This window comes from Neorhizobium sp. 2083, from assembly GCF_031455615.1.
Lineage (GTDB): Bacteria > Pseudomonadota > Alphaproteobacteria > Rhizobiales > Rhizobiaceae > Neorhizobium.
On sequence record NZ_JAVDTC010000001.1, the window covers coordinates 111,688 to 1,003,895 of the forward strand.

Below are 892,208 nucleotides of genomic sequence, written 5' to 3' on the forward strand. Positions count from 1 at the left end.
TTGTTGCGCTCCGGCGTCAGGTTGGACATGAGCGCATCATCGAGCACCATGGCCGCGTGGACGATGCCCTTTACAGGGCCTTCGCTGCGCAGGAGTTCGAGCAGCAGGGCGGTCGCGGCCTCGTCGGTGATGTCGCAGGCATGGACCGTCGCATGGACGCCCTTTTTATGCCAGGCGGCAATCGCCGCAAGCGTCACATCGTCGGCCATGCCGCGGCGCGAGCAGAGCGCGATGCGGCGCACGCCCTTGGCGACCAACCATTCCGCTGCCGCAAGGCCGAAACCGCCGATGCCGCCGGCGACCAGGAAAATTCCGTCTTCTGAGAAACGCAGCGGCTTGCCCGGTGCGGCCAGAACCTTGTCCTTTCCGGCCACAGGCGGGCGGACGACGATCTTGCCGATGTGGCCGGAATTCTGCATTAGCCGGAAGGCGCTGCCGATCTCGTCATGACTGAAGGCGCGGTAGGGGAGCGGCGTCAGCTTGCCCTCGGCGAACAGGCGGCCGATCTCGGTGAAGATCCTCTTGGTCACCGCGGGCAGATTGACCAGAAGCTGGTCGGCATCGATACCGAAATAGCTGATATTGCGGCGGAACGGACGGAGCCCGATCTTGCGGTCGGAATAGTAGTCCCGCTTGCCGAGTTCCAGGAAGCGCCCGAACGGCTTCACCAGTTCGATGCTGCGCTCCATCGCTTCCGAGAACAGCGAATTGAGGATCAGATCGACGCCCTCGCCATTCGTCACGCCACGGACGCGGGAAACGAAATCGAGCGAGCGGGAATCGAAGATATGGTCGGCGCCGAGCGCTTCGAGGAAGCGACGCTTCTCGACGGTGCCGGCCGTGGCGATGACCGTCGCGCCCTTCAGCTTGGCGATCTGCAGCGCCGCGAGACCGACACCGCCAGCCGCGCCGTGAATGAGGATCGTTTCACCTTTTTCGATATGGCCGAGCTGGACCATGGCGTAATAGGCGGTCAGGAAGGCCACCGGAACGGTGGCGGCGGCGGTAAAATTCAGCCGGTCGGGGAATTTCGTCACGCCGTCGCGGCGAACCCGGACATGGGTCGAAAACGCCGCCGGCGCGATGCCCATGACCCGGTCGCCCGCAGAGAGGTCATCGACATCAGATCCGACCTCAACGACGCGTCCCGCCAGTTCCATGCCGATGGTCGCGCCGGCAAAGCCGTCTTCCAGGGCTTCTTCCGGGAGCAGGCCCATGGCCCACATGACGTCGCGGAAATTGAGGCCGGTCGCCTCGACGGCAATCACCACCTCGTTCTTGTCCGGTACGGGGAGGTCGCAGGCTTCCCAGGCGATGCTGTCGACACGGCTGCTGACCAGCTGCCGGATCGTCGCCGCCGGGAAATCCGAGACCAGAACGTCGGACGACGGGAACGGGCCGGTGGCGGCGCGGATTTCCCGAAGCCTGCCATCGTCGATCAGCCATTCGCGATTGTTCGTGGAGGCGGCGAATATCTCGGCCACAGCCACGGATGTGGCCGGATCGTCGGCTTCGGCATCCACCAGATGCACATCGAACAGGTCGTATTCGTTCTGCAGCACCCGCGCAAAGGTCCAGAGACCGGCATTGGCCTCATCCGTCCCCTCGCCTGCCAGCGGCGATCCGCCGGGCGCGACGACAAGGAGTTTCGGCCTTGATGCCGATGCTCCGGTCTCGCGGAGATAGGCGGACAGGGCCTCCGCCAGCAGGCCAAAGCGCCGCAAGCGGTCCTGAGCCAGCACCGAGACATCCCGGGCGCCCTTGCGTTCCGCCGCATAGATCAGCCGAAGCGGCTGGCCTTCGAAACGAGCGAAAGCTTCGCCAAACCCCGTCTCGCCGCAATCGGCATCGAGCGCTTCGACCTTTGCGGCGCCAAAGGAAATCGCGGGATCAGCGCGCTCGGCAAGCAGCAGAACCGGATTGCCGGGTCCAAAGGCGGCCTCGTGGGGTGTAACGGCGGCGGAAGCCGTCGCGAGAAGCAACGCACCTTCCGGATAGTCTCGCTCCTCCACATGCGGCCTGACGAAACCGAGATCACCGATCAGGTCCTCGATCTGAGGTCCGGTGCCGAGCTGGCCGATAGGGAATTCCGACGACTGGCTGTTCTCGAACCAGCCTTCGGACTGGCCGAAGACGAAATCGTTGAAGGCCGACGGCGCACGATCGGCAAAGATCAGAGCGGCGCCATTGGCGGCGGCAGAGCGGATCGCTGCCCGGATCTCGTTATGGCCCGACAGAAGCTTCTGGCTGTGGGTGCCGCCGGCAACCACCAGGTCGGCGGACGGCGACACCTTGAGCTTGTCCATTTCCGGCAGCATCACATGCACATCGTGCTCGAAGGCGAGTTCGAGGGTGCGGCGGATGCTTTCGCGGGGTTCGGCGATCGTCAGGGTCGCTCCGTTTTCGGCGGCAATCGTCGCGAGACGGCGGCTCAGCGCCACTGATGTCGAACCGGCCTTCAGGATATGGCGAACCTCACCCCTGGCCGCAGCGACGGCCGCCTCGACGGCCTCGATCACGGCCGACAGGCGGCGGCCGGCCAGCGGCGAATGGACGAGCACATGGTCGAGCGTCGCCTCGCTGACGGTATCTGCTCTTGCGACCTTCTCATCGCGATCGTGAAGAAAGGCCGAGAACAGGCGATCGAGGGCATCGCAATAGGCATTGTTGACGAGCACCGCTTCGGCGACGCGGCCCGCATCCTCGCGGTAGACTTCCTGCAGGATTTCGCCGACCGGCGGCAGGGTGAATTCGCGCGGAACGGTCCATTCGCCGTCATCCGACGTCGCAATGCCGGCATCTTCGAGGATGAACAGGCAATTGGCGAGGAAGGAACGGAACTGCGCATCGCCCGGAAGACGGCGGGTGGAGACGATGCCGCGATGGTCGGCGACCTTCGCCGCGATCTCGTGACAGGCCCGGTAAATAGCCGCGTCGATCAGCAAGGTCGCGTTATCGGACGGCCGGGATTGGGCGGACGCGAATATCCCCATCGCGTCGAGCCCCTGCCCGTCGAATGGGGCCGCGAAGGCGGCAGGAATGCTTTCATAATGGAACGCGACGGATGCCAGCGTGTGATGACGGCGCAGCGACGTGCGCCGGAAGCGACAATCGTCAAAGGTCGCGACACGGTTGCCGGCCGCATCGAACATCTGGAAGCGAACCTTGATCGAATATCCGCTGAACCGCTCGATCTCGATCCGCGCCCCGGCGATCGGGCCACCTTTGCCAGACACCCGGATCGAACCGAAGCGAACGGGAATATAGGGCGCGCCGGCCTCATTGCCGGAAAGCTCACCGAAAAGCGCGACCAGGCCGTGGAAGGCCGCATCGACGGAGAAGGGATTGAGATTGTATTCGACAAACGGGTGAGCCGGCTTTTCCGCCGGCTTCAGGTCAACCTCGATGACGGTGCGTCCGAAGGACGTCGCCTTGGACAGGAGCCGGAAGCAAGGACCATATTGAAGACCGAAACGCTGGGCCGTCTCGTAAGCATCGTCCGACGTCACCACCGAGCCCTGCGCCCCCGCAGGCCTTGTCATCGGTGCTTCGGCCTCGGCCTCGATCGGACGGCGGCTACGGGCGACGGCGTGGACCGTCCAGTCGTCGTGGCTCAGCCGCTCGCGGGAGCGGATCTCGATATAGCCGGTTTCCGGCGACAGCAGCGTCGACAGCTCGACAATGCGATCCTGGCGCAGTTCCAGCGGCCGGACGATTTCGAGGTTGGAGATCTCGACTTCGTCGGAACCGTAAAAGCGCTGTGCCGCCGTCACGGCGATTTCGATGAAACCACTGCCCGGCAGGATGGCGCGCGAATCCACGACGTGCTCGGCGAGATCCGGAAAAAGCCGCGCGTCGATATGGTTCTTCCAATGGGCCGCATTGGGATCGGCGCGCCAGCCGAGCAGCGTATAGGGCTGTTTGGCATTGCGACCGAACACGTCGATTTCATCTGACGTCGGCGGGCTCTGCAACTCGACCGGCTCGAAGGGCAGGCTCGGCAGGTCGACAAAAGCGTTGCGCTTGCCGCTGTGACGCGACAGGAGCGGCGACGCGCCGTGGGCGACCGCGCGGGCAAAAGACTGGGCGACCGGATCCCTGCCCGGCACCGGCGTCTCGCGCTGCAGAGTCGCGGTGACGACCGCCGGGACGGAATTCTGCTTGGCGATATCGCTGACATAGTTCGACAGGATAGGGCGCGGCGATATCTCGATGAACAGGTTGCAGCCCATGTCCATCGCCACCTGCGCGGCGGCCTTGAACATCACCGGTTCGCGGACATTGTGCCACCAGTATTCGGCATCCAGCCCCCGCCCATCCTGAACGGCGCCGGTGACCGTCGAGACGAAGGCGCAGGTGCCGGTTTCCGGCTCGATCTGCGGCAAATCGGCAAGGAAGGCGTCCTTCGCCTTGTCGATGATCGGGTGGTGAAAGGGATAATTGATGTCGAGGACATGGGCGACGATCTGGGCCTTGCGGGCCGCATCGCGGAATGCCTGGATCTCGTCGGCCGGGCCGGAAATGGTCACCGAGTTCGGCGCGTTGATCGCCGCCACGTAGATTTCGTCGAGGCCGTTCGATTTTGCGAAAGCGAGCGCCGCATCCTCGTTCATGACGACGGCGGCCATCTTCCCCTGGCCGGCGAACAGGTCCTGATAACGGGAGCGCTTGGCGACGATCGCCACGGCCTCAGCCGCCGTCAGAGCCTTTGCCACATAGGCCGCAGCAATTTCCCCGACCGAATGACCGAACACCACGTCCGGCCGCACGCCGAGCGCCACGAGGCAATCCGAGAGAGACGCCTGGACCGCAAAAAGCAGGGGCTGGGCGATCTTGGTATCGCCGAGACGCAGCGCAAGGTCGGGCGAGACGAGAACATCCGTCAGCTTCTCGCCGAGATGATATTCGAAAAGCGCGCTGAACGACTGGAAACACTGGCGGAAATGCCGGTTCTCCCGGTAGGCCTCGACACCCATGCCCGCCCATTGGGCACCGTTTCCGGAAAAAACGAAGGCAATCCGGGCGGACTGGGCCGGCGCTTCGCCGCGCTCGCCCTGCGAAACCTCGCCGGCGAGATGCGTTTCGATCGCCTTCAGGACGCCTTCGCTGTCCTTGGCCTCGACCGCGAACCGGTGGCGCAGCGCTTCCCTGTTGGCGGCGGTCGAACCGATGATCCGAGCAGCCTCCTGCGGCGCCGAGGCCGACAGCCGGTTGCGGTAATCTTCGAGCAGCCGCGACAGAGCCCCGGCTGTGTGGGCGCTCGCGACGAACAGGGTGCCGTCGCCCTTTGGCGGATCGACAGGCGCAACCCGCTCGGGATCGCTGATCACCACATGCGCATTGGTGCCACCGAACCCGAAGGAATTGATGCCCGCGAACCGTGGCTCCTTGGCGGGAAGCAGCTTGACCGGCGAGGTCGTCACCCGGACGTTGAGGTTATCGAAATCGATATCCTCGTTGACCCTTTCAATGTGGAGCGATGCCGGCAGGTAATTGTCTTCGAGCGCGATCATCGCCTTCAGGAGGCCGAACAGGCCGGAAGCCGGTTCGGTATGCCCGATATTGGTCTTGATCGAGCCGATCGGCACCGGCGCCCGGCGCCTCTTGCCGATGACGGTACCAATCGCCCAGACCTCCGCCGGATCGCCGACGCGCGTGCCGGTGCCATGGCCTTCGACGAAGGCAAGGCGGTTGACGTCGATAGCGCCGTTTTCATAGATCGAGCGCAGCAGCGCCGCCTGAGCTTCCCGTGACGGAAGGCTGATGAAATTGGTGCGGCCGGAGGAATTGACCGCAACGGCATGCAGCCGTGCATGACTGCGGTCGCCTTCCTGCCGCGCCCGATCCGAGCGGCGCAGAACGATCGCCACGCCGCCTTCGGAACGCACGTAACCGTGGCCGTTCGTATCGTAGGCGCGGCAAAGCCCTTCCGGCGACAGCATGCGCGCCTGGGCAAAACCCACGAAGGACAACGGATGGACCAGCAGATTGATGCCGCCGACGATCGCCGTGTCGATATCGCCCTTTTCAAGCGCCGCGACCGCCTGGTCGAGAGCGACCAGCGAGGAGGAGCAGGCCGTGTCGATCGTCATGCTCGGACCCTTGAGGCCGAAGACATGCGAGATGCGGTTGGAAACGATCGACAGCGTGTTGCCGGTCATGAAATAGGGGCTGCCGGCGGCCGGATCCTCGGATATGAGATTGCCGCTTTCCAGGCTCGATGCGCCGATATAGACGCCGACCCGCTCGTTCGCGAGCTTGCCGACCGGCAGATTGGCATCTTCGAGCGCCTGCCAGACCAGAGTGAGCAGGATGCGCTGCTGCGGATCCATCTGCATCGCTTCACGCTGCGACAGTCCGAAAACCGCCGGATCGAACGCGTGGATATCGTCGAGGACGCCGGCGGCGAACGTATAGGCCTTTCCGGGAACGCCCTGCGCGGGATGCCAGAAACGGGCGCTATCCCACCGATCGTCGGGTATCCGAGTGATCGTGCACAATCCCTCGCTCAGAACCCTCTGTAACTCCCGTACAGAACTTGCGCCTGGGGCAACGCTGGCCCTGCCGATGATCTCGATCGTCATGGTCACCCAAAATTGTCAAAGCTGCCAAGGCACACGCACGAACAGTTCGCCTCTTAACTTTTAACACCACACTTATTGTAGGTTGTCACCCCAAAAAAGCCGGGACGTTGTTCTTGCGGCTTTTCCACAGGTATCGCCGCAGCAATGCAGCTATAAAATACAAAGACCTCGACAACGAACGGGCTAGTCACCGACACTTCCGACGAGCGCAACGGCGCCAGCGCCCTGGGCGACAATTCCGACAGGCGTTCCGATAATGCTCAGGAACTTGGTGAAATCGACCGCCATATGACGCGAAGCATAGATCACGTCGCGGCTCTTGATCGGGAAAGTCTGGCCGACGATCAGGCTGTCGGGATGGCTCATATCGAAGCGATAGACGATCGGGTAGCGACCGTCCCTGTTCGGCTTCATGCCCTTGCGCAGGAGTTCATTCATGCGCTGCTGTCCGACCAGACCGGCAAAGACATCCGGCTCTTCATAACGGAAGAGGAAATAGCCTTTCGCATCGACCGCGGCATCGACACCGCCTCCGCCGAGCGCCACCGCTTCCAGCAGATTGAGGTCGTTGGCACCGAATTCGATACGCGCATTGCCCTTTACGGCCCCAAGGAGAGTAAAGGTGCGAGGGTCGCGGGTCACGAAAATCTGGTCACCCGGCTGGACGTAGATGTTTTCGGACGGGTTGTCGATGATGGACTTCAGCAGCGCCGTGCCGGTGCGCTGGCCGCGCACAAGGGTGACGTAGGTTTCATAGGGCTGCGCTACAGGACCACCGGCCTTTGCAATCACGCCGGTGATCTGCTCGCCGGTCAGATCGAGCGGAACCTGCGACGACTTTGCCACGGCGCCCGATACCGTGACGGTCCGTGAAGGGGTGTTCATGCTGGAAACGATGACGTCGGGCTCAACGGCCTTGCTCGCCAGGGCGGATAGAATCGCCTGTCGCGCTTCCTCGAGCGTCTTTCCGACAAATCGCACGGAGCCGACGTAAGGAATGGCAGCCTTGCCGTCCGGCTGCACGACGACGTCGAGGCTGGTCTGCTTAGACTCGCTGGTGGAAAACAGGCCGTCGGCGCCGGCTTCGAAAATCGTGATCTTCAAGAGATCGCCAACACCGATCACGGCCCGGCCCACACCGCCATTGCCGAACCCGAAACGCCGTTTCAGAGCGGTGGATACATAGTCGGATACCAGGCGGGCCGAACGGCTGTCCACATCGACAACCTCGAATACCGCAGCATTCAAACGTCCGATCTCTGCCGCTGATCGACCGCTGTCGGCGTTGATTGCCGAGGCCAATGGTCCTTCGCCGGGTACGGCCTGGCAACCAGCCAAGGCCGCACAGATCATCATCGCGGTCATTCGAACCAATTCGATACTCCAAAATCAACGCCGGCATTACGTACACGGGAGGTTGCACGAATACCTGTTTGAATCCGACCGATCCTCAAAAGCACACCGAGCCTTGAACAACAAGCCGGATTGCGCAAAGCCCCGGGAAATAAAAATCCTGTGCGCTTTTATGGCCATTGTCCGGCGACAGACTAGTACCGGGAGGGGAATCTAAACAAGTTGAGTTAAATGCCTTCTAATCAACGTGGTTAATGCGGCCGGCGACGGGCGTCGCCCGGAGCCGGGAGCGGCTGCAGGAATCACTTTCTTTTCAAGGCCGTCCGATCCGCATAAACTCCCGCTTACCGCATGGAGATCGAGCGGTTTGAGCTTGTCCCGTATCATGGTATGCGCGGGGCCGACCGCCGGACCATCCCCGATCGGAAATTGGAGCTCATGCCGGAAGAGGGCAAGGCAGACATACTGACACCAGCCGATCGGCGCCGCAGGCAGCGCTCGGCTATCCTTGTCTTCGGTCTCTTCCTTTGCATCGTTCTGGCGGCACTCGCGACGACCGTGCTCGCCGTCAACAATGGCCGGAACTACAAGCGGCTCGTCAGGCAATTCGCGCTGGAACAGTATCTTCTTCCGGCACCACCCCCTCCGCCCCTGCGGATCGACAAGCCGAGATCGCTGCCGCCGGCGGAGCATTATCCGCCCTGGCTTCTCAACGCAGGGCTTGAGCGGAGCGCGGTGTTCGAGAAGATCGAGGCGCCTTCCGCCGAGGATCGTTGCGAGCTGCTGCGGGACGACAGGGGCACGGTTCCCACCTTCACCCGCTCGGGCGACGGCTGGGAATGCCTGTTCTTCGAGACATTCGGCAATGCGCCGGAACCGGCAGCGCTCTTCATCCAGGCTCGCGGCACCGAGCGCGACATCGTCAGCAGCTTTCGCATCAAGGTCAGCCTGACCGACCTCACCACGGAGCTTGCGGTGCTCAGCAAGGCGATCGGCGCCACGGAGCGGTTCGGCCTGCCGATGACGCCCGAGACACGCAGCTACCTGATCGAAAAACTGGCGGGCCGCACCGAATTCAGCTCGATCGTCGAAAACTACCGGATGACGTTCGGCCGGGAGATCACCGACGCGCGGCGCTACAATCTGTTGATCCTGCCGCGACGGCAGATGGCGAGCTGCGGCGAGCACCCGTCGCCGCCGCCGGACAGATGGACCACGCCGATCTACCGCATGCCGGTCGGCTGCCTGGCACTGCGCAGCCCGCCTCCCCAGCCATCCGCTTCCTAGTCTAGGCTCGCTCAAGCTGGACGAGATCGAGACCGTCCCCCAGCTCGCGACGGGCCGCTTCGACCAGGCTCATCTGGTGGGTAAAGAGCACGGTCTGGAATTTTTCGCCTGCCGCCGCCAGCGTCCGGATACCGGCCGCGGTGCGCTCGTCATCGAAGGTCTGGAAAATATCGTCGAGGATCAGCGGCGCCGGTTCGTTGCGGCTGCAATAATCCTCGAGGAAGGCGAGCCGCAAAGCCATGTACAGCTGGTCGCCGGTGCCTTCGCTCAGTCCGTCGAGGCGCACCTGCTCGCCGGTTCTGCGCTCGACGGCAAGCTGCAGCTCGTCCTTTTCGTCATAGACCTGGACGAGGCGCGAGAAGCGGCCGCCGGTCAGATCGGCAAAAACCTGCCCTGCCCGCTGCATGACCGGATCGGCCTGGCGCTCGCGATAGGCTTCCATCGAACTTGCCAGAAGGCCGGCCGCGAGTTTCAGCACCACCCAGCGCCGCGCCAGTTCCTTGGCCTCCGTTTCGGCGGCGAGCTTCTGGAAGACGGCGCGTTCGGCACCGATGCCGGTTTCCAGCTCGCGGCGGCGGCGTTCGCTATCCGCCTGGGCGATACCGAGCGCCTTCATCCGCTCGACCTGGCGGGCATCCTCGGCATCCAGCCGCTCGATTTCCAGCCCTGCGGCGATCCTGTCGAAACCCACGAGCGCTGCGCGCGCCTCGTCCTCGCTGGCACCATCCGCCTGTTCGGCAAAGCGGACGCGGCATTGCGCAAGGCTCGCCTCCAGCCGGTTGCGCTCCTGGAGATCGCGGAGAAGGCCATCGGCCTCCTCGATGTCCTTGGATGCGGCCGAGGCCAGCTCCTGGATTTCCGCCAAAAGCGCCTGCGCCTCCGCCGAATGGCGGGCGACGGCAAGTTCCGCCCGCTCCAGCGCCGACGAAAGCGTGGCCCGCTGGTTCGCGGCGGTACGGGCGCCCATGGCGCGGTCGTTGAGCATGCCGGCCGCGGCATCGGCGGGGAGCAAAGCCAGATCCGGCGACACCTCGGCGGCGATCCGGCGCACCTCCGTCTCGAAATCCTCCATGTCGCGGGCCATGCCGCGCACGCGGCGGTCGCGGTTTTCCCGCTCGGACAGCAGATCCGGCACGGTGCGCCACACCTCCAGCGCCGCCAGAGCCATATCGACGGTCGCGTCTTCGGGAAGCCCCGCCAGGACTGCCGCATTGGCAAACGTGGTACGCCAACGCTCTATATCGCGGCGGAGGGACGTCTCGCGCTCCTCCAGCTTTTTCAAAGCTTCCTCGGCGGAATGACGCTTGCCTTCCATCGACCGGCTGTCGCTCCAGCGCTCGGCGAGTTCGCCGATCCGGCGTTCGAGCCCGCGGGCGAGAGCGGGCGGCGGCAGGGCCACCGCGGCCAGACCGATCGCGTCGGCCAGCGCCAGCAGTGCCGGCTTGAGCTTCTCTTCCCTGAGGCGCAGCGCCTCAAGCTCGTCGCGCGCCTCGTTCAATGCGCCCGACAGCAGCGAAAGCCCGTCGACGGCGCGGCGCCAGTCGATCATCCGCTCAGGGGTCGACGGCGTTACGGGCGCGGCATGGAAAAGGTCTTCGAATTCGGTGACGGCGTCAGCGGCGGCAATGCCGCTTTCCTTTGCGGCAATCTCGGCGGCGGCGATCGCCTGTTGCAGTTCCCGCTGCCGCAGGGTGAGCTGGGCATGCCGCGACACGCGCTCGGCATCGGCAAGTGCTGCATCGGCAAGCCGGTCGGCTTCCGCGACGGCGATCTTCAGTTCACCGAGTTTTTCCGCCGACGGCTTTGCCCCAAGCGTGTCGATCTTCTCGTCGCGGCCCGCCCTTGCCGCCGCGATATGCTCGCGGGAGACGATCCTGCCCTGCCCTTCCAGGGCCGCAAGCTGGCTGGCGATTGCGCCGGCTTCGTCCCTGAGGCCGGCGAGTTTCCGATCTGCCTGCCCGCTTTCCGCCTTCGCAGCCTCGATCAGGCGGCGATGCGTAGCAAGCGTCGCGATATCGGGCAGCGGCACCGAGAGAAGGCGTTCAATATCCCTGACCGGCGGGTCGAGGCGAGCCGCAGCCGCGGCGAGATCGCTTTGCGCGCGGGCGACACGCACCTGCATGGTTTCGAGGGCGGCAAGCTCGCCGATGTCGGGACGCAGTGCCACGAGCTGCTCCGCCCAGGGTTTCGGGTCGATCACCCGGCTGTCTGGGCCTTGATCGCCCAGCCGGCGCAGAACATCCTGGGCGTCCTCGATCTGCTGGCGAAGCTGCCGGGCATTGCGGTCAAGCTCGCTGCCCTCCTCGACCAGTTTGCGCAGGCGCATCAGATCGGCATCGGCCGGCTGGGCGCGCTGGAGTTCCTCCAGCTTGCCGAAGCCGAGCCGGCGGGCCGACTGGGCGATACGCTGGTCGAAATCGTCCACTTCGCCGCGCACCCGGGCGATGTCTTCGCGCGCCTTGAGATAGGCGCCCTTCTCTGCATGGGCGGCCAGGATTTTTGGCGCTGCGGCTATCAGCGCCTCGTCGACATGCACGGCGCTGATCTCGTCGCGCAGACGCGATAGCTCCGCCTCTGCCGCCTTCAGCGCCACACCGTTCCTGTGCCCCGCCTCCAGAGCGGCGGCCAGGCGCTCCTCGAAGCCGGCCGGCAGCGCAGCCAGCGCCTGATATTGCACGAGCATTTCCCGCTCGCGGTCGATCTCCCGCAGCACCGGTTCCAGCCGCAGCAGCGTCCTGAACCGGTCGAGGGCCCGTCTGGTTTCCTGCCGTTCGGTCTGCACCGCGGCAAGGTCCGCCTCGATCTCGGCCTGCTCGGCAAGCAGCTTCTTCCAGTCGCCGGATTTCAGCTCGTTGTCACGCTCAGCCTTGCGGGCCTCGTCGTGGCTGTCGAGCACCTGATAGAACAGACGGTCCTTGGAGCGGCGCGGCGCATAGATGCCGTCGGCCTCCGTTTCGAACGACTTGCGCAGGTCGGAAACACCGGTCAGGCCCGAGGCGGCGGAGAAAAGGAGGCTGCCGATCTCGCCGCCGCTTTTCAGCATCGTCTCGCCGCCGGCCCGCAGCGATGCGGAATCGAGGCCGAAGGCGCGTTCGAACACGTCGCGGGACAGGGTGCCGAGGAACGGCGCCAGCGAATCTTCGGGCAAGGCTTCTTCCGCCTCGGTGGCAGCGAGCAGCGTATTCTTGCGGCCGCGGCGGCGGCGGAATTCGAGCGCCTGGCCGTCGCGGCTGGTGATCGCCGCACCGACGCGGAGCGACGTCGCATCGTGGAGGAAACTATATTCAGCGGCTGCCGGGAAACCGAACAGCAGGTCCGAGATCGCCGACAGCGCCGAGGATTTTCCGGCCTCATTCGGTCCGTAGATCACGTGCAGTCTGGCGTCCGGGCGAAAGGTAAGCGTCCGGTCGGTGAGCGCGCCGTAGCGCAGGATGTCGAGTCGGTTGAAACGCATGGATCAGCCAGCCTTTGCGGCGCGCGCGAGCAGAAGATCGCGGGCCTCGGCCAGCAGCGCTTCGGCATCGTCGCCGAGCGCCAGATCGCCGGCGCCGATGCCGCCCGGCAGGCGCGCGGTGATCTCGGCGATCTTGGCGTTCGCATCGGCGAGCAGTTCCGCGGGAAAGCCATCGATGGGGATCAGGCCTTCGAGGCCGAGCATGTCGGTCGCGACGCTCGTCCCGTTGGTTGCCGGCTCAAGCCGCAGTTCCAGCTTTTCGAGCCAGATATCCTCGTGGGAGCGATGGCAGGCGGCCTGTACCTCGTCGCGAAAATCCTCGGCGCGGGCCATGACTTCGTTGCGGAAGCGGCTTTTGCCGGTGAGACGGATACGCAGCGCCAGCGGCCGGCCCTCCATGCGTTCGGTTGCCTCTTCCAAGGCGCCTTCGATGCGGCGCAGGATTGCCGGGATGTTGTCATCCGGTTCGACCGCGACGACGAGTTCGGCGAAACGGGCGCTGTCGGTGATGATCCGTTCATGAGTGATACGGCCATCTTCCACGGTCACCAGCACGGCGCCTTTCGCCCCCTGTTCCCGGATCGAGCGGCCCTGGAGATTGCCTGGGAAAACAACCAGCGGATCTTCGGCGACGATCTCGAAATCATGCACATGGCCGAGGGCCCAATAATCGTAGCCGCGCGAGCGCAGGTCCTCGACCGAGCACGGCGCATAGGGCGCGTGCGGCTCGCGGCCGGTCAGCGACGTATGCAGCACGCCGATGTTGAACCAGCCCGTTTCCGGCCTCGGATAGGCAAGCGCCAGGTTGTCGACGGCCGAACGCTCGGCGAAACCCTGGCCGTGCAGCGCCACCTTCAAATGATCGAGCTTGAAGCTGCCCGGCTTGTTGACCGGGAATTCGCTGACATTCTTCGGCAACGTGATCGTTTTGGTGATGACGCTTTCGGCATCGTGGTTGCCTTTGAGAAGGAAGACCGGGATGCCGGCGCGCTCCAGCCGCGCCACTTCGCGGTTGAAGAACAGACCGATCTTGTTGTCCTTCCAGTCGCCGTCATAAACGTCGCCGGCGACGATGAAGAAGTCCGCCTTGCGTTCAATGGCCTGATCCACCAGCGCCGAAAAAGCCCGGCGGCTCGCCTCGATGAACAGTTCGGCAATCGCCGCATCCTTCAGCGCCAGCCCCTGGAAGGGACTGCCGAGATGCAGGTCGGCGGCGTGAATGAATCGGAAGGAGGTCATCGAATCGCTTGTTTCGGTTGCCGGAGCTGATCAGGTGTTTTAGGCAAATGCCGGGCACGAAGAAAGCTCAGGGCTCCGCAGCCTGTGGATAGCCCAATTCCATTCGGAGGACATCATGAGAAACCATGCGTTCGGGCGCACATCCTTCACCGTCAGCGAGATCGGGTTCGGTGCCTGGCAGATCGGCGGCGCCTGGGGCGACGTCAGCGAGACGGATGGTGCAAAGGCGCTGGAAGCGGCACTCGATGCCGGCGTCACCTTCATCGATACCGCCGACGTCTATGGCGATGGACGCTCGGAAAAGATCATCGCCGGCGTCCTGAAATCGCGCGGGGGCGTTCGTCCGATGGTCGCGACCAAGGCCGGACGGCGTCTCAGCCCTCATGTCGCCGACGGTTACACCAAGGCCAATCTCGAAGGCTTCATCGACCGCAGCCTCAAGAATCTCGAAATCGACAGCCTCGACCTCGTGCAGCTCCACTGCCCGCCGACCGAAGTGCTCTACCGCCCGGAAGTTTTTGGCGCGCTCGATGACCTTCGCAAGGCCGGCAAGATCAAGAACTACGGCGTCAGCGTCGAGAAGGTCGAAGAAGCGCTGAAGGCGATCGAATATCCCGACGTCACCAGCATCCAGATCATCTACAACATCTTCCGGCAGCGCCCGGCCGACCTGTTCTTCAGGCAAGCCAAGCAGAAGAACGTCGCGGTCATCGTCCGGGTGCCGCTCGCAAGCGGGCTGCTGTCCGGAAAAATCACCCGCGACACGGCTTTCGCCAAGGACGACCACCGCAACTTCAACCGGCATGGCGACGCTTTCGATGTCGGCGAAACCTTTGCCGGCGTGCCGTTCGAAGTCGGCCTCCAGGCGGTCGAGGAAGTCCGCAAGTTGGTGCCGGCGGGCGCGTCGATGGCGGCGTTTGCGCTCAAATGGATCCTGATGAACGAGGCGGTCACCGTCGTCATCCCCGGCGCCCGCAACGAGGCGCAGGCCAAGGGCAATGCGGCGGCTGCCGACCTCGCGGCGATCTCGGCCGAGGTGATGACGGCCACGAAGGAAATCTATGCGCGGCTGGTTGCCCCGCATGTGCACCAGCGCTGGTAGGATTGGAGCCGGCATCAACGGTCTGCGGCTTGCCCCTCATCCGGCTGCCGCCACCTTCTCCCCGTAGAAACGGGGAGAAGGGACTTGTGGCACCGCCGCGCTCCCTCCTCCTTCTCCCCGCATGCGGGGAGAAGGTCCCGGCAGGGGGATGAGGGGCGGCCCCGCTCGAAATCAAAAGGCCGGGCGTAAAAACCCGGCCTTTCCTTATTCGGCATCCATGAAGACGCTCAGTTGGTGCCCTTGAGATCGACCGCGAAGAACAGGGTCTCGCCGGACGAGTCGTCCACGCCGTCGTTATCAGTGACGGCGAAGGCCTTGCCGGACTTGTCGAAGGTAAAGCCTTCGAGCTTGTCGGCGATGTAGCCGTTCGATGCGGTCTTCAGGTCGACCAGGAAATCATGGGCTTCCTGCTTCTTGACCACCGGCAGCTCGCTGCCGATCTTGGCCGGCTTCAGGTCGGCGATCGCCACCCGATAAAGCTTCTTCAGCTTGGCTGCGTCGCCGATCAGGTTGTCACGCTCGATGATATAGACGTAGTCGCCGTGCGCGGTGATTTCCGACAAGCCGACCCAGCCGGCTTCGGTCTTGTCGAGCTGGTAGCGTACCGCGCCCCATTCCTTGGTCTTCGGCTTGTAGGAGACGAGCTTGACGGTGCCCTTCGGATCGTCCTTCCACTCGCGCTGCATCGCCATCCACAGCACCATGTCGTCACCGGAACCGACCGTCGTCACGCCTTCGAAGCCGTAGCGGGTCTCGCCGGCGAGCAGGTCCGCAGGCAGGCCGATCTCGGCCTTGATCTCGCCCTTGGCGTTGACGTTGTAGAGGCCATGGCCGGTCAGCTTGGCGGAATCGCCTTCGGAGGCGAGCCAGAAACCGCCCTTGCCGTCGAGCGCGATGCCTTCGATGTCGAGCTTTTGGGCCGGCTGGCCTTCGCGGGTGATGCGGACGACGCCAGTGATCTCGGCCGGTTTTTTGCTGGTGTCGATGGTGAAGATCGACGGCTGCATGCTGTAGACCGAGTCGCTGACGGCATAGAGGATGCCGTCCTTCTGGGCATCGCCGACCAGACCGGAAAGCGCGCCCCAGCCGAGCACGTTGCCGTCGACATCCTTGGAGACGAGCTTCGGATAATTCGCCACGCCCTCTTCCAGCGCATAGATCATCACATGCGAACGGGCGCCGCCGTCCTTGCCGAGGTCGAGTTCGTTGGCGGTCGCAAACAGGTTGCGGCCGGGAATGGCGACGGCGCCTTCCGGCGAAATGCCGGACGGCAGGATCTGCATGAGCTGCGGCTCGGCACCGGTGTCCTTGTAGACGGCGACGACCGAGGCGCGTTCGGCGAGCAGGAAGAAGTACTTCTGACCGTTGAAGGTCGCGGCTTCCATGCCTTCGACCTCGATGCCCTTCGAGCGCGCGCGCTTTTCCGGGAAGTGACCGAGGCGGGCAACCGCGCGCTCCAGCGAAGCGCCGGATTCGTAGAGGACCTTGCCGGCGCGGTCGAAAATGGTGAAGCCGCGCGAGCCGCCCTTCCAGTCGCCTTCGTTGGCGACGACCAGACGGTTGTTGTCGAGCCACTTGATGGCGTCCGGTTCGCGCAGCACGCCCGAGGCCTTGCCGGTGAAGGACAGCTGGCCGTCGGTCTTGTTGTCGATGCCTTCGAGATCGGCCTTGCCGGCGGAGAAATGGCCGGTGACCTGGCCGGTCTTGCCGTCGACGATGACGATCTCGTTGTTTTCCTGCATCGTGAGCGCGATTTCGCCATTGTCGTTGATGGCGACGAATTCGGGCTCCGGATCTTCCGGGGCGATGCCGGCAAGGCCGGTCAGCGTCACGTGCCTGATCGAGGCGCAGTCGGCGACGCCGTCCTTGAGCGACACGATGACGAGGTCGCCGGCCGGCATCTGCGGGAGGGCGCCGTCGTTGACGTCCTCGTCGCGCTCGTTCTCGATGGCGATCGCGGCAAAGGTCTTGTCCTTGGAGACGGCGATCGAGTCCGGCTGGCCGCCGAGATCGCAGGTCAGGTCGACCTTCTTCGTCGCGATATCGACGACGGCGAGCATGCCGGTCGGCTTCTGTTTGTTTTCACCGGTGTTGACGGCGGCCAGAACCTTCTTGCCGACTGCGGCGACCGACGTCGGCTCGCCCTTGAAGGTGACGGCTCCGAGCGCCTTCGGGGCCTTGGGGTCGATGATGTCGATGAAGCCGATCGCGCCGAGCGGGCTGTCGGAATAGATGAGCGTCATGCCGTCTTCGCTGGCGGTGACGATTTCGGCCGAGCTCGGGCTCAGCTTGTCCTTGTCGGCAGGAAGATTGCCGGCAACCGGGAAGGATGCGATGCGGTTGAAAACCTGCTCGGCGTTTGCCGGAACGGCGACCGAGGCGAAAAGCGCCGCGGTCAGCGCGGCACGCAGTGAAAACGTCATGGGAGGCCCCTCCTGTCCATAAAACTACAGGTGGCTTTTGGGCCATGGCCGTGACAGACGGATGACAGTTTTCGCATCCAGGGTTGCGGCCGCAGGATAATGGCGGTCCAAAGAGAAAGGCCCAGGTCGAAACCCGGGCCTTCCATAAAAACGAGACTGTAACAGGGTGCCCCGAGGGCAGCGTGTTAGCTGTTGACTGCGTCCTTCAGGCCCTTGCCGGCCGAGAACTTCGGCACGTTGCGTGCCGGGATGTCGACTTCGGCGCCGGTCGAAGGATTACGACCCTTGGACGCCTCGCGACGGGAAACGGAGAAGCTGCCGAAACCGGCGAGACGGATATCGCCGCCCTTCTTCAGTTCAGCCTGTACGGTCTCAAAAACGGCGTCTACAGCGGATGCGGCATCAGCCTTGGAGAGGCCGGCCTTCTCGGCCACTGCGGATACCAACTCATTCTTATTCATGTTTCCACCCCTTTCAAACGGTTTTGGAACGACTCATGTAATCGGGGCAGACAATAGTCAGGTGCCCGCCCGTGGCAACCCAAAAGCTCCGCAATCGCCTGAAAAACAAGGGGTAAGCATTAGTTTTCACAAAAAAAGCCGGCGTTGTGCCGGCTTTTTTCATTGCTGGTGCCAATTTGGCATAACCAAAAGGCTATCGATCAGTGCGCGACGGGCGCACCTGCGTCGTCAACGCCATCGACCGTGGTGATCAGCGGCGTTTCCACCGTGCCGTCCCATTCGATCGCTTCCGGCTGGCGCACGAGGGCGTGACGGATCACCTCGCCCATGCGGGAGACCGGAATGATCTCCATGTTGTTCTTCACGTTGTCCGGAATCTCGGCCAGATCCTTGGCGTTTTCTTCCGGGATCAGAACGGTCTTGATGTTGCCGCGCAGGGCAGCAAGCAGCTTTTCCTTGAGGCCGCCGATCGGCAGCACGCGGCCGCGAAGGGTGACTTCGCCCGTCATCGCCACGTCCTTGCGGACCGGGATGCCGGTCATGATCGAGACGATCGCAGTCGCCATGCCGACGCCGGCCGACGGGCCGTCCTTCGGGGTCGCCCCTTCCGGAACGTGTACGTGGATGTCCGACTTGTCGAAGCGCGGCGGCTCGATGCCGAAGTCCACCGCACGCGAGCGGACATAGGATGCCGCCGCCGAGATGGATTCCTTCATCACGTCCTTCAGGTTGCCGGTCACGGTCATGCGACCCTTGCCCGGCATCATCACGCCTTCGATCGTCAGCAGTTCGCCGCCGACTTCCGTCCAGGCGAGACCGGTGACCACGCCGACCTGATCCTCGCCCTCGGCTTCGCCGTGGCGGAAGCGCGGAACGCCGAGATAGTCGGATATGTTGGCAGCGGTGATCGCAACCGACTTGGTCTTGCCCTTGATGATCTCGGTGACCGCCTTGCGGGCAAGCTTCATCAGTTCACGCTCGTAGCTGCGGACGCCGGCTTCGCGGGTGTACTGCTGGCTGATCGCCATCAGGGCGTCGTCGGTGACCGAGAACTCGTTCGGCTGCAACGCATGTTCCTTGATCGCCTTCGGCAGAAGGTGACGCTTGGCGATTTCGCGCTTCTCATCCTCGGTGTAACCGGCGATGCGGATGATTTCCATGCGGTCCATCAGCGGTGCCGGTATGTTCAGCGTGTTCGCCGTGGTGATGAACATCACGTCGGACAGGTCGTATTCGACTTCCAGGTAGTGGTCCATGAAGGTCGAGTTCTGCGCCGGATCGAGCACTTCGAGCAGGGCCGAAGACGGGTCGCCGCGGAAATCCATGCCCATCTTGTCGATTTCGTCGAGCAGGAAGAGCGGGTTGGACTTCTTGGCCTTCTTCATCGACTGGATGACCTTGCCGGGCATCGAGCCGATATAGGTGCGGCGGTGACCGCGGATCTCGGCCTCGTCACGGACGCCGCCGAGCGCCATGCGCACGTATTCGCGGCCGGTCGCCTTGGCGATCGACTGGGCGAGCGAGGTCTTGCCGACGCCCGGAGGGCCGACGAGGCAGAGAATCGGGCCCTTGATCTTGGTGGCGCGGGCCTGCACGGCGAGATATTCGACGATGCGTTCCTTGACCTTGTCGAGGCCGAAGTGATCCGCTTCGAGGATCTTCTCGGCATTGTTGAGGTCGGCCTTGATCTTCGACTTCTTGCCCCACGGAATGCCGAGCAGCCAGTCGAGATAGTTGCGCACGACGGTGGCTTCCGCCGACATCGGGCTCATCTGCTTGAGCTTCTTCAGCTCGGCATCGGCCTTTTCGCGGGCTTCCTTGGAGAGCTTGGTCTTGGAGATGCGCTCTTCCAGTTCGGCCATCTCGTCGCGGCCTTCCTCGCCGTCGCCGAGCTCCTTCTGGATCGCCTTCATCTGTTCGTTGAGGTAGTATTCGCGCTGGGTCTTTTCCATCTGGCGCTTGACGCGCGAGCGGATGCGCTTCTCGACCTGCAGAACCGAGATTTCGCCTTCCATGAAGCCGAGCGCCTTTTCGAGGCGCAGCTTGACGGAAACCGTTTCCAGCATTTCCTGCTTTTCGGTGATCTTGATCGACAGGTGCGACGCGACCGTATCGGCCAGCTTCGAATAGTCTTCGATCTGGCTTGCGGCGCCGACCACTTCCGGCGAGATCTTCTTGTTGAGCTTCACGTAGTTCTCGAATTCGGAAACCACGGAGCGCGACAGGGCCTCGACCTCGACCGCGTCCTCGTCCGGCTCGGCCAGAACGCTGGCCGTCGCTTCGTAGAACTCTTCACGGTCGGTATAGCCGTTGATCTTGGCGCGCGAGCGGCCTTCCACCAGAACCTTGACGGTGCCGTCGGGCAGCTTCAGGAGCTGCAGCACGTTGGCGACGGTGCCGACCTTGTAGATCGCAGAGGGTTCGGGATCGTCGTCGCCGGCATTGATCTGGGTGACCAGCATGATCTGCTTGTCGGAACCCATCACTTCTTCAAGCGCGCGAATAGACTTCTCCCGTCCGACGAACAAAGGCACGATCATATGCGGAAAGACCACAATGTCGCGCAGCGGCAGCACCGGATAGGTCTCGCTACCAGGCGTCGCAGACGTTGAATTCGTCATTTCATTTCCTTTCCATCGTCCCGTTTCCGGGATACGTCCCGGGCAAATCACCCGGGCACTTCACTCTCGCCCAAAGTGGAGTTTTTGAAATTTGATTTCAAGCCTTGCAAGGCCGCCGTCGCCTGGGATTGTGACAGGGGTATTACAAAGCGAGCGTACACAACGCCACGCGGAACGCCAAAGAACACGGGACGCGATCACCGATATTGCCAACCTGCAATCACAGCTGGCGAAGCACCGAAGTATTGATGATCTTACCGCACCGTCTCTAATGCAAGGCGAATATGATGTAATTCTTCGCGAGGCAAAAATGGGGGGAAAAACAAAAAAAGCAACCCGGTCCGCCAACATAAAAAGAGGCCCGTAAAGGGCCTCTTCAGGGTACTGGACGGGACGGCCGGATCAGGCCGAAACGTTGGCCTTTTCATCCTGCCGGTCGGCATAGATGTAGAGCGGCCGGGCGTTTCCGAGCACGACGTCGTCCGAGATGACCACCTCGCGCACGCCTTCGAGCGTCGGCAGTTCGAACATGGTATCGAGCAGGATCTTTTCCATGATCGAGCGCAGGCCGCGGGCGCCGGTCTTGCGGGTGATGGCCCGCTTGGCGATCTCGCGCAACGCATCCTCGTGGAAGGTCAGATCGACGTCCTCCATCTCGAACAGGCGCTGGTACTGCTTGATCAGGGCGTTCTTCGGCTCCGACAGGATCTGGATCAGCGCGTCCTCGTCGAGATCCTCGAGCGTCGCCAGAACCGGCAGACGGCCGATGAATTCCGGGATGAGGCCGAACTTGACCAGGTCTTCCGGCTCCAGTTCGCGCAGCACTTCGCCGACGCGGCGATCGTCCTGGGCCTTGACGGTCGCGCCGAAGCCGATCGAGGTCTTCTCGCCGCGGGCCGAGATGATCTTGTCGAGGCCTGCGAACGCGCCGCCGCAGATGAACAGGATGTTGGTCGTGTCGACCTGCAGGAATTCCTGCTGCGGATGCTTGCGGCCGCCCTGCGGCGGGACCGAGGCAACCGTGCCTTCCATGATCTTCAGAAGCGCCTGCTGCACGCCTTCGCCCGATACGTCGCGGGTGATCGACGGGTTGTCGGACTTGCGGGAGATCTTGTCGACTTCGTCGATATAGACGATGCCGCGCTGGGCGCGCTCGACGTTGTAGTCCGCAGCCTGCAGGAGCTTGAGGATGATGTTTTCGACGTCTTCGCCGACATAGCCGGCTTCGGTCAGCGTCGTGGCATCGGCCATGGTGAAGGGAACGTCGATGATGCGGGCGAGCGTCTGGGCAAGGTAGGTCTTGCCGCAACCGGTCGGTCCGACGAGCATGATGTTCGACTTCGCAAGCTCGACGTCGCCGCCCTTGGAGGCGTGCGCCAGGCGCTTGTAGTGGTTATGCACCGCGACCGACAGGATGCGCTTGGCCTGCTTCTGGCCGATGACGTATTCGTCGAGGACCTTGATGATGTCCTGGGGCGTCGGAACGCCGTCGCGGGACTTGACCATCGAGGTCTTGTTCTCTTCGCGGATGATGTCCATGCACAGTTCGACGCATTCATCGCAGATGAATACGGTCGGCCCGGCAATCAGTTTCCGGACCTCGTGCTGGCTCTTTCCGCAGAAAGAGCAATACAGGGTATTCTTGGAGTCGCCGCCGTTGCTGCCGCTGACCTTGCTCATATCACTTTCCTTCCAGCACTCCGCACTCTCGTCAAAACGGGCGCGGTCCACTCTACCGCTTGCCGGCGCGCGCCCGACGGGCCTTGCGCGCCTGCCTTGCCTTAAGGGTACTCTACCGATCCTGCCCACACCATGCCGGATCAGCGGCAACGAAACCCTTAAGAAACGAACGCCATGTCATAAAAGTTCAACACAGCATTAATAAGTACTAATAGCGGTTTCCGTGCGACTTGAAACCCCTTTTTGCTCACAACGGGGTGAGACGCACGGATCACGCCATCAAACTCAGTCGCCGGATACGCCTTCGATTTCCTGACGCGATGTCAGGATCTTGTCGATGACGCCCCAATCCTGGGCTTCGTCGGCCGTCATGAAGTGGTCGCGGTCGAGGGTCTTTTCGACTTCCTCGTAGGTGCGGCCGGTGTGCTTCACGTAGACCTCGTTCAAACGCCTTTTCATCTTCAATATGTCACGAGCGTGACGCTCGATGTCGGATGCCTGACCCTGGAAGCCGCCGGAAGGCTGATGCACCATGATGCGCGAGTTCGGGGTGGCAAAACGCATCCCCTTCTCGCCGGCGCACAGAAGCAGCGAACCCATGGAGGCAGCCTGACCGATGCAGAGCGTCGAAACCGCCGGCTTGATGAACTGCATCGTATCGTAGATCGCCATGCCGGCCGTCACGACGCCGCCGGGCGAATTGATGTAGAGCGCGATTTCCTTCTTCGGGTTTTCCGCCTCGAGGAAGAGAAGCTGGGCGCAGATCAGCGACGCCATGTAGTCTTCGACGGGGCCCGTCAGGAAGATGATGCGCTCTTTCAGAAGACGCGAATAGATGTCGTAGGAACGCTCACCGCGGTTGGTCTGTTCGACGACCATGGGCACCAAGGCCATTGCGGTATCAACTGGATTTCTCATGTCCGTCCTTTGTCAAGCTTCTCTTGATCCCTGGCCGAAGGCATAAAGGCGCTCCGGAATCAAATGGAATGGTCATCCCTACATAGAGTGTCAACGCCCGGTACTTCAAGACGGAGCATCCGATATCCTTAACTGCCCGGGGATGCGCGAGGCTGACCGCTATTACGATTCTTGCCCGGCCACAGCGGGCGGACGCCCCATTTCGTTTGATGGCACAGGTTTTTGAGCGATCAGGGTAAAGCAGGGATGAACATCGTCCCGAAATTCCCCCTTGCTCCGGTGCAAACGCAGGATTTTCTGCCATCCGTGCAACGTCGTCTTAAAGACTGCATGTGAATATGTGCCCGCTCGACATCGAGTATGGGAGTTTCGGGTGGATATTTTAACGGGCCTGATGATCTGGGCGGCGGAGGCGCTGACGCTCGCCGTCCTCCTGTGCTCCCGCTGGTATTACGAACGGGACCGCTTCTATCTCAGCTGGGGCAGCGGTTTTGCGCTGCACGGCATCGGCGTCGTGCTGGTGACGCTGCGCGGCGACATCCCCGATTTCATCTCCATCCAGATCGCCAACACGGCGGTGCTCGCCGGTGTCGGCCTGTGGATCGCCGGACTGCTGCAATTCGACCGGAAGCCGGTGGACGCCTATATCGCCATCCCGGCGCTTCTGTGGGTGGCGGGCATGTTCCTCTACCCGATCCGCGAAAACTTCGCCTACCGGGTTGCCCTTCACAACGGCGCGACCATGGTCGGTCATGCGATCATGATCTATATTCTCCTTGGCAATGACGGCGCGTCGAAGCTGACGCGACGGGTGCTGGCGACTTTCCTCGCCATTCAATTTTGCGCGAACGGCGTGGTCGCAGTCCTGGCGATCGCCGGCGAGGCGAAATCCTTCGGCACGGCGCCGCAATCTCCCTGGCTGCTGTTCCCGGCGGCGATCTGCTTCATCGCCAGCATCATGACCGGCGCCAAGCTTTTGACCGAGCGCTCGGAAGAGAAGCTCAAGACGCTTGCCGTCACCGATCCGCTGACCGGCGTTCTCAACCGGCGCGGCCTGATCGACCAGTTCCATGCCCTGAAGAAGATCGAGGACGAAGCGAAGCCGCTGATCGCACTCCTGCATTTCGACCTCGACAATTTCAAGCAGATCAACGACCGCTGCGGCCACCAGGCCGGCGATTCGGTGCTTATCGCCTTTTCGCAGGTTGGCCAGACATCGCTGCGCGGCCGCGGTTTCTTCGGACGCATGGGCGGCGAGGAATTCGCCTCCATCCTGCGCGTCGCCGACATGATCGAGGCCGCCAGCATTGCCGAGGCGATCCGCCTGACGCTGAAGCGACAGACCATCGCCGCCGGCGAGCACAGCATCACGGTCACCGTCAGCGCCGGCATATCGCTGGCTGCCGCCGAAACAGCCGACCTCGACCTGCTGCTCAGCGCCGCCGACCGGGCGCTCTACACCGCCAAGGACAGCGGCCGCGACCGCACCGCGATCGACACCGGCACCGAAGCCTCGATCGTTCCGGCCGTCGACCGGCAGGGCGAAGAGGAAGCCCCGACGGACGTACGCGCCAGCCGGCAGGTCGCCGCCCTGAAACGCATCGCTTCGCTCGGCAAGCGCTGACATCCTCTTGTCCTCTTCGTCCTGAAACCCACATTCGTCCGCAGGGATAAATGCGGAGGGTGCGTCATGCGGGCGCGATTTTTCACGACGAGACTTTTCACCGGCATTGTTCTTTCTTCGGGTCTGATGCTTGCGGCCGACGCAACCCTTGCCCAGCAGGCGTCCGATACGGTTGCGCCGGAACGGGCGACCGGGTTCACATCGGCCAAACGCGTCGAGACCAAAAACTTCATGGTCGCCGCCGCCAATCCGCTGGCAGCCGAGGCCGGGCGCGAGGTGATCGCCAAAGGCGGCAACGCCATCGATGCGGTGATTGCCGTGCAGACCGTGCTCGGCCTCGTCGAGCCGCAAAGCTCCGGGCTCGGCGGCGGCTCCTTCCTCGTCTACTACGATGCGGCTTCCAACCGGCTCACCACCTTCGACGGCCGCGAGACGGCGCCGATGGAGGCAACGCCCAAACTCTTCCTCGACGCGCAGGGCCAGCCGCTGAAGTTCATGGACGCGGTGGTCGGGGGCCGCTCGGTCGGCACGCCGGGGACGGTGCGCCTCCTCTCCGAAGTCCACAAACGCTACGGCAAGGCCGAATGGGCGAGCCTGTTCGAGCGGGCGGAAAAGCTCGCGACCGAGGGTTTCCAGGTCTCTCCCCGCATGGCCTCGATGATCGCCGCGGAAGGCGACCGGCTGAAGAAATACGACGGGCCGCGCGGTTATTTCTACGACGCGTCAGGTGCCCCGCTGAAAGCCGGCACCGTGCTCAAGAACCCCGCCTATGCCGAGACGCTGAAAACGATCGCGACCGGAGGCGCCGATGCCTTCTACAAGGGGCCGATCGCCGAGGCGATCGTCCGGACGGTGCGCGAAGCACCGGGCAATCCCGGCGTCCTGTCGCTCGCCGACCTTGCCAATTACCGCGTCAAGGAACGTGAGCCGGTCTGCGCCACCTACCGCGCGCTCGATGTTTGCGGCATGGGACCGCCCTCCTCCGGCGCGGTCGCGATCGGTCAGATGCTCGGCGTGATCGAGAATTTCGACATCAAGGCGCTCGGACCCGGCAAGGCCGAAAGCTGGCGGATCATCGGCGATGCCCAGCGCCTCGCTTTTGCCGACCGCGAACGGTATCTCGCCGATCCGGATTTCCAGCCCCTGCCGATCAAAGGCCTGTTGAAGAAGGACTATCTCGGCAAGCGCGCCGCCCTGCTCGACGGTACGAAGGCGCTCCCGGCCGATGCGGTGAAGGCCGGCGAACCGGAATGGGACCATGCGCTGCTGTTCGGCCGCGATGCGGCGATCGAAATGCCCTCCACCAGCCATCTCGTCATCGTCGACAGAGAGGGCAATGTCGTCTCGATGACCACGACGATCGAAAGCGGTTTCGGCTCGCGGCTGATGACCAACGGCTTCCTGCTCAACAACGAGCTCACCGACTTCTCCTTCAAGACCCATGACGGCAGCCTGGCCGTCGCCAACCGCGTCGAACCAGGCAAGCGGCCGCGCTCGTCGATGGCGCCGACGATCGTGATGAAGGACGGCAAGCCGCTGCTCGCCATCGGATCGCCAGGCGGCAGCCAGATCATCGGCTACGTCGCCCAGGCGCTGATCGCCTATATCGACTGGGGCATGCCGGTGGAGCAGGTCGTCGCCCAGCCGCATTTCATCAACCGGTTCGGGCCTTACGAGATCGAGACCGGCACCGAGGCCGAAAAGCTCGCCGAGCCCCTGAAGGCGCTCGGCTACGAAGTGAAGCCGGGTGAGATGAATTCCGGCCTGCACGCGATCGAGATCACCGCAAGCGGCCTTGCCGGCAGCGCCGACCCGCGCCGCGAGGGCGCAGCCGTCGGGGAATGATCAGACGTCGGCTGAACCGTAAGCCAGGGCCGTTTTGGTCGGGCCGGCCGGATCGACCCATGGCGAGGCGAACAGCGTCTTCAGCGCCGCCCAGGCCCTGCGCGCGGCGACCTTGATATCCGCCTCGCCGTCCTGGAGCGGAAAGCGGAAGCTGAATTCCGCGGCGATCGGCTTCAGAAGCTCTCCCTCCTTCCACCAGAGGATGAGAGCACATTCCGCCTCGACGGCCTGGGAGAGCCGGATCCACCCGTCCTCATAGACATGTTCGACGACATGGAGGCCCGCGACGGTCTGAACCGGCGTCGCGGGAGCCGGAAGCGGGGCTTTTCGAATCTCCGTGTAAGGCGCAAGGCACTCGCCGACCGTTGCGGGCATATGCTGCGGATCGAATTCCGCTTCCACCGAACGGCTGAACAGCGCCCAGAACCGGGGCGTGCCGACAGGGGGATTGACCTTCACGTCCTCCTCGAATTTCGGCTCATCGTCCCCCCTTTTCCGCAGATCGAAATCCTGCGCTTCTGCAAGCAGGCGGTCGCCATGGCGGAACTTCAGGGTCGCCTTCCAGTCCTTCCTGGAACGCAGCGGACGGCGCATGCGGAAAACCAGGTCGGAACCGTGGTAGAGATCCTGCTCATCCGTATCCAGAAAGAAGACGTTGCGTTGCTTGTTATCCTTCTGGACGTCAAGCCCGGCGCGGGTATCGATGTCGGTCGCTTGCAGGACCGTGCCGACATGCTGCCAGAAGCGCTCCACGGCGGAACGACATGCAGCCTTGTCGCCTACGAATCTCTCCGCATGCAGCATGACCTTGTATTCGCGCGACGACAGGCTCACAGGCTTTTTCCCCTCCAGACAGCGCCCCTTGCATCCGCAATATGATCACAATCCTGAATTGCGTCAATTCCCCATTCTTTCCCGGGACCTCGAAATCCGGTAGGTCTCCTGAATGACCATTCTGCCCGATTTTCTCCGTATCGACCCGGAAACCCGCCACGTCTCGCTGGATGGCCGCAATCCGGCCTTCTACAGCGATCCGAACCGCGTCTATGCCCTCCTCCACCAGCATTGCCCGACCTTCTATTGGGAAGAACAGAAGCAGTGGTTCTTCACCGGCTACGACCATGTGAACGGGCTGTTGCGCGACCGGCGCTTCGGCCGGCAGATCCTGCATATCGCCAGCCGCGAGGACCTGGGCCTGCCGGCGCCGGCACCGCATCTTCAAAACTTCGATCTCGCCGAGCGATATTCGCTGCTGGAACTCGAGCCGCCGGAGCACACGCGGCTTCGCACGCTCGTCAACCGCGCCTTCGTCTCGCGCCATATCGAAAAGCTGAGGCCGGAGATCGCGCAGCTTGCGGAAAAGCTGATCGACGGGTTCGAAACCGAAGGCGAGACGGAACTGCTCGCCTCCTTCGCCGACATCATTCCGGTGACGATGATCGCCAGGATGATCGGCATTCCGGACGAGATGGGGCCGCAGCTTCTCGAATGGTCGCATGCCTATGTCGGCATGTACATGTTCAAGCGGACGGAGCAGGACGAACATGCCGCCGACCACGCGGCCAGGGAATTTTCCGAATACGTCAAAGGCTTGATCGCCGAGCGGCGCCGGAAGCCACGCGAAGATCTCCTGACCCACATGATCCATACCGAGCACAGGGGCCAGTATCTCAGCGACGACGAACTGGTTTCGACGACCATCGTGCTGCTCAATGCCGGCCACGAGGCGACCGTGCACCAGATCGGCAATTCGGTACGGGTTATCCTGGAGAGCGGGCTACCGGTCACGGAGCTTTTTCGCGACGAGGCGGCGACCGAACGGACGGTCGAGGAAACCCTGCGCATCTGCGCGCCGGTTCATATCTTCCAGCGCTGGGCGCTCGAGGACGTCGAGATCGACGGGCTCAATTTCAAGCGCGGCGACAAGGTGAGCCTCATCCTCGCGGCCGCCAATCTCGATCCGAAGCGATTTTCCGATCCGCTAGCGTTCAGGCCCGAACGGCAGGAAGCCGCCAACCTCTCCTTCGGCGCCGGCATCCATTTCTGTATCGGTGCGCCGCTCGCAAGGCTGGAACTCAATACCGTGCTGCCGATCCTTTTCCGGCGGCTGCCGGAGATACGGGTCGCCGCACCGCCGGTGGTGAAGGACGTCTACCATTTCCACGGGCTGGAGCGGCTGGATCTGGCCTGGTGACGATCGGCTCCCTGGCTGCGCGTCAACGCGGCAAAGGAAACGCCGATGACTTACGCGACTGCGGACGCGCCCGCAGTCGCATATCCCGCTTTTCGCCATCAAGCCGTGGCGCCAACTCCGTAGCGGGCCGCGGGCTTGCTGAGCGACAGGTAGGGGCGCAAGCCGAGCCGGGCGGACGCGTAGGTCTCATAAAGCTGCGTATCGGCAAGCGACGGCATGGTGACGAGTTCGCCGCGGTCGAGACCGGCGAGTGCCGCATCGACGAGATCGCTCGCTTCCATGACGCTGTTCGGGTCGAGATTGTCCATGGAGCCGCCGACGCGATCGAAGATCTCGGTGCGGGTAAAACCGGGCAGAACCGCCTGGATCCTGACGCCGGTGTCCTTCAACTCGGAATGAAGCGCCTCCGTCAGCGCCAGCACGAAAGCCTTGCTGGCCGCATAGGTCCCGCTGAAGAGGTCCGGAGCGAGGGCGACGGCAGAGGCCGTATTGACGATGGCGCCCTTGCCGCGGGCGGCGAAGACCTGGGCGGCGGCGACAGCGAGGCGGTTGGCCGCGGTGACGTTGAGGTCGACCATCTGGTCGAGATAATCGGGATCGGCCTTCAGCAACGAACCCTTCGGGCCGATGCCGGCGTTGTTGACGAAGAGCGTGATCGAACCGTCGTAGCGCAGGCGCCTGTCGACGGCCAGAACATCGGCCCGCTGGCTGAGGTCTGCGCGCAGTACATCCGCCTTGATGCCATGTTCGCTCGACAGCCGGGCGGCGAGCGCTTTCAGGCGATCCGCGTCACGGGCGACGAGAACCAGGTCGTAGCCGCGCTTTGCAAGCTTTTCCGCATAGGTCGCGCCGATACCCGACGATGCGCCGGTCACGAGTGCGGTTCCGAGTTTCGAATTATTGCTCATCGTCCATCTCCTTCGGTTTTGGCTGGATTCCCGCCGGCGGTCCGGCATCTGGAATTTACTGGTATATGCCACCATATATGAAAGGCACGATTTGAAGCTGCAAGGGCCGGCCGCAAATTTTTCATCGCAGTGGAAGAGCCGGACAAAAGTGGGCATTGTTCCGCGACAGGATCGGAACGAGACATGACGGACGACGACGACACGCTGAACAAGCAGGGGCTGAACGGCCAAGGGCAGAACCAAGACGGCATCTGGCTTCACTGCAGCAACAGCGCGGTGCGCCGCGCCTCGCGGCATCTCGGCCAGCTCTATGAGGATGCGATGGGCGATAGCAACCTCAAGGGAACGCAGTTCTCGCTGATATCGCAGATCGCCAGATCCAATGAGCCGACATTGAAAACCCTCGCCGATGCCATGGTGATGGACCTTTCCGCGCTCGGCCATACTTTGAAGCCGCTGATCCGGGACGAACTGGTGGAACTGGTACCCGACGCACAGGACCGCCGCGCCAAGCGCGTGCGCCTGACGGAAGCCGGCACGGCCATACAGCGCGACCTCACCGCCCGCTGGCAGGTGGCACAGGACCGTTTCGACAAGGCATTCGGGAAGGAAAGGTCGCAGGAACTGCGGCGCACGCTGGCATTCATCTCTTCGGATGAATTCGCCAGAGCATTCAACGGGAACGACTGAAATGGGCGTCGCTGGCGAGCGAAGGAGCAGTGCCGCCGCGGCAGGCCGCGACTACGTTCCTGCCCTCACCCCTCAAACCCTGATCACATAATCCTTGCGAGTCGTTTCAACGACTTCCCACGTTCCCTTGAAGCCGGGTCTGAGGACCATGCTGTCGCCGGCTTTCAGGTGGACCGGATCGCCGCCCTCTTCGGTGACGATCGAATGGCCGGAGAGGATGTGGAAATATTCCCATTCCTCATACGCGATCCGCCATTTGCCGGGCGTCGCTTCCCATATGCCGGCATAGAGCCCGCCCTCGGCTTCCTCGAAATTCCAGGTGCGGAACACGGGATTGCCGGAGAGCACCCGGTCCGGTGCCGGGGCGCCCTCCTCCGGCGTCGCGGAAGAGAGGTCGAATTTGGTCCAGGCGCTCATTGTTTGACGCTCTCTTTCATGATCGATCGGGAGGATCGACGGCTCCGGCGCCTGGCGCCGAAGCCGTCATTGCTTATCACATCTTCGACAAGGCCTGGTCGAGATCGGCGATGATATCGGCGACATCCTCTATGCCGATCGACAGCCGCACCACGTCCGGCCCGGCGCCGGCGGCGACCTGCTGTTCCTCGGTGAGCTGCCGGTGGGTCGTCGAGGCGGGATGGATGACGAGCGAGCGGGTATCGCCGATATTGGCGAGATGGGAGAAGAGCTGCAGGCTTTCGACCAGCGTCTTGCCCGCCTCGTAGCCGCCCACCACCCCGAAGGTGAAGACCGACCCGGCGCCCTTCGGCGAATACCGCTTCTGCAGGACGTGGTTGGGATCATCCTCCAGACCGGCATAGCTGACCCAGGCGACCTTCGGATGCGCCTTCAGCCATCCGGCGACGGTTGCCGCGTTGTCGCAGTGTTTCTGCATCCGGAGCGGCAGGGTTTCGATACCGGTCAGGATCATGAAGGCGTTGAAGGGCGAAATCGCAGCCCCCATGTCGCGCAAGCCCAATACCCGGCAGGCGATGGCAAAGCCGATATTGCCGAAGGCCTGATGCAGGACGACGCCGCCATATTCGCCACGCGGTTCCGACAGCATCGGATAACTGCCCGATTTCGACCAGTTGAAGGTGCCTCCGTCGACGATCACGCCGCCCATGGAATTGCCGTGCCCGCCCATGAACTTGGTCAGCGAATGGATGACGATGTCGGCGCCATGTTCGAGCGGCCGGACGAGATAGGGGCTCGCCATCGTGTTGTCGACGATCAGCGGAATGCCGTGCCGCTGCGCCACCTCGGCGATCGCCGCGATATCCACGAACGTGCCGGCGGGATTGGCAAGGCTCTCGATGAAGATGGCGCGGGTGCGCTCGTCTATGCCGGCCTCGAAGCTCGCCGGATCGTCCGTATCGGCCCAGCGCACCTGCCAGTCGAAATTTCTGAACGCGTTGCCGAACTGGTTGATCGATCCCCCATAGAGCTTTCGTGCCGCGATGAAATTGTCGCCCGGCTGCATGATCGTATGGAAGACAAGCATCTGCGCCGCGTGGCCGGAGGCGACGGCAAGCGCCGCGGTACCCCCTTCGAGGGCCGCCACCCGCTCCTCCAGCACCGCCTGGGTGGGATTCATGATGCGGGTATAGATATTGCCGAACTGCTGCAGCCCGAAAAGAGCCGCGGCATGGTCCGCGTCGTTGAAGACGAAGGATGTCGTCTGGTAGATCGGCGTCACCCGCGCCCCGGTGGTCGGATCCGGCTGCGCGCCCGCATGCACCGCCAGTGTCGAAAAGCCCGGATTGAGTGTCGGCATTTTAGTCCCTCCCCTTGAAATGGCGCCCGGTTGATAGCGCCCCAACAGACCCCGGCGATTGATCGCGATCAAGGAATATCGTTCTCCGGAACCTATTGTCCTGAGGAAATAGAGAGGAGTTTACGATGGACAACACGATCCCCAATCCGGAAAATCTCACCAACAGGCTGAAGCGCTGGTGTTCCGCCACCTGGACGGCGATCAACGAGGCGAAGCTTCTCGCCAGCCTCGACGACGAGACGGTCAAGCTTCTGGCGCAAGACAATGCCCTGTCGGAGCAGGAACTGCGCGAACTCATCGCCAAAGGCCCGCACGCCGCCGACGAGATGCTGGCGCTGATGAAGCTGCTGAACATCGACCCGGACGAAGCAAGGCTGGAGGAACCGGCGGAATTCCGCGACATGCACGTCACCTGCGTCCATTGCGGCGAGAAGACCCGCTGTCGGCGCGAACTTGCCGACGGCAGCGCCGCCGCCGACTTCGCGAGCTATTGCGGCAATGCCGAGCGGCTCGACGAGATGCGCAGCCGGCTGCAAACGCTCGCCAAATAACGAGCCGCCCGCCCGATCGGGACGCGCCGTCGGGGGTCAGGCGACCAGGCGGGGATATTCGATCGCCGGGCAGCGATCCATGACGACCTTGATGCCGGCGGCTTCGGCCTTTTCGGCGGCCTTGTCGTCGCGGACGCTGAGCTGGCCCCAGATCACCTTCGGCTTCGTTTCAAGCGCGATAGCCTCGTCGACGACGCCGTCCAGATATTCCGCGGCGCGAAAAACGTCGACCATGTCGACCGGCTGCGGCACGTCCGCCAGCGTCCTGTAGACCGTCTGGCCGAGGATCTGCTTGCCGGCCTGCCCGGGATTGACCGGAAACACCGTGTAGCCCCTGGAGATGAGGAACCCCATGACCCGGTTGCTCGGCCTGTCGGGATTCGGGGAAGCTCCGAGCAGCGCAATCGTCCTGGTATTCTTCAGGATATCGGCGATGTAGGCGTTTTCGTAACGGTCGTGGTTCATGACGGCTGCTCCGGTATTGGCGCGCCTCTGGCGGCGCGGTGCTTCTGCGCTATGTAAGTCCGCGTCTCGTCGAAAGGGATGAGGATCATGAAAAAATTTCTCTTCGGCCTTGCGATCATCGCTTCCGGCCCCCTCCTCTGGCCCGAGCCGGCGGCTGCGATATCGCGCTACAATTCCACCCGAATGTCCTGCGCCGCCGTGCAGCGGGCCATCGGCCGCGAGGGTGCGGTGATCCTGCGTTATCCCTCCCGCAACAAGCCGGGAATGACGCTTTACGACCGCTATGTCATCGGCAGCGGCTCTTGCGACGCACACGAGTTCGCCGACCGGGCAACTGTGCCGACGGCAGACACACCGAGCTGCCCGGTTCTCGCCTGCAAGAGACGGCCCGACCCGGAAGATTGTTTTCCTCTCCAGGCAGGCTGCCTGAGATTCTAGCCCATTTCTGATCAAAAAAAGCCGCGGCACGCCTCGCCGCCGAAGTTCCCAAAACGTTCGCCAAATATTCGATCTTCGTACACGTACATATTAGCACCATCTTATGGTTGAATTAGAAAATGCTACTAGATTTGAGTAGGCAAACTTGTTTCACTGAACATTTGTCAGGTTTCGCCGTCCCCAACGTTTCTTGCGGAAACCTGAGCAGATAACAGCTATCCTGACTGCCGGAATCCACATAAAATCGTCCAAAAACGAGAAACTCCGTCAGCTGGCCCCAAATCGCCTTCGTCCGATTTACACAACTCAGGATATAGATCGAACGAGCGATAGGCACGATGGGTGGCGCAGTTGGCAACCTTAAGGTCGGCCGGTTTTTTCAAAGCATCCGGCAGTCTTTGCGATCGTGGATCGACCGTCCGGCAGAATCGGGCTCGCCGGCATCGCATGGGTTTTCTTTCCCATCGGCAGGCGATTGACGCCTTTGCCGTGCACCGCGACCGAAGGGCTTGGCTTGACGGTTGCGGCGGGAGGAGGCGGTGATTTCGATGAGTCACCGGCTATTTCACGCAGAAAAATGTGGTATTATAAAACCACATATGCAAGCCATTGATTTTACTATATATATTTTTCAACCTCGCAAAACCGTCACCTTGACGCTTCTGGCCCCTCTCGATATAAGCCGCCGCAGATCGCGGACCTTTTGGCCCGCTTTCTTTTTTTGCCGATCTTCGTGAGCGGCAATCCAAGCAACAAGAAACGCCCTGCAGCCGAAGTTTTCGGGTGTTACGGGTCCCAGAAGAAAGAGTTCAGAACATGTCAACCTTCGTTCAGAAGCCTGCCGAGGTGGAGAAGAAGTGGGTGATCATCGATGCCGAAGGCCTCGTTGTCGGTCGCCTCGCCACCATCGTCGCCAACCGTCTCCGCGGCAAGCACAAGGCCACCTTCACCCCGCACGTTGATGATGGCGACAATGTCATCATCATCAACGCGGAAAAGTGCGTCCTCACCGGCAAGAAGTATTCCGACAAGACCTATTACTGGCACACCGGTTATCCGGGTGGCATCAAGGAGCGTACCGCGCGCCAGATCATCGAAGGCCGTTTTCCGGAGCGCGTCATCGAGAAGGCTGTCGAGCGCATGGTTCCCCGTGGTCCCCTCGGCCGTCGCCAGATGAAGAACCTGCGCGTTTATGCCGGTTCCAACCATCCCCATGAAGCACAGCAGCCCGTCGCTCTCGACGTCGCATCGCTCAACAAGAAGAACGTAAGGAGCGCCTGATAATGGCCGATCTTTCCTCCCTGAAGGACCTCGCGCCGGCTTCCGAAGCTGCCGCTCCGGTTCACGTCCGCAAGGTCGACAGCCTCGGCCGCTCCTACGCGACCGGCAAGCGCAAGAACGCTGTCGCCCGCGTCTGGGTCAAGGCCGGCACCGGCAAGATCACGGTCAACGGCCGTGACTTCTCCGCTTACTTCGCCCGCCCGGTCCTGCAGATGATCCTGCAGCAGCCGGTCATCGCCGCTGCCCGCACCGGCCAGTTCGACATCGTCGCGACCGTCACCGGTGGCGGTCTCTCCGGTCAGGCCGGCGCCGTTCGTCACGGCGTTTCCAAGGCCCTCACCTATTTCGAGCCGGGCCTTCGCGGCGTGCTCAAGAAGGGTGGCTTCCTGACCCGCGACAGCCGCGTCGTCGAGCGTAAGAAGTACGGTAAGGCCAAGGCCCGCCGCTCCTTCCAGTTCTCCAAGCGTTAACCGCTCCGGATTTGGACTTTACGAAAGGCGGGGCTTCGGCTCCGCCTTTTTCGTTTGTGGGCATTGCCCGCTTTCGACTCAGATCGGCAGTTCTGTCGTCGATTTCAGTTCGCGCAGCACGAAGCTGGAGACGACATTGCGCACATGCGGGTTGCGCATCAGGTGGCGGGTCATGAAAGCCTCATAGGCTTCGACATCGCGCGCCCGGATCTTCAGCATGTAATCGAAGGTTCCCGACAGCGCATAACATTCCATGATTTCCGGCCGGTCGCGCACGACCGTGGCAAAGGCTTCGATCGCCTCCTCGTGATGGTCCTCGAGCGTCACATGCGCGACGATGCAGAGTTTCAGGTCGAGCTTTGCCGGATCGAGAAGTGCCACCCGCTTGCGGATGACGCCTTCGGCCTCCAGTTCCTGGATCTTGCGCCAGGCGGTGCTCTGCGACATGCCGGCTTTCTCGGCCAGTTCGGCGAGCGATGAACCGTCGCCGGTCTGCACGAGCTGCAGAAGCTTGCGAGCGGCCTGCAGATTTTCTTTCATGATGAAGCCTCCTCCCGAATTATCCTCCCAATATTTACGCTCACTTCGGCAAAACTGAAAGGATTGCCCGCGTTTTCCGAGATATGATGGTGAACTGGCAGCCGGTGGCTGAAGCCCCCGGCTCACTCGATCACGAAACGGGAGGCCGCTGATGAGCAAGCAAAGCACCTATACGGCAAACCTGCCGGATGCGGATGGCATCTATCGCTATACGAGCGAAGAGGACCGGATCTGGAGCGAGCTCTACCAGCGCCAGATGACGCTTTTGGCCGACAAGGCCTGCCGGGAATATCTGGACGGCATCAAGGCGCTCGGGCTGAAGCCGGACAAGGTCCCCCAGCTTGGCGATGTCGACCGGCGCCTCAACGAGACCACCGGCTTCGGCGTGGAAGGCGTCCCGGCCCTCATTCCGCCATCGCGCTTTTACGAGCTGCTTTCGCAAGGCAAGTTTCCGCTGGCGACGTTCATCCGCCGCCGCGAGCATATCGACTATATCGAGGAGCCGGACATTTTTCACGAAGTGTTCGGCCACTGCCCTCTCCTGACCAACCAGAGCTACGCCAATTTCGTGCGCCGCTTCGGCGAGAAAGCCGTCGGGCTCGGGAAGGAATATTCCTGGCACCTGTTCCGGATCTTCTGGTTCACCGTCGAATTCGGCCTGATCGAGACGCCGCAGGGGCGACGCTGCTTCGGCGCCGGCATCGTCTCATCGCCCAACGAGACCCGGGCGGCGATGGAAGGCACGCAAGCCGAATTCCGGCCCTTCGACCTGATGACGGTGCTTCGAACCCCCTACCGCATCGATATCGTCCAGCCGATCTATTATGTCATCGACAGTTTTGCGCAGCTGGAATCGATCATCGAGGAGGATATCGGCGCCCGCATCAGGGAGGCAAAGGCGCTCGGGGATTTTCCGCCGGTATTCGAAGCCAAGGCTTCCTGAACGCGCGGAATTCTCTCCCGTCCGGGCTTGCCTTGCCTGGCCTTATTGTCCAACGTCCCGCCACTCAAGGATGGAGGGACGCCATGGCAAACAAGACCATCGACCATGCCTTCACGGCAGGGAACCTGACCTCGGCCGCATCGGATCCGACCTTTGCGGGCGCGCTGTCGTTCATGCGCCGCCGCTTCACCAAGGATCTGGCGGGTACCGATACGGTTGTCTGGGGCATTCCCTTCGATGCCGCGACCTCCAACCGGCCGGGCGCGCGGTTCGGGCCGCAGGCGATCCGGCGGGCCTCGGCGATCTTCGACAACGATCCGCAATACCCGTTTGAGCGCGATCTCTTCGCCGAAATGGCCGTCATCGATTACGGCGACTGCCTCATCGACTACGGCAACCACCAGAAGACGCCTGATGCGATCGAGGCCCAGGCGAATGTCATTCTCGACAGCGGCGCCTTCCTGCTGACGCTCGGCGGCGACCACTATGTCACCTGGCCGCTCCTCAAAGCCCATGCGGCCAAGCACGGGCCGATGGCGCTCGTCCAGTTCGACGCCCATCAGGACACCTGGCTGGACGACGAGGGACGCATCGATCACGGTTCCTTCGTGGCACGGGCGGTGCGCGCCGGCATCATCGATCCCGCCCGGTCGACCCAGGTCGGCATCCGCACCCATGCGCCGGAAGATTTCGGTATCCGCCTTCTCTATGGCCATGAGATCGAGGAGATGAGTGCGGCCGAAATCGCAAAGACGATCCTCGATCACGTCGGCGAAACGCCGACCTACCTCACCTTCGATATCGACTGCCTCGATCCGGCCTTCGCGCCGGGCACCGGCACGCCGGTCGCCGGCGGGCCTTCGAGCGCGAAGATCCTGTCGGCCTTACGAAAGCTCGGGGCCCTCGATATCCGCGGCGCCGACGTGGTCGAAGTGGCGCCGGCCTACGACCATGCGGATATTACCGCCATTGCGGGGGCGACGGTTGCGATGTATATGCTCGGGCTCCGCGCGGAGCGACGCGCGGCTGCGTTAAATTTCTGAATCAACTTGCTGGTAAACTGAATCCGGCTCTCAATCCAAGGCACTGATCTAACAGGATAATGACCATGACAGCGAAAATCTTCATCGACGGCGAACACGGCACTACGGGACTGCAGATCCGCACCCGCATGGCCGGCCGCCGCGACGTCGACCTGCTGTCGATCCCGGAAGCGGAGCGGCGCAACGCCGCCATGCGCGAGGATCTCCTGAACAGTGCCGATATCGCCATCCTCTGCCTGCCCGACGATGCGTCGCGGGAAGCCGTCACCATGCTTGCCGGCAATAACAAGGTGCGAGTGATCGACACCTCGACCGCGTTCCGCGTCGATCCGTCCTGGGCCTATGGCTTTGCGGAAATGGACAAGGCCCAGGCCGACAAGATCAAGGCCTCCCGGCACGTCGCCAATCCGGGCTGCTACCCGACCGGCGCGATCGGCATCATCCGGCCGCTGCGCGCCGCCGGCATCCTGCCCGACGGTTATCCGGTCACGGTCAACGCCGTCTCCGGTTATACCGGCGGCGGCAAGCAGATGATCGGCCAGATGGAAGATCCGTCCAGGGAAGACGCGATCTCGGCCAACAATTTCCTCTACGGCCTGCCGCTCAAGCACAAGCACGTGCCGGAGATGAAGATCCACGGCCAGCTCGACCGCGCGCCGCTCTTCTCGCCGTCGGTCGGGCGCTTCCCCCAGGGCATGATCGTGCAGGTGCCGCTCTTCCTCGAAGATCTGAAGGGCGATGCGACGATCGAAGGCATCCACAAGGTGCTGGTCGAGCATTATTCCGGGCAGGACATCGTTACCGTCGTGCCGCTCGAAGAGAGCAAGGCGCTGCCGCGCGTCGATGCGGAAGAGCTGGTCGATACGGACAGGATGAAGCTCTTCGTGTTCGGCACACCGGGCGGCGCACATGTCAATCTCGTCGCCCTGCTCGACAATCTCGGCAAGGGCGCCTCGGGTGCCGCCGTCCAGAACATGGACCTGATGCTTTCGGCCTGATGGCGGAGAGCATTTCCCTTCCAGTTTCCCTGCCCGGCGAATGGCGGATCGAAACCGCCAGGCAGATCGCCGATACGGTCGTCGGCACCGTCCTTGAAGTGACGCGTGCCGGCGGCGAAACCGATATCGTCAAGGTTCTGAAACCCAAGGCTTTGGAAGACAGTTTTCGTGGCGCCGATTTCCTCGCCTGGCGCGACGGCGCCGGCTGCGTGCGGCTGATCGCGCGTTCAGGCAATCTGCTCTTGATGGAGCATGCGGGCAAGGTGACGCTCCGGGATCACCTTGTTTCCCATGGAGACCAAGAAGCGACCAGGATCGCGGCCGAGGTGCTGACGGAGTATCATCGCCCTTCGGACGCACCGGCGCCCACAAGCCTGATGCCGCTTTCCCGCTATTTCAAAAGCCTGTTCGAGAAGGCCGACGCGGATCGCCGAGACAACGTCGTCAGCCCGTTCATCGAGGCGGCAGCGCTGGCGGAAACGCTGATCGCCGACCAGCGGGAGATCAAGCCGCTGCATGGCGACCTGCACCACGAAAACATCATGTTCGGCCCGCGCGGCTGGCTGATCATCGACCCGGCCGGCCTGATCGGCGATGCGGCGCTCGACGTCGCCAACATGTTTTCCAATCCGCTCGACCGCTTCGACCTGACGCGCAACGAGGCGCGCATCGCGTCGATGGCCGGCGTGTTCGCCGAAACGCTGGGGCGGGACGTCCGCACCATCCTGCGTTATGCGTTCGCCTATGGCTGCCTGTCGGCCGCATGGCATGACGAAGACGGCAATGCGAAGGATCGCGACGACGAGCTTGCGGTCGTCGCCGCGGTCCGCGATGTGCTGAGACAGGCTTAGGCGAACGTCCGCTTCAAACCCAGATGGATGGCGAGCTTCTCGCCCGGTCCATGCACGGCGGCAAACAGCAGGCCGGCGAGGAAGGTGAAGTGATCGACGAAGAAGCCGAACTCCGCCTGATTGGCTTGCCAATGGCTCGGGCCGTGGAAGGCGAAAGCCAGGAAGATGACATAGGCGCCGGCGAGCAAAGCGGCCTCCGAGAAGAACGCGCCGGTCAGGAATGCGAGGGCCAGTCCCACCTCGAAGATCGCCGCGACCCAGGCGAGGAACAGCGGAAACGGAAATCCGGCGCCTGAAATGAATGCTGCCGTCGCCGGCATGTCGAGAAACTTGAACGTCGTCGCCATCACGAACAGGCCGCCGAAGATCAGCCTTGCGACGAGAATTGCGAGCTCCGCGTGACGATCGCAGTCTCCGGCGGATATTCGCCGACGAAGCCGCGCCAGTGGGCGACGGCGAAACCGAGCACGATCAGCGCGACGGCCTGATGCGTCAGCGCCAGATCGAGCGGCACCTGCATGACGAGCGTCGAGATGCCGACGATCGCCTGAACCGTCACCAGCCCGAACAGCAGGACGGAGCGGCGGGCATGGGTGGAGCCCGGCGCCAGCCGAAGCGAGACGATCATGTGCGCGAGGGTGGCGGCCCACAGAACATAGGCGCCGCAGCGATGCACGAACTGCACCGTCTTCGGGTTCTCGAACAGGTTGATCCACCAGGGCTGCCGGACGAAGAGATCGGCCGGAACAAGGGCGCCATCCATCAGCGGCCAGGTGTTGTAGGAGAGGCCGGCATCGAGCCCCGCCACCAGCGCGCCGAGATAGATCTGGAAGAGGACGAGGAAGGCAATGCCGCCGGCCGCCCATTTGGATCTTGCCGTCGGCGGAAGATCGCGGCTGTGCGGCGAAAGCCCCCGCATGATCCAGATGCAGGCGGCAAAGATCAGACAGGCGATGACCAGATGGGTGGCAAGCCGGTATTGCGAGACGCTGACCAGCTTGGTGAGGCCGGACGACACCATCCACCAGCCGATGAAGCCCTGGAAACCGCCGAGCGCCAGCAGGCCGACCAGCGGGCCGCGCAGGCGCTTTTCGATGCGGCCGGTGAGCCAGAAGAAGATCAGCGGCAGGGCGAAGACCATGCCGATCGAGCGAGCGAGGAAACGGTGCGCCCATTCCCACCAGAAGATCGACTTGAACTCGTCGACCGTCATGTCCTTGTTGATCTGCTGATATTGGGGAATGCGCTGGTAGAGGCGGAACTCCTCGTCCCACTCCACGGCCGACAGCGGCGGAATGACACCGTGGATCGGCTTCCATTCGGTGATCGACAGGCCGGAATCGGTAAGACGCGTCGCGCCGCCGACCAGGACCAGACAGAACAGCGTGAAGACGACGACGCCGAGCCAGATGCGCACCGCCTTGCGGTCGCGCTCGCGGCGCCTGGTGTGGTTCAGGACATCGATGATCACAGCATCGGTTGCCGACATGGGTATGCTCCTGTCGTTCAAGCCAAAAGGACGCGGCACGTGGCAGGCATCGTTCAGCATTTCGCGTTGCTTTGCCCCATCAACCCATGCAAAACAAGCCCCGGCGCTTTGCGGCATGCGGTCGCGGATAGGAGAAGACGTCTTGGTTCCGCGTTTGAGAAGTTTCATCGGCACGATCCTGATCATCATTCTGGTGATCGTCTACGCGCTTGCCGCCACGACCTTCGCGATGCTGCTGCTCGCCACCTCGCCCTGGTGGGTGCATTTCCTCTATTTCCTGATCAGCGGCCTCCTCTGGATCCTGCCGGCCATGGCGATCATCAAATGGATGGCCGGACCCAAGCCCAAACCGTGACCGGTTTTACCGGCAATTAACCAGCGGCGACGGTTTCTCAGGGCTCAAACCCGACGGTAAACCGATTTTTGGTGCCCTCCCCCTATGTTGCCGGCCAAACGGCATCAGCGGGCAAAGCCATGCAGCAGCGGAAAATCCAGCAGGAAGAGCAGTTCGAGGACGTGGTCGTCACCCGAGCCGATGATCGGACGATCCGGTTCTGCGAACTCACTCTCGTTTCGACCAACGACCTGCGCTCCGTGGAAGCCGAATGGCGGCGCCTCGAAAGCCTGGCCAAGAACTCCCTGCATCAGGGTTTCGACTGGTGCGGGGCCTGGACTGAGGCGCATCACAGCGAACTGGCGATCGTTCAAGGCGTCGCCGGCGACCGGACACTTTTCATCCTGCCGCTGGAAATCGTGTCGGAACGCCGCGCCCGGATCGCCCGCCTGCTCGGCAACCGGTTCAACAACCTCAATACCGGCCTCTTCGATGCCGATCTCGCCGCACCCGATGCCGAAGAACTGCAGAATTTTTCTTATGCCTTGAGGCTCGCGCTTTCGGATACGGCGGACCTGGTCGTCCTCGACAATATCCCGCTCATCTGGCGCGGCATGCAGCATCCGCTGTCGGGCCTTGCCTCGATCGAGAACCAGAACCACTCCTTCCAGCTGCCGCTCTTCCAGAATTTCGAGGCGACGCTCGCGCAGCTGAACGCCAAGAGCCGCCGCAAGAAGTTCCGTTCCCAGAGCCGCAAGATCGAGGCGATCGGCGGCTACGATCATATCGCCCCCGCCGATCCGGCCGAAAAACACGCCCTGCTCGATATCTTCTTCCGCCAGAAAGGCGAGCGGCTGAGGCTGTTCGGCCTGCCGGATGTCTTCCAATTGCCAGGCATCCAGGATTTCTTCCACCACCTCATGGACGTCCCGGCCAAAGGAACCGATACGCCGCTGACGCTGCATGCGATCCGCCTGCGCGGCGAGCACGATGGGCATATCGCGGCGATTGCCGGCCTGTCGCGCAAGGGCGATCATGTCATCTGCCAGTTCAGCTCGATCGACGAGACGATCTGCCCGGAGGCGAGCCCCGGCGAATTGCTGTTCTGGCTGATGATCGAGCAGTCCTGCCGGGAGGGCGCCTCGGTGTTCGATTTCGGCGTCGGCGACCAGCCCTACAAGCGCAACTGGTGCACCCAGGAAACGGTGCAGCACGATATGCTGATCCCGCTGACCTGGAAGGGTTCGCTGATGCGGCCGCTGCTGATCGGGGTGACCAGGGCGAAGGCGGCGATCAAGCGCAATCCGCATCTCTATGCAATGGCGCAGCGCTGGCGGTCCGGCCGCTGCCCGAAAGCGCCGGAAGCTCCCGCCTCCGACGCGGAGTGATCCATCAGGCGGCGCGGCGCTTGCCCGGGCGCGGCGAACGCCGGTCGCCGGTTTCCGTCATCACCAGCAGGTTGCTGTAGCCGGCCGCTTCGAAATCCGTCACCAGGTCGGCGACTTCCTCATCCCTGAAGCCCGGAACGGACAGGACGATCTCTGCCATCGCGTTGCGCGTCAGGCGCGAGATGCCGGCGATCTCGGCCGGGCCGCATTCGATCAGCACCAGGTCATAGGCATCGGCCAGCGCATCTATGATCATCGACAGGCGGTCGGCGCCGCGCATGGCGCGGGCGGGATCCGAAGCGCCGTGCGGAATGATATGCGCGTCGGAAAGCCGGTCCGGATGGATCGCGTCGCCGAAGGCGGTTTCGCCGCAAAGAAGGTCGGTAATGCCCGGAAGTTTCGGATTTTCCGCCATCAGCTCCGTCGGAGTGGCCGAACCGGTCATGTCGACCAGCACGACGGTGCGGCCGCGCTCGGCAAGCTCGCGGGCGAGAATGACGGTCGCGGTCGAGCCCTTGTCGCCGCCCGGCGAGATGCCGATCGCGACGGGGACATCGTGCCGCTGCAGGTAGTGTGCAACGGAGTCGATCGTAAAGCCTCGATCCTCGGCCTCCGGGGCGACATCCTCTTCTTCGCTCTCCCTCTCGGAGAGCGACTGTTCGGCGATCTTGGCATAGGCGAGTGCGGCGGCGTGCTTGGGGTTTTCGCGGGGCGGCTCCGGCCGGTCGAAACGGGCGGCCTCGGCCTGCATCTGGTGGACCGGCAGCGGCGCGGCCGCAACGGGTGCCGGTGCCGCCGGTTCCAGCGCGATGTCCTCCTCGTCATCGCGAACACCCGACGGACGCAGCGCGCGGCCGGAGAAGAGTTCGATGACGATGACGATCAGGCAACCGAAGATGAAGGTGGCGAGCGAGACGACGATGACAATCGGGATGATCTTCGGGAAATAAGGCTCGGACGGTTCGACCGCTTTCGAGACGACGCGGGCGTCGGCCGGGCTCGAATTGCCCTCGAGGCGGGAGCTCGCCTCGCGGTAGCGGGCAAGATAGGTTTCCAGCAGCTGGCGCTGGGCGGCGGCCTCGCGTTCAAGGGCGCGCAGGCCCACTTCCTCTTCCCCCGCCTTGGCGGAATCCGCCTTCAAACCGTTGAGCTGGCCCATCAGCTGGCGTTCGCGGATGCGCGACATCTCGGCCTCGTTGTCGAGGCTCGCGAGGATCTTCTTGGTCTCGCTCTCGATCTGCTGGCGGATGCCGGCAAGCTGGCCGCGCAGGCCCTTGAGCCGCGGATGGCCTTCGAGCAGCGAGGTCGAGGAGTCGGAAATCTGGGCCTGCAGGTTGGCTTCGGCTTCCTTCAGACGCTGAATGACCTGGGAACCGACGACGTCGCTCAGCGTATCGGAGGCGCGACCGGCCTTCAAAGCCGCCCGGACGTTTTCGGCGCGCGCCTCGGCATTTGCCCGCTCGCCGCGGATACGGGCGAGCTCGGTCGAAATGTCGTTGAGCTGCTGGGTCGAGAAACTGTTGGTCTCGGTGGTCTGGAACAGGCCGTTGGAGGACCGGTAGTCTGCCACCTTCTTTTCGGCCTCCTTGACCTTCTGGGTCAGGCTGGCGATTTCCGGCTCCAGCCACTTGGCCGTCTCGGAATGGGTGTCGAGCTTGGCGCCGCTCTGGATCTTGAGGTAAGCCTCCGCCATCCGGTTCGGGATCTCGGCCGCAAGCTTCGGATCGCGCGAGGAAAACTCGATGGCGATGACGCGCGAATTCTCGACCGCGTAGACATTCAGCTTGTCGCGGAATTCCTGGATCACCCGGTCTTCCGGGTCGAGTTTCATCGGATCCTGCTTGAGCCCGATCAGGACCAGCGGATCTGGCAGGAAGGACTGCGCGGCCGGATCGAATTCCTTCAGTTTGGCGAGGTTGAGGTCGCGGGCGACACGCTTGATGAGATCGGTCGACTGCAGCAGCTGCGCCTGGCTGGTGATGTTGAGCGAGTCCAGCAGCGGGTCGTTGGCCTGTGCGGCCGCGTCCCCTCCGGAGAGGTTCGGCGAGCGGGATTCGATCAGCATCCGCGTCTCGCTCTTGTAGCTGGGCTTCATCAGACTGGTGCCGACCAGCGCGACGGCGGCTGCGACGATCGTCGCGCCCAGGATCCTGCCCTTGCGTTCCCAGATCGCCGAGATCACCCGCCCGAGGTCGATATCCACGTCCTGATTGCCACCGTTTACGCCTGACATGATACGCTCCAACTGATCGGTTTGCGCGAAGAGTAAAGGATCATGGTAACGCGAGAGTTAATGGCCAAGTACAGCCGTTAAAGCTCCAAGAAAATCTCGAAATGCCCGACCTCTTTACCGGGCATTAACCCTAACGGATCGATAACGGCGGACAGATGGTATGAACAGCCGGAGCCTGGAACGCGGAAATGTCCTTCGCCCCCTTCAAACGCGTGGTGGCCAAACACGTGGCGGCGCTCGCCCTTGCGGCGGCTGCGCTTGCCGGCTGCACCAGCTATGCGCCCGCTCCGAAGAGCTTTCAGGAAGCGACCATCCAGCCCTACAGGCTCGACAGCGGCGACCGTATTCGCGTCGCCGTCTTCGAACAGCCGGGCCTCACCAATACCTATACGGTCGACCAGGCCGGCTACATCGCCTTCCCGCTGATCGGCCAGGTGGCGGCGCGCGGCCAGACGCTGCCGGCGCTCGAAGGCTCGATCGCCTCGCGCCTCAAGCAGGGTTATCTGCGCGATCCGGATGTCACCGCCGAGATCGACCGCTACCGTCCCATCTTCGTGATGGGCGAAGTCGGCCGGCCGGGGCAATATTCCTACGTGCCCGGCATGACCGCCCAGAACGCGATCGCGATCGCCGGCGGCTTCACCTCCCGCGGCAACCAGCGCGACATCGACGTCACCCGCAAGATCAACGGCCAGGTGCTGACCGGCCGCACCGTCATCTCTTCCACGGTGCTTGCCGGCGACACCATCTATGTCCGCGAGCGGCTGTTCTGACCGGTCCATGGCTGAGAGCCCTCCCTTGCGGATACTCCACTGCTTCAGGTCGCCCGTCGGCGGGATTTTTCGCCACGTACGCGACCTTGTCGAAGAGCATCGGGCGGCCGGCCATGAGGTCGGCATCCTGTGCGACAGCTCGACCGGCGGAGCGCATGAGGAGCGCCTTTTCGACAGCATCCGGCCGCAGCTTTCGCTCGGCCTCACCCGCATTCCGATGCGGCGTGCGATCGCCCCTTCCGATTTCGTGGCGATCTACAAGAGTTATAAACATATCAAGAGCTTGCAGCCGGACATTTTGCACGGGCACGGCGCCAAGGGTGGCGCCATTGCCCGGCTGATCGGCTCAGCCCTGCGGGTCAACAGGTATCGCGTAGCCCGCCTCTATTCGCCGCATGGCGGCAGCCTGCATTTCAGCCGGTCGAGCCTTTCCGGCCAGGCCGTGCTGCGGCTGGAACGGTTCCAGGAACATTTCGGCGACGCGCTGGTGTTCGTCTGCGAATACGAACGGCGCACCTACGAGGCCAAGGTCGGCAAGCCGCGCAAGGTCTCCCGCGTCATCTACAACGGCATCAAGGATGCCGAGTTCGAGACGATCGGCACCGAGCCATCGGCCCCGGATTTCCTCTATATCGGCATGCTGCGCGACCTCAAGGGGCCGGATGTCTTCATCGACGCCTTCGCACGGACCGAAAGGGTAGTCGGCCGCCCGCTTTCGGCGCTGATGGTCGGTGACGGCCCGGATCGCGACCGCTACCAGGCGATGATGGCCGAGCGCGGGCTTGGCCGCCGTATCCAGATGAGGCCGGCCATGCCCGCCCGCGAGGCGTTCGCCATGGCAAAGATCGTCGTCGTTCCCTCCCGCGCCGAAGCCATGCCCTATATCGTGCTCGAGGCCCTGGCGGCCGGCAAGCCGGTGATCGCCTCCCGGGTGGGTGGCATTCCGGAAGTGCTCGGCGATACAAGTGCGGCGCTTGCGACGCCCGGCGATGCCGAGGATCTCGCCCGCGTCATGACCGAGGCGTTCACCACGCCCGGCTGGCAGGACGCGGTCATGCCAAAGCCGGACGCATTCAAGGCGGTGTTTTCCGCCTCTGTCATGGCCCAGGAAATGCTCGGACTGTATCAGGATCTGACAGGTTCACGGGCCGATTCGGCCCGCGGCTAAAGGCTTCCTTCACCTCTTTTTGCTAAGCCGTTTCCATATCTTCCTGCGCCGACGGGCCTGGGAGGCCAAAGGGATCGGTCCATGAACCAGCCGAACAAGTCCGAGCAGTTCGATGTCGAAAGCCTTCGCAAGAAGGTTTCGGAACTCCGTGCAGCCGACGAAAAGCACGATCCGGCCAATGCCACCGTGCTCAATCCGTTTGCCCGCCAGATCGCCGAACAATTCCGCGACGACAGCTATTCGCCGGCGATGCTGATCGGCCTGTTCCGGCTGTTCGAGCTTCTGGCGCTGCTTGCGATCGGCCTCGTCATCGGCGCATTTTTCTCGCCGATCGACCTCACCGGCTTTTTCGCCCGTTTCGCCCTCGTCGCCTGGGGCTCGACACTCACCGTTCTGCTTCTGCAGGTGGCCGACACCTACCAGATCCCGTCGCTGCGCGGCGCGCAGCGCACCGCCCGGCGCGTTTTCGTCTGCTGGGCGATCGGTTTCGTGCTGACGGCGTCGACGCTCTACCTCGTCGAACCCAGCCCCTATCCGTTTGCCGGCCTTTGCGCCTGGCTCGTCACCGGTGCCGCCTTCCTCTTCCTCGAACGGCAGCTCACCGCCTACGCCATCCGCCACTGGGGACGCAACGGCGTGATGGAACGCCGCGCCATCATCGTCGGCGGCGGCGAACCGGCCAAGCAGCTCGTGCGCCAGCTGGAACAGCAGCCCGACAACGATATCCGCATCTGCGGCATATTCGACGACCGCAACAGCGAGCGCTCGCCGACCGTCGTCGCCGGCTATCCGAAGCTTGGCACCTTCGCGGAACTGATCGAATTCGCCCGTCTCGCCCGCATCGACATGCTGATCATCGCGCTGCCGGCCACGGCCGAGGCCCGCATCCTGCAGCTCCTGCGCAAGCTCTGGGTGCTGCCGGTCGATATCCGGCTCGCCGCCCATGCCAACCGCCTGCGCTTCCGCCCGCGCTCCTATTCGCATGTGGGCGCCGTGCCGATGTTCGACATTTTCGACAAGCCGATCCGCGACTGGGATTCGGTGGCGAAGCGCGTCTTCGACATCGTCTTCTCGGTGGTCGGAATCCTGCTGACCTGGCCGATCATGCTTGCCGCTGCAATTGCGGTGAAGGCGACCTCCAAGGGGCCGATCCTGTTCCGCCAGAAGCGCCACGGTTTCAACAACGAGATCATCGACGTCCTGAAGTTCCGCTCGATGTACACGAACCTCAGCGACCAGACCGCGGTCAAGGCCGTCACCAAAGGGGATCCCCGCGTCACTCCCGTTGGGCGTTTCCTGCGCAAGTCCTCGATCGACGAACTGCCGCAGCTGTTCAACGTGCTGCGCGGCCAGCTTTCGCTGGTCGGCCCGCGCCCGCATGCGGTGCTCGCCCAGACGGGAACCCGCAAATATGTCGACGTCGTCGAGAGCTATTTCGCCCGTCACCGCGTCAAGCCCGGCGTCACCGGCTGGGCGCAGATCAACGGGTTGCGCGGCGAACTCGACAGCGACGAGAAGATCCGCGCCCGCACCGCCTACGACCTCGACTATATCGAGAACTGGTCGCTGCTCTTCGACCTGAAGATCCTGTTCCTGACGCCGATCCGGCTGCTCAACACGGACAACGCCTATTGAGCACGCTCGACTATAGCCGCCCCGGAGGCCATCCTCACCATTTCGACAGCCGGCTTGCGGCGCTGAGGCTCGCCGGCAGCGGCCTCGTCGCCTTCGGCGTCTTCCTGTCGGGCTTCGTCATCTCGGAACCGGCCCCCTACGAACTGATCATGGTGGTGCAGATCGCCATCTGGTTCCTGCTGGGGCTCAGGATATCGCGCACCGTCGCGCCTTTGCTGGTCATGATGCTGACCTTCAATATCGGCGGCCTGTTCACCATGCTGATCATGAAGAACATGAGCGAGGCGCCGATGTATTTCGCCGTCTCGGGCTTTCTGGCGCTGAGCGCGGTCTTCTATGCGGCAATCATCGAGGACGACCACCGGCGCCTGAACCTGATCTTCAAGGCCTGGGTAGCGGCGGCGATCATCACCTCGCTGCTCGGTATTCTCGGCTATTTCAACGCCTTTCCGGGCTCGCATGTTTTTACCCGCTACAATCGCGCCATGGGCGCCTTTCAGGATCCGAACGTCTTCGGTCCCTATCTCGTCGCCCCCCTCCTCTACCTTCTCTACCGGCTGCTGACCGGGCCGCTGGTCAGGGCTCCGATGCTGATCGGCGGCATCCTCGTCCTGGCGCTCGGCATCTTCCTCTCCTTCTCGCGCGCCGCCTGGGGTCTGCTGATATTTGCCGGCATCGCGCTGGTCATCGTCATGCTGCTCAAGGAGCGCACCACCGCCTTTCGGTTCAAGATCCTGGCGATCGCGGGCGGGGCTGCGATCTTCCTCGTGCTGGCGCTGGCGATCGCGCTGCAGTTCCCGCAGGTTTCCGACCTCTTCACCAACCGCGCCAAGCTGGTGCAGGAATATGACGGCGCCCGTCTCGGCCGCTTCGAGCGCCACAAGATCGGCTTCCTGATGGCCATGGAGCGGCCGCTCGGGCTCGGCCCAATGGCCTTCGGCAAGATCTTCGGGGAGGACGAGCACAATATCTGGCTGAAGACGCTGACCACCTATGGCTGGCTCGGCGCGGTTACCTACCAGATCATGATCTGGTCGACGCTGTGGTTCGGTTTCCGCTACATGCTGCGCGAACGGCCCTGGCAGGCCTATCTGATGATCGCATGGGTGATGATCCTCGGTCACGCGATCATCGGCAACGTCATCGACACCGACCATTGGCGGCATTTCTACCTGCTGCTCGGCATCGTCTGGGGCTGCATGGCGCTGGAACACCGCTTCGTCCGCTCGCAGCGGAGATCTTCGGCGCCCGCCACCGGAGCGGCTTGACTTTAAGTCTCCGCGCTCCAGTTTTTCTTTCATGCTGACGGTTTCCCAACTCCGCGCCGCGCGCGCCATGACCGGAATGACGGTGGACGAACTTTCCGCCGCCTCAGGGATCTCGAAATCCGCGATAGAAGAGGCCGAAGCCTCACAGGTCTTCGCAAACGCCGAGATCACCGACCGGCTGCGTTCGATCTTCGAGTCGAAGGGGGTGCTTTTTCTGGGCGCCGGCGAAGACGACGCAGGTGCCGGCCCAGGGCTCCGGCTGCGCCACCAGTTTCATGACGAGGGAATCCGCCCTCAGAATCTGAATGCCACAAACGACGACTGAAATCGTTGCACCGCGGGAACTCTTTGAGTTCTAACGCGTTTCTCCTCCGCTTAGACAACATGCAGGGGGCTGCGTATGGCACGGACCAACAATCTCTACCTCATCATCGGTGCATTGATCGTGGTCGTCATCGGCCTCGGTTTTTATGTCTATCGGGAAGAAAGCAAGCCGAAGGGCATCGAACTCAGCATCGGGCAGAATGGTATAAAAGTCCAAGAAAACTGAGGGTTAGTTAGAGGATACATTGTTAACGATAAAAGCTCAGACTTGCCTGGAAGAAAATTCAGCATGCGAGTGAAGGTTCAGATAAGCAATAAAAGGGGATAGTTATGACCACGCGTATGAATCCGGACGAAGTTGACAGTAAAGGCTTCAAGAAAGTCTGGAGTGTCGCCGAATTCGCCAAGCGTTACCGTCTCGACCGCGAAGAGGAAACCCGTCTTCTGAAGCTTCTCGGGCCATTCGCGTCGCAACACGAATTACTCATGAATGCGAGCCGTGCTCCGCGCTTCCGGTAAAGTAAGGGCCGAGACCGTGCATTTCCGCGCTTGCTGCAAGCCGCGAGGTTCCAGGCAATTGAAAGCTTGCGTTTACCGGCAACTCCTTCCCGCAGGAACCTTTACCTCCCTCTTTTAGTTGGTCTTCCGTGACCATTGGCGCCAGGCGGTGGAACCGCTGCGCAGAAGGAGGATAACCATGATAAGACTGATTTCGAATACCGGGCTTGCCATTGCCCTCTCGCTCGGCGCGATCGGCGCCTTCTCAACTCCCGCTTCCGCACAGGATATCGAACTTCGCCTGGGCCCGGATGGCCCGCGGCCGGTGATCCGTGACCGGGACCGCGACTATGACCGTCGGGGCTGCAGCCCGGGCGAAGCGCGAGCCGCCGCCCGCGACGAAGGTTTTCGCGATGCCCAGGTCGTGCGGGTGACCAGCCGCAGCGTCACCGTCGAAGGGTTTACCCGTAATGGGCCGGATCGCATCACTTTCGCCAACCGCCGCGGCTGTCCGGAAATCTGATCTGTCGCCACCTCCCCGACTACCGAAAGCTCCGCCCCGGCGGGGCTTTTTTTGACGTGGAGCGTTTCAGCGCAGATGCAGCAAATTAAGGGCAATTGTTAATTTTCATATTTACCGTAAATGAATTGGCAAGGAGTTGAGGCCAGATTTGCCCCCGTACGACGGATTTGGTGTTCCTTCAGATTGAAGAAACCGAGTGGCATGACGCCGGACCGCCGTGCCGGTAAATCAGCCCGGAATGTCCCTTCCAATCATCAGCCATTCAAGGGGCACCTCAATGACCAGCATTCTCACCAACATTGCAGCTATGTCTGCGCTCCAGACCCTTCGCGGTATCGCCAACGACATGGAATCGACGCAGAGCCGCGTTTCCTCCGGTCTGCGTGTCGGCACCGCTTCCGACAACGCCGCTTACTGGTCGATCGCGACCACCATGCGTTCCGACAACGGCGCTCTTTCCGCAGTCCAGGACGCTCTCGGCCTCGGCGCCGCAAAGGTCGACACTGCCTATTCCGCGATGGAATCGGCCATCGACGTCGTCACCGAAATCAAGAACAAGCTGGTTGCAGCTTCCGAGCCGGGCGTCGACAAGTCCAAGGTCCAGGAAGAAATCACCCAGCTGCAGAGCCAGCTGAAGAGCATCGCTTCTTCCGCTTCGTTCTCCGGCGAAAACTGGCTCCAGGCCGAAATCGGCGGCACCCAGAACGCCACGACCGGTGTCATCCAGGCCGGCACCGAAATCACCAAGCAGCTCGTTGGTTCGTTCATCCGCGATGCGGACGGAAGCGTGACGGTCAAGACCATCAACGTGGTCCTCGACGAAACCAACGTTCTGTTCGACCTTTCCGGCGGTCACGGCGGTCTTCTCGACAGCAACGCTCTCAACGGTTTCCGCGCCATCAACTACGACGACGGCACGACCAACCAGAAGCAATATTTCGGCAAGGTCAACACGTCCGGCTACTACGCCACCAACGCTGTCTGGAAGGACATCGGCGGCGGCGTGTTCATGAAGGGCGACACCAACGGCGTCTACTCTTCGGGCTCCAACGGCACCTACATGATCAAGGTCGGCGGCGCCTACATCGACGCGGTCTACACCACCAAGGGTTATGACTTCTCGGCTGGTGCAACGGCGACTGCCGGTATCAAGTACGGCACGGACATCTCGGTTTCCGACCTCGACATCACCAAGCTCGGAGACTACCGCGACTCCAGCGGCGTCAGCTATCTCGGTCTCGGGACCAAAGCCAGCGATGAGGACATCATGGCGGCACTGACATCGTTCGTCGATGGCCAGCTGGAACTGATGAGCAGCGGCGCTGCCAAGCTCGGCGCAGTCTCGAAGCGTCTCGAAATGCAGACCGACTTCGTCTCCAAGCTCACCGACTCGATCGACAAGGGCGTCGGCCGACTGGTGGATGCGGACATGAACGAAGAGTCGACCAGGCTCAAGGCACTGCAGACCCAGCAGCAGCTGGCCATCCAGTCGCTGTCGATCGCCAACTCCGACTCGCAGAACATCCTGTCGCTGTTCCGCTAATCGAACCAGGAGAAATGGCGCGGGGGCTGACCGCGCCATTGACCTCAAGAAAGGCCGGGTCCGAATTCGGACGCGGCCTTTTTTTATTTTCCCACTCCACATCCCGCGCGAGACGGGGATGTTTCTGCGCCATTGCACATATTCTTGCGGCGGCCGTTCTCTTTTTCTTCCGATGGAAGGATTTTGAGCTTGCGCCGCGAAAGCGGAGCGACTAGGGAAAACATGCTCATCGAGCAGGTCGGGGCGTAGCGCAGCCCGGTAGCGCACTTGACTGGGGGTCAAGGGGTCGTCGGTTCAAATCCGGCCGCCCCGACCAATTAAATCCCCTTGAAATCTCAGTCAGATCAAAAGCCTTTTGCAGCAACCGGGACTTTTCCGACGCGGTTGACCCACCCCGCCGGAGCCGGCAGGGCGGGCAGAATTCTCGCCGGCTGGGAACGCGACCTCAATAAGGCGAGTAGCACTGCTGGCGCGGACCGTAATAGGGCTGGAACGTGTTGTCGTAGGCCCTGTAGGACCGGTAGCGGGCATAACACCAGTTCACATGGGCATTGCCGCCCACGTAACGCCGGGGTCCGTAATAACGCGGCGCATATCTTGGCGTATAGCGCGGCTGGGCCAGCGCTCCGCCGATGATCGCGCCAAGGGCAAGCCCTCCGATGATCGCACCGGCATCAGGGCCACGGCGATGGCGGCGATAGTAGCGGTCGCCATCATAACGGTCGCGATAATAGCGTCGCCCTCCCCAATCTCCGCGATCGCGCCAGTAGTACTGCACCTGCTGGACATCGCGAGATGCCTCGAGCCGCGGGGCGCTGATCGACGGGAAGGCCTGGGCGGGAGCGATGCCGCTAAAAGCCGTAATCAGGGATAAAACGGCGACGGCGAGCTTTTTCTTCATGATTCACCTCCTCTGATTTTCCTTATGAAGAAATGATCCTCCATTTCTCCTGAACCAGAGGTGAATGGTAAATTTTGCTTAACATTGCCGCGAGTTGGATTAACGAACCTGATCCAGGAGGCGTTTGCATTCCAGGAGATCGAACAACGCTTCCTGCAACAGGGCACGGTCTTCCTTGCCGACGCTGGACTTGCCGATCGACACTTCCATCTCCTCGTCATGGGAGGCGCCGAAACCGAAGAAGCGGCCGCTCGGCTTCACCTTGGGGCGGCCGACGATCTGATCCTCTTCGGCCGTGCTGATCTTCGGCTCGACCTGCTTTTCGCTGTTTGCCGCCATGATCGCTTCCATCGTGGCGAGATCGCCGGACGCGATCGCCGAGACGAACTTGTTGCCGTTCGTCTTCAGAAGCTTCTGCACGCCTTTTATGGTGTAACCGTGATCGTAGAGCAGGTGGCGGATGCCTTTCAGGAGATCGACGTCCTCCGGGCGATAATAACGCCGCCCGCCACCGCGCTTCATCGGCCGGATCTGCGGGAAACGCGTCTCCCAGAAACGCAGAACATGCTGCGGCAGATCGAGGTCGTCGGCGACCTCGCTGATGGTACGAAAGGCGTCCGGGCTCTTCTCCAAGGGTCACACTCCAAACGGCAGGCGGCCCAGCCCCAAGGGCAGACTCATAGCCTCCGATATATGCGCGAATTATGCGCCGAATCGGGCATATCTCAACGGTTTAAGCCGGGAGATTCAAGCATGTTCACAGGATTGCGGAAAGGTCGCGGCTGTTCAGGCAACCGGGCTTGCGGGCTTCAGTTTGGCCTTGCGCGCCGTGTGCGCCTTGAGGATACGGCTCTTCAATACGTTGGAAGCCTTGAAGGTCATGACGCGGCGGGGAGAGATCGGCACTTCCTCGCCGGTCTTCGGATTGCGGCCGATACGTTCGTTCTTGGAACGGACCTGGAAGGTCGCGAAAGAGGAAAGCTTGACCACCTCGCCCCTGACGATCGCGTTACAGATCTCGTCTATGACCGTCTCGACGAGCTCGGCCGATTCCGTCCGCGAAAGCCCGACCTTGCGGAACACCGATTCCGCCAGATCCGCGCGTGTTACTGTCTTGCCGGCCATGATCCCCGCCCAATTTTCGAAATTGATCTTATCAAAGCCGATAGACAGTATTTTGCTTGAGCGCGAGGGTCAAGCACCTGTGCTCAATCGCTTATTTACGTTTCGGCCTATCCTTGCCGCCCTACCAGCGAACCAGCAACGCGCCCCAGGTGAAACCGCCGCCCATGGCTTCGAGCATGACGAGATCACCCTTCTTGATGCGCCCGTCGGAAGCGGCAACCGAAAGCGCCAGGGGAATCGATGCCGCCGAAGTATTGCCATGCAGGTCGACTGTCACGACCACCTTTTCGGAGGGAATGCCGAGCTTTTTCGCCGACCCGTCGATGATGCGGCGGTTGGCCTGATGCGGCACCAGCCAGTCGAGATCGTCTGCCGTCGTGCCGGTCGCGGCGAACGCGCTGTCGATCACGTCGGTGATCATGCCGACCGCATGCTTGAAGACCTCCCGGCCCTCCATGCGCAGGTGCCCGACCGTGCCCGTCGAGGATGGGCCGCCGTCGACATAAAGCTTGTCCTTGTGCGAGCCGTCGGAGCGCAGATGGGCGGTCAGCACGCCGCGGTCGGCGATCGTCCCCTCGCCTTCCGCCGCTTCCAGCACCAGCGCACCGGCACCGTCGCCGAAAAGCACGCAGGTGGTGCGGTCCTTCCAGTCGAGAATGCGGGAAAAGGTCTCGGCGCCGATCACCAGCACGCGCTTTGCCATGCCGCCGCGGATATGCAGGTCGGCGGTCGCCATCGCGTAGACGAAGCCGGTGCAGACCGCCTGGAGGTCGAAGGCATAACCATGCGTCATGCCCAGACGGTTCTGGATATTGACGGCGGTGGCCGGAAAGGTGTTGTCGGGCGTCGAGGTGGCGACCAGAACCAGATCGATGTCGTCGGGCGTCAGCCCGGCATTGTCGAGGGCGGCGCGCGCCGCCTGCTCGCCGAGCGAAGCGGTCGTCTCGCCCTCGCCGGCAATGTAGCGCTGACGAATGCCCGTGCGCTGCACGATCCACTCATCGGAGGTCTCGACGGTGTCTTCCAACTCGCGATTGGTCACTACCCGCTTCGGGAGCGCTGCCCCGTAACCGCGAACCACTGAACGGATCATTCTTAACTCACATCCTGTCGTCATGCCGCTTCAGGGCCAGCCGGGGGCTGGCGACGGGCATGGTAAATTGCCAGATCCTGCCGGATCTTCGCGTTGAGATCATTGCGTGCCATGTCATAACCGACATCGATCGCGGCAGCAAAACCATCGGCATTGGCGCTGCCATGGCTCTTGATGACGATGCCGTTCAAGCCCAGGAAAACGCCGCCATTGACCTTGTTCGGATCCATCTTCTCGCGCAGCCTGTCAAAGGCCGGCTTGGCGAGAAGATAACCGATCTTGGCCAGCAGCGTGCGCGACATCGATTCGCGCAGAAGCGTGGCGATCTGCCGGGCCGTGCCCTCCGCCGCCTTCAGCGCGATATTGCCGGTGAAACCTTCGGTCACCACCACATCGACGGTGCCCTTGCCGATATCGTCGCCTTCGACGAAACCATGATAGGCGATCGTCGGCAGGTTGGCCTCGCGGATCAGCCGCCCGGCCTCCTTGACCTCTTCCTGACCCTTCACCTCTTCAACGCCGACGTTCAGAAGCCCGACGGTCGGCCGGTCCACCTCGAAGAGGGAGCGCGCCATGGCGCCGCCCATGATGGCGAAATCGAGAAGCTGCTGGGCATCGGCACCGATCGTCGCGCCGATATCGAGGACGATGCTCTCACCCTTGAGGGTCGGCCAGATGCCGGCGATCGCCGGGCGCTCGATATTGGCCATGGTGCGCAGACAGAACTTGGCCATGGCCATCAGCGCACCGGTATTGCCGGCGGACACGGTGACATCGGCTTCGCCGAGCTTCACCGCCTCGATCGACCGCCACATGGTCGAGACGTAGCGCCCGCGGCGGAGGGCGGCACTCGGCTTCTCGTCCATGCTGACGGCGAGTTCGCATTCGTGGAAGACGGACCTGTCCCGCAGCTTGGGATATTTCGCCAGCACCGGTTCGCACTGAGCCTTCAGGCCGTAGATGAGGAAGTTCACGTCCGGATGGCGTTCCAATGCCTTGGCGGCACCGGCAATGACGACCTCGGGACCAAAATCGCCACCCATGGCATCGATAGAAATTCTGATCACGCGTCCCTGATCCTTATCTTCGCCGAACGCACTGCCCATCGGCATATGCGCCAGTTCTTACGTCTCCAGCGGCCCTTCGCTCCTCATGCGGGGCCGTGTCGGCGAAATCGTGGCCAAAATATAGTTTTTGTTGCCGCTTACAACCCGTCCTCAATCCTTTTTCCAGTCCTTAAGGACGGCGAAGGGATTGGGGCGTCCGGACTTTTCATCCGCATCGCCTTCCAGGTGATCGGTAAATTCCGCGCCCGCTTCACGCGGATAGGGATCGATCGCAAGCGCCGCGAATTCAGCCACCACCTCACCGACATCGATCGTATCGCCGGTAAACATTTCGGGAAGATCGGGACCTTCGGGATCGAGCACCATTTCCGCCGTATCGCCGGTGACGATCCGGGCGAGCTTCGACCCTTCGGGCACGAAGATCTGCTCGAACTCCTCGTCGATCTTCGATGCGACCGGTTCCAGCGTGACGACGGAGGACTGGACGATATCGGCCTCGACACGCCCCTTGACGCGCACGCCGTCCTTCTTCCAGCGGGCGATCTGCAATTCGGCCTTCAACGAACCGACGGAAACGACCTGCCAAAGCCTTGCGAGACCCTCGAGTTCGCGCGCATCGGCTTCCAGCTTCACGGTCACCGCATTGGCGGAGATGTTTCCGACTTTGACGGGATAGGAAAAGGGAGGCCTTTCGCCTCCGCCATGGTCATTCTTCATGAAACCTCACTCTTCTCGCGGCAGCGGACCCGGCATGGGCAGAACCGCTTGCCCGCGAGAAATATCATCTTCGGAAACGCCGGCCAGCGCCGCCTCCGCAACCAGCATCCAGTCCGCCAGGCCACGCATCGCGGGCCCATCCTCCGTCTTGGGATAGATATTCCGCCGGAGAGCGGCGGCAAGCGCCTCGCCGTCCTTGCCTTCGAGGGCGGAGGCATAGGTCTCTACCCGGCCGTAGAACATGCCCGCCAGCTTCTTCATGCGCTTCGGTACGCTCTGGTCGCCGATCCCGAGCTCGCGGATCGAATGGTCGATATCCTGGAAAAAGGCGTCGACGATCTCCTGGGCCAGTTCCTGGCCGCTCGAATCGGATTTCGCCGTCCGCCGGAAGAACAGGATCATCACGATCGAAAGCATCTCGAAACGGCCCATGACCGTGTCCGGGACATCCAGATCGCTATAGAAGAACGGCACGCGCGCCATCGACGTCAGGGTCGAGTACTGGCGGTCGATGATCGCGTGGTTCTGGTTTTTCTTCTTGAAAAGGCCGAAGATCATCTCAATTCCCGTTATTTGCCTCCAGGAACGCCCCAGCCAGCCGCCGGCCATGTTGCATGGAAACGAAAGCTGGTTTACCGAAGCATGCACGAATTGCAATGCCGTTCCGCCGGATGAGCGAACGGGCTGGGATCTTTGCGGCCTCAACATCCGGGTCGGGATTGGTCTTATGTCCCTGAATAGCCACAATGGTAGGATCAGCAGGGGCAGGTTGAGTTTGGGGGATGCCGTTGAACAAGCGGGTTTTCGGATACGAGATGACATTCTTGAGTAAAACCGCGATGGCGATGGTCGTCGCATCCATCACCGTCTCGGGCTGCACGTCCATGAATATCGGCGACACCATGTATAACGGCTACGTGGTCGACCAGAAGTCGCTGGAACTCATTCCGGTCGGGTCGAGCCGCGAGCAGGTGATGTTGACGATGGGCACGCCCTCGACGACCGCGACCTTCGATACCGAGGTGTTCTATTACATCTCTCAGAAACGCGAGCGCGCCGCGGCCTTCATGAAGCCGAAGATCGTCGATCAGACGGTGCTCGCCATCTATTTCGACAAGGACGGCGTCGTTGCCCGTCGCGCCAACTATACGATGCAGGACGGCAAGGTGTTCGACACGATCTCGCGCACGACGCCGACCGGCGGCCGCGATCTCACATTCCTGCAGCAGCTGCTTTCCGGCGGCGGTTCCGGTGCCGGCGGGGCAGCAGCACGCAGCATCCTGTCGGGCTTCGGCAAATAAGCACAGGATACGAATACAAAAGCCCGCGAGGATCGCTCCCCGCGGGCTTTTTGTTGGCTTGCAGGCTGCGATCAGCCGGCAAGAACCGCCAGCAGCAGAAGCGCCACGATATTGGTGATCTTGATCGCCGGGTTGACGGCGGGGCCGGCCGTATCCTTGTACGGGTCGCCGACGGTGTCGCCGGTAACCGATGCCTTGTGGGCCTCGGAACCCTTCATGTGACGGGTGCCGTCCTTGTCGACGAAACCGTCCTCGAAGCTCTTCTTGGCGTTGTCCCAGGCGCCGCCGCCCGAGGTCATGGAGATCGCCACGAAGAGGCCGTTGACGATGACGCCGAGCAGCGATGCGCCGAGTGCCGCAAACGCCGATGCCTTGTTGCCGCCGGAGATCAGCAGAACGCCGAAATAGACGACGATCGGCGCCAGCACCGGCAGGAGCGACGGCACCACCATCTCGCGGATGGCGGCCCGGGTGAGAATATCGACGGCGCGGCCGTAATCCGGCTTTTCGGTGCCCTCCATGATGCCCGGCTTTTCGCGGAACTGCTTGCGCACTTCCTCGACGATCGAGCCCGCGGCGCGGCCGACGGCGGTCATCGCGATGCCGCCGAACAGGTAGGGGATGAGGCCGCCGAAGATCAGGCCGGCGACGACGTAAGGATTGGAGAGGCTGAAGGAGATTTCACCGACGCCCTGGAAATAGGGATACTGCGCCGCATTGGCGGCGAAATACTGCAGGTCGTTGGAATAGGCGGCAAAGAGGACCAGCGCGCCGAGGCCGGCCGAGCCGATCGCATAACCCTTGGTGACGGCCTTGGTCGTGTTGCCGACGGCGTCGAGCGCGTCGGTCGACTTGCGCACTTCCGGCGGCAGGTGAGACATTTCGGCGATGCCGCCGGCATTGTCGGTGACCGGACCGAAGGCGTCGAGCGCCACGATCATGCCGGCAAGGCCGAGCATGGTGGTGACGGCGATGCCGGTGCCGAACAGGCCGGCGAACTGGTAGGTGGCGATGATGCCGCCAACGATGACGATGGCCGGGAGGGCGGTCGATTCCAGCGAGACCGCAAGGCCCTGGATGACGTTGGTGCCGTGGCCGGTGACCGAGGCCTGGGCGATCGAGTTCACCGGGCGCTTGTTGGTGCCGGTATAATATTCGGTGATGACGACGATGAGCGCCGTCACCACGAGGCCGAGCAGGCCGCAGATGAACAGGGCCGTGCCGGTGATCGGCTTGCCGGCGACGGTGCCGATCGTGCCCCAGCCGATGGTGAGCGAGGTCGCCGCGCCAAGGCCGAGAATCGACAGGAGGCCGGTGACGATCAGGCCCTTGTAAAGCGCGCCCATGATCGAGCCGTTGGAGCCGAGCTTGACGAAGAAGGTGCCGATGATCGAGGTGATGATGCAGGCGCCGCAGATCGCCAGCGGATAGACCATGACGGTTGCAAGGATCGGCGCGCCGGCGAAGAAGATCGCCGCGAGCACCATGGTGGCGACGACGGAGACCGCATAGGTCTCGAACAGGTCGGCGGCCATGCCGGCGCAGTCGCCGACATTGTCGCCGACGTTATCGGCAATGGTCGCCGGGTTGCGCGGGTCGTCTTCCGGAATGCCGGCTTCCACCTTGCCGACGAGGTCACCGCCGACATCGGCGCCCTTGGTGAAGATGCCGCCGCCGAGACGGGCGAAGATCGAGATCAGCGAAGCGCCGAAGCCGAGCGCGACGAGCGCGTCGATGACTTCGCGCGAGCCGCTCGGATGACCGAGGCCAGCCGTCAATATCCAGTAATAGATCGAGACGCCGAGGAGAGCGAGGCCGGCCACCAGCATGCCGGTGATGGCGCCGGATTTGAAAGCGATATCGAGACCGGCCGCAAGGCTTTGGGAAGAAGCCTGCGCCGTGCGCACGTTGGCGCGGACCGAAACGTGCATGCCGATGAAGCCGGCAACACCTGAAAGAACGGCGCCGATGATGAAGCCGATCGCAGCAGTGCCGGACAGAAGCAGCCAGGCGAGGATCGTCACGACGACGCCGACAATAGCAATGGTCATATATTGGCGCGTCAGATAGGCCTGCGCGCCCTCACGAATATATCCGGCGATCTCCTGCATGCGGATACTGCCCTGGTCGGCAGCCAGCACGGAACGCGTCGCCCACACGGCATAAATGATCGATAGCAAACCGCATACGATCACACCCATAATTACGGTCATTCGCTTTTCCTCTCCCTTAGCGCCGGGTGGTCCATACCCTCCGGCCATGCACGCCCTGCGACGGCACACACCCACGGGATGAGCAAAACCGCCGCAGCACTCCATAGTGCGCATTCCGCGCCGACGACCGCTCCCCTCCCAAGAATTCCGGGATCGTCCACGCGGACGGGAGATTGCGGTGGAGATGAATTGGCGTCAAGCCCCGAAGGGACAAGACTCTAGGCGGATTTCACGGAAGAGCGCTTGAACATCAGCGCCAGAACCAGACCGAGGCAGACGATCGTCACCGGCCAGATGATCAGGTTCATGAAAGACCAGCCATAGGCGGTAAACACCTTGCCGGAGGAGAAGGAGGAGAGCGCCACCGTGGTGAACAGGATGATGTCGTGGAAACCCTGCACCTTGTCGGCCTCGTGGGGGCGGTAGCTGGAGGCAACGATCGCCGTCGAGCCGATGAAGGCGAAGTTCCAGCCGACGCCGAGCAGCACCAGAGCACCCCAGAAATTCCAAAGCGCAATACCCATATGGGCGATCACGGCGCAGCCCATCAGGATCAGCAGGCCGGCGGCGACGATCTTCTCGACGCCGAAGCGGGAGATCAGCATGCCGGTGAAAAAGCTCGGCGCGAACATGGCGAGCACGTGCCACTGGATGCCGAGGGTGGCCATTTCCGACGGGAAACCGCAGCCGATCACCATGGCAAGTGGCGCGCCGGTCATCATGAACGTCATCAGCGCATAGGAGGAAATGCCGCAGATCATGCCGGTCAGGAACCGCTGGGTGACGACGATCTCACCGAGCGGGCGGGCCGGCGCCGCGGCCGTCGGACCGCCGGTCATCTGCGGCAGTTTCAGCGGCGACAGCATCACCAGGGCGACCAGATAAAGCGGAATGACCGCCACGAAGGCCCCGGCAAACAGGACCGGCGACAGAAGGTCCTTGGTCCAGATCGCAAGCTGCGGTCCGAGCACCGCCGAGACGATGCCCGCTGCAAGGATCCAGGAGATCGCCTTCGGCTTGTAGAAGGAGGGTGACGCATCGGCCGCGGCAAAGCGAATCTTCTGGGTAAAGCCGTTGCAGAGCCCGATCAGAAGCAGGCCGACCGCGAAAAGCCAGAAGTTGGAATGGAAAAGCGCGATTGCCGCGGTGGCGGCGCCGAGCGCTCCGACGATCGAGCCCAGCATGAAGCTCGCCTTGCGGCCGAGGAACCGGGAGGCGATCGCAACCGCGACGGCGCCTGCCGCCATGCCGACGTTGAAACCTGTCAAGGGCGCGGTCGCCAGCGACTTGTCGTCGCCGAGCAACTGGTAGCCGACGAGGCCGCCGAGCGCGAAAACCAGAGGCGGCGCCGAACCGAGGACCGCCTGGGCACCGGCAAGCAGCGCGACGCTGCGCCGGGCGGTTTTCATCTGTGTCTGAAGACCGTCCACTGCGCCGTCCATGCTGCCCTACCCTGAATTGTCGTTGGCTTCTTATTTCTTGGCTTCGCCACGTACCTGCTTGGCGATGCGGTCGAGGACGGCGTTGACGATGCGCGGCTCTTCCTCCCCGAAGAAGGCGTGCGCGATCTCGACATATTCGGTGACGATCACGGCGATCGGCACGTCCTTGCGCTCGAGGAGCTCGAACGTGCCGGCGCGCAGGATGGCGCGCAGCGTCGAATCGAGGCGCGATAGCGGCCAGTCTTCCTGCAAGGAGGAGCGGATCAGCGGGTCGATCTTCACCTGATCGCGCACCACGCCGGCAACGATCGAGCGGAACCAGGAGGGGTCGGCCTTCAGATAGGTGTCGCCGTCGAGTTCCTGGCCGAGACGGTGGGTCTCGTATTCCGCCACGACCTCCAGCACGCCGGTCCCGCCGACATCCATCTGGTAGAGTGCTTGCACCGCCGCCAGGCGGGCTGCACCGCGCTGGTTGGCCGGTTTCACCGGGTGTTCGCCTTCCTTCGCCATCAAATCAACCGCCGTTCAGCTTTTCACGCAGCGCGATCATGGTCAGCGCAGCGCGGGCGGCAAAACCGCCCTTGTCCTTGTCCGAACGGCGGGCGCGGGCCCAGGCCTGTTCGTCGTTCTCGCAGGTCAGGATGCCGTTGCCGATCGCCAGCGATTCCGACACGGCGAGGTCCATCAGTGCACGCGAGGATTCGTTCGAGACAATATCGAAGTGATAGGTCTCGCCGCGGATGACCATGCCGAGCGCGACGAAGCCGTCATAGTCGGTACCGCCCTCCTCCGACGCATCGAGCGCCATGGCGATCGCCGGCGGGATTTCCAGCGCGCCCGGAACGGTGACCACGTCATAGGTCGCCCCCGCCTCTTTCAGAGCATGAGTTGCGCCTTCGAGCAGCGCATCGGACATATCGTCGTAGAAACGCGCCTCGACGACGAGGAGATGTGGAGCGGTTTCGCGTGACATGGTTCACCTTCGTTCAAAATCGGCCCCGCATGACCTCGTATCGCCTTCAAGGCGGGCCGAAAGGCATATGGGTCTCGGGCAGGTGGCGGTCAAAACATGCCCTGAGGGGAATGGCAAGCAATTTTCGCTGAACGCAGCGATGCGAATCGGGAATAGCTGGGCGAGCAACGACGTAGACCGGTATCGCCGCCACCGCCCGGAGCCCGCCATGACCATTGTCCCGACCCTCGAAACCGAACGGCTGATCCTGCGTCCGCACCGGCTGGAGGACTTCGACGACTATGCCGCCATCTGGGCCGATCCGGACGTGGTGCGCTTCATCACCGGAAGCCCCATTTCACGCGAGAACAGCTGGAGCCGCATGCTGCGTGTCGCCGGTTTGTGGCATCTGATGGGCTTCGGCTTCCTGGCGATCGAGGAAAAGGGGACCGGCCGCCTCCTTGGCGAAGCCGGTTTCCAGGACATGCGCCGCGAGTTCCAACCTTCGATCGAAGGGACGCTGGAGACCGGCTGGGCGCTCGTCCCTTCCGTCCATGGCCGCGGTTACGCGACCGAAGCGGTCACCGCAATGATCTCCTGGGGCAAGGCCCATTTCCCCGACCACAGGATGACCTGCATCATCAGCCCCGAAAATGCCGCCTCGCTCAGGGTCGCCGCGAAACTCGGCTTCCGCGAGTTCGCCCGCGCCGACTACCATGGCCCGATCCTGGTGCTGGCACGCGAAAACTGACAGCCGGACGTTCACCTTTCCGCAACCATCGAATGCAGAACATGGCCGGCGACTGCATTCCGGAAAAGCTCAACCAGAATATTCCGGAAGTTGCATGAATAGCCCGATTCCCGTTTCAGCTTTCTGTTTTATTAGGAAGTTGCGATATAGACAGACCTATATCATCGAGAACCATATGGACGCATTCGTGAAACAGCACCCTCTTTCGTCCGGTGGCATGGAAGACCTCATCCTGAGGATGTCGATGGCGCGCGGCCTCGACGAAATCATGGCGGTGGTCCGCCAGTCCGCCCGCGGCCTCATCGGTGCCGACGGAGTGACCTTCGTCATTCGCGACGGCGGCAAATGCTACTACGCGGACGAGGACGCCATTTCGCCGCTGTGGAAAGGCCAGCGTTTTCCGATGGAGACCTGCATTTCCGGTTGGGCGATGCAGCATGCCGAAGTGGTCGTCATCGAGGACATCTACAAGGACGACCGCATCCCGCATGCCGCCTACAGTCCGACCTTCGTAAAAAGCCTCGTGATGGTGCCGGTGCGGGAAGACGATCCGATCGGTGCGATCGGCGCTTACTGGGCGAAAGCCGAACGCCCATCGGCGGACGCCATCCGGCTTCTGCAGCAGATCGCCCACAGCGCCGCCGTCGCCATGACCAATGTCGCCTTGATCAATTCGCTCGCGGCCGCCAAGGAAGAGGCGGCACGGGCACGGGATGCGATGATCCTCGCCATGGCCTCGCTCGCAGAGACCCGCGACCACGAGACCGGCAATCACATCCGCCGGACCCAGCAGTATGTGCGGGCGCTCGCGGAGGCGCTGAAAGAATACGAGCCCTATTGCGGGCAACTGAGCGACGAGGTGATCGACCTCCTCTACAAGTCCGCACCGCTGCACGACATCGGCAAGGTGGGCATTCCCGACAATATCCTCCTGAAGCCGGGCAGGCTCGAGCCGGAGGAGTTCGAGGTGATGAAGACCCATGCGGAACTCGGACGGGCGGCGATCGCCACCGCCGAACGCTATATGGGATCCTCGACACCCTTCCTCAGCCTCGCCAAGGAAATCGCACATACCCATCATGAAAAATGGAACGGCACGGGCTACCCCCAGGGCCTGCGAGGCGAGGATATTCCGATCGGCGGGCGGATCATGGCGATCGCCGACGTCTACGACGCGCTGGTCTCGGAACGGATCTACAAGCCGGCCATGCCGCACAACGATGCCGTCGACATCATCATCCGGGACAGCGGCACGCATTTCGATCCCGGTCTCGTCGAGATCTTTGCCAGGATCGCGCCGAAGTTCGAGGAGATCCACCGCAACTTCAAAGATGCGGCGTAAACCTCAGCCCTTGGCTGGGAATTCCGCGAGCCGCGCCGCGTAACGCGCCATCGTATCGACTTCGAAATTGACGAAATCGCCCGCATTGCGATCGCCCCAGGTGGTGACCGCGAGCGTATGGCGGATCAAAAGAACGTCGAAATCCGCGCCTTCGACGGCATTGACCGTCAGCGACGTGCCATCCAGCGCGACCGAGCCTTTCGGCGCGACGAAGCGGGCAAGCGCTTCAGGCGCGCGAAGACGGATGCGTACCGCCTCGCCTTCATGTTCGATGCCGAGAATTTCCGCCTTGCCGTCCACATGGCCGGAGACGATATGGCCGCCGAGTTCGTCGCCGATCTTCAGCGCCCGTTCGAGGTTGACGCGCGTGCCCTCGGTCCAGGCGGCGATCGTCGTCAGGCGCAGCGCCTCTTCCCAGGCCTCGACCTCGAACCAGCGCTCGTTGCTGCCGGCTTCCGGCAGCCTGGTGACCGTCAGGCAGACGCCGCCGTGGGAAATCGAGGCGCCCATGTCGATGGTCTTCGGGTCGTAATTGGTGGCGATCCTGAGCTTGACGCCCTCGTCCATCGGCGTCGTCGCCGCGACCGTGCCGACATCGGTGACAATTCCGGTGAACATCAGAAACCTCTTTCGTATTCGAAACAGCGGTCGGGCCCGAAGCTTTCCTCGCGGACGAGCTTAAATCCTGTCGGCATATCGGATGGCGTCAGCGGCGATTCAAGCCCGCCTTCGCCGACGGTGCCGGTGCCTTGGAAAAGGAGAATGCGATCGACCAGGTTTGCGTCGAGGAAGGCTTTCGCCACGGTCGCACCGCCCTCGACCAGAAGCGAGGACATGCCGCGAACCGCGAGAACCGCCAGGAGGACATCGAGCTCGGTGGCGTCCATGATCTCGACGCCGGCTTCGATCAATTTCTCGCGCTTGTCCCCTGGGGTACCCCCCTCTGCCCTGCCGGGCATCTCCCCCTCAAGGGGGGAGATCGGCAAGGAGCCCGCACCCTGCTCGACACCGGCTGCCTCTTTTGCCGCTCCAGTATCGGATGCCAATTGGGACGAATGACCTCGCCGCGATTCGATCTCCCCCCTTGAGGGGGAGATGCCCGGCAGGGCAGAGGGGGGTGTCGCCACATCCTCAACCTGCGAGCCCAAACCCGGCGCAGCCACAACGATCACCGGCACATCCCGCGCACTTTGCACCAGCTTGGAACCCAGCGGCAATTCTACCCGCCGATCCAGCACGATGCGAACCGGTGAGCGGTCTTCAAGCCCTGCAATGCGCACGGTCAGCTCCGGATCATCCGACAGCACCGTCCCAATCCCGACGAGAATCGCATCGGCTTCGGCCCGCAGCCGGTGCACTTGCGCCCGCGCCTCGGGTCCGGTGATCGACACTTCCTCGCCGCGCCGGCCGAGCATGCCGTCGGCGGAAACCGCAAGTTTCAGAGTCACATGCGGGCGGCCCTTCGTCTGGCGGGTGAGGTAGGCGGCAAGCGCCCGACGCCCCTCCTCCTCCATCAGGCCGGTCTCGACGACAATCCCGGCATCGCGCAGGATCGCGATCCCACGGCCGGAAACGCGCGGGTCCGGATCGGTCAGCGAGATGACGACGCGGGCGACGCCCGCCTCGACCAGCGCGTTGGCGCAAGGCGGCGTGCGGCCGTAATGGGAGCAGGGTTCGAGCGTGACATAGGCCGTCGCTCCCCTCGCCTTTTCGCCGGCGATATCGAGCGCCTGGGTTTCCGCATGCGGCCGACCGCCGGGCGCGGTGACGGCGGAGCCGACAACCTCGCCGTCCTTGACGATGACGCAGCCGACCGAAGGATTGGTTCCTGTCTGGCCGGTGTGAAGGCGCGACAGACGCAGCGCCGAGGCCATGAACCACCGGTCTTCTGCAGCGCTCGTCATGTCTAAGGCTCGATGCCGGGATCGCGGGCGATCTTGGCGTTGATCTCCTGGATCACCTTTTCGAAATCCTCCGCATGGGAGAAATCGCGATAGACCGATGCGTAACGCACGAAGGCGACGTCATCGAGGCTCTTCAGGGCCTCCAGCACCTGCAGGCCGATCTCTTCCGAGGAGATTTCGTTCTCGCCGGAACTTTCGAGCCGGCGCACGATACCCGATACCGCCCGCTCGATGCGGTCGTTGTCGACCGGCCGCTTGCGCAGCGCGATCTGGAACGAGCGCACCAGCTTGTTGCGGTCGAACGGCACCTTGCGGCCGGTCTTCTTGGTGACCATCAGTTCGCGAAGCTGGACGCGCTCGAACGTGGTGAAACGGCCGCCGCAATCCGGGCAGATGCGCCGCCGGCGGATGGAGGTGTAATCCTCCGCCGGACGACTATCCTTGACCTGCGTGTCTTCCGAACCGCAATAGGGGCAGCGCATCGCCTCTCCTTGAGCCTTGGCAATAAGGGGTCGCCTGAACGGCGACCCTTCGATCACATGTAGGGATACATGGGGAAACGGCCGGTGAGCGCCACGACTTTTTCGCGCACGCCGGCTTCAACCGAAGCATTGCCCTCGTCGGAATTGGCGACCTTCAGGCCGTCGAGAACCTCGATGATGAGATTGCCGATTTCCTTGAATTCCGCTTCCTTGAAGCCGCGCGTCGTACCGGCGGGGGTGCCGAGACGGATGCCCGAGGTGACGAAGGGCTTTTCCGGATCGAAGGGAATGCCGTTCTTGTTGGTGGTGATGTAGCCGCGGCCGAGAGCCGCCTCGGCGCGCTTGCCGGTGGCGTTCTTCTTGCGCAGGTCGACCAGCATCAGGTGGTTGTCGGTACCGCCGGAAACGATATCGACGCCGCCGGCCATCAGCGTTTCGGACAGCGCCTTGGCGTTCTTGACGATCTGGGCCGCATAGTCCTTGAAGTCCGGCTGCAGCGCTTCGCCGAAGGCGACGGCCTTGGCGGCGATGATGTGCATCAGCGGACCGCCCTGGAGGCCGGGGAATACGGCCGAATTGAACTTCTTGGCCAGATCCTCGTCATTGGTCAGGATGACGCCGCCGCGGGGCCCACGCAGCGACTTGTGGGTCGTGGTGGTCGCGACATGGCAGTGCGGGAACGGCGACGGATGCTGGCCGCCGGCGACGAGGCCGGCAATATGGGCCATGTCGACCATCAGATAGGCACCGACCGAGTCGGCGATCTCGCGGAAACGCTTCCAGTCCCAGATGCGGGAATAGGCGGTGCCGCCGGCGATGATCAGCTTCGGCTTGTGCTCTTCGGCTTTCTTCTGGACCTCGTCCATGTCGAGCAGGTTGTCGCCCTCGCGCACGCCGTAGGAGACGACGTTGAACCACTTGCCGGACATGTTGACCGGCGAACCGTGGGTGAGATGCCCCCCGGAATTGAGGTCGAGACCCATGAAGGTATCGCCGGGCTGGAGGAGCGCCAGGAACACGGCCTGGTTCATCTGGGAACCGGAATTCGGCTGGACATTGGCGAAGTTGACGCCGAACAGCTTCTTGGCGCGCTCGATGGCGAGTTCCTCGGCGATATCGACGAACTGGCAACCGCCGTAATAACGCTTGCCCGGATAACCCTCCGCATACTTGTTGGTCATGATCGACCCTTGAGCCTCAAGCACGGCGCGGGAAACGATGTTCTCCGATGCGATCAGCTCGATTTCGTGGCGCTGGCGACCCAGTTCCTTCTCGATCGCGCCAAAGATTTCCGGATCGGATTCGGCCAGCGGGCGGGAGAAGAAGACGTCGGTGTTCGACATGTGCGAGGCTCCTCAAAGGGGTGGGCATTGCAATGTCGCGTCTTAGCGTTCCCCCTTTCGCAGGGCAATACGCAGAACGACATTTGAGCGTCCGAAGACGCGGGGATGATCGCAGAAAACGAAAAAGCCGCACCCTTTGCAGGATGCGGCTTTTCGGAAACGGAAATCGAAGCCGGCCTTATTGCGGCAGCAGGTCGTCGTCGGCAGCGCCGGCCGGCTTCTCGATGCCGGTGGTGGTCTGCAGTGCCAGTTCCTGGTTGCCGTCGCGCTCGTAGATGTCGTCGCGGAACTGGACGACGCGGTCCTTCGCCGACCATGCGGTGATGTAGACGATATAGACCGGAACTTCCACGGCAAGCTTGATCGGGTTGTTCTGGCGGGTCGAGATCACCCGTTCGATCTCCTGGCGCGACCAGCCGGACGTGTCGCGCAGCAGCCAGGTGATGAGGTCGCGGACGTTCTGCACGCGCATGCAGCCAGAGGATTCGAAGCGCATCAGCTTGTTGAACAGGCCCTGCTGGGGCGTGTCGTGCATGTACTCGTTGTTCGGGTTGTGGAAGTTGATCTTCGTCGAGGCCATGGCGTTGATCTTGCCGGGATCCTGCCGGAACATGAAGTTCGGCGCCTTCGGCGCGAACCAGTCGACCGTCTCCGGCGCCACTTCGTTGCCCTTGCCGTCGATCAGGCGAATGTTGTTGCGCGTCAGATAGGTCGGGTCCTTGCGCATCAGCGGCACGATGTCCTTTTCGACGATCGAGCGCGGCGCGGTCCAGTAAGGGTTGAGGATGACCTCGTAGATCTTCGAGTTGATGGCGTGCGTCGGCCGGTCGATACGACCGACGACTGCGTTGGTGCGCAGCGCCACGCGGTCGTTCTCCACCGCCTCGATATAGGCGGCCGGAATATTGACCATGACGTAGCGCGGACCGAGGTCGCCGGACATGGACTGCAGGCGCACCAGATTGGTCCCCAGCTGGCGCAGGCGCACGTCGGCGGAAATGTTCATCGCCTTGACGGTGAATTCACCCATCACGCCGTCGGCGGGCAGGCCGTGGCGGGCCTGGAAACGCTTCACCGCGCCATCGACATAACTGTCGAACGAGGAGGACATGCCCGCTTCGCGCGGCAGGTCGCCTGAAATCATCAGGCGCTGGCGCAGCTGCTGGACGGTCGGGTCGACGACGCCGAGGCGCAGGCGCTGCTGGCCGGGATTGACTTCGGGCCATCCGCCGTTGGCGACGATCTGCTGGTAATCCACGATCGCCTGCTGGATGTTCGCCGGGCCGCCGGCGCCAAGCACCGGGTTGTTGGAGACGACATTGACGGCGGTTCTCGATGCGGCCTTTGCGTCGAACTGGTCATCCCAGGTGCCGCGGCGCTGCGCATTGATCAAATCGTCGACCGCCGATTGGGCGAATGCAGGCGCAGCAAGTGCGGCGGCACCCGCAGAGACGGCCGTGCGAAGCAGGGCACGGCGGGAAAGAGCTTCAGATCCGATCTTCTTCGACATCATAGTACCCATCTGGTCCCGAGCATCATCAGAGACGCCTACAGGGATATGGTTAAGAACGCGCAAAAAGTTAGCGCAGCCGCGCAGGGCTTCGTCGTCATCGCAATGTCGTGAAAGCGCGAATTACCGCCGGCCCGTTGCATCCAGCGGGTCCCATAGCAATATGGCCAATTCGTGTCAGGTACTCGCGCGTCACAAAGCCGTGTTGGCAGGTGATTTTTTCACGCGGCATATAGGCCACACCCATGGAACCGCACACGATCACCGGCATATCCTCGACGGCACGCCTCGCGTCCAGTCCGATCGTGTCTCAGATTTCTGAGGCCGATTTTAACAAAACACAAAAGTCGCAAGCCTGAGGCAAGCGGATTGATTAAAAATCACCCCTCATAAATGAGGAATTTGAGAATTGAACTGGCATCCGATCGAAGCGCTTGAACCCGGCAAGCTGGCCGTCCTGCATTTTCGCGATGAAACGGCACCGCAATGCGTCGGCTATGTCGAGCAGGACGGCATCTGCGGATGGCCCGAAAAGGTGACGGGCCGCAGACCGGACGGCTGGCTCGACCTCTCCTCGCTGTTTTCCGGCATGACCACCGAAATCAGGCGGGTCGTGGCCGCCACGTTGTGAATCCAGCACCCTGACGCAAACGCGCGTAACGGCGCGTCTTCCGACGCCCCGTTACGCTTTGCGTAGCACCGCATGACTGGAGGTAATGGAGTGTTTCGCAAGCCTCTTGTGGATCAAAGGCGGTAGAGGATCTGGTCGTTCCAGAAGCGGTCGAGGCGCTGGAGCAGCTTGTTCATCTGGGAGAACTCGCCCTCGCCGATGCCGCCGACCTTTTCGATCGAGCCGATATGGCGCTCGTAGAGCTTGCCGACGGTTTCGGCGATCGCCTGGCCTTCCGGCGTCAGGCTGATGCGGACCGAGCGGCGGTCGATGCGCGAGCGCTGGTGGTTGATGAAGCCGAGGTCGACCAGCTTCTTGACGTTGTAGGAGACGTTGGAGCCGAGGTAATAACCGCGGGAGCGCAGCTCGCCGGCCGTCAGTTCCGAATTGCCGATGTTGAACAGCAGGAGAGCCTGGACGGCGTTGACGTCGTCGCGACCCTGGCGGTCGAACTCGTCCTTGATCACATCGAGGAGACGGCGATGCAGGCGTTCGACCAGATGCAGCGACTCCATATAAAGGTTGCGAATGGTTTCTTCATGCGGATCTGCTACTGCCGTTACCGCCTGCGGCTTCAGTTTCGTGTTCATCATGACTGCCTCATCCTGTTTTGTTTGGCGGTGTTTGTTTTCTTCCCGCCTTGAGACAGACACTATCCAATACGCATAAAATTCGACTTAAAACATAGGCTTAACAAGCGCTTAACGCGTTTCCTCGAATTCCCGCGGCTCTTTGCCGACCGGCTCCACCCCTATATCGACGTCAGTCAAATCAACTACTTAGATGCGATTTTTCGACCAAATCCAGCCGTCAAAGCTTTAACATCAAGGTGAATCAATCCTTACCCGCTCCGCCTTGCGGCGTGCTTCGACCCATAGGGAGAGCCGAAACACGACATAAAGCGCGGCGACGAGGCCGTGCATGAGCGGGACGAGACGGTTGTGCCCGAAGATCTCCGGCCAGACGATATACATCGACACCTGCGAGATCGCCGCAATCGCCCAGAGCACGGGTCCCCAGGAGACGGTGAGCCAGAGGCCGAGCGAGGCGACCGGAAACAGAACGGCAAGCGAAGACGCCGCCACCTTCCAGGGAAGCGTCAAGAGATCGAAGCGAGCCATGCCCTTCAGCGAATAGCCGACCAGCATGGCCCAGTATTGCAGGCCGAACCAGAAACAGGTGACCGCAACCAGTCTCAGGAAGATCACGTAGAGAATTTCGGTCAGCGTGCGCTTCGGCACCGTGAGTGAATCGGGTTCCATGGCCGCCACCATAACGGCGGGACGTTCCGTCCGCCAGCACCTGCAAGCGGCACGCATGCGGCGATCCCGCCCATTCATAATCGTTCGGCCGCATGATATGGACCCCACAAGCACGAGAACGGAGACATCAGTCATGGACAAGACGCATCTGGTCGACGAGATCACCGGCCATCGCCGCATGCGGCGCAACCGCAAGGCGGACTGGACGCGCCGGCTGGTGCAGGAAAACCGGCTGACGGTCGACGACCTGATCTGGCCGATCTTCATCGTGCCCGGCACCGGCATCGTCGATCCGATCGCCGCCATGCCCGGCGTCAACCGCATGAGCGTCGACAAGGCCGTCGAAGCGGTGAAGGAAGCGGCAGATCTCGGCATTCCGGCGATCGCCACCTTCCCCGATATCGAGATGGAGCTGCGCGACGAGACCGGCTCCAACAGCCTCGTCGCCAACAACCTGATCAACCAGGCGACCGCCGCCTTCAAGAAGGCCGTGCCGAATATCGGCATCATTACCGACGTGGCGCTCGATCCGTTCACCAGCCACGGCCATGACGGCATCCTGCGCGACGGCATCATCGTCAACGACGAGACGGTCGACCAGATCGTCCGCGCGGCCGTCATGCAGGCGGATGCAGGCGCCGACATCATCGCGCCGTCGGAAATGATGGACGGCCGCATCGGCGCCATCCGCCGAGGCCTCGACGCGGCTGGCCACCAGGATGTCGGCATCATGTCCTATGCGACGAAATTCTCGTCCGGCTTCTACGGCCCCTATCGCGAGGCGATCAACACCAGCGGCCTCCTGAAGGGCGACAAGAACAGCTATTACATCTCGCCGGCCAACGGCACCGAAGCTGTCCGCGATGCGGCCCTCGACGTCGAGGAAGGCGCCGACATGCTGATGGTCAAGCCCGGCATCGCCTATCTCGACATCTGCTGGCGCATCAAGGAGGCCTTCGGCCTTCCCGTCTTCGCCTACCAGGTTTCAGGCGAATACACCCAGATCAAGGCGGCGGCGATGAACGGCTGGATCGACGGCGACCGGATCATGATGGAGACGCTGCTCTGCTTCAAGCGCGCCGGCTGCGACGGGATTCTCTCTTATTTTGCGGTGGACGTGGCAAAGAAGCTGGCAAAAGCCGCTTGAGTCTTGTTGCCGGGACGGTTTCTTCCCATATCATCGGGGAGAAACCGGAGATATTGAAACCATGAGCCTCGACCCGAACCCGACCTATGCCGCACCGGACGATTGGCGCGCCTATAGCGGCGTTCTTTCGCGCCGGGTGTTCGCCTTCATCATCGACTACGTGATCGTGCTCCTGCTCTGCATTCCGGCCGCGGTCGTGGTGTTTTTCCTCGGCATCATCACGCTCGGCCTCGGCTTCATGCTCTATCCGGTCCTGTTCGTGATCGTCGCCCTTCTTTATTTCGGGATGACGCTCGGCGGCCCCGCCCAGGCCTCGCCCGGCATGCGCGCCATGGGGATCGCCATGGCGCGGATCGACGGCCGGCGGATGGATTTCCTGACCGCCATGGCGCATACGGTGATCTTCTGGATCATCAATTCCGTGCTGACGCCGCTCATTCTGCTCGCGGGCCTGTTCATCGAGCGCTCTCGCCTCGTGCATGACCTGTTGCTCGGCACGGTCGTGGTCCGTACGCCGTAACGATTACGCCACTGGCCAAAAGTTTATGGCGCATGCCGGCTGCCTCTCGCAGCATATGGTTGACGTTTTACTTTTATGCGCCATGGTATGACATTTACGACACCAAAGACCGGACTGCCACGACGCAATGAACACCCAGGCAACGCCCTCACCGCAGTTCTATCTGACGGCCCCGGCAGTTTGTCCCTATCTGCCGGGTGAAATGGAGCGAAAGGTCTTCACTCACCTGGTCGGCCCGCGCGCCGCCGAGATGAACGACCTGCTGACCCAGGGCGGTTTCCGCCGTTCGCAGAACATCGCCTATCGGCCTGCCTGCGAATCCTGCCGCGCGTGCGTCTCCGTGCGCATCCTTGCGCATGAATTCGAACCGGTGCGGTCGATGAAACGGGTTCTCGCCGCCAATCGCGACGTGATCGCGACGGTCTATCCGGCGCAGCCTTCGACCGAACAGTTCTCTCTCTTCCGCCATTATCTCGACGACCGCCACCAGCGGGGCGGCATGTCCGACATGTCGGCACTCGACTATGCGATCATGGTCGAAGACACGCATGTCAACACCCGCGTCATCGAGTACCGCCGCCGCGAGCCGGGTTCCGGCATCCGAACCGAGGCGAAGGGAGAGCTGCTTGCCGTAGCTCTCACTGACATGATGAGCGACGGCCTGTCGATGGTCTATTCCTTCTTCAATCCCGAGTATGAAAAGCGCTCGCTCGGCACGTTCATGATCCTCGACCACATCGCCCGCACGAGAACGCTCGGCCTGCCGCATGTCTATCTCGGCTACTGGGTGAAGGGTTCGGCGAAGATGGGTTACAAGACCCGCTTCCAGCCGCAGGAACACCTGACCCCGCGCGGCTGGGAAATCTTCGATCCCGCCACGGACATCTGAAACGATCCCATGAACGATCATACGAAGGGCCTCGTGCTCACCTCGATCGGCGGACTTGCGCTTTCCTTCGACGTGCCGCTCGTGCGCCTCGGGCAAGGCGAGATGTGGTCGACGGTCGCGGTGCGCAGCACGGCCACCTTCGCCGCCGCCATCCTCCTGTGGCTGCTCGTCCGCCGCTTCGGTTCCAGCCGCCCGGTTCTGATTCCCGGCAAGGCGGGGCTTGCCGCCGGGTTCTGCTACGGCATCTCGACGATCGCCTTCCTCGGGGCCGTGTTCAACACGGCGACGGCGAATGTCGTCTTCATCGTCGCCTCAACGCCGATGTATGCCGCCATTCTCGGCTGGCTGATCCTCAAGGAACGCCCCTCGCCGTCGACGCTGATCGCCATGCTGGTGATGTTTTCGGGCGTCGGCCTGATCGTCTCGGGCGGCCTTGCGGGCGGCCATATCCTCGGCGATACCCTTGCGACAACCGCCTCCTTCCTGCTGGCGCTGGCGATCACGCTCAGCCGGGCGGCGCGGATCGACATGGGGTTCGTGCCGCTGGTGGCGACCATCATTCCGGCGGCGGTCGGGCTTTCCTTCGTCGGCGTATCCTTGCTTGCCGGCACGGGCGGTTTTTCGATCGCCAATCCCTTCTGGGTGCTGTTCGACGGCGCGATCATGATGCCGCTCGCCTTCTGGTGCCTGGCGACCGGTCCGAAATACCTCTCCGGCTCCGAGGTCGGCATGTTCTATCTGCTCGAAACCATTCTCGCGCCGATCTGGGTCTGGCTGATCTTTTCCGAAGTCCCGTCCAGCCAAACGCTGCTGGGCGGGTCGATCCTGGTGCTCGCTCTGATCGGGTATTCCGCGTGGCAGATGCGGCGCGTGTAGAGGTTGCGGGTCAAGGTGCCAGTGTCGCGAACGATTTGATATTTGCCCGCACAAGCTCCTGCGATAGCATCAAAACACCACCACAGGTCGCAAACAATGAGTGCAAAAAGTACTGTTCAGAAGACTACCATTCAAAAGATCGGCCAAAACCACGTCATCGTCTTGCCGCAAGAGGCCCTTGTCCGTCTTGGTTGGAAAGAAGGCCAGATGCTGGAGCTTCGCACCGACGATACCGGCATCGAACTGTTCGATCCCAAGACGGTTTCGGATGAGGATTTCCAGCGTCAGCTCCTCTCCGCCAAAATGGCGATGAGGAAATATCACGTAGCCCTCAGCGCGCTCGCCAAAAGCTGATCACCCCGCGAACTTACCACTCCGCGGAAAGCCTTTCGGAACCGCGCGGCCGGCGGTGGCGCGGTCGGCGATCCATTCGAGGAGCTCGTCCTTGTTGCGGGTGAACGAGCGGCCGGCGCTGTCTTCCCAGGAAAGCCCGTCGGCAATGGTGAAGCAGCGGATGTCGGAAATGCCACCGTCCTTGTAGCGCTGCAGGCGAACGCCCTTGCCGCGGGTCATTTCCGGCAACTGCGCGAGCGGGAAGACCAGCAGCTTCCGGTTTTCACCGACGACCGCGACGTGATCGCCCGAGACCGGCACGACCAGTTTCGCCTCGTCGGGCATGGCGACGTTCATGATCTGCTTGCCCTTGCGGGTATTGGCGACCATCTCGCTCTCGGCCACGACGAAACCGTTGCCCGCGGTCGAGGCAAGGATCAGCTTGCGCTGCGGGTCATGGACGAAGGCGGTCAGGATGTCCTGGTCGTTCTCCATGTCGACGATGATACGGATCGGCTCGCCATGGCCACGGCCGCCCGGCAGCTTGTCGGCACCGAGCGTGTAGACCTTGCCGCCCGTGGTGACGAGCAGCAGCTTGTCGGTCGTCTGTGCCGTAAACGCGATCTTCGGGCCGTCGCCTTCCTTGAAGGTGAGCGTCGAGGTGTCGGAAATATGCCCCTTCAGCGCGCGGATCCAGCCTTTCTGCGAGACGACGACGGTGATCGGTTCCTTCTCGATCATCGCCTGGTTGATCGCCTCGATATCGGCATCCGGCGCGTCGGCGAAGGTCGTCAGGCGCGCATAAGGTTTGCCGCGGCCCTTGGCGAAATTCTTGCGGACGTCCTGGATCTCGTGCTCGATGACCCGCCACTGCTTGTCCTCGGAGGCGAGCAGCGCCTCGATATCCGCCTTTTCCTTGGTCAGATTGTCGTTTTCGGTGCGAATCTCGAATTCTTCGAGCTTGCGCAAGTTGCGCAGCCGCATGTTGAGGATCGCGTCGGCCTGGATGTCGGTGAGCGACCAGCGCTCCATCATCACAGGCTTCGGTTCGTCCTCCTCGCGGATGATGCGGATCACCTCGTCGATATTGAGGTAGGCGATCAGCAGGCCGCCGAGGATTTCCAGGCGCCGGTCGATCGCCGCCAGGCGGAAGCGCGAGCGGCGGACCAGTACGTCGCGGCGATGCGCCAGCCATTCCAGCAGCACTTCGTTGAGCGCCATCACCTTTGGCACGCGGCCCATGGAGAGCACGTTCATGTTGAGCGGCAGGCGGGTTTCCAGCTCGGACAGCTTGAACAGCGATTCCATCAGCAGGGTCGCATCGACGGTACGGTTCTTGGGCACCAGCACGACGCGCACGTCTTCGGCAGATTCGTCGCGCACGTCTTCGAGAAGCGGCAGCTTGCGGGCGAGCAACAGCTCGGCGATCTTCTCGATCAGCCGCGACTTCTGCACCTGGTACGGGATTTCGGTGACGACGATCTGGTAGCCGCCGCGGCCGAGATCCTCGATGACCCAGCGGGCGCGGACACGAAAACCGCCGCGGCCGGTCTTGTAGGCCTCGACGATAGACTCCCTGCTGTCGATGATGATGCCGCCGGTCGGAAGGTCGGGACCTTCGATACCGCCCTTGGCTGGCTCGGCAGGATCCGCCATCAGATCCTCGATGGTCGCCGTCGGATGCTTGATCAGATGCAGCGCCGCATCGCAGAGCTCATGGACGTTGTGCGGCGGGATCGACGTCGCCATGCCGACCGCGATGCCGGACGTGCCGTTGGCCAGCAGGTTCGGGAAAGCGCCCGGCAGCACCACCGGCTCCGAATTCGATTCGTCGTAGGTATCGCGGAAATCCACCGCGTCCTGGTCGATGCCTTCGAGCAGCAGTTCGGAAACCGCCGTCATCTTGCTTTCGGTATAACGCATCGCGGCGGGGCTATCGCCGTCGATGTTGCCGAAATTGCCCTGGCCGTTGACGAGCGGATAACGCTGCGAGAAATCTTGTGCGAGTCGCGCCAGCGCGTCATAGATCGACTGGTCGCCGTGCGGGTGGAAATTACCCATCACCTCGCCGACGATCTTGGCGCATTTTCGGAAGGCGGCGTTGGGGCGCAGGCCCATCTCGCTCATCGCGTAGACGATGCGGCGGTGGACAGGTTTCAGCCCGTCGCGCACGTCCGGCAGCGCGCGATGCATGATGGTGGAAAGCGCATAGGCGAGGTAACGCTCTTCGAGCGCTGCTTTCAGATCGACCGGCAGGATATTGTCGCCGCCGTCGCCGGAAGGTGGTGTCAGATTTTTTCCCATGGGCCTTGACTAGCGGAAAGCCCGATTCTCGGCAAGAAAGTAGCAGCGACAGCCTGTGGATGAAGGCTTTTCCCGGACTGGAATCAGTGTTTGGTTTACCCTGAATCGTCAGCCGCAATTTTGACGAAAGGAATGTGGAACACAGCCATAAACCTTTTACTCCGCTTGCCTATAAGGTGCCGCGAACAAGCAGACTGAACTATCGACAAACCCTAAACAATCGCGGGCCGGACCGTCGCCCGCCAGGAGGAACTCCAATGCAATACTCCACCAAGGCCCGGCTTCTGCTCGCCGGCGCAGCGCTTTCGACTTTCGCGGGCCCGGCCTTTGCGCTCGACGGCAACGATCTCGTCGCCAAGATCAACAACGCGATCTCCATCCAGGGCGGCGCCGGCTTCTCGGCGGAAAAGGCCGTCGTCAGCGGGTCGAACGTGACCCTCACCAACGCCAAGTTCCTGATCGAGGCCGGCAAGCAGAGCCTGCCGCTCGGCACCGTGAAGTTCGAGGGCGTCGAAGAGGACAACGGCGGATACACGGTCGACAAGGTCACCTTCGACAATATCAACGCCACCGAGGACAAGACCACCTTCACCGCATCGGACATCTCGATCAGCGGCCTCACCGTGCCGGCCAACGCGACCGGCGACGGGCTCGATGCGATCCTGCTCTACGACGAAGCCCATGTCGGCAAGATCGCGGCCACCGTCGACGGCAAGCCGGCCTTCTCGATCGACGAAACGAACGTCACCACCGAAATCGCCGACGACCACTCCTCGGTCGGTTTCGATCTCGAGATCAATGGCATCAAGAGCGACCTCAGCATCGTCGACGACGCGCAGGCGAAGGATACCCTGCAGCAGCTCGGAATCACCTCGCTTGACGGCAAGGTCGCCATGTCCGGCAGCTGGACGCTGAAGGACGGCACGCTCGACATCGACGAATACGGCCTCGATTTCGCCAAGGTCGGGAAGATCAACCTCGCCTTCAGCATGTCCGGCTACACGCTCGACTTCATCAAGTCGGCGAACGAAACGGCCAAGGCGATGGAAAACAATCCGAACAAGGAAGAAGCCCAGCAGGCAGCCGGCCTCGCTATGCTCGGCCTGATGCAGCGCCTCACCTTCAACAGCGCCGAAATCCGCTTCGAGGACGCCGGCATCACCAAGAAGGCGCTCGACTACGCCGGCAAGAGCCAGGGCACCACCGGCGAAGCCATGGCGCAGATGCTAAAGGGCATGACGCCGATGATGCTGGCGCAATACAACGTGCCGGAACTGCAGAACATGGTGAGCGCCGCCGTCAACACCTATCTCGACAAGCCGGGCAGCTTCACGGTCACCGCGGAACCGGCCGATGCCGTTCCCTTCCCGATGATCATGGGCGCTGCGATGGGCGCTCCGAACACGCTGCCGAAGGTCCTCGGCGTCAAGGTCACCGCCAACGACTGAGCGGTCATGTCCCAGAACGGAAAAGCCCCGGCAATCTTTTGCCGGGGCTTTTTTATGTTCGCGTCGAACGTTTCCGTACTATTCCAGAACCTGGATCACGGTCCGGGTCTGCGGATTGACGATGACGCGGCGGTCGTTGACGACCGTGTAGGCGTAATCGTTATAGCCATCCACCGTATGCACCTCGACCGTGTCCGGAAGGGCGGCCCCGACTGCGATCTCGCCCTGATAGGAAACCGAGGGAACGCTCTGCTCCATGACGTAGGTGCGAACCGCGCCGGGCAGGACGACGGTCGAGCTGGTGGTGACCGGATCCTGGGTGACGATCGTCGTCTGGGCGTAAGCTGCGCCCGAGAGTGCGATCAGGACCGCCGACGCGGCCAGTAGGGTCTTGCGCATGTCTTTTCTCCCTGTGCTTCTGCTGCCCTAACAACACAAGCGCGCGGATATGGTTCCGCTATCGCGCTTGACACCGGGAAAGCCCCGGCCGGCATCTTGACGCCACGGGCAGGCGCGAGCGACAAGATTGTGATGGCGAGGCGGGGAGAGACGACCAGGCATCGGCAAATGTCGTTTTGACGAGAGGCTTGTGTTTCATGCTGTCCTGGCTTGCGGCCGACACCCAGACAATCGAAACCCTCGACGGCGCAGGCCAGCGGTTCGAGCCGGCGCGTCCCTCCTATTACAGCGGACGGCCTAAAAACCCGCTGCAGCGGCTGCTGACCGCGCGGCGTGATTTCCTGTCGATCTGGCGGCAGAGCGACTATTCCGAGCGGGTCAGCCAGATCAGGCTGTTCGGCCGGCAGATCGTCGCGGTGAACTCCCCCGAAGCGATCAAATACGTGGTCGCGACGCGGCACGAGAATTTCGAGCGGAAGACGCCGCAGATGCGCCGCGCGCTCGAATACCTGCTCGGCGACGGCCTGTTCATCTCGGACGGAGAGACCTGGAAACAGCGGCGGCCACTGGTGTCCGACATCGTCCACAAATACCGGGTACCGGCCTTCGGCAGCATCATGAAGGACACATCGCTCGAACTCGTCGAGCGCTGGACGAAGCTTGGCGAGGGTGCCTCCGTCAACGTGCTTTATGAAATGGCAGGCCTGACCGCGGAGATCATCTCCCGCAGCGTCTTCGGAAACGATCTCGGCGAGGAACAGGCCGGCAGCGTGACGGACGGCTTCAGCAGCTATCAGGCGCTGATCGACTCCATCAACATCGGTTATTTCCTGGGTTTCGACGAAGGCCTGCCGCTGGTGAAGACCCCCTCGCTGCGCCGTTCGGTGAAGCGTATCCACACCATTATCGACCGGGTCATCGAGGATCACCTCGCCGGCAGGGGCGACGACAATTCCATGGTCGAGCTGCTGATCCGCCGGCAGCAGCGCAATCCCGAACTGAAGCTCGACGTGGTGGCGCTGCGCAACGAGGCGGCCACCATCTTCATGGCCGGCCATGAGACGACGGCGGCGACGCTCACCTGGGCCTGGTATCTGCTGTCCAGAGCGCCCTGGGTCGAGGAAGCCGTGCATGCGGAGATCGAAACGGTCTGCGGCAGCAACGTGCCTAATGTGGACGACGTGGCGAAGCTGAAATGGTGCACGGCGGTGATTGAGGAAGCGCTGCGGCTTTATCCGCCGGTGCCGATCCTCGCCCGCCAGGCCAAGCAGGCCGACCGCATCGGCACGCTCGAGATCAAGCCGGCCTCGCTGGTGATGATCGTACCCTGGATCCTGCACCGGACCCCGTCCCTTTTCGAGGATCCGCATCGCTTCAATCCGGAGCGTTTCATGGGGGGCAAGCGGCCGGTGCCCTACAGCTACATCCCGTTTGCGAGCGGTCCGCGCATCTGTCCCGGACTGCAGTTCGGGCTGACGGAATCGATCCTGTGCCTGGCGGTGCTCGCCCAGCGGTTCCGGCTGCGGGTGCGGGAAGGCCACAAGGTGGAGCCCATCTGCCGGCTGACGCTCAGGCCCCGCGGCGGCCTGCCCGTCACGCTGCATCGACGATGAGCGGCAAGATGGAAGAGAGCCGACCGCTGGAACACCACCACAAGGCGACGAAACGCAAGGCCTGGATTTTCGAAGAGGGCGCGCCGCTTCGCCTTTCGGATTTCCTTGCCGGCGGCGAGGCCCGGCGTCGCTTCCTTAAACATCTGCGCCGGGAAACCCCGCGCGACATCCGCGACCTTCTGATGGTCTTCACCTTCAAGATGCTGCCGGCGAGCGCCGTCTCGAATATCGGCGGTTTTCTCGGCCGCCATGTCATACCGCGCCGATACAAGGCGATGTCGGCCCGGGCGCGCGAGAACTTCCGCATCATCCGGCCGGAAGCCTCAGAAGCGCAGATCGAGGCGTGGCTCGGGGAATTCGCGGATTCGCAGGGGCGACAGCGGGCGGAATATGCCGTGATGCGGCGTCTTGCGGCCAATACCGGGAACATCCGTTTTGTCAGCGCGGAAAACCTCGTCCAGCAGTGTGCCGGCCAGCCGGTCATCTTCATCGGCCTGCATATCGCCAATTGGGAGGTCGCCTGGCAGTCGCTGGTCGCCATGGGCCTGGACCTGACCGGCAGCTACGATCCGCCGAAGCGCCGCATGCACCACTGGCTGGTCAACCGCGAGCGACGGCGCGACGGCCTGACGGTGCTGAAACCCGGAAAGGATGCCGTCCGTCCGGCGCTTCAGACGCTGAAAGACAACGGCAACCTGATCGTCTTCTGCGACGAGGGGTTCGAAGGCAAGGTCAGAGCTCCGCTGTTCGGCCGGCCGGCCCATCTGCAGGGCAACTACGCCTTCGTCGCCCGTCTCGCCCGCAAGACAGACGCGCTGCTCTATCCGGTCTACGTGACCCGCGACCGCGGCACGCATTTCACCTTCCGCACGATCGAGCCCTTCCGGCTGCCGCCGGAGGAAACTCCCGGCAGCCGCCTGATCGACGACGTGAAGCTGATCAATTCCGTGGTCGAACCGGTGGTCGCCGAACACCTCGCCCAATGGTTTTTCGTCGCCCATCGGATCGTCCCGCTCTAAAGCGGCCCTAGATGAAAGCGTCTTTAGCGGAGATTTCGTCCCATGAATTTACCCGTCCATTCATCCGCCCGGACACCCTGCCCTACCATCGATGCGGTGATCGAGAACGCGCTTGCCGCCAGGCGCCTCGTCGGCACCGTCGTGATGGTCGCCAAGGACGGCGAGATCGTCTACCGCCGCGCCGCCGGGTTTGCGGACCGGGAAGCGGGCCTGCCTGCCCGCGAGGATACGATCTTCCGGCTCGCCTCGGTGACCAAGCCGATCGTCACGATCGCGGCCATGCGGCTCGTCGAACAGGGCCGCATCGGGCTCGACGAGCCGGTGACGAAATGGCTGCCCGACTTTCGGCCCCGCCTCGAAGACGGTTCCGAACCGGACATCCTCATCCGTCACCTTCTCACCCACACATCCGGCCTCAGCTACTGTTTCCACCTCGAAGACGGGCCCTATGTCCGCGCCGGCGTTTCCGATGGCGTCGACCAGCCGGGCCTTTCGCTCGACGAAAACCTGCGCCGCATCGCCTCGGTGCCGCTGCTTTTCGCGCCCGGCACCGGCTGGCAATATTCGGTCTCCATGGACGTTGTCGGCGGCGTCATCGAGAAGGAGACCGGCAAACGCTTGGGCGAGGCGGTCGCTGAACTGGTGATGCAGCCGCTCGGCCTCTCCGATACCGGTTTCACCGTCACCGACCGCAATCGTCTGGCCGCTCCCTATGTCGACGGGGCGCCGGAACCGAAGCGGATGAGCGGCACGGAAAAGGTCCGCGCTCTCGACGGGTCGGTGATGTTCGCGCCCGACCGCATCTTCGACCCCTCCTCCTATCATTCGGGCGGCGGCGGCATGGCCGGGACCGCCTCCGACGTGCTGACCGTGCTCGAGACCATCGCCAGGGGCGGCGCGCCGCTGCTCTCCGAAAACACGGTCGAGGCGATGACGACCAACCAGATCGGCGACCTGCTGGAGCCGACCCGGCCGGGCTTCGGCTTCGGTTTCGGCTGGGCGATCGTGCTCGATCCGGCAAAGGCGGGCCTGCCGGTCTCGCCCGGTTCGCTGCAATGGGGCGGCGTCTACGGCCACCACTGGTTCATGGATCGGGCGAGGAAGGTGACGCTGGTGGGGCTGACCAATACCACGCTCGAAGGCATGTGGGGCCAGTTCACCCTCGACCTGAAAAAAGCCGTGGCCGCCGACCTTTAGCCGGGCATCCTCAGAGATCGAATCAAAAAGCCCGGCACCTGGCCGGGCTTTTCCGTTGTTCAGGGAACTCAGTCCTTCTTCGGCGTCGGCATGACGCGGAGGGCTAGTTCGCGCAGCTGCTGCGGGGTGGCCGGCGACGGGGCACCCATCAGGAGATCCTGGGCCTGCTGGTTCATCGGGAACAGCGTGACTTCGCGCAGGTTCTTGGCACCGACGAGCAGCATGACGATACGGTCGATGCCGAAGGCAGCGCCGCCATGCGGAGGCGCGCCGTACTGGAAGGCGCGGTACATGCCGCCAAAGCGGTCCTCGACGTCGGCCTGGCTGAGGCCGACCTTTTCGAAGGCCTTGACCATCAATTCCGGCGACTGGTTACGGATCGAGCCCGAAGCGATTTCGAAGCCGTTGCAGACCGCGTCATACTGGAATGCCTTGATCGTCAGCGGATCCTGGCCGTCCAGCGCCTCGATACCGCCCTGCGGCATGGAGAACGGGTTGTGGGCGAAATCGAGCTTCTTTTCTTCCTCGCTCCATTCGTAGAACGGGAAGTCGACGATCCAGCACATTTCGAAACGATCGCGGTCGACGAGATTCAGCTCCTCACCGGCGCGGGTGCGGGCTTCGCCGGCGAACTTGTAGAACTTGGCCGGATCGCCGGCGACGAAGAAGCAGGCGTCGCCGTCATCGAGGCCGAGCTGGGTGCGGATCGCCTCGGTACGCTCCTCGCCGATGTTCTTGGCGAGCGGGCCGGCGCCTTCGAGCTTGTCGCCTTCCTTGCGCCAGAAGATGTAGCCGAGGCCCGGCTGGCCGGTCGACTGTGCCCAGGCGTTCATGCGGTCACAGAATGCGCGGCTACCGCCGGTCTTGGCCGGGATCGCCCAGACTTCGACCTTCGGGTTCGAGGCGATCATGCCCGCGAACACCTTGAAGCCGGAGCCGGCGAAGTGTTCGGTGACGGCCTGCATCTCGATCGGGTTGCGCAGGTCCGGCTTGTCGGAACCATACTTGCGGATCGCCACGTCATAGGGAATGCGCGGCCAGTCCTTGGTGACCGGCTTGCCTTCAGCGAACTGTTCGAACACGCCGGTCATGACCGGGCCCATCGTGTTCCAGACGTCTTCCTGGGTAACGAAGCTCATTTCAAGGTCGAGCTGGTAGAACTCGCCCGGCAGGCGGTCGGCGCGCGGGTCCTCGTCGCGGAAGCAGGGCGCGATCTGGAAATAACGGTCGAAGCCGGCCACCATCAGCAGCTGCTTGTACTGCTGCGGCGCCTGCGGCAGGGCGAAGAACTTGCCTTCATGGATGCGGCTCGGCACCAGGAAGTCGCGCGCGCCTTCCGGCGAGGACGCGGTCAGGATCGGCGTCGAATATTCGGCGAAACCGATTTCGCCCATGCGCCGGCGCATGTCGGCGATGATCTGGGTGCGCTTGACGATGTTCCGGTGCAGCGTCTCGCGGCGCAGGTCGAGGAAGCGGTACTTGAGGCGCACGTCTTCAGGATAGTCCGGCTCGCCGAACACCGGCAGCGGCAGTTCCTTCGCCGCGGAGAGCACTTCGATCTCCTGAGCGTAGAGCTCGATCTCGCCGGTCGCCATGCCCTTGTTGACGGTGTCTTCCGAGCGCGCCTTGACGAGGCCGTCGATGCGGATGACCCATTCGCCGCGGACGATTTCGGCGGTCTTGAAGGCGGGGCTGTCCGGGTCGGCAACCACCTGGGTCATGCCGTAATGGTCGCGAAGGTCGATGAACAGCACGCCGCCATGATCTCGCACGCGATGCACCCAGCCGGACAGGCGGACGGTCGATCCGACGTCGGACTTCTTGAGGGCGGCACAGGTATGGCTGCGGTAACGGTGCATTTCGGTATCCCGGACGGTTAAGTTTTGCGGTCTTTCGGCGTGCGAAGCACGGCCTGCCGGCTTAATGGAAAATCGGCGGGAAAAGCGCATGGCCCGCCCCGTTTGTCAAGGCTTGGCAGCGGAGCCTGCCGGGACCGTCGCAGTCGCGGCGCCGTCCACAACCAGATTATCCGCCATGAAATCCACGAATGCACGGATTTTTGGCGACAGAAAGCGGCCCGTGGGCCAAAGCACGCGGAAGGTTCCCGTCTGGACGATATGGTCGTCCAGCAAGGTGACCAGGCGCCCGTCATCAAGCTGCGGCCCGATGACGAACGGAGGAAGGCAGGCTATGCCGAAACCTTGCTCGGCAAGATGGATGATCGGCTCAAGCGTGCTGGCGGTGACGGAGACCGGCAAGACCAGGCGCGCACCGCCATCTTCGACGGCGAGCGGCCAGGGTTCGAGCTTGCCGGTGCTGGGATAACGATGGTGCAGGCATTTGTGATCCAGAAGGTCCGGGGGCACTTCGGGCCGACCGGATGCCCGGAGATAGCCGGGAGAGGCGACGATCCGATGACGGAACGAGCCGAGCTTGCGGCTCATCAAACGCGTGTCCCGAACTTCGCCGGTGCGGATGACCGCATCGAACCCCTCTTCGATCACGTCCACCAGGCGATCGGTAAAGTCCAGATCCATGGTGATTTCGGGATAAGCGCGCATGAAGGCCGAGATGGTCGGCATCAGGAGCATGCCAACCAGCGGCAGGCTGATGCGCAGCATGCCGCGAGGGGCAGCGCGCGACCGCGACAGCTCCGATTGCGCCACGTCCAGTTCGGACAGAATACGCCGGCACGTATCCAGAAAATAACTCCCCTCCTCCGTCAGCGTCATGCTGCGCGTGGAACGGTGGAAGAGGCGCACGCCCATCTCCTGCTCCAGCCTCGCCACCGCCTTGCCCACGGCGGAACTCGATATCCCGAGCCGCCGCGCGGCGCGACGAAACTGCCGCCCTCTGCCGCCTGGACGAAGATGCCGAGCGTTCCCAACCTGTCCATCACCGCTCCAATTACGGAATTTATGTCCGTACTGTTATGAATAGCAGATCATTTATCCGCTATCATCACGCCGGTATCCAGTTCGAGCGCGGCCCGGACCGCTTCCCGACCGAAAGGACCCTAGTGATGGATACGCTTCTCACCGCCGGCTTCTCCGCAACGCCGGAACCGACCACTTTCATCGTCAACGTCATCCATGCCCACCCCGGCAAGCAGAAAGAAGCCTTCCGCATCATTCAGGACGTCGTTCACTACGTCGCGGAACGGAAGCAGGGCTTTCTCTGGAGCAACCTCGCCAAAAGCACGGACGGCAAGACCGTGGTGAATATCGAAGCCATCCGCGATGCCGGCAATGTCGACGAGTTCTTCTCCGATCCCGTCTTCCGCGAAAAATTCCGCCAGCTCGACGAAGTTTCCACGTTCGAATTCCACACTTATGCCGTCGGCGACCTCGTCCTGCCCAGGCTTGGCCCGCAAGGTTAGCACCACCTAGGCAGAAGCCCTGCCCGCGGGGCTTCTGCATCCAACGACAGAACTCTCGTACGAGAAGACGGGCCAAGGTCGTTTATAAGCTGTATTGGACGCCGCCGACACGATAGAACCGTCCTGTCATCCCCGACAGCGATTCTTTTCCCCCGACGCCCATGAGCCATATCCGTCCGCTGATCCCCCTCCTCGTCACCGCAGGCATCCTGATCGGCGGCAACGGGTTGCAGGGCACCTATATCGCGCTGCGCGGCTCGGCCGAGGGATTTTCGCCCTCGACGATCGGCATGATCGGCGCCGGCTACAGCATCGGTTTCGCCTTCGGCTGCATGTATGTGACACGGCTCCTCCGGCAGATCGGCCATATCCGCACCTTCTCGGCGATGGCGGCGGTCACCGCATCCGCCTCGATCGGCATGTCGATGATCGTCGATCCCGTCTTCTGGTTTTCGATGCGTTTCGTGATCGGGATTGCGGTCGCCAGCCTGTTTGCGACGGTCGAGAGCTGGATCAACGCCAAGGTCACCAATGCCAACCGGGCACGCACGCTCTCGATCTACCGCTTCGTCGACCTCGGCTCGGTGACGGTGGCGCAATACATCATCCCGACGGTCGGCATCGAAGGGCCGATCATCTTCAACATCATCGCGATCGCGCTGATCCTGTCGCTGGTGCCGATCTCGATCGCCGACAAGTCGAGCCCGGCACCGCCCGAGACGATCGCCTTCGACCTCAAGGCGGTCTGGCGGATCTCGCCGCTCGCGGTCGTCGGCGTCATCTCGGTCGGCCTGTCGATGGCGGCCTTCCGCAATATCGGGCCGATCTATGCCGAAGAGATCGGCATGAGCATCACCTCGATCGCCACCTTCATGAGCGCCGGCATCATCGGCGGCGTGGTGCTGCAATATCCGCTCGGCCTCTATTCGGACCGGCTCGACCGGCGCCGCGTCATCCTGTGGACGACGATCGGCTCAATTATTACCGGCGCCTATCTCTCGTTCGGGGCAGGCACCAGCGAGACGGCCAATATCGTCAGCGTCTTCCTGTTCGGCGCGTTTTCCATGCCGCTCTATTCGCTGTGCTCGGCGCATGGCAACGATTACGCCAAGCCGGGCGAGCACGCGCTGGTGTCGGCCGGCCTCCTCTTCTACTGGTCGGTCGGCGCGACGATCGGGCCGCTGCTCGCCTCGATCCTGCTGCAATATTTCGGCCCTCGGGCCTTCTTCGCCTATACCTCGTTCATCTTCCTGGGCTTCATGATCTTCACGCTGAGGCGCATGCAGGCGCGTCCCTCCGTGCCTCCCTCGGAACGTTCCTGGCGCTTCCGCTCGCTGCTTCGGACATCGGCCTATTTCAACAGGCTCGCCGGCCCGCCCGATAAAGACGAACGCGAGTAACGGTTAAATGCCGTTGCGTATTGACATATGCGGCGGGAAGGAGAAGGAAGGTTGATCACCCTCACGTGAATGAAACGATGATCCAGACGACCGCCGCACTCGAAGAAGCCTGCATCCAGCTGGCCCAATCGGACTTCATCACCATCGACACCGAGTTCCTCAGGGAAACGACCTTCTGGCCGGAGCTGTGCCTCATCCAGATGGCGAGCCCGACCGTCGAAGTGCTTGTCGATCCGCTCGCCAAGGGGCTGAGCCTCAAACCCTTCTTCGAGCTGATGGCCAATCCCGCCGTCACCAAGGTGTTTCACGCCGCCCGACAGGATATCGAGATCATCCACCATCTCGGCAATCTGGTGCCACATCCGATCTTCGACACGCAGGTCGCCGCCATGGTCTGCGGCTTCGGCGACTCGGTTTCCTACGACCAGCTCGTCAGCCGCATCAAGGACGTGCATATCGACAAGTCGTCGCGCTTCACCGACTGGAGCCGCCGGCCGCTTTCCGACAAGCAGCTCGAATATGCGCTGGCCGACGTCACCCATCTGCGCGACGTCTATCTCTTCCTCAAAGCCCAGCTGGAACGCGAAGGCCGCGCCCTGTGGCTGACCGAGGAAATGGCCGTGCTGGAATCGCCCGGCACCTACGACCTGCATCCGGACGACGCCTGGCTCCGCCTCAAGTCGCGCCTGCGCAAGCCGACCGAACTCGCGGTCCTGAAATACGTCGCCGCCTGGCGCGAGCGCGAAGCCCGCAGCCGCAACGTGCCGCGCTCGCGGGTCCTCAAGGACGACGCGATCTACGAGATCGCCCAGCAGCAGCCGAAGGACGTGGAAGCCATGTCGCGGCTGCGCACCATTCCGAAAGGCTGGGAGCGCTCCGCCTCCGGCACCGCGATCATCGAAGCGGTCAACGCAGCGCTCGCCCTGCCGAAAACCGAGATGCCGCATGCGCCGAAACACGTGCACGTGCCGGAAGGCACCGCCGCTGCCGTCGAGCTGCTCAAGGTTCTCCTGAAGCTGATTTCCGACAAGCAGGGCGTCGCCGCCAAGATCATCGCCAATTCCGACGATCTGGAAAAGATCGCCGCCGAGGGCGAAGCGGCCAATGTCGGAGCCCTCTCCGGCTGGCGCCGCGACCTCTTCGGCGAAACCGCGCTCAAACTGATCAGCGGCGGCGTGGCGCTGCGCTTCGTCAACAAGAAGGTCGAGGCGGTGGAGCTTTAAAGCTCCCAGGGATTGATAACCGGAATGCCCGCCGCTTCGAAAGGTGCGGTGTCGCGAGTGGCTACGGTGAAGCCCTGGACCTGGGCGATGGCTGCGATCTGGCCGTCGGCGAATGAAATCGCCCGTCCCTTTCGGGTCGCAAGCGCCATGATCGAGGCGTAGGCTATTGCAGAATCCCGGTCGAATGACAGGATTCTCGGGCCGAAGAACATCCAGACCAGATCCGACATTCTCCGATGGACCAACGCCTTCCTCTTGCCATCCGGCAACAACTCGATTCCGGCGAACAGCTCGGCCAAACTTGTTGCCGTCAAATAGAGCTTTTCGGCAGGTTGCGTGTTCAGCCACGCGACGACGGATTGATTGGGTATCGGCTTTGCCGGCTCTGAAATCACATTCGTATCGAGAACAATCATTCGAACGATGCCGGCCTGATCGGAGTAGGATCGCGTTTAATGTCCAGCTCCAGCCCGCCGAATTCCTGGCCAAGTTCCCACAACGCCGTCCCAAGTTTCAATGGTTTTGCCACTTGCGAGGGCTGTTGAGCGATCGGCTCCTTCGACACCAGCACTTCCTCTAGAATCTGCTCGATTTCGGTTTCCGCAGTCGTTCCATTCCTGACTGCCCGAGCTTCCAATGCGCGGCTGGCTTCGTCGGACAGGTTTCGTATGGTGATTGCATTCATCATCTCACCTCCGATCAGATATTGCTTGTTAGTTATGATATCCATTCAGCAGACGCTTTTCAACGCGAGACCAGCCATGCCCCAATCGCTTGCCTTCGTCATTGTCCGGCGTTCCGCGGTCCTGGCGAGCTCCGCCATCCCCGCGCTGAAGGCCTGAGCGGCCGATGCGCTACCCGACGTCGCGAGCCTTGATCGCCACCATCATCCTTCTGTCGCTGCTTCTCATCGTCCTTATGGAAGCAGCGGGACTAGGAGCCTTTTCGCCGCTCTGGATCCGCCCGATCGTCCGGGTCATGTGCGCCGCCAACCTGCTCGTCGCCCTGCCCGGTCTGATGACGGCGAAGCAGGCCGCCTGGCTCAACTACCTGCTCCTCAGCATCACCACCTACGTCGTCGCCTCGACCACGCCGATCGCCGCGCTCTGGGTCATCCCGAGAACTGCGTTCCTCACCGTCAGGCATGCATTTTCGAGCCTTTGGTGATCTTGTCGACGATCTTCTTCTCCGTCCGAACCGCGATGCCGACCAGTTTCGCATCCTCCGGGGAGAACCTTGCGAACACTTCACGGTTGGCCGCATCATGGCCGGTCGCGAACATTTCCTCGATATAGGCCGACGTCGTCACTTCCCGTTCCAGCGAGCGGCGGTGGATGGTGCGCAGCGTTTCCTGATCGGCGGTGAGCACGACGATCGGCTGGATGCTCATCGGATTGTAGACATGGCCCGTCGCATCCCGATATGCTTGCCCGATGATCGCGGGATTTTGCGCGATGATGCCGCTCGTCAGGAAGGCGGTCACATTGAGCTCCTGCCAGGGGGCGAGGTCATCGCGGAGCACGATCGCGATCTTGGTATCGAACATGAAGAATAACTCCGTCGAAGGTTATGCCAAAGGCCATACAGGGACCGACGAGATAACGGCAGACGGTGCCGTCGGTCTTGAACGTTCGTGCAGCGCCGCAGGCGCATCCGGCGGCAGTACGGATCCCATGCCCGACGGCATCGTCCAGGCGCCCTCCTCGCGCGGTATCGAGCGGATCGAGGCGCGGTTCCATGGGCTGGGTTTCGAGCCGCATCGCCACGACACCTACGCGCTCGGCCTGACGCTGTCGGGCGTCCAGACCTTCCAGTATCGCGGTGCCGCACGCGCCAGCTTGCCCGGCAACGTGATCGTGCTGCATCCGGACGAAGTGCATGACGGCGCGGCCGGCACCGATGCCGGCCTGCGTTACCGCATGCTCTACCTGCCGCCGGAGCGGCTGATCGAGGCGGCCGGCGGCGTGCGCGGCCTGCCCTTCGTGCCGGATCCCATCATAGCGGATGGAGAATTCCGGCAATGCCTCGCCGAAGCCCTGGACGATCTGGAAGCCGAGCCGCAGGACCTGCTGCTCGACGACCTCATCGCCCGGCTTTCGACGAACCTCTGGCGCCACGCGGACGGCAAGGGCGGCGCCGGGGGCACCTTCCGCACCCATCGTCAGGCGGTTCTGCGTTGCCGCGACTATCTGCAGGCGAACGCGGAGCGGGCCGTCACATCGGAAGAACTGGAGGAAGTCGGCGGCTTCGATCGCTATACGACCGCAAGGCAGTTCCGGAAGCTTCTGGGGACAAGCCCGCACCGCTACCTCGTCATGCGCAAGCTCGATCGCGCCAAGGCGCTGCTGTCGCAAGGCGGCAGTCTGGCGGATGTCGCAGCCGATACCGGCTTTGCCGATCAGGCGCATTTCACCCGCCACTTCAAGAAGACCTTCGGCATGACGCCGGGCCGCTGGGTGGCGCTTCGCAGGAGCGCCTAAGCGCCCGTGGCGTTTGTGAAATCATCGTCATCAAAGCTTCATCGAAGCGTCAATCTTCCATCACCTCACCGTCATGCAGCCGCCTTAACCGATTGGCGTCTTCGACACGCCAACCAACAGGTGATCCCATGACCCGCTTTCTGCTCGCTACCGTAGCGCTTGCCGCGCTGATCGGCGGCTCCGCCTCCGCTGACGACAAGGTTTTCCCGGCCAAGCTCACCGGCCAGGCCATCCTGCCCGCCAACACGGTCGTTCCGGCTCCGGCCGATGCGCCGGCCTTCCTCAAGACCTCCGGCAAGTTCACCACCGCCGATCGCAAGCGCACCGATGCCCTCGGCACCCTGCCGGGCAAGGACGGGGCCCGCGTCACCGACGTCAAGCTGCCGCTCGACGGCCAGCCGATCCAGGGTTTCTCCGGCATCAAGACCATGGCTGACGGCACCTTCTGGACGCTGTCGGACAACGGCTTCGGTTCGAAGTTCACCTCGTCCGACTCGATGCTCTTCCTGCACCAGATGAAGTTCGACTGGGCCGCCAACAAGGCCGAAGTCGTCAAGAACATCTTCCTCTCCGATCCGAACAAGATCGCCCCGTTCCCGATCGTCACCGAGGCCACCGAGACCCGTTACCTCACCGGCGCCGATTTCGACATCGAATCGGTGCAGCCGGTCGCCGACGGTTTCTGGCTCGGCGACGAGTTCGGTCCCTATCTCCTCAAGATCGACACCCAGGGCCGCCTGACCGACGTCATCGCCACCACGCTCGACGGCAAGCCGGTGCTTTCGCCCGACAACCCGCTCATCCAGCTGCCGGGCAACCCGGCCGCCAAGATGCCGGTCTTCAACCTGAAGCGTTCCGGCGGTTTCGAAGGCCTCGCCATGGCCAAGGACGGTTCGAAGCTCTACGGCCTGCTCGAAGGCCCGATCTACAAGGACGACGGCCAGGTGGAGCAGGCTGACGGCAAGACCGCCATCCGCGTCATCGAATTCGACGTCGCCTCCAAGAAGTGGACCGGCCGCTCGTGGCTGTATCCGTTCGCCGACAAGGGCGCCTCGATCGGCGACTTCAACATGATCGACGCCACGACCGCCCTCGTCATCGAGCGCGACAACGGCGCCGGCACAAAGGACAAGGCCTGCGCCGATCCCAAGCAGCCGAAGCCGGACTGCTTCGATGCCCCGGCCGAACTGAAGCGCGTCTACAAGATCGAGTTCAACGACGCCAATGTCGGCAAGGCCGTCCGCAAGATCGGCTATATCGACCTGATGAACATCCAGGACCCGGACAACAAGAAGAAGGCCGGCAGCGTCGCCGGCGTCTACGACATGCCGTTCGTGACGATCGAGAATGTCGACGTGGTCGACGCCACTCACATCATCATCGGCAACGACAACAACCTGCCCTTCTCCGCAGGCCGCGCCGTCGACAAGGCTGACAACAACGAGTTCAGCGTGCTCGAAGTGGGTGAGTTCCTGTCTGCGAAGTGAGCGGTTAGGGTTTTGAACGGAAAGAGCGTCCGGTGAAAGCCGGGCGCTCTTTTGTTGACGAGACTGATCCCACCGGGGCAGTCAGGCGCTGAAAATCCCGGCCCGGGAACTTCATGGCGGTCCTCCGCTGACGGCCTCACCGGTTCAACTCAAAGCTGGCAAGAGCCCAAAACGTCCTCCTCAAAAAACTGCAATTCCGTCTTGGCGCGCCGGTTCTCCGCGCTACCTCCGCAAACAGAATGGAGAAGACGATGAAAATCCACAAGTTTACGATCGCCGATGCCTCGTTGGAACGTTCCCCCGGACAAGAGGCAGACATAGCCGTCGGCAATCTGGTCGACGAGCGCCACGGAGGACCGATCACCATCGGTTATGGGCGCTACGCGCCGGACCAAAGCCTCACCGAAACGATGGCGGTCGACGATGTCATGATCATTCTAGAAGGACGGATTTCGGTCTCGACAGAGGCCGGAACGGTCAGCGCGGGGCCCGGAGAAATCATATACATGCCCAAGGGTGAAGCGGTGACAATCCGCTCACACGAGGAGGGCGCACTTACCGCCTATGTCACCTATCCGCATTGGCGGCCAGCCCATGCGTAAGCCATTGCAGGGCGAGGTCGCCGGTCGGCAGCTCACCCGATCCCGACATCCTCAGCCGCGATAATTGAACAGCCACTTGATGAACGCGGTCGATATGGTCACGAAGGCCATCAGTCCTGCCCAGGTTTCCAGATAGAAGGGCGGCGGGGCCAGCAGTTTGCCTTCGATGTTGAAGTAACCCAGGGTCATCAGGGCCGCGCAGATGGCGAAAGCGAACGTCGCCGAAATCCAGATCCGCAGGTATGACATTCATATCCTCCCGTGTCGCGCCGTAAAATAAATCAACGGCGGCGCCGGGAAAGTTGCCCAATCGGAGTAGACCGACGGGCTAATGACGGACCTGCATGGCGGCGCACCGTCCCCCTGCTCGCGGTTCCGATCGCGCCTGCCCGGCTTATTCGAACCGGAACGCCAACCGCTTGCCCGTCAGCCTCGCCAGCTGCTGCAGGCGGCCGTCCAGACGCTCGCCGGCGAAATCGCGGTAGGCGGAAGGCACCACGAATTCGAGGTCGAGATCCGGTTCGGACGAAGGACGGAAGCTCAGGTGGTGGACGAGGCCCGGCATCGAGGCCGAGAACAGATAGACGACCCGAAGCAGCCCGCCGAGCAGTTTTGCGAGATCGAGCAGGCGGGGCGTCGCGATGGTCGCGAGCGGGCCGGTCGCGCCATCGTCATGCAGGCCTTCGAACCGGTAATAATTGGCAAGCGCCAGATAGGCGCGGCCGGCATGGGTGATGCCGACGAAGGAGGAATGGGCGATCAGGTTCAGCGCCTGCAGGCCGCGATAGTCGGGATGGGCGCGCCAGCTGATATCGGCGAGCAGGCAGGCGGCCTGGCGGTAGCGGCTTTCCTCTTCCGTCTCGACGATCCCGAAGGCCGGCACCATGCGGCCCGTCCAGTCGGCAAGTTCGCGGGCATGTTCTGGCGAACGGGCGCGCAGGATGGCGAGCTGGTCTGCGGCGACCAGCAGCGGATCGCCCGCCTGATCCTCCTCGGACAGCAGCGAATAGAGATAGCCTTCGCGGACACCCTGGGCGGAAAAGCTCACCCGGGCCGGCTTCATCACGTCCAGCACTTCCTGCATGGCGATGGCGCCGAAGGGCAGCAGCGAACGGCGGTTCTTCGAAACGGCCTGCCAGGCGGGGTCCTTGCTGTCCTTGGCGGCGATCACCTCGTCGAGGAATTTCCGCATGTCCTCGAGCGGAAGCTCGTAACCCTGCATCATGTGCAGCGGATATTTGCTCATTTCCATGTGCAGCTTGGCGATGTTTCGCCAGGTGCCGCCGACGGCATAGAAGGTGCGGCCGGCGCCGTTCTCGAGGAACCGCGCCGTGTTCACCTGCTTGCGGGCGAAGGTGCGGGCCTTGGAGAGCGAATTGCCGGAGGATTCCGACAGCCTCAGGCCGCCGAGCGGCAGGGTGATGCCCTTGCCGAATTCCGTGCCCTTGATGTCGATCAGCTCCAGCGAACCGCCGCCGAGGTCGCCGGCAATGCCGTCCGGATCATGGAAGCCGCTGATGACGCCGAGCGCCGAATAGCGCGCCTCTTCCTCGCCCGAGAGCAGCTGGATCGGCTGGCCGAGGATCTCTTCCGCCTGGGCGATGAAATCCGGGCCGTTCGACGCCTCGCGGGCGGCGGCGGTCGCCAGCACGTAGACTTCGGTTGCCTTGGCCTGGGTGGAGAGCGCCCGGAAACGCCTCAGCGACGACAGAGCGCGTTCGACACCCTCGTCGTCCATGCGGCCGTTCGAGCCCAGTCCCTTGCCGAGGCCACACAGCACCTTCTCGTTGAAGAGCACGGTCGGGGCGCGGGAAAGGCCTTCGTAGATGACGACGCGGACGGAATTCGAGCCGATGTCGATGACGGAGACAGGAGCGATCCCCGGAAGGCGCCCCTGGGCTTCTGATCGTACCATATGCCTATTTCTTGCGTCCGGACACGAGGCCGGCAATGAGTTTCGGAGCACTCGACTTCAAGGCTTCACCGCGCCCCGAGAGGCTCGGATTGGTCATGAAATAGTGCTGCGCGTTAAAAGGTTCCTCGCCCTTGCGCACTTCCATGCGACGCGACGTGCCGTCGGGCAATATCTCGTAGCTCTGCTGGTTGTCAATCAGGTTGCCCAGCATGATCTGGGATAAAACCTGCTCGTGCACCGTCGGGTTGAGGAGCGGCACCAGCGTCTCGACCCGGCGGTCGAGGTTGCGCGGCATCATGTCGGCCGAGCCGATATAGACGAGCGCCTTGTCGGACGGCAGGCCATGGCCATTGCCGAAACAGAAGATCCGGCTGTGCTCCAGGAAGCGGCCGACGATCGACTTGACGCGGATATTGTCGGAGAGGCCGGGCACCTGCGGACGCAGGCAGCAGATGCCGCGCACCACCAGATCGACCTCGACGCCAGCGCGGCTGGCGCGATAAAGCGCGTCGATGATCTCCGGATCGACAAGCGAGTTCATCTTCATCCAGATCGCCGCCGGCTTGCCGGCCTGGGCATGGCAGATCTCTTCCTCGATATGGCGCAGGATGCGGGACCGGAGCGTGTAGGGCGAAACCGCCAGCTTCATGCTCTCGGCCGGCTCGCCGTAACCGGTGATGAAGTTGAAGATGTTCGCCATGTCATGGGCGATCTTCGGATTGCAGGTGAAGAAGGACAGGTCCGTATAGATCTTGGCGGTGATCGGGTGGTAGTTGCCGGTGCCGAGATGGCAGTAAGTCCTGAGCTTGCCGTCCTCGCGGCGCACGACCATCGACATCTTGGCATGGGTCTTCAGTTCGATGAAACCGAAGACGACCTGCACGCCGGCGCGCTCCAGGTCGCGCGCCCAGCGGATGTTCGCCTCTTCGTCGAACCGGGCCTTGAGCTCCACCAGCGCCGTTACCGACTTGCCCATTTCGGCCGCGTCGATCAGCGCCCGGACGATCGGGCTGTCGTTCGAGGTGCGGTAGAGCGTCTGCTTGATGGCGAGCACGTCCGGGTCGCGCGCCGCCTGAAGAAGGAACTGCACAACCACGTCAAAGGACTCGTAAGGATGATGGACCACCATGTCCTTCTCGCGAATGGCCGCGAGGCAGTCGCCGGCGTGATCCCGGACCCGTTCGGGAAATCGGGCATTGTAGCTTTCGAAACGCAGGTCGTCGCGGGGCGCCTTGGTGATCTCCGACATGGTGTTGAGCGCCAGGAGGCCCGGCAGAACCGCGACGCGGTTTTCCGGCACACCCAGCTCCTGCACCACGAACTGACGCAGCGAGGCCGGCATTTCCGAATCGGTCTCGATACGGATGACCTTGCCGCGGCGGCGGCGCTTCAGCGCCGTCTCGAAGAAGCGCACCAGGTCTTCGGCCTCTTCCTCGACTTCGATATCGCTGTCGCGGATGATGCGGAACGTGCCGGCGCCCTTCACCTCGTAACCGGGGAAAAGCCGGTCGGTGAACATGCCGACCACGTCTTCCAGCGTGATATAACGGATCGCCGTGTTGAAGTCCGGCAGGCGGATGAAGCGGTCGAGCGTGGTCGGCAGGCGCAACAGGCCGGTCATCGGCTCCTTGCCGTGCTTGCTGTGCAGCTGCAGGCCCATCGAGAAGCCGAGGTTGGGAATGAACGGGAACGGGTGCGCCGGGTCGATCGACAGCGGCGTCAGGACCGGGAAAAGCTCGTCGTCGAAGGAGTTCGACAACCAGGCGCGATCTTCCGCAGACAGCGCCGCCGGCCGGACGATCAGGATGTCCTCCTTGGCGAGATACTGCTGCAGCACGGCGAGCGAGGCCTGCTGTTCCATCTGCAGGTTGTCGATCTCCTGCAGGATGTTGTCGAGCTGTTCGGCCGGCGTCTTGCCGTCGGGCGAGCGGATGACGATGCCCTGCCGCACCTGGCCTTCGAGGCCGGCGACGCGCACCATGAAAAATTCATCGAGATTGGCGGCCGAGATCGACAGGAAGCGAACGCGCTCCAGAAGCGGATGGGCGGTGTTCAGCGTCTCCTCGAGAACGCGGCGGTTGAACTGCAGCCAGGAGAATTCACGATTGATGAACCGGTCCGGACTGGTCATCAGGTCGAGGTCGGTATTGGCCGACTCCAGGCCGGGCTCGCGCGTTTCAGTCGTGATCGAATCCATCTCATCCATCCCAATGCTAACCCTTGGTCATGCTAACCCTAAGGGCCGACCACAGTTTGACGAGCGAACTGTCACAGTCAACCGTCCGTGCCGGCACCGGTTCCCGAATTCCCCAAATCGTTCAGCACTTCCGCCGCGAGCGGTCGGGTGATCCGGGTGCCGCGCGCCAGCGCCAGGCGATCCAGCTGCTCGACGATCGTCTGCGCCGCGCCGAGCGACCGTTCCATGCGGTTGACGATGTAGCCGACGAGTTTGTCGTCGATATAGAGCTGGCGGTCGGCGAACAGCTTGACGATCACCTGCGCCAACAGGTCCTCGTCCGGCTCGCCGATTTCCACGACCGTGGCCGCCTTCAACCGGGATTTCAGATCCGGCAGGACGACACCCCAGGAAACCGGCCAGAGGCGCGAGGTCATCAGGAGGCTGTGCCCGTTCTCGCGCACGCTGTTGATGACGTGGAAAAGTTCGGTCTCGTCGAACCCGCGGCGTTCGGCATCTTCGAACAGGACCGGGCCTGCGGCGGCGATCGCTGCGGCATTCGAGCCTGCGACGGGATGAATGTCGGCCGCCCCCGACTTTTCCCGCCAGATATGCGCCAGGTGCGATTTTCCCGACCCCACGGGGCCTGCCAGTACGACGACCGGCGACGGCCAGGCCGGCCATTCGTCGACGATCGCCACGGCCGCCGCCAGGCGTTCGGAAACCAGAAGGTCGTCCCGGGTTCTCGCCGCGTCATGGGTGAATTGCAGCGGCAACTGTTCCTGTCTGCGCCGCTCGCGCTCGCTCGTCTCGGTCATAGGTCTTTCAAATGCTCTTCTGCGAGGCATTCGCTTGAGAATCATCCGGGGTGCGAGGATCGTTCGGGGCGGTTGCCTCTGCACCGTTTCCGGCATGGTCCAGCACATGCGGCCGTTCGGCTTCTTCCCAGGGAAGAACGGCCGCCCGGCCGTAATAGATGTCGCTGTCAAGATACCGCGACAGCACGAAGCGGACAAGCACGCCGACCACGGCGGCGGCCGGCACGGCGATCAGCAGGCCGACGAAACCGAATATGGCACCGAAGGCGAAGAGCGCGAACATCAGCCAGACCGGATGCAGGCCGACGCTTTCGCCGACCAGCTTTGGCTGAAGAATATTGCCCTCGATGAACTGGCCGACGAAGAAGACGCCGGCGACGGCGAGAATCCAGGGATAATCCGGCCAGAACTGCACCAGCGCCACGCCGACCGAAAGAACCAGGCCGATCAGCGAGCCGATATAGGGAATGAAGCTGATCATGCCGGCGACGAAGCCGATCAGAAGTCCGAAATTCAGACCGACGACCGACAGGCCGACCGCATAAAAGATGCCGAGGATCAGGCAGAGCGAACCCTGGCCGCGAATGAAACCGGCGACCGATTCATCCATTTCCCGGGCGATCTCGCGGACCGTCGCCACCTGGTCGCGCGGCACCCAGCTGTCCACCTTGGCAACCATGCGGTCCCAGTCGAGCAGGATGTAGAAGGCGACGACGGGCGTGACGATCAGGAGCGACACCACGTCGATGATCGCCTTGCCGGAATTCCAGATCTGGGTGAGCAGCGAGCCGACGAAACCGGCGCCCTGGCTCAGCACTTCGGAAAAGTTCTGCTTGACCGTCTCGATCTGGGCGCTGATCCAGTGTGGCAGGAACGAGCTTTCCGGGCTCGATATGATCTGCTGCAGCTGGGAAATATAACCTGGCAGCGCGGCGGCGAACTCGGTGAACTGGTTGATGATGATCGGGATGACGAGCATCAGCGACAGCGCGAAGACCAGCACGAAGCCGACGAGGATCAGCACCGTCGCCATCAGCCGGCTCAGGCCGCGCCGTTCCAGCCAGTCGGCCACCGGATCGAGGAAATAGGCGAGCGCCATGCCGGCGACGAAGGGAAGCAGGATCGAGCGGAAGAACCACAGGAAGACGACGAAGACGATGAGAACGCCGATCCAGAAGAAGACGTAGCGCTTCAGGCTCGCGCCGCTGATATGGTATGGCATCGCCGCTTCCTCTGAATTGCCCGGGCAAAAGAGGGATAGGCAAGCCCTCGACCCAGGTCAAGGGTTTGGAAGCAGTGCAGCAAGGCCTGTGAAAAGCCTTCAAAACCGCGTCCAACGCTTGCATCCGGCGCCATGTCGTGCAATTGCGGGCAGCTCATGACGATCATTGGAGATGGACGATGAGCGAGGCGGGCAAGAACGGTCTCACCTATAGCGATGCCGGCGTCGATATCGACGCGGGCAATCTGATGGTCGAGAAGATCAAGCCGGCCGTGCGCTCGACCCGCCGGCCCGGCGCCGACGGCGAGATCGGCGGTTTCGGCGGCCTGTTCGATCTGAAAGCCGCGGGCTTCACCGACCCGATCCTGGTTGCCGCAAACGACGGCGTCGGCACCAAGCTGAAGATCGCCATCGACGCCAATTTCCACGACACGGTCGGCATCGACTTGGTCGCCATGTGCGTCAACGATCTCGTCGTCCAGGGCGCCGAGCCGCTGCTCTTCCTCGACTATTTCGCGACCGGCAAGCTCGACCCGGACCAGGGTGCGGCGATCGTTTCCGGCATCGCCGCCGGCTGCCGCGAGGCGGGCTGCGCGCTGATCGGCGGCGAGACCGCCGAAATGCCCGGCATGTATTCCGACGGCGACTACGACCTGGCGGGCTTCGCGGTCGGTGCCGCCGAACGCGGCCAGCTGCTGCCGGTCGGTGACATCGCCTCCGGCGACGTCATCCTCGGCCTCACGTCGTCGGGTGTCCATTCGAACGGTTTCTCGCTGGTGCGCAAGATCGTTGCGCTTTCCGGTCTCGCCTGGGATGCGCCCGCCCCCTTCCGTGAGGGCATGACTCTGGGTGAGGCGCTTCTGACGCCGACCCGCATCTACGTGAAGCCGCTTCTGAAGGCGATCCGCGAGACCGGCGCGCTCAAGGCGCTCGCCCACATTACCGGCGGCGGTTTTCCGGAAAACATCCCGCGCGTGCTGCCGAAACACCTTACCGCCGAGGTCGATCTCGACTCGATCCCGGTGCCGCCCGTCTTCTCGTGGCTGGCAAAAACCGGCGGCGTCGAGGCGAAGGAAATGCTGCGCACCTTCAACTGCGGCATCGGCATGATCGTCGTGGTCTCGCCCGAAAACGCCCAGGCCGCCATCAACACCCTGACCAACGAAGGCGAGATCGTGGTTCCGCTCGGCCGCATGGTCGAACGACCCGAAGGCGGCGCCGGCGTGATCTACAAGGGCACGCTCGGCCTATGAGCGCACCCGCGGCAGAAACGGCGCGCAAGAAGCGCGTCGCCGTGTTCATCTCCGGCGGCGGTTCCAACATGCTGGCGCTGGCCGAAGCCTGTGCTGCGCCGGACTTCCCCGCCGAAATCGTCGCCGTGTTCTCCGACAAACCGGCCGCCGGCGGTATCGCCAAGGCAGAAGCTCGCGGCATCAAGACGTTTGTCTTCGAGCGCAAGGGTTTTGCAGGCAAGCCCGAACATGAGGCGGCGATCCTTGCTGCACTCGACGAAGTGCGGCCGGACATTCTCTGCCTCGCCGGCTACATGCGGCTCTTCTCCGCCGAATTCATCAGCCGCTACGAAGGCCGCATCCTCAACATCCACCCTGCCCTCCTGCCGCTCTTCCCGGGCCTCCACACCCATGAACGCGCCATCGAGGCGGGTGTGAAGATCGCCGGCTGCACCGTGCATTTCGTCACCGAAGGCATGGACGAAGGCCCGATCCTCGCCCAGGGCGCCGTCCCGGTGCTGGCCGACGACACCCCCGAAGCCTTGGCCGCCCGCGTACTGACCGTAGAACACAAGCTCTATCCGATGGCGCTGAGGCTGCTTGCGGAAGGCAAGGTGCGGATGGATGGCGGCCGGGCGATCACTTCACTTGGAACAACGACAGATATCGCGGATCAGCGGATCTTCTCAGCGGGCGGCTGAGCCCCGGGCTCGACAATTACCGCCTCAAGGCCTACATTCTGTACGGAGTTTCGTACAGGAGAGCAGACATGGCGGGGAAACCTCGACGAGTTACGGACCGTGAGATGCCGTCGATGGAAGCGGATGCAGTCTCAGTCCGGCTCGGGATTTCGAAACGCGAACTGGCCGAAACAGCCGGGCTTTCCGCCAACACGCTCCAGCGCAAGGAGCGCGCTCAGGCCCCCGCTGTGACCATGCGGATCAGTGAAATGGCGGAGATCATCCATCGCGTCAGCGAATGGGCTGGAAGCGAACGGCAGGCCTTGGCCTGGTATCGCGCCGAGCCCATTCCGGCCTTCGGCGGCCGTACTGCCGAGAGCATCGTCAAGAACGGCAAGGCCGCAGCCTTGCGCGACTACCTGGATCACCTGGCGCTCGGCGGCTTCGCTTGAGGTTCCAGGGCGTCTGTTATCGCGCCCACGATCCTCGCTGGGCGGTCAGCCCAACATCCGGCGAAGGCGCCGCCATCCGTGGGGCCAGGTTCAATCCCAAAGGCGTGCCGGCACTCTATCTCTCCACCTCGATCGAAGGCGCTATCGCCGAGGCGAGCCAAGGATTCGGGCACAAGATCCATCCGTTGACGATCTGCTCCTACGAAATCGATTGCGACGATATCGCAGATCTGACGGATGAAGCGTCTAGACAGGAACTTGGTATTTCCCTTGAGGCCATGGGGTCGGCCTGGGCAACGGCGCTTTCCGACAACAAACGACCCGGATCTTGGGTGATCTACGACATCCTTCACAGTGAATGTGCCGGGATAATCGTTCCGTCTTTCGCCCATAGAGCCGGACCATCCGTCAGCAATCTCGTCCTCTGGAATTGGAGCGCCGACCTGCCGCACAAAGTGACGGTCATCGACCCGACAGGCCGGCTGCCAAAAAATCAGACGTCTTGGGAAGAATAGGCTCCCTCCGAGCCTCAGGCCGCCAGCGCCCGGAGCGGGTGCAGCGTGCCGTCGCTGTAGACGAAGCGGCCGGCGCGGAACGTGGCGCGGATGCGGTGCACGTCGCCCTTTTCCACCACGACCAGGTCGGCGCGTTGACCGATGGCGATCTCGCCGCGATCCGTCAGGCCCGCGGAGCGCGCGGCGTTGCCGGTCGCCATGGCAACCGCCGCCGGCAGGCCGCCTTCGGCCATGTCCGCCAGCTTGAAGATGCCCGGCACGAAGGCGGCCGGGTGGTAGTCCGCGGCGATGATCGTGAGCAGGCCGGCCTTGGCGGCATCGAGGGCGCTGAGATTGCCGGACATGGACTGGCCGCGCAGCGCGTTCGGCGCGCCCATCAGCGTCCAGAGCCCGCGGCGGCGGGCTTCCTCGGCGGCCGGCAACGTCACCGGGAATTCGCTGATCGTCACACCGAGATCGAACATCTCGGCGACCTTCTCGACGCTGTCGTCATCATGGGAGGCGAGCGACAGGCCATGTGCAAGCGCGAGCGAGACGATGTCCTTCAGCTTCACCTCGATCTCGGGATTGTCGCGCATGGCGATGCGCTTGCGAACAATCTCGGCGGCCATTTCCTCGGTAATCGCCCGGCGTTCGGAAATGCTGGCGATATAGGCGGCGATGTTGTTGTACTGGCCCTGGCCCGGCGTGTGGTCGGTCAGCGACACCATGTCGATCTCGTCGGCCTTCAGCAGCCGCTCCAGCGTCGGCGCGGCGCCGATATTGGTGATCTCGTAGCGGGCATGGACACGGTGGTCGATCAGCAGGTTGTCGCGCAGGCGGTTGATGCCCTCGATGACGGCCGAGGTCGTCTCCAGCGAGCGGACATGGCCATAGACGCTCTCGGTGGCGAAGGAGACGGCCGCGTAAGCCGTGGTGACGCCGGCGGCGGCGAGCTTCTTGTCGAGTTCGTGGATGCCGAAATCGATCGGCATCTGGGCGTTCGGCCGCGGCGCGATCTCGCGCTCGATCATGTCGCCATGCAGATCGACGAAGCCCGGCATCAGCAACCGCCCGCCGCCGTCGATCACGGCGCCTGCGACCGGTTCGGGACGGATTTCGGCGATCACGCCGTCTTCAATCCGCACGGAACCTGTGTCCACCACCTCGTTCGGTAGAACGAGGGTGAAATTGCCGAGCCACATGGCTTTCTCCTGACCATATAAGGATGAATATCAACGGGCAGCGCTTAGCCGCGGTTCGTGACAACGATGTGAAATCCGGGCGGCTCAAGGTCAAGTCACATTCGCACGGCGCCTGAAACAACCGGCGACCTGCTTGTCGGCGATCGCTGCCCGTATATCGGACCTCAAGGCCAAGCTTTCACGGCCTCCTCCGCTACGGAACGGGACCAGTGTCGGCGTCCACCGTTAAGACAAAAGCGAAGTCGTCCAGAGCCCGACATTGGCGGTCAGCCGTGCCTCGTAATGACGGGACGGCTCTTGATCCGAAGTTGCGAATCTTCATCCTCGTCATCAAGGCGGTGCCTTTCTTGTGGAAAGGCGCCGCCCAAACGGCTGATTATTTTATCGTTTAAGCCATCAGCCTGCGAGTGACGCGCGGTTTATGACCGCCCATTGCAGCATTATGATCGTCTTGGCGTCGATGATCTCGCCCGAGCCGATCATCGCCACTGCCTCATCGAGCGGCAGTTCGAGAACCTCGATATCCTCGTGTTCCTCCGCCAGACCGCCGCCGTCCTCGACGCGATCGGAAAGGTCTATCGGCGCATAGAAGAAATGCACGACCTCGGTCACCGAACCGGGCGAGGTCAGCGCCTTGAACAGGAATTTTACGTCACGAACTCGGTAACCGGTCTCCTCCATCGCCTCGCGGCGAATCGCTTCCTCGGCCCCGTCTCCATCCAGCAGGCCGGCCGGAACCTCGATCATCCAGGCGGGATCGCCGGTCAGATAGGCCGGCAGGCGGAACTGCCTTGCCAGCACGACGATGTCGCGCCTGGCATCATGGAGCAGGATGCAGGCGGCAGGGGTACGGTGAAAGATCTCGCGGCGGAGTCTATGCGTCGCGCCGCCACGGTCGGTGTAATCGAGCGTGTAATTGGAAAGCCGAGTCCATCCGTTCGACAGGGTTTCGTCGTTGACGACCACCGCCCGTTCATGCGTATCCGTCATGCTGCGTCCTTGCGAAGCCATACCTTGTTGTCGTGGAAGGCCGCGCCGCCATAGGGCGCCACGGCATCGGCGCCGGTCAGCACGTTGATGCCCTCGCCGTCGAGATGCTTGTGGTTCGGCCACAGCCCTTCGGCGATCAGCACGCCCGGCCTTGCTCCGGCCACGAGCCTCGCATGCAGGCGGATTTCGCCGCGCAGGTTGCCCAGCCGGACGATATCGCCGTCGATAATGCCGAGCCGCTTCGCATCGGTCGGCTCGATCATCACTTCCGGCCGCCCTTCCCGCTCATAGGAGCTTTTCGTCTCGGTGAAGGAGGAGTTGAGGAAGCTGCGGGCCGGCGAGGTCGCCAGCCGGAAGGGATGCGCTTCGTCCGCCACTTCGATGACGTCGACCTGGTCAGGGAAGACCGGCAGTTCGGCGATCGGCCCCAGCGGCCCGACGTTTTTCGGCGGCTTGTCCGGCGACGGACCGTTCGCCCAGTCCGGACGAAAGCGGAACTTTCCATCCGGATAACCGAAGCCCCTGACGTAATGGGCGGTTTCGAAATCCGGCTGCGCATCGATCCATTTTTCGCGCGCCAGATCCTCGTAGCTTCCCCAGCCACTGGCGTTGAGGATGCGGTCGATATGCTGGCGCTCGTCGAGGCCGAAACCGGGGAAATGATCGATACCGAGGCGCCTGGCCAGTTCCTCGATGACGAAGAGATTGGTGCGCACGGTCGAGGGCGGCTCAACCAGCTTCGGCCCCATCAGGATATGCTGCTGGCCACCGGCGCGGTAAAGGTCGTCATGCTCGACGAACATGGTGGCCGGCAGCACGATGTCGGCGACTTCCGCCGTATCGGTCATGAACTGTTCGTGCACCGCCACGAAAAGATCGTCGCGCAAAAAACCCTTGCGGACGAGGCGCTGTTCCGGCGCGACGTTCATCGGGTTGGTGTTCTGGATCAACAGGGCCGTCACCGGCCCGCCATGACGCAACGCCTCGGCATCGCCGGTCAGCACCCGGCCGATCTGCGACTGGTCGAGCTGGCGGATATCCGGATCGGCATAGGCCGTGCCCATCAGCTCGGACTTGTTGAGCCGAAAAATCTCGCCATTGTTGTGAAAGGCGCCACCGCCCTCGTATTGCCAGCAGCCGAGCACGGTCGAAATCGACAGCGCCGCGTGCATGGCGACCGTGCCGTTCCGCTGGCGGGCGAAACCGTAGCCCAGCCGGAAGAACGTCTTTTTCGTGGTGCCGACGAGCTTGGCGAAGGCCTCGATTTCGGCGACCGGCAAGCCGGTGATAGCAGAGGCCCATTCCGGCGTCTTCGTCTTCAGATGCCCTTCGAGGCCGGCCGGATCGTCGGCATATTTCGCCATGTAGTCGCGGTCGGCGTAACCGTCACGGAAGGCAATATGCATGACGGCGCAGGCAAGCGCGGCATCGGTGCCGGGGCGCACGGTCAGCGCCATGTCCGCCTGTTTCATCGTCGGGTTGTCGTAGATGTCGATGACGACGATCTTGGCGCCGCGTTCCTTGCGGGCCTTCACCGCATGGGTCATGACGTTGACCTGGGTAGAGACGGCATTGGTGCCCCAGATCACCACGCAATCGGACTTCGCCATCTCGCGCGGGTCGGGACCGCGCAGCGCGCCTGTTCCCATCACGTAACCGGTCCAGGCCATGTTGGTGCAGATCGTGCCGAAGAAGCCCGAATACTTTTTCGCGTGCCGTAGCCGTTCGATCGAGTCGCGCTGCACCTGGCCCATCGTGCCGGCATAAAAATACGGCCAGATCGCCTCCGAGCCGTGTTTCGCCTCGGCCTTGACGAAGGCATCGGCGATCTCGTCGAGGGCGGCTTCCCAGGAAATCTCCTGCCAGCTCCCCTCGCCCTTGGCGCCGGTGCGCCGCTTCGGATGCATCAGCCGGCCCGGATGGTAGAGCCGTTCGGAATAACGGGCGACCTTGGCGCAGATGACGCCCGCGGTATAGCTGTTGTCGGCAGCGCCCCGCACCCGGCCGATCCTGCCGTCGGCGGTCAGGTCGATATCCAGCGCGCAGGCCGACGGACAGTCGTGCGGACAGACGGTGTGGCCAACCGAATTGTGGCCGAGGGCGGTTTTCGCAGTAATCGGGGTCGCAACGTTCATGGGTTTTCTATATTCGATGGAGATGCGCGCCAAAAGCGTCATTTGCAGCGCATCAATTTTATTCATCCGGAATACAACAGACCATGAACTACCGGCACATCTATCACGCGGGCAATTTCGCCGATGTCCCCAAACACGCGGTCCTGGCGCGGCTGGTCCGCTATGCCCAGAACAAGGACAAGGCTTTTCGCGTGCTGGATACCCATGCCGGGATCGGGCTCTACGACCTTTCCTCGGACGAGGCACAGAAGACCGGCGAATGGCGCGACGGCATCGGCCGGCTGATGGAAGCCGAGCTTCCCGAAAAGGTCGGCGCTCTCCTGGAGCCCTATCTCTCGGTCGTCCGGGAGCTGAACCCCGACGGCGCGCTGAAACTCTATCCCGGCTCGCCGAAACTCGCCCGCATGCTGTTCCGCCCGCAGGACCGGTTGTCGGCGATGGAGCTGCATCCCGAGGATTTCAACCGCCTGCACAATCTGTTCGAAGGCGACTTTCAGGTGCGCGCTACCGAACTCGACGGCTGGCTGGCGCTCGGCGCGCATCTGCCGCCGAAGGAAAAGCGCGGCATCGTGCTCGTCGATCCGCCCTTCGAGGAAGAAGGCGAATACAGGCGACTGGTGAAAGGCCTGGCGACCGGCTGGCGCCGGTTCCAGGGCGGCACCTTTTGCCTTTGGTATCCGATCAAGAAGGGCGCGCCGCTCAAGGCCTTCCATGACGAGCTGAAGGCCTTGGAAATCCCGAAAATGCTGTGTGCCGAGCTCACCGTTCGAAGCGACCGGGAGACGACAGGGCTCTCGGGCTCGGGCCTCATCATCGTCAATCCGCCCTTCACGCTGAAGGACGAGCTGCATACGCTCCTGCCCGTCCTGAAAACCATCCTGGCCCAGGATCGATTCGCCTCGCAGCGGGCCTTCTGGCTGACCGGCGAAACCATCGACAAGGACCTCGATCCGGACGCTTGACCGGACGCGGCTTCCCGCCCATGGTGCGCCGCATTAAAGGGGTCCGGCCGATGACCAAACGATTTATCGCTTTTCTTTTCCTCGCCGTTTTCGCGTCTGCTGCCTCTGCCCAGGAGCGCCGTCCGGACAATCGGCAGGATCATGCGGGACAATTCGATTTCTACGTCCTGTCGCTGTCCTGGTCGCCGACCTTCTGCGCATCGCAAGGTGGGCCCAAGAACGGCCAGCAATGCAGCACGGACAAGGATTTCCGCTTCGTCGTCCACGGCCTGTGGCCGCAATACGAAAAGGGCTATCCGGACTTCTGCGAGACCAAGGAACCGGGCCGCGTGCCGCAATCGCTCGGCGAACCGCTGTTCGACATCATGCCGTCGATGGGCTTGATCGGCCACCAGTGGCGCAAGCACGGAAGCTGCACCGGCCTCAGCCAGCGCGATTATTTCGGCAAGCTGCGCGAAGCCTTTTCGCGCGTCAAGCTGCCCGCCGACCTGTCGCGCGGCGACACGGCCGTGACGCTGTCGCCCGATCAGATCGAAGAAAAATTCGTCGCCGCCAACCCCGGCATGAGCCGGCGCGGCATTTCGACGAGCTGCGAGGGCCGGCGACTGGAAGAAGTGCGTATCTGCCTCAGCAAGGACCTGCAATTCCGCGATTGCGCCGAGGTCGATCGGGATAGCTGCCGAGCAAGCCAGATCACCCTGCCCCCGGCGAAGTGACAGGACTGCCAGATCGCCCGCCCCGGAGAGACGATCGGCCTGCGCTGAAAATCATAGAGAGGACAACACAATGCAGCTGCTTTATTCCCCGGCCTCGCCCTACTCCGCCAAGGTCCGCATGGCGGCGCGCCATCTCGGCATCGCGATAACCGAGGTGAAGACCGACACCAACGCCGCACCGCCGGAGCTGATCGACAACAACCCGCTCGGCAAGATCCCGGTCCTGATCCGCGAGGGCGAGCCGCCGATCTACGACAGCGTCGCGATCATGCACTGGCTCGACCGCCAGTCGGGCGGCAAGCTCTATCCGAAGAAGGATGCGAAGCGCACCGAGGCGGAAGTGCTCGAAGCGCTCTGCGACGGCATCATGGATTGCCTGCTCGCCATCGTCTACGAGCGCCGTTCGCGCGAAGAGAGCAAGATCCACCAGCCGTGGATCGACAAGCAGTGGAGCAAGGTGGTGCGCGGCCTCGACCACCTCGAAAACAACCTGCCAAAGACCGGCAAGAAGCTGCATGGCGGTCATTTCGCGCTGGCGGCGACGATCGGCTATCTCGATCTGCGCTTCAACGGCCAGTGGGCCGAGGGCCGGCCTGAGCTCGCCTCGTGGCCGGATATTTTCACCAAGCGTTTCGCGCCCTATGCGGCGATGAAATCGGCCGCGTAGGGCGAGATATCCAAAACAAAAAAGAGCCCGGACCGAAGTCCGGGCTCTCCCCAGCCGTTAAGGCTATCGAACTTAGAACTTCACGCCGATACCGACCTTGACGCTGTGGTCGTCGAAGCCCTTCGAGACCGTACCGCCGGAGAGGCTGTAATCCTCGGCTGCGAAATCGGTGTAACGATATTCGATGCGGGCGGTGATGTTGCTGGTCACGAAAGCTTCGGCACCGGCACCGACCGTGTAACCGACCGAGGTCTTGTCGTCGGACGTGACGCCGTCATCCAGCTTGTTGTTCTGGAAGGCAACACCGCCGGTACCATAGATCAGGAAGGGGTTCAGGTCGTAACCGACACGGCCGCGGACCGAGCCGTTCCAGCCGGCCTTGCCTTCAAAACCTTCGACCGTGGTGGTCTTGGTGCCGTTGTAACCAACGTCGGCTTCGATACCGTATACGATCGAACCGTTCTGGAAGTTGTAACCGGTGTAGGCACCGCCGCCGAACTGGCCGTCACGATCGCCGCCGCCGAAACGACCCCAATCATACTGACCGTAGCCACCGAGGTAGAAACCTTCCCAGTTGGAGACCTTTGCCGGCTCTTCGACCGCGACCGGAGCCTGCGGAATTTGTTCAACGGCATCAGCGGCATTGGCCGCAGAGATGGCGATAAAGCTGGCTGCCGAGGCCATCAGAGTTGCGATAAGAGTACGCATACATTTTCTCCTTTTACTGCTGTGCCGGGAATTTGCCGCCACAACATGATTGGCGACACATTGGTTCCCTGCCCGCTGAAACGGAATGTGGCGGTCAATTGAGGAATTGAAAGAGCCGAAATGTGAATTGATTGTGGCGCCCAGAAGGCCAAAATTGGATGTTGCTGTATCGCAACACGTATTTTCTTAACCTTAACCAATACTTACTTTAAATATAAATATTTTTACATTTACGGCTTACTTCTTAGATCACAAGCATAATGACGTCAATACAACTTTTGGGCCGAACCGGTGCCGCCGCGCTTTCGACCATTCGACTTATATCCCGAATAAAACGCCGGTCCTGACCCGGACGAAACATGAATTGATCGGTGGAAATAGCTCCCTTCCCGCGCGCGGAACCGGCCTGCCGGCCTCCGCGCATGGCGTTGCCGAATTTCTGCCTTGAATCGTCCCCCGCGAAATCGCTGTTTTCGCCCTCCGCGCCCAAATGAGAGGGATCGCCTCCCGACGCTTTCAAAACCGGCGCCAAGACACTATTTCTCCGGCAGCGGTCTTTGTTCAGGGAATCAGGCCGCTTCACCCGCGATATTTTGACAAGCTGCCGCTCGCGGGCACATGTCATGAGTTCAGGGATCGAATCGCCAAAGACCGGATGCCGACATCCGGCGGAGACTGTGGAATGAACGGAACGAAGCTGCCCGACGGCGGCGTTCTCTACGACGAGACGGAAGAAGACGACGACGACGTGATGGTGGCCGAGCCGAGCCAGGGTCCCGCCGCGTCGATCGACTGGAACGAAGGCTGGAAGAACGAGACGGGGCTGAAGGGCGCCGAGCTGATCGCCGAATTCGTCAAGCACCTGCCGAATGCGCCGGGCGTCTACCGGATGTTCAACGATGCGCAGGACGTGCTCTATGTCGGCAAGGCCCGCAGCCTCAAGAAGCGCGTCGGCAACTATGCGCAGGGCCGCGTCCATTCCAACCGCCTCGCCAAGATGGTGCGCGAAACCACTCATATGGAATTCGTCACGACGCGGACGGAGACCGAGGCGCTGCTGCTCGAAGCCAATCTGATCAAGCGCCTGCGGCCGCGCTTCAACGTGCTTCTGCGCGACGACAAGTCCTTCCCCTATATCATGATTACCGGCGACCACCGGGCACCGGCGATCTTCAAGCATCGCGGCGCCCGCGCCCGCAAGGGCGATTATTTCGGCCCCTTCGCATCGGCCGCCGCCGTCGGGCGCACCATCAATTCGCTGCAGCGCGCCTTCCTGCTGCGCACCTGCACCGACAGCGTGTTCGAGACCCGCACCCGCCCCTGCCTGCTCTATCAGATCAAGCGCTGTTCGGGGCCCTGCACCCACGAGATCAGCGACGAGGGGTATGCGGAACTGGTCGGCGAGGCCAAGGACTTCCTGTCCGGCAAGAGCCAGAACGTCAAGTCGGCGATCGCCCACCAGATGGCGGAGGCCTCCGAGGACCTCGATTTCGAGCGGGCCGCAATCTATCGCGACCGGCTGGCGGCGCTTTCCCATGTCCAGAGCCACCAGGGCATCAACCCGGCCGGCGTCGAGGAGGCGGATGTTTTCGCCATCTACTACGAGGGCGGTCTCTTCTGCATCCAGGTGTTCTTTTTCAGGACCGGCCAGAACTGGGGCAATCGTGCCTATTTCCCGAAGGCCGACCCGCAGCTCTCGGGCGCGGAAGTGCTCAATGCCTTTCTCGCCCAGTTCTATGACGACAAGCCGGTGCCGAAACAGATCCTGCTGTCGGAAGCCGTCGAGGAACAGGACCTGCTGGCGCTCGCCTTTGGCGAAAAGGCAGGGCACAAGGTGACGATCACCGTGCCCCAGCGCGGCGAGAAGAAGGACCTGACCGACCATGTGCTGGCCAATGCCCGCGAGGCACATGGCCGCCGGCTTGCCGAAACCTCGTCGCAGGGGCGCCTGCTGCAGGGCCTGGCCGAGACTTTCGGCCTGTCCTTCGTGCCCCGCCGGATCGAGATCTACGACAACTCGCATATCATGGGCACAAACGCCGTCGGCGGCATGGTCGTGGCAGGGCCGGAAGGCTTCGTGAAGAGCCAGTACCGCAAGTTCAACATCAAATCGACCGACATCACCCCCGGCGACGACTTTGGCATGATGCGCGAGGTAATGACCCGCCGTTTCAGCCGCCTCCTCAAGGAAGAAGGCATTCCGGACCGCACCGCCGCCGCCGGCGCGAGCGCCGAGGATGCGGCCGACGCCGCCTTCCCCGCCTGGCCGGACGTGATCCTGATCGACGGCGGCCAGGGCCAGATGACGGCGGTGCGCGCCATTCTCGACGAACTCGGCATCCGCGACGTGGTCACCGCGATCGGCGTCGCCAAGGGTGTCGACCGCGATGCCGGCCGCGAGCGCTTCTTCGCCGATGGCCGCTCCGACTTCTCGCTGCCGCCACGCGACCCCGTCCTCTACTTCATCCAGCGGATGCGCGACGAGGCGCACCGGTTCGCGATCGGCTCACACCGGGCGCGGCGCAAGAAGGAGATGGTCAAGAACCCGCTCGACGAGATTTCCGGCATCGGCCCGGGACGCAAGCGCAAACTCCTGCAGCATTTCGGCACGGCCAAAGCGGTGTCGCGGGCGGGCCTTACAGACCTCATGGCCGTGGAGGGAATTTCGGAGGCGGTGGCAAAGCAGATCTACAACCATTTCCACGAGAACCGGGCGGGTTAAATCTGCCTGACGCAATCGTCTGCAAAAAAGCCGCCCAGCCCTGTTGACGCCTCGGCCTCAACGCATCAACTAGGAGCAAACATCCGGAAGGCTCTCCATGGCGTCGCGCGCATACAATATTCCCAATCTTTTGACCTATGCGCGCATCGTGGCCGTGCCGATCATCGTCGGCTGCTTCTTCATCGAGGGGCAGCTTGAAAGCTCGGACGTGGCGCGCTGGACGGCGCTGATACTGTTCGCGGCCGCCTCGATCACAGATTATCTCGACGGTTATCTCGCCCGCATCTGGAACCAGACCTCGAATATCGGCCGCATGCTGGACCCGATCGCCGACAAGCTGCTGGTCGCCGCCGTGCTGCTTCTGCTCGCCGCCGACCAGACCATCGCCGGCTGGTCGCTCTGGGCGGCGATCACGATCCTCTGCCGCGAAATCCTGGTCTCGGGCCTGCGCGAATACCTTGCCGCGCTGAAGGTCTCCGTGCCAGTGACCCGCATCGCCAAGTGGAAGACGACGATCCAGATGGTAGCGATCGCCTTCCTGCTGGCCGGGCCTGCTGGCGACAAGATCGTGCCCTACACGACCCAGATGGGCATCGCGCTTCTGTGGATCGCCGCAATCCTCACATTCTACACCGGCTACGATTACTTCAAGGCCGGCGTCAAACATCTGGTGGACGAAGAATGACCGTCAAACTCGTCTATTTCGCCTGGGTACGCGAACGGATCGGCAAACCCGAGGAAGACCTCGACCTGCCGGCAACCGTCGTCACCGTAGGCGATCTGCTCGCCCACCTGACGACGCTCGGCGAGGAATACGAAAACGCGCTGCAGTTCCCCGATGTCATCCGCGTCGCCATCAACCAGGAACATGCCGAACACGACGAACCGATCGCCGGCGCGCGGGAGATCGGCATCTTCCCGCCGATGACGGGTGGGTGAGGAACGGTCCGGCGAAGCCGGAGAAATCGATCCAGTGAATCGATTTCAGTGACGAACGCCCTGAGCGAAAGCGAAGGGCGGGGAGCGCGCGAGGCAAGCTCGGCCCGCGGCAACGGAGATCTTAGATGTCCATGACCACCCCCACCATCCGCATCCAGTCCACCGACTTCGACCTCACGGCCGAGATCGCCGGCCTGACCGCCGGGCGCAAGGACATCGGCGCCGTCGTCACCTTCACCGGCCTCTGCCGCGACGAGCAGGGCGCGCTGTCAGCGCTGGAACTCGAACACTATCCGGGCATGGCGGAAGCGGAGATGCGCCGCATCGGCGAATTGGCGATCGAGCGTTTCTCGCTCATCGGCCTTACCGCCATCCACCGCTTCGGCAAGATCCTGCCCGGCGAAAACATCGTGCTGGTGATCGCGGCCGCCACCCACCGGCAGGCGGCCTTCGACGGCGCCAGTTTCGTTATGGATTTCCTGAAGACCTCGGCCCCCTTCTGGAAGAAGGAACATGCCGCCGACGGCCAAAAGGGGGACTGGGTCTCCGCCAAGGACACGGACGATGCCGCCCGCGACAAGTGGCGGTGATCACACCAAGCGCCACGCCCATTCCCTGAAAAGATCATGGTCCCGTTTCATCCCGATGCGGGACGACCGTGAAGGGTCTCCAGTGCAATATATTGCGACCCGCTACGGTAAAATCCTTCAATCAAAACCTTCGCTGCGGAAATCAATACTGGGTGCAAAGCAGAGCCATAGCCGCCTGCAGGGTCCCGGCCGGCGTTTTCACGCTTCTTTAAGTAGAATTCACTAAATTACGCATACTATTCAAAGCCCAGGTTCATCCGCTTGGTCTGACATACTGCTTCTTATGGAGTGAAATTTATGCGCAGGCCTACGGTTCGAACTTCGCTTGTCCTCATCAACCTCACTTTTGCTGCCCTGTTTCTCCTGTTTGCCCTGTTCTCTCTCGTGAGCGTGAGGCAGGTCAACGAGGATACGGCCGAGATCGCCCGGAACTGGCTGCCGAGCGTTTCCGTGGTCCGGAGCATGCAGCTCGAACTTCAGAAGATGAAGTTTGCTTACGCAGACCACATCATGTCGATCAGCGACGAAGCGATCGCAGCCGCGGAAAAGCAGGTCACCGCGCAAAAGGCGAAACTGGCAAATTCGATCGAGGCTTACCGTTCCCTGATTTCCTCGCCCCGCGAAAAAGAGCTGCTGGATCTCATTGCGCAACGCGCAAACGACTACGCCACCGCGGCCGAGCCCATGCTCGAGAAATCCCGCAAGAACGATAACGATGTCGCCAAGAGCATCTTCTACCGCGACATGGAGCCGATTGTTCAGAAGGCCGAACAGAACGCGGGCGAGCTGCTCGGCATAAACGTCAAAGGCTCGGATGCGTCCTATAACAGCAGCGTCCTGACCTACGAGACCATTCTCTGGAGCACATGGACTTTGATCGGACTGGTCATCGCGATCCTGGCCGGTGCCATCATCTATGTGGCGCTTCAGATTTCCCGGCCGATCAAAACGATCACCAATGCGATGATCCGCCTCGCGGGAGGCGACGCCGATACGGCAATTCCCTTTGCCGACAGGACGGATGAAATCGGCTCGATGGCTGGCACGGTCGAGGTCTTCAGGCAGACGGCACTGGCCAAGGGCCGTGCCGACAAGGATATCGAGGACAGCAGGGCGCTTGCCGAAACCGATCGCCAGCGGCGGGAAGGCACCGAGCGCGCGCGGGCAGCCGCGATGGCGCAGGCGACGAACGGACTGGCGGGCAATCTGAAGAAGCTTGCCGCGGGAGATCTGACCGTCCGGATCCACGAACCGTTCGAGGCGGATTTCGAGGGCCTGAGAAGTGATTTCAACAGCGCCGTCGATCAGCTGCGTCAGACGTTGAGCAAGGTCGCCGGATCGACGGTCGGGCTCGACTCGGGGTCGAGCGAGATTGCCCACAGTGCGAACGACCTTGCCAAACGCACCGAACAGCAGGCCGCGGCACTGGAAGAGACGGCCGCAGCGCTCGACGAGATCACGGCAAACCTCGCATCGTCCTCCAAACGTGCCGAAGAGGCGCGCAAGGTTGCCGTGCAAGCCGACGCGAGCGCCACGACGTCCGGCGAAATCGTCGCCCAGACGGTCGATGCGATGAGCCGGATCGAACAGTCTTCCAACCAGATATCAAGCATTATCGGCGTCATCGACGAGATCGCCTTCCAGACCAACCTGCTGGCATTGAACGCCGGCGTGGAGGCTGCGCGCGCCGGCGAGACGGGCAAGGGCTTTGCCGTCGTGGCCCAGGAGGTGCGCGAACTGGCGCAACGCTCCGCCCAGGCCGCAAAGGAGATCAAGGCACTCATCCAGACATCCAGCGGCGAGGTGGCGACGGGCGTGGAGCTCGTGTCGAGGACAGGCGGCGCGCTGAAACAGATCGGCGAACTCGTGGTTGCCATGAGCCAGCATATCGACGCCATCGCCGCGTCGTCGCGGGAGCAATCGACGGGCTTGGCTGAGATCAACAAGGCGGTCAACAATCTCGACCATACGACCCAGCAGAACGCGGCCATGGTCGAAGAAGCCAGCGCCGCCTCCGCCTCGCTTGCGAACGAAAGCGCGACGCTGCGCAACCTGGTCAGCCAGTTCAGGGTCGAAAACGGATCGGACTCGCCGGCCCATTCCTGGCGAAAGAGCGCCTAGCTTCATCCAGCCGACCACAGGGATTGCACTTCCGGCAGCCGCGCACGGCTGCCGACTAGGACATCCCGGCTTTACTCACGGCACGACACGCTCCCGCCGGCTCATCACCAGCACCATGACCAGGGCCGCGACCACAAAAAGGTCGCGCCAGACGATCGGGCCGTAGCCGCTCCAGAGCGTTTCGGCGAACCCGATGACCGCGGCGCCCGCGGCTGAGCGCAGCGGGTTGGAATGGCCCCCGGCGGCGGCGATCAGTACCACTTTCAGCCCGAACAGCAGGCCGGCGCCAAAATCCATCGTGCCGTAATGGGAGGTGGCGAGCACGCCGCAGACCGAAGCGTAAAAAGCTGCCGCCGCGTAAGCCATGACGAAGACCCGCCTGGAATTGGTGCCCGAGAGTTCAGCCGCCAGAGGGTCGTCGGAAACAGCCCGCCAGATGCGGCCCCAATGGCTGCGTGCCAGCACGAGATAGCCCATGCCGATGGTCGCCAGCATCAGGGCGATGTTGGCCAGCTGGATCAGCGTCAGCGTCACCGGAAAGCCGTCGGCGTGCCAGAACACGACCGCGTCGTTGAGGAAGGGCGGCAGCCAGAGTTCGCGCGTATCGGCGGCGATCCGGGCGCCCTCCATCAGCACCATCAGCACGCCGAGCGAGGCGACGATCACTGCGTTCGGCGAGATTTCTGCAAGCGGGCGCATGACGAACTGGCCGACCGTCACCCCTGCCCCGATGCCCCCGGCGATCCCGGCGGCCGCACCTAGCCCCAATGCAGCGGGCAGGATCAGCCACAGCCGGTCCCAGCCGAAATGGGCGAAGAGCAGGTAGAGATGGCCGGAAAAGGCAAAGATCGCCCCGTAGGTGATGTCGGCCCGCTTCGTCACCGCGAAGGCGATCGCATATCCGAAGGCGAGCGTCGCGTAGAGCGCCGCCAGCGGGACCGCGTTCGCCAGTTGCTGCAGCAGATAGGCCATGGGCACTCCGATAGCGACATCGAATATAACTGGTCAACTGCATTTTACCAGTTATAATATCGCCATGAGCTTTTCCTGGACCCCGCACCGTTTCGCCGGAGGCGCGCTGGCGCTGGATGTCGCCAACAGCGTGATCCTGCGCTTCGATCCGGCACGCAGCATCGACCGGTTCGCCGAGCCGAAGCAGATGGAGGCCTTTCCGAAGGCGGCCGAAAAATTTTCCGCCGAGCGGGCGCTGTTCAGCGATCTGGCGCCCGTGGAGCCCGAAAACCACGCGCCGTTCATTGCCCTGCGCGAAGCGATCGACCGCTATTTTCGCACCCGCCTAACAGGCGACGACGCGCAGACGTTGCTTGCCGATTTCCTCGAGGCGACGGCGGCCGTCCTGCGCCGCGCCCGGAAAAACTCACTGGAGGCGGCGACCGCCCATTCGGCGCTCAGGCTGCTTGCAGAGGCGGAAATCGTGCGGATGAAAATCTGCGGCAGTTGCGGATGGCTGTTCATCGATCGCAGCCGGAACCGCAGCCGCACATGGTGCGACATGGCGGTGTGCGGCAACCGCGTCAAAGCCAGCCGCCATTATCATCGCAGGAAGAAGGAGGCCGTGTCATGATGGCCCGGCTTATGGTTTTCAGGCTTATGGCTTTCGGCCTTGCCGCCCTCACCCTCGCCGCCTGCCAGCGCGAGACGGAAAAGCTGGTGGAGGTCAGCGGACATATCTTCGTGTTCAACTACCGGGTCGCCAGCGCCACCTACCTGGTGACGCTGAAGAAGACGGGGCCGATACCGGACGGAACCGTGGCGATCGCGAAATTCGACGACCCGGCCGGCGGCGAACCGATCGTCGTCAACGAAAAGATTTTCCCGGCATGGGACAAGATCACGTTGCAGAGCCCCAATGTCCGCTGCGTGCGCAAGGACAAGCCCTATTCCGTGGATATCCGGCTGGTGGATGCCGGCGGCCGGACGTTGCAGGAATTGAAGACCCAGCTCGTCTCCGATGTCGACCAGTCGGTGCTTCCGAGCAAGCCGCTGGTGCTCGGCGCCGGTTATGAGCGCAACCCGGAGGTCTTCAAGCCGGACGGGACGCTCGACTACGCCCAGCCTGACGATTGCCCGGCCTGAATGGCCTCAACCGGCTGCCGCATGCGGCCGCCCATGAAAAAACCGGGGCAAGGGCCCCGGTTCCGATTATTCCGATCGGAAGCCTGAAGCTCCGGATCCCAATTTCAAATCAGCCGACGATCTCGGTTTCCGAGAACCAGTAGGCGATTTCCTGGGCGGCGGTTTCCGGAGCGTCGGAACCGTGTACCGAGTTCTCGCCGATCGACAGCGCGAAGGTCTTGCGGATGGTGCCTTCGTCGGCGTTGGCCGGGTTGGTGGCGCCCATGATCTCGCGGTTCTTCAGGATGGCGTTTTCGCCTTCCAGAACCTGGACGATGGTCGGGCCGGAGGTCATGCCTTCGACGAGTTCGCCGAAGAACGGGCGTTCCTTGTGAACGGCGTAGAAGCCTTCGGCTTCGCGCTTGCTCATCCAGACGCGCTTGGAAGCGATGACGCGCAGGCCATTGTCTTCAAACACCTTGGTGATGGCGCCCGTGAGGTTGCGCTTGGTGGCATCCGGCTTGATCATCGAAAACGTGCGTTCAATCGCCATTGTTCTATCCTTCGTTTCCTGTGGCCCGTGAATAAGGGGGAAAGTGCGGGGTCTTTACCCGCCCCTTTCACTGGAAACAAGGGGGTTCGGGCAATTTCACGCCGCTGTCACACTGCGCCCGACGCCATTATGCAGGTCGAGGCAGCGTTCGAACCACAACCCGACGGGGTCGTCGTCGGAAAACACCTTGGCGCCGGCTGTGACGCGCATCCACTGCAGCGCACCGAACAGGATGTAGTCGACGAAAAGCGGGCCGTCGCCGCCGATAAAATCATGATATTTCAGGGCGTGGCGGATCGGCTCCAGCTTCGGCGCGAAACCCTCGATCTCCGCCTGCCGGCCCGCTTCGATCTCTTCCAGCGTCTTTCCGAGCCGGGCTTCACGGCTGGTGCGGAAATAGACCTGGTCGGTCTCGCCGAGCATGTCATGAATGTTCTTGACGGCGATCTTCGTGATCGCCGTGTGGACCACCATCTGGGAAAAACCCTCGACGAAACGGGCGAGCGCCTTGCCCGCCGGTCCGCCGAACAGCGTCGGCCGGTCCGGATAGGTCTCCTCCAGGTAAAGCGCGATCTCGAAACTGTCGCGGATCAGTTCGTTGCCGTCGCGCAGGATCGGCACGGTCTTCGAAAACCCGCCTTCGAGGCTTGGGATTTCGGTAAACGGCGTCGGCTTCTCGATGAAATCGAGGCCCTTGTGGGCGAGCGCCTGCACGACTTTCCAGCAATGCGGCGAAAACGGGCGGCTTTCGTCGGTGCCGCAGAGCGAATAGAGAATACGGGTCATGGCAGGCTCCTGATCCGGATGTTGGCCGGCGATATTGAAAGCAAATTTCCCTTTGAATCCAGTCAGGAAATTTCATGGATCGCATTCGATCGGCCGTTTCGACGATCCTTTAACCGTAACTGCCGACGATCCGGCCCTTTTTAGCAAATGTTAAAAGCGTATCGCGCATGGCTTGTCGCACTATCGAACAAGCCGGGACTACCGGCCGGATCAACCTGTGGGGACGAGAGATGGCGGGCGAAGCAAGCAGAACGGGACAGGATCGCGGCCTGCAGGCCGTCGTTCAGCTGATGGCGAAGCTGGACGTGAGCGGCCTGCCGCGCAATTACGAGCTGTTCCACGAAGCGCTGCTGGGCGGCGACCCGGCCCTTTCGCGGGAAGTGCTGGCACTCTCGGCCGGCCCTTCGCAGACAGTGCTCGACGAGATGGGGCTGCGGCACCAGCTGCCCGCCTTCGTCGCGCTGATGCCGGTCAGGGGGCGTGATCAGGAAATCAAGCTGCTGCTGGAACTCAGGGACAAGATGGCAAGCGGCGTCACCCAGAAGAAGGGTTTTACCCGCGTGCTGGAAACCGTCGCCCGCAGCCTGCGACAGGACAGCACCGCCGGGCCTGAGGATATTCTGGCCGAGATCGAATATCTGAGCGTCTCGCTCTCGGACGCCGTGGTCGCCGAGACCGAGCTGGAGGCAATCCTCAGAGCCGGCGCCGATCGTCTGGTCAAGGCCGAGCGCGAGGCATCCGTTGCCCGCTCGGTGACGCTGCGCGACCGGCTGACCTCGCTGCCGAACCATGCCGCGCTCGCCGAACGGCTGGAGGCGCTTTATGGCGTCGATGCCGACAGCCGCGACACCGCGCTGTTTCTGGTGACGATCACCGACCTTCCGCACCTTGCCCGCACCTACGGCGATCCCGCCGTCAACCGCATCGTCAAGAAGGCGGCCTCGATCTTCCGCAAGGCGATCAAGAAGAACGATTTCCTGGCGCGCATCGGCAAGGGCGATTTCGCCTTCGTCTTCCGCGACGTCGGCCGCGACAGCGTGCAGCCGATCGCCGAACGGCTGATCGCCTCGATCACCGACAACCTCGTCTTTGCCGCCTCCGACGGCACGAGCGGCATCGGCCTTTCGGTCGGCGCGGCACTCACCGCGGACGCCTTTTCACCGCAGGAACTGCGCCTGCAGGCCGGCACCGCGCTCGAAACGGCAAAGGCCAATCCGCGCATGATCGTCGCGGTTCACGGAAGCGGGCAGAAACGGGCGTCTTAGGACAGATATATTTCCGGAACCAGAAAGCCGCGGTTTCCCGCGGCCTCCTTTTTTTTGCGAACGAGGACCGGTTGCCGGCTGGGGTAATGTCCGACCAGCGGTCCCTGTCGAAAAGTCCATGTCGGCAGCCGCCGGCGTTATGCCGGCATGAACTGGTTCTGCTGGGTGAACCGCACGGAGACATCCGTGACGCCGGTAAAGCTCACTTCATAGGCCGCCGAAGAGGTGGCCGTGTCGATCACCTGCCCTTCGACGAAGGAGCCGGCGAGGATGTAGTATCTGGGCTTCGGAGTGAACTGATAGACGAGGTTGGGTTCGAGCTGGACGGCGATGGTCGGCTTGCGGGCCATGGCGATGCCGACGTTGACGTAGACATTCTTGCTGGCCTGCACCGCGGTGGTCGGAATGGTGCCGTCCGCCTTGGCGACGATGAGGCCCTTGACGCCATCGGACGGGCCCTCCGGGAAGCCGGGGGCACCGTAGGGGAACGGCCCCTGATAGGTCACCGGCACGGTGTTCTGGGTGTCGATCATGACGCCAACCGAGCTTGCGGTCTGGAAGGAACGCGGCGAGCCCGCGGAGCCCAGTTGCTGGATGTAGCCGACCGTCACGGAGTAGTCGATCGTCCAGTTGAACGACGACGTGCTCGGCTGATCGGGGCTACCGGCCGCGGCGCCGCCGACCATCCAGGCAAGCGACAGCGGATCGACCGACGGCCCGATGACCTGGGGGATCGTCTGGAACAGGGCGAACTGCTGCCATTTCGAATTCTCGTTGAGAACCGTGAGGCTGTAGGGCTGGCCCGCAGCCTGAGCGCTGAAGGCCTTGATCGCGTTCTGGCCCATATAAATCGTCATTATACCTCTCCTCTTTGGGGTTGCCGCACCGCACCACGCGGTGACGGCGTCTGTGATCCCGGCACGTGGTTTTAGGGAATGCCGTTTGCACAAACACAACCTAGGATATTTAAATCTCCAAATATGTAACGCAGGTAACAACCCTAGTTTGTATAATCGATAAATATCAGCCCGCCGGATGGCAATCAGATTTCCGATCTCAGGGTGGTTGCGAGCAGATGAAAACAACGAAGACTCAGAAGATCTCCGAGGAAATAAGCAGGATAGAGCCATTCAGCTCGGCGGAGGATGATGTTATTTCCGCGTTTGCAAACAGGATAAATATAAACTCATACAGAGATCGACAGACTCTGTTCCTGAATGGCGATCCCTGCGACACGTTTTACATTATAGTTTCAGGCGGCATTTCTCTTTATTTCATATCCGAGGAAGGCAACGAAGTGATCTTTTCGGAACTTCAGCCCGGGGATGCCGTCGGCGAGATCGAGTTCGCTCTCAACTACCGGCATTCCTCGAACGCCGTCATCTGCGGGGCGACGCGACTGCTGGAAATCGATCGCAAGACATTCAACGAACTTTCGACAATTCCGCAGGTCGCTTCCTATCTCATGCGGACGATCGCCAGAAAGCTCCACCGCACCATGATGTTTGCGGAAGGAATGGCGCTCTACCCGCTGGAGACCCGCCTTGCGCGGCTTCTGCTCAATCTCGGCGCCGCCCACGGACGATCGACGAGCGACGGCATCCTCATCGAAAAACCGATCTCCCAGAGCCGCATGGGCCAGCTCATCAATGCCAGCCGGCCGCGTATCAATGCGCAGCTCCAGGCCTGGAAAAGCAAGCGGCTGATCGGCATGCGGCAGCACCGGATCATCATTTTCAATAAGAAATCGCTGCAGATCATCTCGCGTCATTCAGACCCTGCGGCCTGAATGACGCGGACGCCTCTGCGGGCACCGGGCCAATGCGGCGACTCCCCACCGATGCCGCCGGCTCGGGATCCGGCGGCCCGCTTACGGGCAGCCATTCTTGACGATCGCGATCAGGTCGGCAGTATCCTGAGTAAAACTGGGGCCGTAAACACCATCAGCCGCACCGCTGGAAACGACGCTGACCGCCTTGTGGACGTTGTCGGCCGTGACGAACCATGCCCCCCCGCTTGCGCCGCCGCCATACATGGGATGCGGGCGTGCGTCATAAGCGGTGCCGGCCTGCACTGTGATGCGGGCGGTTTCCCGATACATGTATTCGCCGCCATCGAGACGCGCGGGGTAACCGGTGACCGTCACGTCGTCGTCCACATGGGCGCCGTCGATGGCGAGTTCATATTTGCCGACGGCGGAGGCGACGGTGGTGCGCATCACGGAATAGTCGAATTGCGACCTCGCCAGGCTCGGCTGGTTGTCCGCGACCTCGGTCCAGCGCAGCAGCACGGCCGCCCTGTCCATTCGGTAGAGTGTCCCGCCGCCGCCGGAATATCCCTGATAGAAGCGGATGTTGCTCGCCGCCAGGCCGCCTTTCCAGAGGCTGTGGGCGGCGCCGATGACGATATTGGCATCCGCGACGAATTGGGCGCTGGCGGAGTAATCGTGCCCGCCGCGCGTGTAGACCAGTTGGCCGCCATACTTGTAGGGCGCCTCGCCGATCGGCGCCCGTTCGGCATCGCCCACGAGATTGCCTTCGCGGTCGCTTTGAAACCCATCAGTGGGCAGTGTCGGGAGCATCTCGCCATCAGGGATCGCCGCGGCAATTCTTTCCGGCGTCCAGTATTCCTCCCTGGCGCTGGCCAACCCCGCGCCGCCCGGGTTCCAGCAGGTGAAATCGACCGCTCCCGCGCGGAGCGGTATCATCAGCGCCGATGCCGCCAGCAGCGTCGGCCACGTCCATCTTCTCATTCTCATGGCATTTGCTCTCCCGATTGAAGTTCGGCCGCACCATCGCGGCCGACGGCAGCGCCGCTTCATCGATCTACCAGAGCGTGCGGTACCCTTCTGTTTCCCCCGGCACAGCGTATCCCAACACATTGCCACCCTTGCCAACAAACGGGGTTTCGGCCAAAACCGCCGCCATGATCACGATTACCGAACTTTCCGCCCGCATTGCCGGGCGTCTCCTCCTCGACAATGCCAGCGTGACGCTTCCGGCGGGCACGAAGGCCGGGCTCGTCGGCCGCAACGGGGCCGGCAAGTCGACGCTGTTCAGGGTGATCACCGGCGACATGGCCGCGGAAGGCGGTTCGGTGACGATCCCGAAGAACGCGCGCATCGGCCAGGTGGCGCAGGAGGCGCCGGGCACCGAGGAATCGCTGATCTCGATCGTGCTTTCCGCCGACAAGGAGCGAACCGCCCTTATGAAGGAGGCGGAAACCGCGACCGACCCGCATCGCATCGCCGAGATCCAGATGCGGCTTGTCGATATCGACGCCCATTCGGCGGAAGCGCGCGCCGCCAGCATCCTTTCCGGCCTCGGCTTCGACCATGAGGCCCAGCACCGGCCGGCCTCCTCCTTCTCGGGCGGCTGGCGCATGCGGGTCGCGCTCGCGTCCGTCCTGTTTGCGGAACCGGACCTGCTGCTGCTCGACGAACCGACCAACTATCTCGACCTCGAAGGCACCATGTGGCTGGAAGACTATGTGCGGCGTTATCCGCACACGGTCATCGTCATCAGCCACGACCGCGACATGCTCAACAATGCGGTCAACGCCATCGTCCATCTCGACCAGAAGAAACTCACTTTCTATCGCGGCGGCTACGACCAGTTCGAGCGGCAGAAGGCCGAGGCGGACGAGCTGCAGATGAAGGCGAAGGCCAAGAACGAGGCGGCACGCAAACACCTGCAGAGCTTCATCGACCGGTTCCGTGCCAAGGCCACGAAAGCCCGGCAGGCCCAGAGCCGCGTCAAGGCACTGGAACGCATGGGCACGGTCGCGGCGGTCATCGAGGATCATGTCCAGCCGATCACCTTTCCGGAACCGGACAAGCAGCCCGCCTCGCCGATCATCTCGATCAGCAAGGGCGCGGTCGGTTATGCGCCCGGCAAACCGATCCTGAAGAACATCAGCCTGAGGATCGACAACGACGACCGCATCGCGCTGCTCGGCTCGAACGGCAACGGCAAGTCGACCTTCGCGAAGTTCATCTCCGGCCGCCTCCAGGCGGAAAGTGGCGAGATCCGACTCGCGCCGAGCCTGAAGATCGGCTTTTTCGCCCAGCACCAGCTCGACGACCTGATCCCCAACGAGACGCCGGTGGACCACGTCCGCCGGCTGATGCCGCAGGCGGCCGAGGCGCAGGTTCGTGCCCGCGTGGCGCAGATGGGGCTTGCGACCGAGAAGATGGCGACGGCCGCAAAGGACCTGTCCGGCGGCGAAAAGGCCCGCCTGCTGATGGGCCTTGCCGCCTTCCACGCCCCGAACCTCCTGATCCTCGATGAACCGACCAACCATCTCGACATCGACAGCCGCAGGGCGCTGATCGAGGCGCTCAACGATTATGACGGCGCCGTCATCCTGATCTCCCACGACCGCCACCTGATCGAAGCGACAGTCGACCGCCTGTGGCTGGTCAACGAGGGCACGGTGAAGGCCTTCGAAGGCGACCTGGAAGAATACCGCGACCTGATCGTTTCCGCCGGCCGCAAGAAGGACGACAAGCCGCAGGCCGCCGACGAGACCGCATCGAAATCCGAGCAGCGCAAGGTCAATGCCGAAAAGCGCGCCTCGCTCGCGCCGCTCAAGAAAAAGATCAACGAAATCGAGGCCGTAACGGCCAAGCTCGAGAAACTGATTCAGGCGCTTGACAAGGAGCTTGCGGATCCCGCGCTTTACGAAAAGGCACCCGCCAAGGCCGCACAGAAAGCCAAGGAACGCGGCGAAGCGGCTTCCAGACTTTCCGCCGCCGAAGAGGAATGGCTGATGCTGTCGTCGGAATACGAAGAGGCGATGGCGGGATGACCTATTCCGCCTGAGCATCGCCCTCCCGCCTGGAAGCCCACGCCCGCGACGTGATTAATCAATAAATTAGAAATGCTTCATAGTATCGGTTGATTATTCACGGGGATGATTTTCAACCTGATGTCATATCGGCGGCGACCTTCCGCTCTTTCCAGCCTGCTCGCGGACCGCCGCGGCAATATCGCCATCATGTTCTCGCTGCTGCTCGTGCCGGTGATCACCGCCGTCGGCGCCAGCCTCGACTATGTGCGCGCCTATAACGCCCGTTCGAAAATGCAGGCGGACCTCGACACCGCTTTGCTCGGCGCGGTGAAAAGCGTGGGAACGCTCGACAACGCCGCGCTCAAGACGCGTATCCAGGAATGGTTCGCCGCCCAGACCGATCTCGGCAGCGGCGGCTACACGCTCGAAGACGTCGATATCGACACGTCGAATCACAAGATCACGGCGACCGCTCGCGCGACGGTCAGTACGACTCTGCTCAAGATCGCGGGCATAAACGACGTTGCCGTCGGCACGTCCTCGTCGGTCGAAGGTCCCGGCCGCGCCTATCTTGATGTCCATATCGTCCTCGACAAATCCGCGTCGATGCTGCTGGCGGCGACCAGCGCCGGTCAGTCCAGCCTGAGGGCGTCTTCGGCAGCCTGCGCCTTTGCGTGCCATACGCCGGAAGGGACTACCTTCACCTACAAGAGCAAGACCTACAGCAATGTCTACGACCTCTCGGTCGCGATGAACATCAAGCTGCGGGCCGACGTCTCGGTGGACGCCGCACGGGAAGTGCTCGATCTCATCGACGCGGCAGACGCCACCCATGAGCGCATCAGGGTCGGCCTCTATACCCTTGGCAAAACCACGACCCAGGTATTGTCGCCCACTTTCTCGACCACCGCGGCGCGGACGAAGCTGAACGACAAGACCAGCGGCATGACGAGCGCGACCTCCGAAGACGCGACATATTTCGACACGTCGCTGACAGCCCTCAAACCCATGATCGGGACGGCCGGCGACGGGACCACCAAGGATGCGCCGCTGAAGCTCGTGCTGCTCCTGACCGACGGCGTCCAGTCGGAGCGCAACTGGGTGCTGCAGGGCGATTCCGGCATCCGTTTCCCGACATCAAAAAGCTCGCTGCAGACTGTCGTCACCCCGGTCAATTCCAAGTGGTGCAAGCCGGTGAAGGACGTCAACGCCACCATCGGCGTCCTCTACACCGAATACCTGCCGATGACCTGGGACTGGGGTTACAACGCAACGCTCGGGAAAACGATGAGCAGCAGCGGCTTCACCTCGATCTGGGGAGGCACGTTCGCGTCCGGCAAGAGCAGCTATACCCGGACCGCCTATATCCCCAAGGCGCTTGAAGAATGCGCAAGCAGCAGCGACCTGTTCCTGCAGGCGAGCTCGGCGGAAGACATCGAGGCGGGCCTATCCTCCCTCTTCAGGCAATATCTCTCCAAAGTCAGGCTGACGAACTAGATGAGGCCGATGCACCGTTTCAGAACCCTCTTACGGAACAAGCAGGGAGCGGCCGCGGTCGAGTTTGCGTTGCTCGTCATGCCGTTCTTCCTCTTCCTGTTCTGCATTCTCGACATGGCGCTGATGTTCTTCGTCGACAGCGCCCTCGATTCGGCGCTGCATACGGCCGCCCGCTCCGTGCGGGTCGGGAGCGCCCATTCGAACAACTGGAACCTTGCCACCTTCAAGACCAATGTCTGCAACGGCATGGCGCTCGCCTTCAGCTGCCAGGACGAACTCCTGATCAAGACCACGGCGATGTCGGATTTCTCGTCGATGAGCTTCACGTCGCCCGTCAGCGGCGGCGTTCTGTCGGTGACCGAAAGCTTTTCTCCGGCGACGTCCGGAGATTACGTCATGATCCAGGCTTTCCTTCCCTGGAACAGCCTGATGGCCATGGTCGGAGCGAACGTCAACACGCTCGCGGACGGGACCTACGTGCTCTCCGCCGCCGTGGTTTTCAGAAACGAACCGTTTTGAGACATCGGCCGATGGCACGCACGAATGATCCCGACCACAGGCAACTAAAACGCCGCGAAAGCGGCATTCGGCGCCTGCTCGCCGACCGCAAGGGCCAGTCGGCCATCGAGTTCACCCTGCTCCTGCCGCTGATGGCGCTGCTGTTTGCGGGCACCGTCGATCTCGGGGAAGGCCTGATGGTGAAGCGGAAAATCAACCAGATCGCGGAAGTGGCAAGCGACATCGTCTCCCAGGAAGCAAGCTGGAGCAACGCGGAGCTCAATACCCTCCTTCAAGGGACCGCCTCGATTCTCATTCCCTTCGACAGCACCGCACTCGCAATCCAGGTCGCCGTCATCGACTTCGACGCCGCCGGCAAGGCGACGGTCAACTGGTCGACTGCCTACCAAACCAATGCGAAGGTCGCCGGGGATCCGCCCCCCTTCGAAGTCCCCACCGACCTGATCGAAAGCAACGTGCAGCTCGTCGGCGTGCAGGTGGATTATGCGATGACGACGCCTTTCACGTCCTTCTTTTCCAGCATTACCGGTTCGGGCCAGTACAGCTTTGTCGGCAAGGCGATCTCCCGGCCGCGCGTCGGCGACAAGATCACCCGGAAGTAGGCCGTGACGTGCGGGGGAAGCTGCTTTCTGGATACGAAGCAAAAGCCGGAACCCGCAAATCGAAGCACGACCGGCAACCATCCTAACCAGCCGTTAACCATAATCGGCGAATGTGACTTCGCTTCAACTCCTTAGTCACTTTTTAGCCGAGTCGCTCCCATGTCCGTCCGCGTCCTGTGCGTCGCCGCTGCCATCGCATGCCTTCTCTCGTCCTGCGCCGGTCGCAGCCAGACGGAGGGCGGCTCGCTTGCCACTTCGTTCGCGCCCGCCAAGGCGCTCTCCTCGACCAAGCCGGTCAAGAAGGCCGAGGCGGATTCGCCGGTGGCGCTGACGCCGGTCGCCTGGGGGCGTCTCAACAATCCGGGCAGCCTTTCCGGCCGCACGCTGACGGTTTCCTCGCTTTCCGACATCAAGCTCGCCAACAAGGAGGTCGTGCTGACCTTCGACGACGGCCCGATGCCGAAGAAGACCGAGAAGATCCTCTCCATCCTCGACGAATACGACGTCAAGGCAACCTTCCTGATGGTCGGGCAGATGGCCAAGGCCCATCCGGAGATCGCCCGCAAGGTCGTCAACGCGGGTCACACGATCGGCAGCCATACCTATCGCCATGCCGACCTGCAGCATCTCTCCTTCGACGCGGCGATCGCCGAGATCGAAAAGGGGCGCGACGCGGTGACCAGCGTCACCCACGAGGATGCCGGCTTCTTCCGCTTCCCCTATCTCGCCGACACCAGACGCCTGCGCCAGTGGGTCGCCTCGAGCGGCATGGTCGTGCTGGACGTGCAGGTCGATTCCAAGGATTATTTCGGGGTATCGCCGGCAGCCGTCGCGACGCGGACGATGAATTCGCTGCGCGCCAACGGCAAGGGCATCATCCTGCTGCACGACATCCACGCCCGCACGGCCGCCATGCTGCCGGCACTGCTGACGCAGCTGAGCGCCGAAGGCTACAAGGTCGTCAGGCTGCGCCACAGCAGCTCGTCGATGATGCTGGCCTGGCTGAACTGAGGGAACACCCTCGCCGGGTCAGGCCTTCTTGACCCAGCGCCCCTCTTCCGACTGCTGCCAATAGGTCAGCGCATGTCCCTCGCCCTTCAGCTTCTTCCACTGGGCGCGGGCATTGTCGAGCTGGACGGTATCGTAGCCGTCGAACATGAAGACGATGCGTTCATAGTCGGCGACAGGCGGCGGCTCGGCGCCGTCCACCAGGAAACGCACCGTCGCGCCATTGCCGTTTTCGGCATTTGCGGTCAAGAGCACCGGCTGCGCCTCGGCCATCGGCGAGGCATCCGTGCCATGCGGCAGAAAACTGTCCTCGCGAAACGTCCACAGATGCGCGTCGAGAAAATCCCGCCGCACATCGCCGCTCGTCTGCACCGCCACCTTCCAGCCGCGCTCGACGCTTTTTTCGAGGAGCGCCGGCAGCGCATCCTCGAGCTTCGATTCGGTCAGGTGATAGAAGAGGACTTCGGTCATTGCGGTTGCGGACCCATCTTTTCGTCGAACCGGCAAATACGGGTTCTCAACCCGCCTCGTAGTGCGCCCGGACGAGTTCGTCCAGCAGCCGCACCCCGTAACCCGATCCCCAGGACTGGTTGATCTCGCTCGACGGCGAGTTCATCGCGGTGCCGGCAATATCGAGATGCGCCCACGGCGTCTCGCCGACGAAGCGCTTCAACAGCTGCGCCGCGGTGATCGAGCCTGCGTGGCGGCCGCCGGTATTCTTCATGTCGGCGAATTTCGAATCGATCAGCTTGTCGTATTCCTTGCCGAGCGGCATGCGCCACAGGCGCTCGCCGGTGACGTCTCCGACACCGCTCAACTGGCCGGCCAGTGTGTCGTCGTTGCTGAAAAGGCCTGCCTGGAGATTGCCGAGCGCCACCAGGATCGCACCGGTCAGGGTCGCGAGATTGATCATGAAACGCGGCTTGAAGCGATCGTTGCAATAGTAGAGCGCATCGGCAAGCACCAGCCGGCCTTCCGCATCGGTATTGATGATCTCGATCGTCTGGCCCGACATGGTGGTGACGATGTCGCCCGGACGCTGGGCATTGCCGTCCGGCATGTTTTCGACGAGGCCGAGAATGCCGACCGCGTTGACCTTGGCCTTGCGGGCGGCGAGCGTGTGCATGAGGCCGATGACGGCAGCGGCTCCACCCATGTCGCCCTTCATGTCCTCCATGCCGGCCCCCGGCTTGATGGAAATGCCGCCGGTATCGAAAACGACGCCCTTGCCGATGAAGGCGACCGGCGCATCCTTCGGTTTGCCGCCCTTCCACTGCATGACGGCGAGCCTCGGCGGGCGGACCGAACCCTGCGCGACGCCGAGAAGCGCGCCCATGCCGAGCTTCTTCATTTCCTTTTCAGTGAGTATCTCCACCTCGACGCCGAGTTTTTCGAGCTCCTTCGCCCTGTCGGCGAATTCGACCGGCCCGAGCACATTAGGCGGCAGGTTGACGAGTTCGCGGGCCAGAAGCACGCCTCCGGCGATCGCCTCCGATTCGGCAAAGGCCTTCTTGGCGGCCGCATGCTCGGCGGTGACGATCGTCACCTTGACCGTCTTCGGCGCCTTGTTCTCGTCGTCTTCGCCCTTCTTCGTCTTGTAGGTGTCGAAACTGTAGGCGCGCAGCAGCATGCCGAGCGCAAAGCCGGCGAGCTGCGCGCCGCCGACCGCAAGGCCCGGAACATCGGCGAAAATCGCCACCCGGGTCATCGACTTGACCGAGGATGCCGCGACACCGCCCGCCTTCAGCCAGTCATAGGCGGTCAGCGCTTCGGCCTTGCCGAGGCCAAGCACGACCAGCCGGTCGGCCGGCGATCCGTGCGGCGCAATGAGATCGAGCGTCGACATCGGCTTTCCCGAAAATTTCGCGATCTCCGCCGCCCGGGTCACGACGCCTTCCGGGTCGGCCTCGGCGGCGCCTGCCGCCGGTCCGTCGCCGGCAAGCTTGAGCTGGATGGCAAGGCCGCCGTCGATCTTGGCGGACTTGGCGAAGGAGATATCGAATTTGACGGACATTGCGACTCCAGAAGGCTTTCGAAGATGAGCGGCGATCATCGCCGTTTCGGCTTGAAGCGCAAGGGCGAGAAGTCACAACCGCGTCAACCCGCAGCCTGCTCCCCTGCCCCGACGCGTCAAAAAGCCCGATTTCGGGCGCGGACATTGCCGGCTATCGGCAGACGGCACTGTTCAAATCCGGCGCGCCATGCTCTAGGGTCGCGCCGCCCGACGACCAACGGATCAGTTCGCATGACCTCGCCCTCCTCCACCGCCCCCGAATGGCTTGCCGCGACGCGGCGCTTCTTCGCCCGGCCGAAGGGATGGTTCATCGTGCTGACGGCGCTCTGGTGGGTGCTGCTGGCGCTTTTCTACCTCGCCCCCCAGATCGATCTTGCCGTGGCGCGCGCCTTCTTCACCCAGGCCGCCTGTGGTGAGGCAATCGAGCGGGGCCGCGTCTGCGGCAGTTTCCCCTATGGTGCGGAAACCCTGTTCGTCGTGATCCGCCGCATCCTCTTCTACCTGCCTTCGCTGGTCGCGATCTTCATCCTCTACCGGCTGATCGCCAACCTGCAGCATCACGGCACGACCTACAGCCCGCGCAAGACGCGGGACTATTCCATCGCGCTCGTCTCCTTCCTGATCGGCCCCTATGTGCTGGTCAACCTGATCCTGAAGCAGGTTTCCAACCGGCCCCGCCCTTACGAGACCGACTTTTTCGGCGGCACGGACGTGTTCACGCCGGCCGGCGATTTCGGCGGCGCCTGCACCGGCAACTGTTCCTTCATTTCCGGCGAGGCCGCCGGGGCCGGATGGCTGGCCTGCCTGATCGTGCTCATGCCGAAACCGCTGCGTCCGGTGCTCGGCCCCCCGCTGATCGCCATCTCGCTGATCTCGCCGGCGCTCAGGACCTCGTTCGGCGGCCACTATTTTTCGGACGTGACGCTCGGCTGGCTGTCGTCGCTGGTGGTCTATGCGGGGGTGGCTGCGTGTTTCGAAATGTCACAGCGGACAAGAAAACGAAATTCGCAAACAAATTTGTGACGCGGGGGCTGTCGCAATGCTGATATCAATCGCTTAGATAGGCGCGACCGTCATCTCGGGGCAATCAATCGTCACTATCCCCCGGGTGACGTTGTGCAGGGTATCTAGGCCGGAATGAAGCTTCTCGAAGTCTACATATTGCGCCGGATTTTTCAGATGTTCCTGGTGACGCTCCTGCCGGTGCTCACCATCATCTGGACCATCCAGGTGCTCGGGCGCATCAACCTGGTCACCGATACCGGCCAGTCGATGGGCTCGTTCGCGACTCTTGCGACCTTCATCCTGCCGACCATCATCCCCGTCGTGCTGCCCTTCGCGCTGGTGATCGGCATCACCCAGACGCTGACGGCGATGAACAACGATTCGGAACTGCCGGTCATCGACGCGGCCGGCGCATCGCGCAACATCATCTACCGGCCGGTGCTGATGCTCGGGATCGCGCTCAGCATGTTCTCCTTCCTGGTGACGAATTTCGTCGAGCCGCCCTCGCGCGTCGCAGCCCGCCAGATGGTTGCCGCGGCCTATGCGGACCTGCTCTCCTCCGTGATCGAGGAGAAGACTTTCCGCAGCATCGAGCCCGGCCTCTACGTGCAGATCTCGGAGCGCCATTCCGGCCGCGTGCTCAAGGGCCTGTTCGTCGTCGACTATCGCGACCCGAATTTCGACCTGATCTATTACGCCCGCGAGGGATCGATCGACGAAAGCGGCACGTCGCTCACCATGCGCGACGGCGAGGTCCACCGCAAATCCGTCGACGGACGCATCTCGATCATCAAGTTCGTGTCCTACGCCTTCGATCTGTCGGCCATGGCGAAGGCCGAAGGCGGATTGCCGCAATATTCGACCGACCGCAGCCTCGCCTTCCTGCTCAATCCGGATCCCAACGATCCGCTCTATCAGAAGTCGCCGGATGCCTATCGGTCGGAGCTGCACAGGCGGCTGTCCGACTGGCTTTTCCCGATCACCTTTGCGCTGATTTCGCTGGTGATCGCCGGCAGCACCCGCTCGCACCGGCAGACGCGGGTCCACCCGATGGTGTTTGCGCTGTTCCTCGCATTCGGCGTGCGCTGGCTCGGGTTCTCGGCCACCAACCTGGTCGAGCGCCACGCGCTCTACACGCCGCTTCCCTACGTGGTGCCGATCGTCTTCTCGCTGATCGCGGTCTTCATGCTTGCGACCAACCGGCAGTTCTCGACGCCGGGCTTCATCGTCCGCGGCATGTCGCGCCTGGCCAACAGCTTCCAGCGGCGCGTTCCCGCCTCGCGCACCTCGGGCGGAGGTACGGCATGATCTTCACGACGCTCGGCCGGTATTTCTTCCGTCGCTATATCATCACCGCGCTCTGGTTCCTGCTCGGGGTCGGCGCCATCATCTTCCTTGCCGACTTCAGCGAGACCAGCCGCCGCATGTCGGGCTTCACCGGCTACACGGTCTCGGCCGGGCTGCTGATGACGGCGATGCGCGTTCCGCTCATCCTGCAGCAGATCATCCCGACGCTCAGCCTCTTCATCGGCATGACGGTGCTGATCGCGCTCAACCGCCGCTACGAACTGGTGGTCACCCGTGCCGCGGGCATTTCCGTCTGGCAGTTCGTCTCGCCCTTCGTCATCGGCGCGTTTCTGATCGGGCTTGCCACCCTGCTCGTGGTCAATCCGCTCGCCGCCTGGGGCCAGCGCGAATCGGCCTCCATGGAGGCGAGCTGGCGCGAGGCGAGCAACCGTTCCCGCGCCTCCACCTTCGTTCCCTGGATCCGCCAGATCAGCGGCAACGACGACACGATCATCGGCGCCAAGAGCTATCAGGAAAAGGGAACCCTGCTCGTCGACGTGGTGGTTTTCCAGTTCGACAAGGACGGCCGCGTCATCCTGCGGCAGGACGCCAGGACCGCAAAATTGGAAGATGGTTACTGGCTTCTTAACGAGGTTTTGGAAAATCGGCCGGGCGAAATTCCTGTGCGTCGCGCGACAGCACAGGTTCGCACCAACTTGAAGCAGGAATACATTCAAGAGAGCCTGGCGCAGCCTGATACTGTTGCGTTTTTTGATCTTTCCAGAAAAATCGAGGTCAGCAAATCTTTCGGCATTCCCACAAAGGCGCTCGAGACGCAGTACCATTCGATGCTCTCGCTGCCGATCCTGCTCGTGGCAATGACTCTCATTGCTGCAACAGTCTCATTAAAATTCAGTCGGTTCGCCCAGTCCCGCTCCGTGATTCTGGGTGGAATAGTTTCTGGCTTCGTGCTTTATGTCGTGACAGTGCTTGTCAAAGCATTCGGGAGCAGTGGGGCAATTCCTCCTTTCGTGGCGGTCTGGATTCCAGTGATCGTCGCGACGGCGCTGGGGACGACGATTCTGCTTCATCAGGAGGATGGCTAGTGGCGGTAAGTGACCGCAAACATATAAGACGGCTCGCCGCCGCCCTGCTGACAGGTGTGTCTGTATGCGTATTCGGCGTATCCGCAACGGTTGTGCAGGCGCAGGGTCTGGTGCCTCAGGCAGCGGATGGCGCCAAGCTTCTGCTGCGCGCCAACGAGCTCGTCTATAATCAGGACGCCAAGCTGGTCACCGCCAGCGGCGGCGTGCAGCTGTATTACAACCGCTACAAGATGGTGGCGCAGCGCGTTCAGTACGATCAGAAGAGCGGCCGCGTCATGGCGACCGGCAATATCGAGCTGATCGAGCCGGGCGGCACCCGCGTCTATGCGGACCAGCTCGACATTACCGATGATTTCGGCGAAGGCTTCATGAACGCCCTTCGCGTCGAGACTACCGACAATACCCGCCTTGCCGCCGAGAGCGCCGAGCGTCAGCCCGGCGACCTGATGGTGCTCAACAACTCGGTCTATACCGCCTGTCTTCCCTGCGCCCAGACGCCCGGCAAGGCGCCGCTCTGGCAGGTCAAGGCGGAGCGCGTGGTCCGTAACGGCCAGACCCATACCATTCGTCTGGAAAACGCCCAGTTCGAACTGTTCGGCCTGCCGATCGGCCGGCTGCCCTTTGCGATCGAGGTGCCGGACGAAACGGTCGAGCGCAAGTCGGGCCTTCTCTTCCCGCAGTTCAGCGCGAGCGACAATCTCGGCTTCGGCGTGACGGTGCCCTACTATCACGTATTCTCGCCGAGCATGGATGCGACGCTCAGCCCGACCTACTATTCCAATCAGGGCCTGCTGATTCAGGGCGAAATTCGCAACAAGTTCGAAGCCGGCGAGCACACGTTCCGCTTCGCGGGCATCCACCAGAACGATCCGGCGGCCTTCGACCCGAACACCGCCGACCGCGCCGCCGACAACCGCTTCATGGCCGCCTCGAAGGGCGAGTTCCAGATCAACCCGCGCTGGACGTTCGGCTGGAACGTCATGGCGCAGAGCGACAACAACTTCTCGCGGACCTACAAGCTCACCGGCGTCGGCGACGACACGTTTACCAACGATGTCTACCTGACCGGTATAGGGACGCGGAACTACTTCGATCTGCATGGCTACTATTTCAACATCCAGGACGACACTGTCTTCAACACGGCCGAGCAGAAGCAGGCGATCGCCTATCCCTCGCTCGACTACAGCTATTACGCGCCGCAGCCGATCCTCGGCGGCGAGCTTTCGATCACTTCCAACATCACCAACCTGTCCCGCCGCGAAGACGACTGGTACACGGAAGGCACGACCAACCGGTTCCCGGGTCTTGAAGGCAGCTACAGCCGCTTCACCGCCGAAGCGGAGTGGAAGCGCACCTTCAACACGCTCGACGGCCTGCTGCTGACGCCGATCCTTGCCGCCCGCGGCGACGGCATCCGCCATACGGGCTCCGGCACGCCGGGAGCCTATCTCGGCGACATGGAGCCGGAAGGCGCCAATGGCCGCTATATGCTCACCGCCGGTCTCGAAGCCCGTTACCCGATCCTGCTGACCACCGAAAACAGCAGCCATGTCATCGAGCCGATCGCGCAGATCTTCGCGCGCCCCGACGAGCAGATGGCCGGCGGCTTGCCGAACGAGGATGCGCAGAGCTTCGTCTTCGACGCCACCAGCCTGTTCGAGCGCGACAAGTTCTCGGGCTTCGACCGTGTCGAAGGCGGCACGCGCGCCAATGTCGGCATCCGTTATACCGGCACATTCGCGAACGGCATCGGCGTGCGCAGCATCGTCGGCCAGTCCTATCACATTGCAGGTCAGAACTCGTTCGCGACCCAGGACCTGGTTCAGGCGGGCGCCAATTCCGGCCTTGAGACGCGCCGGTCCGACTATGTCGCGATGGCGGCCATCGACCTGCCGCAGGGCTTCACGGTCGGGGCAAGTACCCGCTTCGACGAGAAGACGTTCGCGGTGAAGCGCACCGACGCCTCGTTCGGCTATACCACGCCGCGCCTGAGCGGCACGCTGGTCTATACCCAGGTCGATCCGCAGCCGGAATACGGTTCGGACGAGTCGAGGGAAGTGCTGAAGAATACGATGAGCTTCCGGATCAACGAAAACTGGGCGCTTGCCGGCACGGCTACCTGGGACCTCGCGGACAAGGAACTGGTCCGGCGCGGCATCGGCATCAGCTACGCGGACGAATGCACGATCTTCACGGTTGCCTATACGGACAAGCCGTCGGACACGGCCGCCAACGACTGGACCGTCAGCGCACGCCTGAGCTTCCGCACGCTTGGCGACATCAGCGTCGGCTCGACCGAAGGTTTCGATCAGGACTACCGCTATAAGTAGCGGCTGTCCGAACGAAGGGCCGTCATCGTTTCGCCGTAAGAATTGTGCAAGCGGTCGCAGATAGAGTATGGAAGGCGAGGCCGGTTGGGCTGAGGTGCCCACCGGGGCGGGAAAAGGAATTGGTATCATGTTCGTAGTGACCGCAACGCGCAAGCTGGTGCTGGCTGCGGCCGTCTTGGCCGCCTCGGTCGTCATCCAGCCCGCCGTCCAGCAAGCGCAGGCCGCAAGCGAAGTTGCGGCCGTGGTCAACCGGACGGCGATCACCAGCACCGATGTCGCAAAGCGAGTCGCCTTCCTGCGGCTGCAGCGCCAGAAGGCCGATGCAAAAACGGCCCGCGAGGCGCTGGTGGACGAAACGCTGAAGCGCCAGGAAATCGCCCGCGTGAAGATGTCGGTCAGCACCGAGGACGTCGACAAGGCCTTCGAGCGGTTTTCCGCCGGCAACAAGCTGACCGCGGCGCAGATGAGCCAGATTCTCGATAAAGCCGGCGTCGGCGTCGAGCATTTCAAGAATTACATCGCCGTGCAGATGAGCTGGCCGCGACTGGTCAACGCCCGCTACGGCGGTTCGCGCGGCCGCATGTCGAGCCAGGAACTCGTCAAGCGCATGATGGAGAACAAGGAAAAGCCGGTCACCACCGAATATTTCCTGCAGCAGGTGATCTTCGTCGTGCCGCCGGCCAAGCGCAACGCCATTCTCGCCAAGCGCCAGAAGGAAGCGAACGCCTCGCGTTCCAAATTCCCGGGCTGCGAGCAGTCGAAGGATTTCGCCGCGACCATGCTGGACGTGTCGATCCGCGACCTCGGCCGCGTCCTTGCCCCCGAACTGCCGGCCGACTGGAAGCCGCTGATCGAGAAGACGCCCGATGGCGGTACGACGGCTACCCGCGTCACCGAACGCGGCGTCGAATTCCTCGCCATCTGCAAGCAGCGCCAGGTATCCGACGATCTCGCGGCGGAAGTCGTGTTCCGCGCTGAGGATCTCGGCAAGGAAAAGAAGGGCGCTCCGGACCCCAACGACAAGAAATATCTCGACGACCTGCGCAGCAAGGCGCAGATCGAGTATCGCTGACCTCGACGTTCACGTCATTTTCGGAGCCGCAATGCCTCTCGACCGTCCGCTTGCGTTGACCCAGGGCGATCCTGCCGGCATCGGCCCCGATATCACGCTGGTTGCCTGGGCCGCGCGCCGGACATACGACCTGCCGCCCTTCCTCTTTCTCGGCGATCCTGCGGTGCTGAAGGCCCGCGCCGTGATGCTCGGTCTCGATATCCCGATCCGGGAAGCCGATAGCGACAGCGCGATGTCGGTCTTCGACGACGCCCTGCCGGTTCTTCCCATCGCCGCCGGCGCGGAAATCGCCGCCGGCGAGCCGCATGTGGCGACCGCAAGGGGGACGATCCAGGCGATCGAGACGGCCGTTTCGCTCTCCCTGGAAGGCAAGGCCGCCGGCACGGTCACAAATCCGATCGCCAAGTCGATTCTCTACCAGGCCGGCTTCGGTTTTCCCGGCCACACCGAATTCCTCGCCGACCTCGCCGAGCGCGCCACCGGCAAGAAGATCCTGCCGGTGATGATGCTGGCCGGGCCGAAGCTGCGGGCCATCCCGGTCACCATCCATATCCCGATCTCCCAGGTCCCGGCGGCCCTCAATGCGGAGCTGATCGCCGAGACCTGCCGCATCGCCCATCACGACCTGAAAACCCGCTTCGGCATCGACAAGCCGCGGCTCGCCGTCGCCGGCCTCAACCCGCATGCGGGCGAGGACGGCGCGATCGGCCGCGAGGACCAGGACGTCATCCATCCGGCGATCTTCAAGCTGCGCGCCGAGGGGCTGCATGTGTTCGGGCCGCTGCCGGCCGACACGATGTTCCACGACGAGGCGCGCGCCCGTTACGACGTGGCGATCTGCATGTATCACGACCAGGCGCTGATCCCCGCCAAGGCGCTCGGGTTCGACACCTCCGTCAACGTGACGCTCGGCCTGCCCTTCATCCGCACCTCGCCGGATCACGGCACGGCGTTCGGCATTGCCGGCCAGGGCGTCGCCCGCGAGACCAGCCTCGTCGAGGCGATCAAGCTCGCCGGCAGTCTCGCATCGAAGTCGAAAGCCGCCTGATGGCCACTCTGGACGGCCTGCCGCCGCTGCGTGACGTGATCCAGCGTCACGGGCTCGATGCCAAAAAGGCGCTCGGTCAGAACTTCCTGCTCGACCTCAACCTCACCCAGAAGATCGCCCGCAGCGCCGGACCGCTTCAGGATGCGACGGTTTTCGAGGTCGGCCCGGGGCCGGGCGGCCTCACCCGCGCCATCCTGTCGCTCGGCGCGAAAAAGGTGATCGCTGTCGAAAGGGACAGCCGCTGCCTTCCCGCCCTCGCCGAGATCGGCGACCATTACCCCGGCCGGCTGGACGTGATCGAGGGCGATGCGCTGAAGACGGATTTCGCGGCGCTGGCGCCTGAAGGCCCGGTGAAGATCATTGCCAACCTGCCCTACAATGTCGGCACCCAGCTGCTCATCAACTGGCTGCTGCCCGCGCCCGACCGATGGCCGCCCTTCTGGGAAAGCCTGACGCTGATGTTCCAGAAGGAAGTGGGACAGCGGATCGTCGCCGACGAGGATGACGACCATTACGGCCGCCTCGGCGTGCTCGCCGGCTGGCGCACCGCCGCGCACATGGTCTTCGACGTGCCGCCGCAGGCCTTCACGCCGCCACCGAAAGTAACCTCGACGGTCGTGCACCTGACGCCGCGCCAAAATCCCCTGCCCTGCGACGTCACCAAGCTGGAGCGCGTCACCCACGCCGCCTTCGGCCAGCGCCGCAAGATGCTGCGCCAGAGCGTGAAATCGCTCGGCGGCGAGGCGCTGCTGGTGAAAGCAGGCATCGACCCGGCGAGGCGGGCGGAGACGTTGTCGGTGGAAGAGTTCGTGCGGTTGGCGAACTGCCTCTGAGGCCGTAAACAAGGCTCGAAGCCCTGCCCTCGAACCGCTTGTCCGCAACGATCTCGCGACCAAAATAAGGCAATTGCGGCAACTAAGGCAAATCCGGCGGCCGGAACATTATATTAGTTTAAGCTGACACCGCGCCAAATGGAGTTAAATTGATCCGCAGGCTGGTATTGCCGGCGGTGAATACCGTGACGCGACAGTATAGACAGCCGCCCGGAAGCTCGTTTGCAATCTCAGAAGGAGATATGTGATGCGCTCGCTTATCAACGCCCCCACCGTTATTGGCGCTCTTGTCCTCTCAACCCTTGCTGGTGGAGGAGCCTATGCAAAGCAGATCCATCATGCCCTGCCCGACAGCAATGCCAGCATCGTCTATGTCGACCCGGAGATTGATCAGCCTTACATGCCGGATGCCGCGACCAACCCTTCCAAGGCCGACATCCTCGCCGCACAGCATGAAATCCGCACGGAACCCGGCCTGCGGGCCATGCTCATTCGGAACGATGTCGAACTGAACAATGTCGTGGACATCGGCGTCGCAGCCGACGGAAGCCGGACCGTTTACGTCCGCTGAGCAATATGGCGAAAAGCAGGCCTCATCCGATCGGCCTGCTTTTCCCTGTACCGTGCCTCAGCAATTGGCTATCGCCAAACTGCTCGCCGTACCAAACCGATAAGGGCGGCCTGGCATCTGCCGCGCCTGAGCGGCAAATCATCGTCGGCGAGGCGCTGCCGGTGAAGCCGCGACCTCAGGCGAATAACGTCCGATGGACGCCTTACGCCGTCACGACCGCTGCCGGTTTCTCGAGCCGCAAGCCGAGAACCAGCGGGATACTCGCCGCATAAACGGCAACCACCGACAGCCAGATCGCGCCGGGCCATTCATCCCTCACGACGAAATAGATGCTCGAGAAAGCCAGCGGGCCGACGATCGAAGCCAGGCTGACGGCCGACGCCAGCACGCCCTGGAACTGGCCCTGGCGGCTCTCGTCCACCTGCCGGGTCGCCAGGGACTGCAGCGCCGGCACGCCGATGCCGCCGAGGGCGAAAACCGGCATGACCGCGAAGATCATCCAGCTTTGGGTCGCGAAGGCCATGACGGTCAGCGCGATGCATACGCCGGCAATGCCTGTCAGAATGGCGGCGCGCTCGCCGAGCAGCTTCACGGCCGGCGCCGGCAGGAAGGCCTGCGCAACCGTCTGGCAGATACCGAACGTGCCGAGCGAAAGGCCGATCCACAGCCCGTTCCACTGGAAGGCATCGCCACCCCACAATGCCCAGCAGGTACCGTAGGCCTCGCCGGTGGCGCTGAAGATGAAAAAGATGAAGATGACCGGCAGCACGCTCTTCACCGAAAATACCCAGCGCAGCGGTCGAAGCGGGTTGAGTGCGCTGAGGTCGATCTTCTCCCGGCTGGGTTCACGCGACTCCGGCAACATCCAGAAGGCCAGCATGAGATTGCCGGCATTCAGAGAAGCCGCGGCAATGAAGGGGAGCCGCAGCCAGTAATCGCCCAGCACGCCGCCGAGGACGGGGCCGATGATGAAGCCCAGGCCGAACATGGCGTTGAACAGGCCGAAACGGCGGGCGCGTTTGTCCTCGGGAGAAATGTCGGTGATGTAAGCGGTCGCCACGGAGACGTTGGCGCTGGTGAGGCCCGCGATGGCGCGGCCGATCAGCAGCATCCAGAGACTGGTCGCAGACGCCAGGAACACGTAGTTGATGGCCGCTCCGCCCAGCGAGATCAGCAGAACCGGCCGGCGGCCCAGCCGGTCGCTGAGGGCGCCGAGCACCGGCGCGAAGATGAATTGCATGACCGCATAAAGAGCGGTCATCGTGCCGATATAGGGCGCCACGTCCTCGGCATGGGTGACGTCCCGGAGCAGCGCTGGCAGGATCGGAAAGATGAGACCGATGCCGACGGCATCGAGGACAATGGCAGTGAAAATGACGACAAGAGATCTGTTCATGGTGCGTTCCATTCGACGCAAGCATGCAACGCCGCCAGGCGCCAGTGGCTTGCGGTTAGGCCCGACGCGTGTCAGGCGTGTGTGGTTCTGGAAAACGCTGGCCGATCCACGCTCAAATGACATGGATGGGGTGTGCTTGACCGCCTGGACGCCAATTCGTCCACCTGTTTACTCCGCCACTGAGCGGATCAAGGGAAGCGGTCGCTTTTCGCGATATTCGCCAGTTACACCAGACGACGGCGCGCGACAAGTCTCTTTAATGCCGATGATGAAGGACCGCGAGCGGCGGGTGACGCCTTGCCGTTCGGCGAGCGAACCGCCCCGCCGCCGCCTAAAGCTTCGGCTCTTCCGTCAAAAGTTCGCTGACAAAATCGAACAGGCCATGGCGACGGTCGCGGCGGATGCGTTCGGCGTTGACGATGCAGCTCACGTGGCCGAAGGCCTCGTCTAGATCGTCGTTGACGATGACGTAGTCGTATTCGCGCCAGTGCTCGATCTCGGCGCGGGAGTTGAGAAGGCGGGTGCGGATCACCTCTTCCGAGTCCTCGGCGCGGCGGTGCAGGCGCGACTGCAGCTCGGTCATGGTCGGCGGCAGCACGAAGATGGAGACGACGTCCGCCGCCATCTTTTCCTGCAATTGCCGGGCGCCCTGCCAGTCGATGTCGAACAGCATGTCGCGGCCTTCGCTCATCGCCTGTTCCACCGGCTCGCGCGGCGTGCCGTAGAAATTGCCATGCACCTCTGCCCATTCCAGCAGGTCGCCGGCGTCGCGCATCTTCTCGAATTGCGGCACGGAGATGAAATGATAGTGCTTGCCGGCGATCTCGCTCGGCCGCTTGGCGCGCGTGGTGACGCTGATCGAGATTCCGAGGCTGCGGTCCGTGTCCAGGAGATTGCGGGCGATGGTCGACTTGCCGGCGCCTGAGGGCGAGGACAGAACCAGCATCAGCCCGCGCCGGGCGATCTTCACGGGCGACGATGGGGCCGGGTTCATGTCTTACTCCAGATTCTGGACCTGTTCGCGGAACTGGTCGATGACGACTTTCAACTCGATGCCCGCGGCGGTGACCGCGGCCGAGTTGGACTTCGAACAGATCGTATTCGATTCCCGGTTAAATTCCTGTGCAAGGAAATCGAGCCGGCGCCCCGCCGGGCCGCCCTTGTCGATCAGCTCGCCGGCCGCCGCCACATGCGCCTTCAGCCGGTCGATCTCTTCGCGCAGGTCCGCCTTGGTGGCGAGAAGGGCCGCTTCCGCATGCAGTCGGTCGCGATCGAGCGTCGGCGCCTCCTGCAGAAGTGCTGCGAGCTGGAAGGAGAGCTTGCGGGCGATCTCCTCGGGCGTGCGGGAGGGATCGGTTTCGACGATCCCGGCAAGCTCACCGATGCGGGCGACCTGGCTCTTGAGCACGACTGCTAATGCCGCCCCTTCGCCTTCGCGCATCCGCTGCAGGTGGCCGATCGCCTCGTCGAGGCTTGAAAGGATCGCGGCGTCGCGGGCGGCGACCGTCTCATCGTCCTCTTCCGCCTCGCGGATGTCGACCAGGCCGCGAATGCCCATCAGCGTGTCGAGCCTGAGCGGCGACGGGTCGACGAGGTCGCCGAGCTCTTCGCGCAAGGCCAGCACGGCGGCGAGCGCATCGCGGTTCAGCACCGCCTCCACCTTGGTCTCGGCGATGGTCAGGTTGAGGGTGGCCTGCAGGTTGCCGCGGGAAAACTTTTCCGAGATCAGCCGCCGGACGTCCGGTTCCAGCCGTTCGAGGCCGGCCGGCAGGCGCAGGCGGATATCGAGGCCCTTGCCGTTCACCGAGCGCAGTTCCCAGGCATAGCGGTTGCGCCCGCTGGTGCCTTCGCTGCGGGCAAAACCCGTCATGGACTGCAGGGTCATCGGTCTCTCCAGATACTCTTTAAAAGGAAGCGGTCAGTTGCTCTTCGGCGGCTTTTCCGCTTCGTCGCCATCCGGCTGGCCGTCCACCACTTCGGGGTTGGCGGCGCGCTCGGATTCCATTCTACGCCAACGGCGGACATTGGCGTTGTGTTCCTCGAGCGTCGCGGCGAACACATGCCCGCCGGTGCCGTCGGCCACGAAATAGAGGTCCTTGGTCCGCCAGGGATTGGCCACCGCCTGCAGCGCGGCACGGCCGGGATTGGAGATCGGCGTCGGCGGCAGGCCTTTTATCTGATAGGTGTTGTAGGGCGTCTGCTTGGCGAGGTCGGACTTGAAGATCGGCCGGTCGGAGGGTTTTCCCTCGCCGCCGAAGATGCCGTAGACGATCGTCGGGTCCGATTGCAGGCGCATGCCGCGCTGCAGGCGGTTCATGAAGACGGAGGCCACATGGGCGCGCTCGTCTTCCTTGCCGGTCTCCTTCTCGACGATCGAGGCGAGCACGACGAATTCTTCCTTGGTCTTGATCGGCAGGTCCGGATCGCGGCGTTCCCAGATCTGGTCCACCATCTTCTGCTGCGCGATGCGCATCTGCTGGATGATGTCGGCGCGCTTGCTGCCACGCGAGAACTTGTAGGTATCGGGCCTCAGGCTTCCCTCGGCCGGGAGCTCGGACGGCAGGTCTCCTTCAAGCACCGTATCCTCGGCAAGCCGCAGCATCATCTGGCGCACGGTCAGGCCTTCCGGCAGCACGACCGAATAGAGGATCGACTTGCCCTCCTCCAGCACGCCCATCACGTCCTTCATCGAAGCACGGGCCTTGATCTCGTATTCGCCGGCCTTCAGCGTGTCGCCCTTGCGCAGGTAGGTCGCGGTCACGTAGCGGAAGACGCGCGCATCGGAAATGATGCCGTTGCGTTCGAGATTGGTGGCGATTTCCGAAAGCCCGTTGCCGGGGCGGACCATGAAATGGGTGTTGGCTTCGAGCGGTCCGGGCTGCTGGAAGGCCGAGATCATGTAGTAGAAGCCGGCAATCCCGATCACGCAGAGAACCACGACCATGGTCATCACGAAATTCAGGAAGATGACGAGCTGGCTGCGCGCCTTCCTGGAACGGCGGGGCGGTTCCGGCACGCGTTCGGGCTTCAACGCCTCGTTCGGTGATTTCGGAATGATCGGCCCTCTGCCATTGCCGGGCGGCAGTTCACTGACATGATTCGTATCGTTCAACCGCGCCCCCCGGGGTTAACGCCCCCACAGACTCAAAGACTTTCGACCCGCTGTTTGGCCAACCAATGCGGCGAAAAACAGGTCCAGAAGATGATACGAGCCGGCTCGCGAGTCCAGCCGGCATGTGTTTCGAGGCCCGAAACGATCAGACCCCGAAAGATCGGGGCCTAAAGATCAGGCGTCGTAGCGGCGCAGCACGAGCGATGCGTTAGTGCCGCCGAAACCGAAGGAGTTCGACAGCGCCACATTGATCTCGCGCTTGCGCGCCGTGTGCGGCACGAGGTCGATCGCCGTCTCGACATCGGGATTGTCGAGATTGAGCGTCGGCGGTGCGATGTTGTCGCGGATGGCGAGCGCCGAGAAGATCGCCTCGACCGCACCGGCGGCACCGAGAAGATGGCCGATCGCCGACTTGGTCGACGACATCGAGATCCTCGAAGCAGCATTGCCGACCAGGCGCTCGACCGCGCCGAGCTCGATCGTGTCGGCCATGGTCGAGGTGCCGTGGGCGTTGATGTAGTCGATCTCGGAGGCCGCGATGCCGGCACGCTTCAGCGCCGCCGTCATGCAGCGGAAGGCGCCGTCGCCGTCTTCGGACGGGGCGGTGATGTGGAAGGCGTCGCCGGAAAGTCCGTAGCCGACCACTTCCGCATAGATCTTGGCGCCGCGCGCCTTGGCATGTTCCAGCTCCTCCAGAACCACGATGCCGGCGCCCTCGCCCATGACGAAACCGTCGCGGTCGCGGTCATAGGGGCGCGAGGCCTTCTGCGGATCGTCGTTGTGCTGAGTGGACAGCGCCTTGCAGGCGGCAAAACCGGCAAGCGAAATGCGGCAGATCGGCGATTCCGCGCCGCCGGCGACCATCACCTCGGCATCGCCGAAAGCGATCATCCGGGCCGCGTCGCCGATCGCGTGCGCGCCGGTGGAACAGGCGGTGACGACCGCGTGGTTCGGACCGCGAAGCTTGTGGCGGATCGACACCTGGCCGGAGACCAGGTTGATCAGGCGGCCGGGAATGAAGAATGGCGAGATACGGCGCGGGCCCTTGTCGCGCAGCGTGTAGCCTGCCTCGACAATGCCTTCGAGACCGCCGATGCCCGAACCGATCAGCACGCCGGTGGCGATCTGGTCCTCGTCGGTCTTCGGATGCCAGCCGGCATCTTCGAGCGCCATGTCGGCGGCGGCCATGCCGTAGATGATGAAGGGATCGACCTTGCGCTGTTCCTTCGGCTCCATCCACTGGTCGACGTTGAACGTGCCATCGGAACCGTCGCCGACAGGAATGCGGCAGGCGATCTTTGCGGGAAGGTCTTCGACCTCGAATTCAGTGACGACGCGGGCGGAATTTTCGCCGGCCAGCAAACGCGACCAGCTGATTTCCGTTCCACATCCGAGAGGAGATACCATGCCGGTACCGGTGATAACGACCCGTCTCATCGCCAGTGCCCTACCCTATATTCTTTTCTCAATGTCAGGGCGTTCAGGCCCCAATTGCTGAAACGGCCCGAACAAGCGGGCCGTTTGCGGGATCTGCCTTGCGGCGTCATCCCCTATATGTCGGGTCGATCAGGCCTGGGCCTTCTCGATGAACTTCACAGCGTCGCCGACGGTCAGGATGGAATCCGCAGCGTCGTCGGGGATTTCAACGCCGAATTCTTCCTCGAAAGCCATGACCAGTTCGACGGTGTCGAGCGAGTCCGCACCGAGATCGTCGATGAAGCTTGCGCCTTCGACGACTTTGTCGGCATCGACGCCGAGGTGGTCAATAACAATTTTCTTCACGCGTTCTGCGATATCGCTCATGTCGGTTTCCTCGACCTTTGTCTTTATCGAATGCCCGAATGGCATCCGCACCCTGTTAAAAACCTGCGACCGCCGCTTGTTCAGCGGCGATGCGGGCAAACCCGTTCTCCCCTTTTTCAGGTTCCGGTCTCATCGCTTTCACGCAATGTGACGGCCTGCATTTCAGGGTGACCATTCACAGTCATGGCCCGCTTAACATGGTTTCCGTGTTCAGCAAAGCCAGAATTTGTTCCATTGCACAGCTGCCAACAACCGATTGCAACGTGTTTTTCCAATGCCTGGGCTCAATCAGATCATCGCCATGCCGCCGTTGACATGCAGGGTCTGTCCGGTGACGTAACCCGCCTCGCTGGAGGCGAGATAAAGAACCGCAGACGCGATGTCCGAACCGGCGCCCATGCGCTTCATCGGAATGGCGCCGAGGATCGCTTCCTTCTGCTTGTCGTTCAGCTTGCCGGTCATGGCGCTGTCGATGAAACCCGGCGCGACGCAGTTGACCGTCACGTTGCGGGTGGCGATTTCCTGGGCGAGTGACTTCGAAAAACCGATCATGCCGGCCTTGGAGGCGCAGTAATTGGTCTGGCCCGGATTGCCGGTGACGCCGACCACGGAGGTGATGTTGATGATGCGGCCGTAACGGCGGCGCATCATCGGATGGGTGAGCTCGCGGGTCAGGCGGAAGACCGCCGTGAGGTTGACTTCGAGCACCGCATCCCAGTCGTCGTCGCTCATGCGCACGAACAGGCCGTCCTTGGTGATGCCGGCGTTATTGACGAGGATGTCGACGCCTTCGAGCTCGGCCTCCGCCTTCTCGCCGAGCGCCTTGACCTCGGCGCGATCGGAGAGATTGGCCGGGAAGATCTTGACGCGGTCGCCGAGCTCGGCGGCCAGAGCTTCGAGCTTCTCGACGCGCGTGCCGTGCAGGCCGACGGTGGCGCCCTGCTTGTGCAGCATCCGGGCGATCTCTTCGCCGAGCCCGCCGGTTGCGCCCGTCACCAATGCCTTGCGGCCGGTCAAATCAAACATGATCGTGTTCCTTCGCGTGTCTTTGGTTTCAGCCGAGAATGGCTGTGAGCGCGGCTTCGATATCGGCCGGCGTGTTGACGGCAATGCCGGAGATATTCTTGTCGATGCGGCGGGCAAGGCCGGTCAGCACTTTTCCCGAGCCGATCTCGTAAAGGGTGGTCACGCCATTGGCGCCGAACCATTCCACGGTCTCGCGCCAGCGCACCTGGCCGGTCACCTGGGTGACCAGCAGAGTGGCGATCTCGTCGGCGTCGTAGACCGGCACCGCGCGCACGTTGGCGACGACCGGAACGACCGGGTTGTTCTTCTCGACCTTGTCGAGCGCATGGCGCATGGCGTCGGCGGCCGGCGCCATCAGGTCGCTGTGGAAGGGTGCGGAAACCGGCAGCATGATGGCGCGCTTGGCGCCCTTTTCGGTCGCGAGCCCTGCCGCCTTCTCGACCGCCGCCTTGGAGCCGGAGATGACCAGCTGGCCGCCGCCATTGTCGTTGGCGATCTGGCAGACGCCGGCATCCCGCGCTGCGGCGCAGATGGCGTCGACGTCGCCGTGTTCGAGGCCGATGATCGCGGCCATCGCCCCCTGCCCGACCGGAACCGCCGACTGCATGGCATCGCCGCGGATGCGCAGGAGCCGCGCCGTATCGGCCAACGAAAAAGTGCCGGCGGCACAGAGCGCCGAATATTCGCCGAGCGAATGACCGGCGACGAAGGAAACCTTGTCGGCGAGCTTCAGGCCGCGCGCTTCCATCACCCGGATCGCCGCAACGGAGACGGCCATCAGCGCCGGCTGCGCGTTGGCGGTCAGCGTCAGCGTTTCTTCCGGGCCGTTCCACATGATGTCGGAAAGCTTCTGGCCGAGCGCCTCGTCGACTTCATCGAAGACCGCGCGGGCTTCGGGGAAAGCTTCCGCCAGATCCTTGCCCATGCCGACGGCCTGGCTGCCCTGGCCGGGGAACGTGAATGCGATAGTGCTCATGGGGATGATTTCCTTCCCTTATGTTTTGCCCTCTCCATTCACATTCCGGCCCGGAGAGTCAAGGGCGGCGCGGTTTTCCGGGCCTTTTCCGACCTGTTGTCCCCTTGCGCTTCGTCAAATCCCGCTTAGAGTGCCGCCGACTTTTTGACGACAGGATCCCATCTCGATGAAGTACAGGAAACTCGGCCGCACGGACTTGTCCGTGTCGGAAATCTGCCTTGGCACCATGACCTGGGGCACCCAGAATACGGAGGCCGAAGCCCATGAGCAGATGGACTACGCGTTCGGGAACGGCATCAACTTCTTCGATACTGCCGAACTCTATCCGACGACTCCGGCCGGCCCCGCCACCTACGGCCGGACCGAAGAATATATCGGCACCTGGCTGAAGAAGAACGCGGCCAAGCGCAAGGACCTCATCCTCGCCACGAAGATCGCCGGCGGCGGGCGTCCGCACATCCGCGAAGGGCGCGACATCGAATCCGCCACCATCCGCGAGGCGGTCGATGCCAGCCTGAAGCGCCTGCAGACCGATTATCTCGATCTCTACCAGATCCACTGGCCGAACCGCGGCACGTTCCATTTCCGCAACTCCTGGACCTTCGACGTTTCGGCGCAGGACCGCGACAAGGCCGCTGCCGAAATCGCCGAAATCCTCGAAACGCTGGGCGACCTGGTCAAGGAAGGCAAGGTCCGCGCCGTCGGCCTGTCCAACGAAAGCGCCTGGGGCGCCATGAAATACCTGCGGCTGTCCGAGAAGAAGGCCCTGCCGCGCATCGCCTCGCTACAGAACGAATACAATCTCCTCTACCGGCATTTCGATCTCGACCTTGCGGAAGTCGCCCATCACGAGGGCGTCGGGCTGATGGCCTATTCGCCGCTCGCCGCCGGCCTGCTGACCGGCAAGTACCAGAACGGCGCAAGGCCGGAAGGATCGCGCGCGACGATCAACAAGGATCTCGGCGGCCGCCTGACACCCTATCAGGAGCCGGCGGTGAAGGCCTATATCGAGGTCGCGGCCAAGCACGGCCTCGACCTTGCCCAGATGGCGCTCGCCTTCTGCCTGTCGCGCCCGTTCATGGCGGCGGCCATCATCGGCGCGACGTCGATGGCCCAGCTGAAGCACGACATGGCGGCCGCCGACCTGACGCTGTCGGACGACGTGTTCGCCGATATCGCCAAGGTTCACCGGCTCTATCCAATGCCGCTCTAAGGTGCCGCTCTAACGAGTGACATTCCAGCGACGCCCAAGGGCCGGAGCCGTCTACCTCCAATGGGCAACTTGCTCCGGCCCGCAAAAAGACCGCTAATCGGTGCACCTCCAGATCCGGAGCGACGCGCCGAAGCCATGCAATCCGTTCTGCCCCGAAGAGAGTTCGCAAGGCGTCGAAAGCAACTCAAACTGACGCAGAAGGAGCTTGCCTCGGAACTGGACCTGCCGCTGGACGAGTTGCGGAAGCTCGAAACCGGCGACCAGCCGGTGCGCAGGCTCCATCTTCTCGCCCTCGACCAGTTGAGACTAGGGGCAGCGATCAGGGATTCGACACTGGTGACCGCGGCGATGCTTCTGAACGCCGAACAACTGCTCGAAAGCGTCGGCTATCGCATCAGCCGAAGCCAGGAGGCAGGCGGCGACTGGAGCCCGGACTAGGGCCGGGAACGGGCTGAACGCCGGATTTCGAACCTTCCCCTTGCCATCGCTGCAAAAATCCGTATAAGCGCGCTGTTCGAAACACCCGGTCTTCTGGCTGGTGGCTGAACGGAGGGCAGGTTTCTCAAAAGGAAGCCGCAGGGACCACAGGGTCCAAGCCTCCCGTGTCTCCGCTCTCGACCGTCTCGATACAACACTTTTCTTGCCTGGGTTCGCCCGTTCAGGAGCAGTCGTTGAGGCTTAGCCGCCGAGGTCCGGGTAGACAACCGCAAGAAAAGGCAAAGCTTACATGGCTCTTTACGAACACGTATTCCTTGCCCGGCAGGATATGTCCGCTCAGCAGGTTGATGCCCTCGTCGAACAGTACAAGGGCGTCATCGAAGCTAACGGCGGCAAGGTCGGGCGCATTGAAAACTGGGGCCTCAAGTCCCTCACCTACCGCATCGCCAAGAACCGCAAGGCTCATTACGCGCTGATGGACATCGACGCACCGGCTCCGGCCGTGCACGAGATGGAACGCCAGATGCGCATCAACGAAGACATTCTTCGCTACATGACGATCGCCGTCGAAAAGCATGAAGAAGGCCCGTCGGCGATGATGCAGAAGCGCGACCGTGACGACCGTCCGCGCCGCGATGGCGACGACCGTGGCCCGCGCCGCGAATTCGGCGACCGTCCTCCGCGCCGCGAAGGCGGCTTCGGCGACCGTCCGGACCGTGGTCCGCGTGAAGGCGGCTTCGAGCGCCGTCCGCGCGAAGACCGTGCGTAATAAAGGCTAAGGAGAAAAGACCATGGCTGACACATCCTCCTCCCAGGCACGCCGTCCGTTCCATCGCCGCCGCAAGACCTGCCCGTTCTCGGGCGCCAATGCGCCGAAGATCGACTACAAGGACGTTCGCCTCCTGCAGCGCTACATTTCCGAGCGCGGCAAGATCGTTCCGTCGCGCATCACGGCCGTTTCCCAGAAGAAGCAGCGCGAACTCGCCCAGGCGATCAAGCGCGCCCGCTTCCTCGGCCTGCTGCCCTACGTCGTAGCGTAATTTTCGAATACCGGACCCGCTGATCAAAAGTCAGCGGGTCCATCCCTTCCGCGATGGGCGCGGATCGGAACCTTTCAAAACCCCATGTTGGGGATGAAGTGCCTGAGACACTGATTCAGGACTTGTCCCCTAACTGCTTCAAAAAGCAGGACAGCGAGACCGTGACGAACAAGAACCAGACAGTGCTGCCCACCGGCATTCTCGCCGGCATTGCCGCCACCCTGCTCGTGCTGGGTGCGAATGCGCAGATGTCTTTTGCGTCCCTGCTTTACGCCGCCTCCTCGCTCCCGATCTTCATCGCCGGCCTCGGCTGGGGCAATCGCGCCGCGATCGTCGGCATCGTGACGGCCGCGGCCCTTGGTGCGATCCTCGTTTCGCCGCTGTTTGCGGTCGCCATGGCGGTCTTCACGCTGATCCCGGCGGGCTGGCTGTCGCATCTCGCCAATCTGGCGCGTCCCGCCTCCGAACTCGGCGGTCCCGACAACCTGATGGCCTGGTATCCGATCTCGGACATCCTCCTGCATCTCTGCGGCCTGGTGACGCTCGCCGTCATCGCGCTGGGGGTTGCGATCGGCTACGGTCCGGAACTCACCGACCAGTTGGTCGACGCCATGACCGCCGCCCTCAAGGCCCAGGAACCGGCCTTCACGCCGGAAGCCGCGGGCATGGCGCAGACCAAGGCGCTTCTGGTGCTGATGCTGCCACTCGTCCAGGGTGGCGTGTGGGTGGCGCTGCTGTTTGCCTCCTTCTACATCGCCGTGCGCATCGTCTCGCGCTCCGGCCGGGCGCTGCGGCCGCGCGAAGACATGCCGTCGGCGCTGCGCATGAACCGGCATGCGATCTTCATCTTCCTCGGCGGCATCGTGCTTGCCTTCCTCGGCGGCGTTCCGGCGATGATCGGCGCCACCATCTGCGGCACGTTCGGTGCCGGCTTCCTGCTGGCGGGCTTCGCCTCCTTACATTTCCGCAGCCTCGGCAAGGACTGGCGCATCCCGGTCCTCGTCCTCTGCTACCTCTCTTCCATGCTTGTCCTGCCGGCGATCGCGATCCTCATCCTGGGGCTTTCCGATACACGGCGGACGATCGCGCTGACCCCGCTGAAAGGCGGCGCGAGCCCCGACAACAAGACCGACAACAAGAATTGACTGATCGAAAGGAAACCTAACCATGCAAGTCATTCTGCTTGAACGCGTGCCGAAGCTCGGCCAGATGGGCGAAACCGTCAAGGTCCGCGACGGCTTTGCCCGTAACTACCTCCTGCCGCTTGGCAAGGCGCTGCGCGCCAACGAAGCCAACAAGAAGCGCTTCGAATCCGAGCGTGCGACGCTCGAAGCCCGCAACCTCGAGCGCAAGGGCGAAGCCTCCAAGGTCGCCGAAGTTCTCGACGGCAAGTCCTTCATCGTCGTGCGCGCCGCCGGCGAAACCGGCCAGCTCTACGGCTCGGTCGCTGCTCGCGACATCGTCGATGCGCTGGCAACCGAAGGTTTCACCATCGGCCGCAACCAGGTCGACCTCAACACGCCGATCAAGGAAATCGGCCTGCACAAGGTCACCCTGCACCTGCATTCGGAAGTCGAAGTTTCGGTTCAGCTGAACGTCGCCCGCTCGGCGGAAGAAGCCGAACGTCAGGCCCAGGGTGAAAGCCTCACCTCGGCCGACGCCATCTACGGCGTCGACGAAGATGCCCTGCGTCCGGAAGATTTCTTCGATCCGGAAGCCGACGGCTTCGGCGACGACGAATAATCCTCGTCTCCCGGACATTTCAAAGAGCGCCCGGCCTGCAAAGGCCCGGGCGTTTTTTTGTCTTTTTCGGGCTATAAAAAGAGAGAAATCCGAGTCGATTCGCTCCGGGAGCACAGTCAAATAGATTCACGGTTTCCGACCGTTTTTTGCTTCATGCAGTGCTTTGGCCTGTGAACTACTGTGGGAATCAAGATTACCGTTTCGTGACAGACCGGACGCCTTTAAGGCTACTGCCGGGGTAAGGGACAGAACGGAAAAGACCATGAACGACGCAGTACGCAAGCTCGCCAACGTCCAGCCGGCGGAGCCGCATTACCGCGAAGCCCCGAACAATATCGAGGCCGAACAGGCACTGCTCGGCGCGATCCTGGTCAATAACGACGCCTATTACCGCGTCTCCGACTTCCTGAAGCCCGTCCATCTCTACGAGCCGCTGCATCGCAAGATCTTCGAGGTCGCCGGCGACATCATCCGCATGGGCAAGACCGCCAATCCGGTGACGATCAAGACCTTCCTGCCGGCCGACGACAAGGTCGGCGACCTCACGGTGGCGCAATATCTGGCGCGCCTCGCCTCCGAAGCCGTGTCGATCATCAACGCGGAAGACTATGGCCGGGCGATCTACGACCTGGCGCTGCGCCGGGCGTTGATCACCATCGGCGAGGACATGGTCAACATCGCCTTCGACGCGCCGCTCGACATGCCGCCGCAGACGCAGATCGAGGATACCGAACGGCGCCTTTTCGAACTGGCCGAAAACGGCCGTTACGACGGCGGCTTCCAGTCGTTCAACGACGCGGTGGCGCTTGCCATCGACATGGCCGGCCAGGCCTTCGAACGCGACGGCCATCTCTCCGGCATCTCGACCGGCATCATGTCGCTCGACGGCAAGATGGGCGGGTTGCAGCGCTCCGACTTGATCGTGCTCGCGGGACGTCCCGGCATGGGCAAGACCTCGCTTGCCACCAACATCGCCTACAATATCGCCGCCTCCTACGAACCGGAAGTGCAGCCGGACGGTTCGTTCAAGGCCAAGAACGGCGGCGTCGTCGGCTTCTATTCGCTCGAAATGTCGGCCGAACAGCTCGCCACCCGTATCATTTCCGAGCAGACGGAAGTTTCCTCCTCGAAGATCCGCCGCGGCGACATCACCGAGGCGGATTTCGAAAAGCTGGTCGCCTGCAGTCAGATGATGCAGAAGGTTCCTCTCTTCATCGACCAGACCGGCGGCATCTCGATCGCCCAGCTTTCCGCCCGCGCCCGCCGCCTCAAGCGCCAGCGCGGCCTCGATTGCCTGGTGGTCGACTATATTCAGCTGATGACCGGCGCCGGCAAGGGCGACAACCGCGTGCAGGAAATCACCCAGATCACCACCGGCCTCAAGGCGCTGGGCAAGGAACTGAACGTGCCGATCATCGCCCTGTCGCAGCTCTCGCGCCAGGTGGAAAGCCGCGACGACAAACGCCCGCAGCTCTCCGACCTTCGCGAATCGGGCTCGATCGAGCAGGACGCCGACGTGGTTCTGTTCGTGTTCCGCGAGGAATATTACGTCAAGAACATGGAACCCCGCGACATCGCCGACCCGAAATATCCCGAATGGGAAGCGCTGATGGATAAGGTGAAGGGCACGGCCGACGTGATCATCGCCAAGCAGCGCCACGGACCGACCGGCACCGTCAAGCTCGCCTTCCAGTCCGAATACACCCGCTTCGCCGATTTGGCCGACCCGAGCTTTACTCAGTACGAAGAGCATTGATCGGTGGGCAATGTCTTTTTCCGCCGATGGTGAGTGTAGGATCGCCTGAGCGATTGGGTGTTCATCATCAATATTTGAGCCAGCCCGCCCCCCTCTGGCCTGCCGGCCATCTCCCCCTCAGGTGGGGAGATTATCCGCGGCACGACCTTCGCTCCCAATAAACCTCAGGCGGGACAGCGCTCGGATGGAAGAGGCTCGACGTGAGACTGTGAGCAGGCGCCCAGCGGATCTCCCCACCTGAGGGGGAGATGGCCGGCAGGCCAGAGGGGGGCCGGCATATTCCAGCGCTTGTGACGGGTCTGCGGCATCCACGGCCCAAAAGATTGTGCAGCGCAAAGGATTTTGCCGGCGCGGTCTTTTTCCTGCCTTCGAAACCGGTAGGATCGTTGCAACCGTCCTCATTCCCCACGAGCCGACATGACCGATTTCGACAGCGAGCTTTCCTATCCCGACGATTTCGATATCGCGCCCGTCCGGCTGACGGTCGATCTCGGCGCGCTTGCAGACAACTGGCGGGAGATGGCACGGCGCTCGGGGACGGCGCGGGCGGCGGCCGTGGTCAAGGCGGACGCCTACGGGCTGGGGCTGGAGGATTGCGGCACGACGCTGTATGAGGCCGGCGCCCGGGATTTCTTCGTGGCGGTGGTGCAGGAGGGCGTCACCCTGCGCGCCTATGCGCCGGACGCCCGCATCTATGTGCTTTCCGGGATCTGGCCCGGCCAGGAGCGGATGTTCTTCGAACACGACCTGGTACCGGTTCTCGCCTCGGAGGAACAGCTCGCCTTCTGGATGGGCGTAACGGCCGAGTATGGCGACCACCCCTGCGCCCTGCAGGTGGATACCGGCTTCAACCGGCTCGGCCTGCCGCTCGAGGATGCGATCGCCTTCGCCGACGACGTGTCGCGGCCGGCGAGCTTTTCGCCGGTCCTGGTGCTGTCGCACCTCCATAGCGGCGACACGCCCTCCTCGCCCCTCAACCAGAAACAGCTTTCGGCTTTCCAGAGGGTTGCGGAGGCTTTCGAAGGGATTGAAACGAGTCTTTCCGCCTCGGCCGGGATCTTTCTGGGACCTGACTATCATTTCGACCTCACCCGCCCCGGCATCGCTCTTTACGGCGGCGAGGCGGTGAACGGCGTGCCGAACCCGATGAAGCCGGTTGCCAAGGCGGAAGCCCGCGTCATCCAGATCCGCGACGGCCGGAAGGGCGAGACGGTCAGCTATGGGGGCACCTATCAGCTTGCCCGCGACAGCCGGCTCGCCATCGTCTCCGCCGGTTATGCGGACGGTTACAAACGCGCGCTCTCCGGCTCCGGCGTGCCGCTGCGCCAGACCGTCAAGGACGGCGGCTTCGGCTTCGTCGCCGGCCGCAAGGTTCCGGTCATCGGCCGCATCACCATGGACCTGACGATCTTCGACGTCACCGATGTCCCGGCCTCGGACATTGCAGCCGGCGACTATGTCGAACTGTTCGGCCAAAACGTCGCCCTCGACGACGTCGCCCGCGCCGCCGGCACGATCGGTTATGAGCTGCTTACCAGCCTCGGCCTGCGCTATGAGCGGCGGTATATCTATCCCGACGAGTGAAGTGGCTTTCGCAGCTACCCTCTTGGAAGCGGAAAATCGCCGTGCTATACGAGAACAAAAGGAGATCGAAATGACCGAGATCCATCTCAGTGACGACGATAAAGCCTTCATCGAAGAGCAGGTGAAGGACGGTCGATACAAGGATGCTGACGAGGTTGTCGCGGCTGGTTTGCGACTGCTCGGCAGCGAGGAAGGTGAAATTCAAGAACTCCGGCGGCTGATCCAGCAAGGCATCGACGATGTCGATGCCGGACGGGTCATGGCCTTCAACAGCGCCGAGGAGATGACAGCGCATATCCTGCAGATGGCTGAGGAGCGGAAGAATGCGGCGACGTCAGCTCAAAATGTCGCTCGAGGCTCTGAACGATCTTCTCGGCATCTATGAGTATATCGCCCAGTTCGACGCGGTTACTGCAAAAAAACTTCCTCGATGACATCAACCGCAAGATCGAGTGGATCGCGGAATTGGGAATAACCGGGAGCACGCGGAATTTTATCCCCGGCCTTCGTGCATTCCTCTATCGAAAACGATGCATCTACTTTTTTATTGACGACGAAAAGATAACCGTCCTTCGCGTCCTGCATGGCCGGCAGAAAGCCGTCCTGGAAGACTTTCTTCCCTTTTATCAGACTCAAGAAAAAGACTGACCTGAACTCCCCATGGCAAAACCAAAAACCCAATTCGTGTGCCAGAACTGCGGCACGGTGCATAACCGCTGGGCCGGCAAGTGCGACGGCTGCGGCGAGTGGAATACCATTATCGAAGACGACCAGATGGGCGGCATCGGTGGCGGTCCCGGCAAGATGCCGAAGAAGGGCCGCGCCGTGGCGCTCACCACGCTGTCGGGCGAGACCGAGGAGGCGCCGCGCATCTTCACCGGCATTTCCGAGCTCGACCGGGCGACCGGCGGCGGGTTCGTGCGCGGTTCGGCGGTGCTGGTCGGCGGCGATCCGGGCATCGGCAAGTCGACGCTTCTGATGCAGGCCGCCGCCGCCCTGTCGCGCCGCGGCCACCGGATCATCTATGTTTCGGGCGAAGAGGCGGTGGCGCAGGTGCGGCTGCGCGCCCAAAGGCTGGATGCCGCCAATACCGAGGTGCTGCTTGCCGCCGAGACCAATGTCGAGGACATCCTCGCGACGATCGGCGACGGCAAGCGGCCGGATCTCGTCATCATCGATTCGATCCAGACGCTGTGGAGCGACACCGCCGATTCGGCGCCCGGCACCGTCACCCAGGTGCGCACCGGCGTGCAGGCGATGATCCGTTTCGCCAAGCAGACGGGCGCTGCCATGGTTCTCGTCGGCCATGTCACCAAGGAAGGCCAGATCGCCGGCCCGCGCGTCGTCGAGCATATGGTCGATGCGGTGCTTTATTTCGAGGGCGACCGCGGCCACCATTACCGCATCCTGCGCACCGTCAAGAACCGATTCGGGCCGACCGACGAGATCGGCGTCTTCGAAATGTCCGACAAGGGGCTGCGCGAAGTCACCAATCCGTCAGAGCTCTTCCTCGGCGAGCGCAACTCGAAATCGCCGGGCGCGGCCGTCTTCGCCGGCATGGAAGGCACGAGGCCGGTTCTGGTCGAAGTGCAGGCGCTGGTGGCGCCGACCTCGCTCGGCACGCCGCGGCGGGCCGTGGTCGGCTGGGATTCGTCGCGCCTCTCGATGATTCTCGCGGTGCTGGAGGCCCATTGCGGCGTCAAGCTCGGACAGCACGACGTCTATCTCAACGTGGCGGGCGGTTACCGGATCACCGAGCCTGCGGCCGACCTTGCGGTTGCTTCCGCGCTGGTCTCGTCGCTCGCCGGCCTTGCCCTGCCGGCCGATTGCGTCTATTTCGGCGAAATCAGCCTCTCGGGGGCGGTGCGGCCGGTTTCGCAGACCGCCCAACGCCTTAAGGAAGCTGAGAAACTTGGTTTTGCAGGCGCGATGCTGCCGGCGACGTCCGCGGAAATGCCGAAGGGTGCGAACGGACGCTGGGCGACGATCGAAGACCTGCCGGACCTTGTGTCACGCATCGCCGGTTCCGCGTCCAGGCTGAGGCAAACGCCGGAAGATGATTGATCTTCCGTTAACAAGCCCGCTGATGTATGACGGCTGCGGTAAGGCGGGGCGCCGGGCTAAAGCCGGCAAGTCTTGAAGTCGGCAAGTCTGGAGTAGATCATATATGCCCATCACGATTTTCGACGGTATCGTCATCGGTGTGACGCTGTTTTCCGCCGTGCTTGCCATGGTTCGCGGTTTTTCGCGCGAGGTGCTGTCGATCGCAAGCTGGGCGGGCTCCGTTGCCGCCGCCTATTACCTCTACCCGCTGGTCCTGCCCTATGTGAAGCCGCATCTCAGTGACGAGCGCATCGCGATCGCCGCATCCGCCGGTGCCATCTTCATCATCGCTTTGATCGTCATCTCGTTCATCACCACGCGGATCGCCGATTTCATCATCGACAGCCGCATCGGCGCGCTCGACCGCACGCTCGGCTTCCTGTTCGGCGCCGCCCGCGGCATCCTGCTGCTCGTCGTCGCCGTCGCGTTCTGGAACTGGCTGGTGGCCGCCAACGCCCAGCCGGCGTGGGTGACGCAGGCGAAATCGAAGCCTTTCCTCGACACTCTGGTCGCCCGCCTCGAAGCCGTGCTGCCCGCCGATATCGAGCCGCAGATCCGCGCCCGCATCCTCGGCAAGGACGCCGCACCCGCCGATGGCGCTCCGGCTCAGGATCAGCCGGCGGCGGATGACGCGCCTGCGACAAATAATTGACGTGATCTTGCGCTTGATGCAGCGCAAAACGTCACCATTTGTGGTACCATTCGCATCCAAGTGAAAATCAGGCTGGTTTCCGGGGAGCATCTCCCCCGGCCGGCCTTTCCATTTTTCCGACAGGGACAGGTTGTCCAAAGGGATAAGGGGCCAAGATGAACCAGCCGGTTTCCGAGACATTCGCCGCAGACAGCGTCAACGAATGGGATGGCGATACCCTGCATGAAGAATGCGGCGTGTTCGGCATTCTCGGCCATCCCGAGGCCGCGACGCTGACGGCGCTCGGCCTGCATGCGCTGCAGCACCGCGGCCAGGAAGCCGCCGGTATCGTCTCCTTCGACGGATTGCGGTTCCATTCGGAACGCCGCATGGGCCTCGTCGGCGACCATTATACCGACCCCGCCACACTGGCCCGCCTGCCCGGCAATATCGCCATCGGCCACAACCGCTATTCGACGACAGGCGAAGTGGCGCTGCGCAACGTCCAGCCGCTGTTTGCCGAACTGGAAGTCGGCGGCATCGCGGTCGCCCATAACGGCAACTTCACCAACGGCCTGACACTGCGCCGGCAGCTGATCGCCGGCGGCGCCATCTGTCAGTCGACGTCGGATACCGAAGTCGTGCTGCATCTCATCGCCCGCTCCCGCTACACGTCGACGGCCGACCGGTTCATCGACGCGATCCGGCAGATGGAAGGCGGCTATTCGATGCTCGCCCTCACCCGCACCAAGCTGATCGCCGCGCGCGACCCCACCGGCATCCGCCCGCTCGTCATGGGCGAACTCGACGGCAAGCCGATCTTCGCGTCCGAAACCTGCGCGCTCGACATCATCGGCGCCAAGTTCGTCCGCGACGTGGAGAATGGCGAAGTCATCATCTGCGAGATCCAGCCGGATGGTTCGATCTCGATCGATGCCCGCAAGGCCGGCAACGGCCAGCCGGAGCGGCTCTGCCTGTTCGAATATGTCTATTTCGCCCGCCCCGATTCCGTCGTCGGCGGCCGCAGCGTCTATGTCGCCCGCAAGAACATGGGCATCAACCTCGCCAAGGAAGCGCCGGTCGAAGCCGACGTCGTGGTGCCGGTGCCGGATGGCGGCACGCCGGCTGCCCTCGGTTATGCCCAGGAGAGCGGCATCCCGTTCGAATACGGCATCATCCGCAACCATTATGTCGGCCGCACCTTCATCGAGCCGACCCAGCAGATCCGCGCCTTCGGCGTCAAGCTCAAGCATTCCGCCAACCGGGCGATGATCGAGGGCAAACGCGTCGTGCTGGTCGACGATTCGGTGGTGCGCGGCACGACCTCGCTGAAGATCGTACGGATGATCCGCGATGCCGGCGCCAAGGAAGTGCATCTGCGCGTCGCCAGCCCGATGATCTATTACCCGGACTTCTACGGCATCGACACGCCGGACCGCGACAAGCTGCTCGCCAACCAGTACGACAGCCTGGAAGCCATGTGCCAGTATATCGGCGCGGACTCGCTCGAATTCCTGTCGATCAACGGCCTCTACCGCGCCGTCGGCGGCGAGGACCGCAACAATGCGCGGCCGCAGTTCACCGACCATTATTTCACCGGCGACTACCCGACCCGCCTGCTCGACAAGGACGGCGAGACGATGGGACGCAAGGTTTCGGTTCTGGCCAGCAACGGGTGATAGGGGTTTGAGGGACGGCGGTTCACTACTCATGTGAATTGCGAGCGAACCCGCCGAATGCTCTGCTCCGCCTGCAATAAGCCGCCGAGCAAGACCACCCCCCTCTGCCCTGCCGGGCATCTCCCCCTCAAGGGGGGAGGTCGATATGCTGTCGGCTCACCACTCCCTTTGACGCGCAGTCATGGCTTTTACCCGACCGGTCGCATTGATTTGGGCAGGCCGGCGCTCCATCCGATCTCCCCCCCTTGAGGGGGAGATGTCCGGCAGGACAGAGGGGGGTGCGCCGCGCCCACATCGGGAGCCGTAAAAACTCCCCCCATGCGCAAGGACTTGCGCGCGCCGGATCGCTGTGACAAGCACAGGAATAAGAATGGTGAAGGTTGGCGCTCGTTCGAACAAGCGCAACAGCCCCTTCTCCATCAAGGATTCGACGACGGATGGCGGCCTTGGTGCTGCGTCATGCATTAGGGACTGGAACATGACTATCGATCTGAAGGGCAGGATCGCGCTGGTGACGGGCGCGTCGCGGGGCATCGGGTATTTCACGGCGCTGGCGCTGGCAAAAGCCGGCGCGCACGTGATCGCGACCGCCCGCACCGTCGGCGGCCTCGAGGATCTCGACGACGCGATCAAGGCGGCGGGCGGCACGGCCACGCTGGTTCCCTTCGACATCACCGATATGCAGGCGATCGACAAGCTCGGCGCCTCGATCTTCGAGCGCTGGGGCAAGCTCGACATTCTCGTCGCCAATGCCGGCATCCTCGGGGTCATCTCGCCGCTCGGCCATATCGAGGCGAAAGTGTTCGAAAAGGTGATGCTGACCAATGTCACCGCCACCTGGCGGCTGATCCGCTCGGTCGAGCCGCTCCTGACCAAATCCGATGCCGGCCGGGCGATCATCATGTCGTCGGGCGTCGCCTCCAAGGCGCCGGCCTTCTGGGGCGCCTATTCGATCTCGAAGGCTGCGGTCGAGAACATGGCCCGCATCTGGGCGGCCGAGACCAACCACACGCCGCTCAAGGTCAACGTCGTCAATCCCGGCGCCACCCGCACCGCCATGCGCGCCCAGGCCGTGCCCGGCGAAGATCCGGAAACGCTGCCGCATCCGTCGGAGGTCGCCGAAAAGATCCTGTTCCTCGCCTCTCCCGAGACGACCGATACCGGTCGCCTGTTCGTGGTACGCGACAACAGGTTCGTGGATTTCCGCTCACCGGAATAAAAGCGACCCCTTGCCGCAGGGGCGCACTTGCATTTGACATTGGTCAATTCTGCGAGTGGATGGGGCAAATGCCCAAACGGCCGCCGCAATGCAAGGACGCCTATGCAACCGCATCTTACCGACGAGCAAAGAGAACAGGCGACGGCAACCGCCAATCTGGTCGCCGCAGCGATGGCCCGTCTTCACCGCGAGCACGGCGAAGCCGCCGTCATGGAAGCCATGCGGCTCATCAGTTCCGCCATGACCGACGACGCGCGGCGCAAGTCCATCGCCCAGGCCCTGCTCGACAACAGCAATCCGCCGATCGACGACGGTCGCTGACGCGACCAAAGTCGCTAGACGTTCTGCGCCTCCTGATCCAGCGCCTTGGCACGACGCTGCAGACTTACGCTCAGCTTGCGAAGCTGCTCCTCGTCAAGTTTCTCGATGCCGATGAACTCGTTGGCGGCCTGGCTCGACAGGATCAGTTCGTCGAGCTTCGCCTGGACCGCCTCGCCATCCCGGTTCTGGGAGTTCTGCAGGACGAAGACCATCAGGAACGTGATGATCGTGGTTCCGGTGTTGACCACCAGCTGCCAGGTTTCCGAAAATCCGAAGAACGGGCCGGTAACACCCCAGATGACGATCAGGGCGACGGCAGCGACAAATGCGACGGGCTTTCCCGACCAGGAGGCGACCGCGCTCGAGAAGATGTCGAAGATGTTGTGGTGTGTATTGCGGCTGGCCATTTGTTGTCCATCCATCGGCAATATTCCTGCCGAATAACGTGCGAAGCGTCTGTTTTGATCCCAGGGGCACATCAGAAGCAGCTAACGAATACCGATGTATAAAATTCCGATTTCCGCTATGCTGCGGGTCCTGCAAGATGGCGCAGGAATTTCATATTTCGGGGGAAATCTGATGAGAAATATCGCTTTCTGCTTCTTCGGCGCAGCCGTGCTCTGTGTCACCGTCGGAATGTTCTGGGGCATTCACATGGCGATCTCCGGCGACCACCTGATGGCGCCGGCGCACGCGCACCTGAACCTGGTCGGCTGGACGACGATGGGGCTTTTCGGCCTCTATTACACCGTGACCCCGGCGGCGGCCGATACCCTGCTGGCAAAGGTGCATCTCGGCTTTGCTGTTCTTGGCGTGCTCTGTCTCGTGCCAGGCATCGCGATGGCGGTTTCCTCGGGCGGCGAGGCGCTGGCTGCGATCGGCTCAATCCTCACCGCCATCTCGATGCTGATCTTCCTGTTCACGGTCGCGCGGAACGGCATCGGCCGCAAGACGGCATAACGCGACCCAAACCACCTGGCACGGGCAAGCCACTTGACCAAATGGATTGCCCGCGCCATAACGCCTTCCATGAAAACGGCGATTTCCATTTGTGGGATCATTATCCGCTAGCGTTCGCGCTGGCCCGGCCGTTTTCGTCTCTCGAAAAGCCTTGAAGACAAACGACCCGGCCGGAGCCGGATGCTTTCGTGTTGCCTGAACATGAAAGCATCCGGCTCCTTAGCTGATAATGAGAGCGGGATGTCGTCCGAAAACCGCGTACACTTTTCGGCATCCCGCTCGGCCGGCCGCTCGCCGTGGGAGATTTTGGGGAGATTTTCGATGAGCACCACGCTCAGGTTCTACAATACGCTGACCCGTGAAAAGACGGAGTTCGCACCGATCGACCCGCAGAATGTGCGCATGTATGTCTGCGGCCCGACGGTCTACGACTTCGCGCATATCGGCAATGCCCGGCCGGTGATCGTCTTCGACGTGCTCTACCGGCTGCTCCGGCATGTCTATGGCGAGGCCCATGTCACCTATGCCCGCAACATCACCGACGTCGACGACAAGATCAACGCGCGGGCGCTGAGGGACCATCCCGGCCTGCCGCTCAACCAGGCGATCCGCGCCGTTACCGAAAAGACCGAGACGCAGTTCCACGAAGACGTCGCCGAGCTCGGCTGCCTTGAGCCAACCGTTGAGCCGCGCGCCACCGACAGTATCGCCGAGATGGTCGAAATCATCGGCAAGCTGATCGGCAACGGTCATGCCTATGTGGCATCGGGCGAAGTGCTGTTCGATACCAGGTCGATGCGCGACTATGGCCAGCTTTCCAAGCGCCCGCTCGACGAGCAACAGGCCGGCGCCCGCGTCGCGGTCGATGCGCACAAGAAGAACCCCGGCGATTTCGTGCTGTGGAAGCTTTCCTCCCACAACGAACCCGGCTGGGAAAGCCCCTGGGGCCGCGGCCGTCCGGGCTGGCACATCGAGTGCTCGGCGATGAGCCAGCGGTATCTCGGCGAGGTGTTCGACATCCATGGCGGCGGGCTCGACCTGATCTTCCCGCATCATGAGAACGAGATCGCCCAGTCGCGCTGCGCCCACGGCACCGACGTGATGGCCAATGTCTGGATGCATAACGGCTTCGTCCAGGTGGAAGGCCGCAAGATGTCGAAGTCGGAGGGCAATTTCATCACCATCCACGACCTCCTGCACAGCCAGGCCTTCGGCGGCCGCCAATGGCCGGGCGAGGTCCTGCGGCTTGCCATGCTGATGACCCATTATCGCGAGCCGATCGACTTTTCGGTGAAGCGGCTGGAAGAGGCCGAGCGCCTTCTCAGCAAATGGCCGGCGGCGGAGGTTTCCGGCGCGCAGCCCTGCGACACGGTGATGAACGCGCTCGCCGACGACCTCAACACGGTTGCCGCCGTGCAGGCCCTTCACGCCCTGGCGCAGGACGCCCATTACAATCTGGAGGGGGCTGCGGTGTTTGCCGCAAGCGCCGCCCTACTCGGCGTGCTGCCCCAGAAAACCGAGGTCGACGAGGCGCTTGCTTCCGCAGTCGATGCGCTGGTCGCCATGCGGCTCGAAATGCTGAAGGCGAAAAACTTCGCCGAGGCCGACAGGATCCGCAACGAACTGGCCGACAAGGGCATCCAGCTGAAGGACGGCAAGGACCCCGCGACCGGCGAAAGGGTGACGACCTGGGAGGTGAAGCGCTAAGCTTCACCTCTCTTACAAGGCGAGGAGCAACCGATGATCGATCACATGGGCATCAAGGTCGCGGATTTCGACCGCGCCAGGGCATTCTACGACGCAGCCTTCGCGCCGCTCGGCGCCTCGCTGCTCTACATGGTGCCGGCCGAATATACCGGCGGCGTGAAGGTCGGCGGTTACGGACGGGAGCGGCCGGTCTACTGGCTTCATGAGGAGAAGCCCGCGGGCGGCCATTCGCAGCACATCGCGTTTAGCGCCAACAGCCGCGCCGAAGTGGACGCCTTCTACGCGGCGGCGATGGCCGCCGGCGGAGCCGACAACGGCGCACCCGGCCTGCGCGCGCACTACCACCCGAACTATTACGGCGCCTTCGTATTTGATCCCGATGGCAACAATATCGAGGCGGTGTGTCACGCGCCGGAATAACGAGGGATTGGTTGTTTCAACCGATCAATCGGCATATGCTTACGGCATAGGCCAAGGAGGATGACATGGGTGCAGAACGTCATGTGAAGCTGTTCCGCAACGGCCGCAATCAGGCGGTCCGTATTCCCGTGGAATTCGAGATGCCCGGTGACGAGGCGATCATGCGCAAGGAAGGCGACCGGCTGGTCATCGAGCCGGTGAAAAAAACCGACCTTCTGGAATGGCTGGCGACGATCGAGCCATGGGAAGGCGAGTTCCCTGAGCTCGACATCGACGAACCGCCGCCACGGGATTTCGATCTGTGAGCGATCATAGCTTCATGCTCGACACCAATATCCTGTCGGATCTCGTCCGAAATCCGCGGGGGCGCGTTCAGCAAAAACTCCGGCGGCACGGCATCAATGCCGTCTGCATGAGCGCGATCGCGGTTTCGGAAATAAGATTTGGCCTTGCCAAGAAACGCTCGGAGGCCTTTGCCGATCGCGTCGAAGCTGCGCTCAGCCGTATCGCCCTTCTGGACTACGGTGATGACGCTACCTTTGCCTATGCAGCCATTCGCAATGACCTGCAAAATCGCGGCACATCCATAGGAACAACGGACCTCTTTATCGCGGCACATGCCAAGTCCCTGAACCTCACGCTTGTCACCAACAATATCCGCGAGTTCTCGCGGGTCGACGGACTGAAAGTGGAAAACTGGCTCGACGAGGACAGTCAATGACCCAGATTCACACCGGCGGATGCCAATGCGGTGCTGTGAGATACCGGGCGGAGGGTGCGCTCGGGTTTCCGCATCTGTGCCATTGCCGCATGTGCCAGAAGGCGGCGGGCAATTATTTCATGCCGCTCGGCGGGGTGATGTACGAGAACTTTTCGCTGACCCGCGGCGAGCCGGCCTGGTTCCGCTCGTCGGAGACGGTGCGGCGCGGTTTCTGCGGGAAATGCGGCACGCCGCTTTTCTATGACGGATCGAGCGACCATATCAGCATCACGCTCGGCTCGCTCGACGATCCGCAATCGGTGAAGCCCGCGCTGCAGACCAATCTTGCCTACAAGATGCCCTGGTTCGGAGAACTCGACAGCCTGCATCACGACACGAAGATGGACATGACGCCGGAGCAGGAAAAGACGGTCTCGGCCAGCAGCCGCCAGCATCCCGACCACGACACCGAGGTCTGGCCGCACGGGGACGCGCCGGCGGAGGGGCGACCATGAGCGATGTCGTCCATACCGGCGGCTGCCAGTGCGGCGCGATCCGCTTCCGGCTGGTCGGGGATGCGCCGGATGCCTCGATCTGCCATTGCCGCATGTGCCAGAAGGCGTTCGGCGCCTATTACGCGCCGCTGGTTGCCGCCGGCGAGGCGGAACTGACCTGGACGCGCGGCCAGCTCAAATATTTCCACTCGTCGAACCATGTGCGGCGCGGTTTCTGCGAAAACTGCGGCACGCCGATGACCTACGAGGCGGAGGACGGGATCGCGATTTCGGCCGGCAGTTTCGACGAGCCGGGCCGGCTGCCGCCGGTCGTGCAGTTCGGCGCGGAAGGCAAGATCGGCTTCGTCGACCGCCTGCACGAACTTCCCGAGCGCGATACGATGGACGACATCGCGTCGGCGCCGTTCCTCGACGACATCGTCTCCTACCAGCATCCCGACCACGACACCGAAACATGGCCGCCCGAACACAATCCCAAGGAGGATGAACAATGAGCGAGACCCCGAGAACAGGCGGCTGCCAGTGCGGCGCCGTGCGCTTCCGCATCCACGGCGAGCTCGGCCGCGCCTCGATCTGCCATTGCCGCATGTGCCAGAAGGCCTTCGGCGGCTTCTTCGGGCCGCTGGTCACCGCGCCGAAGGACGGCGTCGAATGGACCCGCGGCGAGCCGAAATATTTCCAGTCCTCGGTCAACATAGACCGCGGCTTCTGCGAGAATTGCGGCACGCCGCTTACCTATCGCTATCCCGGGGGGCTCGATCTCGCGATCGGCGCCTTCGACGACCGCGGCGATCTCGCCCCGAAGATCCAGGTGAACTACGCCTCGCATATACCGTGGGTGACGACGATCTTCGACCAGCCGGTCCGTGATTCCGGCGAAGACGCGGTCAAGCAGGAACAGATCATCTCCTTCCAGCACCCCGATCACGATACCGAAAACTGGCCGGCAAAGGGGCTGCATCTGTGACCGAAGTTCTGCGTACGCTCTATCCGGAAATCGAACCCTATCAGACCGGGACGCTCGAGGTCGGCGACGGCCACGTGATCTCCTGGGAACGGGTCGGCACGAAGGGCGCAAAGCCCGCCGTCTTCCTGCATGGCGGACCGGGCGGCGGCATCAACCCCAACCAGCGCCGGCTGTTCGATCCGGCGCTCTACGACGTGCTTCTGTTCGACCAGCGCGGCTGCGGCAAGTCGACCCCGCATGCGAGCATCGAGGCCAACACGACCTGGCATCTGGTCGCCGATATCGAGCGGCTGCGCGAGATGGTCGGCGTCGAGAAATGGCAGGTGTTCGGCGGCTCCTGGGGCTCGACGCTGGCGCTTGCCTATGCGGAGACGCATCCCGAACGCGTCACCGAACTTCTGGTGCGGGGCATCTACACCCTGACACGGCCCGAGCTCGACTGGTACTACCAGTTCGGCGTCTCGGAAATGTTCCCGGACAAGTGGGAGGCCTTCGTCGCGCCCATTCCCGAAAACGAGCGCCACGAGATGATGGCCGCCTATCACCGCCGGCTGACCGGGCCGGACGAGGCCGAGCAGATCCGCTGCGCCAAGGCCTGGAGCGTCTGGGAAGGCTCGACCATCACGCTTCTGCCGAGCCCGCAGCTGGCATCCGACCACGACGACGACCATTTCGCGCTCGCCTTCTCGCGCATCGAGAACCACTTCTTCATGAATGCCGGCTGGCTTGAGGACGGGCAGCTTCTGCGCGATGCGGTCAAGCTCAAGGGCATTCCGGGCGTCATCGTGCATGGCCGCTACGACATGCCCTGCCCGCTGAAATATGCCTGGCAGCTTTCGAAGGTCTGGACGGATGCGGATTTCCATATCATCGAGGGCGCGGGGCATGCCGTGTCGGAGCCGGGGATTACCGACCAGCTGATCCGCGCGACGGACCGGTTTGCGGGGAAGGTCTAGAGCCGTACTTCCGTCATCCTCGGGCTTGACCCGAGGATCCATCTCTTCGGTCGACGGACGGCTCCATCAAACCCCTACGCTTAGTGTTGGATCCTCGGGTCAAGCCCGAGGATGACGGGCCGAGAATTAGAAACACCGCTCCAGGAGGAGCACCCATGACACGCGAACGCATCTATCTCTTCGACACCACGCTCCGCGACGGGCAGCAGACCCCCGGCGTCGATTTTTCCGTCGAGGACAAGATCGCCATCTCCAACCTGCTCGACGAGTTCGGCCTCGACTATGTCGAGGGCGGTTATCCCGGCGCCAACCCGACCGACACCGCCTTCTTCTCCGAAAAACGCACGGTGAAGTCCAAATTCGTCGCCTTCGGCATGACCAAGCGGGCCGGCATTTCCGCCTCCAACGATCCGGGCCTCGCCGTGCTGCTGCAGGCGAAAAGCGACGCCACCTGTTTCGTCGCCAAGAGCTGGGATTACCATGTGCGCGTCGCGCTCGGCTGTTCGAACGAGGAAAACCTCGAGGCCATCCGCGACAGCGTCGAGGCCGCCCGGGGCGCGGGCAAGGAAGCGCTGGTCGACTGCGAACATTTCTTCGACGGCTACAAGGCCAATCCGGACTATGCGCTCGCCTGCGCGAAAACCGCCTATGACGCCGGCGCGCGCTGGGTGGTGCTCTGCGACACCAATGGCGGCACCCAGCCGGGCGAGATCCGGGCCATCGTCGAGGCGGTGATCGCGTCGGGCATCCCGGGCACCTCGCTCGGCATCCACGCCCATGACGATACCGGCCAGGCGGTCGCCAATTCGCTTGCCGCGATCGAGGCCGGCTGTCGGCAGATCCAGGGCACGCTGAACGGTATCGGCGAACGCTGCGGCAATGCCAACCTCATCACGATCATCGCGACGCTTGCCCTGAAGGACGCCTATAACAGCCGGTTCGAGACGGCGATCGATGCGGAGCGGCTGACCGGCCTCACCCGCCTCAGCCACGCCTTCGACGAGCTGCTCAACCGCTCGCCGAACCACCAGGCGCCCTATGTCGGGGCGTCCGCCTTCGCCACCAAGGCCGGCATCCACGCGTCGGCGCTCTTGAAGGATCCGCGCACCTACGAACACGTGACGCCGGAAAGCGTCGGCAACCTGCGCAAGGTGATGGTGTCCGACCAGGGCGGCAAGTCGAACTTCATCAACGCGCTGAAGCGCCGCGGCATCGAGGTCGGCAAGGACGATCCGAGGCTCGACCAGCTGATCTCGATCGTCAAGGAACGCGAGGCCTCCGGCTACGCCTACGAAGGCGCCGACGCGAGCTTCGAACTGCTCGCCCGCCGCACGCTCGGCACCATTCCGGAATTCTTCTCCGTGGAAGGGTTCCGCGTCATGGTGGAGCGCCGCTTCGACAGCCACGGCCGCATCAAGATCGTCTCGGAAGCGGTGGTGAAGCTCGTCATCGACGGCCAGACCCATATGTCGGTCGCCGAAGGCGACGGCCCCGTCAACGCGATCGACCGGGCGCTGCGCAAGGATTTCGGCAAATACCAACATGAAATCGACGACCTTGTGCTCGCCGATTTCAAGGTGCGCATCCTCAACGGCGGCACCGAGGCGATCACCCGCGTGCTGATCGAATCCATCGACGGCAGCGGCGTCCGCTGGTGGACGGTCGGCGTCTCGGAAAACATCATCGACGCCTCGTTCCAGGCGCTGATGGATTCGGTCATCTACAAGCTGATGAAAAACCGCCAGCTGGCGGGCAGGATCGCGGCGGAGTGAGGGCTGACGACAATCGGGGCACGCCCCGATTGGCTAAACCGCGGCGGCGGTTCGGGCCAGGGCGATATCCTCGGCCAAAAGCGCGCTGACGGATTCGCCCGAATTGATCCGGCGCATGGCTTCGGCAAAAGCTGGCGCGACAGACAGCACGGTCAGCTTGGGCTGGCGCTTTTCAGCGGCGATGGGCACGGTGTCGGTGCAGACGATCTCCAGCACGTCGGGCTCGGCGGCGAGGCGGGCGACGGCCGAGCCCGCAAAAATGCCGTGCGTGGTGGCGATCCGGATGGTGCGGGCGCCATGGGCGCGCAGATGCTGGAGCAATTCGATGATGGAGCCGCCGCTGGCGATTTCGTCGTCGAGCACGATGACGTCGCGATTGCGGATATCGCCGATCAGCGCGGAGATTCGGACCTGGGTGTCGCTCACGCGCTCCTTGGCGCCGGCAGCGACCGGCACATTGAGGCGCTTGGCGAAGGCGGCCGCGTTCTTGGCATTGCCAAGGTCCGGAGAAACGACGACGGCGCGGCTGAGGTCATAACGAAAGAAGTGGTTGGCAAGCTCGCCCAAGGCATGGAGCTGATCGACGGGCACGCTGAAAAAGCCGTGCACCTGCGGTGAATGCAGCGTCATCGTGAGGACGCGGCTCGCCCCGGCGGTGACCAGCAGATCCGCGACCAGGCGGCCGCCGATCGAAATGCGCGGCGCGTCCTTCTTGTCGGAACGGGCATAGGAAAAATGCGGGATGACGGCAGTGATGCGCGAGGCCGATGCCCCGCGCGCAGCATCGAGCATCAGCAGCAGCTCGACCAGGTTTTCCTGCACCGGCGCGCTGAGCGGCTGGACGATGAAAACATCCTGCTCCCGACAATTGGCCTGCAGCTGGACTTCAAGGCAATCGTTGGAGAAGCGCTTGGTGCGCACCGGGTGCAACGGCACGCCGAGATGGGAACATATTTCCTGCGCAAGTTCGGGATGAGCACTGCCGCTGAAGATGGCTATCTGGTTCACCGCAACATCCCCCAAGAACTGGCCGGCTTATGATGGCTGACCCTGTCATAGTCAAGCTTGCCGGCAGGGTTTGCCAGGCAGTTTTGCGACAAGTCTGCTACCGGACCTTCAAGCCGAGTTCGGCCAGCATGTCACCGGCCTGCTGGCGCGAGATCGTCGCACCCTTGAATTTCCTGGCGTCGATCAGCTTCAAGCCGCCGAGGTCGGCGCCGCGCAGATCGGCGCCATCGAACCTTGCGTCGACGAGACCCGCGTCACGCAGGCTGCAGCTGTCGAACACGGCATCGCGGAAATCGCATTTCGAAAGATCCGCCATGCCGAAATCGACGCGTTCGATCCGCGATTTCCGGAATGACAATGCAGGAAGCCTCGCCTGTGCGAGAATGGTCTCCTTAAACGACAGGCCGAGCGAGGCGATTCGGGTGAGATTGGCCCCGGTCAGCTTGCAGCCGGTGAACCGGGTGTCGTTCATTTTTGCTTCCAGGAAAGCCGCGTTGTTGAAGTCGCAATTGCGGAATTCCACTTCCGCGAGGTTCGCCCCTGCAAAATTGGCGAACGGTCCCCGGCATCCGTCGAACTTCGCCCCTTCAAGATCGGCTGCCCGCAGATTGACGCTGGTCATCCGGCAGTTCCTGAATTCCCAGCGCTGCAGATCGAGCCCCGACAGGTCCGCTTCCTCCAGAACGCAGTCGTTGAGGATCACGGCGTTTCCAGAACCGGCGAGCCCGAGCACATCCGCGCGCGCGATCGCCTGTCCGGAAATCTCGACAGGATCTTGCTCCGCCATGACATTCGCCCCCAACATTCGTCCGGATGGTTGATCAGAGATTCGGGGCCGAGACAATCCGACCCCACTCGTCATCCCTGTGGCCGACGACTGTCGTATCCGAGGCGGTTCTCCTCGATCTGCCGGTGATGCGTGGCTGCCCAGTCCGCGAGTTGCCGCACGGTTTCGGACAGGGAGTGGCCGAGCGGCGTCAGCGTGTATTCGACCTGCGGCGGCGTACTGGGGCGGACCGTGCGCTCGACCATGCCGTCGCGTTCCAGGGTCTTCAGCGTCCGCGTCAGCATCTGCTGGGAAATCCCGCCCACCTGCCGCTTGATCCCGTTGAAGCGCAACGGTCCCGGATACAGCGCAACGACCACCTGGATCGTCCATTTGTCGCCGACGCGGCCAAGGATCTCGCTCACGCCCCTGCAATCGGCTTGTGTGTGCGACGCAGTCACATCCATCTGACCAACTCCCAAAGATATGCTTTTGACGCCTTTTTCTAGGTCCCATAACTAGCCGTGGTCAACATTGTAGACTGTGCATCGTCGAAAATCGCGGCGGACGGTCTGCCAGCAAGGAGACCACCATGATCCTCTTCTACTATCCCGCAGCCTGCAGCCTCGCGGATCACATTGCGCTCATCGAAACCGGCCTTCCCTACAGGCACCTCAGCATCAACCATGAGCGAAAAACGGAGGACGGCCGCGATTTCCTGTCGCTCAATCCCAAAGGCTACATTCCCGCCCTGGAACTGGAGGACGGGACGATCCTCACGGAGAACCCTGTCATTCTGAACTACATCGCCGACCGCAGCGGCAAACTGCTCCCGGCAGACGGCCTCGTCCGGTGGCGGGCGCTCGAGGCGCTGGCCTTCATGTCATCCGAAATCCATGGAAGCTACCAGCCGTTTTTCAGGGACTTCCCGGAACCGGAAAAGCTGCGTGCCCGCGAAAAGCTCGCACGCCACTTCTCCATCCTCTCCGACCAGATGGGCGGCAAGGAGTTCCTGGTGAGCGACGAGATGACGATTGCCGACTGCTATCTTTTCTGGATCCTGATGGTCGCCCCCAAAAGCGGCGTCGAGCTGCCCGACAATCTCCAGAGCGCCTTCGAACGGATGAGAGCGCGGCCATCCGTGGTGCGGGCTTTCGCGGAGGAAGGCCTGGCCTGAGCGGCCGCTTTCCAAAGCCATCACGCATGTTCCGCGGGTAGCGGAACCCGCAGGCGGTCCGCGTGGCCTTGAAGGGCCGCGCGTGACATGACGCCCGTTCCCGAACCTTACGGCCGAAGCGCCTCATCTCGGGGCGGGATCTTCTTTTCCCCGCGCGGTTTCATGCCTCCTCGAAACTCAGCCCCCAATCCGCCTCGCCGTACCACTCCCCCTCGCCCTTCGGCGGCTGGTGCCAGCGCAGGCTGCGGACCTGGTAGCCGCGGCGCGAGCGGAAGGCTTCCGCCAGCCCCTCGTGGCGGCCGGGTGCCGGTGGCCGCTGGCCCTCCGCCCAGACGAAGGAGACCGGCTGCAGGAATTTGGCGCCGAAGCCTTTTGCCCGGCGGTCGATCATCAGGAAGCCCGCCCGGCCGGTAAAGCCGCTCGACCGGCCGTGCTCGACCGCCGGGTAGCCGAGCGGGAAAAGCGCCCGCCCGGAGACCGCCAGGTTGTCGATCCAGGCGGCCGGCGGGTGGTCGAGGGCGAAATTGGCGTAGATCACGTCCGCATCCTCCTTCGGCCATTCGGTCGCGTCGCCGCGCACCAGGTCCACATTGGCGTAACCGGCCAGGTTCTGCCGGGCCTTTTGCGCAAGCGCCTCGTCGTATTCGACGGCGATCACCCGGCCGGACGGGCCGACCAGCTCGGCGATGATGGCCGTGTAATATCCCGTCCCGGCACCGAGATGGGCGACCGTTTCGCCGTCGCGGATGCCGAGCGCGTGGAGGCCGCCGGCATGCAGCGACGGCATGCCGTTATTGACGCCGCGCGCCGTGTCGAGGCCGACCAGCACGTCCTGGTAGAGCACCAGCGGATCGGTGGAGGCGAGTTCGCGATAGTTGCGGAAGTCGTTGTAGACCCAGGGCGGCGGGCCGACGAAATCCTCGCGCGGCACGGTCGCGAAAGCGGCGAGAAGCCGGGCATCCGCATTCACGCCGGCCTTCGCCAGGATCTGGCGGGCGTAGATCTGCCGGTGCAACGGCTGGTTTTCGAAAGCCATTCGGCTCCTCCATTCTGACAGGGAATCACTATCGCAAGCCAAGCCGACAGAATCGCGACAAACGATAGGTTGTTCAACGAAATGAATTGGTCCGGCCCGGCCGCTTCGTCTAGAGGAAGGACAACCAGAACAGAATACCGGAAACACCCCGCATGACCATCGATACCGCCCCGGCGCCAGTGAAGAACGAGGATACGCCGCGCGGCTTCGCCTTCGGGCTGACGGCCTATTTCCTCTGGGGCTTCCTGCCGTTCTATCTGAAGGCGGTTGCCCACATTCCCTCGCTCGAAGTGCTGGCGCACCGGGCGATCTGGTCGGTGCCGGTCGCCGGGATCGTTCTCCTCATCCTGCGTCGCACCGGCGATCTCAAGGTTGCGCTGCGTAACCCCCGCATGCTTGCCATGGCCTGCCTGACCGCCCTCATCATCATGGCGAACTGGGGCATCTACGTGTGGGCGGTCGCCGCCGGCCGGGCGCTCGACGCGGCGCTCGGTTATTTCATCAATCCGCTGTTCAGCATCTTTCTCGCGGCCGTCCTGCTCAAGGAAAAGCTGGCGCCACTGCAGATCGCCGCAATCGGCCTCGTGGTGGTGGCGGTGGCGATCGTCACCTACGATGCGGGCGGATTGCCCTGGGTTTCGCTGGCGCTCACCGTTACCTGGGGGTTTTATGCGCTGTTTCGAAAAACACTGCCGATCGGCCCGAACCAGGGCTTTTTCCTCGAGGTGCTGCTGATCAGCATTCCCTGCCTGCCCTATGTGATCTGGCTGGAATCGACCGGCCAGGGCCATCTCCTCAATTCGACCGGCTGGGACACGTTCATCCTGATGGCCGCCGGCATCATCACCGCCGCACCGCTGATGATCTATGCCAATGGCGCAAAACTGCTGAAACTGTCGACCATCGGCATCATGCAATACATCGCCCCGACGATGATTTTCCTGATCGCGGTCTTCGCCTTCCATGAGCCGCTCAGCCTGGTGAAGCTTGGGGCCTTTTCGCTGATCTGGGTGGCACTCGTCATCTACACCTGGTCGATGCTGAAACAGGCGCGCGGCCGGTAGGCCTTATTCGGAGCACAGGAATGCAGATCAGCGACATCCCGTTCGGCACGACCGACTGGAGCACCGTTCCCCGGACCGAGCACAAGGGCGAGACAGGGCTCGCGACATGGCAGACCTGCCATTTCGGGAACATCCGGGTGCGGATGGTCGAATATTCGCCGGGCTACCTCGCCGACCACTGGTGCGTCAAAGGCCATATCCTGCTCTGTCTTGCAGGCGAGCTGACGACCGAGCTTGCGGACGGACGCGTCTTCGTGCTGAAGCCCGGAATGAGCTATCAGGTGGCCGACGACGCCGAGCCTCACCGCTCCTCGACATCGGTCGGCGCAAAGCTCTTCATCGTCGACTAGACGTTTCAGGCGGCCCGTTAAAGCCTTGAAATCACCGCGTCCTCGCCGTCTGAAGGCGGGGTGTCCTCGCCCTGTTCGAGGATCGCCGGGACGATCTGCTCGACATCGGCGATGACCAGAGGCTGGACCAGATGGGCGCGATGGATAAAGCCCTGTTCGCGCATGTGGGTGATCAGGTCGAGCATCGGATCCCAGAAGCCGCCGATATTGGCGAACGCCATCGGTTTCCGGTGCCGCCCGAGCTGCGCCCAGGTCATGATCTCGACGATCTCCTCCAGCGTGCCGATGCCACCCGGCAGGGTCACGAAAGCGTCAGCGCGCTCGAACATCTTGTGCTTGCGCGCATGCATGTCCTCGGTCACAATCAGCTCGTCGAGCTGGCCCAGCGAATGACGCGTAGCCTCCATGTCGACCAGGAATTCGGGAATGATGCCGGTGACCTGACCGCCGTTCGACAGAACGCCGGCTGCGACCGCACCCATGATGCCCTTGGTGCCTCCGCCATAAACAAGCCGAAGCCCGTGGGCGGCGATGGATTTTCCGAGCGCACGGCCGGCTGCGATATAGGCGGGATCGCGTCCCGGCTGCGAGCCGCAGTAAACGCAGATGGATCGAATCGGCACAGTTTTCTCCGCAACGCATTTCAATGGGAGGGCCAAACCAGGCCCCGGTCGTCAAAATTGACGGGAAATGCCCGCAAGAGCAAGGCTTTATCGTGTGAAAAGCTTGTGAATGCGGGAGGAAAAGGTTAATCCGGATAGGCGACGGCTATCGCTGTCGGGAGAGGCATTGATGATGAAAAACCGTGCCGGCTGGCTGGCTCTGATCGTACTCGCTATCGCATCGCTGTTGATGGTGTTCTTCGTGATGCCCGTGATAAATCGGGACTCAAAGCCGATCGGTGCCGCGATCAATGCCGCAGGAAATGCCGTCAAGGACGCGGTGACCGAACCCCAGCAGACGGCCAGAACGCCCGATGCTGCAAAGCCGGCCGACCAGGCCGCTGCGGCTCCGCAGACCGCCTCGCCTTCCGCGCCAGCCCAGCCGGCCGCACCGCAGACGACGCCGACCCAGGCCGCCCCAGTTCAGGCTGCCACTGCGATGACGCCGCCTTCCTTCGATGTCCTGCGCGTCGAGCCGGACGGTTCGACAGTGATCGCCGGCCGCGCCGCGCCGCACTCCAAGCTCGAAATCACCGATGGCGCCGCGATCGTCGCCAAGGTCGATGTCGGCCCGAGCGGCGATTTCGCCGCCATTCTCGACAAGCCGCTGCCGCCCGGCGACCACCAGCTGGTGCTGAAGGCGACCGGCAAGGACGGCAAGGCGACCGTGTCGGAAGAAACCGCGACGGTTTCGGTGCCCACCGACAAGAACGGCAAGCTGCTCGCCATGGTCACCAAGCCGGGCAAGGCGAGCCGCATCATCGCCGCGCCGGCCGCCGATACCGCAAGTCTCCCGGCGACCGCCGCCGCCCAGCCCGCCGTTCCGGCAGCAGCTCCGCCCGCGGCCAATCCGGCTCAGGCCGGCCCCGCGCCGGCGCTTGCCGCGCCTTCGGCCACGCCGTCGCCCGACACGTCGGTTGCCGCCCTGCCGGCGCTGCCGTCCGGCTCCTCCAATCTCGCGTCGTCTGCGCCGAACATCCAGGTCTCGGCGCCCGCCTCCCCGGGCGCGACACCGGTCTCGCCCGAACTGCGCGTTACCGCCGTCGAGATCGAGGGCAACAAGATCTTCGTCGCCGGCAGCACGAAAGCGGGCACCGCGCTGCGCGGCCAGGCCGACGGCCGGCCGATCGGCACCGCACAGGCGGGCCAGGACGGCAGTTTCGTCATCGAAGGGGCAATCGACCTTGCGGTCGGCGACCACCGGATCGGCGTCGAGGCGCTTGGGGCCGGAGGCCAGGTTCTGGTGCGGGTCGAAGTGCCCTTCAACCGCCCGGCCGGCGACCAGGTCGCCGCCGTGGCAGCTCCGCCGCAGGCCGCCAATAACGGCATGTCGGCGGCCGATTCCGGCGCCTTCGACAAGCTGCGCAACGAGACGGTGCGCGCCTTCAACCTGCTGCGCGGGCTTTACGACAACGGCGGCGTTCCCTCGGCGGAACAGATGGTCGCCGCCCGGTCCGCCACCTCGATCGCGCTGAAATCGCTCTCCGAATATCGCCTGCCGGCCGATGCCGCCGCCTCCGCCCGGGTGCTTGCCGAAACCACCGCGCAGAACGCCGCGGCAGCGGTTGCCGCACTCGACGCGCTTCCCAAGGATGTCGCGGGCGTCGGCGCCGGGCTGAAACGGATCGGCGACATGATCGCCCGCGCCGTCGGCCCGGTCATCGCCCGCGAGCTGCGCGGCGTCGAAGTGGCCGCGGCCGCCCCGATGACGGCCACCGATGCCGGCGGCGCCCGCACCATCCAGCAGGAACCGCTGACCCAGAGCGAACGCAACTCGGTGATCATCCGCCGCGGCGACACGCTCTGGCAGATCTCCCGCCGCGTCTATGGCCAGGGTGTGCGCTACACGACGATCTACCTCGCCAACGAGGACCAGATCCGCAACCCCGACGTCATCCAGCCCGGCCAGATTTTCGGAGTGCCGGACGAGGCCCGGCCCGACGCGGAAGAACTCCACCGCCAGCGGATGATGCACCGCCGGTCGTAAGGGGCGCTCACCCGACTTGCTGGGATGCCCCCAAGGCCACACTCGGGGCACACAAAACCTCTCATTGCATATGCGGCAGCCCCTCATCCGGCTGCCGCCACCTTCTCCCCGCATGCGGGGAGAAGGACATGCGCCGCGCCGGCCTTCCCCGATCACAGGCAGCGAAGGGGGCACGTCCCCTCTCCCCGTTTTTACGGGGAGAGGGTTAGGGTGAGGGGCAAAGTTCCACGCGCAGACCTCTCTTATGGGAAGGGTTGCCCGGCAGACCGGAGGTTTTAACGGGGACGATTTTCCTCATCCGTGAAAATCCGGCCTTACCCATCAAACCCTTACCGACATTGGCTTCCCCCTTCATCCCCGCCTCTCCGGACCCGCGCCATAATCATCCCCGTCATCGGATGGGAAACCGGGTTCGCGAACCGGCCTCCTCCAAGGGTTTTCGGACCCCGGTTGCCGGTGATGGCTGTCGAACGTGGCGCAACGGGAACTGACAAGTCCCGCAAAACTGCAGGAAACGGTCGGGGCAGGCGGAAAGCCTGAATACCCAATACCCTGGAATACCCCGCCTGCCCCATTCCCAAACCAAAACCGCGCCGGACAAGACGTCCGGCGTGGCCAAAGCTGCTTGCGGTCCGAGTTCGCCCCTGGCCGGCGCCGACGGACACCGTCTCCGGCACGGTACCGGGCCTCTCTGAGTCGCGCCGCCAGCGCAGGGCCCGCCGGTCGGATCGGGCTTTTCCGCCCTCCCGATGCCGCCGCACGACTGCCAAATCCCCGGCAACGCCCGGAAATCCGCGTTTCGGCGCCTGCGGCTGCGACCATGCGGTTTCGGCCAGCCTCACGCAGGTTTCGGGGCAAATAACCTTACGGCATCAGGCGGTATGCTCGCATATTATCTCCACTGACCCATGCCGCGCGGACAGGAGAAGAAAATGGTTTCCAGCATCAATTCCATTCGAATTTGGTCCTCCCAGGCAGCCCTCAACGCATTCAAGGAAGTGTCCGACAACAAGACAGCCGGCAGCTCGGCGTCCGGCACCTCGTCCTCGTCGCTCGCCGACATGCTGTTCGACAGCAGCGGAGGGGACGACGACTACGAGGACGAGAAGCTTTCCGCGCTGATCGCCTCGCTGCAGCGGACGATGAACGGCACCGTTCCCGACGAAACGGCCGGCGACGGATCGGTCGGCGACATGTCGAGCAAGGCATTCATGAAGGCGCTGCAGGAAAAGCTCTCCGCACTGAAGGCGAGCCCCGACACCAAGGCGATGGCCGAGGCCATGCAGAAGGCGCTGGACGCCGGCACCTTGAAGCTGACCGACGCGGTTGCCGGCGACCAGATCACCGCCTGGGACATCACCGACGGCAAACAGACCTCGACCGGCGTCACCTCCGTCGACAAGTCCGACTGGACCCAGTTCCTCAAGGACCGCCTGACCCGCGACGACAGCGGCAAGTTCGTGCGCAACGCCGATGGCAGCTATATCGAGAAGGCGACCGGCGCGAGTTCCTATTTCGGCATGGTCGGCGAGGCCTATTACTACATCTCCTGGACCGCGCCGGCGACGACCGGCAAGCCGGCCGCCGGGACCACGCCCTCCTCCTCCGCCGACACCAAGTGACCGCTGCCGCCAAGGGCGGGAATATCCCGCCCTTGGCGGCTTGACCCAGCTGGTCGATCCCCCGGACGACGGTATCGTCACAGTCTTCAAGGATATTGGCGGCAACCCGTGGGGTATGGGTTCAGCGACGGCAGAGCCTGAACCTCCACCAAAGCCAACGTCCAAACGGGCTTCGCATTGCGCTTCCCCGCCGCTCGAATTTGCGGATAAAGCCAAGGCACGACTGGACGTTCATATGGGTCAGCATGTATCAGTCTGCCATTCCCACAACCTATGAGCACAATGATGAGCCTCTTCAGGCGTACTTTTCTGGCCGCCGCGTTGTTGCCGACCATCGCCCAGGCAGCCGACTGCCCCTCGTCCAAGACGGCAAAGAACGGCATCGTACTTGGACGGCTTGATGCGCTGAGCGAATTTCGCAAGGCCAAAGGACCACTTGTCCAGACAATCACCTCCTTCGGCGGGCCGGACAAGCAGATCGTTTATTCGTTCGAGGGCCTGTTCGATCTTTCCCGCGAGGATCGAAAAGAAAAGTATGCCAGATATCCTCTGTCGGACCTGAGCAAAATCCTTCCGCTCAAGAAGGGCGATCGTCACACCATCAATTTCATGCCCTTTGACGCGAAGTCGTCGGCGGATGACTGGGTTCTGGAACTCACCGTCACGGCAGAAGAGACCGCCAGCGTCGGCCGCTGCAAATACGACGTGTTGCGTGTCAAACAGGAAACGAAGCAGAACGGGAAGACGACCGAGAACCTGAGCGTCCTTTATTCACCCGATCTCCACGCGACCCTTGCCAAGATCTATGACGAAGGCACCGCCAGCCAGGCCATCGTCGCCTACGAGCACATCAGGCCTTTGACGCGTTGAGATAGCCGCCTTAGGCCATAGGCACCACAAGGCGGAACGAGGTGCCGCTTCAGGCATCTTTCATCAAACCGTCATTGCAACATTCCGCGCCGGACCTTATGTGCCGGGTGGCGTTTTGACGCGCCCGCTCCGGAGATATCGATGGCGAATACCAAGAAGACCATATCGGCGGATGCCAGCAATCCGCTCGGCACGCTCGTCAACCTGTGGCCCTACATGTGGCCGGAAGGCCGTGCCGACCTGAAGGCCCGCGTCCTCTGGGCGACCTTCTATCTGTTCCTCGCCAAGTTCGTGCTCCTGACGGTTCCCTATTTCTTCAAATGGGCGACCGACGCGCTGAACGGCAAGCTGGACATGGCGGGCCTCCTGCCCGCCTTCCTGCTCGGCGCCGTGGTTCTGGTGATCGCGCTCAATTTCACCCGCATCCTGCAGGTGGGGCTGAACCAGCTGCGCGACGCGCTGTTTGCTTCGGTCGGGCAATATGCGGTGCGCCAACTCGCCTACCGCACCTTCGTGCACATGCACCAGCTGTCGCTGCGCTTCCATCTGGAACGCAAGACCGGCGGCCTGTCGCGGATCATCGAACGCGGCACCAAGGGCATCGAGACGATCGTCCGGTTCACCATCTTGAACACCGTGCCGACGCTCTTGGAATTCCTGCTGACGGCGGTGATCTTCTGGGCCAGCTACGGTTTCTGGTATGTCGCGGTGACGGCGATCACGGTGGCGCTCTACATCTGGTTCACCGTGAAGGCCAGCGACTGGCGCATCGCCATCCGCCGCTCGATGAATGACAGCGACACCGACGCCAATACCAAGGCGATCGATTCGCTCCTCAATTTCGAAACGGTCAAATATTTCGGCAACGAGGAGATGGAAGCGAAGCGCTTCGACAGTTCGATGGCGCGCTACGAGAAGGCGGCGACCGACGTGTGGACCTCGCTCGGCTGGCTGAACTTCGGCCAGGGCGTGATCTTCGGCCTCGGCACGACCGTGATGATGGTGATGTCGGCGCTGGCCGTGCAGCGTGGCGAGCAGACGATCGGCGATTTCGTGTTCGTCAACGCGCTTCTGCTGCAGCTTTCCGTGCCGCTCAACTTCATCGGTTTCGTCTACCGCGAAATCCGCCAGGGGCTGACGGATATCGAGCAGATGTTCGACCTTTTGGAAGTGCAGGCGGAGGTGGTCGACCGTCCAGACGCCAGGCCGCTCGATATCGGCCAGGGCTCGATCGCCTTCAAGGACGTGCATTTTTCCTATGATCCGGCCCGGCCGATCCTGAAGGGTGTCTCCTTCGAGGTGCCGGCCGGCAAGACGGTGGCGATCGTCGGACCGTCCGGCGCCGGCAAGTCGACGATTTCCCGCCTGCTCTACCGGTTCTACGACATCCAGGACGGGTCGATCACCATCGACGGGCAGGACGTGCGCGACGTGACCCAGCATTCGCTGCGCGCGGCAATCGGCATGGTGCCCCAGGATACGGTCCTGTTCAACGACACGGTCGCCTACAACATCCGTTATGGCCGGCCTTCGGCCAGCGAGGAAGAGATGCTGGCCGCCGCCGAAGTGGCGCAGATCGGCCATTTCATCCGGGCCCTGCCGGAAGGTTTCGAGACCAAGGTCGGCGAACGCGGCCTGAAACTTTCGGGCGGCGAGAAGCAGCGCGTGGCGATCGCCCGCACCATCCTCAAAGCCCCGCCGATCCTCATCCTCGACGAGGCGACCTCGGCGCTCGACACCACGACCGAACACGAGATCCAGTCGGCGCTCGACACGGTTTCGAAAAACCGCACGACGCTGGTGATCGCCCACCGGCTTTCCACCGTGATCGGCGCCGACGAGATCATCGTCCTGCGCGACGGGCGGATCGCCGAACGGGGCACCCATGCCTCGCTTCTGGAACAGAACGGCCTCTACGCCTCGATGTGGAACCGCCAGCGCGAGGCGGTACAGGCGGAAGAACAGCTGCGCAAGGTGCGCGAGGAGGACGACCTCGGCGTCGTCCTGCGCGGCGTTCCGGCGGCGGAATGAACCGGGAAGGACAGATGATGAGAAAGAACCGCCAGACGCGAATGATGGTCCTGCTGGGCGTCGCCGCAGCCTATGCGCTGGTGCTGGCGCTGTGGGGCTCGCCGCTTCTTGCCTTTACCACCTGGATGGGCTGGGTCGATCCGCAGGCGGCGCGATAAGAACACGCACTGTTCACAGGACGGGTGCTGTCAAACCGCCGGTTCGCGTGCCATCTAAGGTGCAACTTCAGACACACGAAAACCGGATGGCAACCTCATGAAAAAGATCGGCTTTCTTTCCTTCGGGCACTGGACCCCCTCGCCGCAGTCGCAGGCGCGGTCGGCATCCGATGTCCTCCTGCAATCCATTGATCTCGCTGTGGCGGCCGAAGAGCTCGGGGCCGACGGCGCCTATTTCCGCGTCCACCATTTCGCGCGGCAGCTCGCCTCGCCCTTCCCGCTGCTTTCCGCGGTCGGCGCCCGCACCAAGCGAATCGAGATCGGCACCGCCGTCATCGACATGCGGTATGAAAACCCTCTCTACATGGCCGAAGACGCCGGCGCCGCCGACCTCATCGCCGGGGGGCGCCTGCAGCTCGGCATCAGCCGCGGCTCGCCGGAACAGGTGATCGACGGGTTCCGTTATTTCGGCTACCAGCCGGCGGAAGGCGAGACCGACGCCGACATGGGCCGGCGCCACGCGGAAGTGTTCTTCGACGTGCTGCGCGGCGAAGGTTTCGCCAGGCCCAATCCGCGGCCGATGTTCCCGAACCCGCCCGGCATGCTGCGCCTGGAGCCGCATTCGGAGGGCCTGCGCGACCGCATCTGGTGGGGTTCGAGCTCCAACGCGACCGCCGTCTGGGCCGCCAGGCTCGGCATGAACCTGCAGAGCTCGACGCTCAAGACCGACGAGAGCGGCAAGCCGTTCCACATCCAGCAGGCCGAACAGATCCGCCTCTATCGCGAGGCCTGGAAGGAAGCCGGCCATGCCCGCGAACCGCGCGTCTCCGTCAGCCGCAGCATCTTCGCGCTGATGAACGACATGGACCGCGCCTATTTCGGCGGCAGCGGCGAAAGCCAGGACCAGATCGGCAATATCGACCCGCAGACCCAGGCGATCTTCGGCCGCTCCTATGCCGCCGAGCCCGACAGGCTGATCGACCAGCTGAAGGCCGACGAGGCGATCGCCGAGGCCGATACGCTGCTGCTCACCGTGCCCAACCAGCTCGGCGTGGATTACAACGTGCATGTGCTCGAGAGCATTTTGAAGCACGTGGCGCCGGGGCTGGGGTGGCGGTAACGGCCGCCGAGAGCCGCTATCCATAAGGCCGGAAGATCCATACAGAGACCGCCAGGACTCTGCTGCGGTTTTGTGTAAATTTTCGACCTCCGATCAAGACCTCGCGAGCCGGCGCCAACAACCCGGCTCGCGCTGTCGATAAGGCAGGCTATACTGAAAGATCTAGCTCTCCCGCCAAGCTGCCTGCCTCCTCCCTTGACATCCGTCTTGCTTGCAGATCAATTAGAAGTACTAAGAAATTCACAATACAATCACTTTGGCGATGGTGCATGCGGACCTTCTGGATTTCTTTTGCGCTATTGTTCCTCATGCAGCTGCAAATCGCTGCGAGAGCGCAGGTTGCGCAGGATCCGGACTGGATGGTTCGCGGCTTCGAAGCAGCACTTGCCGATAAAAGCCCCGGTGTCGTGGAAGCTGCGGTTCTCCGGTGGGGCAGACTTGCAAAGCATATCCCGCCCGGCCCACGTGCCGATGCGGCGACCGACAGGCTGCTGCCTCTGCTCGAAAGTAGCAATTTCGACGCCGTGCAGGCAGCCGCCACAGCACTTTCCGCCCTACCGCCAGGCAACAGGACCGGTGCGATCCTGGACGGCATGCTTGCGGTCATCGAAAAGGCCGGCGACTCGGGAAGCGCCGTCGCGGCGGCGCTGGGCGCCGTGCCCATGCGCGACAAGGTCGATACCGTCATCGAACGATTGCTGACCCTTCTCAGGAAGGACGGCAGTGCGCAGCAAATGGTTGCCATCGAAGCCCTGGGCGCTCTTCCCCTCCCGCCAGGCGCCCGCGCCGATGCCGTTATCGATGAACTGCTCCCCCTTCTTGGAAGCAAACCCACTTTGCTCAGACGCGCGGCGGTGACGGCTCTTGCGTCGCTCGGGAAAGGCAACCGGAGCGAAAAGGTTGCCGAAAAGCTGTTCCCTCTCCTCTACGACGTCAGCACGCTGCTGCGACAGGCTACGGCCAAGTCTCTCATGACGTTGCTGCAGGGAAATACGGGCCCAGTCACGGACAAGTTGCTGCCCCTCCTGAAAAGCGGCAACACCGCGATGCAACGGTACACATTTGAGGCTCTCGCCACAATTCCGCCTCCGGCGGGCGGGCGGGCGGAGGCGTTTATCGACGAACTCCTCCCCCTCGTCGACAGTCAGAGCTTTTCGGTGCGGCGGGGTGCCATCTCGGCCCTTGCCGTCATTCCGTTTTCGCCCGGACCGCGCGCAACAAGCGTTTTCGACAAGCTGCTGCCGCTCATCGGAGACGAGAGCACCGTCGCCCGGAGGACCATGATCAAGGCCCTCACGGCCGCTGCAAAAGCTGAACCGGTCACCACCGTCTTCGACAAACTGGTGCCCCTTCTGGAGAATGCCGACGAGAACGTCCAACAGGGCGCCTTGGAAATTCTCACAGCCATACCGAAGCCGCCCGGCGACGCCGCAATCGTCCTGATCGAAAAGATGCACCCGCTTCTCGACCAATCGAACAGCCAGATTCAGCAGAGCGCCGCCAACATCATCGCCACCATTCCCGTTCCACCAGGGGAACCGGCCAGGATCGTGGCGGCAAAACTACTCCCGCTTCTTGCCGATTTCGACAGCGACCTGCAGAAGGCCGGCGCCCTGGCTCTTGCCGGTGTTCCCATTCCTCCGGGCGAGCCAACCACTGCCGCCATCAGCGGATTGATGCCGCTTCTTGAAAATTTCGACAGCGAGGTGCAGGACGCCGCCGTCCGGGCGCTGGCCGCCCTCGCCAAGGATACGGTAAATGCCGGCGCCATTCTCGACGCGCTGATGCCATACCTTGGCGTCGACAATGACGGCAATGTCGAGCAAGGGATCGCCCGCGCATTGGCAGCCATTCCGATCACGCCCGGCGAGCGTGCGCAACTGGCGGCCGACCGGCTGCTACCTCTGCTCGCGAGCGACGACAGCGATACCCAGATTGTCGCCCTGCAGGCATTTGCGGTCCTCCCGATGCCGGCGGATGAGCGCCGGCGTATCGTCATCACCAAACTCCTGTCATTTATGGAAAGCGACGGGAACAAGCTTCGACAAGCCGCCACCCGAGCGCTCTCGTCCATCGGACCGGGCGGAATTCTGAGCGCGGTCGATGCGATACAGCTGATCGACACGAGCGCCGAGCAGGCGCTCGGCAGGCTGCGGGCAATCGCCCATCTTGCGACAGGCGCGGACGAGAAGAAGGAACAGACGCCGCTCCTGCTCTCCTGGCTCGGCCGGCCGGCCGAAGTGCCGACGGAGACCGTGGCGAACAATCCCGAGAACGCTCACAGAGTGCTGAAACTGCTGCTTTCCCAATGGAGCGAGATCAGCAAGGTGGCTTTGGCGCGGACCGAGGCGGAAGCCCGCGTCATGGACATCATCTACGCAGCCTGCCGCGCGCCGGCGCAGGAAAGATCGGTGTCGGACATGTTCCAGACCGTCGTGATCTGGCTTCGCAACCTTCCGCTGGACGGACCGGTACAATCCTGCTGGACTTACGACGAGAGGCGCACGGTCGAGCAGCTCCAGGCAAAATTCAAGGAAAAAGGCTCCACGCACGCCCAGGCGCTCGCCGATCACCTGGATCGCGAGAAGGCCGCCCCATGGTACAGGTGGATAAGCTGGTCGGTTGCGGGCTGGGCGGTGTTCTGGGGAGCATTCCTGTTCGTATTTCCCTGGTCCACCACCGTTCAGGCTATCTTCTTCTGGAATCCCCATGTTCGCAGCGTGATGAGCCTCTGGTTCGTCCCCCTCCTGCTGCTGATCTTTCCGTTTTTGCGCAGACGGCTGCTGAAACCGTTCCACGATGAACTGCTCGCTGCCGCCCGCCCGGACAAGTTCGCCGGCCTGGGCTATTTTGGCGGCGGGCGCGCCCGCGTCGAGGACGACACCCCGGCCTCGATCGACAGCCTGATAACCGGACTGCGAGGAACCGTCATCGTGCGTGGCGAAGCCGGCCTCGGCAAGACCAGCACGCTGAGACGGATTGCCCTGAATACCCGCGGCCCGGTTGCATTCCTGGATGCGCGCGACTGCACGCAGGGCGTGGATGTCGCGATCGGGGAGATTCTCCACCAAGTCCAGGAAGTCGGCTTCATAAGGAGCATGGTCTATTCCAGAGCCATGACCGTCATAGTCGACGGACTGAACGAGGTCTCCGCAGACACGCGCGAGAAAGTCAGCACCTTTGCCCGCGACATGTCGAAGGGCGACGTGTTCATCGGCACGCAACCCATCGAGTGGGTGCCTCCCAAGGGAGCAAAGATCGTCGACCTGCTGCCGCTCAACCGGACTGAGACGCAGGAATTCCTCATGAGCCGGCCGGTCGGATCCGACCAAACGCAGAAACGCCATGGGGACGCGTATAAATCCGCGGTGCTGACTTTCATCCATCAGGCACTTGATCAGGCGCCGACGGAAGACGAACGCGTGGCTGCGGCGCTCATGCTGTCGAACCCTTTCGACCTTGCTTTCGCCGCCGATCTTTTGGCTCAGGGTACGCTGCCGCGCGCTACCGCTCTGATCGATGCCGCCTTTCAACTCGCGGACGAGGGCGACGAAGAGCAACAGGGATATCGCGCCGTCAACGGCCAGCCATTCCCCCTTACCCCGTTCGGTCGCCACGCCGTCGACATGCGGCTCGAGGACCGCAACTGGTTCAAGCCCGAGGAATTCCCCGCGGAAATCTCCAGCCTGCTCACGTGGAAGCTTCTCGTTCGCAGAGCTGTCCGCGGTGCAGATAAAATGGTCGACCGGGTCCAGTTTCGTCATGACCGGGTCTGGGATTTTTTCATCGCGGCCGCGTTCAGCGCCGATCCCGAACTTTGGGAGAAGCATATCGAGGATCCGCGGTTCCGCGGCGCCTACCTGCGTATCGCCGATACCTGGGAACCTGCACATGCGGCCTTGGTCCGGGAAAAACTGATCGTGAAGGCTGCCGAAAGGGGCGATCACACGACAAGCGACGAATTCATCAGGCGATTGGAAAAAAGGCGGCAGGCAGCGATCACCACGCCGGAAGCGGCATAACGGAGAGCAAGTTCAGTGTTGCCGCCCTCCGGTTCCGGCGGGATGGCCAGATATCGCGCCACGGAACCGCATTGCCGCAAAAACGGTTTCCCTGTAGTCAGTTGGCGCTGACCATACGGGAGAAAACGTTGATCAACCTCTTCGACACCATCCGCAACACGCTCGTGCCGATCCACAAGGAAGGGTACGTCTTCGTTGCCGCCTTCTTCATCGCCTCGCTGATCCTCGGCTATATCGCCGAGCCGCTGTTCTGGATCGGCCTGGTGCTGACCTTGTGGTGCGCCTATTTCTTCCGCGATCCGGAACGGGCGGTGCCGCAGGACGACGACCTGATCCTCAGCCCCGCCGACGGCCGGGTCAGCCATGTGGCCATGGTGGTGCCGCCGGCCGAGTTGCAGCTCGGCTCCGAGCCGATGCTGCGCATCTCGGTGTTCATGAACGTGTTCGACTGCCACATCAATCGCTCCCCGGTGCGCGGCCAGGTGTCGCGCATCGAATACCGGGCCGGCCAGTTCATCAATGCCGAACTGGACAAGGCGAGCGACGACAACGAGCGCAACGGGCTCGTCATCGACACCCGCCACGGCAAGGTCGGCGTGGTGCAGATCGCCGGCCTCGTGGCGCGGCGCATCGTCTGCTGGGTGAAGCCCACGGAGCCGGTCAATGCCGGCGAGCGGTTCGGCCTGATCCGCTTCGGCTCGCGGCTCGACGTGTTCGTGCCGGCGGGCGGCCAGCCCCGTGTCTCCGTCGGCCAGCGCGCCATCGGCGGCGAAACCGTGCTTGCCGAATTCGGCTCTGCCAAGGGCCCGACACTCAGCCGCCGTACATAACAGGGAAGACAGAGCATCATGGAGACGCCCGCTTCGCCGCCTTCGCATCCGCATTCGCAGCCACATTCGCACACGGAGCCGAACCGCCCGAACGACGAAGCCCGCGGGCCGCGCCTGCGGGAAATCCCGCTCAGGCTGCTGGTGCCGAACCTGATCACCGTACTCGCCATCTGCGCGGGGCTTACCGGGATCAGGCTCGCATTCGAGGGGCGGTACGAGCTGGCGGTCGCCATGGTGCTGCTGGCAGCCTTCCTGGACGGCATCGACGGACGCGTGGCGCGGCTCCTGAAAGCCACGTCGAAATTCGGCGTGCAGATGGATTCGCTCGCCGACATCATCAATTTCGGGGTGGCGCCGGCGCTGGTATCCTATGCCTTCCTGCTCGACCAGGCGCATTCGATCGGCTGGATCGCCGCCCTGCTCTATGCGATCGCCGCCGGCCTGCGCCTTGCCCGCTTCAACGTGATGGAAGACCGCAACATCAAGGCGGACTGGCAATCGGAATTCTTCGTCGGCGTGCCGGCACCGATGGGCGCCATGCTGGTGCTGCTGCCGGTCTATCTCGGCTTCCTCGGGGTCGAAGCCACGCCGGTCTTCGTTTATGCGAGCGTCGCCTATACGCTGCTGATCGGTTACCTGCTCGTGTCGCGCCTGCCGGTGTGGTCCGGCAAGTCGAGCCGCATCCGCCGCGACCTGACGCTGCCGATCATGCTCGCCGTGGTGCTCTATGTGGCGCTGCTGATGAGCTACACATGGGAAGTGCTGTCGATCACCGTCGTCGCCTATCTCTTCGTCCTGCCGTTCAGCGCCCGTGCCTGGCACCGCCGCTACGGCACGATTACAATCGAGGATGACAGTGCGAACGTTTAGAGGCGTCCGCACTCGGTAAGTTGCAACTTCCGCGCAACAGTTTCCCGCAAGATGACAGTTCTATGAATCGTGGGCGGCAGTGCCGGCTTGCCGGCCACGATTCTGCCCGCTTTTATGGGAAGAGCCGCGATCGCAAAAATGCAAACAACAGAATCGCGTGACGAGGAGACAGCTATGAGCACCGAAAAGAGCCCCAAGAAGATCGAAGCCAAGCCGGAAATCACCCCGCCCTACCGTCCGCTCGGCCTGAAGGCCGTCGTTGCCGCGGCGCTGATGCTGAAGCGCAAGCCGAAGCTGACGCCCGCAGGCTGATCCCGCCCGCCGGACGGGAGCCGGGCCGCCTCATTCGCCGCCGAGGAAACTCCACAGGAGCCCGAGCGCGAGCAGGCTCATGACCACCCCGATGACGACATCCAGCACCCGCCAGGCGGCGGGTCTGGCAAACAGCGGCGCCAGGAACCGCGCGCCGTAGCCGAGCCCGAAAAACCAGACGAACGAGGCGATCGCCGCGCCGGTGCCATAGGCCACCCGCTCCGCCCCTTCGAAAGCCGCCGACAGGCTTCCGAGCAGCACGACCGTATCCAGATAGACATGCGGATTGAGGAAGGTGAAGGCCAGGCAGGTGAGCACCGCCGCCTTCAGCCCCATCGGCTCCGGCGCGCCGGCGACCATCGCGGCAGGCCTGACCGCCCGCCGGAACGCCATAAAGGCGTAGAACCCGAGAAACACCGCGCCACCCAGGGTCACCACCGAGATCAGCACCGGCGATTGCGAGACAATCGTGCCGAGCCCGGCGACGCCGGCGGCGATCAGCACCGCATCCGACAGCGCGCAGATCAGGCAGAGGATGAAGACATGGGCACGGATCAAGCCCTGGCGCAGGATGAAGGCATTCTGGGCGCCGATGGCGATGATCAGGGAAGCACCGAGGGCGAGGCCGGATAGGCCAGCGGAAAGCAGGGTCATGATAGGAAGGTCCGTCCTGAGGCAGAGCGAAAGCTAGAAAAGCGACATCTGGGTCGAATCGGGCTTCGGCTTTTTCGGCGGCTCTTCTTCCGGCTGCGCCACCGCGACCGGTTTCTGCAGGTCCGGCCCCATATTGGCGACCTTGTTGACGAGGTCGGAAACCGGCAGCGCCTCGAAGAAATCTTCCTGTACCGGCCGCATCAGGTCGGCCACTTCGCGCGGCTCCTGGGTCTTGCAGTCGAGCCAGCGGGCAAAATCCTCAGGCCCGATGACGACCGGCATGCGGTCGTGGATATGGCGGATGCCGCCGTTGGCCGCCGTCGTCATGATCGCGGCGGTATCGACCTCGGAACCGTCCGCCGAGGACCAGGTCTCCATCAGGCCGGCAAAGGCGATGACGCCGCCGCGCTTCGGGCGGATCCAGTAGGCCTGCGGTTTCACGCCGCTTTCCTTCGGCGGCCGGCGCCATTCGTAAAAGCCGGTGGCGGGGATGAGGATGCGGCGATGGCGCATGGCGGCGCGGAAGGAGGCCTTGCCGATCGCCGTCTCGGAACGCGCGTTGATCAGGAGCGGAAACTCCTTCATGTCCTTCACCCAGCCGGGGATCAGGCCCCAGCGGGCCAGAAAGGCGCGGCGCTCCGGCAGATTGCTGCCCGGCTCGCGCTTTTCCGAGGACATGACGACAAGAATCGGCTGGGTCGGGGCGATATTGTAGCGGGCCGGGAAATCATCGAGATCCGCCAGGCTGAAGAATTCAGAAACATCCTTGGGGGTCGCCGTCAGGGCGTAGCGTCCGCACATGGGCCTTATGTGGCATCGGCTTTTCCGAGGGTCAAGCGGCGATGATCAGGCGCTTCTGGGTCCGAACAGGATGATTGCGCCGCCGACGAGGCAGACCGCGACGCCAAGAATGTCCCAGCGATCCGGCACCCTGGTTTCGACGGCCCAGAGCCAGAGGATCGAGGCGAGGATATAGATCGCGCCATAGGCCGCATAAGTGCGCCCGGCCGCCTCGCTCGGCACCAGCGCCAGCAACCAGGCGAACACGATCAGTGATAGAATGCCCGGCGCCAGCCACCAGATCGGCTTTTCCAGCCGGAACCACGCCCAGAAGGCAAAACAGCCGGCGATCTCGGCCAGGGCGGCGATGGCATAGAGGAGGTAGGTTTTCATGGAACTCATCAGCTTGAAGAATTGTAGCTCATACGCTACATTTTCACATGGTCGAAATTCAGGAAACCGAAATCTTTTCGACCTGGTTTACTAGGTTACGAGACGAGCGGGCAAAGGCTCGGATCAACACCCGTATCTATCGTTTGTCACTCGGCAATCCCGGCGATGTAAAGCCGGTTGGATCTGGGATCAGCGAAATGCGCATAGATTATGGGCCGGGTTATCGAATCTATTTCATCCGCCGCGGGCAGACACTGACAATCCTTCTTTGTGGCGGAGACAAATCTAGCCAGACGGAAGATATCGCATCGGCCAAAAAGCTGGCGGCTGGTCTGGAGGGCCGGAAATGACGGTTGAGACAAAAAAATGGGATATCGTCGAGCATCTTGATACCGACGAGCGTATCGCACTTTTCCTGGAAGCGGTTTTCGAGGATGGAGATCCCGCTGTTATCGCCGCTGCGATAGGGGATGTCGCCCGCGCTCGCGGCATGAGCCAGATCGCCAAGGAAGCCGGTCTTTCGCGAGAAAACCTCTATCGGGCGCTGAGCGAGGGGGGCAATCCCGAGTTCGCGACCATCTTTAAGGTTATCCGGGCTATCGGCTACGACCTCACTGTTGTGCCGCATGGCAGCGCAGCGCGCTGAACTCGAACGACGATAATATGCCCCCTTCCCCGCAAGCCGCATCCTCCGCCATTCTCGAACGTGACGGCCGGCTCCTGTTGATCCGGCGGGTGAACCCGCCATCCATGGATCTGTTTGCCTTTCCGGGCGGGCGGGCCGAACCCGGCGAGACGCCGGATGAGACGGCGGTGCGGGAATTCCTGGAGGAGACGGGGATTGCCGTGCGCAATCCCGTGCTGTTCGCCACCTATGACCTGAAGAGCGAAAAAGAAGGCGGGCGGCATTTCTTCCTGTCGGTCTTCCGGGTGGAAGCGGATTCCGACACGCAGGCGATCGCCGCCGACGACGCGGCGGATCCCGGCTGGTATACGGTCGAGGAGATCCGCTCGCTGCCGGTGCCGGCCAGCGTGCGCGAATGCGCCGAGAGGCTGGCGGCGGAGATCAATGCCCGCTAAGACAAGTGCAATCGCGCCCTCTCGAGACCCGTTCATGATCCTTCTTCCGCGACTCGGCCGCCTGACGCTGCTGGCATTCCTGGCGGCGACACCAGTTGCCGCCCAGTCTGCCAAGCAGCAGCCGGCGGCGCCGCCGCCGCCTCCTCCGGTGGCCGGGGAAAAGCCGGCGCCTTACGACGTGCAGCTGACCCGGCTCGCGGAAGTGCTCGGCTCCATCCAGTACCTGCGGGCGCTCTGCGGCGCATCGACATCGGAATGGCGTGCCTCGATGCAGCAGCTGCTGGATGCGGATACCGGTACGGAGCCGAAACGTCGCGAGCGGTTGACGGCGGCCTTCAACCGGGGGTATCGCTCGTTTGCCGCCGTGCATACATCCTGCACGGATGCGGCAAGGACCGCCGAGGAGCGTTATCGTATCGAAGGCGCAACACTTGCGACAGAAATCGCGGCGCGCTTCGGAAATTAGAGGATTATTTACCTCTTTTGGCAGGAGGCCGTGTCGTTTTGATAAAAGGCTGATAAAGTTTTTAACGGGCTAGTAATCAAACGGGCACCGAGGACGACAGAATGCAGACAGGCCGCAACGACATCGACGACATGATTGTGCATGAGAAGATGCAGGCTGCCTTGGAATATCAGAGTGAGGCATGGGCCGACGGCCGTGCCGACGGTATCGAGCCGGAAATCATCGCCGATGCAGCTCTGGTCCTTGCCATGCGGGAGACCATTCGCATACACGGGGAAATGGGCGCGGAAGCCATGCTTGATTCGCTCAGGAGCCGCATGCTCGCCGGCGAATTCTCCCCCGAGCGCACCGTTCAATAACGATAGAGGTTTCCCATGCGGAACGCGGCGGAAACGACGACGGCCCGATTGATCCTCCGCCTTTCGGCGGCAACCGTGCTTGCTGCCGCGATTGCGGCCGGCGGCCAGGCTTTTGCGCTGTCCGAACTGCGCCCGAGCGTCGAGCCTCAGGAGCCGGAGCCTGCCCAGAGCCGCGCTATCCTGCAGGCTTTCGAAGGCACGACCCTGCCGCAGCCGGGTCCCGCGATCAACCGATCCGCCCAGGCCGGCGACAACAAGACGCCCGCCGCTCCGGCGGACACGAATGCCGCCAAGCCCGCGCCGGCCGACGACAAGCCGGCGGAGATCATCCGCGACATGACCAAGCTGCCGGCACCGGTCAAGCAGATGCGCGAAAAGCTGGTCGAGGCCGCGGCCTCCGGCGACGTCACCCGCCTGCGTGACCTGATGGGAACGGGACCAACCCAGACGCAGGTGATGAACGGCGAATTCGAGGACCCGATCGAAACGCTGAAGAGCTTTTCGGGCGATGCGGACGGCCAGGAGATCCTCGCCATCCTGCTCGACATCCTCTCCACCGGTGCGGCGCATTTCGACGTCGGCACGCCGGATGAAGCTTATGTCTGGCCCTATTTCGCCGGCAAGCCGCTTTCGAAGCTGACGCCGCCCGAACGGGTCGATCTCCTGCGGATCGTCACGGCAGGCGACCTTGCCGGCATGGAAGAGAACGGCAACTACAACTTCTTCCGCACCGGCATCAGCCCCGACGGCAAATGGAAGTTCTTCTCCGGCGGCGATTGAAGCGAGAGTGGGGAATTCGGGCTTGCGACTGGCTTTGTGCTGGTCGCGACCACTCTATTTGCCGAGCCGTCGTTACCCCCTCTGCCACTTTCGTGACATCTCCCGCATCACGCAGCAAATCCCCCAGCGGCAACTCATGACCCGTCGCAGCCAAGCACGGGCCTGACGATGCCCCGCCAACTTTAGCTCGTGGTCGATCCGCGAATGAAGTATAAAGGGGCACTAGCATGTTGGTCGGCAGGACCGGAGCCGTCGGCTTGGATCGATGCTCGCCACAACGCGCGTTCACATGGTGAACGCCTTCGTTCGCATAGTGAACGCCTCGCTGAAATGAGGGAACCATTATGGACGTCGTCGTAAGAACTTACTCAGGCAAGGGCTCGAAAGAGCTATTTTCACTCCTTGAGGAGCGCAAGGCGGAAATCGAGAAGCTTTTGCGCACCACAAAGGGATTTGTGAGCTACACGCTGGCCCGGAGCAGCGAAAGCGACGGGGGGCTCTCGATGACCGTATGCCAGGACAAGGCAGGCATCGACGAGAGTGTCGGCATGGCCAGGGACTGGATTGCCAAAAACGCGGCACACATCGGCGTCGACGCACCAAAGGTATCTCTGGGAAAGATCATCATCCACGCCACGAATAGCTGAGTTCCATACCTGCGCCCGGTCGAGCGAACCGGCCGGGCGTTTTCTAGGGATCCCGTTACCCACCGTCCTTCGGACCCTTCGATGACATCTCGCATATGAGGCGCGAAGCAGCGCGTGGCGCCCCTTCCCCCTTGTGCGGAAGGGTTAAGTGCCGCACCCGCTTCACACCCCATAAGCGATACACGTATCGTCGTGCGGGAGATCGGTGGGAACTTCCGGCACACTCATCGCCCATGAACTTTATCATCCGACCGGACGGCACGCCTTGCCGCCGCCTCTGCGAAGAACTAACTCTCAGTCTCAGAACAACCGGATTGCCGCACCATGCCCGCCGCCTACCTTCCCTCGCGAAGCCTGATCCGCCTCACCGGCAAGGATGCGCAGGATTTCCTGCAGGGTCTGATCACCACCGACATCGATTCGCTGCCGGAAGGCGAGGCCCGCCCGGGCGCGCTGTTGACACCGCAGGGCAAAATCCTGTTCGATTTCCTGATCTGGCGCGACGGCGAAGGCTTTTTCATCGAGACCGAGACCGCCCAGCGCGAGGCGCTGATGCGGCGGCTGACCATGTACAAGCTGCGCGCCGCAGTCGAGATCGCCGCCGGCCCGCAAGACGGGGTTTCCGTTTTCTGGGGCGAGGATGCGGGCAAAGGCGCCGTGACGGATGCCGCCTTTGCGAAGGCGGGCATCGCGCTCACCCGTGCACCCGGCAAGCTGGATGACGGACCGGAAGCGGCCTATCATGTCCTGCGCACCGAAGCCGGCATCCCGATGTCCGGCCACGACTATGCGCTGCAGGACGCATTTCCGCATGACGTGCTGCTCGACCAGACGAACGGCCTGTCCTTCCGCAAGGGATGTTTTGTCGGCCAGGAGGTCGTATCCCGCATGCAGCATCGCGGCACGGCGCGGCGGCGGGTGGCGATCGTGTCGGGCGAGGCCGCCCTGCCCGCTTCCGGCACCGAGATCACAGCTGGCGGCAAGCCGGTCGGCACGCTCGGATCGGTTTTTGGAAACAAGGGCCTGGCGATCGTGCGTATCGACCGCGTCGGCGATGCCCTCGCGCGCGGCGTTCCGCTTTTTGCCGGCGATGTCGCCGTCAGCCTGACGCTTCCCGCCTGGAGCGGGCTCTCCTTCCCCGTCGAGGCTGAAGAGGCCGAGACGTGAGCCCAGCAATACCGGCACCACGGGCCTGGCAGCGCATGCTGTCGGGCCGGCGGCTCGACCTGCTCGACCCCTCGCCGCTCGACGTCGAAATCTCCGATATCGCCCACGGGCTTGCCCGCGTCGCGCGCTGGAACGGCCAGACGCGCGGCGACCACGCGTTTTCGGTCGCCCAGCACTGTCTCGTGGTGGAAGAAATCTTCCGTCGCTGCAACGAAGCCTGCGCGGCCGATGCGCTGCAGATGACGATGCTGCACGACGCGCCGGAATATGTGATCGGCGACATGATCTCGCCGTTCAAATCGGTGGTCGGCGGCGGCTACAAGGCGGTCGAGCAGCGGCTCGAGGCGGCGATCCACCTGCGTTTCGGCCTGCCGCCGCATCCGAGCCGCGAGCTCAAGGCGCTGATCAAGAAGGCCGATACGATCGCCGCCTTTTTCGAGGCCACCGAGCTTGCCGGCTTCTCGGTCACGGAGGCGCGAAAATTCTTCGGCCAGCCGCGCGGCATCACCCGCGACATGCTGCCGATCCAGCCGATGCCGGCGCCTGCCGCACAACAGCTTTTCCTCGACCGCTTCCATGCGATCGAGGCCGAACGCGCCGCTTCGGGCAAAATGTCATGACCGCGATCGTCGTCTGCCCGCTTGCCGCCATCGCCGAGACCGCCGTGCGGCACAAGGCGCGCGAAATGGTGAGCCTGATCGCCGAGAGGCAGGACTTTCACCGGCCGGGCGTGATTTCCGCCGACCGTCACCTGAAGCTGGCGATGAACGATATCGGTTTTGCCGGCACCGGCGACCTGATCGCGCCCAGCGAAGCGCATGTGGAAAGCCTGATCGCCTTCGTGCGCGACTGGGACCAGTCGGCGCCGATCGTCATCCATTGCTGGATGGGCGTCTCCCGATCGCCGGCCGCGGCCGTGATCGCGGCGCTCTCGCTCCACCCGGAAGAAGACGATTTCGCACTGGCCGCGAGGCTTCGCAGCGTCGCGCCGCATGCGACGCCGAATACACGGCTGATCGAGATCGGCGACCGGATGCTTGGGCGAAACGGCCGGCTGATCGCCGCCATCAAGGGGATCGGCCGCGGCGCCGAAACCGATGGGCGGGCTTCGTTCGTGCTGCCGCTAAAATCCCGCATTGAAGCTGAAAGTTGAACTTTCCTAATTGTTTAGCTAGCCGCGGGAAAGCTCCATTTTTTTCTTGACCTCGCGGCCTGCTGCGCCAATTAACGGCGAAACCGTAAACAGGGAGCAGATTGCCGGATGGACCAGGCATCGGAATTCGTCGTGGCCACGAGAGCAGCACTCGCTCAGTTGAGCGCGCTCGCGGTGCAGTATTCCTTTTCCGCCATCGGGGCTATCGTCCTGCTCGTGCTCGGCTGGATGGCCGCCGGCCTGATCAGCCGCTGGGCGCATCGCGGCCTGTCCCGGATCCACGGTATCGATGCGACGCTGTCGCAGTTCTTCTCCAACATCATCCGTTACGCGATCCTGGTGCTCGTCGTTGTCATGGTGCTCGGCCAGTTCGGGGTGCAGACGGCGTCGGTGCTCGCGGCACTCGGCGCGATCGGCCTTGCGGTGGGCCTGGCGCTGCAGGGCACGCTGCAAAATATCGCTGCGGGCATCATGCTGCTGGTCCTGCGGCCGTTCCGGGTCGGCGAAAGCATCGAAACCGGCAGCGTCACCGGCACGATCGTCGATGTGGGGCTGTTTGCGACGGAGCTTCGAACCGCCGACGGCGTCTATCGGCTGGCGCCGAACTCGACGCTGTGGAACGTTCCGATCACCAATTACAGCCGGCTGAAGACCCGCCGCAACGAGATCTCGGTCAGCATCGGCAGCGACGGCGATATCGGCAGGGCGCAAGCCAAGCTGATGGCGATCGCCGGAAGCGACAGGCGGGTGCTGAAGGACCCGGCGCCGACGGTCTATGTGGCCGAATTCGACGCGGGCAGCGCCAAGCTGACGCTGCGCTACTGGACCAAGAGCAGCGACTGGTGGAATACCGGCCGCGACCTGACCCGGGACGTGAAGATCGCTTTCGACAAGCACCCGGAAAAAATTCCAGACCCTCAGGTAGAAAACCGCGACGTTTCCGGTGAGAGCGGACCTCCGGCTCCTCACGGTGCGGACGAACCGGTCACGCAGCGGACCTGAAGGAAAGGATGCATCGGGGCCGGCTTTTCACGAGGAAGCCGGCCCCGATGCCCAAATTTTTGACGAGAAGCGATTCGGCGGTCGCCATCATACGGCCTTGAGACCGTATTCCTCGCTGCCCGCCCAGACGATATCCCAGGAGGCGCCGGGGCGGACATTGCGGATGGCCGTCGGCTCGAAGGCGACGAGGCAGCGCCCCTCGCGGTGGCGCACCGACGGATAGATCAAGCCGTCATGTCCGTCGCGCCGCAGTTTCTCGGCAAGCGCCTGCCCTTGAGGATAACCGACCGCCGGATCGGGATTAAGCGCCGGGTGGTTTCGCTCGTCGCTGATGTCGGGATATTCGCCGATGAAATCGGCCAGCAGTTCGACATAACGCGCCGTTTCCTCGAACAGGCCGATGAACTTCAGTTCGCGGGTCTTGTGAAAGGCGACCTCGGCGAGCGAGGTCATCGTGTCCCAGCTGCAGTACCAGGCGCCGCGGGTCTCGTCGTTGAAGCGGTTTCCGCCCTTGCGGGTATAGGTGAAGGCGGCGTTGATATGAGTGTTGCCATAGACCTGCAGGTCGTGCTTGCGGCGTTTCCAGGCGAGTTCGCGGCGGTCGAGATAGAGGTTCAATCCGCGCTCGGCGGTCAGCCGGGCGCTGGTCATCCCCTCGATCTCGGCGAGGATCGCCAGCTCCTCGTCGCTATCCACCAGGCCGCGCAGGCTCGGCGGCTTGTGGTAGGTCGCCGGGATCAGCCGCACCAGGCCCCGGTCGCTGACCGAGGTCACGATCACGCGCCGCCCCGCAGGGCATCGAGGTAATTGCGGACGGCGAGGAATTGCGGCAGGCCTTCGTCGATCAGCGTATCGATGGGGCGGCGACCACGAAACAGCGGCCCCTCATTCGGTAGCATCATCCATTTCGGAGCGATCGGATCGCTGAAATAGAGTTTTAGCGCCTTGTAGATGCCGATCACCGCGCTGAGGCGCAACATCTGGTCCTTGGTCAGCCCGCCGGAATAACCAGGTTTGCGGGCGCGCTTCCAGGTGCTTTCCGACATGTCGGCGAGTGCGGCCGCCTCGTTCACCGGCACGCCCCATTCGGCCACGACATTGCCGAAGGCCTTCAGAGCAACCGCCGTGACTTGCTCCACCTGTTCTTTCCTTGCCGCGACCGCCATCAGAAGCTCCTTTGCATCGAGCACAAATGTAGTTCATCTGGCCTTAATGTAAAGGTCATATGGTCTTCAATTGCCAACATTGCCTCGGCGCGCGGCTATTGCTACCCCTTTTGCAAGGAATCCGCCGCGTGGACCGTTCGAAATGCCCATCCCTCCAGAATTTCATGTCTTCGAGACGCCGCATTGGCTCATCAACCACCGGACGAATTCCGCCCTTCCCGGCTATCTGATGATCGGTTCCAAGCGTTTTGCGGATGATCTTTTCGAGCTTGCGGACGAAGCGCTCCTAGAGCTCGGGCCGCTGATGGCGAAGGCTCAGAAGGTGCTGAGGCAGGAACTCAACGCGGAGCGGGTCTATATCGGGCGATACGGGCATTCGCCGGGTCATTCGATCCATTTCCACGTGATTCCGATCTACAGGTGGGTGGAAACGCTTTTCTGGCAGGACGAACGATACAGGATGCTCAATACCTTCGCGGAAGGGACGGGCGAGACCGCGACCGATGGGGCGGAGCTAACATTCTTTGTCTGGCGGGAATTCTGCGAACGGCTGGCGCCGCCGCCGATCCAGGGGCCAAACGTTGCCGAAGTCATTGCGCGCCTGCGGGATGTTTTTCGGGCGGGACCGCAGGGGTAGCCGGGATCGCAGATGCCGAACCGGCGCCGAGGGCCACGGGTTTGTCAGTGCGACATCGAGGAGCGGTGCGCCCAGCCGGTCATGCGCATTTCGATCCAGGCCATCAGCGCATACATGGCGATGCCTTCGACGGCGAGCATCAGCAGGCCGGCGAAGACCAGCGGCACGTTGAACTGGCTCTGGGCCGAGCTCATCATGTTGCCGAGGCCGTAGTTCGAGGCGACGGTTTCCGACACGACCGAGCCGACAAAGGCGAGCGTGATCGCGATCTTCAGCGAGCCGAAGAAATAGGGCATAGAGCGCGGGATACCGACCTTCAGCATGATGTCGAGCTTCTTCGCCCCGAGCGCCCGCAACACGTCCTCGGTTTCCGGTTCGATGGTGGCCAAGCCTGTCGCGACGTTGACGACGATCGGGAAGAAGGAAATCAGGAACGCGGTGAGGATGGCCGGCACCGCGCCGATGCCGAACCAGATGACCAGGATCGGCACCAGCGCCACCTTGGGTATGGCGTTGAAGCCGATCATCAGCGGATAAAGCCCGGCATAGATCGCCTTCGACCAGCCGATGAACAGGCCGATCGCCAGGCCCGCGACGACGGCGATCGCGAAGCCGACGGTGGTCGTATAAAGCGTCTGCAGCGAGTTCTTCCAGATCGGCGACCAGTATTGCGCGATCGCCTGGAAGACGCGCGACGGCGCCGGCAGGATTGTGGGCGGCGTCTGCAGCACGATGACCAGCAGTTCCCAGAGGACGAAGAGCCCGACCGTGTAGAGCCAGGGAGCGAGCTTCACCCAGTTGATGCGCCGGGCAAGCGGTTTTCCGGGCGTGACGGATGCGGCGGTGTTTTCCGTGACGACGCTCATGCGACCACCCTCGCGCTGGCGATTTCGCCGTGCAGTTCGTGCACCATGTCGTTGAAGGCCTTCTCGTACATGATTTCGAGATCGCGGGGGCGGGCGAAAGGCACGGCATGCTCCTTCAGCACCTTGCCGGGACGGGCGCTCATCACGAAGATCCGGTCGGCGAGGAAGGTCGCCTCGCGCAGGTCGTGGGTGACGAGGATGATGGTGACGCCTTGCGCCGCGTGCAGGTCGCGGATGACGCACCAGAGTTCCTCGCGGGTGAAGGCATCGAGCGCGCCAAACGGTTCGTCGAGCATCAGCAGTTCGGGTTCGTGGATCAGCGCGCGGCACAGATTGGCGCGCTGCTGCATGCCGCCGGAGAGTTGCCAGGGGAATTTCGAGCCGAAGCCCTTAAGGCCGACGGTTTCGAGCAGGTGCTCGGCCTTTTCGACATACTCTTTTTTGTTCGCCCGCAGCCGATGACGGTGTCTTTCGACGATCTCCAGCGGCAGGAGGATGTTGTCGAGCGTGGTGCGCCAGGGCAGCATGGTCGGGTTCTGGAATGCCATGCCGACGATCGAAACGGGCTTGGTCACCTGCTTGTCGGCGACGATGACGACGCCGCTCTGGGGGATATGCAGGCCGGTGACGAGCTTCATCAGGGTCGACTTGCCGCAACCCGATGGACCGACGACGGCGGCGAATTCGCCCTTGCCGACCTTCATGGTCAGGCCGGAGACGGCAAGCGTGCCGGCGGCACCGCCATAGCGCATGTCGACATTGTCGATGGATACGAGGTGGGGCATTGGGTCTTCTCTTTTCGATCAAACAGCAGATGTCGAGTTGCCCCTCATCCGCCCTGCCGGGCACCTTCTCCCCGCAAGCGGGGAGAAGGTTAGGGTGAGGGGCAGACCTCCGTTACGGCAGCATCCGCTGTTCCTTGGCCGGCAGGAAGCTGGCGTCGAAAACCTGGTCGGCCTTGACGTTGCCCTTGAGCCCCATGGAAACCTTGAGCGTGTCGATCGAAGCGGCGAGCCGGGCCGGATCGATGCCGCCGAAGCCGTTGGCGACGACGTAAGGCGTCTTGATGTTCATCGAATTCGCCATCTTCAGGCGTTCCAGCTCGATATCCTTGTTGAGCGTCTCGTTGCGCTTGAGGACGGCGGCGACGCCCTCTTCCGGCCTGGCGACGGCATCGGCAAAACCCTTGGCGAGCGCCTTGAGGAAACCCTTGACGGCGGCCGGGTTCTTGGCGGCGAAATCGGTGTTGACCAGCACCGCGTTGCCATAGAGGTTGAGGCCGTGCTCGGCCATCAGGATGGTGGCGATGTCGTCATCCTTGATGCCCTGGGCCTTCAGGTTGAGGATGACCGAGAAGGCGAAACCGAAGACCGCGTCGACCTTGCCCTGGGCGAGCATCGGCTCACGGACCGGGAAACCGATCGATTCCAGCGTGATTTTCGAATCATCGATCTTGGCGACCTGTTTGAAGGCCTTCCACTGGGCGAAAGCACCATCCGGAGGAGGCGCGCCGAGCTTCTTGCCTTCCAGCGATTTCGGGTCGGTGGTGATGCCGAGCGACTTGCGGCCGACGACCGCGAAGGTCGGGCGTTCGTAGATCATCATCGCGGCCTTGATCTTCTGGTTCGGATCCTCGTCGAGGAACTTGATCAGCGAGTTGATGTCGCCGAAACCCATCTGGTAGGCGCCGGTCGCGACGCGCGGGATCGCTTCGACCGAGCCGTTGCCGGTGTCGATGGTGACATCGAGGCCCTCCGCCTTGAAGTAGCCCTTGTCCTGCGCCAGCAGGAAGCCGGCGGCCGGGCCTTCGAACTTCCAGTCGAGCGTGAACTTGACCGCGGTCTGCGCCAGCGCGGGAGTAGCGGAAAAGCCGGCGGCGAGCGCAAGGGCAGCGACGGCCGATAGTTTCGAAAGCGTTCTGCGCGAGATCATGAAATGTCGTCCCTCTGGATTTTTTTGTTCGGATGGACGCATCCAAGCGTTTATTCCGAGGGCGCGCAAGCCGAAACTGCACATAAAACGATCATATTCTTATAGCGCATATAATATATGCAAATGCTGTTTTGGCTCGCAGAAGTCTGCCGATGTTTTTGGCAGGGGCGGCAAATAAACGCACGTATGACGCGAGATATGCAATGCCTTTTCCATATCATTCAGCCGGTTAGACACGCCGGCTTAAACACTCTCGCCCGTCACGCGCATGCGGCCACGGGTGTCGTTGACAAGAAAAACGGCAGACGGCGTCGCGCGCGCCTGCGCAGCCACCAACCATTCCGGCCACACGGCCCGAACCTGCACCGGCTGCGGAGACCGGTCCGGCGGCGTTGTGAAAACGGCAATAGTTTCCATGGCTTCCGATTGGGGATTGCCGGGAACACGGCTCTTCCCTTCCCTCGGCCGGCGATTGTATAACCTCTTGACCGAACTCTTCACCCGCGAGCGTGCCGATGATCGAAATCCTCCTCCTGCTGCTGGTGATCCTGATGGTGGGTCTCAATCGCAAGACATCGAACCGGGTGACTGCGCTCGAAACGGAGCTGGAGGCGATCAAGGCCGATCTCCTGGCTCGGCAACCGGTCTCGGCGCCGGCTCCCGTCGCGGCGGCCGTTGCCGCCACCGAAGCGGCGATCGAAGAACCGGCGCCCCAGCCCGAACCGGTTGCGGCGGAGGCGCCGCCGGAAGAGACGATCGCGGCAAGCGTGGCGGCCGAAGAGATTGCGGCCGCAGAAGACGTCCCTGCCGCCGCTGCGGTCCCGGCACCGCCGGCTGCCAAGCCGAAGACCAGGGAAAACCTCGAAAGTTATCTCGGCGCCCGCTGGCCGGTCTGGGTCGGCGGCGTGGCGCTTGCCTTCGGCGGCATCTTCCTGGTGCGCTATTCGATCGAGGCGGGGCTGCTCGGTCCCGGCGCGCGGCTGACGCTTGCCTGCCTGTTCGGCCTTGTCCTGATGGTTGCCGGCGAGATCATCCGGCGGCGGGCGATGCCGCAGGTCTCCGACCGGTTCAGCAATGCGATGATCCCCGGCGCGCTGACCGCAGCCGGCGCGGTGACGCTGCTCGGCGCGGTCTTTGCGGCCTATGCCGTCTACGAATTCATCGGCGCGACGCCGGCCTTTTTCCTGCTGGCGCTGGTTTCCTTCGCCACCATTGCGCTGTCGCTGCTGCACGGGCAGGCGCTGGCCGGGCTTGGCCTGCTCGCCTCGCTTTTGACGCCCGGCCTCGTCGCCAGCGACGAGCCGAACGCCCATGCGCTGTTCCTCTTCCTTGGCCTGACCTGGGTGGCGGTCAATGCCGCCTCGCGCTTCCGCCAATGGACGATCGTGCCGATGCTCGCCAATATCGGCATCGGGCTGTGGGTGGTCGCCTATGCCGTGGGGGCGGATGATTTCGACCCGATGCCGCCGGCGCTGACGCTGATCGTGATGATCGCCGGCACCGGCTTTTTCTGGCCGGGCGCGGTCTACGGCATCGGCCGGGTGGCGAAGACCGGCTGGGACGGAATGCTCGGGCGCCAGCCGCTGACCATCACCCTGTCGGTGGCGATCATGTCGGTGCTGCCGGCGCTTGCCATGCTGGCGACCAACCCGGTGACCGGCATCGATCCGTATTTCGCCGCCGCGGCGGTGATCGCGGCACTTGCGGCGCTCGGCGCCACCCGCGTCTACACGGTCTGGCCGGCGATGATCGCGGCCGCCGGGGCGGTGCTCAGCCTCGCCATCGTGGCGATTTCGCTGCTCGATACCTCTGTGCCGCAGCCGGTCGGCAACGAGCCGCTGCCGGTCATCACCTATACGACCGAAATCGCGGTCAGCCTGCTGCTCGGGGCTGTCTTCACGCTGCTCGGCTTCGCGTTCCTGAGACGCTTCCGCAAGACCGAGCCGGAATTTTCGATGGTCTGGAGCGTGCTGATGTCCGGCGTGCCGGTGGCGCTGGCGACGATCAGCTTCCTCAATTTCGGCAATCTCGGGCGCGACTGGATCCACGGGCTTTACGGGCTCGGCCTCGGTCTCGTGCTGCTGGCCGGCGCCGAATGGCTGTTCCGCGACCGCGACGAGACGGATGGCCGCATCGACTGGGCCGCCAATCTGGTCGTCGCCGGCTCGTTTGCGGGCTTCACGCTGGCGTTGCATGCGCTGACTAATGGTATCGTCACCACCATTCTCGTCTCGGTGCTCGGCTTTGCCTATGTGCTCGGCATGCGGGCGCGGCCATGGCCGGCGCTGCCCTGGATGATGGCGGCGGCGATCCTGATCGTCTTTGGCCGCATCGCCTGGGAACCGACGCTGATCGGCCAGAACAGTCTCGGCACGACGCCGTTCTTCAACGCGCTTTTGCCCGGCTACGGCATTCCGACGCTGCTGGCGATCGCGACGGCCTATCTGCTGAAGGACTCTTCGGATTTCCGCATCCGCAACATCATGCAGGCGCTCGCGTCGCTCGCCTCGCTGATGACGGTGGCGGTGCTGGTGCGCCATGCGATGAACGGCGGCGTGCTGGACGACCGGGTGCCGACGCTCGGCGAACAGTCGATCTACACGCTGCTGACGGTGGGCTTCTCAGGCATATTGATGACGCTCGACCTGAAGTCGCCGAGCCCCGTCTTCCGCTGGGGCTCGATGATCGCAGGCGTGCTGGCGACCATCAACGCGCTGTCGCTGCATGTGTTTGCGCTCAACCCCTATTTCAGCGGCGAAAACACCGGCGCCTGGCCTTTCCTCAACCTGCTGCTGCTCGGTTATCTCCTGCCCGGCCTCGCCTATGCGTTGGTCGCCTATTATGCCCGCGGGCGGCGGCCCATGCCTTACGTGATCATGCTGGCGCTGGCCGGCGCGGTGCTCGGTTTCCTGTGGGCGACGCTTTCGGTGCGCCGCTTCTGGCAGGGCGAGAATATCGCCGACTGGAAGGGGTTCATGCAGGGCGAGACCTATACCTATTCGGTGGTCTGGCTGCTGATCGGCGTGGTGCTGCTGGTGATCGGCTCGAAGCTCGACGCCAAGAGCCTGCGGCTGGCCTCGGCCGGCCTGGTGCTGGTCGCGGTGGTGAAAGTGTTCCTGATCGACATGTCGAACCTCGAAGGGATTCTCCGGGCGCTGTCGTTCATCGGGCTCGGCGCGGTGCTGATCGGCATCGGGCTTTTCTACCAGCGGATTCTGGTGAACAAGAGTGCTGACACCGCCGTCACCGATTCCCAGGAACCCGCTTCGTGACCGTCTCGCTCGCCGCCTCCCCCGCCGCTTCCCTGGCCGCCGCCTTTTCGCCTTTCGAGGCGCTTGCCGAAACCCTGATCCCGCATGCGACCGAGGGCGACGACGGTTCGCATGACATCGCCCATATCCTGCGCGTGTTCCGCAATGCGATGCGCATACACTCCAAGGAAGGCGGCGACGGACGGGTGCTGGCCGCTGCCGTGTTGCTGCACGATTGCGTCTCCGTGGAGAAAAACTCGCCTTTGCGGGCGCAGGCCTCGCGGCTGGCGGCGGAGAAGGCGTCGGCGGTCCTCGATGGGATCGGCTGGAGCAAGGCGGATATCGCGGCGGTCGCGCATGCGGTGATGGCACACAGCTTTTCGGCCAACATCACGCCCGAGACGCTGGAGGCGAAGATGTTGCAGGATGCCGACCGGCTGGACGCGATCGGCATGGTGGGCGCGGCGCGCTGCTTCTATATCGCCGGGCGGATGGGCTCCGGCCTCTACGACCCCGCCGATCCGCTCGCCAGACACCGCCCGCTCGACGACAAGGCCTTTGCGATCGACCATTTCGAAGTGAAACTGTTCAAGCTCGCCGACGGCTTCCAGACGGCGGCGGGCCGCGCGCTTGCCACCGAGCGGCACGAGCGGCTGAGGCAGGTGCTCGACCTCTTCATCGACGAAATCTGAAGGAGAAACCATGCGGATCAGCGAGCTCAATTTCTATCCGCTGAAAAGCGGCCGCGGCATCGCGCTGAAGGAGGCTGAGATCGGGCCGGAGGGCGTTCTCGGCGATCGCCGGATGATGCTCGCGGACCCGACCGGCCAGTTCGTCAACCAGCGCGACCTGCAGGCGCTTGCACAGCTTCAGGTCTATCCGCAGGGCGGCGCGGTCCGTTTCGTGATGGACGGCAAGGGCGAAATGACGGTTCCGCAGCCGCCGCCCTACCGGCGCACGGACGTGGTCGTGTGGAAATCGATCGTCAGCGCGGCGGTTGCCGAAAAGGAGACCAATGCGCGGCTTTCCGAGTGGCTGGGCCGCGAGGTGCAACTCGTGTTTTTCGACGACCGGGCAAAGCGCACGGCCAGCGACGACTGGGCGGGGCCGGATACGCCCGTCACCTTCGCCGACGGCTACCAGGTTCTGGTGACGACCACCGGATCGCTCGCCGCGCTCAACGCGGAGATGGAAAAACATGGCGAGGGCACGGTCGGCATGGAGCGGTTCCGGGCCAATATCGTCATCGACCATGACGAGCCGTTCGCCGATGACGGCTGGGAAGCGATCGAGATCGGCGGGATAAGGTTCGACCTCGTCAAGCCCTGCGCCCGCTGCATCATGATCACGCAGGACCAGACGACCGGCTCGCGCGACGTCGCCAACCCGATGACGGCGATGGGCCGCCTCCGCATGTCGGCCGACCGGCGCGTGCCAGGCCCGCTGTTCGGCTGGAACGCCGTGCCGCGCGGGACCGGGCATATCAAGGTCGGCGATATCGCGACGGTGGTTGCCGAGCGGGCGGAGACCTGGGCGATCAAGCGGCGAGCTTGAAGGGGATTGATATTGGTTCGCGGCGAAGGCTCTGGAGATGACGAGATAACCCCTCATCCGCCTGCCGGCACCTTCTCCCCGTTTTGACGGGGAGAAGGACGTATGCCGCGCCGTCGCAGTTCCCCCCCTCGCCCCGCGTGCGGGCAGAGGGTCGCCGGGCGTAGCGGAGGCGGGGTGAGAGGCCGCCTTTCCCGGAAAGTCACCTGAAGAGATCACTCCGCCGGGTTCAAAGCCCCCGCCCCCCGTCCTGACATTGCTGCCTGCCTCTCCGGCCGGCTCAGCACACCGGAGCCCGCAAGCATCGTCGTGAAGGCCACCGCGCCGCCCGCCACCGCCACCCAGAAGCCGTTGGAGGCGCCGTAGGCGTCGATCGTCCAGCCGGCGAGCGAGGAGCCGGCGGCGAAACCGATGCTCATACCGGTCATGGCATAGGTGATGCCCTCCGTCACCTGCGAGGACGGGACGATGCGCTCGATCAGCGTCATGGCGGAAATGAAGGTCGGCGAGATCGCCGAGCCGGCCAGGAAGACGACCAGGGTTAGGCCCCAGAGGCTGCCGACGAAGGGCATGGGCAGCGTGGTGACGGCGGCGACCAGGCTTGCGAAGAGCAGCCGGCGGGCAAGCGACGACTTGAACTTGATGGCGCCGAAGACGAGACCGACCACGAAGGAGCCGGCGGCATAGGCCGACAGGATATAGGTGGCGGCGCCCTTGTGGCCCAACGCTTCGGAAAAGGCGACGACCGAGACTTCCGCCGTGCCGAAGATGACACCCATGCCGGCGCAAAGCACGACCAGGAACCACATGGCAGGCCGCCGCATGACCGAACCGCCAGCCCGCACGCGCTGCGGATCGACCTTCGGTTCGGTCGATTTCTGGACGACGAACAGCGCCGTGCCGACCGCCAGGAATGCGGCCGAGGCGAGCACGCCGGCTTCCGGGAACAGCGAGACGCTGAGGCCGATACCGAAGACCGGGCCGCAGATATAGACGAGCTCGTCGATGACCGATTCGAAGGCGAAGGCGGTGTGCAGCTCCGGCCGGTCGCGATAGATCTCCGACCAGCGGGCACGAACCAGCGCCATCATGCTCGGCATCAGGCCGGCGACGAGCGCGAAGGCAAACAGCGTCCAGACCGGCCAGCGCATCCAGGCGGCGGCGGCAAGGCCGATCAGCGCAAAAAAGGTGACGAACGTCGTCGGCACCAGCACCGCCGACTGGCCCTTCGCATCCACCCAGCGCGACACCTGCGGGGAGATGAAGGCATTGGCGAGCGCGAACGTGGCCGAAACCGCCCCGGCCAGCCAATATTCGCCATGGGTCTGGGAAAGCATGGCGACAAGCCCGATCGTCGTCATCGGCAGCGGCAGCCGCGCCACGAAAGCGGCTGCGGAAAAACCTTTCGTACCCGGCCTTGCGAATATTTCGCGATAGGGATTGGGCATAACCTGCTCCTTGGGTTATTTTGAATGAAGACTTACATACGCCGCGTATGCAAGCTAGATAATCGCATGCGTCTCGTATGTCAATCAACATACGTCGCGTATGCGAATAAGTCGGAGTCCGCATGGCTGAGAAGATGGCAGACAGGATCGTCACCAGGATGGCGTCCGAAACGGCGCCGAAAAGCGCGCCGAAGCCGCGCAAGGAAATGATCGCCGAGACCCGGGCGAAACTGATCGCGGCCGCCCGGCATGCGTTTGCGAGCCAGGGTTATGCCGATGCCTCGATGGACGATTTCACCGCCGGCGCGGGGCTGACGCGCGGCGCGCTCTACCACCATTTCGGCGACAAGAAGGGACTGTTGCTGGCGGTGATCATGCAGATCGACGCCGAAATGTCAGAGCGGCTCAGCGTCATCTCATCGAGGGCCGAAACGCCTTGGCAGGCTTTCGTCGACGAATGCGTCGCCTATATCGAGATGTCGCTGGAGCCGGAAATCCAGCGCATCATGCTGCTCGACGGCCCGGCGGTGCTCGGCGACCCGTCGCAATGGCCGAACCAGAGCGCCTGCATCCGCGCTACCACCGCAAGCCTGCAGACGCTGATCGACAACGGCACCGTGCGCCCCGTCGACGCCGAAGCCACCGCCCGCCTCGTCAACGGCGCGACGCTGAGCGCAGCGCTGTGGATCGCCAGTGCGGAGGACCCGGAGACGGTGTCGAAAAAGGCGGTGGAGGCGTTTCTGACGCTGGTTTCGGGGTTGTTGGTGGAGAGGTGAGGCCGGGCGAGCTGGTCGGGTATAGCTCGAACGACTTCAGGCTCCTTCGGACGGTAGCAAGAGACCTGCATCTTGCGTCCGTCTTCGGCCCGAAGCCGACTTCCGGGCCTATCAGCGCGATTGAACAAATCGAAAAACGTTTCTCCGCGAATAGGACATTGTCATCTCTGCCATAGCCGAAAATACTAAGCGTTTGGATTGTTAAACATCACCGGCAAATAGGTCCCGCCGTTATCCATCTCTGTCGCGCGCTGTTGAAGCCAATATAGAAACTGATGGATTGAGGTGGTGGTTTGATCACCATTGCCAGCAGTAAAAGAGTATTTTTCCGATTCTCCGCTTTCGATTAAATGTGTGATGTACTCAATCTTGTCGTCGAGATCTTTGGCAGGGATTGTGGCAACGTTGGTCTCATTCATCGAATTGTTTTCGAGGTTGTCGGCGTAAAGTCCGGGATTTGCCTGCCTTTGCGCGTTTAACTCGGCTGCGACGCGCGATGAATTCGCATGAATTGCGGCGACTTCCGCCTTCATCGCCGCAGTCGGCTGAAATCCAACGACCGGCGGCAAGCGTTTCACCTCAATACCGGCATATCTGGAAGGATCTCGTATCTCCTGAAGTTCCCGCCTTGTATGAGGGCGAGGCTCAGCGAGCCTATTCTGGATTTGGCTGTCGAGATATCCGGCGGCATCAATTTGACGGGCAGCGTCTAGCCTCTGCTCATCGGGCCATGAGTCTGGCGTGACTAGGAAAGCCTTTGCTTTAAACTCCTCTTCCGGGTCGGCAATGCCAGCACGCAGCCTTGCTTTGAGATCTTCTCGCGCGTTGATCCGCTGCTCGTCGGCAGCCAACTCGTCTTCGGTGTAGCGGATTGATCCCGCTTCGATGACGAGTGCTTCGATTTCTTTTGTAGATGCGCCATTTACAATGGCGGCTTGGACCCTTTTCGCGGCGTCTTCACGCGCTTGAGCTGTGCTTCCCGACTGAACGCGTAGATTTCGAGAATAGTCCAGACCAGTTCCATATGATGCTATCGACGAGACCATTTATCAACTCCCGAAAATTGGCGAGAAACATAGCGCTCTTTATCAACCAAGGCTTGTGTACAGCTGAATTCCGCTAGGTTTCCAAGGCAATGCCTCCCAGCGCCTGTGTGGCAGGGGAGCAGAGAATTTATTTGCCGATGATCTCAATTATCGTCGGTTAACTGCAGACCATCGTGGATGGTACGAAAGATGATTCGGCGGTGAGGGCCTGCTTCCGGCGCTAAGCAGCCACCACGCCAACCCACTCCCCCATTCCACGCATGGCAGCTATTCGCAAAAAGCATATTGTCCGGCCCCTTGCCGAACGGTCACAACGCAATACCATCCTAGCATTGCCCTCTCCCCATGTGCCGACCGGATTTCCGGGCGCGTTCCCGAAAGAAACTGTCTTCATGACCCCTCGGTCCACCGGCCTCATCTGCGCCATCGCGGCGGTGACGATCTTTTCGATGCAGGACGGGATTTCCAAACATCTGGGCAGCGCCTATCCGCCGATCTTCATCACCATGATCCGCTACTGGGCGTTCGCAGGTTTCGCGCTGGCGCTGGCGAGCCGGTCCGCGGGCGGGGTGAAGGGAGCGGCCAACGCCAACCGCCTGTGGCTGCAGATCGCCCGCGGCGCGCTTCTGGCGGTGCAGATCGTCATCTCGATCTTCTCCTTCTCGCGCGTCGGGCTCGCGGCCAGCCACACGATCTTTGCGGCGGCGCCGCTCGTCGTCGCCTGTCTTTCGGTGCCGTTCCTCGGCGAAAAGGTCGGCTGGCGCCGCTGGACGGCGATCGGCATCGGCTTCGTCGGCATCCTCCTGATCGTCAATCCGCTCAACGCGACCTTCGACGCCAAGATCATCATCCCGATGGTCGCGACGCTGATGTTTGGGGTCTATTCGGTGATGACCCGGCTTGCGAGCCGTACCGACACGTCCGACACCGCCTTCTTCTATACCGGCGTCGCGGGCGCGGTGACGATCACCTTCGTCGGGCCGTTCTACTGGACGCATATCACGCCTACCGACTGGCTGTGGATGCTGGTGCTGTGCATCACCGGCATGAGCGGGCACTACCTTCTGATCCGCGCCTTCAACCTGCTCGACGCGGTGGTCGTGCAGCCGATGTCCTATATCCAGTCGGTGCTCGTCTGCCTGATGGGCGTCTTCGTGTTCGGCGACGTGATGACCGCCAACATGATCCTCGGCGTGGCGATCGTCATCGCCGCCGGCATTTTTACCATCTGGCGAGAGGCCCGGCTCGGAAGGGCCGCACCGCCGGCCATCGATCTGCCGGGCACGCCGTAAGGGGGCATGTGGAGGTACGGGGGAATACTTCCTCCGTCTTGCTGGCCTGATGCGGCCGGTGTCGTGCCCGCACGACACCCCCCTCTGTCCTGCCGGACATCTCCCCCTCAAGGGGGGAGATTGACTCGTGGCACCGCCCCTGCCCTGTCTCAGCTATCTTCCTTGCTGCAAATGATACAGCAAATGTTGCGGGAAGGTCGCGCCACATCCGATCTCCCCCCTTGAGGGGGAGATGTCCGGCAGGACAGAGGGGGGTGCAGCACCCGAAACCACGGTTATGCGGGCAGCCACCCCGCACCGCTGCATCAATCCCGGTGATGGATTGATTGAGCAAAAGTTGTTTTAAGAACAGCAGCCTGCGCGGTATGGTTTGCCCCTCACGCTCGAGGAGGAATCGCATGCCTACATCCGCATCGCCATCCGCGAAGAGGCCGGCTCCCATGCCCTGGCTGATCATCGTCGCCGGCGCGTTGATCGCCATGCTGACCTTCGGCCCGCGCTCGGCCATGGGTTTCTTCCAGCTTCCGATGCTCCACGATACCGGCTGGGACCGCTCCACCTTCGGGCTCGCCATGGCGATCCAGAACCTTGCCTGGGGGCTCGGCCAGCCGTTCTTCGGGGCGCTTGCCGACAAATACGGCACCGGCCGCGTGCTGACCGTGTCCGGCGTGCTTTATGCCACCGGCCTCATCGTCATGGCCAATGCCAATGCGCCGGTCTGGCTGCATATCGGCGGCGGCGTCCTGATCGGGCTGGCGATCGCCGCCGGATCCTTCAGCGTCATCCTTTCCGCCTTTGCCCGAAACGTGACGCCGGAGCAGCGCTCGATGGCGTTCGGCATCGGCACGGCCGCGGGCTCGGCCGGCATGTTCCTGTTTGCCCCGCTGAGCCAGGCGCTGATCAGCAATTTCGGCTGGTCCGACAGCCTCGTCTATCTGTCGGTGCTGATGCTGGCCGTGCCGCTGCTCGCCTTTCCGCTGCGCGGCAATGCCAGCTCGGGAAGCCAGTCGCACAGCCAGTTCCAGCAATCGGTGAGTGCTGCGCTGAAGGAAGCCTTCGGCCACCAGAGCTACCTGCTGCTCACCGCCGGCTTTTTCGTCTGCGGCTTCCAGGTCGCCTTCATCACCGCGCATTTCCCGGCCTATCTCGGGGATATCGGCATCGATGCGCGGTATGCGGTGATCGCCATGGCGCTGATCGGCTTCTTCAACATCATCGGCTCGCTCGGCGCGGGCTTTATCGGCCAGCGGTACTCAAAACCCTATTTCCTCGCCTATATCTATATCGCCCGGTCGATCGCGGTGACGGCCTTCCTGCTTCTTCCGCAGACGCCGGTCTCGGTGATCGTGTTCGCGACCGTCATGGGGCTGCTCTGGCTTTCCACGGTGCCGCCGACCAACGGGCTTGTCGCCATCATGTTCGGCACGCGACATCTGGGGCTGCTGGGCGGCCTGGTTTTCCTGTCGCACCAGGTGGGTTCGTTCCTCGGTGTGTGGATGGGCGGTTATCTCTACGACCGTTTCGGCTCCTACGATCCGGTCTGGTGGCTCGGCGTGGCGCTCGGCATCTTTGCCGCGGTGGTGCACTGGCCGATCCAGGAAAAGCCGGTCGAGCGCGGGCTATTGCAGCCGCAACCGGCCGAATAACAGCGCCGGCCGAACCTCAGCCGGCCTGGCGTTCCACATCCTTCGAAAGCGCCTTCAGCGCCGCCTGGACGAAGCCGTCGCGGGCGGCGTTTTCCGTCAGACCGCGCGGTTCGTAGACATGGCGGTGCAGGAAATAGCCGGTGAGCCGGAAGGCTTCCGCCATGCTGTCGCGATCGGCGGCAGAAGCCGCCCCTTCGCTGAGGAAACCCGGCAAAGCCAGCATCCGGTCGGCATAGGGGGCGCCTGCCTCGCGGGAGACGGCGCGGCCGCTTTTCGGCGAGACGTAGACGAGGTCCCGCCGCCCGCCGGTGGCCGCGCATTCGGTCAGGTCAAGGCCGAAACCGAGGTCGTTCAGCACCGCGAGCTCGAAACGCACGAAAAGCTCGCCGGCATCGGACGGGTCGTCGAAGGCATCGAGGATGATGTCCAGCGCATCGAAGAGATGCGGATGCGGGTCGCGCTCGGGAAGCAGGCGCAGCAGCGCGCCCATGGCCTGGACGCCGTAGACCGCGGTCGCGGTCTCCATCAGTTTTGCGGCGCGCAGGCGGACCGGCTCCAGCTTGAACTCGCCGAGATGTTCGTCGAGCCGCGCGCGCCAGACCGCCTCGACCCGGTTGCCGGCCTGCAGCACCGGCTGCATCGCCCGCGAGCGGCCGGAACGGACAAGGCCGAGATGCCTGCCGCGGTCACGGGTCATCAGCTCGGCGATGACGCTCGTCTCGCCGTGGCGCTTGACGCCTATGATGATCGCTTCGTCCTGCCACTGCATGTGTCGAGTGAAGCTCCTTTCGAGCTGATTCAACAATAGAGCATAAGTCGTTCAGACTGAATCGGTTTCTGCTTTCGCCGGCCCGCAGCAAAGATCGAGGCTTGCATGGGCTTGCCTGGAACAAATCGGCCTCCATTTGGATTCCTGTGCGAAAATTCGCGACGTCACATCAGACCCACATCATGCCATCCCTGGGGAGCCTTCATGAAACACGCCCTCTTCGCTACCGCCCTCCTCGCCGCCTTGCCCGCCGCTTTCCTGACGGCGCCGCCGGCCGCCGCGCAATCGCCGCAGCTCGAACAGGCCTGCATTACGGTCGCCAAAAATTTCCTGCTGGTGCCGTCGATCAAGACGGGCATCGTCCAGTCCTTCCCGGAACTGGATCCGCCCGGTGCGCGGCTGACCTATTCCACCCGCGAGGACGCCAAGCCGACCGATTTCACCAACGACGTCGAATGCGAGTTCGACAAGCCGACCCCGCCCTTCCGCCTGCAGCGCTTCTGCATTTCCAAGACCTGCTACGGACCCAACGAGCAGGACCAGGACAACCGCCGCCGTTACCTGGAGGTCAAGGCGCTGATGGACCGGCAGAAATGAGACGCTTGCCTATTTGCCGAGCACGTTGAGAGCGGAGGTGAGGTAGCGCGCGGCGAGCATCTGGCGGCGTTTGGTGGCAAGCCCGAGCGCGGCGCGGCAGTGGTTCTCCAGGGGATCGTTCGCGGCAACCGCCGCGGACTGAATGGTGACCGTGCCGCTATAGATGTGCGGAACGCCTTCGGCATCGCGCAGGCACCGGCCGTTCGCCGCAACGTCGATCCGGCGGCCGTCGGGATGGGTGACGCCGTAATTCTCCTGGTAGGCGCAGCCGGTGACGATCGCATCGTGGATCGACTTCGCGACCCGCTGCCTGTCGCCCTCGTCGATATAACGGATGACCTTTTCGATCGGGGCGCCGCTCGCCAATTCCTGCTCAGAAACACCGAATATGAATGCGATCACCTGATCGCCGTAAACCTTGTTTTCCGGCACCACCCAACTGTAGAAGCCGACAGAATTCACGTCATCCAAGCCTGTCTTGCCCTCTCCGAACCCAACGTCCGACATTCACGACTCTCCGCGCCATTTTGCCGCCAAATTGGATCTTCGGCGCTACGTTAGCAAGTCCTTATAATTATGGATAAAAATAGTTAACCCGAGCTATTCCGCCTGCAGGTCGCACTAAAGGAAGCGCGGCCCGCAGCGGCGGCTTGGGCGGGTGTGCAATCCGACTTGCTGAACATCTTGTGCCGCGTCGACGCGCGGCATCGACGTCGCTTTATGGAGGGTCTCAACCCTTGGGGAATTCCAGTCCCATCTCGCGAAAACGTTCGGGATCGTCGCCCCAGTTCTCGCGGACCTTGACGAACAGGAAGAGATGGACCGGCTGTTCGAGGATTTCGGAGAGTTCCTTGCGGGACGCGGTGGAGATCGCCTTGATGGCATCGCCGTTCTTGCCGAGCGCGATCTTCTTCTGGCTGTCGCGCTCCACGTAGATCACCTGTTCGATGCGCACCGAACCGTCCTTGCGCTCCTCCCACTTCTCCGTCTCGACATGCGAAGCGTAGGGAAGCTCCTGGTGCAGGCGCAGGAAGAGCTTTTCGCGGGTGATCTCGGCGGCGAGCTGGCGCATCGGCAGGTCGGAGATCTGGTCCTCGGGATAATACCAGGGGCCTTCCGGCAGCGTCTCGGAGAGATAGTCCATCAAGTCGTCGCAGCCGGAACCGGTCGTCGCGGAGACCATGAAGGTGCGCTCGAACCGCACGGCTTCGTTGGCGGCAGCAGCCAGTTTCAGCAGGTCCTCGTGGCGAACGCGGTCGATCTTGTTGAGCACCAGGATCTTCGGCTGCTGGACTTCCTTGAGACCTTCCAGGATCGCTTCGGCATCGCCGCGGATGCCGCGTTCGCTGTCGATCAGGAGCAGGATCAGGTCGGCATCCTTGGCGCCGCCCCAGGCGGACGTCACCATGGCGCGGTCGAGCCGGCGGCGCGGCTTGAAGATGCCGGGCGTATCCATGAAGACGATCTGGGCGTTGTTGTGGATGGCGATGCCGCGCACGATGGCGCGCGTCGTCTGCACCTTGTGGCTGACGATCGATACCTTGGCGCCGACGAGCCGGTTGAGCAGCGTCGATTTGCCGGCATTGGTCGGGCCGATCAGGGCGACGAAACCGGAATGGGTCGGGCCGGAAGGGCCGGTTTCGTTTTCGTCGCCGGTGCTGTGGTCGTTTTCGGTCATAGTGTCCAATTCATTGTTCGGCAGGGGGTTTCTGCCACACGCCTTCGCGTTCGAGCATCCTGGTGGCGGCCACCTGTTCGGCGGCGCGCTTGGAGCGGTCGAGGCCGGTCTCCGGCGCCACGCCGGTTACCTCGACCGTCACCGTGAAACGGGGATCATGATCCGGGCCGGAGCGTTCGTCCACCCGGTAGGCGGGCGTCAGGCCGAATTTCGCATGCGCCCATTCCTGCAGCTCGGTCTTGGCATCGCGGCGCGCGCCGTCGGCGCGGGTGGCGCGGCCTTCCCAGTACTTTAGGATGAAGCCGCGCGCGGCCTCGAGCCCGCCGTCGAGATAGAGGGCCGCGATCAGGCTTTCCACCACGTCGGCGCGCACGTTCATCATCCGCTTGCCGGTCAGCTTCTTGACGTCGGCGCCGGTGCGGATGAAACGATGCAGTTCCAGTTCGTCGGCGACAAGAGCGCAGCTGTCGGCGCTGACGAGCTGGTTCAGGCGCACCGAAAGCTCGCCCTCGGCCGCTGTGCGGAACGTCTTGAACAGCAGTTCGGCGACGCAGAGGCCGAGCACGCGGTCACCCAGGAATTCCAGCCGTTCGTAATTCGCATTCTTGGCCGAGCCGGTGCTCGCATGGGTGAGCGCCCGGTCGAGCCATTGCTTGTCGGCGAATTCATGGCCGATGGCTTTTTCAAGCTGGCCCCGTTCCTCCGCCGAAAGCGCCCTTGATTTCATCACCGAACGACCTTGAAAATCCGGTCCCAACGCATGTTCGTCGGCCACTTCCAGATCTCGCGGAACGAAGTGTCGTTGCCGAGCGAGAAGAAGATGACGCTGGCGCGGCCGACGAGGTTTTCGGCGGGCACGTAACCGACGTCGAAACGGCTGTCGAGCGAGTTGTCGCGGTTGTCGCCCATGAAGAAATAATGGCCGGCAGGAACCACGAATTCCTGCGTGTTGTCGCCGCGCGAGACCGGCGAATGGTCGAGCGTGTCGTAGGTGACGCCGTTATCGAGCGTTTCGCGGAACACCGGCACGTCGGTGCCCGGATCGAGACTGTAATCGGAGGTGAAGGTGCCGTCGCCCTGCTTGGGAACCGGCTTGCCGTTGACGAACAGGACGCCGTTGGTGACCTGGACGCGATCGCCCGGCAGGCCGATCAGGCGCTTGATATAGTCGATATCCGGATGGCTCGGCAGGCGGAAGACGATGACGTCGCCGCGCTTCGGCTCGTTGAATTCCAGGATACGGCCGGAGAACAGGTCGGGCGAGAACGGCAGCGAATATTTGGAATAGCCGTAGGCGAACTTGTTGACGAAGATATAGTCGCCGACGAGCAGGGTCGGCATCATCGAGCCGGACGGGATGGTGAAGGGCTGGAAAAGCACCGTGCGGATCACCATCGCCAACAGCAAGGCCTGGATGATGACCTTGATGTTTTCCCAAAGGCTGTTCTGCGACTTCGTCTCGGCTTTATCGGACACGTTTGACGTCTTTCTGTTCTGCTCGGCTGTTGCCAGCGGTTTTGCGTTCTCTAAACCCTTCGCAAAGCCGCGGCAATGGTCGATTAGCCCGCCGGGCGGGCTTCGATCACCACAAAGGCCTGCGCATAAGGGTATTCGTCGGTGATGGTGATGTGAATAACCGCTTCGTGACCCGCCGGCATCATGCCTGCCAGACGTTCGGCAGCGCCGTTGGTCAGCACCATGGTCGGCCGGCCGCCGGGCAGGTTGACGACGCCCATGTCCTTCCAGAACACGCCGTGGGCGATGCCGGTGCCGAGCGCCTTGGAACAGGCCTCCTTGGCGGCGAAACGCTTGGCGTAGGAGGCGGCGCGGTTCTGGCGGCGGTCGGATTTCGCCCGCTCGATCTCGGTGAAACAGCGATGGGTGAAACGCTCGCCGAACCGTTCGATGGATTTCTCCACGCGTCTAATATCGATGAGGTCGCTGCCCATGCCGATGATCATGAAATCTCCCTGCGGCACCAGGCCGGTTCTCGTCAGTCCTTATACTGACTTGAGGGCTCCGGCCCGCGCCGTCAAGCGCTCCAGCCTCCGGTTGCGGAAACTGCGCACGCCCAGATAGGTGACGGCGTAGAAAATAAGGCCGCAGACGATGCCCGGCGGCAGGGAGCCGATCAGCATCGGCTCCAGGATCGGGCGCCAGAGCTGCGAGAAATCGAGATGATGGACCAGCCGGCCCAGATCGAGACTGTCATGGCCGATGGCTTCGTTGCCAAGCATCGTCTCGCCGATCTTCCACGTCAGCGGCCAGATGATCGGGCAGGTGATCGGATTGGCAAACGTGGTGCCAAGTGCTGCGGCGATCATGCTGCCGCCAAAAAGATAGGCGAGCGGGATCGCAAACAGGATGTGGAGCCCGAGGAAGGGCGTCCAGGCGCTGACCACACCGATCGCAAGACCGGCCGCGACCGCATGCGGCGAACCGCCGATGCGCATCACCTTCAGGCGATAATAGTCGAAAACGCGGCGGAAGTCCTTGGGAGGCAGGACGGCCCGGCGCAGTCTTTCACGGAATGCAAGCGGTGTACGGCGGCGAAATGGCATCAGTGTGCATCTGGTTCGGCAGCGGGATCATCATCCGTCGGCTGCGGGAATCTTCGGTCCAACAGGCTCTAGCCCAAGCCGAAGATGATGGCGAAAATTGGCCCGTCTACACCGAGACAAGGTTTTCGCGGAGGTGATCGGGTCTTCGGCCGCGTCGATGCGACCCACGAAGACCTGCAACAGCCGCGCGGCAATTTCCGCGCGAACGGGTGGCTGGTGGAGCGTGTCGGTTAGAAACCAGACTTGCGGAACATGCCGCGATCGACCTGGCGCATGCGGTATTCGAGATCGATGCGGTCGTTGGCTTCGTTCAGATAAGCGACTTCGCGGTCCTGGGTGGTGGGGACGCGGAAAGCGCGGGCAAACTTGCGGACTGAGTCAAACATGATGTCTTCCTTTCTTGTTCATATTGCACTGCAGCAATATAAGACGGGACACCGGCCTTTACCAACGCCGCGACCGCTGGTCAGCCTTGCGTGAGAAGCATGGCGGGTTAACCGCATGCGTAGGAAATGGGCGGACGAGATGAAACCGCAGGCACAATGCTTCCTCATCTAGCGTGAATCGAGAAAACTCTATCAGCGTATTGGTGTCTTTCTCAGCCCGCTTATCCTTGGCTAAATCACCTCCGGGCTCGTTGAGCACAACGGGCTCCGAAAATCAGGGAGGGTGCCATGGACGATCAGAAGGTTTCGGTGAAGGAGATTCGGCAGAACGAAAACCGGTTCCTGAGTTCCGACATCTTTGAATCGGGGCAGTATGTCTTTCCCCGCCGCAACGGAGAGGGCGTTCTTCGCGAAGAAGCGCGCGACATTCCCGTCTATCACCGCTGCGACGTGTTGGTCGTGGGCGGCGGGCCATCCGGAACCGCCGCCGCGCTCGCTGCCGCACGAACCGGGGCTAAGGTCGTGGTGCTGGAGCGCTACAATCATCTCGGCGGGCTCTCCACCGGCGGCGTGGTGATCTGGATCGACCGCATGACCGACTGGGAGGGACGGCAGGTCATTCGCGGATTTGCCGAGGAGGTTCTCGGCCGCCTGCCGCCCGAAGCGGTCGCTGGGCCGGACCGCAGCCTCTGGGGCGTGCGCGATGCCGACCTTGCGAAATACTGGCGGCTGCGCACCTCCGCCTTCCACGGCATCGTCACCTGGGCGCCGACCATCGATCCCGAGCGGCTCAAGCTGACCTCGCAGGAAATGCTGATCGAGGCGGGTGTCAGGATCGTTTTCCATTCCCTTGCCGCGACGCCGGTGGTGGAGGACGGCGCGGTCACGGGTGTCATCTTCGAAAGCAAGGAAGGCCGTCAGGGGATCATGGCCAAGGTCGTGGTGGACTGCACCGGCGACGGCGACGTTTTTGCCCGCGCGGGCGCGAGCTTCGAGGCGGATATCGAGGAAGGCGACGTGCATCACTCGATGAATACCGGCTTCATGCTGGGCGGCGTCGACATGGAGACATGGCTCGCCTTCCGGTCGGAACAGGAGCAGGCGTTCGCAGACTTCAACACGCTCGGTCGCGACACGCTCGGGTTCTTCCAGACGCCATACGTCTCGTGGCGCAACGACATCGCGCTTTTCCTCGGGCCGCGCCAGTCGGGACTTTCGGCGCTCGATGTCGACGACATGACCGAGGTCGAAATCCGCTCGCACCGGTTCATGCAGTCGCATTGCGAGTTCTTCCGAAAGCATGCCCCGGGGTTCAAGGACGCCTACATGCTCTTGAGCGCCCCGCAGCTCGGCGTGCGGCACACGCGGCGGCTCGCCGGCGTCGGCAGGGTCGAGCGCAGCCAATGGCCCGAGGGCAAGGTTCTGCCGGACGAAATCGGCGTCAGCCCCTCGGTTTCGCCGAAATTCCCGGTGATATCCGTGCCCTACGGGTCGCTCGTCCCGGCCAGGCTGAACGGACTGCTCGCCGCCGGGCGGCATATTTCCTGCGACGCGAACAGCCACGGCTTCATGCGAGAGATTCCGCAATGCTGGTTGACGGGACAGGCCGCCGGCGCAGCAGCAGGCGTCGCGGCCAATCGCGGCGTGGCACCGCGGGATGTGGATATCGCGGAACTGCAGGCGGTGCTGCGGGCGCAGGGTGCATTCGTGCGGGATGCGAGCGAGGCTCGTTCCGTGGAGAACAAGGCCGAGACTGTTTCGGGCTGAGAGAAAACTCTCGGTCGGGTAAGCGGCGACTGCATATCGGAACGCCCCTCATCCGCCCTGCCGGGCACCTTCTCCCCGTTTTGACGGGGAGAAGGACATATGCCGCGCCGTCTACGTCCCTCTCCGACAACACGTGTGGCACGTCCCCTCGCCCCGTTTACGGGGATAGGGTTAGGGTGAGGGGCAAATCCGCTCTGCCCGGCCCTCAGTCATACACCCGCTTCACATTGGCCACGCAGTCCAGATCCTTCATCTGGCTCAGCAGCTGGTTCAGCTGCCTCAGATCCCAGACCTCGACTTCCATGGTGATCTCGGAAAAATCGGCGGCGCGGTTGCTGCCCATGGTGAGCGTGCGGATGTTGATGTCGAGATGCGCGATCGTCTGGGTGACGGTCGCGAGCGTGCCGGGTTCGTTCAGCGTGTTGACCTCGATGCGGGCGAGGAAGCGCGACTTGTTGGCTTCGTCGAGATCCCAGCGCACGTCGATCCAGCGTTCGGGCTGGTCGTCGAAGCGCTGCAGAGCGGACGCCTGGATCGGGTAGATGGTGATGCCCGTGTCCTTTTCCATGATGCCGACGATGCGGTCGCCGGGGACGGCGCCGCTCGGCGCAAACCGCACCTGCAGATTGCCGGAAAGGCCGCGGATCGGCAGCGGATCGGGACCTGCCTCCAGCTCCTCCGGCGAGACGCGCCGCTGGTTCGGCAGCTTGAAGATCATGCCGGAAGCGCTGCGCATGTTGAACCAGCCGTCGTCGGCAGCCGGCTTCACGGTGACGCGCTCGTCCTTGAAATCGGGGAAGACGGCACGCAGCACGTCCAGCGACGAGAGTTCGCCGCGCCCGACGGCGGCGATCGCATCCTCGACATCCTTGTGGGCGAGACGATGCAGCGCGGGCTTCAGCGTATCGCGGGCAAAAACCTTGCCGGCGCGCTCGAAGGTGCGTTCCAGAATGCGGTGGCCGAGGCCCGCATATTGCTTGCGGATCGCCATGCGGGTGGCGCGGCGGATTGCCGAGCGCGCCTTGCCGGTGACGACGATCTCTTCCCAGGCGGCCGGCGGCACCTGCACGCCGGAGCGGATGATCTCCACTTCGTCGCCGTTGTTGAGCCTCGTCACCAACGGCATGATGCGGCCGTTGATCTTGGCGCCGACCGTGGTGTTGCCGATATTGGTGTGGACGGCATAAGCGAAATCAATCGGGGTCGCTCCGCGCGGCAGCGCGATCAGCTTGCCCTTCGGCGTGAAGCAGAAGACCTGGTCCTGGAACAGTTCGAGCTTGGTATGCTCTAGGAACTCTTCGGGGTTGTCGCCTTCGGCAAGCGATTCGATCGTGTGGCGCAGCCAGGAATAGGCGTTGGATTCCTTCGGCAGCAGCTCCCCGCCCCTGCCATCCTTGTAGAGCGCGTGCGCGGCGATCCCGTATTCGGCGATTTCCTGCATCAGCTGGGTGCGGATCTGCAGCTCGATGCGCTGGCGGGACGGGCCGACGATCGTCGTGTGGATGGAGCGGTAGTCGTTCTGCTTCGGGTTCGAGATGTAGTCCTTGAACCGGCCGGGCACGACGCGCCAGCGGGTGTGGACGATGCCGAGCGCCCGATAACACGACGGAATGTCGCCGACGATGATGCGGAAACCGTAAACATCCGAGAGCTGCTCGAAGGAGAGCGACTTCGACTGCATCTTGCGGAACACCGAATAGGGCTTTTTCTGGCGTCCCTTGACGAAGGGCGCGGTCATGCCGTTGGCGATCAGGAGTTCGCGCAGCTCATCCTCGATCTTCTTGATCAGGCCTTCGTTGCGGGCTTCGAGATCGGCAAGCCTCTGGGTGACCGTGTCATGGGCTTCCGGGTTCATGTAGCGGAAGGACAGTTCCTCCAGCTCGTCGCGCATGTCCTGCATGCCCATGCGGCCGGCAAGCGGCGCATAGATATCCATGGTCTCTTCGGAAATGCGCGCCTTCTGCTCGGCCTTCATGTGCTCCAGCGTGCGCATGTTGTGCAGGCGGTCGGCGAGCTTGACGAGGAGGACGCGCACGTCGTCGGAAATGGCGAGCAGCAGCTTGCGCAGGTTTTCCGCCTGCTTGGCCTTCTTGGAGACGAGGTCGAGGCGCTTCAGCTTGGTCAGCCCCTCGACGAGCCGCCCGATATCCTCGCCGAACAGTTCGTCGATCTCGGCGCGGGTGGCCGTCGTGTCCTCGATCGTGTCGTGCAGCAGGGCGACCGCGATGGTCGACTCGTCGAGATGCATGTCGGTGAGGATGGCGGCGACTTCGAGCGGGTGGGAAATATAGGGGTCGCCGCTGGCGCGCTTCTGCTGGCCATGCTTCTGCATGGCATAGACATAGGCCTTGTTGAGCAGAGCTTCGTTGGCTTCGGGCTTGTATTTCTGAACCCGCTCCACGAGCTCGTATTGCCGCATCATCCTGAAAAATGTCCTCGATACCGCTTCAGTGCCTGCGAATGGGCGCTGGACGAAAAGAAAATGGCGCGCCAACCGTGAAGATTGGCGCAGCCATCATAAAACATTCAAGCAGATTAGGGCGAGAGAATGAACGAAAACTTGCTGAGCGAATGTTTCGCTTAGTAATCGTCGCTCTTTTCCGGCGGTACCAGACCTTCGATACCGGCAAGCAGCTCCTCTTCCGACATCTGGTCGAAGGTAACGGTTTCCGGAGCGTCGTCTTCCTCGTCGCGATCCGACGCGACGGTTACGCCGCCGGCGGCGATCAGCGAAGCCGGATCGGGCTCGGGCTCGTCGACTTCGACATGCTTCTGCAGCGAATGGATGAGGTCTTCCTTGAGGTCGTCCGGCGAAAGCGTCTCGTCGGCGATTTCGCGAAGGGCGACCACAGGATTCTTGTCATTGTCGCGGTCGATGGTGATCGAAGCGCCCTGCGAAATCTGGCGAGCGCGATGGCTCGCAAGCAGGACCAGTTCGAACCGGTTGTCGACTTTGTCAATGCAATCTTCTACTGTGACACGAGCCATTGCCTGTCCTTTGATCAGTGATTTTCGGAATTGATACGCCCGATACAGCCATTGTGCGGCAAATTCAAGTTTTTCCTGATAATTGACTTTTGACAGGTCGCGCCGAGTCTTCTGGGGGCGCCGGCGAAATTCAACCCCAAGCTGCTTGGATTATTGAGAATCGTGCCATAAATGACAGTTATATGAATAGTTCGTAATGTAGTGGATTATTCCGGAGATTTGGTTCAGCCTATATTGACCAGGTCTCCACCTGCAAAGCAGGTTGATAAGAAAAGGGGATGGAGACCATATGTTTGACCCAAGGGAGAAGATTGCTCTCTTCATAGACGGCGCAAATCTTTACGCTGCTTCGAAAAGCCTCGGTTTCGACATCGATTACCGGAAATTGCTGAAGGCCTTTCAGAAGCGCGGCTATCTTCTTCGCGCCTATTACTATACGGCGCTGATCGAAGATCAGGAATATTCTTCGATCCGTCCGCTGATCGACTGGCTCGACTACAACGGGTACAAGGTCGTCACCAAGCCCGCCAAGGAGTTCACCGACTCCATGGGCCGCCGCAAGATCAAGGGCAACATGGACATCGAGCTTGCGATCGATGCCATGGAACAGTCGGAAACCGTCGATCATCTCGTGCTGTTTTCCGGCGACGGCGATTTCACCACCCTCGTCGAAGCGCTGCAGCGAAAGGGCCGCAAGGTTTCCGTGGTTTCGACCATGGCGACCCAGCCGCCGATGATCGCCGACGACCTGCGCCGCCAGGCCGATCACTTCATCGATCTCGTTTCGCTGAAGGCCGAAGTCGGTCGCGACCCCTCCGAGCGCCCGGTCCGTCCGGCGGAACCGGCGGACGCTACCGATCCCTGATCGGGGCGATAGCCGCTATATCAAAAGAAGAATAGGCGCCCGTTTTTCGGCGGCGCCTTTTTTCGTTCTGGGCTAGAAAAGATCCATGCTTTTCGAACGCCCTTCCGACGACGCTCTTTATGACGCCCTGGTCGCCCGCGACGCCTCCTATGAAGGCTTTGCCTGGGCGGCAGTGAAGACGACCGGCATTTTCTGCCGCCTCACCTGCCCGGCCCGCAAGCCGAAGCGCGAAAATACCAGTTTCTTCGAAACCGTCGCCGAATGCCTGGAGGCCGGTTTCCGGCCCTGCAGCCGCTGCCGGCCGATGCTGAAGCTCGGCGAGACCGACCCGATGGTGACGCGCCTGCTGACGGCGCTCGACGCCGAACCCTTCCGCCGCTGGAGCGAGGAGGATGTCGTTTCGTTCGGCATCGACCCTTCCACCGCACGGCGCGCCTTCAAACGGCAGTTCGGCATGAGTTTTCTCGAAATTGCCAGATTGCGGCGGATGGGCAAGGCGGCCGAAACGCTGAAGGAAGGCGCGAGCGTTCTCGATGCGCAGCTCGATGCCGGTTACGAATCCGGCAGCGGTTTTCGCAGCGCGGTGACGAAGCTGTTCGGCGCAGCACCCGCCAACCTGCGGGACAAGACCCTGCTCAGGGCCGACTGGATCGAAACCCCGATCGGCCCGATGATGGCGATCGCCGACCAGCATTCCCTGCATCTCCTCGAATTCGCCGAACGCAAGGCGCTGCCGGCCGAGATCAGGAAGCTGCAGACATTCACCGGCAGCGGCATCGTCATGGGCCGGCATCCGCCGATCGATCAGATCGAGGCGGAGCTGAAGGCCTATTTCGCCGGCGAGGACCTTGGCTTCAAGACTCGGCTTGCGGGGCATGGATCGCCCTTCCAGCGGCAGGTATGGCAAGCGCTGCGGGCGATCCCGGCCGGGGTGTCCACCACCTATGGGGCGGTCGCCGCCGGGCTCAACCTCCCCTCCTCCACCCGCGCGGTGGCAGGCGCCAACGGCGCCAACCAGATCGCCATCGTCATCCCCTGCCACCGCCTGATCGGCGCCGACGGCAGCCTGACCGGGTATGGCGGAGGGCTGTGGCGCAAACGCTGGCTGCTGGAACATGAGCGGCGGATGACGGCGAGGAAGACAGGTTGACCGGTCCGGGCTGTGGGGCGTTGGAGGCGTTGTGCCCCGCGATACCCCCTGCCCTGCCCACCACACTCGTACAAAATCACGTCGAAGCCGGCGCCGTAAGCTCAAGCCCCGACTGCGACTGCCTCCTCGCCTTCCCGGCCCGAAAAATCGCTTCGACGATCAAGGCCAGCGGCAGGCCGATGAAGAACGGGATGAAGAAATAGATCACCCGGAAGGCGACCAGCGAGCCGATCGAAGCCTGGTCGCCCATGACATGCCGCACCGTCGCTTCCAGCACGCCAAGGCCGCCCGGCGCATGGGTGATCAATATCGCGAGGTTGGCGAGCACGAAGGCCGTTGCCGCCTTGAGGTAACTGACATCCGCCGTGGCTGCCATGACTTCACGCAGGCAGGCGGAGACCAGCGCGAAATTGATCGTGCCGATCACCACCTGGGCGATCGCGATCTTCAGCGTCGGCATTTCGAACGTCCAGGCGCGGATTTTCAGCGGCGTGCGCATGAAGGCGGCGAGCGCCAGGTACCCGGCTGTTGCGGCAAGGCAGGCAACGCCAATCCCGACGATCATGCCTTCGCCCAGGCCGAGAACGGCGGCAGCATCTTTCGGATTGATGACCATAACGATGCCCGACAATACGGCCATGCCGATGCCGACGGTGACGCCCGACAGCAGCACGATCTTCGCCACATCCTCGGTGCTCATGCCCCAATGGGCGTAATAGCGATAACGCAAGGCGCCGCTGCTCAGGCCCGAAAGCCCGACGCTCTGGCCGATCGACAAGGCAATGAACGAGGCAAGACCGATCTTCGGATAGGCGAGATCGTTCTTCACATAACGCACCCCGGCCCAGTCGAAGCCCGACAGGCAGACATAGGAGCCGAAAGCGAAGAGGAGCGCCATCAGAAGGTTGAAGGTCGGGATGGCGCGGACCGATTCGACAATATCGGAGACCGAGTATTCGCGGAAGGTGTGATAGAGCAGATAGGCGGCGGCACCGAAGCCGATCACCAGCGTGCCGTAAGTGAAGATTTTCTTTCGCGTCATTGTCCCGCTGCCCGCTCGCGCTCTCAAGATTTGACGCAACGGACTGATGCGGATTTTGTTCCTGGGGCGGGGATTTCACAGGCGGTCGATGATGCGCGAAAAGAGCGGATCGTTGCGATTATAGCCGCGCGAGGGACTACGGAAACCGTCCTCGGTCGGCGCGAGCTCGCTGATGCCATCGACGTGGAAGAGCCGCCAACCGACACCGGTGCCGGTCATCTGCCAGGCGCTGAGTGCCAGTTCCCCCTCCCCGACATAGCCCAGAATATGCGGCCGTACCCTGCGCCTTGTGTCCTTGTAGCGGAGCTCGATGATCCGCCGCCGCTCGATCGCATCGATGATGATGTCCGGATAGCTTGTCTTGCGCACGAAAACTCCCTGGTGTCTCCCTTAACGAACGGGAGTTCAGGAAGTTCACCGGCGCGGCGTGGCGAATGGCCGCCGATCCGGCGGCGGCGGTTGGATCAGGCGGGGATCAGTTCGACTTCAAGAGCCGCGACTTCTGGCGGTTCCAGTCGCGTTCCTTCTCCGTCTCGCGCTTGTCGTGCAGCTTCTTGCCCTTGGCAAGCGCGAGTTCGAGCTTGGCGCGGCCCTTTTCGTTGAAGTAGATCTTCAGCGGCACCAGCGTCATGCCTTCGCGGTTGATGCCGGCGCGCAGGCGGTTGATCTCGCGCTTCGACAGCAGCAGCTTGCGGCGGCGGCGCGGTTCGTGATTGAAGCGGTTGGCCTGCAGATATTCCGGCAGGTGCGAATTGATCAGCCAGATTTCCTCACCCTCATCGGATGCATAGGATTCGGCGATATTCGCCTTGCCGTCGCGCAACGACTTGACTTCGGTCCCCGTCAACACGAGGCCGGCCTCATAGGTATCGATGATCTCGTAGTTGAAGCGGGCCTTGCGGTTTTCCGCCACAACCTTGTTGACCGTGCGCTGGCTGCCTTTGGGGGCCATGGGACTGACTTCCGTTCCGCCCTTCTTCTTCTGAAAGCAAATCCCCGCCCATGGGCAATGAGCGGGGTTCTTTATCTATGTAATGCGGCAGGAGCCGAAAGTGAAGCGGTGGGCGCGGAGCGCTCTCAGTTCAGCAGCCCCGCATGGCGCAGCGCCGCGTCGATCGCCGCTTCCGTTGCCGGTTCCAGCGTCGAAACCAGCGGCGAGCGGACCGTGCGGTTCATGCCGCGGATCCGGCTTAGGCCATATTTGGCGCCACAGAGGCCGGGTTCCATGAAGATCGCCTTGTGCAGCGGCATCAGGCGGTCCTGATATTCGAGCGCCTTGGCATAATCGCCGGCAAGCGTCGCCGCCTGGAATTCCGCACAGAGGCGCGGCGCGACATTGGCCGTTACCGAAATGCAGCCGACGCCGCCATGGGCGTTGAAGCCGAGCGCCGTCGCATCTTCGCCCGAGAGCTGGATGAAATCCTTGCCGCAGGTGATGCGCTGTTCCGAGACGCGCTCGATCTTGCCGGTCGCATCCTTGACGCCGACAATGTTCCGGTGCGCCTTGACGAGCGCGCCCATCGTTTCAGGCGACATGTCGATGACCGAACGCGGCGGGATGTTGTAGATGATGATCGGCAGCTTCGTCGCCTGCGCGATCGCCGAGAAATGCGCGATCAGGCCCTTCTGGGTCGGCTTGTTGTAATAGGGCGTGACCACCAGGACGGCATCGGCGCCGGCCTTTTCCGCATGCATGGCGAGTTCGACGGCTTCCCGCGTATTGTTGGAGCCGGCGCCGGCAATGACGGGAACCCGCTTTTTGGCCACTTCGATACACAGTTCCACGACGCGCTTGTGCTCGTCATGGCTCAGCGTCGGCGATTCACCGGTGGTGCCGACCGGCACCAGGCCGCTGCTGCCTTCGCCGATCTGCCAATCCACGTGTGCGGCGAAAGCCTGCTCATCGACCGCACCATCGGTGGTGAACGGTGTGACGAGGGCGGGCATCGATCCCTTGAACATGCAAAACTCCCAATCGGCAGCGTTCATTCTGCTGCCGCAATCCGCGATTATGAGAGGCCCAGGACGTTTGGACGGGCCGCGGCGCAGCCGATCTTTTCCCGAAAGCCTTCAGGTCGCGCACCATAAAGCGGCGGGAAAGCGACGACAAGCGCAAGTGCCAGGGATTTCATATGGAATCTCATATAAGAAACCGCGCATTTTCATAAACGTGGTAAGCTTTCGTTAATCTGCCCGGCGGCTAATAAGGGGACGATCTATTTTCGCGAGTTACCGGATGTACAGGCCTGTTCTGATCCTCGCAGCACTGGGGCTCGGCGCTGCGAGCATGCATGCATTTGCCGCGTCGCTTCCCGAAAGCATGGCTCCCCTTCCCTATGTGAAGCCCGAAAATCCGGTCGCGATCACCATGCCCGCCGGTATGCCGGCACCGGACGTGACCGGCACGATCCCGAGGACCGGGCCGCTGGTGGTCGCACCCGAGCTGAAGGCCGGGCTCGACGCGCTTGCCGACAACGACATCGCCGCCGCCCTTGCCGTCCGCAACGGTCTCGCCGAAGGCTCGCTCGACCGGCATATCCTCACCTGGGCGATCGCCACATCCGGCGCACCGGGCGTGCCGTCCGGCGAGATCGCCGCGGCCCAGACGGAGCTCAAGGGCTGGCCGGGCCTCAGGGGCCTGCGCGCCAATTCCGAGCGGGCGCTCTACCGTGAAAACCCGCCGGCCACGACGGTGCTTGCCACCTTCGGCGCGACCCGGCCGGAAACCACCGAGGGCACGCTCATCCTCGCCCGCGCACTCGTCGCCTCGGCAAGACCGGCCGAGGCCATCCGTCCGCTGCGGCAGATCTGGATCACCGAGCTGCTCGACAAGCCGACAGAAGACAAGATCCTCGCCGAATTCTCAGGCCTGCTTTCCGCCGCCGACCACAAGGCACGGATGGATTTCCTGATGTACAAGGGACGTGCGGCGCAGGCCAAGCGCTTCGGCGATCTCGGCAAGGCGCAATCGCTCTATAAGGCCTGGAGCGCCGTGATCAGCAATGCCAGGAATGCCGAGGCGCTGCTTGCCGGTGTCGATGGCTCGCTGAAGGACGATGCGGGTTATCTCTTCGCGCGCGTCGAATATCTGCGCCGGCAGGACAAATACCGGGACGCGGCCGAGCTGCTGGAAAAGGCGCCGCGCGAGGCGGCGAAACTGGTCAACACCACGGAATGGTGGAACGAGCGGCGGATCGTGGCGCGCGGCCTTGCCGACCAGGGCGAGTTCAAGCTCGCCTACCGAACCGCGGCCGATTATGTCGCCGCCTCCTCCACCGATATCGTCGATGCGGAATTCCATGCCGGCTGGTATGCGCTGCAGGCCCTGCACGAGCCGGCGACCGCCGAAAAACATTTCCGCAAGATCCTCGAGACCTCGAACAAGCCGCTTTCAGCATCGCGCGCCCTCTACTGGCTCGGCCGCGCCGCCGAGGACGGCGGACCGGGCAGCGCCAAGGATTTCTTCGCCAAGGCGGCGCATTTCTCGAGCACGTTTTACGGCCAGCTTGCCGCCGCGCGCCTGGACCTCAAGACGCTGGACGTTGCCTATCCGAACCCGAGCGGGGCCGACCGGCAGAATTTCGAAAGCCGCGAAGCGGTGCGGGCGATCGCGCGACTGGAAGATGCCGGCCACGGCAAACGCGCCGCCGCACTCTATCGCGCGCTGGCGGAGGAAATGACCAGCCCCGGGGAACTCGCGATCCTCGCGGCAAGGGCGGAATCGGAAGACAACCACGCCCTGTCGCTGCAGATCGGCAAGACCGCCTTCGGCCGCGGCATCGATGTGGCCGCGCTTGCCTTCCCGATCGGCGTCATCCCGGCAGGCGCCGACATCGCCGGCTCCGGCAAGGCGCTCGCCTATGCGATCGCCCGCCAGGAAAGCGCCTTCAACCCGGGCGCCGTTTCACCCGCCAACGCCCGCGGCCTGTTGCAGATCCTGCCGGGCACGGCACAGGGCGTCGCCAAGCGCCACGGTCTCACCTACGCGGCAGCAAAGCTGACAACGGATGCGGGCTACAACGCCACGCTCGGCGCGCATTATCTCGGCGAGCAGATCGACACGTTCGGCGGCTCCTACATCCTCACCTTCATCGCCTACAATGCCGGCCCGAAACGCGTGCCCGAATGGATCACCCGCTACGGCGACCCGCGCGGCAAATCCCTCGACGAAGTCGTCGACTGGATCGAGCGCATCCCCTTCCCCGAAACCCGCAATTACGTGCAGCGGGTGATGGAGAATTATCAAGTCTACAAGGTGAGGCTTGGACAGAAGGCGGATATCGAGACGGATTTGCGGTTCGGACGGCGGTAGGTGCCGCTGCGGATTGAGCGGATCCGGCCTTCTCTTATTCTGCTTGGGCAATAGGGCGACTGAGTGTTCGCTGCCGATGTAAGTATCCGCATCGCGTGCCCTCCTTCCCGATATTTGACTGAGCACTGATTGCTGCTCTCGACTTCTGCGAAGGCCAGCTTCAGTTCGAACCGCCATGCCACCGCAACCGACATCGTCCCAAAGCAAAAAGCCCGGCACAAGGCCGGGCTTCTGAACTTGATCCGATCAGGTCGGATTAGAAGTCGCGCTGGAAGCGGACAATACCACGAACGTCGTCGTCGCCGTCTTCGACCTTGACGTAGTCGACTGCAACCTTGGCTGCGAAGCCTTCGACGATCTGGTAGTTGACGGTTACGCCAGCGCCCCAGAGGTCGGCACCGGTGAACTCGTTGTCAGCGGTAAGTTCCGTGTTCCAGATGTACTGGGCTTCCGGAATGATTTCGAGCTTGTCGGTCGCCTTGAAGGAATAGGCAACAGCGACGCTTGCTTCACCAGCGCCGGTGTCGAGCACGCCGTAGTAGGCGTTTTCACCCGAAGACCAGACACCAGCAAGGTAGAACGTACCCGGACCAACGGCAACGGAGCCGATCGCACGGATTGCGCCCTCTTCGGCGCTGAAGTCATAAGAACCGAGCAGTTCGAGCTTTGCCGGGCCGATAGCAGCCTGGACAACAGCTTCGATACCAACATTCTGGCCGCCGACGCCACGAGCGCGCGACAGTTCATCGACCTGGATGCCGGCCGTGAAAGCAGAACCGGTATAGGTGTAGGAGATCGACTGCAGGCGGTTCGAACCGAGGTTGTCGAGTTCGCCCGGAAGATCGTTAGCATCCCACCAGTTCAGCCAACGGCCGACGCGGAAACCGCCGAGCTGGATGTAGGCCTCGTTGATGTAGGCGCCATTGACATCGCCGCTGCCGACAGTAGCGTTCGAGCCATAGCCGATATCCTGGTTAGCTTCAAAACGAACCGAAGCAACCGACGTCAGCGTGCCGAGTTCCGTGTCGCTCTTGGCCGTGAAGTCGAGCTGAGCGCGGCTGTAGGAATCCCAGTCACCGCCATTCAAGGCGTTAGTGTCCTGACCGAAGCCGACTTCGAAACGAACGTAACCACCGACCTTGAGGCAGGTTTCGGTGCCGGGGATGTAGAAGTAACCAGTGCCGAACGCGTCGCAAACGCGGACGTATTCCATTGGCTCCGGCTCAGCAGCGACGATGGCGTCGGCGGCCTGAGCGCCGGAAACTGCCGCGAGAGCCGCTGCAGAACCGAGAAGAAGGCTCTTGATGTTCATTGTTTTGACCTCCAGTCAATTTCTCTGAATGCTAATTCATGCCCGATCAAAAAATGGATCAAACACGTAAAGGCCGCATAAGCAGCCCAATCCCCCGGTATTAACTCCCCAACACGGAGGCCTCTTAAGGCCAACGATTTATAGAGAACTCCCCCGGTGAACCGGGGGAGTTCCATTATTATTAGAACGTACGGTCGAGGCGGACGAAGCCGTCCCAGAACTTGTTGTTCACACCAGCGTTGCTGGTGGAGTCGTTGTAGTTTGCAGTTACCTTAGCAACAAAGCCCGGAACGATCGTGTAGTCGACCGTCACGCCAGCGCGCCAGGAGTCGTCACCAGTGAAGTCGCCGCCGGCGTCAACTTCCGAGTTCCAGACATAGGTACCACCGGGGGTGATCGTCAGCTTGTCGCTGACCTTGAAGGCGTACGAAGCAGCAAGTGCCCATTCGCCACGGCTGTAGTATGCGTTGTCGAAGTTCGCATCACCCAGACCGCTCGACCAAACTGCGAGAGCCTGGAAAGTGCCGGGGCCGACCGGAGCCGACACGAGAGCGCGGATCGCGCCGTTCTCAGCGCTGAAGTCGTAGGAACCGAGAAGGTCGAAAGCAACCGAGCCGAACTTGGCAGTTACGATACCTTCGATACCGACGTTCTGGCCACCGAGGCCGCGAGCACGCGACAGTTCGTCAACCTGGATACCGGCGCTGAAAGCGGAACCGGTATAGGTGTAGCTGACTGCCTGCATGCGGGTCTGGCCAGCAGAGTTCCAGTCGGACTCGCCGTTGATGCCCTTGTCCCACCAGGTCAGGTAACGACCCATCTTGAGGCCGCCGAGCTGGATGTAGGCTTCGTTGATGTAAGCACCAGTAACGTCCCGACCGCCAACAGTGCCGTTCGAGGCGTAGCCGTTGTCCTGGTTGGCTTCAAAACGAACCGAAGCAACCGAGGTCAGCGTGCCGAGTTCGGTGTCAGACTTTGCAGTCACATCGAGCTGAACGCGGCTGAAAGAATCCCAGTCGTAACCGTTGCCAGCATTTACGTTTTCGCCGAAGTCAACCTGGAAACGAACGTAACCGCCGATCTTGAGGCAGGTTTCGGTGCCCGGGATGTAGAAGTAGCCGGTGCCGAAAGCGTCGCAAACGCGAACGTATTCCATGGGCTCCGGTTCAGCAGCTACGATGGCGTCAGCTGCCTGAGCGCCGGAGACTGCTGCGAGGGCAGCAGCGGAGCCGAGAAGAAGGCTCTTGATGTTCATTTTTGACCTCCAGTCAAAGTTTCGTATGGGTCTGGGTTCTTTTTGCTGAAGGACAGCGTTCCCTGCCCCATCCCCGTCGATTGCCAGAAGAAGGACGATCCACCGCCTCGCTTCTGGATTTGAAAATACAAGACGAGAGTGACCATGCAATCTGGAACTTCAACCGGACGCCATTCCGGTACCCGCTTCCCAGAAGTCTGTTGCCGAAAGGACACAAAGCGAGGGGCCGCATTAGGTTGTATTTTACGCTTTGTTAAGAAAGAGCTTATCCCGCAGTCACTTAGCGCCGCGACGACAGGTCTGAAGGACTCATGGCACCGCCCGGGATTCGCCGGCGAATCCTTGGCACCTGCAAGGCCGTATATGGGAGATCGTAGGGCAGGATTGGCGGCCGTTCCGGGCCTGAAGTGGCGGAGAGGAAGGGATTCGAACCCTCGATACGCTTTTGACGTATACTCCCTTAGCAGGGGAGCGCCTTCGACCACTCGGCCACCTCTCCGGTCGGGCCTGATTATTGGGAAACGATATCGATGGCAAGGTCTTTTATGGAAATGTCATGCGATTCCACCGTCAAAGACACACGAATCGCAACACGTGATTCCATTTCTGCCACCTGCCTGATTCTCAATATCCCGAACGCGGCTTGCCGACGCCCGTGCCGCGGCCGTAGCGGCCGGCCAGAGACCTGAGCGCACCGGAAAACTCGGTGACGTCGGCACCGACGGCGACAAAGCTCGCGCCGAGATCGAGATAATGGCGGTTCAAGGATTCGCTGAAGGTAAGGATGCCGGCCGCCTTGCCCGACTTCAGGATCGTGCCGATCGCCTTGTCGATCACCTCCTGAACCTCCGGGGCCTCCATGCGCCCGAGATAGCCCATGTCGGCGGAAAGGTCGGCCGGGCCGATGAAGACGCCGTCGATGCCATCCACGGCCGCAATGTTCTCCAGGTCGCGAATCGAGGCCATGGTTTCGGCCTGGACGATCAGGCAGATCTCGTCGGCGGCGGTCTCGGCATAGTCGGGGATGGCGTTGAAGGCGGATGCACGGGCGACGGCCGCCCCGACTCCGCGCACGCCGCGCGGGGGGTAACGCACGGCGCGAACCAGTTCCTTCGCCTGCTCGGCCGAATCGACCATCGGCACCAGCAGCGTGCGGGCGCCGATATCGAGCAGCTGCTTGATGACCCAGGTCTCGCCGATCGGCGGCCGGACGACCACTTCCGAAGGCGAGGTGGACAGCGCCTGCAACTGCGCCAGAATGCTGCGCAGATCGTTCGGTCCGTGCTCGCCGTCGATCACCAGCCAGTCGAAACCGGTATTGCCGGCGATCTCGGCGGTCAGCGCCTCGCCCATGTTCAGCCAGAGGCCGATCTGCGGCTGGCGGGCCTTCAGCGCCGCCTTGAAGTGATTCTTAGGAGCCGGCATGGGCGTTTTCCTTCAGGAGAGCAGCTGTTTCAGGTCGGCGGCGGGATCGGCAAGGATGGTGCGGTCAGGCTCGATGCCGCTATCGAGCAGCTTCTTGCCGCTCACATAGGCCTTGGCGTCATTGATCGCATCGACGGCAATGAAGCGTCCCTCGCGAAAATACCAGATCGAGAGGCTGCCCTCACGGGCGCCCTTGCGCGTCAGGGTCTCGTCGTAACCAAGGTTGAAGCCGGCGATCTGCAGCTTCACGTCGTACTGGTCGGACCAGAACCAGGGCTTTGCGTCATAGGGCGCAGTGCCGCCGGCAAGTACTGCGGCGGCAGCCTCCGCCTGGTCGACAGCGTTCTGTACCGATTCGAGACGGATGCGGTTGCCCCTCCAGGGCAGCATGGCGCAATCGCCCATGGCGAAGATCGAGGGGTCGGAGGTGCGGGCGAATTCATCGACGATGACGCCATTGCCGACTTCGAGGCCGCATTGCTGCGCGAGTTCGTCGTTCGGTTTGACGCCGATGCCGACGATGACGAAATCGACCTCGATCGTGCTGCCATCGGAAAGTTCGGCGGCGCGCACCCGGCCGTTCTCGCCGACCAATTTATGCAGGCCGGTCTTTTCGCGGATGACCACGCCATGGCTGTCGTGGATGGCGCGCATCACGTCGGCGGTTTCCTTTGCGGCAACGCGCTGAAGGATTCGATCCGCCATTTCGATCAGCGTCACTTCGAGACCGAGATGGCGGGCGACGGCGGCCGCCTCTAGGCCGATATAACCGCCGCCGATGATAAGCAGCCGGCGGCCCGGTTTCATCTCGCCGGCGAGCAGGTCTGCATCACGCTTGTCGCGCACGGTGAAGACGCCGTCGAGATCGCCGCCGACGCTTGCCGGCAGCGTGCGCGGCGTCGAGCCGGTGGCGAGCGCCAGGGTGCCGTATTCGAGGACCGCCCCGTCCTGCATGCGGACGGTCTTTGCCTTGCGGTCGATCTCCTCGACATAGGTGGAGAGGAGAAGCTCGACCTCATGTTCGGCAAACCAGCTTTCGGGCCGGAAGGTCAGCCGCTCGAAGTCCATCTCGCCGAGCAGATATTTCTTGGAGAGCGGCGGGCGCTGGTAGGGGATCACATCCTCCGAACCGATGATCGTAATCGGCCGCGCATCCTTCAGGGCCCGCAGTTTGGCAGCGAGCGCAAAACCCGCCTGTCCGCCGCCGATGATAACCAACCTGCCCGTCACGTTTCACTCCCCTTGACCGATCATGGTTTCCATTGGGATAGCACCATTGATCCGATCGAAAGGGGTATCCCCGCGACACGGGTCCGTCAACAACGCGACATCCCCGATTACACGCTTTGAGTTCGCAGCTGTTCCATACGGAAAGGAAAAGGCGCCTCGCCAGCAATCAAATACCGGATTTTTCGGCGATATTCCGCCTTTCCGTCGCATTTTACCTTTCCGTTTCAGAATGTGTCAGCGGAGGAGGAATATAGTCACATCCAGGAGCGAAACAGGAGGGTGTCATGCCCTTGAACATGGACCAGGACCCAAGAACAAACGGCTCGCGCGACCAGGCTTTCGAGAAGTTTCCGATCGATCATCCCGGCAAGATCATCTTCGTCGGACATCACCTCAGCACCAAGACGAGTTTCCGCTGCCTGATCCGCAGCATTTCGCTCTACGGCGCGGAACTCGAGGTCAGCCCGAACCTGCCGGTGCCCAACAATTTCTTCCTCGAGATCCTCGGCATCCATGACGATATCGGCTGCACGCTGATCCGCCGCGAGGAGGAAAGGGTCACGGTCGGTTTCAACATGCTGATCGATGCGGAATTCCTGCATCACGTGATCCGGCTGAGCTTCGAGACCAGCCACTGACCGGCAGATCGCGTCGCCGCCGGCGGGCCTTCCTCGCCCGCCACCGGTCACGACCGCCCGCCAGCCACGACAGAAGCGGCACGATCCACAGTAGCCCGCGCCATTCGGCGCCCTCCAGAGGATCGGCAAGGGGATCGGCCATCGGATCCCGCCGCCCGCTCCCGCAGCGCTCCTGCCCGTTCATCGGCTGCCGAAGGTTCACCCGGTTGAGAAACATGGCGGTCACTCCATCTATGATGCGATGCCATGGAGCTAGAGGTTTGCCGCGCAGGCTTGTAGATGCGCCGGCGAAAGCCGCTTTTCATCCATGAACGATGGATAGATCACCGGTGGATCCATAAGGTGCACGAGATGACGGATGCGGCCTGGGACGATCTGAAACTCTTTCTGCATGTGGCGAGCGAAGGCCGCCTGAGCGCTGCGGCCGCCCGCACCAAACTCAGCGCGCCGACGATCGGCCGGCGGATGCTGGCGCTCGAACGGACGACCGGCCGGACCCTTTTCGTGCGCAGCCAGCAAGGTTACCGGCTGGCACCGGACGGCGAGACGCTGCTCGAGCATGTCCGCGCCATGCAGAAGACCGCCGACGGCATCGCCGACTGGAAGACGCAGGCCTTCGCCATGCCGATCGTTTCGATCGGCGCCGATGCCTGGCTTGCCGGTTTCGTCGGCGAGCATACGTCCGAGATCAGGAGCAGGGACGACCGGTTCCGGCTCTGCTGCAAGTCGCTGCAAAAGGGCGTGGATTTCACCTACCGCGAGGCGGATGTCGGGATCGTCTCCCGCAGGCCGGAATCCGGCAATGTGGCGGCCCGCCGGTCGGTCGCTGTCGCACACTCTATATATAGGGCAATTGATCTTGCCGAAGACGGGGCCATGCCCTGGGTTTCGGTCGGCACCGAGAGCTCCCATTTGCCGGCCGAAAAATGGGTGTTCCAGCATCACGAGGCGCAAATCCGCACCTGGACCAATTCGCCGGAGATCCTGCCGAGGCTGATCGCGGCCGGCAACGGGCGTGGCGTGCTGCCCTGCTTCATCGGCGATGAGTTCCCGGGCCTGGCCCGTGAGGGCGGGATCATCCCGGAACTCACCCACACGATGTGGATCGTCGCCAACGACGACGACCGGCATCGGCCCGAAGTGCGCCAGGTGATCGAAAGGCTCGATGCGCTTTTCAAAGGGCAGGAGAAAAGATTTAGCGGCGACAGGGCGCAATCGGCCTCAAGCAGGCTTGCGTACCGGTGAATCGATCCTATTGTGTGCCGGTTTTAGAGAACCGGAATAAAATCCATGCCTGTATTCTCGCGCTTCACGCCGCTGATCAGCGCCCTTCCCGCCAGCGTCCCCTTTGTCGGCCCCGAGGCTATCGAGCGCAATCGCGGCCTGCGGGTGAAAGCCCGCATCGGCGCCAATGAAAACGGCTTCGGCCCGGCGCCCTCCGTCATCGAGGCAATCGGTGCTGCGGCAGCAGGCACGTGGAAATATGCGGATCCGGAAAATTTCGAGCTCAAGCAGGCGCTCGCCGCGCATCTGGGCTGTCAGGCCGAAAATATTGCAATCGGCGAAGGCATAGACAGCCTGCTCGGGATGATCGTCCGGATGGTGATCGAGCCGGGCATGCCGGTCGTCACCTCGTTCGGCGCCTATCCGACCTTCAACTTTCATGTGGCGGGCCATGGCGGCCGGCTGGTGACGGTGCCTTACGTCGACGACCGCGAAAACCTCGACGGGCTGCTGGAAGCCGTCCGCCGGGAAAACGCGCCGCTCGTCTATTTCGCCAATCCCGACAATCCGATGGGAAGCTGGTGGGATGCCGACAGCATCGTCACCTTTGCCAAGGCGCTGCCGGAAACCTGCCTGATGATTCTCGACGAAGCCTATTGCGAAACCGGACCGGCCGGCGCGACGCCCGATATCGCCGCCCTGATCGACCGGCCGAACATCATCCGCACCCGCACCTTCTCGAAGGCCTACGGCATGGCGGGCTCGCGGGTGGGTTATGCGATCTCGACGCCCGGTACGGCCGAGGCCTTCGACAAGATCCGCAACCATTTCGGCATGAACCGGATCGGCGTCGCCGCAGCGCTCGCGGCGCTGAAAGACCAGGCCTATCTCGGCCAGGTGATCGGGCAGATAAAGGCCTCGCGGGAACGGATCGCCGCGATCGCGACAGCCAACGGGCTGAAGCCGCTGGCCTCCGCCACCAATTTCGTGGCGATCGATTGCGGCCGCGACGGCGCCCATGCGCGTTCGATCGTCGATGGGCTGATGGAGCATGGGGTTTTCATCCGCATGCCGGGCGTGGCGCCGCTCAACCGCTGCATCCGCGTGAGCACGGGGCCGGAATCGGACATGGCGCTCCTCGAAGAAGCGCTGCCCAAGGTGCTGAAGGCTCTCTGAAGCCCTAAAGAAAATGACCGCGCCGGCCTTGTTCCTGCCGGTCGCGGTCTCAATGTCAGGCGTCGGCCCCCGTCCAGATCCGACCGCCCGGTCTCCCGATCCCCTTGGGTGATGTCTTTTGGATTGTTCTCCTGCCGGCCCTCTTGCGGGACCGGTCAATTCATCGACCACGGCGCTCGTTCGAGAGCTCAGTGCATGGTCATCCATTCGCGAGCGGCGCGCAGTGCTGCGGCCAGCTGCATCTTGCTCATCGTCTGGGCAAGGTCGGCGCGCAGTTCGGCGGCGCGGTCGGAGCCCTTGATCGCAGCGATGTTGAGCCATTTGTGAGCGGAAACGAGATCGATGTCGCAACCACGGCCGGTCGCATACATCAGACCCATTTCGCAGAAAGTGTCGGCGCGGGTTTCGCCACCCATGGTGGCCATTCCGGAATTGTTCATTTCAAAGCGTGCCATCGGTTTGATCCCTGTTAAAGCCTGTTGTTCGTCGTCTGCCCTGTTTTTGCCCTTTCGGGCTCCGTCCGGATCACCGTCTTCAAGCGGCTGTTTCGATCCTTCCGGCCGGCGGTTTTTCCCGCTCGTTTGATGACTTCACTATGGGCCAAACCTTCCAAAAGACGCCTAAAAAGCATGATTAATTCAACGAAAACAAAGTTCAAACGCTTGGTAAACTTGAGTTTTTGTTAAACATGGGATGCCTTGCATTTTAAGGAATTTGCAGAGATTTTTACGGAAAATTCAGAAAACGATTTAAACCGACTGCTAACCACGAATCCGGGTCGCATCGATGGACCTGTGGAAAACGCGGCTTTTCCCGCCGCCGAAATTCCCGCCCCTTTCGCGGCGATCCGATATTTACCTTTACGTGTGGGTAAGATAAATTTCGAATGAGTTCGCGCAGAGGGGTGCGAATTGGAGGAAACCGCGCCGCCAGCGCTTCAGAAGGCGTGGCGGCGGAAGCGAAGGAGGAAAAATCATGATGCGCAGACTGATATTGGCTGCCGCGCTGACGCTTACAGCAGCCGGAGCCCATGCCGCCGAACCCATCGAAGGCAATTGGAAGACCGCCAGCGGCGAAACCGCCGCGATCGGCAAATGCGGTACCGCCTACTGCGTGACGTTGAAGACCGGAAAACATTCCGGCAAGCAGATCGGCAAGCTCTCCGGCAAGGACGGCGAATATAGCGGCGAGATCACCGATCCGGCAGACGACAAGACCTATAGCGGCTCCGGTTCGGTCAGTGGCAACTCGCTCAAGATGAAGGGCTGCGTGCTGGCCATCCTTTGCAAGTCGCAGACCTGGACGCGCCTCTAGGTCGATTCGTCGGATACCCCATATTTAAGAAGCGCAGAAATGGTCGCGCCGGCAACGGCACGGCCATTTTTCGTTGCGGAGCATCAAGGGCCGCCTGATTTTTTTGCTGCGTCGCACCAAGAAAAGGCAATTTGATCACGGAAACGGCATCGAGTTTGACCGCGAAATTTCGCGGAATTCTTCATGTCACAGTTTTGTGAAAAGCTTGCATACCCCTTGCACCTGATTTTTGCCGTAAAAAAGCCATAAAAAAGCCACGATCCGCCAAAATCCACACGCGGATGGTGCAAATTCTGTACACTCCGCATAAGCATTTGTTTTCATTAGATTTATATCTTACAAAACCGTAACTTAATCGGTTTATTTATGGCATTTTCAAAAAAATTAGCATGCTCAGCACTTTTTGCGTGTATTTCGGAGCCGCGATTTTGGTCGTCAACGTTTCGTTGACAGTAGTCGTCGAAATGGGGGGCTTTCGGATCGAACCGATCGGTCCGATATGAACATCGCAAACACAAATTCACTTCGGTTCGAACCCAAGACCGAACCGATCATAACCCGAGGATAAAGACAATGACCAAGATCACTTCCGCAATCGCCGCTGCCCTCATCGCTTCGGCTTCCTTCGCTTCCGTCGCTCTTGCTGAAGGCGACTATTACGAAGGCGCTTCCAAGGCTTCCGCAACTGTCGACCATGTTCAGACCGGCAGCATTGCTCAAGATCAACAGCACCAGGTCCCGGCTGAGATCGGCCGTGGCGACTACTACGAAGGTGCAGTTCGTCCGAACTAAACGCAGCTCATTCAAGACACCGAAACAATCTCCGCAGGCCAGGTCGCAAACTTAAAGCCGCGGAACACTCTGAAGGAACTACCACAATGACCAGGATCACTTCCGCTATCGCCGCAGCTCTCATCGCTTCGGCTTCTTTCGCCACCGCCGCTCTTGCTGAAGGCAACTATTACGAAGGCGCCACCCCGCCATCGGCTGGCCAGCAGGTTCCGGCAACGCATCAGAAGGCCCAGGGCTCGGCCAGCTACGGCTACACGGGCTCGATCTCCAACGCCCAGGGTTCGAACCACTCCTTCGACGGCACGGTTACCCTGAACCGCGGCGATTACTACGAAGGTGCAGTTCGTCCGAACTAACCGCAGCTCATTCAACACACCGAAACAACGATCCGCAGGCCAGGTCGCAAACTAAGCGCCGCGGACAACTCTGAAGGGACTACCACAATGACCAAGATCACTTCCGCTATCGCCGCTGCCCTCATCGCTTCGGCTTCCTTCGCTTCCGTCGCTCTTGCTGAAGGCGACTATTACGAAGGCGCTTCCAAGGCTTCTGCTACCGTCGATCATGTTCAGACCGGCAGCATCGCCAAGAACCAGGACGCCAGCCAGGTTCCGGCTGCGCTCGGCCGTGGCGACTACTACGACGGCGCAAACCGCCCGAACTAACCGCAGTTCATCAAAACACCGAAACAATTTCCGCAGGCCAGGTCGCAAACTTTGAAGCCGCGGAACACTCTGAAAGGATTACCACAATGACCAGGATCACTTCCGCTATCGCCGCAGCCCTTATCGCTTCGGCTTCCTTCGCCTCCGTCGCTCTTGCCGAAGAAGGCGACTACTACGAAGGCGTACAGCCCACCGAGCAGGCACAGGCCGTCCATGGCGCCCGCGTAGACAGCTTCGGCTATACCGGTTCGATCGCCCGCGCCAAGGCTTCCACTTCCTCGAACCAGTCGTTCGACGGCACGGTTACCCTGAACCGCGGCGACTACTACGAAGGCGCAGTTCGCCCGAACTAATCGAAGTTCGCCCGAGCTGCTCCGCAACTCATCCAAGACAACCCACATCCGCCGGCCAGGTCGCAAACTTTGAAACCGCGGATCACTCTGAAAGGAATAGGACAATGTCCAAGATCACTTCGACGATCGCTGCTACGCTGATCGCTTCCGCCTCCTTCGCCACGGCCGCTCTTGCAAGCGGCGGCACCTATTACGAAGGCGCCGTCGAACCTGCTCCCAGCCAGCCGGTTGCCTCCAGCCATCAGGCTGCTGCTCCGAAGGTCCGCCATCCGGGCGTCAGCTACGGCTACACGGGCTCGGTCTCCAACGCCCAGGGTTCCAGCCACTCCTACGACGGCACTGTCACCCTGAACCGCGGCGACTACTACGAAGGTGCAGTTCGTCCGAACTAACCTCAATCGAAGATAACCGAATATCGCCCGCAGGCCAGGTCGCAAACCATGACGCCGCGGGAACTCTGAAAGGAATAAGACAATGACCAGGATTACTTCCGCAATCGCCGCAGCGCTTATCGCTTCGGTTTCGTTCGCCGGCGCAGCACTTGCCGAAGGCGACTATTATCAGGGCGTCCAGAAGACGAGCCCTGCCGCCACTTCCATCGACCGCACGAATACCGGCAGCATCCGCATCGATCGCCAGGACGGCCAGCTTCCGTTCAACAATGGCGGTGGCCGCGACAACCGCGCTTCCGATCTGAACAGCGGCGACTATTACAGCGGCGCAAACCGCCCGAACTAATTCTTGAGTTCGCTCGCGATCGATAGTCGCACAGAGGCGTGAGCCCCGTGCGGGATCGGACAGACTGAAAACATGGTGGGAAAAATGAAATACCAGCCGCTTGCGCGGCTGGTATTCGCAGTTCATTCAAGACACCGATTGGAAAGACGGGTCGCAATCGTCTTTCCGGTGCGTGATGGCCAGACTCTGAAACCAGCCATCGAGTTCAAGATTAAGTGAAGCTTTTCCACGAATCAATCACGATGACGCTCTTCCCCGTGAGATTCGTTATTTTCCACCCCAGGTGGCGCCCCCTTTCTTCACGAATCCCGCCGTTTCTCGACCCCGAAACCGGAGTTGCGGCACTGTCCTTTCATTTTTGCTGGAACGATCCGTCCTGCGGGGGATTTGTACCTTCGACGGAGCGAGGCTAGATCGCTCCGCGCCCAAGAGAACATTGGAAAGGACAGGAAAATGAAGACCTATCTGACTTCCGGTATTGCCGCTCTTATCGTTTCGGCAGGTTTCGCCGGTGCCGCCATGGCACAGAATGCCGTTTATCCGGATCCGGATGGCCTGCCGCAGTCCCCGCCGACCATCCAGCAGGATCGCGGCTATGATCGCGGCCCGGCCGTTGACACGATGCCGACCGGCAGCATTTATCCAAGCACCCGCGGTGCGAGCGGCAACGCCGATCTTGATGGCGCGCAGGACGAAGGCGACTATTACGACGGAACGATGCGTCCGCATAACTAGCAGTTGCTTCAAGATACCGCGTCCCGCGCGGTCGCGCCAATTCGCGGGATGATCTCTTCACCAACAGATCCATGAGAAGCCGGCCCTATCGGGCCGGCTTTTTCGACGGCTGGTTCGTCCTTCATCGATCGCAGCCCGGGCGTGCCATTTCGCAGACGCCGCTGCGATCCTCCCTCTCCCGCCGGCGTTAATCACCCTGAACGGGTGATGAACCCGACCCTCAGCACGCATTCAGGCACTCGCCTTTATTCTGCCGTCATTGGCTTTGGGGAGAGAACCATGACCGTCCTTGCACGCCGCCTGACAATCGTAACGCTGATCATGACCATTTTTGCCTTCGTCTTCAGCGCGCTCGCGTCCGCTCCGGCGCGCAACGATCTGCGGGTGCATCTGGGCACCGCGGCCCCCTGCTATCATCCCGCCTCGCTCGACTGCGTTGCGGCACTTTGAAAAGTTCATGTGGTCAACCGGCAGGAAGGTTCCAGCGTCGTTTGATTGTTATTGAGTTCTCTCTATAATAGCGCATGAACACACGAATCTTTTCCCTGACCCCGCTTTCCTTCATCAGCCCGAGCCCTTTCGAGCCGCGTGTCTTCGACAATCCGGCCGAGGCGGTCGACGCCCTGACAGAGCTCTATGAGCGCAACACGCGATTTCTGATCGATGCGTTCGGAGCACTGGCCGACGGCGCTGCCGTAACCGGCCGTTACCGCGCCTGCTATCCCCAGGTCAGCATCGAGACGACCTCGTTCGGGCATGCGGATTCGCGTCTCTCCTATGGCCACGTGTCGTCGCCCGGCGTCTATACGACGACCATCACCCGGCCAAAACTGTTCCGGCATTACCTGAAGGAACAGCTCGGGCTGCTGATGCGCAACCACGGCGTCCCGGTGACGATTTCCGAATCGACGACGCCGATCCCGCTGCATTTCGCCTTCGGCGAAGGCGCGCATGTGGAAGCGTCGGCGACCAGTTCGCTCGCCGACATTTCGCTGCGTGACCTGTTCGACACGCCGGACCTCAACAATACCGACGACCTGATCGCCAACGGCGAATACGACCAGGTGCCCGGCGAACCGGCCCCGCTTGCGCCGTTCACCGCCCAGCGCATCGACTATTCGCTCGCCCGCCTCAGCCACTATACGGCGACCAGTGCCGATCACTTCCAGAACTTCGTGCTGTTCACCAACTACCAGTTCTATATCGACGAGTTCGCGAGCTGGGCCCGCGAGATGATGGCGAGGGGCGGCGACGGCTACACGGCCTTCGTGGAGCCCGGCAATGCGATCACGCTCGCCGGCAGCGACAAGCCGGAAACGCCTGCCTTGGTGCGCATGCCGCAGATGCCGGCCTACCACCTGAAGAAGAAGGGCCATGCCGGCATCACGCTCGTCAATATCGGCGTCGGCCCTTCCAACGCCAAGACGATCACCGACCATATCGCCGTGCTGCGCCCGCATGCCTGGCTGATGGTCGGCCACTGCGCCGGCCTGCGCAACAGCCAGCGGCTGGGCGACTATGTGCTGGCGCATGCCTATGTGCGCGAGGACCACGTGCTCGACGACGACCTGCCGGTGTGGATCCCGATCCCGGCGCTTGCCGAAGTGCAGCAGGCGCTGGAAAGCGCCGTCGAGGAAGTCACCGGCTACCAGGGTTTCGAGCTGAAACGGATCATGCGCACCGGCACGGTCGCGACGATCGACAACCGCAACTGGGAACTGCGCGACCAGCGCGGGCCGGTCAAGCGCCTCTCCCAGTCGCGCGCCATCGCGCTCGACATGGAATCGGCAACGATCGCGGCGAACGGCTTCCGCTTCCGGGTGCCTTACGGGACGCTGCTCTGCGTTTCCGACCGGCCGCTGCATGGCGAGCTGAAACTGCCGGGCATGGCGACCGCTTTCTACCGCACCCAGGTCAGCCAGCACCTGCAGATCGGCATCCGCGCCGTGCAGAAGCTCGCGGCCATGCCGATCGAGACGCTGCACTCGCGGAAGCTCAGGAGCTTTTACGAGACGGCGTTTCAGTGAATACAGCGGCCGGATGATTACGGAGCAGAGCGTGGAGCCACCCGGCTTCAGCTTTGAATTTCGGACAACGGCGCGGAAGACGAAAAGCGCCGTGAGATATTTTTCCCAAAGGCAACGAATCTCTGCTCGAAGGCATGGTAGGTTATGGCGGAGACGACTGTCCCGCATAGGCTGACCAGCAGGAACTTCGATGTCGGATTCTGAATCCAAAATCCGTCATACCGCGTCAATAACTCCAGCAATGGCATATGTGCAAGGTAAAGCCCGTAACTGACGATACCCAGGAACTGGGCCACCCGGTTGCCAAAGACCAGCGTGAACATGCGGCTCTTGGAGGAGCCAAATAATAAAAGCACCGTCGTGACCAAAGACGTGAATACCAATTCGTCGAAGAATATCTTCGCAAATACCCGTGGTGCACACATGTAGGCCAGTAAGAGTATCGCCGAAATTACGAAGGCCAGATTCCCGATGGCGTCGGAATGGCGGATATATGGTCTAACCCGATAGACCACGATGCCCAGCGCATAGCAGAGCGCGTAGGGAACCGGGCTCCATTGCATGGCAAGCGGCGCGTTTTCTCCGAGAAACGGAAAAAGAGTAGCCGCCCTTGCGGAGATGATGTGGACAATCAGGGAAACCGCGATCAACGCGGCAAGCTGTTTCGTGCCCCTAGACAATCTCATCATGAACGGGACGGCCAGATACCAAAAGACCTCGATCGGGATCGACCATTCAACGCCAATAATCGTGTTGGCGATCTGGAAATCGAGGAAGCTCAGGAAAGTCAGGTGCATGGCGATATTGTAAATATCGACCGGAACTGAAAATTGTTGCTGCCAATAGAGCGACGTGGTCCCCAGCAGGATCGACACCCCCAACCAGAAGTAATAAAGGGGCGCGATCCTCCAAAGTCGTTTACTGAGATAGCTTCGGTAATTACTCGACGCTTCGTAGGATGACGCTACGCTGAAACCGGAAATGACGAAAAAGACAAAAACACCCGCTGCACCGAAGTTAGCGATATTTTTTCCGATTTCACCTAATTCTCTAAAGCCGGCGCCTCCACAGTGAATCATGATGACTGCTAGAGCGGCGAAAGCCCGCATACCAGTAATAAAACTCGTATCACCATAACTTTTTTCAATAGCACTGGTCATTCTATATTTTAGTATTCAATACAATAATCATAGATATACTCCCCGATCGATATGGCTCATGCCCAAATCATCGAAGAAATACAACCCTATATTTCAGGGGGTAAGCCGAAATTATTTTGCTTTTTTTAGAAAAAGTGCCCGGAGGCGAAAGCCTCAATCAGACGATATATCTCAGGCGGGCTTAACCCCGCCTCGCCGCCAACAATGACAGCGCCGTCCCCACAAGCGACGAAACGATCACCAGCAGATGCGTGTTGACCGCCGCCTGGCCGAGCTCCTCCAATGGCAGCCCGGCCGTGTCGGCGCCGAAGGCGATGGCGCCGGCGGTGATGCCGGCGGGATAGGTGCCGACACCGGCGGGGGCGTGGACCGGAAGCACCGAGGAGAGCTCGCCGCCGAGGGCGCCCCCGAAGCTTGCGGCGACGGAGAGGCCGCCGAGCAGCCCGAGCACCCAGGCGAGCACGGCGATCTTGGTGAACCAGTTGATCAGGGTCGCGCCCCAGGCGCGGGCGAAGGCCTTGGCATCGACAGGCAGGCCGGCTTCGACCTCGTCGAGCAGTTTTTTCGCCTTGTTCGGCAGAGCCTTGGCCGCCAGGCGGAAAGCCGGCCTGCGCAGTGCAAAGGCGATGGCGGGCAGGATGAGGAAGGCGAGCCAGAGCGCCCAGGCCCAGAGTTTTCCCGTCTGCAGCGCCAGCCCCGTGCCGGCGGCGGCGAGCAGCGCATGCAGGTCGAAGAGCCGCATGACGAGGAGCGCGGCGGTGCCACGGGCGAGACCGAGGCCGAATTCGCGCTTCATCAGCAGCGGAAAGCTTGCCTCGCCAGTGCGGAAGGGCAGCATGATGTTGAGGAGATTGTGGACCTGCACGAGCCTGAGCAGCGTTCCGAAACGGCCGCCGGTCTCGGCCGGGAAATAGTCGTAGATGCGCCAGGTGCGCAGGACATAGGTGCCGAGCAGCAGCGTCAGCGCCACCGCTGCAGAGCCCCAGCCGGCGCCGCTCCACAGGGAGACGACGCTGCCCCAGCCCCAGACCCATTGGATGAAGGCGGCATAGACGAGGATGATCGCCACCGTCCCGAGCGTCATCGCGTGGCGAATTATCCACGCCCGGCTGGCAACCGGAGAATTCTTCATATAGTAGGGTGCCCCATGTGATATTTCGGGTCTTGCCGCCATCACGGCGCGCCGTTTCAAGCCCGTGGTTTAGGAGAAACGCAAGGTGCGTACAACAGCAGAGTCGGTGACGGGCCTCATCGAAACGGCCGAGCCGATCGAACTGTCCCTCGTCGTGCCCCTCTTCAACGAAGAAGAAAGTGTGCGCCCGCTGATCGAGCGGATCTGCGCAGCGATGTCCGGTTACGCCGCGAGCTGGGAGCTCATTCTCGTCGACGACGGCAGCACCGATGCGACGATCGCCAATGCCCGCGAGGCGCTGAACCGCCCCGGCCTCGACCTCAAGATCGTCGCGCTGCAGCGCAATTTCGGCCAGACGGCCGCCATGCAGGCCGGCATCAACCAGGCGGAAGGCCGACTGATCGCGACGCTCGACGGCGACCTGCAGAACGATCCCAAGGACATTCCCGGCATGGTCGCCGAGCTGGAGCGGCGCGAACTCGACCTTCTGGTCGGCTGGCGCAAGAACCGCCAGGACGGCCTGCTTCTGCGCAAGGTGCCCTCGTGGATCGCCAACCGGCTGATCGGCCGCATTACCGGCGTACGCCTGCATGACTACGGCTGTTCGCTGAAGATCTATCGCGGCTCGGTGATCAAGCAGGTCAAGCTGATGGGCGAGATGCACCGTTTCATTCCGGCCTGGGTGGCCGGCGTGGTGCCGAGTTCGCGGATCGGCGAAATGCCGGTGACCCACCACGCGCGCCAGCACGGGGTTTCGAAATACGGCATTTCCCGCACCTTCCGGGTCATTCTCGACCTGTTGTCGGTGATGTTCTTCATGCGCTTCAAGGCCCGGCCGGGGCATTTCTTCGGCTCGCTCGGCCTCGGGCTCGGAGCGCTGTCAGGGATCATCCTCTTCTACCTGTTCATCGACAAGTTCATCATGGGCAACGACATCGGGACGCGACCGCTGTTCCTCATCGGCGTCATGCTGTTCCTGTCGGCCGTGCAGATGATCACCACCGGCATTATCGCCGAAATGATCGCCCGCACCTACTACCGGGAAGATACCGCCCTCAGCTACATCGTCAGGGAAGTCTATGAGGGCGATCAGGCGCATCAGTGACGCGCTCGCCCGCCGTCCCGAACTCGTCCTCTGGCTGATCGCGGCTTATTACGTGCTTGCGATCATCCTCCGGGTTCTGAGGTCGGAGGCGCTGGAAAGCGACGAGGCGGAACAGCTCTACCAGTCGCAGTTCCTGCTGATGGGCTACGGCCGGCAGCCGCCGTTCTACAACTGGCTGCAATACGGCGTCGTCCATCTGATCGGACCGTCGATCTTCGCGATCTCGCTGGTCAAGAACCTGCTGCTTTTCCTTACCTGCGCGGTCTACGGACTTGCGGCGCGGATCCTGCTCAAGGACCAACGCCTTGTGGCAATCGCGATGATCGGCGTGATCGCCATGCCGGCGGTCAGCGTCATGGCGCAGCGCGACCTGACGCATGCGATCGCCACCCTGTTTGCCGTCGCCTTGTTCTTCTACGGCTTTCTGAAAACGCTGACGCAGCCGCGCCTGTGGACCTACCTCCTGACCGGGATCGCGGTCGGGTTCGGGCTGATCGCCAAATACAATTTCGTCATCGTGCCGGTTGCGGCGATCCTCGCCATCCTGCCGGAGCCGGACCTGCGCAGGCGCATCCTCGACTGGCGGATGGTCCCGGCGCTCGCAGTCGTCGCGGTCATCTGCCTGCCGCACGGGCTATGGGTGCTCGGCAATCTCGGGGAAGCGACGGCGGGGACGATCAAGGCGATGCGGGAGGATGCCTCCGGCAACCCCGTCCTCGACCGGCTTTCCGGCATCGGCACGCTGTTCGTCGCTATATTGACCGGCGGGCTGCCGGTGCTCGCCTTTTTCCTGATCGCCTTCCGGCGGTCACTCACCGATGCGTGGCGGGCGACGAACCAGTGGACGCGGGTGATCGGCCGGGCACTTCTCCTCTGCCTGATCGCTGTCGGCCTGATCGGGCTCGGTTTCGGCGCCACCAATATCAGCGAAAAATGGCTGTCGCCCTTCTTGGTTCTCTTGCCGCTCTATCTCTGCCTGAAGCTGGAAGCCGCCAAGGCGGATACCAGCCGGGGCATTCCGCGGCTGTTGTTTCCGGTCGCGATCCTGGCGCTCGGCTTCGTCGCCTATATCGCGCTCGGCAATGTCGTCGGCCCGCTCTTTGGCAATTATACCAAGGAAAATCTGCCGTCGGGACCGTTCATCGAACAGATCGCGTCGGAGCATCCCGGCCCACGACCAGCTTACGTGATCACCGACGATCCCTACCTTGCCGCCAGCGCCCGGCTGGAACTGCCGCAGGCGCGCGTGCTGCTGCCGAGTTTCGGGCAGACGCCACCGCTCGGCGAGGCGGAGCGGCGCCAGCCTGGCTTGATCGTCTGGCGCGATAGCACGCTGGCCGCTCTCAATCCCTATCTGCAGGCAAACGGAGTTGCGACGGAAGGGCTGGCGCCAGCGACCAAGGCCGTGCCTTATCTCTTCTCGGGCGGGCGGGCGAGCGTTACGTTTGGCTATGCGTGGGTGGAGCCGGGCAGATAGCTGCCGGCAGGCTCCTTCTCCCCCTCAAGGGAGGAGATTGACGCGCGGCGACCGCTCAGTCCCTTACGCTATCCCGCAGATGATCGAGCCCCGCGCGCAGCTTGTCGATCACCTCGTCCACCTCCGAGCGGCCGATCGTCAGCGCCGGCGAGGCGAGCATGCGGTCGCCGGTGGCGCGCATGATCAGGCCGTTTTCGACGCAATGATTGCGGACCAGGGTGCCGATATCGTCGGGCTTGGCGTAACGGCGGCGGGTGGCTTTATCGGCTGCGAGCTGCAGGCCACCGATCAGGCCGACGCTTTCGGCCTCACCGACCACCTCATGATCCTCGAGGCTCTTCCAGGCTTTCGCGAAATAGGGACCAATGTCGTCGCGCACACGTTCGACCAGTCCCTCCTCCTCGATGATCCGGAGATTTTCCAGCGCGGCTGCGGCCGCGACCGGGTGACCGGAATAGGTGAAGCCGTGGTAGAAATCGCCGAGCTCCTCGACCATTACGTCGGCGACGCGATCTGAGACGAGAACGCCGCCGATCGGCAGATAGCCGGAGGACAGGCCCTTGGCGATCGGTGCCAGATCCGGCTCGAAGCCGTAATATTGATGGCCGAACCACGTGCCCAGACGCCCGAAACCGCAGATCACCTCGTCGGAGACGAGCAGGATGTTGCGCGCCCTGCAGATGCGGGCGATTTCCGGCCAGTAGGTTTCGGGCGGAATGATCACGCCCCCTGCCCCCTGGATCGGCTCGGCTACGAAGGCGGCGACACGCTCCTCGCCGAGTTCGTCGATCTTTGCCTCCAGCTCGCGGGCGACCTTCAGGCCGAATTCGGCGGGCGAAAGATCGCCGCCCTCGGCATACCAATAGGGCTGGTTGATATGGTGGATGCCTTCGATCGGCAGGTTGCCCTGTTCGTGCATCAGCTTCATGCCGCCGAGCGAAGCGCCGGCGACGGTCGAGCCGTGATAGGCGTTTTTGCGGGCGATCACCTGCGTTTTCTCCGGCTTGCCCAGCGCCTTCCAGTAGACCCGTGCCATGCGGAACCAGGTGTCGGTCGCTTCCGAACCGGAATTGGTGAAGAAGACGCGTTTCAGTTTTTCGCCGGTATGCGAGGCGATCTTCTGGGCAAGCAGCGCGGCAGGTTCGGTCGTGGTGCCGAAGAAGGTGTTGTAATAGGGCAGTTCCTGCATCTGCCTGTAGGCGGCTTCGGCGATCGACTTGCGGCCGTAACCGACATTGACGCACCAGAGGCCGGCGAAGGCGTCGAGATATTTCTTGCCGGTTGAATCGTAGATGAAGACGCCCTCTCCGCGCTCGATGATCCGGGCACCCCTGGCATTCAGCTGCTTCATATCCGAGAACGGATGCAGGTGATGGGCGGCGTCGATGGCGGCGAGATTGGAAAGCGGGGGCATATCGGTCATGTCTCTGCCTCAGATTGTGCCGTCAATTCTTATCGGTTACGAACGGAGTTCCGCAACACCCGTCAAAAGACAATCCGATGGCTTCAGAGACCGCCCCGCCCCGCATCGAAATCCTGCTCGTCGGCATGAACGGCGACCTCCGCGGCAAGCAGATCCCGCTGGAAGCCGAAAAGAAGGTCTGGGATGGCACCGTGCGCCTGCCCACCTCCACCCAGTCGCTCGACATCTGGGGCTACGACAATGACGAGATCACCGGGCTTTCCATGTCGATCGGCGATCCGGACGGAGTGTGCATCCCGGACCGCCGCAGCCTGGTGCCGATGCCCTGGGCGCCGGAGGGCTCGAAACAGGTGCTTTCGACCATGCACGAATTCGACGGTTCGCCTTCCTTCATGGATCCGCGCGCCATCCTCACGGCCATTTTGAAACGCTTCGAGGAGCGCGGCCTGACGCCGGTGGTGGCGACCGAGCTCGAATTCTACGTGGTTGAGGACGACTGGCGCGAGACCGGCAGGCCGCGGCCGCCTGCAAAACTGATGTATCGCGACCAGCCGAACGGTTTCCAGCTCTACGACATGAGCGCCGTCGATGCGCTCGACGACTACCTGCAGACGGTCAGAACCTGGGCGAAGGCGCAAGGCCTGCCTGCCGACGCGACGACCGCCGAATTCGGCCCCGGCCAGTTCGAGATCAACCTTCTCCACCGCGCCGACGCGCTGGCGGCGGCCGACGACTGCATCTATCTCAAGCGGATCGCCGAACAGGCGGCTAGGAAGCATGGGCTGAAATCCACCTGCATGGCGAAACCCTATGCGGACCAGGCGGGGTCCGGCCTGCATGTGCATGCGAGCATTATCGACCGCGACGGCAACAATGTGCTGGACGCAAGGGGCGGGGACCCCGTGCGGCTCAAATCCGTGTGTGCCGGCATGCTGAAGACGATGCGCGACGCGCAGCTCATCTTCGCGCCGTTCGCCAATTCCTACCGCCGCTTCCAGCCGGGTTCGTTCGCGCCGGTCGATATCGACTGGGGTTTCGGGCATCGGGGGACCGCGGTGCGCATTCCGGATGCTGAAGGCCCGGCCGCCCGCATCGAACACCGCGTCGCCGGCGCCGACGTCAATCCGTATCTGCTGCTGACGGCCATCCTCGGCGGCATGCTGCTCGGCCTCGACGAGGTGCTCGATCCGGGCCCGGCAACCGAACCCGGTAAGGAGCCGCCGGCGGGCACAAAAAAGCTGACGCACGACTTCCTGACCGCGGTCGAGGACTTTTTCGCCTCCCCCTTCATCGCCGACGTGTTCGGCACGCGATACCAGAAGCTTTATGGCGATACGAAGCGCAAGGAGGCGATCACCTATCTGCGCACTGTCTCGGATTTCGACTACCAGACTTATCTACCAAGGATTTAGGGGACGGGTTTCGGGATCCAGGCCGCTAAGAGGATGTCCTTCACGTCGACGAACATCGGCGAGGGCTCGTCCGGCTTGAAGCCGAATGCCTTGCTCCAGGCGCCGAGATAGGATCCGAGTTCGTTGTAGAGCTCGCTGACTGCCGTCCGGTCGCCGGTCTTGTCGGCGAGGATTTCCTCCCGCTCGATGGTTTCCTGCAGGTCGCGGTAGGTACTGTTACCCTCGCTATCGGGGATGAGCACGATGATGCCGCCAACGCTGCCGTTCTTGTTCTCGAACTTCACCGAAAGCTCGATCTCGTCTTCCGTGAACCGGTCGCGGTTCTTGACGATCATCTGCGGCAGCACGATCGCAAACAGGTTCTCGCGCGAAATGCCGCCATGAGCTTCCTGCTGCTGCTTGACGAGCTGCATGAATTCCCATCCCTTTTCGGAGATGAGCTGCTTCAGCGTGTCCTTGACGGTCGGGTCGGTGACCTTGAATCGGTCGGAATCGATGAAGGCCACCGCCTCGGCAGCCAGTTCGCCTTTGGCGTCCAGCTCCATGAAGGCGAGGCTGACCGCAAAGGCGGCCTTCAACGTCTCTTCGGCAGGTTCGCCGGTAATACCGTTCGCCACCTGGACAAGATCGGCCTTCTTGTCCTTGTCTTCGTCAGTTTCGGCAGGTTGGGCATTCGCCTGCTGCAGGATCAGCAGGGCAGCGGGTTGGGTTGCGGAGATGGAAGTCATGCCGGTCCTCGTCCGCGACGCACCACCCCTGATGGGCATTGCCGCGATTTGCCGGGCGCTTCATGGCCAGATCAACCAATGATTCTATCAATGGTTGAGAAACTAGGGGCATGGAGTTAACGAGGCATGTATGGCCATATGCGAAAGGTTGTATTGGCGGCCGCGAACTTGCTTAGATCCCGCTGCCGTCCCGTTCCTGCGGCTGGTTACTCAGTCCGATGAGCTCGCCGCCGACAGCACTGCCTCACCGTAACAGCGACGATCCGCGGTAGCGCGAATAAGCATTGGCCGCACATGATCGATGTTTAGGCGAATGTTTCAACCTATCTTAAATTCATGAGGCCTAAAGGAGGATATTTGAAGTCTTGCGGCACATTCGATGCATATTGTTATCGCCAAGTCACTCCTTACCGGACTTTTGTCCCTCCTCGCATCCTTGGCCCTGTCGTTTACCTTCGTTCCGATACTGGGCGGGGAAGTAGCCGGTGCCGGCCTGGTGATGACCATCGTTTGCCCGCTTGCTATCTCCATTCCCGCCTCGGCGGTGCTTTTCAGCCAGTCAGAACGAGTTCGACGTGCGGAAGCCATGGCTTCTGACGCACTGACGAAGCTAGCCGCCGCCTACGAAGAACTCCACCGGCAGTCCCGCCAGGACGGATTGACCGGCCTGTCAAACCGCAGCGCCTTCATGGAGGAACTGCAGGCCTTCAGCCGGGAGGGTGTCACCGGAGCCCTGATTTTTCTGGATCTCGACCATTTCAAATCGATCAACGATCGTCACGGTCATGCAACCGGTGACGAGGTGCTTCGCCGCACCGGGCAGATGCTCGCCACGTATCGCGGGCAATTCAATATAGCGGGCCGCCTCGGAGGCGAAGAGTTCGCTCTCTTTCAGGCTGGCCTGACCGTCGACGAGATGTTGAGATGGTGCGAGGATATTCGAGAACTCATCGAAGGCCTGGATGTGCGCTCCGCCTCACGGTCGAGCGTGCAGGTGTCGGCCAGCATAGGAGCTGTCCACTGCGTTTCGGGCTTCGATCCTCAGGAATGTCTCAGAGCCGCCGATGTAAATCTATACGAGGCAAAATCGCTCGGGCGAAATCGGGTCGTTTCGTCCATCTGAAGAGGCGGCAGAACGGTTCGGATACCGCCCTGCAAACCTGCTCAAATCCCGCTGCCATCCCGCTCCTGCGAAACGTGCTTTTGCGGCTGGTTGACCAGGACGGTCAGTTCGCCCGCATGGATCTTCAAAAGCACGTCCCTGTCCATCGGCAGCAGTTCGCCGTCGATGACGCAGCGGATGTCGTGGCGCTCGCGGGGAAAATGCAGTTCCAGCTCGGTCGCCGTCATGGCGGTGACGGCGGCGTTTTCCTTGAGCCGGCCGCGCAGGATGTCGAAGGTCAGGCGCGCCACGCCGGCCGGGGTCAGCGGATCTGCGATGTAGAAGCCGAGATGGCCGCGCGTCAGGCTGTCGGCATACATCAGCGGATCGCGGCCGAACTCGTTGTTGGAGACGGAGATCGCCGAGACCTTGCGATGCCCGACCTGGCCGCCCGCATTGAACTCGACCTCGAATTCCGGGGGATTGAACATCACGCCGATCGCCGCCCGGGTGCTGGCCCTTATCTTGCCCAGCCGCGAGGCGAAGGTCATCGAATTGCGATAACGCACCATGCGGGCGTGCAGGCCGGCGGAAAACTGATGGACGAAGCTGTGACCGTTGGCGCTGGCGATGTCGATGCGTTCGGGCGTCGCCTCCGCCAGCGCATCCAGAACCTGCCAGATATCCAGCGGCAGTTTCAGCGAGCGGGCAAACAAGTTCATGGTTCCGGCCGGAACGACGCCGAGCGCGATGCCGCTCTTCCAGGCGATGCCGGCGGCGGCGGAGATCGTCCCGTCGCCGCCGCCGGCGATCAGGCCCTCGACACCTTGCGTCGAGGCCGCCTTTTCCATGGTGGCGACCACATCCTTGCCGGAGACGACATGGCACTCGATCTCGTGCCCGGCCGCCTTGAACGTTTCGGCGGCGCGGGCGCAATAGGCGTCCATGTCGGTGGTTCGGAATGTACCGCCATCGCGGTTGAAGACGGCAAACAGGTTCATCTGATCTCGCTTGCAAGGGCGCGGATTTCGCGGCGGGACAACGGCCCATCAGAGAAATGGTTGCGACACCGGGTTTTATCAACGGGGGCTCGCCACTCCCGCGAAATCACACAATCCCGTGAGCCGGCCAGCGGGCGGAGCTAAATCTCGCAGGAGCACTACCGCAACGCACAATGGCGTGCTACCTTTCACCCAGGTCGTTTCGATGACCCGCTCACCTCCAGAGCGGGTGGATGTCTCCCACATCTCACCCGCGTCTTTTTTCCTGCAGAATCAACTCCATGACCAATACCGCCGCCCGTTTCGAACCCGCTCGCGACCGTTCGGAACCCCAAAGCGTTGACACCGCGCCTGAAACCGCCCCGGAACTTTCGCGGCTCGCCGTCATCCTGATCGAGATTGCGCTTGCGGTCGGGGGATTCGGCATCGGCACCGGCGAATTCGCGATCATGGGCCTTCTGCCGGATGTCGCCTCCACCTATCAGGTCAGCATTCCGATGGCCGGATACGTGATCAGCGCCTATGCGCTCGGCGTCGTCATCGGCGCGCCGATCATCGCGGTCGCCGCCGCCCGGATGACGCGGCGCTCGCTCCTGCTGATCCTGATGACCGTGTTTGCGCTCGGCAATATCCTGAGCGCCATGGCGCCGGATTTCTGGAGCTTCACGGCCCTGCGCTTCATCACCGGCCTGCCGCATGGCGCCTATTTCGGGGTCGCGGCGTTGGTCGCCGCTTCGATGGTGCCGCCCAACAAGCGCGCCCGCGCCGTCGGCCGGGTCATGCTGGGCCTGACCGTCGCGACGCTTGTCGGTACGCCGATCGCGACCTTCATGGGCCAGGAGCTCCACTGGCGCGCAGCCTTCTTCCTGGTCGGCGGCATCGGCGCCGTGACGGTGGCCCTGCTCTGGTACTTCCAGCCGCGCGACACGGTGCATGAGGGCGCCAGCATCTGGCGCGAGCTCGGCGCCTTCGGCCGCGCCCAGGTATGGTTGACGCTCGGCATCGCCGCGGTTGGCTTCGGCGGCATGTTCTCGGTGTTCAGCTATATTGCCTCGACCACGACGGTGACGGCGGGCATGCCGGTCGGCATGGTGGCGATCGTGCTGACGCTGTTCGGCATCGGCATGAATGTCGGCAATATCGTCGGCTCGCGGCTGGCCGACTTATCGCTCAAGGGCACGATCGGCGGCGTGATGGCGTTCAACGTCATCGTCATGGGCGCCTTCGGTCTGTGGGCGCAATATCCGGTCGTGCTCTGCCTCTGCGTCTTCCTGATCGGCTGCGGCTTCGCCGCCGGTCCCGCCCTGCAGACGCGGCTGATGGATGTCGCCGCCGACGCGCAGACGCTTGCCGCCGCATCCAATCACTCGGCCTTCAACATCGCCAATGCGCTCGGCGCATGGCTCGGCGGCCTGGTGATTGCCTGGGGCTGGGGTTTTGCCGCGACAGGGTATGTCGGGGCGGTGCTGTCGCTATTGGGCTTTGGGGTGTTCGCGGTATCCGCGGCGCTCGACCGCAAGACTGCGGCAGGCTGAAAGCAAGCCGCTCCCTCACCACACCTCCGCCTTCGTCCGACGGACAGCCAGAGTCGAGCCAACGGTCTCGGCCCGTCCTTTGCACCCCGGATGCGAGGAACCGGCGCGGCAACCTCCCCTTCTCCCCTCAGGGAGAAGGTGGCCGAAGGTTCATGAAGGGAGCGCCCTCGTCCCGGTTTGCAGCCATGCCGAAATGCCCCGCTTTACCGGCTAAGCCGCCTTCGACGCGGCCTTTTCCTCCGGCATCATCATGTATCTTTTGCCGTTCTCGCAGACGAAATGGGTCTTGCCCCAGATGCGGAGCGCGGTGATGACCGGCTCGAGGCTCAGGCCGATCGGCGTCAGCGTATAATCGACACGCGGCGGCACGACCGGGAATATGGTGCGCGTCAACAGCCCCGCTTCTTCCAGCTCCCTGAGCTGCTTGGTCAGCATGCGCTGCGTGACCGACGGAATGCGGCGGCGCAGCTCGTTGAAGCGCAGAGTGCCGTCCTCCAGGAGATGATAGAGGATGACGCCTTTCCATTTTCCGTCGAGGAAACTCAGCGTCGTTTCGACCGGGCATCCGGGGAAATTGTCGGTCAGCTTGGCACGGGGTTTCGACATCGGAAGCGTCCTTTCACGGTATACTTTTCGGTACTATAGGCCAAAAATGTGCATTCTTGCGCTCGCTGGACATAGGCGCCATCTAGTTTCGCGACAACAGGACGCAAACCAAGGAGACTTCTCATGCGCGCCGTCGGCTTCAACACGCCCCAGCCCATCACCGCCGAAACCTCGCTGATCGACATCGAATTGCCCGTGCCGGAGGCGACCGGCCGCGACCTGCTGGTCGAGATCAAGGCGGTCTCTGTCAATCCCGTGGACACCAAGGTGCGCGCCTCGGCCCCGGTCGAACCCGGCCAGCACCGGATCCTCGGTTACGACGCGGCGGGCGTGGTCAAGGCGGTCGGGCCAGGCGTCAAACTCTTCAAGCCGGGCGACGAGGTCTATTATGCCGGCGTGATCAACCGGCCGGGCACCAATGCGGAATTCCATCTGGTCGACGAACGTATCGTCGGCTTCAAGCCGAAGACCCTGAGCTTCGAGGAAGCCGCCGCGCTGCCGCTGACGGCGATCACCGCCTATGAGGCGCTGTTCCATCGCATGAAGGTGCAGGACAAGGTGGCGGGCGCCTGGAACGCCGTGCTGGTCATCGGCGGCGCCGGCGGTGTGGGATCGATCGCCATCCAGCTGCTGCGCGAACTCTCCGACGTGACGGTGATCGGGACCGGCTCGCGGCCTGACACGCAGGGCTGGATCAAGGAACTCGGCGCCCATCATGTCCTCGACCATTCCAGGCCGATGGCGCCGCAGCTTGCCCAGATGGCGATCGGCGCGCCCGCCTTCGTGTTCTCGACCACCCATACGGAAGCGCATCTCAAGGACATCCTGGAGCTGATCGCGCCGCAGGGCCGTCTGGCGCTGATCGACGATCCGAAGGAGCCGATGGACCTGCGTGCCTTCAAGGGCAAGGCACTGTCGGTGCATTGGGAAATGATGTTCGCCCGGGCCATCTTCCAGACCACCGACATGATCGAGCAGCACAAGCTCTTGAACCACGTCGCCGAACTGGTCGATGCCGGAAAAATCCGCACGACGCTTGCCGAAACGCTGGGCCCGATCAATGCCGCCAACCTGAAGAAGGCGCATACGATGATCGAGAGCAACCGCACCCGTGGCAAGCTCGTACTCTCGGGCTTCTGACGGACGCTCGGACGCTGAAACAAAGAAAGCCCGCCGTGGCTGAAACGGCGGGCTTTCTTCGCGGCCTGGCGGTGGATCAGGCCTGAATGACGACGACCTTGGCGCCGACACTGACGCGGCTGTAGAGGTCGATCACGTCGTGGTTCATCATGCGGATGCAGCCGCTCGACATGGCAAGGCCGATCGATTCGGGCTGGTTGGTGCCGTGGATGCGGAAATGCGTGTCGTTGCCGCCGCGATAGAGATACATGGCGCGGGCACCGAGCGGATTGTTCGGACCGCCGGGCATGCCGCCCGCGAGCCTGCGATAGCGCTCCTCGCGGTTCTGCATGTTCTGTGTCGGGGTCCAGGTCGGCCACTCCGCCTTGCGGCCGACATAGGCATTGCCGGCGAGCGCCAGACCCTCGCGCCCGACGCCGACGCCGTAACGGATCGCCTTGCCGTTGCCGAGGATGTAATAGGCGCGCCGTGCCGGCGTATCGACAACCACCGAGCCGGCGGCATGCGGGGTGACATAGGCGACTTCCGTGCGGCGCAGTTCCGGCTTGATCTTGTCGACCGGCACCGTCTTCAGCGGGAACTGCTCGTTCGGCAGTGCTGCATAGTTCGTCTGATCGTTGATCGTGGAAGCGCAACCGGCCAGCAGCAGCGGCAGACCGGCAAGAAAGCCGCGACGGGAAATCGTCATGAATATGTCCTTGATGCGTCGAGAAGATGACGCCGAATTTAGGAATATTATGGTTAATGAAGTGCTAAAGGCGTCGGTATACTGACGTCATTGCCCGTCTAGGGTCGTGCGGAACAGTTCTGGTATTGTCCGCCGACAAGCGAGGCACCTGCGAGAGCATCGGGGTCGACGGTCTGGCCCGGCATTTTCGGGAGTTTTACCGTGACCTGGCAAAGGCGTTCGTCGCAATCAACGGAAATCACCTTCGTCAGCCCGCCGAAAACCTGGTTGTTGCGATCGCAGATCTGGACGTCGCTGTCCGCCTTGATTCCGGCCGTCTTGCTCGCCTGCAGGGGAATGGAGATAATCGCCGCCATGGTATTGCTCATCGGCGCCGGCAGGGACGTGTCTTGAAGCATGGCGGCGGTCACCTTTTCTCCGGCCGCAACGTCCTGCTTGAGATATTTGCCGACAAGCGCTGCAAAGGCCGGCGTCTGCAGATCGCCATGGCCGATCTGGTGATTGCGCTGCAAGGCGAGCCGCGCAACCGGCTCCGGCGTTTCGGAGCGGCCGGAGACCAGCGAGACAATCCAGATGACCAGGCCCAAATAGATGAGCAGCGGGATTGCCCTCGCGGCCGCGACGATGCAGAGCAGCGGGTCGATGTGACCGATCTTCATGAGCGATACTCGTAGGCGATGTCGCTGTCGGGTTCGTCCAGAGACAACATTTCCGCCACCGTCTCCCAGGTGGCGTGTTCATCGCCCACGGTTTTCGGCAGAGGCCGGTGCAGGGCCTTGAGGAGATCGAAGCGGCCGATATCGATCGCGCCGCGCACGGTCTCGGCGAAGGCGGAAAAGCTTTCGTGGACGATCCACAGCCACAGGGCGACCATGACGGGACCGAAGACCACGACGATCAGCAGCGCCGTGAGCGAACTGCCCCAGATGCCAAGCACTGCCAGCCAGATCGCCGTGAACAGGCAGCTCAGCGAGAGGCTGAGGATCGAGAAGTCCAGCTGGATGCGGGCGTTCTCCAGCTTCGCCAGCAGGGCCTCGTCCTTGATCACCAATTGCAGGCGGGGCCACAGAAGATCGAAATCGAAGCCGTAGCGCGTGTGGCAATAGCTGCGCAGCGCCGCGAGATCATTTCCGAAACGGGTGGGTGCCACTTCGATTTTGGCAAAAAGCGTCTGGTAGGAATTAAATTCATGCGCTTCATGGGACTGGGCTATGTCCGCGGCATAGGTCACCAGTCCCGTATACTGATCGGTCATCTCCCGGTGCAAAGCCGCCAGCGTCGCGGCCTGCGCCTGTGCCCGGGGATCGACAGGAGGCCGCAGCCGCTGCGCTTCCGCGCAATTCGATTTCAACGCCGCCGAAAGAGCGTCGATGGCTTCTTCCAAAGCCCCGACCTCGATCGGCCGGTTCAGGTAGCGGGCGGTGCGCAACGGCCGGATGGCGGCCTCGGCCCTGTCTATCGCGCCGGGATCGGAAACGCCTCGCATGAAGGCACCCTCGTCGCGGTCACGCGCCAGCTCACGGATGACGTCGCCACTTGCGGGCAGTTTCGCCCGGCGCTGAAACAGGGCATTTCCGCGTGCGATCCGCCGGTCGCGTTTCAGCACATGGCCGAACGACAGCAGATCCGTGATCCACCACGGAAGGCTTCGTCCCTCCAAGAGCCGGGTGATGGGCTGGACCGCGGGCGACAGCGTGAAGGCGACGACCGCCACCGCGCTCAGCGCAATCGCAAAATTGACGAGTTTTTCCCCCGAACCGAGGTTGCGGTATTCCTCCAGAAGAAAGTCGCGAACCGGTTCGAACTCGATCGCTGCGATCAGGGCATTGGCGAGGCAGAAAAGAAGCCAGGGAAAATAACGCGCCAGAAGGAAAGAGCGCCCGAACCAGCCATCGATCTTTCCCAGTATCTCCGCGAACATCGCGCCCGTCCCTCACGCCTTTTTGCTGAGCTTGCGGCCATGAACGGGACATGTGCCGTTGGTGCGGAAAAGTTCGCCGTCGATCGGGCATTCCCATATGCCGGTCACGATACGATAGACTTCATGCTTGTCGAACAGGCCAAGCAGCGACGACGACTGCGGTCCGAGCCTGCTGTCATAACCTAAGATGGCGACCGAACCTTCGCTTCCGAAAGGTTGCATCAGGCTTTCCGTGACGCTGACCATTCCCGGGCGCGAGACATGCCAACGAGCACTCTGCGACCTCAGATAGTCGGGAAGCCGGACACCGGAGTGAAGATTGCCGATCTCTCGCAGGATTCCGGAACGGTCCTCGAGCAAGGGAGGTGGCGCCTGCTTGCCCAAGCCCTGCTGCGAAATCATGCGCAGCCCGTCGGCACCTGCCGAGACGACGAAATCCGTCTTCTCCTTGCGGATGACCGACAACGTATCCTTGACGGAGAAGTCGTTCGGGACGAGGGGGAATTCCAGCAACGGAAGCTCAGCCATCCGACTTCTCCACCGTGGTCTTTTCGGCGATCTTCTCGTGGACGATGTAGAGTTTGCTGGCAACGAGATCGGCCGGCTTCAGATCCGTCCACGCGAAACGCAGTGGCGGGGTGTCCAGCCGCAGCCGTCTGGCGACCTTCAGCAGAAATTCCTCCACATCCGCGGCATTGGCATAACCGGTGCCGCCGACGAGAGGATCGTTTGGGCCGATCGACTTGCCGTCCTCGCCAAGCTGCAGGCGAATTGCGGCGTCGATGGCTGCAATCTTGCTCATGTCTACCCCCCAACCGGCCCCCGAGGCGCGCGGTCAAAGGTAACGCAACCCATGCCCCGCCGCAACCCTCGATTGACGGCCGGGAAACACCCCTGTTGGGGGTGCTTCAGGGAGAACTACATATTGGGATAGACCGGCCCTTCGCCGCCCTGGGGAGGTACCCAGTTGATGTTCTGGTTGGGGTCCTTGATGTCGCAGGTCTTGCAGTGGACGCAGTTCTGGGCGTTGATGACGTAAGTCTGCTGGCCGTCCTTCTCCACCCATTCGTAGACGCCGGCCGGACAGTAGCGGGTCGAAGGACCGGCATAGACGTCCAGTTCCGATTGCTTCTGCAGCGCCATGTCCTTGACCTGAAGGTGGACCGGCTGGTCTTCCTCATGGTTGGTGTTGGACAGGAAGACCGAGGACAGGCGGTCGAAGGTCAGGACGCCGTCCGGCTTGGGGTAATCGATCTTTTTGTGCCGGGCGGCCGGTTGCAGCGATTGCGCGTCGGTCTTGCCGTGGCCGAGCGTGCCGAAGACGGAGAAGCCGAGCAGCGTGTTGGTCCACATGTCGAGACCGCCGAGCGCGACGCCCAAGCCCGTGCCGAGCTTCGACCACAGCGGCTTGACGTTGCGCACCCGTTTGAGATCCTTGCCGATGGCGGTGCCGCGCCACTCGTTTTCGATCTCGATCACCTCGTCATTGGCGCGGCCCGCGGCAATCGCGCCCGCAATGTTGTCGGCCGCAAGGATGCCGGAGAGGACCGCGTTATGGCTGCCCTTGATGCGCGGCACGTTGACGAGACCGGCCGAACAGCCGATCAGCGCGCCACCGGGGAAGGTCAGCTTCGGCACCGACTGGTAACCGCCCTCGGTGATGGCGCGGGCGCCGTAGGACAGCCGCTTGGCGCCTTCGAACGTGCCGCGGATCGCGTCATGGGTCTTGAAGCGCTGGAATTCCTCGAAGGGATAGAGATAGGGGTTCTTGTAGTTGAGGTGCACGACGAAGCCGACGGCGACGAGATTGTCCTCCAGGTGATAGAGGAACGAACCGCCGCCGGTCGACATGCCGAGCGGCCAGCCGAACGAGTGCTGCACCAGGCCCGGACGGTGGTTCTCCGGCTTCACCTGCCAGAGTTCCTTCAACCCGATGCCGTATTTCTGGGGCTCGCGATCCTTCTGCAGATCGAACCGGTTGATCAGCTGCTTGGCGAGCGAACCGCGCACGCCCTCGCCGATCAGCACGTATTTGCCGTGAAGCTCCATGCCGCGGGTAAAGTTCGGGCCGGGTTCGCCGTTCTTCTCGATACCCATGTCGCCGGTCGCCACACCCTTGACCGCGCCGTTACCGTCATAAAGCACTTCGGTCGCGGCAAAACCGGGATAGATCTCGACGCCGAGCGCTTCCGCCTTTTCGGCGAGCCAGCGACAGACGTTTCCGAGCGAGACGATATAGTTGCCGTGATTGTTCATCAGCGGCGGCATCATGACGTTCGGCAGGCGGATCGAGCCGGCCGGGCCGAGGAAGAGGAAATGATCGGCGGTGACCGGCTGCTTGAACGGATGCCCTTCCTCCTCGCGCCAGCCGGGCAACAGCGCGTCGATGCCCGACGGATCGACCACCGCGCCCGACAGGATATGGGCGCCGACTTCCGAACCCTTTTCGAGCACGACGACCGTCAGGTCCGGATTGACCTGCTTCAGCCGGATCGCCGCGGACAGCCCCGCAGGCCCCGCGCCAACGATCACTACGTCGAATTCCATCGCCTCGCGTTCCGGAAGTTCTTGCTCGCTCATATCCAACTCCGCTCACCGGCCCCTTCCGGCTTATTCAGGCAACCTGTTTGACAAAAGCGCTCCGGCTTGTCGAGGCGGGAAAACGTCCTCCGCCTTGTCATTCGCGCAAATGGCGTTTCGGTTTGCTCATATTACGTTTACGTTCACGTCATTTATAGAGACGGAACCGAAGAAAGCAAGATCGGCCTTTCGCCACTCTTTGCCGCTCCTTATAAAGATCCGACAACCGATGACAGGAATTGGGGAAGGAACAGCATCATGGATTTGGGTCTCACCGGAAAACGCGCTCTCGTGCTCGCCTCGTCGCGCGGACTTGGCCTCGGCATTGCCAAGGCGCTTGCGAGCGAAGGCGCGCATGTTCTCCTCGTCGGCCGCTCCGGCGATCGGCTGACGGAAAACTGCAAGGCGATCAATGCCGAAGACCAGGTAAAGGCCAATGGGGGCAAGGCGGACTGGGTCTGGGGCGATCTTTCCGACGAGAACTTCGTCGAAGCGATGAAGGCGGCCGTCAAGGAAAAGCTCGGCGGCATCGATATCCTGGTCAACAATACCGGCGGCCCGACGCCAGGCACGGCCGAAGAAATGACCGCCGACAAGCTCGACACCTTCTTCCAGTCCATGGTTCTGCGGGTCATCACGCTGACCAACGCCTTCCTGCCGCAGATGAAGGAACAGGGTTTCGGCCGCATCCTGACCTGCGCTTCGTCAGGCGTCTTCGAGCCGATCGCCAACCTCGCGCTCTCCAACACGCTGCGTTCGGCGCTGGTCGGCTGGAACAAGACGATCGCGACGGAGGTGGCGGGCTTCGGCATTACCGCCAACATGCTGCTTCCCGGCCGCATCCACACCGACCGTATCGACGAACTCGACGGCGCCAATGCCAAGCGCACCGGCAAATCGGTGGAGGACATCCGCGCCGCTTCGCTGAAGACCATTCCCGCCGGCCGGCTCGGCAAGGTCGAGGAATTCGCCGCCGCCGGCGCCTTCCTCTGCTCGGTTCCGGCAAGCTACGTCACCGGCACGATGCTCAGGGTCGACGGCGGCGCGTCGCGGTCGATCTGAGGTTTCGGAACGGGCGTAAACCCCTGTCGTTAAACATTGAATCGAATTGAGATGCCGCTATTGGCGGTATCTCAATTCGCCTGAGTTAAGAGGCAAGCCGGCCCCCAAAATTAAAGGATCGCCGGCATGATCGAAAGTGTTTCGGGGGCGACCGATTCTCCCTCATCCAGTATACCCTCCTCGGTGCCTCACCCCCAAGCGCCTTCGGCTCTCTCCGCGGCGGCCTCGATCTCGGCGACGCTTGCAGCCGGACAGGTGGTGACGTCCTATGCCGGAAGCTGGGAAGCCGCGACCCGCCATGCGGCAGAAAGCTCGGCGATTTCCAGCCGGTCGGGCATCCAGCATGCCCGAAGCCTTGAGGCCGTGGACGACGTGGTGGTCCGCAACCTTCTCGACAGCCTGTCGCCCGCAAGCCGCATCGCCGGCAGCTTTTTCCTGGCCGATGGCGAGGAACCGGCGCCCAAATCGCTGATCGCCACCTATTACGAAGACGTCTGACCTGAGATCCTCCGCCAATGCGACATCACGCAAATGCGTATCGCGGCGGGATTTTCCCGAGCCTATGATCTCCATGTCCAAGCCTTGGAGGTTTTCCCATGACATTTGCTCGACTTGCACTCTCTGCGATCGGTGTGTTGATGGTGGCGGTCGGCCTCCTCTGGATCGGCCAGGGCACCGGTGCCTTCCCCTACCCCGCCAGCAGTTTCATGATCAACCAGACGCCCTGGATCATCAGGGGAGCCGGCGTCGCGATCATCGGTTTTGTCGTCATCTGGGGCGCCCGGCGGTTTCTCCGCTAGTTGCGGTGGGCGCACGCGCCTCGCGCATCCAAAAGGCGAAAAAGATTAACTCCAGTTCATCTAAGCCCTTCATTACAAACCTTTAATCCCTCTTCACCGGTTAGTGAGCCGGACGGGCAAAACTTGTCTTTTTTGCGCCGCAATATGGGCGGTTCGATGGAGCGATACCATTGGCACAACCATAGGCGAGCGGTTAAACCATGAAGAAGATCTGGATTTTTGCTGGCATTCTTGTCGCTGTCGGCGTTGCGGGCTGGGAGTTCCGCGATCGGCTTCCCTTTCTTTCATCCTTCGTTGAGCAGGCATCCGCCGATGCCGGCCACGGCCAGCCGCCAGGCACGCAGCGCCGGCGCGGCGCAGGCGGGCCGCCGCCGGCGGTCAAGACGGTCGCCGCCGCCCGTGCGGCGCTGCCGATGGACGTCACCGCCTCGGGTGCCGCCAGCGCCGACGAGAACACGACGATCGCCGCCCAGCAGCCGGGCATCGTGGTCAGCATCGAAGCCACCGACGGCGCCTTCGTCAAGACCGGCGACCTGATCGCCAAACTCGACGACCGCACCGCCAAGGCCGCCCTGGACAAGGACAAGGCGCTTCTCGTCCGCGACCAGGCGACGCTGACCCAGGCCCAGACGGCACTTGCCCGCGCCAACGATCTTCTGCACGGCAATGCCGGAACGCAGCAGACCGTCGACCAGGCAAAGGCCGCGCAGGATACCGCCGCCGCCACCGTGCAGAGCGACAATGCGGCGATTGCCTCCGACCAGATCGCCATCGACCACACGGATATCCGCGCACCCTTCGACGGCAGGCTCGGCGATATCGACATCAGCACAGGTGCCTATCTCAGCGCCGGCTCGGCAGTGGTGACGATCGCCAAATACGATCCGATCTATGTGAAGTTCCACCTTCCCGAGGCCTATCTCGGCCAGCTCAAGCACGGTTCGGCGGCCAATGCGGTGGCGGTCGATGCCGTGCCACAGGGCGGCGGCACCTCGGCCAGGGGAGCCCTGAGTTTCTTCGACAACAGCGTCGACCCGGCTTCGGGCACGATCCTCGCCAAGGCGAAGTTCGACAATCCCTCAGGCACGCTGTGGCCGGGGCAATCGCTGAATGTGACCGTGCATTTCCAGAGCGACGACAAGGACATCGTGGTGCCGACGGTGGCGGTCAATCCGGGCGTCGACACACCTTTCGTCTATGCGGTCGGCGACGACAAGAAGGTCCACGTGACGCCGGTCAAGATTGCCCGTTCCAACGGCCCGAACACGGCGATCGCCGGCGGGCTCGCCGAAGGGACGCATGTGGTGGTCGAAGGCCAGGTGCAGCTCGTCGATGGCGCCACCGTCGCCGAGCAGTTCAAAAACGCCCGCGCGCCTGCCGAAACCAAGGGCAACGGCAATGATCAGGCGATCGAAGTGGGAGAGGCGCAATGATCCCCGAATTCTGCATCCGTCGCCCGGTCGCCACCACGCTGCTTGCCATCGGCGCCGTGCTCGCCGGGCTTGCCGGCTACCAGCTCCTGCCGGTCGCCGCGCTGCCGCAGGTGGATTTCCCGACCATCAACGTTTCCGCGCAGCTTACCGGCGCCTCGCCGCAAACGATGGCGACGGCCGTCTCGACCCCGCTCATCAAGCAGTTCGAAACGATCCCCGGCATCAGCGAAATCAGCGCCACCAACTCGCTCGGCAATACGTCGATCGTGCTGCAGTTCGATCTCAACCGGAATATCGACGCCGCCGCCGCCGACGTGCAGGCGGCCATCTCGCATGCGACCCGGCAATTGCCGGACAACATGACGACGCCGCCGAGCTACAGGAAAACCAACCCGGCGGATGCCCCGGTTCTGCTGCTTGCGGTGAAGAGCGATACGCTGCCCCGCAGCAAGGTGGACGAGATCGCCGAGGACGTGCTGTCGCCCTCGCTCTCGACGCTGCCCGGCGTTGCGGAGGTCTCGATCTTCGGCGCCCAGACCTATGCGGTGCGCGTCGAGGTCGATCCCAACAAGCTGCAGGCCCGCAATCTCGGCGTCGACAACGTCACGAACGCAATCGCGAGCGCCAACAGCCAGGCGCCGGTCGGCTCGCTCGAAAACAACAGCCAGCGGCTGACCATCAATGCCGATACCCAGCGCACCAATGCCGAGCAGTTCCGTTCGCTGGTGATCGCCAGCCCGAACGGCGCGCCCGTTCACCTCGGCGACGTCGCCAATGTCCAGGACAGCGTCGAGAACCTCGATGCCGGCAGCTGGTACGACGGCAACCAGTCGATCATCCTCGCCATCCAGCGCCAGCCGGATGCCAATACGGTCGAGGTGGTGGATGCCGTGCGTGCAAAACTGCCGGGACTTTCCGCGGAACTGCCGGCCTCGGTTTCGATCAACGTCATGAACGATTCCTCGACGGCGATCCGCGCCTCGATATCCGACGTGCAGTTCACGCTGATGCTGACGATCGGGCTCGTCGTGCTGGTCATTTATCTCTTCCTCGGCCGGATCACCGCGACGCTGGTTCCGGGGCTTGCCGTGCCGCTGTCGCTGATCACAACGTTCGGCGCCATGTACGTGCTCGGCTACAGTATCGACAACATCTCGCTGCTCGGGCTGACGCTGTCGGTCGGGCTGGTGGTGGATGACGCGATCGTCATGCTGGAAAACATCATGCGGCATGTCGAGGACGGCATGAAGCCGATGCAGGCGGCTCTGCAGGGCGCCTCGGAAGTCAGTTCGACGATCATTTCCATGTCGGTGTCGCTGATCGCCGTGTTCATCCCGATCCTGTTGATGGGCGGGGTGGTCGGACGGCTGTTCAACGAGTTCGGCATGGTGGTGGCGCTCGCCATCGTCGCTTCTGCGGTCGTGTCGCTGACGGTGACGCCGATGCTCGGCTCGCGCCTGTCCGGGGCCGAACATCACCCGGGGCTGATGGTGCGCATTTTCGACGCCGGCTTTTCCCGCACGCTGAGGGGCTACGACCGGGCGGTCGGCTGGTGCCTCAGGAACCGGGGCATCATCATGCTCGTCTTCCTCGCTTCGGTTGCCGGATCGGTCTACCTGTTCCGGACGCTGCCGACGAGCTTCTTCCCGCAGGAGGATATCGGCCGCCTGACGATCTCCACCCGTGCCCGCGAGGACATTTCCTATCCGGCGATGCGCGACCTGCAGGCGCAGGTGGCCGCAGCCGTGCAGCAGAACCCGGCGGTCAAGCACGTCACCTCGATCGTCGGCAGCAACGGCCGCAGCTCGCTCAACAACGGGACGATCTGGGTGGAACTGAAGGACAGAGACCAGCGCCCGCCGCTCGAGCAGACGCTGCGGGACCTCCGGCAGGCGACATCGAAATTCGCAGGCATCAAGACCTTCATCACCCCGCAGCAGAGCCTGCGCTTCGGGGGCCGCGCCACGGCCAGCCAGTACCAGCTCGTGGTGCAGGCGCTGAAGGCCTCGCAGACCGGCGAATGGTCGGACAAGATCCAGGCGGCGATGCGCGCCGACCGGGAGCATTTCACCGACGTCACCTCCGACGCCCAGAACGACGCGATCGAGGCCAATATCAAGGTCGATCCGGAAAAGGCCGCCTCGTTCGGGATTACCGACGACGAGCTGCGCAAGACGCTGCAGATGGCGTTCGGCGGTTATACGGCGGCCGAAATCCAGTCGACCGGCGACAGCTACGACGTCATCACCGAGTTCGACAATACGCAGCAATGGAACGACCAGATGCTGCAGGGTGTGCGGGTGATGTCGTCCAACGGTTCGCTCGTGCCGCTGTCGAACTTCGCGACGGTGGTGCGCCAGACGGCGCCGGTCACCATCAATCAGACCGGCCAGCTGGTCTCGACGACGGTGTCGTTCAACCTGCCGGCCGGGGTGTCGCTCTCGGATGCGACGGCCGCGATCGACCAGATCAAGGCCAACCTGCAGATGCCGAACGACGTATTCACCTCATACGGCGGCACGGCGCAGATCTTCCAGCAGAGCCAGGGCAATACGCCGCTGCTGATTCTCGCCGCCGTGTTGACCATCTATGTGGTGCTCGGCGTGCTCTACGAGAGCTTCATCCACCCGCTGACCATTCTGTCCGGCCTGCCGGCGGCAGCCTTCGGGGCGCTCTTGGCGCTAAAACTGTTCGGTTTCGACCTGTCTATCATCGCGCTGATCGGGCTGCTGATGCTGATCGGCATCGTCAAGAAGAACGCGATCATGATGATCGACGTGGCGGTGGAGACGATGCGCACGAAGCGAGAGACGGCAGCCACCGCGATCCACGAGGCCTGCGTGCGGCGTTTCCGGCCGATCATGATGACGACCTTCTGTGCCCTGCTCGGGGCGCTGCCGATCGCGCTCGGCACCGGCGCCTCGTCCGAACTGCGCCAGCCTCTCGGCATCGCGGTGGTCGGCGGGCTGATCGTTTCCCAGGCTCTGACGCTGTTCATCACGCCCGTCATCTTCGTGGAAATGGACCGGTTCGGGCGCTTCCTCAGCCGGCTCGGCCGCCACAAGGCCGAGGACCTGCAGGAGGCCAATGACGACGTCCCGGCCCGGATGGCCGCCGAGTGATGCCCTTGCCCGCCGACCCGAAAGGCCCGGCGAGCGGGCAGCGGCACAGGTAACCTTAACCGATAACCTGAACGGAGGAACCCGTTTGCATTCGCAGCGCCCAATGTCTTTTATGGAAGGCGCAATGCATTGTCTGAGTAAAGCGCTATGAAGGCGGTCGGGCCAGGGGGTGGCCCGACCGTTTTCTGTTTCGGCAGATGACGACTCAAAGGCAGTCGAGCGCCAGGATCACTTCCCTTGCAGCAGCTTCGGCAAATCGCTGATCAGCCCATCGCGCACCGCAAAACTGATTGGCTCTTTCGGATACCGCTTGGTATCGACCAGTAGCCTTGCGAAAATGACGCGCCGCTCGTCCTTCATCGCCCAGCCGACGAACCAGCCGAGCGGGCGGTCGTAATCGACCTTGCCGGCCTTGTCGCGCAGCCAGCCGGACCCGGTCTTGCCCTGGATATCCCAGCCGTCGCCGGCCTGGAAATGCGGCACGATCGCCAGCGTCATGTCGACCGCATGTTCGGAGACCGGCAGGCCGCCATTGAGGAAACGGCGCAGGAACCGCACCTGCTCGTCGGCGGAAATCTTCAGCGACGACATCAGCCAGGATTCGGTCAGTCCGTCGGTATTGCCCGGGCCGCCGGCGACATCGCGATTGCCGTAACCGAAGCGCTGGATGTAATCCGCAAAGGCTTTGTTGCCGAGCTTGCGGGTGATTTCCTGCGAATACCAGACGACCGATTCCTTTTCCCATATCAGCGGATCGACATCCTTGCGCACCCGCTCCGGCCCGCCGAACTTCGCCTGATATTTCCACCGCGGGTTCTGAGCGTCGGTGAGGACGCCCGCGTCATAACCCATCATGGCCAAAGGCAATTTGAAGGTGGATTGGGGATAGAAGCCCTGGCCGCAGGTTCCCTGACGGTAGAGCGCGTCGCCGCTGTCCTCGTCGATGATGACGGTGCAGCGGATCGGATCGGCGGCACCGGCAGAGGTGCAATCGAGAAAAGCCACGGTAATTCCAAGAGAAAATGCCAGAAGAAACGAATTTCTGAAAGCCATCGAAGTGCTCCAAGTGAAGTGACCCGGACTTTCTAGGCCGGCTTGCGAGCCCCAATCAAACGATGATATCTGCGGGCAGACATGAATTTAAATAGGCCATAGCCATGGTTCGACCATATTTGCCGCTGAACGCGCTGCGCGCCTTCGAGGCCGCCGCGCGCCACCTCTCGTTCACCAGGGCGGCGATCGAGCTCTGCGTCACGCAGGCGGCGGTCAGCCATCAGGTGAAACTGCTCGAGCAGCGGCTCGGCGTGACGCTGTTCCGCCGCCTGCCGCGCGGGCTGATGATCACCGAGGAAGGACTGGCGCTGCTGCCGGCGCTGCAGGACAGTTTCGACCGCATGGCCGCCATGCTGGAGCGCTTCGAAGACGGGCATGTGCGCGAAGTGCTGAAGCTCGGCGCGGTCGGCACGCTTGCGGTCGGCTGGCTGCTGCCGCGGCTTTCCGACTTCCGGGAAAAATACCCGTTCATCGACCTTAGGCTCTCGACCAACAACAATCGCGTCGACATCGCCGCCGAAGGGCTCGACTACACGATCAAGTTCGGCAACGGCGCCTGGCACGACATCGAGGCGGATGCCCTGTTCGAGACGCCGCTTTCCGTCCTCTGCATTCCGCCGATCGCAAGGCAGCTGAGAAGCCCGGAGGACGTCGCTCACCAGGTGCTGCTGCGCTCCTACCGCGCCGACGAATGGCCGAGCTGGTTCGAGGCCGCACATGTCGCCCCGCCGCAGATCCGCGGTCTGGTGTTCGACAGTTCCGTGCTGATGGTGGAGGCGGCGATGCAAGGGGCCGGCGTGGCGCTCGCCCCTCCGCTGATGTTTTCCCGCCAGCTTGCCGCCGGCATGATCGAACAACCCTTCCCGATCACCATTTCCAAGGGCAGCTACTGGCTGACGCGGCTCAAATCCCGCACCGTGACGCCGGCCATGGAAATGTTCCGCAACTGGCTTTCCGAACAGGCGGCGGAGACGCGACGGCAGCTGGAAATCTAGAGCGCGCGGGGTTGCTATCCCGGCCGCCTTGTGCGATCACGCGCCCTCTCAAAATTTCCAGGCGCGAGCAGCGCCCTTTTTCGCGTTCGGAGCCCTGCCAGCACATGGTCGCGGTTCCGGTTCAATGATTTTCGATGGATAAAAGGAGCACGGCGATGGCACGGGCGCTCGGGCTTGATTTCGGCACGACGAATACGGTTATGGCACTGGCGGATGGCGGCAGCGCCACGCATTCGATGAGCTTCACCAGCAGCGCCGGCGAGAGCGATTCGATGCGCACCGCGCTCTCCTTCATGAAGGATCCGGTGATGGGGGCGCAGGCGCTGAAGGTCGAGGCCGGACAGGCCGCGATCCGCCAGTTCATCGACAACCCCGGCGACTGTCGTTTCCTGCAGTCGATCAAGACATTTGCGGCAAGCGCCCTTTTCCAGGGCACGCTGGTGTTTGCCCGCCGCCACGTCTTCGAGGACCTGATGGAGATCTTCCTGAAGCGCCTGAAGGCCTATGCGGACGACAACTGGCCGAGCGACGTGTCGCGGGTGATCGCCGGGCGGCCGGTGCATTTCGCCGGCGCCAATCCGGATGAAAAGCTTGCAACCGAGCGCTACAACGAGGCGCTGACCCGGCTCGGCTTTCCGGAAATCCACTATGTCTACGAGCCGGTGGCGGCCGCCTATTATTTCGCCCAGACGCTGAAGAGCGACGCGACCGTGCTCGTCGCCGACTTCGGCGGCGGCACGACCGACTATTCGCTGATCCGTTTCGAAACGAAGGCCGGCAAGCTGGCCGCCACCCCGATCGGCCATTCAGGCGTCGGCGTCGCGGGCGACCATTTCGACTACCGGATGATCGACAACCTGGTGGCGCCTGAGATCGGCAAGGGCAGCAAGTTCAAGAGCTTCGACAAGGTGCTGGACGTGCCGGCCGGTTATTACGTCAATTTCGGCCGCTGGAACCAGCTGTCGATCTTCAAGACCAGCCGCGAATTCACCGACCTCAAATCGCTGGTGCGCTCGGCGCTGGAGCCGGAAAAGCTCGAACTGTTCATCGACCTCGTCGACCATGACGAGGGCTACCCGCTCTATCAGGCGATCTCGGCGACCAAGATGGCGCTGTCGGGTGCGGAAGAAGCGGAATTCAACTTCGCCCCCCTCGGCAAGGCGGGCCGCAAGATGGTCAAACGCTCCGATTTCGAAGCCTGGATCGCCGAAGACCTCGGCCGCATCGAAGGCGCGCTCGACGAGGTGCTGGAAAAGACCGGCACCGCGCCCGCCGAAATCGACAAGGTGTTCCTGACAGGCGGCACCTCCTTCGTGCCGGCCGTGCGCAGCATTTTTACCCGACGATTCGACGCCTCGAAGATCGAGACCGGCGGCGAACTGCTGTCGATCGCCCATGGCCTGGCGCTGATCGGCGAGAGCGACAATATCGCGCAATGGGCGGCTTGAGGGGCAAACGCCCTGCCCCCGCGGTTTTGGGGCAAGCCGGTTGCGCCCAGCCGATCTCCCCCCTTGAGGGAGGGCATAGGGGGGTGCCCCTCTCCGCACCCTCCTCGGCCACTGCATTTGCCGCACCGTCGCTTCCCCCCTCTGTCACATTCGGTGACATCTCCCCCTTGACGGGGGAGATCAGCGGGAGATTGCCGCACCGTCTCCGTCCACATGGGGTTGCCCATTCAAGCCCAAAACCAGTTCCCTCCTCACCGCCACATGCTGTAACGTGAATCCATGAACCTCGCCAAAGACATGGACGCTCCCGAGCTCGCCGCCCTTCTGCATTTTTATGCGGATGCGGGGGTGGAATGGCTCGTCGAGGATGAACCGGTCGACCGGTTTGCCCAGTTTGCGGCCCAGAAGGCGGCGCAGGCGGAAGCGCGCGCTGCTGCATCTTCGCGGCAGCAGCCGGCCCAGAATGCATCGCCTGCCCAGTCCCGCACGGGGGACGCTGCTCCTGTGGCACCGAATCGTTCCGCTTCAACAGCGCGCGCCGCAGCTCCCCCACCTGCCTCCGCGCCGGTCTCGGTGCCCGATGAGCAGGCGGTGGCCTCGGCGCGATTCGCAGCCGACAGCGCCCGCTCGCTCGACGAACTCAAAACAGCACTCGAAGCCTTCAACGGCTGCAACCTGAAGAACGGGGCGCGCAACACCGTATTCGCGAGCGGCAATCCGGCATCCGGCATCATGGTGATCGGCCCGATGCCGAATGCGGACGACGACCGCGACGGCGCGCCCTTCGCCGGCCGGCAGGGGCAGCTGCTGGACCGCATGCTCGGCGCGATCGGCCTTGCCCGCGACGGTGTCATGCTCACCAATATCATTCCCTGGCGGCCGCCGGGAAACCGCATGCCGTCGCAGGCCGAGATGGATATCTGCCGGCCGTTCCTCGAACGCCAGGTGGCGCTCGCAGAACCGAAACGGCTGCTGCTGCTCGGCAATTTCCCAGCGCGCTTCTTCTTCGGCGGCAATGGCACGATCCATTCGATGCGGGGCGAATGGCGCGAGCTCACTTTCGGGGGAATCGGCCTTTCGGCGATCGCCACGCTGCATCCGCAGGAACTGCTGGCGGCCCCCGCCAACAAGGCGCTGGCCTGGCAGGACCTGCTGATGTTCAAAATGCATGTTTCAGGGCACTGACAGCCCGCATTTCAGGCAGATTTACCCGTATTTTAGTCAAAGTTACGGAAATATGAAGAATGCCATGCAAACCACGCATGGCAGTGTGGCGTTTCGCTGCATTGCAGAATCGATGGTGCGCTGCAATATTAGCCGTGTGTCTTGGGAGGAATTTCAGGTTTAAGGAACCAAGGCCATGACTACCCGCTTCCGCCCGATCCATTCGGGTTTCGAAACTCTTCGCATCGCCGGCCTGTCGCCGCGCTCGACGAAGGGTTATCACCATTTCGGCTCTGCGACGAACGAGCAGCTTACCTCCCGTGCCATGGCGCGTCCGGTCGGCATTACCCGTCCGGCTTCGGTCTTTGCCGATTTCCGCGAACGTTGATCGCGCGGTTTCCAAGGAAGCATCAGCCATGACGGCCATTCTCCATCCGATCCGCACCCTGCGTGAGAACTTTTCCCACATCGGCGCCGCCGTGAACGCCTCGCGCGAGTTCAGCCGCGCGGGCGCCTTCCGCGCCTCTGCCGAAGCGACCAATCCGGTCACCGCGGCCATCCCGCTGTAAGCAGCTTCAGGCACCGGGGCAGGTCAAGCCCCGGGCGGCGATGCCTTGCGCGCCGCCTTCCGCTCGAGCCCCAGCTGGTGCTCGCGGTAAATAATGAAAATCCCCGCCGATACAGTAATCGCCGTCCCGACCAGCATGGTCGCCGTCGGCACATCCCCGAACAGAACATAGGCAATGCAGATCCCGAGCAGGATCGAGGTGTATTCGAACGGCGCGACCGTCGAGACATCGGCATTGCGATAGCTTTCCGTCAGCAGGATCTGGCCGATGCCGCCGCAGAAACCTGCGCCGATCAGGAACAGCTTTTCCGACAGCGTCATGTCGGTCCAGCCGAAGGGCAGGCTCAGCAGCGAAAACAGCGCCCCGGACAGCGAGAAATAGAGGACGATCGTCGCCGTCTTTTCGGTGCGCACGAGCTGGCGCGTCTGGATCATCGCGAACCCGGCCAGCACCGCCGAGAGGATGACGGAGGCGGCGCCGATCGCCTGTTCCGAGCCCATGCCGCCCTGTTCGAACATGGTGAGCTTCGGCCAGGAGATGATCACCACCCCGACCATGCCGATCATGACCGCCGTCCAGCGGTAGATGCGCACCGTCTCCTTGAGGAAGATCGCCGCGAAAACGACGGCCAGAAGCGGCGAGGAATAACCGATCGCGATCGCATCCGGCATCGGCAGGTGCACGAGGCCGTAAAATCCGAAAACCATGGAGAGGATGCCGAGAAAGCCGCGTTTCACATGACCGGTCAGGCTGTTCGTGTGGAAGGCGCCGCGCAGCTCGCCCTGAAAGGCGAGATAGGCCATGATCGGCACCAGCGCGAAGGCGGAACGGTAGAAGGTGATCTGTCCGGCCGGAATATCGGGACCTGCGGATTTGATACAGGTCTGCATCATCACGAAGATCACCACGGAGGTGACTTTGAACATAATCCCCCGCAGGGGATTGAGGGCATCGGCGGACATCAACAACTCATGCGAATTTTAAAGGGAATTTCAGGCGGAAATGCAGTCCGCACCGACGGGATGATGAGCGAGGAAATCGGGGAAGATTCAGTTTGCGGGCAAAGTAACGGAAAAGTGCCGTGAGCGGGATCAAAACTGATGATAGGTCGATCAATATCCGTGACCTCGTGAAAGATTGCGCGAAATATACCAGAATGAAATCAGGTTTTATTTTAGCCAAAGTTTCAACAATCGTTTAGCATTGCGTGCAATTATCCGCGCGGCGACGGTGTGTGCCAGATCGAGAGAGTGCTGCAGGGCTCTCGATACCAATTTGAAGAGCCGGTTCAGGAAGCAACATGCGAACAGATACGGGCCAGATCGTTCATCTGGCAGATTACCGCCCCACCGACTTCGTCCTGGAACGCGTCGATCTGACTTTCGAGCTCGACCCGACCAATACAAAGGTTGATGCACGACTGATCTTCCACCGGCGCGAAGGTGTCGATCCGTCCGCGCCGCTCGTTCTGGATGGCGACGAACTGACGCTGTCCGGCCTGCTGCTCGACCAGAACGAAGTGCCCGCGGCGCAATACGACGCGACGCCGGAGAGGCTGACGATCCGCGACCTGCCGGCCGAATCTCCCTTCGAAATCACCGTCACAACCTTCATTAATCCGGAAGCCAACAGCCAGTTGATGGGTCTCTACCGGACCAACGGCGTCTACTGCACCCAGTGCGAGGCCGAAGGTTTCCGCCGCATCAGTTATTTCCCCGACCGACCGGACGTGCTGGCGCCCTATACGATCACCATCATCGGCGACAAGGCCGCCAATCCGGTCATGCTGTCGAACGGCAATTTCCTCGGCGGCGCCGGTTACGATGAAGGCCGCGCGTTTGCCGCCTGGTTCGATCCGCATCCGAAACCGAGCTACCTCTTTGCGCTGGTCGCCGGCGATCTCGGCGTGGTCGAGGACACGTTCGTCACCATGTCCGAGCGCGAGGTGACGCTGAAGATCTATGTCGAACACGGCAAGGAAGCCCGCGCGGCCTATGCCATGGACGCGCTGAAGCGCTCGATGAAGTGGGACGAGGAACGGTTCGGCCGCGAATACGACCTCGACATCTTCATGATCGTCGCCGTGTCCGATTTCAACATGGGGGCCATGGAGAACAAGGGCCTCAACGTCTTCAACGACAAATACGTGCTGGCCGACCCGGAAACCGCGACCGACCAGGATTACGCGAATATCGAGGCGATCATCGCCCACGAATATTTCCACAACTGGACCGGCAACCGCATTACCTGCCGCGACTGGTTCCAGCTCTGCCTGAAGGAAGGCCTGACGGTCTATCGCGACCACGAGTTTTCCGCCGACCAGCGTTCGCGCGCGGTGAAGCGCATCGCCGAAGTGCGGCACCTGAAATCGGAACAGTTCCCGGAAGACGCAGGCCCGCTCGCGCATCCGGTCCGCCCGACCAAATACCGCGAAATCAACAATTTCTACACGACGACCGTCTATGAGAAGGGTTCGGAAGTCACCCGCATGATCGCGACGCTGCTAGGGCGCGACGATTTCAAGGCGGGCATGGACCTCTATTTCGAGCGCCATGACGGACAGGCCGCGACGGTCGAGGATTTCGTCAAGTCGTTCGAGGATGCGAGCGGCCGCGACCTCACCCAGTTCTCGCTCTGGTACCACCAGGCCGGCACGCCGCTCGTCACCGTGTCGAGCGATTACGACCAGGCAAGCGGCACGTTCACGCTGTCGCTCGAGCAGATGATCCCCGCGACCCCCGGCCAGACCGCCAAGGAGCCGATGCATATCCCGCTCTCGTTTGCGCTGATCCTCGACAACGGCTCGGCGGCAGTGCCGACCAAGGTCGCGGGCGGCGAAGTGACCGGCGACGTGCTGCATCTGACCGAACGCCGGCAGAGCTTTACATTTTCCGGCATTTCGTCGCGGCCGGTCCTGTCGCTCAACCGGTCTTTCTCGGCGCCGATCAACCTGCATCTCGACCAGACGCCGGCCGATCTCGCCCATATCGCCCGCCACGATACCGATCTCTTCGCCCGCTGGCAGGCGCTGACCGATCTTGCCCTGCCGAATCTGATGCAGGCGGCGCGCGATGCGCGGGAGGGCAAGGAGATCACCTGCGATCCGGCTTTCGTCGCCGCACTTCTCGAAGCGGCCGGCGACGAGGCGCTGGAGCCTGCCTTCCGCGCCCAGGCGCTGACCCTGCCGAGCGAGGCCGACATCGCCCGCGAACTCGGCGGCAACAACGATCCGGATGCGATCCATGCGGGCCGCAACGCCATTCTCTCGGAAATCGCCAAGGCCGGGAAGCAGACCTTCCAACGCCTGTTCGACGACATGAAGGTAAAGGGCGCCTTCACGCCGGATGCTGCCAGCGCCGGCAAGCGGTCGCTGCGCAACACCGCGCTGTCCTATCTGACCTATGCGGAAGGAACCCCTGCCCGCGCCGCCGAGGCCTTCGCCTCCGCCGGCAACATGACCGATCTCGTGCAGGCGCTGACCGTGCTCGCCCACCGCTTCCCCGACGCACCGGAAACGGCAGACGCGCTCGCCACGTTCCTCGCCCGCTTCGACGGTAACGCGCTGGTCATCGACAAATGGTTCTCCACCCAGGCGACCATACCGGGGGCCGGGGCGCTTGCCCGCGTCAAGGCGCTGATGGACAACCCGCGCTTCATCGCCACCAATCCGAACCGGGTGCGCTCGCTGATTGGCACGTTCGCCTTCGGTAACCCGACAGGCTTCAACCGCGCCGATGGCGAAGGCTACCGGTTCCTGGCCGAGCAGATCCTCGCGATCGACCCGCGCAATCCGCAGCTCGCCGCCCGCATCCTGACATCGATGCGCTCGTGGCGTTCCCTGGAGCCGCAGCGCGCCGACCATGCACGTGCCGCCCTGTCGACCATCGAGCATGCGGCGACGCTCTCGACCGACGTGCGCGACATCGTCGAGCGGATGCTGAAGGGCTAAGCCGGCGGATGCCGGCTATTCCACGTCAATGCCGCTGATGTCGATGGCGACCGCGACCCGCTCGAGAATGGGCCGGTTGTCGGCGCCGATGGCGTAGACGCGGCGTTTGGTGGGGAAGACAAGTCCGCCAAAAGTCTGCGGCTCGCTGGCATAGTTGGCGCTCGACGTTCCACCCATGATTTCGACGCTGTAGTCATGCCGGCGCAGAATTCCGGCTGCGTCGAAATAAAAGATCTGTTCGGTGGAATGACTGGCGACATCCGGCGGGAAGATCACCTTCAGCCGTCGCCATATTTCGCCATGCTCGTCCCAGGGCTCGATTTCCTCGACAATGAAACCGGGCAGCCCGAACAGGAACGGCGTCGTCAGATAGGTCCAGATCGCATATCCCGTAAAATACGCGAGGTGCTGGGCGTCCCAGGGGGTCTGGATCACGTGACCGGCGAAGGCCTTTCGCGGGTGCTCCCGTTCTTCGAGAACCTCGCCCCGGTCGGTGACAATAGCCGTCCGGCCGGGCTCATACTCGCTGTGCCGGCCCGTTTCGAGGAACGGCGAAAACGCGGCATGCTGCCGATGCGGATCGATCGAAACCGAAACGTCCGAGAGCGCTCCGGGCCATCCCTTGAGGTGCCACATCGTTCCTCCGACCGAAATGCGGGCCGTCAGCTTGCTGATCTGTCGCCAACGTTCCCAGCCGCCATGCGCCGCAACGGCAAGTTCCAGCAAATCGCTCATATCCATCTTCTCCTTTAACAGCAGATAGCGAAGATTTCGGTTTAAATTTGAAACCAATCGACATAGAAGCTTAATTGGTTTAAATTTGCAACCTCAATTGTCGGATCTTGATGCCATATTCTGGAGATGTCGGATGAAGGGCAGGAAAACCAATCTGGAAACAGCCAATTGCGGCATTGCGCGCAGCCTCCAGATCATTGGAGACTGGTGGACGCTTCTGATCGTTCGGGACGCATTTCGCGGGCATCAGCGTTTCGGGGAGTTCCAGAAGAATCTCGGGTCGGCCAAGAACATCCTGTCGGCGCGGCTGAAAAAGCTCGTGCAGGAGGGGGTCTTCACCATCGAGCCCCACCCGGATAGCCCGTCGAGCCCTCGCTACGTCCTGACGCCAAAAGGCGAAAAGCTTTACACCGTGCTTGTCGCATTGTGGCAGTGGGGGGAGGAGAACTGCTTCGAACCGGGCGAGTTACAGGCCGAAATGGTGGACAAGGTCGATGGCGCACCGCTCAGGACGCTGCAGGTCGAGGCGGCCGATGGGCGCCTTGTGGGTCCCCGGGATTTCCGCCTCACCTCCCGCGTGTAGAGGGCAGGATCACTTTTAAAAAAAACGCGAGACCAGCGAGCGGCAGTAGTCGGGCGTCAGCTCGCGGTCGCCGAACAGGATATGGTAGACGATCGGCGCAACGACGAAGTCGATCGCCTCTCCCACATGGAATCCGGCCTCGCCCCGCGCCAGGGCTCGCTCTCGCAAGGTTTCCAGATGCTGGTAGGTGAACTGGCAGCATTTTCCGGCGGCGGCGCCTTCCATGGTGCCGAGCACGTCCGCGAGCATCGCCCGCCCGACCTTTGACGACATTTCCTCGGCATATTGGAGGATGAAGGCCTCGAGGTCGCTTTCCATCGCGCCGGTATCTTCCGGGTCGGCGATCGGCCGCATGCGGGCGACCGCGACATCCGCCAATAACTCGGAAAGATCGCCCCAGCGGCGATAAATGGTCGACGGCGTCACGCCGGACTTTTCCGCGATCATCGGCACCGTAATCGCGCTGCGATCCATCGTCTTCAGAAGATCCTGGACCGTGCGATGCACTTCCGACTGGATGCGGGCACTGCGCCCACCCTGACGCACCATCTCCCTGGCCATTTTGTTCTCCTTGCCGGCGCATCGCCGGAATATCAAATCTCTTAATGCAAAGATATTGCATTAGCTCAGGAATGCAACTATATGCGCCTAACGCTAAGAAATTGCATTAAGGTGAAATGCCATGAGCAATATCCTCCCCGCCTCCTCTTCACCCTCCGCGCGGCGGATGACGGCCTACAGCTTCCTCGGCGCAGTGCTGATTTCGGCGACCAGCAGCGCGCCGACGCCGCTCTACCATCTCTACCAGGAGCTCTTCCATCTCTCGCCGGCGATGATCACGCTGATCTTCGGCTCTTATTCGTTTGCGCTGCTCGCGGCGCTTCTGACGGTCGGCGGGCTTTCGGACTATCTCGGCCGCCGGCCGCTAATCCTGCTGGCGCTGATCTTCAACGCCGCGGCCTTGATCGTCTTCATGGTGGCGGAATCCGGCACGACGCTGCTGATCGGCCGTATCGTCCAGGGTTTTGCCACCGGCATCGCTTTCCCCACCTTCGGCGCGACCATCCTCGATACCGACAAGCGCACGGGCTCGATACTCAATAGCGTCACCGCCTTTCTCGGCCTGATGATCGGCACGCTCGCCGCCGGCACGCTTGTCGCCTTCGCGCCGGAACCGACGCACCTCATCTACGCGCTGCTATTTCTCGTGACACTCGCCGGCATCGTGGTGCTCGCCTTCATGCCGGAGACCATCACCGGTCGGCCGGGGGCACTCGCCGCCATGCGCCCGCATATCAGCGTGCCGCAGCGGGCCCGCGCCACCCTTCTCAAGGTTACGCCGGTCAATGTCGCCGGATGGTCGCTCGGAGGCTTCTACCTGTCGCTGATGCCGACGCTGGTCGCCGTCGCGACCGGCATCACTTCGCCCTTCGTCGGCGGCACGGTCGTCGCGACCCTGATGCTCAGCGCCACGGCGTCGGTCTTCATCTTCCGCACCTGGACGCCGCAGCGGGTTCTTTTCACCGGCACGACCGCGCTGATGATCGGCGTCCTGATCACGCTGTCGGGCGTGCATCTGCAGGCCGTCGGGCTTCTCTTCCTCGGAACGGCGGTGGCCGGTCTCGGCTTCGGATCGATCTTCTCGAACATTCTGAAAATCGTCCTGCCGCTTGCCGAAAGCCACGAGAGAGCCGGACTGTTTGCGGCCTTCCTGGTCGAGAGCTATCTCGCCTTCTCGATCCCGGCGATCATCGCCGGCCTTGCCGCTCCGGCGCTCGGTCTCTCCACGGCGGCTTATTTCTATGGCGCGGTCATCATCGTTCTGGCGTTGATTTCGATTGCCGCCACCCGCACCAACCTTGTCGAAAGCCCGGCCGTCTGACGCCAGGGCGGCCCGCGCCACACCAAGGCGCGGGCTTTCTTTTGGGCGTTGACCAAAGTCAGGGAGGCTTGGCCGGCCGATGTTATTCTTCTGCCAGTTTCAGGCAGGGAGATTTCCGGATGACCGACATGGACCGCGTCAGCAATGCATTCCAGCTGTTCATAAAAGAGGCGCCCGCCCATCAGGCGGCCTGGCTTGAGGCGGTGCAGAAACTCGGGGCCGCCTCGGCACTGGATGCCAGGACCGAAGAACTCGTCTATATCGGCATCCTCGCCGCCACGCGGATGGAAAGCGGCCTGCCCTTCCATGTCGCGCATGCAAAATCCCTTGGCGCCTCGCGCGGCGAAATCATCAGCGCGATCCTGGCCGGCTTGCCCGCAGTGGGCAACGCGGTGATCCAGGCACTCCCCATCGCGCTCGGCGCCTATGACGAACCGCAACGAAGGTGATTCCCGCCTCGTTCGCAATTGAATCAAATCGTTAAAAAAATCTTAGCAAGCCTCTGGACACGAAGAATCACTAATGATTCATTGAGTCAGGTTCGCGCGAGCGGCGCGTCGAATCACCATGAGGGACAGAATGAAAACCATGTCGGACGTGCAGCGGGCAACCGCGGCCGAGGGGCGGCTGCGTCTTAAATTTCCGAGCCTTGGAAGTTTGCGCCGGGCTATTCCGGACGAGGCGCGGCTCTCCGTCAAGCCGATCGCGCGGCAGCTGCCGCGCGTGGAGCTCGTTCTCAAGCGTTCGATCCCTCTTCTCATCATCGCGTTCCTGACCGTCGTCGCCGCCTCGCGCATTCTCGGCATCGTTTCCGAATATACGCGGATGGAAAATGCCGCACGGCAATCGACCGCGCTGATGGCGGCCGCCGCGAGCGCCGCCTTCGCCGGCGACGCGACGGCGCTGACGGCGCACGACCGGGCGGCCGCGGAAAAGCGCCTTGGCTCCTTCCTGCCGCAGGAACGGCTGGAGGCCGATGCATTCTTCCTCTTCGTCGACGAAACCGGCCGTATCTTCGGCGGCACCAAGCAGGCGGCCGGCTATATCGGCAGGCGCCTGACCTCGGTCCTGCCGGAAACCGCGACGCTCAGGCGGTTTAGCGACGAGAGCGGCGTGATCGAAACCTATTTCGGCGAAGTCCCGCATTATGCCGCCATCGAGATGATCGGCAGCGAAGGCGCGCTGATCGTGGCCGCCTATTCGCTGGAAAGCCTCAATCTGGCCTGGCGGCACGATGTCTCGCTCAACGTCACGCTTTTCACCGGCATTTCTGCGATCCTGCTGGTCATCCTTTACGCCTATTACATGCAGGTGAAACGCGCTCGCGAAGCCGACGAAACCTTCGTCGAATCCAACCTGCGTATCGAGACCGCCCTTTCGCGTGGCCGTTGCGGGCTGTGGGATTTCGACGTCACCAACCGGCGCCTGTTCTGGTCGGGATCGATGTACGAGATGCTCGGCCTGCCGCCCGCCGGCAACGTCATCTCGTTTACCGACGCGGCCCGGATGATGCATCCGACCGACGGCAATATCTATGCGCTCGCGCGCGCCATCAGCCGCGGCAATGCCAAGCAGGTCGACCAGGTGTTTCGCATGCGCCATGCGGCCGGCCACTACGTGTGGATGCGCGCCCGCGCGCAGCTGGTGAAGACCAGCCAGGGCCGCACCCACGTCATCGGCATCGCCATGGACGTCACCGAACAGCACCGCCTCGCGCAGCGATATGCGGAAGCCGACCAGCGCCTCGCCGACGCAATCGAATGCACGTCGGAAGCCTTCGTGCTGTGGGACAAGAACGACCGGCTGGTGATGTGCAACACCCATTTCCAGCAGGCCTACGGCCTGCCCGACAGCGTGCTGGTGCCGGGTACCGAGCGCCACGCCGTCAATGCCGCGGCCGCCCGCCCGGTGATCGAGCGCCGCGTCGCCGACCCCGACGGCAGCGGCCTGTCGCGCACCACGGAAGTTCAGCTCGCCGACGAACGCTGGCTGCAGATCAACGAGCGCCGCACCCGCGACGGCGGCCTCGTCTCGGTCGGCACCGACATCACGCTTCTGAAGCGCCATCAGGAGCGGCTGCGCGACAGCGAGCGGCGACTGATGGCCACGATCGGCGACCTTTCCTCGTCGCAGAAGAAGCTGGAGCGCCAGAAATCCGAGCTTTCGGTCGCCAACGCCAATTACCAGGCGGAAAAGGAACGGGCCGAGGCCGCCAACAAGGCGAAGTCCGAATTCCTCGCCAACATGTCGCACGAACTCAGGACGCCGCTCAATGCGATCCTCGGCTTCTCGGAAATCCTCGCCAACGGCATGTTCGGCCCGCTCGGCTCGCCGAAATATTCGGAATATTCCAAGGATATCCACGACAGCGGCAAGCACCTGCTCAACGTCATCAACGACATTCTCGACATGTCGAAGATCGAGGCCGGCCATATGCGCATCCAGTGCGAGGCGGTCGACCTGAAGCCGTTGATCGAGGAAAGCCTGCGACTGACCACGATTTCCGCCCAGGACAAGGAGATCGCCATCCATCAGCGCCTCTGCGACAGCCTCAACATGGTGGCCGACCGCCGCGCGCTGAAACAGGTGATGCTCAACATTCTTTCCAATGCGGTCAAATTCACCAATCATGGCGGCAGGATCGAGCTGCGGGCGCGCAAGCTGGAAAAGGGCGTGCTGCTGACGATCGCCGATACCGGCATCGGCATTCCGACCGAAGCTCTCAACAAGATCGGCCAGCCCTTCGAACAGGTGCAGAGCCAATATGCCAAGAGCAAGGGCGGCTCAGGCCTTGGCCTCGCCATCTCCCGCTCGCTGATCGGCCTGCACGGCGGCAAGATGAAGATCCGTTCCCGGGTCGGCGAAGGCACGGTCGTCTCGCTGCATATCCCCGATCAACCGCTGCCGGTGGCGAGGAAGCGGGTGGCTTGAGACAGAACCCACTGAGGGCATGACCGCAGGGGTTTTCATTGACAAGCCCTGACGGGCAAAAATAGATACAATCCAGAAGTTGTAAAATTCATTTCCGCGGCGCTTACTTGAAACACGCAATTTTCTATCTCGTCATTCTTGCCGCCGGCAGCGCGCTTTTTCTGTTCCATAATGGCGGAACAGAGCGCTTTGGCCTCCTTGCACCGCTTATTCCCGGCGCATTTATCACGATGGCAATAGGCATTGTATATCGCCACCGGACGGAGTTCATCAAAGAGCTGCAATTCGGAGCGTGGGCAATAATCCTTGTTGCACTCATGTTCGTCTATATGGCGCGCGATGAGATCTTAGGGCAGAGCCAGCGCCTGCTTGCCGCTCTTTTGCCGGGACATGTGATCGAGGTCGGCACCGGCGAAAGCGCCTAAGTCCTGATCTACAAGGTGGATGGCGCCCATTTCCAGGCGCCCGTAAATGTTAACGGCAGAGAAATCGTCATGCTCGTCGATACGGGCGCAAGCGAGATCGTCCTCAGCAATGACGACGCCCGCACACTTGGTCTTCTCACGGACGGCCTCCAATATGAGGTTCTCGTTTACACCGCCAGCGGCACAAGCGTAACGGCGCCTGTGACCTTGGATATTGTATCGGTGGGGCCGATCAAGAGACGGGCGATACAGGCGCTCGTGTCGCCGGCGGGCGAACTGAGACAGAGCCTCCTTGGAATGAGTTTCATATCAACGCTTAAGTCTTTCCAGATGAAATCCGACGAGCTGAGATTTGAGGATTGACGAGGGTGCTTTGCCCGGGCTGGTAACGTGTCTCAGCAGCTCGGGTCGCTGCTGAACTAGACTTGAACCACTCTTTCGAACACCGCCCGCACAGCCTTCGAGAGCCGCTTCACTTCCCCCTCCAGCGTCCCGATATCCGGACAGTCCCCTGCCCGGCAGACGCGCTCGAGAAGCCCGGCCGGCGCATCGCCCGGCTCGAACGGCCCGTCGACGCAGAGGCGGACGATCTGGGAGAGTTCGGTGAACAGGTGTAGCGCCTCTACGCAGATATCGAGATCGCCGGGCTTCATCAGCCTGTCGCCGAGTGCCTTGAGGGCTTCCTCGGTGCTGAAACCATAGGTATCGAGCATAACGCCCTTGGCCGGTGCGATCAGGCGCAGATACTGGGCGATGAATTCGATATCGATCAGTCCGCCGGGGATCAGCTTGAAATCCCAGATGTCGCGCGGCGGTTTTTCCGCCTCGATCAGGGCACGCATCTCGGCGACATCGGCGGCGATCTTGGCGATCTCTGGCTTGGCCGACAGCACTTCGCCGATCAGGCCTTTCGCCTCGCCGACGAGGCTTTCGTCGCCGCAGATCAGTCGGGCGCGGGAAAGCGCCATGTGCTCCCAGGTCCAGGCCTCCTCGCGCTGGTATTTGCCGAAGGCGTTGATGCGGGTGGCGACCGGCCCCTTGTTGCCTGACGGCCTCAAGCGCAGATCGACCTCGAAGATCACCCCCTCGGCCATCGGCGCCGAAAGGGCGGCGATCAGGCGCTGGGTCAGGCGGGTGAAATAACGGCTGGAATCGAGCGGCTTGTCGCCCTCGCTTTCCATCGCTTCGCTGTCGTAGTCGTAGAGCAGGATGAGGTCGACATCGGAGCCGGCCGTCAGCTCGAAACTGCCGAGTTTGCCCATGCCGATGACGGCGACGCGGCCGCCCGGATAGGTGCCGTGGGCGCTGCGGATTTCCGTGACGACCGCCTTCAGGGCCGCATCGATCAAAAGGTCGGCGAGATGGGTGAAGGCGCGTGCCGCCTGGACACCCGAGATCGCTCCCGTCAGCAGCCGGATGCCGATCAGGAACCGCTGTTCGGCGGCAAAGATGCGCAGCCGGTCCAGCTTCTCCTCGTAATGCCGGGCACCGGTCAGGAAATTGGTCAGGCGATAGGAAAGATAGTCGCGGGTGGGAAGCTCCGCCATCAGGCCGGGGTCGAGCATGCCGTCGAAGACATGTGGCTTGGAGGCGATGATATCGGCCAGCCGCGGCGCCGAGGACATGATGGTGACGATCAGCGCCAGGAGCGGCGGGTTGTTGCCGATCAGCGAGAAGAGCTGGATGCCGGCCGGCAGACCTTTAAGGAAACTGTCGAAACGCAGCAGCGCCTCGTCGGCGCGCTTGCTCTCGCCGAACGCCTGCAGCAGGGCCGGCATCAATTCGGTCAGCCGCTCGCGCGCCTCGGCCGACTGGGTGGCGCGGTAGCGGCCATAATGCCAGGTGCGGATGACGCGGGACATGTCGGCCGGCCGTTCGAAACCGAGCGAGGCCAGCGTCTTCAGCGTGCCCGGATCGTCCTGCTGACCGGTGAAAACGAGATTGCCGTCGCTGCTGGTGAGTTTCGCTTCCTGCTCGAAAAGCCGGGCGTAACGTTTCTCGACGGTGCGCAGCACTTCTTCGAGCCTGGCGGAAAATCCTGCGATATCGGCGAAACCGAGCATGAAGGCGATGCGCTTCAGCTCGGCATCGGCTTCCGGCAGGTTATGGGTCTGCTCGTCGCGCACCATCTGGATGCGGTGTTCGACATCGCGCAGGAACCAGTAGGCCCCCGTCAATTCGGCGGCGATCTCGGGCGTGATCCATTTCGCCTCGGCGAGCGCCTTCAGCGCCACTTCCGTCTCGCGGGCCCGCAGCGGCGGCATGCGGCCGCCGGCGATCAGCTGCTGCGTCTGGGCAAAGAACTCGATCTCGCGGATGCCGCCGCGGCCGAGCTTGACGTCATGGCCCTTCACGGCGATCGCGCCATGGCCCTTGTGGACGTGGATCTGCCGCTTGATCGAGTGAATGTCGGCGATCGCCGCATAGTCGAGATATTTGCGGAACACGAAGGGCGTCAGCAGCCGCATGAAATTGTCGCCGGCCGCGATATCCCCGGCGATCGGCCGCGCCTTGATGAAGGCCGCACGTTCCCAGTTCTGCCCCCTGCCCTCGTAATAGATCAGCGCCGCATCCAGCGAGACGGCGAGCGGCGTGGAACCAGGATCGGGGCGCAGGCGCAGGTCGGTGCGGAACACGTAACCGTCCGCGGTGCGTTCCTGCAGGATGCGGATCAGGCGGCGCATCATCCGGCCATAGACTTCGGATCCATCGAGCGGATCGGTCAGTATCCCGGTCTCGGGATCGAAGAACACGACGATGTCGATATCGGATGAATAGTTGAGCTCGCGGCCGCCGAGCTTGCCCATGCCGAGCACGATCAGGCCCGAACCTCTACTGGGTTCGTCGAGGTCGACGAGTTTCAGCTTGCCGCTCTCGTGGCCGGCGACCAGAAGGTGGTCGATCGCGGCTGCGACTGAGGCTTCGGCCAGCAGGCTCAGCCAGCGCGTCGTGTCCTTTGCGGAAAAGATGCGGGCGAGATCGGCGAGTGCGACAAGGAAGCTCAAACCCCGCTTGGTGGCGCGCAGCGTCGTCATCACCTCGTTTTCGGACGGCAACTTGCCATCCTTCTTTCGCCAGGCATTGCGCGCCGCTTCGACCAGCTCTTCCAGCGCCGGCTCCAGCGGCTCGGTAATCGCGGTTACCAGAAGCCCGGGCGAGATGACCGCCGTATCGCGTAGAAAAGGCGAGAGGGTGAAGGCCGCGACGATGAAATCTTTCAGCGCGCTGTCCTTGCCGAGCAGTGCCGCGACCGGAGGTTCGGACCTGCCGATATCCTTGAGGACAGCCGTTGCCGCCTTGGCTTCCGTCTGGTTCATCGGGCGGATCACCTCCGCCTTGACCGTATCGAGCCGGTTTCCGGTCTCCATTCTTTCCCTCCCTCATGCCGTACGCCATTCCCTCCTCATCCCTGTGCTTGTCACAGGGATCCAGCAGCGCCGCGTCCGCGGCGCGCAGGAATGAGGGAGCGAGAGGCGTCGCCGTAGTCAAACAGCAGCCTCACGAGTCGGAACTTAGGGCTTCAGTTCGGGAAAGACCATGGTGACCGTCAGGCCGGGCGCTGCGGTGTTCGCCTCGTCGGTGGCAGAGAGTTCCAGCGAGCCCCCATGCAGCTCCATCACCGCCTCGACCAGCGACAGGCCAAGACCGGTGCCGGGCTTCGAGCGGCTTTCGTCGAGGCGGAAGAACCGTTTGGTCACCTCCCCGCGCTTGTCGGCGGGAATGCCGGGGCCGTTGTCGCAGACGGAGAGCCGGAGCGTGCCGTCGCTCTTTGTAAGGCGAACGCGGATACTCGCCGCAGCGCCTGCCTCGGAGGCGTATTTGATGGCGTTGTCGAGAAGATTGAAGATCGCCTGACCGATAAGCTCGCGGTTGCCGTTGACGACGAGGCCCGGTTCGAGCTCGGTGGTGAGCGACAGCCCCGCCTCCTCAGCCGCCGGCTCGTAGAGCTCGGCGCTGTCGGCGGAGATCGCGGAGAGATCCACATCGGACATTTCCGCCGCGATCGATCCCGCCTCGACGCGCGAGATCATCAAGAGCGCGTTGAACGTGCGGATGAGCTGGTCGGATTCGGCGATGATGCCTTCGAGGGCTGTGCGGCGCACATCGGCGCGATCCTCGCCGAGCGCATCGGCCGCCTTGTTGCGCAGCCGCGTCAGTGGCGTCTTCAGGTCATGGGCGATGTTGTCGGAGACCTGCCGCAGGCCCTCGTTGAGCTTCTCGATGCGGCCGAGCATGGCGTTCAGCGAGTCCGACAGCCGGTCGAATTCGTCGCCGGACTTGCCGACTGGCAGACGCTGCGACAGGTCGCCGGCCATGATCTTCTGGCTTGCCGCCGACATCCGGTCGATGCGTTTCAGCGCATTGCGGCCGATACCGAACCAGATCACCAGCGCGCCCACGCCCATGATCGCCAGCGCCACCATCAGCGCCCGGCGCACGATGCCGCGGAACCGGCTCGGATCACCGAGATCGCGGCCGATCATCACCCTCAGCCCGTTGTCGAGACGAATGACATTGGCGGTCGCCAGATGCCGGCCAGGGCGCTCGACTTCCGTATAGGGTTCATAGGTGAAGGGAATGTTGGTCCAGCCCTGCTCGTCGAGCACGCCGGGCTGGACCGACGCGACGTTGCCGGCAAGCATCTCGCCGTTCGGCCCGGCGATGACATAAAGATTGGCGCCCGGCTGGCGGGCCCGCCGCTCCATCATCCGCAGCAAAAGGTTGACGCCGCCGCGCTCATAGGCGCGCTGGATCTCCTGCACCTCCTCCTGCAGCGACTGGCGGGTCTGCTGCGCCAGCAGCCGCTCGGACATGGCCGTCACGTAGAAGACCAGAAAGGCGGCGCAGAGGGCGAAAAGCAGGATATAGAGCGCCGACAGCCGCACGGCTGTCGAGCGGAACATCAGGCGGGCACGTGCCAGCAACTCGGCTTACCCCTCGTCCTTGATCATGTAACCGGCGCCGCGGATAGTCTTCAGCAGCGGCTTTTCGAAATCCTTCTCGATCTTCGATCTCAGCCGCGACACGTGCACGTCGATGACATTGGTCTGGGGGTCGAAGTGATAGTCCCAGACGTTTTCAAGCAGCATGGTTCGGGTCACCACCTGGCCGGCATTCTTCATCAGGTATTCGAGCAGGCGGAATTCGCGCGGCTGCAACAGCACTTCCTTGCCGGCACGCTTCACCTCATGGGACAGCCGGTCGAGCTCCAGGTCTCCGACCCGGTAGACCATGTCCTGTTCCGGCGTGCCCTTGCGGCGGCCGAGCACCTCGACCCGGGCAAGCAGCTCGGAAAAGGCATAGGGTTTCGGCAGGTAGTCGTCGCCGCCGGCACGCAGGCCGGTCACCCGGTCGTCCACCTGGCCGAGCGCGGAGAGGATCAGCACCGGCGCATTGATACCGCGCTTCCTGAGTTCGCTGATGACGGAGAGACCGTCCCGGCGCGGCAGCATGCGGTCGATGACCATCACGTCGTAGGAGTTCTCGGTCCCCATGAACAGGCCGCTCTCGCCGTCGCTTGCATGGTCGACCACGATGCCCGCCTCACGGAAGGCCTTGGTCATGTAGGCCGCGGCCTCCAGGTCGTCTTCGATCACCAGAATCTTCATGTGCGGGACAATAGCGTCCGCGCCCCTCTTTGCACCATGGGAATCTGCGGTACCGGCAGAATATAGGGCATCAGTCTCCATCAACTTGCTCCATGGAAAGAAAAGGGGCGCCGACCGTTGCCGGCGGCGCCCCTGATCTTGCGACCTAGTTTCTAGAAATCAGCCTTCGTTGATCGGCAGGGCGACGAAGCGGCTGGTATTGTTTTCGCCGGCTACCTGGAACAGCGCACGGGTGCGGCCGTCCTTGCGGGCCTGTTCGAGAACCTTGCCGACATCGGCGGCGCTGGTAACCTTGCGGTTGTTGACCGAGACGATCTTTTCACCGGTCTTCAGACCGCGGGCAGCAGCTTCCGAGTCCGGATCGACGTCGGTGACGGAGAGGCCGGAACCATCTTCGACCGGAGCGACGGTGATGCCGAGGCTGGCAAGCGCCTTGTCACTGGAAGGTGCCGGCGCATCAGGCTGCTTCGGCGTTGCCGCCGCGGCTTCGTCGCTCTGGAGGTTGCCGAGCGTAACCGGGATCTTCTGCGCCTTGCCGTCGCGCCACAGGTCAACCTCGACCTTGGTGTTCGGGCCGAAGGCGGCGACGCGCTTGGCAAGATCACGGGCATCCTTGATCGGCTGGCCGTTGACGGCGGTGATCACGTCGCCTTCCTTGATGCCGGCCTTCTGGCCGGGCGAGCCTTCCTGCGGAGCGACGACGAGAGCGCCGGACGCTTCCTTCAGGCCGAGCGAGTCGGCGATATCCTGGGTGACCGGCTGGATCTGCACGCCGAGCCAGCCACGATCGACCTTACCGTCCTTCATCAGGTTGGCGACGACGTCCTTGGCGGTGGAAGACGGGATCGCGAAGGCGATGCCGACATTGCCGCCCGACGGCGAGAAGATCGCGGTGTTGATGCCGACCACTTCGCCCGACAGGTTGAAGGTCGGGCCACCGGAATTGCCACGGTTCACGGCCGCATCCACCTGGATGTAGTCGTCATAGGGGCCGGAGCCGATGTCGCGGCCGCGGGCCGACACGATGCCTGCGGTGACCGTGCCGCCGAGGCCGAACGGGTTGCCGACGGCGACCACCCAGTCGCCGACGCGGACCTTGGAGTCGTCGGCGAAATTGACATAGGTGAACTTGCGGCTGGTGGCGTCGACCTTGAGCACCGCGAGGTCGGTGCGGCTGTCCTTGCCGACCAGCTTGGCTTCGAGTTCCGTGCCGTCATTCAAAACGACCGTGTAGGCCGAACCGTCGGAAACGACGTGGTTGTTGGTGACGACATAACCGTCTTCGGAGATGAAGAAACCGGAGCCCTGTGCCGCCGGGCGCAGGCGGTGCGGACGGTTGCCGTTGTCGCGGTTGCGCGGGCCGTTACGGTCGGCGCGGTCCTGGTTGCGGTCGCCCTGAGCGCCGGGGCCGCCCGGCATCTGGCCGCCGAATTCGCGGAAGAAGCGCTTCAGCGGGTGATCATCGGGAAGCTGGTCGAAGCCGCGGCCGCCGAAATTGAAGGAGAAATTATTGCCGCTGTCATCGGAAACGGGCTGCGCGTCCGACTGGACGCGGACGGAAACGACGGCGGGAGAAACGGCGGAAACGACATCGGCAAAGCTCGGGGCCTGCGGAGCGGTGACGCTGACCGGAGCAGCAAAAGACTGCGTGATGTGAGCCGGGATGCCGCTCGAGAGCATGACCGCGGCGAGACCAGCAACCGTGGTGGCCTTCAAGACGGTCTTCAGTGAGGGACGTCCAATATTGCGCATGTTTTAAGCTACCTTCTTCTCTTCAGTCATATTGGCTGGAGGCCAGCCAAGCGGTGGATGACGAGAGATATAGGCGCTCTGAGGTTAACTGCAGGTGGCGGCCGAATGAAATATTGGTAATGTTCGCCCGTGCGGGTTTCAGACCGCTATTTTTTCAGAAGTTCCTCGATCCGAGCCTGCTCCTCGGCCGTCAGCGCCGCAACCGCGCGTTGGCTTGGACGGGTGCGGACGAAGACCAGGATGGCAATCGCACCGACCAGCAACAGCAGGACCGGCGTCGCCCAGAGGATCACCGTCTTGGCGCTGAGGCGCGGTTTCAGAAGCACGAACTCCCCGTAGCGGGACACGACATAGTCGACCACCTGATCGTCCGTATCGCCGTTCGTCAACCGTTCGCGCACCAGCACGCGCAGGTCGCGGGCAAGCTCCGCATTGGAATCGTCGATCGACTGGTTCTGGCACACCATGCAGCGCAGTTGCGCCGAAAGATTGCGGGCGCGCTGTTCGAGCACGGGGTTGGAAAGGACCTCGTCGGGGTTGACGGCGAAGGCCGGGAGGGGGGCGAGGAAGATGAAGAGTGCGAGCAAAATTTTCGCCAGACGGGACAGGAGCCCCTCATCCGGCTGCCGCCACCTTCTCCCCGTCGGAACGGGGAGAAGGGATATGCCGCAACGGCCTGCCCTGATCACTGCGGCTGAAAGGGGCAAGTCCCCTCTCCCCGCATGCGGGGAGAGGGTTAGGGTGAGGGGCCGTTTCGCAGACTTTGCTCTCACTCCGCCGCCTCCAGCCGCGCCTTGACCGGCTTCGCCTTGCGGCTCGGCGCGCCCACCCTGAGCCGCCGGTCCGACAGCGAGACGAACCCGCCCGCCATCATCACCAGCGCGCCGCCCCAGATGCAGAGGATGAACGGCTTCCACCAGATGCGCACGACCATGCCGCCGCCATCCATCGCGTCGCCGAGCGACACGTAGAGCTGGCTGAGGCCGAAGGTGAGGATGCCGGCCTCGGTCGTCGGCATGCGCCGCGCCGTATAGAGCCGTTTCGACGACCAGACATCGGCGACCTCAACGCCGCCGCGGCTGACGGCGAAATGCCCGCGGCTCTCGGTATAGTTCGGCCCGACCGCATCGCGCAGCCCGTCATAGGTCAGCGAATAACCGCCGACATCGACGGAAGCGCCCTGCTTCATCTCGACCACCGTCTCGGTGCCGAAGGTCGTCGCCGCAAAGATCCCGAGCACCGTGACGCCGAGGCCGAAATGGGCGATCGCCGTGCCGAATACCGAACGCGGCAGGCCGATGAGCCGCTTGATGCCGACGGAGAACCCGACCTTGGCGAAATTGCCGCGATACCAGAGGTCGGCAAGCGCGCCGATCATGCCCCAGAAGCCGAGCGCCAGGCCGAAGATCGCCAGAACCGGCCCACCGTTCTGGATGTAGAAGAAGGCCAGGCCCGCAAACATCGAAAGCCCGGCGAACACCCAGAGCCGCTGCAGGGCGCCTAAAAGATCGCCGCGCTTCCAGGCCAGAACCGGCCCGAACGGAACGGCGACCAGAAGCGGCAGCATCAGTAGGCCGAAGGTCATGTTGAAGAATGGCGCGCCGACCGAGATCTTTTCGCCGGTCAGCGTTTCGAGGATCAGCGGATAGAGCGTGCCGGTCAGCACGGTGGCGGTCGCCACCGTCAGGATCAGGTTGTTGAGCACCAGCGCGCCTTCGCGCGAGATCGGCGCAAAAATCCCGCCGGCCTTGAGCATCGGCGCCCGCCAGGCAAACAGCACGAAGGCGCCGCCGATGAAGATGGCGAGAATGCACAGAATGAAGATGCCGCGGGTCGGATCGGTCGCAAACGAATGCACCGAGGTCAGCACGCCAGAGCGCACCAGGAAGGTGCCGAGCAGCGACAACGAGAAGGTCATGATCGCCAGAAGCACGGTCCAGATCTTCAGGGCCTCGCGCTTTTCCATGACGAGCGCCGAATGCAGGAGCGCCGTGCCGGCGAGCCAGGGCATGAAGGAGGCGTTTTCAACCGGATCCCAGAACCACCAGCCGCCCCAGCCGAGCTCGTAATAGGCCCAGTAGGATCCCATGGCGATGCCGGCGGTGAGAAACGTCCAGGCGGCAAGTGTCCAGGGCCGCACCCAGCGGGCCCAGGCGGCATCGATGCGGCCTTCGATCAATGCGGCGACGGCAAACGAGAAGCAGACGGAGAAGCCGACATAACCGAGATAGAGAAGCGGCGGATGCACCGCGAGGCCGAAATCCTGCAGAACCGGGTTGAGGTCCTGCCCCTCCGCCGGCGCCGGATCGAGGCGCAGGAACGGATTGGAGGTCAAGAGGATGAACAAAAGGAAGGCGGTCGAGATCCAGGCCTGAACAGCGAGAACATTGGCCCGCAGCGTGTCCGGCAGGTTCCCGCCGAAGACGGCGACGAGCGCGCTGAAAAAGACGAGGATCAGCAGCCAGAGCAGCATCGAGCCCTCGTGATTGCCCCAGACGCCGGAATATTTGTAGATCAGCGGCATCAGCGAGTGGGAATTTTCCCAGACGTTCGCAACCGAAAAATCCGAGACCACATAGGCCCAGGTCAGCGCTCCGAAAGAAAGAGTAACGAGCGCAAACAGCACCAGCGAGCCGGTCGGCGCCAGCGCCATCATCGCCGCATCGCCGCGCCGTGCGCCGATCACCGGCAGGACCGACAGGATCAGCGCGGTTGCAAGCGCCAGAACGAGCGCATAGTGGCCGATCTCGATGATCATCTGGTTGCCGTCCCCTTGGCTCCGGTGTTCTGCCCCTGGTTCGCCTGGCCCTGGTTCGCCTGGCCCTTGCTGCCCTTGCCGTCTTCCCAGACGCCTTCCTTCTTCAGCCGGTCGGCGACTTCCTTGGGCATGTAGTTCTCGTCATGCTTGGCGAGCACGCTGTCGGCCACGAACCCGTGCGATGCGGCGTCGAAAGCGCCCTCCGTCACGACACCCTGCCCCTCTCGGAAAAGGTCCGGCAGGATGCCCGTATAGGTCACTGGCACATTGCCGGTTCCGTCCGTCACCGTAAAGCTCACGGTCGAGCCCTGGCCGCGTTTCACCGAGCCCTCGGCCACCAGTCCGCCGAGCCTGATGCGGGTGCCGGGCTTGATGTCGGCCTTGGCGAGGTCGGCCGGCATGAAGAAATAGGCGACCGACTGGCTGAAGGCGAACATGACGAGCAGCACCGCGACGAGGATGAAGCTCATGCCGCCCGCGATCACCGCCAGCCGCTTCTGTTTGCGGGTCATTGCGCCACTCCTTCGACGGCAAGCCCCATCTCGTTGGCGAGCGCCACAAGCTCGCCGGATGAGGGGAACTGCTTGAGGCCGCTCTTCAGCGCCTCTTCTGCCTTGGGTTTATCGCCGAGCACGGCATAGGAGCGCACCAGCCTTACCCAGCCTTCGAGATTGTTGGGATCCTGTTTCAGCCGCTCCGCAAGGCCGTCGACCATGCCGCGGACCATCGCCTGCCGGTCGCCCTGCGACATGTTTTCGGCCGCCGCCATGTCCGCCTGGCTCGGATTGCCGAGCGCCTGCGCCGTGCCCTTACCGGAAACGACGGCACCACCATTCCTGGCGATATGCTGGTTGACGAGCTGCATCCACGGCGCGTCCGGGGGCGAGGCCTTGGCAATCGTTTCGAACTGCGCCCTCGCCTCCGCCGCCCGGCCGGCCTGTTCGAAGCCGAGGCCGACATAGAAACGCGAGCGCGGGTTGTCCGGATCGAGCTTCATCGCCTGTTCGAATGCGGCACGCGCATCCTCGGTGACGATCCCGTCGTTCGAAGCGACCAGCGTTTCGCCAAGTCCCGCGAGCCTGACGGGATTGGGGCCGAGGATACGGATGGCATTGCGATAGGCGAGTTCCGCATCACCGAGCCGCATGGAGCGGAAATAGATCGGTGCGAGCAGATCCCAGCCGGCGCCATCATTGGGGTTTTCGGCCAGATGCCGCTCTGCCTTGGCGACCAGCAGCGCGACATTGTTGCCGGGATTGGCAAGCCGCGCTTCCAGCGGCTGGTCCGGCAGCCCGGGATTGCCGAGAGCCAGGTAAAGACAGAGCCCGACGACGGGCGGCATCAGCGTGACCACGGCAGTGGCGAGACCGTGTTTTCGCGTCTTCGGGGCCGCGATCTCCCCGGCCTCCCCAGCGCCGGCGGCGGCGAGCAGCCGGCGGCCGATTTCGGCGCGGGCGTATTCGGCCTCCTCCGCATTGATCAGGCCCTGGGCCCGGTCGCGGTCCAGTTCGGCCAGCTGGTCGCGATAAACGGCGACCTCTCCGGCCCGGTCAGCGGACGCTGCTTTGGTGGCTCGGGCAAAAGGCAGGATGAGGATTGCCGCAACGGCCGCCGTCAGAGCTGCGAGGATGATCCATAAAACCATAGTGGCCCATTACTGCAACGGCCCGCGCTTTCCAACAGCGCAGCCGGCGTTGACGTGAATTTGAGGCGTTTGGCCGCAAGTTCAACCTGCATATGGGGCCAATCCGATCCGGCGGCCATGACCCATGTCAAACAGCCGCAGAGGAAAATCAGACGGGAATCAGGTGAGCGGCGTCCAGGTGCCGTTCGAATTGCGGCAGGCGGCGCCCCGTGCCGTCATGTCGCGGCCATTCATCGTCACCGTATGGCGGTACTGGCGGCAATTCTGGGTGCCGACCTGATAGGGAGCGTTGGCGACAACCTGACCGTTCGCATCATCGCCCTTCCAGGTGATGGCCTCGCCGCCGGCCGCCCCTTCCAGGGCACGATATTCGGCCTCGAGCGCGCGGGAACGATCGCTTGCCGAAAGCGCCGCGCCCGTGCGGCCGACAATGCCACCCTGAAGCGCGGAAATATAGGACGTCGATGGCGAAGGCCGCGGCGTCAGCAGGCCGCGCCCGCCGCCGGTTCCCCCACCCGACGTGGTGCCGCAACCGGCCAGCAGGCCGGCGACCACAAACGATGAAACGGCATTTCGGAGGCTCAATAGTCGCATCGTGTCGGAAACCGGTCGTGCTTCGGAAATCTTGCCGAGACTGGTCCCGTCCCGGCATGGCATCATTATGGCGTCGCTGGGAAAACACACAATTCCGGTAATCTTTCAGCCCCCCGAATATTAGCGAACAATCCTATGAATGTCCGTTTACACAAAGATATAGCAGGCGATCAATCCGTCCATAATCAAAGGCAGGGAACGGAACGCTGTTGCCCATAAGCCACAGTTTTAGAGTGCGATATGGCTGAACCTGCCGTTCAGGCGGTTTCCTTCGCAACACCCGGCAGCAGAAGCTGTGCCCTCAAGCCACCGCGCGTCCCGCGCGTCAGTTCGACCGAACCCTGATACTCGCCGGTGATCTCGCGCACGATGGACAGTCCGAGCCCGGCGCCCGGCTTGCTTTCGTCCAGCCGCCTGCCGCGTTTCATCGCCTCGCGGATCTGGTCCGGCTCGAGGCCGGGGCCGTCATCCTCGACGGCAATCTCGATCCAGTGGCGCCGTGCGGGTTCGCCTTCGCCGGACTGGGGGCCGGACGTCGGGGTCGCGGTGATCCAAACGCCGGTCTCGCAGAAGCGCGCAGCGTTTTCGAGCAGGTTGCCGATCGTTTCCTCGACGTCCTGCTGTTCCATGGCGAGCGCCACACCGGGCGGGAAAACCGACAGATGGAATTCCTTTTCGGGATTGAGCCGCCGCATCACCCTGACCAGGCGTTCCAGCACCGGCTCCAGCTCGGTCCGCGCAAGCAGGGATTCGCGCTGGGCAGCGATGCGCGCCCGGTTCAGGTAGGACTGCACCTGCGCCTGCATGCCCTCCGCCTGCGACCGCACCATGTCCGACTGCACCTTTTCGACGGCACGCGATTCGTTGAGCAGAACCGCGATCGGCGTCTTCAGCGAATGGGCGAGATTGCCGACCTGCATGCGGGCGCGCTCGACAATGCGGCGATTGCTTTCGATCAGCGCGTTGATATCGCTGGCAAGCGGCATGATCTCGCGGGGAAACTCGCCTTCCAGCCGCTCCGCCTCGCCACGCCGCACCCTTTCGAGCGAACGCCGGGCGCCATCGAGCGGCTGCAGGCCGTACAGGATCGCCAGGCCGTTGACGACCAGGCTGCCGAAACCGAAGACGGCGAGCGCGATATAGAGACTGCGGGTAAAGGCCTGGATATCCTCCTCGACGACCGCGAGATTGCCCGACACGCGGAAGCGCGCGGCGCGGCCTTCGCCATCGAGCACGACCTCGGTCTCGGCGACCAGGACATTGTTCTTGTAGGCATCGATCGCGGGATAGAAGCGCTCATAACGATTGTTGAACGGCACCGCCAGGATCGACGGCACGCTGATATTCGAAGTGCCGAGCGAAGAGGAGGAAAGCGGCGTCGCCGCGAAGGTGCCGAGCGGCTCGATAATCCAGTACCAGCCGGTTTCCGGCTGCGAGAAGCGCAGGTCGCCGAGCTGAGGGCTCCCCGAGAGCTTGTTGTCGTCGCCGATCGTGATCGAGTTGATGACGTTATAGAGCTGGGCGCGCAGGAGGTCGGTAAAGGCGCGTTCGGCCGACTGCCGGTAGAGCTGCGAGATGACGATCGAAATGACCACCAAGGCCAGCGCCGACCACAGCGTGGCCAGAAGCAGCACGCGGGCAGTCAGCGATCTTGGTCCGATCATCCGGAATTTAACGCGCATCGTTTGGCGCTTGCATCCTGTATCCGAGGCCGCGGACCGTTTCGATGAGGTCGACTCCGAGCTTCTTGCGAAGCCGGCCCACGAAAACTTCGATCGTATTGGAATCGCGGTCGAAATCCTGATCATACATATGCTCCACAAGCTCGGTGCGGGAAACGACCTGCCCCATGTGATGCATCAGGTAGGACAGAAGCCTGAATTCGTGCGAGGTGAGCTTCAGGGCGACGCCTTCGACGCTCGCCTTGGAGGCCTTGGTATCGAGCCGTACGGGCCCGCAGACGATTTCGGAGGACGAATGCCCCGCCGCCCGGCGGATCAGCGCCCGCACGCGGGCCAGCACTTCCTCCACATGGAAGGGTTTTGCGACATAGTCGTCGGCACCGGCATCGATGCCCGCAACCTTGTCGCTCCAGCGGTCGCGGGCGGTCAGCATCAGCACCGGCATGCCCTTGCCGCCGGCACGCCATTTCTCGACGACGGTGATGCCGTCCATGACCGGCAGGCCGATATCGAGGATGACAGCGTCATAAGGTTCGGTGTCGCCGAGATAGTGGCCTTCCTCACCGTCGAACGCCTGGTCGACCACATAACCCGACTCTTTCAGGGCATCCGAAAGCTGCCGGTTGAGATTGACGTCGTCTTCGACCACCAGAATGCGCATGCACCGCCCCTCGAATGATATTACCGGCGATCGATCACCGCCGGACCCGCTTTACATCGGAACCCTGACGGTCACCTTGCGCGGTCTCTGGTTGCCATCCCCCTGGACGAGCACCGTCACAACGCAGGTCTGGCCATCGGAGGAAGGCTGAGCGGAAAGGAGCTGGCCGCCGGTTTCCCGCACCACGCGGGACGCCGCCGACCCGCAATCGCCGGCCACGAGGACCATATAATCAACCGCATTGACCTTTGCCGGCAAAAAGCCGGCGAAACCGGCAAGGCCGGCGGTCAGTATCGCGATGATTGGCAGTCGCGCCATGGTTACAATTTCCACTCACAAGACAAACAGGATTCAAGTCCAAAGCATGTGATGGATTATGTAGCCAAAGGCGGCTGAATGGCAAATGAATGGTCCGTAACGCATTCCTTCAGGGGGCTATTTTCCCCTGATTCCGGTCTGCGCCGCGACACGCCCATAGATCGCAAAAAGCCCGCCGGCGGCCCCGGCCAGCGTTACCGCGAGGTCCGCGAGATCGGCCTGAACATCCGCTCCGAGCTGGATCCCCGTCACCTGCAGAAGCGAGGCGCCGACCGCAATCAACCCGCCCCAGACCGTTTTCGACTGATACCACATCTTCATGCCGTCCATGCTTCGTCTCCTTGTTTCAACTTAGAATTCAATGGTCGTCTCGGCCGGGATGCCGAGCGGGACGGCCCGGCCCAGCTGCCTTACCCGCAGCGAAAGGCTCGGCCGGGGCGCGCCGAAATCGGCGATCTCGTCGGCCGCCGGGTAGGTGAAGGCCGGCTCGGTCACCTCGACGCTGCGCCTGACGGAACCGCCGTCGAGAAGCTCGAGCCGATAACGCTCCTGCGGCTCGTCCAGCGGAATCTCGGTCCCGTCCCAATTGTCCGCCTCGATCCGGCCCCGCCTTACCCAGGTCAGCCGGATGTTGCCGGCTGCCTGCCGTTCGCCACGGATATGCACCGGCGAGAGCGGCGTCTCGGCACGTATTCCTGCGGAAAATACGCGCGGGCCGGATCGTCCGCCGGCCTGCCCCAAGCTTTCTGCGAGCCAGTTCATCGCAAGGCCACGCTCCTCCGCCGAAAGACCGAGCGGCACCACCGCCTCGTCCAGCACGACGATGGCGGCGCTCGACTCGGTGCCCGACCGCATGGCATCCTCGGTCCCCGCCAGCCCACGCAGCAGGTTCGACAGCCGCCAGCGATTCGGGCTGACCTCCTCGGCACCGGCAAAACCGATCACCTCCCAGGCGCCGTTCCGCGCTTTGACCGCAATCCGGTTTTCACCGTTCAACACCGCCTGTTCGTCCGCCGACGACAGCCCGCCGAAGAACAGTTCGATTTCCACCGCCGTGGCGCGATCGAATCGGCCTGCAACACCCTCCGCAAGCGGCGCCGTCATGACACCCACTCTCGCCGGCCGGTCGAGAACCAGGCGGGTGCGGTACCCCTCCGTCGTTCCGGAGGAGGACAGGACCATCGGCCTCCAAGGGCGGCAGAAGCCTGCGACCCGGGCAAAACCGGTAACCTCGCCGGGTGCGAAGCGCGGCAGATCCAGAAAATGCAGGACCGGCGCAAACGCATCCGAAACGGCGCTGCCGCTATTCCTGCGCCCGTCGCCGCCGGCATGGCTGGCGGGCGCAAGCGGTGCGTGATGCCGCGCCTCGATGCGCCGCGCGACGCCCTCTTCGATCCGCTCGACGATAAAGGTCTCATCCGGTCCGCCCGCGTCCGGCAAAGCCAGCCGCACCGGATCGCCGGGCTCGACCGAAACATCTCCCGGTGACAGCGTGAAGTTCAGCGAACGCCTCGCGATCCTGTGGGTGCGCAGCAACGTCTCGACCGCTTCGAGCGAGGTCTCTTCCGGCAGCACGGCCGGCAGGTCATAACTCAGCGTCCGCAGGCTTTCCGCCCGCGCCCGCCGTGACCGAACGCCCGACTGTTCGTAATCGAGGTCGGGGTTGTACGAAGTCAGCACCGCCTCGGCTGCGAAATCGCTATCGTGCCCCCGGTTTTCCGACCAGAGCGGCTCGTCCTCGACATCGGCGACGACGGTGATTTCCTTTGCTGCCAGGCTCGCCTTCAGCCGCGAACGGAAACGCAGCCTGCCGCCATCCTCCGCGACATCCACCTGAAAGACCTCGAGCAGCGGCTCCAGAAGCGCCCGTGCGGATGTAACGTCCCCCTGCACGTATCCGGTCAGGTCGCCGCTCACTTCCGAAACATCGAAATCGCGAAAACCATGCTCGGTGAGGATCGCGGCAATGGCGTCGGCCAGCGTGGTGCCGCCGAGCCGGCCGTTCAGCCAATGGCCCGTGCGCCAGTTACTTCCATCGCTCCAGACCGAAAGATCGCCGGGAAAGGCAGGAACCGGCCGCGCATCCCAGGTCCAGACAAAAATATGGTCCGGATCGACCATGTCGACCGGCCCCGGATCGACCAGACCAGCCGGTCCGACCCCGCCCTGCCACCACTCATGATGGGCTTCGAGAAACCGCCGCTGCATGCTGTCGGACCGTCCGCCACTCGAAAAATGCGGCAGCGCGCTTTCGGCCGATTTGGGATCGACGAAGACATTCGGCTGGTTCGCCCCCTTGTCTACCGCCGGGCAACCGAGTTCGGTGAACCAGATCGGCTTCATGCCCGGCACCCAGGCCGTTGGCGTCAGCCTCTCACCGCCATCCACGCGATCAAAATGCGGGTTCGACCACCAGCCATCAAGGTCCTTGTAACGATAGACCCAGGGCTTGCCCGCCAGCCCATCGCCGATCGGCGACCGCACCCGGTTCCGCCGGTACGCTTCGCTCGCATAATACCAGTCGAACCCCTCGCCGGCCGCGATCTGGGCCGCCATCGCCTGCGCATCGTCCGCAAGACGAAACCCGTCGGGATTGCCGGCCGAAAGATCCTCGTCCCGCCAATCGGCAAGCGGCATGTAGTTGTCGATGCCGACCGCATCGATATCCGGCGAGGCCCAGAGCGGATCGAGATGAAAATGCACTTCGCCCGAGCCGTCCTGCGGATGGTAGCCGAAATATTCGCTCCAGTCGGCGCCATACGTGAGCTTCGTCCCGGGCCCGACGATCGCCCGCACATCCCCCGCAAGCCGGACCAGCTCCTGGACGAAGGGAAACGCCCCGCTCTCGTCGCGCAGCTGCGTCAGCCCCCGCAGTTCCGAGCCGAGAATGAACCCCTCGACCCCGCCGGCGGCAGCCGAAAGACCGGCATAATGCAGCACCATGCGCCGGTAACCTTCCGCGCCCGCGCTGAAAGCCTCCACCTGCGCGCGTAGACCGGCGGTGTTGTCTGCAGACAACGGGAAACAGCTGATCCGCCCCCGCCATGGGAAGGCCGCCTGCTCCGCTCCGCCGTAAGGATCCGGCAGGCCATTGCCGGGCGCAATGTCCATCATCAGGAACGGATAGAGATAGACCTTCAGCCCGCGCGCCCTGAGGTCGGCGACTGCCTGGGTCACGCTCGCATCGCTCGGGGTGCCGCCGAACGCCGGCCCAGCGTCGCGGCTCACCAGATGCGCCTCGCCACGCGACAGGCCCGCCACCGACCACTCGACGCTCTCTTCCCACCGCGCAGGCACCTCGACACCCGGCACGATCCGGCAATGGCCTGCCCGCAGATCCGTCCCGAACCAGGAGATCACCAGTGCCACCCGTTCGAGGTTGGGGCAGAGCGCCTGCAGCTCGTCCAGCGACGCCTGCCAGTCCGTGCCGGCCGTCAGCGTATGGCGGTTGAGAATGCGGGCACTGCCTTCGCCGGTCTTCTCGATCACCGGCCCGGTCGCATAACCATGTTCGGTCGCCCCCGGAATGATCGTCACGGCGCGAATCTGCTCTTCGAGCCTGCCCACCGGCCGCAGCACTTCAAATTGTAGGAGCGGAATTCGGTTACCGAAACTGCCGAGCGGCAGCCGTTCGAAGACGGCATAAGCGAGCCCCCGATAGGCCGGCGCCTTCCCTTCTCCCTGCTTGGCCTCGATCAGCGGATCCGGCAGTTGCGCCTCGTCGCCGCGGTGGACCCGCATCTCGACGCCGGTCAGATCGAGCTCGCGCCCATCGGCCCAGACCCGCCGCACCGCCGCGATCGACCCCTCGCAGAGCCCGACCGCGAGGTTTGCGAAATAATGGAACGTCTCCACCCGCGGCCCGCTCGTCGCCTTGCCGCCGGAGCGCTCGCGCGTCACCTCTTCCTCGAAACGCGTGGCCCAGATCAGCGTGCCGCCGATCCGCACCGTCCCATAGACGCGGTTGATCGCCGTCCCCTCGTCGGCACCCGGAATGCGGGCAGTTGCCAGACGTGGGCCCGAGATCGTCGCGCCGCCCCCGCCGACCAGAGCCCGGTCGACCATGCTGCCCGCAAGCGCGCCGGCCGCCCGCCCGATGATCGCACCGACCGGACCGAACACGCTGCCGAGCGCCGCACCCGCCGCCTGGAAAAGGATAGTGGCCATGGAAATACCTCGCATTCTGCAATCACGCGAGCGGCTACTATTCACCCTCAATGATTGCATGTTAAGGTTATGGAGATTGTGAGTAAAAGCAGCATGCGCCGCACCAGCCGGCGCGTCGATGACATAGGCCGCATCGACCTCGGCAGAGGCCCTGCTCTCAATCATGGAGGGGATGTTATGAGGCCAAGGCCTTTTAGCGTCACGCTGATGGTGAAAAAAACCCGGACGGGCTGGTCAATAGCCGTCCGGGTCATATTCGCTACTTAAGTAAACGATGGGCGGGGCTGCAACCTCGCTCATCACTCCATCAATATATATCACATCCGACCAGATGCAACCCATTGTGCCGGATACTGCAATTATAAGTTGCTTATGCAATGCAAACGAGCGCTCGGTTGTGAGCATCATGCCATGATGGGAAACCGATACACGCCCGCCACCCGCCGCCGCCATGATGGCACCAGCGCCGATCGTGTCACCGCGGACTGCTCATAGGCATGGATGAAATGCTGTGGCCCGGCCAGCACCCCCGCATGTTTGGCGGCACAATCCTGCCGCCAGCGGAACAGCAGCACGTCGCCCGGTTCCGCCTCACTCATCCGCACGGCCGGTCCGAAGAGCCGCAGGGCCGCGTCCACCAACCGGTCCTCGCCGCTTCGCTCGGCCCAATCGGGCGCATAGGCCGGCACCGGCTCCGGATCGTCGCCGTAAAGCTCGCGCCAGATGCCGCGGATCAGCCCGATACAATCGCAGCCGACGCCCTTCAAAGCCCCTTGGTGCCTATAGGGCGTGCCGACCCACCCTTCCGCGATCGCCACGATCCGTTCGCCCCGCGTCCTCATGCGAAGATCGGGCCGCCATCATGCACCCGCTCCCCGTCGGCGTAGGAATAGGCGAAATCGGCGCCCGGCACGTGGGGGAAACCACGAAAATTCAGGTGGTTTGCAAAGCGCGCCCTGCAGGTGGCAAACGACTTGTCACAACCCGCCGTCGCCACGAACGTATCGCCCGCCGCAACGGGCACTTCCAGCGGCAGCCAGAGCGTCAGTTCCGCCGAGCCGTCGGGCTTTTTCGCATGCGCCTCGACATCGATCGCCACCCCTCCGGAAAATGTCAGCACGCCCTGCCGGAAGAACCCGCTTTCAAAGCCGCCAAGCCCGGAAACGACGATCCGGCTCGCATCCTTGACCGCGATCACCGCTCCCTCGCCTCGCCAGGATCCAAGGTTCACACCGCAACGCGCATCCCCCAGGCTTGCATCGCAACGCCGGCTGTAGACGCGCCCCTGCGGCTGGTTCAGCCGATGCGCCAGGCTGCGCAATTCCGCCCGGAACTGTCCGCCGGCGCGGGAAACCTCGCCGATCTCGCGCGTGTTCAACAGCATGTGCTGATCCGGCGCCGCCCAGTTGACGAGAAACAGGTCCACGCGCGCGCCGTCATATCTGCCGGTCGCGAGATCCTCTTCGCGGATTGCGACATTCGAAAAGCCGCCGGCCACCTCGTCGGCGCCCGCCGAAAGCCCGGTCGCCGCCTCCGCCTCGCTTGCCGAAAACCCGCTCGCTGCCAGGAAAGTGGTGTCATCGAATGTCAGATCGCGGTCGTGCTCGCAAAACCCCAGCACCACGCCATCACGCCTCGTCACCCGCCAGGCATGACAGGTGGTCGTTGCGTCCCGCGCCAGATGCGCGGCCAGATCGGCCGGTATCGTTTTCATGCCAAAATCTCCGTCAGCTGTATGGTCGGAATGCGCCCGGCATCGAAATGCGCGAGGTTGACCTCGATCCTGTCCGTATCGAACCGCACCGGCACGTCGAACTCGTAACCCGCCCGCACCACAGCCCCGACGCCCGGAACATGCCCGGCCGCAAAGGTGACAACCCCCGTCGCCGCATCGACGGAAAAGGCTCCCGGCGCTTGCTCGCCCTCGTTCACCGAGACCGCGACCGTTCCGGAGACGGGCTTCACGATCCGCCGCATCCAGCTTCCACCGCTGTCCGCATAGGTCTTGACGAGCTGAAAGGTCGCGGACGCGCCGTCCCCGGTGCCGATCACCTGGTCGATCGCCGACACCGCCTCGCCTGGCGCGCAGGATTTCCAATCCACCGGATCGCGGAACCGAAATCCGTGAAGCTGTCCGCCCCGCGCCTCGAAAAATTCGAGCACCGCATAAAGATCGTTTAGCGATTTCACCCCCGACCCGGCATCGTAGCTACGCCGCGAATCCTGCCAGCGCTGGTTGCGCTGCTCGCGCCCGTTGGAAAGGTTGACGATATCGGTGCGCCGCACCGGCCCGCCGGTCGCCCCGAGCGCCAGGCGCAACGGGAACCGGACCTCATGAAAACCGCTCATCTCGTCCTCGCCCAATCATCAAGGAGGCCACCGCAGACACCGTCCCGGTCCTCGTCAAAGGCCACGCCTGCCGCGCGACACGCTGCGCGCCAGCATGGCTGAAATCTGCCCTTCGCTCTTTCGGAAGCTTACGGCATCGTTCGCCGTCACGTTGAAGACGATCTGCGGCCCACCGCCGCCGGCCGCAGCAACCCCGAGCGCACCATCCGGGCCGCGCTGCAACGGCAGGATCGCTTCCGCCCCGGCCTCGCCCATCAGGCCCATGTCGCCGCCCATCGGAAAGAAGCTCGGCGAGCGCACCACGCCGCCATCGGCAAACGGCGTCACCGAGCCCACCAGCCCGCCGATCGCATTGCCCAGCATGGTTTCGAGCGGTCTCATTCCGGCTGCCAGCGCGATATCGGAAAGCCGGTTGCCGAGCCCCTTGAGCACGTCCTCCAGCCCGCGACCGCCTGTCGTCGCGGACCTGAGCGCACCGGTCAGCGCCGCCCCGAACCGCTGCGAGCGGGTTTCGAGGTCGGCAATCACCCCGGTCAGCGCCTCGGCACCAGACAAGGTGCCGGCAAAATTCGTGCCGTCGTCTTCCATGATTGTCTCCCCCTTGATTGCCCTTCATCCGGCTGCCGCCGCCGTTACCCCACGGCCGAAGGCCGAACACCCCTCATCCGGCGAGCCACCGCTTTCTCTCCGCCCTGACGAAAGGAGGGGGAGTGAGAGGCAGCCTCCGGCGAGGAGCAGCCTGCGGGGATCGGGGAACGGCTGAAGATGGCCGGAGCCTTCTGGACGAACGGCAGCCTCATCCGTCCGGAAACGCCTGCATCAACGCCTCCAGTCCCGCCCTCTCCATGCCTGCGTGCCGCATCTTCAACCCGCCGGTCATGGCGAAGAACTCGATTGGCGTCAGCGCCCAGAAATATCTCGGTGGAAGCCGCAGCAGGCAGAGGCCGGCATGCATGACCGTTTCCCATGGAAACGGCTCGGGCCTAACCTCGTCGGAGACGATCGCGGACGGAAAATTGCCCGCCATTGCCCCGTTGCCCGCTGCGGCCCTCAAGGGTTTGCCGCGGTCTCCTTGGCCGGCCCCGCAAATGTCGCCGTCAGCAAATCTCCGACGATCCGCGCGTAACCGGCGACCCCGTCCTCGACACTCATCGCCGCCACCTCGTCGTCGGAATAGAGATTTCCGCCGCCCCTCAGGCCGGCGCCGATCAGCCGGATCATGTCCGCCGCCTTCAGCCGCCCGGACGAAAACCGTTCGGCCAGCCCGTTGAGATCACCGACGGAGAACGCCGTTTCCAGCTCCGCCAGCGCGCCAAGCGTCAGGCAGAGAATGCGGCGCTCGCCGTCGATCACCGCCTCGACCTCGCCGCGCCGGCGATTTGCCCGCCCGCCCTGCATCAGAGCGCCTCGAAAGTGAGGCTGCCTGCCGATTCCAGCGCCAGTTCGAAACGGATTTCGCCGTTATGCTCGCCGGAATATTCGAGCGCCGTCACCTGGAACGGCCCGCTGACGGTGCCGAAGGCCGGGATCAGGATCTGCCAGACAAGAATGGTGCCAGCAAAGAAGGCGCTCCGTACCATCGCATCGCTCGCCTGGTCCTTGAAGATGCCGGCCCCGGTCAGCGAGGCGCGCTGTACGCCGGCGCCGCCCAGAAGCTCGCGCCAGCGCCCGGCGCTCTCGGCATCGGTGATGTCGACGGTCTCCGCGTTGAAGGCCAACCGCTTCGAGCGCAGCCCCGCCACCGTCAGGAAGGAACCGTCATTGTCGATCTTCAGGAGCAGGTCCTTGCCCTTCTGCGCCACCATGTGGAAATCCTTTCCGCTGTTGTCCGTTTGTCGCTTCCGCCCGCCGCAAAGCGGTGCTAGAGCATCGGGCGCACACCTTTTTCGCGAATGCGCCTCCACGCCATGTCCACACCCCTTCCCCTGCGCTCCGCTCAGACGATCGCCGTGCTTTCCGTCACGCAGATCATTTCCTGGGGCACCAGCTTCGACATGCTCGGCGTCATGGGGCGCGTCATCGCCCCGCAACTCGGCCTGCCGAACGAGGTGGTATTCTTCGGCCTGTCGATCATGATGTTGGTCAGTGCGCTTGCCAGTCCCATGGCCGGCCGGCTGCTCGCTCGCCACGGTGCAGCAAAAGTCATGGCGACGGCTTCCGTCATCTTGGCGGCCGGCCTGCTGCTGCTGGCGGCCGCGCACGAAATCCTGATCTACGGCCTTGCCTGGATCGTCATCGGCATAGGCGGCGCGCTCGGTCTCTCGGCGCCCGCCTATACGGCGGTCGTCGAGCGCGAAGGGCTGGGCGGCAAGCGCATCATCGCCATCCTGATGGTGTTCACGGGTCTTTCGGCCACGATCTTCTGGCCGGCCCTGGCGCTGATGAACAATCTCGTCGGCTGGCGGCTGACCTTCGTTCTGTCCGCCGCGCTGCAGCTATTCGTCTGCCTGCCGCTTTATCTGTTCGGCCTGCCGAAGCCGATGGAAAGCCGGGAACAGGCAGCGGCCGCCGAAACCGTGCCGGTCCCCTTCACCGAGCCGGAGCGCCGCAAGGCCTTTTTCCTGGTCGCCGCGACGACCACGCTGAGTTCCTTCGTCGGCTTCGGCATGTCGCCGACGTTCCTGGCGCTGCTCAATGCTGCGGGCGCGTCGCCGGCACTTGCGCTGCAGCTGGGTTCGGCACGGGGCGCGATCAGCGTTTCCGCAAGGTTCGTCGACATGCTGCTCGGCCGGCGCGGCAATGCGATCATCACCACGATCATCGGAACGGTCCTGACGCTGGCGAGCTTCCTTCTGGCCGCCGCGGTCACGTCCTCGTCGGCGGCGCTGATCGCTTTCGTCGTACTCTTCAGCTTCGGCGCCGGCGTCGTTTCCGTCGCCCGCGCGCTGCTGCCGCTGTCGCTCTTTTCGGCAAAGGAATTCGGTCTCCAATCGGCGCGCCTGTCGCTGCCGCAAAACCTTGCCAATGCCGCGGCACCCGTCATCTTCACCGCACTTCTCGACCGCGCCGGCGCCGGCGCCGTCCTTTTAACCGGCGCAACGCTCTCGGCGGTCTCGCTCATCTTCGTGCTGATGCTGGTGAGGCTGGTGCGCACGGCGGATGCGCGAAGCCGCCTAACCTCCCAGTGAAGCAACGATATCCTTGACCGACAAAAGCAATGTGCGATCCAGCCCTTTGGCTTGCCGGAAGCCATATCTGAGGTAAAAGCCCGTCGCCTCGTCGTCGAGCGCATGAACCATGACCGCTCGGAACGCCACCGCATCTGATGCCGCGATCACTGCCAGAAGAGCATTCTTGAGGAGTTCGCCGCCGAGCCCCTGCCCATGGTGCCTCCGGTCCACGGCAAGCCGAGCCAGCAATGCCACCGGAATCTCGCCCGGCGCCTGGTGCCCCTTGACCTGGCGGGGCGCGTTTTCACGGGAAATCATGCCGGCGCAAAGCGAATGATATCCGACCACGCGAAAATCGGCGCCTGCGATCACGAAGGTTCGCGTGTAACCTTGTGCTTGATTGTGAAGCGCCATCTCCTTGAGGAAGACATCGAGAACCGGCTTGCCGCTGTCGAAATCATCCAGACGATGCTGCTCATTCAGCGGAACCGGTTTGCGATACATGCTTCAGTCTAGCCATTCCCGGCTCGACTTCAGCAACGCCGAGAGCTTCTCGTTCGCCTGCGCCGGTTCCGCAAGCAGGCTCTCGACGGCATCGAAAACAGTCGCGTCGACACCGATGAACCGCTGGTCCAGAAGCTCTTTCTGGGCATTCAACAACGCCGCTTCGGTCATGAATGCCGTCAGCGATTTGCCGGAAATCTCGGCAGCACGGGCAATCACTTCCCGTGTGCCGGCATCAATCCTCAAGTTGATCGTTTCGCTTTTCCGAAGGGCTACCATGATCCAACATCCCCATGCATATACTTTGTATATACAAAGTTATCGCAACATTCAATGACCATGGCCTCGCTATTCCGTCACCGCCCGGAACCGCATTTCCGCCAGATGGAACTTCGTCTTCGGCTCGCGACGGCTGCGCATGCCGACCTGCTGCAGGTTCACCAACACCAAGCTGCCGTCGAGCGCCAGCGCCGCGTCGTGGAGCAGGCCATGTACCAGCCCGGCGATCTCCTGCGCCTCGCGCCGTCCTTCGGCTTCGGACCAGATTTCCAGGACCAGAAGATGTTCCTCGCCCGGCCCCCCGTCGGTCGAGAAATCGCGTGTCTCGATTTCGCCGAACACGATAGAGGGAAGTTTCGCCCGCGGCAGCAGCCGGTCGCGGATGCCGTCCGCCCCGATGATCGCGGTCAGCGCCGCATCGCCTGAAAGCTTTCGATGGATCGCCTGGAGGAGCGCATTTGTCGCCGTCATCGGGCTTCCTCCTCGCATTGGCAGACGAGATAACGCCGCGTCTCGTCCGGGTCGTGCACCAGCCTGACAAGGAAGGTGCGTGCCCCCTTGCGAAAGCGCTGGCCGGCGGAAACGTCCTCGCGGAACCGCACCCAGATGCGGTGGCTGATCGTGCCGCCCTCGCCCGCCGCCTGTTCTTCGACAACGAACGAGACCGGCTCTATCCGCGCCCAGAGCGAGGCCATCACCTCCCAGGCGACGGTCGCGCCGCCCTGGCCGTCCGGCACCGCCTGCGGCGCCTGGAGGTCGAGCCTTGCCGTCATCGACCCGGGATCGAAAAACACCACCATCAGAGCCTCCGCATCCGGAAGGGCGCGATCAGCCGCTCGTAGCCATCGGGGATGCCGGCCGGCTGACTGTCCGGCGAAACCACGCCACGGAAGGCGAACATGTGACCGATATGGAGCGACATCGCCCGCTTCAGCGTATCCGGCACGTCGGTTCCCGCTTCGCCGAAACCGGCCGAAAAGTCGATCTCGATGCCATTGACGCACCGGCCCGGTTCAGGCGGGTGTTTGAGCCACAGCCGCGCCGGCCGCCCGGTCCCGTCGAGCAGGTGATCTTCCAGTGGAACTTCAAGCGCGGTCCCGCCGGCGTCGTAAACCGTAACATTCTCAATCGCCTGCACCGGCGACCTCGAAATCCGGACGATGCCGTCCGCCGGCCAGTGGTCGAGATAAAGCCGCCACGCCTGCGACACCAGGCAGAGGCCGGTCTCCCTTTCCAGGTGTTCGCGGGCAGTGGTGATCAGCGAGGTCAGCAACGGGTCCTCGTCGCTTCCGTCGAGACGCAGATGCGCCTTCACCTCGGCAAGCGTCAGCGGCTCCGCGGCGGGCGGAGTGGTTTGGGCGTAGGTCATATTCGTCCTTGGAAAACTGGGCGGCCCCTCATCCGCCTGCCGGCACCTTCTCCCCGCAGGCGGGGAGAAGGACATATGCCGCACGGGCATCACGAAGAGAGACAGGAGCAGGGCACGTCCCCTCTCCCCGCCTGCGGGGAGAGGGTTAGGGTGAGGGGCAGCCCGTAGCGCCTGCCCGATAACGAGACGCCGCCCGTATTATGCCGCCGAAAACTTCACCACCTTGATCGCCTCGAAGTTCTGCATCCCGCCGCCGACGCGCTTGGTGGTGTAGAAAAGCACATAGGGTTTTGCCGAATAGGGATCGCGCAGGATGCGCACGCCGGCGCGGTCGACGACGAGATAACCGGAGCGGAAATCGCCGAACGCGATCGAGAGCGAATTCTCCGCCACGTCGGGCATCTCTTCGGCCTCGGCGATCGGAAAGCCCATCAGCGAGGCCGGCTGGCCGGCAGCGGCCGGCGGATGCCAGAGATAGTTGCCGTCGGCATCCTTGAACTTGCGGATGTCGCCCTGCACCTTGCGGTTCATCAGGAAGGTGCCGTTCTGGCGATGGCCGGCCTTCAGCGCATAGATGAGGTCGATCAGCGTGTCCGAAGGACCGGTCGATTTCCAGCCGCCCGCCACGCCGGTGGCGATGTGGCCGATATTGCCCCAGCTCCAGGCGCTGTCCGCCACGGTCGGATAGGACAGAAACCCCTTCGGCTTGTTGATGCCGTCGCCGCGGATGAAGGCGTCGCCCTCCTGCTCGGCAAAGACGATGTCCACCTCGCCGGCGATCCAGGCCTCGATATCGACCGCCGCATCGTCCAGCAGCGACTGCGTGGCCGCCGGCATGGCGTAGAGTTCCATGGTCGGGAAGGAGAGTTCGGCAAGCTGCGGCGTGCCGGTCTGCGGCCGCGCCGCGGTCTCGGCCACCCAGCCGGTCGAAAGCCCGGCCGCCGCGAACGGTTTCTTCAAGACGGCGGAGGAGACGGTGCGCACGGTCGAGAGCGCGCGCATCGGCGAAACCACCGAGATGCGCCGTCCGATCTCGGTGTCCGTCTCCGGCGGGACGAGATAACCGCCGTCAGTGCCGGTGCCGCCGGAAAAGGCCTTGGCCTCCAGCTCGCGCAGACCGTTCTCCTCGCCGCGGCGGACATAGGCGTCGAACGCCGCCTTGTGCTCGACCGCTTCCGCCGAGAGCTCGGCATCGCGGCCGCCGGGCGCGGAGCCGAGGCGCGGCCGCGCCTTCTTCAGCAGCAGCTGGTCGAGCACCTTCTTCTGCTCGTCCATGCTGCGGTTGATGCGGTCCATCTTGTCGCGGGTCACCACGTCGGCGGTCAGCTTCTGCTCGATCTCGCCGAGGCGCCGGTCGTTGACCTCCTTGAAAGCCTCGAACGCCTCCATGAATTCGTCGAAGGCGGCCGTTACCGTTTCCGGCACGGCCTTGACCTCGGGAGCCTTCGCCCCGGCCGCCACGCCTGCCACCATCCTCGCCTGATCCGTCATATCGTTTTTCCTTTGAAGGTTGATTTCATCATCATCTTCGCCGCCCGCCGCATCTGGCGGACGAGTTCGGTTTCCCTGTCGCGGAAGAACCGCGCATGCTTGACGTTGGAGACCCTGGCCGAAGGCAGCATCGGAAAGGTCACCACCGAAATTTCCCAGAGATCGGCCTCGAGGATTTTTCGCACGCCCGTCTTGGCGTCGGTCCGCGCCTTGACGGTGCGAAAACCGATCGACAGCCCGTCGAGCGCGCCTGATTTCATCAGCGACAGCACCTCGCGGGAGCGGGCGACGCCCGGCGACAGCATGCCCTCGACATAAAGCCCGCGGGCATCCTCGCGGATCGTCCGCCAGGCGCCGATCGGTTCCGCCGGGTCGTGCTGGTAGAGCATCCGCACCCCGGTCGCCCCACGCTCGACGAGGCAGTTGCGGAAGGCGCCGCGCTCGATCGTGTCCTTGCCGAGATCGATCTCGCCGAAGACGCTGGCATAACCGGAAAAGAACCCGTCGCCGGTAATGCCTGCGAGCTCCAGATTGGCGAATTTGCGCGCAGTCGGGCGCGGCCCGCGGTAAGCGTGCATGGGCATTCTCCCTGAATTGGAAATGATGTGACCGGCGAAAAGGGTGAGGCCGGCAGCCCCTCATCCCCCTGCCGGGACCTTCTCCCCGCCCGCGGGGAGAAGGGATATGCCGCACCGTTCCCCCGATCTCACCGTTTATGAGAGGGCGGTAAGCCAACCCCTTGCGCCCTTCTCCCCGTCATGACGGGGAGAAGGTGGCGGCAGCCGGATGAGGGGCTGCGGGCGAAGTCGAGGGCCGGAGCTACCCCCCACCCGCCCTCTTCCCATACCTCTCCGCCACCCTCGCCAGCATGCCGAGCACCCACCAGGCACAAAGGCTGGCCGCGGCCGATCCCGTCAGCATCACCTCCCGGCCGGAAAGCCCATCCCCGATCCCCAGCCGTTCCACCAGCCAGAGCCCGGTCGGCCCGCCGAAGATCAGCCCGCAGGCAAGGCCGGTCAGAAACCGGCTCGCGGCCTCGTGGCGGCTTTTCGGCAGAAGATAGATCAACGACACGCCGGCACCCGCCGTGGCGCCGAGGACCTTGGCGACCCCGACGCCCGGATCGCTTCCGAGGTCAGACATTTTTTAATCTCTCTTGTTTATGATTTACGCATGTGGCTCGAGCGAGCCGCCGGCGCACGGACCGGCCTTTCCGCTTTGACCGAAGGTCGGCGGATTTCATTTCCCTCAATCTTCGGAATCACTTCCGGCGCTCTGCTCAAAGGTTGAGTCCGGGAGTTCGCAAGTTGAGTCATCCGCCGTTCGGCAGGCGCCATTCATGACTTCGCCCCCCTGGAGCCGATTAATACCCCACCGCCTCCCGCTTCTCCTCGTCGCTCAGGAACGACGCCGCCCCTACCCTCGTCCACAGCGCCTCGCGCTCGGCGGAGAGCCCGGCAATCCGGTCGAGGTCCGGTTCCAGCCGCAGCCGCTCGCCATAGGCCTCGGACAGCCAGGCGGAAAAACTCGCCGCGGTGCGCGAAATCAGCGGCAGCACGGTGAGGCGGTAGAAGGCGCGGTTGGCCTCCTGGTAATTGGCATAGGTATTGTCGCCCGGAATGCCGATCAGCATCGGCGGTACGCCGAAGGCGAGCGCAATGTCGCGGGCCGCGCCGTTCTTCGCCTCGATGAAATCCATGTCCTTCGGCGACAGGCCCATGGATTTCCAGTCCAGCCCGCCTTCGAGCAGCAGCGGCCGCCCCGCATTGACCGCGCCGGAATACCCGGCCTCCAGCTCGTCCTTCAGCCGCTCGTACTGGTCGGCGGAAAGGTTGCCGCCATCCTTCGGCTGGTAGACCAGCGCGCCGGATGGCCGTGCGGAATTGTCGAGCAGCGCCTTGTTCCAGCCCGCCGCCGCATTGTGCAGGTCGAGTGCTGCACCGGCGGCGCCGAGCGGCGGAAAGCCGCAATGATCGTCGAGCGGATGGAACAGTTTCAGGTGCAGCAGCGCCAGGCCGTCGCTTTCGGCCGGCAGGCGCCGCACCGTGCCGCCGGCGCGATAGTCGTAACCCGCCACCCAGCCGTCGCGGCCTTCGACCACGCTCACCCGGTCGGGCCGCAGAAGATGCAGCTCGCGCAAAGTCCCGCCGATCGAGAGCGGTTCGACATAGGCATTGCCGGACAGCGCCAGGTGCCCGTAAAGCGCCTCGAAGAAATCCGGCCCGCCCTGCCTGGCGTTCGGCCGTGCGAGCAGCGCCAGCGCCGGATGGTCGGCGAGTTCGCTCGCACCGTCATAGGCAAGCCAGGGCACGGCCGCGGCCGCTTCCGCGATCATCCGCATCGCCCGGTAGGCGACCGGATTTTTCATGAAGCCCGTGCGCGCCAGTGCCGCATAGGAGCGTCCCGACCAGTGCGCCGCCCCCTCGCCCGACACGATCGCGAAACCGGAAGCCATCTTCGTCTCGGACCCCGCCTTTAGGGTCCCGCGCGTTTCGGCCTCGCGGGTTTGCGGGTTCTGATCTTCAGGCGCGGCCCGTCGCCCGCCCGTGGAAAACCACGGCCGCCGGAATGGAGATTTCATGGATTGTCCTCTCGCTCGCGGGCGCGAGGCCCGCCTTAAGGTATCGGCAGCGGCGCTGTCACCGCCCTTGCACTGTCGAAATCGGCCGCCAAACGCATCTCGCGGATCGGTCGGACGATATCGATCGATTCCTGATAGAGCGGATGCGCCTTGTAGGCGGCGAGCGCCGCCTCATCCTCGAACTCGCCGTAGACGACCAGATCGACCGCGTTGCCGAGCTGGTCGCTCTTCACATTGGTGCCGATCTCGAGGAGCGATGCATGCGGATTGCCGGTCAGCAGAGAAAGGCCCGCCCGGACCCGCTCGATTTCGCCGGCCTGCGCCGTGAAAAATACGATATGGCGTATCATGCAACCTCCTGGAAAACGGAGGCCTCGCTATCATGGCCGCAAGCGGGCTTCAATGCGGCCTGGTGTCCAGCGCCTGCGCGAATACCCGCGCATGCCGCGCCACCAGTTCCGCCCGGTCGTTGCCGTTGATGATTTTTCGCGCGCCCGTCCAGTCGGCCCGGCCGGGCCCGAAATAATCATCGAGCTTGCGGCCGGTGAAACTGCCGCGCCGCATGCCCTCGATCAGGATCGCGACCGAGACCGGCATCTCCATCGCCCGGCCCGGATCGGTCAGCAGGTCGATGCCGGTAATCTCGGACATCGCCTCGTAGTTCCGCCTGTGGGTGAGCTGCACCAGGCCGCGTCCGAGCCAGCTCCGGCCGTTCTCGTCGGGCCGCCAGTAGGGCATCCTGACCGATCCGAGTTTTCCGGCCGCGAAAGCCTGCTCCAGCCGCGCGATCGCCGTCCTGTCGCTTGCAGCCAGGGTCTCGCGGACCGGCTGCATGGTGGCGGCGGTCTCGTGAAAAGCGGTCGCCAGCACGTAGGCGAGCGGGTCGTTCCCGCCCTGCGCGGCCCTTGCGGACCAGCCGTCGAGAATCGCCGTCAGCCCCTCCACCTGGCCCGATGTCAGCCGTCCGCCGAAGAGTTTCGTCCGCACCAAATCGAAGAAAACACGATGATCGAGCTGCATGAAAGCGATCCTTGACATCTGTCACAAAGTTTCAATCGGTTTAGAAAAACTAAATCGTTTTAAGCGCTTAGGCGCCAGTTTACATTTCTCTGACGGTATGGAACCAACGGGTGCATGCGCCGTTCATGTCGGCTTTCTAATTGAAACGGAGATCACAATGATGCAGCAGCCCGCACCGGCCGCCCCTTCCAAACCGATCCCCCAGCATGTCCTCGAGCGGATGGAATCCGAGTGGAAGCAGATCCGCGAGAGCGCAGAGCCGAAGCCGGCCACGCCCCGCTGATCTTCCGCGACCAAGCGACGAGCCGCGCTCAAACGCCCCGCACGCGCGGCTCGCCATGACCTTCCAGCATCAGTGCGGTCAGCGCCCAGACCAGCGCGTCGAGCCGGTCGGGCGAGCGGCCCGAGGACAGGCCGTCCGGGCCGAAATCGCACATCTGGTCCTCCAGTTCCGCGAACCGCCCGGCATGCGCCACCCGCCCCTGTTCGTAGAGGGCGGCGACGGGCTCGGCGCGTAAAAACTTGCCGCGCGTCGCCCGCACCATCGATACCGGCAGCGCCGCGTTCACGCTTTTCAGCATCGCCGTCACCATCTCGCCGCCCTGGTTCACCTCGGCCACGATCCGGTCCGCCTGGAAGCGCGCATAGGCGCGCGCCACCGCATTCGCCCAGCCGGCGGGGCTCTGGCCCTTGACGGAGCAATCGGCCAGAACGACCGCCCGGCCGCTCGCCTCGATCCCGGCCACGACAATGCCGCAGCAGGAATGTTCGCCCGAACCGGAAGGCGGATCGACCGCCACCACGATGCGCCTCAGCGCGCCGGTAAACCGGATCGTAAAGGCTTCGAGGTCGGCCCGTTTCCACAATGCGTCCTCGCGGTCCTCGATCAGTTCGCCGGCCAGTTCCTGCCGCCCCAGCCTCGAGCCACCGTATCGCGCCTCCAGCGCCGTGATGAAACCGGGCGCCAGGTTTCCGGCATTCGCCCGGGTCGAGATCCGCGCCAGCCGGGTGCCGGGATCGGCAATCAGGCGTTTCAGGACCGGCACCGGTCGTGGCGTCGTCGTCACCAGCTGGCGCGGGTCGGCCCCCAGCCGCAGCCCGAACTGCAGCATGTCGAAGGTCTCCTCCGCATGCCGCCATTTGGCGAGCTCGTCGCACCAGGCGAAATGGAACTGCGGCCCGCGCAGGCTTTCCGGATCTTCCGAGGAAAAGATCTGCGCGATCGCGCCGTTCGGCCAGACCAGGCGACGCCGGGAAATCTCGAAATCGGGCGGATTGCTCCGCGCGATCCGGCAGATCCCCGAAACCCCGTCGATCATCACCTCGCGGGCATCACCCAGCGTCTCCGCCACCAGCGCGATCCTGAGCCCGGAACGTTTGCCCGCCGACGCCAGCCCGTGGATCCACTCGGCGCCGGCCCGGGTCTTGCCCGAGCCGCGCCCGCCCATGATCAACCATGTCCGCCAGTCTCCGGAGGGCGGTTTTTGTTCGCGGCGACCCGCAATATCCCAGTCGCGCTCATGGCGGGGCGTGAAGCCGATCAGAGACGGGCCGGACTGCCTACTCCGTTCCGGAAAACGTTCGCTCGCCGGGTGAACCCGGGGCGGCAGCTCGATCTCCCCCATTGAGGGGGAGATGCCCAGCGGGGCAGAGGGGGGTGCTGCCGCACACTCTTCGGAAATCGAGGTCGCGGCGCTCCCCCCCTCAGTCACCCCCGGCGACATCTCCCCCGCACCGGGGACGATCGGATGGCGGTCGGCCCGGCCGGTGTTCTCCTGTTCCATCGCATTGATCAAAGCCATGCCTGTCATAGCGGCGGAGCGGCATGCCTCACGCGTAGCGGTGACTTTCCCCATGCCTTGTTCCAGCCCCGATGCATCCTTCGAGGCCTTGCCGGCGATCTTCTCCTGCGCCCGCCGCTTCGTGCGAAGGCTCGGCAGCGGCGCGCCCAAGCCTCTCGGCAACCCATTCGGGCGGCCCATCCCGTCTCCAGATTTCATAAAGGCCATAGGCATTTTCATTGGCGCGATCCTCGATCATTTGCAGGAAGCGGGCCTTGGCCTCCTCATACCCGCCCTCGTCCGCCTCCCGCTCGGCCGCTTCCTCGCGATCGCGGGCGAGCTGGCGCTGCAGGCTGTCGACCTTTTCGAGCGTGCGGACGATCAGCGACATGGCGTCGGTGGCGGCCTTCACGTCGGCGCGCGCCAGCTTCTGGGCCGCGTCGTCGCCGCCGTCGAGCGCCGCCTCCGCCGAGGCCCGCATCTTGCGGAAGGTGGCGAACTGGGCGCCCATCTCGGCCGTCATCTCGTTCAGGATCCGCCGCAGTTCCTCGCCGGGCGAAACCGAACCCTCGGCGGACTTGGTTTCCAGGAGCACGCCGCGGGCCATGTCCGCCAAAGCCGCATCCTCCATCACGACCTCGTCGCCATAGACGGGAACCCGCGGCCAGAGGCCGAAAAGCGCGGGATCGAACGTTTCGAATTCATCCATGTCAAAGATCCCCGAAGGAGAATTTCGGCGCAGAAAAGTTGCCGCCGCGCCCGTTTCCGGTCGCCGCCTTTCCCCGCTGCCGATTTTCGAGATAAAAAAGGCCCGGCTTTGGAAGACCGGGCCAATTTGACTGGAAGTCTTGCGCCAACTGCCCGAAGGCTGCCATCGGCGCAATTCTTCGACTGTGCCTGTACCCTATCAGACGACCGTCACGCCGTCAAGGACTATTTTCCTAATTAGCAAAAATTAATTTACCGGACGATCAGGTCCCGCAGAATGTCTGCGTCACCCTTTCCTCGGGCTTCGGCGGCTGCATGTAGGCCGCGAATTCCGGCCGTTCCTCGAAGGGGCTTTCGAGCGCTTCGAGCAGCTTTTCGAAGAAGCCGAGATCGCCGTAGTTGGCGGCCGCCAGGGCTTCCTCGACCTTGTGGTTGCGGGGGATGACGGCCGGATTGACCGCTCTCAGGCCCGCCGCCAGATCCTCTTGCGACCGCGTTTCGCCGGCAAGCCGCTGGCGCCAGGCGGAAAGCCACTCGGCTGCCTTGCCGGGATCGGTAAAACAGCCGAGGAACGCCTCATCCCGGCCGTCGGCGGCGTCCGACAGCCGGCGGAAGGTCAGGGTGAAATCCGCCTGCCCCTCGTGCATCAGACCAAGCAGCGCCTGGATCAGGTCGCCGTCCCCATCCGCCTCGGTCTCAAGGCCGATCTTTGCCCGGAACACGCCGATCCATGCCATCTGGAACCGTTCGCCGAACGTCTTCAGCACGGCGTTCGCCGCGTCCACCGCCTTGTCCTCGTTCTCGTCCAGCAGCGGCAGCAGGCATTCCGCCAGCCGCGCGATGTTCCACTGGCCGATGCCCGGCTGGTTGCGATAGGCGTATCGCCCCATCTGGTCGATCGAGGAAAACACCTTCATCGGATCGTATTCGTCGAGGAAGGCGCAAGGGCCGAAATCGATCGTCTCTCCCGAAATCGTCATGTTGTCGGTGTTCATCACCCCGTGGATGAAGCCGACGCCCAGCCAGCGGGCGATCAGGTCCGCCTGCCGCCCGGCCACGGCCTGCAGCAGTTCGATATAGGGGTTTTCCGCCGCCTTGAGCTCGGGATAATGCCGCTCGATCACATAGTCGGCGAGCAGTTTCACGCCGTCATTGTCGCCGCGGGCGGCAAAAAACTGGAAGGTGCCGATCCGCACGTGGCTTGCCGCGACCCGCACGAAGACGGCGCCCTGTTCGATCCTTTCGCGAAAGACCCGTTCGCCGGTTGCGACCGCCGCCAGCGCCCGCGTCGCCGGCAGGCCGAGCGCGTTCATCGCCTCCGAGACGATGTATTCCCGCAGGACGGGCCCGAGCGCCGCGCGCCCGTCGCCACGGCGGGAAAACGGGGTCGGGCCGGCACCCTTCAGCTGGATGTCGCGGCGGATGCCGTTGCGGTCGACGACCTCGCCAAGCAGGATCGCCCGCCCGTCGCCGAGCTGCGGCACGAAATTGCCGAACTGGTGGCCGGCATAGGCCATGGCGATCGGCATGGCGCCCGGCGGCACGACATTGCCGGCAAGGATCGCCGCCAGCCGGGCGGGATCGGAAAAATCGGCCTCGACACCCAGCTCGTCGGCCAGCGCCTCGTTGAATTTCAGGAGCTTCGGCCCCTCCACCGGCTCGGGATAGACGGAGGCGAAAAACCTGTCCGGCAGGCGGGCGTAGGAATTGTCGAACTGGAACACGGAGGAACTCCTTCGGCCGCCGGCGGGAGATGCGGGCGGCCCCTATCCCCAATATGGGAAATCATGTCCGCCGAACAAGCGAAATGCGCTTTTGTTGCGCCCCTTCAGGCCTTGCCGAGCCGCACGCCGAAACCGAGGAGAAATGTCAGCAGCGCCCCTGCCGCGGCCGTCCCGTAGAGCCAGCAGGCCGGGCCGCCGGCCCCGCCGTTTTCCAGCGCCGAAACCAGGCCGGTCGCGCTTGCGATCATGCCGGCGATCCCGGCGCCGATCGCATATCCCGCGGTCGAGATCGTCGGCAGCAAGGCGCTTGCGAGATCGCGCTCCTGCCTTGCTGCCGCTTCCATCGCCGCCTGGTTGACGCTTGCCCAGGCGACGCCGAAGCCCGTACCGATCGCCACCTGGCCTGCCAGAAGCAGGACCAGCGAGCCGCTCGCAAAAGCCGCTCCGAGGCATAGGAAACCGAACAGTTGAAACAATGCGCCACTGCGCATCCACCGATGCCGCGCACCAGGCGCCGTGACCCGGCTGGCGACGACCGCGACCAGGCTCCAGGAGAGCGCCATGGTCACCACCAGATAACCGACCACCGCCGGCCGGAAATCGAAGACGGCGCCGATCATCAGCGCCAGGTAGACGCTGCCGACCGAGTGGCTCGCCGACATCAGGAACAGGACCCAAAAGCCGTGCCCTACGACCGAACCGAGCCGGAAGGCGCCTTGCGGAAACAGTTTCGGCCCGATCCGCCCGTCGAGCTTCAGCGCCGGCAGGAACAGCCCCGCCCCCACCACGACCGCCATTGCCTGCATCGCGCCGCCGCTCACCACCGACGACAGCGACAGGACGAAGGAAGCGGCCAGGCAGAGAGAAATGGTGGCGGCCGACAGCGGCACCGGCGCCGCCTCGGTCACCCTTGGCCTTGCGGTCAGCGCAAACCCCGCAAGCAGAGCCACGAAGGGCGAAACGGCCAGGAACGATGCCCGCCAGGAATAGGCCTCCGTCAGCAGCCCGCCCGCCAGCGGTCCGGCAATCGCCGCCACCGCCCAGACGATCGCCTCCACCGCGAACACTTTTGCGATCAGCCCGGAGGGGAAGTTGGCCGGGATCAGGCTGTAGCAGATCGCCACAATCAGCCCGTCGGCGATGCCCTGCAGCAGGCGCCCGGCCATGATCCAGGAAAAGGCCGGCGCCGACAGCGCAAACAGCCCGCCCAAGGCAAAGATCAATGCCGAGACGACGAGGACGAAACGCGCGCCGAACCGGTCGCGCATCGCAGCCGCCCCGGTGCCGCCGGCGATCGAGCCCAGGAAATACAGCGTATAGGCCCAGCTGAAATAGGTCGTGCCACCGATCTCTTTCGCGGCCGGTGGCAGCGCCGCGACGATTGCGAACTGGTTGAAGGCATGCAGCCCGATCCCCGCCGAGATCAGCCCCAGCATCGCCCCTTCGCGGCCTTTCAGAAGCCTCGACCAACCCACATCGATTTCCTGCAGCACGCCCTGCCCCTTGTCCAATTTTCAGTCACCGGGACCCTACAACCTCAACTGCGATTGAGGTCAATGGGACGACCTGAAAATAAAACATATATATTTCATATACTTATAGTTCTCTCGCAGATTTTTTCCGATGTTGTATTTTAGCTACAGCTTTCCAAGCAAACCGCTCTATTTGCGTTTTAGCCAATAAATCGGAGGGAATATCCATGAAGGCTCTTTTCATTTTTGCCGCGTCGGCCGCCATGACCGCCTCTTCCGTTGCCTATGCGGCCGACGCCGTCGAACAGGTTCCACAAGCCCCGCAGGCCGTCGAAATGCCGGTCGTCTTCACCTGGAACGGGCCCTATATCGGTGCCCATACCGGTTATGCCTGGGGTGACGGCAATGCGGTCGGCGGTGGTTCCGACGATTTCGACGGCTGGAGGCTTGGCGGCTTCGTCGGCTACAACTGGCAATTCTCCAACGGTTTCGTTGCCGGTATCGAAGGCGACGTCAACTACGACTGGAACGAGAACAGCTATGCCGGCGGCATCGACATCGGCACCGGCTTTTCCGGCTCCGTTCGCGGCCGCGTCGGTTATGCCATCGACCGGGCCCTGATCTTCGGCGCGGCGGGCTGGACGGCCACCAACGCCCATATCGACGGCGGCGGCTTTGACGACGACGACATGCTGAACGGCTGGACGATCGGCGCCGGCGTCGATTACGCCTTCACGGACAATATCTTCGGCCGTATCGAATACCGCTACAACGATTTCGGGAACGGCAGCCTCGCCGGCGCCGATTTCGACTTCAACCAGCACGTCATCAATGTCGGCATCGGCGTGAAGTTCTAAGCGGCAAGACGCTGGATGATAAAATGGAAAGCCGCCCGGAGGAAACCTCCGGCGGCCCTCCGTCAGGCTGATTGTTCGGCGGAGACCGTGCGCGACCGCCGTCCCCTCGAACGCAGATCGATTGTGTTGGTGGCCATTTCGAGCGCGGCCAGACCTGCGGGCGTGATGGCGCGCGGATGGTTGCTGGTGCAGAGCCCCCTGCGGCTCAGTTCTTCAAGGCAGATCCACTCGCGGACCGTGCCCGCTTGCCGCCGCTGGCCGGCAAGCGCCTGCAGGGCTTCGATTTCCGGCTCGATCAGATCGCTGTCCACGCCGGTCTTCTATTCGTCGAATTTATAGGTGCGGAGGGCCTTGAGATTGGCCGAGAAATTCCCGACCACCCGGGTTCCTGCCGAAATAAACAACGTCAGGACCAGTGCGACAAAGACTATTACAGCGTCCTCAAATATACCCATGGCGCCCGCCCGCAACAGAACTGGCTCCTAGTATTACTGCGAACGGCCGAGCGGGTGAATTCGGTAATTATACGTAGCCCTCCCGGTGCCGGGATCTTTACTTCCCGGATTCCGTTCGAGCGCCGCCAAAGCTGGTGAGGCGGGTTTGCCGACGCCGGCTCGTATTCGAGCGACATCCACCGGCCGCCGCGGGCATATCGCTCTACCCGCGAACGGGTCGAGCGATATCCGCGAGCCTTTCAATTCTCAGGGGCGGGTCAGCACCTTGAAGGCGATGAACTGCGTCTTCTGCTCCTTGGAGAAATTGTTGTCGGCGGCGAAGATCAGGAGATCGCTGCCGTCCGTGCCCTTGGCGAAGGTGACCGCCTCGATATTGTCCGGCTTCAGGCCGATCGCCTGCATGTCGAGCACTTGGGCCTTGCGCACCGGCACGACCGGGGCATCGGTATTGGCCAGCGAGGCGATGGAAGAGACATCGGTCGCGCCGTCGGTATCGACCATGAAAACCTTGATCGAGTTGCCGACCCCTTGCGCGAAGCCGCGCTCGACGACTAGGAGACGATGGTCGTCGAGGCCGAGGATTTCCGAGGCGCCGTTGTCGTTGTAACCCTTGTCGACGGTCGGCGCCTGGGGGATCGGCGCGACCGGATAGACATATTCGGCCTGTCGCGTGCCGCTGGCCGCATCGTAGCGGATCATGCGGGCGAGCGTGCCGCGGGCAAGCCCGGAGACCGGCCCGTCCTGGAACAGCGCCGATTCGACCTCGACCATCAGGTCGCCGCCCGGCAGCGTGGCGAGCCCTTCGAAGGCGAGGTTGTCGCGGATGCCGGCGGACTTGTCGGCGGTCGGCAGAAAGGCCTTGGGAAGCTCGAACTCGCGCACGAAGGCGCCGTCCGGGCTCGCGACGCGCACGAAGGGCGGCAGGAGCTGCTTCACGTCGCCTTCGCTCGACCAGTAGATGCCGTCATTGCCGAACCGGATCGATTCCGGATCGACGCTCTTGGCCGCAAAAGCCTCGCCGTTCCTGTCCTTCAGGGTCACCGTCCTCACCACCTTCACATCGGTGATGCCGGCGGCACTCGCTTCGATCGAAAGCTCGTAGAAACGGGCGGGCGCCCGTTCGGAACGGTCGTCGGAAATGGCGATGTAACGGTTGCTCGCCGGGTCGTAGTCGAGGCCGGAAATGCCGCCGAACTCGACGCCGTCGAATTGCGTGCCGGTCGGGATCGAGAACTCGCCGACGAAGGAAAGGCCGATGGCCGCCTTGCAGTCGCCGAACGGACAAGGGGTGGCGACCGTCACGCCGGGCTCCGCGGCCTGCGCCGGAAGTGCGAGCGAAATGGCGAGAGCAACAGTTGAAAACAGCGCTTTGAGCATGATCGATGTCCGATAATTCGAGAGGCGGGCGAAAAACGGCAGGCCGGCCTCTCGAATGGAAGCCGGCCAGCGGTTGCTCTTCCTCTGCCATGCGAATTTTGCGGACATATAACGCCTGGCCGTCAGAATGTTGAAATTTTCATGACGGGGCGTGGGAGGCGGGAGCGGCCTTTCGTCCACTAACGCCAGTTTTCCTTGCGGTTCAAACCGCCGCCCGTTCGGGACTGTACCCCGCTTCGCGGATCGCTTCCTCGGCCTTTGCCGCGTCGCCCTCGATCGTCACCGTGCGGACCGTCAGGTCGATCGCCACCGCCGCACCCGGCAGGGCATCCGCCAGCGCGCCGCGCACGGTCTTTTCGCAATGGCCGCAGGTCATGTCCGGCACGGTGAAAATCGCAGTCATCGGAATCTCCTTGTTCGATGTATGGGTTGTGCACCTTCCCACGGGGGGAAGGTCAAGTGTGTTGCAGGAGTGTCGGACGCATGGAATTGCCCCTCATCCGCCTGCCGGCACCTTCTCCCCGTCCAGACGGGGAGAAGGACGCAAGTGGCATGCTCCCGGGCTCATCTTGCAACCTCGATAATGGGCAAGCCGGCGCGGCATATGTCCTTCTCCCCGTTTTTCACGGGGAGAAGGTGCCGGCAGGCGGATGAGGGGCATCGCGCCGAAATACATCAGGCATTCTGTTTCGTCTTCCTTTTCATTGCCGGGGCCGACGCGTCGCTCCCCATCGCGCCATCCCCCGCCAGATCGTCGAGGATCGGGCAGTTGGGGCGGGTGTCGCCACCGCAGCAATGGGCGAGGTGTTTCAGCGTCTGGACCATGCCCTGCATCTCGGCGATGCGCCGTTCGAGATCGCCGATATGGGCGGTCGCGACTTCCTTGACGGCGGCACTTTCGCGGTCCTTGTCCTGCCAGAGTTTCAGAAGCGTCTCGGTCTCTTCCAGCGAGAAGCCGAGATTGCGGGCGCGTTTGATGAAGCGCAGGATATGCACCTCCTCGTCGCCATAGACCCGGTAATTGTTGCCGGTGCGGCCCATCGGGCGGATCAGGCCGATCTCCTCGTAATAACGGATCATCTTGGCCGAAACGCCGGAGGCGTTCGAAGCCTCGCCGATATTCATCCCGCGTCTCCCACTTTCGCCGCCTTCAGCCTGAGCGCATTGCCGAGCACGAAGACGCTCGACAGAGCCATGGCGCCGGCGGCGATCATCGGCGACAGCAGCCAGCCGAAGGCCGGGTAAAGCACGCCCGCCGCGACCGGCACCAGCGCCACGTTGTAACCGAAGGCCCAGAACAGGTTCTGCTTGATGTTGGTCATCGTCGCGCGGCTCATGACGATCGCCGAGACGGCGCCCGAAAGCTCGCCGCCGACCAGGACCACGTCGGCGCTTTCGATCGCCACGTCCGTGCCGGTGCCGATGGCGATGCCGACATCGGCTTCGGCGAGCGCGGGCGCATCGTTGATGCCGTCGCCGACGAAAGCGAGCTTTCTACCGCTCTGCTCCCCCTTGGCCCGCATTTCGTGGATCGCCGCCACCTTGCCCTCCGGCAGGACCTCGGCAACGACTTTTGTGATGCCGACCTGACGGCCAATCGCTTCGGCGGTGCGGCGGTTGTCGCCGGTCACCATGGCCACTTCGACGCCCATCGCCTGCAGCGCCCGGATCGCCTCGCGGCTCGACGGCTTCAGCGGGTCGGCAACCGCGATGGCTGCGGCGAGCTTTCCGTCAATCGCGGCATAAAGCGGCGTCTTGCCTTCGTCGCCGAGCCGGGCGGCGGCTTCCGCGAAGGTTTCGACCGAGAGCCCCAGCTTTTCCATGAAGCGGTCGGCGCCGACCGAGACCTTGCGTCCATCCACCTGCGCCTCGATACCGTAACCGGTCACCGACGCGAAATTTTCCGCCTTCGGCACGGCCAGGCCCCTAGTCTCGGCGGCCTTGACGATCGCCTCGGCGATCGGATGTTCCGACTGCGCCTCGACGCTTGCGACCAGCGCCAGCACCTCGTCTTCGGCAAAACCGTCCGCCGTCACCAGGTCGGTCAGTTCCGGCCGGCCCTTGGTCACGGTGCCGGTCTTGTCGACGACGACGAGCCGGACGTTGCGCAATTCCTGCAGCGCCTCGCCCTTGCGGAACAGCACGCCCAGTTCGGCCGCGCGGCCGCCGCCGACGACGATCGAGGTCGGCACCGCAAGCCCCATGGCGCAGGGGCAGGCGATGATCAGCACCGCGACCGCATTGACCAGCGCGTGGGTGAGCGCCGGTTCGGGGCCGACGAAGAACCAGACCGCGAAGGTGAGAACGGCGAGCGCGATCACCGCCGGCACGAACCAGGCCGTCACCTGGTCGACCAGGGTCTGGATCGGCAGTTTCGACCCTTGCGCCTGCTCGACCATGCGGATGATCTGCGCCAGCATCGTGTCGCGGCCGACCTTGTCGGCCCGGAACCGGAAGGCGCCGGTCTTGTTGATCGTGCCGCCGACCACCGTGGCGCCAGCCGCCTTTTCGACCGGCAGCGGTTCGCCCGAAATCATCGACTCGTCGACATTCGAGGAGCCGTCGATGACAGTGCCGTCGACCGGAATGCGCTCGCCGGGGCGGATCACCAGCACGTCGCCGGCGACCACCTGTTCGGTCGGGATGTCCAGCACCTTGCCGTCGCGCTCGACGCGGGCGGTCTTGGCCTGAAGCCGGCTGAGCTTCTCGATCGCCTCGCCGGTGCGGCCGGTGGCGCGCGCTTCAAGCAGCCGGCCGAACAGGATCAGCGTGACGATGACGGTCGCCGCTTCGTAATAGACGAAGCGGGCGCTTTCCGGCAGCAGGTCGGGGGCGAATGTGGTGACCAGCGAATAGCCGTAGGCCGCCAGCACGCCGACCGCGACCAGCGAGTTCATCTCCGGCGCGCCGCGCAACAGCGCCGGCAGGCCTATCCTCAGGAACCGGAAACCGGGGCCGAAGACGACCACCGTCGCCAGGGCGAAATAGACATAATAGAGGTTCTGCGTCTCGATCACGCCCATCAGCCAATGATGGAAGGGATCGTAGACATGGCTTGCCATTTCCAGCACGAACAGCGGCAGGGTGAGTACGAAGGCGATGGCGAGATCGCGCTTCAGCGCGCCCTCCTCGCCCTGGTGCATATGCATATGGTCGTGGCCGCCGGCATGGGCCGCGGGGCCGTGCCCCATGGCAGCGTGATCCATTCCCATGTGATCCATGGAGGCGTGATCCATGGAGGCGTGGTCCATGTGGTCGTGGCCTTGCGGCGTCGAATGACCATGGTCGTGGTGATGGGCCTGCCCGGCCTGCGGCGTCACAGGCGGCATCATTCCCGCTTCGCGCATCGCGTGGTGCATCGCGCCCGGCGGGATCTCGTAACCGACCTTGCGGATCGCCTTTTCGAGATCCTCCGGAGAAAAGCCCTCGGCCGATTCCACGGTCAGCTTCTTCGTCGCGAAATTGACGGCGCTCTTATCGACACCCGGGACCTTCGCGGCGGCGTTTTCAACGCGGCGCACGCAGGAAGCGCAGGTCATGCCCTCGACGGGAACGGTGAAAGGCTCGGCTTTGTGGATCGGCTTGACGGTCTGGTTCATGGGGTAGTCCTCGCTTTCCCACCCTATGTGGAGCTTCCCATCATGGGAAGGTCAAGGGGGTGAAATCGCATTTTCCTTGCGGCGTGTCCGGGATAACCGTCCTCTGACTTAGCAGGCTTGGCTACGAGCATGGGAAGATATAGGCAGCTCGAACAGCCGACGCGGAGACGGAAGCCATGCCGCCGTTTTTGGAAGGCGGAAGACTGGAAGAGGTCCTAGTCCTCTCTTGCGCCGCCGCCGAAGCTCGGCGCATTCAGCCCCGAAAGCAGCAGCACCAGTTCCGCCTGGCGGGTGGTGCCGGTCTTCAGCATGATCTTCTTCAGGTGCGAGCGGGCGGTCTCGAGCGAGATGCCGAGCGTGGCGGCGATCATTTCCGGGGTCTGGGCCATGGCGATGCTGCGCGCCACGCGGGCTTCGGCGGGGGTGAGGTCGAAGAGGCCGCAGAGCACCCGCATGTCCGGGGGGCCGACCTGTCCGACCTGCGTGACGGCGAGCACCGCCATCGAACGGGAAAAGATGTCGCGCGCCGCGCGGCGGACCGGCAGGAGGTGCAGGATCAGCGGCGGCGCTCCGTCGCGCCCGGCCATCGGCAGGGACTGCACGGTCGGGGACACCTGCGCCTTGTAGTGCTCGATCGCTTCGTCCAGCAGCGCGTTGGCGCCCGCCCCTTCCAGCACCAGCCGGTCGCCGGCGCCGGCGCGGATGCGCGGAGCGAGCGCCTCCATTTCCGGGTTCATGGCGACAGCCTGGCCGCCGTCGCCGATGATCGCCGCCGGCAGGCCGAGCAGCGACAGCGTCTCGGTCATCGACCGCGCTTCGCTGAAGGCGAGCCGCGAGGACATATAGGCCGCCCGGGCGATATCCGGCTTCAGCAGGTTGAGGCGCGCCAGCTGTTCGTCCGAGAAATGCGTCAGGCCCTTGGCGCGCATCATGCTGATGACGACGATATGGCCGGTGGGTTCCTGAAAGGCCCAGCCCGCCTCCCATTCCATGCCGTAGGGCAGCAGGAAAGCGTGGCGGATCGGGTCCTCGTCGAACTCCTCGCCGCTCATGATGTCGATTTCGCGCGCGAACGAGAAGGGAAAGCGCTCCATGCCACGGGTGGGGCGAACGTTGTTGAACCTGTGTTCGCTCTCGACGAACGCCGCGAAGGCGTCCGCGATGTTGGGCGTCGTCACGTAACGGTGGGTGCCGTTGCCGTCGATGGTGAAGATGGAGGCGGTGCTGGACCCGGCCTCCAGCGCCAGCCTCTCGCATGTCTCAGTCCACAGCTCGGGAACCAGGGCTGCCTCATAGAGGCGGTCTGCCAACGTGCCTTCGTCATTCATCGGGATGCCATCGGAATGAATTCGAAATGAATCTTGACTGCTACGGTAATCTTAGTGCGTCTGCCCGGCGGGACAACTGGCAGAACACCTTAAAACAGATTGCCGTAACTTATAACATTGGCAAATAATAAACATGTGTTCGGAAGGACTTCGCGCCGGATCCTCGCGCCGGGAGCTAACGTTCCTCGCCCACCGTCAGCGGCCAGTCGACCACATAGTCCTCGAAATCCTCGACATCGACGTCGTTCTCGCTGACCGTGCGGCCGCGGGCGGAGATGCCAGCCTGGTGCACGGTTTCGGGATCGCCCGACACCAGCGGATGCCACCAGTAGAGGTCTTCGCCGTCGCGGATCAGGCGATAGCCGCAGGTCGGCGGCAGCCAGGAGATTTCGTTGACGGTCTCGGGGGTGAGCTGGATGCAGTCCGGCACCGTCGCCTGGCGGTTGTCGTAATCCTTGCAACGACAGCTCTCGCCGTCGAGCAGCCGGCAGGCGACGGAGGTGAAGACGACGTCTCCCGAATCCCAGTCCTCGAGCTTGTTGAGACAACAGAGCCCGCAGCCGTCGCAGAGGCTTTCCCATTCGTTTTGGTTCAGCTGGTCGAGCCGCTTGGTCTTCCAGAAAGGTTCGTCGGTCATCGTGGATATCACATTTGCGGCAGAGCGGAACCAATCCCGATATCTGCATTTTACCTGTTGCGATTTTGATATCGCGCATCAACCATTTGTCAGCTAAAGCTGATTAACGGTGAGAGGCTAGAGCTCTTGATCCCTTGAAGGGACCGCGTCAAGCATATCTCATCGAAAGGGCGGGGAATTCCAAGGTGCAGGACGAGCCAAAGTCATCCGACGAACGGCCGCGCAACAAGCGCCACCTTCTGCTGCGCATCGATTCGTGGATCGATTCCACCGTCTGGAATCTCGGTTTCCGGCTTGGCGAGATCTGGGAGGAGATCACCATCTTCTTCCGCCGTTTTCGCGTTCGCGGCTGGAAGCGCATCGGCTTCGAGCTCGCCGGCGAGGCGATGACGTTGGGCACGGCCGGTTTCGTGCTGCTGCTGGCGCTCGCCCAGCCGGCCTTCGAGGAAACCCACGAGGACTGGCGAAACCGCGGCGATTTCGCCGTCACCTTCCTCGACCGCTACGGCAGCGTCATCGGCCATCGCGGCATCATCCATGAGGATTCGGTACCGATCGACGAGCTGCCGGACCACCTGATCAAGGCGGTGCTGGCGACCGAGGACCGCCGCTTCTTCGACCATTTCGGCATCGACTTCTTCGGCCTTGCCCGCGCCATGAGCGAAAACGCCAAGGCAGGCGGCGTCGTCCAGGGCGGCTCGACGTTGACGCAGCAGCTCGCCAAGAACCTGTTCCTCACCAACGAGCGGTCGATCGAGCGCAAGATCAAGGAAGCCTTCCTGTCGCTGTGGCTGGAAGCCAACCTCTCCAAGAAGGAGATCCTGTCGCTCTATCTCGACCGCGCCTATATGGGCGGCGGCACGTTCGGGGCGGCGGCTGCGGCACAGTTCTATTTCGGCAAGAACATCACCGAGGTGAACCTCGCCGAGAGCGCCATGCTCGCCGGCCTGTTCAAGGCGCCGGCCAAATATGCCCCGCATGTCAACCTTCCGGCCGCCCGCGCCCGCGCCAACGAGGTGCTTTCCAACCTCGTGCAGAGCGGGCTGATGACCGAGGGCCAGGTGATCGCCGCCCGCCGCAACCCGGCGACCGTCGTCGACCGTGCCGACGCCAAGGCGCCCGACTATTTCCTCGACTGGGCCTTCGACGAAGTGCAGCGGCTGGCACAGGCCGGCAAGTTCCACGAACATTCGGTCGTGGTCCGCACGACGGTCGACACGGGCCTGCAGCAGGCTGCGGAGTCGGCGATGGAATCGAGCCTTCGCGAATATGGCGACAGCTTCAAGGTGAAGCAGGGCGCGCTCGTGATGATCGAGAACGGCGGGGCGGTGCGTGCCATGGTCGGCGGCCGCGACTACGGCGAAAGCCAGTTCAACCGCGCCGCCAAGGCGCTGCGCCAGCCGGGTTCGTCCTTCAAGCTCTATACCTATTCGGCGGCGATGGAGAACGGCTTCAAGCCGGAATCGACGATCTCGGACGCGCCGATCACCTGGAACGGCTGGTCGCCGCAGAATTACGGCCGCTCCTACAAGGGCAAGGTGACGCTGCTGTCGGCGATGGCGCAGTCGCTCAACACCGTGCCGGTCCGGCTCGCCAAGGAATATCTCGGCACCGACGTGATCGTGAACACCGCCAAGGCCTTCGGCATAGAAACGCCGCTGCGCAAGGACAAGACCATTCCGCTCGGCACGTCGGAAGTGACCGTGCTCGACCAGGCGACCGGTTATGCCGTGATGCCGGCCGGCGGCATGCAGTCGCGCCGCCACGGCATCGAACAGGTTCTCGGCTACGGCGGCGACGTGCTCTACGATTTCAACCGCGACGAACCGCCGGCCAAGCGCGTGCTCTCCGAACAGGCGACATCGTCGATGAACCGCATCCTGACGCAGATCCCGGTGATCGGCACGGCCCGCAAGGCGGCACTCGACGGCGGCATCGTCACCGGCGGCAAGACCGGCACCTCGCAGAGCTATCGCGACGCATGGTTCATCGGATTTACCGGCAATTACACGACCGCCGTCTGGTTCGGCAACGACGACTTCACCTCGATGAACAACATGACCGGCGGCTCGCTGCCGGCCGCCACCTTCAAGACCGTGATGGACTATGCCCATCAGGGCATCGAGTTGCGCGCCATTCCCGGCATCGACAATCCGCTGCCGACCGGCAACCACAAGGGCAACGCGGTCGCCAAGAAGAACGAAGGCCCCGAGACCGGATTGCAGGCGCTGATCCGGCCGCGTTCGCTGTCGGCCGAATCCACCCGGCTGCTGCGGCAGATCGCCGGAAAGCTGAAGGAAGCCGGCCGGCTCGGGCCTGCGACCGCCAAGGTCGCCGACAAGACGACAACGGGATCCGTCGCCGAGGTGACCCCGGTCAGTTCCAAAAACCCCTGAAGCCCTGGGTTCCGAGCCTGCCGCGCACGGTCGCGGCGACGCAGAGCGCCGTCACGCCCTGGTGCAAACCTCCCTGCAGCAGCTTTTCGAAGGCTGCCCTGTCCCTCTCCGACAACCCGTCATCCGCATGCGCCATCCAGCCGCGGAATTGTGCCGTGCGTTCTCCCTGGTCGATATCCTGGCCCATCAGATCGAAGAAGCGCACATAGGTATCGACCGCAAGGTTCTTGACGGGCGGGCTCGTCCAGCCCTGGCGGGCGGCCTGCGGCAGGCAGGTGTCGATGGCCTCGACGATGGCGCGGCGCGCTTCGGTCGGCTGGCTTTCGGTCAGCGTCATGAAGTCGAGGGAAATGTCCTTCGGGGTGGAAGGCCCCTCCTCCGGCTTCAGGTGGTACCAGGCGCCGGAAAACCCGGCCGCCAATGCCACCAATGCGCCGGTGGCGATCATCCATACTCTCATCGTCTCCGCTCCGAAACGTTGTCGCGGAGGTGACGGTAGTCAAGGAACGGGCCGCTCGTAGCAGGCGCAAATTATAGTCACAGAAACCCTTCCAAATAACGTTATCAAATAATTAGCCATCTGGCGCGTCCTGTGCGGGAGCGGGACATATCGGGCGGGAATGGATGATTCCGGCACAGGTGTCGGCTTTCCCTTCCGGTCCCGACACGGAGATCAGACGGCCGTCCGCCCCGCGAACCGACGCTTTGCTGCCGAGCGATTCGGGCAAAGCATGCGTCTGTGCCGGAAAGACACAAGCCCGCCCTTTCCTTCGCACGGGAATCAATGCTAACCCTCTGGCATTGCTGTCCGAGGGCCAAAGCAAACCCGTGTTCCGTGTCCCCTTCCTCATCGCGATCGCGCTCACCATCGCCTTCGGCGGCGGGATATGGTCCACCCTCGTTGCGCTCGATGCCACGATCGGTTTCGGTGCGATCAAGCTCGGCTCGTGGGAAGCCTTTCCACAGGCACAGACGGCGCAGGCCGACCCTTACGCGAAATCGCACCGGGCCAATGCCGGCAAGCTCCTCTATGCGAGCGCCGAGGGCCTCACCTTCCTTGCCGCGATCGACGAGGCCGGCGACCGGCTGACCGGAAACTGCTCCTACCGCCTCACCGGCCACACGCCGCCGGCGCGTTTCTGGACGCTGTTTGCCGCGGCCCCCGGCGCGGCGCCGCCGCTGGCGCAATCCGACCTGCCGACCGCGCTCAATTCCCGCATCGTGCTGCGCAAGGGCGATGACGACGGCGGCTTCGACATCGCGATCTCGGCGACGCCGAGGCCCGGCAACTGGCTCGCCGTTTCGACGCCCGGCGCGTTCCGGCTGACGCTGACGCTGTTCGACACGCCGACGGCCGGCAGTTCCGGCCTGATCGACCTCACCATGCCGCGCATCCAGAAGATCGGGTGCGGCAATGGCTAGAGGGCTGGGTTTGGGGTCGAGGGGCCTCGGTTTGGGATCGAAGGGCTGGCGGTCCGAGAAAGTGGGAGCTGGCGGTCTGGCGCTGAAGCTTCTGCTGGCGGCGGTCACCGGGCTTATCGGCGCAGCGCTTCTGCACCTGATCATCGTGCTGGCGCTGCCGAGTTTCAGCGAGCGCGACGCCTATACACGGGTGCTGGCGGAGGGCGAGATCTTCCGTTTCTACCGGCTGGCGGAAAAGCCGGACGATACCGGGCTTGCCAAGGACGACCCGTTCGTCGAGGCGGCTGTCTGCGCCTTCGACGTCTCGGACGGCCCCGTGAGGCTGACGGCCGCCAATGGCGGCGTACCGTTCTGGTCGCTCGGCGTCTACGACCAGTCGTCCAACGAGGTGTTCAGCATCAATGACAGGACATCGGCCGGCGGCGTGCTGGATGTGGTGATCGCCTCGCCTATGCAGCTGACGGCATTGCGCAAGGCGCTGCCGCAGGCGGTCTCGCAGTCCATCCTGGTGGAAGCCCGGCAGGCGGAGGGATATGTGGTCCTGAGAAGTCTCGTCCCGCAACCGAGTTTCGCGGGGATCGTGTCGCAATTCCTGAACCAGGCCACCTGTGCGCCGTTCGAATGGCGCTCCCGCAGCCGGTTCTGATCAATTCCGGCTATTCGGCGTCCGGCTATTCGGCGCGCACCGCGTGGTTTTCGGCCTTGCGGTCGCCAAAGTCCTCGAAACGTTCGTATCGCACGCCGGTGAACAGCAGCAGCTGACCGGCGGCTTCGCTTTCGCCGATCCTGATCTGCGGCCGGCGCGCGTTCTCGCTGCGCCATCTGTTCAGAACTACGATCTCTGCCATGCTCGCCTCCGTTTAAGGAATTCGAGACGGATGAAGACGGATCGATCTCACCCTGGCCTCTTGAAGGGGCCTGACGCTTCCCGAAGCAAATCCGGGCATCCGCGCCTTTCTCGTCTGTGCGCCTTTTTCGAAGGCGCAACGACATTTCCGCATGAACGGCCGGTTCCGCCTGAACCGGCCGTTATCGGGATGGCCGCAGGAACGCGACGGCCAACCGGTACTTGAAAACCCGGCAAAAACACACGCCGGTTACAGCCTGAATTCAGCCAGACGACCGTTAACAATGTCTTACTGCTAATATACCACTTGGCATCGGTGCATGTCTGTCGTCCGCAGCCAAAACGCAGAAGCGTCCATTTGGTTCACCGCCTTTGCCGGCACCGGACAAAGCCGCGATTTCCCGTCGCGAAAACGAAACTGCAAGAAATCACAGACGTATCAAAACGACCCATTTTCACAGACCGTTAACCCTCCAAGAGTTAGCATCCGGTTAAACCAAGGCGACCTCGATCTGCAGGTGTTCTCACAGCTGCGTGAGCGGACGGCACGCCACCGGGAGTTTCCCAGGCAAGGTACGATGAGAGCGCCAGGCGAGCTTTTCCGGCACACCTGATCGGCGTTCGGCACTCCGGATTTGTTTTGCGTAGATTGCGAGTTTGCCAGTGACGAATGAGTTTCGAGAGCTTGAAAGGCCCCAGGCCATGCGTAAGAAGGATGTGGTGCTGATGGCCACCGTGACGAGCTTCGAAAGTCTTCCGTACCCGTCGCGGTCGGAGCTTCGACAGTTCGCCGAGCTCTTCGCCCCGTTGTTTTCGGCATCCTCGGAAGAAGCCCGCCGCGATGCGGTGGCCGCCCTCTCGCAATGCAAGAACATCCCGCCGGCCGTCGCCTTTTTCATCGCCAGCCAGCCGATCGCCGTCGCCGCCCCTTTCCTCACCGCCTCGACCTGCCTTTCCGACGATGCGCTGATCGCTATCGCCCGCACCCAAGGGGAAGCGCATGCCCGCGCCATCGTGCGCCGCGAGGCGCTGTCGCCGATGGTGATCGACGCGCTGGTCGGCCTGCGCCACGACCGCAACAGCCGCCGCGACGCGCCCGAGAACCTCGACGCGCTGGTGCCGCGCAGGCCGACGCCCGAAATGGTCGACGAGGCCGAGCGCAAGGCGCGCGAGGAACTGCTGCGCAACCGCATCAAGGCGCTCGCCGGCCATATCGACCGGCCGGAAGACGACCGGCTGGGCCTGCGCAACCTCTCCCCGATCCAGGAAGCGCTGCTGGTGCGTTTCGCCCGCAACCGCGAGACCGGGCTGTTTGCGACCGTGCTCGCCGATACGCTGTCGGCCAGCCACTGGCTTGCGGAGCGGATCATGCTCGACATTTCCGGCCAGCAGCTCGCCACGACGCTGAAGGGCCTGGCGATGGAGACGCAGGATGCGCTGTTCATCCTGCAGCGGCTCTACGACCATCTGGGCTTCGAGCAGGACGGCATGACGCGCGCCGCCGTGCTCTGGGAGGCGCTCGACGGCGACGAATGCGGCAGCCGGGTCGAAGCCTGGCGCCGCGCCGACAGCTATACCTATGCCGAACCGCAGCACGCGCCGACGTTTGCCGAAAGCCGCGCGCCGGACAGCCGCCTGCCGCGGGTGATCCGCACCACCGCCAGCGCCCGCAAGCCGCTCAACGGCCTCTACCGGGTGCGTTGACCGGTCATAGCGCGGCCGGTCAGGCGGGCTTCACCACCTCGAAAAGGTCGGCGACGTCGTCGATCTCCAGTTCCAGCAGCCAGAGATCCGGATCGAAGCGCAGTTCGCGCGCCAGGATCTCGCGGATCGCCTCCGGCTCGGCCTTTTCCGCCCTCACCTCGAATTTGCGTCCGCCATCGTCCTCGCCGAAGAAGTTCTGCGGCGCCGGGGCGTAGAGCGTTTCCAGCCCATCGCGAAAACGCTGGCGGATGAAGATCGCGCCCGCCTCCTCCGCACCCTTCTTTTCGACGGCGGCGAAACCGCCGAGCCCGAAGACGCGGCGGATCATGGCGGCAATGACGATATCGGATTTCAGGCGCATGCCCCGTCTTACGGCGCTTCCCGGCGAAGCGCAAATCCTGGTTTCCGTCAATTTTACCCGGATATAACTATTGCCATAATATTACCCGGATGATATTAGCCGGACCTCCATCAAGGAAGGCACCGACATGAACATCATCGACAGGAAGGCGGCGATCTCCGCCTATAAGGAACGCAAGGCTCCGGCCGGCATCTATGCCATCCGTTTCGCGCCCATGGGGCAGCGGTGGGTCGGCCGCGCCGGCGATCTCGACAAGATCCAGAACCGGGTATGGTTCACGCTCCGGCACGGCAGCCATCGGAGCAAGACGCTGCAGGCGGCCTGGAACGCCAACCGGCCGGAGGATTTTGCCATCGAGCGGCTGGAGGAGATCGACGAGGAACTGACCGGCTACCTGCGCGACCGGACGCTGAAGGACCGGCATCTGCACTGGGCCTTTGAACTCGGCGCCGAGGCGATCTGAGCGCCTTCCCCGGAAGTCCCTGACAAGAAACGGAAAATCGCGCGCGGCGCCCTTTCCTTTCCCCGGACGCACCATAATTACACACCGGTGCCGCACGGCATTGTCATGAAAAGGAGTTTGGGGCTTGGCTACTTCCGCATTGATCAGCATCCTGATCACCTTCCTGGTGATCGTCCTGGTTCTCTATCTCGTCGCCCGCCTGCCGATCGACGGCCGCGCGAAGCAGATCGCGCAGATCATCATCATCATCATCGGCATCATTTCGCTGCTGAAATATCTGGCGGTATTCTGAGGGAGATGCGCCCGGCCAGGCCGGGCGCCATTCATCGGGCGTGTCGTGATCACGCCACCATCGCCTTGCTGCGGCGATATTCCTGGGTCACGCCGTCGAAACCCCAGGCATCCGCTTCCACTTCCCGGACGATGACATAGGTCGCAGGCGGCATCTCGCCGAGGCTTTCCTTCAAGAGCGCATCCATCGCCTGGATGAAGCGCTCCTTCTCCTCGGCGGTATTGGTGCCGAGCGTGACATTGGCCTCGACATACGCGGCAACCTCCAGCGGTTCGCCTCCGACGGTCCAGCCGGCCAGATCGACCTCCTCGACGAGAACAGCGGTGACCTCGCGCCGCTTGCGCATGATCGTATGCATCAGCGTTGTGGTTTCCTGCTGCAGGCGCTGCCTTGCCTGCGGCTTGATGCTCCTGCCGGCGATGATGACGTGAACGAATGGCATGGTTCTTCTCCTTTTGAGCCGGGTTGACGACAGCATGATCCATCGGCACAATCGTTTTGAAAATCGCGAAATTCCAAAGAAATAATTTTGCAGAACTCAACGATATGCTGCCAACCAATCTCGATATCGATCTTCTGCGGAGTTTCGCGCTCGGCGTCGAACTCGGCAGCTTCGCCAGGGCGGCCGACCGGCTCGGCCGTTCGCCGTCGGCGATCAGCCTGCAATTGAAGAAGCTCGAGGAGCAGGTGGGCGAGACGCTCCTGCACAAACAGGGGCGCGGACTTGTGCTCACCGAGGCCGGCGAGATCCTGCTCGGTTACGCAAAGCGGATTCTCGAACTCAATGACGAGGCGCGCGCAGCGGTGCGCGGTGTCGAGAAACTCGAAGGCTGGGTGAGGATCGGCGTGCCGCAGGATTTTGCCGAGACCTGGCTGCCGGGGCTGCTCGGACGTTTTTCGAAGATCCACCCGAAAGTGCGGGTCGAGGCGCGGGTCGATCGCGGTGTCGCCATGGTCCAGGCGATCGACAGGGGCGAGCTCGACGTGGCTCTCACCTGGGGGACGCTCGCCAATCCACGGGCCGAAATCCTCGCAAGGCGGGAGGTTGCCTGGATCGGCCCGTCAGGTTTTCGCCACACGCCCGGCGATCCGCTCCCGATCGTCGCCTTCGATCCCCCTTGCGCATTCCGCAAGGCCGCGGTCGACGCCCTCGACAATCACTGCATCGCCTGGCGGCATGCTTTCGCAAGCCCCAGCCTCGCCGGTCTCTGGGCGGCGGTCACCGCCGGCCTCGGCGTCACGCCGCGCATTCTGGAAGGCAAGCCGGCACATCTCGCCGCACTCCACCCCGGGGATGCCGGGCTGCCCGATCTCGGCACGATCGAACTGGCGCTGCATGTCGCCGAAACCCGGCTGGCTGCTCCCGCCGAGGAACTGAAGCGGCTGGTGCTGGAGGCGGTGGCGACACGCTAGGCGCGCAGCCCCGCCCCTCCGCTGACGCGCTTTCACCTATTCTGTACGGACGGTGTGGGCGGTTATCGTATAACCAAACGGATCGACGAAGGCGAAATAGCGTCCGAACGGACCATCCTTCGGCGGGAAGGCGATGCGCACGTCGCGCTCGCGCAAATGAGCGTGCAATTCGTCAGCATCGTCGCAGCCGAACCAGATCGCGATGCCGACCCCCAGCTTGTCGTTGTCGTCAAACTCCTCGATCGGTGTGCGGACGGCGAACGGGATCGGATGCGTTTCGAAAACGACCGCGCCCGGAGGGGCTTTTGCCGAGGGCGTGAGCCCGACGACGTCCTGGTAGAAGGTCCGTGCGGCATCCAGATCCTTCGTCTGTATCCCGATGAAATCCGGTCCAATGAGGCGGGGCATGAGCTGTCTTTCCTTTTCTAGAGTGACGGGGTATCGTCAGGGGCCTGATATAATATAAGGGTACTGATATGTCCAGCCTGATTGATCCGCCGATAGACGACACCTACCGCTCGCTCGGATATGCCCTGAAACGGGCACAGCAAGCGCTGCGGGGCCATCTCGACACCGAACTGAGGAACATCGGCCTGACAACGCCGCAATATTCGGTTCTGGCGGGGCTTGAGTTCAGCGCGGGCCTATCCGGCGCGGACCTGGCGCGGCGGGCCTTCGTAACGCCGCAGACGATGCAGTCGATCATCGCGACACTCGAACGGGACGGCCTTATCAAGCGAACGGCACATCCGGTCCACGGCAGGGTGCTGACCGCCGAACTTACGCCGGACGGGCGGTCGGCGCTGCAGGCGGCTCACGAGATCGTCGCCAGGGCGGAAAGCCTGGCCCGCGAGGCCGTCGCACCGGGCGATCCGGAGATCATCTATTCGGCCTTGCTGCGGATCGCGGAAGCCATGCGGTGATCCTCCGCCAACAGACGGTCGATGGGCCCCGTCCGTCGAGCCGGTTTCAACCGCCTCGGGCCAAGCAGCGTAGAGATATCGGTATTCTTCGTGTGGAGCGCGCCCGCCCTACAGCGCGCCGATCGACTTCAGCTTCTTCAGCACCAGTTCGTCCGGTTCGCCGGTTTCTGGCAGGCGGTAGTGGCGCTGGAAGCGGCGGATGGCGGCCTTGGTCTGGGCGCCGGCGACGCCGTCCACCCCGACATCCGCATAGGCGATGTTCGACAGGCCGCGCTGGATCTGCAGCACGAGGTCGCTCGGCTGGCCGGGCGCGTTCGGCTTCTGCGACACGGGGGTCGCGACGGGCCGGCTGGAACCGGAGGCAGCGTTCGGAATGCTGGCGGGCGGCGTCATGCCGGGCTTGCGCTCGGGCACGGATCGCGGCGGCCACCTGGTCTTCGCCACGCGCATTGGCGCCCTCAGCCTTGTGGCCTCGGCGCCGCGGGCGGCACGGTGCTATTCCACTTCGCTGGGCGCTTTAGGGCATTTGCTGGATACTGCCGCTGCCTCTGATCTCCGAGCGCCGCATGACCGGCCGGCCGGACAGTTCGACATCACCGCTTCCGAAAATCGAAACATCCGCATCGACCTGCGCGGTCAGCCTGGCGTCACCGCTGCCGCGGATTTCCACCTGCACCGATTTTGCAGTCAGCTCCTTGAACCTTGCATCACCCGACCCGAAAATGCTCAGATCGACGGCATCCGCGGCTCCCGTGGCGGACGCGCTGCCGCTGCCCTTGATGCTCAACCGGAGCTTCGGCTGGTTGATCTGCGACAGGACAAGATCGCCGCTGCCACGCAATTCCCATATGGCGATCGGCGGCCCCGACAGCTTGACCTCAAGGCGCGGGGCAAACCAGCCGGGCTCGCAATCGAGGCCCAGCTCGCCTGCTTCGAACCGCACATGATCCAGCAAAGCGGGATCTCCGCTGATGACGGCCTCTGCCTTGTCGCCCGGCTGATAATGGACCGAAGCCGGCATGTGGACCGCCAGGCTTTCGCCTGCCGCAAAGGGAAGCGTCACCTGCCGCCGCGCCGAGGTCGCCGGCCCGCAGGTCGATTCCCCTATGCCCAACAAACCCGCCGTATCGGTCCAGTTCGGACCCGCGAGCGCGATTCCGAGCGTCAAGAAAGCAGCGGCGCCAATCAGGCCGGTGGTTGCGACAAATGCCAATGTCCGAGTCATATCGAGGCTCCCTCCGTAAAATATACCGAAAGTTTCAAACGCCGTGCCGGTCCGGTTGGGCCAGACGGAAATGCAATCGGGCATAGTGGCCAAGCATGCGGGTGCCGGCACCTATTCCCATCAAAAGCAAAGCGCCGCCGCCGAGGAATCCGCTCACCAGCCCGACGCCGATGAACAGGCGCGCCAGCAGGTCGGTCAGGGCTCCGCCCGGATCGAAGAGCAAAGCCGTGAAGACGATCTTCAACCCGACCGCGCCAAGCGCCACCAGCACGACCGCAAAAGCCATCGCCATCACGATCGCCACGATCAGCAACGGCAGCAGCAGAAGGAGATCGACCAGGGCGAGGCCCGCCAGCGCCATCATCGCACCCATGAGATTGGAGAGGCTCCAATGGGTTTCGAAGCGCCGCAGCCCGATATCGGCGCGCAATTCCCGGGCAATCCTGGCCGGGTCGCCCAATGCGGCCGCGACCTCCGCTTCGCTGCGCCCATGGGCGTTGGATTCGGCGAAATGGGCCGCGTAATCGGCAACGATCTCCTCGATCTCCTCCGGCGGAAGACCGGCAAGCCCCTGTTTCAGCCTGCTGAGAAAGGCATCCCTGGTCATCATGTAACCTCGACAAGTTTGTTGACGGCGTCGGCGAAGGATCGCCAGTCGTTGCGATGGGTCTCGAAAACCGTCCGGCCAAGCGGTGTCAGCCGGTAATATTTGCGAGGCGGCCCGCTGCTGGATTCCACGATGCGCGTGGCAACCAGGCCTTCATTCTGCATGCGGCGCATCAACGGATAGATCGTGCCTTCGCCCATGCCGACGGCGGTAACCAGGGTGCTGGCAATCTCGTAGCCATAGCTTTCCCCCCGCGATAGCACCGCCAGGACGCAGAGATCGAGCGCCCCCTTTCGCAGCTGAATTTGGATCGAGTCGGCCATTCTATTCCTCGTATTTACATGCTGTGTATAACACGCTACCTGTTATTGCAAGATAGTGAAATGAATTGCTGGGTCTGGTGCGTTGAACGTTCGCAGTACGGCGAGTGTCAGCTCGGGCCATCGGATTTCCTTTATAAGCTGGAGCAATAACAATGACGTACCGACGCCTGGCCCTGGCGGCCGCCTTTTGTCTCGCCGTGTCGTCCGCCCACGCCGCGGGTCTGAAGTTCCTTCATATCCCTGACGGGCAAGGGGATGGTCCGGCAATCGATGCGGCGATGTGGTCACCCTGCGCCGAGGTGCCTGCGGATGTGCGGATCGAAGGTCTGACAGTACCAGCAGTCCTGGATTGTCCGATTGCCGGAGAAAAGCTGCCGCTCGTTATCATCTCGCACGGCTATGGCGGCTGGTATCTTGGCCACCATGACACGGCCGAAGCCCTGGCCGATGCCGGCTTTGTCGTCGTTGCCATCAATCATCCGCACGCGAATTATGCCGATATGAGCCGCGCAGACGGTTTGGGTGCGTTGATCGGACGTCCTGTCGATATCAAGAGAACCGTTGATTTCATGCTTATGGCCTCACCTGATGTCGCCAAGATAGATCCGCAGCGCGCCGGCTTCTACGGGTTCTCTCAAGGCGGCTATACGGGTCTTGTCATCGCCGGGGCCAATCCGGATTTCAGCAGGTTGCCGCCGCGGTGCGCGGACCCGAAAGCAACCGGCTGCCCGCAAGCCAATCAAATCCGCCCCCCACAGCAAAGGCCGCTACCCCAGTCGCTGACTCATGATCCCCGCATCAAGGCCATGGTCGCCGCTGACCCTCTCAGCATTGTCTTTCAGACCACGGATAGCGTGAAGGACGTCACGATTCCGCTTCAGCTATGGGGATCAGAGCTGGGAGGAGGTGGCGGAGCATCGCCGGACGATGTTGCGACACTTGCGCGTGTATTGCCCGAAAAGCCTGACTTTCGGATAGTGCGCAATGCCGTCCATCTGTCGTTTTTGACGCCGTGCCCCAAGAACCGTCAGTTTTCGGAGGTATGTATCGACGCCCCCGGCTTCGACCGAGCCGTCTTCCACAGGGAGTTCAATGCCGAAGTGATCGCATTCTTCCGGCAAAATCTGAGGAAGTGAACCGGCCGTGTGGAATGAAGCACTCCTCGCAGGGCAAGATCGTCGAAACAACGTCGCATAACGCAGGCCGGTGAAAATGCCATCATGCCTGTCCGCAACGGGGCAGCCGCTGTTGGCCTCGCCGCAATACCAAAATTCGGGAGCTTGAGAGTGACGGCGCCCTACAGCGCGCCGATCGACTTCAGCTTCTTCAGCACCAGTTCGTCCGGTTCGCCGGTTTCTGGCAGGCGGTAGTGGCGCTGGAAGCGGCGGATAGCGGCCTTGGTCTGGGCGCCGGCGACGCCGTCCACCCCGACATCCGCATAGGCGATGTTCGACAGGCCGCGCTGGATCTGCAGCACGAGGTCGCTCGGCTGGCCGGGCGCGTTCGGCTTCTGCGACACGGGCGTCGCAACCGGCCGGGCAGAATTGGCGGCAGCGTTCGGAATGCTGGCGGGCGGCGTCATGCCGGGCTTGCGCTCGGAGGCGCGGATCGCGGCGGCCACCGGGTCTTCGCCGCGCGCATTGGCGCTCTCGGCCGGGCGGGCCGCGGAAACGGGCCGGGGCGGCAGGGCGGCGGATTGAACGGGCCTTGCGGGCGGCGGTGCCGGCCTTGCGGCCTCGGCGGGCTTCGGCGCCGCGGGCGGCGGGTCATGAGATACCGAAGGCTGGACGGCCGCCTGCTGCGGTTGCGGCTGCGGGCGCGGGGTCGGCGCGACGACGGAGGGCGCCGCCTGCTGCACGGGCGCGGCCATCGGGGCGGGCGCCGCCGTCTGGGCGGGTGCGGCCGTGGGGGCCGCGGCCGGAGCCGGCGTTACGGCATCCGGGTTGGCGCGTTCGATGCGGAAGGTGGTGACGTCGGCGGGCGCGGTGCGCCTTGCCGGGCGATAACCGGCGATCGCGTTCGGGTTCCTGGCGTCGCGGGTGGCGAGGAAGGGCGACGGATGGCCGCCCGGCTGATACCAGAGCGCGTTGGCGGCGACGAAGGAGAATACGACGCCGAACGCCGCACAGCCCAGCAGCGTCTTCGGCCGGCGCGCAGCCGCCCGCGCTCCCGCCAGAGCCAGGCTCGACAGCATGCCCGGTTGCTTGACAGGTTTTTTCCTGTCAGGCGATTTTCGCTTCCGCGCGGTCATCGATAAAATCCTGTTCGTCCATCATGGCCGCATGCCGGGCTGCCTTCAGCCGCGGCGGGAATTCGACTTTCTCCTCCCGGGTATCATCCCGTTTTCCTTCAACGCCCGAGCCGTCGGCCGGCAGCGAGATCGTCACCACGGTCCCCTCGCCCGGACGGCTGGCGATCGTGAAACGACCGCCGTGCAGCGCCACCAGTCCCTTTACCAGAGAAAGACCGAGACCGGTACCTTCGTAGGAGCGGGTATAGGCATTTTCCACCTGCATGAACGGCTGGCCGATGAATTGCAGCTTTTCAGGCGCGATGCCGATGCCGGTATCGCTGACGGAAATCTTGATGTCGCCGCCCTCAAGCACGGCATCGATCGACACCACGCCGCCGGGGCCGGTGAACTTGATGGCGTTGCCGGCAAGGTTGATGAGGATCTGCTGCACGGCGCGGCGGTCGGCGATCACTTCGCCCAGCCCGCGCGAGGCGCGGCTGGTCAGCGTCACGCCCTTTTCGCGGGCGGTGAGATCGAGCATGGCGCGGCAGGTTTCCACGGCTTCGGCGATCGCGAAAGGCTCGGCGAGCAGTTCGTAGCGGCCCGCCTCGATCTTCGACATGTCGAGCATGGTGTTGACGACCGAAAGCAGGTGCCCGCCGGACTGGCGGATCAGGCCGACATATTCGCGCTGGCGGTCGTTTTCGAGCCTGCCGAAATATTCGCCGGCGAGAACGTCGGAGAAGCCGAGAATGGCATTGAGGGGCGTGCGCAGCTCGTGGCTGACGGCGGCGAGGAACCGCGACTTCGCCTCATGGGCGGAGCGCGCATCGGCGATATGGGCCGCCGCTTCCGAGCGGAGATGCTCCTCTTCCGACATGTCGCGCGCCTGCGCCAGCACATGGAGGAGTTCCCCCTCGCCGTCGCGAATGGCGGTCATGTCGAGGCGGACGGGCAGGAACTGCCGGCCGGCAGCCGAAAACGGCCGCTCGATGCGGATATCGGCAATCGCGCTCGGCGCACCCTGACGCAGCATGTCGAAAGCCTGGACGAGGCCGATCCGGTCGGAGACGTGGACACGTTCGGCCAGCGGCTCGCCCGCCGCATCGCGCAGGCTTGCGGGGAACAGATGCTGGTCGCGGCCGCTGGTCTTTAACAGGAGGCCGTGCGGATCGAGCACGAGCGAGAGGCCCGGCATGGCATGGAAAGCTGCGTCTTCCGGCTGCGGCGCGGCGACCGCGGCCACGGCATGGCGCGGAAAGGCGAAGGAGGCGGCGACCGCCAGAAGGAAGAGCGACAGGACCAGCGCGACGCCGACGGGCAGAGCCAGCGCCGGCGGCAGGAGCAGCGAAAGCACCGGCGGCACCGAGACGAGCGCGGCAAGCGCGCAGAAGGCAAGGCGGCGGAACTGGGCAATTTCACCGGCGCGCGCAGCCTCGCCCTCGCCAAGGCGCGTGAGCCAGCGGGTCGCGGTCTCATCGACCAGCATGACCGCCTTTCCGGCAATGTTACTCAATACGCGCACGCAAAACCCTGCAGAGACTCGGTTATCGAAGCCGACAATAGGCCCCCGTGGCTTAAGGAAAGGATAAAAACAAGGGGTGCGGAAAGCCTCGTCATGGCCGAAAATCCGGCTTTGAGACAGATGGGGCAAGCCTTCCGAGTTTGTGGTTAACGCGGCGTAAGCGCCGGATTTACTTTGATTTTTCCCAAACCGTTAACCTCTGTGGCAGGCGGAGGGGCGGGAAAGCCAAGGGTTTCGGGCGGCCCGCCGCAATTATGCTTAACATGGATCGCTAAAATTCGAGCAAAACTCGCGGCAAAGGCGCTGCAAATGCGGATATCCGGCATTTTAAGCAAATTTGCCGAAAACCCGAACGGTCCCGTCAAAGCCATATTTGCTTCCCGGCGGTACAACCATGTTCAAGACCGGCACAGACCCGGCGGCCCGCTTCAACACTCTAGAGCGGGAAAAACAGGTGGACAAAACGATGTGGTTTCTCATCAAGGGAAGTATGTGGTTCGCAGCCGTGCTGGTGGTGCTCTCCTACTTCAGCAGCAAGCCGGCGACCGAGGCCGAGGGGCTTTCGCCCCTTCAGGTCAGCAATGCCTTTTCTGCCGCGACCGAAGCCTATCAATATGTGAGCGCCATCTGCACCGAAAAACCCGAGGTCTGTGAAAAGGGTGCCGAGACCTTCTCGGCGCTCGGCACCAGGGCCAGACAGGGCGCCCAGGTCGCCTTCGAGCTGCTCGACAAGCAGTTCGGCGACAAGGGCAAACAGACGGCGGTGATTGCCGATCCCGACCCGACACCATTCCCGGCCAAACAGGCCCAAACGGCAGCCGCTGCCGTTACCGACACGATCCTGACCGGCACGGTGCCGGTGCCGCAGAGACGGCCCGTTCACTAGGTTGGCGCACGAGCCGCCCGATTTCGAATTCCAAAGCTTGCGCCGGGCTCTGATAGCCATGGTTCCCGGCGCCGGACTGCCTGCCCTGTATTCAGCATGTGCTGACGCCGTGAGGATTGCCCCCTCACGGCGCTTTTTTTTGCTTTTATCCCGGCCGGCAGTGCCTATATGGAACGATAGAAGAACCGGAGCGCCTATGGCCAGCCTCGAACAGATCATCGAAGATTTCGAATTCCTCGACGAGTGGGAAGACCGCTACCGTTATGTGATCGAACTCGGCAAGGCGCTGCCGGACCTGCCCGACGACCAGAAGACCGCGGCGAACAAGGTGCAGGGCTGCGCCAGCCAGGTCTGGCTGGTCAGCCATATCGTCGATGGCGGCGCCGACCCGGTGATGACCTTCGACGGCGATTCGGACGCCCATATCGTGCGCGGCCTCGTCGCCATCGTGCTCGCCGTCTATTCCGGCAAGACCGCCTCCGAGATCGCCGCCACCGACGCGATCGAGATTTTCGACCGCATCGGGCTCGTCGAACACCTCTCCTCCCAGCGCGCCAACGGGCTGCGCTCGATGGTCAAGCGGATCCGCGAAGAGGCGAAGGTCCGGGCCGCGGCTTAGAGACCCCGTCTGGTTCCGCTCCGGCCTCAGCCGGTGGCTCCACATCTCGACAGGAGATCGTCGATCACGCAAGCGAGCGGGGCGGCGGTATCGATGATCGTCGCGTTTGCAGGAATGTCCTCTTTCGTGGAATGCAGCCGCATGATCAGTTCCAGCTCGGCCGGCCTTGCGCCAAACTCGTCGTCGGGCCGTTCGGCAAGCCGCCTCTTCAGCGTGTCCGGATCGACATCGAGGACGAAGACGTCATCGAACAGATCGATGAAATGACGGAAATTCCTGGAGCCGCCGCAGAAGAACGAAATCGGGTGGCTTCTATCGGCCACCACGGACCTTACCTTGCCGACATCCCAGAGGTGGTGCCGATGCGCGAAGGCGGCATCGGCAGCATTCTGATCATATGCCGGGCCATCCAGGGGTTCGCCCGTTTCGGGGTCACCCCGGTAGGCCAGTTCGCGGTCGCCGTGGACAACGTGATGACCGCGCCGTTGCAGTTCCGTGGCGACCGATGTCTTGCCGGTGCCGGAGACGCCTTCGATCAGATAATTCCTGATGCCCATTCCGCTGCCCTCGATAAACCATATGCCCCGGAAAAACCCGCCCAGGCTTTCCTTCCGCGCGAGGCACGGAGCGGGTGCGGTGTAACGGTCGTCAATGACACGGATATTTCAGGCGCGCCCATCCGCGGGTGCGCAGAAGCCTGGCAGACCGGCTTCGCCCGGGAGGCGGGATAGCGAGCGGACCGGCGTTCAGGCTGTTTCCGGGGCCGCACGCCCGGAGGGCCAGTTGGACAGCGCTTGCTCGGCAACGGCTTCCAGCGTCTCGCGGCTGAAGCCGGCCTTGGCCTGCACCGCCATGCCGTGAAGAACGGCCATCAGATAGGCCGCAAGCGTGTCGGGCCTGGCCGTCTCCGGCAGGTCGCCTTCAGCCTTTGCCCGCTCGAAGCGTTCGCGAAGCTGGGCCTCGCCTTCGGCGCGCGACTCTATCAACGCCTGCCGGACAGGCTCCGCTTCATCCGATCCCGCCAGGACGCCCTGGATGCCGAGGCATCCCGTATGCTCGGGATAACGGGTGGTGAGATCGATGGCGCCGCGCAGAGCATGCGCCGCAACCTCGCGCGCCGTCGGGCGCTGGAGTGCGGCGGGAAGATAGTCGACATACCGCTCGTAGTAGCGCGCCAGCGCCTGTCGGAAGAGCGACTCCTTGTTGCCGAAGGCGGAATAGAGTGCAGGCCGCTCGACGCCGGCAGCCGCGGTCAGGTCCGCATAGGACGCGCCTTCGTAACCCTTGCGCCAGAAGACGCACAGGACGGCGTCCAGCGCTTTTTCCACGTCAAATTCGCGATGGCGGCCCATCAGATCGGTCCGGTCATTTTCATAATGATCGTTATTAAACCGCTTGACCGCGCCTGTCAAATTACATACCGATCGTTATTGTAATGAACGTTACGATAATCGGACCCGCCTCGCCGGGAGCGGGCGGCTCCCCTCGCACATGGAGAAAGGATACTCATGTCCAACATATTCAAGGGAAAGGTCGCCCTGATCACCGGCGGTTCGCGCGGCCTCGGCGCCGCCACGGCGGAAGCGTTCGCCGCTCACGGAGCAGACGTTGCGATCAGCTACGCGGCCTCGGCCGACAAGGCGAAAGCGGTCGTCGAGAAACTGCGGGCAAAGGGTGTCCGCGCCATCGCGGTCCGGAGCGACCAGGCGGATCTCTCCTCCGCAAAACCGCTGGTCGACCGGGTCATGGCCGAGTTCGGCAGGCTCGATATCCTCGTCAACAATGCCGGCATCGCCATCCAGGGTCAGACGGTCGACGATCCGGAACTCGACGGGGACAACTATAATCGCCAGTGGCAGGTCAATGTCCTCGGCACGATCGCCAACACCCGCGCGGCGGCGCAAAAGCTGACAGACGGCGGCCGGATCATCTTCGTCGGCTCGCTTCTCGGCTCCTACGTCCCCTTCCCCGGCGTCGCCGACTATACCGGGACGAAATGGGCGCTCGCCGGCTACGCCAAGGGTATCGCCCGCGATCTCGGCCGGCGCAATATCACCGTGAACGTGGTCCAGCCGGGGATCATGCCGACCGACATGGCGGCCGACGTTGCCGGCGAGCTTCCCAACCGCGACGCCATCCTCGACATGCATCCGATCCGCCGTATCGCGACCCTCGAGGAAGTGGCGGAAACCATCTGCTTCCTCGCCGGGCCGCATGCCGGCTACATCAACGGCGAGCAGATCAACGTCGCAGGCGGTCTCGGCATCTGAACCTCCAGGGAGAGAACCTGGATCCTGGAGCCGCAACCCGGCTCCGGCCACCGGCGCGGCTTTGCGGATTTCGCCGAAGTTCGGGAAGCCGCGCTCCCGCCGCGGCAAGCTTTCCTCGGGAATGCAGCCGGCGGCCTCGATTGCGGCCGGCGGCCTTTCCTTATAAAGCTCTGCGCCAGCGCGCCGGCAGCCGAACGCCCGGGTGCAGACGGATCGCCGCGCATGCCGCCGCGGAAGGGGAGATCACAAGGTGCAGCAGCCAAAGTCACTCAAGGTCGCAGCGGTTCTCGCCTTCGCCGCATCGCTCTGGTGCGCCCCTCCCCTGCAGGCGCAGGAGGGATCCGGCGGCCTGGCATGGTCGAAGGATCCGACCAGCCATTGCGAGTTCGTCGCCCCGCTATCCCTGACGGCCGGTCCCACATATTGGACCGGCGCCTGCCCGGGAAACAAGGCGTCCGGCCCGGGAATGCTGCGCCGCCGCGACGGCGACCGCGCCGGGCCCGCCTTCTACGGCGAGATGCGGGCCGGCGTGCCGGTCATCGGCGTGATCGACGACGAAGGCTACAGGGTCGGCCGGTTCAAGGCAGGCGATATCGGCGGCGATGCGGAACTGGACCCGCAGGTCAGGCTCGACGCGTTTCGCGCGGCGGCCAAGGCGGCCCGGGAGGTGAGCGGGCGATATGCCGGCCAGGGGAACGCGGCCTCCTCCCGCCATTACGAAACGATAGCCAAGCAACTGGACATGCAGATCGAATGACGGGTCGGCGGACGGCGGCCTGACGTTCGTCATGGCGGCGGATTTTCGCTTGGGAATAGGCTTTGCAGATGGCGCTCAAGACGGGTGTTTTTGGTTTTCTGCTCGCGATCACGGCTGTTTTTGATTTTACGGACGCTGCCGGACAAACCGCCGGTCAGTCCTTCAACGCCTTGGCGACGGCCAATGATCGCAGCACCGGGGTGATGGTTCGCGGCATCGAAGCCGATGATCTTCCCAGCCTCAACATCCGGACCGAGGTGACGCGGCGAGATTTCGCCGCGGGTCGTCATGCCGTTATCGGCCGGCAGGTGGCCGATGCTCTTTTAGTCAAGGCAGGGGATCAGCTGCTTCTCACGGATCCCGAAGGCACCCGGACACCGTTTGGCGCAACGCCGAGAACGTTGGTTTTCAAGGTCGCCGCAGTCATAGAGCCTGCGCCATTTGCCGAGGCGACCATCACCGTTTACGTCTCGCGCACAGCTCTCGGGGAGTGATCCGGCGGCCTGCCGTGATGTGAGTTCGATATCGGCGCCGGAGGTGAGCAGGGATTTCGGTTCACAACACCGGCCGGTAATCCTCCGCGCCCCAGTGATGGCTCTGGCGGCGTTTGGCCGGCACGGGCGGCGCGTAGTGGCGGGCGAGCGCCAGCAGCGCCGTGCGCAGCATGAGCTTGGCGGAACGCGCCGGCCATTGGCGTTCGCGCTCCACCGTCTCGAGGCCCTTTGCAAAGCAGCAGACATCCACCGCGACGCCGGAAAGCTCCGGCCCCATCGCCTCCATCGCCGTCGAGAAGCGGTCACGGGCCGACATTGCGCTGTCGGCTATGTCGGACTGACCGCCGGGCGCACCCTTGGCGCGGGCCGCGAGCCGCGGCTCCCAGGAGGCGGTGACGCGGGGCTGGAGCTGGCCGCGGGTGAAATCGGCAGCCAGCCGCTCGCCCGCCTCCAGCGCCTCGCCCGGCAGGAAGGGTTTTCCGTCGCGGTCCTTCATCCGGGCGATCGTGCCGAGCGGCGATTCGGCAAGGTTGCGGCGCACCGGCTGGCGGGCGCCTTCGATCTCGGCCGAGGCGATGACGATCTCGCCATGCTGTTCGACGAAGGCCTCCTCGCCCGCCACAAGCGCCCGACGCAGGAAGCTCGACGCCTGCGCACTCGCGGCGATCCTGCCATCGCGGAGTTCGGCCAGGCCGAGCGAGCGGGCTTCGGCGATGACGGCCTGCGGATAGGTCCGCTCCTCTCCACCGGTCAGCCGCGCTTCGCCCGTCTGCCCCGTCTCGATTGCGCAGTCGCCGCGGGCGAGCTGGCGGATCAGCCGCAGCAGGTGCCGCCGGAGGCTCGGGTCGGTTCCCTTGTCCGTCACCGGTTTGCGGATCGTCTCAGTCATGGACCGTCACCTCCGAAACGCCGAAGACGGCGGTGACGATGCGCTCGACCGCCGCGACGAATTCGTCGAAGGCGAGATCGTCGCGGCGGTCCTCCACCACGTGGCAGGCATGGCCGACGGTGGTGCGGTCGCGCCCGAAGGCTTCGCCGATATCGCTCATCGGAATGCTGAGCGCGACATGGCAGACATACATGGCGATCTGGCGCACATGGCAGGAAACCCGGCGCCGGTCGCGGCGCAGCATCACCCGATCACCGAAAAGCTGGACCAGTTCGCAGACCATCTGGCGAACAATGCGGCAGGCCGTCCTGAGCGGCAGGCTGGCCGGAAGCCGCGGCTGCCTGGCGATGGCATCCACAGGCGCGGGCACTGGTACGGGCGCTGAAAAAGGTGGGGCGGAAAGCGGCGCGGAAGGCCCGAAATATCTCTCGAAAGGCATGACAACTCCTCAATAAATAGGAATTAATTCATACATCCTAGAGCAAAAGCGGGGATGCTGGAAACTGCAAGATTGCAATTATTCGCTGAAATTGCTGATGGTTTTTACAAGCATTGGAAAAATAATGGGATTTTTTTCCTCTACCCGTCATCCCGGCTGGACGCCGGAAAAGAAAAAACCGGGCGTTTGATCGGCCCGGTTCTTTATCCGCATCTGTTGGTCGATGCCGGGACCGTCCGCCGACCGCCAGCGCGATCGGTCCTCGTCGGACTGGTCCCAAATCCTCCCGGTGCCTTTGCCGGGCTCCGGTCCCGGCTCAGGCCTTGCCGCGCTTGCGGCGCTGGCCGAGACCCATTTCCTTGGCGAGCCTGGAGCGGGCTTCCGCATAGGCGGGCGCCACCATCGGATAATCGGCCGGCAGGCCCCACTTCTCGCGATATTCTTCCGGCGTCATGTTGTAATGGGTCATCAGATGCCGCTTCAGCGACTTGAACTTCTGCCCGTCTTCCAAGCAGATGAGATAGTCGTCCTCGATCGATTTCTTGATCGGGACCGGCGGCTTCGGCTTTTCGATGGCCGCTACAACCGGTGCCGGCGAAGAGGTGTTGCTCAGCGCCGAATGCACGTCCGCGATCAAGTTCGAAAGATCGCTGACGGGCACCACATGGTTGCTCACATAGGCAGCCACAATATCTGCGGTCAACTCCACCAGCAGATCCGGGCTCTTGCCCAATGCGATGTCTGTCATTTCCTGTCTCCTGTTTAAGTGACTGGCCGGCACCGCGACCTTCGCAGCACCTGCCCGCTCGTAGAGTCTCCCGGAGAAAACCCCTTGCCATCCGCCGCCTTGCGACCGAAGCCTACCCCTAAGCTTCATGCGGAAAAGAAAACGGTTCGCGCCGGATATTGCGTTCGATTAGAACTTGCCCTTGCCTGCGGTCGGCGCTTATCGTTCCTCAATCTGAAGAACTTGTCGACTTCACCGAATTGACGAGGGAACGCCTAATCTAGAACAACATCTGCACTCTACTTGTAATGAAGTATCACTGCTTCGCTTTATCTCCAAGTGCGAATTTTACCCGTTACCAGCCTTTCTGGAGCCTATATCGCCCCTACATCAGCATTACTGATGAATAGACGGGCATTTGCTCAATCATGACAGGGTTATAACTCGTTCCCCAAGGATTATATTCGCTTATCGTAATCCTTCATTTCATCCCGTACGGACTCAGCGTGAAGTGGATAACCGACCCTGTGCGCTGCCATAGCGAGCAGATGCGCGGAAATCGGCGCGGTCAGAACGAAGAAGAAGAAGCCCGCAAGCGCTCTTGCAAATGTCGGCAGGTCGCCTGCATGAACGCCGACGGCCAGCAGCAGCAGCCCGGAGCCGACCGTGCCGGCCTTGGAGGCCGCGTGCATGCGGGTATAGAGGTCCGGCAGGCGGTTGAGGCCGATCGCCGCCACCAGCGCGAAGCCGGCGCCTGAAAGCACGAGGAAAGCGGTGAGGAGCGCAAGGAAGCCGTCGATCATTTCTTTGCCTTCCGTCTGACGGCCGGGCCGGTGCCGGTGGCGGGTTTCTTGCGGGGGCTCCGGCGCGTTTCGGGCACCGGGGCCGCAAGCGCCTTGATCATTTCCGCCTTGGCGGTTTCCCCCGGCGGGCCCTCCCGCCCCCCGCGCGACAGGACGAAGCGGGCGAAGGCGACGGTTGCGAGAAAACCGACGAGGCCGAGCGATATGGCGATATCGATATAGAGCGTGAAGCCGGTGCGGATGGCGATCAGCGCGATGAAGCCGATGACGATGCCCGTCAGCATGTCGAGCGCCACCACCCGGTCGGGGAGCGTCGGCCCCTTGATCACCCGCCAGACGGTCATCAGGAAGGAAACACAGAGCACCACCAGCGCCAGCCAGATCGAAAAGGAAAGGACCATCTGAGCCGCCGTCATCGGAAGGCCTCGATGATCTTGCGTTCGAAGCCTTCGGCGATATCCCGTTTCGTGGCTTCGACATCGGAGCAATCGATGGCGTGGACGAACAATGTCCTGCGGTCCGCGGAGACATCGACCGACAGCGTGCCGGGGGTCAGCGTGATGAGGTTGGCAAGCAGGGTGATCTCGAAATCGCGGGTCACGGTCAGCGGAAAGGCGAAAATGCCGGGTTTCAGGTCCATGCGCGGACTGACCACCAGCACCGCCACCTTCCAGGCCGACAGCGCCAGTTCCTTGAAGAACAACGCGAGCAGCGACAGGATGCGGCCGAACCGCCGCCAGTAGCCGCGGGCATTCATCTCGCCGCGCACGATCCACAGCGCCAGCGTCGAGAGCGCAAAACCAAAGATCAGGTTATGCAGCGTCGCGCTGCCGGTGACGGCAACCCAGACCACGGCAAAGACCAGCGACAGGATATAGGTGATCATCGCGCCGTCCCTCCCCCAAACACCGAGTGGATATAGGCCGCCGGCTCGGCAAGTCCGGCCGCCGCCGTCTGGCTCAGGTCGAGCAGCGGTTCCGGCATCAGCCCGAACAGCACGGTGAGCACAGTCAGGCCGCCGAGCGGCAGGGCGATGCGCCAATCCACGGGGTCGGCGGCCTGGGATTCGCCCGCATCCGCCACCTCCGTGCCGATTTCGGGCCCGGGCCGCCAGAACGCGAGCAGGAAGACGCGGGCAAGCGCCAGCGTGATCAGGAAGGCGGAGACCAGGATGGCGGCGGCCAGCCACCAGGCGCCGATATCGAGCGAGGCTTTCAGGAGCGCCACCTTGGGCCAGAGGCCCGACAGCGGCGGCAGGCCGGAAGCGGCCAGGAACAGCAGGAAGGCGGCGGCCGAAAACCACGGCGCCCTGCGATAAAGCCCGCCGAGGCCGGTGAGCGACCAGGTGCTGCCGAGCCGTCCGGCCTGCCCCGCCACCAGATAGAGCGCGGTCATGGTCACCACCGAATGCAGCGCGTAGAGGATCGCGCCGCTGACGGCCGCCGGCGTGCCGATCGCCACGCCGGCCAGCATGTTGCCGATGCCGGCGATGACGAGGTAACCGACGAGCCGGCGGATATCATTCTGGGCCAGCGCGCCGAACGCGCCGACCAGCATGGTGAGCACCGCGGATATGGCGACGACCAGGCTCAACGCCTCGCGCTCGACCGGGAAGAGCATGATGGCGACGCGGATCAGCGCATAGATGCCGATCTTGGTGAGCAGCCCGCCGAACAGCGCCGACACGGTGACGCGCGGCGTGTGATAGGAGGCCGGCAGCCAGAAATTCACCGGAAAGGCAGCGGCCTTCATGGCGAAGGCGAGGATGAACAGCGCCGTCAGCCCCGTCAGCGGCGCGGTCTCGCGCAGGCCCGCCGCCTTGCGGGCGATGTCGGCCATGTTGAGCGTGCCGAAGATCGCATAGAGCGCGCCGACCGCGATCAGGAACAGCGTCGTGCCGATCAGGTTGAGGATCGCGTATTTCAAGGCGCCGTCGATCTGCTCCGGCTGCGAACCGAGGATCAACAGGCCGAAGGACGAGATCAGCAGCACCTCGAACCAGACATAGAGGTTGAAGATGTCGCCGGTCAGGAAGGCGCCCGTGACGCCCGCCATCAACAGCATCAGGAACGGATAGAAGCCGTACCGCCGGCCGCTCGCGTCGATATCCCAGAGCGCGAATACGCCCGCGGCAAGGGCCGCGATCGCAGCGGAAAGCGCCATGACCGCGCCGAACAGATCGGCGGTGAAAGCGATGCCGAACGGCGGCAGCCAGCGGCCCATGACCATGGTGACCGGGCCGTGGACCGAAACGCGCCACAGCAGGCCGGCATCGAGCAGGACAAGCATGACAAGGCCGGCGATCGCGATGCCGCCGTGCAGGCGGACGGATTTGCGCACCATCATCAGGACGGCGCCGAGGCCGATCATCAGCGCGACCGGGAGCACGACCAGCCAGTCTGCCAGCGGCGGGGCCGAAAGGACGAGAGCGGCCGAGAGGTCGGCGGGGGCGTTTGCTGGGGTTGCCATCAGTGGATGCCTCTTGCCGGCTTGGCGGCTTTCCCCGGTCGAGCCACTCGCCTCGCCCTACTCATCGCGCCCTTCAAGGCAGCGCAAATGAAATGCGAGGCGGTGCGTGGAGCCCCTCCCCCTTGTGGGGAGGGGTTGGGGAGGGGTCTTCGCTTCGCAGGAAACCCCTCCCGCCTGCCGGCCACCCTCCCCAGAAGGGGGAGGGTTAGGGGTGTCGCACCGCCCGGCGGCCCAAATTCCTCAACAGGAAGCGGTGAGCCGGCCTCTGGCCGATCTCCCCCCTTGAGGGGGAGATGCCCGGCAGGGCAGAGGGGGGTGCCGCGGGTTCCGTACCCCACAGCGATGCCGCGGCCTCGATAGCGGACAGGGCAGACATGGGTATCCGGCGGAAAATGCAACACCATCCCCTCAATACCCCACGGGCGGACGCGGTTCGTCCCGCGGTTCGGCCAGCCGCATCTCGTCTGTGTCGTCGGTGCCGAGTTCCTGATAGGCGCGGTAGGTCAGCACCAGAAGGAAGGCGAAGAAGGAGAACGAGATGACGATCGCCGTCAGGATCAGCGCCTGCGGCAGCGGATTGGCGGCGCCGGACGGCAGCGTATCCATGCCGGCCGGGATGATCGGCGGCACTTCGCGGGTGAGCCTGCCGGTGGTGAACAGCAGCAGGTTGACCGCATTGCCGAGCAGCGCCACGCCGAGCAGGATGCGCACCGAGTGTTTCGACAGAAGGAGATAGATCGCAGCCGTGAAGAACAGGCCGATCAGGATCGAAAACAGCGTCTCCATCAGCCTTCCCTCTCTGTTCCGGGGCCCTCATCCTGCTCGAGCGCCAGCGCGATCGAGGTGATAGCGCCGACCACGACCAGATAGACGCCGATATCGAAGGACATCACCGTCGAGAGCGGCACCTCGACCTCGAAGACGACGGGATAGACCCAGAGCCCGGTCATGAACGGCACGCCTGACAGAATCGAGATCAGGCCGGAGAGGGTGGCGAGCAGCAGGCCGAAGCCGGCGATCGCCATCGGATGGAAGCGGATCGCCCGCCGCACCGAGGGCACACCGAAGGCGATGCCGTAGATCGCCAGCGCCGAGGCCGCGATCAGCCCGCCGATAAACCCGCCGCCGGGCTCGTTATGGCCGCGCAGCAGCACGAAGACGGAAAACAGCAGCATCAGCGCGGTGAGGAAGGGAGCGACGGTGCGCAGGATGAGGGTGTTCATGGGTGAGCACCTCGCACGTTGGTTGCCACCGCCTCTTGTAGGTTGAACAAGGCCCGCTCCCCTTGCCGGCCGAACCTCGCGAGCCCCCGGGGGAGATCACAAGCGGCACGATCCCCGTTTACCCAAAAATGTCGTGCGGAAGGCGACATTGAACTGGAAGCGATGAGCGGACGCCCAGCCGATCTCTCCCCTTGAGGAGGAGATGCCCGGCAGGGCAGAGGGGGGTAAACCGGGGCGAAGGCCATCATTGCCCCTCCCCCGAACCGGCGCGTCTGCCCGCCCGCACCCTGATCAGCGCCAGGACCGCAAGCCCTGTGACCATCACCACCGCGATCTCGCCCAGCGTATCGGTGCCGCGGAAGTCGACGATGATGACGTTGACCACATTGGCGCCGTGGGCGACGGTTTTCGAATAGGTGTTGAAGAAATCGGTGAGCAGGGTGTCGAACGGCGCTTCAGTCGATTTCAGGAGCAGAAGCGTGAAACCGAGGCCGCAGGCGGTCGCGATCGTTCCGTCGAAAAGTTTCTGCCCCAGAGGCCGGTGATCGCGGGGCGAGAGCCGCAGCCGCGTCATCACCAGCGCCAGGATGACCACCGACAGCGTTTCCACCATGAACTGCGTGAACGACAGGTCCGGCGCCCCGAACAGCAGGAAGATGACCGCGACGGCAAAACCCTGGATGCCGAGCGAGACGATCGCCGTCAGCCTGTCCCTTGCGCGCAGCACGGCGACGAGGCCGATGACCGCGATAAGGAAGAACGCGGCCTCCTGGACAAGGATACGCTCGGGCCAGGCGGGCATGACCGGCAGTTCGCCGAAGGCGAAGGGCGGCACCAGCAGCGTCACGGCGAGCAGGATGAAGGTCGCGGTGATGTAGATCTCGAGCCGGCCGGGCTGGACCAGGCGGGTGACGGCGGCGGAAAACCGCACCAGGCCCGAGACGAAATGATCGAAGCCGCGATCCGGCCCGGGGCCGAGGCTTTCCAACGCCCGCGCCATGAACGCCCGAAGCCCGTCCAACCGCCAGAAGGCGAGCGCGCCGAACAGGACGGTGACGAGCGACAGGAGCAGCGGCAATCCGAGATGCGGTACGGTGGAAATGTTGATGACGATCTTCTGGTCGGTGATCGCGCTTGCCATCGGCGAGGAGACGTAGCGGTGCGCGGTGCCGGAAAACAGCGCGGCGAGCAGGCCGAGCACCGAAAGAACCGCCGGACCGAGCCAGAGCGTCACCGGCCCCTCATGGGCATGTTTCGGCGTCTCGACACGGGGACCGAGGAAGGGTTTCAGGGCGATGGCGAAGGCGGCTGCGAACATCAGCGCGTTGCCGATCACCGCAAGGCCGGTGAAGAACACGGCGCGGGGATTGCCGGCGGCGAGCGCTGCGTAGATCTCTTCCTTGGCGAGGAAACCGAAGAACAGCGGCAGGCCGCCCATCGAGAGCGCCGCCAAAAGGGCAACGCCGAAGGTGACCGGCATGGCGGCCCGCAGGCCCCCGAGCCTGGTGAGGTCGCGGGTGCCCGCCTCATGGTCCACCGTGCCGGCGACCATGAACAGCGCGCCCTTGAACAGCGAATGGGCGACGAGATAAAGCACCGCCGCCTCGACCGCATGGGCCGAGCCGAAGCCGGTCAGCATGGTGAGCAGGCCGAGCGAGGCCATGGTCGTATAGGCGAGCATCAGCTTCAGGTCGGTCTGGCGGACGGCGAGAAAACTGCCGGCAATCAGGGTGATGCCGCCGAAGAAGGGCAGCAGGATTTCCCAGGCGGGGGTATGGCCCATGACCGGGTTCAGCCGCATCAGGAGATAGATGCCGGCCTTCACCATGGTCGCCGAATGCAGGTAGGCCGAGACCGGTGTCGGCGCCTCCATGGCGTTGGGCAGCCAGAAATGGAACGGAAACTGCGCCGACTTGGTGAAGGCGCCGCCGAGCACCAGAAGAAGGGTGGCGAGATAGAACGGGCTCTGGCGCAGCCCGTCGCCGAGATGCACGAGCAGCGAAAGCTGGGTGACGCCGGTGATGTTCCAGAGAAAAACCAGACCGGCGAGCAGGCACAGCCCTCCCCCGCCGGTCACCACCAGCGCCTGCAGCGCAGCGCGCCTTGCCGCCTCCCGCTCGTGATCGAAGCCGATCAGCAGGAAGGAGGTGATCGAGGTCAGTTCCCAATAAACGAACAGCATCAGAAAGCTGTCGGACACGACGAGGCCGAGCATGGCGCCCATGAAGGCGAGCATGAAGGAGAGAAACCGCCCCTGCCCCTCATGGCCCTTCATGTAGCCGCCGGAATAGACGACGATCAGCGTGCCGATGCCAGTGATCAGCAATGCGAAGGTCAGCGACAGGCCGTCGAGGAACCAGGAGAAGGAGAGGTTGAAGCTCGGCGCCCAGGCATAACCGCCGGTCACCACCTCGCCGGCGGCGATCTCGGGCAGGAAGGTGCAGAAATGCAAGAAGGCGAGCGCAGGGGCGAGCGCCAGGACGAAGGCTGCCCTGTCGCCCAGAAGACGGGTGACGAAGGGAGCGAAAACCGCCGCGACGAGGGGAAGGAACAACGCCAAGAACGTCAATGCCGGCGCATTGGCAGCCATGTCATCTCCCTGCTCCAGAAGCCCCAAACCGCCCGACCGTTCGGAAGGAAATGGCTTTTTATGGGAAACATCCCCCCGCCTCAAGCAGAACCGGACGAAACACACAGAAACGCCAATTTTTGGAAATTTGGGAGCGAGTGCCGTCGATGCTTAGAGAGGCAGCTTCGCTCCGTAAGCGGACAGAGCACGAGGCACGAGTTTCCCGGAATTCATTGACACTGGCGATGCTGCTGCAATTGACATCTCTCGCGTCGGCCTCTGCGCCCCGGCGCCGTGCGGGTGGATCAATTCGCAATCGCAAACATCCCGACGATACGCCTTACCCGCTCGCCTCGGAACGCAGCTCTGATGCGGCCATGGCGCTCAAGCTCTGCCAATCCGTGTAAAGCAGCCCAAAAAGTTTCGGTCGTGATTTCAGGGTCGGCGCAAAACGGCTCAACGACCGCCATCATAGCTCCGAACGTGTCACGCAGCACCTGCGGCGTGTCGGACTTCGCGAACCGAAGGCCGCTCGGCAGAACGAACATGGCTTCGTAAAGAGCCGGCCTTTCGAATGCGAATTCAAGGTAAGCCGTGGCAACGTCTTCGATAGCCTCTGCCGGACTGGCATCTCGGCGGACCGACGCCCGCAACATCGGCCCAAGTTCTCCGAACCCCTCAAGCGCGACCGCCCCGACGATCGCGTCGCGATTTTCGAAATGGGCATACAGGACGGGCTGACTGTACTCGATCTCCTGCGCAAGGCGTCGGACGGTGACCGAAGCCCAGCCATCCCGTTCGGCAAGCATTCTTGCCGCAGCTATGATCCGCAGCTCCCGCTCAGCCCGTTCCCGCTCTTTGCGTTCGTTGATACCCATACTTGCGCCTTCGGTCTGCTATCGGGCAACACTAGCGTCCAAGATTATTTATTGCAACGGTTGACAATCTAGCGATGCTAGATTTAAGTTCAATGCTATCGTCATTGGGGCGATTGCACCGTTGAGGTTTCTGAATGTCGAACCTGATACCGTTCTCGCTGGCCAATGCCGCGACGCTTGCCGTGGCTGCCGCGTTTCTCTTCGGCAGCGTCGTCAACGCTACCGCTCGCAAGCCAATCCGCGAAGAATTCGTCCGTTACGGATTTCCATGGTGGTGGTGCTGGGTCACTGCGCTGCTTGAATTCACAACGGCCGTCCTTCTTGTCCTGCGCCCGACATTCACGGTTGGCGTGGCGCTCGGGGGGTGCATCATGGTGGCCGCGATCGTCGCTGTCGTCCGAGCGCGTGACTTCCCCCACATCCTGCCGCCAGCCGCATTCCTGCTGCTGTTGCTGATCGCTGCATTCGTCCAGTTCTCGTAGCTTCGACGGGACACGGGCCAGTCTCACCCACCAGAATCACCGAGCTTTGCTTTGAACCGCGCATTCCAGATGCGAGGCGCAAGACCACGGCACAAGGAGCCTATTATGACCACATTCAATCCATCCTCAGACACCGTCGTCATTTACCATTCCGGCTACGGCCATACTCACCGCATGGCGGAGGCCGTCGCCGAAGGAGCCGGAGCGACGCTCCATGCTATCGATGCGGAGGGCAACCTTTCCGAAGCCGGATGGGCGGCGCTCGATGCCGCTGACGCCATCATCTTCGGCGCGCCGACCTATATGGGCGGACCGAGCTGGCAGTTTAAGAAGTTCGCCGACGCATCCTCGAAGCCTTGGTTTTCCGCAAAATGGCAGGACAAGGTTTTCGGCGGCTTTACCAACAGCGCCAGCCTGAACGGCGACAAACTGAACACGCTGCAATATTTCGCTCTTCTTGCGGGGCAGCACGGTGGCCTATGGGTAAGTCTGGGTATCAAGCCAGCGAACCTGAAGTCGTCGTTGCGAGATGATGCAAATCGAATGGGTTCATACATCGGCCCGATGGCACAGTCGGATGCCGACGCGGCACCAGAGGAAATGTCTGTCGGTGACCTTGAAACCGCACGTCTCTACGGGGCGCGAGTGGCGGGCGTCGCTCGACAGCACAAATCAACCGAACGGGTGTGATATGGATTGTAGTAAATCCAATAACGGCCTTCCGCGTCATGGCGCGGAAGGCTTGGGTTCCTGGCCTGAATGACCGCTTCGAGCCGGAAACGGTTATGGCCGCATCCGCTCGCCAGTCGCAGACTTTTCCTTCGCCGCCCCAATGCCTATCTATGGGGAAAACGAAAGGAACCTTGCGATGTCCGATGTCGTCACCCCGAAAATCCAGAAGACCGATCAGGAATGGCGCGAGCTCTTGACGCCCGAGCAATACCGGATCCTGCGCCAGGCCGGTACCGAGCGCGCCTTTACCGGGCCTTTCTGGAACAGCCATGAAAAGGGGCTCTACAGCTGCGCCGCCTGCCACGAGCCGCTTTTTGTCTCCGACACCAAGTTCGATTCCGGCTGCGGCTGGCCGAGCTATTTCGAGGCGGTCAACCCGGAGGCAATCACCGAAATCCGCGACACCTCGCACGGCATGGTGCGCACCGAAGTCCGCTGCAGCAATTGCGGCGGCCATCTTGGCCACGTCTTCCCCGATGGCCCGCCGCCGACCGGCCTGCGCTACTGCATCAACGGTCATGCGATGGATTTCGAGGCGATGAAATAAAGGTGAGCCGCCCGCCAGCTCGCCGCTGGCAATGCGGATGGTCCTGTCGCAGCCGGCCGGTCGCGTGATTGCGATCGGCAGGCTGCGACCGACCTTACCGGCTCTTCAATGACCCCGGTCGCGCCGAAAAAATCGCGGCTTTGCCCGCTAATTCCTGCCGATCAGTTCACGCCCGATGCGTTTTGGCTCTTCGCTGCGCAAGACAATTGCCGTGGTGACGGAGCCGTAGCGGGCGATCGCATCGACGATGCCCTCCAGATGGGCTGGCGAGGGCACGATAACCTTCAGATGAAAGCAATCTTCTCCGGTCAGTCTCAGCGCCTCGATGACCTGCGGCATCTCCGCAAACAGTTTCAGGCAGGCCTTTATGTGCTCGTGCGTCGTGCGCAGCCGGATGATCGCCATCATGCCAAGCCCGACGGAGGCCGGATCGACGACGGCTTGATAGGCCTTGATGATGCCACGGTCCTCAAGCCGTTTCAGCCGTTCGGAGGTGGCAGGCTGCGAAAGCCCGACCTTCCTGCCCAGTTCCGAAACGCTGATGCGGCCGTCGTCCTGGAGAATCTCGATCATGGCGATGTCGGTCGGATCCAGATTGGGGTGCAAATCGGAGTTCTTTGCCATCGGCCTTCAATCTATCGGAATTTGCTCTCTCTTTCCGATGAATGCCAATTCCCTTCAGGATTGTAAATCGCGATGGTCGGGCGATTTCAACGAAGGGATAAAGCATGACCGGTTTCATTCATCTGCCAGGCATCGGCAATTCGGGAGACGCTCACTGGCAAAGCCGCTGGGAGGCGGCCGATCCGGCCATCCGCCGTTTCTCTCCCGCAAGCTGGGACCAACCCGATCTGGCCGATTGGATCGCCGCGCTGGAGGCAAGCGTGCGGGAAGCGGAAGCGCCGCCCATTCTCGTGGCCCATAGCCTTGCCTGCCTGCTCGTCGCCCATTGGAGCGCGGCAACCTCCCTGCCGGTCGCGGGCGCGTTTCTCGTCGCCGTTCCCGACCCTTCGTCGACGGCATTTCCGGTTCAGGCAGCGGGCTTCGGCATGGTTCCGCAGAAGCGGCTTCGCTTCCCTTCGTTGATCGTCGCCAGCACCGACGATCCCTACGGTTCCACGTCATATGTCGAAAGGCGGGCGGCGCAATGGGGTAGCGAACTGGCCGTGATCGGCGCGGCGGGCCATATCAACGGTCAAAGCGGCTTGGGCGAGTGGCGAGAAGGCCGCGTACTTCTGAAGAGCTTCGAAAGCCGGATCCGGGGTGAGAATGCCTGAGGCGTCGATGCTTTTGTCACGCGGTTCAGTAATCGTCGCTGATCTCGAGCCGGTAGCCGTCCGGATCCTGCAGGTAGATCGAGCGCACGCCGTCGCGGCGGACATGGATCCTGCCCTCGTTTCTCGCGAGATCGCTGTATCTGGTGCCGGTTGCGGCGATATGGGCGACGGTGCCGTCGAGATCGGTGACGGCGATGCACAGATGCGTCGACATGGTGACGTAGGTGGCGCCGAAATCGCCCTCGATCAGGTGGATGGACTGGCCGTCGCCGATGCCGAACCAGCGGATGTTCGGTTTGCCGACCTTGCACTCGATTTCCGGCAGGCGCAGGACCTGCCGGTAGAAATCGGCGCTGCGGCGCAAGTCGCGGACCATGATCGACAGGTGGTTTATGCGAAGCGAAGCGGCCATGGTCTCCCTCCAACGGCACTCGCAGGGATCGCCTGAAGGTCAGGTCGGGTCCCCCGGCGGGTCCTTCTCGTAGACGATGATCCCGGGCGGCAGCTGCACCCACGAATGCCTGCGGCAATCATAGACCGAATCCTGCGGGGCCGGGAAGCCCGGATCGGCGAAGGCGCCGACCGCGACGGCCACGAAATGCCGCTCGGCGCCCTCTTCCGTATGATAGAGATTGGTGCCGCAGACGGGGCAGAAGCGGAACCTGAATTTCGCGCCCTGATCCCCGGTGCGGACATATTCGCTCGCCTTGCCACAGACCTTGTAGTCCGGAGCAAAACCGGCAAGTGCCGCAAAGACGCTGCCGGTGCGGCGCTGACAGGCGAAACAATGACAGACGCCGACGCCGAGCGGTTCCCCTTCGACCTCGATCGACAACTGGCCGCAGGAACAGGTGGCTATGCGGGACGACATGGGAACACCTCGGTTGGCTACGCCGGCAGTTCCGCCGTGAAGGCGAAGCGGGCCGTTTTGCCGGGCTGAAGCATGACGCCATGGGGGCGCCTGGCGATATCGTCCGAACCGCCGAGTTCGGCGGCGGTACCATGCCAGGGCTCGATGCAGATGAAGGGCGCGCCGGGCTTTTGCCAGAGCGCCAGGTTGGGCAGGTTCTCGAAGGAGAATTTCAGGGCGGGGCCGCCCTCGGCCGCATAGGTCAAACCCTCGCCGGCACCTTCCGGGAAGATCATCGCATCGGCCTCGAACATGGAATGATCGAGCGTCAGGCTGCCCGCCTTGAACGGGGACGGCAATTTCTCCGGTTTCACCAGCCCGCCTTCGAGCCGCGTCAAAGCCGGTTCGGCGCCGTTGTCGAGGGTGACGGTGTGGGCTGCGGTGGCAGCCGCGCCCGGGATCGGCCAGAGGAAGGCCGGGTGGAAACCGAGGCCGAAGGGCATCGGTTTTTCGTCGCGGTTTTCGACTTCCGCCGCGACCGTCAGTGTCCGGCCATCGAGCGAGTGCTCCACGGCCAGCAGGAATTCGAACGGATAGACGGCGCGCGTCGCATCCGAGGTGGCAAGCTCGTAACGGCACGCGGTCCCACTCGACGAGGCAAGCGTGAATTCGCTGCGGCGAGCGAAACCATGCTGGCCCATCTCATAGGGTTTGCCTTCGACGCTGATGCGGTTGTCGGGCGCCTTGCCGACCATCGGGAAGAGAACCGGCGAGCGGCCGTTCCAGAAGGCGGCATCGCCGTTCCAGAGATACGAGCGGCCGTCCGCCGCCGTCAGCGCCTGCATCTCGGAACCGAGCGAGGAAATCTCGACGGTCAGGTACTGGTTGGAAATGCGGGTCTGGCTGGGCATGGCGGCTCCTTGCGGCTGAACGATCCCAAGCTTCCGTCACAAGGATTGCCATTCGATGACCAAAGCGCGGTCCAGGTCCCCGATACCGGAAATTTAAACCGCCCGACCTCAGTCCTGCGCGACTTCGCTCGAATATTGCTGATCCGTCACCGGCCCAAGCCACTCCGCCGTCGTACCGTTCAGGGCTTCCTGGATGGCGATATGGGTCATGGCGGTGGTCGCCGACGCGCCGTGCCAGTGTTTTTCGCCGGGTGGGAACCAGATCACGTCGCCGGGGCGGATCGCCCGGACCGGCTCGCCCCAGACCTGGGCCAGGCCGGAACCGGCCGTGACGATCAGCGTCTGGCCGAGCGGATGGGTGTGCCAGTCGGTGCGGGCGCCGGGTTCGAAGGTGACGGCAAGGGCGCGGACCCGGGCCGGTTCCGGCGCCTCGACCAACGGATCCAGCCGGACGGTGCCGGTGAAATACTGGTCCGGCGAGCGCGAAGGCTGCGATCCGCTGCGTTTGATATCCATCGTTTGATCCTCGCTGTTCGACTGTTCGCGTCCTTATATAGGCCGGAACGGGCGCGGCGCCCAAAAATCTTGACTTCCCCATCGGCACGTTTATGGCTTGCGGTCGAAGAGCGTCGGCCTTTGAGGTTCAGTTTGCCTAAGTAATCCCCGGTCTCGACAGGTTCACCCTCCCATGCTGGACGAGCGATGACGCTTGCCCGCGTGGGAAACACTGTTCATCGGGGTGGCGGCTTGAGACCGGTTTGGCATTGATCGTGCCAGTGCGGCCTTAGGCCGCCCTGAACCGTCCGACGACCTCCGACGCTCCTTCCCACAGTCCGGACCTTCGCCACACCGTGCGCGCCCGAAAAGGGCTTCTTGAATGCCGTTCCCGCATGAACTTCCTGACCGGAAGATCAAAACGGCATGTGCGACATCCTCCATCTCGAATGGACAGCAACACTTAAAACTCCACCCCGGCCGATCCTAGCCTGCAGCGGCTGCGGAATATCGAAACCGTTCCGCTCCAGCGGCCGCATCCGCCTCAATGCCAATGGCAAAAGGCTCGATGCCTGGCTCATCTACAAATGCATCGACTGCGACGGCACCTGGAACCGGCCGGTCTTCGAGCGGCAGGCCATCCGGGCGATCGACCCGGCTTTGCTCGAAGCGATGCAGGCGAGCGCGCCGGATGCGGTTTCCCGGATCGAATTCGACCTGCAGGCGCTCAAAGCCCGGGCGAGCCGCATCGAGGAAAGCGACGATATCGACATCCGCAAAAAGGTCCTGCGCTGCGATACGGACTGGCGGCGGATCGCGATCACGCTCGCCCTCCCCCACCCCGCCGGCCAGCGGCTCGACCGGCTGCTTTCGGCGGAACTGCCGCTGTCGCGCAGCCGGCTGCAGGTGCTTTTCGAGGCGGGCGAGATCCGGGTCACGCCGGAGCGGAAGGACGCGCTGAAACGCGGCATGCGCGACGGCACCCAAATCACGCTCGACCTGCGCGACGAGGCCGAACGGCTTGTGATCGGGCGGGCGGCGATGGGCGGCTGATCAGCGATAACCGGTGGCGTCGGCCGGCTTGCCTTGCTCCTGCACCTCTTTCAGGTAGCGCCAGCAATCCGGCCGCGACCCGTCGACATCGTCGAATTCATAGACCTTGGCAAGGCCGGCGCTCGACAGCGACCGGCCGTTCCAGCGTGCGCGGTCCGGATCCGCGGCAAGCGCGGCCACCGCCCGGCCGATAAAGCGCGGGCTTTCCGAAATGCAGAAATGCGGCTGGGCAACGAGGGCGTCCCGCCAGTTCTCCTCGCTCACCTTGTAGATGTCCAGCATCATCTCGGAGCGCAGCCAGCCGGGGGTGATCGAGACGGCGGTGCCGCCCAGCTTCTCCAGGTCCTTGCCATGCGCCCAGGCGAGCCGGGTGACCGCGGTCTTGCACAGGTCGTAGAAGGGCGAGAGCCGATAATGTTCGGCATTGTATTCGGCGGTTCCGTCGGTGACTTCGACCAGCAGGCCGCCCGGCTTTTCGATCATCAGCTTCAGCGCGTGATGGGCGGTGATGAGATGGGTGTCGAGCGCCAGCCGCAGCATGCGCAACCCGTTTTCCAGATTATGCTCCCAGACCGGCTTGTCCCATTCGAACAGATGTTCGCCGCCCCAGATATCGTTGACCAGAATATCGAGCCGGCCCTGCTCGCCGCGGATGCGCTCGATAAGCGCCGCGACATCCTCCGGCACGAGGTGATCGAGCGGTACCGCGATGCCGGTGCCGCCGGCCTCCGTCACCAGGTCGGCGGTGTCCTCGATCGTCTCCGGCCTCCGGTATTCCGACTGTTTCTGCCGCGTCGTCCGTCCGGTGACGTAGACCGCGGCGCCGGCGGCCCCGAGCTCCACCGCGATACCCCGTCCGGCACCGCGCGTGGCCCCCGCCACCAGGGCGATTTTTCCTTCCAGCGGCTTTTTGCACACGTGTGACATGACGGCTCCTTCCCTTCCGGTTCGGTATGGTTAGAACTAACTCTCGAATCGAGGCAATATATAAACGTTTATTCGTTTATAATTCGAGAGACAAGATGGCGCGACCGAAAACCATGCCGGACAGCGAGGTGCTGACGGCGGCGCTGAAGATGATGCACGAGAAAGGTCCCGAAGCGCTGACCTTCGCTTCGCTGGCGGCGGCGTGCGGTCTTTCCGGCTCGACGCTGGTCCAGCGTTTCAGGAACAAGGAAGAGCTCGCCCGCGCCGCGCTGCTGTTTGCGTGGGACGACCTGGATGCCAGGACCGGAACGGCAATCGCGGCGGCGCCGAAGACGCCTCAGGGCGCCGTCGATATCCTCGTTTCGCTGTCCGGGGATTATGGCGGCATAGAGGCCTATGCCGAGGGTTTGCTGATGCTGCGCGAGGATTTTCGCGATCCGCGCCTGCGCGCCCGAGGTTCGGCCTGGGGCGAGGTTCTGTCGGCCGCGATCACCGCCTGCTTTGCGGCGACGCCCGGCGCGCCGGAGAATATCGGTATGCTGATGGCCTCGCAGTGGCAGGGCTGCCTTCTGTGGTGGGCGTTCAATCCCACAGGGCTGGTCGAGGCGCATGTGCGCAAAAGCCTGGAAGAACTGGTGGCGGCCGTGGTGCGGAAACCGTAAAGGCCCGGGCGCTGCCGGACCTTTACGCGGGATCTTCAGAAAAACGTCTTTACGAGGCGCTCAAGGAGTGCCGGTGCAGGCGGTTTCCGCCCCGCTCCGCTGGCGAAGGGTACCCAGCCTGCCAAAGGCCTTGAACAGGGTTTCGGTCTTCAGGGAGACGATCGCCACGCCGGCCAGCACGATCGCGGTCGCAACGATTTCCCGCAGGCTGACCGGCTCGCCCAGCAGCAGGAAGCCGAGGACGATCGTCCAGGGCGGCAGGAAATAACCGTTCATCGAACCGACCGTCGGACCGGCCTTCTTGAGGATGCTCATGTAGAGGACGATCGGCAGGGCGGTGCCGAACACGCCGAGCACGAGAAGGACCGGCAACTTGTCGAGCACCGGGGAGAAGGCCGAAAACCCGCCGATCCAGGCCACCAGCGCGAAGGTCGGCAGGCCGGAAAACAGCTGCTGGCCGAGCGCCAGGCGGATCGGCTGCGCGCCCTTTATGCCGCGCACATAAAGATTGCCGAGCGCATAACTGACGGCGACGATGGCCACGGCGCCGACGCCGCGCAGGCTGACGTTGTCGGCACCGAATGCCGCCGGGCCGATCAGAAGGACCATGCCGGCGAAACCGGTCGCCAAGCCGAGCGCCACCTTCGGCGTCAGCTTTTCGCTCGCAAACAGCGCCTGCGCCAGGATGGCGACGATGAGCGGCGTAGAGGCCTGGATCATCGACGTCAGGCCGGCCGAAATCTCGGTCAGTGCATAGGCGGTCAGGCTGTTCGGGACGACGCCCTGCAGGAAGCCGAGCACGATCCAGTCGCGGATCTCCCGGCCGCGCGGGAGAATGTTGTGGCCGCTTGCGATCATCCAGACGGCAATCAGGCTGCCGCCCATCAGGCCTCTGACCGCCGTCAAAGCGAGCGGCGACAGCGCCGTGCCGGCGACTTTGAGGAGAATGAAGGCCCCTCCCCAGAGGAAGGAACAGGCAAGCATCTGCACGATCAGCGGAATTTCAAGGGACTTCCTGGCAGCGATCGAAGGCATGGTCGTTTCCTCACCAATTTATCTTCATGTGAAGATATTTGCGCCTGATTTATCTTCATGTCAAGATAGTTTCTGCAAGGCGGAGAATCGGAATGGCAGACGAGCGGCAATCGCAGGATCATATCGACCGGGCCCGGGCCCAGTGGGCGAAACAATTGCCGGATCTCGATACGGGGCCGATGGCTGTCCTCGGCCGCATCTACCGGCTGTCGCGGCTGGTAACGCCGTCGATCGAGGCGACATTCGCATCGTTCAATCTGGACCGCGGAGAATTCGACGTGATCGGCACGCTGCTGCGCTCCGGGCCGCCCCATCGGCTGACGCCCACGGAGCTCTACCGGTCGCTGATGATCGCCTCCGGCAGCCTCACCCATCGGCTGGGCCGGCTGGAAAAGGCCGGCCTGATCAAGCGCGTCCCTTCCGACCATGACGGCCGCAGCCTGGCGGTGCAGCTGACCGACGAAGGCATGGGGCGGGCGGAGGCGGCGTTCCGGCTGGACATGGCGAAGGAAGCGGGGGCGATCGCCGGGTTCGATCCCGAAAAGAAGGCGCAACTCGCGGACCTGCTGCGGGACCTGAACCTCGCCGTCGAGGCCCATCTTTCCCGGCAGGAGGCCGCAGAGCCGACGGAAGACTGACGCCCGGCGGGATTATGCGGCCGCAAGTTTCCGCCGCGTCGGCAGGGTCATGGCGGCAACCCCCGCGATGACGCAGACGAGGCCGATCCAGGCGCTCGGATGCAGGTTTTCGCCGAGGAAAACAACGCCGATCGCCACACCGACCGGCACCCGCAGATAGGCCTGCGACGTCGCCCCGACCGAGCCGAGCGTCTGCATCAGCCGGAAATAGATGACGAAGGCGAGTGCAGTGGAAAAGACCGAGAGCGCGACCAGCGCAAGGACCGAACCCAGCGAGGGCGCGAGCGTCCAGGGCCGATCGACGATCAGGCTTGCGGGGATCAGCAGCGCGGCGCCGCAGACGAGCGAACCCGCGGCGGGCATGATCGGGTCGAGACCCCTGAAATTCTTGCCGAAGATTGCGGCACCGGCATAACACACCGTCGCCAGCACGATCGCCAGCTGCGGCACCAGCCCCTTGCCGAGGCCCGACAGGGCTTCCACGCCGATCACCATGCAGATGCCGACAAGCCCGGCGCCGACGCCGAACAGTTTTCGCGCCGTCACCGGTTCGTGGCGGGTGATCAGCGCCGTCATCAGGAAGGCGAAGATCGGCGTGGTGGAATTGAGGATCGCAGCAAGTCCGGCATCGGTCGATTGTTCCGCCCAGGCGATCAGCGTGAAGGGAATGGCGCTGTTCAAGCAGGCCTGGAACAGGAAACGCGCCCAGACGGCCCCGCCGCGCGGCAGTTTTAGCGCTCGCCAACGGAGGACGCCAAGCAGCACCAATCCGGCGATGAGGGTCCGGAGCGCGATCAGCGTCACCGGCGGGATGGTTTCGACACCGATCTTGATGAACGTGTAGGAAGCCCCCCAGAGCGTGGAGAGCGCCAGAAGCAGCGCCAGTTCTTTTGTCACGTTCGGTGTATTCGGCATGATATCGGCCTGGGTTTCGCGTTTTTCGATGCGGGTGTTCTAGGCCGAGGCGGCGGACGGATGCTTCGATGCGGATCGAACTGTTTGGACGACGCGCGGGATCGGCTAGGAGACAAGGCGACAGGAGACAGGACGATGGGAGACAGGGCGAACGGAGACCCGAGCATGACCCGCGAACAGGACAGGCCCTGGCAGCCGCTTTCGCCTCAGGAGATGGCGGACGCGCTGGGCGATGCCGGCTTTCCCTGGTGGATCGCCGGCGGTTACGCGATCGAGGCGTTTGTCGGCCGAACCTTCAGGCCGCATGGCGATATCGACGTGCTGATGCTGCGCCGCGACCGGATGGCGGTGCGCATGCTTCTGAAGGACTGGGATTGCTGGGCGGCCGATCCGCCCGGCACGCTGCGGCCTTGGCCGGCGGACGAGATGCTGTCCGCCTCCGTCGACCATATCTGGTGCCGCAGGAATTTTAGCGATCCGTGGCGATTCCAGCTGATGTTCGACGAAGCCGATGGCGGGACATGGCATTCGCGGCGGTCCGCTTCCGTCAGGCGGCCGATTGCGGACATGGGCTGGCGGGATGCAGCCGGGATTCCATTCCTCGCACCGGAGATCCAGCTTTTCTACAAGGCGAAATCGCCGCGGCCGAAGGACGAGCAGGACTTTTCCGCCGCGCTGCCGCTGCTCGGCGAACGGCGGACGGCGGACGGAATGGCTCGCCGATGCCATTCGCGCCGCCTATGGCGATGAAAATGCGTGGCTCGAAAGGTGTTCGGCGGCTGCCGGCTGATCGGGGCCGCCAGCCATCCTGCGCGCTTTACCCGCATATGGCCGCCGCCGCTTGCAGTCAGGCCCAAGCTCCTGCATTGATGGGGCTTCAGAAAGGATCCGCCGATGCCATCGACCGAGCTGTTTCTCGCCTTCCTCGCCACCACGGCGGTGTTCGCCTATATCCCCGGCCCGGCCATGCTCTATGCCGCGGCCCAGACGCTGGCGCGCGGGCGGTGGTCGGGGCTGATGGCCTCGCTCGGCATCCATATCGGCGGATATGCGCATGTGTTCGCCGCGGCAGCCGGGCTTTCGGTGCTCTTCCATGCGGTGCCGATGCTCTATCTGGCGGTGAAGCTGGCGGGCGCGGCCTATCTCGTCTGGCTCGGCATCTCGCTCTTCCGCGCCAAGGCGGCGGGGGATGTCGAGCTTCCGGAGATCGCCCAGAAATCCGGCCGGCGGGCGTTTTTCGAAAGCATCACGGTGGAAGTACTGAACCCGAAGACGGCAATCTTCTTTCTTGCCTTCCTGCCACAGTTCATCGACGCCTCGGCCGCCTTCCCCATCTGGCTGCAGTTCGTCATCCTCGGCACGATCGTCAACCTGATGTTTTCCTCGGCCGATATCCTCTGCGTTTTCCTGGCCGGTGCGGTCATCACCCGGCTGAAGCGCTCGAGCGGGGCGCAAAGGCTGATGCAGCGGGCCGGTGGAGCGCTGCTCGTCGGGCTCGGCGCGCATCTGGCGCTGCAGCGGAGCTGAGGATCATCCGTCCGGGAAAAGGATGGCTTCGTAATCCTGGGCGCCGTTCAACACATGCAAGACTTCAATCCGCTTGTCGCTGACGCGGTAGAGGATGAGGTAATTCCCGTAGGGCATGCGCCGGATACCGGAACGCTCATAGCGGGCAATCAGCGGAAACCTCAAGGGCATTTCGGAGAGCTTGTTACAGCGCTCGACAATTTCGCGAACAAAGCTCACGGCGCGTCGAGGATTGTCTTCTGCGATATACGCCCAGACGCGATCAAGGTCCGCGCGAAACCTTGCTGAAAAAACGACGATCACGCCTCTGCGTCTTCCGTCATCTTTGCATACTTGGCCTCGAAATAGGCAAGTACGTCATCGCCGGACATCACTCTACCGGCATCCGCATCCGCAATGCCTTCCGCGAGCGCCGCATCCAGCGCCGCAAGCCGCTTCTCACGCTCTTCGACAAGCCGCACCCCTTCGCGAAGGACTTCGCTGCGAGAATTGTAGCGGCCGGATTTCACCAGTTCGTCGACGTAGCTTTCGAGATACTGTCCGAGGTTTGCGCTGCTGGCCATGGTCTTTCTCCGTTCAGAGGAGAATATCAAAACCAATAACTATTATCAACGTCACCCCGTGACCCTCAGCTCCATGCAGGTCAGGTCCAGCCAGCGGCCGAACTTGGTGCCGACTTCGGAAAACGTGCCGGCGGTGCGGAAACCCAGCTTCTCGTGCAGGCCGATCGAGGCTGAATTCCCTGCCTCGATGCAGGCGACCATGACGTGGATGCCATTGGAGGCGGCGCGGGCGATCAGCTCCTGCATCAGCAGCCGGCCGATGCCGCCGCCGCGGAAATCGCGATGAATGTAGACGGAATGCTCGACGGTATGGCGAAAACCGTCGAAGGCGCGCCAGTCACCGTAGGAGGCGTATCCGGCGACCGCGCCGCCGACATCCGCCACCAGAACCGGGAAGCCCCGCGCCATGCGGGCGGAGAACCATTCCCTGCGGTTCTGGAGGTCGACGAGAACCTCGTTCCAAATCGCCGTCGTGTTGGCGACCGCGTCGTTGTAAATCTCCATGATGACAGGGAGATCGGCTTCGGTGGCGTCGCGCACTAGCGGTTGGGTCATTGTTTCGTCCATCATGATATTATTTCATCCACTATAACAGACGACAGGACAGCGAGTCCAGAATTGTTGGCCTCCGGCTCTTCTGGTAGCGTCACCGGGACTGATGCGGGAGGGGCGCAATGCGGTATGTCCTGATGCTTCTGGCATGGCTGATCGCCATGCCCGCGGTTTCCGCCGCCGACTGGCAGTCCTATGCCAATGCCCGCTTCGGTTATCGTGTCGAAGTGCCGCCCGGCTTCAAGGTGGGGCGGGCGCCGGACAATGACGACGGCAGGACGTTTACCGGTCCCAATGGCGACCGCATCCTGGTCTTCGGCACCTACCTCGTCGACGCCGCCTTCGAGGGCGAGGCTTCGAACCGCATCGCGCAGGCGATGGACGATGGCTGGCAGATTTCCTATTCGCGGGTCGAGGCGGATTGGGCGAGCTATTCTGGAACCAGAGGCAGTCGCGTTCTCTATGTGCGCGGCGTGCAGCTCTGCGACGAGGCGGCGGTGTTCGTGATGCTCGAATACCGCAACCGGGACCTCAGGACCTATGACCCGATCGTCAAGCGGATGGTCGCCAGCCTGAAGCCGGTCGGCTGCCCACGCTAAGCGGCCGAGTGGCCTGCGACGGTCAAAGGCCGCCGGAGAGGCTGAAGCAGGTCATGACCGCGCCGTAATGGACGGCGGCGGCGGCGACCACGAAACCGTGCCAGATGGCGTTCTGGAAACGCAGCCTTTCCCAGACGTGGAAGATCACGCCCAGCGAATAGATGAAGCCGCCGATGACGATCAGCCAGACGGTGACGGCGGGCAGGTATTCCGAGATCGGCCCGGCCACCATCACCCCGCTCCAGCCCATGGCGAGATAAAGCAGGATCGCCAGCTTGTCGTAACGGCCGGGAAACAGGCATTTCAGCACGATGCCGAAGATGGCGGTTGCCCAGATCGCCAGAAGCATGGCGAAGATCCAGGGATCGTGCGCGCCGCGCTGCAGGAAGGGCGTATAGGTCGCCGCGATCAGGATGAAGATCGCCGAATGGTCGAGCCGCCGCAGCACCCATTTGGTGCGCGAACGCGGCCAGATATTGTAGGTGAACGAGATCGACAGACAGATGATCAGGCCGAGGCCGTAGATCCAGGCGGCGGCGATCGCCCCGTGGCTCGACCAGACGGTCGCATAGAAGATCAGCGCGGTGGCGCCGACCAGCGCGAACACGATACCGATACCGTGGATGATGCCATCCGCGACGATCTCGTGAAAATCGTATTTCCGCCCGAAGTTGAAGAACTCGCTCATCCGACCTTTCCGTCTCCCTCACGCCAAGAATGAGCGTGAGAGGGGCGGAAGGCAAGAGCGGCAGGATTCACATTGCGTTTCCCGCGTTAAACTTTGCCTGACACGTCGCGCGACACCTCGCCGGCACAGGTCTGGCAAAGCGGCGTCTGCGGCACGGCATCCAGGCGTTTTTCGGCGATCGGCTGGCCGCATCGGGTGCAGATGCCGAACGTGCCGGCGGCGATGCGGCCGAGTGCCGCATCGATCGCGGCAAGCTCCCGCTCGCCGGTTTCGCCGAGTTCCTCCAGTACTTCGTCATTGTTGCGTTCGACGGCACGGTCGTCGTCGTCCGGGTTACGGGGCGTGACGAAATCCTGTTCGATGCGGTTCAGGCGGTTTTCCAGCTCAGCCTTCCTCGCCCGCAGAATGCCGTCATATCTTGCGGTATCCATGGATCGGTTCCTTTCAGCGGTCGACGAGGACCGAACAGGTGGCGTGACGCACGACGCGGTCGGCGGTGGCGCCGATCAGATAGTTCGACAGGTCCGGAATATGCGAGGCGACGATGATGAGATCGGCGCCCTGCTCTTCGGACGCCGCAAGGATCTCACGTGCCGGCGAGCCCTGGCGGATCTCGATATCGGCCTCGATCCCGACCTTTTTGCGCAGCTCGAGGAGTTGCGTTTCCGCATCCTTGCGGGCCGCGACGATCAGATCGACCGTCAGGTCGGAGACGAGGTAACCGGGCATGTCCTCGACCACGTTGACGACGAGGATCGTGCCGTCCCCGTCCAGGAGGTTGGATGCGGTGCGGAGGATGCGCTCGCCCTTTTCCAGAGCGGAGACATCCACCGCGACGATGATCTTCTTGTACATGCGATCTCCTTTCATGCTTTTCGCCCGTTGTGGATCCGCATGTGCGGAACCGCCTTGACCAAGGTCAAGCGCTTTTGGGATCGTCTACAATTCGGAGACGATCAATCGCCATTTTGCGCTCTATCGTGAACGATGTGCGTGGGCCATATAGGTTGCAACAGGGCGTTCCGATCGCCCGACGCCCGAAAGGATTTTTACATGTCCGATATCAAGCAACCCTTCGCCCTGACCCGCCCGGCCCATGTCCGCGGCGCGCACCTGGTCGTCAGCGACCTGCCCCTGGTGTCCGGCTTCTACCAGAAGATCATCGGCCTCAAGGTTCTCGAAAAGACCCCGAGCGGCGAAGTGCTGGGCGTCGACGGCCAGCCGCTTTTGACGCTTTCGACCGGCAACAATGTCGCCCGCGCGCCGCGCAACGCAGCCGGCCTGTTCCACACCGCCTTCCTGGTTCCGAGCAGGCAGGACCTCGCCCGCTGGCTGGCGCATTCCGCCCATAACAACGTCCGGCTGGACGGCGCATCCGACCATCTGGTCAGCGAGGCGATCTATCTCGCCGATCCCGAAGGCAACGGCATCGAGATCTATCGCGACCGCACGCCGCAGGAATGGAATTATCACCCGGACGGCACGGTGGCGATGGCGACCGAACGCCTGAACCTGCAGGAACTCTATAACAGCGCCCCGAAGGAGACCTTCGGCGGAATGGCGGACGGCACGGCCGTCGGCCACATCCACCTGCAGGTCGGCGACATCCCGCAGGCCGATGCCTTCTACCGCGACGTGCTCGGCCTGAAGATCATGGCGCGGTATCCGGGCGCCAGCTTCTTTGCGACCGGCGACTACCACCACCATATCGCCGCCAATATCTGGAACAGCCGCGGCGCCAGGGCCCGCGAAGGCAATATGACGGGCCTTTCGGACTACACGGTCCGGTTCAACGACAAGGCGGCGCTCGACAAGGCGCTGGCGGCGCTCGACGTCCAGGAGATCGCCACCGCCAAAACCGCCGATGGCTGGTCGCTGAAGGACCCCTGGGGCATCGGCCTGACGCTCGCCGCCTGAGCCTGCCTGCCCCCGTTTTCCCCAGATGCGGCGCCCCGGAACCGGAGCGCCGCTTTTGCGTTGTGGAGCATCACGGGGACCTCAGGACATATGGCAACATGAGCGCGCGCGGCAGCAGCAAGCTGAAGAAACACCTGATCGCCATGTCCGAACAGCGCAAGGAAACGGCGCTGGGGGCCGAGGATATCGACATCACGGAGAACCTGCCGCTCGGGCGCGAGGCTCTCGACGTGGCGATGGCCTGGGCCGTGATCGGCATTTTCGCGATCGTGTTCCTCGCGCTCGTCCATTACATGTCGCTGATCCTCATTCCGGTCACGCTTGCCGTCGTCGTCGGCCTGATCCTCGGGCTGGTCGCCGACCGGCTGAGCAGAGCCGGCGTGCCGCGCTTCGGCATCGCCTTCATCCTGTCGACGCTGGTGTTCGCCGTCCTGTTCCTGATCGCCAATTCGCTCGCCGAGCCGGTCGCGACGCTGGTGCAGGAAGGCCCTAGTTTCATCGAGCGGACCATCAACCGCATCAAACCCTTCCTCGAAAGCCAGCACTGGATCAACGTCTCGCCCGCGACCTTCGAGACCGGGCCGATGTCGATGCAGTCGCTGATCGAGAATTCCGGCAATATTCTCGGCGTCATCACCGCCAACCTGACGCCGGCGATCATCCAGGGAATGATCTTCTTTGCGGCGCTGCTGCTCTTCCTCTATGGGCGGGTGCGGCTGCGGCGCACCATCATCCTTGCCTTTCCGACACGGCGGCAGAGGCTGATGGCGATCCGGGTGCTCAACTCGATCGACGAGGTGCTCGGCTACTATTTCGCGACAGCCAGCCTGCTTTATCTGGGGCTCGGGGTGGTGATGGCGGCGATCGCCTATTTCGGCGGGCTTTCCATGCCGGTGCTCTGGGGCCTGTTCGCCTTCGTCTCGAGCTTCATCCCCTTCCTCGGGATCACGCTGATGACCGTCTCGGTGGCGATCGCCGGCATTCTGACCCATGACGCGCTGCTGCTCGGCCTGATCCCGGCGGTCATCTTCTTCACCGTGCATCTCATCATGGAAAACCTGATATTTCCGGCGATCATGGGCCGGCAATGGGAGATCAATCCCTTCATCGTCTTCATCGCCATCCTGTTCTGGACCTGGATGTGGGGGGCGGTCGGCGCCATGCTCGCCCTGCCCCTCTCGCTGATCATGATGACGGTGCTGAACGAGCTCTTCCCGGACCGCAAGACGGTGCCGAACCTGCCGGGCTGACGGCCGCGACGGGCCTGGGAGGACTGTTCACTCGTAGAGGTAATACTGGTCCCACTGTTCCCTGGGGACCTTCGAGCCGATCTTGTAGTCGAAGGACAGGATTTCGAGGCCTTTGTCGCCGGTCTCGCATTTGTACTTGAGCCTGTACCAGTCGCCGGCGCTGCGGAACACGGCGCCCGGGGCGCGAATGGCATTGCCGGCCTCGATCGGCTCGGCAAAGGTATAGGCGATCACCTTGTCGGGTTTGAACTCGCCCTTGTTGTCTTCCTTGATGCGGTCCATCGCCTCGATATCGCAGCGCTGTTCGCGCCGTTCATCCAGAGAAAGTGCGTCGAGCTGCTTGACGATACGGGAATCGAGGGCATGCGCGGGCAGGGCGGAAAGAAGGGCAAGTGCCGCAAGCGACCAGGGTTTCATCATGTCACTTCCTATCCAATATGACTCGGAGGGCGCGGACACTAGGAGATGGTTACACGATTGACCACCTACCAGAACGGGAAATAGGATGATGTGATCGAGTGGGATGAATGGGGCCAGATGACGGACGACGCGCTCTCGGATGCGAAAAAGGAGCAGATCAAGCTGCGGGCGACGTTCCTGAACAATATCGGGATCGGCATCATTCTGGTCGGCGTGTTCACGCCCGTCACGCGCCTCATTTACGGCGACATCAACGCGCAGGTTAGCATACTGTGGCTCGTAGGCTCGCCATTGGCTTGTTTTCGTCTTGGGAGTTACACTACATTTCATGGCGACAAGACAGCTTGAGGAATTGAGCAGATGGACATCGAAAAGCTGATCCTGTTCCTCACCCCGATGGTAGGAATTGGTCTTGTGTTGCTTGCATTGCGCATCCACGACAGGATCACCGGCTTCCCGTTCGGCAAAGGCAAGGGGAAGTAACTCAGGCACCGCTTGCCTCGCGCACGCGCGCCCCCTATCTCTGGCACTCCTTTCTTCCAATCCGGAGTGCTTCCTTGGCCACCTCGCGCAGATCGCCTTTCGCCAATCTTCCCGCCGCCCCCGTTGCGGCCAGGAAGCCGGTTTCCGATACCCGCCACGGCATTACCCGCACCGACGACTATGCCTGGTTCCGGGCCGACAACTGGCAGGCGATGTTCAAGGATCCGTCGATCCTCGATCCGGAAATCCGCAGCCACCTCGAAGCCGAGAACGCCTATATGGAAGCGGCGATGGGCGATACCGCCGATCTGCAGAAGGCCCTGTTTGCCGAGATGCGCGGCCGTATCAAGGAAGACGACAGTTCGGTGCCGATGAAGGACGGGCCGTTCGCCTATGGCACCCTCTTCGTGACCGGCGGCGAGCAGCCACATTATTTCCGAACTCCGCGCGACGGCGGCGAAAAGCAGCTCCTGCTCGACGGCGACAGGGAAGCTGCGGCCAAGGATTACTTCCGCCTTTCCGGCATCGACCACACGAGCGACCATAGCCACGGCATCTGGGGTTACGACGACAAGGGTTCGGAATATTTCACGCTGCGCATCCGCGACCTTGCGACCGGCGAGGACCTGGCCGACGTGGTCGAGAATACCGGCGGCGGCGGTGTCTGGGCGCCCGACGGCCGGAGCTTCTTCTATACGCTGCAGGACGAGAACCACCGGCCGTCCAAGGTCTTCCACCACATCGTCGGCACCCCGCAGTCGCAAGACCGGCTTGTCTACGAGGAGGAGGATCCGGGCTTCTTCATGGGCGTCGGCGGCTCGCTGCTCGACGATTTCATCTATATCGACATCCATGACCACGAGACCTCGGAATACCGGCTGCTTTCGACCAAGGATCTCACCGCCGAACCTGCGCTGGTCGCGGAACGCGAGGAAGGCATCGAATATTCGATGACCGAGGGCGGCGACGTCTTCTACATCCTTACCAATGACGGCGGCGCCAAGGATTTCAAGATCTGCCAAACGCCGGTTACCGCACCGGGCAAGGAGAACTGGACCGAGGTCGTGCCGCACGAGCCCGGCCGGCTGATCATCAGCCACATGGCATTCGCCGGTCATCTGCTGTGGCTGCAGCGCAAGGACGGCTTGCCGCAGATCATCATCCGCGACCGCAAGACCGGCGAGGAACACGCGATCGCCTTCGCCGAGGAAGCCTATTCGCTCGGCCTGCAGGGCGCGGCGGAATACGACAGCAACGTCATCCGCTTCTCCTATTCGTCGATGACGACGCCGAGCCAGCTCTACGACTACGACATGGTGACCCGCGAGCGGGTGCTCTTGAAGACCCAGGAAGTGCCGTCGGGTCACAATCCGGACGACTACGTCACCCGCCGGGTGATGGCGCCGGCGCATGACGGCGAACTGGTGCCGGTCTCGCTGCTTTACCGGAAGGACACTCCGCTCGACGGGTCGGCGCCCTGCCTGCTCTATGGCTACGGCGCCTACGGGATCACCATTCCGGCCGGGTTCTCGACCAACAACCTGTCGCTCGCCGATCGCGGCTTCGTTTATGCGATTGCCCATATCCGCGGCGGCAAGGACAAGGGTTTTGCCTGGTACGAGACCGGCAAGATGGAGCACAAGCAGAACACGTTCAAGGACTTCATCGCCGCGGCTGACTATCTGAATCAAGAGAAGTTCACGTCTTACGCGAACATCATCGCCGAAGGCGGTTCGGCCGGCGGCATGCTGATGGGCGGCATCGCCAACATGGCGCCGGAAAAATTCGCCGGCATCATCGCCGCCGTGCCCTTCGTCGATGTCTTGAACACCATGCTCGACGACACGCTGCCGCTCACCCCGCCGGAATGGCCGGAATGGGGCAATCCGATCGACAGTCTCGAAGAATACCAGTGGATCGCCGCCTACAGCCCTTACGACAATATCGAGGCGAAACCCTATCCGCCGATCCTCGCGATCTCCGGCCTCACCGACCCGCGCGTCACCTATTGGGAGCCGACCAAGTGGGTCGCCAAGCTGCGCGAATTCTCGACCGGCACCGCGCCGATCCTCTTGAAGACCAACATGGCGGCCGGCCATGGCGGCAAGTCGGGACGTTTCCAGCGGCTGGAGGAGATCGCGTTCGAATATGCGTTTGCGATCAAAGTGGCGGGGAAGATGTGAGCTACTCGTGAAGGGCGTGCCGTGGCACGCCCTTCAATGCATGTCCGGCGACAACGGAACACAAGATAGGGTGGCCTTTGGGGAGGTAAGGAATGACCGTCTATGTTGCCCTGCTTCGCGCGGTGAACGTCACCGGCACAACGCTCCAGATGACGGAGCTCAAGTCCATCTGCGAAGAGCTCGGCTTCACCGACGTCAAGACCTATATCCAGAGCGGCAATGTTCTGTTCCGCTCCAACGAGGCTGAGGCCAAGGTGGCCGACAGGCTCGACGAGGCTCTTGGCCAAAAATTCGGCAGGAAGCCTGGCGTGATGGTGCGCTCCACCGGAGAGCTGGAGACGATCGTCGAAAACGCACCTTTCCCCGAGGCCAAGCCGAATTTCCTGCTTGTGCATTTCCTGCCCGGGAAGGCCGCCGGGGATGCGCTCGACACGATGGTCGCCCCGGATGGCGAAGAGGCTGTTGTCGCCGGGCGCGAGATCTATGTCCACTACCCGATCGGCTCGGGCAAATCGAAACTGAAGCTTGCCGCCCTGAAACCCGGCACGTCGCGCAATCTCAACACCGTGCGCAAGCTCGCCGAGATGGCACGGGCGATGGAAGGCTGAACGGCCGATGGCGGGCATCGTCATTCCGATCGTCTGTTATGCCGTGATCGTCTCTGTGCTCGGCGTGGCCGGCTGGTCCGTCTGGCGCCAGAGGAGGAGCAAGCCGCCCTCCTGGCCGCCCTACCCTTTGATCGATGCCAGCGAGGAGGAGATGGACCGGCGGCGGACGGAGGTGCGCGACAGGCTTTCGCATGAGGCCCTTGGGGGCGAGCGGATGCGCCTGGTGTGGCAAAAGCTGCAGGAGGCTAGGATCGGCGAAGGGCTGATCCACGAATTCCATCGCGACTTCTGCGGCCACGGCCTGATCCGCGCCGAAAACGGCATCATGCTCTGCGACATCCAGGATGGCCATCATCCGGGACCGGCCATCGCTACCTGGACCAGCGAGGAGGAGTTCGTCGCCTTCTTCTCCCGACAGAGCGATTTCACCCTGAGCGGCTGGGATCCCGCCGAGCCGGTCTTCTATACCGACGACAGCTGGTATCGGCACAATCAGCGCCTTACCCGGGCGATATTCGACCGGTTTCTTCGCAACCGGAACGGATAAGGAACGGCCCGAACAGCCGTTCACCGACGCATTTTTGTCAAGCCCCTGTCGTCAAACCGAAACATTGATCGCAAGCTTCGCGCAAGGTTCGTGCGTTAACCATTTGTTAACCATTCTGAACACGGGCGTCTCGCCATGAAGATCGATAGCGGCCTCAACGGCTATTATTATCCCAACCGGACACAAGAGATGGACCGGAAAATCGAAGACGCGCCGCAGCGCGAGGTTGCCGCTGCCCAGCGCTCCCCGAATGCGTTGACGGGAAGCAGCACGCTGCTCTCTTCCTCGCTTGCCAATGCGCTCTGGGTCATGGAAATCGACGACGCCGGCTCCGCAAACATCGACATGCAGGCGCGGTCGATCCCGCAGGACTGGGTCGAAGGCCGCTACCAGGAATTCGCCGAGTTCTAAAAGCCCCGGCTACGCCGTTCGAGCCGGCGTGACCTCCACCGTCACATGCGACAGATCCCGGATGCCCCGGAGCTTATCCTTGTAGAAGGACGGCGCCTGGGGTTTTGGCGTGACCAGGGCGACGATCGCCGCATGATGTCCCGGCCCCACCTGCCAGACATGCAGGTCCGAAATCCTGTCGTCCTCCGTCTCGACGCTCCGGCGGATCCTGCCCGCCAGTTCCTCGTCATCCGGCTGCGCATCCAAGAGCACGGTCGCCGTCGCCCGGATCAGTCCCCAGGACCAGCGGGCGATGACCAGGCCGCCGACCACGCCCATGGCCGGGTCCAGCCAGGCCCAGCCATAGGAACGGCCGAGAACGAGTGCTGCGATCGCCAGGACCGAAGTCAGCGCATCGGCGAGGACGTGCAGGTAGGCGGCGCGCAGATTGTGGTCCTTGGCTGCGGATCGCGCGTGGCCGCCGTGATGCCCATGGTGGCCGCCATGATGATGGCCCCCCTCATGGGAATGGCCTCCCTCATGCGAATGGCCGCCATGATGGGAATGGTGATGATCCTCCCTGAGCAGCCAGGCGCTGAGCAGATTGACCGCAAGCCCGACCGCTGCGACGAGGATCGCCTGATCGAAATCGATCGCCACCGGATCGGCAAGGCGGACAAAACTTTCCCAGGCGATCAGCAGCGCGATCAGGGCAAGCACGATGGCGCTCGCAAAGCCGGCAAGGTCGCCGAGTTTGCCGGTGCCGAACGTGTAGCGCGGATTGCGGGCCTGGCGGCGGGCATAGAGATAGGCGAGCGCCGCGATCAGCATGGCGCCGGCATGGGTGGACATATGCCAGCCGTCGGCGGTCAGCGCCATCGAACCGAAGACCGAGCCGGCGACGATTTCCGCCACCATCATCGTCGCGGTCAGCGCGATCACGAGCCAGACCTTGCGCTCGTTGCGCTCGTGGTCGGCGCCCAGAAACACGTGCTCGTGCTTCAGCGCCTCGATGGGATCGGCCATGGTCTTCTCCTTCGTCTCGATCAGCGGATATAGGTGCGGAGCGCCTCGGCAAGTTCGTCCACCGCCTGCGCCCTCTGTTTCTCGTCCTCTGCGTGCAGCACATGCTCGCGAAGGTGATCCTCCATGACCTCTCCGGTCAGCCCGGAAAGCGCGCCACGGATCGAGGCGAGCAATTGCAGCACCTCGCCGCAGGGCGCTTCCGCCTCCAGTGCCCGCTCGACCGCCTCCATCTGCCCCTTCAAGCGGCGCACCCGCGCCAGAAGCTTTGCCTTTTCCCGGATCGTATGCGCCACGAGGATCTCCCATGTAATATAGGGGGGTACTCTATATTACATGGGATCGAACGGCAATTGGGTCCAGCTTTCCGGTTAGTGAGGTTTGAAACAGGCCTAAGCCAAACGTGGGGACGCGAGGCCGAGAAAAACCAGCGTGGAACGATTGAGGCGCAAGATGTCGTCGTCGCGCAACCGCCCCAAACGCTCTCCGATCTTGCTGCGAGGAACCGTGGCGATCTTGTCGACCATCAGCCATGAGGGCTGATGCAGGCCGTTGCCTTCATCCGGTCGGACATGGATACGAAACAGTGGAGCATCGACTTCGTAGGTCGTGAAGATGCAGATCGTGACCGAATCCGTTCCACCGAAACTATCATCCTGCAGCACGACGCAGGGGCGCGGCTTACCGGCATAGTCATTGCCTCCGGAAACAGTCCAGACCTCGCCGCGCCTCACTCGTCGGCCCAGTCCGTAATGGAATCGATAAAGGCCTGGTCTTCGGCAGCACCGGAACTTGCAGCCGCCGCGAGCGATTGGCGATATGCCTCGGCCTTAAAGGCAGCAGACCGCACATCGGGAACCCAGATTTGCACAGGCCGCAAGCCTTGATCCCGCAGTCGCTCTCGGTGCTGCCTAACCTTTTCCCGCGATGACTTAGGGTTGACCGGCATGAAACGCCCCTACGGTTACATGTAACCATATCCGGACTGCCGGTTTGATGCAAGTCAAAATCCGAAAGCTCCGTGCAGGTTTCGGGACCTAAGCCGCTAGTGGTCCTTCACGAGGAGAGTCGCGATGACGACGATTGGCAGCAGCAATCCTTATTACACATCTCTTTACAGCATCCCTGGCAAGAACGGCGGCAACAAGAACGCTTCGGGCGGCAGCGCCAACGACTATGCCGCACCGCGACAGTCAGTATCGGGCGGCATTTCCGGCTCCGACACCGTATTCGGCGCAAAACTGGCCGACGCGCTCTGGACGATGGAAAGCCAGGGCGTCGAGATCGACCAGGAGGCCGGCGACACCTGGCTCGGCAAGGCGCCCTCGACGAAATACGAAGACGAATTCATGGGCCTCGCCAAGAAGACCTTCGCCGAGCGCATCCGCGAACAATATCTCAAGGATCACGACCTTACAGAAGACGATCTCAAGTCGATGTCGGCGGAAGACCGCGAGGCGGTCGAGGCGGATATCCGCAAGGCGATCCTCGAAGCCATGGGCGTCAACGGCGAGAGGCAGCAAGCCGCGATGGACATGGGCGGCAACGCTGCTGCGGAGGAACAGGCGGCAAACAACCCGGCCACCGGCGCCCAGGCGCCGGGCATGTCGGGAAAGCAGGACGGCAAGGACGATCCGCTGCTCTCCATGTAGGGTGAGCTGACGACCTAAAAAACCTTCGGCGGCCGCGGCCTTGTCCATCAGGGCCGCGGCGCTTTCACCTTGTGCGGCCGGAACCGTTGTCATCGGCGATCATCGCCGGCGGCCCCTCCCCGGCATGCGGCTGATGATCCCATCGCGACCGCCGCAGCATCTCCATCGCCAGGATCAGCCATATTCCAGCGACAGTGGCGACCAAGGCCCAGAAAAGCCGGAGGATATCCCTCGCGCGCCCGTCGAACCTGGCATGGCAATGGCTGCAGCATCCGTTCATCACGTCACCTTCCTTATCGCTCCGTCCGCGTGTCTTTCGTGCGGACCGGCTTGTCTTCGTGCCGGTGACTGACTAGATAATTCCTCTAGTGACTAGAGCTACAAGAGGAAATTTCAGCCATGCTGTCGATCGGCGATCTTTCGAAACGGACCGGCGTCAAAGTGCCGACGATCCGCTACTACGAACAGATGGGGCTGATCGAAGCGGCGGAACGTTCCGAGGGCAACCAGCGCCGCTACGAGAGGCAAGATCTCGAGCGGCTCGCCTTCATCCGCCACGCCCGCGACCTCGGCCTCGACATTCCGGCGATCCGCGACCTGATCGCGCTCAGCCAGCATCCCGACCTCCCTTGCGCCAATGCCGACCGGATCGCCGCCGACCACCTGGCGGCCGTGCGCGAAAAAATCGAAAAGCTGAAAAAGCTGGAGCACGAACTCGAACGGATCATCTCCCATTGCGACGGCCATTCGATCGAGGACTGTTATGTGATCCGGGCGCTTTCGGATCACGGGCTGTGCGAGGGCGAGCACTGAGGGCAGATTTATTGTCAGGGTATGGTAGCGAACTGCGATCAATGTCAGCCCAGCCACGCCTATAATTATTAGACCGGGGCATGGCGGAGGCGATCATGGAGGTTGCTAACCGTTTCGCAAATCACGCTTGACAAGGTTTGAGATCGGGAGCATCTAGGCGCCATGATCAACACGCGCACGACCACCGCCTGCTCGTATTTTTGGGCCTTCCTCTAAGGGGCGGCTCGACAGATCATCATGTCAACAAGCCGCCGTCAGGCGGCTTTGTTGTTTCAAACGGCACCTGACGGCAAGAAGACCGAACAAGGATGCCGGAAATGCCCACCCAGACGATTGAAGATACCGATATCACCCTGCCCCGCCCGCCGGTCGTGACGATCCGCAATGCGAAATCGCGCGACCTGCCGGAACTCAACGAGATGATCGCGCTGCTTGCCGCGCATCACAACGACCCCGCCGCCATCACGCCTGAAAAACTCGAGCGCGACCTGTTCGGCGCCATGCCGTGGATCAGCGCTCTGGTCGCCGATACCGGTACGGACCTGATCGGCTACGCCATTCTCGTGCCGCTCTACAGGGCCCAGGAAGGCACGCGCGGCATGGACCTGCACCATCTCTTCGTGCGCGACGGCCACCGCGGCCACGGCATCGGCCAGCACCTCGTGTCGCGCGCCCGGGAAATCGCCAGGAACGCCGGCTGCGACTATCTTTCGGTCAGCGCCGCGACCGGCAATTTCGCCGCCCACCGCTTCTACGAACAGATGGATTTCAAGCCGCGCCCGGTCACCGGCATGCGTTATATGCAGGCGCTGGCGTGATATCAGCGGCCAAGGCCTATCCGGCGGCCTTGGCCAGGATTTCGCCTGCCCATTCGTTGAGGCTCTTTCCAGCCAGCTCCGCTGCCTTTGCGGCACGGGCATGGACATCGGGATCGATACGAAACATCACTCGACCGGAATAAGGCCTATGCGGGGATCTTCCAAGCCGCTCGCAGGTTTCCAGATAATCATCGACCGCTTCGTGGAAGGCGGTCTTGAGATCGGCGACGGAATCGGCGTGAAACCCCACGACATCGGCAATGCCGGCGATGTGTCCGACAAAAATCTCGTCTTCGGCATCGAACTCGATGCGGGCCGAGTATCCCTTATATTCCAAGACATTCATGGCTCTATTCCTAACTGAGACAGAAAAAGCCGCGCATCCTTGATCTGATATCGCTTCGCTTCCTTATCCGGGTGGGGTCGATGGAAAAACGCGATCAATCCGTCTTTTTCAAAACGAACTCTCGATCCGCTGCCCTCTAGGACACGGCATCCAACGGCGATCAGAAGATTTTCGACGTCGCTCCATTCGATGGACGGCGACACCGGATCCCGAAATATCGCAACAAGTGTCCTGCGCTGCTTGCTGTTCATGATAGCACTTTAATCCATGCTAGCAGATTTTGCAAGCAACCCGTCTACCGTGCCGGCACCGCCTTCAGGTAAGCCGCAATTGCCTCAAGATCGCTCTTCGGCAGATGCGCGAGGTTCTGCTGGACCTCGACCATCGAGCCGCCGACCGTGTCGAAATCCGGGGTGAAGCCGGTTTCGAGATATCCGGCAATGTCGCTTTCGCTCCAGGAGCCGATATCCTTCGAACCCGGCGTGATGTTGGGGATGGTGCCCTTGCCTTCCGGATTGGGGCCGCCGGCGAGCCAGCGGTCGGGGAGGAAACCGCCTGTCGCGTCGCGCGGGGTGTGACATTCGCCGCAATGGCCGGGGCCTTCGACCAGAAACTGGCCGCGTTTGAGCTTGTCGTCGGCCGATGCGAGCTCTACCCGCGGCCGGTCGTTGAAATAGAGGAACTTCCAGCCGCCGACCGCCAGGCGGATATTGTAGGGGAATGGCAGCTCGTGCGGTGGCGCGACATTGGTGCTTGCCGGCAGGGTCTTCAGGTAGCCGAAGAGATCGTTGACATCCTTGGCCGAGAGCCTCGAATAGGAGCCGTAGGGGAAGGACGGAAACAGGTGTTCGCCGTCCGGGCCGACGCCGCGGGTGGTGGCATTGCCGAACTGAGCCAGCGTCCAGCTGCCGATGCCGGCCTTGGGGTCGGGCGAGATGTTGGGGATATGGAACGTGCCGAACGGGCTCGGCAGCGCCCTTCCGCCGGACAAGACCTTCAGCGCATCGCCGGTGGCGCCCGCCGCGGCATGACAGCTCGCACAGCCGCCCGTCCAGAAAAGCTGTTCCCCGTTGGCGAGATCCGGTGCGCCGAGACCCGCCCAACGGGAATCGGGATAGGGATCTGGCTTGGTCAACGCCCAGGCCGTGGCGGCACCGGCCGCGACCACCACAACGCCCGCCACCAGGATTTTGGACCATATCGAGGCCATCGCCTTCGTCCTCCAGCGTCATTCTAAGATGCGGGGACGGCCGCAGAAGCTGCGGCCGTCTTTCTGTCTTTTGACAGGACCGCGATTACTTCAGACGAAAATTCTGGTGGCAGGTGCTGCAGTTGCCGCCGAGCGTCTGCATTGCCTTGCCGACAGCGGCCTGGTCTGCCGGCAGGGACGCCAGAAGCACCTCGGCATCGGAACCGAGCTTCTGCGCATCCGCGCGGAACTCGGCATTCTTTTCCCAGATGGCCGGTGCCGCCTTGGTCTTGTCGCCGGTCTCCGAGCCTGCCGGGAACTGGTCGGGGAAAGCCTTGATATTGGTGCTCATCGTGGTCAACGCGGTGCGGACCACAGCCTGGTCATAAGGCTTTTCGCCCTTGGCGATGGCGGCCAGAGCGCCGGTTGCGCCGCCGATACCCTTCATCAGCGCCTGGCGCTTGGCGATCGGGGTTTCCTGGGCAGTCACAGCCGTCAAGCCAAGACAGAGTACGGCCGCGGCGGCGGCAATCAGTTTAAACTTCATCAATCCTGTCCTCATTGAGCCGGTCGCGCCGGCAGTGTTTTGCGGGGATCATGATTGCCGGCTTATGCGTTTGAAAAAAGTAACTTTTCTGTCATGACACCGCGAGCGGCCCCGCCTGTTGCCGGGCAGGCACGAATGTGACGGATATATGGCTTGCCGCGACCGCCGCATCCCGTCCTTCAGGCCGTCAGCCCTTCCCAGAGCGTCAGCGCGGAAACGGCAAGCAGCAGAAGGCCTGCAATCCGCCCGACCCAGATCGTCGCATTGCCATTGCCGACCAGCAATTTCCGCGCCCGGCCGGCCGCCACGGCAAGGCCGCCGTAGATCCCGAGCTGGGTCGCCGCCGTCATCGCCGCCATGGCCGCCGCCTGCGGAGCGAGCGGTCCGAAATCCGGCCGCAGGAATTGCGGATAGACCGCGAGCATGAACAGATAGGCCTTCGGGTTGATCAGGCAGGTGACGGCGCCGCGCCGGAAGGCCTCCCAGTTCGATCGCGTGTCCGCCGGGCCGACATGGTCGACGGTGATCGAGCTCCTGATCAGGCTGACGCCGATCCAGGCCATGTAGAGCGCCCCGACGATCAGCAGCGGCCTGAACAGAACCGGCATGAGACTGGCGAGCAGGCCGACGCCGACCGCGCCGTAGAGCGAGTGCACCAGCCCGCCGGCGATGATGCCGGCAGTGGCGGCCAGCCCCGCCGTGCGGCCGCGGGTCAAAGAATTGGCGAGCACGAAGATCATATCCATGCCCGGCACGACGATGATGCCGAACAGGAGCGTGAAGAAGAGCCAGAGATTTTCGGTATAGGTCATGTCAGTTTCTGATCCTCGCAATATCCGGCTTCGGATGATGAAGCCTTGTTTTTCAATCGGATATGCGGTCCTATACGGTAGGCCAACTGACAGCGTGTTGTCAGTAGCGATCGTCCCTGCTTAAGGAATGCCGGCATGCGCAAGGCCTCGCGCCTGTTCGAGATCATCCAGATCCTCCGGCTTGCCAGAAAGCCGGTGACGGCGGCCGAGATCGCCGCGCAGCTCGAAGTGACGGTGCGCTCCATCTACCGGGATATCGCGGCGCTGCAGACGATGCGGGTGCCGATCGAGGGCGGGCGCGGCATCGGCTATATCCTGCGCCCCGGCTTCACGCTGCCGCCCTTGATGCTGTCGATCGAGGAGACGGAGGCGATCGTGCTGGCGCTGGCACTCTTGGAGCGCACCGGCGACACGGAACTCAGGCAGGCCGCCAAGCAGGTGAACCGCAAGATCGCCGCCGTGGTGCCTGCGCCGCTCGCCGGCACGTTTTCCGCCAATGCGCTGCATGCCTGGGGTTCGGTCGCCCCAGTGCCGGACGCGCTCGACCTTGCCATGGTGCGCCGGGCGATCCGCGACGAGCAGAAACTGGCGCTCGACTACCGCGACGAATATGCCCGCGCCACGGAGCGGACGATCCGGCCCCTCGCACTCATCTATTATTCGCAGACGGCCAATATCGTCGCCTGGTGCGAACTGCGCCAGGCGATCCGCAATTTTCGCGCCGACCGGGTGGAGCATTGCGAACTGGCGGACGGCTTCTTTCGCGGTGAAGGCGAGATGCTGCGGCAGCTCTGGGTCCAGGGCTGGAACAACCCGCCAACGTGACCGTCATGCCGGGGTCGCGAAGCCTGCGCCTGACAGCCCGCGGCTTTGCCCCTATGGTGCGCGCGCATCCTCGGGAATCAGCAGGGCATGGGAGTGGATGAATGCGCAAGGCAATCATCGTCTGGGGCGGATCGAAAATCCATGAGCCGGAGGAGTGCGCCGGCATTACCGGCGACATCCTTCGCGAGGACGGGTTTTCGGTCGAGATTACCGGCGATCTGAGCATATTCGGGTCCCGCAACATCGAGGCCGCCGATCTGCTGGTGCCGATCATTACCGGCGAAACGCTGGAAAAGGCGCATGCCCAGGCGCTTGTCGCGGCCGTGCGGGGCGGGCTGGGGCTTGGCGGCCATCACGGGGCGCTTGCGACCTCCTTCAAGGAAAGTGCCGCCTTCCGTTATCTCTGCGGCGTCACCTGGGTGGCGCATCCCGGCAATATCATCGACTTCCGCGTCAACGTCACCCGCCCCGACGACCCGGTGATGCGCGGCATTGCGGATTTCGACTACAGGTCGGAGCAGTATTACCTGCATTACGACCCGTCCGTCGAAATCCTGGCGACGACGACCTTTACCGGTGAATATGACGAGGCGGTGCGCGACGTGGTGATGCCGGTCGTCTTCAAGCGCCATTTCGGCCAGGGACGGATCTTCTATTCGGCGCTCGGCCATGTGGCGGCAGAGTTCGAACATCCGCATATGCGCAGCATCCTGCAGCGCGGGCTGACCTGGGCGGCGCGTGGCTGAGGCGCTCGCCGTTTAGAGAGCAAGCGTGCGGCTTTGCTCGCGGCCGTGGCCGGTGATCTCGATACGGTCGGCGAAGATTTCCACCACCGCGAAGGTGCTTTCCGTCTCGGTGTCGACCATGCCCTTGAAGTTCACATACCAGGTGTTGCCGGCGCGGCCGAGATTGCCGACATGGTTATGGCCGTTCAGATAGGCGATCACGTTGCCGGAGCGAGCGAAGAGACCGGTCAGCCGCTCGCCGCTCCACAGATTGTGCTCGTTTTCGGGGCAGAGCGGATAATGGCCAAGGACGATGACTTTTTCGCCCGCGGCACGGGCGCGCTCCAGCACGGCTTCGAGCCAGGCGAACTGCTCGTCGCTGATGCCGCCGTTCCACTCCTTGGCGTTGATCGCGCCTTCGGCCAGCAGCGCTTCCAGCCGCTGCCGCGCCAGCGTGTGGCGCGGGTGGCCTTCCGGGGTCGAAAACAGGCTGATCTCATTGCCGTCGATCACCACGAAGCGGAAACCGCCGCGGGAAAAATCGTGCCAGGCGGCCGGCATGCCGAGCCGTGTGTGGACATCGGCCAGATGCTCCGGCGCAACCAGGAAATCGTGATTGCCCGGCATCAGGACGCTCTCGTGGCGCAGGCCCTCGTATACCGAGAGGACCGGCTCGAAACTCTCCCAGCCGCGATCGATGAGGTCGCCGAGCGTCACCACGAAGGAAAGATCCTCGCCGTTCAGCACCCCGATCGCCCGGCCCAGCTTGTCGAGACTGTTGGCGTAATGACGGTTCATCTCCAGCCATGGCGGCAGGTCGGCATATTGCGGATCGGCGATCACGCCGAAGCGGAGGAGAGGTTTTTCGTGAGGCATTTCGCGGAGGTAGTCCGTGGTTGTGACAGGCGTGTGACGATGTCGCGATGGCGGCAGCGGGCTAGCATTTGCGTCAGAGAGACAAGTCTTCGGGCGACCTCACCGGCACACCGAACGGCAGGAAATGCCTGAGGTTACGGGTGATGATCGTCAACCCGTGAAGGCTTGCCGTTCCGGCGATCATCGCATCCGCCATGCCGGGGTTGTGCCCGGCGGACAGGGCGCCGGCTTCCAGCTTGCCGGATTCCCGCGCCGTTGCTGCATCGAGCGGCAGGATACGGTCGCCATATCCGGCAATCAGCCCTTCGAGGAAGAGCCCTATGAGCGCGACCTTCGAGGTCGCGCCCCTCGCTTCCAACAATCGGACGCCCTTTTCGATCTCATGGACAGTCACGGCAGAAAGATAGATCGTCTCAAGCTTTTCCTGCTCGTCGACCCAACTGGCAAAAGCCGGAGACGTGCCGGCCTTCGAGGGTGAAAACATCGAAACGGCATTGGTATCGAGAAGAAATCCCGTCACAGATCGACCTCGCGGCTCGGTGCGGGATTTCGAGCGAAGACATCCTCATCAAGGTCGATGTCGGCCGGAAAATTCCGCAGATACCGGACCAGGCTGGCGCGATCCTTCTGCAGCGCCTTCCTTGCGGCCTCCGCGGCCTCGACGCTGACAATCACGGCCGCCGGCCTGCCGTGCCGGGTGATCGTCACGAACTCACCGGCGGCAGCCTGATCGACGAAAAGGGAAAAACCCGCTTTGGCATTCTTCAAACTGACTTCCGACAATTCAACCTCCAAAGTGGTCATTAGTGACTACTTTGGAGCATTCCCAGGGAAAATCAAGCCGACCGGCAGAAGGAGCCGCTTGAAAACAACCGCGGCTGCGTCCGGATATTGCATCGTTCGTGGGTCGAGGACCGAGGCGGTGCAATGATTGCAACAAAATCATGCTTTTGTGACATAACACGGCGACCGGCAGCATGCCGACGATGACGGGAGGAATGGACTGCTGGCTGCTTTCTTTCAAACCCTCTGGGCGTTGTTCTGGCGCTCCATGCTCGTGCTGATCATCAACGCCATTATCACCTACGGCCTGGCGGATCTGGCGCACGCGGTGTCCGAACAGTCGCATATTGCCGTCAAGGCGCGGCTTTCCCTGACTTTCCTGCCAGCCGCCATTCTCTTTCTGCTGCTTGCCCTCTATCGGGAAACGGCCGGAAACCTGCTCCTCGAAGCGAGATCGCCCCTCTCCGGTGAACGGTGGGGCCAAGCCTATCTGACGTTTTTCGCCGGCGCGGCTTTGATGGTGGTCATCGCGATCATGACGGCTCCCATCCTGCCGACGGACCTCTGGCTGGCGATGCGGTCGATATTGCCGCTGCCGGTTTTCGTCATCCTCTGGGTGGCGCTGGCCGCTCGGTTTGCGCGGTCTGCCGGATAAGGCGCGGGGGCCGGAAGCCGGCGCCACTCAGGAAATCACCGTCCCCTGATGAAAGGCGATCTTCCAGCCGGTCGAGGTGCTCCTCCAGAACGTGGACCGCCGGCTGCGGCGATCCGGCTCCTCCAGAATATAGGACAGATGGTAGAGGTCGTCGGCGAGGCGGCTGATGGTGAAATCCCGGCAGGGCCAGTCATGCGGCTCCGGCTCGCGGTACCGCTCGAGGAGATCGGCTATGACGACGTCGCGCCGGTAAATTCTGCCGCTGGCGCCGATCTCCCAGAATGTCTCCTCGGTCATCGCCTCCAGGGCCTCCCGGCTGGTGCCGAATTCGCGGCGATGAAAGATCGGTTCGCGGGCGGAAAGCTCCGCCAGGACCGTCTCAATCGATTGTCCGTCCATGACCCGCTTTCCTCCTGCCTTCCCCGATGAACGGGGTTCAAAAACAAAAAACACCCGGCGCCTTGCGACACCGGGTGTTCTCGATAGAACCGCTGTAAAGCCGTTCGATTACTTCGTGGCGGCTTCGTAGCGCTCGAGGACGTAGTCCCAGTTGATCAGGCTGTCGACGAAGGCTTCGAGATATTTCGGACGGGCGTTGCGGTAGTCGATGTAATAGGAATGTTCCCAGACGTCGACGCCGAGGATCGGCTCGGCACCGTGGACCAGCGGGTTTTCGCCGTTCGGGGTCTTGGAGATGGCGAGCTTGCCGTCCTTGACGGAGAGCCAGGCCCAGCCGGAGCCGAACTGCGTGGTGCCGGCGGCGATGAAATCGGCCTTGAACTTGTCGTAGCCGCCGAGATCGGAGGCAACGGCTGCTTCGAGCTTGCCCGGCAGCTTGTTGCCGCCGCCGCCCTTCTTCATCCACTTCCAGAAATGGACGTGGTTGTAGTGCTGGGCGGCATTGTTGAAGAGGCCCTGGTTGGTGCCGAAGGACTTCTTGACGACTTCCTCGAGCGACAGATCGGCCAGGCCGGCTTCGGCAGCGAGCTTGTTGCCGTTATCGACATAGGCCTTGTGGTGCTTGTCGTGATGGAATTCGAGCGTCTCTTTCGACATGAAGGGCGAAAGGGCTTCGTAATCGTAGGGGAGTTCGGGAAGTTCGAAAGCCATTGGTCTACTCCTTGTTCGGCACACACCGTGGGTAAAGCGTCGTGCGGGAACATAGGAGCGCAAGCTCCAAGAGGCAACGGTAACTTTGCCAAAAATCAAGCCGATCGCATCAAGAACTTGCTGAATTTTCAAGATACAAGAAACGGGCCAGATCACCGATTCGGAGCCCGTTTGATGAAGACCGCCCTCGCACTTGCCGTCGCCCTGATCGCATCCGGAAGCGGCACCGCCAATGCCGCCTCCGACGACGCCTGGTCCAATTTCCGGGCCGAAGTATCCAAGGCCTGCGTGACCGCCGCAAAGGGGCTGATCGAGAACGGCAAGGCGCTGGTCGATCCCTTCGGCAGCCAGAGCTACGGGCTTGCCATCGTCTCCGGCAAGGCGGTCGGCGCCAACGTCACCGTCAGCACCATCTGCGCCTTCGACAAGAAGACCCGCAAGGCCGAAATCGGCGGCGAGATTTCCGCCGACAAGCTGACGGTGAAATAACCGCCGGATCAGGCGGCGCCGGCAGGCGGGCACGCCGGCCGGCCCGCAGTTTTCCTGCCCGGACCGCCCCTCCCCTCTGCCGCGGGATATTTTTCCCGCGCGCTTACCGGCCCTCCCGCACAAGCAAAACGGGAACCTTTTTTCGCGCCGGCGAATTGAAGGCGAAGGCCGCTGGCAAAGAGGAGGTTCAATGTCGCTCGATTTCGTGACGCCCGAATTCCTGATCTTCGTCGCCATAGGCTTCTTCGCACAGATCATCGACGGGGCGCTCGGCATGGCTTTCGGGGTGCTGACGACCACCAGCCTGCTTGCCGTCGGGGTCGCGCCGGCCGCCGCCAGCGCCATGACCCATGTGACGGAATGTTTCACCACCGCCGCCTCGGGCGCCTCGCATCTCTACAACCGCAATGTCGACTGGCGGCTGGTGGCAAGGCTTGCGCCGGCCGGCATGATCGGCGGGGCGATAGGCGCCTATCTCCTGTCGAATATCGACGGCAAGGCGGTCGAACCCTTCGTCTCGGTCTATCTGATCGCCGTCGGCCTGTTCATTCTCTACAAGGCTTTCCAGCCGAAATTTCCGCGCGACGTGCGCGACCGGGTGGTGCCCTATGTCGGCGGTGCGGGCGGGCTGCTGGATGCGATGGGCGGCGGCGGGTGGGGGCCGATCGTCACCAGCTCTCTGCTCGGGCGCGGTCACGATCCGAAGAAGGTGATCGGTTCCACCAACCTCACCGAATTCGCCGTCACCACGGTGATATCGGCGACCTTCATCGTGGCGCTCGGCTGGTCCGAACTCTCCTCCGCCCTCGGCCTCATCCTCGGCGGCATCCTGGCCGCCCCGATCGGCGCCTTCATCGTCCGGCACCTGCCGGTCAAACCCCTGATGATCGCCGTCTCGATGGTCATCATCGGCACGGCCGCGGTACGGTTCGTGTGAGGAGTCGAGGATGGCTCCGTTGGCCTCGATATGGTAGGACTACCTGCGAACAGGACCCGACTGATGCGCCCGAACCGATCCATTACCGTTTCCATCCCGGAAGAGATGGCCGAACTTGTCGAGAAAAAGGTCGCATCCGGCGAGTTCGCCGACGAGAGCGAGGTGATCGCTGAAGGATTGCGGTATCTGGCGGACCATGATGCGGGAATAGAGAGCTGGCTGCGGGATGAGGTCGTTCCGACCGTCACCGCGCATGATCCTTCCAAGGCAATTCCGATCAGCGAAGTCCGCAGGCGTATCAATGCGGATATGGATGCGCGCGACAAAGACACCCGCCTTCCTAGATGAGATACCGGGTTGTTTTCGATCCGGCGGCCGATGCCGACTTGGCGGAACTCTATGACTATATTGCTCCGAAAGCCGGCCGCGCCATTGCCGGAGATATATCAACCAACTCGTCGGCCACTGCGCGGCCTTTGAAACCTTCCCCACCCGCGGCAAGAGACATGACGAACTCGGGGTCGGCATCCGTATCGTCGGCTTCAAGCGGAAAGCCAGCATCGTCTTTCACATCGATGCTGACCTCGTGACCATCATGCGCATTCTACATCGGGGTAAAAGCCTTGGTGGCGCGGATGATCTCGATGACGACGAGCGCTAACTCACCCCTTGCGTCGCACGCCGGCGCCCTAAAACCTCAGGCCTCGTCGCCCGGCGAGCGCGCCCAGTCCATGTAGAGTTCCAGCGCCTTGCGGGCGACCGGGCCTTCCTGGAGCTGGCGTTCCTCGAAGCGGTTGACCGGCACGATCTTGGAATAGTTGCCGGAGGTGAAGATCTCGTCGGCGTCCATGAAGTCGTCGACGGTCAGCGTCGTCTCGCGCACGTCGAAACCACCGCGGCGAAGCAAGCCGATGACGCGCGAGCGGGTGATGCCGGCAAGGAACGTGCCGTTGGCGATCGGCGTCATGATCACGCCGTCCTTGACCATGAAGATGTTGGAGGAGGCGGTCTCGGCGACATTGCCATTCATGTCGCGGGCGAGCGCATTGTCGAAGCCGCGGCCACGCGCCTCCATGATCATGCGGCCGCTATTGGGATAAAGGCTGCCGGTCTTGGCGCCGGTCATCGCCACTTCGGGGTTGGGGCGGCGGAATGGCGAAACGGTCAGCGACGAGGGTTTTGCGGTATGCATCGGCGCCTCGAACAGGCAGAGCGCGAACCGGGTCGATTCCGGATCGGCGGTGACGACGCTGTAGGGCATGCCGTGTTCGGACCAGTACATCGGCTTGATGTAGATCGCGGTCTTGCCGTCGAACTTCTTCACTCCTTCCCAGGCGAGCGCCTCGATCTCTTCCGCCTGCATCACCGGCTGCATGCCCATGTTCGTCGCGGAACGGTTGACGCGCTGGCAATGCAGGTCGATGTCCGGCGCGATGCCGTCGAACCAGCGGGCTCCGTCGAACACGGTGGAGCCGAGCCACATGGCATGCGAGGTCGGGCCGATCAGCTTCGGATTGCCCTCGAGCCATTCGCCATCCACAAATGTCCAGGTGGTGCTGCGAGGGGCTGTGTTGACGGGCATGGCGATCTCCTTAACGCTTCAAAATTGCAGGGTGAGTGAAGGCCGGCCCCCGCGCCGAGGTCAAGCGATAATATGAAATGGATCATCACAAAAATTGATATTTTTGACCATGGAGACCGTCACGGGAGAGTGCCATGTTCTGGCGAGGCAACAGTTGGGGACAGCAATAATGGCATGGTCGGCGGAGCAATATGTGAAATTCGAGGACGAGCGGACGCGGCCGGCGCGCGATCTTCTGGCACAGGTACCGCTCGGCTCGGCGGAGCGCGCCTATGACCTCGGCTGCGGTCCGGGCAATTCCACCGAACTGATCGCCGAACGTTTCGGGGCGGCCAATGTCTGCGGCCTCGACAGCGACGACAACATGCTGGCAGCGGCGGCCAGGCGCCTGCCCGGAATGAAATTCGTCAAGGCTGATCTCAACAGCTGGGCGCCGGAACAGCGGGCCGACCTGCTTTATGCCAATGCGGTCTTCCAATGGGTGCCGGACCATATTTCGGTGCTTGCCCGGCTGATGGACCACCTCAAGCCCGGCGGGGTGCTGGCGGTGCAGATGCCGGACAACCTTGCGGAGCCGAGCCACACCCTGATGGAGGAGACGGGCGCCGCGGGGCCGTGGAAGGCCGCCTTTGCGGGCGGCAGGGTGCGCCGCCCGGTGCTGCCGCCGCCGGCCGGCTATTTTGACCGGCTGATGCCGAAATCGGCGCGCGTCGAGGTCTGGCACACGGTCTATTACCATCCGCTGGCGGATGCCCCCGCGATCGTCGAATGGGTCAAGGCCACCGGGCTGCGGCCCTATCTCGACGCCGCCGGCCCGGAACATGCGGCGGCGTTCACTGCGGATTACACGGCCCGCATCGCCGGGGCCTATCGGCCGATGGCGGACGGACGGGTGCTGTTGCGTTTCCCCCGGCTCTTCATCGTCGCCGTGAGGGCCTGACGTCTCGAGTGCGTGTCGGGCGGCCTCAGGGCGTGCCCGGGGGCGGAGCCAGCGGGTTTTGCGGCTGAGGCTGCGTGACCTCTATCCGGCCAAGACCGGAATCGTTCATCCAGATGATGCTCAGGATACAACCAACCAGGATCACCAGCACTGCGATAAAAAGCCAACGCATCAGTCGAGAAACTCCACTTTTCACTCATCGAGAATCTTTCCAGCCGGAAACATTCCGTGATCCCTTCGAGCAAAACATCTGGGCACCCGTGCGGCAATGCAGCAAATCGGTGGTCGAGGGGCAGCAAAACGGCCGATCCTCGACCGGGACACCGCCCGGAAACGGCGGGAAAACGGGTTGACTCGGCTCCAATGCGTCTGCACTCTTCCCTTTGCTATTTTCGTCGTCCGCCCGAAAAGCCGCCCGAAGCTATGCCGAAACCTTCCACATTGTCGCTGACGCAGGACCTGGTCGACCTCTGTTTCCGCGAGGAGATCGACCCCGGCCCGCCGGCCACCTGGGAGCCGCTGACCGACGACGACTATATCCGGATCGCCGACCGGCTGTTTGCGGAAATCAGCGAGGAGCCGCTGTGGATCTTCGCCTATGGCTCGCTGATCTGGAAACCGGGCTTCGATTCGATCGCCTGCCAGCGGGCGGCGGCCTTCGGCTGGCATCGTTCCTTCTCGCTGCGGATCGAGCGCGGGCGCGGCTCGCCGGCACAGCCGGGGCTGATGATGATGCTGTCGCGCGGGGGCCGCTGCGACGGTGTGATCTACCAGGTGGCCGACGAGGAAAAACGCGTCCAGATCGAAAAGGCGCTGCGCCGCGAGGTCAGCCATCGCGACAGCCTGACCTCGTTCCGCTGGCTGCCGGTGCGCACCCAGGGCGGCGAAACCATCCGGGCGCTGACCTTCTGGGTCGGGGGCACCAGCAAGCGCATCGTCCGGCCGCTGCTGCCGCTCGACGAGGTGGCGAAAGTTTTGGCGCGCGCCTGCGGGCATCGGGGATCCTGCGCCGAATATCTCTACAACACCGTCGTGCATCTCGCCGAATTCGGCATCCACGACCGCAACCTCTGGCGGCTGCAGGAAATGGTGGCAAACGAGATCCGGGCGATGCATGTGCGGGAGAAGGTCGGCACGGAGGCGTGAGGCGAAAGTGCGGCCCTGGCATAAAGTTAAGAGACGCTGTGCCGTGTCCACCCCCCTCTGCCCTGCCGGGCATCTCCCCCTCAAAGGGGGGAGATCGGATGGGCGCACCGCCTTCCCCAAACAACGGACCTTGCTGCCAACCGCATCGTCAGCTTGGGGGAAGCGACTGCCGCTTGTGATCTCCCCCCTTGAGGGGGAGATGCCCGGCAGGGCAGAGAGGGTGCTGCGATCTCGGCAGAAACCGAGTTACGACCGCAACCTCGATAGACTCGAATTGCACCACAAAACCGATTGCAAAAAGCAATCAGATAGACTATCCATAAACCAGTTTCGATTTGCAATCGGTTATGGGAGGCCGCTATGCGTCCGGTGCTTTATTCACATCCGTTCTCGTCCTACTGCCAGAAAGTGCTGACCGCGCTTTACGAAAACGACACCCCCTTCGACACCCGCATGCTCGGGCCGGAGGATCCTTCGGCCTATCAGGATCTTTGCAGCATGTGGCCGGTGAAGCGTTTTCCGATCCTGATCGACGGGGAGAAGCGGGTTTTCGAAGCGTCGATCATCATCGAATATCTGGGCGTCCATTATCCCGGCCCGATGAAGCTGGTCCCCGACGAGGCCGATGCGGCGCTCGACGTCAGGATGATGGACCGGTTCTTCGACAACTATATTTCCACCCCGCAGCAGAAGGTGGTGTTCAACGCCATCCGGCCGGAAGAGAACCGCGACCCCTACGGCGTTGAGGAAGCATGCGGCATGCTGGACGCGGCCTATGGATGGCTGAACGAGCGGATGGCGGAGCGGCAATGGGCGGCGGGTACCACGTTCAGCCTTGCGGACTGCGCCGCGGCGCCTGCCCTCTTTTTTGCGGACTGGACGCATCCGATCGGCGAACAGTTCGCGCATGTGCGGGCCTATCGCAGCCGGCTGCTCGCCCGGCCGTCGTTTGCGCGTGCGGTGGACGAGGCCAGGCCCTATCGGCCGCTCTTTCCGCTCGGCGCACCGGACCGGGACTGAGGCCGGTTACCGGAGGGGCCGCAGGCCCTCAGAACATGCTGTCATTGGCGATCGGCAGGCCGCGCATGGCAGCATAGACCCGCCACACTTCATGGCGCAGGACCGCACTCGGACGTATGCCGCCGCTGCCGTAGTTCTTGTACTTGTCGCGATAGGCCTCCATGAAGACCGTCACCGCCTCGATGACGTCGGCATGAAGTTCTGCCCTGCGGCGCAGCTCCGCCTTTTCGGAATTGAGGATTTCGAAGCTCTGGACAAGCAGCCGCAGGTCTTCCATCGACATGACGACATGCGCGCGTTCGGCCGAACCGGCAGTCACCTCCGCCCGAATGCGGGCGATGATTTCATTCAGCTGGTCACTCATGGGAATAGATTCTCCTAATCCCGCCGATGTGGGTGGCAAACTTGACCAATGCAAGGCAAAACTGTGGCCGTGAAGACACGTTTCACGATCAACTTGATCAGGAAAACGTGCTAGAGCCGGGCCGCAAGGAAATCGATATAGGTGCGGATGCGCACCGCCAGGTGTTCGTGACCGGCATAAACGGCGTGGATTTCCTCAATGTCCTCGGGATTGAAATCCTCGAGCACGGGCAAGAGCCGGCCGGCGACGATATCCGGCTCCACATGGAAACGCCCGACCCGGCCGATGCCGAGATGGTCCAGGCAGAACTGCCGGATGATCGAGCCGCTGCTCGCCTTCAGGCTTCCGGACACCGGCAGCAGTTCTCGCCTGCCGGTTTGCGGATCGCGAAAAGGCCAGCCTTCGACCGACCGCCGGAAATTGAAATTGATGCAGTTGTGGTGAATGAGCTCGGCCGGGCTGTTCGGCACGCCGTGACGCTCCAGGTAGCCCGGCGAGGCGATCACCACCTGGCGGCTCTCGCCGAGTTTTCGCGCCATCAGCGACGAGTTGCGCATCGGCCCGTGACGGATGGCGATATCGACCCGTTCGCGGATGAGATCGACGGTATCGTCGGTCAGCGTGATATCGAGCTGCACATCCGGGAAAAGCTGCTGGAACTCGCAGGTCAGCGGCAGGATATAGCGCTCGCCGAAACCGACCGAAGCGTTGATCGACAGCGGTCCGCGCGGCCGCGTCCGCCCGCCGCCGGCGACCATCTCCTCGGTATCGGCGATCTCGGCGAGAATGCGCCGGGCCCGGGCGAGATAGGTCTCGCCCTCCGGCGTCAGCTGCAGCATGCGGGTGGAGCGAACCACGAGGCGGGTTCCGAGCCGGTCTTCCAGGCGGGTGACGAGCTTGCTCACCGCCGAGGGCGAGAGTTTGAGCTTGCGGCCCGCGGCCGAAAAGCTCTTGAGCTCGGCGGCGAGGGCGAAAACTTCCATTTCTCCGGCGCGGTTGTCCATTGGAGGGTCTCACTTTCGAAGTCCGATCATCAACGTCGTGCTCAGGGCACCCCCCTCTGGCCTGCCGGCCATCTCCCCCTCAAGGGGGGAGATCGGCTGGGCGGACCGGCTTCCCCAAACAATGGGCCTCCGTCGCAATAGATGACCTGCTGCGGTCAGGTCCTATGACGGGGCACGAAGGTCGCGCCGCTTGTGATCTCCCCCCTTGAGGGGGAGATGGCCGGCAGGCCAGAGGGGGGCGGGAGCCACAGCCTTCAATATTACCTGTGACTTCAATTCACAAATGATTATCCGCTTATGCGACTACACACGCAAGTCCGAGGCGACGATATTGCGTTGCATCAAATGCAATCCCCTTCCTCCCAAGGATCAGGAACACAACAATGCCTCTCGCTCTCTACGCCCTGACGGCCGGTGCCTTCGGCATCGGGGTTACCGAATTCGTCATCATGGGTCTCCTGATCGATGTCAGCGCCGATCTCGGCGTGTCGATCTCGGCGGCCGGCCTGCTCATTTCCGGTTACGCGCTCGGCGTCGTCGTCGGCGCCCCCATTCTCGGCGCGATCGCCGGCAAATGGTCGCGCAAGACGCTTCTCATGGCGCTGATGGTGGTGTTCACCGTCGGCAATCTGGCCTGTGCGCTGGCGCCCGATTACTGGACGCTGATGGCCGCCCGGGTGCTGACCGCTTTCGCGCATGCATCGTTCTTCGGCGTCGGCTCGGTGGTCGCCACCAGTCTCGTCGCGCCGAACAAAAAGGCCTCGGCGATCGCCATCATGTTCACGGGTCTCACCGTCGCCAACATTCTCGGCGTGCCCTTCGGCACCTGGCTCGGCCAGGCCTATGGCTGGCGCTCGACTTTCCTTGCCGTCACCCTGATCGGCCTCGTCGCTCTCGCCGTGATCGCGCTCCTCGTTCCGAAAGACAAGGCGGCCGACAATCAGGAGGAAAGCTCTCAGGGCGCGCTTGCGGTGCTCGGCCGCCGGTCGGTCCTGCTCGGGCTGCTGATCACCGTGCTCAGCTGGGTCGGCGTGTTTGCGGGCTTCACCTATATCGCCCCTATTCTCACCGAGATCACCGGCTTTTCGGAAGCCGCCGTCTCGCCGATCCTGCTCGTCTTCGGCGGCGGTCTGGTGATCGGCAACCTGGCCGGCGGCTGGCTGGCCGACCGCCATCTGGTGCCGACCATCGTGGCATCCCTCGTCGCCCTGTCGGTGGCGCTGCTGGCAATGACGGCGGCGATCCACCAGCCGGTGCTTGCCGTGATCGCCATCGGCCTGTTCGGCGCAGCCGCCTTCGCCACCGTCTCGCCGCTGCAGATATGGGTGCTGCAGAAGGCGGAAGGGGCGGGCCAGGGTCTCGCCTCCTCCTTCAACATCGCCGCCTTCAACCTCGGCAATGCGATCGGCGCGTGGCTGGGCGGCATGGTCATCGACCATGGTCCGGGTCTCGGCTCGGTCACGCTGGTCGCCGGCCTGGTGCCGCTTGCCGCACTTGCCGTCGCCCTCTTCGCCATCCGGCTGGACGGGCGCGAGGCTGTCGCAGGCGACGCTTCCGCCCTCTCCTGCCCCGCCGAATAACCGTCCAACCAAGGATCACGATCATGGAATATCGCAATCTCGGCGCATCCGGCCTCAAGGTGCCGGTGCTCAGCTTCGGAGCCGGCACGTTCGGCGGCTCCGGCCCGTTGTTCAGCCACTGGGGCACGACCGATGTGGAGGAGGCCCGCCGCCTCGTTGACATCTGCCTCGACGCCGGTGTCACCCTGTTCGACACGGCCGATGTCTATTCGGCCGGCGCCTCGGAAGAGGTGCTGGGCGAGGCGATCAAGGGCCGGCGCAACGACGTGCTGATTTCCACCAAGGCCAGCCTGCCGACCGGCGACGGGCCGAACGACTGGGGCTCGTCCCGTTCCCGGCTGATCGGCTCCGTGGAGGCAGCTCTCAAGCGGCTCGGTACCGACCATATCGACATTTTCCAGCTGCATGCCTTCGACGCCTCGACGCCGGTGGAGGAGGTCGTCTCGACGCTCGACCGGCTCGTGCAGGACGGCAAGCTGCGTTATGTCGGCGTCTCGAATTTCTCCGGCTGGCAGATCATGAAGTCGCTGGCGGCCGCCGAAAAGCACGGAATGACCCGCTACGTGGCAAACCAGGTCTATTATTCGCTGGTCGGCCGCGATTACGAATGGGACCTGATGCCGCTCGGCAAGGACCAGGGGCTCGGCGCGCTGGTCTGGAGCCCGCTCGGCTGGGGCCGGCTTACCGGCAAGATCAGCCGCGGCAAGCCGCTTCCGGCGGGCAGCCGCCTTCATCAGACGGCCGATTTCGGCCCGCCGGTCGAAGACGAACTGCTCTACCGGGTGGTCGATGCGCTGGAAGGCGTGGCGGAGGAGACCGGCAGAACCGTGCCGCAGGTGGCGATCAACTGGCTTATCGGCCGGCCGACCGTTTCCTCGGTGATCATAGGCGCCCGCAACGAGGAGCAGCTTCGCCAGAACCTCGGGGCCGTCGGCTGGTCGCTGACGAAGGAGCAGGTCGCAAGACTCGATGCGGCAAGCGCGGTGACCGCGCCCTACCCGCATTTTCCCTATCGGCGGCAGGAGGGTTTTGCCCGCCTCAACCCGCCCATCGCCGGCTGATACCCCCGAAAACTCGGGTGGTTGATCCGTCACAGAATCGGTCCATGTAATAGGGGCCCCATTTTGCCCGGCGCCATTTTAAGCAATTTGGCCCGGGCTTTTCCGAAGGAGTTCAAAATGTTCACAGTCAGCGCCAACGGCGCCAACATCCCTGCCCTCGGTTTCGGCACGTTCCGCATGCCCGACGAGGACGTCGCCCGCGTGTTGCCGGAGGCCCTGAAGCTCGGCTTCCGCCATGTCGATACCGCGCAGATCTACAAGAACGAGGCGGCGGTCGGCGAGGTGCTGTCCAAGTCCGGCATCCCGCGCGCCGACATCTTTCTGACCACCAAGGTGTGGGTGGACCGCGTCGGTCATGATGCCTTCATCGCCTCGGTCGACGAGAGCCTGGCCAAGCTGAAGACCGATTATGTCGATCTCCTCCTCCTCCACTGGCCGCAGAGCGAAATGCCGCTCGCCGACCGCATGGGCGCACTGAACGCGCTCAAGAAGGCCGGCAAGGTCAGGAATATCGGTGTCTCGAACTTCTCCACCGCGCTGATCGCCGAGGCGGTCAAACTCTCCGACGCGCCGCTCGCCACCAATCAGGTCGAATACCACCCCTATCTCGACCAGACCAAGGTTCTCGGCGAGGTGCGCAAACATGGTATGTCGCTGACCTCCTATTACCTGATGGCGAACGGCGCGGTGCCGGGCGACCCGGTGCTGAAGGATATCGGCTCCAGGCATGGCAAGACCGCCGCGCAGGTGGCATTGCGCTGGGCGATCCAGCAGAAGGACGTCATCGCGCTCTCCAAGACCGCAACCGTCACCCGCCTGCCGGAAAATTTCGACGTTTTCGATTTCGCCCTGTCGGAAGACGAGATGTTGGCGATCCACAAGCTCGCCAGGCCGACCGGCCGCATCGTCAACCCGGGGCATCTGGCCCCGGAATGGGATGTTTGACGTTTTCGACAAAGCCGACGCGATGCGCCGAAGATCTTCGGCGCATTTTTCGTTTGAGGGGAAGGCCGTCAACGACGTCTTGCGGGCGTCGCTCGCAAAGAGGTGAGGAAGGCCGCCGGAAGCATCCGGAGGCCTCCCTTGTTCAAAGCCAGCCCTTGCGCTTGAAGTAGAGATACGGCAGGGCCATCGAGACGATCATCATGGCGATCGCCATGTGGTAGCCGTAGGTCCATTGCAGTTCCGGCTGGTTGGCGAAGTTCATGCCATAGATCGAGGCGACCAGGGTCGGCGGCAGGAACACGACCGAGGCGACCGAGAAGATCTTGATGATCTGGTTCTGTTCAAGGTTGATCAGCCCGAGCGTCGCATCCAGCAGGAAATTGATCTTGCCGGACAGGAAGGCCGAGTGGTCGCCGAGCGAGGTGGCGTCCCGCTGCAGCAGTTTCAGGCGCTGGCGCAGTTCCTTGGTCAGCTTGCGGTCGACACCGTCGAGCGCTGCGTAATAGGCAACCACCCGGGAAACGCTGACGAGGCTTTCGCGGACGACGGTGATGAACTCACCCTTCTGGCCGACCTCGCGGATGAGGTCCTGCAGGTCGCGGGTCTTCTTGTTGGCCTTGGCTGCCTTGGCGGAAAACACTTCCTGGGAAATCTGGTCGATCTCGGTGCCGAGCCGTTCCAACGTGTCGGCCATGCGGTCGATGATCGCCTCGATAATCCCGGTCATGATCAGCTCGCCGTTACCGCAATGCAGGCCGGTACCGTTCGGCTTGCGGGCGCGCGCCATGAATGCGTCGAACGGACGCGGCTCGGCATAACGCACGGTCACCAGCACCTGGCCCTTGACGATGAAGGTGACCGGCACCTTGCGCGGCGTGCCGGCATCCGGCCGGGTCAGCACCGTCATGGTCATGAACTCGGCGCCGTCCTCCTGGTAGAGGCGGGCGGAAAGCTCGATATCCTCCATCTCGTCCATGGTCGGCACGGTGATGCCGAGACGCTCGCCGACGGCGCGCTCTTCCTCCGGCGTGGGGCTGAGGAGGTCGTACCAGACGACGGCCGGCGTGGCGGGAACGGGCATTGCCGCATCCGGGACGTCGGACACCGGCTGCGCCGCGGCAAGCGCCGGCACATCGGAAGCGACGGAAACAAGGCGATCAAGGTCGTAGGCATGGATGCGCAGCATGACGGCTCCTTTTCGGACCATCGGTCCCTTCGGAGCGCGCATCCTTATCGAGAAGGACTAGAGCCCCGCAGAGACGGGTCGGTATGATGACGTCGAACTTCGACTGTCGGGGTTCATCTCAATTGTCCTTTGAAAGAAGGACGCCCGGACAGGCGTCACTCGGGTGTTCAGATGTGCCCTAAATGCCGAAAAGTCAATGGCTTTTCTGTCGCGGTCACTGGCTTGGCAGATTAACAATTGGAAAGGTTGGCTTCAGCCCGAAGAGACCGGATGATGGGGCGGAAGGTTGGCCAGCCTACAACAAACCACACGATCGACCCGGTCATCTCGTGACACGGAAATCGACCGGCTTTTCCGCGAGTGCTGCCGGCCCTCGCTCCACGCCGGAAACCGAAGCGCCGGGCGGGCCGTGCCGGAAACGCTCCAGCATTTGCGATAGGCCGGCGGCTGGTCCCGCAATCAAGGCAAGGACGGATCCATCCGGCTCATTGCGGACCCAACCGGTCAAACCCAGCCGTTCTGCCTCTTCCCGCGTCCAGGCACGGAAACCGACGCCTTGTACCCTTCCCGTTATCCGCACCATGGCGGCCTCGTCATCAGAGGACATGGTAACCTCCCATCAGCAACGACACTGACATGGAGAGTGCGAAACGCTGGACAAGCCCGCAAGGTGTCAATTGGCCCGTAGACCGGTCTCGTCGGTTTTGGATCCAACAAAAAAACCGCCGGCCTCACGGCCAGCGGCTTGATGTGTCCGAAGGTGCCGATCAGACGAACTGCGACAGGCCGGGAACAGACGCGATCACCGCGTCGACCACTTCGTCGCCGGCATGTTCGCGGGCGACCGCCATGGTTTCCTTGGCAAGCCCGGTGATCTCGCCCATGCCGAGGCCCTGGGACATCAGCTGCTGGCCGAGCGCCATGACGCCGCCGCCGAAGCTCGCCATCAGGCCGCCGAGCAGACCGCCGCCGCCTGAACCTTCGCCGTTGAACTTGGCAACCAGTTCGGCAGCGCCGGGGATCGCCTCGATCATCCTGGCAACCGCGCCGTCATCGGCTTCGCGCTGCAGGAAACCGAGCATCATGCCGATCGCCTTTTCGGCGACGTCAGGGGCAATGCCGACATTTTCGGCAACGCGGGAAACCAGTTCGTTCATCAATCTCTCCTGAAGGTTTTGACGTTCACGTCAAGGTAATACACATAGTCTTTGCCGAAGCCAACAGGGAGCGTAGAGCATCTCCGGCTTCAGGCTTCGCCCGACGCCTCACCCACCGTGTCGGCCATGTAGGCGCCGCGGGCGCCGAGCGGCTTCGGCCTGCCTGTGGTCGAATCGCGGGCCGTCTGGTGTTCGAGCTCGGCGTTGATCTCCGCACCGACGATGACGATGATGACCGATATCCATGTCCAGACCATGAAACCGATCAGCGCGCCGAGCGTGCCGTAAGTGGCGTTGTAATCGGCAATATTCCCCAGATAGAAAGAAACTGCAATCGAGGCGGCGAGCCAGGCGACGGTCGAGAATGCCGCACCCCAGGTGAGCCATTTGAGTTTCGCCGGCTCGCGGCTCGGGCCGAAGCGGTAGAGCATCATGATGCCGCCCGCGACGAACAGCATCATGACCGGCCAGCGCACCAGGCGGATGATGATTTCGGTCCACCGGTCGAGCCAGAGATATTTGAGGACGGCCGGCACCACGCCCATCGCAAACAGGATGACGATCGCCAGAAGCAGGGCGCCGAGGGTGAACAGAAGCGAGATGAGGTTGAGGCGCACGATGCCGCGCTTTTCCTCTTCCGCATAAGCGACGTTCATAGCCTCGAACAGCGCCTTCATGCCGTTGTTGGCGCTCCACAGCGCCAGCGCCAGGCCGCCGATCAGGGCGATCGACAGCGTCGCATTGCGCTCCGCGGTCAGCGCCCGCAGCTGGTCGAGAAAGATGTTCAGCGCATCCGCCGGCATGACCGAACTCAGGAAAGCTATCCGGTCGACGATCGATGCCGGGTCCGAGACGAAACCGTAGATCGATACCAGGGCGCTTGCTGCCGGAAACAGCGCCAGCAGAAGATAATAGGTGACGCCGGCGGCGATCAGCGTGATGCGGTCCTGCGCGAGGCTTCCATAAACCCGCCAGAAGACATCCTTCAGGCCGGGAGCCGGGATTTCCTGCGGGGCCTCCGCCTCGCGGCCCCTGTTCTTTTCCAATCCGGCCCTCGTTTCGCCGATCGCCATTCCTGCCCAGCCTCCCGTTGCGGGCGGGGCGCATCGATCTCGTTGCCGTTGCCCGGCGCCTCCGCACATCCTATAAGCAATTGCCAGAGAACGCGGTCAGGGAGCGCATAGTTGCATGGACGATACGGGAAAGCTCTTCATCGGCGGCAGCCGCAAGCCGGACGATTCGCTCAACAAGGCTGAATATCTGGAACTGAAGTTCGGCAACCGCCACGGCCTCGTCACCGGCGCCACCGGCACCGGCAAGACGGTGACCCTGCAGGTGCTCGCCGAAGGTTTTTCGAAGGCCGGCGTGCCGGTTTTCGCCGCCGATATCAAGGGTGACCTGTCCGGCATTGCCATGAAGGGCGAAGCGAAGGATTTTCTCCTCAAGCGCGCCGAGCAGATCGGTTTCCAGGACTATGATTTCGAACAGTTCCCGGTGATCTTCTGGGATCTGTTCGGCGAAAAGGGCCATAGGGTGCGCACCACTATCGCCGAGATGGGGCCGCTGCTGCTGTCGCGCCTGATGGATGCATCCGAGCCGCAGGAAGGCGTCATCAACATCGCCTTCAAGATCGCCGACAAGGCGAACCTGCCGCTGCTCGACCTCAAGGATTTCGCCTCGCTGCTGAACTACATGGGCGAGAATGCCAGCGAGCTGTCCAGCCAGTTCGGGCTGATCTCGAAGGCCTCGGTCGGTTCGATCCAGCGGGCGCTGCTGGTGCTCGAACAGCAGGGCGCCGAGCATTTCTTCGGCGAACCGGCACTGAAGATCACCGATATCATGCGCACCAACCCGAACAGTGGTTATGGGCAGATCTCGGTGCTCGCCGCCGACAAGCTGATGATGAACCCGCGGCTCTATGCGACCTTCCTGCTGTGGCTGCTCTCGGAACTGTTCGAGGAACTGCCGGAAGTGGGCGATCCGGAACAGCCGAAACTGGTGTTCTTCTTCGACGAGGCGCATCTGCTCTTCAACGACGCGCCGAAGGTGCTGACCGAGCGCGTCGAACAGGTCGTGCGGCTGATCCGCTCCAAGGGCGTCGGCGTCTATTTCGTCACCCAGAACCCGCTCGACGTGCCGGAAACCGTGCTCGCCCAGCTCGGCAACCGGGTGCAGCACGCGCTGCGCGCCTATACGCCGCGCGAGCAGAAGGCGGTGAAGACAGCGGCCGACACGTTCCGTCCCAACCCGGATTTCGACTGCGCCACCGCGATCACCAATCTCGGCACCGGCGAGGCGCTGGTCTCGACGCTCGAAGGCAAGGGTGCGCCGTCCATCGTGGAACGCACGCTGGTGCGCCCGCCGTCGGGCCGCATCGGCCCGCTCAGCGATCAGGAACGCCAGACGATCATGGACAAGAGCCCGGTGCTCGGCGTCTATGACGAGGACCTGGACCGGGAATCGGCCTTCGAAATCCTCGCCGGCCGCGCCAAGCAGGCCGCCGATGCGGCCGCCGCGAAAAAGGCGCAGGACGAGCTGCAGGCCGCCCCGCCGGCCGGCTCCGGCGAAACCACCGGCTGGACCCTGCCCGGCTTCGGCGACAAGGACGACGACCGCGACCGTGCGCAGCCGCGCCGCTCCGGCTACCAGCGCGAGACGATCATCGAGGCTGCGATGAAGAGCGTGACGCGGACGGTTGCGACGCAGGTGGGCCGGGCGATCGTGCGGGGGATTTTGGGTAGCTTGAAGCGGTAGGGTTTGAGAGGGACCGGATGGTGAAGGCCGTCACCTCATCCGGTCGCTGACGATTGGCCGTTGTGGTCGCCGTACCCCCCTCTGCCCTGCCGGGCATCTCCCCCTCAAGGGGGGAGATCGGACGGGGCGCGGTCTCTGCCCCGATCACGGTCAAGACCTAGCGTTTGTACATGCTGTCGCCAAAGGCTGACGCTTTGGCCAAGGCAGATATGGTGCAGCCGGGCTTGCCTCCGGGCTCAAGAGGGAACGGAGAGCTGGCCTCTGGCCGATCTCCCCCCTTGAGGGGGAGATGCCCGGCAGGGCAGAGGGGGGTGCCCCAGGGCGCAACGAAACCCGTCGCCCCCATCATCACCTTTTCCGCACAAACTCCGTCCTGAGCACCAGGCCCTTGATCGCGTCATGCCGGCAGTCGATTTCTTCCGGGTTGTCGGTCAGCCTGATCGACCTGATCACCGTGCCCTGCTTCAGGGTCTGACCGGCGCCCTTGACCTTCAGGTCCTTGATGAGCGTGACGGAATCGCCGTCCTTCAACACGTTGCCGGACGCGTCGCGCACCTCGATGATGCCTGCGCCGGCCGCAGCGGCCATTTCCGAAGCCGGGCGCCATTCACCCGTCGCTTCGTCATAGACGTATTCGTCGTCATCGCCTGCCATCGGCGTCTCTCCTGATATCAACAATCGCCGGTCGGCGTTGGCCGCTTATAGCAGCCGGACCGTTCCGGGCAAGCTGGGCGACGCCAGGTCCGGCCGCGATGTCGTGCGAACCGACCAACCATCCCGACATCGACGGGCAGGAGGCGCTCGCAGGCGAACTGATGGACGCGGTCAGGCGGGGACGTAGGTCAGCCTGATCACGTCCTCGCCGACGCGATCGGTGGACACAAGGCGGAGCGGCGGTCGGGGACCGGCAAAAAACGGCTTTCCGCGGCCGAGCACGGCCGGGTGGAAATAGAGCCGATATTCATCGATGAGACCGAGGTCCGTCAGGCTTTGCGCAAGATGCGGCCCGGACACGGAAAGCTCCCCGGCAAGCCGGGCCTTCAGGTCGCGGATCACCGTCTCGAGGTCATCCCCGACAAGCGTGGCGTTGGGGCCGACGGATGTCAGCGAGCGCGACACCACCCATTTCGGCTGGCGCCGCCAAGCCGCCGCGAACGCGCGGTGTTCCGCACTCCACTCGGGACGGTCCTCGTCCCAGTAACGCATGGTCTCGTACATGCGGCGCCCGTAGACACTGCCCGTCAGGTCGCGCACATGCTCCGTCCAGTGACGGAAGAGTTCGGGACCTGTCTGCATTTTCTCGTGGTCGACATAACCGTCGAGCGACAGGTTCATTCCAAAAACAAGCTTCGCCATCACGCCTCCTCAAGCAGCCTCGACCAGCAGCGCGGTCAATTCCTCCGGCATCTCGATCGCGAGGTCGCACCTTCCCTCAACCGGTTGCTGATTGCAATTGGATCAATCTAGCAAACCGATCTCGTTTTGCAATCAGTTTATCGGCGCGCGGAAACGGGCAGGCCCCCACCCTGTCGGGACACGCCTGGCGTCTTTCGACGCCTCGCATGCGCTTCGGAGTGAGGACCCATACCCGCCAAACGGATTGTTCCGGTTACTTCTTCCCGGTCAGCGCGAAGAAGGCGCCTTGCGGATCGAGCGCCTGGACGATCCAGGAACCGCCGGGCACTTCCATCGGCCCGTGGACGACCTTGCCGCCGCCTGATGTCAGCCGGGCGATCGCGGCGTCGATTGAATCGACGATGAAATAGTAGCACCAGCACGGCACCGGCACTTCCGCCGGCTTGGTCATCATGCCGCCGATCGGCCGGCCGTTATGGGAGAAGATGTGGTAGGTGCCCATCGGCCCCATGTCGAAATCATGGTCCAGCGTCCAGCCGAACATCTTGCCGTAGAAATCGAGCGCTTGCCTGCCGTTGCCGGCATAAAGCTCGCGCCAGCCGACATTGCCGACCGCATCCCAGGCGAGCTCGACCGGTGGATTTTCCATCGGCAGCGGCGTCATGATGCAGATGACCGCGCCATGCGGATCGGCGACGACGGCGAAACGGCCGATGCCGGGAATATCCTCCGGCTCGCGCTGGACGCGGCCGCCATGGGCGACGAAATCCTTGGCCATCTGGTCGACGTCGTCGACCGCGACATAGCCGGTCCAGTTCGGCGGGATCTTGCCTTCGAGTTCCGGCGGGAAGTTCATCATGCCGCCGATGCCCGGGCAATTGTCGCCTTCGCCCATTTCGAACAGGTAATAGGCGGGCAGGTCAGGCATGCTCATCGCCTTGACCTTCCAGCCGACCACGGAGGAATAGAATTTTCCGCCGGCATCGGTATCGGGCGTCATCAGCTCGACCCAGATGAATTTGCCATGGGTCTCGGATCGAGACCCGGTAACGGTCTGCAACATGGTCGTCTCCTCTACGAATGACTGCGTCGACCGACGCGTTGGACAAGCACTCGCAAGGCTCAGCGCTTGCGGGTGTACTGCGCTTCCATGAACTGTTTCCAGGAGCCGTCCGGCTGTCTTGCGCTGGAATTGAAGGTGCGGTGATCATCGTCGGCGAAGATGATCTGTTCGCGGTAGTCGCCCATCCTGCCCGGCTCGGAATAATCCGGGCCGGTCGTATAGAGGCTGAGCGTCGTGCCGTCGGCGGAAACATCGCCTTCATAGACCCACATGTAGGTCATCATCGAACCAATCCAGCTGCCGATATATTTCCCCTTTTCGGGATCGTAGCCGAGGGTGAGGATGGTGGTGGCGGGGCCGCCGCCGCCCGGCATCTCGCCGCTGCCTTCGGCAACGAACCAGATGCCGTTCAGCGACCGGCAGACCTCGATCCATTTTTCGTCGTGCCCCATGCCGGTGGACGTCACCTCCCAGAGGCCGACCATTCTTTCCAGAAAGCCGTGTTCGGCCCGCGGTCTGGGCATTTCCATCTTGCTCATGTCCTCCTCCTTTTCAAAGGCCAGAATGAACCCCGTTAATGGCAGCAGGATGAAGCCGTCTCTTGCGGTTTCTGTTCGTATTCGTCGTGACGCTTGACGAAATTCATCGTCGAACTCTCGTTGCGGCCAAGCGGCGCCCGGTCGAGGATCATCAGCGTGCCGATCAGCTCTTCGCCGCCGCGGGCATAGCTGGAATAGGTGTGGAAGACCTCGCCCGCCTCGTTCCTGTAGAAGGCGGAAAGGCCCGGCAGTTCATCATGCGCCTCCGACGGCGGGACCTCGCGGAAGTTATAGTACACCTTCTCCCCGGCAAGGTCTTCCCCGGTGAAGGAGACGTGGAAATCGAAGTTGAAATCGCTGCCGAAGGACGAGACCCAGGGGAATTTCCAACCCATGCGCCTCTTGTAGGCCTCGATCCTGTCGAGCGGCGCACGGGCGACCGCGACATAGGTGACGTCGTGGTTGTTGAGATGCGGCAGCGCCCCGTCGACATGGTCGGAAAGGAAGGAACAGCCGGGGCAGCCGGCCTCCCAGTCGGGGCCGAGCATGAAATGATAGACGATCAGCTGGCTGCGGCCGTCGAACAGTTCGGCAAGCGTCCTTCTGCCCTTCGGGGTGTCGAACGCATAATCCTTGTCGATCTTGACCCAGGGCATGGCCTGGCGTTCGGCGCGCACCCTGTCGCGCAGACGGGTTTCCTCCTTTTCGAGAGCCAGCAACTTTCGCCGCGCTTCCAGCCACTCCTCGCGGCTCACGACAGGGTTTTTCGGTGTTGCGGTGACATCCATGGCAGGCCTCCTCCTTTGCTTGACAGGATAGGTTGATATCAACATACTCTTCCCATGCTGTCAAACATTGCCGAATCGGACGTGATCCCCTTCTCCGCCACGCTGCATGTGCGCGATACCTGCCTGTGCCTTCATGTGCAGCGGGCGGCACGGGCGCTTGCCCGCCGGTTCGACAACGCGATGAAGCCGATCGGCCTCAATAACGGGCAGTTCTCGCTGATGATGTCGCTCAACCGGCCGCAGCCGGCGACGATGGCTCAGGTTTCCACGCTGCTTGCGATGGACCGCACGACGCTGACGGCGGCGCTCAAGGTGCTCGAACGACGCGGCCTGGTGGAAACCGGCATCGACCCGAAAGACCGGCGCGGCCGGCTGCTGCGGCTGACGAAGGACGGAATGGCCATGCTGTCTGCGGCACTGCCGATCTGGGTACGCATGCATGCCGAAATCGACGCCGAGCTCGGCGAGGGCGGACCCGCAGCGCTGCGGGTGATGCTGGGCGGGATCAGGTAGAGCGGACGTTATCGTCGGCCAGCCGGCCAACGGCTGCGCCGATCAACTGTCATGTCGCGGCATATCGACGACAATACGGGTTTCACCGTATCGATGTCCCCAACAGCGAGATCCTTGAGTCGTGCCCGAAGGTCAAAGCCCGGGGTCAGGCCTTGTCGAGGGCGGCCGGAACCGCCGTCATACGGCGGTCCGCGTGACGTGACTGGAAGGCTTCACGAAGCCGAAAATTTCACCGTCACACCGCGCTGTCGAAAGTAGGCCTGCATCAGCTTCCTGCCGGAACGATTGTTCTGCACGAGCCTGGCCGGGTCGAATACGGCCTCTTTCAAGCCAGCCCGTGTCAACGCTGCCTTGAGAGTGGCGATATGCGCGTCGATGTCTGCATTATCCGCCTGAAGCGATTCATAAATGCGGGTTGTTGCATCTGCTACGGTCGTTTCGCTCACTATTGCACTCCGGTTGTTATCCGTCTGGCGATTACCACATTCTTCGGCCTGTCGTGGCGAAAAATGCCCTCGTCAACGGAGGGCCGTGGATCGGAACCCTGCGCCGGATTTCAAAGAGACGAGGCGTCATAAGCGGTCGAGCGCGACCCGGTCCCTTGCAGTCGAGATGCCACGGCCGCTTTGCGCCAATAGGAGACATGGCGCCACCCGTCGATTATGGTCATGTTTCGACCCGTAGGAGACGGTAGCGGCTGATCTATAGTCTCCCGTAAGCAGTCATCCGCGGGACACCCGGCACTTCCATTGGCAGACCGTATTGGAGAGCTCAATTGCAGACGGACCACTCTCCGACCTACCGCTTTACCGCGAAAGTCGAGATGCATCATAAAAGCTCGCCAGGGATCACGATGGCCTACGTCATCGACGCCCAAGGCCTTTCGGTGACGCAAGGACGGTCAGTCAGACTCGTCCCATGGACTTCGTTTCGTTTCCTGCACCTTCACGTTACGAGTGGGGTCGGCACCACTGGGTTTCCAGTCCACAGCGCGCGGTTGCGGACGCTCTTCGCATCAAGGGAGCTATCCTCGCTGGATTGGCAGGGAGAGACAGGCCTCGATCGATCCGCCGACTACGTTCGGTTCATGGAAGAACTGATTCCGTTTGCAGTCGCCCGTAACCCGCGTCTCCGCCTTCGATACGGCGGCGACCCTATGATGGAGGCGGCGGCCCCGATGGTGCTGACCTTCTTGATCCTACCGTTCGTGTTTATCCCACTTTTGATCTTCAAACCGCTCGGTGCTCTTGTTGCTGGCTGGAAAAAGCCGCTTGGCAAACTCGTGTTTGGAGCAATCAGCATGAGTTTTGGTGTAGTGCTGAACATGCTTCCCTGGTCCAGCGGTAAGCCGTTCAAGGCCGACGATCTGCCCATCGCAGAACTCCCGCCGAGATATCGGCAAGGTGGCGTCTGAAGACGTACCGATATGCCTGCGACGAGCTTCGAGGGTGAGACGGACGGCAGATTATCGGTTGACGATCCTTCAAACCAGACTGTCCAAGAACCACCCCATCTCAGGCATGGAGTGATCGGTCCTAAATGACCGGTTTGGGCCGAAAGCCGCCGCCGCATCCACCCAGCAGCGATCATCCAACCCTGCAGATCCCGCGCACAAACAGAAAACCGCCCGTGCGATGCGCAGCGGACGGTTTTCAGCGTTGTGAAGTCGGCTCTCGGCGGCCGGGACTAACCGCCGATCAGGCGACCCTGACCGGCACTTCGGTCGAGGTGCGCATGGCGTGGCTATAGGGGCAGACGATGTGGGCCTTGGCAGCGAGATCTTCGGCGACCGACTTTTCGACGCCCGGGATATCGACCAGGAGCGAGACTTCGATGCCGAAGCCGCCACCGTCCTCGCGCGGGCCGATGCCGACGGTTGCCGTCACCCTGGCGTCTTCCGGGATCTTTACCTTTTCCTTGGCCGCGACGAACTTCAGCGCGCCGAGGAAGCAGGCGGAATAACCGGTGGCGAAAAGCTGTTCCGGGTTGGTGCCGCGGGCGCCGTCGCCGCCGAGTTCCTTCGGAACGGTGAGCGTCACGTCGAGAACGCCGTCTTCGGAGGCGCCATGGCCGGCGCGGCCGCCGGTGGCGGAAGCCTTGGTGGTGTAGAGAATGGGCATGGGTCTAACTCCCTTGGGGTCTGGTTCCGGTAAAAATCTTGTCCGCAATTCAATTGCGCACAATCTAATTACGCGCATTGCATTTTGCCGTCAAGCCTGCGAAAATACGCTTCGGGAAAAAGATAGAGCACAGAAACGTGAAGGCAGGACCGGCATGCGGAAAAAAGCGCGCGACCCGGATAATTTCCAGATCGAACTCGATGCGCAGCTCTGTTTCGCCATTTACGGCGCGGCGCATGCCTTCACGCGCACCTACAAGCCGTTGCTCGAACCGCTCGGCCTCACCTACCCGCAATATCTGGTGATGATCGCGCTGTGGGAAGAGGACGACCAGCCCGTCAAGGCGATCGGCGACCGGCTGGGGCTCGATTCCGGCACGCTCTCCCCTCTCCTCAAGCGGCTTGAACAATCCGGCCTCGTCGCCCGCACGCGCGACCGCGACGACGAGCGGCAGGTCAGGATTTCGCTGACGGCCAAAGGCGACGACCTGCGGCACAAGGCAGCGGGCGTCGCCGGTGCGATCGGCAGGGCCGTCGGCTGCAGCAAGGAGGAAGCGGTGGCGCTGCGCGACGAACTGATCGCGCTGAAACAGCGGCTGACACAGGCGGCAGGAGAAAAAGAGACGCTGTCATCTGTTTGACAAGGCCATCTGATTAGGCGCCCTGTTCCACGCGAGGTCGGACAGAATTCGTCGAGCTCAACTCTTGTGGGCTTCCGGCTCGTCCGTATGGCGGCCTGAATAACGTTCGTCCAGTTCCCGGATCACGCCTTCGCCGTCGGCCGGGTCCACCTTGCGGAGGATCACGTCGATCTTGGCCTCCAGCCGGTCCGAGCCCTCCTTGGATTGCGGCGAGCCCAGAAACAGGAAAAAGGCAAGGCCGCCGACCTGCCAGAGCAGCTGCAGGAATTCAGACTGCCAGTTCTCGAACGTGTCGCGCAGCATTTCCATCAGGTAGGGCGAAAACTCCACCGGCTGCCCGTGCTCGGCCTGTTCCTGGACGAAGGCGAACCAGCCGAACAGCCAGTGGCCGACAAGGCTGAAGGCAAAGAAAGCCAGCGTTATCCAGGCGTAACTATAAGCCCGCCATAGCGAATTCTGCATGATGTCCTCCAGAACATCCCCCGCAAATTAACGGGAAAGTTCCAAGGTGGTTCCCGCCGGGATCAGGCCGCAGCGAGGTGATCCGCGACGATCCGGCCGAGCCAGCAGCGATGCTGTTCCTTGACGAGCGGATTGGTACCGGGCTCGCCGGCAACCGTGATCAGCGCCTTCCAGAGGCCCCAGCCGCGTGCCCGTTCCCAGGTCTGCGCATCGAGATCGACCCGATCGCGGAAAACGCGGGCCGCCGCTTCGTCGAGGAACGTCCAGGCGATGACAAGGTCGCAGGCGGGATCGCCCGTGCCGGAACTGCCGAAATCGATCACAGCGGCAAGCCGTCCGTCGCGGACGAGCAGATTGCCCTCGGCGATGTCGCCATGCACCCAGACCGGCTTTTCCGTCCAGCGGGAGCGAAGCGCCCTCTCCCAGATTTCAGTGATCAGCGCCACATCGATCTGGTCCGAGAGGGTTTTAATGGAGCGGCGGGTTTCGTCGTCATAGACCTGCAAGGCGCCACCGCGGTAGAAATTGTGCTGGCCCGCCGGCCGACCGTCGGTTGCGTCGATCCTCCAGAGAGCCAAGAGGAAATCGGCGAGGTCTTCCGCAAAAACGGTCAGGTCGGCGATCGTCCGGGGGCCGGGGCGCTCGCCCTCGATCCATTGATAGACCGACCACGGCCAGGGATAACCCTCGCCCGGCCTTCCGAGTCCGAGGGGCACGGGAATGGAAAGCGGCAGTTGCGGGGCGAGTAGCGGCAGGAAGCGGTGTTCCTTCTCGACCTGCGCGACATACCGTTCGGCGCTCGGCAGGCGCACCGACATTTCACCGCCGAGATGGAAGGTGCGGTTATCCCAGCCGCTGGTCGCGACCGGTCGCACGGGCAAATCCGCCCAATCGGGAAACTGGGCGGCGATCAGATTTTTCACGAGAGCGGGGTCGATCTGGACCATGAAGAACTCCCTGCCCGGCTGCACGCGAAGCCGATAGCAGGTTCATGTGACAAATGCGTATGGGAGCCGCAGGTTTGTGTCCTGGCCCGGCCTGCTCGCCGGCCCAATCGGCTCTTCAGGATCGATCGTTGCCCTTACTGCCACACCACGATGCGCGCCTTTTCCGGCACGCGGTCGTAGAGGTCGATGATGTCCTGGTTCATCAGGCGCACGCAGCCGGAGGACACGGCTTTGCCGATCGAGTTCCATTCCGGCGAGCCGTGCAGGCGGTAGAGCGTGTCCTGGCCGTTCTTGAAGATATAGAGCGCGCGGGCGCCGAGCGGATTGAGCAGGCCGGGCGGCATGCCGCCGTTCTTGGCCGAATATTTGGTGAGTTCCGGCTGGCGCGCGACCATCTCGTCCGGCGGGGTCCATTTCGGCCATCTCTGCCGCCACTGGATGACGCCTTCGCCCTGCCAGGCGAAACCTTCGCGTCCGATGCCGACACCGTAGCGCATCGCCGTGCCGCCCGGTTCGATCAGGTAGAGGAAACGCGAGGCGGTATCGACCACCACCGTGCCGGGGCGTTCGCCGGTCGGATCGACGACCTGCTGGCGATAATAGCGCGGATTGATCTGGCGATAGGGGATGGCCGGAATGACGAAGCCGCCGTCGACCACCGAACCGTACATGACATCCAGTTCCGACGAGGGGCCTTCAATCGGCTCCGGGCGGAAGGCGACCGTCGTCGCCAACGGGCGCGGGACGGAAGAGGCGCAGCCGGCAAGCGTAGAGGCCGCGCCCGCGCCGAGAAGAGACAAAAAACTCCGGCGGGAAAAGGAAGGGGTCAGGATCATCTGAGGCAGGACCGCTCGATAGGAAACGCAGGGAACAGCAAAATCGCTCTTTAACGGCAGGGCGGCCGAAAGGTTCCGACTCGCTCCTCAAGCGGGCAGGATAGGTCGGCGTTCCTTAACCAACCATTCACGACCTCGACACGGCGGTTCAAACCCGTGAGATAAATGAGGAACGGGATGAAACGAAAAAAGAGCGGCAATGCCGCTCTTTCCATCGATGGCCGGCCGTGTTTTCGCGATCAGAGGACCACGATCGGCGTGCCCGAAGGCACTCGGTCGAAAAGATCGATGACATCCTGGTTGAACATGCGCACGCAGCCGGACGAGGTCTGCTTGCCGACGGACTGCCAGTCCGGGGTGCCGTGCACCCGGTAGAGCGTGTCCTGGCCATCCTTGAAGATATAGAGCGCGCGGGCGCCGAGCGGATTGTTGAGGCCCGGGTTGGCACCGCCTTCGGCGGCGGCGAACTTGCGCAGCTCCGGCTGGCGGGCGACCATCTCGTCGGGCGGCGTCCAGCGCGGCCATTCCGCCTTGCGCTGGATCACGCCGCGGCCCTGCCAGGCAAAACCGGCCTTGCCGAGGCCGACGCCATAGCGGATCGCCTTGCCGCCCGGCTGCACGAGATAGAGGAAGCGCTCCCTGGTATCGACGACGATCGTGCCCGGCGCCTCGTTGGAGCGGTAATCGACCTCCTGGCGCAGATAACGGGGATCGATCCGCGAATAGGGAATGGCCGGAAGCGTGTGGCCGTCGTCGCGGATCACACCATACATGGTCCGGTGGACGGGATTGGAGACAGGCAGACCATAGGTCTGATGGAAGTTCGACGGATAGAGCTGACGCTTGTGCGGAATGGCGCCGGGCATCGGAGGCGGCTGATTCGACGGCGGATCGGCGTAGGGCGCGACGTTGAAGACCGGCGCGGTCTCCTGGACGAAGACATCCGGATTCATGCGGCTGGTATCGGTGACCAAAGGGATCTGACAGCCGCTAAGGGCCGCGGTTGCGGCAAGCGTGAACGAAAGCCCGAGATTTCGGCGGAAAAGTCGAAAAGAGAATGGCATGGGAACCCGCTTCCGGCAGATGACGTCTAAGCCGACAATCGCAGATGCGGCTGGCGCGAAGCTGGTGGAACCGTTTACGAATGCCAATCCGCCCCGGCAGCGGTAGCCAATGCCGGATGGCGCGCCATGCGCGCATCGAAGTCGCGGGCGATATCGGCGAGCGTAACCTTTCCAAAACGGCTGAGAAGCAGCTTCTCGGCCTCTTCGAAAGCCTCGGCAAGGGCCGCGTTGACCGCCTGTTCCACCAGGCATGAGGGCTGCTCGCAGGCAGGCCCGACAGCAAACACCGCGGGCTCGCCGACGGCTTCGTAAATGTCGAGCAACGTCATTTCCGACAGGGGCCGACCCAGGGTCCAGCCACCGCCATGGCCTTTTTCCGAGCGCACATAACCCTTTTCCCGAAGTCCGGCCATGGTGCGGCGGACCACGACCGGATTGGTGTTGAGCATGGCTGCAATGGTCTCCGACGTGGCCGTGCCTTCGTGGCGATCCATGTGGATCAGTACATGCAGCATGCGGGACAGGCGGCTGTCATGCCTCATCGTGGCGCTCCTTGTCGGTTATCGGCCACTTATTCCTAACACGCGTTTATTCGCAACAACAGAAGTTACAAACTTATTGACCTGGCGCGATCATGTAACTTATGTTGTTTCGAGACTTACGAAGAGGGTTTCTCATGGATTACGAAGCGATCGTCATCGGCGGCAGCTATGCCGGCCTCTCCGCCACCCTGCAGCTGGCGCGCGCCAGGCGGCGCGTCCTCGTTATCGACGAAGGCCTGCGCCGCAACCGGTTCGCCGAACATTCGCACGGGTTCCTGACGAGGGATGGCGAAAACCCGACCGCGATTGCGGCCAAGGCCCGTGCGCAGGTAATGGTCTATCCGACCGTCGAATGGCTCGATGCTCGCGCGGACGCTGCGGCAAAGGACGAAGGCGGGTTTACGGTTTCGGTCGCGGACCGGTCGTTCACTGGAAAGGCACTGGTTCTGGCGACGGGCGTAAAGGATCACCTGCCGGATATCCCGGGCCTCGGGGAGCGATGGGGCAGAAGCGTTTTCCATTGCCCCTATTGCCACGGCTACGAACTCGATCGGGGGCCGGTCGGCGTGATCGCCGTGTCCTCCCTCTCTCTGCATCATGCACTGATGCTGCCCGACTGGGGACCGACCACGTTTCTGCTGAACGGAGCGTTCGAGCCGGACGAGAACGCGATGCGTGAGCTTTCCCGCCGGGGCGCTGCGATCGAGGCAAACCCGATCCGCACTATCGAGAACCACGCGGATGTCGTGCTTGGCGATGGCCGCCGGCTTTCCTTCGCCGGGCTCTTCACCATGCCGCGCACCGAGATCGCAAGTCCGATCGCCGAGCAGCTGGGCTGCGCGCTGGAGGATGGACCTATGGGCGCCTTCATCGGGACGGATGCGATGAAACAGACCAGCATTCCAGGGATACTGGCCTGCGGAGATGCTGCCCGCGCCGCCGGCTCGGTCGCGATTTCAGTCGGCGACGGCGCGATGGCAGGCGCAGCGGCGCACCGTTACCTGATGTTCGGCGCGCCCTGACCCTGGCTCACGAAAACTGGCTGAAGAAGCGGATGCTTTCCACGACCGCGCCGGGGACGACGCCGTTGTGGTTGCCGGGCAGGAGTTTTGCCTCGATCGAGACGCCGGCGGATTTCGCCCGGTCCATCAGCAACTGATGGTCCGCATCGAAAGGCCTTTCCTCGGTGCCGCGCAAGAGGAGCGTCGGGCATTTGAGGCTGTGGCCGAAGCAGACCGAGGAACGCATGATGAATTCCTTCGGGTCGTTCTCGTCGAAACGGACCTCGCGTTCGAACCTGCCGAAATAACGCCAGGAATTGACGCCCGCCGAAATCGGCGCCGAGGCGCGGAATTTTCGCGTCATCGACGCGAGCAGCGCCAGCGTGCCGCCGTTCGAGTGGCCTGCGAGGAAAAAGCGGTTCTTGTCGATCCCCGGCAGTTCCTCCAGATAGCTGGCGGCGGCCAGCGCATCCGAGGTCTCGTCGTAGAAGCCCGAATAGTTGCCGGCCTGGCCGTTCTCGCCGCGGAACGAAGGCAGCATGACGACATAGCCCGCCTCCCAATAGGCCTTCATCAGCTCCCAGTGGCCGTCACCCGTGGCGTTGCCGCCATGCAGGAAAAGCACTGCGGGCTTCGGCTTGCCGGTCGGTTCATAATGCGACAGCCAGGCGACCAGTTCGATCGACCCGTCGGGGCCGCCGGGATAGGTGACGCGCTTGGCACCGGCCGGCGTGCCGAGCGGCGGAGACTGTTCCGGCGACGGGCCTTTCCTCAACAGATTGGTGTGGAACCGCTTGCGCGCTTCGCCGTAATCCTCCTTCTCCAGCGGCGGAACCTCCGGAATGTCGAAGTCTGCGTGCGCGGAAGCCGGCAGAAGCGCCGCGGCGGAGAGCCCTGCGACAGCGGCCAGCAACGTCCGGCGGCTCAAACCGCCCTCTTTCGATATGAAGTTCGAAGAAAAGATGCGGTCTGCCGCCATGTCTGCCTAACCTGAAGTAGATTGTGTGCGATTCCGATTTCAGCATCGGGTGGAAATGCTGTCCATTCAATCATTCGCGAACGGCATGGACAAAATTTAATGAAAGGCCGCGCCTCACGGCTTTTTCGCCGCCATCGCATCCCTTTCCTTGCGCCAGCGAACGAGGGCCATCAGAAAGGGACCTGCGGTAACGCCGAGGATCGCGCCGCCGACCACGAAACCCAGAAGCTCGCCGCCCAGAAGTTCCTGACCGACATAAGCGGCTGCGAAACAGCCGATCAATGCAATGATGCCCTTGATGATGAATGCCTGCTTCGTCATCCCGCTACCCTTTCCGATCTCAAGCCCGGCCAATGTCCGGCTTTAAGATAGGCGCGTTTGCAGACAATCAAGCCTCGCGCGCCTCGACCATCGCCGTCAGGGTCGACAGCCGGTCGGCATCGCGCGGCAGCTTGTCGTAACGAAGCCGGGCGATGCGCGGGAAGCGCATGGCGACCCCCGATTTGTGGCGGGTCGAGCGGTTGATGCCCTCGAAGGCAACCTCCAGCACGAAACCGAAATCCCGCTCGGCGCGCACGGCCCTGACCGGCCCGAAGCGGTCGATCGTGTTGTCGCGCACGAACTTATCGAGCACTTCGAGCTCGGCATCGGTGAAGCCGAAATAGGCTTTCCCGACCGGCACCAGTTCCTCGCCATCCGGCGTCTCGGCCCAGACGCCGAAGGTGAAGTCGGAATAATAGCTCGACCGCTTGCCGTGGCCGCGCTGGGCATAGAGCATGACGGCATCGATATTGTAGGGGTCGCGCTTCCATTTGAACCACGGCCCCTTCAGGCGGCCGGCCTGATACGGGCTGTCCTTGCGCTTGATCATCACCCCTTCGATGACCGGATCGGGCGGGGCGATGCGGATACGGTCGAGCTCGTCCCAGGTGGCGAACGGCACGAGTTCGGAGAGATCGAAACGGTTGTGCGGCGCCCGCTCGATGACCTCCCCGAGGCGCCTGCGGCGCTCGAAGAAGGTTTCCGCGCGGATATCGAGGTCGCTTTCGAACAGGAGGTCGTAGGCGCGCACGAAGGCGGGGTATTCGTCGAGCATCTTGCCCGTCACCGTCTTGCGGTTCAGCCGCTGCTGCAGGTCGGAGAAGGTGCGGGTCGGATTGTTGGAGCGGGCGGTGCCGCCGACCAGGAGTTCGCCGTCGATGACGCCCTCGAAATTGATCGACCCGACGATATCGGGAAAGGCGCCGGTAATATCGTCGCCGGAGCGGGAATAGAGCTTTTTCGTGCCGCCATAGCTCGACATCTGGACGCGGATGCCATCCCATTTCCATTCGGCGGCGTAATCGGCCGGATCGAGCTTTTCGAGATCGCCGGTCTCCACCGGATTGGCGAGCATGACCGAATGGAAGATCGCCGGGGTGGCGAGAACCGGCTTCTCCGCCCGGCCCTCCAGCCAGGCGAAAAGCGGCTCGTATGGCGGGGTCAGCCCGTGCCAGAGCGTCTCGATCTCGGTGACGTCCCTTTTGTTTTCTCCGGGGCCGCTCATGTCAGACAGAGCCTGTTTGGCGAGGCGGGCGGAAACGCCGATGCGGAGCGCGCCTGTGACGAGTTTCAGGAAGGCGAAACGGCTCGACGTATCGAGCTTGTCGAGCAGGTCTCGCACGGCGGAGCGCACTTCGGTGCGGCCGAGCGAATTCATCCTGGTGACGACCTCGCCGAGACGCGGCTGGTGATCGTCGTCAATGTCGTCCTTGCGGGTGCCGTCCCAGACCAGCGAGATGGTTTCGGCGAGGTCGCCGACATAATCGTAGGAATACTGGAACAGGATGGGGTCCATGCGTTCCAGCACGAGATCGCGCAGCATGGCCGGCTTGACGCTCTTCAGATCCAACCCGCCGGCGAGTGCGGCAAGGCCGTAACCACGGTCGGGATCGGGCGTGTCGCGAAAATAGTCGGCGAGAAGGGTGAGCTTGCCGTTGCGCGACGGGGTGAGGACGAGGCGGTCCAGGAGGGTGGCGAAGGCTTTCATGGGCGCCACCTTTTTGAGGGCGCAGCGTGTGGCTTACCCCCCTCTGCCCTGCCGGGCATCTCCCCCTCAAGGGGGGAGATCGAATCGCTGCGGCGTCTCGCATCCCTCAGGTGCCGATTGTGGAAGAGAGCCGGCACATCTTGCCGATCTCCCCCCTTGAGGGGGAGATGGCCGGCAGGCCAGAGGGGGGTATCGGCGGCACGGCGCGAAAAGATCATCCCCATCAATCCCCCTCATCCTCATAGCCCACCAGATGCAGCGGCCTTGCCGGAATATTCTTCAGCTCGCACCAGCGTACCAGCGCCTCCTCGCGGCCGTGGGTGACCCAGACTTCCGATGGCCCGATCTCCTCGATGGTCGAGAGCAGTTCCGGCCAGTCGCAATGGTCGGAGATGACCAGCGGCAGTTCGACGCCGCCCTGCTTGGCGCGCTGGCGGACCATCATCCAGCCCGACGCAAAAGCGATCAGCGGTTCGTTGAAACGCCGCGCCCAGCGATCCTGAAAGGCCGAGGGCGGGCCGACGATGACGGCGCCTTTGAAGGCATCGGGACTGCTCTTTTCGATGGTCGCCGGCCTGATCTCGCCGAGATCGATGCCCTGGCCGACGTAGTAGTCGCAGAGCTTGGCCAGCGCGCCATGGATGTAGATCGGCTCCTGATAACCGCAATCGCGGATCAGCCGTATGACCCTTTGGGCCTTGCCGAGCGCATAGGCCCCGACGAGATGGCTGCGCTCGGGAAACTGCTTGAGTGAGGTCAGCAGCTTGCCGATTTCCTCCTTCGGATCCGGATGATGAAAAACCGGCAGGCCGAAGGTGGCCTCGGTGATGAAGACATCGCAGGCGACCGGCACGAAGGGAGCGCAGGTCGGATCCACGCCGCGCTTGTAATCCCCGGAAACGACGATGCGCAGCCCGTCCTTCTCGATGGCGATCTGGGCCGAGCCGAGCACGTGGCCGGCCGGATGAAAGCTCACCCGCACGCCATCGACATCGATCTCCTCGCCGAAAGCGGCGGCCTGTTCCTCACCGCAGAAATCCTCGCCGTAGCGCAGGCGCATGATATCCAGCGTCTGGCGCGTCGCCAGGACCTTCGCATGGCCGGCGCGGGCATGGTCGGAATGGCCGTGCGTGATCAGCGCCCGCTCAACGGGACGGACCGGATCGACATGGAAGCGGCCGATGGGACAGAACAGCCCGGCCGGGGTGGGGTGGAGCAGCGCCTCGGGTTTCATGTCCTTGAAGATAGGGTAAAAACGCCGTTACGCCAGATCACTCCGAGGCGGTCACCGGCTTCTTTTCGGCGACGGCCGCCAATGGCAGGCGGACCGGTTTCAGCATCAAGGCGGCGATGAGGCCGATCACCGCCATGGCGCTGCCGGCCATGAACACCGGCGTGAAGGCCTGGGTATAGAGCGTGTGGACCGCGATGCGTGACGGCTCGGGCAAGGCGAGCATCATCACCGGCGTCAGCGAGCCGATATCCTCCACCCCCGGAATGCTGGTGCCGACGCCCCGGATTCCGGCGGCGACGATCGCGCCATAGACCGAGATGGCGATCGAGGCACCGGCCATGCGCATCAGCGTCACGGCACCGGTCGCCGCGCCGACATCCTCGCGGGGCGCGGAATTCTGCACGCCGATGATCGGCGCCTGCTGGCCGAAACCGATCGCCAGGCCCTGCATCAGCATGAAACCAAGGATGATGTAGATCGGGGTTCCGACCGGGAGCTGCGAGAAGATGAACAGCGCGGCGATGTTCAGCGACAGGCCGATCAGCGTGAACGGCTTGTAGCGGCCGGTCATCGAGATCAGCCGCCCGGTCGACAGCGAGCCGATGACGATGCCGAGCGTCGTGGCGACGAAGCAGAAGCTCGCGGTCGTGGGCGAGAGGCCCGTCGTCGTCTGCAGGAAGAGCGCGAAATAGTTCGCCATCCCGATCGCCACCGCGCCGGTGCAGAAGGAGACGATCAGGAACAGCGAAAAGGTCGAGTCGCGGAAGAGCTTCAGCGGCACGATCGGTTCGGGCACGCGGCCTTCGACGAAGACCCAGAGAGCGGCGCAGAGGGCGCCGACCGCCACGACCACCATCGACTGCCAGGCAACCAGCGAGCCGAACAGGGTGACGCTGTCGGCCCAGACGACGATGCTGGCCACGGTTCCGGCCAGGAGGACGGCGCCGAGATAATCGATCTTCGGCTTGCGGATCGGGCGGCGATAGGGAAGCAGAAGCGAAATGCCGGTGACGGCGACGATGCCGACAGGCAGGTTGATCAGGAAGATCGACCGCCAGCCGAACAGCTCGCTCATCGTGCCGCCGAGCAGCGGGCCGAGGCTGCCCGACGCCATGATCACCAGGCTCGAATAGCTCTGGTATTTCGCCCGCTCGCGCGGCTCGAACAGGTCGGCATTGATGGAGAAGATCGATACCATGATGCCGCCGCCGCCAAGCCCCTGCAGGACGCGCGAAGCGATCAGAGAATCCATCGACCAGGCAAGCCCGCAGGTGAGCGAGCCGACCGTGAAGATGACGATCGCCGCCAGCATCACGTATTTGCGGCCGAACAGATCGCCGAGCTTGCCGTAGATCGGCATCGAGGCGCTGCTGGCAAGAAGATAAGCGGAGCCGACCCAGCCGAAACGCTCCAGTTCGCCGAATTCGCCGATGATCGTCGGCAGTGCGGTCGAGACGATCTGGTTGTCCAGCGTCGCCATGAACAGCGCCGTCAGCAAAAAGCAGAAGATCACCAACCGCTGGCGGTGGTTGGCGACGAGCGGCACATGGGCCGGGCGGGTCATATCCATGAGATCAATCCAAGCGTCCGAAATTTATGTGTCTCCAGCATATAATTGTCAACGACACTTTGATGCACCGCGCAAAGAACGGTTGGAAAGCCTCATGCGCTTTGATATGTTTCCGTCATGACGACCAAGAGCCTTCTGAAACAGGAACCCGCTGCCGCCTCCCCTTCTCCGGAGGACGTGGCACGCGTGAGCGAAATGCTCGGGCGAATGCGGATCCTGATCGGCCGGCGGATCATCGGCCGCACGGCGATCGCCAATATCGCCCCGGGCCTGGAGATTTCGCATCTCGACGTGTTGGACGTGATGCGCCGCATCGAGGGCGAGGTGACGGTCGGCGCGATCGCCGAGGCGATGCGCATCGACCCTTCGCGCGGCAGCCGGCTGGTGGCCGATCTCGTCGCCCGCGGCGTGTTGCGCCGCGACGCTTCGCAGGCGGACGGGCGGCGTTCGCTGGTGGTCAGGACGGAATTCGGCGACAGCCTGCTGGCCGAGATCCGGTCGGTCAAACGGTCGCTGCTGGCCCGCGTCCTGGAGGGCTGGCCGGAAGATGACCTTCACACATTTTCGAAGCTGTTCGAAAAATTCGTGTCCAGTTACGAAGAGGTCTTCGTGACGGCGGAGAAACCCTCCGAGAGCGAGCTTCCCGAAGCGTCTTAGCCGATGCCATAGATTGCGCATAAAATGTTACTCCAGTATAATTTCGAGCAGAAGCTGGAGGCACGCGCATGAACGTTTCGATCGGTCCCCGCTGGGAAAAATTCATCGAGGAAGCCGTGGAAGACGGCCGCTACAGCTCGGCCAGCGAAGTCGTACGCGAAGGGCTGCGGCTGGTGGAAGAGCGTGAGGCGAAGCTCTCGGCGCTGAGGGAGACACTGCAGCGGTCTATCGAAAGAGGCGGAGACGTCAGCGAAGAAGAGCTCGACGTTTTTCTGGAAGCTGAGTTCGGGAAGCTTGAGAAAGAAGGTTATTGAGTGCCGCGCATCCAATATCTGGAGAGCGCGCAGGCCGATTTCGGGGAAATCGCCCGTTACATCTCGAAGCAAAGCGGCAGCGCCGCTGTCGCAAGGCAATTTGTAAAAACCCTGCGTCAGAAGTGCCGTGATCTGGCGACTTTACCTGGTGCCATGGGACGGCTTCGTTCGGAACTTGGTCCGGACCTGAGAAGCGTCGCCTACCGCGGCTATATTATCTATTTCCGGTACGTCAATGACCGCTTCCAGGTCGTCAACATCCTCGAAGGCCATCGGGATGCGGAGAAGCTTTTCGGCATGGATGCCGAAACAGGGGACGACGGTTAGATTCCCTCGCCTCCCGAAACCCGCAGGCGGTCGCGGCCCAGATCCTTGGCCTCGTACATGGCCCGGTCGGCGCGGGCGAGCAGTTCCTCCGGCGTAGCGCCGTCCTGCGGGAAGAAGGCGACGCCCATGCTGCAGGTGGCGGTGACGCTCCTGCCGTCGATGACGATCGGCTGCGAAATCGCGGCGCGCAGTTCCTGAAGCCGGCGAACGAGGCCAAGTTCGTCCTGGCTGACATTGCTGAAGACGATCGCGAACTCGTCGCCGCCAAGACGGACCAGAAGATCGGTCACGCGGACGCAGCTGACCATGCGCGACGACAGCGTCTTCAACACTTCGTCGCCGGCCGCGTGTCCGAGCGTATCGTTGATCTGCTTGAAATTGTCGAGATCGAGATAGGCGACGGTGATCTTGCGGTTCTCGCGGCGGGCCTCATGCAGGGCACGGCTGAACTGCGCCCAGAACAATGTCCGGTTCGGCAGGCCGGTCAGCGGATCGTGATGCGCCATGTGCTGGATGCGCTCTTCCGCAAGGGCGCGATCGATGGCGATACCGGCAATGTCGGTCGCCATCGCGGTCAGCTCGAGCTCGAGCTCTGTCGGTTCGCGCGGCGCGTCGGAATAAAGCCCGAACGTGCCGAGCACCCGCCCGTCGGCACCCATGATCGGCGTCGACCAGCACGAGCGGAAGCCGAACATCAGCGCCAGCTCGCGGTAATTGTCCCAGAGCGGATCGGTAAGCACATCCTTGACGAAGACGGGTTCGCGCCGCCAGGCGGCCGTGCCGCAGGAGCCGACCTTAGGGCCGATCTCGATGCCGTCGATCAGTTTCACATAGGCCGGCGGAAGCCGGGTCGCCGCACCGTGGCGCAGCCGGTCCGTACCTTCTTCGAGAAGCAGGACCGAAGCCGTGACATCGTCCAGCTCCTCCTCCACCGTCTTGACGAGCGCATCGAGGACCGCCGTCAAAGGCTGGCCGCGGGCGATCATCTCGAGAAGACGCGCATGGCCGTGCCGGCGATCGTCCTGGCGTTTGCGCTCGGTGATGTCGCGCGAAATACCGACCAGGCCGACGACCTGCCCGTGAATGTCGCGCAGCGGCATTTTCGAGGTGGTGAGCCAGAGCACACGCCCGTCGCCGAGCTTGACGCGCTCCTCGCGACCGTCGACGGCTATGCCGGTCGACATGATTTCCTGTTCGACGAGAAACAATTGGCGGGCGGTTTCATGATCGAGAATGTCGAAGTCCGTCTTGCCGATCAGGTCGAAGCCCTTATGCAGCTTGCTGCTGCGGCCGGCTGCGGCATTGGCGAAGACGAAGCGGCCGAGACGGTCCTTTACGTAGATAAAATCCGGCAGCTGATCGAGAAGGGTCCGGGTTTCGAGTTCGCGGGTGACGAGCGCAATGTCGAGATCGATGTCACTGTCGGCGGAAACGCGCAGGAGGCGGCTGCAGAGCTCGTCAAGCGGATCGGGGGCAAACCCCAAGGGCATGCTATGCGACATGGGCCCCGCCATCCGAGTGCCTCCTTTTCATTTCAAGAAAATGCGCGGGAACCCACCACCCGATTGCCATACAGGATGGGGCAGAATTCCTTATCGTTGCTTAAAATCATCGTGAAATTGCCATGAGTGAAGCTTCGAAAGAAGCCTTTTTTACTCGGTAATCCAAATCTTTCAGAGTAGTAACAATATAAAGGGCCGGCATGGAAAATGCTTTATTGACGCCGGGGAGACGAAGTGGATGATTTCGAGACGTACGGCATTGACGATGATCGCGGGCGCGGCGGCCGCCGGCGCCATGCCTGGCCGCGCCCTCCCGGCCTCCCAGGGGTTTCCTGCGATCGACCTGCGCGGTTCGATCGATGCCGGTGCGCACGGCGTCACCCCTGACGGTGGCGACAAGCAGAACCGCAAGCTCGCCGAGGTCATCGCCAAGGCCGCCCGCCAGAACATGCCGGTCTTCCTGCCGCCGGGAAACTATCCGGTGTCCAATCTCGACCTGCCCGAAGGCACCCGCATCACCGGCGTGCCGGGGGCCTCCCGGCTCGTCTATTCCGGCGGGGGGCGGATGCTGCGGGCCGACGGCGCGCGCCGCATCGAGCTTTCCAATATCGTCATCGACGGCGCGGGCCGACGGCTCGACGAACAGAGCCCGGCGCTGGTCCAGATACGTGGCGTGGGTGAGATCGTCATCGACAACTGCGAGGTCGTTGGCGCGGACCAGACGGCCGTGCGGCTCGAACGTTCGGGCGGGCGCATCGAGCGGAGCCGCATTTCAGGCGCCGCGGAATATGGCCTCTATGCCGTTGACAGCACGGGACTTTCCATCACAGGCAATACCGTTTTCGATTGCGGCAATGGCGGCATTCTCGTCCATCGCCGGAGCAAGGGCGCCGACGGCACGATCGTTTCCGGCAACCGCATCTCCCGGATCGGCGCCACCAATGGCGGTACCGGCCAGTATGGCAATGCGATCAACCTGTTTCGGGCCGGCAACGTCATCGTGACCGGCAACCAGATCTCGCAATCGGCCTTTTCGGCGATCCGCGCCAACAGCGCTTCGAACGCCCAGATCGCCAACAATACCTGCCTCGCGTCCGGCGAGACGGCGATCTATGCGGAATTCGCCTTCGAAGGCGCCATGGTCCTCGGCAATATCGTCGACGGAGCGGCAAACGGCATTTCGGTCGTCAACTTCAACGAGGGCGGCCGGCTTGCGACCGTCGCCAACAATATCGTCCGCAACCTGGCGCCCACCGGCCCCTATGTGCTCGACGAAGCCATCTTCGGCGTCGGCATCAGCGTCGAGGCGGATACGGCGGTGACCGGCAATGTCATCGAGACGGTGCCGCTCTGGGGCATGGCGCTCGGTTTCGGGCCCTACCTGCGCAACGTGCTCGCCAGCAACAACATCGTCCGGCAAGCGAAGATCGGCTGCGCGGTGACCGTGGTGGAAGGCGCCGGCAGCGCGCTCATTTCCGGCAACCTGTTCGAGGCGGTGAGAGACGGCGCGGTGATCGGTCATCGCTGGAAGACGCCTTCCACGGCGGAACTCGGTCGGGGTGACAGTCAGGCCCAGGGGTTCAAGCATCTGACGATCGAGAACAACCGGATCGTTTAGTCGAAATCTTCGGTTTCATCCAAATCGACGTTGCGGCCGCGATGGAAGATGCGGACGATGAAGACAACGTCACCCTTTATTTGGAACGCGACGGTCGCTTTTCGCCGATATCCCACCAGGCGCAGGCCAGGCCTCTTGTCGGAAAATACCCCGCGTTCGGGAAAGGTTTCAAAGGAATAGCAGTAGTCGATCAACCGATCGACATAGCGCCTGGCAATCCTTTCTCCTGCAACTGGAACAAGATATTGCAGAAGTTCCGCGACATCCTCTTCGGCATCATCCGAGAACAGGACCGTGTATTTCATGACTTCGGATCGACCAGCTTGTCGATGCGGGCATGCAGCCTCCTGCGTGCTTCCTCAAGGGGCATGACTTTGGAGGGGTTCGCCTCGATCTCATCCAAGGTCGGCACCACCTCCTCCACCAGCCATTTCTCGATCGCCGCGTCGCGGGCGAGCAGCGTGCGCAGGCCGTCGCGGATGACTTCGCTTTCCGTGGCGTATTCGCCGGAGGCGACCTTGGCCTTGACCATCTGTGCCATTTCGAGCGGCAGGGTGATGCTGAGCGACTGGGTGGTGCGCATGATCGGGCCTCTTTCCAACAAATCGGACACGATTAAATCCTATCGAAAACTTTCATCATCGTCCAACGCGGATTGATCTTCCGTTTTGCGCGACCTGCCACTAGCTTGCGCTCGCATTTCTGGAGGGACTTTGATGCTGAAAATTTATGGTGTTTACCGCTCGCGCGCCACGCGCCCGCTCTGGCTCATCGAGGAACTGGGTATTCCTTTTGAACTTGTTCCGGTTATTCAGGCCTACCGCCTCAAGGAGCCGATGGCACCAGGCGCGCCGGTCAATACGCTGTCTGCGGAATTCCTGGCGGTCAATCCGATGGGTTCCGTGCCCTCGATGGACGACGACGGCTTCGTGCTGCATGAATCGCTTGCGATCACGCTCTATCTCGCCCGCAAGTACGGCGGCGACATCAGCCCGAGGGACATCGCCGAGGAAGCGCAGATGGTGCAGTGGTCGCTGTTCGGCGCGACCAGCATCGAGACCCCGGCGCTCAAGATCTCCTCGACGATCGCGGGCGGCAAGCAGGATAGCGAGGAAGGCAAGACGGATATCGAGGTTTCCGCCCGCCTGCTCAAGCGGCCTTTCGATGCGCTCGAAAAGCACCTTTCCAATAACAGCCACATGGTCGGCGGCCGGTTCACGGTCGCGGACATCAATGTCGCGGAAGTCGTGCGTTACGCCCAGGGCTACGCGCCGCTGTTCGACAGCCGGCCGGCCCTGAAGGCCTGGATCGAAGCCGCCCAGGCCCGCCCCGGCTTCAAGGCGATGTGGGACAAGCGGACCGCCGAACCGGCGTGATGCCTTAAACCCGGCTTTCCGTGAGCGGCGGCAGCTCCGTCTTCAGCCAATCCCGGAAAGCCCTCACCTTCGCCGGCAGCCGTGCGCCGGCGCGGGTGACGAGATAATGCCCCATGCCGGTATGCGCCCGGACCGAAAACGGCTCGACCAGCCGCCCCTGTTCCAGCGCGTAGGTGGCAAGCGTATGCCAGGCGAGCATGACGCCCTGCCCCGCGATCGTCGCATCGAGGCAGAGCGAGGCGTCGTTGAACACATGGCGGGTCGCCATGCCGGCGCCGGACAGGCCTGCCTCGTTCAGCCAGATCTCCCAGGAAAACATCGAGGGACCGTCGATGATCGCCGGCAGCTTCAGGATGTCCCTCGGCTCCTTCAGTTTTTCTGCAAGCGCCGGGGAGCAGACCGGAAACACCGTCTGCTCGATGAGCAATTCGGCGTCGACGCCCGGCCACGCGCCCGGCCCGACGCGGATGCCGAGATCGATATCGTCGACGCCGAGATCGGCGAGCCTGGTCGTCGCGTCCATGCGCAGGCGGATTTCCGGATGGAGCCTCGAGAACCGGTCGAGCCGGTGGACCAGGAACCGCGCCGCAAAGACAGGCGCCACGGAAATGGTCAAGAGCGCATCGTCCTGGCGCCGGCCGATCGAAACCGCTTCGGAAAGCGCGTGAAAACCTTCGGTCAATCGCGCCAGCATCGGCCGCGCCGCATCGACCGGCATCATGCCCTTCGGCAGACGCTGAAAGACCGGCTGGCCGAGCTGGGCTTCCGCCTTGATGACCTGCTGGCTGACGGCGCCGACCGATACGCCAAGCTCATCCGCCGCCGCCTGCAGGGAACCGAGCCGACCGACCGCTTCCAGCGCCCGCAGGCCGTTGAGATGCACGAGATTGAGATTACTCATATAGATTTTCTATAGTCAACCGCTCAAGAACTCAATTGAAAACGACGGCGCTGAAGCCGATAGTGCCTCTGCAAATGTAACAGATTTGCGAGGTGACGGTCATGAGACCGCTGAAGATTTTCTTGAACCTGAAGACCTGGTTGGAAACGACCGAAACATTGGTGGACATCCAGTCGAACGACCCGTTCCACCATCCCGAGATCCGCTCGATGAATTTGCGGCAGCTCGCCGATCTGCCCTTCCCGCGCCTGGCTCACACCGACACGAACCGCAACGACGCGCCTCTCGCGAAATGCGCCTGACAGCTCTATGATCCGTCTCCCGAAAGGGCGGATCGGATGCTTGACGTGAACTCCATATTCGAGCGGCTGAAACGCCTCGCGGCACAGGCGGGGTTGCCGGAGGTCGAAGAAGCGACCCACTACGGCACGCCGGCATTGAAGGTGGGCGGCAAGGCCTTCGTCTCAATCAGGAACAGCGAGACCATCGTGCTTGCCATTCCGATCGACGAGAAGGAACGGCTGATCGAGATGGCGCCGGACATCTATTTCCAGACCGACCATTATCGCGGCTGGCCGTCGCTGCCGGTCAGGATCGACGTAATCGGCGACGACGAGTTGACGATGCGGCTGGTGGCGGCATGGCGCTTTCGGGCGCCGAGGAAGCTTGCCGCCACCTACAAGAGTTAGGGGCCAGAATTAGACGGCGGTTGCCGCAGCCTGTTCCGCGATCGCGCGCTGCACCGCCGGACGCTGTTTCATCCGCTCGTAATGGGCGGCGACCTTCGGGAAATCCGCGCGGTCGAGCTTCATGTTGGCGAGCCAGTCGGTCATCAGGTAAAGATAGGCATCGGCGACCGAATAGGTTTCGCCCAGCACATAGGGACCTTCCAGCAAGGAGTCCTCGATCACCTGAAAGCAGTCGTGAAAGACTTTCGGAGCCTTGGCGACCATGTCGTCGAAGGAGGACTGGTTGTCCGCCCAACGGTAACCGCGGCGCCAATGGGCATAGGCGACGTGTACCGTCGAGGCGATATAGGCGTTGAAGGCCTGCATCCTGGAGAACAGGAACGGATCGTCGAGCGGCGCGAGCTTCGCCTCGGGTGCCGATTGGGCGATGAAGGCGAGGATCGCGACGGATTCGGTGATCACGCCCCTGTCCGTGGCGAGTGCCGGCACGCGGCCCTTGGGATTGATCTTCAGATAGGCTTCCGACTGCTGCTCCTTGTCGGCGAATTTCACCCACCTGATCTCGTAGGGCAGACCGGATTCGGCAAGCGCGATATGGCTGGCCAGCGAGCAGGCATTGGGCGAAAAGAACAGCGTATACATGAAAATCCTCCGTTGGGCGGCGTGGTTCTAACACGGTTTTCCGAAGCCGGAAGCCTCAAACCGCCCGTCAGCTGACGCCCGGCACATCCTCCAGCCGATGCCAGACCGGAATGCCGCGCTCGTTGGCGATCCGCACATCGTTGTCGGCGCCCTTGGAAGCGCCCGGCAGGCGCAGCACGCCTTCGCAGATCTCAAGCAGTCGGCCGGCGACCGGGTGAAAGATCTCTTCGTAGAGATCGTCGCCCACATGCTTGCCGCCGGCGGCATGCCAGACCGGCAGCGCCACCCATTCGCCGATCATCGGCACATGGCCGGCCTTGAACAGCGCATGCGACGGCGCTTCGAGCACTTTCAGGTTTTCCGCCATCTTCCGGGGGTCGTCTCCGGTGCCCGAGCGGTATGGGCCTGCGATCAAGATCAACATCTTCGTTTCTCCAAACTTGTCCACATCATCGCGGAACTGCACGAATTTACCTGAAATACTTTACATTGTCGGCAACTTCAGGCATAATTGTGCTTATTCATGCAATTTCGTGCAGAGTCAAGACCAATGCTGACAAGCCAACGCAAGAACCTCATCCTCGACATGCTGCGCCGTGAGGGGCAGGTCGTCGCCAAGCGGGCGGCGGAAGAATTTTCGCTGTCGGAAGACACGATCCGGCGGGATCTTCGGGAAATGGCGGCGGAGGGGCTGCTGCGGCGGGTGCATGGCGGGGCGATGCCGGTCGCCCCCGACCTGCCGGATTTTTCCTCCCGGCGGGCGGTGTCGTCGGACGTGAAACAGCGGCTCGGCGCCAAGGCGGCCGGCATGGTGCGCGAGGGGCAGACGATCTTTCTCGATGGCGGCACATCGACCGCCGAGATCGCCCGCGCCCTGCCCCGGGATTTCGCCTTCACCATCGTCACCCACAGCCCGACGATCGCGGCGGAACTTGAGCACCATCCGACGGCAGATGTGATCCTGATCGGCGGCAGGCTCTACAAACACTCGATGGTGGCGACGGGGGCCGCCGCGACGGCGCAGATCGCGCTGATGCGGCCGGACATCTTCTTCCTCGGCATCACCGCCGCCCATCCGGTGCGGGGGCTCTCGACCGGCGATTTCGAGGAGGCGGCGATCAAGCGGCATATCGCGGCATGTTCTGCCGAGACGATCACGCTGGTCACGGCGGAAAAGCTGGACGCGGTTTCACCGCATGTGATCATGCCGGTTTCGGCGCTCTCGGGGATGATCGTGCAGGAGGGGATCGAGGAGGAACGGCTGGCGTCTTACAGGGGGATGGGGATTCGTGTGATCGAGGTTTAGATCGGGCGCTTGAAACCAGACGCTGCTAGGCGCAAATAACGCCTCTTCATCGCCGTATGTGCAGGGCCCCACCCTCCCCGCCGTCATCCTCGGGCTTGACCCGAGGATCCACCGCCGCGTCTGCGGCGCTTAAGGACGGCTCACGCGAAGGACTTCGCGTGGATGGATCCTCGGGTCAAGCCCGAGGATGACGGAGTGTGGGGAAATGGTCGCGCCAATCTCGTCCGGCGCATCGCATCCCGATTGGAGCGATCTGACCGATCTCACGCAAACAGCGCGTCGGTCACCCTGACATCGCCCACATGGATGCCGTTCCAGTTCTTCATCGGCTTGTTGGCCATGGCCATCAGCTTGGTGTGCACCTCGCCGCCCTTTTCGAAATAGCGGGCGATCAGGGCGAAGATCATCGCTTCGGCGGCGCGGGTGGTGCCGTCCTCGCATTTCACTGCCATGGCAATGCCCTGGTCCGGCAGCGCGGCGACGAACACGCCTTCGGCGCCGGTCTTGGCAAAGATCTTGCCGGGTGCGACTTCCATCAGCCTGGTGCAGGCGCGGTTGGTGCCGGCGACGTAAAAGGGCTCGGCCATGCAGGCATCCATCAGCCGGCGCGAGGCTTTGGCGCGCTCGGCGGACAAGGTATTGCCGGTCACCATCTTGGCAAAACCGTGGGCGAGGCCCTTCAGCGGCACCGCATAGGTGGGAATGGAGCAACCATCGGTGCCGCAGTTCTGGTGGCCGATGACGGAGCCGGTCAGCACTTCCATCGTGCCGCGGATTTCTGCCTGCAGCGGATGGTCGTAACCGACATACCCCTTCACATCCATGCCGGTGTGGACGCAGGTGCAGATGAAGCCGGAATGCTTGCCGGAGCAATTGTTGTGAAGTGCTGTCGGCGCCTCGATCGTGCGGGCCTGGTGGATCAGCACCGCCTGCTCGGACGACCAATGGGCGCCGCATTCGAGCGCGCTGTCGTCACGTCCTGCCTTGCTCAGCATCGAAGCGGCCATCGCCACATGCGCGTCCTCGCCGGAATGGGAGGCGCAGGCGAATGCGAGTTCCTCGTTGCCGAAGCCATAGGCATCCGCCGCGCCGCTTTCGACAAGCGGCAGCGCCTGCATGGCCTTGCTGGCGGAGCGCGGGAAAACATGTGCTTCCGCCTCCCCGAACGAAAACAGCACCTTGCCGTCGCCATCGACGACCGCTCCGAGCCCGCGGTGACGGCTTTCGACCAGGTTGCCTCTGGTGACTTCGACGGTGACTGGGTTTTGCATGGTCTGTCCTGAAATTGCCGGTTTCATTGGTGCCTATCACTGGGCGCATATCACAGGCTCTTAAACGAGTCCGGCGGGATTTTCATGGGGGACCGTATGAAATCGGTTAAGCGGTTGTTTCTGGCTATCTTCATTGTCTACCTGGTTCCGACCTTCGCGTCCGCCGGTCTCTGGGCGATGAAGGAGCGTCCGTCGGGCTGGCGCGAGGCACGCTGGTCGTCGGCGGGCATCCTACCGAAGCCAGAGACGAGTAACGAAGCGGCGATCTACGTCTTCTCGGCAATGACCGGAGGCCTGAAGGGCGCCGTGGCAAGCCATGCGTGGATTGTCTTCAAGGAAAAAGGCGCGAAAACCTATACGCGCTTCGACAAGGTGGGGTGGGGTTCGCCGATCCGCCGCAACGGCTATTCGCCCGACGCCTACTGGTATTCCAACACGCCGCAGATCGTTACCTCCGTCACCGGTTCAAAGGCGGAACTGCTGATCCCCAAGGTGGAAGGCGCGATCGCCGCCTACCCCTACGCGGAGCCGGGCGGCTACACGATCTGGCCGGGGCCGAATTCGAACACGTTCGTCGCCTATGTGCTGCGCACCGTGCCGCAGCTCGACGCCGTGCTGCCGCCGCACGCGGTCGGGCGCGACTACCTGCCCAACGGCGAATTCATCCATGTGGACGACGACTGGCGGGACGTGCATGTGACGCTGCGCGGTCTCTTCGGCATTTCGGCCGGCCTGCGCAGCGGGTTCGAGGTGCATTTCCTGGGCCTGGTGGCAGGCCTCGATTTCGCCAATCCCGGCATCAAGGTGCCGGCGCTGGGACGGATCGGGATTTGAGATGGCAGCTATGCACAAAATGCAAAACGCCCGCGGATGCGGGCGTTCGACATAAATTCATGTCAGATGACGATCAGAAGCCGACGGCCTGGCGCGCGACGCGGCGGATATCGCCCTGGGCAATGCCGAGATCGTTGAGTTCGCGCGGTGTCATACGGCCCAGTTCGGCAACCGTCTGACGGTACTTGCGCCAATTGTTGAGAGTGCGTGCGACGTTCATGATGGTTCCCCTTTCCTGGGATTTTCGAAGCCCAGCTGCCAGTCCTTGGCGCTTTCGTTTGCTTCGATGGGACTTATATAAGCTCATCAAACGTGCACTGAAAGCGCCCTCTTGGCAGGCCACCCATGCAAAGGGCGCATGGGTCTTCTCATATTAGATATAATGAAAAATGAAGAGAGGTCGGGCGGGAAAGTGGAAGCCAGAAATGGAAAAGGGCCGCTCCAGGCGACCCTTCCATGAGTTTGGTCCGGTTGAACGAACCCGGGGCGCTTCACAGCGGCCCGAAGGAAGATGAAGTTCAGGCCGAGGGTTGCCCCGTCAAGACCGCCACCTTTCCATTGCCCGTTACACAGACCGAAATCTCACTAGACATTGGATCACCTTCCTTTCATTACGTTGACGATGATCAAAAGGTAGGCGCCAAAACCCTGTTCTGCAAGCCACGTTATATAAACGATCGCGTATTTAATTGAGTTGCGAAAGCAGCCTCCCGCCCCTAGAATTCGCCAGCTTCGATCGAGGCAGATTCCCTCCCTCAGCCCAACGTCACCACGATCTTGCCGATATGGCTGCTGGTTTCCATCCATCGGGCGATCGAGGATCAGGCTGCGTCCGCGATCTCCAGCCGGACGGAAAGCCCAACCTTTCCAGCCAGTTCGACCAGTGCGTCCAGGCTGAAATTGGCAATCCTTCCCCTAAGCAGGTCGTTCAGCCGCGGCTGGGTGATGCCGAGGCGAGAGGCCGCCTCCGTCTGGGTCACCTTCCAGTTCCGAACCTTCTGCTCGATCGCAATCAGCAGGGCCGAGCGCATCGACATATTGGCCGCTTCCGCCGGGGTATTTTCCAGCGCATCCCAGACATTTGCAAAGCTCTGGCGTTCCATTGGTCCAATCCGATCAGATCTGCCGCAGACGTGCGGTTGCGATATCCAGATCCCGCTTTGCCGTCTGCTGCGTCTTCTTCTGGAATGCATGCAGGACGTATACGGCATCCTCTATCCTGGTCACGTAGATGATGCGAAATGCGCCCGTTTCGTCGCGGATGCGAATCTCCCGCACACCCGCTCCGATCGTCGTCATCGTCTTCCAGTCGCTCGGCTCAAGACCAAGCTGGATCTTGTGCAACTGGACGCCCGCCTCTTTACGGGCGGGCTCCGGAAAATCCCGCAGGCGATCCAACGCATCTCCGAGAAACTCCAACCGCTTCATATCGATCCAAGATTTATATCAAAACCAGTATAGTCGAATAACAGGACTAGGCAACCGTCACCACGATCTTGCCGATATGGCTGCTGGTTTCCATCAGCCTGTGGGCCTCGACGACCTCCGCAAAGGGCAGGACCGAGTGGATGACCGGGGCGACCGTGCCGTCTTCAAGGAGCGGCCAGACCTGGCTTATGAGATCGTCGCGGATGGCGCGTTTTTCGTCCGCCGTGCGCGGCCGCATGGTCGAGCCGGTCACCGTCAGGCGTTTCACCATGATCGGCGAGAGGTTGACCTTTTCGGCGATGTTGCCGCCGAGGAAGGCGATGATCGACAGGCAGCCGTCCTTCGCGAGGACGGAGAGGTTCTTTTCGAGATAGGCGGCGCCGATCATGTCGAGCACCACATCGACACCCCTGCCTCCCGTTTCCGCCTTGATGACCTCGGCAAAATCCTCGGTCCTGTAGTCGATACCTCTCCTGGCGCCGAGCTTTTCGCAGGCCTCGCATTTTTCCCGGGAGCCCGCCGTCGCGTAGATCGTCGCGCCAAAGGCCTTGGCGAGCTGGATGGCGGTGGTGCCGATGCCGCTGGTGCCGCCGTGGATCAGCACGCTTTCGCCTTCGGTGAGGCCCGCCATCTGGAAAAGATTGGCCCAGACGGTGAAGAAGGTTTCAGGAATGGCCGCGGCCTTCACCGCATCAAAACCCTTGGGCCAGGGCAGCGCCTGCCCTGCCGGCACGGCGCAATATTGCGCATAACCGCCGCCGTTTGCGAGCGCGCAGACCTTGTCGCCGGGCCTGAATTCGCTGACGCCCTCGCCGAGCGCCACCACTTCGCCCGCAATTTCCAGGCCGAGGACCGGGCTTGCGTCCTTGGGCGGCGGATAGGCGCCCTTGCGCTGCTGCACGTCCGGGCGATTGATGCCCGCCGCCTCCACCCTGACCAGTATCTCGCCCGCCCGCACCGCCGGCAGCGGACCCTTGGCGATGGTCATCACCTCCGGCTCTCCGAAGGACGGCAGATCGACGAAACGCATTTCGGGGGGAAGCGGCATGGCGGGTCTCCTCTCAGTGCACCGACGGGATCGGTGATAGGCCACTGACTTAGGACAGTCCCTTGCCGATAGGAAGGCGGCGTTCCGCCGCCTAGGTCATTTTGTCTCGCCGAAACTCGCGAAAACCAGACCGCGCTCATTTTCCTTGGCTTCCGCCTTGACGGCGGCGATTTCCGAGCCGATGCGGCCGACATCGTCGAGCAGCAGGCCCTGGGGCAGTTCGAGCACGCCGATCGAGCAGCGCAGCAGCGGGAAATCCCGCTCGGCGCCGGAGCGGTCGTGGCCCCGGATCTTGCCGGCGGCCCGCTCTTCCGGGGAATAGAGCTCGACCACGTCGTCGTGGAAATCGGAAAGCAGGCGTTCGAGGATCTCGTTCAGCTCGTCGCGGGTCCAGTCGCGCACGCCGATGAAGAAATCGTCGCCGCCGACATGGCCGAGGAAATCGCCGTCGGAGAAGAAATACCGCTTCATCAGGGCGGCAAACAGCGAGATCGCGTGATCGCCCATCTGGAAGCCGTAATGGTCGTTGAACGGCTTGAAGTTGTCGAAGTCGCAATAGCAGAAGAAGCGGGTCTCGTCGTCGTCGCGGCCGGTTTCCTGCATGAAGTCGCGGATGGCGCGGTTGCCCGGCAGGCCGGTCAGCGGGTTCTGGTCCTGGGCGATCTTCAGCTGCTTTTCGTTGATGACCTTGATCAGCGAGGCCGCGGACACCACGCCGGCATAACGCATGTTTTCGGTGAGGATGACGCAGGCGCTGTTTTCCATATTGGCAAACAGGCTCATCAGTTCCTCGGCTTCCGCATCCAGGCCGACGATCGGGGCGCGATCGACGAAATGCGAGATCGAGCGTTCATAGACCTTGTTCTTCAGGAGATCGCGGCCGAAGGGCTGATAGATATATTCCTTCAGATGATACTCGTTGATGACGCCGCGCGGCTCGCCATTGGCGTTCAGCACCGGGAAGAAGGCCTGGCGCGGATTGCGGCGGAACAGCTCGAAGATGCTGTCTATGCTCTGGTTCTCGTAGACCGTCGGCAGGTTCTCGATCTGCTTGCGGATGAGGATTTCGTCGAGCGACTGGCTGGAGCGGCGGGTGCGGCCGATATCGGCGAGATAGGGAAAGGACGGCTGCAGCTCGGAGATGAAGGTGGTCGGCCGGGCGATGAACCAGCCCTGGACGAGATCGACGCCATATTCGCGGCAGGCGAGGAATTCCGCTTCCGTCTCGATGCCCTCGGCGATGACGCGGATGCCGAGCACGTGAGCCATGCCGACGATGTTCTTGACCAGGTGGCGCTTGCGCGGGTTCTCGTCCATGCCGGCGACGAAATGGCGGTCGATCTTCAGATAGTCGACCGGATAGTCGCAGAGCAGCTTCATCTCGCCATGGCCGACGCCGAAATCGTCGATCGCCAGCTTGAAGCCTTCCTTGCGCATCTGGGTGACCAGATCGGCGAATTCCGGCACGCTGGTATTGTCGAAACGCTCGGAGAACTCGAAACAGACGGAAGATGGGGCGATATTGGCCTTGCGTAGGTGCTGTACGACCTTTTCGAGGAAATAGTGGCCGTGGCGGATGAGCCGCACATCGAGATTGAGGAACAGCGTCTGGGAGGAGAAATCCGGTAGGCTCGCGAATTTCGCAAGTGCCCGGGTCGACATCATCTGTTCGAGCGCCAGAAGCTGACCGGTGTCCTGGGCTTCGTCGAGCAGCGCGATCGGCGACGAGAAGCCGATCCGCTCCTGGCCGCGCAGCAGAGATTCGTAACCGAAGACCGAACCGGTGCCGACTTCGACGATCGGCTGAAAGGCATTTTCGAGAACCAGCTTCGCGAGGGTGACAAGCTGGTCACTCGCGTACCGACGAAAAACGCCCGGTTCCAAGATGGCCGCAGACGACATTACTCATTACTCCACTGCGCAATGGCCTAAAACACGCCTAAAACACGACTGTCAGGTTCCCGGAAATTGGTCAAAAATACCTTTCGCGAACGTGAAGGTTGGATGAAAGTTTTATGACGAGAAATGCCATTTTTATACAATATTTGAGAGACTTAGCGGCAACTTTGGCGTGCTTCAGCCCTTGGCCGCAAGCGCTACCGCGATCAAGGCCCAGCCCTGCATCGCAAGGTCGATTGCCAAGAACAAGCCTAGGATCCAGAGGCTGTTGACCGGCCAGCCGAGCGCGATGACCAGGCCCGCAAGTGCGGTTATGACGCCGCCGAAAATCACCCAGCCGGACCCGCGCATCGGCTGCATCTTGAACCCGACCCAGGTGCGGAAGATGCCCGCGACGATCAGCGCCGCCGCCATGAAGAAGGTGACGATGACAGCGGTCAGCGCCGGATTCCAAAAGGCAAGCAGGCCGGCAATCATGTAAAGGATGCCGCTTGCCGCCCAGAACAGGATATGGTCCCAGCCCTTCACCTGGAAGGCGTGGACGAGATAGGCGATGCCGCCGACCAGCATCATCATGCCGATGTAGAAGACTGAGGCGACGGTCGCCACGAAGAGATTGGCGAGCGCGATAAAACCGAAGAGCAGCAGCAGAATGCCGAGAGCGAGAAACCAGCCCCACTTGTCGCGGACCGTCGAGACCGACGGTGCATCCAGACCGAACGTCATGGCCAAGCCCCTTTTTGCCAAAGCCTCACCCGAACCTAGCGGATAGGATGTGGAGCGGGCTTGATCCGGGTCAATGGCCTAGCAGGTTGATCACGCGGCATCATGGAGTGGGCGGGCGCGCTCGATCCGCTCAAGCTCCCTGGGGTCGTGCATCGCTGCCCACAGATCGTTGCGCCGCTGGATATTCAGCCAAAAATCCGGACTGTTGCCAAACACCCGCGCCAGGATGAGCGCGGTCGGGGCGGTCACGCTCCGACGATCGTTGCAGAGTTCGTTGACATGCTTGCGCTGCACTCCCATAGCTTCCGCCAATGCTGCCTGGGTGAGGCGCATAGGTTCCATGAATTCTTCGACGAGGATTTCGCCGACCGTTACCGGTTTACGCTTGGTCGTCAGCATTGTGCCTCACCTATAGCCATGATCGTCGAGATAGAGATCACTAGCCTCGCCGCTAGCGCCATTCCATCGGAATATTAGACGCCACTGCTTATTGATCCGTATCGAGCCGTATCCTTCGAGGTTACCACGCAGTTTTTCGAAATGGTTGCTTGGCGGAACTCGCAAATCTTGGTCGGTTACCGCATCATCGATCATCTGGAGTTTACGAAACAGCCGATTTTCGATATCCGGCGAAATCCTTCTGGAGTGAACGTCTTCGACGTAGAAGGCGTGCAGCCACCCATCTCGAAAACTCGTGATCATGACGCCCCCTGATTGTCCCTATGTACCACACCTTGGTACAAAAGTCCAATGGCGCGCTTTTGGGACAGGAAGGTTCGCAATCGCTTCTTGATTGCCATGACGATCAAAAATAACTCACTCTGGAGACCATACCGCCTGTGAGGAAGACACCTGCCATGACCAAGCCCAACATCCTTATCGTCATGGTCGACCAACTGAACGGCACGCTGTTTCCGGATGGGCCGGCTTCGTTCCTGCATGCGCCCAATCTCAAGGCGCTCGCGGCGCGCGGCGCGCGGTTCGTCAACAACTACACCTCCTCGCCGCTCTGCGCGCCGGCGCGCGCCTCGTTCATGGCCGGGCAATTGCCGAGCCGGACGCGGGTCTATGACAATGCCGCCGAATATGTTTCGTCGATCCCGACCTTCGCGCACCACCTGCGCCGCGCCGGTTATTACACGGCGCTTTCGGGCAAGATGCATTTCGTCGGGCCGGACCAGATGCACGGGTTCGAGGAACGGCTGACGACCGATATCTATCCGGCCGATTTCGGCTGGACGCCGGATTATCGCAAGCCGGGCGAACGGATCGACTGGTGGTATCACAATCTCGGTTCGGTGACCGGCGCCGGCGTCGCGGAAATCACCAACCAGATCGAATATGACGACGAGGTCGCCTTCCTCGCCAACCAGAAACTCTATCACCTTGCCCGCGAAAGAGACGACGACGAGCGGCGCCCATGGGCCCTGACGGTCTCCTTCACCCATCCGCACGACCCCTACGTGGCGCGGAAGAAGTTCTGGGATCTCTACGAGGATTGCGAGCACCTGCTGCCCGAAGTGGGGACGATCCCGCTCGACGAGCAGGATCCGCATTCGAAACGGATCATCTTTTCCTGCGACTACAAGAATTTCGACGTGACGGAAGAGAATGTGCGCCGTTCGCGGCGGGCCTATTTCGCCAACATTTCCTATATCGACGAGAAGGTCGGAGAGCTGATCGATACGCTGACGCGGACACGGATGCTGGACGACACGATCGTCCTGTTCTGCTCCGATCATGGCGATATGCTCGGCGAGCGCGGGCTGTGGTTCAAGATGAACTTCTTCGAAGGTTCGGCGCGCGTACCGCTGATGATCGCAGGCCCCGGCGTTCCCGCCGGTCTGCATCTGGCGCCGGTTTCCAACCTCGACGTAACGCCGACACTTTGCGATCTGGCCGGCATTTCGATGGATGAGATCAAGCCCTGGACGGACGGCGAGAGCCTGAAGCCGATGATGGAGGGTGCTGCCCGCACCAGCCCGGTGCTGATGGAATATGCGGCCGAAGGTTCCTATGCGCCGCTCGTCGCCATCCGCGAGGGCAAGTGGAAATATATCCATTGCCTGCTCGATCCGGACCAGTTGTTCGATCTGGACAGCGATCCGAAGGAGCTCAACAATCTCGCCGGCGATCCCGATTTTGCCGAAGTGGTCGCTCTCTTCCGGCGTCAGCGCGAGGAGCGGTGGGACATGGGCGCTTTCGACGCCGCCGTGCGCGAAAGCCAGGCCCGGCGCTGGGTGGTCTATGAGGCGCTGCGCAACGGCGCCTATTACCCCTGGGACCACCAGCCCTTGCAGAAAGCATCCGAGCGCTACATGCGCAACCACATGAACCTCGACAATCTCGAGGAATCCAAACGCTATCCGCGCGGAGAATGAGATGAAAGCCCAGCCGATCGCCAGCCATTTCATCGACGGCGAATATGTCGAGGATACCGACGGCACCGTCATCGAAAGCCTCTATCCGGCGACCGGCGAGGTGATCGCCCGGCTGCATGCGGCAACGCCCGCGATCGTCGAGCAGGCGATCGCGGCGGCCAAGCGCGCGCAGCCGGAATGGGCCGCGATGAGCCCGACCGCCCGCGGCCGCATCCTCAAACGCGCCGCCGACATTATGCGTGAGCGCAATCGCGAACTTTCCGAGCTGGAAACGCTCGATACCGGCAAGCCGATCCAGGAGACGATCGTCGCCGACCCGGCTTCGGGCGCCGACAGTTTCGAGTTCTTCGGGGGTATCGCAGCGGCTGGACTCAACGGAAGTTACATTCCGCTGGGGCAGGACTTTGCCTATACGAAGCGGGTGCCGCTCGGGGTCTGCGTCGGTATCGGCGCCTGGAACTATCCGCAGCAGATCGCCTGCTGGAAGGGCGCGCCGGCGCTGATCTGCGGCAATGCCATGGTCTTCAAGCCGTCGGAAAACACGCCGCTAGGGGCGCTGAAGATCGCCGAAATCCTCATCGAAGCGGGATTGCCGAAGGGGCTCTACAACGTCATCCAGGGCGACCGGACGACCGGGCCGCTGCTGGTCAACCATCCCGACGTCGCCAAGGTGTCGCTGACCGGCTCGGTGCCGACCGGCCGCAAGGTGGCGGCAGCGGCGGCCGGCAGCTTGAAGCATGTGACGATGGAGCTCGGGGGCAAATCGCCGCTGATCGTTTTCGACGATGCCGACATCGACTCGGCGATCGGCGGGGCCATGCTCGGCAATTTCTATTCGACCGGCCAGGTCTGCTCCAACGGCACCCGCGTCTTCGTACAGCGGAGTATCAAGGAGACCTTCCTGGCCCGCCTCAAGACCCGCACCGAAAACATGGTGATCGGCGATCCGATGGACGAGGCGACGCAGCTGGGCCCGATGGTTTCGTTCGACCAGCGCCAGAAGGTGCTGTCCTATATCGACAAGGGCAAGGCCGAGGGCGCGACGCTTATCACCGGCGGCGGCATTCCGAACCATGTGACCGGCGAAGGATACTACGTTCAGCCGACCGTCTTCGCGGACGTGACCGACGAGATGACGATCGCGCGCGAGGAGATTTTCGGTCCGGTCATGTGCGTGCTCGATTTCGACGACGAAGCCGAGGTGATCGCGCGGGCCAACGGCACGGAATTCGGTCTGTCGGGCGGTGTGTTCACCTCGGACCTGACGCGCGGCCATCGGGTCGTCGACCAGCTCGAGGCAGGCACGCTGTGGATCAATACCTACAATCTCTGCCCGGTAGAAATCCCCTTCGGCGGCTCGAAACAGTCGGGGTTTGGGCGGGAGAATTCATTGGCCGCGCTGGAGCATTATTCCGAGTTGAAGACGGTCTATGTGGGCATGGGCAAGGTCGAGGCGCCGTATTGAAATGGCTTCAGTCGACCACCAGATCGTCGAGATCGACGCTGAGAGCAGCGGCTATGCGCTTCAGAACATCGATGGAACCGTTCTTCTTGCCGGCCTCGATCTCGGAAAGATAAGGTTGAGAGATACCTGCCGCCTCGGCAAGTTCCGAAACGGTCATCTTTCTGTAGGTACGGAAGGTTCGGATACGGCTATCGGTTTCGAGCAGTGCGTAGACAAGTTCGGCCGGCCAGGTCTCTTCGCCGGCCGCGACCCGTGCCATGATATCTTTGGCGGCGATGATATCCATCATGTCCTCGAACTCTTCCTCCGGCACCAGGACGAAAGGTTTGCCGTCGATGACCGTCCTGTTGAAAACACCCATGAATTACTCCTTGTAGATGCCGCCCCTGGGTCCGACATCGATGACCAGGACGAGGTTCACCTGCTCATCAATGATGACACGGTCGTCGCCGACGCGGATACGAACGAGTGGACTGCCGACCAGCTTCTTGAGATCGACCTTTTCACCACGGGCAAACGCGTCGACCTTTGCCTTGATCGCAGCCTGACGTTTCGGCTGCATCCGGCTCAGGCTTTTCAGCGCGACCTTAGAATAATCCACCGGCTTCATCGCATCAATATAGCTAATAGCTATAATTAACGCAATCAGGGATTGAAGCCATGCAGGCAGATTACGTCATCATCGGTTCCGGCTCGGCGGGTTCCGCCATGGCTTACCGCCTGTCGGAAGACGGCAAAAATTCGGTGATCGTCATCGAGGCGGGCGGCTCGGATTTCGGGCCGTTCATCCAGATGCCGGCGGCGCTCGCCTGGCCGATGAGCATGAAACGCTACAACTGGGGTTATCTTTCCGAGCCCGAGCCGAACCTCAACAATCGCCGCATCACCGCGCCACGGGGCAAGGTGATCGGCGGGTCGTCGTCGATCAACGGGCTGGTTTACGTCCGGGGTCATGCCGAGGATTACAACCGTTGGGAGGAGCTTGGCGCGCAGGGCTGGGCCTATGCGGATGTGCTGCCCTATTTCAAGCGCATGGAGCATTCCCATGGCGGCGAGGAAGGCTGGCGCGGCACGGACGGGCCGCTGCATGTAAAGCGCGGACCGGTGACCAACCCGCTCTTCCACGCCTTCATCCAGGCGGGCTCCCAGGCCGGGTTCGAAATGACGCAGGACTATAACGGCTCGAAACAGGAGGGTTTCGGGCTGATGGAACAGACGATCCACAACGGCCGCCGCTGGTCCGCCGCCAACGCCTATCTGAAGCCGGCATTGAAGCGCAAAAATGTCGAGATCGTCTATGGTTTCGCGCAAAAGATCGTCATCGAGAACGGCCGTGCCACCGGCGTCGAGGTTTTTCGTCGCGGCGTCGGCGAGGTGATCCGCGCCAATCGCGAGGTGATCGTCGCGGCCTCCTCGTTCAACTCGCCGAAACTGCTGATGCTGTCGGGCATCGGGCCGGCGGACCACCTGAAAGAGATGGGGATCGAAGTGAAGGCGGACCGGCCGGGCGTCGGCGCCAACCTGCAGGACCATATGGAATTCTATTTCCAGCAGGTTTCGACCAAGCCGGTGTCGCTCTATTCCTGGCTGCCGTGGTTCTGGCAGGGCGTCGTGGGAGCGCAATGGCTGCTTTCGAAGGGCGGTCTCGGCGCGTCGAACCAGTTCGAGGCCTGCGCTTTCCTGCGCTCGAGCGCCGGCCTCAGCCAGCCGGATATCCAGTATCATTTTCTGCCGGTGGCGATTTCCTACGATGGCCGTGCGGCGGCGAAAAGCCACGGATTCCAGGTGCATGTCGGCTACAACCTGTCGAAATCGCGCGGGAACGTGACGTTGCGATCACCCGATCCGAAGGCCGATCCGGTGATCCGCTTCAACTACATGAGCCATCCCGAGGACTGGGAGAAATTCCGCCACTGCGTGCGCCTGACCCGGGAGATCTTTTCCCAAAAGGCATTCGACCAGTATCGCGGTCCGGAAATCCAGCCGGGCGAGCAGGTCGAGACCGACGACCAGATCGACGCCTTCCTGCGCGAACACCTGGAGAGCGCCTATCATCCCTGCGGGACCTGCCGCATGGGCCGCGCCGACGACCCCACGGCCGTTGTCGATCCGGAATGCCGGGTGATCGGCATCGAGGGCCTGCGTGTCGCGGACTCGTCGATCTTCCCGCATGTGACCTACGGCAACCTGAACGGCCCCTCGATCATGACCGGCGAAAAGGCGGCCGATCATATTCTCGGCAGGACGCCCCTTCCCCGCAGCAACCAGGAGCCCTGGGTCAATCCGAGGGCGATGGTGAGCGACCGGTGATCAGTGGTAGTCGTCTTCTCGCTGATGGCGGACGGCGGCAATCGTGACCGTCTTGTTATCGTCGATCCTGAAGAGGACGATATAACCGAATGAGCCGAAGGGGACGAGGAGCTCCCTGAGAAGCGAGTTTTCGCCGGGAGCCTTGCGACAGCTGAACGGAAACTCCTGAAGCAATTCCATTGACTGTGTGATGGCGTCGAGCGCACGTGCAGCCGCCGCCTCATCGCGATCGAGCATAAACGCATAAAGGCGTTTTAGATCTCCACGCGCCCTTTCGGTTAGCTTGACCGCATATGTCATTTAGAGCGGTTTTCTGCTCGTTTGGCTTCGAGCATACCCTTCAGTTCGCCCAGAACCTCTTCGGAGGAATAGTAGACGCCTGTTCGTTCCGCCTCAGCCAGGGAGGCCAGTCCCCGCGCGATGAACTCGGCCTGCGTCTGCCGAAAGTTGATCTGAGCCCGCAACGAGTTCTCGACGAAAGCCGAAAGCGTTTCGCCTTTTTTCAACACGCTCTCGGCAGCCGCACGCAGTTCAGGATCGACGCGAAGGGAAGGAATGGTCGCGGTTTTCATGTTATCGCTCCATGCGTTGCATTTGCGATGCAATATGCATGGAATATAGGCGTTGATCAAGCAAACCCACCAAACGCGGTCAGGCAGCCTCTGTCAGTTCGTCGCCATCAGCGCCACGGCCCGATCCACGATCAGGCGGTTGAGGGCGCGGTAGTCGCCGTCGAAATGATGGCCGCCTTCGCGGGCCAGGACCTGAGCGCCGCGGATCTCCTGGATGGCCGGACAGGCGCTGTCCTTTTCCTTGAGGCCATAGATGCACTGGATCTTGGACGGCTCGACCTCGCGCAGATCATCGACCGGATCGCCGTATTTGCCAGTTCCGGTAAAACCGAGCCAGCCGCTGACGTCGATCTCGAAATCCGCATGATGCGACGGCGCCAGAAGCGAGACGAGCGAAATCGCCTGCTTGTCGGCTTCCGGCAGAAGCCGGTAGGTGGCCGGCAGGACGTTGGCGCCGAAGGAATAACCGATCAGCAGAACGTTATCGACGTTCCACCGCTTTCGGTAGGACTTGATGATATGGGAAAGGTCGACGGCGGTCTGTTCGGGCGTCCGTTCGCTCCAGAAATAGCGCAGCGCATCGACGCCGACGACCGGAATGCCCTCTTCCTTCAGATAGGCCCCGAGCTGCTGGTCGATGTCGCGCCAGCCGCCGTCGCCGGAATAGATGATCGCCATCGTGTCGTGCTTGGGCGTCGCGTGGATCGGCACGATCGGCAGGTTGAGCGGCGAAGCGGAATGGGACAAGCGCCGGACGATGCCGGATGCATTTTCCAGCAGGGCTACGTCTGCGCCCTGGGCGGTCTGCCGGAATTCGATTGCCGGATGGACGGCCTTCAGGTCCTCGGCATGGAGGCGGCCTGCCGCGTCGGCCGCCGGGCTGAAAACGACCCGGACCGGATTGGGCAGGTCGCCCTCCGTCAGGCCATAGACCGTGCCGCCGGGGACGGGCGTTTTGGGGGCCGGAGTGCAGAGAATGGTCGAAAGCGGAATGGTGGTCTGGGGATCGATGGCGAGCGTTTCGGCGATCGTCGAATCCGGCGTCTGGGCGGCGATCGCGAGCGCCAGCGTCGCTCCATCGCCGATGCCCGCCACGACCGGCGGGTGGTAGTTGACGATACCGGCGGAGCGGTGCAGCTGATGCGACACGGTCTCGATATCGGAAACCAGATAGAGACAGTCGTCCCGCTCTTTTTCGAGCGCCTGATAATAGTCGCGGATATCCACGCCGACCACCAGCGCGCCGTTGCTGGTCAGGGCGTCGGAGGTCTGCTCCTCGCGGTCCGTCCAGCCCTCTCCGCCCGAAAGCAGCACCACGATGCCGGTCGGCTTGCCGTCGGGAAAGGAAATCCGGTCGGTCGGCAGGCTTTTGGTCTTGAGCGGCGGATCCGAGACAATGTTGACAATGGCAGCGACCAGCGTGATGCCGGCAAAAATGATCGGCAGAAGCTTCATCTGCGAAGGATGCCCTTCAGCCCGCCGCCGATCAACATGGTAATGTCGAGCATCGAAATGACCGGCATGCCGCGGCCGGAGACGACGAGATAACGCGGCTGCCATTCCGGATCGAACTTGGACTTGAACGCCAGCACGCCCCGGAAATTGTAGAAGCGCTCGCCGTTGCGGAAGATCCGTTCGCCCACATGGTTCCAGAGCGGAGCCTTGTTGTGGGTCGAGAGGCCGGCAAGCGGCGCCATGCCGAGATTGAGGGTGCGAAAACCCTGCGCCTTCATATGTTCCATGATGCGCACGAAGAGCAGGTCCATCATGCCGCGATGGGTATCGGGAATATGCCGCATCAGGTCGATGAAAGCGTCTCCGTCGGACGCGACCGACAGAATATTGGCGAAAGCGACGATGCGGCCTTCGAGGCGGATGATGGCAACCGGGCCGGCCGCGACATAATGCGGCTGGAAAGTGCCGAGCGAGAAGCCCTTTTCGGCGGCGTTCTGGGCATCGAGCCAGGTACTGGAAACCGAGAGCAGTTCATCGAGAACCTCCGGCACGTCCTCTGGTTTCAGCATGGAGAATTGCAGGCCGTCGCGTTCCGCGCGGTTGATGGACCGGCGCAGCTTCAGCCAGGCGCCGCCCTTGAGATCGAACCTGGTCAGATCGACGACCGCCTGCTCGCCGAGCTTGTAGGGTTTCAGTCCGGCTTCGACGGTGAGCGGCAGGAAATCCGGCGAGACCTGATAGAAAACCGCGCGGCACCCGGCCTTGCGGGCCTGTTCCATGAAATTCAGCGTCAGCCCGGACCAGGCCTTGCGGTCACCGACCGGATCGAACAGGGCAATCCAGGAACGACCCTGCTGGGCGTACATGATGAAAGCCTTGCCGCAGTCGGAGAACAGGATCTTCTTGTCGCCGATGCGCACGAGGCCGGCACTCGCATTTGGCTGCGTGGCAAGGATTTCGATGGCGCGGTTCATTTCGTCGCCCGCCGGCGGCTTGCGGCAGCGGCGCGGCCGCCGCAGCCGGTTGGTGGCGAGCGTGCCGATCAGCAGCGTCAGCGCCAGGCCGGTCGGCGCGTGGATGTCGCTGTTCGACAGAAGCAGGCTCCAGCCCAGCCTCGCCAGGCTTTCTTCCAGGAAAAGATTGACGCCGAGGGCGATCACGAACAGGAAAAGACCGAAAAACAGCAGAATGCCGGTGTCGGGTGTCAGGCGATCGACCAGCACCCTCCCCATCGACACGGCCTCCATGGCCGAATGCTTTGCCGGCGAGCCGGATACCGGCTCGGAGGTGTCGTCGAGGTGGGCAAAGTCTGCCATTGGTTACCCGTCACAGAAAGAACGTTACGCAAGCGTCCGTCAGGGCCTGCGCCCGTGAGGTTCTTACCCGTTCATTGCAAATCAAAAATTGACGCATATCAATTTTGAAAAACTTTCCGTGATTAGGGTAAAAACGTCACGCACAAAAGCCCCGCAAGGCGTTTTTTTGCGTTCCGACGCAGACCCGCGCGTGCGCGGGCGGCCCATCTCAGCTTCAGGATGCGAGAATCCTAGCGGCGGAAGACCTTCCAGCGGGTCGGACGGAAACGCGCTTCGCTGCCGAGCTCGATCGGCGTATGCAACGGCACCTCGATCTCGACATGGTAGGGCGCATGGCCTTGATTGGCGATGTCGATTTCGGCGATGCGGGTGCCGGCCAGGCGGCGGCAGGCGGTGACCTTGCCGAACAGCGCGTCCGGCGCGTCGATGAGCGTCACGTCCTCCGGCCGGAAGAACAGCTCGCCTGCGCCGTCGCCCGTCTCCGCAATGCCGATCGGCTGGCCCTGGAAAAGCGTGTTGCCGCCCTTCACCTCAACCGGAAGCTGCGATGACTCGCCGATGAAGGAGAACACGAAGGGGGAGCCCGGCCGGTCATAAACATCGTCGGCCGAGCCGACCTGCTCGATCCTGCCCTGGCTCATGACCACCACCCGGTCGGCAAGCTCAAGCGCCTCTTCCTGATCGTGGGTGACGAAGATGGTGGTGTGGCCGGTGCGGTCGTGAAATTCGCGCAGCCAGCGGCGCAGTTCCTTGCGCACCTTGGCGTCGAGAGCGCCGAACGGTTCGTCGAGCAGCAGGATACGCGGCTCGATCGCCATGGCGCGGGCGAGCGCCACGCGCTGGCGCTGGCCGCCGGACAGCTGGTTCGGATAACGCTTGTCGAGCCCGCCGAGCTGAACCATTTCCAGGAGGTCGGAGACACGGCGGCGGATTTCCGCCTTGGGCGGGCGGCTGCCGGCCGGCCGGACCTTGAGGCCGAAGCCGATATTCTCGGCGACCGTCATATGCCGGAACAGCGCATAATGCTGGAAGACGAAACCGACATTGCGCTCCTGCACCGAATGATGCGAGGCGTCCTGATCGCCGAAGAAGATCTTGCCCGAGGTCGGGAAATCGAGGCCGGCAATCAGCCGCAGCAGCGTCGTCTTGCCGGAGCCGGAAGGGCCGAGCAGCGCGATCAGCTCGCCGGACGCGATCTTCAGCGACACGTCGTTCAGCGCCGGGAAACGTTCGAATTCCTTGCGGATATTGTTGATGGTGACTTCCATCTATTCTCAGACCTTTCAATGCCTGCCGCCGGCAGCGCCGGCACCGAACCGAAGTTCGAGAAGGGTTTTCAATGCAAGGGTGACAAGCGCCAGCAAGGCCAGCAGCGAGGCCACCGCGAAGGCCGCGACGAAGTTATACTCATTATAGAGTATCTCCACATGCAGCGGCATGGTGTTGGTGAGCCCGCGGATATGGCCCGAAACCACCGAAACGGCGCCGAACTCGCCCATGGCGCGGGCATTGCAGAGGAGCACGCCGTAAAGCAGGCCCCATTTGATGTTCGGCAGCGTCACGTACCAGAAGGTCTGCCAGCCGGATGCGCCGAGCGACAGGGCCGCCTCCTCGTCGCCGGTGCCCTGGTCCTCCATCAGCGGGATCAGCTCGCGCGCGACGAAGGGAAAGGTGACGAAGACGGTGGCGAGCACGATGCCCGGCACGGCAAACAGGATGGTGATCCCCTGGCTTTTCAACAGGGGGCCGAGCAGGCTGTTGGACCCGAACAGCAGCACGTAGACAAGGCCGGAAATGACCGGCGAGATCGAGAACGGCAGATCGATCAGGGTGATCAGGAAGGCCTTGCCCTTGAACTCGAACTTGGCGATCGCCCAGGAGGCGCAGAGCCCGAAGACGAGGTTGAGCGGAACGGAAATCGCCGCCACCAGCAACGTCAGGCGGATCGCCGCGGCCGCGTCGGGCTCGATCAGCGCCTCGTAATAGGCCTCGCCGCCCTTGCGGAAGGCCTCGACGAAAACGGATACCAGCGGCAGGAGCAGGAAGAAGGCGAGGAAAACCAACGCCAGCGCGATCAGCAGGATCTTTGCGAGCGGCCGCTCGTCGGCGGGATTGCGGAAGGCCGGCGGCCCGCCGAGCGCGGAACGGGTGTCTTCAGACATTGCCGTATCTCCTTCGGTTCCAGGCCTGGATGAGGTTGATGACGAAGAGCATCGCGAAGGAGATGATCAGCATGATGGTGGCGATCGCCGTCGCACCCGCATAATTGAACTCCTCCAGCCGGATGACGATCAAGAGCGGGGCGATTTCGGAGACGTAAGGGATGTTGCCGGCGATGAAGATGACAGAGCCGTATTCGCCGACGCCCCTGGCGAAGGCCAGCGCGAACCCGGTAAGGATTGCCGGCGTCAATCCCGGCAGGATCACCTGCGAGATCGTCTGGAAGCGATTGGCGCCGAGGGTGGCTGCGGCTTCCTCCACCTCCCGGTCCAGCTCCTCCATGACCGGCTGCACGGTGCGCACCACGAAGGGAAGGCCGATGAAGACCAGCGCCACGACGATGCCGAGCGGCGTAAACGCGATGCGGAACGGCATGAACAACGAACCGACCCAGCCGTTCGGCGCATAAAGCGCTGCGAGCGCGATGCCGGCAACCGCCGTCGGCAGCGCGAACGGCAGGTCTACGATCGCATCGATCAGCCGGCGGCCGGGGAAATTGTAGCGCGTCAGCACCCAGGCGACGACCACGCCGAACACGACATTGACCAGCGCGGCCACGAAGGCCGTGCCGAAGGATATATATAGTGCGTCGAGCGTCCGCTTGTCGGTCAGAACGGCAAAAAACCCGCTCCAACCAAGCCCGGCGGTGCGCCAAAGCAGGCCGGCAACGGGGATCAGGATAATCAGCGACAGGTAGGCGAGCGAAAAGCCGAGCGTCAACCCGAAACCCGGGATGATGCTCGGCTGCTTCAGTCGCCACTTTGCCGGTGCGGCTGTGGCGTTATGGATCATCTAATATTCCGACTTACTTACCGGGCTTGTAGATCTGGTCGAAAATGCCGCCGTCACCGAAATGTTCGGGCTGCGCCTTCTTCCAGCCGCCGAAGATCGGATCGTCGATGGTGACGAGCTTGATATTCGGCAGCGCCTTCAGGAGTTCCGGCTTTACCACATCCGGCTTCGAAGGACGATAGAAGTGCTTCGCCGCGATGTTCTGGCCTTCATCGGAATAAAGATATTGCAGGTAGGCCTCGGCCTGCTTGCGGGTGCCCTTGGCATCGACGGTCGCATCGACCACCGCGACCGGCGGCTCGGCAAGGATCGAGATCGGCGGCACGACGATGTCGAAGGCGTTCTTGCCGAATTCCTCACCGGCGAGATAGGCCTCGTTTTCCCAGGCGAGCAGCACGTCGCCGATCTGGCGCTGCGCGAAGGTGACCGTCGAGCCGCGGGCGCCGGTGTCGAGGACGGGGGCGCGCTTGTAGAGTTCGCCGACGTAAGCCTTGATCTTGGCCTGATCGCCCTTGTATTCCTCGTTCGCCCAGGCCCAGGCGGCAAGATAGTTCCAGCGGGCGCCGCCCGAGGTCTTCGGGTTCGGCGTGACGATCGACACGTCGCCCTTCACCAGGTCGCCCCAGTTCTTGATCCCTTTCGGATTGCCCTTGCGGACGAGGAAGACGATCGTCGACGTATAGGGCGATGCATGGTTCGGCAGGCGGTCGCGCCAGCCGGCCTTGATCTTGCCGGCCTTCTCGATCGCGTTGATGTCGCTTTCGAGCGCCAGCGTCACGACATCGGCCTCAAGACCATCGATGACGGAGCGGGCCTGCGCGCCGGAACCGCCATGCGACTGGCGGATCGTCACGTCCTCTCCCCCTTGGGCCTTCCAGTATTTGGCGAAGGCGACGTTGAAATCCTTGTAGAGCTCGCGGGTCGGATCGTAGGAGACGTTGAGAAGCTGGCTTTCGGCAAAAGCCGGCGCGACGATCCCGACCGTCAGGGACAGACCGAGTGCGACGGCGCCCAAACGGGTACCCAGTCGCCGGCCCAATCCCGGGGCAAAATTGAACATCAAGTTCCCTCCTGTGGTTCTGCCGAAACTCTATCGGTTGGGTCGTCTTAGTCAATCGAGGGCAGGAAGAAGGCAAAACTGTTTCCCTTTGGCCGGTCGAGGCGACAAAGAAAGCATTAACCCTCGCCGGATGGGCAGAATGGCCACGTCGGCAAATCGCCGGTTTGCAAAATCACAATCCGGCCGCAATCGGTCTTTCGGTACGGGTTATGAGGTCTTTTTCTTCGGACACCCCGATGCTGACCTCCAAAAACCAACTGACATCCGCCGCGAATCCCGGTCAATTGAGCCGGCCATCAACACCCAGCATCCGGAGCTTGCCGATGAAGACCGTTCGGATCGCCGCGGCCCAAACCTGCGAATACCGAGAGGATATCGACGCAGCGCTGGCTTGCATCGTTGACGTCGCCGCACAGGCCGCGGCCCAGGACGCCCGCCTGCTCTGCTTTCCTGAAGGCTTCCTGCAGGGATATCTGATCGACGAAACATCTGCGCGCCGAGTTGCACTTGACCTTTCCTCGCAAGAATTCGAGGCCATCCTGCGCCGGCTGCCGAAGACCGCGGTGACGATCGTTGTCGGCATGATCGAGGCGGAAGCGGGGCGACTGTTCAACACCGCGCTGGTGATCAGGCACGGCGACGTCATCGGGCGCTATCGAAAGGCCCATCTGCTGGACGCAGAGGCGGCTTTCGCCGCAGGAACCGAGACCCCTATCTTCGAGGTCGACGGCCTGCGCTTCGGGATCAACATCTGCTACGATACCAACTTTCCCGAGGCGGCGCGAAAGGTATCCGAGCTTGGAGCTTCGCTTCTTGTCTGTGCAGCCAACAACATGATGGCACGGCCGAAAGCCGAGCTTTTCAGGGAGGTGCACAATGCGGTGAGAGCTCAAAGATGCCGGGAGACCGGTCTCTGGCTGGTGTCGTCCGACATAACCGGTGAACGCGACGGGCGTATCGCATGGGGGCCAACGGCAGTCCTCGATCCCGAGGGCGAGGTTGCTGCGCAGCTGCCGCTGGAAAAAACAGGCCTGCTGGTCTTCGATATCCCGCTGGCCGGGTCCGGCATGGGGGAGGCATGCGAATGCCCGCCCCGATCCGTCACGCCGTCAGCAATTCCCTGACCGGCGCCTTGGTGTCGCCGGCACCTTCGACCGCATCGGCGATGGTGGTGTTGAACAGCACGTCGCGGGTCGCGTCGGCGACGCGGGCGAAGACGTGGCGGATCTCGCACAGGTGCTCGCCGTCGCAATCCTCGCATTTGCGGTAGGCGGTCTGCGACAGGCAGGGCAGCGGCGCGATCGGGCCGTCGACCAGGCGCAGGACTTCGCCGAAGGTGATGGCATCGGCGGGTTTCAGGAGGAGATAACCGCCCTGCTTGCCGCGCCGGGAAACGACGATGCCGGAGCGTTTCAGGTCGAGCAGAATCTGTTCCAGGAATTTCTTCGGAATGCTCTGCTGAAGGGCAATCTCGGAAATCAGCATCGGCGCCTCGGGATCGGCCTGCGCAAGGGCGGCCAGGGCCCGAAGGGCGTATTTCGCTTTCTGGGATATCATCACGCAACCATCGACAATAGCGCCGCCGCAAGGCAAATGGTCCTCACGGCGCCGCTCACTTCAGCTTCGTTGGGGCATCCAGAAGGGCGCCGGGAGGGCGCTCAAAGGGTGCATGCCCGCCAGGGGAAACAGCGCCCCGGAGACATGTTCCCGCAATAGCTCAAATCACGAAAAAATACAAACCAATGCAGGGGTTTCCGGGGATTAAATCGGTCACTTTTGGTTAAGGCGGCAGGTTTTCTGTGTGAACGCCGCTTTGGAGAGATATTTGCTCCGCATCACCATGGGAAGAAACGGGTTTTCCTGTTCTTGCGCGCGCGAAATCTGAATAATCAAGCAATCGCTCACGGAAGAAGACCCATGACACTGCACGACGCCGCCGGCCGGGACCGTCTGGAACTGGCCGCCACTCTCGACGCGAAACTCGAAAGCCTCGATCTTGCCGGCCGTCTGGCGCTTGCCGCCGAACTCGGCCACGCCGTGTTCACCACCTCGCTTGGCATCGAGGACCAGGTGATATCAGCGGCGATCGGCACCCACCGCCTGCCCATCGAAGTCTCGACGCTCGAAACAGGCCGGCTGTTCCAGGAAACCGTCGATCTGATCGGAGAAACCGAGGAGCGCTACGGCATCGATATCCGCCGCTTCCGGCCGGAACAGGACGACGTGGACGCATATGCCGCGCAATACGGCCTCAACGGCTTCTACGACAGCGTCGAAGCCCGCCATGCCTGCTGTCATGTGCGCAAGCTGAAGCCTCTTGCCAAGGCTCTGGCGGGCGCCGACGTGTGGGTCACCGGTCTTCGTCGCGGCCAGTCGGGCAATCGCGCCACGACGCCGTTTGCCGAATACGACGCCGAGCGCAACCTGATCAAGATCAACCCGCTGGCGGACTGGGACATCGACACGATCAACGCGCATGTCGAGCGGCAAGCGATTCCGGTCAATCCGCTGCACAAGCGCGGCTACCCGTCGATCGGCTGCGAGCCCTGTACCCGCGCCATCAAGCCCGGCGAGCCCGAGCGCGCCGGCCGCTGGTGGTGGGAAAACGACGAGAAGCGTGAATGCGGCCTGCATGTGCCGGAAAACGCCGCTCAGCCCGCCGCAGAACCTGTCCCCCAGGCCAGCTAAGCCCTTTATGTTTGTTTGACTACCCGGAGACCGAAATGCCCTTGTCAGTACAGGAAACGGAAGTGAAGAACCCGCCCGTTTCCAGACCGCCGCTCGATCCGCATCTGAAGGCTCTCGAAAACGAAGCGATCCATATTTTCCGCGAGGTGGCGGCGGAATTCGAAAAGCCGGTCATGCTTTATTCGATCGGCAAGGATTCATCCGTCCTGCTGCATCTCGCCCGCAAGGCCTTTTATCCCGGCCGCGTCCCCTTCCCGCTTCTGCACGTGGATACGACGTGGAAGTTCAAGGAGATGATCGAGTTCCGCGACGAGATCGCCGAGAAATACGATCTCGACCTGGTGGTCCACACCAATCCGCGCGGCGCCGAGGAAGGCATCACCCCCTTCAGCCACGGTTCGGCGCTCTATACCGACATCATGAAGACCGAGGCGTTGCGCCAGGCGCTCGATGCCGGCGGCTACGACGCGGCCTTCGGCGGCGCGCGGCGCGACGAGGAGGCCTCGCGCGCCAAGGAACGCATCTATTCCTTCCGCACGCCGGACCACAAATGGGACCCGCGCAACCAGCGCCCGGAACTCTGGAACGTCTATAACGGCATGATCCGCAAGGGCGAAAGCGTGCGCGCCTTCCCGCTCTCCAACTGGACCGAGGTCGATATCTGGCGCTATATCCAGGCGGAGGACATCCCGCTCGTGCCGCTCTATTACGCCGCCGAACGCCCCTATGTGGAGCGCGACGGGATGATGATCCTCGCCGAGGACCCGCGGCTCGAACTCAAGCCCGGCGAAACCGTGCAGCAGGGCATGATCCGTTTCCGCACGCTCGGCTGCTTCCCGCTGACCGGCGCCATCCGCTCGACGGCCTCCAACCTCGAAGAGGTGATCGCCGAGCTCGAAATCGCCACCGTCTCCGAACGCCAAGGCCGCGCCATCGACCGCGACCAGTCCGGCTCGATGGAAAAGAAGAAGCGCGAAGGATATTTCTGAGATGACCGCTCCCGCACAATCCTCCGCACAGGCCGCCTCGGCGACCATCCTGCCCTTCGCAGAGCCCCTGAAGGCCGTGCGCGACACCCGTCCGCTGCGCCTCATCACCTGCGGCTCGGTCGACGACGGCAAGTCGACGCTGATCGGCCGCCTGCTCTGGGACACCAAGGCGGTCAAGGAAGACCAGGCGGCGACGCTTGCCCGCGACTCGGGCCAGCAGAACGACCTCGGCCTGCCGGACTTCGCCCTTCTGCTCGACGGCCTGCAGGCCGAGCGCGAGCAGGGCATCACGATCGACGTCGCCTATCGCTATTTCTCGACGGACCGGCGCTCGTTCATCGTCGCCGACACGCCCGGCCATGAACAGTATACCCGCAACATGGCGACCGGCGCCTCGACCGCCGATCTCGCCATCCTGCTGGCCGACGCCCGCGCCGGCCTGCTGGAACAGACCCGCCGGCATGCGACGATCGCGGCGCTGATGGGCATCCGCCAGTTCGTGCTGGCCGTCAACAAGATCGACCTCGTCCACTACGACAAGGCCGTGTTCGACCGGATCTCCCACGATTTCCGCGAATTCGCCCTGTCGCTCGGCGTGCGCCAGATCACCGCGATCCCGGTGTCGGCCTTGAAGGGCGAGAACGTCGTTTATCCCGGCGAAACCTCGATGCCCTGGTATGACGGCCCGACGCTGGTCGAAGCGCTGGAGCTTGCGACGGTGCGCTCCACCCAGGCCGGCGGCTTCCGCCTGCCGGTGCAGCGCGTCGTCCGTCCGGGCGAGAGTTTTCGCGGCTATCAGGGGACGGTTGCCGGCGGCTCGGTGAAGCCGGGCGACTCGGTCGTCATCCTGCCCTCCGGCACGGTCGCCAATGTCAAACAGATCGTCACTTTCGACCTCGTGCGTAATGCCGCCGTTGCGGGCGACGCGATCACGCTCGTCCTCGACCGGCAGGTCGATGTGGCGCGCGGCGACCTGATCGTCTCGCTCGACGGCCAGCCGATGACCGGCCACCATTTCGACGCCCAGCTCGTGTCGCTGCAGCCGGGCGGCATCGAGCCCGGAAAGCGCTACTGGCTGAAGAGCGGTTCGCGCCGCCAGCGCGTCGCCGTCGAGCCGATCAGCCAGCTCGAGCTTGCGACCGGCAAATGGCAGCCGCATGCCTCGACGCTTGCGATGAACGCGATCGGCAAAGTGCGCCTCTCCTTCGAGGAGCTGGCGGTGTTCGACGCCTACGACCAGAACCGCTCGACCGGCGCCTTCATCCTGATAGACCCGGATACGCTGAACACGGTGGCGGGCGGCATGATCACCGCAAAGCGCGCCGAAATCGGCGGCATTCATCGCGAAGATCAGCGCGTCGTGCTGTCGCTGCCGGCCGATCTTGCCGAACAGCTGATGGCGAGCGAGCTGTTCGCCAACCGGCGCGACGAGACCGAGGTCAAGCGGATGACGGCCAAGCAGGCGGCGGAGCTGTTCTCCAATGCCGGCGGCGATATCTGATCGTTTTGATCGACAGGGCATGGAAAAAGGGCCGAAAGGCCCTTTTTTCGTCGCGGGATCCGCGTTTCAGGCCAGCGACCGGGTCGAGCCGCGCTGGATGAGATCGAACGGCAGCTGGACGACGCGGCCGGGCAGGCATTCGTCATTGACGGCCCGGATGATGAGATCGGCGGCGCGATAGCCCATTTCGAAACGGGGCACACGAATGGTCGTCAGCCTCGGCTCGGCGCAGAGCGCGAATTCCAGGTCGTTATAACCGCAGATCCCGAAATCCTCCGGCACCCGCAGGCCGGCTCTGCGGGCCTCGAACAGGGCACCGAGCGCCAGATCGTCGTTCTGGCAGAATACACCGTCGACATCCGGCGCGACCTCCAGCAGCCGCTTCATGAGATCGCAGCCGAGCTGCACGCTCGTCTGCCTGTGTTCGCTCATGACCAGGCCCGGATCGTAGAGGCCGGCCTCCCGCATCACCAGCGCATAACCCTCGTGCCGCCGCTGGGCACGAAGATCGCGGCTGCCGCCGATCAGCCCGACGCGGCGATAGCCGCAGGCCAGCAGATGGCGGGTTGCCGCCACCGCCGCCTCGCGATGATTGATGCCGACGGCGATACCCGAAAACGTCAGGTTGACATCGACGATCTGGACCACCGCGCACGGCGCAAGCGCAAGCAGATCGCTGACCCGCTGGTCCTGCAATCCCGTCAGGAGAATGCCGGCCGGATGCTGCGACAGGAAAAGCTTGACCTGGCGGTATTCCTCATCGGGATCGTGATTGGTATTGGCATATTGGATGCGCAGATCCGTATCGCGCACCCGCTCCTCGATACCGTTCATGATGGCCAGATAGGCATGGTTGGTCAGCGCCGGCGCCAGCACCCCGATAATGCCGTTGTGGCGGCTTGCGAGCGCCCGCGCCGCAAGATCGGGCACATAACCCATCTGCTCAACCTGGCAGAGGATCTTCATGCGGAGCGGCTCGGACACCTTTTCCGGCTCGCGCAGGGCGCGGGAAACGGTGATCGCGCTGATCCCGAGGACGTTGGCGACGTCGAGCAGGGTCACCCGTTCCGATCTGGCGCGTCTGGGCGGCATCCGTTCTGCGGCCTCCTCCCACTGCCGGCACGGGCTACCGCGGGAGGCGGTTTCCGAGCCGGGAGGTCTTTCGACAAGTTTCACGTTCCTGCCGCCATGATGCCGCAACGGCATGGCCGGACCTAGTATATTCTCGTCCCGTCAAAGTGCAGGTTGTGGATAAGACCGACCCAAAGCGGCCATCCCGAAGTAATCGGCCGTTCAGCGTGTCCGCTGGACTATGGTTTCGCGGTGAAAGCTTTTCGGGAAAAGAAATCGCTTGGGAAACCAAGGATCGACTGGTCGGAGTGGAGTGATTCGAACACTCGACCCCCACGTCCCGAACGTGGTGCGCTACCAGACTGCGCTACACTCCGTGACCAGCGGCGCCTCTATAGACCAGCATTTTTCATTGCACAAGCACCGCTCATGAAAAATATGCGACAGCGTTGCGATCATCGACGCGCTCCCGTCGAAAAGCCGGAAAATCAGGGCGTTGCAAAAAAGCGGCGCAGAAGAAATTTGATGTCGATGGCCGCCTATCGTCTCGCGAAGCGTGACAAAAATCTGTTACGTGCAGTCTCGAAAACCTTGCCTCGAAGCTTTGCCTGCGGGGCACAACAGAAGACATGAAGGATTTTTCAGGATCATGAGCCGCCGCGCCATCGCATCGACCGCCCTTTTCGCGCTCGCCCTTTCGGCCTGCACCACCGTCAGCGTTGCCAGCAATCCGATCGAGAGCCGCTGGGTAGGTCACTCGGCCGGCGAGTTCTTCGCGAAATTCAGCCCGCCGATCAGCGACACCGACGACGGCTCGACGACCATCTACAACTGGCGCGGCGGCTACAAGCGCATCAAGCTGCAGGACGGCCGCACCGCCAGCGTCAGCTGCACGGCGAAGATCACCGTCTCCTCGAGCTACGTGATCCGCGACATCACCATCGTCTCCGACCGTCCGGGCGCCACCGGCCCGAGCTACTGCACGGAACTGCTGACCGCCGGCTGAGCCCGACCGAGCCCGCAGACGCGGACCCAGATCATCAAAGCCGCCGGCTGCCGCCCGACCGGGCGACGGCCGGCAGCCGTTTTTGAATGCAGCGCAGCGAAAGCGGTGCTAGATCTCTGCGGCGCCCTGAAAGGCGTATCGATGCGATCGGGCGCCTGGCGCAAAACCGGCACTGCCGCGAGCGTCGTCCATCGAGATCGCATCAGGCGCGGAGGTCCGGCATGGCAGAAGACATTACCTTCGACATGGAATTCACCCCCTCCTATGGCGTGCCGGTCGGCGTGGCCGAAGGCGTTCAGCGCCTGACCGTCAACAACCCCTCGCCGTTTACCTTTCACGGCACCAATACCTATATCGTCGGCGGCTCGTCGGTCGCGGTCATCGATCCCGGCCCAGAGGACGAGGCGCATTTCCAGGCGCTGATGGCGGCGCTCAAGGGCCGCGAGGTCACCCATATCTTCGTCAGCCACACGCATCGCGACCATTCCCCGCTCGCCCGGCGGCTGAAGCAGGAGACCGGCGCGACCACCGTCGCCGAAGGGCCGCACCGGGCTTCGCGGCCGCTGCATGCCGGCGAAGTCAATCCGTTCGCCGAAAGCGCCGACACCGGTTTCGTCCCCGATATCGCGGTCGCCGACGGCCAGGTGATCGAGGGCGACGGCTGGGCGCTGTCGGCCATCCATACGCCCGGCCATACCGCCAACCATTCGGCCTTCGGGCTCGAGGGGACCGGCATCCTCTTCTCCGCCGATCACGTGATGGCCTGGGCGACGACGATCGTCGCACCGCCGGACGGATCGATGGCCGATTTCATGACCTCGATCGACAAGCTGCTGCCGCGCGAGGACCGGATCTTCCTGCCCGGACATGGCGGGCCGGTGAGGGAGCCGGGCTCGTTCCTGCGGGGGCTTCGCACCCATCGCCGCATGCGCGAACGCGCCGTGCTGGAGCGGATCAAGGCCGGCGACCGGCTGATCCCGGAGATGGTCAAGGTGATCTATGCCAGCACCGATCCGCGCCTGCACGGGGCGGCAGCCCTTTCGGTGCTCGCGCATCTCGAAGACCTAGTCGAAAAGGGCCGCGTGCTGACCGAAGGCCCGCCTTCGCTGGCCGGCGTTTATTGGGCGGCCTGAAGCGTGCCGCGATCCTTCGGATTCGCATGACCCGTTTCAGGTCTTCGGTTTCTCCGCATGTCGCTGTCGCAAAACGGCTGCACACTTTTGCGCGACATGCCCTAATTCCCCGCAATCCCCAGCAATTCGGTATCCAGCCGGTCGAGAAAGTCCTCGGCGATCGCCTCACCCATTCCGAGATCATGCGGCCCGTAACGCGAGGCGACGCGGATATCGACCGAGGTCGTCTCAGCATCTTCGCGCAGCCGGATGACGAGGTCGAAACGCAAGCCGAGGATCAGGGTGCGGGTCTCGCCCTGCAAGAGGACATCGCCGGCATTGGCGAAAACAGGCGCAAGCGAGGGTTCCGGTCGCGGCAGCGGGATCGGCGCCACGTCCGGCACCGGCGCCTGTTCATCCTGCGGCGCGGGTCGCTGCGAGATATCCGGGGCGATCAGCTCGACGCCTTCCTTCCTGGTGATCGAGATACGGGCCGAAAGCACCGCCTTCTGCACGCCCTGATAGACGCGGTCGAGGGCGCCTTCGTAACGCCTGCCGGTGAGGCCTGGATAGGCGCCGAACTGGACCCGCCGATCGGCAGCCGTGATCGCCGCCGGGCGGGGCAGCCATTTCTGGTTGGCCTTCGGCGCCGCGACCCAGGAAGGCGGATCGGCGATATCGGTTGAAATGTCGTGAAGGGCCGGCAGGGTGTAATAATAGAAGGCGCCGGTCGCCACCACGGCGAGCGGGACCGCCGCATAGATCAGCCCCTTGGTCGCCGCGACGCCGCCGCTTGCACCGACCTGCCAGAGCCGCATCAGGCCGATCAGCGACAGGGGCACGGAAACGGCGGCGATCGCCGCCGAGAGAAACAGCAGGGCCAGGAAATCCGGCGTTGCCAGGGGTCCGAAACGATGCGCGAGCGCGGCGATGACGAACAGCGCCAGCGCCGAGAAGGCCAGCCTGCGGGCCGTATAGGCCGAATGGGAAACGGGCCGGACAAAACGGACGGGCATCGGATCGGTAAAGGCTCCATGGCAAAAGCGCTTGCTCCTGTGTAAAACAGCTTCACCGGGAATGGAATCCCAAGCTTGCAGGCCGGCCGAATGAAAAGGAGTTCATGCCCATGCGCCCTCACAGTCTACTCCTCATCGCCCCGCTTTTCGCCCTGCTGGCCGGTTGCCAGACCATGACGCCGGAGGAGCGCCGCGTGGCGGACGAGACCACCTGCGCCAGCTACGGCTTCCGGCGCGGCACGGATGCCATGGCGCGCTGCATGCTCGACATCGAACTCGACCGCCGCGCCGAATCCCGCTCCTTGCAATCTCGTACCGATGCGATGATGTGGCGGCCGATGGTGGTGGAACGCCGGGTGATCGTCGAGCGGCGCTGACACGGCGCGACGCCAAAGGACGGCATCCCGAAGACGGGGGCGGCCCTCGAACAGCCGTAAGGCATATCAAGGTCCGAAGACGAAGGCTTGTGCGGTTACCGGCGGTATTGCAGCTCGATCTTCACGCCTTCCGGACCGTAGACGAAGATCTGACCGATATCGGTGCCGGGTATGGCGTCGTGTTCGAAGCGATAACCGGTCGCTTCGATGTCCCTGACGGCGATATCGTGGTCGTAAAAGGCGAAAGCCACGTGGTCGTAGATGCCGACCGGAGGATCGTCTTCCCGCCGGGTGACCAGCAGGTGAATGCAGGAATGGCCGTCGATATAAAGCCAGTGGCCCGGGAAAGGGAATGGCGGCCGAAACCCTTCCTTTGCGCCCAGCACCTTCTCGAGGAACGCCATCATCGGCACCGCATCGCGGGTGCGGATCGTCACGTGGTCCAAGCGCGGCATCTGCCCCTCCCCTTTGTCTCACGTCTGTGGCGAGCATAACACGACGGCGCAGGTGCGTGAGGAAAGAATGGAGGCTCAGAAATTCTTCATGTCGTAATGGGGGATGCCGACATCGAAATACTCATCGCCATAAGCCTTGAAACCGAAGCGTTCGTACATGGAGATCTTGTCGCTCTGGGCGGCGAGATGGAAGCGGTTCTCGCGGGCTTGCGCATGCGCCTCCATGGCGGCGCGGATCATGGCGCTGGCAACGCCCTTGCCGCGCCAGGGCCTGGTGACCGCGACACGGCCGATCTTAGCGCAATCTTTCGCATGGATGACCCGCAGCGTGCCGCAGACCTCGCCGGCGACGACGGCCACGAAGTGGAAGGCGGTCAGATCGTCGGCATCGAATTCCATGTCGGCCGGAACGTTCTGCTCGACGATGAAGACCTCCCGGCGCAGGCGGAACCCTTCGTTGCAGAGCGTGCTGAAAACGGGGACGGCGAGAACGGTGACCGGATTGCTCATGAATTCCTCCTTTCGATCGCCGCCTGGGCTGCCGCAAGGCGGGCGATGGGCACGCGGAAGGGCGAGCAGGAGACGTAGTCGAGATCGGCGTGTTCGCAGAAGCGGATCGAAGTCGGGTCGCCGCCGTGTTCGCCGCAGATGCCGAGCTTCAGGTCGTTGCGGGTGCGGCGGCCGCGTTCCGCCGCCATCTGGATCAGTTCGCCGACGCCGTCGAAATCGAGCGAGATGAACGGATCGTGCTCGAGTATGCCCTTCTTCTGGTAAGTCGGGATGAAGGCGGCGGCATCGTCGCGCGACATGCCGAAGGTCGTCTGGGTGAGGTCGTTGGTGCCGAAGGAGAAAAATTCGGCCGTCTCCGCGATCACATGGGCGCGGATCGCGGCGCGCGGCAGCTCGATCATCGTGCCGGCGAGATAGGCGATCGGCACGCCGGTTTCCTTGGCGACATCCTCGGCGACACGGTCGATGACGCCCTTCACATAGTCGAGTTCCTTGCGCAGGCTGACGAGCGGAACCATGATTTCCAGCTCGACTGGTTCGCCTGTCTGCTTGCCGGCCTCGACCGCCGCCTCGAAAATGGCGCGCGTCTGCATTTCGGCGATCTCCGGATAGGAAATCGCCAGCCGGCAGCCGCGATGGCCAAGCATCGGGTTGAATTCGTGGATTGCATCGATGCGCCGGGCGAGGAAGGCCGGCGGCATCGCCATCGCCTTGGCGACCTCGGCGATCTCGCCTTCGGTCTTCGGCAGGAATTCGTGCAGCGGCGGGTCGAGCAGGCGGATGGTCACCGGCAGGCCGTGCATGATCGAAAACAGCTCGATGAAGTCGGAACGCTGCATCGGCAGGAGTTTAGCCAGCGCGGCGCGGCGGCCCTTCTCGTCCTCGGCAAGGATCATCTCGCGCATCACATGGATGCGGTCGCCCTCGAAGAACATGTGCTCGGTGCGGCAAAGCCCGATGCCTTCGGCCCCGAAGGAGCGCGCGGCGCGGGCGTCCTGCGGGGTGTCGGCATTGGTGCGCACCGTCATGCGGCGGGTCTTGTCGGCCCAGGCCATCAGCTTGCCGAAATCTCCCGACAGCGCCGGCTGGATCATCGGCACGGCGCCCTTCAGCACCTGGCCGGAGGAACCGTCGATGGTGATCGTGTCGCCGCGCTTCAGCGTCACGCCACCGCTTCCGATCAGGAGTTCGTTGCGCATGTCGACGCGCATGGAACCGGCGCCGACGACGCAAGGTATGCCCATGCCGCGGGCGACAACTGCCGCATGGCTGGTCATGCCGCCGCGGGTGGTCAGGATGCCCTCTGCGGCATGCATGCCGTGGATATCCTCGGGGCTCGTTTCGATGCGCACCAGGATGACCTTGCGGCCTTCATGCTCCGCCTCGACCGCCTCCTCGGCGGTAAAGACGATCTCGCCGGTCGCAGCTCCCGGGGAGGCCGGCAGGCCGGAACCGACCACATGGCGTTCGACGCGCGGATCGATGGTCGGGTGGAGAAGCTGGTCGAGCGAGGGCGGCTCGATGCGGCAGACGGCCTCCTCCTCGGTGATCACGCCCTCCTCCACCATATCGACGGCGATCTTCATCGCCGCGCGGGTGGTGCGCTTGCCCGAACGGGTCTGCAGCATCCACAGCTTGCCGCGCTCGATGGTGAATTCGAGGTCCTGCATATCGCGATAATGCGCTTCCAGCCGGTCGCAGATCACCTTGAACTCGGCAAACGCCTCGGGCATCAGCTTTTCCATCGACGGCTTGTCGGAGCCCGAGGCGATGCGCCCTTCCTCGGTGATCGATTGCGGGGTGCGGATGCCGGCAACGACATCCTCCCCTTGCGCATTGACCAGGAACTCGCCGTAGAGTGCCTTTTCGCCGGTCGAGGGATTGCGGGTGAAGGCGACGCCGGTTGCGGAGGACGAGCCGAGATTGCCGAACACCATGGTCTGGACGTTGACCGCCGTACCCCATTCCTCGGGGATGCGGTGAAGCGTGCGGTAGGTCATGGCGCGCGGGTTCATCCAGCTCGAGAAGACGGCGCGAATGGCACCCCAGAGCTGCACATGCGGATCCTGCGGGAAGCTGCTGCCAAGCTCCTCCTCGATCATCTTCTTGTAGAGTCCGACGACATGCTGCCATTCGACGGCGGAAAGGTCCGTATCGTAGTCGTGCCCGAGGCGGGCCTTCTCGTCTTCGAGGATCTCCTCGAAGACCTCGTTGTCGAGCCCCATGACCACATCGGCATACATCTGGATGAAACGGCGATAACTGTCCCAGGCAAAGCGCGCGTCGCCGGCGTCGTGGCCGAGCGCCTGCACGGTCTCGTCGTTGAGGCCGAGGTTCAGCACCGTGTCCATCATGCCCGGCATCGAAGCGCGGGCGCCGGAGCGCACCGACAGCAGGAGCGGCTTCACCTTGCCGCCGAAGACGCGGCCGGTCTGGCCCTCCATGACGGCAATGCCTTCAAGGACCTGATCCTTCAGGTCGTCGGGAAGCGTTCTGCCGTTCTTGAAATAGAAAACGCAGGCATCGGCGACGATGGTCAGTCCCGGAGGAACAGGCAGGCCGAGGCTTGCCATCTCGGCGAGATTGGCGCCCTTGCCGCCCAGCCGCTCGACATCTGCGGCGCGGCCCTCCGCCTCGCCGCCGCCGAAGCGATAGACCCATTTCGACATTGCTGCTCTCCACCCGTCGCAGTCTTTTACGCCATAAGTACAAGCTTTATGACGGTTTGGAAACGGATCTGGGCAGGATTATGTTGCGCCGCAACAGAAACAGCCTCAAGCAGTTAAGAAACGGGCTGGAGGGTGCTTAAAAAACAAAGCTTTGCGGGGCCGGATCACAGGCGGCCCCGCAAAGCTTTCCGCCCGGGACAGGAAACCCGAACGGGGGGTGGGAAACATCAACTGTTGGCTGCGAAGCGTGTGGACGCTACGCGCGTTCCAATTCTGCATCAAGAAGATAACAATAGCTGGAAAATTACATCCCCCATATGGGTGATTCTACGTAGATGACAGGGAATTTTATATACAGGATACGCGGCTAAAAATTGATATTTGTCAAATAATTGCCTGGAATGCTGCCGGCGGGGCCTTAGCCCCCGGCCGAACCCCCTATGCTCAACTCGCCTCGCGCAGAAGTTCTGCGGTCTGAAGGTCGACGGAAACCAGCTGGGAAACGCCCTGTTCGGCCATCGTCACCCCAAAAAGCCGGTTCATGCGCGCCATGGTGATGGGATTGTGAGTGATGATGATGAAGCGGGTTTCGGTGGAAGCCGCCATCTCGTCCATCAGGTTGCAATAGCGCTCCACATTGTGGTCATCAAGCGGCGCATCCACTTCGTCCAGCACGCAGATCGGCGCCGGATTGGTGAGGAAGACGGCAAAGATCAGCGCCATCGCCGTCAGCGCCTGCTCGCCGCCGGAGAGTAGCGTCATGGTCTGCGGCTTCTTGCCGGGCGGGCGGGCGAGGATTTCGAGGCCGGCTTCGAGCGGGTCGTCCGATTCGATCAGCTGCAGTTCCGCCGTGCCGCCGCCGAAGAGATGGGTGAAAAGCCGCTTGAACTGCTCGTTGACCACGTCGAAGGCGGCCAGCAACCGTTCGCGGCCTTCGCGGTTGAGGCTCTGGATGGCACCGCGCAGCTTGCGGATCGCATCGATCACGTCGGCGCGCTCGCGCATCAGGGTGTCGAGCTTGTTGGAGAGCTCCGTCTGTTCCTCGTCTGCGCGCAGGTTGACGGCACCGAGCCGTTCCCGCTCCATGCGCAGGCGATCGACCTCGCGCTCGATCTCGCGGATATCGGGCATCGGCGCGTCGGGCTTGAGGCCCGCGAGCCGCAGCACTTCATGGGGCGCGACATTGAGGGTCTCGCGGATGCGGACCTCGCTCTCGTGGCGCTTTTCGGCGGCAGAAACCAGACGCTCCTCGGCACGGCCGCGCTTTTCACGCGACTCGGCGAGTTCGGACAGGGCGACGGTGGCGATCCGGTCGGCGTCGCGCTGATAGGTTTCGGCTTCCGCCAGCCGGTCTGCGGCGGCGCGGCGGGCCTCTTCGGCCTTCTGCAACTCGGAAAGCAGCGCGCGGCGTTTGTCGTCGAACTCCTCGGGCGCGGCTTCGAGATCGGCGATCTCCTCGCGGGCCTCTTCCTCGCGCTCGCGCAGGCTCTCGATCTGATGGGCGGCACTGGCGGCGCGGGCGGACCAGGAAGCCCGCTCCTGGGCGATCGCCGCAAGCCGCCGCTTGCGGGCCTCGGTTTCGCGGCTCAGTCCCTCGTAACGGGCACGCGCTTCGGCCAGCAAGCCGCGATCGGTCGCGACCACCGCCTGCTGGTCGCGCAGCCGGTTGTCGAGGTGGGAAATGTCCGGCGCGTCTTCGAGCTCGATGCGGGCATTTTCTTCCTGGACGCCGAGATCCTCGATCTGGGCGGTCACTTGGTTCACCGCTTCGCCGGCGACGTCGCGGCGGCGCATCAGGTCGCCGGCGGCACGTTCGGCGGCGGCCAGCGCATCGCGGGCTTCGGAAAGCTGACGGGCGGCAATTCGGGCGCGGTCGCGGGCATCCGCGAGGCGCCGTTCCGTCGCGGTGATTTCGGACGCGGCGGCGGCGAGCGCCACTTCGGTTTCCGACAGCACGATGCGCGCTTCGTCAATCTCCGCTTCCAGTTCCGACAGCCGGTTCTTCTGGGAAAGCCTGAGCGCAGCGGCACCCGGAGCCTCGGAGCCGGTGACGTGCCCGTCCCAGCGATAGACGGCACCTTCCCTGGTCACCAGCCGCTGGCCGGGCCGCAACAGGCGCATGAGGCGATGCGCATCGCCAGGCGCGATCACGCCGATCTGGGCAAGGCTGCGGGACAGTTCCGGCGGCGCGGTGACATGGGCGATCAGCGGCTGGGCACCCTGCGGCAGGCCGGGGTCGCCGGATCCGTCGCCGTTCACCGACCAGTAGGTGGGGGCCGACGCATCGACCGGGCTTTCGAGATCGTCGCCGAGGGCGGCACCGAGGGCGGCCTCGAAACCGCGGTCGACGCGGATCATGTCGGCAACCGCGACGAAATCTCCCGACGTTGCGCCGGCCGCCAGCATTTTCGAGATGGTGCGCGCCTCGGTCTCCAGCGCATTGAGCGCCGAGCGGGCGGCCTCCACCGGGCCGCGGGCCGTCAGCTCGGCGGAACGCGCGGCGGAAAGCGCCGCCTCCACGTCCTCGACGGCGATCGTCGCATCCTCGACGGCGATTTCCGCCGCCTCGACTGCCTCACGCTTTTCGGCCGGGTCGTCGAGGCCGGACAGCCGCTCGTTGATCGCATCGAGCTCGCCCGTCGCGTCGGCAAGCTGGCGGTCGAGGCGCTGGCGGCGCTCGGTTAGATCGCGGATCAGCCGTTCCAGCTGGTTGCGGCCGGCGGCGGCCTCGGCGCGTTCGGCGGTGATCGCCGAAAACAGCGCTTCGCTCGTCGCCAGCGACGCCGCGGCGGCCTCGAAGGCCTCGCGCATCTCTTCAGCCTCGGAGCCGGAATCGGCGAGCATGTCGTTGAGCTCGGCCTCTTCCTCGGCAAGCTTCTCGAGGAAAGCGGTATTGTCGGCGGCGAGCCGTTCCTCGCGGCGGATATCCTCGCCAAGCTGGGCGAGCCTGCGGGTCAGTTCATCGCGGCGCTTCAGGAGGCGGTTCGCCTCCTCCTCCAGCTGGCCGCGGGCGATCTGCAGGCGCTGCAAGGCGGCACCGGCCTTCGCTTCCTCCTCGCGCAGCTCCGGCAGTTTCAGGCTGGCGACCGCCTGGTTCTTGGCGGCCTCCATCTGCGCTTGCGCCTTTTCGGCGACGACGCTGGTGATCTGATTGAGCGCGCTTTCCGCCTCGCCTTCCGCCTCCTTGGCCTGCACCCAGCGGATATGCAGGAGCATCGCCTCGCGGGCGCGGATATCGGCGGACAGGGTCTTGAAGCGGTTGGCCTGGCGGGCCTGGCGTTTCAGGCTCTCGATCTGGCTTTCGAGCTGGGAGAGCACGTCGTCGAGACGTTCGAGATTGCCTTCGGCGGCGCGCAGCCGCAGTTCCGCCTCGTGGCGGCGGGAATGCAGACCGGAAATGCCGGCCGCTTCTTCGAGAAGCTGGCGGCGGGCCTGGGGTTTTGCCTGGATCAGCTCGCCGATACGTCCCTGCCCGACCATGGAGGGCGAGCGGGCGCCGGTCGAGGCATCGGCGAACAGGAGCTGCACGTCCTTGGCGCGGGCTTCCTTGCCGTTGATGCGGTAGACCGAGCCGGACTCGCGCTCGATGCGGCGCGTCACCTGGATCTCATCGGAATCGTTGAAGGCGGCGGGCGCCGTGCGGTCGGCATTATCGAGATAGAGGCCGACTTCGGCGGTATTGCGGGCCGGGCGGTTGCCGGAGCCCGAGAAGATCACGTCGTCCATGCCGGACGCGCGCATGTTCTTGTAGGAATTTTCCCCCATCACCCAGCGCAGCGCCTCGACAAGGTTGGACTTGCCGCAGCCGTTCGGGCCGACCACACCGGTCAGCCCGCGCTCGATGACGAATTCCGTCGGTTCGACGAAAGACTTGAATCCGAGAACCCGCAGCTTGTTGAACTTCATGCCGCGGCCCTCACCTTCCCGTCAGGGAAGGCGCACTCACGACAGGCTGTCGATGAGCTTCGACATGGATTCAACCGACATATCTCCCGAATACTTCTTGCCGTTGATCAGGAAGGTCGGCGTGGAGTTGACGCCAAATTCATCCGCACCCCTCTTAACCACGGCATTCACTTGATCCAGAAGCTTCTGGTTCGTCAAGCAGGCCTCGAAAGTCTGCTGTGAGTAACCTGCGACTTTGACCGTCTGGAGCAGCGCGTTGCGCACGTTTCCGTCCGCAGGCGACGCCCAGCCGCGCTGCTGCTTGAACAGCATCGAGACCATCGGGAAATACTGGGCGGGCGTTGCAAGCTCGGCGGCGTTCTGCGGGCTGCAGCGGGCAAGCATGAAAGCGGCGGTCGCGACCGGATCGAACGGGAATTCGCGGATGATGAAGCGCACCTTGCCGGTGTCGATATACTTGGTCTTGATCGTGTCGAAAGTCTTGTTGTGGAAGTTGGCGCAATGCGGGCAGGTCATCGACATGTATTCGATGATCGTGACCTTGGCATTTTCGTCACCCAGCGCCATTTCCGGCAGCGGACCCGGCTTCACCGCAGCCGCCATGTCCACGTTGCCCTGCGATTCCGGCATTTCCTGCGCGAAAGCTTCGGAAGCGCCGAGCGGCAGCGCCAGGCAAAGGGCGGTGACAGCCACTCCGCCGAGAAGCGCGCGCCTGGTCATGGTCATTTCGTTCATCTGCATGGAACACCCGTGTGCGAGAGATCTTCAATAAAGGTGACATTCCGTATCGCGGCGCCCCAACGCGAACAAGCTGTCGATATGCAAATCTCTTCAAAGAATTGTGACAAATCGGAGGTCTATCAGGAGGATCGGCGGGTTTATTCCTCAGACCTTGCGCTTCTGCTGCAGGACGGCGGTGCCGAGCCTTGTCACGGCTTTCTTCAGCGCCTCGCTTTCGATGCCTTCCATCATGGTTTCCAGCCGTTTTGCGGCCTCGCCCTTCAATGGCGGCGGCTTGCGGGGGTGCTTGAAGGTCTGGGAGACCGGTTTCTGGACGATGCGGATCTGGCGCACGGCGGGAAAACCAAAAAAGCCGTTGATACGGGCGATCAGCTCTCCCTGGGCGTGGGTCAGGAAAAGCGCGCGCGCACCCTCGCAGGCAATGGTCAGCACGCCGGCCTGGTGGCCGCCGCCGGAACCGGTGCCTTCGTCGCGGCGCGGCCAAGCGATCTTTTCCGGCCGCGTGCAATCGGCAAAATCCTCGCCGGCGATCTCGTCCCACGAGCCGAGCAGCGCCGTCGATATGCCGGCGCGGCGGGCAAGCACCGGATCGATGATGCCGTTCGCCACTTCCGAGATCTGGAACTCGCGTTTCTTGGGATAACTCATGACGCCTGCCATTCAAGCGCCGGCAGGCCTTGATGCCGGCGCACTCTTCCCACAACTATACGCCATCTCTTCCCATAACGGCAAACAATGCTCCAGACGATCCACACCACCCATGCCCAGAAGCTGCTGACCTGGTACGACCGGCACCACAGGGAGCTTCCGTGGCGGGTGAGCCCGGCTGCGGCGAGGGCCGGGAAACGGGCCGATCCCTATCATGTGTGGCTGTCGGAAGTGATGCTGCAGCAGACCACGGTGCAGGCGGTGAAGCCCTATTTCGCCAAGTTCCTGACGCTCTGGCCGAAGGTGACCGACCTTGCCGCAGCACCCGTCGAGGACGTGATGGCCGCCTGGGCGGGCCTCGGTTATTACGCCCGCGCCCGCAACCTGAAGAAATGCGCCGAGGCGGTGGCCGCCGAGCATGGCGGGGTGTTTCCCGATACTGAGGAAGGTCTTCGGGCGCTTCCCGGCATCGGGGACTATACATCCGCGGCCGTCTCGGCGATCGCCTTCAATCGCCAGTCGGCCGTCATGGACGGCAACGTCGAGCGGGTGATTTCTCGGCTTTACGCCATCGACGCGCCGCTTCCGGGCTCGAAACCGGCCATGAAGGCGAAGGTGGCGGAACTGACGCCGGCCAACCGGCCCGGAGATTTCGCGCAGGCGATGATGGATCTGGGCGCGACGATCTGCACCCCGAAACGGCCGACCTGCGCGCTCTGTCCTTTTCGCGATGACTGTCTCGCCTTTGCCGAACACGACCCGGAGCGGTTTCCGATGAAGGCGGCGAAGAAGGAGAAGCCGGTGCGATTGGGCGCTGTGTTCGTTGCCGTGACGCCCGAGGGCGAAGTGCTCTTGAGGCGGCGGGTCGAGAGCGGCCTGCTCGGCGGCATGACCGAAGTGCCGACCACCGCCTGGACCTCGCGCATCGACGGCGGAACCACGACGGAGCATGCCCCCTTCCCGGCAGCCTGGGAAGCGGCAGGCACCGTTGCCCACGTCTTCACCCATTTCGAACTCAGGCTTTCGGTCTTCCGGGCGAAGACGGCAAAGATCGCCATTGCCGACGGATGGTGGGAGCCGGTCGCGAATCTGGAAGCCCAGGCCTTGCCGACGGTGATGAAAAAAGCCATCACCCAGGCTCTTCCGCTGGCCTTTGAAAAAACGCCGAACTGATAGAGCCGCTTTTATTTCCGGGACATATCCATGGCAGCCAAGATCGACCACATCGTCTTCGACATCGGCAAAGTGCTGATCCACTACGATCCGAACCTTCCCTTTGCCCGCATCATTCCCGACGAAGAGGAGCGCAAATGGTTCTTCGAGAACGTCTGCACCCATGAATGGAACCTGGAACAGGACCGCGGGCGCAAGTGGGAAGACGCCGAGGCGTTGCTGATCGAACGGTTCCCGCAGCGCGAGGAGCAGATCCGCGCCTTCCGCAAATACTGGCACGAAATGGTGCCGCACGCCTATGACGGTTCGGTCGCGATCATGGAAGGCCTGATCGACAAGGGCCGCGACGTGACGATGCTGACCAATTTCGCCGCCGACACGTTCGTCGAGGCCAGAAGGATCTTTCCGTTTCTCAACAAGCCGCGCGGCGTCACCGTGTCGGGCGAGATCGGCCTGATCAAGCCCGACGTGGCGATCTACGAAAGGCATGCCCGCGACTTCGGGCTTACGCCCGAGGCCTCGATCTTCATCGACGACAGCTACGCGAATGTCGAAGGTGCCCGCGCCGCCGGCTGGCAGGCCGTGCATTTCAAGGACCCGGAAACGCTGCGGCGGGATCTGATCGCCCACGGGATCGAACCATAACAGCCGGGCATTGGCGGGCCGGGCCTACAGGATCCGGCTCGCGACGCGGACGCGCCCGACGACCTTGAGATCCGCCTGACCATCCTTCAGCACGTGCTGCGGGCGATAACGTTCCAGATTGTCCGGCAGCAGTTCGAGGCTGCCATGCGGGAGCCTCTGCACCCGCCGGACGATCAGTTCCTCGCCGACATCGAACAGGTAGACGCGACCGTCCTCCAGTTTGCGGTCGCTGATATCGACAAACATCGGGGCTCCGTCGACGATCGTCGGCGACATGCTGTCACCCCTTGCGGACACGATGCGCAGGTTTTCCGGATCGACCGAAAGCTTCGCCCACAAGCTCCGAGGCATGGCCGCCCATGTGGTATCCGGCCGGTCGAGCGAAGGCTGTCCGTCCTCCTCGTCGGAATAAGCCGGGATCACAACGCGGTCGGCGTCATTCCAAAGCGGGCTCGGCTCGGAAAACCCGGGCGGCAAAACCTCCCGGGGTGAAAAATAGATGACCCCTTCCTCCACCGACCAGTCGTTGCCGAGATATTCGATCGGCACGTCGGCGAGTTCCGCCAGCATGTTGAGCGTGCTGTGGCGCGGTTCGGTCTTGCCGTGGCGGTAGTTGTCGAGCGTGTTGTCCTTGAGGCCGAGCGCATCGACGACACGCAGGCGGCCGCCGGCCAGCTCGCAGAGGATCAGCATCTTCAGCGCCACGGCACGGCGCGCGGCATCCCTGCCCTCCCAGCTTGGAGAGAACCGCGCCAGCGCACGCTCGATCCGGTGGCGCAACTCGCCATTGACAGGCAGGGACATTTGTCAAAACGCAAAATTGGAAATTTACTCAACCCTGTGCAACCTACGATAACAAGCGCAGGCGACGGCGGGAATAGCTAAATTTCGCAAGGGTTTCGGTTTTGGCCGCCTGCATAGGGAGCGAAAAAAGAAATGGCGCCCGGGATCAGCCTTCCCGGGCGCCAATTATCCTCGTCCGGGACTAGAGGTACGAAACCGGACGAGGCATTCTGTCGATGTGGCGGGGACCGGTGGATCAGTCCAATTTCGCCATATCGTTGCGGATCACGGATCGCAGTTCATCGATGGGCCTGAGAGATTGCCCATCGTCGAAATGCCAGAAAGTCCATCCGTTGCATGCATCAAGGCCCTGCACTTTCGCGCCAAGGCGATGAATGGAACCAGCCTCGCCACCTGCCGCGAGCGTGCCGTCGGCGCGGATGATCGCGCTGTGGCGGCGCTTCGCGTCGGTCAGGACCTGGCCGGGCTTGACGAGACCGCTTTCGACCAGCGTGTTGAAGGCGACGCGAGGTTCGGCCTTCTTGCCGGTCATGACCGTCAGTTCCGCCTTGCCGAGCGGCTCGACGGAGGCGATGCGGGCGGAAGCCGCATCGATATAATCCTGCTCGCGCTCGATGCCGACAAAATTGCGGCCAAGGCGTTTTGCAACCGCGCCGGTCGTGCCTGAGCCGAAGAAGGGATCGAGGATGACATCGCCCGGCTTGGTCGAGGCCATGATCACACGGGCGAGCAGCGCTTCCGGCTTCTGGGTCGGATGCACCTTCTTGCCGTCTTCGCCCTTCAGGCGTTCGCCGCCGGAGCAGATCGGGAACAGCCAGTCGGAGCGCATCTGCACGTCGTCATTGGACGCCTTCAGCGCATCGTAGTTGAACGTATAGCTCTTGGCCTTGGCGTCGCGGCTTGCCCAGATCATCGTCTCGTGGGCGTTCTGGAACCGGCGGCCCTTGAAGTTCGGCATCGGGTTGACCTTGCGCCAGACGATGTCGTTCAGCAGCCAGAAATTCAGGTCCTGCATGATCGCGCCGACACGGAAGATATTGTGATAGGAGCCGATGACCCAGATCGTGCCGTGCGGCTTCAAGACGCGGCGGCAGGCGAGCAGCCAGGCGCGGGTAAACACATCATACATTTCGAAGGAGGCGAACTGGTCCCACTCGTCGTCGACGGCATCGACCAGCGACTGATCGGGACGGTGCAGCGTGCCGCCGAGCTGGAGATTGTAGGGCGGATCGGCGAAGATCGCATCGACGGAATGATCCGGCAGGGCTTCCAGGGCAGCGACGCAATCGCCCTTGATGATGGAGTTTAGCCAAGTGTCCGGACGGACCTGACGCTTCAGGTCGGCCAGCGGAAGAACTGCTGCCATGTGCTACTCGCTACGCTCTACTCGATACCAATTTACTGACTGTTATGGTTACCCATTTTGGTTACCAAAGCCTGAAGCGGTGGAAGAATTCGGGAAAAATTTCGGAACGTGGAAAGATGGGCCGGGTTGCGCTACAATCACGCCATGAAAAGAAGCGAAGCGATCGAAAAGCTGAAGCAGCAGGCCGACGCCATCCGGGCGCTCGGCGCAACGTCGCTTTATCTTTATCTTTTCGGCTCCGTCGCCCGTGATGAAGCTGGACCATCGAGTGATCTTGATCTGTTTATCGATTATGATCCCGACAAGAAGTTCTCCCTGGTTGACCTCACCGGCATCAAGCTCTTCCTCGAAGATGAACTTGCGACAGAAGTGGATGTCACGACCCGCGACAGTCTTCATCCGATGCTGAAAGACAGGATCGAAAGCTCCGCGTTGCAGGTTTTCTGACGGGGAACACTCCCAGCAGCTTAGGAGCCTCTATGACGCTGCTGATAGAGATTGTAGGCGATAAGGGCGCCGACGATGATGCAACCGACGAGGGGCATCGTCACATAAAGGAGATCAAACGTCTGAATTGATGTCGTCATCAGTTCTGATCCTCCGCAAAAGAATAGCGCCCAAGCTATGTAGCATGATTGCCAGAAAAATCCAAAAAGCCGCACCGACAAAGGTGGTGACGGTGACCTGAAAGCTCAAGGCTGCGGCGGTCAGCGGCACAATTGCTCCGGCAGCCCCAACTGCGGTCGCGAGTTGATTGCACCAACCCGCATGATGCTTGTTGACCTCGTTGTTTACAGCAATATCGCGTTTGGACCTGAAGACCATCGAGCACCCTCCTCCACACAATATAAGAGAAGGTCGTTAAAAGCAGCTTTAAGTTGTCCCAAGGCGTGGATCTATATGCTAAGCCGCATGTACCTCGCGGCTGTCCTTCGGCGCCTCGTCCCGCTCGAACATGCCGTAATCCCTGACGACATGGCCGATGCGCAGGCGGTAGTCGGCAAAAACTCCGCCGCGGCCGGCTTTCTGGGCGGCGCGGTGGCTTTCGAGATTGCGCCAGGTCTTGACGGCCTCCTCGTCCCGCCAGAACGACAGGGAGAGGATCTTTCCGCGCAATGTCAGGCTTTCGAAACGCTCGATCGAGATGAAGCCGTCGATGGTTTCCAGCTCCGACCGCAGCTCGCCGGCAAGGTCGAGATATTTGTGGCGCTCGCCCATATAGGGGATGACTTCAAAAATGACGGCGATCATGGCTTTACCAAAGCTCCGTGCGGCATGGATACGTTCTTGAGGAAGATGCGGTCCTCCTTGAGGATGAAGCGTTCGCGCTTGGAAAATGCGTAATTCTCCCGGCCGAGCGGATCGGCCGTCAGCCGGGCGCGATAGGCCTCGTAGGCGGCGAGGCTGTCGATGTTGTAGACGCCGTAGGCGGTTGTCGCCGAGCCCTCGTGCGGGCCGAAATAGCCGATCAGGTCGGCGCCGCAACGCGGGATCGCCTGGCCCCAGTTGCGGGCATATTCAGCAAACTCGTCCTTCTTGAACGGGTCGATCTCGTAGCGGATGAAGCAGGTGATCATGGCTTTCTCTCCTTGTGGTGTGGGGACGTTTTGCCATGTTGCCAGACGGAGATGCTTCGGTTACGGTCGAAGTATGAAAGAAGGTCCCGACATTGCCCGCATCGGAATGCTGTTCGGCGATCCCGCCCGCGCCAACATGCTGACGGCGCTTATGGGCGGCCAGGCGCTGACGGCGACCGAACTGGCGCAGGCAGCCGGGGTGACGCTGCAGACGGCGAGTTCGCATCTCTCCAAGCTCGAGGAAGGCGGCATTCTTGCCCAGCGCAAGCAGGGACGGCACCGCTATTTCACGCTTGCCGATGCGGCCGCCGGCACGCTGCTCGAAAACATCATGGGGTTTGCGGCGAGCCGGGGCCATCTGCGCCACCGGCCGGGACCGAAGGATCCGGCGCTGCGCAAGGCGCGCGTTTGCTACGATCATCTGGCCGGCGATTACGGGGTCAGGATGCTCGACAGTTTCGTCGCCCGTGGCGCGATCGAGAGCGACGGCGAGAACCTGGCGATGACCGAGGACGGCCGCGCGGAACTCGGCACGCTCGGTATCGATGTGGCTTCACTGGCATCCAACCGCAGGCCGCTCTGCAAATCCTGCCTCGACTGGAGCGAACGGCGTTCGCATCTGGCCGGCACGCTCGGCAAGGCGCTGCTTGCCCATTTCCTCGAAAAGGGCTGGGCACGGCGCAGCGGGGAAAGCCGCGCCGTGCTGTTCACGCCCGAAGGCGAGCGGAAGTTTCTGGCTCTTTTTCCGGCCGGCTGATCTTCATGACCAGCGCGTCTGCATAATCCTCTCCCGCGATACGATCGCAAAGGCTGCTCCATTCGCAGCCCGTGCAGGCGCGGCGCGTCACGCCGGCAGAGAAGGCTTGGCGCATTTTCTCGAACAGCGCCGGATCGGAGGCGATCGCCGTACCGATCTCAACCTCCCGGCCAAGCAGGCCGGCAATATCCGCAAGCGCCGCGGCATCACGACCGGCAACCGACACACCAAAACAATGCGCGGCTTCATCCGCCAGAAGCGGGGCGCAGATATCGTCGGGGCCGGAGACGATCTCGATCGTCTCGCCGGCAGAAAGCCGGCCGGCGAGACGACGATAGTTCACGACGAAGGCCGGGCTATAGCCCTCGCCGACAAAGGTCAGCATGCAGAGAAGATGATGCGGCCTAAGCCTCACCGTCATTCTGCGGCAGCGCGGTTGCGGGAGGCGACTGCTGCTAGGACAGCCGCCGCCAGGCCCGATTTCAGCGCAGCACCCAGCACGAACGGAGCAACACCGGCCCAGAACGCCTTTTCAGCGCCGATCAGCGCCGCAAGCCAGGCCCAGCCGAGCGCAAGGCATAGTAGGTTTGCGATCAGATGTGCAGAGAAACTGGCGAGGATGCGCCGCCCGGTCCAGCCGCGTTCGGCAAGCCAGCCGACAACGGCGGCAATCACCGGAAAGGAAAAGAGATAACCGGCGGTCGGCCCCGCGAAGGCGGCAATACCGCCTGCCCCACCCGCCAGCACCGGCGCTCCAAGCGCGGCCTCTCCAAGCCAGGCAAGTACCGTCAAGGCGCCGAGCCGCCAGCCGTAAAGCGCACCGATCATGGTCACGGCGAAGGTCTGCATGGTGATCGGTACCGGAACCATCGGCACGGCGATCCGGGACGCGACCGCCAGCACCAGCGTGCCCGCAAGCACGAACAGGAGCTTGGCGGGAACGGACCGGGCGGCAAGCCGAAAGGGATCGAAAACGAGCGTCTGCTGGGAACTTATCAGGGTCATTGGCCTCTCCTTTTCAAATTATAGATAATTTTGACTCCCATCTATTTTATGAGGCGGATTTTTGTTGAACGCAAGGGCCTCGCATCACACATCCGACGGACGGCGAGCAGGAAAAGCCATGCCGGCGGCCAAAATAGGCCGGAAAGCACGGAATTCTTAGTGATAAAAATTATCTATAATTTTGGAAAATGATCAGCCGACGATTGCGAAAGTTTCGCGTGGCGTACCGTTTTTCGCCGGCTGCGGGCCGCGGCCGATCCATTGCACATGCTTCTGCAGGATGGCGGCGGCCTCGTCCGTCCTGCCCTGCCGGAGGGCGGCGAGGATGGCGCGGTGGTCGTGGTCGGTGCGCTTTTCCCAGCCGGATTGCCAGGCCGAGAACAGGAAGCGGGCGCTTGCGGCATGCAGGTCGTCGATCGAGGCGAGCAGGCGCCTCATGCCGCAGGGCGCCAGGATCAGCCGGTGGAAACGGCGGTTCGCGTCTTCCCAGGCATGCACGTCGGCGGCGGCATCGCCTTCCCGCGTCGCCTCCTCCGCCGCATCGAGGATGGCGGGGGTCAGGTGCCGGGCGGCGTGGCGGAGCGCCAGCACTTCCAGCACGGCGCGCATTTCCGCCACCTCGCGGACTTCGGCGAGATCGAAGGACGCGACGCGCACGCCGCGGCGCGGCTCGCTGATCGCCAGGCCCTGCGCCTCCAGCCGGCGGAAGGCCTCGCGCACCGGCACGTGACTGGTCTGGAATTCCTCGGCGATGTGATCCTGGCGAAGACGGGCACCGGGAGCGAGCTCGCCGCGCACGATGCGATCGGCAAGCACCCGGCTGATTCGACTGGCGATTGTGTCTTCCGGCTCCTTGCTCATCAGCGTTCCTTAGAACGCCACCCCCGGCTTGTCGAGAGCCGCCCGCTACGCTTGTTCCCGCCATGCATGGCGGTTGGTTGAGGTTTGCGGTACCATCGTATAAAAGGCCGCCTCACCTTCCATACAGGCCCATAGAAGGCATTTCCTCATGAGCAGCTTCGACCTCATCATTTTCGATTGCGACGGCGTTCTCGTCGATTCAGAAATCATCGCAGCACAGGTGGAATCCCGGCTGCTGACGGAGGCGGGTTACCCGATCAGCGTCGAGGAAATGGGCGAGCGATTCGCCGGCATGACCTGGAAGAACATTCTTCTGGAGGTCGAGAAGGAAGCTAACATTCCGCTGTCGGCCTCGCTGATCGACAAGTCCGAGACGCTGCTCGACGCGCGGCTCGGGCGCGACGTTAAGATCATCGACGGGGTGAAATTCGCACTCGCAAGGCTGACGACGCAGCGCTGCATCTGCTCCAATTCGAGCAGCCACCGGATCGACATGATGCTCGAAAAGGTCGGCCTCAAGCCGTATTTCGCGCCGCACATCTATTCGGCCAAGGACCTCGGGCCGGATCGGGTGAAGCCGAAGCCGGACATCTTCCTGCACGCCGCCCAGCAGTTCAAAGTCCCGCCGGAGAAATGCCTGGTGATCGAGGACTCCACCCACGGCGTCCATGGCGCCAAGGCCGCGGGCATGCGCGTCGTCGGCTTTACCGGCGCATCCCACACCTATCCGAGCCATGCCGACCGGCTGACGGATGCGGGCGCCGAAACCGTGATCTCGCGGATGATGGACCTGCCGGCCGTCATCGCCGCGCTGGGCGAATGGGCCGGCGCGTTCTGAGAACCCCGACCGTTTCTTTCTAGATCACTTCCGGCGGACCGGCTTCTTTGCGGGGCCGGTGTCGAAGCCGAGGCGGACGCGGGTGAAGCGCGACGCGCCGCCCTGGGCGTTCGGGATCTGCACATCCGCCTTGTTGAAGATGAACTGGGTGCCGCCGGCCGGCATGTCGACCGGGAAGGCCACCTTCTGCGAATAGATGACGCTGTCGCCATCGACCACTTCGACGAGGATCGGCAGGGTGACCTTGCCGGGAACGCCGGCCGGGCCCTGCACGACGCGGCCCTGTGCGACGACATTGATGGTCAGCGTCGTTTCATTGGCGGTGCACTGGCGCGTCGCGTCGGCGAGCGAAGCCTGGTAGAGCAGCTTTTCCGGCTTGTTCTCCCCGCCGCGCGCATAGGCGCGATGGATCGCGGTCTGCTCCAGCATCACGACCGGCGGGCAGAAGGCCTGCACGACCGGGGTTACGGCCTGACCTGCGGGGGCCGCATTGGCGGTTGGGGTCAGTCCTTCGGTCGGCGCCGAGGAATTGCAGCCTGCGAGAACCGCAACGACCGATACCGCCAGCAAACTACGCGAAATCTTTGCAAACACCGTACTCAACCCTCTTCCATCGCAATTTCCGGGCAGACACCGAAGCGAACCGGACTGTTGTTTTCCGGTCTTTCACCGCCCATTTTCCTGGTCTATATCAGCGGCGCGAATAAAAATCGATTGGGGATTGACGGTCGTGGACTACATTTCTACCCGGGGCGAAGCCGCTCCGCTCGGATTTCGGGATGCGCTGATGGCGGGGCTTGCCCGCGACGGCGGCCTTTATGTGCCGCGCCAATGGCCCTCGCTCTCCAAAAAGGAAATTCGCGCGCTGCGCGGCAAGACCTATCAGGAAGTCGCCTTCGAGATCCTCAAGCACTTCGTCGGCGACGAAATCCCCGCCGACAAGCTGAAGGGCATGATCGCGGACGCCTATGCCACCTTCCGGCATCCGGCCGTCGTGCCGCTGGTGCAGACAGGGCCCAATGACTTTGTGCTCGAACTCTTCCACGGCACCACGCTCGCCTTCAAGGACGTGGCGATGCAGCTGCTCGCCCGGCTGATGGACTATGTGCTCGCCGAGCGCGGCGAACGCGCGACGATCGTCGGCGCGACTTCGGGCGATACCGGCGGGGCGGCGATCGACGCCTTTGCGGGGCGCCAGCGCACCGACATCTTCATCCTCTTCCCGCATGGCAAGGTCTCGTCCGTACAGCAGCGGCAGATGACGACGTCCACTGCCGCCAATGTGCATGCGCTTGCCGTGAAGGGCAATTTCGACGACTGCCAGAACCTCGTGAAAGAGATGTTCAACGACGTCGCCTTCCGCGACCGGGTCAGGCTTTCCGGCGTCAACTCGATCAACTGGGCGCGGATCATGGCGCAGGTGGTCTATTATTTCACCGCCGCCGTTTCGCTCGGCGGCCCGGACCGGAAGATCTCGTTTACGGTACCGACCGGCAATTTCGGCGATATCTTCGCGGGCTACGTGGCCAAGAAAATGGGCCTGCCGATCGACCGGCTGGTGATCGCCACCAATGACAACGACATCCTAGCCCGGACGCTGAAGACCGGGCGCTACGAGATGCGCGACGTCAAGGCGACCACCTCGCCATCGATGGACATCCAGATCTCGTCGAATTTCGAGCGGCTGCTGTTCGAGGCCTATGGCCGCGATGCCGGCTCGGTTCGCGCCGCCATGGCCGGGCTGAAACAGTCCGGCAGTTTCGAGATCAAGCCGGACGCGCTGAAAGCGATCCGCCGCGAATTCCGCGCCGGCCGGGCGACCGAGCGGCAGGTTGCCGCGACGATCCGCGAGACGCTTGCCGAAACCGGATACCTGCTCGACCCGCATACGGCGACCGGCGTTTTCGTCGCGAAAAAGAATGCAAAGCCGGCGAGCCCGATGGTGACGCTTGCCACCGCCCACCCGGCCAAATTTCCGGCCTCGGTAAAATCCGCTTGCGGAATTGATCCGGCGCTTCCATCATGGCTTGCTGATCTTATGCAAAGGGAGGAGCGCTTCGATATCTTGGAGCCTGAGCTTAAGTCCGTCGAAACTTTCATCGGCGAGCATGCCCGCGCTAAGTAATACAAGTATCGGCGGCGCCGGAAAGACGTAAAGATGAATGTAGAAATCACCCGGCTCGCCTCCGGGTTGACGGTCGTCACCGAAACCATGCCGCATCTGGAGAGCGTCGCGCTGGGTGTCTGGATCAAGTCCGGATCACGCAACGAGACCGAGGACGAACACGGGATCGCCCACCTCCTCGAGCACATGGCCTTCAAGGGCACCGCCCGCCGCAGCGCTCGCGACATCGCCGAGGAAATCGAGAATGTCGGCGGCGAGCTGAATGCTGCAACCTCGACCGAAACCACCTCCTATTACGCCCGCGTGCTCAAGGACCATGTGCCGCTCGCGGTCGATATCCTCGCCGACATCCTGACGGAATCGGCCTTCGACGAGGAAGAGCTGCGCCGCGAAAAGCACGTCATCCTGCAGGAGATCGGCGCCGCCAACGACACGCCCGACGACGTGGTGTTCGACAAGTTTTCCGAGGTCGCCTATCTCGGCCAGACGCTCGGCCGGCCGATCCTCGGCACGCCGGAAACGGTCAAGAGCTTCTCGCCGGGCCAGATCCGCAACTATCTTTCGCGCAATTACACGACGGACAGGATGTTCGTGGTCGCGGCCGGCGCCGTCGATCATGCGACCTTCGCCAAACAGGTGGAAGAGCGTTTCGCCAGCCTGCCGATGACGCCGAGCGCGCCTCCCGTGCTCGAAACCGCCCGCTATATCGGCGGCGACGTGCGCGAAACCCGCGACCTGATGGACGCGCAGGTCCTGCTCGGTTTCGAGGGCAAGGCCTATCACATGCGCGACTTCTACTGTTCGCAGATCCTTGCCAACATTCTCGGCGGCGGCATGTCGTCGCGCCTGTTCCAGGAAGTGCGCGAACATCGCGGTCTCTGCTATTCGGTCTATGCCTTCCACTGGGGTTTTTCCGATACCGGCATCTTCGGCATCCATGCGGCGACCGGCGGCAACGAGCTGCCGACGCTGGTGCCCGTCATCCTCGACGAGCTGCGCAAGTCTTCGGAAACCATTCACCAGCAGGAAATCGACCGCGCCCGCGCCCAGATCCGCGCCCAGCTGCTGATGGGCCAGGAAAGCCCGGCGGCGCGCGCCGGCCAGATCGCCCGCCAGATGATGCTCTACGGACGCCCGATCCCGAACCCGGAAATGATGGAACGGCTGGAAGGGATCACCACCGAGCGGCTCACCGATCTTGCCGGACGGCTGTTTTTCGATACAGTTCCAACATTGTCGGCGGTCGGCCCGATCGAACAGCTCGCGCCGCTCGGCGACATCACCGCGGCGCTCGCCTCGCCGGGGATCCAGTCGAAGAAGGCCGGTTAAACCGGCCGCCCTGCCCGGAGCAGCACTCGCATGACCAAGTCGGTGTTTCGGTTTCTGTCGCGACAGCCGGACACACCAGAGCTTTATGGCGAAAGCCACCTGCTCCGGCTTCCCCGCTATTCCGATTACAAGCAGTGGCAGCGGCTGCGCTCGGAAAGCCGCCCGTTCCTGCAGCCCTGGGAGCCGATCTGGCGGCCGGACGAACTGACCGAGGGATCGTTCCGCTCGCGCGTCGTCAGGAGCGGCCAGGAATATGCGTCCGGGCTTGCCGTACCGCTGCTTCTCTTTCGCCGGGACGATCAGGTCCTGCTCGGCGGCCTGACCATCGGCTATATCCGCCGGGGGGCGGCGCAGAGCTGCATGATCGGCTACTGGATGGGGGAAAAACATTCCGGCCAAGGCCATATGTTGGCCGCATTGAAGGTGGCTATCCCGTACATCTACAGCGGACTTCAGTTGCACCGGATCGAGGCAGCCTGTATTCCGGAGAACTGGAAAAGTGTACGGCTTCTGGAAAAGGCCGGCTTCGAGCAGGAAGGTCTTTTGCGCAAGTATCTCAAAATCAATGGCGAATGGCGCGACCACCTGATGTTTTCCCGGCTGCCGGAAGACGGTGAGTTCGGGAAGATGCTGAAGCCATGAGCGCCCGTTCCTTGCGTCCTGCGCCGTTGATCCGCCTCGTTCCGGCGATCATCGCCCTCCTTGTTGCCGCCATGTTCCTGACGGCGGCGCCGGGTGCGCACGCCGCAGAACCGGTCAAGATCTCGCGGGACGACACCGCGCTCGACCTGACGAGAACCACGGATATCTACGTCAACCAGGGCGAAGCCTTCCAGGTCTCGACCGCCGCCGCCGCGGACGGCATCCGTCGTCGCATCGAGGTGCGCGCCAGCTCGCCCGGCCACCAGGGCGACTGGGCGGTCTTCGCACTCTCCAACGTCTCGGAAGAACAGCTCGAACGGGTGATAGTCGCACCGCATTTCCGGCTCGCCAACTCGAAAATGTTCTGGCCGGATCTCGGCTCGCAGCGCATCATCTCGATCACGCCGTCGGAAGGGTTTGCGCTCGACCGCATCCCGAGCGCAGATGCCGATGTTTTCCGGATCACGCTGAACCCCGGCTCGACCATCACCTTCGTGGCGGAACTGGCGACGCCCTCGCTGCCGCAGATCTATCTCTGGCAGCCGGACGCCTACAAGGACACGGTCAACTCGTTCACCCTCTATCGCGGCATCGTGCTCGGCATTGCCGGTCTGCTGGCGGTGTTCCTGACCATTCTCTTCGTCGTCAAGGGTACCTCCATGCTGCCGGCGGCGGCGGCACTCGCCTGGGCGGTGCTCGCCTATATCTGCGTGGATTTCGGCTTCCTCGACAAGCTGATCACCATCACCTCGGGCGACCAGCGCATCTGGCGCGCGGCGGCGGAAGTGGCGCTCGCCTCCTCGCTCGTCATCTTCCTGTTCACCTATCTCAACCTCAACCGCTGGCATGTGCATCTGGGTTACGCGACGCTTGCCTGGGTGGTCGGCCTTGTGCTGCTGGGCGGCGTGGCGATCTACGACCCGTCGGTCGCGTCCGGCATCGCCCGTATCTCGTTTGCGCTGACCGGCACGGTCGGCATCCTTCTGATCATCTATCTCGGTTTCAACCGCTACGACCGGGCGATCCTGCTGGTGCCGACCTGGGCGCTGATCCTGGTCTGGCTGTTCGGCGGCTGGCTGACGGTGACCGGCAAACTCGACAACGACATCATCCAGCCGGCGCTGGGCGGCGGGCTGGTGCTGATCGTGCTTCTGATCGGCTTCACGGTCATGCAGCACGCCTTTGCCGGCGGGGCCTATCAGCAGGGCCTGTTTTCGGACCTCGAACGCCAGTCGCTGGCACTGACGGGCAGCGGCGATACAGTCTGGGACTGGGACGTGGCGCGCGACCGCGTCGTCACCACGCCCGACATCTCGGCCCGCCTCGGGCTTGATTCCGGCGCCATGCACGGGCCGGTGCGCAACTGGGTGCCACGCCTCCACCCCGACGACCGGGACCGCTTTCGCGCCACGCTGGACGTGCTTCTCGAACACCGCCGCGGCCGGCTGAACCACGAATTCCGCATCCGCGCCGAGGACGGGCATTTCCACTGGCTGCAGATCCGCGCCCGGCCGGTGCTCGGCTCGAACGGCGAAATCATCCGCTGCGTCGGGACGATCGTGGATGTGACCGAGCAGAAGAATTCCGTCGAACGGTTGCTGCAGGACGCGCTGCACGACAACCTGACGGGCCTGCCGAACCGCCAGGTCTTCCTCGACCGGCTGCAATCGGTGCTGACGCTCGCGCCTGGCGGCGACACCCTGCGGCCGACGGTGATGGCAATCGACATCGACCGCTACAAGCAGGTCAACGATTCACTCGGCATTGCGGCCGGCGACAATATCCTGATCGCGCTGACCCGGCGCCTGCGCCGTCTCTTGAAGCCGCAGGATACGCTGGCCCGGCTTGCCGGCGACCAGTTCGGCCTGATCCTGGTTTCGGAACGCGATCCGGCCAAGGTGGCGGATTTCGCCGACGCGGTCTCCAAGGCGATCATGGTGCCGATCAATTTCGCCAATCGCGAGATCATCCTGACGGCCTCGATCGGCCTGTCCTCCTGGGTCGACCAGCAGGAAAGTGCCTCCGGCATGCTGGCCGACGCGGAACTTGCCATGTACCGGGCGAAACGCGCCAGCGGCAACCGCGTCGAGCCTTTCCGCCCCGCCTTCCGGGCCGCCGGCGCCGACAAGCTGCAGATCGAGACCGATCTGCGCCGCGCCATCGAGCGCAAGGAACTGTTCCTCGCCTATCAGCCGATCATCAGCCTGAAGGATGGCGAGATCGCCGGTTTCGAGGCGCTGATGCGCTGGGACCACCCCAAGCGCGGCAGCATTCCCCCTTCGGAATTCATCCCGATCGCGGAGATGTCGGACCTGATCGGCCCGCTCGGCCTGTTCGCCATGGACCGCGCCGCGACCGACCTGATGATCTGGCAGCAGCAGACGGGCGACCTGCCGGTCTTCGTGTCGGTCAACCTGTCGAGCGCGCAATTGCTCAATGCCGACCTCTATAACGACGTGCGCGCGCTGTTGCAGAAGACCCAGGTCAATCCGGGTCAGCTGAAGCTCGAACTCACCGAGTCGCTGATGATGGAGAACCCGGAACAGGCGCGCCTGGTGCTCGCCAAGCTCAAAGAAACCGGCCTCAGCCTCGCGCTCGACGATTTCGGCACCGGTTATTCGTCGCTCGCCTACCTCACGCAGTTCCCGTTCGACACGATCAAGCTCGACAAGGCGCTGGTCCGCAACGCGACGGAAAAGCGTGCCGTGCTGCTCAGATCGGTGATCGCCATGGCCCGGGCGCTCGAAATGACGGTGGTGGCCGAAGGCGTGGAGACCGACGAGGATGCGGCCGAACTCGCCAAGATGGGCTGCCATTTCGGCCAGAGCTACCTGTTCGGCCCGCCCGCGCCGGCAGACGCGGTGCTGCGGCTGTTGAAGGAGCGGTTTCCGCTGACCAAGCGGGCGTAAGCCTCTACCGACGATGTATGGTGGGACGGCCGCTCCAGCCGATCTCCCCCCTTGAGGGGGAGATGCCCGGCAGGGCAGAGGGGGGTGTATCCGCACCACATCAACCTTGGACTTTGCCGCTCCGTCGCTACCCCCTCTGTCACTTTCGTGACATCTCCCCTCAAGGGGGGAGATCGTTGGGAGACAGCCGCACTCTCCAGGAGCTTTTCGATCACGAAGACGAGGTCACGCCGCCTTCCCCGTTCTCGGACGTTCCCGCGCAAACGGGCTCAAACCCAGCCATTGCTGCATCGAGCTTGCCATTTCCGGATCGCCGTCGAGTTCAAGCCGGCCGCTTGCCATCTCGGCCCGCACGGTTGCGAGACCCATCCAGATCGCCGTCATCGTCCTGAGCGACGAGGTCACGTAGAGGTCGATCTCGAAGCCCGGATCGGTCGAGCAGATATCGACCTCGCCGCCGTCGACGACCAGCCAGTAGCGTTGCTGGGCCGCCGGCCGTTCGGGATACTGGAACAGCACTGTGCAGCGCCGGGACGGCATCGGGGTCGGATCGAGATGGCGGCGCATGTCCCACATCAGCAGCGAGGGATCGAGCTTCTGAAGCGAATGCTGGGTCTCGACCCAGTGCTGGCCCCAGAAGCCGAGCGTCATCACCACCTCGCGCAGATCCTCGCCGGCAGGCGTCAGGTGGTATTCGGTCGCGCCGTCCTCTCCCCTTCGGTTTTCGACGATGCCCGCCTGGACCAGTTCCTTCAGCCGTTTCGAGAGCAGGGTCGGCGACATGCGCGGCACACCGCGCCTCAAGTCGTTGAAGCGGCAACTGCCGCAAAGGAGTTCCCGCAGGATGAGCGGCGTCCAGCGGGTGCAGAAAATCTCCGCCGCCATTGCAACCGGGCAGAACTGGCCATAGCTCGCGGTGACCTCCAACATCGCCAACCTCCTCAGTATGCCCCAGGTCAGGATAATCCCGTTCCGGAAGCGAACCAAGTCCGCTTTATGGACTACCGATTGCATGCCGCAGCGCCGGTCGGGACTGAAAGTATCGCGCCATCACCGGCGCCCCTGCGTGACCGGCACGTCCCGTCGAATACATAGCCATGTAACTATCATAAATCCGCAGCTCGGCGCCTTGGCCAAGTCAATCAAGCCAATTCCACTTCTCGCTTGACTTATTCATAGCTCCGTAGCTATACGTAAATCCATAGTCAACGAGGTATGGATCTCCAAGTGCCGGACGCTCACGACGTGCTCTTCAGAACACTCGCCGACCCAACCCGCCGGGCGCTCTTTGAGCGATTGTGCCGCGAAGGGGAAAAGACGGTCGGTGCCCTGACGGCTCAGGCCGGCGTTTCGCAACCGGTCGTCTCAAAACATCTCGGGCTGCTGAAGCAAGCCGGGCTGGTGCGCGACCGCCACGAGGGCCGACAGACCCATTACAGCGCCCAGCTCGGCGCGCTTGCCCCCCTGGTCGACTGGACGCGCGAGATGGCCGGGTTCTGGCAAAGCCGCTTCGACCAGCTCGAGGACCTGCTCAAGAGGATGGACCAATGAACGATAGCTCGACCGAAATCCGCACCGTCGTCGTCGAACGCGAGTTCCCCCATCCGCCGGAAAAGGTGTGGCGGGCGCTGACGCAGCAGCACCTTGTCGAGGATGGCTGATGAAGAACGATTTTCAGCCTGTCGTCGGCCACCGCTTCAATCTGCGCGGCGAATGGGGCGGCGTGCTGGATTGCGAGGTGCTGGCGGTGGATCTCCACGAAAGGCTCTCCTACAGCTGGAACCATGCGCATGACGATCCGGCCTATGATCTGAGGAGCGTCGTCACGCTGACGCTGACCCCGACGAGCGCGGGCACCCATCTGCGCATGGAGCAGTCGGGCTTCCGGCCGGATCAGAAGCTCGCCTTCAACGGCGCCCGCCACGGATGGCAGGGCTTCCTCGGCGCGCTGGAAACGGTTTTGGCACGTCAGGGCTGACGCGAGGCGGCACCGGCGGCGAATTCAGGACGCCGCAGCCGAAAACCGGTTCGATCATCGCCCGTTGGCGTACCGGCGGGCCAACGGGCGGCCGGAATGGTTTATCCGCCCCTCCCCGCGAGGAGGGGCGGACACATCGCAAATTCGTTCTAGAGGAGGAATTATCGTTGACCTGGAACATGTTGATCCGGCAGCTCCACCGCTGGCTGTCGATCGCCTTCACCTTGACCGTGATTGCCAATTTCGTCGCCATGGGCTTCGGCGAGCCACCCCCGTGGGTGGTCTATTCTCCCCTGCCGCCGCTCTTCCTGCTATTGTTCAGCGGCCTATATCTGTTTGCGCTGCCTTACGCCCGCCGCAGCGGGCAAGGCGTCCGCGGATAGGAGTGAAGCGAATGGCCGGCAGGACATCCAGAACCTCGGGAAAGGTTGTGCAGAGGGCAGCCGCAGGCCATGCCGAAGCGGAACCGGTGCTCCTGTCGGGCGGCAATCCGCAGATCGCCAAGGGTTATGGCAATGCGCCCGTGCAGGCCTATATCGCAGCCATGCCGGGCTGGAAAAGCGATGTCGGGCGCCGTCTCGACGCGCTCGTCACGCGCACCGTTCCTGACGTCTACAAGGCGGTCAAATGGAACTCGCCGCTCTACGGCATCGAAGGCGACGGCTGGTTCCTCGGCGTCCACTGCTTTGCCAGATACATCAAGCTCGCCTTCTTTCGCGGCGCTTCGCTCGACCCCGTCCCTCCCGGCGCGTCCAAGACGCCGCAGACGCGCTATTTCCATATCCACGAGGGCGACGAATTCGACGAAGCCCAGCTTGCCGACTGGATAAGGCAGGCGAGCCAATTGCCCGGCGAGAAAATGTAAACGGCGACCATCATCATGAAGAAAGCGACATCTGCCATGGAGACGACGAAAAGCGCTTCGAAGGACGGAGAAACCTCTCCCTCGCAGCTGATCGACGCGCGGATCAGGGAGCTCGGCGACTGGCGGGGCGAGACGCTCTCGCGGGTGCGCGCGCTCATCCGGCAGGCCGAGCCCGACGTGATCGAGGAGTGGAAATGGCGTGGGGTTCCCGTCTGGGAGCTTGCCGGCATCATCTGCACCGGAGAAACCTACAAGGCGGCCGTGAAGCTGACCTTTGCCAAGGGCGCCTCCCTTGAAGACCCTGCCGGTCTCTTCAACTCCAGCCTCGAGGGCAACACAAGGCGCGCCATCGATTTTCACGAGGGCGACAAGATCGATGAAGAGGCATTCAAGGCACTCATTCGCGCCGCCGCAGCATTAAATTCCACCCGGCCTGCAGGTTCGAAGAAGAAGCCGAAAAGCGCTTGAACATCTGGTTACGGAGACGGAGTACCGGCTTTTCCGGGCTCCTTTCCATGGCTCGCGGGCTGCCTGGCACGCCTGGCACTGCAGGGCCGACACCATTGACGATCCGGGCCGCAGGCCAGACCTAGTCCATTTCCTGTACTTGCGGCTATGCGTCCAGCGGCCAACAATCCGCCCATTCTCAACAGATGGGAGGAGAAAACCATGACGGCAGCAACCGAATTCAAGCCCGCTCACACGGTCCATTCCAATGCGATCGGCATCGCCAGATCGCTCGGACCGGTGTTTGCGGCACGCGCCGTGGAGGGCGGTGACGGCGATGCATTTGTCGCCGAGAACTACCGCGACCTGCGCCAGTCCGGCCTGGTCGAGGCCGGCGTTCCGGCCGATCTGGGCGGCGGCGGCGCGGAGGTTCGCGAACTCTGCGAGATGATCAGGGAGCTCGCGCATCATTGCGGATCGACCGCGCTCGCCTTTTCGATGCACACCCATCAGGTGGCGATCCCCGCCTGGCGCTGGACGCATCAGAAGGCGGCGCCGGTCATGCCGCTTCTCAAACGCGTGGCGGCAGAGCGGATCATCCTTCTGTCGAGCGGCGGCTCGGACTGGATCGAGGGGTCCGGCAAGGCCGAGAAGGTCGACGGCGGCTACCGGATCACCGGCCGCAAGATCTTCACCTCCGGTTCGCCGATGGGCGATCTCCTGATGACCGGCGCCGTCCTCGATGAACCGGACGGACCGAAGGTCTTGCATTTCGGCCTGCCGATGAAATCGCCGCATGTCAAAATTCTCGACACCTGGAAGGTGATGGGAATGCGCGGCACGGGATCCAATGACGTGATGATCGAGGGCCATGTGGTGCCGGAGGAGGCGGTGGCGCTGAAGCGCAACCAGGGCGAATGGCACATGCTCTTCCACATCATTTCGATGATCGCCTTCCCGCTGATCTACTCGGCCTATCTCGGGGTTGCGGAAAGTGCCCGCGACATCGCCATCGAGCTGGCCAAGCGGAAGGAGCCGGATGCGCATGTGATCGAGCTCGCCGGACGGATGGAGACCGAGCTTCGGGCGGCGCAATATGCCCATGCCGCCATGATCGCGGCGGCCGAGCGCGGCGAACCCTCGCCTGATACGACCAACGAGATCATGATCGGCCGTTCGCTGGTCGCCCGCCACGCGATTGCTGCCACCGAACTGGCCATGGAAACGGCGGGCGGCGCGGCGTTCTATCGCAATAACGGCCTCGAACGCCGGTTCCGCGACATCCAGGGCGCCCGCTACCACCCGATGAGGACCGGCCCTCAGGTCGAGTTTGCCGGCCGCACGGCGCTGGGTCTTAACACGCTCAGGATCTACTGAGGCCAAAACTAGAAGTAATCACGGGTAAAAACCTGTAAAATCCGCCGTTTGTCATGGGAAGAAGGCGAAAGCAGCGATTTCATCGCAAAACAGCACTTCCGAAAATATGAAAACGCATATTTCGAGTTGACGAAATCGTGATCTTACCTCCTAATTCCCAGGGGTTTCTGAATGCGCCCCACAAACTGCTTCCCGCCTTTCGATCCACCGAAAGGCGGGTTTTCTTTTTCCGGCGGAGGTTTTCTATCCGCGGTGGGCGTGGATCAGCCGGTGAATATATTCCAGCTTGACCATGACGGCCTGCGACAGGACGAAGGGATAGAGATCCGGCTGGCCCATCGAGCGATGGATGCTGTTGAGCGCCATGCTGAACGGGACCCACGCTGCGACGAGCTGTTCCGCATCCCGCGCCGCATAGGGATTGAACGCCACCTCCGCCGCCATTTCCGCATGGCCGCGCGGTTCGATCACCATGCCATAGGCGCGGGCGGTCTCCAGCGTGTCGACGATATGCAGATAATGGGCGAAGCATTCGGCAAAGTCTTCCCACGGGTGGGAGCTCGCATAGGTGCTGATGTAGAAGTCCTGCCAGTTGGGCGGCGGGCCCTGCTCGTAATTCCTCTGCAGCGCCGCGCCGTAGTCGGCGGTCTCGTCGCCGAAGACGGCGCGGAACTCGGCCAGCCGGCCGCCGTCGCGCACCAGCTTGTCCCAGACGTAGTGGCCGGTTTCGTGCCGAAAATGACCGAGCATGGTGCGATAGGGCTCGTTCATCGAGACCCGCACCTGTTCGCGGGTGACATCGTCGGCCTCGGCGGCGCGGATGGCGATCAGGCCTTCCTCATGACCGGTCATGGCCGGCACGACGGTGCCGTCGGGCTGTACCTCGTCGATGAGGAAGTCGAAGACGAGACCGCCCTGCGGATCCTCTTCGCGATTGGTGCGCGGCAGGTTCAACCGCAGCAGCGAATAGAAGAGATGCCGCTGGGCCTGGCTGATGCGCCGCCACTGGTTGAGGCCGACCTCGGTCGCGGCATCCGGCACCAGCCGGTTATGACGGCAGGCCGGGCAGAAGGGGTGCGGATCATCGGCGATCACCGTCCAGTTGCAGATATCCGGGCCGGCATTGGCGCAGAGCCTGACCCTGTGCTCCGGTCTTGCGATCAGATGCCAGGTACCGTCTGTCGAATCCTCCTCCAGCGCATGCATGGCGAGCATTTCCGGCACGAAAGCCAGCCGGTGGCCGCAGTTCACGCAGGAGCGGTTGTCGAAATGGATGGGTTGGCCGCAATGATCGCAGTCGTAGAGACGCATGGAGGTTCCGTCGGATCGAGTAAAGGCGGATGGGAACGAGGCGGATACAGAAAACCTGCTCCAGCCGGAGCCGGAACAGGTTTGAATTCTAGGCTTGGAACGTGACCGTTACATACGGTCGACAACGCTCTTTGCGGCATCCTTCACCTTGCCCTTGGCCTGCTGCGCATGGCCCTTGGCTTCCTGGCCCGCACCCTTTGCCTTGAGCTTCGGATTGTCGGTCATATCGCCGGCGGCCTGCTTGACCTTACCGGCCACTTCGTTGGCCTTGCCGGCCATCTTGTCACTGGTGCTGCCCATCATGCTTCTCCTTCTCGCGGACGTCCATCGTCCTGCGGGAAGAAGAACTCCGGGCCGGGGGCTTCGTTCCGGGGTTTTCCAAAATTTAGAAATCAGGCGTGGCCGGCTTCGCTGGAGAGCATTTCCGGGCTGACGCCGAGCAGGGCCAGGGCACGTTCGTATTTGCCTTCCAGCGCCCGGTCGAAGATCAATTCCTCGCTGGCTGCGCAGTTCAGCCAGCCGTTGTTGCCGATCTCGATTTCCAGCTGGCCGGGACCCCAGCCGGCATAACCGAGCAGCATCGTGGCCCGCGCCGGCCCGCGTCCGTCACAGATGGCGCGGACGATATCGAGCGTGGCGGTGAGCGAGATGTCGTCGCTGACCGGAATGGAGGATTCGCTGACAAAATCGTCCGAATGCAGCACGAAGCCGCGCCCCGTCTCCACCGGGCCGCCCGAGAGGATCGGGAAGTCGCGGGTCTGGACCGGCAGCATGATCGCATCGGCCTGATCCATGAGCTTCAAATGCAGGAGAACGTCCGTGAACGAGATCTGCTGCGGGCGGTTGATGATGAAACCCATGGCGCCGGCCTGGGAATGGGCGCAGATATAAACGACGGCGCGGGTGAAATTGCTGTCCTGCATGCCCGGCATGGCAATCAGGAACTGCCCGTCCAGAAAGCCCCGTTCGCTCTTGTCCCCCAGGGTCGAGAAAGCCATGATGCCTCCAGCCTGCCTTCCGGCCCAACCATGGGCAGGACAGCGTCGATTGCCATTCCATCAAGATGGGGCAGTCTGCCCGATCAATCAACCGAAAATGATCGGCATGCGCCGGCTCGTGACTGGTTTGGACACGTCCGATCGGTTAAATGCCTGGGCAATGAAGAGAATTTCGATGCGTAACATCCCTTCGAGGGTACCGACCGTGCTCGCCGCCTGCATCGCCGCGGGCGCGGCGCTCGGTGCTGCCTCGGCAGGCCGTGCAGAGACCTCCCCCTGGGCCAGCAACGAAGGCGGCCGGATGCGGATCGTGGCGATGCCGCCGGAGCCGGACGGCACGGTGCGCGGCGCGCTGCAGATCGAGCCGAAGGCCGGCTGGATCACCTATTGGAAGGAGCCGGGCGATGCCGGCATTCCTCCGCAGATGGTGTTTTCCAAGGCAAGCGGCGTGACGCTGAGCAGCATGGCCTATCCGGTGCCGAAGCGGATCGACAACGGCAATTTGCGCGATATCGGCTACGACCATGCGGTCGCCCTGCCTTTCGAGCTCAAGATGGAAGATCCGAGCAAGCCCCTGAACCTCGGCGCGTCGGCCTTTGTCGGTCTCTGCCGCAACATCTGCATTCCCTTCCAGGCGGATTTCTCGCTGCAGCTCGGGGCGACCAAGGGCACGCCGGTCGAGGAGGCGATGATCCTCAATGCCGCCGCCTCGAAACTGCCGGAAGCGCCATCGGGAGATTTTGCCGTCACCCACTATGCGATGACGCACGGGCGCGACAAGCTGAGCCTGAAGCTGAAGCTGCCGGCGGGAACCTCGGCGCCGCCACAGGTGATCGTCACGGGTCCGCAGGGCCATGTGCTCTTCGACGGCGTCAACGGCCGCCGCGACGGCGAGGCCTACGCGCTCGACATGCCGGTCGGCAAGCTGCCGAAAAACTACGACATCAAGGGCAAACGCTGGGGCATCCTGGTCATTGCCGGCAACCGGGCGATGGAAACCTCGCTCGCCTTCGAGTAAGCCGCTGACCCTCGATTGAACGGCCCCTTGCCGGCGTCCGCATTGCGGCGTCTCTCACTTGTCTTGCGTCAAGTCCGCTCTATAGTCGCCCGGAACGGCGGGGCTGAGACAGGCGCTCGCCCAAACGAGGAGAGCTCCATGACGATTGCCATCGGCGATAAACTTCCCGCAGCCACGTTCAAGGAAAAGACCGCGGACGGTCCGGTCGAGATCACCACCGGACAGCTTTTCGACGGCAAGAAGGTCGTGCTTTTCGCGGTGCCCGGCGCATTCACGCCCACCTGCACGCTGAACCACCTGCCGGGTTATCTCGAAAACCGCGACGCGATCCTTGCGAGAGGCGTCGACGACATCGCCGTTCTCGCCGTCAACGACTGGCACGTGATGGGCGCCTGGGCGACCCAGACGGGCGGCCTCGGCAAGATCCATTTCCTCGCCGACTGGGACGGCGCCTTCACCAAGGCGCTCGGCCTCGACGCCGACCTTTCCGCCGGCGGTCTCGGGGTGCGCTCCAAGCGTTATTCGATGCTCGTCGAAAACGGCGTCGTAAAATCGCTCAACGTCGAGGAAAGCCCCGGGCAGGCCACTGTCTCCGGCGCGGCGGCGATGCTGGAACAGCTCTGAACGGTCCCCAGTTTGCTTTCGAAGGACGCCTGCGGGCGTCCTTTTTTGTTTGCGCCCGCGTTCGGGAACTTCCGGCGGCCCTTCCGGTTACGCTGTCAGGTCAGTTGAAGGGAGAGCGCAATGGAAAACGCCCTATGGTTATTCGTCGTTGCGGGTGGCGCGGCCATTCTGGGGCTCGCCCTCGCCTTCGGAATCATCAGGCAGAACCCGGCAAGAGGCGTCGGTGCCATCGCCGGAGCTTTCATCGTCGCGATCGGAGCCGTCGGGCTCGGATATCTGGTTTCCAGCCAGACGGACACCGCACCGACCAAATCGCCGGATGTACAGGGCAGCCAATACGACACTCCCGCTCGACCTTCCGATCAGAACGCGCTGCGGGGCCTGAACCAGCCGAACCGCTGACATCTCGGCCATAGGCGTCATCGCGCCTGCCGACGTGGTGACCTGAACCGACAAAGGTTCCGTCAGCCGACCGGGCAATCTACGATCTTCAAAATCACGAGCCGCCTTGTTTTTGCCATTTTTGTTATAACATAACCGTAATGTTATTACATTTTATGGCGACCCGAATGTTATATCCACGTCCTTCTTCCGGCCTCCTCGGCCGCTCGGCTGCCAGCCGGCTCCTCTATGTCGCGTTGCTTCTCGGCCTGCTCTGGCTGGCGATCCGTTGGGCGGTGATGCTGCCGTGAGCGCCCTCCTGACGCTCGACAACCTGACGGTTACCTACGACCGTCATCCCGCCGTCCATCACGTATCGGGCTTCTTCCGGGCCGGCAGCCTGACCGCGATCGCCGGGCCGAACGGGGCCGGCAAGTCGACGCTGATGAAAGCGATCATGGGCGAATTGCGGCCGGCGGAAGGTCGGCTGCAGCATCGGCTCACCCGCAGCGATTTCGGTTACCTGCCACAGGCGGCGGATATCAACCGGCGTTTCCCGATCTCCGTCCTCGATACCGTGCTGCTCGGCGCATGGCGGCATACGGGCGCCTTCAAGGCGAATGGTGCCCGCGAGCACCGTCGAGCAGACGAGGCACTCGCCGCCGTCGGCCTCGGCGGTTTCGAGCGGCGGCCGATCGGGTCGCTGTCGGCCGGACAGTTCCAGCGGGTGCTGTTTGCGCGGCTCCTGCTCCAGGATGCAAAGGTCATCCTGCTCGACGAGCCGTTCACCGCAATCGACGCACGCACGACGGAAGACCTGCTCGGCATCGTCGCGCACTGGCATGGCGAAGGCCGCACGGTGATCGCCGTGCTCCACGATCTCGAGCAGGTGCGAACGCATTTTCCCGAAACCCTGCTTCTCGCCCGCGAATGTATCGCCTGGGGGCCGACGGCGGTGGTGATGTCGGCGGACAATCTCCTCAAGGCGCGGATGATGGCCGAGCGCTGGGACGATGGCGCGGGGGTCTGCGAACCGCAGGCCGGCAGCACCTTGCCTGGCGCGTCGCGCTCGCCGGAACCCTCGATCGGCGGGCCGGCCGCATGAGCGCCTACGACCTCCTGATCGCGCCGTTTGCCGATTACGGCTTCATGCGCCGGGCGCTGGTGGCGTGCCTGTGCCTGGCGCTCGGTTCCGGGCCGATCGGCGTCTTCCTGATGCTGCGGCGCATGAGCCTCATGGGCGACGCGATGAGCCATGCGGTGCTGCCGGGTGCGGCGATCGGCTATCTGGTCGCCGGCTCGCTGTCGCTGACGGCGATGGGGATCGGCGGGTTGATCGCCGGGCTTTCCGTGGCGCTGCTTTCCGGCGTCGTCAGCCGTTCCACCGTGCTGCAGGAAGATGCGAGCTTTGCGAGCTTCTACCTCGCCTCGCTTGCTCTCGGCGTGCTGATCGTCTCGCTGCGCGGCTCCAACATCGATCTTCTCCACGTACTGTTCGGCACCATTCTCGCCATAGACGGCCCGGCGCTCGCCCTGATTGGCGGCATCACCTCGGTGACGCTGCTGACGCTCGCGATCGTCTACCGGCCGCTGGTCGCCGAGTGTTTCGATCCGGGCTTCCTGCGCGCCGTCGGCGGGCGCGGGCCGGTCTATCATGCGCTGTTCCTGCTGCTCGTGGTGCTCAACATGGTGGCGAGCTTCCAGGCGCTCGGCACGCTGATGGCGGTCGGGCTGATGATGCTGCCGGCGGCGATCGCGCAGCTCTGGGCGCGCAGCCTGACGGCGATGATGGCGCTTGCCGCCGCCGCGGCCGCCGTCTCCGGTTATGTCGGGCTGATTGCCTCCTACCATCTCGAACTCGCCTCCGGCCCGACGATCATCATGACGGCGGCGGTGATCTACGCCTTTTCCATCCTCTTTTCGCCCTCCGGCTTTGCCCGGCGGCTCTTTCCCCGTCCGCATCTCGCGGGCTGATTTTAAGGAGACTTCGATGATATCCCGCAGACTGCTTCTCTCCGCCGCTATTCCCGCTCTCATGGCCTTTTCCACCGTGCCGGCCTTCGCGGACACACTGAAAGTCGTCGCCTCCTTCACCGTGCTGGGCGACGTCGTTTCCCAGGTGGGCGGCAAACATGTGAAGGTGACCAGTCTCGTCGGCCCGAACGGAGATCCCCACGAATTCGAGCCGTCGCCGAGCGACGCCAAAAACCTCAAGGCGGCGCAGGTGGCTTTTGTCAGCGGCGAAGGCCTGGAAGGCTGGATGGACCGGCTGATCACCGCCTCGGGCTACAAGGGCAAGCCGGTCGTGGTCTCGGAAGGCATCAGCACGCGCAGCATGGATGAAGACGGCAAGACGGTGACCGATCCGCATGTCTGGAACAGCCCGGTCAACGTCAAGATCTGGGTCTCCAATATCGAGAAGGCGCTGTCGGAGGCCGATCCGGGCGATGCGGGTGCCTTCAAGGCGAATGCCGAGGCCTATCTCCAGAAGCTCGACGCGATGAATGCCTATGCGCATTCCAAGTTCGACAATATTCCGGCCGACCGCCGCAAGGTGCTGACCAGCCACGACGCCTTCGGTTATTTCGGCCGCGAATACAATGTGAGCTTCCTGGCGCCGCTCGGGCTTTCGACCGAGACGGAGGCCTCCGCTGCCGACGTCGCCAAGCTGATCGAGCAGATCAAGGCGGAGGGCGTAAAAACCTATTTCCTGGAGAATTCCAACGATCCACGGCTGGTGAAGCAGATCGCAAGGGCGACGGCGGCCCAGCCGGGCGGCGAGCTCTATGTGGAATCGCTCTCGGACGCCAAGGGGCCGGCGCCGACCTATGAGAAGATGTTCCGCTACAATGTCGACCAGATCGCCGCGGCAATGGCGAAGTCGAGCTGAGAAAAAGAGGGCCGCTGGCCGAATGCCGGCGGCCTTTCCTCATACCGCCATGTCGAAGACCAGCAGCCCCGAAAGGCCGCCGTCGGCGGAGCCGATGATCCGGTCGCCGACGGTGATGTGGTCGGGGTGAACGAGATAGGCGTCACGCGCTTCCGGGCTTTCGAAGGTCACCACGAAACCGTCGAGGAAACCGCCGTTCAGGCCCTCGGGGGAAACGTTCTGGCCGAACTTTACATCGAGTATGCCGGGCGTGACATCCTTCAGCGCCACGACGGCATCATAGATCGACTGCTTTTCGGCCTGCTGGATGGCCGCCTTGAACCGAACGAATACGCAATGCAGGATCATGAACCGGCCTCCCGAGTTGTTTGCGGCAGAATAGTGACTGATGCTCGGAGCGCAACAGCGGTTCAGGCAATTTCCAGAAGCAGGGCGCGGTGGTCGGAGACCTCCGGCTGCGCGACCACATCGAAACGTCCCACCTTCACATCCGGCGTCACCAGCAGAAAGTCCGCATACCGGCCGTCCTTCGGGTACCAGGAGGTGCGGGTGTCGGTGAAACCGCGCGTGGTGACGAGATCGGTGAGGCCAAGCCGGCCGAGGATCGCGAAAGTTTCGCTGCCGGGCAGCAGATTGAAGTCGCCGCAGACGACCAACGGCTCGCCGGCCTGCCGTACCTTTTCGATCAGCGCCACAAGCGCATGCGCCTGCGCCAGCCTGGCCGGCGTATCGCCCTTGCCGGCGAGATCGCGAAGACCGTGCATCTGCACGATCGTCACCGCCGAGCCCGCCCCGTGGCGGAAGACGCGCACACCATGGCCATTGCGGGGGCGCGGATGTTCGCCAAAACCGGCGAGCGGGAAATCACCGTGGATGAAACCCTGCGTCTGACCGATCACCGGCAGGCCCTGCCGGACGAAGGTCGCGATCCCCCATTCCGACATCACCTCGCGATTGCCGTCATAAAGCGGACCGCAGGCAGCCGGCGCGAAAAAGGCACGGTGCCCCGGAAGAACGGCCTCGACATCCTCCAGCAGGCTTGCCCGCTGCGGCAGTTCGAAATCGCCCTCGCGAAAGGTCAGCCAGCCGCCGCCATATCCCGCGACATGGGTGACCTCCTGCAGGCAAAGCACATCCGCATCGGCGTCCTTCAGATACCGCATCAGCGGTTCATGGACACGGCCGCCCCAGGCGTTGAGGCAGATCAGGCGCAGGGTCATCGCTCAGCGCTCCGCGGAAATCATCAGGATCATCGGGCGGTCCATTTCTTCGGCAAGGGCCGGATTGGCGGCAATCTCATCCGCCGACGGGTGCCATTCAATGAGGCGGCGGACGGCAAATCCGCAGTCGATCAATGTGTTCAACGTGGTGCCGATGGTGCGGTGGTATTTGACGACGCCCCTGGCGAGCCAGTCCGTCATGCGCCGGCCCTCGACCGAATACCCATCCACAGGCCAGAATTTCTGGCCTGCCTCGTCCATCCGCCAGCCGGGTCGGGCGGAGGCCATGTAGATCGGGTGCTCGATGGTGAAGACGAATTTTCCACCGGGCAAGAGAGCCGCGTGGACCTCGGCCGCCAGCCGGCCGAAATCTTCCAGGTAATGGAAAGCAAGCGAACTGTAGGCGAGATCGAAAGCGGCCGGCGACAGCTCGATACGCTCCAGATCGGCGATTTCATAAGTGATGGCCGGACCGGCGTTTTCGGCCCGCGCCCTGGAGATCATGTTTTCCGAGAGATCGAGGCCGAGCACGGAGGCAGCGCCCTCTTCCGCCGCAAAGCGCGAGAACCAGCCGAAACCGCAGCCGAGATCGACGACGCGCAGGCCCTTCATCTTAGGAAGCAGGGTCCGGATCACCGGCCATTCGGCGGCGCCGGCGAGGCCATGGACCGAACGGCCGAGCCGGCTGTAGCCTTCGAAGAAGTCCGGCGTGTCGTAGACGTTCTGCGCCATCGGTCCCTCCCCGGCCCCAAGCGGCTATTTCTTCTTGAACGGCGCCATGCCGAGGCGGGCAAGCTCGTCGGCGCGCTCGTTTTCAGGATGGCCGGCATGGCCCTTCACCCAGTGCAGCGTCACCTTGTGCTTGTTGCGCGCTTCTTCCAGCTGCTGCCAGAGTTCGGCATTCTTGACCGGTTTCTTGTCGGCTGTCTTCCAGCCGTTCTTTTTCCAGCCGAAAATCCACTTGGAAATGCCGTCCATCACATATTTGCTGTCGGTGTGAAGGTTGACCTCGCACGGGGTCTTCAGCGCGTTCAAGGCCGTGATCGCCGCCATCAGCTCCATGCGATTGTTGGTCGTTTCGGCTTCGCCGCCGAACATTTCCTTTTCCGTCTCGCCATACCGCAGGATGGCGCCCCAGCCGCCCGGACCGGGATTGCCGGAACAGGCACCGTCGGTGAAAATCTCTACCTGCTTCATGATGCGGACGGTCTTTCCTCGGCAAGCCCGTATTCGCTGGCCGATATGATCTGGCGGTGGAAGCGCAGCTTGCGCAGATATTCGAGCGGATCCTTCTTGACGACCAGGGCACCGGCCGGCGTCGTCAGCCAGTCGTAGAGCCTGGTCAAGAAGAAGCGCAACGCCGAGCCGCGCGCGAGGATCGGCAGGGCCGCGATCTCCTCACCGTCGAGCGGGCGGACGCTCTGGTAACCTTCGAGCAGCGCCTGGCCCTTGGTGAGATTGTAGGCGCCGTCCTTTTCGAAACACCAGGCGTTCAGGCAGATCGAGACGTCATAGGCGAGCAGGTCATTGCAGGCGAAATAGAAGTCGATCAGGCCGGAGAGCTCATCGCCGAGGAAGAAGACATTGTCCTGGAAGAGATCGGCATGGATGACGCCGGCCGGCAGATCCTTCGGCCAGTTGGCGCTCAGGAAATCGAGCTCGGCGGAAATCTCGTCCTGCAGGCCGGTTTCGACCTCGTCGGCACGGGCCGCCGATTTTTCCCACAGCCCGATCCACCCTTCGCACGACAGCGCGTTCGGGCGTTTCAGCTCGAAACCCTGACCGGAGAGATGCAGCCGGGCCAGCGCCTTGCCGACCTCACGGCAATGCTTCGCCTCGGGTTTGCGCAGCCACATGCCCTCGAGGAAGGAGATAAGCGCGGCCGGCCGGCCCGACAGGGCGCCGTAGAGGCGTCCGTCGTTACGCGGCAAAGGCAGCGGGCATGACAGGCCGGCGGCGGCCAGATGCTGCATCAGGCCGAGGAAGAACGGCAGGTCGCGCTCGTCCGTGCGCTTTTCGTAGAGCGTCAGGATCAGCGGATCGCGGGTCGTGTGCAGCAGGAAATTCGAGTTCTCGACGCCTTCGGCGATCCCCTTGTAGGAGGTCAGCTCGCCGACGTCGTATTCCGCCAGGAACCGCTTCAGGTCGTCTTCGGTGATATCGGTGTAAACGGCCAAGGTGGTCTCACAGTCCGTGGAAAATCAGAGTGGTTTGTGGGCGGGGCAAACGGGGTTGCTGCAGGCCGCATCCGTTCACGCCGGAACCCCGTTCACCCAGGCCATGTCCTCCACAGTCAGCGGCACGCTGCGCAGCTCCCGATTGACGAGGAAATTCTCGGTTTCCTCCGCCGTGATCGCAAGCTCGATCTCGGCGTCGAACCGTTCCTTGAAGGCGGCGATGATCTCGTCGACGATGACTTCCGGGGCCGACGCGCCGGCCGACAGGCCGAGCGTGCCGATGCGGCCGATTTCGTCCCAGTTCAGTTCGGAGGCGCGCTGCACCAGCATCGAGCGCTTTGCCCCTGCCCTCAGCGCCACTTCGACCAGCCGCTTGGAGTTCGACGAATTCGGAGCGCCAACGACGATGAACAGGTCGCAGCCGGGGGCGGCTTCCTTCACCGCTTCCTGGCGGTTGGTGGTGGCGTAGCAGATCGAGTCGGCGGCCGGCGCCGTGAGGTTCGGGAACCGCTCCTGCAGCTTGGCGATCACGCCGGCCGTATCGTCGACCGAAAGCGTCGTCTGGGTGACGTAGCCGAGATTGTCGGGATCCTCGGGAATATAGGCTTCCGCATCGGCGATCGTATCGATAAGCGACACGGTGCCTGGCGGCAGCTGGCCCATCGTGCCGATCACTTCCGGGTGGCCGGCATGGCCGATCAGCACCACATGGCGGCCGAGGCGCTGGTGGCGCATCGCCTGCTTGTGGACCTTGGAAACCAGCGGACAGGTCGCGTCGAGATAAAAGAGATTGCGGGCCTGCGCATCCTCGGGCACCGATTTCGGCACGCCGTGGGCGGAGAAAACCACCGGCTGCTCCCGGTGCTCGGCTGGGATCTCGTCCAGTTCCTCGACGAAGACGGCGCCCTTGGCTTCCAGCCCCTCGACCACATAACGGTTATGGACGATCTCGTGGCGGACATAGACCGGCGCGCCATAGGCCTTCAGCGCCAGCACGACGATCTGGATCGCCCTGTCGACGCCGGCGCAGAAACCGCGCGGGCCGCAGAGGCGAATCTTGAGCGGGCTTTTTTCGGATATGGATGATGCCATCAAATCAGGACGCCAGGACTGTCAGCACGAGAGCGAGAATGGCCGGACCGCCCTGGATGAGCAGGATGCGCGGCTTGACCGACCACGCGCCATATATAGCGGCAATGATGACGCACACAAGAAAGAAGAGCTTCAATTGAAAGGCGAAGCCCGGATCGGCCTCAAGCAGCGACCAGAACAGGCCGGCGGCCAGGAAGCCGTTGTAGAGGCCCTGGTTGGCGGCGAGAACCCTGGTGGTCTCGGCCTGTTCCGGCGACATGCGGAACACCTTTCGGCCGGTCGGGCCGGTCCAGAGGAACATTTCCAGGACCAGAAACCCGACATGCAGAAGCGCGGTCAGCGCGACGAAAATGTTTGCCAGAAGTGCCATAACGTTGCCCCGATTCCCTCAACCCTTCGACAAGGCTATCGCAATTGCGGGTTTCAGGCCATGCGGGTTCAGGCGCGCTTGCGCCGGAAAAACATGCCGATGACGACGGCGACTAGAGCGGCCGCCAGACCGTACCAGGTGACGGCATATTGCAGGTGGCTGTTCGGCAGGTCGAACTGGGTGACCCCACCCTTCGGCCAACCGCCCGGATTGGCGGCGGACGCGTCGGCATCCACGAAGAACTGCACGACCCTGGAGGCATCGATGCCGGTGGTGGAGGCCATCGCATCAAGATCCTTCCAATAAAAGATGTTCTTCGCCAGATCGTTGTCCGGCACGATGGAGGACGGTTTTTTGCCGAGCCGCACCCGGGCATAACCGGTGACGGTCTGCTGGCCGGCCAATTCCCCGCCGGTGCGGGTCTTCGGATCCTTCATCTCATAGGGCACGAAGCCGCGGTTGACGAACAGGATGCGGCCATCGGCAAGCGTCATCGGCGTATAGACATAGAACCCGGTCTGGCCCCCGAAGGTCGCGAAGAAATGCCGTTCCCTGGAATGGTCGAACGTGCCGGCAACCGATACCCGCCGATATTCGATATCACCGCCGGTTTTCCGGACCGCCTCGATATCGGAGAGCTGGACGGGTGCCGCTGCCCGCCGCTCGGCGATATCGGCAAGCAGGCCCTCCTTCCAGTGCAATCGCTCCACCTGCCAGGTGCCGAGCGACAGAAGGATGACGAGCGCCGCCAGAACCGCGACGGCCGTCGCGATCATCCGGCCACGGCCGCGGGCGGGCGTTTCATCCGATCCGGTTGGGGTGGGAAGCTTGATTGCCATTCATTCCAGTCCTCGAAAAGCAGAAGGGCGGCTCATCGCCGCCCTTCCTTGAATTCCTGTCCCCGGGATCAGCCGTGAACCGGTGCGCCCCAGCCGCCCCAGATGTAGATGGCGAAGAAGAGGAACAGCCAGACCACGTCGACGAAGTGCCAGTACCAGGCGGCGGCTTCGAAGCCGAAGTGCTTGGTGGGCGTGAAGCCTCCGTTGGCGGCGCGCAGCAGGCAGACCAGCAGGAAGATGGTGCCGATCAGCACGTGGAAACCGTGGAAGCCGGTCGCCATGAAGAAGGTCGCGCCGTAGATCGAGTTGGAGAACGCGAACGGCGCGTGGACGTATTCGTAAGCCTGGACGCAGGAGAACAAGATGCCGAGTGCGACGGTCAGCGCGAGACCGGTGACCAGGCCCTTGCGGTCGCCGTGCAGCAGCGCGTGGTGAGCCCAGGTGACGCAGGTGCCCGACAGCAGCAGGATGACCGTGTTGTAGATCGGCAGGTGCCAGGGATCGAGCACTTCGACGCCCTTCGGCGGCCACTGACCGCCGAGGAATTCAACGCGGGTCGCCTGGATCGCCTCGTTGGCATAGAGGCTCGCATCGAAGAAGGCCCAGAACCAGGCGACGAAGAACATCACTTCGGAAGCGATGAACATGATCATGCCGTAGCGCAGGTGCAGGGAGACCACGCGGGTATGGGCGCCCGAATTGCCTTCCTTGATGGTGTCCGACCACCAGCCGATCATCGTATAGAGGATGATGGCGAGGCCGATGAAGAATATCCACGGGGTCGCAAGGTCGAGACCGAAGATATGGAACTGGCCGCCATGCAGATAGCGCATGTAGCCCACCCCGCCGAAGGTCAGGACGAAGGCGCCGATCGAGGCCAGGATCGGCCACGGGCTCGGATCGATGATGTGGTAGTCGTGATTTTTCTGATGCGCGTCGGCCATGTCAGAATCCCCGGATGAATGCCTGCTTCGCCAGTTAAGGCGAACCCTCTTAAAGTTTCCCCACGCCTGTGTTCTGGGCGCCCGTCTTCGGGGCGCCTGCCTTCTGGCCTTCCGGCAGAGCGGCGACCGGTTTCGACGGCTCGCTCGGATAGAAGGTGTAGGACAGGGTGATCGTTTTGATGTTCTTGGTCTCTGGTGCCGTGGCGAGCTCCGGGTCAACGAAGAACACCACCGGCATCTGAACCGACTGGCCGGGCTGCAGCGTCTGCTCGGTGAAGCAGAAGCACTCGACCTTGTTGAAATAGGCGCCCGCTTCCATCGGCGTCACGTTGAACACGGCGCTTCCCGTCGTCGGCTTCGACGAGCGGTTGGTCGCGGTATATTCGATCTGCACGGTCTCGCCGATCTTCGGGTTCACGGCCTTGGCCGGCTTGAACTCCCAGTTCAGGCCCGGCGAGATATTGGCGTCGAACGTCACCTGGATCGGCTTGTTCAGGATCTTGTCGGAATACTGCTCGACGCGCTGGGTCGTGCCGTTGTAGCCGGTGACCTGGCAGAAAAGCCGGTAGAGCGGCACGGACGCATAGGCGGCGCCGACCATGCCGGCGACGAAAACGGCGCAGCCGGCGAAGATCGCGCTGTTGCTGACCCGCTTTGCCTGACCGTTCTGATTGACGTCCGTCATCGCTTCCACCCTAGTTCCCGACTCCGCCGATCTTCACCAGCGTCATGATGTAGAAGAGCACCACGAGCCCGGCGAGAACCACGCCGAGCGCGATATTGCGGTTGCGGCGCGACTTCCTCTGGGCTTCGCTGAGCTTGACGGTTTCCATCACAGCAAACCTCCGAGGAGCTGCGGCAGTCCCGCCAGCAGCCGGTCGGCCAGCAGGCCAGAGAAGATCGCGAACAGATAAAAGATCGAATAGGCGAACATCTTCTTCGCCGGCATCATCTTCTCGTCGCCGTCGGGCATGCGCCGGACGGCGATGGAACAGATGACGAAGATCGCACCGAGCACGGCCGCGAAGATGCCGTAACCGAGGCCGGCAAGACCGGTGAAGGTCGGAGCGACGGCAATTGCCGCAGTCAGCACCGCATAGGCGACGATCTGGTTCTTGGTGGAGGATTCGCCCGCGACATTCGGCATCATCGGCACGCCGACCGAGCCGTAGTCCCGCATCTTGAACAGCGCGAGAGCCCAGAAATGCGCCGGCGTCCACAGGAAGATGATCAGGAACAGGAGAATGCTGTCCAGCGAAACGCCGCCCGTCACGCAGGCCCAGCCGATCATCGGCGGGAAAGCGCCGGAGGCACCGCCGATGACGATGTTCTGCGGCGTCGAACGCTTCAGCCACATCGTATAGACGACCGCGTAGAAGAAGATGGTGAAGGCGAGCAGGCCGGCGGCAAACCAGTTGACCGCGAGGCCGAGGATGACGACCGAGAAGACCGAGAGCGTCAGGCCGAAGGCGAGCGCTTCCTGGGGCAGGATGCGGCCTGCCGGGATCGGGCGCCCGGCGGTGCGGGTCATGACCGCGTCGATATCGGCGTCATACCACATGTTCAGCGCCCCGGAGGCGCCGGCGCCGACGGCAATGCAGAGAATGGAAATCACGCCGAGGACCGGATTGATCTGGCCGGGCGCGAGGATGAGGCCGGCGAATGCGGTGAAGACCACGAGCGACATCACCCGCGGCTTCAGCAGTTCGAAGAAATCGCGCGCACCCGCTTCCGAGAGGCGCAAGCCTCCATCGGTGCCAAGAGCGTCGTGATTGTCGATAACCGTCATTGAACCGTCCTGCCTGGTATTCCAGGGCATCGCGATCGACGCGATGCCCCTTTTCGAAAGATCCGCTTACTTGATGCGCGGCAGCTGTTCCCACTGGTGGTACGGCGGCGGCGAAGACAGCTGCCATTCCAGCGTGGTCGCACCTTCGCCCCACGGATTGTCGCCGGCAACGCGCTTCTTGGCGAAGGCTTCCCAGACGCCGAAGAGGAAGATCAGCACACCGACGAAGGAGATGTAGGAGCCAACGGAAGAAACGTAGTTCCAGCCGGCGAAGGCATCCGGATAGTCGATGTAGCGGCGCGGCATGCCGGCGAGGCCGAGGAAGTGCTGCGGGAAGAACACCAGGTTGACGCCGATGAACATGACCCAGAAATGCAGGTTGCCGATCCGCTGGCTGTACATGTAGCCGAACATTTTCGGGAACCAGTAGTACCAGGCCGCGAAGATGGCGAAAACGGCGCCGAGCGACAGAACGTAGTGGAAGTGGGCCACCACGTAATAGGTGTCATGCAGCGAGCGGTCGAGGCCGGCATTGGCGAGCTGGACACCCGTGACGCCACCGACGGTGAACAGGAAGATGAAGCCGATCGCCCAGATCATCGGTGTCGAGAAGGTCAGCGAGCCGCCCCACATCGTCGCGATCCAGGAGAAGATCTTGATGCCGGTCGGAACCGCGATGACCATCGTCGCGAAGACGAAGTAGCGCTGTGCGTCGAGCGACATGCCGACCGTGTACATGTGATGGGCCCAGACGATGAAGCCGACGGCGCCGATCGCGACCATGGCGTAGGCCATGCCGAGATAACCGAAGACCGGCTTTTTCGAGAAGGTCGAGACGATGTGGCTGATGATGCCGAAGCCGGGCAGGATCAGGATGTACACTTCCGGGTGGCCGAAGAACCAGAACAGATGCTGGTAGAGGATCGGGTCGCCGCCGCCTTCCGGCGCGAAGAAGGTCGTGCCGAAGTTGCGGTCGGTCAGAAGCATGGTGATGGCGCCCGCCAGAACCGGCAGCGACAGCAGCAGCAGGAAGGCGGTGACCAGAACGGCCCAGGCGAACAGCGGCATCTTGTGCAGCGTCATGCCCGGAGCGCGCATGTTGAGGATCGTGGTGATGAAGTTGATCGCGCCGAGGATCGAGGACGCGCCGGCAACGTGCAGCGAGAAGATCGCAAGATCGACAGCCGGACCCGGGTGACCCATGGTCGCAAGCGGCGGATACATCGTCCAACCGCCGCCGACGCCGTAGGCGCCTGCCGGGCCTTCGACGAACATCGACAGCAGCAGCAACAGGAATGCCGGCACGATCAGCCAGAAGGAAATGTTGTTCAGACGCGGGAAGGCCATGTCCGGCGCGCCGATCATGATCGGCACCATCCAGTTGGCGAAACCGCCGATCATCGCCGGCATGACCATGAAGAAGATCATGATCAGCGCATGGCCGGTGGTGAACACGTTGAACATGTGCTTGCCGCCGTCGATGGCAGCATCACCCTCGAAGCCGTAGACCATGGAAGCCAGACCGTGGAAGATCTGGATGCCCGGCTCCTGCAGCTCCATGCGCATGGCGACCGACAGAAGGCCGCCGACGATGCCCGCGAAGATCGCGAAGATCAGATAGAGCGTGCCGATGTCCTTGTGGTTGGTCGAAAACAGCCAACGCTGAGCAAAAGTCGGCGTGTGCGAATGATCGTGATGATCGTCGTGAGCATGCGCGTCATCGTGAGAGGTGCGAGCATGAGCGTGATCGTCGTGAGCGGAATGTCCAGCCATTGTCCTCACTCCTCTTGATTACTTGGATTCGTTTGCGGCAACGGCGAAGTTGCCGGCCGGCTTGTCGACCGCAGCCACGAGAGCCTTGTAGGCACCCGGCAGGTCGGTCGCGGCAGCTGCGAGCCACGTCTTGTACTTGTCTTCCGAAACGACCCGGATGGCGATCGGCATGAACGCATGGTCCTTGCCGCACAGCTCGGAGCACTGGCCGTAATAGAGACCTTCCTTTTCAGCCTTGAACCAGGTTTCGTTCAAGCGGCCCGGAACGGCGTCGATCTTGACCCCGAAAGCCGGCATTGCGAAGGCATGGATGACGTCGGACGGAGCAGCAGTCACCAGCATGCGCACGGTCTTGTTGACCGGGATGATCATTTCGTTGTCGACGGCGAGAAGACGGGGATAGACGGCAGGATCGGTCTTGCCGGCAGCAGCGCGGTCCTGATCCTTCAGCATGAAACTGTCGAAGGCGACCGGCGCCGGCGTGCCTTCGTACTCATAGTTCCACTGCCACTGGGTGGCGGTGGCCTTGACGGTCATGTCCGAGTCCGGAATTTCGAGCTGGGCATTCAGCAGGTTGAAGGAGGGGATGGCGAGGAAGAAGAGGATGAGGACCGGACCAAGCGTCCAGATGATCTCGATCGCCGTATTGTGGCTCGTCCGCGACGGCACCGGATTGGCGCTGGCGCGGAACTTCACCACCACGACGACCAGAAGGGCCAGAACCAGCAGCGTGACCGGCACGATGAACCACAGGGTATAATGGTTGAACCAGCGGATCTGGTGCATGATCGGCGTCGCGGCCGCCTGGAAATCAATCTGCCACGGATGCGGCTGGTCCGCAAAACCTGCGGAAGCAAAGAGCAGACAGATGAGCGCCGTCATCACTGCAAAAGCCCTGTTCATCACTAAATATCTCCCCATGCGTCTGATCTCGATCAAACCGAACGCAGAATCCAAGCTATATGGTCTGCTTCAATCACAGTTTGCCTGCCGCCGCAATATCTGGCGGGAAAAGCCCGTGCGGCATTTTTGCGCCTCCCGGAGAAGCCCGGAATCGTGCCATAATCACCGGCTACATATCGGCCTTTTGCCGGGCCGAGGCCATATTCCACAGGCCTTTCACACTCTTTGCAGCGATACTATAGACCGGACTTCCGCCAAAATCCGGTGTTTTCTTGGCGATAGTGTCGGCTGCGCCACGCGCCCTGGCGGGTCCCACTTTCGCCGTACTCCACTGGAAAGAGGTCAGGGCTTTTCATTTCGTCCAGCGAACGACAAGAATAGCCGCACTGATTCGTCTTCCAGAGGTTTCCATGGGTCGTCCCTCCCTGATCTGCGCCGGTCTAGCCGTGATGCTTGCAGCCGCCGTTTCGCTTCCCGCGTTGGCGCAGCAGCCACAGCCCGGCCCGCGGCCCGCGGCACCCCAGCCGGCCCAACAGCCGACACAGGGCGCCAAACCCGCTCCGCAGCCGCCCCGGCCGGCCCCGAACGGCGGACAGGCCCAGCAGCCGGGACAGCAGGCGCAGCCGCCGGGCAATGTGCGCGAGAACCACGGTGCATGGTCGATCATCTGCGACCGGCCGGCTGGCGCGTCCGCCGAACAATGCGCGCTGATGCAGAACGTGATCGCCGAGGACCGGCCGGAAGTCGGCCTGTCGGTGGTGGTGCTGAAGACCGCGGACCGCAAGGCGCGCATCCTGCGCATCCTCGCGCCGCTCGGCGTGCTCCTCAAGGACGGCATGGAACTCTATGTCGACAACAACAATATCGGCCGCGCCTATTTCACCCGCTGCTTCTCCGAGGGCTGCTATGTGGAAGTGGAGATCGACGAGGAACTGATGCGCATCCTGCGCGCCGGCAAGGCCGCCGTCTTTGCGCTGCGCGAATCCGCCGATCAGGACCGGGTCGGCATTCCGATCGAGCTGACCGGCTTCGGCCCTGGCTACGACGCGCTTCCGTGATCACTCTATAATAGAGAGACGATCCGTCATGGAGCTTCACGGCAGCCATACCTTTACCGTCCGCTTCGACGACGAGGTGGTGCGAGATGCGGTCCGCGTCTTCGTCATAGAGCGCACCATGCGGGAGCAGAAGCTGAAGTGGGCAGCGGCGGGACTGGTCGTCGTCGCCGGCGTGGTCCTCCTCTTCCAGGGCAATTTCACCCTCGCGCTGCTTGCTTTCGTCGTCGCCTGCTTTCCGGCGCTTTTCAGCGCCGTGGTCTGGCGCGCCCATTCCGCCAACGCCTTCCGCCGCTACAATCGCATGGCCGATCGCCGAGCCGAGATCACCATCGATGCGGAAGGGTTCGGCATCAACTCCGATCTCGGCGACGGCCGGCTGAACTGGCCCAATGTCACGGAAATCTGGGAGAGGCCGCTTTCGTTCATGCTGTTCAGCGGCGCGTCGGCCTTCAACATCGTACCGAGACGGACCATGCCGCAGGAGGTGCAGGCCTTCCTCAGCACAAAAGCGATCTGAGGAGAGGCTTGCTTCGGCCCCTCCCCGGTCCTACATCGGTTGGAACAGAGCGCATGTCCTGACGGGGCCGCGCCGAAGGAGCATCCCATGAACACCGATCTTCTCAATCTTTTCGACTGCGACGAGACCAAGCTGCGCTCGATCCTTTCCGAGGCGCTTGCCGGCGCCGACGACGGCGAGCTTTTCGTGGAGCATGCCCAGGCGGAATCGCTGACCTTCGACAACGGCCGCCTGAAAGGCGGCTCCTTCAATACCGACCAGGGGTTCGGGCTGCGCTCGGTCGCCGGCGAGGCGGTCGGCTACGCGCATGCGGGCGAACTTTCGGCGGCCGCCCTTTCGCGCGCCTCGGATGCGGTGCGGGCCGTGACCGCGGGTTACTCCGGCTCCTATGCCGCAGCGCCCCAGCGCACCAACAAGAAATATTACGGCGACGAGAACCCGATCGGCAGCCCCAGCTTCGAAGAGAAGGTGAAGCTGCTCACCGACATCGACGCCTATCTGCGCAACAAGGACGACAAGGTGCGGCAGGTGACGGCAACCGTCTCGGCAAGCTGGCAGGTGGTCGACATCCTGCGCGCCGACGGCCACCGGGTGCAGGACATCCGGCCGATGACGCGCATCAACATTTCCGTCGTCGTGGGTGACGGCGACCGGCAGGAAAGCGGTTCGTTCGGCACCGGCGGCCGCATCGGGTTCGGCGATTTCGTCACCGAAGGCAACTGGCAGACCGGCGCCGACGAGGCGCTTCGCCAGGCGCTTGTCAACCTCACCGCCATCGACGCCCCGGCCGGCACGATGGACGTGGTGCTCGGCTCCGGCTGGCCGGGCGTAATGCTGCACGAAGCGGTCGGCCACGGGCTGGAAGGCGATTTCAACCGCAAGAAGACCTCGGCCTTCGCCGGTCTTCTGGGTGAAATGGTCGCAGCCCCCGGCGTCACCGTCGTCGACGACGGCACGATCGACAACCGCCGCGGCTCGCTCACCATCGACGACGAAGGCACGCCGTCCGCCTACAACGTGCTGATCGAGAACGGCAAACTGGTCGGCTACATGCAGGACCGCCAGAACGCCCGGCTGATGGGCGTCAACCCCACCGGCAACGGCCGCAGGCAGGGTTACGCCTATACGCCGATGCCGCGGATGACCAATACCTACATGCTCGGCGGCGACAAAAGCCCGGAAGAGATCATCGCCTCGGTGAAGAAGGGTATCTACGCCGTCTCCTTCGGCGGTGGCCAGGTAGACATCACCTCGGGCAAGTTCGTGTTCGGCTGCACCGAGGCCTACATGATCGAGGACGGCAGGATCGGCCCGGCCATCAAGGGCGCAATGCTGATCGGCAACGGCCCGGATGCGATGAAGCGCGTTTCGATGGTCGGCAACGACATGAAACTCGACACCGGCATCGGCAATTGCGGCAAAGGCGGCCAATGGGTCCCCGTCGGCGTCGGCCAGCCGCATCTGCGGATGGATCAGGTGACGGTGGGCGGGACGAAGGCGTGATCTGAGCGGTTGCCTGGCGATGGAAACGTACATATCGACCGCCGGCGCCGGCCTGCCGGCCTATGGCCTGAAACTTACTCTTCATCCGGCCTGAACAGCCATTTCCGCTCGATCGCCGATGCCAGATCGATCCGGTTCTTGTGCGCAAACAGCAGGATATGGCCGAGGAGATCGGCCGTTTCGTCAGCAAGGTCGCGATTCAGATCCTCGTCGGTCCTGCCCTTCCTGCGGCCGCGTCCGGTAGCGCGGTTCCAGGCCTGGGTCAGCTCGCCCATCTCCTCCTGCAGCTTCAGGACAAACCAGTCCGGATCGCGCACCATCCCGTGGTTCCGTGCGTAGTCCGCGGACGCGGCCTCGAATTGGGCGACAAGTTTCTCCAGCATGATGTTCTCCTTTTGTATCCACAGGAGAATGCCGATTCTCGCCCCGTGTCCAGAGGGTTTGCCTGACACCTGCTTGACACGGTCACCCAAACCCCGGCAGGTGCGGGCCATCCGATCCCATCCGCGTCACGGCATTTTCCATGGACCCCGCCAATCCGATTTCCGCCTTTCTGGACGCATGGGTTCCGGGCCATGGGCCGGTGCAGCTCGGCTTTCTTTTCCTCTCGGCGCTGATTGCCGGGCTGGCGCGCGGGTTTTCCGGTTTCGGCGGCGCGTTGATCTTCGTTCCGCTCGCAGGCGCCGCCGTCGGTCCGAAGATCGCCCCTGCCCTGCTGCTCGTGATCGACGGGGTGACGACGCTCGGCATGCTGCCGGACGGCTGGAGGCGGGCGAACCGGCGCGAGGTGGGCACGATGCTGATCGGCACCCTGGTCGGCGTGCCGGCAGGCACGACACTCCTGGCGCTGATCGATCCGACGGCGCTCAGGTGGCTGATCTCGGTCGTGGTGCTCTGCCTGCTGATCTTCCTGATTTCCGGCTGGCGTTACCATGGCAAGCCGAAGCCGACGCTGACCATCGGCGTCGGGGCGCTGGCCGGGCTGTTCGGCGGCGCGGCGCAGCTTTCCGGTCCGCCGGTCGTCGCCTACTGGCTCGGCGGCGCCATTCCACCGCTCACCGTGCGCGCCAACCTCATCCTCTATTTCGCGCTTTCGACGGTGATTTCCGCGACCGCCTATATTGTCGGCGGTCTCCTGACCTTCGACGTCCTGACACTCGCGCTGATCGCCGGACCGGGTTACGGCCTCGGCCTTATCGCCGGTTCGCGATTGTTCGGTTTTGCCTCCGAGGGCACGTTCCGGCGGATCTGCTTCATGCTGATCGCCATGGCGGCGATCGTCGGCCTGCCGCTTTTCGATGCGCTCCGGCCCTGATCAAGATCAGGCCTCTCTTTCTTCAGCAAGGCTTAACCGGGCGGGAGTAGGGTCGCGCTCACCGAAGTAACGTGGGCGTGATCGCGGTGGGGAACACGAGGGACAGGTTTCAGGCGCTTTGGCGCCGGGATGTCAAACGACGGCTGGTCGCCGGCGGGCTCGACATGGCCGCAGCCCTTGCGCGCGCCGGGATGATGCCCAATGCCCGCGGCCACGGCGCCATCTTCACGCTTCATCATGTGCGACCGAAACAGAGCCGCCCGCTGCAGCCGAGCGGCCATCTGGAAGTGACGCCGAATTTCCTCGGCGAAGCGATCGAACGGCTTTCAGCGGAAGGCTACGAGTTCGTTCCCCTGAGCGACGTGCCGGCCCGGCTCGCCGCGCCGACCAAACAGCCTTTCGCGGCCTTCACGCTCGATGACGGCTACCGCAACAATGCCGAACATGCCCTGCCCGTCTTTGCCCGCCACAACGTGCCCTTCACCATTTTCGTAACCCGAGGGTTTGCCGAACGCACCCATTCTCTCTGGTGGGAGACGATTGCCGAACTGCTCGGACGCGAACGGGAAGTGATCTTCGATTTCGGCGGCGGCTCCGAAGTCCTCGACCTTACCTCCGAGGCACGCAAGTTCGACGCCTTCGACCGGTTTTCCGCCTATGTGCTGGAGGTCGAGGAATCGACCGCCGTCTCACGGCTCGATGCGCTGGCGAGGAAACACGGGGTCGATCCGCTGCAGATCACCGCCGACCTTACCATGAACGCCGAGGAGCTCCGCTCGGTCGCCGCCCATCCCCTGGCCACGCTCGGCGCCCATACGATCAGCCACCGCGCCGTCGCCCGCCTTTCGGCGGAGGATGCCCGCGCGGAAATGCAAAAGTCGGCCGACTGGATCGAGGCGCTGACCGGCGAACGGCCGCGCACGATCGCCTATCCCTATGGCAGCCGCACCGCGGTTTCCGAGCGCGATCAGGCCATCGCCAGGGAGATCGGCTTTACGGTTGCGGTGACGACGCAGCCGGGCACGCTCTGCGCCAAATACATGAACAGGCTCACCGGCCTGCCGCGCATCTCGCTCAACGGCTATTACCAGCAGCCGCGCTACGTCTCGGCGCTCGCATCGGGAATCCCGTTCGCTATCGGACGGTGAGCCCCTTCTCCCTTTACGGATACATCCGCACCTTTTCCCAGGGGCCGTCGGCAACGGTGCGGCGGAATTCGATGCGGTCGTGCAGGCGGAACTGGCGGTCGTGCCAGAATTCGATCGACAGCGGCCTGATCCGGAAGCCGGACCAGTAAGGCGGGCGCGGAATGTCGCCGATCGCGTATCTCGCGGTATATTCGGCCACCGACTTTTCGAGCGCGAAACGGGTCTCGAGCGGGCGCGACTGTTTCGAGGCCCAGGCGCCGATGCGGCTGCCGCGGGCGCGCGACGCGTAGTAGGCGTCCGCCTCCGCATCACTTACCACTTCCACCTCGCCGCGCAGGCGAACCTGGCGGCGCAGCGACTTCCAGTGGAAACACATGGCCGCCTTTTTCTGGCCGAGGATCTCGCGGCCCTTCTGGCTTTCGAAATTCGTGTAGAAGACGAAACCCTTCTCGTCATAACCCTTCAGCAGGACCATGCGGACGTTCGGCATGCCGTTTTCGTCGACGGTTGCAACCGCCACGGCATTCGGATCGTTGGGTTCCGAGCTCTCGGCATCCTTCAGCCAGGAGCCAAAAAGCGCGAAAGGCTCGTTCTGCGCGGTGAAGTCACCAGTTGTTAACCCGCTTTCAGACATATTGACTAAAATACTCCCAATCTTATGAAAAATGCCCGAGTTTTTCCGTCGGACAGGACGCACGGTGGTAGTGATAGCAAAGTCGAAGAGCTGCACAAAGAGGTCGTTTCTCCTCGGAAGGCGGGCAGCAGCCCTCTGCCTGACCGGGCTTTCGCTTGCCGGTTGCACCAGCAGTCTCGATCTCTTCGGGAGTTCGCAAAAGGTCGACCGCACGATCTCGACCGGGACCGTGCCGGGCACGCCGCAGCACACGGGCGCCGCGCTTTCCGACGAGGCGACGGTGCGCAACGCCGTCTCCTCGGCCGATCTTGCCAAGGTCGGCATGGCTTCTGTGCCGTGGGCCAATACGGCAACCGGCAGCGCCGGGGTCGTGTCGCAGATTCGCGAAGCCCGCAACGGCGAGCAGATCTGCCGCGCCTTTACCACCACACGCCATTCCTACGAGGGCATCGCGATGTTCTCCGGCCAGACCTGCCTCACCGGCAGCGGCGACTGGATGCTGACCGCCTTCGACCGCCAGTAGTCGCGGTCACCCCTCCTCCGCCCGGCGCGGCTGCGCGGGAATCGCGTCGGGCCGTCGCGCAAAACCGAGCCGGAAACGATTCGTTTACCTTAACCCGCGCGACTGACGGCTGCGTAACCACTGATTCACAAGTCCTAACATAGGCTCTGGTGGAACAAACAGCAGTCTGCCCGGAACATGAGGAACCGGCGGCTGGCTGTCGGAGTTGTGACGAGTATCGGGGGGCCAAGGATCAAGCGGGGGCTCGCCGTTTCAGGTAACCGGTGGTCCCACAATGCGTGATCCCTATTCTCTCCTCGGCGTGAAGCGCAATGCCGAGCCCGAAGAAATTAAGGCAGCCTGGCGCGCCAAGGCAAAGACAGTTCACCCCGACCAGAATCAGGACGATCCGTCTGCGACCAGCCGTTTCGCGGAAATCGGCCAGGCCTACGAGGTCCTGAAGGACCCCGAGCGCCGCAAGCGATACGACAGGGCCGCCGAGATGCACCAGACCATCATGCAGCAGCGAAACGCCGCCCGCGAAGCCGCCGAGCGTGCCAAGGCCGCAAAGGCCAACGCGGAAAAGGTCATGGAAGAACTCGCCAAGGCCAATGCGCAGAACGCCAAGGCGCAGGCACAGGCGCGCGGCCAGTCGCAGGCCCAATCCCAGGCGCAGCCCCAGAATCAGTCAGGCCCCGCAGGCGAAACGCCGGAGGACATGATCGAGCGCATATTCGGCGCCGCGGCCGCCGACCACGTCAAGGCCCAGGCGGCCGGTCAGGCGCAGGCCGCCGACGAACATGCCGAACCGGTCAGAAGCGACGCGGCCGGCGAAAGACCGCCGCTGCCGGCACTCGCCATCGACCTGATCGCCTCTATCGTGCGCCGCTTCCGCGGCACGACGCCCACCCCGGAAAAGGCTCCGGATATTTCCGTCGAAGCGACGGTCACCGTCGAAGATCTCCTGAAGCTCAACACGATCACGCTGAAGGCGGCCGATGACCGTGAAGTGCGGCTGGCGCTGGAAAAAGGCATGACGGAAGGTCACGTGGCGCGGCTGAAGGGCCAGGGCCTCAAGCTCACCGGCATGAAATCCGGCGACCTCCTCGCCTCTCTCAAGATCGCCCGCGACAGCCGTTTCCGCGTCGAAGGTTTCGACCTCCACACGACCCTGTCGATTTCGCTGGAAGATGCCGTGCTTGGCGGCGACGCATCGGTAGAAACGCCGGACGGGAGCCGCAGCATCAGCATTCCGGCCTGGTCCGGCTCCGACCAGACGGTGCGGCTGGACGGTCTCGGCCTTTATAACGATGCCGGCGGGCGTGGCGATCTAGTCGTCGAACTGCGCGTCGTCCTGTGGGAAAAGCCGAACGAAAAGGTCACTGACCTGATGCGGCACATGCGCCACGGGCTCTATGTCTGACAAACACCGCCGAATATGACAGTTTTGCGTCGGTATTCACCGCTGCGCACCCTTTGTTACGGCCACTAACACGAGATGATCCAAGCCAGCTTGAACCCTAGAGCTGCCTATGTCATAGGCAGCGTTCATCTAAGGTATCAGGGGACTATGTATGGTTCAGGCTTCCGGCCTCATGGCAGGCAAACGCGGTCTCATCATGGGCGTGGCCAACAACCGTTCGATCGCGTGGGGCATTGCCAAGGCCATCCACAGCCAAGGCGGGGAAGTGGCGTTCACCTACCAGGGCGATGCGCTCAAGAAGCGCGTCGAGCCGCTGGCGGCTGAACTCGGCGCCTATATGGCCGGCCATTGCGACGTCGGCGACGAATCGACCATCGACGAGGTCTTCGGCAACCTCGAAAAACACTGGGGCAAGATCGACTTCCTGGTGCATGCGATCGGCTTTTCCGACAAGGACGAGCTGACCGGCCGTTACGTCGACACCTCGGCGGACAATTTCGCCAAGACGATGCAAATCTCGGTCTATTCCTTCACGTCGGTCGCGCGGCGGGCGGAAAAGCTGATGACCGACGGCGGCTCGATGCTGACGCTGACCTATTACGGCGCCGAAAAGGTCATGCCGAACTACAACGTCATGGGCGTCGCCAAGGCGGCACTCGAAGCGAGCGTCAAATATCTCGCCGTCGACCTCGGCCCGAAGAACATCCGCGTCAACGCGATCTCGGCCGGCCCGATCAAGACGCTCGCAGCGTCGGGCATAGGCGACTTCCGCTACATTCTCAAATGGAACGAATACAACGCGCCGCTGCGTCGTACCGTCACCATCGAGGAAGTGGGCGATGTCGGCCTCTACATGCTGTCCGACCTGTCGCGTTCGGTGACCGGCGAAACCCATCACGCCGACAGCGGCTACCATGTCGTCGGCATGAAGGCCGTCGACGCGCCTGACATCTCGGTCATCAAGGACTGATGCTCTTCCAGGGACGTCTGCCGTGCTCATCTACATGATCCGCCACGGGCAGACGGACTGGAATGCCGAAGGCCGGCTCCAGGGCCAGCAGGATATCCCGCTCAATGCGCTCGGCCGCTCCCAGGCGACGCGCAACGGCGAGCGGCTGCGCGAGATGATCGGCGCGGCCGACGGTTTCCGCTTCATCGCCAGCCCCCTGTCGCGCACGCGCGAAACCATGGAACGGATGCGGACCGCCATGGGCCTCGATCCCCTCGCCTACTGCACCGACGAACGGCTGGTCGAGGTGTCCTTCGGTGACTGGGAAGGCCATACGCTCGACGAGATCCGCCAAATTTCCCCGGACCGCCTGATCGCGCGGGGCGAGCAGAAGTGGAGTTTCATCCCGCCGGGCTCGTCTGCCGAGAGCTACGAAATCCTCTGCTGGCGGATCGGCGCCTGGCTGCAATCCCTCGACGGCCCGACCGTCTGCATCAGCCATGGCGGGGTGATCCGCTCGCTGTTCCGGCTGATCGGCAATCTCGACGAGGACGAAGCGGCCACCGTTCCGACCCCGCAGGACCGCATCCTCAAAGTCGAAACCGACAAGAACCGGATGGAATGGCTCTGACCGGACATATAGGGGCGCCCGGAATTCCAGAATATACTTCGCTGATCTTACGGTATTACTGAACGATCTCGAGATCGTCGACCACCCGGTTGCCGTCGACGACGGTATAGAAGACGAGCACTTTCACGCCGGCCTTGAGGCCTTCGAAATTGAACTCCTCGGGCACCTTGTAGATCTTTCCGTCATCGAGCGTGAAGCTCAGCGCCTTTGCATCCACGACCTTGATCGTGGCTTCGACGTCGGCACTTTGGGCCCAGCTGTTGAGGGGCGAAAAGATGCTGGCCGTGGCAAGCAGTGCAGCAATCAGAATGCGCATGGTCGGAAGCCTTGATGAGGTCGATAATGTCTCGTTTCGACGCACAGATAGCCTCCTGATTGTGGCGAAAATCGCCCCTCACCATGACATTTTCCGTACAAGTAATGACCTGATTGTTAACGCTTTTCAAGAGCCGGGCGCCGCCTCGCGATCGAGGCGGGCCGCCGCCGATGAACCATTTGAAGCACACCCCCCACAATAAATGGCGCCAAAGTTTGTAGGGTGCGGGGAAAGCGTAAATTAACCCCCGTCCCATAGGCTGTTTCGTCATGCCACAAGGGTTAATGAAAAGGTTCGCGCGCGTGAAATTCTGGCCGTCGTCCGGTTCCAAATCACTGGGCCTCGTGCGAAGCACCAAGGCTCCGACGGCAATCGCATTCGTGATAACCCTGACGGTGATCGCAGTCGCCGTGATGGTCGACCACCGGTATACCGAAAGCTTCCGCAGCGACCTGCGGGCGACAACGGAAAAAGTTGGCGGTCTCTTGGCTCGACGCGTGGTTACACGCGTCGAAACCGATATCGCCGTCGCGAGCCATCTGGTTCACGCGTTGAGAGAAGATTCCGAAGGCTCGGCGGACGTGTTCGAACACTATGTCAGCAAGGAACTTGCCGAGGCAACGCATTTTTCCGGCGTGGCGGTTGCCCCCAATTTCGAGCTTGCCCAGCTCATTACGCGCAACGGCATTGCCGATGGTGCGTCCGGCAAGGTCGGCAAGATCGATCTGTCGCGCCTCGCAAACGACCTGAAATCCGTCAGCGGCCGCAACCGCGTCTCCCTGCTGAGCGGCAGCCAGGAAGGCGATCTGACCCTGGTCGTGCCGGTGACGGAGGAAGAGGACGGCACCGAGCTGTGGGGAGCGATGGCCGTGCTGATCGACAAGCAGGGCCTGATGGAGGCATCCGGCGTCACCTTTTCCCCCGCGACTGCCAAAAAACCGAACCTGATCAATCTCGACTGGCTGAACGTCGTGTTCCGGGACGTGGACAGGCCGGAATATTTCGCCTTCTTCGGCAACGATGCCATCGAGGACCAGTCTCCGATGAAATGGACGGTGCCGGTCAACGGCGCCCATTGGACGCTGCTTGCCGCCCCTCGTTCCGGCTGGGATATCGTGCCGCCGAACCAACTCGGATTTCGCCTCGCCATCATGTTCGCCGCGCTCGCGATCATCGTGCCGATCTTCGTCGCCACCTCGCTGATTTCCGAGCGCAACCGCAATATCGATGCGTTGAAGGCGCGCGAACTCAATCTCATCGAGCTGTCGCAGCGTTTCAACCTCGCCATGGAAGCGTCCAATATCGGCATCTGGGAGGTCACGGGCAGCAGCAACAGCCTGTTCTGGGACAGCCGGGCCGCCGGGCTGCACGACAAGCCCGCGGCAAGCGAAGGCAATCGTCTCTACGACTGGCTGGGTTCGATCTATCCCCCGGACCGGACGGCGGCGGAGGCGCATTTCGTCAACTGCGCCTCCAGCAACACGCCCTGCAGCGAGACCTATCGCGTGCAGTTGCCGGATGGCACGCTGCGATACCTGAGGTCGGCGGGCGCGAACTATCGCAACGCCGACGGCACCCTGCGCACCACCGGCATCGTCTGGGACGTGACCAGCGACGTGGTGATGACGCAGACGCTGCGCAACGCCAAGGAAAACACCGACATCAAGAATGCCGAGCTGGAGCTGGCTCTCGATGAGTTGTCGAACCGCGAGCAGGACCTGGAAGAACTGTCGCAGCGCCTCGACCTGGCGCTTGACTCCTACAACTGCGGCATCTGGGAGGCAGACCTGCGCGACAACAGCGCATTCTGGGACGAACGGATGCACCAGCTCTACGGGCTCGCCTACAATGGCCGCCGCACGAGCCGGGAAGACTGGTTGCACTGTCTGCATCCTGACGACCGCGAAGCCGCCGTGAGCGCCGCGGACAAATCGGTCGCTGTCGGAGAAAAGCTCAATTCCGTCCATCGGATCGTGCTGGAAAACGGCCAGATCCGCTATATCCGCTCGGTCGGCCAAGTCCATATGGCGCGCAACGGCATCGCCAAGATCGTCGGCATCGCCTTCGACATCACCGCCGACGTGCTGCTTGCCGAACAGCTCAAGAGCGCCAAGGACGAGGCCGACGCGAAAAATGCCGAGCTCGAGCTCGCCAAGAGCCGCATCGAGCACAATTCGCTGCACGACCCGCTGACCCTGCTCGCCAACCGCCGCAAGCTCGACATGGAGCTCGACCGGCTGTCGCGCTCCAGCCATAACGAGCGACAGAAGTTCTCGATCCTGCATCTCGATCTCGACCGCTTCAAGCAGATCAACGACACGCTCGGCCATGCGGCGGGCGACGCGATGCTTGTGCACGCCTCGCGCATCCTGTCGCGCAACGTCCGCAGCAGCGACATCGTCGCGCGCATCGGCGGCGACGAATTCGTCATCCTTGCCACCAGCAATTCCGGCGCCGAACAGATCGCTCAGCTCGCCCAGCGTATCATCGCGGAATTTCACCAGCCGATCGATTTCGAAGGTTTTGCCTGCCGCTGCGGCGTCTCCATCGGCATCGCCCAGGCAAGCGGCACGAATGTCGATGCGCGCCGCACGCTCGTCAATGCCGATATCGCGCTCTATCGGGCGAAGGGCATGGGCCGCAACCGCTACGAATTCTTCACCCAGAACCTGCAGGCCGAGATCGTCAGCCACAAGCGCACCGCCGACGAGGTGCTGGCCGGCATCGACAACGACGAATTCATCACCTTCTACCAGCCGCAGTTCGATGCCCGCACCAACCAGTTCACGGGCGTCGAGGCGCTGATCCGCTGGAACCATCCGCATCACGGAATTCTTGCGCCGGACCGGTTCCTGAAGATCGCCGAGGACCTCAACGTATCCGCCACACTCGACCACATCGTGCTCGAGACCGTGCTGAAGGACAAGATGCGCTGGGCCGCACTCGGCATCCGGGTGCCGAAGGTCTCCGTCAACGTCTCCTCGAAAAGGCTGCATGACGAAACGCTGATCGATACCCTGCAATCGCTGGCGATAACGCCCGGCGAGATTTCCTTCGAACTGGTGGAATCGATCTTTCTCGATGAAAGCGAAGCCTCGGCAGCCGGCAATCTCGAACGGATCAAGGAACTCGGCATCGATATCGAGATCGACGATTTCGGCACCGGCCATACGTCGATCGTCAGCCTTCTGAAATTGAAGCCCAAGCGGCTGAAGATCGACCGCCAGCTGGTGATGCCGATCGTGACCTCGCCGCAGGAGCGGGCGCTGGTGCGCTCGATCATCGATATCGCCCGTTCCCTCGGGGTCGAAACGGTGGCGGAAGGGGTCGAGACCATGCAGCATGCAAGCCTGCTGCGTGAACTCGGCTGCGATCTGTTGCAGGGTTATGCCTTCTCGCGGCCGCTTTCCTTCAACGATTTCACCGCAGCCGCGCATGCGGAGTGGCGCAAGGCGGCCTGAACCCCGCATTGTTCATCCTTGCGGACGTGACCGTTCTCCCAAGAAAGACTTGTCGCCCGGCAACCTTTTCCATATGACAGCCGCGTCAGAAGTTGGCGGAAGGCCAACTCCGCCACAGCTGGTCTTGTCACGTCATGTCGCACAACACGTTCGGTCATCTTTTCCGCGTCACCACCTGGGGTGAAAGCCATGGCCCGGCACTCGGCTGCGTGGTCGACGGTTGCCCGCCCGGAATCCGTTTCACGCTCGCGGAAATCCAGGCCTGGATGGACAAGCGCAAGCCCGGCCAGTCCCGCTTCGTGACGCAGCGGCGCGAGGACGACGTCGTCAAGGTGCTCTCCGGCGTGATGATGGAAACCGACGGCGAGACGATGATCTCGACCGGCACGCCGATCTCCATGCTGATCGAGAATACCGACCAGCGCTCCAAGGATTACGGCGAGATCGCCCGCCGCTACCGGCCCGGCCATGCCGATTATACCTATGACGTCAAATACGGAATTCGCGACTATCGCGGTGGCGGCCGTTCCTCGGCCCGCGAGACGGCCGCCCGCGTCGCCGCCGGTGCCCTGGCCCGCAAGGTCGTGCCGGGGTTGAATGTCCGTGCTGCACTGATCCAGATCGGCAAGCACAAGATCAACCGCGCCAACTGGGATTGGGATCAGGTCGGCCAGAACCCGTTCTTCTGCCCGGATGCGGCCATGGTGCCGGTCTGGGAAGACTATCTGGACGGCATCCGCAAGGCCGGATCCTCGATCGGCGCCGTGGTGGAAGTGATCGCCGAAGGCGTTCCCGCCGGCCTCGGCGCACCGGTCTACGGCAAGCTCGACCAGGACATTGCGAGCCTGCTGATGTCGATCAACGCCGTCAAGGGCGTCGAGATCGGCGACGGATTCGGCGTCGCGGAACTTTCCGGCGAGGAAGATGCCGACGAAATGCGCATGGGCAATGACGGCAAGCGCATCTTCCTTTCCAACCATGCGGGCGGTATCCTGGGCGGCATCTCCACCGGTGAGGCGGTCGTCGCCCGGTTCGCGATCAAGCCGACGTCCTCCATTCTCACCGAGCAGCGCTCGATCGATGCCGACGGCAACAATGTCGAGGTACGCACCAAGGGCCGCCACGACCCCTGCGTCGGCATCCGCGCCGTGCCGATCGGCGAGGCGATGGTTGCATGCGCGATTGCCGACCACTATCTCCGCGACCGGGCCCAAACCGGACGACATCTCTAGGGAGCGACATTCATGGCCTTTGATCAGAAGCGCGTCGTCGACGCCATCCGTGCCTTCGAAGCCGGCGAAATCGTCGTCGTCACCGATGACGACGACCGCGAGAACGAAGGCGACCTGATCGTCGCCGCCGTCCATTGCACGCCGGACAAGATGGCCTTCATCGTGCGCCACACATCGGGCATCGTCTGCGCCCCCATGCCGCGCGAGGAAGCCAAGCGCCTGAACCTCAACGCCATGGTCGCGGAAAACGACAGCGCGCATACGACGGCCTTTACCGTCAGCGTCGACTTCAAGCACGGCACCACGACGGGCATCTCCGCCGACGACCGGACGCTGACCGTTCGCAACCTTGCCAACCCGAATGCCGGCGCTTCGGATTTCGTGCGGCCGGGCCACATCTTCCCGCTGATCGCCCGCGAAGGCGGCGTGCTGATGCGCTCGGGTCATACCGAAGCGGCCATCGACCTCTGCAAGCTTGCAAACCTGCCGCCGATCGGCGTCATTTCCGAACTGGTGAACGACAACGGCACCGTCATGCGCGGTCCGCAGGTCGCCGATTTTGCTGCTCAGCATCAGCTGAAGCTGGTTTCGGTCGCCGACCTGATCGCCTATCGCCAGCGCAAGGAAACCCTGATCGAACTGCAGTCGAAATTCGATGTCGAGACACCGCATGGCAAGGCGAAGGCACATGCCTATTCGCTGCCCTGGGACCCGATGCAGCATGTGGCGGTGATCTTCGGCGACATTCGCGATGGCGTCGACATTCCCGTTCGCCTGCATCTGGAAAACGTCACGCAGGACGTGTTCGGCTCCCAGCGCTCCGTCGATCGCTACATGAGAAAGATCGAGGAAGAGGGCCGCGGCGTCATCATCTACCTGCGCGAAGGTTCGGTCGGGGTTGGCCAGAAAGATCACGGGCGCAAGCTGCGCCAGGGCGAAGAGGCACATGCCGAAGCCAAGGCGCGCGAGAGCGAATGGCTGGAAATCGGCCTCGGCGCGCAGATCCTGAAGGACCTCGGCGTCACCTCGATCAAGCTTCTGACCCGCAGCGAGCGCCACTATGTCGGCCTCGAAGGTTTCGGCATCGAGATCGCCGAAACGGTGATCTGCTGACCGCCCTCAATCCTTAGGGTTGCAAAAGGTTTCGGACCGTTCCATCGTCGCTCGTTGTCGGGCGGCGATTTTTCGTGTACGGATATTAATTGAAGATCATCTGGGATGAGACGAAGCGGATTGCGAATATCGAGAAGCACGGTCTCGATTTCGCCGATCTATATTTCGAGTTCTTTTTGACCTCGGCCATCGTGCCTGCGCGACATGGGCGGATGAAAGCCATCGGTCGAATGAAAGACGGCGTAGTCGCGGCAATCTTTGTAAGACTCGGCTCTGAAGCGCTCTCGGTCATTTCGATGCGCCCCGCCCGAAAAGATGAGAGGAGCCTGGTCGAATGAATATCAAGGTCCAGAAACAGAAGGAATTCCAGCCCGGCCGTGGTTATACCAAGGAAGACTGGGATGAAGTCTCGAACAATCCTCCCTGGACGGAGGAAGAGCTGAGGAGTGCGCGGCCTTTCAGGGAAGTCTTTCCCGAGATGGCCGCGAAGATGGAACAGGCGATTGCCGCCCGCGGCCGGCCAAAGCTCGAGGCGCCCAAGGTGGCCGTCACGCTGCGGCTCGATCCCAACGTGCTCGAAAAATTCAAGGCGGCCGGCAAGGACTGGCGAGCCAGGATGGCCGAGGAACTGCGCAAGGCGGCCGGGCTCTGAGACGGCTTACCGGCCGGCGGCGAGGATTTCCGCGATGAAGCGGTGAGCCTTGAGCGCATCTTCGCCGGTGACGCGCAGCGGCGTGCCGTTGCGGATCGCATCGATGAAATTCTCGATCAAAGCGCGGTGCATTTCATGGCCGAACGCCATCGGATTGGCCCCTGCCCCGCTGCCGGTTTTTTCGCCGGCCTCGACAATGCTGGTTCCATCCGTGAAGGCTGCATTGAGCGTGTCGCCGCTAAAGACGGCTGTGCCTTTGGTACCGAGCAGCTCGATGCGCTCCGGCAGGCCGGGATAAGCGCAGGTGGTGGCATTCAGCGTGCCGATCGCGCCGTTTTCGTAGGCGAAGGTTGCCGTGACGAGATCCTCCGTCTCCATCGAATGAATCGGGCTGGTGCGGACGAAGGAGGAAACGTCTTTCGGCGTGCCGGCGAAGCTCAGGAGCAGATCGATCGTGTGGATGCCCTGGGTGAGCAGCACGCCGCCGCCATCGCGTGCCATCGTGCCGCGGCCTTCCACGTCATAATAGCTCTGCGGGCGCCAGTTGCGGATCGCGGCCGATGCCTCGATCAGTTGGCCCAGCCGGCCGGATCTGACGATCTCGTCGAGCCTGAGCGCCGCCGAGCGAAAACGGTTCTGCAGCACCATGCCCAGCAGCACGCCGGCGTCGCTCGCGGCGCGGACGATCGCTTCCGAGCGCGCGAACGAAATGTCGAGCGGCTTTTCCAGGAGGATATGCTTTTTCGCCGCTGCGCATTGCCGGACCAGCTCCAGATGACTGCTCGGCGGGGTAAGGATCAGCACGGCCTCGATCGTCTCGTCGGCCAGGGTCGCGTCGAGATCGCCGGTCACGGGGATCGGGTATGCGGCGGCGAATGCCTCCCGCCGGGCGGCGGTCGGGCTGAAGGCCGCGACGCATTCGATCCGATCTGGAAGGTCGAGCAGGGCGCGGGCATGATGCCCCGCAGCCATGCCGAGCCCGACCATCGCCACCTTCAGTTTCGTCATCGCTCCCTCCCCCTCAAGATCTGCGTTGTCAGCCGAGAATGTCGAGCGTGCGCATGATGCCGCGCAGCTCCGCCAGACCTTCAGCCGCTCCATGCAGGAATAGCCGGAATTGACCTTCTTGCCTATGTCGTCGACAATCGCGTGGCCGTGGTCGGGCGTCCGATCGGTGAGCCCCATGAAATCGTAACAGACTGTCCTGATGCCGGCTTGGGCGATCGCGCGGATCGAGGCCCTTTAGTTGTCGGGCAGCCCCGGCCAACGGTCAGTTCGGGCCTTGATATCCCATGGACGACGACGCTTCCACCAAAACGACCGCCGCCTCACGCTGAAGGCGGAACCTCGTCCGGGAATGCGGGTTGGGAAGGATATCCTATCTCCCACGGAAGGTTTTCATGACCAACAAGAAGCACGCGATCGAGCAGCGACGCCCTGGACCGGAAGGATTGCGGCCGTGAACCGAAGCATCAAGATCACGCCGCCGAGCCTCGATCCGCTGGCTCCCGTTGCCGACACCACCGTCGAAACCATCTTCTTCGAACCGAGTGACTGGGTGCCGAACAATCGCGATCTGCCGGTGCTGGTCTATCGCCGCGCCATTTTGGCCGAGGGCGAGATGGCGCCGAAATTCGAAACCCGGTTCCGGCAGAATGGCTGGCAGGGCATCTGGCGCAACGGCGTGTTCGACTACCAGCACTATCACACCGGCGCCCACGAGGTGCTGGGGATCGTCGGCGGACGGGCGCGGCTGCTGATCGGCGGGCCCGACGGCACGGAACTCAGCGTCAACGCCGGCGACTGCCTGATCCTGCCGGCCGGCACCGGTCACAAGCGCATCGACGCCAGCCGGGACTTCCTGGTGGTCGGCGCCTATCCCCCCGGACAGGACGCCGACATCCGGACAGGGCCGGCAAACCAGGCGCAGATCGACACCATCGCGAACCTGCCGCTTCCAAAGACCGACCCCGTGGAAGGGGCCGATGGCCCCCTTCTTCGCGCCTGGTCGCGACGCCGTGCCTAGACATCGCATGCCGGCCTGCACCTTCTGAATGGCCGGCGACCCTTTATTCACCCCGGTTTTCCGAGGGGCGAAACGCGCTGTTTCCGGTCCGGAAATCGCTCATAAATCGGGCATTGGAATACCGCTCCATAAGCGCGGGCGTCGAGGCCATTAGATTTGCGCCGGACGCCCGCGCGGCATTTGACGACCCCCAAATTGTATGGCTACCTTATATTTTAGCGCGAGCGGGAGGAGACTGTTCGCGTCATCACATTCCGGCCTCGCCCGCGATGTCCCGGACTGACTCTAGGAGGAGAGTACAGTGAAGAAATTTCTAGCAGGCGCCCTGGCGCTGGCGTTTTCAGCCTATATACCGGGCGGCGCAATGGCCGCCGACGATTATCCGAACCGGCCCGTTACGTTGATCGCAGGCTTCCCTGCCGGCAGCGGCGCGGATGTCTATGCCCGCTTCTTCGCCAAGAAGTTGGAAGAAAAGATGAAGCAGACCTTCCTTGTCGACAACAAGCCGGGCGGCCTCGGCAGCCTTTCGGTCGTTGCGCTGAAGAATGCCAAACCGGACGGCTATACGTTGCTGATCGCGTCCGCCGACCAGTTAACGGCCGCGCCCTACATCTTCAACAACCCGCCCTACGATCCGATCAAGGACTTCGAATATATCGCACCGGTGTTCAGCCAGGCGTTCATGATGCTGGTCAATGCCAAGTCGCCATATAAACACATTTCCGAGCTGACGGCGGCGATGAAGGAAAAGGGCGACAAGGCGTCCTATTCCACATCCAACTTCCCATCGACGATCCTCGGCGAGATGTACAAGGTCAATGCCGGTGGTCTGCAGACCCAGCAGGTCCGTTACAAGACCGCCGCCGACGCACTCAACGACTTTGCCAGCGGCTCGATCGATTACACGATCGGCGACCCGGTCTTCGGCCTTGCCCGCTCGCGGGATGGGACGTTGCGGGTGCTGGCCGTCAGCACGGCAAAGCGCATTTCTTCGGTACCGGATATCCCGACCTTTGCTGAAGAAGGCGTCCCGAATGTCGACGTGCGCATCTGGTGGGTTCTCGCAGCGCCGAAGGGCACGCCGAAAGCGATCATCGACACGATGTACAAGGCAATGACCGAGGTCACCACCAGCGACGACGCCCGCAAGTTCGTCGGCACCAATGGCGGCGAGCCGATGACGCTGGAGAGCCCGCAGGCGACGCTCGACTATGCGACGATGGATACCAAGCGCTGGGAAGAGTGGGCGAGGATCGGCAAGCTGGAGAAACAGTGAGCGTTCCGGACGCATCACCATCAGGAAGGCCGGAGCGTTCTCCGGCCTTTTTCGTTTCAGCTTGCCCGGCAAAGAAAACCCCGGGAGGCCTCCTCAAAGCGGCAACTCGGGATTGATCATCCTCATCAAGAGCTTCGCCTGAGATGTAGGGCCGTTGAATGCGAAAACCGGCGAAACCCGGCAATTTTATCGGAACCAGCGCCGCCGCTCGACAGTTAGACCGCAGAATTCGACGGCTCTAATCGACGGCGAGGCAAAACCGATGAACACGCGCCCCCAATTCATCGCCGGGACATCCCTCGCGCAACTCCCACCGCAGATCTACTACGTTCACCCCCTGATGCTGAAGGGGATCGATGCATGGCGGGAGGTTTTCGCGCATGCCAGGGATCTCGGTTTCGACACCGTTCTGACGGCGCCGCTTTTCGCACGGGGCCCCAATGCCAGCGTCTTCGTGACGAGGGATTTCGACCGGCTGGAGCCTGAACTCCAGATCGGCGCCTCCGTCGAAGACGGGATCAAGGCCCTGATCCAGGCGGCGGGGGAAGCCAAGATCAAGCTGATGCTCGACCTCGTGGTCGACCGGGTCGCGGTGGATTCGCACCATGCCGGGCCAATCCTTGCCGATCCGCGCGTCGCACCGCGCGACAGCTGCAGCCGCGGCATCGATTTCATGAGCGAAGCCCGCCATATCGAGGACTGGCGCGAACGGATGGCGCGGCTAGCTGGCCTCGGGATTGCCGGTTTCCGCTGCCTCGGCATCGGCCGCCTAGCCCCGGAAGCCTGGTACGACCTGATCATCTCGACCCGCAAGACCGCGCCGGAAACCACCTTTCTGGCCTGGACGCCGGGCACTTCCTTCGAGGACCGCCGGGCGCTCGAGGGTGCCGGCTTCGACGGCAGCTTCTCGTCGCTCGCCTGGTGGAACCTCGAGGAACGCTGGATCCTCGACGAGTACCAGATCCAGCGCCAGCTCGGTTACCAGATCACATTCCCGGAGGCGCCTTTCGGCAAACGCATCGCTCATGGCACCGACAGTTGCGAAGTGCTGCAGAGAAAGGCGATCCGCTCGCTGAAACTCGCCTCGACCTTCGCCAGCGGGCTGATGATCCCGATGGGTTTCGAGTTCGGGGCCTCGACGCCGCTCGACCCGCTGTTTGGCGACGGATTGGGGCTCAGGGGCCTGCGCGAACAGGGTTCGTTCGATCTCTCCGGGGATATCCGCGGCGTGAACGCCGGCACCAACAAGACGGCGGCCGGGTTCGCCCGGCAACCGCTGCGCCTCATCTCCACCAGCCAGACGCCGGCCGTCGCATTGATGCAGACCGACAGGGAAGACGTCCGTTCGGCACAGAAGGTGCGCGTCGTGGTTCTGAATCGGGATCTGCGCCGCTCCGTTGCCGCTCCCTTCAACGCGCTTCGCGAGGCCGCCTCGCCCTTCCTGCCGCTCGAAGCGCCGGAGACGGACGGAGAGGCCTTCGCCGCCCAGCTCAAGCTGAAACCGGGCGAAATCAGGATATTCGAAGGCCGGTCGTCGGTGCCGATCGTCGATGCGGCGCCGGTGCCGGCCGTCGACAAGGCCACCGCCTCGCCGCGACTGGCAATCGAGAAGATCACCCCCGCGGTGGATGACGGCCGTTTCGTGGTCAAACGCATCGTCGGCGAAACTGTGAGGGTCGAGGCGGACATTTTTGGCGACGGCCATGATCCGTTGGCGGCGGCGCTCAAATGGCGGGCGGCCGACGAGGCCGAATGGAACGAGGAGCCCATGCAGCTCATCCTGAACGACCGCTGGAGCGCGGAGTTCACGCTGAAGCGCATGGGGCGCCATGAATTCCTGATCGAAGCCTGGCGCAATCCGTTCGCGATCTTCCGTTATGAATTCGCCAAGAAACACGAGGCCCGGCTCGATCTCAGGCTGGAGATCCAGGAGGGCATCAACCTCGTCCTCGATGCGCTGGACAATGCGTCCGGCAGGATCAAGACACGGCTGAAAGCCCTGTTCGACAAGCTGACCGAGTTGCAGGACCCGCAGCGCACGGAAATCCTGCTGGCGCCCGCAACCGCCGATCTGATGACGGAGGCCGACCGCCGGCCGTTCAAGGTGCAATCACAGGCGATCCCGGTCGATGCCGAGCGGATCGCTGCGGGTTTCGCCAGCTGGTACCAGATATTTCCGCGCTCGCAGAGCGGCGACCCCAACCGGCACGGCACGTTCGACGACGTCATCAAGCGGCTGCCTGAAATCCGCGACATGGGTTTTGACGTGCTTTATTTCCCGCCGGTCCATCCTATCGGCAAGACCAACCGCAAGGGTCGCAACAATACGCTGAACGCGGCGGCGGAGGATCCCGGCAGTCCCTATGCGATCGGCTCCGAGGACGGCGGTCATGACGCGATCCACCCGGCGCTCGGCACATTCGACGATTTCCGCCGGCTGGTGGATGCCGCCAGGGACGAGGGTCTTGAAATCGCGCTCGATCTGGCGATCCAGGCGTCGCCCGACCATCCGTGGCTGAAATCACATCCCGGCTGGTTCGACTGGCGGCCGGACGGGACGATCCGTTATGCGGAGAACCCGCCGAAGAAATACGAGGACATCGTCAATGTCGATTTCTACGCCCATGACGCGATCCCTTCACTGTGGGTCGAGCTGCGCGACGTCGTGCAGAAATGGGTCGACAACGGCGTCAAGTTGTTCCGCGTCGACAATCCGCACACCAAACCCTTCCCGTTCTGGGAATGGCTGATCGCCGATATTCGAGCCCGGCATCCCGAGGTGGTCTTCCTGTCGGAGGCCTTCACCAAGCCGAAGGTGATGTACCGGCTCGCCAAGGTCGGGTTTTCGCAGTCCTATACCTATTTCACCTGGCGCAATGCCAAGTGGGAACTCGAGCAATATATGCGCGAGATCACCACGGAGGAGCCGAAGGATTTCTTCCGGCCGCATTTCTTCGTCAACACCCACGACATCAATCCGGACTTCCTGCAGAACGCGCCGCGACCGGCCTACCTGATCCGCGCTGCGCTCGCGGCGACGCTGTCCGGTCTCTGGGGCGTCTATAACGGTTTCGAGCTCTGCGAAGGCCGACCGGACGCCAAGCGCAAGGAATATGCCGACTCGGAAAAGTACGAGATCCGTGCCTGGGATTACGACCGCCCCGGCAACATCAAGGGCGAGATCACCCTTCTCAACCGGCTCCGCCGCGAGAACCCGGCGCTGCACTCCCATCTCGGCCTCCAGCTTCTCACCGCCTGGAACGACAACATCATGTTCTTCGAGAAGGCGAGCGCCGGCCGCGAGAACGTTTTGCTGATCGCCATCAACCTCGACCCCTACAATGCACAGGAGGCGGATGTCGAAATTCCGCTCTGGTCATGGAACCTCCCGGACCATGGCGCGCTTGACCTCGAAGACCTGATCGGCGGCAACCGTTTCACGCTGGCCGGCAAGGTCCAACGCATCCGGCTCGATCCGCATCAAGGCCTGCCGTTTGCGATCTGGCGCGTGCGATAAGGGAGGAAAACAAAATGGACATGACGGGCAGCCGCGGTCAGACTCAGAACCAGGCGCAAGGCCAAGAGAGCGATCCCTTGTGGTACAAGGACGCGATCATCTACCAGCTCCACATCAAGTCGTTCTTCGATGCCAATGGCGACGGGATCGGCGATTTCCAGGGCCTGCACGAGAAGCTCGACCATATCGCCTCGCTCGGGGCCAACGCGATCTGGCTGCTGCCCTTCTTCCCCTCGCCGCGACGAGACGACGGCTATGACATTGCCGATTACGGCAGCGTCAGCCCCGATTACGGCACGGTGGACGAGTTCAAGGCTTTCGTCGAAGCGGCGCACCAGCGCGGCATAAGGGTGATCATCGAGCTCGTCATCAACCACACGTCCGACCAGCATCCGTGGTTCCAGCGGGCGCGGCATGCCCCAGCCGGCACGCCGGAGCGGGATTTCTACGTCTGGTCGGATACGGACCAGAAATTTCCCGAAACCCGGATCATCTTCCTCGACACGGAAAAATCGAACTGGACCTGGGACCCGGTCGCCGGCGCCTATTACTGGCATCGTTTTTATTCCCACCAGCCGGACCTCAACTTCGACAATCCGCAGGTGCTGGAAGAACTGCTCGGCGTCATGCGCTTCTGGGCGGATACCGGCATCGACGGGTTCCGGCTGGACGCCATCCCCTATCTCGTCGAGCGCGAGGGAACCAACAACGAGAACCTGCCCGAGACGCACGAGATCCTGAAGAAGATCCGCGCCTCGCTCGATGCCACGCACCCCGGCAAGATGCTGCTCGCAGAGGCCAATCAATGGCCGGAAGACACCAACGAATATTTCGGCAATGGCGACGAATGTAACATGGCGTTCCATTTTCCGCTGATGCCGCGCATGTACATGGCGATCGCCAAGGAAGACCGTTTCCCGATCACTGACATCATGCGGCAGACGCCGGAAATCCCGGAAAACTGCCAATGGGCGATCTTCCTTCGGAACCACGACGAGCTGACGCTCGAAATGGTGACCGACGAGGAACGCGACTACCTCTGGAACATCTATGCCGCCGACCGCCGCGCCCGCATCAATCTCGGCATCCGCCGCCGCCTTGCTCCCTTGATGGAGCGCGACCGCCGGCGCATCGAGCTGATGAACGCGCTGCTTCTCTCCATGCCCGGAACGCCGGTCCTCTATTACGGTGACGAGATCGGCATGGGCGACAACATCTATCTCGGCGACCGCGACGGGGTGCGCACGCCGATGCAATGGTCGCCGGACCGCAATGGCGGTTTCTCCAAGGCCGACCCGGCAAGGCTGGTGCTGCCGCCGGTGATGGACCCGCTCTACGGATACGAGGCGGTGAATGTCGAGGCGCAGGGCGCCGACGCCCATTCGCTGCTCAACTGGACGCGGCGGATGCTGGCCCTGCGCAACAAGCATTCCGCCTTCGGGCGCGGTTCGCTCAGGTTCCTGGCGCCGGGCAACCGCAAGATCCTTGCCTATCTGCGGGAATACAATGGCGACACGATCCTCTGCGTCGCCAATCTGTCGCGCCTGCCGCAGGCGGTGGAGCTTGACCTGGCGCAGTTCGCCGGACGCGTGCCGATCGAACTGTCGGGCATGTCGCCGTTCCCGCCGATCGGCCAGCTCACCTATCTGCTCACCCTGCAGCCTTTCGGCTTCTTCTGGTTCCAGCTGGTGGCGGAAGCGGACGGCCCGGTCTGGCGCAAGGAGCCGCCGGAGCAGATGCAGGACATGGTGACCATGGTCACCCGCCGCGACCTGCAGGAACTGGTCGACCAGCCGCGGCTTGCCGGCACGCTGTCCAACGAGGTCCTGCCCGCCTATCTCGGCAAGCGCCGCTGGTTCGGCTCCAAGGGCGAAATCCTGACCGGAGCCTCGCTGGTCGCCGCAACGCCGATCCCCTTCGCCAACAACATCCTGCTCGGCGAACTCGAAGCGGAGGTGAACGGCCGCAAGGACACCTACCTGCTGCCGCTTGCCGTCTCCTGGGACGATGCCCAGCCGACCGCGCTTGCCCAGCAGCTGGCGCTCGCGCGCATCCGGCAGGGCCGCCGCGTCGGCTTCCTGACGGACGGGTTCGCCATGGAGGGACTGGCGCGCGGCGTGATCCGCGGCCTTTGCGAACGTTCGGTGATTTCCGGCCGTGCCGGCACGCTGGAATTCATCGGCACCGACAAGCTCGACTGCCTGACGATCAACGAGGACATGGCCATCCACTGGCTGTCGGCCGAGCAATCCAACAGTTCGCTGATCTTGGGCGACATGGCGATGGTGAAGCTCATCCGTCACGTCTTCCCCGGCATGCATCCCGAAGTCGAGATGACCCGGTACCTGACCAATGTCGGCTACCAGAACACGGCGCAACTGCTCGGTGAGGTCGCCCGCACGGCCCCGGACGGAAGCCGCTATACGCTGATCATCGTGCAGAGCGCGATCCGCAATCAGGGCGACGCCTGGAACTGGATGCTCAGCAACCTGCGCCGCGCCATCGACGAGATCGTCGTGACCGGGCTCGAGGGCGACGTCGTGGACGAGCATTTCAAGCCGCTCGTCAATTTCGTCATGGCCATCGGCAAACGGCTCGGCGAACTGCACGTGGCGCTTGCCCAGCCGACCGAAGACCCGGACTTCCAGCCGGTCCAGGCCACGGCAGCCGATGCGGAAAAATGGCGAGAGGCTGTCAGGGGACAGATTTCGCAGAGCCTGGGAATCCTCGAAAAGACGGTAGAGGGTCTCGACTCGGATATAGCGCGCGAAGTGCAGGGGCTTCTGGAACGCCGCGACGACCTTCTTGGCCTCGCCACGCATTTCGCCGGAGCGGTGGAAGGCACGCTGATGACCCGCAACCACGGCGACTTCCATCTCGGCCAGATCCTGGTCGCGGAAGGCGATGCATACATCATCGACTTCGAAGGCGAACCGACCCGCGACCTTGCCGAGCGGCGGGCAAAGACAAACCCATTACGCGACGTCGCAGGGCTCTTGCGCTCGCTCAGCTATCTTGCAGCCTCTGCCGATCTCGACCGGGAGATCGTCAGCGAGGTGGAGGGCGCCCGCCACAAGGCGCTGGTCGGCCGGTTCATGGAGATGGCGGAACCCGCCTTCCTCGAAGCCTATTTCGAGGCCACCGGGAGTTCGGAAGCGTTGCGCATCCATGAGGACGACCGGGAACGCATCCTTGATCTCTTCCTTCTTGAAAAAGCTGCCTACGAGATCGCCTACGAGGTGCGCAGCCGCCCCCATTGGCTCCCCCTGCCGCTTGCCGGCTTCTCGGCGATCGCATCCCGACTTCTGGAGAATGTCTCATGAGATACGAGCGCGCAGACCTGATGATCGGCACCGCCCGCGAGGGCCTCGCTGCCCTTGTCGAAGGACGGCACGGAGACCCGTTCTCGATCCTCGGACGACATCAATACGGCGATCTCACGGTGGTACGGGCGCTTCTGCCCGGCGCGCTGGCGGTCGAAGTGGTGGAGGCCTATACCGGCAAGGTGCTGGCCGAGCTCGAAACCATCCATGAAGGCGGGGTTTTTGCCGGCGTGACCGGCAGCACGGCGCCCTATTTCTTCCGGATCCGCTGGCCGGATGCCGTACAGGAAATGGAAGATCCCTACGGCTTCCCGCTCCTGCTCGGCGATCTCGACCTGCATCTGATCGGTCAGGGCACCCATTACGACCTCGGCCGGACGCTCGGCGCTATCCCGATGGAGGTCGAAGGCATCGAGGGCGTACGCTTTTCCGTCTGGGCGCCGAATGCCCGGCGCGTCTCCGTCGTCGGCGATTTCAATTCCTGGGACGGGCGGCGGTATCCGATGCGGCTTCGTCCGCAGGCGGGCATCTGGGAAATCTTCATCCCCCGCCTCACCCACGGCGAGCGCTACAAGTTCGAACTGCTCGACGGCAACGGCAACCTGCTGCCGCAGAAGGCCGATCCGGTGGCCCGCGCCAGCGAGGCGGCACCATCCACGGCCTCGATTGTCGCTTCATCGAAACCGTTCCGCTGGAACGACGAGGAGTGGATGCGCAGGCAACGCACCGAGCGGGATCGCGAAGGCGCGATGTCGATCTACGAGGTGCATCTCGGCTCGTGGCTGCGGATCGCCGAAGAGGGCAACCGCCATCTCGACTGGGTCGAGCTCAGCCAGCGGCTGATCCCCTATGTGCAGAACCTCGGCTTCACCCATATCGAGATGCTGCCGATCATGGAGCATCCGTTCGGCGGTTCCTGGGGTTACCAACCGCTCGGGCTGTTCGCGCCGACCGGGCGCCACGGCACGCCGGAGGATTTCGCCTATTTCATCGATCGCTGCCATCAGGCCGGCATCGGCGTCATCCTCGACTGGGTGCCGGCGCATTTTCCGACCGACGTCTGGGGGCTTGCGAGGTTCGACGGGACGCCGCTCTACGAACATGCCGATCCGCGCGAAGGGTTTCACAAGGACTGGAACACGCTGATCTACAATCTCGGCCGCAACGAGGTGAAGGGGTTCCTGATCGCGTCTGCGCTGGAATGGCTGGAGCACTATCATGTCGATGCGCTGCGGGTCGATGCCGTTGCCTCGATGCTCTATCGCGACTACAGCCGCAACGAGGGCGAATGGATCCCCAACCAGTATGGCGGCCGAGAAAATCTGGAGGCCGTCGAATTCTTCAAGCACCTGAACAGCATCATCCATGACCGCTGCCCGCACGCGTTCACGGCGGCGGAGGAATCGACCGCCTGGCCGGGGGTCACCAGGAAGACCGAAGAGGGCGGCCTCGGCTTCGATTTCAAATGGAACATGGGCTGGATGCACGACACGCTGCATTACATGCAGGACGACCCGGTCTACCGGAAATACCACCATGGCGCCATGAGCTTCGGGATGATCTATGCCTATTCCGAACGCTTCATCCTGCCGCTCTCCCATGACGAGGTGGTGCACGGGAAGGGCTCGCTGCTGGCCAAGATGCCGGGCGACCATTGGCAGAAGCTTGCCAACCTGCGCGCCTATTACGGCTTCATGTGGGGTCATCCCGGCAAGAAGCTCATGTTCATGGGTGGCGAACTGGCGCAGGAGAGTGAATGGAACCACGACGGCTCGGTCGTCTGGGACCTGCTGGACAGGCCCGACCACGCCGGCGTCCAGCGGCTGATCCGCGATCTCAATGCGCTCTATGCGCAGGAACCCGCGCTGCAATACGGCGATCTGCACCATGAAGGCTTCGAATGGGCGGTCGCCGACGATGCTGAGAACTCGGTCTACGGCATGCTGCGCTCGTCGCCGGACCGTTCGTCGTACATGCTCGTCCTGTCCAACATGACCCCGGTACCGCGCCAAAGCTATCGGATCGGCGTGCCCAGGGAAGGCCGCTGGGACGTGGTGCTCAATACCGACGCCGGGGTTTATGGCGGCGCCAATCTCGGCCAGACGGAAGCCTGGACGGAACGCCAGCCGGCGCATGGCAGGGAATTTTCCATCTCCCTGATCATTCCGCCGCTTGCGACGGTGTTCCTCAGGTGGAAACAGTAGGTGGGCGCGAGTTACCACGGATATTCCAAAATTGAGGGCGTGCCGTAGGCACCCCCCTCTGCCCTGACGGGCATCTCCCCCTCAAGGGGGGAGATCGGATGGAGCAGCCCTTTCGACTCCATCACGATCGTCCAAGGACGGAGTAAGGGACGTTGCCTCGCCTGAAGCAAACTTCGAGCTTCAACGGAGGACGGTGAGCCCGCCCCTAGCCGATCTCCCCCCTTGAGGGGGAGATGCCCGGCAGGGTAGAGGGGGGTATCGCGGGCACAAAGATGGCCTTAAAGCAAAGGCAAACAACCTATTCCCCCCGCCAGCCCTCCTGATAGGCCACCTTGTCCACCCCCGCGAACCGCCCGACCCGCACCAGTTCCGCCTCCAGCTTCTCCAACCGCCCGGCTGAAGCCCGAACGCCCTTTTCAAGCCAGAGCTTCTTCACGTCCAGCGTACCCGACTTGCGGTCCGCCTTCATGTCGATGCGGCCGATCATCCGGTCGCCTTCAAGCAGCGGGAAGACGTAATAGCCGTATTGCCGCTTCGGCTCCGGCACGAAAACCTCGATGCGGTAGAAGAAGTCGAACAGCCGCTCGGCGCGGTCGCGGTTGCGCAGCAACGGATCGAAGGGGCTGAGGACGCGCACCCGGGCGGGCGGTTCGAGGATCGGCCCAAGGTTTTCCGGAAAACCGTCAAAGGCGAAGGATGGGCGCGGACGGCTGCCGTCGGCGGTCTCGATCAGCACTTCCGTGAGTTCATCGCGATGGGACTTCACCCAGTCCTTCGCCTCGTCGGGCGTAACCAGATCGAAGAAGGCGGCAAGCTCGCCGGAGGTCGCGAAACCGAGGCGAGACATGGCGCCGCGGCAGGCCCAGTCGACGAATTCTTCGTGGCTGACTTCCGGCTCGTGATGATGCAGCGGAATGACCCGCTCCATCAGGTCGTAGATCTTCTGGAAGTTGACGCGCCCGGCGATCGCCAGCTTGCCGGTGTGCCAGTAATATTCGAGCGCCGTCTTGTTGGGGTGCCAGTTCCACCAGCCGCCGGACTTGTGATCCTCCTGCTTCATGTCGCGGGACATGATCGCGCCGTTTTCGGCGATGTGCCGGAAGGTGTCCTCGAAGGCGGCGTCGAACCCCTCGCCGTGCCATTTCCTCCAGCGTTCAGCCAGAACCGGCTCGCGGCGGCGAAAACGGTGTTTCCAGTAGCGGAAGAAACTGGCCGGAATGATCGAGGCGTCATGCGTCCAGTGTTCGAACAGCTCCCCGTCCTTTTCCAGAAGTGCTGTCAGGTGCTCGCGCCGGTAGGTCTGGTTGCGCGAAAACAGGATCATGTGATGGGCGCGCTCGACGGTGGCTATACTATCCACCTGGACAAAGCCGAGATCGTCTATGAGTTGCAGCAGGCCGGCCTTGCTCAGCGCCCGGCCGGGCGGCTCGCAGAGCCGCTGCCGTTCGAGGAATATTCTGCGGGCCTGATCGTTCGGAATGAGAATCGCCATGGGATGTAGACTAGGATGTCGCCGCGCCGGATTCAATGTTCACGTTCGGTTCTACATTCCCCTTCCCCTTCTTCCGGTCTATAGACCGCTGAACAGCGAGGGACAGGCTTGGATATCCGTTTCGAACAGGCAGAAGCGCGTTTCGAGGGACGCACCGTCGTCCATCCGCTGACGCTGTCGTTGACCGAGCGGCGGATCGGCGTGATCGGCCTCAACGGCTCCGGCAAGACCACGTTCGCGCGGATGATCAACGGGCTGGTCCTGCCCGCCGCGGGCCGGGTGAGCGTCAACGGTTTCGATACGGTGAAGGACGGCGACAAGGTGCGCGGCCAGGCAGGGTTCATCTTCCAGAACCCGCAGAACCAGATCATCCTGCCGATCCTGAAGGAGGATATCGCGCTCGGGCTGAAAAGCCGCAAACTCCCGAAGGCGGATACGGAAAAGGCGGTGGAGGCCGTGCTGGCCCGTTTCGGCATCGCCGATCTCGGCGAACGGCGGGCACATGAGCTTTCCGGCGGCGAATTGCAGCTGGCGGCGCTCGCCTCGGTTCTGGTCACCCGGCCGGATATCCTGATCATGGACGAGCCGACCAACCAGCTCGACCTCAGGAACCGGGGCCTCGTGGAGCGGACGATCCACGGGCTCGAGGAAAACGTCATCGTCATCAGCCATGATCTCGGCTTGATCGCCGGCTTCGACCGGGTCCTGCTTTTCCATGAAGGCCGCCTTGCCGATGACGGTGCGCCGGCGAAGGTCATCGCCCGCTACCATGAGCTTGCGGCATGAAAACGCTCTATGTGGAGGGCGACACGTTTCTGCACCGGCTTTCGCCGCGCCCGAAACTTCTCGGCCTCGCGGCTGTCAGCCTCGTCCTCTTTCTGATCCATTCGCCGGCCGTTCTGTCAGGCGCGGCCATTCTCGGCGGTTTCGTCTATGCCTCGCTCCGGCTCGGATGGCGCCAATCCTGGCTGCGGCTGCGGCCGATCCTCATGACCATCGCGATCGTTGCGCTGTTCACGCTCGCTTTCAACGGCCCTCATGACGCGCTGGTTGCGGCGACCCGGCTGACGGCGCTTGCCTTCTTCGCCGCGGTCGTGACGGCGACCACCAGCACCGGCGATTTCATCGACGAGATCACACGTCTTGCCATGCCGCTCGAACGTCTGGGGGTCGTCAAGGCCGCCGATATCGGGCTTTCGATCGGTCTCGTCATCCGTTTCGTGCCGGAAATCCTCAGCCGCTACCAGGCCATCCGCGACGCCCATCGCGCCCGAGGTCTCAAGCCGAAACCGCTGACGCTTGCCGTGCCACTCATCATCCTGACGCTCAAAAATGCCGACGAGATTGCCGCTGCCATTGACGCACGCGGCATCCGGGCGCAGAAATAACGGCACGTAAAGACCTGAGGATTCGCATCGCATGACCACCCGTGATCTCGTTCTGGCCGCCCTTTTCGCCGCCATTATCGTGGCGCTCGGTCTCGTGCCGCCGATCATGCTCGGGTTCATTCCGGTGCCGATCACGGCGCAGTCGCTGGGCGTCATGCTGGCGGGCGTGATCCTCGGCGCCAAGCGCGGCGGTTTCGCGGTGCTTCTGGTCCTGCTGCTCGTCGCAATCGGCCTGCCGGTGCTGTCGGGCGGACGCGGCGGCCTTGCCACCTTCGCCTCGCCGACGGCCGGTTATCTCGTCGGCTGGTTCTTCGCGGCCGTCGTCACCGGTTATTGTTCCGAGCGTTTCGTCGATCGGTCACAGACCGGGATCGTGCAGATCACGGGATTTTTCCTCGCGGCGCTGCTCGGCGGCGTGGTCATCGACCATGCGCTCGGGGTCATCTACCTCGCCTATGTCACCGGAACCGGGCTTTCGACGGCCTTCATCGGCGATCTCTCCTTCATTCCGGGCGATGTGCTGAAGGCGATGATCGCGGCACTTGCGGGGCGCGCCGTGATGGTCGGGTACCCGTTGCTGCCGCAACGGGCCTGATCACAGACTCTTATCAATCCAGGAACTGGTAGAGCCAGTCGCGCAGGTCTTCTGGAAGCGGGATCGGCTCCTTGCTCTCGGGATCGCAGGTTATCCAGACGATCTCGGCCTCCGCGACGGCCTCGTTGCCCCGCAGCATATGCACCAGAAAACCGGCGGACTTTCCGCCGATCTTGCTGACCCCGATATGGGTGTGGACGATATCGCCGAGTTTCAGGGCCGAATGGAACGTGCAGGTGATCTTGCCGATGCTGAAGAACGGATCGTCCTTCTGCGGCTTGCGGCGACGCCAGAATTCCGTGACGGCTTCTTCCGCCCGCACGACATAGGATGACCGGAACATCTCTCCGTTCATGTCGACATCCCGGAAGGGAACCCGGAATTCCTGAGACTTGACTGACTCTTTCGCCACGATGCCCTCTGGGTTGCACCCACTCATGTAAGACCATTCTTTCAAGCTAAACAAGTGCGAGAGCAAGGGGTTGCAGCTTGAAAAAGTCCGCTTTCTGCGCCATGTCGGAATGGTCCAGACCGGACTGACCCTCACGAGGCCGCCGCATGACCACGCGCCTTTACGAACACAAGATCTTCCTCGAACACCGTACGCCCGAAGGACATCCCGAAAGGGCGGACCGGCTTCGATCGCTGGCGATCGCGCTGGAGCATCCGAATTTCGCCCGGCTCGACCGCAAGGACGCGCCACAGGCGAACGAGGACGCCGTTCTGCTTGCCCATCCGGAAGAGCACCTGCGGGCCGTGATGCGTGAAATTCCCGAGGAGGACACGATCCGCCAGATCGAGGCCGACACCTATGTGGGGCCGAAAAGCCTGCAGGCGGCGCTGACCGGGATCGGCGGCGCGATGGCGGCCATCGACGACGTGGCGACCGGCAAGGTGGACAATGCTTTCGTGGCGGCAAGACCGCCCGGCCATCACGCCGAAAAAGACAAGGCGATGGGTTTCTGCCTGTTCAACAACGCCGCGATCGCAGCCCGGCATGCACAGAGGAAATACGGCATCGAGCGCGTCGCGATCGTCGACTGGGACGTGCATCACGGCAACGGCACCCAGGACATCTTCTGGGACGATCCGTCGGTTCTGTTCTGCTCGACCCACCAGATGCCGCTTTATCCCGGCACCGGCGCCAAGGACGAGACCGGCACCAGGAATAACGTCGTCAACGCCCCGCTTTCGCCCGATACCGGCAGCGAACATTTTCGCGAAGCCTTCAAGAGCCGCGTGCTGCCGGCGCTCGACAATTTCCGGCCGGATTTCATCATCATTTCGGCCGGCTTCGACGCGCATCATCGCGATCCGCTGGCGCAGATCAACCTTGTCGGCGACGATTTCGACTGGGCGACCGGGCGGCTGATGGAAATGGCGGGGAAGTATGCCAACAACCGGGTCGTCAGCCTGCTCGAGGGCGGATATGATCTCGAAGGGCTCGCCGAATCGGCGGGCATGCACATCTGCAGACTGATGAAGGGATAGACGATGACCGAAAACACCGAGAGCCTCGATGTGAGCGGCTATTCCTTCGAAAAAGCCGTCGCCGAACTCGAAAGCATCGTGGCGCGGCTGGAGCGCGGCGACGTGGCGCTCGACGAGTCGATCGCCATCTACGAGCGCGGCGAAGCGCTGAAGAAACACTGCGAGAAACTGCTGACGGCCGCCGAAAACCGCATCGAAAAGATCCGCCTCGACCGCGCCGGCAAGCCGCAGGGCGTCGAGCCGCTCGACGGCGAGTGAGCTTCCCCGCCTAAACCAAAGTCTTACGACCTTCGCACGGAATGCGTCATAAACCGATTGACGCACCGGAAGTGCCTCCCCATGATGGCCTCCATCTTATGGTTGTTTTGGGAGGAGACCATTATGAATTTCGGCGTGAAGGCCAGCAAAATCAATCTCATGTTCGCGGCGACGCTTGCCGTTTCGACGGCGTTTTCCGCAGCCGGCGCGAAGGCTGCGGAATTTATCAACGTGCTGACCGGCGGCACATCGGGCGTCTATTATCCGCTCGGCGTCGCGCTTGCGGAAATCTACGGACAGGGGATCAAGGACAGCCGCACCCAGGTGCAAGCGACGAAGGCCTCCGTCGAAAACCTCAACCTGCTGCAGGCAGGACGCGGCGAAATCGCCTTCTCGCTCGGAGATTCCGTGCAGGAGGGCTGGAAGGGCAACAAGGAAGCGGGCTTCCCCGCCAAGCTCGACAAGCTGCGCGGCATCGCCGCCATATATCCGAACTATATCCAGGTGGTGGCGAGCGCCGAATCCGGCGTGAAGACGCTTGCCGACCTCAAGGGCAAGAGCCTGTCGGTCGGCGCCCCTGCCTCCGGCACCGAGCTCAACGCCCGGGCGATCTTCACCGCCGCCGGCATGTCCTACAAGGATCTGGGCAAGACCGAATATCTGCCGTTCGCCGAATCGGTCGAACTGATCAAGAACCGCCAGCTTGATGCGACGCTGCAATCGGCCGGCCTCGGCGTTGCCTCGATCCGCGACCTTGCCACCTCGCTGAAGATCAACGTCGTGGCGATCCCGGCCGCCGAAGTCGCCAAGATCGGCGCGCCCTATGTCTCGGTGAAGATCCCGGCCGGCACCTATGAAGGCCAGACCGCGGATGTCGAGACCGCCGCCGTCGGCAACTTCCTGATCACCCATTCGGGCGTCTCGGACGAGACGGTCTACCAGATGACCAAGCTGCTGTTCTCCAACCTGCCGAAGCTTTCCGCAGCCCACGCGGCCGCCAAGGCGATCGACGTGAAGAAGGCGCTGGAGGGCATGCCGGTGCCGCTGCATCCGGGCGCCGAGCGGTATTACAAGGAAGTCGGGTTGATCAAGTAAAGGGAGCGATTGCCCCTCATCCGCCCTGCCGGGCACCTTCTCCCCGTCAGGACGGGGAGAAGGACATATGCCGCACCGTCTTCCCCTCTCTCGGCCGTGCTCGGGGCACGTCCCCTCTCCCCGCAAGCGGGGACAGGGTTAGGGTGAGGGGCAAGCGATCTCCGGAGCAAACATGTCCGAATCCACAATGCACCATCCGACAGGACCGCAAAGCGCCGAAGAGCCGATCGAGGGCCTGCCGGCCGGTTTCGGTGAAGGGACCACCGGGCGTATCGCCTTCTGGATCGCGTTCACCTTCACCCTCTTCCAGATCTGGACCGCGGCCTATGGCACGCTTGCGAGCCAGATCGTCCGCGCCATGCATGTGGGCTTCCTGCTGCTGCTTGGCTTCGTGCTGATCGGCAATCTCGTCGCCAGGACGAAGGCCGGCAAGATCTGGTTCTGGGCGCTCGGCATCGTCGGTTTCCTGACCGGCATCTACAACTGGGTGTTCTATCACGACCTCATCGTCAGAAGCGGGTTCCTGACGACGCCGGACCTCATCGTCGGAGCGCTGCTGATCGTGCTCGTTTTCGAAGCCGCACGGCGCCTGATGGGCCTGCCGCTGACGATCATCGCCGGTTTATTCCTGGCCTACTGCTTTCTCGGACAATATGCGCCCGGCCCATTCGTGCATCGCGGCTACGATTTCGAGCAGATCATCGAGAATTTCGCCTACGGAACCGAAGGCATCTACGGCACGCCGATCTATGTCTCGGCGGCCTATATCTTCATCTTCGTAGTGTTTGCGGCCTTTCTGGAACGCGCCGGCATGCTGGCGCTGTTCAACGACTTTGCGCTCGGCCTCGTCGGCACCTGGCGCGGCGGACCGGCACAGGTCTGCGTGATGTCCTCGGCGCTGATGGGCACCATTTCCGGCTCGGGCGTCGCCAATGTCGTGGCGTCGGGCCAGTTCACCATTCCGCTGATGAAGCGCTTCGGCTTCCGCTCCGCCTTTGCGGGCGGCGTCGAGGCGACGTCGTCGATGGGCGGGCAGATCATGCCGCCGGTCATGGGTGCGGTCGCCTTCATCATGGCCGAGACGCTCAACGTCTCCTATGCGGAGATCGTCAAGGCGGCGATCATCCCGGCGGTCCTCTATTTCGGCGTCTGTTTCTGGATGGTGTTCCTGGAAGCCGGCAAGGCCGGCCTCAAGGGCATGAGCAAGGCCGAACTGCCGAACCCCTGGGCGGCCGTCCGGGAGCACTGGCCGCTGATCCTACCGCTCGCGGCCCTCGTTTACCTGCTGTTTGCCGGTTATACGCCGATCTTCGCCGGTACGATGGGCCTTGCTTTGGTGATCGTGCTGATCCTCGGCATGCCGCTTGCCGCAAGCATCGGCCCGATCGCCTTTCGCCTCGTCTTCTGGGTTCTGCTCGGCGTCGCCGCGGCCTCCTTCCTGCGCTATGGCGTGAGCTTCCTGGCGATCGTCATCCTTGCCCTGATCGCCGGCTGCTTCTTCGTCAAGGGCGGCCACCAGACGCTGGCGATCTGCCGCGATGCCATGGCCGAAGGCGCCAAGAACGCGCTGCCGGTCGGCATCGCCTGCGCCATCGTCGGCATCGTCATCGGCACGCTGACCTTGACCGGCATCGCCTCGACCTTTGTCGGCGCGATCATCCGGGTCGGCGAACACAACCTGTTCCTGTCGCTGGTGCTGACGATGATCACCTGCCTGATCCTCGGCATGGGCATCCCGACCATCCCGAACTATATCATCACCTCGTCGCTTGCGGGGCCGGCGCTGCTCGAACTCGGCGTGCCGCTGATCGTCAGCCACATGTTCGTCTTCTATTTCGGCATCATGGCGGACCTGACGCCACCGGTGGCGCTGGCCGCCTTCGCCGCCGCTCCGATGGCCAAGACATCCGGGCTGAAGATCGGGGTGGAAGCGACCAAGCTCGCCACGGCCGGTTTCGTCGTGCCTTTCATGGCCGTCTATACGCCGGCACTGATGCTGCAGGATCCGGGTGCGATCGCCGCGGCATGGGGTTACCCGGTGGAGGTCGCCTATGTCGTCCTCAAGGCATGTTTCGGCATCGCGCTCTGGGGCACGGCGGTGGTCGGCTTCCTGTTCGCGCGCATGGCGACCTGGGAGCGGCTGCTCGCCTTCATCGCCGGCGCAAGCCTCGTGATAGCCCTCCCATGGACCGACGAACTGGGCTGGGTGCTCGGGGTTGCCGTCGTCGCGCAGCACTGGTGGCGCAACCGCAACGCCCCGGCCGCTCCGGCACTTAACTGAGCGCCGGCCGATGAGCCTCTGTATCCTGGCGGGCGGAAAGACGACGGCCATCGCGCTCTCGATGTTCACGCTCTCCTGGACCCATTCGGTGCAGAAAACGGAATGGCGCGAAACCTGGGCGATAACGCCGGCCGGCCTGGAGCTTCGGCAGGCCGAGGTCAAGGGTTCCGGTGCGGGCATGGAGCCCGGAGCGGATGCGGTGCTGAAGGACGGCTGGTGGGTGTGGCACCCGGTCCTGCCGCCACAGGAACGCGTTTCGCTGGCGGCTTCAGGCATGACACCGAGCGGGTGGAGGCTTTGCCATGACGGCGGGTGCGTGGAGCTTGGAACGACCGCGGGGGATGAGGTCGTGCTGAGCAGGTGCCCTTGAAGCTCTCGACCAAATCCGGCGGGTCCACTATATTACCCGCATGGACAAGGATCTGGTCATTGCCAAGCTGAGGGAGCACGAGGACGAGCTGCGCGCCGCGGGTGCGGAGCATGTGTCGATCTTTGGCTCTGTGGCCAGGGGCGAAGCAACGACGGAGTCCGATCTCGATATTCTTGTCAAATTTTCCGAGCCCGTAATCAAATCCGGCCTCGGATACTTCAGTGCTTTGGCGATCCTGCAGGAGCGCATTACCGAAATTACAGGGTACGAAAACGTCGATGTGATCGCCGAACCAATTCAAAAGGAGAACGTGCGGCGCTCCATAGAACGGGACCGCGCCATTGCCTTCTAAACGCCCTCTGACGCGGATGCGCGATATCGTCGAAAATGGTGCTGCAATCCTTGAGTATACCCAGGGCATGGATTTTCACGCATATGCGAAAAACAGACTGGTCCGGGACGCAGTCGAGCGATGTTTTTCGCGTGTTTCCGAAGCGTCGGTCAAACTCAGCTCGTTGGCTGAAGAACTGTTCCCCGCGCATGACTGGCTCGCCATTCGGAATCTAGGCAATGTTTTGCGTCATGATTATAACGGCGTTCTGGACTCCGTGATTTGGACGACCATTGTCGAGCGTCTTCCTCCCCTTCTCCTTGAACTCGAAACATTCCTCGCCCGATATCCCGAAGACCAGGAAACACTGTAGCGAGCATCCCATGTCCTTTTTCCCCGGAACCGACCCGGCCGCGGGCGACGCCTTTGCCTGCGACGCGATCGAGAACCTGATCATCCCGCGCACCAGCGATATCGGCGGATTTTCCGTGCGGCGCGCTTTGCCCAGCCGGCAGCGGCGGCTGGTGGGACCGTTCATCTTTTTTGACCGGATGGGGCCGGCGCTCTTGCGCGCCGACGAAGCGCTCGACGTCAAGCCGCATCCGCATATCGGGCTCTCCACCGTGACCTATCTGTTCGACGGCGAGATCAAGCATCGCGACAGTCTCGGCACCGAACTGGTCATCCGGCCGGGCGACATCAACCTGATGACCGCCGGCCGCGGCATCGTGCATTCGGAACGCACGCCGGAAAACCTGCGTGGCCATCCGATGTCGGTTTCCGGCCTGCAGACCTGGCTGGCGTTGCCGGACGACAAGGAAGAGATCGATCCCACATTCGCGCATACGGGCAAGGAAAACATGCCGCTCATCGACGCCGACGGCGCGAAAGGCCGGATTGTGATTGGCGCTTTCGAAGGTCTTGGCTCGCCGGTCTCGACCTTTACCGACACGCTCTACGTCGATCTCCGCCTTGAGGCAGGCAGACGCTTCCCGTTCGCCGCGGCGCATGAGGAGCGGGCGATCTACATTCTTTCGGGCGAACTCGTGGTTTCGGGCGACCGGTTTGCTGCCGATCAGCTTCTCGTCTTCCGGCCGGGTGACAATATCACGCTCGAAGCCGGCGCGATGGGCTGTCATCTGATGCTGTTCGGCGGGGCGGCGCTGAATTCCAAGCGCTATATCTGGTGGAACTTCGTTTCCTCCTCCAGGGAGCGTATCGAAAAGGCGAAAGAGGAGTGGCGCACCGGCCGTTTCGACATCGTGCCCGGCGACGAGGAGGAGTTTGTCCCCTTGCCCGCCGCCTGAAATCGGGTAGAACCCGGGGTCATGCAACTTGAAAAAGCCTGTTTTCTTCTCATGTTGGGGAGGAAGACGCTTCCGGAAAAGAGCAGAAAAGGCCACCATCCGTGACATCAACGCCCGCCACGCCCTTGCTCGACAAGGTCAAGCTTCCTGCTGATCTTCGCGAGATCGAAGATCGCGACATGCCGCAGCTTGCCCGCGAATTGCGTGACGAGATGATCGATGCGGTGTCACGCACCGGTGGGCATCTCGGCGCCGGCCTGGGCGTCGTGGAGCTGACGATCGCCATCCACAAGGTGTTCAACACGCCCGACGACCGGCTGATCTTCGATGTCGGGCACCAGTGTTATCCGCACAAGATCCTGACCGGCCGGCGCGACCGCATCCGCACGCTGCGTCAGGAGGACGGGCTTTCCGGCTTCACCCGCCGGGCCGAAAGCGAATACGATCCTTTTGGCGCCGCACACTCTTCCACCTCGATCTCCGCGGGCCTCGGCATGGCTGTCGCCGCCGATCTTTCCGGCTCGAAGCGCAACGTAATCGCCGTGATCGGCGACGGCGCGATGTCGGCCGGCATGGCCTATGAGGCGCTCAACAATGCCGGCGCGCTCGATGCCCGGCTGATCGTCATCCTCAACGACAACGACATGTCGATCGCCCCGCCGACCGGCGCGATGAGCGCCTACCTGGCGCGGCTCGCCTCCGGCCGCACCTATATGGGCTTTCGCGATCTCGGCAAAAAACTGACCGCCTATCTCGGCAAGAATGTCGATCGGGCGATCACCCGCGCCGTCGAACATGCGCGCGGTTACGTCACCGGCGGCACGATGTTCGAGGAAATGGGCTTCTACCATATCGGTCCGATCGACGGCCATTCCTTCGACCATCTCCTGCCGGTGCTGCGCAATGTGCGCGACAATGCCCGCGGCCCGGTGCTGATCCATGTGGTGACGCAGAAGGGCAAGGGTTACGCACCGGCCGAAGCCGCCGCCGACAAATATCACGGCGTCAACAAGTTCGACGTCATCACCGGAGCCCAGGCGAAATCGAAACCGAACGCGCCGAGCTATACGAGCGTCTTCGGCGAAGCGCTGGTGCAGGAAGCCGCATTCGACGAGAAGATCGTCGGTGTCACTGCTGCGATGCCGAACGGCACGGGCATCGACAAGCTGGCGGATGTCTTCCCCGCCCGCACCTTCGACGTCGGCATCGCCGAACAGCATGCGGTGACGTTTGCGGCGGGCCTGGCTGCCGAGGGTTACAAGCCTTTCTGCGCCCTCTATTCGACCTTCCTGCAGCGCGGTTACGACCAGGTCGTCCACGACGTGGCGATCCAGGGCCTGCCGGTGCGCTTTCCGATCGACCGCGCCGGCTTCGTCGGCGCCGACGGGCCGACCCATGCGGGCTCGTTCGACACGACTTTTCTCGCGACCCTGCCGGGCATGGTCGTCATGGCCGCCGCCGACGAGGCGGAGCTGAAGCACATGGTGCGCACCGCCGTGGCCTATGACGATGGCCCCATCTCGTTCCGCTACCCGCGCGGCGAAGGTGTCGGCGTCGAGCTGCCGGAACGTGGCCAGATCCTCGAAATCGGCAAGGGCCGGGTCGTCAAGCAGGGCGCCAAGGTGGCGCTGCTCTCCTTCGGCACCCGCCTCCAGGAATGTCTGCTTGCGGCGGAAGATCTCGACGCCGCCGGCCTTTCGACAACCGTTGCGGATGCCCGCTTCGCGAAGCCGCTGGACCACGACCTGATCCGCCAGCTCGCCCGCCATCACGAAGTGCTCGTCACCATCGAGGAAGGCGCGGTCGGCGGCTTCGGCAGCCACGTGCTGCAGTTCCTCTCGAGCGAGGGCCTGCTCGACAACGGGTTGAAGATCCGCTCGCTGGTGTTGCCGGACATCTGGATGCAACAGGCCAGCCCGGATGCGATGTACGCCAAGGCAGGCCTGGACCGCGCCGGCATCGTCTCGACCGTGTTCAAGACGCTCGGCCAGACCCAGATCGGCATCGGTTTTGCCGGCTGAGCCTGGCCTTCTGGCTCTCCCGAACTAAAAGCCGAGGCGGCTCAGGGGGCCGATGATCTTGCGATAGAGCATCGGCGGGGTAAAATCCCGCAGGACGTCGCGGCGGATTTCCGCATAATCCTTCTTGTCGACGGAGTTCGGCCGCGGCTTGAAGAGCGTCGAATGCGACTTGCGGGAATCGTCCCATGTCGCGGTGTAATAATAGAGCGCGATCGAGTCTCTCGACTTGCCCTCCGGATGGTTCACGACCGCAGGATTGCCGTGGAAGGAATCCGAGGTGGTCGAGAAGGTGACCATGCGGTTGAACAGGGGGGTGAAGCTGTGCACCTTGCCCTTCATCTCCTTGTCCCAGATCTCGAACGAGCCGCCCCACTCTTCCCGCCAGCCCTTGTTGAGATAGATCAGCGTGTTGAGCCGGCGCTCGACCTTCATCTTGGAATGCAGGTTGAAATCCGCATGGATGTCGAGATGCCCGCCATTGGCGACTTCATGAACGCCGGCGCCGAAGAAGAACGGATCGGGAATCAACCCTTCGATGCCGGTCATCTCTTCGAGGAAAAGCAGGAACGGGCGCGAGTTCAGCGCGTAGAAGAGGTTTTTGGTATAGGCCGGAAGGCGCTCCGGTACGTATGAGACCTTCTTGTTTTCCTGTGCTCGCGCAAAGCTCGTCTCTTGTTCCGGACGGTTGCGCAGGTCGGCCAGAACCCTTTCCAGGACCGCATCGGGCAGAAAGTTATCGATGCAGATATGCGGATAGGGCGACGCCGACTGGTAGGCCCCTGCATATTGCCGGGCCATCGAACGGGCACCATCGACGTCCGTAAGAAGAGTTTCCACATCGATTGGATATACTGTGGTGATTGGATATACTGTATTATCCATAAACGCTTCCCCCTTTTATATTCTTGATGACAGTGTCATAATTTTGCCGGCACGCAAGCCGGATATGGGGATATACTTCAAAAGCAGTATTTTCTAGACAGATTCCAAACTGCTCCGCCCCACAGAATTTTTGATTTTAACTCAATGGGTTGGCTCTATGTCGCAAAGCCGGCCCGCAAGCGCGGCTTCGCCTCGACAGCCCGAAGCGGTAATACTTACAACCATTGAATTACATCTGCGGGAAGCGGAGCACTCTAGTTCCGCTCGCCCTCGATCATCATGTCGAACTGCACGACATTGGAATAGATCGGGGTCCCGACATCCATGGCATAACGCGAGCGGAAGATCTTGCCGCTGACATTGAAGCCGATCGTGCGGCCGTTCCAGGAGGTCAGCTTCACCTCGAAGACCTCCGGCGAACTGTGCCCCTTGGCGGTCAGCGTGCCGGTGATGCGGGCGCTGTCCGGCCCGGTCTGCTCGACCCGTTCCGAGCGGAACGAGATCGTCTCGAAATGACCGGAATCGAAAACGGCACCGGAGCGCAGGAAAGCATCGATACGATCCTGGCCGGTGCTGACGCTTTCCGGCTTCAGGTCGAAGTTCACCATGGAATGGGCGAGATCGCCGGCCTTCAGGTTGAACGTGCCGGAAAACTTGCCGAACCTGCCCTTGATGCCGCCCCCGCCGACCTGGTCCACGGCAAAGGCGATGCGGGAACTGGATGAGATGGCATAACGCCCTGCCGCCTCGGTGAGGCTCGGAACGTTCACCGCCGAAAAGCCGGCCTGGGGAAGCGACATGGTGAGCAGCATCGCTGCTATGACGGTTGTCTTGCGGGTCATGGTCCGTGCTCCTCGATGGACGTTTTCACCGCGCGGTGCCGGTTGCCGAGCATGCGGGTGAGCGCGTCGTCGTGCCTGACATAGTGGTGGTAGAGGGCAGCGCCCGAATGCAGAAAGACGAGCGCGAGCGTGGAATAGGCGAGAACCGCGTGAGCGGTGGTCCAGAGGGCCTCGGCGGCATCCGATTTCGGCACCGGAAGATGCGGGATGACGACGAGGTTGAAGGCGAAGGTGGGGATTTCGAGCGGCGAGACGGAGGCGATCATCCAGCCGGCCGCGGGCACCACCACCGCCAGGACCAGCAGCAGATGGTGCATCGCATGTGCTGCGCGATGTTCCAGGGCAGTAAGGCCTTCCACAGGCTTCACCCGCACGACGGTCAGTGAATGAACAAGCCTCACCACGGCCAGAAGCAGCGCCAGCATGCCGAAGGACTTGTGCCACTGGAAGAGTGCGAACTGCAGGGCGGGATCGATGGATTGCCGGGTCATGGCGAAACCGAGGACCAGCAGGCCGAGAATCAACGTCGCGATCAGCCAGTGCAGAACGATCGCGATGGGATCATAGCCATCGGCAGGGCGGCGCAGCATGGAACATTCCGGAACTCTTCACCACAACGGGAAGCATCCTGCTTTTCGGCCCGCCCGGCAAGCACCGGTACGATCACGTTTCATTCAATATCATTGAATTGGGATTTGAGCCGCGGTTACTGGTCGGCGGCGGTCAAGAACAGGATGTTCAGGTCCTTCTGGGGATAGAAATCGTCGGCCGTCATCTCGAAGGTCGTCGGGCCGACCTTTTTCACGCCATCGCCGCAGAAACTGACATAGTCCTGCGCCTTGCCCTTGTCGATCGTAAGCTTGAACTTGCCGATCGTGCCGCCCCAGTTGGCGCCGGTGGTGAGGACGTAAGAGACCCATTGCTCCGTATAGTTCGGGCCGCTTTTTCCGGCCGCCGCTTCGAGTTTTGCGGCGGTCTTCATGAAGGCGGCGTCGATGCAGTAGCGGTCAGCATAGTCCTTGTAGTTTCCTCCCGGCTTGCCCTGGTCGATGAAAGTCATGGCGACCGTGCCGCCGACGCTCGGCTTATAGCGGTGGCTGACGCGGACAGGCTTGCCGGCCGGGAATTTCGTCTTCCACCAATAGACGGAGCGGAGCGCCCAGAGAGGCCGCAGGTCCTCCTGCCAGCCCTTGCCGGCATCGTAGCGGTCGATGAACACGAGGCCCTCGGCGATCCAGGCCGTCTTCACGTCTTCAGGCAGGGCCTTGAGCGCGGCGAGCGTCCTGTCGCTATAGGGCAGAAGCGGAATGTTGCGTGCCACGAGTTCGTCGGTGCGGTCGATGCCGGCGGCCAGCACCCGCTGCTGCAGCTCCGGCTTGATCTGCCGGCTGTCCTGCACGACCGAGAAGCCGAGAAAGTTGTCGCTGTCGGTATCGTCGAGCGCGATATTGCTGTCCATGCTGCCGGTGATATCGGGCATCGGGAAGGCGATGACGCTTTCGACATCCTTGTCGCTGGTGTTCTTGAACACGTAGTCGACCAGCACTTCCTCGCGGGAAATGTAGAGCTGTTCCTCGGCCATCGCGACATCGGAAGTCTGGACGTAGATCAGCCCGCCGGTCTTCAGCTCCGCCATGGAATCGTTGGCGAATGCGGGAGGCGCAAAGGCCAGCAATCCACCGATCAGCATTTTGCACCGCATGTCAGCCCCCTACCCATCGCGGCGCGAGGATAGACCGGATCGGCGCGGCGGAAAAGCCACCGGCAGCGGCCTCGTCGGGACGATCAGAATTCCGACCAGTCTTCCTTGGCCGCCGTCGCCAGGGCCGTCCGGCCGCCTGCGGCATGGGCCGCCTTGACGCGCGGCGTTTCATGGAGCGATCCGGCCCACCGGTTGTCCGACACCTGCCGGGGTGCCCGCCACCCCTGGTCGGCGCCATGCGGCGCGGATCCGGCCAGCTTGAACTGCCCGATCAGATCGCGAAGCCTGACACTTTCCGACGCAAGCCTGGTGCTTGCGGCATTCGATTCCTCGACCATGGCGGCATTGCGCTGCGTCACCTGGTCCATCTGGTTGACGGCGGTATTGACCTCCGCAAGCCCTGTCGACTGTTCCCTGGCGGATATGGCGATGGCATTCATATGGGTGTTGATGGTGACGATGTGGTTCTCGATCGCCCTCAACGCCTCGCCGGTCCCGCCGACCAGTCTCACGCCGCTTTCCACCTCGCCGGCGGAATTCTGGATAAGGCCCTTGATCTCCTTGGCGGCCGTGGCGGAGCGTTGCGCCAGTTCCCGGACTTCCTGGGCAACCACGGCGAAACCCTTGCCCGCCTCGCCGGCACGCGCCGCCTCGACGCCGGCATTCAGCGCCAGCAGGTTGGTCTGGAAGGCGATCTCGTCGATGACGCCGATGATGCTGGAAATCTGCCTGGACGATTCCTCGATCCGGCTCATGGCCTGCATCGCCTGCGCCATCACCTCCCCAGACCTGCGGGCGCTGTCATTGGCCAGCGTTGCCGCCTGGCGCGCCTCTTCTGCGCGTTTCGTCGAATTGCCGACATTGGCGGTGATCTGGTCCAGCGCGGCCGCCGTCTCTTCGAGCGAAGCCGCCTGCTGTTCGGTGCGCTTGGAAAGATCGTTGGCGCTCGAGGCGATTTCCTGCGTGCCGTTGTCGATCGCGCCGGCCGCTTCGGCGACAGAGGAAAGGGTCTGCGAAAGCTGCAGGGCGGCGGTGTTGAAATCGCTGCAGAGGGCCGTGAAGTCCTCGGAGACGGTTTCGGTGATCCGGTAGCTGAGGTCGCCGGAAGCGAGATGTTTCAGGGCGCTCGCGAATGCGCCCGTGGCCTGCAGCAACTGGCGGCGGGCCTCTTCCGCGGCCGCCTTGCCGAGCGCGACGCGCTGCCGCTCGTAGCTGCTGCGCTGCTCCTCGGCTTCCGCCGTCAAACGGCGGTTTTCGATCGCCGCCTGCCGGAAGACTTCGACGGAAGCGGCCATGGCGCCGACCTCGTCGCCGCGTCCGGCAAAAGGAATGGTGTCGTCGCAATTGCCGGCCGCGAGCTCCTGCATGGACGAGGTGATCCTGCGTACCGGCCGCGCGATATTGGTGATCGAATAAAATCCGGCGCCGAGAAGGATCAGGAAGCAGACACCCGTGATCAGGTAGCTGGCCGTCAGCGTCGACGCGTAGAGTGCCTGGGTGTCCTTGTAAGCCTGATCGGCCGCGTCCTGGTTATACTTGAGCTGCGCACTCAGCGCCGCCTTCACCGTCTCGATCTGCGGCACCAGCTTGTCGTTCAGGACGCGGGCAGCTTCGCTTTTCCGGTCTGAGCGGGAAAGAGCCAGAAGGGTTTCGCCAACCTGCGTATAGGCTGCGATCGCCTTGTCGAGGTTTGCGAGCAGTTCCTTGCCCTTCGGATTGACGATCTTCGGCCTGACCGCTTCGATCTGATCGTTCAGCTCTTTCCGCCGTTCGATGTAAAACGCTTCCGCCGCATTCCTGTCTTCCGGCGTCTGCGCCAGAATGTGGCGTGCATAGGCGAAATTCACCCGGAAATAGGCCTTGCCGATTTCCTCCGTCGCCAGGAGCTTGGGGAGACGGTTGCTGGCGATTTCTCCGGTCTCGTTATTCATGTCGTTTACCGCGCGTGCCGAGAGCCAGGCCGCGCCGGCGAATATCACGCCGATGACGGCAAAGAGGGTTATCAGGACGGTCTTGATGCTGGGGCGGGACATGCGCTGTCGTTTCCTCTATTCGGACAATCCAGACGATCGTCATGGCTTCCAGCTGGACGGAAGCTCGCTGCGGCGAGCCGTACGCGATGCGCACAACGATGCGCGCTATGGGCGTAAAAATGATCTCCCTGAATTTAAAATTGTCTAATTTAAAATATACCGATATTTACCACTCAGGATTGATAGATCCGTATCTGCCATCAATAGCAGCAGTATTCCCGGGATCTTGTTCAAGCCTTCGCAACACGAAAAAGGCCCCGGAACGGGGCCTTTCTGCATCTATCGATGGTTGATCGGGAGCGTCAGAATTCCGACCACTCTTCCTTCACGACCGCAGCACTCGCCGCCTTGCCGGGGAAGGCCCGGGCAAGACTGGAGCGAAGGGCGTTTGCAGGCGACGCCACCGGGCGGGCTTCCGCCGTGGCGGCGACCGGGCGAGCTTCCGCAGCGGCGGCAACCGGTCGGGAGGAGCGGGCCACCGCTCCGCCGAAGTTGAACTGCCTCAGAAGCGCGTCCAGCGCCTGAGCCTCCTGGGCGAGCTTGTGGCTCGCCGCATTCTGCTCCTCGACCATGGCGGCGTTCTGCTGCGTGCCCTGGTCCATGGCGTTCACCGAGGTGTTGATCTCCTGGAGGCCGGTCGATTGTTCGCGGGTGGAGATGACGATGGCGGAGAGGTGCTGGTTGATCTGCTGCACGTCGCCAACGATCGCTTCCAATGCCTGACCCGTCTCGCCGACCAGAGCGACGCCCGCATCCACCTGCTGGCTGGAAGTGGTGATCAGCGCCTTGATCTCCTTTGCCGCGTTGGCGGAGCGCTGGGCGAGTTCGCGGACTTCCTGTGCGACGACCGCAAAACCCTTGCCGGCTTCGCCGGCGCGAGCCGCCTCGACGCCGGCATTGAGCGCCAGAAGGTTGGTCTGGAAGGCAATGTCATCGATGACGCTGATGATGTTGCTGATTTCGCCCGAGGACTTGGAGATTTCCTCCATGGCGGAGACCGCACGGCGGACGACTTCGCCGGATTTTTCCGCGCCGATGCGGGTGCGCTCGACACGCTGGCCGACATCCTCGGCACGGCGGGCCGATTCCTTGACCGTGGTCGTCACCTGTTCGAGGGCGGCGGCGGTCTCTTCTACGGCGGCGGCCTGCTGCTCGGTGCGGCGGCCGAGATCGTCGGCCGCGGCGCGAATTTCGCCGGCACCGGAGCTGATCGCCGATGCGTTCTCGCCGACCGCCTGGAGGGCGGCCTGCAGCCGGCCGAGCGCCTGGTTGAAGTCGGTGCGCAACCGATCGAGATTGCCGGAGAAGGGCTTTTCGAGACGATAGGCGACGTCGCCATCGGCAAGGCTTGCGAGGCCGGTCGCAAGCGCATCGATCGCGAACTCGATATCGGCGGCCTCACGTGCCTTCTGGGCATCGTTGTTGCGACGTTCGCGCTCGCTGGTCTCGCGCAGGGCATCCGCATCGCGGGCAAGGGCCTGTTTCTCGATCGCCGCGTCCTTGAAGACAGTGACGGCCTTGGCCATGCGGCCGACTTCGTCGCCGCGTTCGAGGGCCGGAACCTCGATGTTGTGATTGCCGCCGGCAAGGCTGGTCATGGCTTCCGTCATGCCGACAATCGGCTTGACGATGGCGCCCGACAGGGCGAACACGAGGACGGCCGCGATCAGGCCGGCTACGCCACCGCCGATGAGAAGCGTCAGCAGGAGGTCGTTATGGGCGCTGGTCTGCGCATTGACCATCGCGGTCGAGAGGTCGAAAGCCTGTTTCTTGATCTTGGCGGCAGCCTCGCGGAAAACGTCGAGCTGGCCCTTCGACTGGTTGCGGCCGATCTCGATGACTTCCTCGATCGGCTTGCTGGTATTCTTGCGCGCATCGAGCTGCGGAACGGTGAGCTGGGTGTGGAACACGTCGGCCGCGGTCCGCATCGCTTCGAGCGAAGCAAGCATGTCCGGCATGCCGACCGCCGCCTTCTTGGCGGCGTCGATCGCAACGATCATCTTCTCGCGGTTGTTGAAGACGTCGTTATAGGTGCTGTCGCTCTTGAAGAGCAGGAAGCCGCGCTGGTTGACGGCCTGTTCCAGCATCGCCTCGAGCGCCGCGTCCACATTCATCAGGATCGTCTGGGAGGCCGCCTGCCGGGCCGACGAGCTGCTCGATTTCAGCGCCTGCCAGTAAACTCCGGCAGATGCCAGCAGGCAGACCGACATCAACGCCGCGAAGGTGATAATCAGCTTCTTGTTCAAGGAAAGGTTTTTAAGTGACATAAGGGGCTTCCGCTCTCCGGTGAAATGAAACTGTGTGTTCCTCCGGAGGCGAGAGAATCCCAACATGATTAAAATTTGATTGAACGCAGCCGCGAGTTTTCATCGGACAAGGGCCTTGCAAGCCAGGCGATAGGCAGGCATTGACTGCGATCATGTCCTCAAGCTCCGAAAACCAACGCCTCGACCAGCTTCTCGTCTCGCTCAATCTCGTCGCGAGCCGGGCGCGGGCGCGCGATGCGATCGCCCGCGGCACCGTCACGGTCAACGGCCGCGTCGTCACCAAACCGAGCCTCACCTTCCCGCTCGACGCGACACTGACCATCGACGATCCGGCGCAGGATTACGTATCGCGTGCAGCGTTGAAGCTCGTTGCGGCGCTCGATCATTTCCAGCTCGATCCGGCCGGCCACGACTGTCTCGACATCGGCGCCTCGACCGGCGGCTTCACGGAAGTGCTGATCATGCGCGGGGCGGAGCACGTGACCTCGATCGACGTCGGCCACGGGCAGATGCATCCGCGGCTGATCGCCGATCCGCGGGTCACCAATATCGAAGGCCTCAACGCCCGTTATCTGACCTCCGAGGACTACGACGATCGCGAGATCACCTTCATCGTCTCGGACGTTTCCTTCATTTCGCTGAAACTGGCGCTGGCACCTGCCCTCGAGCTTGCCGAACCCGACGCGCTCTGCGTGCTGCTGGTGAAGCCGCAATTCGAGGCCGGACGGGAGGCGATCAGCAAGGCGGGGTTGTTGAAGGAGCCAGAGACGGCGCCCCAGGTCGCGGCGGAACTGGAACGCTGGCTCGTCGAGGAGATGGGCTGGGAGAGCCTCGGGCTGATCCCCTCCCCGATCGCCGGCGGCGACGGCAATCAGGAATACCTGCTCGCAGGCCGCAAGCCCGGTGAAACTCCATGAGCACGGTGACGGTGACGATCGCCCGGCTCGGCGCCCAGGGCCACGGCATCGCCGATGGCGAAGACGGCCCGGTCTATGTGCCTTATGCGCTGCCCGGCGAGACGCTGGCGATCGCCCGCAACGGCGATCACGGGACGGTCATGTCGACCTCCAATCCGTCGCCGGACCGGGTCACGCCGCCCTGTCGCCACTTCGGACCGGACAGCGACGCCTGCGGCGGCTGTTCGCTCCAGCATCTGGCGGATGTCCCTTACCATGCCTTCAAGCGCAACCTCGTCGTCGACGCGCTGAAATCCAAGGGCCTGACGCCCGAGGTGGGGGAACTGGTGATCGCCCATCCCGGCGAGCGGCGGAGGGTGGTGTTTTCCGCCCGCAGGACCGAAAAGGAATTCCTGCTCGGCTTCAACCGCGCCGAGACCAACCACATCGTTTCGATCGCGGAATGTCCCATCGCCTCGCCGGGCATCGTTTCCCGGCTCGAGGCAATCCGCTCGGTGGGCAAGGCGCTGGCGACCGGCTCGGAGACGTTCCGGATCGGGGTTCTCGAAACCCTCGCCGGCCTCGATCTTGCGGCGGAAGGGCTGAAACCGCTCGACGACAAGCAGCGGCGCGCAGTGACCGAGACCGTGCTCTCGCTGAAAAGCATCGCGCGGGTTTCGGTCAACGGCGAGATCGTCATCGAATTGCAGAAGCCGCTGGTTGATTTCGGCGGCGTCAAGGTCTCGCCCCCGCCCGGCGCCTTCACCCAGGCCACCAAGCCGGCGGAAGATGCGATGGCGGACCTTGTGCTGTCGCATGTCGGCAAGGCCAAGCGGGTGCTCGACCTGTTTGCCGGTTCCGGCACGTTTTCGCTTCGGCTTGCCCGCATCGCCAAGGTGCACGCGGTCGAAGGCGACGAGAAATCGGTCAAGGCACTCGATCACGCCGCCCGCAATACGCAGGGGCTGAAACCCGTGTCGGCGGAGAAGCGCGATCTTTTCCGCCGGCCGATGATGCTGTCGGAGCTGAAGAACTACGACGCCGTCGTATTCGATCCGCCGCGTGCCGGCGCCGAAGTCCAGATGAAGGAGCTTGCCCGTTCGAACGTCAAGACGGTCGTGGCGGTCAGCTGCAACCCGCTAACGCTCGCCCGCGACCTGCGCCTGCTGGTCGACGGCGGATATCGCATCAAGGCGGTCACGCCGATCGACCAGTTCCTCTGGTCGCCGCATGTGGAAGCCGTGGCTCTGCTGCAGAAATAGTCACCGATCCAGGTCGAGCGTGCCGTTGCCAACAACGCCCGAGCAGCGGCAGCGGCTACCGACGCGGCCCGGCTCGGCGTTGCAGACATAGGGACGGCGGCGGTCCATGCTCGGCGGCGGGGAGACGACGCAGACGTAACGCTGCGGGCGGGGGCGATCCCGGTCGCGATCACGATCTCTATCCCGGTCACGATCTCTGTCTCTGTCGCGGTCCCGGTCATCGCCGCGACGGATGATGACGCCGTTCGGGCCGATGGTGACGGAAGGGCTCTGGGCGAGCTGCACCGGCTGGCTCTGCGCGGGGAACACAAACGTCTCGGCCTGGGCCGGGACTATTCCCAGAAACAATGCAAGCAAGCCCGATGAAATACGATGCGCCATCTTTTCCTCCCGATTGGTGGGGGCAATCTAGCGCCGAAGTTGCGTCGAAAGAAGACGGGAACAAAAATTTCCCGCGCGGCACCGTTAACGTCGCATGAAGGCCTCGAAAGCGGCACGCGCCTCGGCGCTTCTGAGCTGGGCGGAGAAATGCACCAGTTCCTCGTCTATGCGGGCAAGCACCGCGTCACGCGGGTCACGTACCAGATCGCGGGCGATTTTCAGGGCCTGGGGCGGTTTCCTGGCGAGGCTTCCGGCAAGCGCCAGCGTCTCGGCTTCGACCGCGTCCGCCTCGACGATCTTCCAGATCAGCCCCGCATCGAGCGCCGCCTCGGCTGAAAACCCTTCCCCCGCCACCAGCATCGCGAAGGCACGCTGGTGGCCGATGACCTTCGGTGCGAGCAGGCTGGAGGCGGCCTCCGGCACCAGCGCCAGATCGACGAACGGCGTCTTGAACAGGCTGCGGGCGGACGCGACCGTCATGTCGCAATGCATGTTCAGGGTGGTGCCGATGCCGATCGCCAGGCCATCGACGCCCGAGACCAGCGGCTTTTCGGCCAGCGCCAGCGCCTTGATGAAGACGGCAGCAGCAGGCGCCTCCTTGGAACCGGACATGGCATAGGTGAGAAAATCGCCCATGTCGTTGCCGGCGGAGAAGCAGCCCTCGGTGCCGAGGAAGGCGACGGCGCGCACGGCATCGTCCCCGTTTGCCTCCTCGAGCGCCGCCGTCATGCGGTTGTACATGGCCGACGTGAAGGCGTTCTTCTTTTCCGGCCGGTTGAAGCGGATCACCATGACGCCCGGCTGGGCTTCCGGGCGCTCGACGAGGATGTGGTTGTCGCTCACGGATATCTCCTTCAGGCGAGGATGGCGCGGGCGGCTTCAAGGCTTGCTGCGCCCGAAATGACCCGGTCCTTCAGGGCCGAGGTTTCGGCGAGCAGGTTCTCGGCCATGAAACGGCAGAGCGCGACGCGCTTTTCCGGTCCGCCGCTATCGGTAGCGACGAGCGCCCCCTTGGCAAGGTAACTGCCGGTCAGCACCAGGCCGAAAAGACGCTGGTAGGGCGTCGCGCCGGCGAGCGCGTCGGCGGCTTTGCCGGCGGCCTGGGTGTCGAGGAGCCAGTTGGTTGCGGTCTCGAGCGCCGCGATGGCGGCGCGCAGGCGGTCTCCCGTCTCGCCGAATGCCGTATTGTTGGAGGCTGTGACCTTGTCGGCGATCTCCTTGAGCTCACCGATGAAACCGCGCACCTGGTCGCCGGAGGAGAGCGGCAGTTTGCGGGTCACGAGGTCGATCGCCTGGATGCCGTTGGTGCCCTCGTAGATCGGCGCGATACGCGCGTCGCGCAGGTAACGGGCAGCGCCCGTCTCCTCGATAAAGCCCATGCCGCCATGCACCTGGATGCCGAGCGACGCGACGTCGACGCCGGCATCGGTGGCGAAGGATTTTGCGATCGGCGTCAGCAGCGCTGCGCGTTCGGTCCAGTGGCGGGCCTCATCGCCTTCGGTGTGGTGCGACATGTCGATCGCGTGGGCGCAGGCATAGCAGATGGCGCGTGCGCCTTGCGTCAGCGCCTTCATGGTGACCAGCGTGCGGGCAATATCCGGGTGCTCGATGATCGGGCTCATGCCTTCCCTTTGGCCTGAGCCAGACCAGCCGGGCGCCTTGCCCTGGGTGCGCTCGCTCGCATAGGCAATCGCCTTCTGGGTGGCTGCCTCGGCGATCGCCACGCCCTGCATGCCGACCGCGAGCCGGGCGTTGTTCATCATCGTGAACATGCAGGCGAGGCCCTTGTTCTCCTCGCCGATCAGCCAGCCGACCGCACCCTTGTCCTCCTCGTTTCCGGGAGAATATTTGCCGTCGCCATAGATCATCGTGCAGGTCGGGGAGCCGTGGATGCCGAGCTTGTGTTCGATCGAATGGCAGAAGACGTCGTTGCGGGCTTCGAGCGATCCGTCCTCGCCCACCAGGAATTTCGGCACCAGGAACAGCGAGATGCCGCGGGTGCCGGCGGGGGCATCGGGAAGCCGCGCCAGCACCAGATGGATGATGTTGTCGGCGGCATCGTGTTCGCCCCAGGTGATGAAGATCTTCTGGCCGAAAATGCGGTAGCTGCCATCGTCGCTGCGCTCGGCACGGGTCTTCAGGACGCCGAGGTCGGAGCCGGCATGCGGCTCGGTCAGGTTCATGGTGCCGGTCCATTCTCCCGACACCATCTTTGCAAGGTATTTTTCCTTCAACGCATCGCTGCCATGGGCGACCAGCGCCTCGATCGCGCCCATGGTGAGCGTCGGGGCCAACGCGAAGGCCATGGAGGCGGAATTCCACATTTCCAGCGCCGCGACGTTGAGCATATGCGGCAGGTTCTGGCCGCCGAACGCTTCCGGCGCTGTCAGTCCATTCCAGCCGCCTTCCCGCCAGTGGCGGTAGAGTTCCGGCCAGCCGTCCGGTGTCTTCACCTTGCCGTCGCTGAGACGAGCGCCCTGTTTGTCGCCGATCTCGCCGAGCGGCGCCATTTCATTGCCGGCGAACCGTCCAGCCTCTTCCAGGATCGCCTCGACCAGATCGGCGCTCAGGTCCCCGAACCTGCCGATCTCCAGGGCGTCCGAAAGGCCGGCCACGTGGTTCAGGGTGAAGGCGATCTCCTCGACCGGTGCCTTGTACATGGTGTTCCTCCTCCTCACGGGTTGCAGCCGCGACTGTGCTAGTCTAGCCGATTCTGTGCTGCCGGCATTCCTCACCTGCTTTTTACGTAAACGTAAATATACTTGTCAATGTCGGTTCATCGAGGCCGGCTCGTCGATGAGTTCGTACTCATCGTTAGGCAAATGCAGGAGCCTCGCGTCCAGTCATGCCGGAAGCTCCGGATCGGCGCGCTCGGCGGCGGCGACAGCCTGGGATTGCTTGCGGCATTCGTCTTCGGTCGGCATAGAAATCTCGCAGTCGAGCTGCCGGCAGCGGTGCGGGCTGGATGACACGTTGATGCTACTCCTTCTGCTTTAGAGAATCTTGTTGAAACCACCGTTACACAAGAGGTCTATGGAGTGATGCCTATGCTTCCGGAACCCTCGCCCATGTCCCTCATGAACCCTGCTGTTCCAGGCCTCGTCTGGGCCTATCGTTTCCATCCGGGTTCAGCGCCCTGTACCCGGTTGCCGCTCGATGCGGCGCGCAGCGATCTGGAGGCCGGGGACGGGTTCCTCTGGCTGCATCTCAATCTCGCCGACAGCCGGGTCAACGCCTTCCTGGAGAATTTCCCGGGCCTGACGCCACCGGCGATCGCGGCGCTCACCACCCATGACACGCACGCAGCCGTGACGCTCGACGAGCAGCTCGTTTATGGAACATTGGTCGATTTCCAGCGGGAGTTCGACAGCGAGACGCGCGATATCGGCTGGCTGCATTTCTTCGTCTCGGACCGGGTGATCATCACCACCCGCCTGCAGCCCCTGCGCTCGATCGACCGGGTGCGGGCAGCGATCGAAAAGAACGCCTCGCGCTACAAAAAGCCGATCGACGTGTTCGAGACGCTGGTGGCCGAATTCCAGCGCACGCTGATCGCGCTGGTGATGGAACTCACCGAAGAGATGAACATCATCGAGGATTTCGTCTACGACAACACGCCGCGCGACGAGAGGCGCAGGCTGGCGCCGATCAGGCGGACCGTGGTCCGGCTGCATCGGCACTTAAGGACCGTGCTGACGCTGCTGCGGCGCGCTGCGGCAAGCGATGACGATGAGATGCCGCCCGGTTTCGACGATGCCGCTTCGCGGCTGATCGGCCGGCTGGAGGCTGCGGACCACGACGTCTATGCACTGCAGGAACGGGCCCGGCTGCTGCACGAGGAAATCGACTCGAAGCTTTCCTCCGAGACCAACCGGCACCTCTACATCCTGTCGCTGATGACCGCCTTCCTGCTGCCGCCGACCTTGGTCACCGGCTTTTTCGGCATGAATACCTCGTCGCTCCCCTTCGCGGGAAACGGCAACGGCACGGCCTATGCCTTCAGCCTGATCGTCATCTCGGTGCTTGCCGCCTGGTGGCTGCTGAAACGCACCGGAATTCTCTGAACCGCGGACGAACGAATACGCGTCCGGCTTCGATGCCGGACGAGCTCGACAGTCTGGCCATGCGTTCCTAGAAATAAGGCGAATAGCAGGTCTGGCGCGGGCCGTAGTTCGGCTGGAAGGAGTTCGAATAGGCGTCGTAGGAGCGATAACGCTCGGCGCACCATTCGTAGTGACGCGGATTGATGTCGTCGCCGCCGTCATAGGCGGGGGCCGGTTCGACGTAACGCGGCTGTGCGGCGATGGCGCCGCCGATCAATGCGCCTGCGCCGAATGCGGCAAGCGGGAACCAATAGCCGTTGTGGCGGCGATAACCGGGACGGTAGTCGCGGTGGCCGCGATATCCGCCATACCAGCCGCCGCCATGACGGCGGTACTGCACGAGGGCCACGTCTGGACCGGCGTTCGTTTCCATCCCGGCCGCCGGAGCGGCCATACGCGGCATGGCCTGAGCCGGCATCAACGAGCCGGCGAGAACGGCAGCGGCGATCCCCGCGACCGCAAGCGTCTTGAAAAACGTCATGTTAAGCCCCCAAACCCTTGGCTATTTCAACTTCGCCGGTAGATTATGCTGGATATCCCGCGAGTTCAATTTCGGCGCGACTTTAGGAAATTCATCCTGAATGCGTGATTAACGTCGTTCCGACGAAGGAAACCCGGCCGCGCGTCTGCAGCGGCCGGGTTTTCGTCTTGAGACGACCAATGCCTGATTACCTGTAGGGCGAAACGCAGGATCGGCGGATACCGGCGCTCGCTACGTAAGTGTTGTCGAAGGCTCGATAGGTCCGGTAGCGGCTTTCGCACCAGGCGACGTGGCGGCTGCCGTAACCCCGGTCCGCCTGGATGGCACCGCCGATAAGCGCGCCGGCACCGAAGGCTGCCAACGGGAACCAGAAACCGTTGTGGTAGCGATAACCGGGGCGGCGTTCGCGGTAACCGCGGTGGCCGCCATACCAGCCGTAGCGGTCACGCCGGCCGTAGTCGCGCCGCAGCAGCTGGACATTGGTGATATTGCCGGTGTCGGAAATGCCGGCCGGGGGAGCGGGCATCTGGATGGCCTGCGCGGGCACAAGGCCGGCAAATGTGGTCGCGACGGCGACCGCCGCCGCGGTCAGGCGCAAACGAAAAGCACTCATCCTGGGTTTCCTCTCATGGTTTTCGATTGAAAACCTAACGCAGGCCACAGGACTTCGTTCCTATGACCGGCCGCTTCGCAACGAACGGCCGATCACGAATTGGCGATAAGCAGCAATAGATCAGGCGACGATCGAAAGCTTCGCCTGGTCGCCCTGCAGCCGGTTGACCATGAAGTTCGAATACCATTCGACGAACTGCATGACGCCGCCTTCGTGCAGCGGCGAATAGGGACCAGGTTCATAAGCCGGCGAGCGGATGCCGAAGGCATTTTCCTCGACGATCTGGCGGTCCTGGTCGTTGGTCATGTTCCAGACATGCGTCAGCTCTTCGAGATTGTAGTCGACGCCCTCGACCGCATCCTTGTGAACCAGCCATTTGGTGGTGACCGCCGTCTCCTCGGGCCCAAGCGGGGTGACCCGGAACGAGATCGCGTGGTCGCCGAGAATGTGGTTCCAGCTGCTCGGATAGTGGAAGAGCAGCATGGTGCCGATCGAGTTGATCGTCACGTCGTCGGAAAGCCTGCGCTGGACGGCGTTGCGGCCGGTCATCGTGTAGCTCTCGGCATCCTCGATCAGCGGCATGCGCGCAACGCGGAACTGGCCGGTCTCGTCCATGCGGAATTCGCTCGGCAACCCGGCCTCCTCGCAGCGCTGCCAATGGGCGGCGATGACCGGATCGTCCTTGGCGCCCTGGACGCCGGTCGCGGTCGGCGATTCCGGATAGGTGCGGCAGAGTTCCGGATGGTTCGCGGCGCAGTGGTAGCACTCGCGGTTGTTTTCCCAGACAAGCTTCCAGTTGCCCTTCTCGATGATCGTCGACTGGTGGGCGACCTTGGCTTCCCACAGGCGATGCGGTGCCAGATAAGGTTCGATCGAGGCCCGGACCGGCGCGAAATCCGGCGCTTCATTGGCAAGGCAGATGAAGATATAGCCGGCGACGCTCTCGCAATGGACCTTCTTCATGGCGAACTGGGTCTTGTCGAAGTCCTGGCCCATCTGGCGGCCGACCAGAAGCGAGCCGTCCAGCTCGTAGGTCCATTGATGGTAGGGACAGACAAGCCGGACCGCCGAGCCATGCTCCTTGGTGCAGACGCGGCTGCCACGATGACGGCATGTGTTGTGCAGGGCGCGGATCTGGTTGTCACGGCCACGCACGACGACGACCGGATAATCGCCGATCTGCAGGGTGAAATAGGCTCCAGCCTTGGGCAACTCGCAATCATGGCCGACGAACAGCCAGTCGCGATACCAGATCATTTCCAGATCGAGCTTGTAGTAACTGGGATCGGTATAGAAGGCCTGCTCGAGGCTGAAACCTTCGCGACGGTTCTTGAGCTGCCGCAGGGCCTGATTGCGAATTTCCATATAACCTTCCTCGTCAAAAATGGACAGCGGAAGGACATGGAAATGCCGGCCGGCCTCAAGGCCCACCCCAAACCCTGTCCCGAACGCCCGCCGCGTCCGGTCGTCGTCTTTTGTCCCGAGGCTGGTTTCCGGGCTCAGGAGCTGTCCCTTGAGGGGACGGGCCCAGCGCCTTCCCGGGCGGCCTTTTCGGCTCTTTCCCAGTGGCTCATGCCAGGCTTTGTTGCTCCACCACCGTTGCGGGGGCAGCGCCGGATCGAGGTTTTCAAGGCCCCTGCCGGCTTCCCAATTCTCCGCCTCCCTAGTTCGGCGGCACCCTGAGATCGAAGCGGATATAATCATCGAGCATGCGTGTCGCATAGGCGACATTGCGACATCGGCAACCGCGTTGGCGACAGCGGCAAAACGGGTCAAAATGCAACACTCCAGCTCCGCGAAAGCGAAACCTGTCATTAACAGATAGGCCATAAAATCCCGGCTCGAATGGGAGCGACGCCACCGTGCAGGCAAAGGGAAAGATCCGCTACTACGACGCCCCTCCACCAAAGCCTCCGGCGCCGGTGGTCGTGAAAACGGCTGCCCATTCGGAATTCCTGCGGACGGGGCGCATTGCCCGCTACAATCCGATCTGGCTGCCGGCCGAGCGCCGCTATCTCACCCATGACGAAGTCGCCGAGCGCACCGGCAAGAGGCTCGAGGCAGCCGGAGAAGCCAGCCACAACCGGATCAACTCCTTCCACCGCTCGATCAAGTTCCCGAAGATCGTCTTTCATCACACGCTCGATGAACGGCCGCATCTCGGCTACTGCCACGTCACCGCGGCAAGAACTCTGCTTGCACGCGGCGTGCCGGTCAGCTGGTCCTTCTACATCGCCAACTTCTTCTCCGAGATCGGCGACAAGGAAACGTTCTTCGAGCGGATCAGCACGGCCTATTCGCGCATGTATTTTGCCGTCGCGGTCGAACGCGAGGCCGGCCAGCCGCTGCAGATCAACCGCTCGATCCGCAAGAACGGCCTGCTGTTCCAGACCAACGATCCGACGGAAGCGATCAAGAACGTGCTGATGCTCGGCACTTCCAATGAAATGCTTCGCGAGATCATCAAAAAGCTTTGAAGCCGGACTGGTCCGCGTTATTGACGGGCGGACATGACGGCTCAGATCATCGACATCACCCGGGAGCATGACGGCGCGCTCGCCAAAGCCTGCGCCGTGCTTGGCGACGGCCTGCCGGTGGCAATCCCCACCGAAACGGTCTACGGGCTTGCGGCCGATGCCACCAATCCCGCCGCCATCACCCGGATCTATGAAACGAAGGGCCGGCCGCGCTTCAACCCGCTGATCTGCCACATGTCGGACCTCGACATGGCCGAGCGTTATGCGGAGTTCGATCCCATTTCGCGAAAACTTGCGGAAGCTTTCTGGCCGGGTCCCCTCACCCTGATCCTTCCCCTGAAGCCCGAAAGCGGCATCCATGCGCTGGCGACGGCGGGGCTCGACACGGTCGGCATCCGGCTTCCCAAGGGCTTCGCCTCCGAGCTCATCCGCGCCTTCGGCAGGCCGCTCGCGGCGCCGAGCGCCAATACGTCCGGCAAGGTAAGCCCAACCAGCGCTGCCCATGTCGCCGACGATCTGGGCGACAAGCTCGTTCTTATCATCGACGGTGGGGCGGCTCCGGTCGGGGTGGAGTCGACCATCGTTCGCGTCGAAGACGGCGTGATCCGGCTCCTGAGACCCGGCGGAGTTGCCGCGGAAGAGATCGAAAAGGCGACTGGCCTCCAGGTGATCCGGTCTGAAGGACCAGCGGCGATCATCGAGGCCCCCGGCATGCTCGCGTCCCACTACGCGCCGGGAGCGGCGGTCAGGCTCAACGCCGACCACGTCGACGAGGGCGAAGCGCTGATCCGGTTCGGTTCGGCTCCAGTCGCCGGCGTCGAACTTGCCAAAGCTGTTTTCGACCTGAGCCCCTCCGGCGATCTTGCGCAGGCCGCGGCAAACCTGTTCGACTATCTGAAGCAGGCCGACGCGACCGGCGCTGCCCGCGTCGCCGTCACGCCCATTCCCGACCATGGGCTCGGCGAAGCGATCAACGACCGGCTGGCACGCGCCGCCGCCCCGCGCGAATAGGCCGGAGCAAGAGAGGAAGAGACGCTGATGGATATTCCGGGACCGAAACCAGAGCTTCTCGACCGCTTCGCGGCGATCGTCGGCGAGAACCACGTCCTGCGCGAGGCGAGCGACCTTGCGCCGCATCTGGTCGAGGGCCGCGGGCTCTACAAGGGCTCCTCGCCGATGCTGCTGAAGCCGGGCTCGGTCGAGGAAGTTGCCGCGATCCTGAAGCTTGCGAGCGAAACCGGGACGCCGATCGTGCCGCAGACCGGCAATACCGGCCTTGTCGGCGGGCAGACGCCGCGCAGTGGCGGCAACGACCTGATCGTCTCGCTCGAACGCATGAACCGCATCCGCGACGTCGATCCGGTCGCCAATGTGCTGGTCTGCGATGCCGGCGCCATCCTCGCCGACGTGCAGAAGGCGGCGGAAGCGGTCGACCGGCTGTTTCCGCTGTCGCTCGGCTCGGAAGGCTCCTGCCGGATCGGCGGCAACCTTTCCACCAATGCCGGGGGCACCGCCGTGCTCGCCTACGGCAACACCCGCCAGCTTTGCCTCGGGCTCGAAGTGGTGCTGCCGACCGGCGAGATCTGGGACGGACTGCGGCGGCTCAAGAAGGACAATACCGGCTACGACCTGCGCGACCTGTTCATCGGCGCGGAAGGCACGCTCGGGATCATCACCGGCGCGGTGCTGAAACTGTTTCCGCAGCCTGTCGGGCACCAAGTGGCGCTCGCCGGTCTCGCTTCCCCCGCGGATGCGCTGAAACTCTTCGAGCGGGCCTCGAACCTCTGCGGCACGGCGCTGACCGGTTTCGAGCTGATGCCGCGCATCGGCATCGAATTCGTGACCCGGCATATCGAAGGGGTGCGCGATCCGCTCTCCCAGCCGCATCCGTGGTACGCGCTGATCGACATCTCGACCTCCGATTCCGCCGAGACGGCAGAATCCATGGTGCAGTCGCTGCTCGAACAGGGTTTTGAGGCCGGGCTGATACGCGACGCGGTGATCGCGTCTTCGGTCGCCCAGCAGAAGGCGCTGTGGCACATGCGCGAAAGCATGTCGGATGCCCAGAAGCCGGAGGGCGGCTCGATCAAGCACGACGTTTCGGTGCCGGTCTCGAAAATCCCGGCCTTTATGGCAGAAGCCGAGCAGGCGGTGCTGGCGGCCATGCCCGGAGCCCGGGTCTGCGCCTTCGGCCATCTTGGCGACGGCAACATCCACTACAACATCTCGCAGCCCATCAGTGCCGACATGGCGGGCGACAAGGCGGCCTTCATCGGCCGCTGGCGGGAGATCAACGCCATCGTCCATGGCATCGTGCTTGCCGCGGGCGGCTCGATCTCGGCCGAACACGGCATCGGCCAGCTGAAGCGCGACGAGCTCGCGCATATCCGCTCGCCGATCGAGATGGAGCTGATGCGGCGTATCAAGCAGGCTTTCGATCCGGCCGGCATCATGAACCCCGGCAAGGTGGTCTCGATCCCATGAGCCGGTCGTCGAAAACCACGATCAGGATCGACCTCGACAACGGCGTGCGGCTCGGCCCGGGCAAGGCGCAGCTTCTGGAACTGATCGCCGAACACGGCTCGATCCGGGCGGCGGGGGCCTCGATCGGCATGTCCTACCGGCGGGCATGGCTGCTCGGCGACGAGATCAACCGGATGTTCAAGGAGCCGTCGATCTTTACCCGCCATGGCGGAAAGAGCGGCGGCGGTGCGGGCCTGACCGAGTTCGGCCAGGAACTGCTGTCCCGCTACCGGCGGATGGAAAAGGCGAGCCGCGACGCGATGCACGCGGATCTCGACTGGCTGGAATCGAATGCCGATCCCCGCTTCGAGGCGGCAGGCAAGAGCGACGACACCTGACGGGGTCGCCCGCCCTCAGCTCATCCTGATCTGGGACAATGCCCAGAGCGTATCCGAGCTGATGCCGACCGAGCTGCCGTCGCTGCTCAGGATGCTGACCGACGAAGCCGTATTCACGCTGTTTTCCAGATCGTACATGATGGTGAAGCGCTGAACCAGTTTCTTCACCTTTTCCGGATCGGCCAGATCCTTGAGATCCAGCTTCTTCTCGACCAGCTTGGCCTGCTGGTCGACTTCCATATTGCCGATTTCCTGGGGCAGGCTGTAGGTGACGCGGAAAAATTCCATCAGCGCCTCGTCGCCGAGGATCACGTAGGGGTCGGTGATATTGTCGGCCATGCGCTCGAAATAGAGGGCCAGGCGAACGCCCGGGTTTTCCTCGCCCTGCTGGGTTTCGAGAAGCTGGCGGACGTAAAGGTCCTGGGTCGCGACAACTTCGCCGCCGTTCTGGGCCTGGCCCGCCGAGCTCCGGTCGATCTCGCCCTTGGAGTCGAAATTGAAGGTGCCGACGATCTGCGCGAACCGCTTGTCCGTCTGGGTATTGACGAAGCTCTTGGGATCGGCGGGATCCGAGTTGAAGGCCTTTTTGAGGAAGTCGTTGGTGACCGTGGAAGGGTCGATCCCCTTGGAGATCAGCAGGATATCGAGCGTCTTGCGGTCGGCGAGCAGTTCGTCGCGGCTTCCGATCCGCTGCATCGCATCGGTGTAATATTTCGCCTCGGTCTGGGCTTTCGTCTTGGCGGCCTTGAGTTCATCGCCTTCCAGGAAGCGGGTCTTGCGCAGAATGTAGTCCTTGGCGACGTTGGTGATCGTGGCGTTGGACTGAAGCAGCACCTGGCGGGTGACGCCGCCCTTGCTGTCGAAGTTGAAAAACTTGGCAAGCGAGACGAAGCGTTCGTCCTTCAGCTGATAGATATAGCTGTTCGGATCGGAAAGGTCGCTTTTCAGGACATTCTTGATCGTCAGTTTCGAAACGGTGGCCGGATCGATGCCCACCGCCTCCAGGGCGAAGTTGTAGGAATTTTCGGCGTCTTTGCTGAGGAATTTGTCAAGCGTATCTATGGCCGGAAGGTTGACCTTGTAGAACTTGATGGTCTTGGCGAGATCGTCTTCCTGCTTGTCGTCCCAGCGGCTCATGTAGTTGCTGCGGGTTGAGCTGGTCTGCAGCCCGTCCTGGGCCTGGCCGGCCGCAACGGTACCGTCCGTATTGAAGTTGAAGGCCTTGGCGAGCTGAAGATATTCCGGATTGGTCTGGCCGAAACGGTTCGCATAGCTGTCCGGATCGGAGAGGTCGCTGGTCAGGATCTGCTCGATCGTCGACTTGACGACCGTGACCTTGTCGAGATTGAAGGCGACCTTGATATATTTCAGAAGCCGCGGGTCATCGATGAAATCCTTGACGTTGGTCGCCGTCTTGAGCTCCTGCTCGAAGAGCTCCTGATTGAACATCGCCTCGCCATGGGTGATGCGGGTCTGCTTGTTGAAGAAGCCGCCGACGATCTCCAGCAGCTTTTCCGGAGTGACCGCGCCGCCCGCCGGCACCGAGCCGTCCGCGTTGAAGTTGAAATCCTCGGCGAGGGATTTCATCAAGCCGAGATAAGGCGCATCGGACGCTCCGGCGCTGATGATCGTTGCCAATTCTGCGCGGCGCGCGTCCGTCTGGGCGATCGGCACCAGCCTGCCATCCAGCTCGGTGTAGCGCGCTTGCGACGTGGTGAGGGTCGTCTGATCCTTCTGGATCGCATCCACCGTTTTGGTCAATTCCACCTGCATCGCGTCGATCTCAGCCTGGAGGGTTGCAGGCCCGCCGTTGTTCAGCTCATCCTGCTTGGCGGCAATCTGCGTTTCGAGATCGGTTTTCTTCTGCTGGCCAAGCGTGATCGAGTCCTGGAGAGCGGGAATGCCGGTGCTGAGGCTCATTCGCTCGGCAAGTTCCGTATCCTCTGTTTTCGCGGCATTGTACTGGGTGAGATTGTTGCCATAGGCCGTGTTGTAAAAACTGGTCGGATCGGCCGGATCGCTGGTCAGGACGCCGCGGATGGCGTTGTAATTGTAGTATTTCGTATCGATGCCATAGGCCGTGAACATATAGTCGCGCAGCCTCGGATTGGCGAGCAACTGATCGACATTGGTGATATTGCCGGTGGTGCCCAGCATGACCTTGAAATAACGGGTGTCTTCCTCGATCGTATCGTTCTGGGCGGCGATCGTCTGGTCATAGGTGTCGAAGAGTTCTTCCATCTGACCGTTGGACTGGGCAGCGGCGCCCTCGCCGTTGGAAACGCCGAAATTGAAGGCGGAGGCGATGTTCTTGTAGCGGTCGTCGGTCAGGCGGTTCGCAAAGCTGTTGTCGTCGCTGAGATCGCTTTCCAGCACCTGCTTCATGAACGCCTTGGCGTAGATCATGTCCTCCAGGCCGTGCGCCTGCATCGCGTAGGAATAGAGCCGGTAGTTGCCAAGAAACTCATCGACCGTTTTGATCTTGCCGATGTTCTCCTGGTAGTACTTCGTATCGTTGACCACCATCGTCTGCCCGGCAATCGTCTTCAGGCTTTTCTGCATGTCGCGATTGACGAGATCGAAGGTGAGATAGGTCGATACCATGGAAGGCCCCACGAGTCGGAATGATGCTCCCGCAATCATTGCAGTTTAGCCTTGCCCGGGGCTTTTCTGCAAGTTCCGGCCGCACGCCCAAGATGTCCCGCGCCTGCACAGAAACGCGCCGATTCACCTTCCGGAAACCCAAAACCGAGCCCTTTTGCTAACCATCCAGGCAGGCAAGGCTTCTTTAACCGCTATTTTTAAGCAGTCTCGAACATGGCCGCCCTATGCTTTGGCTATCAGAGGACAAAAGTCCCGTGGAGAAACCGGCAACGGCTCTCAGGTAAAACAAGGGTAGCATATCGATGACCAATACCGTTCTGAAGCCCGTCTGGGCAGGGTCGACATTCAGGCTCGATCCGTCTCGTTTCCCGCAGCAGGTTACCTATGCGCTGCGCGAGACCTCAGGAGATGTCACCATCACCATCGACGAACGCGGCGCCGTGCTGCGTAAGATCCTTCCCGCAAGCGGCCTGCCGCTCTCCTTCGCCCTGCCCGCCCGCGCCTTCAAGGGTGTCGCAGCCCGTGCCATCGACCATGGCGACGGCGAAGTGACGGTCACGCTCGAACTTCACCACGACGACCCGGATCTGTGCATTCCGCTGCTCGTCGCCCACGATCTCTGCGACATCGCCGCCGACTGGCGGAGCTGGTCGGACGCCTTCCGCATTCCGATGCTGATGGTGGAAGCCGACGGCATCGCCCGGCCGCTGGAAAACCATCTCGGCGACGTGCGCACCAACAGCGTCAGGCAGCGCCGCCGCCATTCCTATTTCGCGGCCCGTCGTCCGCGCTTCCTGGTCCGCCGCACGACAGGCACCCTGGGCGTGACGATGAAAATCGAAGGCAAGGAGATTATCGCGCGCCGCTAGGGCTTTGCTTGTCCCTTTGCCCCGCCTCTCGCGATATCATGGGAGGGAGCCCGATCCTCAGCCGGTCGGGCTTTTTCCATTAAACGGCGAGCGACAGAACGAGGCCGGCAAACAGGATCGCGCCGACGCGGTTGTTGGACTTGAAAAGCCGCAGGCACTGGTCGGCATTGTCGATATCGAGGACCAGAACCTGCCAGCCGAACATCAGCGCTGCGGCGAGAAGGCCGATATAGGCCAGAAACTCGACGCCTGCCGATCCGAAAGCCAGCAACAGGAAGATCAGCGTCAGGCCGTAAAGGCCGATCAGCCAGGGCTTGGTATTGTCGCCGAACAGACGCGCGGTCGAACGGACCCCGATCAGTTCGTCATCCTCCTTGTCCTGGTGGGCGTAGATCGTGTCGTATCCGATCGTCCAGGCGATAGCCGCCAGGTAGAGCCAGAGGGCGGCGAAGGAGAGGCTGCCGAACGTGGCGGCCCAGCCCATCAGCGCACCCCAGGAAAAGGCAAGGCCGAGGAAAAATTGCGGCCAGTCGGTGAAACGCTTGGCGAAGGGATAGATCGCCACCACTGCCAGCGACAGGATGCCGAGCAGGATCGTAAAGGCGTTGAACTGGACGAGGACGAGCAGGCCGACCAGCGCCTGCACGGCGATGAAGACCTTCGCCTCGAAGCGGGATACGCGCCCGGACGGCAGCGGCCGCGAACGGGTGCGCGCCACTTCCATGTCGATATCGTGGTCGATCAGATCGTTATAGGTGCAGCCGGCGCCGCGCATGGCGACCGACCCTAAGAAAAACAGCAGGAGATGGAAAAGCAGGAGGCCGAGGGAAAACCCGCCATGATCCCTGGCGGCATTCGCCGCCAGCGCGGCCGACCAGAAGCAGGGCCACATCAGCAGCTGCCAGCCGATCGGCCGGTCCCATCTTGCCAGCTGCGCATAGGGCCATGCCGGCCGCGGCAGGACGCGATAGACCCAGTTGTCGGATGGAGCGTCGGCCACGCGGCCGCTGAAATCGTCGGCGTTCGTCATGGCCGGTTCTAGCGCCGGCCGAACGCCGCGGTCAAGCGGACGCATTGTCGCCTTCCGGCCTGATCAGGGCCGCGAAGCCGGGAGCCGCCGCGCCGCCCGGCGACGCGGACTAATCCACGTCTCAGGGCGAGGAAGAGCCGCGCCTTCCATCGTGAGCACGCTCACGTCTCAGGCGTGGAAGACCACGCCTTAGGGCAGCGAGAAGCCGAACTTGTAGCTCGCCGAAACGCCGAGCATCAGCTGGTTTTTCGAACCGCGCTCGCGCACCAGGCTGCTGTCGGCGACATCGCCGGTCAGCCGCTTGTATTCGGCGAACGAGGAGAGTTCGAGCTGTTCGGTCGCCTTCCAGGTCAGCGCGGCGCCGACGCCGACCGAATGCAGTCCGCCGCCCGGGTCGTAGGCGGAGAGGCCAGACGCCGCCGACTGGTCCGGCGTGACCTTGTAATAGGCATCGTTGTAACCGTTGCTGGCCCAGGTCGCGCGCGGGCCGCCGGACAATCTGAGGTCCGGCTGGAGATCGGTGAAAGCGTCGACCGAAACGTCGGCGACGACGCCGTCGTGGCTACGGATGCCCTGGCGGATTTCGGCGCGGGCGCGGATCCAGTCGGTCGGATAGATATCGATGAAGCCGCCGAGTTCGCCGCCGAGCTTCACCTTCTTCAGGCCCTTCAGGTCGTCGGACGTATCGCCGTCGCGCGGCATGATCAGCTTGGCCGCGACGCCGGCGCGGACCGAACCCTGGTCGATCACCGCGAAGGAGGCGCTGTCGTTGCGCGAGGAGAAGCGGGCCTGCTTGCTGTTCTGGCGGCCGAGCGAGATGATCGGCGAAAACTGCAGGCTGCGGCCGTTGTCGCCTTCGAATTTCGGCGCGACGAAACCGGCGCCGCCGAGCGTCAGATACCAGTCGCCGGACCAGAACCCGTCCTGGGCACTGGCGCTGCCGGAAGAAACAATCGAAAATGCGGAAATGAAAAGAGCAGCCCGGAGAGGCAAAGACATGGCAGCGGATCCCGAAAACGCAAAACAGAACAGAGATCCCGAGGGGGATTTCTGTCCTATTATCGCATTTCCGTTGCCAGCTTGTTAACCACGCGAAAGATCAGACGGCGACCTTGTCGAGCGGGATGCGGCTCTGTTCGAAGGCCCTCAGTTCCGCCTCGCGCTCGTAGATATAGTCGCGATTGTCCGGAACGGCCGTGCGCTTCTTGACGATCTGCATCTGGAAGATGAAGAAGCTTTCATGCGTGAAGGCCATTTCGGAGCCGGCAAGATAGAATTCCCACATCCGCACGAACCGCTCGTCGTAAAGCGCTATCGCCTTGTCCTTGTTGGCGATGAAACGCTCGCGCCAGTGGCGCAGCGTGTGGGCGTAGTGCATCGGCAGGATCTCGATGTCTGACACCAGCAGCCCCGCCTTCTCGATCGACGGCATCACTTCCGAGATCGCCGGGATATAGCCGCCCGGGAAAATGTATTTCTCGATCCACGGGTTGTTGATCAGCGCCGGATAGGGCTGGCCGATCGAATGCAGCACCATGACGCCGTCATCGGCGAGCACGTCGTTCACCTTGCCGAAGAATTTTGGATAATTCAGCCGGCCGACATGTTCGAACATGCCGACCGAAACGATGCGGTCGAAACGCTTGTCCGGAGGTAGGTAATAATAGTCCTGCAGTTCGAAGCGGACGCTGTTGGCGAGCCCGCGCTTGGCGGCGCGCTGGCTTGAAATCTTGAGCTGCTGGGTCGAGAGCGTGATGCCGGTGACGTCGACGCCGGAGGATTCCGACAGATACATGGCCATGCCGCCCCAGCCGGAGCCGATCTCCAGCGCCTTCTGGCCGGGCTCGGCCAGCAGCTTGGCGACGATATGGCGCTTCTTGGCGATCTGGGCCTCGTCGAGCGAGATGCCCGGCGGGTTGAAATAGGCGCAGGAATATTGCCAGTCCTCGTCGAGGAAGAGCGAGAACAGCTTTTCGTCGAGATCGTAATGATGGGCGACGTTGCGCTGATTGTGGTTGATCGGCACGCGGTTGCGGAACTGGGAAACCAGGATGCGGGCGACACCGCGCCAGATCATGCCGAAGGTCAGGCCTTCGCTGAGGGTGTTGTCCTTGATCAGCGCCAGGAACTCGTAGATGTCGCCTTCCTCGATGAGAATGCGGCCATCCATGTAAAGTTCGCCGAGCTTGAGGGGCGGATCCGCGACCAGTTCGCGCTCCGCGGCTTCGTCGGCAAACCGTATCGAAACGATGCGGCCACCGCCGCCACCATAACGCTGCTCGCCTCCCGAGCCGCGTACGGTCAAAGTTCCGGTCTTTATGATTTTGTTGAGAAGACTATGAAGGGACGAGGCCACGGACCCACCTCCAGGATACTAAGGATGCCTTACTAATCCAAAATCTAGTCGCTTTTGAGCGACTTTCAAGCACATTGCCGCCTTGAAAATGACATAAAAAAACAGGCCGTCAAATCCTTAAGAGACGGCCTGCATCCTGTGATTGAGATTTTGCGAACGCCCGCAAAAATCACTTACGTTTTAAAGCTTCCGCGAGTGCCGCACCGAAAGCACCCTGAGATGAGGGTTTTTCAGTTTTCATCATTTTCGGATTGACCGGCCTGGTGTCGCGATCCGGGCCGCGGGGAGCAGGCGCCGCCTCGCCGCCATCCTTGCGCATGGTCAGCGCTATCCTCTTGCGCTTCACATCGACCTCGACGACACGGACTTTGACCACGTCGCCGGCCTTCACCACTTCATGCGGGTCCTTGACGAAGCGGTCGGCGAGCTGGGAAACGTGGACCAGCCCGTCCTGGTGAACGCCGATATCGACGAAAGCGCCGAAGGCGGCGACATTGGTGACCGTGCCTTCAAGCAGCATGCCGGGCTTCAGGTCGGTAATCTCGTCGATGCCTTCGGCGAAGGTAGCGGTCTTGAAGCTCGGGCGCGGGTCGCGGCCCGGCTTTTCCAGCTCGGCGATGATGTCCTTGACGGTCGGCAGGCCGAAGGTCTCGTCGATGAACCGCTTCGGGTCGAGCGCCTTCAAGGCCGCGCTATCGCCCATCAGCGAGCGCAGGTCGCGGCCGCAGGCGGCGACGATCTTCTTGGCGACGCCGTAGGCTTCCGGATGGACGGCGGAGGCATCGAGCGGCTCCTTGCCGTTCGGGATGCGCAGAAAGCCGGCCGCCTGTTCGAAGGTACGGTTGCCGAGGCGCGCGACCTTCAGCAGGTCCCGGCGGCTCGAGAAAGCCCCATTTTGGTCGCGATGAGCGACGATCGCCTCGGCGATCGAGCGGCTGAGGCCGGAGACGCGGGCGAGCAGCGGCGCAGACGCCATGTTGAGATCGACACCGACGGCGTTCACCGCGTCTTCCACAACCGCGTCCAGCGAGCGGGAGAGTTTTCCCTGATCGACATCGTGCTGATACTGGCCAACGCCGATCGATTTCGGCTCGATCTTGACCAATTCCGCCAGCGGATCCTGCAGGCGGCGGGCGATGGAGACGGCGCCACGCAGCGAGACGTCCAGCTGCGGGAACTCGGCGGCGGCGGTTTCCGATGCCGAATAGACCGAGGCGCCGGCTTCCGAGACGATGACCTTGGTCGGCTTGGCTCCCGAGGGAGACGCCGGCAGGTTCGCCAGCATGTCGGCCACCAGCTTTTCCGTCTCGCGGCTACCGGTGCCGTTGCCGATGGCGATCAGCTCGACGCCATGCTTGCGGATCAGCGCGGCGAGTTCGGCCTGGGTTCCGCGGATGTCGTTCTTCGGCGGGAACGGATAGACGGTGGTGGTTTCCAGGAGCTTGCCGGTGGCATCGACGATCGCGACCTTGACGCCGGTGCGGATGCCCGGATCGAGGCCCATCGTGGCGCGCGAACCGGCAGGCGCAGCCAAGAGCAGGTCCTTGAGGTTGCGTGCAAAAACGTGGATCGCCTCCTCCTCGGCGCGCTCGCGCAGCTCCCGCATCAGGTCGAGCGACAGCGATACGGAAAGTTTCACCCGCCAGGTCCAGCCGGCGGCTTCCAGCAGCCAGCGGTCGGCCGCACCCCGATCCCGAATATCGAAGGCAAGCGCGATGATCCGCTGGGCAGGCTTGACCGGCGACGGATCGTCCTGGTCGACTTCGATGGTCAGCGTCAGGAATTCCTCGTTCCAGCCACGCAGCATGGCGAGCGCGCGGTGGCCGGGGGCCGTCGACCAGCGTTCGGAATGATCGAAATAGTCGGAGAACTTCGCGCCGGCCTCCTGCTTGCCATCGACCACCCTGGCCTTCAGCGTCGCGCCTGTCCGCATGTGTTGGCGCAGCTTGCCGAGCAGGTCGGCATTTTCGGAGAAGGTCTCGGCGACGATATCGCGGGCGCCTTCGAGCGCCACCTTCACGTCGGCGACCTCGTCCTTGATATAGGCTTCGGCGAGCTTTGCCGGATCGGCGCCGCGGTCGGCCCAGATCGCTTCCGCCAAGGGGCCGAGGCCGCGTTCACGGGCGATCTCGGCACGGGTGCGGCGCTTGGGCTTATAGGGAAGATAGAGGTCTTCGAGTTCGGCCTTGGTCGTCGCCCTGCCGATCTTTGCGGCAAGCTCGTCGGTCATCTTGCCCTGCGAATTGATCGAATCGACGATGGTCGAGCGGCGCGCTTCGAGCTCGCGCAGATAGACCAGGCGTTCCGACAGGTTGCGGAGCTGCGTGTCGTCGAGCCCGCCGGTCACTTCCTTGCGGTAGCGGGCGATGAACGGCACGGTCGCGCCTTCGTCGATCAGCCCGATCGCGGCGGCGGCCTGTTCGGGACGGGCATTGATTTCCGCGGCAATCGCGGCGGCAAGGAAACGGAGATCGGCGGCCATGGGCGTCCTCGTTCAAATGGGAGGCGCGACCATAGTCGAAGTTTGTGGCAAGGCAACGTGGCGAATGCCGGTTCCACAATTTGCTTGGCGCCGGATGAACCAAAACGGGACAGGGAGTGACGGGTCGCTAACCAAGGCCCTGTGGAAAAGAAACGACACTCTCTCACCTCCGCCGAGAGGCCATTAAAAGCAGCCCGCCGCATGATGCGGCCGAACGGAGGGAATCATGCCCAAGAAAGCCGCCAGAATCCTGGCATTTGACACGGCGGTTGCCAGCGAAGAGCTTGAGGCCGCCATTTCCTATCTGGAGCAGAAACTGGACAGCGCATCCATGCGCAACGAACCGGTACCATTCCTGGCGTACCGAAACAGGATGATCTTCCGCACCACGCTGGACATCCGACACGGGACGAAAAACCGGCACGGCGAGTCCTGACCTCTTTCGAACGCCTTGCCTCCCATTGAAGCGCCATGAAGGCGGCAAGATGGGAGGCCACCTGAGCCTTGGCCCTTGACCTTTGCCTCCCCTCCCCTTAACCGCCGCGCAAGGCCATGGTTTTCAGCACAGGCGAGGGCAGGACATGAAGGTTCTCTTGATCGGTTCGGGTGGACGCGAGCATGCGCTCGCCTGGAAACTCGCCCAGTCCCCGAAACTTAGCAAGCTTTATGCCGCACCCGGCAATCCCGGGATTGCCGATCACGCCGAACTCCTGCCGCTCGATATCGACGACCATGCCGCCGTCGCCACCTTCTGCCTCGAAAAGGCGATCGATCTCGTCGTCGTGGGGCCGGAAGCGCCGCTCGTCGCCGGTCTTGCGGACCGTCTCCGGGCCAGCGGGATCGCAACCTTCGGTCCTTCGGCCGCCGCAGCCCAGCTCGAGGGCTCCAAGGGTTTCACCAAGGATCTTTGCGCCCGCTACGAGATTCCGACCGGCGCCTATCGCCGCTTCACCGATGCGGCCGAAGCCAAGGCTTATGCGCGCGAACAGGGCGCGCCGATCGTCGTGAAGGCGGACGGGCTTGCCGCCGGCAAGGGCGTCACTGTCGCCATGCAGCTCGACGAAGCGATTGCCGCGATCGACGACTGTTTCGACGGCGCCTTCGGCTCGGCCGGCACGGAAGTGGTGGTGGAGGCCTATCTCGACGGCGAGGAAGCGAGCTTCTTCTGCCTGTCCGACGGCCGGACGGCGCTGGCGCTCGCTACCGCCCAGGACCACAAGCGGGTCGGCGACGGCGATACCGGACCGAATACCGGCGGCATGGGCGCCTATTCGCCTGCCCCGGTCATGACGCCCGGCATGGTCGCGCGCACCATGAAGGAGATCATCGAGCCGACGATCCGCGGCATGGCTGAAAGCGGGCATCCGTTCACCGGCGTGTTCTTCGCAGGCCTGATGATCACGGCCAAGGGTCCGGAGCTGATCGAATACAATGTCCGTTTCGGCGATCCGGAATGCCAGGTGCTGATGATGCGGCTGAAAAGCGACCTGCTCGACCTTCTCCATGCGGCCGCGACCGAGACGCTCGACCAGGTCTCCGCAGAATGGAGCGACGACGTGGCGCTGACCGTGGTCATGGCTTCCAAGGGTTATCCGGGCGCCTATGACAAGAACACGCCGATCGCCCATCTGCCTGAGAGCGCCGACGGCGAGAAGATCTTCCACGCCGGTACGGCGCTCAAGGATGGCGCACTCGTGGCAACCGGCGGCCGCGTGCTGAACGCCACGGCAACCGCAAGGACCGTCGCAGACGCTCAGGCCCGTGCCTACGGGCTGGTCGATCGGGTTGAATGGGAAAACGGCTTCTGCCGCCGCGATATCGGCTGGCAGGCGGTGGCGCGCGAAAGGAATTGAGTGCCGAAAGCGCCGGTTCATTCAAAATTTACTGAATCTCCAGACGGGATCGAAACGAAGCCGCGGTAATGATCGGGGACCTCAAGAAGGATTCCCGGTATGCGTCTCGTTCTGGCTACAGCTCTGGTGTTGGTAAGCGGTTCCGCTTTCGCGTCGTCGATCACGGTGATCAACAGCACGCATCCATCGGGCGCCAGCATCCTTACCAAGAGCTGCGCAGGATGCCCGGCCGCCGCAGCGCCGAAATCGGACGAAGCGACCTACAAGGTTCCCGAGCTGCCGGCCGGCACCCAGAAGACGGAAATCATCGAGATCAACGGCGAGAAGAAGCTGGCGCGTACCGAAGCCTGGCTCGGCGGCTCTCCGGTGATCCATGTCAGCAAGGTGCCGACATGGATGGCCGATGAAGAGGCCGTTGCCGAACTTCACCCGACCACCAACGGCTCGACCGAGACGCAGATCGCCACCGCCGAGGCCTCCGACGACGGTATCGACATCGACGCCACGACCAGCGCGGTCAAGACCATCCGCGATGCGGAGGTCGGAATGACGGAAGCTTCCCTCGCGAAGCCGCTGGCGCTCGACACGTTCGAGCTACGCACCAAGCAGTTCTAGATTTAGAATATCATTATATTTACATAGCAAAAAGTGCCCCGCCGGCGCTCTTTCACGGCATGCGCGTAAATTGCGCATTGCCAAATCAAACTTGCCTAAAATATTCGCTTTGATCTCTGTCAAGGCCGCCATAATTAAATTTTTATTCAAATATTCGAGATCACTCTCCCATCACAGTGCGATGGAAGCACGTGACCGGCGCAGGAAGCGCTCCCCCAAAAACCTCGTCCCGCTCCGGCTCCTCCGGGAGAATTCGGCTGCCTGAAAGTGAGTCGAAATATGAAGAACCTCAAAATCTCCCACCAGCTATTAGCCATGGTGGCGGTGCTGATGGTGGCTTTCGCTGCCGTCACCTACTATCAGGTCCGCGCTTCGATCGCCTCGATCTATGCCGAGCGATACGAGATGCTGCGCACCCAAGTCGAGTCCGGCATCTCCATTCTGCAGTCTTATTACGACCGGGAAAAATCGGGAGAGCTGAAGCGCGAGGACGCGCAGAAATTGGCCTACGCGGCCGTGGCCGGGATCAAGTATGAGCCGGCCGGCTACATATTCGGCCTGAACTACGATACGGTCACGCAATTCCACTACAATCCAAAGCTGATCGGCGTGAACCAGAAGGGCCAGCCGGACAAGATGGGCAACCTGTTCCGCGAGGAGCTGGTCGCGAAGGGTCGTGCCGGCGGCGGCGTCACCACCTATTACTGGGAAAAGCCCGGCATGCCTGCCGATCAGGTTTTCCAGAAGGCTGCCTATTCCCGCGCCTTCGAGCCGTGGCAGATCATTGTCGCGACCGGCGTTTACACCGACGACCTCGACGTGAAGATCAACAAGACGATCATGGAAGTGGTCGGCATCGGTTTCATCGCCTTCCTGCTTGCGCTCGGTGTCGCCTTCATCGTCATCCGCAACATTACCAAGCCGCTCGCCGCCGTGCACACCGCCCTGCAGGCCGTGGCTGACGAAGACGTCAAAACCCAGATCCCGCATACGGACATGTCGAACGAAGTGGGCATGATGGCGAAGGCCACCCAGGCGTTGCAGGAGAAGATCCGCGAACGCCATGCCATGGCCGAACGCGAAGAGAAGCAGAAGACTGAGCTCGACCGCGAGCGCCAGCAGAACATCGACATGCAACAGCAGGAAGCTGCGTTGCAGACCCGCGTCGTCTCCACCATCGGCGAAGCGCTGGAATCACTCGCCCATGGCGATCTCACCGTCCGCTGCGCCGATCTCGGCTCGCGTTACGACACCTTGCGTCACAACTTCAACGAGGCGCTCGCCCATCTCGAGGCGGCGATGAGCAAGGTCAATTCCAAGGGGATCGATATCGGCGGCTCCAAGGAAGAGATCCGCCGTGCCTCGAACGAGCTCTCCCAGCGCACCGAACGCCAGGCCGCCAACCTCGAAGAAACGTCCGCGGCACTCGACGAACTTGCCGTCGCCGTTCGCCAGACCGCCGAAGGCGCACACGAGGCAGCCCAGCGCGTGACCTCGGTCAGCGCGGAAGCCAACCGCTCCGACCAGATCGTCGCCCAGGCGATCGATGCGATGGGTGGCATCGAGCATTCGTCGGAAGAGATCTCCAAGATCATCGGCGTGATAGACGACATCGCCTTCCAGACCAACCTTCTTGCCCTCAACGCCGGCGTCGAAGCCGCCCGCGCCGGTGAATCCGGCAAGGGTTTCGCAGTCGTCGCCCAGGAAGTCCGCGAACTTGCCCAGCGCTCCGCAGCAGCCGCCAAGGAGATCAAGGACCAGATCTCCCGGTCTTCCGGCCAGGTGCAGAACGGGGTTCGCCTCGTCGGTGAGGCAGGCGAAGCATTGAAGCGGATTTCCGACCAGGTGAAGGCGGCGAGCGACATCGTCGGCAAGATCGCCCATTCGGCCTCCGAGCAGGATACGACGCTGCGCTCGATCTCGTCTTCGCTCAACCAGCTCGACGCCGCGACCCAGCACAATGCCGCCATGGCCGAAGAGACAACCGCATCGGCCGAGGCGCTTGCCGCCGATACCGACGAGCTGCTCAACCTCATCAGCAGCTTCCGGATCAATGCCGGCCATGACATCGGCCACAATGCCGGTACCGGAAACCTCAACCGCATGGCGCAGAAGATGCGCCGCGCCAGCTGACCAAAATTAGTCGCAGGACAGAAAGCCGCCGGGTCGAAAGGTTCGGCGGCTTTTTCTATATTGGCGATCGAATATCATAATATTAGATAATACGAGTATATATTCCTGAAATCATCAATATGGTTCCTGAATCTCTTTAAGCCGGCATATTCAGTTATTCTATCTTTGCTTTATTTATCCCAACCCTGAATGCACAACTAAACATGGAAACAACTTCATAGTGTTTCCAGGCATCGAATATTATTCCCTCAAATTCGCTATTGTTAAATTTTTATTCAAATATCCCGTCATATTCTCATGAATGTGCAATGCAGCACGACTTCCTGCGCAGGATGCGCCTCTCCACTCAGAAATCACCCTTTCCGGTCGCTCAAGGCGAGCTCAATCACCTATGGAACGAATATGAAAAACCTGAGGATTTCAAAGCAGCTCGTCCTGCTGGTTCTGGCCCTGATCGGCGGCTTCGCCGTCGTGACCTATTTCGAACTCCGGGCCTCGACGCAGGCTATCTATGCCGAGCGGTATGGAATGTTGCGGACCCAGGTGGAGTCCGGTATCGGCATCCTCAAGAAGTTTCAGCAGCGTGAGGCAGCCGGCGAGCTGACGCGCGCGGAAGCCCAGAAGCAGGCATTCGCCGCAGTCTCCGCCATGAGCTTCCAGCCTGACGGTTATCTTTTCTCCTATGACTACGACGTGAAGATGCTGATGCATCCCGATGCGAAGAAGATTGGAGAAAACGGCAAGGGCAAGCCGGATTCCGCCGGGAAACTGTTCCGCGACGAAATGGTCTCCGTCGGCAGGTCCGGCGGCGGCATTGTCGATTACATGAGCACGAGCAAGCCCGGCCAGCCCGATGGGGACTTTTCGAAGAGCTCCTATGCAAAGGCATTCGAACCCTGGCAGATGGTTCTTGCGACCGGCGTCTATACCGATGACCTGCAGGCCCAGATCCGCGGGATGGTGCTGGACGCAATCATGATCGGCGCGGTCGCTTTGATCATCGCGCTTGCCGGCGCCTATGTGGTGATCCGCGGGATTACCAAGCCGCTTGCCTCCGTGCATGGCGCGCTGGAAGCCGTCGCCGACGAAAATGTCACGATCGCCATCCCGCACACGGACATGTCGAACGAAGTGGGCATGATGGCGAAGGCCACCCAGGCGCTGCAGGAAAAAATCCGCGAACGCCATGCCATGGCCGCGCGCCAGGAGGACCAGCGCCAGGAGCTCGACCGCGAGCGCCAGCAGAACGCCGACATGCAGCAGCAGGAAGCCGCAAGCCAGACCCGCGTCGTCTCCACCATCGGCGAAGCGCTGGAATCACTCGCCCAAGGCGATCTCACCGTCCGCTGCGCCGATCTCGGCCCGCGCTACGAAACCTTGCGTCACAACTTCAACGATGCGCTTACGCATCTCGAAGCGGCGATGGCCAAGGTCAATTCCAAGGGGATCGATATCGGCGGCTCTAAGGAAGAGATCCGCCGTGCCTCGAACGAGCTCTCCCAGCGCACCGAACGCCAGGCCGCCAACCTGGAGGAAACATCGGCTGCCATCGACGAACTCGCCGTCACCGTCCGCCAGACCGCCGAAGGCGCCCATGACGCGGCCCAGCGCGTAAGTTCCGTCAGCAACGAAGCGAGCCGTTCCGACCAGATCGTCGCCCAGGCGATCGAGGCGATGGGCGGCATCGAGCATTCGTCGGAAGAGATCTCCAAGATCATCGGCGTGATCGACGACATCGCCTTCCAGACCAACCTTCTCGCCCTCAACGCCGGCGTCGAAGCCGCCCGCGCCGGTGAATCCGGCAAGGGTTTCGCGGTCGTCGCCCAGGAAGTCCGCGAACTCGCCCAGCGCTCCGCAGCGGCCGCCAAGGAAATCAAGGACCAGATTTCCCGCTCGTCCGGCCAGGTACAGAACGGCGTGCGCCTCGTCGGCGAGGCCGGCGAAGCATTGAAGCGGATTTCCGACCAGGTGAAGGCGGCGAGCGACATCGTCGGCAAGATCGCCCATTCGGCCTCCGAACAGGATACGACGCTGCGCTCGATCTCGTCTTCGCTCAACCAGCTCGACGCCGCGACCCAGCACAATGCCGCCATGGCCGAAGAGACAACCGCATCGGCCGAGGCGCTTGCTGCCGATACCGACGAGCTGCTCAACCTGATCAGCAGCTTCCGCATCAGCAACATGGGCAACGAGAGCCGCAATCTCAACCGCATGGCGCAGAAGATGCGCCGCGCCAGCTGACCAAAGTTAGTCGGGGGACGGGGAACCGCCGGATCGAAAGATCCGGCGGTTTTTTTGTTTGCCTCAGCCCGAGATCTTCGAGAAGTCCGCGACGGTCGCGGTCGCTTCGCGGATGGCCTTCAGGAGGGCCAGGCGGTTGGCGCGGATCGCGGTGTCCTCGTCATTGACCAGCACGTCCTCGAAGAATTTGTCGACGGGGACACGGAGTTTCGACAGGGCTTCCATGGCCGAGCGGAAATCTTCCTTGGCGACGGCATCGGACGCTTCCTTCGAAGCAACGACGACGGCCGCCCAGAGCGCCTTTTCAGCGTCGAGCTTCAGAAGCTGTTCCGACACGCCATCGGCGACGACAGTGCCCTTCTTCTCCTCGGCGGCCAGCAGCTGGACGGCGCGCTTGGTGCCGGCGAGCAGGTTCTTGCCGTCTTCCGAGGTGATGAACGCCGTCAGAGCCTCGACGCGGCGGGCGACCAGCAGGAGGTCGTCGGCGTCCGGGGTCAGGACGGCGTCGATGAGGTCGTGGCGGGCGCCCTGGTCGCGCAGGTAGACTTTGAGGCGGTCGTGGAAGAAGGAGAGGAGGTCGAACAGGACCGCCTCGTTGATCTTGACATCGGCCTTTCCGACGAGCGCGGCCTCGATATTTGCGGCGACCAGCGTCTTGTAGAGCGGCAGGCGAACCTTGCGTTCAAGAAGGATCCGCACCACGCCCAGAGCCGCACGACGGAGCGCGAACGGGTCCTTCGAACCCGTCGGCTTCTCGTCGATCGCCCAGAAGCCGACGAGCGTATCGAGCTTGTCGGCAAGCGCGACAGTGAGGCCGACCTTGTCCTCGGGCAGGCGATCCGACGGGCCGTTCGGCTTCCAGTGATCCTCGATAGCGGCAGCGACCTTTACGTCCTCGCCCTGCAGCATCGCATATTTGCGGCCCATCAGGCCTTGAAGTTCGGGGAATTCGCCGACGGCTTCGGTGCGAAGGTCGGCCTTGGCGAGAACCGCGGCGCGGTCCACCAGTGCCGGGTCGGCCCCGACGATCGGCGCCAATTCAGCCGCAAGATCACGGATGCGGCGGACGCGCTCCCCTTGGGTGCCGAGCTTGGCGTGGAACGTCACGTTCAGCGCGTCGAGCTTGGCCATGCGCTGGTCGAGCGGCTTGTTGAGGTCGAGGTCGAACTTCGCAGCGGATTCCTTCAGCGTATCCAGATCCGGCATGTCGCCCTGGTCGCGGGTCCAGAAATGCTTGGCGTCGGAGAGACGGGCGCGCACGACCTTGCCGTTGCCGTGCATGATCTCCTTGCCGCCATCCTTCGCCTCGATATTCGAGACCAGGATGAAGCGGTTGGAGAGGCCCTCGCCGCCAGATTGCGGACGGGTGACGAAACATTTCTGGTTCGTCTTGATGGTCAGGCGGATGATTTCGGAGGGGATTTCGAGATAGTCCGCCTCGAACTCGCCCATCAGCACATGCGGCCATTCGACGAGGCCGGAGACCTCTTCCAGCAAGCCCTCGTCCTCGACCAGTTCGAGACCGTTGGCGAAGGCGAGGTCGCGCGCATCGTGCAGGATGACATCCTTGCGGCGGTCGGCATCGAGCATGACCTTCGCCTTTTCGAGGCTGGTCACATAGTCGTCGAAGCGGCGCACAGTGATGGCGTCGGGTGCGTGGAAACGGTGGCCGTAGGTCACGTTGCTCGCCACCAGCCCGTCGATCTCGAAGGGGATGACCTGGGTTTCTTCATGTTCGGGGCCGAAGACGCAGACGATCGACTGCAGCGGGCGCACCCAGCGCAGGCTTTCCGGCCCCTTGCCGTCGATACCGGCGAAACGGGCGCCCTTCGGCATCGAGGCGGCGCCCCAGCGCATCGATTTCGGCCATGGGAAGTTGCGGATGATGCCGGGCATGACATCGGCGATGATTTCTTCCGCCGGGCGGCCGGGCTTTGAAATCACCGCGACGTAGAAATCGCCCTTCTTGGGGTCGCTGACCACCTGCGCTTCCGAAACCGACGACAGGCCGGCGCCGCGCAGGAAGCCGGCAATGGCGCCTTCCGGCGCATCCGTGCGGGGACCCTTGCGCTCCTCACGCTGGTCGGCCGAGCGGGCCGTCAGACCGCGGATATCGAGCGTCAGGCGGCGCGGCGTCCAGTATTCGCGCGCACCCTCATAAGTCAGGCCCGCTTCCACCAGCGCGTCGGTGACGAGCTTTTTCAGGTCTCCCGCCGCCTTGCGCTGCATGCGGGCGGGAATTTCCTCCGAGCGGAGTTCGAGAAGCAGATCGGGCATGGTGATGTCTTTGCGCTGAAAATAACGTCGCGGCGGACTTAGCAAGCCCGCTACCAAAAGTCACCAGCCGGATTCGTGAAAGTCTGAGACTACGCTGCGCTCATCACCGGAATGGCAGCAATCTCATCATGCTTGGCAACGCTCTCTACCTTCAGATCATAACTCGTCTGTAGATTCATCCAGAACTCGGGCGTGGTGTTGAAGAAGCGGGCAAGCCGCAAAGCCGTATCAGTGGTTACGGACGTTTGTTCTGCAACCAGCCGCTCGATGCGCGTCCGGGGCACGTTGAGCTTTCTTGCCAGAGCACCGGCGGTCATCTGCAAGGGAAGCAGATATTCTTCCCGAAGGATTTCACCTGGATGAACCGGGGGAAGCACGCTCGCCATTTTCTGTCTCCTTCAATGGTAATCGACGATCTCGACCTGCTCGGCGCCGGCCTCGGTCCAGATGAAGCAAACCCGCCACTGGTCGTTGACGCGAATGGAGTGCTGACCTCGGCGGTCTCCCTTCAGGGCTTCCAGATGGTTCCCCGGCGGCGAGCGCAGGTCGGAGAGCTCCAACGCATTTTCGATCATCGTCAGCTTCCGAACAGCCCGCCTGGCAAGGTCGGCAGGAAACCCTTTCGGCACCTTGCCGCTTGCAACAGCTTGCGTCATCGCATTCGCATAGGAACGGATCACGTCGTCTCCCCTCATGTATCATATCATGATACATTTTTCAACCGGAGGCGTTTACCAACCGCCTCCGCCTCCACCGCCTCCCCCACCGCCGGACGAACCGCCTGAGAAACCGGAGGAGGACGAGGAGGATTTTGGCGCGGGGATGGTCGAGGCGATGGTCGAGGCCATCGAGGAAGAGAAACCGCCGATGCGATCGCCGATGTTGGAGCCGTAATTGCCGCTGTACCAGCCGGGCGCATAGGCGCCGGCGGCAGCGCCCGCCGCGGCACTCGCGAGCCAGGTCTCGAACGTGTTGCTCCACGGCTTTTCGACGCCGAGCGCCACCGCATAGGGCAGCAGCTTTTCGAAATGCTGCGGCGACATGGTCGGCGCGCCGGCCGTGTTCATGCGATCCTTTTCGGCAAGCGTCAGGTAGATGCGCAGGCCCTCGATACCGTCCATCAGCTTGCGGCCGAGTGGTGTCGGTGCGCCCATCAGGAAAAAGAAGATGACGTTGGCGAGCACGATGCCACCGACCGAGACCAGGATCGGCCAATGTTCGCTGCCGGTCAGCTCGGACATGAGCGCGATCAGCAGCGCCGAACCGACCGATATCGCGACGAAGCCGATAAAGCCAAGAATGACGACCGCCATGATCTTGGAAAACAGCGAGGAACCGCGCCTTAGACCCTTTCCGAGGGCGGCTGCGAAGAAACCGAAGACCACCGCAAGAAAGGCCGGGACAATCAATATCGCCATCAGCTCAGGTTCGAGATTGCCGAATATCAGAACGCCCAGAAGCATAAGGATGCTGAGGGCCACGCCGCCTGCGACATAACCCCAATTCGCCTTGTAATATTTGCCGCGATGTTCCTTCTCGATCGCCTGGCGGAAGCTCGTGCCGACCGATTGGACCGACGTGCCGTGCGCCTCGTCGATCACCAGCGACTGCCCGGCGCCGCCGACCGAACTAAGGATGGAGGCCTGGCCGGTCGGCACGTCGCGTGGCACGGGCTTGTCGGTGCGCCGGATGACGATCTTTTCCTTGAGGTCTTCGAGCGTCACGTAGCCCTTGACCGCCAGGTCGAGCGCACTTGCCGAAAACGCCGTCCAGCCGCCGCCGGAAAAGCCCTTGTTGTCGATATAGTTGACGAGCGCCGGCGACAGGCCGTCCGGCGCATCCCAGCGCGGCACGACGACACCACGGTCCGGATCGCGGCCGACACGGGTCCAGAAAAGCGCGTAATAACCGACGACGAGGACAAGGCCGACGATCGCGATGATCGTGCCGATATTGTCGCGCCACCACCAGTCGCTTTGCTGATCCTTCGAAGGAGCCGCTACGACCCCTTTGGGAAAGCCGGCGACGATCGTCAGGCCCTCCTGCGCGCCGAGCGGCCGAGTGGTCGTAAATACCGCCTGATTGCCGTTCGCCTGCATGCGGGCATTGCGGGCGGTGGAGCCGAAAGGGCCGGTATAGGCGGCAGTCTGGTTTATCCGCGCGCCGCCCGGCAAGGTCAGCCGCGCCGAGGCCTGGGCGATACGGAATTCCCAGCCGTTGCCGGTGGCGTTCCAGTAAAGTTCGTCGTGGTCGTCGAAATAACGGATCTGCCGATCGGTCCTGTAGGTGAAGACGAAGGTGTGTTCGCCGTTGCGCAGGAACACGTCCTTGTCGCCGGAATAGATGCGGATGCCGCCGGTGACGCTTTCCGTGTGGAAGGGCTCGGGCCGGCCGTCGCGGGTGACGGAAACGACCTCGAAGCCGACCCGCACCGTGCGGCCGCCCGCATCCTGCATGGTGAGCGGAAAATCGCGAAACAGGCCGCGCTTGATCCTGTCGCCTTCCGCATTGGCGATGATCGTTTCGGTCACCGTCAGGTCGCCGTTCTCGGCGACCTGGATGTCGGAATGATAGGAGCGGATATATTCCTCCGCCGCGGCGGGCAGCACCGTTGCCAGGCATAAGAACAGGACCAGGCCAAAGCCGGAGAACCACCGCATCACGACATTCCTCCTCTTCGGCGCGCTCTTCGGCACGGGCCGATCCTTGCTTTCCGTTATTCGATATCCGTGTACTCGACGCCGAGCGAGGCGAGCACGTCCCAATAGGTCGGGAAGGTCTTGGCGACGCAATCAGGGTCGAGAATGGTGATGCCGCCGATCTTCAGCCCCGCCAGTGCAAAGCTCATGGCGATGCGGTGGTCGGCAAAGGTGTTGATCTCGGCGGATAAGGTCTGGCCGGCGAGCGAGGGATCGGAGGCGACGACCAGGTCGTCGCCCTCCTCCGTCGCAAGGCCTTCGCGAATGGCATTGAGGCCGAGCGAGAGCGCCCTCACCCGGTCGCATTCCTTGACGCGCAGGTTGGCGATGCCGGTGAACCGCACCGGCGTTTCGTTGAAAGCGGCAAGTACGGCAATCGTCGGGATCGCGTCCTGCATCTGCGAGCCGTCGATCTCGGCCGGCAGGTGCGGGAATTTCGAGATGACCTCGAGGGCCTTGGCATCGGGCTGGGTGAAGGCGTCGTTCGGCACGCCGAGATCGATCCTGCCGCCGGTCAGCACTTCGGCGGCCCAGAGATAGGTGGCGGCCGAGGCATCCGGCTCGATCACGAAATCCGCGGCCCTGTAGCCGGTCGGCTCTATCTTCCACGTCGCCGCATCGAGTTGCTCGACCTTGGCGCCGAAGGCCTGCATGGCGGCCAGCGTCAGGTCGACATAACCACGGGCGCCGATTTCCGCGCCGGCGAGCGCCACCGTCAGGGGCGCGTTGGCGCCCTGCTTGACGAGCGGCCCGGCCATCAGCAGCGCCGAGACGTACTGGCTCGACAGGCCGGCATCGATCTCGACGCGGCCGGAGGCGAAATGGCCGTTGCCGCGCACGGTCACCGGCGGGCAGCCGGTCGGCGCCTCGGCATCGATACCGAGCGATTTAAGGGCGGCGACCAGCGGGCCGATCGGCCGCTTGCGCATATGCTCGTCACCATCGACGACGACGGTGCCATCGACAGAAGCGACTGCCGCCGTCAGGAAGCGGGTCGCGGTGCCGGCATTGCCGAGGAACAGCGGGGCGGAAGGGGGCAGAAGCTTGCCGCTGCCGGTGACGACGAAGGTGGTTTCGTCCGGCTGCTCGACGGCCACGCCCATGGCCCGTAGCGCTTCGGCCATATAGCGTGTATCGTCGCTTCGCAGCGCACCGGTCAGCCGGCTGGTGCCTTCGGCGAGGCCCGCCAGAAGCAGCGCGCGATTGGTGATCGATTTCGAGCCCGGCGGCACGGCGCGCCCGGAAAGCGGCTTGCCCGGCGGCAGGATGGTGAGTTTGGCTCTGCCCATGATATTCGTCTCTCAACGCCAACGGAATGCCGCAACGAGGCGGCCGACCGCGCTCTTAAACCGTTGCGGCACGAAGGTCCAATGACGGATTTCAGAACTTGACGGTCGGGACCGCCCGGTCGGCTGCATTCTCGATCTCGAAATACTCGCGCTTCGAGAAACCGAACTGGCCGGCGATCAGGTTGTTGGGGAAGCTCTCGACCCGGACGTTCAGGTCCCGGGCGGCCCCGTTATAGTAACGCCGCGACATCTGGATCTCGCTTTCGATGGTTTCGAGCGAGCCCTGCAGTTCGGAAAAGTTCTGGTTCGCCTTGAGGTCCGGATAGGCCTCGGCAAGCGCCATGATTTTTCCGAGCGCCTGGCCGAGCAGGCCTTCCGCCTGGGCGCGGCCGGCGACATCGCCTGCGGGTACGGCCTGCGCCTGGTTGCGCAGCTTCACGACTTCCTCGAACGTGCCCTTTTCGTGGGCCGCGTATCCCTTCACCGTCTCGATCAGGTTCGGGATCAGATCGGCGCGGCGCTTCAGCTGAACGTCGATGCCGGACCAGGCCTCCTCCGCCATCTGGCGGGATTTGACGAGGCCGTTGTAGATCATGATGACGTAGAGTGCGACGAGAACAATTATGCCGATCAAAATGTACATCTGCGTCTCCCGACTTGGCCTTGCGATGGGACAGTAGAGGCCTGGTATAAAAAAGTGGTTGAAGTCATCGATTATTTTTCGAGGTAGCCATTTTGATTTATAGCAAAGTTTTGATCGCTCCGATGCTCTAGATTCTCCTGCATGAGATGGGCGAATCCAAGGATTCGGTCCCGACCCCAAAACAATCTGGATGGAACTGCCATGGCGTCCCTTGTGCGAACCGCCAATGTGCTGGCGTTTGCCCTGCTGTTTTTTCAGTACGGGGTAATGATGAAACCGCCGCAGCCGGCCGGCACACGACGGTTTCTGCAGATCTATGCAGGGCAGCTTCCGACCGGCGCCTATCCGACCCTCAAACCTGTCTGGCAGCTAGGTACGCAATGGGCGGCGGCGGTTTGAACGGCTTGCCGCGTCCGACCGGGATGGGCCTCAGGACGTTCCGTATTCAGGCGGCCTGGCCGAAATTCGCACCGCCTGCGTCGGTCAGCAGGAAAGCTTCCCCACAGGCTTTCGCGAGCGTGCGGACGCGCAGGATATAGCTCTGGCGCTCGGTGACCGAGATCACCCCGCGCGCATCCAGAAGATTGAAGACGTGGGACGCCTTGATGCATTGGTCATAGGCGGGGAAAACGCATTTGTGCAGCATCTGGTTGGCGTTTGCACCCGGAGCGCCGGCAGCGAGCAGCGCCTGGCATTCCTTTTCCGCATCGATGAAGTGCCGGTGCAGCATGGCGGTATCGGCAAATTCGAAATTGTGGCGGGAATATTCCTGCTCGGCCTGCAGGAAGACATCGCCATAGGAGATCTTTTCCTCGCCCTCGCGGCCGTTGAAATTGAGTTCGTAGATGCTGTCGACGCCCTGCAGATAGGTGGCGAGACGTTCGAGACCGTAGGTCAGCTCGCCGGCGACCGGCGAGCATTCGATGCCGCAGACCTGCTGGAAGTAGGTAAACTGCGAGACTTCCATGCCGTCGCACCAGCATTCCCAGCCGAGGCCCCAGGCGCCGAGCGTCGGGCTTTCCCAGTCGTCCTCGACGAAACGCACATCGTGCAGAAGCGGATCGAGACCGATCGCCTTCAGCGAACCCAGGTAAAGCTCCTGCAGGTTCGGCGGGTTCGGCTTCAGGATGACCTGGAACTGGTAATAGTGCTGCAGGCGGTTGGGGTTCTCGCCATAACGGCCGTCGGACGGGCGGCGCGACGGCTGGACATAGGCGGCCTTCCACGGCTTGGGGCCGAGTGCGCGCAGGGTTGTGGCCGGATGGAAGGTACCGGCACCGACTTCCATGTCGTAAGGCTGCAGGATCGCGCAGCCCTTGTCCGCCCAGTAGTTCTGGAGCGCGAGGATCAGCCCCTGGAAGGAGCGGGTCGGAGACATGTGGTCGGGCAGCTCGGTCATGGCCATATCTGTATCGGTTCGAGGATGCGGACGAGTGCCACGCATCAGGGGCGCGGGTCAAGGTTTTATGCGTTTGCGGCGCTTGTGCTATGCGTGCCGGGTGCGATCCGTGTTAAGGTTCATCCGTTCTTCCGGAGAAAGACCATGAACGTCAAGAACAGCTTCACCTTGTCGGACCGTTATCTGCGCTATGCGGAACGCATGGTCGAAGACGGCCAGTTCCCCTCGGTCGAGAAAGTTATCGAGGCGGGCATAGACAGCCTGATGCAGGCCGATCCGGCGCCGACCGGCGAGAGCGACCCGCTGCTTGCAATGAAGGACGAAATCCGCCGCCGGATGGAAACTCCGCGGGAGGAGTTCATTCCCATGGATCAGGATAATCTCTTTGATCGCGTCCGCGCCCGCATCGATGCAAAATACAAGGCGAAGTGATGCAAACCTACCGGCTGCAATATCATGCCGCGGCCGAACAGGATCTCGTCGATATCCATAATTTCATCGAAGACTATTCTGGCCGCATCACCGCGGACCGGAAGCTCGCGGAGATCGAAGCGGCAACATATCGGCTGGCAGACTTTCCAAAGCTCGGCTCCGTTCGGGATGAGCTTGTTTCGGGCCTGCGTGCCGTCCCGGCTGCGGACAAGGCCGTCATCTGTTTTACGGTCGACGATGCAACACTGACGGTCTTTATCCTGTGCGTAAGCTACGCCGGCTCGGACTGGACCTCGCGCGTCAAGGAGAGGCTTTAACGGCCTCGTCCCCCCGGCTGTTGGCCTCCTCACGATCGAATTTCCAATCGGGCGGCAGCTTCCATTTGAAAGCACGAATCCTTTCCAGTGCCGCCCGCCGTTGGTCGGCACCGGTCTCCGCAACAGCAGGCTTCTTTTCCTCGGGCATGACGCTCATTCCTCGTCCCGCTTCACCCGGTACTCCCCCGTCACGGGATCCCGCTCCAGGGTGCCGATCGCGCCGGTCTGGCGTTCCTTTTCCTCCCGGCGGCTACGGGACGACAGTCTTTCGGCGTCCTTGATGAATTTCTTGTAGAGCATCCAGCCGCCGCCGATGACGATGATCAGAAATAAAAGCTGCGCCATGTCCCCCTCGCGCTATTCTTGCGACCTCAAAGGCCGTATCGGCTCCACATTGCCTTTTCTTCCAGGCTTGCGGCAAGTCCCGTCACCGCGCCTGCGGCGATTTCTCCGGCCTTGCCCTCACCGAAAACGACGCCGGGCACGCGGCGGCCGAACAGGGTGCGGGCGCTGCCGATCAGTTCCAGCTTCGTGTCCTTGCCGTAGCGGCGCTTGAGAACTTCGCGCATGTCGCCGAGACTGTCGATCAGGCCGAGGTCGAGACCGCGCATCCCGCTCCAGAACAGACCCGAAAAGATCGTCGCATCGTCGGCGAGCCGTTCGCCGCGGCGCATCTTGACCATGTCGATGAAGACCTTGTGGATCTCGAGCTGCAGGGCCTTGAGATATTCGATGTCGCCTTCCTTTTCCGGCTGGAAGGGATCGAGGATCACCTTGTTCTCGCCGGCGGTATAGACGCGGCGCTCGACGCCGATCTTGCGCAACAGTTCCGGAAAACCGAACCCGCCGGAAACGACGCCGATCGAGCCGACGATCGAGGTAGGGTCGGCGAAGATCTCGTCGCCGGCAAGCGCGATCATGTAGCCGCCCGAGGCTGCGACGTCCTCGACGAAGACCAGAACCTTCTTGTTCTTCTCTTCCGCGAGCGAACGGATGCGCTGGAAGATCAACCGCGACTGGACCGGCGAGCCGCCCGGCGAATTGATCGAGATCGCGACGACCGGCGCATCCTTTTTGGCGAAGGCCTTGTCCAGCATCGGGGCGACGCCGGCGAGGTTGAGGCTCTGCTTGAACTGGCTGCCGCCGGCCATGATCGCACCATGGAGCCGGACAACCGGTATCGTCAGCCCCTTCTTGCGGAACCGCTTCGGCATCAACCTCTTCAAAAACCCGGCCATTTCTTTTCCTTCTGTGGCGTTCGGCGCTGCCAAAGCATGTATGTGACGGATTTTCAAACGCAATGGCTGCAGCCCCGAAAGCCCGATTTTGATTTTCTAGTTGCGAATGACTTGCATTATCATTCCAATGAGGCATTATCCCGTTACGAACGGAGATAAGGTGAAGATGGACGTTTTGAGTTCAAAGCAGGACAGCGGCTGGCGGCACAAGCGGGGAGAGGCGTCGCTTTCCGACGTCCATCGCAGCATCAGCATTTCGCATTCCGGATCACGTTGGCGGCGGCTTGCCGCCTTCGCGGGTCCGGGTTATCTGGTGGCCGTCGGTTATATGGATCCCGGCAACTGGGCGACCTCGCTCGCCGGCGGTTCGAAATTCGGTTATGCGCTGCTGGCGGTGGCGCTTCTGTCCAACCTGATGGCAATCGTGCTGCAGTCGCTCTGCGCACGCCTTGCCATCGCCTCCGGGCGGGATCTGGCGCAGGCCTGCCGCGACGCGTTTCCGAAATGGGTTTCCATCCCCCTCTGGGCGCTTGCCGAAATCGCCATCATCGCCACCGACATCGCCGAGGTGATCGGCACGGCGATCGGCCTCAACCTGATCTTCGGCATTCCGCTGGAGCTCGGCGTGCTGATCACGGCACTCGACGTCTTCATCATCCTTTACCTGCAGAAGATGGGCTTCCGCTGGATCGAAGCCCTGATCATCACCCTGCTCGGCGTCATCGCGGTCTGCTTCGCGATCCAGATCTTCCTCGCCGATCCGCAATGGGGCGGCGTCATCCGCGGCTTCTTCCCGACGACCGAGATCGTCACCAATCCGGAAATGCTCTATCTGGCGCTCGGCATTCTCGGCGCGACCGTGATGCCTCACAATCTCTACCTTCATTCCGGCATCGTGCAGACCCGAAACTACGGCCACACCCTGCCGGAGAAGAAGGAGGCGCTCACCTATGCGACGATCGACTCCACCGTCGCGCTCTGCTTCGCGCTGCTGATCAATGCCTCGATCCTGATACTCGCGGCAGCGGCGTTCAACAGCACAGGGCGGACGGAAGTGGCTGAACTGGGCGAGGCGCATTCGCTACTGGCACCGCTACTCGGCTTGGCCATCGCACCGACGCTGTTCGGCATCGCGCTGCTCTGCTGCGGCCTGAATTCGACGGTGACGGCAACGCTTGCCGGCCAGATCGTCATGGAAGGCTTCCTCAAGATGAAGCTGCAGCCATGGGTCCGCCGGCTGATCACCCGGGCCATCGCCATCATTCCGGCCGCCGGCGTCACCATCTGGTACGGCGATGCGGGTACGGCGCACTTGCTGATCCTAACCCAGGTCGTGCTCAGCCTGCAGCTTTCATTCGCGGTCTTCCCGCTCGTTATGTTCACCGCCAGCAAGGCCAAGATGGGCGAACTCGTGGCACCGATCTGGCTCTCGGCCATCGCCTGGCTGATCGCCGTCGTCATCGCCGGCCTGAACGTCAAGCTGCTCGTCGACTTCGTCGCCGGCTAGCTTTCTGACGCAATTCCAGACGGAAAACCGCTACGCACTTTTCCTGGAATTGCTTGGCGGATTTCGTTTCGGGCTGAGGCGGGCATAGGCGGCCCGGCCATTGTTCAGGTCGTCCACGAAAGCCGAGAAGGCATGGCCATCGGCGCCGTGCACGAAAAGCGGCGCCCGGAATGTCAGCCGGGCGCGCGATCCCTTGATGGCGGTGACGAGGATGCGGGTAGCGCTTTCGTCCGGCCGGGGATGAAGGGCGGTGATTTCCAGCCCGCCGAAACGCCTGCCGCAGGCCTCGATGATCTCGGCGATCGATTGCGGCCGGGCGATCAGCGACAATTGCCCGCCGGGCTTCATGATCGCGCCGGCGGTGCGGATCCAGGCTTCGAACAGATCGTCCGTCATCGCATGCGCCTCGGCCTTCAGGGCATCGGGCGTCTTGCGATCCGCCGCGTCGTTGAAGGGCGGGTTCATGATCACATGGTCGTGGATTTCGTCGACGAGGCCGGCGGCAACACGGGGTTTGCCGGTGAGCGTTACGTCGGCTTCGAGCACCTCGACGCGGGCTGCGAGGAAGGCGTTTTCCGGAAGTTCCAGGGTTTTGCGAGCATAGTCGGCCATCAGCGGCGATTTTTCGATCAGCAGGACGTTTGCCTGGCTCAGCCGCGAGGCAACGGCAAGGCCCGCAGCACCGGCGCCCGAACCCAAGTCGGCGACGCTGACCGGCTTGTCGGCGGCGACCAGCGAGGCGAGCAGCATGGCATCGACCCCCGAGCGATGCCCGCCCCCCTTCGGCTGCATGACGTGGAAACGGCCTCGATGGAAGGCGTCGATGGTGTGGGTCGGGGTGGTCATGCTGGTTGGCGCCATCGAATGCAGTCGATCCCCGGCCCACGTTGAACGTCGGCGGTTGGCAGCCCCCCTCTGCCCTGCCGGGCATCTCCCCCTCGGGTGGGGAGATCACAAGAGGCAAGCTCCATGCTCCCACCGAAACGGCGTGGCGGAAGAGAGATCGGATCGAAGTATGCGGCGAGAAACGTCGCGTTGGAATGCGCAGGAGACGACGGTGGATCAGGAGTGGCGGGCAAGCCCCCAGCCGATCTCCCCACCCGAGGGGGAGATGCCCGGCAGGGCAGAGGGGGGCGATCCGCGAACAGGCCCAATGTTGGAACTCCAAAAACATCCAACGCCGAAGCCCTAGAGACGCCCAAAGCCAAGGTTTTGGAAAAACTCAGCAGCAGCTCCCCCAACCTCAAGGCCGCAGCTCCGCTTCCAGCCCCGCGTCCTTCAATATCCGCCGCGCCTCGTCCGCCCGGTCGGCATCCACCATCAACCGGCGCTGCAAGAGGCCGAGTGAGCCCTCCAGCACGCTCATCGACTGGTCGGCGACCATGCAGTGGATGCCCGCGTCCTTCATCAGGCTCTGAGCCAGCGACAGGATCACGACATCGTTGGTGCGGATGATCTCCAGCATGGCTTGTTTGTTACCCCATTATCTCCGGCGGGATGCGTTTTGCGCTTGCCGCACTAACAGCCTCTTTCTATTGTCGTTTGAAAGATTTCGATAGGGAGGCCTGATCATTGGGCGTCGTCATACCGCTTGAAGAAGGCAAAAACAAACTCGCATCCGTCAAACCGCTGGTGGATCTGACCAAGGCGGACATGGAGCGGGTCAACCAGCTGATCCTGTCCAAGGCCGGCTCCGACGTGCAGATGATCCCGGAAGTCGCCAACCACCTGATCTCGTCCGGCGGCAAGCGGCTGCGGCCGATGCTGACGCTCGCCTCCGCAGCGCTGTTCGGCTACCAGGGCGATGCCCATGTAAAGCTGGCGACCAGCGTCGAGTTCATGCACACGGCAACGCTTCTCCATGACGACGTAGTCGACGAAAGCGACCTGCGCCGCGGACGTTCCACCGCCCGCATGATCTGGGGCAACCAGGCAAGCGTGTTGGTCGGCGACTTCCTGCTCGGCCAGGCCTTCCGGATGATGGTCGATGTCGGCTCGCTCGAAGCGCTCGACGTGTTGTCGGCCGCAGCGTCTGTCATCGCCGAAGGCGAGGTGCTGCAGCTTTCCGTCGCCAAGAACATGGAAACGACCGAGGACGACTATCTGTCGGTCATCCGCGCCAAGACGGCCGCGCTGTTTGCGGCCGCGGCCGAGGTCGGCCCGATCATCGCCAATGCCGACAAGGCCGGCCGCGGCGCTCTCAAATCCTACGGCATGAATCTCGGCCTTGCCTTCCAGCTCGTCGACGACGCGCTCGACTACGGCGGCAAGGCCGCCGATCTCGGCAAGAATGTCGGCGACGATTTCCGCGAGGGCAAGATCACGCTGCCCGTCATCCTCTCCTATCGCCGCGGCACCGAGACCGAGCGCGCCTTCTGGCGGCAGGCGATCGAAAAGGGCGAAAGCAGCGACGAAAACCTCGAAAAGGCACTCGGGCTGATCAACAAATACGGCGCCTTGAACGACACGATCGGCCGGGCGCTGCATTACGGCACGATCGCCCGCGATGCGCTGGCGCCGCTTCCCGCCTCGCCGCTCAAGGCCGCTCTCCTCGAAGTCATCGACTTCTCGATCCAGCGCGTCAACTGACGCGCGGCGTTCGTTGACGAAGGTGTGACCGGCGCCGCCCTCGCGCGGCGCTGGGGATTTCCTTGCGGACGTGCTTCAAAAAAGCCATTCTATCGTGAATCAATAGGGCGGAATTGGCGGCGGTATCTCACCGTTCTGCCATGCTCTTACGAAAGGCATCTTTATGCGGCAGAAATCCAGCCTTCTTCTGCTCTCCGGCGCGGCGCTTGCAACCGTCCTCCTGTTCGGAACGGTGGCCAATGCCGCGACGGCAGACGCGAAGCCAGCGGTGAAAGACACGGTGACGTTCGGTCCCGGCAACGTGAAGACGTTTTCCGGCGCCTTCCTGGCGGCCCGCACCGCCGACGTCGATCATGACTACGACACCGCGATCGCGCTTTACCGCAAGGCACTGGCTTTCGATCCCGCCAACCTGGAAATCCGCGAAAGGCTGATGATCTCGCTGCTGCTCAACGGCGATTTCGACCAGGGTCTCGCGGAAGCCAATGCGCTGAAAGACGACAACGCGGTAGAGCGGATCACCAAGATCGTCCGCGGCCTCGATGCCCTGCGCGACAAGAAATTCGACACCGCCAAGAAGGTGCTTGCCTATGACGGCCCGAACGACCTCGACCGGCTGACCCACCAGCTTCTCTCCGCCTGGTCGGATGTCGGCGCCGGCAAGGGCAAGCAGGCGATGGCCAGCATCTCCAACCTCAAGGGACCGGCCTGGTACAAGGTTTTCACCGACTATCACCTCGGCGCCATGGCGCTGGTGACGGGCGATATCGGCACGGCGCGGCAGCACCTCAACACCGCCGTCACCAACAAGGAAGCCGTCGCCACCGCTCCGGACACGTTCATGCGTGCCGTGATGGCACTGGCACGTCTTGAGGCGGCTGCCGGCAACAAGCAGAAGGCGCTCGATGCGATCTCCGTCGGGGACGGCATGGTCTCCAACTATGCGCCGCTGAAGGCCCTGCGCCAGAGCATCGAAAAGGGCGAGAAGCCCCAGCAGCAGGTGAGCAATGCCGCCGAAGGTGCGGCCGGCGTGCTGTTTTCGATCGGCGGCGCGCTGAACCGCCAGGGCGCCGAGGACATGGTCTCGCTCTACCTGCAGATCTCCCACGCGCTCGATCCCAAGAGCGCCGATACGCTGATCCTGCTCGGCGGCATTGCCGAAAAGCTCAAGCAGCCCGATCGCGCCATCAAGTTCTACGCGAGCGTGCCGGCCGATTCGCCGATGCGCCGCATTTCCGAACTGCAGCTCGGCGTGACGCTTTCCGATACCGGCAAGGTGGACGAAGCCAAGCAGCACCTGAAGTCGCTGATCGATTCCGACCCGTCCGACATCCGCAGCTATATCGCCTATGGCAGCGTGCTTTCCGACGCCAAGGACTACAAGACCATGGCGGAAACCTACGACAAGGCCGCCGACGTCATCGGGCCGGTGCCGAAGCCGGGCGACTGGACGATCTTTTTCCAGCGCGGCATCGCCTACGAGCGGCTGAAGAACTGGGAAAAGGCCGAGCCGAGCTTCCGCAAGGCGCTGGAGCTCAACCCGGAACAGCCCCAGGTCCTGAACTATCTCGGCTATTCGCTGGTCGACATGAACAAGAACCTCGACGAGGGCCTCAACATGATCAAGCGGGCCGTCGATGCGCGCCCGGATGACGGCTATATCGTCGATTCGCTCGGCTGGGCCTATTTCCGGATGGGCAAGTTCGACGATGCGGTGACCGAGCTCGAACGGGCGGTGCAGCTGCGCGCCGGCGATTCGACGATCAACGACCATCTCGGCGACTCCTACTGGCGCGTCGGGCGCAAGCTCGAAGCCGTCTACCAGTGGAACCGGGCGCTGATCTCGGAAGGCGAGGACATCAACCGCGAGCAGATCAAGGAAAAGATCGAGAAGGGCCTGGCGCCGCTCGATCCCAATTCGACGACTGCCGACCGCAGCCCCAGCGAACCCGTGGCTCCCGCCCCGCCGGCGCCGGCCAATCCCGACAAGAAATCCTGACGCCACATGTTTCTCGACACCGTGTCGTCCGACAATTGGCTCGCCGACAAGGCGGGCCATTTTGAACTGGCACCCGCCAAGATCAACCTCGCCCTGCATGTGACCGGCCAGCGGGCCGACGGATATCACCTGCTCGACAGCATCGTGACCTTCGCCGACACGGGTGATCGGTTAGGCTTTGCCGATGCGGAAGCCGACGCGTTTTCCGTTTCCGGCCGGTTCGCCTCGCTGCTGCCGACTTCGGCGGAGGGGAGGCATGGCAATCTGGTGTTGAAGGCACGCGACCTCCTGCGCAAGGCGCTGGAAGAGAAAGGGGTCCCGGCCCCGCCGGTGGCCATCCATCTGGAGAAGAACCTGCCGGTCGCAGCCGGCATCGGCGGCGGTTCGGCGGACGCGGCGGCGACGCTGCGCGGCCTGATCCGCCTCTGGGATGCCAGCCTGCCGGATGCGGAACTGGCAGCGCTCGGGCTGACGCTCGGCGCCGACGTGCCGATGTGCCTCAAAGGCGAGCCCCTGATCGCCAGGGGGATCGGCGAGGAGTTGACCGCGCTTACCAGCCTGCCGGCGCTGGCACTGGTGCTCGGCAATCCTCTGGTCGGGGTCTCGACGCCGGATATTTTTCGCCGCCTGACGCAAAAGGACAATCCGCCGATCGGCGCGCCCGATGCCGACTGGATCGGCTTTCTGAAAACGCTGCGCAACGATCTCGAGCCGCCGGCTCGCTCGCTGGTGCGGGAAATCGATCAGATTTCCAACCTGATCGGTGCCGAAGGCACGATGCTGACGCGCATGTCCGGTTCGGGCGCCACCTGTTTCGGGATATTTCCTTCCTTCGAGGCGGCGGAAAAGGCCGTGGAAAACCTTAACGACCAGAAGCCGGAATGGTATTTTCAGGCCGTGAGAACCGTTGGCCAGACGCCCGGGAGAACCCCATGAACCGGATCGACGAAACCCGCGCCTTCATTCCCGTCGGCATCGCCGTGCTGACCGTCTCCGACACGCGCACGCCTGCCGACGACAAGTCCGGCGACACGCTGGTGGCGCGGATCGCGGAAGCCGGCCATGTGCTGAAGGCGCGCGCGATCGTGCCCGACGACAAGGACCGGATTGCCGGCCAGGTGCGGGAATGGACGCTTGATCCGGATATCGACGTGGTGATCACGACAGGCGGGACCGGCTTTACCGGCCGGGACGTGACGCCCGAAGCACTGGAGCCGCTGTTCGAAAAACGCATGGACGGCTTTTCGGAAGTCTTCCACCGGATTTCCTATGACAAGATCGGCACTTCGACGATCCAGTCCCGGGCGACCGGCGGGGTGGCGAACACCACGTTCATCTTCGTGCTGCCCGGCTCGCCCGGCGCCTGCAAGGATGCCTGGGACGGCATTCTGAAGGCGCAGCTCGACTACCGCCACATGCCCTGCAATTTCATCGAGATCATGCCGCGGCTCGACGAGCACCTGAAGCGCGGCGGCAAATAGGCCCCGCTAAATAGGCCTCAGCGGACGGCCGCCGCCACCCAGGCCGGGATCATCTCGCTCGCCAGCTTCGAAGCCTTCTGGCCGCGCGCCAGGGTTTCCAGATCCATGCCCGATTTCGCAAGCGCGATCGCCTGACGCTTCGAAAGCAGCATGCCGTATTCCAGCGGCGGCACCGCGCGGCCGATGCGCCTGAAGAACGGCCGCCGGTAATTCCGCGCCGGTGCGAAGCGGGCCGGCTGCTTGCTCAGCGCGATATATTCCATCACCTCGTCGATCCAGCCGGCCTGCGGGCGAGCGCCCGCCTCGATGAGCAACACCCACTCGCCGCGCGCGCCGCGCAGAATATCCTTGATATCCCAATGGCCGTAAAAACGGCAGCCGGCGGCATCGGCGACACGGGAGGAACCGTCCTTCGAACCGTGGTCGAGCACCACGACATCGCTTACCAGCCCCTCCACCGCGGCGGAAACGAGCACCGAAAGGGTCTGCGCCAGCTCGGATTCCTGGTCGCGGCATTCCATGATGACAGTCAGCATCCCTGACATGTAACGCATTGCAGCACGGAACGCCATAAACACGGGCTCCGAATTTTGTTCTTGCAATGTTCTGGTTTTGCCGCTAGGAATTTAATCATCAGGAACGGGGAATTTCCCCTTCAGGAGCAATCCATGAACGAGCTGCATCAATTGCGGCAGGACGCTTTTGCGCCTGCTCATACGGCTGATATTGCCGATGCGTTGGTCAAATCCTCCGGTCTTCGGGTGGAGATCGACCGGCGTCGCGGGCGCGGCGCGGGGCTCAACCCGAGCGGCCGTTTCGAGGAGGAGCGCCGTGAAGCATTCGACGACGGCTGGCAGACGCTGGAGGAGCTCGAACCGTTCAGGACCGAAGTGCAGGTGGAAAAGCCACGCACCGCGATCACCCGCAACGAATCGCCCGATCTTTCCTTCGACCGCTCGATCAACCCCTATCGCGGCTGCGAGCATGGCTGCATCTATTGCTTCGCCCGGCCGACGCACAGTTTCATGGGCCTTTCCCCCGGCCTCGATTTCGAATCGAAGCTGTTTGCCAAGCCGGACGTACCGAAACTGCTCGAGCGGGAATTGAGCCGCCCCGACTACAAGGTGCGGGCGATCGCGATCGGCACCAATACCGATCCCTACCAGCCGATCGAACGGGAATGGCGGATCATGCGGCAGATCCTCGAGGTGCTGCAGAAAGCCAACCATCCTGTGGCGATCGTCACGAAGTCGGCGCTGATCACCCGCGATATCGACATTCTCGCCGACATGGCATCCAAGGGGCTCGCGAAGGTCGGGATTTCCGTGACGACGCTCGACCGCAAGCTTGCCCGCACCATGGAGCCGCGCGCCTCGACCCCTCCCAAGCGCCTGACCGCCATCAAGGCGTTGACCGATGCCGGCATTCCGACGGCGGTCATGGTGGCACCCGTCATCCCGGCGCTCAACGACCACGAGATCGAGCGCATCCTCGACGCGGGCCATGCGGCGGGGGCGACGGAAGCGAGCTATGTGCTACTGCGCCTGCCACTGGAAGTGAGCCCCCTCTTCCGCGACTGGCTGCTGCAGAACTATCCGGACCGCTATCGGCATGTGATGTCGCTGGTGCGCTCGATGCGCGGCGGCAAGGATTACGATGCCGAATGGGGCAAGCGTATGAAGGGTGCCGGTCCCTATGCCTGGCAGATCGGCCGCCGTTTCGAGATGGCGACCAAGCGTCTCGGCATGGTCCGCCGCGGCCTGCCGCTGCGTGACGATATCTTCCTGCGGCCCGACGGCGGCGGCATCCAGCTCTCGCTGCTCTGACCGGTCCGCTCAGGCCCGATCAGGAATTCCAATTTCCGACGCGACCCGCCCTGTCCCCACGTCGGAAAATACCCCGGTTCCACCGCCGCCCCTCGGTGGATAGCGACGCCGCAATCGCCCGCCGGGGGTTGCAGGAGGTCGGGACGACGTGCGAGGTTGCCGCCATGTTACCTCGCACGTCGCCCGATTCTCCGATGCTTTGCGAAGACGTCCCGCTCGTCCCGGATTTCAGTCTGGAGCTTGTGGCACGTGGGGCCGGCCACTGGCCGGTCGCGGGCACCGACGAGGCCGGACGCGGGCCGCTGGCAGGCCCGGTTGTCGCGGCGGCCGTGATCCTCGACCCCAACAATATCCCCGACGGCCTCAACGATTCCAAGCAGCTGACTCTCAATCAGCGAGAAGTTCTGTTCGAGGCGATCATGGCGACGGCGGAAGTCTCGATCGCCGCTTCGGGCCCGCGCCATATCGACGAACGCAACATCCTGCGCGCAAGTCTCGACGCCATGCGCCGTGCCGTCGCCGGGTTGGCGGTTGCTCCGGCTTACGTGCTCGCCGACGGCCGCGACGTGCCGCAGGGCCTCTGCTGCCCCGGAAAGGCCGTCATCAAGGGCGACGCCCGCTCGGTTTCGATCGCTGCCGCCTCGATCATCGCCAAGGTCACGCGCGACCGGATGATGACCCGCGCGCATCTGGTCTTCCCGGCTTATGGCTTTGCCAACCATGTGGGTTACGGCACAGCACAGCACCGCGCCGGCATCGAGGCTCATGGTCCCTGCTCGCTGCACCGGATGAGCTTTCGGCCGCTGCGCAAGGATGACCTGCCGGAGGAGTGATGTATGTCGGTGCTAAAGCCCGCTCACATCCTCGGAAAGCCAATCCGGAAAGCCGTCCCGGAGGCTTTCTATCCAGTCGGCGGAATTTGAGAAGATGTCTATCCCTCCGTCATAGGGCGCGTAAACCCGACCGCTTCCAGCGGAGAACCAAAGCGTCCAGTCGTTTCCATCTGTCATATCGTCAGCAATGGCCGACAGTAGCTGCCGGGAACTGCTAAAATCCCAGCTGCATTTGGCTGCGTGTGCGGACCATATTGCCTTTTCATCCTCGAGCCTGATTTCTCCAATCCGGGTTGATGGCTTGCAGGGATGCAATTCCATGAACCTGGACCTTGCCGCCGTTCTTTGCTTCGATCCGCCACCAAACGGGCTCTCACAGCGCACAATCCAGCAATCTTCGCCGGCGTCAAAAACAATCCTACCGAGCGCTGATAACCTCTGGATTATGCATTCGTATTCTGCATCGGTTTCGGCATATCGCTTGGAACCGGGCAAATAATGAAACCGAACAAAGGGCAGTGCTGCTTGTCTCATAACGAAGGATAATGGCGGCACAGCTGGATAAAAGTGCCGCCACGCAGCATCAAAGCTCGTCATGAGTTCTCCAATGGATAAGCGATGAAGGCGGCAGCAGAATGTACAAAAAAAGGCCGGGTTTTCGCCCGGCCTTTCGGAAGTCTCATGTAACTGAAATCAGTTCAATCGCGACTGCACCTTGCCGACGGCGTCCTTGAAGAGCGTGTCCTGGGTGGAGGCATCGGCCTTGCGGGCGATGACGCTCTGGGCGGCGGCGATGGCGAGGTCGACTGCGGCGGAACGGACGGCGCCGATCGCTTCGGCTTCGGCCTGGCGGATCTTCTGTTCGGAAAGCGCGTTGCGGCGGGCAACGAATTCCTCGGTCTTCTGGCGCGCTTCCTCGGTCAGCGCCGCAGCTTCACGCTCGGCGACAGCCACGATCTGGGCGGCTTCCGCTTCGGCTTCCTTGCGCTTGCGCTGGTATTCGGCGAGCAGGGTCTGCGCTTCTTCGCGCAGGCGCTTGGCTTCGTCGAGTTCCTTGCTGATGTTGGCGGCGCGCTCGTCGAGCGACTTCGCCATCATGCCCGGCACCTTCAGGTAAACGACCAGCGCCAGAAAGAGGACGAGGCCGACGAATGCGAAAAATGTTGCATCGAATGCCATAGGGATCAGGCCTCCGTCTTCGCGGCTGCGACCGCAGCCTTGATGTCGTCGCCGGTCGCCTTGGCGCCGATCAGCTGATCGACGATGGCGGTGGCGGTGTCTTCGGCGATCTGGCCGACTTCGGCAAAGGCCTTCGCCTTGATTTCGCCGATGCGGGTTTCAGCAGCGGCGAGCTTGTCGGCAAGTTCGGCTTCGATTGCGGTGCGATCGGCGGCAGCCTTGGTCTTGGCGGCCTCGCGGGCAGTTTCGGCAATCTTGTGGCCCTTGGAACGGGCGGCAGCCAGTTCCTTTTCATAGGTCTCGACAGCGGCGTCCGCTTCCGCCTTCAGGCGGGCGGCTTCGTCGAGGTCCTGGGCGATCCGGTCGTGGCGGTGTTCCAGAATGCCGCCGACGCGTGGAACGATGACCTTCTTCATCAGGAGATAGAAGAGGCCGAAGGTGATGACGAGCCAAAGCAGCTGCGACGAGAAATGGGTCGCATCGAATGGCGGAAATGTGCCGCCACCGTGTTCGCCGCCATGGGCAGCGCCGGTTTCGGTATGCACTTCGCCAGCAGGCGCGGCATGCGGATCAGTAGCGGCCGGCGCGGTCTGCGCATATGCCGAGGTCACGAACATCATCACCTCCAATATTCCAATGCGGGCAGGTGTATTCCAAATGCGAAGGATCACGGCGCGCCTTTTGCAAGCGGCCGCGATCCGAATTCCTGGACAGATCTTAGACTGCGTACAGGAGCAGGAGAGCGATGAGCAGCGAGAAGATGCCCAGAGCTTCCGTAACGGCGAAACCGAACACCAGACGGCCGAACTGGCTGTCAGCGGCGGACGGGTTGCGCAGAGCGCCCGAGAGGTAGCTGCCGAAGATGTTGCCAAGGCCAAGAGCCGTGCCGGCCATGCCAAAGCAAGCCAGGCCTGCACCGATGAACTTTGCTGCTTCCGCTTCCATGAGAAACTCCTTCGAAATGGTTGTTGCGGCTGATGACTGACGCCTCAGGACGCCAATGTCGGTTATCCTTAGTGCCCGCCGGGATGGATCGCGTCGTTGAGGTACATGCAAGTCAGCACCGCGAAGACGTAAGCCTGGAGGAAGGCGACGAGGAATTCGAGACCGGTCAGGGCGACCGTCATGATGAGAGGCAGGACTGCGCCGCCGATGCCGAGCGCGCCCATGGTTCCGAGCGAGGCGACGAAGCCTGCGAACACTTTGAGCGTGATGTGGCCGGCGAGCATGTTCGCAAAAAGACGAACAGACAGCGAAACCGGGCGGGACAGGAAGGAGATGACTTCGATCGCGACGACGAGCGGCAGAAGCGCGCCCGGAACACCGCTCGGCACGAAGAGCTGCAGGAAATGCAGGCCGTGCTTGTAGAAGCCGTAAACCAGGACCGTGCCGATGACGAGAAGCGCCAGCGCGAAGGTGACGATGATCTGGCTGGTGATCGTATAGAAGTAGGGGAACATGCCGAGCAGGTTGGCGGTCAGCACGAACATGAACAGGGAGAAGACCAGCGGGAAGAACTTCATGCCGCTGCTGCCGGCACCTTCGCGCAGCATGCCGGCGATGAACTCATAGGACATTTCGGCAACCGACTGCGCCCGGCCCGGGATGAGCCCGCGCTGCGACGTGGCGAAATACAGGAAGCCGGCGGCACAGGCCACCGTTGCCACCATGAACAGGGACGCGTTGGTAAAGGAGAAATCGATGCCGCCGATCTCGATCGGAACGATCTTGCTGATCTGGAACTGATGGATCGGATCGTTTGCCACCGTCTACCTCTTGTCCTTAGCCGCGCAGGTCGGCCCAGTTTCATTATTTCGAAGCAGGACCTAGCGGCCGCCGCTTCCCTTCTCATCTTTGCCGTTTTGCTGGCTCATGGTCGGTGACGGAGCCACCATTCCCACGGAGCGAAGCACATTCAGCACACCGGCACAGAACCCGAGGAGGAGGAGAACGATCATCCCCCACGGCGCAGTGCCGGCAAAACGGTCGAGCATATAGCCCAGAACAGCCCCAACCGCGACTGCGGAGATGAACTCGGAGGAGAGCTTGAAGCCCAAGGCCATGCCTTTTCGGCTTTCCTCGGATTGCGCGTCCCTCTTCGCCTCTGCCACGTCGTCAGCCTTCCTGTCCGCAAGTTCCGCAGACAAGCGCTTCCGGCGCTCTTCCAGACCATCGTCGCGGTGATCCGTCATGTGCGTCCTCCCCTATTTCTGCTTCCGGCACAACCGGTTTTATGCTTTCCAACCGCAAAAAATGCGATTAGCGAGGGATTTCGCGCCGTCGGGCCCGTTTTCAAGTCGCGCGCAACATAGTTTTGCCCGCCCCCATAGTCAAGGCGTCCAAGGCTCTTCGTTCTTGGTAAATTAACCAAGCAAATTCAATTGCTTAAAGCGGACACAACCAAAGCCGGGTAAAACTGTCGCGGGAATCGCCGCCTGTTGCGGCGATAATGACCCGGTCAGCTCCAGCCGCCGCCATAGGTCCGGTAGAAGACGTGCAGGCCGATGCGGCCGACCTTCTTCATGGTGCGCGCCCAGTCGGGGTGGACGTAGACGGCGTGGTAATGGGTGGCGGAGCCGACTTCCGGAAGCCAGATCTTGCCGGCGGTCACCGCCATCGCCACTTCGCGGGCCATCTGCCAATGGTATTCGGAGCGGATGCGGTCCTTGATGTTGTCGCAGGCGAACGAGAACTGGCAGCGGTTGCGCCAGTCCTCATTCTGGTAGACGACGTCGCAGATCGTCTTCGGATAGGCCGGATTGCGCACCCGGTTGAGAATGACCTGGGCGACCGCGGCCTGGCCGCGGGCGGATTCGCCGCGCGACTCGAAATAGATGCCGGACGAGAGGCATTGCTGCTGCTTGGGGGAGAAGGAATCGGGCGGCAGCGGTGTGGCTGCCCAGGCATGGTCATCGGCACTGATCGGCGGGATGAACCGGCCGGGCTTCTTCTTTTCGGTCAGAATGGCGTCGAACGGCGACTGCTTGGCAAAATCGGGTTCCGGCGGCGCATAGGCGGCGGCCAGCACATCGGCATTCGGATTGTTGATGAGGCTGGCGATCATCGGCATGAGCTCGTCCTCCGCCCGCTTCGGTTCGTCCTTGCGGAAATAGAAGGATGCGAGCTCTACCGGAGCGTCGTTCTTGCCGGGCTTCAGGAAGGCCGTCATCGCATCCTTCTCTTCGGCAGGCGACGTGAGCGCGCTCGAACGCTGCAGCACGGAGCCGGCGGAAAACGCCTTCGGCGGCAGCATGGGTTCGACCGTGACGATGCGGCCCTTCTTGGCTGCACGGTTGACGCGGTCTTCATCGGGGCGCGGGTCTTCGGATTTCTTTTCGTCGACGAGGGCGATCTTGCGGCCGTCCGGCAGTTCCAGGCCGGCATTCCCGGCAATCGCGGCCTTGAGGCCCGGAAATGCAAGCGAGGCCTGGTGGATCGACCCGGCCGGAGAATCCGTCAGCACCATGCGCCATTGCTCGGCACCGTCAAAACCGGTCAGAAGATCGGCGAGATCGCCATGGGCGGGGGCGGACGGAAAAACCAGCCAGCAGGCGAGGCCGAAGACGGCAGGGGAAGTCCATCCATTCAGTCCGGACGAGGACTTGCGACGCAATACACTCTTCGAACGCAAAACCTTAACTCCACAGGGCAACAGGAACCCGATGAAGATCAATCATTAACCTTGATGAGCGGTTAACGCCGGCTGCCGAAACGCCCGGCAACCGGCCTGATTTAGCACATTCACATGAATGTCAGCGCCGGCACGCGTCAGATAATGACATGAGAGCCGAGTTCGACGACGCGGTTGGCCGGCAGGTGGAAGTAGTCGGACGGGTCTGTCGCCGTATTGGCCATGGCGATGAACAGCCGGTCCTGCCACATGGGCATGCCGGATTCGGCATCCGGCACCAGCTTGCGACGGCCAAGATAGAAGGAGGTCGACATGATGTCGAACTTGAAGCCCGTCTTGCGCAGATAAGCGAGCGCCTGGGAGACATTGTGCGACTGCATGAAGCCGAAGCGCAGTTCGATCAGCGTGAAGCGATCCGACAGCTTTTCGATCTTGAACCGCTCCTCCAGCGAAACACGCGGCTTGTTGACCGTGATGATGGTCAGGACGACGTTCTTTTCGTGCAGGACGTGGTTGTGCTTGATGTTGTGCAGCAGGGCGGCCGGCGCGGTTTCCGGGTCGCTGGTCAGGAAGATCGCGACGCCGGGGACGGAGACCGGCGCGTGATCGCTCTTCTTCTCGACCATCGGAATGAAAGTCTCGAGCGGCACGTCGATGCGGCGGGTCTTTTCGAACAGGATCGCGGTGCCGCGTTTCCAGGTCCACATGACGATGGTGAAGATGATCGCCATCATTACCGGCACCCAGCCGCCGTCATGGATCTTCAAAAGGTTGGCACCGAGGAAGACCAGTTCCAGGGCGAGCAGCGGAGCCAGGACGCAGATCGCAAAGGTTTGCGGCCATTTCCACTTCACCCGCACGAACTCGAACGCCATCAGCGTGGTGACGACCATGGCGCCGGTGACCGAGATGCCGTAGGCGGTGGCAAGCGATTCGGAACTTTCGAAGCCGAGAACCAGGGCGATGACGCCGACCAGAAGCAGCGTATTGACCGAGGGCAGGAAGATCTGTCCGGTATTGGTCTCGGAGGTGAACTGGATCTGCATGCGCGGCAGGTAACCGAGGTGGATCCCCTGGCGGACCAGCGAGAAGGCACCGGTGATCACCGCCTGGCTGGCAATGATGGTGGCCGCCGTTGCCAGAATGACGACCGGCAGCAGCGCCCATTGCGGGAACATCAGGTAGAACGGATCGGACATCGCTTCCGGGTGTTTCAGCACCAGAGCGCCCTGGCCCAGATAGTTGAGCGTCAGGGCCGGGAAGACGAGCGTGAACCAGGCCCACTGGATCGGCCGGCGGCCGAAATGGCCGAGGTCCGCGTACAACGCTTCGGCGCCGGTGACAGTCAGGAAGACGGCGCCAAGAACGACGATGCCGACGAAGCTCTCGTTCAGCATGAATTCGACCGCATATATCGGATTGAAGGATGCCAGGATGCTGTAGTCGTCCGAGATATGGGCAATGCCGCCCGCACCCATGACGACGAACCATACGGCGGTAATCGGTCCGAAGAACTGCGATACCAGACCGGTTCCCTTCGACTGTATGGCGAAAAGACCGATCAGGATGCCGACCGAGATCGGCAGCACGGCGCTGCTCAGCGATGGCGCCACCAGCTTCAGGCCTTCGACCGCCGATAGAACCGACAGCGCCGGCGTGATCATGGCGTCGCCGAGGAAAAGTGCGGCGCCAATCAGGCCGAGCAGCATCAGCAGCGCCCTATGGCCGTTGGCGGACTTGGTCAATAGTGCCAGGAGGGAAAGCGTGCCGCCTTCGCCGTCGTTGTCGGCGCGCAGCAGGAAGAGCACGTATTTGAACGTGACGATGATCGTCAGCGTCCAGATCATCAGCGAGATGAGGCCGATGATCTCCAGTTCGGTGACGCCGTCGTGGGCGATCGGCTTCAGCGCCTCGCGAAACGCGTAAAGCGGGCTTGTGCCGATGTCGCCGTAGACGACGCCGATGGAGCCGATGGCCAGCGCAAAAAGCCCCTGGACCTTGGTTTTCTCGGCAGCATGATGTTCAGCGGGGTGACCCATGGGATGTCCGGCCTAAAGCCAGCCTTTCCAGCGAAAGAAGAAAAAGGGGAGGATGGCGGACGTCAGCATCGCGAGAAGCGCAAGCGGATATCCGAGATGCAAGCCGAGTTCAGGCATGAACTGGAAGTTCATGCCGTAGATCGAGGCGACGAGCGTCGGCGGCAGGAACACGACCGACGCGATCGAGAATATCTTGATGATGGCGTTTTGCTCGACATTGATGAGACCGAGAGAAGCATCGAGCAGAAACGCGATATTGCCGGCAATGTAGGAGGCATGTTCCGAAAGTGAATCGACATCCCGCGCCACAGTGCGACAGAGGTTGTCGTCGCTCCTGTCCTGGTTGATCAATGGCACGTTCATCAGAAAGGTCAACAGCCTGGCGAGAGAGCCCAGGCTGTCGCGCACCTTGCTGATCAGCCGGTGGTATTCGGCGATGTCGGCCAGCTTGCCTTCCAGGAATTGCGGCGGGCGACGCTTGCCGCGGTCGCGGAAGATGTCCGTCGACAGCGTATCGACGCGATCGACGGTCTGTTCGAGAATTTCGGCGGTGCGATCGGCAATGGTTTCCAGCAGCCTGGCCAGCAGGGTCGCACCGTCCCAGGCGCTTTCCGGGAAGCGTCCGAGCCCGGCGATGAAGAGCTGGAAGCTTTTCGGCTCCGCGTAACGCACGGTGATCAGCCGGCCGCCGGAGAGGATGAAGGCGACGTCGGTGAGCTGCGGATCCTTGCCGTCGGCGCGCCAGACCAGCGACGCGGTCATGAAGACCGAATCCTTCTCGATATAAAGGCGGCTCGAAGGTTCGATGTCCTTCAGATCATCGCGCGTCGGGACCTGAATGCCGACGAGGCCTTCGACATAGGCGTCTTCCTGCGGCGTCGGATCGATCAGATCGATCCAGGCGATGTTGTCGGGAAGCTGTCGCAGCGCCTCGGCCGGCGCAAGCGTCTTCATCGAGCCAGTGGCGCTATAGGCATTGATCAATCGTGGTCTCCGGCCGAGTTCGTCGGCCTTGAAAGAGAAGCGAGCTTGCCGGTTCCCTGGTTCCGGGACCGCCAGCCGGCCCTCGGCGGGACGGGCGTATAGAGACAGCCATAGTCAAAATCAAGAGGCGTATAAATCCCGCAGCGGGCGCCGCAACATGACTCCGGCGCCGAATATGTTCAAGGGGCCTTCGGCAACAAGACGATTCTCTACCTGCATCAAAGCCTTGGCCGAAAGTACCGGCCAAAGTGACTCTCCATCGCCGGCAGGGAGGTATTCCAAAACGCCTTGGCACATTTATTCGAATTTTTATTCGAAAACGATTGCCGGCGCCTGCCGCGGGGTGAGGCCACCGAGCTCGGCCCAGACCCTGGCGGCAATTTCCCGATAGATCTTGGCCGAGGCTCCCTCGGGATCGGAGGCGACGACCGGAGTGCCCGCATCGGAGCGTTCGCGGATGTCGATCGTCAGCGGCACCTCGCCGAGGAACGGCACGCCGATGCGCTCCGCCTCGCTTCTGGCACCGCCATGACCGAAGATGTCGTAACGTTTGCCGGTATCGGGAGCGAGGAAATAGCTCATGTTCTCGACGATGCCGAGCAGCGGCACCTCGACCTTGCGGAACATGGCGATGCCCTTGCGCGCATCGAGAAGTGCCAGATCCTGTGGCGTCGAAACGATCACCGCGCCGGCAAGCGGCACCTGCTGGGCCATGGTGAGCTGCACGTCGCCGGTGCCGGGCGGCATGTCGACGACGAGCACGTCGAGATCCCCCCAGGCGACTTCGCGCAGCATCTGCAGAAGCGCCGACTGGACCATCGGCCCGCGCCAGATCATCGCGGTCTCCTCGTCGACGAGGAAGCCCATCGACATGGCCTTCAGCCCATAATTCTCCATCGGCTTGATGATGCGGTTCTCGATCTGCTGCGGCCGGCCGGCGATCTTCAGGAGGCGCGGCACGGAAGGTCCGTAGATATCGGCATCGAGAATGCCGACGCGCAGACCGTTGGCCTGAAGTCCGAGTGCGAGATTGACGGCTGTCGTCGACTTGCCGACGCCGCCCTTGCCGGATGCCACAGCGATGATGGCGCCGACCCCGGGTACTCCGGACTTCTCCCGCTGAGGCGGCTGGGCCGGCTGACCCTGGGGCGGATGGCTGTGGCCATGGGCGTGACCATGCGCATGCGAATGGGCGGCCGGAGCGGCGGGCTGCGGGCGCGGCGGGGGGGCCGAGCCCGCCTTGCGGTCCGCCGTCAGCGTCACCAGAGCGCCCTTGACGCCCGGCATCGCCTTGACCGTGCGCTCGGCCGCCATGCGCAGCGGTTCCAGTTCGGTCGCCCGTGCGGCCGGAACGGTGATCGAGAAATAGACCTTGTTGTCGGAGATGAAGACGTCCGAGACCATGCCGCGCGAGACGATATCGCCTTCGAGGTCCGGCCCGCGCACCTTCGCGAGAACCGCCAGCACTTCCTCTTTCGTCACGTCGGCCATGATTTCAAAACTCCCGAATGCCTGATGCGGTAACGATCCCTCAGGAAGAGGGGCGCCGCGTTCGCAGATATATAGGAGTTCGGCATTGCCGGGAGCAAGCAAGATAAACCGCCGTTCGATCGGCAGCCATATGGCGCACTGATCGAACGGCGGCTTTTCTTGTCACGCCTCTTGGGGCGCTTCCAGTCCCCTCTGGACCTGCTCCTAGAGAAGCACGAAACATGCCAGACGGGAAGATACTTCCAGTTGATGAGCCTTTTCAATCACTTCCGGTCAAAAGTCCTGCTGCGGCGCAGCATTCCTTGGCGCCAGCCGCAATCCGCGGCGCTCAAGGCTTGAGCACTGACTAAACGTTGTGCATCGCAGCATATAAATTAGTTACTTGATCAAACCGATCCGGAGCGCTTTTGCGACCGCCTGGGTGCGGTTCACCGTATCGAGCTTCTTCGCCGCGCGGTTCAGATAGTGATTGACCGTATGCTCCGAGAGGCCGAGGATTTCGGCGATCTCGGCACTGGTCTTGCCGGCCGCCGTCCAGTTAAGACAGTCGACCTCGCGATCCGTGAGCGTGTCGGTGGTACGGACATCGAGGTTGCGGATTTCCGCCAGCCGCTCGAAGACGTGGACGGAGATATACATCAACTCCATCATCTGCTGGTGCGTGAACGGCAGGCCGTCTCCGGCGAGGGAAACCGCGCCTCGGCTGCCCGACATGTCGTGGACCGGGAAATAAGCGCCCCGGACGACGCCGAATCTCCCGAAAAGACCGCGCGCCGGCCCTTGCCGTTCGGCCGTTACCGCATCCAGATCGAAAGTGAAGGGGACGGTCGACGCACGCAGCCGCCGAAGCACGGGGCTGGTCTGCATCATCCCTTCACGGTCGAAAAGGGACATCAGCTCCGCCGGCCAGTTGGTAATCACCGTGTTGTTGGACAATTCGAGCGACGTGGCGTGAGGCAGATTGAGGACCATGAACGCGCGGCAACCGTAGTGTTCGGTTATCCGCTTCATGAATCGAAATACGTCGAACTGCGTCTTGAGCTCGGCAATTTCTCCGACGCTCCACCCAAAAATCCTGGGCTCTTCTGCTTTCTCCGTATTGCCCATCATTTGCTTCTCTGTCCGCCCGGTCGTGTCGAGCGATTCCTGGCATTTCCCATACATCCGCCCAATCGGCCTTTCGTATTCGCAGTACCCGCTCCCGACGCGTGAGACATAGAGGGCTCTGTGGATTTGCCCACATATATTCCCGCCGAACGTGTCTGCGCGGTGAAGGCCGCCATTCCAGATTTAATTAGCTGCTGACTTCATATCAAATATCAATTCCGGACAATGATGACCGTGACTATCAAGTTCGGATAATGATGACATCCACTCGCATTTGCAAACCTTTTGCATGCTTCCAACCTCTTGTCAGGAGATAATTGTTGGGGATCAAATCACCTATGGCGGGAGTTTGCCGACTCTCTCGTCGATGATACTAATCGATCGCCCTGGCATGCAATTGGAGATTTCACATGGCGCCCACATACACTTTCGAAGGCAGCGTGCTTTCCTCCTCTCTCTGCGAACTGGGAGAAGGCCCCTCCTTCGAGTCGGAGACGGAAACGCTCTGGTGGTTCGACATTCTGGGCAAGCGATTGCACGAACTGCACCTGCCCACGGGCCGCGAAATCGTTCACACCTTGCCGGCCATGGGCAGCGCGCTCGCATCGATCGACGCGGCCCGACAGCTGGTGGCGACGGACAAAGGCCTCTTCATCCGCGATCGCGCCACCGGGGAGTTTTCCCCCTATCGCGAACTGGAGCCGGAAAAGCCGGGCAACCGCTCGAACGACGGAAGAATACACCCCTCCGGCAGCTTCTGGATCGGCACGATGGGCAGGAAGGCGGAGGACGGCGCCGGCGCGATCTATCATGTCCGCCAGGGCGAGGTGACCAAGCTCTTCGACAAAATCAGCATCCCCAATTCGATCTGCTTCTCGCCGGACGGTGCGATCGGCTACTATACCGATACCCGCGCCAACCGGCTGATGCGCGTATCGCTCGACCCGGCGACGGGCCTGCCGAACGGGGGAGCCGAGGTTCTGATCGACGAGAACGGCAAGCCGGGCGGCATCGACGGCTCGATCTGTGCCAGCGACGGAACGATCTGGAACGCCCGCTGGGGCCAGGGCGCAGTCGATCATTATTCGGCGGACGGGCGCCATCTGTCGCGTCATCTGGTGCCGGCACGCCGCACCACCTGCCCTGTCTTCATCGGCAAGGACCGCCTGGCGGTGAGCTCTTCCTGGGAGGGACTGGACGAGGCGGCCCGCGCCGAGGATCCGCTCGCCGGGGCGCTTTTCGAGATCGCGGTTTCGGTACAATGCGATCCTGAAGCAGCCTATCGCCTATAAAAAATGCAAAAGTCATTCCGAACTGGCAAAACACAAAAAGGTTCCGGGCAAGAAGCCTAAAATTTCAGCAATACTATCCGGAACCAATTCCTCCTTCATAACATTTTCCTCTCGAACCGGCGCGGTCGGAGAGCTCCGTAACGGAGAGCCGCGTGTTCAGAGAGATAAATAAATTGAGCAGAGGAAGGTAGGTTTGTTATGAAGAAGACCCTTAGCACGATGGCAGCCGTGGTTCTTTTGGCGTCGACCGCCATTGCACCGGCATTCGCCCAGACCCAGCCGGCGCCGCCGGCCTCCCCGGCTCCGGCAACCCCTGCCGCCCCGATGGCTCCGGCGGCAAAACCGGCTGACAGCGCTGCAACGCCGGCTCCGAAGACTGGCACCGACACGGCCGCCGCTTCCGGCAGCTATCTCACCGAACAGGGTGAAAACCAGATCAGCGCCAACGATTATATCGGCAAGTCGATCTATAACGCCGAAGACAAGAGCATCGGTAAGGTCAACGACCTCATTCTCGAAGAAAACGGCGGCATCGTTGCAGCCGTGATCGGCGTCGGCGGGTTCCTCGGCATCGGCGAAAAGGAAGTCGCCCTGCCGATGGACAAGATCACCATGACCCGCGATGCGAACAAGAACAACGAAATTCGTCTGACCACCACCGAAACGGCCGAAGCCCTTCAGGCCGCTCCGGAATTCAAGACCCTGGCTGACAAGCAGGCTGAAACCGACCGGACGACGACGTCGTCCACGGGCACGATGCCTGCTGCTGGCGGCGCCACTACCCCGTCGACGACCCCGGCTGCCCCGAGCAAATAAGCGCCCGGCCAGCCGGCGTGTCCGGAACGGGCGACACGTCGTCACCATCAGAGGGGCGGTACCGCAGGTGCCGCCCTTCGTTTTGGGATCTGACTGCAGAACCCGCCCGGGATCAGGCCCGTTCGATCGTCATGAAATCGCGGTAGTGTTCCTGGAGGTAACGGAGCGTCGCATTGCTGTCGACGGGCCGGCCGTAATAATAGCCCTGCCCCATCGCGCAGCCGAGTTCGCTGAGCTTGTCGGCATCGGCCTTTTCCTCGATGCCTTCCGCCACCACGGCCAGATTGAGGCCGTCGCACATGGCGATGATCGCCTTGACGATGTGTTCCGAGGCTCGGTCCGTGGTGATGCGCGAAACGAAGGCGCGGTCGATCTTGACCTTGTCGAAGGTAAAGTCGCGCAGGCGCCCCAGGCTCGACTGGCCGGTGCCGAAGTCGTCGAGCGAGATGCGCACGCCCTGCTGGCGCAGATCGGTGATGATGCGCTGGGCGGTATCGGCCGAGGTCATCACCGCCGTTTCGGTAATTTCCAGTTCCAGACGATAGGGATCGAGCCCGACGCGCGCGAGCGTCGCGAGGATGGTCTCGGTCGTGCCGGGGTCCATCAGCTGGGCGGAAGACAGGTTGAAGGAGAGGAAAAGTTCGCGCGGCCAGGAGAGCGCAGCCTCCGCAGCCTTCCGCAGTAACGTTTCAGAAAGCGCGTCAATAAAACCGCGCTCCTCGGCAAGGGGCACAAAAACCGCGGGCGAAACGAAGCCGAGATCCGCGTCGATCCAGCGGGCGAGCGCCTCGAAACCGACCACCCCGCCATCGCTGATGCGCACGATCGGCTGAAAGTGGACATCCACGGCATCGGCGATGATGGCGTTGCGGAGCGCCTGTTCCAGCTGGGTCGCCCGCTTCATCTCCTGGGCGATTTCGCGTGAATAGACGGTGATCTGTCCGCGGCCGCGGCGTTTCGAGCGGTAGAGCGCGGTTTCCGCGCTTTTCAGCAGTTCCTCGAAATCCTCGCCGGCGAACGGATAGATCGCGAAGCCGAAAGAGGCCGAAAGGCGAACATTGCGGTCGCCGAGATCGTAGGGTGCCGACAGCACGTCCTTGATCATCTGGCCGATGCGTTCGGCACCGACACGCTCGAAGACCAGAGGCAGGATGAAGGCGAATTCGTCGCCGTCATGGCGGGTAACGGTCGCGCCGTCCGGAATGCAGGCTTTCAGGCGATGGGCGACCTGGCAAAGGATCTCGTCGCCCGCCTCGGCGCCGAACAGATCGTTGATCGGCTTGAAACCATCGAGATTGGCAATGCAGATGGTAAAGGGCGCGGGATCCTGGGCTCGTTCGGCCGCCAGCAGGCGAACCTTGTCACGCAGACGGTATCGATTTCCGAGACCCGTCAGGGCGTCGCTATAGGCCATTGCCTGCAGTTCATTCTGGCTGACCTGCGGCAATGGGTTTCCCGCCGACTTCATGAATAATCCCGTTGCGCTTCACAGACGGGCGAAGGATGCGGGAAAAAGATTAAAAAATGATGGCCTGGGCTTAACTTAAATGAACAGATTGATTAATCGGTTAAGCATACGACTGCTTCGCGACCTCGCCGAGATAGGTGTGGAAGACGGCTTCGATCGCCTCGGGGCTGATCGGTTTCAGAATTACTTCGTTCATGCCCGCGGCGAAACATTGATCCCGATCGCTGTCGAAGGCCTGTGGAAGGACGCCGATGATCGGGATGGAGTTGTCGACCGTCTCCAGGCCCCGGATGCGCACGCTCGCCTCGAACCCGCTGAGCTTTGGAAGGGTGATGTCCATGAGGATCAGCCGCGGTGACTGTTCCTGCCACAGCCGGACCGCTTCTTCGCCGTCAGCGGCGATCGCGTAACGATACCCCAAGCCCTCGAGGATCTGCGAAAAGACGATCTGGTTGACCTCGTTGTCCTCGGCGACCAGGATGTCGATGCCAGCGCTTTCCCTGGCCGGAGAGGCGCCCCGCCAGTCCTTGTCGCCCGCAGTTTCAGCGGTATCGCGCTGTTCGAACTGGCGAACGACGCTCGCCGCCAGTTCCCGCTTGACCCGGAAGCCGTCGATCGCCAGCGCCGCGATGCCGTGCCGCCCGACGATTTCAAGGCAATGCTTGTCCGCCAGCGTATCGACGACGACGAGATCGACTGCAATCCCGGCGTCTTTTGCAAGCTGCAGGAAGAGTTCCAGCTCCTCGTCGCCTGAAACCGATGACGTATCCAATCCGAGATCTGCCAGGATCTCCAGTGCCTCGGAGGTTGTCCTTGGATCGGAGGAAGCGACCAGGACCTTGCGGTCGCAAAGGTCGGCCTTGTGGGGCACGGCCTCGGTCTTCACCGACACCGCGCGATCATGCCGGGTCAGCGAGGTTTCGATCAATCCGCCCCGGCTCATACGTGGCGCGACCTGCCCGCCGTCCCCGGTTTCAACAAGATTGGTAATGTCCTCCATGGCGGTCACCAGGTAATAACGGCCCGGTTTTCCGATCCGGTATTTGTTGGCGATGATGACGGCCTGGGAGCCGTCCGGCCGCGTCACCAGTTCGGCCATCTGTTCCGGCTCGCCAAGATCGAGGACCCCTCGATTGATGCGGTCGAGGCGTTGCTCCACCTGGGGCGGATGGATGTCGGATCCCTTTCGACCGAGAATCGCTTCGGGCGGGAGGTCGAGGAAACGCGCCGCCGTCCTGTTGACGGCGACGAAGGTCAGATTGCTGTCCTTGACGGTGATCGGGAACGGCAGGTTGTCGAGCACCTCTTCGGTGATCTGCACCCGCTCCATATCGGCCCGCCACTGTTCCTCGCGCTTCTTGTGGTCCGATATGTCACGGACGACGCAGACGCCATAACCGGAAGACAGGCGACGCTTGGCAAAACTCACCCAGCGGTCGGTGCCGCGGCGCTCCTGCGACTCGGCCCGCTCCTTCCAGAGCGAGGCGATCTGTTCGGCAACCCAATCCTCGCGGCTCAGCATGCGGCGCGGGCCGGAGGCATCGGTCAGGAAACGTCCGCCGCCATCATAAATGGCACCAAGAAAATCCCGAAGACGCGTGCCGGGCGCGAGAAAGCTCTTAGGCACCGGCAGGAGGGTCAGCAACTGCTGGCTCGCAAAGACGATGAGGTCATTCTTGTCATAGACAAAGACGCCGCCCGAAATGCCCTCGGAGATCACTTCGAGCATGACAGCTTGAATGTTTGCGTCCGCCGACGCCAAATCATTCATAGGATGAAACTCCCTGTATGCTTTTTCGGCCCGGATGAAGAGCGGACCGTAATGCCGATATTCGCCTCTCGGCGTTATTCCTTCTAGTTTTCGTCTGGTCGGCGCGGGAACATGCTGGCTCCAAGTCCTCAACGGGCGATCGGGGCTCGCATGACGGTGCCCAGCCGGCCGCCATCCCGATCACTCGCGGGAAGCTGGCGCTTCCCCGGTTTCATCCAAGTTCAATACCGGACAAATTATCGCCCTTATCTTAAAGTCGGATTAATGAACGGCCGTGCATCAACCCTAGATGTCCTTTCAATCGTTTAGGAAAGGTCTCTCTCCGGGCTTTCCTTCCGGCGCCGAATCCGAGAAAATGACGCATGCCCGTCAAACAGCTGCCTGAAACCCTGATCAACCAGATCGCCGCCGGAGAGGTCATCGAAAGGCCCGCCAGTGCCGCGAAGGAACTGATCGAGAATGCCATCGACGCCGGAGCGACCCGCATCGAGATCGCCACCGCGGGCGGCGGCAAAAGCCTGATCCGCATCACCGACAACGGTTCCGGCATGGATGCGGCGGATCTCGATCTGGCGGTGCGGCGGCATTGCACCTCGAAGATTTCCGAGACGCTCGACGACATCCGCACGCTCGGCTTCCGCGGCGAGGCCCTGCCCTCGATCGGATCGGTGGCGAAACTCACCATCACCAGCCGTCGCAACGGCCATTCGGAAGGGTCGCAGGTGGCGGTGATCGGCGGCAGGATGTCCGGCGTGAAACCGGCGCCGGCCAATACCGGCACGGTGGTCGAGGTGCGCGACATCTTCTTCGCGACGCCGGCGCGCCTGAAGTTCCTCAAGACCGAGAAGGCCGAAGCCGGCGCGATCACCGAGGTGGTCAAGCGCATGGCGATCGCCTTTCCGCAGATCCGCTTCGTGCTGTCGGGCTCCGACCGCACGACGCTCGAATTCCCCGCGACCGGCGACGACCATCTCGCCCGCATGGCCCAGATCCTCGGTGCCGAATTCCGTGACAATGCGATCGAGATCGAGGCAATGCGAGAGGATGTCGGGCTTTCCGGTTTTGTCGGCGTGCCGACCTTCCATCGCGGCAACTCGGCGCATCAATATGCCTTCGTGAACGGCCGGCCGGTGCAGGACAAGCTGATCCTTTCGGCGCTGCGCGGCGCCTATGCGGAAAGCGTGCCTTCCGGCCGCTATCCGGTGGCGGTCCTGTCGATCCGGCTCGATCCGGCACTGGTTGATGTCAACGTGCATCCGGCCAAGTCGGACGTGCGTTTCCGCGATCCGGGCCTGGTGCGCGGCCTGATCGTCGGGGCGATCCGCGAGGCATTGCATCGCGAGGGGGACCGGGCGGCAACGACCGGCGCCTCAGGCATGATGCGCGCCTTCCGTACCGGCTTCCAGCCGGCCCAGGCGGCACCCCGGACGCCCTGGGCGGCGGCAGCCTCGCCTTTTCGGCCGCTCCATCCGCAGCCCGCCAACGACTTTGCCGAACAGGTGCAATCCGGCTTCGACGTGCTGACCATGCCGGCCGCGCGTGCCGATGCGGTGATCGCCGAACCCGTGCAGAGAACTGCCGCCGAGGAGGCACCGCGTTACCGGCTCGGTGCCGCCCGCGCCCAGGTTCACGAGAACTATATCGTGGCGCAGACCGAGGACGGACTGGTCATCGTCGATCAGCACGCCGCCCATGAACGGCTGGTGTTCGAGGCGATGCGCAAGGCGCTCGACAACAAGCGGCTGGCGAGCCAGGTGCTGCTGATCCCGGAAATCATCGACCTGCCGGAAGAGGATTGCGACCGGCTGATGGCGAACGCGGCCGAACTCGACCGGCTGGGGCTTTCGATCGAACGTTTCGGGCCCGGCGCAGTCGCCGTGCGCGAGACGCCCGCGATGCTCGGCGAAGTCGATGCGGCCTCGATGGTGCGCGACCTGGCCGACGAGATCGCCGAATGGAACACCGCAGGCGGCCTGCGCGGCAAGCTGGAATATGTCGCCGCCACCATGGCCTGCCACGGTTCGGTGCGGTCCGGCCGACGGCTGAAACCGGAGGAGATGAACGCACTTCTGCGGGAAATGGAAGCCACGCCCGGCTCCGGCACCTGCAATCACGGGCGCCCGACCTATATCGAGCTCAAGCTTTCCGATATCGAACGACTCTTCGGCCGAAGCTGAAAAAGCTGGCAATTCAGGCACAATCGGGTTAGAGCAGGCGCCATGTTTTTCCGCAGGAGACGACAGATGAACCGGTTCGAGGGAAGCGGATTCCGCGAAGCGAAGATCCGTTATCTCGACGGCGACTACCAGATCCTGACCGCCGGTTCCTATGTCGTGTGCGCGATGACGGGCGTGCAGATCCCGATCGACGAGCTGCGCTACTGGAGCGTCGCCCGCCAGGAACCCTATGTCGATTGCGCCTCCTCGCTGGAAGCCGACAAGCGCGCCGGCATGCTGCCGAACCAGAGCCGCGGCTAAGCCTTCGCGACATTTCCTTCCCGGATGCGCCGCTGCCGGAAATTGGCGATCGCCGTGTCGATGATCTTGCCCGGCGCCTGCGGATCGTCGAATGCCATGTCGACCTCGACCACGCTTACCTTTTCCGCCAGTTCCTCCATGCGCCCGTGATGACCCTGCAGCCGCACCGCATCCTTGGCGGAGGTGACGAGCAGCAGATTGTCCCTGGCGGCGTCGTCCAGCAGGTCGGAGATCTCGTCCTCGCTGAAATAGTGATGATCTGGGAAGGCGCGTTTTTCCATGATCAGGCCGCCGACCTCTCGGACGGTGCGGTAGAATTTTTCCGGATCGGCGATGCCGGCGAAGGCGAACAGCGCCCTGCCCGCCACCTCACGGTTTTCGCGCGGCTTCAGCGCGGCGACATAGACCTGCTTGCCGGCGCGCGCAGCCTGACGCACCAGCCTGTCGGCCGCCTCGCCGTTTCCGACCTTGAGGATCGCCGAAAGCTGGCGCATCTGCTCGGATATTGGCGCCCTGACCGGCCCGCCGGGAACGAGATGGCCGTTGCCGATGCCGCGCACCGTATCGATGACCACGAGCGCGAAATCGAGCGTCAGGCGGGCGCTCTGGAAACCGTCGTCCATGATGATCAGGTCGGCGCCCTCCGCGACCAGCCTGTGGGCGCCATCGACGCGGGTGCGGGAAATCACCGTCAACGTCTCCCGGCAGAGCAGCAGCGCCTCGTCGCCCACCGCCTCGGCCCGGTGATGTTCGGGATCGACCACGGTCGTGACGTCAAGCGAGCCGCCGTAACCGCGGCTGAGGAACCCGGGCTTCAGGCCTTTTTCCCTGGCGGCGCGGGCGAGCGTGATGGCGGTCGGCGTCTTGCCTGCTCCGCCCACGGTGAAATTGCCGATGCAGATGACCGGCACGGAGACGCTGGCACGCCTGGCTTTCGCCATACGGCGGCCGGCGATCCGGCCATAGAGAAACGAAATGGGCGCAAGGCCCCAGGCACGCCAATCCGCTTTCGTCCACCAGAATGGCGGTGCTTCCGATACCATACCTAAACTCCGGCTGATCCGTTCTGGAACAGCCCGCGAAGAAAATGGGAGTTTTTCCGAAAAGGCAAGTCCTTGAAACCAAAGCGCGGTTCAGGCAAGGAGCTTTTCCGGCAAGAGGTCGATCAGCGCAGTGATGTCGTCGAGGCAGATATCCGCCGAGGCCGACAGCGTTTCGCGCGAACCGGTGCCGGTCAGCACCGCGACCTTCAGGCCGACGCCTGCCTTGGCGCCCATATGCATGTCGTGATTGTTGTCGCCGACCATGGCGACTTCCGCCGGATCAAGCCCGGTGGCGCGGCAGAAGCCGAACACCATGCCCGGCTCGGGCTTGACCCCGTGACCACTGTCGTAGCCGGCGATGAAATCCACATGATCGATGATGCCGAAACGGATGGCGGTCTGGCGGATCGCCTCTTCGTTGTCGCTCGACGCGATGCCGAGCTTGAGGCCCCGCGCCTTGAGCCTGGCGAACAGCGCCGCCAGATCGGTGACGGCCACGGAAAATTCCGCCGAGCGGATGAAGAGTTCGTCGAGCAGCCGGGTGAGTTCGGCGACCTCGACAGGCGAACCGGCGGCGACGAAGCCGGCGGCGATCTCGGCGGCATTGCCGGCGGCCAGCAGGCTGTCCGGCCGGGTGTGGCCGGAGACCGGATCCATGCCGGCGGAAAACAGGAGCTGCGGTTCGAGCTCGGCATTGCCGGCGGACGCGATGCGGGCGGCCTCGCGGTTCACCGGTCCCCAGCTTTCGTCATAAAGCAAAAGCGTGCCGTCCTTGTCGAACAGGATTCCGGCTATTCGGGCGAGCTTTTCCGGGTTCATCGGACAGCGGCGGCTTTCGGCTGCAGCCTGGCACTGACCGTCAGCGGATTGACGTAGGGCTCCAGGGCTTTGACGGTCTTCGACAGCGCTCCGCGCATCTCTTCCATCGCATCATGGCCGGAATCGATCATCTTCACGCGGGCGAGATCGTTGATCATCAGGTAGTGCACGGCTTTCGCCAGCATCTCGACATCCTTGACGATGCGGGCAGCGCCCTTGCGCACCAGATGCTGGTAGGCGTCGCGGAAATTCTGGACATGCGGGCCGGACAGCACGGCGCAGCCGAGCATGGCCGGCTCTAGCGGGTTCTGCCCGCCCTCGTTGGTCAGCGACCTGCCGACGAAGGCGATCTCGGTGAGGCGCAGGTAAAGGCCCATTTCGCCGATGGAGTCGCCGAGGAAGACATCGGTCTCGGGCGTCACGATATCGTTGCGCGAGCGGCGCGCCACGGTCAGGCCCGCTTCCTTCAGCATCTCCTCGACCGCGTCGGCGCGATCGGGGTGGCGCGGCACCAGAATGGTCAGCTGGCCGTTCTTCGGTTTCAACGCCTTGTGGACGTTCGCCGCCGCCTTTTCCTCGCCATCGAAGGTCGAGATAGCCGCCCAGGTCCGGCGGTTGCCGATCTGCTTGCGGTAACTTGTCAATATCGCCTCGTCGCAGGGCGGCGGATCGGTATCGCTCTTCAGGTTGCCCGACACGATGACCGGCCAGGCGCCGAGATCGCGGAAACGCTCGGCGTCCAGATCCGACTGGGCGATGACGAGGGCCATCTTGCCGAAAATCGCCTCGGCGATCGAACTGCGGTTGCGCCAGCGGTCAAAGGAGCGGTCGGAGATGCGCGCATTGACCCGGATCTGCGGAATGCGGCGGCGGGCAAGTTCGGCGATCGTCGTCGGCCAGATTTCGGATTCCGCGGTGATGCAGGCATCCGGCTTCCAATAGGCGATGAAACGCTTGATCGGGAATTTCAGGTCGAGCGGCACATATTGATGGATCACCTCATCGGCCAGCCGCGACCGGACGAGATTTGCGGAAGTCACCGTGCCGGTCGTCAGGAGAATGTGGACTTCGCGGCGGCGCAGTTCGCGGATCATCGGCATGATCGCAATGGTCTCGCCGACGCTTGCCGCGTGCACCCAGATAAGCGGGCCGCGAGGGCGGGCAAGGCTTGCATAACCCAACCGCTCGAGCTTGCGGGTCCGGTCTTCCTTGCCCTTCATGGCGCGATAGGCAAGGTAAGGGCTTACTAACGGATAGAGCGCGATACCGGCCACCCGGTAACCAGCAAGAGCCATGCGCGCAGAAACCTTGCTCACCGCATTTGCCCCCGATGCATGATGGCCGCCATCAATATGATAGACCCTCCGATTGCTCATCCGTAGCCCAGTTTTTTGTGTTTTACAAATGCGTCAAAAAAGGGTCCCCGGGATCGATACCAGACGAGAGACCAGCATTGCGAGCAGATTGTAAAACGCGAGGCTTATCTCAAGCCGACTTAGTATCAGGATCGAGCAAACGGTGCATATGCACGATGAAATAACGCATGTGGGCGTTGTCGACTGTCTGCTGCGCCTTGCCACGCCAGGCGATCAGGGCGCTGGCATAATCGGGGTAGATTCCGACGATATCGAGAGCCGAAAGGTCCTTGAATTGGAGGCCTTCCAGGCTCTGCAGTTCGCCGCCGAAGACCAGGTGCAGAAGTTGTTTCTTTTCGCCCGTTTCCGTCATTGTCCGATATCCGTCCGTTCCAGCTCCCCCGGCTCTTCCTGTGCTGCATTCTTCGGGAAAGGTCAACCCGGAGCGAGGCCGGCAAGCTGGGGCAAAAGGCTGCGGAGCGCATGTTCGGCCCCGGCCGCCAACATTTCGTGGCTGACGCTCTCGCGGTTATAGACGAGCCGGTTGCCCGCAAGATCGATGAGGCGCCCACCTGCCCGCTCGAGGATGAGGTCGGCGGCGGCGAGATCCCAATCGTGGGAGGCGCGCTTGACGACCGTGCCGTCTATGCTGCCGTCGGCGATCATGGCCAGCCTGTAGGCGAGCGACGGCACATGCCGCACCCGGCGGACTTCGTCGCGAAAACCGGGCTCGAATTTCCTGACGAGGGCCTCGTCGGCCGCAATGACCAGTTGGCCGTCGGCGCGCTCGCCGGTGACCGAAAGCGGCCGCCCGTTCTTCAGCGCCGGCCCATCCTTCGCCGCACGGAATTCCTCGTCGAGCGCGGGCGCGACGAGGACGCCGGCCACCGGCTGACCGCGATGCACGACGGCGACCGAAACGCACCAGGTCTTCTCGCCGTTGATGAAGGCGCGCGTGCCATCGATCGGATCGACGACGAAAAGCGTTTCGCGGCCAAGCCGGACAACATCGTCGTCGGTTTCCTCGGAAAGCCAGCCGTAGTCGGGCCGGGCTTTCAGGAGCAGGGTCTGCAGCCGGTCGTTGGCGGCAAAATCCGCGGCGCTGACCGGCGACTTGCCCTCGTTCTTCCACCAGACCTCCGGCGAGCGGCCGAAAAAGCCGTGCGCGATCTCGCCGGCTTGGCGCGCCGCGTCGAGAATGAGTTCGAGGTCCTGCCCCCAGTCCTGCGCTACCGGCATCGGGATCAGCGTCCCGCCAGCGTCATGCCCTCGATGGCGATGGTCGGAGAGGCGACGCCGAACTTGCGGTCGATGTCGTTGGCCGGCGTCAGCCGCATGAACATGTCCTTGAGGTTGGAAGCGATCGTCACTTCCGAAACGGGGTAGGCGAGTTCGCCGTTCTCGATCCAGAAACCGGTCGCGCCGCGCGAATATTCGCCGGTGATCATGTTGACGCCCTGCCCGATCAGCTCGGTGATGTAGAAGCCGTTGCCGATCGACCTGATCAGGTCCTCGGGCGAGATGTCGCCGGGCTCCAGCGCCAGGTTGGTGGAGGCAGGCGATACCGCCGTGCCGCCGCGCACGCCGCGGCCGTTGGTGGCAAGCCCGAGTTCGCGGGCCGTCGAAGTCGACAGGAACCAGTGGTTCAGGACGCCGTCCTCGATCATCACCATGCGTTCGCCGGACACGCCCTCGCCGTCGAACGGACGCGAGGAGGAGCCGCGCACGATCAGCGGATCATCGGTGATGTTGAGACCGGCCTTCAGCACCTGCTGGCCCATCTTGTCGCGCAGGAAGCTGGTCTTGCGGGCGACCGACGCACCGTTGATGGCGCCTGCGATATGGCCGACGAAACCGCGGGCGATACGCGGATCGAACACAACGGTGACGTTGCTGCCGGTATCCACCTGGCGGGGATTGATGCGCTTGACGGTGCGCTCGCCGGCACGGCGGCCGATCAGCTTCGGATCATCGAGTTCGGCGGCATAAAGACGGCTGTCGAAATCGTAGTCGCGCTCCATTTTGGTGCCTTCGCCGGCAATGACGCTGACGGAGCGGCCGAAACGGCTGGCCATGTAGCTGCCGGAAAAACCGTGGGAGGTGACGAGCACGAGGCCGCCCATGCCCGACGACGCGCCGGCGCCGGAGGAGTTGGTGACGCCCTGAACGTCGAGCGCCGCCTGTTCCATTTCGAGCGCCGCTTCGCGCAGCGCGTCGGTCGGCACATCGGTCGGGTCGTAGAGTTCGAGGTCGGGATAGGATTTCGCCAGATCCGCCTCGTCCGCCAGGCAGGCGAACGGATCCTCGGGAGAGACCCTGGCCATGGCGACGGCTCGCTCGGCCAGCACCTTCATGTCGAAGCCGGGATTGGCCGAGACGCTGGCGACCTGTTTGCCGACGAAGACGCGCAGCGAGAAATCGTCGCTCTCGGAGGCTTCCGTGCCCTCGACCTTGCCGAGGCGGACGCTGACGGAGCGGGACCGGGAGCGAACCACGACCGCATCCGCCTGATCCGCTCCCGCGGCCTTGGCAAGATCGATCAGTTGGCTGGCGCGGGAAAGCAGGTCGGCGGAATCGATTTCAGAGGTCATGATTGCAAGCCTTTCATTCTCGTCCCATTTATTGTGCACTGTCAGAAGCATCAAGGGCGGCTCGCCGATTCTTGATGACCCACCTTAGGGCCAGGACCTGGTAAATTCATCCAATCTGTTCGGGTGCATGGGATTGGATGGAAGCAAACAAGCGCAAGGCAAGGCTTGAAGCCTTGTCGAGCATTGTTTGCGATCAGACGGCCCATGCACCCGAACCCGAAGGGCGAGACGGATTTCGCGCCTGGACTGCGTCGGAAAGATTTGAAAATGTGCGAGCATTTCCTGCATCTTCCCTCCTAGCCAGGCACAAAATCCGTCACGCAGATTGGATGAATTTACCAGGTCCTGGCCCTAGACTGAAAGTATCCCGCATGACCGCTCCCGGCTCGCTTTTCTCGCAAATGCTTCTTCTGCTTGCCGGCGCGGTGATCGCCGCCCCCCTGTTCAGGAAGCTCGGGCTCGGCACGGTGCTCGGTTATCTCGCCGCCGGCGTGGTGATCGGCCCGATCATGCAGCAGATCGTCGAGACGGAAGAAGTGCTGCATTTCGCGGAATTCGGCGTCGTCTTCCTGCTGTTCATCATCGGACTCGAACTGAAGCCCTCGCGTCTTTGGCAGATGCGCGGCGACGTGTTCGGCCTCGGCCCGGCGCAGGTGGTGATTTCCGGACTGGCGCTGAGCGGACTTGCGCATGTGACGAACATGGCGGACTGGCGCGGCAGCCTGATCGTCGGCTTCGGCCTTGCGCTGTCCTCGACGGCGTTTGCGCTGCAGATCCTCAATGACGACGGCGACATGAACAGCCATTACGGCCAGCGCTCGTTCTCGGTGCTGCTTTTCCAGGATCTCGCCATCGTGCCGCTCCTGGCGCTGATCACCATCCTGGCGCCGGGGACCAAGGAGGCGGAAGCAGCGCCGCTCGTCGACTTCGCGATTGCCGTCGGCGCCGTCGGTGCCATGGTGATCGCCGGCCGCTATCTCCTGACGCCGATGTTCCAGATCATCGCCCGAACCGGCGCGCGCGAGGTGATGATCGCGGCCGCCCTGCTGGTGGTGCTGGGATCGGCAGCGGCCATGCAGGCGGTCGGCCTGTCGATGGCAATGGGCGCCTTCCTGTCGGGTGTGATGCTTGCCGAATCCTCCTACCGGCACGAGCTGGAGGCGGATATCGAGCCGTTCCGCGGGTTGCTTCTGGCGCTGTTCTTCATGGCGGTCGGCCTGTCGCTGGAAGTCCACGTCATCCTCGACAACCTCTTCTTCATCCTGCCGGCCGTGCCGATCTTCATGGCGCTCAAGGCGCTGATCGTCTACGGGCTCTGCCGGCTCTGGGGTTCGCCGCACAATGACGCCGTGCGCATCGCCTTCCTGCTGCCGCAGGGCGGCGAATTCGGTTTCGTGCTGTTCACCACCGCGACCGCCGCCGGCCTCTTCTCGTCTGCCACCGCTTCGCTGCTGATCGCTGGCGTGACGCTTTCGATGGCGCTCACTCCCTTTGGAGCGGCCCTTTCCAAGCGGCTGCTCAATGGCGAAAGCCGCGAGGAACTGGAGGAGGATTTCGACGGCGCCGGGGCAGACGTGCTGATGATCGGGTTTTCCCGTTTCGGCCAGATCGCCGCACAGATCCTGCTTGCCGGCGGCCGCGAGGTGACCGTCATCGACGATTCCGCCGATCGTATCCGCCAGGCGGCTTCGTTCGGTTTCCGTATCTATTTCGGCGATGGGACAAGACGGGACGTGCTGATCGCGTCGGGCATCGAAAAGGCGAAAATCGTTGCCGTCACGACGCAGAAACGCGAGACGACCGACCAGATCGTGGATCTCATCCGCTCGCAATTCCCCGACGTGCGCCTCTATGTGCGCTCCTACGACCGCATCCACTCCCTGTCGCTGCGGGACCGGAACGTCGAATACGAGCTGCGCGAGACCCTGGAATCCGGCCTGCTGTTCGGAAGAAAGACGCTGGAAGCGCTCGGGATGAGCGAAATCGACGCCGAGGAAATCGGCGACGACATCCGCCAGCGCGACGAGGAACGGCTGCAGATCCAGGCCGTCCAGGGGCTCGGCGCCGGCCGCGAGATGCTGTTCAACAGCCCGGTCCGACCGGAACCTCTGATCAAGCCGAAACGGGCACTGGTGGTCGACGACGAGCTGAGCGCCGAGCCGATGACGGCGGAGAACGGTTAGCCGTTCGCTGCCGCTGCCGCGTGAAGCGCGTCGATGGCGCGCTTCAGCTCGTCCTTGACATGTTCGGACTCGTCGAGGATGTCGCGGGCCTTCAGGAAATCCAGGACCCGGAAACGGTTGACCGAGGGCCGGAGGAAAATCTGCGGCGGATTGAGCTTCAGCTTGAGCGCAATGCTCGCCTGCATGGTGAGCTGGCTGGCGCCGAACAGGCTGTCGATGCGATTGGGCGCATGGGTGCCATCGCCTTCCGGCGCACCGACCACGTCGACGCCGATCACCACGTCGGCAACGTCCATCAGCTGTTCGTAGGGCACCGGATTAAAGACGCCGCCGTCGATCATCACCCGGCCGTTGACCCGGACCGGCATGAACAGGCCGGGAATGGCGGCGGAGGCCGCGATCGCGGTGCGCAGCTCGCCCTGTTCCAGGATCACTTCCGCCTGGCCGTAATAATCGGTGGCAGAAATCTTCATCGGGATCACGAGTTCATCGAAATCCTCCGGCACCTGCGGCGGCAGGAAGGCATCGAGGATCAGTTCGAGATTGAACTGGCCGAAACGGAAGCCCCCGAGCTTGTCGCGCATGGTCGCGGGACCGAGGCCCCAGAGCTTGTTCAAGAGGGTGCCGCGGTGGCCGACCGTTTCGAGCGCATATTGGCGGATCTCGCGGCCGGTCATGCCCGACGCCATGCCGGCGCCGATGATCGCACCGATCGACGAGCCGGAAATCGCCACCGGCCTTATCCCGAGCTCATCCAGGGCCTCGATGACCTGGATGTGCGAAAGGCCGCGCGCGCCGCCGCCACCGAGGGCCACGGCAAACGTCAGGCCGCCCTTGGCGCTGACCGCTTCGAGATCGGGAATTGCGAGCCTCGTATTCATTCCTCTGACCTCAGGCCGGCTGGTAGCGGAAAAAATCCATGCGGGTATCGCCGAAGGTCCGGCTTTCCAAAAGCTTGTAGACGGCATCGACGGCAGGGTTTATGTCGGCCCGCTCCTCCAGAATGGCAAGGGCTCCGGGTGCCAGCCAGCCGCCCGCATGGGCCGAAAGCATGGCGCCCTCGCCGAGCCCCTGGCCATAGGGCGGATCGGCGAACAGGAAATGGAACGGCTCGATATTGTTGGCCGTGCCGAGCTTGGTGGCGTCGCGGCGGAGAATCCGCGCCCGGCCATGCAGGCCGAGGCTGTCGATATTCTCCCACAGCAGCCCCCGGCCCTCGACGCCGTTTTCGACGAAGAGCGCGCTCTTGCAGCCGCGCGACAGCGCCTCCAGCCCGACGGCGCCGGTGCCGGCGAACAGGTCGATCACCCGGCCTCCGTCCAGCGCCTGGGGATAGACGTGGCCGATAATGTTGAACAGGCTTTCGCGCGTCCGGTCGATGGTCGGCCGGATGTCGTTCGTTTTGGGCGTGGCCAGAGACCGGCCGCGAAATTCACCACCGACGATCCGCACCGCGCATCACCCTCTCGGCGTGCGCGGCTTGCCGCCGGCCGGGCGTCCGCCCGAAGCGGGCCGGCTACCGGGCTTGCCACCCGCACCCGCCGGCTTTCCACGACCGCCGGAAGGTTTTCCGCCAAAGCTCTTGCCACCCCCCGGCTTGCCGCCAAACGGCTTGCCGCCGGGTTTTCCGCCACGGGGCTTGTCGCCAAAGGGCCGGTCGCCTGCGGGACGATCTCCGCGAGGCGGCCGATCCGAGAACGGCCGGTCGCTGCGCGGACGTTCCGAACGGCCCTCGCCTGCCGAGAAGGAGCGCGCGGGGCGCTCGCCATCCTCGCGCGGCTTGCGATCACCGCGGGGTTTGTCGCCGAAAGAGCGCTCGCCCCTCGGCTTATCACCGAACGGGCGATCGCTGCGCGGGCGCTCGGAACGACCTTCGCCGGAGAAGGACCGTGCGGGACGATCACCGTCCTCGCGCGGCTTGCGGTCACCGCGGGGTTTGTCGCCGAACGGCCGGTCGCCGCGGGACGGGCGATCGCCGAAAGCACGCTCGCCACGCGGGCGCTCTGCGCGTGCATCGCCCGAGAAGGATTTCGTCCGGGGGCGGTCGCCGCCTTCGCGCGGCTTGTCATCGAAGGAACGCTCGCCGCGGTCCGGCCGATCGCCAAAGGACTTCTTGCGTCCGAAATCGCCCTTGTCCTGTTTGTCGGGGCCGTCGGCGCGGATCCAGTCGCTGTCTTCTTCCGCGCGGTTGACGAGGACCGGGCGGTCGTTCTGGGGTGCCGGCTTCTTGAAAAGCTGCTCGGCCTCGGCGCGGGCGGAAGATTTGCGGGTCTTGCTTTCGGTGGTCGGACGCGCGCCCGGCGCCATCCAGACATTGGCGGTGCGGCTGGTGCCCAGCGGAGGACGCTTCTTCGGCCGGTCGTCCTCGTCCTCGACGCGGCCGCCGAACGGCTTTGCACCACGTGGCTTGTCGGCAAACTTGCGATCGTCGCGCCTGGTGTCGAGACGGCCGAGCGCCTTTTCGCGCCGGTCCTCGGGCTTGCCGGCACGCGGACGCTCGGTCTTTTCAGGCCTTGCCGCCCATTCCGAATGCTCGGTGCGGGCGGACCGTTCCGCGCGAGCGGGCTTTTCGTCCTCTTCCGCAGCGGTCTCGGTATAGATCGGCGCGTCGAAATTGGCCTTGGATTCCTCGATCAGTCGCGGACCGAGCTGGTCGCGCAGCATGCGGCCGCGCACTTCGACCACCTCGCCTTCCGGCAGGTCGCCGAGCTGGAACGGCCCATAGGAAATGCGGATCAGGCGGTTGACTTCCAGCCCGAGCGCGCCGAGCACGTTCTTGATCTCGCGGTTCTTGCCTTCGCGGAGGCCCATGGTGATCCACGAATTGTGGCCCTGGGTGCGGTCGAGCGTGGCGTCGATCGAGCCATAAAGCACGCCTTCGACGGCGATGCCTTCCTTCAGCTTGTCGAGCGCTTCCTGATCGATTTCGCCATGGGCGCGCACGCGGTAGCGGCGCAGCCAGCCGGTAGTCGGCAATTCGAGGACGCGCGACAGGCCGCCGTCGTTGGTGAGCAGCAGCAGGCCTTCGGTATTGATGTCGAGGCGGCCGACGGAGAGAACCCGCGGCAGGCCTTCCGGCAGGTTGTCGAAGACGGTGGGACGGCCTTCCGGATCGGAATTGGTGGTCACCAGGCCGGCCGGCTTGTGGTAGAGCCAGAGGCGGGTGCGCTCGATGCCGCGGATCGGCGCGCCGTCCACTTCTATTCTGTCGGCCAGCGTGACATTGACGACCGGGGTATCGAGAACCTTGCCGTTCAGGCTGACCCGGCCTTCCATGATCATCCGCTCGACATCGCGGCGCGATGCCACGCCGACGCGGGCAAGGATCTTGGAAATGCGCTCGGGCTTGCCTTCCGCCTCCATGGTTTCCGGCGCGGGCGGCAGCTTGCGGACCGGCTTTGCCGCCTTTTCAGCGCCGGCCTTGGCCGCGAAACTCTTCTTCGGGCCGAGCCCCTCCTTGGCGGAAAAACCCGCCTTGCCGCCGGCACCGGCCTTCGCCTCGGAGCGGGGTTTGGTTTCGCGAACGAAGGTCCTGCCTTCGCCGCGCTTCGGCTTGTCTTTGGAATTCATTTGTTGTTTGCCTGAAGCGTGATGTCTAACGGAGCGATCCGGACATTCTTGTTCGTGTTGACTGAGATGGATTCGTGCCCGCACCCGGGCTTCCGGTTGGATGCTTCCTACCAGTTCACGCGATCCGGGTTAAGAGGAAATCGCCGAAATGCCTAATACCGATGGGTTCATGGACGCAGCACTTGCAGAAGCCAGGGACGCCGCCACCCGCGGCGAGGTTCCGATCGGCGCCGTGCTGGTGCTCGATGGCGCGATCGTCGCCCGGTCCGGAAACCGGACCCGCGCCGAAAACGACGTCACCGCTCATGCCGAAATCGCCGTCATCCGCGATGCTTCGGCAGCGCTTGGGCAGGAACGGCTGTCGGGTGCCGATCTCTACGTGACACTCGAACCCTGCACGATGTGCGCGGGGGCGATCTCGTTCGCCCGCATCCGGCGGCTCTATTACGGCGCCGAGGATCCCAAGGGCGGAGCGGTGGATAACGGCGTGCGTTTCTTCGCCCAGCCGACCTGCCATCATGCGCCGGAAGTCTATTCCGGCCTCGGAGAAAGCGAGGCCGCGGTGCTGCTCACCGATTTCTTCAGATCGAAAAGAGAGGATTGAGGCGCCGGCTCAGAAGAGCTTCCACCAGTCGCCGCCCTTCCTGGCGTCGGCGGCCTGCGCCTTGCGACGCTTTTCCTTCTGGCTCTCGGGCTCGCCGACATCCGTCAGGGCAGCCGCATCCGCCGAACGGAATTCCGCAGGCGGCTCGGAGAGCGAACGACGGCGCCCGGTGACGCTGACGGTTTCGGCATCTGCCTTGGCCTTGCGGAAGGCTTCCCATTTCTCGGTCTCGGTCATCTGACCGGCTTGGCCGCTGCCTGCAAGAAGCGGCGAACGATAGTTGGGGTCCTTTTCGTTCGCGGCGGCCTCGTCGCGCAGGCGCTTGCGGGTTTCTTCCGGAGATTCGACCCAGTTGGGGTTGTTCTCGCGGCTCGCCAGCGACTGCTGGGGCGCCGGCAACGTCTGGTCCTGCCCCTTGGCGACCACCAGCGAAGGACGCGGGTTGTACTTCAGGCCGGCTTTCGCCTCGGTATTCTTGCCACCGAGCGATACAGACTGGCCGAGATCGTCGGTCAGCTGTTCCATGGCCGTCTTGTCGGTGCCGTAGGTCGGACCACCGATGCAGCCCGAAAGGGTCAATGTCGAGGCGAGGATGCCAGCCACGCCCAGGCTGACACGAAACGCAGATGTCGCTTTCATCAAAACCCTTCCAGCGGCGCCCGTCCTGACGCCTCAGACACACTCAAACGCCTGATGGCCGGAAAATCCGGCCAATTTCAGGCAGTTTTACCGGATGATTGCCCAAAGCGCAATCATCCGGCGATTTCAAGCGATCAAAGCCGGCCGAGAGCGGCCAGTTCGCGCAATGCGGCGGCATCACGCGCCGACACATCCGGATAGGCTTGATCGGAGCCGACATCGGTCGTCACCCGCCACGAGCGGGCACATTTGGTGCCTTCGGCGAGCTTGGGATCGACGGCGACGCCCTGCACTTCGGCCAAGCGGAAGGCAGTCTCCGGCCCTTCGCCCGAAACGATGGCGATGCCCGAGGTGATGCAGGTCTCTTCGAAATCCTGGCCTTCCAGCGCCTTCATGAGCTCCGGGTCGTTGACATAAACGACAGGTGCCGCTTCCAGCGAAGAGCCGATCCGCTTGTCCTTGCGCTCGATTTCGAGCGCGCCTGTGACAACCGAGCGCACCTTGCGGATCTGCGCCCACTTCTCGGCAACCGCCTCGTTTTTCCACTCGGCGGGAACCGTCGGGAACTGTTCGAGATGGACCGAAACCGCGTTGGGGTTACGCGACAGCCACGATTCTTCGGTGGTGAACGGCAGCATGGGCGCAAGCCAGGTGACCGTGCAATCGAAGATCTTGCGGATGACGGCGAGAGCCGCGCGACGGCGCAGCGAGGACGGCGCGTCGCAATAAAGCGCGTCCTTGCGGATATCGAAATAGAAAGCCGACAGCTCGATATTGGAGAAATCGATCAGCGCCCGGGCGATCTTCTTGAACTCGAAGGCGTCATAACCCTCGCGCACGAGCTTATCGAGTTCGGACAAGCGGTGCAGCATCAGCTTTTCGAGTTCCGGCAGATCGGCATAGGCGATCTCCTCGCCCTCGTCATGGGCGAGCGTGCCAAGCATCCAGCGGATGGTGTTGCGCAGCTTGCGATAGGCATCGACATTGGTCTGGATGATGGTCTTGCCGAGGCGCTGGTCTTCCCAATAATCGGTGGTCATCACCCAGAGACGCAGGATATCGGCACCGGCATCCTTCATGACATCCTGCGGCGCCACGACATTGCCGAGCGATTTCGACATCTTCTGGCCCTTCTCGTCCATGGTGAAGCCATGGGTGACGACCGTGTCATAGGGCGCCCGGCCACGCGTGGCGGCGGATTCCAGCAGCGAGGAATGGAACCAGCCGCGATGCTGGTCGGAACCTTCCAGATAGACGTCGGCCGGCCATTTCAGATCCGGACGGTCTTCGAGCGTGAAGGTATGGCTGGAACCACTGTCGAACCAGACATCGAGGATATCCCTGACCTGGGTCCAGCCTTCGTTGGCGCGGGAGCCGAGGAAGCGCTCGCGCGCGCCTTCCGCGAACCAGGCATCGGCCCCTTCGAGATCGAAGGCTTCGAGGATGCGCTTGTTGACCGCCTCGTCCTGGAGGATCTCGCCTTCCTCATCGACGAAGACGCAGATCGGCACGCCCCAGGCGCGCTGACGGGACAGCACCCAGTCCGGGCGCTGCTCGATCATGGCGCGCAGACGGTTCTGGCCGGCGGCGGGCACGAAACGCGTGTCGTCGATGGCGTTCAGCGCCCGCGAGCGCAGCGTCGTGCCGTCGGCGAGCGTCTTGTCCATATAGACGAACCACTGCGGCGTGTTGCGGAAGATGATCGGCTTCTTCGAACGCCAGGAATGTGGATACTGATGCTTGAGGCGGCCGCGCGCAAACAGCGCGTTGCGCTCGATCAGCGCCTTGATGACACGGTCGTTGGCATCGCCCTTCTTGCCGTTGTCGTCCATGACGCGCGCGCCCTCGAAACCGGGGGCATCGGCAGTATAGGCGCCGGCATCGTCGACCGGGAACGGGATTTTCGTGTCGATGCCGCGGGCTTCGAGATCACGCACGTGATGCATCCAGGCCTCGAAGTCCTCGCGGCCGTGGGAGGGGGCGGTGTGGACGAAGCCGGTGCCGGCGTCGTCGGTGACGTGGTCGCCGGCGAGGAGCGGAACGGCGAAATCGTAGCCGCCGCCAAGGCCCTTCAAGGGGTGCGCGCAGGTGATCGCCGCCATCTCGTCAGCCGCGATGTCGCGCAGGCGCTTGTACTGGAGCTTGGCCTTGGCGAAGCTTTCTTCGGCCAGCTTATCAGCGAAGATCAGCTTTTCGCCGGGACGCGGGCCGAAGTCGTTGGCGGCCTCGGTCACTTCGTAAAGGCCGTACGAGATCTTTGGCGAATAGGAGATCGCGCGGTTGCCGGGGATCGTCCAGGGCGTCGTCGTCCAGATGACGACGTGAGCATCCAGAAGATCCGTCATCTTGGCGCCGTCGCGCACGACTAACCAAACTGGGAACTTCACCCAGATCGTGTCGCTCTCATAGTCGTGGTATTCGACTTCCGCTTCCGCCAGCGCGGTGCGCTCGACCACCGACCACATGATCGGCTTCGAGCCACGATAAAGCTGGCCGCTCTGGGCGATCTTTAGGAGTTCACCGGCGATGCGCGATTCCGCGTGAAAATTCATCGTCAGGTAGGGGTTCTCGAAATCGCCGACGATGCCGAGGCGCTTGAATTCCTCGGCCTGGACCTTGATCCAGCCGGCGGCGAATTCGCGGCATTCCTTACGGAACTCGTTGACCGGGACCTCGTCCTTATTCTTGCCCTTCTCGCGGTATTTTTCCTCGATCTTCCATTCGATCGGCAGGCCGTGGCAATCCCAGCCCGGAACATAGTTCGAGTCGTAACCGCGCATCTGGAACGAGCGGGTGATGACGTCCTTCAGGATCTTGTTCAGCGCGTGGCCGATATGGATATTGCCGTTGGCATAGGGCGGGCCGTCGTGCAGCACGAATTTTTCGCGGCCGGCGGCGGAGGCGCGAAGTTGTTTGTAGAGGTCCATCTGCTGCCAGCGGGCAACCAGTTCCGGCTCCTTCTGCGGCAGGCCGGCGCGCATCGGGAAATCGGTTTCGGGCAGGTAGAGGGTCTTCGAATAGTCGAGCTTTTCGGCGGTATCTGTCATGGATTGAGCAATCGTCCTGGCGCCGCGACGGGGCGCATCTCGATGAAAATTGGCTGGCGGAAGGCGCTTTGAAAAACGCCGAAAACCCGGACCTTCCCGCTCGCTCTCAAGCCGCGCGGAAGGCCGGGCCGATAATTCGAATGATCTGAGCCAGCCGGAATTCTTTCATAATGCGGTTCCTTAAGGGTTTTTGCGGCGGAAAGGAAGGGGCAAAACCAAGATGTTGTTCTGGACTGACGGAGATGCAAGGGCTATATCTGACTAGCTGACCAGTAGGAGATTTTCATGGCGGGCAGGCCTACCATTCGGGATAGCAGCTGGAAGCTGGAGGATGCCAAGGCGCGCTTCAGCGAAGTGGTGAGGCGCGCGCGCAACGAAGGCCCCCAGCGCGTGACAGTGCGGGGGCGCGACAGCGTCGTGGTGATCAGCACGGAAGAGCTGGAGAGGCTGACCAGAGCCGCGCCCAGGAAACCTTTCGTGGAATTCATGGAGGGCCTGGGGCTGGACACGTTGGAGCTGGAACGGGAAGCGGATCGCGGCCGGGACATTGACCTGTGATCGGCTGGCTGCTGGATACCAATGTCATCGCCGCCCTGATCAATCCGAACGGTGCGCCTTCGGTCAAGCGCTGGGCGGCCGGACAGGATGAAGATCGTTTCTTCATCAGCATCCTGACCTTGGGCGAATATGACAAGGGTATCGAAAACCTGCCGGCGGAAGACGAAAACCGATACCGATACGCTGCCGCCCGTGACGCGCTCGAAGACAGGTTCGGTGGACGGACCCTTTCCGTCAGCGATCCGATCGTCAGGCGGTGGGGCGCCATATCCGGAAGGGTGAAGCTGGCGACCGGCCATGCGCCGCCGGTGATCGACACAATCCTTGCCGCAACGGCGATAGAGCACAATCTCTATCTCGCCACCCGCAACGTGAAGGATACCCACGCATCCGGCGCGGCAATCTTCGATCCCTGGCAGGACGATCCAGGACGGTTTCCGCTGAGCCGCCGCTAACCCCTCAAAACGCGATCTTGGCGTCCAGCTCTCCAAGCGGCCGCACACCGGACAGCAGCCCCCGCGCCTCCTCCTCGTCGCGTCTGATCTGGGCAACCAGCGGATCGAGCCCGTCGAATTTCAGTTCGTCGCGCAGGTGGCCGAAGAAGGAGACGGAACAGGTCTCGCCGTAAAGGCTGCCGGAAAAATCGAACAGGTAAGTTTCGAGCAGCGGCGCCCCGTTCTCGATCACCGTCGGGCGGCGGCCGTAGCTGGCGACGCCGTCGAACAGCGTGCCGTCGGGGCGGCGGAAACGCACGGCGTAGATGCCGGCCTTCAATTCGGCCTCCGGGGGAAGCTGCATGTTGGCGGTCGGGAAGCCGAGCTGGCGGCCGAGTTTTTCGCCGCCGATCACTTCCGCCTCGAGCGTATAGCGGTAACCGAGCAGGCCGGCCGCTGCCGATACATCGCCTTGCGCCAGCAGGTCTCGGATGCGGCTCGACGAGATCACCTCGGCATTCTCATCGCGGAAGGCGTCGACGAGCTGGACGTTGAAGCCATGCTTGGCGCCCGACGCCATCAGGAACGCCGGGCCGCCTTCCCTGCCCTTGCCGAAATGGAAATCGAAGCCGGTCACGACGGCGCTGGCGGAGAGCCAGTCGACCAGGATGGTCTGGATGAATTCTTCCGCCGAGCGGGTCGCAAAGTCCGGGGTGAAGGGATATTCGATCACCGAGCGGAAACCCATGGCTTCGAGCAGCCGGGCCTTGAGCGGCGCGGGCGTCAGCCGGAACACCGGTTCCTCCGGGCGGAAAACGGTGCGCGGATGGGGTTCGAAGGTCAGTACCAGGGCCGGCACGCCGCGCTCTTCGGCAAGCGTCAGCGCCCGTTCCAGAACGCTGCGATGGCCGCGATGCACGCCGTCGAAATTGCCGATGGCGATGACGCCGCCCTTCAACCCGTCAGGCAGCGGTTCCTTCTTCTCGTTGCGGTGGAAGACAGTCATGCGGCGGATTCCGGTTCCGGCCCATTCAGGCCCAGGGCTATGCGAGGCGCGGCATCCAGTATTTCGGCGTCGCGTTTTCCCGCTTCAGCCAGGCGTTGAGGATCGCCTCGTCGGTCTGGCCGTTGATCGTGTATTCCGCGACATGGATGCCCGCGCTGATATAAAGCAGGTCGAGGCCGTATGCGAGTGCGCCGCGCACGTCGGTCGGCATGCCGTCGCCGATCGCCAGAACCCGGCTCATCGGGAAATCGCCGTGCGCTTCGCGGGCGGCTGCGATCGCCGCCTCGTAGATCGGCCGATGCGGCTTGCCGGCGACGCGGGTCTTGCCGCCCAGATCTTCGTAATAGGCCGCAACCGCGCCGGCACAGGGGATGATCTTGTGGCCGCGCTCGACGACGAGATCCGGGTTGGCGCAGATGAAGGGCACGTCGCGCCGGGCAAACGCGGTCAGCATGTCGGTATAATCTTCCGGCACTTCCTTCTCGTCGTCGAAGAAACCGGTGCAGACGATGCATTCGGCCTCGTCAGCCGGGACCACCTCGACGCCAAGCCCGTCGAACAGGTTGAGATCGCGGTCAGGGCCGATCAGAAAGACCTTTTTCGGGCCATCGACGATCAGGTGCTGGGTGACGTCGCCTGACGTGACGATCCGGTCGTAGGTGCCGTCCGGAACGCCAAGCAGTTTCATCTGCTGAATGACGCCAGGCGCGGTGCGCGGGGAATTGGTGATCAGCACGACCGTCGCACCGGCTTCGCGGGCCGCGGCCAGCGCCTTGCACGATTGCTGGAAGGCTTCGACGCCATTATGTACGACGCCCCAGACGTCCGAAAGCACGACGTCGTAGTCGCCGATCACTTCGTTCAGATTGCCGATGCGCTTCGCCATGTCTTCTTCCCGTCTCGCAAGTCCCGGGTCACATGGCAAACCCCCGGAAAGATTACAAGAGATATTCGAGGGAAAACCCGCGGCGGCATCGCCGGGCCGGCAGGAGCCGGCTTTCAGCGCCTCGTCCCTAGGCCGCAACCAGAAAGCGGACGGCAAGGCCAACGACCGCGCTGACAAGGAGCACGGGCACCATGCCGATCTTCATGCGGAACAGCAGGAAAGCCGAGACCGCGAAGAGCAGAAAGGCGAACGGATCGAGAGTGGTCCAGACCGGCCAGAAAAGCTTCAGGCCGACCGCCGGCCAGATCGAGATCTGCTCAACCTCACGGAAAAGGACATGCAGGCCGAACCAGATGGCGAGGTTGAGGATGACGCCGACGACCGCGGCGGTGATCGCCGAGAGCGCCGCCGAAAGGACCGGATTGCCGCGCAGCCGCTCGATATAGGGCGCTCCGGCGAAGATCCAGATGAAGCTCGGCACGAAGGTCGCCCAGGCGACCAGCAGCGCGCCGATCACACCGCCGGTGACGGGGCCAAGACCGGCCGCCTCGCGGAAACCGACCAGGAAACCGACGAATGAAAGCACCAGGACGAGCGGTCCCGGTGTCGTTTCGGCCAGCGCCAGCCCGTCCAGCATCTCGCCGGGTTTCAGCCAGCCGTAATTCTCGACTGCCACCTGCGCCACATAGGCAAGCACCGCATAGGCGCCGCCAAAGGTCACCATCGCCATCTTGGAGAAGAAGGTGAACATGACCGTTAGGCCTTCCGGCGCGGAGAAAACCCAGAGCAAGAGAAGCGGAAACTGCCAGACGGCGATCCACAGGACCAGCGTGGCGACAGCCCCCAACGGCGTCGGCCGCTTCGGCAGCTCCATCGCCGCGGAATCGGTATTTGCCGACTGGCCTCCCCTGCGGGCCGCGATAAAACCGGCAAGCCCGGCCGCAAGCACGACCAGCGGAAACGGCAGGCTGAAAAAGAACAGCGCGATGAAGGCAGCCGCCGCGATGCCGACCAGAAAACGGCTCTTCAGCGTCTTGCGGCTCAGGCGGATGACCGCCTCGACGACGATCGCCAGCACGGCCGCCTTCAGCCCGAAGAACAGGCCGGTCAGCCAGCTCGTGTCCTGATAGAGAGCGTAGGCCGCCGAAAGGGCGATGATGACGGCAAGCCCCGGCAGCACGAAGAGAAGGCCTGCGATCATGCCGCCGCGCACGCCGAACATCAGCCAGCCGATATAGGTGGCGAGCTGCTGCGCCTCCGGTCCGGGCAGCAGCATGCAATAGTTCAGGGCATGCAGAAAACGTCCTTCCGAAAGCCAGCGCCGTTCTTCCACCAGCATCCGGTGCATCAAGCCGATCTGCCCGGCAGGCCCGCCGAAACTCAAGACCCCGATCCGCGCGAACACCGCAGTCAGCTCGCCGAGCGAGGGGTTGGCCGCGATCCTGTCCTTCACCGCGCGATCCATCACCGCCTCACCCTTTTCCACCCCGGACCACCCAGTCGTGCTTTTCGTCCATCGCGTCGCGCGCCCACCGATAGAGCGCGTCATAGATCAGCATGCCCTGATCAAGCTGTTCCAGATCGCTGGCATACATGCGCGACAGGCCGAGCGATATGGCCAGAAGTCCGGCCGCCTGCGGTTCGAGGTCGAGCCGGTCGGTATCGGCGCCGCGAACGATCCTCGCCATCTGGCCCAGGGCCGGCAGCAACAGGCCGAATTCCTCGACCATGACATCGAAGCTGCAGAGTTCTCCGCGATGGCTCCAGAACACGCCGTCGACATCGAACGGGGTGGCGCCGAACCGCTCGGCCACCGCCTCGACCTCAGGGGCCGCGACGAAGAGAAATGCGGCGGCCGGATCCACGAAACGGCGGATGAGCCAGGGACAGGCGATCCGGTCTATCTTCGGTCTGGTACGCGTGACCCAAAGCGTCGCGCCATTGGTATTGCGCGGAGGCAGTTTCTCGGCCGGCAGGAGCGGCAAGCCAAGGTCACGCCAGCCTTCGAAGCCATCTTCGAGATTTTCGGCCTCGGCGCCGGCCAGGCGCAGAAAAGCGGCAACACCCTCGCTCAGCTTGCGGCCCTTCTGACAGACGACAACGACCCAGCGGCCGCGAAACGACCCCGCCCAATCGGCGACATCCGAATAGTCGCGCCTCAGCGAAGCCGGCAGCAGGAAAGGGTTTTCGGCGAAATCTTCGGGCGTGCGAACGTCTATGATGACGGGCGCCTTGGGCGTGCCGATGAGACGGGCCAGCTTTTCACAGGAAATCGTGTTAAAATTCGCCATGTTACGTCCCCTCTAAGAGCCATATGTGAAAACCATATGAAGGACGCGAACTTCGGCATGGCGCCTCGTGGGGCATTCGCAAACCCCATGATTACGTTAAACGGGATACTGGAAATCGAGTCAAGGCAGCATTTTGATTTCCAGACAGGCCGGAATGCGCCCCGACAGCCGCGACGGCTCGGCGACAGCGGTGAAAACACGCTTGCCGGCCGTGCTCTTTCGATCCGCGCCTTTCTTCCACCAAAGTCCAGTGCAACATGCCGACCTGCCCGGCGGGGTGGCCGGAACTGAAAGCCCGATGTGCCAAAGACGGCGGTCCGTTCGCCAAGCGCAGGCGTTTATCAGCATCCGTATCGTTAAGCGTATTTCGTATGAGGTCCCGAGCCGTCTCGAAAATTTTACGGCCGTTCTTGACTCATCCGCCTGCCACCCTTATCTCGACGCGGCTGGCACTCTCTACCCGGGAGTGCTAACAGCACCGAGATACGGGTTCCACCCGTCCATGTCATTTGATCGAGGGATTAGACAATGGCAAGCACCAATTTCCGCCCCCTTCACGACCGCGTCGTTGTTCGTCGCGTCGAATCCGAAGCCAAGACCAAGGGCGGCATCATCATTCCTGATACCGCCAAGGAAAAGCCGCAGGAAGGCGAAATCGTCGCCGTCGGCACCGGCACCCGCGACGACAAGGGCAACATCACCGCTCTCGACGTCAAGGCCGGCGATCGCGTCCTGTTCGGCAAGTGGTCGGGCACCGAAGTCAAGCTCGATGGCGAAGACCTTCTGATCATGAAGGAATCCGACATCATGGGCATCATCGGCTGATTTCCAGCCGGTTGCTCTTCATTCGAAATCGCTGACACCCCTTTTCAGGAGTTATCAAAATGGCAGCCAAAGAAATCAAGTTCGGCCGCACCGCGCGCGAAAAGATGCTGCGCGGCGTCGATGTTCTCGCTGACGCAGTCAAGGTAACGCTCGGCCCGAAGGGCCGCAACGTCATCATCGACAAGTCCTTCGGCGCTCCGCGCATCACCAAGGACGGCGTATCGGTCGCCAAGGAAATCGAACTTGACGACAAGTTCGAAAACATGGGCGCCCAGATGGTCCGCGAAGTTGCTTCGAAGACCAACGACATCGCCGGCGACGGCACCACCACCGCTACCGTTCTTGCCCAGGCGATCGTCCGCGAAGGCGGCAAGGCCGTTGCAGCCGGCATGAACCCGATGGACCTGAAGCGCGGCATCGATCTCGCCGTTGCCGAAGTCGTCAAGGATCTCCAGGCCAAGGCCAAGAAGATCAACACTTCGGAAGAAGTCGCACAGGTCGGCACGATCTCCGCAAACGGCGAGAAGCAGATCGGTCTCGATATTGCTGAAGCCATGCAGAAGGTCGGCAACGAAGGCGTCATCACGGTTGAAGAAGCCAAGACCGCCGAAACCGAACTCGAAGTCGTCGAAGGCATGCAGTTCGACCGCGGCTACCTGTCGCCCTACTTCGTGACCAACCCGGAAAAGATGATCGCCGACCTCGACGACGCTTTCATTCTCCTTCACGAGAAGAAGCTCTCGAACCTGCAGGCGATGCTCCCGGTTCTCGAAGCCGTTGTTCAGACCGGCAAGCCGCTCCTGATCATCGCTGAAGACGTCGAAGGCGAAGCTCTTGCAACGCTCGTCGTCAACAAGCTGCGTGGCGGCCTCAAGATCGCTGCCGTCAAGGCTCCGGGCTTCGGCGACCGCCGCAAGGCCATGCTGGAAGACATCGCCATCCTGACGGGCGGCACTGTCATCTCCGAAGACCTTGGCATCAAGCTCGAAAATGTCACCCTCGACATGCTCGGCCGCTCCAAGAAGGTTTCGATCTCCAAGGAAAACACCACGATCGTTGACGGTGCCGGCGCCAAGTCCGACATCGAAGGCCGCGTTGGTCAGATCAAGGCCCAGATCGAAGAAACCACCTCCGACTATGACCGCGAAAAGCTGCAGGAACGTCTTGCCAAGCTCGCTGGCGGCGTTGCCGTGATCCGCGTCGGCGGCTCGACGGAAGTCGAAGTCAAGGAAAAGAAGGACCGCATCGACGACGCTCTCAACGCGACGCGCGCTGCCGTTCAGGAAGGCATCGTACCGGGCGGTGGCGTTGCCCTGCTCCGTTCGTCCACGAAGATCTCGGTCAAGGGCGAGAACCAGGACCAGGAAGCCGGCATCAATATCGTTCGCAAGGCTCTTCAGGCACTGGTTCGCCAGATCGCTGAAAACGCTGGTGACGAAGCCTCGATCGTTGTCGGCAAGATCCTCGACAAGAACGAAGACAACTACGGCTACAACGCTCAGACCGGCGAATACGGCGATCTGATCGCGCTCGGCATCGTCGACCCGGTCAAGGTTGTCCGCACGGCTCTGCAGAACGCAGCTTCGGTTGCCTCGCTGCTGATCACCACCGAAGCCATGATCGCCGAACTTCCGAAGAAGGAAGCTGCCGGCGGCGGCATGCCGGGCGGCATGGGCGGAATGGGCGGCATGGACATGATGTAAGACCTTCGGGTCTTCACATCTGAGCCAGCCGGTTCAGTTCGGAAAGGGCGGTCTTCGGATCGCCCTTTTTGTTTATCCGGCTTTTTGCGGACCTGGAGCAAAGGCCGCTGACAACGGCGCGATCGGCAATTACAGTTGCTCCATGAGTTTCTTCGAGAGCCTGCTCGTCCTGCTGCTTGTCGCGATCGTGCTCCTGCAGATCTCGCGCCGGCTTTCCGTGCCCTATCCATCGATGCTGGCACTCGCGGGTGCGGCCGTCGCACTGGTGCCGGGCATGCCCTATATCTCGCTTGATCCGCACACCGCCCTGGCGCTGTTCATCGCGCCGGCGCTGCTGGACGCCGCCTTCGATTTTCCGCTGGGGATCGCCCGCCGGTTCTGGCTGCCGCTGCTGGTGTTTGCGATCGGCGGCGTCTGCGTCACCGCGGCAGCCGTCGCCTTCGTCGGATGGACTGTCGCCGGATTGCCGATTGCAGCCGCACTCGTGCTCGGCGCGATCGTCGCTCCGCCCGATGCGGCGGCCGCAACGGCGGTGCTGTCGTCGATGTCGATCCCGCGCAGCACCGACACCGTCCTTCGGGGCGAAAGCCTGTTCAACGATGCCGCGGCGCTCTTGATCTTCGACGCGGCGCTTTCCGTTCAATCGGCCGGCAATCTCGACACCGCGGTAGCGCTGCATCTTTCCCTTGCGGTACCGGGCGGCATCCTGCTCGGTATTCTCGCGGCAGGCGTAGTCCGCTATCTCATGCGCTTCGTCGCCGGCACGCTCGGCGGCATCCTCCTGCAATTCGTGCAGACCTTCCTTCTCTGGATCATTGCCGAACGCCTCGGCCTGTCGGCGGTTCTCGCCATCGTCGCCTTCGCGATGACGCTCGCCAGAAGCAGCGAAGCGCGTTCCTCGGCGCGCATGCGCGTGCAGTCCTATGCGGTCTGGACCGCCGTCGTCTTCGTGCTCAACGTCATGGCCTTCCTGCTGATGGGCATGCAGGTTCGCGACATCGTCGGCGGAATGCCGGCAGACCACCTTTGGGATGCGGCGACGTTTTCGCTGCTTACGATCGTGATCGTCATTGCCGTGCGTTTCGTTGTCTGCCTCGGCTTCAACCGGATCAATTCCTGGTATGAACTGCGCCGTGGCAGACCCGAACCCGCGACGGTGACGCAGGCGCTTTTGGCCGGCTGGTGCGGCATGCGCGGGCTGGTGACGCTCGCGACCGCCTTCGCCCTGCCGGCGGACTTTCCGCAGCGCGACGTGGTGGTGCTGACGGCGTTTGCGGTGGTTCTCGCAACCCTCGTCGTCCAGGGACTGACGCTCACCCCGATCATCCGCTGGCTCGGCCTTGACCGCCGCGCCGAAGGGCATGGCGAACTTGCCGTCCTGCGCGGCAAGATCGCGCTCGCCGGCCTTTCCAAGCTGGACGGAGCGACGGAAGCCGAGGCCGACCTGCTGCGTTCGAAATTCCGCATCGAGCAGCAGGCCGCCTCGCGGACCGAGGACGCGAAATCGCTCGACACCTACCGGCGGCTGGCCCTGAAGGCGATCGCCGGACAGCGGGAGGAGCTGGAAAGGCTTCGCCTGGTCCACAAGGTCAATGTCGACGAGTACAATCTGCTGCTGGAAGAGATCGACTGGCGCGAACTTTCGGTTCTGCCGGAGGATGCGCGCCGCATCGAGGAAAGCTGATTGCGGACGATCGTTCTCTTTTGTCGAACAAACCGTCAATCATCGTTCATCTTCCGAAGACGGGGGAAATGAGGCACATAGGGTCCCAGAGAATTCAACCGCGTGTCCCATCAAGGACACTGATCCGGAGATCCAAAATGTCCACCACCGCTACCAATTCCCTGCTTCTCGTCGGCCGCGTCCTTCTGTCCGGCATGTTCATCCTGTCGGGCTTCCAGAAGTTCGGCGACCCGGCCGGCACCGCCGGCATGATCACCGGCGCCGGCATCCCGGCTGCAACGCTGCTCACCTATCTCGTCGCCGTGTTCGAAGTTGCTGGCGGCTTCGCCATCCTGACCGGTTTCCAGACCCGCATCGCAGCAATCCTGCTGGCGCTGTTCTCGGCCTTCACCGCGCTCGTCTTCCATTCCGGCGCCATCGCCATCCCGGGCTTCCCGGATGCCGCAAACGGCCTGCTGACCATGTTCAACCAGCTCAGCATGATGAAGAACCTGACGATTGCCGGTGGTTTCCTGGCTCTTGCCGCCGTCGGCGCTGGTGCATTTTCGATCGACGCCCGCCGCGGTTCTGTCGCAATCGCTGCCTAAGCTCTCAGAATTCCCTGCCCAAGACTGCCCGCCGGACCGATAAAGTCCGGCGGGCTTTTTTTGTTTTCAGTCCTTTTCCTTGGCCGGCAGTTCGCCGATATCCGCAAGCCAGGACGGTGCCGAGCGGCACCAGACCTGCCGTTGCGGCTTGATTTCCAGCCGCTGGTCGATGCTGCCCCAGCGGACGCCCCAGATCTTTGCCGCCTCGCCCTCGCCATTGACGAACAGCTGCGAGCCGCATTCGGGGCAGAAATACTGCTGACGGACGCGGCCGCTCTCGGCCACCCGCTTGTACATTTGGGGCTGGCTGCCGGTAATCGTCAGGTCGCTGTCGGCAACGATCGCCGTGACGCGGAAGGGAGAACCGGTCAGCTTCTGGCAGTCCGAGCAATGGCAGATGACGACCCGCTGCGGATCGAGTTCCGCTTGATAGGTCGTCCGCCCGCAATGGCATCCGCCGGTAATATGCATGGGTGATCTCCTCCTCCTGGAATTCAGAGCGCGGCGCGCACGGCCTCCACGATCCTGGCAATCCGAGGGTCTTCCTCGTGACCCGGTTTGCGCGCCCGCACGAGGCAGGCCTCCGACTTCAGGATCACGCCATCCGACAGGATCTTCAGGTGGTTGGCGCGAAGCGTCGAGCCCGTCGACGTGATATCGACGATGATATCCGCCTGGCCGGCAGCCGGCGCGCCTTCCGTGGCGCCGAGGCTTTCGACGATGCGGTAGAGCTGGATGCCGTGCTGGCTCGAAAAGAACTGCTGGGTAAGCCGCCAGTATTTCGTGGCGATCTGCAGCCGGCGACCATGACGGGCGCGGAAATCCGCCGCCACGTCGCCGAGGTCGGCCATGGTTTCCACGTCGAGCCAGATTTCCGGCACCGCGACCACCACATCCGCCTGGCCGAAGCCGAGGCGGGCGCAGAACTCCACGCGTCCGTCGGCGCCGGCCATGCCTTCGCGCACCAGGTCCTCGCCGGTGACGCCGAAATCCACGGCGCCGCTTGCCAGCTCGCGGGCGATCTCGGAGGCCGAGAGATAGGCAATCTCGACGCCGTCAATTCCCTCGATGCGGCCGCGATAGGAGCGGTCGTTGCCGACGGCGGAAATGGCGAGCCCGGCGCGTTCGAAGACTGTTGCGGTATCTTCCTTGATGCGGCCCTTGGAGGGCAGAGCGATGGTGATCGTGCTCATCTCGTGGCCCTCGCGGCTTCGATGCGGTCGAGCCAGAGCGAGAAACCGACCGCCGGGATATGCTCCTTTGCACCGAGCAGGGTCAGCAGCCGGTCGAAACGGCCACCGCCGGCGAGCACGGCGGGCGAACCCGCTTCGGTCACTTCGAAGACGAGGCCGGTATAATAATCGAGCGGACGGCCGAACGCGGCACGATAGGTCATCGCGGACAGATCGGCGCCGGCATTGGCGAGTGCGGCAAGCCGGGCGTCGAAGCGGGACACGGCGGGGCCGAGCTTCAGGTCGGCGGCATCGGCAAAGCCGGCCAGAGCGGCGGGCGCATCGGCGAGCGGCAATTGCAGCGTCAGGAATTCCCGCAGCAGCAGCAGAGCCGTACCATCGAGCCGGGTTTCCGCCAGTTCCAGCTTTTCCTTCAACCGACGAGCGATCTCGGTCGGGGAGCGGCTGGCATTGGTGGAATAACCGGTTTCCTGCATGGTGCGGTCGATGCGGGTGACGAGGTCCGCCTCGTTGTCCGAAGCGATCAGTTCGGCGATCTCAGGATCAAGGCCGGCGACTGGCTGCGGCCTTGCGAGCCGTTCCAGCAGCGCTTCGAGGTGTTCCATGTCGCCGAACGCGTGGATCAGCCGCCGCTGCCAGCCGAACGGCAGGCCGAGCGCCTTGACCACCGCCTCGAACACCGCCTGGTCGCCGAGCGTCAGGCTGAGTTTTTTGCCGGGCAGCAGTGCCTTCAGGATGCCGGTCGCATCGCCGATGGCGCGGGCGTCGGAGCTGGCGATATCCTTGTCGCCGAGATCCTCGATGCCGGCCTGGTAGAATTCGTGGGAACCCTCGCGGCGCTGGCGGAAGACCTCGCCGAGATAGGAATACCGCTTCGGGGTGCCGGTGGCGGTTTCGATGTGGCGCAGGCAGACCGGAATGGTGAATTCCGGACGCAGGCAGAGATTGGCGCCGGTCTCGCTTTCGGTGAGAAAAATCCGGCGGCGCAGATCCTCGCCGGCCATGTCGAGGAAGGGTTCGGCCGGCTGGATGACCGGCGTATTGACCCGCTCGGTGCGGCGGGCGGCGAATTCGTTGAGAAGATCGGCGGAGAAGTCGGGCATGTCGATCAGGGGCATGGATAAGCTCCCGCGGTGCCACGAAGCCCCCCTCTGCCCTGCCGGGCATCTCCCCCTCGGGTGGGGAGATCACAAGCGGCACGACCGCCGCTTCCAAAGCGATGCTGCGGAGAGCGGGACGTCAGAGAGGAAATGACGAGCTGGCCTCCAGCCAATCTCCCCCCTTGAGGGGGAGATGTCCGGCAGGACAGAGGGGGGTAAGCCTTACGCATTGCCCGCCCTTTTCCGATCCTCCGCCTGGGCAGCCAGGATTTCCTTCACCTTGGCGACAAGATCCGCCTCGGGAACCGTATCCTGGGCCACGCGGGCCTCGCGCCAGCTCGCATTGTCCTCGATCTCGCCGGACAGGCGCTTGCCCTCGATCAGATCCTTCAGCTGCACGACGCCTTGAGCCCGCTCGTCGCCGCCCTGGATAATGGCGATCGGGCAGCCGCGGCGGTCGGCATATTTCAGCTGGTTGCCGAACTTCTTCCAGTTGCCCTGGTACATTTCGGCGCGGATGCCTTCGTTGCGCAGCGCCTGGGTGAAGCGCTGGTAACGGCCCATGCTCTCGACATCGCCATCCATGACGGTGATCAGAACCGGAGCGATCACCTCGTCCTGGCCGAGCTTGCCGAGGTTCTTCAGCGCCGTCATCAGGCGCGAGACGCCGATCGAGAACCCCGTCGCGGGAACCGGCTGACCCATGAAGCGCGATACGAGGCCGTCATAACGCCCACCGCCGCCGACCGAGCCGAACACGACCTTTTCGCCTTTTTCGTTGGTGACGTCGAAGAGGAGTTCGGCTTCGAAGACCGGGCCGGTGTAATATTCGAGGCCGCGGACGACGGAGATATCCATCTTAATCCGCTTCGTCCCATAGCCAGCGTGTCGAATGAGCTCACTAATCTTTTTTAGCTCATTGATACCCTGAACAAGGGTTTCGTTATGCGGCAGGACCCCCAAATACGTATCAAGCAATGAAGGAGCTCCAAATACAAGAGATCCTAAATTGTCTGTTTTTAGGATGTCATCGTCTTCCAGAACCTTTTCTTTTTGCGTAAAGGCAAAATATCCGCGCACGCCTCTATTTTCCGGCGGCGTGAGCTTAAAGAGCATCGTAATTTGCTCTTCAGAAAGCCCAACACCTTTGGTGAAGTCGCCGGATTCATCTTTTCGGCCTTCGCCGAGAAGAAGTTTGACGCCTTCCGGACCGAATTTGTCGAGTTTGTCGAGAGCGCGAAGAACATTGAGGCGCCGAGCTGCATTTTCTTCGCCGTGAAGTCCGATTGCCTCCAACACACCGTCCAAAACCTTGCGGTTGTTAACGCGGATAACGTAGTCGCCGCGCTTAATGCCCAGCGCCTCCATCGTATCTGCCATCATCATGCACATTTCAGCATCGGCTGATACATCGGCGGCGCCGACGGTATCGGCGTCGAACTGCATGAACTGGCGGAAACGGCCCGGACCCGGCTTCTCGTTGCGGAAGACGTAACCGGCGCGATAGGTGCGGAACGGCAGCTGGATCTCGTTGAAATTCTCCGCCACATGGCGGGCGAGCGGCGCCGTCAGATCGTAACGCAGGCTCATCCACTGATCGTCGTCATCCTGCAGCGAGAACACGCCCTCGTTCGGGCGGTCGCTGTCGGGCAGGAATTTGCCGAGCGCATCGGTATATTCGAACAGGGGCGTCTCGACCGGATCGAAACCGTAGCGCTCATAGACCTCGCGGATCTTGGCGGTCATCTCGTTGGTGGCATGGATATCGGCACTGGTGCGATCGACGAAGCCGCGCGGCAGGCGGGCCTTGAGTTTCTGGGGCTTTTTGCTCTTGTCGTTCATGATCGAAATTCCATTGCCGACGGCCGGAAGAGGCCGGATTTGTGTGCGGTTTCTTAGAGGATAGACGCCTAGGCGGCAAGGGCGGCGGCTGGTGAAGACGCAGGCGCGATGCTATATATTGCGACGACGAAAGGGCAACCGCCATGAACAAGCGCGTCACGATCGAGATGCCGGAAGAAATGCATGAGGCGATTGCAGAGCATGCGGCAAAGGCCGGTGCTAAAACCGACGCGTATGTTCTGGATCTGATCGAACAGCATCTGGAAGACCTCCACGACATCGCGTTAGCCGATGCTGCCATGGACCGTATTCGCAAAGGTGAGGATCAAGTCATAAGCTCCGAGGAGTTCTGGCGTGGCCTGGACGATTGAGTACGCGAAATCAGTCCAGAAATTAGCCAAGAAACTCGATCCTGTGGTCCGCATGCGGATCAGGCAATTTCTTGAAGAACGCCTCGCAATCCATGAAAATCCCCGCGAGCTTGGCGTCGCTCTCAAGGGTCACACTCTCGGGCTATTGGCGATATAAGGTCGGCGACTACCGGGTTATCTGCGATATCCAGGACGAACGACTGGTGGTGCTGGTGATTGACATCGGCCATCGCAGTAAGGTCTACCGCTAACCCATGCTCACCGAAGCCATCCAATATGCCGCGACCTCCCTGGTCACGCCAAAACAATTCCGTCCCTTCATCCGCTCCTCTGTCAGCCTGTGGTCGCGGGCCGGGCGGTGCGCGAAGGATTGGGCAGCCCATGAGGAGAGCTGCAAGGCGTTCATCCGCGAGACGATCGCCGGGATGAAGCAGCGGCGGACCGCGGTGGTGCTCGGTTCAGGCCTTTTGCGCGACGTGCCGATCGAGGATCTCTCGGCAAAATTCGATACGGTCGTGCTGGTCGATCTCGTGCATCTGGCGAGCGTGCGGATGCGGCTGAAGGCCGGGCGCTTCAAAAATGTCCGGCTGGTTTCACGGGATCTTTCCGGTTTCGACGACGCGGTCACGGCCAAGGTTCCCGAACCTTTATCGTTTCTGCGGCAGGTCCCGTATCTTGATCTGGTCGTTTCCGCCAACATCCTGTCACAGATCGGGGTCGGATCGAAGCGCCGGCTCGACGCCGGGAGAAACCCAGCGCGCGACGACATCCTGCAAACGGTGGTTCGCGCCCATCTCGACGGCCTTAGCGCATTGCCCTGCAGAACCGCTCTGATCACGGACACCGCCTATCGCGTTACCGATCGCGGCGGCCAAGTGCTCGAAGAGGCCGACCTGCTCTGCGGGGTGCCGGCGCCGGTGGCAAAACGGGCATGGACCTGGCCCGTCGCGCCCTATGGCGAACTCGGCAAGGACTATCAGGCAGTGCACGACGTCATCGCCTTGTGATGTTCCTGCGGTTGATTTCCCCGCAAACGATCGTAGATACAAAGCCATGTCACGCTTGGCCGCCCTTCTGATGTTCTGCGCCTGGCTCCTCTACGGGGCCATGCCGGCCGTTGGCATGTCCTATATGCCGGTACCGGCCGTCCCGAGCGCACCGGCAATGAAGGACCATTCGCCGCACCGCGACCACGGCAAGACGGTCGAAACAGCGAAGGCGGGACACTCCCACGCCCCCTCCCAGCAACCCTGCCCGCATGGCGGCAAGATCTGCGTCACGCCCTTCTGCGCCGCATGCCTGACGCTGCTTCCGGAACTGGCGATCGGCGATGACAGCCCCTTCCATTACGATTATCCGGCACCGGCGATCGAGCGGGCGCTCGTCTCTCCGGCGGCCGCGCCGCTGACACCCCCTCCCCGCGCCTGACGGAATTTAGATCCACCTCATCATCAAATTTTGTCGGACACGGAAAAGGAAAACTATGTCTGCGAAAATCATTCTCATGACCACCGCCCTCTCCGCTCTCCTCGCCGGGCCGCTCGCCGCGCAGGAGATGAAGGGCATGGACCACTCCAAGATGGGCATGTCGGCAGCCGGCAGCCCGTCCACCAAGGCATTCGAAGGTGCGAACGCCAAAATGCACAAGGACATGGCGATCAAGTATTCCGGTGATACGGATGCGGACTTCGTCCGCAGCATGATCCCGCATCATCAGGGCGCCATCGACATGGCCAAGGTCGAGCTTGCGCATGGCAAGGATCCGGAAATCCGCAAGCTCGCCGAAGCCGTCATCAAGGCGCAGGAGGCGGAAATTGCCAACATGCAGGCCTGGCTGAAGGCGCACGGCAAGTAACAAGTCCTGATGATAATGGTGCCGGGCAGGCTTTCATCTTGCCCGGCGCTTCGTTTTTCGCCATATCAGCGGGTGGAGGCAGTTCCATGCGCCCGATTACCGCAATCGGCTTCGATGCCGACGATACGCTCTGGCAAAACGAACAATATTACCGGCTGACGGAGGAACACTTCGCCAAGCTGCTCGGCCAGTTCGCTGAAGGTGCTCATATCTCGGAGCGGCTGCTGGACGCGGAAAAACGCAATCTTTCCCATTACGGCTTCGGCATCAAGGGTTTCACCCTGTCGATGATCGAGACGGCGATCGAGATCACCGACGGCAAGGTGCCGACCAGGATCATCGGCGAAATCCTCGATATCGGTCGCGACCTTCTGCGCCATCCGGTGGAAACCCTGCCGCATGTGGAAGAGACGCTGGAGGCCTTGAACGGGGAATATCTGCTGGTGCTGATCACCAAGGGCGACCTGTTCGACCAGGAGCGCAAGCTGGCGCAATCGGGCCTCGGGGATTTCTTCGATGCGGTGGAAATCGTCAGCGACAAGACCGCCACCACCTATCGCCGCATCTTCTCCAAGGTCGCAGACGGGCCGGAACGGGCGATGATGGTCGGCAATTCGCTGAAATCCGACATCGTGCCGGCGATCGCGGCCGGAAGCTACGGCGTATTCGTGCCGCATGCGCTGACCTGGGTCCTGGAACACGTGGACGCGCCGACGACAGCGCCGCGCTTCCGCCAGATCGACCATCTCGGCGAACTGGCTTCGGTGATCTCGAAGATCACGGGCGCTTGAATTTCAGCCTCAACGCATCGACCTCCGGCTGACAGAAACAGCCGTCGAGATGGTCGTTGACCATGCCCATGGCCTGCATGAAGGCGTAGACGGTGGTCGGACCGACGAATGTCCAGCCGCGCTTCTTCAAGGCTTTCGACAATTGCACCGATACCGGCGTGGTGGGATTGGCCCTGAGCGTGGCGAGATCCATCACCGCGGGGCGCAGATGCGGGCCCGGCTCGAAACTCCAGAAGAATCTGGCGAGCGAGCCGAATTCGTCGCGGAGCTCGACGGCGCGGGCGGCATTGTTGATGGTCGAGACGATCTTGCCGCGATGGCGGATGATGCCCGCATCGGCGAGGCAGCGGGCGATATCGGCCTCGCCGAACTGCGCGACCTCGACAAAATCGAAACCGGCGAAGGCGGCTCGGAAATTCTCGCGCTTCCTGAGGATCGTCAGCCAGGACAGGCCGGACTGAAAACCTTCGAGGCAGATCTTTTCGAACAAGCGGATATCGTCCGTCACCGGCCAGCCCCATTCCTCGTCGTGATAGCGCCGGTAGTCTTCCAGGCCGCCATGCCAGGCGCACCGCGCCCTGCCGTCTTCGCCGACGATGATTCCCGCCTTTTCCATTCCTGCTCCTTGGTCCAGACCCTTTGGTTAACAGGGTTTCCGTCGGCTTTAACATCGGTCAACCATGTTTCAAAACCGGGCGGTAACCCTGCCAAAAGGTTTATAGGCCGGCCTGCTTCCAATGTTCCACCCGTTTACCATTCGCTTTCACCTCGTGGTCACCATGTTCGTCAACACCGACGCCAGTTATCCAGTGTTTGAGGGGCGTCCGGTCGGTGATTTGTAACGAGTGGATCCGATCATGAAGAAAACCCTTTTTCTGGCTTTTAGCCTTGCCGCTGCTTTTTCCAGTACCGCCGCCCTTGCGCAGGACCGCTATCGCGAGCGTCCGCCGGTGGTGCTGAGCCCCGATCTTGCCGCCCCGTGGGTGATGCAGCTTGCCGGCCCGAACGGCCGCCCGGTCGTCTATCCGCGCCAGGCCGCCCAGCCGCGCGCGGTCTACCAACAGCGTGAAGTCTACCGAGAGCGTGAAGCCTACCAGCAGCGCGAGCCGCAGCCGATGGTTCGCCGCGGCATTTTCGATCGCTCGCCCGTCCAGCCGGTGGCGATGCGGCCGCAGCCGGTCCGCAGCCAGATCGAACCGCAGTTCCTGCCCCAGACCGTCGCCTACGACACCAAGGAGAGGGCCGGCACGATCGTCATCGATACCAACAACCGCTTCCTCTATCTGGTCACGGGCAACGGGCAGGCCCGCCGCTACGGCGTCGGCGTCGGCAAGCCGGGTTTTGAATGGGCCGGCGAACACAAGGTAACCCGCAAGGCCGAGTGGCCGGATTGGACGCCGCCTTCGGAAATGATCCAGCGCGAAGCGGTCAAGGGTCACTACCTGCCGGCCCGCATGGACGGCGGACCGGAGAACCCGCTCGGCGCCCGCGCCATGTATCTCGGCTCGACCCTCTATCGCATCCACGGCACCAACGCGCCCTGGACGATCGGCAGCGCGGTCTCCTCCGGCTGCATCCGCATGCGCAACGAAGATGTGACGGATCTTTACGAGCGGGTGAACGTCGGCACCAAGGTCATCGTCATGTAACGCCGGCCAGTCCCGAAGGTGAGGCGGCGGAGACACAGTCTCGCCGCCTTCTGACCATCGCATCTTCTTTATTATACTGCTCCCGCTTGTTTTGACGCCCGAGTCGGTTAGCCTCCGCCGTTCACCAGATCGGAGAGGAGTTGGGAATGAGAGTTGGGGGAATGAGGACAAGCAAGGTCCTTGCGATGGCCATGGGAATGGCTGGAGCGATCTTCTTTACCGCCGGACATGCCAGCGCGATCAGCCCGGCAGCCCCGTTTGTCGGAAACCCGCCGAGCGACGTGACGCTGGTCGCGATGCCGCGGGAAGTGCCGGAAGAATTCAAGCGCCGCATGGTACGCTTCTCGTCGACCGAAAAGCCCGGCACGATCATCGTCGATACCAACAACAAGTTCCTCTACTATATCGAAGGGCCCAACCGGGCGACCCGCTACGGCATCGGCGTCGGGCGCGAGGGGTTCGGCTGGTCGGGCGTCGTTAATGTCGGCCGCAAGGCGGAATGGCCGTCCTGGACGCCGCCGGCCGAAATGCGCGTGCGCGAACGCCGCGCCGGCCGTATCCTGCCGGCCGTACAGGAAGGCGGCATCGACAACCCGCTCGGCGCCCGCGCCATGTATCTCTACAAGGGCGGCCGCGACACGATCTTCCGCATCCACGGCACCAACCAGCCCTGGACGATCGGCCTCAACATGTCGTCCGGCTGCATCCGCATGATGAACAAGGATGTCGAGCATCTTTATGCGCGCGCCGATATCGGCACCAAGGTGATCGTCATCGGCCCCGGCAACCGGCAGGGGAATGTCGATTTCGAAGATCGCGGGATCGATATCTTCGGCACGATTTTCGGCGGCTAAATCGTCGCAGATGGAATCCGGAAGAGCGGCAAAAGCCGCTCTTTTTCATAGGTTTAGATTTCGTTAACCATAACGGGCTTAGCTTCGTCGGCGACTGGTGCAGAAAAAGCACAGACCGGCGAGGCATCCGCCGCTAAACATTGAGTCATCAAAAAAGCCAACGTCCCTCCCTGCAGGCTGATTCATGCGCAAAATTATTTCCTTCGCCTTCGCATCCACGCTTCTCACAGCTGGTCTTGCCTATGTTGCCCCGGCTCAAGCGGCCGACCTGGCTCCGGCCACAGCACCTGCCGCGCCGGCCTATGTGGCTCCGGCCAGCACCGGCGGTTTCGAAATCTCGGTTTACGGTGGTTACGAATTCGCGCCGCATTCCAAGGTCACCGTATCGGACGGCCCGGACTTTGCGGCCGGCTGGGATACTAATCCCTTCCAGATGCCTCCCTACTGGGGTATCCGCGGCACCTACTGGTTCGATGGCGGCGCCCTTTCGAACTGGGGTGTTTCGCTCGATTACACCCACGCCAAGGTTTATGCCGATGACGAAAGCATGGCCAAAGCCGGTGGCTGGAGCGTCTTTGAATTCACCGACGGCCTGAACCTGCTGACGGTCAACGCGCTCTACAAGTTCCCGATCGAGGGCAGCAAGTGGACGCCTTATGTCGGCGCCGGTGTCGGTATCAACGTTCCGCATGTCGAAGTGACCCGCGCCTCGGGCCGCACCTTCGAATACCAGTTCGGTGGCGCAACGATCCAGGCCCAGGCCGGCGTGAAGTACCAGCTGACCGAAAAGTGGGCGATGTTCGCCGAATACAAGGGCAACTACTCGTTCGTGGATGTCGACATCGACAGCGGCGCTTCGCTGAAGACCAACATCCTGACGCACGCCATCAACCTCGGCGTCTCCTACAAGTTCTGAGGCTTAATACCCTCGACGACAAAAGCCGGCGATTTCGCCGGCTTTTTTGTTGGACCCAACTTATCTGGCCGGGATCTTTTCCGGCTTCGGGCCGCCATAGGCCCAATCCAGAAGCTCGACCGTGTGCAGGATCGGGATTGCGGTGCCGGAGGCGATCTGGGTGATGCAGCCGATATTGCCGGTGGCGATCACATCGGCTTTGGTCGCCTCGATATTCCTCACCTTGCGGGCCTTCAACTGCGCCGAGATTTCCGGCTGCAGGATGTTGTAGGTGCCGGCGGAGCCGCAGCAGAGATGCCCCTCGCCCGGATCGCGGACGGTGAAGCCCGCCGCCTTCAGGAGGTTCTTCGGCGCCATGGTGATCTTCTGGCCGTGCTGCATCGAACAGGCGGAGTGGTAGGCGACGTTGAGCCGCTTCGGCTCCAGCCGCGGCAGATCGAGCGTCGAAAGATACTCGGTGATATCCTTGGCAAGGCCTGAGACCCTTGCGGCCTTTTCAGCGTAGGCGGGATCGAGGCGCAGCATATGGCCGTAATCCTTGATCGTCGTGCCGCAGCCGGACGCGGTGACGATGATCGCATCGAGCCCGCCCTTGTCGATCTCTCGCGTCCAGACATCGACGTTGCGGCGGGCGAAGTCGAGCGCCTGTTCCTCGCGGCCCATGTGATGCACGAGCGCACCGCAGCAGCCCTCGCCCTCTGGCACCACCACTTCGACACCCAGCCTGGCGAGAAGCCGGAGCGTCGCCTCGTTGATGCCCGGATCGAGCACCGGCTGGGCGCAACCCGACAGGATCGCAACGCGGCCGCGCTTCCCGGCCTCGGGGATGCGTGTGCCGGGTTTTGCCGAATCCGAAGCCCTGGCAGGGGATCTCGGCGCGAGATCGAGCATTGCCCCCAAAGGCCTTAGCGCCGAAGCGCGCTTCAGGAGCGGTGCGAAGGGGCGGCCCAGTCTTGCGAAACCGAGCGCGGTGCGGAAGCGGGCGGGATAAGGCAGCACGGCCGCGAGCAGGTTGCGGATCAGCCGGTCGATCAGCGGGCGCCGGTAGGTATTCTCGATATGGATGCGGGCATGGTCGACCAGGTGCATGTAGTCGACGCCGGAGGGACAGGTGGTGACGCAGGCAAGGCAGGACAGGCAGCGGTCGATATGGGTGACCACTTCCTCATCCGCCGCACGGCCGTTTTCCAGCATGTCCTTGATGAGATAGATGCGCCCGCGCGGGCTGTCGAGCTCGTTACCGAGGGTGACGTAGGTGGGACAGGTGGCGGTGCAGAAGCCGCAATGTACGCAACGGCGGAGAATCTGCTCGGATTCGGCTACATGCGGATCGGCGAGCTGAGCGAGGGTGAAGTTGGTTTGCATTTATTGGCTACCCCTCGCGGACATTGCATGTTCACCGACGGCTATGCGTTCCGCCAGCCCCCCTTTGTCCTGCCGGACATCTCCCCCTCGAGGGGGGAGATCGGCAGGAAGCACGGGCGTCGTTTCCACCCGTACTGTCGAGAGGGGCGAAACGTTGCTCCAATTCAATCTCCCCCCTTGAGGGGGAGATGTCCGGCAGGACAGAGGGGGGTGAGACGGAAACATTGCCATGGCCGTATTCACCCCATCTTGCCCGGGCAAAAGATCCCCGCCGGGTCGAGCTTCTGTTTGACGCGGGCCGAGAGTGCCGCGACCGCATCCGGCTGCGGCTCGAAAGCCTGCGTCTGGGCGCGCACGGCGTCCGATGCCCGCATCAGCGTCGCATGGCCGCCGCCGAGAGCTCGGATGTAGCGGCGCAGCAGTTCTGCCTCCGGATCGGCTTCCATCCGCATCCAGACCAGTCCGCCCTGCCAGTCGTAAAAAGCATCGACGCCGGCTTCGAGCCGGAGCGCTGCGACCAGCTGGTGCCCTGCCGAGGGGGCAATGGAGACGCGCCAGACGGGTTTCAAAGTCCCATCCGAATAGGGATAGACATCGCGGATCTGCCGCCAGAGTGTTTGGCTCTCCTCCAGGCCGAACCGCGAGACCGGCCCAAATGCCTCCATGACGGCGGCCAGTTTTTCAGCCCGCACGGCAACGGAAGCGTCAAGACCCTCAATGCGCAGAACGGTCGCCTCGCCGGCCGGCAAACCGCCGCCGAGGAAACGGAACCGGACGGTCTGCGGCAGGTGTGCGGCGCCCGATACTTCGACCGGCAGCGCCATCGCCGCCGCCATCGCCTTTGCGGCCGCCGCGTCGTCGAGACCGGAAATGACGATGGTTTCCACCGTCTGCGGCACCGGCAGCACCCGGAAAGTCACTTCGGTCAGGAAACCGAGCGTGCCATGCGAGCCGGCCAAAAGCTTGACCAGATCGAGGCCGGTGACGTTCTTCATCACCCGCCCACCGGCGCGGATCGGCTCGCCGCGGCCGTTGATGAACCGGATGCCAAGCAGGCTGTCGCGGGCAGCCCCGGACACGAACCGGCGCGGGCCGGAGACATTGGCGGCGAACACGCCGCCGATCGTCGGTTCGCCGAGCGTGCCCATGACGCCGCGGTGGTCCATCGGCTCGAAAGCCATCATCTGGCGGTTGGCGGCAAGCGCCGCCTCGATCTCGGCGACCGGCGTGCCGGCTTTCACCGTCATCACCATTTCCGCCGGCTCGTAATCGACGATGCCGGAAAGGCCGGTCGAGCTCACCATTTCTGCAGGCTCGGCGGCGTTGCCGAAACCGGCGCGGGTGTTGCCGCCGCATAGCGCAAGCTTCTTGCCCTCGCTGGCCGCATTGCGGATGACATATGCTGCGTCCGTTTCGGAATTCGGTATCAGCGTCATGCGGCGGGCCGTCCATCCAGCGGGAAGACTTTCGACGGGTTGAGGATCCAGTCTTCGTCGAAGGCGGAACGCACGGCCATCTGCTGGTTGAGATCGGCCTCGGAATACTGATGGCGCATCAGGTCGCGTTTCTCGATGCCGACGCCGTGCTCGCCGGTCAGGCAACCGCCGGCATCGACGCAGAGTTTGAGGATCTCATTGCCGGCCTCTTCGGCCCTGGCCGCATCCTCGGGGTCGTTGGCGTTGAACAGGATCAGCGGATGCATGTTGCCGTCGCCCGCATGGAAGACATTGGCGACCCGCAGCCCGAAACGGTCGACGATCTCGGAGGTCTTGTTGAGCACATAGGAAAGCTTGCCGAGCGGCACCGTGCCGTCCATGCAGATATAGTCGGCAATACGGCCGGTGGCGCCGAAGGCGGACTTGCGGCCCTTCCAGATCAGCGCCGCTTCGATCGCCGACTGGCTCTCGCGCACGGTCTTCACGCCATGGCGGCCGGCAATCTCGACGATCGCTTTCAGCATCGCATCCATTTCCGCTTCCGAACCCTCGACCTCGACGATCAGCAGCGCTTCCACGTCGAGCGGATAACCCGCATGCGCAAATGCCTCGCAAATCTCGATCGCCGGCTTGTCCATGAACTCGATGGCGACCGGGATGATGCCGGAGCCGATGATATCGGCGACGCAGGCACCGGCATGTTCCGACGTATCGAAGCCGAACAGGACCGGGCGGGCGCCTTCCGGCTTGGCGATCAGCCGCACGACGGCTTCCGTCACGATGCCGAGTTGGCCTTCCGAACCGCAGACCAGGCCAAGCAGATCGTAACCGGCCGCGTCGAGATGCTTGCCGCCGAGCTCGATCACCGTGCCGTCGACCAGCACCATCTTCACGCCCAGCAGGTTGTTGGTGGTGACACCGTATTTCAGACAGTGGGCGCCGCCGGAATTCATGCCGATATTGCCCCCGATCGTGCAGGCGAGCTGCGAACTCGGGTCCGGCGCATAGAAAAAGCCGTCGACGCCGACCGCTTCGGAAATGTTGAGATTGGTGACGCCGGCCTGCACCGTGGCGGTGCGGTTTGCGTAATCGACCTCGAGGATGCGCGACATCTTGGAAAGGCCGAGCACGACCGCATCCTCCTGCGGGATGGCGCCTCCCGACAGCGAAGTGCCAGCACCGCGCGGCACGACGGGAATGCCGTAGCGATGACAGTATTTCATCACGGCGGCCACCTGCGCCGTCGTTTTCGGCAGGGCGACGGCGAGCGGCAGGCGGCGGTAGGAGACGAACGCATCGGTCTCGAACGGCACCAGCTCGCGGGCCTCATGCACCAGGCATTCCGGCGGCAGGAGATCGGTGAGATCGGCAATGATCGCTGCCCGGCGCGACAGCACCGCCTCGCGAGGCTTCAAGAAACGGATCGTGTCGGCCACCGGACCCTCCTACAGACATTCAACTGGTATACTTTTTTTACCAGTGATACAAGAAGCCGAAACGTCCGGCTGACATGACCGATTTGGAGACGGAAACTTGACGCATGAGCTTTTCGCGCCGGTGCCGCATGGTCGAACCGCGGACGAGGTCATTCTTCAGATCGAGAGCCTGATCCTCAACGGCGTGCTGCGCGACGGAGACCGCCTGCCGGGCGAGCGCGAGCTGGCGCAGCGCTTCGACATTTCCCGGCCCATCCTCAGGGAAGCACTGAAGGAGCTGGAGGCGCGCGGGCTGCTCACCAGCCAGCACGGCGGCGGCACCTATGTGGCCGATATCGTCGGCCAGATCTTCTCGCCGCCGCTGGTCGCCCTGATCCGCCGGCATCAGCGGGCCGTTCACGACTATCTGGAATATAGACGCCAGCTCGAAGGCATGACGGCGGAGCTTGCCGCCAGGCGCGCGACCGATACGGACAGGCAACTGATCGAGCGTATTCTGGAGACGATGCGCCTTGCCCATCGGGACGGGCGTTTCGAGGATGAGCTGACCTCCGACGTCGAATTTCACAACGCGGTCGGCGATGCGGCGCATAATATCGTTCTGATGCATACGCTCAGAGCCTGCTATCGGCTGCTCAGCGACGGGATTTTCTATAACCGCCGCATCATCTTCAACGTCGGCGGCGCCCATGATGCCGTGATGACCCAACATGAGGCGATCGGGCAGGCGATACTGGACGGCGACCCTGCCAGGGCCAGACAGGCTGCGGAAGACCATATCGATTTCATTTCCAAGGTCACCGACGAGGCCGAACGCACCGGCGAATGGAGCCGGATCGCACAACTCAGGATGATTCAAACCAAAACCTGAGCCCCTCTCCGGCGCCTTGCGGCGCGTCGTGCACAGTACAATTGAACACCTGTGCAAATTTCTATTGACGTGAAACTTTGTGGCCTCACAATGGTTGGCGCTTTGGTGATCGTTAACCACCGTGATTCTTATAAAAAAGTCTCAGAGGGTCGTTAATCTTCGCGCAAGCTCTATATTAGTAAAATGTCATTCTCTGGAGGATCAAACAGAAATTGGGCTTTATGGATCGGGTCACGGGCAATCTTCGGTTGATGCTGCAGCGGCCACCGCGACAGCAGTACGCCGCGCTTTGCTACCGGATAAAAAAGAAGCCGGCACAACTCGAGGTTCTGGTTGCGACCAGCCGCGATACCGGCCGCTGGGTCGTGCCCAAGGGCTGGCCGATGACCGACAAGAAAGCTCATCAGGTTGCCGAACGGGAAGCGTTCGAAGAAGTCGGCGTCAAGGGCAAGGTGGAGAAGGAACCACTCGGTTTCTATCACTATCGCAAGACGCTCGATAACGGCCTGAAAATCCCCGTCAGGGTGCAGGTCCACGCGCTCGAAGTGGACGAATGCCTGAAAAGCTATCCGGAAAAGGGCTCCCGGACGCTGGAATGGGTTTCCTGTGAAGAAGCCGCGATGCGCGTCAACGAACCGGAATTGAAGATCCTCTTCCTGCAGTTCGCCGAAAGAATGCAGCCGCGCGCTCCGCAGCTTACGGTCAAAGCCGCAAGCTAAGCCGCTTCGGCGCATCTTCACAATTCTGCAATATTGCCTTCGCCTGCGCACGCTATTAAGCGATAGGCCGTGATTTTCTTCCGCGAGGCGGAGACGGCCGCAGTTCCGGTCTCGCGCCTCCCTTTTCACCCAAGGACGGAGATATGGGCCAAAGACGGCCGCGTTTGGCGAAGCCGACGCTCGACAAGGATTTGGAGAAGTTCTCCTCCGTGGAGGAAGCCGCCCGGCAGATGTCGCGCGGGCTTGCCGCGCCGGGCACGGCGCTGCTGTTCATCATCCTGGTCGCCATCTTTGCCGCGTCCTATGTGACAGGAAAGCCCGGAGCGGTCGTCGTCATCGCCGCCTCCGGCCTCGCCGCCTATATGGCAATGAACATCGGCGCCAACGACGTCACCAACAATATCGGCGCGGCAGTCGGTGCCCGCGCCATGACCATGGCCTTCGGCCTCGGCCTGGCGGCGATCTTCGAAGTGGCCGGCGCGGTGATCGCCGGCCGCGGCGTCGCCAATACGATCGCCAACGGCATCATGCAGGGCGGCATGATCACCAGCCCGGACGTCCTCATATGGGCGATGATGGCAGCTCTTCTGTCGGCGGCGGTGCTGATCAACGTCGCGACCTGGCTTGGCGCGCCCATTTCCACCACCCATTCGATCGTCGGCGGCGTCATGGGGGCCGGGATCGCGTCCGCCGGACTTTCCGCGGTCAACTGGGGCATGATCGCCGGCATTACCGCCAGCTGGGTCTTTTCGCCGATCCTCGGCGCCGTCATCGCCGCCGCCTTCCTGTTCTTCATCAAGGAAACCATCATCTACCGCGAGGACAAGGTCGCCGCGGCGAAGAAATGGGTGCCGGTGCTGATCGGCCTGATGACCGGCGCCTTTGCGGGCTATCTGGGCCTGCTCGGCCTCGGGCAGCTGGTGGCGGTGTCGGCGCCGGTCGCGACGCTGATCGCCCTCTGCACCGGTCTTGCCGCCTGGCGCCTGCTGATCCCGGTGATCGCCAGGCAGGCTGAAGGGCTTGAAAACCGCAACCAGTCGCTTCGCACGCTGTTCCGCATTCCGCTGATACTTTCCGCCGCTCTGCTCTCCTTCGCGCATGGCGCCAATGACGTTTCGAACGCCATCGGCCCGCTGGCGGCGATCGTTTCGGCCGCACAGCGCGGCATTTCGGCGGGCGTGCATATTCCGCTCTGGGAGTTGATCGTCGGCGGCCTCGGCATCTCGCTCGGCCTCTTGCTCTACGGCCCGAAACTGGTCCGGCTGGTCGGCGCCGAGATCACCAAGCTCAATCCGATGCGCGCCTACTGCGTCTCGCTGTCGACGGCGCTGACCGTCATCGTCGCATCCTGGATCGGCCTGCCGGTCTCCTCGACCCATATCGCCGTCGGGGCGGTGTTCGGCGTCGGCTTCTTCCGCGAGTGGTATACCCGCCATTCCCGTCGCCGTTTCGAATACATGCGGGTGCGGGCGGGCAAGGATCTCGACACGACGGAACCGTTCGAGCGCAACGACGACGAACTTAAACGGCGGTATCTGGTGCGGCGCTCGCATTTCCTGAGCATCATCGCCGCCTGGATGATCACGCTTCCGGCAGCCGCCACCCTTGCGGCGCTGATCGCCACGGCTATGTTCGCGCTGTTCGTCTAGCTTCGAGGTTTTTATGCGCGCCAATTTCCGGATGCAGAGACTGTTCATCGATGCGCCGCTCGGCGCCGGCGCGCGTCCTGAAGCGTCGGCCGAACAGTTCAACTACCTCGCCAATGTGCTGCGGATGGAGGAAGGTGCCGAAATCCTCATCTTCAACGGCCGCGACGGCGAATGGAAGGCCCGGATCACCTTCCCTACCCGCAAGAAGATCGTGCTGGAGGCGCTCGAGCAAACCCGGCCGCAGCCGCCGGCTTCCGACCTGCATTACCTCTTCGCGCCGCTGAAGGTCGGGCGGCTCGACTATCTCGTGCAAAAGGCGGTCGAGATGGGGGCCGGCTTCATCCAGCCGGTCATGACCCAGCACGTGCAGGGCAAGATCACCAGCATGGACCGGCTTCAGGCGAATGTGGTGGAGGCAGCCGAGCAGTGCGGCATTTTGTCGGTGCCGGAAGTGGCGGCACCGAGGAAACTCGGCGACCTGCTCGACAGCTGGCCGCAGGACCGGCGCATCATCTTCTGCGACGAAGGCGACGAGGGCCAGAACCCGTTGCCGATCCTTTCCGCGATCAAAGAGACCAGGCTGGCGCTCCTGGTCGGCCCGGAAGGCGGATTTTCCGAGGAGGAAAGGGGCAGACTGCGCTCACTGCCCTTCGTCACCGCAATTCCGCTCGGACCTCGAATTCTCAGGGCGGATACGGCGGCGGTCGCAGCCCTCGCGGTCATCCAGGCGGCGGCCGGCGACTGGCGTTGAGCCACCTGCCCTACGCCGGACACAAGGGCCTTGAAATTCTGAATCTATCTTGAAAGAAATTGACTTGCGCCGCACATCAATCCGGTCCAATCACCGGCGAGTTCGTCCAGATCAGGCATTCCGAGCAAGGTAGTTTTCATGGCCCGCGATACGACCGACCAGACACCGCTAACCTCGGTGTCCGAGCTTTCCGCCTACCTGGCGAAGGGACCGCGGCCGAGACAAGATTTCCGCATCGGCACCGAGCATGAGAAATTCGCCTTTTTCCGGGCGGACAACAGTCCCGTCCCCTATTTCGGCGATGCCAGCATTTCCGCTCTGCTGAAGGGCATGGAAAAGAAGCTCGGCTGGGAACCGATCATGGACGGCGACAACATCATCGGGCTCGGCGAGCAGTCCGGCATGGGCGCGATCTCCATCGAGCCCGGCGGCCAGTTCGAGCTTTCCGGTGCGCCGGTCGAAACCATTCACCAGACCTGTCGGGAATCGAACCAGCATCTCGCCGTTCTGCGCGAAATCGCCGAACCGATGGGCATCCGTTTCCTCGGCATCGGCGGCAGCCCCAAATGGTCGCGCGCGGAAACCCCGCGCATGCCGAAATCCCGCTACGAGATCATGACGCGCTATATGCCGAAGGTCGGTTCCAAGGGCCTCGACATGATGTACCGCACCTGCACGATCCAGGTGAACCTCGACTTTTCCTCGGAAGCGGACATGGCCGCCAAGATGCGGGTGTCGATGAAGCTGCAGTCGATCGCGACCGCGCTGTTCGCCTCCTCGCCGTTCACCGAAGGCAAGCCGAACGGGCTTCTCTCCTGGCGCGGCGATATCTGGCGCGACACCGACAACCAGCGCTCCGGCGTGCTGCCCTTCGTCTTCAAGGAGGATTTCGGGTTCGCCGATTATGTGGAATGGGCGCTCGACGTGCCGATGTATTTCGTCGTCCGCGACGGCAAATACCACGACTGCACGCATGTCACCTTCCGCCAGTTCATGAACGGCGCCCTCAAGGGCGAGGTCAAGGACTGGGAGCCGACGATGGGCGACTGGACCAACCATCTCTCCACCCTCTTCCCCGACGTTCGCCTGAAGCGCTTCCTCGAAATGCGCGGCGCCGACGGCGGCCCGTGGCGGCGGATCTGTGCGCTGCCGGCCTTCTGGGTCGGTCTGCTCTATGACGACACGGCGCTTGCCGATGCCGAGACGCTGACCGCCGACTGGACGGTCGAGGACGTGATTGCCATGCGCGATGCGGTGCCGGCCAAGGGTCTGAAGGCCGAGATCAAGGGCAGGTCGGTGCTCGACATCGCCCGCGAGGCGGTGGCGCTCTCCAAGGCGGGTTTGAAGGCCCGGGCGCGGCTGAACGGCGAGGGCCAGGACGAGAGCATCTTCCTGCAGCCGCTCGACGAAGTGCTCGCCAAGAAGACGACCATGGCGGACGACATGCTGTCGCTCTACCACGGCCGCTGGAACGGTTCGGTCGAGCCGGTATTCGAGGAATACCAATACTGAAGCGAGATCGAGATCGGTTCTAAAAACCGGTTTCCGTTCAGCACTTTCCGGATATAGTGGTGCATCACCCGAACCGGAAAGGATTCTCCATGCTGCCACTGTTCGACATGATGCTCAGAGCTCAGGACGGCGCAGGCATGGAGGCGATCGCCAAGCAGTTCAACCTCGCCCAGGAGCAGGCCACCCAGGCGATGGCGGCGCTGATGCCCGCCTTCTCCTCCGGCTTGAAGCGCACCAGCGCCAACCCTTACGATCTTACCGCGCTGATGAGCAGCATGGTTTCCGGCGCCTATACCAAATATTTCGAGGACCTGACCAAGGCTTTCACGCCGCAGGGCACCTCGGACGGCAATGCCGTGCTCGAAAAACTGTTCGGATCCAAGGAGGTCTCCCGCGCGATCGCTGCCCAGGCGGAGCAACTGACCGGGATCGGCCAGGAAGTATTCAAGAAGATGATGCCGGCCATGGCCGACACGCTGATGGGCGGGCTGTTCAAGCAGATGACCGGCCAGATGACCGGCGCCAACGACGCGTTCGCCGCCTCCCCGATGGGCCAGATGCAGCAGCAATGGCTGCAAAGCATGGGCCTGCAGCCGAAGGCAAAGCCACAGCCGGCGGCCAACCCCTTCGACAATCCCTTTGCCCAGGCGATGCGCTCGATGTGGGGCCTCGACAAGCCGGAACAGCCGCAGCCTTCGGGCGGCAACCCGTTTGCCGACAATCCGTTCGCCAAGGCCTTCCAGGACATGATGGGCGGCGCGTTTTCGAGCTCGAGCCCGGCGGCTCCCGCGCCGGAAAAACCCAAGGAAGCGCCAGCCCCCGAAGCCAACCCCTATCGCGACGTGCTGAACAACATGTTCGACAGCGGGCTCGAAGTGCAGAAGAGCTATCAGAAGAACATGGAAGCGATCTTCGACACCTATCTGCGCAATGGGGCCGGCGGCAATGCCGAGGCGGAAGCAGCGCCTGCCGCTCCGAAGCCTTCCAAATAAAAAAGCCCGGCACGGATCGACCGGCCGGGCAAGCAGCAGGGCTATTGGCTATCACCCTGCGGGGAAAAGGTCAGGCAAGGTCAGCGATTGGCCGGTCTTGCAAAGCGGTGCCGCGCACGCTCGCGGGCGGCGCGCGACAGAAGCAGTGACGGATCATCCAGCGCACCGGACTGATTGAGCGCCATCACCACATCATGCCGTGTGATGCCGATATCGTTGAGCTGGCGGTCGTCGAGATCATGGAGGCGATTGCTCGCCATACGATTGCGAAAGGCACGCCAAACGGATTTCGTTCGCAGCACCACGAGGCCAAAGCGGCCATTCGCACCGCGCCCTTCGTGAATGAGGTCGAGTTCAGTTCCGCAGTCGGTCGTGCTCATGGGTCTATCCTTTCGCAGGCACGAGAAAGGCCGTCCCTTCCGTGGAGGTCCGACGGAAGGGCTGCCGAGATTGGGGCTCAGGGAAGAAGCACCCGTCGATTTTGATTTGCGATCCCCTTATCGCGGAAAACCTATTGATCAGTCCAACGAATGTTTCTAATGATTAGCATCAAACCCACTGATGGATGATCTATCATGTCCGCACCGCTCGATATCGATCAGCTGCATACTTTCATTTCTATCGTGGACACCGGCAGCTTCACCAAGGCCGCCGACCGGGTGTTCAAAACCCAGTCCGCCGTTTCGATGCAGATGCGCCGTCTTGAGGAACGGATCGGCAAGCAGCTGTTTGCCAAGGACGGCCGCGGCAACCGGCTGACGGCCGAGGGCGAGAAGCTCCTGAACTATGCGCGGCGGATCATCCGCCTCAACAACGAGGCGATCGCGGCCTTCGACGACAACCGTCTCGAGGGGACGCTGCGCATCGGCACGCCGGACGACTATGCCGACCGCTACATGCCGGAGATCATCGGCCGTTTCGCCAAGACCCATCCGAATGTCGAGCTCTACATCGTCTGCGAACCGTCGGTCAGCCTTGCCGAAAAGATGGCGCGCGGCGAGCTCGACATCGCGCTCGTCACCCATAACCCGCGCCAGCGGATTTCCGACGTGGTGCGCACGGAGCCGCTCTGCTGGGTCGGCTCGGCCAACCATCCGCTGAAGGATGACGCGCCGGTACCGCTTGCCGTCGGCCGCCGCGACTGCCTGTGGCGGCAGCTCGCCTGCTCGGCGCTCGACGCGGACGGACGGGAATACCAGGTCCTGTTCACCAGCTGGTCCTCGACGGTGGTCGCCGCCGCCGTACTTGCCGGCATGGCCGTCTCCGTACTCCCGGAATCGGCGCTGCGAACGGGCATGAAGGTGCTGTCCTCCGCCGACGGTTTCCCGCCGCTGCCGCCGGTGCAGATCGGCCTGATGAAACGTCCGGGGCTTTCGCCGTCGCTGATGAACGCCATCACCGACCATATCACCGCCTGCCTCGACAACATCTCGCCGGCCGTGATGCCGGACGATCTCGAGGGAGAGGTCAAGCCGTTCCAGCGCGTGCCGCGAGCCCGGGCGGGCTCCGTGATGCCGGGGTGGTGAGCACCTCCGACTGAGGAACACAAGAGGCCGGAGCCAAACTCCGGCTTCTCCGTTTCAGGTCTCCGTGCGCCTGGCCGGCACCCGAGCGATGGCGACTTGATGCCGATCGATCACGCGAGGTTCTTCTTGAAGAAGGCTACCGAGCGGCTCCAGGCGAGATCGGCGGCGGCCTTGTCGTAGCGGGCCGACGAGGTATCGTTGTTGAAGGCGTGGTTGGCGCCGTCATAAACAAAGATCTCGAAGGTCTTGCCGTTCTTTTCAAGCGCCGCCTTGAAGGCCGGGATGCCGGCGTTGATGCGCTCGTCGAGCCCACCGTACTGCAACATCAGCGGTGCCTTGATGGCGGGCACATCCTCAGCTTTCGGCTGGGCGCCGTAATAGGCGACGCCGGCGTTGAGGCTCGGTGACTTGACCGCCAGGTTGTTGACGGCGCCGCCGCCCCAGCAGAAGCCGATCGCTCCGACCTTGCCGTTCGCACCCCCGATGCCGGCCAGATAGGCGCGGCTTGCCTCGCCATTGGCCGAAACGTCGTCGGGCTTCAGCGAGGAGAACATCTGCCGTGCCTGCTCCTCGTCCGAGGGCGTGCCCCCCTGGGGCGACAGGAAATCGATGGCGAGCGCGTTGAAGCCCTCGAGCGCCATGCGGCGGGCGACGTCCTTGATATGGGCGTTGAGGCCACGGTTTTCGTGGATGACGAGGACACCGCCGCGCGTGCCGGAGGCATTCTTGGGTTTGACGAGATAGCCCTTCATCGTCACGCCGGCGGCGCCCGGATAGGTGACGTCCTCAGTGGTCAGCCGGTCGTCGTTGGCGGGAATGATATCGGCCATGGCGGAGCTCGCACCGATCAGCGGCGCGATCGCAGCCGCCGCGGCACCGGAGCCGGCAAGCTGGGTCAGCTTTTCCATGAAGCGGCGGCGATCCAGCGTCAGGTGGGTATATTCATCATAGGCGTCGATCATCGCCTGGGTGATCTTCGGGGTCTGGTCGTCCATGGCTTGCTCCTCCGTAGCCGATTTTATGACGAGGAAATCTATACCGAGGAACTTCCACTTGCAGATGAAACACTGAGTGATCTAAGTGCCGGATATTACACTTGTTCGTGAGGCCCGCTCGATCGGCGAGCCCGTCAGGATTGTAGCGAGACTTCCAAGCGGCGCGTTGTTTCGCGGAGCCGACGGCCAGGCTGCGGCTTCAGAACCCTCCCGGCGCCTGCACGGCTAGTTCAAGACCAGCCAGACCGCGAGCCAGGCCCACATTGCCACTACCGCAAAAAAGCCGACCATGAAGATGGGGCGGCGATAGCGCAGCCGGTTGCTGGTGAGATGCACGTATGTATGCGCGTAGCGGGACAAGACGAAGATCCAGGCGAGAGCGACCGTGCCCCCGTTGTCTGCGGTCGACACGTAGAGCACCAGGCTCAGGGCATAGAACAGGACGGGGAGTTCGAACTGGTTCCTGAGGTTGCTGTGGACGGCGCGGCTTTCCGGCGGCTCCTCCCGGCTTTCCCGAAAATGGCTGGGTTTGGCGCTGCCCGCCTGGACGGCCTCGAAGCGTTTTCTCGACAACAGCCAATAGAGAAAGAAGACCAGCGCGGAATGCGCGAGCATCGGCCAGAGCGTCGCATCGGTGGAAAGCATCGGTTCTCCTCATTCTTCCATCGGGAACCAGATAACACGCGCTCTCCCATACGCAATGGCGCCGTTTGACCGGCGCCACGCACTTTCATCCATACCGGCAGGTTATTGCGGGGTGAGGTTCTCGGTGCCGGAGCCATCCTTGCCGGAAATGGTCCAGGCGCCTTCCAGAGAACCGTCGTCATTGACCTTGTAGACGACGAGGCCAACGGCCTTGCCGAGAACGTAACCGGCGGCGAAGGAATCGCCATAGAGCATGCAGATGCCGCTGGACGTGGTGGAACCCGTCGTCCACTCGATCGCGCAGGTCGTTTCGCTGGTCAGCGAAATCTTTGCGGTTCCCTTGTAGGGGGAACCGTCGAGATTGGTGCCTTCGACATTGTAGGTGCCGGCGCGAACGGTCTGCGCCTGCGCAGGCGTGACGAATGCGGCGCCCAGGAGGAGCGCGCAAGCCAGAAACTTATTCATGTTTACCCCCGAAAACCCTTCCATCGGCACAATCGCCAACATCCGTTGTTTAGCAGGGAATCACGAGGGAATTAAGCGATCCCGCCTGTCGGCAGGCCATTGGCGGCAGGCGTCCACCGCACTTTTTTTGAAATTCAAAGGGAGGAGGCATAGCCTCCTCCATCACGAATTTCAGAGGCCGGCGCCCGGATAGTTGGGGCTCTCGCGGGTGATCGTCACGTCATGCGCATGGCTTTCGCGCAGGCCGGCTCCCGAGATGCGAACGAAGGTTGCGCGCTCCTGGAATTCCTTGAGGTTGGCGCCGCCGACATAACCCATGGCCGCCTTCAGACCGCCGCCGAGCTGGTGCAGCACGCCGGAGACCGGTCCCTTGTAAGGCACCTGGCCCTCGATGCCTTCGGGAACCAGCTTCAGCGTATCGCGCACTTCCGCCTGAAAGTAACGATCGGCGGAGCCACGCGCCATGGCTCCGACCGAGCCCATGCCGCGATAGGCTTTGAACGAGCGGCCCTGGTAGAGATAGACCTCACCCGGGCTTTCGTCGGTGCCGGCCAGCAGCGAGCCGATCATCACGGCGGATGCGCCGGCGGCGATCGCCTTGGCAAGATCGCCCGAGAACTTGATGCCGCCATCGGCGATGACCGGAATGTTCTGCGCCCGTGCGGCTTCGACAGCCGACATGATCGCCGCAAGCTGCGGCACGCCGACGCCGGCGACGATGCGCGTGGTGCAGATCGAGCCCGGGCCGATGCCGACCTTGACGGCATCGGCACCGGCATCGATCAGCGCCTTGGTGCCGTCATAGGTGGCGACATTGCCGGCCATGACACGCACATGGTTGGAGATGCGCTTCACCCGCGCGACGGCATCGAGCACGCGCTGCGAATGACCATGCGCGGTATCAACGACCAGAAGATCGACGCCTGCCTCGATGAGGCGCTCGGCGCGCTCGAAACCATCGTCACCGACGCTGATCGCGGCTGCGGCCCGAAGGCGTCCCTGGGCATCCTTGGAGGCATTCGGGTTGAGCTGCGACTTTTCGATATCCTTGACGGTGATCAGGCCGACGCAGCGGCCTTCGCCATCCACCACCAGCAGCTTCTCGATGCGGTGCTTGTGCAGCAGGCGCTTGGCTTCAGTCTGATCGACGCTGCTTTCCTTGACCGTGATCAGATTCTCGCGGGTCATCAGCTCGTAGATCTTCTGGGCCGGATCGGAGGCGAAACGGACGTCGCGGTTGGTGAGAATACCGACCAGCCGGCCCGGGACATGGCCACCGCCGTTTTCAACCACCGGAATGCCCGAAATGCCGTGCGACTTCATCAGCGACAGCGCTTCGGCAAGCGTCGCGTCGGGCCCGATGGTGACCGGATTGACGACCATGCCGCTTTCGAACTTCTTGACCTGGCGAACTTCTTCGGCCTGTTCGATCGGGGTCAGGTTGCGGTGGATGACGCCGATGCCGCCTGCCTGGGCCATGGCGATGGCGAGCCGGCTCTCGGTCACCGTGTCCATGGCCGAGGAGATGATCGGCAGGTTGAGATCGATATCCTGGGCGATGGTCGTGGCGATATTCGTCTGGCCCGGCATGACTTCGGAATGGCCGGGCTGCAGCAGCACGTCGTCGAAGGTGAGCGCGTCCGCGCCGGTTGCCGTTTCAATGATGCGTGCCATGGCCAATTCCTTCGATCTAGAAAATGCGGGATAAGCTCAGGAACGACTTGGATAGCGTCCCGGCGCTCCGGCAACAATTGCTTGGAAGTTGGCGAGGGCTGGTAACACGTTCATGACAAGAAGGGAATAGCAAAAACCCGGGAGGTGGTTCTCCCGGGTTTTGATCGCTTTTCGGCACACTCAGATGTCGAACTGGTAGCTCTTCGGCACGAACCGGTAGCCGGCCTCCTGCTTTTCGACGAATCCGACCGCCGGGAACGGCATATGATAACCGAGGAAGGCCACCTTGTCGGTGGCGATCATGTCGAAGACCTTCTTGCGGGTGGCCGCACCCTGCGCCTTGTCCATGTCGAAACGCACCTCCCAATCGGGCCGCTGCAGCGACAGGACATAGTGATTGGCGGTATCCGCGGTCAAAACCAGACGCTTGCCCTGCGACTCGATGTTGAAGATCAGCATGCCCGGCGTATGGCCGGGCGCCAGCATGGCGGTAATGCCGGAGACGACCTCTCCGCCCTCCTTGAGGAAGGTCATCTTGTCGGCAAGCGGCTTCACATTGGCAAGCACGGCCTTCTGATTGCCTTCGGCAGGCGTGCCCGCCCGCGCGGCATCGGTCCAGAAGTCGTATTCCACCTGGCCCGTGACATAACGCGCCTTCGGGAACGCGGGCTTGCCGTCTTCCATGATGCCGCCGATATGGTCGCCATGCATGTGGGTGATGACGATGATCGAGATATCCTCCGGCATGTAGCCTGCGGCCGCCAGACCCTCGATCAGGCGTCCGCCGCCCTGGGCGCGCGCGGCCTTGCCGAGCCCGGTATCGAACAGGATCACGTCGCTGCCGGTATCGATGAGCGTCGGGGCGAAGCTGTTGACGAACTGGTCGGTCGGCAGGAAATTCCGGCTCAGCAGCGTCGCAAGCGTTTCGGGCGGCTGGTTGAGGCCGAAGGTTTCGCCCGGAGCGCCGGAAGGACGGGCACCGTCCTTCACCACCAGGACCTGAAAACCGCCGAGCTTGAATTTATGGATATCCGGCGGGACGACGCGATCGATTGCCAACGGCTTCTTCTCCTGGGCAAAAGCCTGAGCATGGATGATTGCCGGAGCGGCAAGAACGCCCAAACCGGCCGTGCCGATCAGGGTGCGCCGTCCGATACCTGATTTCGTCATGATTTTAACTGCCTCCTGGAATTGCCGCGGACCCTTGAGCTGGCGTCCGGTACGCAGGGAACATAACCGCGGCTCGGGAGGAGAAAATCCGATCTCACGCAGACGTGACCCAAAACGTGAAATGGTGAGATTCAGCAATTGGCAGACCGGATCAACAGGTTTATGGACGGGCCAATCCCCGCCCGTCGCAGGCCCCCTCATGAACCGCATCGTTCCCCTCATTCTCGCCGTCGCCCTTTTCATGGAGCAGATGGATTCCACCGTTATTGCGACGGCGCTTCCGGCGATCGCCGCGGACTTGAATGTCGGGCCGATCACGCTGAAACTGGCGCTGACCTCCTACATGGTCGCGCTTGCGATGTTCATCCCGATCAGCGGCTGGATGGCGGACCGCTTCGGCGCCAAGAAGATTTTTCGCATTGCGATCCTGGTTTTCGTGATCGGCTCGATCTGCTGCGCATTCTCGTCGAACCTTTTCCAGTTCGTGCTGTCGCGCTTCCTGCAGGGCATGGGCGGCGCGATGATGACGCCGGTCGCGCGCCTGGTCCTGCTGCGCACCACGAAGCGCAGCGAGCTGGTCTCGGCCATGGCGCTGCTCACCATCCCCGCACTGGTCGGGCCGCTGACCGGTCCGCCGATCGGCGGTTTCATCACCACCTATTTCACCTGGCACTGGATCTTCCTGATCAACGTGCCGGTCGGGGTTCTCGGCATCTATCTCTCGACCATCTTCCTGCCGGAAATCGAGGCCACCAATCCGCCTTCAATCGACTGGTGGGGGTTTTTCCTCACCTCGGTCACCGCCGCCGGCACCGTCTTCGGGCTTTCGGTCATCGGCCTTCCGGCCCTGCCGCCGGCAATCGGCATCACCGCGACGGCGCTGGGGCTCGCGGCCGGCGTGGCCTATGTGGTCCACGCGCGAAGCCATCCCGCACCGATCCTCAACCTCCGACTCTTCAGGGACAATGCGTTCCGGGCGGCGAGCAGCAGCGGTACGCTGTTCCGCATCTCGACCGGCGCCATTCCGTTCCTGATGCCGCTGATGCTGCAGCTCGGTTTCGGCCTCAACCCGTTCCAATCGGGCCTCATCACATTTGCCGGAGCCCTTGGCGCGCTGATGGTGAAGTTCGCCGCCCGCCGGGTCTTCGCGATGACCGGCTTCAAGACGACGCTGATCGTCTCGGGCGTGCTCGGTGCGGCGACCACCGCGGCCAACGGCTTCTTCACGCCGCAGACCTCGCATGCGCTGATCATCGCCTTCCTGCTGATGTCGGGTTTTTGCCGTTCGTTCTTCTTCACCGGCTCGAACGCGCTCAGCTATTCCGAGATCAGCGACGAACAGGCGAGCCAGGCGACCTCGATCGCTTCCGTCCTGCAGCAGATCAGCATGGCGCTCGGCGTCGCGTTTGCGGCCTTCATCCTCGAAGCGTCGGCGGCGCTCACGGGCACGCATCTGCAGCTCGCCGACTTCCACCTGGCCTTCTTCCTGGTGGCAGCCCTTTCGCTTCTGGCGGTCGTGCCGCTGCTGAAACTGGACCCGCGGACGGGCGCCGCCGTTTCCGGCCACCGGGCGCGCAATATGCAGCCGGAAGCCGGCGAATAGTCAGGCCCGGTCTTCCGTTTCCGCTTCGGCGACCTCTTCCGGTCCGACCGCCTCAGGCCTGCGGCCCTTGAAATGCTTGGCGAGCAGGAACATCTCGACCGATTCCTGGCGGGACGAGCCGGGCTTTACATGGATGACCTGCTTGAAATTCTGCTTCAGCATGTTGAGCAGGTCGCGCTCGGTGCCGCCCTGGAAGGTCTTGGCCAGGAAATGGCCGCCCTCGCCCAGGACTTCGACGGCAAAATGGGCCGCCACTTCGCACAGATGCATGGTGCGCAGGTGATCAGTCTTCTGGTGGCCGGTGGTCGGCGCCGCCATGTCGGAAATCACCAGGTCCGGGGTGCCGCCGATCGCCTCCATCAGGAGGCGCGGCGCTTCCGGATCGAGGAAGTCGAGCTGCAGGATCCTGACGCCGGCAAGCGGCGCCATTTCCAGAAAATCGATTGCCGCGACGCGGATGTCCTCGTCGGTCGAATCGGTGACCTTGGCGGCGATCTGCGACCAGCTTCCCGGCGCAGCACCCAGATCGATGATGCGGCGGGCACCCTTGAGGATCTGGTGCTTCTCGTCGATCTCAAGCAGCTTGAAGGCCGCGCGGGCGCGATATCCTTCGAGCTTGGCGCGCTGGACGTAGGGGTCGTTGATATGGCGCTCGAGCCAGCGCCGCGACGACGCCTTGAGCTTGCCCTTCTTGACCTTCTGACCGAGCTTGCGGCCGGTGCGATTGCCGCCAACCGGTGGTTTCGTCATCGCCTTGCTCCCGCTTCATCCTGCCCGCCGGCACCGTGACTGGCCCCCTGATTGGCCCCTGGGCGGCGCGGCCGCACGCGGCGCCATACGCCATCGTCGGCCATCATGTCCGTCAACAGGCCCTCGCGCAGGCCCCGGTCGGCAACCCGCATGCGCTGGCTCGGCCAGCGGCGGCGGATCGCTTCCAGAATGGCGCAGCCGGCCAGCACCAGATCGGCCCGATCGGGACCGATGCACGGGTTGGCAGCACGGCCGGCGAAATCCCAGGAGAGCAGCTTTGCCTGCATGGCGGAGACTTCCGCATCCGAGAGCCATAACCCGTCGACCTTGCGACGGTCGTAGCGCGGCAGGTCGAGATGCACGCCGGCAAGCGTGGTCACCGTGCCGGACGTGCCGATCAGATGGAAATCCTCCGCACCCTGACGGCGGAAGGCTGTGACCGGCGGGCAATCGAAAGCAGCCAGCATGCCTTCGACTTCCGTCACCATCGCGGAGAAGACATCCGGCGTCACGTCGCGCCCGCCATGCCGTTCCGACAGCGTCACGACGCCGACCGGAAGCGAGGTCCAATGGGTGATGTGGTTGGCGAGCCGGCTCGAACGGCTGTCATCGATGCGGATGACGGCGATTTCCGACGAACCGCCGCCGATATCGAAGAGAACCACGGAGCGCGCCTCGCGACCGACGAGCGACGAACATCCGGACACGGCAAGCCGGGCCTCGGTTTCCCGATCGATGATTTCGAGTTCCAGCCCGGTTTCGGAGGTGACGCGAGAGAGAAATTCCTCGCCGTTCTCGGCGGCGCGGCAGGCTTCGGTCGCGATCAGCCGCATGCGGCGGATCTGCCGGCTGGCAAGCTTGGCGGCGCAGACGCGCAAAGCCTCGACCGCGCGGTCCATGGCATCCTGCGACAGCCGGCGGCTGGTGCCGAGCCCTTCTCCGAGGCGGACGATGCGCGAAAACGCATCGACGACCCGGAACTGGCCGGGCCTTGTCGGCTGGGCGATCAGCAGGCGGCAATTGTTGGTGCCGAGGTCGAGCGCCGCATAGAGATCGTTGACGTAGGAGAATTTTTCGCCGCGCGGTTCCGCCGCCGGGCTTTCAGCGCCGGCCCTGCCGCGGACATCCTTGGCGGCAACTTGACCCGAACCGGCGGGGACCTGGACCTTCGCGACACCCGGCGCCGCCTTGGCGGGTGCCAGCGGCCTGCCCTGAAGGCCGCGGCCGCCCCTGTTCTTCTTGCGCCGATTGCGCGACGAAGACGGCGGTTTTGCCGAATGGGGCTGCTGCCCGCCCTCGGCGCGGACCGAAACCGGCTGTGCTGCGGGTGCGGTGTTCGAGCCCTGCCCCGGCTGCCGGGCGCCGGCGGATTTCGCGCGACGCCGCTTGCGCTTGCGCGCCGACGGGCTGGGGTCCTGGCTATGGGGACGTCCGGCAGGCGCGGCCGAATCGACCGCATCCGAATGGCTTACAGGCGCCGCGTCACGACGTTTGCCGTTCCGCTTCGCCTTCCGACGCCTCGAGGATTTCCCCTCTCCGCGCGGTGCCGCCGACGCCCCGCCTTCCGGCGGCTTTGCGCCGCTATCGGGGTCCATCACTTATATGTCCATCTCGCCGCGCAAGGCCCTCTTGAAGGTATGCCGCTGGCGTCTGATTGTTTCGTTGGCGCGAAGATAACAGGCGGTGGCGTTTTCGCCAACGGCTTTTTGCCGCCCGTGTCACGGACCTGTCATCAGACCCGCGCTCCAGCTTTTTCGCAGCCGTGACGACAAAGTTTTCGCGGCATCGATTTTTTTCGAAATCGGTATTTGCAATCCGCCCGCTTTTGTTTATAAGCGCCGCACACCGGCCGGGCCATCACCTGGCGGCCCCTGCTGGGGAATAGTTCAACGGTAGAACGACGGACTCTGACTCCGTTAATCTTGGTTCGAATCCAGGTTCCCCAGCCAATCTCTCTTCGAAACTTCCCTGAAGTTTTCTCTCAGCTGCTTTGGCCGCCGATCGCAATTGACGGCGGTTGCGCTTTCGGGTTCCGTCCGATCCCCTTCCCGTTCGCCGCAGATGCGGGCGTGAAAACCCTGTCCCGCCGACTGACGGAACAGGGCGCAGTTGCCTGTTGATATTATCTGGCGATCAGGACCGGAAACTTGGCGTCCTGCAGCACGGATGCCGTCACGCCGCCGAAGATCCGTTCGCGCAGGCGCGAATGGCCGTATGCGCCCATGACGATGAGGTCGGCGCTGATCTCCAGCGCGTGCTTTTCGAGCACGTCTTCCACCAGGCGGCCACCGCTTGCCAGCTGTTCGACGAGCACCTTTATGCCGTGACGCGCCAGATAGGCGGCGACGTCGGCGCCGGGTTCGCCGCCGCTGACCCAGTAGGAGCTGTCGGGATCGACGAGCACGACATGCACCTCCTCCGCCCATGTCATCATTTCCAGGGCCTCGCGCGCAGCCTTGGCCGCTTCGGTACGGGAGTTCCAGGCGAGCAGGATCCGTCTCGGCTTCAACGTCCCGCGGTCCTTCGGCGCCAGCAGGAGAGGGCGGCGGGCCTCGAAGACGCCGCCATCGACGATCCGACCCGTGAGGGTGCCGTCGCTGCGAACGCCGTCCCCGATCATCAGCACGTCTGCATAAAGTGCACGGCGATGGATTTCCTCGCTGACGAAAACGCTTTCGGCGTAGAGAATATCGACATCGAACGACAGGCCGTTGGTCTTGCAGGCGCTTGCCACCTGTTTCCGGATGCCGTCGAGCGATCTCAGGTCCTCGTCCCGCTGGTCGAGCCATACCGTGCCGGCCGGAAAATCGCCCATGGTTGCCGGGGCGGCCAAACTGGCCACCACGACGGAAAGATGCGCTTCGAGTTCAGTCGCCACTTCCATGGCGCGGGCGAGATCGGCGGCCGGGTCCGTATTGCCGATCACTGAAAGCACTGTCTTGAATGACATTTTCTGTCTCCTCTGCATGAGGCCGTGATCGGCCCTGTGAACGAAGCCTAGGACCGGTGCCCGCCGGTGCCATGATCTTCGTCAACCGGAACCCGGGAATGGCAAATTGCGGCACGCTGCCTGCGGATGTTAGGATCCGCAAAGCCGGCCTCCGGCGCCGCAGGGAAAGCTCTTGTCATGCCGCAACGCAGCGCAGGTCTTTTGATATTCCGGCAGGTCGCCGGATATCGGGAAGTGTTTCTGGTTCATCCCGGCGGGCCGTTCTGGGCACGCAAGGACGAGGGAGCATGGTCCATTCCAAAGGGTCTCGTCGATGACGGCGAAGACGAGCAGGCCGCCGCGAAGCGGGAGGTCTTCGAGGAAGTCGGAGCGACAATCGAGGACGAATGCGAATGGCTCGGCGAATATCGCCAGCCCGGCGGCAAACACGTGCTCGCATGGTCGGTAGAGGCCGATATCGACGTCGAAAACATCGTCAGCAACACGTTCCGGATCGAATGGCCGCCGAAATCGGGAATGATGAAGGAATTTCCCGAGGTCGACCGTGCCGGATGGTTCGGGCTCGACGAAGCGGAGCGCAAGATATTGAAGGGCCAGAAACAGATCCTTGCCGATTTCGCGGCGCGGCGGCCGTAGAGCAAGGGCACGCAAGTCCGGCTTTGTCCCGGAGAGACTGCCTGGGCCAAAGTCCGGCGAAAACTCCTGCCCGCTTGACTTAGATCACCACAGGGCCCGTGATGGGCAGATACGAAAGCCGCCGGACATCAGCGTTCATGGAGCCTCCCTTTGAACCGTATCGCACAAGCCGCCATCATTCTCGCAGTCGTTGGCGCCGCCGGTTATTTCGGCTGGCGGTACCAGCAGGACCTTCGGGCGGCGCAGGCCATGCAGGGGATCGCCAGCGGTAACGGCCGCGTCGAGGCGGTCGAGATCGACGTCGCGGCGAGAACCGCAGGGCGCCTCTCGGACATCCTGGTTAGGGAAGGCGACTTCGTCAAAGCCGGCGCGGTCGTCGCCCGCATGGATATCGAGCAGCTCGCGGCCCAGAAGCGGGAAGCGGAAGCCCAGCTTGCCAGGGCAAGGATCGCCATCGAAACCGCGAAAAGCCTGGTCGTCCAGCGCCAGGCGGAAAAGGAAGCCGCGGCCGCGACCGTTTCCCAGAACGAGGTCCAGCTGCAATCGGCCCGCAAGCGGCTTACCCGCAGCGAACAGATGAGCCGCAGCGGATCGGTTTCGGACCAGTTGCTGGACGACGACCGCGCCCGTGTCGAAGGAGGCGTCGCAACCGTCGCGGCGGCAAAAGCCAACCTTGCCGCAACCGATGCCGCGGTCGGCGCAGCGCAGTCGCAGGTCGTGGATGCCGGGGCCGCGGTCGAGGCCATGCAGGCGACCGTCGCGCGCATCAACGCCGATCTGCGCGATTCCGAGCTCAAGGCGCCGCGCGACGGACGCGTGCAATATCTCGTGGCTCAGCCCGGAGAAGTGGTGGCGGCCGGCGGCCGCGTGCTCAACATCCTCGATGTCGGCGATGTCTACATGACCTTCTTCCTGGCCACGGAGGAGGCAGGCCGCACCCCGATCGGCGGCGAGGCCCGGATCGTTCTCGATGCCGCCCCGCAATATGTCATTCCTGCCCGGATATCGTTCGTGTCCGACGTGGCGCAGTTCACGCCGAAGACCGTGGAAACCGAAGAGGAGCGCCAGAAGCTTATGTTCCGCCTGCGGGCGCGGGTCTCTCCTGAACTGCTCCAGAAATATATCGCGCAGGTCAAGACCGGCCTGCCGGGCCGGACCTATGTGAAGCTCGATCCCGCCGCGACATGGCCGGCGGCCCTGGCGCAGCCGCTGACCCCATGAACCCGGAACAACAGGCAACCGGCGCCCCGGCGGAACCGGCCTATGTGGCGCGGCTGAAGGATGTCAGCCATTCCTATGGCAGGACGCGCGCCATCGACGGTGTGAGCCTCGACCTGCCCGCGGGACGGATGATCGGCCTCATCGGCCCGGACGGTGTCGGCAAATCCTCGCTGCTCTCGCTGATCTCAGGCGCGCGGCAGATCCAGACGGGCGAGGTCGAGGTGCTCGGCGGCGACATGCGCAGCAACCGCCACCGGGACCGCACCTACCCGGCGATCGCCTACATGCCGCAGGGGCTCGGCAAGAACCTCTATCCGACGCTGTCGGTGTTCGAGAATGCCGATTTCTTCGCCCGCCTGTTCGGCCAGGGCCGCGAGGAACGGCAGTACCGCATCGCCAACCTTCTGAAGCGCACCGGCCTGTCGGGTTTCGAGGATCGTCCCGCCGGCAAGCTTTCGGGCGGCATGAAACAGAAGCTCGGCCTTTGCTGCGCCCTCATCCACGATCCGGACCTGCTTATTCTCGACGAACCGACGACCGGGGTCGATCCGCTGTCGCGCCGGCAGTTCTGGAGCCTGGTCGAGGATATTCGAAGGGAGCGGCCGGAGATGAGCGTGATCGTCGCGACCGCCTATATGGAGGAAGCGGCGCGTTTCGACTGGCTGGCCGCCATGGATGCCGGCAAGGTGCTGGCGACCGGCACGCCGCGCCAGATCTTGACCCGCACCCGCGCGCATACGCTCGACGAGGCTTTCATCCAGCTTATGCCGGAAGAGAAACGGACCGCCTACCGTGCGGTTTCGATCCAGCCTGCGGACTTCGCCGAGGCTGACGTCGCCATCGAGGCGGAAGGCCTGACGATGCGGTTCGGGGATTTCACGGCGGTGGACAATGTCAGCTTCCGCATCCGCCGCGGCGAGATTTTCGGCTTCCTCGGCTCGAACGGCTGCGGCAAGTCGACGACGATGAAGATGCTGACCGGCCTGCTGCCGGCAAGCGAGGGTACCGCGAAACTGTTCGGCAAGACGATCGATCCGAAGGACATGGATGTCCGCCGGCGTGTCGGCTACATGAGCCAGGCCTTCTCGCTCTACAGCGAACTGACGGTCCGGCAGAATCTCGACCTGCATGCGCGGCTGTTCCAGCTGCCGGCCGACACGATCCCCGCCCGGATCGCGGAAATGGGCCGGCGCTTCGAGCTTACCGACGTCATGGACACGCTGCCCGACGCGCTGCCGCTCGGCGTCCGGCAGCGGCTGTCGCTGGCTGTGGCGCTCATCCATTCGCCGGAAGTGCTGATTCTCGACGAACCGACATCCGGGGTCGATCCCATCGCCCGCGACCAGCTGTGGGCGGCGCTGATCGAGCTCTCGCGGAAAGATCGCGTCACCATATTCATCTCCACCCATTTCATGAACGAGGCGGAACGCTGCGACCGCATATCGCTGATGCATGCCGGCAAGGTGCTGGTGAGCGATACGCCCGAGGAGATCCGCAAAACCCGCTATGCCGCCACGCTCGAGGAAGCGTTCATCGCCTATCTCGAAGATGCGATCGGCGAGACGGCGGCTTCATCCGCGCCGCCCTCGACGACGGCCGAAGACGGACGCAGATTCACAAGCCCTGACCGGCACCGCGCCTTCGACCTGCGCCGGATCTGGAGCTACAGCCTTCGCGAAACCCTGGAAATCCGCCGCGACCCCATCCGCGCCACGCTGGCGCTGATCGGCAGCGTCATCCTGATGTTCGTGATCGGTTACGGCATCAACATGGACGTCAAGGACCTGAGCTTTGCGGTTCTCGACCGGGACGATACGGTCGCCAGCCGCGACTACGTCGCCAATATTTCCGGTTCCCGCTATTTCATCGAGCAGCCGCCGATTGCAGATTATGCCGACCTCGATAGGCGCATGCGCGACGGCTCGCTGAAGCTGGCGATCGAGATACCGGCGGGTTTTGCCGAACATGTCGCCCGCGGGCACGATGTCGAAATCGGCGCATGGATCGATGGCGCGATGCCGCAGCGGGCGGAAACGACGCGCGGATACGTGCAGGGCATGCATGCCCAATGGCTGGCGCAGAAGGCCCGCGAGATCTACGGCAATGCTGCAAGCGGCCAGTTCTCGATCGAGACCCGCTTCCGCTACAATCCCGGCATCGAAAGCCTGGTGGCCATGGTGCCGGCCGTCATTCCGCTGCTGCTTCTGCTGATCCCGGCCATGCTCGCGGCGCTTTCGGTGGTGCGGGAAAAGGAACTCGGCTCGATCGTCAATTTCTACGTGACGCCGGTGACGCGGCTCGAATTCCTCATCGGCAAGCAACTCCCCTATCTGGCGCTCGGCATGATGAACGCGGTGCTCCTGTGGCTGTTCGCAGTCCTGGTGTTCCAGGTGCCGTTCACCGGCAGCCTGCTTGCCTTTGCGGCAGCCGCTCTTCTTTATGTCGGCTTCGCGACCGCCTTCGGCCTGCTCGTCTCGACCTTCATGTCGAGCCAGATCGCCGCGATCTTCGGCACCACGCTGATGACGATCATCCCGGCCGTGCAGTTTGCCGGCATGATCGATCCCGTCTCCTCGCTGCAGGGCATCGGGGCGCTCGTCGGACAGATCTATCCGACCACCTATTTCAACATCATCTCGCGCGGGACCTTCTCAAAAGGCCTCGGTTTCGACAGCCTCCTTGGGGCTTTCCTGCCCCTCCTTGTCGCCGTTCCGCTGCTGATTGCGGCAAGCACCGTCTTTCTCAAGAAACAGGCAAGGTGACGGATGCGGCTCGCCAACATCTTCCATCTCGGGATCAAGGAACTGCGCGGCCTGATGCGCGACCCGATATTGCTCGGGCTGATCGCCTATTCCTTCACGATCGCCGTTTATACGGAAGCAAAAGCCGTTCCCGAAACATTGAACAACGCGCCGATCGCGATCGTCGACGAGGACAGTTCGCCGCTTTCGCGGCGGATCGCCGACTCCTTCCTCCGCCCCTATTTCAAGCCGCCGGCGATGATCACCGCGGATGAGATGGATGCCCGCATGGATGCCGGCACCGATACGTTCGCGCTCGATATTCCGCCGAACTTCCAGAGCGACCTGATCGCCGGCAAGACGCCGGTCGTCCAGCTCAACGTCGATGCGACCCGCATGACCCAGGCGTTTTCCGGATCCGGCTACGTGCAGAATATCGTCTCGACCGAGGTCTCGGGCTTCTCCGCCGAAGACAGCCGCGCGCCGACGGTGGACCTCGCATTGCGTGCGCGGTTCAATCCCGAACTCAACCAGATGTGGTTCGCATCGGTGATGAACGTCATCAACAACGTCACCATGCTGGCGATCATCCTGACCGGCACCGCGCTGATCCGCGAGCGGGAGCACGGAACGGTGGAACACCTGCTGGTGATGCCGCTGACGCCGTTCGAAATCATGGCCGCGAAAGTGTGGTCGATGGGGCTGGTGGTGTTCGCCGCCACCCTGCTCTCGCTGATCTTCGTGGTGCAGGGATTGCTGAAGGTTCCGATCGAAGGATCGATCTCGCTGTTCATGGCGGGGGCGGCGCTGCATCTCCTGGCGGCCACAGCCATGGGGATTGCGCTTGCCACGCTTGCGGGCTCCATGCCGCAGTTCGGCCTGTTGCTGATGCTGGTTCTCCTGCCGCTGCAGATCCTTTCGGGCGCGACGACCCCGCGTGAAAGCATGCCGGAAGTGATCCAGACGATCATGCTCGCCGCGCCCAACACGCATTTCATCCTGCTCGCCCAGGCGATCCTTTATCGCGGCGCCGGGTTCTCGGTCGTCTGGCCGCAATTCGCCTGGCTGTTGGTCATCGCGACTGCCTTCTTCGCGTTCTCGCTGCGCGGCTTCCGCAGGTCCCTGCGATAACGCGGCTTCTGCCGTCGGTTAAACGGGAGTAGGATTGTCGGGATACGATGAGGGAGTTCGAAATGGGAAAAGCAAACAAGACACCTGCGCCCGCGACACCCAAGGACGTCGCCAAGGAGCAGGACGATTATCTGGAAGAGTCGCTCGAAGAGACTTTTCCCGCCAGCGATCCGATCGCGCCGGGCCATCCCCAGAAGCCGGCGAAAAAGCCGCTTGCTCCGAAGAAGATATAGCCCGGCGACCCAGGTCACGATTGTGGCTTCCGAGACACCCGGAGCAGTTGCGTTTGGCGCAACTCGGGCGCATGATGGTGGTTCGGTAACCATGTAAAGGGCGTTGCCGCTTCAGGAATTTTACACCCTGGCTCCAATGAAAGGAGGACGTCATGTCTTCCGACTTCTCACAGACCATCTCCCGCAATCTGGTCCGTGTCAGCGGCCCGGGATATCGGGAAAATATCGAGCTTCACGCGTTCAGGGAGCGTACGCAGCCGGGCGGCATGCTTGTCAGCGGCCGAGCCGGCGGAACGGGGGCCGCGATTTTGCTTGCCCGTTTTGGCGATCGTCCCGAAAACAGCTTCGGGGCCGCAATATCGGCCTCGTTGAGCACATACAGAGATACTGCAGCACCGCAGCTTTGAGGTTTCGGCCGACAAAGGCGGGATTTCGCAAATCGGCCATTTCACGCTTTGCATGCCTTTCGGCCGTACAAGAGTTCGCTTCTCGACTTTCCATCGCCGCTCAGGAGGACAAAATGGCTAAAGGCCAGGTACGAAGTAATCGCGAAGTTCGCAAACCGAAAAAAGACAAGGCCGCAGCGGTGACGGCAGCGCCAGCGGGCGCGCAGGTCAAGCTCGCCGGCAGCGGCCCCACCTCCGGCAAGAAGCCGAAATAACGGCTCTTCGCGCCGGAGGTGCCATATCGGGGCGCCTCCGGCGCGGATCAATGCCTTCCCGGCATACAGGCAGAGCTGCAATCCGACGGTGCGGAGATCCTTCCGCAATGCCGGTTTTTCCTGTCGTCTTCGCGCGGTGCCCGCCAAGACGCTGATCCATGCAGGGTCCGATAAAAGCCCCCGCGCCGGCGCGTGCCGGCCATGATACTTCTGGGGTGATGGGATGACGATATTTTCCGTCCGGCATGTCACCTCCTACCGGTATAAAAGGCCGGTGGAGTTCGGCGAACACAGGCTGATGTTCAGGCCGCGTGACAGCTTTGACCAGACCTTGCTGAGCTCCCGGCTCGATGTCCATCCGAAACCGGACCATGTCCGGTGGATCCACGATGTCTTCGGCAATTGCGTCGCGCTCGTGGAGATCTCGAAAGCCTCGTCCGAACTCCGGTTCGAAACGATCATCCGCCTCGACCACACGCCGCAGGTGGCGATGGATTTCCAGATCGACGACGAGGCCCTCACCTATCCTTTCACATACGATCCGGAAGAAGCCTTCGATCTGGAGCGCACCATCCAGCGCCACTATCCCGATCCCGAGGATCGGCTCGGCAAATGGGCGCGGCAATTCGTCAAGATCGGCCACCCGACCGAAACCGGCCATCTCCTGATGACAATGTGCTTTGCCATCCATGAGAGCTTCATCTACGGCCGGCGTCTGGAACACGGGACGCAGCCGCCGCTCGAGACCCTGCAGCTGCGCCGCGGCACCTGCCGCGATTTCGCACTTCTGATGATGGAGGCGGCGCGGGCGCTCGGCCTGGCGGCGCGTTTCGTCACCGGCTACATCTATGTGCCCGATCGCGACGGATCGATAACGCTCGGCGGTGGATCGACCCATGCCTGGTGCCAGATCTATCTTCCCGGTGCCGGCTGGGTCGAGTTCGATCCCACCAACGGCATCGTCGGCAACCGCGACCTGATCCGCGTCGGCGTCGCTCGCGATCCCCGGCAGGCAATCCCGCTATCGGGGAGCTACGATGGCGCCGAGTCCGATTTCGACAGCATGTCCGTGCAGGTCAACGTGACCACCGACGACCATAGCGTGAAACTCCACGGGTGACCGGAACACAGGCGTTATTCAAGCGTTGCCGCTGAGCCGCCAATTCGGGAAGAGGTCCTTCGCAGGGATACGATCATGAAGATACGCGCGGGGTTTCGCCTGGTTTATGAATGCCAGCACGATACGGCCATGCTGCTGGTCCTCAATATCCATCCCACGCGTCGGGCGGACTTGCTGAGCGAACAGGTGCTGAGCTTCGACCGGCCTATCGACGCCCGCGGTTATCTCGACAGTTTCGGAAACGCCTGCAGCCGCATCGTCGCGCCGCCGGGTCTAACGACGATTTCCACCGAGTTCGAGATCTATGACGACGGTCTGCCCGATCCGGTGCCGCAAGATGCCTTCCAGCACGACATCAAGGACCTGCCCGACGACGTGCTGGTCTTCCTGCTGGGCAGCCGCTACTGCGATACCGACCGCCTTGCGGATTTCGCCTGGAAGACATTTTCCTCCGCCCCTGTCGGCTGGCCGCGGGTGCAGGCGATCCTCGACTTCGTCCACAAGCGCATCGCCTTCAATTACCAGAACGCGGACCCGCTGAGGACGGCGTTTGGGGGATATACCGATCGCACCGGGGTTTGCCGGGATTTTGCGCATCTCGCCATCACGCTGTGCCGCTGCATGAACATCCCGGCGCGTTATTGTACCGGCTATCTTGGCGATATCGGTGTTCCGAAGGATCCGAACCCGATGGATTTCAGCGCCTGGTTCCAGGTTTATCTCGGCGGCCGCTGGAATACGGTCGATGCCCGCCACAATACACCCCGGATCGGCCGCATCCTGATGGCGACGGGGCGGGATGCAACGGACGTGGCTCTTTCGACCGCCTTCGGCCCGGCAATCCTGTCTTATTTCGAGGTGACTACCGAAGAAGTGACGGCGTCGGCCTAAATCTCAAGACCCCCGGTACCCCTGGTTTCTGCGACAGGACCGTAGGTACCGCAGATATCCTTTTGCGGCGCAGCTTCACAATCAGGAATAGTATATTCAGCAATTTCAGAAACAGGAAGTTGACAGTTCGGTCGCGGTGGATTAGGTAAAGCGCATCGATACTTTGTTTGCCGATCTTTGTTACTGCTGCGCCTTGCGCTTCTTGACGAACTTTCCCTCTCAAAAGTCGAAACACCCGCCGTGCGTCGCCCGGTGGTTTATCAATGTTGCTAAGAAAGGGTTCGTTATGGCCACTGGCACAGTTAAATGGTTCAACGCCACCAAAGGCTTCGGCTTCATTCAGCCTGACGACGGCAGCGCCGACGTCTTCGTTCACATCTCTGCCGTCGAACGCGCCGGCATGGGCTCGATCGTCGAAGGCCAGAAGCTCGCATTTGAACTCGAGCGTGACCGCAAGTCGGGCAAAATGTCCGCAGGCCAGCTCCAGGCTGCCTAAAACTTTAACCTCCCATGACCACGGATGTACTGGCGTGGCGGTAAAAGATATGCGAAGGCCAGACCGATGTCTGGCCTTTTTCCGTTGAGGCAATTGGCTGACGCGAATATTTGCATGACCTCCCGTCTTGCGCGATATTCGTTTTCAACCGCAACATTCCAGATCTGACAAGGAAGATACTTTGAGACACCCGAGCGACAACAGCTTTGCCGACCGCCGTAAAAACGCGGCGGCTGCCAAGAAAGAGCTTTTGGCGAAGTTCGCGTCCGCCCCTAAACCGAATGACCCCGCCATGCAGGAACGGCGCGCCGAGCGCGAGGCCGTTGCCGCCGCGAGAGAAGCCCGCCGCGCCGAGCGCGAAGCCCTGAAGGCTGCCGAGAACGAGCGCGTGTTGCAGGAAGCGGCCGCGAGGGCTGCAGCCGCGGAAGCCCATGAGAAGGCCGAGGCCGAGGCCCGGCAGGCAGAAGCGGACGAACGGATTGCCCGGGTTATAGCCGATGAAGCCGCCCGCAAGGCGGAGCGCGACCGTCGCTACGCTGCCCGCAAGGCCCGCCAGCGCTGAATCTTGAAGCCTGTGCCTGAGAACGTGCAGGCACATCCCGCTTCGGCACGCCACATGCTCGTGCCGTTTGGCTTCGGCTCCACGGGCCTTTGTTCTTCGAACTCGCCTGTGCGCCGAATGCACAACTACCTCCCGACCGATCAAGGACTGACCATTGAACACGACCGAGAATATCAAGACTGCAACCACCCCGACTGCGGCGCATGCGTTGGCGGTCGAGCTGACGCCGACCCAGATCAGGGGGCTCAAGCTCGCCAAGGATGGTGACCTGTTTCCGCAGGAAGCCAAGAAGTGGACGCATCTGAATGCGGTCGTGACCTACGCGCGCAACGACCGGTTCAAGGAACGCCCGCAGAAGATCAAGTTCCTGACGACGACGACGTTGAACGAACTCAGGGAATACGGTCTTCTGCGCACCCTCAACGAGGAGGTCTCGGTGGAGGAATCGGCGCATGGGATCACCATGGCCGGCAAGATGTGGCTCCTGAAGAACAAATAACCGGCAAACGGCCATGCCGTTCGACATGCAGCAGCCGGATCACATCAAATGCGGCTGCGGCAGACCTCTCGTATCCTGAGGACATGAGAGCGCTCCTCTTGCCTTTGTCCGGCTTCGCCCCACATTGAATGCAGGTAGCAGATTCAGAACGGGCGCTGCGATCAAGGGCGCGAGCCCTGGCCCCAACGAGGAGGACGACATGTCTTCCATCAGGCGAATCCAACCTTCTTCCCAGACAGGCCCGCAGTTACATCGGGCAGGCTACGGATATCTGTTACGCATGGCAGTGCCGCTGATATCCATGACGTTCATTCTCTACATCCTGCTTCGCGATCTGTTCTGACCCGGATCGCGAAGCTGGCAACGCATCCATCGGCAACCGGAACGCCGGCTCCAAGAGAAAGGCGTTCCATTTCGGATGAAACCGTCATGACCCTGACATTTCCGAACAGAAGCCGCAGTTTCGACGAAACGCGCAAGGTCGTTCGTTTCATGGGTTACGACGGCATGTTCGAGGTCAGGTTCTTCGTGGAGGCCAAAGCGCTCTCCGACACCATGGCGGCTGGGATGTCGGAGGCCGATTATCTCAGGGCCTTCGACGCGGCCAGATCAAGCATCCAGGATGCGGCAATCAAGGCTTATCATCCCAATCGGGGAACCACCTACACGCTGACGGCTGCCGACCTGCGCTGATCCGGATGGAGACCGAACTTGTTTCCCGGGCGGCCGCCCCGGAACGCGGCGCAATCAATGAATGGTGGCGCGGTCGGTGCTCAGATCATAAACGAGGCCGTCGTCCCAACGCTCCAGGGTCCTGAGCGTATCGAAGCTGTCCCAATCCTTCGACGCCGAGGACCAGAAATGGACCTTTTCACAGCCGTCCAGTTTGGCGCGCAGCTTGGCGAACTCGAAAAGACGCCGCGCAACATCTAGGTCGTCGAGGAAACCGACGGACGCAAAGATCGGGATTTCGAGCTGGCGTCCGTGGACCGGATGCTCGCGGGTGAAGACGTGGCAGAGGCCGCGAATATATCCTTGCGCATCCCTCACCGTCAGCCAGTTGCGGCGCGACGAGGCCGAAGCGGTCAGCCGTTTCCACGTCTCCAGATCCAGGCGCGACACGATCAGCTGGACAACCGCGAAAGCGCGGTAGACATCCGCGGCGTTGAGGACGCCCACATCGTAATCCATCTCCATATCCTCGCTCCAAGAGACCTGTGCAGATCGCGCAGGCCGGCTCCCTAAACCCCATTTCCTAACACCCTCGGCGCCATGGACATTGACGCGCGTCAATGGGGCGCAGGCCGAACCGTCACCTTCGCTTGCGCTGGGTCAATGAGGCGGCCCGGGTTCGGGATAATCGTTGCGGCATTCATGCTTCCCACAACAAGGAGACGAATATGGCCAGAACGATGAAAGCCGCCGTCGTGCATCAATTCGGCAAACCGCTTGCGATCGAGTGCGTCCCGGTACCCGTGCCGGGGCCCGGCGAAATTCTCGTGAAGGTCATGGCCTGCGGCGTCTGCCACACCGACCTCCATGCGGCCGATGGCGACTGGCCGGTCAAGCCCAACCCGCCTTTCATTCCGGGGCACGAGGCCGCCGGCATCGTCGTCGAACTCGGCCCGGGCGTGACCGGATTGAAGGAAGGCGATGCGGTGGGCGTGGCCTGGCTGCACGATGCCTGCCTTAGCTGCGAATATTGCGAGACCGGCTGGGAAACGCTTTGCGAGCACCAGCACAATACCGGCTATAGCTGCAATGGCGGCTTTGCCGAATATGTCATCGCTTCGGCCGCCTTCGCCGCGAGGCTGCCGCAGGACGTCGATTTCGCGGCGATCTCGCCGATCCTCTGCGCCGGCGTCACCACCTACAAGGGGCTCAAGGAAACCGAGGCGCGGCCCGGCGAGTGGGTGGCAATCTCGGGCATCGGCGGGCTCGGCCATGTGGCGATCCAATATGCCAAGGCGATGGGCCTGCATGTGGCGGCGATCGACGTCAGTGCGGAGAAGCTGGACCTTGCCCGCAGCCTGGGCGCCGACCTGATGGTGGATGCCCGCCGGCTTACCGCTGTCGAAGAGGTCCTAAGTGCGACCGGCGGCGGCGCTCACGGCGTTCTGGTGACAGCCGTCTCGCCGCCCGCCTTTTCCCAGGCACTCCGCATGGCGAGGCGCAAGGGAACGGTCAGCCTGGTCGGCCTGCCGCCCGGCGAGTTCCCGACGCCGATCTTCGACGTCGTGCTGAAACGCATCACCGTTCGCGGCTCGATCGTCGGGACAAGGCGCGATCTCGACGAGGCAATCGCCTTTGCCGCGGAAGGCAAGGTCAAGGCGGAAATCCACAAGGCGCCGCTCGAAGATATCAACGATATCTTCGCCCGCCTCAAGGATGGCAGGATCGACGGGCGCATGGTGCTGGACTTCTCGTCCGCATCCTGATCGTCGCCGGCGTCGGGCGGCGTGCGCCCGGCGCCGAAACTCAATCCTGCAGGATGGCGGCAGCGACCGCATCGGGCGCCTTCGACGCGTCGAGATGCCGCCAGGTTATATCCGTCGGCTTGCGGGCCAGCTGGCCGGACAGCACGTCCGTGGTGGCATCCGACGGGCCTCCGGCCCTTTCGCGAACCCGCTGCCGGAGCAGTTCGGGATCGGCTTCGAGCCAGACGCCCTGAAAGCCTGCCCCTGTCCCGGCGGCGGCAGTCTCGATGAGGCGCCGGTTGGACGGATCATCGAAAACCGCGTCGGCGACGACTGAACCGCCCTCTGCGAGGATCAGCTCGGCATGCCGCGCCATCTCCCGATAGACCTTCTTCGAAACGTCGGGTTGATAGGCCGAGACCGGAAGTCTCGTCTCGGCGGAAACGCCATGGAGAGCTTTTCGGATCCGGTCGCTTTCGACGATCCTCGCCCCCGGAGGCGCGCCGACCCTGGCGGCCAGACGATCCGCGACCGTGGTCTTGCCGGAACCGCTGAGGCCGCCGATCGCGATCAGGCGCGGTGGCGCGTCTGCCAGGAGGCTCGCGGCGAGATCGAAATAAGACCTCGCCTCCCGCGCCAGCCCGAGGGCATCCTGACCGGGTTCTTCGGCCTGCGTGGCCGTCACATGCGCACGGACCGCCGCCCGGATCGCCATCAGGAACGGCAGGAGGCAGAACCCGTCCTCGTCATCGGTCTCGTCGAGATACCGGTTCATCGCGAGATTGGCGAGATCGGGAAAACCCCGGTGCCAGAGATCCATCAGCAGAAAAGCGAGGTCATAAAGGACATCGACCGTGGCGATGCCGAGATTGAACTCGATGCAATCGAACAGGCATGGCTTGCCGCCCAAGAGGCAGATATTGCGCAGGTGAAGATCGCCGTGGCAGCGGCGGACCTTGCCGGCCGCTGCGCGCCGGTCAAGAAGCCCGGCATGCCGCGCGAGCCGGGACCGGAAGGCTTCGCCGAGCTTCGCCAGCTCCGCAGCGGCAAACACATGGCTGGTCGCAAACCCCGCCTCGTTGATGTCGAGGACCACCTTTATGTTGGCCGCCCCGCCTCCCTTGGAGACCACGGGTGCCCGGCGATGATAGAAGGCGATCATCCGGGCGGTCTGCGTCATCAGGTCCGGCGTCAGGCGGCCTGCCACCGCCATGCGATCGAAGAGCTGCCCCTGTTCGAAGCGGCCCATCTCGACGACGGCATCGACGAGCGGTCCGTCGCCATCGAACTCCAATACACCCGTATCCGCGCGGGTGATGCGCCGCACGCCGATATAGAGCCCCGGCGCGGTCTCACCGTTCAGCGCGACTTCCTTGCGGCAGGCATCCTCGCGGATCGCTGCCGTCGAGAAATCGACATAGGGTAGCTTCAGCGACTTCTTCAGCTTGTAGACCCGGTCGCCGACGAGAAAGATCATGGAGATATGCGTCTCCATCCGTTCCACCGGACCGGCAAACCCGTAGGATGCCGGGCTCGCCAGAAAGGCGATCGTGCCGCCTTGATCCTCAACCGTCATATCCCGCCTCCCCGCTCTGCCGCCTCATCTGACCAAGAGGCCATTCAACGGCCTGTCGGGCCTTGATATCGGTCAACGGGCGAGTACGACGCAGGTTGCGGCCTATGCGGTGCCCGGCCAGGATTTCAGTGCCCGGAGCGTCGGCGTCTTCTTGAAGATATGGCCGTCCATCCGCGCGAGCAGGCTGTCGAGAAGCATCACCGCCTCGCCGACCGCCGGTCCCTTGTTCAGCATCACGCATTCGGCGCGTGCCGCCATCGCCGCGTCGGTCATTTCGCCGCGCGACGGCAACCCGTCCTTGACGAGGTCCTCCAGAACCTGCGTCGCCCAGACAGTCGGCACCGCCGCCGCCTCGCAGATCCACAACAGCTCCTCCTGCATTTCCGCGACGCGTTCAAAGCCGATCTCGGCGGCGAGATCGCCGCGGGCGATCATCACGCCGAACGGCCGGTTGCGGCAGCGCGCCCGCGCGATCAGCGCCGGCAGGTTGGTGACCGCCTGCGGCTGCTCGATCTTGGCGATCAGGCCAAGCGGACGCTCGCGCGGCGGGAAAGCACCAAGCGCCTCTTCGAGAAGGTCGATATCGTCCGGCCGGCTGACGAAGGAATAACCGAGCATATCGGCATTGACGATGATCGTCGCGAGATCGGAATGATCCTTGGCCGTCAGCGGCGACAGGCCAAGCGCCGTATCGGGAAGGTTCAGGCCCTTTTCCGGTTTCAGCTTCGCGCCGCCGGTCTTGGTATGGGTGACGCGCACCACCGCCTCGCCTTCGGCGACGCTCTCGATCACGCCCTCCAGCTTGCCGTCGTCATAGCGAATGCGGTGACCGACAGCGACGCGGGTGACGATCTCCGGGAGTGACACGGCCGAGCAGAAGGGCACGTCATCGGTGAGGTAAGGCTCGCCCGCCGCGACGAGGCGCAGGCGGTCGCCGACCTGCAGTTTCGCCTTCTTCGCGCCGGCGACATTCTCGGTGCGGATCTTCGGCCCGGCTATGTCCATCAGCACCGTCAGCCGCCGGCCCAGCGTTTCGCCGGCCGCCCGCACGTGTCTCGCCATCGCCGCCCAGGCCTTGTCGTCGTCATGGGCGCAGTTGATGCGGGCGATATCCATGCCGCGCTTTGCGAGATCGAGGATGAAATCCGGCTGGTCCGCCGCCTCGCTCGGCAAGGTCACCATGATGCGGCCGCGGCGACGGGCCGGCGGCGAGCCGAACAGATCGTCGGTCGATCTCGTCAGCAGGCCCTCCCCCCGGAAAAATTCCTCCTCGGATGGCGGCGTAAACGGCGGGGCACTTGCCTGAATGGCGGCAAGCGAGGCGAGAACCGCGTCGATCGTCGGCAGAACGCGGCTTTCGAGCCGACCGAGAGACGACAGCCCTCGCCACATCAGCCGGCGCTGCAGGGCTCTCAGGTCGTGACGCCGCAGCGAGAGGTAGTGGCAGAGATTTCCAAGCGCCACCCGATGTTCTTCCGCCAGTAAGGCCCCGCCGGTCAGGGCGTTGAGGCTTGGCTCCGCCTGCGTGGCGATATCCCGCCGCAGCGCCAGCAATTCCTGGAAAAGATCGTTCAGTTCGTTGTCGTTGCCTGTGGGCTGTTCAGCTGTCTGCGGCATCGCTCGTCTCCATGGGGCCGTTTCCACCAGCCTGTCTCGCAAAGACAAATCCTTGATGACGGCTTGCCGGGCATTGCGCTGCGTCAAGGCGATGCCGGCGGGCGCGGTCCAAAAGCGGTGGCGAAACCGGCACGACGAGGAAAGGTATCCTGTGGAGATGACGCTCAGACATCACGGCCGCTACGAGGCCATCATCCGCGAGGCGATCTCGCTGCCGGCCATGCGCACGGCCGTGGTCCATCCCTGCTCGACGGAAACCCTGCGGTCCGCCGTCGAACTCAAGGAACAGGGCCTTCTCGATCCGATCCTCGTCGGCCCGGAACACAAGATCCGGGCGATAGCGGACGCCGCCGAATTGTCGCTCGCCGGCATCGACATCGAGCCCGTCGAGCACAGCCATGCGGCGGCCGAGCGCAGCGTCGAACTCGCCTCGACGACCAAGGTCGCTGCCCTGATGAAAGGCAGCCTGCACAGCGACGAACTGCTTTCCGCGGTCGTCGCGCCATCATCGAGACTGAAGACCGGGCGGCGCATGAGCCATGTCTACGTCATGGACGTTCCGGCCTATGACAAGCTGCTGGTCGTCACCGATGCGGCGATCAACATCCAGCCGGATCTCGATCAGAAACGCGATATCTGCCAGAACGCCGTCGATCTGATGCATCTTCTCGGCATCGCGAAGCCTCTCGTCGCGGTGCTTGCCGCCGTCGAGACCGTCAACAGCAAGATGCCCTCGACGCTGGATGCGGCGGCGCTCACCGTCATGGCGGCGCGCGGACAGATCGAAGGTGCTATCGTCGATGGTCCGCTCGCCTTCGACAATGCGATCAGCATCGAGGCCGCGCAGGCGAAATGCATCGCCTCGCCGGTCGCCGGACAGGCGGATATCCTCTTGGTTCCCGATCTCGAAGCCGGCAACATGCTCGCCAAGCAGCTCATTTATTTTGCCGGTGCGGACGCGGCCGGGCTGGTCCTCGGCGCCCGCGTTCCTATCATACTGACAAGCCGCGCAGACCCGGCCAAGGTTCGAACGGCATCCGCCGCCCTTGCGAGGCTGACTGCCGCGAAACGACTTGAAGCAAGGATGCCTTTATGACGGACAACCTTCTCCTGACGTTCAATGCCGGCTCCTCGACTGTAAAGATCGGCATATTCAAGGTGGACGGCGGCAGGCCGGAGCGGATCGGCAAGGCGGTTGTCGATTTCGGAACCTATCCGCTGATGCTGCATCTGAAGGAAGGCCCGCAGCAGTTCGAACTGCCGCTGACGGGCGAGGCCGGCGACGATCTTGCCGAGCTGATGGACGAAGTGTTCCGGGAACTGGGCACGCATTTCGACCTCGATACCGTCACCTCCGCCGGCCACCGGATCGTCCATGGTGGCGATGTCTTCGACGGCCCGGTGGAACTGACGACCGAGACGCTCGCCAAGGTCCGGTCGCTGACGGACCTGGCGCCGCTGCACCAGCCCCAGGCGCTGCGGATGATCAGGGCCGTCAGACACCTGCGGCCGCATCTTTTTCAGACGGGTTCGTTCGACACCACCTTCCACGCGACCCAATCCGATCTCGTGCGGCGTCTCGCCATTCCCCGCGCCTTTCACGATGAGGGCATCAAGCGATACGGCTTCCATGGACTTTCCTACCGCTACGTTGCCGGCGCGCTGGCCGCCAAGGCGCCCGATATCGCCGACGGCAAGGTGGTCATCGCCCATCTCGGCAGCGGCGCCAGCCTCTGCGCCATCGAAAACGGCCTCAGCCGCGATTCCAGCATGGGCTTCTCGACGCTCGACGGTATTCCCATGGCCACAAGGCCGGGATGGCTCGATCCCGGCGTGCTGCTGCATTTCCTCGGCCCGCTCGGCAAATCAGTCGAAGAGGTGGAAGACATGCTCTATCACAAGTCCGGCCTCCTCGGCGTCTCGGGGATAAGCGGGGATATCCGTGAACTCGTCAGTGACGGCCGCGACCAGGCGAGGGAGGCGATCGATCTCTTCGCGCTCAGGATCGCCGGCGAGATCGGCAGGCTCGCATCCACGCTCGGCGGCCTCGATGCGCTGGTCTTCACCGCCGGCATCGGGGAAAACCAGCCGCTGATGCGGGAGCGTATCGCGGAACGGCTTCTCTGGCTGGGCGTCGAGCTGGATGCGGCCGCCAATGACAGGAACGCGCTCAGGATCAGCAGCGACGCGAGCCGCATCGCGGTCCATGTCATTCCGACGGATGAAGAACAGATGATCGCGGAGGAATGCCTTTCCGTCCTTCAAGCGAAGGACCGGCCCGCCGCCTGACGACCGGCGTCGGGGAGCCCGTTTTCAGTTCAGGACAGATGTTTCCGATCAACTCGCCCTCTCGAAGGAGCAGGAATATGCAATCAAACCCGAATGTGCCGGCAACGCCGGAGATGAGCTCGAAGGAGATCGTGCTCCTGGACCGCTACTGGCGGGCGGCCAATTACCTTTCCGTCGGGCAGATCTATCTTCTCGACAATCCGCTTTTGAAGGAGCCGCTGAGGCCGGAGCATATCAAGCCGCGGCTGCTCGGCCACTGGGGCACGACGCCCGGCCTCAACTTCATCTACGCGCATCTCAACCGGATCATCCGTAACCGCGATCTCAGCATGATCTACGTCTGCGGGCCCGGCCATGGCGGGCCGGGCATGGTGGCCAGCACCTATCTCGAAGGTACCTATAGCGAGATCTATCCCGACATCAGCGAGGACGAGGCGGGCATGCGAAAACTGTTCCGGCAGTTCTCCTTCCCCGGCGGCATTCCGAGCCACGCGGCGCCGGAAACGCCCGGTTCCGTGCATGAGGGCGGCGAACTCGGCTACGCGCTGGTGCATGCCTATGGCGCGGCCTTCGACAACCCGGACCTGGTGGTCGCCTGCGTCGTCGGCGATGGCGAGGCCGAGACCGGACCGCTTGCCGCGAGCTGGCATTCCAACAAGTTCCTGAACCCCGCCCGCGACGGCGCCGTGCTGCCGATCCTGCACCTCAACGGCTACAAGATCGCCAACCCGACGCTGCTGGGCCGCATGGCGGACGAGGATGTGGACCATCTTTTCCACGGTTACGGTTACGAGCCGTTCTTCGTCGAGGGCCACGAGCCGGACACGATGCACCGGCAGATGGCCGCCACCCTGGACAAGGTCTTCGACCGCATCCGCGCCATCCAGCGGGACGCCCGGGCCGGCAAGGCACCGGAAGGCTCGCCTCGCTGGCCGATGATCGTGCTGCGCAGTCCGAAAGGCTGGACCGGGCCGAAGGAGGTCGACGGCAAAAAGGTGGAGGACTTCTGGCGCGCCCACCAGGTGCCTGTCTCCGGCTGCCGCGAGGACGACGGCCACCGCAGGATCCTCGAGGACTGGATGCGGAGCTACGATCCGGAAGACCTCTTCGACGCCAACGGCCGGCTGAAGGAGGAGCTGCGGGCGCTTTCGCCTGGCGGGGAGCGCCGCATGGGTGCCAACCCGCATGCCAATGGCGGCCTCGTCCGCAAGGAGCTCGTCGTCCCCGATATCCGCGACTATGCGGTCCCCGTGAAGACGCGGGGTGCCGACATGGTCCAGACGACGGAGATACTCGGCAGATATCTGCGCGACGTGCTGAAGCTCAACGATATCAATTCCAACTTCCGCATCTTCGGCCCGGACGAGACCGAGTCGAACCGGCTCGGCAATGTCTTCGAGGTCACCGACCGCGTCTGGATGGAAAGGATCGAGCCCTACGACGTGCATCTGTCCCGCGACGGGCGGGTGATGGAAGTTCTGTCCGAGCACCTTTGCCAGGGCTGGCTGGAAGGCTACCTGCTCACCGGCCGGCACGGGTTCTTCTCGTGCTACGAGGCCTTCATCCACATCGTCGATTCGATGTTCAACCAGCATGCCAAGTGGCTGAAGGTCTCCCGCGAACTGCCGTGGCGCAAACCGGTTTCCTCGCTCAACTATCTGCTCACCTCGCATGTCTGGCGGCAGGATCATAACGGCTTCTCCCACCAGGATCCCGGCTTCGTCGACCTCGTCGCCAACAAGAAGGCGGATATCGTGCGCATCTACCTGCCGCCGGATGCCAATACGCTGCTGTGGATCGGCGATCATTGCCTGAAGACCTGGGACCGCATCAACGTCATCGTCGCCGGCAAGCAGCCGGAGCCGCAATGGCTGACGATGGACGAGGCGATCCGCCATTGCGAAGCCGGCATCGGCATCTGGGACTGGGCAAGTAACGAGGGCGGCGCCGTCGAGCCCGACGTGGTGATGGCCTGCGCCGGCGACGTGCCGACGCTCGAGACGCTGGCGGCCGTGACCCTGCTGCGCGAGGCGATACCGGACCTGAGGATCCGCGTCGTCAACGTCGTCGACCTGCTTGCCCTGCAATCGCAGGACCAGCATCCGCACGGCCTGCCGGACGAGGTCTTCGACCGGTTGTTCACCGCCGACCGTCCGGTGATCTTCGCCTATCACGGTTATCCCTACCTCATCCACCGGCTGACCTATAAACGCACCAACCATCGGAACATCCACGTGCGCGGCTTCATCGAGGAGGGCACGACAACGACGCCCTTCGACATGACGGTGCTGAACGAACTCGACCGCTTCCACCTCGCCATCGAGGTGATCGAGCGGGTGCCCGGCCTGAAGGAAAAGTCGGCCGGGGTGATCGAGATGTTGAAGGGCAAGCTTGACGAACACACGCGCTATGTCCGCGAACATGGCGAGGACATGCCCGAAATCCGCAACTGGAAATGGCCGGCGCGCTGATCCTGACCCATGAAGGCCCTGGCTTCCGCTCGGGGCCTTCACCGCGTTCGGGAGCGGACTTCGCCGCCAGATCACGTTTCGGTGTTTCGCGGCGAAGTGTGTAACCAATCGCACGCCTCTTCCGTAATCATGCAGGAAAGCAGATTATGGACCGGGAGGTTTCCACCATGATGAACAGACGCCTATTCCTGGCCGGCAGCGCATTGGGGCTCGCCGCAGTCCCTTTCGCGATGAGCGCCCGGTCGACGCATGCCGCAGCCGGCAGTTTCCCCGTGACGCACACGGCGGACGAATGGCGCAAGCTGCTGACGCCTGAACAGTACAATATCCTGCGCGAGGAAGGCACTGAATATCCGGGCAGCAGCGCGCTTCTCAACGAGCACCGCAAGGGCACGTTCTCCTGCGTCGGCTGCGACCAGGCGCTTTTCTCGTCGGAGACGAAGTTCGAGAGCGGCACGGGCTGGCCGAGCTTCTGGGCACCGCTCAACAATGCGGTGGGCACGGTGCGCGACACCACGCTCGGCATGGTCCGCGTCGCCGTCAACTGTGCCCGCTGCGGCGGGCATCTCGGCCACGTCTTCGACGACGGACCGAAACCGACCGGCCTGCGCTACTGCATGAACGGGGCGGTCCTGAAATTCAGTCCGGCATCTGCCTGACCCGCCGCCCTTCATTTCAATTCGGTTGAGGAGACCGCCATGAGAAACAACAGGAAACTATCCCATCCGCTCACCGCCTTCGCAGGCGCGGCGCTGGTTCTCGCAGGCCTGACATTCAGCGCTACGGCCGAAGAAGGAATTGCCATCCCCGCGCCCGCCGTCGATCAGGCGGCGAGCACGGCCGCGACAGAAACCGCCATCTTCGCCGGCGGCTGTTTCTGGGGCGTTCAGGGCGTGTTCCAGCATGTCGAGGGCGTCAAGAACGCCGTCTCCGGTTATGCCGGCGGCGCCAAGGAGACCGCCGCCTACGAGACGGTCGGCTACGGCAAGACGGGCCATGCGGAATCGGTTCGAGTGACCTTCGATCCGAAGAAAGTCACCTACGGGCACCTGCTGCAGATCTATTTCTCGGTCGCCCATGACCCGACCCAGCTCAACCGCCAGGGACCGGATGTCGGCACGCAATATCGCTCGACGATCTTCCCGACCAGCGAGGAACAGGCCAAGGTCGCCAAGGCCTATATCGACCAGCTCAACAAGGCCAAGGTCTTCCATGCGGCAATCGCCACGACGATCGAACCGGGCAAGGCCTTCTATCCGGCGGAGGCCTATCATCAGGACTTCCTGACCCAGAACCCGACCTATCCCTATATCGTCTACAACGATCTGCCGAAGATCGAGAACCTGCGGAAGCTGTTTGCGAGCGATTACCGCGACAAACCGGTCCTCGTCGCCCAGGCCGGCATCGGCAACTGAGCCTCAGCTTTCCTGCGCCGCCTCCGCGCGCCGGGTCACGCCCGGCACGCCGAGGCAGGCGACGACGATCAGGGCGGTGATCAGGAACATTGCGATGAAGGTCATGTGCAACGCATGCTGAAGCGCAAGCCGGACGGGCGAGTCGGCCGCAAGCCCGCCGCCTGCCCCCTGCAGGAGGTCGCGCACCTGATCGGACGTGATCGGCCCCGCGACGGAATTGGCAAGGCCGTAAGTCAGCACGGCACCGAGAAGCGCTGCACCGAGCGTGCTTCCGAGATTGCGGGAAAAGACGTTGGAGGCGGTCGCGCTGCCGCGTTCCGACCAGCCGACATTGTCCTGGATGATCACCAGGCCGGAAATGTTCAAGAGACCCATGCCGAAACCCATCAGCAGCGAGCCGGCACCGGCCTGGACGGGCGAGCTTCCCGGCGTCAGCAGCACCAGGAAAAGCGTCCCGACCGGCACGAAGACGCTGCCGGCGATCATCAGCGGCCGCAATCCGAAGCGCGGAAACATCCGTGAGGCGAAGGTCCCGCCGCTCGGCCAGCCGACCAGCAGCATGGTCAGCGCGAAACCCGCAACCAGCGGCGATCGGTCGAGCACCGTCTGCACGTACATGGGCAGGAAGGTGGTCAGCCCCATGATCGCCATGCTGGCGAGGAAGACCGCGGTATTGGCGAAGGCGATCGGCCGCTTCAGCCAGAGTTCGAGGGAAATCATCGGGGCCTCGGCGCGCCGCTCCTGCCAGATGAACAGCAAGAAGCTGACGAGAAAGACGGCCAGCGAAACGAACATGTAGGCGGTGGCGCCTTCGGTTTCCGTGAGCGCGATCATCAGCGCCGAAATGGCCACCGCGAACAGGCCGGCTCCCAGAAAATCGATCGATACCGTGCGGGTCTGCTTTTCCTCGTGCAGATAGACGATGAAGCCGAGCGCCGATGCAATGCCGATCGGGACGTTGATCCAGAACACCCAGGCCCAGGGAAGGCTGTGGACGATGACGCTGCCGAGCAGCGGCCCGACGACCGCCGAAAGCGCCCAGACGCTGGCCAGATAACCCTGCACCTTGCCGCGCTCCGCCCCCGGATAGAGGTCGCCGACCACCGTCATGATGACCGGCTGGATCGCGCCGGCACCGATGCCCTGCAAGAGCCGGAAGGCGATCATCGACGGCATGGACCAGGCAAAACCGGCCAGAACGGAAGCGATCAGGAAGATCGCCGTGCCGAGCAGGATGATCGGCTTGCGGCCGTAAATGTCGGAAAGCTTGCCGAACACCACGGTCATCGCCGTCTGTGCGAGCAGGAAGGACGAGAAGACCCAGCTATAGAGGTTCAGCTGACCGAGCTGGGCGGCGATCTGCGGCATGGCCGTCGAAACGATCGTGGCCTCGATCGCGATCATCGCCATGCTTGCCATGACGGCCGCAATGACGAGCGCCCGGTTGGAGCTTGGATGGGTCATGGGTTTACCTGGGAACGCCACGCGGCGAACACGATGGGAATGGACGTTCGGCGGTCAAACGGCCGTCGGTGCGGGATGTTTCTTAGTATCCCGCTTCCGGCGGGCGTCAAGCGCCAAATCTGGCATTCATCAAGGAAGGCGATGAGCCAGTGGCCTCGGCGGCCGCTCAGAAGGACTTCATGTCAGGCCGGCCGAGCGCCCTGACCGCCTCGTCGCCAGCGGCCGCGACCTGGTTGCGGCCGCTGTTCTTCGCCCGGTAGAGCGCATGATCGGCGTACTCGAACAGTTCCGCGGTCGTCAGCCTGTCGCCCCTGGCAGGATGGAAGGTCGCCGTGCCGATGCTGATCGTCACATATCCCCAGGGCAGGTTCTTCTCATGCGGCAATTTAAGATCGGCGACACGCTGGCGGATCTTCTCCGCCGCCTTCAATGCACCCGCGCCGTCGGTATCCGGCAGAAGGACCGCCAGCTCCTCGCCGCCATAACGGGCTGTAAAATCTCTCGACCGGCGGATCGAGCCACGCACCACATCGGCGAGCGCGCGCAGACAGTCATCGCCGGCGGCGTGGCCGTAGGTATCGTTGAAGAACTTGAAGCGGTCGGCGTCTATCATCAGAATGGAAAGCGGCGCGAGCTGCTTTGCGGCCTGCAGCACCATGTCCTCGAAATGGATGTTGAAGGAGCGGCGATTGGCGAGCTGGGTGAGCTCGTCGGTATTTGCGAGCGCGTCCAGCTCCTCCTGGATGTTCTTCTGGCGCGTCACGTCGCGCGTCACGGCAACGATGCGTATGTCGGCGCCGGTGCCGCCCGGCAGCCGGTTCAGCGTGGTTTCGAGCCAGATCTGCTTGCCATCGGCCCGCTTGCGGCGGACGACCATGTTTTCCCTCGTCGATCCTTGCCGCAAGCGCTCCATGATCTGGGAAACGACCTCATGATCGTCTTCGTGCAGGTTCTCGAGGATATGGGTGCCGATCATCGCGTCGGGATCGACGCCGAGTATCTCCCTGACGGACGGCGACAGATATTCCCGGATCCCATTGCCGTTGAAGCGCTGGATCAGGTCGCCGGAGCCTTCCGCAAGCAGCCGGAATTCGGCCTCGCGCGCCACCAGCAACGCTTCGCTCGCGCGCCGCAGCATGATCTGGCGTCGCCAGCGCCAGACGAGGAAACCGGTGATCGTCACCAGGATAAGACAGGACATCCAGCGGATCCGCGCGCCCCTCATCCAGGTCGCCAGCGTTTCGGACTGGGACGCCGCGGAAAGCCCGACGAGACCGCTATGCTTGCTCCGGTAATAGCCGCCTATGCGCTGAGTCTCGTCGATCGGCGACGTGTAGTGATAGGAGCCGGAATCGCTTTGGCGAAGGTAGGTCGTGAAGAGATCGTAGGAGGAGATGCTCGATCCCAGCTGTGTCTGGAGGAACGGCGCGCGCGCCAGCACGACACCGTCGCGGCGGACCAACAGGAACGAACCTTCGCTGCCGAGGCTGAACCCCTGGAAAAAATTGGTCAGTTCTGTGAGGATGAAGGCAGCGAGCGCAACTCCGCCGAAACTGCCATCCGGATTGCTGATCCTTTGCGTGACGGGCAAAATCCACTGACCGGACAACTTGTTCTTCAGCGGCCTGCCCAAAACCGGGTCCCGCGTCTCGGAGGCCTGATGGAAGACGAAATATTCCCGGTCCGAAAAGTTGAGACCGCTGGCGTCGATCGAGGACGATGTTGCGATCATCCTTCCGTCGGCGTCGATGACGGCGAGAGCGTCGAGCCAACGGGTGGTGGCGATCTGGCGCTTCATCACCTGGGTGATCTTTGCCGGCATGTCCGGCGTACCGCGCTCCTGCTCGATCTGGGTGATCAGGGCCGCCAGCGGGAACTTCGCCATATCGACCGTATCGTCGGCATGCTGCACCAGAGCCTTGGCCGTCTGGACCAGATCCGCCTCGATACGGGCGACCTGGGATTGCCAGCTGGAATATTCCCCCCAGATGATCAGGCCGACAAAGCCGAAAACGGCAAATGCAACAGCAGCAAAAGTCCTGGAGGGCAGGAATTTGATTGCACCAGTCATCTCTCTCTCCCAAACCGACCCAATAGAGCGGCTCGGGAGCTGCGATCCGCTGATAAAGGACCATAGGAAGAAGTCGTTTACTTTCGCCTAATTTAACTTACCTCTATTTTTATCATGGATTTACGAGGCAAAGCCGCGAATGGACGTCCTGAACGCCGGTCGCTCGCCGAATGGCTGCAGCCACGTCTTCCTCACGCACGCGCCGCGCGATGCAGGACAGGATGTTCAGGTGGTTCGGACGGTTTTCCGGATTGAGGAGCAGGAATACGAGATCGACGGGCTCGTCGTCCACCGCCTCGAAATCGACCGGTTTTGCCAGCCGCGCGAACAGGCAGAAATGCCGATCCAGACCCTTCACGGTGGCATGCGGAATGGCGATGCCGGCACCGATCCCCGTCGAACCCAGGGTTTCGCGGTTGGTCAGCACCCGGACGATCTCGTTGGCATCGACGGCCAGCCTTTCGGCGGCAAGCGCGGCGAGCTGCCGGATCAGGATGACCTTCGACGGCGGCGCGAGATCGAGCACGATATTCTCCGGCGGGAGGTAATCACCGAGTTTCATATGTCATGTCCATTGATTGAGCTCGCGGCGCCTACTGGCCTTCCTGCAGCCGATAACCGACGCCGGTCTCGGTCAGGATGTATTGCGGCTGGTCGGGCACCTTTTCGATCTTCTGGCGCAGCTGGCGCACGTAGACGCGCAGGTATTGCACATCGGTCAGGCCGTCCCAGACATGTTCGAGCAGGAAACGGTGGGTCAGCACCTTGCCGGCATGCTGAACCAGGATGCGCAGGATGTCGTATTCCTTCGGGGACAGCTTGATCTCCCTGTCCGCCACCTTGACGATGCGCTTGACGAGGTCGACCGAAAGCTCGCCGGTCTGGAAGACGGGCTTTTCGCCCTGGGTCTGCAGGCGGTGGCGTAGCGCCACGCGGATGCGGGCGACGAGCTCGTTCATGCCGAAGGGCTTCGTCACATAGTCGTCGGCGCCGAGCTCCAGAGCCTTGACGATGCCCGCTTCGTCGGTACGGCTGGAGAGGATGACGATCGGCAGGTCCAGCCCCTCGCCGCGCCATCTGGCGAGCAGGTCGTGGCCGGCCATGTCCGGCAGTCCGAGATCGAGGATGATCAGGTCCGGCTTGTCGGTCTTGACGAGATCGATCGCGACCTTGGCGTTCATGGCCTCGCTGACGGCATAATCCTGGGTGGAGAGGCCAACCCGCAGGAGCTTGCGGATCGGCGGCTCGTCATCGACGATCAGGACGCGCACGGCGGTATTGGTCATTCCTGTTCTCCCAGAATGGGCATTTCGGCCGACCCGATCGTATTTTCGAGGATGGGCATACGGATCGTGAAGATTGCGCCGGGGCGATCCGAGCGATTGGCGGCCCGGATGGTGCCGCCCATGGCCTCGATGAACCCGCGACAGATGGAAAGGCCAAGCCCCGTGCCGGCCCGCACGTGATCGCCTTTGCGAACGCGGTAGAAACTGTCGAAGATGCGTTCGAGATCGTCCGGCGGAATGCCCGGCCCTTCGTCCATCACCGAGATAAGGATCGAACCGCCATCCTGCCAGCCGCGGATGTCGATCACCGTCTCGTCCGGGGCATATTTGGCGGCATTGTCTATCAGATTGAACAGGACCTGCTCGAACAGGACGGGATCGACCTTGAGCATCGGCATGTCGGCCGGAATGCTGACATTGAGCCTGTGCCCGGAGGCGATCTTCGCCGCCCGGCTCAACGCCGTGCCGACGATATCGCCGGCGAAATGGAAGGCGTAGTTGGGCTCCATGGCGCCAGAGCCGATGCGGGTCATGTCGAGCAGGTTGGAGATGAAGCGGTTCAGCCGCTCGGATTCGTCGACCACACTGGTCAGCAGTTCGGCGCGCGCCTCTTCCGGGATATCGGCGCCGAAATCCTTGAGCGTGCCGGCGGAGCCCATGATCGCGGCAAGCGGCGTCTTCAGGTCATGCGAGATCGAGGTCAGCAGCGCGGTGCGCAGGCGGTCGGTCTCGGCGGCGAGCTTGGCCTTGTCGACATCCGATACGAGCTGGATGCGTTCGATCGCAAGTGCTGCCTGATCGGCCAGCGCGTCGAACAGCCGCTGCTGTTCGGGGGTGAGCAGCGGTCCCTGCTTGTCGTTATCGAGGCCAATGACGCCGACCGCCTCGCGGCCGGTGCGCATCGGGAGATAGAGACGCTTGGCCCCCGGCAGCGTATCGGCGGCGCGGCCGGCCGGGCGGTTGTGCTCCCAGGCCCATTTGGCGGCGGCGATATCGGCATCCACCAGCGTGTCGTCCGGCGGGTAACCGGCCTTGACGGCGATCGAGCCGTTTTCCGGCAGCAGGATGACGACCCGGACCTTCAGCATCGACGCTATCTGGAAAGCGGTCGCCCAGAGCACGTCGTCGAGCGTGCCGGTGCCGGCGAGTTTCTTCGAGAAGAGATAGAGGTCCTCGGTGGTCCGGGCTCTCTGGCGGGCCGCCGCCGCCTGGCGCTGCACGGCCGCCGTGAGGTTGGAGGCAACGACCGCGACGCCGAGATAAAAGAACAGCGCCACCAGGCTTTCCGGATCCTGGACGGTAAACGTGTAGCGCGGCTCAAGGAAAAAGAAGTTGAAGGAGAGCGCACCGGCAACCGATGCGAACAGGCCAGGTCCCAGCCCGCCGCGCACCGCCGCCGCCAGCACCGCCATCAGGAAAACGAGGGCGAGGTTACGGACGTCGAGCGTCTGGTCGAGCGCCGCGCCGGCGACGATCGCAAGGCCCACGAAAATCGTGGCTTTGACATAGGGCTTGAGGCTGAATGCCTTTGGCAGCTGGGCCGCCTTGACGCCGCGCTGCGGCTCGCCGTCCCGGGCGTCGCCGGAAATGACATGGACGCTGATATTGCCCGCGTAACGGATCAGGTCATGCGTGACCGATCCCTGCCAGAATTGCCGCCAGCGCGGCTTGCCGGGGCGCCCGACGACGATATGAGTGAAGTTGTTGGCGTTCGCATAGGCGATGATCTCGCGCGACGGCTGCAGCGCCGGGAGCGTCACGGTCTCCGCGCCGAGCTGATCGGCAAGCCGCATGTTGGCGGCCAGCCGGTCCTTGTCCTGTTCGGGCAGATTGACCGATTGCGGTGTTTCGAGATGCAGCGCCGCCCACGGCGCCCGCAGCCGATCGGCCTGCCGGCGGGCGTAGCGCACCAGGCTCGCACCGTTGCGGCCATGGTCGAGGCAGACGAGCACCCGGTCGCCCGCCGCCCACGGGCCGGAAATCGCATGCGCCTGCATGTGGTTGAGGAGCTGCTCGTCGACCCGCTGGGCGGTGCGCCGGAGCGCCAGTTCGCGCAAAGCCGTCAGGTTGCCGGGAGAAAAGTAGTTCTCGATGGCCCGCCGTGCCGTGGTCGGCACATAGACCTTGCCGTCGTTCAGCCGCTTGATGAGGTCGTCCGGGGTGATGTCGATGATCTCGACGTCATCGGCCCGGTCGATAATGCTATCCGGAACCGTCTCGCGCACCCGGATGCGGGTTATCTGCGCGACGACGTCGTTGAGGCTCTCGACATGCTGGATGTTGAGCGTCGAATAGACGTCTATGCCCTGGAGCAGGATTTCCTGCACGTCCATGTAACGCTTCGGATGGCGGCTGCCGCTGGCGTTGGTATGGGCGAGTTCGTCGACAAGGACGAGCGCTGGACGACGCGCCAGAATGGCGTCGAGATCCATTTCGTCGAGCTGCTGGCCTCGGTAGTCGATCAGCTTGCGCGGCACGACCTCGAAGCCCTCGACCAGCGCCTCCGTCTCCTTGCGGCCATGGGTCTCGACGACGCCGATCACCACGTCTACGCCGTCGGCCTTGCGGGCGCGGCCGGACATCAGCATCTCGTAAGTCTTGCCGACGCCGGGGGCGGCGCCGAGGAAAATCTTCAGCCGCCCGCGCGCCTCGCGCTCGGCGTGCTCCAGAAGCGCGTCCGGCGAAGGCCTGCTCTCCATTTCGCGACTGTCGTCGGGCATCGATCATCCGTCTCCCGGTCGGGAAGGCTGCGTCCATCCGAAGGATAGCCGCAGCCATTTCAATTTAAGAACGGGCCTGGTCAAGCGCCATATTCAACGCCAGTACATTGACCACAGGTTCGCCGAGGAAACCGAGTTCGCGGCCGTCGACATGGGCCTGCACGAGCGCGCGGACCGCCGCCTCATCCATGTTCCGCGCCTTGGCGACGCGCGGCACCTGGAAGAGCGCCGCTTCCGGCGAGATATGCGGGTCGAGGCCGCTGCCGGAGGCGGTGACGAGGTCGATCGGCACTTCGGCATTCGGGTTGGTCGCCTTGGCGGCCTCATAATCCGTCTTCACCCGGTCGATCAGCTTGGCACTGGTGGGACCGAGATTGGAGCCGGAGGACGAGGCGGCGTTGTAGCCGTCACCGGCGGCCGACGGGCGGCCGTGGAAATATTGGTCGCCGGTGAAGGCCTGGCCGATCAAGGTCGAGCCGACGACGGTGCCGTCCTTTTCGATCAGACTGCCGTTCGCCTGGGCGGGGAAGACCGCCTGAGCGATGCCGGTCATGGCGAAGGGGTAGATCAGGCCGGTAATGGCGGTGGTGGCGACGATCATGACGATCGCGGGACGAAGTTGTTTCAACATGGACTTTACTCCTTAGGCGAGACCGATCGCGGTAACGATCATGTCGATTGCCTTGATGCCGATGAAGGGGACGATGATGCCGCCGACGCCGTAGACCAGCAGGTTGCGGGACAGAAGCGCGCCGGCACCGATGGCACGGTATTTGACGCCCTTCAGCGACAGCGGGATCAGTACGATGATGATCAGCGCGTTGAAGATGATCGCCGACAGGATGGCGCTTTGCGGCGTGGCGAGCCCCATGATGTTGAGCACGCCGAGCTGCGGATAAAAGGTCAGGAACATCGCCGGGATGATCGCGAAATATTTGGCGATGTCGTTGGCGATCGAGAACGTGGTCAGCGCGCCGCGGGTCATCAGCAGCTGCTTGCCGATCTCAACGATCTCGATGAGCTTGGTCGGGTCCGAGTCGAGGTCCACCATGTTGCCGGCCTCGCGGGCGGCGACCGTGCCGGTGTTCATCGCGACGCCGACATCGGCCTGGGCGAGTGCCGGGGCGTCGTTGGTGCCGTCGCCGCACATGGCGACGAGCTTGCCCTTGGCCTGTTCCTCGCGGATCAGCGTCAGCTTGTTTTCCGGCGTCGCCTGGGCGAGGAAGTCGTCGACGCCGGCTTCGGCGGCGATCGCAGCGGCGGTCATCGGGTTGTCGCCGGTGATCATCACCGTGCGGATGCCCATGCGGCGCAGTTCGGCGAAACGCTCGCGGATGCCGCCCTTGACGATATCCTTCAGCTGCACGATGCCGAGCAGCTTGCCGTCGCGGGCAACGGCGAGAGGCGTGCCGCCGGCCTTGGCGATTTCGTCGGCGATCGCCTGCAGCTCACGCACGATATCGGATTGCGGGCTGGCCGCGATCGCCGCGTTGCCGGAGACCGGCAAGGCACCGGCGCCGACATAGGCGAGCACCGCATCGACCGCGCCCTTGCGGATCTGCGAGCCTTCGAGATCGACGCCGCTCATGCGGGTCTGGGCAGTAAATGGCACGAAATTCGTCTTGAGGCTCGCCATGTCGCGGCCGCGGATCGCGTATTTTTCCTTGGCGAGCACGACGATGGAACGGCCTTCCGGCGTTTCGTCGGCAAGCGAAGCGAGCTGGGCGGCATCGGCGAGATCCTGTTCGGAGACGCCACGGACCGGACGGAACGCAGTCGCCTGACGGTTGCCGAGCGTGATCGTGCCGGTCTTGTCGAGGAGCAGCGTATCGACGTCGCCGGCTGCTTCCACCGCGCGGCCGGACATGGCGAGCACGTTGAAGCGGACGAGACGGTCCATGCCGGCGATGCCGATCGCCGAGAGCAGCGCGCCGATCGTGGTCGGGATCAGCGTCACGAACAGGGCCACGAGGATGATGATCGGAATCGAGCCGCCGGCATAGATGGCGAAGCTCGGGATCGTCGCGGTGGCGAGCACGAAGATCAGCGTCATGCCGGCGAGCAGGATGTTGAGCGCGATCTCGTTCGGCGTCTTCTGGCGCTCGGCGCCTTCGACGAGCGAGATCATGCGGTCGAGGAAGGTCGAGCCGGCAGCCGCCGTGATGCGGACACGTATCCAGTCGGACAGCACCTGGGTGCCGCCGGTCACAGCCGAGCGGTCGCCGCCGGATTCGCGGATGACCGGGGCACTTTCGCCGGTGATCGCAGCTTCGTTGACCGAGGCGACGCCCTCGATGACTTCGCCATCGGAGGGAATGATGTCGCCCGGTTCGACGAGCACGACGTCGCCGACTTTCAGGCTGGTACCGGCAACCATCTTGTATTGGGTCCGGTCGCTGCCCGACAGAAGCTTCGCCTGGGTTTCGGTGCGGGCCTTGCGCAGCGAATCCGCCTGCGCCTTGCCGCGGCCTTCGGCGACGGCTTCGGCGAAGTTGGCGAACAGCACGGTGAACCAGAGCCAGAGGTTGACCTGGAAGGAGAAGCCGAGATTGCCGTTGCCGGCCGCGAGGTCGCGGAGGAAAAGCACGGTGGTGAGGACCGAGACCGTGGCCACGACGAACATGACCGGATTCTTGGCGAGGGTCCGGGGGTTGAGCTTCTTGAAAGCGGCGCCCACCGCCGGAATGAGGATGCGACTATCCATGATACTCGCGGATTTTGCCTGGCTCATAAGAGACTCCAGCGTTGTAGATGAATTGGCTTGTCTATCGAGGCGACGAAGGGTCGATCAGCCACGCAAGACTTCGATCACGAGGACAGCGGCAAGAATGACCGCCGTCATGATAAAAATTGCATAGGATCCGTAGGGGCCCTCTCCACCCTTGCCCCGCTTTTGCGAGGCAAGGGTGGACTGTCTGCGGAGGGCTTTACGGATGCTCATGGCATTCTCCCTTGATACCTCAGAAGGTCTGGCCGGCGATCATGACCAGGTGTTCGACGACGGGGCCGAGCGCCAGAGCGGGCATGAAGGTGAGGCCGCCGACGATCAGGATCGTGCCGACCAGCAGGCCGACAAACAGCGGACCATCGGTCGGGAAGGTGCCTGCCGATGCCGGAACGGTCTTCTTGGCGACCAGCGAGCCTGCGATCGCAAGGGCCGGGATGATGACCAGGAAGCGGCCCATCAGCATGCCGAGACCGAGCGTCACGTTGTACCAGGGCGTGTTGCCCGTCAGGCCGCCGAAAGCCGAGCCGTTGTTGGCCGCAGCCGACGTGTAGGCATAGAGGATTTCGGAGAAGCCGTGCGGGCCGGCGGTGCCGACCGAAGCGACGGCGGACGGCAGGACGCTGGCGATCGCCGTGAAGACCAGCATCGCGAGCGGCAGGCAGAGGATGGCGAGCACGGCCATCTTCATCTCCTTCGCCTCGATCTTCTTGCCGAGATATTCCGGCGTGCGGCCGACCATGAGGCCTGCGACGAAGACGGCGACGATGATGAAGAGGATGATGCCGTAGAAACCCGCGCCGACGCCGCCGACGATGACTTCGCCGAGCTGCATGTTGATGAGCGGGATGAGGCCGCCGAGTGCCGTGAACGAGCCGTGCATGGCATTGACCGCGCCGCAGGAAGCGGCCGTGGTGATCACCGCGAAAAGGGAGGACAGGGCCGTGCCGAAGCGCACTTCCTTGCCTTCCATGTTGCCGCCCGCAAGACCGAGCTGGTGCATCAGCGGATTGCCGGCCGCTTCCGCCCAGTAGGTGATGCCGACGCCGACGATGAACAGGATGCCCATCGAGGCGAGGATCGCCCAGCCCTGGCGCTGGTTGCCGACCATGCGGCCGAAGACATTGGTGAGGCCCGCACCGATCGCGAAGATCGAGACCATCTGGATCATGTTGGAGATGCTGTCGGGGTTCTCGAACGGATGCGCCGAGTTGGCGTTGAAGAAACCGCCGCCATTGGTGCCGAGCATCTTGATGGCAAGCTGCGAGGCGACCGGGCCGAGCGCGATGGTCTGCTTGGCGCCTTCCAGCGTCGTTGCCTCGACGTAAGGGCCGAGCGTCTGGGGCACGCCGAGCCAGACATAGACCAGCGTCAGGACGATGCAGACCGGCAGCAGGATGTAGAGCGTGGCGCGGGTCATATCGACCCAGAAGTTGCCGATCGCCTTGCCCGATGCGCGGGTAAAGGCGCGGATCAGGCCGACGGCGATCGCCATGCCGGTCGCGGCGGACAGGAAATTCTGCACCGTGAAGCCCATCATCTGGGTGAGATAGGACATGGTGCTTTCGCCGCCGTAGTTCTGCCAGTTGGTGTTGCTGACAAAGCTGACGGCGGTATTGAACGAAAGTTCCGGCGGCACGGCGCCCATCCCGGCGGGATTAAAAGGCAGGCCCGCCTGCAGACGCATCAGGGCGTAAAGGACGAGCACGCCGAAGAGATTGAACAGCAGCAGTGAGACGGCATAGGCGGTCCAATGCTGGTCTTCGCGTTCGCTGGTGCCGGCCACGGCATAAAGTCCCCGTTCGATCGGAACGAGGACGGGTGACAGAAGAGTGCGCTCGCCTGAAAAGACACGCGTCATGTAACCGCCGAGCGGTTTGACGAGCGCGATGATGATCCCGCAATAAAGCAGGATCTGAAGCCATCCGTTGAGGGTCATTTGGGGTTAACTTTCAATACCCGGCTGCTTGTCTGGAAGCGCCAGTTCTTTTCAAAAGCGTTCTTCTCAGAAGCGTTCGGGGCGAATGAGAGCGTAGGTGAGGTAGACGGCGAGGAACACGGTCACGGCACCGCTCAAGGCATAATCGAGGATCATCGGTGCTTCTCCCTTCAAAGCCTGTCGCAGGCGCGGGTATAGGCAAGGCAGAGACCGAAGAAGACAACTGCGGTGCCGACTAGAATGACGTCCAACATTGATCTGGACTCCTGTTGTTAAGGCGCGGCCGAACAAGGCAAAGGGTGCCATCCTCAAAGAGGGGCACCGCGATGCTTTCCGGCTTGGAGACGATCCTTTGCGATCTCTCTGACCCTAATATGCGGCGCGACCGCATAGGGGTTCGAGACGGGGCGCAGAGGAAAGAAATAAAAATCCTATAGGATTTTTGTTCTTTCCGGCGGCGGTCGCCCTCAGGAAGCGGCCGCGAAGGTGACGGCATAGGCCGCGACAAGCACGACCAGCATGACCGCAAGCATGCCCAGAATGATATTCGACGCATGCAGACGGTCCGGATTCCCGAAACGGCGGGAGCGCGGATAGACCTGTCCGCGCATATAGTGAATGGCCCTGGACACCGGCATTCTCCTCACGCCCGTCCGACGATCTTCAGGCTGGAATTGATCGCCTTGGGGGCCTTGACCGGGGTTTCGAAAATCGGCCCGAGGCTCAAGGTCACATCATCCGGCACACAGCAGACGGCACCGGGCAGATGATCGCTTTCGAACATGGCGAAATGCACCGCCGACGCCCGGTCTGTGAACAGTCCGCCGACGAGGCCGTCGCGGTCGGAGACGATCCAGCGGCCGCCGGCATCGCGGCCGACCATGAAGCGTACGCCATGCGAGGCAGGTTCGCTTTTCGACATTGCCTTGTTCATCATGTTCTCCTCAAGCCACCATCACGGAAACGAGGCCCGCGGCGCAAAGACCGAGACCGATGACCCCGAGAAGTCTCAGGAAGATCCCGAGATTTGCGTCGACCGGGCGATCCGGCTGCGACAGCCGACGATGCCGGGCCTTGGCTTCAGCAAGATGCAGGACGTAAACGTGCCCCAAACGACCAAACATTTCAGTCACTCCTTGTTGGGATTGGCCCGCGGCTTTGTTCGCGCGGAGCCGGCATCGAAACCGATGCGCGATCCAAAGGTAGCGGCGGCCCCGTAGGCTTTCGATTGGAGGGATGCCGCGAAGAAATAGGGATTCCGTATAGGCATCCGTGATTTTTCATTTGCGCCGCAGCATTCCGGGCGGCATGTTCAAAAGCCTCGAACTATAAAAGACTTGTGAAATGGAATTCAGATCATGACAGCAGATGCGATCGTGCTGGGAGCCGGCATTGTCGGTGTTTCGACGGCTTTGCAGCTCGCCCGGCGCGGCAAGTCGGTGGTGCTCGTCGACCGGAAAGAACCCGGCATGGAGACATCCTACGGCAATGCCGGCCTTATCCAGCGCGAGGGTGTCGTCCCCTATGGTTTTCCGCAGCAGTTCGGCCTGATCCTGCGTTATGCGCTCAACAACCGCATCGACGCGCATTATCACTGGAAAGCCATTCCCTCGGTCACCTCGTTCCTGGCGAAATACTGGTGGCATTCGAACCTGACCCGCCACCAGCTGATCGCCCGCGCCTATGCGCCGCTGATCGAGCACTCGATCGCGACCCATAACGAGCTGATCGAAGAAGCCGGAGCCCAGGATCTGATCGCCAAGAACGGCTGGACGGAGGTGTTCCGCACCCGCGCCAAGCATGATGGCGAGATCGGCGAGGCCGAGCACCTTCGCAGGGAATATGGCGTTGCGTTCAAGGAGCTTTCACCTGCCGACATCGCCGCGCAGGAGCCCAACCTCTCCACTGATTTCGTCGGCGGACTGCGCTGGGAAGATCCGTGGTCGGTCAAGGATCCGCTGGCCCTGACCCGTGCCTATGTGGCGCTGTTCGAAAAGCTCGGCGGCCGGGTGCTGAAGGGAGATGCCAAGAGCCTGTCGCAGACCAAGACCGGCTGGCGGATCGTCGCCGGCGACGGCACGGTCGAAGCCAAGGATGTGGTCGTGGCGCTGGGCCCCTGGTCCGACACGGTCACCAAGCCGCTCGGCTACAATTTCCTGGTCGGCGTCAAGCGCGGTTACCACATGCACTATGCGGCCAAGGGCAATGCGAAGCTCAACGGCTGGACCATGGATGCGGAGCGCGGCTATTTCCTGGCGCCCATGAACCAGGGCATCCGGCTTACGACCGGAGCGGAATTCGCCCGTCGCGATGCGCCGAAAACACCCGTTCAGCTGGATCGCGCCGAGACCGTCGCACGGAGCATCTTCCCGCTTGCAGAACGGCTCGACAGCGAACCATGGATGGGCGCCCGCCCCTGCACGCCGGACATGATGCCCGTGATTGGCAAGGCTCCGCGGCACGACGGCCTGTGGTTCGCCTTCGGCCACGCGCATCACGGCCTGACGCTCGGGCCGGTGACCGGGCAGGTGATTGCCGAGGCCATCGCGGGGAGCAAGACGCTGATCGACATCTCGGCCTACAGGCCGGAACGTTTCAACGCCTAGCTCTCTCGAGCGAGTGGGCCGGGCTGCAAGCCGAACGAACTGCAGGAACCTGGCCCGCGCGTGACCGGCGTCGAATGCGGCATCTTTGCTGGGACAGTGTGACATGGCCTTCAGACCCGCAGACAATCCCCGCCACACGGATTCCTGGTATGCGGCATCCGCCGCGGACAAGCGCGTGCGGCCGGCCCTCGATGGCGAGACGGCAGCGGATGTCTGCGTGATCGGCGCCGGCTTCACCGGCATTTCCGCGGCGCTGGAGCTTGCCGAGCGCGGCTATTCCGTCGTGGTGCTGGAGGCGGAGCGCATCGGGTTCGGTGCCTCGGGCCGCAATGGCGGCCAGATCGTCAACGGCTACAGCCGCGATCTCGAAACCATCGCCGGGCGCTACGGCCGCGACAAGGCCGTGAAACTCGGGGCGATGTCGCTCGAAGGCGGCGAGATCATCCGCGGCCGGGTCGCGAAATACGGGATCGATTGCGACCTGGTGCATGGCGGTTTCTTCGCGGCCTTCACCGACAAGCAGATCCGCGAAATGGAGCATCACAAGGCCGACTGGGAAAAACATGGCCATGGCGGGCTGGAGATGATCTCGAAGGCCGAGGTCGGACGATATGTGAAGACCGACCGTTATGCCGGCGGCATGATCGACAGGCTCGGCGGCCATATCCACCCGCTCAATCTGGTGCTCGGCGAGGCGGCGGCGTTCGAAAGCCTCGGCGGGCGGATCTTCGAAGGCTCGCGCGCGACCGGCATCGAGACAGGCGAAAGATCGGTGGTGCAGACAGAAAAGGGCTCGGTGAAGGCTTCCTATGTGCTCGTCTGCGGCAATGCCTACCTGTCTCCGCAATTTCCGGAGATCAGCGGCCGGATGATGCCGGTTTCCAGCCAGGTGATGGCGACGGAACCGCTCGATGCGACGCTGATAGAAAGCCTGCTGCCGGCGAATTACTGCGTCGAGGACGCCAACTATATCCTCGACTATTACAGGCGCACCGCGGACAACCGGCTGCTCTATGGCGGCGGCATCGGTTATGGCGGGCACGATCCGAGCGATCTTACGGGCGTCATCCGTCCCAATATGCTGAAGACGTTTCCGCAGTTGAAGGACGTGAGGATCGACTATGCTTGGAGCGGCAATTTTGCCCTTACCCTGACGCGCATCCCGCATATGGGCAAGCTGTCGGACAAGGTCTATTTCTCGCACGGCGACAGCGGCCACGGGGTGACAACCACGCATCTGCTGGGAAAGATCCTCGGCGAGACGGTCGCGGGCCATGCGGAACGCTTCGACATCTGGTCGTCGCTGCCCAACCTGCCCTTCCCGGGCGGGCAGACGTTCCGGGTGCCGCTCACCGTGCTCGGGGCCTGGTGGTATGGCCTGCGCGACCGGCTCGGCGTCTGACCGGGATCAGAGAGAGGCGGGAAAACTGCCGGTGAAATAATAGGTCGCCTGCGCGCGAATGATCGACTTGAACTGCGCCACGGCCCCGGCGGCTTCGTCTTCGGGGACCATGAGAGCCAGCCGCATGGTCGCGCCCGAGAGGTGGAACATCACCAGGAGCGTCCGCGCGTAATTTTCGCGCAGCGACTCTTCCACGAAAGGCTCGGTCGCCTTGTAGAAGACATCGGCCTGAAAGCGGGTCTCGGCAATGTCCAGATCCGCGAGCGCCTTGTCGGCCTGAATGGCGTTCAGGAGATCCTGAAGCGATGGCCTTTCCCGCATGTTATAATAGTACATGTCGAACAGTGCGGCCGGCGCCTGCAGCGCGTCTTCGGGCGTGACGATCTTTTCAATCTGTTCCGTCACGAAAGACCGGACCTCTTCGACGTAACGTTCGTAGAGCGTCGCGATGATGGCGGACTTGTTCGGGAAATACTGATAGACCGATGCGATGGGCCCGCCGGAAAGAGCGGCTATCTCCTTCATGGTCACTGCATCGATGCCTTTCTGGCCGATCAGTTCCATGGATACTTTCAGGATCTCATCGATACGCTCGCGGCTTCGTTCTTGTTTCGGCACCCGGCGAAGGGAACCCCGCCCCGGTCCTTGCGTCGAATCTGGCATCCGCAAACCGTCTCCTCAAACACTGTCAACCGTTGCCTTTCTTTGCCGGTGAAATCTCCGGTAAGTCAGGCGGAATTGCTTGAACGCAAAACTGTTGTTTATACGGCGCCCGAAGAGGATCGGATCACGAAGCACGCTAAATTTTAGAATACTTTCCACACCGATGCACATGACAGCACATCGGACAAAACGAGAGCCTAGATCCTATTATCTATGCTCAGGGGAGCTTAGCAATACCATCAAAAGCCTTATCGACGATGGCATTAAGACTTGCGTCGATGTCAACGGTTACCACACCCGGCTCAAGTTCCGGGCTTTCCAGGGTGGCCAGCTGGCTCTGAAGCAGCGATGCTGGCATGAAATGGCCGGTGCGGGCACCCATCCTCTGCTCGAGCACCTTCGGGTCGCCGGTGAGGAAAACGAAATAAAGCATGCCGCCACTCTCCCGCCGCAGCCGGTCGCGGTAGATCTGCTTGAGCGCAGAGCACGAGACGACCACGCTCTCGCCGCGCCCCCTCGCCTTGGCCAATTCGCCGCCAACGAGATCGAGCCAGGGCCAGCGGTCGTCATCGGTCAGCGGAATGCCCTTCGCCATCTTGGCAACATTGGCCTCGGGATGAAGGCGGTCACCCTCGATGAATGCGCAGCCGAGGCGGGCGGCGAGATGTTCGCCGACCGATGTCTTCCCCGATCCGCTGACACCCATGACGACGATTGCAAGAGGAGACGAGAGTTCGATTGGGGGCATGAATGACTTCCATTGAGAGCACGTTCAGGAGGCGGAAAAGACCAAAGTATAGAATCCGAATTAACCTCAGATTTTCCAATTCTCTTACGGGAACCTTAGAGGGAGTGGGATAGAAAGGTCCACCTCAAAGCGCATTCCAAGCGCATCAAATTTAACCTGGGACCCTCGATCATGCGGCGACTCATCGATAATATTGCACTTCGCCTCTATGATATCCTGCATGATACCGGCGGCAATTTTGCGATAGCGACCGCTCTGGCACTCCCGGTCCTCGTGGCGACCGCCGGCGGCGCGATCGATTTTGCCCAGGCTTCGTTCGAGCGCAACAAATTGCAGGGAACGCTCGATGCGGCCTTGCTGAGCGCTGCCGCAAAACCCGATATCGCCAGTCAGCGCCGCGAAGCGCTGCGCTTTCTGACCGATGCGGTTCCGGAGGACACGGACCTCGACACCGCGCTTGTCGTTGCGGGAAACAGCGACGGCAGCCTGACGGGGACCTATGCCCAGGGCGTGCCCACGAATTTCCTTGGCATCCTCGGCATCCACACCATCGAGGTAAAGGTGCAATCCACCGCCATCGCAAACAGGGGCGCGAAGCCATCCGGCGCATGCATCTACGTGCTGGGCAACGCGTCGCAGGCGGTGCTGATCAATTCGGGCGCCAACGTGCATTCAGAAAAATGCGGCGTCGAGGTCAGTTCGACGCAGAACCCTGCCTTCATCATGAATAGCGGTGCGACGATCGATACGGCGAGCTTCTGCGTGGCCGGCACCCAATATATCAAGAACGGCGGGACGCTCAGCAACCTGAAGCCCGGCTGCAAGGTTTCCGGAGACCCCTATGCCGGCAGCATTGCCGAACCGACGGTCTCCGCGACCTGCACCACCAGCGGCACGAAGGACGGGGCGGTTCAGGAACTTGCCCCCGGCGTCCATTGCGGCACCACCTTCAACGGATCGCCGAAGATCACGTTCAAGCCCGGCCTGCATATCATCAAGGGCCGGATGATCATCAATTCCGGTTCGACGGTCGTCGCGGAGGGCGTGACCTTCTACTTCCCGGACACCGACAGCGAAATCCGCGCCAACGGCGCCTTGAGCTTCACGGCCTCGGCGCCGACCAGCGGCACCTACAAGGGCATCCTGATGTTCGAAAAGACCAGCGATGCCGCCAACAATGCCCGCAAGCAGCAATACATCTTCAACGGTTCCAATGGCGAAACTCTCAAGGGAGTGATCCATCTTCCGAACCGCGACGTCACCTACAATTCGACCACGAACCAGACGAACCTCATCACACTGGTGGTCAATACCATGATCATGAACTCGTCCAACTGGGAGATCGAACCCTATACGGGAGCTGCCGGCGGCGCCGGCGAAATCACCTCGGTTCGCCTCGTCAACTGACGATCACTTCTGCCGGGCATCCTTGCCGAGCACGATCGGCATCAGCACCGACAGGAACATCAGCCGCAGCACATGATGGGCGCCGACATAGGTGGGGTCGGCATGCAGCATCACCGCCATCGCCGACATGGTTTCGAGCCCGCCCGGCGCGAAGGCGATCAGCGCCGCATCCAGCGGCACGCCGGTCAGGTAGGAAACGCCTCCGGCGATCGCCGCGGCAAGCACGATCACGACCACGGTCACCACGCCGCCGGCGATAAAGGCGGTGCGCAGTTCGCTGATCGACACGCCGCAGAAGCGCGTGCCGATGACCGAGCCGAGGATCACATAGGTCGGGACCAGCAGCCAGTTCGGAACGCCGCCGCTGATAAAGCCGGTCACATGCGTGGCGATCGACACCACGACGCCGCCGAGCAGCAGCGCCGCCGGAAATTTCCAGCGCATGAACAGCAGGCCGAACAGGGCTGAAACCGCAAGCATGGCAGCAAGGACGGGCGCGCTCATCGCCAGGGGAGCCTGAACGGTATCGGTGCCGACGAGATCGAAAATTTCGACGATCAGCGGGACGGTGATCGTCAGCGCCAGCACCCGCACGCTCTGACCGACGCTGACGGCACGCAGGTCGCAACGGGTTTCTGCCGCAAGGCTGAGCACATAGCTCAGGTGGCCTGGGGACGAGGCGAGTAGCGCAGTGATCCTGTCATAACAGAAGACCCGCTGCAGCACCCAGGAACTGGCATAGAGGAGGATCACGACCGCCACGAGCACCATGACGAAACTCAGCGGCCAGGTGCGGGCCGCGACGATCACCTCCGGCGTGACAGTCGCCCCCATCGAGACGCCGACGACGATAAAGCAGACGTTGCGGACCTGCGACGGCACCGCGAGGTTCAGCCCGGCGAGCCCGGCAATGGTGATCGCAATGGCCGGACCGATGAGATAAGGGGCCGGGAAAGCAATGAGAACTGCGACCAACGCGCCGGCAGTGCCGATCAGCGCAGTCAGCGCGAAAGCGCGCAATTCCGAAGGGAGCATGGCTTGGATCCTGAAGGCGCCTCAGGAAGAAAACTGACAAAAGCCAGAAAAACGCCTGATCCCCTTCTATTGCAAATGCGAGCGAGGTCAACCTCTCCACCGCCCCCAGGAAAAACAAAAGGCGCCAACCTTGACGGCGGCGCCTTCAAAAAACGGGAATGGGCAAGATCAAGCGGCCGGGGCGATGGCTTTCGGCGCGATGACCTTCGGCAGGTGGAGATTGTCGATGCCCAACAGGAAATTGATCTGCGGGCGCGCCTTTACGAGATCGTCGATCGTGTATTCGGCAAGCACGTCGAAGAAAGCATTGAGAGCCTTGCGAAGCGCAGCGTTCAGGCCGCAGCTATCGACAAGCGGGCATTCCGCGACACCTTCTTCGAAACATTCCGCCATGGCGAAGCTGTCTTCCGTCACCTTGACGACATCGAACAACGTGATCCGGTCCGCTGCGCGGCCCAGCCTAACACCGCCATTGCGACCACGCACCGTCTCCACCAGGCCGGCCTTGTTGAGCGGCTGCAGGATCTTGAAGAGGAAGAGTTCGGAAACCCCATAGGCCCTGGCGATCTCGGGAATGCGGCTGAGATGGCCTTCGTTGGCGGCACAATACATCAGCATCCGTACTGCGTAATTCGTCTGTTTGGTCAAGCGCATGCTGGTCTCCCGAGACTCGTACCCGCCCTATATAATGGCTCCGCTAGTTTTGAACAATTCCAAAATAAGAAAATTGTCATCAAGTTTCCGAGCCGCGCCAGCTTGCCTTCGTCGCCGCGGAATTCAAGCCATGAATTGCTCGTTCAACACGAAAGAACAACCGGTCTTGGCCATGCCGGGCGGATTGTGCAAGGATGGCCGATGATATCGCGCGACCTGCATGAGGTTTTGATGGTCCTTTACGAGGCCGGCGGCTCGCGCGTCCCGGCTTCCGAGATCGGCTGGACCAGCGAGATGGCGCCGGCCCTGAACCGGGCGCTCAACATGCAATATATCACCCACCGCGAGACGCGTGCGGGGCGTCTGTTCTCGCTGACAGAAGCGGGATATACGGCGATCGAACGACAACCGCCGCAATATATGTCGATCTCGCGCGCCTTCAGATCGTTGTTCCGGTTCGGCGGCGGGTCACCGGAATAGTCCGGCTCACGTCAGCCGGTCATCGACATCGCAACCCAGGTCGGGATCGCGACTACCACCATTGCGGCCAGCAGGCTGAGGCCGACCTTCGCCAGATACGTGCGGCGGGCACGCTTCGCATCCCACTCGTAAACCATGGACATACATCCCCACTCCTACTCCGCGCGCTAAATTAGAATAGTCTGCGGATACGTCAATGGTTCGCTATGGACCACGGTTACCTTGCCTGAAGCCGACCTCCGGACTGGGCGGCATAATTGCGGATGTCCTGCTGACGTTGCGGCGTGCCGGGGTGGCTGGACAGAATGCTCGCATCCCGGTGGTCGCCGAGCTTGTCTTCCAAGACCGCGAAGAACCGGGCGAGCGCGACGGGATCGTAACCGGCCGCGCGCATCAGCTCGACCGAACGGCGATCCGCCTCGGCTTCCGCAGCACGGGAATAGGAAAGCGCCAGCAGCGCGCCGCCCTGCGTGAGGATGTCCTCGACGCCCGAGCCGACATCGCCGGCAATCAGCATGACCAGCGCCGCAACGCCGGCGGCGCGATAGAGCTGCCGCAGGCTATGCTCGCCTTCCACATGCGCAATCTCGTGGCCGAGCACGCCGAGGATCATTTCCCGGTCGCCATTGGCGAGCTTCACCAGGTCGTCGGTAAGAATGAGGCTGCCATCCGGGAGCGCGAAGGCGTTCGGGCCGATCACGCCGCCATCGCGAAAATTCAGGCGATAGGCGCCCTGCCCGCCCTTCGATTGGGCCGCGAGTTTCGAAAAGCCCTCGGAGATCGCCTGTCGCTCGCCTTCCGGCAGATCGGACGGCTTGAGGATCGTCCGGTCCAGCGATGCGAGCGTACCGGAGCCGATCAGGTCCGGCACGAAAGGTGGAGTGACCAGGACCGCAACTTCCACCAGGACGGGGACGGCAAAGCGGTAGATCGTGGTGGCCAGCAGGATGACGGCGAGCGTCATGAGGATCAGGCGCGGATGGAATTTCTCCAACCGGTGCAGCAGGCCGCTGCGTGGACCGCGCCTGACGCGAAGATAGCCATCGACCCCGTCATTGTCGCGCGTCTCGAATACGGAACCGTCCGGAAAGCGCACCCGCCGCGGGATGGAGCCGACCCGCGGACTGATCTCGATCCGCTCCGGCACCGCAGACGCGAGCGTCCGTCCCTCTTCCACGGCCACGAGGAGGACGCCCTCCTCGCGCAGAATGGCCGGGACCGCGCGGCTGGAATTGGCCGGATGCCATTCGCCCGTCGCGATCGCCGAGCTTTCAGAAGCCAAAGTCGAACCCTTCCATATCCATGTATTCGGCGCTGATCGCAGCCCCGCTTGCCTCGATGGAGGACAGGATCTCGCCGGGATCGCCGTTAATCCGGATGCCGGAATGTTCGTTGACGTAACGGGCGAGCCGGACCGCCGCCCAGGGGCGCATCAGGCCGAGCGTGAACACGGTGACGATCACGTTGCTGATTGCGATCCAGGCATAACGCGGCCGTGACAGGTCGCTCACCAGCTGATGGCGGCCATCGAGCACCGCTGCCGACCAGACGACATTGCGCACACCGGCACGGTAGAAGAGACCGGCAAGGCCATAGAGGATGAAATAGCTGAAGACCCCGGCATAGATACCGGCGATGCTCAGCACGGTCAGCTGCGTGTCCGTCAAGTTTGCGCTCTCACTCATGAAGGTCGCCGAACCGACAATCACGACGAAGGCAATGAAACCGAAAATCAGACTGCCCAGGAAGACGATCAACGCCGGCAGGAGCCAGACGCGATAAAGCCGCCCGAGGGCCGGATCGCTGGAGAAGGGCCGGTCGCCGTAACGCAGGTTGTTGAAGATGTATCGCCAGGTCCACCGGCTCGCGAGCGGCGCTAGGATGCCGAGGGAAATGAAGGCGACCAAGCTGCCGAGCAGGATCGCAACGAATGCGCCGCCTGCCGTGCCGACGAAATCGAAGCGGACGTTGCGATAGCTCGTCACGCGGGCATTGAAGCGCAGGCTGCGCTTGATGAGCCATGGCAACGCGATCAGGATCACGATCGGAGTGATGATGCCGATCGGCGGAAAGATCGCGGTGCCGACATTGATGACGATCAGGAAGGCGATGACGATCAGCCGGCCGATGAAGATCTGCTTGCCGGTCGCGTGATATTCGAAGGCGCGGCCGAGAATGACGGTATTGCCGTAGAAATATCGCTTGCGCCGCACCTTGGCCCAGGCCGAATAAATGCCGACGGTGATGATCGTCAGAAGAACGTTGACGATCCAGATGCCGAAATATTCGCTGGCGCTGCCGGTGAACGATGCCCGTTCGAAAGACTGCCCCGCCGCCGCACGAGGCGCCGTTTCTGCCACTGCCATGATGTCATGCCCCCTTGCCGAATGCCGTAGAGACGGACAGCTGCCCGATTCTTCCCGTCATTGTAAGGGCGTGACATGTCATTTCAATCATTGCTCTATATGGCGACCACGCTTTTAAGCGCCAGAACAAAAACGGGCCCCCGAAGAGGCCCGCTCGAGAATTTCGACGGAACGTCTTTTACTTCATCGTCGGCATGACGAATTCGGCACCGTCCTTGATGCCGGAAGGCCAGCGGGCGGTAATCGTCTTGGTCTTGGTCCAGAACTTGATCGAGTCCGTGCCGTGCTGGTTGAGATCGCCGAAGCTCGAAGCCTTCCAGCCGCCGAAGGAGTGGTAGGCGAGCGGAACCGGGATCGGCACGTTGATGCCGATCATGCCGATATTGATACGGCTGGCGAAATCGCGGGCGGCATCGCCGTCACGGGTGAAGATGGCGACGCCGTTGCCATATTCATGCTTCATCGGCAGATCGAGCGCTTCCTCGTAATTGTGGGCGCGCACGACCGAGAGGACCGGGCCGAAGATTTCCTGCTTGTAGATGTCCATGTCCGGCGTGACGTGGTCGAACAGGGTGCCGCCGACGAAATAGCCGTTCTCGTAGCCCTGCAGCTTGAAGCCGCGGCCATCCACCAGAAGCTTGGCGCCCTCTTCGACGCCGCGGTCGATCAGTCCGTTGATGCGGGCATGGGCTTCCTTGGTGACGACCGGGCCCATGTCGGCCTTGTCGTCCGTATAAGGACCGATGCGGAGCGCCTCGATCTTCGGCGTCAGCTTTTCGACGAGGCGGTTGGCGGTGTCCTCGCCGACCGGGACGGCGACCGAAACGGCCATGCAGCGCTCGCCGGCCGAACCGTAACCTGCGCCCATCAGCGCATTGACGGCCTGGTCGAGATCCGCATCCGGCATGATAATCATGTGGTTCTTGGCGCCGCCGAAGCATTGGGCGCGCTTGCCGTTCATCGCCGCCGTGCCATAGACGTAGCGGGCGATCGGCGTCGAGCCGACGAAGGAAACGGCGCCGATATCCGGATCAGTGAGGATCGCATCGACGGCCGCCTTGTCGCCGTTGACGACGTTGAGGATGCCGGCCGGCAGGCCCGCCTCGATCATCAGTTCGGCAAGGCGGATCGGCAGGGACGGATCACGCTCGGACGGCTTCAGGATGAAGGCATTGCCGCAGGCGATGGCCGGGGCGAACATCCACATCGGGATCATGCCGGGGAAGTTGAACGGAGTGATGCCGGCGCCGATGCCGACCGGCTGGCGCATCGAATACATGTCGATATGCGGGCCGGCGCCTTCGGTGAACTCGCCCTTCGACAGGTGCGGGATGCCGATCACGAATTCGCAGACTTCCAGGCCGCGGATGACGTCGCCCTTGGAATCCTCGATCGTCTTGCCGTGTTCCTTCGACAACATTTCGGCGAGCTCATCCATGTTCTGGTTGAGCAGGTCGACGAACTTCATGAACACGCGGGCGCGGCGCTGCGGATTGGTGGCTGCCCATTTCGGCTGCGCCTGCCTGGCGTTTTCGACGGCTGCGCGGATTTCCGAAACGCTGGCGAGCGCGACCTTCGCCTGAACTTCGCCGGTTGCGGGGTTGAAGACGTCAGCCGTGCGGCCGCTTGTGCCGGCGACATGCTTGCCGCCGATGAAATGCCCGATCTCACGCATGGGTAACTCCTCCTGCCTTTGGTGGCGATCTTTTCGAGGGCCGAGGATACTCCCAGATTTGCACAAGGCAACGCCGTAGTTTACGCATCCGTTGTGCAAATTTCGACATTGGAGCCTCAAATGAACTGGGACGATGTGCGCATGTTCCTGGCGGTTGCCCGCACCGGCCAGATCCTGGCGGCGTCGCGGCGGCTCGGCGTCAATCATGCGACGCTGGGAAGGCGAGTGACCGCATTGGAGGAGGATTTGCGTACCCGCCTCCTCATCCGCCGCACCAATGGCTGCGAGCTGACCGCCGAAGGCGAGGTGTTCTTTCGCGCTGCAGAGCGGATGGAAACGGAAATGCTGGCGGCGCAGGCGAGTACCGGGCGGATCGACACGGCGATCGCCGGCACGGTGCGGATCGGCGCGCCGGACGGCTTCGGCGTATCCTTCCTTGCCTCGCGGCTCGGGCGGCTGACCCGCCGCCACCCGGAACTCAAGCTGCAACTGGTGCCGGTGCCGCGCTCCTTTTCGCTGTCCCAGCGGGAGGCGGATATCGCCATTACCATCGAACGACCGGAACAGGGCCGGCTCGTCTCCTCGAAACTGACCGACTACACTCTGGGGCTCTATGCCTCCGGGACTTACCTCGACGAGGCGGGAACGCCGGGGACGGTCGAGGCGCTGAAAAGCCATCCGCGCATCGGTTATGTGGAGGATCTGATCTTCTCGCCGTCCCTGAATTTCACCGGCGAAGTGATGCGGGACTGGGATGCGAGCTTCGAGATTTCGAGCGCCATCGGCCAGACGGAGGCGGTCCGATCTGGAGCCGGTATCGGCATCCTGCACGACTACGTGGCGCGGCAATATCCGGAACTTGTTCGGGTCCTGCCCGAAACCGTCATCCGGCGGTCCTACTGGACCACCTACCACGAAACCACGCGCGACCTGATGCGGCTGCGGACCGTGGTGGAGTTTCTAAAGGAACTGGTCGAGGAGGAAGGCCACATCTTCGTGTGACCGAGGGGGGCGGCCTTCAGCGCAGAAGGACAGAAGACCGAAATAGGGTCCGGCCGCCGAGGCGGCCGGAAAACCTTTGTATCAGGAAGGCAGGAAAGTCGTAACCGGAACCTTGAGCGCCGCAGCGATGCGCTTCAGCTTGGCTGGGTCGGCATCGGTGCCGTTTTCGATGCGAACGATCTCGTCGTTGACGAGGCCGGTCGTGATGGCAAGTTCTTCGATGCTGTAGCCGACATTCCGGCGCGTTTCGGCAACTGCCGAGGCAATGTGCTGCGGAGAGAGTTTCGCTCCATTGGCGGATGCGAAATTATTGATGGAAATTGTCATGGTATGCTCCTTCTAGAATTGCCTGCCGAAAACCGGTCAGGTGAAGGGGGACGAATGCCCGAGACGCAGGAGTCTAAAAAATTAGGCACCGGCTGCCGCAAACATAGGCATGCTAACGACCCAGACAAGGGCAAATACTGCAGTGCACAAAAATGTGTTCGCTTTCGGGTCGAAACAAGGCAGCGCCAAATTACTTAAATTGTCTAAAAAGGCAGGAAACAGGCGGTTTCTGGCCGAAATTACGAGTTAGACAGGGAAATGGCACCGCTTTTGCGGTGCCATATTAAATTTTCTTAACCTTTCAAAAAATGATATCAGGCTGCCTGGATCGACCTGATCCGATCGATGCCGCCGACAATCCCGGCGAAATCCTGCCAGACGCCTTGCGCGCCCTTCTGCCATTCCTCGAAGGCTTCCGGCTTCAGCAGCTTGCCGCCATTCTTCAATGATACGGCAACCGATGCCGCCTCGTCGTCCACGATCAGCTGGTTGAAATAGGCAGCGCCTTCCTTCGACGCTTCCTGGAAAACCGTCTTCTGCTCGGGGTTCAACCCGTTCCAGAAGCTGGCGGAATAATAGATGACGCCGGAGGCCCAGATATGACCGGTCTCGGTCATGTAGGGCACGACCTCATAAAGCTTGAAGCCGGCATAGGCGGATTTGGTGAGATCCATGGCATCGGCGACGCCGGTCGCCAGCGCATTATAGGTCTCGGTGATCGGAATGCCGACCGGGGCGGTGCCGAAGGCGCTCCACAGCTTGGTGTGCAGCGGGCTCTGGATGACGCGGATCTTCTTGCCCTTCAGCTGTTCCGGACGGGTGACCGGCTCCTTGGTAAGCAGGTGGCGGGCGCCGTAATTGATGAAATCGCCGATCACGAAATTCTGGGCGGCGAGCTTCTGCCTGAGATCGGTGCCGACACTGCCATCGATCGTCTTGCGGACATGCGCCGCGTCGCGGAACAGGAACGGCAGATCCAGGACCTGCAGTTCCGGCACCCAGCCGGACAGCGACGAGACGGTCGAAAGGCTCGCCTGCACGGAACCGAGGCGGGTGCCTTCGGCCACTTCCTTCTCGCCGCCGAGCGCGCCGTTCTTGACGATGTTGAACCTGAACTGGCCCGGCAGCCGGGCTTCCACCAGTTCGCCGATCTTCAACCAGATCTTGGTTTCCGGCTTGTCGTCACCGAGCAGCGAGGCCGTGGTGATCGTCGTGGTGCGGGCGGCGGCGGTGCGCACGAAAACCGGAGCGGCGAGTGCCACGCCCGACGCCGCGGCGGTCTTCAGAAGGGTTCGGCGGTTGATATTGTCCATGTCTCAAGGTCCCGGAGATGTGAAGCGGTTAAACGATGATCGCCCAGGCGCAGAGGATCGCCAGGGAAACGAGAAGTGCGAGCAGGTAGGGCACGACCGCCCTGAACAGCGCGGTCGCGGGAATGCGGGTGACACCGCTGACCACGAAGATCAACATGCCGAGCGGCGGCGTCAGGCCGTGGATCATCAGGTTGACCACGATGATGACGCCGAAATGGATCGGATCGATGCCGGCGGCAACGGCTGCCGGCAGCAGGATCGGCCCGAACAGCAGGATCGCCGCGCCGATATCGAGCACCAGCCCGACCACCAGCAGGATGAGGTTGGAAAGGATGATGACCGCCAGCGCGCTGCCGCCGAGCACAGTCACGAAATCTGAAACCAGGCCCGAGACGTTGTCGACCGCAAGCAGGAAGGCGAAAGGTCCGGCGGTGCCGATCAGGAGGCCGATCGCGGCGGATTCGGTTGCCGCCTGGCGGAACGAGGCGAGCAGCGAGCCCGCGCCGATCCTGCCCCAGATGGCCAGGATAATCGTATAGAACGCCGCAAGAGCCGCCGCCTCGGTGGTGGTGACGATGCCGATGCGGATACCCACCACGACGATGATGCCGAGGCCGAAGGCGGGAATGGCGGAGATGGCCGCCTGCCGGCGCTCGCGTCCGGAGGCGCGCGGCAGGGCGACCTGTTCGCGGATCGATAGATGGATGGCGACGGCCAGGCAGATCGCCATCAGGCCGCCGGCGAAGAAACCACCGACCAGCAGCGAACCGACCGAGAGGTTGGTGGCTGTCGCCAGGATCAGGAAGGCGATCGACGGCGGAATGACGTTGTCGAGCACCGAGGTGGCAGCGATGATCGCGCCGGCCTGTGCCGGCGGATAACCGTGCTTGACCAGTTCCGGCTGGAAGGTGGAGGCCCCGAAGGCGGCGTTAGCGACCGAAGAGCCCGACGCGCCGGAAAACAGCACGCTGGTCAGCAGCGTCGTCTGCGCCAGCCCGGCACGGCGGTGGCCGACCATGGAGGCGGCGAACCGGACGAGCTGGTTGGCGACGCCCGAAGCGGTGAGCAGCCCACCGGCCAGCAGGAAGAAGGGAATGGCAAGCAGCAGGAATTTCGACATGCCGGTCACCGTCGAGGAAACGATCGCCGGCTCCGGCAGGCTGCTGCCGAAGGCGATCGCCACGTAGGCGGCGGCGAGAAACGCATGCGCCAAGGGCGCGGCCAGAACGAGGCCGAACGCCGCGACCAATGCCAGGAACAGGCTCGGCGGCAGTTCGCTGTCGACGAAAATTTTGGGAATGCCGAAATAAAGCGCGGCCCCAAGACCGAGAGAGATCAGCACCGGCAGCGCCCTGCCCTCGGCGATCCGTTGCAGGAGAAGCACCAGCAGGATCAACACGCCGCCCGCGCCGAGGAAACCGAAGCGGATCCACTCCGGAACCCCGAGCGTCGGAGAAGTGCCGCCGAGCATAGCCATGATCTCCGAGCCGCCGAACAGGAGGATCAGGGCCGCCAGCACGGTAAAGACGTCCGCCAGCATATGGGTCGCCGGCAGCACCCGGGCGGGCAGCAGACGCACAAAGACGTCGAGCCGCATGGCCAGCGCGCTGTTGAGGCTGAGCGGCGCGCCGACTGAAATCAGCGCCACATGTAGCCAGATGCCGAGGTCCTCGGCGCCGATGAAGCCGGTATTGAAGAAATAGCGCAGGCAGACGCTGACCAGCACCACCGTCAGCAGAACGGCAAGGATGAGCGCCGCAACGACGCCGAGGACAGTCTCGACGCCCTTCAGCACCCTCGTCGCGATACCATCGCTGGGGATGGCCGTCTGCTCGAGACAATCGGATTGGCTGGCTGCCACGGGCTGTTACCTTCGCAGGGGGATCAGGCGGTTCCGACCGTGGAAAGGTCACGATCGAAAAGCACCGACCCGGTGAAATGACGCGCTGCCGGGCCTCGCGGGCAAGATCGAGACGCGGCAGTACCTTTTCGCCGAAGCGACAGGCTTCCTCAAGCAGCGGCATGTCCTAAAGTATAAAAGTTTTGCACGCCAACCTCGCCGTCTCCGAGAAGTTTTTGGGCTGGCTTCGAGGTCGATTGCAACCGAAACAATGGTTTACAGACGACGGACGGCGGACGCCGCCAGAGCGGCAAGCAAATCCTGTGGGGCAAATTTTCCCTGCCTCCTTTTTTGCGAGACATGCTAGGTTTTGGATGGATTAATGGATTCGCGGAAAAGCAGGGGGAAACCCTTGCGCGGCAATCGGGGGATGTGTCCGTGGGCGATATCGAAAACGAAACGCAATCTCAGGATTTCTTCCAGTTTCAACCCGAGGCGGCGGCCGAGACGCCAGCCTCGTCCGGGGAATTCCGCGCCGAGATGCATGACTTCACCATCTTGAGCGTCGATGACGACGAAATGTTCCAGAATTCCCTGAAGCTTTCCCTGGCGGGCTTCAGCTATCGCGGCATCGCTCCGCGCATATTGTCCGCCAGTTCCGCCAACGAGGCTGCCAAACTTCTGCTCGAGAACCCTTCCACCGCGGTCCTGCTGCTCGATATCGTGATGGAGACGGACGATGCGGGGCTGAGGCTGGTTCGAACAATCCGCGAGGTTCTCGGGAATTCGCAGCTGCGTATCGTCCTGCTGACGGGACAACCGGGCATGGCCCCGATGCAATCATCGCTCGAGACCTACGATATCAGCGATTACTGGCTGAAGACCGACCTCACCAACGAGCGGCTTCACAGCATCCTCACCGCAAATCTCCGGACGTTCGAGCAGATCGACGTGCTGAACCGCGCCCGCCGGGGCCTCCAGAGCATTGTCGAGGCCAGCAATAGCCTGGCGAGGTCGTCGGGGTTTGAGGATTTCTCCCGCCGGATGATCCACGAACTGGCCGCGCTTCTCGGCGTCGGCGAGGACGGCATCGTCTGTGTTCGCGGGCGTGACCGCGAACAGCCGCCGAAGATCGTCGGATCGGCCGGACGTTTCGCTTCCGTGCTCAACCAGACCCTCGACACCATCAGTGACGAATCCGTTCGGGACCTGATCCAGCGCTCGCTTGGCGAGCAGGCGAATATCGAGACGGCGATGGCGCAGGTCCTGTTTTTCCCGGGCCAGGCGGTTGCCCCTCCCGCGGCGGCCTATATCGCGACGAACAGGCGGATCGACGATACGGAGCGCGAACTGCTGCGGGTTTTCGCGACCAATATCGGCACCGGTCTGATCAACGTGGCGCTGACCAGCCAGCTCGACCGCATCGCCTACGAAGACGGCCTGCTCGAAATTGCCAATGGCAATGCGCTGAAGCGCGGCGTGCAGGCTGCGCTTGAAATTCCCCCGCCCCGCAGGCGGAAAGTCCTGTTCATCGAGCTCAACCAATATGCGAGAAGCTGCGTCTCGCTTGGCGTCGAACAGGGCGAGCGGCTGTTGCGCGCCTTTGCAAAGCGCCTGGCGGTGGCCTTTCCGCCTCCATGCCTGATCGCCCGTTTGCACGAGGATGTGTTTGCCGTGCTCGGACCGGAATATCTGGTGCGGATCGAGTATGTGAACCGCCTCGAAGCGGAGGCCCAATCTCCCGAGGCCCTGTTTTTCGGCGCAGAGGCGGCCTCCCTCGATCTCAATCACTTCACGTCGGCGCAAAGTGCCATCGCCACGGGGCTTCTCCTCCTGAAGAAGGCCGGCCTGAAGGAGGCAAGCGGACAACTCGTCGAATACGACCCCAAGATCGAAGAGGAGACCCGGCGCCGGTTCGATCTTTCGCAGCAGCTTTACAAGGCGGTGCTCAATCGGGAAATCCATATCGTATTCCAGCCGCAGATCGACCTGACCGACAACCGGATTGTCGGCGCGGAAATTCTGGCGCGCTGGACCCGCTCCGACGGGACGAGCATTCCTCCGGCGGATTTCATCCCCCTGGCGGAAGCGAACGGGCTGATCGTGCCCCTCGGCCAGCAGATCCTGGAACTGGCCTGCAGCGCTTTGCGATCGATGGACGAAGCGGGATTTCCGGCGGTCACCGTCGCCGTCAATGTTTCGCCGGTCCAGATCGGGCGCAAGGAATTCATCGACGAACTGATCGCGACCACGCGGCGCTACGGCCTGTCGCCGGACCGCCTGGAACTGGAGATTACCGAAACGGTCGCGATGGAAGACTTCCAATACGCCAACAACGTGCTCTCACTTCTCAAACGAGAAGGTTTTGCGATTGCGATCGACGATTTCGGTACCGGGTATTCCTCCCTGACGACACTCCGGTCGTTCGAGGCCGCCACGCTCAAGATCGACCGGTCCTTCGTTGCCGATCTCGGACGCGCCAGCCAGAACGAGACGATCGTCGAGATGATCATCCGGCTTGGCGAGCGCATGAACATGCGTGTGCTTGCCGAGGGTGTCGAGACAGAACAGCAGGCGGAATGGCTGCGGTCGAGAAAATGCACTTTGGTGCAGGGCTATCTTTACGCCAGGCCGGAACCCTTCGAGCAATTTCTCGCAAGGCTGCGGAATTCACCGATCAAGACTGCGTAGCTGCCAATGATCGCAAGGACAGAACCCCGCATCTTCTCATCTTTCCGGACCGCTTATCGCCATCGCAAGCGGCTCGCCCTCTTCGTGATACCCTGGGTCGTCGGGCTTGGCGTCGGTGTGCCGTTGCTTTGGCATCAGATCGGCGTGAACGCGCGGGAGCCTCAGATCCGCAACCGAGAGGAGACCCTGTCGCAGGCCTACGACATTCTCGGCCGCACCCTGGACCGGCTCGGTCGCGACGCCCTGTTTCTCGCCGACCTGCAATCGCGCTTCGGCGAGCCGGGCGCCCCGCTCACGCCGATGAGCGTGGAGATATTCCAGAGCTTCGCCGCCAGCTCGCCGGATTACGATCAGGTTCGGTGGCTGGATACGGAGGGCAATGAGCGGCTGCGCGTCAACCATCGCGGCGGCGGCGAGCCGGTTGTGGTTGCCCAGGAGCAGTTGCAGAACAAAGCGGACAGGCCTTACTTTCGCGACACGGTCGCGCTGCCGCTGAATGGCCTGTATTTCTCCGCTCTCGACCTCAATATCGAAAACGGCGTCGTCGAAGTGCCGCATCTGCCGACGCTGCGCGTTGCAAGTCCTGTTTTCCACAACGGCATCAAGCAGGGTATCATCGTCATCAACTATCGCGGCACGCGGTTGCTCGAACGCCTGAAACGGCTCGACATGAGCGTTGACCTCTATCTGATGAACCAGGCGGGATATTGGGTCCAGGGACCCGACCCAAAGGCGAATTGGGCCTGGCAGCTCGGGGCTCCGGCACAGGACCCGGCTCAGGCGGACCGACTTCAGGCGGTCAGCAAGGGCGGCAGGGGTCTTTTCAACAGGGGCGGCGAGGATTGGAGCTACCGGCGCTTCGACCCCGGCGCGGGCCTGCTGACCTCCGGCGAGGTCGCGGAAATGCGCGCCCCGGGTGCCAGTCTCTATCTGCTTGCCCGCGACGCAGCGGGCGCGACCGACAGCCAGGAAACAAGGGGCAAACTCATTCTCGGCCTGGTGGCGACCGTTCTTGCCGCAGTTGCGCTGGCGGTCACAGGCCGCCTGGCCAATGGCATGGAGGCAGAAGCGGAATGGGCACGACAAATGGAGGAGGCGAACAGGACGCTGCGGGAGACCAATGAAAAACTGGGCGTCACTCAACGCGAACTCGCGCGCGCCGAACGGCTGTCCTCGCTGGGCCTCATGGTTGCGGGCGTCGCCCACGAGATGAATACGCCGCTTGGAAGTGCGGCGCTCGTGCTCAGCAAGGCCGCCAACGACCTCAGGCTTTTCAAGGAAAAGGTCACCACGGGGCTGCGCCGCTCCGACCTCGACCTCTATATCGCAGACAGCGACGTCAGCCTCGACATGGTGCGGGATGCCATACATCGATGCACCGCGCTGGTTCAACGGTTCAAGCAGGTCGCGGTGGACCGGGCGACATTGGAGCGACGGGATATCAATCTGGCTGCCTTCATTCCCGATGCGGATCCGCGCCTGCGCAAATGGGACGCCAGCGCCGGCATCAGCCTGACGATGGACGTGCCCGATGCTCTGATAATAACCACCTATCCGGGGCCTTTTGCCCAGGTCCTGTCCAACCTTGTCAACAATTCCCTGCTGCATGCCTTCGAAGCAGGCAAACCCGGCATGATCACGATCAATGCCCGTAGATCGGGAGATCAGGTCCTCATCGAGTTCGCCGACGACGGTCGCGGTATCAGCGGAACGGATATAGAAAAGATATTCGAGCCGTTCTTTTCAACCGCCCGTCACAGCGGCGGTACCGGGCTTGGACTACACATCGTCCATCAGATCGTCACCGAGGTTCTCGGCGGGACGATCAATGTCGAAAGTCCGCCGAGAGACAGGGCACGCGGCACGCGGTTCATCATCCGGCTTCCCAGGACGGCCCCGGCTCAGGCGGAAACCTGAGCTTCGGCTCAGATCCCTGCATACCATTCGTAGCCGCGATCCTCCCAGAACCCCCCGCCGCCGCCGTAAAGGCGGCCGAGATCGGCCACGGCCTCGATGCGGGTCAGATATTTCGCCTGCTTGTAGCCGAGCTGCCGCTCGACACGCAACCTCAACGGTGCGCCATGAGCGACTTCAAGATCGCGGCCGTTCATGGTGTGAGCGAGAATGGTCTGCGGGTGAAAGGCATCCACCAGGTCGATGCTCTCGTAATACCAGCCGCTGCCGTCCAGCGTCTTTTCGTATTCGTCGGCGCAATGGAAAACGATGTAGCGAGCTTCAGGCTTGAGGCCGGCTGTCTTGAGCAGAGCACCGAGCGGCACGCCGGTCCATTTGCCGATTGCGCTCCAGCCCTCGACGCAGTCGTGCCGGGTGATCTGGGTGCGGGCCGGCAGGGCTTTCAGTTCGGCAAGCGACAGCTGCATGGGCTTGTCGACAAGACCGCCGACCTCGAGCTTCCAGGTGGAAAACTGCCGGTTCATCCAGTCGAGATATTGCGGGTTGTCCGGCATGCTGGTGCCGTTGGCGCGGAAGACCGGAGACAGATCGGCCTCGGTGAACTCGCGCGCCAGCGCATCGTCGCCGAGAAGGAAGCGCTGGGTCTTCATCGAAAAGCCCTCGGCGATCTTGAGCACCGATTTCGTCCGGTCGCTTTCTACGATCGCGTCGCAGCCACTCAAACCCAGCGCGGAGGCCGTCATGGTCGCGCCGATCAGGAAGCGGCGCCGGGTGATGATACGGCTCATTGTCTGTCCTCCTGTTCGATGGCGTAGTAGCCGGTGATCATCGAACGCAAGTTGTTGAAGACTCCCGACAGGATCACCATCGCGACGTGGACCACAACGAAGGCCGTGAGCGAAAAGGCGGTCAGGAAGTGGATCGTGCGGGCCGATTGCCGGCCACCGAAGACATCGAGCAGCCACGGCGCAACGGCATTGAAGCCGGGCGACATGGTGAGCCCTGTGAGGATCATCAGCGGCAGCAGAAGGAAGATCACGGCGGCGTATGTCAGCTTCTGCAACGTGTTATAGTGCCGCGCCTCAGCTCCCTTCGGAAACCGCAGCCGGGCGTGATTGACGATTTCGTGGCCTATATGGGCGGGCGTGAGCTCGCTCCCGGCGGGCAGGATATCCCGGCGCAAATGCCGGCTGAACAGGCCGTAGGCGAGATAGATGAAGCCGTTGATGACGAACAGCCAGGCAAAGAAGAAATGCCAGCGCCGGCCGGTGGCGAGATCCTGGTAGCTCGGAATCGTCAGCCAGTCGGGGAAACCGCGCGCGCTCGCCTCGCCGTCCACTTCCGAAAGGCCGAGAAAGCCGGTGGTGTCGAAGGTCAGCGAGCCGACACGGGTGAGGCCTTTGGCCTTGTCGCCGTCTTCCACCGCCTCCATGGATATGAAGGAAGGGTCGTTGTCGGCACCATATTGGCCCCAATAGAGCGCCGGGTGGGCATTGAAGATCTGCAGCCCGCTGAAAAGCAGCACGGTCATGCAGAAGACGTTCACCCAGTGCGACAGGCGCACGAGCAGGCTGTGGCGGTAGATGACAATCCGGCCGGTCGCAGCGCCGGCATCGATCGTGGCCATGGTGTTTTCCTCCGAACGCAGACAATGGGCTTTTGCAGGGATACGCGGCCGCCGGACGAAAAGTTTCAGCGGCCGCGCTCCTACCGTTTCATCGCGTCACTTCATCGCGTCGCAGGCCTTCATCATCTCGGACTTCTTCATCGCATCCTTTTCCATGCCGGCCTTGTGCATGCAGTCGGTCTTGGTGCTGCCGGTCGCCATCGAGTCCTTCTTCATCGAATCCTGCTTCATGGCGTCGGTTTTCATCGAGTCCTTCTTCATCGCGTCGGAGCTCATGCCCTGGGCGCTTGCAGCGCCGGCAAGAGAAAGGCCGACGACGAGGGTGCAGGCGGCAAGGCTGGAAAGAAGCTTGGTCATGGATATCCTCCTGGGATCAATCAATGTGTCCGCCGGGTGCCTGCCGAGGGCTCACAACCACCCATTCGAACCGCATGGAAAGTCGTTACAGCTTCACGGCGATGTGATAGGCCTGAGGCACACGGAATATTTTCGATTCCGCCTGTAACCGTTTACGGGCTTTTCCGAATGATCATTGAAACAGCATGACAAGCGCCCATTCGGAAGAAGCCCTGAAGGCCCTGATGCTTCTGTCCCTCGACGGGGACGAGGCAGCCTACCGGCGTCTGCTCAACGCGGTGCGCGTCCTGCTGGTCGGATATTACGGCCGCCGGATGGCTGCTGCGACGAAAGCGGACATGGAAGACCTTGTCCAGGAGACACTGCTGGCACTGCATTCCCGTCGGGCGACCTACGACCGCGAGCGGCCGTTCACGGCGTGGTTCTTCTCGATTGCCCGCTACAAGCTGATCGACCACCACCGCGGCCGCGGCGGCCGCATGATGGCGGAAACGGAGCTCGGTGAGGATTTCGAGAGCGACTACAGCGAGGATGCCGTCACCGCGCGGATGGATGTCGAGCGGCTTCTACAAGGCCTGCCGGCGAAACAGCGGGAGTTGATACGCCAGGTGAAGCTCGAGGGGCAATCGGTCGCCGATACGGCAAGCCGGACCGGCCAATCGGAATCGGCGATCAAGGTCGGCATTCACCGGGGGCTCAAGACACTGGCGGAGAAATTGCGAGGCGGAAGGTGAGAAAGACGGACGACATCATCGACAGGCTGGCGGGCGATCTGAAGCCGGTGCCCCGGAATGCGCTCAAGCGGCGGTTCATGCTCGGCATCCTGCCGGCGCTCGCCGTATCGCTGTTGCTGATGCTTGCGATCCTCGGCCTGCGCATCGATATGGCCGAAGCGCTGATGCTGCCGGTCTTCTGGGTCAAATCCGCCTACAATGCCCTGCTGGCGGTTGCGGCTTTTCTCGCCGCCTACCATCTGGCGCGGCCGGACGGTTCCCGAGGACGATTCTTCCAGGCCGTAGCGGCCATCGTCGCGGCAATGGCCGTGATCGCGGTCGCCCAGCTGATGATGTCGCCGGCCGAAAGCTATCGCAAGCTGATCGTCGGGTCTTCGGCGCTCCATTGCCCAGCGCTGATCTTCCTTTTCGCAATTCCGGTGTTTTCCGGCAACGTCTGGGTGCTTCGCCGGAGCGCGCCGACCGACCTGAAGCTCACCGGCTTCATCGCCGGCATTGCGGCCGGCGCTGCCGGCGCCTGGGTCTATTCCTGGTTCTGCACCGAGAACGGCATGCCCTTCGTGCTGATCTGGTATTCGCTCGGGATCCTGCTGACGGGCATCGTCGGCTCGCTCACGGGGCCGCGCCTGTTGCGCTGGTAAGCCTGCGCCCGCTCATGAACCTGCAGAGGGCGGCGGCCGCAAGACGGCCAGCGGCGTCAATTCCGATAATATTGGAGAGTGGAAAAATGGTACGGTTGGGGGGTCTCGAACCTCCGACCTCAGGTGCCACAAACCTGCGCTCTAACCAACTGAGCTACAACCGCACAAGCGCCCTTGGGCGCCGTTGGGGGGTCACATACGGCGATCGGACTTCTTTTGCAAGTCCTTTCCGCAAATAGAAGAGGCCGGAGCATGCTCCGGCCTTCTCCTTGAAATCAAGCTTTCGAAATCAGGCGGCCTTGAAGGTCGTGATGGCCTTCTCAGCGGCTTCCTTGCCCGGCTTCGTGACGTCTTCAGCGATCTTGCGGGCGGCTTCCTGCATGGACTTGGCCTGCTCGACGGTGATTTCTGCCTGCTTGCGGATGAAGCCGGTCTGCAGCTCGATCAGTTCTGCAAAGGACTTGACGCCGAGCAGCGATTCCATGTGGGTCAGCGAGATTTCGGCATTGGTGCGCAGCGCGTCGATGGCCTTGAGGCCGAGTTCGACAGAGCCTGCCTGGGCCGACTGCATTGTGGATTCCACCGTTTTGGTGGCTTCCTCGGCAGCGGCTTTCATCTTAGCATAAGCTTCGCGAGACTGGGTGGCACCCTTTTCGGCGAAGTCGCGGAAGCCTTCGGTCAGCTTGGACGGATCGAAAGCGGAGAAAGAAAAGATATCGTCAGTCTTGTATGCCATCGTTTTAGGTCCTCGTTGGCGATTTCTTCGGCAGAACCGAAGATGTCATGCCTCTTATATAGACCATCTCGTTGTGCATTGCAATATCATTGTGCGCTGCACAATAAAATGAATCGCGGAATTAACCCTATCAGAGGTTTGGAAGGCGCCGCTCTCGACCCGAGGGCTGGGGAGCGTTATTAACAATCCGTTAAACTACGTAGAAATCCGGTCACAAACGCCCTGTAGGTTTTGCCTATGTCCGCAGTCCAATACCCGTTCATCGATATTGCCGTGCACGAGCGCGTCCGCGATCGTTTTGCGGCGGGCGAAGCGATCGTGCTGTTTTCCCCGGACATGAAAAGCCCGCTCTGGGCGAATGGACGCGGCGCCGATCTTTTCGGCTTCGGCTTCATCTACGACTTCCTCGACCAGGGTCCGAACCGCGTCGACATCGCCTTCCGCCAGGTCGAGGCGGCCGCGCGCCAGCTTGCCGAAGTCGGCGACATTCGTAACCTGACGATCCGCGTCGCTTCCGGTTTCCAGCGCATTCCCGTTCAGGCAGTCTGCGAGCTTATCCAGGTTCAGGGCGAAACGGCGGTGCTGTTCAGCGCGCCGGTGGAAAAAGGCAAGCTTTCGCGTTCCGCCTCGGCGGCGCGGATGATCGAAGGGTTCGACGATCCCGATACACATATGGCGGTCATCGATGAGAACGGCGAAGTGCTTGCAGCTTCGGCCGAATTCGCCGGGCTCAGGGTTACGACCCAGACCGCCAAGATGATGGCGACCATGGCGGGCGCCGATCCGAGCCGCCTCGTCAAGCGGCCGATCCCCACCTCCAAAGGCTATCTGCCCGCCGCCATCGGCAAGCTCTCCAGCGACCCGGCCCTGCATCTCCTGTTCACGGTCGAGACCGAACAGGCCCGGATCGCCGCCGAAAACGGCTACGAGCCGCGCGACGAGGTGCAGGCAGGGTCCGAAGGCGACGGGGCCGGCGCACGGACCGTTGTGGAAACCGCCGCCGCGATGGCCGGCGACGACGGCGAAGACTTCACGATCGAGGCGGTCCCGGCCGATGGTTTTGCCGATGTGATCGCTGCCGTGTCGGAAATCGAGGACACCGAGGAGCCGGAGGAAGAAATCCAGCTGGAAACCAGCGGGAGTTTCGCCGGTGTTCAATCCGCGGCACCCGAAGAACCGGGCGAGGACGCCGATACCGCCCCTTCAGCCGAAATGATCGAAACGACGGAAGAGCCGGTTTCCGAAACCGCGACGGCGGAAACCTCGGTCGCCGAACCTGTGATGATGGAAGCGGCGTCCGAAGGGGCCGTATCCGGAGCCGAGCCTGCGGCTGCCGAGGCCGCCGCAACGGAACCGGCTGGTTTCGTCTTTCGCCGCGATGGCCGCGCGACCCGCTTCGTCTGGAAGATCGATGCGGAAGGCCGTTTCAGGGAGGTCTCCGACGAATTTGCCGATGCAGTCGGCCCGCACGCCGCCGATATCAACGGCATGGCCTTTACCGATCTCGCCGCCCTTTTTCATCTCGACCCCGAAGGCAAGATCGCGGAACTGCTCAACAAGCGCGATACCTGGTCCGGCAAGACGATCTGGTGGCCGATCGAGGGCACGTCGCTTGTCGTGCCGGTCGATCTCGCCGCGCTGCCGACCTATACCCGCACCCGCGAGTTCGACGGTTTTCGCGGCTTCGGCATCGTGCGCATCGGCGATGCGGCCGAGGATCCGAATGCCGTCGGCCTGACGCTGACCCGCGCCGTACCGGAAGATGTCGTCGAACCGGAAGCGGAGACCGTTTCCGAAGCCGACGAGATGACGGCCGACGCAGTGGCGGAAATTACCGAGGCCGAGGAACATTCCGCGGACGCTGGCACCGAAGCTACAATCGTTGAAGCATCGGTTGGCACCGAGGTTCTGGCGGCCGATGAACCCGAGACGTTCGAAAAATCGGAAGTGGCTGAAGATGCCGAGCAGCCGGCCGCCGCCGAAGACATTTCCGCGGATGCCGCGCCTTCCGAGGACCTGCCCCTCGAAGAACCGCCGTCCGGGCCGATCGTCCAGGATGAACCGGAACCGTCCATCTCCGGCCGCCAGATCCCTTCCCTGCTCGACTGGCCGGCCGGTGAACGTCCGGCCCTGCGGATCGTCGAAAATGCCGGCCGCCGCCATTCCGACAAGGTCATCCAGCTTGAGGAGCGCCGCTCCAACCGGCGCGATGGGCTGACCCCGGTCGAGCAGGCGGCCTTCCGCGAAATCGCCCGCCAGCTCGACAATTTCGTCGGTCGCCGCAACGAAGAGAAGACGCCGGAGACCTCGAGTGCGGCGGAAGCACACGCAGTCGAACAGAGCGAACCAGCCGTGACCGCGCCGATCGAAGCCGCGCATGAGGCGGGAAGCGACGTACCTGCCGCGCCGGTTTCGGACCATGCAACCGAGGTTCCGACGGAAGCTTTCGGGGAGGCGGAAAACCCGCCCGAAGCTGCCTCTGCTTTCGAACCGGAAGAGATTTCCGAAGCCGAGGCGATGGCATTCGCCGAAGAGGCGAACGAGGCTTTTGCCGACACTCCGGCCCAGCCTGAAGAAGATGCCGCATCCCTGGCGGAAGAGCCTGCCGACCCGCATCCGGAACTTTCTGATCGCGAACTTTTGAGCCGGATGATTCCGGTACGCGAGCGGATCGGGCTTTCCCCCGAGATCGTCGACCAGATGCCGGTGGCGCTTCTCGTTCACAGCGGCGACCTCCTTCTTCACGGAAACCCGGAATTCCTGCGATTGACCGGCTATTCCTCCATCGACGATCTCGCCGAAGTCGGCGGTCTCGACGCGCTGCTGCAGCGCCAGGATCTCGAAGGCAAGACAACCGAAGCCGGCGGGATGGTCGTCGTGCGCGCCGACGATGTGCTGGTGCCGGTAACGGCGCGCCTGCAATCCGTCCGCTGGGACAACTCGACCGTCCTCATGCTGGCGCTGATGCCGGTCGTGGCCGAGGCGCAAGCCTCCAACGAAGGCAGCGAGGCGGCGGATGTCATTCCGCTGCGTGCCCCCCGCCCCGCCGACCAGCTCGCCAAGCTGCAGGTCGAGGTGACGGAACTGCGCGCCATCCTGGAAACGGCAACCGACGGCGTGGTGATCATCGGCGCGGAAGGCGACATACGGTCGCTCAACCGGGCGGCCAATGCGCTCTTCAACTACGACAACGAAGAGATCAACGGCAAACCCTTCGTGACGTTGTTTGCCCATGAGAGCCAGCGGGCGATCCTCGATTATCTCGCCGGACTTGCAGGCCACGGCGTCGCCAGCGTGCTGAACGACGGCCGGGAAGTCATCGGCCGCGAGGCATCCGGCGGCTTCCTGCCGCTGTTCATGACGATCGGCAAGCTGACTTCCTCGAACGGTTATTGCGCCGTCATCCGCGACATCACCCAGTGGAAGCGCACGGAAGAGGAGCTGCGGACAGCCAAGCGCGCCGCCGAAACCGCGAATGCTCACAAGAGCGAGTTTCTTGCCCATGTGAGCCATGAGATCCGCACGCCGCTCAACGCGATCATCGGGTTCGCCGACATGATGGCGACCGAGCGCTTCGGACAGATCGGCCACGCGCGTTACGTGGAATATGCCAACGACATCAGCCGCTCGGGCCGCCACGTTCTCGATATCGTCAACGACCTCCTCGACATCTCCAAGATCGAAGCCGGCGAGATGGAGCTCGATTTCGTCGCCGTCGGCCTCAACGAAACGGTTTCGGAAGCCGTGTCGCTGGTGCAGCCGCAGGCAAACGGCCAGCGCGTCATCATCCGCACGGCGCTCTCGCATGCCGTTCCGCAGGTGGTCGCGGATCCGCGATCGATCAAGCAGATCGTCCTGAACATCCTGTCCAATGCCATCCGTTTCACGCCGTCGGGAGGGCAGATCGTGGTCTCCACCGCCTACGAGACGAACGGCAACGTGGTGCTTCGCGTGCGCGATACCGGCATCGGCATGACACGCTCGGAGCTGGAACTCGCCATGAAGCCGTTCCGGCAGGTCGGGAGCGCCTCGCACAAGCGCGGAGACGGTACCGGGCTTGGCCTGCCGCTGACCAAGGCGATGGTCGATGCAAATCGCGCCGCCTTCGCGATCACTTCGGCGCCGAACGAGGGCACGTTGGTGGAAATCACCTTCCCCTCGCCACGTGTGCTGGCGAACTGATCCCGAGATCGCGACGGTTTCGATATTGTCACTCGGCCGGTGGATTTCGAGTTTCGAAATCGCGCAATTCCGCCAAAGACAATCATGAGTTGTATTTACTATCAAAAGAAAGGCAGCCGAAGCTGCCTTTTGAAGTTTAATGCTGTCCAACGAGGGTCGGTGGAGACGTCATGTCTATGAAAGCTCGCGGCTAGGCGTATTTCATACACGAGACGAAGCCATGTTGCTCCACTTTTGATCAAAGCGGCTTAATGGCGCGTTAACAGCGTTCATTTTCTGGAATTCGCGCCGGAAATGTGCCATATCGATACATATCCGGCCATCTGAATACCACCCATCCGATTTTTCCGTTGCGCCAAGGCCATCCCGAGGGGACCGTCGCTTCGGGCATGCAAGCGTCTCCTTGCGCTCGATGACCGCCCATCCGGGATCTATCCGTGTAACAGCCCGCAAGGTCGGACACGTCCGTATTTGCAGGCTGTTGCACGCATGACAGGGGGTGTATCGGAAGGCATTCCGCGGATTTGCGCGGGGACCGCATTTCCTATATGCGCGTGGAGCCATGCTCACCAACCCGATCGGACATCTGCGGAAGAACCTGGGCCGCCCGCTGGGCCGGCGGTCGCGCCGCGTTCTGATCGGGTCCATCATAGCGCTATGCCTCTTCTCGCTGTTCCAGCTCGTGGCTCCCTTCCTGATTTCATCGACGGTGGTACGGGAAAGCATGGAGCGGGCCGTCGCCGAATGGACCGGTCATGACGTGGAGATCGACGGGACACCGGATATCCGCTTTTGGCCTGAGCCCCGGATCACGCTGAGGGAGATCACCATCCGCAAGCAGGCGGAAGACGGCGAGCGCGTGCTTGGCCGGGTCGCGCGGCTTTCTGCCTCGTTCGATCTTCTGCAGGCCCTGGTCGGGCAGCCCGAATTCAAGGATTTTCGCCTTACCGATCCGGAAATCTATGTCCTCAGGGAAGCGGATGGCAGGCTCGACTGGGCGAATGACGGACTGCTCAGCCGCGCCGTGCGGGACGTGCAGCCGGATGGCAGCGGCCAGGTTCTGGCAGCGGACGACGATACGCGCATGGGCGATGTCCGTATCAGCAACGGGCTTTTCGAAGTCTCCGACGTCGTCAGCGGCCGGATCACGCGGTTGCAATCGATCAACGGCACGCTCGACTGGCCGTGGCTTTCCCGACGTCTGGAGCTCAAGGCAGATGCCAATTTCAATGGCAAGGCGCTGACGCTTGACATGAGCTCGACGCAGCCGCTGCTGTTGCTCTCGGGCAAAAGCGGAAATCTCTCCAGCACGATGACATCGGTTCTCTTTCATGGCCAGTTTCAAGGCGTCGCCAACCTTGCGGCGAATGCGTTTCTTTCCGGCGACGCAGAACTGACGGTTCCCGACCTTGCGGCGGCGATGAACTGGGCCGGCATGAACTTTACCGGCGTCGAACGCCTGAAAAGCTTTTCGCTGAAAACCCGGCTCGTCACCAATGACAGCATTCTGCGTTTCGACAATCTCTCACTCGGCCTCAACGACGCCAAGGCGACCGGTATACTCGATCTCATGCTGCTACCGGACAGGCCGGCGAGGCTCACCGGCACGCTCGCCTTCGACCGGATGGATCTTTCCGCGGCACTTGCCGCCATTGCGCCGCGCGCCCTGGGCGATACCAGCCGGACCAGCGGCCAGCTTGCCGATCTGGAACTCGATCTGCGGCTTTCGGCCCAGCAGGCGATGCTTGGGCGCTTCATGCTTTCGGAAGCGGCCGTCAGCGTCATGAATGTCGGCGACCAGTCGCGCATCGACATTGCCGACAGCGATTTCGAGACGGGCCGGCTGACCGGCCGGATCGCCACGGTGAAGGGCGGGACCGCCGGAGCCGTGGCGCTGCGCCTTGCCATTCAGGACGCGGATTTCGGCAATATCGTCAAGGAACTCGGACTTGCCGGCCCATTGCCCGCGGCACGCGGGTCGCTGGATCTCTCGCTCGACATCGACCGGCCACTGGAGCCGGAAGCATGGCGCAATGCCAAGGGAGCCGTGCGTTTCCGGGCGGAGCGAGGATCGCTTTCGGGGGTCAATCTCGCCGGCATCCGGCAGCTTGCGGCACAGAAGCCCTATTTCCCCTTGAGCGATGCCGGCAGCGGCAGTCTGGAGTTCGACCACATCGACATATCCGCCAATCTCGCGGATGGGTCTGCTGATATCCGGGAGGGAAGGATTACCGGCGCGACCGAGACGCTGACGCTTTCCGGCGTCATTCCGTATATCAACAACAGCCTCGCGCTTTCTGCAACCGTCGCGACCGCTGCAGCGGCGGCCGGCACCCCGCCGCTGATGGTCTTCATCGGCGGATCCTGGCCCAATCCCGTCATCTGGCCGGTTTCGCAAACCCCTGCCAAGCCCTTACAATGAGCCGAATCAACCGGATGGGGGTTATCTGGTGTCGCGATTCCTGATCAGCCTGTGCAAGGCGCTGCTCGCCTGCCTCATCATGGGGGCGGTGCTTAATCTGTTTGGTATCACCATGCCGGTGCTGCTCGCCGTTCTGCACCTGACGCCCGACGACATCCGGGTCGGGCTCGAAAATGCCTATCTCTGGTCGGTGCCGCGCATCGCGCTCGGGGCCGTCATCGTGCTGCCGGCCTGGCTGCTCATCTATATCTTCCTTCCGCCGCGCGGCGAATGAGCCTCAGGTCGTCCCGCGAAGGGCCGCATGCTCGTCGCGGATACGGCGCATTTCCGTCCGCTTGGTGCTGATCGAGGCAAGGATGACGCCGATGGTGACCAGCCCGATCAGGATGGTGCAGATCGCGTTGATCTCCGGCGTGACCCCAAGGCGGACCTGGCTGTAGATCTTGATCGGCAGCGTCGTGGCGCCCGGCCCGGTCGTGAAACTCGCGATCACCAGATCGTCCAGCGACAGGGTGAAGGCCAGCATCCAGCCGGCGATGACGGCCGGAAAGATCAGCGGCAGGGTGATCTTGAAGAAGGTCCTGACCGGCGGGCAGCCGAGATCGAGCGCCGCCTCCTCAAGGCTGCGGTCGAACGTCAGCAGCCGCGACTGCACGACGATCGCCACGTAACACATGGTGAAGGTCGTATGCGCGATGATCACCGTCCAGAAACCGCGGTCGATGCCGACGGCGACGAACAGCAGCAGCATCGACAGGCCGGTGATCACTTCGGGCATGACGAGCGGCGCGTAGATCATACCGGAAAACAGTGTCCGGCCCGGAAAGCGAACGAAGCGCACGAGGGAAAGAGCGGCGAGCGTGCCGAGTACGGTACCGATCGTGGCGCTGATGATACCGACACGCGCGGTTACCCAGGCGGCGTCCATGAGGCCCTGGTTCGACCACATGGTCTTATACCATTGAAGCGAGAACCCGCCCCAGACCGTGACCAGCTTCGAGGCATTGAAGGAATAGACCACCAGGATGACGATCGGGATGTAGAGAAAAGCGAAACCGAGGGTGAGGACGGTGGCGTCGAAACGGGACGATCTCATCTCATGCCACCTTCTTCTGCTGGTTCTGGAAGATCACGATCGGCACGACCAGCATGACCAGCAGGATGACCGCCACGGCCGAGGCAAGCGGCCAGTCGCGATTGCCGAAGAACTCCGTCCACAAGGTCTTGCCGATCATCAGCGTATCGGCGCCGCCGAGCAGGTCGGGGATGACGAACTCACCGGTGATCGGGATGAAGCAGATCATCGAGCCGGCAATCACGCCCGGCAGCGACAGGGGGAAGGTGATCTTCCAGAATGCCTTCCAGGGCGGGCAGCCGAGATCGCTCGCCGCCTCGAGAAGCGTATTGTCCATCTTCTCGAGCGCCGAATAGAGCGGCAGGACCATGAAGGGCAGGTAGGAATAGACGATACCGATAAACACGGCGTAGTCGGTTCTGAAAATCTGCACCTGATCGTCGGCGCCGAGAAGGCCGATCGCCTGGAACAGCAGCGTCAGCAGCCCGTCGGGCTTGAGGATGCCGATCCAGGCGTAGACGCGGATCAGGAACGAGGTCCAGAACGGCAGGATGACCAGCATGACCAGCGTCGGCCGCAGCATGGTCGGCGCGCGGGCCATGGCGAGCGCCATCGGATAACCGATCAGCAGCAGCAGGAATGTGGAGATCACCGCGATGCGCAGCGAAGACAGGTAGGCCTCGATGTAAAGCGGATCGCCGGTCAGGAAAAGATAGTTGTCGAAGTCGAGCTGCGAGACGAACTCGCCAATCGCCCCAAACCCCTTGAACAGCGGCGTATAGGGCGGCAGGGCGATCGCCGTCTCCGACAGCGAGATCTTCACGATGATGAGGAAGGGCGCTGCGAAGAACAGCAGCAGCCAGACATAGGGTACCGCGACCACCAGCCAGCGGGCGGGATTGGATCGGTTGGCGGGGTGGGTTTCGGAAACGCTTGCCATCTCCCTGCCCCCGCTCAGCGCGTCAGCACGAGGCCGGCGTCGACCGGCCAGGTGAGCCAGACCATGTCGCCGAAAGTGATCGGCCGGTCGACGAGGCGGGAAACGTTGGCCTGGGCAGCGCGGACGATACGGCCATCGGCAAGCTTGACGAGAAAAACCGAGAAGTCGCCGAGATAACCGATATCCCAGACCTCACCATAGACCGCATTGGCGGAGGTATCCGCCGGCTGGTCGGGCGAGATGCGTACCTTTTCCGGACGGATCGCGAAGGCGACCTTGTCGCCCTTGACCGCCTGGCATTCCTGTTCGACGGAGACCGCAATGCCGTCGCAATCTATTCTTACCGCGCCCGGCGCGCCGAGTGCGCTCGCCGTCGCGGCGATCGTTCCTTCGAGAATGTTGATGTCACCGATGAAATCCGCGACATAGCGGCTGTTTGGCGCTTCGTAGATCTCGGCCGGCGTCGCCACCTGCATGATGATACCCTTGTCCATGACCGCGATCCGGTCGGACACGGTCATCGCCTCTTCCTGGTCGTGAGTGACGATCAGGAAGGTCAGGCCGAGTTCGGTCTGGATGTCCATGAGCTCGAACTGCGTCTCTTCGCGCAGTTTCTTGTCGAGTGCGCCGAGCGGCTCGTCGAGCAGCAGCACCTTGGGACGCTTGGCGAGCGAGCGGGCGAGAGCGACGCGCTGGCGCTGGCCGCCGGAGAGCTGGTTCGGCTTGCGCTTGGCGAACCGTTCCAGCTTGACGAGCTTCAGCATTTCCTCGACGCGGGTGGCGATCTCACCCTTCGGCAGGTTGTCCTGTTCCAGGCCGAAGGCGATATTCTTTTCGACCGTCATATGCGGAAAGAGCGCATAGGACTGGAACATCATGTTGGTCGGCCGGCGATAGGGCGGCACGCCGGAAATGTCCTTGCCCTGCAGCAGGATGCGGCCTTCGGTCGGCTCCTCGAAGCCGGCGAGCATGCGCATCAAGGTCGTCTTGCCGCAGCCGGAGGGGCCGAGCAGCGAAAAGAATTCCCGCTCGTAGATATCAAGCGTCAGGTTGTCGACGGCGGTAAAATCGCCGAACCGCTTGGTGATGTTTTCGAAACGGATGAAAGGAACCGCCGAAGGATCGGTCCACGGAGAAAATTTGCGCTTAACCGGTCCGAGAGATTTCGCCATGTTTGGCCCACTTGCCCCTTAAAGCCCCAAGGCAGAAAAGGCAGGCGTTTCCGCCTGCCTTTTCTGATCAATTACCTTTCTTGATCCGCGTCCAGACCGAGGTCACCTCCCGCTGGGACTTGCCCTCGTAGGGCGAGATGATGAAGAGCTTCTTGAGCATTTCGGCCGTGGGATAGACGGAGGTATTTTCCAACACTTCCTTATCGACGAACTTCTGGGACGCAAGGTTGCCGTTGGCGTACTGGACATAGTTGCTAGATTTGGCGATCACTTCCGGTTTCATCAGGTAGTTGATGAACGCATGGGCCTCTTCGACATGCTTTGCGTCCGCGGGGATCGCGAGATTGTCGAACCACATGTAAGTGCCTTCCTTCGGGATCACATAGTTGATGTTGACCCCGTTCTTGGCCTCTTCGGCGCGCGACTTGGCCTGCAGGATATCGCCCGACCAGCCGATGGTGATGCACACGTCGCCTTGGGCCAGATCGCTGATATAGGCCGAGGAATTGAAGGTGCGGATGCTCGGGCGGATCTTGGAATAGACCTCGCCGCCGGCGCGGATGTCGGCAATTTCCTTGCTGTCCGGGTTTTTGCCGAGATAGTTCAGGGCAATCGCGAAGGTCTCGTCGGATGCATCGAGCATATTGATGCCGCAAGCCTTCAGCTTCTTGGCATTTTCGGGCTTGAACAATACGTCCCAGCTATCGATCGGCACGTCGCCGAGTGCAGCCTTCACCTTGTCGACATTGTAGCCGATGCCCGTCGTGCCCCACATGTAGTTCACCGCATACTGGTTACCCGGATCGTATTTGGCGAGCTGCTTCGAAATCTCCGGCCACATGTTGGAGAGGTTCGGCAGCTTGGACTTATCGAGCTTCTGGAAAACGCCAGCCTGAATCTGGCGCTGCAGAAACGGTCCGGTGGGAACGACGACGTCGTAGCCAGAACCGCCCGTCAACAGCTTGGTTTCAAGCATGCCGTTGTCGTCAAAAACGTCATAGACGACCTTGATGCCGGTTTCCTTGGTGAAATCATCGAGAATGGATTCGTCGATATAGTCGGACCAATTGAATACATGGACTTCACGCTCCTGCGCGAACGCAGCCGTCGCGGCGAGGGCCGACGCGGCAACTGCGGCGGCAAGACTGAGCAGATGGCTTTTCATGATCTCTCCTGTTCCAGTTTTTTCAGCGCAATCATCAAATCACGCCTAATTCCCTTATATTTTCCGCGAGAGTAAAAAGTAATTTTACACCCTACAAGGGGGAATGTGCGCCGCGACAAAACTCACTGGAAATCAAAAGCGCTGAGACCGGTCACCATCTCGTCTAGACCAAGCGGTCTAGTCACCGGCGGCTCGGCACGGGAGAGGCACCCCTGCCTTTCGCAGAGCCTGCAGGCGGTGCCCGCAAGCATGGTTCCAGCCGGTCCCGGCAGTGCCTCGCCATAAACGGTGTCGCCCGCATTTGGAAGATCGCAGCCGAGAAGGATGGCGGTGCGCCGGATCCGCTCGCCAAATCCCGCCTGGGGGCCTTCGAGCGTTCTCGACAGCGTCAGGAACATGCCCCCATCCGGCATTTCGACACGATCGACGAGGACCTGGCCCGGTTGAAGGAAGGCCGCATGGAGCCCAAGCTTCGGACAGAGCCCGCCGAACCGGGCCTGCGGAAAGCCTTGCGCGCCGGCGCGGCGGATCGCGTTGCCGGCATGGTCGACCTCCATCAGGAAAAACGGAATGCCAGCCGCGCCGGGCCGGACGAGCGATGTCAGGCGGCCCGCGACCTGCTCGAACGACGCGTCGAAACGGGAGCGCAGGACGTCGAGGTCATATCTCGCGCGCTGGGCGGCCGAGAGGAAAGCGCCATAGGGCATCATCAGCGCATGGGCGGTATAACGGGCGAGCTCGAAACGGCCGATGCGCCGCGCCTCGCTGCTGGAGAGGCTGAGATCGTCGAGTTCAGCGGCAATCTCCTGCCCCAGCGCCAGCAGCGCGACTTCCATGGCAAGTTCGCGGGTCCGGTCGAAGGGCGAAAGCCGTTCCGATAGAAACAGCCGCATGGAATGGCGGTCGTAACGCCGGCGCAGGTTCGGCATCGCGTGGACGGGCAGCGTGCGTACCACGATGCCATGCTCGTTCTTCGCCCAGGCCTTCAAGGCGCCCGGCAGTTCGTCGCCGGTGCCGAGCTTTGCCGCAAAGGCCTCGGCGGCGTCCTCGATGCGCGGGAAAAAGTTGGGGCGGCGCTCCAGCGTCTCGCGCACCTCGTCGATCGGCAGGCGCGTGCCGGCGATCGACGTCTCGTGACCTTCGCGGGCGAGGAGATCGGCGAGATCGGACAGCCTGGCCGCCTGTTCGCGATAGGCGCGATAGAGCTTCATCAGCCCTAGCGCCGCGTTGGGGGCCGCCTCCGCCACCTCGATGATTTCCTGGTCGCCCGGGATTTCGCCGGCGAGAAGCGGATCGGCGAAGACTTCACGCAGCCGTCCAGCCAGACCGCCGCCCTCGCCCTGTAGCGCGTCGAGATCGACCTTGTAGACGGAGGCGAGCTTCAGGAGGAGCTGGACGGTGAGCGGCCGCTGGTTGCGTTCGATGAGGTTGAGATAGGAGGGCGAAATGCCGAGCGCCTCGGCCATTGCCGTCTGGGTCAGGCCGAGCCCCAATCGCACCCGTCGCACACGGGGGCCGGCAAAAATCTTTCGCTCCGCCATTTGTCACCGTTTTTACAAAATCGGCAAGTCAGCCGCTTTTACTATTGTGACATCTTCACAGAAGCCTTTGTGAAAGACAAGACATCATAACCCCTTTCCATCCGCCATATCTGCATCTTTTGTGGCAGTGCAGCATTCTAGTCTGTAAATTCAGTCACATCAAACGGCCTCGGAGCGAGGCGGCAGATTTACACAGGAGGAACACAATGACAGATTTTTACACACTGGTTCCAGGCGCACAGAAGGGCCGGTTCGATGGTATCGAACGTTCCTATTCCGCCGAGGACGTGAAGCGGCTTCGCGGCTCGGCCGAGATCCGTTATTCGCTCGCCGAGATGGGTGCCAACCGGCTGTGGTCGCTGCTCAAACAGGAAGACTTCGTCAATGCGCTCGGCGCCATGACCGGCAATCAGGCCATGCAGCAGGTCCGCGCCGGGCTGAAGGCGATCTACCTGTCCGGCTGGCAGGTCGCCGCCGACGCCAATACCGCGTCCGCCATGTATCCCGACCAGTCGCTCTATCCGGCCAACGCGGCGCCGGAACTGGCCCGGCGCATCAACCGTACCCTGCAGCGCGCCGACCAGATCGAGACCGCCGAAGGCAAGGGCCTTTCGGTCGAGACGTGGTTCGCGCCGATCGTCGCGGACGCGGAAGCCGGTTTCGGCGGGCCGCTCAACGCCTTCGAGATCATGAAGGCGTTCATCGAGGCGGGTGCCGCCGGCGTCCACTACGAAGACCAGCTCGCATCGGAAAAGAAGTGCGGCCATCTCGGCGGCAAGGTGCTGATCCCGACCGCCGCGCATATCCGCAACCTGACGGCCGCCCGGCTTGCCGCTGACGTCATGGGCACGCCGACGCTGGTCATCGCCCGCACCGATGCGGAAGCCGCCAAACTGCTCACCTCGGATATCGACGAGCGCGACCGGCCCTTTGTCGACTACGATGCGGGGCGCACCGTCGAGGGCTTCTACCAGGTCAGGAACGGCCTCGAGCCCTGCATCGCCCGGGCGGTCGCCTATGCGCCCTATTGCGATCTCATCTGGTGCGAGACGTCGAAGCCCGACCTCGAGCAGGCACGGAAATTCGCGGAAGGCGTCCACAAGGCGCATCCTGGCAAGATGCTCGCCTATAACTGCTCGCCGTCGTTCAACTGGAAAAAGAACCTCGACGACGCGACGATCGCAAAGTTCCAGAAGGAGCTGGGCGCGATGGGCTACAAGTTCCAGTTCATCACGCTCGCCGGCTTCCACCAGCTGAATTTCGGCATGTTCGAACTCGCCCGCGGCTACAAGGACCGGCAGATGGCCGCCTATTCGGAGCTGCAGGAGGCGGAATTCGCCGCCGAAATCAACGGCTACACCGCCACCAAGCACCAGCGCGAGGTCGGCACCGGCTATTTCGACGCCGTTTCCGTAGCGATATCGGGCGGACTTTCATCGACCACCGCGATGAAGGAATCCACCGAGCACGACCAGTTCCGGCCGGCTGCGGAATAGGCACAAGTCCCCGCCCCAGCCCCTCCCCTTGTGGAGTGAGGTTGGGGCGGGGACTGACCCCCAAATCAACGAAGAGGAGAACCACCATGAACATCCAGACCCATGTCAAGGAACGCGCAGAAGAACAGTCGAGCGCGATGACGCCCGATCAGCAGGCTGCGATCCGCACGCTTGCCAACGACCTGCACCGCCTCAACCACGCGATCATGAAAGCGGTCGATGCCGGTGTCTCGGTCGAGCTCGTCCGCTCCGCCCGGCATCACGGCGGCGACGGTCATTGGGGCGACCTGATGATCCCGGTCATCGTCACCAACCGCGTTCAGTGAACTTGGCCGCTATGGCTGCCGGCCGGCAAACAGCGGGCCGTGCCCCCGGACAAACTTCACCATGCGATCGACCACCGTGCGGATGTCCCGGCGGTGGCGATCGTCGTTGTTCATGACGATCCACTGGCTGTGGCGCAGGCTCTCGATCTCGCCGCCCACCCGTTCCAGCCGCATGTCCTGATCGCCGACGAAACACGGCAGGACCGCGGTTCCGGCACCGCCGAGCGCCAGATCGCGCAAGGAGCGCGGCCGGTTGACGGTCACGACCACCTGGCCTCCCCGTTCCTGATGCGGCCAACGTAGATAGGCGGAGATCGCATCCTCCTCCGAGACCGCCAGCCAGCGATCGGCGACGGACGGGTGGGCGTTGCGGGCGCGATAGGCCGCATAGGCGACCTCGCCGAGCCTGGTGGCCGCAAGGTTCGGCTCTTCCGGTTCGAAAGCGCGGATGCCGATATCGCTTTCCCGGTGGGCAAGGCTCGCCCGGCGCTCGGCGACGAATAAATCGAGGCGGAAATCATCCCGTTCGGTGCGGATGAGCGAGAGATTGCGGGTAAATATCCAGGCGAGCCAAGTGCCGCAGGCGACCCGTACCAGCGTCGAACCGACACCTTCCCGCTTCCAGCTTTCGATGCGGCGGGCAGCGCCTTCCATCTCCAGGATCCGGGTAAACAAAGCGGATCCATCGGCCGTCAGCCGGTAGCCAGTACGGCTGCGCAGGAACAGCGGGCGGCCGATCGCCTCCTCAAGATCGAGCATGCGCCGGCCGACGGTCGCGGGGCTGAGACCCGTAGCGCCGGAGGCAGCCGACAGCCCGCCGAGGCGCGCAACTTCAATAAAAAGCTCGTAGGCATCCCAGTTGATGTTTTTCATCCGTGAAAAGCATAGCGGGAATTGCGCGGTACAAGAAGCAGATTTTTGGGTTTATTGGAGGAGACGATTTTCACCGACGGAGGAAATTCCGATGTATGAGAACGTCATCGCAGCCGCCCTTTCATATCTCTGCAGAGCAAAGGCAGTACGTCGCGACGGTGCGGCGGAGAAGGACTTCTACGAACGTTTCGCCGAGCCCTATCCGCGCTGGTTCGTCGGCCTGCTGCGGCTTGCGAACACGCGCCAAACGACAATGGGCGGCATCGCTGCCGCCCATGAGACCGGTTCCGATCGAGCGACCGCCACAAGCGAAGGCCAAAACCCCGATCGCTTTTGTCCGATGCAACGCTCCCAAGCGAGGCTGGAGCGGCGTGAAAGCCCCGCCCCGCAGTGTAGGGCCGTCACCAGTTCGACGGCCGCGAATCAGGCAGCGCGAGAGTAACCGGCGCGGCTGTTCGCATCGATACGGAACTGCTGGACAAGTCCAAGCAGTGCGTCCGCTTCGCCTGCCAGGCGTCGGCTCGCTTCCGTGGTTTCGCCAACCATGGCGCCGTTCTGCTGGGTCATCTGGTCCATGCGGTTGACGGAGTTGTTGATGTCCTGCAGCGCGGCCGATTGATCCTGGCTGGCTGTGGCGATCATTTCCACGTGCTGGCTGACGCCTGTAATCTGCTGGCTGATCGCGGCCAGCACTTCGCCCGCCTGCTGCACGAGGCCGGCGCCCGCGCCGACTTCCTGGCTCGATTGGGTGATCAGTTCCTTGATCTCCTTGGCGGCTCCGGCGGAGCGCTGCGCCAGTTCGCGGACTTCCTGCGCCACGACCGCAAAGCCCTTGCCGGCCTCACCGGCGCGGGCCGCCTCGATACCGGCGTTGAGCGCCAGGAGATTGGTCTGGAAGGCGATGTCGTCGATCACCTCGATGATCAGCTCGATCTTGCCGGAAGCCTCCTCGATGCGGCCCATCGCGGCGACCGCGTTGCTCACCACGCTGCCGGAGCTGTCGGCGCTCTTCTTGGTGAGCGCCACGGCGCGATTGGCCTCGTGAGCGCGCTCGGCGGATGACCGGACCGTCGCGGTGATCTCGTCGACGGCAGCGGCCGTCTCTTCGAGGGAAGCAGCCTGGGTTTCCGTCCTGCGCGAAAGTTCGGTCGAGGAATGGCTGAGCTCGGCGCTGCTCTTCTGGATGGAGAGCGTGCTTTCGCGGATATGCGAAAGCGTGTCGCGCAGCCGCACGATCGAGCCGTTGAAGTCGCTGCGGAGCTGTTCCAGCCGCCCGGAAAATTCCGTCTCGATCGTGCTCGACAGATCGCCCTGGGCGAGCCGGGCCAAGGCGGCACCGAGTTCGCTGACGGCGGTATCGATCTGGCGGTCGACGCGCTGCTTCTCCGCATCGTTACGGCGACGTTCGGCCTCGGCCTCGGCGCGATCATCGGCGCTGCGGCTTTCCATCAGCCGCTTTTCGCGGGCCGCATCCCGGAAGACTTCCAGGGCGCGGGCGATATTGCCGAATTCGCTGCGGCGCTCGCCATAGGGGATTTCGGTAGCCTCGTTACCCTCGGCCAGCGACCGCACCGTGCCGGTCAGAACGCCGAGCGGCCGAAGCAACATTCGAAGAGCGAGGAGGGTTGCGATACCGACCACGAGGAGAGCGGCGAGCGACGTGCCGATGACGATATAGCCCGCGGTGGCAATATGGGCGAAATAGACTTCCATCGGAATGCCGATGAAAAGCAGGCCGGTGACGCCGTTCGAGGCATTGGTGATCGGGAAATAGCCCGTCATGAAATCCTTGCCGAACAGGACCGCCGGGCCGAAATAGGCTTCGCCGCGCGCCAGGAACGGTTGCGCCGGGTGGTCCGCGGCAAGCTTGGTGCCGACCGCCCGTTCGCCCTTTTCGGTCTTCACGTTGGTGGAGATCCGAACGTAATCGCTGCCCTTCTTTTCGAAAATGGTCGCCACGCCGCCGATGGCGCTTGCCGTGCGGTCGACCATGTCGTGATCTTTCAGCGCACTTTGGCCCTGGGCGACGCGGATGACCGCTCCGTCACGGATTTCGCTCTTGGCGCCGTCGAGCTCCAGGTCGTAAAGCAGGCTCATGGTGCGGATTGCCTTGCGGGCATCCCCCCTTGCCGTGTCCATGATATCACCGCGCAGGTAAGCATAGGTGAGACCTCCGACGGCCATCACAGCCAGGAAGATCATGAAGAGGCAGAGGAGAACGATCCGCGATACGACGGATGACGGCAGGATTTTGAACATGGTGGCCAAGCTTCCCCGCGAAACGATAAACTGGCCTACTATCGTTGGTGGAAATGAAAATTTACTAAATTTGAATGTAATTAATAAAGTAAGCTGGGGAGCGCTGAGCGAACGCAGCCCTAAACCGATGATCGCAAGCCGGAAAGCCGGCGCCCGATGAGCGTAGCTGGAACCGCCGCCATCCGGGCGCACGGTGAGAACAAAGAGTAGAGACTCTTAGAAAAAAAGCGTCGGAAGCGCGAGGAGCGCGGCCGTTGCGCCGATGGCAATCGCGAGAGAACGCAGGCGAATGAGTTTCTGGTTATCCTGAACCTTAGCGATTGCGATTGCACGGGCACGGCTGGGTTTCTGCATGGAAACGGCACTCCAAGGCAAGTTGCTCTGGCGCTCCAGCCGCCACCGGCAGGAAGCGCATGCCCGCTTTAAACCACAGGATTTGGCTGGCATTAAGGCAGGATGGCTGGCGCGCATTAACAAGTTCTGAATCAACCTATACTACAATGCCTCCCCACAAACATGGCCTGAAGCCCAAGCCCACTGGAAATTATAGCCGCCGAGCCAGCCGGTCACATCCACACATTCGCCGATGAAATAGAGGCCGGCCACCGCCTTGGCCTGCATCGTCTTGGAATCCAGTTCTGAGGTATCGATGCCGCCGAGCGTCACCTCGGCCGTGCGATAGCCTTCGGAACCGGCGGGTCTGATGGCCCAGTTCTGGATGGAAGCGGCCAGGCCGTCGATCGCCCTGTCGGAAAGGTCCGCGAGATGCGCCGTCAGGCCACGCGCCTCGACGAAGAACTGCGCGAGCCGTTTCGGCAGCATCTCCGCCAATATCGTCTGCGCCGCCTGTCTGCCATTGGCCTTGCGGGCGACCTTGAGGGCGGCTGCGATGTCGATGTCGGGCTCGAGAACCAGCGTCACGTCGTCGCCTTCCCGCCAGTAGGAGGAGATCTGCAGTATGGAGGGACCGCTGAGGCCCCGATGGGTGAAGAGCAGCGCCTCGCGGAAAGCCGTCCTGCCATGGCGGACCTCGGCCGGCACCGCGATGCCGGAAAGCGGAGAGAGCTTTTCGAGCAGGTTCGGGTCGAGCGTCAGCGGCACCAGCGCCGGCCGGGTCTCGACGATCTTGAGGCCGAACTGCCTGGCGATATCGTAGGCAAAGCCGGTGGCGCCCATTTTGGGGATCGACTTGCCGCCGGTCGCGACCACCAGGGATCCGGCCTCCACCAGCCCCTCGGAGGTGCCGATGCGGAAGCCGTCGGGTGTCTTTTCTATGGAGGTGATCTGCTTCTGCAACTCCAGCAACACGTTCGCCGCCTTCATCTCGGACAGCAACATGCGGATGATGTCCTTGGCGCTATCGTCGCAGAAGAGCTGGCCGAGCGTCTTTTCGTGCCAGGCGATGCCGTGGCGTTCGACCATGTCAAGAAAATCGCGCGGGGTGTAACGGGCGACCGCCGATTTGGCGAAATGCGGATTGGCGGAGAGATAGTTTTTCGCCGTTGCGTGGATATTGGTGAAATTGCAACGCCCGCCGCCGGAAATGCGGATCTTCTCGCCCGGCGCCTTGGCGTGGTCGAGCACCAGTACTGAGCGCCCGCGCCCGCCTGCCCGGATGGCGCACATCATGCCCGCCCCGCCGGCGCCCAGAACCACCACGTCGAATTTCCGCGTCACCGCATGCTCCTTGTTTCGATATCTGCTGTTTTCGATCGGCAACTCAAAGTCAATGGCGTCTCCCCCTCGCCATTCGCCAATCCGTGGTTATGATGGGAACATCCGATCAACCTCACCCCGATGTGTCATGCCGCGCAAGAAACTCACGCCCGCCCTCGCAACCGGCACCGTGGCGAAAGCCGCGACCGCCCAGCCGACGCTCACCTCGCTCAGAGGGGTAGGAGACTGGCGGGAGGCTGCCGCCTGGCTTCGGGCGCGCGGGATCGAGGATATCGAGTGCATCACGCCCGATCTCGCCGGAGTGCCGCGCGGCAAGATGATGCCGTCCTCGAAATTCACCTCGAACACCTCGCTGGCGCTGCCGTCGGCCCTCTACCGGCACACGATTTCCGGCGAATATCCCGAAGAGACCGGCACGTTCCGCTACGAACCGCGCGACAGCGACCTGAAGCTGGTGCCGGACCTTTCGACGCTATCGGTCGTGCCCTGGGAAACAGACCCCACCGCGCAGGTGATCTGCGACATCGTCGATACCGACGGCAAGGCGGTTCCCTACACGCCGCGCAACGTGCTCAAGAACATCCTCAAGCTTTATGGCGACCGGGGGTGGAAGCCGGTCGTGGCGCCGGAAATCGAATTCTATCTCGTCGCCAAGAATGACGATCCGGATTATCCGCTGCACCCGCCGAAGGGCCGGTCCGGCCGCTCGATCCTCGGCGGCCAGGGCTATTCGATCGCCGGCATCAACGAATTCGACGAGCTGATCGACGACATCTATCATTTCTCGGAAAAGCAGGGCCTCGAGATCGATACGCTGATCCACGAGGAAGGCCCGGCGCAGCTAGAGATCAACCTGCGCCATGGCGACCCGATCGAACTCGCCGACCAGGTTTTCATGTTCAAGCGCACCATCCGCGAGGCGGCGCTGAAACACGGCATCTACGCGACGTTCATGGCCAAGCCGATGCAGGGCCAGGCGGGTTCGGCGATGCACATCCATCAATCTGTGGTCGACATCAAGACCGGCAAGAACGTCTTTTCGAACCCGGACGGCTCCGCCTCGAAGGAATTCTTCCACTTCATCGGCGGTATGCAGACCTATGTGCCGAAGACGCTCGCGATGATGGCGCCCTATGTGAACTCCTACCGCCGCCTGACGCCCGACATGTCGGCGCCGGTCAACAATGCCTGGGGTTATGACAACCGGACGACCGCCTTCCGTGTACCGGTCTCGGATGCAAACGCCCGCCGCGTCGAAAACCGCCTGCCGAGCTCGGACGCCAATCCCTATCTGGCGCTCGCGGCCTCGCTCGGCTGCGGCCTGCTCGGCATCATGAACGCCATCGAGCCGGGACCGCCGACCGAGGATACCGCCAACGAAGGATCGATCGAACTGCCGCGCGGCCTGCTCGAAGCCGTGTCGCTGCTTGAATCCGATCCGGCGCTTGCCGGCGTCTTCAGCCCGGAATTCATCGGCCTCTATGCGGGCGTCAAGCGCGGCGAATTCGAGACCTTCATGCAGGTGATCAGCCCCTGGGAGCGGGAATTCCTGCTTCTCAACGTGTGAGGGCTGCCTCGTGGATGCATGGCAGAGCCCGATCGCGCCGGGGATTTCCTGGTATCAGGCAACCGTCGGCGAACGGCCGGCCTATCCGGCGCTCGACGGATCGAAGACCGTCGACGTGGCGATCATCGGCGGCGGCTATACCGGCCTGCAGGCCGCCTACAATCTCGCAAAGGCCGGCATTTCCGTCGCGCTGATCGAGGCAAGCCGCTTCGGCGACGGCGCGTCCGGCCGCAATGGCGGACAGATGGGGACCGGGCAGCGCTGGTGGCCGGAGGATCTGGAAAAGGAGATCGGCTACGAGCGCTCGAAGGCCTTGTTCGACATGGCCGAGGACGCCAAGCGACATCTCCTCGACTTTGCCGAGGCCCACGGCATCGACATGGACTACATGCCGGGGCAGCTGAACGTCTCCCACAAAAGAGGCCACGAAAAGGATTACCGGGCGAGTGCCGAGATCGCGGCGGAGCGTTACGGCTATCCGCACCTCTCCTTCATGGACGGCCGGGAGACTGCGGAGCGGCTCGGCACGAAAGACTATTATTACGGCGTGCGCGATACCGGCACCGGCCATATCCATCCGCTGAAACTGCTGGTCGGGCTTGCCCGCGCCGCGCAGGCGGCGGGCGCCCAGATTTTCGAGATGACGCCGGCCACGGCGATCGAAAAGACGAGAAACGGTCCCGGCGGAAAGATCCTGGTCAAGACGCCGAAAGGTACCCTCACTGCCGACCGGGTGCTGATCGCCACCAATGCCTATATCGGCAATCTGGAGCCGGTTACATCCGCGCATATCATGCCGATCGGATCATTCATCGCCGCGACCGCGCCGCTCGACGATTTTCCGCATGTCATTCCAGGCGGCGAGGCGGCTGCTGATTCGCGGTTCGTTGTGCGCTATTTCCGCAAGAGCCGCGACAACCGGCTGCTGTTCGGCGGCCGCGAAGTCTATTCGTCACGAAATCCGGCAGACACTGCAAACGCCATCCGCAGGCAGATCGTCGAGACCTACCCGGCCCTCAAAAACGTCGAAATCACGCATGCCTGGGGCGGAAATGTCGGCATTACCATGCCACGTCAGCCCTTCGTGCGCGAAGTCATGCCGGGGGTCACCTCGATAGGGGGCTATTCCGGTCATGGCGTCATGCTGTCAAACTATTGTGGCAAGCTTTATGCTGATATGGTCGCAGGCAGGGCGACGGATCTCGACCACCTTGCCGCGCTTAAGGTTCCCGCCTTCCCGGGCGGGCGTCACATGCGGACTCCCCTGCTTTTTCTTGCCCTCACGTGGTTTGCGCTGCGCGACAGGCTCTGACAAGGCAAGGTTCCTAACACACTTCGAAGCCAATTCGGGCTAGCGTTTTTAAATCGATTAGAATAAGTATGCCCCCAACCATGCAGGACGAAAGAACAGCGATGAGCAGCCAGATCATCCCAGTTGAAGCCTTTGATTGTATCGTGTTCGGCGGTACCGGCGACCTTGCGGAACGCAAGCTCCTTCCGGCCCTCTACCACCGGCAAGTCGAAGGCCAGTTCACCGAGCCAACGCGCATTATCGGCGCTTCGCGCAGCGCGCTTTCGCATGAAGATTACCGCAAGTTCGCGCAGGATGCCCTGAAGGAGCATCTCAAGAAGGGCGAATACGACGAGGCGGAAGTCCAGAAATTCCTCCAGCGGCTCTATTACGTCTCGGTCGACGCAAAGGCCGACCAGGGCTGGGAGGCGCTGAAGAAACTGCTCGACGACGGCAAGGAGCGCATCCGCGTCTTCTATCTGGCGGTTGCGCCTGGCATTTTCGGCGCGATCTCGGAAAAGATCCGCGACCACAAGCTGATCACCAAGTCGACCCGCATCGTCGTCGAAAAGCCGATCGGCCGTGACCTTGCCTCGGCGCTCGACCTCAACGACACGATCGGCCGCGTATTCAAGGAAGAACAGATCTTCCGCATCGACCACTATCTCGGCAAGGAGACGGTGCAGAACCTGATGGCGCTGCGCTTCGCCAACGCGCTCTACGAGCCGCTGTGGAACGCCGACCATATCGACCACGTGCAGATCACGGTTGCCGAAGCGGTCGGCCTCGAAGGCCGCGCCGGCTACTACGACACGGCGGGCGCGCTGCGCGACATGGTGCAGAACCACATCCTGCAGCTCCTCTGCCTTGTCGCCATGGAAGTGCCCTCCTCGATGAATTCGGAATCGGTGCGCGACGAGAAGCTCAAGGTGCTGCGCGCCCTGAAGCCGATCACCGAGGCCAATTGCGAGCAGATGACGGTGCGCGGCCAGTACCGCGCCGGCGCGTCCGCAGGTGGTCCGGTCAAGGGTTATCTCGACGAGCTGGAAGGCGGCGTTTCCAACACCGAGACCTTCGTCGCCATCAAGGCCGAGATCGGCAACTGGCGCTGGGCCGGCGTGCCCTTCTACATCCGCACCGGCAAGCGGCTTGCAGCCCGCATGTCGGAGATCGTCATCACCTTCAAGCCGATCCCCCACAATATCTTCGACGCAGCCGCCGGACGCATTTCAGCCAACCAGCTGATCATCCGCCTGCAGCCGGACGAAGGCGTCAAGCAGTCCCTGATGATTAAGGATCCGGGCCCGGGCGGCATGCGGCTGCGCAACGTCTCGCTCGACATGAGCTTTGCGGAAGCCTTCTCGGTGCGCAATCCGGACGCCTACGAGCGGCTGCTGACCGACACGATCCGCTCCAACCAGACGCTGTTCATGCGCCGCGACGAAGTGGAAGCAGCATGGCGCTGGGTCGATCCGATCCTGAAAGGCTGGGAAGCGGCAGGCCAGCAGGTGCAGGGTTACACCGCCGGCACCTGGGGTCCGAGCCAGGCGATCGCCCTCATCGAGCGCGACGGCCGCACATGGCATGAAGGTTAAGGGTCATGATCGCGAACATGCATGAATTCCCCGATGCCTCAGCACTCGCCGCCGGCCTGGCGGACGAGGTCGCGGCGCACCTTGAAACCGCGATCCGCGACCGGGGCACCGCCTCGATCGCGGTCTCGGGCGGCTCGACCCCGAAGAAGTTCTTCGAGGCGCTGGCAACCCGCGATATCGACTGGAGCAAGGTTTCGGTGACGCTGGTCGATGAGCGTTTCGTGCCGGCAGACAGCCCGCGCTCCAACCATCTGCTGGTTTCGACGCATTTGCTGAAGGACAAGGCGTCAGCGGCGCATTTCATCCCGCTCTACTACGAAGCGCCCTCGATCGAGGACGCGGCGGTGATCGCGACCGACAAGACTTCCGTTATCGGCCGTCCCTTCGACGTGGCGATCCTCGGCATGGGTGGTGACGGCCATACGGCATCCTTCTTCCCGCACGGCAACAACCTCGCCCGGGCGCTGGACCTTTCCGGCCCGCGCGGCGTACTGACCATGCAGGCGGAAGGTGCGGGCGAAGAACGGCTGACCTTCTCGTTCGCCAGCCTTTCGGATGCCCGCTTCCTGGCGCTGCATATCGAAGGCCAGGGCAAGAAGGACGTGCTGGAAACGGCAAAGGCCGGCTCCGACGAAACCGACATGCCGATCCGCGCCGTGCTGAACCGCGCCGCTTCGCCGCTGGAGATTTTCTGGGCGCCCTGAGCGCCGACTTTTCAACACGAGCAATCCCGGTGGCTTAGGGCCTTCCCGAAGGTCCTGCCCCTCCCGAGCCGGGGTTGCGCACAAGAGGACAAGACCATGGCCGCTCATTCCCGCATCGAGGCGATCACCGCCCGTATCGTCGAACGTTCGAAACCCCATCGCGAAGCCTATCTCGACCGCGTTCGGCGGGCGGCCTCGCGCGATCCACATCGCTCCGTCCTCTCCTGCGGCAATCTCGCCCACGGTTTTGCGGTCTGTTCCCCCGCCGAGAAGGACGCGCTCGCGGGCGACGTCGTTCCGAACCTCGGCATGATCACCGCCTATAACGACATGCTCTCGGCCCATCAGCCCTACGAAACCTTCCCGCCGATCATCCGCGAGGCGGCACGGGAAGCGGGCGGCATCGCCCAGGTCGCCGGCGGCGTGCCGGCCATGTGCGACGGCGTCACGCAAGGGCAGCCGGGCATGGAACTGTCGCTGTTCTCGCGCGACGCGATCGCCATGGCGGCCGGCATCGGCCTGTCGCACAACATGTTCGACGCGGCCGTCTTCCTCGGCATCTGCGACAAGATCGTGCCGGGCCTCGTCATTGCCGCACTCTCCTTCGGTCACCTGCCTTCCGTCTTCATTCCGGCAGGGCCGATGACATCAGGCCTGCCGAACGACGAAAAGTCGCGCATCCGCCAGCTCTATGCGGAGGGCAAGGTCGGCCGCATCGAGCTGCTGGAAGCGGAATCCAAATCCTACCACGGCCCCGGTACCTGCACCTTCTACGGCACCGCCAATTCCAACCAGATGCTGATGGAGATCATGGGTTTCCACATGCCCGGCGCCTCCTTCGTCAATCCGGGTACGCCGCTGCGTGAAGCGCTGACCCGCGAGGCCGCCAAACGGGCGCTCGCCATCACCGCGCTCGGCAACGAATTCACGCCGGCCGGCGAGATGATCGACGAGCGCTCGATCGTCAACGGCGTCGTCGGCCTGCATGCGACCGGCGGTTCGACAAACCACACGCTGCATCTCGTCGCCATGGCGCGCGCCGCCGGCATCCTGCTTACCTGGCAGGATATTTCGGAGCTCTCGGATATCGTGCCGCTGCTTGCCCGCGTCTATCCGAACGGGCTTGCCGACGTGAACCATTTCCACGCCGCCGGCGGCATGGGTTTCCTGATCAAGCAGCTCCTGAAGACCGGCATGGTGCATGACGACGTGCGCACCGTCTTCGGCCACGGGCTCGAAGCCTATACGGTCGAGGCCAAGCTCGATGCCAATGGCCAGGTCACCCGCGAGGCGATCCCGGATCAGAGCGGCGACCCCAAGGTCCTCGCATCGATCGAAACACCGTTCCAGCCGAATGGCGGCCTCAAGATGCTGAAGGGCAATCTCGGCAAGGCGGTCATCAAGATCTCCGCGGTCAAGCCGGAACGCCATATCATCGAGGCGCCGGCGATCGTCTTCCACGACCAGCAGGCGCTGCAGGATGCCTTCAAGCGCGGCGAGCTCAACAGGGATTTCGTCGCGGTCGTCCGCTTCCAGGGACCGAAGGCGAACGGCATGCCGGAACTGCACCGCCTCACCCCACCGCTTGGCGTTATCCAGGACCGCGGCTTCAAGGTGGCGCTAGTGACCGACGGACGTATGTCGGGCGCCTCCGGCAAGGTGCCGGCGGCGATCCACATCACCCCGGAAGCCTCGGACGGCGGGCCGATCGCCAGGATCAAGGACGGCGACATCATTCGCCTCGACGCGGTCGCCGGCACGCTCGAAGTCCTGGCCGATGCCACGGAATTTGAAGCCCGCACACCGGTCGTCGTCGATCTGTCCGACAACGAATTCGGAATGGGCCGTGAACTCTTCGCGCCCTTCCGTCGCCATGTCGGCACGGCGGACATGGGTGCCAGCGTGTTTGCGTGATCGCCGGCCCGGTTATCCGGGCCTGCTCGTCACACGGTTGTCTTCCGGTGTTCCTAAGAAGCTCGCAAGTCACACACCGCCCGGGAGACCCTCATGCGTGCAGAAATCACCCGTCGAAGCCTGCTTGCCCTGCTCGCTTCGACTTCCATCCTGCCGATCGTTCCGACGACGGCCTTCGCGGCCGGCCAGGGTTTCCAGGCGATCATCCTGTCCGACCTGCATTCCGCCTATGAGCGGATGGGCCAGCTGCTGGCCGTGGTCGAAAAGCAGGTGGCCGGCGCGGGCGTTCCCCAGGTCATCCTGATCAACGGGGATATCTTCGAACTCGGCAATGTCGTTGCCTCCCGCTCCGGCGGCGAGATCGACTGGGCCTTCCTCGGCGCGCTGGCGAAGCTCGCGCCCGTTGTCGTCAATATCGGCAACCACGAGCCGGATCTCGACAACGACCTCGCGCATTTCGTGGAGCGCGCCCGCGGCCTTGGCGTCACCGTGCTCAGCAACATCATCGACAAGCGGACCGGCAAGCCTTACGCGGACGCCGGCAAGCAGATCGAAATCGGCGGCCTCAAGATAAAGCTCGCCGCCTTCGCCACCGACGCGATCGGCACCTATCCGAAGCCGACGCGCGAGATGATGGACATTCCGAAGCCGGTGGAATGGGCGAAGGCCAACCTGCCGACGCTGCTTTCCGGCGACGGCATCAATATCGTGCTCAGCCATGCGGGCGTCGTTCCGGACCGCGACATCCTGCCGATCCTGCCGGACGGCACATTGATGATCGGTGGCCACGACCATCTGACGCTCACGCATAGCCAGGGCGAAACCCGCTATATCCATACCGGCTCCTGGTCGTCGGCGATCATGGTCGCCAGTTTCAAGGCGGCCGGCAAGGCGCCGGAGCTGGCGCGAATCGAGATCGACCGCACAGGTCCCTCCTCCGCCGTACTGAAGGACCTGATCCCGGCTGTTCTCGCCAAGCATCTGAAGGACGAGGAACGCGCCGTCGTCGCCCGGACGGCCAAGGCCATGACGCTCGGCGAGACCGCGCGGTTCGCGGCCCAGGCCATGGCCGCCAGGGCCGGTGCCGATATCGGCTTTATCGGCCATACCTCGTTCGGCACCGGGCTGCCGGCCGGCGATGTCAGCCGGTTCGACTTCAATGCCGGACTGCGTTTCGAGGGCAAGCTGATGGTCTCGGAAGTGGATGCGGCCGCGCTTGCGGCGATCCTCGCTCGCTGCAACCAGGACGGCGATATCCCGCTCGCCGCCCGTACCGGCGATTTCCTCTATGCCGCGCCGAAAGCGCCGGAGGGCAAACAACGCTACAGGATCGTCTGCAACGACTGGTCGGCGATCAACCAGAAGAGCTATTTCGGCCGCGAGGACATCGCGTTTGCCGAAGTGCCTGATATCAAGCTGAAGCCGCTCGTGGCCGAGACGCTGGCGAAGACTTGAATAACCAAAAGAAAACGCCCGAAACCGGCTTCGGTTTCGGGCGTTTCTTCGAAAGACCTGGGCCGAAGAGGGCGGCCTTCTCTACCAGGAGCGGATGTCCAGCGTCCGGTCGCGATGGTTCGGATGGGTCGAGAATATGAAGATACGGTCCAGTTCCTTTTTCGTGAGCAGAGACAGAAAACGAACTTCGATCGTGTTGTTGGCATTGGTGCGCATCAGCAGGCAGCCGACCTTGGAAATACGCGCGTCGGGAATGTCGAGATAAAACTGCTTCGGCAGATTATACTGCGTCAGGATGCCGAGAACGGCGCCGCTCATCGAGATGCGGATGACGTCGCAGCGACGCTGCGCCATGTTCATCACCCCGTTTTCCGTATACTCGATACGGGCGGCATTCATCGTGTCTTCCATTTTGAACCGGGCTTCCCGGTCGTACATGAAAGACTCTTCCTTGTTCAAAAAGTGATTCTTGTTACTTGGAGCCGCACTCACGACATCCCTCCATTGCTTTACAAGGAGAAGACTAGCCGGCGAAATTTAACAGAGAGTTTTGAAGTCCCAAATCAGAACAACTCCAAATGCATATCGCAAAATCTCGGTAAACAGCTCGTTACTTCCTAGATCCGATAGGTCTTACCTTCTGCATTGAAAAGGTGCAGTTTCTGAGGGTCTGCTGAAAAGCGCATGGTGTCGCCCTTCTTCACCTGCAGAATGCCGGGGATCTTGGCAATGATCGGCTCATGATCGGCCAGTCCCTCAATGTAGAGAAGGGTCACTTCGCCGAGCGCTTCAACGATCGAAATCTGTCCCTCGAAGAGATAATCAGGTCCGGTCGCGATCGACAGATCTTCCGGCCGCACGCCGAAACTGGCTGGCCTGCCCTTTTCGGAGGCCGCGGTCGGCACCGGCATCTGCACCGATTTTCCGCCCTTCAGCGCCACCGTGGTCGTCTCGCCGGTCTCCGTCACGGTGGCGGGGATGATGTTCATCGCGGGCGAGCCGATGAAGCGGGCGACGAACAGGTTCTGCGGACGCTCGTAAAGTTCGAGCGGAGCGCCGACCTGCTCGATACGGCCGGCCGACAACACGACGATACGGTCGGCAAGCGTCATCGCCTCCACCTGATCGTGCGTGACGTAGATCATCGTCGTATCCGGCATCTGGTCCTTGAGCTTGGCGATCTCGATGCGGGTCGCGACACGCAGCGCCGCGTCGAGGTTGGAGAGCGGTTCGTCGAACAGGAAGACCTTCGGGTTGCGGCAGATGGCGCGACCGATGGCGACGCGCTGGCGCTGGCCGCCGGAGAGCGCCTTCGGCAGACGATCGAGATAGGGGGTGAGCTGGAGGATATCGGCCGCCGCACGTACCCGGCGGTCGATCTCGTCGCGGCTTTCCTTGGCGATCCGCATGCCGAAAGCCATGTTGTCGTAGACCGTCATATGCGGATAAAGGGCGTAGGACTGGAAGACCATGGCGATGCCGCGCCGCGACGGCGGCACGTCGTTGACGAGCTGGCCGTCGATGAACATCTCTCCGCCGGTGATGCTCTCAAGGCCGGAGATCATCCGCAGCAGCGTGGACTTGCCGCAGCCGGATGGTCCGACAAACACCACGAACTCGCCCTGGGTGATGTCCAGGTCGATGCCGTGCAGCACCTTTATCTGGCCATAGGCCTTGCGGATATCCTTCAGAATGACGCCAGCCATGTTTCCTCCCCTTTATCGTTATGCGTGATGGGCGAAGAACGCCCCCCAGGCCGGTAGTTCCACTCGCCTGCCTTCCAGCCCGCTTTCGAAACCATGGCCGGTCAGCACTTCCCAATCGCCTGCCGGCAGTTCGGCTGCCGTTTCCGTCGCGCTCATGTTGAACAGGCAGAGCACCGTCTCGTTGCCGTATTGGCGCTTGTAACCGAGCACCGTGCCGTCCTCGGCCAGGAACTCGATATCGCCCTTGGCAAAGGCCGGATGCTGCTTGCGGAAAGCGAGGAAGCGGCGGTACTGCTCCAGCACCGAGGCCGGGTCGCCGTATTGGGCGCCGACGGCCCGAAGCTGATGCTCGACCGGTATCGGCAGCCAGGTCTTTTCCGCGGTGGAGAAGCCGGCCTGCAGCGCCTGGCTGTCCCAGACCATCGGCGTGCGGCAACCGTCGCGGCCCTTGAATTCCGGCCAGAACTGGATGCCGTAGGGATCCTGAAGGTCGGCATAGGCGATGTCGGCTTCGGTGAGGCCCAGTTCCTCGCCCTGATAGATGCAGACCGAACCGCGCTGCGACATCAGGATGGCCGACGCCATCTTGGCGTAACTGTCGCGGTCGAGGACGTCGTGGCCCCAGCGGCTGACATGGCGCACCACGTCGTGGTTCGAGAAGGCCCAGCAGGCCCAGCCGTCCGGTGCCGCGACCGAAAATGCCTTCTGCACCTCGGATACGCGTGCCGGCGTCAGCGGGTCGGGCGCCAGGAATTCGAATGCGTAGCACATCTGCATCTTGTCGTTGCCGGACGTGTATTCCCCGACGATTTCGAGGCCGCGCTGGCTGTCGCCCACTTCGCCGACGGCGGCAATCGCCGGAAACTCGTCGAGCACGGCGCGGAAACGCCGCAGGAATTCCAGGTTTTCCGGCCGGTTCTTGTCGTAGAGATGTTCCTGGAAGTTATAGGGGTTCACGGCCGGCGCGGTGGAGGCGTTGCGGCGCGACGGATCGAGCGCCGGGTTGTCGCGCAGGTCCTTGTCGTGGAAATAGAAGTTGATCGTGTCGAGGCGGAAACCATCGACGCCGCGCTTCAGCCAGAAGCGGGTCATGTCGAGCAGCGCGTCCTGGACCTCCGCATTGTGCAGGTTGAGGTCCGGTTGCGAGGTCAGGAAGTTGTGCATGTAATATTGCATGCGGGTCGGGTCCCACGCCCAAGCGGACCCGCCGAAGATCGACAGCCAGTTGTTGGGCGGCGTGCCGTCCGGCTTGGCGTCGGCCCAGACATACCAGTCGGCCTTGGGGTTGAAGCGGCTGGAGCGGCTTTCGATGAACCACGCATGCTGGTCGGAACTGTGCGACATGACGAGGTCGATCATCACCTTTATGCCGAGCCGGTGCGCCTCGGAAATCAGCCCGTCGAAATCCGACAGCGAGCCGAACATCGGATCGACATCCGTGTAGTTGGAGACGTCGTAGCCGAAATCCCGCATCGGCGAGGGGAAGAATGGCGAGATCCAGATGGCGTCGGCGCCGAGCGCCGCCACATGCGGCAGGCGGGCGGTGATACCCTTCAGATCGCCGATGCCGTCGCCGTTCGAGTCCTGATAGGAGCGCGGGTAAATCTGATAAATGACCGCCCCACGCCACCAGTCCTTGTCCGGTGCTGCGGAGGCTTCTGCTGAAACGCTCATTCAAAATCCTATAGAGGTCTGTGTTGATCTGCCGCGCTCGTCAGCCGCCCTTGACGGAGCCGGCGAGCAGGCCGCGAACCAAATACCGTTGCAGGGCGAAAAAGACGATAATCGGGACGACGATTGTTATGAAGGCCGAAGCCGTGAGGATTTCCCACTTTCCACCCATGGACCCCAGAAGCGCGTTCAGGGCGCCGGTGAGGACTAGTTGATCCTTGCCGGTGCCGAGGAAGACCATGGCGACCAGAAGGTCGTTCCATGTCCAGAGGAACTGGAAGATCGAGAAGGAGGCGAGCGCCGGGAATGACAGCGGCAGGATGATCTTGACGAAGATCTCGAAATCACTGGCGCCGTCGACGCGGGCGGATTCGATGATTTCCCTCGGCAGGCCGGCAATGTAGTTGCGCAGGAGATAGATCGCGAGCGGCATGCCAAAGGCGGAATGGGCAAGCCAGATGCCCGCATAACTGCGAGACGGCACGCCGAAAAAATTGCCGATCTCGTTGTACATCTTCAGCAGCGGAATGAGCGACATCTGCAGGGGAACGACGATCAGCCCGACCACCAGCGCGATGATCAGGGCCCGCCCGGGAAACTCCATCCAGGAGAGAGCATAGGCTGCGAAGGCGGCGATCAGGATGGGGATGATCGTTGCGGGAACCGCGACCGTCAGCGAATTGACGAAGGACTGGCCGATGCCTTGAGAGGTCAGGACCGTGCGGTAGTTTTCGGTGGTGAAGGATGGCGGCGTGGCGACCGAGAGATAAACGCGCTTGCCGCGCCCCTCGAACGGCGCATTCTTGGAATAGGTATAGCTGCCGTCCTCATTGATGGTCAGCGTCTCGCCGTCGCCGAGATCGGCAGCCTTGCCCACCGCAAATTCCGTAGGCGCGGCAACGCGGGTCCCGAAGGCGCGTACAGCGCCGCCTTTCCCTCCTTCGAAAACCGAGCCCGTGATGACATAGGTCGCGCCGTTCTGCTTGGCGGTCGAGGGATCGCCGAGCCGGGCGGCGCTCGTTTCAGCAGCGCCCGTGAAGGCCGTCCACCAGCCCGATGCGGCAATCTGGCCCGCGTCGCGGAAGGACGTGACGAGGATGCCGAGCGTCGGGATGAGCCAGATGATGCAGATGACGAGGACCGAGAGGTGGACGACGAGGCGCGGAAGGCCGATACGGCGGAGGCTTGCTACTGCGCTCATCTCAATGGCCTCCCATTTCCTTGTTCGCCTGGCGGATATTCCAGATCATGATCGGCGTGACGGCTGCCATGATGACGAGCGCGATCACCGCGCTTCGGCCGCTGTCGCCCCCGCCGCGGAACATCCAGTCGAACATCAGGTTTGCGAGAACCATGGTGTTCCATTGGCCGTTGGTCATGGTCAGCACGATATCGAAGACCTTGAGCACGAGAATGGTGATCGTCGTCCAGACGACGGCGATCGTGCCCCATATCTGCGGCACCATGATCTTCCAGAAGATCTGCCAGCCATTGGCGCCGTCGATCACCGCCGCCTCGATCGTCTCCTCGGGGATGCCGCGAAGCGCCGCCGAAAGGATCACCATGGCGAAGCCCGTCTGGATCCAGATGAGGATGACCATCAGGAAGAAGTTGTTCCAGAAGGGCAGCGAAATCCAGACCTGAGGATTGCCTCCGATGGCCTGCACGACCGCGTTGAGGAGACCGATCTGCGTTTCGGTGCCGCCGCGATACTCGTAAATGAACTTCCAGATGACCGAGGCGCCGACGAAGGAAATCGCCATCGGCATGAAGATCAGGCTTTTGGCGAGATTGCCCCACCAGATGCGGTCGGTCAGCACGGCGATGACGAGGCCGAAGAAGGTGCAGGCCGCCGGCACGACCGCGAGCCAGAGGATGTTGTTGAAGATGGACTGCCGGAACTGCGCGTCCTGGATGGCCCAGCGATAATTGGCAAGGCCGACGAAGTCGCCGCCCGACCGGTCGTAGAAGGAGAGGATGAAGGTCGCGACGACCGGATAAACGAGGTAGACGACCAGCAGGATGAGCGCCGGGCCGAGAAACAACCAGGGGCGCACCGTGGCGCGGCGGTTGAGATTGACGGAGGCGGCGCGGACATTGTCCACCGGCACGGGAAAGACGGCCTGCAGGATCTTGTCGGAGAGCCAGTAATACAGAGCACAGACGAAAACGCCGGCGATCACCACGCCGACGGCTGAAACGATCTGCGATATCATGCCTCTCCCCTTTTCACCGTTTTATGCGTAGCTTCTGATCGTGCCGCGCCGATCTCCCGGCGCGGTCGCAGTTCGACAATCTGTGGGGAGGCTTATTTCAAACCGTCCCAGGCCTTCTGAATGTCCGTCGCGACGGTCTTTGCGTCCTTGCCGCCGACATAGTCCACCATGCCGGTCCAGAATGCACCCGCACCGATCTTGCCCGGCATCAGGTCCGACGCATCGAAGCGGAAGGTTGTGGCCGTGGTCAGGGCCAGGCCCTGTTTCTTCAAAACGTCATTGGCATAGGCATTGGGATTGGCGCCCTTGAACGGCGTCAGGAACGACGACTGCGCCATCCACACCTCGTGGGCGATCGGCGTCTTCAGGAATTCGATGAAGGCCTTGGCGGCCGGCGAATCCTTGGTGATGGCAAACATCGTGCCGGCGCCGAGGACCGGCGTTCCGAGTTCCGGTTTCGAGGCATAGGTGGGCAGGTAGAAGAAGTCGGCATCGGTGCCGAGTTTCGTGCCCGGCGGGAAGAAGGACGGCACGAAGGATGCCTGGTGATGCAGGTAACATTTCGGCGGAATGCCGAAGAGGCCCTTCGGGCTGTCGCGGAAGTCGGTGGAGGCAACGGCCGCGACACCACCGCTGACATATTTGGGATTCTTGGCGAACTTGCCGAATTCCTCGATCGCTCCGACAACGGCCGGATCGTTGAACTTGACCTCGTTGCTCACCCACTTGTCGTAGACGTCAGGCTTCTGGGTGCGCAGCATCATGTCCTCGACCCAGTCGGTCGCCGGCCAGCCCGTCGCGCCGCCGGAGCCGAGACCGATGCACCACGGAACGCCGCCGTCCTTGACGATCTGGTCGCTGAGCTTGATCAGGTCCTCCATGGTCTTCGGAACCTTGTAACCCGCTTCCTCGAAGTTCTCGGGCACATACCAGACCATGGATTTGAAATCGGCCTTGAAGGGGAAGCCGAAATAACCCTGCTTGCCGTCCTTGCCCTTGTAGGTTCCGTAACGGAGCCAGTCTTCGCCCGAGCCGTAATTGGTCTTGACCCAGTCGGAATTCTCCTGGCCGAGCGGCGTCAGGAAACCCTTGGCGGCGAGATCGGCCAGAAGCCCGGGCTGCGGAATGATGGCGATGTTCGGAGGCGAGCCCGCCTGGGTGTCGATGACGATCTGCTGTTCGTAGTTTTCCGAGGAGGAATAGCGGCCGTTGATGCCGGTCGCCGCATTGAAATAAGCCAGAACGCTGTTGAAGAGCACCTCGTCTTCGCCGCGCCAGGGGCCGAACAGCGTCAGGTTCTGCCCCTTGAGATCGGCATGGGCAGCCTTGAAGTCCTCGTAGCTCTTCCAGTTGAATTTCGAATCCTGGCCGGGCGCGAATTTAAGCTCCTGCGCGACTGCGCCACCGGCTACGAGCGCTGCCAGCGCCGTACCGATCCAAAATGATGCCTTCATGAAATAATCCTCCCGTTGTCCCGACTTTGCTACCTTGCCGGGAGTTCACAACATGGGAGAGATTTAACGCTCTCGCGGAGGAGTCAACCCCTTCGCAAGCGACTTGGAACAAATGAAAAAATCCGTCCCCGCAAGCTCAGAATCGGGGTGCGGTTTTGCCCGCCCTGCGATAGGCCGCAATCACGGTATTGGCCATCAGCATGGCGATGGTCATCGGGCCGACGCCGCCCGGAACCGGGGTGATGGCGCCGGCGACTTCGGCAGCTTCCGCATAGGCCACGTCGCCGACCAGCCGCGTCTTGCCCTCGCCTTTATCGGGAGCAGCCACGCGGTTGATGCCGACGTCGATCACGGTCGCGCCGGGCTTTACCCAGTCGGCCTTGACCATCTGCGGACGGCCGACGGCGGCAACCAGGATATCGGCATGGCTGCAGACGGATGCGAGGTCCTTCGTCTTCGAATGCGCCATGGTAACCGTCGCATTGGCCGCCAGAAGCAGCAGGCCCATCGGCTTGCCGAACAGGTTGGAGCGGCCGATGACGACGGCGTTGAGACCTGAAAGGTCACGGCCATGTATACGGTTCACCAGCAGCATGGCGCCGGCCGGCGTGCAGGAGATCAGGCCCGTCTCCAGGTCGCCGGTGGCGATCTTGCCGGCATTGACGACATGCAGGCCGTCGACGTCCTTTTCAGGGGAGACCGACAGGATGACCGGTTCGGCATTCAGGTGTTTCGGCAGCGGAAGCTGCACGAGGATGCCGTGGATGGACGCATCGGCGTTGAGCTCGGCCACCAGTTGTTCCAGCTTTTCCTGGCTGGTGTCTTCAGGCAGGCTGTGCTGGATGGAGTTGAAGCCGCACTGCTTGGCCATCTTGCTCTTGGAGTTGACGTAGGCGTGGCTTGCCGGATCGTCGCCGACGATGACCACGGCAAGGCCCGGCTTCACGCCGGCTTCCTTCTCGAGCGAAGCCGAGGCCTCCGTCACGGCGGCGATTACGGACGCTGCCGCCTCTTTCCCGTCAATCACCACAGCCATGCGTACCTCCCGCTTGAAACCGCCACCAATGTATACATGGAGCATATCTGAACTTGCCCGCCAACGCCCTATGCTGGTCGCAGATGGCAAATGCAAGCGGATTCGATGTCGCAGGCTGTTATCCTCGGGAGGCGTTCCGGCGAGCCGAATACACCTGAACCCGCTCACGCAGCTCGGCCATGTCGCGGCGAAGCTCGCGAAGGTCCTCGGCCTTGCGGATTTCTTCCGGCGATGGAGCCGGACGGCGAGGCGCGCCGTAAGAAGGCGCATAGGCTGGCATTTCGGCGAGACGGCCGGCCATGACGGCCGCGACGAGCGGAGGGATTTCAACCTCCTGCGCCGGACGGCGATTGGCCATCAGCACTTCGCGGATGTGATCGGCAAGCGGACGATCATTCGCCGGGGCCGGATGGCGCTGACGAAGGGGCTGTGGCGGCTCGTAGACGGGCTGGTCGTATATGTCTCGATCATCCTCGCCATAAAAATCCTGCTCGTCCAGATGCTCCGCCAGCAAGTCGCGATCGACAATCTGCGCAGCTTCGTCGGAAAAATCCGGCGCATGCGCATTGACCGCGGAGACCTCCGGCCGGCGGCGGGTCAGGAAGGAAAGTGCTACGCCAAGGGAAAATCCGAACAGGGCTCCGATGCCCGAAACTTCGACGAACGAGGGACCAATCGCTGCCGCCGCCGCCGGCGCGGCCGGAACCAGAACGGTCACCTTGGCGGGCGATGCCTTGGCTTCGGAGCCATTGAGCGCGTCGAGGTAGTTGCGCTGTGCCTCATCGACCGCAGCCTCAAGAGCTTTCAGTCGGGCGGCGGAATCGGCAATTTCCTTGTCATCAGGCTTTTTCGCCTGCTTCGCCCTGAGATCGGCCAGATGTTTTGCGGCTGCCGCCTCCTGCTGGCGAAGCGAGGCGCCAAGCTGTTTCAGCGCGTCCTGGATGTCGTTCTTAACGTCCGCCAGCGCCGCCTGCGCGGCGGCCAATCGCGGGTGACGTGGTCCGAGATCGCTCGAAAGCTGATCGACGGCAAGCTTCGCCTCGACATGCCGCTGCCGCTGGTAATCGAGGCCGGTATATTCGAGACTGTCCGGCAGGGGCTTGTTCAGCACATCCGAAAGCTTCATGGCAGATGCCTCGGCCGCTTTCCGCTTCAGCTCGCCGAGCTGCGCCGCAGCCTCGTTTATCTCGGCCGTGAGTTGCTGCCCGTCGTCCCCCGCCCGGCGGAGTTCGGCGAGCTTATGCTCGTCGGTCTCCGCCACGAAGCCGGAAAGGGCGGCTTGCGCATGTTCGAGCGTCTGGCGCAGCTTCTCCACCACAGGTGCGGAGGATTTCGTGCCGGAGAAGGCGATCTCGCTGTGGAACGTGTCGCCGAGCATGTTGGCAATGCGGGCGGCCTCATCCGGCTGCCGTGCAATGACGGAGATCGCAAGCTGGCCGGTTCGGCGATCGTAGCTGGTGGCAATTGCCTTGGAAAGCTCTTCGCGAAGCCGGTTCTCGGCTTCCGTCACGGTCATCGCCTCGCCCGAAACGATGTCGGAGACAATCCTGACGACACTCGGCCGGTCAACGGAAAACTCGCTGTCACGGCCGAGATTGAGCGCATGGACGACATTGTCGAGGCTGGTCTTCGAGCGCAGCGCGGCAACCGCCGTGTTGATCGCGCCCTCACCGGCGGCTTCGATCTTCAGCCGGGTCTCGGCGCTGAATTGATGCGGCGCCGTCTCGACAAACAGCAGCGGCAAAACGGCCCCGATCACCGTAAGGGCGCCGACCTTGAACATCGCGGACCGCAATCCGGCGAACGCGAAACCGTGACCGGCGAGCGGTGCTGCCGGTTCGAGGTTTCGATCGTCTTCGATTTTCACCGACTGATACATGGGATGACCACGCTAATCTGGCGCTGCCGGCATCCCGCGGGCAGCCCTCTGATTAATGCAGTCTAAAATTTCATGGCAAAGAAAGGGTTAACTCGTCAGGCGAAAGACGGCAGCGGCTGCGAGGTTGCCGCGGTGGGCACCGAGCCCGCCGTCCTGCCCTGGATGAAGGCGGAAAGCCCGGATCCGGCCATAACCACCAGTCCGGTGCGCACCGAAGCGAGCCGACGCTCGATCCGACGTTCCTGGGCAATGCTTGCCGCATCGACAATGATGAGGTCGAAACGCCGCGAGATTTCCTGGTCCGGCGCGATCACCACCACCTGATGCCAGGGCGCGTGTCGGGCGAAATGCTCGCGGAGCGCTTCGGCGCGTCCGCCATCTTCGCCGGCTATGCCGATGCGGTGGCTCTTTTCCAGAAAGCTCAGCAGCGCCGGCACGAAGGTTTTGGCGGAGAAGCACACCGGTGCCGGTTTTTCACCGCGCACCTTGCTGAGGACGCGAAACGCGCGACCGCCTCCGGGCAGAAGCATCCTGCGGCCCAACTGGCTGCGATAGGCCGGATCGACCATCTGGCGGAACGCCGTGCGCTCGTCCAGGAAGCCGAGCGTCGTGCGGTTGCCGCGCAAAGCAACCAAGCTTTCCACGAGGCCGAGCGCGGCATTCCATCCGAGATCGCAGACACGCTGCCCGAACAGGGTTCGGGGTGACACGGATGCCAGGAAGTCTCCGGATGCGTTCATCGATGCGCTCCAAGGGGCCTAAAGACCAGTTCTCCCCAAGGCTTAGCAGCGCGCTCTGAAATCGCCTTTAAATCGATCGGTAAAATGCGAGCGATCCCGGTATTTCCGGGGCTTTCGCAACAAAAAGGCCGGCCATCAAGGCCGGCCGGTTTTCATGATTTGAGGTCACGATTGGGGTCAGTGACCCGCAGGGGCCGCTTTCGGATCCTCGATCTTCACGCCCTCGACGATCTTCTTGCCGGGATTCGGGTTCTTGTTGCCGCGCGAGGCATTGTTGCGGATGTCTTCCTTGGAGAGGTAGTCGAGCTGCTCGACCAGAACCTCCGCCACCAGCCCGTCGCCGAGCTTCTTGTTGAAGTCATCCTTGATGCTCGTGCGGAACTTCTCGATATCGAAGGCACCTGGCTTGCTGAGATCGACCATCCGGTTGCCGATCAGCAGCGTGAAAAGCTCGTCGGTCGTCAGTTCCGTGATCGGAAGCTTGGTATTCTTGATCTTTTCCTTGTCCATCATGAATGAGACGCGGCTCAGGAAATAACCGGTAATGGCGCCGTCGGCGATCATCGGAATGGTGATCGATTCCCCGCGCACCAGTTCGAGAAGCTCCTTCCGTCTGGCCGCTTCATCGACCGGCGCGGGTGCGGCGGACATCTGTACGGCGAAATACACCGCGCCCAACGTGACGATGCAGACCCATAGACCTGTGAGAAGGAGCTTGACCATCAGGCCTCGCCGTAGGTGAACTGTTCCTGGGTATAGGTGCCGTCGTCATCGGCGTCGCGGGCGGCGTTCTTCAGGAGATCGGCGACGGCACGGACGGCGTGGAGGTGAGCCTCGACGCGACGGGCGTTGAGGGCCAGCTTGCCCTTCAGACCGTGCATCTGATCGATATGGCCGGTGGCAAGCTGCTTCGGATCGGTGCCGCGGAACAGCATGGTCAATTCATAGAGGCAGCGGCTCTTATGTGCGTTCGACACTTTCAGGTCGAACTCCGGATCGCGGCCGATCCGCTGATTTTCGTTGTCGATTATCATCTCCAGCCGGCCAAGCACGGTCTTGATGCGATAATCATTCGAAACAACTTCCATATTTTCTGCCCCAGTCTGATACATGTCAGGCCTCACTCTTCTTGCCGACGCCGAGAACCTGTCGCTCGAAATCGGTCACCATGCTCATTGCCCGGCTACGGTCGGTCTCGTTGGTGGTCGGATTGACCGTGGCCTGACGCTCCGCACGGGCAAGCGCCTGCGAATACATCTGCTCCGCAATGCCGACGCCGCCCTTCTTCGACATCTCGTCGGCGATCTTTTCGGCCATCATGCTCTTCCAGAATTCACCGGCGGAGCCTTTGCCGTAGACGTCTTCAGTCTCCTTCGGCAGCATCGAATTCACGAAGGTCGAAAGCACGGAGGCTTCGAACTTGCGGTATTCTTCCGGCATCTCGGCGACCTTCTTCGGCGCCTTGGCATGGTCGAGACCCGCCGAAGTGCCGGGCGTGTCGATGATTTTCATGGCGGCACCAAAACCCTTGCCGTTTTCGGCAAGGCTGGTCGCGGCAAAGGCCGCCTTGTTCGCCTTCAGCTTGGCCTGCGCTTCCTGAACGGCAGTCGGGTCCGCAGCGCGGACGACGTCCATGACCAGATCGCTCGGAGGTGAAATCGCCACGTCAGCTCCTTTCATGACTGCTGCGAACCGCATCCTTGAAGGTGCAAGAGCGCAGCATCAGTTTGAAATGGCACATGATCCCGTCCGACCTCGATTCGAGACGGCGATCACTGCAATGACGAGACTATGACGTTCGAAGCTTGCTGGAGGCTGGCCAGTCTATCTGATCTGTTCGAGAGCGAGCGTGATATCGATGAGCTCATAGATCGAGTCGTCGGCTGCTTCGCGGTCCTCGTGATCTCGCGCATCCTTCATGTTCTCTTCCAGGCGATCGGCCTTGGTGCGTTCCTTGAGGACCTTCATTTCCTGGATCTGCTGAACGCCGGCCAGCTGGCGTTCCTTCGTCGTCAGACGACCGAAACGTTCCGAATAATGCTGCGAAAACTGCCGGTGGATCGGGTTCATGGAGCCGATCGCATCGATGACCTCTTCCATCGACTGGTTGACCTCGGCGCGATAGCGGGTGGTGGCCGCAAGCTCGTGTTCGGCCATCGACTCGAGATGCCGCTGGACCGCCACGAGACGCTTGAGCTTGTCCGAGCGCTTGACGGGACCTGCCATGGTCACCTCCTAGAAGGATCTGAAGATCGGCGCGAAACCATCCGCATACTGGCGGATGAAGGCGGCGATCGACAGATAAAGAAGGAAAAGCCCCCCCATCAGCAGGAAGGGCGTCGAGATGAAGAAGATCGGAACCTGCGGCGCCATCTTGTTGATGAGACCGATCGCCACGTTGAACATCAGGCCGAAGATCAGGAACGGACTTGCCAGGCGCAGCATGATGAGGGTCGATGCCCGTAGCGTATCCGTCAGCGTGATGAGGATCTTCTGCGGATCGATCACTGCGCCGACCGGCGTTGCAGCGTAGGAATCGACCAGCGCGCGAAACACGACGTGGTGGAAGTCCATCATGAACAGCAGCAAAAGGCCGCTCAGCGTCAACAGGATGGTCAGCTGGTTTTCCTGGGAGTCTTCGAAAATGTCGTGGCCGCCCGGCGCCGTGAACCCGATGGACATGGTCAGGACCGTGCCGGCGAACTGCATCCCGAGCGTATAGAGCCGGGCGATCAGGCCATAGACCGCGCCGATCAGGGCTTCGGTGAAAATCAGGCCGAGATAGGTTGCGGTCGGCGCCGAGGCTTTCGGATAAATCTGATCCCAGAGAACCGGCAGCACCGCCATGGATATGGCGACCGCCACAAACAGCCGTATCTGAGCCGACACACGGCTGCTTCCCAGGCCCGGCAGAACCATCACGCAAGTGCCCATGCGGCAGAACGCAAGGAAAAGTGCGAGAATGGTCCCCTGCGGGTCGGTAATCATGCGAGAATCGTCCTTTGCGGACAGCCTATCACGAAATGGCGCCGAGTATTTTGATTTCGAGACCCTTGGCGAGTTCTACATGGGAAAGAACCGGCAGGGTCGCGAACAGCCGTTCGATGATCATGCGCACGTAGGAACGTGTTTCCGGCGAGGTGACGAGCACGAACGGCAGCCCGCGGTCCATGAATTCGCGGATGACCTTGGTCGCCTGCTCGCTGAACTCTTCGAGCGTGCGCGGATCGATGTCGAATTCGATGACCTCGCCCTTGCCGTCGCGCTTGAGGGCCTGATGGAACAGCATGTCCCACTTGTTGCCGAGGCGAAGCACGCGCAGCACGCCGTTGTCGGCGAGATCGCCGCACAGCTGCTGCGACATGCGCACGCGCACATGCTCGACGATCTGCTCCGTCTTGCGGACATGCGGGGCCAGCTCGGCCACCGCTTCCAGAATGAGATGCAGGTTGCGGATCGAGACACGCTCGGCAAGCAGGAGCTTGAGCACCGCCTGCAGGCCGGAATAGGACATATGCGACGAGCAGATCTCATCAGCGAGCTTCTTGTATTCCGGATCGAGACGCTCGATCAGGATCTTGACGTCCTTATAGGACAGAAGCTGCGGCAGGTTGTTGCGGATGACTTCCGACAAGTGGGTCAGCACGACCGAGACGTTGTCGATCGGGTGGAAGCCTTCGCGCTTCAAGTCTTCGGCGAAGGTTTCGAGGATCGACACCGCCGGCATGCCGAAAGCGGGTTCGCGGATTTCGTCACCCGGAATGCTCGGCTTGCGGCCGGATCCCGTCACCACGAGAACATCGCCGACGCGCAACGCGTTGGAGGCGATCGTCGTGCCGTGGATACGGATCTGGTAGGACTTTTCCTGGATCGAGATATCGTCGGTGACCTTGATCTCCGGCACCACGAAACCGTATTGCGTGGCGAACTTCTTGCGCATCTTGCCGACGCGGAAGGCCAGCTCCTGGTGGGCACCGAGCAGCCTGGTGGAGACCTGCTTGCCGAGCGCCAGCTCGATTTCGGAGGTCTTGAGGACCGACTTGACCGAGTCCTTTTCCGCTTCCTTGGTCTGGACGACCTTCTGTTCCTCGTCTTCGCGACGAGCCTTGTTCTCAGCCTCGATGCGGCGCGGAACGAGCCAGGCGCCGAAGCCCATCAGGCCGCCGAGCGCCATGAAGGGCAGGAAAGGCAGACCGGGGATGATCGCCAGAAGGGCCATCAGACCGGCCGACATCGAAAGGGCGCGCGGATAGCCGCTGAGCTGATCGACGACGGCCTTGTCGGTGGAGCCGGAGGTGCCGCCGCGGGTGACCAGAAGGCCGGCGGCGAGCGAAACGATGAGCGCCGGGATCTGGGTGACGATACCGTCACCGACCGACAGCTTGACGAACACATCGGCCGCCTCGCCGATCGGCATGCTATGACGGAAATAACCGATGATGATGCCGCCGAAAATGTTAATGGCGGTGATGATGAGGCCGGCGATCGCGTCGCCGCGCACGAATTTCGACGCACCGTCCATGGCCCCGAAAAAGGAGCTTTCTTCTTCCAGCTCGGAGCGGCGGCGCTGTGCCTCCTTCTCGTCGATGATGCCGGCCGAGAGGTCCGCGTCGATCGACATCTGCTTGCCGGGGATGGCATCGAGAGTGAAGCGGGCGCCGACTTCCGCGATACGGGTGGCGCCCTTGGTGATGACGATGAAGTTCACCGTGACGAGGATCATGAAGACGATCACACCGATCACGAAATCGCCGGACATGACGAGGCCGGAGAAGCCCTGAATCACGTTACCGGCTGCGCCATGGCCCTCGTTGCCGTGCGACAGGATCACGCGCGTCGTCGCGATGTTGAGCGACAATCGCACCATGGTGGCGATCAGCAGAATGGTCGGGAAGGACGAGAAGTCCAGCGGCCTCTGGATCCACAGTGCCACCATCAGGATCAGCACCGAGAACGCGATCGAGAAGGCAAGGCCAAGGTCGATCAGGAATGGCGGGATCGGCAGGAAGAGGATGCAGAGGATGGCGACGATGCCGCCCGCAAATCCGAGATCGCGACCGCTCGGAGCTACTTTCGGAATGGATAGTGAAGGTGGTTGCGCCATGACTTTCCCGTCTCTTCATGAGATGGCGGCAGGAAGTACTCCTGCCAGTTCATGTCCTGCCTATAGGGCGAAGCTTGCGCGAAGGTGGGGGAACGAAAAAGAACAGGCGGGCAGCAACCGGGTCAGAACCCCGATTGCACCCGCGAGAATACCAGATTGGCAAAAAGATTGATCTGTCCGCCGATAAACGGCGCGGTAATGCCGATCGTGATCATGATGGCGACGATCTTCGGCACGAAAGTCAGCGTCATCTCCTGGATCTGCGTCAGAGCCTGGAGAAAGGCGATAACGACACCCACGACCATCGCCACAAGGACCGCGGGCCCGGAGGCGATCAGGATCGTCCAGATCGCCGCCTGCATGATATCGAGAGCGTCGGCTTCATTCATTGCGCCGGTTCCGTGTATTTCAAGGTTTCGGCATCATGCCGAGTCGTCTTCGCCTGCAGTCGTTGCCGGAGCCTGATTCGAAAGGATGATACCCGGCTGGATGAGAACCTTATCACCCTTATCGGTGATCGCCACCAGACCGTCGGAATAGATTTCCACCTGTTTGATGAGGCCAGTGGTCTTGTCGTCGGCGCTGGTGATGTACTTGCCGACCATATCGGCGGCCTGCGAGAACGAGGTCGCCTGGATGAGCGACTGCAGGTTCGAGTTCATCTTCACCGACTGTTCGACCTGAGAGAAGGTCGCAAGCTGGGAAATCTGCTGGCTCGCATCCATCGGATCGGTCGGGTCCTGGTACTTCATCTGGGCGATGAGGAGCTGCAGGAAGTTGTCGTAATTCAGTCCTGCGGCCTTCGCGTCGCCCGATGCCGCCTTGCCGTTGCCGGCTGCGTAAGGGTTTTTGGTATTGATCGAGTCTACCGCCACGGTGCGATCTCCTTGCGAATCCGCTCGACGGTTGCCGGCGCGATTTCCCGATTGTTGAGGATGCGGTCTTCAATTGGATAGAGCGCGCGGATTGCCTTCAGAGCGTCAAAGGCGCGGCCCGATGCGACCATGCCGTCGATGCGCTTGAGTTCCGCCAGCATCTCATCGTCGGTGAAGCAGGTCAGCAGCATGGCTACCGATTTGCGGAACAGCGCGTTCGACTGTTCCTTGCCGTCCGGGTTGATAAGCATCATCTGGGCGATGAAGTAGAGCTGCCGAAGCGGCGTAGTCGCATCCTCCGGCTGAAGGACGTGGTTCTCCAGCAGGAACGTGACGTCATTGAGAAATTCCAGCGCGACCTTCCGATCAACGCGCAGGACCGCGCCGTTGATGAATATCCGCTCGCCGGATTTCAAAGAGATGCGAAGCGTACTTTTCATTTAAGTCCATCCCTGATGATGGTGGTCACTTCAATAATGCCCTGGTAGTTCGTCGATTCACGATTTCTGATCTTCTCGCATTCCTTCAATATCCAGATTGCGATCGAGATCAGATCCGCTCGAAGTTCGTTGGCCAGCTCGTTGTCCGGATGTTTCAGATCCTCGACGAAGCGTATCCAGACACGGCGGGTATAGAACAAAGCCTCAACCGTGGTGCGCGTATAGGCGTTCTCATCGCGCGCTGCGATCAGAAGCTCAATAGAGCGATCCAGGGCCTGCCGTTCGCGATCCTTGGCGTTGGCAACGCCGTCCTCCATGATCTCGGCATATGAAAATTGGTACATTCATGTATCCTTCGTCACGAGCCTTCCTTTATTCATCAAAGGAAGTTGGCTAGGCTCAACTGCTGTATCTTCGCCGTTACGGTATATGCGGTCTCGAGAAGCGTCTTCATCGTGTTGAGACGGGTGGCCGCTTCTTCCGGATCGACGTTCTCCATCGATCCGAGACTGGTCTTCAGAATATCTTTCTGCGCCTGCAACCTTTCCTCAGCCTTGGATACGCGTTCGGTATAGATACCGACCGAGGTCCGCTGCTGGTTGATGCTGTTCTCGCTGTTCATCGCCTTGTTGATGACGCTTGTGGTACGTTTGGCCACGGCCGCGCGCGCATCCTTGTCCATCCCGGTCTGCAGGTACTCCATCGAGACGATCGATGCGAAAGCGAAGTTGCGCATGCCCTGGCTGTTGGCGTTGGTCGAGCTTTCGACCACTTCCGTCGGGCTGATACGGCTCTTCATGTTCTCGTCGCTCGCATCCGAGAAGAAGGTCTTCCAGAAGTCCTGGCCTGCAATCGCCGCCGGATGCGGCGGGCTTGTCAGTGGTGCCGAACCATTGAACTTGGCTTCCAGGTCATCCAGGAAGCCGTTCATCTGAGCAGCCGTCATCTGCTCCTTGCTCGGGATCGCATTCACCGAAAGGTAATTCGCGAGTTCGGTGGCGACCGCAGCCTTGGCCGGCGACCCGGGAGCGAAGTAATCGTCCAGCGGCTTCACGTCGGAATTGATGCCGGCAAAGATATATTCGCCTTGCACCGCGGTGTTGGCGAAGTTCGTGAAAGCATCAAGCGCGTCGGACATGGCCAGTCGCGCCGTCGCCAGGCTCGTCTCGTCAGCCGAGCTTCCGAGCGTCAAAATAGCGCTCTGAATCTTCAGGCCCTGCTCGTTCATGCTCTTGAGCGAAAGTTCGGCGGTTTGGAGACGCTGCGTCGCGAGCGAGGCCGTGGTCAAAAGCGAGTCGGTGCGGGTAATGTCGCGGGAAAGATCGATTGCGCGCGACGTATTGGCTCCGAGGGCGACGCCGAGGTCGGCGTGCTTCTGGCTCACCGCCTCCTGGTTCGCCTTCACCATCTCGCGCTGAACGTTCGAGATGGAGTTTCGCATCGTGGTCTGGATCGACAAGGTGGAAATGAAAGAGGTCTTCATGATCAGCTCGCAATATCCAAAAGGGCTTTCATCATATCATCGACCGTCGACATAAGCTTGGCTCCGGCCTTGTAGGACTGCTCGATATCGAGAAGCAGCGACAGTTCCTCGTCGAGGCTGACGCCCGTGTTGCTGGAAAACGCCTCGAGGCTGCGCGACAACATGGCCGTCTTGGTCTCGTCAGCGGCGGTGGCCGTGCTGCGAAGTTCCTCAAGCCAGCCCATGGAATCGGCCGCAAAAGAGAGGACATCCGGCGCATCGGCGATTTCCGTGGCCGAAGCGAAGCCCATCGGGCTGGTCAGGTTTTCATTATACTTGTCGAGGAGGTCCGCATAGCTGCTGCCGCCGGTGTTGACGACGTAGGCCACGCCGTTGATGCCGCCGTCGCGCACCTTGTCGGGCGTGCCGGCAGGCGGAACGACCACCGGGTTGACGAAGATACTCGAAGCGAGGCCGGGAACGATCGTGCCTGCGGCGGGAATGGCCGTCTGCTGTACGCCGGCGCCGTTCTTATATGTGAAAAGACCGGTCATCGGGGTCAGCGCGCCGGTCGGTCCGGTTTCGGCAAACGAAGTGATCAGACCGCGGGCGATTTCGTCGAGCTGGCTCTGGAAGGTCGGCGCGACCTTGTCGCGGATCTGCAAATGCGCCTGGATCGAGCCCTTGGCAGTCGTGTTGCCGGAATCTCCGGCCTTCAGCTGTACTCCGTCGATAAAGACGCCGTTGCCGGTCGTCGACGCGTCAAAGGCGGTGGTCTGCTGGAATGTCACCTTGCGCGGCACCGTCTCGAACAGCGTCGTGCCGTCCGTGGTGTAGAGCACCATGTCGTTGCCGCCGCGCGTATAGGACGTGACGCCGACGATTTCCGAGATCTTCTTGACGAGGCCATCGCGCTCATCGAGAGAGTCGTTCGGATCGGTGCCGGCCGAAACCGCGTTCTTGACCTGGTTGTTGACGGTCTCGAACTTCGCAAGCAGCGCGTTCAGATCGGAGACATTCTGCTTGATCTGATCGTCCGCATCCTTGCGGATCTGCTGAAGCTTGTTGGAAGCGGTGTTGAGGCCGTTCGCAACGTCCCGTGCGCTCGAAATGAAGGAGATGCCGATGCCGGTATCGTTCGCCTTTCCGGCGAAGGCGTCGAGGTTGTTGCGGAAGGCCGCAATCAGCTTGGCGGGGGAGAGCTCGTTGTCGTTCCCCCCCATCAGGTTCTTGATCTCTGTGAGGCCGTCCAGCACCGTCCGCTGGCCGCTTGCGATAGACGAGCTTGCGATCGTCTGGCGCAGGAGCGGTTCGTTCTGCGAGCGTCCGATGTCGCCGATCACGGCCCCGTTGCCGCCGGTCACGACCAATGCGGATCGGCGGCTGTAATCGGGGTTCTGTGCATTAGCGATGTTCTTCGCCGTGACCGCCGACTGGGTGCCGGAGTTGGTGAAGATCGACTGTGCCGTAGACAATGCTGATGCGAGCGACATTTTTTACTAACCTCTTGAGACTTATTCTCTAGATCGTCCGTCCGATTATCTCTTCAGATTGATCAGGACGTCCATCAGATCCGAACCGGTCTGGAAGACCTTCGAATTCGCCGTGTAGACACGCTGCGATTCGATCATTTCGGTCAGTTCGCTGGCGATATCGACGTTGGAGCTTTCCAGCGCACCGGAGTAGATCTGGCCGAAGGCACCGGACTGCGGAAAGCCGATGGTGACGACGCCGGAGTCGTTGGTCGGCAGGAAGACGTTGCCGTTCTGCGGGAGCAGCTTGTCGATGCTCGGAACAGTTGCAAGCGCGACCTGATAGATGGGACGACGGCCGCCATCCTGGTAGACTGCCGTGACCACGCCGTCGCCACCGATTTCGACGTCGGTGATCGGGCTTGGCGCGTTGCCGTCGATGATGCCCTTGCCCGGAGTGAAGGCGCTTGCGAACTGCGTCATATCCGAGAGGTCGATCTTGATTGCCTGTGCCGGAGTCGCGCCGTCGTTCGGGTCGTTGAAAGTGATCGACTTCGGCGAGGCCGTCGTCAGCTTGTTGGTATTCGGGTCAAAAGTCAGCGTTACCGTCTGCTGCACGAGAACCTTTGGCGCCGTAGCAGTGTAAGGGAAACCGCCGTTGGTGGACTGATCCTGGCGATAGACCGACACTTCCCAGGTATCAGGGCTGGCGCTTGCTTTCGTGTAGTAGAAATCATAAAGCACCTTGGCACCGGCATGGTCGTACGCGGTCAACGAGCTCTTGTTGGTGACGACAGCAGTTGCAGCATTGGCACCAGGACGGTTTGCAGCCGGAACCACCGCGGCGTCCTTGTTCAGGTTGGCCGGGAAGCTACCCGTGGTGGACGGCGAAGATACCAGCCCGAAGTCGTTGATGTTGATTTCTTCGAGACCGTTGAACCCGTTAACGACCGCTGCCGGCGGGTTGGAGCCGTAGGGATAACCCATCAGGTTGAAACCGGCCGTGTTCTTGAGGAAGCCCGTCGCATCCTTCACAAAAGCGCCGGCGCGGGTCAGGTAAGGCGTGCCGTTCGGATCGCTGACGATGAAGAAGCCTTCGCCCTGGATGGCGAGGTCCGTCGAGGACGTGGTGTACTGGATGCCGCCCTGTTCCGCGATGCTGTAGCGAACGTTGGTTTCGACGCCGCCGGAAGAATAGGAGCCCTGAGTGGAGGGCAGAACCAGGGAAGAGAACGCCGTGGAAGAGCGTTTGTAACCGACGGTGCTGGAGTTGGCGATGTTGTCACCAACGGTACCGAGACGGTTTGCCTGAGCGTTCATGCCCGAGACGGCCGTTTTCATGGTGCCGAAAATACTCATAGGAAATCTCCTTTTTGTCTGATGGAGAGAGTAAGTGGCGGGCCTTGCGTGAAGCTGTCTGCTTACGTTCCCCGCCGAAAATATGCGGCAAGGCCCTTTTAAGAAAATCAGTTCCAGTCGATGCAATAACCAAGGAAACGCTTGGAATCGACCGGATCGAAGCCGAGCTTCTTGCGCAGCTTCTTGCGCAGCTTGCTGATGTGGCTTTCGACGACGTTCTCTTCGACTTCCTCGTCGAAGATGCCGTAAATGGCGTTGAAGATCTGGGTCTTGGAAACGCGACGACCGCGGTTGGAGACCAGATATTCGAGGATGCGGCGCTCGCGGCGCGGCAGTGCGAAAACTTCGCCGTCGATTTCCGGATCGCGGCCGTCGGAGAAAACCCGGATCGAGCCGATATCGGTGAAATTCGAAATCGCCTTCAGCCGGCGACGGATCGCAGCGGCACGCGCCAGGATCTCGCGAGGATGGACGGGCTTGCGCACCACGTCATCGACGCCGCTGTCGAAGAAGGCAAGGGTCGCCTCCAGGGAAGGCTGATCGCTGACTGCGATCACCGGTGCCATGGACCGGTCGCGGATGGCCCGCGGCAGTTCGAGCGCACGCTCGCCCTGACCGATCAGGAAGGCTTCGACCGCGGCAATATCCGAGTCAGCTGCCGTACCCACCCATTCGCCGAATTCTTTTGGATCGAACCCCTGGGAAGGAATTCCTTCACGTCCAAAAAGAGATGTGTATCCGTCTTTCACGAGCTCACGCTCATCAACCACTACGATCATTCGTCCGCCTCCGAATCACTTGTGGTGTTTCAATGCGTCTATGGGTACGAATCGACGGAATCTGAGACAAGCTGTGTGAAGTTAACCAAACAAATTAATAGTTGATTAAGAATTGCCCCGCGATTTGCACTAGATGTAGTGGGTGCGCCATTTTCGGACACAAATTTCCGGTGGAAAAATTAACACATCGTAAAAGAAGGCTTGCATGGCAATTTTCGCCATAAATGCAAATCGCTGCAATTTTGCGATTCTTTATTTTAACGATTCAACCTCGGATTGCTCAGCCGGTGCAGAACCGGGAAGCGTTGGAAGTCCATTCTCCATAGCCGGTCGCCACGAGATTGCTGATCACGCGGCAGACATATTGCTTCTGCGCGGGATTGTTATTCGGGCCGGCGTGGTATCGAGCTACCGCCATCGTCCACGTCTCATGCTTGTCATGGAGATTGCGGAGAAACTTCGCCGCGTATTCCACGTTGCGTTTTGGATCGAACATTTCCTCCGGCGAGGAGAAATTTTCGCCGTGGAAATAGTGATTGATCTGCATGCAGCCGATGTCGATGAGCTTCATGCCCTGCCGCTTGGCGTCATAAAAGGTCGTCATTGCCGCCTGCTGCGAGGGCGGGAAATAGGCCTTTCCTTCGACGTTCATGGCATAGGCGCTGAGGCTGCCCTTGCGGCCGGTCTCGGTCAGACCGACCGAATAGAGGATGCCTTCCGGCACGCCGTATTTCGCCGCAGCGGCCTGAATTTCCCGCTCGCAGATCCCCGAACCGACGAGCGCGCCTGTTGTCGGCGCACCCGTCGCCGGCGCTCTCACCGGCGTTCGGCGCGCCGCAGGAGCACCGCTGGAGGGTGCCATCCTCCCGGTAGGCGTCGCCCTGCCGGGAGGTGCGGCTGGCGCAGCGGCGCCTTGCTGCGTCCCCCAACCTCCCGTACTGAAGAGCGACCCGGCGTCAGCGTCAAAGGTAGAGCTGACCAGGACGAATGCCGCCAGGAGCGGTGCCCGCCACATTGTCCGATGCCGCGTCATTTACGTTCCTCATCCCCTGGTCGGCCGGCTGGTCGCCGCCATTCTGCTGCTGGCCGCGGCCGGCCGCCTGGCCCTGCCTACCGCCTTCAGCCATGGCCTGCTGGCCGGTCTGGCCCTGCTGGCTGCTGGTCCCGTCCGAATCCGCCGTGGGCGCGATGCTGATGGTCACCTGGTCGACGGCAAAGCCCTGGGCCCGCAGCGCATCCAGGATGCCGCCGCTGTCTTCCGTGAGCTGCCGATAGGCGGCCCGGGTCTCGACGGTCAGATGAACGTTGAGTTCCTCGCCGTGAAGCCGCAGCGTTGCCGTCACCGAGCCAAGATCGTGCGGGTTCATCTGCAGTTTCAGCGTATTCACGACATTGCCGGTGCTGCTTTGCGCGGCGGCATTGGAAAGCGCGGCACTCGGGCTCATCGCGCCTGCCCATTCCGGGTCCCCCGCCAGCATGGCCGTGAGGTTGGCGCCGTTCGAATTCGGAGCAAGTCCGAGGAACCGGCGCGCATCGAGCACGGTGACGTTTTCCGCGACGCTGTTCGACGACGATCTGAATTCCGCCGTGCGCTCGCCCCGACCGCCACCGACCGCCATGTCCACATGCTGGTCGGAGCGTGCATTGCTGAAACGGAAGAGGCGCGAGCCCGGAGCACTCGTCTCGGTATCCGCCGGCGCCGAAAGCGGGTCGCCTTCGACCTCACCCCGTACGCCGGCGTGCTTGGAATCCTTGGCCGCCAAGGCATCGACCTCGTGCCCGTTGCCATCCTGGCCCTTGGTCCGCTTGCCAGCCTGTTGCCCGGCGGCATTGCTCGATACCATGGCGCTGATCTCGCCCACGCTGGTTTCGCCGCTCAAAAGCGACAGCATGTCGGTGATCTTGGCATCGTCGGCGACCAGCATGGAGACATCGAGATCTTCGACGCCCTCCGTCTGGCCCGCGGCATCCTTCTTGGAGGCGCCTGTCCGCTTGCCGGACACCTCGTCGGATTTCCGCGCGACGGCTTTCGCCGCCTCAAGGGCCTCGCGAAGCTTCTTTTCGGCAGGCGTCAGCCGCTTCTCGTCGAGCTCCTTCGCATCTGCCTTCGAGGTCCCGGCGGATTTCTCCGCCTCCTCGGCCGGACGGCGAAGGGATTCCGGCTTGATATCGATGATCGGCTTTGGCTTGCCGTGTTTCACGTCGCCGGCCATACGCTCTTGCGCAGAAGACGCATGCGCGTCCTCTTCCGCTACGCCGTCCGCGTGCTGCGAAGGCATGTCGCGATCGAAGCCGGACAAGGCATCGGAGAAGCCGCCAGCCGAACCGTCGGCGCCCTTGCGACCGGCAACGCCCTGCTTCGCAGACGAAGCCGCGTCGGCTGCGCCAGTCTTACCACCACCAAGAATGTCAGTAATCATTTGGAAGCGTTCTCCTCCTTCAGCATTTCGTCGATAGCATTCAATTTCGAACGACCGCTATCGACGAATGTCTGGAAGGCCGGATCGAATTTGGCAGCGGTGCCGGCCAGCGGACGTTCCGTGGCGGGGGCAGGCCCAGCGATCTCATTTCTGGGCAACGCGACTGGAGATTTCGCGTCTTCTGTATTGTTCACTTTGATAGCTTTATCTTGTGCGAGGCTGTCGACCGTCGGCCGGCTAACGACTTGCTCCGCCACCACTTTTGCGGCCTGCCGCAAGGCACGGTCACGCGGCGAAAGGGTTTCCTCGGGAACCTCGGCTATCGCCTGCATGGCAGCCCCGATGTCCTTTGTCGGAATATTGGCAAAGCCACCGTAAAGCTTCGCCAAGGCCTCCGGAGTGGGGCTTCCGGCGGGCGTTTCGGCCTTTGCCGAAGCGAGCCGCGCGAGATCGTTCTTGCCGGCGATCGCTGCCGAACGGGCGACCCGCAGGAAAATCTCCCGCCGCCGGTCGGCGTCCATGAATTCCAGCGCACCGTCGATGTCATCCTCGGTGATCTCGCCGAAGTGGCCGACGACCAGCTGCACGAAGAAATCCGCGAACTGGCTGGCATAGGGCGAATGGATGAAACGCCGCGCATATTTCCGCGAATACGAGAGCCCCTGCTCCACCATATTGGCATCGACTGCGATCGCGACCGAGCGGCGCAAGGCGGCTTCCTCGATGATCGTGCCCGGCGCCGTCAGCCGCGCCCAGTCGTAGAACACCAGAGCACCCTTCGGATCCTTGCCGACCATCACGTTACCGCTGACGAGCGAAAGGTAGGGACCGATTTTCTCGTCCCGATACTCCTTGGCCATTTCACTCAGGCTTTTTTCGATCAGGGTGCCCCGGCCGCCGAGATATTTCCTCAGCGCATCGGCGACACGATTGTCGAAATTGCCCGCGACGTCGCGCGAGGCGAGATATTCGAGCGTGGCAGGGTTGCCGCCGCTCATGGCGTAGATCAGAGCGGCATCGACATTGCGCGGGTCCTCGAAGATCGACGGGTCGGCGGTCCGCAGGCGCTGGTCGATCGTGCCCAGCATGAAGCGCTGCATCTCGGCGGCCGAATGATCGCCGAGCACGACGGAGTCCTGGACGAATTGCAGCGATCTGAGCATCGCATAGGGCGCAAGGTCCGCACGATCCTGAGCCGATGCCGCAGGCGCGAACGCGACCCCGAAAACGAGGCCCGCCGCAACCAAGGACTTTATGCCCACAGCCATCACTATCCCTCGTCCGCCTCGAGCAGGATTTCGATACGGCGGTTGGCCGCGGCGAGCGGGTCGGCAGGAACCTGCAGACGCCTGTCGGCGAAGCCGGATACCTGCTTGATGCGATCCTCCGCCAGTCCGCCATGCACCAGCATGTAATAGGCGCTATGGGCGCGCGACATGGAAAGACGCCAGTTGTCGTTCTCGGTACCCTTGAACTGACGGCCGTCCGTATGTCCGCGCAGGACGATGCTGCCCTTGCGGCCCTTGAGGATCTGACCGATCTTCTCCATCGCCAGGACCATTTCGCGGCGCGGCACGGCGGAGCCGATATTGAACATCGGATCATCGGTCTGATCGGAGATCGATACCAACAGGCCGCCTTCCGCGGGCGTGACGACGAGACCTTCCGCAAGCTTGCCGGCAACACCGGAAATCTGCTGCTGGATCTCCTTCTTCAGCTCGTCGGCAGCCTTCAGCTCCGCCTGCTCTTCCGCTTTCGCGCCATCCTCCGGTTTCTGTCCGTTGAGGTTGGCGGGCTTGGCAGCCTGGGCGCCCGACGGCGTCTGCGGCTTGTCGAGCTGGGTCGGATCGGGGCGCGGGATCGGAATGGCGACAGCCATCTGGGTCTGTTGCAGCTGGTTCTTCGCTTCCGTGGATTGCGGCACCTGCTGATATTGCGGCGCCTGCCCCATCTGAGCCAGCGGATCGTCGCTCGCCGTGGTCTTGACGGCCTTTTCGGGGCCCTCGGCGCGGGTCATCTGCATCTGCTTGGTCCAGAAATCCGGATCGAAGGGATCGCGATAGGCCTGACCGCCGTCGGCACCGGTCGCGGGTCCCGAATCACTGGCTCCGCCCTCGCCCTTGGCGCTGACATTCGCCTGCTGGCCCACTTGCTGGGCGATCTCGGCAAGAACGGAATAGGGGTTTTCGAAGAAATCCGCTTCGGAGTAATTGGGCTCGTCGCCCGATGTCGAGGTCATGTCCTCGCCGGTCGCGGCTGCGGAACCCTGAACGTCGCCATCCGCCTTGACCTTCGACTTCTCGCCGTTCTCCTGGCCCTCGGCCGCATCGACCGGCTTTTCCAGGCCCTTGGAGGCAGGGGTTTCGTCGGAAAGCTTGATGGGATTGAAATAGCTCGCCATCGAGGCCTTCGTCTCCTCGTTGGCGGCGTTGACAAGCCACATGACGAGGAAGAACGCCATCATCGCGGTCATGAAGTCGGCATAGGCGATCTTCCAGGCGCCACCATGGGCGCCATCGTCGTGTCCGCCCCCGTGCCGCTTGACGATGACGACCTCGTTCTTGCCGTGGTGATGGTTTTCGCCTTCGCTCATCCCAATACCTTCTTCAGACTCGCCAGCCATGCCGACATGCGGGTCACAAGGGCGGTCTCGCCGATGTCGACTGCAATATCGAGGTCAGGCGCTTCGATATGGCGCAGGAGTGCGGTGGGCTCTCCAAGCGCAGTTTTCAGTTTTTCGAACAGGTGCACGGGACCGCGGACCGTCAATGTTCCAACGTCGCCCTCGAGCATGGCACTGCGGATGATATCCGCCATGTCGGATATCGCTTTGGCGACCAGCGCTTCATCGATGAGAGGCGACAGGATCCTTGCCGTCTGGTCGCTGACCGCCTGCGCCGTCAGTCCGGCGATATCCTGAAGCCCGGTCGCGATCGTCGCAGCCGCTTCGCTTTCATACTTTTCGCGCAGCGCCGCCAGCTCTTCCGCGTGTGCGGCAAGAAGCGCCTGCCGCTCTTCCTCAAAACGCTGCTGAAGCTCTTCGGAGGCCGCATCGTGGCCCTTCGCATAGGCTTCGGCGCGCTCGGCCTCGATATCGACAGGCTCCTCGACTATCGCCGGAAGCGCCAGGTCGGCGTCGAGGCCATCGCCGAAACCATCGTCCAGCATGGGTAGCGGTAGGGTCTGCGGCTCGCTGAAATCCTTCAGGTAGCGGGCGAGCGAAGCACTCATCGAGCGTCTCCCTGCCCAGCCGTCGCCTTTCGTGCGGAGCTCGTCATGAGCCTCCCGAAAGTGCAAATCGTCACCGCTGCAATCATCGTATCATCCCGACAAGGTTGCCATTCGTTTGTCTTCGGCGAACACAGGACACTTCGCCTCACTTTAGCGGAACGGTAGGAAGTTAAACTTGCGCGAGGATGAAGATACCGCACCGCCTCGAACCTCGCGGACGGGCTCGAATGAGTGTCATGCGGCGACGGGGCCGACCGGCGCCGCCTATTTCTAGCCCTGCCGGAACAACTGCAGGATGTTTTCCGCATTGGTGTTGGCGATCTGAAGCGACTGGATGCCGAGCTGCTGCTGGGTCTGCAGCGCCTTCAGACGCGTCGATTCCTCGTTCATGTCCGCATCGACCAGTCGGCCGACACCCTTGTCGATCACGTCGGTCAGCGAGGCAACGAAGCTTTCCTGCAGGTCGATGCGCTTCTGGATCGAACCCAGGCTCGAAGCGGCGCTCGTCATTGCCAGAAGCTGCTTGTCGAGGAAACGCTCCATCATATCAAGCACGGCGTCGTTGTTCGGCGCCGATCCCGGAACCATCGTGTTCATCTTGACGGCGAGATCGTCCAGCTTGTTGATGTCGAGATTGGTGACGGATATGCCGAGTTTTCGATTGTTGAGATTGTTCGCGGCTGTCACGACAAAGTAATATTTCGTCGTCCCGTCGTCATGTGCCGGGGTCGTCACCGCAGGCGCTGTCGCCGGATCGGTGGTCGTCACGCGCGCCCACTTGCCCTCCGCGACCTTGAGATAGGAATTACCGCCCACGGTGTAAATGCTCGTATCAGTTGTGTTTGTATCCGCACCCAGGGCCGTCAGCTGGCTTTCCGTGAGGAACGAGACGGCATAGGACGCATTGGTCGCGCCCATCGTGCCGTTGCTGGTCGTCATGTCGACGGCGACTTCGCTTTCGGCGACGAACTTGACCGACGAATCCAGGATGCCGAGATTGCCGCCGTTGAGGTCGAAAAGGACGGTCTTCGAATCGAGCGTGTAATCGACGGTCTTGACCGCGACCTCGCCGGATGCCGTGCGGGTGAACGACGCGACGACCTGTTTGACGACCGGTTTTTCCTGGGCGTTGGTGCCGCCGTCGCTGATATAATCCTGAAGCCAGTTTTCGCCGGAGAAGGTCGCCGAATCCGAGATGCTCTTCAATTGCTCCTGGAGCTGGGCGATTTCTTCCTGGATCTTGCCCCGATTAGAGCCGACGCCATAGGCCGCAACGATCTTGGACTTGATTTCGACGACCGTGTCGATGGCGCTTTCCATCGCCGTATAGGCGGTGTCGACCTTGGCGGCGCCGAGGCCAAGCGCATCCTGGATCGTCGAAAGGGCGTGATTGTCGGACCGCATCGTCGTTGCGATCGACCAATAGGCGGCATTGTCGGCGGCAGTCTGCACGCGCATGCCCGAGGAAACCCGCGCCTGGGTCACTTCCATGCTGCGATCGATCGAACGCAATGTTTGCAGGGCAGCCATAGCGGCGGGGTTGGTCAGGATACTGGTCATCGGCCGTGCCTCGGTCAAATGGTCTGGAAATCCGGAGTCTTCCACCGGAAACGACGAGAGGCATCATGCGTACCGCCACGAGAGCATCACAGATGCGGGCGGTCTGTCGTTCTTAACAAATCGTTAATTCGACAGTTATCAAAGCCGGTCGAGGATTGGCAAGACGTTAATGAAGTCTTAACGGCGTTATCCGACAAGCGTGCAGGTTTCGCGCAAGCCACGCCCCAAACGCGAAAAACCGCGCCCCTTTCGGGACGCGGTCTTCTTTCCGGAATATTTGCTATCACGTCAGCAGAGCGGGACGAAACCGCTCCTAGCCTAGAGCGCCGCCTACTGACGGAAGAGCGACAGAATATTCTCGGAACTGGTGTTGGCGATCGAGAGGGACTGGATCGCAAGCTGCTGCTGGGTCTGCAGGGCCTTGAGTCTGGTCGATTCCTCGCTCATGTCGGCATCCACCAGTCGGCCGATGCCGCTGTCGATGGAGTCCGTGAGCTTGGAGACGAAATCCTCCTGCATGTCGATACGCTTGGAGATCGACCCGAGCTTCGCCGTCGCGCTGATGAGCTTTTCGAGCTGACCGTCGACGAATGAGTTGAGGGCCGCCATGAGGTCCTGATCGGTGGCTTTCGTCCCCATGCCGAGGTAGCTGGTACCGTTCGAATTGCGGTAGTCGTCAAGCTTGGTGATGTTCAGTTCGGAGATGGAGATGTTGGAGGCGTACTTGATGCCGGCCGTAGCGGTTGCGCCAGCCGAGAAGTCGTAGCCCTTGGTCGTGTAGATCGCGTCGATGTAGGCGCCACCGATCTTGATGAGGTAGGTACCGCTGGTGCCTGCGGTGTAGATACCGTTGGTGTCGCCCTTCATGTAGACGCCGCCGCCGACATCCTTCCACAGTGCGTCCGTTGCATAGACGGCAGCCGTGTTGATCTTGCCGAAGTATTCCTTGTGGTTGGTCGTGCCGTCGTCATAGTCGATCGCGCGGAAACCATTGTAGGAATTGCCGTCGAGCAGACCGCCGTGGCCGCCTGAAAGGTCGAACAGAACGTTGCTTTCGTTGAGGATTACATCCACCGACTTGACTGCGACATTGCCGTCCGGATCGCGGATGAACGAGCTCACGACCTGCTTGACGACCGGGTTGGCCGCATAGACCAGGCCCGTGGTGGCGTTGGTGGCGCCGCCGACTTCGGCCTGCAGCCAGTTTTCACCCGAGAACGAAGCCGAGGAGGTGATGCTCTTCAGCTGATCCTGAAGCTGGGAAATTTCCGCCTGGATCTTCGCCTTGTCGACACCTGCCTCGGAGGCGGTGACGAGCTTGTTCTTGATTTCCTTAACGACGTCGACAACGCTTTCCATTGCGGAATAGGCGGTATCGACCTTTGCGGCGCCGAGGCCGAGAGCGTCCTGGACTGCGGAAAGAGCGCCGTTGTCGGAACGCATGGTGGTCGCGATCGACCAGTAGGCGGCGTTGTCGGAAGCGGTACCGACGCGCAGGCCGGAGGAAACGCGGCTCTGCGTGGTCTGCATCTGGGTGTCGATGCTGCGGAGAGTCTGGAGCGCAGACATAGCTGCGATATTGGTAAGAATGCTGGTCATTTTGGTTGCCCCTTGATTGGCTAGATGGAAGGGACATTTCCGGGATCACACCGGTGAACGTTGGCTTGGCCTGATGCCTGTTAACCTTTTCTTCGTCTTGGTTAACCCATCGTTTCGATGAGCTCATTTAGGGTCGAAATGGTTAACAAAGGTTAAACGGCATTTACGAAAGTTAACAAAAACTACCGACCACGGAAAAAACCTCCAGGCACGAAAAAAAGCCGCGCCCGGTGAGGGCGCGGCTTCTTGAGGTGATATCTGCCCGTCTTATTAACGGAAGAGGGTCAGGATGTTCTGCGAGTCCGAGTTTGCAATCGAGAGCGACTGGATCGCCAGCTGCTGCTGGGTTTGCAGTGCCTTGAGCTTCGTCGATTCCTCGTTCATGTCCGCATCCACCAGGCGGCCGACGCCCTTGTCGATCGAGTCGGTGAGCTTCGAGACGAAGTCAGTCTGCAATTCGAGACGCTTCGATACGGCGCCGAGCTTGGCAGCCCCGCTCGCCATCGCTTCCAACTGGCCATCGACGAAGGATGTCAGTGCCGCCATGAGGTCTTCGTCACTGGCTCTGGTACCCAGACCCAGATAGCTGACGCCGCTGGAGTCGCGGTAGTCCTTGAGCTTGGTGATGTCGAGGTCGGAAACCGAGATGTCCGTCCCGTATTTGATGCCGCCGGTTGCCGTCGCACCAGCCGAGAAGTCGTAGCCCTTGGTGGTGTAGATCGCGTCGATGTAAGCGCCGCCGACCTTGATCATGTAGGTACCGTTGGAGCCCGAAGAATAGACGCCGTTGGTGTCGCCGCGCATGAACACGCCGCCGCCAATGTCCTTCCAGACAGAGTTGGTCGCATAATACGAGGACGTGTTGATCTTACCGAAGTATTCCTTGTGGTTGGTCGTGCCGTCGTCGTAGTTGATGGCGCGGAAACCGTTGAGGGCGTTCTGGTCAAGAAGACCGCCGCGGCCACCGCTCAGGTCGAACAGGACGTTCTGTTCGTCGAGGACCACGTTGATGGTCTTGACCGAGACGTTGCCGTCGGCGTCACGGACGAACGAACCGACGAGCTGCTTGGTGATTTCGCTGGAGCCATAGATGACGCCGGTGGTGGCGCTCTGCGAACCGCCGATTTCGGCCTGCAGCCAGTTTTCGCCGGAGAACGAGGCAGAAGAGGCGATGCTCTTCAGCTGGCTCTGCAGCTGGGTGATTTCTTCCTGAACCTTGGACTTATCGACGCCCGGTTCGGACGCTGCGACCAGCTTGTTCTTGATTTCCTTGACGACGTCGATGGCCGATTCCATGGCGGAATAGGCGGTATCGACCTTGGCGGCGCCGAGGCCGAGGGCGTCCTGGACTGCGGAGAGTGCGCCGTTGTCGGAACGCATGGTGGTCGCGATCGACCAGTAAGCGGCGTTGTCGGAGGCAGTGCCGACGCGCAGACCGGAGGAAACACGGCTCTGCGTGGATTCCATGTCGGTCGCGAGACCGCGCAGGGTCTGGAGAGCAGACATAGCTGCAATGTTGGTCAGAATACTTGTCATTTTAGGTGCCCCTTGAGTGGCTGATTACGAAAAGGGACATTCCGGATTTCACCGGGAACGGCGGACAGCATCATGCTTGTTAACCATTTAATTTTCTTGGTTAACTCACCGTTTCGATGCTCCTAGGTAAACCCAATATGGTTAATGAAGATTGAAACAGATTAGGAAAATGAAAAAAGCCGCGTCCGAATTCGGACGCGGCCCTTTTTCGGGTCCGTGGCGCGGTCAGCCTCCGCGCCATTTTCCCTATTTCGATTAACGGAACAGCGACAGGATGTTCTGCGAGTCGGAGTTGGCGATCGAGAGCGACTGGATGGCCAGCTGCTGCTGGGTCTGCAGTGCCTTGAGCTTCGTCGACTCTTCGTTCATGTCGGCATCCACGAGACGACCGACACCCTTGTCGAAGGAATCCGTCAGCTTGGAGACGAAGTCGGTCTGCATATCGAGACGCTTCGAAACCGCGCCGAGCTTGGCAGCCGCGCTGTTCATCGCTTCGAGCTGGCCATCGACGAACGAGGTCAGTGCAGCCATGAGGTCTTCATCGCTGGCTCTGGTACCGAGGCCGAGGTAGCTGACGCCGCTGGAGTCGCGGTAGTCTTCGAGGCGGGTGATGTCGAGGTCGGAAACCGAGATGTCGGTGCCGTACTTGATACCGGCAGTCGCCGTTGCACCAGCCGAGAAGTCATAACCCTTGGTGGTGTAGACTGCGTCGATGTAAGCGCCGCCGACCTTGATCATGTAGGTGCCGTTGGAGCCCGAAGAGTAGACGCCGTTGGTGTCGCCCTTCATGAATACGCCGCCGCCGATGTCCTTCCAGAGAGCGTTGGTGGCGTAGTAGGCAGACGTGTTGATCTTGCCGAAGTATTCCTTGTGGTTCGTCGTGCCGTCGTCGAAGTTGATGGCGCGGAAACCGTTAAGGGCGTTCTGGTCGAGAAGACCGCCGTGACCGCCGGAAAGGTCGAACAGAACGTTCTGTTCGTCGAGGACGACGTTGATGGTCTTGACCGAGACGTTACCGTCAGCATCGCGGATGAACGAACCAACCAGCTGCTTGGTGATCTCGCTGGAGCCATAGATGATGCCGGTGGTGGCGCTCTGCGAACCGCCGATTTCAGCCTGCAGCCAGTTTTCGCCGGAGAACGAAGCGGAGGAAGCGATGCTCTTCAGCTGGCTCTGCAGCTGGGTGATTTCTTCCTGGACCTTGGACTTGTCGACGCCCGGTTCAGAAGCTGCAACCAGCTTGTTCTTGATTTCGGTGACGACGTCGATGGCCGATTCCATGGCGGAATAGGCGGTGTCGACCTTGGCGGCGCCAAGACCAAGAGCGTCCTGAACGGTCGAGAGAGCGCCCTTGTCGGAACGCATGGTGGTCGCGATCGACCAGTAAGCGGCGTTGTCGGAAGCAGTGCCGACGCGCAGACCGGAGGAAACGCGGCTCTGCGTCGATTCCATCTCGTTGCCGATACCGCGCAGGGTCTGGAGCGCAGCCATAGCTGCGACGTTGGTAAGAATGCTAGTCATATTGATTGCCCCTTGAATGGCTCATTGTAGGAAGGGACATTCCGGATTACACCGGGAAACGCGGACAGCATCATGCTTGTTAACCATTTAATTTTCTTGGTTAACTCACCGTTTCGATGCTTCTAGATAACCGCAATATGATTAAGGAAGATTGAAGCGAAACAGAAAATGAAAAAGGCCGCGTCCGAATTCGGACGCGGCCTTTTTCTGAGGTCAATGGCGCGGTCAGCCCCCGCGCCATTTCCCTGGTTCGATTAGCGGAACAGCGACAGGATGTTCTGCGAGTCGGAGTTGGCGATCGAGAGCGACTGGATGGCCAGCTGCTGCTGGGTCTGCAGTGCCTTGAGCTTGGTCGACTCCTCGTTCATGTCCGCATCCACCAGTCGGCCGACGCCCTTGTCGATCGAGTCGGTGAGCTTCGAGACGAAGTCCGACTGCATGTCGATGCGCTTCGAGACCGCGCCGAGCTTGGCAGCCGCGCTGCCCATCGCTTCGAGCTGGCCATCGACGAACGATGTCAGTGCAGCCATGAGGTCTTCATCGCTGGCTTTGGTCCCGAGACCGAGGTAGCTGACGCCGCTGGAGTCGCGGTAGTCTTCCAGCTTGGTGATGTCGAGGTCGGAAACCGAGATGTCAGCGCCGTACTTGATGCCGGACGTTGCGGTCGCACCAGCCGAGAAGTCGTAGCCCTTGGTGGTGTAGACTGCGTCGATGTAAGCGCCGCCGACCTTGATCATGTAGGTGCCGTTGGAGCCCGAAGAATAGACGCCGTTGGTGTCGCCCTTCATGAACACGCCGCCGCCGATGTCCTTCCAGACAGCGTTGGTGGCGTAGATCGCCGAAGTGTTGATCTTGCCGAAATATTCCTTGTGGTTGGTCGTGCCGTCGTCGAAGTTGATGGCGCGGAAACCGTTAAGGGCGTTCTGGTCGAGAAGACCGCCGCGGCCGCCGGAAAGGTCGAACAGGACGTTGGTTTCGTCGAGAGTTACGTTGACAGACTTGACCGAAACGTTGCCGTCGCTGTCGCGAACGAACGAACCGACGAGCTGCTTGGTGATCTCGGTGTTGGCATAGATGATGCCGGTGGTGGCGCTCTGCGAACCGCCGATTTCGGCCTGCAGCCAGTTTTCGCCGGAGAACGAAGCGGAAGAAGCGATGCTCTTCAGCTGGCTCTGCAGCTGGGTGATTTCTTCCTGGACCTTGGACTTGTCGACGCCCGGCTCGGAAGCTGCAACCAGCTTGTTCTTGATTTCGGTGACGACGTCGATGGCCGATTCCATGGCGGAATAGGCAGTGTCGACCTTGGCGGCGCCAAGACCGAGAGCGTCCTGGACGGTCGAGAGCGAACCCTTGTCAGAACGCATGGTGGTCGCGATCGACCAGTAAGCGGCGTTGTCGGAAGCGGTGCCGACGCGCAGACCGGAAGAAACGCGGCTCTGCGTGGATTCCATGTCGTTGCCGATGCTGCGCAGCGTCTGAAGCGCGGCCATCGCCGACACGTTGGTGAGAATGCTAGCCATAGTTGATTGTCCCTTTGAACTAAATACTTGGAGGGGGGACATACCGGACTGTATATTTTACCGGCACTTCGGTCCGGCATCATGCCAACTCGGTCTCTTCGATCTGAAGCAGTACCAAACCCGTCGTGTGAGGCAAATCTCGCAGCAAATCCTTGCTAAGTTCTTTAAAGAGCACGAGGACCTGAAAACCGTTCGGGCGGCATAATTAACGGACGGTATACGAAGCGCCCGCTCCGCCGAGGTCGGCTTCATGCAAGCTTGGCTTGCCACGATGCGCGGTGAAGCCGATTTGCCGGGACGCCGGCACAACTTTACTGGAGCGGGAAGCCTTGAAACCCCTGAAGATACAACGGCAATATGTCGCAGCCCAAAACCACTTCGACAAAAAAGAATATCACGATGTATTGGGCATCCTGAACAAGCTGCTGGACGTTCACAAGGATCCGAGGCACTACGCACTCCTGGGCGCAACGCTGCTGAAGCTCAAGATGAAGACCGAGGCCGCCCAGGCTTTCCAAATCGCCGGCGAGATGGAATCCCCGCACAAGCTCAAGTACACGCGTGAAGCCATGCGGCTTCATTTCTCCAATAACGACGACATCAACGTCCTGCGCCTCGGTGCGCGCAACCTCAAAGAGGCGATTGCCGATCCGGATATGGCAGTCCTCATGTCCGGCGCCCTGATGCGCCAGGAACTGGACGGTGCCGAAGCCTTCCGCAATACGCTCGCAAAAAGCGACGAGCCGACACACCGGCAGCTTGCCGCCCGCTCGATCCGGCTGCAGGACCGCAGCGACGAAGAGAACAAGTGCATCCTCGAGATCTTTGAGAAAGACCCCGAGGACCGGATCGTGCGCAATTTCTATCTCTCGGCCATGAGAGATGCGCTCGATTACGATGTCATCCGGAAATACGAACCGATCCAGCGGGAAGAAATCGCCAGGGGTGAATTCGAAGCCGTTGCTGACGAAGTCTCGCTCTTTAACCTGCGCTGGTGCGACGACGAAAAGACGAACGCCATCGCAGGCTCCAGAATGGGCGAGCGGAAACCCAAGAACGCCGCCTCGAAAAGGCATAACATGCCGCATCGCTGGGGCCATAAACTGCGCATAGGCTACCTTTCCGCCGACCTTTGGACGGAACACGCCGTCATGAAGGCGCTTCGCGGCATCCTAGAATCGCACGACAAGAGCCGTTTCGACATCACCCTCTTCTGCAACGCTCCGGCCGAGCGCCTGCGCAACGACAACAACGCCATCCGCGAGGAATGGGGCCGGGTCGTCCGTATCCGCGGGATGACCGATGACGAGGCGGCCGAAGCCATCAAGGCCGAGAATATCGACATCCTCGTCGATCTGCAGGGACACACCGCGGAAAACCGGGTCTTCGTGATGAACCGGCAGACCGCGCCGGTGCATGCGACGTGGCTCGGCTATCCGGGCACGGTGGTCAATGTCGACATCGACTACCTGATCGCCGACAGCACGGTGGTGCCGGAAAGCTCCTTCCCGAACTATTACGAGAAGGTTGTCTGGATGCCCGAGACGTTCTTCCCGAACGAAGCCGTGCACCGCCCGATGCCGCAGCCCATCGATCGGGCGCTCTGCAACATGCCCGAGGACGCCTTCATCTTCTCGTGCTTCCACAGCCACTGGAAATTCACGCCCGCAACGATCGACCTTTGGGTACGCGTTCTGAAGGAAACACCGGAAAGCTTGCTCTTCCTGATCTGCCGCGAACGGTTCGGCGCACGAAAGAACCTGATCAAGGCTTTCGCGGAAGCAGGGATTCCCGAAAGCCGGCTCATGTTCGGCGATCGCGTCAACAATTATGCGGCCTATATCAACCGCATCGGCCTGACGGATCTCGGCCTTGATACCTACCCGTATAACGGTCACACGACGACCTCCGAGAAGCTGTGGGCCGGACTTCCGATGCTGACCTACAAGGGCAAGAATTTCGCATCCCGGGTGAGTGAAAGCCTGCTGAATTCTCTCGGCTTGCCGGAGCTGGTCTCCGACGACCCGGACGATTTCGTTCGCCGCGCGGTGCACTACTACAACAACCGCGAGGAGCTCAAAGAGGTCCGCAAGCGGCTGGAGGCGAACCGCTTTACGCATCCCCTGTTCGATGCCGAGCGTTATACCCGGCATCTGGAGACTGCCTACACGATGATGGCGGACCGGGCGAAAGCCAAGGCCAAGCCCGATCATTTCAGCGTCCCGGCCCTCCCCCCGCGGGAAGGCCCCTTCAGCACACGCACGAACTGATAGCCAACAAAAAACGGCGGGGAATTCCCCGCCGTTTTTCATTGTGACAGCTCTGCGTTCAGTTGAAGGACCGGACCAGACTGCCCACCAGCAGGTTCCAGCCGTCGATCAGGACAAAGAAAAGGATTTTGAAGGGCAGCGAAATCGAGGTCGGCGGCAGCATCATCATGCCCATCGCCATGGTGATTGCCGCGACGATCATGTCGATGACGAGAAACGGCAGAATGATCAGGAAGCCGATTTCGAAGCCGCGCCTGATTTCCGAAAGCATGAAGGCCGGAATCAGGACGCGGTAGTCGATCGCCTGCGGCGTACCGACCGACTGGCGTCGCTCCCGGGCGATTTCGACGAAGAGCTGCAGATCCTTGTCGCGTGTATTGGCCGACATGAAGACACGGAAGGGTTCAGCGATCCGCTGAACGGCCTGAGCCTCGGTGATCTGGTTTTGCAGAAGCGGCTGGACGCCTTCGTTCCAGGCCCGGTCGAAGGTCGGCGACATGACGTAGAAGGTCATGAACAGCGCCATCGAGACCAAGATCATGTTCGAGGGCGCGGTCGACAGACCCATGCCTGATCGCAGGATCGAAAAGGCGATCACGAACCGCGGGAAGCTCGTGACCATGATCAAGATGCCGGGGGCGACGGACAGGACGGTCAGCAGCCCGAAAGTCCGGATGATCCACGCGGCTGCGGAACCATCGACCGGCAGATTGAGGAGATCCGCGGGCGATTGCTGGGCGAGTGCGAGCCCGGGTACAGCCATCAGAGCGATGAGCAGGTAGATCAGCCGAATCATGCGATCACGAAGGTCCTTTGCGTCACCTTCGATAGTCATCCCAGCCGTTGCAGGTCAACAGCCGCGGGCCGCCTGCGGGAGTTCGTACACAGAAAGGCGCGTCCGCCTGGCCAATCGCAACACCCTGGCCGCCGGCGCGACCTCCATTCAGCTTGGCGCAAGTCTGGTTGAATAGCCTCAAAACAGGAATAGCTCATGGACGTGCAGAGCCTGGAAAGCCACGCGCTGGTTCTAACGTCGATCGGAAGCGCCTCGGAACATCTGCCGCTCGGCATCCCTTGCTTGCGGCGGGCCCGCGGCGTTTTCGAGCAAATCAGGTCGAGGAAATTCGGTGTCTTCCATCAAGCTCAGCATATGCATCCCCACCTACAACCGTGAGAAACACCTGCACGATTGCCTGGAACGGTGCCATCGCGATTTCCGCTTCGATTTCCCTTACGAAATCGTCATTTCCGACAACGCCTCTACCGACAATACCAGCGCAGTCGCCAAGGAATTCATCGAGCGGGGAATGCCGATCCGTTACGTCCGGGGCGCAGAGAATGTCGGGATGATCCCCAACATGAACAGCTCGCTGCGGCTGGGACGTGGCGATTACATTCTCTACCTCGCCGACGACGACCGCCTGATCCCCAAGGAAGTCGCCAATATCGTCGCTTATCTCGACGAGAACCCGAACATCACCGTCTGCCATGCGCCGTGGGTGATGTATGACGGCATCAACGAGGTGGAGGGCGGCCAGTTCTACACGGTGAACGAAGACAAGGTTTTCCCGGAAAAAAGCTTCGCCGAAGTTTTCAACTACATGTTCCGGGGACACATCTTCCCTGAAATCGGCATCTATCGCAGCAGCGCTTTCCGCGCTTCCTGGGTTCCGAGGGACATCTGCTTCTATCCGTTCCCCATGCTTGCCCATTTTCTGGACCAGGGCGACATCGTTTTCCGCAAGACGCCGTTCTACCGCCAGGTCATCGCATCCGGCGTCGAACGCGATCGCGTCCAGGGCGGCGCCCAGATCGCGGCGACCGGATGGGACCAGTACCGCGGCGGCCTGGAATATTTCCTCTATTTCGCGTCCAAGCGCGGCAAAGTGGGGACCTCGCCCGACGAACGCGCAACCCAGGAACATCTGTGCAGAAACTTCACGCTGCAGCGGATGGCCGTCTCGATGCGATTGCTCGTGGGCATGCGCGAATACGTGAAGGCATACGAAGTCTATACGAGAATGGTCTTCGGAGGGTTCGACGAACATCCGGAAGTCATGTCCTTCAAGGAAGGCGGCCTGCTCGCAACGGCGCTTCAGACCCTTTCCTGGCAGCTGACGGTGACTGCGGGAATCGAGAACCTCGTTATTTCAGGATACCCCGACATCGTCACCCTCAAGGAGCGGCTGCAAAGGGTAAGGTTCCCTTCGCGCGTGGAGATCATCGACGAGCCGGCGGAACCCTCTCCCAGGCAGCTTGAGAGCACCGCAGTCCTGGTGCACTTGCCGGAAGAGCGAACCCGTTTCGTGGAGATGGGCTATCTGCCGAACATGGTGTTCGCCCAGGACGATCTGATCAAGACCATCTTGCTTTAACGGACGGAGGCGTTTAGCCCGATCTCTGGAAAAGCCTTATTTGCATGGCTTGCTGGCGATCGCCGTTCAATGGATAGCCGTCAGTTACGGAGAGACGGAATTGAAAGCTGTAATTCTCGCCGGTGGGTTGGGAACCCGCATCTCCGAGGAGACGCATCTTAAGCCCAAGCCGATGATCGAGATCGGCGGTCGGCCGATCCTCTGGCACATCATGAAACTCTACTCCGCCCACGGCGTGAACGAGTTCATCATCTGCTGCGGATACAAGGGCTACGTCATCAAGGAGTATTTTGCGAACTACTTCCTGCATATGTCGGACGTCACCTTCGACATGGCCTATAACGAGATGCAGGTTCACCGGCGCAGCGCCGATCCCTGGAAGGTTACGTTGATCGATACCGGCGAAGCGACGATGACCGGCGGACGCCTGAAACGCGTCGGCGAATACCTGCGCAACGAGGAGAGCTTCTGTTTCACCTACGGCGACGGCCTGAGCGATGTGGACATCACGCAGGCTATTCAGTTCCACCGCTCGCACGGCAAGATGGCAACGGTCACCGCCGTCCATCCACCGGGCCGCTACGGTGCTCTAGAACGGGCCGGTAACCAAGTCACCGGGTTTGTCGAGAAACCTCGAGGCGACGGGGGGCTGATCAATGGGGGCTTCTTCGTTCTGTCCCCGAAATGCATCGACCTCGTCGAGGACGACAACATGCCTTGGGAGTCCGCGCCGATGGCGAACCTTGCCACGATGGGCGAGCTGATGGCCTACGAGCATGAAGGCTTCTGGCAGCCGATGGACACGCTGCGCGAAAAGAACCTGCTCGAAGATCTCTGGGCCTCCGGAAAAGCACCATGGAAAATCTGGCCGTGAGCGAGGGAACTCGTCCGGACCGCAATTTCTGGGCTGGTAAGCGCGTTCTTCTGACGGGGCATACGGGCTTCAAGGGAGCCTGGCTGTCCGTCTGGCTCGGGCGTCTCGGCGCCGAAGTCACCGGCATCGCCCTGCCGCCGGAAACGCAGCCCAGCCTGTTTGCACTCGCGCGTCCGAACCTCAAGGAAAGTCATTTCCAAGATATCCGCGACGCGGCCAGGCTTGCCGAACTCGTGCAGGCTGCCTCCCCCGAGATCGTGCTGCATCTCGGCGCGCAGGCGCTGGTGCGCCCAAGTTATCAGGATCCGCTCGGCACGTTCGCGACCAATGTGCTCGGAACGGCCAACCTGCTCGAGGCGGTCCGTTCGGTGCCATCGGCGCGCGTGGTCGTCGCGATTACCACGGACAAGGTCTACCGCAACCTCGAACACGCCTTCCCTTACCGGGAGACCGATCATCTCGGCGGGCATGATCCGTATAGCGCCAGCAAGGCCGCGTCCGAGATCGTCATTTCGAGCTATCGCGATTCGTTTCTGCGTGAAAAAGGCGTGGCGGTTGCCAGCGCCCGCGCCGGCAATGTGATCGGCGGCGGCGACTGGTCGGCCGACCGGCTGCTGCCGGATGCGGTGCGTGCCTGGCAATCCGGCAATACGCTGAGCGTCCGGCGCCCCGAGGCGAAGCGCCCGTGGCAGCATGTGCTCGAGCCGCTTTCGGCCTATCTCGTGCTTGCCGAGCGGCTCTGGGCCGATCCGGCCGTCGGCGATGCCTTCAATTTCGGCCCGATCAGCCACGAAGCAGCGCCAGTGCGCCAGGTGATCGAGATCGCCCGCGCCTCCTACGGTCGCGGCGAAGTCGAATATGGCGACGGCACCGAAGGGCCTCACGAAGCGGGCTGGCTTGCCTTGGAAACCGCCAAGGCGCGGCATATGCTGGGCATCGAACCACGCTGGTCGTTGGCGGAAGCCGTCGACCGGACGATGAAATGGTATCGTGCGCAGAATGACGGCGCTGACGCGCGCGCCCTTTGCGAAGCCGAAATCGCCGAATATGAGGCACGCCCTTGAGCCGCTTCACCGTCACCGACCTGCCGCCTGCCGGCCTGAAACTCGTCGAACGCCAGAATCTCGGTGATTCGCGCGGCTTCCTGTCACGCATGTTCTGTGCAGAGGAACTGGCGTCGGCGGGTTGGGCAAAGCCGATCGCCCAGATCAACCTGACGATGACGGCGCGCAAGGGCACGGTGCGCGGCATGCATTTCCAGCATCCTCCACATGCCGAAATGAAACTGGTCAACTGTCTGCGTGGCGCGGTCTGGGATGTCGCCGTGGATCTCAGGCGCGATTCTCCGACCTTCCTGAAATGGCATGCGCAGGAGCTTTCCGCCGAGAACCGCCGCTCGCTGCTGATCCCGGAAGGGTTCGCGCACGGCTTCCAGGCACTGACCGAAGATTGCGAGCTCCTTTATTTCCACTCGATGCCCTATGCATCCGGTTCGGAAAGTGCGCTGAACGCGCTGGATCCCGCACTCGATATTCCCTGGCCGCTGGAGATCACCGAAATGTCGGATCGGGATCGCGGCCATCCATACCTGACATCACAATTCACGGGACTGACGCCATGAACTGCCGCCACTGCGGGACCGCACTCCGCTGCGATTTCCTGGATCTCGGTTTTGCGCCGCCGTCCAACGCCTATCTTGCCGCCGAGGATCTTTCCAAGCCGGAGGTCTATTTTCCCCTGAGGCTGCAGGTCTGCGAGGAATGCTGGCTGGTGCAGACGGAAGACTATGCGTCGGCCGAATCACTCTTCAGCGCCGAATACGCTTATTTCTCCAGCGCCTCGACGAGCTGGCTCGCCCATGCGGTCCGTTATGTGGAGATGATCACCTCCCGTCTCGGCCTCGGCCGGGACAGCATGGTCATCGAGGTCGCCTCGAACGACGGTTATCTCCTGAAGAATTTCGTCAGGGCCGACATTCCCTGCCTCGGCGTCGAGCCGACTGCGAGCACGGCCGAAGCCGCCGAGGCCCTCGGCATTCCGGTCCGCCGGGAGTTTTTCGGCGAATCGCTCGGCAAGCAGCTGGCGGGCGAAGGCAAGAGCGCCGACCTCATCCTCGGCAACAACGTCTATGCCCATGTCCCCGACATCAACGACTTCACCCGCGGCATCACGGCGGTGCTGAAGACGGGCGGCACGGTGACGCTGGAATTTCCGCATGTGATGCGGCTTATCGAACACAACCAGTTCGACACGGTCTATCACGAGCACTTCTCCTATCTTTCGCTGTTCACGGTCGGAAAGATCTTCGAAGCGGCGGGCCTGCGCGTCTTCGACGTCGAGGAACTGCCGACTCACGGCGGCAGCCTGCGCGTCTATGGCTGCCATGCGGGTGATTCGCGACCGACGACGGAGGCGGTTACCGCCCTGCTCCACGAAGAGGCGCGACGTGGCCTTCAGACCCCCGCGACCTATGCCGATTTCCAGGCCAAGGCCGAAAAGGTCAAGAACGATACGCTCGGCTTCCTGCTACAGGCAAAGCGCGACGGCAAGACGGTGGCGGCCTATGGCGCGGCCGCCAAGGGCAACACCTTGCTCAACTTCGCCGGCGTCAAGCCGGACCTGCTGCCCTATGTCTGCGATGCCGCCGCCGCCAAGCAGAACAAATTCATGCCGGGCAGCCACATCCCGATCCTGCATCCCGACGAGATCGTCGCGCGCCGCCCGGACTATGTGATGATCCTGCCCTGGAACATCGCGACCGAAGTCCGGCAGCAACTGGCTTCGCTTGCCGAACAGGGCACGAAGTTCGTGACGGCCGTGCCGGAGTTGCAGATCGTATGACGCCACTGGTTCTGCTCACCGGAGGAACAGGTTTTGTCGGCCGGCAGGTGCTGCGGTCGCTGACCGAATCCGGTGCGCGGGTCCGGGCGATCCTGCGCGATGGATCACCGGAAGGCCGACTTGGCGATCTTGCAGCCGTCGAGAGCGTCGTTCGGACGCCGGATCTGTTCCGCGAATCGGTCGAGTGGTGGGCCAAAACGCTAGAGGGCGTCGATACGGTCGTACATGTCGCCTGGTACGCCGAACCCGGCAAATACCTGCAATCGCCGGAAAATATAACCTGCCTCGAAGGCACATTGCGGATGGCGCAGGGCGCGGCCCTTGCGGACGTCAAACGGTTCGTGGGCGTGGGCACGTGTTTCGAATACGACGTTTCCGCCGGTATGCTGGCGACCGATACGCCGCTGCGGCCGATCAGCCCCTATGCCGGCGCGAAAGCCGCGGCGTTTCTGGCACTATCGCAATGGCTGCCGCTGCATCAGATCAGCTTTGCCTGGTGCCGGCTTTTCTATCTGTTCGGCGAAGGCGAGGATGAACGGCGGTTGTTTCCCTATCTTCGGGCGCAGCTTGCCGCGAGCAAGCCCGTCGATCTGACGAGCGGCAACCAGATCCGCGATTTTCTGGACGTTCGGGAAGCAGGAAGGCAGATCGCCGATATCGGACTTGGCAACAGAACGGGAGCAGCCAACATCTGCTCCGGAATTCCGGTCACGGTACGGCAGATCGCCGAGCGCCTGGCCGACGAGTATGGTCGCCGCGATCTCCTACGATTCGGCGCCCGTCCCGACAATCTGGTGGATCCTCCCTGCGTTGTGGGATTAACGAGGTGATGACATGACGACGAAAGATACCCTGCTGCTTTACGAGCAGCCGCAGCTGCCGACCTTCCAGAACCGGGTGTATTCCACGGCCGCGGAAGCGAAAGCCTGCGCCAAGGGCGATATCCGCCTGGTACAGGACATGAAGACGGGGCTCGTCTATAACGACGCGTTCGATCCCAAGCTCATGGACTACGACGGCAACTACAATAACGAGCAGGGCGTCAGCCGGCATTTCCACCAGCACCTGGAAATGGTGTCGGGTATTGTCGAGCGGACGATGGGCCGCGAAAACCTGGTCGAGGTCGGCTGCGGCAAGGGCCTCTTCCTCGAAATGCTGCTTGAAAAGGGTTTCGATCTCACCGGTTTCGATCCCACCTACGAGGGCAACAATCCCCGCGTGAAGCGGCATTATTTCGAGGCCGGCGTCGATGTGCAGGGCGACGGGCTGATCCTTCGCCACGTTTTGGAGCATATCCAGGCCCCGTATGATTTCCTCGTCGAGCTCTGCAAGGCGAACGGCGGCAAGGGCCGCATCTATATCGAGGTGCCCTGCTTCGACTGGATCATGGAACACCGTGCCTGGTTCGACGTGTTCTACGAGCACGTCAATTATTTCCGGCTCTCCGATTTCCACCGTATCTTCGGCACCGTCATCGAAAGCGGCCGGATTTTCGGCGGCCAGTATCTCTTCGTGGTGGCTGAACTGGACTCGCTGCGGCCGCCGGTGCGCGAAGAAACCGATCTGGTCGCGTTTCCGGCCGATTTCACCCGTACCCTGGGCGACCGGATCGCTCCAGGCCACAGCTCGGCGATCTGGGGCGGCGCGTCGAAGGGCGTGACCTTCTCGCTGCTGAAATCCCGCCAGGGGCAGCCGGTCGACATGGTGATCGACATCAATCCCGCCAAGCAGGGCAAATTCCTGCCGGCAACCGGCCTGATGGTGCAATCGCCGGATCACGCGCTGGCGAAACTTCCCCACGGCTCGACCATCTACGTCATGAACTCCAATTATCTCGAGGAAATACGAATGCTGTCTCACAACGCCTATACCTATGTGGGGATCGACAATGAGTGATTTCACCAAGGAAGTTGAAGCCCGCGTCGCGGCCGTGCCTGCAAACAAGGACCTGAACGACAGCGCAGCGCAGTTCATGCGCACGTCGATCGCCTCGCAATATTCCTACAACTATTTCTGGCTCGGCCGGCCGATCATCCAGTATCCGCAGGATATGGTTGCCATGCAGGAGCTGATCTGGACGGTGAAGCCCGACCTGATCATCGAGACCGGCATCGCCCATGGCGGATCGCTCATCCTCAGCGCCTCGATGCTGGCGCTGCTGGAACTGTCGGAAGCCGCGGAAAAGGGCGAGGTCGTCGATCCGGCCAAGCCGAAGCGCAAGGTTCTCGGCATCGACATCGACATCCGGGCCCACAACAAGGCCGCGATCGAGGCTCACCCGATGGCGTCGCGGATCGAAATGATCCAGGGCTCCAGCATCGCGCCGGAGATCATGGACCAGGTCCGCAAGATCGCCGCCGGCTACTCGCGCATCCTGATCAGCCTCGACAGCAACCATACCCACGACCATGTGCTCGAGGAGCTCAAGCTTTATGCGCCGCTCACCAGCATCGGCAGCTATTGCGTCGTGTTCGACACCGTCGTCGAGGACCTGCCGAAGGAACTCGCGGGCGACCGGCCGTGGGGACCGGGCGATAACCCGAAAACCGCCGTCTTCGAATATCTGAAGACCCATCCGGAATTCGAGATCGACAAGTCGGTCGAGAACAAGCTGCTGATCACTGTCGCTCCGGACGGTTTCCTCAAGCGGCTCCGTTAACCCGAACAAGCCGCTCCTTCCGCCCATGCCGGAAGGAGCGGACGGCCGGACGGAGACCCCTACCCAAACAAAAAGCGGCCACTTGCGGGCCGCTTTTTTTCATGCTCGATCGTTGGGATCGTCCCTATTCGATCACGAAGGAACGGAACATCACCTTGGCGACCTTGCCCTGCGAGCGAAGGTCGATGCGTTCCTTGATATCGTCCTTCAGATACTGAAAGCCCCGCGGGCCTTCGATCTGCTGCAGCGAAACGGTGCGCATATAGGCGAGGATATCCTGGTGGATATTTTCGGCGAGCGCCAGTTCCGGCGGGCCCTTGAAGGCAAGCGCGACTTCCAGCCGGATCCAGTTCTCGGACGGATAGGCAAGATTGGTGGTGATCGGCTCCAGAAGAATGACGCCGTTAGCCGCGGTGGAGATATGAGGAAGGCCCTCTTCCTTCTTGCCGGCTTCGCCATGCTCGCCACCCGCAGCCGCCGTCTCGTGGGCCTTTGCCGCGTTCGGGTCCTTCGGTGCGATCATGCCGCCGACGATCCAGCCGCCGGCTGCACCGACCACCGTCAGGATCGCGACGCCCGCCACGACCATGATGGTGCCGTTATTCTTTTTCTTACCGGCGTCGGCCGCCTGTGCTTCATCCGCCATGGCCTTCAAACCTTCACATCAAGAGAGCTTCGTCAGAAGGGCGAGAACAGATCGACGACCTGCTGACCGACCGGAGGCTGCTGGACTTCCATCAGACGACCACGGCCGCCGTAGGAAATTCGGGCTTCGGCAATCTTGTCGTAGGAAATTATATTGGTGGAATCGACATCCTGCGGCCGGACGATACCGGCAACGTTGAGGATGCGGATCTCGTGATTGACGCGAACTTCCTGCGAGCCGCTGATCAGGAGGTTGCCGTTCTCCAGAATGCCGGTCACCACGGCGGCAACGAGCAGCTTCAGGGTTTCGGCCCGTTTGATCGTTCCCTTGCCCTGGGTATCCGTGTTCGAATCCGTACCGAGGTCGCCGGTCGTCTTCGCCTTGGGGGTCCAGCCAAACAGGTTGCTCAGGCCGGCGTCCCAGGTCAGGCTGGTCGAGTTCTTGCGGTTGCGTTCCGTCTCGTTGTCGAACGATGCCTTGTCGTTGATCTTGATATCGACCGTCAGGATGTCGCCGACGTTGAGGGCGCGCGAATCCTTGAACAGGGCCGACTGGTTGTCGCTCCAGAGCGAATAGCCACTCGCCATCTGCCGCGGCTGCTTCGGATAGGACGACATCTGCGGCGCCTGCGCATATTGCAGGCCGCTACCGATCGGACTCATCGCCGGCGCATTGCCGATCTCCTTGATCGTCTGGCTGGAACAACCGGCGAGGAGGAGAACGGAAAGGATTGCGGGAATGGGTTTCATCATGAGGGCACTTTCGGAACATTGGGAGTGCGTGCTTTCGACGTATTGGGGTCGGAAGCGCTTGAGATGATCGTCGAGATCATGCCAGCCTTCTGCGGGTCCATTTCCGCGAGGAAAAGGGCCGACTGACGGGCCGGAAGCTGCATGATGATCGCGGCGGCGACCTCCATGTTCATTTCTCCCAGCTGCGGCGCAGCCGCATCCGGCTTCATGGTCTTGAAGATGTCGACCAGGCCGGCCTGGGCCCGCGCCAGGAAGTCGTTGCGGCGCTTCAGCCAGTCCTGGTATTCGGCGGTGCGATCCTGGAGCGCCTTGATGCGGGTGTTGACGTCCGCCTCCAGCTTTTCAAGCTCCTGCTTCTGCAGCAGATAACGCTGGTCGCGCGCGGCGTCGGCGATATTGGTGCAGAACTTCTGGATCTCGTCGCTGGTCGATGCTTCGCTCACCGAAGCGGGCTGCTGCGCACCGACTTGCGAGACAAGTGTCAGGACAGCGGCAGCGGCAAGCACCCGGCGGGCCAGCTTCTTCGAAATGGAAATGGTGAACAATGTCTCGGTCATTGCAGGACGAGCTCCGCTTGAAGGGCGCCGGCAGACTTGATGCCCTGCAGGATGGCGATGATGCCGTCCGGCTTGACGCCGATGCTGTTGAGGCCGGCGACCAAGGTCCTCAGATCCGGACCGTTGAGGAGCGCGACCTGGCCACCGTTCTTCATTGCCATGATATCCGTCTGGGGCTGGACAGCCGTCTCGCCGCGCGAGAAGGGTTCGGGCTGGATCACCTGCGGGGTTTCGGTGACCTGCACCGTCAGCGTGCCGTAGCTGACCGCGACGCGCGAGACCTTTACATCGGCACCGATGACGATGGTGCCGGTCCGCTCGTTGACCACGACCTTGGCCGGCGTGTCGGTTTCGACCACGAGGTTTTCGATCTCAGCCATCAACCGGGTCAGATCGGCGCTCTTCGGCTTTTCGATCACCACCTCCTGGCTGTCGCGGGGTTCGGCGATCGGGCCACCGTAGCGGCGGGCGGCGAAACTGTTGACGATGTCTGAAACGCGCACTGCCGTCGAGAAATCCGGGTTGCGGAGCTGCAGGACGAGGTTCACCGAATCCTTGAACTTCGAGGGCAGCTCACGCTCGATGATGGCACCGTTCGGAACACGGGCCGAGGTCGTGACACCTTCGGTCAGCGTGGCCGCCTGACCCTGGGCCGAGAAACCGGACACGACCAGCGCGCCCTGGGCGACGGCGTAGATCTGGCCGTCGGCGCCGGACAGCGAGGTCATGACAAGCGTGCCGCCGCGCAGCGAGGTCGCGTCGCCGAGCGAGCTGGTCGTGACGTCGATACGGCTGCCGGGGCTGGCGAAGGGAGGCAGGTTGGCCGTGACCATGACGGCCGCGACGTTCTTGGCATTGGACTGGCTGCCCTGGGTCGAGATGCCGAGGTTCTGCAGCATCGCCTTCATGGACTGGTCGGTGAAAGGAGACGAGCGCAGGCTGTCGCCGGTGCCCTGGAGGCCGACGACGAGACCGTAACCGATGAGCTGGTTGTCGCGGCCGGCCTGCAGCGAAGCGATATCCTTGATGCGGGCGGCGACGACATAGGGGCCGTCGGCAGATGCCGGCGCGCTTCCCAGCAGGGAGCCGATCACCGCGAGAGTAAGGAAGAAACGGGTTCTCATTTCGCCATCACCTGGATTGTCCCGTCAGCCATGACGGTGCCGCTGACCGTGACGCCCGAATCGATATTGCGGACACGAATGACGTCCCCGACTGCCGCATTCTCGAGCGGCGAGCCGGAGGCTGAAATCGTCATGGTGCCGATGGTGAAGGTCAGGCGAACCGCTTTGCCGCGGGTGACTGCGAAGGCTTCGCGAAGCGCCGAAACCGGAACGGTGCGACCGGGCAGCAGCGTGCGCTTTGCCACCATGCCCACGACTTCCTTGGTCTTGCGGGCATAGTCGCCGCTCAGATTCGGATTGGTGATCTGAACCTCTTCGACCCTGCCCTCGGTGATCTCTTCGCCGGGATAGATGGTCTGGGTCGGCACGACGGCCGTCCCCATCCCGGCGAGGACCGGCGAGCCCGTTGCGGCAAGAAGAGCTGCCAGGAGCCGCAAGGCCAGCCTGGCGCCAATCGCATTTTTCCGGCGAAACTTCATGTCTGCCCGTCTCCTGGTAATTATTTCAGGTTTTTGCTGACGATCGTTGCCATCTCATCGGCGGTGGTGATGACCTTGGAATTCATTTCGTATGCGCGCTGGGCGGAGATCAGATCGGTGATCTCGCGGACGGCGTCGACGTTGGAGCTTTCCAGATAACCCTGTTTCAGGTAGCCGAAGCCGGGATCTTCCGGAGCGGCAACGATCGCTTCGCCGGATGCCGCGGTCTGCGCAAACAGGTTGTCGCCGAGCGGCTGCAGGCCGGCCTCGTTGACGAAGTTGGCGGTGGTCAGCTGGCCGATTTCGGTGAAATCCGCCGAGTTGCCGGTGCGAACCATGACCTGGCCGGTGCGGGTGATCTTCGTTTCGCTGACATCCGCCGGGAAAGTGATGTTCGGCACGACCGCATAACCATCGATCGTGACGAGCTGGCCCTGGGCATTCTTGTTGAAGGCACCGGCGCGGCTGTAGAGCGTCTGGCCATCCGGGGTCTGGATCTGGTACCAGCCGCGGCCGACGATCGCCACGTCGAGATCGTTCTCGGTGTGGGTCAATTCACCCTGGGTGTGGATGTTGCGCACGGCGGAGGTCTGAACGCCGAGACCGATATTGGCGCCTTCCGGCACGATCGCCTGGTTGGCCCGGTTCGGCACGCCCTGGGCGCGCTCGCTTTGATAGAGAAGATCGGAAAATTCGGCGCGGGCGCGCTTGTAACCGGTCGTGTTGATGTTCGCGATATTGTTCGCGATGACTTCGAGATTGGTCTGCTGGGCATCCATGCCCGTTGCTGCGACGGAAAGCGCTCTCATGTCTTCGTCCTCAAACTCTAGATCTGCATTTTCGTGACTTCGAGATAGGCGGAGACGATCTTGTCGCGCAGCGCCATGGCGGTCTGGAGCGACTGTTGCGCTTCAAGGACCGCATCTACGACTTCACGGGTATTTGCCTTGCCCTGGATGGCCTTGAAAGACATCGATTCCGCGCCCTTGAGGCTGTTCATCGTGTCGGTCGCCATGTTCGCCATGACGCTGGAGAAATCCATGCCGGTATTCTGGCCGGGCGTGGTGGCGATGCCGCCGGCGAGCGTGGAGCTGCCGGTGGAGCCGATCTCGTCGATGCCGTTCGACAGCGAAAGGGAGCTAACGTTTTGAATCTTGTCGATCATTGTCCGGCCTTCAGAAGGTCAATCGTCGCAGCGATCAGTTCGCGCGTCTGCTTGATGGTCTGGATGTTTGCGTCATAGGAACGATTGGCTTCGCGCATGTCGGCCATCTCGATCAGCATGTTGACGTTGGGCAGCTTGACCATGCCCTTGGCGTCGGCGGCCGGATGGGACGGATCGTATTCCTCGATGAACTTGGAGCTGTCGTTGCCGAGCTTCTTGACCCCGACCACGTCCACGCCGCTTGCCTTGTCCAGCTGCGCGCCGAAGGTGATGGTCTTGCGGCGGTAGGGGTCCGCACCCGGCGTGTCGCCGGTGGAGCGGGCGTTGGCGATGTTTTCGGAAACGATGCGCAGACGTGTCGACTGCGCCTCCATTCCCGATCCAGCTATCTTCAGGGAGGCTGAAAGCGGATCCATTTGCTTACCTCTTCACTAACGTCAGCATCATGCTGTGAAACGATTTCACCAGTCCTGTGCTCAATTCGTATTGGCGCTTGATTTCACCCGTCTTGGTCAGCTCGTCGGCCAACGAGACGGTATTTCCGGATTCCTGGACACCGATTTCCTCGTTGAGTTCCGACGGCTTGATGTCGACCTCATCGCTGAGGTCGTTGCTGGCAAAATGGGCCGGGTTGGTGCGGGCCATCGGGATATGCGTGCGGTCCAGCACCGAATTGAAAGGCGTAATGTCCTTAGCCTTGAACTTCGGCGTATTGGCATTCGCGATATTGCCCGCAACGACTTCCTGACGCACTGAGAGCCATTCGGCCTGCCGGGATGCCATTTCGAACAATTGAATCGGTTGCATAGGCTTATCTCCATCTTCTGTCCGGAGACTATGCGAGTAAGCTTGCGTCGGACTTACGGGCGAGCACTTCCGCCCGTGTCCCGATAAACTTCTCCGCTGGAAGTAATGATCACCCACTTGCCGTCCCGTTGTTCGAGCGTCGCAAGCTTGCTGTTGTCGGGCAGGACCGAACCGACCCGCACCAGATACATTCCCGAGCCGTCTTCGATAAGGGCGCGGCCGTTGGCCACATGGAGCAGCCGGAAATTGCCTTTGCCCGGGAAGGGCTGCTCTTCCTGCAGATTGCCGTTGTTGCGCGTCTGGCCGATCGACGATGTCGTGGCCGTCGTCAGACCATCCATAGGCTCGACCGGCTTTACCCAGTCATCCTTGGAACTGTCGGTCATGGCGAGCGGCGATACGCTGACGACCGGCCGACCGATACCGGGCGGCAGATCGCGCGTGCGGCCGAGGGCTTCCGTCCGGATGCCGAACTTGTCGGCATTCAGGAAGACATACCAGGGAAAAAAGGCGGAGGCGGCAGCCAGGCTGATGCCCGTGGCCACCAGAATCTTGTCGCCCAGGCGCGACTGAGCCTCATCCGACTTCGATTGAGCCGCCGCTTCCTGGTTGTTCTTGTCGCTCATCGAATAATCACCTTCTTGCTATGGCCGTCTGCGGGTTGCCCTGTCCGGCCGCAGCCCGGAGCGCATTGGCCAGGTCCGCATAAGCGTCGAGCGTCGGCTTTTCCGCCGGCGTCTGCTTCAAGACCTCGTAGATCACCGGAACCTGCTTGATCGCCATGTCGAGATCCGGATCGCTGCCGGCGCGGTAGCCGCCGATCAGGCGCAGGTCGCGGGTTTCCTCGTAGCGATGCACCAGGGATTTCAGGCGCGACACCAGCTTTTCCTGATCCTCGGTCCAGGCCTTGCGGGCAAGACGCGAGATCGAGGCGAGCGGGTTGATGGGCGGATAGCGGCCTTCCTCGGCGAGCGAGCGGTCGAGAACGATGTGACCGTCGAGAATGCCGCGGGTCGAGTCGGCGATCGGGTCGTTGTGGTTGTCACCATCGACGAGGATCGAGATGATCGCCGTGATCGTACCCGCGCCCTCGACGCCCGGACCGGCGCGCTCCAGCAGGCGCGGCAATTCTGTGAAGACGGAGGCCGGATAGCCACGGGCGATCGGCGGTTCGCCGGCCGCGACCGCGACCTCGCGGATCGCATGGGCGAAGCGGGTGACGCTGTCGGCGATGAACAGGACGTTGTCGCCCTGGTCGCGGAAATGTTCGGCGATGGTGATCGCCACCAGCGGCGCCATCTTGCGCAGCATCGGGCTTTCGTCGCTGGTCGCGACGATGGCGATCGATTTCGACATGTTCTCGCCGAGCGTATCCTCGATGAATTCGCGCACTTCGCGGCCACGTTCGCCGACCAGCGCGATCACCACCTTGTCGAAGGCGTCGGCTCTTGCGAGCATCGACAGGAGCGTCGACTTGCCGACGCCTGAGCCGGCGAAAATGCCGAGACGCTGGCCGAGGCAGAGGGGCGAGAAGATGTCGATCGCCCGGACCCCGGTCCTGAAGCCCTTTTCGACGCGGCTGCGCGTCATCGAGGGCGGAGCGGTATTGGCGATCGAGCGCGGATGGAGCCCGCGGACGATCGGACCCTTGCCGTCGATCGGCTCGCCGAGGGAATTGATCGTGCGGCCGCACCAGCTGTCGTCCGGCGCGACGCGGAAGGCGCCCTTGCGAATCACCGTATCGCCGATGCCGATCGGCTCGCCGGGTTCGATCGGGCAGACATAGATGATGTCCGGTTCGACCCGCACCACTTCGCCGAGATGGATGCCCGTCGCGCTGCGGTGCGCGACGAATTCGCCGAGCCGCACATGTTTCGACAAGCCCGCGACGGTGTAATGCCCTGCAGCGATGGTCCTGACATGACCACCATGGGCGACGGAGAAGGCCGGATCGGCATAACGCGCCGAAAGACCGGCAAGCTGGGCCAGCTTGCCGCCGTTGACTGCATCGAGGATAGCCGCTTCCATCATGGTGGGCCCTGTTTCCTATCGTTTAAGCGTTGGAACCGCCGAGTGTCTTGATCGCATCATCGAGCGAAGTCTCGCTGTCGCGCATCAGCGAAGAAATGCTTTCGAACGCGCGGTTGACCTGGATGAGCTGGGTCATCTCGCTGATGCCGTTGACGTTCGAGCCTTCGAGATAGCCCTGCACGACGGAATTCTCGATGCCTTCGAGAACAGGCTGCGGGGTATCGACGGTGATGACGCCCGAGTTGTCGTGGCGGACGAAGCCCTTGCTGACGTCTGCCGTGAACAGACCGAGGCTGGCGACCGGCTGCTCGTTCTGCCGGATGATGCCGTCGGAGCCGACGGTCGGGGGACCGCCGTCGCGGTTGAGCTGGATCGGGGCGCCACCGGAATCGAGAACCGCGTAACCGCGGATCGAGCGGAGCGCGCCGAGCTCGTCCATCGTGAAACGGCCGTCGCGGGTCAGCACCTTGCCGGCGGGCGTATCGATTGCGAACCAGGCGTTGCCCTTGACCGCAAAGTCGAGCGGGTTGCCCGTGCGCTGCATTTCACCGGTGCGGGTCGAGAGATAGTCGTTACCCTGCGTCACGAACGCGACCTTCGCGCCGATGTCGTTCTGGGTCTTGCTCATGACCTCGTCGAACTTGACCTCCGTGGAACGGAAGCCGACGGTGTTCATGTTGGCCATGTTGTCGGCGATCGTGTTCAAGCGGCGCTCGAGCGCGATCTGGGAAGAGATGCCGACGTAAAGTCCGGACTGCATATCATTTGCCTCCGAGTTTCAGATTGTTGATCGAGATCAGAAGGTCCGTGGAAATTCCGCTCGAGGACGGGGAATTGAAGACGGCGAGCGGATCGTAACTCTCGGTGGGATTGTTGATCTCCCACATGGCCGTGAACCGCTCGAGGAATTTGTTGACCTTGGCCGGATCCTGGAAATCCTCGATCTTGACCGTGTCTTCGATGTATTTGGCCTGACGATCGAGGTCGGCACCGATCATGTCGGAGGACATGCCGAGTGCCGTGCGCATGACTTCCGACAGCGCGTCATCGGCGAGGACTTCCATGCCGGACTTGATCGTCGGCGCAGTGCGCTCGAAATACAGCGCGAGCCGGACGCCCATGTTGTCGGCGCCTGCATCCTCTTCCAGCGTCTGACGCTGGAACTTGTCGACGACGCCCTTCTGGGCCTTGTCGAAGGAGGTGGCTGTCGTGCCGTAAGCGGCAAAATTGAGGGACTCTGCCAGCTGCGCATAGCGGCTGTCGGAGAGCTGGTTGGCGAAGTCCGCCTTGTTGTCGGTGCCTTCGGTCAGGACCTTGCGGATGAACGCCTTCGCATAGGCCATGTCCTCGAGACCGTGGGCCTTCAGCGCGTAATTGTAGACGCGCGTATCGGCCATGAAATCGTCGATGGTTTTGATACTGCCGATCTTGGAAAGATAATATTCGGTCTCGCGGGCGACTTCCGGCTTTTCGGCGACGCGCTCCAGCGACTTCGTCATGTCGCGGCTGATCATTGCGTAGCTGGTATAGGTCGTAATCACGGTCGCTCTACCCAAGTCCGCGGAAGCGGCGGACATCGCTGCGGAGCGGGCAATCCGGTCCGATCCTGGGCAGAACTAGGCTCGAAGACTTGTGCGAAGCTGTTCGGGGCCTGCTTTTATGAGCGGCTTCACAGCCAGCTTCACGCAAGCCAGAAGCCTTATCCCCAAGACAAACGAAAACGATCGGGCACAGGTACGCGATGAATATTATTATCGGCTTTGTCATCACCGTTGGCTGTATTCTCGGCGGCTTCATGGCCATGGGTGGCCATATCAACGTTCTCATCCAGCCTTTCGAGCTCATGATCATCGGCGGCGCCGGTCTCGGCGGCTTCATCATGGCCAATCCGATGAAGGTCGTGAAGGACAGCGGCAAAGCGCTCGGCGAGGCGTTCAAGAACGCAGTTCCGAAAGAGCGTAACTACCTCGACATTCTCGGCGTGCTCTATTCGCTGATGCGCGACCTCAGAACCAAATCGCGCAACGAAATCGAAGCGCATATCGACAATCCCGATGAATCGCCGATCTTCCAGCTTGCTCCGACGGTCCTGAAGAACAAGGAACTGACGGCCTTCATCTGCGACTACGTTCGACTCATCATCATCGGCAATGCCCGCTCCCACGAGATCGAGGCGCTGATGGACGAAGAAATCAATACGATGTTCGCCGACAAGATGAAGCCCTACCACGCGATCACCGCGATGGGCGATTCGTTCCCGGCCATCGGTATCGTCGCGGCCGTTCTCGGGGTTATCAAGGCGATGGGCAAGATCAACGAATCGCCGGAAGTTCTCGGCGGCCTCATCGGTGCGGCTCTCGTCGGCACCATGCTCGGCATCTTCCTGTCCTATTCGGTCTGCAACCCGCTGACCTCGCAGATCAAGATCGTCCGCACCAAGCAGCATCGCCTGTACATCATCGTCAAGCAGACCCTGCTTGCCTACATGAACGGCTCCGTGCCGCAGGTCGCGCTCGAATACGGACGCAAGACGATTTCCAACAAAGAACGGCCCTCGATCGACTCGGTCGAGCAGGAAATGATGAATCCTGGTGGAGAAAAGGCGGCATGATGACGTCGAACCAAGCAACTCAATCAACCGCGTCAGGCATGGACCTGGCGCTCCTGGCAAAACTGACCGGAGGTCTCGGCGACAAGAAGACCGTCGAGAAGATCAGCAGCGAGTTTGCGCAACTCTATGCGGAATTCCTGCCGGACGTCTTCCACAGCGAAACCGGCATCCGGATCGGCGTCTCCTATGTGAGCTGTACGTCCGGCCTGATGACCGACCTCATCGCCGATCTCGGCGATGGTTTCGCGCTTTCCGACGGCTCCCTGCGCAACTGGTCGCCGAACTTCGTGCTCGGTTGCGGCAACAGCTTCGTGATCGCGCTCATGGAGCTGATGCTCGGTTCTGCGCCGAACACGATCGAGCAGCCGATCGAGCGGCCGCTTTCGGATATCGAGCTCGACCTCGCCGTGATGGTCTTCGAGCGCATCGCCAACGTGCTGCGCTCGGGCGTCAACGCCCCGGGTGGCTTTGAAGCAAGCCTTGAACGGCCCCACAACGCCGAAGACCGCCCGAGGCCGGACGATCTGGCGCGCCCGGAATTCGGGGTTTCCATCCGCATGGCATTCGAGCTCGGTTCGGTCACGTCCGAATTCGCCCTCGTCATCCCGCAGCGCGCGTTCCTGAAGACCAAGGTCACCGCGCCGAAATCGAAGGCTCAGGGCTCCAAGGCCAAGCAGGAATGGACCGACCGCATGAACGATCAGGTACGCCGTTCTCATGTCACCCTCGAAGCCCGCATCCGGCTGCAGAAATTGACGCTCGGAACGATCTCGCGCCTCGCCGCCGGCGACGTCATCGCCTTCCAGGACAAGCGCGATGTGCAGGTTCAGGTCAGTGCCAACGGCCGTGACATGTATTCGTGCGAATTCGGCCGGTCCGGCGAGCGCTATACAGTCCGCGTAAAGGATAACATCAGCACGGACGACGAGATTCTCCAACACCTGATAGGCTAGATCCGCGGCCAGCCGTTGCCGGTTTTTTTCGCCAAGGCAGGCTGACGCAAGTTTCAACAGGAATAATCACCGCATGGCTACGAAGAAGACACCTCTCACCGATGACGACTCGCTGATGCCGCTCGGCAATGACGCCGATCTGGATCAGGCCATCGACGATCTGCGCGGCGTCTTGAAGACGGATGCCGATGGCGGCGTGCCGGGCTTCGATGCGGATTTCGGCGCATCCGCAACCAGTGATTTTTCGGCCGACGCTCCTTCATTCGGCGGCGGTTTCGAAACACAGGCGGACACATTCGGCGGCGGAAGCTTCGGCGGCGGTTCCGGCGGCCTCGGCGGCGCGAAAAGCTTCGGCGGCAATGATTTCGGCAGCTCGCCATCCAGCAGCGCCGCCTATCAGGAACCGGGCAGCGCGCTCAACGCCAATCTCGACCTGATCATGGATATCCCGATCGACGTCGAGATCGTGCTCGGGACGAGCCGCATGCAGGTCTCCGGCCTGATGACCCTCGAGGAAGGCGCGACGATCGCGCTGGACAAGAAGATCGGCGAGCCGGTGGAGATCGTGGTCAACGGACGCCGCATCGGCAAGGGTGAGATCACCGTGCTGGAAAATGACGAAACGCGTTTCGGCGTAAGACTGACGGAAGTACTGAGCACGAGAAGAACCTGATCCCGGTTTGGGACAGAGAAGGAAGACCATGATGGACTTTGAGGATTTCGGTGCCGGCGCCCTCTCCACAAAACCGTTGTCCAAGGCCGAAAAGGCCGCGGCAGTGCTCCTGGCTATGGGCAAGGGCGTCGCCGGCAAGCTTCTCAAATATTTTACCCAGGCCGAGCTGCAGAATATCATTGCCTGTGCTCAGACGCTGCGCGCGATCCCGCCGGACGAACTCCTCGAACTCGTCAACGAGTTCGAGGACCTGTTCACCGAGGGCACGGGTCTCATGGACAATGCCGCGGCGATCGAAGGCATTCTCGAAGCGGGGCTGACGCCGGAAGAAGTCGACGGCCTGCTCGGCCGCCGCGCCGCGTTCGACGACTACCAGGCCAATATCTGGGACCGCCTTCAGGACGCCGATCCGGCATTCGTCGGCAAGTTCCTGTCGCGCGAACATCCTCAGACGGTCGCCTATATCCTTTCGCAGATGCCGTCGATGTTCGGCGCCAAGGTTCTGCTCCAGCTTCCCGACAGCCGCCGCGCCGATATCATGAACCGCGCCGTCAATATGAAGGAAGTCAGCCCCAAGGCTGCCCAGATCATCGAAAACCGGGTGATGGAACTGATCGCGGCAATCGAAGCGGAACGCAACTCGAACGGCTCGAACAAGGTCGCCGAGCTGATGAACGAACTCGACAAGAGCCAGGTCGATACCCTGCTCAACTCGCTCGAGACGATCAGCAAGGAGTCCGTCAACAAGGTCCGCCCGAAGATCTTCCTCTTCGAAGACCTCATGTACATGCCGCAGCGCAGCCGCGTCATGCTGCTCAACGACGTTGCAGGCGACATCCTCACGATGGCGCTGCGCGGCGCCACCAACGAGATCAAGGAATGTGTCCTCTCGGCGATCAGCCCGCGCCAGCGCCGCATGATCGAAAGCGATCTCGCGGTCCAGAACATGAACCTCAATCCGCGCGAAGTGGCGATCGCCCGTCGCGCGATTGCGCAGGAAGCGATCCGGCTCGCCAATTCGGGCCAGATCCTTCTCAAGGAAGAAAAGAAGGAAGACGACAAGGCCGCCGAGGCCGCCTGACCTGCCCACCAAGGCAGAAGAGCCGAGACACGAGGAACAAAGCGGAGCGGGAAAACATCCCGCTCCGTTTTCGTTTCAGCCCGCCCTTCCCGGTTATTTTCCAACCGCCCACAGTCTTTTTGTTGACTCGATTAGCGGCTAGCAGGCGATCGGATATCATTGCGGCTGGCGGCGGCCGATTCGTTTGAGCCACGTCCTCGCAACCGGAAGACCGATTGGTTCAACGCCGTGTCCGACGACGATAAAGACAGTAAAACAGAAAACCCGACCGCCAAACGAATGTCGGAGGCGGCGGACAAGGGTAACGTCCCTGTCTCCCGGGAAGTGCCGCTTTTCGCCTCGATCCTGGCATTCTACGTCTACCTCGTCTTCTTCCTGCCCTCCGGCATCGCAAAGATGGCCGAGACGCTGAAGGACCTGTTCGAGCAGCCGGATCAATGGAGGCTCGAAAATTCCACGGACGTCGTCTCGCTGAGCGTGCATCTTGGCTGGGCAATCGCGGCGTTCCTGATTCCGGTGATGCTGCTGTTCATCATTTTCGGGCTTGGCTCCTCGTTCGCCCAGAACATGCCCTCGCTGGTCCTCGAACGCGTGCGGCCACAGATCTCACGCGTCTCGCCTTCCAAGGGCTTCGGGCGGATCTACAGCGTCCCCGGCTTCGTCGAATTCGCAAAATCGATCTTCAAGATCCTTGTCGTGGCGCTGATCATGTATTTCGCCCTGCGCCGCGAATATTTCTCGACGCTCGACGCGATGTTCTCGGAGCCGCAGGTCATTCTCGTCAAGCTGGACGAAGTCGTCCGCAGAATGGTGATCGTCGTCGTCATGTCGGCGGGTCTGCTTGCCGTCGTCGACGTGCTGTGGACGCGTTACCACTGGTACAACGAACTCAAGATGACCAAGCAGGAGGTCAAGGACGAATACAAACAGGCGCAGGGCGACCCGATCGTCAAGCAGCGCCAGAAATCGGTGGCGCGCGACCGCGCCCGCCGGCGCATGATCAACAACGTGCCGCGCGCAACGCTGGTGATCGCCAACCCGACCCATTTTGCCGTGGCGCTGCGTTACGTGCGCGAGGAAAACGACGCTCCGGTCGTCGTTGCCAAGGGCCAGGACCTGATTGCGCTCAAGATTCGCGAAATCGCCGAGGAAGCCGGCATCCCCGTTTTTGAAGATCCGCCCCTGGCGCGCTCCATGTTTGCGCAAGTCTCGGTGGATAGTGTCATTCCGCCAGTCTTTTACAAGGCTGTGGCAGAACTCGTGCACCGGGTCTACGCTTCCCGGTCGCTCAACAAACGGACACGCTGAGCGTCATGATGAAATCTACCTATTCCACCGAACGAGAAGAAATCGTCGCACAAGCAATCAGCCCGGTGGCTTCGGAACTTCGCCTGCTCGATGCGGGTGATCTCATCTCACTTTTACGTCTTGAGTGCCACAGCAGTCTCGCCGACCTCGTTTCTTCGGCAGCCGAACTCTATTTCCATCCGGGCACCGTCAGTTTCGGTGCAGGCGGCGACTACAAGCTGGAATGGAACGGCAAACCGGAAGTCGTTCTCGACCTGGAAATCAAGCCGCGGGGCGTTTCGGTCTACGCGCGCCTGACGCTGGCCGACCAGCAGGCAGGGCTAGAGATCGATCACATTGCCTTCCAGGCCCCCTTCGAAGATCCCCATGACAACACCGCGTTCCTGGAAAAGAGCCTCCAGGAAGCCAAGTTCGTGAAGACCAGCAGCTCGCAGATCTGAGGTTCCGAGACCCGGCGACGGCTTTTCGGTCAGAACCGGGCAAAATGGTTCAGTGGATGTAGCCGAGCCGGATCGCCTTAGCGATCGCCTGGATGCGGTTGACCGAATCGAGCTTGATGGTCGCCGAACCGAGATAGGCGTTGACCGTGTGGACGGAAAGGCCGAGCTTTTCGGCAATTTCTTCGCTGATACGACCGTCGCCCGCCAGTTGAAGACAGGCTATTTCGCGTTCGCTCAGCGATTCCGCCGGAACGCTGCGGCGTTCGTCAAGCGCCAGCAGATCCATGACCACCTGGCAGCTTCTGACATGCTGGTCGATGATGATATCGCTCACCAGCTCCATCGAGGTGCCGAAGAAGGCGACGTAGCCGTTGCCGAGAGCACCGAGGCGCACCGGGAAAGCAATCCCCGAAAACGGCACGGCACCCGCTTCCAGCCGATGCGTCAGGGGCGAGAATTCACCGGCATCCGCAAAGCTGGTATTTTCCGATCCGTTCCAGATCAGCGGCAGAAGCGACGTTTCGATATGGTCCAGCAGCGCCTCGCCATAGGCGCCGACAAACTGATTGCTGCTTTCGAGCGCGCCGGCTCCCCAGTTCTCAAGCTCGCAGACGAGCTTGCGCTTGTTCGGCAGGCCAGCGCCGGCGACCCGGAAAACCGCAAAATTCCGCGCCTTCAGATTTTTCTGCATGGCAATGAGCTTGGGAAAGATGTCCGAGCGGCTCGATGCGCGCTGGAGACGCAGATACTGGATGCTCCCAGGTCCATCTGCCGTGCCGCTGCGCGAATAACCCATTGAGCTTATTTTCCTAAACTAGGTTGTTGCGAACCGCGTAGGCTATCGCCTCGGAGCGCGTTTTGGTTGCCGTCTTGCGCATCACGCTGGTAATATAATTGTTGATCGTATTGCGGGATATGCCAAGGATGACCGCGATCTCGTCGCTGGTCTTGCCCTCGGCGATCCAGAACAGACATTCCAGCTCGCGTTCCGTCAGTTCGAAATCGCGTTCGGTCCGGGCGTCTGCGTTCTCTCCGAAGCTGGCGCCATAGGCGGCGAACAGGCCAACCTCCCTCAGCCGCTCCTGCGACAGGATGATACCGTCCTGAAACAACAGCATCAGCGAGAAACGCGTCCTGCCGACGCAAAAGGTCAGGGCGCAGTACTGCCGGCTGATGTCATCCGGCGGCACGATATCGTCGGGCAGAAGTGCAAAGCTCGGAGTCAAAAGCGAGAGGCATTTTTCGAGCTCGGTGGAGCGCGCGTAACCGCTTGCCAACTCGGAGCCAAGGCGCCGCACCAGATCGAACGGCCAGTTGGAGGTGACTATGAAGTCGAGGCCCTGTTCCTGAATGAGGTCGTAACGGGCCAGCAGAAAATGAGAGGCGCCGACATAATCGGCAAGCAGACGCATGACCGCCTGGACGTTGTTGGAACCCGCCAGAACCGAAAGACGGCGGACCAACTGCTCACGCGATATTCCCCTGGAGCCGGCGGACTCCGCATAGGAGCGCCCCTCCGTCATCATTTCTACCCCCGACAACTCCATTCGCTATCTGCTCCCCGCCGGGTGGCGCATTCATCATGAATGCGCGCATCGCGGCATATTGCAACTTTCATACAACCCCTCCCCCACAGAAACGATCCCCGAATTAGACGAATTCACCAAAGGACACTGTTTACAGTCGCTTCACTCGTCATCCATGCCGGGATTCCCGCCAGCTCCACCCTCCTGGAACCTTCGGAAGTCGTTGTACGAATCAAAGGCATTGTAGGAGACACTTGGCGAATTACCATCGCCTCGACACCGGATTTCCCCAGTTGCGCCACATTCATGTTGATTCGCGCATGGACAAATCGGCCAAGTGCGCGTCGGGGCTGAACAGAAATGGGCCGGACAAGGTCCGGCCCATTGCGATCATATTTTCGTGATACCCGATCAGGCTGCCTTTTCGAGGGCCCACTTGCGGAGAATTTTCGCCGCACGCTCTTCGGAGATCTCGACCATCCGGGCAAGACGCTTTTCCGGGCCTTCCTTGACGCGGCGATTGAAACCGTCGTCGTCGCCGCCACCCAGCATGTCGTTCGAGCTGTCGAAGCCGAAATCGGAACCGAAGCCGTCCATGAGCGCCGGAGCGCCGGTCGTCGGAGAGAAGTCCGGCAATTCGAGGCCGGCGCCCTCGGTCGCGTCGCCGACGCCATTGGTGCCGCTGACGGTGCGGATGAGCGGACGGAGACCGAGCCAGACCACCAGGAAGGCAACCAGGACGAAGGCAAGCGAGTTGATGATGCCGCCGACATTGCGGCTCAGCATGTCCATGATGCCCGGACCGCTGGCGGCCTCGTCGAGAAGCTGGTTTTCGAGGAAGTCCATCGCCGTCAGGGTCACGACGTCGCCACGGCCCGAATTGATGCCGGCGGCGGATGCGACGATCTTCTGCATCTCGGCGAGATAGGCGTCGACCTTGGCCTGGTCGGCCGGCTCGCCGACCATTTTCGCGATCCGGCCCTTGTTGACGACGACGGCGACCGAAACCTTCTCGATCTGGTAGCTGTTGCGCGTCGTGGCGACGGTCTTCTGGTTGATTTCGTAGTTGGTCTGCTCTTCCTTCTTGTCGGACTGATCAGACGATTTCGGACCATTGGCGCCACCCGGAGGCGGAGCGGCCTGCGGCACGTTCTGTTCCACGGTGGTGGCGTTGTCGTCCTGGCTCTGCTGGGACTTCGACGCTTCCTTCGTGGTGCGGACCGAACGCTCGACGCGTGAGTTCGGATCGAACACGGTCTCGTTGATCTGCTGGCTGTCCGTATTGAGCGCCGCCGTGACGCTCGACCGGAAATTGTCCATGCCGAGGAAGGGCGCCAGCGCCTTGTCGATGTTGTTCTCGATTTCCTGCTGAACGTTCTGGACGATGCTCAGCGACTTGTTCATCTCGCTGCCGCCGTATTCGTCGCCGGATGCGAGCAGCTGACCGGTCGAATCGAGAATGGTGACGTCGTCGACATCGAGGCCCGGAACCGCCGAAGCGACGAGGTGGCGGATGGACGAAGCAGCCTTGCGGCCGGTCGTGGAGGCGGCCCGGATCATCACCGATGCGGTCGGCTTCTGTTCGCCGCGGCGGAAATTGCCGACATCCGGCATGACGATATGGACGCGGGCGGCATTGACGCCGCTGATCTGCTGGATCGATCGGCCGATTTCACCCTCAAGGGCGCGAACGCGGGTGACTTCCTGCATGAAGGAGGTCAGGCCGAGAGAACCGACATTGTCGAAGAGTTCATAACCGGCATTGGCGCTGTTCGGCAGACCGCGCTCGGCCAGCAGAAGCCGGGCCTTGCTGGTGGATCCGGCCGGAACCTGAAGGCTCGAACCGTCCGTGCCGACCTGGAAAGGCATGTTTGCCTCTGCCAGCGCAATGCTCACCTGGTTGAGGTCGGCCTTGTCGAGGCCGACATAGAGCGTCTCGTAACCGGGCTTGTTAACGAAAAGGGCGGCCGCAATAACGATCGCAATTGATATGACGCCGACAGCGCCCAAAGCAATAAGTCGCGTCTGACCTAAACCGGCCAGATTTTTAAAGACTTGTGAAAATTGAGCCAACAGATTCATTCTGTTCCCACATCGCCAACTTGGTATTCGAGCCCATGCCCAGTCGCACCTTAGAAAGCGAAGCTTGTGCGAGCGTTTCGCTGGCGCATGGATTTGACGATTGTGGAGGGATTGGGAGGCTAGCGATTTCAGACGGCCGTCATGGCCGAAACGCGGATGCCAGGCGGGCGATCAGAAGAAATCGAAATCGCCGGCTGCCTTGCTCAAAGGCTGGGAATGGCCGTGGCGCATGCCGTTGGTCAGCGCCTTCTGCATGTCGGCAAGCTTGACGAGATTGAGTGCGGTCGAGACATCGACCATCCATTCATTGGGGATGCCGCCGGTGATCGTGTCGACGAATTCCGCAAGGCCGCGGGTCTTCTGCACCGCAAGGTCGATGCCCTGCAGGACTTTCACGCTGTCGGGCGATTGCAGGATGGATTCTCCGCCCAGTTCGAGAAGCTGCGGCTCGACCCGTTCGATCAGGTAGGCGACGTCATGAAGCTCCGAGACCAGGCGCATCAGGACTTCTGGCAGAGATTCCTCAAAGGGAGCGATTGGCATCTTGACGGTGTCGTTCATGGCTTTCTTCGCCCCGAGAAATGACTTTTTAAAAGAACTCGATCGAGTTCTCGACCGGCTTCGGCGGCATGCGTACCGGACGCTCCTCCATAGCCACAGTCCGCTGCGTTTCGGCACCGGTCAGCGGATACTGGCGAGCCCGGCCGCTCACAGGCCAGAACTCCAGCTTGCGCCCATGATCCCCACCCGTCGAGGAACCGACGACCGGAATGCCCTCGTCCTTGAGAAACTGCATGGCAAATGCCGCATTCTGCTCGCCGACATTCGAAAAACTGGCAATCGTCTTGGCGCCGCCGAATATCTTCGCTTCCAACCGGTCTCGCCGGGCTCCCTGCTTCAAAAGCCCGTTGATCAGCAGTTCCATCAGATGCACGCCGTAACGCGTCGCATCGCCGCCCGAGGCCATGGAACCCGCTGATCCGGGTAGCAGGAAGTGGTTCATGCCGCCGATACCGGCGACAGGATCGCGAAGACAAGCAGCCACGCATGAGCCCAGAATCGTGGAGAGAACGGCATTCGGGTCGTTTAAGACCTTATATTCCCCTTGAATGATATGGACACGCCTGACTGCAGCGGCGTCATTCATTTCAATGCTCCAAACACCGCTTCGATAGCGGCCTTCATCTTTTCGATCGTGAACGGCTTGGCGAGAACGTTGTTGGCACCAAGCTGAGCCGCTTTCTGAACCAGGGCGCGATCACCTTGAGCCGTGAGGATGATGAAGGCGGCCTTCTTGGTGTTCGGATTGGCGCGAACGGCCTGCAGGAAACCGATACCGTCCATTTTCGGCATGTTGAAATCCGAAATGACCAGATGATGCGGCTGTTCGGCCATGATCTTCATGCCCTGCTCACCATCGCCGGCCGAAGTGATCTGCTTGAAGCCGAGCTGTGTCAGGGCGTCGCTGAGCAGCAGGCGGCTGGTGACCTGATCATCGACGATCAGAACTTTGATTTTTTCAGCGATAGACATTTATTCGGTACCTTCTTTTCGGGCGGCAGTTAACTTCAACACTTCTTCTCCAATGGCGCCTAGCGGCAGTTGCTGCTCGACGGCGCCAATCTCATGGGCGACCCTCGGCATGCCGTAGACCACACAAGTCTTTTCGTTCTGCCCGATCGTGCGTGCGCCCGCGCTACGCATTCTGAGCAAACCTGCAGCTCCGTCGCGCCCCATGCCGGTCAGGATGACCCCGACCGCATTGCGGCCTGCCAGGTCCGCGACCGAGTCGAAAAGGACATCCACCGAGGGCCTGTGGCCGTTGACCGGTTCCTTTTCGATCAGCCGGCAACATGGCGCCGACGGATTGACCACCTGCAAGTGCCGTTCGCCACCGGGCGCCAGATAGATCCTGCCGATCTCCAGCCGCGCGCCGTCGGTAGCTTCCTGCACCACAGGAGCGCAGATACGATTAAGCCGTTCAGCAAAACTTTTGGTAAACGTGGAAGGCATATGTTGAGTAATTACAGTCGGCGGGCAGTTTTGTGGAAACTTCTGCAGGACCGCGATCAGGGCTTCCACACCCCCGGTTGACGACCCTATGGCCACAACCTTCCTGCCGACCCGATATTCCGCCGCAGGAGAGGCCGCGATGACCGGCGCCGGGCCGTTCCGACGCGGTCCCGACCGGGCCGCCGCCTTTACCTTTTCGGCAAGATCCATGAAGGGGCGAACATCCCCGGGGGCCGGCTTGCCGACGCAATCGAAGGCGCCGATCTCGAGAGCGGCCAGCGTCGCATTGGCACCGTGATGGGTCATGGCGGAGACCATGATCACCGGCATCGGACGCAGGCGCATGATCTTTTCGAGGAATTCCAGCCCGTTCATATTGGGCATCTCGATATCGAGGGTGACGACATCGGGATTGAGCTGCTTGATCGCGACGCGCGCTTCCAGCGCGTCGCCGGCCTGGCCGACGACATTCACTTCCGGATCGGAATTCAGGACCGCCGTGATCAGGCCGCGCATGGTGGGTGAATCGTCAACGACAAGGACCCGTGCCGGAGCGCTCATGCTTTCCTCCCTGCGTTCTTACCGGCATGCCGATAGGTCGTGATGCCGATGTTGTCGAACAGGTTCTTGGCGTCGCCGGAGACGCGCTCGGAATGGCCGATATAAAGGTGTCCGCCTTCGGGCAGCAGCGACGCGAAGCGCGACCAGATCTTCATCTGCGTCGGCTCGTCGAAATAGATGACGACGTTGCGGCAGAAGATGACGTCGAAATTGCCTTTGAAAGGCCACTGCGCCATCAGGTTCAGTTCGTTGAAGGTGATCAGCTTCTTGACGCGGTCATCGATCTGGAACCGGCGGCGACCACCGGCATCGACCTCCCGAAACCATTGCTTGCGCATGGCGGGCGTCATGGTTTCGAGCGCGTTCTCGTCGTAAACCCCGGCGCGGGCCGCAGCCAGGATCTTCGGGTCGATATCGGTCGCCAGGATGCGGAAATCCAGGTCGGCCACATTGGGAAGCAGCGACAGCACGGTCAGCGCAATCGAATAGGGTTCCTGCCCGTCCGAGCAGGCGGCAGACCAGATGCGCACGCGACCACCGCTCTTGGCGCGGTTGATGAGACCCGGCAGGACCTCGTCGCGCAGATGCTCGAAGTGGTGGTTCTCGCGGAAGAAGCGCGTGAAGTTGGTCGTCAGATGCGACAGCATCTCGCGGCGGGCGGCTGCACCTTCCGGCGACGCGACCAGCGCGCAATAGTCCTTGAAGCCCCGCAGGCCGAGCGAGCGGATATGCTTGGAAAGACGGGAATAAACGAGCGAAGCCTTGGAATCGTTGAGATAGATCCCGGCATCCGAATAGATCATCGCCGAGATGTCGGTAAGGTCACGGCGCGTCAGCGGATATTCTCCGCTTGCGAGGACCTCATCCGGTGACTGTCGGCTTTCGATGGCGCCCAAAGGCTTCATGCAGCTTCGCTTTCCTGGTCTGGGAAGAGGGCGTCCAACTCGATCATGCAAATCATCCGCTTATCGACCGCGAGAATTCCCCGGGCGTACTGCCTCTCCAGGTCGGAGGAGACTTCCGGTACTGGCTGGATATTCTCCTCGGTAATCGTAAGGATATCGGAAACGGCTTCGACGAGGAGACCAACAACTTTGGTCTTCATCTGCGACACGATGATCACGTGGCGCGCCGTCGGCTCGGCATCCTTCATGCCAAGCCGGGCGGAGAGGTCGATGATCGGCAGAACTGCGCCGCGCAGATTGATGACGCCCATGACGTAACGGGGGGCATGCGGCAGCGGCGTTGCCTGGGTCCATCCGCGGATTTCGCGGACGGACATGATGTTCACGCAAAATTCCTGATCGCTGATGCGAAAAGCGATCAGCTCCTTGCTTCCCTCGATCAGACTCTTCACGGCATACGACATGTTAGACTCAACCCGTAGCGGCTAAAGACATTTCAGGTTTCATGGACTGGCCCCGCGACGCCGCGACCACGGCATCGACATCGAGGATGAGCGCGACGCGGCCATCACCGAGAATGGTGGCTGCGGCGATACCCGGGACGTGGGTGTAGTTGGCCTCGAGCGACTTGATGACGACCTGGCGCTGGCCCTGGATGGCATCGACCATCAGCGCGCGCTGGCCGCCGCCTTCCGACTCCACCAGCAGGGCGACGCCTTCGACCGGATTGGCCTGGGTGGAGCGATAGTTCAGGACCCGACCGACATCGACCAGCGGGCAGAACGAGTTGCGGATCGAAATCAGCCGCTGGTTGGCGCCGAAGGAATGGATGGCGGAAGCCTCCGGCTGCAGCGTCTCGACGATCGCCGTGAGCGGCACCACCAGCGTCTGGCCGGCGACCGTGACCACCATGCCGTCGAGAACGGCGAGCGTCAGCGGAAGGCTCATGGTGAAGGTCGAGCCGTGACCCGGCCGCGAGGAGATCGAGATACGGCCGCCGAGTGCCTGGATCGACCGCTTGACCACGTCCATGCCGACGCCGCGGCCGGAAATGTCGGAAATCTTGTCGGCGGTCGAGAAGCCGGCCATGAAGATCAGGTTGTCGATTTCGTCGTCCGACAGGTTGGCGTCGGCAGCGATGATGTCGTTGTCGACCGCCTTCTGGCGGACCCGCTCGCGGTTGATGCCGGCGCCGTCGTCCTGAAGCTCGATCAGAATGCGGCCCGAACGATGTTTCGCCGTGAGCTTGATCGTGCCTTCCGGGTTCTTGCCGGCGGCCTCGCGCTTCTCGGGCGTTTCGATGCCGTGGTCGACGGCGTTGCGGATCATGTGGGTCAGCGGCTCGGCGAGCTTGTCGATGACCGTCTTGTCGACTTCGGTGTTTTCACCTTCGGTGACGAGGCGGATCGACTTGCCCACCATGTCGGCGACTTCGCGGACGATACGCGACATGCGCTGGAAGACCGGCTTCACCGGCTGTGCGCGGATCGCCATGACCGAGTCCTGGATCTCGCGGGTGAGCTGCTGCAGCTCTTCGAGGCCCATGTTGACCGCGGACGTGCCGGTCGCATCGTTTTCGATGACGCTCTGGGAGAGCATCGCCTGGTTGATGACGAGCTCGCCGACGAGGTTGATGAGGCGGTCGACGCGGTCGAGATCGACGCGGATCGTCTGGCCGGCAGCAGCCGCGGCGGCTGCGGCATTGTTCTGGGCAGCGGCGGCCGCAGCGGCGGCCGCAGATTCCTTCTTTTCCGAAGCGCGGGACGCAGCCTTGGTGACGCTCGTTGCGGTTTCGGCGGCGGATACGGCGGCGGCAACGGTCTCATCCGCCGACGACTGGACGGCCTTTTCGTCCTCATCGGACGCCGAGCTGTCATCGAGGATCGAAAGGTCGAAGGGAACCGGAACCATCGGCAGTTCCTCGTTGGAAGATGCCTCTTCGGCAAGCTTCACTTCGAGGTCGCAATCCCATTCCGCGAATTCGAAGACGGCGCGGATGTCGTCCTCGCTCTTGGTGGTCCGGATCGAAATCTTCCAGCTGAAATAGGAGGCTTCCGGGTCCATCTTGTCGAGGGCCGGCAGGACGTCCGTATCGCAATTGATGCTCATCTCGCCGAGACGGGACAGATCGCGCAGCAGGAGCGCTGCCTCATTGCCCTTGGAATAGAGTTCGCGGCGGGGCTTGAAGGAGACTTCGTAGACCGAACCTTCGATCGCCGGCTCTTCGTCCTCGCCGAAACCGTCGAACGAGAAGGGGATCGGCTGAAAGCCGCTGTCGTCGGTAGGCTTCGGAGTCTCCGCCTTCGCCGCGGGAGCCGGAGCAGCCTTTGGAGCGGGCGCGGCCTTGGCGGCCGGCTTCGGAGCCTCATGGGCGGAGGACGACGGCATCTCGCCGTGCGCAAGCGCCTCGAGTTCCTTGACGAGGCCGCGGCTTCTCGATTCATCGACGCCGCTGCCGTCACGGGATGCGCTGACGAGGTCGGCGAGCACGTCGGCCGATTTCAGCATCACCTTGAGGACGTCCTGCGTCGGTTCCAGCTTGTTGGAACGCACGCAATCGAGCGTCGTCTCGAAGACGTGAGCGAAGGAAACCAGGTCATCCAGACCGAAGGCGCCTGCGCCTCCCTTGATGGAATGAACGGCACGGAAAACGGCGTTCACCGTTTCGGGGTCGCGATCCCCGTCGTTCAGCTTGAGAAGACCCGACTCCAGTTCAGCGAGCTGCTCTTCGCATTCCTGAAAGAAGATCTCTTTGATTTCGTTCATATCCATCGGGGGAATTCCTGGCTCAGGCGGTTACACGCTCGATCGCATCAATCAGTTTGGCAGGATCGAAAGGCTTGACGATCCAGCCTGTCGCGCCAGCCTGGCGGGCGCGGTTCTTCTTTTCGGCGTCGCTTTCCGTCGTCAGGACGAGGATCGGAACGGCGCGGTATTTTTCGTTGCGGCGGACGCCTTCGATGAAACCGAAGCCGTCGAGGCGCGGCATGTTGATATCCGTGACGATCACGTCCGGATTGCAGCCCTCGAGAACCTCGAGGCCTTCAACGCCGTCTTCCGCCTGAATTGTCTCAAAGCCTGCATTATTCAGGGTCACCAGAAGCATGTTCCGGATCGTCCGTGAGTCATCCACGGTCAGTACTTTCTTCTTCATTGCTAGATCTCCTTAGCAACCAAATTTTCGTGATTGATGCCGATGAGTTGCATCGTCTTCTGAAATGCATCCGAAGCCTTCTCGACGAGAAAGGACTTCTTGTCGTCTTCCCAAGCCTTGACGCCAGCAACCAGGACCTGGGCGCACTGGACACCGACCCGCTCGACGCCCGAGGCATCGATCACGATATCGCTGCCTCGCATGGAGACGAGCTTGCCATGCAGGTTCGAGGCCTCGTTGAGGTCCAGCACCGCGGCCAGCTTCACACTTGCAGGTCCAGCCTTCTTTGCTGCCATCAGCTTATTCCTTGTCGTTTCTGAAAGAGGTATTCACCGTCATCTTCCCGGGCGGCCGTCACCGGCGCGATCGAGACGAGGGTCGGCTGAGGTCTTGGCGCTGCGGGGCGACGTGCATCCGCATAGCGGTTCTGCCGTTCGATCCGGAACTCCCGGACCGTGCGGCCGAGTTCCAATATGACGGTGTGGAGTTCGTCGGCGCCTTCGCCTGCGCGGGACGCAAGGCCCGCGTTGGAGGCGACGTGTTCGCTGACCGACCCGATTTCCGCGCTGAGCCGGTCGAGGCCGACGGCCTGATCGCCGGTATCGCGGGCGATGCCGGCGATCGCGTCATTGATGTCGGAGACCTGGCGGACGATCCCGCCGATCGCTTCCTGCGTCCGGTGGACCATGTCGACCCCGGCATCCACCTGGGACTTGGTGCCGTTGACGAGCGTCTTGATCTCGCGCGCCGCATCGGCGGAGCGCTGGGCGAGAGCGCGCACTTCCTGGGCGACGACCGCAAAACCACGGCCGGTTTCGCCGGCACGGGCGGCTTCAATACCGGCGTTGAGTGCGAGAAGATTGGTCTGGAAGGCGATGTCGTCGATGACGCCGATGATCTCGCCGATCTTTTCGGCAGACGATTCGATGTCGGCCATGGCGCTGATTGCGCGGCCGACCACCTCGCCGCTTGCCTCGACCGAACGGCGGGTCTCGGCGGCGGCCTTTTCGGCTGCAGCCGTCTCGGCGGCGCTGCCCTTGACCTTGGCGGTAACATCCAGCAGCACCCGCGCGGCATCGCGGAGGCGTGAAGACTGTTCTTCCGAAGCGGAGGCAAAGGTACGTGCACCTTCGGCGAGCGACTGCGTCAGCGCACCGGCCTTCTGGCCATGGGTATCGGCGGTCTCGACCGAGGAACGCATGCCGGCGACTGCCTGGTTAAGAAGATCAGCAAGCTCGCGATAGGCATCCGGCACGTCCGCCGGAAGAGAGGCCGTCAGGTCCCGTTCGGCAAGGGCCGCGATCACGTCGGTGAAGGTTTCGATCGCCTGGGAATGATCGGCCTCGCGCTGTTCGGCGAGCGCGCGCTGGTGCTTCTGGCGCTGTTCGTTGAAGCGGAGCGAAACGGCAATCTCGACATCGACCATCACCAGGCGGGTGATCGCGCCGACGAGATCGAGCAGTTCCTGTTCGCGCTTGCGGCCGCCCGGCAGCAGGGATTTCGGAGCGAGGTCAACGATCGCGCCGGCGATCAGGTGTTCAAGCATGACCGCGTGGCCGGCAACGTGCCAGCGCGGGTCGAGGCCCATGCGGCTCTCGGCATCGGACAGAACCTTGACCCGCTCGGCATAGAGCGCGTCGAAGCGGGCATCGGTCAGCACGCCCCAATGGGAGGCCTGCAGGTCGTGCAGCCGTTCGATCTGCTGCTCGCTCTCGAAATTGCGGGCGGCTTCGGGAAAGGATTGAAAGCGATGGAAGAGGTCGCGCAGGCCGGTCTTCAGGTGCCGTTCGAGCTGCGGGCGGCTGCGGCGCAGCAGATCGCGCAGTTCGCCGTCGAGGCCGGCAAATGCCAGTCTCTCGCCCAGGCTGCCTGCCTGGCCACGTCGCGCCTGATCCGATGGCATTTCCTGCACCAAAACCCGTCCCCAAATAATCAAGCCAATCCTCGGAAAGAATCGGCGGCATGCGAGCTGCTGTCGGCCAGAGCCCTGGATGAACGGGGGATGCTCGCCAGACCGGATCAATATCCGTCGGGCATGGGCAACGCGGTCACCACGGGCTTTCCTGGATTTTCATGAGCGGATACCGGATTGGACCGGTACGGCTTTGCGGCTTCATGCCTGGTGGGGGACCGCAGTCATCCCATTTCGCCGTGGTTTCTAATATGTATGGTTAATTCCTTGCCTGAAGGTTAATAGAGCGTGCAAGAGAGCCTGTTTTGCTTCAAGCGGGCGCATATTACCCGTCATGCCTGCATTTGCTTCAGGATGCGCGGAACGCCCGGTCCCGTCAGTTCGCCGCCCCGACATCGGCCAATCCGCGCAGTCCTGCCTTGTCGCCGGTATCGGCGAGCGCCTGGAAGATCCGCGTGGCATCGGCATATCTGCCGAGGTTGAGGTGCGCATACCCCCGCAGCGACATCAGGTCGGATTGTTCGGGGACGATCTGGGCCCGCTGGTCGAGCGCCAGCAAGGTTTCGCGATAACGTCCGGCCTTGAAGGCGTTGAGCGCGCGGTCGGAGAGGATCGCCGCCTGCAGCTCGACCGCACGCTGGTTCGTCTGGGCGGCATCGGCCGCGGCGACGGATGCCTTGTCGGTCAGGCCGGCGCGCAGGTAGGCAAGGCTCTTGCCGTAGGCGGCATCCGAACGGGCAGCGGCCGAGTTGCTCCCATAAGCCGCATCGAAAGACTGCGCGGCTTCCAGGGGGCGGTTGAGATCCATCAGGCACCAGCCCCTCGCCAGCGCCGCCTCCGGCGACATGTGGCGCGGATCCTGTGTGGTCGAGCATTGTCCACGGCGGGCTTGTGCTGGCGCTCTCGCAGTCCTCTGGACAGGCTGGGGTGCGACGTGCACCACGGGGGTCTCGGTCCGGACGATCGGATAGCTCTCCGCAGCGGGGGCTTCGGCTGCCAGGGCGTTCGTTCTCGCGCCGTCGACATTCTGCCTCGTCGCGATGACCGGCTGGCGGCGTGGTGCACCCCGCTCGGTCACCGGTTCGCCGACCCTCGTTATGCGTTCCGACCGGCCGTTCCACGCCCTCTGGATCTGCGCGACACCTGCCTTGTCGCCAAGGTCGCTGCGCGTCAACGCGAGCCCATAAGCGGAAGGTTCGTCATCCCTCTTCCAGGAAAGGGCCGCCTGAAACCATTCGGCTGCCGTTTCGAGCTGTTGCATCGCGCGCGCATACCAGCCGAACTGCTGGGCGGCATCGGCATTGCGGGCGGCTATCACCACGGGCGCCATGCGGCGCAGCACCTCGTCCTGCAGGACCGGCGGAGGATCGAGCGCCAGGAGATTGGCGACGGCGGCAAGATAAGCCTCTTTCGATCCGCTGGACGTGTCGCGCCAGCGATAAAGTACGGCCTCAGCTTCCACCGGCGATTTCTGGGCGACCAGCGTCAGGGCCAGACCTTCGGCGGCAGAAGCGCTCTCCTCCTTGTTGAAGGCGCGGCGGAACCAGCGCTCGGCACCGCCGAGATTGTCGCGGCGATAATAATACCAGCCGAGCAGCAGCGCATCGGAGGGCAGGCCATTCGCTTCCGCGAGCCGTTCCAGTCGGGTCAGATATTTTTCCGGCACGACGAGCTTTGCATCGGTATTGCCGCTCGCCACCAGCCGCCGGGCGATATCGTCGCGCAGCGGTTCGAATTCGGGCTGGCTGCCGGGAGGCGTCCGCTCTTTGGAGAGCAGGTTCTCCAGCATGTCCGGCGGCAGCAGCTCGCTCGCCTTCTGCGCGGTCGCGAACCGTTCCGAGGGATTGTCGCAGTTATTGAGTATGTAGGCGTAAGCGTCGCGTCCGCGGCCCTGCCGGTCGGTTCTTGCGAAGGCTTCCGCCACCCGCCACAGGATGTCGACTTCGCTGCAGGTGAGCAGGCTGGCGTTTTCGGCCGCCATGCGGATCACCAGGTCGTAATTCTTGGCATCGGACGCCACCACCAGGCCGGCGCGTGCTTCGGCGAGCTTCAGGCGATCGAGAAGATCCGACGGGGGTTGCCAGCCGGGCTCGCCAAGCTGGCGCTCGGCGATTGCCTTGCGGACATCCGCATAGCGAGACTGCGCATAAAGCTGCCACATCATTTCGAGCTGGCGGTCAGTGGTGACCTGTACGGCCAATGGATCGGCCGGCGGCGTCCAGTTCGGGTAGAGCGTCCTGAGGCGGGAAATCTCCGCCTGCAGCCGGGCTGTGTCGCCCCTTGCCGCGAAATAACGCAACGCGCTTTCATCGACCGCCGGCTGCTGGCCGGAAGGTGGAGCGTTGGCAGGAACGGCCGGCTGCGGATCTGCAGGTGCTACCGGTGGAGCGGATTGAGCCGTGGAAGGCGGGGCCTGGGCGATCACCAGCGATGAAGAGCCGGGCTTGGCCGCCGCAGGCGCGTCCTGATTCGGATAGAGGAGCTGGGCGACGGTGCGTTCGGTCTTCTCGGCAGGCGGCGGCGATGGGCGCGTCCCCTTTGTCGGCGCGGGAGCCGAGTTTACCGAACTCGTCAGCATGCCGACGTCGACCGTCGGCTGACGGCTCAAACCATACAACCCCACGGCGCCAATGCCCAAAACCGTCAATGAGATCAGCGAGAACCGCATACTCACTCCGCTATCGTCCTTACTCCCCGTCTACGCCTCATGCTGCGGGCTTCGGCTCTTTAAGCTTTCTGTTTCTAAAGAATGAACTCATATGGTTAACGAACAATTTAGATTTACCGCATCAAATGACCGAGTCGGTCCAGGCAATCCGTTCTGCAGCTCGCTCTGCAACGAACGGCCGTCCAGGGCCTCCGGCGGGCAATGAATGTCCGCGACCTATCGGTATTGCTCGGCATGGCGGAAAAGCATCTGGTTCGAAAACGGAAAATGAGCGGCCTTGGCCATCTGGGTGCAGCGGTTCTGTTTTGCGGGCTGCCGCTTCTGGCTGCCGGCTGCGCCGGCCAGCCCGTGCAGATGGGTACATTCGCCAAGAACGTCCCCGCCGAACAGGCAATGGTCCTGCCGCCCCCTGCCGCCCCCGGGATCGTCAGCGTCATCGAGCGGCGCTTCAACAACGCGATCGAGCAGGAGATCTTTCTTTATACCTCGGCCCTTACTCCGGGCCAGAATGTGCTGAAAGCGCAGTTCTTCGGCACCGCCAGCCCGTTCAAGCTCAGCGACAACACGCTCACCTCGACATCGGTCACCGAAGCCGGGGTCGCTTCCGAAATGCGCCGATTGCTGCCGGGCGTGCGCATGGTGCGCTCCTCCTTCTTCGTCCAGAACAACTACGGCCCGTTCGGCTACGCTTTCGGTCACGGTTCCGGCGGCGACCTGTGCATGTATGGCTGGCAGCAGGTCCGCAGTCCCTCCGGCACCGTCTCGCCGCTTGCCAATCACGGTTCGATCCAGATCCGCGTGAGGATCTGCGAGGCGAACGCGACCGAGCAGAAGCTGCTGGCATTCATGTACAATTACACGATCACCGGCGCGGTGGATAACGGCGGCTGGAACCCTTACGGCGAACCTCAGCCGGTCTCCCCGAGCCTCGGCGGTGTCGGGGCGCCGATCTATCCTCGGCCGAGTTCCGCCGAGCCGATCGTCCCGGTCCTGCCGCAGAGAACCGTCGTTTACACACGTCCCGCGCCGGCACCTGTGGTCCGGCAGGCACCGCCGGTTGGCGCCGCCCCGGCTGCAGCCACGCCGCTTGCCGGCGGTCCGACGGTCGCCGTGCCAAGACCGACGATGACGCAGACTGCCGCAAGCGCTCAACCGGTCGCAACCGCTCCGCCGGTCACGACCGCGCCGTCCGTTTCCCGCGCCCCGCTCGTTCCCTCGCCGTCGGGCCTTTCGGCAACCGGGCGAGCGAGCGTTCCGTCGCCTTCCTGCACCGATGCCACGAGCGGGGCCGCCAATGCGTGCCGTTAATCCGAACCATGCCGATCGACCGATGCCCGGCTCTTCCGGCCGCTGGAGATAGCCCAAGATGCGGACATTTCTTTCTGCGGTCATCTGGGCACTCGCCAGCGCGCTGATCATCACGCTCGTGACGCTGCCGATCAATACGCGCACCCAGCTCATCGCCAGCATTCTCGTCGTCGGCATCATGGCGATCATCCGGCTGCTCAAGGCGGGCGGCAAATGGCGCCTGGTGGCGCTCGCCTTCGGCACCGCGATGGTGATGCGCTATGTGTATTGGCGCACGACGAGCACGCTGCCGCCGGTCAACCAGCTCGAGAACTTCATTCCCGGCCTGCTCGTCTATCTGGCGGAAATGTACAGCGTGCTGATGCTGTCGCTCAGCCTGTTCGTCGTCTCCATGCCGCTGCCGCCGCGCCCGCCCTATGGACGCCGCGACCGGGAGCTGCCGACCGTCGACGTTTTCGTGCCGAGCTATAACGAGGACGAGGTGCTGCTCGCCAATACGCTCGCCGCCGCCCGCAACATGGATTATCCGCCGGAAAAACTGACGGTCTGGCTGCTCGACGATGGCGGCACCGTGCAGAAGCGCAAATCAGCCAATGTCGCAGACGCCCGCGCCGCGGAAGCCCGCCACAAACTGCTGCAGAAGCTCTGCGAAGAGCTCGGCGTGCGCTATCTCACCCGCGAGCGCAACGAGCATGCAAAGGCCGGCAACCTCAACAACGGGCTCAAGCATTCGACCGGATCGCTGGTCGCGGTCTTCGATGCGGACCATGCGCCCGCCCGCGATTTCCTGCTGGAGACGGTGGGTTACTTCGACGAGGACCCGAAGCTCTTTCTTGTTCAGACGCCGCACTTCTTCCTCAACCCTGACCCAGTCGAGCGCAACCTGCGCACCTTTGAGAAGATGCCGAGCGAGAACGAGATGTTCTACGGCATCATCCAGCGCGGGCTGGACAAATGGGATGCGGCCTTCTTCTGCGGATCGGCGGCGGTGCTGAACCGCAAGGCGCTCGAAGTCTCGAACGGCTTTTCGGGCGTCAGCATCACCGAGGACTGCGAGACCGCGCTCGACCTGCACAGCCTCGGCTGGCATAGCCTCTATCTCGACCGGCCGCTGATCGCGGGGCTGCAGCCTGCCACGTTCGCGAGCTTCATCGGCCAGCGCAGCCGCTGGGCGCAAGGCATGATGCAGATCCTGCGCTTCCGCTTTCCGCCGCTCAAGCGCGGTCTCTCGCTGCCGCAGCGGTTCTGCTACATGTCGTCGACGCTGTTCTGGCTGTTTCCCTTCCCGCGCACGATCTTTCTCTTCGCGCCACTCTTCTACCTGTTCTTCGATCTGGAAATCTTCACCTCATCCGGCGGTGAGTTCATGGTCTATTCGCTCGCCTACATGGTGGTGAACCTGATGATGCAGAACTATCTCTACGGATCGTTCCGCTGGCCGTGGATCTCGGAGCTCTACGAATATGTGCAGACGGTGCATCTTCTGCCCGCCGTCGTTTCGGTGATGCTCAATCCGCGCAAGCCGACCTTCAAGGTGACCGCCAAGGACGAATCCGTCGCGGTCAGCCGGCTGTCGGAAATCAGCCGGCCGTTCTTCGTCATCTTCTTCGTGCTGCTCGTCGCCTTTGCGATCAGCGTCTACCGCGTCTATGCCGAGCCTTACAAAGCCGACGTGACGCTGGTGGTCGGCGGCTGGAACCTGCTCAACATCATCCTTGCCGGTTGCGCGCTCGGCGTCGTGTCGGAGCGCGGCGAACGGCAGGCCTCGCGGCGCGTCAAAGTCAGCCGGCGCTGCGAATTCGGCATCGACGGCCGCTGGTTCACGGCCACCATAGAAGACGTCTCCGTGCACGGCGCCGCGGTGCAGATCTATACGGAAGGGTTCAGGGATATCGCGCTCGAGAAGAAGGGCTTTCTCCGCTTCCAGCCCTTCAGCGACCTGCCGGTCAGCGATCTGCCGGTGGAGATCCGCAACGTGGAGACGATCGGCGACGTCACCTCGATCGGCTGCCGTTATACGCCGGAAAAGGCGACCGATCACCGGCTGATCGCCGACCTGATCTTTGCAAATTCCTCTCAATGGACCCAGTTCCAGATCTCGCGCCGGCGCAATCCCGGGCTGGTGGCCGGGACATTGTGGTTTCTCGGACTTGCGATCTACCAGACGGCGCGCGGACTTTCCTATCTCGTCCGCAATACCGGACGCGACAGCGCTGCAGACGCACAGAAATAGGAGGGCGTGATGAAAAAGGCTCTCGCAACCGCAGTTTTTCTTCTCTCGGCAGGCATCGCGCTGGCCCAGGCGATGGCCCAAGCGCCAGCGCCGTTCAACATGAACCCGGAGCGATCCTTGGAAAGCCAGCCGCCGGCCGCTCCCCCGGGCCAGCAGGCGCCTCCGCCGCGGCCCGTGCAGCCGGCACCTGCCCCCGCCCAGCCCCCCGCTCCGGTGCAGACGCCGATCCCCCTGCCTCCGGCACCCGCGCCATTCCAGGCCGCCCCCGCCCCCGCGACGGGACCGGGGCCGGTTCCGACGGCACCGCGGGCGGCCACGCCGCCTTCGGCTACACCAGCGCCTGTCGCACAACCGCGGGCGCCGGCCCGGCAGCAACCCGCCGCCCCTGCGGCCCTTTCGGGCCGGCACTACCTCGTGCCCGAAAAGAGCCTGCGGCTGAACGGCGAGGTCGAGCAGCGCTCCTGGTCGATCTACCTGACACCGGAACAGGCAGCGGCACCGGCTCGGCTCAATATCGGTTACCAGAACTCGATCGTGGTCGCGCCGGAAGTCTCTCAGCTGGCGGTCACCATCAACGACGTGCCGGTCTACAACAATCCGATCACCTCTCCCGAACAGGTCAGCGATCGTGCCCTCGACATTCCGGCGGGCGTCTTGAAAGCCGGGATCAATCTCGTCCGCTTTCGCGCCGACCAGCGCCACCGCACCGATTGCACGATCGAGTCGACGTTCGAGCTCTGGACCGAGGTCGATCCGGCGCGGACCTTCCTGACCTTCGGCACGAACAGCATGAGACGGCTGTCGCGGCTCGACGATATCCGGGCCGTCGGCGTCGATGAAAAGGGTGGCACGCGCTTCCGGCTGATCGTGCCGGCTCTCGACCAGCTCGGTGCGACGGACGTACTGATGCGGCTGACCCAGGGTCTGGCGCTGATGGGCGGCATGCCAAACCAGTCCTTCACGTTCGAGAAGACGCCGAGCGGCCTGCCCAAGCCCGGCGAGCTTGCCATCTTCGTCGGCACCCGCGACGAATTGCGGCCGTTATTGCCGGCCCTGCCTGCCGCCGCCGCCAATGCCGCAGTTGCCAGTTTCCTCGATTATCCGGGGGCCGACGGCGCCTCGGCGCTCGTTCTTTCCGGGCCGAGCTGGCCATCGCTGGAAGGCCTGATCGAGAGCTTTGTCGCCGCCACCGACGGTTCGGCGACCCAGAGGCGGGAGACATTGTCGACCCAGGCCTGGCACGGCCTCGATACGGCCTTCCTGTTCTCCAACGCGGTGATCGATTTCGCGCAGCTCGGCATCGAAAGCCAGGAATTTGCCGGCCGGCTGTTTCGCACCCGCTTCACCATCGGCGTGCCCGCCGATTTCTATGCCAACGCCTATGGGGAGGCCCGCATCCTGCTTGATGCCGCCTATACGGCGGACGTCCTGCCGGGCAGCCATATCGACATCTTCGTCAACGGCGATATCGCCTCGACCGTGCCGATCACCTCGTCCGGCGGCGCGATCCTGCGCCATCTGCCGATCAAGCTGACGCTGCAGCATTTCAAGCCCGGCGTGAACACCATCACGGTGGAAGCGGCGCTCCTTACCCGCCAGGACGTCGCATGCGCCCCCGGCTCCACGGCCGACAACAAGGCAAGGTTCGCGCTGTTCGGCAGCTCGCAGTTCCAGATGCCCGATTTCGCCCGCATCGCCCAGGTGCCCAATCTCGCGGCAACAGCCGGGACCGGCTTTCCCTACCGGCTGGGCACCGACCCGGTTTCGCTCTTCCTCGGGCGGATCGACGAGCAGACGCTATCGGCTGCGGCGACATTCATCGGCAAGATGTCGGTCGCCTCGCACCATATCATGCCCGTTGACGTGACCATATCGGCCGCACGGGTCGCCGGAGCGAACGCGCTCTTCGTCGGCTCCATCTCGGAATTCCCCGCCAATATCCTCACACAGCTGAAGATCGACCAGGAGAGCCGCAACACCTGGAATCCGGCGGGCATATCATCGAACACGTCGGCCCGAACCCCGCTCACGCTGCAGGACTGGCAGCAGCGCACCGGCAGCAACTTCTTTTCCCAGAAATTCACGGCGCTCGGCGCCTGGGCCAAGGACAATTTCGACCTGAGCCTTGCGATGCTGCGGTTTGCCCCATCGACCGACGAACTCTACAAACCGCCGCAGACGGCAAAACTGATCATCGCCCAGGAAAGCGATCCAACCCAACTCGGCACCTGGACGGCCATCATCTCCCCTGATTCCGCCTCGCTGGCGGAAGGCATGCGGGCATTTTCCGCGCGGGAGGAATGGGACAAGCTGAAGGGCCGCATCATGGTCTATGAAGGTGACGACAAGGAGCCGCACGACGTGCCGGTGAGCTGGTTCCGGTTCATGCCGACGCAACCCTTCTCGCCTGGAAATGCCCGGCTGATCGCGGCCAACTGGCTGTCGGACAACATCATGTCCTATGCGCTGCTGCTCGCCGCCGGCGGCGTTCTGCTCGGGCTTGCGACCGGCGGGCTGCTGTCACTGCTCGGCCGCAACAAATAATCCTCCGGCTCAAGGTGCCAGGCCACCCTTGCCGGAGAACTTCTTGCTGATATGCAACGAGCCGGAAAGACCGAAACGCCAGGGCAGATCGACCGCCTGCGAAATGCCGATCCGCCGCCCCGTGACGATCAGCGGCGACGTGTCCGGCAAGGTGAGCTCGAACGGAGGCGCAGACAGAGACAGGCCATTGTGTTCGATGGTGATGCCTAGCGCCTGGCAGAGGCGGCCGGGACCGGAACACAGGAGCAGCGGGTCTGAAAAGCCTCGTCTCGTTTCCATCTCCTCAATGCCCCTGACCGGTTGCAGCGCCCTGATCAGCACCGCGCTGCCCGGCCGGCACACGAAATTCAGGCACCAGTGAATGCCGTAAGAGCGATAGACATAGGCATGCCCCGGTGGGCCGAACATCACCGCATTTCTCTGCGTCACCCCGCGAAAACTGTGGGAAGCCGGCTCGTCGGGTTCATAGGCTTCGGTCTCGACGATCACGCCGCCTGCGCCGGAGACATCGAGTTCGGCACCGATCAGGTCACGCGCAACCTCCACGGAGCCTCTGTCAAAAAACTGCTGGTCCATAGAAACGCTCATCCTGGCTGCGCGTTATAACATTCATAGACGGCAAGCCCGGACTTGTCTTCCCGCCTCCAGATCGACGGCATTGGACGCGTTGCCGGATGAGGCCCGGTTCACTTGCTGTTTGCCAAGTCTTCACTGATTTGTGGACGCACATTTTCGTGCATTGCCATCAAAACGCTCCGGGTGTCGTATTAAGTTTAGAAACATATTGATTCTCAATGGATTGCCGCATCGTTTTCAATCTTTGCGACAGTCGAGCAGTAGCGCAACCTTGACTGGAGATGCCTATGCCGAGTGAATCCTTGTTCGAAGCCTTCACCAGGAACTACGAAGCCCGGCGCGAGACAGACATGTCGATCGCCGAGTACCTGGCGCTCTGCAAGAAAGATCCGATGGCTTATGCCAACGCGGCCGAGCGGCTGCTGGCTGCGATCGGCGAGCCGCAGATGGTCGATACCGCAAAGGACGCCCGGCTCGGCCGGATCTTCATGAACCGCACCATCCGGGCCTATCCGGCTTTTACCGGCTTCTTCGGCATGGAAGAGACGATCGAGCGGATCGTTTCATTTTTCCGGCATGCGGCGCAGGGCCTCGAAGAGCGAAAGCAGATTCTTTATTTGCTCGGCCCGGTCGGTGGCGGCAAGTCGTCGCTCGCCGAGCGGCTCAAACTTTTGATGGAGGCCAACCCCATCTATGTGCTGAAGGCCGGCGACGACATCAGTCCCGTCTTCGAAAGCCCCCTCAACCTCTTTGACCCCGTCACCATGGGGCCGATGCTGCTCAAGCAGTACGGCGTCCCGACCCGGCGTCTCAGCGGGCTGATGAGCCCGTGGTGCCTGAAGCGGCTCGATGAATTCGGCGGCGACATATCCCGCTTCCGGGTGGTGAGGCTGCAGCCGTCGCGGCTGCGCCAGATCGGCATCGCCAAGACCGAACCTGGCGACGAGAACAATCAGGACGTCTCGTCCCTGGTCGGCAAGGTCGATATCCGCAAGCTCGAAAACTATTCCCAGAACGACTCGGATGCCTACAGCTATTCCGGCGGGCTCAACCGCGCCAACCAGGGCGTGCTCGAATTCGTCGAAATGTTCAAGGCGCCGATCAAGATGCTGCATCCGCTGCTGACGGCGACGCAGGAAGGCAACTACATGGGCACCGAGAATATCGGCGCCATTCCCTTCTCCGGCGTCATCCTGGCCCACTCGAACGAAGCCGAATGGCAGAGCTTCAAGGCCAACAAGAACAACGAGGCCTTCATCGACCGTATCTGCGTCATCAAGGTTCCCTATTGCCTGCGGGTGACGGAAGAACAGCATATCTATGAGAAGCTGATCGAAAGCTCGGAGCTTGCCGATGCTTCCTGCGCGCCGGCGACGCTTGAAATGCTGGCCCGGTTCTCGGTGCTTTCACGGCTGCGCAAGCACGAGAACTCGACCTTTTACTCCAAGATGCGGGCCTATGACGGCGAAAGCCTCAAGGAAACCGATCCCCGCGCCCGCAGCGTCCAGGAATACAGGGACGCGGCCGGGGTCGATGAAGGCATGGACGGAATATCGACACGTTTTGCCTTCAAGGTTCTCGCTTCGACATTCAACCACGACACCACGGATATCGGCGCGGATCCGGTCCACCTGATGTACGTGCTGGAACAGGCCATCCGCCGCGAGCAGTTCCAGGAGGAAACCGAAAAACGCTACATCGAGTTCATCAAGGCCGATCTTGCGCCGCGTTATGCGGAATTCATCGGCAACGAGATCCAGAAGGCCTATCTGGAATCCTATTCGGATTACGGACAGAACCTCTTCGATCGTTACGTCGATTATGCCGACGCCTGGATCGAGGACGTCGATTTCAAGGATCCCGACACCGGCCAGCTTCTCGATCGCGATCTGCTCAACCAGGAACTGACGAAGATCGAGAAGCCGGCGGGCATCGCCAATCCGAAGGATTTCCGCAACGAGATCGTCAAATTCTGCCTGCGCTCGCGCGCCAACAACGGCGGCAAGAACCCGTCATGGGCGAGCTACGAGAAAATCCGGGAAGTGATCGAGAAAAGAATGTTCTCCCAGGTGGAGGATCTTCTGCCGGTCATCTCCTTCGGATCGAAGAAGGACGGCGAAACAGAGAAAAAGCACAGCGAGTTCGTATCGCGCATGACGGCGCGCGGCTACACCGAAAGACAGGTTCGCCGTCTGGTAGAGTGGTACATGCGGGTTAAACAGGCAGGTTAGCGTCTGTACTCAATTAGGATTTGGAACGCGGCAGGTACGAAAGCCGTTGAGTTTCTAAAGCACACAATGGTGGATTTGATCTCCATCATTGTGTGTGACGACAGGACGTAGGATTGTGGCATACTCAGTTGTGCGGCGCCCGAACTCTAGTTGAGTACAGACCCTAAATGCTCACGCAGGAGCCAACATGCACATCATCGACCGGCGGCTGAACCCGCGCGGTAAAAGTTTGGAAAATCGGCAGCGGTTTCTTCGGCGTGCAAAAGACGCCGTGCAGCAAGCAGTCAGGCGCTCACTGCAAAGCCGCAGTATCCGTGATGTACTGGATGGGGGCGAAGTCAGCCTCCCGATCGGCGGCATGGATGAGCCGAGTTTTCGCCGGGCCGAGGGCGGCATCAGGGACAATGTCCTGCCCGGCAACCGGGCTTTCGTCGAAGGTGATATCATTCCCCGCCCTCCCGGCCAGGGTGCCGGCAGACCCAAGGAAGCCGGCCAGGGCGACGGTGAAGACGGCTTCCGCTTCGTGCTGACGCGCGAAGAATTCCTCTCGGTTTTCCTGGATGATCTGGAACTGCCCGAACTTGCCAAGCGGCGGCTCAGCGAAACCGAGGAAATGAGCCCGGTGCGGGCCGGCTATTCGATCTCCGGCTCCCCTTCCAATCTCTCCATCGACCGGACGACGCGGCTTGCGATGATGCGGCGCATCGCTCTCAAACGTCCCAAGCCCGAGGAGATCGAGGCGCTGCAACGCCAGATCGACGAAGCCGAGAACGAAGAAACCCGCCTGTTGCTGCAAGCCGAACTGAAGGCCCTGACCGACAGGGTCCGACGCATCCCCTATGTCGACCCCCTGGACGTGCGCTACCGTCGTTTCGAGAACGAGCCAAAGCCGGTTGCCAAGGCGGTGATGTTCTGCCTGATGGACGTGTCCGGATCGATGTCCGAACACATGAAGGATCTCGCCAAGCGCTTTTACCTGCTGCTCTATCTGTTTCTCTCGCAGCGTTACGAGAAGGTGGAAATCGTCTTCATCCGGCACACGGAAAAAGCCGAGGAGGTCGACGAGGAGACCTTCTTCTACGGCCAGGCAACCGGCGGCACGCTGGTCTCGAGCGCGCTGGTCGCCATGCGCTCCATCATCGCCGCGCGCTTCGACCCGACGGAATGGAACATCTACGCGGCACAGGCCTCGGACGGTGATAATTCCTATCGGGACGAGGGTCCGGCCGGCCATCTGCTGAAGGACGAGATCCTGCCGCTCTGCCAGTATTTCGCCTATATCGAGGTCGACGAAGAGAGCGGCGATTCCTCGGTGTCGAACTCCCCCCTCTGGCGCCTCTATGAAGGCATCCGGTCCGGCTCGGCCACCCTCGCGATGCGCAAGGTCTGCCGCAAGAACGAGATTTTCCCGGTCTTCCACGACCTTTTCCAGAAGCGCACGGCGCAGACGAAGGCGGTGCCATGAACCAGGCGGCGATGCAGAAGGATCGACTGCTTTTCCAGGGCGCGGATTGGGATTTCGCGACCTTGCAGCGCATCCACGACGCATGCGAGGAGATCGCGATCGGCGAACTCGGTCTCGACGTCTACCCGAACCAGATCGAGGTGATCACGGCCGAACAGATGCTGGATGCCTATTCATCGACGGGCATGCCGCTGTTCTACCGGCACTGGTCGTTCGGCAAACATTTCGCGCATCACGAAGCCTTCTACCGCCGCGGCATGCGGGATCTTGCCTATGAGATCGTCATCAATTCGTCGCCCTGCATCTCCTATCTGATGGAGGAAAACACCGCGACGATGCAGACCCTGGTCATCGCCCACGCGGCTTTCGGCCATAATCACTTCTTCAAGAACAACTACCTGTTCAAGCTGTGGACGGATGCCGAAGGCATTCTCGACTACCTCGATTTCGCCAAGGGTTATATTGCCCGCTGCGAGGAGCGGTACGGCGAAACGGCCGTGGAACGGACCCTCGATGCCGCGCATGCTCTGATGTCGCATGGCGTTCACCGTTATGCCGGCAAGACGAGGGTCGACCTGCGCCAGGAGGAAAAACGCCAGCAGGAACGGCGCGCCCACGAAGAACAGATGTTCAACGACCTGTGGCGCACGGTGCCGACTGGCCGAAAGCGCGATGCGTCCGATGTCGACCTCGAGAGACGGCGCGCAGCCCTCGGCTTGCCGCAGGACAACCTGCTCTATTTCCTCGAAAAGTCCTCCCCCCGGCTTCACCCGTGGCAGCGGGAAATCCTGCGGATCGTCCGCCATGTCGCGCAGTATTTCCACCCGCAACGCCAGACCAAGGTGATGAACGAGGGAACAGCGACCTATGTCCACTACCAGATCATGGACCGGCTGCACGCGCGCGGGCAGATCAGCGACGGCAACTATTTCGAATTCCTGAAATCCCACACCAATGTCGTCTTCCAGCCGACGTTCGACGACCGGCGCTTCTCAGGCTTCAATCCCTATGCGCTCGGCTTTGCGATGATGCAGGATATCGAGCGGATCGTCACGGAGCCTACCGACGAGGATCGCGAATGGTTCCCCGATATCGCCGGCCGCGGCGACCCGATGCAGGTCCTGCGCGGCATCTGGGCCGATTACCGCGACGAGAGCTTCATCAGCCAGTTCCTGAGCCCGCACCTGATCCGCAAGTGGCGCCTTTTCCAGCTTTACGACGACCCGCAGATAAGTGAAGGAATCCTGGTTTCGGCGATCCACGACGAACGTGGCTACAAGCGGGTCCGCCGCCAGCTGGCGCGCGAATACGACATCGGCTGGACCGATCCGAGGATCGACATCGTCGATGTCGATCTCGCCGGCGACCGCCGTCTTCTTTTGCAGCATCGGGCACCGAACGACTGGGTTCTCGAGGACAGCGAGACCAGGCAGGTTCTGCAGCATCTGGCGGACCTATGGGGATACGATGTCATGCTGCAGGAGATTGATGGCAGCGAGCGGGTTGCCAAGGAACATGTGGCGCACCCCCGCGAGATCCTTCAAAGGCGCGATTCCTCTTCCTAATCGTGATTGGACATCAAAAGCGGTCTGGATCAGAATAAATTCGGGCGACGGGCATCTATTTCGTTCAAATAGGAGGCCGTAATGGAGCAACGTGCAGTCGATCAGCTCAAGACTATCGCCAGGATAAACCGCAGCTATCCCGACTTCCAGATGTCCAGCAGCGAACGGCTCGAACGGTGGGCCGAAATCCTGGAGCTTAACCCCGACCGAGCCCTTTCGACATTTCGGGAAACCGAATATCAGCCTGATGAAATACGGGCCGCCATGCGCGGCGACAGCACGGCGATCGCCGTCGCCTTTTCGGATCCTGTCCTTCGCGCAGCGGGGATGAGAGACGATACCTATGGGGAAGCCAGGCGGTTTTTTGAACTGTCCGATCGACAGCTCCACAAACTGGTCTGCTTCTGCCACTTCGGAGCGCATGTGAGCGCAAGCACGGTGGCCAATCAGGTCCGCGCCATCGCGACCCGCAGGTCCAGCGGCACGCTCGCATATCTGGCTTCTTTCTTCAGACGATAGCCATCCGCCATTGGAGCCGAACTGCCCGCGACGTGACAAGGCAGCATATCTCAAAACGGATGGCGACGTTGCCGCCACTGTGATATCCGGGCGAGATCACTCCGCATGGAGTACCGGATTTGAGCGGGATATGCTGCGTTGGCGAATTTTAGTCTGGATTTGTGTATAGTCGCAGGCAGAAGGCCCGACTTGCTTGAGGAGACTTTGAAAAGCTTCTCAAGGCGCAGCTTTTCTCATTTCCCCCTTTCCAATGTTCTCGTGAACATCGATCCGATATTCGGAACGGAAGAGGATGAAGCCGAGTGCATGCGGGTCGTCGAGAGCTACCTGCCCTCAGCCTCTTTTTTCAGGCCCGGGCAGCCGGGATTTGGCGCGGCAGTCAAGCGGCTCTGGTCCAATACCCGCTCGGATTACGTATTTCATCTGGAGGATGACTGGGTCGCGCTGACGGAGCTCGGCGAGGAAATTTTCAGCCCGTTTTCAGATCCAAGGGTGATGCAGGTATCCTTTCACACGGCCGACCAGAACTGGGATATCGCCAAGCATGGCCATATTCACGAAAGAAACGAATATGCGCGGTTCCTCGGCATAAAGATCCCGTTGTTTCGGACCTTTCCGAAATTCACCACCTCGCCGTCCATTCTGCGCGGTTCCTTCGCCCGGCAGGCTGCAAGCCTGATGGACGAAGCCCGGGATCCGGAAAAGCAGTTCTATTCCGGCGTCAATGCCAAGCTGGAAGAGCTGGCGGCGCCGCACAAGAACTACATTTTCTCTCCCCGGCAGACGCCGGTCATCCGCGACACCGGAAGAGAATGGAGAGACAACCGCAAGATCAAGAAGGTCATCGAGAATACGACCTCGTACTGGATCAAGGAATAGGCCGGACGGCTTCCGCCCCGGCCTTACCGCGATGGTGGACGAAGACTTCGATGGTCTACTTCCCGTATTCAGGTAACGGCGACAAAACCTACCTCCGGTTTCAGCATTCGGTAACGCTCTGATTGTACATTAGGCTTCCATCAAATTGCGCGAGCACCGCGGGACGCCAGCGACATGAACCATTACTCCGCCATCGGCTCCGATCTGCAGATACCCCACCGTGAACTTCTGGAAGATCTGTTCGAGGGCGCGCCCAGACCGACGATCATCAAGGACGAACAATCGCGGTTCCTGTTTCTCAACAGCAAGGCATGCGAGATGTTCGGCGTCCATCTCGACGACCTGCTCGGCCTCACGGACCATGACTTGTTGCCTGCGGCCGAAGCGGACCGGATCCAGGAGGTGGATGCGGGGGTGCTGGCTACCGGCGAGGAAAGGCTGTTCGAGGAGGACGTCACCGGACCGGATGGTACGACCCGGACGCTTCTTACGCACAAGCGACGGTCTTTCGTTCCCGTGCCCGGCGGCAAGAAACCGGTCGTCGTGGTCGTCATTTCCGACATCACCGAACTTCGCCACGCCGAGGAGGTCCTGCGGGCAAGCGAAGAACACTACCGCTCCCTCGTTGAGCTGCATCCGCAAACACCGTGGGTAGCCGACGCGGAGGGGAACGTCATCGAAGTCGGTCCGGGCTGGCAGAACGCTTCGGGACGGGAGGTCGGCGAAGCCCTGGGGCGCGGCTGGGAAAAGACCTTGCATCCGAAGGACCTGGCCGAAGTGGTCGAGAAATGGGATGCTGCGGTCAGGACGGGCGCTCCCTTCGACATGACCTACAGGATCGGGACGGCGAAAGGGCGGTATCGGTGGTATCGCAACCGTGCGGCACCTCGGGTCGATGCCGGCGGCAGGGTCGTCCGCTGGTATGGCCTTCTCGAGGACGTCCACGACCGCCAGCTTGCCCTCAAGGCGCTCCAATCCAGCGAGCGCAGGCTGCGCCAGCATCGGGACGAGCTCGAAAAGGTGGTGCAGGCCCGAACGGCGGAAGTTCAGGAAAAGAATATCGAGCTGGATCGTCTTCTCCAGCATGAACGCGGGATCAACGCGCTACAGCGCCGTTTCGTGGGGATGATCTCCCACGAATTCAGAACGCCTTTGGCGGTGATCGACGGAGCAGCCCAGCGGCTCACGCGGACAAAGGCGGCCATCACTCCGCAATTCCTGGAAGGCAAGGCTCTGCAGATCAAGGGCGCAGTCGCCCGGATGGTCGAGCTGATGGAAAGCATCCTTGCCGCCGGAAGGCTCGAGACGGGGACCATCGCGATCAACAAGGAAGCGAGCTCGCTCAGCGAGATCCTTGGTCAATGCATCGCAAGCCGCGCTGAGATCAGCAAGACCCACACGATCAGCCACGATCTCGAAGCCCTTCCGGCACTGCAGATGGTCGACCGCGCAGCAATAGAGCGGGTTTTCTCCAACCTGCTGTCAAACGCGGTCAAGTATTCCCCCGCCGGCTCCAGGATCCGTGTTAATGGATGGAGGGACGGCCGGCGGGTGCTGGTCAGCGTCACCGATTCGGGTATCGGCATGGATGCGGACGACCTGCCGAAACTGTTCGAGCCCTATTTCCGCGCCCGAAGCGCCACCGGCATCGCCGGAACGGGCATCGGCCTCAATATCGTGAAAGAGATTGTCGAATTGCATGGAGGGTCCATCTCGGTCCAGAGCGTTCTGGGACAGGGCACGACCTTCACCGTCGAGTTGCCGTTCGAGGAGGTCAAACGGCAACAGTCCGCCTAGCGGATTATTGCCGCGAGAAGATCCTCATGCCGCTATCGACGAAGCCAGCCAGGATGCGAGCTCCTCCCGCCCCATGGGTTTGCCGACCAGGTAGCCTTGCAGCTGATCGCAACCGGCAACCCGAAGTGCGTCGGCCTGATCGGCGGATTCGATGCCCTCGGCCGTGACCGGAATTCCGAGAGCCTTGGCCAGCGAGATGGTGGCCGCCAGAACGCTCCGCCCGGTACTGCCGTCATCCATGGCTTGAACCAGGGAGCGATCGATCTTCATCCGGTCGAAGCCGAATTCCCGGAGCGTGCCGATGCTGGCATAACCGGCACCGAAATCATCCAGCGCAAACCGGATCCCGGCGGACTTCAGCGCGGTGATGGAGCGTCGCGCCTGTTCGGGGTTGGACATCAGGACGGCTTCGGTGATCTCCAGCGTCAGTTGAGAGGGGTCAAAACCTTCCTCCTTCAAAACGGCAAGCACGTCCCCGGCGAAATTGGGGTTGCATAGCTGGATCGGAGAAACATTGACCGACAGGGAGAGCGGAGACCACGCCTTCGACGCCATGATGGACTTGCGAAGCATCTGGAGGCCCAGGATATCGATCAATCCGCATTTTTCGGCCAGAGGTATAAATAAATCCGGGCCGATCGTTCCTTGAGACCGTCTCCATCTTGCCAGCGCCTCCACGCCTGTGATGTCGCCCGAGGCCGCCGAAGCAAGAGGCTGGAAGACCGGCTGGATCTCGTCGTTCTGTAACGCGCGCCGGAGTTCGCTTTCCAACGCGGCGATCTTCTCGCGCTGACGGTCAAGATCCGGATGATAGGTGACCGCGCATCCCCTGCCCGTTTCCTTGGCTTCATAAAGGGCCATGTCCGCCCGGCGAAGAAGCTCATGCGCATCCTTCGCATCGTCGTGGGAAGCAACACCGATGCTTGCCCCGATTTCGATCGTGCGGCCTCCGATGAAAAACGGTTTCTTGAGACGTTCAAGAAGCGGATTGTCAAGTTCCGCGGAATTTGCCGAACCAAGCTGGATGAGGGCGAATTCATCGCCGCCCAACCTCGCAACCCCAGCTACGCCCGGATGAATGTCGCGCAAGGCTTCCGCGACCAGCCTGATCAGTTCATCCCCGATCGCATGCCCCCAGGCATCGTTGACCGCCTTGAAGCCGTCGAGATCGATCAGGTGCAATGTCAGCATTTGGCCACGGCTCGCCTGCATCAACCGGTCCAACCGTTCGAGGAGGCCAAGCCTGTTCAGCAGGCCGCTCAGACTGTCGTGGGTCGCCTCGTATCGGGCGCGATCGGCCAGGTTCTTCAGGCGTCGCGTTTCCGACCAGCCGGCGAACAGGACCCCGACCAAATAGACGCCGAGGATTGCTATCGCGGCGGCGATAAAGGGGCGCACTTCGTCGAAAATCGTATTCCCCGGGGCGGCACTCGGCCAGGCCAAACGCGCGACCTCGATCCCATCGATATCCATCAGCGGCATGTTCAAGAGCTCGCCCACTGCGCCGCGGGTAATGTGAAGTTTTGGCAGCTGGTGGTCTCTGGCCATTTCGGCAACGACCGCGGAGCTCAGGGTCTTGTAGAAGCTGAGCACAAAATATTCCGGATCCTGTACCTGTGACCCGAACGGCTGGATCGCCTCCGACGCCACTGCGATGATATCGTTGCCGCTTCTGAAGAAGTTGACGGTCGGATCCATGCCGGGGCGAGCCGCAGCCTGCACCTGTGCAGGGAATCTCGCACCGAGATATTCGGCCGGATCCACTATGCCGCCCTTGAGATAGGCGATGCTCTTGCCGCCCGCCGGGGCCGTCAGCGCGATCCCGTCATAGAGCGCGTAGTCCTCGCTGGTCTTGCCCCAGTTTTCGTAAACCCAAGCCTCGCTGTCGCCCTGAGTTATCGCCTTGTAGGCATCATCCCAAACAGCATTGTCCCGCACGGTCGCAGCAAGTTTCTCCTTGAACGAGGAAACCGCCGCCTCCGCCGCCAGTACGGCCCTGTTATCGTCGAGAGCGTTCGCCGAGTTGCGCATGCGGTCGACGACATGAGCGCCCATCCCGCCCAGGATCACGGCAACAAGAAGGAACAGCGAGGTGGCGATGAGAACGGAGTTGCCTTCACGGCTCTCCTTCGGTCGGCGTGCGAGCATGACGGATTCCAGCTATGTTGAGTTTGCCCAAGGCTGCAGGAGACGTCATGTCCGCATTGCGCTGCATGCATCCGATAGCATGTACGAATATTAAAAATCACTAAAATATTAAGTTAACGACCAGTTAAGTTCGCAATTTCCTTGGAACAATTCTAAAGTCTGTGCAGGAATTCTTCGGTAGTCGGGAGGTCGAGCTGAACAGAAAAACGGTCGCCCAGAAGTTCGAGCGACGCGTCATGGGTGTCGTCCGCCCCGCTGCAAACCGCATCCTTCAGCACCACGACACGGTAGCCAAGATCAATGGCGCCCAGCGCGGCGGAGAGGACGCAGACGTCGGTCTCGCCCCCGGTCACAACGACGGTTCCAATACCCCGCTTCGAGAGCATTTCGTGCAGTTCCCCGCTCACCCAGGGAGAATAGGTCATCTTGTCGAATATGCGGGCGGGCGGAACCAGTGTTTTCAATGAGGGGATCAGGTCGATGAGGCCGGGATCGAGGTGCTCGCGCGTCATCATCCACCACTTTTCATAATATACCTGCCACATCCCCTCCATCATTTCGGGCCGCACCGGCGTGACGAACCTGGTGAAGATCGTTTTCTCGGGATAGCGGCCGGAAAGCTCCTCGATCGGTGGCGAGACTTCACGCATCCAGGGAACATGCCATGGCGTGTCTTCGGTGAACATCCGCTGCATATCGATACAAAGATGAACCCAGTCGCCGGTCATTTCATCCTCCGCGCCCTCAACGCCTGACCGGAAGCGGGGTTCCGGCCCAATCGGGCAAGAGAGTTTGCCAAACAGCGCGCGTTTGAACACGACGCCGACGCCGCGTTCATCGCGATTGGCTGGCAGACGTTTTGACGAAATCGATGAAGGCCCGCAGCGGCGCCGGTACAAGCCGCCGTCCGGGATAGTAGAGAAACGGACCAGAGAACTGTTGCCACCATGGCTCCAGCACCGGTTCGAGCTTGCCGCTGTCCAGATGGGGCCGCAACCAGCCCTCGAACAACGTTATTATGCCGGTGCCGGCAATTGCTGCGTCGACGGCGAGATCGGTCGCTCCGCCCACCTGTACGATCAGCGGCCCCGTCGGATCGATCCGCACCACTTCTCCTTCCCGCTCGAATTCCCAAAGCGTCATCGCGCCGCTTGCAAAACGGCTGCGAAGACAGGCGTGGCCAAGAAGATCGCGGGGATGATCGGGGCGGCCATGGCGATCGAGATAGGCCGGGGCGGCGGCGGCCGCGAAACGCTGCACGCGGGGACCGATCGGCACGGCGATCATGTCCTGCTCCAACCGTTCGTCATAGCGGATGCCGGCATCGCATCCGGCAGCCAGCACATCGACGAAATTGTCATCGGCGACAATCTCAAGGCGAATGTCGGGATAGGCGGCGAGAAACCCCGGGATGATCGCCGGGAGCACCAACCGGGCGGCGCTGACGGGGACATTGAGACGCAACGTGCCCGCGGGCTTGTCGCGAAACCCGTTGACCACGTCGAGTGCGGCGTCGACCTCGCCGAGCGCCGGGCTCAACCGGGCCAGCAGGCCGGCCCCTGCTTCGGTCGGCACTACGCTGCGCGTCGTTCGGTTGAGAAGCCTGACGCCGAGTTGCATCTCCACACGCCGCACCGCCTCGCTCAATCCAGATGCGCTGCTGCCCGTGGCCCGCGCGCCCTCGCGAAACCCGCCGGCGCGCGCCACCGCCACGAACGCACTCAGATCACCCAGATCGATTTTCATTGTTCAAAATTCCGCACAGCCTGTGCCGACTGTAGCCGATTTTCGTGCGAAGTCCCAATGTCTATATTCAAGCCATCTTGAAAAGGAGATATCCCATGTCGAATCTGGACAAGGCAGGCACATTCATTCTCGGCGACCGCAACGTGAACCGGCTCGGTTACGGCGCCATGCAGCTCGCGGGCAAAGGCGTTTTCGGGCCGCCGAAGGATCGCGATGCGGCAGTCGCCGTCCTGCGCGCAGCGGTCGAAGCCGGGGTCGACCATATCGACACCAGCGACTTTTACGGTCCGCACGTGACCAACCAGATTATCCGCGAAGCGCTCCATCCGTATCCAGACGAACTGGTGATCGTGACCAAGATCGGCGCGATGCGTGGTGCAGACGGCTCGTGGAACCCGGCATTTTCAGCCGAGCAGCTGGCACAGGCTGTTCATGACAACCTGCGCAACCTCGACCTCGACGTCCTGGACGTCGTCAACCTGCGTATCATGTTCGACGTCCACGGCCCGGCCGAAGGCTCGATCGAGGAGCCCCTGACGGTGCTCGCCGAACTGCAACGCAAGGGACTTGTCCGCCATATCGGGCTCAGCAACGTCACCCCGACACAGGTCGCCGAGGGTAGGCGGATCGCCAGGATCGTGTGCGTGCAGAACCAGTATAATCTTGCCCACCGGCAGGATGATCCCATGATCGACGATCTCGCCCGCGACGGCACCGCCTATGTGCCGTTCTTCCCCCTCGGAGGCTTCAGCCCGTTGCAGTCCTCGAGCCTGTCGGACGTTGCCCAGCGCCTGGGGGCGACGCCGATGCAGGTCGCACTCGCCTGGCTGCTGCGGCGCGCACCGAACATTCTGCTCATCCCGGGAACCTCATCCGTCACCCACCTGCATGAAAATCTCGCCGCGGCTGAACTGCAGCTTTCGGATGCGGTGATGACGGAACTGGAAGGCGTCTCAGGCATAGGCATCGCCTGAGCGCCCAGCCAGGCCCCGTAGCAGGCACCGAAAAATCTGTTCATACCCTTTGCCTTCACGCGCACTTTCGCTAAAAGTGAAAGAAAAGCGAACCGAGGGGTCGGATGTTTATTACGGACCGCCAGACGAAGATTGTCGAGTTGGCGAAGTCGGCGGGCCGCGTGCTCGTCGACGACCTGGCGGCGCAATTCTCGGTAACCTCGCAGACCATCCGCAAGGATCTCAACGATCTGTGCGACAAGCAGATTCTGACGCGAATCCATGGTGGTGCCACCCTTCCCCGCAGCAACGAGAATGTCCGCTATGACGCGCGCCGGCAGATCGCCGCTGCGGAAAAACAGGCGATCGGGGTCGCGGCCGCCAACCTCATCCCGGACAATGCCTCGCTCTTCATCAATATCGGCACCACGACGGAGGCGGTGAGCGAAGCACTGGTCAATCATCGCGAACTTATGGTGATTACCAATAACATCAACGTTGCCAATAGATTACGACTTCTCGACGAAGTCGAGGTGGTCATTGCCGGTGGCGTCGTCCGTCAGTCGGACGGCGGGATCGTGGGCGAAGCCGCGGTCGACTTCATCCGCCAGTTCAAGGTCGATTATGCGATCATCGGTGTTTCGGCGATCGATCCGGACGGCGCTCTGCTCGACTACGACTTTCGCGAGGTGAAGGTTGCCCAGGCGATCATCGCCAATGCAAGGCACGTGATCCTGGTCGCCGACTCGACGAAGTTCGAGCGCACCGCTCCCGTGCGCATCGGCCAGATATCGCAGGTCCAGACCTTTATCACCGACCACTGTCCCTCGCCGTCGATCCGCGACGTGTGCCTTCAGAATGGTGTTGCGCTCGTGGAAACTTCGAAAGACGGGAACTTAAATTCATAGCCTTTGAGTTTCGTTTGACATTCGCAATATTTTCGATTTAATCCCTTTCAGGTTCACAATGGCTGTGAATTGCTGTCCGTTTCGGCTCAGCGAGGGAAATGATGGGGCAGGAAATCCACGACATCTTCGTGATCGGCGGCGGCATCAACGGCTGCGGCATTGCACGCGACGCGGTCGGGCGCGGTTATTCCGTTGCGCTCGCGGAGATGGACGATTTTGCCTCGGGCACGTCCTCCGGCGCCACCAAGCTCATCCATGGCGGCCTGCGCTATCTCGAACATTACGAATTCCGGCTCGTGCGTGAATCGCTGATGGAGCGCGAAACCCTCTGGGCGATGGCTCCGCACATCATCTGGCCGATGCGTTTTGTCCTGCCCTATCACAAGGGCGGAATCCGTCCCGCATGGCTGATCCGCCTCGGCCTGTTTCTCTATGACCATCTCGGCGGCCGAAAGCTGCTGCCTCCGACAGCCGTGCTCGACATGCGCACGGACCCGGCCGGAAAGCCTCTGAAGCCGCTTTTCACCAAGGCATTCGAATATTCCGACGGCTGGGTCGACGACGCCCGGATGGTGGTGCTCAACGCTCGCGACGCGGCCGATCGCGGCGCTCTGATCCTGCCGCGCACCCAGGTTGTTTCCGCCCGTCGGGAGAATGGCCTGTGGACGATCGGCACGCTCGATGCCCGCACCGGCCGGACCGCCACCTATCAGGCCCGCATGCTGGTGAATGCTGCTGGCCCCTGGGTGGACCAGGTGATCCGCGAGGCGTTCGGCAACAACGATGCCCGCCATGTGCGCCTGGTCCAGGGCAGCCATATCGTCGTGAAAAGGAAGTTCGAGGGTACCCGGGCCTATTTCTTCCAGAACCGGGACAATCGCATCATTTTCGCGATCCCCTACGAGAACGACTTCACCCTTATCGGCACGACGGACAGGGATTATTCCGGCAACCCCAGAGACGTGAAAATTTCCGAGGAGGAGACGACCTATCTCTGCAATGCTGCGAGCGAATATTTCCGGGAGCCGGTGACCCCGGCGGACATCGTCTGGACCTATTCGGCGGTTCGCCCGCTTTTCGACGACGGCGCTTCCAAGGCGCAGGAAGCAACGCGCGACTACGTGCTGAAGCTCGATTACACGCAGGACGCGCCGGTGCTCAACGTCTTCGGCGGCAAGCTGACCACCTATCGGCGGCTTTCCGAACATGCGCTGGAGAAGATCGCCGAAGCGATCGGAGCCAAGGGCCAGCCCTGGACGGGGAAAAGCCACCTGCCCGGCGGCGATTTTGCAGCCCAGGGCTACGAGGAAGAAGTCGCAAAGCTCAGGGCCCGTTATTCCTTTCTGGAGGAAAGGCATGCGCGGCGCCTGGTTCGCCGATACGGAACATGCTCGGTTGCACTCCTCGACAGCGCAACCAAGATGGAGGATCTTGGTCATCACTTCGGCGGCGATCTCTACGAGGCCGAAGTCAAATATCTTGTCGACCGTGAATGGGCCATGAGCGCAGAGGATGTGCTGTGGCGGAGAACCAAGGACGGTTTGCGGCTGAGTGAGAAGCAAAAGGAATATCTGGAGGAGTACATGGCCGCTATACCGGCAAAAATGGCTGGATAAGCGGCATGTGTTCCCGGTGTGAGGAGGCACGGGAACCCGAATGCTGGAAATGCGCAACGTCGCCAAGATGGTGGGAGGTGAATATCATATTCATCCGACCAATCTTGCCCTGGATCGCGGCACGCTGAACGTATTGCTTGGCCCGACGCTGTCGGGCAAGACCTCGCTCATGCGGTTGATGGCCGGGCTGGACCGCCCGACCAGCGGCTCGGTGTTTTTCGACGGCGCCGACGTCACCGGCGTTGCCGTTCAGAAACGCAACGTCGCGATGGTCTACCAGCAGTTCATCAACTATCCGGCGCTGACCGTCTACGAAAACATCGCGTCCCCGATGCGGATCGCCGGCAAGGACGCCACGACGATCGACCGGGAAGTCCGCAAGGCTGCCGAACTGCTGCGGTTGACGCCCTATCTCGATCGGACGCCGCTCAACCTTTCCGGCGGACAGCAGCAGCGCACCGCGCTCGCCCGCGCGCTCGTCAAGAATGCGAGCCTTGTGCTCATGGACGAGCCGCTCGCCAATCTCGACTACAAGCTTCGCGAGGAATTGCGCGAGGAACTGCCGAAGATCTTCGCGCAATCCGGCGCGATCTTCGTTTATGCGACGACCGAACCATCCGAGGCCCTGCTGCTCGGCGGCAATACAGCGACGCTCTCGGAAGGAAGGATCACGCAATTCGGGCCGACGATCGACGTCTATCGCCGCCCGGCGGACCTCGTCACAGCCAAGACATTTGCCGATCCGCCCCTCAACTTCATCGAGGTGGTCAAAGCCGGCGGCTCGTTCCAGTACCAGGGAACGGACAGCCTTGCCGTGCCGGCGCATCTGTCCGGCGTGCCGGACGGCCGGGTGACGATCGCCTTCCACCCCCATCACCTGGGGCTGACGGCGCAGACAGGCAGTGCAGCAAGGCTCAAGGCGCAAACCCAGATCTCGGAAATCACCGGCTCGGAGAGCTTCGTGCATATGCACTACAATGGCGTGCGCTGGGTCATGCTCGCTCCCGGCATCCACGACATCGATCCGGATACGGAAATCGAGCTGTTCCTGGATACCCGCCATCTGATGGCTTTCGGAACAGACGGCCGCGCCATCGCGGCGGCGGCTTGAAGGAGGCGGACATGGCACGCATAACGCTCGATCACATCCGCCACGCCTACGGCCCCAACCCCAAGTCCGACGCGGCCTACGCGCTGCGCGAGGTGGACCACGAATGGGCCGACGGCGGCGCCTATGCCCTGCTCGGCCCTTCCGGATGCGGCAAGACCACCCTTTTGAACATCATCTCGGGCCTGCTGCAGCCGTCCCACGGACGCATCCTCTTCGATGGAAACGACGTCACCAATCTTTCCACGCAGGAACGCAACATAGCCCAGGTTTTCCAGTTTCCGGTCATCTACGACACGATGACGGTTTACGACAATCTGGCATTTCCCCTGCGAAACCGGGGCATTGCGGAACCCGATGTCGATCGCCGTGTCCGGGAAATGCTCGATATCATCGACCTCGCCGACTGGTCGAACCGCAAGGCCCAGCGGCTGACGGCCGACCAGAAACAGAAGATCTCGCTCGGGCGCGGTCTCGTCCGCAACGACGTCAACGCGATCCTTTTCGACGAGCCGCTGACGGTCATCGATCCGCATATGAAATGGGTGCTCCGCTCCCAGCTGAAGCGCTTCCACAAGCAGTTCGGCTTCACCATGGTCTACGTCACCCACGACCAGACGGAGGCACTCACCTTCGCGGACAAGGTCGTCGTCATGTACGACGGGCAGATCGTCCAGATCGGAACGCCGGCCGAGCTCTTCGAGAGGCCGAGCCATACATTCGTCGGTTATTTCATCGGCTCGCCCGGCATGAACGTGATGCCCGCCGAAGTCCATGGAAGCACGATCACGCTCGGGAGCGAGACGATCGCCCTCGACCATGCACCAAAGATCGCCGCGGGAGACAAGGTCGAGCTCGGCATCCGGCCGGAATTCATTCGCATCGGCCGCGAAGGCATGCCCGTGACGGTGACGCGCGTCGAGGATATCGGCCGGCGGAAGATCGTTCGCGCCAACCTCGCCGGTCAGCCGATCGCCATCGTCGCCTCCGAGGATATCGAATTCCCGGCTGAGCCTCGCGTCACATTCGATCCCGGCGCCTTGAATATCTATGCCAATTCGTGGCGTGTCGGCAGGGAGGCCTGAACCATGGAAAAGACCTGGAACAACAAGGCCTGGTTTCTGGTGCTGCCCGTGCTGCTGCTCGTCGCCTTTTCCGCGGTCATTCCGCTGATGACGGTGGTAAATTATTCGGTTCAGGATACGTTCGGCAACAACGAGTTCTTCTGGGCCGGCACCGACTGGTTCGACGACATCCTGCATTCAGCCCGGTTTTGGGAGGCCCTGCAGCGCAATCTGCTGTTCTCCTTCATCATCCTCATCCTGGAGATTCCGCTCGGCATCTTCATCGCGCTGAACATGCCGAAAAAGGGGATCGGCGTGCCGGTCTGCCTGGTGCTGATGGCGCTTCCGCTGCTTATCCCGTGGAATGTCGTCGGCACCATCTGGCAGGTGTTCGGGCGGGTCGATATCGGCCTTCTCGGTTACACCCTGGCGGCGCTCGGCGTTGACTACAACTACGTCCGCGATCCCGTGGACGCCTGGATCACCGTCATCATCATGGATGTCTGGCACTGGACGAGCCTCGTCGTGCTCCTGTGCTATGCCGGTCTCGTCTCCATTCCGGATGCCTATTACCAGGCGGCCAAGATCGATGGCGCCTCGCGATGGTCGGTATTCCGCTACATCCAGCTGCCGAAGATGAAGCGGGTGCTGCTGATCGCTGTCCTCCTGCGCTTCATGGACAGTTTCATGATCTATACCGAGCCTTTCGTGGTCACCGGCGGGGGGCCCGGCAACTCCACGACCTTCCTGTCGATCGATCTCGTCAAGACGGCCGTCGGTCAGTTCGACCTCGGGCCGGCGGCTGCCATGTCGATCATCTACTTCCTGATCATCCTGCTGCTGTCATGGATCTTCTACACCGTGATGACCAGCAGCGACGCAGACGCCTGACGGGAGGAGAGGAACAATGGCGAAAACAATCAAATACAAGCCCGCAGGCAATCTTTCCTGGCTGGTCTCGACGATCTACATCGTCTTCCTGCTGCTGCCGATCTACTGGCTCGCCAACATGAGCTTCAAGGAGAATGCGGAGATCACCGGTGCGTTCTCCCTCTGGCCGCAGAACCCGACATTCAGGAACTACATGGTGATCTTCACCGATCCTTCCTGGTACAACGGCTATATCAATTCCATCATCTATGTGGTGCTGAACACGCTGATTTCAGTGCTGGCGGCGTTGCCGGCCGCCTACGCTTTTTCGCGCTACCGGTTCCTCGGCGACAAGCACCTGTTCTTCTGGCTGCTCACCAACCGCATGGCGCCGCCGGCCGTCTTCGCCCTGCCGTTCTTCCAGCTCTATTCCGCCTTCGGTCTCATCGACACGCATATCGCGGTCGCCCTTGCCCATTGCCTGTTCAACGTGCCGCTTGCGGTGTGGATCCTGGAAGGTTTCATGTCGGGCGTGCCGAAGGAAATCGACGAGACGGCCTATATCGACGGTTATTCCTTCCCCCGGTTCTTCGTGAAGATCTTCATGCCGCTGATCGCATCGGGTATCGGGGTCGCCGCCTTCTTCTGCTTCATGTTTTCCTGGGTGGAACTGCTGCTCGCGCGCACGCTGACCACGACCGATGCCAAGCCGATTTCCGCCATCATGACACGCACGGTCTCGGCCTCCGGCATGGACTGGGGCGTGCTGGCGGCGGCCGGCGTGCTGACCATCGTTCCCGGTGCACTCGTCATCTATTTCGTTCGAAACTACATCGCCAAGGGCTTCGCCCTCGGCCGCGTCTGACACGGAGGAACCAAGCATGAGCTTTTCGTGGATGGCCTGGACACTGCCGACGGCCATGTTCTTTCTGACAATCCTGGTCCTGCTCATCGGCATGAGCATATGGGAATATTTCGCGCCGGGCGGTTCTCCCCGGATCGGCATCCTGCGCTTCGAGACGACACGGGGGGATCGGCTGTTCATCTCGCTGCTCGGGGCGGCATTCATTCATCTCGCATGGCTGGGGTTCATCGGCCCCAACCTGTGGTGGGCTCTTGCCCTGGCAGTGGTCTACGCCATCGGCGTCTTCCGCTTCGTCTGAAGGCAAGCTGAAAAGGCGGCGGGAGGACCGTCGCTCGATACGAACTCGCAATCGCAAAACTCTGGGAGGATAAAATGCGACGGCATCTTATGACAACGACGGCAGCGGCGTTGCTGGCTCTGGCCGGCTCCGCCTATGCCGGCATGGACGAGGCAAAACAGTTCCTGGACAAGGAAGTTGGCGAACTCTCGACGCTTTCCCGCGCCGAGCAGGAAAAGGAAATGCAGTGGTTCATCGATGCGGCGAAGCCTTTTGCCGGCATGGATATCAAGGTCGTTTCCGAAACGCTGACCACGCACGAGTATGAATCGAAGGTTCTGGCGCAGGCCTTCGCCGCGATCACCGGCATCAAGGTCACCCACGACCTGATCGGCGAAGGCGACGTCGTCGAAAAGCTGCAGACGCAGATGCAGTCGGGCGAGAACATCTACGACGCCTATGTCAACGACTCCGACCTGATCGGCACGCATTGGCGCTACCAGCAGGCCCGCTCGCTCACCGACTGGATGGCCGGCGAAGGCAAGGACGTCACCAATCCCGGCCTCGACCTTGAGGACTTCATCGGCCTCAAGTTCACGACGGCACCGGACAAGAAGCTCTACCAGCTGCCCGACCAGCAGTTCGCCAACCTCTACTGGTTCCGCTACGACTGGTTCAACGACGAGAAGAACAAGGCCGATTTCAAGGCGAAATACGGCTACGACCTCGGTGTTCCGGTGAACTGGTCCGCCTATGAGGACATTGCCGCCTTCTTCACCGGCCGCGATGTCGGAGGCAAGAAGGTCTATGGCCACATGGACTACGGCAAGAAGGACCCTTCGCTCGGCTGGCGTTTCACCGACGCCTGGCTGTCGATGGCGGGCAACGGCGACAAGGGACTGCCGAACGGCCTGCCCGTCGACGAATGGGGTATCAAGGTCGACGAAAAGTCCCGTCCGGTCGGCTCCTGCGTCGCGCGCGGCGGCGATACGAACGGCCCGGCAGCCGTCTACTCGATCCAGAAATACCTCGACTGGCTGAAGGCCTATGCGCCGGCCGCCGCCCAGGGCATGACCTTCTCCGAATCCGGACCGGTGCCGGCTCAGGGCGAGATCGCCCAGCAGATGTTCATGTACACGGCGTTCACCGCCGACATGGTCAAGCCCGGCCTGCCGGTCATGAACCAGGACGGCACGCCGAAATGGCGTTTCGCCCCGTCTCCGCATGGCGTCTACTGGAAGGACGGCATGAAGCTCGGCTATCAGGACGTCGGCTCCTGGACGCTGATGAAGTCGACACCCACCAATCGCGCCAAGGCGGCCTGGCTCTACGCCCAGTTCGTCACCTCGAAGACGGTGGACGTCAAGAAGAGCCATGTCGGCCTGACATTGATCCGCGAGAGCACCATCCGGCACAAGAGCTTCACGGACCGCGCGCCGAAGCTCGGCGGTCTGATCGAGTTCTATCGTTCCCCGGCCCGCGTCCAGTGGTCGCCGACCGGCACGAACGTGCCTGACTATCCGAAGCTCGCACAGCTCTGGTGGCAGGCGATCGGCGACGCGTCCTCGGGCGCCAAGACCGCGCAGGCAGCCATGGACTCGCTTTGCTCCGAGCAGGAAAAGGTCCTGCAGCGCCTGGAGCGCGCCAAGGTCCAGGGCGACATCGGGCCGAAGCTCGCCGAGGAACACGATCTCGCATACTGGAACAAGGATGCCGTCGCGAAAGGCAACCTCGCTCCGCAGCTCAAGATCGGCAACGAGAAGGAAAAGCCGGTCACCGTCAACTATGACGAGCTCGTAAAGAGCTGGGCTGACGCCAAGAAATAAGCCGGTTCGCCGGGCGCTCAATGCGCCCGGCGGCCACCGACTGCGCAATCTCATTCACAGCGGTCCCACGGGCAAAATGGGCAACGGAGCAGCCAGCTGCCGCGCCTTGCCGGGTGTGCGTCCGATGTCTGCGGGATTACAGCGGCTCACGTCGGCAATCAACGTTTCGGGACATCAGTGGAAAGGCAGCTGGAGCGGGTGAAGGGAATCGAACCCTCGTATTCAGCTTGGGAAGCTGC

General features: G+C 62.7%; 912 protein-coding genes, 6 tRNA genes, 5 pseudogenes and 1 riboswitch (2 of these 924 only partly in view). Of the genes and pseudogenes, 428 read left to right on the plus strand and 495 right to left on the minus strand.

Features of this window, described 5'->3' with window-relative positions:
• Both J2X76_RS00560 and J2X76_RS00565 read right to left on the minus strand, forming a co-directional pair.
• On the minus strand, window positions 1-6,584 hold the 5' portion of the coding sequence (locus tag J2X76_RS00560) for a type I polyketide synthase (RefSeq protein ID WP_310211948.1). It extends 868 nt beyond the left edge of the window; 6,584 of the gene's 7,452 nt are visible here — the first part of the coding sequence; the start codon lies at window positions 6,582-6,584; its stop codon lies off the left edge, out of view.
• Window positions 6,585-6,767: 183 nt separating this feature from the next.
• Complete coding sequence (locus J2X76_RS00565; RefSeq protein WP_405029994.1) at window positions 6,768-7,949, minus strand: polysaccharide biosynthesis/export family protein; 1,182 nt, start codon at window positions 7,947-7,949, stop codon at window positions 6,768-6,770.
• 426 nt (window positions 7,950-8,375) lie between these two features.
• Here J2X76_RS00565 and J2X76_RS00570 point away from each other — a divergent pair, with 426 nt between their 5' ends.
• Window positions 8,376-9,224: a DUF6030 family protein gene (locus J2X76_RS00570; protein WP_310211955.1), complete on the plus strand. Its 849-nt coding sequence runs from the start codon at window positions 8,376-8,378 to the stop codon at window positions 9,222-9,224.
• A 1-nt stretch (window position 9,225) separates the two neighbouring features.
• Here J2X76_RS00570 and J2X76_RS00575 read toward each other — a convergent pair whose 3' ends face one another.
• Window positions 9,226-12,678 (minus strand): AAA family ATPase, encoded by a 3,453-nt coding sequence (locus J2X76_RS00575; protein ID WP_310211958.1) that lies wholly within the window; start codon window positions 12,676-12,678, stop codon window positions 9,226-9,228.
• A 3-nt stretch (window positions 12,679-12,681) separates the two neighbouring features.
• The gene (locus tag J2X76_RS00580) at window positions 12,682-13,917 is read right to left on the minus strand and encodes a DNA repair exonuclease (protein ID WP_310211961.1); all 1,236 of its coding nucleotides are present in this window, start codon (window positions 13,915-13,917) and stop codon (window positions 12,682-12,684) included.
• Between the two features lie 115 nt (window positions 13,918-14,032).
• Between J2X76_RS00580 and J2X76_RS00585 the strand changes: the two genes are divergently transcribed.
• Window positions 14,033-15,019, plus strand: a complete 987-nt coding sequence (locus J2X76_RS00585; RefSeq protein WP_310211963.1) for an aldo/keto reductase — start codon at window positions 14,033-14,035, stop codon at window positions 15,017-15,019.
• 227 nt (window positions 15,020-15,246) lie between these two features.
• Here the strand turns inward: J2X76_RS00585 and J2X76_RS00590 are convergent, their stop codons facing one another.
• From J2X76_RS00590 to clpP, 5 genes are all read right to left on the minus strand, one after another.
• Window positions 15,247-17,442, minus strand: coding sequence for an esterase-like activity of phytase family protein (locus J2X76_RS00590; protein WP_310211968.1), 2,196 nt, complete (start codon window positions 17,440-17,442; stop codon window positions 15,247-15,249).
• Window positions 17,443-17,627: 185 nt separating this feature from the next.
• A complete protein-coding gene (hupB, locus tag J2X76_RS00595; protein ID WP_007753405.1) occupies window positions 17,628-17,903 on the minus strand; it encodes a DNA-binding protein HupB in 276 nt (91 codons plus the stop codon).
• Window positions 17,904-18,103: 200 nt separating this feature from the next.
• Complete coding sequence (gene lon, locus J2X76_RS00600) at window positions 18,104-20,524, minus strand: endopeptidase La (protein ID WP_113130297.1); 2,421 nt, start codon at window positions 20,522-20,524, stop codon at window positions 18,104-18,106.
• A 402-nt stretch (window positions 20,525-20,926) separates the two neighbouring features.
• Window positions 20,927-22,204, minus strand: a complete 1,278-nt coding sequence (clpX, locus tag J2X76_RS00605; RefSeq protein ID WP_113130298.1) for an ATP-dependent Clp protease ATP-binding subunit ClpX — start codon at window positions 22,202-22,204, stop codon at window positions 20,927-20,929.
• A 285-nt stretch (window positions 22,205-22,489) separates the two neighbouring features.
• Window positions 22,490-23,122, minus strand: coding sequence for an ATP-dependent Clp endopeptidase proteolytic subunit ClpP (gene clpP / locus J2X76_RS00610; RefSeq protein ID WP_113130299.1), 633 nt, complete (start codon window positions 23,120-23,122; stop codon window positions 22,490-22,492).
• A gap of 373 nt (window positions 23,123-23,495) precedes the next feature.
• Here clpP and J2X76_RS00615 point away from each other — a divergent pair, with 373 nt between their 5' ends.
• The gene (locus J2X76_RS00615; RefSeq protein WP_310211977.1) at window positions 23,496-24,746 is read left to right on the plus strand and encodes a GGDEF domain-containing protein; all 1,251 of its coding nucleotides are present in this window, start codon (window positions 23,496-23,498) and stop codon (window positions 24,744-24,746) included.
• A 66-nt stretch (window positions 24,747-24,812) separates the two neighbouring features.
• Window positions 24,813-26,591, plus strand: a complete 1,779-nt coding sequence (ggt, locus tag J2X76_RS00620) for a gamma-glutamyltransferase (protein WP_405029960.1) — start codon at window positions 24,813-24,815, stop codon at window positions 26,589-26,591.
• Here the strand turns inward: ggt and J2X76_RS00625 are convergent, their stop codons facing one another.
• On the minus strand, window positions 26,592-27,425 hold the full coding sequence (locus J2X76_RS00625) for a hypothetical protein (RefSeq protein ID WP_310211980.1): 834 nt from the start codon (window positions 27,423-27,425) through the stop codon (window positions 26,592-26,594).
• 112 nt (window positions 27,426-27,537) lie between these two features.
• On the opposite strand from J2X76_RS00625, the gene J2X76_RS00630 reads away from it, so the two are divergent.
• On the plus strand, window positions 27,538-28,785 hold the full coding sequence (locus J2X76_RS00630) for a cytochrome P450 (protein ID WP_310211985.1): 1,248 nt from the start codon (window positions 27,538-27,540) through the stop codon (window positions 28,783-28,785).
• Between the two features lie 98 nt (window positions 28,786-28,883).
• On the opposite strand, the gene J2X76_RS00635 is transcribed toward J2X76_RS00630, so the two are convergent.
• Window positions 28,884-29,693, minus strand: a complete 810-nt coding sequence (locus J2X76_RS00635; protein WP_310211988.1) for an SDR family oxidoreductase — start codon at window positions 29,691-29,693, stop codon at window positions 28,884-28,886.
• 183 nt (window positions 29,694-29,876) lie between these two features.
• Here J2X76_RS00635 and J2X76_RS00640 point away from each other — a divergent pair, with 183 nt between their 5' ends.
• Window positions 29,877-30,383, plus strand: a complete 507-nt coding sequence (locus J2X76_RS00640) for a MarR family winged helix-turn-helix transcriptional regulator (protein WP_310211991.1) — start codon at window positions 29,877-29,879, stop codon at window positions 30,381-30,383.
• A gap of 72 nt (window positions 30,384-30,455) precedes the next feature.
• Here J2X76_RS00640 and J2X76_RS00645 read toward each other — a convergent pair whose 3' ends face one another.
• Complete coding sequence (locus J2X76_RS00645) at window positions 30,456-30,800, minus strand: cupin domain-containing protein (protein ID WP_310211993.1); 345 nt, start codon at window positions 30,798-30,800, stop codon at window positions 30,456-30,458.
• Window positions 30,801-30,876: 76 nt separating this feature from the next.
• A complete protein-coding gene (locus tag J2X76_RS00650; RefSeq protein ID WP_310211995.1) occupies window positions 30,877-32,160 on the minus strand; it encodes an O-acetylhomoserine aminocarboxypropyltransferase in 1,284 nt (427 codons plus the stop codon).
• 125 nt (window positions 32,161-32,285) lie between these two features.
• Between J2X76_RS00650 and J2X76_RS00655 the strand changes: the two genes are divergently transcribed.
• A complete protein-coding gene (locus J2X76_RS00655) occupies window positions 32,286-32,711 on the plus strand; it encodes a DUF6455 family protein (RefSeq protein ID WP_113284431.1) in 426 nt (141 codons plus the stop codon).
• Between the two features lie 36 nt (window positions 32,712-32,747).
• On the opposite strand, the gene J2X76_RS00660 is transcribed toward J2X76_RS00655, so the two are convergent.
• Window positions 32,748-33,176, minus strand: coding sequence for a CoA-binding protein (locus tag J2X76_RS00660; RefSeq protein WP_113130308.1), 429 nt, complete (start codon window positions 33,174-33,176; stop codon window positions 32,748-32,750).
• An 87-nt stretch (window positions 33,177-33,263) separates the two neighbouring features.
• Here J2X76_RS00660 and J2X76_RS00665 point away from each other — a divergent pair, with 87 nt between their 5' ends.
• The 3 genes from J2X76_RS00665 to rpsI all read left to right on the plus strand — a co-directional run bounded on the left by J2X76_RS00665 (window position 33,264) and on the right by rpsI (window position 35,365).
• Entirely contained in the window at window positions 33,264-33,614 is a 351-nt protein-coding gene (locus tag J2X76_RS00665) for a hypothetical protein (RefSeq protein ID WP_310212002.1), read from the plus strand.
• An 816-nt stretch (window positions 33,615-34,430) separates the two neighbouring features.
• The gene (gene rplM, locus J2X76_RS00670; RefSeq protein ID WP_113130310.1) at window positions 34,431-34,895 is read left to right on the plus strand and encodes a 50S ribosomal protein L13; all 465 of its coding nucleotides are present in this window, start codon (window positions 34,431-34,433) and stop codon (window positions 34,893-34,895) included.
• Window positions 34,896-34,897: 2 nt separating this feature from the next.
• Window positions 34,898-35,365, plus strand: a complete 468-nt coding sequence (gene rpsI / locus J2X76_RS00675; RefSeq protein ID WP_113130311.1) for a 30S ribosomal protein S9 — start codon at window positions 34,898-34,900, stop codon at window positions 35,363-35,365.
• A 78-nt stretch (window positions 35,366-35,443) separates the two neighbouring features.
• On the opposite strand, the gene J2X76_RS00680 is transcribed toward rpsI, so the two are convergent.
• Window positions 35,444-35,905, minus strand: a complete 462-nt coding sequence (locus tag J2X76_RS00680) for an Lrp/AsnC family transcriptional regulator (RefSeq protein WP_038541909.1) — start codon at window positions 35,903-35,905, stop codon at window positions 35,444-35,446.
• Window positions 35,906-36,056: 151 nt separating this feature from the next.
• Between J2X76_RS00680 and J2X76_RS00685 the strand changes: the two genes are divergently transcribed.
• The 4 genes from J2X76_RS00685 (at window position 36,057) to J2X76_RS00700 (ending at window position 39,740) form a co-directional block, all read left to right on the plus strand.
• Window positions 36,057-36,848, plus strand: coding sequence for a phenylalanine 4-monooxygenase (locus tag J2X76_RS00685; RefSeq protein ID WP_310212009.1), 792 nt, complete (start codon window positions 36,057-36,059; stop codon window positions 36,846-36,848).
• Between the two features lie 83 nt (window positions 36,849-36,931).
• Window positions 36,932-37,891, plus strand: coding sequence for an agmatinase (gene speB, locus J2X76_RS00690; protein WP_310212012.1), 960 nt, complete (start codon window positions 36,932-36,934; stop codon window positions 37,889-37,891).
• 65 nt (window positions 37,892-37,956) lie between these two features.
• Entirely contained in the window at window positions 37,957-38,889 is a 933-nt protein-coding gene (gene argC, locus J2X76_RS00695; protein ID WP_113130314.1) for an N-acetyl-gamma-glutamyl-phosphate reductase, read from the plus strand.
• A complete protein-coding gene (locus tag J2X76_RS00700; protein ID WP_310212017.1) occupies window positions 38,889-39,740 on the plus strand; it encodes an aminoglycoside phosphotransferase family protein in 852 nt (283 codons plus the stop codon). Before argC ends, J2X76_RS00700 begins: the two co-directional genes overlap by 1 nt.
• On the opposite strand, the gene J2X76_RS00705 is transcribed toward J2X76_RS00700, so the two are convergent.
• Both J2X76_RS00705 and J2X76_RS00710 read right to left on the minus strand, forming a co-directional pair.
• The gene (locus J2X76_RS00705; RefSeq protein ID WP_310212020.1) at window positions 39,737-40,087 is read right to left on the minus strand and encodes a DoxX family protein; all 351 of its coding nucleotides are present in this window, start codon (window positions 40,085-40,087) and stop codon (window positions 39,737-39,739) included. The two genes, J2X76_RS00700 and J2X76_RS00705, sit on opposite strands and share 4 nt — an antisense overlap.
• 20 nt (window positions 40,088-40,107) lie before the next feature.
• The gene (locus J2X76_RS00710) at window positions 40,108-41,229 is read right to left on the minus strand and encodes a COX15/CtaA family protein (RefSeq protein ID WP_310212023.1); all 1,122 of its coding nucleotides are present in this window, start codon (window positions 41,227-41,229) and stop codon (window positions 40,108-40,110) included.
• A gap of 142 nt (window positions 41,230-41,371) precedes the next feature.
• Here J2X76_RS00710 and J2X76_RS00715 point away from each other — a divergent pair, with 142 nt between their 5' ends.
• The gene (locus tag J2X76_RS00715) at window positions 41,372-41,584 is read left to right on the plus strand and encodes a DUF2842 domain-containing protein (RefSeq protein ID WP_113130318.1); all 213 of its coding nucleotides are present in this window, start codon (window positions 41,372-41,374) and stop codon (window positions 41,582-41,584) included.
• Window positions 41,585-41,703: 119 nt separating this feature from the next.
• Window positions 41,704-42,951 (plus strand): GNAT family N-acetyltransferase, encoded by a 1,248-nt coding sequence (locus J2X76_RS00720; protein ID WP_310212029.1) that lies wholly within the window; start codon window positions 41,704-41,706, stop codon window positions 42,949-42,951.
• A gap of 4 nt (window positions 42,952-42,955) precedes the next feature.
• Here J2X76_RS00720 and J2X76_RS00725 read toward each other — a convergent pair whose 3' ends face one another.
• A complete protein-coding gene (locus J2X76_RS00725; protein ID WP_310212031.1) occupies window positions 42,956-45,184 on the minus strand; it encodes an exopolysaccharide transport family protein in 2,229 nt (742 codons plus the stop codon).
• A gap of 188 nt (window positions 45,185-45,372) precedes the next feature.
• On the opposite strand from J2X76_RS00725, the gene J2X76_RS00730 reads away from it, so the two are divergent.
• The 10 genes from J2X76_RS00730 to J2X76_RS00775 all read left to right on the plus strand — a co-directional run bounded on the left by J2X76_RS00730 (window position 45,373) and on the right by J2X76_RS00775 (window position 53,232).
• Entirely contained in the window at window positions 45,373-45,957 is a 585-nt protein-coding gene (locus J2X76_RS00730) for a polysaccharide biosynthesis/export family protein (protein ID WP_310212034.1), read from the plus strand.
• Window positions 45,958-45,964: 7 nt separating this feature from the next.
• The gene (locus J2X76_RS00735; RefSeq protein ID WP_310212037.1) at window positions 45,965-47,125 is read left to right on the plus strand and encodes a glycosyltransferase family 4 protein; all 1,161 of its coding nucleotides are present in this window, start codon (window positions 45,965-45,967) and stop codon (window positions 47,123-47,125) included.
• A gap of 81 nt (window positions 47,126-47,206) precedes the next feature.
• The gene (locus tag J2X76_RS00740; RefSeq protein ID WP_310212039.1) at window positions 47,207-48,760 is read left to right on the plus strand and encodes an undecaprenyl-phosphate glucose phosphotransferase; all 1,554 of its coding nucleotides are present in this window, start codon (window positions 47,207-47,209) and stop codon (window positions 48,758-48,760) included.
• On the plus strand, window positions 48,757-50,028 hold the full coding sequence (locus tag J2X76_RS00745) for an O-antigen ligase family protein (protein WP_310212042.1): 1,272 nt from the start codon (window positions 48,757-48,759) through the stop codon (window positions 50,026-50,028). Before J2X76_RS00740 ends, J2X76_RS00745 begins: the two co-directional genes overlap by 4 nt.
• 31 nt (window positions 50,029-50,059) lie before the next feature.
• The gene (locus J2X76_RS00750; RefSeq protein ID WP_113130325.1) at window positions 50,060-50,353 is read left to right on the plus strand and encodes a helix-turn-helix transcriptional regulator; all 294 of its coding nucleotides are present in this window, start codon (window positions 50,060-50,062) and stop codon (window positions 50,351-50,353) included.
• 75 nt (window positions 50,354-50,428) lie between these two features.
• Window positions 50,429-50,578, plus strand: coding sequence for a hypothetical protein (locus tag J2X76_RS00755; protein ID WP_310212045.1), 150 nt, complete (start codon window positions 50,429-50,431; stop codon window positions 50,576-50,578).
• 104 nt (window positions 50,579-50,682) lie between these two features.
• On the plus strand, window positions 50,683-50,871 hold the full coding sequence (locus tag J2X76_RS00760; protein ID WP_113130326.1) for a hypothetical protein: 189 nt from the start codon (window positions 50,683-50,685) through the stop codon (window positions 50,869-50,871).
• 178 nt (window positions 50,872-51,049) lie between these two features.
• Window positions 51,050-51,373 carry a hypothetical protein gene (locus J2X76_RS00765; RefSeq protein ID WP_310212048.1) on the plus strand — a complete coding sequence of 108 codons (324 nt, stop codon included), beginning with the start codon at window positions 51,050-51,052 and terminating at the stop codon, window positions 51,371-51,373.
• 277 nt (window positions 51,374-51,650) lie between these two features.
• Window positions 51,651-52,916 (plus strand): flagellin, encoded by a 1,266-nt coding sequence (locus J2X76_RS00770; protein ID WP_310212051.1) that lies wholly within the window; start codon window positions 51,651-51,653, stop codon window positions 52,914-52,916.
• 239 nt (window positions 52,917-53,155) lie between these two features.
• Window positions 53,156-53,232 (plus strand) — tRNA-Pro (locus J2X76_RS00775).
• Between the two features lie 129 nt (window positions 53,233-53,361).
• On the opposite strand, the gene J2X76_RS00780 is transcribed toward J2X76_RS00775, so the two are convergent.
• The 8 genes from J2X76_RS00780 to J2X76_RS00815 form a co-directional block, all read right to left on the minus strand.
• A complete protein-coding gene (locus J2X76_RS00780; protein WP_310212053.1) occupies window positions 53,362-53,817 on the minus strand; it encodes a BA14K family protein in 456 nt (151 codons plus the stop codon).
• Between the two features lie 99 nt (window positions 53,818-53,916).
• Window positions 53,917-54,450 (minus strand): MerR family transcriptional regulator, encoded by a 534-nt coding sequence (locus J2X76_RS00785; RefSeq protein ID WP_310212056.1) that lies wholly within the window; start codon window positions 54,448-54,450, stop codon window positions 53,917-53,919.
• Between the two features lie 153 nt (window positions 54,451-54,603).
• Entirely contained in the window at window positions 54,604-54,942 is a 339-nt protein-coding gene (locus J2X76_RS00790) for an integration host factor subunit alpha (RefSeq protein WP_007770264.1), read from the minus strand.
• 121 nt (window positions 54,943-55,063) lie between these two features.
• Window positions 55,064-56,035: a beta-ketoacyl-ACP synthase III gene (locus J2X76_RS00795; protein WP_113131309.1), complete on the minus strand. Its 972-nt coding sequence runs from the start codon at window positions 56,033-56,035 to the stop codon at window positions 55,064-55,066.
• 20 nt (window positions 56,036-56,055) lie between these two features.
• Window positions 56,056-57,102: a phosphate acyltransferase PlsX gene (gene plsX, locus J2X76_RS00800; RefSeq protein ID WP_310212065.1), complete on the minus strand. Its 1,047-nt coding sequence runs from the start codon at window positions 57,100-57,102 to the stop codon at window positions 56,056-56,058.
• Between the two features lie 150 nt (window positions 57,103-57,252).
• Window positions 57,253-57,819: a DUF177 domain-containing protein gene (locus J2X76_RS00805; RefSeq protein ID WP_310212068.1), complete on the minus strand. Its 567-nt coding sequence runs from the start codon at window positions 57,817-57,819 to the stop codon at window positions 57,253-57,255.
• 6 nt (window positions 57,820-57,825) lie between these two features.
• Window positions 57,826-58,377 carry a ubiquinol-cytochrome C chaperone family protein gene (locus J2X76_RS00810; protein WP_113131307.1) on the minus strand — a complete coding sequence of 184 codons (552 nt, stop codon included), beginning with the start codon at window positions 58,375-58,377 and terminating at the stop codon, window positions 57,826-57,828.
• Between the two features lies 1 nt (window position 58,378).
• Window positions 58,379-58,681, minus strand: coding sequence for a hypothetical protein (locus J2X76_RS00815; RefSeq protein WP_162732467.1), 303 nt, complete (start codon window positions 58,679-58,681; stop codon window positions 58,379-58,381).
• Here J2X76_RS00815 and J2X76_RS00820 point away from each other — a divergent pair.
• A complete protein-coding gene (locus J2X76_RS00820) occupies window positions 58,602-59,120 on the plus strand; it encodes an outer membrane protein assembly factor BamE (RefSeq protein ID WP_113131306.1) in 519 nt (172 codons plus the stop codon). The two genes, J2X76_RS00815 and J2X76_RS00820, sit on opposite strands and share 80 nt — an antisense overlap.
• A 71-nt stretch (window positions 59,121-59,191) precedes the next feature.
• On the opposite strand, the gene J2X76_RS00825 is transcribed toward J2X76_RS00820, so the two are convergent.
• From J2X76_RS00825 to ribH, 4 genes are all read right to left on the minus strand, one after another.
• Window positions 59,192-61,333 (minus strand): sodium-translocating pyrophosphatase, encoded by a 2,142-nt coding sequence (locus J2X76_RS00825; protein ID WP_113131305.1) that lies wholly within the window; start codon window positions 61,331-61,333, stop codon window positions 59,192-59,194.
• 218 nt (window positions 61,334-61,551) lie between these two features.
• Window positions 61,552-62,775: an MFS transporter gene (locus J2X76_RS00830; protein ID WP_113131304.1), complete on the minus strand. Its 1,224-nt coding sequence runs from the start codon at window positions 62,773-62,775 to the stop codon at window positions 61,552-61,554.
• A 30-nt stretch (window positions 62,776-62,805) separates the two neighbouring features.
• Entirely contained in the window at window positions 62,806-63,285 is a 480-nt protein-coding gene (gene nusB / locus J2X76_RS00835) for a transcription antitermination factor NusB (RefSeq protein WP_113131303.1), read from the minus strand.
• A 4-nt stretch (window positions 63,286-63,289) separates the two neighbouring features.
• Complete coding sequence (gene ribH, locus J2X76_RS00840; RefSeq protein ID WP_110119610.1) at window positions 63,290-63,748, minus strand: 6,7-dimethyl-8-ribityllumazine synthase; 459 nt, start codon at window positions 63,746-63,748, stop codon at window positions 63,290-63,292.
• Window positions 63,749-63,956: 208 nt separating this feature from the next.
• On the opposite strand from ribH, the gene J2X76_RS00845 reads away from it, so the two are divergent.
• Both J2X76_RS00845 and J2X76_RS00850 read left to right on the plus strand, forming a co-directional pair.
• On the plus strand, window positions 63,957-64,478 hold the full coding sequence (locus J2X76_RS00845; RefSeq protein ID WP_310212085.1) for a GNAT family N-acetyltransferase: 522 nt from the start codon (window positions 63,957-63,959) through the stop codon (window positions 64,476-64,478).
• A 187-nt stretch (window positions 64,479-64,665) separates the two neighbouring features.
• A complete protein-coding gene (locus tag J2X76_RS00850; RefSeq protein ID WP_162732468.1) occupies window positions 64,666-65,820 on the plus strand; it encodes an HD domain-containing phosphohydrolase in 1,155 nt (384 codons plus the stop codon).
• A gap of 3 nt (window positions 65,821-65,823) precedes the next feature.
• Here the strand turns inward: J2X76_RS00850 and J2X76_RS00855 are convergent, their stop codons facing one another.
• From J2X76_RS00855 to J2X76_RS00875, 5 genes are all read right to left on the minus strand, one after another.
• Complete coding sequence (locus tag J2X76_RS00855) at window positions 65,824-66,438, minus strand: riboflavin synthase (RefSeq protein ID WP_310212089.1); 615 nt, start codon at window positions 66,436-66,438, stop codon at window positions 65,824-65,826.
• Window positions 66,438-67,724, minus strand: a complete 1,287-nt coding sequence (ribD, locus tag J2X76_RS00860) for a bifunctional diaminohydroxyphosphoribosylaminopyrimidine deaminase/5-amino-6-(5-phosphoribosylamino)uracil reductase RibD (RefSeq protein ID WP_310212092.1) — start codon at window positions 67,722-67,724, stop codon at window positions 66,438-66,440. Before ribD ends, J2X76_RS00855 begins: the two co-directional genes overlap by 1 nt.
• Before the next feature lie 2 nt (window positions 67,725-67,726).
• Entirely contained in the window at window positions 67,727-68,206 is a 480-nt protein-coding gene (gene nrdR / locus J2X76_RS00865; protein WP_007771094.1) for a transcriptional regulator NrdR, read from the minus strand.
• A 53-nt stretch (window positions 68,207-68,259) separates the two neighbouring features.
• Window positions 68,260-69,549 carry a serine hydroxymethyltransferase gene (gene glyA / locus J2X76_RS00870; RefSeq protein ID WP_310212097.1) on the minus strand — a complete coding sequence of 430 codons (1,290 nt, stop codon included), beginning with the start codon at window positions 69,547-69,549 and terminating at the stop codon, window positions 68,260-68,262.
• Between the two features lie 178 nt (window positions 69,550-69,727).
• Window positions 69,728-71,059, minus strand: coding sequence for a murein L,D-transpeptidase (locus tag J2X76_RS00875; protein ID WP_113130079.1), 1,332 nt, complete (start codon window positions 71,057-71,059; stop codon window positions 69,728-69,730).
• Between the two features lie 409 nt (window positions 71,060-71,468).
• Between J2X76_RS00875 and J2X76_RS00880 the strand changes: the two genes are divergently transcribed.
• Window positions 71,469-71,690 (plus strand): hypothetical protein, encoded by a 222-nt coding sequence (locus J2X76_RS00880; RefSeq protein WP_113130059.1) that lies wholly within the window; start codon window positions 71,469-71,471, stop codon window positions 71,688-71,690.
• Window positions 71,691-71,803: 113 nt separating this feature from the next.
• On the opposite strand, the gene ldtR is transcribed toward J2X76_RS00880, so the two are convergent.
• Together ldtR and J2X76_RS00890 are read right to left on the minus strand one after the other, a co-directional pair.
• Window positions 71,804-72,319 carry a transcriptional regulator LdtR gene (gene ldtR, locus J2X76_RS00885; protein ID WP_113130078.1) on the minus strand — a complete coding sequence of 172 codons (516 nt, stop codon included), beginning with the start codon at window positions 72,317-72,319 and terminating at the stop codon, window positions 71,804-71,806.
• A 234-nt stretch (window positions 72,320-72,553) separates the two neighbouring features.
• Window positions 72,554-73,048, minus strand: a complete 495-nt coding sequence (locus J2X76_RS00890; protein WP_310212104.1) for a DUF6163 family protein — start codon at window positions 73,046-73,048, stop codon at window positions 72,554-72,556.
• Window positions 73,049-73,088: 40 nt separating this feature from the next.
• Between J2X76_RS00890 and hemB the strand changes: the two genes are divergently transcribed.
• The 5 genes from hemB (at window position 73,089) to J2X76_RS00915 (ending at window position 76,777) form a co-directional block, all read left to right on the plus strand.
• Complete coding sequence (gene hemB, locus J2X76_RS00895) at window positions 73,089-74,138, plus strand: porphobilinogen synthase (protein ID WP_310212107.1); 1,050 nt, start codon at window positions 73,089-73,091, stop codon at window positions 74,136-74,138.
• Window positions 74,139-74,199: 61 nt separating this feature from the next.
• Window positions 74,200-74,658: an RDD family protein gene (locus J2X76_RS00900; protein WP_113130057.1), complete on the plus strand. Its 459-nt coding sequence runs from the start codon at window positions 74,200-74,202 to the stop codon at window positions 74,656-74,658.
• A gap of 127 nt (window positions 74,659-74,785) precedes the next feature.
• Window positions 74,786-75,547, plus strand: coding sequence for an arginyltransferase (locus J2X76_RS00905; RefSeq protein WP_113130056.1), 762 nt, complete (start codon window positions 74,786-74,788; stop codon window positions 75,545-75,547).
• Window positions 75,548-75,556: 9 nt separating this feature from the next.
• On the plus strand, window positions 75,557-76,423 hold the full coding sequence (locus J2X76_RS00910) for a DMT family transporter (RefSeq protein WP_310212112.1): 867 nt from the start codon (window positions 75,557-75,559) through the stop codon (window positions 76,421-76,423).
• Window positions 76,424-76,519: 96 nt separating this feature from the next.
• Window positions 76,520-76,777 carry an AbrB/MazE/SpoVT family DNA-binding domain-containing protein gene (locus tag J2X76_RS00915; RefSeq protein ID WP_310212114.1) on the plus strand — a complete coding sequence of 86 codons (258 nt, stop codon included), beginning with the start codon at window positions 76,520-76,522 and terminating at the stop codon, window positions 76,775-76,777.
• Here J2X76_RS00915 and parC read toward each other — a convergent pair whose 3' ends face one another.
• Window positions 76,778-79,060 carry a DNA topoisomerase IV subunit A gene (gene parC / locus J2X76_RS00920; protein ID WP_310212117.1) on the minus strand — a complete coding sequence of 761 codons (2,283 nt, stop codon included), beginning with the start codon at window positions 79,058-79,060 and terminating at the stop codon, window positions 76,778-76,780. It lies immediately after the preceding gene.
• Window positions 79,061-79,317: 257 nt separating this feature from the next.
• Between parC and J2X76_RS00925 the strand changes: the two genes are divergently transcribed.
• Window positions 79,318-80,508: a hypothetical protein gene (locus J2X76_RS00925; protein ID WP_113130052.1), complete on the plus strand. Its 1,191-nt coding sequence runs from the start codon at window positions 79,318-79,320 to the stop codon at window positions 80,506-80,508.
• 78 nt (window positions 80,509-80,586) lie between these two features.
• Here J2X76_RS00925 and J2X76_RS00930 read toward each other — a convergent pair whose 3' ends face one another.
• On the minus strand, window positions 80,587-80,907 hold the full coding sequence (locus J2X76_RS00930) for a DUF1236 domain-containing protein (protein ID WP_113130051.1): 321 nt from the start codon (window positions 80,905-80,907) through the stop codon (window positions 80,587-80,589).
• Window positions 80,908-81,104: 197 nt separating this feature from the next.
• On the opposite strand from J2X76_RS00930, the gene J2X76_RS00935 reads away from it, so the two are divergent.
• The 3 genes from J2X76_RS00935 to J2X76_RS00945 are packed head-to-tail and all read left to right on the plus strand — an operon-like array spanning window position 81,105 to window position 84,736.
• Entirely contained in the window at window positions 81,105-82,520 is a 1,416-nt protein-coding gene (locus tag J2X76_RS00935) for a cytochrome P450 (RefSeq protein WP_310212119.1), read from the plus strand.
• Window positions 82,521-82,528: 8 nt separating this feature from the next.
• Window positions 82,529-83,539, plus strand: a complete 1,011-nt coding sequence (locus J2X76_RS00940) for a lipid A biosynthesis lauroyl acyltransferase (protein WP_310212121.1) — start codon at window positions 82,529-82,531, stop codon at window positions 83,537-83,539.
• Between the two features lie 42 nt (window positions 83,540-83,581).
• Window positions 83,582-84,736, plus strand: a complete 1,155-nt coding sequence (locus J2X76_RS00945) for a serine hydrolase domain-containing protein (protein ID WP_310212123.1) — start codon at window positions 83,582-83,584, stop codon at window positions 84,734-84,736.
• A 68-nt stretch (window positions 84,737-84,804) separates the two neighbouring features.
• Here the strand turns inward: J2X76_RS00945 and aspS are convergent, their stop codons facing one another.
• Complete coding sequence (gene aspS / locus J2X76_RS00950) at window positions 84,805-86,595, minus strand: aspartate--tRNA ligase (protein WP_113130047.1); 1,791 nt, start codon at window positions 86,593-86,595, stop codon at window positions 84,805-84,807.
• Between the two features lie 105 nt (window positions 86,596-86,700).
• Window positions 86,701-87,632: pseudogene (locus tag J2X76_RS00955) on the minus strand (LysR family transcriptional regulator).
• A 126-nt stretch (window positions 87,633-87,758) separates the two neighbouring features.
• On the opposite strand from J2X76_RS00955, the gene J2X76_RS00960 reads away from it, so the two are divergent.
• From J2X76_RS00960 to rnd, 3 genes are all read left to right on the plus strand, one after another.
• Window positions 87,759-88,115, plus strand: coding sequence for an antibiotic biosynthesis monooxygenase (locus tag J2X76_RS00960; protein ID WP_310212126.1), 357 nt, complete (start codon window positions 87,759-87,761; stop codon window positions 88,113-88,115).
• A 161-nt stretch (window positions 88,116-88,276) separates the two neighbouring features.
• On the plus strand, window positions 88,277-89,515 hold the full coding sequence (locus J2X76_RS00965; protein WP_113130044.1) for an MFS transporter: 1,239 nt from the start codon (window positions 88,277-88,279) through the stop codon (window positions 89,513-89,515).
• 77 nt (window positions 89,516-89,592) lie between these two features.
• Complete coding sequence (rnd, locus tag J2X76_RS00970) at window positions 89,593-90,738, plus strand: ribonuclease D (RefSeq protein WP_113285996.1); 1,146 nt, start codon at window positions 89,593-89,595, stop codon at window positions 90,736-90,738.
• Here the strand turns inward: rnd and J2X76_RS00975 are convergent.
• Together J2X76_RS00975 and J2X76_RS00980 are read right to left on the minus strand one after the other, a co-directional pair.
• Entirely contained in the window at window positions 90,735-91,154 is a 420-nt protein-coding gene (locus J2X76_RS00975; protein ID WP_310212130.1) for a type II toxin-antitoxin system VapC family toxin, read from the minus strand. The genes rnd and J2X76_RS00975 overlap by 4 nt on opposite strands.
• Window positions 91,151-91,468, minus strand: a complete 318-nt coding sequence (locus tag J2X76_RS00980) for a FitA-like ribbon-helix-helix domain-containing protein (protein WP_310212132.1) — start codon at window positions 91,466-91,468, stop codon at window positions 91,151-91,153. Before J2X76_RS00980 ends, J2X76_RS00975 begins: the two co-directional genes overlap by 4 nt.
• Before the next feature lie 119 nt (window positions 91,469-91,587).
• Between J2X76_RS00980 and J2X76_RS00985 the strand changes: the two genes are divergently transcribed.
• The gene (locus tag J2X76_RS00985; RefSeq protein ID WP_310212134.1) at window positions 91,588-91,905 is read left to right on the plus strand and encodes a hypothetical protein; all 318 of its coding nucleotides are present in this window, start codon (window positions 91,588-91,590) and stop codon (window positions 91,903-91,905) included.
• Here the strand turns inward: J2X76_RS00985 and J2X76_RS00990 are convergent.
• The gene (locus J2X76_RS00990; RefSeq protein ID WP_113285999.1) at window positions 91,877-92,284 is read right to left on the minus strand and encodes a DUF2000 family protein; all 408 of its coding nucleotides are present in this window, start codon (window positions 92,282-92,284) and stop codon (window positions 91,877-91,879) included. The genes J2X76_RS00985 and J2X76_RS00990 overlap by 29 nt on opposite strands.
• Before the next feature lie 127 nt (window positions 92,285-92,411).
• Between J2X76_RS00990 and J2X76_RS00995 the strand changes: the two genes are divergently transcribed.
• The 3 genes from J2X76_RS00995 (at window position 92,412) to J2X76_RS01005 (ending at window position 95,307) form a co-directional block, all read left to right on the plus strand.
• Window positions 92,412-93,218 carry an AraC family transcriptional regulator gene (locus tag J2X76_RS00995; RefSeq protein ID WP_405029995.1) on the plus strand — a complete coding sequence of 269 codons (807 nt, stop codon included), beginning with the start codon at window positions 92,412-92,414 and terminating at the stop codon, window positions 93,216-93,218.
• Between the two features lie 128 nt (window positions 93,219-93,346).
• On the plus strand, window positions 93,347-94,705 hold the full coding sequence (locus J2X76_RS01000) for an esterase-like activity of phytase family protein (protein ID WP_310212141.1): 1,359 nt from the start codon (window positions 93,347-93,349) through the stop codon (window positions 94,703-94,705).
• A 251-nt stretch (window positions 94,706-94,956) separates the two neighbouring features.
• A complete protein-coding gene (locus tag J2X76_RS01005) occupies window positions 94,957-95,307 on the plus strand; it encodes an AraC family ligand binding domain-containing protein (protein ID WP_310212145.1) in 351 nt (116 codons plus the stop codon).
• A 51-nt stretch (window positions 95,308-95,358) separates the two neighbouring features.
• Here the strand turns inward: J2X76_RS01005 and J2X76_RS01010 are convergent, their stop codons facing one another.
• The 5 genes from J2X76_RS01010 to J2X76_RS01030 all read right to left on the minus strand — a co-directional run bounded on the left by J2X76_RS01010 (window position 95,359) and on the right by J2X76_RS01030 (window position 101,438).
• Window positions 95,359-95,556 carry a hypothetical protein gene (locus J2X76_RS01010; RefSeq protein WP_113286003.1) on the minus strand — a complete coding sequence of 66 codons (198 nt, stop codon included), beginning with the start codon at window positions 95,554-95,556 and terminating at the stop codon, window positions 95,359-95,361.
• 145 nt (window positions 95,557-95,701) lie between these two features.
• Complete coding sequence (ppx, locus tag J2X76_RS01015) at window positions 95,702-97,222, minus strand: exopolyphosphatase (RefSeq protein ID WP_113130035.1); 1,521 nt, start codon at window positions 97,220-97,222, stop codon at window positions 95,702-95,704.
• Between the two features lie 4 nt (window positions 97,223-97,226).
• Window positions 97,227-99,419 carry an RNA degradosome polyphosphate kinase gene (locus J2X76_RS01020; protein ID WP_310212153.1) on the minus strand — a complete coding sequence of 731 codons (2,193 nt, stop codon included), beginning with the start codon at window positions 99,417-99,419 and terminating at the stop codon, window positions 97,227-97,229.
• A 77-nt stretch (window positions 99,420-99,496) separates the two neighbouring features.
• On the minus strand, window positions 99,497-100,216 hold the full coding sequence (gene hdaA / locus J2X76_RS01025) for a DnaA regulatory inactivator HdaA (RefSeq protein ID WP_113130033.1): 720 nt from the start codon (window positions 100,214-100,216) through the stop codon (window positions 99,497-99,499).
• A gap of 7 nt (window positions 100,217-100,223) precedes the next feature.
• A complete protein-coding gene (locus J2X76_RS01030; protein WP_310212159.1) occupies window positions 100,224-101,438 on the minus strand; it encodes an AI-2E family transporter in 1,215 nt (404 codons plus the stop codon).
• A gap of 179 nt (window positions 101,439-101,617) precedes the next feature.
• Between J2X76_RS01030 and purM the strand changes: the two genes are divergently transcribed.
• From purM to J2X76_RS01050, 4 genes are all read left to right on the plus strand, one after another.
• Window positions 101,618-102,691: a phosphoribosylformylglycinamidine cyclo-ligase gene (purM, locus tag J2X76_RS01035; RefSeq protein WP_310212163.1), complete on the plus strand. Its 1,074-nt coding sequence runs from the start codon at window positions 101,618-101,620 to the stop codon at window positions 102,689-102,691.
• Window positions 102,688-103,371, plus strand: a complete 684-nt coding sequence (purN, locus tag J2X76_RS01040) for a phosphoribosylglycinamide formyltransferase (protein ID WP_310212167.1) — start codon at window positions 102,688-102,690, stop codon at window positions 103,369-103,371. The genes purM and purN overlap by 4 nt, the downstream gene beginning before the upstream one ends.
• A 104-nt stretch (window positions 103,372-103,475) precedes the next feature.
• Window positions 103,476-103,802, plus strand: a complete 327-nt coding sequence (locus tag J2X76_RS01045) for an antitoxin Xre/MbcA/ParS toxin-binding domain-containing protein (protein WP_310214651.1) — start codon at window positions 103,476-103,478, stop codon at window positions 103,800-103,802.
• Complete coding sequence (locus J2X76_RS01050) at window positions 103,799-104,317, plus strand: RES family NAD+ phosphorylase (RefSeq protein WP_310212170.1); 519 nt, start codon at window positions 103,799-103,801, stop codon at window positions 104,315-104,317. The genes J2X76_RS01045 and J2X76_RS01050 overlap by 4 nt, the downstream gene beginning before the upstream one ends.
• A gap of 14 nt (window positions 104,318-104,331) precedes the next feature.
• Here the strand turns inward: J2X76_RS01050 and J2X76_RS01055 are convergent, their stop codons facing one another.
• The 3 genes from J2X76_RS01055 to J2X76_RS01065 form a co-directional block, all read right to left on the minus strand.
• The gene (locus J2X76_RS01055; RefSeq protein WP_113130027.1) at window positions 104,332-105,501 is read right to left on the minus strand and encodes an alpha-D-ribose 1-methylphosphonate 5-triphosphate diphosphatase; all 1,170 of its coding nucleotides are present in this window, start codon (window positions 105,499-105,501) and stop codon (window positions 104,332-104,334) included.
• Between the two features lie 396 nt (window positions 105,502-105,897).
• Window positions 105,898-106,491 (minus strand): NUDIX domain-containing protein, encoded by a 594-nt coding sequence (locus J2X76_RS01060; protein ID WP_113130026.1) that lies wholly within the window; start codon window positions 106,489-106,491, stop codon window positions 105,898-105,900.
• On the minus strand, window positions 106,488-108,626 hold the full coding sequence (locus tag J2X76_RS01065) for a molybdopterin oxidoreductase family protein (protein WP_310212176.1): 2,139 nt from the start codon (window positions 108,624-108,626) through the stop codon (window positions 106,488-106,490). Before J2X76_RS01065 ends, J2X76_RS01060 begins: the two co-directional genes overlap by 4 nt.
• 83 nt (window positions 108,627-108,709) lie before the next feature.
• Between J2X76_RS01065 and J2X76_RS01070 the strand changes: the two genes are divergently transcribed.
• From J2X76_RS01070 to J2X76_RS01080, 3 genes are all read left to right on the plus strand, one after another.
• Window positions 108,710-109,588 (plus strand): 23S rRNA (adenine(2030)-N(6))-methyltransferase RlmJ, encoded by an 879-nt coding sequence (locus J2X76_RS01070; protein WP_310212179.1) that lies wholly within the window; start codon window positions 108,710-108,712, stop codon window positions 109,586-109,588.
• Window positions 109,589-109,638: 50 nt separating this feature from the next.
• Window positions 109,639-110,304 carry a ribonuclease T2 family protein gene (locus J2X76_RS01075; RefSeq protein ID WP_310212181.1) on the plus strand — a complete coding sequence of 222 codons (666 nt, stop codon included), beginning with the start codon at window positions 109,639-109,641 and terminating at the stop codon, window positions 110,302-110,304.
• Between the two features lie 70 nt (window positions 110,305-110,374).
• Entirely contained in the window at window positions 110,375-110,971 is a 597-nt protein-coding gene (locus tag J2X76_RS01080) for a glutathione S-transferase (RefSeq protein WP_113130024.1), read from the plus strand.
• Window positions 110,972-111,043: 72 nt separating this feature from the next.
• Here the strand turns inward: J2X76_RS01080 and J2X76_RS01085 are convergent, their stop codons facing one another.
• A complete protein-coding gene (locus tag J2X76_RS01085) occupies window positions 111,044-111,679 on the minus strand; it encodes an outer membrane protein (protein WP_113130023.1) in 636 nt (211 codons plus the stop codon).
• Between the two features lie 682 nt (window positions 111,680-112,361).
• On the opposite strand from J2X76_RS01085, the gene uvrC reads away from it, so the two are divergent.
• From uvrC to J2X76_RS01110, 5 genes are all read left to right on the plus strand, one after another.
• Complete coding sequence (uvrC, locus tag J2X76_RS01090) at window positions 112,362-114,401, plus strand: excinuclease ABC subunit UvrC (protein ID WP_310212187.1); 2,040 nt, start codon at window positions 112,362-112,364, stop codon at window positions 114,399-114,401.
• A 97-nt stretch (window positions 114,402-114,498) separates the two neighbouring features.
• The gene (gene pgsA, locus J2X76_RS01095; protein ID WP_110119653.1) at window positions 114,499-115,086 is read left to right on the plus strand and encodes a CDP-diacylglycerol--glycerol-3-phosphate 3-phosphatidyltransferase; all 588 of its coding nucleotides are present in this window, start codon (window positions 114,499-114,501) and stop codon (window positions 115,084-115,086) included.
• The gene (gene moaD, locus J2X76_RS01100; protein ID WP_113286014.1) at window positions 115,083-115,340 is read left to right on the plus strand and encodes a molybdopterin converting factor subunit 1; all 258 of its coding nucleotides are present in this window, start codon (window positions 115,083-115,085) and stop codon (window positions 115,338-115,340) included. Before pgsA ends, moaD begins: the two co-directional genes overlap by 4 nt.
• A 125-nt stretch (window positions 115,341-115,465) precedes the next feature.
• The gene (locus J2X76_RS01105; protein WP_405029964.1) at window positions 115,466-115,930 is read left to right on the plus strand and encodes a molybdenum cofactor biosynthesis protein MoaE; all 465 of its coding nucleotides are present in this window, start codon (window positions 115,466-115,468) and stop codon (window positions 115,928-115,930) included.
• A 297-nt stretch (window positions 115,931-116,227) separates the two neighbouring features.
• On the plus strand, window positions 116,228-118,051 hold the full coding sequence (locus J2X76_RS01110; RefSeq protein ID WP_310212192.1) for a HAMP domain-containing methyl-accepting chemotaxis protein: 1,824 nt from the start codon (window positions 116,228-116,230) through the stop codon (window positions 118,049-118,051).
• A gap of 75 nt (window positions 118,052-118,126) precedes the next feature.
• Here the strand turns inward: J2X76_RS01110 and J2X76_RS01115 are convergent, their stop codons facing one another.
• Complete coding sequence (locus J2X76_RS01115) at window positions 118,127-119,023, minus strand: branched-chain amino acid ABC transporter permease (protein ID WP_310212195.1); 897 nt, start codon at window positions 119,021-119,023, stop codon at window positions 118,127-118,129.
• Between the two features lie 64 nt (window positions 119,024-119,087).
• On the opposite strand from J2X76_RS01115, the gene J2X76_RS01120 reads away from it, so the two are divergent.
• Both J2X76_RS01120 and J2X76_RS01125 read left to right on the plus strand, forming a co-directional pair.
• Window positions 119,088-119,636 (plus strand): CGNR zinc finger domain-containing protein, encoded by a 549-nt coding sequence (locus J2X76_RS01120; protein WP_310212198.1) that lies wholly within the window; start codon window positions 119,088-119,090, stop codon window positions 119,634-119,636.
• A complete protein-coding gene (locus J2X76_RS01125; protein ID WP_405029996.1) occupies window positions 119,636-120,148 on the plus strand; it encodes a hypothetical protein in 513 nt (170 codons plus the stop codon). Before J2X76_RS01120 ends, J2X76_RS01125 begins: the two co-directional genes overlap by 1 nt.
• Before the next feature lie 109 nt (window positions 120,149-120,257).
• On the opposite strand, the gene ndk is transcribed toward J2X76_RS01125, so the two are convergent.
• Together ndk and J2X76_RS01135 are read right to left on the minus strand one after the other, a co-directional pair.
• Window positions 120,258-120,680 (minus strand): nucleoside-diphosphate kinase, encoded by a 423-nt coding sequence (gene ndk, locus J2X76_RS01130; RefSeq protein ID WP_007769585.1) that lies wholly within the window; start codon window positions 120,678-120,680, stop codon window positions 120,258-120,260.
• Between the two features lie 96 nt (window positions 120,681-120,776).
• Entirely contained in the window at window positions 120,777-121,466 is a 690-nt protein-coding gene (locus tag J2X76_RS01135; protein WP_310212202.1) for a glutathione S-transferase family protein, read from the minus strand.
• A gap of 230 nt (window positions 121,467-121,696) precedes the next feature.
• Here J2X76_RS01135 and J2X76_RS01140 point away from each other — a divergent pair, with 230 nt between their 5' ends.
• The gene (locus tag J2X76_RS01140; protein WP_310212205.1) at window positions 121,697-122,731 is read left to right on the plus strand and encodes a GGDEF domain-containing protein; all 1,035 of its coding nucleotides are present in this window, start codon (window positions 121,697-121,699) and stop codon (window positions 122,729-122,731) included.
• Window positions 122,732-122,868: 137 nt separating this feature from the next.
• Here the strand turns inward: J2X76_RS01140 and J2X76_RS01145 are convergent, their stop codons facing one another.
• On the minus strand, window positions 122,869-123,588 hold the full coding sequence (locus tag J2X76_RS01145; protein ID WP_110119660.1) for a hypothetical protein: 720 nt from the start codon (window positions 123,586-123,588) through the stop codon (window positions 122,869-122,871).
• A 218-nt stretch (window positions 123,589-123,806) separates the two neighbouring features.
• On the opposite strand from J2X76_RS01145, the gene J2X76_RS01150 reads away from it, so the two are divergent.
• Window positions 123,807-124,520 carry a Crp/Fnr family transcriptional regulator gene (locus J2X76_RS01150; RefSeq protein WP_113130015.1) on the plus strand — a complete coding sequence of 238 codons (714 nt, stop codon included), beginning with the start codon at window positions 123,807-123,809 and terminating at the stop codon, window positions 124,518-124,520.
• Window positions 124,521-124,601: 81 nt separating this feature from the next.
• Here J2X76_RS01150 and J2X76_RS01155 read toward each other — a convergent pair whose 3' ends face one another.
• Window positions 124,602-125,489 (minus strand): hypothetical protein, encoded by an 888-nt coding sequence (locus J2X76_RS01155; RefSeq protein WP_310212209.1) that lies wholly within the window; start codon window positions 125,487-125,489, stop codon window positions 124,602-124,604.
• Between the two features lie 167 nt (window positions 125,490-125,656).
• Between J2X76_RS01155 and J2X76_RS01160 the strand changes: the two genes are divergently transcribed.
• The 5 genes from J2X76_RS01160 to J2X76_RS01180 all read left to right on the plus strand — a co-directional run bounded on the left by J2X76_RS01160 (window position 125,657) and on the right by J2X76_RS01180 (window position 131,151).
• Window positions 125,657-127,540: an ABC-F family ATP-binding cassette domain-containing protein gene (locus tag J2X76_RS01160; protein WP_113130013.1), complete on the plus strand. Its 1,884-nt coding sequence runs from the start codon at window positions 125,657-125,659 to the stop codon at window positions 127,538-127,540.
• A gap of 120 nt (window positions 127,541-127,660) precedes the next feature.
• Entirely contained in the window at window positions 127,661-129,019 is a 1,359-nt protein-coding gene (locus J2X76_RS01165) for a pilus assembly protein (RefSeq protein ID WP_310212213.1), read from the plus strand.
• Window positions 129,020-129,028: 9 nt separating this feature from the next.
• Window positions 129,029-129,538, plus strand: coding sequence for a TadE/TadG family type IV pilus assembly protein (locus J2X76_RS01170; protein WP_162732370.1), 510 nt, complete (start codon window positions 129,029-129,031; stop codon window positions 129,536-129,538).
• Between the two features lie 11 nt (window positions 129,539-129,549).
• Window positions 129,550-130,140 (plus strand): TadE/TadG family type IV pilus assembly protein, encoded by a 591-nt coding sequence (locus tag J2X76_RS01175; protein WP_113130010.1) that lies wholly within the window; start codon window positions 129,550-129,552, stop codon window positions 130,138-130,140.
• Between the two features lie 159 nt (window positions 130,141-130,299).
• On the plus strand, window positions 130,300-131,151 hold the full coding sequence (locus J2X76_RS01180; RefSeq protein ID WP_310212218.1) for a polysaccharide deacetylase family protein: 852 nt from the start codon (window positions 130,300-130,302) through the stop codon (window positions 131,149-131,151).
• An 18-nt stretch (window positions 131,152-131,169) separates the two neighbouring features.
• Here J2X76_RS01180 and J2X76_RS01185 read toward each other — a convergent pair whose 3' ends face one another.
• Together J2X76_RS01185 and J2X76_RS01190 are read right to left on the minus strand one after the other, a co-directional pair.
• On the minus strand, window positions 131,170-131,619 hold the full coding sequence (locus J2X76_RS01185) for a DNA polymerase III subunit chi (RefSeq protein WP_113130008.1): 450 nt from the start codon (window positions 131,617-131,619) through the stop codon (window positions 131,170-131,172).
• A gap of 46 nt (window positions 131,620-131,665) precedes the next feature.
• Window positions 131,666-133,162 (minus strand): leucyl aminopeptidase, encoded by a 1,497-nt coding sequence (locus tag J2X76_RS01190; protein WP_310212222.1) that lies wholly within the window; start codon window positions 133,160-133,162, stop codon window positions 131,666-131,668.
• Window positions 133,163-133,393: 231 nt separating this feature from the next.
• Between J2X76_RS01190 and J2X76_RS01195 the strand changes: the two genes are divergently transcribed.
• The 8 genes from J2X76_RS01195 to J2X76_RS01230 all read left to right on the plus strand — a co-directional run bounded on the left by J2X76_RS01195 (window position 133,394) and on the right by J2X76_RS01230 (window position 142,414).
• Window positions 133,394-134,185 carry a phosphatase PAP2 family protein gene (locus J2X76_RS01195; RefSeq protein WP_310212225.1) on the plus strand — a complete coding sequence of 264 codons (792 nt, stop codon included), beginning with the start codon at window positions 133,394-133,396 and terminating at the stop codon, window positions 134,183-134,185.
• A 114-nt stretch (window positions 134,186-134,299) separates the two neighbouring features.
• Entirely contained in the window at window positions 134,300-135,475 is a 1,176-nt protein-coding gene (locus J2X76_RS01200) for an LptF/LptG family permease (protein ID WP_310212228.1), read from the plus strand.
• Window positions 135,472-136,560 (plus strand): LPS export ABC transporter permease LptG, encoded by a 1,089-nt coding sequence (gene lptG, locus J2X76_RS01205; RefSeq protein WP_113130004.1) that lies wholly within the window; start codon window positions 135,472-135,474, stop codon window positions 136,558-136,560. The genes J2X76_RS01200 and lptG overlap by 4 nt, the downstream gene beginning before the upstream one ends.
• Window positions 136,560-138,890, plus strand: a complete 2,331-nt coding sequence (locus J2X76_RS01210) for an LPS-assembly protein LptD (protein ID WP_113130003.1) — start codon at window positions 136,560-136,562, stop codon at window positions 138,888-138,890. The genes lptG and J2X76_RS01210 overlap by 1 nt, the downstream gene beginning before the upstream one ends.
• Window positions 138,891-139,017: 127 nt before the next feature.
• Entirely contained in the window at window positions 139,018-139,962 is a 945-nt protein-coding gene (locus J2X76_RS01215; protein ID WP_113130002.1) for a SurA N-terminal domain-containing protein, read from the plus strand.
• Between the two features lie 31 nt (window positions 139,963-139,993).
• The gene (gene pdxA / locus J2X76_RS01220) at window positions 139,994-141,010 is read left to right on the plus strand and encodes a 4-hydroxythreonine-4-phosphate dehydrogenase PdxA (RefSeq protein ID WP_113286034.1); all 1,017 of its coding nucleotides are present in this window, start codon (window positions 139,994-139,996) and stop codon (window positions 141,008-141,010) included.
• Window positions 141,010-141,843: a 16S rRNA (adenine(1518)-N(6)/adenine(1519)-N(6))-dimethyltransferase RsmA gene (rsmA, locus tag J2X76_RS01225; protein ID WP_310212236.1), complete on the plus strand. Its 834-nt coding sequence runs from the start codon at window positions 141,010-141,012 to the stop codon at window positions 141,841-141,843. Before pdxA ends, rsmA begins: the two co-directional genes overlap by 1 nt.
• A gap of 247 nt (window positions 141,844-142,090) precedes the next feature.
• Complete coding sequence (locus J2X76_RS01230) at window positions 142,091-142,414, plus strand: hypothetical protein (protein WP_113286036.1); 324 nt, start codon at window positions 142,091-142,093, stop codon at window positions 142,412-142,414.
• A 202-nt stretch (window positions 142,415-142,616) separates the two neighbouring features.
• Here J2X76_RS01230 and J2X76_RS01235 read toward each other — a convergent pair whose 3' ends face one another.
• From J2X76_RS01235 to fabD, 8 genes are all read right to left on the minus strand, one after another.
• Entirely contained in the window at window positions 142,617-143,822 is a 1,206-nt protein-coding gene (locus J2X76_RS01235) for a TCR/Tet family MFS transporter (protein ID WP_310212239.1), read from the minus strand.
• A 319-nt stretch (window positions 143,823-144,141) separates the two neighbouring features.
• The gene (gene gmk / locus J2X76_RS01240) at window positions 144,142-144,804 is read right to left on the minus strand and encodes a guanylate kinase (RefSeq protein ID WP_113129997.1); all 663 of its coding nucleotides are present in this window, start codon (window positions 144,802-144,804) and stop codon (window positions 144,142-144,144) included.
• Between the two features lie 3 nt (window positions 144,805-144,807).
• A complete protein-coding gene (locus J2X76_RS01245) occupies window positions 144,808-145,695 on the minus strand; it encodes a YicC/YloC family endoribonuclease (RefSeq protein ID WP_113129996.1) in 888 nt (295 codons plus the stop codon).
• Between the two features lie 33 nt (window positions 145,696-145,728).
• Window positions 145,729-146,922: an endolytic transglycosylase MltG gene (gene mltG, locus J2X76_RS01250; protein ID WP_113129995.1), complete on the minus strand. Its 1,194-nt coding sequence runs from the start codon at window positions 146,920-146,922 to the stop codon at window positions 145,729-145,731.
• A gap of 174 nt (window positions 146,923-147,096) precedes the next feature.
• A complete protein-coding gene (gene fabF, locus J2X76_RS01255) occupies window positions 147,097-148,359 on the minus strand; it encodes a beta-ketoacyl-ACP synthase II (protein ID WP_113129994.1) in 1,263 nt (420 codons plus the stop codon).
• 129 nt (window positions 148,360-148,488) lie between these two features.
• Complete coding sequence (locus J2X76_RS01260; RefSeq protein WP_003502080.1) at window positions 148,489-148,725, minus strand: acyl carrier protein; 237 nt, start codon at window positions 148,723-148,725, stop codon at window positions 148,489-148,491.
• 288 nt (window positions 148,726-149,013) lie between these two features.
• Entirely contained in the window at window positions 149,014-149,751 is a 738-nt protein-coding gene (fabG, locus tag J2X76_RS01265; RefSeq protein WP_037080776.1) for a 3-oxoacyl-[acyl-carrier-protein] reductase, read from the minus strand.
• A gap of 28 nt (window positions 149,752-149,779) precedes the next feature.
• Window positions 149,780-150,727, minus strand: a complete 948-nt coding sequence (gene fabD / locus J2X76_RS01270; RefSeq protein ID WP_113286037.1) for an ACP S-malonyltransferase — start codon at window positions 150,725-150,727, stop codon at window positions 149,780-149,782.
• A gap of 166 nt (window positions 150,728-150,893) precedes the next feature.
• Between fabD and J2X76_RS01275 the strand changes: the two genes are divergently transcribed.
• The 9 genes from J2X76_RS01275 (at window position 150,894) to J2X76_RS01315 (ending at window position 158,886) form a co-directional block, all read left to right on the plus strand.
• On the plus strand, window positions 150,894-151,940 hold the full coding sequence (locus tag J2X76_RS01275) for an aldo/keto reductase (protein WP_113129991.1): 1,047 nt from the start codon (window positions 150,894-150,896) through the stop codon (window positions 151,938-151,940).
• Window positions 151,941-152,075: 135 nt separating this feature from the next.
• Window positions 152,076-152,378: a helix-turn-helix transcriptional regulator gene (locus J2X76_RS01280; RefSeq protein ID WP_162732369.1), complete on the plus strand. Its 303-nt coding sequence runs from the start codon at window positions 152,076-152,078 to the stop codon at window positions 152,376-152,378.
• A 289-nt stretch (window positions 152,379-152,667) separates the two neighbouring features.
• On the plus strand, window positions 152,668-153,147 hold the full coding sequence (gene rpsF / locus J2X76_RS01285; protein WP_113129989.1) for a 30S ribosomal protein S6: 480 nt from the start codon (window positions 152,668-152,670) through the stop codon (window positions 153,145-153,147).
• A gap of 22 nt (window positions 153,148-153,169) precedes the next feature.
• Window positions 153,170-153,418 (plus strand): 30S ribosomal protein S18, encoded by a 249-nt coding sequence (rpsR, locus tag J2X76_RS01290; RefSeq protein WP_003496832.1) that lies wholly within the window; start codon window positions 153,170-153,172, stop codon window positions 153,416-153,418.
• 161 nt (window positions 153,419-153,579) lie between these two features.
• Complete coding sequence (locus J2X76_RS01295; protein WP_113286054.1) at window positions 153,580-154,563, plus strand: DUF2232 domain-containing protein; 984 nt, start codon at window positions 153,580-153,582, stop codon at window positions 154,561-154,563.
• A gap of 22 nt (window positions 154,564-154,585) precedes the next feature.
• Window positions 154,586-155,161 carry a 50S ribosomal protein L9 gene (rplI, locus tag J2X76_RS01300; protein WP_113129988.1) on the plus strand — a complete coding sequence of 192 codons (576 nt, stop codon included), beginning with the start codon at window positions 154,586-154,588 and terminating at the stop codon, window positions 155,159-155,161.
• A 262-nt stretch (window positions 155,162-155,423) separates the two neighbouring features.
• Window positions 155,424-156,917 carry a replicative DNA helicase gene (locus tag J2X76_RS01305; protein WP_113129987.1) on the plus strand — a complete coding sequence of 498 codons (1,494 nt, stop codon included), beginning with the start codon at window positions 155,424-155,426 and terminating at the stop codon, window positions 156,915-156,917.
• Between the two features lie 417 nt (window positions 156,918-157,334).
• On the plus strand, window positions 157,335-158,501 hold the full coding sequence (gene alr, locus J2X76_RS01310) for an alanine racemase (protein WP_113286040.1): 1,167 nt from the start codon (window positions 157,335-157,337) through the stop codon (window positions 158,499-158,501).
• Between the two features lie 70 nt (window positions 158,502-158,571).
• The gene (locus J2X76_RS01315) at window positions 158,572-158,886 is read left to right on the plus strand and encodes a type II toxin-antitoxin system ParD family antitoxin (protein ID WP_113129985.1); all 315 of its coding nucleotides are present in this window, start codon (window positions 158,572-158,574) and stop codon (window positions 158,884-158,886) included.
• Between the two features lie 23 nt (window positions 158,887-158,909).
• Here J2X76_RS01315 and J2X76_RS01320 read toward each other — a convergent pair whose 3' ends face one another.
• A complete protein-coding gene (locus J2X76_RS01320) occupies window positions 158,910-159,137 on the minus strand; it encodes a hypothetical protein (protein WP_310212252.1) in 228 nt (75 codons plus the stop codon).
• Window positions 159,138-159,161: 24 nt separating this feature from the next.
• Here J2X76_RS01320 and radA point away from each other — a divergent pair, with 24 nt between their 5' ends.
• The 5 genes from radA (at window position 159,162) to J2X76_RS01345 (ending at window position 164,454) form a co-directional block, all read left to right on the plus strand.
• Entirely contained in the window at window positions 159,162-160,565 is a 1,404-nt protein-coding gene (gene radA / locus J2X76_RS01325; protein WP_310212256.1) for a DNA repair protein RadA, read from the plus strand.
• A gap of 103 nt (window positions 160,566-160,668) precedes the next feature.
• Complete coding sequence (locus J2X76_RS01330) at window positions 160,669-161,256, plus strand: CvpA family protein (RefSeq protein WP_113129982.1); 588 nt, start codon at window positions 160,669-160,671, stop codon at window positions 161,254-161,256.
• A gap of 155 nt (window positions 161,257-161,411) precedes the next feature.
• On the plus strand, window positions 161,412-162,914 hold the full coding sequence (gene purF, locus J2X76_RS01335; RefSeq protein ID WP_113129981.1) for an amidophosphoribosyltransferase: 1,503 nt from the start codon (window positions 161,412-161,414) through the stop codon (window positions 162,912-162,914).
• A 478-nt stretch (window positions 162,915-163,392) separates the two neighbouring features.
• Window positions 163,393-164,133, plus strand: a complete 741-nt coding sequence (locus J2X76_RS01340; protein ID WP_310212259.1) for an SDR family NAD(P)-dependent oxidoreductase — start codon at window positions 163,393-163,395, stop codon at window positions 164,131-164,133.
• Between the two features lie 102 nt (window positions 164,134-164,235).
• Entirely contained in the window at window positions 164,236-164,454 is a 219-nt protein-coding gene (locus J2X76_RS01345; RefSeq protein ID WP_113129979.1) for a hypothetical protein, read from the plus strand.
• 14 nt (window positions 164,455-164,468) lie between these two features.
• Here J2X76_RS01345 and J2X76_RS01350 read toward each other — a convergent pair whose 3' ends face one another.
• Complete coding sequence (locus J2X76_RS01350; RefSeq protein ID WP_310212262.1) at window positions 164,469-164,876, minus strand: low affinity iron permease family protein; 408 nt, start codon at window positions 164,874-164,876, stop codon at window positions 164,469-164,471.
• A 157-nt stretch (window positions 164,877-165,033) separates the two neighbouring features.
• Between J2X76_RS01350 and J2X76_RS01355 the strand changes: the two genes are divergently transcribed.
• From J2X76_RS01355 to cimA, 10 genes are all read left to right on the plus strand, one after another.
• Window positions 165,034-165,414 (plus strand): hypothetical protein, encoded by a 381-nt coding sequence (locus tag J2X76_RS01355; RefSeq protein WP_113129977.1) that lies wholly within the window; start codon window positions 165,034-165,036, stop codon window positions 165,412-165,414.
• A gap of 321 nt (window positions 165,415-165,735) precedes the next feature.
• The gene (cysS, locus tag J2X76_RS01360; RefSeq protein ID WP_113129976.1) at window positions 165,736-167,121 is read left to right on the plus strand and encodes a cysteine--tRNA ligase; all 1,386 of its coding nucleotides are present in this window, start codon (window positions 165,736-165,738) and stop codon (window positions 167,119-167,121) included.
• 33 nt (window positions 167,122-167,154) lie between these two features.
• A complete protein-coding gene (locus J2X76_RS01365; RefSeq protein ID WP_310212267.1) occupies window positions 167,155-167,541 on the plus strand; it encodes a VOC family protein in 387 nt (128 codons plus the stop codon).
• A 65-nt stretch (window positions 167,542-167,606) separates the two neighbouring features.
• Window positions 167,607-167,846: an antitoxin gene (locus tag J2X76_RS01370; protein ID WP_113129974.1), complete on the plus strand. Its 240-nt coding sequence runs from the start codon at window positions 167,607-167,609 to the stop codon at window positions 167,844-167,846.
• A gap of 14 nt (window positions 167,847-167,860) precedes the next feature.
• The gene (locus J2X76_RS01375; RefSeq protein WP_310212270.1) at window positions 167,861-168,262 is read left to right on the plus strand and encodes a type II toxin-antitoxin system VapC family toxin; all 402 of its coding nucleotides are present in this window, start codon (window positions 167,861-167,863) and stop codon (window positions 168,260-168,262) included.
• Window positions 168,259-168,756: a GFA family protein gene (locus J2X76_RS01380; protein ID WP_310212273.1), complete on the plus strand. Its 498-nt coding sequence runs from the start codon at window positions 168,259-168,261 to the stop codon at window positions 168,754-168,756. The genes J2X76_RS01375 and J2X76_RS01380 overlap by 4 nt, the downstream gene beginning before the upstream one ends.
• On the plus strand, window positions 168,753-169,250 hold the full coding sequence (locus J2X76_RS01385; RefSeq protein WP_113284135.1) for a GFA family protein: 498 nt from the start codon (window positions 168,753-168,755) through the stop codon (window positions 169,248-169,250). Before J2X76_RS01380 ends, J2X76_RS01385 begins: the two co-directional genes overlap by 4 nt.
• Window positions 169,247-169,723, plus strand: a complete 477-nt coding sequence (locus J2X76_RS01390; protein ID WP_113129970.1) for a GFA family protein — start codon at window positions 169,247-169,249, stop codon at window positions 169,721-169,723. Before J2X76_RS01385 ends, J2X76_RS01390 begins: the two co-directional genes overlap by 4 nt.
• Window positions 169,720-170,679: a prolyl aminopeptidase gene (gene pip / locus J2X76_RS01395; protein ID WP_310212279.1), complete on the plus strand. Its 960-nt coding sequence runs from the start codon at window positions 169,720-169,722 to the stop codon at window positions 170,677-170,679. Before J2X76_RS01390 ends, pip begins: the two co-directional genes overlap by 4 nt.
• Window positions 170,680-170,834: 155 nt before the next feature.
• Window positions 170,835-172,451 carry a citramalate synthase gene (cimA, locus tag J2X76_RS01400; RefSeq protein ID WP_113129968.1) on the plus strand — a complete coding sequence of 539 codons (1,617 nt, stop codon included), beginning with the start codon at window positions 170,835-170,837 and terminating at the stop codon, window positions 172,449-172,451.
• 33 nt (window positions 172,452-172,484) lie between these two features.
• Here the strand turns inward: cimA and J2X76_RS01405 are convergent, their stop codons facing one another.
• The 3 genes from J2X76_RS01405 to J2X76_RS01415 all read right to left on the minus strand — a co-directional run bounded on the left by J2X76_RS01405 (window position 172,485) and on the right by J2X76_RS01415 (window position 174,692).
• Window positions 172,485-173,459, minus strand: a complete 975-nt coding sequence (locus tag J2X76_RS01405) for a ribose-phosphate pyrophosphokinase (protein ID WP_310212282.1) — start codon at window positions 173,457-173,459, stop codon at window positions 172,485-172,487.
• Between the two features lie 97 nt (window positions 173,460-173,556).
• Window positions 173,557-174,246, minus strand: coding sequence for a pentapeptide repeat-containing protein (locus tag J2X76_RS01410; RefSeq protein WP_310212283.1), 690 nt, complete (start codon window positions 174,244-174,246; stop codon window positions 173,557-173,559).
• Between the two features lie 71 nt (window positions 174,247-174,317).
• Complete coding sequence (locus J2X76_RS01415) at window positions 174,318-174,692, minus strand: helix-turn-helix domain-containing protein (protein ID WP_310212286.1); 375 nt, start codon at window positions 174,690-174,692, stop codon at window positions 174,318-174,320.
• A 125-nt stretch (window positions 174,693-174,817) separates the two neighbouring features.
• On the opposite strand from J2X76_RS01415, the gene J2X76_RS01420 reads away from it, so the two are divergent.
• A complete protein-coding gene (locus tag J2X76_RS01420; RefSeq protein WP_310212290.1) occupies window positions 174,818-175,402 on the plus strand; it encodes a glutathione binding-like protein in 585 nt (194 codons plus the stop codon).
• Window positions 175,403-175,562: 160 nt separating this feature from the next.
• Here the strand turns inward: J2X76_RS01420 and J2X76_RS01425 are convergent, their stop codons facing one another.
• Entirely contained in the window at window positions 175,563-176,438 is an 876-nt protein-coding gene (locus J2X76_RS01425; RefSeq protein WP_310212292.1) for a methyltransferase domain-containing protein, read from the minus strand.
• A gap of 152 nt (window positions 176,439-176,590) precedes the next feature.
• Between J2X76_RS01425 and rarD the strand changes: the two genes are divergently transcribed.
• Entirely contained in the window at window positions 176,591-177,502 is a 912-nt protein-coding gene (gene rarD / locus J2X76_RS01430; RefSeq protein ID WP_310212295.1) for an EamA family transporter RarD, read from the plus strand.
• A gap of 20 nt (window positions 177,503-177,522) precedes the next feature.
• Window positions 177,523-177,852, plus strand: coding sequence for a DHCW motif cupin fold protein (locus tag J2X76_RS01435; RefSeq protein WP_310212298.1), 330 nt, complete (start codon window positions 177,523-177,525; stop codon window positions 177,850-177,852).
• 17 nt (window positions 177,853-177,869) lie between these two features.
• On the opposite strand, the gene J2X76_RS01440 is transcribed toward J2X76_RS01435, so the two are convergent.
• Window positions 177,870-178,499, minus strand: a complete 630-nt coding sequence (locus J2X76_RS01440) for a TIGR00730 family Rossman fold protein (RefSeq protein ID WP_310214657.1) — start codon at window positions 178,497-178,499, stop codon at window positions 177,870-177,872.
• Window positions 178,500-178,644: 145 nt separating this feature from the next.
• Here J2X76_RS01440 and J2X76_RS01445 point away from each other — a divergent pair, with 145 nt between their 5' ends.
• The 10 genes from J2X76_RS01445 (at window position 178,645) to J2X76_RS01490 (ending at window position 192,336) form a co-directional block, all read left to right on the plus strand.
• Entirely contained in the window at window positions 178,645-180,501 is a 1,857-nt protein-coding gene (locus J2X76_RS01445) for a LysM peptidoglycan-binding domain-containing protein (protein WP_310212301.1), read from the plus strand.
• Window positions 180,502-181,433: 932 nt separating this feature from the next.
• Entirely contained in the window at window positions 181,434-182,123 is a 690-nt protein-coding gene (locus tag J2X76_RS01450; protein WP_310212304.1) for a hypothetical protein, read from the plus strand.
• A 285-nt stretch (window positions 182,124-182,408) separates the two neighbouring features.
• On the plus strand, window positions 182,409-182,993 hold the full coding sequence (locus tag J2X76_RS01455) for a hypothetical protein (RefSeq protein ID WP_310212307.1): 585 nt from the start codon (window positions 182,409-182,411) through the stop codon (window positions 182,991-182,993).
• A gap of 141 nt (window positions 182,994-183,134) precedes the next feature.
• Entirely contained in the window at window positions 183,135-185,024 is a 1,890-nt protein-coding gene (locus J2X76_RS01460) for an ABC transporter ATP-binding protein/permease (RefSeq protein ID WP_310212312.1), read from the plus strand.
• Between the two features lie 14 nt (window positions 185,025-185,038).
• Window positions 185,039-185,182, plus strand: coding sequence for a hypothetical protein (locus J2X76_RS01465; protein WP_162736361.1), 144 nt, complete (start codon window positions 185,039-185,041; stop codon window positions 185,180-185,182).
• Window positions 185,183-185,279: 97 nt separating this feature from the next.
• Complete coding sequence (locus J2X76_RS01470; protein ID WP_113129956.1) at window positions 185,280-186,302, plus strand: LLM class flavin-dependent oxidoreductase; 1,023 nt, start codon at window positions 185,280-185,282, stop codon at window positions 186,300-186,302.
• A gap of 269 nt (window positions 186,303-186,571) precedes the next feature.
• The gene (locus tag J2X76_RS01475; protein ID WP_310212315.1) at window positions 186,572-190,324 is read left to right on the plus strand and encodes a HEAT repeat domain-containing protein; all 3,753 of its coding nucleotides are present in this window, start codon (window positions 186,572-186,574) and stop codon (window positions 190,322-190,324) included.
• Between the two features lie 131 nt (window positions 190,325-190,455).
• Window positions 190,456-191,154 (plus strand): phosphatidylserine decarboxylase, encoded by a 699-nt coding sequence (locus tag J2X76_RS01480; protein WP_113130069.1) that lies wholly within the window; start codon window positions 190,456-190,458, stop codon window positions 191,152-191,154.
• An 18-nt stretch (window positions 191,155-191,172) separates the two neighbouring features.
• Window positions 191,173-192,024 (plus strand): CDP-diacylglycerol--serine O-phosphatidyltransferase, encoded by an 852-nt coding sequence (pssA, locus tag J2X76_RS01485; RefSeq protein ID WP_310212318.1) that lies wholly within the window; start codon window positions 191,173-191,175, stop codon window positions 192,022-192,024.
• Between the two features lie 174 nt (window positions 192,025-192,198).
• Entirely contained in the window at window positions 192,199-192,336 is a 138-nt protein-coding gene (locus J2X76_RS01490; RefSeq protein WP_310212321.1) for a hypothetical protein, read from the plus strand.
• A 30-nt stretch (window positions 192,337-192,366) separates the two neighbouring features.
• Here J2X76_RS01490 and J2X76_RS01495 read toward each other — a convergent pair whose 3' ends face one another.
• Genes J2X76_RS01495 through J2X76_RS01505 form a run of 3 tightly spaced genes read right to left on the minus strand, consistent with a single transcriptional unit; the run spans window position 192,367 to window position 194,163 of the window.
• Window positions 192,367-192,984, minus strand: coding sequence for a LysE/ArgO family amino acid transporter (locus J2X76_RS01495; protein WP_310214660.1), 618 nt, complete (start codon window positions 192,982-192,984; stop codon window positions 192,367-192,369).
• A 39-nt stretch (window positions 192,985-193,023) separates the two neighbouring features.
• The gene (locus J2X76_RS01500) at window positions 193,024-193,791 is read right to left on the minus strand and encodes an SOS response-associated peptidase (protein WP_310212324.1); all 768 of its coding nucleotides are present in this window, start codon (window positions 193,789-193,791) and stop codon (window positions 193,024-193,026) included.
• Between the two features lie 45 nt (window positions 193,792-193,836).
• A complete protein-coding gene (locus J2X76_RS01505) occupies window positions 193,837-194,163 on the minus strand; it encodes a YnfA family protein (protein WP_113284237.1) in 327 nt (108 codons plus the stop codon).
• A gap of 47 nt (window positions 194,164-194,210) precedes the next feature.
• Here J2X76_RS01505 and J2X76_RS01510 point away from each other — a divergent pair, with 47 nt between their 5' ends.
• From J2X76_RS01510 to J2X76_RS01560, 11 genes are all read left to right on the plus strand, one after another.
• A complete protein-coding gene (locus J2X76_RS01510) occupies window positions 194,211-194,513 on the plus strand; it encodes a type II toxin-antitoxin system RelE/ParE family toxin (RefSeq protein WP_113284150.1) in 303 nt (100 codons plus the stop codon).
• Complete coding sequence (locus tag J2X76_RS01515) at window positions 194,510-194,809, plus strand: addiction module antidote protein (protein WP_310212328.1); 300 nt, start codon at window positions 194,510-194,512, stop codon at window positions 194,807-194,809. Before J2X76_RS01510 ends, J2X76_RS01515 begins: the two co-directional genes overlap by 4 nt.
• A gap of 17 nt (window positions 194,810-194,826) precedes the next feature.
• On the plus strand, window positions 194,827-195,243 hold the full coding sequence (locus tag J2X76_RS01520; RefSeq protein WP_310212331.1) for an NUDIX hydrolase: 417 nt from the start codon (window positions 194,827-194,829) through the stop codon (window positions 195,241-195,243).
• Window positions 195,244-195,277: 34 nt separating this feature from the next.
• Window positions 195,278-195,709, plus strand: a complete 432-nt coding sequence (locus J2X76_RS01525; RefSeq protein ID WP_310212334.1) for a TIGR02301 family protein — start codon at window positions 195,278-195,280, stop codon at window positions 195,707-195,709.
• 101 nt (window positions 195,710-195,810) lie between these two features.
• On the plus strand, window positions 195,811-196,068 hold the full coding sequence (locus J2X76_RS01530) for a hypothetical protein (protein WP_113129948.1): 258 nt from the start codon (window positions 195,811-195,813) through the stop codon (window positions 196,066-196,068).
• A 15-nt stretch (window positions 196,069-196,083) separates the two neighbouring features.
• Window positions 196,084-196,848 (plus strand): hypothetical protein, encoded by a 765-nt coding sequence (locus J2X76_RS01535; protein ID WP_310212337.1) that lies wholly within the window; start codon window positions 196,084-196,086, stop codon window positions 196,846-196,848.
• Window positions 196,849-197,192: 344 nt separating this feature from the next.
• A complete protein-coding gene (locus J2X76_RS01540) occupies window positions 197,193-197,495 on the plus strand; it encodes a hypothetical protein (RefSeq protein ID WP_113129946.1) in 303 nt (100 codons plus the stop codon).
• Window positions 197,496-197,819: 324 nt separating this feature from the next.
• Window positions 197,820-198,662, plus strand: a complete 843-nt coding sequence (locus J2X76_RS01545; protein ID WP_310212340.1) for a folate-binding protein YgfZ — start codon at window positions 197,820-197,822, stop codon at window positions 198,660-198,662.
• A gap of 35 nt (window positions 198,663-198,697) precedes the next feature.
• On the plus strand, window positions 198,698-199,282 hold the full coding sequence (locus tag J2X76_RS01550) for a YfbR-like 5'-deoxynucleotidase (protein WP_113284156.1): 585 nt from the start codon (window positions 198,698-198,700) through the stop codon (window positions 199,280-199,282).
• A complete protein-coding gene (locus tag J2X76_RS01555; protein ID WP_310212343.1) occupies window positions 199,279-199,815 on the plus strand; it encodes a tyrosine phosphatase family protein in 537 nt (178 codons plus the stop codon). Before J2X76_RS01550 ends, J2X76_RS01555 begins: the two co-directional genes overlap by 4 nt.
• A gap of 108 nt (window positions 199,816-199,923) precedes the next feature.
• On the plus strand, window positions 199,924-200,817 hold the full coding sequence (locus J2X76_RS01560; protein ID WP_310212345.1) for a mechanosensitive ion channel domain-containing protein: 894 nt from the start codon (window positions 199,924-199,926) through the stop codon (window positions 200,815-200,817).
• Window positions 200,818-200,904: 87 nt separating this feature from the next.
• Here the strand turns inward: J2X76_RS01560 and J2X76_RS01565 are convergent, their stop codons facing one another.
• Window positions 200,905-201,597, minus strand: a complete 693-nt coding sequence (locus J2X76_RS01565) for an RES family NAD+ phosphorylase (protein ID WP_310212347.1) — start codon at window positions 201,595-201,597, stop codon at window positions 200,905-200,907.
• Window positions 201,594-201,983 carry an MbcA/ParS/Xre antitoxin family protein gene (locus J2X76_RS01570; RefSeq protein ID WP_310212350.1) on the minus strand — a complete coding sequence of 130 codons (390 nt, stop codon included), beginning with the start codon at window positions 201,981-201,983 and terminating at the stop codon, window positions 201,594-201,596. The genes J2X76_RS01565 and J2X76_RS01570 overlap by 4 nt, the downstream gene beginning before the upstream one ends.
• Window positions 201,984-202,125: 142 nt before the next feature.
• Between J2X76_RS01570 and J2X76_RS01575 the strand changes: the two genes are divergently transcribed.
• Window positions 202,126-202,620: an HIT family protein gene (locus tag J2X76_RS01575; RefSeq protein ID WP_310212353.1), complete on the plus strand. Its 495-nt coding sequence runs from the start codon at window positions 202,126-202,128 to the stop codon at window positions 202,618-202,620.
• Window positions 202,621-202,664: 44 nt separating this feature from the next.
• Here J2X76_RS01575 and J2X76_RS01580 read toward each other — a convergent pair whose 3' ends face one another.
• From J2X76_RS01580 to J2X76_RS01590, 3 genes are all read right to left on the minus strand, one after another.
• Window positions 202,665-203,486 (minus strand): ABC transporter permease, encoded by an 822-nt coding sequence (locus tag J2X76_RS01580; RefSeq protein WP_310212356.1) that lies wholly within the window; start codon window positions 203,484-203,486, stop codon window positions 202,665-202,667.
• On the minus strand, window positions 203,483-204,271 hold the full coding sequence (locus J2X76_RS01585; protein ID WP_310212359.1) for an ABC transporter ATP-binding protein: 789 nt from the start codon (window positions 204,269-204,271) through the stop codon (window positions 203,483-203,485). The genes J2X76_RS01580 and J2X76_RS01585 overlap by 4 nt, the downstream gene beginning before the upstream one ends.
• A 112-nt stretch (window positions 204,272-204,383) precedes the next feature.
• Complete coding sequence (locus J2X76_RS01590) at window positions 204,384-205,418, minus strand: ABC transporter substrate-binding protein (protein WP_113284162.1); 1,035 nt, start codon at window positions 205,416-205,418, stop codon at window positions 204,384-204,386.
• A 515-nt stretch (window positions 205,419-205,933) separates the two neighbouring features.
• On the opposite strand from J2X76_RS01590, the gene J2X76_RS01595 reads away from it, so the two are divergent.
• The 3 genes from J2X76_RS01595 to J2X76_RS01605 are packed head-to-tail and all read left to right on the plus strand — an operon-like array spanning window position 205,934 to window position 210,223.
• Window positions 205,934-208,690: a DUF2339 domain-containing protein gene (locus tag J2X76_RS01595; RefSeq protein WP_310212365.1), complete on the plus strand. Its 2,757-nt coding sequence runs from the start codon at window positions 205,934-205,936 to the stop codon at window positions 208,688-208,690.
• Window positions 208,691-208,722: 32 nt separating this feature from the next.
• Window positions 208,723-209,361, plus strand: coding sequence for an HD domain-containing protein (locus tag J2X76_RS01600; RefSeq protein WP_310214665.1), 639 nt, complete (start codon window positions 208,723-208,725; stop codon window positions 209,359-209,361).
• Between the two features lie 10 nt (window positions 209,362-209,371).
• Window positions 209,372-210,223: an MOSC domain-containing protein gene (locus J2X76_RS01605; protein WP_113284164.1), complete on the plus strand. Its 852-nt coding sequence runs from the start codon at window positions 209,372-209,374 to the stop codon at window positions 210,221-210,223.
• A gap of 212 nt (window positions 210,224-210,435) precedes the next feature.
• Here J2X76_RS01605 and J2X76_RS01610 read toward each other — a convergent pair whose 3' ends face one another.
• Entirely contained in the window at window positions 210,436-211,668 is a 1,233-nt protein-coding gene (locus J2X76_RS01610; protein WP_310212369.1) for an MFS transporter, read from the minus strand.
• Window positions 211,669-211,826: 158 nt separating this feature from the next.
• Between J2X76_RS01610 and J2X76_RS01615 the strand changes: the two genes are divergently transcribed.
• Window positions 211,827-212,444: a TetR/AcrR family transcriptional regulator gene (locus J2X76_RS01615; RefSeq protein WP_310214667.1), complete on the plus strand. Its 618-nt coding sequence runs from the start codon at window positions 211,827-211,829 to the stop codon at window positions 212,442-212,444.
• Between the two features lie 185 nt (window positions 212,445-212,629).
• Here the strand turns inward: J2X76_RS01615 and J2X76_RS01620 are convergent, their stop codons facing one another.
• Entirely contained in the window at window positions 212,630-213,490 is an 861-nt protein-coding gene (locus J2X76_RS01620) for a hypothetical protein (RefSeq protein ID WP_310212372.1), read from the minus strand.
• Between the two features lie 392 nt (window positions 213,491-213,882).
• Between J2X76_RS01620 and J2X76_RS01625 the strand changes: the two genes are divergently transcribed.
• Both J2X76_RS01625 and J2X76_RS01630 read left to right on the plus strand, forming a co-directional pair.
• On the plus strand, window positions 213,883-214,782 hold the full coding sequence (locus J2X76_RS01625) for a DMT family transporter (protein ID WP_310212375.1): 900 nt from the start codon (window positions 213,883-213,885) through the stop codon (window positions 214,780-214,782).
• Between the two features lie 398 nt (window positions 214,783-215,180).
• A complete protein-coding gene (locus J2X76_RS01630; RefSeq protein WP_310212377.1) occupies window positions 215,181-216,428 on the plus strand; it encodes an MFS transporter in 1,248 nt (415 codons plus the stop codon).
• Window positions 216,429-216,444: 16 nt separating this feature from the next.
• Here J2X76_RS01630 and recO read toward each other — a convergent pair whose 3' ends face one another.
• The gene (gene recO / locus J2X76_RS01635; protein WP_113129927.1) at window positions 216,445-217,197 is read right to left on the minus strand and encodes a DNA repair protein RecO; all 753 of its coding nucleotides are present in this window, start codon (window positions 217,195-217,197) and stop codon (window positions 216,445-216,447) included.
• A gap of 204 nt (window positions 217,198-217,401) precedes the next feature.
• On the opposite strand from recO, the gene J2X76_RS01640 reads away from it, so the two are divergent.
• Window positions 217,402-217,794 carry a hypothetical protein gene (locus J2X76_RS01640; protein ID WP_113129926.1) on the plus strand — a complete coding sequence of 131 codons (393 nt, stop codon included), beginning with the start codon at window positions 217,402-217,404 and terminating at the stop codon, window positions 217,792-217,794.
• A gap of 9 nt (window positions 217,795-217,803) precedes the next feature.
• Here the strand turns inward: J2X76_RS01640 and J2X76_RS01645 are convergent, their stop codons facing one another.
• The 7 genes from J2X76_RS01645 to J2X76_RS01675 all read right to left on the minus strand — a co-directional run bounded on the left by J2X76_RS01645 (window position 217,804) and on the right by J2X76_RS01675 (window position 222,419).
• Window positions 217,804-218,301 (minus strand): PAS domain-containing protein, encoded by a 498-nt coding sequence (locus tag J2X76_RS01645; protein ID WP_113129925.1) that lies wholly within the window; start codon window positions 218,299-218,301, stop codon window positions 217,804-217,806.
• Window positions 218,302-218,524: 223 nt separating this feature from the next.
• Entirely contained in the window at window positions 218,525-219,472 is a 948-nt protein-coding gene (gene era, locus J2X76_RS01650) for a GTPase Era (protein WP_113284241.1), read from the minus strand.
• 10 nt (window positions 219,473-219,482) lie between these two features.
• Window positions 219,483-220,199, minus strand: coding sequence for a ribonuclease III (rnc, locus tag J2X76_RS01655; protein ID WP_405029966.1), 717 nt, complete (start codon window positions 220,197-220,199; stop codon window positions 219,483-219,485).
• Window positions 220,199-220,948, minus strand: coding sequence for a signal peptidase I (lepB, locus tag J2X76_RS01660; RefSeq protein WP_113129922.1), 750 nt, complete (start codon window positions 220,946-220,948; stop codon window positions 220,199-220,201). The genes rnc and lepB overlap by 1 nt, the downstream gene beginning before the upstream one ends.
• An 83-nt stretch (window positions 220,949-221,031) precedes the next feature.
• Window positions 221,032-221,433 (minus strand): holo-ACP synthase, encoded by a 402-nt coding sequence (gene acpS, locus J2X76_RS01665; protein ID WP_113129921.1) that lies wholly within the window; start codon window positions 221,431-221,433, stop codon window positions 221,032-221,034.
• Between the two features lie 39 nt (window positions 221,434-221,472).
• The gene (locus tag J2X76_RS01670; RefSeq protein WP_113129920.1) at window positions 221,473-222,033 is read right to left on the minus strand and encodes a DUF2062 domain-containing protein; all 561 of its coding nucleotides are present in this window, start codon (window positions 222,031-222,033) and stop codon (window positions 221,473-221,475) included.
• Between the two features lie 230 nt (window positions 222,034-222,263).
• Window positions 222,264-222,419, minus strand: a complete 156-nt coding sequence (locus J2X76_RS01675) for a DUF3563 family protein (protein WP_080955802.1) — start codon at window positions 222,417-222,419, stop codon at window positions 222,264-222,266.
• A 288-nt stretch (window positions 222,420-222,707) separates the two neighbouring features.
• Here J2X76_RS01675 and J2X76_RS01680 point away from each other — a divergent pair, with 288 nt between their 5' ends.
• The gene (locus J2X76_RS01680) at window positions 222,708-224,186 is read left to right on the plus strand and encodes an FAD-dependent oxidoreductase (protein WP_310212391.1); all 1,479 of its coding nucleotides are present in this window, start codon (window positions 222,708-222,710) and stop codon (window positions 224,184-224,186) included.
• Between the two features lie 205 nt (window positions 224,187-224,391).
• On the opposite strand, the gene J2X76_RS01685 is transcribed toward J2X76_RS01680, so the two are convergent.
• Both J2X76_RS01685 and rpoZ read right to left on the minus strand, forming a co-directional pair.
• Window positions 224,392-226,608 carry a bifunctional (p)ppGpp synthetase/guanosine-3',5'-bis(diphosphate) 3'-pyrophosphohydrolase gene (locus tag J2X76_RS01685; protein ID WP_113129919.1) on the minus strand — a complete coding sequence of 739 codons (2,217 nt, stop codon included), beginning with the start codon at window positions 226,606-226,608 and terminating at the stop codon, window positions 224,392-224,394.
• 158 nt (window positions 226,609-226,766) lie between these two features.
• Window positions 226,767-227,174, minus strand: coding sequence for a DNA-directed RNA polymerase subunit omega (gene rpoZ, locus J2X76_RS01690; protein ID WP_113129918.1), 408 nt, complete (start codon window positions 227,172-227,174; stop codon window positions 226,767-226,769).
• 289 nt (window positions 227,175-227,463) lie between these two features.
• Here rpoZ and J2X76_RS01695 point away from each other — a divergent pair, with 289 nt between their 5' ends.
• Both J2X76_RS01695 and J2X76_RS01700 read left to right on the plus strand, forming a co-directional pair.
• Entirely contained in the window at window positions 227,464-228,039 is a 576-nt protein-coding gene (locus tag J2X76_RS01695; RefSeq protein ID WP_113129917.1) for an NYN domain-containing protein, read from the plus strand.
• Window positions 228,040-228,124: 85 nt separating this feature from the next.
• Entirely contained in the window at window positions 228,125-229,189 is a 1,065-nt protein-coding gene (locus tag J2X76_RS01700; protein WP_310212397.1) for a trifunctional transcriptional activator/DNA repair protein Ada/methylated-DNA--[protein]-cysteine S-methyltransferase, read from the plus strand.
• A gap of 76 nt (window positions 229,190-229,265) precedes the next feature.
• Here J2X76_RS01700 and J2X76_RS01705 read toward each other — a convergent pair whose 3' ends face one another.
• The 4 genes from J2X76_RS01705 to dapA form a co-directional block, all read right to left on the minus strand.
• Window positions 229,266-230,231, minus strand: a complete 966-nt coding sequence (locus tag J2X76_RS01705) for a YbhN family protein (RefSeq protein WP_310212400.1) — start codon at window positions 230,229-230,231, stop codon at window positions 229,266-229,268.
• A gap of 75 nt (window positions 230,232-230,306) precedes the next feature.
• Complete coding sequence (locus J2X76_RS01710; protein WP_310212403.1) at window positions 230,307-230,600, minus strand: WYL domain-containing protein; 294 nt, start codon at window positions 230,598-230,600, stop codon at window positions 230,307-230,309.
• 106 nt (window positions 230,601-230,706) lie between these two features.
• Entirely contained in the window at window positions 230,707-231,183 is a 477-nt protein-coding gene (gene smpB / locus J2X76_RS01715; protein WP_113129913.1) for an SsrA-binding protein SmpB, read from the minus strand.
• A 125-nt stretch (window positions 231,184-231,308) separates the two neighbouring features.
• Entirely contained in the window at window positions 231,309-232,193 is an 885-nt protein-coding gene (dapA, locus tag J2X76_RS01720; protein ID WP_310212407.1) for a 4-hydroxy-tetrahydrodipicolinate synthase, read from the minus strand.
• 274 nt (window positions 232,194-232,467) lie between these two features.
• Here dapA and J2X76_RS01725 point away from each other — a divergent pair, with 274 nt between their 5' ends.
• Window positions 232,468-234,543, plus strand: coding sequence for a lytic transglycosylase domain-containing protein (locus tag J2X76_RS01725; protein WP_310212410.1), 2,076 nt, complete (start codon window positions 232,468-232,470; stop codon window positions 234,541-234,543).
• A gap of 256 nt (window positions 234,544-234,799) precedes the next feature.
• Here J2X76_RS01725 and J2X76_RS01730 read toward each other — a convergent pair whose 3' ends face one another.
• From J2X76_RS01730 to J2X76_RS01750, 5 genes are all read right to left on the minus strand, one after another.
• The gene (locus J2X76_RS01730) at window positions 234,800-235,855 is read right to left on the minus strand and encodes a porin (RefSeq protein ID WP_113284181.1); all 1,056 of its coding nucleotides are present in this window, start codon (window positions 235,853-235,855) and stop codon (window positions 234,800-234,802) included.
• A 181-nt stretch (window positions 235,856-236,036) separates the two neighbouring features.
• The gene (locus J2X76_RS01735) at window positions 236,037-237,110 is read right to left on the minus strand and encodes a porin (RefSeq protein ID WP_113284182.1); all 1,074 of its coding nucleotides are present in this window, start codon (window positions 237,108-237,110) and stop codon (window positions 236,037-236,039) included.
• Window positions 237,111-237,518: 408 nt separating this feature from the next.
• A tRNA-Ser gene (locus tag J2X76_RS01740) sits at window positions 237,519-237,609 on the minus strand.
• A 125-nt stretch (window positions 237,610-237,734) separates the two neighbouring features.
• Window positions 237,735-238,535 carry an HpcH/HpaI aldolase/citrate lyase family protein gene (locus tag J2X76_RS01745; protein ID WP_310212414.1) on the minus strand — a complete coding sequence of 267 codons (801 nt, stop codon included), beginning with the start codon at window positions 238,533-238,535 and terminating at the stop codon, window positions 237,735-237,737.
• A 12-nt stretch (window positions 238,536-238,547) separates the two neighbouring features.
• Window positions 238,548-239,765, minus strand: a complete 1,218-nt coding sequence (locus J2X76_RS01750; RefSeq protein WP_310212416.1) for an FAD/NAD(P)-binding oxidoreductase — start codon at window positions 239,763-239,765, stop codon at window positions 238,548-238,550.
• A 284-nt stretch (window positions 239,766-240,049) separates the two neighbouring features.
• Here J2X76_RS01750 and J2X76_RS01755 point away from each other — a divergent pair, with 284 nt between their 5' ends.
• The 3 genes from J2X76_RS01755 to J2X76_RS01765 all read left to right on the plus strand — a co-directional run bounded on the left by J2X76_RS01755 (window position 240,050) and on the right by J2X76_RS01765 (window position 242,803).
• Window positions 240,050-240,403: a hypothetical protein gene (locus J2X76_RS01755; RefSeq protein WP_310212419.1), complete on the plus strand. Its 354-nt coding sequence runs from the start codon at window positions 240,050-240,052 to the stop codon at window positions 240,401-240,403.
• Between the two features lie 351 nt (window positions 240,404-240,754).
• Window positions 240,755-241,648: a LysR family transcriptional regulator gene (locus tag J2X76_RS01760; RefSeq protein ID WP_310214670.1), complete on the plus strand. Its 894-nt coding sequence runs from the start codon at window positions 240,755-240,757 to the stop codon at window positions 241,646-241,648.
• Window positions 241,649-241,693: 45 nt separating this feature from the next.
• A complete protein-coding gene (locus J2X76_RS01765; RefSeq protein WP_113129905.1) occupies window positions 241,694-242,803 on the plus strand; it encodes a pyridoxal phosphate-dependent aminotransferase in 1,110 nt (369 codons plus the stop codon).
• 188 nt (window positions 242,804-242,991) lie between these two features.
• Here J2X76_RS01765 and J2X76_RS01770 read toward each other — a convergent pair whose 3' ends face one another.
• Window positions 242,992-243,258 carry a tetratricopeptide repeat protein gene (locus J2X76_RS01770; protein ID WP_113129904.1) on the minus strand — a complete coding sequence of 89 codons (267 nt, stop codon included), beginning with the start codon at window positions 243,256-243,258 and terminating at the stop codon, window positions 242,992-242,994.
• 520 nt (window positions 243,259-243,778) lie between these two features.
• Here J2X76_RS01770 and J2X76_RS01775 point away from each other — a divergent pair.
• The 10 genes from J2X76_RS01775 (at window position 243,779) to amn (ending at window position 249,427) form a co-directional block, all read left to right on the plus strand.
• On the plus strand, window positions 243,779-244,117 hold the full coding sequence (locus tag J2X76_RS01775) for a DUF2147 domain-containing protein (RefSeq protein WP_113129903.1): 339 nt from the start codon (window positions 243,779-243,781) through the stop codon (window positions 244,115-244,117).
• A 573-nt stretch (window positions 244,118-244,690) separates the two neighbouring features.
• Window positions 244,691-244,909 (plus strand): hypothetical protein, encoded by a 219-nt coding sequence (locus J2X76_RS01780; protein WP_113129902.1) that lies wholly within the window; start codon window positions 244,691-244,693, stop codon window positions 244,907-244,909.
• A gap of 86 nt (window positions 244,910-244,995) precedes the next feature.
• On the plus strand, window positions 244,996-245,265 hold the full coding sequence (locus J2X76_RS01785; RefSeq protein ID WP_113129901.1) for a hypothetical protein: 270 nt from the start codon (window positions 244,996-244,998) through the stop codon (window positions 245,263-245,265).
• A gap of 87 nt (window positions 245,266-245,352) precedes the next feature.
• Window positions 245,353-245,574, plus strand: a complete 222-nt coding sequence (locus J2X76_RS01790) for a hypothetical protein (RefSeq protein ID WP_113129900.1) — start codon at window positions 245,353-245,355, stop codon at window positions 245,572-245,574.
• An 86-nt stretch (window positions 245,575-245,660) separates the two neighbouring features.
• Window positions 245,661-245,927: a hypothetical protein gene (locus J2X76_RS01795; RefSeq protein WP_310212431.1), complete on the plus strand. Its 267-nt coding sequence runs from the start codon at window positions 245,661-245,663 to the stop codon at window positions 245,925-245,927.
• A 104-nt stretch (window positions 245,928-246,031) separates the two neighbouring features.
• Window positions 246,032-246,319 (plus strand): hypothetical protein, encoded by a 288-nt coding sequence (locus tag J2X76_RS01800; protein ID WP_113129898.1) that lies wholly within the window; start codon window positions 246,032-246,034, stop codon window positions 246,317-246,319.
• 82 nt (window positions 246,320-246,401) lie between these two features.
• On the plus strand, window positions 246,402-246,665 hold the full coding sequence (locus tag J2X76_RS01805) for a hypothetical protein (RefSeq protein ID WP_113129897.1): 264 nt from the start codon (window positions 246,402-246,404) through the stop codon (window positions 246,663-246,665).
• A gap of 453 nt (window positions 246,666-247,118) precedes the next feature.
• Window positions 247,119-247,400, plus strand: a complete 282-nt coding sequence (locus tag J2X76_RS01810; RefSeq protein ID WP_113129896.1) for a hypothetical protein — start codon at window positions 247,119-247,121, stop codon at window positions 247,398-247,400.
• Between the two features lie 279 nt (window positions 247,401-247,679).
• Window positions 247,680-247,850 (plus strand): hypothetical protein, encoded by a 171-nt coding sequence (locus J2X76_RS01815; RefSeq protein ID WP_162732364.1) that lies wholly within the window; start codon window positions 247,680-247,682, stop codon window positions 247,848-247,850.
• 74 nt (window positions 247,851-247,924) lie between these two features.
• Window positions 247,925-249,427: an AMP nucleosidase gene (gene amn, locus J2X76_RS01820; protein ID WP_310212437.1), complete on the plus strand. Its 1,503-nt coding sequence runs from the start codon at window positions 247,925-247,927 to the stop codon at window positions 249,425-249,427.
• A 47-nt stretch (window positions 249,428-249,474) separates the two neighbouring features.
• On the opposite strand, the gene J2X76_RS01825 is transcribed toward amn, so the two are convergent.
• Window positions 249,475-250,587, minus strand: a complete 1,113-nt coding sequence (locus tag J2X76_RS01825) for an acyltransferase (protein WP_310212440.1) — start codon at window positions 250,585-250,587, stop codon at window positions 249,475-249,477.
• Window positions 250,588-250,768: 181 nt separating this feature from the next.
• Complete coding sequence (locus tag J2X76_RS01830) at window positions 250,769-251,719, minus strand: lysylphosphatidylglycerol synthase transmembrane domain-containing protein (RefSeq protein WP_310212443.1); 951 nt, start codon at window positions 251,717-251,719, stop codon at window positions 250,769-250,771.
• Between the two features lie 85 nt (window positions 251,720-251,804).
• Here J2X76_RS01830 and J2X76_RS01835 point away from each other — a divergent pair, with 85 nt between their 5' ends.
• Together J2X76_RS01835 and J2X76_RS01840 are read left to right on the plus strand one after the other, a co-directional pair.
• On the plus strand, window positions 251,805-252,824 hold the full coding sequence (locus J2X76_RS01835; RefSeq protein ID WP_113129892.1) for a glycosyltransferase family 2 protein: 1,020 nt from the start codon (window positions 251,805-251,807) through the stop codon (window positions 252,822-252,824).
• The gene (locus tag J2X76_RS01840) at window positions 252,799-254,301 is read left to right on the plus strand and encodes a glycosyltransferase family 39 protein (protein WP_310212447.1); all 1,503 of its coding nucleotides are present in this window, start codon (window positions 252,799-252,801) and stop codon (window positions 254,299-254,301) included. The genes J2X76_RS01835 and J2X76_RS01840 overlap by 26 nt, the downstream gene beginning before the upstream one ends.
• A gap of 55 nt (window positions 254,302-254,356) precedes the next feature.
• Here J2X76_RS01840 and J2X76_RS01845 read toward each other — a convergent pair whose 3' ends face one another.
• A complete protein-coding gene (locus tag J2X76_RS01845; RefSeq protein WP_310212450.1) occupies window positions 254,357-255,724 on the minus strand; it encodes an aspartate aminotransferase family protein in 1,368 nt (455 codons plus the stop codon).
• Window positions 255,725-255,801: 77 nt separating this feature from the next.
• Here J2X76_RS01845 and J2X76_RS01850 point away from each other — a divergent pair, with 77 nt between their 5' ends.
• A complete protein-coding gene (locus J2X76_RS01850) occupies window positions 255,802-257,136 on the plus strand; it encodes a glutamine synthetase family protein (RefSeq protein ID WP_310212453.1) in 1,335 nt (444 codons plus the stop codon).
• On the opposite strand, the gene J2X76_RS01855 is transcribed toward J2X76_RS01850, so the two are convergent.
• Complete coding sequence (locus J2X76_RS01855) at window positions 257,133-257,864, minus strand: hypothetical protein (protein ID WP_310212456.1); 732 nt, start codon at window positions 257,862-257,864, stop codon at window positions 257,133-257,135. The genes J2X76_RS01850 and J2X76_RS01855 overlap by 4 nt on opposite strands.
• A 379-nt stretch (window positions 257,865-258,243) precedes the next feature.
• Here J2X76_RS01855 and J2X76_RS01860 point away from each other — a divergent pair, with 379 nt between their 5' ends.
• Complete coding sequence (locus J2X76_RS01860) at window positions 258,244-258,987, plus strand: GGDEF domain-containing protein (RefSeq protein WP_310212459.1); 744 nt, start codon at window positions 258,244-258,246, stop codon at window positions 258,985-258,987.
• 41 nt (window positions 258,988-259,028) lie between these two features.
• Here J2X76_RS01860 and J2X76_RS01865 read toward each other — a convergent pair whose 3' ends face one another.
• Window positions 259,029-259,967, minus strand: coding sequence for a diacylglycerol kinase family lipid kinase (locus tag J2X76_RS01865; protein WP_310212462.1), 939 nt, complete (start codon window positions 259,965-259,967; stop codon window positions 259,029-259,031).
• A 281-nt stretch (window positions 259,968-260,248) separates the two neighbouring features.
• Between J2X76_RS01865 and J2X76_RS01870 the strand changes: the two genes are divergently transcribed.
• Window positions 260,249-261,502: an MFS transporter gene (locus J2X76_RS01870; protein ID WP_310212465.1), complete on the plus strand. Its 1,254-nt coding sequence runs from the start codon at window positions 260,249-260,251 to the stop codon at window positions 261,500-261,502.
• A 210-nt stretch (window positions 261,503-261,712) separates the two neighbouring features.
• Here the strand turns inward: J2X76_RS01870 and J2X76_RS01875 are convergent, their stop codons facing one another.
• The gene (locus J2X76_RS01875; protein ID WP_113129884.1) at window positions 261,713-262,108 is read right to left on the minus strand and encodes a helix-turn-helix domain-containing protein; all 396 of its coding nucleotides are present in this window, start codon (window positions 262,106-262,108) and stop codon (window positions 261,713-261,715) included.
• A gap of 123 nt (window positions 262,109-262,231) precedes the next feature.
• Here J2X76_RS01875 and J2X76_RS01880 point away from each other — a divergent pair, with 123 nt between their 5' ends.
• Entirely contained in the window at window positions 262,232-263,248 is a 1,017-nt protein-coding gene (locus J2X76_RS01880; protein ID WP_310212468.1) for a zinc-binding alcohol dehydrogenase family protein, read from the plus strand.
• Window positions 263,249-263,324: 76 nt separating this feature from the next.
• Here J2X76_RS01880 and J2X76_RS01885 read toward each other — a convergent pair whose 3' ends face one another.
• The 6 genes from J2X76_RS01885 to J2X76_RS01910 all read right to left on the minus strand — a co-directional run bounded on the left by J2X76_RS01885 (window position 263,325) and on the right by J2X76_RS01910 (window position 268,437).
• On the minus strand, window positions 263,325-263,936 hold the full coding sequence (locus tag J2X76_RS01885; protein WP_113129882.1) for a L,D-transpeptidase: 612 nt from the start codon (window positions 263,934-263,936) through the stop codon (window positions 263,325-263,327).
• Window positions 263,937-264,034: 98 nt separating this feature from the next.
• Complete coding sequence (locus J2X76_RS01890) at window positions 264,035-264,595, minus strand: hypothetical protein (RefSeq protein WP_310212470.1); 561 nt, start codon at window positions 264,593-264,595, stop codon at window positions 264,035-264,037.
• Window positions 264,592-265,857, minus strand: a complete 1,266-nt coding sequence (locus J2X76_RS01895) for a hypothetical protein (protein WP_310212472.1) — start codon at window positions 265,855-265,857, stop codon at window positions 264,592-264,594. The genes J2X76_RS01890 and J2X76_RS01895 overlap by 4 nt, the downstream gene beginning before the upstream one ends.
• A gap of 12 nt (window positions 265,858-265,869) precedes the next feature.
• Window positions 265,870-266,385: a hypothetical protein gene (locus J2X76_RS01900; RefSeq protein ID WP_310212475.1), complete on the minus strand. Its 516-nt coding sequence runs from the start codon at window positions 266,383-266,385 to the stop codon at window positions 265,870-265,872.
• Entirely contained in the window at window positions 266,378-266,659 is a 282-nt protein-coding gene (locus J2X76_RS01905) for a hypothetical protein (protein WP_310212477.1), read from the minus strand. The genes J2X76_RS01900 and J2X76_RS01905 overlap by 8 nt, the downstream gene beginning before the upstream one ends.
• Before the next feature lie 116 nt (window positions 266,660-266,775).
• Window positions 266,776-268,437: an electron transfer flavoprotein-ubiquinone oxidoreductase gene (locus tag J2X76_RS01910; protein ID WP_310212480.1), complete on the minus strand. Its 1,662-nt coding sequence runs from the start codon at window positions 268,435-268,437 to the stop codon at window positions 266,776-266,778.
• A gap of 258 nt (window positions 268,438-268,695) precedes the next feature.
• Here J2X76_RS01910 and J2X76_RS01915 point away from each other — a divergent pair, with 258 nt between their 5' ends.
• The 5 genes from J2X76_RS01915 to J2X76_RS01935 all read left to right on the plus strand — a co-directional run bounded on the left by J2X76_RS01915 (window position 268,696) and on the right by J2X76_RS01935 (window position 274,854).
• Window positions 268,696-269,499 carry an SDR family oxidoreductase gene (locus J2X76_RS01915; protein WP_310212483.1) on the plus strand — a complete coding sequence of 268 codons (804 nt, stop codon included), beginning with the start codon at window positions 268,696-268,698 and terminating at the stop codon, window positions 269,497-269,499.
• A 126-nt stretch (window positions 269,500-269,625) separates the two neighbouring features.
• Window positions 269,626-269,997, plus strand: coding sequence for a hypothetical protein (locus tag J2X76_RS01920; RefSeq protein WP_310212486.1), 372 nt, complete (start codon window positions 269,626-269,628; stop codon window positions 269,995-269,997).
• A 98-nt stretch (window positions 269,998-270,095) separates the two neighbouring features.
• On the plus strand, window positions 270,096-270,299 hold the full coding sequence (locus J2X76_RS01925) for a hypothetical protein (RefSeq protein WP_113129874.1): 204 nt from the start codon (window positions 270,096-270,098) through the stop codon (window positions 270,297-270,299).
• 200 nt (window positions 270,300-270,499) lie between these two features.
• Entirely contained in the window at window positions 270,500-271,732 is a 1,233-nt protein-coding gene (locus J2X76_RS01930) for an efflux RND transporter periplasmic adaptor subunit (protein WP_310212489.1), read from the plus strand.
• Complete coding sequence (locus tag J2X76_RS01935; RefSeq protein ID WP_310212492.1) at window positions 271,729-274,854, plus strand: efflux RND transporter permease subunit; 3,126 nt, start codon at window positions 271,729-271,731, stop codon at window positions 274,852-274,854. Before J2X76_RS01930 ends, J2X76_RS01935 begins: the two co-directional genes overlap by 4 nt.
• 228 nt (window positions 274,855-275,082) lie before the next feature.
• Here the strand turns inward: J2X76_RS01935 and blaOXA are convergent, their stop codons facing one another.
• Entirely contained in the window at window positions 275,083-275,907 is an 825-nt protein-coding gene (gene blaOXA / locus J2X76_RS01940; RefSeq protein ID WP_310212495.1) for a class D beta-lactamase, read from the minus strand.
• A 104-nt stretch (window positions 275,908-276,011) separates the two neighbouring features.
• On the opposite strand from blaOXA, the gene J2X76_RS01945 reads away from it, so the two are divergent.
• From J2X76_RS01945 to J2X76_RS01965, 5 genes are all read left to right on the plus strand, one after another.
• Window positions 276,012-276,902, plus strand: a complete 891-nt coding sequence (locus J2X76_RS01945) for a LysR family transcriptional regulator (RefSeq protein ID WP_113128071.1) — start codon at window positions 276,012-276,014, stop codon at window positions 276,900-276,902.
• 155 nt (window positions 276,903-277,057) lie between these two features.
• Window positions 277,058-278,350, plus strand: coding sequence for an Hsp70 family protein (locus tag J2X76_RS01950; RefSeq protein ID WP_310212500.1), 1,293 nt, complete (start codon window positions 277,058-277,060; stop codon window positions 278,348-278,350).
• Between the two features lie 279 nt (window positions 278,351-278,629).
• Complete coding sequence (locus J2X76_RS01955; RefSeq protein WP_310212503.1) at window positions 278,630-279,535, plus strand: uracil-DNA glycosylase; 906 nt, start codon at window positions 278,630-278,632, stop codon at window positions 279,533-279,535.
• Window positions 279,536-279,710: 175 nt separating this feature from the next.
• Entirely contained in the window at window positions 279,711-279,902 is a 192-nt protein-coding gene (locus J2X76_RS01960; RefSeq protein WP_113128067.1) for a hypothetical protein, read from the plus strand.
• A gap of 28 nt (window positions 279,903-279,930) precedes the next feature.
• Entirely contained in the window at window positions 279,931-280,083 is a 153-nt protein-coding gene (locus J2X76_RS01965; protein WP_162732257.1) for a hypothetical protein, read from the plus strand.
• 23 nt (window positions 280,084-280,106) lie between these two features.
• On the opposite strand, the gene J2X76_RS01970 is transcribed toward J2X76_RS01965, so the two are convergent.
• The gene (locus tag J2X76_RS01970) at window positions 280,107-281,045 is read right to left on the minus strand and encodes a DMT family transporter (protein WP_113128066.1); all 939 of its coding nucleotides are present in this window, start codon (window positions 281,043-281,045) and stop codon (window positions 280,107-280,109) included.
• Between the two features lie 338 nt (window positions 281,046-281,383).
• On the opposite strand from J2X76_RS01970, the gene pepN reads away from it, so the two are divergent.
• Window positions 281,384-284,032: an aminopeptidase N gene (pepN, locus tag J2X76_RS01975; RefSeq protein WP_310212508.1), complete on the plus strand. Its 2,649-nt coding sequence runs from the start codon at window positions 281,384-281,386 to the stop codon at window positions 284,030-284,032.
• Between the two features lie 15 nt (window positions 284,033-284,047).
• Here the strand turns inward: pepN and J2X76_RS01980 are convergent, their stop codons facing one another.
• Window positions 284,048-284,767 (minus strand): hypothetical protein, encoded by a 720-nt coding sequence (locus J2X76_RS01980; protein WP_310212511.1) that lies wholly within the window; start codon window positions 284,765-284,767, stop codon window positions 284,048-284,050.
• 133 nt (window positions 284,768-284,900) lie between these two features.
• Here J2X76_RS01980 and J2X76_RS01985 point away from each other — a divergent pair, with 133 nt between their 5' ends.
• Window positions 284,901-285,350, plus strand: coding sequence for a helix-turn-helix domain-containing protein (locus J2X76_RS01985; protein WP_310212514.1), 450 nt, complete (start codon window positions 284,901-284,903; stop codon window positions 285,348-285,350).
• Window positions 285,351-285,365: 15 nt separating this feature from the next.
• Here J2X76_RS01985 and J2X76_RS01990 read toward each other — a convergent pair whose 3' ends face one another.
• Window positions 285,366-285,911 (minus strand): TetR/AcrR family transcriptional regulator C-terminal ligand-binding domain-containing protein, encoded by a 546-nt coding sequence (locus tag J2X76_RS01990; RefSeq protein ID WP_310212517.1) that lies wholly within the window; start codon window positions 285,909-285,911, stop codon window positions 285,366-285,368.
• Window positions 285,912-286,032: 121 nt separating this feature from the next.
• On the opposite strand from J2X76_RS01990, the gene J2X76_RS01995 reads away from it, so the two are divergent.
• The 5 genes from J2X76_RS01995 (at window position 286,033) to J2X76_RS02015 (ending at window position 290,951) form a co-directional block, all read left to right on the plus strand.
• Window positions 286,033-287,232, plus strand: coding sequence for an MFS transporter (locus tag J2X76_RS01995; RefSeq protein ID WP_310212521.1), 1,200 nt, complete (start codon window positions 286,033-286,035; stop codon window positions 287,230-287,232).
• 119 nt (window positions 287,233-287,351) lie between these two features.
• Entirely contained in the window at window positions 287,352-287,681 is a 330-nt protein-coding gene (locus J2X76_RS02000; protein ID WP_310212523.1) for a carboxymuconolactone decarboxylase family protein, read from the plus strand.
• A 139-nt stretch (window positions 287,682-287,820) separates the two neighbouring features.
• Window positions 287,821-290,163, plus strand: a complete 2,343-nt coding sequence (locus tag J2X76_RS02005; protein WP_113128089.1) for a PAS domain-containing sensor histidine kinase — start codon at window positions 287,821-287,823, stop codon at window positions 290,161-290,163.
• Between the two features lie 107 nt (window positions 290,164-290,270).
• Complete coding sequence (locus J2X76_RS02010; RefSeq protein WP_310212525.1) at window positions 290,271-290,588, plus strand: hypothetical protein; 318 nt, start codon at window positions 290,271-290,273, stop codon at window positions 290,586-290,588.
• A gap of 15 nt (window positions 290,589-290,603) precedes the next feature.
• Window positions 290,604-290,951, plus strand: coding sequence for a TIGR02281 family clan AA aspartic protease (locus J2X76_RS02015; protein WP_310212530.1), 348 nt, complete (start codon window positions 290,604-290,606; stop codon window positions 290,949-290,951).
• Window positions 290,952-291,007: 56 nt separating this feature from the next.
• On the opposite strand, the gene J2X76_RS02020 is transcribed toward J2X76_RS02015, so the two are convergent.
• From J2X76_RS02020 to J2X76_RS02120, 21 genes are all read right to left on the minus strand, one after another.
• A complete protein-coding gene (locus J2X76_RS02020; RefSeq protein ID WP_310212532.1) occupies window positions 291,008-293,956 on the minus strand; it encodes a bifunctional [glutamine synthetase] adenylyltransferase/[glutamine synthetase]-adenylyl-L-tyrosine phosphorylase in 2,949 nt (982 codons plus the stop codon).
• Between the two features lie 144 nt (window positions 293,957-294,100).
• Window positions 294,101-295,492 (minus strand): sensor histidine kinase, encoded by a 1,392-nt coding sequence (locus J2X76_RS02025; RefSeq protein WP_405029997.1) that lies wholly within the window; start codon window positions 295,490-295,492, stop codon window positions 294,101-294,103.
• Between the two features lie 27 nt (window positions 295,493-295,519).
• On the minus strand, window positions 295,520-296,197 hold the full coding sequence (locus J2X76_RS02030; protein ID WP_037081175.1) for a response regulator transcription factor: 678 nt from the start codon (window positions 296,195-296,197) through the stop codon (window positions 295,520-295,522).
• 159 nt (window positions 296,198-296,356) lie between these two features.
• Window positions 296,357-297,949 (minus strand): Do family serine endopeptidase, encoded by a 1,593-nt coding sequence (locus tag J2X76_RS02035; RefSeq protein ID WP_310212538.1) that lies wholly within the window; start codon window positions 297,947-297,949, stop codon window positions 296,357-296,359.
• A gap of 146 nt (window positions 297,950-298,095) precedes the next feature.
• A complete protein-coding gene (locus J2X76_RS02040) occupies window positions 298,096-298,557 on the minus strand; it encodes a cytochrome c-type biogenesis protein (protein ID WP_310214674.1) in 462 nt (153 codons plus the stop codon).
• 161 nt (window positions 298,558-298,718) lie between these two features.
• Window positions 298,719-300,707, minus strand: a complete 1,989-nt coding sequence (locus tag J2X76_RS02045) for a heme lyase CcmF/NrfE family subunit (RefSeq protein WP_310212541.1) — start codon at window positions 300,705-300,707, stop codon at window positions 298,719-298,721.
• Window positions 300,704-301,219 carry a cytochrome c maturation protein CcmE gene (gene ccmE / locus J2X76_RS02050; RefSeq protein WP_310212543.1) on the minus strand — a complete coding sequence of 172 codons (516 nt, stop codon included), beginning with the start codon at window positions 301,217-301,219 and terminating at the stop codon, window positions 300,704-300,706. The genes J2X76_RS02045 and ccmE overlap by 4 nt, the downstream gene beginning before the upstream one ends.
• Entirely contained in the window at window positions 301,216-302,352 is a 1,137-nt protein-coding gene (gene ccmI / locus J2X76_RS02055) for a c-type cytochrome biogenesis protein CcmI (RefSeq protein WP_310212547.1), read from the minus strand. Before ccmI ends, ccmE begins: the two co-directional genes overlap by 4 nt.
• Window positions 302,353-302,511: 159 nt before the next feature.
• The gene (locus J2X76_RS02060; protein WP_113128087.1) at window positions 302,512-302,946 is read right to left on the minus strand and encodes a hypothetical protein; all 435 of its coding nucleotides are present in this window, start codon (window positions 302,944-302,946) and stop codon (window positions 302,512-302,514) included.
• A gap of 257 nt (window positions 302,947-303,203) precedes the next feature.
• Complete coding sequence (locus tag J2X76_RS02065) at window positions 303,204-304,628, minus strand: HAMP domain-containing sensor histidine kinase (protein WP_310212552.1); 1,425 nt, start codon at window positions 304,626-304,628, stop codon at window positions 303,204-303,206.
• Entirely contained in the window at window positions 304,618-305,289 is a 672-nt protein-coding gene (locus J2X76_RS02070; RefSeq protein WP_007765053.1) for a response regulator transcription factor, read from the minus strand. The genes J2X76_RS02065 and J2X76_RS02070 overlap by 11 nt, the downstream gene beginning before the upstream one ends.
• A 51-nt stretch (window positions 305,290-305,340) precedes the next feature.
• A complete protein-coding gene (locus J2X76_RS02075; RefSeq protein WP_113128050.1) occupies window positions 305,341-305,607 on the minus strand; it encodes a hypothetical protein in 267 nt (88 codons plus the stop codon).
• Window positions 305,608-305,724: 117 nt separating this feature from the next.
• Window positions 305,725-305,937, minus strand: a complete 213-nt coding sequence (locus tag J2X76_RS02080) for a hypothetical protein (RefSeq protein ID WP_113128049.1) — start codon at window positions 305,935-305,937, stop codon at window positions 305,725-305,727.
• A gap of 21 nt (window positions 305,938-305,958) precedes the next feature.
• The gene (locus tag J2X76_RS02085; protein WP_310212561.1) at window positions 305,959-309,774 is read right to left on the minus strand and encodes a glycoside hydrolase/phage tail family protein; all 3,816 of its coding nucleotides are present in this window, start codon (window positions 309,772-309,774) and stop codon (window positions 305,959-305,961) included.
• A 404-nt stretch (window positions 309,775-310,178) separates the two neighbouring features.
• The gene (locus J2X76_RS02090) at window positions 310,179-310,616 is read right to left on the minus strand and encodes an NlpC/P60 family protein (protein WP_310212563.1); all 438 of its coding nucleotides are present in this window, start codon (window positions 310,614-310,616) and stop codon (window positions 310,179-310,181) included.
• On the minus strand, window positions 310,613-311,488 hold the full coding sequence (locus J2X76_RS02095; protein ID WP_310212566.1) for a DUF2163 domain-containing protein: 876 nt from the start codon (window positions 311,486-311,488) through the stop codon (window positions 310,613-310,615). The genes J2X76_RS02090 and J2X76_RS02095 overlap by 4 nt, the downstream gene beginning before the upstream one ends.
• Window positions 311,485-312,123, minus strand: coding sequence for a DUF2460 domain-containing protein (locus tag J2X76_RS02100; RefSeq protein WP_310212569.1), 639 nt, complete (start codon window positions 312,121-312,123; stop codon window positions 311,485-311,487). The genes J2X76_RS02095 and J2X76_RS02100 overlap by 4 nt, the downstream gene beginning before the upstream one ends.
• A 54-nt stretch (window positions 312,124-312,177) precedes the next feature.
• Window positions 312,178-312,711 carry a phage tail tape measure protein gene (locus tag J2X76_RS02105; RefSeq protein WP_310212572.1) on the minus strand — a complete coding sequence of 178 codons (534 nt, stop codon included), beginning with the start codon at window positions 312,709-312,711 and terminating at the stop codon, window positions 312,178-312,180.
• A gap of 208 nt (window positions 312,712-312,919) precedes the next feature.
• Entirely contained in the window at window positions 312,920-313,150 is a 231-nt protein-coding gene (locus tag J2X76_RS02110; RefSeq protein ID WP_310212574.1) for a rcc01693 family protein, read from the minus strand.
• A 23-nt stretch (window positions 313,151-313,173) separates the two neighbouring features.
• Window positions 313,174-313,521: a gene transfer agent family protein gene (locus J2X76_RS02115; RefSeq protein ID WP_113284230.1), complete on the minus strand. Its 348-nt coding sequence runs from the start codon at window positions 313,519-313,521 to the stop codon at window positions 313,174-313,176.
• A complete protein-coding gene (locus J2X76_RS02120; RefSeq protein WP_113284231.1) occupies window positions 313,521-313,928 on the minus strand; it encodes a phage major tail protein, TP901-1 family in 408 nt (135 codons plus the stop codon). Before J2X76_RS02120 ends, J2X76_RS02115 begins: the two co-directional genes overlap by 1 nt.
• A gap of 102 nt (window positions 313,929-314,030) precedes the next feature.
• Here J2X76_RS02120 and J2X76_RS02125 point away from each other — a divergent pair, with 102 nt between their 5' ends.
• Window positions 314,031-315,251, plus strand: coding sequence for an MFS transporter (locus J2X76_RS02125; RefSeq protein ID WP_310212581.1), 1,221 nt, complete (start codon window positions 314,031-314,033; stop codon window positions 315,249-315,251).
• Here J2X76_RS02125 and J2X76_RS02130 read toward each other — a convergent pair.
• From J2X76_RS02130 to J2X76_RS02180, 11 genes are all read right to left on the minus strand, one after another.
• Window positions 315,237-315,737: a GNAT family N-acetyltransferase gene (locus J2X76_RS02130; protein WP_310212584.1), complete on the minus strand. Its 501-nt coding sequence runs from the start codon at window positions 315,735-315,737 to the stop codon at window positions 315,237-315,239. The genes J2X76_RS02125 and J2X76_RS02130 overlap by 15 nt on opposite strands.
• A gap of 3 nt (window positions 315,738-315,740) precedes the next feature.
• The gene (locus J2X76_RS02135) at window positions 315,741-316,016 is read right to left on the minus strand and encodes a DUF1778 domain-containing protein (RefSeq protein ID WP_310212587.1); all 276 of its coding nucleotides are present in this window, start codon (window positions 316,014-316,016) and stop codon (window positions 315,741-315,743) included.
• Window positions 316,017-316,085: 69 nt separating this feature from the next.
• On the minus strand, window positions 316,086-316,487 hold the full coding sequence (locus J2X76_RS02140) for a DUF3168 domain-containing protein (RefSeq protein ID WP_310212589.1): 402 nt from the start codon (window positions 316,485-316,487) through the stop codon (window positions 316,086-316,088).
• Window positions 316,484-316,816, minus strand: coding sequence for a phage head closure protein (locus J2X76_RS02145; RefSeq protein ID WP_405029967.1), 333 nt, complete (start codon window positions 316,814-316,816; stop codon window positions 316,484-316,486). Before J2X76_RS02145 ends, J2X76_RS02140 begins: the two co-directional genes overlap by 4 nt.
• Window positions 316,816-317,385 (minus strand): head-tail connector protein, encoded by a 570-nt coding sequence (locus tag J2X76_RS02150; RefSeq protein ID WP_310212591.1) that lies wholly within the window; start codon window positions 317,383-317,385, stop codon window positions 316,816-316,818. Before J2X76_RS02150 ends, J2X76_RS02145 begins: the two co-directional genes overlap by 1 nt.
• A gap of 198 nt (window positions 317,386-317,583) precedes the next feature.
• The gene (locus J2X76_RS02155) at window positions 317,584-318,876 is read right to left on the minus strand and encodes a phage major capsid protein (RefSeq protein ID WP_310212593.1); all 1,293 of its coding nucleotides are present in this window, start codon (window positions 318,874-318,876) and stop codon (window positions 317,584-317,586) included.
• A complete protein-coding gene (locus tag J2X76_RS02160; RefSeq protein WP_310212596.1) occupies window positions 318,873-319,454 on the minus strand; it encodes an HK97 family phage prohead protease in 582 nt (193 codons plus the stop codon). Before J2X76_RS02160 ends, J2X76_RS02155 begins: the two co-directional genes overlap by 4 nt.
• A 241-nt stretch (window positions 319,455-319,695) precedes the next feature.
• A complete protein-coding gene (locus J2X76_RS02165; RefSeq protein WP_310212598.1) occupies window positions 319,696-320,019 on the minus strand; it encodes a DUF6107 family protein in 324 nt (107 codons plus the stop codon).
• A 220-nt stretch (window positions 320,020-320,239) separates the two neighbouring features.
• Complete coding sequence (locus J2X76_RS02170; protein ID WP_405029968.1) at window positions 320,240-321,457, minus strand: phage portal protein; 1,218 nt, start codon at window positions 321,455-321,457, stop codon at window positions 320,240-320,242.
• A gap of 35 nt (window positions 321,458-321,492) precedes the next feature.
• A complete protein-coding gene (locus tag J2X76_RS02175; protein ID WP_310212604.1) occupies window positions 321,493-321,807 on the minus strand; it encodes a Dabb family protein in 315 nt (104 codons plus the stop codon).
• Window positions 321,808-321,856: 49 nt separating this feature from the next.
• Window positions 321,857-322,477, minus strand: a complete 621-nt coding sequence (locus tag J2X76_RS02180) for a hypothetical protein (RefSeq protein ID WP_310212607.1) — start codon at window positions 322,475-322,477, stop codon at window positions 321,857-321,859.
• On the opposite strand from J2X76_RS02180, the gene J2X76_RS02185 reads away from it, so the two are divergent.
• The gene (locus tag J2X76_RS02185) at window positions 322,476-322,760 is read left to right on the plus strand and encodes a hypothetical protein (RefSeq protein ID WP_162732249.1); all 285 of its coding nucleotides are present in this window, start codon (window positions 322,476-322,478) and stop codon (window positions 322,758-322,760) included. The two genes, J2X76_RS02180 and J2X76_RS02185, sit on opposite strands and share 2 nt — an antisense overlap.
• 28 nt (window positions 322,761-322,788) lie before the next feature.
• Here J2X76_RS02185 and J2X76_RS02190 read toward each other — a convergent pair whose 3' ends face one another.
• The 4 genes from J2X76_RS02190 to J2X76_RS02205 form a co-directional block, all read right to left on the minus strand.
• Complete coding sequence (locus J2X76_RS02190) at window positions 322,789-324,279, minus strand: terminase large subunit domain-containing protein (RefSeq protein WP_310212611.1); 1,491 nt, start codon at window positions 324,277-324,279, stop codon at window positions 322,789-322,791.
• Between the two features lie 28 nt (window positions 324,280-324,307).
• Entirely contained in the window at window positions 324,308-324,967 is a 660-nt protein-coding gene (locus tag J2X76_RS02195; protein ID WP_310212615.1) for a hypothetical protein, read from the minus strand.
• A 262-nt stretch (window positions 324,968-325,229) separates the two neighbouring features.
• Window positions 325,230-326,690 carry a protein adenylyltransferase SelO family protein gene (locus tag J2X76_RS02200; RefSeq protein WP_310212618.1) on the minus strand — a complete coding sequence of 487 codons (1,461 nt, stop codon included), beginning with the start codon at window positions 326,688-326,690 and terminating at the stop codon, window positions 325,230-325,232.
• A 104-nt stretch (window positions 326,691-326,794) separates the two neighbouring features.
• Window positions 326,795-328,201 carry an MFS transporter gene (locus J2X76_RS02205; RefSeq protein ID WP_310212620.1) on the minus strand — a complete coding sequence of 469 codons (1,407 nt, stop codon included), beginning with the start codon at window positions 328,199-328,201 and terminating at the stop codon, window positions 326,795-326,797.
• A gap of 188 nt (window positions 328,202-328,389) precedes the next feature.
• On the opposite strand from J2X76_RS02205, the gene J2X76_RS02210 reads away from it, so the two are divergent.
• On the plus strand, window positions 328,390-329,019 hold the full coding sequence (locus tag J2X76_RS02210) for an outer membrane protein (RefSeq protein ID WP_113128029.1): 630 nt from the start codon (window positions 328,390-328,392) through the stop codon (window positions 329,017-329,019).
• A 62-nt stretch (window positions 329,020-329,081) separates the two neighbouring features.
• On the opposite strand, the gene J2X76_RS02215 is transcribed toward J2X76_RS02210, so the two are convergent.
• From J2X76_RS02215 to J2X76_RS02245, 7 genes are all read right to left on the minus strand, one after another.
• Complete coding sequence (locus tag J2X76_RS02215) at window positions 329,082-329,330, minus strand: hypothetical protein (RefSeq protein ID WP_310212623.1); 249 nt, start codon at window positions 329,328-329,330, stop codon at window positions 329,082-329,084.
• A 390-nt stretch (window positions 329,331-329,720) separates the two neighbouring features.
• Window positions 329,721-330,851 (minus strand): esterase-like activity of phytase family protein, encoded by a 1,131-nt coding sequence (locus tag J2X76_RS02220; RefSeq protein WP_310212626.1) that lies wholly within the window; start codon window positions 330,849-330,851, stop codon window positions 329,721-329,723.
• 202 nt (window positions 330,852-331,053) lie between these two features.
• Complete coding sequence (locus J2X76_RS02225; protein ID WP_113285278.1) at window positions 331,054-331,254, minus strand: heavy-metal-associated domain-containing protein; 201 nt, start codon at window positions 331,252-331,254, stop codon at window positions 331,054-331,056.
• A gap of 272 nt (window positions 331,255-331,526) precedes the next feature.
• Window positions 331,527-331,976, minus strand: a complete 450-nt coding sequence (gene cueR, locus J2X76_RS02230; protein ID WP_310212628.1) for a Cu(I)-responsive transcriptional regulator — start codon at window positions 331,974-331,976, stop codon at window positions 331,527-331,529.
• Complete coding sequence (locus J2X76_RS02235; RefSeq protein ID WP_310212631.1) at window positions 331,973-334,450, minus strand: heavy metal translocating P-type ATPase; 2,478 nt, start codon at window positions 334,448-334,450, stop codon at window positions 331,973-331,975. The genes cueR and J2X76_RS02235 overlap by 4 nt, the downstream gene beginning before the upstream one ends.
• Before the next feature lie 215 nt (window positions 334,451-334,665).
• Window positions 334,666-335,778, minus strand: a complete 1,113-nt coding sequence (locus J2X76_RS02240) for a helix-turn-helix transcriptional regulator (protein WP_310212633.1) — start codon at window positions 335,776-335,778, stop codon at window positions 334,666-334,668.
• A gap of 175 nt (window positions 335,779-335,953) precedes the next feature.
• Window positions 335,954-336,415 carry a YcgN family cysteine cluster protein gene (locus J2X76_RS02245; RefSeq protein ID WP_310212637.1) on the minus strand — a complete coding sequence of 154 codons (462 nt, stop codon included), beginning with the start codon at window positions 336,413-336,415 and terminating at the stop codon, window positions 335,954-335,956.
• A 185-nt stretch (window positions 336,416-336,600) separates the two neighbouring features.
• Between J2X76_RS02245 and J2X76_RS02250 the strand changes: the two genes are divergently transcribed.
• Window positions 336,601-338,811, plus strand: coding sequence for a PBP1A family penicillin-binding protein (locus tag J2X76_RS02250; RefSeq protein WP_310212640.1), 2,211 nt, complete (start codon window positions 336,601-336,603; stop codon window positions 338,809-338,811).
• On the opposite strand, the gene J2X76_RS02255 is transcribed toward J2X76_RS02250, so the two are convergent.
• Window positions 338,792-339,271: a hypothetical protein gene (locus J2X76_RS02255; RefSeq protein ID WP_310212642.1), complete on the minus strand. Its 480-nt coding sequence runs from the start codon at window positions 339,269-339,271 to the stop codon at window positions 338,792-338,794. The two genes, J2X76_RS02250 and J2X76_RS02255, sit on opposite strands and share 20 nt — an antisense overlap.
• Before the next feature lie 368 nt (window positions 339,272-339,639).
• Between J2X76_RS02255 and J2X76_RS02260 the strand changes: the two genes are divergently transcribed.
• Together J2X76_RS02260 and J2X76_RS02265 are read left to right on the plus strand one after the other, a co-directional pair.
• A complete protein-coding gene (locus J2X76_RS02260; protein WP_310212645.1) occupies window positions 339,640-340,233 on the plus strand; it encodes a DUF1214 domain-containing protein in 594 nt (197 codons plus the stop codon).
• Complete coding sequence (locus tag J2X76_RS02265; RefSeq protein WP_113128021.1) at window positions 340,226-340,879, plus strand: DUF1254 domain-containing protein; 654 nt, start codon at window positions 340,226-340,228, stop codon at window positions 340,877-340,879. Before J2X76_RS02260 ends, J2X76_RS02265 begins: the two co-directional genes overlap by 8 nt.
• Window positions 340,880-340,904: 25 nt before the next feature.
• Here the strand turns inward: J2X76_RS02265 and J2X76_RS02270 are convergent, their stop codons facing one another.
• On the minus strand, window positions 340,905-341,081 hold the full coding sequence (locus J2X76_RS02270) for a hypothetical protein (RefSeq protein WP_162732254.1): 177 nt from the start codon (window positions 341,079-341,081) through the stop codon (window positions 340,905-340,907).
• A gap of 662 nt (window positions 341,082-341,743) precedes the next feature.
• Here J2X76_RS02270 and J2X76_RS02275 point away from each other — a divergent pair.
• On the plus strand, window positions 341,744-342,784 hold the full coding sequence (locus J2X76_RS02275; RefSeq protein WP_310212648.1) for a DUF2336 domain-containing protein: 1,041 nt from the start codon (window positions 341,744-341,746) through the stop codon (window positions 342,782-342,784).
• Between the two features lie 19 nt (window positions 342,785-342,803).
• On the opposite strand, the gene J2X76_RS02280 is transcribed toward J2X76_RS02275, so the two are convergent.
• The gene (locus tag J2X76_RS02280; RefSeq protein WP_113128020.1) at window positions 342,804-343,145 is read right to left on the minus strand and encodes a DUF1491 family protein; all 342 of its coding nucleotides are present in this window, start codon (window positions 343,143-343,145) and stop codon (window positions 342,804-342,806) included.
• A gap of 127 nt (window positions 343,146-343,272) precedes the next feature.
• Here J2X76_RS02280 and J2X76_RS02285 point away from each other — a divergent pair, with 127 nt between their 5' ends.
• Entirely contained in the window at window positions 343,273-343,608 is a 336-nt protein-coding gene (locus J2X76_RS02285; RefSeq protein WP_310212651.1) for a GIY-YIG nuclease family protein, read from the plus strand.
• A 124-nt stretch (window positions 343,609-343,732) separates the two neighbouring features.
• Complete coding sequence (locus J2X76_RS02290) at window positions 343,733-343,900, plus strand: Thivi_2564 family membrane protein (protein ID WP_007772654.1); 168 nt, start codon at window positions 343,733-343,735, stop codon at window positions 343,898-343,900.
• Between the two features lie 49 nt (window positions 343,901-343,949).
• On the opposite strand, the gene J2X76_RS02295 is transcribed toward J2X76_RS02290, so the two are convergent.
• On the minus strand, window positions 343,950-344,342 hold the full coding sequence (locus J2X76_RS02295) for a tautomerase family protein (protein WP_310212666.1): 393 nt from the start codon (window positions 344,340-344,342) through the stop codon (window positions 343,950-343,952).
• Between the two features lie 104 nt (window positions 344,343-344,446).
• Between J2X76_RS02295 and J2X76_RS02300 the strand changes: the two genes are divergently transcribed.
• Complete coding sequence (locus J2X76_RS02300; protein WP_310212669.1) at window positions 344,447-345,313, plus strand: LysR substrate-binding domain-containing protein; 867 nt, start codon at window positions 344,447-344,449, stop codon at window positions 345,311-345,313.
• Window positions 345,314-345,349: 36 nt separating this feature from the next.
• Here the strand turns inward: J2X76_RS02300 and J2X76_RS02305 are convergent, their stop codons facing one another.
• Window positions 345,350-345,721 (minus strand): VOC family protein, encoded by a 372-nt coding sequence (locus J2X76_RS02305; protein ID WP_310212672.1) that lies wholly within the window; start codon window positions 345,719-345,721, stop codon window positions 345,350-345,352.
• A 68-nt stretch (window positions 345,722-345,789) separates the two neighbouring features.
• Here J2X76_RS02305 and J2X76_RS02310 point away from each other — a divergent pair, with 68 nt between their 5' ends.
• On the plus strand, window positions 345,790-346,236 hold the full coding sequence (locus tag J2X76_RS02310; protein WP_310212674.1) for a MarR family transcriptional regulator: 447 nt from the start codon (window positions 345,790-345,792) through the stop codon (window positions 346,234-346,236).
• A 108-nt stretch (window positions 346,237-346,344) separates the two neighbouring features.
• On the opposite strand, the pseudogene J2X76_RS02315 reads toward J2X76_RS02310, so the two are convergent.
• The 4 genes and pseudogenes from J2X76_RS02315 to J2X76_RS02330 form a co-directional block, all read right to left on the minus strand.
• Window positions 346,345-346,533: pseudogene (locus tag J2X76_RS02315) on the minus strand (peptidoglycan-binding domain-containing protein); the annotation flags it as partial.
• A 220-nt stretch (window positions 346,534-346,753) separates the two neighbouring features.
• Entirely contained in the window at window positions 346,754-347,461 is a 708-nt protein-coding gene (locus J2X76_RS02320) for a GIN domain-containing protein (RefSeq protein ID WP_310212677.1), read from the minus strand.
• A 34-nt stretch (window positions 347,462-347,495) separates the two neighbouring features.
• The gene (locus J2X76_RS02325) at window positions 347,496-348,068 is read right to left on the minus strand and encodes a DUF1700 domain-containing protein (RefSeq protein WP_113128077.1); all 573 of its coding nucleotides are present in this window, start codon (window positions 348,066-348,068) and stop codon (window positions 347,496-347,498) included.
• Entirely contained in the window at window positions 348,068-348,391 is a 324-nt protein-coding gene (locus J2X76_RS02330) for a PadR family transcriptional regulator (RefSeq protein ID WP_310212681.1), read from the minus strand. The genes J2X76_RS02325 and J2X76_RS02330 overlap by 1 nt, the downstream gene beginning before the upstream one ends.
• 152 nt (window positions 348,392-348,543) lie before the next feature.
• Here J2X76_RS02330 and J2X76_RS02335 point away from each other — a divergent pair, with 152 nt between their 5' ends.
• Window positions 348,544-349,527, plus strand: a complete 984-nt coding sequence (locus J2X76_RS02335; protein WP_310212684.1) for a dienelactone hydrolase — start codon at window positions 348,544-348,546, stop codon at window positions 349,525-349,527.
• Between the two features lie 161 nt (window positions 349,528-349,688).
• Here the strand turns inward: J2X76_RS02335 and J2X76_RS02340 are convergent, their stop codons facing one another.
• From J2X76_RS02340 to J2X76_RS02350, 3 genes are all read right to left on the minus strand, one after another.
• Complete coding sequence (locus tag J2X76_RS02340) at window positions 349,689-350,642, minus strand: peptidoglycan-binding domain-containing protein (protein WP_310212688.1); 954 nt, start codon at window positions 350,640-350,642, stop codon at window positions 349,689-349,691.
• Complete coding sequence (locus J2X76_RS02345) at window positions 350,614-352,113, minus strand: ATP-binding protein (RefSeq protein ID WP_310212691.1); 1,500 nt, start codon at window positions 352,111-352,113, stop codon at window positions 350,614-350,616. The genes J2X76_RS02340 and J2X76_RS02345 overlap by 29 nt, the downstream gene beginning before the upstream one ends.
• Before the next feature lie 182 nt (window positions 352,114-352,295).
• Complete coding sequence (locus J2X76_RS02350; protein ID WP_310212693.1) at window positions 352,296-352,520, minus strand: hypothetical protein; 225 nt, start codon at window positions 352,518-352,520, stop codon at window positions 352,296-352,298.
• A 95-nt stretch (window positions 352,521-352,615) separates the two neighbouring features.
• On the opposite strand from J2X76_RS02350, the gene J2X76_RS02355 reads away from it, so the two are divergent.
• Together J2X76_RS02355 and J2X76_RS02360 are read left to right on the plus strand one after the other, a co-directional pair.
• Complete coding sequence (locus tag J2X76_RS02355; protein ID WP_113128075.1) at window positions 352,616-353,035, plus strand: DUF5330 domain-containing protein; 420 nt, start codon at window positions 352,616-352,618, stop codon at window positions 353,033-353,035.
• A 196-nt stretch (window positions 353,036-353,231) separates the two neighbouring features.
• Window positions 353,232-353,654, plus strand: a complete 423-nt coding sequence (locus J2X76_RS02360; protein ID WP_113285249.1) for a SufE family protein — start codon at window positions 353,232-353,234, stop codon at window positions 353,652-353,654.
• Window positions 353,655-353,680: 26 nt separating this feature from the next.
• On the opposite strand, the gene J2X76_RS02365 is transcribed toward J2X76_RS02360, so the two are convergent.
• Together J2X76_RS02365 and J2X76_RS02370 are read right to left on the minus strand one after the other, a co-directional pair.
• A complete protein-coding gene (locus J2X76_RS02365) occupies window positions 353,681-354,211 on the minus strand; it encodes an AAA family ATPase (protein ID WP_310212698.1) in 531 nt (176 codons plus the stop codon).
• 189 nt (window positions 354,212-354,400) lie between these two features.
• The gene (locus tag J2X76_RS02370; protein WP_113285251.1) at window positions 354,401-355,006 is read right to left on the minus strand and encodes a TetR/AcrR family transcriptional regulator; all 606 of its coding nucleotides are present in this window, start codon (window positions 355,004-355,006) and stop codon (window positions 354,401-354,403) included.
• Window positions 355,007-355,162: 156 nt separating this feature from the next.
• On the opposite strand from J2X76_RS02370, the gene J2X76_RS02375 reads away from it, so the two are divergent.
• The 3 genes from J2X76_RS02375 (at window position 355,163) to J2X76_RS02385 (ending at window position 357,175) form a co-directional block, all read left to right on the plus strand.
• Window positions 355,163-355,924, plus strand: a complete 762-nt coding sequence (locus tag J2X76_RS02375; RefSeq protein WP_113128010.1) for an SDR family oxidoreductase — start codon at window positions 355,163-355,165, stop codon at window positions 355,922-355,924.
• 250 nt (window positions 355,925-356,174) lie between these two features.
• Window positions 356,175-356,681 carry a hypothetical protein gene (locus J2X76_RS02380; protein ID WP_310212702.1) on the plus strand — a complete coding sequence of 169 codons (507 nt, stop codon included), beginning with the start codon at window positions 356,175-356,177 and terminating at the stop codon, window positions 356,679-356,681.
• A 68-nt stretch (window positions 356,682-356,749) separates the two neighbouring features.
• Window positions 356,750-357,175 carry a hypothetical protein gene (locus J2X76_RS02385; protein WP_310212705.1) on the plus strand — a complete coding sequence of 142 codons (426 nt, stop codon included), beginning with the start codon at window positions 356,750-356,752 and terminating at the stop codon, window positions 357,173-357,175.
• A 61-nt stretch (window positions 357,176-357,236) separates the two neighbouring features.
• Here J2X76_RS02385 and J2X76_RS02390 read toward each other — a convergent pair whose 3' ends face one another.
• From J2X76_RS02390 to J2X76_RS02440, 11 genes are all read right to left on the minus strand, one after another.
• The gene (locus J2X76_RS02390) at window positions 357,237-358,064 is read right to left on the minus strand and encodes a DUF6456 domain-containing protein (RefSeq protein WP_310212708.1); all 828 of its coding nucleotides are present in this window, start codon (window positions 358,062-358,064) and stop codon (window positions 357,237-357,239) included.
• The gene (locus J2X76_RS02395; protein ID WP_310212710.1) at window positions 358,057-358,503 is read right to left on the minus strand and encodes a helix-turn-helix domain-containing protein; all 447 of its coding nucleotides are present in this window, start codon (window positions 358,501-358,503) and stop codon (window positions 358,057-358,059) included. Before J2X76_RS02395 ends, J2X76_RS02390 begins: the two co-directional genes overlap by 8 nt.
• A 316-nt stretch (window positions 358,504-358,819) precedes the next feature.
• Entirely contained in the window at window positions 358,820-359,251 is a 432-nt protein-coding gene (locus tag J2X76_RS02400; RefSeq protein ID WP_113128006.1) for a MucR family transcriptional regulator, read from the minus strand.
• A 437-nt stretch (window positions 359,252-359,688) separates the two neighbouring features.
• On the minus strand, window positions 359,689-360,033 hold the full coding sequence (gene mnhG / locus J2X76_RS02405; protein ID WP_113285257.1) for a monovalent cation/H(+) antiporter subunit G: 345 nt from the start codon (window positions 360,031-360,033) through the stop codon (window positions 359,689-359,691).
• Window positions 360,030-360,449, minus strand: a complete 420-nt coding sequence (locus tag J2X76_RS02410; RefSeq protein WP_310212721.1) for a cation:proton antiporter — start codon at window positions 360,447-360,449, stop codon at window positions 360,030-360,032. Before J2X76_RS02410 ends, mnhG begins: the two co-directional genes overlap by 4 nt.
• Entirely contained in the window at window positions 360,446-360,919 is a 474-nt protein-coding gene (locus J2X76_RS02415; protein ID WP_113128003.1) for a Na+/H+ antiporter subunit E, read from the minus strand. Before J2X76_RS02415 ends, J2X76_RS02410 begins: the two co-directional genes overlap by 4 nt.
• On the minus strand, window positions 360,916-362,502 hold the full coding sequence (locus tag J2X76_RS02420; protein ID WP_310212724.1) for a Na+/H+ antiporter subunit D: 1,587 nt from the start codon (window positions 362,500-362,502) through the stop codon (window positions 360,916-360,918). The genes J2X76_RS02415 and J2X76_RS02420 overlap by 4 nt, the downstream gene beginning before the upstream one ends.
• A 408-nt stretch (window positions 362,503-362,910) precedes the next feature.
• Window positions 362,911-363,288, minus strand: a complete 378-nt coding sequence (locus tag J2X76_RS02425) for a Na+/H+ antiporter subunit C (RefSeq protein WP_310212726.1) — start codon at window positions 363,286-363,288, stop codon at window positions 362,911-362,913.
• A complete protein-coding gene (locus tag J2X76_RS02430; RefSeq protein WP_113283773.1) occupies window positions 363,288-363,725 on the minus strand; it encodes a Na+/H+ antiporter subunit B in 438 nt (145 codons plus the stop codon). The genes J2X76_RS02425 and J2X76_RS02430 overlap by 1 nt, the downstream gene beginning before the upstream one ends.
• Window positions 363,726-363,969: 244 nt before the next feature.
• Entirely contained in the window at window positions 363,970-366,315 is a 2,346-nt protein-coding gene (locus J2X76_RS02435) for a putative monovalent cation/H+ antiporter subunit A (RefSeq protein ID WP_310212730.1), read from the minus strand.
• A gap of 284 nt (window positions 366,316-366,599) precedes the next feature.
• Entirely contained in the window at window positions 366,600-367,172 is a 573-nt protein-coding gene (locus J2X76_RS02440; protein WP_113283771.1) for a TetR/AcrR family transcriptional regulator, read from the minus strand.
• A 134-nt stretch (window positions 367,173-367,306) separates the two neighbouring features.
• On the opposite strand from J2X76_RS02440, the gene J2X76_RS02445 reads away from it, so the two are divergent.
• The 3 genes from J2X76_RS02445 to msrB (J2X76_RS02455) all read left to right on the plus strand — a co-directional run bounded on the left by J2X76_RS02445 (window position 367,307) and on the right by msrB (J2X76_RS02455) (window position 368,933).
• Window positions 367,307-367,654: a DoxX family protein gene (locus J2X76_RS02445; protein ID WP_113131369.1), complete on the plus strand. Its 348-nt coding sequence runs from the start codon at window positions 367,307-367,309 to the stop codon at window positions 367,652-367,654.
• Window positions 367,655-367,759: 105 nt separating this feature from the next.
• A complete protein-coding gene (locus J2X76_RS02450) occupies window positions 367,760-368,344 on the plus strand; it encodes a flavodoxin family protein (protein WP_310212734.1) in 585 nt (194 codons plus the stop codon).
• 178 nt (window positions 368,345-368,522) lie between these two features.
• Window positions 368,523-368,933 (plus strand): peptide-methionine (R)-S-oxide reductase MsrB, encoded by a 411-nt coding sequence (gene msrB / locus J2X76_RS02455; RefSeq protein WP_113283768.1) that lies wholly within the window; start codon window positions 368,523-368,525, stop codon window positions 368,931-368,933.
• 147 nt (window positions 368,934-369,080) lie between these two features.
• On the opposite strand, the gene J2X76_RS02460 is transcribed toward msrB (J2X76_RS02455), so the two are convergent.
• Complete coding sequence (locus tag J2X76_RS02460; RefSeq protein ID WP_113131366.1) at window positions 369,081-369,557, minus strand: Lrp/AsnC family transcriptional regulator; 477 nt, start codon at window positions 369,555-369,557, stop codon at window positions 369,081-369,083.
• A 104-nt stretch (window positions 369,558-369,661) separates the two neighbouring features.
• Between J2X76_RS02460 and J2X76_RS02465 the strand changes: the two genes are divergently transcribed.
• A complete protein-coding gene (locus J2X76_RS02465; RefSeq protein ID WP_310212739.1) occupies window positions 369,662-370,210 on the plus strand; it encodes an alpha/beta hydrolase in 549 nt (182 codons plus the stop codon).
• Between the two features lie 25 nt (window positions 370,211-370,235).
• Here the strand turns inward: J2X76_RS02465 and J2X76_RS02470 are convergent, their stop codons facing one another.
• The 4 genes from J2X76_RS02470 to J2X76_RS02485 form a co-directional block, all read right to left on the minus strand.
• A complete protein-coding gene (locus J2X76_RS02470) occupies window positions 370,236-370,622 on the minus strand; it encodes a VOC family protein (RefSeq protein ID WP_310212742.1) in 387 nt (128 codons plus the stop codon).
• Between the two features lie 39 nt (window positions 370,623-370,661).
• Window positions 370,662-371,081, minus strand: coding sequence for a GFA family protein (locus J2X76_RS02475; RefSeq protein ID WP_113131360.1), 420 nt, complete (start codon window positions 371,079-371,081; stop codon window positions 370,662-370,664).
• Window positions 371,082-371,098: 17 nt separating this feature from the next.
• Entirely contained in the window at window positions 371,099-371,971 is an 873-nt protein-coding gene (locus J2X76_RS02480) for an aldose 1-epimerase family protein (RefSeq protein ID WP_310212745.1), read from the minus strand.
• A gap of 108 nt (window positions 371,972-372,079) precedes the next feature.
• The gene (locus tag J2X76_RS02485; RefSeq protein ID WP_113131358.1) at window positions 372,080-372,487 is read right to left on the minus strand and encodes a cupin domain-containing protein; all 408 of its coding nucleotides are present in this window, start codon (window positions 372,485-372,487) and stop codon (window positions 372,080-372,082) included.
• A 405-nt stretch (window positions 372,488-372,892) separates the two neighbouring features.
• Between J2X76_RS02485 and J2X76_RS02490 the strand changes: the two genes are divergently transcribed.
• Window positions 372,893-373,519, plus strand: coding sequence for a DUF1062 domain-containing protein (locus J2X76_RS02490; protein WP_310212749.1), 627 nt, complete (start codon window positions 372,893-372,895; stop codon window positions 373,517-373,519).
• On the opposite strand, the gene J2X76_RS02495 is transcribed toward J2X76_RS02490, so the two are convergent.
• Window positions 373,520-374,446, minus strand: coding sequence for an SDR family oxidoreductase (locus J2X76_RS02495; protein ID WP_310212752.1), 927 nt, complete (start codon window positions 374,444-374,446; stop codon window positions 373,520-373,522).
• 95 nt (window positions 374,447-374,541) lie between these two features.
• Between J2X76_RS02495 and J2X76_RS02500 the strand changes: the two genes are divergently transcribed.
• Entirely contained in the window at window positions 374,542-375,108 is a 567-nt protein-coding gene (locus tag J2X76_RS02500) for a helix-turn-helix domain-containing protein (protein ID WP_310212755.1), read from the plus strand.
• 60 nt (window positions 375,109-375,168) lie between these two features.
• On the opposite strand, the gene J2X76_RS02505 is transcribed toward J2X76_RS02500, so the two are convergent.
• The gene (locus J2X76_RS02505; protein WP_310212758.1) at window positions 375,169-376,143 is read right to left on the minus strand and encodes a DMT family transporter; all 975 of its coding nucleotides are present in this window, start codon (window positions 376,141-376,143) and stop codon (window positions 375,169-375,171) included.
• 92 nt (window positions 376,144-376,235) lie between these two features.
• Between J2X76_RS02505 and J2X76_RS02510 the strand changes: the two genes are divergently transcribed.
• Entirely contained in the window at window positions 376,236-376,781 is a 546-nt protein-coding gene (locus tag J2X76_RS02510; protein ID WP_310212761.1) for a MarR family transcriptional regulator, read from the plus strand.
• 12 nt (window positions 376,782-376,793) lie between these two features.
• Here the strand turns inward: J2X76_RS02510 and J2X76_RS02515 are convergent, their stop codons facing one another.
• Window positions 376,794-377,696 (minus strand): EamA family transporter, encoded by a 903-nt coding sequence (locus tag J2X76_RS02515; protein ID WP_310212763.1) that lies wholly within the window; start codon window positions 377,694-377,696, stop codon window positions 376,794-376,796.
• 165 nt (window positions 377,697-377,861) lie between these two features.
• On the opposite strand from J2X76_RS02515, the gene J2X76_RS02520 reads away from it, so the two are divergent.
• Window positions 377,862-378,446, plus strand: coding sequence for a nucleotidyltransferase domain-containing protein (locus tag J2X76_RS02520; RefSeq protein WP_310212766.1), 585 nt, complete (start codon window positions 377,862-377,864; stop codon window positions 378,444-378,446).
• A 144-nt stretch (window positions 378,447-378,590) separates the two neighbouring features.
• Window positions 378,591-379,223: a LysE family translocator gene (locus J2X76_RS02525; RefSeq protein ID WP_113129411.1), complete on the plus strand. Its 633-nt coding sequence runs from the start codon at window positions 378,591-378,593 to the stop codon at window positions 379,221-379,223.
• A 3-nt stretch (window positions 379,224-379,226) separates the two neighbouring features.
• Here the strand turns inward: J2X76_RS02525 and J2X76_RS02530 are convergent, their stop codons facing one another.
• Genes J2X76_RS02530 through J2X76_RS02540 form a run of 3 tightly spaced genes read right to left on the minus strand, consistent with a single transcriptional unit; the run spans window position 379,227 to window position 380,341 of the window.
• Window positions 379,227-379,526, minus strand: a complete 300-nt coding sequence (locus tag J2X76_RS02530; protein WP_310212770.1) for a type II toxin-antitoxin system RelE/ParE family toxin — start codon at window positions 379,524-379,526, stop codon at window positions 379,227-379,229.
• Window positions 379,523-379,786 (minus strand): type II toxin-antitoxin system ParD family antitoxin, encoded by a 264-nt coding sequence (locus J2X76_RS02535; RefSeq protein ID WP_113283754.1) that lies wholly within the window; start codon window positions 379,784-379,786, stop codon window positions 379,523-379,525. The genes J2X76_RS02530 and J2X76_RS02535 overlap by 4 nt, the downstream gene beginning before the upstream one ends.
• 51 nt (window positions 379,787-379,837) lie before the next feature.
• Window positions 379,838-380,341: an N-acetyltransferase family protein gene (locus J2X76_RS02540; protein WP_310212773.1), complete on the minus strand. Its 504-nt coding sequence runs from the start codon at window positions 380,339-380,341 to the stop codon at window positions 379,838-379,840.
• 119 nt (window positions 380,342-380,460) lie between these two features.
• Between J2X76_RS02540 and J2X76_RS02545 the strand changes: the two genes are divergently transcribed.
• Window positions 380,461-380,937 (plus strand): hypothetical protein, encoded by a 477-nt coding sequence (locus J2X76_RS02545; RefSeq protein WP_310212776.1) that lies wholly within the window; start codon window positions 380,461-380,463, stop codon window positions 380,935-380,937.
• A gap of 22 nt (window positions 380,938-380,959) precedes the next feature.
• On the opposite strand, the gene J2X76_RS02550 is transcribed toward J2X76_RS02545, so the two are convergent.
• The 3 genes from J2X76_RS02550 to J2X76_RS02560 all read right to left on the minus strand — a co-directional run bounded on the left by J2X76_RS02550 (window position 380,960) and on the right by J2X76_RS02560 (window position 382,480).
• Complete coding sequence (locus tag J2X76_RS02550) at window positions 380,960-381,625, minus strand: hemolysin III family protein (protein WP_310212779.1); 666 nt, start codon at window positions 381,623-381,625, stop codon at window positions 380,960-380,962.
• Between the two features lie 86 nt (window positions 381,626-381,711).
• The gene (locus J2X76_RS02555; RefSeq protein WP_310212782.1) at window positions 381,712-382,056 is read right to left on the minus strand and encodes a TraR/DksA family transcriptional regulator; all 345 of its coding nucleotides are present in this window, start codon (window positions 382,054-382,056) and stop codon (window positions 381,712-381,714) included.
• 13 nt (window positions 382,057-382,069) lie between these two features.
• The gene (locus tag J2X76_RS02560; RefSeq protein WP_310212785.1) at window positions 382,070-382,480 is read right to left on the minus strand and encodes a universal stress protein; all 411 of its coding nucleotides are present in this window, start codon (window positions 382,478-382,480) and stop codon (window positions 382,070-382,072) included.
• Between the two features lie 198 nt (window positions 382,481-382,678).
• Here J2X76_RS02560 and J2X76_RS02565 point away from each other — a divergent pair, with 198 nt between their 5' ends.
• Complete coding sequence (locus J2X76_RS02565; protein ID WP_310212787.1) at window positions 382,679-383,542, plus strand: VOC family protein; 864 nt, start codon at window positions 382,679-382,681, stop codon at window positions 383,540-383,542.
• 98 nt (window positions 383,543-383,640) lie between these two features.
• On the plus strand, window positions 383,641-384,792 hold the full coding sequence (locus J2X76_RS02570; RefSeq protein WP_310212789.1) for an AI-2E family transporter: 1,152 nt from the start codon (window positions 383,641-383,643) through the stop codon (window positions 384,790-384,792).
• Between the two features lie 27 nt (window positions 384,793-384,819).
• Here J2X76_RS02570 and J2X76_RS02575 read toward each other — a convergent pair whose 3' ends face one another.
• Window positions 384,820-385,212 (minus strand): DUF930 domain-containing protein, encoded by a 393-nt coding sequence (locus tag J2X76_RS02575; RefSeq protein WP_113129401.1) that lies wholly within the window; start codon window positions 385,210-385,212, stop codon window positions 384,820-384,822.
• A 90-nt stretch (window positions 385,213-385,302) separates the two neighbouring features.
• Between J2X76_RS02575 and J2X76_RS02580 the strand changes: the two genes are divergently transcribed.
• The 6 genes from J2X76_RS02580 (at window position 385,303) to J2X76_RS02605 (ending at window position 389,444) form a co-directional block, all read left to right on the plus strand.
• Window positions 385,303-385,560 (plus strand): hypothetical protein, encoded by a 258-nt coding sequence (locus tag J2X76_RS02580; protein ID WP_310212794.1) that lies wholly within the window; start codon window positions 385,303-385,305, stop codon window positions 385,558-385,560.
• A 12-nt stretch (window positions 385,561-385,572) separates the two neighbouring features.
• Window positions 385,573-385,695, plus strand: a complete 123-nt coding sequence (locus J2X76_RS02585) for a hypothetical protein (protein ID WP_310212797.1) — start codon at window positions 385,573-385,575, stop codon at window positions 385,693-385,695.
• A gap of 74 nt (window positions 385,696-385,769) precedes the next feature.
• Window positions 385,770-387,878: a S9 family peptidase gene (locus tag J2X76_RS02590; protein ID WP_310212800.1), complete on the plus strand. Its 2,109-nt coding sequence runs from the start codon at window positions 385,770-385,772 to the stop codon at window positions 387,876-387,878.
• A gap of 92 nt (window positions 387,879-387,970) precedes the next feature.
• Window positions 387,971-388,486 carry a DUF1697 domain-containing protein gene (locus tag J2X76_RS02595; protein ID WP_310212803.1) on the plus strand — a complete coding sequence of 172 codons (516 nt, stop codon included), beginning with the start codon at window positions 387,971-387,973 and terminating at the stop codon, window positions 388,484-388,486.
• A 7-nt stretch (window positions 388,487-388,493) separates the two neighbouring features.
• Complete coding sequence (locus tag J2X76_RS02600; protein ID WP_310212806.1) at window positions 388,494-389,033, plus strand: hypothetical protein; 540 nt, start codon at window positions 388,494-388,496, stop codon at window positions 389,031-389,033.
• Window positions 389,034-389,168: 135 nt separating this feature from the next.
• Complete coding sequence (locus J2X76_RS02605) at window positions 389,169-389,444, plus strand: hypothetical protein (RefSeq protein ID WP_113129396.1); 276 nt, start codon at window positions 389,169-389,171, stop codon at window positions 389,442-389,444.
• A 9-nt stretch (window positions 389,445-389,453) separates the two neighbouring features.
• On the opposite strand, the gene dmeF is transcribed toward J2X76_RS02605, so the two are convergent.
• The 4 genes from dmeF to J2X76_RS02625 all read right to left on the minus strand — a co-directional run bounded on the left by dmeF (window position 389,454) and on the right by J2X76_RS02625 (window position 391,395).
• Window positions 389,454-390,449: a CDF family Co(II)/Ni(II) efflux transporter DmeF gene (dmeF, locus tag J2X76_RS02610; protein ID WP_310212809.1), complete on the minus strand. Its 996-nt coding sequence runs from the start codon at window positions 390,447-390,449 to the stop codon at window positions 389,454-389,456.
• A gap of 20 nt (window positions 390,450-390,469) precedes the next feature.
• A complete protein-coding gene (dmeR, locus tag J2X76_RS02615) occupies window positions 390,470-390,742 on the minus strand; it encodes a Ni(II)/Co(II)-sensing transcriptional repressor DmeR (protein WP_113129394.1) in 273 nt (90 codons plus the stop codon).
• Between the two features lie 96 nt (window positions 390,743-390,838).
• The gene (locus tag J2X76_RS02620) at window positions 390,839-391,180 is read right to left on the minus strand and encodes a type II toxin-antitoxin system PemK/MazF family toxin (protein WP_310212812.1); all 342 of its coding nucleotides are present in this window, start codon (window positions 391,178-391,180) and stop codon (window positions 390,839-390,841) included.
• Window positions 391,177-391,395 carry an antitoxin MazE family protein gene (locus tag J2X76_RS02625; protein ID WP_113283743.1) on the minus strand — a complete coding sequence of 73 codons (219 nt, stop codon included), beginning with the start codon at window positions 391,393-391,395 and terminating at the stop codon, window positions 391,177-391,179. Before J2X76_RS02625 ends, J2X76_RS02620 begins: the two co-directional genes overlap by 4 nt.
• 124 nt (window positions 391,396-391,519) lie before the next feature.
• Between J2X76_RS02625 and J2X76_RS02630 the strand changes: the two genes are divergently transcribed.
• Entirely contained in the window at window positions 391,520-392,098 is a 579-nt protein-coding gene (locus tag J2X76_RS02630) for a hypothetical protein (protein WP_310212814.1), read from the plus strand.
• 64 nt (window positions 392,099-392,162) lie between these two features.
• Here the strand turns inward: J2X76_RS02630 and J2X76_RS02635 are convergent, their stop codons facing one another.
• Entirely contained in the window at window positions 392,163-392,378 is a 216-nt protein-coding gene (locus J2X76_RS02635) for a hypothetical protein (protein WP_310212817.1), read from the minus strand.
• Window positions 392,379-392,497: 119 nt separating this feature from the next.
• Here J2X76_RS02635 and J2X76_RS02640 point away from each other — a divergent pair, with 119 nt between their 5' ends.
• Window positions 392,498-392,911, plus strand: coding sequence for a helix-turn-helix domain-containing protein (locus tag J2X76_RS02640; protein ID WP_310212820.1), 414 nt, complete (start codon window positions 392,498-392,500; stop codon window positions 392,909-392,911).
• 317 nt (window positions 392,912-393,228) lie between these two features.
• Window positions 393,229-393,729 carry a GNAT family N-acetyltransferase gene (locus tag J2X76_RS02645; protein WP_113129426.1) on the plus strand — a complete coding sequence of 167 codons (501 nt, stop codon included), beginning with the start codon at window positions 393,229-393,231 and terminating at the stop codon, window positions 393,727-393,729.
• A gap of 16 nt (window positions 393,730-393,745) precedes the next feature.
• Here the strand turns inward: J2X76_RS02645 and J2X76_RS02650 are convergent, their stop codons facing one another.
• The 5 genes from J2X76_RS02650 to J2X76_RS02670 form a co-directional block, all read right to left on the minus strand.
• Window positions 393,746-394,075: a type II toxin-antitoxin system HicB family antitoxin gene (locus tag J2X76_RS02650; protein WP_310212825.1), complete on the minus strand. Its 330-nt coding sequence runs from the start codon at window positions 394,073-394,075 to the stop codon at window positions 393,746-393,748.
• Entirely contained in the window at window positions 394,072-394,326 is a 255-nt protein-coding gene (locus tag J2X76_RS02655; RefSeq protein ID WP_310212828.1) for a type II toxin-antitoxin system HicA family toxin, read from the minus strand. The genes J2X76_RS02650 and J2X76_RS02655 overlap by 4 nt, the downstream gene beginning before the upstream one ends.
• 44 nt (window positions 394,327-394,370) lie before the next feature.
• Window positions 394,371-395,285: a cytochrome c gene (locus J2X76_RS02660; RefSeq protein ID WP_113283739.1), complete on the minus strand. Its 915-nt coding sequence runs from the start codon at window positions 395,283-395,285 to the stop codon at window positions 394,371-394,373.
• 85 nt (window positions 395,286-395,370) lie between these two features.
• Entirely contained in the window at window positions 395,371-395,811 is a 441-nt protein-coding gene (locus J2X76_RS02665; RefSeq protein ID WP_113129388.1) for a cytochrome c, read from the minus strand.
• 179 nt (window positions 395,812-395,990) lie between these two features.
• Window positions 395,991-396,623, minus strand: a complete 633-nt coding sequence (locus J2X76_RS02670) for a LysE family translocator (protein ID WP_113283738.1) — start codon at window positions 396,621-396,623, stop codon at window positions 395,991-395,993.
• A gap of 135 nt (window positions 396,624-396,758) precedes the next feature.
• On the opposite strand from J2X76_RS02670, the gene J2X76_RS02675 reads away from it, so the two are divergent.
• The gene (locus J2X76_RS02675; RefSeq protein ID WP_310212835.1) at window positions 396,759-397,448 is read left to right on the plus strand and encodes a YafY family protein; all 690 of its coding nucleotides are present in this window, start codon (window positions 396,759-396,761) and stop codon (window positions 397,446-397,448) included.
• 101 nt (window positions 397,449-397,549) lie between these two features.
• Complete coding sequence (locus J2X76_RS02680; protein WP_310212837.1) at window positions 397,550-398,194, plus strand: ThuA domain-containing protein; 645 nt, start codon at window positions 397,550-397,552, stop codon at window positions 398,192-398,194.
• 12 nt (window positions 398,195-398,206) lie between these two features.
• Here J2X76_RS02680 and J2X76_RS02685 read toward each other — a convergent pair whose 3' ends face one another.
• From J2X76_RS02685 to J2X76_RS02695, 3 genes are all read right to left on the minus strand, one after another.
• Complete coding sequence (locus J2X76_RS02685; protein WP_310212840.1) at window positions 398,207-399,049, minus strand: metallophosphoesterase; 843 nt, start codon at window positions 399,047-399,049, stop codon at window positions 398,207-398,209.
• Between the two features lie 73 nt (window positions 399,050-399,122).
• Entirely contained in the window at window positions 399,123-399,569 is a 447-nt protein-coding gene (locus tag J2X76_RS02690) for a type II toxin-antitoxin system VapC family toxin (RefSeq protein ID WP_113129383.1), read from the minus strand.
• Window positions 399,566-399,853, minus strand: coding sequence for a type II toxin-antitoxin system prevent-host-death family antitoxin (locus J2X76_RS02695; RefSeq protein ID WP_113283733.1), 288 nt, complete (start codon window positions 399,851-399,853; stop codon window positions 399,566-399,568). Before J2X76_RS02695 ends, J2X76_RS02690 begins: the two co-directional genes overlap by 4 nt.
• A gap of 247 nt (window positions 399,854-400,100) precedes the next feature.
• On the opposite strand from J2X76_RS02695, the gene J2X76_RS02700 reads away from it, so the two are divergent.
• Window positions 400,101-400,487: a hypothetical protein gene (locus J2X76_RS02700; protein WP_310212847.1), complete on the plus strand. Its 387-nt coding sequence runs from the start codon at window positions 400,101-400,103 to the stop codon at window positions 400,485-400,487.
• A gap of 27 nt (window positions 400,488-400,514) precedes the next feature.
• On the opposite strand, the gene J2X76_RS02705 is transcribed toward J2X76_RS02700, so the two are convergent.
• The gene (locus J2X76_RS02705) at window positions 400,515-400,886 is read right to left on the minus strand and encodes a DUF4440 domain-containing protein (protein ID WP_310212850.1); all 372 of its coding nucleotides are present in this window, start codon (window positions 400,884-400,886) and stop codon (window positions 400,515-400,517) included.
• 108 nt (window positions 400,887-400,994) lie between these two features.
• Window positions 400,995-401,597 carry a superoxide dismutase gene (locus J2X76_RS02710; RefSeq protein WP_113129380.1) on the minus strand — a complete coding sequence of 201 codons (603 nt, stop codon included), beginning with the start codon at window positions 401,595-401,597 and terminating at the stop codon, window positions 400,995-400,997.
• 174 nt (window positions 401,598-401,771) lie between these two features.
• Between J2X76_RS02710 and J2X76_RS02715 the strand changes: the two genes are divergently transcribed.
• The 4 genes and pseudogenes from J2X76_RS02715 to J2X76_RS31580 form a co-directional block, all read left to right on the plus strand.
• Window positions 401,772-402,086, plus strand: coding sequence for a hypothetical protein (locus J2X76_RS02715; protein WP_310212852.1), 315 nt, complete (start codon window positions 401,772-401,774; stop codon window positions 402,084-402,086).
• A gap of 190 nt (window positions 402,087-402,276) precedes the next feature.
• Window positions 402,277-403,023: a sulfite exporter TauE/SafE family protein gene (locus tag J2X76_RS02720; protein WP_113129378.1), complete on the plus strand. Its 747-nt coding sequence runs from the start codon at window positions 402,277-402,279 to the stop codon at window positions 403,021-403,023.
• A gap of 63 nt (window positions 403,024-403,086) precedes the next feature.
• Window positions 403,087-403,371: a type II toxin-antitoxin system ParD family antitoxin gene (locus J2X76_RS02725; RefSeq protein ID WP_310212858.1), complete on the plus strand. Its 285-nt coding sequence runs from the start codon at window positions 403,087-403,089 to the stop codon at window positions 403,369-403,371.
• A 79-nt stretch (window positions 403,372-403,450) separates the two neighbouring features.
• Window positions 403,451-403,684: pseudogene (locus J2X76_RS31580) on the plus strand (type II toxin-antitoxin system RelE/ParE family toxin); the annotation flags it as partial.
• Between the two features lie 36 nt (window positions 403,685-403,720).
• Here J2X76_RS31580 and J2X76_RS02730 read toward each other — a convergent pair.
• A complete protein-coding gene (locus J2X76_RS02730) occupies window positions 403,721-404,605 on the minus strand; it encodes a branched-chain amino acid aminotransferase (RefSeq protein ID WP_113129375.1) in 885 nt (294 codons plus the stop codon).
• 169 nt (window positions 404,606-404,774) lie between these two features.
• On the opposite strand from J2X76_RS02730, the gene tam reads away from it, so the two are divergent.
• The 3 genes from tam (at window position 404,775) to J2X76_RS02745 (ending at window position 407,711) form a co-directional block, all read left to right on the plus strand.
• Window positions 404,775-405,545: a trans-aconitate 2-methyltransferase gene (gene tam, locus J2X76_RS02735; RefSeq protein ID WP_310212861.1), complete on the plus strand. Its 771-nt coding sequence runs from the start codon at window positions 404,775-404,777 to the stop codon at window positions 405,543-405,545.
• A gap of 423 nt (window positions 405,546-405,968) precedes the next feature.
• Complete coding sequence (locus J2X76_RS02740) at window positions 405,969-406,691, plus strand: gamma-glutamylcyclotransferase (protein WP_310212864.1); 723 nt, start codon at window positions 405,969-405,971, stop codon at window positions 406,689-406,691.
• Between the two features lie 360 nt (window positions 406,692-407,051).
• Window positions 407,052-407,711 carry a glutathione S-transferase family protein gene (locus J2X76_RS02745; protein WP_310212866.1) on the plus strand — a complete coding sequence of 220 codons (660 nt, stop codon included), beginning with the start codon at window positions 407,052-407,054 and terminating at the stop codon, window positions 407,709-407,711.
• A 28-nt stretch (window positions 407,712-407,739) separates the two neighbouring features.
• Here J2X76_RS02745 and J2X76_RS02750 read toward each other — a convergent pair whose 3' ends face one another.
• Together J2X76_RS02750 and J2X76_RS02755 are read right to left on the minus strand one after the other, a co-directional pair.
• Window positions 407,740-408,075 carry a hypothetical protein gene (locus tag J2X76_RS02750; protein WP_113129373.1) on the minus strand — a complete coding sequence of 112 codons (336 nt, stop codon included), beginning with the start codon at window positions 408,073-408,075 and terminating at the stop codon, window positions 407,740-407,742.
• A gap of 110 nt (window positions 408,076-408,185) precedes the next feature.
• A complete protein-coding gene (locus J2X76_RS02755; RefSeq protein ID WP_310212869.1) occupies window positions 408,186-409,079 on the minus strand; it encodes a LysR family transcriptional regulator in 894 nt (297 codons plus the stop codon).
• A 383-nt stretch (window positions 409,080-409,462) separates the two neighbouring features.
• On the opposite strand from J2X76_RS02755, the gene J2X76_RS02760 reads away from it, so the two are divergent.
• The 3 genes from J2X76_RS02760 (at window position 409,463) to J2X76_RS02770 (ending at window position 412,665) form a co-directional block, all read left to right on the plus strand.
• Entirely contained in the window at window positions 409,463-410,659 is a 1,197-nt protein-coding gene (locus J2X76_RS02760) for an MFS transporter (RefSeq protein WP_310212871.1), read from the plus strand.
• A 23-nt stretch (window positions 410,660-410,682) separates the two neighbouring features.
• Window positions 410,683-411,720: an aldo/keto reductase gene (locus J2X76_RS02765; protein WP_310212874.1), complete on the plus strand. Its 1,038-nt coding sequence runs from the start codon at window positions 410,683-410,685 to the stop codon at window positions 411,718-411,720.
• Between the two features lie 117 nt (window positions 411,721-411,837).
• A complete protein-coding gene (locus J2X76_RS02770; protein WP_310212877.1) occupies window positions 411,838-412,665 on the plus strand; it encodes an aldo/keto reductase in 828 nt (275 codons plus the stop codon).
• Between the two features lie 142 nt (window positions 412,666-412,807).
• Here the strand turns inward: J2X76_RS02770 and corA are convergent, their stop codons facing one another.
• The 4 genes from corA to J2X76_RS02790 form a co-directional block, all read right to left on the minus strand.
• A complete protein-coding gene (gene corA, locus J2X76_RS02775) occupies window positions 412,808-413,851 on the minus strand; it encodes a magnesium/cobalt transporter CorA (protein WP_113129368.1) in 1,044 nt (347 codons plus the stop codon).
• 322 nt (window positions 413,852-414,173) lie between these two features.
• Window positions 414,174-414,458, minus strand: a complete 285-nt coding sequence (locus tag J2X76_RS02780) for an acylphosphatase (RefSeq protein ID WP_113129367.1) — start codon at window positions 414,456-414,458, stop codon at window positions 414,174-414,176.
• A 160-nt stretch (window positions 414,459-414,618) separates the two neighbouring features.
• Window positions 414,619-415,008 carry a hypothetical protein gene (locus J2X76_RS02785; protein ID WP_113129366.1) on the minus strand — a complete coding sequence of 130 codons (390 nt, stop codon included), beginning with the start codon at window positions 415,006-415,008 and terminating at the stop codon, window positions 414,619-414,621.
• An 89-nt stretch (window positions 415,009-415,097) separates the two neighbouring features.
• On the minus strand, window positions 415,098-416,081 hold the full coding sequence (locus tag J2X76_RS02790; protein ID WP_113129365.1) for a YihY/virulence factor BrkB family protein: 984 nt from the start codon (window positions 416,079-416,081) through the stop codon (window positions 415,098-415,100).
• 115 nt (window positions 416,082-416,196) lie between these two features.
• Here J2X76_RS02790 and J2X76_RS02795 point away from each other — a divergent pair, with 115 nt between their 5' ends.
• A complete protein-coding gene (locus tag J2X76_RS02795) occupies window positions 416,197-417,762 on the plus strand; it encodes a helicase HerA-like C-terminal domain-containing protein (RefSeq protein WP_113283718.1) in 1,566 nt (521 codons plus the stop codon).
• A gap of 348 nt (window positions 417,763-418,110) precedes the next feature.
• On the opposite strand, the gene J2X76_RS02805 is transcribed toward J2X76_RS02795, so the two are convergent.
• The 5 genes from J2X76_RS02805 to J2X76_RS02825 all read right to left on the minus strand — a co-directional run bounded on the left by J2X76_RS02805 (window position 418,111) and on the right by J2X76_RS02825 (window position 421,508).
• Window positions 418,111-418,416, minus strand: coding sequence for an alkylphosphonate utilization protein (locus tag J2X76_RS02805; RefSeq protein ID WP_310212886.1), 306 nt, complete (start codon window positions 418,414-418,416; stop codon window positions 418,111-418,113).
• A 171-nt stretch (window positions 418,417-418,587) separates the two neighbouring features.
• Complete coding sequence (locus J2X76_RS02810; protein ID WP_310212889.1) at window positions 418,588-419,118, minus strand: dihydrofolate reductase family protein; 531 nt, start codon at window positions 419,116-419,118, stop codon at window positions 418,588-418,590.
• Window positions 419,119-419,371: 253 nt separating this feature from the next.
• Window positions 419,372-420,181 carry a VOC family protein gene (locus J2X76_RS02815; protein ID WP_310212893.1) on the minus strand — a complete coding sequence of 270 codons (810 nt, stop codon included), beginning with the start codon at window positions 420,179-420,181 and terminating at the stop codon, window positions 419,372-419,374.
• A 59-nt stretch (window positions 420,182-420,240) separates the two neighbouring features.
• Window positions 420,241-420,711, minus strand: a complete 471-nt coding sequence (locus J2X76_RS02820; protein ID WP_113129422.1) for a DUF1579 domain-containing protein — start codon at window positions 420,709-420,711, stop codon at window positions 420,241-420,243.
• 44 nt (window positions 420,712-420,755) lie between these two features.
• Window positions 420,756-421,508, minus strand: coding sequence for a thioredoxin family protein (locus J2X76_RS02825; RefSeq protein WP_113283714.1), 753 nt, complete (start codon window positions 421,506-421,508; stop codon window positions 420,756-420,758).
• 66 nt (window positions 421,509-421,574) lie between these two features.
• Here J2X76_RS02825 and J2X76_RS02830 point away from each other — a divergent pair, with 66 nt between their 5' ends.
• A complete protein-coding gene (locus J2X76_RS02830; protein WP_310214685.1) occupies window positions 421,575-422,021 on the plus strand; it encodes a MarR family winged helix-turn-helix transcriptional regulator in 447 nt (148 codons plus the stop codon).
• A gap of 212 nt (window positions 422,022-422,233) precedes the next feature.
• On the opposite strand, the gene J2X76_RS02835 is transcribed toward J2X76_RS02830, so the two are convergent.
• The gene (locus tag J2X76_RS02835; RefSeq protein WP_113129358.1) at window positions 422,234-422,470 is read right to left on the minus strand and encodes a hypothetical protein; all 237 of its coding nucleotides are present in this window, start codon (window positions 422,468-422,470) and stop codon (window positions 422,234-422,236) included.
• A gap of 638 nt (window positions 422,471-423,108) precedes the next feature.
• On the opposite strand from J2X76_RS02835, the gene J2X76_RS02840 reads away from it, so the two are divergent.
• Complete coding sequence (locus J2X76_RS02840; protein ID WP_310212898.1) at window positions 423,109-423,435, plus strand: hypothetical protein; 327 nt, start codon at window positions 423,109-423,111, stop codon at window positions 423,433-423,435.
• A 283-nt stretch (window positions 423,436-423,718) separates the two neighbouring features.
• Here J2X76_RS02840 and J2X76_RS02845 read toward each other — a convergent pair whose 3' ends face one another.
• Window positions 423,719-424,141, minus strand: coding sequence for an organic hydroperoxide resistance protein (locus tag J2X76_RS02845; RefSeq protein WP_310212899.1), 423 nt, complete (start codon window positions 424,139-424,141; stop codon window positions 423,719-423,721).
• 154 nt (window positions 424,142-424,295) lie between these two features.
• Here J2X76_RS02845 and J2X76_RS02850 point away from each other — a divergent pair, with 154 nt between their 5' ends.
• Window positions 424,296-424,781 (plus strand): transcriptional regulator, SarA/Rot family, encoded by a 486-nt coding sequence (locus tag J2X76_RS02850; RefSeq protein ID WP_310212902.1) that lies wholly within the window; start codon window positions 424,296-424,298, stop codon window positions 424,779-424,781.
• Window positions 424,782-424,838: 57 nt separating this feature from the next.
• Here J2X76_RS02850 and J2X76_RS02855 read toward each other — a convergent pair whose 3' ends face one another.
• The 5 genes from J2X76_RS02855 to J2X76_RS02875 form a co-directional block, all read right to left on the minus strand.
• Window positions 424,839-425,243, minus strand: coding sequence for a DUF6766 family protein (locus tag J2X76_RS02855; RefSeq protein ID WP_310212904.1), 405 nt, complete (start codon window positions 425,241-425,243; stop codon window positions 424,839-424,841).
• A gap of 62 nt (window positions 425,244-425,305) precedes the next feature.
• Window positions 425,306-426,190 carry an aminoglycoside phosphotransferase family protein gene (locus tag J2X76_RS02860; RefSeq protein WP_310212907.1) on the minus strand — a complete coding sequence of 295 codons (885 nt, stop codon included), beginning with the start codon at window positions 426,188-426,190 and terminating at the stop codon, window positions 425,306-425,308.
• 134 nt (window positions 426,191-426,324) lie between these two features.
• Window positions 426,325-427,026 (minus strand): L,D-transpeptidase, encoded by a 702-nt coding sequence (locus J2X76_RS02865; protein WP_113129352.1) that lies wholly within the window; start codon window positions 427,024-427,026, stop codon window positions 426,325-426,327.
• A 239-nt stretch (window positions 427,027-427,265) separates the two neighbouring features.
• Window positions 427,266-428,090, minus strand: coding sequence for a L,D-transpeptidase (locus J2X76_RS02870; protein WP_310212911.1), 825 nt, complete (start codon window positions 428,088-428,090; stop codon window positions 427,266-427,268).
• Between the two features lie 74 nt (window positions 428,091-428,164).
• Window positions 428,165-428,632 (minus strand): Rrf2 family transcriptional regulator, encoded by a 468-nt coding sequence (locus tag J2X76_RS02875; protein WP_310212913.1) that lies wholly within the window; start codon window positions 428,630-428,632, stop codon window positions 428,165-428,167.
• 134 nt (window positions 428,633-428,766) lie between these two features.
• Here J2X76_RS02875 and J2X76_RS02880 point away from each other — a divergent pair, with 134 nt between their 5' ends.
• Entirely contained in the window at window positions 428,767-429,654 is an 888-nt protein-coding gene (locus tag J2X76_RS02880) for an NAD(P)/FAD-dependent oxidoreductase (protein WP_310212918.1), read from the plus strand.
• A gap of 7 nt (window positions 429,655-429,661) precedes the next feature.
• On the opposite strand, the gene J2X76_RS02885 is transcribed toward J2X76_RS02880, so the two are convergent.
• From J2X76_RS02885 to J2X76_RS02905, 5 genes are all read right to left on the minus strand, one after another.
• Window positions 429,662-430,612: a S9 family peptidase gene (locus tag J2X76_RS02885; protein WP_113283709.1), complete on the minus strand. Its 951-nt coding sequence runs from the start codon at window positions 430,610-430,612 to the stop codon at window positions 429,662-429,664.
• A 114-nt stretch (window positions 430,613-430,726) separates the two neighbouring features.
• On the minus strand, window positions 430,727-430,933 hold the full coding sequence (locus J2X76_RS02890) for a hypothetical protein (RefSeq protein ID WP_310212921.1): 207 nt from the start codon (window positions 430,931-430,933) through the stop codon (window positions 430,727-430,729).
• 67 nt (window positions 430,934-431,000) lie between these two features.
• Window positions 431,001-432,641 carry a cisplatin damage response ATP-dependent DNA ligase gene (locus J2X76_RS02895; protein WP_310212924.1) on the minus strand — a complete coding sequence of 547 codons (1,641 nt, stop codon included), beginning with the start codon at window positions 432,639-432,641 and terminating at the stop codon, window positions 431,001-431,003.
• Window positions 432,642-432,864: 223 nt separating this feature from the next.
• The gene (locus tag J2X76_RS02900; protein ID WP_310212927.1) at window positions 432,865-433,875 is read right to left on the minus strand and encodes a ligase-associated DNA damage response exonuclease; all 1,011 of its coding nucleotides are present in this window, start codon (window positions 433,873-433,875) and stop codon (window positions 432,865-432,867) included.
• A gap of 37 nt (window positions 433,876-433,912) precedes the next feature.
• Window positions 433,913-435,445 carry an MDR family MFS transporter gene (locus J2X76_RS02905; protein ID WP_310212929.1) on the minus strand — a complete coding sequence of 511 codons (1,533 nt, stop codon included), beginning with the start codon at window positions 435,443-435,445 and terminating at the stop codon, window positions 433,913-433,915.
• 117 nt (window positions 435,446-435,562) lie between these two features.
• Between J2X76_RS02905 and J2X76_RS02910 the strand changes: the two genes are divergently transcribed.
• The 3 genes from J2X76_RS02910 to J2X76_RS02920 all read left to right on the plus strand — a co-directional run bounded on the left by J2X76_RS02910 (window position 435,563) and on the right by J2X76_RS02920 (window position 436,743).
• Window positions 435,563-436,102, plus strand: coding sequence for a MarR family winged helix-turn-helix transcriptional regulator (locus J2X76_RS02910; protein ID WP_310212932.1), 540 nt, complete (start codon window positions 435,563-435,565; stop codon window positions 436,100-436,102).
• Between the two features lie 68 nt (window positions 436,103-436,170).
• Window positions 436,171-436,416: a type II toxin-antitoxin system ParD family antitoxin gene (locus J2X76_RS02915; protein WP_113129342.1), complete on the plus strand. Its 246-nt coding sequence runs from the start codon at window positions 436,171-436,173 to the stop codon at window positions 436,414-436,416.
• Window positions 436,417-436,743: a type II toxin-antitoxin system RelE/ParE family toxin gene (locus tag J2X76_RS02920; protein WP_310212935.1), complete on the plus strand. Its 327-nt coding sequence runs from the start codon at window positions 436,417-436,419 to the stop codon at window positions 436,741-436,743.
• On the opposite strand, the gene J2X76_RS02925 is transcribed toward J2X76_RS02920, so the two are convergent.
• Window positions 436,740-438,245, minus strand: a complete 1,506-nt coding sequence (locus J2X76_RS02925; protein ID WP_310212939.1) for a diguanylate cyclase domain-containing protein — start codon at window positions 438,243-438,245, stop codon at window positions 436,740-436,742. The genes J2X76_RS02920 and J2X76_RS02925 overlap by 4 nt on opposite strands.
• 238 nt (window positions 438,246-438,483) lie before the next feature.
• On the opposite strand from J2X76_RS02925, the gene J2X76_RS02930 reads away from it, so the two are divergent.
• Entirely contained in the window at window positions 438,484-439,863 is a 1,380-nt protein-coding gene (locus tag J2X76_RS02930) for a TIGR03808 family TAT-translocated repetitive protein (protein WP_310212942.1), read from the plus strand.
• Here the strand turns inward: J2X76_RS02930 and J2X76_RS02935 are convergent.
• Both J2X76_RS02935 and J2X76_RS02940 read right to left on the minus strand, forming a co-directional pair.
• Window positions 439,860-440,168 (minus strand): type II toxin-antitoxin system RelE/ParE family toxin, encoded by a 309-nt coding sequence (locus J2X76_RS02935; RefSeq protein WP_310212945.1) that lies wholly within the window; start codon window positions 440,166-440,168, stop codon window positions 439,860-439,862. The two genes, J2X76_RS02930 and J2X76_RS02935, sit on opposite strands and share 4 nt — an antisense overlap.
• Complete coding sequence (locus J2X76_RS02940; protein ID WP_113129338.1) at window positions 440,165-440,446, minus strand: type II toxin-antitoxin system ParD family antitoxin; 282 nt, start codon at window positions 440,444-440,446, stop codon at window positions 440,165-440,167. Before J2X76_RS02940 ends, J2X76_RS02935 begins: the two co-directional genes overlap by 4 nt.
• 133 nt (window positions 440,447-440,579) lie before the next feature.
• On the opposite strand from J2X76_RS02940, the gene J2X76_RS02945 reads away from it, so the two are divergent.
• Window positions 440,580-441,239, plus strand: a complete 660-nt coding sequence (locus tag J2X76_RS02945) for a glutathione S-transferase family protein (RefSeq protein WP_310212948.1) — start codon at window positions 440,580-440,582, stop codon at window positions 441,237-441,239.
• 4 nt (window positions 441,240-441,243) lie between these two features.
• Here the strand turns inward: J2X76_RS02945 and J2X76_RS02950 are convergent, their stop codons facing one another.
• Window positions 441,244-442,140, minus strand: a complete 897-nt coding sequence (locus J2X76_RS02950) for a LysR substrate-binding domain-containing protein (protein ID WP_310212951.1) — start codon at window positions 442,138-442,140, stop codon at window positions 441,244-441,246.
• Between the two features lie 122 nt (window positions 442,141-442,262).
• On the opposite strand from J2X76_RS02950, the gene J2X76_RS02955 reads away from it, so the two are divergent.
• A complete protein-coding gene (locus tag J2X76_RS02955; protein WP_310212954.1) occupies window positions 442,263-442,442 on the plus strand; it encodes a hypothetical protein in 180 nt (59 codons plus the stop codon).
• A gap of 36 nt (window positions 442,443-442,478) precedes the next feature.
• A complete protein-coding gene (locus J2X76_RS02960) occupies window positions 442,479-442,829 on the plus strand; it encodes an MmcQ/YjbR family DNA-binding protein (protein ID WP_310212957.1) in 351 nt (116 codons plus the stop codon).
• 9 nt (window positions 442,830-442,838) lie between these two features.
• Here the strand turns inward: J2X76_RS02960 and J2X76_RS02965 are convergent, their stop codons facing one another.
• Window positions 442,839-443,471: a glutathione S-transferase family protein gene (locus tag J2X76_RS02965; protein WP_310212960.1), complete on the minus strand. Its 633-nt coding sequence runs from the start codon at window positions 443,469-443,471 to the stop codon at window positions 442,839-442,841.
• Window positions 443,472-443,538: 67 nt separating this feature from the next.
• The gene (locus tag J2X76_RS02970) at window positions 443,539-443,895 is read right to left on the minus strand and encodes a DUF4406 domain-containing protein (RefSeq protein WP_310212963.1); all 357 of its coding nucleotides are present in this window, start codon (window positions 443,893-443,895) and stop codon (window positions 443,539-443,541) included.
• 126 nt (window positions 443,896-444,021) lie between these two features.
• On the opposite strand from J2X76_RS02970, the gene J2X76_RS02975 reads away from it, so the two are divergent.
• Complete coding sequence (locus J2X76_RS02975) at window positions 444,022-444,777, plus strand: DeoR/GlpR family DNA-binding transcription regulator (RefSeq protein WP_310212967.1); 756 nt, start codon at window positions 444,022-444,024, stop codon at window positions 444,775-444,777.
• Window positions 444,778-445,040: 263 nt separating this feature from the next.
• Here J2X76_RS02975 and J2X76_RS02980 read toward each other — a convergent pair whose 3' ends face one another.
• Complete coding sequence (locus J2X76_RS02980; RefSeq protein ID WP_113130617.1) at window positions 445,041-446,048, minus strand: asparaginase; 1,008 nt, start codon at window positions 446,046-446,048, stop codon at window positions 445,041-445,043.
• A 96-nt stretch (window positions 446,049-446,144) separates the two neighbouring features.
• On the opposite strand from J2X76_RS02980, the gene J2X76_RS02985 reads away from it, so the two are divergent.
• Window positions 446,145-446,882: a DUF3750 domain-containing protein gene (locus J2X76_RS02985; RefSeq protein ID WP_310212972.1), complete on the plus strand. Its 738-nt coding sequence runs from the start codon at window positions 446,145-446,147 to the stop codon at window positions 446,880-446,882.
• Window positions 446,883-446,955: 73 nt separating this feature from the next.
• Here J2X76_RS02985 and J2X76_RS02990 read toward each other — a convergent pair whose 3' ends face one another.
• The 8 genes from J2X76_RS02990 to J2X76_RS03025 form a co-directional block, all read right to left on the minus strand.
• The gene (locus J2X76_RS02990) at window positions 446,956-447,102 is read right to left on the minus strand and encodes a DUF1127 domain-containing protein (RefSeq protein WP_007751079.1); all 147 of its coding nucleotides are present in this window, start codon (window positions 447,100-447,102) and stop codon (window positions 446,956-446,958) included.
• A gap of 601 nt (window positions 447,103-447,703) precedes the next feature.
• Window positions 447,704-447,985: an XRE family transcriptional regulator gene (locus J2X76_RS02995; RefSeq protein ID WP_310212978.1), complete on the minus strand. Its 282-nt coding sequence runs from the start codon at window positions 447,983-447,985 to the stop codon at window positions 447,704-447,706.
• 13 nt (window positions 447,986-447,998) lie between these two features.
• The gene (locus tag J2X76_RS03000) at window positions 447,999-448,310 is read right to left on the minus strand and encodes a type II toxin-antitoxin system RelE/ParE family toxin (RefSeq protein ID WP_310212980.1); all 312 of its coding nucleotides are present in this window, start codon (window positions 448,308-448,310) and stop codon (window positions 447,999-448,001) included.
• A 46-nt stretch (window positions 448,311-448,356) separates the two neighbouring features.
• Entirely contained in the window at window positions 448,357-449,358 is a 1,002-nt protein-coding gene (locus J2X76_RS03005; protein WP_310212983.1) for an NAD(P)H-quinone oxidoreductase, read from the minus strand.
• A gap of 96 nt (window positions 449,359-449,454) precedes the next feature.
• Complete coding sequence (locus tag J2X76_RS03010) at window positions 449,455-451,260, minus strand: bifunctional diguanylate cyclase/phosphodiesterase (protein ID WP_113130599.1); 1,806 nt, start codon at window positions 451,258-451,260, stop codon at window positions 449,455-449,457.
• A 174-nt stretch (window positions 451,261-451,434) separates the two neighbouring features.
• Entirely contained in the window at window positions 451,435-451,983 is a 549-nt protein-coding gene (locus J2X76_RS03015; protein ID WP_310212986.1) for an HdeD family acid-resistance protein, read from the minus strand.
• 90 nt (window positions 451,984-452,073) lie between these two features.
• The gene (locus J2X76_RS03020; protein ID WP_113283692.1) at window positions 452,074-452,382 is read right to left on the minus strand and encodes a HigA family addiction module antitoxin; all 309 of its coding nucleotides are present in this window, start codon (window positions 452,380-452,382) and stop codon (window positions 452,074-452,076) included.
• 6 nt (window positions 452,383-452,388) lie between these two features.
• Window positions 452,389-452,685, minus strand: a complete 297-nt coding sequence (locus tag J2X76_RS03025; RefSeq protein ID WP_113283691.1) for a type II toxin-antitoxin system RelE/ParE family toxin — start codon at window positions 452,683-452,685, stop codon at window positions 452,389-452,391.
• 155 nt (window positions 452,686-452,840) lie between these two features.
• On the opposite strand from J2X76_RS03025, the gene betC reads away from it, so the two are divergent.
• Together betC and betB are read left to right on the plus strand one after the other, a co-directional pair.
• Window positions 452,841-454,364 (plus strand): choline-sulfatase, encoded by a 1,524-nt coding sequence (betC, locus tag J2X76_RS03030; protein WP_310212991.1) that lies wholly within the window; start codon window positions 452,841-452,843, stop codon window positions 454,362-454,364.
• A gap of 1 nt (window position 454,365) precedes the next feature.
• Window positions 454,366-455,829 carry a betaine-aldehyde dehydrogenase gene (betB, locus tag J2X76_RS03035; protein WP_310212994.1) on the plus strand — a complete coding sequence of 488 codons (1,464 nt, stop codon included), beginning with the start codon at window positions 454,366-454,368 and terminating at the stop codon, window positions 455,827-455,829.
• 7 nt (window positions 455,830-455,836) lie between these two features.
• Here the strand turns inward: betB and J2X76_RS03040 are convergent, their stop codons facing one another.
• Window positions 455,837-456,190, minus strand: coding sequence for a helix-turn-helix transcriptional regulator (locus J2X76_RS03040; RefSeq protein WP_310212997.1), 354 nt, complete (start codon window positions 456,188-456,190; stop codon window positions 455,837-455,839).
• 3 nt (window positions 456,191-456,193) lie between these two features.
• Entirely contained in the window at window positions 456,194-456,439 is a 246-nt protein-coding gene (locus J2X76_RS03045; protein WP_113283687.1) for a type II toxin-antitoxin system RelE/ParE family toxin, read from the minus strand.
• Window positions 456,440-456,489: 50 nt separating this feature from the next.
• Between J2X76_RS03045 and betA the strand changes: the two genes are divergently transcribed.
• On the plus strand, window positions 456,490-458,139 hold the full coding sequence (gene betA, locus J2X76_RS03050; RefSeq protein WP_310213001.1) for a choline dehydrogenase: 1,650 nt from the start codon (window positions 456,490-456,492) through the stop codon (window positions 458,137-458,139).
• On the opposite strand, the gene J2X76_RS03055 is transcribed toward betA, so the two are convergent.
• The 8 genes from J2X76_RS03055 to J2X76_RS03090 all read right to left on the minus strand — a co-directional run bounded on the left by J2X76_RS03055 (window position 458,140) and on the right by J2X76_RS03090 (window position 465,554).
• The gene (locus J2X76_RS03055; RefSeq protein ID WP_310213003.1) at window positions 458,140-458,439 is read right to left on the minus strand and encodes a type II toxin-antitoxin system RelE/ParE family toxin; all 300 of its coding nucleotides are present in this window, start codon (window positions 458,437-458,439) and stop codon (window positions 458,140-458,142) included.
• On the minus strand, window positions 458,436-458,711 hold the full coding sequence (locus tag J2X76_RS03060) for a YlcI/YnfO family protein (RefSeq protein WP_113130589.1): 276 nt from the start codon (window positions 458,709-458,711) through the stop codon (window positions 458,436-458,438). The genes J2X76_RS03055 and J2X76_RS03060 overlap by 4 nt, the downstream gene beginning before the upstream one ends.
• A gap of 93 nt (window positions 458,712-458,804) precedes the next feature.
• Entirely contained in the window at window positions 458,805-460,166 is a 1,362-nt protein-coding gene (locus J2X76_RS03065) for an AcvB/VirJ family lysyl-phosphatidylglycerol hydrolase (RefSeq protein ID WP_310213008.1), read from the minus strand.
• On the minus strand, window positions 460,163-461,482 hold the full coding sequence (locus J2X76_RS03070) for a phosphatidylglycerol lysyltransferase domain-containing protein (RefSeq protein ID WP_113130587.1): 1,320 nt from the start codon (window positions 461,480-461,482) through the stop codon (window positions 460,163-460,165). The genes J2X76_RS03065 and J2X76_RS03070 overlap by 4 nt, the downstream gene beginning before the upstream one ends.
• 230 nt (window positions 461,483-461,712) lie before the next feature.
• Complete coding sequence (locus J2X76_RS03075) at window positions 461,713-462,750, minus strand: sulfate/molybdate ABC transporter ATP-binding protein (RefSeq protein WP_310213011.1); 1,038 nt, start codon at window positions 462,748-462,750, stop codon at window positions 461,713-461,715.
• 15 nt (window positions 462,751-462,765) lie between these two features.
• Window positions 462,766-463,644 (minus strand): sulfate ABC transporter permease subunit CysW, encoded by an 879-nt coding sequence (cysW, locus tag J2X76_RS03080; RefSeq protein ID WP_310213014.1) that lies wholly within the window; start codon window positions 463,642-463,644, stop codon window positions 462,766-462,768.
• A complete protein-coding gene (gene cysT, locus J2X76_RS03085) occupies window positions 463,637-464,494 on the minus strand; it encodes a sulfate ABC transporter permease subunit CysT (RefSeq protein ID WP_113130584.1) in 858 nt (285 codons plus the stop codon). The genes cysW and cysT overlap by 8 nt, the downstream gene beginning before the upstream one ends.
• 13 nt (window positions 464,495-464,507) lie before the next feature.
• Window positions 464,508-465,554: a sulfate ABC transporter substrate-binding protein gene (locus J2X76_RS03090; protein WP_113130583.1), complete on the minus strand. Its 1,047-nt coding sequence runs from the start codon at window positions 465,552-465,554 to the stop codon at window positions 464,508-464,510.
• Between the two features lie 323 nt (window positions 465,555-465,877).
• On the opposite strand from J2X76_RS03090, the gene J2X76_RS03095 reads away from it, so the two are divergent.
• Window positions 465,878-466,678 carry a carbon-nitrogen hydrolase family protein gene (locus tag J2X76_RS03095; protein WP_310214692.1) on the plus strand — a complete coding sequence of 267 codons (801 nt, stop codon included), beginning with the start codon at window positions 465,878-465,880 and terminating at the stop codon, window positions 466,676-466,678.
• Here the strand turns inward: J2X76_RS03095 and J2X76_RS03100 are convergent.
• The gene (locus J2X76_RS03100; RefSeq protein WP_046607259.1) at window positions 466,656-467,111 is read right to left on the minus strand and encodes an Rrf2 family transcriptional regulator; all 456 of its coding nucleotides are present in this window, start codon (window positions 467,109-467,111) and stop codon (window positions 466,656-466,658) included. The two genes, J2X76_RS03095 and J2X76_RS03100, sit on opposite strands and share 23 nt — an antisense overlap.
• A 360-nt stretch (window positions 467,112-467,471) precedes the next feature.
• On the opposite strand from J2X76_RS03100, the gene J2X76_RS03105 reads away from it, so the two are divergent.
• The 3 genes from J2X76_RS03105 to cysN are packed head-to-tail and all read left to right on the plus strand — an operon-like array spanning window position 467,472 to window position 470,732.
• Entirely contained in the window at window positions 467,472-468,242 is a 771-nt protein-coding gene (locus J2X76_RS03105; RefSeq protein WP_310213022.1) for a phosphoadenylyl-sulfate reductase, read from the plus strand.
• 35 nt (window positions 468,243-468,277) lie between these two features.
• Window positions 468,278-469,231, plus strand: a complete 954-nt coding sequence (gene cysD, locus J2X76_RS03110; protein ID WP_113130580.1) for a sulfate adenylyltransferase subunit CysD — start codon at window positions 468,278-468,280, stop codon at window positions 469,229-469,231.
• 1 nt (window position 469,232) lies between these two features.
• Window positions 469,233-470,732 carry a sulfate adenylyltransferase subunit CysN gene (gene cysN / locus J2X76_RS03115; RefSeq protein WP_310213028.1) on the plus strand — a complete coding sequence of 500 codons (1,500 nt, stop codon included), beginning with the start codon at window positions 469,233-469,235 and terminating at the stop codon, window positions 470,730-470,732.
• A 66-nt stretch (window positions 470,733-470,798) separates the two neighbouring features.
• Here cysN and J2X76_RS03120 read toward each other — a convergent pair whose 3' ends face one another.
• On the minus strand, window positions 470,799-471,824 hold the full coding sequence (locus J2X76_RS03120; protein WP_310213031.1) for a LacI family DNA-binding transcriptional regulator: 1,026 nt from the start codon (window positions 471,822-471,824) through the stop codon (window positions 470,799-470,801).
• Between the two features lie 279 nt (window positions 471,825-472,103).
• Window positions 472,104-472,180, minus strand: a tRNA-Pro gene (locus J2X76_RS03125).
• 272 nt (window positions 472,181-472,452) lie between these two features.
• On the opposite strand from J2X76_RS03125, the gene J2X76_RS03130 reads away from it, so the two are divergent.
• Both J2X76_RS03130 and J2X76_RS03135 read left to right on the plus strand, forming a co-directional pair.
• Window positions 472,453-472,809 (plus strand): hypothetical protein, encoded by a 357-nt coding sequence (locus J2X76_RS03130; protein WP_113130577.1) that lies wholly within the window; start codon window positions 472,453-472,455, stop codon window positions 472,807-472,809.
• A gap of 221 nt (window positions 472,810-473,030) precedes the next feature.
• Entirely contained in the window at window positions 473,031-473,942 is a 912-nt protein-coding gene (locus tag J2X76_RS03135) for an MBL fold metallo-hydrolase (RefSeq protein ID WP_113283678.1), read from the plus strand.
• Window positions 473,943-474,043: 101 nt separating this feature from the next.
• Here J2X76_RS03135 and J2X76_RS03140 read toward each other — a convergent pair whose 3' ends face one another.
• Complete coding sequence (locus J2X76_RS03140) at window positions 474,044-474,937, minus strand: DUF1499 domain-containing protein (protein WP_310213034.1); 894 nt, start codon at window positions 474,935-474,937, stop codon at window positions 474,044-474,046.
• 110 nt (window positions 474,938-475,047) lie between these two features.
• Here J2X76_RS03140 and J2X76_RS03145 point away from each other — a divergent pair, with 110 nt between their 5' ends.
• Window positions 475,048-475,314, plus strand: coding sequence for a hypothetical protein (locus J2X76_RS03145; protein ID WP_310213037.1), 267 nt, complete (start codon window positions 475,048-475,050; stop codon window positions 475,312-475,314).
• Window positions 475,315-475,409: 95 nt separating this feature from the next.
• Here the strand turns inward: J2X76_RS03145 and J2X76_RS03150 are convergent, their stop codons facing one another.
• The 6 genes from J2X76_RS03150 to J2X76_RS03175 all read right to left on the minus strand — a co-directional run bounded on the left by J2X76_RS03150 (window position 475,410) and on the right by J2X76_RS03175 (window position 484,243).
• Window positions 475,410-475,769: a VOC family protein gene (locus J2X76_RS03150; protein ID WP_113130574.1), complete on the minus strand. Its 360-nt coding sequence runs from the start codon at window positions 475,767-475,769 to the stop codon at window positions 475,410-475,412.
• 75 nt (window positions 475,770-475,844) lie between these two features.
• Window positions 475,845-476,279 carry a GNAT family N-acetyltransferase gene (locus J2X76_RS03155; RefSeq protein WP_310213042.1) on the minus strand — a complete coding sequence of 145 codons (435 nt, stop codon included), beginning with the start codon at window positions 476,277-476,279 and terminating at the stop codon, window positions 475,845-475,847.
• Window positions 476,276-478,948, minus strand: coding sequence for a pyruvate, phosphate dikinase (gene ppdK / locus J2X76_RS03160; protein WP_310213045.1), 2,673 nt, complete (start codon window positions 478,946-478,948; stop codon window positions 476,276-476,278). The genes J2X76_RS03155 and ppdK overlap by 4 nt, the downstream gene beginning before the upstream one ends.
• A 444-nt stretch (window positions 478,949-479,392) precedes the next feature.
• On the minus strand, window positions 479,393-482,854 hold the full coding sequence (locus J2X76_RS03165; RefSeq protein WP_310213048.1) for a chromosome segregation SMC family protein: 3,462 nt from the start codon (window positions 482,852-482,854) through the stop codon (window positions 479,393-479,395).
• A 36-nt stretch (window positions 482,855-482,890) separates the two neighbouring features.
• Entirely contained in the window at window positions 482,891-483,595 is a 705-nt protein-coding gene (locus J2X76_RS03170; RefSeq protein WP_113283673.1) for a DsbA family protein, read from the minus strand.
• A gap of 144 nt (window positions 483,596-483,739) precedes the next feature.
• A complete protein-coding gene (locus J2X76_RS03175; protein WP_113130614.1) occupies window positions 483,740-484,243 on the minus strand; it encodes a DUF721 domain-containing protein in 504 nt (167 codons plus the stop codon).
• Between the two features lie 87 nt (window positions 484,244-484,330).
• On the opposite strand from J2X76_RS03175, the gene mutY reads away from it, so the two are divergent.
• Both mutY and J2X76_RS03185 read left to right on the plus strand, forming a co-directional pair.
• Window positions 484,331-485,416 (plus strand): A/G-specific adenine glycosylase, encoded by a 1,086-nt coding sequence (gene mutY, locus J2X76_RS03180; RefSeq protein WP_310213058.1) that lies wholly within the window; start codon window positions 484,331-484,333, stop codon window positions 485,414-485,416.
• 30 nt (window positions 485,417-485,446) lie between these two features.
• Window positions 485,447-486,061 carry an HAD family phosphatase gene (locus J2X76_RS03185; protein ID WP_310213061.1) on the plus strand — a complete coding sequence of 205 codons (615 nt, stop codon included), beginning with the start codon at window positions 485,447-485,449 and terminating at the stop codon, window positions 486,059-486,061.
• A gap of 24 nt (window positions 486,062-486,085) precedes the next feature.
• Here J2X76_RS03185 and J2X76_RS03190 read toward each other — a convergent pair whose 3' ends face one another.
• Window positions 486,086-486,865 carry a S24 family peptidase gene (locus tag J2X76_RS03190; protein WP_310213064.1) on the minus strand — a complete coding sequence of 260 codons (780 nt, stop codon included), beginning with the start codon at window positions 486,863-486,865 and terminating at the stop codon, window positions 486,086-486,088.
• Window positions 486,866-487,100: 235 nt separating this feature from the next.
• Window positions 487,101-488,231, minus strand: coding sequence for a site-specific DNA-methyltransferase (locus J2X76_RS03195; RefSeq protein ID WP_310213069.1), 1,131 nt, complete (start codon window positions 488,229-488,231; stop codon window positions 487,101-487,103).
• A 144-nt stretch (window positions 488,232-488,375) separates the two neighbouring features.
• Between J2X76_RS03195 and J2X76_RS03200 the strand changes: the two genes are divergently transcribed.
• Window positions 488,376-488,678: a nucleotidyltransferase family protein gene (locus J2X76_RS03200; RefSeq protein ID WP_310213071.1), complete on the plus strand. Its 303-nt coding sequence runs from the start codon at window positions 488,376-488,378 to the stop codon at window positions 488,676-488,678.
• A gap of 114 nt (window positions 488,679-488,792) precedes the next feature.
• Here the strand turns inward: J2X76_RS03200 and J2X76_RS03205 are convergent, their stop codons facing one another.
• The 3 genes from J2X76_RS03205 to J2X76_RS03215 form a co-directional block, all read right to left on the minus strand.
• Window positions 488,793-489,056 carry a hypothetical protein gene (locus J2X76_RS03205; RefSeq protein ID WP_113130565.1) on the minus strand — a complete coding sequence of 88 codons (264 nt, stop codon included), beginning with the start codon at window positions 489,054-489,056 and terminating at the stop codon, window positions 488,793-488,795.
• A gap of 78 nt (window positions 489,057-489,134) precedes the next feature.
• Window positions 489,135-489,482 (minus strand): antibiotic biosynthesis monooxygenase, encoded by a 348-nt coding sequence (locus tag J2X76_RS03210; protein WP_310213076.1) that lies wholly within the window; start codon window positions 489,480-489,482, stop codon window positions 489,135-489,137.
• The gene (locus J2X76_RS03215) at window positions 489,479-489,808 is read right to left on the minus strand and encodes an NIPSNAP family protein (protein ID WP_310213079.1); all 330 of its coding nucleotides are present in this window, start codon (window positions 489,806-489,808) and stop codon (window positions 489,479-489,481) included. Before J2X76_RS03215 ends, J2X76_RS03210 begins: the two co-directional genes overlap by 4 nt.
• Before the next feature lie 73 nt (window positions 489,809-489,881).
• Between J2X76_RS03215 and J2X76_RS03220 the strand changes: the two genes are divergently transcribed.
• A complete protein-coding gene (locus tag J2X76_RS03220) occupies window positions 489,882-490,565 on the plus strand; it encodes a helix-turn-helix transcriptional regulator (RefSeq protein ID WP_113130562.1) in 684 nt (227 codons plus the stop codon).
• On the opposite strand, the gene J2X76_RS03225 is transcribed toward J2X76_RS03220, so the two are convergent.
• The 3 genes from J2X76_RS03225 to J2X76_RS03235 all read right to left on the minus strand — a co-directional run bounded on the left by J2X76_RS03225 (window position 490,516) and on the right by J2X76_RS03235 (window position 492,431).
• Window positions 490,516-490,986 (minus strand): DUF1284 domain-containing protein, encoded by a 471-nt coding sequence (locus tag J2X76_RS03225; RefSeq protein WP_310213084.1) that lies wholly within the window; start codon window positions 490,984-490,986, stop codon window positions 490,516-490,518. The two genes, J2X76_RS03220 and J2X76_RS03225, sit on opposite strands and share 50 nt — an antisense overlap.
• Window positions 490,983-491,570, minus strand: a complete 588-nt coding sequence (locus J2X76_RS03230; protein WP_113283665.1) for a biotin transporter BioY — start codon at window positions 491,568-491,570, stop codon at window positions 490,983-490,985. The genes J2X76_RS03225 and J2X76_RS03230 overlap by 4 nt, the downstream gene beginning before the upstream one ends.
• A gap of 192 nt (window positions 491,571-491,762) precedes the next feature.
• Window positions 491,763-492,431, minus strand: a complete 669-nt coding sequence (locus tag J2X76_RS03235; RefSeq protein ID WP_310213090.1) for a GntR family transcriptional regulator — start codon at window positions 492,429-492,431, stop codon at window positions 491,763-491,765.
• A gap of 148 nt (window positions 492,432-492,579) precedes the next feature.
• Between J2X76_RS03235 and J2X76_RS03240 the strand changes: the two genes are divergently transcribed.
• A complete protein-coding gene (locus tag J2X76_RS03240; protein WP_113130558.1) occupies window positions 492,580-493,269 on the plus strand; it encodes an HAD family hydrolase in 690 nt (229 codons plus the stop codon).
• A gap of 24 nt (window positions 493,270-493,293) precedes the next feature.
• Here J2X76_RS03240 and J2X76_RS03245 read toward each other — a convergent pair whose 3' ends face one another.
• A complete protein-coding gene (locus tag J2X76_RS03245) occupies window positions 493,294-493,863 on the minus strand; it encodes a PilZ domain-containing protein (protein ID WP_113130557.1) in 570 nt (189 codons plus the stop codon).
• A gap of 127 nt (window positions 493,864-493,990) precedes the next feature.
• Here J2X76_RS03245 and thrC point away from each other — a divergent pair, with 127 nt between their 5' ends.
• The 4 genes from thrC (at window position 493,991) to J2X76_RS03265 (ending at window position 500,274) form a co-directional block, all read left to right on the plus strand.
• Window positions 493,991-495,394 (plus strand): threonine synthase, encoded by a 1,404-nt coding sequence (gene thrC, locus J2X76_RS03250; protein ID WP_310213095.1) that lies wholly within the window; start codon window positions 493,991-493,993, stop codon window positions 495,392-495,394.
• A 33-nt stretch (window positions 495,395-495,427) separates the two neighbouring features.
• Window positions 495,428-496,723 carry a pitrilysin family protein gene (locus J2X76_RS03255; protein ID WP_113130556.1) on the plus strand — a complete coding sequence of 432 codons (1,296 nt, stop codon included), beginning with the start codon at window positions 495,428-495,430 and terminating at the stop codon, window positions 496,721-496,723.
• A 30-nt stretch (window positions 496,724-496,753) separates the two neighbouring features.
• A complete protein-coding gene (locus J2X76_RS03260) occupies window positions 496,754-497,365 on the plus strand; it encodes a GNAT family protein (RefSeq protein ID WP_310213098.1) in 612 nt (203 codons plus the stop codon).
• Window positions 497,366-497,436: 71 nt separating this feature from the next.
• The gene (locus tag J2X76_RS03265; protein ID WP_405029998.1) at window positions 497,437-500,274 is read left to right on the plus strand and encodes an EAL domain-containing protein; all 2,838 of its coding nucleotides are present in this window, start codon (window positions 497,437-497,439) and stop codon (window positions 500,272-500,274) included.
• A 225-nt stretch (window positions 500,275-500,499) separates the two neighbouring features.
• On the opposite strand, the gene J2X76_RS03270 is transcribed toward J2X76_RS03265, so the two are convergent.
• Complete coding sequence (locus tag J2X76_RS03270; protein WP_113283660.1) at window positions 500,500-501,204, minus strand: helix-turn-helix domain-containing protein; 705 nt, start codon at window positions 501,202-501,204, stop codon at window positions 500,500-500,502.
• A 297-nt stretch (window positions 501,205-501,501) separates the two neighbouring features.
• Here J2X76_RS03270 and J2X76_RS03275 point away from each other — a divergent pair, with 297 nt between their 5' ends.
• From J2X76_RS03275 to J2X76_RS03300, 6 genes and pseudogenes are all read left to right on the plus strand, one after another.
• Entirely contained in the window at window positions 501,502-501,825 is a 324-nt protein-coding gene (locus tag J2X76_RS03275; RefSeq protein ID WP_113130611.1) for a helix-turn-helix transcriptional regulator, read from the plus strand.
• A pseudogene (locus J2X76_RS03280) lies at window positions 501,822-502,252 on the plus strand (SRPBCC domain-containing protein). Before J2X76_RS03275 ends, J2X76_RS03280 begins: the two are co-directional and overlap by 4 nt.
• Window positions 502,253-502,419: 167 nt before the next feature.
• Window positions 502,420-502,635, plus strand: a complete 216-nt coding sequence (locus tag J2X76_RS03285) for a hypothetical protein (RefSeq protein WP_113130551.1) — start codon at window positions 502,420-502,422, stop codon at window positions 502,633-502,635.
• An 11-nt stretch (window positions 502,636-502,646) separates the two neighbouring features.
• A complete protein-coding gene (locus J2X76_RS03290) occupies window positions 502,647-503,117 on the plus strand; it encodes a DUF1801 domain-containing protein (RefSeq protein ID WP_310213111.1) in 471 nt (156 codons plus the stop codon).
• 15 nt (window positions 503,118-503,132) lie between these two features.
• Window positions 503,133-503,585 (plus strand): DUF1801 domain-containing protein, encoded by a 453-nt coding sequence (locus J2X76_RS03295; protein ID WP_113283657.1) that lies wholly within the window; start codon window positions 503,133-503,135, stop codon window positions 503,583-503,585.
• A 201-nt stretch (window positions 503,586-503,786) separates the two neighbouring features.
• On the plus strand, window positions 503,787-504,941 hold the full coding sequence (locus tag J2X76_RS03300) for an acyl-CoA dehydrogenase family protein (RefSeq protein WP_310213115.1): 1,155 nt from the start codon (window positions 503,787-503,789) through the stop codon (window positions 504,939-504,941).
• 243 nt (window positions 504,942-505,184) lie between these two features.
• Here J2X76_RS03300 and J2X76_RS03305 read toward each other — a convergent pair whose 3' ends face one another.
• The 3 genes from J2X76_RS03305 to J2X76_RS03315 form a co-directional block, all read right to left on the minus strand.
• Entirely contained in the window at window positions 505,185-506,252 is a 1,068-nt protein-coding gene (locus tag J2X76_RS03305) for a putative zinc-binding metallopeptidase (RefSeq protein WP_113130547.1), read from the minus strand.
• A 108-nt stretch (window positions 506,253-506,360) separates the two neighbouring features.
• The gene (locus J2X76_RS03310; RefSeq protein WP_007769134.1) at window positions 506,361-506,552 is read right to left on the minus strand and encodes a CsbD family protein; all 192 of its coding nucleotides are present in this window, start codon (window positions 506,550-506,552) and stop codon (window positions 506,361-506,363) included.
• Window positions 506,553-506,644: 92 nt separating this feature from the next.
• Window positions 506,645-507,250 carry a YqgE/AlgH family protein gene (locus J2X76_RS03315; RefSeq protein ID WP_113130546.1) on the minus strand — a complete coding sequence of 202 codons (606 nt, stop codon included), beginning with the start codon at window positions 507,248-507,250 and terminating at the stop codon, window positions 506,645-506,647.
• 175 nt (window positions 507,251-507,425) lie between these two features.
• Between J2X76_RS03315 and J2X76_RS03320 the strand changes: the two genes are divergently transcribed.
• From J2X76_RS03320 to J2X76_RS03350, 7 genes are all read left to right on the plus strand, one after another.
• Window positions 507,426-508,268, plus strand: coding sequence for a protein-disulfide reductase DsbD domain-containing protein (locus J2X76_RS03320; RefSeq protein ID WP_310213122.1), 843 nt, complete (start codon window positions 507,426-507,428; stop codon window positions 508,266-508,268).
• Between the two features lie 138 nt (window positions 508,269-508,406).
• A complete protein-coding gene (locus tag J2X76_RS03325) occupies window positions 508,407-508,892 on the plus strand; it encodes a peroxiredoxin (RefSeq protein ID WP_113130544.1) in 486 nt (161 codons plus the stop codon).
• A 120-nt stretch (window positions 508,893-509,012) separates the two neighbouring features.
• On the plus strand, window positions 509,013-509,294 hold the full coding sequence (locus tag J2X76_RS03330; protein WP_310213125.1) for a hypothetical protein: 282 nt from the start codon (window positions 509,013-509,015) through the stop codon (window positions 509,292-509,294).
• 167 nt (window positions 509,295-509,461) lie between these two features.
• Window positions 509,462-509,584, plus strand: coding sequence for a hypothetical protein (locus tag J2X76_RS03335; RefSeq protein ID WP_310213128.1), 123 nt, complete (start codon window positions 509,462-509,464; stop codon window positions 509,582-509,584).
• Entirely contained in the window at window positions 509,581-510,378 is a 798-nt protein-coding gene (locus J2X76_RS03340; RefSeq protein WP_310213131.1) for an ABC transporter ATP-binding protein, read from the plus strand. Before J2X76_RS03335 ends, J2X76_RS03340 begins: the two co-directional genes overlap by 4 nt.
• Window positions 510,375-511,247, plus strand: coding sequence for a metal ABC transporter permease (locus tag J2X76_RS03345; RefSeq protein ID WP_310213134.1), 873 nt, complete (start codon window positions 510,375-510,377; stop codon window positions 511,245-511,247). Before J2X76_RS03340 ends, J2X76_RS03345 begins: the two co-directional genes overlap by 4 nt.
• Before the next feature lie 16 nt (window positions 511,248-511,263).
• The gene (locus tag J2X76_RS03350; RefSeq protein ID WP_310213137.1) at window positions 511,264-512,163 is read left to right on the plus strand and encodes a metal ABC transporter substrate-binding protein; all 900 of its coding nucleotides are present in this window, start codon (window positions 511,264-511,266) and stop codon (window positions 512,161-512,163) included.
• A gap of 39 nt (window positions 512,164-512,202) precedes the next feature.
• Here J2X76_RS03350 and J2X76_RS03355 read toward each other — a convergent pair whose 3' ends face one another.
• The 14 genes from J2X76_RS03355 to coxB all read right to left on the minus strand — a co-directional run bounded on the left by J2X76_RS03355 (window position 512,203) and on the right by coxB (window position 523,270).
• The gene (locus J2X76_RS03355) at window positions 512,203-512,511 is read right to left on the minus strand and encodes a Dabb family protein (RefSeq protein WP_310213140.1); all 309 of its coding nucleotides are present in this window, start codon (window positions 512,509-512,511) and stop codon (window positions 512,203-512,205) included.
• Window positions 512,512-512,573: 62 nt separating this feature from the next.
• Entirely contained in the window at window positions 512,574-513,383 is an 810-nt protein-coding gene (locus tag J2X76_RS03360; protein ID WP_310213143.1) for an endonuclease/exonuclease/phosphatase family protein, read from the minus strand.
• Between the two features lie 3 nt (window positions 513,384-513,386).
• Window positions 513,387-514,115: a class I SAM-dependent methyltransferase gene (locus J2X76_RS03365; protein ID WP_310213146.1), complete on the minus strand. Its 729-nt coding sequence runs from the start codon at window positions 514,113-514,115 to the stop codon at window positions 513,387-513,389.
• A 24-nt stretch (window positions 514,116-514,139) separates the two neighbouring features.
• Window positions 514,140-514,580: a ribonuclease HI gene (gene rnhA, locus J2X76_RS03370; protein WP_007766503.1), complete on the minus strand. Its 441-nt coding sequence runs from the start codon at window positions 514,578-514,580 to the stop codon at window positions 514,140-514,142.
• A complete protein-coding gene (locus J2X76_RS03375) occupies window positions 514,577-515,560 on the minus strand; it encodes a homoserine kinase (protein ID WP_310213151.1) in 984 nt (327 codons plus the stop codon). Before J2X76_RS03375 ends, rnhA begins: the two co-directional genes overlap by 4 nt.
• A gap of 75 nt (window positions 515,561-515,635) precedes the next feature.
• Window positions 515,636-516,652 (minus strand): 4-hydroxy-3-methylbut-2-enyl diphosphate reductase, encoded by a 1,017-nt coding sequence (gene ispH, locus J2X76_RS03380; protein ID WP_113283783.1) that lies wholly within the window; start codon window positions 516,650-516,652, stop codon window positions 515,636-515,638.
• Window positions 516,653-516,656: 4 nt separating this feature from the next.
• The gene (locus J2X76_RS03385) at window positions 516,657-517,022 is read right to left on the minus strand and encodes a DUF1304 domain-containing protein (protein ID WP_113130537.1); all 366 of its coding nucleotides are present in this window, start codon (window positions 517,020-517,022) and stop codon (window positions 516,657-516,659) included.
• A 68-nt stretch (window positions 517,023-517,090) separates the two neighbouring features.
• Window positions 517,091-517,861 carry an SURF1 family protein gene (locus J2X76_RS03390; RefSeq protein ID WP_405029969.1) on the minus strand — a complete coding sequence of 257 codons (771 nt, stop codon included), beginning with the start codon at window positions 517,859-517,861 and terminating at the stop codon, window positions 517,091-517,093.
• A gap of 68 nt (window positions 517,862-517,929) precedes the next feature.
• Window positions 517,930-518,805 (minus strand): cytochrome c oxidase subunit 3, encoded by an 876-nt coding sequence (locus tag J2X76_RS03395; protein WP_310213156.1) that lies wholly within the window; start codon window positions 518,803-518,805, stop codon window positions 517,930-517,932.
• 49 nt (window positions 518,806-518,854) lie between these two features.
• Complete coding sequence (locus tag J2X76_RS03400; RefSeq protein WP_113130608.1) at window positions 518,855-519,490, minus strand: cytochrome c oxidase assembly protein; 636 nt, start codon at window positions 519,488-519,490, stop codon at window positions 518,855-518,857.
• A gap of 10 nt (window positions 519,491-519,500) precedes the next feature.
• On the minus strand, window positions 519,501-519,638 hold the full coding sequence (locus J2X76_RS03405) for a hypothetical protein (RefSeq protein ID WP_113130534.1): 138 nt from the start codon (window positions 519,636-519,638) through the stop codon (window positions 519,501-519,503).
• Entirely contained in the window at window positions 519,638-520,594 is a 957-nt protein-coding gene (locus J2X76_RS03410) for a heme o synthase (RefSeq protein ID WP_310213160.1), read from the minus strand. Before J2X76_RS03410 ends, J2X76_RS03405 begins: the two co-directional genes overlap by 1 nt.
• A gap of 66 nt (window positions 520,595-520,660) precedes the next feature.
• Complete coding sequence (gene ctaD / locus J2X76_RS03415) at window positions 520,661-522,367, minus strand: cytochrome c oxidase subunit I (RefSeq protein ID WP_113130533.1); 1,707 nt, start codon at window positions 522,365-522,367, stop codon at window positions 520,661-520,663.
• 18 nt (window positions 522,368-522,385) lie between these two features.
• Window positions 522,386-523,270, minus strand: coding sequence for a cytochrome c oxidase subunit II (gene coxB, locus J2X76_RS03420; protein WP_113283649.1), 885 nt, complete (start codon window positions 523,268-523,270; stop codon window positions 522,386-522,388).
• Between the two features lie 410 nt (window positions 523,271-523,680).
• Here coxB and J2X76_RS03425 point away from each other — a divergent pair, with 410 nt between their 5' ends.
• The 3 genes from J2X76_RS03425 to tldD all read left to right on the plus strand — a co-directional run bounded on the left by J2X76_RS03425 (window position 523,681) and on the right by tldD (window position 526,348).
• Entirely contained in the window at window positions 523,681-524,328 is a 648-nt protein-coding gene (locus tag J2X76_RS03425; protein WP_310213168.1) for an invasion associated locus B family protein, read from the plus strand.
• Between the two features lie 28 nt (window positions 524,329-524,356).
• Window positions 524,357-524,845: a YcxB family protein gene (locus J2X76_RS03430; RefSeq protein WP_310213171.1), complete on the plus strand. Its 489-nt coding sequence runs from the start codon at window positions 524,357-524,359 to the stop codon at window positions 524,843-524,845.
• Window positions 524,846-524,932: 87 nt separating this feature from the next.
• On the plus strand, window positions 524,933-526,348 hold the full coding sequence (gene tldD / locus J2X76_RS03435; RefSeq protein WP_310213174.1) for a metalloprotease TldD: 1,416 nt from the start codon (window positions 524,933-524,935) through the stop codon (window positions 526,346-526,348).
• A gap of 74 nt (window positions 526,349-526,422) precedes the next feature.
• On the opposite strand, the gene J2X76_RS03440 is transcribed toward tldD, so the two are convergent.
• The gene (locus J2X76_RS03440; protein ID WP_310213176.1) at window positions 526,423-526,731 is read right to left on the minus strand and encodes a pyrophosphatase; all 309 of its coding nucleotides are present in this window, start codon (window positions 526,729-526,731) and stop codon (window positions 526,423-526,425) included.
• Between the two features lie 140 nt (window positions 526,732-526,871).
• Here J2X76_RS03440 and J2X76_RS03445 point away from each other — a divergent pair, with 140 nt between their 5' ends.
• Both J2X76_RS03445 and J2X76_RS03450 read left to right on the plus strand, forming a co-directional pair.
• Window positions 526,872-527,663 (plus strand): sulfite exporter TauE/SafE family protein, encoded by a 792-nt coding sequence (locus J2X76_RS03445; protein WP_310213179.1) that lies wholly within the window; start codon window positions 526,872-526,874, stop codon window positions 527,661-527,663.
• A gap of 164 nt (window positions 527,664-527,827) precedes the next feature.
• Entirely contained in the window at window positions 527,828-528,811 is a 984-nt protein-coding gene (locus J2X76_RS03450; RefSeq protein WP_310213182.1) for a polysaccharide deacetylase family protein, read from the plus strand.
• A gap of 13 nt (window positions 528,812-528,824) precedes the next feature.
• Here J2X76_RS03450 and pdxH read toward each other — a convergent pair whose 3' ends face one another.
• Window positions 528,825-529,445, minus strand: coding sequence for a pyridoxamine 5'-phosphate oxidase (pdxH, locus tag J2X76_RS03455; RefSeq protein WP_113130526.1), 621 nt, complete (start codon window positions 529,443-529,445; stop codon window positions 528,825-528,827).
• Between the two features lie 64 nt (window positions 529,446-529,509).
• On the opposite strand from pdxH, the gene J2X76_RS03460 reads away from it, so the two are divergent.
• The 4 genes from J2X76_RS03460 to J2X76_RS03475 all read left to right on the plus strand — a co-directional run bounded on the left by J2X76_RS03460 (window position 529,510) and on the right by J2X76_RS03475 (window position 532,950).
• Window positions 529,510-529,968 (plus strand): RT0821/Lpp0805 family surface protein, encoded by a 459-nt coding sequence (locus tag J2X76_RS03460; protein ID WP_310213186.1) that lies wholly within the window; start codon window positions 529,510-529,512, stop codon window positions 529,966-529,968.
• Between the two features lie 274 nt (window positions 529,969-530,242).
• Complete coding sequence (locus J2X76_RS03465; RefSeq protein ID WP_310213189.1) at window positions 530,243-531,370, plus strand: DnaJ C-terminal domain-containing protein; 1,128 nt, start codon at window positions 530,243-530,245, stop codon at window positions 531,368-531,370.
• Between the two features lie 151 nt (window positions 531,371-531,521).
• Window positions 531,522-532,340 (plus strand): enoyl-ACP reductase FabI, encoded by an 819-nt coding sequence (fabI, locus tag J2X76_RS03470; RefSeq protein WP_113130523.1) that lies wholly within the window; start codon window positions 531,522-531,524, stop codon window positions 532,338-532,340.
• A 22-nt stretch (window positions 532,341-532,362) separates the two neighbouring features.
• Window positions 532,363-532,950, plus strand: a complete 588-nt coding sequence (locus J2X76_RS03475) for a histidine phosphatase family protein (protein WP_310213193.1) — start codon at window positions 532,363-532,365, stop codon at window positions 532,948-532,950.
• Between the two features lie 55 nt (window positions 532,951-533,005).
• On the opposite strand, the gene J2X76_RS03480 is transcribed toward J2X76_RS03475, so the two are convergent.
• On the minus strand, window positions 533,006-533,266 hold the full coding sequence (locus J2X76_RS03480; RefSeq protein WP_310213196.1) for a DUF1344 domain-containing protein: 261 nt from the start codon (window positions 533,264-533,266) through the stop codon (window positions 533,006-533,008).
• A 284-nt stretch (window positions 533,267-533,550) separates the two neighbouring features.
• Here J2X76_RS03480 and J2X76_RS03485 point away from each other — a divergent pair, with 284 nt between their 5' ends.
• From J2X76_RS03485 to J2X76_RS03505, 5 genes are all read left to right on the plus strand, one after another.
• The gene (locus J2X76_RS03485) at window positions 533,551-536,727 is read left to right on the plus strand and encodes an EAL domain-containing protein (RefSeq protein ID WP_310213199.1); all 3,177 of its coding nucleotides are present in this window, start codon (window positions 533,551-533,553) and stop codon (window positions 536,725-536,727) included.
• Between the two features lie 134 nt (window positions 536,728-536,861).
• The gene (gene aroC / locus J2X76_RS03490; protein WP_310213201.1) at window positions 536,862-537,959 is read left to right on the plus strand and encodes a chorismate synthase; all 1,098 of its coding nucleotides are present in this window, start codon (window positions 536,862-536,864) and stop codon (window positions 537,957-537,959) included.
• Between the two features lie 12 nt (window positions 537,960-537,971).
• The gene (gene ribB, locus J2X76_RS03495) at window positions 537,972-539,072 is read left to right on the plus strand and encodes a 3,4-dihydroxy-2-butanone-4-phosphate synthase (protein ID WP_310213204.1); all 1,101 of its coding nucleotides are present in this window, start codon (window positions 537,972-537,974) and stop codon (window positions 539,070-539,072) included.
• An 89-nt stretch (window positions 539,073-539,161) separates the two neighbouring features.
• Window positions 539,162-539,410 (plus strand): BrnT family toxin, encoded by a 249-nt coding sequence (locus tag J2X76_RS03500; protein ID WP_113130518.1) that lies wholly within the window; start codon window positions 539,162-539,164, stop codon window positions 539,408-539,410.
• On the plus strand, window positions 539,407-539,724 hold the full coding sequence (locus tag J2X76_RS03505; RefSeq protein ID WP_310213209.1) for a BrnA antitoxin family protein: 318 nt from the start codon (window positions 539,407-539,409) through the stop codon (window positions 539,722-539,724). Before J2X76_RS03500 ends, J2X76_RS03505 begins: the two co-directional genes overlap by 4 nt.
• A 6-nt stretch (window positions 539,725-539,730) precedes the next feature.
• On the opposite strand, the gene J2X76_RS03510 is transcribed toward J2X76_RS03505, so the two are convergent.
• Window positions 539,731-540,732, minus strand: coding sequence for a Gfo/Idh/MocA family oxidoreductase (locus tag J2X76_RS03510; protein ID WP_310213212.1), 1,002 nt, complete (start codon window positions 540,730-540,732; stop codon window positions 539,731-539,733).
• 469 nt (window positions 540,733-541,201) lie between these two features.
• Between J2X76_RS03510 and J2X76_RS03515 the strand changes: the two genes are divergently transcribed.
• The 5 genes from J2X76_RS03515 to glgB all read left to right on the plus strand — a co-directional run bounded on the left by J2X76_RS03515 (window position 541,202) and on the right by glgB (window position 552,070).
• Complete coding sequence (locus J2X76_RS03515) at window positions 541,202-541,750, plus strand: cupin (protein ID WP_405029999.1); 549 nt, start codon at window positions 541,202-541,204, stop codon at window positions 541,748-541,750.
• A gap of 301 nt (window positions 541,751-542,051) precedes the next feature.
• Window positions 542,052-543,026 (plus strand): tripartite tricarboxylate transporter substrate binding protein, encoded by a 975-nt coding sequence (locus tag J2X76_RS03520; protein WP_113283640.1) that lies wholly within the window; start codon window positions 542,052-542,054, stop codon window positions 543,024-543,026.
• Between the two features lie 262 nt (window positions 543,027-543,288).
• Window positions 543,289-546,543: an alpha-1,4-glucan--maltose-1-phosphate maltosyltransferase gene (locus tag J2X76_RS03525; RefSeq protein WP_310213216.1), complete on the plus strand. Its 3,255-nt coding sequence runs from the start codon at window positions 543,289-543,291 to the stop codon at window positions 546,541-546,543.
• A 14-nt stretch (window positions 546,544-546,557) separates the two neighbouring features.
• A complete protein-coding gene (gene treS / locus J2X76_RS03530; protein ID WP_405029970.1) occupies window positions 546,558-549,866 on the plus strand; it encodes a maltose alpha-D-glucosyltransferase in 3,309 nt (1,102 codons plus the stop codon).
• Window positions 549,863-552,070, plus strand: a complete 2,208-nt coding sequence (gene glgB, locus J2X76_RS03535) for a 1,4-alpha-glucan branching protein GlgB (protein WP_310213219.1) — start codon at window positions 549,863-549,865, stop codon at window positions 552,068-552,070. Before treS ends, glgB begins: the two co-directional genes overlap by 4 nt.
• A gap of 298 nt (window positions 552,071-552,368) precedes the next feature.
• Here the strand turns inward: glgB and J2X76_RS03540 are convergent, their stop codons facing one another.
• Window positions 552,369-553,562 (minus strand): winged helix-turn-helix domain-containing protein, encoded by a 1,194-nt coding sequence (locus J2X76_RS03540; RefSeq protein ID WP_310213221.1) that lies wholly within the window; start codon window positions 553,560-553,562, stop codon window positions 552,369-552,371.
• A gap of 108 nt (window positions 553,563-553,670) precedes the next feature.
• Here J2X76_RS03540 and J2X76_RS03545 point away from each other — a divergent pair, with 108 nt between their 5' ends.
• The 3 genes from J2X76_RS03545 to J2X76_RS03555 are packed head-to-tail and all read left to right on the plus strand — an operon-like array spanning window position 553,671 to window position 555,545.
• Window positions 553,671-554,348: an energy-coupling factor ABC transporter ATP-binding protein gene (locus tag J2X76_RS03545; RefSeq protein ID WP_310213223.1), complete on the plus strand. Its 678-nt coding sequence runs from the start codon at window positions 553,671-553,673 to the stop codon at window positions 554,346-554,348.
• Complete coding sequence (locus J2X76_RS03550) at window positions 554,345-554,950, plus strand: energy-coupling factor transporter transmembrane protein EcfT (protein WP_310213226.1); 606 nt, start codon at window positions 554,345-554,347, stop codon at window positions 554,948-554,950. The genes J2X76_RS03545 and J2X76_RS03550 overlap by 4 nt, the downstream gene beginning before the upstream one ends.
• A gap of 31 nt (window positions 554,951-554,981) precedes the next feature.
• Window positions 554,982-555,545, plus strand: coding sequence for a biotin transporter BioY (locus J2X76_RS03555; RefSeq protein WP_113283635.1), 564 nt, complete (start codon window positions 554,982-554,984; stop codon window positions 555,543-555,545).
• Window positions 555,546-555,558: 13 nt separating this feature from the next.
• On the opposite strand, the gene J2X76_RS03560 is transcribed toward J2X76_RS03555, so the two are convergent.
• Window positions 555,559-555,957: a thioesterase family protein gene (locus J2X76_RS03560; protein ID WP_162732518.1), complete on the minus strand. Its 399-nt coding sequence runs from the start codon at window positions 555,955-555,957 to the stop codon at window positions 555,559-555,561.
• A gap of 146 nt (window positions 555,958-556,103) precedes the next feature.
• Here J2X76_RS03560 and J2X76_RS03565 point away from each other — a divergent pair, with 146 nt between their 5' ends.
• The 9 genes from J2X76_RS03565 (at window position 556,104) to dxs (ending at window position 564,699) form a co-directional block, all read left to right on the plus strand.
• Window positions 556,104-557,036, plus strand: coding sequence for a histone deacetylase family protein (locus J2X76_RS03565; protein WP_113131683.1), 933 nt, complete (start codon window positions 556,104-556,106; stop codon window positions 557,034-557,036).
• A 3-nt stretch (window positions 557,037-557,039) separates the two neighbouring features.
• A complete protein-coding gene (locus J2X76_RS03570; protein WP_038540522.1) occupies window positions 557,040-557,294 on the plus strand; it encodes an exodeoxyribonuclease VII small subunit in 255 nt (84 codons plus the stop codon).
• 159 nt (window positions 557,295-557,453) lie between these two features.
• A complete protein-coding gene (locus J2X76_RS03575; RefSeq protein WP_310214702.1) occupies window positions 557,454-558,389 on the plus strand; it encodes a TAXI family TRAP transporter solute-binding subunit in 936 nt (311 codons plus the stop codon).
• Window positions 558,390-558,561: 172 nt separating this feature from the next.
• Entirely contained in the window at window positions 558,562-560,670 is a 2,109-nt protein-coding gene (locus tag J2X76_RS03580) for a TRAP transporter permease (RefSeq protein WP_310213246.1), read from the plus strand.
• Window positions 560,671-560,680: 10 nt separating this feature from the next.
• Window positions 560,681-561,040: a DUF1850 domain-containing protein gene (locus J2X76_RS03585; RefSeq protein ID WP_310213249.1), complete on the plus strand. Its 360-nt coding sequence runs from the start codon at window positions 560,681-560,683 to the stop codon at window positions 561,038-561,040.
• Window positions 561,041-561,080: 40 nt separating this feature from the next.
• A complete protein-coding gene (locus tag J2X76_RS03590) occupies window positions 561,081-561,392 on the plus strand; it encodes a nucleotidyltransferase family protein (protein ID WP_113130788.1) in 312 nt (103 codons plus the stop codon).
• 16 nt (window positions 561,393-561,408) lie between these two features.
• Window positions 561,409-561,744, plus strand: a complete 336-nt coding sequence (locus tag J2X76_RS03595; RefSeq protein ID WP_310213254.1) for a HepT-like ribonuclease domain-containing protein — start codon at window positions 561,409-561,411, stop codon at window positions 561,742-561,744.
• Window positions 561,745-561,754: 10 nt separating this feature from the next.
• Complete coding sequence (locus J2X76_RS03600; protein WP_310213258.1) at window positions 561,755-562,678, plus strand: pirin family protein; 924 nt, start codon at window positions 561,755-561,757, stop codon at window positions 562,676-562,678.
• A 101-nt stretch (window positions 562,679-562,779) separates the two neighbouring features.
• The gene (gene dxs, locus J2X76_RS03605; protein WP_310213262.1) at window positions 562,780-564,699 is read left to right on the plus strand and encodes a 1-deoxy-D-xylulose-5-phosphate synthase; all 1,920 of its coding nucleotides are present in this window, start codon (window positions 562,780-562,782) and stop codon (window positions 564,697-564,699) included.
• 24 nt (window positions 564,700-564,723) lie between these two features.
• Here the strand turns inward: dxs and J2X76_RS03610 are convergent, their stop codons facing one another.
• The 5 genes from J2X76_RS03610 to J2X76_RS03630 all read right to left on the minus strand — a co-directional run bounded on the left by J2X76_RS03610 (window position 564,724) and on the right by J2X76_RS03630 (window position 570,158).
• The gene (locus tag J2X76_RS03610; RefSeq protein ID WP_113130784.1) at window positions 564,724-565,581 is read right to left on the minus strand and encodes a 2OG-Fe(II) oxygenase; all 858 of its coding nucleotides are present in this window, start codon (window positions 565,579-565,581) and stop codon (window positions 564,724-564,726) included.
• A 254-nt stretch (window positions 565,582-565,835) separates the two neighbouring features.
• Window positions 565,836-566,423 (minus strand): YceI family protein, encoded by a 588-nt coding sequence (locus J2X76_RS03615; protein WP_113130783.1) that lies wholly within the window; start codon window positions 566,421-566,423, stop codon window positions 565,836-565,838.
• Complete coding sequence (locus tag J2X76_RS03620; RefSeq protein ID WP_310213265.1) at window positions 566,420-567,013, minus strand: cytochrome b; 594 nt, start codon at window positions 567,011-567,013, stop codon at window positions 566,420-566,422. Before J2X76_RS03620 ends, J2X76_RS03615 begins: the two co-directional genes overlap by 4 nt.
• Before the next feature lie 116 nt (window positions 567,014-567,129).
• Window positions 567,130-568,125: a DUF4424 domain-containing protein gene (locus J2X76_RS03625; RefSeq protein ID WP_310213268.1), complete on the minus strand. Its 996-nt coding sequence runs from the start codon at window positions 568,123-568,125 to the stop codon at window positions 567,130-567,132.
• An 83-nt stretch (window positions 568,126-568,208) separates the two neighbouring features.
• On the minus strand, window positions 568,209-570,158 hold the full coding sequence (locus tag J2X76_RS03630; RefSeq protein WP_310213271.1) for a methyl-accepting chemotaxis protein: 1,950 nt from the start codon (window positions 570,156-570,158) through the stop codon (window positions 568,209-568,211).
• Window positions 570,159-570,199: 41 nt separating this feature from the next.
• Between J2X76_RS03630 and J2X76_RS03635 the strand changes: the two genes are divergently transcribed.
• Window positions 570,200-570,451 (plus strand): hypothetical protein, encoded by a 252-nt coding sequence (locus tag J2X76_RS03635; protein ID WP_310213273.1) that lies wholly within the window; start codon window positions 570,200-570,202, stop codon window positions 570,449-570,451.
• Between the two features lie 9 nt (window positions 570,452-570,460).
• On the opposite strand, the gene J2X76_RS03640 is transcribed toward J2X76_RS03635, so the two are convergent.
• Window positions 570,461-572,425 (minus strand): methyl-accepting chemotaxis protein, encoded by a 1,965-nt coding sequence (locus tag J2X76_RS03640; protein ID WP_113130779.1) that lies wholly within the window; start codon window positions 572,423-572,425, stop codon window positions 570,461-570,463.
• 152 nt (window positions 572,426-572,577) lie between these two features.
• Here J2X76_RS03640 and J2X76_RS03645 point away from each other — a divergent pair, with 152 nt between their 5' ends.
• Together J2X76_RS03645 and J2X76_RS03650 are read left to right on the plus strand one after the other, a co-directional pair.
• Complete coding sequence (locus J2X76_RS03645; RefSeq protein WP_113130778.1) at window positions 572,578-573,342, plus strand: TlyA family RNA methyltransferase; 765 nt, start codon at window positions 572,578-572,580, stop codon at window positions 573,340-573,342.
• The gene (locus J2X76_RS03650; RefSeq protein WP_113130777.1) at window positions 573,339-574,583 is read left to right on the plus strand and encodes a class I SAM-dependent RNA methyltransferase; all 1,245 of its coding nucleotides are present in this window, start codon (window positions 573,339-573,341) and stop codon (window positions 574,581-574,583) included. The genes J2X76_RS03645 and J2X76_RS03650 overlap by 4 nt, the downstream gene beginning before the upstream one ends.
• Here J2X76_RS03650 and J2X76_RS03655 read toward each other — a convergent pair whose 3' ends face one another.
• The 4 genes from J2X76_RS03655 to J2X76_RS03670 all read right to left on the minus strand — a co-directional run bounded on the left by J2X76_RS03655 (window position 574,584) and on the right by J2X76_RS03670 (window position 577,936).
• A complete protein-coding gene (locus tag J2X76_RS03655) occupies window positions 574,584-574,964 on the minus strand; it encodes a hypothetical protein (RefSeq protein ID WP_310213282.1) in 381 nt (126 codons plus the stop codon).
• Window positions 574,965-575,048: 84 nt separating this feature from the next.
• Window positions 575,049-575,807: a crotonase/enoyl-CoA hydratase family protein gene (locus J2X76_RS03660; RefSeq protein WP_310213284.1), complete on the minus strand. Its 759-nt coding sequence runs from the start codon at window positions 575,805-575,807 to the stop codon at window positions 575,049-575,051.
• 11 nt (window positions 575,808-575,818) lie between these two features.
• Window positions 575,819-577,624, minus strand: coding sequence for an acyl-CoA dehydrogenase (locus J2X76_RS03665; RefSeq protein WP_310213287.1), 1,806 nt, complete (start codon window positions 577,622-577,624; stop codon window positions 575,819-575,821).
• Window positions 577,625-577,807: 183 nt separating this feature from the next.
• A complete protein-coding gene (locus tag J2X76_RS03670; protein WP_310213290.1) occupies window positions 577,808-577,936 on the minus strand; it encodes a hypothetical protein in 129 nt (42 codons plus the stop codon).
• Between the two features lie 96 nt (window positions 577,937-578,032).
• Here J2X76_RS03670 and J2X76_RS03675 point away from each other — a divergent pair, with 96 nt between their 5' ends.
• Window positions 578,033-579,028 (plus strand): transporter, encoded by a 996-nt coding sequence (locus tag J2X76_RS03675; protein WP_113130795.1) that lies wholly within the window; start codon window positions 578,033-578,035, stop codon window positions 579,026-579,028.
• Window positions 579,029-579,095: 67 nt separating this feature from the next.
• Here the strand turns inward: J2X76_RS03675 and J2X76_RS03680 are convergent, their stop codons facing one another.
• The 3 genes from J2X76_RS03680 to J2X76_RS03690 all read right to left on the minus strand — a co-directional run bounded on the left by J2X76_RS03680 (window position 579,096) and on the right by J2X76_RS03690 (window position 581,526).
• Entirely contained in the window at window positions 579,096-579,548 is a 453-nt protein-coding gene (locus J2X76_RS03680; protein WP_310213295.1) for a BA14K family protein, read from the minus strand.
• A 187-nt stretch (window positions 579,549-579,735) separates the two neighbouring features.
• Complete coding sequence (locus tag J2X76_RS03685; RefSeq protein ID WP_310213298.1) at window positions 579,736-580,161, minus strand: BA14K family protein; 426 nt, start codon at window positions 580,159-580,161, stop codon at window positions 579,736-579,738.
• Window positions 580,162-580,281: 120 nt separating this feature from the next.
• The gene (locus tag J2X76_RS03690; RefSeq protein WP_113130794.1) at window positions 580,282-581,526 is read right to left on the minus strand and encodes an aromatic ring-hydroxylating dioxygenase subunit alpha; all 1,245 of its coding nucleotides are present in this window, start codon (window positions 581,524-581,526) and stop codon (window positions 580,282-580,284) included.
• 101 nt (window positions 581,527-581,627) lie between these two features.
• Window positions 581,628-581,858: riboswitch (cobalamin riboswitch) on the minus strand.
• Window positions 581,859-582,023: 165 nt separating this feature from the next.
• On the opposite strand from J2X76_RS03690, the gene J2X76_RS03695 reads away from it, so the two are divergent.
• From J2X76_RS03695 to J2X76_RS03710, 4 genes are read left to right on the plus strand one after another with little or no spacing between them, the layout of a single operon-like run.
• Window positions 582,024-582,638, plus strand: a complete 615-nt coding sequence (locus J2X76_RS03695; RefSeq protein ID WP_113130772.1) for a DUF6656 family protein — start codon at window positions 582,024-582,026, stop codon at window positions 582,636-582,638.
• Between the two features lie 33 nt (window positions 582,639-582,671).
• A complete protein-coding gene (locus J2X76_RS03700; protein WP_310213301.1) occupies window positions 582,672-583,649 on the plus strand; it encodes an L-threonylcarbamoyladenylate synthase in 978 nt (325 codons plus the stop codon).
• 27 nt (window positions 583,650-583,676) lie between these two features.
• On the plus strand, window positions 583,677-585,122 hold the full coding sequence (locus J2X76_RS03705; protein WP_310213304.1) for an FAD-binding oxidoreductase: 1,446 nt from the start codon (window positions 583,677-583,679) through the stop codon (window positions 585,120-585,122).
• Entirely contained in the window at window positions 585,119-585,499 is a 381-nt protein-coding gene (locus J2X76_RS03710) for a LysR family transcriptional regulator (protein WP_113130769.1), read from the plus strand. Before J2X76_RS03705 ends, J2X76_RS03710 begins: the two co-directional genes overlap by 4 nt.
• A 15-nt stretch (window positions 585,500-585,514) precedes the next feature.
• Here the strand turns inward: J2X76_RS03710 and J2X76_RS03715 are convergent, their stop codons facing one another.
• Window positions 585,515-588,103 carry a DUF1217 domain-containing protein gene (locus J2X76_RS03715; RefSeq protein ID WP_310213311.1) on the minus strand — a complete coding sequence of 863 codons (2,589 nt, stop codon included), beginning with the start codon at window positions 588,101-588,103 and terminating at the stop codon, window positions 585,515-585,517.
• A 302-nt stretch (window positions 588,104-588,405) separates the two neighbouring features.
• Here J2X76_RS03715 and J2X76_RS03720 point away from each other — a divergent pair, with 302 nt between their 5' ends.
• Window positions 588,406-588,972, plus strand: coding sequence for a DUF6101 family protein (locus J2X76_RS03720; RefSeq protein ID WP_113130767.1), 567 nt, complete (start codon window positions 588,406-588,408; stop codon window positions 588,970-588,972).
• A gap of 79 nt (window positions 588,973-589,051) precedes the next feature.
• Here the strand turns inward: J2X76_RS03720 and ubiA are convergent, their stop codons facing one another.
• From ubiA to J2X76_RS03740, 4 genes are all read right to left on the minus strand, one after another.
• A complete protein-coding gene (ubiA, locus tag J2X76_RS03725; protein WP_310213315.1) occupies window positions 589,052-590,002 on the minus strand; it encodes a 4-hydroxybenzoate octaprenyltransferase in 951 nt (316 codons plus the stop codon).
• Between the two features lie 189 nt (window positions 590,003-590,191).
• Window positions 590,192-591,001: a MipA/OmpV family protein gene (locus tag J2X76_RS03730; RefSeq protein ID WP_310213317.1), complete on the minus strand. Its 810-nt coding sequence runs from the start codon at window positions 590,999-591,001 to the stop codon at window positions 590,192-590,194.
• Window positions 591,002-591,101: 100 nt separating this feature from the next.
• Window positions 591,102-592,358 carry a cyclopropane-fatty-acyl-phospholipid synthase family protein gene (locus tag J2X76_RS03735; protein WP_310213318.1) on the minus strand — a complete coding sequence of 419 codons (1,257 nt, stop codon included), beginning with the start codon at window positions 592,356-592,358 and terminating at the stop codon, window positions 591,102-591,104.
• Window positions 592,359-592,527: 169 nt separating this feature from the next.
• Complete coding sequence (locus J2X76_RS03740; protein ID WP_310213321.1) at window positions 592,528-594,840, minus strand: Tex family protein; 2,313 nt, start codon at window positions 594,838-594,840, stop codon at window positions 592,528-592,530.
• Between the two features lie 226 nt (window positions 594,841-595,066).
• Between J2X76_RS03740 and J2X76_RS03745 the strand changes: the two genes are divergently transcribed.
• The 5 genes from J2X76_RS03745 (at window position 595,067) to J2X76_RS03765 (ending at window position 601,682) form a co-directional block, all read left to right on the plus strand.
• Window positions 595,067-595,276 (plus strand): hypothetical protein, encoded by a 210-nt coding sequence (locus J2X76_RS03745; RefSeq protein ID WP_113130763.1) that lies wholly within the window; start codon window positions 595,067-595,069, stop codon window positions 595,274-595,276.
• A 145-nt stretch (window positions 595,277-595,421) separates the two neighbouring features.
• Window positions 595,422-596,693 carry a phosphoribosylamine--glycine ligase gene (purD, locus tag J2X76_RS03750; RefSeq protein ID WP_310213326.1) on the plus strand — a complete coding sequence of 424 codons (1,272 nt, stop codon included), beginning with the start codon at window positions 595,422-595,424 and terminating at the stop codon, window positions 596,691-596,693.
• Window positions 596,694-596,792: 99 nt separating this feature from the next.
• Complete coding sequence (locus J2X76_RS03755) at window positions 596,793-597,308, plus strand: plant virulence effector HPE1-like domain-containing protein (RefSeq protein WP_310213329.1); 516 nt, start codon at window positions 596,793-596,795, stop codon at window positions 597,306-597,308.
• A 279-nt stretch (window positions 597,309-597,587) separates the two neighbouring features.
• Window positions 597,588-599,441 (plus strand): methyl-accepting chemotaxis protein, encoded by a 1,854-nt coding sequence (locus J2X76_RS03760; protein ID WP_310213332.1) that lies wholly within the window; start codon window positions 597,588-597,590, stop codon window positions 599,439-599,441.
• A 402-nt stretch (window positions 599,442-599,843) separates the two neighbouring features.
• Complete coding sequence (locus tag J2X76_RS03765) at window positions 599,844-601,682, plus strand: methyl-accepting chemotaxis protein (RefSeq protein WP_310213334.1); 1,839 nt, start codon at window positions 599,844-599,846, stop codon at window positions 601,680-601,682.
• 63 nt (window positions 601,683-601,745) lie between these two features.
• Here J2X76_RS03765 and glyS read toward each other — a convergent pair whose 3' ends face one another.
• The 6 genes from glyS to J2X76_RS03795 all read right to left on the minus strand — a co-directional run bounded on the left by glyS (window position 601,746) and on the right by J2X76_RS03795 (window position 608,590).
• Window positions 601,746-603,959 carry a glycine--tRNA ligase subunit beta gene (glyS, locus tag J2X76_RS03770; RefSeq protein WP_310213337.1) on the minus strand — a complete coding sequence of 738 codons (2,214 nt, stop codon included), beginning with the start codon at window positions 603,957-603,959 and terminating at the stop codon, window positions 601,746-601,748.
• An 89-nt stretch (window positions 603,960-604,048) separates the two neighbouring features.
• Window positions 604,049-604,345, minus strand: coding sequence for a HigA family addiction module antitoxin (locus J2X76_RS03775; RefSeq protein WP_310213340.1), 297 nt, complete (start codon window positions 604,343-604,345; stop codon window positions 604,049-604,051).
• A 12-nt stretch (window positions 604,346-604,357) separates the two neighbouring features.
• Entirely contained in the window at window positions 604,358-604,639 is a 282-nt protein-coding gene (locus J2X76_RS03780; protein WP_310213341.1) for a type II toxin-antitoxin system RelE/ParE family toxin, read from the minus strand.
• A 51-nt stretch (window positions 604,640-604,690) separates the two neighbouring features.
• On the minus strand, window positions 604,691-606,622 hold the full coding sequence (locus J2X76_RS03785) for a DUF2207 domain-containing protein (RefSeq protein ID WP_310213344.1): 1,932 nt from the start codon (window positions 606,620-606,622) through the stop codon (window positions 604,691-604,693).
• A 53-nt stretch (window positions 606,623-606,675) separates the two neighbouring features.
• Window positions 606,676-607,947, minus strand: coding sequence for a 3-phosphoshikimate 1-carboxyvinyltransferase (locus J2X76_RS03790; RefSeq protein WP_405029971.1), 1,272 nt, complete (start codon window positions 607,945-607,947; stop codon window positions 606,676-606,678).
• Between the two features lie 91 nt (window positions 607,948-608,038).
• On the minus strand, window positions 608,039-608,590 hold the full coding sequence (locus J2X76_RS03795) for a LemA family protein (protein WP_113130755.1): 552 nt from the start codon (window positions 608,588-608,590) through the stop codon (window positions 608,039-608,041).
• A gap of 201 nt (window positions 608,591-608,791) precedes the next feature.
• On the opposite strand from J2X76_RS03795, the gene J2X76_RS03800 reads away from it, so the two are divergent.
• Window positions 608,792-608,989: a hypothetical protein gene (locus tag J2X76_RS03800; RefSeq protein ID WP_113130754.1), complete on the plus strand. Its 198-nt coding sequence runs from the start codon at window positions 608,792-608,794 to the stop codon at window positions 608,987-608,989.
• Between the two features lie 46 nt (window positions 608,990-609,035).
• Here J2X76_RS03800 and J2X76_RS03805 read toward each other — a convergent pair whose 3' ends face one another.
• Complete coding sequence (locus J2X76_RS03805; protein ID WP_113130792.1) at window positions 609,036-609,968, minus strand: glycine--tRNA ligase subunit alpha; 933 nt, start codon at window positions 609,966-609,968, stop codon at window positions 609,036-609,038.
• Between the two features lie 165 nt (window positions 609,969-610,133).
• On the opposite strand from J2X76_RS03805, the gene J2X76_RS03810 reads away from it, so the two are divergent.
• Window positions 610,134-610,421, plus strand: coding sequence for a hypothetical protein (locus tag J2X76_RS03810; RefSeq protein ID WP_310213349.1), 288 nt, complete (start codon window positions 610,134-610,136; stop codon window positions 610,419-610,421).
• Window positions 610,421-610,738: a type II toxin-antitoxin system RelE/ParE family toxin gene (locus J2X76_RS03815; RefSeq protein WP_310213352.1), complete on the plus strand. Its 318-nt coding sequence runs from the start codon at window positions 610,421-610,423 to the stop codon at window positions 610,736-610,738. Before J2X76_RS03810 ends, J2X76_RS03815 begins: the two co-directional genes overlap by 1 nt.
• Here J2X76_RS03815 and J2X76_RS03820 read toward each other — a convergent pair.
• Genes J2X76_RS03820 through J2X76_RS03830 form a run of 3 tightly spaced genes read right to left on the minus strand, consistent with a single transcriptional unit; the run spans window position 610,722 to window position 611,976 of the window.
• Window positions 610,722-610,886 (minus strand): hypothetical protein, encoded by a 165-nt coding sequence (locus J2X76_RS03820; RefSeq protein WP_310213355.1) that lies wholly within the window; start codon window positions 610,884-610,886, stop codon window positions 610,722-610,724. The genes J2X76_RS03815 and J2X76_RS03820 overlap by 17 nt on opposite strands.
• Before the next feature lie 5 nt (window positions 610,887-610,891).
• Complete coding sequence (locus J2X76_RS03825) at window positions 610,892-611,083, minus strand: hypothetical protein (protein ID WP_113130751.1); 192 nt, start codon at window positions 611,081-611,083, stop codon at window positions 610,892-610,894.
• Window positions 611,084-611,109: 26 nt separating this feature from the next.
• Complete coding sequence (locus tag J2X76_RS03830) at window positions 611,110-611,976, minus strand: S49 family peptidase (RefSeq protein WP_310213359.1); 867 nt, start codon at window positions 611,974-611,976, stop codon at window positions 611,110-611,112.
• Between the two features lie 166 nt (window positions 611,977-612,142).
• On the opposite strand from J2X76_RS03830, the gene J2X76_RS03835 reads away from it, so the two are divergent.
• On the plus strand, window positions 612,143-613,483 hold the full coding sequence (locus J2X76_RS03835) for an Nramp family divalent metal transporter (protein ID WP_310213362.1): 1,341 nt from the start codon (window positions 612,143-612,145) through the stop codon (window positions 613,481-613,483).
• Between the two features lie 30 nt (window positions 613,484-613,513).
• Here the strand turns inward: J2X76_RS03835 and J2X76_RS03840 are convergent, their stop codons facing one another.
• Both J2X76_RS03840 and J2X76_RS03845 read right to left on the minus strand, forming a co-directional pair.
• On the minus strand, window positions 613,514-614,344 hold the full coding sequence (locus J2X76_RS03840; RefSeq protein WP_310213364.1) for a methyltransferase: 831 nt from the start codon (window positions 614,342-614,344) through the stop codon (window positions 613,514-613,516).
• A gap of 382 nt (window positions 614,345-614,726) precedes the next feature.
• Entirely contained in the window at window positions 614,727-614,948 is a 222-nt protein-coding gene (locus J2X76_RS03845; protein WP_113129852.1) for a DUF2007 domain-containing protein, read from the minus strand.
• A 107-nt stretch (window positions 614,949-615,055) separates the two neighbouring features.
• On the opposite strand from J2X76_RS03845, the gene J2X76_RS03850 reads away from it, so the two are divergent.
• The 4 genes from J2X76_RS03850 (at window position 615,056) to moaB (ending at window position 619,552) form a co-directional block, all read left to right on the plus strand.
• Entirely contained in the window at window positions 615,056-616,072 is a 1,017-nt protein-coding gene (locus tag J2X76_RS03850) for a polyprenyl synthetase family protein (protein WP_310213367.1), read from the plus strand.
• A 163-nt stretch (window positions 616,073-616,235) separates the two neighbouring features.
• Window positions 616,236-618,071, plus strand: coding sequence for a tetratricopeptide repeat protein (locus tag J2X76_RS03855; RefSeq protein ID WP_310213369.1), 1,836 nt, complete (start codon window positions 616,236-616,238; stop codon window positions 618,069-618,071).
• A gap of 6 nt (window positions 618,072-618,077) precedes the next feature.
• Window positions 618,078-619,007 (plus strand): 4-(cytidine 5'-diphospho)-2-C-methyl-D-erythritol kinase, encoded by a 930-nt coding sequence (locus J2X76_RS03860; protein WP_310213371.1) that lies wholly within the window; start codon window positions 618,078-618,080, stop codon window positions 619,005-619,007.
• Window positions 619,004-619,552, plus strand: a complete 549-nt coding sequence (moaB, locus tag J2X76_RS03865) for a molybdenum cofactor biosynthesis protein B (protein WP_310213372.1) — start codon at window positions 619,004-619,006, stop codon at window positions 619,550-619,552. The genes J2X76_RS03860 and moaB overlap by 4 nt, the downstream gene beginning before the upstream one ends.
• Window positions 619,553-619,569: 17 nt before the next feature.
• Here the strand turns inward: moaB and J2X76_RS03870 are convergent, their stop codons facing one another.
• Window positions 619,570-620,088 carry a glycosyl transferase gene (locus tag J2X76_RS03870; protein ID WP_113129872.1) on the minus strand — a complete coding sequence of 173 codons (519 nt, stop codon included), beginning with the start codon at window positions 620,086-620,088 and terminating at the stop codon, window positions 619,570-619,572.
• 132 nt (window positions 620,089-620,220) lie between these two features.
• Between J2X76_RS03870 and J2X76_RS03875 the strand changes: the two genes are divergently transcribed.
• Both J2X76_RS03875 and J2X76_RS03880 read left to right on the plus strand, forming a co-directional pair.
• Window positions 620,221-621,378 (plus strand): PA0069 family radical SAM protein, encoded by a 1,158-nt coding sequence (locus tag J2X76_RS03875; protein ID WP_046641104.1) that lies wholly within the window; start codon window positions 620,221-620,223, stop codon window positions 621,376-621,378.
• Window positions 621,379-621,542: 164 nt separating this feature from the next.
• Window positions 621,543-622,211 carry a ribonuclease HII gene (locus J2X76_RS03880; RefSeq protein WP_310213378.1) on the plus strand — a complete coding sequence of 223 codons (669 nt, stop codon included), beginning with the start codon at window positions 621,543-621,545 and terminating at the stop codon, window positions 622,209-622,211.
• Between the two features lie 12 nt (window positions 622,212-622,223).
• Here J2X76_RS03880 and J2X76_RS03885 read toward each other — a convergent pair whose 3' ends face one another.
• The 11 genes from J2X76_RS03885 to J2X76_RS03935 all read right to left on the minus strand — a co-directional run bounded on the left by J2X76_RS03885 (window position 622,224) and on the right by J2X76_RS03935 (window position 632,642).
• On the minus strand, window positions 622,224-622,808 hold the full coding sequence (locus J2X76_RS03885; protein WP_310213381.1) for a hypothetical protein: 585 nt from the start codon (window positions 622,806-622,808) through the stop codon (window positions 622,224-622,226).
• 96 nt (window positions 622,809-622,904) lie between these two features.
• Complete coding sequence (locus J2X76_RS03890; protein ID WP_310213383.1) at window positions 622,905-623,390, minus strand: F0F1 ATP synthase subunit B; 486 nt, start codon at window positions 623,388-623,390, stop codon at window positions 622,905-622,907.
• Between the two features lie 5 nt (window positions 623,391-623,395).
• The gene (locus J2X76_RS03895; RefSeq protein WP_113129870.1) at window positions 623,396-624,007 is read right to left on the minus strand and encodes a F0F1 ATP synthase subunit B; all 612 of its coding nucleotides are present in this window, start codon (window positions 624,005-624,007) and stop codon (window positions 623,396-623,398) included.
• Between the two features lie 100 nt (window positions 624,008-624,107).
• A complete protein-coding gene (locus tag J2X76_RS03900; protein WP_007774919.1) occupies window positions 624,108-624,335 on the minus strand; it encodes a F0F1 ATP synthase subunit C in 228 nt (75 codons plus the stop codon).
• 68 nt (window positions 624,336-624,403) lie between these two features.
• Complete coding sequence (locus J2X76_RS03905) at window positions 624,404-625,156, minus strand: F0F1 ATP synthase subunit A (RefSeq protein ID WP_113129845.1); 753 nt, start codon at window positions 625,154-625,156, stop codon at window positions 624,404-624,406.
• 60 nt (window positions 625,157-625,216) lie between these two features.
• Window positions 625,217-625,582 (minus strand): AtpZ/AtpI family protein, encoded by a 366-nt coding sequence (locus J2X76_RS03910; RefSeq protein ID WP_113129844.1) that lies wholly within the window; start codon window positions 625,580-625,582, stop codon window positions 625,217-625,219.
• Between the two features lie 266 nt (window positions 625,583-625,848).
• Window positions 625,849-627,003 (minus strand): cell wall hydrolase, encoded by a 1,155-nt coding sequence (locus J2X76_RS03915; protein ID WP_162736293.1) that lies wholly within the window; start codon window positions 627,001-627,003, stop codon window positions 625,849-625,851.
• Between the two features lie 155 nt (window positions 627,004-627,158).
• Window positions 627,159-629,060, minus strand: a complete 1,902-nt coding sequence (locus J2X76_RS03920) for a potassium transporter Kup (protein ID WP_113129842.1) — start codon at window positions 629,058-629,060, stop codon at window positions 627,159-627,161.
• A gap of 12 nt (window positions 629,061-629,072) precedes the next feature.
• Window positions 629,073-630,044: a magnesium transporter CorA family protein gene (locus J2X76_RS03925; RefSeq protein ID WP_113129841.1), complete on the minus strand. Its 972-nt coding sequence runs from the start codon at window positions 630,042-630,044 to the stop codon at window positions 629,073-629,075.
• Window positions 630,045-630,353: 309 nt separating this feature from the next.
• The gene (apbC, locus tag J2X76_RS03930; RefSeq protein WP_310213400.1) at window positions 630,354-631,535 is read right to left on the minus strand and encodes an iron-sulfur cluster carrier protein ApbC; all 1,182 of its coding nucleotides are present in this window, start codon (window positions 631,533-631,535) and stop codon (window positions 630,354-630,356) included.
• A 378-nt stretch (window positions 631,536-631,913) separates the two neighbouring features.
• Window positions 631,914-632,642 carry a LuxR family transcriptional regulator gene (locus J2X76_RS03935; protein WP_113129869.1) on the minus strand — a complete coding sequence of 243 codons (729 nt, stop codon included), beginning with the start codon at window positions 632,640-632,642 and terminating at the stop codon, window positions 631,914-631,916.
• Window positions 632,643-633,052: 410 nt separating this feature from the next.
• Between J2X76_RS03935 and J2X76_RS03940 the strand changes: the two genes are divergently transcribed.
• Together J2X76_RS03940 and J2X76_RS03945 are read left to right on the plus strand one after the other, a co-directional pair.
• The gene (locus J2X76_RS03940) at window positions 633,053-633,934 is read left to right on the plus strand and encodes an SMP-30/gluconolactonase/LRE family protein (protein WP_113129839.1); all 882 of its coding nucleotides are present in this window, start codon (window positions 633,053-633,055) and stop codon (window positions 633,932-633,934) included.
• Window positions 633,935-634,132: 198 nt separating this feature from the next.
• Window positions 634,133-634,750, plus strand: a complete 618-nt coding sequence (locus tag J2X76_RS03945) for a PRC-barrel domain-containing protein (protein ID WP_113129838.1) — start codon at window positions 634,133-634,135, stop codon at window positions 634,748-634,750.
• Between the two features lie 112 nt (window positions 634,751-634,862).
• Here the strand turns inward: J2X76_RS03945 and J2X76_RS03950 are convergent, their stop codons facing one another.
• Both J2X76_RS03950 and J2X76_RS03955 read right to left on the minus strand, forming a co-directional pair.
• Entirely contained in the window at window positions 634,863-636,218 is a 1,356-nt protein-coding gene (locus tag J2X76_RS03950; protein WP_113129837.1) for an EAL domain-containing protein, read from the minus strand.
• Window positions 636,219-636,318: 100 nt separating this feature from the next.
• Window positions 636,319-637,989, minus strand: a complete 1,671-nt coding sequence (locus J2X76_RS03955; protein ID WP_310213413.1) for a response regulator — start codon at window positions 637,987-637,989, stop codon at window positions 636,319-636,321.
• 362 nt (window positions 637,990-638,351) lie between these two features.
• On the opposite strand from J2X76_RS03955, the gene mutL reads away from it, so the two are divergent.
• Both mutL and J2X76_RS03965 read left to right on the plus strand, forming a co-directional pair.
• Window positions 638,352-640,166: a DNA mismatch repair endonuclease MutL gene (gene mutL / locus J2X76_RS03960; RefSeq protein ID WP_310213416.1), complete on the plus strand. Its 1,815-nt coding sequence runs from the start codon at window positions 638,352-638,354 to the stop codon at window positions 640,164-640,166.
• 66 nt (window positions 640,167-640,232) lie between these two features.
• Window positions 640,233-640,466, plus strand: a complete 234-nt coding sequence (locus J2X76_RS03965) for a DUF2093 domain-containing protein (protein ID WP_113129834.1) — start codon at window positions 640,233-640,235, stop codon at window positions 640,464-640,466.
• Here the strand turns inward: J2X76_RS03965 and lpxK are convergent.
• The 6 genes from lpxK to J2X76_RS03995 form a co-directional block, all read right to left on the minus strand.
• Window positions 640,463-641,509: a tetraacyldisaccharide 4'-kinase gene (gene lpxK / locus J2X76_RS03970; protein ID WP_310213421.1), complete on the minus strand. Its 1,047-nt coding sequence runs from the start codon at window positions 641,507-641,509 to the stop codon at window positions 640,463-640,465. The genes J2X76_RS03965 and lpxK overlap by 4 nt on opposite strands.
• A gap of 90 nt (window positions 641,510-641,599) precedes the next feature.
• A complete protein-coding gene (locus J2X76_RS03975) occupies window positions 641,600-642,328 on the minus strand; it encodes an HAD family hydrolase (protein ID WP_310213423.1) in 729 nt (242 codons plus the stop codon).
• Complete coding sequence (gene waaA / locus J2X76_RS03980; RefSeq protein ID WP_113129868.1) at window positions 642,325-643,644, minus strand: lipid IV(A) 3-deoxy-D-manno-octulosonic acid transferase; 1,320 nt, start codon at window positions 643,642-643,644, stop codon at window positions 642,325-642,327. Before waaA ends, J2X76_RS03975 begins: the two co-directional genes overlap by 4 nt.
• Window positions 643,645-643,813: 169 nt before the next feature.
• Window positions 643,814-644,056: a DUF4170 domain-containing protein gene (locus tag J2X76_RS03985; protein ID WP_046630968.1), complete on the minus strand. Its 243-nt coding sequence runs from the start codon at window positions 644,054-644,056 to the stop codon at window positions 643,814-643,816.
• A 62-nt stretch (window positions 644,057-644,118) separates the two neighbouring features.
• Window positions 644,119-644,922 (minus strand): 3'(2'),5'-bisphosphate nucleotidase CysQ, encoded by an 804-nt coding sequence (locus J2X76_RS03990; RefSeq protein ID WP_310213433.1) that lies wholly within the window; start codon window positions 644,920-644,922, stop codon window positions 644,119-644,121.
• A 5-nt stretch (window positions 644,923-644,927) separates the two neighbouring features.
• Complete coding sequence (locus J2X76_RS03995; RefSeq protein ID WP_310213436.1) at window positions 644,928-646,274, minus strand: TldD/PmbA family protein; 1,347 nt, start codon at window positions 646,272-646,274, stop codon at window positions 644,928-644,930.
• Window positions 646,275-646,645: 371 nt separating this feature from the next.
• Here J2X76_RS03995 and J2X76_RS04000 point away from each other — a divergent pair, with 371 nt between their 5' ends.
• Entirely contained in the window at window positions 646,646-648,457 is a 1,812-nt protein-coding gene (locus J2X76_RS04000; RefSeq protein WP_113283963.1) for a monovalent cation:proton antiporter-2 (CPA2) family protein, read from the plus strand.
• Here the strand turns inward: J2X76_RS04000 and J2X76_RS04005 are convergent.
• Genes J2X76_RS04005 through J2X76_RS04015 form a run of 3 tightly spaced genes read right to left on the minus strand, consistent with a single transcriptional unit; the run spans window position 648,454 to window position 652,027 of the window.
• Complete coding sequence (locus J2X76_RS04005) at window positions 648,454-649,338, minus strand: patatin-like phospholipase family protein (RefSeq protein ID WP_113283964.1); 885 nt, start codon at window positions 649,336-649,338, stop codon at window positions 648,454-648,456. The genes J2X76_RS04000 and J2X76_RS04005 overlap by 4 nt on opposite strands.
• Window positions 649,339-649,348: 10 nt before the next feature.
• Entirely contained in the window at window positions 649,349-649,909 is a 561-nt protein-coding gene (gene rsmD / locus J2X76_RS04010) for a 16S rRNA (guanine(966)-N(2))-methyltransferase RsmD (protein WP_310213443.1), read from the minus strand.
• A gap of 6 nt (window positions 649,910-649,915) precedes the next feature.
• Window positions 649,916-652,027: a pseudouridine synthase gene (locus J2X76_RS04015; RefSeq protein ID WP_310213448.1), complete on the minus strand. Its 2,112-nt coding sequence runs from the start codon at window positions 652,025-652,027 to the stop codon at window positions 649,916-649,918.
• A 148-nt stretch (window positions 652,028-652,175) separates the two neighbouring features.
• On the opposite strand from J2X76_RS04015, the gene J2X76_RS04020 reads away from it, so the two are divergent.
• Window positions 652,176-652,631 carry a nucleoside deaminase gene (locus J2X76_RS04020; RefSeq protein WP_310213451.1) on the plus strand — a complete coding sequence of 152 codons (456 nt, stop codon included), beginning with the start codon at window positions 652,176-652,178 and terminating at the stop codon, window positions 652,629-652,631.
• A 9-nt stretch (window positions 652,632-652,640) separates the two neighbouring features.
• Here J2X76_RS04020 and J2X76_RS04025 read toward each other — a convergent pair whose 3' ends face one another.
• Both J2X76_RS04025 and ileS read right to left on the minus strand, forming a co-directional pair.
• Window positions 652,641-653,270, minus strand: coding sequence for a hypothetical protein (locus J2X76_RS04025; protein WP_113129826.1), 630 nt, complete (start codon window positions 653,268-653,270; stop codon window positions 652,641-652,643).
• A gap of 134 nt (window positions 653,271-653,404) precedes the next feature.
• The gene (gene ileS / locus J2X76_RS04030) at window positions 653,405-656,317 is read right to left on the minus strand and encodes an isoleucine--tRNA ligase (protein WP_310213454.1); all 2,913 of its coding nucleotides are present in this window, start codon (window positions 656,315-656,317) and stop codon (window positions 653,405-653,407) included.
• A gap of 285 nt (window positions 656,318-656,602) precedes the next feature.
• Here ileS and J2X76_RS04035 point away from each other — a divergent pair, with 285 nt between their 5' ends.
• Both J2X76_RS04035 and J2X76_RS04040 read left to right on the plus strand, forming a co-directional pair.
• Window positions 656,603-656,875 carry a type II toxin-antitoxin system Phd/YefM family antitoxin gene (locus J2X76_RS04035; protein WP_310213458.1) on the plus strand — a complete coding sequence of 91 codons (273 nt, stop codon included), beginning with the start codon at window positions 656,603-656,605 and terminating at the stop codon, window positions 656,873-656,875.
• Window positions 656,872-657,330, plus strand: a complete 459-nt coding sequence (locus tag J2X76_RS04040; RefSeq protein ID WP_310213461.1) for a type II toxin-antitoxin system VapC family toxin — start codon at window positions 656,872-656,874, stop codon at window positions 657,328-657,330. Before J2X76_RS04035 ends, J2X76_RS04040 begins: the two co-directional genes overlap by 4 nt.
• 4 nt (window positions 657,331-657,334) lie before the next feature.
• On the opposite strand, the gene J2X76_RS04045 is transcribed toward J2X76_RS04040, so the two are convergent.
• From J2X76_RS04045 to J2X76_RS04060, 4 genes are all read right to left on the minus strand, one after another.
• Window positions 657,335-658,315 (minus strand): bifunctional riboflavin kinase/FAD synthetase, encoded by a 981-nt coding sequence (locus tag J2X76_RS04045; RefSeq protein ID WP_310213463.1) that lies wholly within the window; start codon window positions 658,313-658,315, stop codon window positions 657,335-657,337.
• A gap of 37 nt (window positions 658,316-658,352) precedes the next feature.
• The gene (locus J2X76_RS04050; RefSeq protein WP_310213465.1) at window positions 658,353-659,201 is read right to left on the minus strand and encodes a TIGR01459 family HAD-type hydrolase; all 849 of its coding nucleotides are present in this window, start codon (window positions 659,199-659,201) and stop codon (window positions 658,353-658,355) included.
• Between the two features lie 127 nt (window positions 659,202-659,328).
• Window positions 659,329-660,666, minus strand: a complete 1,338-nt coding sequence (gene chrA / locus J2X76_RS04055) for a chromate efflux transporter (RefSeq protein ID WP_310214711.1) — start codon at window positions 660,664-660,666, stop codon at window positions 659,329-659,331.
• A 7-nt stretch (window positions 660,667-660,673) separates the two neighbouring features.
• Window positions 660,674-661,492: a sulfurtransferase/chromate resistance protein gene (locus J2X76_RS04060; protein ID WP_310213468.1), complete on the minus strand. Its 819-nt coding sequence runs from the start codon at window positions 661,490-661,492 to the stop codon at window positions 660,674-660,676.
• Window positions 661,493-662,020: 528 nt separating this feature from the next.
• Between J2X76_RS04060 and groES the strand changes: the two genes are divergently transcribed.
• The 4 genes from groES (at window position 662,021) to J2X76_RS04080 (ending at window position 666,291) form a co-directional block, all read left to right on the plus strand.
• Entirely contained in the window at window positions 662,021-662,317 is a 297-nt protein-coding gene (gene groES, locus J2X76_RS04065; RefSeq protein WP_007752582.1) for a co-chaperone GroES, read from the plus strand.
• A gap of 59 nt (window positions 662,318-662,376) precedes the next feature.
• Window positions 662,377-664,020 (plus strand): chaperonin GroEL, encoded by a 1,644-nt coding sequence (groL, locus tag J2X76_RS04070; protein WP_113129818.1) that lies wholly within the window; start codon window positions 662,377-662,379, stop codon window positions 664,018-664,020.
• 142 nt (window positions 664,021-664,162) lie between these two features.
• A complete protein-coding gene (locus J2X76_RS04075) occupies window positions 664,163-665,704 on the plus strand; it encodes a cation:proton antiporter (protein ID WP_310213480.1) in 1,542 nt (513 codons plus the stop codon).
• Window positions 665,705-665,841: 137 nt separating this feature from the next.
• On the plus strand, window positions 665,842-666,291 hold the full coding sequence (locus tag J2X76_RS04080; RefSeq protein WP_310213482.1) for a DoxX family protein: 450 nt from the start codon (window positions 665,842-665,844) through the stop codon (window positions 666,289-666,291).
• A gap of 66 nt (window positions 666,292-666,357) precedes the next feature.
• On the opposite strand, the gene J2X76_RS04085 is transcribed toward J2X76_RS04080, so the two are convergent.
• From J2X76_RS04085 to hisS, 4 genes are all read right to left on the minus strand, one after another.
• Window positions 666,358-666,762 carry a GFA family protein gene (locus tag J2X76_RS04085; RefSeq protein ID WP_310213485.1) on the minus strand — a complete coding sequence of 135 codons (405 nt, stop codon included), beginning with the start codon at window positions 666,760-666,762 and terminating at the stop codon, window positions 666,358-666,360.
• Window positions 666,763-666,785: 23 nt separating this feature from the next.
• Window positions 666,786-667,484, minus strand: coding sequence for an ATP phosphoribosyltransferase (hisG, locus tag J2X76_RS04090; RefSeq protein WP_310213488.1), 699 nt, complete (start codon window positions 667,482-667,484; stop codon window positions 666,786-666,788).
• Window positions 667,481-668,602 (minus strand): ATP phosphoribosyltransferase regulatory subunit, encoded by a 1,122-nt coding sequence (locus J2X76_RS04095; RefSeq protein ID WP_310213500.1) that lies wholly within the window; start codon window positions 668,600-668,602, stop codon window positions 667,481-667,483. The genes hisG and J2X76_RS04095 overlap by 4 nt, the downstream gene beginning before the upstream one ends.
• Window positions 668,603-668,806: 204 nt before the next feature.
• Window positions 668,807-670,426, minus strand: coding sequence for a histidine--tRNA ligase (gene hisS / locus J2X76_RS04100; RefSeq protein WP_310213503.1), 1,620 nt, complete (start codon window positions 670,424-670,426; stop codon window positions 668,807-668,809).
• A 143-nt stretch (window positions 670,427-670,569) separates the two neighbouring features.
• Here hisS and J2X76_RS04105 point away from each other — a divergent pair, with 143 nt between their 5' ends.
• From J2X76_RS04105 to J2X76_RS04130, 6 genes are all read left to right on the plus strand, one after another.
• A complete protein-coding gene (locus tag J2X76_RS04105; RefSeq protein ID WP_310213506.1) occupies window positions 670,570-670,797 on the plus strand; it encodes a DUF6290 family protein in 228 nt (75 codons plus the stop codon).
• A gap of 71 nt (window positions 670,798-670,868) precedes the next feature.
• Complete coding sequence (locus J2X76_RS04110) at window positions 670,869-671,048, plus strand: type II toxin-antitoxin system RelE/ParE family toxin (protein WP_405029972.1); 180 nt, start codon at window positions 670,869-670,871, stop codon at window positions 671,046-671,048.
• Window positions 671,049-671,051: 3 nt separating this feature from the next.
• On the plus strand, window positions 671,052-671,804 hold the full coding sequence (locus tag J2X76_RS04115; protein ID WP_310213508.1) for a hypothetical protein: 753 nt from the start codon (window positions 671,052-671,054) through the stop codon (window positions 671,802-671,804).
• Between the two features lie 46 nt (window positions 671,805-671,850).
• Window positions 671,851-672,225, plus strand: a complete 375-nt coding sequence (locus tag J2X76_RS04120; RefSeq protein WP_310213510.1) for a hypothetical protein — start codon at window positions 671,851-671,853, stop codon at window positions 672,223-672,225.
• A 55-nt stretch (window positions 672,226-672,280) separates the two neighbouring features.
• On the plus strand, window positions 672,281-672,652 hold the full coding sequence (locus J2X76_RS04125; protein ID WP_310213516.1) for a DUF305 domain-containing protein: 372 nt from the start codon (window positions 672,281-672,283) through the stop codon (window positions 672,650-672,652).
• A gap of 86 nt (window positions 672,653-672,738) precedes the next feature.
• Window positions 672,739-673,443: an HAD family hydrolase gene (locus J2X76_RS04130; protein ID WP_310213518.1), complete on the plus strand. Its 705-nt coding sequence runs from the start codon at window positions 672,739-672,741 to the stop codon at window positions 673,441-673,443.
• Here the strand turns inward: J2X76_RS04130 and J2X76_RS04135 are convergent.
• Window positions 673,430-674,059 carry a DNA-3-methyladenine glycosylase I gene (locus J2X76_RS04135; protein ID WP_310213521.1) on the minus strand — a complete coding sequence of 210 codons (630 nt, stop codon included), beginning with the start codon at window positions 674,057-674,059 and terminating at the stop codon, window positions 673,430-673,432. The two genes, J2X76_RS04130 and J2X76_RS04135, sit on opposite strands and share 14 nt — an antisense overlap.
• 241 nt (window positions 674,060-674,300) lie before the next feature.
• On the opposite strand from J2X76_RS04135, the gene J2X76_RS04140 reads away from it, so the two are divergent.
• From J2X76_RS04140 to J2X76_RS04150, 3 genes are all read left to right on the plus strand, one after another.
• Window positions 674,301-675,092, plus strand: coding sequence for a L,D-transpeptidase (locus tag J2X76_RS04140; RefSeq protein WP_405029973.1), 792 nt, complete (start codon window positions 674,301-674,303; stop codon window positions 675,090-675,092).
• Between the two features lie 161 nt (window positions 675,093-675,253).
• On the plus strand, window positions 675,254-675,946 hold the full coding sequence (locus tag J2X76_RS04145) for a L,D-transpeptidase (protein WP_310213524.1): 693 nt from the start codon (window positions 675,254-675,256) through the stop codon (window positions 675,944-675,946).
• A gap of 184 nt (window positions 675,947-676,130) precedes the next feature.
• Complete coding sequence (locus J2X76_RS04150; protein WP_113283977.1) at window positions 676,131-676,862, plus strand: outer membrane protein; 732 nt, start codon at window positions 676,131-676,133, stop codon at window positions 676,860-676,862.
• A gap of 60 nt (window positions 676,863-676,922) precedes the next feature.
• Here J2X76_RS04150 and glcF read toward each other — a convergent pair whose 3' ends face one another.
• The 3 genes from glcF to J2X76_RS04165 form a co-directional block, all read right to left on the minus strand.
• Entirely contained in the window at window positions 676,923-678,227 is a 1,305-nt protein-coding gene (glcF, locus tag J2X76_RS04155; protein ID WP_310213529.1) for a glycolate oxidase subunit GlcF, read from the minus strand.
• 239 nt (window positions 678,228-678,466) lie between these two features.
• A complete protein-coding gene (locus tag J2X76_RS04160; protein WP_310213532.1) occupies window positions 678,467-679,663 on the minus strand; it encodes an FAD-binding protein in 1,197 nt (398 codons plus the stop codon).
• Entirely contained in the window at window positions 679,660-681,099 is a 1,440-nt protein-coding gene (locus J2X76_RS04165) for an FAD-linked oxidase C-terminal domain-containing protein (protein ID WP_310213535.1), read from the minus strand. The genes J2X76_RS04160 and J2X76_RS04165 overlap by 4 nt, the downstream gene beginning before the upstream one ends.
• A gap of 97 nt (window positions 681,100-681,196) precedes the next feature.
• Here J2X76_RS04165 and J2X76_RS04170 point away from each other — a divergent pair, with 97 nt between their 5' ends.
• The 6 genes from J2X76_RS04170 (at window position 681,197) to J2X76_RS04195 (ending at window position 687,593) form a co-directional block, all read left to right on the plus strand.
• Entirely contained in the window at window positions 681,197-681,970 is a 774-nt protein-coding gene (locus tag J2X76_RS04170) for a FadR/GntR family transcriptional regulator (RefSeq protein ID WP_310213537.1), read from the plus strand.
• 212 nt (window positions 681,971-682,182) lie between these two features.
• The gene (locus J2X76_RS04175) at window positions 682,183-682,689 is read left to right on the plus strand and encodes an NUDIX hydrolase (RefSeq protein WP_113129801.1); all 507 of its coding nucleotides are present in this window, start codon (window positions 682,183-682,185) and stop codon (window positions 682,687-682,689) included.
• A 143-nt stretch (window positions 682,690-682,832) separates the two neighbouring features.
• A complete protein-coding gene (locus J2X76_RS04180) occupies window positions 682,833-684,338 on the plus strand; it encodes an anion permease (protein ID WP_310213540.1) in 1,506 nt (501 codons plus the stop codon).
• A gap of 13 nt (window positions 684,339-684,351) precedes the next feature.
• Entirely contained in the window at window positions 684,352-685,089 is a 738-nt protein-coding gene (locus J2X76_RS04185; RefSeq protein ID WP_310213543.1) for a 16S rRNA (uracil(1498)-N(3))-methyltransferase, read from the plus strand.
• Window positions 685,090-685,227: 138 nt separating this feature from the next.
• A complete protein-coding gene (locus tag J2X76_RS04190; protein ID WP_310213545.1) occupies window positions 685,228-686,601 on the plus strand; it encodes a glutamate--cysteine ligase in 1,374 nt (457 codons plus the stop codon).
• A gap of 89 nt (window positions 686,602-686,690) precedes the next feature.
• Window positions 686,691-687,593 (plus strand): DUF937 domain-containing protein, encoded by a 903-nt coding sequence (locus J2X76_RS04195; RefSeq protein ID WP_310213548.1) that lies wholly within the window; start codon window positions 686,691-686,693, stop codon window positions 687,591-687,593.
• Between the two features lie 80 nt (window positions 687,594-687,673).
• Here J2X76_RS04195 and J2X76_RS04200 read toward each other — a convergent pair whose 3' ends face one another.
• A complete protein-coding gene (locus tag J2X76_RS04200; protein ID WP_310213550.1) occupies window positions 687,674-687,973 on the minus strand; it encodes a DUF1127 domain-containing protein in 300 nt (99 codons plus the stop codon).
• A 195-nt stretch (window positions 687,974-688,168) separates the two neighbouring features.
• Between J2X76_RS04200 and J2X76_RS04205 the strand changes: the two genes are divergently transcribed.
• On the plus strand, window positions 688,169-689,119 hold the full coding sequence (locus tag J2X76_RS04205; RefSeq protein ID WP_113129795.1) for a LysR substrate-binding domain-containing protein: 951 nt from the start codon (window positions 688,169-688,171) through the stop codon (window positions 689,117-689,119).
• Window positions 689,120-689,229: 110 nt separating this feature from the next.
• On the opposite strand, the gene J2X76_RS04210 is transcribed toward J2X76_RS04205, so the two are convergent.
• The 5 genes from J2X76_RS04210 to J2X76_RS04230 all read right to left on the minus strand — a co-directional run bounded on the left by J2X76_RS04210 (window position 689,230) and on the right by J2X76_RS04230 (window position 694,068).
• A complete protein-coding gene (locus J2X76_RS04210) occupies window positions 689,230-690,114 on the minus strand; it encodes a dienelactone hydrolase family protein (protein ID WP_310213553.1) in 885 nt (294 codons plus the stop codon).
• A 225-nt stretch (window positions 690,115-690,339) separates the two neighbouring features.
• Window positions 690,340-690,759: an MAPEG family protein gene (locus tag J2X76_RS04215; RefSeq protein ID WP_310213555.1), complete on the minus strand. Its 420-nt coding sequence runs from the start codon at window positions 690,757-690,759 to the stop codon at window positions 690,340-690,342.
• Window positions 690,760-690,861: 102 nt separating this feature from the next.
• Window positions 690,862-691,224 carry a hypothetical protein gene (locus tag J2X76_RS04220; protein ID WP_310213558.1) on the minus strand — a complete coding sequence of 121 codons (363 nt, stop codon included), beginning with the start codon at window positions 691,222-691,224 and terminating at the stop codon, window positions 690,862-690,864.
• 171 nt (window positions 691,225-691,395) lie between these two features.
• Entirely contained in the window at window positions 691,396-692,898 is a 1,503-nt protein-coding gene (gene guaB, locus J2X76_RS04225) for an IMP dehydrogenase (RefSeq protein WP_113129791.1), read from the minus strand.
• A gap of 180 nt (window positions 692,899-693,078) precedes the next feature.
• Window positions 693,079-694,068: an MBL fold metallo-hydrolase gene (locus J2X76_RS04230; RefSeq protein ID WP_113283989.1), complete on the minus strand. Its 990-nt coding sequence runs from the start codon at window positions 694,066-694,068 to the stop codon at window positions 693,079-693,081.
• Window positions 694,069-694,267: 199 nt separating this feature from the next.
• On the opposite strand from J2X76_RS04230, the gene J2X76_RS04235 reads away from it, so the two are divergent.
• Window positions 694,268-695,671, plus strand: coding sequence for an MDR family MFS transporter (locus J2X76_RS04235; protein WP_113129789.1), 1,404 nt, complete (start codon window positions 694,268-694,270; stop codon window positions 695,669-695,671).
• Here the strand turns inward: J2X76_RS04235 and J2X76_RS04240 are convergent, their stop codons facing one another.
• Together J2X76_RS04240 and J2X76_RS04245 are read right to left on the minus strand one after the other, a co-directional pair.
• On the minus strand, window positions 695,672-696,421 hold the full coding sequence (locus J2X76_RS04240; RefSeq protein WP_113129788.1) for an RlmE family RNA methyltransferase: 750 nt from the start codon (window positions 696,419-696,421) through the stop codon (window positions 695,672-695,674).
• Window positions 696,418-698,019 (minus strand): exopolyphosphatase, encoded by a 1,602-nt coding sequence (locus tag J2X76_RS04245; RefSeq protein WP_310213566.1) that lies wholly within the window; start codon window positions 698,017-698,019, stop codon window positions 696,418-696,420. Before J2X76_RS04245 ends, J2X76_RS04240 begins: the two co-directional genes overlap by 4 nt.
• Before the next feature lie 277 nt (window positions 698,020-698,296).
• Here J2X76_RS04245 and J2X76_RS04250 point away from each other — a divergent pair.
• Window positions 698,297-698,370 (plus strand) — tRNA-Gln (locus tag J2X76_RS04250).
• A 173-nt stretch (window positions 698,371-698,543) separates the two neighbouring features.
• Here J2X76_RS04250 and J2X76_RS04255 read toward each other — a convergent pair.
• Window positions 698,544-699,371 carry a universal stress protein gene (locus J2X76_RS04255; RefSeq protein WP_310213569.1) on the minus strand — a complete coding sequence of 276 codons (828 nt, stop codon included), beginning with the start codon at window positions 699,369-699,371 and terminating at the stop codon, window positions 698,544-698,546.
• Between the two features lie 177 nt (window positions 699,372-699,548).
• Here J2X76_RS04255 and J2X76_RS04260 point away from each other — a divergent pair, with 177 nt between their 5' ends.
• From J2X76_RS04260 to J2X76_RS04320, 13 genes are all read left to right on the plus strand, one after another.
• Window positions 699,549-700,007, plus strand: a complete 459-nt coding sequence (locus J2X76_RS04260; protein WP_310213572.1) for an NUDIX domain-containing protein — start codon at window positions 699,549-699,551, stop codon at window positions 700,005-700,007.
• 150 nt (window positions 700,008-700,157) lie between these two features.
• Window positions 700,158-701,228 carry an HlyD family efflux transporter periplasmic adaptor subunit gene (locus J2X76_RS04265; RefSeq protein WP_310213575.1) on the plus strand — a complete coding sequence of 357 codons (1,071 nt, stop codon included), beginning with the start codon at window positions 700,158-700,160 and terminating at the stop codon, window positions 701,226-701,228.
• Window positions 701,225-703,990 (plus strand): ribosome-associated ATPase/putative transporter RbbA, encoded by a 2,766-nt coding sequence (rbbA, locus tag J2X76_RS04270; protein ID WP_310213579.1) that lies wholly within the window; start codon window positions 701,225-701,227, stop codon window positions 703,988-703,990. Before J2X76_RS04265 ends, rbbA begins: the two co-directional genes overlap by 4 nt.
• A 3-nt stretch (window positions 703,991-703,993) precedes the next feature.
• Window positions 703,994-705,100 (plus strand): ABC transporter permease, encoded by a 1,107-nt coding sequence (locus tag J2X76_RS04275; protein ID WP_113283995.1) that lies wholly within the window; start codon window positions 703,994-703,996, stop codon window positions 705,098-705,100.
• 62 nt (window positions 705,101-705,162) lie between these two features.
• Window positions 705,163-705,333, plus strand: coding sequence for a hypothetical protein (locus tag J2X76_RS04280; RefSeq protein ID WP_310213584.1), 171 nt, complete (start codon window positions 705,163-705,165; stop codon window positions 705,331-705,333).
• A gap of 152 nt (window positions 705,334-705,485) precedes the next feature.
• Entirely contained in the window at window positions 705,486-705,740 is a 255-nt protein-coding gene (locus tag J2X76_RS04285) for a hypothetical protein (protein WP_113129783.1), read from the plus strand.
• Window positions 705,741-705,853: 113 nt separating this feature from the next.
• The gene (locus tag J2X76_RS04290; protein ID WP_310213588.1) at window positions 705,854-705,994 is read left to right on the plus strand and encodes a hypothetical protein; all 141 of its coding nucleotides are present in this window, start codon (window positions 705,854-705,856) and stop codon (window positions 705,992-705,994) included.
• A 223-nt stretch (window positions 705,995-706,217) separates the two neighbouring features.
• Window positions 706,218-707,114, plus strand: coding sequence for a transglutaminase family protein (locus tag J2X76_RS04295; RefSeq protein ID WP_113283997.1), 897 nt, complete (start codon window positions 706,218-706,220; stop codon window positions 707,112-707,114).
• 75 nt (window positions 707,115-707,189) lie between these two features.
• Window positions 707,190-708,005, plus strand: a complete 816-nt coding sequence (locus J2X76_RS04300; protein ID WP_310213590.1) for a transglutaminase family protein — start codon at window positions 707,190-707,192, stop codon at window positions 708,003-708,005.
• Between the two features lie 286 nt (window positions 708,006-708,291).
• Complete coding sequence (locus tag J2X76_RS04305; protein ID WP_113129780.1) at window positions 708,292-708,501, plus strand: cold-shock protein; 210 nt, start codon at window positions 708,292-708,294, stop codon at window positions 708,499-708,501.
• A gap of 181 nt (window positions 708,502-708,682) precedes the next feature.
• Window positions 708,683-709,063 (plus strand): DUF6481 family protein, encoded by a 381-nt coding sequence (locus J2X76_RS04310; protein ID WP_310213595.1) that lies wholly within the window; start codon window positions 708,683-708,685, stop codon window positions 709,061-709,063.
• A gap of 154 nt (window positions 709,064-709,217) precedes the next feature.
• Window positions 709,218-709,562 carry a hypothetical protein gene (locus J2X76_RS04315; RefSeq protein WP_310213598.1) on the plus strand — a complete coding sequence of 115 codons (345 nt, stop codon included), beginning with the start codon at window positions 709,218-709,220 and terminating at the stop codon, window positions 709,560-709,562.
• A 429-nt stretch (window positions 709,563-709,991) separates the two neighbouring features.
• Window positions 709,992-710,255, plus strand: a complete 264-nt coding sequence (locus J2X76_RS04320) for a DUF1488 domain-containing protein (protein ID WP_113129779.1) — start codon at window positions 709,992-709,994, stop codon at window positions 710,253-710,255.
• A 54-nt stretch (window positions 710,256-710,309) separates the two neighbouring features.
• Here the strand turns inward: J2X76_RS04320 and J2X76_RS04325 are convergent, their stop codons facing one another.
• Window positions 710,310-710,753 (minus strand): hypothetical protein, encoded by a 444-nt coding sequence (locus J2X76_RS04325; protein ID WP_310213603.1) that lies wholly within the window; start codon window positions 710,751-710,753, stop codon window positions 710,310-710,312.
• Window positions 710,754-710,962: 209 nt separating this feature from the next.
• Between J2X76_RS04325 and adhP the strand changes: the two genes are divergently transcribed.
• A complete protein-coding gene (gene adhP, locus J2X76_RS04330; RefSeq protein WP_310213605.1) occupies window positions 710,963-712,000 on the plus strand; it encodes an alcohol dehydrogenase AdhP in 1,038 nt (345 codons plus the stop codon).
• Window positions 712,001-712,040: 40 nt separating this feature from the next.
• On the opposite strand, the gene J2X76_RS04335 is transcribed toward adhP, so the two are convergent.
• Both J2X76_RS04335 and J2X76_RS04340 read right to left on the minus strand, forming a co-directional pair.
• Complete coding sequence (locus J2X76_RS04335; RefSeq protein ID WP_310213608.1) at window positions 712,041-713,555, minus strand: AAA family ATPase; 1,515 nt, start codon at window positions 713,553-713,555, stop codon at window positions 712,041-712,043.
• A gap of 102 nt (window positions 713,556-713,657) precedes the next feature.
• Window positions 713,658-715,172, minus strand: a complete 1,515-nt coding sequence (locus tag J2X76_RS04340) for a pyruvate kinase (RefSeq protein ID WP_310213610.1) — start codon at window positions 715,170-715,172, stop codon at window positions 713,658-713,660.
• Window positions 715,173-715,329: 157 nt separating this feature from the next.
• Between J2X76_RS04340 and J2X76_RS04345 the strand changes: the two genes are divergently transcribed.
• The 5 genes from J2X76_RS04345 to msrA all read left to right on the plus strand — a co-directional run bounded on the left by J2X76_RS04345 (window position 715,330) and on the right by msrA (window position 721,347).
• Window positions 715,330-716,268: a bifunctional enoyl-CoA hydratase/phosphate acetyltransferase gene (locus J2X76_RS04345; RefSeq protein WP_405029975.1), complete on the plus strand. Its 939-nt coding sequence runs from the start codon at window positions 715,330-715,332 to the stop codon at window positions 716,266-716,268.
• A complete protein-coding gene (locus tag J2X76_RS04350) occupies window positions 716,265-717,461 on the plus strand; it encodes an acetate/propionate family kinase (RefSeq protein ID WP_310213613.1) in 1,197 nt (398 codons plus the stop codon). The genes J2X76_RS04345 and J2X76_RS04350 overlap by 4 nt, the downstream gene beginning before the upstream one ends.
• A 77-nt stretch (window positions 717,462-717,538) precedes the next feature.
• Window positions 717,539-719,932, plus strand: coding sequence for a phosphoketolase family protein (locus J2X76_RS04355; protein ID WP_310213615.1), 2,394 nt, complete (start codon window positions 717,539-717,541; stop codon window positions 719,930-719,932).
• A gap of 167 nt (window positions 719,933-720,099) precedes the next feature.
• Window positions 720,100-720,591 (plus strand): peptide-methionine (R)-S-oxide reductase MsrB, encoded by a 492-nt coding sequence (gene msrB, locus J2X76_RS04360; RefSeq protein WP_310213617.1) that lies wholly within the window; start codon window positions 720,100-720,102, stop codon window positions 720,589-720,591.
• Window positions 720,592-720,630: 39 nt separating this feature from the next.
• Window positions 720,631-721,347 carry a peptide-methionine (S)-S-oxide reductase MsrA gene (gene msrA / locus J2X76_RS04365; protein WP_310213620.1) on the plus strand — a complete coding sequence of 239 codons (717 nt, stop codon included), beginning with the start codon at window positions 720,631-720,633 and terminating at the stop codon, window positions 721,345-721,347.
• Between the two features lie 3 nt (window positions 721,348-721,350).
• Here msrA and J2X76_RS04370 read toward each other — a convergent pair whose 3' ends face one another.
• The 13 genes from J2X76_RS04370 to J2X76_RS04430 form a co-directional block, all read right to left on the minus strand.
• Window positions 721,351-722,811 carry an MFS transporter gene (locus J2X76_RS04370; RefSeq protein WP_113284006.1) on the minus strand — a complete coding sequence of 487 codons (1,461 nt, stop codon included), beginning with the start codon at window positions 722,809-722,811 and terminating at the stop codon, window positions 721,351-721,353.
• Window positions 722,812-722,977: 166 nt separating this feature from the next.
• Window positions 722,978-724,882, minus strand: a complete 1,905-nt coding sequence (locus tag J2X76_RS04375) for a diguanylate cyclase (protein WP_310213623.1) — start codon at window positions 724,880-724,882, stop codon at window positions 722,978-722,980.
• A gap of 112 nt (window positions 724,883-724,994) precedes the next feature.
• Window positions 724,995-725,444: a PTS sugar transporter subunit IIA gene (locus J2X76_RS04380; protein ID WP_113129770.1), complete on the minus strand. Its 450-nt coding sequence runs from the start codon at window positions 725,442-725,444 to the stop codon at window positions 724,995-724,997.
• A 31-nt stretch (window positions 725,445-725,475) separates the two neighbouring features.
• Window positions 725,476-726,168, minus strand: a complete 693-nt coding sequence (locus tag J2X76_RS04385; RefSeq protein ID WP_113129769.1) for a response regulator transcription factor — start codon at window positions 726,166-726,168, stop codon at window positions 725,476-725,478.
• Window positions 726,165-728,888 carry a sensor histidine kinase KdpD gene (locus tag J2X76_RS04390; protein WP_310213626.1) on the minus strand — a complete coding sequence of 908 codons (2,724 nt, stop codon included), beginning with the start codon at window positions 728,886-728,888 and terminating at the stop codon, window positions 726,165-726,167. Before J2X76_RS04390 ends, J2X76_RS04385 begins: the two co-directional genes overlap by 4 nt.
• 64 nt (window positions 728,889-728,952) lie before the next feature.
• The gene (gene kdpC / locus J2X76_RS04395; protein WP_113129767.1) at window positions 728,953-729,519 is read right to left on the minus strand and encodes a potassium-transporting ATPase subunit KdpC; all 567 of its coding nucleotides are present in this window, start codon (window positions 729,517-729,519) and stop codon (window positions 728,953-728,955) included.
• Between the two features lie 12 nt (window positions 729,520-729,531).
• The gene (kdpB, locus tag J2X76_RS04400) at window positions 729,532-731,619 is read right to left on the minus strand and encodes a potassium-transporting ATPase subunit KdpB (RefSeq protein WP_113129766.1); all 2,088 of its coding nucleotides are present in this window, start codon (window positions 731,617-731,619) and stop codon (window positions 729,532-729,534) included.
• Between the two features lie 57 nt (window positions 731,620-731,676).
• On the minus strand, window positions 731,677-731,829 hold the full coding sequence (locus tag J2X76_RS04405) for a hypothetical protein (protein ID WP_162736516.1): 153 nt from the start codon (window positions 731,827-731,829) through the stop codon (window positions 731,677-731,679).
• Between the two features lie 19 nt (window positions 731,830-731,848).
• Window positions 731,849-733,552: a potassium-transporting ATPase subunit KdpA gene (kdpA, locus tag J2X76_RS04410; RefSeq protein WP_113129765.1), complete on the minus strand. Its 1,704-nt coding sequence runs from the start codon at window positions 733,550-733,552 to the stop codon at window positions 731,849-731,851.
• Between the two features lie 66 nt (window positions 733,553-733,618).
• Window positions 733,619-733,708: a K(+)-transporting ATPase subunit F gene (locus tag J2X76_RS04415; protein ID WP_113129764.1), complete on the minus strand. Its 90-nt coding sequence runs from the start codon at window positions 733,706-733,708 to the stop codon at window positions 733,619-733,621.
• A 311-nt stretch (window positions 733,709-734,019) separates the two neighbouring features.
• The gene (locus J2X76_RS04420; protein WP_162732354.1) at window positions 734,020-734,184 is read right to left on the minus strand and encodes a hypothetical protein; all 165 of its coding nucleotides are present in this window, start codon (window positions 734,182-734,184) and stop codon (window positions 734,020-734,022) included.
• Window positions 734,185-734,195: 11 nt separating this feature from the next.
• Window positions 734,196-734,486 carry a hypothetical protein gene (locus J2X76_RS04425; protein WP_113129763.1) on the minus strand — a complete coding sequence of 97 codons (291 nt, stop codon included), beginning with the start codon at window positions 734,484-734,486 and terminating at the stop codon, window positions 734,196-734,198.
• 10 nt (window positions 734,487-734,496) lie between these two features.
• Window positions 734,497-734,676 carry a hypothetical protein gene (locus tag J2X76_RS04430; protein WP_162732353.1) on the minus strand — a complete coding sequence of 60 codons (180 nt, stop codon included), beginning with the start codon at window positions 734,674-734,676 and terminating at the stop codon, window positions 734,497-734,499.
• Window positions 734,677-734,910: 234 nt separating this feature from the next.
• Here J2X76_RS04430 and J2X76_RS04435 point away from each other — a divergent pair, with 234 nt between their 5' ends.
• Window positions 734,911-736,158: an FAD-binding oxidoreductase gene (locus tag J2X76_RS04435; protein ID WP_113129761.1), complete on the plus strand. Its 1,248-nt coding sequence runs from the start codon at window positions 734,911-734,913 to the stop codon at window positions 736,156-736,158.
• A gap of 103 nt (window positions 736,159-736,261) precedes the next feature.
• Window positions 736,262-737,560 carry an FAD-binding oxidoreductase gene (locus J2X76_RS04440; RefSeq protein ID WP_310213627.1) on the plus strand — a complete coding sequence of 433 codons (1,299 nt, stop codon included), beginning with the start codon at window positions 736,262-736,264 and terminating at the stop codon, window positions 737,558-737,560.
• Between the two features lie 6 nt (window positions 737,561-737,566).
• Here the strand turns inward: J2X76_RS04440 and J2X76_RS04445 are convergent, their stop codons facing one another.
• Together J2X76_RS04445 and J2X76_RS04450 are read right to left on the minus strand one after the other, a co-directional pair.
• Window positions 737,567-738,223 carry a TetR/AcrR family transcriptional regulator gene (locus J2X76_RS04445; protein WP_113129759.1) on the minus strand — a complete coding sequence of 219 codons (657 nt, stop codon included), beginning with the start codon at window positions 738,221-738,223 and terminating at the stop codon, window positions 737,567-737,569.
• A 217-nt stretch (window positions 738,224-738,440) separates the two neighbouring features.
• Window positions 738,441-738,971, minus strand: coding sequence for a gluconokinase (locus J2X76_RS04450; protein WP_310213629.1), 531 nt, complete (start codon window positions 738,969-738,971; stop codon window positions 738,441-738,443).
• A 171-nt stretch (window positions 738,972-739,142) separates the two neighbouring features.
• Between J2X76_RS04450 and J2X76_RS04455 the strand changes: the two genes are divergently transcribed.
• Window positions 739,143-740,378 carry a pilus assembly protein TadG-related protein gene (locus tag J2X76_RS04455; protein WP_310213630.1) on the plus strand — a complete coding sequence of 412 codons (1,236 nt, stop codon included), beginning with the start codon at window positions 739,143-739,145 and terminating at the stop codon, window positions 740,376-740,378.
• Window positions 740,379-740,381: 3 nt separating this feature from the next.
• Here J2X76_RS04455 and J2X76_RS04460 read toward each other — a convergent pair whose 3' ends face one another.
• Both J2X76_RS04460 and rirA read right to left on the minus strand, forming a co-directional pair.
• On the minus strand, window positions 740,382-741,413 hold the full coding sequence (locus J2X76_RS04460) for an AbrB family transcriptional regulator (protein ID WP_310213632.1): 1,032 nt from the start codon (window positions 741,411-741,413) through the stop codon (window positions 740,382-740,384).
• A 168-nt stretch (window positions 741,414-741,581) separates the two neighbouring features.
• Window positions 741,582-742,067 (minus strand): iron-responsive transcriptional regulator RirA, encoded by a 486-nt coding sequence (gene rirA, locus J2X76_RS04465; protein WP_113129755.1) that lies wholly within the window; start codon window positions 742,065-742,067, stop codon window positions 741,582-741,584.
• 201 nt (window positions 742,068-742,268) lie between these two features.
• On the opposite strand from rirA, the gene J2X76_RS04470 reads away from it, so the two are divergent.
• Window positions 742,269-742,547: a hypothetical protein gene (locus J2X76_RS04470; protein WP_310213633.1), complete on the plus strand. Its 279-nt coding sequence runs from the start codon at window positions 742,269-742,271 to the stop codon at window positions 742,545-742,547.
• An 11-nt stretch (window positions 742,548-742,558) separates the two neighbouring features.
• Here the strand turns inward: J2X76_RS04470 and J2X76_RS04475 are convergent, their stop codons facing one another.
• The 4 genes from J2X76_RS04475 to J2X76_RS04490 form a co-directional block, all read right to left on the minus strand.
• A complete protein-coding gene (locus J2X76_RS04475) occupies window positions 742,559-742,690 on the minus strand; it encodes a hypothetical protein (RefSeq protein WP_310213634.1) in 132 nt (43 codons plus the stop codon).
• Between the two features lie 74 nt (window positions 742,691-742,764).
• Window positions 742,765-743,829: a M48 family metallopeptidase gene (locus tag J2X76_RS04480; protein ID WP_310213636.1), complete on the minus strand. Its 1,065-nt coding sequence runs from the start codon at window positions 743,827-743,829 to the stop codon at window positions 742,765-742,767.
• Entirely contained in the window at window positions 743,819-744,913 is a 1,095-nt protein-coding gene (locus tag J2X76_RS04485; RefSeq protein WP_310213638.1) for a YjgN family protein, read from the minus strand. The genes J2X76_RS04480 and J2X76_RS04485 overlap by 11 nt, the downstream gene beginning before the upstream one ends.
• 178 nt (window positions 744,914-745,091) lie before the next feature.
• A complete protein-coding gene (locus tag J2X76_RS04490) occupies window positions 745,092-746,588 on the minus strand; it encodes a CoA-acylating methylmalonate-semialdehyde dehydrogenase (RefSeq protein ID WP_113284019.1) in 1,497 nt (498 codons plus the stop codon).
• A 120-nt stretch (window positions 746,589-746,708) separates the two neighbouring features.
• On the opposite strand from J2X76_RS04490, the gene J2X76_RS04495 reads away from it, so the two are divergent.
• On the plus strand, window positions 746,709-747,590 hold the full coding sequence (locus J2X76_RS04495) for a LysR family transcriptional regulator (protein WP_113129750.1): 882 nt from the start codon (window positions 746,709-746,711) through the stop codon (window positions 747,588-747,590).
• 81 nt (window positions 747,591-747,671) lie between these two features.
• On the opposite strand, the gene J2X76_RS04500 is transcribed toward J2X76_RS04495, so the two are convergent.
• The 4 genes and pseudogenes from J2X76_RS04500 to J2X76_RS04515 form a co-directional block, all read right to left on the minus strand.
• Window positions 747,672-747,917: a helix-turn-helix domain-containing protein gene (locus tag J2X76_RS04500; RefSeq protein ID WP_113129749.1), complete on the minus strand. Its 246-nt coding sequence runs from the start codon at window positions 747,915-747,917 to the stop codon at window positions 747,672-747,674.
• A 314-nt stretch (window positions 747,918-748,231) separates the two neighbouring features.
• The gene (locus tag J2X76_RS04505; RefSeq protein WP_310213641.1) at window positions 748,232-749,230 is read right to left on the minus strand and encodes a TRAP transporter substrate-binding protein; all 999 of its coding nucleotides are present in this window, start codon (window positions 749,228-749,230) and stop codon (window positions 748,232-748,234) included.
• 28 nt (window positions 749,231-749,258) lie between these two features.
• Window positions 749,259-751,091: a TRAP transporter large permease subunit gene (locus tag J2X76_RS04510; RefSeq protein ID WP_310213643.1), complete on the minus strand. Its 1,833-nt coding sequence runs from the start codon at window positions 751,089-751,091 to the stop codon at window positions 749,259-749,261.
• 23 nt (window positions 751,092-751,114) lie between these two features.
• Window positions 751,115-751,254: pseudogene (locus tag J2X76_RS04515) on the minus strand (alkanesulfonate monooxygenase); the annotation flags it as partial.
• Between the two features lie 254 nt (window positions 751,255-751,508).
• On the opposite strand from J2X76_RS04515, the gene J2X76_RS04520 reads away from it, so the two are divergent.
• Together J2X76_RS04520 and J2X76_RS04525 are read left to right on the plus strand one after the other, a co-directional pair.
• Window positions 751,509-753,761: an EAL domain-containing protein gene (locus J2X76_RS04520; RefSeq protein ID WP_310213644.1), complete on the plus strand. Its 2,253-nt coding sequence runs from the start codon at window positions 751,509-751,511 to the stop codon at window positions 753,759-753,761.
• Between the two features lie 6 nt (window positions 753,762-753,767).
• Window positions 753,768-755,678, plus strand: coding sequence for a sensor histidine kinase (locus J2X76_RS04525; RefSeq protein ID WP_310213646.1), 1,911 nt, complete (start codon window positions 753,768-753,770; stop codon window positions 755,676-755,678).
• Between the two features lie 8 nt (window positions 755,679-755,686).
• On the opposite strand, the gene J2X76_RS04530 is transcribed toward J2X76_RS04525, so the two are convergent.
• The 3 genes from J2X76_RS04530 to J2X76_RS04540 all read right to left on the minus strand — a co-directional run bounded on the left by J2X76_RS04530 (window position 755,687) and on the right by J2X76_RS04540 (window position 757,659).
• Window positions 755,687-756,463 carry a molybdopterin-dependent oxidoreductase gene (locus tag J2X76_RS04530; protein WP_310213648.1) on the minus strand — a complete coding sequence of 259 codons (777 nt, stop codon included), beginning with the start codon at window positions 756,461-756,463 and terminating at the stop codon, window positions 755,687-755,689.
• The gene (locus tag J2X76_RS04535) at window positions 756,460-757,302 is read right to left on the minus strand and encodes a cytochrome b/b6 domain-containing protein (RefSeq protein WP_310213651.1); all 843 of its coding nucleotides are present in this window, start codon (window positions 757,300-757,302) and stop codon (window positions 756,460-756,462) included. The genes J2X76_RS04530 and J2X76_RS04535 overlap by 4 nt, the downstream gene beginning before the upstream one ends.
• 96 nt (window positions 757,303-757,398) lie before the next feature.
• Complete coding sequence (locus J2X76_RS04540) at window positions 757,399-757,659, minus strand: pentapeptide MXKDX repeat protein (RefSeq protein ID WP_113129742.1); 261 nt, start codon at window positions 757,657-757,659, stop codon at window positions 757,399-757,401.
• 185 nt (window positions 757,660-757,844) lie between these two features.
• Between J2X76_RS04540 and J2X76_RS04545 the strand changes: the two genes are divergently transcribed.
• The gene (locus J2X76_RS04545; protein WP_113129741.1) at window positions 757,845-758,393 is read left to right on the plus strand and encodes a sigma-70 family RNA polymerase sigma factor; all 549 of its coding nucleotides are present in this window, start codon (window positions 757,845-757,847) and stop codon (window positions 758,391-758,393) included.
• Complete coding sequence (locus J2X76_RS04550; protein ID WP_113129740.1) at window positions 758,390-759,034, plus strand: NrsF family protein; 645 nt, start codon at window positions 758,390-758,392, stop codon at window positions 759,032-759,034. The genes J2X76_RS04545 and J2X76_RS04550 overlap by 4 nt, the downstream gene beginning before the upstream one ends.
• A gap of 87 nt (window positions 759,035-759,121) precedes the next feature.
• On the opposite strand, the gene J2X76_RS04555 is transcribed toward J2X76_RS04550, so the two are convergent.
• Window positions 759,122-759,198, minus strand: a tRNA-His gene (locus tag J2X76_RS04555).
• Window positions 759,199-759,323: 125 nt separating this feature from the next.
• Entirely contained in the window at window positions 759,324-759,770 is a 447-nt protein-coding gene (locus tag J2X76_RS04560) for a phasin (protein ID WP_113284028.1), read from the minus strand.
• Window positions 759,771-760,007: 237 nt separating this feature from the next.
• Between J2X76_RS04560 and J2X76_RS04565 the strand changes: the two genes are divergently transcribed.
• The 3 genes from J2X76_RS04565 (at window position 760,008) to J2X76_RS04575 (ending at window position 766,648) form a co-directional block, all read left to right on the plus strand.
• Window positions 760,008-763,952, plus strand: a complete 3,945-nt coding sequence (locus tag J2X76_RS04565) for an ATP-binding protein (RefSeq protein ID WP_310213656.1) — start codon at window positions 760,008-760,010, stop codon at window positions 763,950-763,952.
• A gap of 562 nt (window positions 763,953-764,514) precedes the next feature.
• Entirely contained in the window at window positions 764,515-766,374 is a 1,860-nt protein-coding gene (locus tag J2X76_RS04570) for an AsmA-like C-terminal region-containing protein (RefSeq protein WP_310213658.1), read from the plus strand.
• Between the two features lie 28 nt (window positions 766,375-766,402).
• The gene (locus tag J2X76_RS04575) at window positions 766,403-766,648 is read left to right on the plus strand and encodes a hypothetical protein (RefSeq protein WP_310213661.1); all 246 of its coding nucleotides are present in this window, start codon (window positions 766,403-766,405) and stop codon (window positions 766,646-766,648) included.
• A 3-nt stretch (window positions 766,649-766,651) separates the two neighbouring features.
• On the opposite strand, the gene J2X76_RS04580 is transcribed toward J2X76_RS04575, so the two are convergent.
• The 5 genes from J2X76_RS04580 to J2X76_RS04600 form a co-directional block, all read right to left on the minus strand.
• Complete coding sequence (locus J2X76_RS04580; RefSeq protein ID WP_310213663.1) at window positions 766,652-767,470, minus strand: ABC transporter permease; 819 nt, start codon at window positions 767,468-767,470, stop codon at window positions 766,652-766,654.
• 1 nt (window position 767,471) lies between these two features.
• On the minus strand, window positions 767,472-768,389 hold the full coding sequence (locus J2X76_RS04585) for an ABC transporter permease subunit (RefSeq protein WP_310213665.1): 918 nt from the start codon (window positions 768,387-768,389) through the stop codon (window positions 767,472-767,474).
• A 14-nt stretch (window positions 768,390-768,403) separates the two neighbouring features.
• The gene (locus J2X76_RS04590; protein WP_113129732.1) at window positions 768,404-769,561 is read right to left on the minus strand and encodes an ABC transporter ATP-binding protein; all 1,158 of its coding nucleotides are present in this window, start codon (window positions 769,559-769,561) and stop codon (window positions 768,404-768,406) included.
• 67 nt (window positions 769,562-769,628) lie between these two features.
• Complete coding sequence (locus J2X76_RS04595; protein WP_113129731.1) at window positions 769,629-770,726, minus strand: polyamine ABC transporter substrate-binding protein; 1,098 nt, start codon at window positions 770,724-770,726, stop codon at window positions 769,629-769,631.
• Window positions 770,727-770,848: 122 nt separating this feature from the next.
• Window positions 770,849-772,267, minus strand: coding sequence for a short-chain fatty acyl-CoA regulator family protein (locus J2X76_RS04600; RefSeq protein ID WP_310213668.1), 1,419 nt, complete (start codon window positions 772,265-772,267; stop codon window positions 770,849-770,851).
• A 206-nt stretch (window positions 772,268-772,473) separates the two neighbouring features.
• On the opposite strand from J2X76_RS04600, the gene aceA reads away from it, so the two are divergent.
• A complete protein-coding gene (gene aceA, locus J2X76_RS04605; RefSeq protein ID WP_310213669.1) occupies window positions 772,474-773,763 on the plus strand; it encodes an isocitrate lyase in 1,290 nt (429 codons plus the stop codon).
• 86 nt (window positions 773,764-773,849) lie between these two features.
• The gene (locus J2X76_RS04610) at window positions 773,850-774,089 is read left to right on the plus strand and encodes a hypothetical protein (RefSeq protein ID WP_113284038.1); all 240 of its coding nucleotides are present in this window, start codon (window positions 773,850-773,852) and stop codon (window positions 774,087-774,089) included.
• 9 nt (window positions 774,090-774,098) lie between these two features.
• On the opposite strand, the gene J2X76_RS04615 is transcribed toward J2X76_RS04610, so the two are convergent.
• On the minus strand, window positions 774,099-774,962 hold the full coding sequence (locus J2X76_RS04615; protein ID WP_310213671.1) for a LysR family transcriptional regulator: 864 nt from the start codon (window positions 774,960-774,962) through the stop codon (window positions 774,099-774,101).
• A 91-nt stretch (window positions 774,963-775,053) separates the two neighbouring features.
• Between J2X76_RS04615 and J2X76_RS04620 the strand changes: the two genes are divergently transcribed.
• Window positions 775,054-775,404, plus strand: a complete 351-nt coding sequence (locus tag J2X76_RS04620) for a hypothetical protein (RefSeq protein WP_310213672.1) — start codon at window positions 775,054-775,056, stop codon at window positions 775,402-775,404.
• Here J2X76_RS04620 and J2X76_RS04625 read toward each other — a convergent pair.
• Window positions 775,386-777,221 carry a methyl-accepting chemotaxis protein gene (locus J2X76_RS04625; protein ID WP_310213674.1) on the minus strand — a complete coding sequence of 612 codons (1,836 nt, stop codon included), beginning with the start codon at window positions 777,219-777,221 and terminating at the stop codon, window positions 775,386-775,388. The genes J2X76_RS04620 and J2X76_RS04625 overlap by 19 nt on opposite strands.
• Here J2X76_RS04625 and J2X76_RS04630 point away from each other — a divergent pair.
• Window positions 777,220-777,381: a hypothetical protein gene (locus tag J2X76_RS04630; RefSeq protein ID WP_310213677.1), complete on the plus strand. Its 162-nt coding sequence runs from the start codon at window positions 777,220-777,222 to the stop codon at window positions 777,379-777,381. The two genes, J2X76_RS04625 and J2X76_RS04630, sit on opposite strands and share 2 nt — an antisense overlap.
• Before the next feature lie 56 nt (window positions 777,382-777,437).
• On the opposite strand, the gene J2X76_RS04635 is transcribed toward J2X76_RS04630, so the two are convergent.
• Entirely contained in the window at window positions 777,438-777,575 is a 138-nt protein-coding gene (locus J2X76_RS04635; RefSeq protein WP_310213680.1) for a hypothetical protein, read from the minus strand.
• Here J2X76_RS04635 and J2X76_RS04640 point away from each other — a divergent pair.
• Entirely contained in the window at window positions 777,574-777,705 is a 132-nt protein-coding gene (locus J2X76_RS04640; RefSeq protein WP_310213681.1) for a hypothetical protein, read from the plus strand. The genes J2X76_RS04635 and J2X76_RS04640 overlap by 2 nt on opposite strands.
• An 11-nt stretch (window positions 777,706-777,716) precedes the next feature.
• Here the strand turns inward: J2X76_RS04640 and J2X76_RS04645 are convergent, their stop codons facing one another.
• Entirely contained in the window at window positions 777,717-778,898 is a 1,182-nt protein-coding gene (locus tag J2X76_RS04645; protein WP_310213683.1) for an NAD(P)/FAD-dependent oxidoreductase, read from the minus strand.
• A gap of 127 nt (window positions 778,899-779,025) precedes the next feature.
• On the opposite strand from J2X76_RS04645, the gene J2X76_RS04650 reads away from it, so the two are divergent.
• From J2X76_RS04650 to J2X76_RS04675, 6 genes are all read left to right on the plus strand, one after another.
• Window positions 779,026-780,465 carry a glutamine synthetase family protein gene (locus tag J2X76_RS04650; RefSeq protein ID WP_113129724.1) on the plus strand — a complete coding sequence of 480 codons (1,440 nt, stop codon included), beginning with the start codon at window positions 779,026-779,028 and terminating at the stop codon, window positions 780,463-780,465.
• Window positions 780,466-780,475: 10 nt separating this feature from the next.
• On the plus strand, window positions 780,476-781,777 hold the full coding sequence (locus tag J2X76_RS04655; RefSeq protein ID WP_113129723.1) for an FAD-binding oxidoreductase: 1,302 nt from the start codon (window positions 780,476-780,478) through the stop codon (window positions 781,775-781,777).
• 101 nt (window positions 781,778-781,878) lie between these two features.
• The gene (zwf, locus tag J2X76_RS04660; protein ID WP_113129722.1) at window positions 781,879-783,351 is read left to right on the plus strand and encodes a glucose-6-phosphate dehydrogenase; all 1,473 of its coding nucleotides are present in this window, start codon (window positions 781,879-781,881) and stop codon (window positions 783,349-783,351) included.
• A 5-nt stretch (window positions 783,352-783,356) separates the two neighbouring features.
• Window positions 783,357-784,055: a 6-phosphogluconolactonase gene (gene pgl / locus J2X76_RS04665; RefSeq protein WP_310213687.1), complete on the plus strand. Its 699-nt coding sequence runs from the start codon at window positions 783,357-783,359 to the stop codon at window positions 784,053-784,055.
• A gap of 96 nt (window positions 784,056-784,151) precedes the next feature.
• Window positions 784,152-785,969 carry a phosphogluconate dehydratase gene (gene edd / locus J2X76_RS04670; protein ID WP_310213690.1) on the plus strand — a complete coding sequence of 606 codons (1,818 nt, stop codon included), beginning with the start codon at window positions 784,152-784,154 and terminating at the stop codon, window positions 785,967-785,969.
• Window positions 785,970-786,062: 93 nt separating this feature from the next.
• Entirely contained in the window at window positions 786,063-787,424 is a 1,362-nt protein-coding gene (locus tag J2X76_RS04675) for a metallophosphoesterase (RefSeq protein WP_310213693.1), read from the plus strand.
• An 81-nt stretch (window positions 787,425-787,505) separates the two neighbouring features.
• Here J2X76_RS04675 and J2X76_RS04680 read toward each other — a convergent pair whose 3' ends face one another.
• The 33 genes from J2X76_RS04680 to J2X76_RS04840 all read right to left on the minus strand — a co-directional run bounded on the left by J2X76_RS04680 (window position 787,506) and on the right by J2X76_RS04840 (window position 823,004).
• Window positions 787,506-787,862, minus strand: a complete 357-nt coding sequence (locus tag J2X76_RS04680) for a hypothetical protein (protein ID WP_310213695.1) — start codon at window positions 787,860-787,862, stop codon at window positions 787,506-787,508.
• Between the two features lie 179 nt (window positions 787,863-788,041).
• Window positions 788,042-789,130: a sn-glycerol-3-phosphate ABC transporter ATP-binding protein UgpC gene (locus tag J2X76_RS04685; RefSeq protein ID WP_310213698.1), complete on the minus strand. Its 1,089-nt coding sequence runs from the start codon at window positions 789,128-789,130 to the stop codon at window positions 788,042-788,044.
• A gap of 18 nt (window positions 789,131-789,148) precedes the next feature.
• Window positions 789,149-790,804 (minus strand): alpha-glucosidase family protein, encoded by a 1,656-nt coding sequence (locus J2X76_RS04690; RefSeq protein ID WP_310213700.1) that lies wholly within the window; start codon window positions 790,802-790,804, stop codon window positions 789,149-789,151.
• Between the two features lie 40 nt (window positions 790,805-790,844).
• On the minus strand, window positions 790,845-792,002 hold the full coding sequence (locus J2X76_RS04695; RefSeq protein ID WP_310213704.1) for a carbohydrate ABC transporter permease: 1,158 nt from the start codon (window positions 792,000-792,002) through the stop codon (window positions 790,845-790,847).
• Window position 792,003: 1 nt separating this feature from the next.
• Entirely contained in the window at window positions 792,004-793,017 is a 1,014-nt protein-coding gene (locus J2X76_RS04700; RefSeq protein ID WP_113129714.1) for a carbohydrate ABC transporter permease, read from the minus strand.
• A 92-nt stretch (window positions 793,018-793,109) separates the two neighbouring features.
• Window positions 793,110-794,471: an ABC transporter substrate-binding protein gene (locus J2X76_RS04705; RefSeq protein ID WP_310213710.1), complete on the minus strand. Its 1,362-nt coding sequence runs from the start codon at window positions 794,469-794,471 to the stop codon at window positions 793,110-793,112.
• 136 nt (window positions 794,472-794,607) lie between these two features.
• Entirely contained in the window at window positions 794,608-795,507 is a 900-nt protein-coding gene (gene folD / locus J2X76_RS04710; protein WP_310213713.1) for a bifunctional methylenetetrahydrofolate dehydrogenase/methenyltetrahydrofolate cyclohydrolase FolD, read from the minus strand.
• A 118-nt stretch (window positions 795,508-795,625) separates the two neighbouring features.
• On the minus strand, window positions 795,626-797,374 hold the full coding sequence (locus J2X76_RS04715; protein ID WP_310213717.1) for a hypothetical protein: 1,749 nt from the start codon (window positions 797,372-797,374) through the stop codon (window positions 795,626-795,628).
• Window positions 797,375-797,481: 107 nt separating this feature from the next.
• Window positions 797,482-798,126: a hypothetical protein gene (locus J2X76_RS04720; protein ID WP_113284050.1), complete on the minus strand. Its 645-nt coding sequence runs from the start codon at window positions 798,124-798,126 to the stop codon at window positions 797,482-797,484.
• Between the two features lie 177 nt (window positions 798,127-798,303).
• Window positions 798,304-798,849, minus strand: coding sequence for a hypothetical protein (locus J2X76_RS04725; RefSeq protein ID WP_113129709.1), 546 nt, complete (start codon window positions 798,847-798,849; stop codon window positions 798,304-798,306).
• Window positions 798,849-799,214, minus strand: coding sequence for a hypothetical protein (locus J2X76_RS04730; RefSeq protein WP_113129854.1), 366 nt, complete (start codon window positions 799,212-799,214; stop codon window positions 798,849-798,851). Before J2X76_RS04730 ends, J2X76_RS04725 begins: the two co-directional genes overlap by 1 nt.
• A 25-nt stretch (window positions 799,215-799,239) precedes the next feature.
• Window positions 799,240-799,791, minus strand: coding sequence for a rod-binding protein (locus J2X76_RS04735; protein ID WP_113129708.1), 552 nt, complete (start codon window positions 799,789-799,791; stop codon window positions 799,240-799,242).
• 159 nt (window positions 799,792-799,950) lie between these two features.
• Entirely contained in the window at window positions 799,951-800,352 is a 402-nt protein-coding gene (locus tag J2X76_RS04740) for a hypothetical protein (protein WP_113129707.1), read from the minus strand.
• 9 nt (window positions 800,353-800,361) lie between these two features.
• Window positions 800,362-801,114 carry a flagellar biosynthetic protein FliR gene (fliR, locus tag J2X76_RS04745; protein ID WP_113129706.1) on the minus strand — a complete coding sequence of 251 codons (753 nt, stop codon included), beginning with the start codon at window positions 801,112-801,114 and terminating at the stop codon, window positions 800,362-800,364.
• A gap of 28 nt (window positions 801,115-801,142) precedes the next feature.
• Window positions 801,143-803,230: a flagellar biosynthesis protein FlhA gene (gene flhA / locus J2X76_RS04750; RefSeq protein WP_113129705.1), complete on the minus strand. Its 2,088-nt coding sequence runs from the start codon at window positions 803,228-803,230 to the stop codon at window positions 801,143-801,145.
• A gap of 122 nt (window positions 803,231-803,352) precedes the next feature.
• A complete protein-coding gene (gene fliQ, locus J2X76_RS04755) occupies window positions 803,353-803,619 on the minus strand; it encodes a flagellar biosynthesis protein FliQ (RefSeq protein WP_007756098.1) in 267 nt (88 codons plus the stop codon).
• Between the two features lie 33 nt (window positions 803,620-803,652).
• The gene (gene flgD / locus J2X76_RS04760) at window positions 803,653-804,105 is read right to left on the minus strand and encodes a flagellar hook assembly protein FlgD (RefSeq protein ID WP_113129704.1); all 453 of its coding nucleotides are present in this window, start codon (window positions 804,103-804,105) and stop codon (window positions 803,653-803,655) included.
• A complete protein-coding gene (flbT, locus tag J2X76_RS04765; protein ID WP_007756103.1) occupies window positions 804,096-804,545 on the minus strand; it encodes a flagellar biosynthesis repressor FlbT in 450 nt (149 codons plus the stop codon). The genes flgD and flbT overlap by 10 nt, the downstream gene beginning before the upstream one ends.
• Window positions 804,542-804,889, minus strand: a complete 348-nt coding sequence (flaF, locus tag J2X76_RS04770; RefSeq protein ID WP_113129703.1) for a flagellar biosynthesis regulator FlaF — start codon at window positions 804,887-804,889, stop codon at window positions 804,542-804,544. The genes flbT and flaF overlap by 4 nt, the downstream gene beginning before the upstream one ends.
• Window positions 804,890-804,924: 35 nt before the next feature.
• A complete protein-coding gene (locus J2X76_RS04775) occupies window positions 804,925-806,028 on the minus strand; it encodes a flagellar hook-associated family protein (RefSeq protein WP_113129702.1) in 1,104 nt (367 codons plus the stop codon).
• A gap of 2 nt (window positions 806,029-806,030) precedes the next feature.
• The gene (gene flgK, locus J2X76_RS04780) at window positions 806,031-807,500 is read right to left on the minus strand and encodes a flagellar hook-associated protein FlgK (RefSeq protein ID WP_310213731.1); all 1,470 of its coding nucleotides are present in this window, start codon (window positions 807,498-807,500) and stop codon (window positions 806,031-806,033) included.
• 45 nt (window positions 807,501-807,545) lie between these two features.
• Entirely contained in the window at window positions 807,546-808,838 is a 1,293-nt protein-coding gene (locus J2X76_RS04785) for a flagellar hook protein FlgE (protein ID WP_310213733.1), read from the minus strand.
• Between the two features lie 107 nt (window positions 808,839-808,945).
• Window positions 808,946-809,617 (minus strand): transcriptional activator Rem, encoded by a 672-nt coding sequence (rem, locus tag J2X76_RS04790; RefSeq protein ID WP_113129699.1) that lies wholly within the window; start codon window positions 809,615-809,617, stop codon window positions 808,946-808,948.
• Window positions 809,618-809,897: 280 nt separating this feature from the next.
• Window positions 809,898-810,437: a transglycosylase SLT domain-containing protein gene (locus tag J2X76_RS04795; protein ID WP_310213736.1), complete on the minus strand. Its 540-nt coding sequence runs from the start codon at window positions 810,435-810,437 to the stop codon at window positions 809,898-809,900.
• Window positions 810,438-810,579: 142 nt separating this feature from the next.
• Entirely contained in the window at window positions 810,580-812,037 is a 1,458-nt protein-coding gene (locus J2X76_RS04800; RefSeq protein WP_310213738.1) for a flagellar hook-length control protein FliK, read from the minus strand.
• Window positions 812,034-813,305 carry a chemotaxis protein MotC gene (gene motC / locus J2X76_RS04805; RefSeq protein WP_113129696.1) on the minus strand — a complete coding sequence of 424 codons (1,272 nt, stop codon included), beginning with the start codon at window positions 813,303-813,305 and terminating at the stop codon, window positions 812,034-812,036. Before motC ends, J2X76_RS04800 begins: the two co-directional genes overlap by 4 nt.
• Before the next feature lie 2 nt (window positions 813,306-813,307).
• Window positions 813,308-814,630 carry a MotB family protein gene (locus J2X76_RS04810; RefSeq protein ID WP_113129695.1) on the minus strand — a complete coding sequence of 441 codons (1,323 nt, stop codon included), beginning with the start codon at window positions 814,628-814,630 and terminating at the stop codon, window positions 813,308-813,310.
• Complete coding sequence (locus J2X76_RS04815) at window positions 814,627-815,268, minus strand: hypothetical protein (protein ID WP_310213741.1); 642 nt, start codon at window positions 815,266-815,268, stop codon at window positions 814,627-814,629. Before J2X76_RS04815 ends, J2X76_RS04810 begins: the two co-directional genes overlap by 4 nt.
• Before the next feature lie 270 nt (window positions 815,269-815,538).
• Window positions 815,539-816,828 (minus strand): flagellin, encoded by a 1,290-nt coding sequence (locus tag J2X76_RS04820; RefSeq protein WP_113129853.1) that lies wholly within the window; start codon window positions 816,826-816,828, stop codon window positions 815,539-815,541.
• Between the two features lie 330 nt (window positions 816,829-817,158).
• On the minus strand, window positions 817,159-818,427 hold the full coding sequence (locus J2X76_RS04825) for a flagellin (RefSeq protein ID WP_113129693.1): 1,269 nt from the start codon (window positions 818,425-818,427) through the stop codon (window positions 817,159-817,161).
• 270 nt (window positions 818,428-818,697) lie between these two features.
• The gene (locus J2X76_RS04830; RefSeq protein ID WP_113129692.1) at window positions 818,698-819,963 is read right to left on the minus strand and encodes a flagellin; all 1,266 of its coding nucleotides are present in this window, start codon (window positions 819,961-819,963) and stop codon (window positions 818,698-818,700) included.
• Window positions 819,964-820,218: 255 nt separating this feature from the next.
• Window positions 820,219-821,484, minus strand: a complete 1,266-nt coding sequence (locus J2X76_RS04835) for a flagellin (RefSeq protein ID WP_310213745.1) — start codon at window positions 821,482-821,484, stop codon at window positions 820,219-820,221.
• Between the two features lie 254 nt (window positions 821,485-821,738).
• Window positions 821,739-823,004 (minus strand): flagellin, encoded by a 1,266-nt coding sequence (locus tag J2X76_RS04840; protein ID WP_310213746.1) that lies wholly within the window; start codon window positions 823,002-823,004, stop codon window positions 821,739-821,741.
• Window positions 823,005-823,333: 329 nt separating this feature from the next.
• On the opposite strand from J2X76_RS04840, the gene J2X76_RS04845 reads away from it, so the two are divergent.
• On the plus strand, window positions 823,334-825,274 hold the full coding sequence (locus J2X76_RS04845; protein WP_310213747.1) for a glycosyl transferase: 1,941 nt from the start codon (window positions 823,334-823,336) through the stop codon (window positions 825,272-825,274).
• 58 nt (window positions 825,275-825,332) lie between these two features.
• On the opposite strand, the gene fliP is transcribed toward J2X76_RS04845, so the two are convergent.
• Window positions 825,333-826,070, minus strand: a complete 738-nt coding sequence (fliP, locus tag J2X76_RS04850; protein ID WP_113131433.1) for a flagellar type III secretion system pore protein FliP — start codon at window positions 826,068-826,070, stop codon at window positions 825,333-825,335.
• Between the two features lie 331 nt (window positions 826,071-826,401).
• Here fliP and J2X76_RS04855 point away from each other — a divergent pair, with 331 nt between their 5' ends.
• From J2X76_RS04855 to J2X76_RS04890, 8 genes are all read left to right on the plus strand, one after another.
• Entirely contained in the window at window positions 826,402-827,649 is a 1,248-nt protein-coding gene (locus J2X76_RS04855) for a glycosyltransferase family 2 protein (RefSeq protein WP_310213748.1), read from the plus strand.
• A gap of 100 nt (window positions 827,650-827,749) precedes the next feature.
• Window positions 827,750-828,523 carry a glucose-1-phosphate cytidylyltransferase gene (gene rfbF, locus J2X76_RS04860; RefSeq protein WP_310214715.1) on the plus strand — a complete coding sequence of 258 codons (774 nt, stop codon included), beginning with the start codon at window positions 827,750-827,752 and terminating at the stop codon, window positions 828,521-828,523.
• Complete coding sequence (rfbG, locus tag J2X76_RS04865; protein ID WP_310213749.1) at window positions 828,505-829,587, plus strand: CDP-glucose 4,6-dehydratase; 1,083 nt, start codon at window positions 828,505-828,507, stop codon at window positions 829,585-829,587. The genes rfbF and rfbG overlap by 19 nt, the downstream gene beginning before the upstream one ends.
• Complete coding sequence (locus tag J2X76_RS04870) at window positions 829,584-830,144, plus strand: dTDP-4-dehydrorhamnose 3,5-epimerase family protein (protein ID WP_113131424.1); 561 nt, start codon at window positions 829,584-829,586, stop codon at window positions 830,142-830,144. The genes rfbG and J2X76_RS04870 overlap by 4 nt, the downstream gene beginning before the upstream one ends.
• Window positions 830,141-831,364, plus strand: coding sequence for a class I SAM-dependent methyltransferase (locus J2X76_RS04875; protein ID WP_310213750.1), 1,224 nt, complete (start codon window positions 830,141-830,143; stop codon window positions 831,362-831,364). The genes J2X76_RS04870 and J2X76_RS04875 overlap by 4 nt, the downstream gene beginning before the upstream one ends.
• Entirely contained in the window at window positions 831,361-832,194 is an 834-nt protein-coding gene (locus tag J2X76_RS04880; protein WP_310213751.1) for an NAD(P)-dependent oxidoreductase, read from the plus strand. Before J2X76_RS04875 ends, J2X76_RS04880 begins: the two co-directional genes overlap by 4 nt.
• Window positions 832,195-832,198: 4 nt before the next feature.
• Entirely contained in the window at window positions 832,199-833,260 is a 1,062-nt protein-coding gene (locus J2X76_RS04885) for a class I SAM-dependent methyltransferase (protein WP_113131421.1), read from the plus strand.
• Complete coding sequence (locus J2X76_RS04890; protein ID WP_113131420.1) at window positions 833,253-834,023, plus strand: cephalosporin hydroxylase family protein; 771 nt, start codon at window positions 833,253-833,255, stop codon at window positions 834,021-834,023. The genes J2X76_RS04885 and J2X76_RS04890 overlap by 8 nt, the downstream gene beginning before the upstream one ends.
• A gap of 124 nt (window positions 834,024-834,147) precedes the next feature.
• On the opposite strand, the gene J2X76_RS04895 is transcribed toward J2X76_RS04890, so the two are convergent.
• The 13 genes from J2X76_RS04895 to J2X76_RS04955 are packed head-to-tail and all read right to left on the minus strand — an operon-like array spanning window position 834,148 to window position 843,125.
• The gene (locus tag J2X76_RS04895; RefSeq protein WP_113131419.1) at window positions 834,148-834,669 is read right to left on the minus strand and encodes a flagellar basal body-associated FliL family protein; all 522 of its coding nucleotides are present in this window, start codon (window positions 834,667-834,669) and stop codon (window positions 834,148-834,150) included.
• A gap of 32 nt (window positions 834,670-834,701) precedes the next feature.
• Window positions 834,702-835,421, minus strand: a complete 720-nt coding sequence (flgH, locus tag J2X76_RS04900) for a flagellar basal body L-ring protein FlgH (RefSeq protein WP_113131418.1) — start codon at window positions 835,419-835,421, stop codon at window positions 834,702-834,704.
• Complete coding sequence (locus tag J2X76_RS04905; protein ID WP_113284412.1) at window positions 835,418-835,978, minus strand: MotE family protein; 561 nt, start codon at window positions 835,976-835,978, stop codon at window positions 835,418-835,420. The genes flgH and J2X76_RS04905 overlap by 4 nt, the downstream gene beginning before the upstream one ends.
• A complete protein-coding gene (locus J2X76_RS04910; protein WP_113131416.1) occupies window positions 835,975-837,102 on the minus strand; it encodes a flagellar basal body P-ring protein FlgI in 1,128 nt (375 codons plus the stop codon). The genes J2X76_RS04905 and J2X76_RS04910 overlap by 4 nt, the downstream gene beginning before the upstream one ends.
• A complete protein-coding gene (gene flgA, locus J2X76_RS04915) occupies window positions 837,099-837,581 on the minus strand; it encodes a flagellar basal body P-ring formation chaperone FlgA (RefSeq protein ID WP_113131415.1) in 483 nt (160 codons plus the stop codon). The genes J2X76_RS04910 and flgA overlap by 4 nt, the downstream gene beginning before the upstream one ends.
• Before the next feature lie 20 nt (window positions 837,582-837,601).
• Window positions 837,602-838,390 carry a flagellar basal-body rod protein FlgG gene (gene flgG / locus J2X76_RS04920; RefSeq protein WP_113131414.1) on the minus strand — a complete coding sequence of 263 codons (789 nt, stop codon included), beginning with the start codon at window positions 838,388-838,390 and terminating at the stop codon, window positions 837,602-837,604.
• A 17-nt stretch (window positions 838,391-838,407) separates the two neighbouring features.
• On the minus strand, window positions 838,408-838,746 hold the full coding sequence (locus J2X76_RS04925; RefSeq protein WP_113131413.1) for a flagellar hook-basal body complex protein FliE: 339 nt from the start codon (window positions 838,744-838,746) through the stop codon (window positions 838,408-838,410).
• Complete coding sequence (gene flgC / locus J2X76_RS04930; protein WP_113131412.1) at window positions 838,743-839,162, minus strand: flagellar basal body rod protein FlgC; 420 nt, start codon at window positions 839,160-839,162, stop codon at window positions 838,743-838,745. The genes J2X76_RS04925 and flgC overlap by 4 nt, the downstream gene beginning before the upstream one ends.
• A 4-nt stretch (window positions 839,163-839,166) precedes the next feature.
• Entirely contained in the window at window positions 839,167-839,553 is a 387-nt protein-coding gene (gene flgB / locus J2X76_RS04935) for a flagellar basal body rod protein FlgB (protein WP_113131411.1), read from the minus strand.
• A 53-nt stretch (window positions 839,554-839,606) separates the two neighbouring features.
• The gene (locus J2X76_RS04940; protein WP_113131410.1) at window positions 839,607-840,179 is read right to left on the minus strand and encodes a flagellar protein; all 573 of its coding nucleotides are present in this window, start codon (window positions 840,177-840,179) and stop codon (window positions 839,607-839,609) included.
• Between the two features lie 7 nt (window positions 840,180-840,186).
• On the minus strand, window positions 840,187-841,584 hold the full coding sequence (gene fliI / locus J2X76_RS04945; RefSeq protein WP_113131409.1) for a flagellar protein export ATPase FliI: 1,398 nt from the start codon (window positions 841,582-841,584) through the stop codon (window positions 840,187-840,189).
• Between the two features lie 22 nt (window positions 841,585-841,606).
• On the minus strand, window positions 841,607-842,344 hold the full coding sequence (flgF, locus tag J2X76_RS04950) for a flagellar basal-body rod protein FlgF (protein ID WP_113131408.1): 738 nt from the start codon (window positions 842,342-842,344) through the stop codon (window positions 841,607-841,609).
• Window position 842,345: 1 nt separating this feature from the next.
• On the minus strand, window positions 842,346-843,125 hold the full coding sequence (locus tag J2X76_RS04955) for a DUF1217 domain-containing protein (protein WP_310213764.1): 780 nt from the start codon (window positions 843,123-843,125) through the stop codon (window positions 842,346-842,348).
• Between the two features lie 200 nt (window positions 843,126-843,325).
• Between J2X76_RS04955 and motA the strand changes: the two genes are divergently transcribed.
• The 6 genes from motA (at window position 843,326) to J2X76_RS04985 (ending at window position 848,650) form a co-directional block, all read left to right on the plus strand.
• Window positions 843,326-844,195, plus strand: a complete 870-nt coding sequence (gene motA, locus J2X76_RS04960; RefSeq protein WP_113131407.1) for a flagellar motor stator protein MotA — start codon at window positions 843,326-843,328, stop codon at window positions 844,193-844,195.
• Window positions 844,195-845,148, plus strand: coding sequence for a FliM/FliN family flagellar motor switch protein (locus J2X76_RS04965; protein ID WP_162732482.1), 954 nt, complete (start codon window positions 844,195-844,197; stop codon window positions 845,146-845,148). The genes motA and J2X76_RS04965 overlap by 1 nt, the downstream gene beginning before the upstream one ends.
• Before the next feature lie 73 nt (window positions 845,149-845,221).
• The gene (gene fliN, locus J2X76_RS04970) at window positions 845,222-845,821 is read left to right on the plus strand and encodes a flagellar motor switch protein FliN (RefSeq protein ID WP_113284409.1); all 600 of its coding nucleotides are present in this window, start codon (window positions 845,222-845,224) and stop codon (window positions 845,819-845,821) included.
• Window positions 845,822-845,849: 28 nt separating this feature from the next.
• Window positions 845,850-846,902, plus strand: a complete 1,053-nt coding sequence (gene fliG / locus J2X76_RS04975) for a flagellar motor switch protein FliG (protein ID WP_113131404.1) — start codon at window positions 845,850-845,852, stop codon at window positions 846,900-846,902.
• 228 nt (window positions 846,903-847,130) lie between these two features.
• Window positions 847,131-848,210 carry a flagellar biosynthesis protein FlhB gene (gene flhB, locus J2X76_RS04980; protein ID WP_310213768.1) on the plus strand — a complete coding sequence of 360 codons (1,080 nt, stop codon included), beginning with the start codon at window positions 847,131-847,133 and terminating at the stop codon, window positions 848,208-848,210.
• A 5-nt stretch (window positions 848,211-848,215) separates the two neighbouring features.
• On the plus strand, window positions 848,216-848,650 hold the full coding sequence (locus J2X76_RS04985; RefSeq protein WP_113284408.1) for a hypothetical protein: 435 nt from the start codon (window positions 848,216-848,218) through the stop codon (window positions 848,648-848,650).
• A gap of 49 nt (window positions 848,651-848,699) precedes the next feature.
• Here J2X76_RS04985 and visR read toward each other — a convergent pair whose 3' ends face one another.
• The 14 genes from visR to J2X76_RS05055 all read right to left on the minus strand — a co-directional run bounded on the left by visR (window position 848,700) and on the right by J2X76_RS05055 (window position 863,471).
• On the minus strand, window positions 848,700-849,446 hold the full coding sequence (gene visR, locus J2X76_RS04990) for a transcriptional regulator VisR (RefSeq protein WP_113131402.1): 747 nt from the start codon (window positions 849,444-849,446) through the stop codon (window positions 848,700-848,702).
• A gap of 13 nt (window positions 849,447-849,459) precedes the next feature.
• The gene (gene visN, locus J2X76_RS04995) at window positions 849,460-850,176 is read right to left on the minus strand and encodes a transcriptional regulator VisN (protein ID WP_310213772.1); all 717 of its coding nucleotides are present in this window, start codon (window positions 850,174-850,176) and stop codon (window positions 849,460-849,462) included.
• 411 nt (window positions 850,177-850,587) lie between these two features.
• Window positions 850,588-852,258 carry a flagellar basal-body MS-ring/collar protein FliF gene (fliF, locus tag J2X76_RS05000; RefSeq protein WP_113131400.1) on the minus strand — a complete coding sequence of 557 codons (1,671 nt, stop codon included), beginning with the start codon at window positions 852,256-852,258 and terminating at the stop codon, window positions 850,588-850,590.
• Window positions 852,259-852,429: 171 nt separating this feature from the next.
• Entirely contained in the window at window positions 852,430-852,819 is a 390-nt protein-coding gene (locus J2X76_RS05005) for a hypothetical protein (RefSeq protein ID WP_113131399.1), read from the minus strand.
• 28 nt (window positions 852,820-852,847) lie between these two features.
• Window positions 852,848-853,405, minus strand: coding sequence for a chemoreceptor glutamine deamidase CheD (gene cheD / locus J2X76_RS05010; RefSeq protein ID WP_113131398.1), 558 nt, complete (start codon window positions 853,403-853,405; stop codon window positions 852,848-852,850).
• The gene (locus tag J2X76_RS05015) at window positions 853,402-853,791 is read right to left on the minus strand and encodes a response regulator (RefSeq protein WP_046630657.1); all 390 of its coding nucleotides are present in this window, start codon (window positions 853,789-853,791) and stop codon (window positions 853,402-853,404) included. The genes cheD and J2X76_RS05015 overlap by 4 nt, the downstream gene beginning before the upstream one ends.
• A complete protein-coding gene (cheB, locus tag J2X76_RS05020; RefSeq protein ID WP_113131397.1) occupies window positions 853,792-854,832 on the minus strand; it encodes a protein-glutamate O-methylesterase CheB in 1,041 nt (346 codons plus the stop codon).
• Window positions 854,829-855,737: a protein-glutamate O-methyltransferase CheR gene (cheR, locus tag J2X76_RS05025; protein ID WP_113131396.1), complete on the minus strand. Its 909-nt coding sequence runs from the start codon at window positions 855,735-855,737 to the stop codon at window positions 854,829-854,831. Before cheR ends, cheB begins: the two co-directional genes overlap by 4 nt.
• Complete coding sequence (locus J2X76_RS05030; protein ID WP_310213777.1) at window positions 855,734-856,201, minus strand: chemotaxis protein CheW; 468 nt, start codon at window positions 856,199-856,201, stop codon at window positions 855,734-855,736. The genes cheR and J2X76_RS05030 overlap by 4 nt, the downstream gene beginning before the upstream one ends.
• A 7-nt stretch (window positions 856,202-856,208) precedes the next feature.
• Window positions 856,209-858,509: a chemotaxis protein CheA gene (locus tag J2X76_RS05035; RefSeq protein WP_310213780.1), complete on the minus strand. Its 2,301-nt coding sequence runs from the start codon at window positions 858,507-858,509 to the stop codon at window positions 856,209-856,211.
• A gap of 16 nt (window positions 858,510-858,525) precedes the next feature.
• On the minus strand, window positions 858,526-858,891 hold the full coding sequence (cheY1, locus tag J2X76_RS05040) for a chemotaxis response regulator CheY1 (protein ID WP_007753206.1): 366 nt from the start codon (window positions 858,889-858,891) through the stop codon (window positions 858,526-858,528).
• Window positions 858,892-858,893: 2 nt separating this feature from the next.
• The gene (locus tag J2X76_RS05045) at window positions 858,894-859,187 is read right to left on the minus strand and encodes an STAS domain-containing protein (RefSeq protein WP_113131393.1); all 294 of its coding nucleotides are present in this window, start codon (window positions 859,185-859,187) and stop codon (window positions 858,894-858,896) included.
• Window positions 859,187-860,794, minus strand: coding sequence for a globin-coupled sensor protein (locus J2X76_RS05050; protein WP_113284420.1), 1,608 nt, complete (start codon window positions 860,792-860,794; stop codon window positions 859,187-859,189). The genes J2X76_RS05045 and J2X76_RS05050 overlap by 1 nt, the downstream gene beginning before the upstream one ends.
• Before the next feature lie 385 nt (window positions 860,795-861,179).
• On the minus strand, window positions 861,180-863,471 hold the full coding sequence (locus J2X76_RS05055) for a cellulose synthase (RefSeq protein WP_405030000.1): 2,292 nt from the start codon (window positions 863,469-863,471) through the stop codon (window positions 861,180-861,182).
• Between the two features lie 267 nt (window positions 863,472-863,738).
• On the opposite strand from J2X76_RS05055, the gene bcsN reads away from it, so the two are divergent.
• Genes bcsN through J2X76_RS05070 form a run of 3 tightly spaced genes read left to right on the plus strand, consistent with a single transcriptional unit; the run spans window position 863,739 to window position 869,556 of the window.
• Complete coding sequence (gene bcsN / locus J2X76_RS05060; protein WP_310213788.1) at window positions 863,739-864,779, plus strand: cellulose biosynthesis protein BcsN; 1,041 nt, start codon at window positions 863,739-863,741, stop codon at window positions 864,777-864,779.
• 58 nt (window positions 864,780-864,837) lie between these two features.
• Window positions 864,838-867,012: a UDP-forming cellulose synthase catalytic subunit gene (gene bcsA, locus J2X76_RS05065; protein ID WP_310213790.1), complete on the plus strand. Its 2,175-nt coding sequence runs from the start codon at window positions 864,838-864,840 to the stop codon at window positions 867,010-867,012.
• 9 nt (window positions 867,013-867,021) lie between these two features.
• Entirely contained in the window at window positions 867,022-869,556 is a 2,535-nt protein-coding gene (locus tag J2X76_RS05070; RefSeq protein WP_310213792.1) for a cellulose biosynthesis cyclic di-GMP-binding regulatory protein BcsB, read from the plus strand.
• A gap of 9 nt (window positions 869,557-869,565) precedes the next feature.
• On the opposite strand, the gene J2X76_RS05075 is transcribed toward J2X76_RS05070, so the two are convergent.
• On the minus strand, window positions 869,566-870,132 hold the full coding sequence (locus J2X76_RS05075; protein ID WP_310213794.1) for a DNA-3-methyladenine glycosylase: 567 nt from the start codon (window positions 870,130-870,132) through the stop codon (window positions 869,566-869,568).
• Window positions 870,133-870,419: 287 nt separating this feature from the next.
• Here J2X76_RS05075 and J2X76_RS05080 point away from each other — a divergent pair, with 287 nt between their 5' ends.
• From J2X76_RS05080 to J2X76_RS05105, 6 genes are all read left to right on the plus strand, one after another.
• Complete coding sequence (locus tag J2X76_RS05080) at window positions 870,420-872,363, plus strand: PrkA family serine protein kinase (RefSeq protein ID WP_113125662.1); 1,944 nt, start codon at window positions 870,420-870,422, stop codon at window positions 872,361-872,363.
• 187 nt (window positions 872,364-872,550) lie between these two features.
• Complete coding sequence (locus tag J2X76_RS05085; protein ID WP_113125661.1) at window positions 872,551-873,828, plus strand: YeaH/YhbH family protein; 1,278 nt, start codon at window positions 872,551-872,553, stop codon at window positions 873,826-873,828.
• On the plus strand, window positions 873,825-875,393 hold the full coding sequence (locus J2X76_RS05090; RefSeq protein WP_310213798.1) for a SpoVR family protein: 1,569 nt from the start codon (window positions 873,825-873,827) through the stop codon (window positions 875,391-875,393). Before J2X76_RS05085 ends, J2X76_RS05090 begins: the two co-directional genes overlap by 4 nt.
• 81 nt (window positions 875,394-875,474) lie before the next feature.
• Entirely contained in the window at window positions 875,475-875,912 is a 438-nt protein-coding gene (locus J2X76_RS05095) for a hypothetical protein (RefSeq protein ID WP_113125659.1), read from the plus strand.
• Window positions 875,913-876,218: 306 nt separating this feature from the next.
• Window positions 876,219-876,791 carry a hypothetical protein gene (locus J2X76_RS05100; RefSeq protein ID WP_310213801.1) on the plus strand — a complete coding sequence of 191 codons (573 nt, stop codon included), beginning with the start codon at window positions 876,219-876,221 and terminating at the stop codon, window positions 876,789-876,791.
• A gap of 174 nt (window positions 876,792-876,965) precedes the next feature.
• A complete protein-coding gene (locus J2X76_RS05105; RefSeq protein WP_113125657.1) occupies window positions 876,966-878,588 on the plus strand; it encodes a PAS domain-containing sensor histidine kinase in 1,623 nt (540 codons plus the stop codon).
• A gap of 24 nt (window positions 878,589-878,612) precedes the next feature.
• Here J2X76_RS05105 and J2X76_RS05110 read toward each other — a convergent pair whose 3' ends face one another.
• The 3 genes from J2X76_RS05110 to J2X76_RS05120 all read right to left on the minus strand — a co-directional run bounded on the left by J2X76_RS05110 (window position 878,613) and on the right by J2X76_RS05120 (window position 882,482).
• Window positions 878,613-880,736, minus strand: coding sequence for a bifunctional diguanylate cyclase/phosphodiesterase (locus J2X76_RS05110; protein WP_310213803.1), 2,124 nt, complete (start codon window positions 880,734-880,736; stop codon window positions 878,613-878,615).
• Between the two features lie 152 nt (window positions 880,737-880,888).
• A complete protein-coding gene (locus J2X76_RS05115; protein ID WP_310213805.1) occupies window positions 880,889-881,464 on the minus strand; it encodes an isochorismatase family cysteine hydrolase in 576 nt (191 codons plus the stop codon).
• Window positions 881,465-881,570: 106 nt separating this feature from the next.
• Window positions 881,571-882,482, minus strand: a complete 912-nt coding sequence (locus J2X76_RS05120; protein ID WP_113125654.1) for a LysR family transcriptional regulator — start codon at window positions 882,480-882,482, stop codon at window positions 881,571-881,573.
• Between the two features lie 95 nt (window positions 882,483-882,577).
• On the opposite strand from J2X76_RS05120, the gene J2X76_RS05125 reads away from it, so the two are divergent.
• The 9 genes from J2X76_RS05125 (at window position 882,578) to J2X76_RS05165 (ending at window position 891,969) form a co-directional block, all read left to right on the plus strand.
• A complete protein-coding gene (locus J2X76_RS05125; RefSeq protein ID WP_310213808.1) occupies window positions 882,578-883,456 on the plus strand; it encodes an aldo/keto reductase family oxidoreductase in 879 nt (292 codons plus the stop codon).
• Between the two features lie 104 nt (window positions 883,457-883,560).
• Window positions 883,561-884,343 carry a DeoR/GlpR family DNA-binding transcription regulator gene (locus J2X76_RS05130; protein ID WP_310213810.1) on the plus strand — a complete coding sequence of 261 codons (783 nt, stop codon included), beginning with the start codon at window positions 883,561-883,563 and terminating at the stop codon, window positions 884,341-884,343.
• A gap of 101 nt (window positions 884,344-884,444) precedes the next feature.
• A complete protein-coding gene (gene glpD / locus J2X76_RS05135) occupies window positions 884,445-885,959 on the plus strand; it encodes a glycerol-3-phosphate dehydrogenase (protein ID WP_310213812.1) in 1,515 nt (504 codons plus the stop codon).
• A 40-nt stretch (window positions 885,960-885,999) separates the two neighbouring features.
• Complete coding sequence (locus tag J2X76_RS05140; RefSeq protein ID WP_113125650.1) at window positions 886,000-887,070, plus strand: ABC transporter ATP-binding protein; 1,071 nt, start codon at window positions 886,000-886,002, stop codon at window positions 887,068-887,070.
• An 11-nt stretch (window positions 887,071-887,081) separates the two neighbouring features.
• Window positions 887,082-888,152 carry an ABC transporter ATP-binding protein gene (locus J2X76_RS05145; RefSeq protein WP_310213816.1) on the plus strand — a complete coding sequence of 357 codons (1,071 nt, stop codon included), beginning with the start codon at window positions 887,082-887,084 and terminating at the stop codon, window positions 888,150-888,152.
• 3 nt (window positions 888,153-888,155) lie between these two features.
• Window positions 888,156-889,022: a carbohydrate ABC transporter permease gene (locus tag J2X76_RS05150; RefSeq protein WP_113125649.1), complete on the plus strand. Its 867-nt coding sequence runs from the start codon at window positions 888,156-888,158 to the stop codon at window positions 889,020-889,022.
• 16 nt (window positions 889,023-889,038) lie between these two features.
• Window positions 889,039-889,866 carry a carbohydrate ABC transporter permease gene (locus J2X76_RS05155; RefSeq protein WP_113125648.1) on the plus strand — a complete coding sequence of 276 codons (828 nt, stop codon included), beginning with the start codon at window positions 889,039-889,041 and terminating at the stop codon, window positions 889,864-889,866.
• A 16-nt stretch (window positions 889,867-889,882) separates the two neighbouring features.
• Window positions 889,883-890,164: a DUF2160 domain-containing protein gene (locus tag J2X76_RS05160; protein WP_113125647.1), complete on the plus strand. Its 282-nt coding sequence runs from the start codon at window positions 889,883-889,885 to the stop codon at window positions 890,162-890,164.
• Window positions 890,165-890,238: 74 nt separating this feature from the next.
• The gene (locus tag J2X76_RS05165; RefSeq protein WP_113125646.1) at window positions 890,239-891,969 is read left to right on the plus strand and encodes an ABC transporter substrate-binding protein; all 1,731 of its coding nucleotides are present in this window, start codon (window positions 890,239-890,241) and stop codon (window positions 891,967-891,969) included.
• A 190-nt stretch (window positions 891,970-892,159) separates the two neighbouring features.
• Here J2X76_RS05165 and J2X76_RS05170 read toward each other — a convergent pair.
• Window positions 892,160-892,208: transfer RNA gene (locus J2X76_RS05170), tRNA-Gly, on the minus strand; it runs 25 nt beyond the window's last position.

Excerpts from the sequence above, each read along its gene's own strand:
- J2X76_RS03315 (WP_113130546.1), bottom strand. The coding sequence starts at position 507,250 with ATGGCTTTCTCGACCCTGGGGGACAAGAGCGAACGGGGCTTTCTGGAC.
- gmk (WP_113129997.1), bottom strand. The coding sequence starts at position 144,804 with ATGAACCCGGCCCCATCGTCGCCCGTGAAGATCGCCCGGCGCGGGCTG.
- J2X76_RS01810 (WP_113129896.1), top strand. The coding sequence starts at position 247,119 with ATGAAGACCTATCTGACTTCCGGTATTGCCGCTCTTATCGTTTCGGCA.
- J2X76_RS02025 (WP_405029997.1), bottom strand. The coding sequence starts at position 295,492 with ATGTTCCGCTCGACAGCCGTGCGGCTGTCGGCGCTCTATATCCTGCTT.
- purM (WP_310212163.1), top strand. The coding sequence starts at position 101,618 with ATGAGCGAGGCGGGCAAGAACGGTCTCACCTATAGCGATGCCGGCGTC.
- J2X76_RS02500 (WP_310212755.1), top strand. The coding sequence starts at position 374,542 with ATGGCGCGACCGAAAACCATGCCGGACAGCGAGGTGCTGACGGCGGCG.
- J2X76_RS02670 (WP_113283738.1), bottom strand. The coding sequence starts at position 396,623 with ATGACCTATACCGAAAATCTCTGGCTCTTCTTCACGCTCCTGTTCGGC.
- J2X76_RS01545 (WP_310212340.1), top strand. The coding sequence starts at position 197,820 with ATGCCCGCCGCCTACCTTCCCTCGCGAAGCCTGATCCGCCTCACCGGC.
- J2X76_RS03105 (WP_310213022.1), top strand. The coding sequence starts at position 467,472 with ATGACACTGCACGACGCCGCCGGCCGGGACCGTCTGGAACTGGCCGCC.
- J2X76_RS00815 (WP_162732467.1), bottom strand. The coding sequence starts at position 58,681 with ATGGATGCGACGACCATCGCCATCGCGGTTTTACTCAAGAATGTCATC.
- J2X76_RS03680 (WP_310213295.1), bottom strand. The coding sequence starts at position 579,548 with ATGACGTTTTTCAAGACGCTTGCGGTCGCGGGGATCGCCGCTGCCGTT.
- J2X76_RS02895 (WP_310212924.1), bottom strand. The coding sequence starts at position 432,641 with ATGAAAGCCTTCGCCACCCTCCTGGACCGCCTCGTCCTCACCCCGTCG.
- J2X76_RS04740 (WP_113129707.1), bottom strand. The coding sequence starts at position 800,352 with ATGGCAGGTCCCGTCAAGCGCTCGGACAAGCTCAAGCGTCTCGTGGCG.
- J2X76_RS00720 (WP_310212029.1), top strand. The coding sequence starts at position 41,704 with ATGCAGCAGCGGAAAATCCAGCAGGAAGAGCAGTTCGAGGACGTGGTC.
- J2X76_RS02270 (WP_162732254.1), bottom strand. The coding sequence starts at position 341,081 with ATGGCAGAGATCGTAGTTCTGAACAGATGGCGCAGCGAGAACGCGCGC.
- rfbG (WP_310213749.1), top strand. The coding sequence starts at position 828,505 with ATGGAAAATCTGGCCGTGAGCGAGGGAACTCGTCCGGACCGCAATTTC.
- J2X76_RS00730 (WP_310212034.1), top strand. The coding sequence starts at position 45,373 with ATGTCCTTCGCCCCCTTCAAACGCGTGGTGGCCAAACACGTGGCGGCG.
- J2X76_RS05095 (WP_113125659.1), top strand. The coding sequence starts at position 875,475 with ATGGAGCAACGTGCAGTCGATCAGCTCAAGACTATCGCCAGGATAAAC.
- J2X76_RS02505 (WP_310212758.1), bottom strand. The coding sequence starts at position 376,143 with ATGCCTTCGATCGCTGCCAGGAAGTCCCTTGAAATTCCGCTGATCGTG.
- J2X76_RS01845 (WP_310212450.1), bottom strand. The coding sequence starts at position 255,724 with ATGACCGATATGCCCCCGCTTTCCAATCTCGCCGCCATCGACGCCGCC.
- J2X76_RS02685 (WP_310212840.1), bottom strand. The coding sequence starts at position 399,049 with ATGCCTCACGAAAAACCTCTCCTCCGCTTCGGCGTGATCGCCGATCCG.
- J2X76_RS02900 (WP_310212927.1), bottom strand. The coding sequence starts at position 433,875 with ATGAAACCCGAGGCGCTGCTCCACCCCACCCCGGCCGGGCTGTTCTGT.
- J2X76_RS01475 (WP_310212315.1), top strand. The coding sequence starts at position 186,572 with ATGCGGACCTTCTGGATTTCTTTTGCGCTATTGTTCCTCATGCAGCTG.
- J2X76_RS01055 (WP_113130027.1), bottom strand. The coding sequence starts at position 105,501 with ATGTGGCTCGGCAATTTCACCCTCGTTCTACCGAACGAGGTGGTGGAC.
- J2X76_RS01735 (WP_113284182.1), bottom strand. The coding sequence starts at position 237,110 with ATGAACATCAAGAGCCTTCTTCTCGGCTCCGCTGCTGCCCTCGCAGCA.
- J2X76_RS02890 (WP_310212921.1), bottom strand. The coding sequence starts at position 430,933 with ATGACGAAGCAGGCATTCATCATCAAGGGCATCATTGCATTGATCGGC.
- J2X76_RS01965 (WP_162732257.1), top strand. The coding sequence starts at position 279,931 with ATGACGGCCATTCTCCATCCGATCCGCACCCTGCGTGAGAACTTTTCC.
- J2X76_RS02760 (WP_310212871.1), top strand. The coding sequence starts at position 409,463 with ATGCCTCTCGCTCTCTACGCCCTGACGGCCGGTGCCTTCGGCATCGGG.
- J2X76_RS02125 (WP_310212581.1), top strand. The coding sequence starts at position 314,031 with ATGTCCACACCCCTTCCCCTGCGCTCCGCTCAGACGATCGCCGTGCTT.
- hisS (WP_310213503.1), bottom strand. The coding sequence starts at position 670,426 with ATGAACGACAAGAGCAAAAAGCCCCAGAAACTCAAGGCCCGCCTGCCG.
- J2X76_RS02280 (WP_113128020.1), bottom strand. The coding sequence starts at position 343,145 with ATGCGCCTGAAATCCGATATCGTCATTGCCGCCATGATCCGCCGCGTC.
- J2X76_RS00780 (WP_310212053.1), bottom strand. The coding sequence starts at position 53,817 with ATGAAGAAAAAGCTCGCCGTCGCCGTTTTATCCCTGATTACGGCTTTT.
- J2X76_RS02700 (WP_310212847.1), top strand. The coding sequence starts at position 400,101 with ATGCTCGTGCTGATCATCAACGCCATTATCACCTACGGCCTGGCGGAT.
- dapA (WP_310212407.1), bottom strand. The coding sequence starts at position 232,193 with ATGTTCAAGGGATCGATGCCCGCCCTCGTCACACCGTTCACCACCGAT.
- J2X76_RS03755 (WP_310213329.1), top strand. The coding sequence starts at position 596,793 with ATGCGTCTCGTTCTGGCTACAGCTCTGGTGTTGGTAAGCGGTTCCGCT.
- J2X76_RS02940 (WP_113129338.1), bottom strand. The coding sequence starts at position 440,446 with ATGCGCACCACCCAGTCGCTCAGCATCACCCTGCCGCTCGAAATGGCA.
- J2X76_RS04705 (WP_310213710.1), bottom strand. The coding sequence starts at position 794,471 with ATGAAGGCATCATTTTGGATCGGTACGGCGCTGGCAGCGCTCGTAGCC.
- J2X76_RS02390 (WP_310212708.1), bottom strand. The coding sequence starts at position 358,064 with ATGACTGAGACGATCCGCAAACCGGTGACGGACAAGGGAACCGACCCG.
- J2X76_RS04635 (WP_310213680.1), bottom strand. The coding sequence starts at position 777,575 with ATGCAGAAACCCAGCCGTGCCCGTGCAATCGCAATCGCTAAGGTTCAG.
- J2X76_RS00710 (WP_310212023.1), bottom strand. The coding sequence starts at position 41,229 with ATGTCGGCAACCGATGCTGTGATCATCGATGTCCTGAACCACACCAGG.
- J2X76_RS01880 (WP_310212468.1), top strand. The coding sequence starts at position 262,232 with ATGCGCGCCGTCGGCTTCAACACGCCCCAGCCCATCACCGCCGAAACC.
- J2X76_RS03155 (WP_310213042.1), bottom strand. The coding sequence starts at position 476,279 with ATGAGCAATCCGGTCACCGTTCTCGCCGTCCCCGTTTTCAGCACGCTC.
- mnhG (WP_113285257.1), bottom strand. The coding sequence starts at position 360,033 with ATGATCGACGGCTTCCTTGCGCTCCTCACCGCTTTCCTCGTGCTTTCA.
- J2X76_RS03945 (WP_113129838.1), top strand. The coding sequence starts at position 634,133 with ATGAAGAAGACCCTTAGCACGATGGCAGCCGTGGTTCTTTTGGCGTCG.
- J2X76_RS02490 (WP_310212749.1), top strand. The coding sequence starts at position 372,893 with ATGTGCGACATCCTCCATCTCGAATGGACAGCAACACTTAAAACTCCA.
- J2X76_RS04495 (WP_113129750.1), top strand. The coding sequence starts at position 746,709 with ATGAACTGGGACGATGTGCGCATGTTCCTGGCGGTTGCCCGCACCGGC.
- J2X76_RS00995 (WP_405029995.1), top strand. The coding sequence starts at position 92,412 with ATGCCCGACGGCATCGTCCAGGCGCCCTCCTCGCGCGGTATCGAGCGG.
- J2X76_RS02850 (WP_310212902.1), top strand. The coding sequence starts at position 424,296 with ATGCGGAAAAAAGCGCGCGACCCGGATAATTTCCAGATCGAACTCGAT.
- J2X76_RS03640 (WP_113130779.1), bottom strand. The coding sequence starts at position 572,425 with ATGTCACTTAAAAACCTTTCCTTGAACAAGAAGCTGATTATCACCTTC.
- J2X76_RS04015 (WP_310213448.1), bottom strand. The coding sequence starts at position 652,027 with ATGAATTCCAAAGACAAGCCGAAGCGCGGCGAAGGCAGGACCTTCGTT.
- J2X76_RS02240 (WP_310212633.1), bottom strand. The coding sequence starts at position 335,778 with ATGAATGACGAAGGCACGTTGGCAGACCGCCTCTATGAGGCAGCCCTG.
- J2X76_RS01815 (WP_162732364.1), top strand. The coding sequence starts at position 247,680 with ATGACCGTCCTTGCACGCCGCCTGACAATCGTAACGCTGATCATGACC.
- J2X76_RS05125 (WP_310213808.1), top strand. The coding sequence starts at position 882,578 with ATGTCGAATCTGGACAAGGCAGGCACATTCATTCTCGGCGACCGCAAC.
- J2X76_RS01990 (WP_310212517.1), bottom strand. The coding sequence starts at position 285,911 with ATGGCCAGGGAGATGGTGCGTCAGGGTGGGCGCAGTGCCCGCATCCAG.
- J2X76_RS01725 (WP_310212410.1), top strand. The coding sequence starts at position 232,468 with ATGTACAGGCCTGTTCTGATCCTCGCAGCACTGGGGCTCGGCGCTGCG.
- J2X76_RS02045 (WP_310212541.1), bottom strand. The coding sequence starts at position 300,707 with ATGATCATCGAGATCGGCCACTATGCGCTCGTTCTGGCGCTTGCAACC.
- J2X76_RS01875 (WP_113129884.1), bottom strand. The coding sequence starts at position 262,108 with ATGTCGAAACCCCGTGCCAAGCTGACCGACAATTTCCCCGGATGCCCG.
- J2X76_RS02395 (WP_310212710.1), bottom strand. The coding sequence starts at position 358,503 with ATGCCTTTCGAGAGATATTTCGGGCCTTCCGCGCCGCTTTCCGCCCCA.
- purF (WP_113129981.1), top strand. The coding sequence starts at position 161,412 with ATGAACCAGCCGGTTTCCGAGACATTCGCCGCAGACAGCGTCAACGAA.
- J2X76_RS01045 (WP_310214651.1), top strand. The coding sequence starts at position 103,476 with ATGCCGTCGATGGAAGCGGATGCAGTCTCAGTCCGGCTCGGGATTTCG.
- J2X76_RS00965 (WP_113130044.1), top strand. The coding sequence starts at position 88,277 with ATGAGCCATATCCGTCCGCTGATCCCCCTCCTCGTCACCGCAGGCATC.
- J2X76_RS01445 (WP_310212301.1), top strand. The coding sequence starts at position 178,645 with ATGATGAAAAACCGTGCCGGCTGGCTGGCTCTGATCGTACTCGCTATC.
- J2X76_RS01200 (WP_310212228.1), top strand. The coding sequence starts at position 134,300 with ATGAAGCTTCTCGAAGTCTACATATTGCGCCGGATTTTTCAGATGTTC.
- J2X76_RS01450 (WP_310212304.1), top strand. The coding sequence starts at position 181,434 with ATGGTTTCCAGCATCAATTCCATTCGAATTTGGTCCTCCCAGGCAGCC.
- fliI (WP_113131409.1), bottom strand. The coding sequence starts at position 841,584 with ATGATGGAAGCGGCTATCCTCGATGCAGTCAACGGCGGCAAGCTGGCC.
- J2X76_RS02675 (WP_310212835.1), top strand. The coding sequence starts at position 396,759 with ATGCGCAAGGCCTCGCGCCTGTTCGAGATCATCCAGATCCTCCGGCTT.
- J2X76_RS03235 (WP_310213090.1), bottom strand. The coding sequence starts at position 492,431 with ATGAGCAAGGAGCCGGAAGACACAATCGCCAGTCGAATCAGCCGGGTG.
- J2X76_RS01550 (WP_113284156.1), top strand. The coding sequence starts at position 198,698 with ATGCTGTCGGGCCGGCGGCTCGACCTGCTCGACCCCTCGCCGCTCGAC.
- J2X76_RS01330 (WP_113129982.1), top strand. The coding sequence starts at position 160,669 with ATGCCCATCACGATTTTCGACGGTATCGTCATCGGTGTGACGCTGTTT.
- J2X76_RS01595 (WP_310212365.1), top strand. The coding sequence starts at position 205,934 with ATGATCGAAATCCTCCTCCTGCTGCTGGTGATCCTGATGGTGGGTCTC.
- J2X76_RS03740 (WP_310213321.1), bottom strand. The coding sequence starts at position 594,840 with ATGGCCGCCGATCTCCGTTTCCTTGCCGCCGCGATTGCCGCGGAAATC.
- J2X76_RS03440 (WP_310213176.1), bottom strand. The coding sequence starts at position 526,731 with ATGCTGGAGAAACTTGTCGCCCAATTCGAGGCCGCGTCCGCGGACTAC.
- purD (WP_310213326.1), top strand. The coding sequence starts at position 595,422 with ATGAAGGTTCTCTTGATCGGTTCGGGTGGACGCGAGCATGCGCTCGCC.
- J2X76_RS04180 (WP_310213540.1), top strand. The coding sequence starts at position 682,833 with ATGGGCCAAAGACGGCCGCGTTTGGCGAAGCCGACGCTCGACAAGGAT.
- J2X76_RS04590 (WP_113129732.1), bottom strand. The coding sequence starts at position 769,561 with ATGGCGAAATCTCTCGGACCGGTTAAGCGCAAATTTTCTCCGTGGACC.
- J2X76_RS03360 (WP_310213143.1), bottom strand. The coding sequence starts at position 513,383 with ATGACCCTGCGCCTGATCTGCCTCAACGCCTGGGGCGGCCGTGTCCAT.
- J2X76_RS04060 (WP_310213468.1), bottom strand. The coding sequence starts at position 661,492 with ATGGCGAATTTTAACACGATTTCCTGTGAAAAGCTGGCCCGTCTCATC.
- J2X76_RS03835 (WP_310213362.1), top strand. The coding sequence starts at position 612,143 with ATGGACGTTTTGAGTTCAAAGCAGGACAGCGGCTGGCGGCACAAGCGG.
- J2X76_RS03205 (WP_113130565.1), bottom strand. The coding sequence starts at position 489,056 with ATGGTCTTCAGGTCCAAACGCGATATTGCTGTAAACAACGAGGTCAAC.
- fliF (WP_113131400.1), bottom strand. The coding sequence starts at position 852,258 with ATGAATCTGTTGGCTCAATTTTCACAAGTCTTTAAAAATCTGGCCGGT.
- J2X76_RS00805 (WP_310212068.1), bottom strand. The coding sequence starts at position 57,819 with ATGAAGAATGACCATGGCGGAGGCGAAAGGCCTCCCTTTTCCTATCCC.
- J2X76_RS04260 (WP_310213572.1), top strand. The coding sequence starts at position 699,549 with ATGCCGCAACGCAGCGCAGGTCTTTTGATATTCCGGCAGGTCGCCGGA.
- J2X76_RS00845 (WP_310212085.1), top strand. The coding sequence starts at position 63,957 with ATGACCATTGTCCCGACCCTCGAAACCGAACGGCTGATCCTGCGTCCG.
- J2X76_RS02105 (WP_310212572.1), bottom strand. The coding sequence starts at position 312,711 with ATGGAAGACGACGGCACGAATTTTGCCGGCACCTTGTCTGGTGCCGAG.
- J2X76_RS03940 (WP_113129839.1), top strand. The coding sequence starts at position 633,053 with ATGGCGCCCACATACACTTTCGAAGGCAGCGTGCTTTCCTCCTCTCTC.
- J2X76_RS05160 (WP_113125647.1), top strand. The coding sequence starts at position 889,883 with ATGAGCTTTTCGTGGATGGCCTGGACACTGCCGACGGCCATGTTCTTT.
- J2X76_RS04210 (WP_310213553.1), bottom strand. The coding sequence starts at position 690,114 with ATGGACGACCAGACCCCGAAGATCACCCAGGCGATGATCGACGCCTAT.
- J2X76_RS03410 (WP_310213160.1), bottom strand. The coding sequence starts at position 520,594 with ATGACGGTTATCGACAATCACGACGCTCTTGGCACCGATGGAGGCTTG.
- rpsI (WP_113130311.1), top strand. The coding sequence starts at position 34,898 with ATGGCCGATCTTTCCTCCCTGAAGGACCTCGCGCCGGCTTCCGAAGCT.
- rplM (WP_113130310.1), top strand. The coding sequence starts at position 34,431 with ATGTCAACCTTCGTTCAGAAGCCTGCCGAGGTGGAGAAGAAGTGGGTG.
- J2X76_RS05055 (WP_405030000.1), bottom strand. The coding sequence starts at position 863,471 with ATGCGGTTCTCGCTGATCTCATTGACGGTTTTGGGCATTGGCGCCGTG.
- J2X76_RS01745 (WP_310212414.1), bottom strand. The coding sequence starts at position 238,535 with ATGCCGGCTCCTAAGAATCACTTCAAGGCGGCGCTGAAGGCCCGCCAG.
- J2X76_RS04940 (WP_113131410.1), bottom strand. The coding sequence starts at position 840,179 with ATGAGCGACAAGAACAACCAGGAAGCGGCGGCTCAATCGAAGTCGGAT.
- clpX (WP_113130298.1), bottom strand. The coding sequence starts at position 22,204 with ATGAGCAAGGTCAGCGGCAGCAACGGCGGCGACTCCAAGAATACCCTG.
- J2X76_RS04415 (WP_113129764.1), bottom strand. The coding sequence starts at position 733,708 with ATGATCCTCGATTATGCCTTGAGCGGTGCCGTGACCGTGTTCCTCGCC.
- J2X76_RS04285 (WP_113129783.1), top strand. The coding sequence starts at position 705,486 with ATGTCTTCCGACTTCTCACAGACCATCTCCCGCAATCTGGTCCGTGTC.
- flhA (WP_113129705.1), bottom strand. The coding sequence starts at position 803,230 with ATGGCGCAACCACCTTCACTATCCATTCCGAAAGTAGCTCCGAGCGGT.
- J2X76_RS03565 (WP_113131683.1), top strand. The coding sequence starts at position 556,104 with ATGACCACGCGCCTTTACGAACACAAGATCTTCCTCGAACACCGTACG.
- J2X76_RS02930 (WP_310212942.1), top strand. The coding sequence starts at position 438,484 with ATGATTTCGAGACGTACGGCATTGACGATGATCGCGGGCGCGGCGGCC.
- J2X76_RS03760 (WP_310213332.1), top strand. The coding sequence starts at position 597,588 with ATGAAGAACCTCAAAATCTCCCACCAGCTATTAGCCATGGTGGCGGTG.
- J2X76_RS03875 (WP_046641104.1), top strand. The coding sequence starts at position 620,221 with ATGAACGAGCTGCATCAATTGCGGCAGGACGCTTTTGCGCCTGCTCAT.
- J2X76_RS03175 (WP_113130614.1), bottom strand. The coding sequence starts at position 484,243 with ATGAGTTATCCCAAGAAACGCGAGTTCCAGATCTCGGAAGTGGCGAAC.
- J2X76_RS03990 (WP_310213433.1), bottom strand. The coding sequence starts at position 644,922 with ATGCCGGTAGCGCAGGACTGGGGGCAGGACCTCGAACTCATTCTCGAC.
- J2X76_RS01870 (WP_310212465.1), top strand. The coding sequence starts at position 260,249 with ATGACCAATACCGCCGCCCGTTTCGAACCCGCTCGCGACCGTTCGGAA.
- J2X76_RS04255 (WP_310213569.1), bottom strand. The coding sequence starts at position 699,371 with ATGTCATTCAAGACAGTGCTTTCAGTGATCGGCAATACGGACCCGGCC.
- J2X76_RS00645 (WP_310211993.1), bottom strand. The coding sequence starts at position 30,800 with ATGAGCGCCTGGACCAAATTCGACCTCTCTTCCGCGACGCCGGAGGAG.
- J2X76_RS02385 (WP_310212705.1), top strand. The coding sequence starts at position 356,750 with ATGGCGCTCAAGACGGGTGTTTTTGGTTTTCTGCTCGCGATCACGGCT.
- J2X76_RS01505 (WP_113284237.1), bottom strand. The coding sequence starts at position 194,163 with ATGAAAACCTACCTCCTCTATGCCATCGCCGCCCTGGCCGAGATCGCC.
- J2X76_RS01030 (WP_310212159.1), bottom strand. The coding sequence starts at position 101,438 with ATGCCATACCATATCAGCGGCGCGAGCCTGAAGCGCTACGTCTTCTTC.
- J2X76_RS02210 (WP_113128029.1), top strand. The coding sequence starts at position 328,390 with ATGAAGGCTCTTTTCATTTTTGCCGCGTCGGCCGCCATGACCGCCTCT.
- J2X76_RS02245 (WP_310212637.1), bottom strand. The coding sequence starts at position 336,415 with ATGACCGACGAACCTTTCTGGAAGACCAAGCGGCTCGACCAGCTGAAC.
- J2X76_RS05105 (WP_113125657.1), top strand. The coding sequence starts at position 876,966 with ATGAACCATTACTCCGCCATCGGCTCCGATCTGCAGATACCCCACCGT.
- J2X76_RS03295 (WP_113283657.1), top strand. The coding sequence starts at position 503,133 with ATGAAGAAAGCGACATCTGCCATGGAGACGACGAAAAGCGCTTCGAAG.
- J2X76_RS01010 (WP_113286003.1), bottom strand. The coding sequence starts at position 95,556 with ATGTCATACCTGCGGATCTGGATTTCGGCGACGTTCGCTTTCGCCATC.
- J2X76_RS04530 (WP_310213648.1), bottom strand. The coding sequence starts at position 756,463 with ATGAGCCGTATCATCACCCGGCGCCGCTTCCTGATCGGCGCGACCATG.
- tldD (WP_310213174.1), top strand. The coding sequence starts at position 524,933 with ATGAACACCGATCTTCTCAATCTTTTCGACTGCGACGAGACCAAGCTG.
- fliG (WP_113131404.1), top strand. The coding sequence starts at position 845,850 with ATGATGGACTTTGAGGATTTCGGTGCCGGCGCCCTCTCCACAAAACCG.
- J2X76_RS02605 (WP_113129396.1), top strand. The coding sequence starts at position 389,169 with ATGAAGATCGATAGCGGCCTCAACGGCTATTATTATCCCAACCGGACA.
- J2X76_RS01185 (WP_113130008.1), bottom strand. The coding sequence starts at position 131,619 with ATGACCGAAGTCCTCTTCTATCACCTGACCGAATCGAAGCTCGAGGAT.
- J2X76_RS05070 (WP_310213792.1), top strand. The coding sequence starts at position 867,022 with ATGAAAAAGGCTCTCGCAACCGCAGTTTTTCTTCTCTCGGCAGGCATC.
- tam (WP_310212861.1), top strand. The coding sequence starts at position 404,775 with ATGGCATGGTCGGCGGAGCAATATGTGAAATTCGAGGACGAGCGGACG.
- J2X76_RS01235 (WP_310212239.1), bottom strand. The coding sequence starts at position 143,822 with ATGGAACGCACCATGAACAGATCTCTTGTCGTCATTTTCACTGCCATT.
- J2X76_RS02840 (WP_310212898.1), top strand. The coding sequence starts at position 423,109 with ATGGAAGAACTGATTCCGTTTGCAGTCGCCCGTAACCCGCGTCTCCGC.
- J2X76_RS04615 (WP_310213671.1), bottom strand. The coding sequence starts at position 774,962 with ATGAAAAACATCAACTGGGATGCCTACGAGCTTTTTATTGAAGTTGCG.
- J2X76_RS04650 (WP_113129724.1), top strand. The coding sequence starts at position 779,026 with ATGCCGCGCAAGAAACTCACGCCCGCCCTCGCAACCGGCACCGTGGCG.
- J2X76_RS04475 (WP_310213634.1), bottom strand. The coding sequence starts at position 742,690 with ATGTCCATGGTTTACGAGTGGGATGCGAAGCGTGCCCGCCGCACGTAT.
- J2X76_RS02255 (WP_310212642.1), bottom strand. The coding sequence starts at position 339,271 with ATGAGAGTATGGATGATCGCCACCGGCGCATTGGTGGCATTGGCGGCC.
- J2X76_RS02845 (WP_310212899.1), bottom strand. The coding sequence starts at position 424,141 with ATGCCCATTCTCTACACCACCAAGGCTTCCGCCACCGGCGGCCGCGCC.
- J2X76_RS01905 (WP_310212477.1), bottom strand. The coding sequence starts at position 266,659 with ATGAGCAAGATTGCAGCCATCGACGCCGCAATTCGCCTGCAGCTTGGC.
- J2X76_RS04355 (WP_310213615.1), top strand. The coding sequence starts at position 717,539 with ATGCAATCAAACCCGAATGTGCCGGCAACGCCGGAGATGAGCTCGAAG.
- J2X76_RS04295 (WP_113283997.1), top strand. The coding sequence starts at position 706,218 with ATGACGATATTTTCCGTCCGGCATGTCACCTCCTACCGGTATAAAAGG.
- flgC (WP_113131412.1), bottom strand. The coding sequence starts at position 839,162 with ATGGATCCGCTTTCAGCCTCCCTGAAGATAGCTGGATCGGGAATGGAG.
- J2X76_RS01370 (WP_113129974.1), top strand. The coding sequence starts at position 167,607 with ATGGGTGCAGAACGTCATGTGAAGCTGTTCCGCAACGGCCGCAATCAG.
- J2X76_RS03570 (WP_038540522.1), top strand. The coding sequence starts at position 557,040 with ATGACCGAAAACACCGAGAGCCTCGATGTGAGCGGCTATTCCTTCGAA.
- J2X76_RS02540 (WP_310212773.1), bottom strand. The coding sequence starts at position 380,341 with ATGACCCAACCGCTAGTGCGCGACGCCACCGAAGCCGATCTCCCTGTC.
- J2X76_RS04890 (WP_113131420.1), top strand. The coding sequence starts at position 833,253 with ATGAGTGATTTCACCAAGGAAGTTGAAGCCCGCGTCGCGGCCGTGCCT.
- J2X76_RS03025 (WP_113283691.1), bottom strand. The coding sequence starts at position 452,685 with ATGATCACGAGTTTTCGAGATGGGTGGCTGCACGCCTTCTACGTCGAA.
- J2X76_RS02720 (WP_113129378.1), top strand. The coding sequence starts at position 402,277 with ATGTCGCTCGATTTCGTGACGCCCGAATTCCTGATCTTCGTCGCCATA.
- J2X76_RS00700 (WP_310212017.1), top strand. The coding sequence starts at position 38,889 with ATGGCGGAGAGCATTTCCCTTCCAGTTTCCCTGCCCGGCGAATGGCGG.
- J2X76_RS04700 (WP_113129714.1), bottom strand. The coding sequence starts at position 793,017 with ATGATATCGCAGATCGTTTCAGCCGTCGGCGTGGTGATCGCCGGCGTT.
- blaOXA (WP_310212495.1), bottom strand. The coding sequence starts at position 275,907 with ATGGCTTTCAGAAATTCGTTTCTTCTGGCATTTTCTCTTGGAATTACC.
- J2X76_RS02650 (WP_310212825.1), bottom strand. The coding sequence starts at position 394,075 with ATGAATGTCTTGGAATATAAGGGATACTCGGCCCGCATCGAGTTCGAT.
- kdpA (WP_113129765.1), bottom strand. The coding sequence starts at position 733,552 with ATGACCCTCAACGGATGGCTTCAGATCCTGCTTTATTGCGGGATCATC.
- J2X76_RS03425 (WP_310213168.1), top strand. The coding sequence starts at position 523,681 with ATGGGTCGTCCCTCCCTGATCTGCGCCGGTCTAGCCGTGATGCTTGCA.
- msrB (WP_310213617.1), top strand. The coding sequence starts at position 720,100 with ATGATGAACAGACGCCTATTCCTGGCCGGCAGCGCATTGGGGCTCGCC.
- J2X76_RS03015 (WP_310212986.1), bottom strand. The coding sequence starts at position 451,983 with ATGACGTTCGGTCTGGATGCACCGTCGGTCTCGACGGTCCGCGACAAG.
- J2X76_RS00770 (WP_310212051.1), top strand. The coding sequence starts at position 51,651 with ATGACCAGCATTCTCACCAACATTGCAGCTATGTCTGCGCTCCAGACC.
- J2X76_RS02640 (WP_310212820.1), top strand. The coding sequence starts at position 392,498 with ATGCTGTCGATCGGCGATCTTTCGAAACGGACCGGCGTCAAAGTGCCG.
- J2X76_RS00930 (WP_113130051.1), bottom strand. The coding sequence starts at position 80,907 with ATGCGCAAGACCCTACTGGCCGCGTCGGCGGTCCTGATCGCACTCTCG.
- J2X76_RS03715 (WP_310213311.1), bottom strand. The coding sequence starts at position 588,103 with ATGGTATCGACCTATCTCACCTTCGATCTCGTCAATCGCGACATGCAG.
- J2X76_RS03655 (WP_310213282.1), bottom strand. The coding sequence starts at position 574,964 with ATGGCGCATCGTATTTCATCGGGCTTGCTTGCATTGTTTCTGGGAATA.
- groL (WP_113129818.1), top strand. The coding sequence starts at position 662,377 with ATGGCAGCCAAAGAAATCAAGTTCGGCCGCACCGCGCGCGAAAAGATG.
- J2X76_RS04300 (WP_310213590.1), top strand. The coding sequence starts at position 707,190 with ATGAAGATACGCGCGGGGTTTCGCCTGGTTTATGAATGCCAGCACGAT.
- J2X76_RS00655 (WP_113284431.1), top strand. The coding sequence starts at position 32,286 with ATGGACAACACGATCCCCAATCCGGAAAATCTCACCAACAGGCTGAAG.
- J2X76_RS03100 (WP_046607259.1), bottom strand. The coding sequence starts at position 467,111 with ATGATATCCCAGAAAGCGAAATACGCCCTTCGGGCCCTGGCCGCCCTT.
- J2X76_RS02005 (WP_113128089.1), top strand. The coding sequence starts at position 287,821 with ATGTCGGACGTGCAGCGGGCAACCGCGGCCGAGGGGCGGCTGCGTCTT.
- J2X76_RS02865 (WP_113129352.1), bottom strand. The coding sequence starts at position 427,026 with ATGATCCTGACCCCTTCCTTTTCCCGCCGGAGTTTTTTGTCTCTTCTC.
- J2X76_RS03350 (WP_310213137.1), top strand. The coding sequence starts at position 511,264 with ATGATATCCCGCAGACTGCTTCTCTCCGCCGCTATTCCCGCTCTCATG.
- J2X76_RS04535 (WP_310213651.1), bottom strand. The coding sequence starts at position 757,302 with ATGGCCACGATCGATGCCGGCGCTGCGACCGGCCGGATTGTCATCTAC.
- ribD (WP_310212092.1), bottom strand. The coding sequence starts at position 67,724 with ATGACGAGCGCTGCAGAAGACCGGTGGTTCATGGCCTCGGCGCTGCGT.
- J2X76_RS00580 (WP_310211961.1), bottom strand. The coding sequence starts at position 13,917 with ATGACCTCCTTCCGATTCATTCACGCCGCCGACCTGCATCTCGGCAGT.
- J2X76_RS01065 (WP_310212176.1), bottom strand. The coding sequence starts at position 108,626 with ATGAACGTTGCGACCCCGATTACTGCGAAAACCGCCCTCGGCCACAAT.
- J2X76_RS02570 (WP_310212789.1), top strand. The coding sequence starts at position 383,641 with ATGAGCGCGCGCGGCAGCAGCAAGCTGAAGAAACACCTGATCGCCATG.
- glcF (WP_310213529.1), bottom strand. The coding sequence starts at position 678,227 with ATGCAAACCAACTTCACCCTCGCTCAGCTCGCCGATCCGCATGTAGCC.
- J2X76_RS03225 (WP_310213084.1), bottom strand. The coding sequence starts at position 490,986 with ATGACGGTGAGGCTTAGGCCGCATCATCTTCTCTGCATGCTGACCTTT.
- J2X76_RS03310 (WP_007769134.1), bottom strand. The coding sequence starts at position 506,552 with ATGGGCAGCACCAGTGACAAGATGGCCGGCAAGGCCAACGAAGTGGCC.
- J2X76_RS04565 (WP_310213656.1), top strand. The coding sequence starts at position 760,008 with ATGTCCGCAGTCCAATACCCGTTCATCGATATTGCCGTGCACGAGCGC.
- J2X76_RS03705 (WP_310213304.1), top strand. The coding sequence starts at position 583,677 with ATGGATATTCCGGGACCGAAACCAGAGCTTCTCGACCGCTTCGCGGCG.
- J2X76_RS02950 (WP_310212951.1), bottom strand. The coding sequence starts at position 442,140 with ATGAGTAATCTCAATCTCGTGCATCTCAACGGCCTGCGGGCGCTGGAA.
- J2X76_RS02485 (WP_113131358.1), bottom strand. The coding sequence starts at position 372,487 with ATGGATATCAAACGCAGCGGATCGCAGCCTTCGCGCTCGCCGGACCAG.
- J2X76_RS00915 (WP_310212114.1), top strand. The coding sequence starts at position 76,520 with ATGAGTGCAAAAAGTACTGTTCAGAAGACTACCATTCAAAAGATCGGC.
- J2X76_RS00705 (WP_310212020.1), bottom strand. The coding sequence starts at position 40,087 with ATGGCGACGACGTTCAAGTTTCTCGACATGCCGGCGACGGCAGCATTC.
- J2X76_RS00975 (WP_310212130.1), bottom strand. The coding sequence starts at position 91,154 with ATGATTGTTCTCGATACGAATGTGATTTCAGAGCCGGCAAAGCCGATA.
- J2X76_RS01785 (WP_113129901.1), top strand. The coding sequence starts at position 244,996 with ATGACCAGGATCACTTCCGCTATCGCCGCAGCTCTCATCGCTTCGGCT.
- J2X76_RS03230 (WP_113283665.1), bottom strand. The coding sequence starts at position 491,570 with ATGACCCTGATAAGTTCCCAGCAGACGCTCGTTTTCGATCCCTTTCGG.
- J2X76_RS04305 (WP_113129780.1), top strand. The coding sequence starts at position 708,292 with ATGGCCACTGGCACAGTTAAATGGTTCAACGCCACCAAAGGCTTCGGC.
- J2X76_RS02060 (WP_113128087.1), bottom strand. The coding sequence starts at position 302,946 with ATGCGACTATTGAGCCTCCGAAATGCCGTTTCATCGTTTGTGGTCGCC.
- J2X76_RS01910 (WP_310212480.1), bottom strand. The coding sequence starts at position 268,437 with ATGAGCGAGCAAGAACTTCCGGAACGCGAGGCGATGGAATTCGACGTA.
- J2X76_RS02515 (WP_310212763.1), bottom strand. The coding sequence starts at position 377,696 with ATGCCGAATACACCGAACGTGACAAAAGAACTGGCGCTGCTTCTGGCG.
- J2X76_RS03395 (WP_310213156.1), bottom strand. The coding sequence starts at position 518,805 with ATGGCCGACGCGCATCAGAAAAATCACGACTACCACATCATCGATCCG.
- J2X76_RS01465 (WP_162736361.1), top strand. The coding sequence starts at position 185,039 with ATGATGAGAAAGAACCGCCAGACGCGAATGATGGTCCTGCTGGGCGTC.
- J2X76_RS03955 (WP_310213413.1), bottom strand. The coding sequence starts at position 637,989 with ATGAATGATTTGGCGTCGGCGGACGCAAACATTCAAGCTGTCATGCTC.
- J2X76_RS02860 (WP_310212907.1), bottom strand. The coding sequence starts at position 426,190 with ATGGTCCAGATCGACCCCGCTCTCGTGAAAAATCTGATCGCCGCCCAG.
- J2X76_RS04835 (WP_310213745.1), bottom strand. The coding sequence starts at position 821,484 with ATGACTAGCATTCTTACCAACGTCGCAGCTATGGCTGCGCTCCAGACC.
- ccmI (WP_310212547.1), bottom strand. The coding sequence starts at position 302,352 with ATGGTTTTATGGATCATCCTCGCAGCTCTGACGGCGGCCGTTGCGGCA.
- J2X76_RS03635 (WP_310213273.1), top strand. The coding sequence starts at position 570,200 with ATGGCTTCCAGCTGGACGGAAGCTCGCTGCGGCGAGCCGTACGCGATG.
- J2X76_RS02415 (WP_113128003.1), bottom strand. The coding sequence starts at position 360,919 with ATGATCACCTATATCCTGTCGCTGGTCTTTGCCGTGGTCTGGGTTGCC.
- flgH (WP_113131418.1), bottom strand. The coding sequence starts at position 835,421 with ATGATGAAACCCATTCCCGCAATCCTTTCCGTTCTCCTCCTCGCCGGT.
- J2X76_RS04580 (WP_310213663.1), bottom strand. The coding sequence starts at position 767,470 with ATGAGATCGTCCCGTTTCGACGCCACCGTCCTCACCCTCGGTTTCGCT.
- J2X76_RS01985 (WP_310212514.1), top strand. The coding sequence starts at position 284,901 with ATGAAGGGCAGGAAAACCAATCTGGAAACAGCCAATTGCGGCATTGCG.
- J2X76_RS03120 (WP_310213031.1), bottom strand. The coding sequence starts at position 471,824 with ATGCCGCCCAGACGCGCCAGATCGGAACGGGTGACCCTGCTCGACGTC.
- era (WP_113284241.1), bottom strand. The coding sequence starts at position 219,472 with ATGACCGAAAACGACCACAGCACCGGCGACGAAAACGAAACCGGCCCT.
- flaF (WP_113129703.1), bottom strand. The coding sequence starts at position 804,889 with ATGTACCAATTTTCATATGCCGAGATCATGGAGGACGGCGTTGCCAAC.
- fliN (WP_113284409.1), top strand. The coding sequence starts at position 845,222 with ATGGCTACGAAGAAGACACCTCTCACCGATGACGACTCGCTGATGCCG.
- J2X76_RS01825 (WP_310212440.1), bottom strand. The coding sequence starts at position 250,587 with ATGACCAGTGCTATTGAAAAAAGTTATGGTGATACGAGTTTTATTACT.
- J2X76_RS04680 (WP_310213695.1), bottom strand. The coding sequence starts at position 787,862 with ATGTACGACCGGGAAGCCCGGTTCAAAATGGAAGACACGATGAATGCC.
- J2X76_RS05045 (WP_113131393.1), bottom strand. The coding sequence starts at position 859,187 with ATGGCAGCAAAGAAGGCTGGACCTGCAAGTGTGAAGCTGGCCGCGGTG.
- J2X76_RS03140 (WP_310213034.1), bottom strand. The coding sequence starts at position 474,937 with ATGCCCGTCCGTTTTGTCCGGCCCGTTTCCCATTCGGCCTATACGGCC.
- J2X76_RS01415 (WP_310212286.1), bottom strand. The coding sequence starts at position 174,692 with ATGGATGTGACTGCGTCGCACACACAAGCCGATTGCAGGGGCGTGAGC.
- J2X76_RS05075 (WP_310213794.1), bottom strand. The coding sequence starts at position 870,132 with ATGGACCAGCAGTTTTTTGACAGAGGCTCCGTGGAGGTTGCGCGTGAC.
- J2X76_RS01685 (WP_113129919.1), bottom strand. The coding sequence starts at position 226,608 with ATGATGCGGCAATACGAGCTCGTGGAGCGGGTTCAGAAATACAAGCCC.
- J2X76_RS00765 (WP_310212048.1), top strand. The coding sequence starts at position 51,050 with ATGATAAGACTGATTTCGAATACCGGGCTTGCCATTGCCCTCTCGCTC.
- J2X76_RS04345 (WP_405029975.1), top strand. The coding sequence starts at position 715,330 with ATGACGCTCAGACATCACGGCCGCTACGAGGCCATCATCCGCGAGGCG.
- J2X76_RS05050 (WP_113284420.1), bottom strand. The coding sequence starts at position 860,794 with ATGCCATCGGATCAGGCGCGACGTGGCCAGGCAGGCAGCCTGGGCGAG.
- J2X76_RS02450 (WP_310212734.1), top strand. The coding sequence starts at position 367,760 with ATGACCACATTCAATCCATCCTCAGACACCGTCGTCATTTACCATTCC.
- J2X76_RS01260 (WP_003502080.1), bottom strand. The coding sequence starts at position 148,725 with ATGAGCGATATCGCAGAACGCGTGAAGAAAATTGTTATTGACCACCTC.
- J2X76_RS00575 (WP_310211958.1), bottom strand. The coding sequence starts at position 12,678 with ATGCGTTTCAACCGACTCGACATCCTGCGCTACGGCGCGCTCACCGAC.
- J2X76_RS04895 (WP_113131419.1), bottom strand. The coding sequence starts at position 834,669 with ATGGCGGATGAAGCACAGGCGGCCGACGCCGGTAAGAAAAAGAATAAC.
- J2X76_RS01675 (WP_080955802.1), bottom strand. The coding sequence starts at position 222,419 with ATGTTTGACTCAGTCCGCAAGTTTGCCCGCGCTTTCCGCGTCCCCACC.
- J2X76_RS03710 (WP_113130769.1), top strand. The coding sequence starts at position 585,119 with ATGAGCCGGTCGTCGAAAACCACGATCAGGATCGACCTCGACAACGGC.
- J2X76_RS01380 (WP_310212273.1), top strand. The coding sequence starts at position 168,259 with ATGACCCAGATTCACACCGGCGGATGCCAATGCGGTGCTGTGAGATAC.
- J2X76_RS01605 (WP_113284164.1), top strand. The coding sequence starts at position 209,372 with ATGCGGATCAGCGAGCTCAATTTCTATCCGCTGAAAAGCGGCCGCGGC.
- J2X76_RS03075 (WP_310213011.1), bottom strand. The coding sequence starts at position 462,750 with ATGGAAGTCACCATCAACAATATCCGCAAGGAATTCGAACGTTTCCCG.
- moaD (WP_113286014.1), top strand. The coding sequence starts at position 115,083 with ATGACCGTCAAACTCGTCTATTTCGCCTGGGTACGCGAACGGATCGGC.
- J2X76_RS04485 (WP_310213638.1), bottom strand. The coding sequence starts at position 744,913 with ATGGCAGTGGCAGAAACGGCGCCTCGTGCGGCGGCGGGGCAGTCTTTC.
- J2X76_RS04215 (WP_310213555.1), bottom strand. The coding sequence starts at position 690,759 with ATGCTTTCCACCGATGCGACGCTCTGGCCGATGCTCGCGCATTCCGCG.
- clpP (WP_113130299.1), bottom strand. The coding sequence starts at position 23,122 with ATGAGAAATCCAGTTGATACCGCAATGGCCTTGGTGCCCATGGTCGTC.
- J2X76_RS02150 (WP_310212591.1), bottom strand. The coding sequence starts at position 317,385 with ATGACCTACGCCCAAACCACTCCGCCCGCCGCGGAGCCGCTGACGCTT.
- J2X76_RS01000 (WP_310212141.1), top strand. The coding sequence starts at position 93,347 with ATGACCCGCTTTCTGCTCGCTACCGTAGCGCTTGCCGCGCTGATCGGC.
- J2X76_RS02345 (WP_310212691.1), bottom strand. The coding sequence starts at position 352,113 with ATGCTGGTCGATGAGACCGCGACCCGCTGGCTCACGCGCCTTGGCGAG.
- J2X76_RS04695 (WP_310213704.1), bottom strand. The coding sequence starts at position 792,002 with ATGAGCGCAGTAGCAAGCCTCCGCCGTATCGGCCTTCCGCGCCTCGTC.
- J2X76_RS01560 (WP_310212345.1), top strand. The coding sequence starts at position 199,924 with ATGGACCAGGCATCGGAATTCGTCGTGGCCACGAGAGCAGCACTCGCT.
- J2X76_RS03860 (WP_310213371.1), top strand. The coding sequence starts at position 618,078 with ATGTTTCTCGACACCGTGTCGTCCGACAATTGGCTCGCCGACAAGGCG.
- J2X76_RS03800 (WP_113130754.1), top strand. The coding sequence starts at position 608,792 with ATGGCGTCCCTTGTGCGAACCGCCAATGTGCTGGCGTTTGCCCTGCTG.
- J2X76_RS04440 (WP_310213627.1), top strand. The coding sequence starts at position 736,262 with ATGGCCTTCAGACCCGCAGACAATCCCCGCCACACGGATTCCTGGTAT.
- J2X76_RS03985 (WP_046630968.1), bottom strand. The coding sequence starts at position 644,056 with ATGACGGAAACGGGCGAAAAGAAACAACTTCTGCACCTGGTCTTCGGC.
- J2X76_RS01755 (WP_310212419.1), top strand. The coding sequence starts at position 240,050 with ATGCCCTTGAACATGGACCAGGACCCAAGAACAAACGGCTCGCGCGAC.
- cysW (WP_310213014.1), bottom strand. The coding sequence starts at position 463,644 with ATGTCTGAAGACACCCGTTCCGCGCTCGGCGGGCCGCCGGCCTTCCGC.
- aceA (WP_310213669.1), top strand. The coding sequence starts at position 772,474 with ATGACAGATTTTTACACACTGGTTCCAGGCGCACAGAAGGGCCGGTTC.
- J2X76_RS02295 (WP_310212666.1), bottom strand. The coding sequence starts at position 344,342 with ATGCCATTCGTTCACGTCATCATCGCCGGCAGGAGCATCAAGCCGCAG.
- J2X76_RS02625 (WP_113283743.1), bottom strand. The coding sequence starts at position 391,395 with ATGCCGGTCAACCCTAAGTCATCGCGGGAAAAGGTTAGGCAGCACCGA.
- J2X76_RS01280 (WP_162732369.1), top strand. The coding sequence starts at position 152,076 with ATGCAATCCGTTCTGCCCCGAAGAGAGTTCGCAAGGCGTCGAAAGCAA.
- J2X76_RS01020 (WP_310212153.1), bottom strand. The coding sequence starts at position 99,419 with ATGGATTCGATCACGACTGAAACGCGCGAGCCCGGCCTGGAGTCGGCC.
- J2X76_RS02400 (WP_113128006.1), bottom strand. The coding sequence starts at position 359,251 with ATGACAGACATCGCATTGGGCAAGAGCCCGGATCTGCTGGTGGAGTTG.
- J2X76_RS03855 (WP_310213369.1), top strand. The coding sequence starts at position 616,236 with ATGCGGCAGAAATCCAGCCTTCTTCTGCTCTCCGGCGCGGCGCTTGCA.
- J2X76_RS04045 (WP_310213463.1), bottom strand. The coding sequence starts at position 658,315 with ATGACTGTCTTCCACCGCAACGAGAAGAAGGAACCGCTGCCTGACGGG.
- J2X76_RS00630 (WP_310211985.1), top strand. The coding sequence starts at position 27,538 with ATGACCATTCTGCCCGATTTTCTCCGTATCGACCCGGAAACCCGCCAC.
- J2X76_RS04685 (WP_310213698.1), bottom strand. The coding sequence starts at position 789,130 with ATGGCTGGCGTCATTCTGAAGGATATCCGCAAGGCCTATGGCCAGATA.
- ppx (WP_113130035.1), bottom strand. The coding sequence starts at position 97,222 with ATGGTACGATCAGAAGCCCAGGGGCGCCTTCCGGGGATCGCTCCTGTC.
- J2X76_RS01455 (WP_310212307.1), top strand. The coding sequence starts at position 182,409 with ATGAGCCTCTTCAGGCGTACTTTTCTGGCCGCCGCGTTGTTGCCGACC.
- J2X76_RS02350 (WP_310212693.1), bottom strand. The coding sequence starts at position 352,520 with ATGGCTTTGACGGGACCGTTCGGGTTTTCGGCAAATTTGCTTAAAATG.
- J2X76_RS05115 (WP_310213805.1), bottom strand. The coding sequence starts at position 881,464 with ATGACCGGCGACTGGGTTCATCTTTGTATCGATATGCAGCGGATGTTC.
- J2X76_RS01920 (WP_310212486.1), top strand. The coding sequence starts at position 269,626 with ATGATCGAAAGTGTTTCGGGGGCGACCGATTCTCCCTCATCCAGTATA.
- J2X76_RS03815 (WP_310213352.1), top strand. The coding sequence starts at position 610,421 with ATGCAAACCTACCGGCTGCAATATCATGCCGCGGCCGAACAGGATCTC.
- J2X76_RS03185 (WP_310213061.1), top strand. The coding sequence starts at position 485,447 with ATGGCAGCCAAGATCGACCACATCGTCTTCGACATCGGCAAAGTGCTG.
- J2X76_RS01150 (WP_113130015.1), top strand. The coding sequence starts at position 123,807 with ATGAAAACAACGAAGACTCAGAAGATCTCCGAGGAAATAAGCAGGATA.
- J2X76_RS01730 (WP_113284181.1), bottom strand. The coding sequence starts at position 235,855 with ATGAACATCAAGAGCCTTCTTCTCGGTTCTGCAGCGGCTCTCGCGGCA.
- J2X76_RS01110 (WP_310212192.1), top strand. The coding sequence starts at position 116,228 with ATGCGCAGGCCTACGGTTCGAACTTCGCTTGTCCTCATCAACCTCACT.
- J2X76_RS01085 (WP_113130023.1), bottom strand. The coding sequence starts at position 111,679 with ATGCGTACTCTTATCGCAACTCTGATGGCCTCGGCAGCCAGCTTTATC.
- hupB (WP_007753405.1), bottom strand. The coding sequence starts at position 17,903 with ATGAATAAGAATGAGTTGGTATCCGCAGTGGCCGAGAAGGCCGGCCTC.
- J2X76_RS01345 (WP_113129979.1), top strand. The coding sequence starts at position 164,236 with ATGCAACCGCATCTTACCGACGAGCAAAGAGAACAGGCGACGGCAACC.
- J2X76_RS00980 (WP_310212132.1), bottom strand. The coding sequence starts at position 91,468 with ATGGATATCATAACTAACAAGCAATATCTGATCGGAGGTGAGATGATG.
- J2X76_RS03335 (WP_310213128.1), top strand. The coding sequence starts at position 509,462 with ATGTTATATCCACGTCCTTCTTCCGGCCTCCTCGGCCGCTCGGCTGCC.
- J2X76_RS04815 (WP_310213741.1), bottom strand. The coding sequence starts at position 815,268 with ATGAGTGCTTCGCTCGCCCGCTACCTGAAGGATTTCAGCGAGCCGCAG.
- J2X76_RS01170 (WP_162732370.1), top strand. The coding sequence starts at position 129,029 with ATGCACCGTTTCAGAACCCTCTTACGGAACAAGCAGGGAGCGGCCGCG.
- J2X76_RS04600 (WP_310213668.1), bottom strand. The coding sequence starts at position 772,267 with ATGGCGGAGCGAAAGATTTTTGCCGGCCCCCGTGTGCGACGGGTGCGA.
- J2X76_RS02510 (WP_310212761.1), top strand. The coding sequence starts at position 376,236 with ATGGCAGACGAGCGGCAATCGCAGGATCATATCGACCGGGCCCGGGCC.
- J2X76_RS04375 (WP_310213623.1), bottom strand. The coding sequence starts at position 724,882 with ATGACTGGTGCAATCAAATTCCTGCCCTCCAGGACTTTTGCTGCTGTT.
- J2X76_RS03265 (WP_405029998.1), top strand. The coding sequence starts at position 497,437 with ATGTTCCTGACGGCGGCGCCGGGTGCGCACGCCGCAGAACCGGTCAAG.
- J2X76_RS02035 (WP_310212538.1), bottom strand. The coding sequence starts at position 297,949 with ATGCGCAATATTGGACGTCCCTCACTGAAGACCGTCTTGAAGGCCACC.
- J2X76_RS02680 (WP_310212837.1), top strand. The coding sequence starts at position 397,550 with ATGCGCAAGGCAATCATCGTCTGGGGCGGATCGAAAATCCATGAGCCG.
- J2X76_RS03465 (WP_310213189.1), top strand. The coding sequence starts at position 530,243 with ATGCGTGATCCCTATTCTCTCCTCGGCGTGAAGCGCAATGCCGAGCCC.
- J2X76_RS04825 (WP_113129693.1), bottom strand. The coding sequence starts at position 818,427 with ATGACCAGCATTCTTACCAATATCGCAGCTATGTCTGCGCTCCAGACT.
- lon (WP_113130297.1), bottom strand. The coding sequence starts at position 20,524 with ATGACGAATTCAACGTCTGCGACGCCTGGTAGCGAGACCTATCCGGTG.
- J2X76_RS01900 (WP_310212475.1), bottom strand. The coding sequence starts at position 266,385 with ATGGCTGAGCTTCCGTTGCTGGAATTCCCCCTCGTCCCGAACGACTTC.
- J2X76_RS04240 (WP_113129788.1), bottom strand. The coding sequence starts at position 696,421 with ATGACGAAACCACCGGTTGGCGGCAATCGCACCGGCCGCAAGCTCGGT.
- J2X76_RS02300 (WP_310212669.1), top strand. The coding sequence starts at position 344,447 with ATGCTGCCAACCAATCTCGATATCGATCTTCTGCGGAGTTTCGCGCTC.
- J2X76_RS01575 (WP_310212353.1), top strand. The coding sequence starts at position 202,126 with ATGCCCATCCCTCCAGAATTTCATGTCTTCGAGACGCCGCATTGGCTC.
- J2X76_RS01590 (WP_113284162.1), bottom strand. The coding sequence starts at position 205,418 with ATGATCTCGCGCAGAACGCTTTCGAAACTATCGGCCGTCGCTGCCCTT.
- J2X76_RS03355 (WP_310213140.1), bottom strand. The coding sequence starts at position 512,511 with ATGATCCTGCATTGCGTATTCGTTCGGTTCAAGGCGGCCATCCAGCAG.
- ppdK (WP_310213045.1), bottom strand. The coding sequence starts at position 478,948 with ATGTCGAAATGGGTCTATCGCTTCGGCGGCGGCGAGGCGGAGGGCCGC.
- J2X76_RS04075 (WP_310213480.1), top strand. The coding sequence starts at position 664,163 with ATGAGTTTCTTCGAGAGCCTGCTCGTCCTGCTGCTTGTCGCGATCGTG.
- J2X76_RS04730 (WP_113129854.1), bottom strand. The coding sequence starts at position 799,214 with ATGGAAGTTGTTTCGAATGATTATCGCATCAAGACCGTGCTTGGCCGG.
- J2X76_RS02525 (WP_113129411.1), top strand. The coding sequence starts at position 378,591 with ATGCCATCGACCGAGCTGTTTCTCGCCTTCCTCGCCACCACGGCGGTG.
- ggt (WP_405029960.1), top strand. The coding sequence starts at position 24,813 with ATGCGGGCGCGATTTTTCACGACGAGACTTTTCACCGGCATTGTTCTT.
- J2X76_RS03170 (WP_113283673.1), bottom strand. The coding sequence starts at position 483,595 with ATGCAGATGAACGAAATGACCATGACCAGGCGCGCGCTTCTCGGCGGA.
- J2X76_RS00585 (WP_310211963.1), top strand. The coding sequence starts at position 14,033 with ATGAGAAACCATGCGTTCGGGCGCACATCCTTCACCGTCAGCGAGATC.
- J2X76_RS04185 (WP_310213543.1), top strand. The coding sequence starts at position 684,352 with ATGCGCGCCAATTTCCGGATGCAGAGACTGTTCATCGATGCGCCGCTC.
- J2X76_RS04380 (WP_113129770.1), bottom strand. The coding sequence starts at position 725,444 with ATGAAACTCGGTGATTACCTCCCGCCGGAGAATATCGTGCTCGATCTC.
- J2X76_RS02360 (WP_113285249.1), top strand. The coding sequence starts at position 353,232 with ATGGCCAGCCTCGAACAGATCATCGAAGATTTCGAATTCCTCGACGAG.
- J2X76_RS05145 (WP_310213816.1), top strand. The coding sequence starts at position 887,082 with ATGGCACGCATAACGCTCGATCACATCCGCCACGCCTACGGCCCCAAC.
- J2X76_RS01970 (WP_113128066.1), bottom strand. The coding sequence starts at position 281,045 with ATGTCCGCCGATGCCCTCAATCCCCTGCGGGGGATTATGTTCAAAGTC.
- J2X76_RS04560 (WP_113284028.1), bottom strand. The coding sequence starts at position 759,770 with ATGGCATACAAGACTGACGATATCTTTTCTTTCTCCGCTTTCGATCCG.
- J2X76_RS01955 (WP_310212503.1), top strand. The coding sequence starts at position 278,630 with ATGAACCTCGCCAAAGACATGGACGCTCCCGAGCTCGCCGCCCTTCTG.
- J2X76_RS01145 (WP_110119660.1), bottom strand. The coding sequence starts at position 123,588 with ATGACGATTTATATGGGCCAGAACGCGATCAAGGCCTTCAGCGCTCAG.
- J2X76_RS01390 (WP_113129970.1), top strand. The coding sequence starts at position 169,247 with ATGAGCGAGACCCCGAGAACAGGCGGCTGCCAGTGCGGCGCCGTGCGC.
- J2X76_RS01315 (WP_113129985.1), top strand. The coding sequence starts at position 158,572 with ATGACCGAGATCCATCTCAGTGACGACGATAAAGCCTTCATCGAAGAG.
- J2X76_RS04150 (WP_113283977.1), top strand. The coding sequence starts at position 676,131 with ATGCGCAAAATTATTTCCTTCGCCTTCGCATCCACGCTTCTCACAGCT.
- J2X76_RS00830 (WP_113131304.1), bottom strand. The coding sequence starts at position 62,775 with ATGGACGGCGCAGTGGACGGTCTTCAGACACAGATGAAAACCGCCCGG.
- J2X76_RS00910 (WP_310212112.1), top strand. The coding sequence starts at position 75,557 with ATGAACGATCATACGAAGGGCCTCGTGCTCACCTCGATCGGCGGACTT.
- J2X76_RS02460 (WP_113131366.1), bottom strand. The coding sequence starts at position 369,557 with ATGGCAAAGAACTCCGATTTGCACCCCAATCTGGATCCGACCGACATC.
- J2X76_RS03525 (WP_310213216.1), top strand. The coding sequence starts at position 543,289 with ATGAACACGCGCCCCCAATTCATCGCCGGGACATCCCTCGCGCAACTC.
- J2X76_RS02440 (WP_113283771.1), bottom strand. The coding sequence starts at position 367,172 with ATGGGTATCAACGAACGCAAAGAGCGGGAACGGGCTGAGCGGGAGCTG.
- J2X76_RS01630 (WP_310212377.1), top strand. The coding sequence starts at position 215,181 with ATGCCTACATCCGCATCGCCATCCGCGAAGAGGCCGGCTCCCATGCCC.
- J2X76_RS04095 (WP_310213500.1), bottom strand. The coding sequence starts at position 668,602 with ATGCCCCTGATCGACATGCCCGACTTCTCCGCCGATCTTCTCAACGAA.
- J2X76_RS01830 (WP_310212443.1), bottom strand. The coding sequence starts at position 251,719 with ATGAAGAATTCTCCGGTTGCCAGCCGGGCGTGGATAATTCGCCACGCG.
- rem (WP_113129699.1), bottom strand. The coding sequence starts at position 809,617 with ATGATCGTAGTGGTTGATGAGCGTGAGCTCGTGAAAGACGGATACACA.
- J2X76_RS03645 (WP_113130778.1), top strand. The coding sequence starts at position 572,578 with ATGTCCTCAAGCTCCGAAAACCAACGCCTCGACCAGCTTCTCGTCTCG.
- J2X76_RS03060 (WP_113130589.1), bottom strand. The coding sequence starts at position 458,711 with ATGAAAACCGCGACCATTCCTTCCCTTCGCGTCGATCCTGAACTGCGT.
- speB (WP_310212012.1), top strand. The coding sequence starts at position 36,932 with ATGGCAAACAAGACCATCGACCATGCCTTCACGGCAGGGAACCTGACC.
- J2X76_RS02030 (WP_037081175.1), bottom strand. The coding sequence starts at position 296,197 with ATGAAGATTCTGGTGATCGAAGACGACCTGGAGGCCGCGGCCTACATG.
- J2X76_RS01770 (WP_113129904.1), bottom strand. The coding sequence starts at position 243,258 with ATGGCACGCTTTGAAATGAACAATTCCGGAATGGCCACCATGGGTGGC.
- J2X76_RS00735 (WP_310212037.1), top strand. The coding sequence starts at position 45,965 with ATGGCTGAGAGCCCTCCCTTGCGGATACTCCACTGCTTCAGGTCGCCC.
- J2X76_RS02095 (WP_310212566.1), bottom strand. The coding sequence starts at position 311,488 with ATGAAAACGATACCGGCCGATCTGGCCGCGCATCTGGCGCGGGACGCA.
- fabD (WP_113286037.1), bottom strand. The coding sequence starts at position 150,727 with ATGAGCACTATCGCATTCACGTTCCCCGGCCAGGGCAGCCAGGCCGTC.
- J2X76_RS03190 (WP_310213064.1), bottom strand. The coding sequence starts at position 486,865 with ATGTCCCTGCCTGTCAATGGCGAGTTGCGCCACCGGATCGAGCGTGCG.
- J2X76_RS01525 (WP_310212334.1), top strand. The coding sequence starts at position 195,278 with ATGATCCTTCTTCCGCGACTCGGCCGCCTGACGCTGCTGGCATTCCTG.
- J2X76_RS02805 (WP_310212886.1), bottom strand. The coding sequence starts at position 418,416 with ATGGCAGGCGATGACGACGAATACGTCTATGACGAAGCGACGGGTGAA.
- rsmA (WP_310212236.1), top strand. The coding sequence starts at position 141,010 with ATGGCCACTCTGGACGGCCTGCCGCCGCTGCGTGACGTGATCCAGCGT.
- J2X76_RS03430 (WP_310213171.1), top strand. The coding sequence starts at position 524,357 with ATGGAGCTTCACGGCAGCCATACCTTTACCGTCCGCTTCGACGACGAG.
- J2X76_RS03385 (WP_113130537.1), bottom strand. The coding sequence starts at position 517,022 with ATGGCACTTCTGGCAAACATTTTCGTCGCGCTGACCGCGCTTCTGCAT.
- J2X76_RS01305 (WP_113129987.1), top strand. The coding sequence starts at position 155,424 with ATGAACGACGCAGTACGCAAGCTCGCCAACGTCCAGCCGGCGGAGCCG.
- J2X76_RS02065 (WP_310212552.1), bottom strand. The coding sequence starts at position 304,628 with ATGCGCGTTAAATTCCGGATGATCGGACCAAGATCGCTGACTGCCCGC.
- J2X76_RS00985 (WP_310212134.1), top strand. The coding sequence starts at position 91,588 with ATGCGCTACCCGACGTCGCGAGCCTTGATCGCCACCATCATCCTTCTG.
- J2X76_RS04445 (WP_113129759.1), bottom strand. The coding sequence starts at position 738,223 with ATGCCAGATTCGACGCAAGGACCGGGGCGGGGTTCCCTTCGCCGGGTG.
- J2X76_RS02725 (WP_310212858.1), top strand. The coding sequence starts at position 403,087 with ATGCGCCCGAACCGATCCATTACCGTTTCCATCCCGGAAGAGATGGCC.
- J2X76_RS02085 (WP_310212561.1), bottom strand. The coding sequence starts at position 309,774 with ATGGCCACTATCCTTTTCCAGGCGGCGGGTGCGGCGCTCGGCAGCGTG.
- motC (WP_113129696.1), bottom strand. The coding sequence starts at position 813,305 with ATGGCTGTGGGCATAAAGTCCTTGGTTGCGGCGGGCCTCGTTTTCGGG.
- J2X76_RS01135 (WP_310212202.1), bottom strand. The coding sequence starts at position 121,466 with ATGACCCGTATTCTCTATTCGCTCTGCGGCACCGACGAAAGCCGCCCG.
- J2X76_RS02235 (WP_310212631.1), bottom strand. The coding sequence starts at position 334,450 with ATGAACCAGACCGTCAAGCCGATCCACAAAGCCGAGCCTTTCACCGTT.
- J2X76_RS02980 (WP_113130617.1), bottom strand. The coding sequence starts at position 446,048 with ATGCAAAACCCAGTCACCGTCGAAGTCACCAGAGGCAACCTGGTCGAA.
- ispH (WP_113283783.1), bottom strand. The coding sequence starts at position 516,652 with ATGGCATCATCCATATCCGAAAAAAGCCCGCTCAAGATTCGCCTCTGC.
- pepN (WP_310212508.1), top strand. The coding sequence starts at position 281,384 with ATGCGAACAGATACGGGCCAGATCGTTCATCTGGCAGATTACCGCCCC.
- J2X76_RS05140 (WP_113125650.1), top strand. The coding sequence starts at position 886,000 with ATGCTGGAAATGCGCAACGTCGCCAAGATGGTGGGAGGTGAATATCAT.
- J2X76_RS02550 (WP_310212779.1), bottom strand. The coding sequence starts at position 381,625 with ATGAGCGAGTTCTTCAACTTCGGGCGGAAATACGATTTTCACGAGATC.
- J2X76_RS02080 (WP_113128049.1), bottom strand. The coding sequence starts at position 305,937 with ATGGACGGCATGAAGATGTGGTATCAGTCGAAAACGGTCTGGGGCGGG.
- J2X76_RS03215 (WP_310213079.1), bottom strand. The coding sequence starts at position 489,808 with ATGATCACCTGCTTCATCCGCTACGAGATCGACCCGTTCAAGAAGGAC.
- J2X76_RS00660 (WP_113130308.1), bottom strand. The coding sequence starts at position 33,176 with ATGAACCACGACCGTTACGAAAACGCCTACATCGCCGATATCCTGAAG.
- J2X76_RS04910 (WP_113131416.1), bottom strand. The coding sequence starts at position 837,102 with ATGAGAACCCGTTTCTTCCTTACTCTCGCGGTGATCGGCTCCCTGCTG.
- J2X76_RS01980 (WP_310212511.1), bottom strand. The coding sequence starts at position 284,767 with ATGAGCGATTTGCTGGAACTTGCCGTTGCGGCGCATGGCGGCTGGGAA.
- J2X76_RS05035 (WP_310213780.1), bottom strand. The coding sequence starts at position 858,509 with ATGGATATGAACGAAATCAAAGAGATCTTCTTTCAGGAATGCGAAGAG.
- J2X76_RS02355 (WP_113128075.1), top strand. The coding sequence starts at position 352,616 with ATGTGGTTTCTCATCAAGGGAAGTATGTGGTTCGCAGCCGTGCTGGTG.
- J2X76_RS01105 (WP_405029964.1), top strand. The coding sequence starts at position 115,466 with ATGTCCATGACCACCCCCACCATCCGCATCCAGTCCACCGACTTCGAC.
- J2X76_RS03675 (WP_113130795.1), top strand. The coding sequence starts at position 578,033 with ATGTCCCTCATGAACCCTGCTGTTCCAGGCCTCGTCTGGGCCTATCGT.
- J2X76_RS03895 (WP_113129870.1), bottom strand. The coding sequence starts at position 624,007 with ATGTTCGTGACCTCGGCATATGCGCAGACCGCGCCGGCCGCTACTGAT.
- J2X76_RS04125 (WP_310213516.1), top strand. The coding sequence starts at position 672,281 with ATGTCTGCGAAAATCATTCTCATGACCACCGCCCTCTCCGCTCTCCTC.
- J2X76_RS02780 (WP_113129367.1), bottom strand. The coding sequence starts at position 414,458 with ATGTCCTCTGATGACGAGGCCGCCATGGTGCGGATAACGGGAAGGGTA.
- J2X76_RS02180 (WP_310212607.1), bottom strand. The coding sequence starts at position 322,477 with ATGCAGCTCGATCATCGTGTTTTCTTCGATTTGGTGCGGACGAAACTC.
- J2X76_RS04370 (WP_113284006.1), bottom strand. The coding sequence starts at position 722,811 with ATGACCCATCCAAGCTCCAACCGGGCGCTCGTCATTGCGGCCGTCATG.
- J2X76_RS03200 (WP_310213071.1), top strand. The coding sequence starts at position 488,376 with ATGAAAAGAAGCGAAGCGATCGAAAAGCTGAAGCAGCAGGCCGACGCC.
- J2X76_RS03880 (WP_310213378.1), top strand. The coding sequence starts at position 621,543 with ATGTTACCTCGCACGTCGCCCGATTCTCCGATGCTTTGCGAAGACGTC.
- J2X76_RS02425 (WP_310212726.1), bottom strand. The coding sequence starts at position 363,288 with ATGGAGACGCTGTTTTCGATCCTGATCGGCCTGTTCTTCACGGCTGCG.
- J2X76_RS01780 (WP_113129902.1), top strand. The coding sequence starts at position 244,691 with ATGACCAAGATCACTTCCGCAATCGCCGCTGCCCTCATCGCTTCGGCT.
- J2X76_RS03345 (WP_310213134.1), top strand. The coding sequence starts at position 510,375 with ATGAGCGCCTACGACCTCCTGATCGCGCCGTTTGCCGATTACGGCTTC.
- J2X76_RS01795 (WP_310212431.1), top strand. The coding sequence starts at position 245,661 with ATGACCAGGATCACTTCCGCTATCGCCGCAGCCCTTATCGCTTCGGCT.
- J2X76_RS05130 (WP_310213810.1), top strand. The coding sequence starts at position 883,561 with ATGTTTATTACGGACCGCCAGACGAAGATTGTCGAGTTGGCGAAGTCG.
- J2X76_RS03480 (WP_310213196.1), bottom strand. The coding sequence starts at position 533,266 with ATGCGCATTCTGATTGCTGCACTGCTTGCCACGGCCAGCATCTTTTCG.
- J2X76_RS02020 (WP_310212532.1), bottom strand. The coding sequence starts at position 293,956 with ATGGAGACCGGAAACCGGCTCGATACGGTCAAGGCGGAGGTGATCCGC.
- rnhA (WP_007766503.1), bottom strand. The coding sequence starts at position 514,580 with ATGAAGCAGGTAGAGATTTTCACCGACGGTGCCTGTTCCGGCAATCCC.
- aroC (WP_310213201.1), top strand. The coding sequence starts at position 536,862 with ATGTCGCACAACACGTTCGGTCATCTTTTCCGCGTCACCACCTGGGGT.
- J2X76_RS02965 (WP_310212960.1), bottom strand. The coding sequence starts at position 443,471 with ATGTATACGCTGTTCTTTTCGCCCAATGCCTGCTCGCTGGCCAGCCAT.
- J2X76_RS03150 (WP_113130574.1), bottom strand. The coding sequence starts at position 475,769 with ATGCCGCGCTTGGACCACGTGACGATCCGCACCCGCGATGCGGTGCCG.
- J2X76_RS03610 (WP_113130784.1), bottom strand. The coding sequence starts at position 565,581 with ATGGATAATACAGTATATCCAATCACCACAGTATATCCAATCGATGTG.
- J2X76_RS03580 (WP_310213246.1), top strand. The coding sequence starts at position 558,562 with ATGTCCGAATCCACAATGCACCATCCGACAGGACCGCAAAGCGCCGAA.
- J2X76_RS03820 (WP_310213355.1), bottom strand. The coding sequence starts at position 610,886 with ATGCCCGAGGAAAAGAAGCCTGCTGTTGCGGAGACCGGTGCCGACCAA.
- J2X76_RS00820 (WP_113131306.1), top strand. The coding sequence starts at position 58,602 with ATGCCGTTGAACAAGCGGGTTTTCGGATACGAGATGACATTCTTGAGT.
- J2X76_RS01895 (WP_310212472.1), bottom strand. The coding sequence starts at position 265,857 with ATGTTCGCGGAGATACTGGGAAAGATCGATGGCTGGTTCGGGCGCTCT.
- J2X76_RS02710 (WP_113129380.1), bottom strand. The coding sequence starts at position 401,597 with ATGGCTTTCGAACTTCCCGAACTCCCCTACGATTACGAAGCCCTTTCG.
- J2X76_RS05015 (WP_046630657.1), bottom strand. The coding sequence starts at position 853,791 with ATGTCTATCGCTGAAAAAATCAAAGTTCTGATCGTCGATGATCAGGTC.
- J2X76_RS05085 (WP_113125661.1), top strand. The coding sequence starts at position 872,551 with ATGCACATCATCGACCGGCGGCTGAACCCGCGCGGTAAAAGTTTGGAA.
- J2X76_RS01435 (WP_310212298.1), top strand. The coding sequence starts at position 177,523 with ATGCAGATCAGCGACATCCCGTTCGGCACGACCGACTGGAGCACCGTT.
- J2X76_RS02875 (WP_310212913.1), bottom strand. The coding sequence starts at position 428,632 with ATGAGGCATGACAGCCGCCTGTCCCGCATGCTGCATGTACTGATCCAC.
- J2X76_RS03260 (WP_310213098.1), top strand. The coding sequence starts at position 496,754 with ATGACCAAGTCGGTGTTTCGGTTTCTGTCGCGACAGCCGGACACACCA.
- J2X76_RS04820 (WP_113129853.1), bottom strand. The coding sequence starts at position 816,828 with ATGACCAGTATCCTGACCAACCCCGCCGCTATGGCTGCCCTGCAAACA.
- J2X76_RS03400 (WP_113130608.1), bottom strand. The coding sequence starts at position 519,490 with ATGACGGACGTCAATCAGAACGGTCAGGCAAAGCGGGTCAGCAACAGC.
- ribB (WP_310213204.1), top strand. The coding sequence starts at position 537,972 with ATGGCCTTTGATCAGAAGCGCGTCGTCGACGCCATCCGTGCCTTCGAA.
- J2X76_RS01190 (WP_310212222.1), bottom strand. The coding sequence starts at position 133,162 with ATGTCCGTCAAATTCGATATCTCCTTCGCCAAGTCCGCCAAGATCGAC.
- visN (WP_310213772.1), bottom strand. The coding sequence starts at position 850,176 with ATGATGACGGAGGGGCGCTCCTATGCGGAGTCCGCCGGCTCCAGGGGA.
- J2X76_RS04350 (WP_310213613.1), top strand. The coding sequence starts at position 716,265 with ATGACGGACAACCTTCTCCTGACGTTCAATGCCGGCTCCTCGACTGTA.
- J2X76_RS01775 (WP_113129903.1), top strand. The coding sequence starts at position 243,779 with ATGATGCGCAGACTGATATTGGCTGCCGCGCTGACGCTTACAGCAGCC.
- J2X76_RS02165 (WP_310212598.1), bottom strand. The coding sequence starts at position 320,019 with ATGTCTGACCTCGGAAGCGATCCGGGCGTCGGGGTCGCCAAGGTCCTC.
- J2X76_RS00680 (WP_038541909.1), bottom strand. The coding sequence starts at position 35,905 with ATGAAAGAAAATCTGCAGGCCGCTCGCAAGCTTCTGCAGCTCGTGCAG.
- J2X76_RS04625 (WP_310213674.1), bottom strand. The coding sequence starts at position 777,221 with ATGTTCAAAATCCTGCCGTCATCCGTCGTATCGCGGATCGTTCTCCTC.
- J2X76_RS01005 (WP_310212145.1), top strand. The coding sequence starts at position 94,957 with ATGAAAATCCACAAGTTTACGATCGCCGATGCCTCGTTGGAACGTTCC.
- J2X76_RS03840 (WP_310213364.1), bottom strand. The coding sequence starts at position 614,344 with ATGGCGCCAACCAGCATGACCACCCCGACCCACACCATCGACGCCTTC.
- rarD (WP_310212295.1), top strand. The coding sequence starts at position 176,591 with ATGACCATCGATACCGCCCCGGCGCCAGTGAAGAACGAGGATACGCCG.
- pssA (WP_310212318.1), top strand. The coding sequence starts at position 191,173 with ATGGAGACGCCCGCTTCGCCGCCTTCGCATCCGCATTCGCAGCCACAT.
- J2X76_RS02935 (WP_310212945.1), bottom strand. The coding sequence starts at position 440,168 with ATGAAATACACGGTCCTGTTCTCGGATGATGCCGAAGAGGATGTCGCG.
- J2X76_RS04460 (WP_310213632.1), bottom strand. The coding sequence starts at position 741,413 with ATGCTCCCTTCGGAATTGCGCGCTTTCGCGCTGACTGCGCTGATCGGC.
- J2X76_RS04640 (WP_310213681.1), top strand. The coding sequence starts at position 777,574 with ATGGAAACGGCACTCCAAGGCAAGTTGCTCTGGCGCTCCAGCCGCCAC.
- J2X76_RS02470 (WP_310212742.1), bottom strand. The coding sequence starts at position 370,622 with ATGGCCGCTTCGCTTCGCATAAACCACCTGTCGATCATGGTCCGCGAC.
- J2X76_RS03585 (WP_310213249.1), top strand. The coding sequence starts at position 560,681 with ATGAGCCTCTGTATCCTGGCGGGCGGAAAGACGACGGCCATCGCGCTC.
- J2X76_RS01850 (WP_310212453.1), top strand. The coding sequence starts at position 255,802 with ATGGCTTCAGAGACCGCCCCGCCCCGCATCGAAATCCTGCTCGTCGGC.
- J2X76_RS03765 (WP_310213334.1), top strand. The coding sequence starts at position 599,844 with ATGAAAAACCTGAGGATTTCAAAGCAGCTCGTCCTGCTGGTTCTGGCC.
- corA (WP_113129368.1), bottom strand. The coding sequence starts at position 413,851 with ATGCTGCGCATCCATGCCTACGACCTTGATCGCCTTGTTTCCGTCGCT.
- J2X76_RS03405 (WP_113130534.1), bottom strand. The coding sequence starts at position 519,638 with ATGGAAACCGTCAAGCTCAGCGAAGCCCAGAGGAAGTCGCGCCGCAAC.
- J2X76_RS01075 (WP_310212181.1), top strand. The coding sequence starts at position 109,639 with ATGACCAAACGATTTATCGCTTTTCTTTTCCTCGCCGTTTTCGCGTCT.
- rnc (WP_405029966.1), bottom strand. The coding sequence starts at position 220,199 with ATGAAATCAAGGGCGCTTTCGGCGGAGGAACGGGGCCAGCTTGAAAAA.
- lptG (WP_113130004.1), top strand. The coding sequence starts at position 135,472 with ATGATCTTCACGACGCTCGGCCGGTATTTCTTCCGTCGCTATATCATC.
- J2X76_RS02695 (WP_113283733.1), bottom strand. The coding sequence starts at position 399,853 with ATGACCACTTTGGAGGTTGAATTGTCGGAAGTCAGTTTGAAGAATGCC.
- J2X76_RS04620 (WP_310213672.1), top strand. The coding sequence starts at position 775,054 with ATGTATGAGAACGTCATCGCAGCCGCCCTTTCATATCTCTGCAGAGCA.
- motA (WP_113131407.1), top strand. The coding sequence starts at position 843,326 with ATGAATATTATTATCGGCTTTGTCATCACCGTTGGCTGTATTCTCGGC.
- J2X76_RS02730 (WP_113129375.1), bottom strand. The coding sequence starts at position 404,605 with ATGCCCGTCAACACAGCCCCTCGCAGCACCACCTGGACATTTGTGGAT.
- betC (WP_310212991.1), top strand. The coding sequence starts at position 452,841 with ATGACCAAGCCCAACATCCTTATCGTCATGGTCGACCAACTGAACGGC.
- J2X76_RS02970 (WP_310212963.1), bottom strand. The coding sequence starts at position 443,895 with ATGTTGATCTTGATCGCAGGCCCATACCGCTCGGGCACCGGAGACGAC.
- kdpC (WP_113129767.1), bottom strand. The coding sequence starts at position 729,519 with ATGTTGAAACAACTTCGTCCCGCGATCGTCATGATCGTCGCCACCACC.
- J2X76_RS04690 (WP_310213700.1), bottom strand. The coding sequence starts at position 790,804 with ATGAGCGTTTCAGCAGAAGCCTCCGCAGCACCGGACAAGGACTGGTGG.
- J2X76_RS01060 (WP_113130026.1), bottom strand. The coding sequence starts at position 106,491 with ATGACGGATACGCATGAACGGGCGGTGGTCGTCAACGACGAAACCCTG.
- J2X76_RS03845 (WP_113129852.1), bottom strand. The coding sequence starts at position 614,948 with ATGCTGGAGATCATCCGCACCAACGATGTCGTGATCCTGTCGCTGGCT.
- pgl (WP_310213687.1), top strand. The coding sequence starts at position 783,357 with ATGATCGCGAACATGCATGAATTCCCCGATGCCTCAGCACTCGCCGCC.
- J2X76_RS01860 (WP_310212459.1), top strand. The coding sequence starts at position 258,244 with ATGCATATTGTTATCGCCAAGTCACTCCTTACCGGACTTTTGTCCCTC.
- J2X76_RS04220 (WP_310213558.1), bottom strand. The coding sequence starts at position 691,224 with ATGAATAAGTTTCTGGCTTGCGCGCTCCTCCTGGGCGCCGCATTCGTC.
- J2X76_RS02985 (WP_310212972.1), top strand. The coding sequence starts at position 446,145 with ATGAAATCGGTTAAGCGGTTGTTTCTGGCTATCTTCATTGTCTACCTG.
- J2X76_RS00795 (WP_113131309.1), bottom strand. The coding sequence starts at position 56,035 with ATGATCCGTTCAGTGGTTCGCGGTTACGGGGCAGCGCTCCCGAAGCGG.
- J2X76_RS04390 (WP_310213626.1), bottom strand. The coding sequence starts at position 728,888 with ATGCCCGACGACAGTCGCGAAATGGAGAGCAGGCCTTCGCCGGACGCG.
- J2X76_RS02785 (WP_113129366.1), bottom strand. The coding sequence starts at position 415,008 with ATGAACGAACTGGTTTCCCGCGTTGCCGAAAATGTCGGCATTGCCCCT.
- hemB (WP_310212107.1), top strand. The coding sequence starts at position 73,089 with ATGGACCCCACAAGCACGAGAACGGAGACATCAGTCATGGACAAGACG.
- J2X76_RS03665 (WP_310213287.1), bottom strand. The coding sequence starts at position 577,624 with ATGTACAAGGCACCGGTCGAGGAGATCGCCTTCACCCTGAACCACGTG.
- ubiA (WP_310213315.1), bottom strand. The coding sequence starts at position 590,002 with ATGACGAACGCCGACGATTTCAGCGGCCGCGTGGCCGACGCTCCATCC.
- J2X76_RS04830 (WP_113129692.1), bottom strand. The coding sequence starts at position 819,963 with ATGACAAGTATTCTGACCAACATTGCAGCTATGTCTGCTCTCCAGACC.
- J2X76_RS03320 (WP_310213122.1), top strand. The coding sequence starts at position 507,426 with ATGCGTAACATCCCTTCGAGGGTACCGACCGTGCTCGCCGCCTGCATC.
- J2X76_RS05110 (WP_310213803.1), bottom strand. The coding sequence starts at position 880,736 with ATGCTCGCACGCCGACCGAAGGAGAGCCGTGAAGGCAACTCCGTTCTC.
- amn (WP_310212437.1), top strand. The coding sequence starts at position 247,925 with ATGAACACACGAATCTTTTCCCTGACCCCGCTTTCCTTCATCAGCCCG.
- J2X76_RS01890 (WP_310212470.1), bottom strand. The coding sequence starts at position 264,595 with ATGAAGATCGGTCACATCGACCCGCTGCTCTGCATCGTCGCGGCCGCG.
- J2X76_RS02445 (WP_113131369.1), top strand. The coding sequence starts at position 367,307 with ATGTCGAACCTGATACCGTTCTCGCTGGCCAATGCCGCGACGCTTGCC.
- J2X76_RS00760 (WP_113130326.1), top strand. The coding sequence starts at position 50,683 with ATGACCACGCGTATGAATCCGGACGAAGTTGACAGTAAAGGCTTCAAG.
- J2X76_RS03630 (WP_310213271.1), bottom strand. The coding sequence starts at position 570,158 with ATGTCCCGCCCCAGCATCAAGACCGTCCTGATAACCCTCTTTGCCGTC.
- J2X76_RS00650 (WP_310211995.1), bottom strand. The coding sequence starts at position 32,160 with ATGCCGACACTCAATCCGGGCTTTTCGACACTGGCGGTGCATGCGGGC.
- glgB (WP_310213219.1), top strand. The coding sequence starts at position 549,863 with ATGAGATACGAGCGCGCAGACCTGATGATCGGCACCGCCCGCGAGGGC.
- J2X76_RS03005 (WP_310212983.1), bottom strand. The coding sequence starts at position 449,358 with ATGCCGCTTCCCCCCGAAATGCGTTTCGTCGATCTGCCGTCCTTCGGA.
- cimA (WP_113129968.1), top strand. The coding sequence starts at position 170,835 with ATGACACGCGAACGCATCTATCTCTTCGACACCACGCTCCGCGACGGG.
- J2X76_RS01350 (WP_310212262.1), bottom strand. The coding sequence starts at position 164,876 with ATGGATGGACAACAAATGGCCAGCCGCAATACACACCACAACATCTTC.
- ccmE (WP_310212543.1), bottom strand. The coding sequence starts at position 301,219 with ATGACCCGCAAACAGAAGCGGCTGGCGGTGATCGCGGGCGGCATGAGC.
- J2X76_RS01115 (WP_310212195.1), bottom strand. The coding sequence starts at position 119,023 with ATGGCCTATCTGCTGCAGCAACTGGCGAACGCGGTCCCGCTGGCGGCG.
- J2X76_RS04425 (WP_113129763.1), bottom strand. The coding sequence starts at position 734,486 with ATGAACAAGGCAATGTCGAAAAGCGAACCTGCCTCGCATGGCGTACGC.
- J2X76_RS04025 (WP_113129826.1), bottom strand. The coding sequence starts at position 653,270 with ATGAAAGCGACATCTGCGTTTCGTGTCAGCCTGGGCGTGGCTGGCATC.
- J2X76_RS02110 (WP_310212574.1), bottom strand. The coding sequence starts at position 313,150 with ATGGCGGGCAATTTTCCGTCCGCGATCGTCTCCGACGAGGTTAGGCCC.
- rirA (WP_113129755.1), bottom strand. The coding sequence starts at position 742,067 with ATGCGCTTGACCAAACAGACGAATTACGCAGTACGGATGCTGATGTAT.
- J2X76_RS02100 (WP_310212569.1), bottom strand. The coding sequence starts at position 312,123 with ATGAGCGGTTTTCATGAGGTCCGGTTCCCGTTGCGCCTGGCGCTCGGG.
- J2X76_RS03920 (WP_113129842.1), bottom strand. The coding sequence starts at position 629,060 with ATGGGTCACCCCGCTGAACATCATGCTGCCGAGAAAACCAAGGTCCAG.
- J2X76_RS04880 (WP_310213751.1), top strand. The coding sequence starts at position 831,361 with ATGACGCCACTGGTTCTGCTCACCGGAGGAACAGGTTTTGTCGGCCGG.
- J2X76_RS04325 (WP_310213603.1), bottom strand. The coding sequence starts at position 710,753 with ATGGATTACGATGTGGGCGTCCTCAACGCCGCGGATGTCTACCGCGCT.
- J2X76_RS03045 (WP_113283687.1), bottom strand. The coding sequence starts at position 456,439 with ATGAAGCCGGTGGATTATTCTAAGGTCGCGCTGAAAAGCCTGAGCCGG.
- J2X76_RS01680 (WP_310212391.1), top strand. The coding sequence starts at position 222,708 with ATGGACGATCAGAAGGTTTCGGTGAAGGAGATTCGGCAGAACGAAAAC.
- pdxH (WP_113130526.1), bottom strand. The coding sequence starts at position 529,445 with ATGTCTGAAAGCGGGTTAACAACTGGTGACTTCACCGCGCAGAACGAG.
- J2X76_RS02820 (WP_113129422.1), bottom strand. The coding sequence starts at position 420,711 with ATGGAAATGCCCAGACCGCGGGCCGAACACGGCTTTCTGGAAAGAATG.
- flgK (WP_310213731.1), bottom strand. The coding sequence starts at position 807,500 with ATGTCGCTCGCATCAGCATTGTCTACGGCACAGTCGATCTTCACCAAC.
- J2X76_RS00665 (WP_310212002.1), top strand. The coding sequence starts at position 33,264 with ATGAAAAAATTTCTCTTCGGCCTTGCGATCATCGCTTCCGGCCCCCTC.
- bcsN (WP_310213788.1), top strand. The coding sequence starts at position 863,739 with ATGAGCGGCCTTGGCCATCTGGGTGCAGCGGTTCTGTTTTGCGGGCTG.
- fliQ (WP_007756098.1), bottom strand. The coding sequence starts at position 803,619 with ATGAATGAAGCCGACGCTCTCGATATCATGCAGGCGGCGATCTGGACG.
- J2X76_RS02870 (WP_310212911.1), bottom strand. The coding sequence starts at position 428,090 with ATGCCATTCTCTTTTCGACTTTTCCGCCGAAATCTCGGGCTTTCGTTC.
- J2X76_RS01915 (WP_310212483.1), top strand. The coding sequence starts at position 268,696 with ATGGATTTGGGTCTCACCGGAAAACGCGCTCTCGTGCTCGCCTCGTCG.
- J2X76_RS02740 (WP_310212864.1), top strand. The coding sequence starts at position 405,969 with ATGCCGAAACCTTCCACATTGTCGCTGACGCAGGACCTGGTCGACCTC.
- J2X76_RS02975 (WP_310212967.1), top strand. The coding sequence starts at position 444,022 with ATGCTGACAAGCCAACGCAAGAACCTCATCCTCGACATGCTGCGCCGT.
- flgG (WP_113131414.1), bottom strand. The coding sequence starts at position 838,390 with ATGAGAGCGCTTTCCGTCGCAGCAACGGGCATGGATGCCCAGCAGACC.
- apbC (WP_310213400.1), bottom strand. The coding sequence starts at position 631,535 with ATGGCCGACGTGACGAAAGAGGAAGTGCTGGCGGTTCTCGCGAAGGTG.
- J2X76_RS00740 (WP_310212039.1), top strand. The coding sequence starts at position 47,207 with ATGAACCAGCCGAACAAGTCCGAGCAGTTCGATGTCGAAAGCCTTCGC.
- J2X76_RS03450 (WP_310213182.1), top strand. The coding sequence starts at position 527,828 with ATGGCCGCAGCCCTTGCGCGCGCCGGGATGATGCCCAATGCCCGCGGC.
- J2X76_RS03510 (WP_310213212.1), bottom strand. The coding sequence starts at position 540,732 with ATGACGAAACTGAAGGTGGCGATGGTCGGGCTCGGCATGGCTGCGGGG.
- J2X76_RS01365 (WP_310212267.1), top strand. The coding sequence starts at position 167,155 with ATGATCGATCACATGGGCATCAAGGTCGCGGATTTCGACCGCGCCAGG.
- J2X76_RS01180 (WP_310212218.1), top strand. The coding sequence starts at position 130,300 with ATGTCCGTCCGCGTCCTGTGCGTCGCCGCTGCCATCGCATGCCTTCTC.
- betA (WP_310213001.1), top strand. The coding sequence starts at position 456,490 with ATGCAGGCAGATTACGTCATCATCGGTTCCGGCTCGGCGGGTTCCGCC.
- J2X76_RS04195 (WP_310213548.1), top strand. The coding sequence starts at position 686,691 with ATGCTGCCACTGTTCGACATGATGCTCAGAGCTCAGGACGGCGCAGGC.
- J2X76_RS01420 (WP_310212290.1), top strand. The coding sequence starts at position 174,818 with ATGATCCTCTTCTACTATCCCGCAGCCTGCAGCCTCGCGGATCACATT.
- J2X76_RS03615 (WP_113130783.1), bottom strand. The coding sequence starts at position 566,423 with ATGACCCGCAAGACAACCGTCATAGCAGCGATGCTGCTCACCATGTCG.
- J2X76_RS01160 (WP_113130013.1), top strand. The coding sequence starts at position 125,657 with ATGATCACGATTACCGAACTTTCCGCCCGCATTGCCGGGCGTCTCCTC.
- moaB (WP_310213372.1), top strand. The coding sequence starts at position 619,004 with ATGAACCGGATCGACGAAACCCGCGCCTTCATTCCCGTCGGCATCGCC.
- cysT (WP_113130584.1), bottom strand. The coding sequence starts at position 464,494 with ATGATCCATAACGCCACAGCCGCACCGGCAAAGTGGCGACTGAAGCAG.
- J2X76_RS05080 (WP_113125662.1), top strand. The coding sequence starts at position 870,420 with ATGCCGAGTGAATCCTTGTTCGAAGCCTTCACCAGGAACTACGAAGCC.
- flgB (WP_113131411.1), bottom strand. The coding sequence starts at position 839,553 with ATGCAACCGATTCAATTGTTCGAAATGGCATCCCGGCAGGCCGAATGG.
- fabG (WP_037080776.1), bottom strand. The coding sequence starts at position 149,751 with ATGTTTGATTTGACCGGCCGCAAGGCATTGGTGACGGGCGCAACCGGC.
- J2X76_RS03900 (WP_007774919.1), bottom strand. The coding sequence starts at position 624,335 with ATGGAAGCGGAAGCAGCAAAGTTCATCGGTGCAGGCCTGGCTTGCTTT.
- J2X76_RS02565 (WP_310212787.1), top strand. The coding sequence starts at position 382,679 with ATGTCCGATATCAAGCAACCCTTCGCCCTGACCCGCCCGGCCCATGTC.
- J2X76_RS03010 (WP_113130599.1), bottom strand. The coding sequence starts at position 451,260 with ATGTCGTCTGCGGCCATCTTGGAACCGGGCGTTTTTCGTCGGTACGCG.
- J2X76_RS02795 (WP_113283718.1), top strand. The coding sequence starts at position 416,197 with ATGGACGATACGGGAAAGCTCTTCATCGGCGGCAGCCGCAAGCCGGAC.
- J2X76_RS00960 (WP_310212126.1), top strand. The coding sequence starts at position 87,759 with ATGGATACGCTTCTCACCGCCGGCTTCTCCGCAACGCCGGAACCGACC.
- folD (WP_310213713.1), bottom strand. The coding sequence starts at position 795,507 with ATGGCTGTGGTGATTGACGGGAAAGAGGCGGCAGCGTCCGTAATCGCC.
- J2X76_RS00875 (WP_113130079.1), bottom strand. The coding sequence starts at position 71,059 with ATGTCGAAGAAGATCGGATCTGAAGCTCTTTCCCGCCGTGCCCTGCTT.
- J2X76_RS04190 (WP_310213545.1), top strand. The coding sequence starts at position 685,228 with ATGGCCCGCGATACGACCGACCAGACACCGCTAACCTCGGTGTCCGAG.
- J2X76_RS02715 (WP_310212852.1), top strand. The coding sequence starts at position 401,772 with ATGAAGACCGCCCTCGCACTTGCCGTCGCCCTGATCGCATCCGGAAGC.
- J2X76_RS03935 (WP_113129869.1), bottom strand. The coding sequence starts at position 632,642 with ATGGGCAATACGGAGAAAGCAGAAGAGCCCAGGATTTTTGGGTGGAGC.
- J2X76_RS02120 (WP_113284231.1), bottom strand. The coding sequence starts at position 313,928 with ATGGTGGCGCAGAAGGGCAAGGACCTGCTCCTGAAGATCGACAATGAC.
- ileS (WP_310213454.1), bottom strand. The coding sequence starts at position 656,317 with ATGACAGATACCGCCGAAAAGCTCGACTATTCGAAGACCCTCTACCTG.
- J2X76_RS03095 (WP_310214692.1), top strand. The coding sequence starts at position 465,878 with ATGAAGACCGTTCGGATCGCCGCGGCCCAAACCTGCGAATACCGAGAG.
- J2X76_RS04725 (WP_113129709.1), bottom strand. The coding sequence starts at position 798,849 with ATGGTCAAGCTCCTTCTCACAGGTCTATGGGTCTGCATCGTCACGTTG.
- J2X76_RS01230 (WP_113286036.1), top strand. The coding sequence starts at position 142,091 with ATGCGCTCGCTTATCAACGCCCCCACCGTTATTGGCGCTCTTGTCCTC.
- J2X76_RS04455 (WP_310213630.1), top strand. The coding sequence starts at position 739,143 with ATGCGGCGACTCATCGATAATATTGCACTTCGCCTCTATGATATCCTG.
- flbT (WP_007756103.1), bottom strand. The coding sequence starts at position 804,545 with ATGAAAAGTACGCTTCGCATCTCTTTGAAATCCGGCGAGCGGATATTC.
- rnd (WP_113285996.1), top strand. The coding sequence starts at position 89,593 with ATGATCCAGACGACCGCCGCACTCGAAGAAGCCTGCATCCAGCTGGCC.
- J2X76_RS02665 (WP_113129388.1), bottom strand. The coding sequence starts at position 395,811 with ATGAAGTTTAAACTGATTGCCGCCGCCGCGGCCGTACTCTGTCTTGGC.
- guaB (WP_113129791.1), bottom strand. The coding sequence starts at position 692,898 with ATGGCACGCATCATTGAAACGGCAACCGGCGCGGACGCGCTCACCTTC.
- acpS (WP_113129921.1), bottom strand. The coding sequence starts at position 221,433 with ATGATCATCGGCATGGGCAGCGACCTCATCGATATTAGACGCGTGGAG.
- J2X76_RS01470 (WP_113129956.1), top strand. The coding sequence starts at position 185,280 with ATGAAAAAGATCGGCTTTCTTTCCTTCGGGCACTGGACCCCCTCGCCG.
- J2X76_RS04320 (WP_113129779.1), top strand. The coding sequence starts at position 709,992 with ATGACCCTGACATTTCCGAACAGAAGCCGCAGTTTCGACGAAACGCGC.
- J2X76_RS02915 (WP_113129342.1), top strand. The coding sequence starts at position 436,171 with ATGAACGTTTCGATCGGTCCCCGCTGGGAAAAATTCATCGAGGAAGCC.
- J2X76_RS01760 (WP_310214670.1), top strand. The coding sequence starts at position 240,755 with ATGACGGATGCGGCCTGGGACGATCTGAAACTCTTTCTGCATGTGGCG.
- J2X76_RS01945 (WP_113128071.1), top strand. The coding sequence starts at position 276,012 with ATGGTTCGACCATATTTGCCGCTGAACGCGCTGCGCGCCTTCGAGGCC.
- J2X76_RS03300 (WP_310213115.1), top strand. The coding sequence starts at position 503,787 with ATGACGGCAGCAACCGAATTCAAGCCCGCTCACACGGTCCATTCCAAT.
- J2X76_RS00905 (WP_113130056.1), top strand. The coding sequence starts at position 74,786 with ATGAACACCCAGGCAACGCCCTCACCGCAGTTCTATCTGACGGCCCCG.
- J2X76_RS02420 (WP_310212724.1), bottom strand. The coding sequence starts at position 362,502 with ATGGCAACCCCAGCAAACGCCCCCGCCGACCTCTCGGCCGCTCTCGTC.
- J2X76_RS01625 (WP_310212375.1), top strand. The coding sequence starts at position 213,883 with ATGACCCCTCGGTCCACCGGCCTCATCTGCGCCATCGCGGCGGTGACG.
- J2X76_RS01840 (WP_310212447.1), top strand. The coding sequence starts at position 252,799 with ATGAGGGCGATCAGGCGCATCAGTGACGCGCTCGCCCGCCGTCCCGAA.
- J2X76_RS03685 (WP_310213298.1), bottom strand. The coding sequence starts at position 580,161 with ATGAGTGCTTTTCGTTTGCGCCTGACCGCGGCGGCGGTCGCCGTCGCG.
- J2X76_RS04545 (WP_113129741.1), top strand. The coding sequence starts at position 757,845 with ATGACAAGCGCCCATTCGGAAGAAGCCCTGAAGGCCCTGATGCTTCTG.
- J2X76_RS01195 (WP_310212225.1), top strand. The coding sequence starts at position 133,394 with ATGACCTCGCCCTCCTCCACCGCCCCCGAATGGCTTGCCGCGACGCGG.
- J2X76_RS01800 (WP_113129898.1), top strand. The coding sequence starts at position 246,032 with ATGTCCAAGATCACTTCGACGATCGCTGCTACGCTGATCGCTTCCGCC.
- mutY (WP_310213058.1), top strand. The coding sequence starts at position 484,331 with ATGCTCCAGACGATCCACACCACCCATGCCCAGAAGCTGCTGACCTGG.
- cheD (WP_113131398.1), bottom strand. The coding sequence starts at position 853,405 with ATGAATGACGCCGCTGCAGTCAGGCGTGTCCATATCATTCAAGGGGAA.
- J2X76_RS02130 (WP_310212584.1), bottom strand. The coding sequence starts at position 315,737 with ATGTATCGCAAACCGGTTCCGCTGAATGAGCAGCATCGTCTGGATGAT.
- J2X76_RS02855 (WP_310212904.1), bottom strand. The coding sequence starts at position 425,243 with ATGCAGAATTCGCTATGGCGGGCTTATAGTTACGCCTGGATAACGCTG.
- J2X76_RS03805 (WP_113130792.1), bottom strand. The coding sequence starts at position 609,968 with ATGTCTCCGACCCGCTCCTTCCAGGGGCTGATCCTCGCGCTCCAGAAC.
- J2X76_RS04500 (WP_113129749.1), bottom strand. The coding sequence starts at position 747,917 with ATGACAATTTCCATCAATAATTTCGCATCCGCCAATGGAGCGAAACTC.
- J2X76_RS02750 (WP_113129373.1), bottom strand. The coding sequence starts at position 408,075 with ATGAGTGACCAGCTGAATGAAATCATCGCCCGCATTCGGGCGGAGGTG.
- J2X76_RS04925 (WP_113131413.1), bottom strand. The coding sequence starts at position 838,746 with ATGATCGACAAGATTCAAAACGTTAGCTCCCTTTCGCTGTCGAACGGC.
- cueR (WP_310212628.1), bottom strand. The coding sequence starts at position 331,976 with ATGAATATCGGCGAGGCTTCGAACGCCTCCGGCGTTTCGGCCAAGATG.
- J2X76_RS01515 (WP_310212328.1), top strand. The coding sequence starts at position 194,510 with ATGACGGTTGAGACAAAAAAATGGGATATCGTCGAGCATCTTGATACC.
- J2X76_RS03885 (WP_310213381.1), bottom strand. The coding sequence starts at position 622,808 with ATGACGAGCTTTGATGCTGCGTGGCGGCACTTTTATCCAGCTGTGCCG.
- J2X76_RS01950 (WP_310212500.1), top strand. The coding sequence starts at position 277,058 with ATGGCACGGGCGCTCGGGCTTGATTTCGGCACGACGAATACGGTTATG.
- J2X76_RS04230 (WP_113283989.1), bottom strand. The coding sequence starts at position 694,068 with ATGACGAAATCAGGTATCGGACGGCGCACCCTGATCGGCACGGCCGGT.
- J2X76_RS03625 (WP_310213268.1), bottom strand. The coding sequence starts at position 568,125 with ATGCGGTGCAAAATGCTGATCGGTGGATTGCTGGCCTTTGCGCCTCCC.
- J2X76_RS02960 (WP_310212957.1), top strand. The coding sequence starts at position 442,479 with ATGCTTGACGTGAACTCCATATTCGAGCGGCTGAAACGCCTCGCGGCA.
- J2X76_RS00810 (WP_113131307.1), bottom strand. The coding sequence starts at position 58,377 with ATGATCTTCGGCCTTTTCAAGAAGAAAAACCAGAACCACGCGATCATC.
- bcsA (WP_310213790.1), top strand. The coding sequence starts at position 864,838 with ATGCGGACATTTCTTTCTGCGGTCATCTGGGCACTCGCCAGCGCGCTG.
- J2X76_RS04800 (WP_310213738.1), bottom strand. The coding sequence starts at position 812,037 with ATGATTACTGACATTCTTGGTGGTGGTAAGACTGGCGCAGCCGACGCG.
- J2X76_RS04080 (WP_310213482.1), top strand. The coding sequence starts at position 665,842 with ATGTCCACCACCGCTACCAATTCCCTGCTTCTCGTCGGCCGCGTCCTT.
- J2X76_RS03220 (WP_113130562.1), top strand. The coding sequence starts at position 489,882 with ATGAAAGAAGGTCCCGACATTGCCCGCATCGGAATGCTGTTCGGCGAT.
- J2X76_RS04585 (WP_310213665.1), bottom strand. The coding sequence starts at position 768,389 with ATGGCAAGCGTTTCCGAAACCCACCCCGCCAACCGATCCAATCCCGCC.
- J2X76_RS02880 (WP_310212918.1), top strand. The coding sequence starts at position 428,767 with ATGGATTACGAAGCGATCGTCATCGGCGGCAGCTATGCCGGCCTCTCC.
- J2X76_RS03650 (WP_113130777.1), top strand. The coding sequence starts at position 573,339 with ATGAGCACGGTGACGGTGACGATCGCCCGGCTCGGCGCCCAGGGCCAC.
- J2X76_RS02305 (WP_310212672.1), bottom strand. The coding sequence starts at position 345,721 with ATGCCCCGCCTCATTGGACCGGATTTCATCGGGATACAGACGAAGGAT.
- J2X76_RS02330 (WP_310212681.1), bottom strand. The coding sequence starts at position 348,391 with ATGGCCGACTCGATCCAAATTCAGCTGCGAAAGGGGGCGCTCGATCTC.
- cysD (WP_113130580.1), top strand. The coding sequence starts at position 468,278 with ATGCCCTTGTCAGTACAGGAAACGGAAGTGAAGAACCCGCCCGTTTCC.
- J2X76_RS04785 (WP_310213733.1), bottom strand. The coding sequence starts at position 808,838 with ATGAGTATTTTCGGCACCATGAAAACGGCCGTCTCGGGCATGAACGCT.
- J2X76_RS02575 (WP_113129401.1), bottom strand. The coding sequence starts at position 385,212 with ATGATGAAACCCTGGTCGCTTGCGGCACTTGCCCTTCTTTCCGCCCTG.
- J2X76_RS02925 (WP_310212939.1), bottom strand. The coding sequence starts at position 438,245 with ATGTCGCATAGCATGCCCTTGGGGTTTGCCCCCGATCCGCTTGACGAG.
- argC (WP_113130314.1), top strand. The coding sequence starts at position 37,957 with ATGACAGCGAAAATCTTCATCGACGGCGAACACGGCACTACGGGACTG.
- J2X76_RS01425 (WP_310212292.1), bottom strand. The coding sequence starts at position 176,438 with ATGGCTTTCGAAAACCAGCCGTTGCACCGGCAGATCTACGCCCGCCAG.
- J2X76_RS01555 (WP_310212343.1), top strand. The coding sequence starts at position 199,279 with ATGACCGCGATCGTCGTCTGCCCGCTTGCCGCCATCGCCGAGACCGCC.
- J2X76_RS02475 (WP_113131360.1), bottom strand. The coding sequence starts at position 371,081 with ATGTCGTCCCGCATAGCCACCTGTTCCTGCGGCCAGTTGTCGATCGAG.
- J2X76_RS02885 (WP_113283709.1), bottom strand. The coding sequence starts at position 430,612 with ATGGCGGCAGACCGCATCTTTTCTTCGAACTTCATATCGAAAGAGGGC.
- J2X76_RS03270 (WP_113283660.1), bottom strand. The coding sequence starts at position 501,204 with ATGTTGGAGGTCACCGCGAGCTATGGCCAGTTCTGCCCGGTTGCAATG.
- J2X76_RS02220 (WP_310212626.1), bottom strand. The coding sequence starts at position 330,851 with ATGCTCAAAGCGCTGTTTTCAACTGTTGCTCTCGCCATTTCGCTCGCA.
- J2X76_RS04490 (WP_113284019.1), bottom strand. The coding sequence starts at position 746,588 with ATGCGTGAGATCGGGCATTTCATCGGCGGCAAGCATGTCGCCGGCACA.
- J2X76_RS01275 (WP_113129991.1), top strand. The coding sequence starts at position 150,894 with ATGAAGTACAGGAAACTCGGCCGCACGGACTTGTCCGTGTCGGAAATC.
- J2X76_RS01670 (WP_113129920.1), bottom strand. The coding sequence starts at position 222,033 with ATGCCATTTCGCCGCCGTACACCGCTTGCATTCCGTGAAAGACTGCGC.
- J2X76_RS00725 (WP_310212031.1), bottom strand. The coding sequence starts at position 45,184 with ATGTCAGGCGTAAACGGTGGCAATCAGGACGTGGATATCGACCTCGGG.
- J2X76_RS02145 (WP_405029967.1), bottom strand. The coding sequence starts at position 316,816 with ATGGTGGTGTTTTTCGATCCCGGGTCGATGACGGCAAGGCTCGACCTC.
- J2X76_RS02365 (WP_310212698.1), bottom strand. The coding sequence starts at position 354,211 with ATGGGCATCAGGAATTATCTGATCGAAGGCGTCTCCGGCACCGGCAAG.
- J2X76_RS04450 (WP_310213629.1), bottom strand. The coding sequence starts at position 738,971 with ATGCCCCCAATCGAACTCTCGTCTCCTCTTGCAATCGTCGTCATGGGT.
- J2X76_RS03995 (WP_310213436.1), bottom strand. The coding sequence starts at position 646,274 with ATGACCTCTGAAATCGATTCCGCCGACCTGCTTTCCCGCGCCAGCCAA.
- J2X76_RS02585 (WP_310212797.1), top strand. The coding sequence starts at position 385,573 with ATGGACATCGAAAAGCTGATCCTGTTCCTCACCCCGATGGTAGGAATT.
- J2X76_RS01120 (WP_310212198.1), top strand. The coding sequence starts at position 119,088 with ATGAGCTTTTCCTGGACCCCGCACCGTTTCGCCGGAGGCGCGCTGGCG.
- J2X76_RS03795 (WP_113130755.1), bottom strand. The coding sequence starts at position 608,590 with ATGTACATTTTGATCGGCATAATTGTTCTCGTCGCACTCTACGTCATC.
- J2X76_RS01935 (WP_310212492.1), top strand. The coding sequence starts at position 271,729 with ATGATCCCCGAATTCTGCATCCGTCGCCCGGTCGCCACCACGCTGCTT.
- J2X76_RS02070 (WP_007765053.1), bottom strand. The coding sequence starts at position 305,289 with ATGCGCATTCTGGTGGTCGAAGACGACGTCAATCTCAACCGGCAGCTT.
- J2X76_RS03290 (WP_310213111.1), top strand. The coding sequence starts at position 502,647 with ATGGCCGGCAGGACATCCAGAACCTCGGGAAAGGTTGTGCAGAGGGCA.
- J2X76_RS04430 (WP_162732353.1), bottom strand. The coding sequence starts at position 734,676 with ATGTTTGGTCGTTTGGGGCACGTTTACGTCCTGCATCTTGCTGAAGCC.
- J2X76_RS02370 (WP_113285251.1), bottom strand. The coding sequence starts at position 355,006 with ATGGGCCGCCATCGCGAATTTGACGTGGAAAAAGCGCTGGACGCCGTC.
- J2X76_RS03595 (WP_310213254.1), top strand. The coding sequence starts at position 561,409 with ATGCGCGATATCGTCGAAAATGGTGCTGCAATCCTTGAGTATACCCAG.
- J2X76_RS02810 (WP_310212889.1), bottom strand. The coding sequence starts at position 419,118 with ATGGCGAAGCTTGTTTTTGGAATGAACCTGTCGCTCGACGGTTATGTC.
- fabI (WP_113130523.1), top strand. The coding sequence starts at position 531,522 with ATGGTTCAGGCTTCCGGCCTCATGGCAGGCAAACGCGGTCTCATCATG.
- adhP (WP_310213605.1), top strand. The coding sequence starts at position 710,963 with ATGGCCAGAACGATGAAAGCCGCCGTCGTGCATCAATTCGGCAAACCG.
- cheB (WP_113131397.1), bottom strand. The coding sequence starts at position 854,832 with ATGAGCGCTCCGGCACGGGTCCTTGTCGTTGACGATTCACCCACCATG.
- edd (WP_310213690.1), top strand. The coding sequence starts at position 784,152 with ATGGCCGCTCATTCCCGCATCGAGGCGATCACCGCCCGTATCGTCGAA.
- J2X76_RS02535 (WP_113283754.1), bottom strand. The coding sequence starts at position 379,786 with ATGGCCAGCAGCGCAAACCTCGGACAGTATCTCGAAAGCTACGTCGAC.
- J2X76_RS03790 (WP_405029971.1), bottom strand. The coding sequence starts at position 607,947 with ATGGGCAGAGCCAAACTCACCATCCTGCCGCCGGGCAAGCCGCTTTCC.
- J2X76_RS04200 (WP_310213550.1), bottom strand. The coding sequence starts at position 687,973 with ATGAGCACGACCGACTGCGGAACTGAACTCGACCTCATTCACGAAGGG.
- recO (WP_113129927.1), bottom strand. The coding sequence starts at position 217,197 with ATGCAGTGGCAGGACGAAGCGATCATCATAGGCGTCAAGCGCCACGGC.
- J2X76_RS02480 (WP_310212745.1), bottom strand. The coding sequence starts at position 371,971 with ATGCCCAGCCAGACCCGCATTTCCAACCAGTACCTGACCGTCGAGATT.
- J2X76_RS02815 (WP_310212893.1), bottom strand. The coding sequence starts at position 420,181 with ATGTTGCAGACCGTTACCGGGTCTCGATCCGAGACCCATGGCAAATTC.
- J2X76_RS05165 (WP_113125646.1), top strand. The coding sequence starts at position 890,239 with ATGCGACGGCATCTTATGACAACGACGGCAGCGGCGTTGCTGGCTCTG.
- J2X76_RS02175 (WP_310212604.1), bottom strand. The coding sequence starts at position 321,807 with ATGATACGCCATATCGTATTTTTCACGGCGCAGGCCGGCGAAATCGAG.
- J2X76_RS01070 (WP_310212179.1), top strand. The coding sequence starts at position 108,710 with ATGAACTACCGGCACATCTATCACGCGGGCAATTTCGCCGATGTCCCC.
- J2X76_RS02195 (WP_310212615.1), bottom strand. The coding sequence starts at position 324,967 with ATGGATGAATTCGAAACGTTCGATCCCGCGCTTTTCGGCCTCTGGCCG.
- J2X76_RS03065 (WP_310213008.1), bottom strand. The coding sequence starts at position 460,166 with ATGAAGCTTCTGCCGATCATTTTTGCCGGCATCACGCTGGTCGCTGCC.
- J2X76_RS01765 (WP_113129905.1), top strand. The coding sequence starts at position 241,694 with ATGCCTGTATTCTCGCGCTTCACGCCGCTGATCAGCGCCCTTCCCGCC.
- J2X76_RS03620 (WP_310213265.1), bottom strand. The coding sequence starts at position 567,013 with ATGCTGCGCCGCCCTGCCGATGGCTATGATCCCATCGCGATCGTTCTG.
- J2X76_RS02705 (WP_310212850.1), bottom strand. The coding sequence starts at position 400,886 with ATGGACGGACAATCGATTGAGACGGTCCTGGCGGAGCTTTCCGCCCGC.
- J2X76_RS03590 (WP_113130788.1), top strand. The coding sequence starts at position 561,081 with ATGGACAAGGATCTGGTCATTGCCAAGCTGAGGGAGCACGAGGACGAG.
- J2X76_RS00935 (WP_310212119.1), top strand. The coding sequence starts at position 81,105 with ATGCTGTCCTGGCTTGCGGCCGACACCCAGACAATCGAAACCCTCGAC.
- J2X76_RS01925 (WP_113129874.1), top strand. The coding sequence starts at position 270,096 with ATGACATTTGCTCGACTTGCACTCTCTGCGATCGGTGTGTTGATGGTG.
- J2X76_RS02375 (WP_113128010.1), top strand. The coding sequence starts at position 355,163 with ATGTCCAACATATTCAAGGGAAAGGTCGCCCTGATCACCGGCGGTTCG.
- J2X76_RS00900 (WP_113130057.1), top strand. The coding sequence starts at position 74,200 with ATGAGCCTCGACCCGAACCCGACCTATGCCGCACCGGACGATTGGCGC.
- J2X76_RS03720 (WP_113130767.1), top strand. The coding sequence starts at position 588,406 with ATGACCAATACCGTTCTGAAGCCCGTCTGGGCAGGGTCGACATTCAGG.
- J2X76_RS04905 (WP_113284412.1), bottom strand. The coding sequence starts at position 835,978 with ATGACCGAGACATTGTTCACCATTTCCATTTCGAAGAAGCTGGCCCGC.
- hisG (WP_310213488.1), bottom strand. The coding sequence starts at position 667,484 with ATGAGCACGATCACCATCGCTCTGCCCTCCAAGGGCCGCATCAAGGAA.
- J2X76_RS03950 (WP_113129837.1), bottom strand. The coding sequence starts at position 636,218 with ATGAAGTCGGCGGGAAACCCATTGCCGCAGGTCAGCCAGAATGAACTG.
- J2X76_RS02745 (WP_310212866.1), top strand. The coding sequence starts at position 407,052 with ATGCGTCCGGTGCTTTATTCACATCCGTTCTCGTCCTACTGCCAGAAA.
- fliP (WP_113131433.1), bottom strand. The coding sequence starts at position 826,070 with ATGATTCGGCTGATCTACCTGCTCATCGCTCTGATGGCTGTACCCGGG.
- J2X76_RS03505 (WP_310213209.1), top strand. The coding sequence starts at position 539,407 with ATGAATATCAAGGTCCAGAAACAGAAGGAATTCCAGCCCGGCCGTGGT.
- J2X76_RS02155 (WP_310212593.1), bottom strand. The coding sequence starts at position 318,876 with ATGACGGATCAGGCGAGGATGGTGGCAGGCGTGGCGGCCGGGGCGAAG.
- J2X76_RS01865 (WP_310212462.1), bottom strand. The coding sequence starts at position 259,967 with ATGAACCTGTTTGCCGTCTTCAACCGCGATGGCGGTACATTCCGAACC.
- J2X76_RS05150 (WP_113125649.1), top strand. The coding sequence starts at position 888,156 with ATGGAAAAGACCTGGAACAACAAGGCCTGGTTTCTGGTGCTGCCCGTG.
- J2X76_RS04130 (WP_310213518.1), top strand. The coding sequence starts at position 672,739 with ATGCGCCCGATTACCGCAATCGGCTTCGATGCCGACGATACGCTCTGG.
- J2X76_RS01460 (WP_310212312.1), top strand. The coding sequence starts at position 183,135 with ATGGCGAATACCAAGAAGACCATATCGGCGGATGCCAGCAATCCGCTC.
- J2X76_RS04840 (WP_310213746.1), bottom strand. The coding sequence starts at position 823,004 with ATGGCTAGCATTCTCACCAACGTGTCGGCGATGGCCGCGCTTCAGACG.
- J2X76_RS01355 (WP_113129977.1), top strand. The coding sequence starts at position 165,034 with ATGAGAAATATCGCTTTCTGCTTCTTCGGCGCAGCCGTGCTCTGTGTC.
- cysS (WP_113129976.1), top strand. The coding sequence starts at position 165,736 with ATGAGCACCACGCTCAGGTTCTACAATACGCTGACCCGTGAAAAGACG.
- J2X76_RS02645 (WP_113129426.1), top strand. The coding sequence starts at position 393,229 with ATGCCCACCCAGACGATTGAAGATACCGATATCACCCTGCCCCGCCCG.
- J2X76_RS01640 (WP_113129926.1), top strand. The coding sequence starts at position 217,402 with ATGAAACACGCCCTCTTCGCTACCGCCCTCCTCGCCGCCTTGCCCGCC.
- J2X76_RS02340 (WP_310212688.1), bottom strand. The coding sequence starts at position 350,642 with ATGACCGCGCGGAAGCGAAAATCGCCTGACAGGAAAAAACCTGTCAAG.
- J2X76_RS03055 (WP_310213003.1), bottom strand. The coding sequence starts at position 458,439 with ATGACATATGCGGTCAAGCTAACCGAAAGGGCGCGTGGAGATCTAAAA.
- J2X76_RS03550 (WP_310213226.1), top strand. The coding sequence starts at position 554,345 with ATGAAAACGCTCTATGTGGAGGGCGACACGTTTCTGCACCGGCTTTCG.
- J2X76_RS02115 (WP_113284230.1), bottom strand. The coding sequence starts at position 313,521 with ATGCAGGGCGGGCGGGCAAATCGCCGGCGCGGCGAGGTCGAGGCGGTG.
- J2X76_RS00940 (WP_310212121.1), top strand. The coding sequence starts at position 82,529 with ATGGAAGAGAGCCGACCGCTGGAACACCACCACAAGGCGACGAAACGC.
- J2X76_RS02170 (WP_405029968.1), bottom strand. The coding sequence starts at position 321,457 with ATGAAATCTCCATTCCGGCGGCCGTGGTTTTCCACGGGCGGGCGACGG.
- coxB (WP_113283649.1), bottom strand. The coding sequence starts at position 523,270 with ATGAACAGGGCTTTTGCAGTGATGACGGCGCTCATCTGTCTGCTCTTT.
- J2X76_RS05155 (WP_113125648.1), top strand. The coding sequence starts at position 889,039 with ATGGCGAAAACAATCAAATACAAGCCCGCAGGCAATCTTTCCTGGCTG.
- aspS (WP_113130047.1), bottom strand. The coding sequence starts at position 86,595 with ATGCACCGTTACCGCAGCCATACCTGTGCCGCCCTCAAGAAGTCCGAC.
- glyS (WP_310213337.1), bottom strand. The coding sequence starts at position 603,959 with ATGCCCGATCTGCTTCTCGAACTCCGCTCGGAGGAAATTCCCGCCCGC.
- J2X76_RS03000 (WP_310212980.1), bottom strand. The coding sequence starts at position 448,310 with ATGAAGCGGTTGGAGTTTCTCGGAGATGCGTTGGATCGCCTGCGGGAT.
- J2X76_RS04435 (WP_113129761.1), top strand. The coding sequence starts at position 734,911 with ATGACAGCAGATGCGATCGTGCTGGGAGCCGGCATTGTCGGTGTTTCG.
- J2X76_RS00570 (WP_310211955.1), top strand. The coding sequence starts at position 8,376 with ATGCCGGAAGAGGGCAAGGCAGACATACTGACACCAGCCGATCGGCGC.
- nusB (WP_113131303.1), bottom strand. The coding sequence starts at position 63,285 with ATGGCGAAGGAAGGCGAACACCCGGTGAAACCGGCCAACCAGCGCGGT.
- J2X76_RS04570 (WP_310213658.1), top strand. The coding sequence starts at position 764,515 with ATGCTCACCAACCCGATCGGACATCTGCGGAAGAACCTGGGCCGCCCG.
- parC (WP_310212117.1), bottom strand. The coding sequence starts at position 79,060 with ATGGGAAAAAATCTGACACCACCTTCCGGCGACGGCGGCGACAATATC.
- J2X76_RS01695 (WP_113129917.1), top strand. The coding sequence starts at position 227,464 with ATGTTTGACCCAAGGGAGAAGATTGCTCTCTTCATAGACGGCGCAAAT.
- J2X76_RS03485 (WP_310213199.1), top strand. The coding sequence starts at position 533,551 with ATGAAAAGGTTCGCGCGCGTGAAATTCTGGCCGTCGTCCGGTTCCAAA.
- J2X76_RS05100 (WP_310213801.1), top strand. The coding sequence starts at position 876,219 with ATGCGGGTCGTCGAGAGCTACCTGCCCTCAGCCTCTTTTTTCAGGCCC.
- J2X76_RS04135 (WP_310213521.1), bottom strand. The coding sequence starts at position 674,059 with ATGGAAAAGGCGGGAATCATCGTCGGCGAAGACGGCAGGGCGCGGTGC.
- J2X76_RS00685 (WP_310212009.1), top strand. The coding sequence starts at position 36,057 with ATGAGCAAGCAAAGCACCTATACGGCAAACCTGCCGGATGCGGATGGC.
- J2X76_RS02630 (WP_310212814.1), top strand. The coding sequence starts at position 391,520 with ATGACGACGATTGGCAGCAGCAATCCTTATTACACATCTCTTTACAGC.
- J2X76_RS01570 (WP_310212350.1), bottom strand. The coding sequence starts at position 201,983 with ATGGCGGTCGCGGCAAGGAAAGAACAGGTGGAGCAAGTCACGGCGGTT.
- J2X76_RS01960 (WP_113128067.1), top strand. The coding sequence starts at position 279,711 with ATGACTACCCGCTTCCGCCCGATCCATTCGGGTTTCGAAACTCTTCGC.
- J2X76_RS03690 (WP_113130794.1), bottom strand. The coding sequence starts at position 581,526 with ATGGAAATTCGCAATCAGGCCCTGCGGCAGCTCAAGAACCGTCGCGAA.
- J2X76_RS00925 (WP_113130052.1), top strand. The coding sequence starts at position 79,318 with ATGCAATACTCCACCAAGGCCCGGCTTCTGCTCGCCGGCGCAGCGCTT.
- J2X76_RS04965 (WP_162732482.1), top strand. The coding sequence starts at position 844,195 with ATGACGTCGAACCAAGCAACTCAATCAACCGCGTCAGGCATGGACCTG.
- J2X76_RS01615 (WP_310214667.1), top strand. The coding sequence starts at position 211,827 with ATGGCGTCCGAAACGGCGCCGAAAAGCGCGCCGAAGCCGCGCAAGGAA.
- J2X76_RS04675 (WP_310213693.1), top strand. The coding sequence starts at position 786,063 with ATGCGTGCAGAAATCACCCGTCGAAGCCTGCTTGCCCTGCTCGCTTCG.
- J2X76_RS04205 (WP_113129795.1), top strand. The coding sequence starts at position 688,169 with ATGTCCGCACCGCTCGATATCGATCAGCTGCATACTTTCATTTCTATC.
- rplI (WP_113129988.1), top strand. The coding sequence starts at position 154,586 with ATGCAAGTCATTCTGCTTGAACGCGTGCCGAAGCTCGGCCAGATGGGC.
- dmeF (WP_310212809.1), bottom strand. The coding sequence starts at position 390,449 with ATGGCCGATCCCATCGAGGCGCTGAAGCACGAGCACGTGTTTCTGGGC.
- J2X76_RS04005 (WP_113283964.1), bottom strand. The coding sequence starts at position 649,338 with ATGAATACGAGGCTCGCAATTCCCGATCTCGAAGCGGTCAGCGCCAAG.
- J2X76_RS03890 (WP_310213383.1), bottom strand. The coding sequence starts at position 623,390 with ATGGCATTCGATGCAACATTTTTCGCATTCGTCGGCCTCGTCCTCTTT.
- J2X76_RS02185 (WP_162732249.1), top strand. The coding sequence starts at position 322,476 with ATGAAAGCGATCCTTGACATCTGTCACAAAGTTTCAATCGGTTTAGAA.
- J2X76_RS04525 (WP_310213646.1), top strand. The coding sequence starts at position 753,768 with ATGATCGCAAGGACAGAACCCCGCATCTTCTCATCTTTCCGGACCGCT.
- J2X76_RS04505 (WP_310213641.1), bottom strand. The coding sequence starts at position 749,230 with ATGGACAATATCAACCGCCGAACCCTTCTGAAGACCGCCGCGGCGTCG.
- J2X76_RS03305 (WP_113130547.1), bottom strand. The coding sequence starts at position 506,252 with ATGCGTCTCTACGACTGCGATCATTGCGGCCAACCCATCCATTTCGAC.
- J2X76_RS03165 (WP_310213048.1), bottom strand. The coding sequence starts at position 482,854 with ATGAAGTTCAACAAGCTGCGGGTTCTCGGATTCAAGTCTTTCGTCGAA.
- J2X76_RS03020 (WP_113283692.1), bottom strand. The coding sequence starts at position 452,382 with ATGCTGACGACCAAGCGTAAACCGGTAACGGTCGGCGAAATCCTCGTC.
- J2X76_RS02945 (WP_310212948.1), top strand. The coding sequence starts at position 440,580 with ATGCTGAAAATTTATGGTGTTTACCGCTCGCGCGCCACGCGCCCGCTC.
- ctaD (WP_113130533.1), bottom strand. The coding sequence starts at position 522,367 with ATGGCTGGACATTCCGCTCACGACGATCACGCTCATGCTCGCACCTCT.
- J2X76_RS00590 (WP_310211968.1), bottom strand. The coding sequence starts at position 17,442 with ATGACGTTTTCACTGCGTGCCGCGCTGACCGCGGCGCTTTTCGCCTCG.
- visR (WP_113131402.1), bottom strand. The coding sequence starts at position 849,446 with ATGGGTTATTCGCGCAGCGGCACGGCAGATGGACCTGGGAGCATCCAG.
- J2X76_RS03830 (WP_310213359.1), bottom strand. The coding sequence starts at position 611,976 with ATGGCCGGGTTTTTGAAGAGGTTGATGCCGAAGCGGTTCCGCAAGAAG.
- J2X76_RS02990 (WP_007751079.1), bottom strand. The coding sequence starts at position 447,102 with ATGAACGTCGCACGCACTCTCAACAATTGGCGCAAGTACCGTCAGACG.
- J2X76_RS03825 (WP_113130751.1), bottom strand. The coding sequence starts at position 611,083 with ATGGCGCAGCTTTTATTTCTGATCATCGTCATCGGCGGCGGCTGGATG.
- J2X76_RS03730 (WP_310213317.1), bottom strand. The coding sequence starts at position 591,001 with ATGTCTTTGCCTCTCCGGGCTGCTCTTTTCATTTCCGCATTTTCGATT.
- flgF (WP_113131408.1), bottom strand. The coding sequence starts at position 842,344 with ATGCAGTCCGGACTTTACGTCGGCATCTCTTCCCAGATCGCGCTCGAG.
- J2X76_RS02225 (WP_113285278.1), bottom strand. The coding sequence starts at position 331,254 with ATGACTGCGATTTTCACCGTGCCGGACATGACCTGCGGCCATTGCGAA.
- J2X76_RS03555 (WP_113283635.1), top strand. The coding sequence starts at position 554,982 with ATGACCACCCGTGATCTCGTTCTGGCCGCCCTTTTCGCCGCCATTATC.
- J2X76_RS01855 (WP_310212456.1), bottom strand. The coding sequence starts at position 257,864 with ATGACTTCCATCTCCGCAACCCAACCCGCTGCCCTGCTGATCCTGCAG.
- J2X76_RS01790 (WP_113129900.1), top strand. The coding sequence starts at position 245,353 with ATGACCAAGATCACTTCCGCTATCGCCGCTGCCCTCATCGCTTCGGCT.
- J2X76_RS01645 (WP_113129925.1), bottom strand. The coding sequence starts at position 218,301 with ATGTCGGACGTTGGGTTCGGAGAGGGCAAGACAGGCTTGGATGACGTG.
- kdpB (WP_113129766.1), bottom strand. The coding sequence starts at position 731,619 with ATGAGCCAGGCAAAATCCGCGAGTATCATGGATAGTCGCATCCTCATT.
- J2X76_RS04595 (WP_113129731.1), bottom strand. The coding sequence starts at position 770,726 with ATGAAAAGCCATCTGCTCAGTCTTGCCGCCGCAGTTGCCGCGTCGGCC.
- J2X76_RS04085 (WP_310213485.1), bottom strand. The coding sequence starts at position 666,762 with ATGCATATTACCGGCGGATGCCATTGCGGGCGGACGACCTATCAAGCG.
- J2X76_RS01245 (WP_113129996.1), bottom strand. The coding sequence starts at position 145,695 with ATGACCCTGCAGTCCATGACGGGTTTTGCCCGCAGCGAAGGCACCAGC.
- J2X76_RS03390 (WP_405029969.1), bottom strand. The coding sequence starts at position 517,861 with ATGGCAATCAAGCTTCCCACCCCAACCGGATCGGATGAAACGCCCGCC.
- J2X76_RS03130 (WP_113130577.1), top strand. The coding sequence starts at position 472,453 with ATGAGCCGCCGCGCCATCGCATCGACCGCCCTTTTCGCGCTCGCCCTT.
- J2X76_RS01995 (WP_310212521.1), top strand. The coding sequence starts at position 286,033 with ATGAGCAATATCCTCCCCGCCTCCTCTTCACCCTCCGCGCGGCGGATG.
- rpsF (WP_113129989.1), top strand. The coding sequence starts at position 152,668 with ATGGCTCTTTACGAACACGTATTCCTTGCCCGGCAGGATATGTCCGCT.
- J2X76_RS01530 (WP_113129948.1), top strand. The coding sequence starts at position 195,811 with ATGCAGACAGGCCGCAACGACATCGACGACATGATTGTGCATGAGAAG.
- J2X76_RS01375 (WP_310212270.1), top strand. The coding sequence starts at position 167,861 with ATGCTCGACACCAATATCCTGTCGGATCTCGTCCGAAATCCGCGGGGG.
- J2X76_RS02430 (WP_113283773.1), bottom strand. The coding sequence starts at position 363,725 with ATGAACACCCTCATCCTGCGCACCGTCGCTCCCTTCCTCACCGCGCTG.
- J2X76_RS05090 (WP_310213798.1), top strand. The coding sequence starts at position 873,825 with ATGAACCAGGCGGCGATGCAGAAGGATCGACTGCTTTTCCAGGGCGCG.
- J2X76_RS02265 (WP_113128021.1), top strand. The coding sequence starts at position 340,226 with ATGGCTAGAGGGCTGGGTTTGGGGTCGAGGGGCCTCGGTTTGGGATCG.
- J2X76_RS03330 (WP_310213125.1), top strand. The coding sequence starts at position 509,013 with ATGGAAAACGCCCTATGGTTATTCGTCGTTGCGGGTGGCGCGGCCATT.
- J2X76_RS01700 (WP_310212397.1), top strand. The coding sequence starts at position 228,125 with ATGCTTTTCGAACGCCCTTCCGACGACGCTCTTTATGACGCCCTGGTC.
- J2X76_RS03975 (WP_310213423.1), bottom strand. The coding sequence starts at position 642,328 with ATGAACCCGGAAAAGCTCGCCCGAATAGCCGGAATCCTGTTCGACAAG.
- J2X76_RS02310 (WP_310212674.1), top strand. The coding sequence starts at position 345,790 with ATGTCCAGCCTGATTGATCCGCCGATAGACGACACCTACCGCTCGCTC.
- J2X76_RS01165 (WP_310212213.1), top strand. The coding sequence starts at position 127,661 with ATGTCATATCGGCGGCGACCTTCCGCTCTTTCCAGCCTGCTCGCGGAC.
- hdaA (WP_113130033.1), bottom strand. The coding sequence starts at position 100,216 with ATGACCGAGACGAGCGAGCGCGAGCGGCGCAGACAGGAACAGTTGCCG.
- J2X76_RS04630 (WP_310213677.1), top strand. The coding sequence starts at position 777,220 with ATGGTGGCCAAGCTTCCCCGCGAAACGATAAACTGGCCTACTATCGTT.
- J2X76_RS02600 (WP_310212806.1), top strand. The coding sequence starts at position 388,494 with ATGGCGGGCATCGTCATTCCGATCGTCTGTTATGCCGTGATCGTCTCT.
- J2X76_RS02465 (WP_310212739.1), top strand. The coding sequence starts at position 369,662 with ATGACCGGTTTCATTCATCTGCCAGGCATCGGCAATTCGGGAGACGCT.
- J2X76_RS04000 (WP_113283963.1), top strand. The coding sequence starts at position 646,646 with ATGACCGCTCCCGGCTCGCTTTTCTCGCAAATGCTTCTTCTGCTTGCC.
- J2X76_RS00565 (WP_405029994.1), bottom strand. The coding sequence starts at position 7,949 with ATGACCGCGATGATGATCTGTGCGGCCTTGGCTGGTTGCCAGGCCGTA.
- J2X76_RS04035 (WP_310213458.1), top strand. The coding sequence starts at position 656,603 with ATGGCGGGCAGGCCTACCATTCGGGATAGCAGCTGGAAGCTGGAGGAT.
- J2X76_RS02285 (WP_310212651.1), top strand. The coding sequence starts at position 343,273 with ATGAACATCATCGACAGGAAGGCGGCGATCTCCGCCTATAAGGAACGC.
- J2X76_RS00755 (WP_310212045.1), top strand. The coding sequence starts at position 50,429 with ATGGCACGGACCAACAATCTCTACCTCATCATCGGTGCATTGATCGTG.
- J2X76_RS02770 (WP_310212877.1), top strand. The coding sequence starts at position 411,838 with ATGTTCACAGTCAGCGCCAACGGCGCCAACATCCCTGCCCTCGGTTTC.
- J2X76_RS04985 (WP_113284408.1), top strand. The coding sequence starts at position 848,216 with ATGATGAAATCTACCTATTCCACCGAACGAGAAGAAATCGTCGCACAA.
- J2X76_RS02325 (WP_113128077.1), bottom strand. The coding sequence starts at position 348,068 with ATGACCAGGGATGCCTTTCTCAGCAGGCTGAAACAGGGGCTTGCCGGT.
- J2X76_RS02520 (WP_310212766.1), top strand. The coding sequence starts at position 377,862 with ATGACCCGCGAACAGGACAGGCCCTGGCAGCCGCTTTCGCCTCAGGAG.
- J2X76_RS00790 (WP_007770264.1), bottom strand. The coding sequence starts at position 54,942 with ATGGCCGGCAAGACAGTAACACGCGCGGATCTGGCGGAATCGGTGTTC.
- J2X76_RS02495 (WP_310212752.1), bottom strand. The coding sequence starts at position 374,446 with ATGTCACACGTGTGCAAAAAGCCGCTGGAAGGAAAAATCGCCCTGGTG.
- J2X76_RS03210 (WP_310213076.1), bottom strand. The coding sequence starts at position 489,482 with ATGATCGCCGTCATTTTTGAAGTCATCCCCTATATGGGCGAGCGCCAC.
- J2X76_RS03965 (WP_113129834.1), top strand. The coding sequence starts at position 640,233 with ATGAACCGGTTCGAGGGAAGCGGATTCCGCGAAGCGAAGATCCGTTAT.
- glpD (WP_310213812.1), top strand. The coding sequence starts at position 884,445 with ATGGGGCAGGAAATCCACGACATCTTCGTGATCGGCGGCGGCATCAAC.
- J2X76_RS00890 (WP_310212104.1), bottom strand. The coding sequence starts at position 73,048 with ATGCGTGCCGCTTGCAGGTGCTGGCGGACGGAACGTCCCGCCGTTATG.
- J2X76_RS01540 (WP_113129946.1), top strand. The coding sequence starts at position 197,193 with ATGGACGTCGTCGTAAGAACTTACTCAGGCAAGGGCTCGAAAGAGCTA.
- J2X76_RS02825 (WP_113283714.1), bottom strand. The coding sequence starts at position 421,508 with ATGGATGTCACCGCAACACCGAAAAACCCTGTCGTGAGCCGCGAGGAG.
- fabF (WP_113129994.1), bottom strand. The coding sequence starts at position 148,359 with ATGAGACGGGTCGTTATCACCGGTACCGGCATGGTATCTCCTCTCGGA.
- J2X76_RS03365 (WP_310213146.1), bottom strand. The coding sequence starts at position 514,115 with ATGGCGCAGAACGTCTACGACACGCCGGACTTCTTCGAAGGCTACAGC.
- J2X76_RS02635 (WP_310212817.1), bottom strand. The coding sequence starts at position 392,378 with ATGAACGGATGCTGCAGCCATTGCCATGCCAGGTTCGACGGGCGCGCG.
- J2X76_RS02905 (WP_310212929.1), bottom strand. The coding sequence starts at position 435,445 with ATGGATATGACCCGCCCGGCCCATGTGCCGCTCGTCGCCAACCACCGC.
- J2X76_RS01500 (WP_310212324.1), bottom strand. The coding sequence starts at position 193,791 with ATGTGCGGACGCTACGCCCTGACGGCGACCCCCAAGGATGTTTCTGAA.
- J2X76_RS02140 (WP_310212589.1), bottom strand. The coding sequence starts at position 316,487 with ATGACGGCGACAAATGCGCTCCTCCAGGCGATCCATCGAAAGCTTTCA.
- J2X76_RS02160 (WP_310212596.1), bottom strand. The coding sequence starts at position 319,454 with ATGCACGCTTACCGCGGGCCGCGCCCGACTGCGCGCAAATTCGCCAAT.
- J2X76_RS01140 (WP_310212205.1), top strand. The coding sequence starts at position 121,697 with ATGGCGGGCGAAGCAAGCAGAACGGGACAGGATCGCGGCCTGCAGGCC.
- J2X76_RS04875 (WP_310213750.1), top strand. The coding sequence starts at position 830,141 with ATGAACTGCCGCCACTGCGGGACCGCACTCCGCTGCGATTTCCTGGAT.
- J2X76_RS02410 (WP_310212721.1), bottom strand. The coding sequence starts at position 360,449 with ATGACGGCGGCTCAGATGGTCCTTTCCTTTTCGATCTGGCTGGCGCTG.
- rbbA (WP_310213579.1), top strand. The coding sequence starts at position 701,225 with ATGAACCCGGAACAACAGGCAACCGGCGCCCCGGCGGAACCGGCCTAT.
- J2X76_RS00945 (WP_310212123.1), top strand. The coding sequence starts at position 83,582 with ATGAATTTACCCGTCCATTCATCCGCCCGGACACCCTGCCCTACCATC.
- J2X76_RS00990 (WP_113285999.1), bottom strand. The coding sequence starts at position 92,284 with ATGTTCGATACCAAGATCGCGATCGTGCTCCGCGATGACCTCGCCCCC.
- cysN (WP_310213028.1), top strand. The coding sequence starts at position 469,233 with ATGACCGCTCCCGCACAATCCTCCGCACAGGCCGCCTCGGCGACCATC.
- lpxK (WP_310213421.1), bottom strand. The coding sequence starts at position 641,509 with ATGGTATCGGAAGCACCGCCATTCTGGTGGACGAAAGCGGATTGGCGT.
- J2X76_RS04540 (WP_113129742.1), bottom strand. The coding sequence starts at position 757,659 with ATGACCAAGCTTCTTTCCAGCCTTGCCGCCTGCACCCTCGTCGTCGGC.
- J2X76_RS02190 (WP_310212611.1), bottom strand. The coding sequence starts at position 324,279 with ATGGCTTTGATCAATGCGATGGAACAGGAGAACACCGGCCGGGCCGAC.
- J2X76_RS02335 (WP_310212684.1), top strand. The coding sequence starts at position 348,544 with ATGACGTACCGACGCCTGGCCCTGGCGGCCGCCTTTTGTCTCGCCGTG.
- J2X76_RS01175 (WP_113130010.1), top strand. The coding sequence starts at position 129,550 with ATGGCACGCACGAATGATCCCGACCACAGGCAACTAAAACGCCGCGAA.
- J2X76_RS01885 (WP_113129882.1), bottom strand. The coding sequence starts at position 263,936 with ATGACGATTTCCCGTCGCGGCTTTCTTGCCGGTCTGCCGCTGCTGCTG.
- J2X76_RS02555 (WP_310212782.1), bottom strand. The coding sequence starts at position 382,056 with ATGGATACCGCAAGATATGACGGCATTCTGCGGGCGAGGAAGGCTGAG.
- betB (WP_310212994.1), top strand. The coding sequence starts at position 454,366 with ATGAAAGCCCAGCCGATCGCCAGCCATTTCATCGACGGCGAATATGTC.
- J2X76_RS02660 (WP_113283739.1), bottom strand. The coding sequence starts at position 395,285 with ATGGCCTCGATATGGTCCAAAATCCTGGTGGCGGGCGTTGTGGTGGTC.
- J2X76_RS04120 (WP_310213510.1), top strand. The coding sequence starts at position 671,851 with ATGTCACGCTTGGCCGCCCTTCTGATGTTCTGCGCCTGGCTCCTCTAC.
- pgsA (WP_110119653.1), top strand. The coding sequence starts at position 114,499 with ATGGCGTCGCGCGCATACAATATTCCCAATCTTTTGACCTATGCGCGC.
- flgA (WP_113131415.1), bottom strand. The coding sequence starts at position 837,581 with ATGAAGTTTCGCCGGAAAAATGCGATTGGCGCCAGGCTGGCCTTGCGG.
- J2X76_RS04610 (WP_113284038.1), top strand. The coding sequence starts at position 773,850 with ATGAACATCCAGACCCATGTCAAGGAACGCGCAGAAGAACAGTCGAGC.
- J2X76_RS02910 (WP_310212932.1), top strand. The coding sequence starts at position 435,563 with ATGACGACCAAGAGCCTTCTGAAACAGGAACCCGCTGCCGCCTCCCCT.
- radA (WP_310212256.1), top strand. The coding sequence starts at position 159,162 with ATGGCAAAACCAAAAACCCAATTCGTGTGCCAGAACTGCGGCACGGTG.
- J2X76_RS03240 (WP_113130558.1), top strand. The coding sequence starts at position 492,580 with ATGAGCAGCTTCGACCTCATCATTTTCGATTGCGACGGCGTTCTCGTC.
- J2X76_RS02075 (WP_113128050.1), bottom strand. The coding sequence starts at position 305,607 with ATGGCGCGACTGCCAATCATCGCGATACTGACCGCCGGCCTTGCCGGT.
- cheR (WP_113131396.1), bottom strand. The coding sequence starts at position 855,737 with ATGAAGCCTTTGGGCGCCATCGAAAGCCGACAGTCACCGGATGAGGTC.
- treS (WP_405029970.1), top strand. The coding sequence starts at position 546,558 with ATGGACATGACGGGCAGCCGCGGTCAGACTCAGAACCAGGCGCAAGGC.
- J2X76_RS02595 (WP_310212803.1), top strand. The coding sequence starts at position 387,971 with ATGACCGTCTATGTTGCCCTGCTTCGCGCGGTGAACGTCACCGGCACA.
- J2X76_RS01585 (WP_310212359.1), bottom strand. The coding sequence starts at position 204,271 with ATGCCCCACCTCGTATCCATCGACAATGTCGACATGCGCTATGGCGGT.
- J2X76_RS04140 (WP_405029973.1), top strand. The coding sequence starts at position 674,301 with ATGAAGAAAACCCTTTTTCTGGCTTTTAGCCTTGCCGCTGCTTTTTCC.
- J2X76_RS04020 (WP_310213451.1), top strand. The coding sequence starts at position 652,176 with ATGCCTAATACCGATGGGTTCATGGACGCAGCACTTGCAGAAGCCAGG.
- J2X76_RS01610 (WP_310212369.1), bottom strand. The coding sequence starts at position 211,668 with ATGCCCAATCCCTATCGCGAAATATTCGCAAGGCCGGGTACGAAAGGT.
- J2X76_RS04280 (WP_310213584.1), top strand. The coding sequence starts at position 705,163 with ATGGGAAAAGCAAACAAGACACCTGCGCCCGCGACACCCAAGGACGTC.
- J2X76_RS04885 (WP_113131421.1), top strand. The coding sequence starts at position 832,199 with ATGACGACGAAAGATACCCTGCTGCTTTACGAGCAGCCGCAGCTGCCG.
- J2X76_RS02755 (WP_310212869.1), bottom strand. The coding sequence starts at position 409,079 with ATGGACAACCGCGCCGGAGAAATGGAAGTTTTCGCCCTCGCCGCCGAG.
- J2X76_RS04050 (WP_310213465.1), bottom strand. The coding sequence starts at position 659,201 with ATGGCGAAGCGCATCGGCAATCTGAACGAAGTGATCGGCGACTACGAC.
- J2X76_RS03910 (WP_113129844.1), bottom strand. The coding sequence starts at position 625,582 with ATGACGGATCACCGCGACGATGGTCTGGAAGAGCGCCGGAAGCGCTTG.
- J2X76_RS03745 (WP_113130763.1), top strand. The coding sequence starts at position 595,067 with ATGCCCAAGAAAGCCGCCAGAATCCTGGCATTTGACACGGCGGTTGCC.
- J2X76_RS00640 (WP_310211991.1), top strand. The coding sequence starts at position 29,877 with ATGACGGACGACGACGACACGCTGAACAAGCAGGGGCTGAACGGCCAA.
- J2X76_RS03870 (WP_113129872.1), bottom strand. The coding sequence starts at position 620,088 with ATGCTGACTGTCATCATGGAATGCCGCGACCAGGAATCCGAGCTGGCG.
- mutL (WP_310213416.1), top strand. The coding sequence starts at position 638,352 with ATGCCCGTCAAACAGCTGCCTGAAACCCTGATCAACCAGATCGCCGCC.
- J2X76_RS02435 (WP_310212730.1), bottom strand. The coding sequence starts at position 366,315 with ATGGCTGCCAATGCGCCGGCATTGACGTTCTTGGCGTTGTTCCTTCCC.
- J2X76_RS04275 (WP_113283995.1), top strand. The coding sequence starts at position 703,994 with ATGCGGCTCGCCAACATCTTCCATCTCGGGATCAAGGAACTGCGCGGC.
- pdxA (WP_113286034.1), top strand. The coding sequence starts at position 139,994 with ATGCCTCTCGACCGTCCGCTTGCGTTGACCCAGGGCGATCCTGCCGGC.
- J2X76_RS01385 (WP_113284135.1), top strand. The coding sequence starts at position 168,753 with ATGAGCGATGTCGTCCATACCGGCGGCTGCCAGTGCGGCGCGATCCGC.
- J2X76_RS01080 (WP_113130024.1), top strand. The coding sequence starts at position 110,375 with ATGCAGCTGCTTTATTCCCCGGCCTCGCCCTACTCCGCCAAGGTCCGC.
- J2X76_RS02655 (WP_310212828.1), bottom strand. The coding sequence starts at position 394,326 with ATGAACAGCAAGCAGCGCAGGACACTTGTTGCGATATTTCGGGATCCG.
- J2X76_RS03445 (WP_310213179.1), top strand. The coding sequence starts at position 526,872 with ATGGACCCCGCCAATCCGATTTCCGCCTTTCTGGACGCATGGGTTCCG.
- J2X76_RS05120 (WP_113125654.1), bottom strand. The coding sequence starts at position 882,482 with ATGAAAATCGATCTGGGTGATCTGAGTGCGTTCGTGGCGGTGGCGCGC.
- purN (WP_310212167.1), top strand. The coding sequence starts at position 102,688 with ATGAGCGCACCCGCGGCAGAAACGGCGCGCAAGAAGCGCGTCGCCGTG.
- J2X76_RS00825 (WP_113131305.1), bottom strand. The coding sequence starts at position 61,333 with ATGACCGTAATTATGGGTGTGATCGTATGCGGTTTGCTATCGATCATT.
- J2X76_RS01705 (WP_310212400.1), bottom strand. The coding sequence starts at position 230,231 with ATGACGCGAAAGAAAATCTTCACTTACGGCACGCTGGTGATCGGCTTC.
- J2X76_RS04405 (WP_162736516.1), bottom strand. The coding sequence starts at position 731,829 with ATGAGCATCCGTAAAGCCCTCCGCAGACAGTCCACCCTTGCCTCGCAA.
- J2X76_RS02790 (WP_113129365.1), bottom strand. The coding sequence starts at position 416,081 with ATGGCGATCGGCGAAACGAGGGCCGGATTGGAAAAGAACAGGGGCCGC.
- alr (WP_113286040.1), top strand. The coding sequence starts at position 157,335 with ATGACCGATTTCGACAGCGAGCTTTCCTATCCCGACGATTTCGATATC.
- cheY1 (WP_007753206.1), bottom strand. The coding sequence starts at position 858,891 with ATGAAGAAGAAAGTACTGACCGTGGATGACTCACGGACGATCCGGAAC.
- J2X76_RS03255 (WP_113130556.1), top strand. The coding sequence starts at position 495,428 with ATGAATGTAGAAATCACCCGGCTCGCCTCCGGGTTGACGGTCGTCACC.
- J2X76_RS04145 (WP_310213524.1), top strand. The coding sequence starts at position 675,254 with ATGAGGACAAGCAAGGTCCTTGCGATGGCCATGGGAATGGCTGGAGCG.
- J2X76_RS02545 (WP_310212776.1), top strand. The coding sequence starts at position 380,461 with ATGCGGTATGTCCTGATGCTTCTGGCATGGCTGATCGCCATGCCCGCG.
- J2X76_RS00635 (WP_310211988.1), bottom strand. The coding sequence starts at position 29,693 with ATGAGCAATAATTCGAAACTCGGAACCGCACTCGTGACCGGCGCATCG.
- J2X76_RS01410 (WP_310212283.1), bottom strand. The coding sequence starts at position 174,246 with ATGGCGGAGCAAGATCCTGTCGAGATTTCCGGACAGGCGATCGCGCGC.
- J2X76_RS01155 (WP_310212209.1), bottom strand. The coding sequence starts at position 125,489 with ATGAGAATGAGAAGATGGACGTGGCCGACGCTGCTGGCGGCATCGGCG.
- J2X76_RS04105 (WP_310213506.1), top strand. The coding sequence starts at position 670,570 with ATGAACAAGCGCGTCACGATCGAGATGCCGGAAGAAATGCATGAGGCG.
- J2X76_RS01535 (WP_310212337.1), top strand. The coding sequence starts at position 196,084 with ATGCGGAACGCGGCGGAAACGACGACGGCCCGATTGATCCTCCGCCTT.
- chrA (WP_310214711.1), bottom strand. The coding sequence starts at position 660,666 with ATGGATCGCGCGGTGAAGGACAGGATCGCGGCCAACCCCTCGCTCGGC.
- J2X76_RS01215 (WP_113130002.1), top strand. The coding sequence starts at position 139,018 with ATGTTCGTAGTGACCGCAACGCGCAAGCTGGTGCTGGCTGCGGCCGTC.
- J2X76_RS01930 (WP_310212489.1), top strand. The coding sequence starts at position 270,500 with ATGAAGAAGATCTGGATTTTTGCTGGCATTCTTGTCGCTGTCGGCGTT.
- J2X76_RS03600 (WP_310213258.1), top strand. The coding sequence starts at position 561,755 with ATGTCCTTTTTCCCCGGAACCGACCCGGCCGCGGGCGACGCCTTTGCC.
- J2X76_RS01520 (WP_310212331.1), top strand. The coding sequence starts at position 194,827 with ATGCCCCCTTCCCCGCAAGCCGCATCCTCCGCCATTCTCGAACGTGAC.
- J2X76_RS05030 (WP_310213777.1), bottom strand. The coding sequence starts at position 856,201 with ATGTCGTATGCCGTGAAGAGTCTGATCGAGGGAAGCAAGGAGCTGATC.
- J2X76_RS04720 (WP_113284050.1), bottom strand. The coding sequence starts at position 798,126 with ATGAACGCATCCGGAGACTTCCTGGCATCCGTGTCACCCCGAACCCTG.
- J2X76_RS01510 (WP_113284150.1), top strand. The coding sequence starts at position 194,211 with ATGGTCGAAATTCAGGAAACCGAAATCTTTTCGACCTGGTTTACTAGG.
- J2X76_RS03070 (WP_113130587.1), bottom strand. The coding sequence starts at position 461,482 with ATGGCAGACTTTGCCCACCTCGACGACACCTCCGAGCCGGTATCCGGC.
- fliR (WP_113129706.1), bottom strand. The coding sequence starts at position 801,114 with ATGATTACCGACCCGCAGGGGACCATTCTCGCACTTTTCCTTGCGTTC.
- J2X76_RS02995 (WP_310212978.1), bottom strand. The coding sequence starts at position 447,985 with ATGGAACGCCAGAGCTTTGCAAATGTCTGGGATGCGCTGGAAAATACC.
- J2X76_RS05005 (WP_113131399.1), bottom strand. The coding sequence starts at position 852,819 with ATGAACGACACCGTCAAGATGCCAATCGCTCCCTTTGAGGAATCTCTG.
- msrA (WP_310213620.1), top strand. The coding sequence starts at position 720,631 with ATGAGAAACAACAGGAAACTATCCCATCCGCTCACCGCCTTCGCAGGC.
- uvrC (WP_310212187.1), top strand. The coding sequence starts at position 112,362 with ATGAACGGAACGAAGCTGCCCGACGGCGGCGTTCTCTACGACGAGACG.
- J2X76_RS03195 (WP_310213069.1), bottom strand. The coding sequence starts at position 488,231 with ATGGCAGCAGTTCTTCCGCTGGCCGACCTGAAGCGTCAGGTCCGTCCG.
- rpoZ (WP_113129918.1), bottom strand. The coding sequence starts at position 227,174 with ATGGCTCGTGTCACAGTAGAAGATTGCATTGACAAAGTCGACAACCGG.
- J2X76_RS02765 (WP_310212874.1), top strand. The coding sequence starts at position 410,683 with ATGGAATATCGCAATCTCGGCGCATCCGGCCTCAAGGTGCCGGTGCTC.
- J2X76_RS00855 (WP_310212089.1), bottom strand. The coding sequence starts at position 66,438 with ATGTTCACCGGAATTGTCACCGATGTCGGCACGGTCGCGGCGACGACG.
- J2X76_RS04115 (WP_310213508.1), top strand. The coding sequence starts at position 671,052 with ATGCTCACCGAAGCCATCCAATATGCCGCGACCTCCCTGGTCACGCCA.
- J2X76_RS04290 (WP_310213588.1), top strand. The coding sequence starts at position 705,854 with ATGGCTAAAGGCCAGGTACGAAGTAATCGCGAAGTTCGCAAACCGAAA.
- J2X76_RS04810 (WP_113129695.1), bottom strand. The coding sequence starts at position 814,630 with ATGAGCGAAGGCGAAAACCATCACCACGGCAAGAACGAGGTCGTCATC.
- ldtR (WP_113130078.1), bottom strand. The coding sequence starts at position 72,319 with ATGAACACGAAACTGAAGCCGCAGGCGGTAACGGCAGTAGCAGATCCG.
- J2X76_RS03575 (WP_310214702.1), top strand. The coding sequence starts at position 557,454 with ATGTTCGCGGCGACGCTTGCCGTTTCGACGGCGTTTTCCGCAGCCGGC.
- J2X76_RS03135 (WP_113283678.1), top strand. The coding sequence starts at position 473,031 with ATGGCAGAAGACATTACCTTCGACATGGAATTCACCCCCTCCTATGGC.
- J2X76_RS03775 (WP_310213340.1), bottom strand. The coding sequence starts at position 604,345 with ATGGCGAGCGTGCTTCCCCCGGTTCATCCAGGTGAAATCCTTCGGGAA.
- J2X76_RS04340 (WP_310213610.1), bottom strand. The coding sequence starts at position 715,172 with ATGCCGCAGACAGCTGAACAGCCCACAGGCAACGACAACGAACTGAAC.
- nrdR (WP_007771094.1), bottom strand. The coding sequence starts at position 68,206 with ATGCGCTGCCCCTATTGCGGTTCGGAAGACACGCAGGTCAAGGATAGT.
- J2X76_RS02090 (WP_310212563.1), bottom strand. The coding sequence starts at position 310,616 with ATGAGGACGCGGGGCGAACGGATCGTGGCGATCGCGGAAGGGTGGGTC.
- glyA (WP_310212097.1), bottom strand. The coding sequence starts at position 69,549 with ATGTCGAACACCGACGTCTTCTTCTCCCGCCCGCTGGCCGAATCCGAT.
- J2X76_RS03145 (WP_310213037.1), top strand. The coding sequence starts at position 475,048 with ATGCGCCCTCACAGTCTACTCCTCATCGCCCCGCTTTTCGCCCTGCTG.
- J2X76_RS01580 (WP_310212356.1), bottom strand. The coding sequence starts at position 203,486 with ATGAGCGTCGTCACGGAAAACACCGCCGCATCCGTCACGCCCGGAAAA.
- J2X76_RS04335 (WP_310213608.1), bottom strand. The coding sequence starts at position 713,555 with ATGACGGTTGAGGATCAAGGCGGCACGATCGCCTTTCTGGCGAGCCCG.
- J2X76_RS03810 (WP_310213349.1), top strand. The coding sequence starts at position 610,134 with ATGAACGTCAAGAACAGCTTCACCTTGTCGGACCGTTATCTGCGCTAT.
- rpsR (WP_003496832.1), top strand. The coding sequence starts at position 153,170 with ATGGCTGACACATCCTCCTCCCAGGCACGCCGTCCGTTCCATCGCCGC.
- J2X76_RS00750 (WP_113130325.1), top strand. The coding sequence starts at position 50,060 with ATGCTGACGGTTTCCCAACTCCGCGCCGCGCGCGCCATGACCGGAATG.
- J2X76_RS02135 (WP_310212587.1), bottom strand. The coding sequence starts at position 316,016 with ATGGTAGCCCTTCGGAAAAGCGAAACGATCAACTTGAGGATTGATGCC.
- ndk (WP_007769585.1), bottom strand. The coding sequence starts at position 120,680 with ATGGCGATTGAACGCACGTTTTCGATGATCAAGCCGGATGCCACCAAG.
- ribH (WP_110119610.1), bottom strand. The coding sequence starts at position 63,748 with ATGTCACGCGAAACCGCTCCACATCTCCTCGTCGTCGAGGCGCGTTTC.
- J2X76_RS04385 (WP_113129769.1), bottom strand. The coding sequence starts at position 726,168 with ATGACCAATACCGCCGTGCGCGTCCTGATCGTCGATGACGAGCCGCCG.
- J2X76_RS04470 (WP_310213633.1), top strand. The coding sequence starts at position 742,269 with ATGATATCGCGCGACCTGCATGAGGTTTTGATGGTCCTTTACGAGGCC.
- J2X76_RS03040 (WP_310212997.1), bottom strand. The coding sequence starts at position 456,190 with ATGGGTGTTTTCAACAGGACGGTCATCGACGGCAAACCTTTCGTCCTG.
- msrB (WP_113283768.1), top strand. The coding sequence starts at position 368,523 with ATGTCCGATGTCGTCACCCCGAAAATCCAGAAGACCGATCAGGAATGG.
- J2X76_RS01340 (WP_310212259.1), top strand. The coding sequence starts at position 163,393 with ATGACTATCGATCTGAAGGGCAGGATCGCGCTGGTGACGGGCGCGTCG.
- J2X76_RS01490 (WP_310212321.1), top strand. The coding sequence starts at position 192,199 with ATGAGCACCGAAAAGAGCCCCAAGAAGATCGAAGCCAAGCCGGAAATC.
- J2X76_RS04775 (WP_113129702.1), bottom strand. The coding sequence starts at position 806,028 with ATGAAGACCTCTTTCATTTCCACCTTGTCGATCCAGACCACGATGCGA.
- J2X76_RS02560 (WP_310212785.1), bottom strand. The coding sequence starts at position 382,480 with ATGTACAAGAAGATCATCGTCGCGGTGGATGTCTCCGCTCTGGAAAAG.
- J2X76_RS02000 (WP_310212523.1), top strand. The coding sequence starts at position 287,352 with ATGACCGACATGGACCGCGTCAGCAATGCATTCCAGCTGTTCATAAAA.
- groES (WP_007752582.1), top strand. The coding sequence starts at position 662,021 with ATGGCAAGCACCAATTTCCGCCCCCTTCACGACCGCGTCGTTGTTCGT.
- J2X76_RS01125 (WP_405029996.1), top strand. The coding sequence starts at position 119,636 with ATGGCCCGGCTTATGGTTTTCAGGCTTATGGCTTTCGGCCTTGCCGCC.
- J2X76_RS03090 (WP_113130583.1), bottom strand. The coding sequence starts at position 465,554 with ATGTTCAATTTTGCCCCGGGATTGGGCCGGCGACTGGGTACCCGTTTG.
- zwf (WP_113129722.1), top strand. The coding sequence starts at position 781,879 with ATGAGCAGCCAGATCATCCCAGTTGAAGCCTTTGATTGTATCGTGTTC.
- J2X76_RS02320 (WP_310212677.1), bottom strand. The coding sequence starts at position 347,461 with ATGACTCGGACATTGGCATTTGTCGCAACCACCGGCCTGATTGGCGCC.
- J2X76_RS01620 (WP_310212372.1), bottom strand. The coding sequence starts at position 213,490 with ATGGTCTCGTCGATAGCATCATATGGAACTGGTCTGGACTATTCTCGA.
- J2X76_RS03540 (WP_310213221.1), bottom strand. The coding sequence starts at position 553,562 with ATGGCGATTCTCATTCCGAACGATCAGGCCCGCAGAATATTCCTCGAA.
- smpB (WP_113129913.1), bottom strand. The coding sequence starts at position 231,183 with ATGGCCCCCAAAGGCAGCCAGCGCACGGTCAACAAGGTTGTGGCGGAA.
- J2X76_RS04160 (WP_310213532.1), bottom strand. The coding sequence starts at position 679,663 with ATGACGCTGATACCGAATTCCGAAACGGACGCAGCATATGTCATCCGC.
- J2X76_RS03325 (WP_113130544.1), top strand. The coding sequence starts at position 508,407 with ATGACGATTGCCATCGGCGATAAACTTCCCGCAGCCACGTTCAAGGAA.
- J2X76_RS01805 (WP_113129897.1), top strand. The coding sequence starts at position 246,402 with ATGACCAGGATTACTTCCGCAATCGCCGCAGCGCTTATCGCTTCGGTT.
- J2X76_RS04235 (WP_113129789.1), top strand. The coding sequence starts at position 694,268 with ATGAACCGCATCGTTCCCCTCATTCTCGCCGTCGCCCTTTTCATGGAG.
- J2X76_RS03700 (WP_310213301.1), top strand. The coding sequence starts at position 582,672 with ATGACGGCTCAGATCATCGACATCACCCGGGAGCATGACGGCGCGCTC.